The sequence below is a fragment of the Rouxiella badensis genome (assembly GCF_026967515.2).
GTDB lineage: Bacteria > Pseudomonadota > Gammaproteobacteria > Enterobacterales > Enterobacteriaceae > Rouxiella > Rouxiella badensis.
Genome location: NZ_CP114062.1, coordinates 3,212,659 through 4,135,404 on the forward strand (window position 1 = coordinate 3,212,659; position 922,746 = coordinate 4,135,404).

Annotated in this window: 791 protein-coding genes, 25 tRNA genes, 15 rRNA genes, 1 other RNA gene, 3 pseudogenes, 5 riboswitches and 2 other annotated features (2 of these 842 cut by a window edge); of the genes and pseudogenes, 343 read left to right on the plus strand and 492 right to left on the minus strand. The window is 53.6% G+C overall.

All coding sequences use genetic code 11. The features are described 5' to 3' along the window. From O1V65_RS14920 to proX (O1V65_RS14945), 6 genes are all read left to right on the plus strand, one after another. On the plus strand, positions 1–249 hold the 3' portion of the coding sequence (locus tag O1V65_RS14920; protein ID WP_269129842.1) for an ATP-binding protein. The gene continues 1,404 nt to the left of window position 1, outside the view; only the last 249 of its 1,653 coding nucleotides appear in the window; the start codon falls outside the window, past its left edge; its stop codon occupies positions 247–249. Then, entirely contained in the window at positions 246–962 is a 717-nt protein-coding gene (locus tag O1V65_RS14925; RefSeq protein WP_017491430.1) for a response regulator, read from the plus strand. Before O1V65_RS14920 ends, O1V65_RS14925 begins: the two co-directional genes overlap by 4 nt. Positions 963–1,481: 519 nt before the next feature. Then, positions 1,482–2,681 (plus strand): glycine betaine/L-proline ABC transporter ATP-binding protein ProV, encoded by a 1,200-nt coding sequence (gene proV / locus O1V65_RS14930; RefSeq protein ID WP_017491431.1) that lies wholly within the window; start codon positions 1,482–1,484, stop codon positions 2,679–2,681. Then, the gene (gene proW / locus O1V65_RS14935; RefSeq protein WP_017491432.1) at positions 2,678–3,868 is read left to right on the plus strand and encodes a glycine betaine/L-proline ABC transporter permease ProW; all 1,191 of its coding nucleotides are present in this window, start codon (positions 2,678–2,680) and stop codon (positions 3,866–3,868) included. Before proV ends, proW begins: the two co-directional genes overlap by 4 nt. An 11-nt stretch (positions 3,869–3,879) precedes the next feature. After that, positions 3,880–4,896, plus strand: coding sequence for a glycine betaine/L-proline ABC transporter substrate-binding protein ProX (proX, locus tag O1V65_RS14940; protein ID WP_017491433.1), 1,017 nt, complete (start codon positions 3,880–3,882; stop codon positions 4,894–4,896). Between the two features lie 18 nt (positions 4,897–4,914). Continuing rightward, positions 4,915–5,910 carry a glycine betaine/L-proline ABC transporter substrate-binding protein ProX gene (gene proX / locus O1V65_RS14945; RefSeq protein ID WP_084912876.1) on the plus strand — a complete coding sequence of 332 codons (996 nt, stop codon included), beginning with the start codon at positions 4,915–4,917 and terminating at the stop codon, positions 5,908–5,910. Positions 5,911–5,992: 82 nt separating this feature from the next. On the opposite strand, the gene O1V65_RS14950 is transcribed toward proX (O1V65_RS14945), so the two are convergent. Beyond that, positions 5,993–6,877 carry a LysR family transcriptional regulator gene (locus O1V65_RS14950; protein WP_017491435.1) on the minus strand — a complete coding sequence of 295 codons (885 nt, stop codon included), beginning with the start codon at positions 6,875–6,877 and terminating at the stop codon, positions 5,993–5,995. 117 nt (positions 6,878–6,994) lie between these two features. Here O1V65_RS14950 and O1V65_RS14955 point away from each other — a divergent pair, with 117 nt between their 5' ends. From O1V65_RS14955 to emrB, 7 genes are all read left to right on the plus strand, one after another. Next, positions 6,995–8,194 carry an MFS transporter gene (locus O1V65_RS14955; protein ID WP_017491436.1) on the plus strand — a complete coding sequence of 400 codons (1,200 nt, stop codon included), beginning with the start codon at positions 6,995–6,997 and terminating at the stop codon, positions 8,192–8,194. 168 nt (positions 8,195–8,362) lie between these two features. Then, positions 8,363–9,121, plus strand: a complete 759-nt coding sequence (locus tag O1V65_RS14960) for an AzlC family ABC transporter permease (protein ID WP_269129844.1) — start codon at positions 8,363–8,365, stop codon at positions 9,119–9,121. Next, positions 9,111–9,455: an L-valine transporter subunit YgaH gene (ygaH, locus tag O1V65_RS14965; RefSeq protein ID WP_017491438.1), complete on the plus strand. Its 345-nt coding sequence runs from the start codon at positions 9,111–9,113 to the stop codon at positions 9,453–9,455. Before O1V65_RS14960 ends, ygaH begins: the two co-directional genes overlap by 11 nt. Positions 9,456–9,624: 169 nt before the next feature. Further along, positions 9,625–10,140, plus strand: coding sequence for a transcriptional repressor MprA (gene mprA, locus O1V65_RS14970; protein ID WP_017491439.1), 516 nt, complete (start codon positions 9,625–9,627; stop codon positions 10,138–10,140). 27 nt (positions 10,141–10,167) lie between these two features. Next, positions 10,168–11,622 carry an efflux transporter outer membrane subunit gene (locus O1V65_RS14975; protein ID WP_017491440.1) on the plus strand — a complete coding sequence of 485 codons (1,455 nt, stop codon included), beginning with the start codon at positions 10,168–10,170 and terminating at the stop codon, positions 11,620–11,622. 26 nt (positions 11,623–11,648) lie between these two features. Further along, positions 11,649–12,827 carry a multidrug efflux MFS transporter periplasmic adaptor subunit EmrA gene (gene emrA / locus O1V65_RS14980; RefSeq protein ID WP_017491441.1) on the plus strand — a complete coding sequence of 393 codons (1,179 nt, stop codon included), beginning with the start codon at positions 11,649–11,651 and terminating at the stop codon, positions 12,825–12,827. A gap of 17 nt (positions 12,828–12,844) precedes the next feature. Next, positions 12,845–14,383, plus strand: a complete 1,539-nt coding sequence (gene emrB / locus O1V65_RS14985; protein WP_026110470.1) for a multidrug efflux MFS transporter permease subunit EmrB — start codon at positions 12,845–12,847, stop codon at positions 14,381–14,383. A 65-nt stretch (positions 14,384–14,448) separates the two neighbouring features. Here the strand turns inward: emrB and O1V65_RS14990 are convergent, their stop codons facing one another. Further along, positions 14,449–15,462 carry a zinc-dependent alcohol dehydrogenase family protein gene (locus O1V65_RS14990; protein ID WP_084912860.1) on the minus strand — a complete coding sequence of 338 codons (1,014 nt, stop codon included), beginning with the start codon at positions 15,460–15,462 and terminating at the stop codon, positions 14,449–14,451. A 115-nt stretch (positions 15,463–15,577) separates the two neighbouring features. Here O1V65_RS14990 and O1V65_RS14995 point away from each other — a divergent pair, with 115 nt between their 5' ends. Beyond that, on the plus strand, positions 15,578–16,492 hold the full coding sequence (locus tag O1V65_RS14995; protein ID WP_165429777.1) for an AraC family transcriptional regulator: 915 nt from the start codon (positions 15,578–15,580) through the stop codon (positions 16,490–16,492). Positions 16,493–16,573: 81 nt separating this feature from the next. Here O1V65_RS14995 and O1V65_RS15000 read toward each other — a convergent pair whose 3' ends face one another. Continuing rightward, positions 16,574–17,713, minus strand: a complete 1,140-nt coding sequence (locus O1V65_RS15000; RefSeq protein ID WP_017491445.1) for a tRNA/rRNA methyltransferase — start codon at positions 17,711–17,713, stop codon at positions 16,574–16,576. A 222-nt stretch (positions 17,714–17,935) separates the two neighbouring features. On the opposite strand from O1V65_RS15000, the gene trxC reads away from it, so the two are divergent. The 4 genes from trxC (at position 17,936) to pssA (ending at position 23,470) form a co-directional block, all read left to right on the plus strand. Continuing rightward, positions 17,936–18,355 (plus strand): thioredoxin TrxC, encoded by a 420-nt coding sequence (trxC, locus tag O1V65_RS15005; protein WP_026110471.1) that lies wholly within the window; start codon positions 17,936–17,938, stop codon positions 18,353–18,355. 167 nt (positions 18,356–18,522) lie between these two features. Then, positions 18,523–19,227, plus strand: coding sequence for a tRNA-uridine aminocarboxypropyltransferase (locus tag O1V65_RS15010; protein ID WP_017491447.1), 705 nt, complete (start codon positions 18,523–18,525; stop codon positions 19,225–19,227). Positions 19,228–19,258: 31 nt separating this feature from the next. Beyond that, positions 19,259–21,934, plus strand: coding sequence for a bifunctional acetate--CoA ligase family protein/GNAT family N-acetyltransferase (locus O1V65_RS15015; protein ID WP_017491448.1), 2,676 nt, complete (start codon positions 19,259–19,261; stop codon positions 21,932–21,934). A gap of 180 nt (positions 21,935–22,114) precedes the next feature. Beyond that, positions 22,115–23,470, plus strand: a complete 1,356-nt coding sequence (gene pssA, locus O1V65_RS15020; protein WP_017491449.1) for a CDP-diacylglycerol--serine O-phosphatidyltransferase — start codon at positions 22,115–22,117, stop codon at positions 23,468–23,470. 85 nt (positions 23,471–23,555) lie between these two features. Here the strand turns inward: pssA and O1V65_RS15025 are convergent, their stop codons facing one another. The 8 genes from O1V65_RS15025 to rluD all read right to left on the minus strand — a co-directional run bounded on the left by O1V65_RS15025 (position 23,556) and on the right by rluD (position 35,221). Continuing rightward, positions 23,556–24,854, minus strand: coding sequence for an MFS family transporter (locus tag O1V65_RS15025; protein ID WP_269129845.1), 1,299 nt, complete (start codon positions 24,852–24,854; stop codon positions 23,556–23,558). Between the two features lie 281 nt (positions 24,855–25,135). Continuing rightward, a 5S ribosomal RNA gene (rrf, locus tag O1V65_RS15030) occupies positions 25,136–25,251 on the minus strand. Positions 25,252–25,372: 121 nt separating this feature from the next. Then, positions 25,373–28,278 (minus strand): 23S ribosomal RNA (locus O1V65_RS15035). Between the two features lie 258 nt (positions 28,279–28,536). After that, a tRNA-Glu gene (locus tag O1V65_RS15040) sits at positions 28,537–28,612 on the minus strand. 143 nt (positions 28,613–28,755) lie between these two features. Beyond that, a 16S ribosomal RNA gene (locus O1V65_RS15045) occupies positions 28,756–30,298 on the minus strand. Together the 16S, 23S and 5S rRNA genes with 1 tRNA gene alongside form the textbook arrangement of a ribosomal RNA operon. Before the next feature lie 508 nt (positions 30,299–30,806). Continuing rightward, on the minus strand, positions 30,807–33,380 hold the full coding sequence (gene clpB / locus O1V65_RS15050) for an ATP-dependent chaperone ClpB (RefSeq protein WP_017493581.1): 2,574 nt from the start codon (positions 33,378–33,380) through the stop codon (positions 30,807–30,809). Between the two features lie 129 nt (positions 33,381–33,509). Continuing rightward, positions 33,510–34,244: a purine nucleoside phosphorylase YfiH gene (yfiH, locus tag O1V65_RS15055; RefSeq protein WP_084913218.1), complete on the minus strand. Its 735-nt coding sequence runs from the start codon at positions 34,242–34,244 to the stop codon at positions 33,510–33,512. Next, positions 34,244–35,221: a 23S rRNA pseudouridine(1911/1915/1917) synthase RluD gene (rluD, locus tag O1V65_RS15060; protein WP_017493583.1), complete on the minus strand. Its 978-nt coding sequence runs from the start codon at positions 35,219–35,221 to the stop codon at positions 34,244–34,246. The genes yfiH and rluD overlap by 1 nt, the downstream gene beginning before the upstream one ends. A 129-nt stretch (positions 35,222–35,350) precedes the next feature. Here rluD and bamD point away from each other — a divergent pair, with 129 nt between their 5' ends. The 4 genes from bamD to pheA all read left to right on the plus strand — a co-directional run bounded on the left by bamD (position 35,351) and on the right by pheA (position 38,400). After that, positions 35,351–36,082 (plus strand): outer membrane protein assembly factor BamD, encoded by a 732-nt coding sequence (gene bamD, locus O1V65_RS15065; RefSeq protein WP_017493584.1) that lies wholly within the window; start codon positions 35,351–35,353, stop codon positions 36,080–36,082. Positions 36,083–36,370: 288 nt separating this feature from the next. Then, the gene (gene raiA, locus O1V65_RS15070; protein WP_017493585.1) at positions 36,371–36,709 is read left to right on the plus strand and encodes a ribosome-associated translation inhibitor RaiA; all 339 of its coding nucleotides are present in this window, start codon (positions 36,371–36,373) and stop codon (positions 36,707–36,709) included. 193 nt (positions 36,710–36,902) lie between these two features. Continuing rightward, positions 36,903–37,025 (plus strand) — a sequence feature (Phe leader region). Further along, positions 36,904–36,951, plus strand: coding sequence for a hypothetical protein (locus tag O1V65_RS15075; RefSeq protein ID WP_193312005.1), 48 nt, complete (start codon positions 36,904–36,906; stop codon positions 36,949–36,951). Its footprint overlaps the feature before it by 48 nt. A gap of 217 nt (positions 37,026–37,242) precedes the next feature. Beyond that, positions 37,243–38,400: a bifunctional chorismate mutase/prephenate dehydratase gene (pheA, locus tag O1V65_RS15080; protein ID WP_017493586.1), complete on the plus strand. Its 1,158-nt coding sequence runs from the start codon at positions 37,243–37,245 to the stop codon at positions 38,398–38,400. Between the two features lie 85 nt (positions 38,401–38,485). Here pheA and tyrA read toward each other — a convergent pair whose 3' ends face one another. The 7 genes from tyrA to ffh form a co-directional block, all read right to left on the minus strand. Continuing rightward, the gene (gene tyrA / locus O1V65_RS15085; RefSeq protein WP_026110762.1) at positions 38,486–39,607 is read right to left on the minus strand and encodes a bifunctional chorismate mutase/prephenate dehydrogenase; all 1,122 of its coding nucleotides are present in this window, start codon (positions 39,605–39,607) and stop codon (positions 38,486–38,488) included. Between the two features lie 7 nt (positions 39,608–39,614). Beyond that, a complete protein-coding gene (locus O1V65_RS15090; protein WP_269129846.1) occupies positions 39,615–40,691 on the minus strand; it encodes a 3-deoxy-7-phosphoheptulonate synthase in 1,077 nt (358 codons plus the stop codon). 365 nt (positions 40,692–41,056) lie between these two features. Then, positions 41,057–41,419, minus strand: coding sequence for a 50S ribosomal protein L19 (gene rplS, locus O1V65_RS15095; RefSeq protein ID WP_017493589.1), 363 nt, complete (start codon positions 41,417–41,419; stop codon positions 41,057–41,059). 71 nt (positions 41,420–41,490) lie between these two features. Further along, positions 41,491–42,243 carry a tRNA (guanosine(37)-N1)-methyltransferase TrmD gene (gene trmD, locus O1V65_RS15100; RefSeq protein WP_017493590.1) on the minus strand — a complete coding sequence of 251 codons (753 nt, stop codon included), beginning with the start codon at positions 42,241–42,243 and terminating at the stop codon, positions 41,491–41,493. 64 nt (positions 42,244–42,307) lie between these two features. Further along, positions 42,308–42,856 carry a ribosome maturation factor RimM gene (rimM, locus tag O1V65_RS15105; RefSeq protein ID WP_017493591.1) on the minus strand — a complete coding sequence of 183 codons (549 nt, stop codon included), beginning with the start codon at positions 42,854–42,856 and terminating at the stop codon, positions 42,308–42,310. An 18-nt stretch (positions 42,857–42,874) separates the two neighbouring features. Then, positions 42,875–43,123 (minus strand): 30S ribosomal protein S16, encoded by a 249-nt coding sequence (rpsP, locus tag O1V65_RS15110; protein WP_017493592.1) that lies wholly within the window; start codon positions 43,121–43,123, stop codon positions 42,875–42,877. A gap of 181 nt (positions 43,124–43,304) precedes the next feature. Next, positions 43,305–44,666, minus strand: a complete 1,362-nt coding sequence (ffh, locus tag O1V65_RS15115; RefSeq protein WP_017493593.1) for a signal recognition particle protein — start codon at positions 44,664–44,666, stop codon at positions 43,305–43,307. Positions 44,667–44,845: 179 nt separating this feature from the next. Here ffh and O1V65_RS15120 point away from each other — a divergent pair, with 179 nt between their 5' ends. Together O1V65_RS15120 and O1V65_RS15125 are read left to right on the plus strand one after the other, a co-directional pair. Beyond that, complete coding sequence (locus O1V65_RS15120; protein ID WP_017493594.1) at positions 44,846–45,637, plus strand: cytochrome C assembly family protein; 792 nt, start codon at positions 44,846–44,848, stop codon at positions 45,635–45,637. Positions 45,638–45,682: 45 nt separating this feature from the next. After that, positions 45,683–46,969, plus strand: a complete 1,287-nt coding sequence (locus tag O1V65_RS15125; protein WP_084913219.1) for an HlyC/CorC family transporter — start codon at positions 45,683–45,685, stop codon at positions 46,967–46,969. A gap of 106 nt (positions 46,970–47,075) precedes the next feature. Here the strand turns inward: O1V65_RS15125 and luxS are convergent, their stop codons facing one another. From luxS to O1V65_RS15200, 15 genes are all read right to left on the minus strand, one after another. Continuing rightward, on the minus strand, positions 47,076–47,591 hold the full coding sequence (gene luxS, locus O1V65_RS15130; protein WP_026110385.1) for an S-ribosylhomocysteine lyase: 516 nt from the start codon (positions 47,589–47,591) through the stop codon (positions 47,076–47,078). Between the two features lie 171 nt (positions 47,592–47,762). Beyond that, positions 47,763–49,325 carry a glutamate--cysteine ligase gene (gshA, locus tag O1V65_RS15135; RefSeq protein WP_017490845.1) on the minus strand — a complete coding sequence of 521 codons (1,563 nt, stop codon included), beginning with the start codon at positions 49,323–49,325 and terminating at the stop codon, positions 47,763–47,765. A gap of 155 nt (positions 49,326–49,480) precedes the next feature. Further along, on the minus strand, positions 49,481–50,047 hold the full coding sequence (gene yqaB / locus O1V65_RS15140) for a fructose-1-phosphate/6-phosphogluconate phosphatase (RefSeq protein WP_165429950.1): 567 nt from the start codon (positions 50,045–50,047) through the stop codon (positions 49,481–49,483). Between the two features lie 233 nt (positions 50,048–50,280). Next, positions 50,281–50,357 (minus strand) — tRNA-Arg (locus O1V65_RS15145). Positions 50,358–50,407: 50 nt separating this feature from the next. After that, a tRNA-Arg gene (locus tag O1V65_RS15150) sits at positions 50,408–50,484 on the minus strand. Positions 50,485–50,599: 115 nt separating this feature from the next. After that, positions 50,600–50,676 (minus strand) — tRNA-Arg (locus O1V65_RS15155). Positions 50,677–50,684: 8 nt separating this feature from the next. Then, positions 50,685–50,777 (minus strand) — tRNA-Ser (locus O1V65_RS15160). Positions 50,778–51,104: 327 nt separating this feature from the next. Beyond that, the gene (gene csrA / locus O1V65_RS15165) at positions 51,105–51,290 is read right to left on the minus strand and encodes a carbon storage regulator CsrA (RefSeq protein ID WP_013574027.1); all 186 of its coding nucleotides are present in this window, start codon (positions 51,288–51,290) and stop codon (positions 51,105–51,107) included. Positions 51,291–51,545: 255 nt separating this feature from the next. After that, the gene (alaS, locus tag O1V65_RS15170; RefSeq protein WP_269129847.1) at positions 51,546–54,173 is read right to left on the minus strand and encodes an alanine--tRNA ligase; all 2,628 of its coding nucleotides are present in this window, start codon (positions 54,171–54,173) and stop codon (positions 51,546–51,548) included. 139 nt (positions 54,174–54,312) lie between these two features. Beyond that, complete coding sequence (gene recX / locus O1V65_RS15175; protein WP_038327792.1) at positions 54,313–54,828, minus strand: recombination regulator RecX; 516 nt, start codon at positions 54,826–54,828, stop codon at positions 54,313–54,315. Between the two features lie 208 nt (positions 54,829–55,036). Further along, the gene (gene recA / locus O1V65_RS15180; RefSeq protein WP_017490849.1) at positions 55,037–56,101 is read right to left on the minus strand and encodes a recombinase RecA; all 1,065 of its coding nucleotides are present in this window, start codon (positions 56,099–56,101) and stop codon (positions 55,037–55,039) included. A 128-nt stretch (positions 56,102–56,229) separates the two neighbouring features. Next, positions 56,230–56,724, minus strand: a complete 495-nt coding sequence (gene pncC, locus O1V65_RS15185) for a nicotinamide-nucleotide amidase (RefSeq protein ID WP_017490850.1) — start codon at positions 56,722–56,724, stop codon at positions 56,230–56,232. Positions 56,725–56,951: 227 nt separating this feature from the next. Further along, positions 56,952–58,025: a lytic murein transglycosylase B gene (mltB, locus tag O1V65_RS15190; protein WP_017490851.1), complete on the minus strand. Its 1,074-nt coding sequence runs from the start codon at positions 58,023–58,025 to the stop codon at positions 56,952–56,954. Between the two features lie 162 nt (positions 58,026–58,187). Then, entirely contained in the window at positions 58,188–58,526 is a 339-nt protein-coding gene (locus O1V65_RS15195) for a zinc ribbon domain-containing protein YjdM (RefSeq protein WP_084913223.1), read from the minus strand. A 111-nt stretch (positions 58,527–58,637) separates the two neighbouring features. Next, positions 58,638–60,056, minus strand: a complete 1,419-nt coding sequence (locus O1V65_RS15200) for an aldehyde dehydrogenase family protein (protein ID WP_269129849.1) — start codon at positions 60,054–60,056, stop codon at positions 58,638–58,640. A gap of 121 nt (positions 60,057–60,177) precedes the next feature. Here O1V65_RS15200 and O1V65_RS15205 point away from each other — a divergent pair, with 121 nt between their 5' ends. Both O1V65_RS15205 and mutS read left to right on the plus strand, forming a co-directional pair. After that, positions 60,178–61,080 (plus strand): LysR family transcriptional regulator, encoded by a 903-nt coding sequence (locus tag O1V65_RS15205; RefSeq protein WP_269129850.1) that lies wholly within the window; start codon positions 60,178–60,180, stop codon positions 61,078–61,080. Positions 61,081–61,254: 174 nt separating this feature from the next. Continuing rightward, on the plus strand, positions 61,255–63,810 hold the full coding sequence (mutS, locus tag O1V65_RS15210) for a DNA mismatch repair protein MutS (RefSeq protein ID WP_269129851.1): 2,556 nt from the start codon (positions 61,255–61,257) through the stop codon (positions 63,808–63,810). Positions 63,811–63,901: 91 nt separating this feature from the next. Here the strand turns inward: mutS and rpoS are convergent, their stop codons facing one another. The 4 genes from rpoS to surE form a co-directional block, all read right to left on the minus strand. Further along, the gene (gene rpoS / locus O1V65_RS15215; protein ID WP_017490856.1) at positions 63,902–64,900 is read right to left on the minus strand and encodes an RNA polymerase sigma factor RpoS; all 999 of its coding nucleotides are present in this window, start codon (positions 64,898–64,900) and stop codon (positions 63,902–63,904) included. Between the two features lie 51 nt (positions 64,901–64,951). After that, positions 64,952–65,980 (minus strand): murein hydrolase activator NlpD, encoded by a 1,029-nt coding sequence (gene nlpD / locus O1V65_RS15220; RefSeq protein ID WP_017490857.1) that lies wholly within the window; start codon positions 65,978–65,980, stop codon positions 64,952–64,954. A gap of 255 nt (positions 65,981–66,235) precedes the next feature. Then, positions 66,236–66,862, minus strand: a complete 627-nt coding sequence (locus O1V65_RS15225; RefSeq protein WP_017490858.1) for a protein-L-isoaspartate(D-aspartate) O-methyltransferase — start codon at positions 66,860–66,862, stop codon at positions 66,236–66,238. Continuing rightward, positions 66,852–67,619 (minus strand): 5'/3'-nucleotidase SurE, encoded by a 768-nt coding sequence (gene surE / locus O1V65_RS15230; RefSeq protein WP_026110389.1) that lies wholly within the window; start codon positions 67,617–67,619, stop codon positions 66,852–66,854. The genes O1V65_RS15225 and surE overlap by 11 nt, the downstream gene beginning before the upstream one ends. Positions 67,620–68,077: 458 nt before the next feature. On the opposite strand from surE, the gene O1V65_RS15235 reads away from it, so the two are divergent. Further along, complete coding sequence (locus O1V65_RS15235; protein WP_269129852.1) at positions 68,078–69,949, plus strand: fibronectin type III domain-containing protein; 1,872 nt, start codon at positions 68,078–68,080, stop codon at positions 69,947–69,949. A 96-nt stretch (positions 69,950–70,045) separates the two neighbouring features. Here O1V65_RS15235 and truD read toward each other — a convergent pair whose 3' ends face one another. From truD to cysG, 9 genes are all read right to left on the minus strand, one after another. Further along, entirely contained in the window at positions 70,046–71,092 is a 1,047-nt protein-coding gene (gene truD / locus O1V65_RS15240; protein WP_017490861.1) for a tRNA pseudouridine(13) synthase TruD, read from the minus strand. 4 nt (positions 71,093–71,096) lie between these two features. After that, positions 71,097–71,570 (minus strand): 2-C-methyl-D-erythritol 2,4-cyclodiphosphate synthase, encoded by a 474-nt coding sequence (gene ispF, locus O1V65_RS15245; RefSeq protein ID WP_026110390.1) that lies wholly within the window; start codon positions 71,568–71,570, stop codon positions 71,097–71,099. Next, the gene (gene ispD, locus O1V65_RS15250) at positions 71,570–72,289 is read right to left on the minus strand and encodes a 2-C-methyl-D-erythritol 4-phosphate cytidylyltransferase (RefSeq protein WP_192503356.1); all 720 of its coding nucleotides are present in this window, start codon (positions 72,287–72,289) and stop codon (positions 71,570–71,572) included. Before ispD ends, ispF begins: the two co-directional genes overlap by 1 nt. Further along, positions 72,286–72,615: a cell division protein FtsB gene (gene ftsB / locus O1V65_RS15255; protein WP_017490864.1), complete on the minus strand. Its 330-nt coding sequence runs from the start codon at positions 72,613–72,615 to the stop codon at positions 72,286–72,288. The genes ispD and ftsB overlap by 4 nt, the downstream gene beginning before the upstream one ends. 193 nt (positions 72,616–72,808) lie before the next feature. Next, the gene (locus O1V65_RS15260; RefSeq protein WP_017490865.1) at positions 72,809–73,144 is read right to left on the minus strand and encodes a DUF3561 family protein; all 336 of its coding nucleotides are present in this window, start codon (positions 73,142–73,144) and stop codon (positions 72,809–72,811) included. A 61-nt stretch (positions 73,145–73,205) separates the two neighbouring features. After that, on the minus strand, positions 73,206–73,811 hold the full coding sequence (gene cysC, locus O1V65_RS15265) for an adenylyl-sulfate kinase (protein ID WP_017490866.1): 606 nt from the start codon (positions 73,809–73,811) through the stop codon (positions 73,206–73,208). A 1-nt stretch (position 73,812) separates the two neighbouring features. Next, positions 73,813–75,240 (minus strand): sulfate adenylyltransferase subunit CysN, encoded by a 1,428-nt coding sequence (gene cysN, locus O1V65_RS15270; RefSeq protein ID WP_017490867.1) that lies wholly within the window; start codon positions 75,238–75,240, stop codon positions 73,813–73,815. Between the two features lie 12 nt (positions 75,241–75,252). Then, positions 75,253–76,161 (minus strand): sulfate adenylyltransferase subunit CysD, encoded by a 909-nt coding sequence (cysD, locus tag O1V65_RS15275; RefSeq protein WP_017490868.1) that lies wholly within the window; start codon positions 76,159–76,161, stop codon positions 75,253–75,255. A gap of 9 nt (positions 76,162–76,170) precedes the next feature. After that, positions 76,171–77,595 (minus strand): siroheme synthase CysG, encoded by a 1,425-nt coding sequence (gene cysG, locus O1V65_RS15280; RefSeq protein WP_017490869.1) that lies wholly within the window; start codon positions 77,593–77,595, stop codon positions 76,171–76,173. A 206-nt stretch (positions 77,596–77,801) separates the two neighbouring features. Here cysG and O1V65_RS15285 point away from each other — a divergent pair, with 206 nt between their 5' ends. Next, the gene (locus O1V65_RS15285; RefSeq protein WP_273636003.1) at positions 77,802–78,839 is read left to right on the plus strand and encodes an aminopeptidase; all 1,038 of its coding nucleotides are present in this window, start codon (positions 77,802–77,804) and stop codon (positions 78,837–78,839) included. Positions 78,840–78,877: 38 nt separating this feature from the next. On the opposite strand, the gene O1V65_RS15290 is transcribed toward O1V65_RS15285, so the two are convergent. The 4 genes from O1V65_RS15290 to O1V65_RS15305 all read right to left on the minus strand — a co-directional run bounded on the left by O1V65_RS15290 (position 78,878) and on the right by O1V65_RS15305 (position 84,659). Then, positions 78,878–79,609 carry a phosphoadenylyl-sulfate reductase gene (locus O1V65_RS15290; protein WP_017490871.1) on the minus strand — a complete coding sequence of 244 codons (732 nt, stop codon included), beginning with the start codon at positions 79,607–79,609 and terminating at the stop codon, positions 78,878–78,880. Between the two features lie 11 nt (positions 79,610–79,620). Further along, positions 79,621–81,336: an assimilatory sulfite reductase (NADPH) hemoprotein subunit gene (cysI, locus tag O1V65_RS15295; protein ID WP_017490872.1), complete on the minus strand. Its 1,716-nt coding sequence runs from the start codon at positions 81,334–81,336 to the stop codon at positions 79,621–79,623. 14 nt (positions 81,337–81,350) lie between these two features. Beyond that, positions 81,351–83,153: an NADPH-dependent assimilatory sulfite reductase flavoprotein subunit gene (gene cysJ / locus O1V65_RS15300; RefSeq protein WP_269129853.1), complete on the minus strand. Its 1,803-nt coding sequence runs from the start codon at positions 83,151–83,153 to the stop codon at positions 81,351–81,353. Between the two features lie 339 nt (positions 83,154–83,492). Beyond that, positions 83,493–84,659: a hypothetical protein gene (locus O1V65_RS15305; protein WP_269129855.1), complete on the minus strand. Its 1,167-nt coding sequence runs from the start codon at positions 84,657–84,659 to the stop codon at positions 83,493–83,495. 170 nt (positions 84,660–84,829) lie between these two features. Here O1V65_RS15305 and queD point away from each other — a divergent pair, with 170 nt between their 5' ends. After that, the gene (queD, locus tag O1V65_RS15310) at positions 84,830–85,189 is read left to right on the plus strand and encodes a 6-carboxytetrahydropterin synthase QueD (protein WP_017490875.1); all 360 of its coding nucleotides are present in this window, start codon (positions 84,830–84,832) and stop codon (positions 85,187–85,189) included. Between the two features lie 511 nt (positions 85,190–85,700). On the opposite strand, the gene queE is transcribed toward queD, so the two are convergent. The 6 genes from queE to rlmD all read right to left on the minus strand — a co-directional run bounded on the left by queE (position 85,701) and on the right by rlmD (position 94,586). Next, positions 85,701–86,372: a 7-carboxy-7-deazaguanine synthase QueE gene (gene queE, locus O1V65_RS15315; RefSeq protein ID WP_084911758.1), complete on the minus strand. Its 672-nt coding sequence runs from the start codon at positions 86,370–86,372 to the stop codon at positions 85,701–85,703. Positions 86,373–86,556: 184 nt separating this feature from the next. Further along, on the minus strand, positions 86,557–87,861 hold the full coding sequence (gene eno, locus O1V65_RS15320) for a phosphopyruvate hydratase (RefSeq protein ID WP_017490877.1): 1,305 nt from the start codon (positions 87,859–87,861) through the stop codon (positions 86,557–86,559). Between the two features lie 82 nt (positions 87,862–87,943). Next, positions 87,944–89,581: a glutamine hydrolyzing CTP synthase gene (gene pyrG / locus O1V65_RS15325; protein WP_017490878.1), complete on the minus strand. Its 1,638-nt coding sequence runs from the start codon at positions 89,579–89,581 to the stop codon at positions 87,944–87,946. Between the two features lie 340 nt (positions 89,582–89,921). Beyond that, positions 89,922–90,737 (minus strand): nucleoside triphosphate pyrophosphohydrolase, encoded by an 816-nt coding sequence (gene mazG, locus O1V65_RS15330; RefSeq protein WP_017490879.1) that lies wholly within the window; start codon positions 90,735–90,737, stop codon positions 89,922–89,924. Between the two features lie 150 nt (positions 90,738–90,887). Beyond that, positions 90,888–93,131, minus strand: a complete 2,244-nt coding sequence (gene relA / locus O1V65_RS15335; RefSeq protein WP_017490880.1) for a GTP diphosphokinase — start codon at positions 93,129–93,131, stop codon at positions 90,888–90,890. Positions 93,132–93,200: 69 nt separating this feature from the next. Continuing rightward, positions 93,201–94,586 (minus strand): 23S rRNA (uracil(1939)-C(5))-methyltransferase RlmD, encoded by a 1,386-nt coding sequence (gene rlmD, locus O1V65_RS15340; RefSeq protein WP_269130529.1) that lies wholly within the window; start codon positions 94,584–94,586, stop codon positions 93,201–93,203. A 118-nt stretch (positions 94,587–94,704) separates the two neighbouring features. Between rlmD and barA the strand changes: the two genes are divergently transcribed. Continuing rightward, the gene (gene barA, locus O1V65_RS15345) at positions 94,705–97,470 is read left to right on the plus strand and encodes a two-component sensor histidine kinase BarA (protein WP_026110393.1); all 2,766 of its coding nucleotides are present in this window, start codon (positions 94,705–94,707) and stop codon (positions 97,468–97,470) included. Between the two features lie 358 nt (positions 97,471–97,828). On the opposite strand, the gene O1V65_RS15350 is transcribed toward barA, so the two are convergent. The 4 genes from O1V65_RS15350 to garL all read right to left on the minus strand — a co-directional run bounded on the left by O1V65_RS15350 (position 97,829) and on the right by garL (position 102,180). Further along, positions 97,829–99,136: an amino acid deaminase gene (locus O1V65_RS15350; protein WP_269129856.1), complete on the minus strand. Its 1,308-nt coding sequence runs from the start codon at positions 99,134–99,136 to the stop codon at positions 97,829–97,831. Positions 99,137–99,290: 154 nt separating this feature from the next. After that, a complete protein-coding gene (locus tag O1V65_RS15355; protein WP_017490884.1) occupies positions 99,291–100,430 on the minus strand; it encodes a glycerate kinase in 1,140 nt (379 codons plus the stop codon). 79 nt (positions 100,431–100,509) lie between these two features. After that, positions 100,510–101,394 (minus strand): 2-hydroxy-3-oxopropionate reductase, encoded by an 885-nt coding sequence (gene garR / locus O1V65_RS15360; protein WP_017490885.1) that lies wholly within the window; start codon positions 101,392–101,394, stop codon positions 100,510–100,512. Between the two features lie 15 nt (positions 101,395–101,409). Next, positions 101,410–102,180 (minus strand): 2-dehydro-3-deoxyglucarate aldolase, encoded by a 771-nt coding sequence (garL, locus tag O1V65_RS15365; protein WP_017490886.1) that lies wholly within the window; start codon positions 102,178–102,180, stop codon positions 101,410–101,412. A gap of 371 nt (positions 102,181–102,551) precedes the next feature. On the opposite strand from garL, the gene garD reads away from it, so the two are divergent. Beyond that, complete coding sequence (garD, locus tag O1V65_RS15370) at positions 102,552–104,117, plus strand: galactarate dehydratase (RefSeq protein WP_269129857.1); 1,566 nt, start codon at positions 102,552–102,554, stop codon at positions 104,115–104,117. Positions 104,118–104,278: 161 nt separating this feature from the next. Here garD and gudD read toward each other — a convergent pair whose 3' ends face one another. From gudD to dgt, 6 genes are all read right to left on the minus strand, one after another. Continuing rightward, positions 104,279–105,607: a glucarate dehydratase gene (gene gudD, locus O1V65_RS15375; protein WP_084911751.1), complete on the minus strand. Its 1,329-nt coding sequence runs from the start codon at positions 105,605–105,607 to the stop codon at positions 104,279–104,281. Between the two features lie 12 nt (positions 105,608–105,619). After that, positions 105,620–106,957, minus strand: coding sequence for an enolase C-terminal domain-like protein (locus O1V65_RS15380; RefSeq protein WP_084911750.1), 1,338 nt, complete (start codon positions 106,955–106,957; stop codon positions 105,620–105,622). 52 nt (positions 106,958–107,009) lie between these two features. Next, entirely contained in the window at positions 107,010–108,359 is a 1,350-nt protein-coding gene (locus O1V65_RS15385; RefSeq protein WP_026110396.1) for an MFS transporter, read from the minus strand. A 462-nt stretch (positions 108,360–108,821) separates the two neighbouring features. Next, positions 108,822–109,979 (minus strand): CdaR family transcriptional regulator, encoded by a 1,158-nt coding sequence (locus O1V65_RS15390; protein WP_017490000.1) that lies wholly within the window; start codon positions 109,977–109,979, stop codon positions 108,822–108,824. 212 nt (positions 109,980–110,191) lie between these two features. Beyond that, positions 110,192–111,652, minus strand: coding sequence for a serine endoprotease DegP (gene degP, locus O1V65_RS15395; RefSeq protein WP_017489999.1), 1,461 nt, complete (start codon positions 111,650–111,652; stop codon positions 110,192–110,194). A gap of 208 nt (positions 111,653–111,860) precedes the next feature. Further along, complete coding sequence (dgt, locus tag O1V65_RS15400; protein WP_017489998.1) at positions 111,861–113,378, minus strand: dGTPase; 1,518 nt, start codon at positions 113,376–113,378, stop codon at positions 111,861–111,863. Positions 113,379–113,555: 177 nt separating this feature from the next. On the opposite strand from dgt, the gene mtnN reads away from it, so the two are divergent. Both mtnN and btuF read left to right on the plus strand, forming a co-directional pair. Next, positions 113,556–114,254, plus strand: coding sequence for a 5'-methylthioadenosine/S-adenosylhomocysteine nucleosidase (gene mtnN / locus O1V65_RS15405; protein WP_017489997.1), 699 nt, complete (start codon positions 113,556–113,558; stop codon positions 114,252–114,254). A gap of 9 nt (positions 114,255–114,263) precedes the next feature. Further along, positions 114,264–115,067: a vitamin B12 ABC transporter substrate-binding protein BtuF gene (gene btuF / locus O1V65_RS15410; RefSeq protein WP_017489996.1), complete on the plus strand. Its 804-nt coding sequence runs from the start codon at positions 114,264–114,266 to the stop codon at positions 115,065–115,067. A gap of 62 nt (positions 115,068–115,129) precedes the next feature. Here the strand turns inward: btuF and erpA are convergent, their stop codons facing one another. Next, positions 115,130–115,507, minus strand: a complete 378-nt coding sequence (gene erpA, locus O1V65_RS15415) for an iron-sulfur cluster insertion protein ErpA (protein WP_017489995.1) — start codon at positions 115,505–115,507, stop codon at positions 115,130–115,132. 133 nt (positions 115,508–115,640) lie between these two features. After that, on the minus strand, positions 115,641–117,086 hold the full coding sequence (gene clcA / locus O1V65_RS15420; RefSeq protein WP_026110271.1) for a H(+)/Cl(-) exchange transporter ClcA: 1,446 nt from the start codon (positions 117,084–117,086) through the stop codon (positions 115,641–115,643). 239 nt (positions 117,087–117,325) lie between these two features. On the opposite strand from clcA, the gene hemL reads away from it, so the two are divergent. Continuing rightward, on the plus strand, positions 117,326–118,606 hold the full coding sequence (gene hemL / locus O1V65_RS15425; RefSeq protein ID WP_269129858.1) for a glutamate-1-semialdehyde 2,1-aminomutase: 1,281 nt from the start codon (positions 117,326–117,328) through the stop codon (positions 118,604–118,606). Positions 118,607–118,697: 91 nt separating this feature from the next. Here the strand turns inward: hemL and fhuB are convergent, their stop codons facing one another. The 6 genes from fhuB to hrpB form a co-directional block, all read right to left on the minus strand. Beyond that, complete coding sequence (fhuB, locus tag O1V65_RS15430; protein ID WP_017489992.1) at positions 118,698–120,686, minus strand: Fe(3+)-hydroxamate ABC transporter permease FhuB; 1,989 nt, start codon at positions 120,684–120,686, stop codon at positions 118,698–118,700. Further along, positions 120,683–121,594, minus strand: a complete 912-nt coding sequence (fhuD, locus tag O1V65_RS15435) for a Fe(3+)-hydroxamate ABC transporter substrate-binding protein FhuD (protein WP_017489991.1) — start codon at positions 121,592–121,594, stop codon at positions 120,683–120,685. Before fhuD ends, fhuB begins: the two co-directional genes overlap by 4 nt. Positions 121,595–121,728: 134 nt before the next feature. After that, complete coding sequence (fhuC, locus tag O1V65_RS15440) at positions 121,729–122,541, minus strand: Fe3+-hydroxamate ABC transporter ATP-binding protein FhuC (protein ID WP_192503351.1); 813 nt, start codon at positions 122,539–122,541, stop codon at positions 121,729–121,731. Between the two features lie 72 nt (positions 122,542–122,613). Beyond that, a complete protein-coding gene (gene fhuA / locus O1V65_RS15445) occupies positions 122,614–124,836 on the minus strand; it encodes a ferrichrome porin FhuA (protein ID WP_017489989.1) in 2,223 nt (740 codons plus the stop codon). 288 nt (positions 124,837–125,124) lie between these two features. Next, positions 125,125–127,758 carry a bifunctional glycosyl transferase/transpeptidase gene (mrcB, locus tag O1V65_RS15450; protein ID WP_165429788.1) on the minus strand — a complete coding sequence of 878 codons (2,634 nt, stop codon included), beginning with the start codon at positions 127,756–127,758 and terminating at the stop codon, positions 125,125–125,127. 153 nt (positions 127,759–127,911) lie between these two features. After that, positions 127,912–130,350 carry an ATP-dependent helicase HrpB gene (hrpB, locus tag O1V65_RS15455; RefSeq protein ID WP_269129859.1) on the minus strand — a complete coding sequence of 813 codons (2,439 nt, stop codon included), beginning with the start codon at positions 130,348–130,350 and terminating at the stop codon, positions 127,912–127,914. 138 nt (positions 130,351–130,488) lie between these two features. On the opposite strand from hrpB, the gene thpR reads away from it, so the two are divergent. From thpR to folK, 6 genes are all read left to right on the plus strand, one after another. Further along, complete coding sequence (gene thpR, locus O1V65_RS15460; protein WP_165429789.1) at positions 130,489–131,031, plus strand: RNA 2',3'-cyclic phosphodiesterase; 543 nt, start codon at positions 130,489–130,491, stop codon at positions 131,029–131,031. A 16-nt stretch (positions 131,032–131,047) separates the two neighbouring features. Continuing rightward, positions 131,048–131,761, plus strand: a complete 714-nt coding sequence (sfsA, locus tag O1V65_RS15465) for a DNA/RNA nuclease SfsA (protein WP_017489985.1) — start codon at positions 131,048–131,050, stop codon at positions 131,759–131,761. Positions 131,762–131,964: 203 nt separating this feature from the next. Next, positions 131,965–132,420: an RNA polymerase-binding protein DksA gene (gene dksA / locus O1V65_RS15470; protein WP_017489984.1), complete on the plus strand. Its 456-nt coding sequence runs from the start codon at positions 131,965–131,967 to the stop codon at positions 132,418–132,420. A gap of 49 nt (positions 132,421–132,469) precedes the next feature. After that, on the plus strand, positions 132,470–133,351 hold the full coding sequence (gluQRS, locus tag O1V65_RS15475) for a tRNA glutamyl-Q(34) synthetase GluQRS (RefSeq protein ID WP_017489983.1): 882 nt from the start codon (positions 132,470–132,472) through the stop codon (positions 133,349–133,351). Positions 133,352–133,401: 50 nt separating this feature from the next. Further along, complete coding sequence (gene pcnB / locus O1V65_RS15480; RefSeq protein WP_376783556.1) at positions 133,402–134,970, plus strand: polynucleotide adenylyltransferase PcnB; 1,569 nt, start codon at positions 133,402–133,404, stop codon at positions 134,968–134,970. Beyond that, positions 134,967–135,446, plus strand: a complete 480-nt coding sequence (gene folK / locus O1V65_RS15485) for a 2-amino-4-hydroxy-6-hydroxymethyldihydropteridine diphosphokinase (RefSeq protein ID WP_017489981.1) — start codon at positions 134,967–134,969, stop codon at positions 135,444–135,446. Before pcnB ends, folK begins: the two co-directional genes overlap by 4 nt. A 47-nt stretch (positions 135,447–135,493) precedes the next feature. Here the strand turns inward: folK and O1V65_RS15490 are convergent, their stop codons facing one another. From O1V65_RS15490 to qseB, 3 genes are all read right to left on the minus strand, one after another. Beyond that, positions 135,494–137,098 carry an OpgD/OpgG family glucan biosynthesis protein gene (locus O1V65_RS15490; protein WP_269129860.1) on the minus strand — a complete coding sequence of 535 codons (1,605 nt, stop codon included), beginning with the start codon at positions 137,096–137,098 and terminating at the stop codon, positions 135,494–135,496. 165 nt (positions 137,099–137,263) lie between these two features. Next, positions 137,264–138,622 carry a quorum sensing histidine kinase QseC gene (qseC, locus tag O1V65_RS15495; protein WP_026110270.1) on the minus strand — a complete coding sequence of 453 codons (1,359 nt, stop codon included), beginning with the start codon at positions 138,620–138,622 and terminating at the stop codon, positions 137,264–137,266. A gap of 35 nt (positions 138,623–138,657) precedes the next feature. Next, positions 138,658–139,323, minus strand: coding sequence for a quorum sensing response regulator transcription factor QseB (gene qseB, locus O1V65_RS15500; RefSeq protein ID WP_017489978.1), 666 nt, complete (start codon positions 139,321–139,323; stop codon positions 138,658–138,660). Between the two features lie 180 nt (positions 139,324–139,503). Between qseB and panB the strand changes: the two genes are divergently transcribed. The 8 genes from panB (at position 139,504) to O1V65_RS15540 (ending at position 147,686) form a co-directional block, all read left to right on the plus strand. Continuing rightward, positions 139,504–140,298 (plus strand): 3-methyl-2-oxobutanoate hydroxymethyltransferase, encoded by a 795-nt coding sequence (gene panB / locus O1V65_RS15505; protein WP_017489977.1) that lies wholly within the window; start codon positions 139,504–139,506, stop codon positions 140,296–140,298. A 30-nt stretch (positions 140,299–140,328) separates the two neighbouring features. Then, positions 140,329–141,183 carry a pantoate--beta-alanine ligase gene (gene panC, locus O1V65_RS15510; RefSeq protein WP_017489976.1) on the plus strand — a complete coding sequence of 285 codons (855 nt, stop codon included), beginning with the start codon at positions 140,329–140,331 and terminating at the stop codon, positions 141,181–141,183. A 36-nt stretch (positions 141,184–141,219) separates the two neighbouring features. Beyond that, entirely contained in the window at positions 141,220–141,600 is a 381-nt protein-coding gene (gene panD, locus O1V65_RS15515) for an aspartate 1-decarboxylase (protein WP_017489975.1), read from the plus strand. A gap of 211 nt (positions 141,601–141,811) precedes the next feature. Continuing rightward, complete coding sequence (locus O1V65_RS15520; protein WP_017489974.1) at positions 141,812–143,416, plus strand: ABC transporter substrate-binding protein; 1,605 nt, start codon at positions 141,812–141,814, stop codon at positions 143,414–143,416. Positions 143,417–143,437: 21 nt separating this feature from the next. Beyond that, positions 143,438–144,175, plus strand: coding sequence for an aspartate/glutamate racemase family protein (locus O1V65_RS15525; protein WP_017489973.1), 738 nt, complete (start codon positions 143,438–143,440; stop codon positions 144,173–144,175). Then, positions 144,163–145,152 (plus strand): ABC transporter permease, encoded by a 990-nt coding sequence (locus O1V65_RS15530; protein ID WP_269129861.1) that lies wholly within the window; start codon positions 144,163–144,165, stop codon positions 145,150–145,152. The genes O1V65_RS15525 and O1V65_RS15530 overlap by 13 nt, the downstream gene beginning before the upstream one ends. After that, positions 145,149–146,036 (plus strand): ABC transporter permease, encoded by an 888-nt coding sequence (locus tag O1V65_RS15535; RefSeq protein ID WP_269129862.1) that lies wholly within the window; start codon positions 145,149–145,151, stop codon positions 146,034–146,036. The genes O1V65_RS15530 and O1V65_RS15535 overlap by 4 nt, the downstream gene beginning before the upstream one ends. 3 nt (positions 146,037–146,039) lie before the next feature. Further along, the gene (locus tag O1V65_RS15540) at positions 146,040–147,686 is read left to right on the plus strand and encodes an ABC transporter ATP-binding protein (protein WP_269129863.1); all 1,647 of its coding nucleotides are present in this window, start codon (positions 146,040–146,042) and stop codon (positions 147,684–147,686) included. 50 nt (positions 147,687–147,736) lie between these two features. On the opposite strand, the gene O1V65_RS15545 is transcribed toward O1V65_RS15540, so the two are convergent. Together O1V65_RS15545 and O1V65_RS15550 are read right to left on the minus strand one after the other, a co-directional pair. After that, positions 147,737–148,507 (minus strand): ABC transporter permease, encoded by a 771-nt coding sequence (locus O1V65_RS15545; RefSeq protein WP_017489969.1) that lies wholly within the window; start codon positions 148,505–148,507, stop codon positions 147,737–147,739. Next, a complete protein-coding gene (locus tag O1V65_RS15550) occupies positions 148,507–149,430 on the minus strand; it encodes an ABC transporter ATP-binding protein (protein WP_026110269.1) in 924 nt (307 codons plus the stop codon). Before O1V65_RS15550 ends, O1V65_RS15545 begins: the two co-directional genes overlap by 1 nt. A gap of 134 nt (positions 149,431–149,564) precedes the next feature. Here O1V65_RS15550 and can point away from each other — a divergent pair, with 134 nt between their 5' ends. Next, entirely contained in the window at positions 149,565–150,218 is a 654-nt protein-coding gene (can, locus tag O1V65_RS15555) for a carbonate dehydratase (protein ID WP_017489967.1), read from the plus strand. A 122-nt stretch (positions 150,219–150,340) separates the two neighbouring features. On the opposite strand, the gene hpt is transcribed toward can, so the two are convergent. Both hpt and cueO read right to left on the minus strand, forming a co-directional pair. Continuing rightward, complete coding sequence (gene hpt / locus O1V65_RS15560; RefSeq protein ID WP_017489966.1) at positions 150,341–150,877, minus strand: hypoxanthine phosphoribosyltransferase; 537 nt, start codon at positions 150,875–150,877, stop codon at positions 150,341–150,343. 154 nt (positions 150,878–151,031) lie between these two features. Next, the gene (cueO, locus tag O1V65_RS15565; protein ID WP_269129864.1) at positions 151,032–152,627 is read right to left on the minus strand and encodes a multicopper oxidase CueO; all 1,596 of its coding nucleotides are present in this window, start codon (positions 152,625–152,627) and stop codon (positions 151,032–151,034) included. Positions 152,628–152,892: 265 nt separating this feature from the next. On the opposite strand from cueO, the gene O1V65_RS15570 reads away from it, so the two are divergent. The 3 genes from O1V65_RS15570 to speD all read left to right on the plus strand — a co-directional run bounded on the left by O1V65_RS15570 (position 152,893) and on the right by speD (position 155,126). Then, a complete protein-coding gene (locus O1V65_RS15570) occupies positions 152,893–153,240 on the plus strand; it encodes a YacC family pilotin-like protein (protein ID WP_017489964.1) in 348 nt (115 codons plus the stop codon). Between the two features lie 187 nt (positions 153,241–153,427). Continuing rightward, positions 153,428–154,303: a polyamine aminopropyltransferase gene (gene speE, locus O1V65_RS15575; RefSeq protein WP_269129865.1), complete on the plus strand. Its 876-nt coding sequence runs from the start codon at positions 153,428–153,430 to the stop codon at positions 154,301–154,303. A 28-nt stretch (positions 154,304–154,331) separates the two neighbouring features. Continuing rightward, on the plus strand, positions 154,332–155,126 hold the full coding sequence (speD, locus tag O1V65_RS15580; RefSeq protein ID WP_269129866.1) for an adenosylmethionine decarboxylase: 795 nt from the start codon (positions 154,332–154,334) through the stop codon (positions 155,124–155,126). Between the two features lie 70 nt (positions 155,127–155,196). Here the strand turns inward: speD and yacL are convergent, their stop codons facing one another. Next, positions 155,197–155,562 (minus strand): protein YacL, encoded by a 366-nt coding sequence (gene yacL, locus O1V65_RS15585; RefSeq protein ID WP_017489961.1) that lies wholly within the window; start codon positions 155,560–155,562, stop codon positions 155,197–155,199. 102 nt (positions 155,563–155,664) lie between these two features. Continuing rightward, a complete protein-coding gene (gene acnB / locus O1V65_RS15590; RefSeq protein ID WP_017489960.1) occupies positions 155,665–158,262 on the minus strand; it encodes a bifunctional aconitate hydratase 2/2-methylisocitrate dehydratase in 2,598 nt (865 codons plus the stop codon). A 494-nt stretch (positions 158,263–158,756) separates the two neighbouring features. Here acnB and O1V65_RS15595 point away from each other — a divergent pair, with 494 nt between their 5' ends. Next, positions 158,757–159,653 carry a glutamate/aspartate ABC transporter substrate-binding protein gene (locus tag O1V65_RS15595; protein ID WP_017489959.1) on the plus strand — a complete coding sequence of 299 codons (897 nt, stop codon included), beginning with the start codon at positions 158,757–158,759 and terminating at the stop codon, positions 159,651–159,653. A 90-nt stretch (positions 159,654–159,743) separates the two neighbouring features. Here O1V65_RS15595 and lpdA read toward each other — a convergent pair whose 3' ends face one another. From lpdA to pdhR, 4 genes are all read right to left on the minus strand, one after another. Next, entirely contained in the window at positions 159,744–161,168 is a 1,425-nt protein-coding gene (gene lpdA, locus O1V65_RS15600) for a dihydrolipoyl dehydrogenase (protein WP_017489958.1), read from the minus strand. Positions 161,169–161,411: 243 nt separating this feature from the next. Beyond that, the gene (gene aceF, locus O1V65_RS15605; RefSeq protein WP_269129867.1) at positions 161,412–163,325 is read right to left on the minus strand and encodes a pyruvate dehydrogenase complex dihydrolipoyllysine-residue acetyltransferase; all 1,914 of its coding nucleotides are present in this window, start codon (positions 163,323–163,325) and stop codon (positions 161,412–161,414) included. A gap of 13 nt (positions 163,326–163,338) precedes the next feature. Then, complete coding sequence (gene aceE / locus O1V65_RS15610; RefSeq protein WP_017489956.1) at positions 163,339–166,002, minus strand: pyruvate dehydrogenase (acetyl-transferring), homodimeric type; 2,664 nt, start codon at positions 166,000–166,002, stop codon at positions 163,339–163,341. Between the two features lie 209 nt (positions 166,003–166,211). Continuing rightward, positions 166,212–166,982 (minus strand): pyruvate dehydrogenase complex transcriptional repressor PdhR, encoded by a 771-nt coding sequence (pdhR, locus tag O1V65_RS15615; protein WP_017489955.1) that lies wholly within the window; start codon positions 166,980–166,982, stop codon positions 166,212–166,214. Between the two features lie 422 nt (positions 166,983–167,404). Here pdhR and O1V65_RS15620 point away from each other — a divergent pair, with 422 nt between their 5' ends. The 3 genes from O1V65_RS15620 to O1V65_RS15630 all read left to right on the plus strand — a co-directional run bounded on the left by O1V65_RS15620 (position 167,405) and on the right by O1V65_RS15630 (position 171,402). Further along, entirely contained in the window at positions 167,405–168,781 is a 1,377-nt protein-coding gene (locus tag O1V65_RS15620) for an amino acid permease (RefSeq protein WP_017489954.1), read from the plus strand. A 214-nt stretch (positions 168,782–168,995) separates the two neighbouring features. Next, positions 168,996–170,447: a glycoside-pentoside-hexuronide (GPH):cation symporter gene (locus O1V65_RS15625; RefSeq protein ID WP_269129868.1), complete on the plus strand. Its 1,452-nt coding sequence runs from the start codon at positions 168,996–168,998 to the stop codon at positions 170,445–170,447. Then, complete coding sequence (locus tag O1V65_RS15630) at positions 170,440–171,402, plus strand: glycoside hydrolase family 43 protein (protein WP_084911728.1); 963 nt, start codon at positions 170,440–170,442, stop codon at positions 171,400–171,402. Before O1V65_RS15625 ends, O1V65_RS15630 begins: the two co-directional genes overlap by 8 nt. A 1-nt stretch (position 171,403) precedes the next feature. On the opposite strand, the gene ampE is transcribed toward O1V65_RS15630, so the two are convergent. Both ampE and ampD read right to left on the minus strand, forming a co-directional pair. Continuing rightward, positions 171,404–172,258 (minus strand): beta-lactamase regulator AmpE, encoded by an 855-nt coding sequence (gene ampE, locus O1V65_RS15635; protein WP_017489951.1) that lies wholly within the window; start codon positions 172,256–172,258, stop codon positions 171,404–171,406. After that, the gene (gene ampD / locus O1V65_RS15640; RefSeq protein WP_017489950.1) at positions 172,255–172,836 is read right to left on the minus strand and encodes a 1,6-anhydro-N-acetylmuramyl-L-alanine amidase AmpD; all 582 of its coding nucleotides are present in this window, start codon (positions 172,834–172,836) and stop codon (positions 172,255–172,257) included. Before ampD ends, ampE begins: the two co-directional genes overlap by 4 nt. A gap of 93 nt (positions 172,837–172,929) precedes the next feature. Here ampD and nadC point away from each other — a divergent pair, with 93 nt between their 5' ends. The 4 genes from nadC to hofC all read left to right on the plus strand — a co-directional run bounded on the left by nadC (position 172,930) and on the right by hofC (position 177,177). Beyond that, entirely contained in the window at positions 172,930–173,823 is an 894-nt protein-coding gene (nadC, locus tag O1V65_RS15645; protein ID WP_017489949.1) for a carboxylating nicotinate-nucleotide diphosphorylase, read from the plus strand. A 264-nt stretch (positions 173,824–174,087) separates the two neighbouring features. Next, positions 174,088–174,537: a prepilin peptidase-dependent pilin gene (gene ppdD / locus O1V65_RS15650; RefSeq protein WP_026110266.1), complete on the plus strand. Its 450-nt coding sequence runs from the start codon at positions 174,088–174,090 to the stop codon at positions 174,535–174,537. Continuing rightward, positions 174,534–175,985: a type II secretion system protein GspE gene (gspE, locus tag O1V65_RS15655; RefSeq protein WP_017489947.1), complete on the plus strand. Its 1,452-nt coding sequence runs from the start codon at positions 174,534–174,536 to the stop codon at positions 175,983–175,985. The genes ppdD and gspE overlap by 4 nt, the downstream gene beginning before the upstream one ends. Next, positions 175,975–177,177 carry a protein transport protein HofC gene (gene hofC, locus O1V65_RS15660; protein ID WP_017489946.1) on the plus strand — a complete coding sequence of 401 codons (1,203 nt, stop codon included), beginning with the start codon at positions 175,975–175,977 and terminating at the stop codon, positions 177,175–177,177. The genes gspE and hofC overlap by 11 nt, the downstream gene beginning before the upstream one ends. 103 nt (positions 177,178–177,280) lie before the next feature. On the opposite strand, the gene O1V65_RS15665 is transcribed toward hofC, so the two are convergent. Continuing rightward, positions 177,281–178,321, minus strand: a complete 1,041-nt coding sequence (locus O1V65_RS15665; protein ID WP_017489945.1) for a GMP reductase — start codon at positions 178,319–178,321, stop codon at positions 177,281–177,283. A gap of 248 nt (positions 178,322–178,569) precedes the next feature. Here O1V65_RS15665 and coaE point away from each other — a divergent pair, with 248 nt between their 5' ends. Genes coaE through yacG form a run of 3 tightly spaced genes read left to right on the plus strand, consistent with a single transcriptional unit; the run spans position 178,570 to position 180,154 of the window. Next, on the plus strand, positions 178,570–179,199 hold the full coding sequence (gene coaE / locus O1V65_RS15670; RefSeq protein ID WP_269129869.1) for a dephospho-CoA kinase: 630 nt from the start codon (positions 178,570–178,572) through the stop codon (positions 179,197–179,199). After that, positions 179,192–179,944, plus strand: coding sequence for a cell division protein ZapD (zapD, locus tag O1V65_RS15675; RefSeq protein ID WP_017489943.1), 753 nt, complete (start codon positions 179,192–179,194; stop codon positions 179,942–179,944). Before coaE ends, zapD begins: the two co-directional genes overlap by 8 nt. A gap of 9 nt (positions 179,945–179,953) precedes the next feature. Continuing rightward, entirely contained in the window at positions 179,954–180,154 is a 201-nt protein-coding gene (gene yacG, locus O1V65_RS15680; protein ID WP_017489942.1) for a DNA gyrase inhibitor YacG, read from the plus strand. A 209-nt stretch (positions 180,155–180,363) separates the two neighbouring features. Here the strand turns inward: yacG and mutT are convergent, their stop codons facing one another. The 3 genes from mutT to secM all read right to left on the minus strand — a co-directional run bounded on the left by mutT (position 180,364) and on the right by secM (position 184,234). Continuing rightward, on the minus strand, positions 180,364–180,759 hold the full coding sequence (mutT, locus tag O1V65_RS15685) for an 8-oxo-dGTP diphosphatase MutT (RefSeq protein WP_026110263.1): 396 nt from the start codon (positions 180,757–180,759) through the stop codon (positions 180,364–180,366). Positions 180,760–180,844: 85 nt separating this feature from the next. Next, positions 180,845–183,562 carry a preprotein translocase subunit SecA gene (secA, locus tag O1V65_RS15690; RefSeq protein ID WP_017489940.1) on the minus strand — a complete coding sequence of 906 codons (2,718 nt, stop codon included), beginning with the start codon at positions 183,560–183,562 and terminating at the stop codon, positions 180,845–180,847. Between the two features lie 138 nt (positions 183,563–183,700). Beyond that, positions 183,701–184,234, minus strand: coding sequence for a secA translation cis-regulator SecM (secM, locus tag O1V65_RS15695; RefSeq protein WP_038327486.1), 534 nt, complete (start codon positions 184,232–184,234; stop codon positions 183,701–183,703). A 28-nt stretch (positions 184,235–184,262) separates the two neighbouring features. On the opposite strand from secM, the gene O1V65_RS15700 reads away from it, so the two are divergent. Further along, positions 184,263–184,799 (plus strand): DUF721 domain-containing protein, encoded by a 537-nt coding sequence (locus tag O1V65_RS15700; RefSeq protein ID WP_017489938.1) that lies wholly within the window; start codon positions 184,263–184,265, stop codon positions 184,797–184,799. A 12-nt stretch (positions 184,800–184,811) separates the two neighbouring features. On the opposite strand, the gene lpxC is transcribed toward O1V65_RS15700, so the two are convergent. From lpxC to leuO, 20 genes are all read right to left on the minus strand, one after another. After that, a complete protein-coding gene (lpxC, locus tag O1V65_RS15705; protein ID WP_017489937.1) occupies positions 184,812–185,729 on the minus strand; it encodes a UDP-3-O-acyl-N-acetylglucosamine deacetylase in 918 nt (305 codons plus the stop codon). Positions 185,730–185,839: 110 nt separating this feature from the next. Continuing rightward, positions 185,840–186,994, minus strand: coding sequence for a cell division protein FtsZ (gene ftsZ / locus O1V65_RS15710; RefSeq protein ID WP_017489936.1), 1,155 nt, complete (start codon positions 186,992–186,994; stop codon positions 185,840–185,842). Between the two features lie 71 nt (positions 186,995–187,065). Then, complete coding sequence (gene ftsA, locus O1V65_RS15715; RefSeq protein ID WP_009634688.1) at positions 187,066–188,322, minus strand: cell division protein FtsA; 1,257 nt, start codon at positions 188,320–188,322, stop codon at positions 187,066–187,068. Then, positions 188,319–189,197, minus strand: coding sequence for a cell division protein FtsQ (ftsQ, locus tag O1V65_RS15720; RefSeq protein WP_017489935.1), 879 nt, complete (start codon positions 189,195–189,197; stop codon positions 188,319–188,321). Before ftsQ ends, ftsA begins: the two co-directional genes overlap by 4 nt. Before the next feature lies 1 nt (position 189,198). Beyond that, entirely contained in the window at positions 189,199–190,128 is a 930-nt protein-coding gene (locus O1V65_RS15725) for a D-alanine--D-alanine ligase (protein ID WP_017489934.1), read from the minus strand. Then, a complete protein-coding gene (murC, locus tag O1V65_RS15730; protein ID WP_026110262.1) occupies positions 190,121–191,596 on the minus strand; it encodes a UDP-N-acetylmuramate--L-alanine ligase in 1,476 nt (491 codons plus the stop codon). The genes O1V65_RS15725 and murC overlap by 8 nt, the downstream gene beginning before the upstream one ends. Before the next feature lie 61 nt (positions 191,597–191,657). Further along, a complete protein-coding gene (murG, locus tag O1V65_RS15735; protein ID WP_017489932.1) occupies positions 191,658–192,725 on the minus strand; it encodes an undecaprenyldiphospho-muramoylpentapeptide beta-N-acetylglucosaminyltransferase in 1,068 nt (355 codons plus the stop codon). Continuing rightward, positions 192,722–193,948: a cell division protein FtsW gene (ftsW, locus tag O1V65_RS15740; RefSeq protein WP_017489931.1), complete on the minus strand. Its 1,227-nt coding sequence runs from the start codon at positions 193,946–193,948 to the stop codon at positions 192,722–192,724. Before ftsW ends, murG begins: the two co-directional genes overlap by 4 nt. Next, the gene (murD, locus tag O1V65_RS15745) at positions 193,948–195,264 is read right to left on the minus strand and encodes a UDP-N-acetylmuramoyl-L-alanine--D-glutamate ligase (RefSeq protein WP_017489930.1); all 1,317 of its coding nucleotides are present in this window, start codon (positions 195,262–195,264) and stop codon (positions 193,948–193,950) included. The genes ftsW and murD overlap by 1 nt, the downstream gene beginning before the upstream one ends. Positions 195,265–195,266: 2 nt before the next feature. Continuing rightward, entirely contained in the window at positions 195,267–196,349 is a 1,083-nt protein-coding gene (mraY, locus tag O1V65_RS15750; protein WP_017489929.1) for a phospho-N-acetylmuramoyl-pentapeptide-transferase, read from the minus strand. After that, positions 196,343–197,704, minus strand: a complete 1,362-nt coding sequence (gene murF / locus O1V65_RS15755; RefSeq protein WP_269129870.1) for a UDP-N-acetylmuramoyl-tripeptide--D-alanyl-D-alanine ligase — start codon at positions 197,702–197,704, stop codon at positions 196,343–196,345. Before murF ends, mraY begins: the two co-directional genes overlap by 7 nt. Further along, on the minus strand, positions 197,701–199,188 hold the full coding sequence (gene murE / locus O1V65_RS15760) for a UDP-N-acetylmuramoyl-L-alanyl-D-glutamate--2,6-diaminopimelate ligase (RefSeq protein WP_017489927.1): 1,488 nt from the start codon (positions 199,186–199,188) through the stop codon (positions 197,701–197,703). The genes murF and murE overlap by 4 nt, the downstream gene beginning before the upstream one ends. Then, positions 199,175–200,938, minus strand: a complete 1,764-nt coding sequence (locus O1V65_RS15765; protein ID WP_017489926.1) for a peptidoglycan glycosyltransferase FtsI — start codon at positions 200,936–200,938, stop codon at positions 199,175–199,177. Before O1V65_RS15765 ends, murE begins: the two co-directional genes overlap by 14 nt. 69 nt (positions 200,939–201,007) lie before the next feature. Continuing rightward, positions 201,008–201,328, minus strand: a complete 321-nt coding sequence (gene ftsL, locus O1V65_RS15770; RefSeq protein ID WP_017489925.1) for a cell division protein FtsL — start codon at positions 201,326–201,328, stop codon at positions 201,008–201,010. Then, complete coding sequence (rsmH, locus tag O1V65_RS15775) at positions 201,325–202,266, minus strand: 16S rRNA (cytosine(1402)-N(4))-methyltransferase RsmH (RefSeq protein ID WP_017489924.1); 942 nt, start codon at positions 202,264–202,266, stop codon at positions 201,325–201,327. The genes ftsL and rsmH overlap by 4 nt, the downstream gene beginning before the upstream one ends. A 2-nt stretch (positions 202,267–202,268) precedes the next feature. Further along, on the minus strand, positions 202,269–202,727 hold the full coding sequence (gene mraZ / locus O1V65_RS15780) for a division/cell wall cluster transcriptional repressor MraZ (RefSeq protein WP_017489923.1): 459 nt from the start codon (positions 202,725–202,727) through the stop codon (positions 202,269–202,271). 702 nt (positions 202,728–203,429) lie between these two features. After that, the gene (cra, locus tag O1V65_RS15785) at positions 203,430–204,434 is read right to left on the minus strand and encodes a catabolite repressor/activator (RefSeq protein ID WP_017489922.1); all 1,005 of its coding nucleotides are present in this window, start codon (positions 204,432–204,434) and stop codon (positions 203,430–203,432) included. Between the two features lie 166 nt (positions 204,435–204,600). Then, a complete protein-coding gene (ilvN, locus tag O1V65_RS15790) occupies positions 204,601–205,092 on the minus strand; it encodes an acetolactate synthase small subunit (RefSeq protein WP_017489921.1) in 492 nt (163 codons plus the stop codon). A 2-nt stretch (positions 205,093–205,094) separates the two neighbouring features. Next, on the minus strand, positions 205,095–206,813 hold the full coding sequence (gene ilvI, locus O1V65_RS15795) for an acetolactate synthase 3 large subunit (protein WP_026110260.1): 1,719 nt from the start codon (positions 206,811–206,813) through the stop codon (positions 205,095–205,097). 625 nt (positions 206,814–207,438) lie between these two features. Then, entirely contained in the window at positions 207,439–208,413 is a 975-nt protein-coding gene (gene leuO / locus O1V65_RS15800; RefSeq protein WP_017489919.1) for a transcriptional regulator LeuO, read from the minus strand. A gap of 584 nt (positions 208,414–208,997) precedes the next feature. On the opposite strand from leuO, the gene leuA reads away from it, so the two are divergent. Genes leuA through leuD form a run of 4 tightly spaced genes read left to right on the plus strand, consistent with a single transcriptional unit; the run spans position 208,998 to position 213,694 of the window. Beyond that, positions 208,998–210,587 carry a 2-isopropylmalate synthase gene (gene leuA / locus O1V65_RS15805; protein ID WP_017489918.1) on the plus strand — a complete coding sequence of 530 codons (1,590 nt, stop codon included), beginning with the start codon at positions 208,998–209,000 and terminating at the stop codon, positions 210,585–210,587. Between the two features lie 2 nt (positions 210,588–210,589). After that, positions 210,590–211,681: a 3-isopropylmalate dehydrogenase gene (leuB, locus tag O1V65_RS15810; protein WP_038327480.1), complete on the plus strand. Its 1,092-nt coding sequence runs from the start codon at positions 210,590–210,592 to the stop codon at positions 211,679–211,681. Further along, positions 211,681–213,099, plus strand: a complete 1,419-nt coding sequence (leuC, locus tag O1V65_RS15815) for a 3-isopropylmalate dehydratase large subunit (RefSeq protein WP_017489916.1) — start codon at positions 211,681–211,683, stop codon at positions 213,097–213,099. The genes leuB and leuC overlap by 1 nt, the downstream gene beginning before the upstream one ends. Next, a complete protein-coding gene (gene leuD / locus O1V65_RS15820; RefSeq protein WP_017489915.1) occupies positions 213,092–213,694 on the plus strand; it encodes a 3-isopropylmalate dehydratase small subunit in 603 nt (200 codons plus the stop codon). The genes leuC and leuD overlap by 8 nt, the downstream gene beginning before the upstream one ends. A 43-nt stretch (positions 213,695–213,737) precedes the next feature. Here leuD and O1V65_RS15825 read toward each other — a convergent pair whose 3' ends face one another. Next, positions 213,738–214,901 (minus strand): MFS transporter, encoded by a 1,164-nt coding sequence (locus O1V65_RS15825; RefSeq protein ID WP_269129871.1) that lies wholly within the window; start codon positions 214,899–214,901, stop codon positions 213,738–213,740. A 246-nt stretch (positions 214,902–215,147) separates the two neighbouring features. Here O1V65_RS15825 and sgrR point away from each other — a divergent pair, with 246 nt between their 5' ends. The 4 genes from sgrR to thiQ all read left to right on the plus strand — a co-directional run bounded on the left by sgrR (position 215,148) and on the right by thiQ (position 220,282). Further along, entirely contained in the window at positions 215,148–216,809 is a 1,662-nt protein-coding gene (gene sgrR, locus O1V65_RS15830) for an HTH-type transcriptional regulator SgrR (RefSeq protein WP_017489913.1), read from the plus strand. 38 nt (positions 216,810–216,847) lie between these two features. Further along, positions 216,848–216,969: riboswitch (TPP riboswitch) on the plus strand. A gap of 55 nt (positions 216,970–217,024) precedes the next feature. Then, positions 217,025–218,011, plus strand: coding sequence for a thiamine ABC transporter substrate binding subunit (gene thiB / locus O1V65_RS15835; RefSeq protein ID WP_017489912.1), 987 nt, complete (start codon positions 217,025–217,027; stop codon positions 218,009–218,011). Continuing rightward, positions 217,987–219,597, plus strand: coding sequence for a thiamine/thiamine pyrophosphate ABC transporter permease ThiP (gene thiP, locus O1V65_RS15840; RefSeq protein WP_017489911.1), 1,611 nt, complete (start codon positions 217,987–217,989; stop codon positions 219,595–219,597). The genes thiB and thiP overlap by 25 nt, the downstream gene beginning before the upstream one ends. Beyond that, the gene (gene thiQ, locus O1V65_RS15845; protein ID WP_017489910.1) at positions 219,581–220,282 is read left to right on the plus strand and encodes a thiamine ABC transporter ATP-binding protein ThiQ; all 702 of its coding nucleotides are present in this window, start codon (positions 219,581–219,583) and stop codon (positions 220,280–220,282) included. The genes thiP and thiQ overlap by 17 nt, the downstream gene beginning before the upstream one ends. Before the next feature lie 80 nt (positions 220,283–220,362). Here the strand turns inward: thiQ and O1V65_RS15850 are convergent, their stop codons facing one another. After that, positions 220,363–221,130, minus strand: coding sequence for a DedA family protein (locus O1V65_RS15850; RefSeq protein WP_084911720.1), 768 nt, complete (start codon positions 221,128–221,130; stop codon positions 220,363–220,365). Positions 221,131–221,491: 361 nt separating this feature from the next. Between O1V65_RS15850 and O1V65_RS15855 the strand changes: the two genes are divergently transcribed. From O1V65_RS15855 to rluA, 3 genes are all read left to right on the plus strand, one after another. After that, complete coding sequence (locus O1V65_RS15855; RefSeq protein WP_269130530.1) at positions 221,492–223,888, plus strand: DNA polymerase II; 2,397 nt, start codon at positions 221,492–221,494, stop codon at positions 223,886–223,888. Between the two features lie 189 nt (positions 223,889–224,077). Next, on the plus strand, positions 224,078–226,975 hold the full coding sequence (rapA, locus tag O1V65_RS15860) for an RNA polymerase-associated protein RapA (RefSeq protein ID WP_017494192.1): 2,898 nt from the start codon (positions 224,078–224,080) through the stop codon (positions 226,973–226,975). Then, the gene (rluA, locus tag O1V65_RS15865; RefSeq protein WP_017494193.1) at positions 226,972–227,658 is read left to right on the plus strand and encodes a bifunctional tRNA pseudouridine(32) synthase/23S rRNA pseudouridine(746) synthase RluA; all 687 of its coding nucleotides are present in this window, start codon (positions 226,972–226,974) and stop codon (positions 227,656–227,658) included. The genes rapA and rluA overlap by 4 nt, the downstream gene beginning before the upstream one ends. Positions 227,659–227,755: 97 nt before the next feature. Here the strand turns inward: rluA and O1V65_RS15870 are convergent, their stop codons facing one another. Next, on the minus strand, positions 227,756–231,823 hold the full coding sequence (locus O1V65_RS15870) for an inverse autotransporter beta domain-containing protein (protein ID WP_269129872.1): 4,068 nt from the start codon (positions 231,821–231,823) through the stop codon (positions 227,756–227,758). A gap of 374 nt (positions 231,824–232,197) precedes the next feature. Next, a complete protein-coding gene (gene djlA, locus O1V65_RS15875) occupies positions 232,198–233,016 on the minus strand; it encodes a co-chaperone DjlA (RefSeq protein ID WP_269129873.1) in 819 nt (272 codons plus the stop codon). Between the two features lie 199 nt (positions 233,017–233,215). Between djlA and lptD the strand changes: the two genes are divergently transcribed. The 6 genes from lptD (at position 233,216) to apaH (ending at position 240,054) form a co-directional block, all read left to right on the plus strand. Beyond that, positions 233,216–235,567: an LPS assembly protein LptD gene (gene lptD, locus O1V65_RS15880; RefSeq protein WP_017493382.1), complete on the plus strand. Its 2,352-nt coding sequence runs from the start codon at positions 233,216–233,218 to the stop codon at positions 235,565–235,567. 73 nt (positions 235,568–235,640) lie between these two features. Next, positions 235,641–236,936 carry a peptidylprolyl isomerase SurA gene (gene surA, locus O1V65_RS15885; RefSeq protein WP_017493383.1) on the plus strand — a complete coding sequence of 432 codons (1,296 nt, stop codon included), beginning with the start codon at positions 235,641–235,643 and terminating at the stop codon, positions 236,934–236,936. After that, a complete protein-coding gene (gene pdxA / locus O1V65_RS15890) occupies positions 236,926–237,978 on the plus strand; it encodes a 4-hydroxythreonine-4-phosphate dehydrogenase PdxA (protein WP_038328252.1) in 1,053 nt (350 codons plus the stop codon). Before surA ends, pdxA begins: the two co-directional genes overlap by 11 nt. Then, positions 237,971–238,804 carry a 16S rRNA (adenine(1518)-N(6)/adenine(1519)-N(6))-dimethyltransferase RsmA gene (gene rsmA / locus O1V65_RS15895; protein ID WP_017493385.1) on the plus strand — a complete coding sequence of 278 codons (834 nt, stop codon included), beginning with the start codon at positions 237,971–237,973 and terminating at the stop codon, positions 238,802–238,804. Before pdxA ends, rsmA begins: the two co-directional genes overlap by 8 nt. Before the next feature lie 19 nt (positions 238,805–238,823). Continuing rightward, positions 238,824–239,201: a Co2+/Mg2+ efflux protein ApaG gene (gene apaG, locus O1V65_RS15900; RefSeq protein ID WP_017493386.1), complete on the plus strand. Its 378-nt coding sequence runs from the start codon at positions 238,824–238,826 to the stop codon at positions 239,199–239,201. 4 nt (positions 239,202–239,205) lie between these two features. Beyond that, positions 239,206–240,054 carry a bis(5'-nucleosyl)-tetraphosphatase (symmetrical) ApaH gene (gene apaH, locus O1V65_RS15905; RefSeq protein WP_269129874.1) on the plus strand — a complete coding sequence of 283 codons (849 nt, stop codon included), beginning with the start codon at positions 239,206–239,208 and terminating at the stop codon, positions 240,052–240,054. Between the two features lie 87 nt (positions 240,055–240,141). Here apaH and folA read toward each other — a convergent pair whose 3' ends face one another. Beyond that, positions 240,142–240,630 carry a type 3 dihydrofolate reductase gene (folA, locus tag O1V65_RS15910; protein WP_017493388.1) on the minus strand — a complete coding sequence of 163 codons (489 nt, stop codon included), beginning with the start codon at positions 240,628–240,630 and terminating at the stop codon, positions 240,142–240,144. A 433-nt stretch (positions 240,631–241,063) separates the two neighbouring features. Between folA and O1V65_RS15915 the strand changes: the two genes are divergently transcribed. Next, complete coding sequence (locus O1V65_RS15915) at positions 241,064–241,678, plus strand: LysE family translocator (RefSeq protein ID WP_017493390.1); 615 nt, start codon at positions 241,064–241,066, stop codon at positions 241,676–241,678. Positions 241,679–241,753: 75 nt separating this feature from the next. Here O1V65_RS15915 and kefC read toward each other — a convergent pair whose 3' ends face one another. The 5 genes from kefC to dapB form a co-directional block, all read right to left on the minus strand. Next, positions 241,754–243,601: a glutathione-regulated potassium-efflux system protein KefC gene (gene kefC / locus O1V65_RS15920; protein WP_017493391.1), complete on the minus strand. Its 1,848-nt coding sequence runs from the start codon at positions 243,599–243,601 to the stop codon at positions 241,754–241,756. Then, positions 243,594–244,175: a glutathione-regulated potassium-efflux system oxidoreductase KefF gene (gene kefF, locus O1V65_RS15925; RefSeq protein ID WP_165429806.1), complete on the minus strand. Its 582-nt coding sequence runs from the start codon at positions 244,173–244,175 to the stop codon at positions 243,594–243,596. The genes kefC and kefF overlap by 8 nt, the downstream gene beginning before the upstream one ends. 171 nt (positions 244,176–244,346) lie before the next feature. Further along, positions 244,347–247,571, minus strand: coding sequence for a carbamoyl-phosphate synthase large subunit (carB, locus tag O1V65_RS15930; RefSeq protein WP_017493393.1), 3,225 nt, complete (start codon positions 247,569–247,571; stop codon positions 244,347–244,349). A 16-nt stretch (positions 247,572–247,587) separates the two neighbouring features. Continuing rightward, entirely contained in the window at positions 247,588–248,736 is a 1,149-nt protein-coding gene (carA, locus tag O1V65_RS15935; protein WP_081601455.1) for a glutamine-hydrolyzing carbamoyl-phosphate synthase small subunit, read from the minus strand. Positions 248,737–249,235: 499 nt separating this feature from the next. Further along, entirely contained in the window at positions 249,236–250,057 is an 822-nt protein-coding gene (gene dapB, locus O1V65_RS15940; protein WP_269129875.1) for a 4-hydroxy-tetrahydrodipicolinate reductase, read from the minus strand. A 612-nt stretch (positions 250,058–250,669) separates the two neighbouring features. On the opposite strand from dapB, the gene O1V65_RS15945 reads away from it, so the two are divergent. Both O1V65_RS15945 and O1V65_RS15950 read left to right on the plus strand, forming a co-directional pair. Next, complete coding sequence (locus tag O1V65_RS15945) at positions 250,670–251,824, plus strand: porin (protein ID WP_017493699.1); 1,155 nt, start codon at positions 250,670–250,672, stop codon at positions 251,822–251,824. A gap of 181 nt (positions 251,825–252,005) precedes the next feature. Next, positions 252,006–252,872, plus strand: a complete 867-nt coding sequence (locus O1V65_RS15950; RefSeq protein ID WP_227955431.1) for an SMP-30/gluconolactonase/LRE family protein — start codon at positions 252,006–252,008, stop codon at positions 252,870–252,872. Between the two features lie 60 nt (positions 252,873–252,932). Here O1V65_RS15950 and ispH read toward each other — a convergent pair whose 3' ends face one another. From ispH to ribF, 5 genes are read right to left on the minus strand one after another with little or no spacing between them, the layout of a single operon-like run. After that, complete coding sequence (gene ispH / locus O1V65_RS15955) at positions 252,933–253,883, minus strand: 4-hydroxy-3-methylbut-2-enyl diphosphate reductase (protein ID WP_017493697.1); 951 nt, start codon at positions 253,881–253,883, stop codon at positions 252,933–252,935. Beyond that, positions 253,864–254,334: an FKBP-type peptidyl-prolyl cis-trans isomerase gene (gene fkpB / locus O1V65_RS15960; RefSeq protein ID WP_017493696.1), complete on the minus strand. Its 471-nt coding sequence runs from the start codon at positions 254,332–254,334 to the stop codon at positions 253,864–253,866. The genes ispH and fkpB overlap by 20 nt, the downstream gene beginning before the upstream one ends. A 4-nt stretch (positions 254,335–254,338) precedes the next feature. Further along, on the minus strand, positions 254,339–254,845 hold the full coding sequence (lspA, locus tag O1V65_RS15965) for a signal peptidase II (RefSeq protein ID WP_227953236.1): 507 nt from the start codon (positions 254,843–254,845) through the stop codon (positions 254,339–254,341). Further along, positions 254,845–257,661, minus strand: coding sequence for an isoleucine--tRNA ligase (gene ileS / locus O1V65_RS15970; protein ID WP_165429807.1), 2,817 nt, complete (start codon positions 257,659–257,661; stop codon positions 254,845–254,847). The genes lspA and ileS overlap by 1 nt, the downstream gene beginning before the upstream one ends. Positions 257,662–257,716: 55 nt before the next feature. Further along, positions 257,717–258,652, minus strand: a complete 936-nt coding sequence (ribF, locus tag O1V65_RS15975) for a bifunctional riboflavin kinase/FAD synthetase (protein WP_017493693.1) — start codon at positions 258,650–258,652, stop codon at positions 257,717–257,719. Between the two features lie 490 nt (positions 258,653–259,142). Between ribF and rpsT the strand changes: the two genes are divergently transcribed. Next, positions 259,143–259,406 carry a 30S ribosomal protein S20 gene (gene rpsT, locus O1V65_RS15980; RefSeq protein WP_045048604.1) on the plus strand — a complete coding sequence of 88 codons (264 nt, stop codon included), beginning with the start codon at positions 259,143–259,145 and terminating at the stop codon, positions 259,404–259,406. A gap of 76 nt (positions 259,407–259,482) precedes the next feature. On the opposite strand, the gene nhaA is transcribed toward rpsT, so the two are convergent. The 3 genes from nhaA to dnaK form a co-directional block, all read right to left on the minus strand. Beyond that, on the minus strand, positions 259,483–260,649 hold the full coding sequence (gene nhaA / locus O1V65_RS15985) for a Na+/H+ antiporter NhaA (protein ID WP_192504379.1): 1,167 nt from the start codon (positions 260,647–260,649) through the stop codon (positions 259,483–259,485). 141 nt (positions 260,650–260,790) lie between these two features. Next, positions 260,791–261,927: a molecular chaperone DnaJ gene (gene dnaJ / locus O1V65_RS15990; protein WP_026110772.1), complete on the minus strand. Its 1,137-nt coding sequence runs from the start codon at positions 261,925–261,927 to the stop codon at positions 260,791–260,793. A 217-nt stretch (positions 261,928–262,144) separates the two neighbouring features. Then, positions 262,145–264,046 (minus strand): molecular chaperone DnaK, encoded by a 1,902-nt coding sequence (dnaK, locus tag O1V65_RS15995; protein ID WP_017493689.1) that lies wholly within the window; start codon positions 264,044–264,046, stop codon positions 262,145–262,147. A gap of 351 nt (positions 264,047–264,397) precedes the next feature. Between dnaK and satP the strand changes: the two genes are divergently transcribed. Further along, positions 264,398–264,958, plus strand: coding sequence for an acetate uptake transporter (satP, locus tag O1V65_RS16000; protein WP_084911710.1), 561 nt, complete (start codon positions 264,398–264,400; stop codon positions 264,956–264,958). A 46-nt stretch (positions 264,959–265,004) separates the two neighbouring features. Here the strand turns inward: satP and O1V65_RS16005 are convergent, their stop codons facing one another. From O1V65_RS16005 to tal, 3 genes are all read right to left on the minus strand, one after another. Next, positions 265,005–266,318 carry an MFS transporter gene (locus O1V65_RS16005; protein ID WP_017493001.1) on the minus strand — a complete coding sequence of 438 codons (1,314 nt, stop codon included), beginning with the start codon at positions 266,316–266,318 and terminating at the stop codon, positions 265,005–265,007. A gap of 125 nt (positions 266,319–266,443) precedes the next feature. Next, entirely contained in the window at positions 266,444–267,031 is a 588-nt protein-coding gene (gene mog / locus O1V65_RS16010) for a molybdopterin adenylyltransferase (RefSeq protein ID WP_017493002.1), read from the minus strand. A 175-nt stretch (positions 267,032–267,206) separates the two neighbouring features. Further along, complete coding sequence (gene tal, locus O1V65_RS16015) at positions 267,207–268,160, minus strand: transaldolase (RefSeq protein ID WP_017493003.1); 954 nt, start codon at positions 268,158–268,160, stop codon at positions 267,207–267,209. Positions 268,161–268,369: 209 nt separating this feature from the next. Between tal and O1V65_RS16020 the strand changes: the two genes are divergently transcribed. Next, positions 268,370–269,782, plus strand: a complete 1,413-nt coding sequence (locus tag O1V65_RS16020; protein WP_017493004.1) for an alanine/glycine:cation symporter family protein — start codon at positions 268,370–268,372, stop codon at positions 269,780–269,782. A 122-nt stretch (positions 269,783–269,904) separates the two neighbouring features. Then, positions 269,905–270,681, plus strand: coding sequence for a peroxide stress protein YaaA (yaaA, locus tag O1V65_RS16025; RefSeq protein ID WP_017493005.1), 777 nt, complete (start codon positions 269,905–269,907; stop codon positions 270,679–270,681). 108 nt (positions 270,682–270,789) lie between these two features. On the opposite strand, the gene thrC is transcribed toward yaaA, so the two are convergent. From thrC to O1V65_RS16045, 5 genes are all read right to left on the minus strand, one after another. Next, positions 270,790–272,079: a threonine synthase gene (thrC, locus tag O1V65_RS16030; protein WP_017493006.1), complete on the minus strand. Its 1,290-nt coding sequence runs from the start codon at positions 272,077–272,079 to the stop codon at positions 270,790–270,792. 3 nt (positions 272,080–272,082) lie between these two features. Next, complete coding sequence (thrB, locus tag O1V65_RS16035; protein ID WP_017493007.1) at positions 272,083–273,012, minus strand: homoserine kinase; 930 nt, start codon at positions 273,010–273,012, stop codon at positions 272,083–272,085. A gap of 1 nt (position 273,013) precedes the next feature. Continuing rightward, the gene (gene thrA / locus O1V65_RS16040; protein WP_017493008.1) at positions 273,014–275,488 is read right to left on the minus strand and encodes a bifunctional aspartate kinase/homoserine dehydrogenase I; all 2,475 of its coding nucleotides are present in this window, start codon (positions 275,486–275,488) and stop codon (positions 273,014–273,016) included. Positions 275,489–275,541: 53 nt separating this feature from the next. Then, positions 275,542–275,661, minus strand: a sequence feature (Thr leader region). Then, positions 275,597–275,668 carry a thr operon leader peptide gene (gene thrL / locus O1V65_RS23180; RefSeq protein WP_081601441.1) on the minus strand — a complete coding sequence of 24 codons (72 nt, stop codon included), beginning with the start codon at positions 275,666–275,668 and terminating at the stop codon, positions 275,597–275,599. (Overlaps the previous feature by 65 nt.) A gap of 221 nt (positions 275,669–275,889) precedes the next feature. Next, positions 275,890–276,576 (minus strand): tRNA/rRNA methyltransferase, encoded by a 687-nt coding sequence (locus O1V65_RS16045; protein WP_084911705.1) that lies wholly within the window; start codon positions 276,574–276,576, stop codon positions 275,890–275,892. Between the two features lie 667 nt (positions 276,577–277,243). On the opposite strand from O1V65_RS16045, the gene arcA reads away from it, so the two are divergent. Continuing rightward, positions 277,244–277,960, plus strand: a complete 717-nt coding sequence (gene arcA / locus O1V65_RS16050) for a two-component system response regulator ArcA (RefSeq protein WP_017493010.1) — start codon at positions 277,244–277,246, stop codon at positions 277,958–277,960. A 149-nt stretch (positions 277,961–278,109) separates the two neighbouring features. Here arcA and creA read toward each other — a convergent pair whose 3' ends face one another. Beyond that, a complete protein-coding gene (creA, locus tag O1V65_RS16055; RefSeq protein ID WP_084911703.1) occupies positions 278,110–278,586 on the minus strand; it encodes a protein CreA in 477 nt (158 codons plus the stop codon). Between the two features lie 210 nt (positions 278,587–278,796). On the opposite strand from creA, the gene robA reads away from it, so the two are divergent. Further along, complete coding sequence (gene robA / locus O1V65_RS16060; protein WP_017493012.1) at positions 278,797–279,666, plus strand: MDR efflux pump AcrAB transcriptional activator RobA; 870 nt, start codon at positions 278,797–278,799, stop codon at positions 279,664–279,666. Positions 279,667–279,738: 72 nt separating this feature from the next. Here robA and gpmB read toward each other — a convergent pair whose 3' ends face one another. Then, positions 279,739–280,386 carry a 2,3-diphosphoglycerate-dependent phosphoglycerate mutase GpmB gene (gpmB, locus tag O1V65_RS16065; RefSeq protein ID WP_017493013.1) on the minus strand — a complete coding sequence of 216 codons (648 nt, stop codon included), beginning with the start codon at positions 280,384–280,386 and terminating at the stop codon, positions 279,739–279,741. Between the two features lie 49 nt (positions 280,387–280,435). On the opposite strand from gpmB, the gene yjjX reads away from it, so the two are divergent. Further along, a complete protein-coding gene (yjjX, locus tag O1V65_RS16070) occupies positions 280,436–280,969 on the plus strand; it encodes an inosine/xanthosine triphosphatase (RefSeq protein WP_017493014.1) in 534 nt (177 codons plus the stop codon). 16 nt (positions 280,970–280,985) lie between these two features. Here yjjX and trpR read toward each other — a convergent pair whose 3' ends face one another. Both trpR and sltY read right to left on the minus strand, forming a co-directional pair. Beyond that, positions 280,986–281,330 carry a trp operon repressor gene (gene trpR, locus O1V65_RS16075; protein ID WP_269129876.1) on the minus strand — a complete coding sequence of 115 codons (345 nt, stop codon included), beginning with the start codon at positions 281,328–281,330 and terminating at the stop codon, positions 280,986–280,988. 56 nt (positions 281,331–281,386) lie between these two features. Continuing rightward, on the minus strand, positions 281,387–283,315 hold the full coding sequence (gene sltY / locus O1V65_RS16080; RefSeq protein ID WP_017493016.1) for a murein transglycosylase: 1,929 nt from the start codon (positions 283,313–283,315) through the stop codon (positions 281,387–281,389). A gap of 328 nt (positions 283,316–283,643) precedes the next feature. Here sltY and O1V65_RS16085 point away from each other — a divergent pair, with 328 nt between their 5' ends. The 4 genes from O1V65_RS16085 (at position 283,644) to ettA (ending at position 289,970) form a co-directional block, all read left to right on the plus strand. Next, entirely contained in the window at positions 283,644–284,843 is a 1,200-nt protein-coding gene (locus tag O1V65_RS16085) for an efflux RND transporter periplasmic adaptor subunit (RefSeq protein ID WP_165429812.1), read from the plus strand. After that, a complete protein-coding gene (locus O1V65_RS16090; RefSeq protein ID WP_269129877.1) occupies positions 284,840–286,789 on the plus strand; it encodes an ABC transporter permease in 1,950 nt (649 codons plus the stop codon). The genes O1V65_RS16085 and O1V65_RS16090 overlap by 4 nt, the downstream gene beginning before the upstream one ends. Further along, positions 286,790–288,157: a TolC family protein gene (locus O1V65_RS16095; protein ID WP_269129878.1), complete on the plus strand. Its 1,368-nt coding sequence runs from the start codon at positions 286,790–286,792 to the stop codon at positions 288,155–288,157. A gap of 145 nt (positions 288,158–288,302) precedes the next feature. Next, positions 288,303–289,970, plus strand: coding sequence for an energy-dependent translational throttle protein EttA (gene ettA / locus O1V65_RS16100; protein ID WP_026110843.1), 1,668 nt, complete (start codon positions 288,303–288,305; stop codon positions 289,968–289,970). A 63-nt stretch (positions 289,971–290,033) separates the two neighbouring features. On the opposite strand, the gene O1V65_RS16105 is transcribed toward ettA, so the two are convergent. Next, positions 290,034–290,936 (minus strand): LysR family transcriptional regulator, encoded by a 903-nt coding sequence (locus O1V65_RS16105; protein WP_084911695.1) that lies wholly within the window; start codon positions 290,934–290,936, stop codon positions 290,034–290,036. A gap of 115 nt (positions 290,937–291,051) precedes the next feature. On the opposite strand from O1V65_RS16105, the gene O1V65_RS16110 reads away from it, so the two are divergent. Then, the gene (locus O1V65_RS16110; RefSeq protein WP_165429814.1) at positions 291,052–292,053 is read left to right on the plus strand and encodes a zinc-binding alcohol dehydrogenase family protein; all 1,002 of its coding nucleotides are present in this window, start codon (positions 291,052–291,054) and stop codon (positions 292,051–292,053) included. A gap of 221 nt (positions 292,054–292,274) precedes the next feature. Then, positions 292,275–292,967, plus strand: coding sequence for an isoprenoid biosynthesis glyoxalase ElbB (gene elbB, locus O1V65_RS16115; protein WP_017494270.1), 693 nt, complete (start codon positions 292,275–292,277; stop codon positions 292,965–292,967). Positions 292,968–293,046: 79 nt separating this feature from the next. Here the strand turns inward: elbB and O1V65_RS16120 are convergent, their stop codons facing one another. The 4 genes from O1V65_RS16120 to serB all read right to left on the minus strand — a co-directional run bounded on the left by O1V65_RS16120 (position 293,047) and on the right by serB (position 298,458). After that, positions 293,047–294,492, minus strand: a complete 1,446-nt coding sequence (locus O1V65_RS16120; RefSeq protein ID WP_084911691.1) for a trypsin-like serine protease — start codon at positions 294,490–294,492, stop codon at positions 293,047–293,049. 309 nt (positions 294,493–294,801) lie between these two features. Further along, on the minus strand, positions 294,802–296,049 hold the full coding sequence (gene nadR / locus O1V65_RS16125) for a multifunctional transcriptional regulator/nicotinamide-nucleotide adenylyltransferase/ribosylnicotinamide kinase NadR (protein ID WP_017493285.1): 1,248 nt from the start codon (positions 296,047–296,049) through the stop codon (positions 294,802–294,804). Positions 296,050–296,067: 18 nt separating this feature from the next. After that, positions 296,068–297,450, minus strand: coding sequence for a DNA repair protein RadA (radA, locus tag O1V65_RS16130; RefSeq protein ID WP_017493284.1), 1,383 nt, complete (start codon positions 297,448–297,450; stop codon positions 296,068–296,070). A gap of 42 nt (positions 297,451–297,492) precedes the next feature. Beyond that, positions 297,493–298,458 carry a phosphoserine phosphatase gene (gene serB, locus O1V65_RS16135; RefSeq protein ID WP_084911689.1) on the minus strand — a complete coding sequence of 322 codons (966 nt, stop codon included), beginning with the start codon at positions 298,456–298,458 and terminating at the stop codon, positions 297,493–297,495. A gap of 115 nt (positions 298,459–298,573) precedes the next feature. Between serB and O1V65_RS16140 the strand changes: the two genes are divergently transcribed. Continuing rightward, entirely contained in the window at positions 298,574–299,386 is an 813-nt protein-coding gene (locus O1V65_RS16140) for a YtjB family periplasmic protein (protein WP_017493282.1), read from the plus strand. A 113-nt stretch (positions 299,387–299,499) separates the two neighbouring features. Here the strand turns inward: O1V65_RS16140 and deoD are convergent, their stop codons facing one another. The 9 genes from deoD to prfC all read right to left on the minus strand — a co-directional run bounded on the left by deoD (position 299,500) and on the right by prfC (position 309,541). Then, positions 299,500–300,219 (minus strand): purine-nucleoside phosphorylase, encoded by a 720-nt coding sequence (gene deoD / locus O1V65_RS16145; RefSeq protein ID WP_017493281.1) that lies wholly within the window; start codon positions 300,217–300,219, stop codon positions 299,500–299,502. A gap of 57 nt (positions 300,220–300,276) precedes the next feature. Beyond that, positions 300,277–301,500 carry a phosphopentomutase gene (gene deoB / locus O1V65_RS16150; RefSeq protein ID WP_084911768.1) on the minus strand — a complete coding sequence of 408 codons (1,224 nt, stop codon included), beginning with the start codon at positions 301,498–301,500 and terminating at the stop codon, positions 300,277–300,279. Between the two features lie 83 nt (positions 301,501–301,583). Beyond that, on the minus strand, positions 301,584–302,921 hold the full coding sequence (gene deoA / locus O1V65_RS16155; RefSeq protein WP_026110723.1) for a thymidine phosphorylase: 1,338 nt from the start codon (positions 302,919–302,921) through the stop codon (positions 301,584–301,586). Between the two features lie 93 nt (positions 302,922–303,014). Beyond that, positions 303,015–303,794 carry a deoxyribose-phosphate aldolase gene (gene deoC, locus O1V65_RS16160; protein WP_084911687.1) on the minus strand — a complete coding sequence of 260 codons (780 nt, stop codon included), beginning with the start codon at positions 303,792–303,794 and terminating at the stop codon, positions 303,015–303,017. Positions 303,795–304,185: 391 nt separating this feature from the next. Beyond that, positions 304,186–304,977 carry a metal-dependent hydrolase gene (locus tag O1V65_RS16165; protein WP_017493277.1) on the minus strand — a complete coding sequence of 264 codons (792 nt, stop codon included), beginning with the start codon at positions 304,975–304,977 and terminating at the stop codon, positions 304,186–304,188. Next, positions 304,974–306,233 carry a patatin-like phospholipase family protein gene (locus O1V65_RS16170; protein WP_017493276.1) on the minus strand — a complete coding sequence of 420 codons (1,260 nt, stop codon included), beginning with the start codon at positions 306,231–306,233 and terminating at the stop codon, positions 304,974–304,976. Before O1V65_RS16170 ends, O1V65_RS16165 begins: the two co-directional genes overlap by 4 nt. A 262-nt stretch (positions 306,234–306,495) precedes the next feature. Next, entirely contained in the window at positions 306,496–306,657 is a 162-nt protein-coding gene (locus O1V65_RS16175) for a DUF1328 domain-containing protein (protein WP_017493275.1), read from the minus strand. Positions 306,658–306,954: 297 nt separating this feature from the next. Next, positions 306,955–307,554: a molecular chaperone OsmY gene (osmY, locus tag O1V65_RS16180; protein ID WP_017493274.1), complete on the minus strand. Its 600-nt coding sequence runs from the start codon at positions 307,552–307,554 to the stop codon at positions 306,955–306,957. A gap of 397 nt (positions 307,555–307,951) precedes the next feature. Then, positions 307,952–309,541 (minus strand): peptide chain release factor 3, encoded by a 1,590-nt coding sequence (gene prfC, locus O1V65_RS16185; RefSeq protein WP_017493273.1) that lies wholly within the window; start codon positions 309,539–309,541, stop codon positions 307,952–307,954. A 429-nt stretch (positions 309,542–309,970) separates the two neighbouring features. On the opposite strand from prfC, the gene tsgA reads away from it, so the two are divergent. After that, a complete protein-coding gene (gene tsgA / locus O1V65_RS16190) occupies positions 309,971–311,149 on the plus strand; it encodes an MFS transporter TsgA (protein WP_017493272.1) in 1,179 nt (392 codons plus the stop codon). Between the two features lie 44 nt (positions 311,150–311,193). Here tsgA and rimI read toward each other — a convergent pair whose 3' ends face one another. Together rimI and O1V65_RS16200 are read right to left on the minus strand one after the other, a co-directional pair. Beyond that, the gene (gene rimI / locus O1V65_RS16195) at positions 311,194–311,637 is read right to left on the minus strand and encodes a ribosomal protein S18-alanine N-acetyltransferase (RefSeq protein ID WP_084911685.1); all 444 of its coding nucleotides are present in this window, start codon (positions 311,635–311,637) and stop codon (positions 311,194–311,196) included. Beyond that, complete coding sequence (locus O1V65_RS16200) at positions 311,588–312,019, minus strand: DNA polymerase III subunit psi (RefSeq protein ID WP_017493270.1); 432 nt, start codon at positions 312,017–312,019, stop codon at positions 311,588–311,590. Before O1V65_RS16200 ends, rimI begins: the two co-directional genes overlap by 50 nt. Positions 312,020–312,131: 112 nt before the next feature. Here O1V65_RS16200 and rsmC point away from each other — a divergent pair, with 112 nt between their 5' ends. Continuing rightward, complete coding sequence (rsmC, locus tag O1V65_RS16205; protein ID WP_269129879.1) at positions 312,132–313,178, plus strand: 16S rRNA (guanine(1207)-N(2))-methyltransferase RsmC; 1,047 nt, start codon at positions 312,132–312,134, stop codon at positions 313,176–313,178. 117 nt (positions 313,179–313,295) lie between these two features. Here the strand turns inward: rsmC and O1V65_RS16210 are convergent, their stop codons facing one another. Then, positions 313,296–314,288, minus strand: a complete 993-nt coding sequence (locus tag O1V65_RS16210; protein ID WP_084911683.1) for an aldo/keto reductase — start codon at positions 314,286–314,288, stop codon at positions 313,296–313,298. A gap of 121 nt (positions 314,289–314,409) precedes the next feature. Between O1V65_RS16210 and O1V65_RS16215 the strand changes: the two genes are divergently transcribed. The 4 genes from O1V65_RS16215 to O1V65_RS16230 all read left to right on the plus strand — a co-directional run bounded on the left by O1V65_RS16215 (position 314,410) and on the right by O1V65_RS16230 (position 315,851). Continuing rightward, positions 314,410–315,303, plus strand: coding sequence for a LysR family transcriptional regulator (locus tag O1V65_RS16215; RefSeq protein WP_269129880.1), 894 nt, complete (start codon positions 314,410–314,412; stop codon positions 315,301–315,303). 201 nt (positions 315,304–315,504) lie between these two features. After that, positions 315,505–315,591, plus strand: a tRNA-Leu gene (locus O1V65_RS16220). A 39-nt stretch (positions 315,592–315,630) separates the two neighbouring features. Then, positions 315,631–315,717, plus strand: a tRNA-Leu gene (locus O1V65_RS16225). 47 nt (positions 315,718–315,764) lie between these two features. After that, positions 315,765–315,851: transfer RNA gene (locus O1V65_RS16230), tRNA-Leu, on the plus strand. Between the two features lie 117 nt (positions 315,852–315,968). Here the strand turns inward: O1V65_RS16230 and O1V65_RS16235 are convergent. Further along, entirely contained in the window at positions 315,969–316,253 is a 285-nt protein-coding gene (locus O1V65_RS16235) for a DUF1435 domain-containing protein (RefSeq protein WP_026110832.1), read from the minus strand. A 446-nt stretch (positions 316,254–316,699) separates the two neighbouring features. On the opposite strand from O1V65_RS16235, the gene O1V65_RS16240 reads away from it, so the two are divergent. Then, positions 316,700–317,281, plus strand: coding sequence for a carbonic anhydrase (locus O1V65_RS16240; RefSeq protein WP_081601484.1), 582 nt, complete (start codon positions 316,700–316,702; stop codon positions 317,279–317,281). Then, positions 317,278–318,747, plus strand: a complete 1,470-nt coding sequence (locus O1V65_RS16245) for a SulP family inorganic anion transporter (RefSeq protein WP_017494199.1) — start codon at positions 317,278–317,280, stop codon at positions 318,745–318,747. The genes O1V65_RS16240 and O1V65_RS16245 overlap by 4 nt, the downstream gene beginning before the upstream one ends. A 39-nt stretch (positions 318,748–318,786) precedes the next feature. On the opposite strand, the gene O1V65_RS16250 is transcribed toward O1V65_RS16245, so the two are convergent. Next, positions 318,787–320,448 (minus strand): dihydroxyacetone kinase subunit DhaK, encoded by a 1,662-nt coding sequence (locus O1V65_RS16250; protein WP_017494198.1) that lies wholly within the window; start codon positions 320,446–320,448, stop codon positions 318,787–318,789. Positions 320,449–320,940: 492 nt separating this feature from the next. Between O1V65_RS16250 and O1V65_RS16255 the strand changes: the two genes are divergently transcribed. Then, on the plus strand, positions 320,941–321,897 hold the full coding sequence (locus tag O1V65_RS16255; protein WP_269129881.1) for a helix-turn-helix domain-containing protein: 957 nt from the start codon (positions 320,941–320,943) through the stop codon (positions 321,895–321,897). 23 nt (positions 321,898–321,920) lie between these two features. Here O1V65_RS16255 and O1V65_RS16260 read toward each other — a convergent pair whose 3' ends face one another. From O1V65_RS16260 to ovoA, 3 genes are all read right to left on the minus strand, one after another. After that, positions 321,921–322,355, minus strand: a complete 435-nt coding sequence (locus O1V65_RS16260; protein ID WP_225741545.1) for a hypothetical protein — start codon at positions 322,353–322,355, stop codon at positions 321,921–321,923. Between the two features lie 8 nt (positions 322,356–322,363). Beyond that, complete coding sequence (locus tag O1V65_RS16265) at positions 322,364–323,206, minus strand: winged helix-turn-helix domain-containing protein (RefSeq protein ID WP_269129882.1); 843 nt, start codon at positions 323,204–323,206, stop codon at positions 322,364–322,366. A 485-nt stretch (positions 323,207–323,691) separates the two neighbouring features. Continuing rightward, positions 323,692–325,833, minus strand: a complete 2,142-nt coding sequence (gene ovoA, locus O1V65_RS16270) for a 5-histidylcysteine sulfoxide synthase (protein ID WP_017492804.1) — start codon at positions 325,831–325,833, stop codon at positions 323,692–323,694. Between the two features lie 550 nt (positions 325,834–326,383). On the opposite strand from ovoA, the gene otsB reads away from it, so the two are divergent. From otsB to treF, 3 genes are all read left to right on the plus strand, one after another. Next, entirely contained in the window at positions 326,384–327,184 is an 801-nt protein-coding gene (otsB, locus tag O1V65_RS16275) for a trehalose-phosphatase (RefSeq protein WP_206023967.1), read from the plus strand. Continuing rightward, positions 327,181–328,605 (plus strand): alpha,alpha-trehalose-phosphate synthase, encoded by a 1,425-nt coding sequence (gene otsA / locus O1V65_RS16280; protein ID WP_017492802.1) that lies wholly within the window; start codon positions 327,181–327,183, stop codon positions 328,603–328,605. Before otsB ends, otsA begins: the two co-directional genes overlap by 4 nt. Before the next feature lie 280 nt (positions 328,606–328,885). Beyond that, entirely contained in the window at positions 328,886–330,544 is a 1,659-nt protein-coding gene (gene treF, locus O1V65_RS16285) for an alpha,alpha-trehalase TreF (protein ID WP_269129883.1), read from the plus strand. Positions 330,545–330,662: 118 nt separating this feature from the next. Here the strand turns inward: treF and O1V65_RS16290 are convergent, their stop codons facing one another. Continuing rightward, entirely contained in the window at positions 330,663–333,056 is a 2,394-nt protein-coding gene (locus O1V65_RS16290) for a beta-N-acetylhexosaminidase (RefSeq protein WP_269129884.1), read from the minus strand. A gap of 174 nt (positions 333,057–333,230) precedes the next feature. On the opposite strand from O1V65_RS16290, the pseudogene O1V65_RS16295 reads away from it, so the two are divergent. After that, positions 333,231–333,688: pseudogene (locus O1V65_RS16295) on the plus strand (integrase core domain-containing protein); the annotation flags it as partial. 56 nt (positions 333,689–333,744) lie between these two features. Here O1V65_RS16295 and O1V65_RS16300 read toward each other — a convergent pair. Both O1V65_RS16300 and O1V65_RS16305 read right to left on the minus strand, forming a co-directional pair. Next, positions 333,745–333,829 (minus strand) — tRNA-Leu (locus O1V65_RS16300). A 231-nt stretch (positions 333,830–334,060) separates the two neighbouring features. Next, positions 334,061–335,215, minus strand: a complete 1,155-nt coding sequence (locus O1V65_RS16305; protein ID WP_017491711.1) for a porin — start codon at positions 335,213–335,215, stop codon at positions 334,061–334,063. A gap of 574 nt (positions 335,216–335,789) precedes the next feature. Here O1V65_RS16305 and ampH point away from each other — a divergent pair. Continuing rightward, positions 335,790–336,938 (plus strand): D-alanyl-D-alanine-carboxypeptidase/endopeptidase AmpH, encoded by a 1,149-nt coding sequence (gene ampH / locus O1V65_RS16310; protein WP_026110503.1) that lies wholly within the window; start codon positions 335,790–335,792, stop codon positions 336,936–336,938. A gap of 75 nt (positions 336,939–337,013) precedes the next feature. Here ampH and lptG read toward each other — a convergent pair whose 3' ends face one another. Continuing rightward, positions 337,014–338,084 carry an LPS export ABC transporter permease LptG gene (lptG, locus tag O1V65_RS16315; protein WP_017491708.1) on the minus strand — a complete coding sequence of 357 codons (1,071 nt, stop codon included), beginning with the start codon at positions 338,082–338,084 and terminating at the stop codon, positions 337,014–337,016. Beyond that, the gene (gene lptF, locus O1V65_RS16320; protein ID WP_017491707.1) at positions 338,084–339,178 is read right to left on the minus strand and encodes an LPS export ABC transporter permease LptF; all 1,095 of its coding nucleotides are present in this window, start codon (positions 339,176–339,178) and stop codon (positions 338,084–338,086) included. The genes lptG and lptF overlap by 1 nt, the downstream gene beginning before the upstream one ends. A gap of 278 nt (positions 339,179–339,456) precedes the next feature. Here lptF and pepA point away from each other — a divergent pair, with 278 nt between their 5' ends. The 4 genes from pepA to O1V65_RS16340 all read left to right on the plus strand — a co-directional run bounded on the left by pepA (position 339,457) and on the right by O1V65_RS16340 (position 345,032). Beyond that, the gene (pepA, locus tag O1V65_RS16325) at positions 339,457–340,968 is read left to right on the plus strand and encodes a leucyl aminopeptidase (protein ID WP_269129885.1); all 1,512 of its coding nucleotides are present in this window, start codon (positions 339,457–339,459) and stop codon (positions 340,966–340,968) included. Between the two features lie 68 nt (positions 340,969–341,036). After that, positions 341,037–341,504, plus strand: coding sequence for a DNA polymerase III subunit chi (locus tag O1V65_RS16330; protein WP_017491705.1), 468 nt, complete (start codon positions 341,037–341,039; stop codon positions 341,502–341,504). 9 nt (positions 341,505–341,513) lie between these two features. Beyond that, on the plus strand, positions 341,514–344,369 hold the full coding sequence (locus O1V65_RS16335) for a valine--tRNA ligase (protein ID WP_269129886.1): 2,856 nt from the start codon (positions 341,514–341,516) through the stop codon (positions 344,367–344,369). A 147-nt stretch (positions 344,370–344,516) separates the two neighbouring features. Then, positions 344,517–345,032: a GNAT family N-acetyltransferase gene (locus O1V65_RS16340; RefSeq protein ID WP_017491703.1), complete on the plus strand. Its 516-nt coding sequence runs from the start codon at positions 344,517–344,519 to the stop codon at positions 345,030–345,032. 141 nt (positions 345,033–345,173) lie between these two features. On the opposite strand, the gene rraB is transcribed toward O1V65_RS16340, so the two are convergent. Beyond that, a complete protein-coding gene (gene rraB / locus O1V65_RS16345; RefSeq protein ID WP_017491702.1) occupies positions 345,174–345,641 on the minus strand; it encodes a ribonuclease E inhibitor RraB in 468 nt (155 codons plus the stop codon). 160 nt (positions 345,642–345,801) lie between these two features. On the opposite strand from rraB, the gene argF reads away from it, so the two are divergent. The 9 genes from argF to O1V65_RS16390 all read left to right on the plus strand — a co-directional run bounded on the left by argF (position 345,802) and on the right by O1V65_RS16390 (position 355,208). Next, a complete protein-coding gene (gene argF, locus O1V65_RS16350; protein WP_017491701.1) occupies positions 345,802–346,809 on the plus strand; it encodes an ornithine carbamoyltransferase in 1,008 nt (335 codons plus the stop codon). A 174-nt stretch (positions 346,810–346,983) separates the two neighbouring features. Continuing rightward, positions 346,984–348,804 carry an alpha-amylase family glycosyl hydrolase gene (locus O1V65_RS16355; protein WP_084911792.1) on the plus strand — a complete coding sequence of 607 codons (1,821 nt, stop codon included), beginning with the start codon at positions 346,984–346,986 and terminating at the stop codon, positions 348,802–348,804. Between the two features lie 226 nt (positions 348,805–349,030). Further along, positions 349,031–349,966, plus strand: a complete 936-nt coding sequence (pyrB, locus tag O1V65_RS16360; RefSeq protein ID WP_017491699.1) for an aspartate carbamoyltransferase — start codon at positions 349,031–349,033, stop codon at positions 349,964–349,966. Between the two features lie 10 nt (positions 349,967–349,976). Then, the gene (pyrI, locus tag O1V65_RS16365; RefSeq protein WP_017491698.1) at positions 349,977–350,441 is read left to right on the plus strand and encodes an aspartate carbamoyltransferase regulatory subunit; all 465 of its coding nucleotides are present in this window, start codon (positions 349,977–349,979) and stop codon (positions 350,439–350,441) included. A gap of 99 nt (positions 350,442–350,540) precedes the next feature. Further along, complete coding sequence (gene ridA / locus O1V65_RS16370; RefSeq protein ID WP_017491697.1) at positions 350,541–350,927, plus strand: 2-iminobutanoate/2-iminopropanoate deaminase; 387 nt, start codon at positions 350,541–350,543, stop codon at positions 350,925–350,927. A gap of 333 nt (positions 350,928–351,260) precedes the next feature. Then, positions 351,261–352,697 (plus strand): circularly permuted type 2 ATP-grasp protein, encoded by a 1,437-nt coding sequence (locus O1V65_RS16375; protein WP_017491696.1) that lies wholly within the window; start codon positions 351,261–351,263, stop codon positions 352,695–352,697. Further along, positions 352,691–353,617, plus strand: coding sequence for an alpha-E domain-containing protein (locus tag O1V65_RS16380; protein ID WP_017491695.1), 927 nt, complete (start codon positions 352,691–352,693; stop codon positions 353,615–353,617). Before O1V65_RS16375 ends, O1V65_RS16380 begins: the two co-directional genes overlap by 7 nt. Next, positions 353,614–354,408 carry a transglutaminase family protein gene (locus O1V65_RS16385; RefSeq protein WP_017491694.1) on the plus strand — a complete coding sequence of 265 codons (795 nt, stop codon included), beginning with the start codon at positions 353,614–353,616 and terminating at the stop codon, positions 354,406–354,408. Before O1V65_RS16380 ends, O1V65_RS16385 begins: the two co-directional genes overlap by 4 nt. Positions 354,409–354,476: 68 nt before the next feature. After that, on the plus strand, positions 354,477–355,208 hold the full coding sequence (locus tag O1V65_RS16390) for a proteasome-type protease (protein ID WP_017491693.1): 732 nt from the start codon (positions 354,477–354,479) through the stop codon (positions 355,206–355,208). A gap of 35 nt (positions 355,209–355,243) precedes the next feature. On the opposite strand, the gene O1V65_RS16395 is transcribed toward O1V65_RS16390, so the two are convergent. The 3 genes from O1V65_RS16395 to uxaC all read right to left on the minus strand — a co-directional run bounded on the left by O1V65_RS16395 (position 355,244) and on the right by uxaC (position 358,918). Continuing rightward, positions 355,244–355,807 (minus strand): YgjV family protein, encoded by a 564-nt coding sequence (locus O1V65_RS16395; protein WP_017491692.1) that lies wholly within the window; start codon positions 355,805–355,807, stop codon positions 355,244–355,246. Between the two features lie 127 nt (positions 355,808–355,934). Beyond that, complete coding sequence (locus O1V65_RS16400; RefSeq protein WP_269129887.1) at positions 355,935–357,425, minus strand: UxaA family hydrolase; 1,491 nt, start codon at positions 357,423–357,425, stop codon at positions 355,935–355,937. An 80-nt stretch (positions 357,426–357,505) separates the two neighbouring features. Then, a complete protein-coding gene (gene uxaC / locus O1V65_RS16405; RefSeq protein ID WP_017491690.1) occupies positions 357,506–358,918 on the minus strand; it encodes a glucuronate isomerase in 1,413 nt (470 codons plus the stop codon). Positions 358,919–359,343: 425 nt separating this feature from the next. Between uxaC and O1V65_RS16410 the strand changes: the two genes are divergently transcribed. The 10 genes from O1V65_RS16410 (at position 359,344) to O1V65_RS16455 (ending at position 366,537) form a co-directional block, all read left to right on the plus strand. Continuing rightward, complete coding sequence (locus O1V65_RS16410; RefSeq protein ID WP_017491689.1) at positions 359,344–360,636, plus strand: MFS transporter; 1,293 nt, start codon at positions 359,344–359,346, stop codon at positions 360,634–360,636. 159 nt (positions 360,637–360,795) lie between these two features. Beyond that, positions 360,796–361,578 carry a transcriptional regulator ExuR gene (gene exuR / locus O1V65_RS16415; protein ID WP_192504350.1) on the plus strand — a complete coding sequence of 261 codons (783 nt, stop codon included), beginning with the start codon at positions 360,796–360,798 and terminating at the stop codon, positions 361,576–361,578. A gap of 303 nt (positions 361,579–361,881) precedes the next feature. Beyond that, on the plus strand, positions 361,882–362,562 hold the full coding sequence (locus O1V65_RS16420; RefSeq protein WP_017491687.1) for a DedA family protein: 681 nt from the start codon (positions 361,882–361,884) through the stop codon (positions 362,560–362,562). Between the two features lie 28 nt (positions 362,563–362,590). Then, a complete protein-coding gene (gene mzrA, locus O1V65_RS16425) occupies positions 362,591–362,980 on the plus strand; it encodes an EnvZ/OmpR regulon moderator MzrA (RefSeq protein WP_017491686.1) in 390 nt (129 codons plus the stop codon). A 179-nt stretch (positions 362,981–363,159) separates the two neighbouring features. Next, positions 363,160–363,537: a DUF1090 domain-containing protein gene (locus O1V65_RS16430; RefSeq protein ID WP_026110502.1), complete on the plus strand. Its 378-nt coding sequence runs from the start codon at positions 363,160–363,162 to the stop codon at positions 363,535–363,537. Between the two features lie 101 nt (positions 363,538–363,638). After that, complete coding sequence (locus O1V65_RS16435) at positions 363,639–363,944, plus strand: ElaB/YgaM/YqjD family protein (RefSeq protein ID WP_269129888.1); 306 nt, start codon at positions 363,639–363,641, stop codon at positions 363,942–363,944. Between the two features lie 2 nt (positions 363,945–363,946). Then, positions 363,947–364,354, plus strand: a complete 408-nt coding sequence (locus O1V65_RS16440) for a phage holin family protein (RefSeq protein WP_026110501.1) — start codon at positions 363,947–363,949, stop codon at positions 364,352–364,354. Next, positions 364,351–364,635: a YqjK-like family protein gene (locus O1V65_RS16445; RefSeq protein ID WP_017491682.1), complete on the plus strand. Its 285-nt coding sequence runs from the start codon at positions 364,351–364,353 to the stop codon at positions 364,633–364,635. The genes O1V65_RS16440 and O1V65_RS16445 overlap by 4 nt, the downstream gene beginning before the upstream one ends. A 348-nt stretch (positions 364,636–364,983) precedes the next feature. Further along, positions 364,984–365,376, plus strand: coding sequence for a DoxX family protein (locus tag O1V65_RS16450; protein WP_192504349.1), 393 nt, complete (start codon positions 364,984–364,986; stop codon positions 365,374–365,376). Positions 365,377–365,550: 174 nt separating this feature from the next. Beyond that, positions 365,551–366,537 (plus strand): glutathione S-transferase family protein, encoded by a 987-nt coding sequence (locus O1V65_RS16455; RefSeq protein ID WP_269129889.1) that lies wholly within the window; start codon positions 365,551–365,553, stop codon positions 366,535–366,537. Between the two features lie 34 nt (positions 366,538–366,571). Here O1V65_RS16455 and O1V65_RS16460 read toward each other — a convergent pair whose 3' ends face one another. Then, positions 366,572–367,468, minus strand: a complete 897-nt coding sequence (locus O1V65_RS16460; protein ID WP_026110500.1) for a LysR family transcriptional regulator — start codon at positions 367,466–367,468, stop codon at positions 366,572–366,574. 111 nt (positions 367,469–367,579) lie between these two features. On the opposite strand from O1V65_RS16460, the gene O1V65_RS16465 reads away from it, so the two are divergent. Then, on the plus strand, positions 367,580–368,284 hold the full coding sequence (locus O1V65_RS16465) for a pirin family protein (RefSeq protein WP_017491679.1): 705 nt from the start codon (positions 367,580–367,582) through the stop codon (positions 368,282–368,284). Between the two features lie 73 nt (positions 368,285–368,357). On the opposite strand, the gene rnpB is transcribed toward O1V65_RS16465, so the two are convergent. Continuing rightward, positions 368,358–368,736, minus strand: an RNA gene (gene rnpB / locus O1V65_RS16470) — RNase P RNA component class A. Between the two features lie 74 nt (positions 368,737–368,810). After that, the gene (gene rsmI / locus O1V65_RS16475) at positions 368,811–369,692 is read right to left on the minus strand and encodes a 16S rRNA (cytidine(1402)-2'-O)-methyltransferase (protein WP_017491678.1); all 882 of its coding nucleotides are present in this window, start codon (positions 369,690–369,692) and stop codon (positions 368,811–368,813) included. Between the two features lie 62 nt (positions 369,693–369,754). Between rsmI and O1V65_RS16480 the strand changes: the two genes are divergently transcribed. From O1V65_RS16480 to dolP, 4 genes are all read left to right on the plus strand, one after another. Beyond that, complete coding sequence (locus O1V65_RS16480; protein WP_084911802.1) at positions 369,755–371,821, plus strand: penicillin-binding protein activator; 2,067 nt, start codon at positions 369,755–369,757, stop codon at positions 371,819–371,821. Positions 371,822–371,863: 42 nt separating this feature from the next. Further along, complete coding sequence (locus tag O1V65_RS16485) at positions 371,864–372,235, plus strand: YraN family protein (RefSeq protein WP_017491676.1); 372 nt, start codon at positions 371,864–371,866, stop codon at positions 372,233–372,235. Between the two features lie 71 nt (positions 372,236–372,306). Further along, positions 372,307–372,897 carry a DnaA initiator-associating protein DiaA gene (gene diaA / locus O1V65_RS16490; protein WP_026110499.1) on the plus strand — a complete coding sequence of 197 codons (591 nt, stop codon included), beginning with the start codon at positions 372,307–372,309 and terminating at the stop codon, positions 372,895–372,897. Between the two features lie 9 nt (positions 372,898–372,906). Beyond that, positions 372,907–373,482 (plus strand): division/outer membrane stress-associated lipid-binding lipoprotein, encoded by a 576-nt coding sequence (gene dolP, locus O1V65_RS16495; protein ID WP_017491674.1) that lies wholly within the window; start codon positions 372,907–372,909, stop codon positions 373,480–373,482. Between the two features lie 65 nt (positions 373,483–373,547). Here dolP and mtgA read toward each other — a convergent pair whose 3' ends face one another. Together mtgA and arcB are read right to left on the minus strand one after the other, a co-directional pair. Beyond that, positions 373,548–374,279 carry a monofunctional biosynthetic peptidoglycan transglycosylase gene (gene mtgA, locus O1V65_RS16500; protein WP_017491673.1) on the minus strand — a complete coding sequence of 244 codons (732 nt, stop codon included), beginning with the start codon at positions 374,277–374,279 and terminating at the stop codon, positions 373,548–373,550. Positions 374,280–375,180: 901 nt separating this feature from the next. Beyond that, positions 375,181–377,520 (minus strand): aerobic respiration two-component sensor histidine kinase ArcB, encoded by a 2,340-nt coding sequence (gene arcB, locus O1V65_RS16505; protein ID WP_227953313.1) that lies wholly within the window; start codon positions 377,518–377,520, stop codon positions 375,181–375,183. A 909-nt stretch (positions 377,521–378,429) separates the two neighbouring features. On the opposite strand from arcB, the gene gltB reads away from it, so the two are divergent. Together gltB and O1V65_RS16515 are read left to right on the plus strand one after the other, a co-directional pair. After that, positions 378,430–382,902 (plus strand): glutamate synthase large subunit, encoded by a 4,473-nt coding sequence (gene gltB / locus O1V65_RS16510; protein ID WP_269129890.1) that lies wholly within the window; start codon positions 378,430–378,432, stop codon positions 382,900–382,902. Between the two features lie 9 nt (positions 382,903–382,911). Continuing rightward, a complete protein-coding gene (locus O1V65_RS16515; protein ID WP_017494264.1) occupies positions 382,912–384,330 on the plus strand; it encodes a glutamate synthase small subunit in 1,419 nt (472 codons plus the stop codon). A gap of 89 nt (positions 384,331–384,419) precedes the next feature. Here O1V65_RS16515 and sspB read toward each other — a convergent pair whose 3' ends face one another. The 5 genes from sspB to zapE (O1V65_RS16540) form a co-directional block, all read right to left on the minus strand. Beyond that, a complete protein-coding gene (sspB, locus tag O1V65_RS16520) occupies positions 384,420–384,905 on the minus strand; it encodes a ClpXP protease specificity-enhancing factor (protein WP_269129891.1) in 486 nt (161 codons plus the stop codon). 3 nt (positions 384,906–384,908) lie between these two features. Then, the gene (gene sspA / locus O1V65_RS16525; protein ID WP_017494266.1) at positions 384,909–385,553 is read right to left on the minus strand and encodes a stringent starvation protein SspA; all 645 of its coding nucleotides are present in this window, start codon (positions 385,551–385,553) and stop codon (positions 384,909–384,911) included. Between the two features lie 429 nt (positions 385,554–385,982). After that, positions 385,983–386,375 (minus strand): 30S ribosomal protein S9, encoded by a 393-nt coding sequence (rpsI, locus tag O1V65_RS16530; protein WP_017494267.1) that lies wholly within the window; start codon positions 386,373–386,375, stop codon positions 385,983–385,985. Between the two features lie 15 nt (positions 386,376–386,390). After that, positions 386,391–386,819 (minus strand): 50S ribosomal protein L13, encoded by a 429-nt coding sequence (gene rplM, locus O1V65_RS16535; RefSeq protein WP_009634857.1) that lies wholly within the window; start codon positions 386,817–386,819, stop codon positions 386,391–386,393. 316 nt (positions 386,820–387,135) lie between these two features. Then, entirely contained in the window at positions 387,136–388,269 is a 1,134-nt protein-coding gene (gene zapE, locus O1V65_RS16540) for a cell division protein ZapE (protein ID WP_084911809.1), read from the minus strand. Between the two features lie 290 nt (positions 388,270–388,559). On the opposite strand from zapE (O1V65_RS16540), the gene zapG reads away from it, so the two are divergent. The 3 genes from zapG to degS all read left to right on the plus strand — a co-directional run bounded on the left by zapG (position 388,560) and on the right by degS (position 391,572). Continuing rightward, on the plus strand, positions 388,560–388,964 hold the full coding sequence (zapG, locus tag O1V65_RS16545) for a Z-ring associated protein ZapG (RefSeq protein ID WP_017493870.1): 405 nt from the start codon (positions 388,560–388,562) through the stop codon (positions 388,962–388,964). Between the two features lie 91 nt (positions 388,965–389,055). Further along, positions 389,056–390,423: a Do family serine endopeptidase gene (locus O1V65_RS16550; RefSeq protein ID WP_017493871.1), complete on the plus strand. Its 1,368-nt coding sequence runs from the start codon at positions 389,056–389,058 to the stop codon at positions 390,421–390,423. An 81-nt stretch (positions 390,424–390,504) separates the two neighbouring features. Further along, a complete protein-coding gene (gene degS, locus O1V65_RS16555) occupies positions 390,505–391,572 on the plus strand; it encodes an outer membrane-stress sensor serine endopeptidase DegS (RefSeq protein WP_084911811.1) in 1,068 nt (355 codons plus the stop codon). A 75-nt stretch (positions 391,573–391,647) separates the two neighbouring features. Here the strand turns inward: degS and murA are convergent, their stop codons facing one another. From murA to mlaF, 7 genes are all read right to left on the minus strand, one after another. Continuing rightward, positions 391,648–392,910 (minus strand): UDP-N-acetylglucosamine 1-carboxyvinyltransferase, encoded by a 1,263-nt coding sequence (gene murA, locus O1V65_RS16560; protein ID WP_017493873.1) that lies wholly within the window; start codon positions 392,908–392,910, stop codon positions 391,648–391,650. Positions 392,911–392,992: 82 nt separating this feature from the next. Then, positions 392,993–393,247 carry a BolA family iron metabolism protein IbaG gene (gene ibaG / locus O1V65_RS16565; RefSeq protein ID WP_017493874.1) on the minus strand — a complete coding sequence of 85 codons (255 nt, stop codon included), beginning with the start codon at positions 393,245–393,247 and terminating at the stop codon, positions 392,993–392,995. Between the two features lie 161 nt (positions 393,248–393,408). Next, positions 393,409–393,711 carry a lipid asymmetry maintenance protein MlaB gene (mlaB, locus tag O1V65_RS16570; protein WP_017493875.1) on the minus strand — a complete coding sequence of 101 codons (303 nt, stop codon included), beginning with the start codon at positions 393,709–393,711 and terminating at the stop codon, positions 393,409–393,411. Continuing rightward, a complete protein-coding gene (mlaC, locus tag O1V65_RS16575) occupies positions 393,711–394,355 on the minus strand; it encodes a phospholipid-binding protein MlaC (RefSeq protein WP_017493876.1) in 645 nt (214 codons plus the stop codon). The genes mlaB and mlaC overlap by 1 nt, the downstream gene beginning before the upstream one ends. A gap of 11 nt (positions 394,356–394,366) precedes the next feature. Further along, positions 394,367–394,978, minus strand: a complete 612-nt coding sequence (gene mlaD, locus O1V65_RS16580; RefSeq protein WP_017493877.1) for an outer membrane lipid asymmetry maintenance protein MlaD — start codon at positions 394,976–394,978, stop codon at positions 394,367–394,369. Between the two features lie 3 nt (positions 394,979–394,981). Then, a complete protein-coding gene (mlaE, locus tag O1V65_RS16585) occupies positions 394,982–395,764 on the minus strand; it encodes a lipid asymmetry maintenance ABC transporter permease subunit MlaE (RefSeq protein ID WP_017493878.1) in 783 nt (260 codons plus the stop codon). Between the two features lie 15 nt (positions 395,765–395,779). Next, positions 395,780–396,583 carry a phospholipid ABC transporter ATP-binding protein MlaF gene (gene mlaF / locus O1V65_RS16590; protein ID WP_017493879.1) on the minus strand — a complete coding sequence of 268 codons (804 nt, stop codon included), beginning with the start codon at positions 396,581–396,583 and terminating at the stop codon, positions 395,780–395,782. 365 nt (positions 396,584–396,948) lie between these two features. Here mlaF and O1V65_RS16595 point away from each other — a divergent pair, with 365 nt between their 5' ends. The 11 genes from O1V65_RS16595 to npr all read left to right on the plus strand — a co-directional run bounded on the left by O1V65_RS16595 (position 396,949) and on the right by npr (position 404,999). After that, the gene (locus O1V65_RS16595) at positions 396,949–397,926 is read left to right on the plus strand and encodes a calcium/sodium antiporter (RefSeq protein WP_026110792.1); all 978 of its coding nucleotides are present in this window, start codon (positions 396,949–396,951) and stop codon (positions 397,924–397,926) included. Between the two features lie 57 nt (positions 397,927–397,983). Next, positions 397,984–398,967 (plus strand): arabinose-5-phosphate isomerase KdsD, encoded by a 984-nt coding sequence (gene kdsD, locus O1V65_RS16600; RefSeq protein WP_017493881.1) that lies wholly within the window; start codon positions 397,984–397,986, stop codon positions 398,965–398,967. Positions 398,968–399,046: 79 nt separating this feature from the next. Beyond that, the gene (gene kdsC, locus O1V65_RS16605; protein ID WP_017493882.1) at positions 399,047–399,613 is read left to right on the plus strand and encodes a 3-deoxy-manno-octulosonate-8-phosphatase KdsC; all 567 of its coding nucleotides are present in this window, start codon (positions 399,047–399,049) and stop codon (positions 399,611–399,613) included. Continuing rightward, entirely contained in the window at positions 399,610–400,191 is a 582-nt protein-coding gene (gene lptC / locus O1V65_RS16610; RefSeq protein WP_084911813.1) for an LPS export ABC transporter periplasmic protein LptC, read from the plus strand. Before kdsC ends, lptC begins: the two co-directional genes overlap by 4 nt. Then, the gene (lptA, locus tag O1V65_RS16615) at positions 400,160–400,711 is read left to right on the plus strand and encodes a lipopolysaccharide ABC transporter substrate-binding protein LptA (protein ID WP_084911815.1); all 552 of its coding nucleotides are present in this window, start codon (positions 400,160–400,162) and stop codon (positions 400,709–400,711) included. Before lptC ends, lptA begins: the two co-directional genes overlap by 32 nt. Positions 400,712–400,717: 6 nt before the next feature. Continuing rightward, a complete protein-coding gene (lptB, locus tag O1V65_RS16620; RefSeq protein ID WP_017493425.1) occupies positions 400,718–401,443 on the plus strand; it encodes an LPS export ABC transporter ATP-binding protein in 726 nt (241 codons plus the stop codon). A gap of 50 nt (positions 401,444–401,493) precedes the next feature. Further along, positions 401,494–402,927 (plus strand): RNA polymerase factor sigma-54, encoded by a 1,434-nt coding sequence (rpoN, locus tag O1V65_RS16625; protein WP_084911820.1) that lies wholly within the window; start codon positions 401,494–401,496, stop codon positions 402,925–402,927. A 23-nt stretch (positions 402,928–402,950) separates the two neighbouring features. Further along, entirely contained in the window at positions 402,951–403,238 is a 288-nt protein-coding gene (gene hpf, locus O1V65_RS16630; protein WP_017493427.1) for a ribosome hibernation promoting factor, read from the plus strand. A 108-nt stretch (positions 403,239–403,346) separates the two neighbouring features. Further along, on the plus strand, positions 403,347–403,817 hold the full coding sequence (ptsN, locus tag O1V65_RS16635; RefSeq protein ID WP_017493428.1) for a PTS IIA-like nitrogen regulatory protein PtsN: 471 nt from the start codon (positions 403,347–403,349) through the stop codon (positions 403,815–403,817). Between the two features lie 42 nt (positions 403,818–403,859). Then, positions 403,860–404,714 carry an RNase adapter RapZ gene (gene rapZ / locus O1V65_RS16640; RefSeq protein ID WP_017493429.1) on the plus strand — a complete coding sequence of 285 codons (855 nt, stop codon included), beginning with the start codon at positions 403,860–403,862 and terminating at the stop codon, positions 404,712–404,714. A 12-nt stretch (positions 404,715–404,726) separates the two neighbouring features. Then, positions 404,727–404,999 carry a PTS phosphocarrier protein NPr gene (gene npr / locus O1V65_RS16645; RefSeq protein ID WP_017493430.1) on the plus strand — a complete coding sequence of 91 codons (273 nt, stop codon included), beginning with the start codon at positions 404,727–404,729 and terminating at the stop codon, positions 404,997–404,999. A 54-nt stretch (positions 405,000–405,053) separates the two neighbouring features. On the opposite strand, the gene O1V65_RS16650 is transcribed toward npr, so the two are convergent. The 12 genes from O1V65_RS16650 to pmbA all read right to left on the minus strand — a co-directional run bounded on the left by O1V65_RS16650 (position 405,054) and on the right by pmbA (position 416,068). Then, positions 405,054–406,970 carry a BglG family transcription antiterminator gene (locus O1V65_RS16650; protein WP_017493431.1) on the minus strand — a complete coding sequence of 639 codons (1,917 nt, stop codon included), beginning with the start codon at positions 406,968–406,970 and terminating at the stop codon, positions 405,054–405,056. 13 nt (positions 406,971–406,983) lie between these two features. Continuing rightward, positions 406,984–408,183 carry a lactonase family protein gene (locus tag O1V65_RS16655; RefSeq protein WP_269129892.1) on the minus strand — a complete coding sequence of 400 codons (1,200 nt, stop codon included), beginning with the start codon at positions 408,181–408,183 and terminating at the stop codon, positions 406,984–406,986. Between the two features lie 57 nt (positions 408,184–408,240). Further along, positions 408,241–408,981, minus strand: a complete 741-nt coding sequence (gene dagF, locus O1V65_RS16660) for a 2-dehydro-3-deoxy-phosphogluconate aldolase (protein WP_017493433.1) — start codon at positions 408,979–408,981, stop codon at positions 408,241–408,243. Beyond that, positions 408,978–410,096, minus strand: a complete 1,119-nt coding sequence (locus O1V65_RS16665; RefSeq protein ID WP_017493434.1) for a DgaE family pyridoxal phosphate-dependent ammonia lyase — start codon at positions 410,094–410,096, stop codon at positions 408,978–408,980. Before O1V65_RS16665 ends, dagF begins: the two co-directional genes overlap by 4 nt. Then, positions 410,080–411,219 (minus strand): amidohydrolase/deacetylase family metallohydrolase, encoded by a 1,140-nt coding sequence (locus tag O1V65_RS16670; RefSeq protein WP_084911826.1) that lies wholly within the window; start codon positions 411,217–411,219, stop codon positions 410,080–410,082. Before O1V65_RS16670 ends, O1V65_RS16665 begins: the two co-directional genes overlap by 17 nt. 27 nt (positions 411,220–411,246) lie before the next feature. Beyond that, positions 411,247–411,894: a DUF4310 family protein gene (locus O1V65_RS16675; protein WP_017493436.1), complete on the minus strand. Its 648-nt coding sequence runs from the start codon at positions 411,892–411,894 to the stop codon at positions 411,247–411,249. Between the two features lie 13 nt (positions 411,895–411,907). Then, positions 411,908–412,684: a DUF4311 domain-containing protein gene (locus O1V65_RS16680; protein ID WP_084911828.1), complete on the minus strand. Its 777-nt coding sequence runs from the start codon at positions 412,682–412,684 to the stop codon at positions 411,908–411,910. An 80-nt stretch (positions 412,685–412,764) separates the two neighbouring features. Then, positions 412,765–413,061: a DUF4312 family protein gene (locus O1V65_RS16685; RefSeq protein WP_017493437.1), complete on the minus strand. Its 297-nt coding sequence runs from the start codon at positions 413,059–413,061 to the stop codon at positions 412,765–412,767. Further along, positions 413,061–413,426, minus strand: a complete 366-nt coding sequence (locus tag O1V65_RS16690; RefSeq protein WP_017493438.1) for an SFCGS family glycine-rich protein — start codon at positions 413,424–413,426, stop codon at positions 413,061–413,063. The genes O1V65_RS16685 and O1V65_RS16690 overlap by 1 nt, the downstream gene beginning before the upstream one ends. 54 nt (positions 413,427–413,480) lie before the next feature. Beyond that, positions 413,481–413,804: a PRD domain-containing protein gene (locus O1V65_RS16695; RefSeq protein WP_017493439.1), complete on the minus strand. Its 324-nt coding sequence runs from the start codon at positions 413,802–413,804 to the stop codon at positions 413,481–413,483. 280 nt (positions 413,805–414,084) lie between these two features. After that, positions 414,085–414,471, minus strand: coding sequence for a cytochrome b562 (gene cybC / locus O1V65_RS16700; protein ID WP_017493440.1), 387 nt, complete (start codon positions 414,469–414,471; stop codon positions 414,085–414,087). A 256-nt stretch (positions 414,472–414,727) separates the two neighbouring features. Continuing rightward, entirely contained in the window at positions 414,728–416,068 is a 1,341-nt protein-coding gene (pmbA, locus tag O1V65_RS16705) for a metalloprotease PmbA (protein ID WP_017493441.1), read from the minus strand. Between the two features lie 161 nt (positions 416,069–416,229). Between pmbA and yjgA the strand changes: the two genes are divergently transcribed. Beyond that, positions 416,230–416,778 carry a ribosome biogenesis factor YjgA gene (yjgA, locus tag O1V65_RS16710; protein ID WP_017493442.1) on the plus strand — a complete coding sequence of 183 codons (549 nt, stop codon included), beginning with the start codon at positions 416,230–416,232 and terminating at the stop codon, positions 416,776–416,778. A 122-nt stretch (positions 416,779–416,900) separates the two neighbouring features. Here the strand turns inward: yjgA and O1V65_RS16715 are convergent, their stop codons facing one another. From O1V65_RS16715 to O1V65_RS16725, 3 genes are all read right to left on the minus strand, one after another. Next, positions 416,901–417,188 carry a barstar family protein gene (locus tag O1V65_RS16715; RefSeq protein ID WP_017493443.1) on the minus strand — a complete coding sequence of 96 codons (288 nt, stop codon included), beginning with the start codon at positions 417,186–417,188 and terminating at the stop codon, positions 416,901–416,903. 5 nt (positions 417,189–417,193) lie between these two features. After that, positions 417,194–417,565, minus strand: coding sequence for a ribonuclease domain-containing protein (locus O1V65_RS16720; protein WP_240905250.1), 372 nt, complete (start codon positions 417,563–417,565; stop codon positions 417,194–417,196). Between the two features lie 108 nt (positions 417,566–417,673). After that, complete coding sequence (locus O1V65_RS16725; protein ID WP_017494277.1) at positions 417,674–419,134, minus strand: NAD-dependent succinate-semialdehyde dehydrogenase; 1,461 nt, start codon at positions 419,132–419,134, stop codon at positions 417,674–417,676. 415 nt (positions 419,135–419,549) lie between these two features. On the opposite strand from O1V65_RS16725, the gene O1V65_RS16730 reads away from it, so the two are divergent. Then, a complete protein-coding gene (locus tag O1V65_RS16730) occupies positions 419,550–421,151 on the plus strand; it encodes an APC family permease (RefSeq protein ID WP_084911834.1) in 1,602 nt (533 codons plus the stop codon). 73 nt (positions 421,152–421,224) lie between these two features. On the opposite strand, the gene aaeB is transcribed toward O1V65_RS16730, so the two are convergent. From aaeB to aaeX, 3 genes are read right to left on the minus strand one after another with little or no spacing between them, the layout of a single operon-like run. Next, positions 421,225–423,183, minus strand: a complete 1,959-nt coding sequence (gene aaeB, locus O1V65_RS16735) for a p-hydroxybenzoic acid efflux pump subunit AaeB (protein ID WP_017494275.1) — start codon at positions 423,181–423,183, stop codon at positions 421,225–421,227. An 11-nt stretch (positions 423,184–423,194) separates the two neighbouring features. Next, the gene (gene aaeA, locus O1V65_RS16740) at positions 423,195–424,127 is read right to left on the minus strand and encodes a p-hydroxybenzoic acid efflux pump subunit AaeA (RefSeq protein WP_084911836.1); all 933 of its coding nucleotides are present in this window, start codon (positions 424,125–424,127) and stop codon (positions 423,195–423,197) included. Between the two features lie 7 nt (positions 424,128–424,134). Continuing rightward, positions 424,135–424,338, minus strand: a complete 204-nt coding sequence (gene aaeX, locus O1V65_RS16745) for a p-hydroxybenzoic acid efflux pump operon protein AaeX (RefSeq protein WP_017490723.1) — start codon at positions 424,336–424,338, stop codon at positions 424,135–424,137. Positions 424,339–424,646: 308 nt separating this feature from the next. On the opposite strand from aaeX, the gene aaeR reads away from it, so the two are divergent. After that, entirely contained in the window at positions 424,647–425,579 is a 933-nt protein-coding gene (gene aaeR / locus O1V65_RS16750; protein ID WP_017490724.1) for an HTH-type transcriptional activator AaeR, read from the plus strand. Between the two features lie 41 nt (positions 425,580–425,620). Here aaeR and tldD read toward each other — a convergent pair whose 3' ends face one another. The 8 genes from tldD to csrD all read right to left on the minus strand — a co-directional run bounded on the left by tldD (position 425,621) and on the right by csrD (position 438,190). Next, positions 425,621–427,066, minus strand: a complete 1,446-nt coding sequence (gene tldD, locus O1V65_RS16755; RefSeq protein ID WP_227977607.1) for a metalloprotease TldD — start codon at positions 427,064–427,066, stop codon at positions 425,621–425,623. An 82-nt stretch (positions 427,067–427,148) separates the two neighbouring features. Further along, complete coding sequence (gene yhdP / locus O1V65_RS16760) at positions 427,149–431,000, minus strand: AsmA2 domain-containing protein YhdP (protein ID WP_084911838.1); 3,852 nt, start codon at positions 430,998–431,000, stop codon at positions 427,149–427,151. A 95-nt stretch (positions 431,001–431,095) separates the two neighbouring features. Continuing rightward, the gene (gene rng / locus O1V65_RS16765; protein WP_017490727.1) at positions 431,096–432,565 is read right to left on the minus strand and encodes a ribonuclease G; all 1,470 of its coding nucleotides are present in this window, start codon (positions 432,563–432,565) and stop codon (positions 431,096–431,098) included. Continuing rightward, complete coding sequence (locus O1V65_RS16770) at positions 432,555–433,148, minus strand: Maf family protein (protein WP_026110373.1); 594 nt, start codon at positions 433,146–433,148, stop codon at positions 432,555–432,557. The genes rng and O1V65_RS16770 overlap by 11 nt, the downstream gene beginning before the upstream one ends. 7 nt (positions 433,149–433,155) lie before the next feature. Further along, the gene (gene mreD / locus O1V65_RS16775) at positions 433,156–433,644 is read right to left on the minus strand and encodes a rod shape-determining protein MreD (protein ID WP_017490729.1); all 489 of its coding nucleotides are present in this window, start codon (positions 433,642–433,644) and stop codon (positions 433,156–433,158) included. Next, positions 433,641–434,639 carry a rod shape-determining protein MreC gene (gene mreC / locus O1V65_RS16780; protein ID WP_017490730.1) on the minus strand — a complete coding sequence of 333 codons (999 nt, stop codon included), beginning with the start codon at positions 434,637–434,639 and terminating at the stop codon, positions 433,641–433,643. The genes mreD and mreC overlap by 4 nt, the downstream gene beginning before the upstream one ends. 222 nt (positions 434,640–434,861) lie before the next feature. Further along, entirely contained in the window at positions 434,862–435,905 is a 1,044-nt protein-coding gene (gene mreB, locus O1V65_RS16785) for a rod shape-determining protein MreB (RefSeq protein ID WP_007891976.1), read from the minus strand. Positions 435,906–436,252: 347 nt separating this feature from the next. Then, positions 436,253–438,190 carry an RNase E specificity factor CsrD gene (csrD, locus tag O1V65_RS16790; protein WP_017490731.1) on the minus strand — a complete coding sequence of 646 codons (1,938 nt, stop codon included), beginning with the start codon at positions 438,188–438,190 and terminating at the stop codon, positions 436,253–436,255. Positions 438,191–438,413: 223 nt separating this feature from the next. On the opposite strand from csrD, the gene msrP reads away from it, so the two are divergent. The 10 genes from msrP to fis all read left to right on the plus strand — a co-directional run bounded on the left by msrP (position 438,414) and on the right by fis (position 446,952). Further along, entirely contained in the window at positions 438,414–439,415 is a 1,002-nt protein-coding gene (gene msrP / locus O1V65_RS16795) for a protein-methionine-sulfoxide reductase catalytic subunit MsrP (RefSeq protein ID WP_017490732.1), read from the plus strand. 1 nt (position 439,416) lies between these two features. Next, a complete protein-coding gene (msrQ, locus tag O1V65_RS16800) occupies positions 439,417–440,025 on the plus strand; it encodes a protein-methionine-sulfoxide reductase heme-binding subunit MsrQ (RefSeq protein ID WP_139802757.1) in 609 nt (202 codons plus the stop codon). Between the two features lie 241 nt (positions 440,026–440,266). After that, positions 440,267–440,719, plus strand: coding sequence for a type II 3-dehydroquinate dehydratase (gene aroQ / locus O1V65_RS16805; protein ID WP_017490734.1), 453 nt, complete (start codon positions 440,267–440,269; stop codon positions 440,717–440,719). 30 nt (positions 440,720–440,749) lie between these two features. Then, a complete protein-coding gene (accB, locus tag O1V65_RS16810) occupies positions 440,750–441,214 on the plus strand; it encodes an acetyl-CoA carboxylase biotin carboxyl carrier protein (RefSeq protein WP_017490735.1) in 465 nt (154 codons plus the stop codon). Positions 441,215–441,225: 11 nt separating this feature from the next. Continuing rightward, on the plus strand, positions 441,226–442,569 hold the full coding sequence (gene accC, locus O1V65_RS16815) for an acetyl-CoA carboxylase biotin carboxylase subunit (RefSeq protein WP_017490736.1): 1,344 nt from the start codon (positions 441,226–441,228) through the stop codon (positions 442,567–442,569). A 72-nt stretch (positions 442,570–442,641) separates the two neighbouring features. Beyond that, positions 442,642–442,884 carry a YhdT family protein gene (locus O1V65_RS16820; RefSeq protein ID WP_017490737.1) on the plus strand — a complete coding sequence of 81 codons (243 nt, stop codon included), beginning with the start codon at positions 442,642–442,644 and terminating at the stop codon, positions 442,882–442,884. Continuing rightward, entirely contained in the window at positions 442,874–444,319 is a 1,446-nt protein-coding gene (panF, locus tag O1V65_RS16825; RefSeq protein ID WP_269129893.1) for a sodium/pantothenate symporter, read from the plus strand. Before O1V65_RS16820 ends, panF begins: the two co-directional genes overlap by 11 nt. A 37-nt stretch (positions 444,320–444,356) precedes the next feature. Next, entirely contained in the window at positions 444,357–445,241 is an 885-nt protein-coding gene (gene prmA / locus O1V65_RS16830) for a 50S ribosomal protein L11 methyltransferase (RefSeq protein WP_017490739.1), read from the plus strand. 427 nt (positions 445,242–445,668) lie between these two features. After that, positions 445,669–446,634, plus strand: a complete 966-nt coding sequence (dusB, locus tag O1V65_RS16835) for a tRNA dihydrouridine synthase DusB (RefSeq protein ID WP_038327765.1) — start codon at positions 445,669–445,671, stop codon at positions 446,632–446,634. Between the two features lie 21 nt (positions 446,635–446,655). Continuing rightward, positions 446,656–446,952 carry a DNA-binding transcriptional regulator Fis gene (gene fis, locus O1V65_RS16840; RefSeq protein WP_004097144.1) on the plus strand — a complete coding sequence of 99 codons (297 nt, stop codon included), beginning with the start codon at positions 446,656–446,658 and terminating at the stop codon, positions 446,950–446,952. Positions 446,953–447,061: 109 nt separating this feature from the next. Here fis and O1V65_RS16845 read toward each other — a convergent pair whose 3' ends face one another. Then, entirely contained in the window at positions 447,062–447,262 is a 201-nt protein-coding gene (locus O1V65_RS16845) for a hypothetical protein (protein WP_017490742.1), read from the minus strand. 509 nt (positions 447,263–447,771) lie between these two features. Between O1V65_RS16845 and lpxP the strand changes: the two genes are divergently transcribed. The 6 genes from lpxP to O1V65_RS16875 all read left to right on the plus strand — a co-directional run bounded on the left by lpxP (position 447,772) and on the right by O1V65_RS16875 (position 454,098). After that, positions 447,772–448,698: a kdo(2)-lipid IV(A) palmitoleoyltransferase gene (gene lpxP, locus O1V65_RS16850; protein ID WP_017490743.1), complete on the plus strand. Its 927-nt coding sequence runs from the start codon at positions 447,772–447,774 to the stop codon at positions 448,696–448,698. Positions 448,699–448,831: 133 nt separating this feature from the next. Then, positions 448,832–449,527: a CTP synthase C-terminal region-related (seleno)protein gene (locus O1V65_RS16855; protein WP_017490744.1), complete on the plus strand. Its 696-nt coding sequence runs from the start codon at positions 448,832–448,834 to the stop codon at positions 449,525–449,527. 386 nt (positions 449,528–449,913) lie between these two features. Next, on the plus strand, positions 449,914–450,939 hold the full coding sequence (locus O1V65_RS16860) for an amino acid ABC transporter substrate-binding protein (protein WP_017490745.1): 1,026 nt from the start codon (positions 449,914–449,916) through the stop codon (positions 450,937–450,939). Positions 450,940–451,030: 91 nt separating this feature from the next. Next, positions 451,031–452,209: an amino acid ABC transporter permease gene (locus tag O1V65_RS16865; RefSeq protein ID WP_227953325.1), complete on the plus strand. Its 1,179-nt coding sequence runs from the start codon at positions 451,031–451,033 to the stop codon at positions 452,207–452,209. A gap of 9 nt (positions 452,210–452,218) precedes the next feature. Next, positions 452,219–453,328, plus strand: coding sequence for an amino acid ABC transporter permease (locus O1V65_RS16870; RefSeq protein ID WP_084911846.1), 1,110 nt, complete (start codon positions 452,219–452,221; stop codon positions 453,326–453,328). 8 nt (positions 453,329–453,336) lie between these two features. After that, positions 453,337–454,098 carry an amino acid ABC transporter ATP-binding protein gene (locus tag O1V65_RS16875; protein ID WP_017490748.1) on the plus strand — a complete coding sequence of 254 codons (762 nt, stop codon included), beginning with the start codon at positions 453,337–453,339 and terminating at the stop codon, positions 454,096–454,098. A 50-nt stretch (positions 454,099–454,148) separates the two neighbouring features. Here the strand turns inward: O1V65_RS16875 and O1V65_RS16880 are convergent, their stop codons facing one another. Beyond that, a complete protein-coding gene (locus O1V65_RS16880; protein WP_017490749.1) occupies positions 454,149–454,838 on the minus strand; it encodes an LrgB family protein in 690 nt (229 codons plus the stop codon). After that, positions 454,831–455,274, minus strand: coding sequence for a CidA/LrgA family protein (locus O1V65_RS16885; RefSeq protein ID WP_084911848.1), 444 nt, complete (start codon positions 455,272–455,274; stop codon positions 454,831–454,833). Before O1V65_RS16885 ends, O1V65_RS16880 begins: the two co-directional genes overlap by 8 nt. 123 nt (positions 455,275–455,397) lie before the next feature. Here O1V65_RS16885 and O1V65_RS16890 point away from each other — a divergent pair, with 123 nt between their 5' ends. Beyond that, the gene (locus O1V65_RS16890; RefSeq protein ID WP_017490751.1) at positions 455,398–456,303 is read left to right on the plus strand and encodes a LysR family transcriptional regulator; all 906 of its coding nucleotides are present in this window, start codon (positions 455,398–455,400) and stop codon (positions 456,301–456,303) included. A gap of 54 nt (positions 456,304–456,357) precedes the next feature. Here the strand turns inward: O1V65_RS16890 and O1V65_RS16895 are convergent, their stop codons facing one another. The 3 genes from O1V65_RS16895 to O1V65_RS16905 form a co-directional block, all read right to left on the minus strand. Further along, positions 456,358–458,004: a Na+/H+ antiporter gene (locus O1V65_RS16895; RefSeq protein WP_017490752.1), complete on the minus strand. Its 1,647-nt coding sequence runs from the start codon at positions 458,002–458,004 to the stop codon at positions 456,358–456,360. Positions 458,005–458,229: 225 nt separating this feature from the next. Beyond that, positions 458,230–459,597 carry an NCS2 family permease gene (locus O1V65_RS16900; RefSeq protein ID WP_017490753.1) on the minus strand — a complete coding sequence of 456 codons (1,368 nt, stop codon included), beginning with the start codon at positions 459,595–459,597 and terminating at the stop codon, positions 458,230–458,232. Positions 459,598–459,914: 317 nt separating this feature from the next. Continuing rightward, a complete protein-coding gene (locus O1V65_RS16905; RefSeq protein WP_017490754.1) occupies positions 459,915–460,583 on the minus strand; it encodes a glutathione S-transferase family protein in 669 nt (222 codons plus the stop codon). A 202-nt stretch (positions 460,584–460,785) separates the two neighbouring features. On the opposite strand from O1V65_RS16905, the gene O1V65_RS16910 reads away from it, so the two are divergent. Continuing rightward, positions 460,786–461,124 (plus strand): nuclear transport factor 2 family protein, encoded by a 339-nt coding sequence (locus O1V65_RS16910; RefSeq protein ID WP_017490755.1) that lies wholly within the window; start codon positions 460,786–460,788, stop codon positions 461,122–461,124. Here O1V65_RS16910 and O1V65_RS16915 read toward each other — a convergent pair. Together O1V65_RS16915 and O1V65_RS16920 are read right to left on the minus strand one after the other, a co-directional pair. Continuing rightward, entirely contained in the window at positions 461,121–461,906 is a 786-nt protein-coding gene (locus O1V65_RS16915; protein ID WP_017490756.1) for an inositol monophosphatase family protein, read from the minus strand. The genes O1V65_RS16910 and O1V65_RS16915 overlap by 4 nt on opposite strands. 2 nt (positions 461,907–461,908) lie before the next feature. Further along, a complete protein-coding gene (locus O1V65_RS16920; RefSeq protein ID WP_017490757.1) occupies positions 461,909–462,745 on the minus strand; it encodes a glycerophosphodiester phosphodiesterase family protein in 837 nt (278 codons plus the stop codon). Positions 462,746–462,911: 166 nt separating this feature from the next. Between O1V65_RS16920 and O1V65_RS16925 the strand changes: the two genes are divergently transcribed. From O1V65_RS16925 to O1V65_RS16935, 3 genes are all read left to right on the plus strand, one after another. After that, positions 462,912–463,544 (plus strand): LysE family translocator, encoded by a 633-nt coding sequence (locus tag O1V65_RS16925; protein ID WP_017490758.1) that lies wholly within the window; start codon positions 462,912–462,914, stop codon positions 463,542–463,544. A gap of 123 nt (positions 463,545–463,667) precedes the next feature. Then, positions 463,668–464,720, plus strand: coding sequence for an ABC transporter substrate-binding protein (locus O1V65_RS16930; protein WP_269130531.1), 1,053 nt, complete (start codon positions 463,668–463,670; stop codon positions 464,718–464,720). Then, on the plus strand, positions 464,720–465,445 hold the full coding sequence (locus O1V65_RS16935) for a substrate-binding domain-containing protein (protein WP_017490760.1): 726 nt from the start codon (positions 464,720–464,722) through the stop codon (positions 465,443–465,445). Before O1V65_RS16930 ends, O1V65_RS16935 begins: the two co-directional genes overlap by 1 nt. Here the strand turns inward: O1V65_RS16935 and O1V65_RS16940 are convergent. Beyond that, a complete protein-coding gene (locus O1V65_RS16940) occupies positions 465,442–466,290 on the minus strand; it encodes a PA4780 family RIO1-like protein kinase (RefSeq protein WP_017490761.1) in 849 nt (282 codons plus the stop codon). The two genes, O1V65_RS16935 and O1V65_RS16940, sit on opposite strands and share 4 nt — an antisense overlap. A gap of 212 nt (positions 466,291–466,502) precedes the next feature. On the opposite strand from O1V65_RS16940, the gene O1V65_RS16945 reads away from it, so the two are divergent. Both O1V65_RS16945 and O1V65_RS16950 read left to right on the plus strand, forming a co-directional pair. Beyond that, on the plus strand, positions 466,503–466,715 hold the full coding sequence (locus O1V65_RS16945) for a hypothetical protein (RefSeq protein WP_269129894.1): 213 nt from the start codon (positions 466,503–466,505) through the stop codon (positions 466,713–466,715). 48 nt (positions 466,716–466,763) lie between these two features. Then, positions 466,764–467,879, plus strand: coding sequence for an SDR family oxidoreductase (locus O1V65_RS16950; RefSeq protein ID WP_017490763.1), 1,116 nt, complete (start codon positions 466,764–466,766; stop codon positions 467,877–467,879). Between the two features lie 56 nt (positions 467,880–467,935). Here O1V65_RS16950 and O1V65_RS16955 read toward each other — a convergent pair whose 3' ends face one another. The 3 genes from O1V65_RS16955 to O1V65_RS16965 all read right to left on the minus strand — a co-directional run bounded on the left by O1V65_RS16955 (position 467,936) and on the right by O1V65_RS16965 (position 470,106). Continuing rightward, entirely contained in the window at positions 467,936–468,559 is a 624-nt protein-coding gene (locus O1V65_RS16955) for a glutathione S-transferase family protein (RefSeq protein WP_017490764.1), read from the minus strand. Between the two features lie 32 nt (positions 468,560–468,591). Beyond that, positions 468,592–469,125, minus strand: coding sequence for a GNAT family N-acetyltransferase (locus O1V65_RS16960; RefSeq protein WP_017490765.1), 534 nt, complete (start codon positions 469,123–469,125; stop codon positions 468,592–468,594). Positions 469,126–469,227: 102 nt separating this feature from the next. Then, the gene (locus O1V65_RS16965) at positions 469,228–470,106 is read right to left on the minus strand and encodes a helix-turn-helix domain-containing protein (RefSeq protein WP_084911852.1); all 879 of its coding nucleotides are present in this window, start codon (positions 470,104–470,106) and stop codon (positions 469,228–469,230) included. A gap of 189 nt (positions 470,107–470,295) precedes the next feature. Between O1V65_RS16965 and O1V65_RS16970 the strand changes: the two genes are divergently transcribed. Continuing rightward, entirely contained in the window at positions 470,296–471,204 is a 909-nt protein-coding gene (locus O1V65_RS16970; protein ID WP_017490767.1) for a DMT family transporter, read from the plus strand. On the opposite strand, the gene O1V65_RS16975 is transcribed toward O1V65_RS16970, so the two are convergent. Beyond that, positions 471,205–472,173, minus strand: coding sequence for a LysR substrate-binding domain-containing protein (locus O1V65_RS16975; protein WP_017490768.1), 969 nt, complete (start codon positions 472,171–472,173; stop codon positions 471,205–471,207). It abuts the gene before it with no gap. A gap of 74 nt (positions 472,174–472,247) precedes the next feature. Here O1V65_RS16975 and O1V65_RS16980 point away from each other — a divergent pair, with 74 nt between their 5' ends. After that, positions 472,248–473,174: a carbon-nitrogen hydrolase family protein gene (locus O1V65_RS16980; RefSeq protein ID WP_017490769.1), complete on the plus strand. Its 927-nt coding sequence runs from the start codon at positions 472,248–472,250 to the stop codon at positions 473,172–473,174. A gap of 87 nt (positions 473,175–473,261) precedes the next feature. Beyond that, the gene (locus O1V65_RS16985) at positions 473,262–473,753 is read left to right on the plus strand and encodes a hypothetical protein (RefSeq protein ID WP_017490770.1); all 492 of its coding nucleotides are present in this window, start codon (positions 473,262–473,264) and stop codon (positions 473,751–473,753) included. Between the two features lie 10 nt (positions 473,754–473,763). Here O1V65_RS16985 and O1V65_RS16990 read toward each other — a convergent pair whose 3' ends face one another. Beyond that, complete coding sequence (locus tag O1V65_RS16990; protein ID WP_227989684.1) at positions 473,764–474,510, minus strand: sulfite exporter TauE/SafE family protein; 747 nt, start codon at positions 474,508–474,510, stop codon at positions 473,764–473,766. A gap of 190 nt (positions 474,511–474,700) precedes the next feature. Here O1V65_RS16990 and O1V65_RS16995 point away from each other — a divergent pair, with 190 nt between their 5' ends. Both O1V65_RS16995 and lpxO read left to right on the plus strand, forming a co-directional pair. Then, positions 474,701–474,979, plus strand: a complete 279-nt coding sequence (locus O1V65_RS16995) for a YdgH/BhsA/McbA family protein (protein WP_017490772.1) — start codon at positions 474,701–474,703, stop codon at positions 474,977–474,979. 260 nt (positions 474,980–475,239) lie between these two features. Further along, entirely contained in the window at positions 475,240–476,142 is a 903-nt protein-coding gene (gene lpxO, locus O1V65_RS17000; RefSeq protein ID WP_084911858.1) for a lipid A hydroxylase LpxO, read from the plus strand. Here lpxO and zapE (O1V65_RS17005) read toward each other — a convergent pair. Further along, positions 476,139–477,203, minus strand: a complete 1,065-nt coding sequence (gene zapE, locus O1V65_RS17005) for a cell division protein ZapE (protein ID WP_269129895.1) — start codon at positions 477,201–477,203, stop codon at positions 476,139–476,141. The two genes, lpxO and zapE (O1V65_RS17005), sit on opposite strands and share 4 nt — an antisense overlap. 180 nt (positions 477,204–477,383) lie before the next feature. Further along, positions 477,384–477,923, minus strand: coding sequence for a single-stranded DNA-binding protein SSB1 (gene ssb1 / locus O1V65_RS17010; RefSeq protein ID WP_017490775.1), 540 nt, complete (start codon positions 477,921–477,923; stop codon positions 477,384–477,386). Positions 477,924–478,242: 319 nt separating this feature from the next. Between ssb1 and uvrA the strand changes: the two genes are divergently transcribed. Beyond that, positions 478,243–481,098: an excinuclease ABC subunit UvrA gene (uvrA, locus tag O1V65_RS17015; RefSeq protein WP_017490776.1), complete on the plus strand. Its 2,856-nt coding sequence runs from the start codon at positions 478,243–478,245 to the stop codon at positions 481,096–481,098. Positions 481,099–481,187: 89 nt separating this feature from the next. Here the strand turns inward: uvrA and O1V65_RS17020 are convergent, their stop codons facing one another. Next, complete coding sequence (locus O1V65_RS17020; protein ID WP_269129896.1) at positions 481,188–482,093, minus strand: LysR family transcriptional regulator; 906 nt, start codon at positions 482,091–482,093, stop codon at positions 481,188–481,190. A 108-nt stretch (positions 482,094–482,201) separates the two neighbouring features. Here O1V65_RS17020 and O1V65_RS17025 point away from each other — a divergent pair, with 108 nt between their 5' ends. Then, positions 482,202–482,828: a glutathione S-transferase gene (locus O1V65_RS17025; protein WP_084911861.1), complete on the plus strand. Its 627-nt coding sequence runs from the start codon at positions 482,202–482,204 to the stop codon at positions 482,826–482,828. Positions 482,829–482,837: 9 nt separating this feature from the next. Continuing rightward, positions 482,838–483,743: a pyridoxamine 5'-phosphate oxidase family protein gene (locus tag O1V65_RS17030; RefSeq protein WP_192504333.1), complete on the plus strand. Its 906-nt coding sequence runs from the start codon at positions 482,838–482,840 to the stop codon at positions 483,741–483,743. Positions 483,744–483,756: 13 nt separating this feature from the next. On the opposite strand, the gene O1V65_RS17035 is transcribed toward O1V65_RS17030, so the two are convergent. Both O1V65_RS17035 and O1V65_RS17040 read right to left on the minus strand, forming a co-directional pair. Beyond that, positions 483,757–484,110, minus strand: a complete 354-nt coding sequence (locus O1V65_RS17035) for an MmcQ/YjbR family DNA-binding protein (protein WP_017490780.1) — start codon at positions 484,108–484,110, stop codon at positions 483,757–483,759. Between the two features lie 102 nt (positions 484,111–484,212). Next, complete coding sequence (locus tag O1V65_RS17040; RefSeq protein WP_017490781.1) at positions 484,213–484,632, minus strand: secondary thiamine-phosphate synthase enzyme YjbQ; 420 nt, start codon at positions 484,630–484,632, stop codon at positions 484,213–484,215. A 91-nt stretch (positions 484,633–484,723) separates the two neighbouring features. Here O1V65_RS17040 and acuR point away from each other — a divergent pair, with 91 nt between their 5' ends. Together acuR and acuI are read left to right on the plus strand one after the other, a co-directional pair. Beyond that, on the plus strand, positions 484,724–485,395 hold the full coding sequence (gene acuR, locus O1V65_RS17045; protein WP_084911865.1) for an acrylate utilization transcriptional regulator AcuR: 672 nt from the start codon (positions 484,724–484,726) through the stop codon (positions 485,393–485,395). Then, positions 485,388–486,377: an acrylyl-CoA reductase (NADPH) gene (gene acuI, locus O1V65_RS17050; RefSeq protein ID WP_017490783.1), complete on the plus strand. Its 990-nt coding sequence runs from the start codon at positions 485,388–485,390 to the stop codon at positions 486,375–486,377. The genes acuR and acuI overlap by 8 nt, the downstream gene beginning before the upstream one ends. Before the next feature lie 62 nt (positions 486,378–486,439). Here acuI and O1V65_RS17055 read toward each other — a convergent pair whose 3' ends face one another. The 3 genes from O1V65_RS17055 to O1V65_RS17065 all read right to left on the minus strand — a co-directional run bounded on the left by O1V65_RS17055 (position 486,440) and on the right by O1V65_RS17065 (position 489,153). Beyond that, positions 486,440–487,633 carry an amino acid aminotransferase gene (locus O1V65_RS17055; protein ID WP_084911867.1) on the minus strand — a complete coding sequence of 398 codons (1,194 nt, stop codon included), beginning with the start codon at positions 487,631–487,633 and terminating at the stop codon, positions 486,440–486,442. 154 nt (positions 487,634–487,787) lie between these two features. Then, positions 487,788–488,408, minus strand: a complete 621-nt coding sequence (locus O1V65_RS17060; protein ID WP_026110376.1) for a YitT family protein — start codon at positions 488,406–488,408, stop codon at positions 487,788–487,790. A gap of 277 nt (positions 488,409–488,685) precedes the next feature. Then, positions 488,686–489,153, minus strand: a complete 468-nt coding sequence (locus tag O1V65_RS17065) for an Lrp/AsnC family transcriptional regulator (RefSeq protein ID WP_017494012.1) — start codon at positions 489,151–489,153, stop codon at positions 488,686–488,688. 175 nt (positions 489,154–489,328) lie between these two features. On the opposite strand from O1V65_RS17065, the gene O1V65_RS17070 reads away from it, so the two are divergent. Continuing rightward, positions 489,329–490,117: a transporter substrate-binding domain-containing protein gene (locus O1V65_RS17070; protein ID WP_084911888.1), complete on the plus strand. Its 789-nt coding sequence runs from the start codon at positions 489,329–489,331 to the stop codon at positions 490,115–490,117. Positions 490,118–490,157: 40 nt separating this feature from the next. On the opposite strand, the gene alr is transcribed toward O1V65_RS17070, so the two are convergent. After that, positions 490,158–491,237, minus strand: coding sequence for an alanine racemase (alr, locus tag O1V65_RS17075; protein ID WP_017494014.1), 1,080 nt, complete (start codon positions 491,235–491,237; stop codon positions 490,158–490,160). 89 nt (positions 491,238–491,326) lie between these two features. Then, positions 491,327–492,736: a replicative DNA helicase gene (gene dnaB / locus O1V65_RS17080; RefSeq protein WP_017494015.1), complete on the minus strand. Its 1,410-nt coding sequence runs from the start codon at positions 492,734–492,736 to the stop codon at positions 491,327–491,329. 205 nt (positions 492,737–492,941) lie between these two features. Between dnaB and O1V65_RS17085 the strand changes: the two genes are divergently transcribed. Continuing rightward, entirely contained in the window at positions 492,942–493,928 is a 987-nt protein-coding gene (locus tag O1V65_RS17085) for a quinone oxidoreductase (RefSeq protein WP_017494016.1), read from the plus strand. A 372-nt stretch (positions 493,929–494,300) separates the two neighbouring features. Here O1V65_RS17085 and pspG read toward each other — a convergent pair whose 3' ends face one another. Together pspG and dusA are read right to left on the minus strand one after the other, a co-directional pair. Then, positions 494,301–494,549: an envelope stress response protein PspG gene (gene pspG, locus O1V65_RS17090; RefSeq protein WP_017494017.1), complete on the minus strand. Its 249-nt coding sequence runs from the start codon at positions 494,547–494,549 to the stop codon at positions 494,301–494,303. 218 nt (positions 494,550–494,767) lie between these two features. Beyond that, positions 494,768–495,826, minus strand: a complete 1,059-nt coding sequence (gene dusA, locus O1V65_RS17095; RefSeq protein ID WP_227955469.1) for a tRNA dihydrouridine(20/20a) synthase DusA — start codon at positions 495,824–495,826, stop codon at positions 494,768–494,770. Between the two features lie 223 nt (positions 495,827–496,049). Here dusA and zur point away from each other — a divergent pair, with 223 nt between their 5' ends. After that, complete coding sequence (gene zur / locus O1V65_RS17100) at positions 496,050–496,559, plus strand: zinc uptake transcriptional repressor Zur (protein ID WP_017494019.1); 510 nt, start codon at positions 496,050–496,052, stop codon at positions 496,557–496,559. Between the two features lie 81 nt (positions 496,560–496,640). Then, positions 496,641–497,060 (plus strand): GFA family protein, encoded by a 420-nt coding sequence (locus tag O1V65_RS17105; protein ID WP_017494020.1) that lies wholly within the window; start codon positions 496,641–496,643, stop codon positions 497,058–497,060. Between the two features lie 154 nt (positions 497,061–497,214). Here the strand turns inward: O1V65_RS17105 and O1V65_RS17110 are convergent, their stop codons facing one another. From O1V65_RS17110 to O1V65_RS17125, 4 genes are all read right to left on the minus strand, one after another. Then, entirely contained in the window at positions 497,215–497,424 is a 210-nt protein-coding gene (locus O1V65_RS17110; protein WP_017494021.1) for a CsbD family protein, read from the minus strand. Positions 497,425–497,559: 135 nt separating this feature from the next. Beyond that, positions 497,560–498,909, minus strand: coding sequence for an MATE family efflux transporter DinF (dinF, locus tag O1V65_RS17115; RefSeq protein WP_269129897.1), 1,350 nt, complete (start codon positions 498,907–498,909; stop codon positions 497,560–497,562). A 171-nt stretch (positions 498,910–499,080) separates the two neighbouring features. Then, the gene (gene lexA / locus O1V65_RS17120) at positions 499,081–499,689 is read right to left on the minus strand and encodes a transcriptional repressor LexA (RefSeq protein ID WP_026110852.1); all 609 of its coding nucleotides are present in this window, start codon (positions 499,687–499,689) and stop codon (positions 499,081–499,083) included. Positions 499,690–499,794: 105 nt separating this feature from the next. Beyond that, positions 499,795–500,163, minus strand: a complete 369-nt coding sequence (locus tag O1V65_RS17125; RefSeq protein WP_017494321.1) for a diacylglycerol kinase — start codon at positions 500,161–500,163, stop codon at positions 499,795–499,797. Between the two features lie 126 nt (positions 500,164–500,289). Between O1V65_RS17125 and plsB the strand changes: the two genes are divergently transcribed. Beyond that, a complete protein-coding gene (plsB, locus tag O1V65_RS17130) occupies positions 500,290–502,770 on the plus strand; it encodes a glycerol-3-phosphate 1-O-acyltransferase PlsB (protein ID WP_017494320.1) in 2,481 nt (826 codons plus the stop codon). A gap of 76 nt (positions 502,771–502,846) precedes the next feature. Here the strand turns inward: plsB and ubiA are convergent, their stop codons facing one another. The 4 genes from ubiA to pgi all read right to left on the minus strand — a co-directional run bounded on the left by ubiA (position 502,847) and on the right by pgi (position 506,646). Next, a complete protein-coding gene (ubiA, locus tag O1V65_RS17135; protein WP_017494319.1) occupies positions 502,847–503,713 on the minus strand; it encodes a 4-hydroxybenzoate octaprenyltransferase in 867 nt (288 codons plus the stop codon). A gap of 34 nt (positions 503,714–503,747) precedes the next feature. Beyond that, positions 503,748–504,290 (minus strand): chorismate lyase, encoded by a 543-nt coding sequence (ubiC, locus tag O1V65_RS17140; protein ID WP_084911872.1) that lies wholly within the window; start codon positions 504,288–504,290, stop codon positions 503,748–503,750. Positions 504,291–504,386: 96 nt separating this feature from the next. Further along, the gene (gene psiE / locus O1V65_RS17145; protein ID WP_026110739.1) at positions 504,387–504,794 is read right to left on the minus strand and encodes a phosphate-starvation-inducible protein PsiE; all 408 of its coding nucleotides are present in this window, start codon (positions 504,792–504,794) and stop codon (positions 504,387–504,389) included. A 202-nt stretch (positions 504,795–504,996) separates the two neighbouring features. Next, the gene (pgi, locus tag O1V65_RS17150) at positions 504,997–506,646 is read right to left on the minus strand and encodes a glucose-6-phosphate isomerase (protein ID WP_017493378.1); all 1,650 of its coding nucleotides are present in this window, start codon (positions 506,644–506,646) and stop codon (positions 504,997–504,999) included. 271 nt (positions 506,647–506,917) lie between these two features. Then, a riboswitch (Lysine riboswitch) is annotated at positions 506,918–507,108 on the plus strand. 107 nt (positions 507,109–507,215) lie between these two features. Between pgi and lysC the strand changes: the two genes are divergently transcribed. Continuing rightward, entirely contained in the window at positions 507,216–508,610 is a 1,395-nt protein-coding gene (gene lysC / locus O1V65_RS17155) for a lysine-sensitive aspartokinase 3 (protein WP_017493377.1), read from the plus strand. Between the two features lie 203 nt (positions 508,611–508,813). Then, a complete protein-coding gene (gene panS / locus O1V65_RS17160; RefSeq protein WP_017493376.1) occupies positions 508,814–509,749 on the plus strand; it encodes a ketopantoate/pantoate/pantothenate transporter PanS in 936 nt (311 codons plus the stop codon). A 71-nt stretch (positions 509,750–509,820) separates the two neighbouring features. On the opposite strand, the gene O1V65_RS17165 is transcribed toward panS, so the two are convergent. From O1V65_RS17165 to O1V65_RS17195, 7 genes are all read right to left on the minus strand, one after another. Continuing rightward, entirely contained in the window at positions 509,821–511,476 is a 1,656-nt protein-coding gene (locus O1V65_RS17165) for a Na/Pi cotransporter family protein (RefSeq protein WP_084911877.1), read from the minus strand. Between the two features lie 15 nt (positions 511,477–511,491). Then, complete coding sequence (locus O1V65_RS17170) at positions 511,492–512,148, minus strand: HAD family hydrolase (protein ID WP_192504330.1); 657 nt, start codon at positions 512,146–512,148, stop codon at positions 511,492–511,494. Further along, positions 512,145–513,137: an ABC transporter ATP-binding protein gene (locus O1V65_RS17175; RefSeq protein WP_017493373.1), complete on the minus strand. Its 993-nt coding sequence runs from the start codon at positions 513,135–513,137 to the stop codon at positions 512,145–512,147. The genes O1V65_RS17170 and O1V65_RS17175 overlap by 4 nt, the downstream gene beginning before the upstream one ends. Before the next feature lie 2 nt (positions 513,138–513,139). Then, entirely contained in the window at positions 513,140–513,925 is a 786-nt protein-coding gene (locus O1V65_RS17180; RefSeq protein WP_017493372.1) for an ABC transporter permease, read from the minus strand. A 38-nt stretch (positions 513,926–513,963) separates the two neighbouring features. Further along, positions 513,964–514,803 carry an ABC transporter permease gene (locus tag O1V65_RS17185; protein WP_017493371.1) on the minus strand — a complete coding sequence of 280 codons (840 nt, stop codon included), beginning with the start codon at positions 514,801–514,803 and terminating at the stop codon, positions 513,964–513,966. Between the two features lie 24 nt (positions 514,804–514,827). Then, entirely contained in the window at positions 514,828–515,625 is a 798-nt protein-coding gene (locus O1V65_RS17190; protein WP_017493370.1) for an alkaline phosphatase family protein, read from the minus strand. A gap of 194 nt (positions 515,626–515,819) precedes the next feature. After that, on the minus strand, positions 515,820–516,878 hold the full coding sequence (locus tag O1V65_RS17195; RefSeq protein WP_017493369.1) for an ABC transporter substrate-binding protein: 1,059 nt from the start codon (positions 516,876–516,878) through the stop codon (positions 515,820–515,822). A gap of 202 nt (positions 516,879–517,080) precedes the next feature. Between O1V65_RS17195 and O1V65_RS17200 the strand changes: the two genes are divergently transcribed. Then, the gene (locus tag O1V65_RS17200; RefSeq protein WP_269129898.1) at positions 517,081–517,791 is read left to right on the plus strand and encodes a UTRA domain-containing protein; all 711 of its coding nucleotides are present in this window, start codon (positions 517,081–517,083) and stop codon (positions 517,789–517,791) included. A 44-nt stretch (positions 517,792–517,835) separates the two neighbouring features. Here O1V65_RS17200 and metH read toward each other — a convergent pair whose 3' ends face one another. Beyond that, a complete protein-coding gene (metH, locus tag O1V65_RS17205; protein ID WP_192504436.1) occupies positions 517,836–521,537 on the minus strand; it encodes a methionine synthase in 3,702 nt (1,233 codons plus the stop codon). Positions 521,538–521,832: 295 nt separating this feature from the next. Between metH and iclR the strand changes: the two genes are divergently transcribed. Further along, positions 521,833–522,675: a glyoxylate bypass operon transcriptional repressor IclR gene (gene iclR, locus O1V65_RS17210; protein ID WP_017493366.1), complete on the plus strand. Its 843-nt coding sequence runs from the start codon at positions 521,833–521,835 to the stop codon at positions 522,673–522,675. Positions 522,676–522,689: 14 nt separating this feature from the next. On the opposite strand, the gene aceK is transcribed toward iclR, so the two are convergent. From aceK to O1V65_RS17255, 9 genes are all read right to left on the minus strand, one after another. Then, positions 522,690–524,432, minus strand: a complete 1,743-nt coding sequence (aceK, locus tag O1V65_RS17215) for a bifunctional isocitrate dehydrogenase kinase/phosphatase (RefSeq protein ID WP_084911882.1) — start codon at positions 524,430–524,432, stop codon at positions 522,690–522,692. A gap of 61 nt (positions 524,433–524,493) precedes the next feature. After that, positions 524,494–525,804 carry an isocitrate lyase gene (aceA, locus tag O1V65_RS17220; RefSeq protein ID WP_165429838.1) on the minus strand — a complete coding sequence of 437 codons (1,311 nt, stop codon included), beginning with the start codon at positions 525,802–525,804 and terminating at the stop codon, positions 524,494–524,496. A 31-nt stretch (positions 525,805–525,835) separates the two neighbouring features. Then, entirely contained in the window at positions 525,836–527,434 is a 1,599-nt protein-coding gene (aceB, locus tag O1V65_RS17225) for a malate synthase A (RefSeq protein WP_269129899.1), read from the minus strand. A gap of 376 nt (positions 527,435–527,810) precedes the next feature. Continuing rightward, positions 527,811–528,740 carry a homoserine O-acetyltransferase MetA gene (metA, locus tag O1V65_RS17230; RefSeq protein ID WP_017494282.1) on the minus strand — a complete coding sequence of 310 codons (930 nt, stop codon included), beginning with the start codon at positions 528,738–528,740 and terminating at the stop codon, positions 527,811–527,813. Between the two features lie 325 nt (positions 528,741–529,065). Beyond that, positions 529,066–529,181 (minus strand): 5S ribosomal RNA (gene rrf / locus O1V65_RS17235). A gap of 121 nt (positions 529,182–529,302) precedes the next feature. Then, positions 529,303–532,208, minus strand: a 23S ribosomal RNA gene (locus O1V65_RS17240). Positions 532,209–532,436: 228 nt separating this feature from the next. Beyond that, positions 532,437–532,512: transfer RNA gene (locus O1V65_RS17245), tRNA-Ala, on the minus strand. A 133-nt stretch (positions 532,513–532,645) separates the two neighbouring features. After that, positions 532,646–532,722: transfer RNA gene (locus tag O1V65_RS17250), tRNA-Ile, on the minus strand. Between the two features lie 72 nt (positions 532,723–532,794). Then, positions 532,795–534,336: ribosomal RNA gene (locus O1V65_RS17255) — 16S ribosomal RNA — on the minus strand. Between the two features lie 660 nt (positions 534,337–534,996). Here O1V65_RS17255 and purH point away from each other — a divergent pair. Both purH and purD read left to right on the plus strand, forming a co-directional pair. Then, a complete protein-coding gene (purH, locus tag O1V65_RS17260; RefSeq protein WP_017492743.1) occupies positions 534,997–536,586 on the plus strand; it encodes a bifunctional phosphoribosylaminoimidazolecarboxamide formyltransferase/IMP cyclohydrolase in 1,590 nt (529 codons plus the stop codon). 14 nt (positions 536,587–536,600) lie between these two features. Continuing rightward, positions 536,601–537,890, plus strand: a complete 1,290-nt coding sequence (gene purD / locus O1V65_RS17265; RefSeq protein ID WP_017492744.1) for a phosphoribosylamine--glycine ligase — start codon at positions 536,601–536,603, stop codon at positions 537,888–537,890. A 66-nt stretch (positions 537,891–537,956) separates the two neighbouring features. Here the strand turns inward: purD and O1V65_RS17270 are convergent, their stop codons facing one another. The 6 genes from O1V65_RS17270 to nudC all read right to left on the minus strand — a co-directional run bounded on the left by O1V65_RS17270 (position 537,957) and on the right by nudC (position 542,451). Beyond that, a complete protein-coding gene (locus tag O1V65_RS17270; RefSeq protein ID WP_026110652.1) occupies positions 537,957–538,598 on the minus strand; it encodes a DUF1481 domain-containing protein in 642 nt (213 codons plus the stop codon). 66 nt (positions 538,599–538,664) lie between these two features. Next, positions 538,665–538,937: a nucleoid-associated protein HU-alpha gene (hupA, locus tag O1V65_RS17275; protein WP_009639126.1), complete on the minus strand. Its 273-nt coding sequence runs from the start codon at positions 538,935–538,937 to the stop codon at positions 538,665–538,667. 191 nt (positions 538,938–539,128) lie between these two features. Continuing rightward, complete coding sequence (locus tag O1V65_RS17280) at positions 539,129–539,719, minus strand: YjaG family protein (RefSeq protein ID WP_017492746.1); 591 nt, start codon at positions 539,717–539,719, stop codon at positions 539,129–539,131. A 70-nt stretch (positions 539,720–539,789) separates the two neighbouring features. Next, positions 539,790–540,470 (minus strand): deoxyribonuclease V, encoded by a 681-nt coding sequence (gene nfi, locus O1V65_RS17285; RefSeq protein ID WP_017492747.1) that lies wholly within the window; start codon positions 540,468–540,470, stop codon positions 539,790–539,792. 15 nt (positions 540,471–540,485) lie between these two features. After that, the gene (gene hemE / locus O1V65_RS17290) at positions 540,486–541,550 is read right to left on the minus strand and encodes a uroporphyrinogen decarboxylase (protein WP_017492748.1); all 1,065 of its coding nucleotides are present in this window, start codon (positions 541,548–541,550) and stop codon (positions 540,486–540,488) included. Between the two features lie 124 nt (positions 541,551–541,674). Next, complete coding sequence (nudC, locus tag O1V65_RS17295; RefSeq protein ID WP_269129900.1) at positions 541,675–542,451, minus strand: NAD(+) diphosphatase; 777 nt, start codon at positions 542,449–542,451, stop codon at positions 541,675–541,677. Between the two features lie 106 nt (positions 542,452–542,557). Here nudC and O1V65_RS17300 point away from each other — a divergent pair, with 106 nt between their 5' ends. From O1V65_RS17300 to thiH, 7 genes are all read left to right on the plus strand, one after another. Further along, positions 542,558–543,073: an Rsd/AlgQ family anti-sigma factor gene (locus tag O1V65_RS17300; RefSeq protein WP_017492750.1), complete on the plus strand. Its 516-nt coding sequence runs from the start codon at positions 542,558–542,560 to the stop codon at positions 543,071–543,073. Between the two features lie 87 nt (positions 543,074–543,160). Continuing rightward, positions 543,161–543,287, plus strand: a riboswitch (TPP riboswitch). A 128-nt stretch (positions 543,288–543,415) separates the two neighbouring features. Then, positions 543,416–545,383, plus strand: a complete 1,968-nt coding sequence (gene thiC, locus O1V65_RS17305; protein ID WP_084913262.1) for a phosphomethylpyrimidine synthase ThiC — start codon at positions 543,416–543,418, stop codon at positions 545,381–545,383. Next, a complete protein-coding gene (gene thiE / locus O1V65_RS17310) occupies positions 545,380–546,039 on the plus strand; it encodes a thiamine phosphate synthase (RefSeq protein ID WP_084913263.1) in 660 nt (219 codons plus the stop codon). Before thiC ends, thiE begins: the two co-directional genes overlap by 4 nt. Beyond that, positions 546,026–546,775, plus strand: coding sequence for a HesA/MoeB/ThiF family protein (locus tag O1V65_RS17315; protein WP_192504323.1), 750 nt, complete (start codon positions 546,026–546,028; stop codon positions 546,773–546,775). Before thiE ends, O1V65_RS17315 begins: the two co-directional genes overlap by 14 nt. After that, positions 546,772–546,972 (plus strand): sulfur carrier protein ThiS, encoded by a 201-nt coding sequence (gene thiS / locus O1V65_RS17320; RefSeq protein ID WP_017492754.1) that lies wholly within the window; start codon positions 546,772–546,774, stop codon positions 546,970–546,972. Before O1V65_RS17315 ends, thiS begins: the two co-directional genes overlap by 4 nt. 3 nt (positions 546,973–546,975) lie before the next feature. Continuing rightward, positions 546,976–547,749, plus strand: coding sequence for a thiazole synthase (locus O1V65_RS17325; protein ID WP_017492755.1), 774 nt, complete (start codon positions 546,976–546,978; stop codon positions 547,747–547,749). Continuing rightward, on the plus strand, positions 547,746–548,888 hold the full coding sequence (thiH, locus tag O1V65_RS17330) for a 2-iminoacetate synthase ThiH (RefSeq protein ID WP_017492756.1): 1,143 nt from the start codon (positions 547,746–547,748) through the stop codon (positions 548,886–548,888). Before O1V65_RS17325 ends, thiH begins: the two co-directional genes overlap by 4 nt. Before the next feature lie 209 nt (positions 548,889–549,097). Here the strand turns inward: thiH and rpoC are convergent, their stop codons facing one another. From rpoC to O1V65_RS17395, 13 genes are all read right to left on the minus strand, one after another. Beyond that, positions 549,098–553,318 (minus strand): DNA-directed RNA polymerase subunit beta', encoded by a 4,221-nt coding sequence (gene rpoC, locus O1V65_RS17335; RefSeq protein ID WP_017492757.1) that lies wholly within the window; start codon positions 553,316–553,318, stop codon positions 549,098–549,100. A gap of 155 nt (positions 553,319–553,473) precedes the next feature. Beyond that, positions 553,474–557,502 carry a DNA-directed RNA polymerase subunit beta gene (rpoB, locus tag O1V65_RS17340; protein ID WP_017492758.1) on the minus strand — a complete coding sequence of 1,343 codons (4,029 nt, stop codon included), beginning with the start codon at positions 557,500–557,502 and terminating at the stop codon, positions 553,474–553,476. Positions 557,503–557,836: 334 nt separating this feature from the next. Next, positions 557,837–558,202, minus strand: a complete 366-nt coding sequence (rplL, locus tag O1V65_RS17345; RefSeq protein ID WP_084913265.1) for a 50S ribosomal protein L7/L12 — start codon at positions 558,200–558,202, stop codon at positions 557,837–557,839. A gap of 70 nt (positions 558,203–558,272) precedes the next feature. Beyond that, complete coding sequence (gene rplJ / locus O1V65_RS17350; protein ID WP_009639141.1) at positions 558,273–558,776, minus strand: 50S ribosomal protein L10; 504 nt, start codon at positions 558,774–558,776, stop codon at positions 558,273–558,275. A 357-nt stretch (positions 558,777–559,133) separates the two neighbouring features. Further along, positions 559,134–559,838, minus strand: coding sequence for a 50S ribosomal protein L1 (gene rplA / locus O1V65_RS17355; protein WP_017492759.1), 705 nt, complete (start codon positions 559,836–559,838; stop codon positions 559,134–559,136). A gap of 3 nt (positions 559,839–559,841) precedes the next feature. Further along, complete coding sequence (rplK, locus tag O1V65_RS17360) at positions 559,842–560,270, minus strand: 50S ribosomal protein L11 (RefSeq protein ID WP_017492760.1); 429 nt, start codon at positions 560,268–560,270, stop codon at positions 559,842–559,844. Between the two features lie 255 nt (positions 560,271–560,525). After that, positions 560,526–561,071: a transcription termination/antitermination protein NusG gene (gene nusG / locus O1V65_RS17365; protein WP_017492761.1), complete on the minus strand. Its 546-nt coding sequence runs from the start codon at positions 561,069–561,071 to the stop codon at positions 560,526–560,528. A gap of 1 nt (position 561,072) precedes the next feature. Then, positions 561,073–561,456 (minus strand): preprotein translocase subunit SecE, encoded by a 384-nt coding sequence (gene secE, locus O1V65_RS17370; protein WP_017492762.1) that lies wholly within the window; start codon positions 561,454–561,456, stop codon positions 561,073–561,075. 248 nt (positions 561,457–561,704) lie between these two features. After that, positions 561,705–562,889, minus strand: a complete 1,185-nt coding sequence (gene tuf / locus O1V65_RS17375; protein ID WP_192504208.1) for an elongation factor Tu — start codon at positions 562,887–562,889, stop codon at positions 561,705–561,707. 110 nt (positions 562,890–562,999) lie between these two features. Further along, a tRNA-Thr gene (locus O1V65_RS17380) sits at positions 563,000–563,075 on the minus strand. Positions 563,076–563,088: 13 nt separating this feature from the next. Next, positions 563,089–563,163: transfer RNA gene (locus O1V65_RS17385), tRNA-Gly, on the minus strand. Between the two features lie 203 nt (positions 563,164–563,366). After that, positions 563,367–563,451, minus strand: a tRNA-Tyr gene (locus tag O1V65_RS17390). Between the two features lie 19 nt (positions 563,452–563,470). Continuing rightward, positions 563,471–563,546 (minus strand) — tRNA-Thr (locus O1V65_RS17395). 419 nt (positions 563,547–563,965) lie between these two features. Here O1V65_RS17395 and O1V65_RS17400 point away from each other — a divergent pair. Both O1V65_RS17400 and coaA read left to right on the plus strand, forming a co-directional pair. Next, a complete protein-coding gene (locus tag O1V65_RS17400) occupies positions 563,966–564,487 on the plus strand; it encodes a GNAT family N-acetyltransferase (RefSeq protein WP_017494310.1) in 522 nt (173 codons plus the stop codon). Between the two features lie 243 nt (positions 564,488–564,730). Beyond that, positions 564,731–565,681, plus strand: coding sequence for a type I pantothenate kinase (gene coaA / locus O1V65_RS17405; protein WP_026110850.1), 951 nt, complete (start codon positions 564,731–564,733; stop codon positions 565,679–565,681). 79 nt (positions 565,682–565,760) lie between these two features. On the opposite strand, the gene birA is transcribed toward coaA, so the two are convergent. The 10 genes and pseudogenes from birA to pepQ all read right to left on the minus strand — a co-directional run bounded on the left by birA (position 565,761) and on the right by pepQ (position 577,567). Continuing rightward, the gene (gene birA, locus O1V65_RS17410; RefSeq protein WP_017494312.1) at positions 565,761–566,720 is read right to left on the minus strand and encodes a bifunctional biotin--[acetyl-CoA-carboxylase] ligase/biotin operon repressor BirA; all 960 of its coding nucleotides are present in this window, start codon (positions 566,718–566,720) and stop codon (positions 565,761–565,763) included. Next, positions 566,717–567,757, minus strand: a pseudogene (gene murB / locus O1V65_RS17415) (UDP-N-acetylmuramate dehydrogenase); the annotation flags it as partial. The gene birA and the pseudogene murB, both read right to left, overlap by 4 nt. A 220-nt stretch (positions 567,758–567,977) precedes the next feature. Continuing rightward, a 5S ribosomal RNA gene (rrf, locus tag O1V65_RS17420) occupies positions 567,978–568,093 on the minus strand. A 121-nt stretch (positions 568,094–568,214) separates the two neighbouring features. After that, a 23S ribosomal RNA gene (locus tag O1V65_RS17425) occupies positions 568,215–571,120 on the minus strand. Positions 571,121–571,378: 258 nt separating this feature from the next. After that, positions 571,379–571,454, minus strand: a tRNA-Glu gene (locus O1V65_RS17430). Positions 571,455–571,597: 143 nt separating this feature from the next. Next, a 16S ribosomal RNA gene (locus O1V65_RS17435) occupies positions 571,598–573,140 on the minus strand. 425 nt (positions 573,141–573,565) lie between these two features. Next, positions 573,566–574,099 (minus strand): menaquinone-dependent protoporphyrinogen IX dehydrogenase, encoded by a 534-nt coding sequence (gene hemG, locus O1V65_RS17440; RefSeq protein WP_017494392.1) that lies wholly within the window; start codon positions 574,097–574,099, stop codon positions 573,566–573,568. Positions 574,100–574,136: 37 nt separating this feature from the next. After that, on the minus strand, positions 574,137–575,588 hold the full coding sequence (gene trkH / locus O1V65_RS17445; RefSeq protein ID WP_017494391.1) for a Trk system potassium transporter TrkH: 1,452 nt from the start codon (positions 575,586–575,588) through the stop codon (positions 574,137–574,139). 39 nt (positions 575,589–575,627) lie between these two features. Then, positions 575,628–576,236, minus strand: a complete 609-nt coding sequence (locus O1V65_RS17450; protein ID WP_017494390.1) for an IMPACT family protein — start codon at positions 576,234–576,236, stop codon at positions 575,628–575,630. Beyond that, positions 576,236–577,567 carry a Xaa-Pro dipeptidase gene (gene pepQ, locus O1V65_RS17455; RefSeq protein ID WP_165429844.1) on the minus strand — a complete coding sequence of 444 codons (1,332 nt, stop codon included), beginning with the start codon at positions 577,565–577,567 and terminating at the stop codon, positions 576,236–576,238. Before pepQ ends, O1V65_RS17450 begins: the two co-directional genes overlap by 1 nt. A 200-nt stretch (positions 577,568–577,767) precedes the next feature. Between pepQ and fadB the strand changes: the two genes are divergently transcribed. Next, entirely contained in the window at positions 577,768–579,957 is a 2,190-nt protein-coding gene (fadB, locus tag O1V65_RS17460; RefSeq protein WP_084912523.1) for a fatty acid oxidation complex subunit alpha FadB, read from the plus strand. Between the two features lie 11 nt (positions 579,958–579,968). Next, on the plus strand, positions 579,969–581,132 hold the full coding sequence (gene fadA / locus O1V65_RS17465; protein WP_165429845.1) for an acetyl-CoA C-acyltransferase FadA: 1,164 nt from the start codon (positions 579,969–579,971) through the stop codon (positions 581,130–581,132). A 97-nt stretch (positions 581,133–581,229) separates the two neighbouring features. Here fadA and fre read toward each other — a convergent pair whose 3' ends face one another. From fre to pepE, 3 genes are all read right to left on the minus strand, one after another. Next, complete coding sequence (gene fre, locus O1V65_RS17470) at positions 581,230–581,931, minus strand: NAD(P)H-flavin reductase (RefSeq protein WP_026110626.1); 702 nt, start codon at positions 581,929–581,931, stop codon at positions 581,230–581,232. Positions 581,932–582,002: 71 nt separating this feature from the next. After that, positions 582,003–583,490, minus strand: coding sequence for a 4-hydroxy-3-polyprenylbenzoate decarboxylase (ubiD, locus tag O1V65_RS17475; RefSeq protein ID WP_017492551.1), 1,488 nt, complete (start codon positions 583,488–583,490; stop codon positions 582,003–582,005). A gap of 145 nt (positions 583,491–583,635) precedes the next feature. Further along, positions 583,636–584,361, minus strand: a complete 726-nt coding sequence (gene pepE, locus O1V65_RS17480) for a dipeptidase PepE (protein WP_269129901.1) — start codon at positions 584,359–584,361, stop codon at positions 583,636–583,638. A 128-nt stretch (positions 584,362–584,489) separates the two neighbouring features. Here pepE and rfaH point away from each other — a divergent pair, with 128 nt between their 5' ends. Further along, positions 584,490–584,978 carry a transcription/translation regulatory transformer protein RfaH gene (gene rfaH / locus O1V65_RS17485; protein ID WP_084912521.1) on the plus strand — a complete coding sequence of 163 codons (489 nt, stop codon included), beginning with the start codon at positions 584,490–584,492 and terminating at the stop codon, positions 584,976–584,978. Positions 584,979–585,008: 30 nt separating this feature from the next. Here the strand turns inward: rfaH and tatD are convergent, their stop codons facing one another. The 11 genes and pseudogenes from tatD to udp all read right to left on the minus strand — a co-directional run bounded on the left by tatD (position 585,009) and on the right by udp (position 594,712). Further along, positions 585,009–585,794, minus strand: coding sequence for a 3'-5' ssDNA/RNA exonuclease TatD (tatD, locus tag O1V65_RS17490; protein ID WP_269129902.1), 786 nt, complete (start codon positions 585,792–585,794; stop codon positions 585,009–585,011). Positions 585,795–585,852: 58 nt separating this feature from the next. Beyond that, positions 585,853–586,623, minus strand: coding sequence for a Sec-independent protein translocase subunit TatC (gene tatC / locus O1V65_RS17495; RefSeq protein WP_017492555.1), 771 nt, complete (start codon positions 586,621–586,623; stop codon positions 585,853–585,855). A gap of 29 nt (positions 586,624–586,652) precedes the next feature. Next, positions 586,653–587,102 (minus strand): annotated as a pseudogene (gene tatB / locus O1V65_RS17500) (Sec-independent protein translocase protein TatB); the annotation flags it as partial. Between the two features lie 3 nt (positions 587,103–587,105). Next, entirely contained in the window at positions 587,106–587,375 is a 270-nt protein-coding gene (gene tatA / locus O1V65_RS17505; protein ID WP_017492557.1) for a Sec-independent protein translocase subunit TatA, read from the minus strand. Positions 587,376–587,493: 118 nt separating this feature from the next. Then, positions 587,494–589,134, minus strand: a complete 1,641-nt coding sequence (gene ubiB / locus O1V65_RS17510) for a ubiquinone biosynthesis regulatory protein kinase UbiB (RefSeq protein WP_017492558.1) — start codon at positions 589,132–589,134, stop codon at positions 587,494–587,496. Next, positions 589,134–589,742, minus strand: a complete 609-nt coding sequence (ubiJ, locus tag O1V65_RS17515) for a ubiquinone biosynthesis protein UbiJ (protein ID WP_017492559.1) — start codon at positions 589,740–589,742, stop codon at positions 589,134–589,136. The genes ubiB and ubiJ overlap by 1 nt, the downstream gene beginning before the upstream one ends. Positions 589,743–589,755: 13 nt before the next feature. After that, positions 589,756–590,529 carry a bifunctional demethylmenaquinone methyltransferase/2-methoxy-6-polyprenyl-1,4-benzoquinol methylase UbiE gene (gene ubiE / locus O1V65_RS17520; RefSeq protein ID WP_017492560.1) on the minus strand — a complete coding sequence of 258 codons (774 nt, stop codon included), beginning with the start codon at positions 590,527–590,529 and terminating at the stop codon, positions 589,756–589,758. Positions 590,530–590,666: 137 nt separating this feature from the next. Further along, a complete protein-coding gene (gene rmuC / locus O1V65_RS17525) occupies positions 590,667–592,259 on the minus strand; it encodes a DNA recombination protein RmuC (RefSeq protein ID WP_017492561.1) in 1,593 nt (530 codons plus the stop codon). Between the two features lie 145 nt (positions 592,260–592,404). Beyond that, a complete protein-coding gene (locus O1V65_RS17530; protein WP_084912520.1) occupies positions 592,405–592,932 on the minus strand; it encodes a DedA family protein in 528 nt (175 codons plus the stop codon). A gap of 94 nt (positions 592,933–593,026) precedes the next feature. After that, entirely contained in the window at positions 593,027–593,809 is a 783-nt protein-coding gene (locus O1V65_RS17535) for a tyrosine-protein phosphatase (RefSeq protein WP_084912519.1), read from the minus strand. Positions 593,810–593,950: 141 nt separating this feature from the next. Next, on the minus strand, positions 593,951–594,712 hold the full coding sequence (udp, locus tag O1V65_RS17540; RefSeq protein ID WP_017492564.1) for a uridine phosphorylase: 762 nt from the start codon (positions 594,710–594,712) through the stop codon (positions 593,951–593,953). A 385-nt stretch (positions 594,713–595,097) separates the two neighbouring features. Between udp and O1V65_RS17545 the strand changes: the two genes are divergently transcribed. After that, a complete protein-coding gene (locus tag O1V65_RS17545; RefSeq protein WP_017492565.1) occupies positions 595,098–595,925 on the plus strand; it encodes a dienelactone hydrolase family protein in 828 nt (275 codons plus the stop codon). 117 nt (positions 595,926–596,042) lie between these two features. Here the strand turns inward: O1V65_RS17545 and budC are convergent, their stop codons facing one another. Next, positions 596,043–596,807: a meso-2,3-butanediol dehydrogenase gene (budC, locus tag O1V65_RS17550; RefSeq protein ID WP_017492566.1), complete on the minus strand. Its 765-nt coding sequence runs from the start codon at positions 596,805–596,807 to the stop codon at positions 596,043–596,045. Between the two features lie 239 nt (positions 596,808–597,046). After that, a complete protein-coding gene (metE, locus tag O1V65_RS17555) occupies positions 597,047–599,323 on the minus strand; it encodes a 5-methyltetrahydropteroyltriglutamate--homocysteine S-methyltransferase (protein ID WP_269129903.1) in 2,277 nt (758 codons plus the stop codon). 104 nt (positions 599,324–599,427) lie between these two features. Between metE and metR the strand changes: the two genes are divergently transcribed. Then, a complete protein-coding gene (gene metR / locus O1V65_RS17560) occupies positions 599,428–600,384 on the plus strand; it encodes an HTH-type transcriptional regulator MetR (RefSeq protein ID WP_192504315.1) in 957 nt (318 codons plus the stop codon). Between the two features lie 2 nt (positions 600,385–600,386). Here metR and O1V65_RS17565 read toward each other — a convergent pair whose 3' ends face one another. Then, complete coding sequence (locus O1V65_RS17565) at positions 600,387–601,619, minus strand: MFS transporter (RefSeq protein WP_269129904.1); 1,233 nt, start codon at positions 601,617–601,619, stop codon at positions 600,387–600,389. Positions 601,620–601,754: 135 nt separating this feature from the next. Between O1V65_RS17565 and O1V65_RS17570 the strand changes: the two genes are divergently transcribed. Further along, a complete protein-coding gene (locus O1V65_RS17570) occupies positions 601,755–602,702 on the plus strand; it encodes a LysR family transcriptional regulator (protein ID WP_017492570.1) in 948 nt (315 codons plus the stop codon). Between the two features lie 36 nt (positions 602,703–602,738). Beyond that, positions 602,739–603,056: a hypothetical protein gene (locus O1V65_RS17575; protein ID WP_017492571.1), complete on the plus strand. Its 318-nt coding sequence runs from the start codon at positions 602,739–602,741 to the stop codon at positions 603,054–603,056. Positions 603,057–603,151: 95 nt separating this feature from the next. Here the strand turns inward: O1V65_RS17575 and ugpQ are convergent, their stop codons facing one another. The 11 genes from ugpQ to O1V65_RS17630 all read right to left on the minus strand — a co-directional run bounded on the left by ugpQ (position 603,152) and on the right by O1V65_RS17630 (position 614,580). Continuing rightward, complete coding sequence (gene ugpQ / locus O1V65_RS17580) at positions 603,152–603,895, minus strand: glycerophosphodiester phosphodiesterase (protein ID WP_017492572.1); 744 nt, start codon at positions 603,893–603,895, stop codon at positions 603,152–603,154. A 2-nt stretch (positions 603,896–603,897) separates the two neighbouring features. Further along, entirely contained in the window at positions 603,898–604,971 is a 1,074-nt protein-coding gene (locus O1V65_RS17585) for a sn-glycerol-3-phosphate import ATP-binding protein UgpC (RefSeq protein ID WP_017492573.1), read from the minus strand. A gap of 6 nt (positions 604,972–604,977) precedes the next feature. Further along, entirely contained in the window at positions 604,978–605,823 is an 846-nt protein-coding gene (gene ugpE, locus O1V65_RS17590; protein ID WP_017492574.1) for a sn-glycerol-3-phosphate ABC transporter permease UgpE, read from the minus strand. Continuing rightward, entirely contained in the window at positions 605,820–606,707 is an 888-nt protein-coding gene (gene ugpA, locus O1V65_RS17595; RefSeq protein WP_017492575.1) for a sn-glycerol-3-phosphate ABC transporter permease UgpA, read from the minus strand. Before ugpA ends, ugpE begins: the two co-directional genes overlap by 4 nt. 115 nt (positions 606,708–606,822) lie before the next feature. Next, positions 606,823–608,139, minus strand: a complete 1,317-nt coding sequence (ugpB, locus tag O1V65_RS17600; RefSeq protein WP_165429849.1) for a sn-glycerol-3-phosphate ABC transporter substrate-binding protein UgpB — start codon at positions 608,137–608,139, stop codon at positions 606,823–606,825. Positions 608,140–608,361: 222 nt separating this feature from the next. Continuing rightward, entirely contained in the window at positions 608,362–609,549 is a 1,188-nt protein-coding gene (locus O1V65_RS17605) for an aminotransferase-like domain-containing protein (protein WP_269129905.1), read from the minus strand. Between the two features lie 137 nt (positions 609,550–609,686). Beyond that, positions 609,687–610,388 carry a high-affinity branched-chain amino acid ABC transporter ATP-binding protein LivF gene (livF, locus tag O1V65_RS17610; RefSeq protein WP_017494414.1) on the minus strand — a complete coding sequence of 234 codons (702 nt, stop codon included), beginning with the start codon at positions 610,386–610,388 and terminating at the stop codon, positions 609,687–609,689. Between the two features lie 3 nt (positions 610,389–610,391). Further along, positions 610,392–611,162, minus strand: coding sequence for a high-affinity branched-chain amino acid ABC transporter ATP-binding protein LivG (gene livG / locus O1V65_RS17615; protein ID WP_017494415.1), 771 nt, complete (start codon positions 611,160–611,162; stop codon positions 610,392–610,394). Then, the gene (locus tag O1V65_RS17620) at positions 611,159–612,448 is read right to left on the minus strand and encodes a high-affinity branched-chain amino acid ABC transporter permease LivM (RefSeq protein WP_269129906.1); all 1,290 of its coding nucleotides are present in this window, start codon (positions 612,446–612,448) and stop codon (positions 611,159–611,161) included. Before O1V65_RS17620 ends, livG begins: the two co-directional genes overlap by 4 nt. After that, positions 612,445–613,371, minus strand: a complete 927-nt coding sequence (gene livH, locus O1V65_RS17625; protein WP_084912515.1) for a high-affinity branched-chain amino acid ABC transporter permease LivH — start codon at positions 613,369–613,371, stop codon at positions 612,445–612,447. Before livH ends, O1V65_RS17620 begins: the two co-directional genes overlap by 4 nt. Before the next feature lie 96 nt (positions 613,372–613,467). Further along, positions 613,468–614,580, minus strand: coding sequence for a branched-chain amino acid ABC transporter substrate-binding protein (locus O1V65_RS17630; RefSeq protein ID WP_026110595.1), 1,113 nt, complete (start codon positions 614,578–614,580; stop codon positions 613,468–613,470). A gap of 410 nt (positions 614,581–614,990) precedes the next feature. Between O1V65_RS17630 and panM the strand changes: the two genes are divergently transcribed. Further along, complete coding sequence (gene panM / locus O1V65_RS17635) at positions 614,991–615,380, plus strand: aspartate 1-decarboxylase autocleavage activator PanM (RefSeq protein WP_026110594.1); 390 nt, start codon at positions 614,991–614,993, stop codon at positions 615,378–615,380. A 71-nt stretch (positions 615,381–615,451) separates the two neighbouring features. On the opposite strand, the gene rpoH is transcribed toward panM, so the two are convergent. The 4 genes from rpoH to ftsY all read right to left on the minus strand — a co-directional run bounded on the left by rpoH (position 615,452) and on the right by ftsY (position 619,769). After that, on the minus strand, positions 615,452–616,309 hold the full coding sequence (rpoH, locus tag O1V65_RS17640; protein ID WP_017492369.1) for an RNA polymerase sigma factor RpoH: 858 nt from the start codon (positions 616,307–616,309) through the stop codon (positions 615,452–615,454). A gap of 322 nt (positions 616,310–616,631) precedes the next feature. Continuing rightward, on the minus strand, positions 616,632–617,612 hold the full coding sequence (ftsX, locus tag O1V65_RS17645; RefSeq protein WP_192504310.1) for a permease-like cell division protein FtsX: 981 nt from the start codon (positions 617,610–617,612) through the stop codon (positions 616,632–616,634). After that, positions 617,602–618,273, minus strand: coding sequence for a cell division ATP-binding protein FtsE (ftsE, locus tag O1V65_RS17650; RefSeq protein ID WP_017492367.1), 672 nt, complete (start codon positions 618,271–618,273; stop codon positions 617,602–617,604). The genes ftsX and ftsE overlap by 11 nt, the downstream gene beginning before the upstream one ends. 5 nt (positions 618,274–618,278) lie before the next feature. After that, positions 618,279–619,769 (minus strand): signal recognition particle-docking protein FtsY, encoded by a 1,491-nt coding sequence (gene ftsY, locus O1V65_RS17655; RefSeq protein ID WP_017492366.1) that lies wholly within the window; start codon positions 619,767–619,769, stop codon positions 618,279–618,281. Positions 619,770–620,033: 264 nt separating this feature from the next. Between ftsY and rsmD the strand changes: the two genes are divergently transcribed. The 4 genes from rsmD to O1V65_RS17675 all read left to right on the plus strand — a co-directional run bounded on the left by rsmD (position 620,034) and on the right by O1V65_RS17675 (position 624,239). After that, positions 620,034–620,657 carry a 16S rRNA (guanine(966)-N(2))-methyltransferase gene (gene rsmD, locus O1V65_RS17660; protein WP_017492365.1) on the plus strand — a complete coding sequence of 208 codons (624 nt, stop codon included), beginning with the start codon at positions 620,034–620,036 and terminating at the stop codon, positions 620,655–620,657. Further along, on the plus strand, positions 620,647–620,922 hold the full coding sequence (locus tag O1V65_RS17665) for a DUF1145 family protein (protein WP_017492364.1): 276 nt from the start codon (positions 620,647–620,649) through the stop codon (positions 620,920–620,922). Before rsmD ends, O1V65_RS17665 begins: the two co-directional genes overlap by 11 nt. A gap of 226 nt (positions 620,923–621,148) precedes the next feature. Beyond that, the gene (locus O1V65_RS17670; protein ID WP_017492363.1) at positions 621,149–621,775 is read left to right on the plus strand and encodes a lysoplasmalogenase; all 627 of its coding nucleotides are present in this window, start codon (positions 621,149–621,151) and stop codon (positions 621,773–621,775) included. Between the two features lie 97 nt (positions 621,776–621,872). After that, a complete protein-coding gene (locus O1V65_RS17675; protein ID WP_269129907.1) occupies positions 621,873–624,239 on the plus strand; it encodes a zinc/cadmium/mercury/lead-transporting ATPase in 2,367 nt (788 codons plus the stop codon). Between the two features lie 47 nt (positions 624,240–624,286). Here O1V65_RS17675 and tusA read toward each other — a convergent pair whose 3' ends face one another. Then, entirely contained in the window at positions 624,287–624,538 is a 252-nt protein-coding gene (gene tusA / locus O1V65_RS17680; RefSeq protein WP_017492361.1) for a sulfurtransferase TusA, read from the minus strand. A gap of 245 nt (positions 624,539–624,783) precedes the next feature. Between tusA and O1V65_RS17685 the strand changes: the two genes are divergently transcribed. Both O1V65_RS17685 and O1V65_RS17690 read left to right on the plus strand, forming a co-directional pair. Then, complete coding sequence (locus tag O1V65_RS17685) at positions 624,784–625,473, plus strand: 7-cyano-7-deazaguanine/7-aminomethyl-7-deazaguanine transporter (RefSeq protein ID WP_017492360.1); 690 nt, start codon at positions 624,784–624,786, stop codon at positions 625,471–625,473. 117 nt (positions 625,474–625,590) lie between these two features. Further along, positions 625,591–626,157 (plus strand): DcrB family lipoprotein, encoded by a 567-nt coding sequence (locus tag O1V65_RS17690; RefSeq protein WP_017492359.1) that lies wholly within the window; start codon positions 625,591–625,593, stop codon positions 626,155–626,157. 155 nt (positions 626,158–626,312) lie between these two features. Here O1V65_RS17690 and yigL read toward each other — a convergent pair whose 3' ends face one another. Next, a complete protein-coding gene (gene yigL, locus O1V65_RS17695) occupies positions 626,313–627,122 on the minus strand; it encodes a sugar/pyridoxal phosphate phosphatase YigL (protein WP_017492358.1) in 810 nt (269 codons plus the stop codon). Between the two features lie 48 nt (positions 627,123–627,170). Continuing rightward, positions 627,171–628,163, minus strand: coding sequence for a lysophospholipase L2 (gene pldB / locus O1V65_RS17700; protein WP_026110593.1), 993 nt, complete (start codon positions 628,161–628,163; stop codon positions 627,171–627,173). Between the two features lie 146 nt (positions 628,164–628,309). Here pldB and rhtB point away from each other — a divergent pair, with 146 nt between their 5' ends. Beyond that, positions 628,310–628,930: a homoserine/homoserine lactone efflux protein gene (rhtB, locus tag O1V65_RS17705; protein ID WP_084912512.1), complete on the plus strand. Its 621-nt coding sequence runs from the start codon at positions 628,310–628,312 to the stop codon at positions 628,928–628,930. A 68-nt stretch (positions 628,931–628,998) separates the two neighbouring features. Here the strand turns inward: rhtB and rhtC are convergent, their stop codons facing one another. From rhtC to pldA, 3 genes are all read right to left on the minus strand, one after another. Then, on the minus strand, positions 628,999–629,628 hold the full coding sequence (gene rhtC / locus O1V65_RS17710; protein ID WP_017492355.1) for a threonine export protein RhtC: 630 nt from the start codon (positions 629,626–629,628) through the stop codon (positions 628,999–629,001). 59 nt (positions 629,629–629,687) lie between these two features. Then, positions 629,688–631,520: an ATP-dependent DNA helicase RecQ gene (recQ, locus tag O1V65_RS17715; protein WP_026110592.1), complete on the minus strand. Its 1,833-nt coding sequence runs from the start codon at positions 631,518–631,520 to the stop codon at positions 629,688–629,690. A gap of 87 nt (positions 631,521–631,607) precedes the next feature. Then, positions 631,608–632,486 (minus strand): phospholipase A, encoded by an 879-nt coding sequence (gene pldA, locus O1V65_RS17720; RefSeq protein ID WP_026110591.1) that lies wholly within the window; start codon positions 632,484–632,486, stop codon positions 631,608–631,610. 212 nt (positions 632,487–632,698) lie between these two features. On the opposite strand from pldA, the gene O1V65_RS17725 reads away from it, so the two are divergent. Together O1V65_RS17725 and rarD are read left to right on the plus strand one after the other, a co-directional pair. Then, entirely contained in the window at positions 632,699–633,181 is a 483-nt protein-coding gene (locus O1V65_RS17725) for a thioesterase family protein (RefSeq protein WP_017492352.1), read from the plus strand. Between the two features lie 26 nt (positions 633,182–633,207). After that, positions 633,208–634,137: an EamA family transporter RarD gene (gene rarD, locus O1V65_RS17730; RefSeq protein WP_084912511.1), complete on the plus strand. Its 930-nt coding sequence runs from the start codon at positions 633,208–633,210 to the stop codon at positions 634,135–634,137. Here the strand turns inward: rarD and O1V65_RS17735 are convergent. Then, positions 634,134–635,180, minus strand: a complete 1,047-nt coding sequence (locus O1V65_RS17735) for an AbrB family transcriptional regulator (protein ID WP_390896437.1) — start codon at positions 635,178–635,180, stop codon at positions 634,134–634,136. The two genes, rarD and O1V65_RS17735, sit on opposite strands and share 4 nt — an antisense overlap. A gap of 123 nt (positions 635,181–635,303) precedes the next feature. Further along, positions 635,304–636,257 carry a magnesium/cobalt transporter CorA gene (corA, locus tag O1V65_RS17740; RefSeq protein WP_017492349.1) on the minus strand — a complete coding sequence of 318 codons (954 nt, stop codon included), beginning with the start codon at positions 636,255–636,257 and terminating at the stop codon, positions 635,304–635,306. A 488-nt stretch (positions 636,258–636,745) separates the two neighbouring features. On the opposite strand from corA, the gene O1V65_RS17745 reads away from it, so the two are divergent. Continuing rightward, the gene (locus tag O1V65_RS17745) at positions 636,746–637,222 is read left to right on the plus strand and encodes a WbuC family cupin fold metalloprotein (protein ID WP_269129908.1); all 477 of its coding nucleotides are present in this window, start codon (positions 636,746–636,748) and stop codon (positions 637,220–637,222) included. A 52-nt stretch (positions 637,223–637,274) separates the two neighbouring features. Here O1V65_RS17745 and uvrD read toward each other — a convergent pair whose 3' ends face one another. From uvrD to O1V65_RS17780, 7 genes are all read right to left on the minus strand, one after another. Beyond that, positions 637,275–639,440, minus strand: coding sequence for a DNA helicase II (uvrD, locus tag O1V65_RS17750; protein ID WP_269129909.1), 2,166 nt, complete (start codon positions 639,438–639,440; stop codon positions 637,275–637,277). A 121-nt stretch (positions 639,441–639,561) separates the two neighbouring features. Then, on the minus strand, positions 639,562–640,278 hold the full coding sequence (yigB, locus tag O1V65_RS17755; protein ID WP_017492346.1) for a 5-amino-6-(5-phospho-D-ribitylamino)uracil phosphatase YigB: 717 nt from the start codon (positions 640,276–640,278) through the stop codon (positions 639,562–639,564). Then, on the minus strand, positions 640,278–641,189 hold the full coding sequence (gene xerC, locus O1V65_RS17760; protein WP_017492345.1) for a tyrosine recombinase XerC: 912 nt from the start codon (positions 641,187–641,189) through the stop codon (positions 640,278–640,280). Before xerC ends, yigB begins: the two co-directional genes overlap by 1 nt. After that, on the minus strand, positions 641,186–641,890 hold the full coding sequence (locus O1V65_RS17765) for a DUF484 domain-containing protein (RefSeq protein ID WP_017492344.1): 705 nt from the start codon (positions 641,888–641,890) through the stop codon (positions 641,186–641,188). Before O1V65_RS17765 ends, xerC begins: the two co-directional genes overlap by 4 nt. Further along, positions 641,887–642,711 (minus strand): diaminopimelate epimerase, encoded by an 825-nt coding sequence (gene dapF, locus O1V65_RS17770; RefSeq protein WP_017492343.1) that lies wholly within the window; start codon positions 642,709–642,711, stop codon positions 641,887–641,889. Before dapF ends, O1V65_RS17765 begins: the two co-directional genes overlap by 4 nt. A gap of 58 nt (positions 642,712–642,769) precedes the next feature. Further along, entirely contained in the window at positions 642,770–642,976 is a 207-nt protein-coding gene (gene lptM, locus O1V65_RS17775; RefSeq protein ID WP_026110589.1) for an LPS translocon maturation chaperone LptM, read from the minus strand. 156 nt (positions 642,977–643,132) lie between these two features. Further along, on the minus strand, positions 643,133–645,691 hold the full coding sequence (locus O1V65_RS17780) for a class I adenylate cyclase (protein ID WP_084912509.1): 2,559 nt from the start codon (positions 645,689–645,691) through the stop codon (positions 643,133–643,135). Positions 645,692–646,010: 319 nt separating this feature from the next. Here O1V65_RS17780 and hemC point away from each other — a divergent pair, with 319 nt between their 5' ends. The 4 genes from hemC to hemY are packed head-to-tail and all read left to right on the plus strand — an operon-like array spanning position 646,011 to position 650,048. Then, positions 646,011–646,952: a hydroxymethylbilane synthase gene (gene hemC, locus O1V65_RS17785; protein WP_017492340.1), complete on the plus strand. Its 942-nt coding sequence runs from the start codon at positions 646,011–646,013 to the stop codon at positions 646,950–646,952. Further along, positions 646,949–647,689 carry a uroporphyrinogen-III synthase gene (hemD, locus tag O1V65_RS17790; RefSeq protein ID WP_017492339.1) on the plus strand — a complete coding sequence of 247 codons (741 nt, stop codon included), beginning with the start codon at positions 646,949–646,951 and terminating at the stop codon, positions 647,687–647,689. Before hemC ends, hemD begins: the two co-directional genes overlap by 4 nt. A 22-nt stretch (positions 647,690–647,711) precedes the next feature. Continuing rightward, positions 647,712–648,851, plus strand: coding sequence for a uroporphyrinogen-III C-methyltransferase (gene hemX, locus O1V65_RS17795; protein ID WP_269129910.1), 1,140 nt, complete (start codon positions 647,712–647,714; stop codon positions 648,849–648,851). 3 nt (positions 648,852–648,854) lie between these two features. Further along, positions 648,855–650,048, plus strand: a complete 1,194-nt coding sequence (gene hemY, locus O1V65_RS17800) for a protoheme IX biogenesis protein HemY (protein ID WP_017494351.1) — start codon at positions 648,855–648,857, stop codon at positions 650,046–650,048. Between the two features lie 625 nt (positions 650,049–650,673). Here hemY and O1V65_RS17805 read toward each other — a convergent pair. The 18 genes from O1V65_RS17805 to trxA all read right to left on the minus strand — a co-directional run bounded on the left by O1V65_RS17805 (position 650,674) and on the right by trxA (position 669,057). Then, positions 650,674–653,052, minus strand: a complete 2,379-nt coding sequence (locus tag O1V65_RS17805) for a glycoside hydrolase family 3 C-terminal domain-containing protein (protein WP_269129911.1) — start codon at positions 653,050–653,052, stop codon at positions 650,674–650,676. A gap of 195 nt (positions 653,053–653,247) precedes the next feature. Next, positions 653,248–653,324, minus strand: a tRNA-Pro gene (locus O1V65_RS17810). Between the two features lie 60 nt (positions 653,325–653,384). Then, positions 653,385–653,471 (minus strand) — tRNA-Leu (locus tag O1V65_RS17815). Positions 653,472–653,527: 56 nt separating this feature from the next. Continuing rightward, positions 653,528–653,603 (minus strand) — tRNA-His (locus O1V65_RS17820). A 67-nt stretch (positions 653,604–653,670) separates the two neighbouring features. Beyond that, positions 653,671–653,747: transfer RNA gene (locus tag O1V65_RS17825), tRNA-Arg, on the minus strand. A gap of 153 nt (positions 653,748–653,900) precedes the next feature. Beyond that, positions 653,901–655,274 (minus strand): bifunctional threonine/serine APC transporter ThrP, encoded by a 1,374-nt coding sequence (thrP, locus tag O1V65_RS17830; RefSeq protein WP_165429860.1) that lies wholly within the window; start codon positions 655,272–655,274, stop codon positions 653,901–653,903. A 227-nt stretch (positions 655,275–655,501) separates the two neighbouring features. Next, a complete protein-coding gene (gene wecG, locus O1V65_RS17835; protein WP_017492519.1) occupies positions 655,502–656,251 on the minus strand; it encodes a lipopolysaccharide N-acetylmannosaminouronosyltransferase in 750 nt (249 codons plus the stop codon). A 2-nt stretch (positions 656,252–656,253) separates the two neighbouring features. After that, positions 656,254–657,633: an ECA oligosaccharide polymerase gene (wzyE, locus tag O1V65_RS17840; protein WP_017492518.1), complete on the minus strand. Its 1,380-nt coding sequence runs from the start codon at positions 657,631–657,633 to the stop codon at positions 656,254–656,256. Beyond that, the gene (locus O1V65_RS17845) at positions 657,630–658,715 is read right to left on the minus strand and encodes a TDP-N-acetylfucosamine:lipid II N-acetylfucosaminyltransferase (RefSeq protein ID WP_192504303.1); all 1,086 of its coding nucleotides are present in this window, start codon (positions 658,713–658,715) and stop codon (positions 657,630–657,632) included. The genes wzyE and O1V65_RS17845 overlap by 4 nt, the downstream gene beginning before the upstream one ends. Then, a complete protein-coding gene (wzxE, locus tag O1V65_RS17850; protein WP_165429862.1) occupies positions 658,712–659,962 on the minus strand; it encodes a lipid III flippase WzxE in 1,251 nt (416 codons plus the stop codon). The genes O1V65_RS17845 and wzxE overlap by 4 nt, the downstream gene beginning before the upstream one ends. A gap of 1 nt (position 659,963) precedes the next feature. Beyond that, the gene (rffA, locus tag O1V65_RS17855; RefSeq protein ID WP_017492516.1) at positions 659,964–661,094 is read right to left on the minus strand and encodes a dTDP-4-amino-4,6-dideoxygalactose transaminase; all 1,131 of its coding nucleotides are present in this window, start codon (positions 661,092–661,094) and stop codon (positions 659,964–659,966) included. A gap of 4 nt (positions 661,095–661,098) precedes the next feature. Beyond that, positions 661,099–661,806, minus strand: coding sequence for a dTDP-4-amino-4,6-dideoxy-D-galactose acyltransferase (rffC, locus tag O1V65_RS17860; protein ID WP_084912502.1), 708 nt, complete (start codon positions 661,804–661,806; stop codon positions 661,099–661,101). 57 nt (positions 661,807–661,863) lie between these two features. Then, complete coding sequence (wecC, locus tag O1V65_RS17865) at positions 661,864–663,162, minus strand: UDP-N-acetyl-D-mannosamine dehydrogenase (protein ID WP_017492514.1); 1,299 nt, start codon at positions 663,160–663,162, stop codon at positions 661,864–661,866. After that, the gene (gene wecB, locus O1V65_RS17870) at positions 663,159–664,289 is read right to left on the minus strand and encodes a non-hydrolyzing UDP-N-acetylglucosamine 2-epimerase (RefSeq protein ID WP_026110619.1); all 1,131 of its coding nucleotides are present in this window, start codon (positions 664,287–664,289) and stop codon (positions 663,159–663,161) included. The genes wecC and wecB overlap by 4 nt, the downstream gene beginning before the upstream one ends. 91 nt (positions 664,290–664,380) lie before the next feature. Then, a complete protein-coding gene (gene wzzE, locus O1V65_RS17875; protein ID WP_269129912.1) occupies positions 664,381–665,445 on the minus strand; it encodes an ECA polysaccharide chain length modulation protein in 1,065 nt (354 codons plus the stop codon). 97 nt (positions 665,446–665,542) lie between these two features. Continuing rightward, on the minus strand, positions 665,543–666,637 hold the full coding sequence (wecA, locus tag O1V65_RS17880; RefSeq protein ID WP_026110617.1) for a UDP-N-acetylglucosamine--undecaprenyl-phosphate N-acetylglucosaminephosphotransferase: 1,095 nt from the start codon (positions 666,635–666,637) through the stop codon (positions 665,543–665,545). Between the two features lie 372 nt (positions 666,638–667,009). Then, positions 667,010–668,269, minus strand: a complete 1,260-nt coding sequence (gene rho / locus O1V65_RS17885; RefSeq protein WP_017492510.1) for a transcription termination factor Rho — start codon at positions 668,267–668,269, stop codon at positions 667,010–667,012. Positions 668,270–668,730: 461 nt separating this feature from the next. Then, positions 668,731–669,057, minus strand: a complete 327-nt coding sequence (gene trxA, locus O1V65_RS17890) for a thioredoxin TrxA (protein ID WP_017492509.1) — start codon at positions 669,055–669,057, stop codon at positions 668,731–668,733. 133 nt (positions 669,058–669,190) lie between these two features. On the opposite strand from trxA, the gene rhlB reads away from it, so the two are divergent. Next, positions 669,191–670,483: an ATP-dependent RNA helicase RhlB gene (gene rhlB / locus O1V65_RS17895; RefSeq protein ID WP_017492508.1), complete on the plus strand. Its 1,293-nt coding sequence runs from the start codon at positions 669,191–669,193 to the stop codon at positions 670,481–670,483. Positions 670,484–670,491: 8 nt separating this feature from the next. Continuing rightward, positions 670,492–671,988, plus strand: a complete 1,497-nt coding sequence (gene gppA, locus O1V65_RS17900) for a guanosine-5'-triphosphate,3'-diphosphate diphosphatase (protein ID WP_017492507.1) — start codon at positions 670,492–670,494, stop codon at positions 671,986–671,988. 38 nt (positions 671,989–672,026) lie between these two features. Here gppA and rep read toward each other — a convergent pair whose 3' ends face one another. Continuing rightward, positions 672,027–674,054 carry a DNA helicase Rep gene (gene rep, locus O1V65_RS17905; RefSeq protein ID WP_017492506.1) on the minus strand — a complete coding sequence of 676 codons (2,028 nt, stop codon included), beginning with the start codon at positions 674,052–674,054 and terminating at the stop codon, positions 672,027–672,029. A 186-nt stretch (positions 674,055–674,240) separates the two neighbouring features. Here rep and ppiC point away from each other — a divergent pair, with 186 nt between their 5' ends. Next, positions 674,241–674,522, plus strand: a complete 282-nt coding sequence (ppiC, locus tag O1V65_RS17910; protein ID WP_017492505.1) for a peptidylprolyl isomerase PpiC — start codon at positions 674,241–674,243, stop codon at positions 674,520–674,522. Positions 674,523–674,618: 96 nt separating this feature from the next. Here the strand turns inward: ppiC and ilvC are convergent, their stop codons facing one another. Continuing rightward, complete coding sequence (gene ilvC, locus O1V65_RS17915) at positions 674,619–676,094, minus strand: ketol-acid reductoisomerase (RefSeq protein WP_017492504.1); 1,476 nt, start codon at positions 676,092–676,094, stop codon at positions 674,619–674,621. Between the two features lie 290 nt (positions 676,095–676,384). On the opposite strand from ilvC, the gene ilvY reads away from it, so the two are divergent. Beyond that, positions 676,385–677,287 (plus strand): HTH-type transcriptional activator IlvY, encoded by a 903-nt coding sequence (gene ilvY / locus O1V65_RS17920; RefSeq protein ID WP_017492503.1) that lies wholly within the window; start codon positions 676,385–676,387, stop codon positions 677,285–677,287. 18 nt (positions 677,288–677,305) lie between these two features. On the opposite strand, the gene O1V65_RS17925 is transcribed toward ilvY, so the two are convergent. The 8 genes from O1V65_RS17925 to O1V65_RS17960 form a co-directional block, all read right to left on the minus strand. Then, a complete protein-coding gene (locus O1V65_RS17925; protein ID WP_017492502.1) occupies positions 677,306–678,007 on the minus strand; it encodes a DUF2461 domain-containing protein in 702 nt (233 codons plus the stop codon). A gap of 31 nt (positions 678,008–678,038) precedes the next feature. Continuing rightward, entirely contained in the window at positions 678,039–679,583 is a 1,545-nt protein-coding gene (ilvA, locus tag O1V65_RS17930) for a threonine ammonia-lyase, biosynthetic (protein ID WP_017492501.1), read from the minus strand. 4 nt (positions 679,584–679,587) lie between these two features. Next, positions 679,588–681,438, minus strand: coding sequence for a dihydroxy-acid dehydratase (gene ilvD, locus O1V65_RS17935; protein WP_026110615.1), 1,851 nt, complete (start codon positions 681,436–681,438; stop codon positions 679,588–679,590). 70 nt (positions 681,439–681,508) lie between these two features. Next, positions 681,509–682,441 carry a branched-chain amino acid transaminase gene (locus O1V65_RS17940; RefSeq protein ID WP_017492499.1) on the minus strand — a complete coding sequence of 311 codons (933 nt, stop codon included), beginning with the start codon at positions 682,439–682,441 and terminating at the stop codon, positions 681,509–681,511. 15 nt (positions 682,442–682,456) lie between these two features. Continuing rightward, positions 682,457–682,732 (minus strand): acetolactate synthase 2 small subunit, encoded by a 276-nt coding sequence (gene ilvM / locus O1V65_RS17945; RefSeq protein WP_017492498.1) that lies wholly within the window; start codon positions 682,730–682,732, stop codon positions 682,457–682,459. Next, positions 682,729–684,375, minus strand: coding sequence for an acetolactate synthase 2 catalytic subunit (ilvG, locus tag O1V65_RS17950; RefSeq protein WP_269129913.1), 1,647 nt, complete (start codon positions 684,373–684,375; stop codon positions 682,729–682,731). The genes ilvM and ilvG overlap by 4 nt, the downstream gene beginning before the upstream one ends. 146 nt (positions 684,376–684,521) lie before the next feature. Next, the gene (ilvL, locus tag O1V65_RS17955) at positions 684,522–684,623 is read right to left on the minus strand and encodes an ilv operon leader peptide (RefSeq protein ID WP_081601417.1); all 102 of its coding nucleotides are present in this window, start codon (positions 684,621–684,623) and stop codon (positions 684,522–684,524) included. 132 nt (positions 684,624–684,755) lie between these two features. After that, positions 684,756–685,994: an MFS transporter gene (locus O1V65_RS17960; protein ID WP_017492496.1), complete on the minus strand. Its 1,239-nt coding sequence runs from the start codon at positions 685,992–685,994 to the stop codon at positions 684,756–684,758. A 318-nt stretch (positions 685,995–686,312) separates the two neighbouring features. On the opposite strand from O1V65_RS17960, the gene O1V65_RS17965 reads away from it, so the two are divergent. Next, positions 686,313–687,878 carry a YifB family Mg chelatase-like AAA ATPase gene (locus tag O1V65_RS17965; RefSeq protein ID WP_192504300.1) on the plus strand — a complete coding sequence of 522 codons (1,566 nt, stop codon included), beginning with the start codon at positions 686,313–686,315 and terminating at the stop codon, positions 687,876–687,878. A gap of 25 nt (positions 687,879–687,903) precedes the next feature. Here O1V65_RS17965 and O1V65_RS17970 read toward each other — a convergent pair whose 3' ends face one another. After that, a complete protein-coding gene (locus tag O1V65_RS17970; protein WP_017494222.1) occupies positions 687,904–688,242 on the minus strand; it encodes a MaoP family protein in 339 nt (112 codons plus the stop codon). Positions 688,243–688,360: 118 nt separating this feature from the next. Between O1V65_RS17970 and hdfR the strand changes: the two genes are divergently transcribed. Next, positions 688,361–689,188: an HTH-type transcriptional regulator HdfR gene (hdfR, locus tag O1V65_RS17975; protein WP_017494221.1), complete on the plus strand. Its 828-nt coding sequence runs from the start codon at positions 688,361–688,363 to the stop codon at positions 689,186–689,188. A gap of 17 nt (positions 689,189–689,205) precedes the next feature. Here the strand turns inward: hdfR and yjfF are convergent, their stop codons facing one another. The 13 genes from yjfF to btuB form a co-directional block, all read right to left on the minus strand. After that, a complete protein-coding gene (yjfF, locus tag O1V65_RS17980; RefSeq protein ID WP_269129914.1) occupies positions 689,206–690,192 on the minus strand; it encodes a galactofuranose ABC transporter, permease protein YjfF in 987 nt (328 codons plus the stop codon). Then, positions 690,192–691,211, minus strand: a complete 1,020-nt coding sequence (ytfT, locus tag O1V65_RS17985) for a galactofuranose ABC transporter, ATP-binding protein YtfT (protein WP_086005840.1) — start codon at positions 691,209–691,211, stop codon at positions 690,192–690,194. The genes yjfF and ytfT overlap by 1 nt, the downstream gene beginning before the upstream one ends. A 10-nt stretch (positions 691,212–691,221) precedes the next feature. Then, the gene (gene ytfR, locus O1V65_RS17990; protein WP_017494218.1) at positions 691,222–692,727 is read right to left on the minus strand and encodes a galactofuranose ABC transporter, ATP-binding protein YtfR; all 1,506 of its coding nucleotides are present in this window, start codon (positions 692,725–692,727) and stop codon (positions 691,222–691,224) included. Positions 692,728–692,826: 99 nt separating this feature from the next. Beyond that, a complete protein-coding gene (gene ytfQ, locus O1V65_RS17995) occupies positions 692,827–693,783 on the minus strand; it encodes a galactofuranose ABC transporter, galactofuranose-binding protein YtfQ (protein ID WP_269129915.1) in 957 nt (318 codons plus the stop codon). Between the two features lie 415 nt (positions 693,784–694,198). Beyond that, positions 694,199–694,274 (minus strand) — tRNA-Trp (locus tag O1V65_RS18000). Positions 694,275–694,327: 53 nt separating this feature from the next. Next, positions 694,328–694,404, minus strand: a tRNA-Asp gene (locus O1V65_RS18005). A gap of 91 nt (positions 694,405–694,495) precedes the next feature. Continuing rightward, positions 694,496–694,611, minus strand: a 5S ribosomal RNA gene (gene rrf, locus O1V65_RS18010). 121 nt (positions 694,612–694,732) lie between these two features. Beyond that, positions 694,733–697,638: ribosomal RNA gene (locus O1V65_RS18015) — 23S ribosomal RNA — on the minus strand. A gap of 228 nt (positions 697,639–697,866) precedes the next feature. Then, positions 697,867–697,942: transfer RNA gene (locus O1V65_RS18020), tRNA-Ala, on the minus strand. 133 nt (positions 697,943–698,075) lie between these two features. Then, positions 698,076–698,152: transfer RNA gene (locus tag O1V65_RS18025), tRNA-Ile, on the minus strand. Between the two features lie 72 nt (positions 698,153–698,224). Further along, a 16S ribosomal RNA gene (locus O1V65_RS18030) occupies positions 698,225–699,766 on the minus strand. Between the two features lie 408 nt (positions 699,767–700,174). After that, complete coding sequence (murI, locus tag O1V65_RS18035) at positions 700,175–701,056, minus strand: glutamate racemase (protein ID WP_084912785.1); 882 nt, start codon at positions 701,054–701,056, stop codon at positions 700,175–700,177. After that, positions 701,001–702,875: a TonB-dependent vitamin B12 receptor BtuB gene (gene btuB / locus O1V65_RS18040; protein ID WP_192504297.1), complete on the minus strand. Its 1,875-nt coding sequence runs from the start codon at positions 702,873–702,875 to the stop codon at positions 701,001–701,003. Before btuB ends, murI begins: the two co-directional genes overlap by 56 nt. A gap of 70 nt (positions 702,876–702,945) precedes the next feature. After that, positions 702,946–703,188, minus strand: a riboswitch (cobalamin riboswitch). 152 nt (positions 703,189–703,340) lie between these two features. On the opposite strand from btuB, the gene trmA reads away from it, so the two are divergent. Continuing rightward, entirely contained in the window at positions 703,341–704,447 is a 1,107-nt protein-coding gene (gene trmA / locus O1V65_RS18045) for a tRNA (uridine(54)-C5)-methyltransferase TrmA (RefSeq protein ID WP_017491071.1), read from the plus strand. A 48-nt stretch (positions 704,448–704,495) separates the two neighbouring features. Here trmA and O1V65_RS18050 read toward each other — a convergent pair whose 3' ends face one another. After that, complete coding sequence (locus O1V65_RS18050) at positions 704,496–704,858, minus strand: YijD family membrane protein (RefSeq protein WP_017491070.1); 363 nt, start codon at positions 704,856–704,858, stop codon at positions 704,496–704,498. Between the two features lie 85 nt (positions 704,859–704,943). After that, positions 704,944–705,600, minus strand: coding sequence for an HTH-type transcriptional repressor FabR (fabR, locus tag O1V65_RS18055; RefSeq protein ID WP_026110421.1), 657 nt, complete (start codon positions 705,598–705,600; stop codon positions 704,944–704,946). 208 nt (positions 705,601–705,808) lie between these two features. Here fabR and sthA point away from each other — a divergent pair, with 208 nt between their 5' ends. Further along, entirely contained in the window at positions 705,809–707,209 is a 1,401-nt protein-coding gene (gene sthA, locus O1V65_RS18060) for a Si-specific NAD(P)(+) transhydrogenase (protein ID WP_017491068.1), read from the plus strand. On the opposite strand, the gene oxyR is transcribed toward sthA, so the two are convergent. Beyond that, positions 707,192–708,112: a DNA-binding transcriptional regulator OxyR gene (gene oxyR, locus O1V65_RS18065; protein WP_227990125.1), complete on the minus strand. Its 921-nt coding sequence runs from the start codon at positions 708,110–708,112 to the stop codon at positions 707,192–707,194. The two genes, sthA and oxyR, sit on opposite strands and share 18 nt — an antisense overlap. A 161-nt stretch (positions 708,113–708,273) precedes the next feature. On the opposite strand from oxyR, the gene O1V65_RS18070 reads away from it, so the two are divergent. Then, entirely contained in the window at positions 708,274–709,005 is a 732-nt protein-coding gene (locus O1V65_RS18070) for a glutathione peroxidase (RefSeq protein ID WP_017491066.1), read from the plus strand. A 104-nt stretch (positions 709,006–709,109) separates the two neighbouring features. On the opposite strand, the gene argH is transcribed toward O1V65_RS18070, so the two are convergent. The 4 genes from argH to argC form a co-directional block, all read right to left on the minus strand. Then, positions 709,110–710,483: an argininosuccinate lyase gene (gene argH / locus O1V65_RS18075; protein WP_269129916.1), complete on the minus strand. Its 1,374-nt coding sequence runs from the start codon at positions 710,481–710,483 to the stop codon at positions 709,110–709,112. A 102-nt stretch (positions 710,484–710,585) separates the two neighbouring features. Then, positions 710,586–711,806 (minus strand): argininosuccinate synthase, encoded by a 1,221-nt coding sequence (locus tag O1V65_RS18080; RefSeq protein WP_017491064.1) that lies wholly within the window; start codon positions 711,804–711,806, stop codon positions 710,586–710,588. A gap of 111 nt (positions 711,807–711,917) precedes the next feature. Further along, entirely contained in the window at positions 711,918–712,691 is a 774-nt protein-coding gene (gene argB / locus O1V65_RS18085; protein ID WP_017491063.1) for an acetylglutamate kinase, read from the minus strand. A 165-nt stretch (positions 712,692–712,856) separates the two neighbouring features. Then, positions 712,857–713,861, minus strand: a complete 1,005-nt coding sequence (argC, locus tag O1V65_RS18090) for an N-acetyl-gamma-glutamyl-phosphate reductase (protein ID WP_084912783.1) — start codon at positions 713,859–713,861, stop codon at positions 712,857–712,859. Positions 713,862–714,065: 204 nt separating this feature from the next. Between argC and argE the strand changes: the two genes are divergently transcribed. Continuing rightward, positions 714,066–715,217, plus strand: coding sequence for an acetylornithine deacetylase (gene argE, locus O1V65_RS18095; RefSeq protein WP_165429865.1), 1,152 nt, complete (start codon positions 714,066–714,068; stop codon positions 715,215–715,217). A 317-nt stretch (positions 715,218–715,534) separates the two neighbouring features. Then, the gene (ppc, locus tag O1V65_RS18100) at positions 715,535–718,180 is read left to right on the plus strand and encodes a phosphoenolpyruvate carboxylase (RefSeq protein WP_017491060.1); all 2,646 of its coding nucleotides are present in this window, start codon (positions 715,535–715,537) and stop codon (positions 718,178–718,180) included. Between the two features lie 101 nt (positions 718,181–718,281). Here the strand turns inward: ppc and metF are convergent, their stop codons facing one another. The 3 genes from metF to metB form a co-directional block, all read right to left on the minus strand. Continuing rightward, on the minus strand, positions 718,282–719,190 hold the full coding sequence (gene metF, locus O1V65_RS18105; RefSeq protein ID WP_269129917.1) for a methylenetetrahydrofolate reductase: 909 nt from the start codon (positions 719,188–719,190) through the stop codon (positions 718,282–718,284). A gap of 219 nt (positions 719,191–719,409) precedes the next feature. Further along, the gene (locus tag O1V65_RS18110) at positions 719,410–721,845 is read right to left on the minus strand and encodes a bifunctional aspartate kinase/homoserine dehydrogenase II (protein WP_017491058.1); all 2,436 of its coding nucleotides are present in this window, start codon (positions 721,843–721,845) and stop codon (positions 719,410–719,412) included. A 3-nt stretch (positions 721,846–721,848) separates the two neighbouring features. Beyond that, positions 721,849–723,009, minus strand: a complete 1,161-nt coding sequence (gene metB / locus O1V65_RS18115) for a cystathionine gamma-synthase (protein ID WP_017491057.1) — start codon at positions 723,007–723,009, stop codon at positions 721,849–721,851. Positions 723,010–723,341: 332 nt separating this feature from the next. On the opposite strand from metB, the gene metJ reads away from it, so the two are divergent. Then, entirely contained in the window at positions 723,342–723,659 is a 318-nt protein-coding gene (gene metJ / locus O1V65_RS18120) for a met regulon transcriptional regulator MetJ (protein WP_004392248.1), read from the plus strand. Positions 723,660–723,775: 116 nt separating this feature from the next. Here the strand turns inward: metJ and rpmE are convergent, their stop codons facing one another. Then, positions 723,776–723,988 carry a 50S ribosomal protein L31 gene (gene rpmE, locus O1V65_RS18125; protein WP_017491056.1) on the minus strand — a complete coding sequence of 71 codons (213 nt, stop codon included), beginning with the start codon at positions 723,986–723,988 and terminating at the stop codon, positions 723,776–723,778. 205 nt (positions 723,989–724,193) lie between these two features. Between rpmE and priA the strand changes: the two genes are divergently transcribed. The 6 genes from priA (at position 724,194) to rraA (ending at position 731,272) form a co-directional block, all read left to right on the plus strand. After that, the gene (gene priA, locus O1V65_RS18130; RefSeq protein WP_269129918.1) at positions 724,194–726,389 is read left to right on the plus strand and encodes a primosomal protein N'; all 2,196 of its coding nucleotides are present in this window, start codon (positions 724,194–724,196) and stop codon (positions 726,387–726,389) included. Positions 726,390–726,624: 235 nt separating this feature from the next. Next, positions 726,625–727,653, plus strand: a complete 1,029-nt coding sequence (gene cytR, locus O1V65_RS18135) for a DNA-binding transcriptional regulator CytR (RefSeq protein WP_017491054.1) — start codon at positions 726,625–726,627, stop codon at positions 727,651–727,653. Positions 727,654–727,726: 73 nt separating this feature from the next. Then, positions 727,727–728,611 (plus strand): cell division protein FtsN, encoded by an 885-nt coding sequence (ftsN, locus tag O1V65_RS18140; protein ID WP_026110418.1) that lies wholly within the window; start codon positions 727,727–727,729, stop codon positions 728,609–728,611. Between the two features lie 115 nt (positions 728,612–728,726). Next, on the plus strand, positions 728,727–729,257 hold the full coding sequence (gene hslV, locus O1V65_RS18145) for an ATP-dependent protease subunit HslV (RefSeq protein WP_026110417.1): 531 nt from the start codon (positions 728,727–728,729) through the stop codon (positions 729,255–729,257). A gap of 19 nt (positions 729,258–729,276) precedes the next feature. Then, positions 729,277–730,608, plus strand: a complete 1,332-nt coding sequence (hslU, locus tag O1V65_RS18150; RefSeq protein WP_269129919.1) for an HslU--HslV peptidase ATPase subunit — start codon at positions 729,277–729,279, stop codon at positions 730,606–730,608. 178 nt (positions 730,609–730,786) lie between these two features. Then, on the plus strand, positions 730,787–731,272 hold the full coding sequence (gene rraA, locus O1V65_RS18155) for a ribonuclease E activity regulator RraA (protein WP_026110416.1): 486 nt from the start codon (positions 730,787–730,789) through the stop codon (positions 731,270–731,272). Between the two features lie 194 nt (positions 731,273–731,466). Here the strand turns inward: rraA and zapB are convergent, their stop codons facing one another. Further along, a complete protein-coding gene (zapB, locus tag O1V65_RS18160) occupies positions 731,467–731,706 on the minus strand; it encodes a cell division protein ZapB (protein ID WP_017491049.1) in 240 nt (79 codons plus the stop codon). A 485-nt stretch (positions 731,707–732,191) separates the two neighbouring features. Between zapB and O1V65_RS18165 the strand changes: the two genes are divergently transcribed. From O1V65_RS18165 to tpiA, 6 genes are all read left to right on the plus strand, one after another. Beyond that, positions 732,192–733,037, plus strand: a complete 846-nt coding sequence (locus O1V65_RS18165; RefSeq protein ID WP_017491048.1) for an MIP/aquaporin family protein — start codon at positions 732,192–732,194, stop codon at positions 733,035–733,037. A gap of 41 nt (positions 733,038–733,078) precedes the next feature. Further along, positions 733,079–734,599: a glycerol kinase GlpK gene (gene glpK, locus O1V65_RS18170; RefSeq protein WP_017491047.1), complete on the plus strand. Its 1,521-nt coding sequence runs from the start codon at positions 733,079–733,081 to the stop codon at positions 734,597–734,599. 136 nt (positions 734,600–734,735) lie between these two features. Next, the gene (glpX, locus tag O1V65_RS18175) at positions 734,736–735,746 is read left to right on the plus strand and encodes a class II fructose-bisphosphatase (RefSeq protein WP_269129920.1); all 1,011 of its coding nucleotides are present in this window, start codon (positions 734,736–734,738) and stop codon (positions 735,744–735,746) included. A gap of 117 nt (positions 735,747–735,863) precedes the next feature. After that, the gene (fpr, locus tag O1V65_RS18180; protein ID WP_017491045.1) at positions 735,864–736,610 is read left to right on the plus strand and encodes a ferredoxin--NADP(+) reductase; all 747 of its coding nucleotides are present in this window, start codon (positions 735,864–735,866) and stop codon (positions 736,608–736,610) included. Positions 736,611–736,636: 26 nt separating this feature from the next. Beyond that, positions 736,637–737,239: a DUF1454 family protein gene (locus tag O1V65_RS18185; protein ID WP_017491044.1), complete on the plus strand. Its 603-nt coding sequence runs from the start codon at positions 736,637–736,639 to the stop codon at positions 737,237–737,239. A 142-nt stretch (positions 737,240–737,381) separates the two neighbouring features. Beyond that, a complete protein-coding gene (gene tpiA / locus O1V65_RS18190) occupies positions 737,382–738,146 on the plus strand; it encodes a triose-phosphate isomerase (RefSeq protein WP_269129921.1) in 765 nt (254 codons plus the stop codon). Between the two features lie 84 nt (positions 738,147–738,230). Here the strand turns inward: tpiA and O1V65_RS18195 are convergent, their stop codons facing one another. The 3 genes from O1V65_RS18195 to cpxP all read right to left on the minus strand — a co-directional run bounded on the left by O1V65_RS18195 (position 738,231) and on the right by cpxP (position 741,327). Continuing rightward, on the minus strand, positions 738,231–739,220 hold the full coding sequence (locus O1V65_RS18195) for a sulfate ABC transporter substrate-binding protein (RefSeq protein WP_017491042.1): 990 nt from the start codon (positions 739,218–739,220) through the stop codon (positions 738,231–738,233). 183 nt (positions 739,221–739,403) lie between these two features. Beyond that, the gene (gene pfkA, locus O1V65_RS18200; RefSeq protein ID WP_017491041.1) at positions 739,404–740,366 is read right to left on the minus strand and encodes a 6-phosphofructokinase; all 963 of its coding nucleotides are present in this window, start codon (positions 740,364–740,366) and stop codon (positions 739,404–739,406) included. Between the two features lie 469 nt (positions 740,367–740,835). Continuing rightward, positions 740,836–741,327, minus strand: a complete 492-nt coding sequence (cpxP, locus tag O1V65_RS18205) for a cell-envelope stress modulator CpxP (RefSeq protein ID WP_026110414.1) — start codon at positions 741,325–741,327, stop codon at positions 740,836–740,838. A 150-nt stretch (positions 741,328–741,477) separates the two neighbouring features. Between cpxP and cpxR the strand changes: the two genes are divergently transcribed. From cpxR to trmL, 3 genes are read left to right on the plus strand one after another with little or no spacing between them, the layout of a single operon-like run. Then, the gene (gene cpxR / locus O1V65_RS18210; protein ID WP_017491039.1) at positions 741,478–742,179 is read left to right on the plus strand and encodes an envelope stress response regulator transcription factor CpxR; all 702 of its coding nucleotides are present in this window, start codon (positions 741,478–741,480) and stop codon (positions 742,177–742,179) included. Further along, on the plus strand, positions 742,176–743,546 hold the full coding sequence (gene cpxA / locus O1V65_RS18215; protein ID WP_017491038.1) for an envelope stress sensor histidine kinase CpxA: 1,371 nt from the start codon (positions 742,176–742,178) through the stop codon (positions 743,544–743,546). Before cpxR ends, cpxA begins: the two co-directional genes overlap by 4 nt. Before the next feature lie 47 nt (positions 743,547–743,593). Next, complete coding sequence (trmL, locus tag O1V65_RS18220) at positions 743,594–744,082, plus strand: tRNA (uridine(34)/cytosine(34)/5-carboxymethylaminomethyluridine(34)-2'-O)-methyltransferase TrmL (protein WP_017491037.1); 489 nt, start codon at positions 743,594–743,596, stop codon at positions 744,080–744,082. Positions 744,083–744,136: 54 nt separating this feature from the next. On the opposite strand, the gene cysE is transcribed toward trmL, so the two are convergent. The 5 genes from cysE to O1V65_RS18245 all read right to left on the minus strand — a co-directional run bounded on the left by cysE (position 744,137) and on the right by O1V65_RS18245 (position 747,327). After that, entirely contained in the window at positions 744,137–744,955 is an 819-nt protein-coding gene (gene cysE, locus O1V65_RS18225) for a serine O-acetyltransferase (RefSeq protein ID WP_017491036.1), read from the minus strand. An 89-nt stretch (positions 744,956–745,044) separates the two neighbouring features. After that, on the minus strand, positions 745,045–746,064 hold the full coding sequence (gpsA, locus tag O1V65_RS18230; RefSeq protein WP_165429867.1) for an NAD(P)H-dependent glycerol-3-phosphate dehydrogenase: 1,020 nt from the start codon (positions 746,062–746,064) through the stop codon (positions 745,045–745,047). Beyond that, positions 746,064–746,534, minus strand: coding sequence for a protein-export chaperone SecB (secB, locus tag O1V65_RS18235; protein ID WP_017491034.1), 471 nt, complete (start codon positions 746,532–746,534; stop codon positions 746,064–746,066). Before secB ends, gpsA begins: the two co-directional genes overlap by 1 nt. Before the next feature lie 71 nt (positions 746,535–746,605). Beyond that, complete coding sequence (grxC, locus tag O1V65_RS18240; protein ID WP_017491033.1) at positions 746,606–746,854, minus strand: glutaredoxin 3; 249 nt, start codon at positions 746,852–746,854, stop codon at positions 746,606–746,608. Positions 746,855–746,895: 41 nt separating this feature from the next. After that, on the minus strand, positions 746,896–747,327 hold the full coding sequence (locus tag O1V65_RS18245; protein WP_017491032.1) for a rhodanese-like domain-containing protein: 432 nt from the start codon (positions 747,325–747,327) through the stop codon (positions 746,896–746,898). A gap of 326 nt (positions 747,328–747,653) precedes the next feature. Between O1V65_RS18245 and envC the strand changes: the two genes are divergently transcribed. After that, positions 747,654–748,916, plus strand: coding sequence for a murein hydrolase activator EnvC (gene envC, locus O1V65_RS18250; RefSeq protein ID WP_084912778.1), 1,263 nt, complete (start codon positions 747,654–747,656; stop codon positions 748,914–748,916). A gap of 2 nt (positions 748,917–748,918) precedes the next feature. Continuing rightward, the gene (locus O1V65_RS18255; RefSeq protein WP_269129922.1) at positions 748,919–749,872 is read left to right on the plus strand and encodes a divergent polysaccharide deacetylase family protein; all 954 of its coding nucleotides are present in this window, start codon (positions 748,919–748,921) and stop codon (positions 749,870–749,872) included. Here O1V65_RS18255 and tdh read toward each other — a convergent pair. Continuing rightward, the gene (gene tdh / locus O1V65_RS18260) at positions 749,856–750,878 is read right to left on the minus strand and encodes an L-threonine 3-dehydrogenase (protein WP_269129923.1); all 1,023 of its coding nucleotides are present in this window, start codon (positions 750,876–750,878) and stop codon (positions 749,856–749,858) included. The genes O1V65_RS18255 and tdh overlap by 17 nt on opposite strands. A gap of 73 nt (positions 750,879–750,951) precedes the next feature. After that, positions 750,952–752,145 carry a glycine C-acetyltransferase gene (locus O1V65_RS18265; RefSeq protein ID WP_017491028.1) on the minus strand — a complete coding sequence of 398 codons (1,194 nt, stop codon included), beginning with the start codon at positions 752,143–752,145 and terminating at the stop codon, positions 750,952–750,954. A 241-nt stretch (positions 752,146–752,386) separates the two neighbouring features. Between O1V65_RS18265 and rfaD the strand changes: the two genes are divergently transcribed. Genes rfaD through O1V65_RS18285 form a run of 4 tightly spaced genes read left to right on the plus strand, consistent with a single transcriptional unit; the run spans position 752,387 to position 756,258 of the window. Further along, positions 752,387–753,313, plus strand: coding sequence for an ADP-glyceromanno-heptose 6-epimerase (rfaD, locus tag O1V65_RS18270; protein WP_017491027.1), 927 nt, complete (start codon positions 752,387–752,389; stop codon positions 753,311–753,313). Positions 753,314–753,336: 23 nt separating this feature from the next. After that, the gene (rfaF, locus tag O1V65_RS18275; protein ID WP_017491026.1) at positions 753,337–754,398 is read left to right on the plus strand and encodes an ADP-heptose--LPS heptosyltransferase RfaF; all 1,062 of its coding nucleotides are present in this window, start codon (positions 753,337–753,339) and stop codon (positions 754,396–754,398) included. After that, positions 754,386–755,372 (plus strand): lipopolysaccharide heptosyltransferase RfaC, encoded by a 987-nt coding sequence (gene rfaC / locus O1V65_RS18280; protein WP_017491025.1) that lies wholly within the window; start codon positions 754,386–754,388, stop codon positions 755,370–755,372. The genes rfaF and rfaC overlap by 13 nt, the downstream gene beginning before the upstream one ends. After that, the gene (locus O1V65_RS18285) at positions 755,356–756,258 is read left to right on the plus strand and encodes a hypothetical protein (RefSeq protein ID WP_017491024.1); all 903 of its coding nucleotides are present in this window, start codon (positions 755,356–755,358) and stop codon (positions 756,256–756,258) included. Before rfaC ends, O1V65_RS18285 begins: the two co-directional genes overlap by 17 nt. A gap of 70 nt (positions 756,259–756,328) precedes the next feature. Here the strand turns inward: O1V65_RS18285 and O1V65_RS18290 are convergent, their stop codons facing one another. Continuing rightward, a complete protein-coding gene (locus O1V65_RS18290) occupies positions 756,329–757,423 on the minus strand; it encodes a glycosyltransferase family 9 protein (RefSeq protein ID WP_192504291.1) in 1,095 nt (364 codons plus the stop codon). Positions 757,424–757,427: 4 nt separating this feature from the next. Next, on the minus strand, positions 757,428–758,384 hold the full coding sequence (locus tag O1V65_RS18295; RefSeq protein WP_017493305.1) for a polysaccharide deacetylase family protein: 957 nt from the start codon (positions 758,382–758,384) through the stop codon (positions 757,428–757,430). Positions 758,385–758,613: 229 nt separating this feature from the next. On the opposite strand from O1V65_RS18295, the gene rfaQ reads away from it, so the two are divergent. Genes rfaQ through coaD form a run of 6 tightly spaced genes read left to right on the plus strand, consistent with a single transcriptional unit; the run spans position 758,614 to position 764,512 of the window. Next, on the plus strand, positions 758,614–759,693 hold the full coding sequence (rfaQ, locus tag O1V65_RS18300; protein ID WP_084912774.1) for a putative lipopolysaccharide heptosyltransferase III: 1,080 nt from the start codon (positions 758,614–758,616) through the stop codon (positions 759,691–759,693). Beyond that, positions 759,690–760,817: a glycosyltransferase family 4 protein gene (locus tag O1V65_RS18305; RefSeq protein WP_017493302.1), complete on the plus strand. Its 1,128-nt coding sequence runs from the start codon at positions 759,690–759,692 to the stop codon at positions 760,815–760,817. Before rfaQ ends, O1V65_RS18305 begins: the two co-directional genes overlap by 4 nt. A gap of 1 nt (position 760,818) precedes the next feature. Beyond that, positions 760,819–761,907 (plus strand): glycosyltransferase, encoded by a 1,089-nt coding sequence (locus O1V65_RS18310; protein WP_084912772.1) that lies wholly within the window; start codon positions 760,819–760,821, stop codon positions 761,905–761,907. Between the two features lie 57 nt (positions 761,908–761,964). Next, positions 761,965–763,242, plus strand: coding sequence for a lipid IV(A) 3-deoxy-D-manno-octulosonic acid transferase (gene waaA / locus O1V65_RS18315; RefSeq protein WP_017493300.1), 1,278 nt, complete (start codon positions 761,965–761,967; stop codon positions 763,240–763,242). Between the two features lie 5 nt (positions 763,243–763,247). Then, entirely contained in the window at positions 763,248–764,030 is a 783-nt protein-coding gene (locus tag O1V65_RS18320) for a glycosyltransferase family 2 protein (RefSeq protein WP_084912771.1), read from the plus strand. Beyond that, a complete protein-coding gene (coaD, locus tag O1V65_RS18325) occupies positions 764,027–764,512 on the plus strand; it encodes a pantetheine-phosphate adenylyltransferase (RefSeq protein WP_017493298.1) in 486 nt (161 codons plus the stop codon). The genes O1V65_RS18320 and coaD overlap by 4 nt, the downstream gene beginning before the upstream one ends. On the opposite strand, the gene mutM is transcribed toward coaD, so the two are convergent. From mutM to radC, 4 genes are all read right to left on the minus strand, one after another. Further along, positions 764,509–765,318 (minus strand): bifunctional DNA-formamidopyrimidine glycosylase/DNA-(apurinic or apyrimidinic site) lyase, encoded by an 810-nt coding sequence (gene mutM / locus O1V65_RS18330; RefSeq protein ID WP_017493297.1) that lies wholly within the window; start codon positions 765,316–765,318, stop codon positions 764,509–764,511. The genes coaD and mutM overlap by 4 nt on opposite strands. Before the next feature lie 325 nt (positions 765,319–765,643). After that, positions 765,644–765,811 carry a 50S ribosomal protein L33 gene (gene rpmG / locus O1V65_RS18335; RefSeq protein WP_004392084.1) on the minus strand — a complete coding sequence of 56 codons (168 nt, stop codon included), beginning with the start codon at positions 765,809–765,811 and terminating at the stop codon, positions 765,644–765,646. A gap of 16 nt (positions 765,812–765,827) precedes the next feature. After that, positions 765,828–766,064 (minus strand): 50S ribosomal protein L28, encoded by a 237-nt coding sequence (rpmB, locus tag O1V65_RS18340; RefSeq protein WP_005164747.1) that lies wholly within the window; start codon positions 766,062–766,064, stop codon positions 765,828–765,830. Positions 766,065–766,365: 301 nt separating this feature from the next. Further along, the gene (gene radC, locus O1V65_RS18345; RefSeq protein ID WP_084912769.1) at positions 766,366–767,046 is read right to left on the minus strand and encodes a RadC family protein; all 681 of its coding nucleotides are present in this window, start codon (positions 767,044–767,046) and stop codon (positions 766,366–766,368) included. Between the two features lie 185 nt (positions 767,047–767,231). On the opposite strand from radC, the gene coaBC reads away from it, so the two are divergent. From coaBC to slmA, 3 genes are all read left to right on the plus strand, one after another. Further along, the gene (coaBC, locus tag O1V65_RS18350; RefSeq protein WP_084912768.1) at positions 767,232–768,446 is read left to right on the plus strand and encodes a bifunctional phosphopantothenoylcysteine decarboxylase/phosphopantothenate--cysteine ligase CoaBC; all 1,215 of its coding nucleotides are present in this window, start codon (positions 767,232–767,234) and stop codon (positions 768,444–768,446) included. Then, entirely contained in the window at positions 768,424–768,882 is a 459-nt protein-coding gene (gene dut, locus O1V65_RS18355; RefSeq protein ID WP_038328240.1) for a dUTP diphosphatase, read from the plus strand. Before coaBC ends, dut begins: the two co-directional genes overlap by 23 nt. 230 nt (positions 768,883–769,112) lie before the next feature. Beyond that, complete coding sequence (gene slmA / locus O1V65_RS18360; protein ID WP_017493294.1) at positions 769,113–769,709, plus strand: nucleoid occlusion factor SlmA; 597 nt, start codon at positions 769,113–769,115, stop codon at positions 769,707–769,709. 70 nt (positions 769,710–769,779) lie between these two features. Here the strand turns inward: slmA and pyrE are convergent, their stop codons facing one another. Both pyrE and rph read right to left on the minus strand, forming a co-directional pair. Continuing rightward, on the minus strand, positions 769,780–770,421 hold the full coding sequence (pyrE, locus tag O1V65_RS18365; RefSeq protein ID WP_165429871.1) for an orotate phosphoribosyltransferase: 642 nt from the start codon (positions 770,419–770,421) through the stop codon (positions 769,780–769,782). A 90-nt stretch (positions 770,422–770,511) separates the two neighbouring features. Continuing rightward, complete coding sequence (gene rph / locus O1V65_RS18370; protein WP_017493292.1) at positions 770,512–771,228, minus strand: ribonuclease PH; 717 nt, start codon at positions 771,226–771,228, stop codon at positions 770,512–770,514. A 127-nt stretch (positions 771,229–771,355) separates the two neighbouring features. Between rph and O1V65_RS18375 the strand changes: the two genes are divergently transcribed. Continuing rightward, positions 771,356–772,219, plus strand: coding sequence for a YicC/YloC family endoribonuclease (locus O1V65_RS18375; protein WP_017493291.1), 864 nt, complete (start codon positions 771,356–771,358; stop codon positions 772,217–772,219). A 259-nt stretch (positions 772,220–772,478) separates the two neighbouring features. Further along, positions 772,479–772,868, plus strand: coding sequence for a DUF6515 family protein (locus tag O1V65_RS18380; RefSeq protein WP_017493290.1), 390 nt, complete (start codon positions 772,479–772,481; stop codon positions 772,866–772,868). 54 nt (positions 772,869–772,922) lie between these two features. On the opposite strand, the gene fabF is transcribed toward O1V65_RS18380, so the two are convergent. Together fabF and O1V65_RS18390 are read right to left on the minus strand one after the other, a co-directional pair. Further along, positions 772,923–774,197, minus strand: a complete 1,275-nt coding sequence (gene fabF, locus O1V65_RS18385; RefSeq protein ID WP_017493289.1) for a beta-ketoacyl-ACP synthase II — start codon at positions 774,195–774,197, stop codon at positions 772,923–772,925. A 65-nt stretch (positions 774,198–774,262) separates the two neighbouring features. Further along, positions 774,263–774,883 carry a TetR/AcrR family transcriptional regulator gene (locus O1V65_RS18390; RefSeq protein WP_017493288.1) on the minus strand — a complete coding sequence of 207 codons (621 nt, stop codon included), beginning with the start codon at positions 774,881–774,883 and terminating at the stop codon, positions 774,263–774,265. Positions 774,884–775,219: 336 nt separating this feature from the next. On the opposite strand from O1V65_RS18390, the gene O1V65_RS18395 reads away from it, so the two are divergent. After that, complete coding sequence (locus O1V65_RS18395) at positions 775,220–775,837, plus strand: trimeric intracellular cation channel family protein (protein WP_017493287.1); 618 nt, start codon at positions 775,220–775,222, stop codon at positions 775,835–775,837. On the opposite strand, the gene ligB is transcribed toward O1V65_RS18395, so the two are convergent. Next, positions 775,812–777,557 (minus strand): NAD-dependent DNA ligase LigB, encoded by a 1,746-nt coding sequence (gene ligB, locus O1V65_RS18400; RefSeq protein ID WP_227956171.1) that lies wholly within the window; start codon positions 777,555–777,557, stop codon positions 775,812–775,814. The two genes, O1V65_RS18395 and ligB, sit on opposite strands and share 26 nt — an antisense overlap. 279 nt (positions 777,558–777,836) lie before the next feature. Between ligB and gmk the strand changes: the two genes are divergently transcribed. The 7 genes from gmk to O1V65_RS18435 all read left to right on the plus strand — a co-directional run bounded on the left by gmk (position 777,837) and on the right by O1V65_RS18435 (position 787,090). Then, positions 777,837–778,460, plus strand: a complete 624-nt coding sequence (gene gmk, locus O1V65_RS18405; protein WP_084913212.1) for a guanylate kinase — start codon at positions 777,837–777,839, stop codon at positions 778,458–778,460. A gap of 54 nt (positions 778,461–778,514) precedes the next feature. Next, positions 778,515–778,796: a DNA-directed RNA polymerase subunit omega gene (rpoZ, locus tag O1V65_RS18410; protein WP_017493940.1), complete on the plus strand. Its 282-nt coding sequence runs from the start codon at positions 778,515–778,517 to the stop codon at positions 778,794–778,796. 15 nt (positions 778,797–778,811) lie between these two features. Beyond that, positions 778,812–780,920: a bifunctional GTP diphosphokinase/guanosine-3',5'-bis pyrophosphate 3'-pyrophosphohydrolase gene (gene spoT, locus O1V65_RS18415; protein ID WP_017493939.1), complete on the plus strand. Its 2,109-nt coding sequence runs from the start codon at positions 778,812–778,814 to the stop codon at positions 780,918–780,920. Between the two features lie 4 nt (positions 780,921–780,924). Next, positions 780,925–781,620: a tRNA (guanosine(18)-2'-O)-methyltransferase TrmH gene (trmH, locus tag O1V65_RS18420; RefSeq protein WP_017493938.1), complete on the plus strand. Its 696-nt coding sequence runs from the start codon at positions 780,925–780,927 to the stop codon at positions 781,618–781,620. Continuing rightward, complete coding sequence (recG, locus tag O1V65_RS18425) at positions 781,617–783,698, plus strand: ATP-dependent DNA helicase RecG (protein WP_269130532.1); 2,082 nt, start codon at positions 781,617–781,619, stop codon at positions 783,696–783,698. The genes trmH and recG overlap by 4 nt, the downstream gene beginning before the upstream one ends. Positions 783,699–783,849: 151 nt before the next feature. Continuing rightward, a complete protein-coding gene (locus O1V65_RS18430) occupies positions 783,850–785,250 on the plus strand; it encodes a nucleobase:cation symporter-2 family protein (protein WP_017493936.1) in 1,401 nt (466 codons plus the stop codon). Between the two features lie 154 nt (positions 785,251–785,404). Then, positions 785,405–787,090, plus strand: coding sequence for an AsmA family protein (locus tag O1V65_RS18435; RefSeq protein WP_084913211.1), 1,686 nt, complete (start codon positions 785,405–785,407; stop codon positions 787,088–787,090). Between the two features lie 34 nt (positions 787,091–787,124). Here O1V65_RS18435 and fabY read toward each other — a convergent pair whose 3' ends face one another. The 5 genes from fabY to typA form a co-directional block, all read right to left on the minus strand. Beyond that, positions 787,125–788,057, minus strand: coding sequence for a fatty acid biosynthesis protein FabY (gene fabY / locus O1V65_RS18440; RefSeq protein ID WP_084913210.1), 933 nt, complete (start codon positions 788,055–788,057; stop codon positions 787,125–787,127). Between the two features lie 34 nt (positions 788,058–788,091). Continuing rightward, a complete protein-coding gene (gene dtd, locus O1V65_RS18445; RefSeq protein WP_084913209.1) occupies positions 788,092–788,529 on the minus strand; it encodes a D-aminoacyl-tRNA deacylase in 438 nt (145 codons plus the stop codon). A 7-nt stretch (positions 788,530–788,536) separates the two neighbouring features. Further along, positions 788,537–789,409 carry a virulence factor BrkB family protein gene (locus O1V65_RS18450; protein ID WP_017493932.1) on the minus strand — a complete coding sequence of 291 codons (873 nt, stop codon included), beginning with the start codon at positions 789,407–789,409 and terminating at the stop codon, positions 788,537–788,539. A 17-nt stretch (positions 789,410–789,426) separates the two neighbouring features. Further along, the gene (gene yihX / locus O1V65_RS18455) at positions 789,427–790,029 is read right to left on the minus strand and encodes a glucose-1-phosphatase (protein ID WP_084913208.1); all 603 of its coding nucleotides are present in this window, start codon (positions 790,027–790,029) and stop codon (positions 789,427–789,429) included. A gap of 179 nt (positions 790,030–790,208) precedes the next feature. After that, positions 790,209–792,032 carry a ribosome-dependent GTPase TypA gene (gene typA / locus O1V65_RS18460; protein ID WP_017493410.1) on the minus strand — a complete coding sequence of 608 codons (1,824 nt, stop codon included), beginning with the start codon at positions 792,030–792,032 and terminating at the stop codon, positions 790,209–790,211. 434 nt (positions 792,033–792,466) lie between these two features. On the opposite strand from typA, the gene glnA reads away from it, so the two are divergent. The 5 genes from glnA to O1V65_RS18485 all read left to right on the plus strand — a co-directional run bounded on the left by glnA (position 792,467) and on the right by O1V65_RS18485 (position 799,034). After that, positions 792,467–793,876 (plus strand): glutamate--ammonia ligase, encoded by a 1,410-nt coding sequence (gene glnA / locus O1V65_RS18465; RefSeq protein ID WP_017493411.1) that lies wholly within the window; start codon positions 792,467–792,469, stop codon positions 793,874–793,876. 236 nt (positions 793,877–794,112) lie between these two features. Further along, positions 794,113–795,162 (plus strand): nitrogen regulation protein NR(II), encoded by a 1,050-nt coding sequence (gene glnL / locus O1V65_RS18470; RefSeq protein WP_017493412.1) that lies wholly within the window; start codon positions 794,113–794,115, stop codon positions 795,160–795,162. Positions 795,163–795,169: 7 nt separating this feature from the next. Beyond that, positions 795,170–796,582 carry a nitrogen regulation protein NR(I) gene (glnG, locus tag O1V65_RS18475; protein ID WP_017493413.1) on the plus strand — a complete coding sequence of 471 codons (1,413 nt, stop codon included), beginning with the start codon at positions 795,170–795,172 and terminating at the stop codon, positions 796,580–796,582. Between the two features lie 467 nt (positions 796,583–797,049). After that, positions 797,050–798,339 carry a CitMHS family transporter gene (locus tag O1V65_RS18480; protein ID WP_017493414.1) on the plus strand — a complete coding sequence of 430 codons (1,290 nt, stop codon included), beginning with the start codon at positions 797,050–797,052 and terminating at the stop codon, positions 798,337–798,339. Positions 798,340–798,347: 8 nt separating this feature from the next. Next, positions 798,348–799,034, plus strand: coding sequence for a TerC family protein (locus O1V65_RS18485; RefSeq protein WP_017493415.1), 687 nt, complete (start codon positions 798,348–798,350; stop codon positions 799,032–799,034). Between the two features lie 77 nt (positions 799,035–799,111). Here O1V65_RS18485 and O1V65_RS18490 read toward each other — a convergent pair whose 3' ends face one another. From O1V65_RS18490 to O1V65_RS18505, 4 genes are all read right to left on the minus strand, one after another. Continuing rightward, the gene (locus tag O1V65_RS18490; RefSeq protein ID WP_017493416.1) at positions 799,112–799,582 is read right to left on the minus strand and encodes a GlcG/HbpS family heme-binding protein; all 471 of its coding nucleotides are present in this window, start codon (positions 799,580–799,582) and stop codon (positions 799,112–799,114) included. Positions 799,583–799,703: 121 nt separating this feature from the next. After that, the gene (locus tag O1V65_RS18495; RefSeq protein WP_017493417.1) at positions 799,704–800,180 is read right to left on the minus strand and encodes a GlcG/HbpS family heme-binding protein; all 477 of its coding nucleotides are present in this window, start codon (positions 800,178–800,180) and stop codon (positions 799,704–799,706) included. 75 nt (positions 800,181–800,255) lie between these two features. Further along, positions 800,256–800,684 carry a DoxX family protein gene (locus O1V65_RS18500; RefSeq protein WP_017493418.1) on the minus strand — a complete coding sequence of 143 codons (429 nt, stop codon included), beginning with the start codon at positions 800,682–800,684 and terminating at the stop codon, positions 800,256–800,258. Positions 800,685–801,119: 435 nt separating this feature from the next. Beyond that, positions 801,120–802,010, minus strand: coding sequence for a LysR family transcriptional regulator (locus O1V65_RS18505; protein ID WP_269129924.1), 891 nt, complete (start codon positions 802,008–802,010; stop codon positions 801,120–801,122). Between the two features lie 94 nt (positions 802,011–802,104). Between O1V65_RS18505 and O1V65_RS18510 the strand changes: the two genes are divergently transcribed. The 3 genes from O1V65_RS18510 to O1V65_RS18520 all read left to right on the plus strand — a co-directional run bounded on the left by O1V65_RS18510 (position 802,105) and on the right by O1V65_RS18520 (position 805,083). Further along, positions 802,105–803,085, plus strand: coding sequence for a hydroxyacid dehydrogenase (locus O1V65_RS18510; RefSeq protein WP_017493420.1), 981 nt, complete (start codon positions 802,105–802,107; stop codon positions 803,083–803,085). A 3-nt stretch (positions 803,086–803,088) separates the two neighbouring features. Further along, a complete protein-coding gene (locus tag O1V65_RS18515; RefSeq protein WP_017493421.1) occupies positions 803,089–803,781 on the plus strand; it encodes an RraA family protein in 693 nt (230 codons plus the stop codon). A gap of 168 nt (positions 803,782–803,949) precedes the next feature. Next, positions 803,950–805,083, plus strand: coding sequence for a major royal jelly family protein (locus O1V65_RS18520; RefSeq protein ID WP_227956173.1), 1,134 nt, complete (start codon positions 803,950–803,952; stop codon positions 805,081–805,083). A gap of 79 nt (positions 805,084–805,162) precedes the next feature. On the opposite strand, the gene hemN is transcribed toward O1V65_RS18520, so the two are convergent. From hemN to gspG, 15 genes are all read right to left on the minus strand, one after another. Further along, a complete protein-coding gene (gene hemN / locus O1V65_RS18525) occupies positions 805,163–806,536 on the minus strand; it encodes an oxygen-independent coproporphyrinogen III oxidase (protein ID WP_017493423.1) in 1,374 nt (457 codons plus the stop codon). 277 nt (positions 806,537–806,813) lie between these two features. Then, entirely contained in the window at positions 806,814–807,503 is a 690-nt protein-coding gene (locus O1V65_RS18530) for a LuxR C-terminal-related transcriptional regulator (RefSeq protein ID WP_084913207.1), read from the minus strand. Positions 807,504–807,782: 279 nt separating this feature from the next. Further along, entirely contained in the window at positions 807,783–808,304 is a 522-nt protein-coding gene (locus tag O1V65_RS18535) for a type II secretion system protein (RefSeq protein WP_017493094.1), read from the minus strand. Then, positions 808,291–808,659 (minus strand): type II secretion system protein, encoded by a 369-nt coding sequence (locus O1V65_RS18540; RefSeq protein ID WP_017493095.1) that lies wholly within the window; start codon positions 808,657–808,659, stop codon positions 808,291–808,293. The genes O1V65_RS18535 and O1V65_RS18540 overlap by 14 nt, the downstream gene beginning before the upstream one ends. Beyond that, a complete protein-coding gene (locus O1V65_RS18545; RefSeq protein ID WP_269129925.1) occupies positions 808,646–809,122 on the minus strand; it encodes a type II secretion system protein in 477 nt (158 codons plus the stop codon). The genes O1V65_RS18540 and O1V65_RS18545 overlap by 14 nt, the downstream gene beginning before the upstream one ends. After that, positions 809,119–809,676 carry a type II secretion system protein GspD gene (locus O1V65_RS18550; protein ID WP_269129926.1) on the minus strand — a complete coding sequence of 186 codons (558 nt, stop codon included), beginning with the start codon at positions 809,674–809,676 and terminating at the stop codon, positions 809,119–809,121. The genes O1V65_RS18545 and O1V65_RS18550 overlap by 4 nt, the downstream gene beginning before the upstream one ends. Beyond that, positions 809,646–811,025, minus strand: coding sequence for a secretin N-terminal domain-containing protein (locus tag O1V65_RS18555; RefSeq protein ID WP_269129927.1), 1,380 nt, complete (start codon positions 811,023–811,025; stop codon positions 809,646–809,648). Before O1V65_RS18555 ends, O1V65_RS18550 begins: the two co-directional genes overlap by 31 nt. After that, positions 811,015–811,575 carry a hypothetical protein gene (locus tag O1V65_RS18560; protein WP_227990104.1) on the minus strand — a complete coding sequence of 187 codons (561 nt, stop codon included), beginning with the start codon at positions 811,573–811,575 and terminating at the stop codon, positions 811,015–811,017. Before O1V65_RS18560 ends, O1V65_RS18555 begins: the two co-directional genes overlap by 11 nt. Next, positions 811,572–812,123 carry a hypothetical protein gene (locus O1V65_RS18565; protein WP_269129928.1) on the minus strand — a complete coding sequence of 184 codons (552 nt, stop codon included), beginning with the start codon at positions 812,121–812,123 and terminating at the stop codon, positions 811,572–811,574. Before O1V65_RS18565 ends, O1V65_RS18560 begins: the two co-directional genes overlap by 4 nt. Beyond that, entirely contained in the window at positions 812,113–812,613 is a 501-nt protein-coding gene (locus tag O1V65_RS18570) for a hypothetical protein (protein WP_017493100.1), read from the minus strand. Before O1V65_RS18570 ends, O1V65_RS18565 begins: the two co-directional genes overlap by 11 nt. Further along, positions 812,610–813,329 (minus strand): hypothetical protein, encoded by a 720-nt coding sequence (locus O1V65_RS18575; RefSeq protein WP_269129929.1) that lies wholly within the window; start codon positions 813,327–813,329, stop codon positions 812,610–812,612. Before O1V65_RS18575 ends, O1V65_RS18570 begins: the two co-directional genes overlap by 4 nt. Further along, positions 813,310–814,947, minus strand: coding sequence for a GspE/PulE family protein (locus O1V65_RS18580; RefSeq protein WP_084913278.1), 1,638 nt, complete (start codon positions 814,945–814,947; stop codon positions 813,310–813,312). Before O1V65_RS18580 ends, O1V65_RS18575 begins: the two co-directional genes overlap by 20 nt. Beyond that, positions 814,944–816,119: a type II secretion system F family protein gene (locus tag O1V65_RS18585; RefSeq protein WP_269129930.1), complete on the minus strand. Its 1,176-nt coding sequence runs from the start codon at positions 816,117–816,119 to the stop codon at positions 814,944–814,946. Before O1V65_RS18585 ends, O1V65_RS18580 begins: the two co-directional genes overlap by 4 nt. 7 nt (positions 816,120–816,126) lie before the next feature. Next, complete coding sequence (locus O1V65_RS18590) at positions 816,127–816,582, minus strand: transglycosylase SLT domain-containing protein (RefSeq protein ID WP_026110695.1); 456 nt, start codon at positions 816,580–816,582, stop codon at positions 816,127–816,129. Between the two features lie 18 nt (positions 816,583–816,600). Beyond that, a complete protein-coding gene (gene gspG / locus O1V65_RS18595; RefSeq protein ID WP_026110696.1) occupies positions 816,601–817,020 on the minus strand; it encodes a type II secretion system major pseudopilin GspG in 420 nt (139 codons plus the stop codon). A gap of 360 nt (positions 817,021–817,380) precedes the next feature. Between gspG and O1V65_RS18600 the strand changes: the two genes are divergently transcribed. The 3 genes from O1V65_RS18600 (at position 817,381) to O1V65_RS18610 (ending at position 820,810) form a co-directional block, all read left to right on the plus strand. Next, positions 817,381–818,091, plus strand: coding sequence for a prepilin peptidase (locus O1V65_RS18600; protein WP_227990126.1), 711 nt, complete (start codon positions 817,381–817,383; stop codon positions 818,089–818,091). 275 nt (positions 818,092–818,366) lie between these two features. Next, entirely contained in the window at positions 818,367–820,253 is a 1,887-nt protein-coding gene (locus O1V65_RS18605) for a TonB-dependent copper receptor (protein WP_269129931.1), read from the plus strand. Between the two features lie 29 nt (positions 820,254–820,282). Next, positions 820,283–820,810 (plus strand): cytochrome b, encoded by a 528-nt coding sequence (locus O1V65_RS18610; RefSeq protein WP_017493108.1) that lies wholly within the window; start codon positions 820,283–820,285, stop codon positions 820,808–820,810. Positions 820,811–820,884: 74 nt separating this feature from the next. Here the strand turns inward: O1V65_RS18610 and yihI are convergent, their stop codons facing one another. Further along, entirely contained in the window at positions 820,885–821,418 is a 534-nt protein-coding gene (gene yihI / locus O1V65_RS18615) for a Der GTPase-activating protein YihI (RefSeq protein WP_017493109.1), read from the minus strand. A 576-nt stretch (positions 821,419–821,994) separates the two neighbouring features. Here yihI and yihA point away from each other — a divergent pair. Continuing rightward, a complete protein-coding gene (gene yihA, locus O1V65_RS18620; protein WP_017493110.1) occupies positions 821,995–822,639 on the plus strand; it encodes a ribosome biogenesis GTP-binding protein YihA/YsxC in 645 nt (214 codons plus the stop codon). Positions 822,640–822,794: 155 nt separating this feature from the next. Here yihA and spfP read toward each other — a convergent pair whose 3' ends face one another. From spfP to O1V65_RS18640, 5 genes are all read right to left on the minus strand, one after another. Beyond that, on the minus strand, positions 822,795–822,842 hold the full coding sequence (spfP, locus tag O1V65_RS23220) for a small protein SpfP (protein WP_071892919.1): 48 nt from the start codon (positions 822,840–822,842) through the stop codon (positions 822,795–822,797). 164 nt (positions 822,843–823,006) lie between these two features. After that, positions 823,007–825,805 (minus strand): DNA polymerase I, encoded by a 2,799-nt coding sequence (gene polA / locus O1V65_RS18625; protein WP_084913283.1) that lies wholly within the window; start codon positions 825,803–825,805, stop codon positions 823,007–823,009. 468 nt (positions 825,806–826,273) lie between these two features. Continuing rightward, complete coding sequence (dsbA, locus tag O1V65_RS18630) at positions 826,274–826,915, minus strand: thiol:disulfide interchange protein DsbA (RefSeq protein WP_017493112.1); 642 nt, start codon at positions 826,913–826,915, stop codon at positions 826,274–826,276. A gap of 48 nt (positions 826,916–826,963) precedes the next feature. Beyond that, a complete protein-coding gene (locus tag O1V65_RS18635; RefSeq protein ID WP_017493113.1) occupies positions 826,964–827,950 on the minus strand; it encodes a serine/threonine protein kinase in 987 nt (328 codons plus the stop codon). A gap of 92 nt (positions 827,951–828,042) precedes the next feature. Further along, positions 828,043–828,312: a DUF1040 family protein gene (locus O1V65_RS18640; RefSeq protein ID WP_017493114.1), complete on the minus strand. Its 270-nt coding sequence runs from the start codon at positions 828,310–828,312 to the stop codon at positions 828,043–828,045. A 172-nt stretch (positions 828,313–828,484) separates the two neighbouring features. Between O1V65_RS18640 and mobA the strand changes: the two genes are divergently transcribed. Together mobA and mobB are read left to right on the plus strand one after the other, a co-directional pair. Beyond that, positions 828,485–829,069 carry a molybdenum cofactor guanylyltransferase MobA gene (gene mobA, locus O1V65_RS18645; protein WP_017493115.1) on the plus strand — a complete coding sequence of 195 codons (585 nt, stop codon included), beginning with the start codon at positions 828,485–828,487 and terminating at the stop codon, positions 829,067–829,069. After that, positions 829,066–829,578 (plus strand): molybdopterin-guanine dinucleotide biosynthesis protein MobB, encoded by a 513-nt coding sequence (mobB, locus tag O1V65_RS18650; protein ID WP_017493116.1) that lies wholly within the window; start codon positions 829,066–829,068, stop codon positions 829,576–829,578. The genes mobA and mobB overlap by 4 nt, the downstream gene beginning before the upstream one ends. A 154-nt stretch (positions 829,579–829,732) precedes the next feature. Here mobB and rrf (O1V65_RS18655) read toward each other — a convergent pair. The 4 genes from rrf (O1V65_RS18655) to O1V65_RS18670 all read right to left on the minus strand — a co-directional run bounded on the left by rrf (O1V65_RS18655) (position 829,733) and on the right by O1V65_RS18670 (position 834,895). Then, a 5S ribosomal RNA gene (rrf, locus tag O1V65_RS18655) occupies positions 829,733–829,848 on the minus strand. A gap of 121 nt (positions 829,849–829,969) precedes the next feature. After that, positions 829,970–832,875, minus strand: a 23S ribosomal RNA gene (locus tag O1V65_RS18660). Between the two features lie 258 nt (positions 832,876–833,133). Beyond that, positions 833,134–833,209: transfer RNA gene (locus O1V65_RS18665), tRNA-Glu, on the minus strand. A 143-nt stretch (positions 833,210–833,352) separates the two neighbouring features. Further along, positions 833,353–834,895, minus strand: a 16S ribosomal RNA gene (locus O1V65_RS18670). Between the two features lie 516 nt (positions 834,896–835,411). Between O1V65_RS18670 and O1V65_RS18675 the strand changes: the two genes are divergently transcribed. Further along, a complete protein-coding gene (locus O1V65_RS18675; protein WP_269129932.1) occupies positions 835,412–836,101 on the plus strand; it encodes a FadR/GntR family transcriptional regulator in 690 nt (229 codons plus the stop codon). Positions 836,102–836,133: 32 nt separating this feature from the next. On the opposite strand, the gene rbsR is transcribed toward O1V65_RS18675, so the two are convergent. The 7 genes from rbsR to kup form a co-directional block, all read right to left on the minus strand. Then, on the minus strand, positions 836,134–837,138 hold the full coding sequence (rbsR, locus tag O1V65_RS18680) for a ribose operon transcriptional repressor RbsR (protein WP_269129933.1): 1,005 nt from the start codon (positions 837,136–837,138) through the stop codon (positions 836,134–836,136). Next, positions 837,139–838,068 carry a ribokinase gene (rbsK, locus tag O1V65_RS18685; protein WP_017490452.1) on the minus strand — a complete coding sequence of 310 codons (930 nt, stop codon included), beginning with the start codon at positions 838,066–838,068 and terminating at the stop codon, positions 837,139–837,141. It lies immediately after the preceding gene. 52 nt (positions 838,069–838,120) lie between these two features. After that, positions 838,121–839,011: a ribose ABC transporter substrate-binding protein RbsB gene (rbsB, locus tag O1V65_RS18690; protein ID WP_026110335.1), complete on the minus strand. Its 891-nt coding sequence runs from the start codon at positions 839,009–839,011 to the stop codon at positions 838,121–838,123. Positions 839,012–839,040: 29 nt separating this feature from the next. Further along, positions 839,041–840,015: a ribose ABC transporter permease gene (rbsC, locus tag O1V65_RS18695; RefSeq protein ID WP_017490450.1), complete on the minus strand. Its 975-nt coding sequence runs from the start codon at positions 840,013–840,015 to the stop codon at positions 839,041–839,043. A 6-nt stretch (positions 840,016–840,021) separates the two neighbouring features. Next, on the minus strand, positions 840,022–841,527 hold the full coding sequence (rbsA, locus tag O1V65_RS18700; RefSeq protein ID WP_017490449.1) for a ribose ABC transporter ATP-binding protein RbsA: 1,506 nt from the start codon (positions 841,525–841,527) through the stop codon (positions 840,022–840,024). A 7-nt stretch (positions 841,528–841,534) separates the two neighbouring features. Then, on the minus strand, positions 841,535–841,954 hold the full coding sequence (gene rbsD, locus O1V65_RS18705; protein ID WP_017490448.1) for a D-ribose pyranase: 420 nt from the start codon (positions 841,952–841,954) through the stop codon (positions 841,535–841,537). Positions 841,955–842,185: 231 nt separating this feature from the next. Next, complete coding sequence (gene kup / locus O1V65_RS18710) at positions 842,186–844,054, minus strand: low affinity potassium transporter Kup (RefSeq protein WP_017490446.1); 1,869 nt, start codon at positions 844,052–844,054, stop codon at positions 842,186–842,188. 320 nt (positions 844,055–844,374) lie between these two features. Here kup and ravA point away from each other — a divergent pair, with 320 nt between their 5' ends. The 15 genes from ravA to O1V65_RS18785 all read left to right on the plus strand — a co-directional run bounded on the left by ravA (position 844,375) and on the right by O1V65_RS18785 (position 858,911). Further along, positions 844,375–845,883 carry an ATPase RavA gene (ravA, locus tag O1V65_RS18715; RefSeq protein WP_269129934.1) on the plus strand — a complete coding sequence of 503 codons (1,509 nt, stop codon included), beginning with the start codon at positions 844,375–844,377 and terminating at the stop codon, positions 845,881–845,883. 2 nt (positions 845,884–845,885) lie between these two features. After that, on the plus strand, positions 845,886–847,343 hold the full coding sequence (gene viaA, locus O1V65_RS18720) for an ATPase RavA stimulator ViaA (RefSeq protein ID WP_084913167.1): 1,458 nt from the start codon (positions 845,886–845,888) through the stop codon (positions 847,341–847,343). A gap of 15 nt (positions 847,344–847,358) precedes the next feature. Next, on the plus strand, positions 847,359–847,820 hold the full coding sequence (gene asnC, locus O1V65_RS18725) for a transcriptional regulator AsnC (RefSeq protein ID WP_084913168.1): 462 nt from the start codon (positions 847,359–847,361) through the stop codon (positions 847,818–847,820). 89 nt (positions 847,821–847,909) lie between these two features. After that, a complete protein-coding gene (gene mioC / locus O1V65_RS18730; RefSeq protein WP_017490442.1) occupies positions 847,910–848,353 on the plus strand; it encodes an FMN-binding protein MioC in 444 nt (147 codons plus the stop codon). A 375-nt stretch (positions 848,354–848,728) separates the two neighbouring features. Next, complete coding sequence (gene mnmG / locus O1V65_RS18735; RefSeq protein WP_017490441.1) at positions 848,729–850,618, plus strand: tRNA uridine-5-carboxymethylaminomethyl(34) synthesis enzyme MnmG; 1,890 nt, start codon at positions 848,729–848,731, stop codon at positions 850,616–850,618. Positions 850,619–850,686: 68 nt separating this feature from the next. Beyond that, complete coding sequence (gene rsmG / locus O1V65_RS18740) at positions 850,687–851,307, plus strand: 16S rRNA (guanine(527)-N(7))-methyltransferase RsmG (protein ID WP_017490440.1); 621 nt, start codon at positions 850,687–850,689, stop codon at positions 851,305–851,307. 641 nt (positions 851,308–851,948) lie between these two features. Next, a complete protein-coding gene (gene atpI / locus O1V65_RS18745) occupies positions 851,949–852,341 on the plus strand; it encodes a F0F1 ATP synthase subunit I (RefSeq protein WP_017490438.1) in 393 nt (130 codons plus the stop codon). Between the two features lie 42 nt (positions 852,342–852,383). Continuing rightward, the gene (gene atpB / locus O1V65_RS18750) at positions 852,384–853,166 is read left to right on the plus strand and encodes a F0F1 ATP synthase subunit A (protein ID WP_017490437.1); all 783 of its coding nucleotides are present in this window, start codon (positions 852,384–852,386) and stop codon (positions 853,164–853,166) included. Between the two features lie 50 nt (positions 853,167–853,216). After that, a complete protein-coding gene (atpE, locus tag O1V65_RS18755) occupies positions 853,217–853,456 on the plus strand; it encodes a F0F1 ATP synthase subunit C (protein WP_004093904.1) in 240 nt (79 codons plus the stop codon). Positions 853,457–853,521: 65 nt separating this feature from the next. Further along, positions 853,522–853,992: a F0F1 ATP synthase subunit B gene (gene atpF / locus O1V65_RS18760; protein ID WP_017490436.1), complete on the plus strand. Its 471-nt coding sequence runs from the start codon at positions 853,522–853,524 to the stop codon at positions 853,990–853,992. A gap of 14 nt (positions 853,993–854,006) precedes the next feature. Continuing rightward, positions 854,007–854,540, plus strand: coding sequence for a F0F1 ATP synthase subunit delta (gene atpH / locus O1V65_RS18765; RefSeq protein ID WP_017490435.1), 534 nt, complete (start codon positions 854,007–854,009; stop codon positions 854,538–854,540). Positions 854,541–854,552: 12 nt separating this feature from the next. Further along, positions 854,553–856,094, plus strand: coding sequence for a F0F1 ATP synthase subunit alpha (gene atpA, locus O1V65_RS18770; protein WP_017490434.1), 1,542 nt, complete (start codon positions 854,553–854,555; stop codon positions 856,092–856,094). A 57-nt stretch (positions 856,095–856,151) separates the two neighbouring features. After that, complete coding sequence (gene atpG, locus O1V65_RS18775) at positions 856,152–857,018, plus strand: F0F1 ATP synthase subunit gamma (RefSeq protein ID WP_017490433.1); 867 nt, start codon at positions 856,152–856,154, stop codon at positions 857,016–857,018. 32 nt (positions 857,019–857,050) lie between these two features. Continuing rightward, positions 857,051–858,433, plus strand: a complete 1,383-nt coding sequence (gene atpD / locus O1V65_RS18780) for a F0F1 ATP synthase subunit beta (RefSeq protein ID WP_017490432.1) — start codon at positions 857,051–857,053, stop codon at positions 858,431–858,433. Positions 858,434–858,485: 52 nt separating this feature from the next. Further along, the gene (locus O1V65_RS18785; protein ID WP_017490431.1) at positions 858,486–858,911 is read left to right on the plus strand and encodes a F0F1 ATP synthase subunit epsilon; all 426 of its coding nucleotides are present in this window, start codon (positions 858,486–858,488) and stop codon (positions 858,909–858,911) included. On the opposite strand, the gene O1V65_RS18790 is transcribed toward O1V65_RS18785, so the two are convergent. Continuing rightward, positions 858,905–859,189, minus strand: coding sequence for a hypothetical protein (locus O1V65_RS18790; protein ID WP_139802846.1), 285 nt, complete (start codon positions 859,187–859,189; stop codon positions 858,905–858,907). The genes O1V65_RS18785 and O1V65_RS18790 overlap by 7 nt on opposite strands. A 21-nt stretch (positions 859,190–859,210) precedes the next feature. On the opposite strand from O1V65_RS18790, the gene glmU reads away from it, so the two are divergent. The 3 genes from glmU to O1V65_RS18805 all read left to right on the plus strand — a co-directional run bounded on the left by glmU (position 859,211) and on the right by O1V65_RS18805 (position 863,710). Further along, entirely contained in the window at positions 859,211–860,584 is a 1,374-nt protein-coding gene (gene glmU / locus O1V65_RS18795) for a bifunctional UDP-N-acetylglucosamine diphosphorylase/glucosamine-1-phosphate N-acetyltransferase GlmU (RefSeq protein WP_269129935.1), read from the plus strand. A 231-nt stretch (positions 860,585–860,815) separates the two neighbouring features. Beyond that, positions 860,816–862,645, plus strand: coding sequence for a glutamine--fructose-6-phosphate transaminase (isomerizing) (gene glmS, locus O1V65_RS18800; protein WP_017490428.1), 1,830 nt, complete (start codon positions 860,816–860,818; stop codon positions 862,643–862,645). Positions 862,646–862,762: 117 nt separating this feature from the next. Then, positions 862,763–863,710, plus strand: a complete 948-nt coding sequence (locus O1V65_RS18805; protein ID WP_017490427.1) for a WaaS/CpsH family glycosyltransferase — start codon at positions 862,763–862,765, stop codon at positions 863,708–863,710. Here the strand turns inward: O1V65_RS18805 and O1V65_RS18810 are convergent. From O1V65_RS18810 to O1V65_RS18825, 4 genes are read right to left on the minus strand one after another with little or no spacing between them, the layout of a single operon-like run. Next, a complete protein-coding gene (locus O1V65_RS18810; protein WP_084913170.1) occupies positions 863,707–864,333 on the minus strand; it encodes an NrsF family protein in 627 nt (208 codons plus the stop codon). The genes O1V65_RS18805 and O1V65_RS18810 overlap by 4 nt on opposite strands. Next, positions 864,320–864,886 carry a sigma-70 family RNA polymerase sigma factor gene (locus O1V65_RS18815; protein ID WP_084913171.1) on the minus strand — a complete coding sequence of 189 codons (567 nt, stop codon included), beginning with the start codon at positions 864,884–864,886 and terminating at the stop codon, positions 864,320–864,322. Before O1V65_RS18815 ends, O1V65_RS18810 begins: the two co-directional genes overlap by 14 nt. A 58-nt stretch (positions 864,887–864,944) precedes the next feature. Beyond that, complete coding sequence (locus O1V65_RS18820; RefSeq protein WP_084913172.1) at positions 864,945–866,183, minus strand: protein-disulfide reductase DsbD family protein; 1,239 nt, start codon at positions 866,181–866,183, stop codon at positions 864,945–864,947. 24 nt (positions 866,184–866,207) lie between these two features. Beyond that, positions 866,208–866,771, minus strand: coding sequence for a peroxiredoxin (locus O1V65_RS18825; protein WP_026110332.1), 564 nt, complete (start codon positions 866,769–866,771; stop codon positions 866,208–866,210). Between the two features lie 200 nt (positions 866,772–866,971). Here O1V65_RS18825 and rluF point away from each other — a divergent pair, with 200 nt between their 5' ends. The 6 genes from rluF to phoU all read left to right on the plus strand — a co-directional run bounded on the left by rluF (position 866,972) and on the right by phoU (position 872,703). Next, positions 866,972–867,862 carry a 23S rRNA pseudouridine(2604) synthase RluF gene (gene rluF, locus O1V65_RS18830; RefSeq protein ID WP_376783542.1) on the plus strand — a complete coding sequence of 297 codons (891 nt, stop codon included), beginning with the start codon at positions 866,972–866,974 and terminating at the stop codon, positions 867,860–867,862. A gap of 219 nt (positions 867,863–868,081) precedes the next feature. Further along, complete coding sequence (gene pstS / locus O1V65_RS18835; RefSeq protein ID WP_017490421.1) at positions 868,082–869,122, plus strand: phosphate ABC transporter substrate-binding protein PstS; 1,041 nt, start codon at positions 868,082–868,084, stop codon at positions 869,120–869,122. A 148-nt stretch (positions 869,123–869,270) separates the two neighbouring features. Next, on the plus strand, positions 869,271–870,227 hold the full coding sequence (pstC, locus tag O1V65_RS18840; protein ID WP_017490420.1) for a phosphate ABC transporter permease PstC: 957 nt from the start codon (positions 869,271–869,273) through the stop codon (positions 870,225–870,227). Between the two features lies 1 nt (position 870,228). Next, a complete protein-coding gene (gene pstA, locus O1V65_RS18845) occupies positions 870,229–871,116 on the plus strand; it encodes a phosphate ABC transporter permease PstA (RefSeq protein ID WP_017490419.1) in 888 nt (295 codons plus the stop codon). Between the two features lie 43 nt (positions 871,117–871,159). After that, entirely contained in the window at positions 871,160–871,927 is a 768-nt protein-coding gene (pstB, locus tag O1V65_RS18850) for a phosphate ABC transporter ATP-binding protein PstB (protein ID WP_017490418.1), read from the plus strand. Positions 871,928–871,956: 29 nt separating this feature from the next. After that, positions 871,957–872,703, plus strand: a complete 747-nt coding sequence (phoU, locus tag O1V65_RS18855) for a phosphate signaling complex protein PhoU (protein WP_017490417.1) — start codon at positions 871,957–871,959, stop codon at positions 872,701–872,703. Positions 872,704–872,795: 92 nt separating this feature from the next. Here phoU and O1V65_RS18860 read toward each other — a convergent pair whose 3' ends face one another. Beyond that, a complete protein-coding gene (locus tag O1V65_RS18860; protein ID WP_263973739.1) occupies positions 872,796–873,377 on the minus strand; it encodes a TetR/AcrR family transcriptional regulator in 582 nt (193 codons plus the stop codon). Positions 873,378–873,504: 127 nt separating this feature from the next. Further along, on the minus strand, positions 873,505–874,185 hold the full coding sequence (yieH, locus tag O1V65_RS18865) for a 6-phosphogluconate phosphatase (RefSeq protein WP_084913174.1): 681 nt from the start codon (positions 874,183–874,185) through the stop codon (positions 873,505–873,507). 266 nt (positions 874,186–874,451) lie between these two features. On the opposite strand from yieH, the gene O1V65_RS18870 reads away from it, so the two are divergent. Beyond that, the gene (locus O1V65_RS18870; RefSeq protein ID WP_017490414.1) at positions 874,452–875,789 is read left to right on the plus strand and encodes an NCS2 family permease; all 1,338 of its coding nucleotides are present in this window, start codon (positions 874,452–874,454) and stop codon (positions 875,787–875,789) included. Positions 875,790–875,860: 71 nt separating this feature from the next. On the opposite strand, the gene O1V65_RS18875 is transcribed toward O1V65_RS18870, so the two are convergent. Beyond that, a complete protein-coding gene (locus O1V65_RS18875) occupies positions 875,861–876,430 on the minus strand; it encodes an NADPH-dependent FMN reductase (RefSeq protein ID WP_017490413.1) in 570 nt (189 codons plus the stop codon). 48 nt (positions 876,431–876,478) lie between these two features. Beyond that, positions 876,479–877,201 carry a 4'-phosphopantetheinyl transferase family protein gene (locus O1V65_RS18880; RefSeq protein WP_084913175.1) on the minus strand — a complete coding sequence of 241 codons (723 nt, stop codon included), beginning with the start codon at positions 877,199–877,201 and terminating at the stop codon, positions 876,479–876,481. A 491-nt stretch (positions 877,202–877,692) separates the two neighbouring features. Between O1V65_RS18880 and O1V65_RS18885 the strand changes: the two genes are divergently transcribed. Then, positions 877,693–878,670, plus strand: coding sequence for a hypothetical protein (locus tag O1V65_RS18885; RefSeq protein ID WP_269129936.1), 978 nt, complete (start codon positions 877,693–877,695; stop codon positions 878,668–878,670). A gap of 68 nt (positions 878,671–878,738) precedes the next feature. On the opposite strand, the gene mnmE is transcribed toward O1V65_RS18885, so the two are convergent. The 5 genes from mnmE to rpmH form a co-directional block, all read right to left on the minus strand. Beyond that, entirely contained in the window at positions 878,739–880,103 is a 1,365-nt protein-coding gene (gene mnmE / locus O1V65_RS18890) for a tRNA uridine-5-carboxymethylaminomethyl(34) synthesis GTPase MnmE (RefSeq protein WP_017490410.1), read from the minus strand. A gap of 90 nt (positions 880,104–880,193) precedes the next feature. Next, positions 880,194–881,828 carry a membrane protein insertase YidC gene (gene yidC / locus O1V65_RS18895; protein ID WP_017490409.1) on the minus strand — a complete coding sequence of 545 codons (1,635 nt, stop codon included), beginning with the start codon at positions 881,826–881,828 and terminating at the stop codon, positions 880,194–880,196. Positions 881,829–881,830: 2 nt separating this feature from the next. After that, on the minus strand, positions 881,831–882,088 hold the full coding sequence (gene yidD / locus O1V65_RS18900; protein WP_072045099.1) for a membrane protein insertion efficiency factor YidD: 258 nt from the start codon (positions 882,086–882,088) through the stop codon (positions 881,831–881,833). After that, complete coding sequence (gene rnpA, locus O1V65_RS18905) at positions 882,052–882,411, minus strand: ribonuclease P protein component (protein WP_009637488.1); 360 nt, start codon at positions 882,409–882,411, stop codon at positions 882,052–882,054. The genes yidD and rnpA overlap by 37 nt, the downstream gene beginning before the upstream one ends. Before the next feature lie 18 nt (positions 882,412–882,429). Then, positions 882,430–882,570 (minus strand): 50S ribosomal protein L34, encoded by a 141-nt coding sequence (gene rpmH / locus O1V65_RS18910; RefSeq protein WP_009637487.1) that lies wholly within the window; start codon positions 882,568–882,570, stop codon positions 882,430–882,432. A gap of 751 nt (positions 882,571–883,321) precedes the next feature. On the opposite strand from rpmH, the gene dnaA reads away from it, so the two are divergent. The 7 genes from dnaA (at position 883,322) to O1V65_RS18945 (ending at position 894,796) form a co-directional block, all read left to right on the plus strand. Further along, on the plus strand, positions 883,322–884,716 hold the full coding sequence (dnaA, locus tag O1V65_RS18915) for a chromosomal replication initiator protein DnaA (RefSeq protein WP_026110329.1): 1,395 nt from the start codon (positions 883,322–883,324) through the stop codon (positions 884,714–884,716). Positions 884,717–884,720: 4 nt separating this feature from the next. Continuing rightward, positions 884,721–885,821: a DNA polymerase III subunit beta gene (dnaN, locus tag O1V65_RS18920; RefSeq protein WP_017490406.1), complete on the plus strand. Its 1,101-nt coding sequence runs from the start codon at positions 884,721–884,723 to the stop codon at positions 885,819–885,821. 162 nt (positions 885,822–885,983) lie between these two features. Next, positions 885,984–887,072 carry a DNA replication/repair protein RecF gene (recF, locus tag O1V65_RS18925; RefSeq protein ID WP_017490405.1) on the plus strand — a complete coding sequence of 363 codons (1,089 nt, stop codon included), beginning with the start codon at positions 885,984–885,986 and terminating at the stop codon, positions 887,070–887,072. A gap of 19 nt (positions 887,073–887,091) precedes the next feature. After that, complete coding sequence (gyrB, locus tag O1V65_RS18930) at positions 887,092–889,506, plus strand: DNA topoisomerase (ATP-hydrolyzing) subunit B (protein WP_017490404.1); 2,415 nt, start codon at positions 887,092–887,094, stop codon at positions 889,504–889,506. Between the two features lie 60 nt (positions 889,507–889,566). Beyond that, a complete protein-coding gene (locus O1V65_RS18935) occupies positions 889,567–892,620 on the plus strand; it encodes a hypothetical protein (RefSeq protein WP_269129937.1) in 3,054 nt (1,017 codons plus the stop codon). A 72-nt stretch (positions 892,621–892,692) separates the two neighbouring features. Then, positions 892,693–893,508, plus strand: a complete 816-nt coding sequence (gene yidA / locus O1V65_RS18940; RefSeq protein WP_017490402.1) for a sugar-phosphatase — start codon at positions 892,693–892,695, stop codon at positions 893,506–893,508. A 10-nt stretch (positions 893,509–893,518) separates the two neighbouring features. Further along, positions 893,519–894,796: a YidR family protein gene (locus tag O1V65_RS18945; protein ID WP_269129938.1), complete on the plus strand. Its 1,278-nt coding sequence runs from the start codon at positions 893,519–893,521 to the stop codon at positions 894,794–894,796. A 29-nt stretch (positions 894,797–894,825) separates the two neighbouring features. Here O1V65_RS18945 and O1V65_RS18950 read toward each other — a convergent pair whose 3' ends face one another. Beyond that, positions 894,826–895,170: a YceK/YidQ family lipoprotein gene (locus O1V65_RS18950; protein ID WP_026110327.1), complete on the minus strand. Its 345-nt coding sequence runs from the start codon at positions 895,168–895,170 to the stop codon at positions 894,826–894,828. A 357-nt stretch (positions 895,171–895,527) separates the two neighbouring features. On the opposite strand from O1V65_RS18950, the gene ibpA reads away from it, so the two are divergent. Together ibpA and ibpB are read left to right on the plus strand one after the other, a co-directional pair. Then, entirely contained in the window at positions 895,528–895,938 is a 411-nt protein-coding gene (gene ibpA / locus O1V65_RS18955) for a small heat shock chaperone IbpA (RefSeq protein WP_017490398.1), read from the plus strand. Positions 895,939–896,061: 123 nt separating this feature from the next. Next, positions 896,062–896,511: a small heat shock chaperone IbpB gene (gene ibpB / locus O1V65_RS18960; protein ID WP_017490397.1), complete on the plus strand. Its 450-nt coding sequence runs from the start codon at positions 896,062–896,064 to the stop codon at positions 896,509–896,511. Between the two features lie 107 nt (positions 896,512–896,618). Here ibpB and O1V65_RS18965 read toward each other — a convergent pair whose 3' ends face one another. The 9 genes from O1V65_RS18965 to O1V65_RS19005 all read right to left on the minus strand — a co-directional run bounded on the left by O1V65_RS18965 (position 896,619) and on the right by O1V65_RS19005 (position 906,038). Next, positions 896,619–897,878, minus strand: coding sequence for a valine--pyruvate transaminase (locus tag O1V65_RS18965; protein ID WP_017490396.1), 1,260 nt, complete (start codon positions 897,876–897,878; stop codon positions 896,619–896,621). Between the two features lie 179 nt (positions 897,879–898,057). Further along, on the minus strand, positions 898,058–899,038 hold the full coding sequence (gene ghrB / locus O1V65_RS18970) for a glyoxylate/hydroxypyruvate reductase GhrB (protein WP_017490395.1): 981 nt from the start codon (positions 899,036–899,038) through the stop codon (positions 898,058–898,060). Between the two features lie 94 nt (positions 899,039–899,132). After that, complete coding sequence (locus O1V65_RS18975; protein ID WP_269129939.1) at positions 899,133–900,401, minus strand: MFS transporter; 1,269 nt, start codon at positions 900,399–900,401, stop codon at positions 899,133–899,135. Positions 900,402–900,492: 91 nt separating this feature from the next. Next, entirely contained in the window at positions 900,493–901,269 is a 777-nt protein-coding gene (locus tag O1V65_RS18980; protein WP_269129940.1) for a sugar phosphate isomerase/epimerase family protein, read from the minus strand. A gap of 252 nt (positions 901,270–901,521) precedes the next feature. After that, positions 901,522–902,559, minus strand: a complete 1,038-nt coding sequence (locus tag O1V65_RS18985; RefSeq protein WP_084913244.1) for a LacI family DNA-binding transcriptional regulator — start codon at positions 902,557–902,559, stop codon at positions 901,522–901,524. Positions 902,560–902,716: 157 nt separating this feature from the next. Further along, positions 902,717–903,379 carry an OmpA family lipoprotein gene (locus O1V65_RS18990; RefSeq protein ID WP_017490391.1) on the minus strand — a complete coding sequence of 221 codons (663 nt, stop codon included), beginning with the start codon at positions 903,377–903,379 and terminating at the stop codon, positions 902,717–902,719. Positions 903,380–903,644: 265 nt separating this feature from the next. Further along, positions 903,645–904,082, minus strand: coding sequence for an N-acetyltransferase (locus O1V65_RS18995; protein ID WP_017490390.1), 438 nt, complete (start codon positions 904,080–904,082; stop codon positions 903,645–903,647). Beyond that, positions 904,079–904,645, minus strand: coding sequence for a DNA-3-methyladenine glycosylase I (locus O1V65_RS19000; RefSeq protein ID WP_269129941.1), 567 nt, complete (start codon positions 904,643–904,645; stop codon positions 904,079–904,081). The genes O1V65_RS18995 and O1V65_RS19000 overlap by 4 nt, the downstream gene beginning before the upstream one ends. Before the next feature lie 52 nt (positions 904,646–904,697). Beyond that, on the minus strand, positions 904,698–906,038 hold the full coding sequence (locus tag O1V65_RS19005; protein ID WP_017490388.1) for an MFS transporter: 1,341 nt from the start codon (positions 906,036–906,038) through the stop codon (positions 904,698–904,700). Positions 906,039–906,079: 41 nt separating this feature from the next. On the opposite strand from O1V65_RS19005, the gene O1V65_RS19010 reads away from it, so the two are divergent. From O1V65_RS19010 to O1V65_RS19025, 4 genes are all read left to right on the plus strand, one after another. Further along, complete coding sequence (locus O1V65_RS19010; RefSeq protein ID WP_017490387.1) at positions 906,080–906,232, plus strand: hypothetical protein; 153 nt, start codon at positions 906,080–906,082, stop codon at positions 906,230–906,232. Positions 906,233–906,329: 97 nt separating this feature from the next. Beyond that, positions 906,330–907,244, plus strand: a complete 915-nt coding sequence (gene glyQ / locus O1V65_RS19015; protein WP_017490386.1) for a glycine--tRNA ligase subunit alpha — start codon at positions 906,330–906,332, stop codon at positions 907,242–907,244. A 9-nt stretch (positions 907,245–907,253) separates the two neighbouring features. After that, the gene (gene glyS, locus O1V65_RS19020) at positions 907,254–909,323 is read left to right on the plus strand and encodes a glycine--tRNA ligase subunit beta (RefSeq protein ID WP_269129942.1); all 2,070 of its coding nucleotides are present in this window, start codon (positions 907,254–907,256) and stop codon (positions 909,321–909,323) included. A 217-nt stretch (positions 909,324–909,540) separates the two neighbouring features. Further along, the gene (locus O1V65_RS19025) at positions 909,541–910,731 is read left to right on the plus strand and encodes a trans-sulfuration enzyme family protein (RefSeq protein ID WP_084913242.1); all 1,191 of its coding nucleotides are present in this window, start codon (positions 909,541–909,543) and stop codon (positions 910,729–910,731) included. Here O1V65_RS19025 and O1V65_RS19030 read toward each other — a convergent pair. Next, a complete protein-coding gene (locus tag O1V65_RS19030) occupies positions 910,728–911,675 on the minus strand; it encodes a GlxA family transcriptional regulator (RefSeq protein ID WP_017490383.1) in 948 nt (315 codons plus the stop codon). The genes O1V65_RS19025 and O1V65_RS19030 overlap by 4 nt on opposite strands. Before the next feature lie 106 nt (positions 911,676–911,781). Between O1V65_RS19030 and O1V65_RS19035 the strand changes: the two genes are divergently transcribed. Continuing rightward, positions 911,782–912,459, plus strand: a complete 678-nt coding sequence (locus O1V65_RS19035) for a DJ-1/PfpI family protein (RefSeq protein WP_084913241.1) — start codon at positions 911,782–911,784, stop codon at positions 912,457–912,459. On the opposite strand, the gene O1V65_RS19040 is transcribed toward O1V65_RS19035, so the two are convergent. The 7 genes from O1V65_RS19040 to O1V65_RS19070 form a co-directional block, all read right to left on the minus strand. After that, a complete protein-coding gene (locus O1V65_RS19040) occupies positions 912,451–913,350 on the minus strand; it encodes a Kdo hydroxylase KdoO (protein ID WP_017493511.1) in 900 nt (299 codons plus the stop codon). The two genes, O1V65_RS19035 and O1V65_RS19040, sit on opposite strands and share 9 nt — an antisense overlap. Positions 913,351–913,485: 135 nt before the next feature. Continuing rightward, positions 913,486–917,082, minus strand: a complete 3,597-nt coding sequence (gene uca / locus O1V65_RS19045; protein WP_269129943.1) for an urea carboxylase — start codon at positions 917,080–917,082, stop codon at positions 913,486–913,488. 95 nt (positions 917,083–917,177) lie between these two features. Next, positions 917,178–917,813: an urea amidolyase associated protein UAAP2 gene (locus tag O1V65_RS19050; RefSeq protein ID WP_084913239.1), complete on the minus strand. Its 636-nt coding sequence runs from the start codon at positions 917,811–917,813 to the stop codon at positions 917,178–917,180. Next, the gene (locus tag O1V65_RS19055; protein WP_017493508.1) at positions 917,813–918,547 is read right to left on the minus strand and encodes an urea amidolyase associated protein UAAP1; all 735 of its coding nucleotides are present in this window, start codon (positions 918,545–918,547) and stop codon (positions 917,813–917,815) included. Before O1V65_RS19055 ends, O1V65_RS19050 begins: the two co-directional genes overlap by 1 nt. Next, on the minus strand, positions 918,544–919,272 hold the full coding sequence (locus tag O1V65_RS19060) for an ABC transporter ATP-binding protein (RefSeq protein WP_017493507.1): 729 nt from the start codon (positions 919,270–919,272) through the stop codon (positions 918,544–918,546). The genes O1V65_RS19055 and O1V65_RS19060 overlap by 4 nt, the downstream gene beginning before the upstream one ends. Positions 919,273–919,290: 18 nt before the next feature. Continuing rightward, entirely contained in the window at positions 919,291–920,103 is an 813-nt protein-coding gene (locus O1V65_RS19065) for an ABC transporter permease (protein WP_017493506.1), read from the minus strand. Positions 920,104–920,138: 35 nt separating this feature from the next. After that, entirely contained in the window at positions 920,139–921,203 is a 1,065-nt protein-coding gene (locus O1V65_RS19070; RefSeq protein ID WP_017493505.1) for a putative urea ABC transporter substrate-binding protein, read from the minus strand. Positions 921,204–921,271: 68 nt separating this feature from the next. Then, positions 921,272–921,374: riboswitch (guanidine-I (ykkC/yxkD leader) on the minus strand. A 346-nt stretch (positions 921,375–921,720) separates the two neighbouring features. Between O1V65_RS19070 and O1V65_RS19075 the strand changes: the two genes are divergently transcribed. After that, positions 921,721–922,437 carry a DUF3053 domain-containing protein gene (locus tag O1V65_RS19075; protein ID WP_017493504.1) on the plus strand — a complete coding sequence of 239 codons (717 nt, stop codon included), beginning with the start codon at positions 921,721–921,723 and terminating at the stop codon, positions 922,435–922,437. Between the two features lie 194 nt (positions 922,438–922,631). Then, positions 922,632–922,746: the 5' portion of a DsbA family protein gene (locus O1V65_RS19080; RefSeq protein ID WP_017493503.1), read on the plus strand. Its footprint extends 674 nt past the window's final position; the window shows 115 of its 789 coding nt (coding positions 1–115); the start codon lies at positions 922,632–922,634; the stop codon falls past the right edge of the window.

Consider the following 922,746-nt stretch of genomic DNA (forward strand, 5'->3'; position numbering starts at 1 on the left):
AGCGGTGGCGGAATCGACGCCGACATCCGCGCCCGCCTGTTCGAACAAGGCGTCAGCAGCAAGCCTGTAAGCCATTCTGAGCACACCGGCAGCGAACATGGCATCGGGCTTTATGTGGTAGCGAGTTATGTCCGTCAGGCGCAGGGGATGATTGAAATCTCCGATAATCGGCCACAGGGCACCGTGTTTACGGTCTTCATCCCTTTCATAAACGATGACCAGCCACCTACTTTCAAGAAAGCACTATGAACAATAACTATAGCGTCATGGATGTATTAATTGTTGAGGACGAAAGCCACCTCGGCCTGCTGCACCGTGAGTTTATCGAGCAAAACTTCAACCTGCGGGTGGTGGGCATTGCCCCGACGCTGGCACAGGCCAGAAGGCTACTGGAGCTATACCGGCCAAGGCTGGTGTTGCTGGACAATTTCTTGCCCGACGGTCAGGGCATCGAGCTTATCAACTCATCGTTGCTTAAGAGCATTGACTGCTCGGTGATTTTCATCACCGCCGCCAGCGACATGACGACCTGTAGCCAGGCGATGCGCGCGGGGGCGTTCGACTACATTATCAAGCCGGTTTCGTTTCACCGCTTGCAGAGTTCGCTCACCCGTTTTATGCAGCTGGCGCAGACGCTGCGCAACGTGACCACGCTCGACCAGCAGAGTCTCGACAAGCTCTTTAATCTGCCGGGCAGTGAACAGCCAGAAGCCCCGTTGGCCAAGGGCATCGAGCCTAATACCCTCGAACTGATCAAGCAGGTTTTCATTCGCCAGCCGGAGCGTAACTGGTCGGTCGATCAGGTGGTTGAACAGGTCGGGATCAGCAAAACTACGGGCCGCCGATATCTCGAATATTGTGTCGAAACGGCGTTCATTATGGTCGAGATGCAGTATGGAAATATCGGCCATCCAAGACGCCTGTATCGCAAAGCTAATCACGCCGAAAACGCCGCCGAATAGCGGCGTATTTTCACCGAGATCGCACCGAGTTTTCCGCGTATTTTTTCCTCTCAAGCAGCCTAATTCCCCTCGGTCAACCCGCCATAAAATGGCCTATTTCCCCGTTAATTCCTGAAAATCATAAAAAGGATGAAATAGGGGGAATCACTTTTATTTACACTGTAAAAATCTCTGGCCAAATTTTAAAAATAAAAACAACAAAATCAACAATTTAAATTGTTAATAACAATTAAAATCCGCAACGTAAATTAATAGCGCCAACTCAATTCACACTATAAATATGACAAATAATAATTAACCAACGCCCCACGCAAATATCCCTTAACCGACAAGGCCTCAGCGCGAAAATGCGGGGAATAATCAGACCTTTCCTAATTACCCAGCTGGAAACCATGAGACTTGTCTCAGATTCTAAGTGTGTTAGGGTATAAGCCGCACCATATTCCGTTAACAGGAAATTTCTATCACACTCATTCAAATAACAGTATTTAAAATACGACCAAGGAAACGAAAAATTGCATGGCAATTAAAATCGAAGTTAAGAACTTATATAAAGTCTTCGGCGAGCAACCTGAGCGAGCCTTTAAGCTGATTGATGCGGGTAAGGGAAAAGAAGAAATATTTGCAAAAACGGGTCTGTCACTTGGTGTGAAAAACGCCAGTCTGGCCATTGAAGAAGGCGAGATTTTTGTCATCATGGGGCTTTCCGGCTCCGGAAAATCCACCATGGTACGCCTTCTCAATCGTCTGATAGAACCAACCCGTGGCGAAGTGCTGATTGACGGCGAAGATATTGCCAAAATTTCCGACGCCAAGCTGCGCCAGGTGCGCAGAAGCAAAATCAGCATGGTCTTCCAGTCCTTTGCCCTGATGCCTCACCTCACCGTGCTCAACAATACCGCCTTCGGGATGGAGCTTGCCGGGATTCCGGTCAGCGAGCGCAACGAGAAGGCGCTTGATGCGCTACGTCAGGTCGGTCTCGAAAGCTATGCCCACTCCTATCCCGACGAACTTTCCGGCGGTATGCGTCAGCGTGTCGGCCTTGCCCGTGCGATGGCTAACAATCCCGACATTCTGCTGATGGATGAGGCGTTCTCTGCCCTCGACCCGCTCATCCGCACCGAGATGCAAGATGAGCTGGTCAAACTACAGTCAAAACATCAACGTACGATCGTGTTTATTTCCCACGATCTCGACGAAGCCATGCGTATCGGCGACCGTATCGCCATTATGCAGGGCGGCGAAGTGGTGCAGGTCGGCACGCCGGAGGAAATCCTCAACAATCCGGCCAACGACTATGTGCGCACCTTCTTCCGCGGTGTAGATATCAGTCAGGTATTCAGCGCCAAAGACATCGCCCGTCGTCGTCCGGTGACGCTCATCCGTAAGACCCCTGGTTTTGGCCCTCGTGCTGCCCTCAAGCTGCTCGAAGATGAAGACCGTGAATATGGTTATGTCCTTGAACGCGGACAGAAATTTATCGGCGTTGTGTCGGCAGATTCTCTGAAACGTGCACTAAAGGAAAATCAGCCGCTGGAAAGTGCCCTGCTGGAATTACCGGCGCCGGTACCGGCAGACATGCCGCTCAGCGAGCTTATCTCACAGGTTGCCGCTGCACCGTGTGCGGTGCCTGTGGTCTGCGAGGAGAATAACTATATCGGAATTATTTCCAAGGCCATGCTGCTTCAGGCGTTGGATAAAGAGGGGGCAACAGAATGACACAGCAAATTATTAATTCATTGAATAACAGTACGATAGTTCAACATGCGCAGGCGGCACAGGCCGCAGACGCCGCCAGCGATCCTTGGGCTGCTGGCAGCAGCGATGCGGCAACCCAGAGCGCTGCGCCGGCCGACTCCGCGGCGACTGACCCCTGGGACGCCGACAACAGCGGTGCTACCACCAGCACGCCGGACGCAGGCCATCACGCCGCGGCTCAGAGCAGCGACAGCTGGCTGAACGTCGCGCCAGAGCAGCATCAGCACTTTAATATTTTGGATCCTTTCCACAACACGCTTATCCCGCTCGACCGCTGGGTAACCGACGGGATCGACTGGCTTGTTGCGCACTTCCGCCCGCTCTTCCAGGGGATACGTGTCCCGGTCGATTTTGTATTGAGTGGCTTTCAGCACGGCCTCGAGTCGCTGCCCGCCCCGATCGCGATCGTCATCTTTGCGCTGATCGCCTGGCAGATGGCCGGTTTTGGCATGGGTGCGACCACGCTGGTTTCTCTGGTGTTGATAGGCGCGATCGGTGCCTGGTCTCAGGCCATGGTCACGCTGGCGCTGGTGCTAACCTCACTGTTCTTCTGCGTATTGATAGGTCTGCCGCTCGGAATATGGCTGGCGCGCAGCAAAGGTGCGGCCAAGATTATCCGCCCACTGCTCGACGCCATGCAGACGACCCCGGCGTTCGTGTATCTGGTGCCGATAGTCATGCTGTTTGGTATCGGTAACGTGCCGGGCGTGGTCGTCACCATTATCTTTGCGCTGCCGCCTATCGTGCGTCTGACAATTCTGGGCATCAATCAGGTGCCCGAAGATCTGATTGAAGCGGCAGAATCCTTCGGTTCAAGCCCGAGCCAGATGCTGTTCAAGGTTCAGCTGCCGCTGGCAATGCCGACCATTATGGCTGGGATCAATCAGACGCTGATGCTGGCGCTGTCGATGGTGGTTATCGCTTCGATGATCGCCGTAGGCGGTCTGGGTCAGATGGTGCTGCGCGGTATCGGTCGTCTGGATATGGGCCTTGCGTCTATCGGCGGTGTCGGGATCGTTATTCTGGCGATTATTCTGGACCGCCTGACTCAGGCATTAGGCCGTGACCGTCGCAGTAAAGGCGGCCATCGCTGGTTTACTCATGGCCCAATCGGTCTGGTCACCAAACCTTTCACTAAAAAAGCCTGAGGATCGCAGCGATGAATCATTCAAAAAAATTACGCCACGGCGGCCTGCTGGCCCTGACGTTAACCGCCCTTCTCGGCAGCCAGGCCATGGCGGCCGACCTGCCGGGCAAAGGCGTAGTAGTGAAACCGCTGCAAAGCACCATTGCCGAAGAATCTTTCCAAACTGAACTGGTGAATCGTGCGCTGAAAGCGCTGGGTTACGACGTGCAGCCCACCAGCGAGGTGGATTACAACGTTGCCTACACCACCATCGCCAGCGGTGACTCGACCTACATGGCCGTTAACTGGGATCCGCTACAGACCGACATGTTTAACGCGGCCGGTGGCAACCAGAAGTTCTACCGTGAAGGCACTTACATCAGCGGCGCAGCGCAGGGGTATTTGATCGACAAGAAAACCGCCGAAAAGTACCACATCCACGACCTGTCGCAGCTGAAAGATCCTAAGCTCGCCAAGCTGTTCGACGACAACGGCGACGGCAAAGCGGACCTGACCGGCTGTGAGCCGGGATGGGGCTGCGGCGAGGTTATCGATGCACAGCTCAAAGCCTACGGCCTGAGCAATACCGTGCAGCAAAACTCCGGCAACTACGCGGCAATCATGGCCGATACCCTGACCCGCTATCGTCAGGGCAAGCCGGTGCTGTATTACACCTGGACGCCTTACTGGGTCAGCAACGTGCTGAAACCGGGCAAGGATGTGCTCTGGCTGACGGTGCCGTTCTCGGCCAATACGGGTTCACAAAAAAATCTCGATACCACGCTGCCTAACGGCAAGAACTACGGTTTCCCGGTTAATAACGAGCATATTGTGGCCAACAAACAGTGGGCCGCCGCCAATCCGGCCGCCGCGAAGCTGTTTGCGGTGATGAAGCTGCCGCTGGCGGACGTTAACGCCCAGAACCTGAGCATGCACAACGGCGAATCTTCCGCCCAAGATATTCAAGACCAGGTAAGTGGCTGGATTACAGCGCATCAGGCGACCTACAACGGCTGGCTCGACGAAGCCAAAGCCGCGGCGAATAAATAATTAGGGATAACAATAATGATGAAGATAAAGACTCTTTGGGCGATAGCCGCTCTGAGCACTCTGGGTTCTGCGTCCGCTTTTGCGGCTGACCTTCCGGGCAAAGGCGTCACCGTGACGCCTATCCAAAGCACCATCAGCGAAGAGACTTTCCAGACTCTGCTGGTCGATAAAGCGTTGGAAAAACTCGGTTATACCGTTCAGCCTATCCGTGAAGTGGATTATAACGTCGGTTACACCACCATTGCAGAAGGCGACGGCACCTTTATGGCCGCCAACTGGGCACCGCTGCATGACAACATGTTTAACGCGGCCGGTGGCAAGCAGAAGTTCTACCGCGAAGGCACTTACGTGACCGGCGCGGCACAGGGCTATCTAATAGATAAAAAAACCGCCCAGAAATATCACATTACCAACATCAGCCAGTTTAAAGATCCCAAAATCGCCAAGCTGTTCGACACCAACGGTGATGGCAAGGCCGACCTGACCGGTTGTACGCCGGGCTGGGGCTGTGAGGCGGCGCTGAACGAGCAGATTAAAGACTACGGCCTGACCGACACCGTGCAGCACAATCAGGGTAACTACTCAGCGATGATTGCTGACACCATTACCCGCTATAAAGAAGGTAAGCCTATCTTCTACTACACCTGGACGCCGTACTGGGTCAGCAACGTACTGGTGCCAGGCAAAGATACCGTCTGGTTACAGGTCCCGTTCTCGGTTATTCCGGGCGACAAAAATGCCGATACCAAACTGCCTGACGGCCGCAACTATGGCTTCCCGGTGAGTACCATGCACATCGTGGCTAACCTCAAGTGGGCGCAGGCTAACCCGGCTGCCGCGAAGCTGTTCGCCATCATGAAGCTGCCACTGGCCGATATTAATGCGCAGAATGCGGCAATGCACAACGGTCAAAGCTCAGAGGCTGACATCGAGGCGCAGACCAACGGCTGGATCAAGGCTCACCAGGCTATTTTCGACGGTTGGATTCAAGAGGCCGCTGCCGCAGCAAAATAACGCTTAACGGCATCTGATGGTGGGGAAAAAGGGGCAACGAAATTTTCTGTTGCCCCTTTTTATTGGGCTCTACCAGGCAAAGCTAGGGGCTGACTCTGAACTCCTCCTCGGAGAAAGCCATAAACCGCTCGGCGACGGCCGACAAACTGTGTTGCCAGACGCAAAATACCTGGCGTCGGATAGCGCTGTCTATCGGGATCGAGACCAATCCCCTGGCGTGTTCCGCCGTCGACAGCGGCACTATCCCCGCAGCCAGCGATTTACGGACGATATTTTCCAGCCACTCAATGTGATCGATTTCAAAACTGACGTGCCGCGTTATGCCCTCGGAAAAAAAAGCCTTGTCGGTTTGTCGTCTGGCACCGGAACCCTGATAAAAATCGACTAAAGGTACCTGAGACAATTCAGACAGTCGCAGACGTTCACGACCGGCAAACGGGTGATCGCGACTCACCATGGCCACCAACGGCTCGTCGGTCAACAGCTTATGCGGCATTGCCAGCGCCTCCTTATCGCCGGGCCATAGCCCAACAAACGCCACATCGGTTCGCGCTTGCTGAACATCCTCAAGCAGTTTTTCGCTCATCGCGACGTATAAACGAATATTCACCAAGGGATAGCGCTGATTAAAACGCGCAAGCTGCCCAATGAGGTCAATCGTATTCAGCGTAGATATCGTTCCTACCGTTAGGGTGCCACCTATCTCACCTTTCAACGCTTCCATGGTATCCAGCAAATGATTATGCGCGGCCAGCCACTGCTCGGCCGGCGCCAAAAAGGCTCGCCCTGCGGCGGTAAGCTCGACCTGTCTGGAGGTGCGTTCGAATAACGGGCTGCCTAACTCCTCTTCGAGCTTGGCTATTTGGTGACTCAATGCGGATTGTACGGTGTGACAGCGCTTTGCGGCTCGGGTGAAGTTCTGTTCCTGAGCAACGGCCAAGGCAAAGCGGATCTGCTTTAAATTCATTTATTCATCTCAAAACGAGATAGTTGAGATGATAATTATACATTGGTTTATTATTTTTAATTAACAGATACTCCTCGCGTAATCCTTAAAATCTTCCCCATAAAAGAAATGAATTCTATGACAACTTCAACCCATTCTTCTGCGCAGCAGCAAGCGGTATTGAGTCCGGGTCTTATCCTGCTTATGGCTGTTGCCACCGGGCTTGCGGCAGCAAGCAACTATTATGCCCAGCCTCTGCTGGAAACCATCGCCCGGGCCTTTCATCTTTCGGTCAATCAGGCCGGATTTATCGTGACTACCGCCCAGCTCGGTTACGCCTTCGGGCTACTGTTCCTGGTGCCACTCGGCGATATGTTTGAGCGTCGCAGCATGATTGTCGTTATGACCCTGCTCTCAGCGGCCGGACTGCTGATTACCGCCAACTCGACGTCAATCTCCATGATGCTGGTCGGTACAGCCCTGACCGGACTGTTTTCTGTCGTTGCGCAGGTACTGGTTCCGCTTGCCGCCACGCTGGCCGAACCCGCGCGGCGCGGTAAGATTGTCGGCATGATCATGTCCGGCCTGCTGCTGGGTATTCTTCTGGCCCGCACCGTCTCCGGCCTTCTAGCGGCACTTGGCGGTTGGCGCACCGTATACTGGGTCGCCAGCGTGCTGATGGTGATTATGTCCGCAGTCCTGTGGCGCGTACTGCCGCAGCACAAGCAGAATACTCACCTCAACTACCTCCAGTTAATGAAGTCTATCTTTACCCTGTTCTTCTTCACGCCGGTGCTGCGTACCCGCGCGCTTATCGGCATGTTTATCTTCGCCAACTTCAGCGCACTGTGGACCTCGATGGCGTTTCTACTGGCTGGGCCGAGCTACGGCTATTCCGAGGGTGTGATTGGGCTGTTTGGTCTGGTCGGGGCGGCGGGTGCGCTGGCCGCCACCCGTGCTGGGCATCTTGCCGATAAAGGCAAAGCTCAGCTGACGACCACCTGTGGCCTGGTCCTGCTGCTGCTCTCGTGGTCTGCCGTGGCTTACGGCCAGCACTCCATCATCTCGCTGATACTGGGCATTATCGTGCTCGACCTCTGCGTGCAGGGAGTGCATATCACCAATCAAAGCGTCATTTATAAACTGATGCCCGAGGCGCGTAATCGCCTGACGGCGGGTTATATGACCAGCTATTTCATTGGCGGTGCGGCAGGTTCGGTCGTCTCAGCGGCGGCGTTTCAGGCGGCAGGATGGTACGGCGTCTGTACAGCCGGTGCCATTTTTTGCGTCATCAATCTGGTCGTCTGGCTGTTTGGACACAAGCACAGATTCGGCTGAGAAAGTGTTTCGGGCGTGATGATCACGCCCCTGATTAGCATGCGAATAGTTATTAGTGAAATTTTTTTTGAACCAAAGGGTATAAAGAGTACTAACAGTCTGATATTATTTTTTCAATAAATTATACGCTAACGAAACATCCTGCTTTTATTTAGCAATAAAATTCTTATGCACAGCAGCACAGACCCAGAAATGGCTTCGGCACCCGAAGAGTCAACGTTTGTTCAAGGTGTCTTTGATAGCTTGCCGATAGTCATTGGCTATCTCCCCGTCGCTTTTGCCTTTGGGCTAAGTGCGGTAAAACATGGTTTTACCCCGCTCGAAAGTTTGCTTTTTTCCATCCTGATTTATGCCGGTGCCAGCCAGTTTGTGATTACTGCGCTGCTGAGCGCTGGAATGTCCCTGTGGGTTTCTGCCCTCACCGTGATGGCCATGGACGTCAGACACGTCCTTTATGGCCCATCTTTGCGCAATCGTTTGGGCTCGCGGATTCAAGGTTCCAAGACCAAAGTCTGGGCCTTTGGCTTGACCGATGAAGTTTTTGCCGCGGCGACAACTAAGCTCATCCGCAACAAGCGGAGCTGGAGCGCAAACTGGATGTGCGGCCTCGCACTGACCTCATGGATTTCCTGGGTGTTCGGCACCGGCGTGGGCACGCTGTTTGCCGACGGCCCGCTTGAGGCTTATCCGGCCATTGAGGCGTCACTGTCCTTTATGCTGCCGGCGCTCTTTCTGAGCTTCCTTCTGGCGGCTTTCAGACGTCAGCATAGCCTGGTGTTTATTGCCTCGATGGTCGGTGCGCTGGGCGGTCTCCTGTTTTATTCCATCCCGGTCGCTATCCTCTGCGGCATAGGTGGGGGCTGTCTGGCATCGTTGAAAAAACCGGCCCATGTCCACGCGGTCAGGAACCTCAACAATGAAAGCTGAAGTCATTCTCGTTTGTTTGGTGGTGGGGACGGCGAATTACCTGTTCCGCTACCTCCCGCTGCGCCTGGGCGGCGTGCGAAAAAAAGACACGTCGCATCGTCCAGCCTGGATTAATCGAATGCTGGACAGTATTGGGATCGCCTCTATCTGTGCGCTGCTCGTGGTATCAAGCACGCCGGAGATCCTGCGCGACAGCCAGAAACTGCTGCCGACGCTGGCAGGATTTGTGGTGCTGGCGCTGACCTTCTGGCGCAGCAAAAGCATCATCTTTGCCACGCTCACCGGCGCCGTCATTTACGGGTTGGTTTTCAAGGTGATGCTTATTTCCGGATAAAGATTGTGTCAAAAAGGCGGGCAAATTCACCCTGTTCGCCGGAAAAAAAAAGTTTTACTTTCAACCGTTACAAGACCACACGAATAGCTAACTATTTAATGGCTTATAACATTTACATTATTAATTACACTGGTTACTATCTCAATTGTAACTAATGAGGTTTCTCACGATGGAAAGTTCATTCGCACCTATCGAACACATGTTAAATTTCCGCGCTAAAAAGCAAAAAGATTTCCCGTATCAGGAAATTCTGCTGACCAGACTGTGTATGCACATGCACAGCAAGCTGCTGGAAAATAGAAACAAGATGCTGAAAGCGCAAGGAATTAACGAAACGCTGTTCATGGCGTTGATCACGCTGGATGCACGGGAATCACACAGTATCCAGCCTTCGGAGCTGAGTGCTGCGCTGGGGTCTTCTCGTACCAATGCGACCCGTATTGCCGATGAGTTGGAAAAGCGCGGATGGATTGAAAGACGTGAGAGCGATAACGACCGTCGCTGCCTGCATTTGCATCTGACTGCAGACGGTGAAGCCTTTATTCAGAAACTGTTGCCGCCTCAGCATAAAAGTTTGCATTTTCTCTGGTCAACTCTTGATATTGAAGAGCAGAAACAGCTGGAAGAGCTCACGCGCAAGCTGTTGACCCGTCTCGACCAGATGGATGCAACCTCAACATTATAATCGACTTTTTGTTCAGGTAATTAATCCATGTCTCTTCCAGTCAGCTGGAGATTTACGCCGCTGTTTGCTGTTTTATTGCTGGCGGGTTGCGCCTCCAGCAATAATATTGCTCCGCAGTCCACGCTGCTGAGCAATCAGCAGCTTAAGCTGGCGCAGCCGAAGGTCAGCTCGCTGGCGATAAGCCCACAGTGGTGGCGTAGCCTGCAAGACCCGCAGCTCGATAGTTTAATGACCCAGACTCTGCAAAATTCACCGTCTTTACGTCAGGCTGCTGCGCGCGTGCGCGAAGCACAGAGCGTGATGGGTGAAACTAACGCGGCCAACGGGCCTTATGTCGACCTTAACGCCTCGAGCAATCGACAGAAGATATCGCAGAATACCTATCAGCCGTTCCTCAACGGGTATCCGGGGAGTCCGGTCTATGAAACCACCAATAATCTTGGGCTTAATCTGAGCTACGAGTTTGACTGGTGGGGGAAATACCGCAATCAGGTAAATGCCGCCAAGGCACAGGTCGATTCCGCTCGCGCGGAGCAGGCTGAGGCAGCGCTCTCGCTGTCGAGCTCGGTGGCGTCTACCTACTATCAATTGCAGGCCAACTATGCGGTACAAAAAGTTCTGCAACAGGAAGTGGACAACAACCAGCGTTTAGCCGACCTGCGTAAAGCCCAATATCAGGCGGGCGTTTACGGTATCGACATTCCGCAACAGACGCAGGCTCAGGCCGATAGCGCCAAGCAGCAGATTATTAAGCTGCAATCACAGATAGACCAACTTAAGCACCAGTTGGCCGCGCTGGCAGGACAAGGCCCGGACGCGATGAACAATCTGCATCCTGTTGCCCTGCCCGGCGATGACCTGCTGGCACCGAAAGGCGACCTGACCATTGATTTACTGGGCAAACGTCCGGACATCGTGGCACAGCGCGAACTGGTCGAGTCCTATTCACAGCGTATTGCCGCCGCGAAAAAAGACTTTTACCCGAGCCTGTCGATCAGCGCCTTTGCCGGTTTAAGCACCACCAACTACGGCGCCACCAGCCCGAACCTGTTTGAAGCAGCGAGTCAGGCCTGGAACCTCGCGCCGGCGATTTCACTGCCTATTTTCCACGCGGGCGCTCTACGCAGCAAATTGGGTGAAGAGTCAGCGCTCTATGACGAGTCCGTTGAGTCCTACAACCAGACGCTGCTGAATGCCATTCAGCAAACTGCCGACGCGCTGACCGTTCAGAATAGCTCTGCCCTGCAGCTGCAACAGTCGCTTTCTGCCGAGAAATCGTTGCAGGAGGTTTATCGCGTTGCCAGCGCACGTTATTCCGCAGGCACCATCGGACGCGATCAGCTGCTGACCAGCCAAGCTTCTCTCCTGCAACAGCAGCAGGCCGCCTTGACTGCGGCAAGCAACGTTTTGCAGGCGAAAATTAGTTTAATCCGTGCATTAGGCGGCGGCTATCAGGCCCCGGCTGCGGACAACAAAGCATAATAACGAGACTCAGCGTGGAGAAAAACATGAGCGAAAACGCGGAAGTTCAACAGCCGACCCCGCCACCAGTAAACAATAAAAAGAGATCGCGCAAAGTCGCCCTGCTTATTTTGACTGGTGTTTTTTTGATCCTTGCCATTGCCTATCTGATCTACTGGTTTTTGGTATTGCGTCATTATCAAGATACCGATGATGCCTACGTTTCCGGTAACCAGGTGCAGATTATGGCGCAGGTATCGGGCAGCGTAACCGACGTTAACTTTGACAGCACCGACTTCGTCAAGAAAGGCGATACGCTGGTGGTTCTGGATCCGACCGACGCCGAACAGGCCTTCGAGCGCTCCAAGACTGCGCTGGCCAACAGCGTGCGTCAGGTTCATCAGCTGGTTATCAATAGCAAACAGTATCAGGCTAACGTGGCACTGCGCCAGACCCAGCTGAACCAGGCCGTAGCCGACCTGAAACGTCGCGTGATTCTAGGTAAAGTGGATGCTATCGGTCGCGAGGACTTGCAACACGCCCATGACGCCGTAGACACCGCTAAAGCCCAGCTCGACGTGGCCGTTCAGCAGTTAAACGCCAATCAGGCGATGGTCCTCAACACACCGGTTGCTCAGCAGCCGCAGGTGTTGCAGGCCGCCGCGCAGGTGCGTGATGCCTGGTTATCGCTACAGCGTACCAAAATTGTCAGCCCGGTCGATGGTTACGTCTCTCGTCGTACCGTACAGGTAGGCCAGCGAATTAGCCCCTCGACGGCGCTAATGGCGGTGGTCCCGGCCGATAACGTCTGGGTCGATGCTAACTTTAAGGAAACCCAGCTCTCCAACATGCGTATCGGCCAGTCGGCGACTGTCGTCAGCGATATCTACGGTGACGACGTGGTTTATCACGGCAAAGTGGTGGGGATGGACATGGGTACCGGCGGTGCGTTCTCCCTGCTGCCTGCCCAGAACGCGACGGGGAACTGGATCAAAGTGGTTCAGCGCCTGCCGGTACGTATTGAGCTGGATGCTAACGAAGTGAAGAAACATCCGCTGCGCATCGGTTTGTCTACGCTGGTCACGGTGGATACGCAGAACCTCGACGGACTGGTCCTTGCCGATAAAGTACGTTCAACGCCGCTGTATCAGACATCGGCCCTGACGTTAAATCTGGCACCGGTTAACGCCATTATCAATGACGTTATCAATGCTAATGCGGGCTGAGTTCTTCGGAGGTCATCGTGGCTGCTAGAAAACCGCTAGAAGGCGCGCCCTTAGCCTGGATGACGGTAGCGCTCGCTATGGCTACCTTCATGCAGGTATTGGACTCGACCATCGCCAACGTGGCTATTCCGACCATCGCCGGTAATCTGGGAGCCTCAAACTCCCAGGGCACGTGGGTCATTACCTCGTTCGGCGTGGCGAACGCCATCTCGATTCCTATCACCGGCTGGCTCGCGAAGCGTATCGGTGAGGTCAGGCTGTTCCTGTGGGCGACGGGGCTGTTTGCCCTCGCCTCATGGCTGTGTGGGATCTCCAACAGCCTGGAAATGCTGATCTTCTTCCGCGTAATTCAGGGGCTGGTTGCTGGCCCGCTTATCCCGCTGTCGCAGAGTCTGCTGCTTAACAACTATCCTCCCGCCAAGCGAAGTACCGCGTTGGCGCTGTGGTCGATGACCGTCATCGTTGCGCCCATCTGTGGCCCGATCCTCGGCGGATATATCAGTGATAACTATCACTGGGGCTGGATCTTCTTCATCAACATCCCGATTGGTATCGCGGTGGTCCTGCTGACGTTGAACACCCTCAAAGGGCGCGAAACCGAAACGCAGATCAGACCGATCGACTCCGTGGGGCTGGTGCTGCTGGTGTTGGGGATTGGGTGTTTGCAGGTGATGCTCGACCGCGGCAAGGAGCTGGACTGGTTCAACTCGCCGGAGATAATCACCCTAACCATTGTCGCCGTGGTGGCGCTGTCGTTCCTGATAGTCTGGGAGCTGACGGACGAGAATCCGATAGTCGATCTCTCGCTATTCAAGTCGCGCAACTTCACAATCGGTACGCTGTGTATCAGTCTGGCCTACATGCTCTACTTCGGCTCTATCGTTCTGTTGCCGCAGCTGTTGCAGGAGGTATTTGGCTACACGGCAACCTGGGCGGGGCTGGCGTCAGCACCGGTGGGGATTTTGCCGGTTCTGATGTCGCCGATCATCGGCCGTTTTGCCCATAAACTGGATATGCGCTGGCTGGTCACATTCAGCTTCATCATGTATGCCTTTTGCTTCTACTGGCGAGCGTACACGTTTGAACCGGGGATGGACTTTGGCGCCTCGGCCTGGCCGCAGTTTATTCAGGGCTTTGCGGTGGGTTGCTTCTTTATGCCACTGATAACCATCATATTATCAGGACTACCGCCTTCACGAATGGCGGCAGCATCGAGCCTGTCGAACTTTACCCGTACGCTGGCCGGCTCGATAGGGACCTCGATCACCACCACCATGTGGACGGACCGAGAATCGCTGCACCATACCCACATGACGGAAAGCATTACGCCATTTGACCCCGCAACACAGCAGACCTATGCACAGCTACAAGGCATGGGCATGAGCCACCAGCAGGCGTCGGGCTGGATAGCACAACAGATTACTAATCAGGGGCTTATTATTTCGGCCAATGAGGTCTTCTGGGCAGCGGGCGGTGTTTTCCTGCTGCTGCTGATTCTGGTGTGGTTCGCGCGAGCCCCCTTCACCGCGGGCGGTGACGGCGGCGGCGCACACTGATTCGCAGCCTGAAGACAGACACCAAAACGGACGCATAAAGCGTCCGTTTTTTTATGCAGCCTCGCTTAGTTAATCGAAATAACGACCTTACCGGTCTGCTGGCGGTTGTCGAAATAGCGCCAGGCTTCTACGGCCTCTTCGAAGCTAAATGCCTTGTCCACCACCGGCTGAAGCTGGCTCAGGGCCAAGGCATGATTCATGGCGATAAAGTCTTCGCGACTGCCGACGCTGAACGGGCGAACCGTTGCACCGCTTTTGAACAGCGTCATAAAATCAATCGCCGGGCTGCCCTTGGCCACGAATCCTAATAGCGCTATCTCACCGCCCGGCGCGCTCGACAGAAGCGACTGCGTTAAAGTGCCCGGCCCACCAACTTCCACCACCCGCGTCACACCTTGTCCCTGAGTAATTTCCTGCACTTTGGTCGACCATTCGGGGTGCTCACGATAGTTTATGACGTAATCGGCACCCAACTCGCGCAGCACGGCCGCCTTTTCGCCCGTCGAGGTAAGCGCAATAACCCGTACGCCCATCAATTTCGCAAACTGTACGGCGAACAGGGCAACACCGCCGGTGCCCTGCGTCAATACGGTTTCCCCCGGCTGCAGCGGACGTGATTTTTGCAGACTGTTCCACGCGGTGACCGCTGCACAAGGCAAGGTCGCTGCCTGTTCCCAACTGAGATAGTCGGGAAGAGAAACCAGCGTCTCTTCATCCACCGCTTTGTACTGCGTCAACCAGCCGTCGGCCTGAGTGCCATAAGCGCCGCGACCGGCACTGGCACTAAGCTGGCCCGCATACCAGTAAGGGAAAAAGCTTCCTGCAACGCGATCGCCAACTTTAAACAGGTTCACCGCCTCACCGACCTTAACCACTTCCCCCACGCCGTCCGACAGCGGGATAAGTCCGGGTTTGGGCGACAGGGTTCCGGTGCCGTGGAGAATAGCCAGATCGCGATAATTAAGGCTACAGGCGCGGACCTTGATGAGTACCTGATTGCGTCCCGGAGTCGGCTTTTCTTCCTCTACCAGACGCAGTCCTTCAAGACTGCCAAAACGTTCAAGACGATAGCTTTGCATCACGATTTCCTTTCATTAAACGGAGAGTATGCCTTTACCCTACGGTTTTTTTCTGGACGTTGAATGACTGAAAAGGTATTTATACCGACCTATCGTCCAAATCTGCGAGCATATAATGGATCCCCTTGACGACGTATTTGCCGCAATGCGGTTGCAAAGCGCCCTGTATTCTCGACTCACGCCGCGTGCGCCCTGGGGCGTCAGCTTTGTTAAGAGCGGCTCGATCCGCTTTGGCTTTATGATGGAGGGCAGCGGATGGCTGGTCGTTGACGGTCTCGTCGAGCCAATCCTGCTGCAACAGGGCGAAGGCTTTATCGTCAAGCCCAATACGTTGTTTTCGCTGCGTGATGTGCCCACCAGCCCAACCCGCTGGTGTGAAGAGGTGTTCGCCGACTGCGCGGGGAAAGACGCCAGTTTTGGCGGTGAGGGGGAGGCGGCGGATATGCTGTGCGGCTATTTCACCTTTGACAGCGCGGGTGCAGAACCTCTGCTGTCGCTGCTGCCCTCGGTGGTCATCATTCCTGCCGATGAGACGCGTTCTCCGCTGCTTGAGGCCACGCTAAAACTGCTGGCGCTTGAAACGCTCGAACAAAATCTGGGGTCGAGGGTGGTGATAAGCAGACTGGCCGACGTACTGTTTGTGCAGGCAATAAGGGCACATTGCCTACGGGAGCAGACCCAGCGAGGCTGGATAGCCGCGCTATCGGATACCCGACTTAGCGGTATTATCCAGAAAATACATCAAGATATTTCAAAACCCTGGAGTCTCAAGACGTTGGCCTCGCAGGCCGGGATGTCGCGTTCTTCTTTCGCGGTACACTTCAAGACGGTGACGGGCGATACGCCGGGTGGCTACCTGACCCAGTGGCGGATGTATCGTACCCGCTGCCTGTTGCGTCACCCCCAGTTAACGCTCACTACCATCGCCGAACGCGTTGGTTATGACTCGGCAATAACGTTGGGCCGTGCCTTCAAACGTTTTCAGGGCGTCACACCCGGTGAGTATCGCCAGCAGATCGGGCTGAAATAATCTTTTATCGAAAACAGAATACAAAAACGGACGCATTACGCGTCCGTTTTAGGGTAAGGCTATTTCTACTTAAGGTAAAAATCAGGCCTGATTCTGACGCCACCATTCTGCCAGCAGGATGCCGGTCGCAACGGAAACGTTAAGGCTCTCAACCTTACCGGTACCGCCGATGGAAACGTTAAGGTCGCCCTGCTGCCATGCGCTGTCCGACAGGCCTTCACTCTCTTCACCCAATACCAGTACCATTCTGGCAGGCAGCTCGGCTTTACCCAGTGCGGTCCCTTTATGGCTAGAGGTGGTCACGATGGTGTAACCGGCTTTACGGAAGCTGGCTAATACATCGATAAAGTTGTCGGCCATGATAGCTTTAACGTGTTCTGCACCGCCTTCTGCGGTACGCACTGCGGCACCCGACTCGAGCTGTGCAGGGTCCTGCACCAACATTCCGTTGATACCAAAGTGCGCACAGGTACGCATGATACCGCCGAGGTTATGCGGGTTACCGACGTTTTCAAGCGCCAGTACACAGTCGGTTGCCGGCGCAGTTTGCAGATAAGTCTCTGCATCCAGGCCCTGACGTTTCTTGATAAGGAAACATACGCCGCCGTGGTGTTCGGTGCCGGATGCCTTCGCCAGTTCCTCGTCCTCTACGACGTGGTAAGCCTTGCGGTTCGCGGCCATCCAGCGCAGCGCTTCGCGGAAACGCGGGGTGACTGACTGCACGAACCATGCACGGACGATAGAGTCCGGACGGCTCGCGAACAGTGCCTGACAGGCGTTCTCACCGTAAACACGGGTCTCTTCCTGACGCTGGCGACGCAGCTGCTCCGGATCGATGAAGCTCTTGCCGCTGATACCACCGTGATCGGGGGCCGATTCGTCGCTGGGTGCACGAGAAACGGTCTTCCACGGGGAGTCCTGCCACGGTGAAGAAGAGCCAGAGCTTTCATTTTCATCGCGAGCGGGACGACGCGGACGCGTGTCGCCACGACGAGCATCCTGACTGCGTGCTTCACCGCGTGAGTCACCTCCGCGTGAATCGCTACCGCGACGCTCGTTGTTACGGCCTTCAAAGGGACGGGAACCCGGGCGAGCTTTATCACCTGGACGTCCTTTATTGTTTGAAGGACGTTTATCTTTATTTCGGTTATCGCCGTCGTCGTCACTGCGGACGTACATCACTTTGACTTTGCCGTTCTTGCCACTGAATGAATCGTTCATTATTTTCTCCACCTACGCGCTGGGCGCGAAGATTACCTGATGTCTGAGTGGTAAGCCACTTGCTTTAGACCAAAAGCTAAAAACTATCGTATTCATTGGGTAAATCGCATTGTTCACGCCGTAACCAAACCGCATAATTATCCGTATATCTTCGTATCTTAGCCACCGGCCAAGGTTTCTGGTGACAGGATGCGGTCTGAATCTCAGAGGCTAACTATGACTATTAATACGATTTGCTCATCATGTCAGGCGACGAACCGCTTGCCTGAAGACCGTATTGACGACGGAGCCAAATGTGGCCGCTGTGGTCATTCCCTATTTGAGGGTGAGGTCGTGCACGCAACGGCGGCAACGCTGGATAAATACTTGCAGGACGACCTGCCGGTAGTGATTGATTTCTGGGCACCGTGGTGCGGTCCCTGCGTCAACTTCGCGCCTATCTTTGAAGATGTGGCGGGCGAACGCGCGGGTAAAGTCCGCTTTATCAAGGTGAATACTGAGGCCGAGCCTGAGCTAGGCGCACGTTTTCGTATCCGCAGCATTCCGACCATCATGGTATTTAACCAAGGTAAGATGGTCGATCAGTTGAGCGGTGCCTTGCCTAAAACCCCGTTCAACCAATGGCTCAATGAATCATTGTAACGCATAACGTGGTGGTCGGCCCAGCCATTGTCGGAGGGGCCGGCTTATTTTCCCACTGCGATTCTAAATCCAGGCTTTACCTTCCCCCGCTTATCGACATTGACTACCGATGTGCCCGATATCCGATTACAATACCCCGCTTCCGAATTACTGTTGCAGGACCTTCAATGCCAGACAACGCCGTACTGCGATTGCGCGCCGAGCGCCTCGCAAAATCAACACGCCCCTATCTGGCACGCGGTTCGCGCGTCATTCGCTGTCAGGGATGCCTGCTGCCTAAACGCAACTGCCTGTGTAGCCATATTGAGCCACAGCAGGCCGACAGCCGTTTTTGTCTGGTCATGTTCGACACCGAACCCTTGAAGCCTAGCAATACCGGGCGTCTGATAGCCGATATCCTGCCGAATACGCAGGCGTTCATGTGGTCACGCACCGAGGTTGACCCTGCGCTGTTGGCGGCCATTGCCGACCCTACGCGTCAACCTTACGTGGTGTTTCCCGCCTCGTTTGTCGAGCCACCGCGCCCAGTCTTTACCGCGCTGCCGCCGGGGGGAAAACCGCCGCTTTTTATCATGCTCGACGGCACCTGGAACGAAGCGCGTAAAATGTTTCGTAAAAGCCCGTATCTGGACGGACTGCCGGTTTTCTCGCTCGATGTGAGCGCAAAATCCAGCTATGTGTTAAGAGAATCACCGCGCGAAGATCAACATTGCACGGTCGAAGTGGCCGCCGCATTATTGGAAAAATCCGGGGATATTCAGGCGTCAGAGAGCATGTCAGGCCTGTTTGGTTTATTCCGCACCCAGTATTTAGCAGGAAAACCTCATCATCCGGTGCATCAACTCACAGCAAACTCCGACGAAAGCCTCTAGAATCCAGTTAACGTGATTAACAGGAGGCAGGATGAGCCAGCGCGGTTTAGAAGCTTTATTACGACCCAAATCAATAGCAGTACTCGGCGCATCGGATAAACCCGGTCGCGCCGGATATCTGATGATGCGTAACTTGTTAGCCGGTGGTTTCAAGGGACCGGTGCTACCGGTCACCCCAGCCTGGCAGGCAGTGTGCGGCGTCATGGCCTATCCCAATGTGGCTAGCCTGCCGATGACGCCAGATTTGGCGATTATCTGCACCCGCGCCGACCGTAACCTCGCTCTGCTCGAGCAGTTGGGTGAACTGGGCTGCAAGACGGTTATCGTCCTGTCCTCTCATCAGCAGCAGTTTGCTGAGCTTAAAAGTACCGCCCTGCGCTACGCAATGCGCCTGCTCGGCCCTAACAGTCTTGGAATTCTGGCCCCCTGGCTGGGGCTGAACGCCAGCTTCTCACCGGTGCCTATCCTGCCGGGCAAACTGGCTTTTATCTCGCAGTCAGCGGCGGTGGCCAATACTATTCTCGACTGGGCACAGCAGCGTTCCGTCGGTTTCTCCTACTTTATCTCTCTCGGCGACAGTCTGGACATCGACGTCGACGACCTGCTCGACTTCCTGGCGCGTGACAGCAAGACCAGCGCTATTCTGCTTTATCTTGAACACGTCAGTGACGCCCGTCGTTTTCTCTCCGCCTCGCGAAGCGCGTCGCGCAATAAACCGATTCTGGTTATCAAAAGTGGCCGCAGTGCACAGGCTCAAACGCTGCTCAACAGCCCGTTAAGTCTGGACGCCGCCTACGATGCCGCGATTCAGCGTGCCGGTCTGCTGCGCGTGCAGGATACTCATGAACTGTTTTCCGCCGTTGAAACGCTCAGCCATATGCGTCCGCTACGGGGTGAGCGCTTGCTTATCGTTAGCAACGGCGCGGCACCGGCAGCAATGGCTCTGGACCAGCTGTTAAGCCATCACGGCAAGCTTGCGTCACTGGATAATGAAACCGCTCAACGTCTGCGTGACATGCTGCCGGCCAGCGTGACGGTGGGGAATCCGCTGGACCTGCGCGATGACGCCAGCCCTCAGCTCTATCAGTCAGTGCTTACTACGCTTCTGGATAGCAAGGAGTATGACGCACTGCTCATTATCCATGCGCCAAGCGCCGCCTCACCGGGCACCATGACATCAGAACGGGTGATTGAGGCCATCGAGCAGCATCCGCGCGGCAAACGCGTGACACTGCTCACTAACTGGTGTGGAGAATTCTCCTCCGTGGAAGCGCGTCGGCTGTTTACCGAGGCCGGACTCCCGACCTATCGAACCCCTGAAGGCGCGGTGACGGCGTTTATGCACATGGTTGAATATCGCCGCAACCAGAAGCAACTTAAGGAGACGCCGTCCCTGCCGCTGGATTTGAACAAGAATACCGACGGCGCGCACCGACTTATTCAGCAAGCATTGGATGAAGGAACCACCCGCCTCGATACTCACGAAGTCAGGGCTATCTTCAGGGACTATGGTATGTCGGTGCTGCCAACCTGGATAGCCAGCGACAGCAGCGAGGCCGTCGAAATCGCCGGGCGTGTGGGCTACCCGGTCGCACTCAAACTTCGTTCGCCGGATATCGACCATAACTCTGAGGTGCAGGGGGTGATGCTTTACCTGCGCACGCCGCATGAGGTCAGCCAAGCCGCCGATGCCATTTTCGATCGTGCAAAACGGGCGTTTCCTCAGGCGCGTATCAATGGTTTGTTAGTACAAACTATGGCTAACAGGCCCGGTGCACAGGAACTACGCATTGTTGTACAGCACGATGCTGTCTTTGGTCCGCTTATCATGCTTGGCGAAGGAGGCATCGAATGGCGCCCTGAGCAGCACGCTGTCGTGGCGCTGCCGCCGCTCAATATGGCGCTGGCTCGTTATCTCGTTCTGCAAGGGCTGAAAAGCGGTAAAATTCGTGAGCGTAATGCGCTTCGCCCGCTGGATATTCCCGCTCTGAGTCATCTGCTGGTGCAGGTATCTAACCTGATTATTGACTGCCCACAAATCACCGAACTGAATATCCATCCGCTATTGGCCTCGGGAAGCGAACTGACCTTGCTTGATGTCTCGCTCCAGCTGAGCCCGGATATTGATGAGCAACAATCGCGGCTGGCTATCCGCCCTTATCCTCAGCGTCTTGAAGAGAGGGTTACCCTCAGAGACGGCTCTCCCTGCCTGTTCCGCCCTATCCTGCCCGAAGATGAACCTCTGCTGAAGGCGTTTATTCAGAAAGTGACCAAAGAGGACCTCTATTATCGCTACTTCAGCGAGATCAATGAGTTCACTCATGAGGATTTGGCCAACATGACGCAAATCGACTACGATCGGGAAATGGCTTTCGTGGCGGTACGCGGTCAGACGCATGAAATCGAGATAATCGGCGTGACGCGAGCGATTTCTGACCCCGATAACATCGACGCCGAATTCTCTGTGCTGGTGCGCTCTGATTTGAAAAATTTGGGGCTTGGCGGAAGGCTGCTGTCTAAGATGATTGCGTACACTCGAGAACACGGTATTCAGCGTCTGGCAGGCATCACTATGCCTAACAATAGCGGCATGCTGGCGCTGGCGCGTAAGCTCGGTTTTGAGGTCGACGTTCACCTTTCTGAGGGAATAGTCAGTCTTTCTTTGGCCTTACAGGCGGAACAGTCCCAAGCAGAAACGGTGAAATAGCCCCATTTTAGCCGACTTTATTTACCGCTTGATGACGCGGCTTAACGGATTTAAGGCAGCCTTTAAGGCAAAACTTGCGCACATCGGAGGTGACAATGGTATTATCGACCGATTGTGCGGTCTATTTTGTCTTGATATGCCGCAATTGCCATTCATTGAAGAGAGAAGAAGCACACTGTGATGTTGTCTAAATTTAAGCGTAATAAACATCAACAACATCTTGCTCAACTGCCCAAACTCCCCCAACCGGTTGACGCTGTACAGACTCTGTACAGCGCCACAGATTTCCGTACGACGCTGCTTGAGGTCATCGCCAATGCTACCCAACGGATTTATCTGGTTGCTCTGTATCTGGAGAACGATGACGGCGGGCGAGATGTGTTATCAGCCCTGTATGCCGCAAAACGCCAGCGTCCCGAATTAGAAGTCTGCGTGTTGGTTGACTGGCACCGCGCACAGCGCGGGCGTATTGGCGCCGCCGCGACGAACACTAACGCAGACTGGTATTGCAGGATGGCGCAGGAGAATCCTGACGTTATCGTCCCTGTCTACGGCGTACCGGTAAATACGCGTGAAGCGCTGGGCGTACTGCACCTTAAAGGGTATATCGTCGATGACCGCGTGATTTACAGCGGCGCGAGCCTGAATGATGTTTACCTGCACCGTCACGAAAAATACCGCTATGACCGCTATCATCTGCTGACCAACCCGACGCTTGCCGACACGATGGTCAATTACATTCAGAAGTCGTTGCTGAGCGCCAGCGCGGTGCAGCGGCTCGATCGTGAAGATCGCCCGAAGAGCCCGGAGATCAAAAACGAAACGCGTCAGTTCCGTCAGGCACTGCGTGATTGCAGCTATCAGTTTGCAGATGCGGCTTCAGAGAATGAGCTTGCGGTAACGCCAATGGTCGGTCTGGGCAAACAGAACGAACTGAACCGCACCATCTACCATCTGATGGCAAGCACCAATGAAAAGCTGACGCTCTGCACGCCTTATTTCAACATGCCTGCCCTGCTGGCAAGAAATATTATGGGTTTGCTGCGTCGCGGCAAGCAGGTAGAAATTATCGTTGGTGATAAAACGGCAAATGATTTCTATATTCCTCAGGATCAGCCGTTCAAAATTATTGGTGCTTTGCCTTATCTCTATGAAATAAATCTGCGTCGCTTCCTTAGCCGTCTACAGCGTTTCATCGACAGCGGGCAACTGATTGTTCGACTGTGGAAAGATGGCGATAACAGCTATCATCTTAAAGGGATGTGGGTCGACGATCGCTGGCAGTTGATCACCGGTAATAACTTGAATCCGCGTGCGTGGCGACTCGATCTCGAGAATGCAATCCTGATTCACGATCCGAATAAAGAGATGACAATCCAACGCCAGAAAGAGCTCGATAATATTCGTGAGCATACGAACGTTATCTCACATTATATGGAGCTCGAGAGCATCCCTAATTATCCGGTAAAAGTACGTAAGCTAATTCGTCGGTTACGACGTATTCGTATCGACAGGCTCATTAGCCGTATTCTGTAATTCGCTCTGAGTAAAAAGCCCGGAACGTTGCCCGGGCTTTTTATTATCAACGTCCATTCAACTCATTGAATAAAATCTCATTACCTTAAAGCTGAATCTCTTTGCCTTTCGCATTCAAACGAATAGAAACAATAAAGGCGATCAGACACATCCCTGATACATACCAGAAGAATACCTCTTCGATATTCCATGATTTAAAGCTCAGCGCCACGTATTCAGCCGAACCGCCAAATACGGCGTTAGCAACCGCATAGGATAACCCCACGCCTAATGCCCTGACTTCAGCCGGAAACATTTCTGCCTTTAATAAGCCACTAATCGAGGTATAGAAGGTCACAATGGCTAATGCAATAACGATCAGTGTAAAAGCCCAATAAGGATTAGTAACACTCTGGAGTGCATAAAGAATAGGGATTGTCATTAGTGTTGCCAGGCCAGAAAATATCAACATCGAGTTTCTGCGGCCTATTTTATCGGATAAAGCGCCCACAATAGGCTGGAGCAACATAAAGACAAACAGGGCCAAAGTCATTAGTCCACTGGCGGTTTTGGCGTCCATACCGGCTGTATTAACCAGATACTTTTGCATATAGGTGGTGAAAGTATAGAAACTCAGTGAACCTCCGGCGGTGAAACCTAATACCATCAGAAAAGCTTTTTTATGTTTCCACAGTCCTGCCAGGCTACCGGCATCTTTATGCCCGCGCGTTTTCTCGTCGGAGGTTTCATTCAGTGAGCGACGCAGGAATAATGCCACGACGGCTAATGCAGCGCCCAATGCGAAAGGAATACGCCATCCCCAGGCTCTAAGTTCGTCGCCGGAAAGGATTTGTTGCAGGCCGACCAGCACGACCAGTGCAAGAAGCTGTCCGCCGATCAGGGTGACATACTGGAATGAAGCAAAGAAGCCGCGACGTCCCTCGATAGACACTTCACTCATGTAAGTTGCGCTAGTGCCATATTCCCCGCCCACGGAAAGTCCCTGGAAGAGCCTCGCCAGCAGAAGCAGCGCCGGAGCCCAGCTGCCGATGCTGTCATAGGTTGGCAGACAGGCAATGACCAGAGATCCGGCACACATCATGCAAACGGAGATAAGCATTGAGCTTTTACGACCATGCTTATCAGCAATATAACCGAATAACCATCCTCCAATAGGTCTCATGAAGAAGCCAGCGGCAAATACGCCTGCGGTTTGCAGTAGCTGAGTGGTGCTATTCCCACTTGGGAAGAAGGACGAAGCAAAATAGATTGAGCAGAATGAATAGACGTAGAAGTCAAACCACTCCACCAGGTTACCCGATGATGCGCCAACGATGGCAAATATCCTGCTTTTTTTATCTTTGTCTGTAATTTCCTGCGATGTAGATCGCGTGACTTCAGCCATTTTTTATTCTCCTGCTTTATGCAGCCCAAAGGAATTTATATGATTTTTTATGCAATATAATCCTCTAGTTAAGCAGAATGTTGGGGGCTGTGGCGAGTGTTAATGACTCAATATTGAAGTGAATGGCTGTTTTGTGAGCGGAGTCTTGCCTTATTTGATGCTTCAGAGGCAATAAAAAAGCCCCTGTCGTCAGACAGGGGCCTTCTCTTGAACTGGAATTTCTTAAATCACCGACGAGAAAAAGCCCCAGTCTTTCGACTAGGGCTTGTTCTTTATTTGATGCCTGGCAGTTCCCTACTCTCGCATGGGGAGACCCCACACTACCATCGGCGCTACGGCGTTTCACTTCTGAGTTCGGCATGGGGTCAGGTGGGACCACCGCGCTACTGCCGCCAGGCAAATTCTGTTTCATCCCAACCGCTTTCCACATTCCTGCAGGCCGCCATCAGAACCAATCTTTGAACAAGCTGATTTCTTGAAACTTTCGTCTCGTCTCTCTAAAACACCTTCGGTGTTGTAAGGTTAAGCCTCTCGGGTCATTAGTACTGGTTAGCTCAATGCATCGCTGCACTTACACACCCAGCCTATCAACGTCTTAGTCTTAAACGTCCCTTCAGGGGACTCGAAGTCCCAGGGAAGACTCATCTTGAGGCAAGTTTCGCGCTTAGATGCTTTCAGCGCTTATCTTTTCCGCATTTAGCTACCGGGCAATGCCATTGGCATGACAACCCGAACACCAGTGATGCGTCCACTCCGGTCCTCTCGTACTAGGAGCAGCCCCTCTCAATCTTCCAACGCCCACGGCAGATAGGGACCGAACTGTCTCACGACGTTCTAAACCCAGCTCGCGTACCACTTTAAACGGCGAACAGCCGTACCCTTGGGACCTACTTCAGCCCCAGGATGTGATGAGCCGACATCGAGGTGCCAAACACCGCCGTCGATATGAACTCTTGGGCGGTATCAGCCTGTTATCCCCGGAGTACCTTTTATCCGTTGAGCGATGGCCCTTCCATTCAGAACCACCGGATCACTATGACCTACTTTCGTACCTGCTCGAGCCGTCACTCTCGCAGTCAAGCTAGCTTATGCCATTGCACTAACCTCACGATGTCCGACCGTGATTAGCTAACCTTCGTGCTCCTCCGTTACTCTTTAGGAGGAGACCGCCCCAGTCAAACTACCCACCAGACACTGTCCTCACCCCAGATTATGGGGCCGAGTTAGAACATCAAACATTAAAGGGTGGTATTTCAAGGTTGGCTCCACGCAGACTGGCGTCCACGCTTCAAAGCCTCCCACCTATCCTACACATCAAGGCTCAATGTTCAGTGTCAAGCTATAGTAAAGGTTCACGGGGTCTTTCCGTCTTGCCGCGGGTACACTGCATCTTCACAGCGAGTTCAATTTCACTGAGTCTCGGGTGGAGACAGCCTGGCCATCATTACGCCATTCGTGCAGGTCGGAACTTACCCGACAAGGAATTTCGCTACCTTAGGACCGTTATAGTTACGGCCGCCGTTTACCGGGGCTTCGATCAAGAGCTTCTCCTTGCGGATAACCCCATCAATTAACCTTCCGGCACCGGGCAGGCGTCACACCGTATACGTCCACTTTCGTGTTTGCACAGTGCTGTGTTTTTATTAAACAGTTGCAGCCAGCTGGTATCTTCGACTGTCTTCGGCTCGGGAAGCAAGTTCCTCCACCTAGCGACAGCGTGCCTTCTCCCGAAGTTACGGCACCATTTTGCCTAGTTCCTTCACCCGAGTTCTCTCAAGCGCCTGAGTATTCTCTACCTGACCACCTGTGTCGGTTTGGGGTACGATTTAATGTTACCTGATGCTTAGAGGCTTTTCCTGGAAGTGCGGCATCAACTACTTCATCACCGTAGTGACTCGTCATCACGCCTCAGGGTTACAGTAAACCGGATTTACCAGGTCTACACCCCTACACGCTTAAACCGGGACAACCGTCGCCCGGCTAGCCTAGCCCTCTCCGTCCCCCCTTCGCAGTAACACCAAGTACAGGAATATTAACCTGTTTCCCATCGACTACGCTTTTCAGCCTCGCCTTAGGGGTCGACTCACCCTGCCCCGATTAACGTTGGACAGGAACCCTTGGTCTTCCGGCGTGCGGGTTTTTCACCCGCATTATCGTTACTTATGTCAGCATTCGCACTTCTGATACCTCCAGCAAACCTCACAGTTCACCTTCTACGGCTTACAGAACGCTCCCCTACCCAACAACGCCTAAGCGTCGCTGCCGCAGCTTCGGTGCATGGTTTAGCCCCGTTACATCTTCCGCGCAGGCCGACTCGACCAGTGAGCTATTACGCTTTCTTTAAATGATGGCTGCTTCTAAGCCAACATCCTGGCTGTCTATGCCTTCCCACATCGTTTCCCACTTAACCATGACTTTGGGACCTTAGCTGGCGGTCTGGGTTGTTTCCCTCTTCACGACGGACGTTAGCACCCGCCGTGTGTCTCCCGTGATAACATTCTTCGGTATTCGGAGTTTGCATCGAGTTGGTAAGCCGGGATGGCCCCCTAGTCGAAACAGTGCTCTACCCCCGAAGATGAATTCACGAGGCGCTACCTAAATAGCTTTCGGGGAGAACCAGCTATCTCCCGGTTTGATTGGCCTTTCACCCCCAGCCACAAGTCATCCGCTAATTTTTCAACATTAGTCGGTTCGGTCCTCCAGTTAGTGTTACCCAACCTTCAACCTGCCCATGGCTAGATCACCGGGTTTCGGGTCTATACCTTGCAACTTGACGCCCAGTTAAGACTCGGTTTCCCTACGGCTCCCCTATACGGTTAACCTTGCTACAAAATATAAGTCGCTGACCCATTATACAAAAGGTACGCAGTCACCTAACAAGTAGGCTCCCACTGCTTGTACGTACACGGTTTCAGGTTCTATTTCACTCCCCTCGCCGGGGTTCTTTTCGCCTTTCCCTCACGGTACTGGTTCACTATCGGTCAGTCAGGAGTATTTAGCCTTGGAGGATGGTCCCCCCATATTCAGACAGGATGTCACGTGTCCCGCCCTACTCATCGAACTCACAATTCATGCGCTTTTGTGTACGGGACTATCACCCTGTACCGTGCGACCTTCCAGACGCTTCCACTAACACACAAACTGATTCAGGTTCTGGGCTGTTCCCCGTTCGCTCGCCGCTACTGGGGGAATCTCGGTTGATTTCTTTTCCTCGGGGTACTTAGATGTTTCAGTTCCCCCGGTTCGCCTCGCATGGCTATGTATTCACCATGCGATAATGTGACGTATCACATTGGGTTTCCCCATTCGGGTATCGTCGGGTATAACGGTTCATATCACCTTACCGACGCTTTTCGCAGATTAGCACGCCCTTCATCGCCTCTGACTGCCTAGGCATCCACCGTGTACGCTTAGTCGCTTAACCTCACAACCCGAAGGTGTCTTATAAACTCGTAAAGAGTGACAACATTCGAGGCTGCGATTATTTGAGAGACTCTAATACAGGTGCGCATAACTCAATACTTCTACGGAGAGTTATGTTCAGCTGTATCATTTCAATTTTTCAGCTTGTTCCAGATTGTTAAAGAGCAATATCTTAAACACGACTCGTTAAAGTCATCTTTAAGATAAATTCTGACCCGCTAAGGTACAGAGTGATAATGTCTTTCACACATTATCGGCGTGGCGTCCCCAAGGGGATTCGAACCCCTGTTACAGCCGTGAAAGGGCAGTGTCCTAGGCCTCTAGACGATGGGGACACGAAAATGCCGCACCAGGTGATAAAACCCGGCGCTTCTTTCGTATCAGCGTAAGGTTTCCCTTACTGCATCAACAGGTAGCGCTTGCTCGTTTACATCTATCAGACAATCTGTGTGGACACTGCACAATGCGTATCTTGAGGTAAGGAGGTGATCCAACCGCAGGTTCCCCTACGGTTACCTTGTTACGACTTCACCCCAGTCATGAATCACAAAGTGGTAAGCGCCCTCCCGAAGGTTAAGCTACCTACTTCTTTTGCAACCCACTCCCATGGTGTGACGGGCGGTGTGTACAAGGCCCGGGAACGTATTCACCGTAGCATTCTGATCTACGATTACTAGCGATTCCGACTTCATGGAGTCGAGTTGCAGACTCCAATCCGGACTACGACGTACTTTATGAGGTCCGCTTGCTCTCGCGAGTTCGCTTCTCTTTGTATACGCCATTGTAGCACGTGTGTAGCCCTACTCGTAAGGGCCATGATGACTTGACGTCATCCCCACCTTCCTCCGGTTTATCACCGGCAGTCTCCTTTGAGTTCCCACCATTACGTGCTGGCAACAAAGGATAAGGGTTGCGCTCGTTGCGGGACTTAACCCAACATTTCACAACACGAGCTGACGACAGCCATGCAGCACCTGTCTCAGAGTTCCCGAAGGCACTAAGCTATCTCTAGCAAATTCTCTGGATGTCAAGAGTAGGTAAGGTTCTTCGCGTTGCATCGAATTAAACCACATGCTCCACCGCTTGTGCGGGCCCCCGTCAATTCATTTGAGTTTTAACCTTGCGGCCGTACTCCCCAGGCGGTCGACTTAACGCGTTAGCTCCGGAAGCCACGCCTCAAGGGCACAACCTCCAAGTCGACATCGTTTACAGCGTGGACTACCAGGGTATCTAATCCTGTTTGCTCCCCACGCTTTCGCACCTGAGCGTCAGTCTTTGTCCAGGGGGCCGCCTTCGCCACCGGTATTCCTCCAGATCTCTACGCATTTCACCGCTACACCTGGAATTCTACCCCCCTCTACAAGACTCTAGCTTGCCAGTTTCAAATGCAGTTCCCAAGTTAAGCTCGGGGATTTCACATCTGACTTAACAAACCGCCTGCGTGCGCTTTACGCCCAGTAATTCCGATTAACGCTTGCACCCTCCGTATTACCGCGGCTGCTGGCACGGAGTTAGCCGGTGCTTCTTCTGCGAGTAACGTCAATCGCTGCAGTTATTAACTACAACGCCTTCCTCCTCGCTGAAAGTGCTTTACAACCCTAAGGCCTTCTTCACACACGCGGCATGGCTGCATCAGGCTTGCGCCCATTGTGCAATATTCCCCACTGCTGCCTCCCGTAGGAGTCTGGACCGTGTCTCAGTTCCAGTGTGGCTGGTCATCCTCTCAGACCAGCTAGGGATCGTCGCCTAGGTGAGCCATTACCCCACCTACTAGCTAATCCCATCTGGGCACATCCGATGGCGTGAGGCCCGAAGGTCCCCCACTTTGGTCTTGCGACATCATGCGGTATTAGCTACCGTTTCCAGTAGTTATCCCCCTCCATCAGGCAGTTTCCCAGACATTACTCACCCGTCCGCCGCTCGTCACCCAGAGAGCAAGCTCTCCCGTGCTACCGCTCGACTTGCATGTGTTAGGCCTGCCGCCAGCGTTCAATCTGAGCCATGATCAAACTCTTCAATTAAAAGTTCGATTTGCTGAAACAAGTTCAGCGATGCTCAAAGTTACTTCACATCATTCATAATGAATTACTGCTTGGTCACTCTAAGACTTGATATTTTTTGCCACCGAGGTGGCTGATATCGTCTTGTGAGTGCCCACACAGATTGTCTGATAAATTGTTAAAGAGCAGTGAGTTACGCGCTTTCGCTTGCTAACTCGAGGTGGCGTATATTACGCTTTCCTCATTTGATGTCAACCGTTTATTTTCGCGGTCATCATCATTTTTAATTCTTTCCGACTTGTTCACACCGCGTTGCTGCTGCGTTGTTCCCTGTCGATGGAGCGGCATTATAGGGAGTTTCTGAGGAGCCGCAAGCGTTTATTTGAAATTAATTACCAACCGCTCACTAATTCAACAAACCAGCCCTTTTAGGATAATAAAACAACAAAAAAGGGGCCAAATTAAGATTCGGCCCCTTTCATCACGGATTACTCAGCAAGTTTTATTCTGAGTTCACCTTATTATGGCATCACTGTTTAGCAACGATGTGGTCGTTTTCTACATCTATCGTGATCGGTTTACCCGGTATCAGCTTGCCAGAGAGGATTTGCTGAGCCAATGGGTTCTCAATTTCCTGTTGGATGGCACGTTTAAGTGGACGTGCACCATATACAGGGTCAAAACCGCTATTGCCCAACAGCTCCAGCGCCGCATCACTAAGACGAGCACTGTAACCACGCTCTTCCAGACGTTTATACAAACGCTGCAACTGGATTTCGGCGATATGCTTGATATGCGCATGACCCAGTGGGTGGAACACCACGACTTCATCTATACGGTTGATGAACTCAGGGCGGAAGTTGTGTGTAACGACTTCCATGACCGCATCCTTCATCTGCGCATAGGTGGCTTCACCGAAATGCTGCTGAATCACATCTGACCCCAGGTTCGACGTCATGATCACGACCGTATTTCGGAAATCAACGGTGCGTCCCTGTCCATCGGTCAAACGGCCGTCATCTAATACCTGAAGAAGAATGTTAAACACATCAGGGTGTGCCTTCTCAACTTCGTCCAGCAGGATGACGGAATAAGGACGACGACGAACCGCTTCGGTCAGATAGCCGCCCTCTTCATAGCCAACATAGCCTGGAGGTGCACCCACCAGCCGGGAAACGGAGTGTTTCTCCATAAACTCCGACATATCGATACGCACCATCGCGTCATCGCTGTTGAACAGGAAGGTTGCCAGCGCTTTACAAAGCTCGGTTTTACCCACCCCGGTCGGACCGAGGAACAGGAAAGAACCAATCGGACGGTTCGGATCGGATAATCCCGCACGACTACGGCGAATCGCATTGGATACCGCGTCAACCGCTTCATTCTGTCCAATCACGCGATGATGCAGTTCATCTTCCATTCTCAGCAGCTTGTCACGTTCACTTTCAAGCATTCTCGCGACGGGAATACCGGTCCAACGAGCCAGCACATCGGCAATTTCCACATCTGTTACGCGGTTGCGCAGCAGCTTCATGGTTTTACCTTCTGCCTGGGTTGCCGCCGCGAGCTGTTTCTCAAGCTCCGGAATTGTGCCGTACTGCAGTTCTGACATACGGCCCAGGTCACCGACGCGGCGTGCCTGTTCGAGCGTAATTTTTGCCTGCTCAAGTTCGGCCTTGATATTCTGGGTGCCGCTCAGCGACGCTTTCTCGGCTTTCCACTCTTCTTCCAGCTCAGAGTATTCGCGCTCTTTCTGGTCGAGTTCGGTAGTCAGCATCTCAAGGCGTTTGATACTCGCATCGTCAGACTCTTTCTTTAATGCCTGCTGTTCGAGCTTGAGCTGAATGATACGGCGATCCAGTCTGTCGAGGGATTCCGGTTTGGAATCCATCTGCATACGAATACTGGAAGCCGCTTCATCTATAAGGTCGATAGCCTTATCGGGCAGCTGACGATCCGAAATGTAGCGATGAGACAATGTCGCCGCCGCTACGATGGCCGGGTCAGTAATCTGTACATGGTGATGCAGCTCGTAGCGTTCTTTCAAACCACGCAGGATAGCGATGGTATCTTCAACTGAAGGCTCGGCCACAAACACTTTCTGGAAACGACGCTCTAACGCCGCATCTTTTTCTATAAACTGACGATACTCATTGAGCGTTGTAGCACCGACGCAGTGCAGTTCACCTCGCGCCAATGCAGGTTTCAGCATATTACCGGCGTCCATCGCGCCGTCGGCTTTACCTGCACCCACCATGGTGTGCAGCTCATCGATAAACAGAATGACGTTGCCTTCCTGCTTGGCAAGATCACTAAGCACACCTTTCAGACGCTCTTCGAACTCACCGCGGTATTTGGCACCCGCCACCAGCGCGCCCATGTCCAGGGACAATACGCGTTTATTCTTCAGCCCTTCGGGCACTTCACCATTAATAATGCGCTGAGCAAGGCCTTCGGCGATTGCCGTTTTACCCACGCCGGGTTCACCGATTAATACCGGGTTATTTTTGGTACGGCGTTGCAGAACCTGAATGGTGCGACGGATCTCTTCGTCACGACCAATCACCGGGTCCAGCTTGCCTTGTTCGGCGCGCTCAGTCAGATCAATAGTAAATTTCTTTAAAGCCTGACGTGAATCTTCGGCCCCTTGGTCATCCACTTTGTCACCACCTCGCATCTGATCGATAGCCGCGTCAATTTTATCTACGGTAGCGCCACTGGCCTTCAGCAGGTCAGTCAATACGCCACGGTCTTTCAATGCCGCCAGAATAAAGAGTTCTGACGAGATAAATTTATCAGCACGCTGCTGGGATAATTTGTCACATAGATTTAAAACACGAACCAGTTCACTTGATGGTTGAACATCACCACCGGTTCCTTCAACTTGCGGTAAACGCCCCAATGCCTGGTCGACGTCCGTGCGAACTCGCTGAGCATCAATGCCAGCAGAGGTCAGTAAAGGACGGACAGTTCCCCCTTCCTGCGTGAGCAAGGCGCTCATGAGGTGGATAGGTTCGATAAATTGGTTGTCGCGCCCGAGTGCGAGTGACTGGGCATCGGCGAGGGCAAGCTGGAATTTGCTGGTAAGACGATCCAGACGCATAACACCTCCAATATAGAACAAAATTGCTACTGGAGATTAAATGAGGTCATCCCTCACGTTTTCAAGGTTACTTTGTCACTATATTAAGAGTACAGCGTATGCGTTCTTGGATCGTCTTGATTTAGTAGGTTATCTCAGCCAAATCAAAGTTGCCAGCCGTCCGGTGATTCCATCGCGTCGATAAGAGAAAAAATAATCAGTTTCGCTCACCGTGCAGCGGTCTCCGCCGAAAATTTGTTCAACGCCAGAGGCCTGGAGTCTCAAACGGGCAAGTTGATAGAGGTTGGCGAGATATTTTGGCCCAAGCGGTGAAAATGCACCGGCAGCCTTAGGCGTTGAATCGATAAACGCGTCTCTGACTTCTGCACCCACTTCAAACTTGTCAGGGCCGATGGCCGGACCGAGCCAGACCATGATGTCCTGAGGTTTGGCGCGAAACGCCGATAGCGTATTTTCGAGCACGCCCGCGTTCAGCCCCCGCCATCCGGCATGCGCGGCCGCGACTTCGTCCCCTGCCCGATTGCAAAATAGTACCGGTAAACAATCGGCGCTCATTGCCGCACACACCACGCCGGGTTGATCGGTATAAGCCGCATCGGCGCGAATTGACTGATGGGGGGTTGTTTGAGTCAACCGGGCGACGTCCGTTCCATGTACCTGCTCGAGCCAGTGCGGCGCGGCGGGCAAAGAGGCAAGTTCAATCAACCGCTGGCGATTAGTCGCAACGTGCTCCGGGCAATCAGAAACGTGGGAACCGAGATTAAGCGATGCGTAAGGCGGCAAACTGACGCCGCCCTGACGTGTGGTAGAACAGGACCGCACCGAATCCGGTTGCGGCCACTGTGGGAAGATTAAGGCAGGCATTACCAATGCATCTGGTCCTTGAACTCTTCAGTATCAGCCTTCAGCGCGCTAATCAGGTCAACCATGTCCTGTGGCAGTGGTGCATTCCATTCCATTTGAATACCGGTAACCGGATGGAACAGACGCAGCATAGTCGCATGCAGTGCCTGACGGTCGAAAGTACGCAGCTGATTGATGAACTCGTCGGACGCGCCCTTCGGCGGACGTGGGCGGCCACCATAGAGCTGATCGCCGACCAGCGGATGGTTGATGTGCGCCATGTGGACACGAATCTGGTGTGTACGGCCGGTTTCCAGACGCAGACGCAGACGGGTGTGCGCGCGGAAGTGCTCCATAATACGGTAGTGCGTAGTCGCCGGTTTACCCATCGGGTGAACCGCCATATGGGTACGCTTGGTGCTGTGACGAGAAATTGGCTCGTTCACCGTGCCACCTGCAGTCATGTTGCCGATAGCAACGGCTTCATATTCACGGGTAATTTCGCGACGTTGGAGTGCATCAACCAGGTGGGTCTGCGCAGGTACGGTTTTTGCCACAACCATCAGGCCGGTGGTGTCTTTGTCTAGACGGTGAACAATCCCGCAGCGAGGAACGTCAATTATCTCAGGATAATAGTGCAGTAAGGCATTAAGCACGGTACCATCTGGATTACCGGCACCGGGATGAACAACCAGATCACGCGGCTTGTTAATGACTAAAATATCGCTATCTTCGTAAACGATATCAAGCGCAATGTCTTGAGGCAGCCAACGAGCTTCCTCTTCAATTTGTGCATTGATTGCGATAACTTCGCCACCCAACACTTTGTCTTTTGGTTTGGCGACAATTTTGCCATTAACCGTAACCCTTTCATCAAGAATCCAATCTTTTATACGAGATCTTGAATAATCAGGGAACAATTCGGCCAAAGCCTGATCTAATCGTTGACCGAGTTGTGTTTCGGCAACCGTCGCCGTGAGTTCTACTTGTTGTGCCATATGGTGCTCTTGGGTAACCTTGGGTTTTCACGGCGATGCCGTTTAAAATAATGTGCTATTGTAGCTGGTCTTTGTCGGGAGCTTAACGGACAGTCTCCCAGAATAACACCTGAGGATAATCAAAACGTCATGACGCGTGTGAAATATCTGGTGGCAGCAGCCACGTTGAGTCTGGCGCTGGTAGGTTGCTCCAGTTCCAAAGAAGTGGTCCCCGATAACCCGCCAAACGTGCTTTATGCGACCGCCCAGCAAAAGCTGCAGGACGGTAACTTCAAAGGTGCGATTGCGCAACTGGAAGCGTTAGATAACCGCTATCCATTTGGGCCATACTCACAGCAAGTGCAGTTGGATCTGATTTATGCCTATTACAAGTCAGCGGATTTACCGCTTGCTCAGGCGTCTATCGATCGCTTCATGCGTTTGAATCCGACTCATCCAAACATCGACTACGTCATGTATATGCGTGGTCTGACCGATATGGCGTTGGATGATAATGCACTGCAAGGATTCTTTAATGTCGACCGCTCGGACCGTGATCCACAGCATGCACGCGCTGCGTTTCGCGATTTCAGCCAGCTGATCCATTCTTATCCAAACAGTCAGTATGCGACCGATGCCAATAAGCGTCTGGTCTTCCTGAAAGATCGTTTGTCTAAGTATGAGCTATCAGTGGTGCAATACTACACTAAACGCGGGGCTTACGTCGCCGTTGTTAATCGTGTTGAGCAAATGATGAAGGATTATCCGGATACTCAAGCAACGCGTGATGCGCTGCCGCTGATGGAAAATGCTTACAAAGAACTGCAATTGAATAACGAAGCAGACAAAGTTGCCAAAATTATCGCGCAGAACCCTGCCTGATAATTTCTCGACCTGTGTGTTTAAAACGGTGGCTACGGCTGCCGTTTTTTTTACCTGTTTTTTGGTTTGAAGATGAGCAATCAATCTAGAATCCCACCCATTTATCTCTTTGATAATGCGGTATTACGTACTAAGACTCAACCCCCTTTCGCCACAAAATTAGCGCAAATCACAATTTAGCCTGCCTTGACAAAAAGTGACGAAAAAGTGTGACGCAGATCACACATTTAGTCTCAAAGGACGGTATGCTGGACCTACCAAGACGGAAAGACAGAGAGGTAAGTTAATATGATCGTAAACATTACCAGCAAACAAATGGACATCACTACAGCGATTCGGGAGCACGTCGAAGACCGTCTAAAAAAACTGGAAAAATGGCAGACTCAGTTAATTAATCCACACATTGTTCTTTCTAAGGAGCCGCACGGGTTCGTCGCAGATGCCACAATTGGCACCGCCAATGGCCCTCTGGTAGCAAGCGCGTCACATGATGATATGTATGCAGCAGTGAATGAGCTGATTGCGAAACTTGAGCGCCAGTTGAACAAGGTTCAACATAAAGGTGAGGCTCGCAGAGCCGAAGGTAGCGTTAAGGATATTATCCTACAGCCCACTGTCGAGGAGTAGCCCCTCCAGCACTGCACGGTCTGGGTTTTAAAGAACTTAAATGACCACCACCAACGCGCCCATTCGGGCGCGTTTGCGTTTTAGCCAATATTCGCCCCGCAGAGTAATAGCAGTGCAAACGGCAAATGTTATTGACAGGGGGAAAAGCCAGAGGTTACCTTAAAGGCACACAAACCATGAGTAACTATTCGACTATGACCATCAAACCGTTTTTCTTCGCATTCTTTTTTACCTTCCCCTGACTGGGAGGCGTTTCGTCGTATAAGAAAGAATGCGAAGACGAACAGAAAGCCTCCCAAAGGGAGGCTTTTTTTATACCTGTTTATTTATAACTGTAATAACCGTCGTATATAAAGCTGCACCGGCGTTACCTGTTCTCGTTGGCACGAATCACCGATCGACTTCAGCTCAACGGAACTTGCTCACAGGCGGGCTTGATGCAACTTCAATGACGATAATCTCAAGAATTTTTGGCTTAGAATATTCCTGAACGCCACCCGTCTTCAGGACAGACAATTAAAAAGGCATAACCGATGAGTGAAACCCCGTTACTTGACCTGCGTGAGCGTATCAGCGCACTGGACGTTAAATTACTTGCCCTGCTGGCAGAGAGACGCGGCTTAGCCGTTGAAGTCGCCCAAACCAAGATGCACACCCACCGCCCTATCCGCGACATCGAGCGTGAGCGTGAGCTGCTAAACCGACTGATTATCGAAGGTAAAAAGCATGACCTTGACGGCCATTACATCACGCGGGTATACCAGCTTATCATCGAAGACTCCGTACTCACCCAGCAAGCTCTGCTCCAGCAGCATTTGAACAAGACCGCATCAGGCTCCGCGCGTATCGCCTTCCTGGGTCCTAAAGGTTCTTACTCTCACCTCGCCGCTCGCCAATACGCTGCTCGCCATTTTGATCAGTTCATCGAATGCGGGTGTCTCAAGTTTCAGGATATTTTCACGCAGGTTGAGACTGGCCAGGCCGAGTACGCAGTATTGCCAATCGAGAACACCAGCTCCGGCTCTATCAATGACGTTTATGACCTGCTGCAACACACCAGTCTGTCTATCGTGGGTGAACTGACCAACGTCATCGACCACTGCGTTCTGGTTGCGGCCGAAACAGACATGTCAAAAATCGAGACGGTCTACAGTCATCCGCAACCGTTCCAGCAGTGCAGCCAATTCATCAGCCGCTATCCACAGTGGAAAATCGAGTACTGTGAAAGTACCGCCGCCGCAATGGAGAAAGTTGCAGCCTCCAAGTCACCTAACGTGGCTGCACTCGGCAGTGAAGCTGGCGGTGCGTTATATGGTTTACAGGTTCTGGAACACAATCTCGCTAACCAGAAGCAAAATATTACCCGCTTTATCGTGCTGGCAAGAAAGGCTATCGACGTTACCGAACAGGTTCCAGCGAAAACGACGCTTATTATGGCGACCGGCCAGCAGTCCGGTGCGCTGGTTGATGCACTGATGGTGTTCCGCGAGCAGGGTATTATCATGAGCAAGCTGGAATCTCGCCCAATCAACGGTAACCCTTGGGAAGAGATGTTTTATGTCGATGTTCAGGCCAATCTGCGCTCTGAAGAGATGCAAACTGCACTGAAAAATCTAACCCCGATCACCCGTTCACTTAAGGTACTCGGTTGTTACCCAAGTGAAAACGTTGTGGCGGTTAATCCGGAATAAGCCTCGCAAAAAGGCGCTTAGCTGCAGTAAAAAAGGCCAGTACGGAGAACCGACTGGCCTTTTTTCTATTCGATGAAATCGACTATCAGCGACGGATGTCGTTCGCCTGTCGCAGCAGCGAGCCACTCTCTTTCAGGAAACGCGGCGCATAATCGCCAAACCAGTCTTCGACCAGTCTGAACTTATCAATAAACGCCTGCTTGTCACCGCTTTCGAGCAATGCCATCGCCTCGCCGAACCGCTTATAGTAGCGCTTGATCAAGGCGATATTATTCTCTGAGGACATGATGATGTCAGCGTACAGCTGCGGATCCTGGGCAAACAGACGCCCAACCATCGCCAGCTCGAGGCGATAGATTGGCGATGAAAGCGCCAGCAGTTGTTCAATCTCTACGTTCTCTTCCGACAGGTGCATCCCATAGGCAAAGGTGGCGAAATGGCGCAGCGCCTGAACAAAAGACATGTTCTGATCGTGTTCGACCGCGCTGATTTTATGCAGCCGTGCGCCCCACACCTGAAGCTGTTCAAGCAGCCATTGATAGGCTTCCGGCTCACGACCATCGCAGTACACCACAACCTGTTTAGCCAGGCTAGCCACGTCTGGACCAAACATCGGGTGGAGCCCGACGACCGGACCCTCATGCGCGGCCAACATTGCCTGCAACGGTTTATTCTTAATAGACGCCAGATCAACCAGAATACAGTCATCCGGCAGCTTCGGCAGACGACCAATCACCTCTTCGGTCAAATGAATCGGCACGCTGACGATAACCATGCCCGCATCGGCAAGCATCGATTCGGCCTGTGGCCAGTCTTCCTGCTCCAGCGATTTCACCTGATATCCGGACAGTTCCAGCATACGGGTAAATAGACGGCCCATCTGACCTTTACCGCCAACAATGACGACCGGACGCAGATTCGGATGCAGTGTCTTGAAGCCTTTATCATTTTCACTGGAATAGGACTCACGCATCACGCGGCGCAGGACATCTTCAATCAGATCGGCGGGAACGCCCAAATTGACCGCTTCCTGCCGGCGCGAGGCCAGCATCGCGGCTTCGCGCTCGGGGACATAAATCGGCAAGCCATAACGGCTCTTCACTTCGCCGACTTCTGCCACCAGGTGCAAACGTCTCGCTAAAAGATCCAACAGCGCTTTATCGACCTCATCGATCTGGTCACGTAATGCATTAAGTTCGGCCACCATAAAACGTTTATTCTCCTGAAATTCGTGCTGCCAGCGCGTCGCCGAGTTCATGATGCATGTTACGCAGCAGGGCCTCGGTGGTTTCCCAGTTAATGCAGGCGTCAGTCACCGATACGCCGTAGCGCATGTCTGAACGCGGCTGCTCTGAAGATTGATTGCCTTCGTTAAGATGGCTTTCAAGCATCAATCCGGTAATTGAACGGTTACCGGCTTTAATCTGGCTGATGGCCGATTCGGCAACCAGCGGCTGGCGGCGATAGTCTTTATTTGAATTGCCATGGCTGCAATCTATCATCAAGGAAGGACGGAGTCCCGCACCCTGCATATGTTTTTCACAGTCCATGACATCTTCTGCGCTATAGTTGGGGGTTTTGCCACCGCGCAGAATAACGTGTCCGTCTGGATTTCCCTGAGTCTGCAGCAGGCAAACCTGCCCCGCCTGGTTGATCCCCACAAAACGGTGAGGCATTGCAGCGGCGCGCATAGCGTTGATGGCGGTGCCGAGGCTACCGTCAGTCCCATTTTTAAAGCCCACCGGCATCGACAGGCCCGAGGCCATCTCGCGGTGAGTCTGCGATTCGGTGGTACGTGCGCCGATAGCAGACCAGCTGAACAGGTCGCCAAGGTATTGCGGACTGTTCGGGTCTAACGCTTCGGTCGCGATTGGCAGACCCATAGTGACCAGTTGCAGCAAGAGATTACGCGCGATGTGCAAACCTGCTTCAACATCGAAGGTACCGTCCATGTGTGGGTCGTTGATAAGCCCTTTCCAGCCCACGGTAGTACGCGGCTTTTCAAAGTAGACACGCATCACGATGTACAGACGATCGCTCAGCTCTTCGGACAGGGTTTTCAAGTGACGCGCGTAATCTATTGCAGCATCGAGGTCGTGAACAGAGCATGGACCACAGACAATGAGCAGGCGCGGATCACGGCCGTGGATGATATCTGCGATCGTCTGACGAGACTGCTCGATACTGGTTTGATTTTCTACGCTCAGAGGGAATTTGTTTTTCAGCTCTTCAGGCGTAATCAGAATCTGTTCCGCACTGATGTGCACGTTGTTCAAGGCGTCTTTTTGCATGATGGTTACTCGCGATAAATTTTGAATTTTTTGCTGTGTATCAGCACTGCGGACAACGATAACACAGGCTGTAAACTTTTCAAACCCAGAGTGTAAACTTAAAATTACCAATCACACTGCAACCCCCCCGCCAGTTTACAGACATCAAAAACTTGCATAAAAACCATCTAATACAGCAATTAAACAATCAATTACGCCTTTAAAAACAGGCTAAAACCCTCAACATTTCACGCTATGTGTAAACTTAAAATTACAAAACATGTTTATGCGGCACAAATCTTCCGCTGATTTATTCACTTTTTACTTTTCTTGAGACGAAAAAAAACGGCCCGCTAAGCGGGCCGTTTATATAACACTTGAGAATGTTATCGTGCGTTAACGCGGTTAAGACGCTCTTTGATACGCGCTGATTTACCGGTACGCTCACGCAGGTAGTACAGTTTCGCTTGACGAACTTCACCACGACGTTTAACAGTGATGCTGTCAATAACAGGTGAGTGAGTCTGGAACACACGCTCAACACCTTCGCCGTTAGAAATTTTACGAACAGTGAATGCAGAGTGCAGACCGCGGTTACGGATAGCGATAACCACGCCCTCGAATGCCTGCAGACGCTTCTTGCTTCCTTCAACAACCCATACTTTCACTTCGACCGAGTCACCTGGACGGAATGAAGGTACGTCTTGCTTCAGCTGCTCTTGTTCGATTTGCTTAATGATATTGCTCATAATATATCTCTTACCCTAGGTAAACTGATAGTTCGGGAAATGCCTGGAGCTATTGCTCAAACATACCCTTATTAGTCTTGTTGACTGATTCGATGTTCCCGCTGGAACTCTTTCAGCAACACCTCTTGCTCGTCAGTCAGAGCTAGGTTTTCCAGAAGTTCAGGTCTTCTAAGCCAGGTACGACCCAGCGACTGCTTCAAACGCCAGCGACGTATTTCTGCATGATTTCCCGACAGTAAAACCGGCGGTACTTCCATGCCTTCCAACACTTCCGGGCGGGTATAATGAGGACAGTCCAGTAATCCATCGGCAAAAGAATCTTCTTCTGCCGAAGCATGATGACCCAGCACACCCGGTATAAAGCGGGATACTGAATCAATCAACGTCATAGCTGGGAGCTCCCCACCGCTAAGAACATAATCACCGATTGACCATTCTTCATCAATTTCGGTTTTGATTACGCGCTCATCGATCCCTTCATAGCGACCACATACCAGAACAAGTTTCTGGTGAGCCGCCAGTTCGCAAACGCCTTGCTGATCAAGTTTGCGACCCTGTGGTGAAAGATAAATCACCTTAACGCCTTCGCCTGCCGCTGCTTTAGCTGTATGAATCGCTTCCCGTAAAGGTTGCACCATCATCAGCATTCCCGGGCCGCCGCCGTAAGGGCGTTCGTCCACGGTGCGATGCCGATCGTAGGCGAAGTCACGAGGACTCCAGCACTCTACGCTCAGCAGGCCATTCTTAACTGCCCGGCCAGTCACTCCGTAATCGGTGATTGCGCGAAACATCTCAGGGAAAAGGCTAACTATACCAATCCACATAGCCTAATCCTCATAACGACATTCCACTCAGCCTTCGTTTCTACGCAAGTAGACATTACGGAGGTCAAAAACCAGGATCCCAATCTACTTCAATGATGCGAGTAGTGAGATCGACTTTCTTGATAACCTGCCCATCGAGGAACGGAATCAACCGTTCCTTGATGCCAAATGCATCTTTCAGGTTTGCTTTAACTACCATGACATCGTTAGAACCGGTTTCCATCATATCGATGATTTTACCCAGTTCGTAACCGGTGGATGTTACTACCTGGCAACCGAAAAGGTCTTTCCAGTAATAATCACCCTCGCCGAGGTCTGGCAGCTGGCTTGAATCTACGACAATCTCGCGATTGGTCAATAGGTTAGCCGCATCCCGATCGTCAACGCCTTTGACTTTGATGATCAGGTCCTGATTGTGGCGCTTCCAGCTTTCCAGCTCTACCGCTTGCCACTTACCTGCCTGCTGGATAAACCACGGCTGGTATTCGAAAATGCTTTCGGCGTCTTCGGTGGATGAAAACACTCTGAGCCAACCGCGAATACCGTAAGTTGAGCCCATTTTACCGAGAACAATCGGTTCTTCGGGCGCCACTGGATTGAGTTGCTTGCTCATTGCCACCACCGCGACAGATTAAGCTGCTTTCTTAGCGTCTTTGATCAGCGAAGCTACGCGATCAGAAACGGTTGCACCCAGATCTTGCCAATGAGCAATACGATCCAGGTCCAGACGCAGTGCTTCAGCCTGGCCAGAAGCCAATGGGTTGAAGAAGCCTACGCGCTCGATGAAGCGACCATCACGAGCATTGCGGCTGTCGGTCACTACTACTTGATAGAACGGACGCTTTTTTGCGCCGCCACGTGCCAAACGAATTGTTACCATAACATCCTCTTTAGTGAATAAAACAACCAGACCCCATCGGGGAACGGGGTCTGGTTGCTATATAAAAAGCCCGAAAATTTTACTCATTTTGGCGCAAAAAGCAATCGAAAGCGTCGATAACCTCAAACTACTTTTGGCCAGCAGCTAATTAGCGGTACTTATTATCATGTTGAACAGCGTCTTATCGGCCAGGGAAACCGGGTGGCATCATACCTTTCATGCCACGCAGCATTTTAGCCATGCCACCGTTCTTCATTTTCTTCATCATGCGCTGCATGTCGTCGAACTGCTTGAGCAGTCGGTTAACGTCTTGCACCTGCATACCGGCACCCAGCGCGATACGGCGCTTGCGGGAACCCTTGATAATCTCTGGCTTGGCGCGCTCTTTAATAGTCATCGAGTTAATGATGGCTTCCATGCGCACCAGCACTTTGTCGTCCATTTGCGACTTGACGTTGTCAGGCAGTTGACCCACGCCCGGCAGCTTGCTCATCATGCTGGCCATGCCACCCATGTTACGCATCTGCTTCAGCTGGTCGAGGAAATCGGTGAGGTCGAAACCGTCGCCCTTTTTCATCTTGTTGGCCAGCTTCTCGGCCTGGGCACGGTCTACCTTGCTTTCGATATCTTCGATCAGGGAAAGCACGTCGCCCATTCCCAGAATACGTGAAGCCACGCGGTCCGGATGGAAAGGCTCGAGGGCATCGGTTTTTTCACCCATACCCAGGAATTTAATCGGTTTGCCTGTGATGTGACGAATAGACAGCGCCGCACCACCGCGCGCATCACCGTCTACCTTGGTCAGGATAACACCGGTCAATGGCAGCGCTTCGTTGAAGGCTTTTGCGGTATTGGCGGCATCCTGACCGGTCATGGCATCGACCACGAACAGGGTTTCCACCGGCTTGATGGCCGCATGGACCTGTTTGATTTCGTCCATCATCGCTTCGTCAACGTGCAAACGACCGGCGGTATCCACCAGCAGCACGTCAAAGAACTTCAGCTTGGCATGCTGAAGTGCAGCATTAACGATGTCGATAGGTTTCTGGCTGACGTCGGAGGAGAAGAACTCAACCCCAACCTGCTCGGCCAGCGTTTCAAGCTGTTTGATCGCCGCAGGGCGATAAACGTCGGCAGAAACGACCAGCACTTTTTTCTTGCGCTTTTCTTTCAGGAATTTTGCGAGCTTAGCGACGCTGGTCGTTTTACCCGCCCCCTGCAGACCGGCCATCAGCACCACAGCCGGTGGCTGCGCGGCAAGATTCAGCTCGGAGTTCGCTTCGCCCATTGCTGTTTCCAGCTCTTTCTGGACGATCTTTATAAACTCCTGCCCCGGTGTCAGGCTTTTGTTGACTTCGGTGCCAACGGCCGCTTCTTTCACACGGTTGATGAAGTCACGCACTACCGGTAAAGCAACGTCTGCCTCCAGCAATGCCATACGCACTTCACGCAGGGTTTCTTTAACATTTTCTTCGGTCAGCCGCCCACGGCCGCTGATATTGCGCAGTGTGCGCGACAATCGATCGGTTAAATTATCAAACATCGTCTCTTGCTCAACGTAATGACAGGCCGCCTTTGCGACACAATTGCGGGATTATAACACGAGAAGTCCGCACAATCTCTGCCCGATATATAAAGGTAAAAACAGGAAGGTTGTTGGAGCACGACGCCGGGGACGCTATACTGGCTTTCTCATTCATTTTTCGACGCAAATGACACAATATGCCAGCTTTAGCTCTTGTCGCCATGATCGCCTATTTGTTAAGCCTTTCACTGATCATTCCCAGCCTGATCCGCAAGAATGGCACCTATCGGCGCATAGCGTTACTTTCGGCTTTCGTTGCCCTGATTTGTCACGCCATTACGCTCGAACAGCGGGTATTTGACGTCAGCACTGGGCAAAACCTGAGTCTGGTCAATATCGGCTCTATCGTCAGCCTGATCATTTGCACCGTCATGACCGTGGCCGCCTCGCGCAGCCGCGGGTGGTTTATTTTGCCGATTGTCTACTGCTTTGCGTTAATCAATCTGGCCCTGGTTGCTTTCCTGCCAGGCGAATTTATCACTCACCTTGAGGCCAGCAAAGGCCTGCTGGTGCACATCGGATTAGCGCTTTTCTCTTACGCAACGCTGATTATCGCCGCGCTTTATGCGCTGCAACTGGCGTGGCTCGATTACCAGCTCAAGAACAAGAAACTGAGTTTCTCAGCCGACATGCCGCCGCTGATGAGCATCGAGCGCAAACTGTTCCATATCACACAGGGCGGGGTAATCCTGCTGACCCTGACGCTTTGCACAGGCCTGTTATATATGGAGAATCTCTTCAGCCGCGAAAACATCGACAAAGCGGTGCTGTCTATTCTGGCCTGGCTGGTTTACATCGTTCTGCTGTGGGGACACTATCACGAAGGCTGGCGTGGCCGTCGCGTGGTATGGTTTAGCATGGCAGGTGCCATTTTGCTGACGCTTGCCTATTTCGGCAGCCGCCTTATTCAGCAGCTCACGGTCCATTAATCGTTATTCGTAACTATTAATCTATAAATAAATAAGGAATTACCGTTGGAGCACGTCTCTACAACTACCCTCATTATCATCCTGGTTGTCATGGTGGTAGTTTCCGGCTATTTTTCGGCTTCCGAAACCGGAATGATGACCCTCAATCGCTACCGTTTACGCCATCTTTCCAAGCAGGGCAACCGCGCCGCGCGCCGCGTGGAGAAACTTCTCAAGCGTCCCGATCAGCTCATCAGCCTGGTACTGATTGGCAACAACCTGGTCAATATTCTGGCCTCTGCGCTGGCGACTATCGTGGGTATGCGCCTCTACGGCGATGCCGGTGTGGCGATTGCCACCGGTGTGCTGACCTTCGTGGTACTGCTGTTCGCTGAAGTCCTGCCAAAGACCTATGCGGCGCTTCACCCGGAGCGCGTCGCCTTCCCAAGCAGCCTGCTGCTGCGTCCGCTTCAGACCATCATGCTGCCGCTGGTCTGGCTGCTCAACAGTCTCTCGAAGGTTCTGATGCGCATGTTTGGTATCAAAACCAACGTTGGCATTAGCGATGCAGTCAGCAAGGAAGAGTTACGCACCATCGTGAACGAGTCACGCTCACAGATTTCCCGCCGCAATCAGGACATGCTGCTGTCGGTGCTGGACCTGGAAAAGGTCTCGGTCGATGACATAATGGTGCCGCGTAACGAAATCGTCGGCATTGATATCAACGATGACTGGAAGTCAATTATTCGCCAGCTGACCCACTCGCCGCACGGTCGTATCGTGCTTTACCGCGACTCTCTCGACGACTCAATCGGCATGCTGCGACTACGCGAAGCCTATCGACTGATGACCGAAAAGCGTGAGTTCAACAAAGAGAACCTGCTGCGCGCCGCCGACGAGATTTACTACATCCCGGAAGGCACCCCGCTGAATATTCAGCTGGTCAAGTTCCAGCGCAACAAGAAGAAAGTCGGCATCGTGGTCGATGAGTATGGCGATATTCAGGGGCTGGTCACGGTTGAGGATATCCTCGAAGAGATAGTGGGTGACTTCACGACCTCGATGTCGCCAACGCTTGCAGAAGAAGTGACCCCGCAGAGTGACGGCACCGTGCTGATTGAAGGTAGCGCCAACGTACGTGAGCTGAACAAGGCCTTCAACTGGAATCTTCCAACCGAAGGGCCGCGTACCATCAACGGGATGCTGCTCGAGGTGCTGGAAGATATTCCAAAAGCCGGAACCAGCCTGCGTATCGAGAGCTATGAGGTCGAGATCCTCGACGTACAGGACAACATGATCAAACAGGTCAAGGTCCGACCGTTGAAGACGCTGCGCAGCAGCACCGAACACTAATTCCTTCGCGGATCCTATTCTGCGGGTAATAAAAAAGACGCGATCAATATCGCGTCTTTTTTTATGCTTTTAAACCGCAGGAATGCAGCGATTCAATGCTGAACGACTAGATGTGCAGTTCGGTCAGCTTCTCTGGTGGCAGCGCCAGTTCGTCGTTGTGGTTGATACCGATTTCGCTATCAACGATGTGCTGAGCGATTTCCTGTGCTTCTTTCAGCGAGTGCATGTTGCAGGTACCGCACTGATAAATGTTCAGCTCAGGGATCTGGTTCTGATCTTTAACCTTCAGGATATCGGCCATTGCCGCTTTCCATGAGTCAGCAACCCGCTTTTCGTCCGGTAACCCAATCAGGCTCATGTAGAAACCTGTGCGGCAACCCATCGGAGAAATATCGATAATTTCGACGCCGTTACCATTCAGGTGGTTACGCATAAAACCAGCGAACAGGTGCTCCAAAGTATGGGTACCACGTTCGGTCATCACTTCAATATTCGGGCGGCAGAAACGCAGATCGAATACGGTAATGGTGTCCCCACTTGGGGTTTTCATGGTCTTAGCGACGCGAACAGCAGGGGCTGCCATTCGTGTATGGTCTACCGTAAAGCTATCCAACAGTGGCATATCGTCACCTCTCCTAAAAAAATTTATTTTTTTATCGAACTCAGGAAACCTTTTCCCATATCACGAGTCTGAATATATGAAAGACGCGCATTTGTTATCATCATCCCTGTAAACAGAGATGTTTGTTTTGGCCACATTGATTGTGGCCTTTTTCTTTTGTGGCTTCCTGCCTCAGTTTCCAGCAAGTGTCGCCAGGTACTCTTCAAAGCTTAGCTTATCATTCGCTTCAAGGTCGCGCTGACGCAGCCTGGAAGCCTCGCTCTCTTGCGCCAGCTCCTGCTCGCTCAACACCTCAAGAGGCTCATCAAGCAGCATCTGACGATATTTATCCGCCCACTTAACGCCGAGATTACCCTGCCCTTCGGCCTTCATCTCTTTCAGGATACGTGCAGAATAGGTCAGTTCCGGATTATCGAAGGCGGCAACCAGTTCACGGCACACGTCTTGATACTCGCGATTTCCATTCTGGCTATCCAGCACTTCAGCAACGCGCGCCAGATCGGCGAACAGTGATTTACCGACTTTATCTAACGGCTGCCTGACATCATCACAACCAATACCAATCGTCTGCCCCGGCTTGCGTCCTTCCAGAATTACGCGATTCCAGTTTTGACGCGTACAGCGAATCTCATCGCTGTTCATTTCCGGCGCATCGGCTAATGCACACCATATCAAAAATAGATCGAGGAAACGTGCCTGAGAGGCATCAATACCGATCGGGGTGAATGGGTTAATGTCGAGGGATCGCACCTCAACGTATTGGATCCCACTACGCCGCAGTGCATCTGAAGGAGTTTCGCCTGATTTAGTGACACGCTTAGGACGGATAGGAGCATAAAGCTCGTTCTCAATCTGTAACACATTGGTGTTTAACTGGAGATATTTTCCCTCTTTTTTCAGGCCAATTGCCGCGTATTCATCCCACGGAGTACGGGTTGCGCGTTTAACACCGGCGATGTAAGTCTCGAGGTCATTAAAGGTAATGCCCAGATTACTTTGAGATTTACTGGTGTATCCCAAGTCACTTAAGCGCAGTGAAGTGGCATAAGGAAGATAGCACAGCCCGTTTTCGGTGTACTCAAACGGCAAGTTCGTTTCTCGGCCCTTGATGAAGGAAGAGCAAATTGCCGGCGACGCCCCAAACAGATAAGGGATAACCCAGCCGAAACGGTAATAGTTGCGAATGACATTCAAATAACCGGCGGAGATAGCGTCCTTACCACTCTCGGCATCGCTGATGCCCAGACGCGTTTGCCAGAATTCGAGAGGCAGAGAGAAGTTGTAGTGAATACCGGAAATAGTCTGCATCAGCGCACCGTAGCGGCTTTTCAGCCCCTGACGATACAGGGTTTTCAGCTTGCCGATGTTCGACGTGCCGTACTGCGCCAGCTCGATGTCTGCGGCCGAATCAATGAAGCAAGGCATGCTGAACGGCCACATTCTTTCGTCGCCCAGTTCTCTTGCAACATGGCGATGAATATCACGCAGCACCTGCAAAGTATGCTCAACACTGTCATCAACCGGGGTAATAAATTCTAGAAGAGCCTCGGCAAAATCGGTAGTGATCAAATTATGCGTCAATGCCGAACCTAAAGATTCAGGGTGACCCGTCGTTGCCAGCGCGCCATTTGGGTTAACGCGCAAGGTCTCGCGCTCAATCCCCCGACAAATACCTTTTACTGCTTGGGGATGGGCTTCCAACCAGGAAAGCGCCTTTGATACGTCCGGGATCAAATTGACCTCCCGCTGTTTGGAAAAGTTAACTCGTAAGTTTTCTGAATCTGCATAGATGTGACCATCATTGATAACCGATACCAACCTAACCTCGCCCTGAGTGCACCTTAGGTGTTCACTTCAGAACATGCGTAGCCCAGCCTGCCAAAACGCCTCTAGAGCGTCCGTACGTCGACGTAGGCCATATTGGCCCTCTTGGCTGCTTCGATACCGAAATCGGCGTCTTCAAACACCACACACTTCTCTGGCGGCACACCGATCAGCTCTGCGCAACGCAGGAAGGTGTCGGGTGCTGGCTTGTGATTTTCTACATCGTTGGCGCCGACGACCGCGTCGAAGCACTCACGCAGCCCCAGATGACGCAGCAGTGCGTCCGCCATCCAGTATTCGCTGCCGGTGCCGACCGCCATAGGGCGACGCCCGTGAAACGCCTTTACCACCTCAATCAGCGGTAATGGCTGAACTGTATCAAGCAACATCTCCTGCACGGCTGAGGTTTTCTCAGCGGCGAGGTGGTGGGGATCGAGCTCCACGCCGTTACTATCAATTATATGCTTTGCAATTCGCCAGGTGGGCGAACCGTTTAAAGCAGCCATATCAGCTACGTTGAACTGCAGGTTGTATTTCGATAATACCTGGCTCCAGGCTTTACGATGCGTCGGCTCTGTGTCCAATATGGTACCGTCCATATCAAATATCAATCCTTCGTATCCCTCGTACAGCTTGTAATCCATAAACACCGCCTGCTGTTAACAAATATGGGGAAACTACTTTAGCGTAAAGATAGGAAATTGTCGCTTTTTGTCAGGCTGGACAGCACATAGGGCGTAGGACAAAAACAGAGAGGATTGCGAGAAGATATCTTCGTGAAGCGCAGAAAGCAAAAAACCCGCCTAAGCGGGTTTTTTATTACGTTGAGATTCTGTCATCACACAATCTCAACGCTTAAAGAATATGGTGCACCCAGGAAGATTCGAACTTCCGACCGCTCGGTTCGTAGCCGAGTACTCTATCCAGCTGAGCTATGGGTGCAGGGGGTAGTACTTAAGTTTTTTACTGATGCTAAAGCGAAGGATTAAGAATGGTGCACCCAGGAAGATTCGAACTTCCGACCGCTCGGTTCGTAGCCGAGTACTCTATCCAGCTGAGCTATGGGTGCATAACAATTCTTTAATGCAGTTCTTTACAGCAGAGTTACTTCACCACTTTCACATTCTACCTTATCGGCCTCTGATGCTCACTTGATTGCAAATCAATATACATCAAAGAAAGAATGGTGCACCCAGGAAGATTCGAACTTCCGACCGCTCGGTTCGTAGCCGAGTACTCTATCCAGCTGAGCTATGGGTGCATCTTAAATGGCGGTGAGGCGGGGATTCGAACCCCGGATGCAGCTTTTGACCGCATACTCCCTTAGCAGGGGAGCGCCTTCAGCCTCTCGGCCACCTCACCATACGCTTCTTTCGAATTGTGCTGACTTACTTTGTTTAAGCTCATCGGCACTGCGTGGCGCACATATTACTTTCCCGCACTTATAAGTCAAACCCTTTTTTCCGAAGAATCGTTTGTTTGCACAATTCGCATCCAACCTGCGCAGATTACCGGCAAAATATGGCCTTTGATTGGTAAAAACCAATGTTTAATCAGTAAAAAGAGATTCAGGAAGTCTTGATAGTGGGAGAAGTTTTGTAAAGGAAAAGCGAGAAAACGGAAGGGGTAACGCTGAAAACGGCGCTAAAAAGGCATCAGCGCCTCGCCATCGACGAGACGCCTGATAAATTAATAACTCGTCTGTTGAGATTTTTCAGCCTGGATACGCTGGTAGATCTCTTCACGGTGAACAGAGACCTCTTTCGGCGCATTCACACCAATACGTACCTGATTACCTTTAACACCTAAAACGGTAACCGTAACCTCATCGCCAATCATGAGGGTTTCACCAACTCGGCGAGTTAGAATAAGCATTCTTTGCTCCTTGAAAAATTAAAAGAGTCGGGTCTCTCAGCATCACAGGCATTATCTATCATATGCTGTGAAAACGTAAGCCATGACCTCCACATTAAATGGTCGTCAGCTTTGTACCTTAGCTACGAGTTAATTTAAGTTTAGCTGAAATCAGCGCAGTCGTGGCTTAAATAGTGAGAATCAACCGGTCGTTAAGACTAAAAACGCCATAATACACAGTTAATTATGGCGTTCTCGCAGTTACTGATTGTATGACTAAAGCTTGTCGGAAACCCAAGCTTCAACGCCCGCAAGCGCTGCTGGCAAAGCTTGTACATCGGTACCGCCCGCCTGAGCCATATCAGGACGACCGCCGCCTTTCCCGCCGACCTGGGCTGCGATCGTACCGATGAGTTCACCGGCTTTGACACGATCGGTCAGGTCTTTTGTTACGCCCGCAATGAGACTCACCTTATCGTCCGCTACGGTAGCCAACACGATAATAACTGAACCCAACTGGTTTTTGAGGTCATCGACCATAGTACGCAACATTTTTGGTTCAACGTTATCCAGCTGTTTTACCAGCAGTTTAACGCCTTTAACGTCTTTCGTTTGGCCAGACAGTGAAGCACTTTCCTGCGCAGCCTGTTGATCTTTCACTTGCTGAAGCTCTTTTTCCAGCAGGCGTGAACGCTCAATCAGGGTACGAATCTTGTCGGTCACGCTGTTCACGTCACCTTTCACCAGATGAGCCACGTCCTGCAACAGGTCGCTCTGCTGATGAAGCGCATTAATCGCGTTTTCGCCAGTAATCGCTTCAATACGACGGACACCCGCTGCCGTGCCTGATTCGCTTTGAATACGGAACAGACCAATATCACCGGTGCGGCTGGCGTGGATCCCTCCGCAGAGCTCAGTAGAGAAGTCACCCATACGCAGTACGCGCACGTGATCTTCATATTTCTCACCGAACAGCGCCATTGCGCCCTGCTCTTTCGCGTCGTCGAGCGCCATGATGTTGGTCTCAATAGGCAGATTACGACGAATTTGCGCATTTACCAAATCTTCTACTTGGCGGATCTCTTCTGGCTTCATCGCTTCGAAATGCGAGAAGTCGAAACGCAGGTAGTTATCGTTGACCAGAGAGCCTTTCTGCGCCACGTGCTTGCCCAGAACCTGACGCAATGCTGCGTGCAGCAAATGGGTTGCAGAGTGGTTTAGACGAATGCGGTCACGGCGGGTTGCATCAACGTCTGCTTCGACGCTGTCGCCAACGGCAAGTTTACCTGCGCTCAACACGCCCTGATGGCCAATCGCTTTGCCGTACTTCTGAGTATCGCTTACCGCGAATTCGCCCGCAGAGGCTTTCAGAACGCCCTTATCGCCAACTTGACCACCGGATTCGCCATAGAATGGCGTGTCATCCAGAACCACGATGGCGCTTTCGCCCGCCTGGATCTCGTCAACCTGTTGGCCGTTAACGAATAGCGCCACCACTTTAGATTGACGCTGTACGTGCTCGTAGCCAGAGAACTGCGTCACGCCTTCAACACGGATCATGCTGTTGTAGTCTGCGCTGAAACCGCTGGACTCACGCGCACGGTTGCGCTGAACTTCCATCGCCTTCTCGAAGCCTTCTTCGTCAACCTTCAGATTACGTTCGCGACAAACGTCAGCGGTCAAATCGACAGGGAAGCCGAAGGTGTCATAAAGACGGAAAACAATTTCGCCTGGAAGGGTATCGCCTTTCAGTGCAGCCAGCTCTTCGTCCAGCAGCGCCAGACCGCGCTCCAGAGTACGTGCGAACTGCTCTTCTTCGGTTTTCAGCAACTGCTCAACGGTTGACTGCTGTTTTGCCAGTTCAACGGCCGCAGAACCCATCACCTGAATCAGGGGGGCAACCAGCTTATAGAAGAAGGTTTCCTTCGCGCCCAGCATGTTGCCATGACGAACCGCACGACGAATGATACGACGCAGCACGTAGCCACGACCTTCGTTAGAAGGAATAACACCATCGGAAATCAGGAAGGCGCAAGAACGAATGTGGTCGGCAATAACGCGCAGCGACTTGTTGTTGAGGTCGGTAGCGCCAGTGACGCTTGCCACAGCCGCGATCAGCGTCTGGAACAGGTCGATGTCATAGTTGGAGTTAACGTGTTGCAGCACCGCTGAAATACGCTCCAGACCCATACCGGTATCAACCGAAGGTTTAGGCAGCGGCAGCATGGTGCCATCAGCCTGGCGGTTGAACTGCATGAAGACCAGGTTCCAGATCTCGATGTAACGGTCGCCGTCTTCTTCTGCGCTACCCGGAGGACCGCCCCAGATGTGGTCGCCGTGGTCGAAGAAGATCTCGGAGCAAGGGCCGCAAGGACCGGTGTCACCCATCTGCCAGAAGTTATCTGACGCATACTGGGCACCTTTGTTATCACCGATACGGATGATGCGTTCTTTAGGTACGCCTATCTGCTTTTCCCAGATGTCGTAAGCTTCATCATCGGTAGCGTAGACGGTCACCCACAGCTTTTCTTTTGGCAGGTTGAACCAGGTCTCCCCAGTCAACAACTCCCAGGCAAACTTGATGGCGTCTTCTTTGAAGTAATCACCAAAGCTGAAGTTGCCCAGCATCTCGAAGAAGGTGTGGTGACGAGCGGTGTAACCCACGTTTTCTAAATCGTTGTGCTTACCACCGGCGCGTACGCAACGCTGAGACGTGGTCGCGCGATTGTAATCGCGGTTATCCAGGCCCAGAAAAACGTCTTTAAACTGGTTCATACCGGCATTGGTAAACATCAAGGTCGGATCATTAGTAGGGATCAGCGAGCTGCTGTCGACAACAGTGTGTCCCTTACTATGGAAGAAATCGAGAAACGCTTGACGGATCTCAGCGGTGCTCTTGCTCATAAATGTCCCGGAATAAGGCTAAAAAGGTCGGCCCGTGAGCAAGATTAGCGTGATAACGTCCAGCTTACTTTGTCGCTCACGAACAAAAAGTGGGGATAAGATAAAATTTCTTCGCTGGGAAGTAAAATCCCGTATGCGTTCAATCTTCAAAATCGCGATAAATAGACTGAATTTCTTCCTGAAAAAAACCTCGGTAGAGCAAATAACGTAAAACTTTCGACTTTTCTTTCCAATCGACAGGCAATGGCTGCCCAAATTTACGCGTCGCCAGCTCATACGCCTGAGTGCACCAATCGACCTCGCAATTTTCCAGCGCCAGGTTAATCACCTCTTTATCTACCCCCTTTTGCATCAGTTCGGAGCGAATACGCTGTGCGCCCAATCCCCTGCGACTGCGACCCGCAATGTAGCGGTCGGCGAATCTGGCGTCGTCTAGCCAGCCGTGCTCATAACAGTATGCAATAACCTGCTCGACCTGCTCGGGACAAATCTCCTCAACCTCTTTTTCTTTAGCAGCGGTTGCGACGGTCGGGCTACTGGATTGTTGATTTTTGCGGTTTTTGTAAGAGGAAGGACGAGTAAAGGGCTGGGGCGGCGTCAGCAGTTTACGACGAAGCTCGGCCTCACCGTGGTCACGCTGGCCCAGCAGGCGCATCGCTCTGGCAATCAGGTTATTAAGCTTTTTGGCATTATCGTCCTGCGTGGTGGAAAACAGTGATGAAAACGCGGCGTCCTCATTTATGTCCTGAGTCATTTTTCGCTCCTTAAAAAGCAAAAAAACAGCCTGGGTTGCAGGCTGTTTTTTAAGGCGACAATTTCTTAAGTACGGCCCTTGATGCGAAAGCCATACTCAGAACGGAGAATTAAAACTCTTCGCTGGTTTCAACGTTGTCGTCCAGTCCTTCGGCAGTCGATGCAACGCTCAGTTCACCGGTACCGCTCAGCAGCATTTCTCTGAGTTTTTTGTCGATTTCGGAAGCAATTTTCGGATTCTCTTTCAGGAAATTGCTGGCATTAGATTTGCCTTGACCGATTTTCTCGCCGTTGTAGCTGTACCATGCACCGGCTTTCTCGATCAGCTTGTGCTTAACGCCCAGGTCGACCAGCTCGCCGTTGATGTTGATGCCTTCACCATACATGATCTGGAATTCAGCCTGTTTGAACGGCGCAGCAATCTTGTTCTTAACAACTTTAACGCGCGTTTCGCTACCGACAACGACGTCGCCGTCTTTGATTGCGCCAATACGACGGATATCAAGACGTACAGAAGCATAGAACTTCAGTGCGTTACCACCGGTAGTGGTTTCCGGGTTACCGAACATCACACCAATTTTCATGCGGATTTGGTTAATGAAGATAAGCAGCGTGTTGGCATTTTTCAGGTTACCGGCCAGTTTACGCATCGCCTGGCTCATCATACGTGCCGCGAGGCCCATGTGAGAGTCACCGATTTCACCTTCGATTTCTGCTTTTGGTGTCAATGCAGCCACGGAGTCAACGATGATAACGTCAACCGCACCAGAGCGGGTCAGTGCGTCACAGATTTCAAGCGCCTGCTCACCGGTGTCCGGCTGAGAACACAGCAGATTGTCGATATCTACGCCCAATTTCTTGGCATAGATTGGGTCAAGCGCGTGTTCAGCATCGATAAATGCACAGGTTTTACCTTCGCGCTGAGCGGCAGCGATAACCTGCAGAGTCAGGGTCGTTTTACCTGAAGATTCTGGTCCGTAGATCTCTACGATACGGCCCATTGGCAAGCCACCTGCGCCCAACGCGATATCCAGAGACAGAGAGCCGGTGGAGATCGTTTCAACATCCATAGAGCGATCTTCACCAAGACGCATGATGGAGCCTTTACCGAATTGCTTTTCAATCTGGCCCAGTGCCGCAGCTAACGCCTTTTGCTTGTTCTCATCAATAGCCATTTTTACTCCTTCGGGTGACGAGCCGTGCGAAACTACACGTCGTTGTCACTGAATGTTGTTGTTTGGATGCAAAGTTCACATGCAGGTAATTAGCTGTAATTATACTGTATGCTCATACAGTATCAAGCCTATTTTTTCAAAAACTCGTCGAGTAAGGTTTGTAGCGAGAAAACAGCAGCTTGCAAACGTACGGCTTCGCGATCTCCGGAAAAAACCTGTTTGCATGCATAAATCCGACCATCTTTGTCGGCAAATCCAAACCATACGGTGCCCACTGGTTTAGCCTCACTGCCGCCATCAGGACCGGCAATTCCGCTAATCGATACCGCAACGTCCGCCCCCGCCGCATACCTTGCACCACGGGCCATTTCCCGCACGACCTGTTCACTGACCGCACCAAATTCTTTGAGCGTAGAATCGGAGACGTCCAGCAATTCACGCTTGGCGGCGTTACTGTATGTGACGAATCCACGGTCAAACCAGGCGGAGCTGCCTGCGACATCGGTAATGGCTTTCGCCACCCAGCCACCGGTGCAAGATTCGGCACAGGTTACCCACAGGCCGGCCGCTTTCAGCGCCGCCCCGACATCAATGCTGAGCTGCTGCAAATGCTTTTCGGTCATAGCTTGTCCCGCAACAAGAAAAGTTTAAGTCAGGCAATGTTAGCACTTCTCGCAGCCCAAGAGTTATGCAGAGTAACAAAGTACGGGAAGTCTCCCGAGACGTAAAAATGGCTTTCATTAGCAGGCACTGTTTATGGGAGCGCGCGCGCAGACGGGTGAAAATTGGAGAGAGTAAGGGAGAATAACGGCAGCAACGACCGCTGCTGCCGGAATTGAGGGTTGGGATATTAGTTACCCATGCGCGCCTGCTTCACCGCCAGACCCAGTTGCCACACGGCCATCGCGTACTGCGTGCTGTGGTTATAACGGGTAATAGCATAGAAGTTAGGCAGACCATACCAGTACTGATAGTAGGTGCCCATATCCAGACGCAGCAGGCTCGCCTGCTGATAACCGCCGAGGGATCCCATTGGCGTGAGGCCCACCGAGGCCAGCGTCGAGACGGAATATTTGGTCTGATAGCCGTTTTCCAGCCCGGCAGCCTGACCGCTCGCCTGCACCGCAACCGGCTCACCCGGCACCCAACCGTTTGATTTAAAGTAGTTGGCTACGCTGCCGATAGCGTCAATCGGGTCCCATAGGTTCACGTGACCATCGCCATCGAAGTCAACGGCGAATTGCTTGAATGCAGAAGGCATAAACTGGCCGTAACCCATCGCACCGGCGAAGGATCCACGTAGCGCCAGCGGATCGTCACCTTCCGCGCGGGACATCAACAGGAAGGTTTCCAGCTCACTGGCAAAGTATGCACCGCGGCGAGGATAGTCAAACGCCAGCGTCGCGAGGGCATCAATGATACGCGTTTTACCCATCACCCTACCCCAGCGCGTCTCTACGCCGATAATACCGACGATAATTTCAGGCGGTACACCATACTGCTGGTAGGCACGCTGCAGCGCATCCTGATACTGGTCCCAGAAGGCCACGCCGTTCTGCACGTTATCAGGCGTAATGAACTTGCTACGATAGCGGATCCACGCGCCGTAAGGCCCCGTCGGAGCCGGACCGATAGGCGCCTGGCGATCCATCAGCCGCAGAACCCAGTCCAGCCGCTTCGCCTGCCCGAGAGTATCCTGCAGCTGTTGACGGTCAAACCCGTGCTCGCGCACCATTTTGTCGATAAACGCATTGGCCGCGGCATTATCGGCAAAATCCCCGTTAGGCAAAAGGCCGTTCTGCGCAGGAGATAGCAGGAATCCACCGCTCGGTGCAGTACCTTGAGCAGAAGGGGTATTTTTCGGCGTACTGCTACAGGCTGAGAGCAGAACAACCATGGGAAGAAGGGTAGCCAGGTAGCGCATCAGATATCCGTATGGCGATACAAAAAAAGTAGATCGTCATGTTAATGCATTGTTTGCAACGAACAAACAGGAATGTTAAAGGGAAATTAAACAAACAACAGATAAACACTCCGCCAGACGGGGTTAAAACCAGGTGCTGGCGGAGGATCCTAGGCAGGTATTTTAGTTTTTCTTAACAAACTCGGATTTCAGCTTCATTTGGCCAAAACCGTCAATCTTACAGTCGATGTTGTGGTCGCCCTCAACCAGTCGGATACTCTTCACTTTGGTACCGATTTTAAGGGTCGATGAACTGCCTTTGACCTTGAGGTCTTTGATGACCGTGACCGCATCGCCGTCTGCCAGAAGATTGCCGTTAGCGTCTCTTACCACCCGTCCCTCTTCTTCTGCTGCTGCCGCATTGGCCGGCCACTCGTGACCGCATTCCGGACAGTTCAGCTGTTCGCCTTCCTGCCAGGTAAATTCAGAACTGCATTTAGGACAATGTGGTAATGATTGCACGCTAACCTCTTAAAAAAGCTAATAAAGAAATGAAAATACAGAAAAATAAAAGACCTTAGTCTTTGTCTGGGTACATTTTAGCTTTTTATCCTCTTTAAAAATACCCCCGTGCTATCCCACCAACAGCGTTTTAGGCTCCAGATAGGCCATCAACCCCCACTTGCCCATCTCGCGGCCTAAACCAGACTGCTTAACGCCGCCAAACGGCGCCTGAGGTTCGTGAGCCAGGGGATTAACCAGCACTCGGCCGGTTTCAATCTGTCGCGCCACACGGAGACCTCGCTCAAGACTGCCGCTCAGCACCATCGCATTGAGGCCATAATCTGTATCGTTGGCAATTTTCAGCGCATCGGCCTCAGTCTCATAAGGGATAATCGACAGCACGGGTCCAAAAATTTCTTCACGGGCAATTCGCATCTGATTATTGACCTGTGTGAATACCGTCGGTTTCACTAACCAGCCCTTATCGAACCCAGCAGGACGTCCTTCCCCACCGGTCAAAAGCGTTGCTCCTTCCTCCAGCCCAAGGCGAATATAGCTCTGCACGCGTTCCCACTGTTTGCGACTGACCATGGGCCCAATGTCGGTCTTCTCATCACGCGGAGAGCCGGACTGAATCTGTTCCACGGCGCGGGAGAAGGCCTGCTCGAACTCCGTTAAACGACTGCGCGGCACCAGAATACGCGTTCCGGCAATACAAGCCTGTCCGCTGTTCATAAACCCCGCCATCAACGCCATCGGCACCACGGTTGCAGCGTCGGCGTCGTCCAGAATAATGGTGGGTGATTTACCTCCCAGCTCCAGCGTCACGCGCTTGAGCGTCGCTGCACCGCTTTCGATAATCCCCTTGCCCACCGCCGTCGAGCCGGTAAAAGAAATCTTGGCGATATCAGGGTGACGGCTTATCTCTGCGCCAACGACCTCGCCACGCCCGGTGACAATGTTGAATACGCCCGCGGGCAGTTCGGCTTTATGCAACGCCTCGGTGATGATTTGTGTCTGAATAGCGCTCATCTCGCTCGGCTTGATAACGGCGGTACATCCCGCCGCCAGCGCGGTCGCCAACTTGTTGCAGATAAACCCTGCATCGCTGTTCCAGGGTGTAATCAGGCCAGCGACGCCGACCGGGCAAAGGATGACCTTCGCGATACCAGCCTGCTCTTCGAATTCAAAGGACTCGAGCGTCTGCATAACCTGTAAAATGACGTCTGCCGGATAGCTCGCCATCCAGCGTGAACGCGCGGCTGGCGCGCCGTACTCGGTGATAATGGCCTCCAACAGTTCCTCTTCACAGGCCACCACGGCGGCATGCATGCGTTTGAGTGCGGCAATACGCTGCACTTTAGTCGTGCGCGACCACTCCGGGAACGCCGCTTTCGCTGCCGCTATCGCCCGCTGAGTATCCTCTACGTCGGCCAGTTGTACCGTGCCAATCACCTCTTCAGTAGCCGGATTAAACAGCTCGAAACGTTCGGTGCCGTGAGGTGTCAGAAACTCACCGTTGATATAGATTTTGTCGATCTTTTGCATGATGGATCCTCAAACGCACTCGTTAATAAGTTTTCAATATTGAGGAGTATAAGAAGGCTAGGTTGCTCTGATAAGCGGGGTTATGCTGTACGGGGTATAACGAAAATCAGGACAATAAACGATGCATCGTACTGGTCTGACTGAGCTTGAAGTGACTCTTGCCGTCGCGCAACGCAGCAGCTTTCGCGCCGCCGCGCGCGAGCTAGGCATGTCTGCTACCGCGGTCAGCAATGCCGTTGCCGGCCTTGAGGCTCGCCTCAATATTAGACTCTTTAACCGCTCAACGCGCAGCGTATCGCTTACCGAGGCGGGCCGACGTTATGTCGAACGCATTGCCCCCGCACTGGCCGAGATTCAGCGTGCTTCGAAAGAGATAAGCACACAGCCCGAGTCACCCACCGGCACCCTGCGTATTAATGCTCCGCCCGAATCTGCACTGCTGCTGTTTGAGCCGCTGCTGCGGGAATATCTTCAGCGTTACCCCAACATGCGCATAGATATCGCGACCGAGGCCCGGATGATCGATATCGTTGCCGAGGGCTTTGACGCGGGGATCCGACTCGGTGAATCGGTACCGCAGGACATGATAGCCGTGCCAGTGACGCCCCCGGCACGCATGCTCATCGTCGGAAGTCCGCAGTATTTCGCCACCCACGGCGTGCCGCAAACGCCGGAGGACCTCGCCGCGCATCAAGGGGTCGGCATGCGTATGTCTCACGGCGGAATCTACCACTGGGAGCTTGAGCGTCATCAGCAAAAATTTGCGATAAACATACCGACGCGAATCGTGCTCAACGAGTTACGCGCTATCCGCCAGGCGGCACGCAGCGGCATGGGTCTGGCGTTCATTTCAAGCTGGTTTATCGAAAAGGATCTGGCCAGCGGCAGTCTGGTCAGCGTGCTGGAAGAGTGGTGCCCTTCGTTTGAAGGATTACGGCTGTATTATCCCGGTCGCAGACACGTTCCAGCGGGATTAAAGGCGCTGATCGAAATGGTGCATGAAATACGCGACCGCCAGATCTAGCAGCAGCTCTGGCCGACAACAAGCGCCCACACTTCTTTGCAAATCTCCGAGATGCATTCCCGTTTGCGGGGTGTCAGTTTTGACGTGCTTGGGCTACTATACCCGCACAAAATTTTAGAGTTATAGAGCCTTTTTAACTCTATGAATGACTTAAACAACTAAGAAACTAAGCGCATGAGTAATAGCGATAATTTAGATGCCCACACCCCCATGATGCAGCAGTACCTGCGTCTAAAGGCACAGAATCCTGAAATCCTGATGTTCTACCGGATGGGCGACTTCTATGAGTTGTTCTATGACGACGCCAAAAAGGCCTCGCAGCTGCTGGACATCTCGCTGACCAAGCGCGGCGCCTCCGCCGGTGAACCCATCCCAATGGCGGGCGTTCCTTATCACGCGGTTGAAGGCTATCTTGCCAAGCTAGTGCATCTCGGCGAATCCGTTGCCATCTGTGAACAGGTTGGCGATCCGGCCTTAAGTAAAGGCCCTGTCGAGCGTAAAGTGGTGCGCATTGTCACGCCAGGAACCGTCAGTGACGAAGCGCTGCTAAGCGAACGTCAGGACAACCTGTTGGCCGCCATCTGGCAAGACGGTCGAGGCTTCGGCTACGCAACGCTCGATATCAGCTCAGGACGTTTCCGCGTTGCTCAACCGACCGACCTCGAAACGATGGCCGCCGAAATCCAGCGCACGAACCCGGCAGAATTGCTCTATCCGGAAACCTTCGAGTCGATGTCGTTAATCGACACCCGCCGTGGCCTGCGTCGTCGCCCAATCTGGGAGTTCGAGCTCGACACCGCGCGCCAGCAACTTAATCTTCAGTTCGGCACCCGTGACCTCAGCGGTTTTGGCGTCGAACAGGCTACGCAGGCGCTGCGTGCAGCCGGCTGCCTATTGCAGTACGTGAAAGACACCCAGCGCACCTCGCTGCCGCATATTCGTGGCGTGACCATGGAGCGTCAGCAGGACGGCATCATTATGGATGCCGCCACCAGACGCAATCTTGAGCTGACGCAAAACCTCTCCGGCGGCGTTGAAAACACGCTGGCTGCCATTCTCGACCAAAGCGTCACGCCGATGGGCAGCCGCATGCTCAAGCGTTGGATCCACATGCCAACGCGCGATTTCAAGGTACTGAACAATCGCCAGCAGGCGGTCGGTGCTTTGCAGGACTTGACCGCCGAGCTGCAACCGGTACTGCGTCAGGTCGGCGACCTCGAACGTATTCTGGCACGTCTGGCGCTGCGAAGCGCGCGTCCGCGCGACCTGGCACGTATGCGCCACGCACTCCAGCAGTTGCCGGAGATCCGCGCTCTGCTTCAGCCAATCGACGTCCCTTACGTTCAATCGCTGGTTGAAAAGGCCGGCGAATTTGATGAGCTGATCGCCCTGCTCGAGCGCGCCATTATTGACGCACCGCCCGTGCTGGTGCGCGACGGTGGCGTGATTGCGCCGGGATACAATGCCGAACTCGACGAATGGCGAGCGCTGGCCGACGGAGCAACGGATTACCTCGACCGCCTCGAGATCCGCGAACGCGAAAAGCTGGGTCTGGATACCCTGAAAGTGGGCTTCAACGGCGTGCACGGTTACTACATACAGATAAGCCGTGGTCAGAGCCACCTTGCACCTATCCATTATGTTCGCCGCCAGACGCTAAAAAATGCCGAACGCTACATCATTCCCGAACTGAAAGAGTATGAAGACAAGGTCCTGACTTCAAAAGGCAAAGCGCTGTCGCTGGAGAAAGCGCTGTACGAAGAGCTGTTTGATCTGCTGATGCCGCACCTTTCTGCGCTCCAGCAGAGCGCCGCGGCGCTGGCTGAAATCGACGTACTGAATAATCTGGCTGAGCGCGCTTACACGCTCAACTATTGCTGCCCAACGCTGAGCGAAAAGCCGGGCATCAACATTGTCGGTGGTCGTCATCCGGTGGTGGAACAGGTGCTGAGCGAACCCTTTATTTCTAATCCGCTGGTCATGTCTCCACAGCGCAGAATGCTGATTATTACCGGTCCCAACATGGGCGGTAAGAGTACCTATATGCGTCAAGCCGCACTGATTGCGCTGATGGCGCACATCGGTAGCTACGTACCCGCCGAGCAGGCCACGCTGGGGCCTATCGACCGTATCTTCACCCGCGTCGGTGCCGCAGATGACCTGGCCTCGGGCCGTTCAACCTTCATGGTTGAAATGACTGAGACCGCCAATATTCTGCACAACGCCACCGAGAACAGCCTGGTGTTGATGGACGAAATTGGCCGTGGCACCTCCACCTATGACGGTCTGTCGCTGGCCTGGGCCTGCGCTGAAAGCCTGGCGAGCCGCATCAAGGCTATGACGCTGTTCGCCACCCACTACTTTGAGCTGACGACGCTGCCGGAGAAAATGGAAGGCACGGTGAATATCCATCTCGACGCGATTGAGCACGGCGATACCATTGCCTTTATGCACAGCGTTCAGGAAGGGGCGGCGAGCAAGAGTTATGGACTGGCGGTTGCTGCGCTGGCCGGTGTGCCGCGCGAGGTTATTAAGCGCGCCAGACAGAAACTCAAAGAGCTGGAAGCACTGTCGAATAACGCCGCCGCCAGCAAGATTGATGGCCCACAGTTGCCGCTGCTGAGCGAAGAGATTTCACCGGCGGTTGAAGCCCTTGAAGCGCTAGACGCAGATTCACTGTCGCCACGGCAGGCGCTGGAATGGATCTATCGCCTCAAGGCGATGGTGTAAACTTCACCGCATCATTGGTTGAAAATAAAAAGGGAGAGCAATGAGTTGCTCCCCCTTTTTGTGTTGCTTCGATTGTACAGTTTACCGATGATTATTCACGGAACAACGCTTCGATGCTCAAACCTTGTCCCTGCAGAATTTCACGCAGGCGACGCAGCCCTTCAACCTGTATCTGACGAACACGTTCACGCGTCAGGCCTATCTCACGACCTACATCCTCAAGAGTTGCCGCTTCATAACCCAACAGGCCGAAACGACGCGCCAGGACTTCACGCTGTTTTGCATTCAGTTCGAACAGCCACTTAACGATGCTGTGTTTCATGTCATCGTCTTGCGTGGTGTCTTCCGGTCCGTTCTCTTTCTCGTCGGCCAGAATGTCCAGCAACGCCTTCTCCGAGTCACCACCCAATGGGGTGTCAACGGAGGTGATGCGCTCATTCAAGCGCAGCATACGGCTAACGTCGTGGACCGGTTTGTCGAGCTGTTCTGCAATTTCTTCGGCACTAGGCTCATGGTCGAGCTTGTGTGCCAGTTCACGTGCAGTACGCAGATAAACGTTCAGTTCTTTAACGATGTGAATTGGCAAACGAATGGTACGGGTTTGATTCATGATCGCCCGTTCGATTGTTTGACGGATCCACCATGTCGCATAAGTGGAAAATCTAAAACCGCGCTCAGGGTCAAACTTCTCAACGGCACGAATCAGACCGAGGTTACCCTCTTCAATCAGATCCAGCAGCGCCAGACCGCGATTACTGTAGCGGCGCGCAATCTTGACCACTAAACGCAGGTTACTTTCAATCATGCGGCGGCGAGATGGTACGTCACCTCGCAGCGCACGCCGTGCAAAATAAACCTCTTCTTCTGCGGTAAGCAGAGGAGAGTAACCAATTTCACCAAGGTACAGTTGAGTTGCATCCAGCACTCTTTGGCTTACAGCCTGTGACAGTAACTCCTCTTCAGCTTCAAGAGCGTCACTATCAACAGACTCCTCGACGGTTGCTTTCTCTTCGTCAAAGGCTTCAGCGCTGTTCTCATCGAAATCTACATCATCATGTAACTCGTTAACTTTCAGCGTATTCTGACTCATAAGCTGCTCCTACCCGTGGTCCCAAGAGCAGAATCAGTGACTCTGCCCGGCTTATCGCTGCGGAAGATAACGCAGCGGGTTTACGGATTTCCCCTTGTAACGAATTTCAAAATGCAATCTTACTGAGCTGGTTCCGGTGCTACCCATCGTCGCTATTTTTTGACCCGCCTGCACTTCTTGTTGTTCCCGGACCAGCATTGAATCATTGTGTGCATAGGCGCTCAGGTAGTCATCATTGTGTTTAATGATGATCAGATTACCGTAGCCACGTAGCGCATTACCGGCATAAACGACTCGCCCGCTGGCGGTTGCCAATACTGGTTGTCCACGTGAACCGGCGATATCGATACCTTTATTTCCCCCCTCAGAGGCTGAGAAATTATCGATAATTCTCCCTTCAGTCGGCCATCTCCAAGAGGAAACTGGGCCGCCATTGTCTGTCGTACTTTCGACGGGAGCGCTCGGTGCGGTAACAGGTGCCGTCGTCGTTGCGACAACGCCCGCTGTAGGCAACATCCGACCTACATTCTGTTTACTTGAAGATTCAGAATACGTGGTAGTTGGTTGAGATGCAACCACTGTACCCTGCATCATGCCGCTTGAAGGGGCTTTAGGAATCCCCCCCTGCGTTGCATCCGTTGCGGCCAACATACCGCCGCTGCTCGCGGTGCGAGAAACGTTATTAATTTGAATACGTTGACCTACTTCAAGCGCATACGGCTCGGCGATATTGTTACGGGCCGCCAGGTCTCGGAAGTCATTACCGGTTATCCAGGCAATGTAAAAAAGAGTGTCGCCGCGCTTAACTTTATAGGTGCTTCCGCTGTAGCTGCCTTTCGGAATACTGTTATAACTGCGGTTATAAACGATGTGTCCCTGAGCATTAATCATCGGGGCATTATCGCTGGAATTCGGAGTAATCTGACCCCCTTGAGGGGCGCGGAGCATGCCTCCGCCACCGTTTACGGTGCTAATTGGAGCAGTCGTCGAGGCATTATTGGAACATCCCGCAAGCCAGGCGCCAACAAATGTACATACCGCAATGCGGCTTAAGGTTTTAATTGGGCTTCCCGTGCTCATAACTCCCCCATGACGGCAATATCAGAATCTATCGCGGCTCAGGCCAAACGCTGCCTGGATCCATTAGGAACCATTTAACAACGAAAGGCGGGCCGTTTACATGCTGGCTGACGCGAAATCAGCCGATGGCGATAGTTAAAAAAACTGTGGCAATAAAAAACTGTAGTGAATGCTATCAACAACGCAACGTTATCACCATAAGTCAGTTGTATTTAAATTTTAGGGGTTTAGTCCCGAATAGTACGAAAAACGCACTCAGGCGAGCTCACCTTTCACCAAGGGAACAAAACGAACAGCCTCGATGTTTTCGATAGTAAAATCATTCGCACGTCGTTGGATACGTTGCAAAGTCTGATTTTGCTCTCCAACCGGCAAAACCATCACCCCGCCTTCCGCAAGCTGAGTGAGTAATTCCTGAGGGATTTCGGGAGGGGCGGCGGTGACGATAATGGCATCGAAGGGGCCGCGAGAAGGCCACCCTTCCCAGCCGTCGCCGTGGCGCGTTGAGACATTATGCAGATCCAGCTGTTTGAGGCGGCGCTTAGCCTGCCATTGCAGCCCTTTAATCCTTTCAACGGAAAAAACGTGCTCAACCAAATGGGCAAGAATAGCGGTTTGATAACCCGAGCCGGTGCCGATTTCCAACACGCGCGACGTAGGTGTTAAACGCAGCAGCTCCGTCATGCGGGCAACGGTATAAGGCTGGGAAATAGTTTGCCCGAGTCCGATAGGCAGAGCGGTATTTTCATAGGCCTTGTGCTGAAAGGCTTCATCGACGAAGCGTTCACGCGGGACCGTTTCAATCGCCTGTAGCAGCGGCTCATCAGAGATGCCCAGCTTGCGCAGTTGCTCGAGCAAATTGTACATCGGCTTAATCACCATTCCCGCTCACCTCGGCTTTGGCTAACCACGTTCTGACAATGTCCTGCGCCGCATAGGCCGTCAGGTCCACGTGCAAAGGGGTAATGGAGACATAGCCCTGTGCCACGGCGGCAAAATCGGTATCCGGTGCGACATCAAACTTTTCACCGGGCGGGCCAATCCAGTACATATCCTGGCCGCGAGGGTCCTGCTGACAAAATACCTGTTCTGCAGGATGACGGCTACCGCAGCGTGTCACGCGAAAGCCTTTAATGCTTTCGAGCGGCAGGTCGGGAACGTTGATATTAAGGATTCGACCGGTGCGCAGCGGCTCTTTCGCCAGCATGCGCAGAATGCGGCAGGTGATAGCCGCAGCGGTATCGTAATGCTGATGGCCGTCGAGTGACACGGCAAGCGCAGGATAGCCCAAGTGCCGCCCTTCCATTGCGGCAGCGACGGTACCGGAATAAATAACGTCATCCCCCAGATTCGGGCCAGCGTTAATGCCTGAGACAACAATATCCGGGCGCGGCTGCATCAGCCGATTAACGCCGAGATAGACGCAGTCCGTTGGGGTTCCGTTAATAACAGCAGTGTCACCGTTGGGATAGGTTTGAATACGTAAGGGTGAGTCCAGCGTCAGCGCGTTCGATGCGCCGCTGCGATTCCTGTCGGGCGCAACCACCGTCACCTCGGCGAATTCGCGCAGCGCAGAAGCTAGCGCCTGGATACCGGGAGCCGTCACACCGTCATCATTACTCAACAATATCCGTATCAAAGATGTCATGCCTTGTTCTCAGTAGATTGCAAAGAAAATCCTCTGGTTATCATTTAGTTGCACAACGATCGCGCATTCACGCTGCGACGCAATCCCGTTGCCGTCAAACCAGTGATGATTATAACCGTTGTCAGCTGGGTTTCTACAGTGAAAAAACAGGCTTGTAGGAAAGCGCAGCCGTTTGGTTAATAAATATAAAATAAATGACTTTCATTACGTTCACTGCGCACTGCCATCAAATAGAGAATATTCTCTATCTATAAGCATTGAAGTATTAATAAATGCGAGAAATATCCGGCCCTTCCCTTAGAGAAACAATCCACAACCCACTGTAATATATGCACGCGAAATATAAGAACACCGACACCGGACTTTATATTTCCCCTTCACCCATTCTTAATTTATCTATTTTAATTTCATAATGAATTTTGCTGCACGAAAATTCAAACAGAGAGAACATGAAAAATATAATGCTAAAATCCAAAGTCGCCGCCTGTCTCGCACTATGCGGTCTTATTGGTTTCTCAAACGTGACTTTCGCGGCAACGGACTATGCGGCTACCATGCCTTCAATTGAAGGTAAAAAGTTGATGGTCGGCTATTGGCATAACTGGGATCAGGGATTCTCTGGGGACTATGCGCAGGGCTATCCCAAAAAAATGAACCTTAAAGATACTCCTAAAGAGTTTAACGTCGTGATGGTCTCGTTCATGAAGTCAACCAATGACAATAGCATGCCGACCTTTACCCCTTACTATGGAACGGAGCAAAGCTTTCGCACCGAGATTTCGGAGCTAAATCAGCGTGGACAGGCTGTTCTGCTGTCTCTTGGTGGTGCGGATGCGCACATTGAACTGCACGCTGCCAAAGGCGATACGCAAAAGTTTGCCAATGAAATCATACGCCTGGTCGAGACCTACGGTTTCGACGGCCTGGATATTGACCTTGAGCAAGCGGCTATCAAGAAAGCTGATAATGAGACCGTTATTCCCGCTGCACTGAAAATAGTCCGCAAACATTATGAAAATCAGGGTAAGCATTTTATTATCAGTATGGCCCCTGAAATTCCTTATCTGACCGAAATTACCCCAGAGTATATAAACTATATTAAAAATCTGGATGGCTACTATGATTTTATTGCTCCGCAATATTATAACCAGGGCGCGTTCGGGATTGGCTTTGAACCTGAAGACACCTCAGACGGCGTCTATTGGGTTAATTATCGCCAGGATGATGACTCTAAAAAATATGAATTCCTTTATCACTTTACTAAAGAACTGATTGCTAACCCACACGGTAAGGCAGCAGTGAAAATCCCTGCCAATAAATTAGTTATCGGCTTGCCAAGTAATAACTCAGCGGCTGCAACAGGTTTTGTCAAAACGCCGCAGGACGTGTATCGCGTTTTCAAAGATTTAGAAAAAGAAGGCATGCCGTTAAGAGGGGTGATGACCTGGTCGATAAACTGGGATGAAGGTGAAAATGTCTCTCATCAGGGCTTCAACGGCCAGTTCCGTAAAGATTACACCGACCTGATTTACGGCGAAAATGCTATCGTGACTCCAGACGAAGATACCACGGCGCCGAGCGTACCTACCCATCTGCATGGAGAAGCGACCGCCAGCAGCATTCATCTGACCTGGACGGCCTCGACAGACGACAACGCCGCAGGCGTTCATCATTATGAAATATATCGTAATAATGTCAAAATTTCCGATGCTCCCTCCCATGAATACACCGACGTTAATTTACAGGAAAACGTCGAGTATCATTACACCGTCAAGGCCGTCGACGCCGCAAACAATATTTCTGCCGCCAGCGATGTTCTGAGCATCAAGACCGAAAAAGCCCCGGCACACGACGCCCAGGCACCCACCATTCCCACTCAGTTGGTAGCAACGCAGGTTGCACAAAATAGCGTGACGCTGACGTGGAAAGCCTCAACGGATAATGTGAAAGTGTTGGGTTACGAGATTTTCCGCAATGGCAAACTGGCATTTAACGTGAAAGAAATCCGCGTTGAGGACAAAAATCTTCAGCCGGATACCACTTACCACTATCAGGTAAGTGCGACGGATATCTCAGGCAATAAGTCCGGCCTTTCCGAGATGCTGTCCGTTACCACCAAAGAGAAAAGTGACGACAACGGTAGTGCGCACCCGGCTTACAAAGAAGGCACCCATTATCAGGCCGGTGACATCGTTACCGCCGCTGACGGCAACGCCTATCAGTGTAAGCCCTCGCCTTATACCCCATGGTGTAGCGGCGTGGCGTGGGCCTATGCGCCTTCTACCGGCAGCGCATGGCAACAGGCGTGGGACAAGAAGTAAATTCTTAGAGTACAAAAACATAGAAAGCCGGCTAGCCGGCTTTCTATGTCAACTTTGAACCCCCTCCTCGTGAGGGAGTAATTGTTGCGCAGAAGATTATTCGCTGATATCCGCGTCGCCTTCACCCTGTCCCATCAACTCACGGACCAGGCTGGTGGCAAAACTGCCCGCGGGCAGCCAGAACTTAAGCTCCAGCGTCGCCTCGTCCAGCGGTTTCCAGACGATGTTCTGCGGGTGCAGCATAATGGCACGGCGCGCAGGATCAACACGTTCACGCTTGAGCAGAGACAGCAGCGGCGTCTGGTCCTCAATGCAGCTCAGCTCGAAGGCTTCGGCATCCTGCTGTGAACCCAAAGGACCATCACCCGGCAACGGTGCCGTGATCAACAGCTCACCGCTGGCCACGCGCGACTGCACCGACTCCAGCTCTTCTTCCCTGGCAACAAACCAGCTGCCGCGTCCACTCAACTGAAGCGCATCACCCAGCATCGCCTCACTCATCAGCCCTTTTGCCAAACGCTGGCTGGCGACAATGTTAAACATCGCGCTACGGCTAGCAGAAAGATAGAAGCTGCGCTTAGGGCGCTCTTTAACGCGGATTTCGTCCTTCGCCCAGCGGGTCGCCTGCAGCAGATTATTGCCGCCGCGCCCAAAGCGCTGCACGCCAAAATAGTTAGGCACGCCCTGTAACACAATCTTCTCCAGACGCTGCTCAATGTCTGCAAGGTCGGTCAAATCGCGCAGTACCAGTGTGAATGCATTGCCTTTCAGTGTACCGATACGCATCTTTTTCAGATGACGAGCAAAGCGCACCACTTCACAGCCTTCGAGCTGGAACTGGCTGAGGTCCGGGTTTTCTTTCCCCGGCAAATGCACACAGAACCACTGCTCGGTAACGGCGTGGCGGTCTTTAAGACCCGCATAGCTTACCGAACGGGGATGCACACCGGCGAAACGGGCCAACTGCTCGGCGACAAACTGGGTGTTGCAGCCGGTCTTGCGGATGCGCACCAGCAGATGCTCCCCTTCCCCGTCCGGCTCAAAGCCAAGGTCTTCCTCAACGATGAAATCTTCTGGATTGGCTTTCAGCGTACCGTTCGAAAGCGGCTTGCCGTACAGCCAGGTCAGATTATTCATGTCCATTGCATCAGGCCTTGATCAACAGGGCAACGGCTTCACAGGCAATGCCTTCGCCGCGGCCGGTAAAGCCCAGCTTTTCAGTCGTAGTGGCTTTCACATTGATGTCGTCCATGTGGCAGCCCAGGTCTTCGGCGATGAAGACACGCATCTGCGGCACGTGCGGCAGCATTTTTGGCGCCTGCGCGATGATGGTGATGTCGAGGTTACCGAGACGATAGCCCTTCGCCTTAATCTGACGATAGGCTTCACGCAACAGCTCGCGGCTGTCTGCACCTTTATAGGCCGGGTCGGTATCCGGGAACAGTTTGCCGATATCACCAAGCGCGGCAGCACCGAGCAGGGCATCAGTCGCCGCATGCAGGGCAACGTCGCCGTCTGAATGTGCCAGCAGACCCTTTTCATAAGGGATACGCACGCCGCCGATCACCAGAGGGCCTTCGCCACCAAATTTATGTACGTCAAAACCGTGACCGATACGCATCATGCGCTCTCCTCTTGGTGTAACTGAGTTAAATAGAATGCTGCCAGTGCCAGATCTTCTGGACGGGTAACTTTAATATTATCGGATCTTCCCGGCACTAACTGCGGATGATAACCACAGTATTCGATGGCCGAGGCCTCGTCGGTCACGGTAGCGCCTTCATCAAGCGCACGTTCCAGACAGGCTTTTAACAGACCCAATGGGAAAAACTGCGGCGTAAGCGCGTGCCATAAATCCTGACGGTCGACGGTATGGGCGATTTTCTCAATCCCCGGTTCACCGCGCTTCATCGTGTCGCGTACCGGCGCGGCAAGGATCCCGCCAACGTTACTCGTTGCGCTGATAGCCAGCAGTCGCGTCAAGTCATCAGGATGCAGGCACGGACGTGCCGCGTCATGAACCAACACCCAGGACGCGTCTCCCGCATGCTTGAGCCCGGCCATAACCGAATCGGCACGCTGCGCGCCACCGGTCACCGCCTGAATACGCGGGTCCTGCGCAACAGGCAACTGGGCAAACCAGGTGTCCTGAGGACTGATAGCGACCACCACTTTCCTGACGCGGGGACTGCGCAGCAGCGCATTGATAGCGTGCTCGAGCAGGGTTTTCCCTTCGATGGTCAGGTATTGTTTAGGAAGTTCGCTTTGCATGCGGCTGCCAATACCGGCGGCGGGCAACACCGCGACGATATCGGCCGAGGAGACGGCTGTGTGGCTCATGGATTATTGTTGATTCTTACTTGCGTTGTGTTGGAAGCCTGATTGCGCTTGTTTTGGTCTGGCACCAGGCGATAGAAACTCTCACCGGGCTTGATCATGCCCAGCTCATTGCGTGCGCGTTCCTCAATCGCCTCCTGACCGCCATTAAGGTCGTCAATCTCTGCGAAGAGTTGGTCATTGCGTGATTTAAGTTTGACGTTGCTGGCCTGTTGCACCTCAACATCATCGTTAACCCGCACGTAATCGTGAATACCGTTCTTACCCAGCCACAGTGAATACTGCAACCAGCCTAGAATAATCAATAATAGCAGCGTTAATTTGCCCATTCCGCCCCCTGAAATAGCCGCTCAATCATCCCACAACTTTCACTTTGACTCCACACTGAAGGGGAAATTGGCGAGCAGATTAGGAGTTAAGTTAAGAATAAGTCCCCAAATGACACAATGGTTTACAACCGTGAGGATAAAAACGATTAAAAGCTGCGCAGAAAGGCGGAGAAAAATGAGAACGAGGAGGCGATTACCAGCCGCTGAGAAACTTGAACACGGTCCAAAATACGCAAAACACCACCAGACCGGTCAACGGCAGAGTCTTCCACAGACGACCGCTGAACAGCATGCTGAAGGCGATACCGATAAGCACCGAGATAGGCATCAGCGCCAGAAAGAACGGCCAGGTATAGAGCAGGAAAAACAGCGTATTGGAGCCGTAGATGACAAAAGGAAGGGAAAACGCCAGCCAGAAGAACACAAATCCGGTGCAGCCGCCGACCATGGAGTAGGAAGGTTCTTCGCTCTCCTTTACCGACGGCTTCTTACGCTTGATGTCGATGAATAACTGACTTAACGTTTGCATGGTTCAACCCCTGTTGTTTCGCTGTACACCGACACGCTCTTCGGCGTTTTGCCAGCAACATTCAGGGATTGATAATACCTCGACCACGCAGCACAGCTAATAATTGCGGGACCAAATGTGTTACTAATTGTTCACCATCGAGGTGAATATCAGACTCCAGCGGCGGCTCATAAACCGAGTCGATACCGGTGAAGTTTTTCAGCTCTCCCGCGCGCGCTTTCTTGTATAACCCCTTAGGGTCACGCGCCTCGCAGATAGCCAACGGCGTATCGACAAATACCTCGATAAACTGCCCGTTATCCAACAACTCACGTACCATCTGACGCTCGGCGCGATGAGGTGAGATAAACGCAGTAAGCACCACCTGTCCGGCGTCTACCATCAGCTTGGCTACTTCCCCGACGCGGCGGATATTTTCACGTCTGTCGTCATCGGAAAAGCCCAAATCGCGACACAGTCCGTGTCTTACATTGTCACCATCGAGAAGATAAGTGCTCACGCCGAGGCTGAAAAGCGCCTGCTCCAGCGCGCCTGCCACCGTGGATTTACCCGACCCTGAAAGGCCGGTAAACCACAGCACCACGCCGCGATGCCCATGCTGCTTTTCGCGATCCGCACGCGTCACCGCGTGCGGATGCCAGACGATATTTTCGTCCTGAAGGGCCATATTACTTGCCACCCAGCAGGTCGCGCGCACCCCAATGTGGGAAATGACGACGAACCAGCGCGTTCAGCTCAAGCTCGAAGGCGCTGTAAGCCCCTTTTTCTTCATAAACCTGTTCAAGCGCTTCTCGCACCAGACCCGCACCGACGGTTACGTTGCTCAGGCGATCGATAAAGATCATGCCGCCGGTCACTGCGTTCTGCTGATAGTTGTCCAACACCAGCGGTTCGTCGAAGGCCAGCTCAATCAGACCGATGCCGTTCAGCGGCAGGCTGTCGACCACGCGTTGAGTCAGCGAGTTGATCTCAACCTGATATTCGATGTTCTCGACGCGCGCACGGGTCTTCTTGCCACCAATCTTGATGTCATAGCTCTGGCCCACGCTCAGCGGTTGTTCGGCCATCCACACCACGTCAACCTTGGCGTTCTGCACCGCTTTTACCGTCTCGTTGGCGTCCACCAGCAGGTCACCCCGGCTGATATCAACCTCGGTGTCCAGCACCAGCGTAATCGCCTCTCCGGCCCAGGCTTCCTGCAGGTCGCCGTCGAAGGTCACGATACGCGCCACGGTGGACTCAACGCCTGATGGCAGCACCTTGATTTTCTGCCCTACGCGAACGGAACCGGAGGCCAGCGTACCGGCATAACCACGGAAGTCGAGGTTTGGACGGTTCACATACTGCACCGGGAAACGCATCGGCTGCTGTTCACGCACGTTGATGATGTTGACGGTTTCCAGCACGTCGAGCAGCGTCGGGCCAGTGTACCAAGGCATCTTCTGGCTTTCGGACGCCACGTTGTCGCCTTCCAGCGCGGAAAGCGGCACGAATTTAATGTCCAGATCGGTTGGCAACTGCTCGGCGAAGGTCAGGTAGTCTTGCTTGAATTGCTCGAATACCTCTTCGCTGTAGTCGACCAGGTCCATCTTGTTGACCGCAACCACCAAATGACGAATCCCCAGCAGCGTTGCGATAAAGCTGTGACGGCGGGTCTGATCCAGTACGCCTTTACGCGCATCGATCAGCAAAATTGCCAGGTCGCAGGTCGATGCGCCGGTCGCCATGTTACGGGTGTACTGTTCGTGCCCCGGGGTATCGGCGATGATGAATTTACGTTTTTCAGTTGAGAAGTAGCGATAAGCCACGTCGATAGTAATGCCCTGCTCACGCTCGGCCTGCAAACCGTCAACCAGCAGCGCCAGGTCAATCTTCTCGCCCTGAGTACCGTGACGCTTGCTGTCATTGTGCAGTGAAGACAGCTGATCTTCATAAATCTGACGTGTGTCGTGCAGCAGGCGGCCGATTAGCGTACTTTTACCGTCATCCACGCTGCCACAGGTCAGGAAGCGCAGCAGACTTTTGTGCTGTTGTGCGTGCAGATAAGCTTCTACGCCGCCCTGCTCAGCGATTTGTTGTGCAATTGCGTTATTCATAGTCCGTGCTCCTTAGAAATACCCTTGACGCTTTTTAAGCTCCATCGAACCCGCCTGATCGCGGTCGATGGCACGCCCCTGACGCTCGCTGGTGGTGGAAACCAGCATCTCCTCGATGATTTCCGGCAGCGTTTGCGCTTCGGACTCCACCGCACCGGTCAGCGGCCAGCATCCCAGAGTACGGAAACGGACCATTTTCTCTTCAATCTCCTCGCCCGGCTGTAGCTCGATACGGTCGTCATCGACCATGAGTAGCATACCGTCACGCTCCAGTACCGGACGCGGTGCGGCCAGATACAACGGAACAATCTCAATGTTTTCCAGATAGATGTATTGCCAGATATCCAGCTCGGTCCAGTTAGACAGCGGGAAGACGCGGATGCTTTCACCCTTGTTGATCTGGCCGTTGTAGTTGTGCCACAGCTCTGGACGCTGGTTTTTCGGATCCCAACGATGGAAACGATCGCGGAACGAGTAGATACGCTCTTTGGCACGCGATTTCTCTTCATCACGACGAGCACCGCCAAAGGCAGCGTCAAAACCGTATTTGTTCAGCGCCTGCTTCAGGCCTTCGGTTTTCATGATATCGGTGTGCTTGGCGCTGCCGTGTACGAACGGGTTAATGCCCATTGCCACGCCTTCCGGGTTTTTATGCACCAGCAGCTCAAAGCCATAATTCTTCGCCGTACGGTCGCGAAACTCGTACATCTCTTTGAATTTCCAGCCAGTATCGACGTGCAGCAGCGGGAAAGGCAGCGTGCCGGGGAAGAAGGCCTTACGCGCCAGATGCAGCATCACAGAGGAGTCTTTACCGATGGAATACATCATCACCGGGTTAGCGAATTCAGCCGCAACCTCGCGGATGATATGGATGCTTTCCGCCTCCAGCTGTCGTAAATGGGTGAGTCGTTTTTCGTCCATATCAGATCCTTAAGCCAAATTCACGACCGTCGGGCGTTGTGCACCGGCAGTCTCTGGATGATGCCCAAACCAGGCGAGTTTGTGATGAAGTTCAACCACTTCACCAATAACCAGCAGGGCCGGCGACGGCGCCTGTTGGGCTAATTGTTCTAAATTTTGCAATGTTCCGGTCAACACCTGTTGGTCTGCGCGCGTACCGCGACCAATCACCGCCACCGGCGTTTCGGCGGCGCGCCCGTGGGCGATAAGATGATGACTGATGTCCGAGGCTTTCATTGCGCCCATATAAATCGCCAGCGTCTGTTGCCCGCGGGCGAGTTCGGACCATTGCAGGCCATTGCCGTCAGTGCGGATTTGGCCGGTAATAAACATCACGCTCTGCGCGCGTTCGCGGTGCGTCAGAGGAATACCGGCATAGGCCGTTGCCCCGGCTGCGGCGGTAATTCCCGGCACCACCTGAAAAGGAATGCCTGCCGCGGCGACCACTTCAAGCTCTTCGCCACCGCGACCAAAAATGAACGGGTCACCGCCTTTCAGCCTGACCACTTTTTTTCCCTGCTTCGCCAGGTCGACCAAGAGTCGATTGGTTTCTTCCTGCATCACCAGATGGTTGCCCGCACGCTTACCGACGCAGATTTTCTCCGCGTCGCGGCGCACGAGGTCCAATACCTCATCGCTAACCAGGAAGTCATACAGCACCACGTCGGCCTGTTGCATGACCTGCAATCCACGCAGCGTCAGAAGTCCCACGTCGCCGGGACCCGCACCGACCAGCGTCACCATCCCCTGATGAGTCGCCTCGTCCGGCGCATCCATCAGCTGCTTTAACGCCTGCTCCGCCTCATCGAACTGCCCCCCAGCGGTCAATGAAGCGAAGCGGCCGTCAAAAGCCTGCTCCCAGAAACGACGACGGGCAGACATCGAGTTAAAACGCTGCTTGACGCGTTCACGCCAGCTACCGGCGATTTCCGCCATTTTACCGAGGCTGGCGGGCAGCAGCGTTTCGAGTTTTTCACGCAGCATTCTGGCCAGCACGGGCGCCTGCCCGCTGGACGAAATAGCCACCACGATCGGCGAGCGATCGACAATGGACGGAAAAATAAATGAACATTTAGGCTGATCGTCAACGACATTGGCCAGCACGCGGCGCTGATTAGCGTCTTCATACACGCGGGCGTTAAGCTCAGTGTCATCCGTTGCGGCGATCACCAGAAATACGTCATCAAGCTGCTCAGGCTGATAAGACTGAGACAACCAAAGAACGTCAGACTGCTGGTGCAGAGACTCCACTTCACCAGACAATGCCTGTGCGACGACTCTCACTTCCGCACCTGCTCGCAGAAGAAGATCAATTTTGCGTGCAGCCACTTCGCCACCGCCAACGACCAGTACCGGACGTTGTTTCAGGTCGGCAAATATAGGGAGATAGTCCACAACAACCTTTATGCATAAACAAATCGATAATATGACTATACGGCGTGGCCGTTATCGAGATGAAATGACGAAATGGAATGATTAGTTCCAGAATGGAATATAGCCAGTAAAAAGCTCGTTTTGAGAAAACTGTAAATTGTTAATTTCGTCGCCGAATCGCATACTACGGGCAGACTTTTCAAGGACGCCTGATAAGGATTTTTAGTATGCTTTCTCTCCGCCACGTAGCGCGTTCAGCACTGTTACTCACGCTGAGCGGCTTGTATGCGGTCTCTGCCGTGGGACATCCCTTAAAAAATCCGCCACTCGGCCACATGGCGGAACAGCAGACGCGACACATTGCCACCTATTTTCCGGGAAGAATGGCCGGCAGCCCGGCTGAAATCATCGCCGCCGATTACCTTAATCAGACGCTGAACAAAATGGGCTACCAGAGCCATCTGCGCGCGTTTGAAGCTGGTTATCTTTACACCAGTCAGGACGGCCGCCAGAACTGGCACAGCGTTCACGCCACCTCAGTAATAGCCGACCGCGCAGGCGAAGTACCGCAACAGATAGTGGTCATGGCGCATTTCGATACCTATCTGCCGCAGAGCGATAAGGACAGCGACGAGAATCTCGGCGGCCTGACGCTACAGGGCGTCGACGATAACGCCTCCGGCGTCGGTGCTATGCTCGAGCTGGCGCAGCGGATGAGCCAAGAGTCGACGCACTACAGCCTGCGTTTCGTCGCCCTGAGTGCACAGGAGGCCGGAGAGCAAGGTGCAAAAGACTATCTCGACAGCCTGACGCCGGAGGAGAAAAAACGCACGCTGCTGGTCATCAATCTGAATTCGCTGATTGTCGGTGACCGACTGTATTTCAACAGCGGTGTGAATACCTCGTCCGTCGTCGCCAAGCTCTCGAGGGACAAGGCGCTGAGCATCGCGCGTCGCCTGGGCATCGACGCCGCACGCAGCCCGTCGGGAACCAGCTGCTGCGAGGGGCTGAAGGCGCTGGACGACCAGCATATTCCGCTGATGCTGGTCTCCGCCAGCGACTGGCGACTGGGGAAACAGGATGGGCAGCAGCAGCGTCCGATAAGCTCTCACTTCCCGGCCGGCACCAGCCGCTTCCAGGGGCGGATAGACAATCTGCAATATCTTGACCGCTATCTGCCAGGGCGCATCGCCAGACGTGAAAAAGACAGCGTGAGAATTCTGCTGCCTTTACTGAAAGAGTTAGCGACGCCTGAGGGACGTTAAAAAAAAATCCCCCATCGTGTGGGGGATTTGAAAACTGATTATTCGTGCAGTCCGCACTCACGCTTAAGGCCGAAGAACCGAGTTTCCTCTTCCTTCATCCCCTCTTCCCACTTTTTGGTGGTGTGAGTGTCGCCAACGGACAGATAGCCCTGATCCCACAGCGGGTGGTAGCTCAGCCCGTGCTGCTTTAGATACTGGAAGATCTGACGGTTGTCCCAGTCGATGATCGGCAGGATTTTAAACACCCCACGCTGCACCGCCAACACCGGTAGATTGGCACGGCTGCCCGACTGCTCACGACGCAGACCGGCGAACCAGGTCTGCGCCCCCAGCGTTTCAAGCGCGCGGTTCATTGGTTCAACCTTGTTGATCAGGTTATATTTCTCGATGCCCTCAACGCCCTGCTCCCACAGCTTGCCGTACCGCGCTTCCTGCCATGCGGCAGAGTGCTCGGCGCGATAAACCTTAAGATTCAGGTTCAGTTGCTCAGTCAGGGTATCGATAAACTGGTAGGTTTCCGGAAACAGATAGCCGGTATCCGTCAGGATCACCGGAATATCCGACTTCTGACGCGTGACCAGATGCAGACACACCGCCGCCTGAATACCGAAGCTGGACGACAAGGCAAACTCGCCCGGCAGATTTTCCAACGCCCAGCTCACGCGCTCTTCGGCCGAGAGTTTTTCCAGCTGGCCGTTAACCTCGGCCAGTGCCAATGCCTGCCCGGACTTGGGCAGTGCATTCAGTTCTGTTAGGGAGAGTAAGCTCATATCGCCTCCTGTCAGTCGTAAAAATCGCGAGCGGGATCGAGCACCGGCTTGATGATGCCTGCGCGGATCACGTAATCGCCAAAGCCTTCATCGGTCTCGCGCTCTTTTGCCCAGCGTCCGACCAGCTCATCGATAATCGTCAGGATCTCGACATCGCTGATGTTCTCACGATACATGCGTGGAATACGCGTACCCTCACGGTTACCGCCCAGATGCAGGTTGTAGCGGTTCATCGCTTTACCTACCAGGCCGATTTCAGCCAACAGCGCACGGCCACAGCCGTTAGGGCAACCGGTGACGCGCAGGACGATGTGTTCCTTGCCGACCCCGTGCTGATGCATGATGCCTTCTACCTTGGTCACAAACTCTGGCAAGAAGCGCTCTGCTTCGGCCATAGCCAACGGACAGGTTGGGTAGGACACGCAGGCCATCGAGTTTTTACGCTGCTCGGTCACGCCGTCATCGATCAGACCGTGATTGCGCGCCAGCGCCTCGATAGCGTCTTTATCTTTCTCATCGACACCCGCCACGATCAGGTTCTGGTTCGCGGTCAGACGGAAATCGCCTTTATGAATGCGGGCTATCTCGGCCAGACCCGTTTTCAGCGGACGACCCGGGTAGTCCAGAATACGTCCGTTTTCGATGAACAGCGTCAGGTGCCATTGGTTATCAATGCCCTTCACCCAACCGATGCGATCGCCACGGCCGGTGAATTCGTAAGGACGCACGTCACCAAAGGTGATACCCGCACGCTTCTCGACTTCAGCCTTGAAGGTCTCGACGCCGACGCGTTCCAGGGTGTATTTGGTCTTGGCGTTCTTACGGTTGGTGCGGTTACCCCAGTCGCGCTGAGTGGTTACTACCGCCTCAGCGACCGCCAGCGTATTTTCAAGTGGGATAAAGCCCAGTTCGCTTGCGGTGCGGGCATAGGTCGTCTTATCGCCGTGCGCGATAGACAGTCCACCGCCCACTAACACGTTAAAGCCAACCAGTTTACCGTTGTCGGCAATCGCCACGAAGTTCAGATCGTTGGCGTGCAGGTCCACGTCGTTCTGCGGCGGGATAACGACCGTCGTCTTGAACTTACGCGGCAGATAGGTTGCCCCCAGAATCGGCTCTTCGTCGGTAGTCTCGACCTTTTCCTGATCCAGCCACACTTCGGCATAGGCGCGGGTACGCGGCAGCAGATGCTCGGAAATCTTCTTCGCCCACTGCCAGGCTTCGAAATGCAGCTCGGACTCTACCGGGTTAGAGGTACAGAGCACGTTACGGTTCACGTCGTTGGCGGTTGCCAGCGCGTCAAGGCCCAGCTTGTTCAGCAGCTGATGAACCGGTTTAACGTTAGGCTTCAGAATGCCGTGGAACTGGAACGTCTGGCGGTTGGTGATACGAATGCTGCCGTAAATCGTACTGTCTGCGGCGAATTTATCGATGCCGAGCCACTGCTCGGGGGTCATCACACCGCCCGGCAGACGGCAACGCAGCATCATCGCATGGCGCGGCTCGAGCTTCTGCTCGGCACGCTCGGCGCGAATGTCACGGTCGTCTTGCTGGTACATGCCGTGGAAACGGATCAGCAGGAAGTTGTCGCCGTTGAAACCGCCGGTCAGGCCGTCGGTCAGATCCTCGGTAATGGTGCCGCGCAGAAAGTTACTTTCTTTCTTAAGACGTTCAGCGTCGGTTAATTTGCCTTCGACCACCAAAGGTCCGGGATGTTTTTCGTTCATAGTTTCAGTGCTCATTAATAGACATCTCGCTGGTAACGACGGTCAAAACGCAGCTCGCTCAGGAATTCATCGGCGTCTTCAAGGATCATGGAACCGTGCTCGGCAATCAGCTCAAGCAGCGTCTGCTCCACGTCTTTCGCCATGCGGTTGGCGTCACCGCAGACATAAATATGTGCGCCTTCCTGCAGCCATTGCCACACTTCAGCGCCTTTGGCACGCAGCTTGTCCTGAACGTAAACTTTCTCGGACTGGTCGCGCGACCAGGCCAGGTCAATATGGGTTAACAGTCCATCTTTGACATAGCGCTGCCACTCAACCTGATAAAGGAAATCTTCGGTAAAGTGCGGATTACCAAAGAACAGCCAGTTTTTACCGCCCGCACCGTCGTTATCACGCTGCTGCATAAAGGCGCGGAAGGGCGCAATACCGGTGCCCGGGCCGATCATAATGACCGGTGCCTCAGGATCGGCCGGCAGACGGAAGTTATCGTTGTGCTCGATGAAGACGCGGACTTCACCGTCTTCTTGCAGTCTGTCAGCAAGATAGCCCGACGCTCCCCCGGTACGCGCACGGCCATCAATTTCGTAACGCACTACGCCGACGGTAATGTGGACTTCGGTGTCGGTTTCCGCCTGTGAAGAGGCAATAGAATAAAGCCGTGGCGTCAGCGGGCGCAGCATATCAACCAGTTGCTGAGGCTGAAGCTCGGTCGGTGCACGGCGAATCATGTCGACGAACGGCGTGTTCTGTGCAAACTGTTGCAACGCGCTCTTGTCGGAAACCAGCGCCAGCAGGTCGGCGTCGCGACATACGGCGGCGTACTTGTCGACAATGACCGTGGTGTTCTGCGTCAGCTCGATATGATGCGTAAGCGCATCGCTCAACGCGAGCGTTTTGCCGTGGACTTCGACCGGCTCATCGCCTTTCAGCCACAGCAGCTCGAGCAGTTCTTTCACCAGAGCAGGACTGTTTTCGAACCACACGCCCAGCGCGTCACCCGGCTGGTAGCGCAGGCCAGAATCGCCTAAATCAATTTCAATATGGCGCACGTCTTTATCAGAGTTGCGACCCGTAATTTTCTGGTTGACCGAAAGCAGCGCCGTCAGCGGCTGTTCCTTGGTGTAAGGGCTGCTGTCGAGCTGATTCACGTTTCCAGCGACGGTAGCCGCCAGCGCGGCAGGACCTTCGGCAGGTACGCGCTTTTTCAGTACCTCAACCACATTTTGAATCCAGTCAGCGGCCTGGTGCTGGTACTCAACGTCGGCGTCTACGCGGTCGAGCAAACGCTCTGCGCCGAGTTCACCCAAACGGGTATCAAAGTCCTTACCCGCCTGACAGAAGAATTCGTAAGAAGTGTCACCCAGGCCAAACACCGCGAAGGCCGTATCGGACATTTGCGGCGCCTTTTTGGAAAGCAGGAACTTGTGTAGCGCCACAGCCTCTTCCGCCGGCTCGCCCTCTCCCTGTGTAGACGCGACGATCAGCAGTAATTTTTCCTGGCCAATCTGCTTGAACTTGTAGTCACCGGCGTTGACCAGGTTAACGTTAAGCTTAGCCGCAACCAGCGCATCGCGCAGCTGCTCGGCCAGACGGCGTGCGTTACCGGTCTGGGACGCTGAGATAAGGGTAATCGATGCCGCCGCAGCGACTGGAGCAGGTGCCGCCACCGCGCCCGACTGCTGGTTAGTCAATCCCCAAAAATAACCTGAAAGCCAGGCTAACTGGGTCGGCGAATAGTCACCAATCGCCGATTGCAGCCGTGTCATTTGCTCCGGGGTTAACGGAAGCAAAGATAGAGGAGGAGCCTGAGTCGTCATCGCGGTACGAATTCCCTTATTGCTTAAGCCAGTTTCAGCGGGCCATTAAATGATTAAGAATTTGATAGCTTGTAAGGTTAACCAGCAGGATCATAACAATTAAATAAGTGATGGGAATATTAAATAACCATAATGACTAAGTGTTTTTTCAGGTAGAAACTATCGGTAAAAGTGGTAAAGCCGCAGTTATAGGCTACTGAAATAACTAATAAAAAAATCAGGTTTATTCATCGGGGGTAAATTCAGGAGTCTAGATGAGAAAACCCCGCATTTGCGGGGTTAAAAATTTCTTTGAGTTCACAGGCTTGCCGTCAGAAAGTGGCGCAGAACATCAGTCCGTTATGGATTGAACTCGTGCTGCTGCTCGAAGCGCGAGAACTGCCCTGCGGCGTAAATCGACATTTTGATATCGCTATGGCCGATATCCGGAAGCGCCACAAAGTGCCAGTTAAACGGCATGTAGTTTTGCTCTGCCTGCTGCTGAGAGGTGGTGAAAAAGTTCTCGGCACGGTCAAGACGCGTTACGCCCTGCGCCATCGCGCCCTTGGAGTGACGCAGCAGAAGATTTTCAGGATCGTCGTCATTGGTCCCCACCGCAATGAGAATAGGTTTGGCAAAGTACTCGGCCAACTGAGACTGACTGACTTTTATCGGCGAGGCGCGCAGACCGTAAGGCCAGCGCTGGTCGGTATCCGGCAGCGTCCACCAACCAGCGGCGGAGCAAATAGCGGCCTTGACCTCTGGCTGCGGCAGCAGGGTCAGCATACGGTGAACGAACTGGCAGCCCGCGCTGTTGCCAAACAGATAATACTGAGACTGAGTGGTGATTCCTTGCTGGCGCATGGCGTTGAAAATGTCATTCACCAAGGTGAAGGTCCACTGCGACTTAGGCAGCCGGTGATGCGTTTTCGGATCCTGGATATTTCCCAAGTTATAGCCATAGCTGCCGGGGAAGTCCTGATCGGTAAAACGCGGAACCACGATGCGGAAATGGTATTGGTCGGCGATTTTGATCCAGTCGTTGCGGTAGGTGGATGCGTTACGATCGACACCCGTCATCGCCATAATCACCGGGGTGCTGGCGTCGGTACCGGCGGGCTGATAGGTGAAGACTTCGACAGGTTTTTTGTTGCCACCAACCGGGAAGTAAAAGCTGCCGGTGCCATCGGCCAGGGTTTTTAACACTATCCCAGTGGGCTTGGCGGGGGCTTTAGAGACAGCAGGCTTGGCCGGTGCTGCGGGCGTCGTAACCGTTTGACCGTTAGCAGGGGCAGCTTTTGCAGCGGAAACCGCAGACGGCGTCACCGCAGGCGATGACGCAGCAGGCGCAGCGGGCGCAGTTTGCGGTGTAGCCGATGCTGCCTTGTCAGGAGCCGCAGGCACAGGGGTATTTACCGCCGGTGCATCACCCGCAGTGGGTAATTTATGGGGGATCGATAGTTCATCGGCTTTAGCTGTTGCAGAAACTATCAGCAACAAAATGGCCCAACGCAGCGCTCTAATCATTCACTATCTCAATAGGTTAATATCCAACGCCCCCAATGTAAGTCATCGAGTCACATTGAGTAAATACACCAAAGCTCAATATCTGTCTATTTGCAGAGCAGATAAGTCATGGCGTAAGCGGCCAGATTCCGTTAATATGCCGCGTTTTTTGCAGTCAACGAGACAGTGTTATGACCACTACATTATTTAAAGATTTTATGTTCGAAGCCGCTCATCACCTGCCTCACGTTCCCGCAGGGCATAAATGTGGCCGCCTGCATGGGCACTCTTTTGCCGTGCGTCTGGAAATCACCGGCGAAGTTGATCCACACACCGGCTGGGTCATGGATTTTGCTGAGCTGAAAGCCGCGTTTAAACCGACCCTAGACAGCCTGGATCACTATTATCTCAATGATATCCCGGGCCTTGAAAATCCAACCAGCGAAGTGCTCGCCGAATGGATCTGGAACAAGATGAAGCCTCAGCTTCCCCTGCTGAGCGCGGTGCGCATCAAAGAAACCTGCACCGCCGGCTGCGTTTATCGCGGTTAAACTGCTCGCCTAACCTCTTTTCAAAGCCCTTGTTGCTGTGGCAAGGCGTAAAGTGCGCAAGTCCCGATGAGCTGACATAAGTCAGTGATTCGGGCGAGTAAGCGAAGCAACGCCGCCACAGTGACAAGACCAAAGAAAGAATTTTCAAAGCCCTTGTTGCTGTAGCAAGGCGCAAAGTGCGCAAGTCCCGATGAGCTGACATAAGTCAGTGATTCGGGCGAGTAAGCGAAGCAACGCCGCCACAGTGACAAGACCAAAGAAAGAATTTTCAAAGCCCTTGTTGCTGTAGCAAGGCGCAAAGTGCGCAAGTCCCGATGAGCTGACATAAGTCAGTGATTCGGGCGAGTAAGCGAAGCAACGCCGCCACAGTGACAAGACCAAAGAAAGAATTTTCAAAGCCCTTGTTGCTGTAGCAAGGCGCAAAGTGCGCAAGTCCCGATGAGCTGACATAAGTCAGTGATTCGGGCGAGTAAGCGAAGCAACGCCGCCACAGAGACAAGGGCGAAGAAAATTAGGCGATGTTTAAATACTTATGGGTCTGCATTGACAACCGCCAGTTTTTGGCGATGCACGTCGCGATACACAATTTAGTGGCTTCTTCTTTCTGACTGATCGGCTGTAGGGCGATAATACGCGCCTTCTGGTCGGTCAGTGTCGCAAGCAACACTTCCAATGCATCGATATCACGCTGGCGTGCGACCGGATGCTTAATCTCGTCTGCTCGCTGCAGAGCCTGCGGCAGAATGTCGTAACCGCCACGCATATTCACTTTTGGAGAAACCGTTACCCAGGTCTTGGCAGAACAGCGCACTTCATGCGTGCCACTGGTTTCAATCTGGCAGCTATAGCCCAATGATTCCAAAAGCTCGGTCAACGGCTGCAAATCGTAGATGCACGGCTCACCGCCGGTTATCACGACGTGGTTGGCCGTCCAACCCTGATTCTTGATAACCTGATGCAGCTGCTCGGCGGTGGCATTGCCCCACGCGTCGCTCTCTTCGGTTTTAACCAGGATACGCTGCATATCGACTTCACGATCGGCGAATTTTTCCCAAGTGTGTTTCGTATCGCACCAGCTACAGCCCACCGGGCAGCCCTGTAAACGAATAAAAATAGCCGGCACGCCGGTAAAATAGCCTTCCCCTTGCAGGGTTTCGAACATCTCGTTAATCGGGTACTGCATGTGTATCTCAGTGTTAAGGAGCCAACGGCTATTATCGCAGACATCGCGGGCTGCGCCAAACCTATCGCGGAATCGCACAACTTTCAGAAATCTTCGATTCACCGCGTTGCTCGGCTAATAAAGGGGGTTTCTAATAAAGTAAAAAACCCGCCGAAGCGGGTTTTGTGAAGCCAGGGTTCAGAAATTACTGACCTTTAACTTCTTTCAGACCGTTAAACGGGGCAGGAGTACCCGCAGCCGCCAGTGCCTCTTCGATACGAATCAGCTGGTTGTATTTAGCAACACGGTCAGAACGGCTCATAGAACCGGTTTTGATTTGGCCCGCAGCGGTACCGACTGCCAGGTCGGCAATGGTAGCATCTTCAGTTTCGCCTGAACGGTGAGAGATAACGGCAGTGTAGCCAGCATCTTTCGCCATTTTGATCGCAGCCAGAGTTTCGGTCAGTGAACCGATCTGGTTGAATTTGATCAAGATGGAGTTAACGATGCCTTTTTCGATACCTTCTTTCAGGATTTTAGTGTTGGTAACGAACAGGTCGTCGCCCACCAGCTGGATTTTGTCGCCCAGAACTTTAGTCTGGTAAGCAAAACCGTCCCAATCAGATTCGTCCAAACCGTCTTCGATAGAAACGATTGGGTACTGTTTAGTCAGGTCTTCCAGGAAGTGAGTGAACTCTTCAGAAGTGAAGGCTTTGTTACCTTCGCCAGCCAGAACGTATTTACCGTCCTTATAGAATTCTGAAGCTGCACAGTCCATCGCCAGAGTGATGTCTTTGCCCAGCTCGTAGCCTGCTGCTTTAACCGCTTCAGCGATTACAGCCAGGGCTTCGGCGTTAGAACCCAGGTTAGGCGCATAGCCACCTTCGTCACCAACAGCAGTTCCCATGCCTTTAGATTTCAGAACTTTAGCCAGAGTGTGGAAAACTTCAGAGCCCATACGTACGGCTTCTTTCAGAGTTTTCGCGCCCACAGGCTGGATCATGAATTCCTGGATGTCGACGTTGTTGTCGGCGTGCTCACCACCGTTGATGATGTTCATCATTGGCAGTGGCATTGAATATTTACCAGGAGTGCCGTTCAGTTCCGCAATGTGTGCGTACAGAGGCAGACCTTTTGAAGCAGCAGCAGCTTTAGCCGCAGCCAGAGAAACCGCCAGAATCGCGTTAGCACCGAACTTGGATTTGTTTTCGGTACCGTCAAGCTCGATCATAATCTTGTCGATGTTAGCCTGGTCTTTTGCGTCTTTGCCTTGCAGAGCCTGAGCGATAGGGCCGTTAACCGCGTCAACCGCTTTAGTTACGCCTTTACCCAGAAAACGAGATTTATCACCGTCACGCAATTCCAGAGCTTCGCGAGAACCCGTTGACGCACCTGATGGTGCAGCAGCCAGACCTACGAAACCGCCTTCCAGATGAACTTCAGCTTCTACGGTCGGGTTACCACGGGAGTCGATGATTTCACGACCGAGCACTTTAACGATTTTGGACATTAGGATTTCCTCAGTACAAGTTAACTAAAGCTTCGGACTCAGGATGCGCCGCACTCCGGCAGCGCACCTCTGGTCTTATATTTTATTTTACCTGACGCTTCTGATACTCACCGGCTGCCTTAACAAAGCCTGCAAACAACGGATGACCATCACGCGGCGTTGACGTAAATTCCGGATGGAACTGGCAAGCAACAAACCACGGGTGGTTTGGCAACTCGATAATTTCCACCAGTTGCTTATCGCCAGAGCGACCTGCAACGCGTAAACCGGCTGCTTCAATTTGCTTCAACAGCATGTTGTTTACTTCGTAGCGGTGACGATGACGTTCAACTATAGTTGGCTCGTTGTACATCTCACGAACCAGGCTTCCTTCGGTCAGGTGACACAGCTGCCCACCCACACGCATAGTGCCGCCTAAATCACTCTCTTCGGTACGTACTTCGACGTTGCCGTTTTCATCGCGCCATTCGGTAATCAGGGCCACAACAGGGAACTTACAGTCTGGCACAAATTCAGTAGAGTTCGCGTTTTCCATACCGGCAACGTTACGAGCAAACTCCATCAGCGCAACCTGCATACCCAGACAAATGCCCAGATAAGGAATGTTATTCTCACGCGCATAGCGTGCGGTCATCACTTTACCTTCAACACCACGGTAACCGAAACCACCAGGGATCAGGATAGCATCCAGGTCTTTCAGTACTTCGACGCCGCGGGTTTCAACGTCCTGTGAATCGATAAGCTTGATGTTTACTGTCAGGCGGTTTTTCAGGCCTGCGTGTTTCAGTGCTTCGATAACCGATTTATAGGCATCCGGCAGTTCGGTGTATTTACCGACCATACCGATGTTCACTTCGCCGCCTGGGTTGGCTTCTTCGTAAATAACCTGTTCCCATTCAGCCAGATCGGCCTCTTTGCAGCTTAAGTTGAAACGTTTACAAATATAATCGTCCAGGCCCTGTGATTTCAATAGCGCAGGGATTTTATAAATGGAATCAACGTCTTTTAAGGAGATAACCGCTTTCTCAGGCACGTTACAGAACAGTGCGATTTTTGCACGTTCGTTGGCGGGAACAGAACGGTCTGAACGGCAGATAAGCACGTCTGGCTGAATACCAATAGACAGCAGTTCTTTCACAGAGTGCTGAGTAGGTTTGGTTTTAACTTCACCGGCAGCCGCCATGTAAGGCACCAGAGTCAGGTGCATATACAGGGTGTGCTCACGGCCAACGTCAACCGCCATCTGGCGAATCGCTTCGAGGAACGGCAGGGACTCGATGTCACCTACGGTGCCGCCGATTTCGACCAGAACCACGTCATGACCTTCGCCGCCTTCAATGATGCGCTCTTTGATTGCGTTGGTGATGTGCGGGATAACCTGAATGGTCGCGCCGAGATAATCGCCACGGCGCTCTTTGCGCAGGACGTCGGAGTAAATACGACCGGTAGTAAAGTTGTTACGGCGAGTCATTTTAGTGCGAATGAAACGTTCGTAGTGACCCAGATCGAGATCTGTTTCAGCCCCATCTTCGGTCACGAAGACTTCACCATGCTGGGTTGGGCTCATGGTACCCGGATCGACGTTGATGTACGGATCGAGTTTCATGATGGTAACGTTCAAACCACGGGCTTCGAGAATAGCCGCCAGAGAGGCTGCGGCAATGCCTTTACCCAGAGAGGATACAACCCCGCCGGTCACAAAAATATAATTAGTTGTCATGCTGAACCTGAGAGGTTAGGTTTAAAGACGATGGAATAACCAGGACGGGAAAATAGTATACCCGAACCTTCCGTGCGCCACAAACAATGGTTTTACTCCGTTCACTCGCAGACCCGTCGGCAACCCCTCGCCATGACAGTTTAGGCCTGAAAACATCAAAACCCTTTAAAAACAGCAAACTACCTCATTGCGCCTGAAATAACGGCCGATGAACGACAAAAAAACGCGTTATAATTCAATTTATTAAACTTTTCGCACGCATGCCGCTGCTTCATTGATGCACGCTATGTTAGCAGCGGCGTTAGACGGCGTTTTGATATTGATCACAGCAATGTGATTTTTACCTCAGGCCTGATTTTTCCTGCATTTTGACCTGCTGCCAGGCCTCTTCCATCTGTTCGAGGCTCGCTTCTTCCATTTTCAGGCCTGAGCCGCGAATTATTTCTTCAACCTGGCGAAAACGACGTTCAAATTTACGGTTTGCGGCCTGAAGAGCGCCTTCGGCCTTGTGTCCGAGGTGACGAGAAAGGTTCACGGTTGCGAACAGCATGTCGCCTATCTCCTCGCCCAATTTATCCTGATCGACCACGGCCTGTTTGGCCTCAAACATCACTTCGTCTATCTCTTCATAGACCTTATCAAGCACCGGGCCGAGCGTGGTCCAGTCGAAGCCGACGTTAGCACAGCGTTTTTGGATCTTGTGCGCCTTCATCAGAGCAGGAAGCGTGGCAGGAATATCATCGAGGGCTGAGAATAGCGCCTTGTCGGCACGTTCCTGCGATTTACCCTTCTCCCATTCAAGCAGCACCTGAGTCGTGTCTTTGCCGGGAGCAGACTGCTGCTGGTTGAAGATGTAAGGGTGGCGACGCTCTAGCTTGTCGGAGATAGCGGTGCAGATATCGTCAAAATTAAACAGCCCTTGTTCGCTGCCCATCTGCGCATAGAACACCACCTGAAACAGCAGGTCACCCAGCTCGTCGCGCAGGTCGGCAAAGTCTTTACGCTCAATGGCATCAAGCACTTCGTAGGTTTCTTCCAGCGTATAGGGTGCGATAGTCTCGAAGGTTTGCTCTTTGTCCCACGAACAACCGGCAACCGGATCGCGCAGGGTTTTCATAATACCGAGGAGGCGCTGCAGGGGAAGTGAAGTTGTCATGAGGCTTTCCGTAAATTTTAAAAGAGAATTATCCCTAGGTCATTGAAGCTTCAACATGCGGCAAGCGAGCCCCCCGACAAGCTGACATGAGTCATTGAGTCAGGAGGGCAGGCACCGCTAACGCTGCTACAGCGTTAAGCACGACGGGGATTAGGAACCATGGAGGCGCTTGGCTTCGATGACATCCGGCAGCTGATTGAGCTTGGCGATAACCCGGCTCAAGACCTGCGGATTGTAGATCTCGATGTCCATGTCGATAGTTGCCAGCTGATTCTTGGTATCGCTGCGGCTGGCAACGCCCAGCACGTTAACTTTTTCGTTGGCAAGAATGGTGGTGATGTCACGCAGTAGTCCACTCCTGTCGTTCGCTACCACACGCAACACCAGGGAATATCCGCTTGAATAGCTCTCGCCCCACACCGCATCGACAATACGCTCCGGTGCATGAGACTTCAGATCTTCGAGCTGGTCACAGTCCGCACGGTGAATTGAAATTCCGCGCCCCTGGGTGATGAAACCAATAATTTCGTCGCCCGGAATCGGCTGGCAGCAGCGGGCGATGTGGTGCATCAGATTACCCACGCCCTCCACCACAACGCGGCCGTTTTCTTTCGAGCCACTGCGTACCGGCGCACGAGTCGTTTTCTGCGTCAGCTGGCGCAGCGCCTCTTCATCAAGCTCTTCCGCACTCGGTTTCTTCAGCTGCGACTGAAGATAATTCGCCATCTGGTTGAGCCGAATGTCGCCATTACCGATGGCCGCCAGCAGCTCGTCGAGCGAGTTAAAGTTATAGCGCGGCAGTAGGAGCTTTTCAGCGTCCTTCAGGTTGATGTCCATGCGCTCGAGCTCGTCGTCGAGAATCTGCTTGCCGGCGATAATATTCTTGTCGCGGTCCTGCTTACGGAACCAGTTCTGGATCTTCGAGCGCCCACGGCTGGTGGTGATATACCCCAGACTTGGGTTCAGCCAGTCACGGCTTGGGTTCGGGTGCTTCTGGGTGATAACTTCGACCTGATCGCCCATCTGCAACTGATAGGTAAACGGCACGATGCGGCCACCAATTTTCGCCCCGATACAGCGGTGACCGACGTCGCTGTGAATGTGGTAGGCGAAATCGAGCGGCGTGGAGCCCATTGGCAGGTCGACCACGTCACCTTTCGGCGTAAACACATAAACTCGGTCATCGAACACCTGGCTGCGCACTTCGTCGAGCATTTCGCCCGAGTCGGCCATCTCTTCCTGCCAGGCAATAAGCTTACGAAGCCATGCGATACGGCCTTCGTAACCGCCGCTGCGGCCGCCTGCAACCGCCGTACCCTCTTTGTATTTCCAGTGCGCGGCCACGCCTAATTCGGCGTCTTCGTGCATCTGGCGGGTACGAATCTGTACTTCGAGCGTTTTACCACGCGGGCCCAGCACCACCGTGTGGATCGACTGATAACCGTTCGGCTTCGGATTAGCGACGTAGTCGTCAAACTCGTCAGGCAGATGGCGGAAATGAGTGTGCACAATCCCCAGTGCGGCATAGCAGTCCTGAAGGCGTTCAACCACTACGCGCACGGCGCGTACGTCGAACAACTCGTCGAAGGAGAGGGATTTTTTCTGCATCTTGCGCCAGATGCTGTAGATGTGTTTTGGTCGGCCGTAGACATCAACCTTGATGCCCTCTTCCGCCATGGCGTTACGCACAGTGCTGACAAAGTCATCGATATACTGCGCGCGGTCAATACGACGCTCGTGCAGCAGTTTGGCGATACGTTTGTATTCGTCAGGGTGCAGGTAGCGGAAGCAGAAGTCCTCAAGCTCCCATTTTAGTTGGCCGATACCGAGACGGTTAGCGAGCGGCGCATAGATGTTGGTACACTCTTTCGCCGCCAGCACTCGCTCTTCTTCCGGCGCATCTTTTACCTCACGCAGATGAGCGATACGTTCGGCGAGCTTGAGCACCACGCAGCGGAAATCTTCGACCATGGCCAGCAGCATGCGGCGGACGTTATCGACCTGCTCCGAGGCCATCGAGTCATTATGCGTGGCCTTCAGCTGGCGGATAGCGTCCATGTCGCGTACGCCGTGCACCAGATAAGTGATGTCTTTACCGAACGCCTTGGCGAGGGTCGCCTCGTCAATAATGCCGTCATCAACCAGCGGGAACAGCAGCGCCGCGCGCATACTGTCGTTGTCCATGCTCAGCGTGGAAAGGATTTCTACCATTTCCAGGCCGCGCCATAGCAGCAGCGAGGCGTCGGGATGCCCTTGAGTTTGTTGTTCGCAGTAGCGCCAGGTTTCGGCTAAACGCTCACATGATTCCTGGCTGGAGATGCCTAAAGTCGTGATCCACTCGTCAAGCGCAAATTCGCCAGCCGTATTCAAATGTGCACTACGTACCGCAACCATAACCTCTCCCTACGTTTCTGGTATCACCGTCGCACCCGAGCCACTGCTCCTGCAACGGGGTATAAATTTTTATTCACCAGACTGGTTGATAAACAAAGCCATCGATTCGAGGTGCCCGGTGTGCGGGAACATGTCCAGCATACGCACCTCTTTCAGACGATAGCCCGCCTCCAGCAAAGTTTTGCTGTCACGCGCCAGAGTGGTCGGATTACAAGAAACATAGACCACTCGTTGCGGAGCAAGTTTAATAATATGCGCCATGACTCCGGGGGCACCGGCGCGTGCGGGGTCCAATAACACCTTATTGAAGCCCTGCGCGGCCCAAGGTTGCCGGCTCACGTCGTCCTCAAGGTTCTCGTGGTAAAAAGAGACATGGGATAAATGATTACGCTTAGCGTTATCTTGCCCATTCGCCACCAGCGTGGCAACACCTTCTACCCCGACAACCTGCTTTGCCCGCTTTGCCAGCGGCAAAGTGAAATTGCCCATCCCGCAAAACAGGTCCAATACGCGATCTTCTGGCTGTATATCCAGCCATGATAACGCCTGCGCGACCATTTTTTGGTTAACTGCGTCATTAACCTGAATAAAATCTCGCGGATTAAACTGCAAGGCTAAGCCGTCAATATGATAAAACGGCGATTCACCACACAATTTTTCAATGTTCTCGCTGTCAGGCGCGAGGAAAAACGTGATGCCGTGGCGCTCGGCAAACGCCAACAGGTTCTCCCTGTCGCTCTCAACCAGCGGGTCGAGATGACGCAGCACGACGACCGGGCCGTTGTCTGCCAATACCAGTTCAACGTGTCCGAGGCGGCTGACCGCCTTTAGCGCCGCTAAACATTGGTGCAACGGAACCAGCAGTTGCTCCAGTTCTGGGCGGAGCACCGGGCAACGCGTGATGTTTATCAGCGAGTTGGAGCCTTCTTGCCGGAATCCCATCATTAGCGGACCTGAGGCCACCGCTGCACCCTTTTGAGGCTTGCCCATTACCGGCATTTTCTTCGCACCCGATTTGGCTAAAGCAATCTGCAAGCCAAGTTTGGCACGACGGCGATATCCGTAAGGTTCAGCGGCAATGACCGGAGCCGGCTCGGCATTAACGCCAGTCTCGCGCGCAATCAGGCGCAGAAGAGATTCCGACTTGCTGCGCTGTTGCAGCGCGACGCTGGCATGCTGCTGCTGGCAACCGCCGCAGACCGAAAAGTGAGGGCATTCTGGCGCGACGCGATCCTCGCTGGTGCTCAGCAAGCGCTTTACTCGCCCCTTGGCATACTGGCGTTTGTCTTCGGTCAGCGTCACTTCTGCCTGTTCTCCGGGCAGCAGACCAGTGACAAATATCGTTTTACCCTTGTGACGCGCCACACCTTGCCCGAACGCGTCAAGGTCGGTTGCGGTCACAGTAATCATTTGCCGGGTCGTCACGCGGCGGTTCGGAGAGTAGAATTGGGCCATTGTTGTTCGCATGCTGATTCATGAAATTGATACCCGTCGTGCCTGAAGTTGTCGATTTACGGCAATTTCTATTACTTTAGGTATACGTCAGCCGCCAATTCTCCCACATCGGAACCTCATGACCAAATATAGCCTTCGGGCAAGGATGATGATTTTAATTCTGGCACCGACGTTAATGATCGGTTTGCTGCTCAGCACCTTCTTTATCGTGCATCGCTACAACGAATTGCAGAACCAGCTCATCGACTCGGGTGCCAGTATTATAGAACCCCTGGCGGTCGCCAGTGAGTACGGGATGACGTTTCGCGAGCGCGCTCCCATAACCCGACTTATCGACCGGCTGCACCGCACCCACTCCGATATCGTGCGGGCAATCAGCGTGTTTGACGGCAACAACGCCCTGTTTGCCACCTCGAATTCCTTGCGCGACACCGACCTTTTGCAGGTAGCAAGCGGCGACCCGCTGCCGCAGGAGCTTACCCAGGAACGCTCGGGCGACTCCCTGATACTGCGCACCCCGATCCTGGCGGAGAACCACACCGATGCCCCCGATGGCGACTTTCGCGGGTCCCCCGAGCGCAATCTCGGTTACATCGCCATTGAGCTTGACCTCAGCTCGGTACGACTTCAGCAGTATCAGGAGGCCTTTGTCTCAACCCTATTCCTGCTGCTGTGCCTCGGCATCGCCACCCTGTTTGCCTATCGTCTAATGCGTGACGTCACCGGGCCTATCCGTAATATGGTCAACACCGTCGACCGAATTCGTCGCGGCCAGCTCGACAGTCGCGTTGAGGGCAACATGCTCGGCGAGCTAAGCATGCTGAAAAATGGCATCAATTCGATGGCGATGTCCCTGACCGCCTATCATGAGGAGGTGCAGCAGAACATCGATCAGGCGACGTCAGACCTGCGCGAAACGCTGGAGCAGATGGAGATCCAGAACGTGGAGCTCGATCTGGCGAAGAAGCGCGCTCAGGAAGCCGCGCGAATAAAGTCAGAGTTTCTGGCTAATATGTCGCACGAGCTGCGCACTCCGCTTAACGGGGTCATTGGCTTTACCCGCCAGACCCTGAAAACACAGCTTTCGCCCACCCAGACGGACTATTTGCAGACTATTGAACGTTCGGCCAACAACCTTTTGACCATCATTAATGACGTACTCGATTTCTCAAAGCTGGAGGCCGGAAAGCTGGTACTGGAACACATTCCGTTCTCGCTGCGAGAAATGCTCGACGAAGTGGTGATTCTGCTGGCGCACAGCGCGCACGACAAAGGCCTGGAACTCACCATTAATGTGCACAATAATGTGCCGGAAAACGTGCTGGGTGACCCGATGCGACTGCAGCAGGTTGTCACAAATCTGCTGGGAAATGCCATCAAATTCACCGAAAATGGCAACATTGATATCAATGTGGAATTGCGCTCGCAAAACAATCTGCAAGTCGAATTGGAGATGCAGATTCACGACACCGGCATCGGCATTTCAGAACGACAGCAGTCGCAGCTGTTCCAGGCCTTCCGACAGGCTGACGCCAGCATTACCCGCCGCCACGGTGGCACAGGACTGGGGCTGGTTATCACCCAGCGACTGGTAAAGGAGATGGGCGGCGATATCAGCTTCTACAGCCAGTTTAACCGTGGCTCAACCTTCTGGTTCCACATCACGCTTGAGCTTAATGAAAGCCATCACCACGCGCCGCCGTCGATGAGCTGCCTGAGGGGCAAAAGACTGGCCTACATCGAGGCGAATCCGACAGCAGCCAAGGCAGTGAAGGAGATGCTGTCGAGCACGCCGGTCGAGGTCATTCACCGCACCAGTCAGGCGCTGTTGCCTGACGAGCACTATGATTTCATTCTTTATGGCATGCCAATTCGCCTCAACCACCACCTGCAAGATTACGAAGAGCGGTTGCAACAGCTGTTAAGCCACTGCGATCGCCTGATACTGGCACTGCCAAGCCAGTTCCAGATTTCGGCCGAACAGCTCAAAAGTAAAGGCGTATATGCCTGCGTGAGTAAGCCGGTGTCGAGCGTGCGACTGATGCCGTATCTGCTCGAAGACAGCAGCCAGGACGGCGAAGGCGCAGGTCATCGCGGCCAACGCCTGCCGATGACGGTGATGGCCGTCGACGACAACCCTGCCAATCTCAAGCTTATCGGGGCGCTGCTCGAGGAACTGGTCGAAACCACCTTGCTGTGCAACAGCGGTGAAGAGGCCATTGAGCTGGCGAAGAACGTCAGCATGGACGTGATTCTGATGGACATTCAGATGCCCAAGATCGACGGCATCCGCACTAGCGAATTGATTCACCAGCTTCCGCACCACAGCAAAACGCCTATTGTTGCCGTGACTGCGCACTCACTGAGTGGCGAAAGAGAGCAGTTTATCAAAGCAGGAATGGAAGATTACCTGTCGAAGCCCATCGATGAAGCGATGCTGAAAGTCGTGTTGGCGCGCCATCACTCTTCTCAGACACCGATTGCGCAGCACAGCTTTACCCCACTCGACAAGCCGATGCCGGTGGAGTCTCTCAAGACTCTGGATTGGCCGCTGGCGCTGCGTCAGTCGGCCAATAAAGAGGCCTTGGCTAACGACCTGCTGCAAATGTTGCTCGATTTTCTGCCGCAGGTCAGCAACCGCGTGACCGCCATTACCCAGGGCGAAAAAGATGCCGATATTCTGGCGCTGATCCACAAGCTGCACGGCAGCTGTAGCTACAGCGGCGTGCCGCGTTTAAAACAGCTGTGTTTCTACATCGAACAACAGCTAAGAAAAAACGCTTCTACCGCCGAACTCGAACCCGAATGGTTAGAACTGCTGGATGAAATTGACAACGTAACCCGTGAAGCTAAAGCGCATCTGCGCGGCAATAATACGCGATAGATTTCGTGCGGCAGGAAGGCAGCAACGAGGCGAATCCCCGGGAGCTGACACAAGCCAATGACCGGGGTGAGCGGAGGAAGCTAACGCATCTGCATCGCCAAATAATACCTAATACGCGATAGATTTCGCTGTGCGAGAAGGCGACAACGAGGCGAATCCCCGGGAGCTGACACAAGCCAGTGACCGGGGTGAGCGGAGGAAGCTAACGCATCTGCATCGCCAAATAATATCTAATACGCGATAGATTTCGTGCGGCAGGAAGGCAGCAACGAGGCGAATCCCCGGGAGCTGACACAAGTCAGTGACCGGGGTGAGCGGAGGAAGCTAACGCATCTGCCGTGCGAAAGATATCGTGTATTTAGAACCAGGTGGAAACAGAGCCCGTCACATCAAACTGTTCGTTGATGAGCAAAAGCTGACGCCATTTGTCGAAAGTCAGACAGGGGTGTGAAATATCAAACGACAGCATGTCACCCACCTTGATGTCAGCGTCTTCAGGTATCGACATAAAAGCGTGCTGGTCCATCATGGCGAAAATTTTCCAGTCTTTTGGCGCAGGTACAACGGCGGCATAGGCCTCACTGCTGCGGCTCTGAGGACGATAATGGCCGCTAGCGACCGGGAATCCGGCATCCGACGAAGAGTCGCGCTTGCCCAGTCCGATAATCGCCCTGCCCGGCTCTGGCAGTGACTGCACGTAGGCCCACACCTGCAATGCCGGGAGCAAACTAAAGTTCATTTCGCGAGCCACAGGGTTATTCTGCTTGATGCGATCGGAGGCACGATGATAGGCACCGACATCATGTGTCAGGTAGCATCCCGGGCGCAGCACCACGTCCAGCGTATGGCGTCTGGCGCTGTCGAGATGCTTGTTCACACGGCTAAACTCTTCTGCCACCACGTCATACCAGGCCGATCCTGCGCCAGAAAGAATAACGTCCGGCTCTTTGAAGCATCCCGTTTCGGCCAGCGCCTCGGCTCTGGAAACCACATGGCGCAGGAACTCGCGGATTGGCGCTTCTTCGTTTAATACACCTTCATAAATCTCGATCCCCACCAGCGAAAGCGACTGAGGCCAGCGCGCCACGGCCTCAAGCACCGCGTCTTCCTGCTGCCGATCGCGGATACCCGTTCGGCCCCCCACCACGCCATATTCCAGCAGAATGCGCAGCGTCTGGCCGCTTTCGGCAAAATACTCGCCCAGGGCGTCCACGTTGTCCGCCGAATCGACAATACAGGCGAACTCAAAATGGGCGTCACGGCGCATCAGCTCGGCGACGATCGCCATATTGCCTTTCCCCACCAGCTGGTTTGCCATCAGCACACGACGCACGCCGTGGGCAAACGCCGCCTCGGTCTGCGGCGCGGTTGCCAGCGTGATCCCCCATGCACCAGCGTCAGTTTGCAGCTGGAACAGCTCGGGACTCATGGTGGTTTTACCGTGAGGTGCCAGCTTGACCTGATAGCGGTCGATGAACTCTTGCATCCATGCCAGATTATGCTGGATTTTTTCTTCCGACAGCACGGCAACCGGCAGGCTAACCTGCTCCTGCAGGATGTTCCAGCCCTGCCTGGCGATGTCGCCCATCTGGGCATCGGCGGGCAGAAGACCCAGCCCTTTGGTGTGTGTGTTAGCCGGTAGGCGGGCAAAAAAAGTCTCTGACATGGTGCGCTCTCGTTAAATGACAGGCCTAAAAATTAACGTAAAAAACCCGCGGATGAAACCGCTTTAAGCAGGCGCTGCCTGGATGCAATAAAAAACCGATATCTCCCTTTGAAGACACCGGTTTGGGGTTAAAAATGTCTGCCTGGACAGGGAATTAAAATTTTTGTGCCAGACGAATGGTGGCAGCAATATTGCGCGCGGACTTGCGCAGGTTATCGGCAGCGTTGTCCAGCGCCTCTTCGAGGGTGCAAATGCTATAGAGCACGCTGAAGACCGCATCCAGCCCATGTTCATAAACCACGTCGACATCTTGGGTAAGGCTGCCGCCGATGGCGATCACGGGCTTGTTATAACGTTTGGCAACGCGCGCGACGCCAATTGGCACCTTGCCGTTGATGCTTTGACTGTCGATGCGCCCTTCGCCGGTGATAACCAGCGTAGCGTCTCTGACCAGCGCGTCCAACCCCAGTGCTTCGGTCACGATTTCAATGCCTTGACGTAGCTCAGCGTGACAGAATCCGTACAGCGCCGCCCCCATTCCCCCGGCGGCACCGGCACCGGGAACATGTTCGACGTCGATGCCTAAATCTTTCTTGATGATTTGGGCATAGTGTTTCAAATAACCATCGAGCTGAGCGATCATCTCCGGTGTAGCCCCTTTCTGCGGGCCGAAAATTGCCGTCGCCCCCTCGTCACCGGTTAACGGATTTGTGACGTCGCAGGCCACCTCAAAGCGGCATTTTTTAATCCGCTTATCGAGCCCGCCGATGTCAATATTAGCCAGATGCTTCAGCTCACCGCCGCCATAGCCTATCTCTTTGCCGTCTGCGGTCAGCAGCCTGGCCCCCAGTGCCTGCACCATGCCTGCGCCACCGTCATTGGTCGCACTGCCACCAATGCCAATAATGCAGTGTTCAACGCCGTGGTCGAGCGCATTTTTAATCAGCTCGCCGGTGCCGTAAGAGGTGGTTTTCAAGGGGTTACGCTTGTCCTGCGGCACACTCTCGAGGCCGCTCGCCGCCGCCATCTCGATAAAGGCTATCTTGTCATCGCCGGAAAGCCCGAAGAAGGCTTTGAGCGGTTCGCCGAGCGGGCCGGTTACGTTGGCCTCGATAACCCGTCCGCCGGTCGCGGCAACCATAGCCTCAACCGTGCCTTCGCCGCCGTCGGCAACCGGCAGTTTGACATATTCGGCCTGCGGGAAAATTTCACGAAAGCCACTTTCGATGGCTGTAGCCACGTCGAGTGCCGACAAGCTTTCTTTAAATGAATCCGGTGCGATTACTATTTTCATAAGCTATCCATTTTCAGAAACGAGCCACTTTTCAGAAACCATCCGCACGGCTGTATTCCGAGCCGCGCCCGTTGGTTGATTATCGGGTGACTTCCACCTTCGCCAAATTTTCATAATAGCGTGCTATTGCGCTGTGATCAGATTGTCCTTGACCGTCCGCCCTTAGCGCCTGCATGATTTCCATCACTGATGCAGTCAACGGCAGTTGTGCCCCAATCTCGTGAGAGGTATCCAACGCATTCGCCAGATCCTTGATATGCAAATCAATACGAAAACCCGGCTTGAAATTGCGGTCCATAACCATCGGCGCTTTTGCGTCTAAAACTGTGCTTCCGGCGAGCCCGCCGCGAATGGCCTGATAAACCAGTGAAGGATCCACGCCCGCTTTGGTCGCTAGCACCAACGCCTCAGACATGGCGGCAATGTTGAGTGCCACGATGACCTGATTCGCCAGCTTGGTCACGTTACCCGCCCCAATCTCTCCGGTGTGCACCACCGAACCGGCCATCGATTTCATGACCTCGTAGCATGTGTCGAACACCGCCTTGTCACCGCCGACCATGACCGACAGCGTTCCCTCGATGGCCTTCGGTTCACCACCGCTGACCGGCGCGTCCAGCATGTGGATTTTTTTCTCAGCCAACGCCAGACTGATTTCCCGGCTGGCAAGTGGCGCAATGGAGCTCATGTCGATGACAATAGCGCCCTCACGCGCACCTTCGATAATGCCGTTTTCCCCCAGCACCACCTCTTTCACCTGCGGAGAATTGGGCAACATGGTTATGATGATGTCGCTTTTTTCGGCCACCGCCTTCGGGGTTGCCGCCTTTTCGGCACCGGCGGCCAGCAGCTCGTCGGTCGTCTCTTTATGCCGGTCAAGGAAAACGACCGAATAACCCGCCTTGAGCAGGTTTTTGCTCATCGGCTTGCCCATAATCCCCAGACCAATGAATCCGATTTTCATGCTTTTCCCCTCAAATTATTTAGTGAAACGGTCGCATAGCGCCTGCGTCGCAGTGCGGAAAACGCCCAAGTCGCTGCCAACGGCAACGAAGGTTGCTCCCCACTCGATATAACGACGGGCATCGGCCTCAACCGGGGCAAGAATACCGCTGGGTTTGCCGTGCGCTTTAGCTCGTTCAAGAATGTATTTGATGGCAGACTGCACGTCAGGATGACCGGCATTGCCTAAATGCCCCAGCCCCGCCGCCAGGTCGCTCGGGCCGACAAAAATACAGTCAACACCTTCGACGGCGGTAATGGCGTCTATATTGTCGACGCCCCGTTGGCTCTCAATCTGCACGATGACGCTGATGTGGTCGTTCGCCTGCGCCAGATAGTCCGGCACGGTCCCAAACATGTTGCCGCGATGGGAGACGGATACGCCGCGAATCCCCGCCGGTGGATAGCGCGTTGAGGCCACCGCCAGCTCGGCCTGAGCCTGGGTTTCGACGAACGGGATAAGCAGGTTGGCGAAGCCGATATCCAGCAGACGCTTGATAATCACCGGCTCATTGGTCGGCGGCCTGACAACCGGCGCACTGCGGCTGTCCTTCAGTGCCATGAGCTGCACCACAAAGCTGGAAATATCGTTCGGCGCATGTTCGCCGTCGAGCAGCAACCAGTCGAATCCGGCCAGTCCCAGCACCTCGGTCGAGATGGGATTGGACAAGGCAGACCAGCAACCTATCAAGGTTTTTCCCGCCAACAGGTCCTGACGGAAACGGTTTGGAATCATTTGATTACTCATACGGAACCTCAATTATAGGGGTCGACAAATGCGGACACGGCCTGCGTCGCTGATGCAGCCATTCAAAAGTTAATTCAGTATAAAAAGCGCAGGCCAAAATAACACTGTGCAAGCGCCCAAGGATCCCCGCGAGTTACCGGCAATTTTTTAGCATAACCACATGGGCATGGGACAGGAATCACACTCTTTCAGCGGGATAGCAACGCCCTCTAAAAACGGTGATTAACGTCACGTTCGCTCACACATTTGCCAGATAAAAGCGCTTTTAAGCTGCGCAAAGCTGTTCAGTTGCACAATGAGCAATGCAGTGGCTTTGCGTATAATTTCTGGTCATGGGTGGATAGTCGCCGCATTGCTTACCGGAGCCGTTTATGTCGCGTAAAAAAGAGCAGGCCACCGAGGCCTTGTATATCAAAGTCCATCAGGACGACAACGTTGCCATCATTGTTAACGACAACGGCCTGCCGGCCGGTACCGCGTTCGCTTCCGGTCTTGTGCTGGTGGAACATATTCCGCAGGGCCACAAAGTGGCGCTAAACAAAATTCTGCAGGGCGAAGATATTGTTCGCTACGGCGAGGTGATTGGCTACGCCCTGCGCGACATCCCCGAAGGTGGCTGGATTGACGAATCAGTGGTCGCGCTGCCGCAGGCCCCCACGCTCGAGAGTCTGCCGCTTGCCACCCGAGTCCCTGCACCGCTGCCGCCGCTCAAGGGATACACCTTTGAAGGCTACAGAAACGCCGACGGCAGCGTAGGCACTAAAAATCTGCTCGGCATCACTACTAGCGTGCACTGTGTGGCTGGCGTGGTGGATTACGTGGTAAAGATTATCGAACGCTGTCTGCTGCCCAAATACCCCAACGTCGACGGTGTCGTCGGCCTCAATCACCTTTACGGCTGCGGCGTGGCTATCAATGCGCCCGCTGCCGTGGTGCCCATCCGTACTATTCACAATTTGGCCCTGAATCCGAATTTCGGCGGCGAAGTCATGGTGGTTGGTCTGGGCTGTGAGAAGCTGCAGCCGGAAAAACTGCTGCTGGGAACGTCCGACGTGCAGGCCATTTCTCTCGATGACGCGAAGGTGGTCCGCCTACAGGACGAACAGCACGTGGGATTTCAGTCGATGGTCGACGATATTCTTACCGTGGCCGACTTTCACCTACAGCGCCTCAACAAACGTCAGCGGGAAAGCTGTCCGGCGTCCGATTTAGTGGTGGGCACCCAATGCGGCGGCAGCGACGCCTTCTCGGGCGTGACCGCCAATCCTGCCGTCGGTTTCGCCTCAGACCTGCTGGTACGCTGTGGCGCAACGGTGATGTTCTCTGAAGTCACCGAGGTGCGCGATGCGATTCACCTGCTCACGCCGCGCGTGGTCGACGAACAGGTCGGCAGACGGTTGCTTGAGGAGATGGCGTGGTACGACAATTATCTTGCTACCGGTATGACCGACCGCAGCGCCAACCCGTCTCCGGGCAACAAGAAAGGGGGCCTTGCCAACGTGGTCGAAAAAGCCCTCGGCTCGATTGCCAAGTCGGGGACCAGCGCTATTGTCGAGGTGCTATCACCGGGACAGCGACCCACCCGACGTGGGCTAATCTATGCCGCCACCCCAGCCAGTGATTTTGTGTGCGGAACGCAGCAGGTTGCCTCGGGTATTACCGTGCAGGTTTTCACTACCGGACGCGGCACGCCTTACGGACTGACGGCGGTGCCGGTAATAAAAATGGCGACTCGCACCACGCTCGCCAACCGCTGGTTTGATCTGATTGACATCAACGCCGGCACTATCGCCACCGGTGATGCATCCATTGAGGACGTCGGCTGGGAGCTGTTTCACTTTATTCTGGATATCGCCAGCGGGCGTAAGAAAACCTGGTCAGATCAATGGGGGCTCCATAATGCCCTCGCGGTGTTTAACCCAGCGCCTGTCACGTAGTGACGACGATTTTTATAAATCGAGTCATCTTTTTAAGCGCTTTAAACGCTTCAAGTTAAAAAACATGCGCTTCGCTTACTGGGCGGCCTAGACCGCCCAGAAGCCGCGTGCTTTAGACCTTGACCTTCCAGGATGCGCGCGCAGAGTCTAGCGCGGCGCCCTTAACGCACCAGGCAGGGCTTTTTAGGATCAAACGTCCAGTTTGGCACCAGGAATTGCATGCCCACCGCGTCATCCCGCGCGCCCAAGCCCATGTTTTTATAAAGCTCGTGCGCCTTCATCAGTCGATCGGCATCAATCTCAACGCCCAGCCCCGCGCGTTCCGGCACTTTCACCCTGCCGCCCTTAATCTGCAACGGCTCTTTGGTCAGGCTCTGATTGCCTTCCTGCCAGATCCAATGCGTATCAATAGCGGTTATTTTGCCCGGTGCCGCGGCGGCCACGTGCGTAAACATCGCCAGCGAAATATCAAAGTGATTATTGGAGTGCGATCCCCACGTCAGCCCCCACTCGTGGCACATCTGCGCTACGCGAACCGATCCCTGCAGGGTCCAGAAATGAGGATCCGCCAGCGGGATATCGACCGATTTGAGCTGAATGGTATGCCCCATCTGCCGCCAGTCGGTGGCTATCATATTGGTCGCGGTAGGCAGTCCGGTTGCCTGACGGAATTCGGCCATGATCTCACGGCCCGAAAAGCCCTGTTCTGCACCACAAGGATCCTCGGCGTAAGCCAGCACATTACGCAGCTGTTTGCCCAGGCCGATCGCCTCATCAAGAGACCAGGCCCCGTTGGGATCCAGCGTAATGCGCGCCTGCGGAAAGCGCTGTGCCAGCGCAGTCACCGCCTCGGCCTCTTCGCTGCCTCTAAGGACGCCTCCCTTGAGTTTGAAATCGTTAAAACCGTATTGCTCATAGGCCGCCTCGGCCAGACGTACCACGCTTTCAGGCGTTAACGCCTCCTCGTGACGCAGACGATACCAGTCGTTGCGCTGATCTTTTTCGCGCTGATACGGCAACGACGTTTTATCCGGATTGCCGACGTAGAACAGATAGCCCAGTATTTCGACGGAATCGCGCTGCTGTCCGTCTCCCAGCAGCGAGGCGACGGTAACGCCAAGGTGCTGGCCGAGCAGGTCAAGCATCGCGGCTTCAATCGCCGTCACCACGTGAATCGTAGTACGCAGGTCGAAGGTTTGCAGGCCACGTCCGGAAGCATCACGGTCAGCAAACTCACGGCGCACCGCGTTCATCACATTCTTGTATTCCCCCAGCGTTTTGCCGACCACCAGCGGTTCTGCATCCGCCAGCGTCTGGCGAATCTTCTCCCCACCGGGCACTTCGCCAACGCCAGTGTGACCGTCGTTATCTTTTAGAATCAAAATATTACGCGTGAAGAACGGCGAATGGGCGCCGCTTAGGTTGAGCAACATACTGTCGTGTCCGGCAACGGGTACGACCTGCATCGAAACGATTTTAGGTGAAGACATAACGGCTCCTATTTAACGACCAAACGCCGGGCGTTTACGGTCGAATTTCCAGTCGGGAACGAGGTACTGCATTGAGGCCGCATCGTTACGTGCACCGCTCGGCAGTTTTTTATGTAAATCATGGGCCTGATGGATTCTATCCATGTCTATTTCGACGCCGAGTCCCGGTTTTTCGGGCACTTTGATTTTGCCGTTAACGATTTGTAACGGCTCTTTGGTCAGTCGCTGGTTACCTTCCTGCCAAATCCAGTGGGTGTCGATTGCCGTCGGTTTACCGGGTGCAGCGGCCCCGACGTGGGTGAACATTGCCAACGAGATATCGAAATGATTATTAGAATGGCAGCCCCAGGTCAGGCCCCAGTCGTTGCAAAGTTGTGCCACGCGAACCGCACCCTGCATGGTCCAGAAATGGGGATCGGCTAATGGAATATCGACGGATTGCAGCATCACCGCGTGCTGCATCTCGCGCCAGTTGGTGGCTATCATATTGGTCGCCACCGGCAGTCCGGTTGCACGACGAAACTCTGCCATCACCTCACGCCCGGAGAAACCTTGCTCCGCACCGCACGGATCCTCGGCGTAAGTCAGAATCCCCCGCATGTTTTTACACAGACTAATGGCCTCATCGAGCAGCCAGGCGCCGTTCGGATCGACGGTAATCCGCGCATCCGGGAAACGTTTATGCAGTTCGGTAACCGCCTCTATCTCCTGTTCACCCCGCAGTACGCCGCCCTTGAGTTTGAAGTCTTTGAAACCGTAGCGCGCCTGCGCCGCCTCGCCGAGACGGACAATCGCCGCACTGTCCATCGCCTTTTGATGACGCAGGTGATACCAGGCGTCCTTCGGTCCTTCACCGCCCTGATAAGGCAGGTCGGTTTTCTCGCGATCGCCGACGTAAAACAGATAGCCCAGTACGGTCACTTCATCGCGCTGTTTGCCAGGCCCGAGCAGTTCAACCACCGGCACGCCGAGGAACTGGCCCATCAGATCAAGCAATGCCGCCTCGAGTGCCGCCACGGCATTCACGCGAAGCTCAAAGGTCCAGGCCCCTTTGCCGAAGGAGTCAAAATCCGAGGACTGATTGCCGACGTGGATCGCATGAACCAGGCTGTTCATGCGCGCCAGCTCCTTGCCCTTAACCTGTGCCACCGCATCCATCAGGGTGTTATAAATGACTTCGCCACCGGGGGCTTCCCCCACTCCGGTGTTGCCCGCACTGTCTTTCAGGATAACGATATTACGGGTGAAAAAGGCACCGTGCGCACCTCCAATATTCAACAGCATGCTGTCATGACCGGCGACCGGAATGACCTGCATGTCGGTAATAATGGGTGAACTTTGTGTACTCATCATGATTTCCTTCCGCGTTAAGTCGGCACGTTAAAAATGAAATCCGTCAATCTCAGTAAGCCTTGAGTTCGATACGTTCGATTTTTTGCACGATGAACAGGAAGCTGACCACCGCCACCAGCGCGTGGAGCGCCACATAAACCAATGCGCCATTGAACGAGCCGGTCGCCGCGATGATGTAACCGATGGCAATCGGCGTCACGATGCCGGAGATGTTGCCGCACATGTTGAATAAACCGCCGCTGAGGCCGCTGATTTCTTTCGGTGCGGTATCGGCTAGCACCGCCCAGCCCAAAGCCCCAATGCCTTTCCCGAAGAATGCCGCGGCCATGACGGCAACCACCACCCATTCTGTTGAGACATAGTTGCAAACGATCATCGACATAGAGAGCAGCATACCGAGCACGATGGGGAACTTGCGGGCAAAGGTGAGTGATTGGGTGCGGCGCATCAGGTAATCCGAAATAATGCCGCCGAGAATACCGCCGAGGAATCCCATAATCGCCGGAATCGAGGCCACCATCCCGGCCTTGAGGATCGACATCCCTTTTTCCTGCACCAGATAAATAGGAAACCAGGTAATGAAAAAGTAGGTCAGCGCATTAATGCAGTACTGCCCGAGGTAAATGCCGATCATCATGCGTGAGGAAAGCAGCTGCTTTATCTGTTGGGTTTTACTGCCTTTACCGATGACCTTTCCGCCCTTGTTTTCCTTATGATCCATATTGATCAGTCCCCCACCGGCCTCGATATAATCCAGCTCGGCCTGATTAGCCCTGGGATGATCTTTAGGATCGTAAATGACCTTCAGCCAGATAAAGCTCAGCACGATCCCCAGGCCGCCCATGAAGAAAAACACGTGCGACCAGCCGACTTCAGAGGTGAGCCACCCCATGATCGGGGCGAAAATAACCGTCGCGAAGTATTGGGCGGAGTTGAAAATAGACACGGCGGTGCCGCGCTCCTGTGCCGGGAACCAGGCAGCAACAATGCGGCTATTGCCCGGGAAAGACGGAGACTCGGCCAGACCGACCAGAAAACGCAGTGCAAACAGTGCGACGACGATGCCAAAACCGTGGAAGATATCGACAAACCCTTGCAACAGGGTAAATAACGACCAGATAAAGATGCTGTAGAAATAAACCTTTTTAGATCCAAACTTATCCAGCAGCCAGCCGCCGGGAATCTGTCCAATTACATAGGCCCAGGAAAATGCAGAAAAGATATAACCCATTCCTACCGAATCGAGCCCAATATCTTTCGCCATCGCCGAACCGGCAATAGAAAGCGTTGCTCGATCGCCATAATTGAATGATGTCACAATAAACAACATCACCACTATCCAGTAGCGAGCGTTAGTTCTGTTTTTGGTCATACTCTCCGCCGAGCTGAAAGTCACCATGGTGTTCTCCAAAGAGAGGGAGGATGCAAAGCTTATTCTGATGAAGAAAAAATGCAGGGTGTCAGAATAAAACTCATACTGAACAAGGCGTCATGTAATTAATGAAAACGTCATTCTTATTAGAAAGTTCATTATCGAACAATGACTGAGATAATCAGTATAGGGGCAAGGTTTACGCGCCTCACTAGGCAAATCGCCAAGCTTAAAGCGGTCAGGTGAATTAAATTGCTGCAACTGCACAATCGGCTGCGAGTTATGTCACGAAAAAATAGTGGGTCGAAAAGTCGGTGGGTTATAGGAAAATAAGGCTATACGGCGAAGAAATTCAATTGTGATTAATATCACATTATTAAATTCCCGCAGCCAAGGCTCAGACTGCCATTATTTATTAATACTCCTCGTCGCTGCGAGGATCCTTATAATAAATACCTTGTTGATGAGACGCTGTTTATGAGTTTTCGATCAGTGCTCTTCGTCGAGTTGCAGGGCGACATACAGCAGAAGACGATCGTCGAAGTTGCCCAGATCCAGCCCCGTCAGTTCCGAGATGCGATTAAGCCGATACTCCAGGGTGTTACGGTGAATGTATAACGCCTTCGAGGTGGCCGTAGGCTGCACGTTGTGGGTGAACCACGCCGCCAGGGTACGGCGAAGCAGTCCGTTGGTATCGGTCGCTTTCAGGCGCGCCAACGGACGTACCAGCTCATCGGCCTGCCAGCCGCCGCGCAGACTGTCGAGCAGAACCGGAAGAATGAGATCCTGATAGAAGTAGCTGCGCTTATCGGGCATACGCTGCTTGCCGACGGCCATGGTGGTTTTCGCGGTGCGATAAGAGCGCGCGATGCTGCCCGGCCCGGTGAAAAAGTTGCCCAGTGAGATTCGGATCCGCAGCCGACCGTTCTCGGTCATTCGCGACATCAAATGCTCCACCCGCTGGCGATGCGACTCGGGGTCCCATCGGTCATAGCTGTTAAGAGCAGGCTTGAGTACCACCATTTCTGTCAGCGAGACGATGGCAATCAGGTTGTCGCGTTCGGGCGTGGTTAACAGCTGCTGGAGCTGCTGAAGTTCGGCCATCGCGCTGTCTACGCCGAGCTGGCCGCTGTCGACCTCAACGACCGCCACCACGCGCGGCTTGTGAATATCAATCCCCAGCCGTTGCGCCCACTCCATCAGCGCCGGAGAGAGCTCATCCATGCGAATGAGGTTGAGCACCAGCTCCTCACGCAGTCGGCTGTCTTGCGCCAACATGTGCAGCAAGCGCGCCTGCTCCAGCATCATCTCGGCGGTCATACACACCAGTTCTCCGTACTGCCTCAGCTGCGTAGGGTTGCCTGTCAGCCCGATGACGCCCACTATCTGCCCGTCGATGCGCATTGGCAGATTGATCCCCGGTCTGACGCCGTGCAGATGCCGGGCGACACCTTCATCAATATCCACCACACGTTCCTGTGAAATGCACAGCAGCGCCCCCTCATGCAATTCCCCCAGACGCTGCTCGTCGCCGCTGCCGATGATTTTCCCTCTGGCGTCCATAACGTTGACGTTGCTGTCGATAATCTGCATCGTGCGGGCGACTATCTGCTGCGCCAGCTTGGAATCAAAGTGATAGGCCGCCATCTTCCTGCTGCTCCTGTTCGTTTTAATTATTTTAATCAGAATACGCAGTCGAGCGGCGTCATACATTGTGCAAACGCACAAAGCGCCGGGGATCCGTTCAGAGTTGGGAGTGACATCACAGTTTGCGGGGATAAAGAAAAGGCAGACCGAAGTCTGCCTGCTTTTTCTTCACTGTCGACGCGAGGTCAAGCTGGCGCGCGATGCGCCAACGCTTATTGTGCCAGCAGATAAATCTGGCTGTCGCCGCGCTGAATATCCAGCGCCAGTACACCCGGTTTACTGTCCAGAATTTTGCGCAAATCGCCCAGATTATTGACCTGTTGCTGGTTAACGCCGTGGATAATATCGCCTTTTTTCAACCCGACACGTGCCGCGGTGGAACCCGGTTTCACGTTATCCACTTTAACGCCTTTCTGGCCGTTAACGTCGCTGTTGCTCAGTTCAGCACCTTCAATACCGGTGTAAACCGTGGCTGAAGCAACCTGTGCAGGCTGAGAGCTCTGTTGCAGAGTGACGTCAACGTTAAGCGGTTTGCCGTCGCGCAGCAGGCCGATGGTAATTTTGCTCCCAACCGCCATGGTGCCGACATCAGCACGGAACGAAGCAAAGCTTCTAATAGGCTTGCCGTTCATGCTGACAATCACGTCGCCCGCCTTGATGCCGGCTTTCTCGGCAGCAGACTTCGGCAGAACCTGACTGATAAAGGCCCCGCGATCGGCGTCAACTTTCATGGCTTTCGCCAGTTCAGGATTCAGCTCGGTACCCATGATGCCCAGCTCGGCGCGTTTAACCTGACCGTACTGAATCATCTGTTTCGCCAGGTTTTGCACCATGTTGCTTGGAATAGCAAAACCGATACCGATGTTGCCACCGTCCGGTGCCAGAATAGCGGTGTTCATCCCGATCAGTTCACCGTTCAGGTTCACCAGCGCGCCACCGGAGTTACCGCGGTTAATTGCGGCGTCAGTCTGAATGAAGTTCTCGTAGTTCTCGATGTTCAGGCCACTGCGGCCCAGCGCGGAAACAATCCCCGAGGTCGCGGTTTCGCCCAGACCGTAAGGGTTACCGATGGCTACGGTGTAGTCACCCACGCGCAGCTGCTCGGAGTCGGCAAATTTAATCGCCGTCAGATTTTTAGCGTCGATCAGCTGGATAACCGCGATGTCAGACTGCGGATCCTTACCGATCACCTTCGCGTTGTAGCGACGGCCATCGTTAAGCACAACGGTGATTTTGTTGGCGTTATCCACTACGTGGTTATTGGTCACCACATAGCCTTTAGCCGCGTCAATGATTACGCCAGAACCCAGCGCCTGGAAGGCCTGTTTTTCAGGGGCTTGCTGCTGGCCGTCGTCGCTGCCGTCATCGCCACCTGCACCGCCCTGCTGGCAGACAGGTGAACCCTGGAAGGGTGAACCATCCTGGCAAAGCGGTGAATTCTCACCAAAGAACTGCTGAAACTGTTGTCCCATGCGAGGAGTTTTTACCGGTGCACTACCGTCGATGTTGATGCTGACAACCGAAGGCATCACTTTTTCCAACATCGGTGCCAGGCTAGGAACCTGAGTGGTGCTGGAAGAAGCCGTCTCTGCAGCCAATGCCGATGAAACAGGCGCTACAGCCATACCAACACTTAACGCCAGAGCGCTCAAGAATAGAGTAGTTTTTTTCATCAGAAGAAATCTCTTTAATTTATATGGTGGCGACAAGTCTTTGCCACTTTGCCAGGTAGTCGTTACTGAGATTTTATTAATAACCCGAAGTTCATCTTCGTCGATCTGACAATAGTAAAAAAATATTGTCGATATTTACAAAAGCCTACTTTTTAACCACGGGATTGCTCGAAATAATTTCACTTAAATCGGCTAATATCCCCGCGAATTATTCGGCTGCCATCAGTCGGCGATATTCATCGTAGGCGTAGAGGTCCGTCATGCCGCTGATATAATCTTGGATCATTCGCGCGCGGAAATAATATTCGCTCACCTGTCGCTGCGCCTCGGAGGCGTCGGCTAATTTCGCGATGGCTTCGCTGTAGGCCAGACGATGCTTGGAAGAAAGCTTATGAAACAGCCTAGTTTCAATAAGATAGTCGCGATGCGTGTCCTCTTCCACCAGTTGGGTAAACTCGGCCAACGGCATATCCAGCAGCGGACTGTAAATATCCAATAGCCCGCTAATGACTCGATAACCCTGCAACTCAAGTTCCTCCACTTCATAGTGGTTGAAAACATGCTTACGCGCCACGCTTTTATATATTTCCAGCAGCCGGTTAGACTGGCTGTCATCTTCAAGTAAAGCCTGATTGAAGGTTCCTGAATATATTGACGATAAATTACTTATAAATCGCTTCGCAGCATGCGGGACCAGCTGCTTCACCGTCTGCACCCGCAGCTCCATAAAGAAGTAATCCACCGGATTGCGGAACGTTTTGGCGCGATCCATTTTCTGATAGGCGGTATCGACCACGCTTTCGAACAGATCGCCCGGCTGTTGGTCTTTCCACTCGCGCTTAAGGTGCTGATAAAGCTGCTCGACGGTGAAGATATCCTTCTCGACGGCATCCTCAAGGTCAGCGATACAGTAGGAAATATCGTCGGCCGCTTCCATGATGTAGGTCAGTGGGTAACGATGAAATTCACCGAGATCCAGCTCATCGCGCAGACGGCGAATGAACGGCTCTTCGGAAAGATAGAATCCAGGTTTCTTCATCAGGTAGCTGAATTCGTCGAGAGGTTTACCCGACCAATAGGCGGGCCGGGTGTACTTGAGGATGCAGGCGCTCTGGCTGTAGGTAAGATTGAGTTTTAGCAGGGCAAACACCAGGCGGATAGCCTGCGCGTTGCCGTCAAAATGGCAGAGATCGACGCGCACCTTTTTACGCAAGGTGTCCAGCTCGGCGTCTTGCCCATCGAGGCACAGAAAACCGGGGCGGCAGCTTTCGAACGCCGCCCCCCCGCTCTCGATGCTGGCGGTATCCATGCGTTTCGCGAACCAGTTATTGATAGCGGATTCGCCAAAATGACCAAACGGCGGATTGCCGATATCGTGCATCAGACAGGCCATTTCGACCACGCTTTCAAAGGGATCGGTGGACTCCGTAAGGCCAAGGCTCTCGATACGCCCCGCTTTACGCAGACGATGCAGCACCTCTTTGGCGATGTGTCGCCCCACCTGCTGCACCTCCATCGAGTGCGTCAGGCGACTTCGCACCGCGGCGTTTTTCTCGAGCGGGAAAACCTGAGTCTTCTGCTGCAGACGCCGAATGGCGGCGGAGTTGATGATCCGTCCGCGATCGCTTTCAAACTGGCGGATCACGTCGTATTCATCACCGGCTTCTATCGGTGGACTAAAAGGACGTTGGAAGTTGAATTTCGTTTTAAAATCGATCCCAGACATGATTTCCTACCTTATCAGTCACTTCTTCCGTTAATCCTGAGCCTTGTTGCAGGCAGTAAACGCATTATTTCTTGCCTTTAGCCATGATAGACTATGCCGCATTCATCGAGGCCGTGTCCAACATGCCCTGCATCTGAATGATGATGGGGAAATTTTTATCATCTGCGAGTATTCACTATGAAAGTAGGCATCATTGGCGCAATGGAACAAGAAGTTACCCTTCTGCGCGACAAAATCGAAAACCGTCAAACCCTGCAACGTGCTGGCTGCGAAATCTATACCGGACAGCTGAACGGCGTAGACGTGGCGCTGCTGAAATCTGGCATTGGCAAGGTCTCGGCAGCTATGGGGACCACCCTGCTGCTGGAGCACTGCAAGCCCGACGTGGTCATCAATACGGGTTCCGCCGGTGGCCTCGCCAAGACGCTGAAAGTGGGCGACATTGTGGTTTCCGAAGAGGTTCGCTATCACGACGCCGACGTCACCGCTTTTGGTTACGAGCCGGGCCAGATGGCAGGTTGCCCTCCGTCTTTTGTGGCTGATGCCAAACTGATCAAACTGGCCGAAGAATGCCTCACCGGTCTGAAACTGAACGCTGTGCGCGGGCTGGTTTGCAGTGGCGATGCCTTCATCAACGGCGCAGAACCGCTGGCGCGCATTCGCAATACCTTCCCAAACGTGGCAGCCGTAGAAATGGAAGCCGCTGCCGTAGGCCACGTGTGCCACCTGTTCGGTACACCGTTCGTAGTCGTGCGCGCCATCTCCGACGTCGCCGACAGCGAATCACACCTGAGCTTTGAAGAGTTCCTGGTGGTCGCCGCCGAGCAGTCAACCCTGATGGTTGACGCCATGCTGAAAGCGCTGGCTGCGGAGTAATCCAGCCTCGTGCTTAGGCTTCTCCTGCTTATCGCGCTGTGGCTGCCGTTGGCGGCGACGGCGCAGGTTGCCGAGCGCGTGGTCAGCCTCGCGCCCAACTTGACCGAGCTGGCCTATGCCGCCGGACTCGGCGATAAGCTGGTGGGCGTCAGCGCCTATTCCGATTTTCCCCCTGCAGCACAGAAGATAGAGCAAGTTGCCAACTGGCAAGGGATTAACGTCGAACGCATTCTAAGGCTAAAACCCGATCTGGTGCTGGCGTGGCGAGGCGGGAATCCGCAGCGGCCGCTGGATCAACTGGCTTCGCTGGGCGTCAAAGTCGTCTATCTGGATCCGCAAAGCGTGGAGCAAGTCGCCGACGCGCTGGACAAGCTTGCAGACTATAGCCGCGAGCCTGAAAACGGCCATGCAGCGGCCCGTCAGATGCGGCAACGGCTACAGCAATTGAAGGCGCAACATCCTGAGCACGCTGCGGTGCCGGTGTTTATCCAGTTCTCTACTCAGCCACTTTTTACCAGTTCAGGTCATACCCTACAGAGTCAGATTGTCAGCCTGTGCGGCGCAGAAAATATCTTTGCCGATAGCCCCGCGCCCTGGCCGCAGGTCAGCCGCGAGCAGGTACTGAGTCGCGCGCCAAAGGCGATAATTTTCCCCGGTACCGCGCAGCAGCAGGCCGAAATCAATCATTTTTGGCAAGGTCAGCTGCAGGTGCCGCTTCTCGCGGTTAACGCCGACTGGTTCAACCGCGCGGGTCCCCGCATCCTGCTTGCCGCGCAGCAGCTGTGTTCGGAGATTGACGCACTCAAGCGTTGAGCCATAAAAAAAGCCCCGTGCAAATGCACAGGGCTTTTCAATTCTTTCTCACCGCAGCAGCATCAGATGCTGAAGGATGAACCACAACCGCAGGTGGTTTTAGCGTTCGGGTTAGTCACCACGAAGCGCGAACCTTCCAGCCCTTCGGTATAATCCACTTCGCCGCCGACCAGATATTGAAGGCTCATTGGGTCAACGACCAGCGCAACGCCGGATTTCTCGATGGTCATATCACCGTCATTGACTTTGTCGTCAAAGGTGAAGCCATATTGGAAACCGCTGCAACCGCCGCCGGTGATGTATACACGCAGCTTCAGCTCAGGGTTTTCTTCATCGGCCACCAGATTCTTGACCTTACGGGCTGCAGCGTCAGTAAACTGCAACGGCAGCGCCATCGGTGGTTCGTCTACGGTTGGCTCACTTAAAATGGGTTCACTCATGTTTTCACTCCCAATCCGAATTCTGTTCAGGCCGCCGGATTGACTGTCTGAATAATGAACTGATTATCTTATACATGTATCTCAGATTCAAGTATGAGCCGTTTTCGTCACGCCGTCCCGCTAATTTTTGCGGTTATTTTTGTGAAACCGTGCTCTCACTGCTCTGCGACGCCGTACGTGCGGCCTGCTCGGCCTGCTCGCGTTCCTGCTTCTGTAAAGTGCGGGTTAACAAGGCAGAATACAAGGGTTTACCGCCAAGAAACTGCGCCAGCAGCGTTGCGCCAAGACAGGTAATAATCATGGGCAGGATCAGCTGATAATTTTCAGTCATCTCGAGTACCAGAACGATACCGGTCAGCGGTGCACGTACCGTCGCCGCAAACAGAGCCCCCATGCCCGCAATCGCAAAGGTACCGGGTTGAATGCCGTATTCTGGGAACATCGCCGCCGCGGCCATGCCAAATGCGGTACCAAGCAAGGTGCCGAGCGCCAGCATCGGCGCAAAAATACCGCCGGGTGCACCCGAAGAGAAGCACAGCAGGGTCGTCACGACGCGAGCAATGAAAATAAACAGCAGCGCGCCGAGCGAATAAGTCCCCGCAGCGGCCAGGGGGATCAGGCCAAAGCCACCGCCCGCCGCCTCAGGTTTGATGAGCCCCAGCAGGCCACACATGCCGCCAAGCAAACCGCCAATCAGCAGGATAGTCGGCAAACGCCCTCCGTGCAGGCGGGCAAACAGGTCCTGCGTACGGAAAATCAGCGCGTTAAAAAGGACGCCGACGATACCAAACACCATCCCCAGCACCAGATAAAGCCAGAAGGTTTGCAGCGAGACATTCGCAAGCACGCCGACGTTAATCACCGCCCTCTCGCCGTTAAATAACCGATAAACGATGCTCGACATGATAACGCCGATAAACACCGCTTTAACCGAAATCAGGCTATAGCGAAACTGCAGGCGCATCTCTTCGATAATAAACAGGATCCCGGCGAGCGGTGCGTTGAAGGCGGCGGAAAGCCCGGCCGCTGCACCGGTGGCCAACAGCGTGTGCCTCGCTTCGGCGCTGCGCATGCGGAAAATGTCCGCCAGCATTTTGCCGAGGTTAGCGCCCATCTGCACCGTTGGTCCTTCTCGCCCAAGCACCATGCCTGCGCCGAGCGTGCCCATGCCGCCCACAAACTTCACCGGAATCACTCGCCACCAGCGAACCGGTCGCAGTTCTTCCAGCGCCCCCTCAATCTCGGGAATGCCCGACCCGCTGGCCTCCGGCGCGAAACGCCGCACCAAATAGTAGCCGACCATCGCCAGCAGCGCCGAGACGATAAAGGTTAATGGCCAAAGCAACCAGACGTGTCCGCTGACCGTGCCAAGCCCCGAGAGCCTGACGTGCTGCACCCAATCGACGGCCTTTTCGAAGGCCACGCCGAGCAGGCCCGCGACGATACCCACCAGTGCCGCGACGATAAGGATAGCCACCGGCGTCTTGTCGCGACGCAAAAACTGACGCAGAACTTCGCTAGGGCGTCTGCGGGTCGGAAGGCCAGCTGCGGCGGGCCTCGGGTCTAAAGATTCGCTCATGGTGCTCTTTTCAGTGATTGGCAAAAGGATTCGGGGTAAAGATTTAATCATACAAATCATGATTTGAAGATGCATAATATCTTTCTTAACCGAATTGCTCACCTGCAAACATTTCATAACGACGCCATGTTCTCTAGAATAGAGCCTATCGCAAGGTCGCCCGCGAAGCGGCTTTTTCACATGACTAATTTTGCTCGTACAGCCCGTATCTGGCTGCACAAAAATCCAGGAGCCTCTCAATGAGTAAGTCAGAAAGTCTATTTACCCAAGCACAAACGCTGATCCCCGGGGGCGTGAACTCGCCGGTGCGCGCGTTTAACGGCGTGGGCGGTGTTCCACTGTTCATCGAACGCGCTGACGGTGCATTTTTATATGACGCGGACGGTAAGGCTTATATCGACTACGTGGGCTCATGGGGTCCGATGGTGCTGGGTCATAACAATGCCACTATCCGCGATGCGGTTATCGAAGCGGCGCAGCGCGGCCTAAGCTTCGGCGCGCCGACCGAGATGGAAGTCAAAATGGCCAGTCTGGTCACTGAACTGGTGCCAAGCATGGACATGGTTCGCATGGTGAACTCCGGTACTGAGGCCACCATGAGCGCTATTCGTCTGGCACGCGGTTTCACCCATCGTGACAAAATCATCAAGTTTGAAGGCTGCTATCATGGTCACGCTGACTGCCTGCTGGTGAAAGCCGGTTCTGGCGCACTCACGTTAGGCCAGCCGAACTCACCGGGCGTGCCTGCTGACTTCGCCAAGCACACGCTGACCTGTACCTATAACGATTTGGATTCTGTCCGTGCGGTGTTTGAACAATATCCGGACGACGTGGCCTGTATCATCGTTGAACCGGTCGCAGGCAACATGAACTGCGTGCCGCCACTGCCTGAGTTCCTGCCCGGCCTGCGTGCCCTATGTGACGAGTTTGGCGCACTGCTTATCATCGATGAAGTGATGACCGGCTTCCGCGTGGCGCTGGGCGGCGCTCAGGAATACTACGGCGTGAAGCCTGACCTGACCTGCCTGGGTAAAATCATCGGCGGCGGTATGCCGGTGGGCGCGTTCGGCGGTCGTCATGAAGTCATGCAGGCGCTGGCACCGACCGGCCCGGTTTATCAGGCAGGTACGCTGTCCGGTAACCCTATCGCCATGGCAGCCGGTCTGGCCTGTCTGACCGAGGTTTCTCAGCCTGGCGTTCACCAGAAACTGACCGAGCTGACCACTCAGCTTGCCGAAGGCCTGAAGGCGGCGGCGGCGGCCGAAAATATTCCGTTTGTGGTTAACCACGCCGGCGGCATGTTTGGCCTGTTCTTCACCGAGCTGGAGACCGTCACTTCTTATCAGGACGTGATGCAGTCAAACGTTGAGCGTTTCAAAAAGTTCTTCCACCTGATGCTGGAAGAAGGCATTTATCTGGCACCGTCAGCGTTTGAAGCTGGCTTTATGTCTCTGGCTCACAGCCAGGAAAACATTCAGCACACCCTGGATGCAGCACGCCGCAGCTTCGCTAAACTTTAATTACTTTTACGCTTAGCATTCAGGGCCGGCAAGGGATTAATACCCTGCCGGCCCTGATTTTTTTCTGATTACGCGCTGAGTTAATGCTGATTTATGACGCCTGTTTACGCAGCAGATAGATAAAGTATGGCGCGCCGATAAAGGTCGCCAGCAGCCCGGCCGGGATCTGGTTCGGGAAGAAAATCATTCGTCCACACCAGTCTGCCAGCACCATCAGCAACCCACCCAACACGCTGGCGACCATCCATTGAGCCATTGCCCGCCTGAAGCCGAGCATGCGCGCCATGTGCGGAGCCATCAGCCCAATAAAGCTCAGCGGCCCTACCGATAACGTCGCCAGTGCGGTCATGACCGCCGCCAATGCCAGCAGCGCCATGCGGGTGGGCACCAACGCCACCCCCATCGAACGCCCCGTCACACCGCCGAGCGGCAAGATGCTCATCCAGCGGCGACACAGCGGCACCAGCAGCAGCAACATCACAGTAATGATGCCCGTGCGCCACGCCTGTTCTGCCGTCACCGCATAGGTCGAGCCAGATATCCACGACAGCAGGTCACCCATGCGCGGATCGCCGCTGGCCAACAGCAGGACCAGAACAGTGTTGAAGGCGGTGCTTAACGCCACGCCGGTCAGCAGCATGCGCTCCGGTGAGAACTGACGAAATCCCGAGATAAGCATGATAACCAGCAGCGTCAATCCGGCCCCGAGGCTCCCCGCCGGGAGTAACCATGCAAAGGCATCGCCAGGCACCAGAAACAGCATTATCACCACGCCAAACGCGGCACCGGAGCTAATCCCCAAGACTTCCGGGCTGGCCATCGGGTTACCGGTCAGCTTCTGGATTATCACCCCGGAAGACGCCAGCATTGCCCCCGCTGCCAGTGCAGCAAAGATGCGCGGCCCACGCCACGGCAGCAGCAGATCGAGCGGATGTCCCATCGACCAGTGCCAGCCCTGTGCGTTGCGCCCAAAGCAGAATGCCACCACAAGACCTGCCAGCATTAGCCCGGCCGCCAGCACCATCCAGCGCAGCAGATGTTGACGTTCTTTGGGAATGTGGTCGCCCTGATTCATCGGTGGCGGCACGGCGTGGGTGCGCAGACGCGGCAGCAGCCACAGTAGAATAGGCGCGCCAACCAGCGCCGTTGCTGCGCCGGTCGAGACCTCAAACCAGACGCCGGACAGCCACATGACGATTTGGTCGGTAAGCCACAGCAGCAAGGCACCCAGCAGCGGAGCCAGAATCAACCGCGATTTCAGGCGACGCGCGCCGAGAATTTTTGCCAGCAGCGGCGCAAAAAGGCCAATAAAGCCGATAATTCCCACCGCATTGACCAACTGGGCACTGAGCAAAATGGCCAATCCGAGCACTGCCAGCCGCGCCGCCGACAGCCCTAACCCCAGATTACGGGCAACGCCGTCGTCCAGCCCCAAAAGCGTCATTGGGCGTTGCAGCACAAATGCCAGCAGCCAGACCCCCACCACGCGCGGCAGCAGGAAACCCGCCGTGCTCCAGTCCTGCTGGTTAAGCGAACCGGTGCTCCACAGGTACAGGCTTTGCAGCTGCTGATAGTTAAATAACCCCAACAAACTGCTCACCGCGCCGCAGTAAAGGCCAACCACCAGACCCGCGAGGATAAGCGTGACCGGAGACATTCTTTTGCCCCAGGCAATGCCAAACACCAGCCCGCCAACCACAATCGCTCCGGCCATCGCCGCGAACTGCTGAGTCACTTCACCACCGGGCAAGCTCCACAACGTCGCGACCGTCAGCCCAAGCTGCGCTCCGGCAGAGACGCCGAGCGTCGAGGGTTCGGCGAGCGGATTACGCAACACCTGCTGAAACAGCAGGCCCGCCAGCCCGAGACCGGCTCCGGCCAACAGCGCCACCGCAGAGCGCGGCAATAGGCTGTAATGAAACAGCATCTGACCCACATTATCGATATTTGGCTGCCACAGCGCCTCGCGCCACTGGGCGAAGGGCAGCTGTTGATACAGGTTATAAAGACTAAGCAAAGCACAGACAAAGGTGAGCGAAATTAACAGGACCAGCGTCTGGCTAACGGAACGGCGGTTCATACGGGCTTCCCAAGAGTTGCCGATAAAATATGGCAAAAACGCATGGCGCAAAGCGTAGCACCATAGAACCAGACGGCGGGCACAACGCTGAGCTGGTTTTGACGGACAAACGGCAGCGACTGCCACAGCGGGGTTTTCGCCACTTCGGCCAGTATGTCTTCGCTGCCGTGGTCAAAGCACAGGGCACGAGCGTTGTTAATCGACGCCAGTCGCTCGATACCAACGGTCACGCTGCCCCAGTAGTTACGCTCACCGTTCCAGGCGTTGGTCAGTCCCACGTCGCTCATCACCTCCTGCAACAGACTGCCTTCACCAAAGATAAGCACATGGCGTTTATCAAGAAACGAGAACAACAGCACCGGCCGTTCGGCGGCTGATTTCAGGCTCTCGCGAGTCTGCGTCAGCACCTGCTGATACTGCGCCAGATGTCGTTCGGCCCGGTCCTGCAAACCGAGAAAATCGGCCAGTTTATTCAGCGAATGAATGGCCTGTTGCAGCGGATGCCCCGAACCATCGTTGGCCGTGACGCTTAGCACCGGGCCAATTAACTCGAGCTGGCTGGCCTTCGGACCATAGCCCTGAGAAATCACCAACAGCGACGGATTCATCTGTTGCATCAATTCCATATTGGGCGCGGTGCGCTGCCCTATCTCAATGACAGACGGCGCAAGCTGCGGCTCTTTCACCCATAAACCGTAGTTATGGATATCCGCGACGCCCATCGGCATAACGCCGAGTGCAATCAGCAGTTCGACAGGCAGCCACTCGAGAGCAATGATACGGTCGAGGTCGGTATGACCTTTTGACGAATTCGGGGAGGCGCTCAACGCAGGAAAAGCGAACATCAGCGGAGCCAGCGCCATCGCCTGTAACAGTCGACGGCGGGATAAGTTATTAAAATCAATCATTCCTGACCAATCCGCACATTAATTGGAGTTGCAACAAGATTGCAAGTGAATGAAACCCGATGCGCTTACTCATGTATGCGATTCGGGTAAGTGAGCGCAGAAAGCGCCGCTGCGGCTTCAAGTAAGAAGCGGATTCAGTAGACAAAACTGACCGGAGCTCCGCCTGCGGGATGAGGCAGCGTTCCCATCGGAATGCCGTAAACTTTTTCCAGCACGTCCCCCTGCATCATCTCGATCGGGCTGCCCTCGGCAATCATCTCTCCGCCGCGCAACGCCATCAGGCGATCGCAATAGCGTGCGGCCATATTGATATCGTGCAATACGGCGATGACGGTGAGGCCTTTTTGGTGACTAAGGCGTTGAATTAATGCCAGTACTTCAACCTGATGGGCGATATCCAGTGCGGAGGTAGGTTCGTCGAGCAGCAGGCAGCGGCTATCCTGTGCCACCATCATCGCCAGCCAGGCGCGCTGACGTTCCCCGCCAGAGAGACTGTCAACCAGACGTTGGGCAAAAGGCTTAAGCCCGACCAGTTCGATTGCCTCGTCGACCTTCTCTCTGTCCTGCAAACGAAAACGCCCCAAAGCGCCGTGCCACGGGTAGCGGCCGATAGCCACCAGCTCGTGCACCGTCATGCCTTCTGCGGCGGGAAGCTGCTGCGGGAGGTACGCCACCTGACGGGCAAAGGCCTTGCTTTCCCACCGTTCGACCGGTTTTTCATTCAACAGCACCTGCCCGGAGGTGGCAGGCTGGTGTCGGCCCAGCATCTTAAGCAGTGTAGATTTACCGGAACCGTTGTGGCCTATCAGCCCGCAGACTTTCCCTTGCGGAAAGGTTAGAGAAAGCGGTGACAGCAAGGTGCGTCCCGGTACGGTGAAACTTACGCGATCGAGGCGATAAACGCTGTCGGTAAGCCCCTGTGGTGGTTCTACATTGGCAGTTTTCATTTGTGGCCTATCGTTACGTTAACCGGGCACGGCATTGGCCTGTACCCGGCTATGTTTTACGAAGAAAACCCGTTAGAAGCGGAAGGTGGCCGTCGCGACGATTTGACGGTCAGATCCCCAGTAGCAGGCATAGTCGCGATAACAGCTGGCAACGTACTCGCGGTTAAACAGGTTGTTGACATTGACACCGACGGAGGAGCCCGGCAGGCCAAAACGTCCCAGATCGTATTTCACCAGTGCATCAACGAGTGCATAGCTCGCCACGTTGAAAGGTTTATTGGTGTTATCGCCAGTGGTGTAGAAACTGGACGTCGAGCCAACGTAACGGACACCGGAACCCACCGTAAGACCGCTAAGCGCAGACTCATGGAAGGTATAATCGGCCCACAGTGACGCCATGTTGCGCGGCACTTCAACCGGACGCTGACCCTGATATTCCGAATCGTGGGTGTATTTCGCGTCGGTGAAGGTGTAAGACGCGGTGACGTTAACGTTGGCATTAACGGCCGCCTTGGCCTCCAGCTCGACGCCGCGAGAACGGATCACGCCAGACTGTACGCTGAAACCTAGGTTTACAGGGTCAGCAGTCAGGTTATTGTCTTTTGTCAGCTGATAGACCGCGGCGGTCAGGCTGATTGGACGGTCATTGGGGATGTATTTTACCCCGGCTTCATACTGCTTGCCGACGGACGGTTTGAACGGCTTGGCATCGGCCGTCGCGCCTGGGGTCGGTTCAAACGACTCACTGTAGCTAAAGTAAGGTGAAATTCCATTGTCAAACAGGTAGTTCAGACCGCCGCGCCAGGTGAATCGGTGATCGGTAATCGCCGCGGTATCGTTGGTGCTACGCGTCAGCGTTGAGGTTTTAGCGATGTCGTAACGAAGCCCTGCGGTCAGGATCCAGTGGTCCCATTCTGCCTGATCCTGCGCATACAGGCCGGTTTGCTCCTGGCGATTCAAAATGTTGTAGGCGTAGTAAAGATTGCTCTTGTCGTTGCCATACTGCGGGGCCAGCATATCCAGGTCAGACGCGGTGCCGTAGTCCGCATCGATGTCATTGCGCATGCGCATGTAATCAACGCCCAACAGCAGCGTATGATCGACAGCGCCGGTGGCAAACTTAGCCTGCGCCTGCGTGTCCACGTCGAAGTTGCTCAGGTTCTCGTTGGACTGCACATAGGCGCGGTTAAGCGTGCCCGGTGCAGTGTAGCCCGTACCATAGAAACCGATGTACTGCGTTTGCAGCTTGGTGTAGCGCAGGTTCTGGCGCACGGTCCAGGTATCGTTGAATTCATGACTGAAGCTGTAGCCCACCATTTTTTGGTTGCGCGACATCTTGTTGACCGCTTCACCGTCGTTGAAATTGGTTGGCAGCTTGTGCGCATTGCCCGCAGCATCGTAATAAGGGACCACGGTCCCCTGGCGCGGCAACCAGCCATAGAAGCCCAGATACGGGTCGTTCTGGAAGTTGCTCAGGAAGGTGAATTCGGTTTTATCATCTGGACGCCAGCTGAACGACGGCGCGATGGAATAGCGTTTTTCTTTCGCCATCTCCTGCTGTGAATCCTGGCTGTGCGCCACGCCGGTCAAACGATAGGACCAAACGCCCGCGTCGTCGATGGCGTCACTGAAGTCGAAACCGGTTTGATAGAGGTTATCGTTGCCCATCTTGAACTGGATTTCGTGCAGCGGCTCGGTAGTTGGACGCTTGCTGACCATGGCAATGACGCCACCCGGATTGCTCTTACCGTATAAAACAGAAGACGGGCCGCGCAGCAGCTCTACGCGCTCCAGCATGTAAGGGTCCATCGCGACTTCAGAGTAGTTGTCCCCCTGTAATTTAATGCCATCCAGATACTGATTAGTATTCACCGAGGTAAAGCCACGAATTTCGACCGCGTCGATGGTGTTTGAGCTACCGCGGCTGGCGAAAACGCCCGGCGCATAGTTCAGCGCCTGTTTGACCGTGGTCGGTTGGCGCGTGTCCATCTCTTCACGGGTCACGACCGAAATAGACTGGGGTGTCTTGACTATTGGCGTATCGGTCTTGGTCCCCGTCGCGCTTTGTTTGGCTACGATAGTGGGCGCAGGTCCCCAGGCAGACTCTTGAACCACGTTCGATGCGCTATCGCCAACCACAGTGATGGTGTCGTTTTTTGACGCATTGGCCGTGGTTTGGGCGGCAGAAGCCTGAAAAGCAAAGCCCGCTAACGCGGCGGCCACGGTTAACGCGAGTTTGTTAGGAATAAAAAGTATTGGGCAGTTTTTCACTGAAGACGTACGCATAAGTGCCATTATTATTCTCTGGAGATGTTTGAATGGGAATAGAAACGATAATTATTATTATAAACATCGCATGATATGCGGAACGGTAAGGAAACTGCAAGGGCATTTACTTTTGGCGGCCTGCGGGCAAATTAAAGCCGTCCCTGCAATGTTTAGGGTCAAGCAAGCAGTTGATACCTGATAAGTAAAGCCGTAAGGGCCGGTCGGAAAAAGAATAAAAAAAAGCGCGATTTTCATCGCGCTTTATAAATCAGGAAGTTGCTGTTAATGACTTGGCCTAAAATAGCCCTGTCAGCCCTATTTTGAGCCGAACATGTCTTTTATCCAGCCTGCAACACCGTTGCTGTCCTTTTGATTGTCCTGAGGCTGCTGCTGTTGCGGCTGACCCTGCGGTTGGCCCTGTTGCTGTTGCTGCTGTTGTTGCTGCAAAAGCTGTTGCTGCTGCTGATAAGCCGCCGCCTGAGAGGCCTGGCACAGCTGCTGAGCATTGTCGGTCCATACAGGAATCACGCGCAACCCGCCGCCGGTCATCACACCGCCGCCGTTGTTACAGATAAAGTTACCGCTGTCATCGATGTTCATCATGCTCACGTCGTCTGGGACCTGCAGGTCCAGCGGCATTGGCGTGATGTTGCCGAGATAACGGCTGTAAAGCTGTAGCGCACCGGTCGCACCCCACAGTTTGGAAGGACCGTTGTTGTCGCGTCCTACCCAGGTAATCGCCACCTGGTTACCGTCAATCCCTGCAAACCAACTGTCGCGCAGTTCGTTGGAAGTACCGGTTTTCGCCGCCAGATGCAGCTTCGGATATTTCACCGCCAGCTGGCGTGAGGTTCCTTCTGCCACCACCTGCTGCATCGCGTACATCGTCAGATAAGCCGCCTCGGAGGGAACAACGCGTTCCGCCTGTGGATAGCTCTGGTACAGCACGGTGCCGTCTTCGGCAATGACCGAGCGAACCGCCGACAATGGCGCCCGGTTACCGCCGCTGGCGATTGTCTGGTATTCCTGAGCCACTTCCATCGGCGTTAGGGCAATCGCACCCAGCAGCATAGATGGCGTCTGGCTCAACGACTCTTTAGGAATACCCAGGTTGATCAGCGTCTTGGTAATGTTGTCCAGTCCGACCGCCATACCGAGGTTCACGGTGGGCACGTTCATCGAACGCGCCAGCGCATCCACCAATAGTACCTGACCACGGAACTGATTATCATCGTTGTGCGGTGACCAGGTCTGGCCGTTCGACAGTTTGATAGACAGCGGTTGGTCGGCAAGTACGGTGTTCAGACGATACTTGTTCGGATCACTCAGCGCGGTCAAATAAGTCGCTGGCTTAGCCAGTGAGCCGACCTGACGACGCGCCTGCATCGCACGGTTGAAGCCGGCGAACTGCGTTTCCGCTCCGCCAACCATCGCACGCACTTCGCCGGTGTAACGATCAACGATGACCATCGCTGTTTCAATGTCGTTAAAGCCGCTGCGCTTACGCAGAAGAGGAATACCTTCTTCTACCGCTTTCTCTGCGCCGTCCTGAGCGATCGGATCCAGGGTGGTGAAGATCTTCACGCCGGACATCGAGGTAATTTTATCGCCGAGTTTCTGCTGTAGCTCCTGGCGAACCATCTGCATGAACGCCGGCTGTGGTGAAATCACCCCACCTTTCGGCTGCACGCCAAGAGGACGCGCGCTGAGCATGTCATACAGCTCTTTATCGATAATCCCCTGCTCCTGCAGCAAACGCAGCACCAGGTTACGACGTTCGAGCGCTAGCTTCGGATTACGCCACGGGTTATACAGCGAAGCCCCTTTTACCATCCCAACCAGCAGCGCCTGTTGGTCAAGGCTCAGCTCGTCAACCGGACGGCCGAAGTAGTAAAGGCTGGCCAGCGGGAAACCACGAATCTGATCTGAACCGCTTTGGCCCAGATACACTTCGTTGAGGTAAAGCTCAAGGATGCGGTCTTTGCTGTAGCGACCGTCCATCAGGATAGCCATATAGGCTTCGCGCGCCTTACGCCACAGGGTGCGCTGATTGGTCAGGAACAGGTTTTTAACCAGCTGCTGAGTCAGCGTACTGCCGCCCTGTACCGCGTGTCCTGCCGTCAGGTTAGCCACGAACGCACGACCGATAGAATATGGGCTGATGCCGTCATGCTCGTAGAAGTGGCGGTCTTCGGTGGCAATCAGCGTCTGCACCAGCAAATCCGGGAAGCCGGAACGCGGAACAAACAGGCGCTGCTCGCCGTTTGGCGACTGCAACATGGTTATCAGACGCGGATCGAGGCGGAAAATCCCGAAGTCGCGATTGTTGTCCATGTTCTTGATTTCGGCAAGCTGATTGCCTTTGAAAATCAGACGCGCGTTGATCTGACCTTCTTTACCATCTGGGAAGTCAAACGGGCGGCGCAGCAAATCGATATTGCCGCCCTTCACGCTGAATTCGCCCGGACGAGTAATGCGCGTAACCTGACGATACTGCGTCCCTTCCAGCAGGTTAATCATCTCTTTTTCAGTATACGGCGTGCCCGGCTCCAGCGTCACCATGCGGCCATAGACGGCGGCAGGCAGCTGCCAGACTTTGCCGTCGATACGCCCACGAATTTCGGAGTCGAGATAAACGCCCCAGGCGGCCATCAATACCACGAAGATGATAAACAGCTTGATCAGCAGACCAAGCCAGCGGCGTTTTTTACGCGGCTTCTTGCCGTTGCCAGCCTTGCCGCCCTTGGCAGTTTTACGGGGAGTCATGCGTGACTCCTGAGGTGCTGCATTTCTACTAACGTCATCATCGTCCTGTTCATCATCGCCCTGATAGCTATAACGGGTCTCTTCTTCGTCGTCACGGCTACGGCGCACGGGGCGCCCGCGCTTGGGCTTAGGGGGTGACGGTTTGCCTTTACGGCCAATCGGCTCGCGATCATCGCCAGACATACTTAATCTCCATCAGACCCGACTTATAAAAAAATGCCGGATGCTATTTACTGCGGTTATTTGAAAAATGTTTTTTAAAATAAGAGCTGTGTCGAAACTGGCGCTTACTCTGTTCCTGGCCTTTCATCCTGCATAGAAGAAAGGTCTGAAAATTCAGCTGTATTTCTTGGTTCTACGCGTGGGTAACGCCTCGGCGGGATTATCCGGCCACGGGTGTTTAGGGTATCGGCCCTTCATCTCTTTTTGAACCTCGCGATAGGAGCCCTGCCAGAAGGCGGCCAAATCACGGGTTATTTGCAAAGGCCGATGTGCTGGGGAAAGCAGTTCTAGCACCACGGCGACGCGGCCTTCGGCCAGCATCGGGCTGCGTTGCTCTCCAAACATCTCCTGTAAACGCACCGACAGCGCCGGTGGCTGGTCGCTATGATAGCGGATTGCCAGCCGACTGCCAGTCGGGACGCTGTAATGGGTGGGTAAATTAGCGTCAAGACGCTGACGTTGATCCCAACTCATCAGGCGCAGCAATGCCTCTGCCAAATCAATCTGCTGTAACGCACGCAGGCTGCGAACGCCGTTGAGCGACGGGAGCAACCACTGCTCGAGGTTATCGAGCAGGCTTGCGTCATCCATCGCTGGCCAGCTGATTTCCGGCAGCCATTTCGCGGCGCACATCAGGCGAATCCTCAGCTGTTCGGCCGCCGTTGACCAGGTCAGCCCCTGAAGCCCCTGCGCTCTCACCCACTCAAGCAGCGCCTGCTGTAGGTCTTCGTCCGCCGGTTTAGCCTGCGGCTGCGCCTTCAACACCAGACCCCCAACCTGCCAGCGTCGCCACGCGCGCAGGGTCCCTTTTTCTTCGTCCCATTCGACGGCGGTCTGCTCTTTAACAATCTTGGGTAGCCGCGCGGCAAGCTGAGAAGCGTCCAACGTGATGGCCAGCAGAATGCGTGCATCAGGGCTGTTATTGCCCTGCAACAGCTGCGGCGCGACCAACCAGGGAGCGCGGGTTAATGCATCGTCCTGCGCCAGTGAGGCGCCCAAACCGTTCGCGAGTTGATAACGGCCATCGAGCCCGCGTCGCTCGGCGATACGGTCACTGAACGCCGAGGCCAGCAGCCAGGGAGCAAGCGAGGCATCAACCTGTCCGCTGCTGCGCGAAAGTCGCTGACTGAGCTGACGGGCACGACGCTGCCAGTGCGGCTGCGGTCGGCTAAGCCAGTAGTCGATATCCGGCTGCCCCCCACGCGGAGGTTCTTCAATAATGGCGGCCAGCAGCGCAGCGGTGGCGAGCGCGTCAGCCCCCTGGCGCTCGGCCTGCACCAGCATCGCCGCAAGACGCGGTTCGCAGCCAATCTGTGCCATAGAACGCCCGACCGGGGTAAGTTTGCCCTCGTCGTCTATCGCGCCCAGCGAGCTCAGCAGCCGCTGCGCGACCTTGAGCGCGATAGCCGGTGGCGCGTCGAGCCACGTCAGCTGCGAAGCATCCTGACATCCCCACTGCAACAGCTCCAGCCACAGACCGCTTAAATCACTTTGTAGAATTTCCGCTTCGCTTTGCGCAGCGGCACGCTCGGCCTGCTCTTTACTGAACAGGTGCCAGCACAGTCCCGGCTCGAGACGCCCAGCGCGCCCTGCACGCTGAGTCATCGCCGCCTGACTGATGCGTTGCGTGACAAGCCGCGTCAGCCCGCTGCGGGCGTCAAACTGCGCGCTGCGCTCCAGACCGCTGTCGACCACCAGCCGAATGCCTTCAATAGTCAGGCTGGTCTCGGCAATGTTGGTCGCCAGCACCACCTTGCGACGACCGGTCGACGCAGGTTGAATCGCTTTCTGCTGCTGTTCCAGCGAAAGCGCACCGTAAAGCGGGCAGAGATCGACGTCGTCGCTCAGCCGTCCGGTCAGGAGATTTTGCGTACGGGTGATTTCCGCCACGCCGGGTAAAAATAGCAGCATCGAGCCACTATTCTCGGCCATGAGACGGCTGACGATACGCGCAACGCCTTCGTCGAGACGCTCATGACTGGCGAGCGGCAGATAATGGCGCTCGACCGGAAAACTGCGGCCTTCAGAGATAATGACCGGCGCGTCAGGCAGCAGCGGCGACAGGCGGGCGTTGTCGAGCGTCGCCGACATAATCAGCAACCGCAAATCTTCACGCAGCCCCTGCTGCACGTCGAGCAGCAGCGCCAGCGCAAGGTCGGCCTGCAAACTGCGTTCATGGAATTCATCGAGAACAACCAGCGAGTAGTCGGCAAGCTCGGGGTCCTGCTGCACCATGCGGGTTAAAATTCCCTCGGTGACCACCTCGAGGCGCGTCTCCGCGCTGGTCTTTGATTCGGCGCGCATGCGGTAGCCGACAGTCTGCCCCGGTTGTTCACCAAGCTGCTGCGCCAGACGATAGGCCACGCTCTTTGCCGCCAGTCTGCGAGGCTCAAGCAGCAAGATTTTTCCTGGAAACAGGCCGGACTTAAGAATCTGCAACGGTAACCAGGTCGACTTACCGGCTCCGGTGGGCGCATGCAATAACACCTGCTGCGCCTGTTGCAGCGCGGCAATAACTTGGTTCAAAACGGCACCGACGGGCAGTAAAGACACAGATTCTCCATTGATGATTCAGTATTCAGGGCCGGCATTGTAATAGAAAAAATTGTCGCAGACCGGGATGAATTGTAGCATTTAGCCTTACTGCCGGTATGTAGCCGCGTTCAGTAACCTTACCCTCAAGGAAAAATCATGTCTGAATCACGCCGCCTGTTTTTCGCCCTTCCTTTGCCGACCAAGCTGCAAAAGCAGGTGATAAAGTGGCGCGCCGACAGTTTTGAGGCCGAGGCGGGGCGTCCTGTTGCGGCGGCCAATCTTCATCTGACGCTGGCCTTTCTGGGCGACGTCAGCGACGCTAAGGCCAGGGTGCTGAGCGGGATTGCTTCCCGCATAACGTCACCGACGTTTAGTTTAACGCTTGACGACCTGGGCCACTGGCCGCGCCCGGGCGTTGTCTGGCTAGGCACTCGACGTGCACCGCTTGCGCTCCTGCAACTGGCCTCCCTGCTGCGCTCACACGCTGCGCGCAACGGTTGTTATCAGTCAACGCTGCCGTTTCATCCCCACGTTTCCCTGCTGCGCGGCGCAACGCGTCCGGTGGCATTGCCCGCCTCGACGCCTGAGTGGCAGCTCGATGCTAACGAATTCAGTCTTTACGAGTCCCAGTATCATCAGGGACGCACCCGCTATCAGTGCCTGCAAAGCTGGCCGTTGGTCGCGTCATCCCCTTGCTAATCAGAGAGCCGATTTGATGCAATTCTTTCCGCCGCTTCAACCGGCAACGCTTATCAAACGTTACAAACGTTTTCTCGCCGATGTCGTCACCGCCGATGGGCGCGAACTTACGCTACACTGCGCGAATACGGGTGCCATGACCGGATGCGCAACGCCCGGTGATACCGTCTGGTATTCCACGTCAGATAACCCGAAAAGAAAGTATGCCCACAGTTGGGAATTGTCTGAAACGCAGGACGGGCATTGGATCTGCGTCAACACCCTGCGCGCCAACCAGCTCGTGCGGGAAGCAATTGAGCAACAGCGCATACCCGAATTATCCGGTTACAGTAAACTCGGCGCTGAGGTTCGCTATGGCACAGAGAACAGCCGTATAGATCTGTTATTGCAGGCAGAAAACCGTCCCGAATGCTATATTGAAGTAAAATCTGTCACGCTGCTGCAACAAGGATGTGGTTATTTCCCAGATGCAGTGACGCTGCGTGGTCAGAAACATTTACGCGAACTGCAATCAATGGCGGAACAAGGTAAACGAACGATACTTTTTTTCGCAGTATTGCATTCAGGCATTGAAAGTGTGGCTCCGGCACACCATATTGATCCCCGCTACGCAGAATTATTGACGCAGGTGCAGGAAAACGGTGTCGAAGTGATGTGTTATGGTGCCGAACTCTCTGCTGAGGGAATGCAACTCACAGAGCGGCTACCGTTGGTCATTCCAGGTCGATAGCCTGTTTATTAATCGATGTGTGATGTACCCAAATTGAAGTCGTCAGCAGCCAAAACCGCTGGTCGCGAATACGCTTTCTCTCACAGGCTTGTCAATAGGCTGTGATGAATAATTGCCAACCTCGCCACCTTCTGGTATTTATAGCGGCCTGATTTTTTCCCCCCGTTGGGGATCGATAGTGCGTGTTATGTAGGAGAAGCATCATGCAAGAAGGGAAAACCCGTAAAACCTCGTCCCTGAGCATTCTCGCCATCGCTGGGGTGGAGCCGTATCAAGAGAAGCCAGGCGAAGAGTACATGAACGACGCCCAGCTGGACCACTTCAAAAAGATTCTTGAAGCATGGCGCAATCAGCTCAGGGATGAAGTCGACCGTACCGTTACGCACATGCAGGAAGAAGCAGCAAACTTCCCTGACCCGGCAGACCGTGCCACTCAGGAAGAAGAGTTCAGCCTGGAACTGCGTAACCGCGATCGCGAGCGTAAGCTGATTAAAAAGATCGAGAAAACGTTGAAAAAAGTGGAAGACGAGGATTTCGGTTTCTGTGAATCCTGTGGCGTAGAGATTGGTATCCGCCGTCTTGAAGCGCGTCCAACCGCTGACTTGTGCATCGACTGTAAAACACTGGCAGAAATCCGCGAAAAGCAGATGGCCGGCTAAGTTACGGGAACTCACGCGGTGTGTTTTTGCACACCGCGCTCTCCTCGCCATGTCTATCTCATCTCCCTATATCGGTCGTTTCGCTCCTTCGCCTTCAGGCGACCTCCACTTTGGTTCATTGATTGCCGCACTCGGTAGCTATCTGCACGCCCGTTCACAGGGTGGACAATGGCATGTGCGTATCGATGACCTCGACCCACCGCGAGAAGTCCCAGGCAGCGCAAGTCGAATTCTGGCCAAGCTCGAGCAGTACGGGCTAGAGTGGGACGGCGAGGTGGTCTGGCAGTCACAGCGACACGAGGCCTACCGAGAAACGCTGGCATGGCTGCATCAGCAGGGTAAAAGCTATTACTGCACCTGTACGCGCCAACGTATCTCTCAGCTCGGTGGCACCTATGACGGCCACTGCCGTTGTGCAGGTCATGGCCCGGAGAATGCAGCGATTCGTTTGCATCAAACCTTGCCGGTTCAGCGCTTTCACGACGAGCTACAGGGCGAATTTATTGCTGATGCCGGGTTGGCAGAAGAAGATTTTATTATCCGCCGCCGCGACGGGCTGTTTGCCTATAATCTGGCGGTGGTGATCGACGACCATTTTCAGGGCGTCAACCATATCGTACGCGGCGCTGACCTGATTGCGCCGACGGTGCGACAACTGTCGCTGTATCAGCATTTGGGTCTGCCAGCGCCAGGTTACGTTCATTTACCTTTGGCACTTAATGCCAACGGCGACAAACTCTCCAAGCAAAATCATGCTCCAGCGCTACCCGACGGCGATCCGCGGCCGGTAATTGTGCAAACAATGTTATTTTTAGGGCAATCTGTACCAGAAAGCTGGCAGGATTTAACTTTGCCTTTATTATTACGCTGGGCAGTAACGCATTGGTCGTTGGAAAAAGTTCCACGATTTGCCCGTGTGAGCTATGATTAGCCGCTGTTTTTAAGTTGCGCCATTTTTATCCGACACTATCGAGGTGTACCATTTTTACCCGAGTAGCCAATTTTTGCCGTAAGGTGCTAGTTCGTGAAGATAAAATCAGTCGTGAAGAGACGCCCGTTCATGATGATAAAGGCCACCGCGATCCCATTACTTCCCCTGACGTTGAACAGGTGAAGGCTAAAGCGCCAGAAGTTCGTGAAAGACGCACTGCACCGCGTCAATCGCCGCGCACGCAGCAGCCACAGCAAAAACACGTGAGCAAACAAAGCGATGTATCGTCTGGCGACATGACGATTATCCCGCGCGACGGCCACGATATTTCACGCAAAGACATCAGCGATAACGCGCTGAAGGTGCTCTATCGCCTGAATAAATCAGGGTATGAGGCCTATCTGGTCGGCGGCGGCGTTCGCGATCTGCTGCTGCACAAGAAACCGAAAGACTTCGACATTACCACCAACGCGACGCCAGAGCAGGTCCGTAAACTGTTCCGCAACTGCCGTCTGGTTGGCCGTCGTTTCCGTTTGGCCCACGTCATGTTTGGCCCGGAAATCATCGAAGTAGCGACCTTCCGTGGACACCACGAACAGGTGCAGGAAACCGACGACAAGAATCTTTCCCAGCAGGCTCAGAACGGTATGCTGCTGCGCGACAACATCTTTGGTTCAATTGAAGAAGATGCTCAGCGCCGCGACTTCACCATTAACAGCCTGTACTACGGAATTTCTGACTTTACGCTGCGCGACTACACCGGCGGCCTGAAAGATTTGAAAGAAGGCGTGATTCGCCTGATTGGCGATCCTGAGACGCGTTACCGTGAAGATCCGGTACGTATGCTGCGTGCCGTGCGCTTCGCCGCCAAGCTGGACATGACCATCAGCCCGGAAACCGCCGAGCCTATTCCTCGTCTGGCGACCCTGTTGCAGGAAATTCCTCCGGCGCGTCTGTTTGAAGAATCCCTCAAGCTGCTGCAAGCGGGCTACGGTTTCAGAACCGCTGAGCTGCTGCGTGAATATCAGCTGTTCCAGCCACTGTTCCCACTGATTGCCCGCCAGTTCACCGAGGGCGGTGACAGCCCGATGGAACGCATTCTGGATCAGGTGCTGAAGAACACCGACCATCGTCTGCATAACGACATGCGGGTGAATCCGGCATTCCTGTTCGCGGCGATGCTGTGGTATCCGGTTATCGAACATGCGCAGAAACTGGCGCAGGAAGGCGGACTGACTTATTACGACGCCTTCTCACTGGCGATGAACGACGTGCTCGACGAGCAGTGCCGTTCTCTGGCTATTCCAAAACGCATCACTACGCTGGTGCGCGATATCTGGTCTCTGCAACTGCGTCTGTCTCGTCGTCAAGGCAAGCGCGCGCACAAGCTGATGGAACATCCTAAGTTCCGCGCTGCATTCGACCTGCTGGCGCTGCGCGCCGAAGTTGAGCAGCATCGTGAGCTGCAAAGCCTGACGCAATGGTGGAGCGAGTTCCAGGAGGCGACACCGGCGTCGCAGAAGAACATGCTGGGCACGCTGGGCGATGACGCGCCACCGCGCCGTAACCGCACACGTCGTCCCCGTAAACGTGCACCACGCGCGGGTAGCGGTCAATGATTCGGGTCTACATCGCGCTGGGCAGTAATCTTGCCCAGCCTGTAGACCAGGTTAACTGTGCGCTGGAGGCGCTGGCGCACATTCCTCGTACCCACCTGGTTCAGGCTTCTTCTTTTTACCGCAGTAAACCGCTTGGCCCGCAGGACCAGCCGGATTATCTCAATGCCGTGGTCGCGCTGGATACTCAGCTGCCAGCCCATCAGTTGCTCGACTATACTCAGGCGATTGAGCAAAATCAGGGCCGGGTGCGTAAAGCCGAACGCTGGGGACCGCGCACACTGGATCTCGATATGCTGCTTTACGGCAACGAGATTTATGCCACCGAGCGTCTCACCGTGCCGCACTACGACATGAAGAACCGCGAGTTCATGCTTTATCCGCTGGCAGAAATCGCCCCGGAGCTTCTCTTCCCCGACGGCGAGTCTTTGCAACAGGTTCTCACCCGCGTGCCCATCAACGGGCTGGTTCGCTGGTAATCTCTGCGTTAAATCTTTGCATCATCATCAACCCCTTGCCGTGGATGCTAAATTCCCTGTAACGGCCTCGGAGAAGACTCGAACGGCAGATACTGGTAAATCCAGGTTTCCGAGAGCGTCTTCTCCGCGTTTTTCAGGTACAGCCGCAGTTCGACCGGTTCCTTACCCTGCGAATGCAAATCAAAGAACGCACGCCATCGCTTGTTGTCGCCCGGAGACTTCTCGACCTTAACGCCGTCGAAGCTACCGCGTGAAGCCCACAGTACGGCCTCAGGTTTGGCGTCGACGGGAAGTTCATCCAGCACCTTTCCGCTGAATTCAATCATAAATTTGCGCACGCCTGACGGCGGATATGCCCCCGGATTACCGCCTCTGCCCAGGCGCGTTGCGCCACAGCGTGCCAACGATGAGGGAAAGGGCTCGTCGGCCAGCCAGTGCAGGCGATAGCTGAACTGATGCTGACTCCCCGCAACGGCAGGCTCTTTGGGCACCCACATCGCGACGATGTTGTCATAGATTTCGTCGTCGGTCGGGATCTCGACCAGCTGGACCGAGCCTTCGCCCCATTCGCCTCGCGTTTCAACCCACAGGTCGGGGCGACGCTCATAGCCGACCGATCCGAGATAGGCGTTAAAATTACGCTCCTTCTGCATCAGCCCAAAGCCCCGTGGATTGTTATCGCTGAACGCCGAGACCTGTATTTGCAGCGGATTATTCAGCGGCCGCCAGAGATGTTCACCATGCCCGGTCCAGAGCGCTAATCCATCCGAGTCGTGCACCTCAGGCCGCCAGTCGGAGGCCGAGCCTTTAGCTATCTTTGAGAACCAGAACATCGAGGTCTGCGGCGCGATGCCAAATCGTCCGACGTCACGCCGTAAAAACAGCGAGCAATCGACGTCCATCACCACGCCCTTGGTACGTTGCAGAACAAAACGATAGGCGCCGCAAATGCTGGGTCCGTCGAGCAGCGCATAAACCACCAGACGATTACTGTCACCTTCGGGCGTTTCAAACCAGAATTGGGTAAAGTCGGGAAACTCCTCCGGCTCGCCGTTATAGACGGTATTGATGGCAATGCCACGCGCCGATAAACCAAACTGCCCCAGCTCGCCTACCGCGCGAAAATAAGACGCCCCCAGAAACGACACCCAGTCTTTGTCGGGATGGGTTTCTAATACCTGTTGATTCTCCAAAACGCGAAAACCGGTAAACACATTGCCTTTAATTTTAGGTAAAACGCCCGGCGTCTTGTTGGGCAGACTGAAGTAACCAATGTCCTGAATTATTTCCTGCGCAAGATGGTTTTCCACCACCGACATTTTCACCGGCGTGTGATGCAGACCGCTAACGCTAAAAAAAGTCACCGGGAAGCGGCTCGCGGTTTTGCCGAAAAGCGCATAGTCAGGGTTATAAATAATTTTTCGGTAGATGTCGTAATTTATGTTGGCCAGGATATTTTCGGGCACCGTTTCGGGGGGGATAAACGGACTTTTTGCCTGCGTTTCGGCCAGCTGGACCAGCCATTCGAAGCTGAATGCGCTGACCTTGCCAAGTTTTAACCGTTGTGCGGCCAGCGCCTCCGGCGTCAGCCCCAGCGCCGCGAGGGCCATCGAAAATGAGGTATAAGCGAGAAAGTTACGTCGTGTAACCATAAACAATACCCTTCCAGGTTGGAAAGTCTCTTACTTAAAAAGTATGGATAAAAGACGTTTTAAAATCCGTACCTGTAACTCTAGCAGAAGCTCGGGAATAAAATTTGCGTTAGAACATAAGGCTAGCACCGCCTCACTCGGCGCACCCTGTGGATGGCGTCTGTTTTAAAACGTCAGCAATACGCGCAGCCCTCCCTCGGGTGCATTGGCATAGGTGACCCTGATACCGTGTAACTGTGCGATGCGAAGGACTATCGAAATCCCAAGTCCACTGCCGGTTTGCTCCTGTCCCGGTGGTCGGTAGAAACGTTCTCCCAGACGCGACAAGTGATCCGCAGTGAGCCCTGGCCCTCCGTCTTCGAGACACAGGCCCGTAGGCGATAACGTCAGGCGCACTGCGCTGCTCGTCGGCGAATAGCGAATGGCATTATCCAGCAGATTACGGGCCAGCAGAGAGAGCAGCAGAGGCTGTCCACGCATCGGCGGCGGCGTACCCTTTTGTTCCAGTATCAACTCGACGCCTTTGCGATGCGCGGTTGCGTCCTGCTCTATCAGCGCCTGCGCCACCAGCTCGGGCCAGTCAATCGGCGACAGGTCATCAAGCGAGGTAAAGGATTCAAGGCGCGAGAGGGTCAAAAGCTGATCGACAAGGCGCGTGGCCCTATCGATGCTGGTGGTCAGATTTTTCACCGCATTCTCGCGCACCTGCTTATCGTCTCCCGCCAGCTGAACGACCTCCGTCTGCACCCGCAGCGCGGCCAGAGGACTGCGCAACTCGTGAGCGGCATCCGAGGTAAAACGCCGCTCACGCACCAGCATGTCCTGTGTGCGGGCAAAGAGCGAATTCAGCGACTGCACCAGCGGCATGACCTCGCCGGGGATTTTTTCGGTCGAGAGCGGTTGCGCCTCGTCGGCGGCACGATGCTGTAAATCATGCGCCACGCGCCGCAGAGGACGCAGCTCACGCGTCAACATGACAATCATGGCCAACATCAGCACCGGCAAGGACGCCAGCCAAGGCAGCAGCTGACCGCTCACCATGTCCCACGCCATATCGCTGCGGTAATCGTACTCTTGCCCCACGGCGATGCGGTATCGTCCGTCGGTCGAGGTCAGCCACAGCAAACGCCAGCTGTTGTCATCCCCCTTAAGTTCGGCATCGGTGAATCCCTGCGCGTTTTTGTCGAAACGAATCGCCTTGCCGTGTTCACCGTCGTTGAGCAGCATATGCCCCTCTCGGTCGAAAACCGCAAAGGTCAGCGCGTCATCGTCGGTATGTCCACGGTGGTGTTTATCCACCAGCGTCTTGGTACCGGGCAGGTCGACGTCCTGACCTTTAACCAGCTTGTCGCCCAGATCGGCCGTCGCAAGACGCTTGGCAAACAGCATCTGCTGGGTATCGAATACCTGATTAATTTTATGGCGGGTCTGCTGCCACGCGATGCTGCTCGCCACTGTCCAGGTCACCAACGCCAGCACCGCAAACAGCAGGATCAGCCGCATCTTGAGGCTGAGGGTTCTCAACCGGGCGCGCAGGGTGCGTAAATTGAAAGATAACCTCACGAGTTTTCATCACCCAGAATGTAACCCACGCCGTGAAGGGTACGGATAAAACCGTTGCCCAGCTTGCGGCGCAGGTGATGAATATGGACCTCGACGGCGTTGCTGCTGACCTCTTGATCCCAGCTGTAGAGCTTTTCCTGCAGCAGCTGGCGCTGTAATACGCGGCCTTTATTGCGTAAAAACAGCTCCAGCACCGAGACTTCCCGCGAGGTGAGCACGACGGGCTCACCGTTGAGGCTCACGCCACGCGAGGCGGGGTCAAATTCGACGTTGCCGTGCTGAATTTTGGGCGTCACCTGTCCGTGTCGGCGGCGAATCAGCGCCTCAAGCCGCGCGGCAACTTCCACCAGCGCAAAGGGTTTACAAAGATAGTCATCGGCACCGGACTGAAGCCCGCTGACGCGATCCTCCAGCGCATCCCGAGCCGTCAGAATCAATACTGGAGTATCGTTTCCTCCCTGCCGCCATTGACGCAGCAGATGCATGCCGTCGAGCCCCGGCAGGCTCAGGTCAAGGATAACCGCGTCATAGGGTGCACTGTCGAGCGCAGTCTTGCCGGTCATGCCATCGGTGAACCAGTCGAGGGTAAATCCCAGGCGCGTGAGGCCCACTTTGATGCCGTCGCCAATCATCTTGTCGTCTTCAATCAGTAGAATTCTCATCGTTCGCCCTGGTTTTATCCGCGCTACTGCGCCCGCTTATTCAGTATATCCGCCACTTATTAAGTGTTTCTTAAAGTGTGAGGTAACTTTAACTTACCTCAAACAGACTACGTGATTGAGTGAGCTTCCAGTAGAATAGCCAACAGGATAGTTGACAGTTTATAAGGCTGAGAAATTACAATGAAAGCAACCACCATGAGCCAACTTCGCCAATGGAAGCAGGAAAAACACAAATTTGCGACCATTACCGCCTATGACGCCAGCTTTGCCCAGCTTTTCGCGGAACAAGGTATTCCCGTGATGCTGATTGGCGACTCACTGGGCATGGTTGTCCAGGGCCAGGACTCAACGTTGCCGGTCACCCTCGAAGATATTGTTTACCACACCCGCTGCGTTCGTCGCGGTGCGCCTAAAGCGCTGCTGCTTTCCGACCTGCCCTTTATGACCTATGCCACGCCGGAACAGACCTTCGACAGCGCCGCTCAGCTGATGCGCGCCGGCGCTAACATGGTCAAACTCGAGGGAGGAAGCTGGCTGTGCGACACCGTGTCCGCGTTGACCGAGCGCGCCGTGCCGGTCTGTGGTCATTTGGGGCTGACGCCGCAGTCGGTTAACATCTTCGGCGGTTATAAGGTTCAGGGCCGTGGTGAAGCGGCGGCCAATCAGCTGTTGCAGGACGCGTTGGCGCTGCAAAAAGCCGGTATCCAGCTCCTGGTGCTGGAGTGTGTGCCCGTCGAGTTGGCCCGTCGCGTCACTGAAGAGCTGACAATACCGGTCATCGGTATCGGCGCGGGTAACGCAACCGACGGTCAGATTCTGGTCATGCACGATGCCTTTGGCATCACCGGTGGCCATATTCCTAAATTTGCCAAAGACTTCCTCGCCGAGGCCGGTGACATCCGCGATGCCGTACGTTTGTATGTCAAAGAGGTTGAGGAAGGCGTATACCCTGGACCTGAACACAGCTTTCAGTAAGCACCTTGCAACTCAGATAGAGGCATAATTGTGTTAATCATTGAAACTATTCCGCTGCTGCGCCGTGAGATTCGCTTTTTCAAACAAAATAACCAGCGCATCGCGCTGGTGCCGACGATGGGCAATCTGCATCAGGGCCACATGACGCTGGTTGACGAAGCCAAAGCGCGGGCGGATATTGTCATCGTCAGCATCTTTGTCAATCCAATGCAGTTTGAGCGCGCCGATGACCTCGAGCGCTATCCGCGTACCTTGCAGGAAGACTGCGAGAAGCTGAACAAACGAGGCGTCGATCTGGTGTTCGCCCCGGTGCCGGCGGAGGTCTATCCTAAAGGCCTCGCGTCACAAACTCAGGTCGACGTTCCGGGTCTGTCGACCCTTCTCGAAGGTGCCAGCCGTCCGGGGCATTTCCGCGGCGTTTCAACCATTGTCAGTAAGCTGTTCAATCTGGTACAGCCAGACGTCGCCTGTTTCGGCCAAAAAGACTATCAACAGCTGGCACTGATCCGCGCGTTGGTAGAAGATATGGGGTATGACATCGAAATTGTCGGCGTGCCGACCGTGCGCGCCAAAGACGGTTTGGCGCTCAGCTCTCGCAACGGCTATCTGACCAGTGACGAGCGTAAAATCGCGCCGCGTCTTGCCAAGATTATGAATCAGGTCGCCACGCGCCTGACTCAGGGTGAACGTCATGTTGAAGAGCTGCTGGCCGATTGTGCCGAGCAGCTGCGCGAAGCCGGTTTTCAGCCGGACGAACTTTTCATTCGCGATGCAAAAACGTTACGTGATTTGTCGGTCGACAGCACATCAGCGGTTATTTTGATGGCGGCCTGGCTGGGCAACGCTAGATTGATCGACAATCAGGAAGTGGATTTAACCGTTTAATATTCATCACTGACTTCGAAGGTAAAGGTAAGAATTATGATTCGCACAATGCTGCAGGGTAAATTACATCGCGTTCACGTGACGCATGCCGATTTACACTATGAAGGGTCTTGCGCCATCGATCAGGATTTCCTGGATGCGTCCGGGATCCTTGAATACGAAGCTATCGATATTTATAACGTGACTAACGGTCAGCGTTTCTCTACCTACGCCATCGCGGCCGAGCGCGGCTCACGCATTATCTCGGTAAACGGTGCAGCGGCGCACTGCGCCAGCGTTGACGATCTGCTGATTATTTGTTCCTACGTGCAGATGTCCGATGCCGATGCGCGTCAACATCAGCCTAAAGTGGCCTATTTTGAAGGCGCGAATCAGCTGAAACGTACCGCAAAAGCGGTGCCCGTTCAGGTTGCCTGAATGCTGAAAATTGCGTAAAAAACGGGAGCCTGTGCTCCCGTTTTTATTTGTCCGATGATATCTCGCTGTTATTTACCTCTGCCGTTTCCCTTTGCCATTTTTCTGCTTTTAAAACACTTTTAAGTTCATAGTCCTAAAAATAGAGATTTGATAGCTTTTAATTCGATTTAAAAATACTCATCTCTTCTATTACAAAGAAAGGGCTATTGTTATGCGCTTATTTCGACAATTAAGTCGTGCTTTGTCTTTATTTATTCTAGGGATCCTGTTTATTTCCGCTACGGCGCAGAGCCAGACTATCACGCCGCATCAAGGTGGGACGCTGACCCTGATATTACCGAGTGAACCTTCGGCGCTGGTGGCGTTAGCCACGGTGGCACAGCCGGTTATTGCCGTCAGCAGCAAGGTCAATGAAGGACTGCTGACCTACGACTATAGCCTCAACCCGCTGCCGCAGCTGGCAACCTCGTGGGACATAAGCGCGGATGGCCTACAGTACACCTTCCATTTGCGTAAAGGGGTGACATGGACCGACGGTCAGCCGTTTACCTCGCAAGACGTGGCCTTCTCCATCGACCTGCTGAAGAAGACACATCCGCGCGCCAAAGCCACTTTTGCCAACGTCGAGTCGATAAGTACCCCCGATCCTTTAACGGCAGTATTTAAACTCAGTCATCCGGCACCTTATTTGATTCGCGCCTTTGCCGCCGGCGAAACACCTATTTTGCCAAAACATATTTATGCCAATACTGACCCGTTAAAAAATGAAAATAATAATCACCCGATCGGTACCGGGCCTTATATCTTTGAAAAATGGGTTCGCGGCAGTTATATCATCTATAAACGTAACCCAAATTATTGGGACGCGCCTAAGCCGTATATCGATCAGCTGATCGTGAAGTTTTCAACCGATCCGGTGGTTCGATCGCTTGATTTACAAACCGGACAGGCCGACTTGGGTTATCGCACGCCGGTTGCACTCAGCGAGCTAAAAACACTCCAGAAGAGGCCGGATCTGGTGTTTGACTATAAGGGGTACAACTATAACTACAGCGTGGCGTCAATTTACTTCAACCTTGACGATAAACTGTTTAAAGACATCCGCGTGCGTCAGGCAATTGCCCACAGCATCAACCGTGAAGCACTGCTGCGGGTGGTTTATTTTGGCTATGCGACGCCCACCGAATCGCCGATTGCTCCCGGCCTGAAAGCGTTCCACAGCGCCGCACCCTCGCCTTATCAATATGACCTTGCGGCCGCTAACAGACTGCTCGATGACGCCGGTTACAAGCAAGGCAGCGACGGTATTCGACTGCGCGTGACGCTCGACTACAACACCTATGACGATACCTTCCGCCGGAATGCAGAGTTTGTGCGCTCGGCGCTGAGCAGAATCGGCATCGCCGTTACCCTTCGCTCTCAGGATATCTCCACCTACGCCGAACGCGTCTTTACTCGTCGAGACTTCCAGTTCTCCATCGACCAGTACGCCAATCTCTACGATCCCACGGTCGGCGTCCAGCGCCTCTACTGGTCGAAGAACTATCGTCTGGGCGTCCCCTGGACCAACATCACTCACTACAACAATCCGGCAGTCGATAAACTGCTCGAAGCCGCGCAAACCGAAAACGACGCCCAGAAACGCATTGATGAATTCAGGCAGTTTCAGGACATTGTGCAGCGAGAAGTGCCCGATATCCCGCTGGCTTCACCGCAGTTTATTACCCTTGCCAACAAGCGGGTTCATGACAGTTCACCGACCGCAGACGGCGTAGAAGGCAATCTTTCGTCGGTTTGGGTCGACCCTAAACCTTAACAACGGCACTCGGAGAACGCGATGAGTCAGCAATCAAACAGAGCCGACGTTAAACCGGCAACCCTTGGCATTCTGATGGTGAAAACGCATTTCCGCCGCTATCACGGCGATATCGGCAACCCAAATACCTGGAATTTTCCGGTGCGCTATAAGGTGGTGGAGGAGGCAGTACCTCAACGCATGGGGCATCTGGGCGAGTTCAAGCTGCTCGAACCGTTCAAACGTGCGGCGCAGGCGCTTATTGACGAAGGCGTCGACGGGCTGACCACCAGCTGCGGCTATCTGTCGTGGTATCAGCAACAGCTGGCCGAATGGTCGCCGGTGCCGGTGGTCACCAGCAGCCTGTTGCAGTACGTTACCGTGCGTCAGCTGCTGCCCGCTCATCGTCAGCCGCTGATCCTCACTTTCGATGAAACAACGCTGAAAGCAGACTATCTTACCCGCGTCGGTATCCCAGGTGACGCCGCCGTCGCCGGTATGCCGGCAAGCTCGGCGTTCGTGCGGTCTATCCGTGAAGGTGACACCTCGGTAAGCTGGCAGACGCTGGCCGACGAGGTACTCAGCGCCGCCGAGGCTGCGCTGAAACGCTTCCCGAATGCGGGCGCCTTTGTACTGGAATGCACCAACCTCGCACCGTTCAGCGCGTTGATTCGGGCGCGATTTGGCCTGCCGGTTTACGACACCGTCACCTTGGTTAACGGCTTCTACGCGGCTCTGCGCCCGTCATTTTGGGACGGTGGCCAACAATGGAATCTTTGACCCGGATCTTTTACGCGCTGGGTCGGGCACTTTTTCAGGCGGTGCCCGCCGCGCTGGGGATTGTGCTGGTGGTATTCCTGTTTCTCCAGCTGGTTCCCGGCGACGTGGTCGATGTTATGGCGAGCCAGTCCGGCAGCGCAACCGCCGAAAATATGGCCTGGCTACGCGCGGAGTATGGGCTGGATAAGCCGGTACTGCTCCAGTTCTACAGCTATCTTTCGCATCTGGCGCATTTTAATCTCGGCTATTCACCGCGCTACGGCACGGACGTCACCACGCTCATCCTTTCCCGTCTGCCCAATACCCTGTTGCTGATGCTGTTGGCGCAGTGTGTCGCGCTGGTCGTGGGTATCAGCTTTGGCGTCATCATGGCGGTCTGGGCCAATAAATGGCCCGACCGTCTGCTCACGCTGCTGAATCTGTTGCTCTATTCACTGCCGGGTTTCTGGATGGGGCTGGTCATCCTGCTGCTGTTCTCGGTGCAGCTGGACTGGCTACCGAGCGGCGGCAGTCAGACCGTAGGCGCCAATCTCACCGGCTGGCACGCGATAGTCGATACACTCCGCCATGCCGTGCTACCGGTCCTGTCATTGAGCAGCTATTTCATCGCCATTTATGCCCGCCTCACCCGCAGCGCGATGCTGGAAATCGCCAGTCAGGACTTTGTCCGCACCGCCCACGCCAAAGGGCTGCACCCGCGCACCGTGGCTTTGCGCCATATTTTGCGCTGCGCCTTGATGCCGGTAACCACCGTGGCCGGCATGTATTTCGGTAATCTGCTGGGCGGCGCGGCGGTCATCGAAACGGTATTTAACTGGCCCGGACTCGGCAGTCTGGCGATGGAGGCGATTGTGGCACGCGACTTCAACGTGGTCCTTGGCGTGCTGCTGCTCTCGGCGTTTCTGGTGGTAATCGTCAATATTGTGGTCGACGTACTGCAAAGCTGGCTTGACCCACGCATCGAGGGCAAAAAATGAAAAGTGCAGTCGATCCTTTACTTGCTAACGCATTGACGCAAAAACCGGCCGGTCTCTCGAGCTGGCGGCGCTTTTGGCACTCGCTCGAGGCGGTGGTGGGCAGCGTGCTGCTGCTGATCGTGCTCACAATGGCCGCTCTGGCATCCTGGTTGTTTCCCGGCGATCCGCTGGAGATGGTGGCACAGCCTTTCCTGTGGCCAGGCGATGACCCTGCGTATCGGCTCGGCACCGACTCGTTGGGGCGCGACGTCGCCTCTGAGCTGTTTCACGGTGCCCAGGTTTCGCTGCAAATCGGCTTCAGTGCGGTGGTCGTCAGCCTGCTGATTGGCATTATTGCCGGGGCCAGCGCGGGCTATTTCGGCGGCTGGACAGACCGCGTTGTCGTTCGTCTTGCCGAACTGTTCCAGACCTTCCCGTCGTTTCTATTGGTGGTGGTGCTGGTGGTAGTGGGGCAACCGACCGTCACCTATATCTCATTCGCCATCGGACTCGCATCATGGCCGATGATCGCCCGGCTGGTTCGAGCCGAGTATCGTCAGCTGCGTTTACTGGACTTCGTGCTGGCAGCGCACAGCCTCGGCTACAGCCCGCTGCGCGTTATTTTTCGTGAACTGCTGCCCAACGTGCTGCCCTCACTGATTGTCACCCTGTCGGTGCTAATGGCCTCGTCGATTCTCACTGAGTCCTCGCTGGCCTTTCTCGGCTTCAGCGATCCTAACCGTATCAGCTGGGGCAGCATGATTGGCGATGGCCGACAGTCATTGCAGAACGCCTGGTATCTGGCGGTTATTCCGGGCAGTGCGCTGGCGGTGACCATTCTGGCGCTCAATCTGCTGGGCGACGCCCTGAACAATTGGCTCAACCCGCGCAGCAAGGGGAAATAATTCATGGCCTCTCTTCTCAAATTCAAAAACTTCGGTGTCACCTTTGGTGAATACGCCGCCGTGCGCCAACTGAATCTCCAGGTGCAGCAGGGTCAGTTTATGGCGCTGGTCGGCGAGTCGGGCTGCGGCAAGTCGATTACCGCGCTGTCGGCGATGCGGCTTGCCCCAGACAATGCCCGCCTCAGTGGCGAAATACTCTATCAGGGCACCAACCTGCTCGCCCTGCCCGCGGCTCGCGTTCGCCAATTACGCGGCAAAGATATCGCGATGATTTTTCAGGAGCCGATGACCTCGCTTAACCCGGTGCTCACTATCGGCCAGCAAATTATCGAGACTCTGCGCCTGCATCTCGGTCTTTCAGCTAAAGCAGCGCGCGTGCGGGCCATTGAGCTGTTGCAGTGGGTCAATATTCCCTACGCAGAAAAACGCATCGATGACTATGCACACCATCTTTCGGGCGGCCAACGGCAAAGGGTAATGATTGCCATGGCGGTAGCCTGCGAACCCAAACTGCTGATCGCCGACGAGCCCACCACGGCGCTGGACGTCACGGTGCAGATTCAGATCCTCAGCCTGCTGGACAAACTGCGCCAGGAGTTGGGCATGGGTGTACTGTTTATCACTCATGACCTTGGGCTGGTCGAACAGCGCGCGGACCGTGTCGCGGTTATGTATCAGGGTGAAAAGATTGAAGAGGCCGAAAAGTCGGCGCTGTTTCAGCACCCGCAGCATGCTTACAGCAAAGGGCTGCTGGCCGCTTCGCTGCACGGAAGTCAGGCCACACACTACCGCAGCAGTCGTCTGACGGAGATTGTCCATCATCTCGACGCTCCCCCGACCCTTTACACGCCGCCCATTGTACCCGCTCGCCCGATTCAAAATGCCGGACGTCCCCTGCTAAAGCTGGAGAAAGTCAGCTTTCATTACCCTTCAGCCAGCCCCCAAACCGCCTCGGTCAAGGACGTATCGCTGGAGATTATGCCGGGCGAGACGCTGGGCCTGGTGGGTGAATCAGGCTGCGGCAAGTCGACTCTGTCCAAACTGATACTACGCCTGCTGACGCCAAAAAGTGGCAGCATCAATTTCGAGGGGCAGGATATTACTCAACTGACGTCCTCGCAGCTTGCGCCGCTAAGACGCCGTATCCAGATGGTGTTTCAGGATCCCTACGCCTCGCTCAATCCGCGCCATACGGTTCGTGAAATCCTCAGGACGCCGCTGCGGGTCCACCGGCTGGGCAACCGGGCCACGCATCATCAGGCGGTGTTGAAAATACTCGATCAGGTCGGTTTACCGGCCAACTCAGTGGAGCGCTATCCGCACGAATTTTCGGGCGGCCAGCGGCAGCGCATTGGCATTGCTCGCGCGTTGATAGTCAATCCACAGCTGATTATTTGCGACGAGCCGGTGTCGGCACTAGACGTCTCGGTGCAGGCGCAAATTCTGAATCTGTTGGTAGATTTAAAGCAGGAAAGGCAGCTGTCGCTGCTGTTTATCTCACACGATTTGGCGGTAGTGCGCTATATCGCAGACCGGGTAATGGTGATGTATCAGGGGGAGTCGGTGGAGCAAGGCAGTCATCAGCAAATTTGGCAGCAACCTCGGCATCCTTATACCCGGCAGCTGTTGCAGGCTATTACACCAGGTTAAAACTAAGGATAAAGGCGTCTCCCGCCGACAAGCGGGAGACGCCATCACAGCTAGGTCCGCAGACCACGACCGCGTTCGATGAGATACCAGGCCAGCAGATAGAACACCGCAATGAAGGCGACCAGCACCGTCAGGGTGAATACCAGCGGCACATCGGAGATTCCCAGGAAACCGAAACGGAAGCCGCTAATCATATACACGATAGGGTTTAGCTTGGAGACCGCCTGCCAGAACGGTGGCAGCAGCGTCAGGGAGTAGAACACGCCCCCCAGGTAGGTCAGCGGGGTCAGTACAAAGGTCGGGATCAGGCTGATGTCATCGAAACTGCTCGCAAACACGGCGTTCAGCAGGCCGCCCAGCGAGAACAGGATTGCGGTCAGCAACAGCGTCACGGCGATCACCCACCAGGAGTGGATCTGCAAGTGGGTGAAGAACAGCGAAATGATAGTCACTAGGATCCCCACGCAGATACCGCGTGCCACGCCGCCGCCGACGTAACCGGCAATCACTACGTGCGTCGGCACTGGTGCCACCAGCAGCTCTTCAATGTTGCGCTGAAACTTGGCGCTGAAGAACGACGAGGCAACGTTGGCGTAGGAGTTGGTGATAACCGACATCATGATCAGGCCCGGAACGATGAACTGCATGTAGCTAAAACCGTGCATATCGCCGATACGAGAACCAATCAGATTACCGAAAATCACAAAATAGAGAGACATGGTGATAACCGGTGGCACCAGGGTTTGCACCCAGATACGTCCAAAACGGTTTATCTCTTTCATCCAGATACTTTTAAGTGCCACCCAGTAGAGTTGCGACATTATTTTTTACCCTCACTGCCATTCACCAGGTCGACAAACAGCTCTTCCAAACGGTTGGCTTTATTACGCATGCTCAACACCTGAACCCCCTGCTTGCTGAGTTGGCTAAACAGTGAATTCAGCCCCTGTTCACGCATGACTTCCACTTCCAGCGTCGAGGTATCGAGCAGCGTGCTGTGATAGCCGTCAAGATGTGGGATAGCGCTTTTAGGCGCTAAATCAAGCACAAAGGTTTCAGACTTCAGCTTAGACAGCAACGACTTCATCGAGGTGTTTTCGACCAGCTGGCCATGCTGGATGATGCCGATATTGCGGCACAGCATTTCGGCTTCTTCGAGATAGTGGGTCGTCAGAATGATGGTCGTGCCCTGCGCGTTGAGCTCCTTCAGGAAGCCCCACATCGAACGACGCAGCTCAATGTCGACGCCCGCGGTCGGTTCATCGAGGATCAGCAGTTTTGGCTCGTGCATTAACGCACGGGCAATCATCAGACGGCGCTTCATCCCGCCAGACAGCATGCGGGAACGTTCATTGCGCTTGCCCCACAGGTCGAGCTGGGTGAGGTATTTTTCGGCACGCGAGATGGCGTCCGAGCGCTTAACGCCGTAGTAACCGGCCTGATTGACCACCACCTGCATCACGGTTTCAAAAGGGTTAAAGTTGAACTCCTGAGGAACCAGTCCGAGCTGGCGCTTAGCGTTAACAATGTCCTTGTCGATGTCGTAACCAAATACCTGAACCTTGCCGGCTGACTTGTTGACCAACGAGCTGATAATCCCAATCGTGGTCGACTTTCCGGCCCCGTTAGGACCAAGCAGTGCATAGAAATCACCGGCTTCAACGCGTAAATCGATACCGCGCAATGCCTGCACACCACCTGCGTAGGTTTTGGTTAACTTCTCCAGTTCTAAAGCGTATGTCATAAGTGAAGTCTTACCTTTTTCCGAGGTTTTATTTCTTTGTTTACAATTAGGGTCGAACAGAACCCTTTTGAATTTCATTTGAGTTGTCTTATATTACTCCAACGTAGACGCTTTCTTACAGGCTATTAACTTTCATGAAAGATATCGAAACGCTGATCAGCAACAACGCTGCTTGGTCAAAAATTATGGAAGAGGAAGATCCTGGCTTTTTCGAACGCCTCTCTCTTGCTCAAAAACCCCGCTTTCTGTGGATTGGCTGTTCAGACAGCCGCGTTCCCGCAGAACGTCTGACCGGACTCGAACCCGGTGAGCTTTTTGTTCACCGTAACGTAGCGAACCTGGTCATCCACACCGATCTCAACTGTCTGTCAGTGGTGCAATATGCCATCGACGTTCTTGAGGTCGAGCATGTGATAATCTGCGGCCACCACGGCTGTGGTGGCGTGAAGGCTGCGATTGAAAACCCTGAACTGGGCTTGATCGACAACTGGTTGCTACACATTCGCGACATCTATTTCAAACACGGCAACGCGTTAAGCGAGCTGGAGCCAGACGATCGTCTGAACAAACTCTGTGAGCTCAACGTGGTGGAACAGGTTTATAACCTTGGCCACTCCACCGTGATGCGAAGCGCATGGCAACGTGGGCAGAAAATCACCCTGCACGGTTGGGTTTACGGACTTCAGGACGGGCTGTTGCGCGATCTGGACATCACTTCTACCAGCCGCGAAATGCTTGAACAACGCTATCACCGGGGTGTTTCAGCCCTGCTTGAGCAACCGAAATAAATTCCGCACTAACAATAACGCCTCAGACTTTACAACGTCTGAGGCGTTAAAACGTTCCACGATGTGCCTTACTTATCAAGCCCTGTCGACGTCAGAAATGGCTCAATCGGGTAGCGACTGCTTTACTCTTCCAGCATGGTGACTTTGCCGACGTACGGCAGGTGACGATAACGCTGCGCGTAGTCAATCCCGTAACCCACAACGAACTCGTCTGGAATGGTGAAACCGACGTACTCAACGGTCACGTCAACTTCACGACGCTCAGGTTTATCGAGCAGCGTACAGATAGCCAGCGACTTTGGTCCACGCAGTTGGAACAGCTCGCGCACTTTGCTCAGGGTATTGCCCGAGTCGATAATATCTTCAACGATCAGCACGTCTTTGCCGCGGATATCCTCATCGAGGTCTTTCAGGATTTTGACATCGCGGGTGCTGGACATACCGTTGCCGTAGCTGGACGCCGTCATAAAATCGACTTCGTGAGGCACGTCGATGGCACGGCACAGGTCCGCCATAAACATAAAGGATCCGCGCAACAGCCCCACCAGAACCATCTCACTGCCGCTGTCGCGGTAATGCTCCGTGATCTCACGGCCCAATTCGGTGATACGGTTTTTTACTTCCTGCTCGGAAATCATTACGTCTACAGTGTGTTTCATATAAAGCCTTGCCACCTAAAAAATTAAATGAGTCCTGCCATCAGTATGGGTGATGGCAGTCTTTATTGCGCGGGGAGTATAGCAAAGAACGTTACGCAAGGAGAATGTTGCGCAACAATAAAGCCGACGCTACCGCAAGGTCTTCAGCGCTTAATCAAGCCACCGTGAAACTTGTCATCATGCCCGTATCCTCATGCTCGAGCAGATGGCAATGGGCCATATAGGCATGCTGAGCGTCGGCGAGATGGTCGAAACGCACCAGAACCTCACTGCGACCGCCCTCTACGCGCACGGTGTCTTTCCACCCCTGACGATGTTTTTCGACCGGCTTGCCGTTTTCGGTCAGGATACGGAACTGGGTGCCGTGGATGTGGAAAGGATGCAGCATCATGTCGCCTTCCCCCGAAATCGTCCACCTCTCGTACTGACCCCGCTTAACCGCAAACGCCGGGTGATTCATGTCATAGGCCTTGCCGTTAATCTTGTTGGCAGTCATAAAGTCAAAGTGAGCAGCGCCCTGCGACATCGACATTCCCGCCATGCCGCCAGAGTCCATCGACATGCCGTTCATTGAAGACGCGTCAGACGTCGCACTGCCGTGGTCCATGCGCATTCCCGCCATTGCGCCGTGACCGTAGCGGGTCATCAGCGCCTGCATCCCCTGCTGGTCGAGCTGCGGGTCCATCATGAGCTGTAGCCAGCGGGTCGGCAGGCCGTCAAGCGACGGTAAAGCCGGCAGCGAAATCAATGAATCTGGCAAGCTGCCGCCAGACTGTGTCACGGTTGGCTGAATCTTTAATACCGCCAGCGGTTGGTCAAAGGGTGCCAGCGTCATCCCTATTTGCTGTACCGGCAGGGTCACCAGATCAAACGCCTTGCCGTCCGAACAGTCGATCATGACCTCAAAACGCTCGCCCATCAGCATCGGCAAGGCAGAGACCTTCACCGGCTCCGGCAGAAAACCGCCGTCGCTGGCAATCACATACAGCGGACGATTATCGCTGGCGGCAATCTGCAACGAGCGCGCGTTGCAGCCATTGAGCAGGCGCAGCCTGAGCCATCCGCGCGACACGCCGTGCTGTGGATAAATCACCCCGTTGGTTAACATATGTTGACCAAACCAGCCCACCGCCGCGGTCATGATATCAAGCTGGTAATCAATCTGACCGGCGTCGTTAAGGCGTTTGTCTTGCAGGATCACCGGGATATCATCGACGCCCCAGCGAGAAGGGATTTGCAGTTTATCGGCGTCATCGTCGTCAATAATCACCATCCCCGCCAGCCCCATCGCCACCTGATAACCGCTGGTTTGATGAGGATGCGGATGGAACCAGCAGGTTGCCGCTGGCTGATCGGGAGTAAAATGCACCTCGCGACTGCCGCCCGGCGCAATCATCGCCTGCGGGCCACCGTCAACGTCGCCTGGGATAGCCAGACCATGCCAGTGCACGGTGCTGGCGTCGGGTAGAGAATTTTTCACGCTAACGCCGACCTGCTTACCGCGACGCAGCCGCAGCACGGGCCCAGGCAGATTACCGTTGACGCCCCAGGTGGCAGTATTGACGCCCGGCAAAAACCGGCTCTGCCCCTGTTGCAGGGTAAGGTGATAGGTTCCTCTGACGTCAGGCTGGAGGATTTCAGGCACGGGCAACGCAGGGCGGCTGGCCGCGAAAGCCTGGCGGCTCCAGGTAGGGAGAACAGCGACGCCGGCGTAAAGCGCAGCCAGTTTGATAAAATCACGACGATACATGGTCGCTCCTTGTGAAGTCAGAAGAAAGGCAGAATGGCTCAGCCTAAACCTTTCCCCAGGGTTAAGGTCAAGCGGATATAAATTATGTAAAAAAGAGATGTAAAAGAAATTTATGAGCGCTGTAGCAAATATGGTAACGTCATTTTGATAATTTACGGGCCTAATCATCACTATGACGAATATTTTTATTGTGCTAAAGACACGACTACTCGCCAAAATTGGCTTACTGGAAAGATTAAATTTACCCGCAAAAACAAGGCAGAGCATGAAAAAAACCACCCTCAGTCTGCTATTGCTGACCTTACTCGGATTCTCCTCTGCCAGTCAGGCCCTTAGCGAGCCGGAAGCCGAAGATTTGGCCGATTTAACCGCCGTTTTTGTTTATTTGAAAAATAACTGTGGCTACGAGCAGCTGCCAAACACGCAAATAAAACGCGCGATCGTCTATTTTGCCGAGCAGAACCATTGGGACCTCACCAATTACGGTGACTTCGACATGCAGTCGTTGGGCGAAGACAGCTATCGCGACCTCAGCGGCATCAGCGTGCCCAAGCCGGTTAAGTGCAAATCACTCGCACGTGATTCACTTGGACTTTTGGCCTACACCAATTAATCCCTCGTTTCTCGCCCCTGTTTCTCAGGGGTGAGCTAAAATCACTTGTTAGCCCCGTCCCTCTCGTTTAACACCCGATTGCATGTTTTCCTATGGCTGAAATTTGACCGTGCATGCCGCGTCCTCGTTAGCTATCATAATGCGCCAATTTTTCATGGCTGTGATTACTCAGGAGAAAGGTGAGATTATGTCTCAAACAGGATCCCAGAAAGAAATTTGGTATGAGACGCTGCACGCCAGCTTCGGCCAGTATTTCAGTATTGAAAAAGAGCTGTATCGCGACAAAACCGAGCATCAGGATCTGGTGATTTTCGAAAACGCCGCACTGGGACGCGTCATGGCTCTCGACGGCGTGGTGCAAACCACCGAGCGCGATGAGTTCATCTATCATGAGATGATGACCCACGTTCCGCTACTGGCGCACGGCAGCGCCAGTAAGGTACTTATCATCGGTGGCGGTGACGGCGGTATGCTTCGCGAAGTCTGTCGGCATAAAACCGTCGAACACATCACCATGGTCGAAATTGATGCGGGCGTGGTCGAATTCTGCCGTCAATATCTCCCTAACCATAGCGCCGGTTCCTATGACGATGCCCGCTTCAATCTGGTGATTGACGACGGCGTTAACTTCGTTAACCAGACCTCAGAGACCTTCGACGTGATTATCTCCGACTGTACCGACCCTATCGGGCCGGGCGAAAGTCTGTTTACTTCACGCTTCTACGAAGGCTGTGCCCGCTGCCTGAAGCCCGGTGGGATCTTCGTTGCCCAGAACGGCGTCTGCTTCCTGCAGCAGGAAGAGGCGGTCAACAGCCACCAGAAATTGACGCACTATTTCCAGGACGTCAGCTTTTATCAGGCAGCGATTCCAACCTATTACGGCGGGATCATGACCTTCGCATGGGCAACCAATAATCCGCAGTATCGGCAGCTTGATACCGGCACTCTACAGGCGCGTTTTGCCGCCTCGGGTATCATCAGCCGTTACTACAATCCGGCTATTCATTACGGCAGCTTTGCCTTGCCACAGTATCTACTGAATGCCCTTTCGGCCTCGCGCTGAAACGGCATCCATAAGGGGGTGAACTAAATTGCAAAAGCTGAAACTGCATGGCTTCAATAACCTGACAAAAAGCCTGAGTTTTTGTATCTACGATATTTTTTATGCCAAGACCGCAGACGATCGCGACGGCTATATCGCCTACATTGACAAAGAATATAATGCCAACCGTTTGACGGAAATTCTCACCGAAACCTGTTCGATTATCGGTGCGAACGTCCTCAACGTTGCACGTCAGGATTATGAACCACAGGGTGCCAGCGTTACGATTCTGGTAAGCGAAGAACCGATTGATCCTAAAGACGTCGATACTTCCGAGCATCCCGGCCCGTTACCGAGCTCAGTGGTGGCCCACCTCGACAAGAGCCACATCTGTGTTCACACCTATCCGGAAAGCCATCCGGAAGGCGGGCTTTGTACCTTCCGCGCAGATATTGAGGTCTCAACCTGTGGCGTGATTTCGCCACTTAAGGCCTTGAATTACCTCATTCACCAGTTGGAATCGGACATCGTCACCATTGACTATCGCGTGCGCGGTTTTACCCGCGACGTCAACGGCGTGAAACACTACATCGACCATTCAATCAACTCGATCCAGAACTTTATGTCAGAGAACATGAAGTCGCTGTATCACATGATGGACGTGAACGTTTATCAGGAAAATATTTTCCATACCAAGATGATGCTGAAGGATTTCGATCTCAAACATTATTTGTTTAATGCCAGACCTGACGAGCTGAGCGCAAAGGAGCGGAAAGAGATCACGACGCTTCTTTATAAGGAGATGCAGGAAATCTACTACGGAAGAAATATTCCGCAGGTCTGACATTTTCTCTCAGTGACAAGGCCGCACTTCTTCACGAGGCTGCGGCCATTTTTATTCAATTTTTTGCCGATTAGCGGTAGGTAATGATAAAGGCGCGGTACTTTTCCAGCACCAGCAGGAAATCTTCTATCCCACAGAACGACAGGCTTTCTTCGTCGTAGTAGTTCATGCCTTCTTCCATGCCGTCGCTTTCCAGATCCAGCTGATTGGCGCGCACCATGACTTCTTCGCCGTCAAACCAGAGCGTATATTCGTGCCCCACCAACTGCCAGGTGCGCTCGCTGCCTTTGATTTCCTCAGCGGCGGCTTCGATGGTGTCCAGCACGCTGAGATCGCCCTTAATCTCTTCATTCAGCCAGTGGCCGATAACTTCATGACCCATTGAAAAACGGGCCTTAACTTGCCCGGTGATATCACGCAGGAAATCAAAATCCATGGTCTTATCTCCCGATTGGCTTTAAGACAAATGAGATGAAAATAGAGGAATAAAAAAGGGAGGCCGAAGCCTCCCTGGTATTCTGTGGCGCAATATAACGATTTACACGGCAGTTTGGAAGATCACGCCGTCAGCTTTATCGGTATATTCGGACAGCTTGTCGAAGTTCAGATAGCGGTAAGTATCTGCCGCTGTCTTATCAACCTGCTCCATGTAGGTCAGGTATTCTTCAGGCGTTGGCAGACGTCCCAGCAGGGAGGCAACCGCTGCCAGCTCGGCCGAGGCCAGATAGACGTTCGCGCCGTTACCCAAGCGGTTCGGGAAGTTACGCGTCGAGGTTGAAACCACCGTCGAGCCGTCTGCCACGCGAGCCTGGTTACCCATGCACAGGGAACAGCCCGGGATCTCTACACGCGCACCGCTCTTGCCAAAGACGCTGTAATAGCCTTCTTCGGTGAGCTGAGCAGCGTCCATTTTGGTCGGCGGCGCAACCCACAGGCGAGTTGGCAGCGCACCTTTGTGGCTGTCGAGCAACTTACCGGCCGCACGGAAGTGACCGATGTTAGTCATGCACGAACCGATGAACACTTCGTCAATTTTGCTGTTGGCCACGCTCGACAGCAGACGTGCGTCGTCTGGGTCGTTCGGTGCGCACAGAATAGGCTCTTTTATCTCGTTCAGATCGATTTCGATCACCGCCGCGTATTCTGCGTCAGCATCGGCTTCGAGCAGCGTCGGGTTCGCCAGCCACTCTTCCATGCCTTTGATACGACGCTCAATGGTGCGGCGATCGCCGTAACCTTCAGAGATCATCCATTTCAACAGCACGATGTTAGAACTCAGGTATTCTTTGATAGGCGCCTGATCCAGCTTGATCGTACAGCCAGCGGCTGAACGTTCTGCCGAGGCATCGGCCAGTTCAAATGCCTGCTCGACTTTCAGCTCTGGCAGGCCTTCGATTTCAAGAATACGGCCGGAGAACAGGTTTTTCTTACCTTTCTTCTCAACGGTAAGGTGGCCTTCCTGAATCGCGTAGTAAGGGATGGCATGCACCAGGTCACGCAACGTGATACCCGGCTGCATTTTACCCTTGAAGCGAACCAGCACCGACTCAGGCATATCCAGTGGCATTACGCCGGTCGCCGCAGCAAAGGCCACGAGACCTGAGCCCGCCGGGAAGGAAATACCGATTGGGAAACGGGTGTGGGAGTCACCACCGGTTCCGACGGTGTCTGGCAGCAGCATACGGTTAAGCCACGAGTGGATGATACCGTCGCCCGGACGCAGTGAAACACCGCCACGGTTCATGATGAAGTCAGGCAGCGTATGGTGCGTGGTCACGTCAACCGGCTTAGGATAAGCCGCGGTATGACAGAATGACTGCATCACCAGGTCGGCTGAGAAGCCCAGGCAGGCCAGGTCTTTCAGCTCATCACGGGTCATAGGACCGGTGGTGTCCTGGGAACCTACCGAGGTCATTTTCGGTTCGCAGTATTCGTTAGGACGGACACCTGCAACGCCACAGGCGCGGCCTACCATTTTCTGTGCCAGCGAGAAGCCTTTGGTGCTGCTTGCGACAGGTTTGGCGATACGGAACACATCGCTGGTTGGCAGCTTCAGTGCTTCACGTGCCTTGGTCGTCAGGCCACGGCCGATGATCAGAGGAATACGGCCACCGGCACGGACTTCGTCCAGCAGAACGTCAGTTTTAAGCTCGAAGGTTGCGATAACGGCGTCGGTTTCGTGGTTACGCACTTCGCCTTTGTAAGGGTAAATGTCGATGACATCGCCCATATTCAGGTCAGAGACATCAACCTCGATTGGCAGCGCCCCAGCATCTTCCATGGTGTTGAAGAAGATAGGTGCGATTTTACCGCCGAGAACAACACCACCACCGCGCTTGTTTGGCACGTAAGGAATATCGTCCCCCATGAACCACAGCACAGAGTTGGTCGCAGACTTACGGGATGAACCCGTACCGACCACATCGCCGACGTAGGCCAGCGGGAAGCCTTTCTTGTTCAGCTCTTCGATTTGCTTGATAGGACCGACGCTGCCAGGCTGATCCGGATGGATGCCTTCACGTTCGTTCTTCAGCATCGCCAGCGCGTGCAGTGGGATATCAGGACGTGACCAGGCATCTGGCGCAGGAGACAGATCGTCGGTATTGGTCTCACCGGTAACTTTAAAGACGGTTACGGTGATTTTCTCGGCCAGTTTTGGACGAGCGAGATACCATTCTGCGTCGGCCCATGACTGGAGAATTTGTTTCGCGTAGGCGTTACCGGCCTTGGCTTTTTCTTCGACGTCGTAGAAGTTATCGAACATCAGCAGAGTATGAGACAGCGCTTTAGCGGCAATAGGCGCCAGCTTTTCGTCTTCCAGCGCTTCAATCAGCGGATGAATGTTATAGCCACCTTGCATGGTGCCCAACAGTTCAACGGCTTTTTCAGGGGTAACCAGCGGAGATGTGGTTTCGCCTTTGGCAACGGCTGCCAGGAATCCGGCTTTGACATAAGCGGCTTCGTCAACGCCCGGTGGTACGCGGTTAATCAGCAGGTCCAGCAGAGTTTCTTCTTCACCTTCAGACGGGTTCTTCAGGGATTCAACCAGTGCGGCCATTTGTGAAGCATCGAGTGGCTTAGGGACGATTCCCTCTGCGGCACGCTCGGCTACGTGCTTACGGTATTCTTCTAGCACGACTCTCTCCTCGCTCTCATTGTCATTTATTATGTCCAGGCTGGGCCTGGGCTCCGACATCAATCAGCTATTGACCCAATGGGTTACAGCACCCGGAAATGGGGTTTGAATGTGGCCGATGGTCGGATCACGGCGGGCACGTCTTGTGTGAGGCGAAGCGAAACATCCTGAACGCTTAGCGACGACAGTCCCCGGTTGCGCTGTGGCAGCATAGCAGGGTTTGACGCGCTTGTTAATTCGTTCACAAAAAAGCAACATAAAATATTTGCTGAATCGTTGAGCACAGTGCAATCCTCTGCCTTTCAACGCGGTTCCCGCCACAAGGCATTAACCATAATTTATTAAAGGGCTTTTCGACACTGTTTTTTACGTGGTCGGCCCCACGCCTGCGACATCTCACAAAAATGAAAAATTAAAGAGCATGGCCTGAGGTTTGCATAACACTTCTCATGAAAGTGGTGCAATTTTTACCTTTGGATCAATAAGGAAGGAAAATGTCACGTAAGAAAATTCACACCCTCCTGCTCTGCTCGACGTTAGTTTGTGGCTATGCTCAGGCCGAGGCGCTCACAGGAACATTAAAGAAAATTGATCAACAGAACCTGATCACCGTAGGATACCGTGAGTCGAACGTGCCTTTTTCCTATAAAGACGATGGCGATAAAGTCATGGGCTACTCGCAGGAGTATTCGACCAAGATTGTTGAAGCGATTAAAAAACGTCTTAATAAAGAAAATATTACCGTAAAATTTATCTCGATCACCTCACCGAATCGCATCCCCCTGTTGCAAAACAACGTCTATGATTTTGAGTGTGGTTCAACCACCAACAACCCTGAGCGGCAAAAACAGGTGACCTTCTCAGATACGATTTTTATCGTCGGGACCAAGCTGCTGGTCAAGAAAGGTTCGGGGATCAAAGACTTCTCTGACCTCAACGGTAAGACTGTTTCAACGACCGGCGGGACCACCTCAGAAATTCTGCTCAATAAAATGAACAGCGATAAAAAGATGCAGATGCGCATTATCAGTGCGCAGGAAGGAGGCGCGTCGGCGTTCCATACCTTGGAAACGGGTCGTGCATCGGCCTTTATGATGGATGACGCCCTGCTGGCCGGAGACCGCGCCAAGGCACGTAAACCTTCCGACTGGGAGATTATCGGCACGGCTCAGTCACGTGAAGCCTACGGCTGCATGCTGCGTAAAGATGATCCACAGTTCGAGAAATTGGTTGATGACACTATTGCCAGTGCACAGACCTCGGGCGAGGCGGCGAAGTGGTATACCCGCTGGTTCTTGCAGCCGGTTCCGCCTAAAAATCTGAATATGGACTTTGCGATGTCGGATGATATGAAGGCGCTGTTTGCCCATCCTAACAATCAGGCGTTATAAACTGACTGACTTCTCTCAATAACTCAATAAAAACAGACACAAAAAAAACGGCCCCTTCTCAGGAGCCGTTCTATAACCTTCAACCAGAAATTACTTTTTCTTGGCTTTCGGGTTTGGCAGGTCAGTGATGCTGCCTTCAAAGATTTCTGCTGCCAGACCCACAGACTCGTGCAGAGTCGGGTGAGCGTGGATGGTCAGCGCGATATCTTCAGCGTCACAGCCCATCTCGATGGCTAGGCCAATTTCACCCAGCAACTCGCCGCCGTTGGTCCCGACAATCGCACCACCGATAACGCGGTGAGTTTCTTTGTCGAAGATAAGCTTGGTCATGCCATCTGCACAGTCGGAAGCGATCGCGCGACCTGATGCCGCCCACGGGAAGGTCGCAGTCTCAAAGCTGATACCCTTCTCTTTCGCTTCTTTCTCGGTCAGACCCACCCAGGCAACTTCTGGCTCGGTGTAGGCAATTGAAGGAATGACCTTCGGATCGAAGTAGTGTTTCTTGCCGGAGATAACTTCGGCGGCCACGTGACCTTCATGCACACCTTTGTGTGCCAGCATTGGCTGACCGACGATATCGCCGATAGCGAAGATGTGTGGAATGTTGGTACGCATTTGCTTATCAACGTGGATAAAGCCACGTTCGTCAACCTCAACGCCGGCAGCGCCTGCGTCCAGCAGTTTGCCGTTAGGCACACGACCGATAGCCACCAGCACTGCGTCGTAACGCTGGGGTTCAGCTGGCGCTTTTTTACCTTCCATCGTCACATAGATACCGTCTTCTTTCGCTTCAACGGCGGTGACTTTGGTTTCCAGCATCAGATTAAACTGCTTGCTGATTTTCTTGGTAAAGACTTTAACAACGTCTTTGTCGGCAGCCGGGATCACCTGGTCAAACATTTCGACCACGTCGATTTTTGAACCCAGGGCGTGATACACGGTACCCATTTCCAGACCGATGATACCGCCGCCCATAACCAGCAGACGCTCTGGGACAGTTTTCAGCTCCAGCGCATCCGTAGAGTCCCAAACGCGTGGGTCATCATGTGGAATGAATGGCAGAGTGATTGGACGAGAACCTGCGGCAATGATGGCATTGTCGAAGTTGATGGTAGTTGCACCATTTTCGCCTTCAACAACCAGGGTGTTCGCGCCGGTAAATTTACCCAAGCCGTTCACGACTTTGACTTTACGGCCTTTCGCCATACCAGACAGACCGCCGGTCAGCTGGTTAATGACTTTTTCTTTCCACAGACGAACTTTGTCGATATCGGTTTTTGGCTCACCGAAAACAATGCCGTGCGCTTCCAGAGCTTTAGCTTCGGAAATCACTTTTGCTACATGCAGCAGAGCTTTGGAAGGGATACAACCTACGTTCAGACAAACGCCACCGAGAGTGGAATAGCGTTCAACCAGAACGGTTTCAAGACCTAAATCAGCGCAACGGAAAGCGGCAGAATAGCCTGCAGGACCAGCCCCAAGTACCACGACCTGAGTTTTAATTTCTGTACTCATCATGACCTCTTAATTGTTTGTCCGGCGGGTCAGACGTTTACTTAAAGCACATTCGTAATTTCGCGAATGCAGTACGCAACGCCCATCATCCACCGGGACGCATACACCGCCAGAAGTTTACAGAATTGTTAAAAATCTGCAAACAAACTTCGGGTGACCTGAGTCTCAACAACCTTGTCATCTATGAAAGACAACAAGATCCGTGTCAAAAACAAGGCCGGCTACGTGCCGGCCTTATAACAATTACATCACCAGACGACGAATATCTGACATTATTGTACCGATGTATGCAGCGAAACGTGCCCCGGCAGCACCGTCAATGACGCGGTGATCGAAGGACAGAGACAGCGGCAACATCAGACGTGGTTCGAACTCTTTACCATTCCAGACCGGCTTGATGGACGATTTGGAAACGCCCAGAATCGCCACTTCCGGTGCGTTGACGATAGGCGTGAACGCCGTACCGCCAATACCACCGAGGCTGGAAATAGTGAAACAGCCGCCCTGCATGTCGGAGGCAGTCAGTTTACCGTCGCGGGCTTTCTTGGAGATAACCGACAGCTCGCGGGACAGCTCAACAATGCCTTTCTTGTTGACGTCACGGAACACAGGAACCACCAGGCCGTTAGGCGTATCAACAGCAACACCGATGTTGATGTACTTTTTCAGCGTCAGCTTTTGAGCATCGGCAGAAATCGAGCTGTTGAAGCGTGGGAACTCTTCCAGCGCCTTGGCAACGGCTTTCATGATGAACACCAGCGGCGTTATCTTGACGTCGAGTTTCTTCTTCTCGGCTTCAACGTTCTGCTGCTTACGGAATTCTTCAACTTCGGTGATATCCGCTTCATCGAACTGCGTAACGTGCGGGATCATGACCCAGTTACGGCTCAGGTTAGCACCAGAGATTTTCTGGATGCGGCCCAGTTCGACTTCTTCGATTTCACCAAACTTGCTGTAATCAACCTTCGGCCATGGCAGCATGCCCGGCAGACCACCGCCAGCCGCCGCAGCGGCAGCCGGTGCAGCTTCTGCACGTTTCACGGCGTCTTTCACGTAAGCCTGAACGTCTTCGCGCAGGATACGGCCTTTACGACCGCTGCCTTTCACTTTGGACAGGTTTACGCCAAATTCGCGGGCCAGACGACGGATAACCGGCGTTGCATGAACGTAAGCATCGTTCTCTGAGAACTCGCCTTTGCTCTCGGCAACGGCAGTAGGCGCTGGAGCCGCCGCTTTCTGTTCCTGTTTGGCAGAGGCAGCCGCTTCTTCTTTCTTAGCCGGCGCAGCGCCTTCTACTTCGAACACCATGATCAGGGAACCGGTGCTGACTTTATCGCCCGCTGCAATTTTGATCTCTTTCACGGTACCGGCAAACGGCGCGGGCACTTCCATTGAGGCCTTGTCGCCTTCAACGGTGATCAATGACTGTTCGGCGGCAACTTTGTCGCCCACTTTAACCATGATCTCGGTGACTTCAACTTCGTCACCACCGATGTCCGGTACGTTAACTTCTTTGCTGCCAGACGCAGCAGGGGCAGCGGCCGGTTTCTCTTCCGCTTTGCTTTCAGCCGCAGCGGGAGCAGGTGCCGCAGAGCCAGAGCCTGCAACTTCAAATACAAAAATCAGAGAACCGGTGCTGACTTTATCGCCCGCAGCAATCTTGATTTCTTTCACGGTACCGGCGAAAGGTGCAGGCACTTCCATTGAGGCCTTGTCGCCTTCAACGGTGAGCAGCGACTGTTCAGCTTCAACTTTGTCGCCCACCTTCACCATGATCTCGGTGACTTCAACTTCGTCGCCGCCGATGTCCGGTACGTTAACTTCTTTGCTTTCGCTTGAAGCGGCGGCAGCAGGTTTTGATTCTGCTTTCGCTTGTTCTTTGGCAGCCGGTTTCTCTTCCGCTTTAGCCGGTGCCGCAGCACCGTCCGCAGAATCAAACACGAAGATCAGTTTGCCGGTCTCGACGGTATCGCCGACCGCAACTTTGATTTCTTTCACCACGCCAGCCTGTGGAGAAGGGACTTCCATTGACGCCTTATCACCTTCAACGACGATAAGTGACTGCTCGGCCTCAACTTTATCGCCCACCTTCACCAGAATTTCGGTGACTTCTACTGCATCGGCACCAATGTCCGGTACATTAATTTCAATAGCCATCTGTCTTTACCTCTTACGCCAGACGCGGGTTAACTTTGTCAGCATCGATGCCAAACTTGGTGATGGCTTCTGCCACAACCTTCACATCGATCTCGCCACGTTTGGCCAATTCGCCCAGTGCAGCAACCACCACGTAAGATGCATCGATCTCGAAGTGGTGACGCAGGTTTTCGCGGCTGTCAGAACGGCCGTAACCGTCGGTGCCCAGTACGCGGAACTCGCTGGCAGGAATGAAGTTACGGATCTGCTCTGCGAACAGCTTCATGTAGTCGGTAGACGCCACAGCCGGTGCGTCGTTCATCACCTGAGCCACGTAAGGTACGCGTGGTTTTTCGGCCGGGTGCAGCATGTTCCAACGTTCGCAGTCCTGACCGTCGCGGGCCAGTTCGGTGAAGGAGGTCACGCTATAAACGTCAGAGCCAACGCCGTAGTCTTTCGCCAGGATCTGAGCCGCTTCACGCACGTGACGCAGGATTGCGCCTGAGCCCAACAGCTGCACTTTACCTTTGCTGCCTTCCAGAGTTTCGAGCTTGTAGATACCCTTACGAATACCTTCTTCCGAACCTTCCGGCATGGCTGGCATGTGGTAGTTTTCGTTCAGCGTGGTGATGTAGTAGTAAATGTTTTCCTGCGCGTCACCGTACATACGAACCAGACCGTCATGCATGATGACCGCCACTTCGTAGGCATAAGCCGGATCGTAGGAGATACAGTTAGGGATAGTCAGCGACTGAATGTGGCTGTGACCATCTTCGTGCTGCAGACCTTCACCGTTCAGCGTCGTACGACCCGAGGTACCACCGACCAGGAAGCCGCGCGCCTGTTGGTCGCCCGCTGCCCAGCACAGGTCGCCGATACGCTGGAAACCGAACATGGAATAGTAGATGTAGAACGGGATCATTGGCAGGTCGTTGGTGCTGTACGACGTTGCCGCTGCCAGCCATGAAGAAGCCGCACCCAGTTCATTGATCCCTTCCTGCAGAATCTGACCTTTTTCGTCTTCTTTATAGTAAGCAACCTGCTCACGGTCCTGCGGGGTGTATTGCTGGCCGTTCGGGCTGTAGATACCAATTTGACGGAACAGACCTTCCATACCGAAGGTACGCGCTTCATCGGCGATGATCGGCACCAGACGATCTTTAATCGATTCGTTCTTCAGCATCACATTCAGCGCACGGACGAAGGCGATGGTGGTAGAGATCTCTTTCTTCTGCTCTTCCAGCAGCTGAGAGAAGTCTTCCAGTTTCGGCATTTCCAGCTTCTGAGTGAATTTTGGCAGACGCGTCGGCAGATAGCCTTTCAGCGCCTGGCGACGTTCGTGCAGGTATTTGTACTCTGCAGAGTCTTTTTCCAGGGTGATGTAAGGCAGTTTTTCGATGTTTTCATCGCTGACAGGCACGCTGAAACGATCACGGATGTAGCGTACGCCGTCCATGTTCATTTTCTTAACCTGGTGGGCAATGTTCTTGCCTTCAGCGGTTTCACCCATGCCGTAACCTTTGATGGTATGGGCAAGAATGACGGTAGGCTGGCCTTTGGTGTTCTGCGCCTTGTTCAGGGCAGCAAAGACTTTCTTAGGATCATGACCGCCACGGTTCAGCGCCCAGATTTGCTCGTCGGTCATGTCTTTGACCAGTTCAGCGGTTTCTGGGTATTTGCCGAAGAAGTGTTCACGCACGTATTTACCGTCGCGTGATTTAAAGGTCTGGTAGTCACCGTCAACGGTTTCATTCATCAGTTGGATAAGCTTGCCGCTGGTGTCTTTACGCAGCAGTTCGTCCCAACGGTTGCCCCAAATGACCTTGATAACGTTCCAGCCAGCGCCCGCAAAGATGCCTTCCAGTTCGTTGATGATTTTGCCATTACCGGTAACCGGGCCGTCGAGGCGTTGCAGGTTACAGTTAATGATGAAGCACAGGTTGTCCAGTTTCTCACGGGTCGCGATGGTGATCGCACCTTTGGATTCTGGCTCATCCATCTCACCGTCACCCAGGAACGCATAAACGCGCTGGTTGGTCGTGTCTTTCAGACCACGGTGGTCGAGGTATTTCAGGAATTTAGCCTGATAGATAGCACCGATTGGACCCAGCCCCATTGAGACGGTCGGGAACTGCCAGAATTCAGGCATCAGTTTAGGGTGCGGGTAGGAGGACAGACCTTTACCGTGAACTTCCTGACGGAAATTGTTCATCTGCTCTTCGGTCAGACGACCTTCGAGGAAGGCACGGGCGTACACGCCTGGAGAGATGTGGCCCTGGAAGTACACCAGGTCACCGCCGTCCTGCTCGTTGCGCGCACGGAAGAAGTGGTTGAAACACACTTCATAGATAGCGGCAGAAGACTGGAATGATGACATGTGGCCACCCAGTTCCAGGTCTTTCTTGGATGCACGCAGAACGGTCATAATCGCGTTCCAGCGGATTGCAGTACGGATGTTGCGTTCCAGCTCCAGGTTACCCGGATACTCAGGTTCGTCTTCAACAGCGATGGTGTTGATGTAGTTACGGCTTGCAGCACCAGCTGCAACGCTCACGCCGCCTTTACGTGCTTCATTCAGAACCTGGTCTAGCAGGAACTGTGCACGCTCAACACCTTCTTCACGGATGACCGATTCGATCGCTTGTAGCCAGTCGCGAGTTTCGATCGGATCCACGTCATTATTTACACGTTCTGACATGGTGCTTTTCCTTATCTGTCTCTAATACGTTGGTTTATCTGGAGCCTGTCTTCCTGCGCTCTCTTGCAACGCCCTGGTGCAAAAAACGCACGAAGACAGGCCCGTCAGTTTAGTTTCCGCTCCCACGGGAGAGCATAAAAGCTTCCAAAATTATTCTCGGAGCCCAAACCTCGGGCATGGGTATGCAGACAGCCAGGATTACCCAGAGTTTAATTTTCTTCTTTACGTTGCTGGAGTCGACGTAGTGAACGATCACGACGACTGTGCTCCCTGCTCAGATCCAGCAAGACTTCCTCAATAAACGCCAAGTGACGGTGCGATGCTTCACGGGCTTTCTCAGGCTCCCGCGCAACAATCGCCGCAAATATACCGGCGCGGTGGTTGCTCACCATCGCCAGCATTTCGCGGCGCGAGTAAAGCAATTCAAAATTCTGTCGGACGTTTTTCTCGAGCATCGGTCCCATGCATCGCAGCAAATGCAGCAGCACCACATTGTGCGTGGCTTCTGTTACAGCCACTTGGTACTGCATAACGGCATCGGCTTCTGCGTCGAGATCGCCGCTGTCCTGTGCCGTCTGAATCACTACGTGACAGTCACGAATGCGCTCTAAATCTTCTTCCGTCCCTCGCAGTGCGGCATAATATGCGGCAATACCTTCGAGTGCGTGACGGGTTTCAAGGAGATCGAACTGCGATTCAGGATGGTCTGAGAGTAATTCTGCAAGAGGGTCGCTAAAGCTTTGCCAGAGGTTGCTCTGGACGAATGTGCCACCGCCCTGACGACGCAACAGGAGCCCTTTGCCTTCAAGACGCTGGATAGCTTCTCTGAGAGAAGGTCTCGAAACCTCAAACTGCTTCGCCAACTCGCGTTCGGGCAAAAGTTTTTCACCAGGACGCAGTGTGCCCTCAAGGATCAGAGATTCCAACTGCTTCTCAATCGCGTCAGATAACTTCGGCTGTCGTATTTTACTGTAGGCCATAGGGACGTTTATCTGCCTTTTCGGTCTGTGACGAGCTCGGAGTAAATTGGTAATACCAATTTAAAAAACGTGGCCGTAAAGTAACAAAGTATTCCTCTGGTGTCCATATCGGGCCGGTCTTAAAACGGCTTATCCCGCACATTTTAACAAATATTTAGCATTTCTTTTTTAAACGTGCCCTGGATCACATTTTGCTCTTAAGAGGCAATTTTTTGATCGGTTTGCGCGTTTCTTAGGCGCTAATTCAATAAAGCAGGTGCAAACTTTTTCGCATAACACTATTCTTGGCCGAACGGTAGTTCATGCTGATTTTTTGCCGCATTGCAGCCGTAAATAATTAGATACAAAACATGTAATCTTCGGCTTACAGCATCTGTTTTAAGCCGAATTTTAACTTTTCCCTTACGACAGAGGATCGGGAAATGAGTGATAGGCAGCATGGCGAAGAACTGAAGCGTGGATTGAAAAACCGCCACATTCAGCTGATCGCTTTAGGTGGCGCAATTGGCACCGGGCTTTTTCTGGGGATCGCCCAAACGATAAAAATGGCAGGACCTTCCGTTCTGCTCGGTTACGCTATCGGCGGGTTGATAGCATTTCTGATCATGCGCCAATTGGGAGAAATGGTAGTTGAAGAACCTGTTGCAGGTTCATTCAGTCACTTCGCCTACAAATATTGGGGCAATTTCGCCGGCTTCGCGTCAGGCTGGAATTATTGGGTTTTATACGTTCTGGTGGCGATGGCAGAGCTGACCGCCGTTGGTATCTACGTGCAGTACTGGTGGCCTGAGATCCCGACCTGGGTCTCTGCTCTGGTGTTCTTCGTGCTCATCAACGCCATCAACCTGACCAACGTAAAAATTTACGGCGAAATGGAGTTCTGGCTCTCGCTGGTTAAAGTGGTCGCGATCGTGGGGATGATTGTCTTCGGCGCGTGGCTGTTGGCCAGCGGCCACGGCGGGCCAGAGGCGTCAGTCACCAACCTTTGGGCGCAGGGTGGATTCTTCCCGAATGGCATCAAGGGACTGGTGATGGCAATGGCGGTTATCATGTTCTCCTTCGGTGGACTTGAGCTAGTGGGCATTACCGCAGCCGAAGCCGACAACCCGGAAAAGAGCATTCCTAAGGCCACCAATCAGGTTATCTACCGTATCCTGATTTTCTATATCGGCTCGCTGGCCGTGCTGCTGTCACTTTACCCATGGGGCAAAGTTGTCGAAGGCGGCAGCCCGTTCGTGCTTATCTTTAATGCCCTGGACAGTAAGCTGGTCGCTACGCTGCTGAACGCCGTCGTGCTTATCGCCGCGCTGTCGGTCTACAACAGCTGCGTGTACAGCAACAGCCGCATGCTTTTTGGTCTTGCTAAACAGGGTAACGGTCCTAAGTCGCTGCTCAAGGTTGACCGTCGCGGCGTGCCTTATGTCGCTATCGGCGTTTCGGCACTGGCAACGGCGCTTTGCGTGGTGATTAACTACGTGATGCCGGGTGAGGCCTTTGAAATCCTCATGTCCCTGGTGGTTTCTGCACTGGTGATTAACTGGGCGATGATCAGTCTGGCGCACCTGAAGTTCCGTGAGGCCAAAACGCGTGAAGGGGTCACGCCGAAATTCAAAGCGTTGCTTTACCCGTTGGGTAACTACGTTTGCCTGCTGTTCCTGGCCGGTATTCTGGTGATTATGTACCTGACGCCCGGCATCCAGATTTCGGTCATTCTGATCCCGGTATGGCTGATCATTCTGGGCATCAGCTATAGGCTCAGAGGCAAGAACAGCAATACCGCAGGCATTGTCAGTAAGTAAGCCACTCTCTGAGTCTGTGACATTCAACCCGGCCACCGCGCCGGGTTTTTTATGCCGCTAAATTGGCGCAGCAGCGAAGTGCAGTCTGGCTCACACTTTCATTTTTCTAACCAATTTGTCCATCTCTATAACCCTTATCTCCTGACGGGAATTCATAACCTGGGTCAATACTTCAGACACTTATTGTCGTTTGATCCCGTTTTGGAGAGAGTCCATGAGGCAAGGCGCGCTGTCGTTTAAAGAGAAAGTTGCATACGGCATGGGGGATGCGGGGTGCAACATGATTTGGGGTACGATCACCCTTTTCCTGAGCTACTTTTATACCGATGTATTCGGGCTTGCGCCTGCGCTGGTGGGCGTCATGCTGCTTTCCATCCGCGTGGTTGACGCCGTCAGTGACCCTATAATGGGTGCGATTGCCGACAGAACCCAAAGCCGATGGGGACGCTTCCGCCCTTACCTGCTGTGGATTTCCCTGCCCTTCGCGCTCTTCAGCATACTGATGTTTTCCACGCCGGACTGGAGTTACTCCAACAAGGTAATCTATGCCTTCGTCACTTATTTCCTGATGTCGCTGACCTATACCGCCATCAATATTCCTTACTGTTCTCTCGGCGGAGTGATCACGGCAGATCCTCAAGAGCGCGTCTCCTGTCAGTCTTATCGCTTCTTTATGGTGGGCATCGCGACCCTGATTCTTTCCTCTTCTTTATTACCGATGGCACAGTGGTTTGGCGGGGCGGACAAGGCGCGGGGCTATCAAATGTCCATCGCAGTCATGGCTTTCATCGCGTTGGTGATGTTCCTGTTCTGCTTTAGCTCGGTAAAAGAGAGGATCCAGCCCGCCGTACCGACAAAACACGCATTAAAGAGCGACTTAAAAGACGTCTGGAAGAACGACCAATGGGTGCGCATTCTGTTGCTGACCTTCTGCAACGTTTGTCCCGGCTTCATTCGCATGGCGGCCACGATGTATTACGTCACCTGGGTGATGGAGAAATCAACCTCCTTTGCCAGCCTGTTTATCAGCCTTGGCGTGATTGGCATGATGATTGGCAGCGCACTCGCCAAGCCGCTGACCGACAAATTCTGCAAGCTTAAGGTTTTCTTCTGGACCAACATTATTCTGACGCTGTTCTCCTGCGGTTTTTATTTCCTCGACCCGCACATGACGGTGCTGATTCTGGTGGCCTACTTCTTGCTAAATATCCTCCACCAGCTGCCTTCCCCGCTGCACTGGTCGCTGATGGCCGACGTGGACGACTACGGCGAATGGAAGACCGGTAAACGCAGCACCGGCATTAGTTTCTCAGGTAACCTGTTCTTCCTGAAATGTGGGCTGGCGGTTGCGGGTGCGATGGTGGGATTCTTGCTGTCAATTTATGGCTATCAGGCGGGTGCCGCGTCACAGACTCCGCACGCGCTAAACGGTATCGTGCTGTTGTTCACCGTTATTCCGGGCGTGGGTTATCTGATGACCGCAGGCGTAGTCAGACTACTGAAGGTCGACCGTGAGCTAATGAAAACGATTCAGGCCGATTTGGAGATTCGTCGCCGCAACTTTTCTGAACTCAACAAAGGCAGCGAGCTTGAGGGTTACCCCGGGGAAAAACAGGGTGAAACCGAGCGACCGGCCTTTGCCAGCAAGGAGCCCAAGCATGAGTAAGACTGTTTATCCGAACCCCTTTATCACCCAGCGCGCTGACCCACATATCTGGCGACATACCGACGGGCATTACTATTTTATTGCCTCCGTGCCGGAATATGACCGGCTCGAAATTCGCCGCTCGGCCACCCTCGAAGGGCTGGCGGAAGCGCGTCCGCGCGTTGTCTGGCGTAAACACGGCGGCGGGCCGATGAGTGCCCTTATCTGGGCTCCCGAGCTGCACTACATCAACGGCAATTGGTACATCTATTTTGCCGCAGCGCCGTCTGAAAAAATCGTCAACGGGCTGTTTCAGCATCGTATGTTTGTACTCGAGTGCTCAGATGCCGATCCACTGAGCGGCAAATGGCAGGAAAAAGGCCGCGTCGCGACGCCAATCGACAGCTTTTCGCTGGACGCCACCCACTTTACTCACGCAGGAAAAAGTTACTATCTGTGGGCACAAAAAGACCCCGCAATTGACGGCAATTCAAATCTTTACCTGGCCGAGATGAGCAACCCGTGGACCCTCAAGTCTGCTCCGGTGATGCTCAGCAAACCCGAACTTCCCTGGGAAATTATCGGCTTTAAAGTCAATGAGGGTCCTTCGGTCATCGAGGGTTATGACAAGATTTTCATCACCTATTCTGCGAGCGCAACCGACGAGAATTACTGTATTGGCCTGCTGTGGGCCGACCTCGAAAGCGATATCACTGACCCGTCACAGTGGCATAAATCGGAGAAACCGGTATTTCGTACCCATGCCGATAATCGACAGTTTGGGCCTGGGCACAACAGCTTTACTCAGAATGAAAAAGGCGAGGACGTACTGGTTTATCACGCGAGGAACTACGCGGAGATTGAGGGCGATCCGCTGTATGATCCCAACCGCCATACGCGGTTGAAGACCATAGATTGGGACGACGACGGCATGCCGGTATTAGGAGAACCTCCCGCAGACAACCGCGAAATTTAAATTAAACCAGGGTGCCGTAGATAGTCAGCAGCGCCACAACAATCAGAATGATGATGGTGACTTTACGCGCCATCGAAACCGCAGCGCGCGGGGTCTGCACCGGATCAAGATGCGGGTCTCGCGCCAGTGAAAACTGTGCGAGGCGCGTCAGTACCTGGTACTGCGAGCTATGAATATCGCCGAGTGATGCAAACCACGCCGGCAACGCTTTCTCACCGTGGCCAATCAGGGCATAGGCCACGCCCGCCAAACGTACCGGAATCCAGTCCAGCACGTGCAGAATACTGTCAACGCCCGACTGACTGCGCTTAAGCGGCGTCGTGTTACGCGCCAGCCAGCTTTGATACCCACGTAGCACCGCATAACCCGCCAGAGCTACTGGGCCGTAAGGTCCGCACACTACGAACCAGAACATCGGTGCGAGATAATAGCGGAAGTTGATCCAGATAAGCGCATTCTGCAACTCACGCAGCCGCAGATCTTCCGAGCAGTCCACCGGCAAACCGTGGATAAGCGCAAGCTCTTCGGCCATTTCGGAACAGGCGTTAACGTCCCCCTGTCGCGCAGACTTGAGGTAGGCGCGATAATGCTTACGCTTAAGCCCTGCCCCAATGCACAGCAGGCAGATAACCACCCACAACACCAGCGACGGCACGCCAAAGAACAGGCCATGAACCAGACGCAGAATTCCCCAGATGACGGCCATCCAGAGGATAAAAATTGCCAGCGTTTTAGTTAACGAGGCGGCGCGACCGCGGCGATAAATCACCTCGAAGCGGTGGTCGAGTTGCCAATGCTCGCCTAACTTGAACAAACGTTCCCAGGCTAAAACCAGCAACAAAGTAATTAACGTCATGAGGGGTGGCTCTCTTTTGATGTATCACTCGCTGCCTGCTCCCGCACTGCATCGAGATATCTCTGCCAGTCAAAATACGGACCGGGATCGGTTTTGCGTCCTGGCGCAATATCACTGTGCCCGGTGATGTGCTGTAAATCGACAGGATAGTGCTTTAGTATCAAATCGGTAACTCGAAGTAAACTCTGGTATTGCGCGTCGGTAAACGGCTCGAAATCCGTTCCTTCCAGTTCGATGCCGATAGAGAAGTCATTGCAGCGCTCCCGCCCCTGCCACACAGAGACGCCAGCATGCCAAGCCCGTTTGTCAAAAGGCACGTATTGCACAATTTCACCGTCGCGGCGGATTAAACAGTGGGCGGCAACGCGAAGCTGATAAATCTGTTCGAAAAACGGATCTTCGGCAGGATTAAGCGTGCCGGTAAAAAGTTGGTCAATATAGGGTCCGCCAAATTTTCCGGGCGGCAGGCTGATATTATGAATAACCAGCAACGAGGGGATCTCGTCCTCGGGGCGAAGATCGAAATGTGGAGAAATCACCCGTCGGGCTTCAGCGATCCAGCCTTGTTTTAACTGCATTAATGACCTCATAGGATGGGTTCTCGTGGTACTTACCTGAGCAAAAGGGTAGCATGTTTTTATAATTCACTATCCGCCATTTCGGAGTTTTGTATGCCTACTCGCAGCTACAGCGTTGAAAGTCGTCGCGCTGAGTTACTTGACCGTATTCACAATGATATTCCCCTTGTTGTTGCGCAGGCGCTGCGCGAGGACTTGGGCGGAGAGGTGGATGCCAATCGAGATTTAACCGCACAGCTGCTGCCGGCAGACAAGCAGGCTCAGGCCATGGTTATCACGCGCGAAGCAGGTATTTTCTGCGGTCAGGGCTGGGTCGATGAAGTGTTTGCCCAGCTTGGCAAAGGCGAGGTCAAGATTACCTGGTTAGTTAAAGATGGTGAACCACTGGTCGAAAATCAACCCCTTTTTGAGCTTTCCGGCCCGGCCCGGCTGCTGTTGACCGGCGAAAGAACCGCATTGAATTTCGTTCAGACCCTTTCGGGCGTTGCCAGCGCAGTGAACCGCTACGTCAAGCTGCTTGAAGGCACCAAAACCCGCCTGCTGGATACGCGTAAAACCCTGCCCGGTCTGCGTACCGCGCTAAAATATGCCGTGCTTTGCGGCGGTGGCAGTAACCACAGACTGGGGCTGGCCGACGCATTTCTGATTAAAGAGAACCACATTATTGCCTGTGGCTCGATTAAGGCTGCGGTGGAACGCGCCTGGGTCATTCATGCCGATGTTCCGGTTGAGGTCGAGGTTGAAAGCCTGTCCGAACTGACGCTGGCGCTGGACGCCGGTGCCGACATCATCATGCTCGACAACTTTACGGTCGAGATGATGCGCGAAGGTGTGGCGCTCACGGCAGGCCGTGCCCTGCTTGAGATCTCCGGGAATGTCACTCACGTGACGCTGCGCGAATTTGCCGAGACCGGCGTCGACTTTATCTCCGTTGGCGCACTGACCAAACACGTTCGTGCACTCGACCTGTCGATGCGTTTTCGCTAAGCCTCAACGGCGGATTGCCTCGCCCTCTTCGTGGGGCAATCTGCGAGCTGTCTCCCCATTTTTTGTAACACCTCCTTCTCTGCATTTTCTTTTTGCGTGACGTCGCGAAGCACGGCCTTGTGTCGCTGGTTTCCGGCATGGGTGCCAGTTAGCTTGAGCGCTCTTTCAACGCTGACATCCCTTCAGGGAATGGAGAGTTTCATGCAATCTGTCATTTTTACCCCGGTCCCAACGGCACATAACGACCACGGCCTTAAAGCCTCATTGCAACTGCAGCAGGGTTTTTCGCTAATAGAACTGATGGTGGTGATCGGTATTATTGGCATTCTCAGCGGTATCGGTATCCCCGCCTATCAGTCCTATACCCAAAAAGCGGCGCTCACCGACATGCTGCAAACCATGGTGCCTTACAAGACGGCCAGCGAGCTTTGCAGCATCGACTTAGGCGAACTGGCACCCTGCAACAACGGCGTATCCAGTATTCCGTTAACCAAGACCTCACGCTACGTCAGCGCAGTCCAGGTTAAGTCCGGCGAGATAACGCTCACCGGCCAGCAGGCGTTAAGCGGCCTGACGGTGGTCATGACACCGGTTATCAACACCCTCGACGGCAGCATTGACTGGTCCCGTCAGTGCACCAACGCGGGTAATCAAGGCATGGTCGATGCCTGCAATCAGGTCTTTCATTTCAACGATAAAAGCACGCGTGGATGAAAGCCAACGTTGAGCTCATGAAGACGACGCTGGCACAGCAGTGCCAGCACTATGGCGCGGTGTTCATCAGCATTGAGCAAGATAATCTGCGTGTCGCGTGTCATCAGCAAACAACCGATACCACTGCGCTGCTGACGGCGCTGCGCTTTACCTGCGCCCTGAAGGTGAATCTGGAATTTTGGCCGCAAACGCAGATTGAACGAGCGCGGAGCCAAGCGGAGAATCCCACGGGGGAGAAAGAGGCATCGGGTCAGCAAAATGAGGACCACAATCTTGATGAAAGCAGCGGTATACCGGTGGTGGAGTTTTTGAATAACGTGCTGCGGGTTTCTCTCCAGCGGCGGGCGTCGGACGTACACTTCGAACCTTTCGAGAATCAACTGCGTATTCGACTCAGGATAGACGGCGTGTTGCAGGAGCTTCCCGGACCGGAATTTGCGCTGGCGGCAAGCCTGACGGCACGCCTCAAAATTATGGGCCAACTTAACGTTGCCGAACATCGCCTGCCGCAGGATGGGCAAATGTCGGTAACCTTCGACAAACAGCGCTACTCGATGCGCATCGCGTCGCTGCCGGTGCTGTATGGCGAAAAGATTGTGCTGCGCATCCTCGACAGAACGCAGCAGGAGCTGTCGATGGAACAGCTTGGCTTTTCTGCGCGAGAGCAGCAACAGTATCTCGCGGCCCTCGCTAAACCCCAGGGGCTGATTCTGGTTACCGGTCCGACGGGGAGCGGTAAAACGGTAACGCTCTATACCGGACTGCGTCATCTCAATACCGTAGGACGCAATATTTGCAGCGTGGAAGATCCGGTTGAGATTCCCGTACGCGGGATTAACCAGACGCAGATTAACAGCAAGACATCGTTAAGCTTTGCCAAGGTCCTGCGTTCACTGCTCAGACAGGACCCTGATGCAATCATGATTGGTGAAATCCGTGATGCCGAGACGGCAGAGATAGCCGTTAAGGCCTCGCAAACCGGGCATCTGGTGCTATCGACGCTGCATACTAACTCAACGACCGAAACCTTAGTCAGGCTGGCGCAAATGGGCGTAGAGGGGTATCAGATTGCCGCCAGTCTGCGCCTGGTGATTGCCCAGCGCCTGATTAGAAAACTCTGTCCACACTGCAAAGCCCACCAGCAGGCGTTGATAAAATGTCATCCTGACACGGTGCCACAGCCGATGCAAGTTTGGGAGGCCAAGGGCTGTGAGCAGTGCTTCTCTGGCTACTATGGTCGAGTGGGCATTTATGAAATGCTGGAAAACAGTTCTCAACTACAGCAGGCGCTGGTTAATGGTGCAGATTCGCAGGTGCTGCGCAATATCGCAAGCTCGCAGGACCAGCGCACTCTTTTCGCCTCAGGGATGGTGCTGGTGGAGCAAGGCATCACCTCGCTGAGCGAGCTGTATCGGGTAATCGGCGAAGGGAACCAGGGTGAGCCATAGCCTCTATCTCTTCTCGTGGCAGGCAGTCGATGACGCCGGCGAACTGCACTGCGGTGATAGCCTGTCCTCGGGTTCACAGGAGGTACTTACCCCACTCGTGGAAAGCGGGCTACAGCCGATCGTCATTAAAAAGTCGCAACGGATAGGTGCGGGTTACTGGAAGAACAAGGAGCGCATCGCGTTTATCCGGCAACTTGCCACCCTGCTGCAAACAGGACTGCCACTGACGCTGAGCCTAAATCTGCTCGCCGGTGACCATCCTTTGGCAGCCTGGCGCTGCGTGCTGGCGGAGACGGTAAAAAGGGTCAACGAGGGGCAGCCGCTGTCGGCGGTTATGCTGCTGTATCCACAGGTTTTTCCGGCTATTTATCCGCAGATTATTGCTATCGGTGAGCTGACTGGTCAGCTCGAAAGCTGCTGCGAACAGCTTGCGGTGCAGCAGGAGCAGGTGGTTTTACTGCAAAAGAGGGTCAAGAAGGCGCTGCGTTATCCGCTGATTGTCATGGCGATAGCAACCGGTATCACCCTGCTGATGCTGACTATGGTGTTACCGGAGTTCGCCAAGATCTATGCCTCTTTTGACGCAGAACTACCGGGCTTTACGCAGATGCTGATTACCGCCTCGGAGGCGATTGTGCGCTTTGGGCCCGCCCTGACGCTGTTGATTGTCTGCGGCGGCGGGCTCTATTTTCATTATTTACATCCGCAGGAGACGTGGCAGCGGCGTGAGCAAGGCTGGCTGCTGCGGCTGCCGCTGGTCAAAAAATTGATCAGTGACGGCTGCCTGTGCCAGCTGTTCCAAACGTTGGTGTTGACCCAACACGCAGGGATGACGCTGAGTGCAGGGCTAAGCGCGGCCGAATCAGCCATCAGTAATTTACACTATAAGTCCGCCGTGGGAGAGTTGACCCGACAACTGGCGCAGGGTATCCCGCTGCACAAAGCGCTAAGCGCCTCGCCGCGTTTTCCGGCCCTGTGCCGCCAGTTAGTGAAAATTGGGGAAGAGTCAGGGTCGCTCGATACCCTGCTACAAAAGCTGGCGCACTGGCACGCCGAGCAGGCTAATGAGTTGGCGGATAATATGGCGCAGAAAATCGAGCCGCTGATGATGCTGTTTATGGGTATCGTGGTAGGAGGGTTAGTTATTGCGATGTATTTGCCGATATTTAATCTGGGTGCGGCGATGAACTGAAAATCTTCATCGTCCGCACCGCCGACCCTGTGACTTAGCGCCGAGCCCTTTCAAGGCGCAGCGCGGGTCTTAGTCCCCTGCCAACGGGGGCGTTGCATTCACTTTACTGTCCAAACAGACGGTTTTCCTGCTCGGCAACGCGAATGAAGGTTGTGCGTTTGGTCAACTCCTTCAGACGCTCAGCGCCGACATAGGTGCAGGCAGAACGCAGGCCGCCAAGAATATCGCGCACGGTGTTCTCGACGGGCCCGCGCAGCGGCAGGGTAACCGTTTTACCCTCTGCGGCGCGATATTGCGCCACGCCTCCCACGTGGCGCTTCATGGCAGACTCTGAGCTCATCCCGTAGAACAGCATAAGTTTCTCGCCGTTTTCCTCCACGACAGTCCCTTCGCATTCGTCGTGCGCGGCCAGCATTCCGCCCAACATCACGAAGTCTGCCCCGCCGCCGAAAGCTTTCGCAACGTCACCGGGCACGGCGCAGCCCCCATCGCTGACAATCTGCCCGCCGAGGCCGTGCGCCGCATCGGCGCACTCAATAACGGCCGAAAGCTGCGGATACCCTACCCCGGTTTTAACCCGCGTGGTGCAGACCGACCCCGGACCGATGCCCACCTTGACGATATCTGCGCCGGAGAGGATAAGCTCCTCCACCATTTCCCCCGTGACCACGTTACCGGCACAGATAACCTTGTCGGGACAGGCTTCGCGAACGCGCTGCAGGAACTCGACAAAGTGCTCGGAGTAGCCGTTTGCTACGTCCAGACAGATGAATTTTAGCAGTGGCGACAGCGACAGGATTTTCAGCGTTTTGGTAAAGTCAGCTTCGGAAGTCCCGGTTGATACCATCACATGGCGCAGAACGGACTCGCTGCTAAGCGTAATGAACGCCTGCCACTGTTCTACGCTGTAATGCTTGTGAACCGCGGTGAGTAAACCGAATGACGCCAGTGCTTCAGCCATACTAAAGGTACCGACAGTGTCCATATTGGCAGCAATAACAGGGGTTCCCGACCAGCTATGGCCAGAATGCTTAAAGGTGAATGTGCGTTCGAGTTCAACTTCTGAACGGCTCTTGAGGGTAGAGCGCTTTGGACGAATGAGGACGTCTTTAAAACCTAATTTTAAATCTTCTTCAATACGCATGGGATTGTCCTGGTTGGGCTTTAAGCCTGTGGCGTAAGCCGACAAGCACGTAACAGTTTGCACCTTCTCCAGTGGTTTTATCATACTCAGGAATAGCCTCGCGGCAAGGGTTGGTTTTGCATCGCGACTCACAGTTTAGGGTTTCAATTTAGGATAAAAACCCCTTCGGAGTTGGCTTGCATCTACTGCCGATACCTTTATCATTTAGGGTATCGATATTTTCAAAACAGAATCATCCGAGCAAAAGCATGAGTTATATTGTGGCCCTCACCGGCGGTATAGGAAGCGGCAAAAGCACGGTTGCCAACGCGTTTGCGCGTCTGGGCATCACGCTGGTTGACGCCGATGTTATTGCCCGTCGGGTTGTCGAACCCGAGACGCCAGCCCTGCTTGCTCTGGCTGAACGATTTGGTAAACAAGTTATTCAGGAAAATGGTTCACTTAATCGCCCACGTCTGCGCGAAATAATTTTCAGCAATGCAGATGATAAACAATGGGTTAACCAACTCCTCCATCCTATAATACAGGCTGAAACGCAGCGGCTAATTCAGGCTGCCTCGTCGCCTTACGTGCTTTGGGTCGTTCCCCTACTCGTAGAAAATGGATTACAAGCCCGGGCAAATCGGGTAGTTGTGGTCGACGTAAGCGAAGAGATTCAGCTTGCACGCACTGTCAGCCGAGACGGCGTAAGCCTCCAGCAGGCAAAAAGTATTATCGCCGCACAGGCTTCCCGCCAGCAGAGGCTGGCCTGTGCGGATGACATTATTGATAACAACGGTGGTCCCGAGACGATCGAGCCGCGTGTTGCTTCATTACATAGCCGCTATCTGGATTTAGCGGCTTCAGCGACCCGACAGGATATTGACAAGAATGAGTGATGTGGTTACTACCGTTCTCTTTGAACATCCTTTAAATGAAAAAATGCGCACCTGGTTGCGCATAGAGTTTCTTTTACAACAGTTACACGCCAATCCACAGCTCGGCACAATCGCTCCTGCCCTGACTTTTTTCCGCACCGCGTCTGATTTATTAGACGTTCTGGAACGCGGCGAAGTCCGCACCGAGCTGTTAAAAGAACTCGAACGCCAACAGCAAAAACTGCTGCAATGGGCCGACGTGCCCGGCGTAGACATGGCCCGTATTCATGCGTTGCGCGTAGAGCTGAAAAATACCGCTGCAGTGCTGATGAGCGCTCCACGTATCGGTCAGGCGCTGAGAGAAGACCGCCTGATAAACCTGGTCAAACAGCGTTTGAGTATCCCTGGCGGCTGCTGTAGCTTTGACCTACCCACGCTGCACATCTGGCTGCACCTGCCTCAGGCTCAGCGCGACAAAGATGTACAGTATTGGCTGGAAACCCTTGAACCACTGAATCGTGCGCTGACCCGCGTTCTGGACCTGATTCGTCAGTCTGGGCCGTTCAGCAACCTGACCAGCCTCAACGGTTTCTTCCAGGACAACGCCGAAGGAGCCGACCTGCTTCGACTGCGCCTTTCTCTGGAACATCAGCTTTATCCTCAGATTTCAGGGCACAAGACGCGTTATGCCATTCGCTTCCTGCCGTTGGATAGCGAAAAAGGCCAGGTTCCGGCCAGACTTAACTTTGAACTTGCCTGCTGCTAGGAGCTGAATATGGATAACGAGATAACTAAAGTACACTGCCCAACCTGTGGCAAGTCGGTGATTTGGGGCGAGCAAAGCCCGTATCGCCCCTTCTGCTGCAAGCGCTGTCAGCTGATTGACCTGGGCGAATGGGCCGATGAAGAAAAACGCATTCCAAGCAAAGGCGAGATTAACGATCTTGACGAGTGGAGCGAAGACGACATCAAATAAATAGGCTAAAAGGCCTGATGCCACCCGCTTTAGGATCCGTTAAGCGGTCCGAACGATGAGAAAATCCGGAACAGGCCATGTCTCCGGATTTTTTTTGCCAATTTTTCAACGCCTCCGAGTCGGTGTTAAGAACCCAAGGGCGGACAGGAAAGCACAGGCTGCTCCGGCATCATCGCCACGCCACGCCTCCCTTACGACTATTTTCTGTCCTAAATCTCACCTTTCTGCAACGCGGTTACCACCTCGGCGTTGGCAGGTGGGAAATCGCTTTCTTTCAGTTCACGCTGAGCGACCCAACGCTTGGGTTGCCCTTCTTTGCCGTAAGGTTCGCCGGTCCAATGTTGAACCAGGAAGAAGTGCAGATTGACGATACGGTCAGGGAATTTATGCTCCAACGTGCGGACCAGCTCAGGGGCAGAGGCGTCGATACCGACCTCTTCCTGTAGCTCACGGACTAACGCCTGTTCGGCGGTTTCCCCAGACTCTATCTTGCCGCCCGGAAACTCCCAGAAGCCCGCCATATGCGAGGAGGCGTCGCGCTGGGTGATAAATATTTCCTTGTCGGCGTTGCGGATGATCCCTACCGCGATATTCACTTTTTTCACAGTCACTGTGTTTACCTCAAAAGTAAGGGCGGTAATTAGTCAATAATTAACCGCCCTTCATGTCTTTATTCGTCAGACGAGTAGATTAGTTCTGCAGGCGACCGTGGCACTGCTTGTACTTCTTGCCTGAACCGCATGGGCAAGGATCGTTGCGCCCGACTTTACGTTCAGAAGCAACGCTAGATTCGCCGGTGGTAGACAGTTCTTCTTCGAGAGAGGCGACGTGGCTCAGCTGTTGCTGCTGTGCCAGACGCTCTGCTTCTTCGCGACGATGCTCTTCCATCGCTTCAACTTCTTCCGGCATGCGGACCTGCACTTTGCTCAGTACGCTAACCACTTCATATTTCAGTGATTCGAGCATAGAAGCAAACATTGCAAAGGACTCACGCTTGTATTCCTGCTTCGGATCTTTCTGCGCATAGCCGCGCAGGTGGATCCCCTGACGCAGGTAGTCCATTGCCGCCAGGTGCTCTTTCCACAGGGAGTCGAGCGTTTGCAGCATCACACCCTTCTCGAAGTTGCGCATCATGTCCACGCCAACCACTTCTTCTTTGCTCGCGTAAGAGTCTTTAGCGACCTGCAGAATACGCTCACGCAGCGTTTCTTCATGCAGTTCAGGCTCTTTGTCCAACCACTCCTTGATAGGCATTTCCAGCTCGAAGTCGTTCTTCAGACGCTGTTCCAGACCTTCAACATCCCACATTTCTTCCAGAGACTGTGGCGGGATAAAGCTGTCGATGGTGCTCTTGAACACGTCTTCACGGATGCTGGCGATGGTTTCGCTCACGTCGGTGACGTCCAGCAGTTCGTTACGCTGGGTGTAGATAGCGCGACGCTGATCGTTTGCGACGTCATCGTACTCGAGCAGCTGTTTACGGATATCGTAGTTACGGCTTTCGACTTTACGCTGTGCGTTGGCGATAGCCTTGGTCACCCATGGGTGTTCGATGGCTTCGCCCGGCTTCATACCCAGTTTACGCATCATGCTGGCAACGCGGTCAGAGGCGAAGATACGCATCAGTTGGTCTTCCATGGACAGGTAGAAGCGGGATGAACCGGCATCACCCTGACGACCGGCACGGCCGCGCAGCTGGTTATCGATACGACGCGATTCGTGACGCTCGGTACCAATAATGTGCAGCCCCCCCGAGGCAAGAACCGCCTCATGGCGTACGTTCCAGGCTTCTTTGATAGCCGCAATCTGCTCTGGGGTCGCATCTTCACCCAGGTTTTCAATCTCGACCTGCCAGCTACCGCCCAGCACGATATCGGTACCACGACCCGCCATGTTAGTGGCGATGGTTACGCGGCTCGGTTGACCGGCCTGAGCAACAATCTCTGCCTCTTTGGCGTGGAACTTGGCATTCAGTACGCTGTGCGCGATACCAGCTTTGGTCAGTTCGTGGGATACCACTTCAGACTTCTCGATAGATGCGGTACCGACCAGAATTGGCTGGCCTTTGGCGCTGCGCTCTTTGATGTCTTCGATGATGGCACCGATTTTTTCCATCTCTGTCATGTAGACCAGGTCAGGCAAATCTTTACGCTGCATTGGACGGTTGGTCGGCACAACGATGGTATCCAGCTTGTAGATGGTGCTGAATTCGAAGGCTTCGGTGTCCGCTGTACCCGTCATACCGGCCAGCTTCTCGTACAGACGGAAGTAGTTCTGGAAGGTAATGGACGCCAGCGTCTGGTTTTCGTTTTGAATATCGACGTTTTCTTTGGCTTCAACGGCCTGATGCAGACCGTCAGACCAGCGACGACCCTGCATGGTACGGCCGGTGTGTTCGTCAACGATGATCACTTCGCCGTCTTTAACGATGTAGTCAACGTCGCGAGTGAACAGCACGTGGGCACGCAGAGCGGCGGTCACGTGGTGCATCAGCATGATGTTGCCCGGAGAGTACAGTGACTCGCCTTCTTCCATGATGCCTTCTTCAGCCAGCAGCTCTTCAATCAGGATCAGGCCACGTTCGGTCAGGTGAACCTGGCGGGCTTTCTCATCCACGGAGAAGTGACCTTCACCCTGGAAGGTGTCAGAGTCTTCTTTTTCCTGACGGATCAGTTTTGGAATCAGCTTGTTAACGCGGATATACATCTCGGAGCTGTCTTCAGCCGGACCGGAAATGATAAGCGGGGTACGTGCTTCATCGATAAGGATGGAGTCAACCTCATCCACCAGCGCGTAGTGCAGCTTGCGCTGAACGCGTTCTTCAATGCTAAACGCCATGTTGTCACGCAGGTAGTCAAAACCGTATTCGTTGTTAGTACCGTAGGTGATGTCCGCTGCGTAGGCCGCACGCTTGGCCGGTGCAGGCATATTTGGCAGGTTGATGCCCACGGTAAGGCCGAGGAACTCGAACAGTGGACGGTTGTTTTCGGCGTCACGCTGTGCCAGATAGTCGTTGACGGTAACAACGTGAACGCCCTTGCCGCTCAGCGCATTTAGGTACGCAGGCAGCGTTGCGGTCAAGGTTTTACCTTCACCGGTACGCATCTCGGCGATACAGCGCTCGTTCAGCACCATGCCGCCCAGCAGCTGTACGTCGAAGTGACGCATGCCGAATACGCGCTTACTTGATTCACGCACCACGGCAAAGGCTTCAGGGATCAGCGTTTCAAGCACTTCGCCCTTCGCCAGACGCGCACGGAATTCGTCGGTCTTGGCGCGCAGCTGCTCGTCTGAAAGTGCCTGAATCTCAGGTTCCAGACGATTGATTTGGTCAACTACCTTGCGCATACGGCGCAGCGTACGGTCATTACGGCTACCAAAAACTTTGGTCAATAATTTGCTTAACATGATTCTTGATTTCTCTTTGAGACCACTCTTGTGGCTACTATTTTTGTTAGTACTTTGGGTCTTGCCCGCACAGTGAACAGGCATGTGCCATGCTTACTGATGCAACGAAAAACGGCAAAGATGCTTCAGAAATGACAATCAAACAAGAAGGGAGTAGGGTCCGGCGCGCGTACCCAGAACCTGGGCGAGCCAGAGTCCGGGCTGATGCCTGGCAGAAGCCGTGAGCAGCAGTTGCTGGGTGTCACGGATGATGACAGGCGGTTTGGCTTCGTGGGTGAGCAGCGAATTTAGAGTTACCAGCAGGGCCATCTGCTGAACGTGCAGCGGCTCGGCATCGGCAGAGGCGAGTTCAGGACTGGCAACGCTGTAGGTCACAACCTGAGGCGCTAGTGCAAAAGAAAGGTGACGGATGACGGTTCGCAGCGCATGCTGCTGCCAGTAGTCGACGCCGACCGAGGCACGGCGATGCGCCTGAAGCCACGCCAGATTGGTCAGTCCGCGAGTGCCGATATTTAAACGGTTTAGACTTGAGGAGGTATTGGTTACACTTGCCAGCTCAGTTTGTGAAAGATTCGTCGACACGCCAAGGCTAGCCGCGACCATCCCCAACAGGAGATGCGGCCAAAAATACCTTCTGCCAAATTGTCGCCAACGATTTAGAATACCAATCACAAGTTTTACAATCCGCCGGAGCTCGTCAATGCGTAACAGCCGCCCACAATTATTAGATATCCTGTTCGATGACGCCACAGCCGCGGGGCAAAGCCCTCTGCGTGCGGTTCAACAACGTGCGGCCGCATTACTCAAGCTCAATCGCGCTGTCAAAGGTCTGTTACCAACCCAAATGCAACCGTGGTGCCGGGTAGGTAATTATCGCCAGGGTGTTTTGGTGCTAGAGATAGCAAATGCCAGCTGGATGATGCGCTTACGTTATGAACAACCGGCGCTTCTCTCTGCACTTCGAGCGCAAATACTACCATCATTGTCTTCAATCGACATCAGGATTAATCCATCGTTGATGGCTAAATCTGAAAACTTATCGCAGAAAGATGATGCAGATTATCAAAAACAGGGCGTATCTCAGGGTCCCTTACCGCCGGTAAGACAACTGAGTAAACAAAGTGCGGATGAGTTGCGATTACTGGCGAGCCGTAGCCCGGAGAAACTTAGAAAGGCATTAGAACGACTGGCTGAAATGGCCGGAGAGGGTGCCAAAACAACCAGTCGTAATAAGTAATATCAGTACCGATTAAGCGAATACTGTAGATGGGGCTTTAAATGCCAATGGCACTTCAGCTTCATCCTGGAAGGTAACGTATTCCCAGGCTTCCTGCTTAGCCAATACCGCTTGCAATAACTTGTTGTTCAACGCGTGACCCGACTTAAAGGTATTAACTGCACCAATAATGTTGTGGCCGCACATGAACAGGTCACCAATACCGTCGAGCATTTTGTGACGAACGAATTCATCTTCAAAACGCAGACCATCTTCGTTAAGCACACGGTAATCATCAACAACAATCGCGCAATCAAAGCTGCCACCCAGGCACAATCCGCGTGACTGCAAATACTCGATATCACGTACAAATCCGAAGGTTCGGGCTCTGCTAATCTGGCGAACAAAAGACTCGGCCGAAAACTCTAACTGGAAACGCTTGGCGTCACCTTCAATAGCCGGGTGGTTGAAGTCGATAGTCCAGTCCAATTTGAAACCGTTATAAGGTTTCATTTCAGCCCACTTGTCGCCGTCTTCAACACGCACGGTTTCTTTGATGCGCAAGAATTTCTTGGCGCTGTTTAGGAGTTCGATGCCTGCGTCTAACAACAGATAGACGAAAGGCGCGGCGCTGCCGTCCATAATCGGAATTTCAGGTGCGTCAACTTCGACAATGATGTTGTCGATGCCAAGACCTGCAAGTGCCGCATTAAGGTGTTCCACCGTGGAAATACGCACGTCATGCTCATTAACCAGGCAAGTACAGAGCATGGTATCACGCACGGATTTTGCATCTGCCGGAAAATCAACCGGTGGATTCAAGTCAGTGCGACGATAGATGACCCCGGTATTAGCCGGTGCAGGTCGCAAGGTCAAGGTGACTTTCTTACCGGTATGTAAACCGACACCCGTCGCCTGAACGATACGTTTTAATGTACGTTGTTTGATCATCGTTTTTATCTCGCAATGTTATCCATCCAACCGACCTAAGGTTACCTTAAGATCGGCGGGACAGTTTAGCACAAAGAGCGGAGATCCCAAAATTCGGACTATTCAGAAATTTAGTCCGCCTGCTTACGCAGGAATGCCGGGATGTCCAAATAGTCTGGCTCTTTGTTTGATTGCGTGTTCGGATCATTAACCACCTTCGCTGCTGGCTTGGTCTCCTGCGGCAGCGGCGACATGCCGTGCTGCTGATAACGGTGATCCATAACGGGCTGGCTGGCAGGTTTATTGGTCACCAGAGTGATTTCAGGACGTTTGTCCATGCCAATACCTGTTGCCACCACGGTAACACGCAGTTCGTCGTTCATTTCCGGGTCAAGGGAAGTACCGATAACCACGGTTGCGTTGTCAGAGGCGAAAGCACGAATGGTGTTACCCACGGTTTCAAACTCATCAAGACGCAGGTCGAAGCCCGCCGTGATGTTAACCAGCACGCCGCGCGCGCCCGACAGGTCGATATCTTCCAGCAGTGGGCTGGAGATAGCCATTTCGGCCGCTTCTTCAGCACGGTCTTCACCGCATGCCACGCCAGAGCCCATCATCGCGTAGCCCATTTCGGACATCACGGTGCGCACGTCGGCGAAGTCGACGTTCATCAGGCCAGGACGGGTGATAAGCTCAGCGATACCCTGAACAGCGCCCTTCAGCACGTCGTTAGCCGCGCCGAAAGCGTCGAGCAGAGAAATACCGCGACCCAGAACTTTAAGCAGCTTATCGTTCGGGATAGTGATCAGTGAGTCAACGTGTTTAGACAGCTCGGCGATACCCTGCTCCGCGAATGCCATACGCTTCTTGCCTTCGAAATTGAAAGGCTTGGTCACGACGGCCACGGTCAGAATACCTAAATCTTTTGCGACTTCAGCAACAACAGGCGCTGCACCGGTACCGGTACCGCCACCCATACCTGCTGCGATGAACACCATGTCTGCGCCTTCGAGTGCAACTCGCAGGGCTTCACGATCTTCTTCAGCAGAATTGCGACCCACTTCCGGGTTCGCACCAGCACCCAGACCTTTGGTAATACCGCTACCAATCTGGATGGTCTGGCCTACAGCCGTTTTACGCAATGCCTGAGCATCGGTATTCACGGCAAAGAATTCAACACCTTCGATGCGCTCACGCACCATGTGCTCAACAGCGTTGCCACCGCCACCGCCGACGCCGATGACTTTAATCACCGCGTCGTTGGTCAGTTCCATAGGTTCAAACATAGTTTCTCTCCGTTTTGTGCCTGTCGCTTCGGGATCACCAATAACTCCACTATGATCCCGTTATTGAAACATTAAAACTCTTTTCTCAGCCAACTATTGATTCTTTTGAACCAATTGCCCACTGAGGCGCGTTTTTCCACTTCAGCCTCACCGCTCAGGTGAGACTCTTTACCATAGTGCAGTAGCCCTACAGCGGTTGAGTAGTAAGGTTCCTGCGCATAATCTGTCAGCCCGGTAATGTTCAAAGGTTGACCAATACGTACCTGGGTATGGAATACCCGCTGTGCACAAGCTGCCAGACCATCGATTTGTGCTGCACCTCCGGTAAGAACGATACCGGCGGCCAGATGGTGTTTTACGCCCTGTTGGCGTAACTGTTCCTGCAACTGCAAAATCTCGTCGTTGACCAGATTCAGCAATTCCGTGTAACGCGGTTCGATTACCTCTGCAAGCGTCTGACGCTGTAGGCTGCGCGGAGGACGTCCCCCAACGCTGGGTACCTCGACGTTTTCATCTTTACCCACAATCGAACCGAGTGCGCAACCATGACGCACTTTAATGGCTTCGGCGTCGGTTGGCGGTGTACCGAACGCATAGGCGATATCACTGGTGACCACGTTACCCGCATACGGGATAACCTTAGTATGACGCAGCGCGCCGCCAGTATAAACGGCGATATCCATAGTACCGCCACCGATATCTACCACACAAACGCCCAGCTCACGTTCATCTTCAGTCAATACAGCATAGCTTGCGGCCAGACCGGCGAAAATCAGCTGATCAACCTTGAGTCCGCAGCGTTCAACCGCCTTGACGATGTTCTTTGCCATATCGTTATGGCAGGTGATCAGGTGAACCTTGGCCTGCATACGCACGCCGGAAAGTCCGACCGGATTCTTAATGCCTTCCTGATAATCGATGGCATATTCCTGAGGAATAACGTGCAGCACGCGATGCTCGTCACGTACGCGTACCGATTTAGCGGTATGCACCACGTTTTCTACATCTTCCTGCGTTACTTCCTCTTCCGAAATAGGAACCATCCCTATTTCATTCTGGCAACTGATATGTTTACCCGATAAAGCAAGGTAAACAGAGGAAATTTGGCAATCCGCCATCAATTCAGCCTGATCGATTGCACGCTGTACGCATTTAACGACCGACTCGAGGTCGTTCACGCCGCCCTTATCCATACCTCGGGAAGGGCAACTTCCCACGCCGATAATGTTGACCATGCCATCGGGCAGAACTTCCCCTACCAGTGCAGCAACCTTTGCCGTACCGATCTCCAGCCCAACTACCAGTTTTCTGTCCGTCGACTTGATCATTGTTGTTTAGCCTGTGCCTGATTCTGCTTAATGTTGTTTTGCTGACCGACTTTTTGTCCATCACTGCCATTTGGGTCGATAAACGCCGGGGCCCATCCCACCGCTGCACCGCTTTCATAACGTAAATCAACGTAGCTAATACGTTTCTTATCGGCATCGGCCTGCTGCTGCAAACGCGGATAAAGCTCGATAAAGCGCTGCAAACGCCCGGTGCGATCGTCACGCCCCAAGTCGATGCGGGTGTCATCGTCCAGCGTTATCTGCCAGGAGTGACGCGCCGTCATAGAAACTGACTTGAGCGTAAACTTTCCGACGGAAGACGCTGCCGCCAGCTGTTGGCTCATGGTCTGATAACCCTGCAAAACGTCCTGCTCGCTGCCTTCCGGACCGTACAGCAACGGCATTTTCTGCTTGGCGACACGTTCTGCCGGAATACTGAAAGACTTGCCGTCGGCATCGACCATATGCAAATCATTCCAGTGCGCGACCGGCACGTACTCCACCACATGTATCTTCAGTTCGTTCGGCCACTGTTTGCGAACACTGGCCTGTTTGATCCACGGCAGACGCTCTATCTGCTGCTGAATGACGTTAACGTCCTGTGTCATAAAGGTCCCGGGCTCGCCCAGTGACAGTATGGCCTGACGAATATCGTCGTTGGTGGTGTAGTGACGCTCACCGGTCACCACCAGTTCAGACAGCGGAAGACGCTTGGCATCGTCCATCCAGCTCAGTACCGCCCAGGCACTCCAGCCGATGGTCGCCAACACCATAAGCAGGAACAACATTCCCGCCAGCTGACCGCCGTTACTACGACGGCCTTGGGTTTCTGCCTTCGTCGTTCGCTCTCGTGCATTTAGGGCAGCTTGAGACATATCAGTCGGCGAGCTCCAGAATGCGGGCTACCAGCTGCGGGAAACTCAGTCCCGCCTGTTTGGCCGCCATCGGCACCAAACTGTGGCTCGTCATACCCGGTGATGTATTGACTTCAAGCAGGTTGAAGTTCCCCTCGCTGTCCTGCATCACGTCGACGCGGCCCCAGCCGCTGCAATCCAGCGCGCGATAAGCCTGTAGCGCCAGATCGGACAGCTGTTGTTCCTGTTCGGCACTCAGGCCGCTCGGACAAAAATATTGCGTCTCGTCAGAGATATATTTCGCCTGATAGTCGTAGAAGATACCCGCAGGCTGGATGCGAATAGACGGCATCACCTGGTCACCAACGATAGCGACGGTATATTCCGGACCGCTCAACCATTGTTCTATCAGCAGGTCGTCGTCGTGACGGAATGCCTCTTCCAGCGCCGGCAAGAGTTCTTCAGGCGCGTTAACCTTACTCATGCCCACGCTCGAACCTTCGCGGCTCGGCTTGACGATGACCGGCAGGCCGAGCGCGTTGATTTTGTCGCGCAAAGCGCCCTGCCCTGCCTGGTCTAGCTGTTTTTTATTCAACGCCACGAAAGGCGAAACAGGCAGACCCAGCGATTGCCACACCAGTTTGGTGCGGAATTTGTCCATCGTCAGCGCAGAAGCCATCACGCCGCTGCCGGTGTAAGGCAGACCCAGATGCTCAAGCACGCCTTGCAGAGTGCCGTCTTCACCACCACGGCCGTGCAGAGCGATAAACACCTTGCCGAAGCCTTGCTCTTTCAGAGCGGTCACGGAAACCGTTTTGGTGTCGACCGCGTGCGCATCGATACCAGCTTCACGAAGGCCCGCCAGTACGGCAGCGCCAGACTGCAAAGACACTTCGCGCTCGGCGGAAGTACCGCCGAACAGTACCGCCACTTTAGTCTTGCTATTAGACATAGTGCTCATCTCCCTTCTTGGCCGCCTGCAATTTTTGGTCAGCCAGTTTACGAGCCACCTTGCCAATATTTCCCGCGCCCTGAACCAGAATCAGGTCATTGGCGTCGAGGATGGGTGCCAGAATGCCCGGCACCGCATCAATATCTGAAACCAGAATCGGGTCCAGCTTGCCGCGCGCACGAATGGTGCGGCACAGCGAACGGCTGTCTGCGCCCGGAATCGGCGCTTCACCGGCTGGATACACGTCGAGCATCACCAGTAAATCAACCTGAGACAGCACGTTGGCGAAATCGTCATACAGGTCACGGGTGCGCGTGTAGCGATGCGGCTGGAACACCATGACCAGACGTTTGTCCTCCCACCCTGCGCGCGCAGCCTTGATGGTCGCGTCGACTTCGGTGGGGTGGTGACCGTAGTCATCCACCAGCATCGCAGTGCCTTCTTTGCCGTTGACGTTCTCGAGCGGGAACTCGCCGAGGAAGTCAAAGCGGCGTCCGGTCCCCTGGAAGCCCGCCAGCGCGGTCAGGATAGCGTCGTCACTGATGTCTTCATCGGTCGCCACGGCGATAGCGGCGGCGGCATTCAGCGCGTTATGGCGGCCCGGTGCGTTGAGCATAACCTCAATCGGCGTCTTGTCCTGGCGGCGCACGGTAAAGTGCCCCTGCGAACCCACCTGACGGTAATCTTCGATAAACACGTCGGCATCTTCGCTGAAACCATATGTCGTGACATGACGGCCCACGCGCGGCAACAGCTCGCGGATAACCGGATCGTCAATGCACATCACTGCACGGCCGTAGAACGGCAGGTTGTGCAGGAAGTTGATGAACGTCTGCTTGAGGATCTCGAAGTCACCCTGATAGGTGTCCATGTGATCCGCTTCGATGTTGGTCACAATCGCCACCATCGGCTGCAAATGCAGGAAAGACGCGTCACTTTCGTCTGCTTCGGCAATCAGGAAACGGCTCGAACCCAATCGTGCGTGGGTGCCTGCCGCCTTAACCAAACCGCCGTTGACGAAGGTAGGATCCAGTCCGGCCTCGGCATAAATACTGGTCACCATCGCAGTGGTAGTGGTCTTGCCGTGCGTACCGGCGACGGCAATGCCGTGGCGGAAACGCATCAGCTCGGCCAGCATCTCGGCGCGGCGAATGACCGGAATACGGGCTTCGCGTGCGGCGATCAGCTCAGGGTTGTCCGCAGAGATGGCCGTTGAGACCACGACAACGCTGGCGTCGAGCACGTTCTCAGGGCGGTGATTAAAGTAAATCGTCGCGCCCAATGCGGACAGCTGCTGGGTTACCGGATTTGGTGCCAGGTCTGAACCGCTGATTTGGTAACCTTCATTAGCCAACACTTCGGCGATACCACCCATGCCGGCACCACCGATGCCAACAAAGTGTATGTGCCGGACGCGATGCATCTCGGGCACGAAGGTACGCAGTTTCGCCAATTGTTGTGTATTCACGTTTCTCATAAACCTTTGTTAATCGGACTCACGGCCTGATACGGCCATCAGTCACTCGTTTTCATTTGTTGCTTGCCGCAACCACTTCGGCGGCAACGCGTTCAGTCGCATCAGGGATGGCGGCTGCGCGGGCATTGCGCGCCATCTCAAGCAGGCTCTGACGATCCCAGCTGGCCAGAATGTCGGCCACGGCACCGGCGTTAAAATCCTTTTGCTCGATAATTCTGGCGGCACCGGCTTTCTCAAGCGGCAGCGCGTTCCAATACTGCTGGCGGTCTTTATGCTGAAAAGGCACAAAAATTGCCGGTAAGCCTGCGGCGGCAATTTCGCTGACGGTGAGAGCACCGGAACGGCACACTACAACATCAGCCCAGGCGTAGGCTTGCGCCATATCATCAATAAACTCGGTCACGTTATGCTGCGTCTGACCGGCCTGCTGATACGCCTCATTTACGGCGTCTAACGCGCCCTTTCCGACCTGATGCCAGAGAGTGACGCGGTCGCCCAGCAGCGCGGCGACTTCCGGCATCGCTTGATTCAGCACGCGCGCGCCCTGACTGCCGCCGACCACTAAAATTCTTATCGGACCTTCACGTCCGGCAAAACGCGCATCGGGTAAAGGCAGCGCCAATACGTCAGTTCGCACCGGATTACCGACCACGGCCGCCTTGGGAAACGCGCCGGGGAACGCCTGCAATACCGTTTTGGCGATACGTGACAGCCAACGGTTGGTCAAACCGGCAATACCGTTCTGCTCATGCAGCACCACTGGAATACCGCAGGACCACGCGGCCAAACCGCCCGGACCTGAAACGTATCCGCCCATGCCCAACACCACATCGGGCTGGAAGCGGCGCATAATGGCTTTCGCCTGACGCCACGCATGATATATGCGAATGGGGGCGGTCAGTTGCGCTTTCAGACCTTTCCCACGTAATCCGGCAATTTTAATGAAATCTATTTCAATTCCGTGCCTGGGAACGAGATCCGCTTCCATTCTGTCAGCGGTTCCTAACCAACGAACTTCCCAGCCTTGCGCCATCAGATGATGTGCTACGGCCAGGCCAGGGAACACGTGGCCTCCAGTGCCGCCTGCCATCACCATCAAACGCTTGGTCTTGCCACTCATCGGGCACTCCTTACAAACGCCTGGGCTTTTGCCAGACGCGTTTCAAAATCTATTCTCAACAGCAGCGTCAGCGCCGTTGACATAATCAGCAGGCTCGAGCCGCCGTAGCTTATCAGCGGCAGGGTCAGGCCCTTGGTCGGCAACATGCCCGCAGCTGCGCCTACGTTAACCAGCGCCTGGAAGCTAATCCATACGCCAATTGAGCAGGCAAGGAACCCAGAAAATCGCTGATCCAGCTCCAGAGCGCGTCGGCCAATGGACATAGCGCGAAAAGCGACGAAGAATACCATTAACAGTACTAAAACCACACCGAAATACCCCAATTCCTCACCTAAAATCGAGAAGATGAAGTCGGTATGCGCCTCGGGCAGATATTCCAGCTTTTGTACTGAGTTTCCAAGGCCTTGGCCCCAAAACTCCCCTCGCCCAAATGCCATCAGCGATTGGGTCAACTGGTAGCCACTGCCGAACGGATCGGCCCAGGGATTCCAGAACGAGGTTACGCGGCGCATACGGTAAGGTTCGGTCACGACCAGTATTGATACCGCGAACAGTCCAGAGCCGATAATGGCCAGGAACTGCCACAGCTTTGCGCCCGCCAGGAACAGCATCGCCAGCGTGGTAACAAACAGCACGATTACGGTACCGAGGTCAGGCTGCAACAGCAGCAGCACGGCCAGAATAACCATCACGCCCATCGGTTTGCAGAAGCCCCAAAAGTTGCTTCGTACCTCGTCGACCTTACGCACCAGATAGCTGGCCAGATAGCAAAACAGCGACAGCTTGGAGAACTCGGCGGGCTGAATACGCAGCGGCCCGAGTGAGATCCAACGCGATGCCCCGTTGATTGAGCTACCGACGCCCAATACGACAATCAGCATGATGATGGAGATAAACAGCAGCACATTGCTGTATTTCTGCCACACCATCATCGGGATGCGCAGTGTAATCAGCCCGAGGATGAAGGCCATGACCAGATAGACGGCATCACGTTTGGCAAACATGAAAGGATCGTTCGCCAGGCGCTGACCGATAGGCATTGAGGCCGAGGTCACCATCACAAAACCGACAATCGCCAGACCAAACACCATCCACATCAGCGTGCGGTCATAAAGCACTAGCGTGAGATTATCGCCCTCTTTGGCGCCCATCACCCAGTCGTTGGCTTTACTGCCCATGCCTTTCAGCAGGCCGAGGCCAGGCAGTCGTAGACGAATACGCATCAGCCAAGCTCCTTAGCCAGTGCGGTAAAGACATCGCCGCGTTGCTCGAAATTCTTGAATTGGTCGAGGCTGGCGCAGGCCGGTGACAGCAACACCATATCGCCCGGCTGCACGCGACCTGCGATGTCGCGCATCGCCTGCTCCAGGGTGTCAAACAGCGAAGACACCTCAGGGCGCAGCTCGGCCAGCTCGCCACCGTCGCGGCCAAAGCAGTAAACGCGCACCTTGTCACCCTGCAAGTAAGGCAGCAACGGGGTGAAATCGGCCGACTTGCCGTCTCCCCCCAGCAGCAGATGCAGCGTGCCGTCAACCTTCAGGCCGTTTAATGCGGCCTCGGTACTGCCAACGTTGGTCGCTTTCGAATCGTTTATCCAGCGCACGCCGTTGTGCACAAAAGCAATCTGAAAGCGATGTGCCAGCCCGGTAAAAGTGGTCAGCGCCTTGAGGCTTGAGGCTCGAGGAATACCCACTGCATCGGCGAGCGCCAGCGCAGCCAGCGCGTTGGTATAGTTATGACGCCCCGTCAGCGGCATCTCGCGGGTGTTGAAAATTTTCTCACCGCGCACGCGCAGCCAGATATCACCCTGCTGCTGATTCAGATGGTAATCGCCGACGTCAACGCCAAAGCTGACGCAGCGCGCGTCCGCACCGCGAATCGGCATGCTGAGGGCATCATCCGCATTCACCACGCACAGTTTCGCGTTCTCATAAACCTTCAGCTTGGCCGCACGGTACTGCTGCAGGCCAAACGGATAGCGGTCCATATGGTCTTCGGTTACGTTCAAAATCGTGGCCGCTGCGGCATGCAGGCTGTGAGTTGTCTCCAGCTGGAAGCTCGACAGTTCAAGCACAAACAGCTGGTAGTCATGGCCCAGCATACTCAGCACTGGCAGACCAATATTGCCGCCCACGCCGACCTGCCACCCTGCGGCCCTGCCCATCTCGCCGACCAGGCTGGTCACGGTGCTTTTACCGTTTGAACCGGTAATCGCCACGATTGGAACGTTGACTTCGCGACAAAACAGTTCGATATCGCCAACAATCTCAACGCCAGCATCAGCGGCCGCGCTCAGTGCCGGAGTCGCTAACGCCATGCCCGGACTGGCAACAATCAGATCGGCGTCAAGCAGCCACTCTTCATTCAGTGAACCTAAATGACGCTCGATGGCGTCCGACAGCTTGTCGAGTCCCGGCGGACTGACACGGGTATCGATAACACGCGGCGTCACGCCGCGTGAAACAAAGAAATCAACACAGGAGAGGCCCGTAAGCCCCAACCCGATAATGACCACTTTTTTACCCTGATAGTCAGTCATAGTTAGCGCACCTTCAGCGTCGCCAGGCCAATCAGCACCAGCATCAGCGAAATAATCCAGAAGCGCACGATAACGCGAGGTTCCGGCCAGCCTTTCAGCTCATAGTGGTGGTGAATCGGCGCCATGCGGAAAATACGTTGTCCGCGCAGCTTAAAGGAGCCCACCTGCAAAATAACCGACAGTGTTTCCACCACGAATACGCCGCCCATAATCAACAGCAGGAACTCCTGACGCAGCAGTACGGCGATGGTGCCCAGTGCGCCACCCAGCGCCAGAGAACCAACGTCACCCATGAAGACCTGCGCCGGGTAAGTGTTGAACCACAGGAATCCGAGGCCAGCCCCCACGATGGCGGTACATACGATAACCAGCTCACCCGCGTGGCGCAGATAAGGAATGTGCAGATAGTTGGCAAAGTTCATGTTACCGGTCGCCCAGGCTACCAGCGCGAATCCGGCCGCCACGAACACCGTTGGCATAATCGCCAGGCCGTCCAGACCGTCGGTCAGGTTTACCGCGTTGCTGGTGCCGACTATCACGAAGTAGCTCAGCAGAATGTAAAGCAGGCCCAGCTGCGGCATGATGTCCTTGAAGAACGGCACCACCAGCTCGGTCGCAGGCGTATCTTTACCCACTGCGTACATGGTGAAGGCCACGACCAGCGCAATCACCGACTGCCAGAAGTATTTCCAGCGGGCGATCAGACCTTTGGTGTCTTTGCGCACCACTTTGCGGTAGTCATCAACGAAACCGACTACGCCGTAACCCACCAGCACAAACAGCACGCACCATACGTAAGGGTTTGATGGATAAGCCCACATCAGGACCGATACGGTGATTGAAAACAGAATCAGCACGCCGCCCATGGTTGGAGTACCGCGTTTGCTGAAGTGTGATTCCGGACCGTCATGGCGAACAACCTGACCAATCTGCAGCTTCTGCAAATAGGCAATCAGGCGCGGACCCATCCACAGCGAGAGGAACAGGGCCGTCAGCAGGCTGACAATGGCGCGAAACGTCAGGTATGAAAAGACGTTAAAGCCTGAATAATATTTGACCAAGTGCTCGGCCAGCCAAACTAACATGTTGCATTCTCCTGTAACGCCCGTACTACCTGCTCCATCGCGGCACTACGTGAACCTTTAATTAAAACGGTAATTACCGCGTGTTCAGATAACAAGCTGGCTAAACGGGCCGTTACAGCCGCTTTATCCTGAAGATGTTCGCCACAGCCACTGGCATCGCTGATTGCGCGACTGAAGTGACCGACAGTTAAAACTTTATCAATACCGGCGAGACGAATAGCTTCACCAACCTCGCGGTGGCAGGCTTCGCTCTCATCGCCCAGCTCGGCCATGTCGCCCAGCGCCATTACCCGGTATCCCGGCATCTCTGCCAGCACCTGAGCCGCCGCGGTCATCGACCCCACGTTAGCGTTGTAGCTGTCGTCGAGCAGCGTTTTGCCTTCCGCCAGACGAACCGGGAACAGACGCCCTTTCACCGCCTGTAGCGAAGAAAGCCCCTCACGTACCGCCTTGAGCGTCGCACCGACAGAAAGCGCCAGCGCGGCCGCGGCCAGCGCGTTAGCCACGTTATGACGTCCAGGCAGCGGCAGACTGATATCGATTTGCCCCTGCGGCGAGTGCAGCGTAAAGGTGGTATTGAAGGCATTTACAGTGACGTTGCTGGCATAGAAGTCGACGCCTTCGGCCGCGTCAGGCGAAAAGCGCCAGACGGTTTTATTGCCGATACGCGCCTGCCAGTGCGGCCAGTCGTTACTGTCCGCGTTAATGATGGCGATGCCGGCAGCCGGCAGACCGTCGAAAATTTCGCCTTTTGCCTTGGCAACGCCCGCCAGCGACCCGAACCCTTCCAGGTGCGCCGCAGACAGGTTGTTGACCAACGCGGTTTGCGGACGAGTCAGGTCTGTGGTGTAGGCAATCTCGCCCTGATGGTTGGCACCAAGCTCAACCACGGCAAAGTCATGTTCAGGGGTCAGGCGCAGCAGCGTCAGCGGCGCGCCGATGTCATTATTGAAGTTGCCCGCGGTGTACAACACGTTGCCGCACTGGCGCAGAATGGCCGCGGTCATCTCTTTCACCGAGGTCTTGCCGGAAGAACCGGTCAACGCAACCACACGAGCCGGAACCTGCTGACGCACCCAGGCACCCAATTTTCCCAGCGCAATGCGGGTATCGGCCACGACCAGCTGAGGCGCCTCCACCGGCAGACGTTTGCTAACGATGAGCGCTGCCGCCCCGGCCTTGACCGCATCGGCGGCGAAGTCGTGCGCATCAAAATTTTCACCTTTAAGGGCGATAAACAGGCAGCCCGGCGTGATTTGACGCGTATCGGTGGTCACCGCATCAATCTGCGTGTCGTTACCGAACAGTTCAGCGCTCAGCACGTCGGTCAGTTTTTGTAGAGAAACCGGGATCATGCAATCACCCCCAACAGGCGCGCGGCGGTAACGCGATCCGAGTAATCGAAACGCTGGTTGCCGACCAATTGGTAATCTTCGTGGCCCTTGCCCGCCAGCAGCACTACGTCATTCTCAGTCGCCTGCATGATAGCGCTGGTTACCGCTTCGGCGCGGCCAGGGATCGCCAGCGCACGGCCAGCATCGAGCAAGCCGGAAAGGATGTCGTTGATGATGGCGCGAGGGTCTTCGCTGCGCGGGTTGTCGTCGGTCACCACAACGCAGTCGGCGTACTGCTCGGCAATGCCCCCCATCAGAGGGCGCTTGCCTTTATCGCGGTCACCGCCGCAGCCGAACACGCACCACAGCTTGCCGGTGCAGTGCAGACGAGCCGCCGCCAACGCCTTCTCCAGCGCATCGGGGGTGTGGGCATAATCGACGACAACGGTCGGACGGCCGGGCGCATGGAACACTTCCATACGACCGCAAACCGGCTGTAGCTGCGGCGCGGTTTTCAATAATTCGTCAAAGGCATAGCCCAGCGACAGCAGCGTACCCAGTGCAACCAGCAGGTTACTGACGTTGAAAGCGCCCATCAGACGGCTTTCGAGCACGCCATTGCCCCAGCTTGAGTCCAGCTCGACCGTCGCCCCTTTGTCGTGATAGCTCACGCGGGACGCAGACAGCCAGCGCCCTTTCCAGTCAGCCGGTAATTTGTTTTCCATGCTGACGGCCACGGCATCCGGCAGTTTTGCCAACCAGCGCTGCCCCACGCTATCGTCAGCGTTGATAATTTTCTGCTCACTTTCGTGGGTCGAAAACAGCTGCCACTTGGCCTCTTCGTAATGCTGCATGTCACCGTGGTAATCCAGGTGATCGCGGCTCAGGTTGGTGAAGGCCGCTGCGGCAAAGGGCAGAGCCGAGACACGGTGCTGCACCAGACCGTGCGAAGAGACTTCCATCGCGGCAAAGGTCGCGCCCTGCTGCACTAAATCGCCCAGGATTTGCTGCACCTGGACCGCAGAGCCGGTCGTATTTTCAGCCGGTACTACGCGGTTGAGCAGGCCGTTTCCGACGGTACCCATCACGGCACTGGTTTCGCCCAACAGCTGCGCCCACTGCGCCAACAGCTGCGTCGTGGTGGTTTTGCCGTTGGTGCCGGTTACGCCAACCAGACGCAGCGCGGCGCCAGGCTGTTCATAGAATCGACCTGCTATCTCCGACAACAGCAGATTCAGGTTATCCAGATACACCACGGGCACGCCGTGCTGAACTCTGACAGCGCCGTGTTCGGCCTGTCCCTGCGCTTCTGCGACTACCGCGCTAACGCCCTGCGCAATAGCCTGAGGAATATAGTGACGGCCATCGCTCGTATGGCCAGAAATCGCGACAAACAGATCGCCAGCAGCCGCAGTGCGGCTGTCGAGCGTCATGTCTTTTAACACCGTGTTCGGGGCATCACTCACCCAAGGTGCAAGTAGGTCGCGTAAATTACGATCTGTCACCTGAAGCCTCTTTTTGATTATTGACAATGTCATTGCCTACGTCCGTCGGTAAGGCGTCCGGCTCAACGTTCATCGTGCGCAGTACGCCGCCCATGATGGCGCCAAATACCGGTGCGGATACCGCACCACCGTAGTATTTACCCGCCTGAGGATCGTTAATGACGACCACCAAGGCAAATCGAGGATGACTCGCAGGCGCAACGCCCGCGGTATAGGCAATGTACTTGTTCATGTATTGGCCATCCGGGCCAACTTTTTTTGCCGTACCGGTTTTGATGGCGATGCGGTAACCCTTGATAGCGGCCTTAACGCCACCACCACCGGGAAGCGCGACGCTTTCCATCATGTGAACAACGGTACGCACCAGGGGTTCAGGGAAAACACGTTCACCGGAGACCGGCGGATCAACTTTGGTTATCGACAGCGGACGGGCAATGCCCATGCTGCCAATCGTTGCATAGACTCGCGCTAGCTGGAGAGGTGTCACCATTAGCCCGTAGCCGAAAGAGAAGGTGGCCCTCTCTATGTCAGACCACCGTTGTTTTTTTGGATATAAGCCACTGCTTTCCCCAACCAGTCCCAAATTGGTGGGTTTACCCAATCCGAAGCGCGAGTAAGTATCTACCAGCTCTGCGGACGGCATCGCTAACGCCAGTTTTGAAACACCGACGTTACTCGACTTCTGTAGGATACCGGTGATGGAAAGCTCCGGGTATCTCGCGACGTCTTTGATTTCCTTACCGTTAATGCGGTACGGCAGGGTGTTTAATACGCTATTTTCCTTGATGACACCGCGTTTGAGCGCCGTCATCACCACCATTGGTTTCACCGTTGAGCCCGGCTCGAAGATATCGGTGATCGCGCGGTTACGCATGGTCTCTTGCGGGGTACCAGCAAGGTTGTTTGGGTTATAGGAGGGGCTATTGGCCATCGCCAGGACTTCGCCGGTATTAACGTCAACCAGCACGGCAGTGCCCGACTCGGCCTTGTTAAACGCCACGGCATTGTTCAGTTCACGATAAACCAGTGCCTGCAGACGTTCGTCAATACTGAGCACCAGATTATGCGCGGCCTGGCTGTCTAAGGTGGAGATATCTTCGATGACGCGGCCAGAGCGGTCTTTACGCACCGTACGCTCACCGGGTTGGCCGGTCAGCCAGCGGTCAAAGCTCTTCTCGACGCCTTCGATTCCCTGCCCGTCAATGTTGGTCACGCCGATAACGTGCGCCGTGACCTGACCCGCAGGATAGTAGCGGCGCGATTCCTGACGCAGGAAGATGCCCGGAAGTTTCAGCTTGCGGATGTAGTCGCCGATAGCCGGGTTAATCTGGCGCGCCAGATAGACAAAGCGACCTTTAGGATTAGCATTAACGCGGCTGGTCAGTTGGTCGAGCGGCATATTGAGTGCATCGGCCAGCGCTTTCCAGCGGTTATCAACGGTAATACCGCCGTGCTCATTGACCTCTTTCGGGTCAGCCCAGATGGCGTTTACCGGCACGCTGACCGCCAGAGGACGACCGGCGCGATCGCTTATCATACCGCGAGAGGTTGGAATAGCCTGAACGCGGAGCGAACGCATGTCGCCCTCACGCACCAGCCTGTCGGGGTTGATGACCTGAAGATAGGCGACGCGGGACATCAACCCTATCAGCCCCAGAAGAATGCAGCCGCACAGCAACGCAAAACGCCAGCTTACAAAGCTGGCTTTATCTTCCTGACGCTTAAACTTCGCGGCACGTGTCGCTTTCATCTGTCGCTTGTCATCTCCATGAGCAAATTGCCTTTAACCGAGTGGCAGAAGCCTTAAAGCAGAATAATTTTATTGCTGCACAACAATGGTTTCCTGAGAAGGGTCAACATGTTGCATCTGCAATTTTTCCGTTGCGATACGTTCTACCCGGCTGTGATCGCCGAGGGCATTCTCTTCGAGGATTAGGTTGCGCCATTCAATATCCAGCGCATCCTTTTCCAAAACCAGCTGTTCACGCTGAGCCGTCAGCAGACGCGTTTTATGTGATACCGTAACGACCGCCATAGCGCTTATCAGAGTCGAGACAAGCAAAATCATCGGGATCTTTCCGTTGCGCAAAATGTCGCTGAAAATGACCCCAACCAAACCATGACGCTCATTACCTATCATTGCGCGGTCCTCGCGGCAAAACGCAGTACTGAACTGCGTGCTCGTGGATTTTCTGCCACCTCGGCCTCCGACGGCATCATTTTGCCGATGGATTTAAGGGTGCGTCCTCCGAGACTCTGCAACTGCGCTTCGGTCATCGGGATCCCCGATGGCACCTGCGGTCCCCGGCTGTGCTGGCGAATAAATCGTTTAACAATTCTGTCTTCCAGCGAGTGGAAACTGATGACGGACAGGCGGCCATCGGTTGCCAGAACTTCGAGTGCGCCGTCGAGTGCGCGTTCTATCTCTTCCAGCTCGCTGTTGATATAAATACGCACAGCCTGGAAGCTGCGCGTCGCCGGATGCTTATGCTTCTCACGAATCGGTGAGGCATTGGCAATCAGGTCGGCCAGCTCCTTGGTGCGCGTCATTGGCTGTTCGCGGTTGCGTTCAACGATGGCGCGGGCAATACGCTTGGCGAAACGTTCTTCGCCGAAAGTCTTCAATACCCAGGCAATATCTTCGGCTTCTGCCTTCATCAACCATTCAGCTGCTGAATAACCACGGCTCGGATCCATACGCATGTCCAGAGGTCCGTCACGCATAAACGAGAAGCCACGCTCCGGATCGTCCAACTGCGGCGAAGATACGCCAAGATCCAGCAAAATACCGTCAATCTTGCCTACCAGGCCGCGATCCTTGACGTATTCTGCCAGCTCGGAAAACGGGCCATGCACGATAGAAAAACGTGGATCGTCAATCGCCTTCGAGGCTTCGATCGCCTGAGGATCGCGGTCGATAGCCAATAAACGTCCTTCAGGGCCAAGCTGTGACAAAATCAGTCGCGAATGACCGCCGCGACCAAAGGTTCCATCAATGTAAATGCCGTCGGGGCGAATGTTCAGCCCATTTACGGCTTCATCCAATAACACGGATGTATGTTTGTAATTTTCAAGCATGCTTATAGTGACAAGTCCTGTAATCTCTCGGAAAGCGGTTCCTGAGACGATTGTTCAGCGTCAATGTCTTCCTTGACTTGTTGATACCAGGTCTGTTCATCCCACAGTTCAAACTTGTTGAACTGCCCAACCAGCATCACTTCTTTGGCCAGCCCAGCGTGCTGTCGCAAAGTGTTTACGATGAGCAGACGCCCGGCGTTATCCATCTGACATTCACTCGCGTGACCCAATAACAAACGCTGAATACGACGCTCGACCGGGTTCATGCTCGACAGACGGGACAATTTTTGTTCGATAACTTCCCATTCGGGCAAGGTGTAAAGAAGCAGGCATGGGTGATGAAGATCGATGGTGCAGACCATCTGACCTTGCGACTCTTCGCTCAGCAAATCCCGATATCGGGTGGGTACGGCAAGCCGCCCTTTGCTGTCGAGGTTAACCATCGTTGCCCCACGAAACATACCTGAGCTACCCCTCAATGACCCTTTTCACCACTTTACACCACAAATTCCCACTTAAAGGAGTTTACGGATGCTTTTAAAACCTTGTCAAGCCAGAGAGGCCAAGGTTTCCGATTATTTACAGGCAATAAGTTAGGCAAAATCCGAACCTTGAAGGGGTCTTTCTGAGGGATTAAAAAATAACGCTATGATTAGTTGAGGAAAAATCATTTAAATAACAATAACGGTCAAAATTAAATCAACTTGGCCATTATTTATCTAATTATATTCTTCTGCTACCGATCTCTCATTTCTTAAAACCACGAACTTTGCTAATTACTTTAAAACCAGCGCCAAGCTTTAAGCACCTAAAAAAGGTCCAGCACGCTCACCAACCCCGCTTGCTGCGGCTTTTGCGGCTAAAGGAGCAAGGTTCAAAACCGTCTGGCCAAATTAAGCCGGGAATTCTACAGCAGAATAGGGCGTAATAATCACGTATTTTTAAAATTGATTATTCCATTTTTATTAGCGAAACCATTTTCAAATAATTATTTGTGTGAGATTGCTCTTAATCTTAATGGTTAATGCCCTTTTAAGAATACCCGCAATGTTTTTGGCTGAAATTCCGCCACGAGAAAAGTATTGTTTTGTAAAGCTAAGGAAAAAGAGAGGCAGAGGGCAATGGAAGCGGAAAAGCGTGAACGCTTAATCCGCTTCACATTATCACTTACGACTAAGGCGACCGCGGCGGAAAAGATTGCGGCGAATGCGGGTGAGGCCGGCTTTCGGTTTCTTCGGCTCATCAAGGCAGGCAAGCACCAGCTCGAGCACGCGTTCTGCAACGTCACGATGACGCTGTGCGACGGCAAGCACTGGACATTCCAGGAAGTCGAGCAGCTCGTTGTCGCCAAAGGTCGCGATCGCAAGATCGGACGGCAGACGCCCTTTCTCTCTCAGGGTAACGTCCATCACTCCCTGCAACAGCTGGAACGAGGTGGTGTATAACGCCTTCGGCATCTCGTGGGTCTTCAGCCACTGGGCAAAAACCTGCGCCGCAGAGTCGCGGTCATAGGCGTTGGCGTAAAGATACTCTGGTTGACGCGCGTCACCTTCCCAAGCCTGACGGAATCCCTGCTCACGCAGGAAGCTGACGGAGAGTTCAGGGAGTGCGCCCAGATACAACACGCTCTCGGCCGGGAAGTTGCGCAGCTCCTGCGCCAGCATGAAGGCATCTTCCTGATCCGCACCGACAACGCTGATAAAGTTTTCAGGATCAAGTGCGCGGTCGAGCGCAATAATCGGAAAGTCGTCTTTGGCCCAGCGCTGATAAAACGGATGCTCCGGCGGCAGCGAGGTCGAGATAATGATGGCGTCAACCTGACGCTGAAGCAGATGCTCGATGCAGCGCATCTCGTTATCAGGCTGATCCTCGGAGCAGGCAATCAACAGCTGATAGCCGCGCTGACGCGCCTGACGCTCGAGAAAATTGGCGATTTTGGTATAGCTGGTATTTTCCAAATCAGGAATGACCAGCCCGATCGAACGGGTCCTGCCAGCGCGCAAACCTGCTGCAACGGCGTTGGGGTGATAATTATGTTCCTTCACGACAGCCATGACCTTCTCGACTGTCTTATCGCTGACACGATACTGCTTCGCTTTGCCATTAATTACATAACTGGCAGTGGTACGCGAAACACCCGCTAACCTCGCGATTTCATCCAGTTTCACCACGAACCCCTTAATTGAAGTAAATACTCTCAATATCTAACCCGAGAAGACCCTACTCGGCAAGGTGTTTTACGATAACTCATCGCCCCATAACAAAAAAAGCCCAACCGAAGTTGAGCTTTTTGAACGACGACACAAAACACATTTGTCGCCGGGCGATGACCTGTTAGCGCATCACCTTGTCACCACGGGACACACCGACCACGCCTGAACGAGCCACTTCAACAATTTCTGCGACTTCGCGCACCGTGTTGAGGAAGGCGTCAAGTTTGTCGCTGGTACCGGCAAGCTGAACCGTGTAAAGCGTAGCAGTCACATCGACAATCTGCCCACGGAAGATTTCGGTAGAACGTTTGATCTCTTCGCGTCCGTAGCCGGTCGCCTGCAGTTTCACCAACATTATCTCGCGCTCGACGTGGGCGCCCTGCACCAGTTCGTTCACTCGCAGCACGTCGACCAGCTTGTGCAGCTGCTTTTCTATCTGCTCAAGAACCTTGGCATCGCCCACGGTCTGAATGGTCATGCGTGAGAGCGTGGGATCGTCGGTCGGCGCCACGGTCAGGCTTTCAATGTTATAGCCGCGCTGGGAGAACAGCCCGACCACGCGTGACAGTGCGCCCGATTCGTTTTCTAACAGTACAGATAAAATCCGGCGCATGATTATGTCCTCTCCGTTTTGCTTAACCACATTTCGTCCATTCCACCGCCACGGATCAACATCGGGTAAACGTGCTCGGTTTCATCCACGCTGATATCAACAAATACCAGACGATTTTTCATTGCCAGCGCTTCCGCCAGCTTGCTTTCCAACTCGTCAGGATGGCGAATCGCCATCCCCACATGACCATAGGCTTCGGCCAGTTTGACGAAATCAGGCAGCGACTGCATGTAAGACTGCGAGTGACGACCGGAATAGATCATATCCTGCCACTGCTTCACCATGCCCAGATAGCCGTTGTTAAGGTTAACAATAACAACTGGGAGATCGTATTGCAGCGCGGTAGACAGCTCCTGAATGTTCATCTGGATGCTGCCGTCACCGGTTACGCAGACCACGGTTTCGTCTGGCAGACCGAGTTTGACACCCAGTGCGGCAGGCAGGCCAAAGCCCATGGTGCCCAGACCGCCGGAGTTTATCCAGCGACGCGGTTTGTCGAACTGATAGTAAAGCGCAGCAAACATCTGGTGCTGGCCCACGTCAGAGGTGACATAGGCATCACCCTTAGTCAAACGATGCAGAGTCTCGATCACCGCCTGCGGTTTGATGGTGCCAGTATTTTTGTCATAGCCCAGGCAATTCTTGGCACGCCATTGTTCGATGCTCTGCCACCAGTCGCTCAGTGCGTCAAGCTCCTGCTTTTCGTCAGAACTTTCAAGCAGCTCAAGCATCTGCACCAGCGTTTGTTTAGCGTCACCCACGATAGGGATATCGGCATTCACCGTTTTCGAAATCGACGTCGGGTCAATATCAATGTGCATGATGGTGGCGTTCGGGCAATACTTCTCAAGGTTATTGGTGGTACGGTCGTCAAAACGCACACCCACGCCGAAAATAAGGTCGGCATTGTGCATGGTCATATTGGCTTCATAAGTGCCGTGCATCCCCAGCATGCCAACGCTCTGACGGTGGGTGCCCGGAAACGCGCCCAGCCCCATCAGCGTTGAGGTCACCGGCAAATTCAGCGTTTCGGCAAGCTTCAGCAGCTCAGCGCTACAATCAGAATTAACCGCACCGCCACCGACGTAAAGCACCGGTTTCTTGGCCGATATCAGCGTTTGCAGAGCGCGTTTGATCTGCCCGCGGTGACCCTGCACCGTCGGGTTATAAGAGCGCAGCGACACCTGCTCAGGATAAGCATAAGGCAGCTTGACCTGAGGGTTCACGACGTCTTTCGGCAAGTCAATAACCACCGGACCCGGTCGACCGGTTGAAGCCAGATAGAAGGCTTTCTTCAGGACGGTGGGGATATCTTCGGCACGCTTGACCAAAAAACTATGCTTAACGATAGGACGGGAGATCCCGACCATGTCGCATTCCTGGAAGGCATCGTAACCAATCAGTGAGCTGTGAACCTGACCGGAGAGCACCACCATAGGAATAGAGTCCATGTAAGCGGTAGCAATCCCGGTGATTGCGTTGGTAGCACCTGGACCTGAGGTGACCAGCACCACGCCGACTTCTCCCGTCGCGCGCGCATAGCCATCAGCCATATGCACAGCGCCCTGCTCATGTCTTACTAGCACATGATCAATCCCGCCGACTGTGTGCAGGGCATCATAGATATCCAACACCGCTCCGCCGGGATAACCGAATACATGTTTTACGCCCTGATCGATTAACGACCGGACGACCATCTCGGCTCCTGACAACATCTCCATGGGTTTGCCTCCAGGCTTTTGTTCTTTAGGACGACTCGTTTCTAATGGATGTCGGAAATCATTCCCTAATCCCGGATAAGAGGGCTTCGCACCCTTCTTTAGTATGCTTTGTTCGTTATGCAATTATCGTTCTGCAATATAACTGATTACCTTAACGTCAGAATTTGGACCAGGCAAACGACAAAATAATGCGTGTTGTTGCTGAAAACAGCCTGCCGCTGCGCTTAATCAACTTATCAACATAAAAAACCATATAACGGGTCGGCCATCTGGGGGAAATAACGAGGAAGGAAAGAATTACAGAGTTAAATTATGCCCCAGATGGACATAATTTTCTTAGCGCAATTAAGTGATCGGCATCACGATATAAGAAATAAGCAAGATCATTTCTCTTGATTTTTAACAAAATTAATGAATCTAGCCCCTCATTACTGAATCTCACTCCCTCTGTTAACAGGAAGAAGTGAGCCCAGAAGAAAGATTTCACGGCTTGCGAGGATAAGAAATTTCCGTCTGAAAACCTTAGTATAAAAATCTGCTAAAGCATAAACACCTAATATTAATCACTGACAATTCACTTTGTGCGCATTGTCCGTCACGCGAATCAATTAATAACCTGCACTCTTTATTCAAGCTCCGCACACTGCATTAACAAGTCTTTCATCCACAGATTTCCTTTATCTTTACTGGCAGACTCATGCCAGGATAAATAACTGGTTAACTTGTTGTTCATCCAGTCAAGTGTGTCTATTTTTAACGACAGCCGATGGGCGTTTTGCTCAGCCAGCCATCCAGGAACCAGAGCCAGCATCTGCGTCTGTGAGACTATCTCCATCACGCTGATGAGGCTCGCGCCCTGATAGCAGACTCTTTGCTGAGTTTCAGGGGTATTGTAATAAGGAGAGCTGAATGAGCAGTGATTGCTGAGCCTGACCACCGCGTGCTTCTCATTAAAGTAGTAGCACTCACTGCTCTGCTGCCCTATTCGCGGATGATTTCTGGAGGAAATAAGCACCAGCTCATCGTCGAACAACTTCTGATTATAAAAATCAGAACGTTCAATACCGCGATAACCAATGGCAAACTCCAGCTCCTGATAACGCAGCTGATTGTCCAGGTTTTCGTTAACCAGCGACTCGATATTAAGCGTCACGCAATGAGAGCGCTGGCTGAGGCGGCTAAGAATTTTTGGTGCCAGCAGGATATCGAGCGGGCTGCTAATAGTAATTGAGAATTGACGTCTACTGGTCTGTGGGTCAAACCCGAGGCCGGGCAGCTCATTGGTGACCAGCTGCAGCGCCTGGCGGATCGGACCATAGAGTTGGTGCGCCCTTGCCGTTGGCTCAATACCGCGCCCAGAGCGGACAAAAAGCTCGTCGCTGAACATATTCTTCAACCGTGAAACGGCGTTGCTCACCGCCGGCTGCGACATACCCAGCATTTGGGCCGCACGAGTAATATTCTGCAATTGCATAACGGCATCAAATACGGTTAATAAATTTAAATCCGCACGACGCAAATGATTGTCCTCGTGACGGGTTCGCAGAGTATTGTCGGGGATATTTTCATCCTGAGTTTTATCTAAAATAACGTCAGACATTGCGCCTCCCAAATTATAATATAAGCCCATTAAAACCAATGCGCAGAAAAAACCCTATTACCTGGCACGCGAATAAACAGCCTGCCAAAGACAATTAAGACTTAGTTCAATAAGCTAACCCAAAGCGCCATTTTCAAGCATGAGTAATTCCTGATTATCCGTTTTGTGAGCCCGAAAATAATGAGTAAAAGCTGATAATTTTCGAGATTCAACGCCTCCATCCGATCCACACCAACAATCGCACCAGATTTTTAGACAAAGGCAGAATTTTATTCCGCCTCACTCTCCCTCTCTGCTCTTTGTCATTTTGTGACTTCAAACATTCTTAAGTTGACATCAACTTCACATTCACGTATCAATTTAGGCCACAGGCAAAACGCCCCCCAAATACTGAGAAGTTGAAATACACATGTTTAAATTCACCCGTCTACTTGGCCTACTACTCAACGCAGATTCATTGCGCGGTATGCCAGTGGGTGAAAATCACAACTGATTTCAGCCTCCACAAACAGCAAACCCGCGCAAATGCGCGGGTTTTTTTTTATCCGCAACGCGCGAAAGTAACCCAGACAAGGAACACTAAGATGAGCGAACAAGTCATTATTTTCGATACCACGCTGCGTGATGGCGAACAGGCACTGCAGGCGAGCCTGAGTGTGAAAGATAAACTGCAAATCGCCATCGCCCTTGAAAGAATGGGCGTGGACGTCATGGAAGTCGGTTTTCCTGTTTCTTCTCCTGGTGATTTCGAGTCGGTACAAACCATTGCCCGTCAGATTAAAAACAGCCGCGTTTGTGGTCTGGCACGCTGCGTTGACGGCGATATCGACGTGGCTGCCGAAGCGCTGCGCGTTGCAGAAGCCTTCCGTATTCACGTATTTTTGGCCACCTCTACCCTGCACATCGAATCCAAACTGAAGCGTTCTTTCGATCAGGTGCTGGATATGGCGGTTCATTCGGTCAAGCGCGCACGCAACTATACCGACGACGTGGAATTCTCATGCGAAGACGCAGGCCGCACACCGCTGGACAACCTGTGCCGCGTGGTCGAAGCCGCAATTAAAGCCGGTGCAACGACCATCAATATTCCTGACACCGTGGGTTACACCACGCCTCACCAGTTCAGCGGTATCATTACCAATCTGTATGAACGCGTTCCGAACATCGATAAAGCCGTGATTTCAGTACACTGCCATGACGATCTGGGCATGGCGGTCGGTAACTCGATTGCGGCAATTCAGGCCGGTGCGCGTCAGGTTGAAGGCACGCTGAACGGTATTGGCGAGCGCGCAGGCAATACGGCGCTGGAAGAAGTTATCATGGCTATCAAGACCCGCTCTGAATACATGCAGGTCCATACCAACATCAATCACAAAGAAATCTACCGCACTAGCCAGATTGTCAGCCAGATAACCAACATGCCCATTCCGGGCAATAAGGCGATTGTCGGCTCTAACGCCTTTGCACACTCATCAGGAATTCATCAGGACGGCGTTCTGAAGAATCGTGAAAACTATGAGATCATGACGCCGGAATCGATTGGCCTGAACCAGGTACAGTTGAACCTGACTTCTCGCTCTGGTCGCGCGGCGGTGAAACACCGTATGGAAGAGATGGGCTATAAGGAATCCGACTATAATATGGATCACCTGTACAGCGCCTTCCTGAAGCTGGCCGACAAAAAAGGGCAGGTTTTCGATTATGATTTAGAAGCCCTGGTGTTTATCAACAAACAGCAGGAAGAGCCTGAGTTTTATCGTCTGGATAACTTCAGCGTGCAGTCAGGTTCAAGCATCACGGCCACCGCCTCGGTAAATCTGGCCTGCGGTGAAGAAATTCAAACCGAAGCGGCGACCGGCAACGGGCCGGTCGATGCCGTATATCAGGCTATTAATCGCATCACCGGCTATCAGATAGAATTAATCAAATATCAGCTGACGGCGAAGGGCCACGGCCGTGACGCATTGGGCCAGGTTGATATAGTTGTGTCTTACCAGGGGCGTCGTTTCCACGGCGTTGGGCTGGCAACCGATATTGTAGAATCTTCCGCGAAAGCGATGGTGCATGTGCTGAACAGCATCTGGCGCAGCAAACAGGTCGAGATAGAAAAACAGCGTCTGCAAAGCGATCGTATTACCCAGACTAGTAAACAAAATAATCAGGAAACGGTGTGAACATGAGTAAGACCCATCATATTGCTGTATTACCCGGTGACGGAATTGGTCCGGAAGTTATGGCTCAGGCCTATAAAGTGCTTGAGGCAGTGCGCCAGCGCTTTGGTTTGAATATCACGACCCGTGAATACGACGTGGGTGGCGCAGCCATCGACAACCACGGTACTGCGCTGCCAGCGGCAACCGTTGCCGGCTGTGAACAGGCAGATGCAATTCTCTTCGGCTCCGTTGGCGGTCCAAAATGGGAACACCTGCCGGCAGACGAGCAGCCTGAGCGCGGCGCTTTGCTGCCGCTGCGTAAGCATTTCAAGCTGTTCAGCAACCTGCGTCCGGCACGCCTGTACCAGGGGCTGGAAGCGTTCTGCCCGCTGCGCAGTGACATCGCCGCACGGGGTTTCGATATTCTGTGCGTCCGCGAGTTAACCGGCGGCATCTATTTCGGTCAGCCTAAAGGCCGCGAAGGTCAAGGTATGCATGAAAAAGCCTTCGATACCGAGGTTTATCACCGTTTTGAGATTGAACGTATTGCCCGCATCGCCTTCGAATCGGCACGCAAACGCGGCAATAAAGTGACCTCCATCGATAAAGCCAACGTGCTGCAATCCTCAATCCTGTGGCGCGAAGTGGTCAGCGAAGTAGCGAAGGATTTCCCAGACGTCAGCCTGACTCACATGTATATCGACAATGCGACCATGCAGCTGATTAAAGACCCGTCGCAGTTTGACGTGATGCTGTGTTCCAACCTGTTCGGCGATATCCTGTCCGACGAATGCGCGATGATCACCGGTTCAATGGGCATGTTGCCTTCTGCCAGCATGAACGAAGAGTCATTTGGTCTGTTTGAACCTGCTGGCGGCTCCGCGCCGGACATCGCCGGTAAAGACATTGCCAACCCGATCGCCCAAATTCTGTCTGCCGCACTGCTGTTGCGTTACAGCCTGGGTGCCGAAGACGCGGCCACGGCAATCGAACAGGCAGTTAACAAGGTTCTGGAACAGGGTCATCGTACCGGAGACCTGGCGCAGGGCGGTCAGGCCATGGGAACCAATGAAATGGGCGACATCATTGCGCGTGTTGTTGCCGAGGGGGCGTAATGTCCAAAACGTTATATCAAAAATTATTCGATGCGCACGTGGTGTTCGAGGCTGAGAACGAGACGCCACTGCTGTATATCGACCGCCATCTGATTCATGAAGTCACCACTCCGCAGGCCTTTGACGGTCTGCGGGCGATGAATCGCGGCGTGCGCCAACCGGGTAAAACCTTCGGCACCATGGATCATAACGTTTCAACTCAGACCAAAGACATCAACGCTAGCGGTGAAATGGCGCGAATTCAGATGCAGGAGTTAATCAAGAACTGCGCTGAATTTGGCATCGAATTATACGACCTCAAGCACCCTTATCAGGGCATCGTCCACGTGATGGGCCCAGAGCAAGGCCTGACCCTACCCGGCATGACGCTGGTGTGCGGCGACTCGCACACCTCGACCCATGGCGCGTTTGGTGCATTGGCGTTTGGTATCGGGACTTCAGAGGTTGAGCACGTGCTGGCAACGCAGACGCTGAAACAGGGCCGCGCGAAGACGATGAAAATCGAAATCGTTGGTGATGCGCCTGTCGGTATCACGGCGAAGGACATTATTCTGGCAGTGATCGGTAAAACCGGCACCGCCGGCGGTACCGGTCACGTCGTGGAATACTGTGGTCCAGCGGTCGAGGCGTTGAGCATGGAAGGTCGTATGACCCTGTGTAACATGTCGATTGAGCTGGGCGCAAAAGCCGGGCTGGTGGCCTCCGACGCGACCACCTATGCCTACCTGAAGGGCCGTAAGTTTGCCCCTAAAGGTCAGGACTGGGACGACGCCGTCGCCTATTGGGAAACCATGAAGTCCGACGCCGACGCGACGTTTGATCAAGTTGTCACGCTAGATGTGGCCGACATTGCCCCTCAGGTCACCTGGGGCACCAATCCCGGTCAGGTGATGGGCGTCAACCAGACTATCCCTGATCCTGCCTCTTTCAGCGATCCTATTGAGCGCGCTTCCGCTGAAAAAGCCTTGGCTTACATGAACCTGAAGCCGGGGATTAAGCTGACCGACGTGGCCATTGATAAAGTATTTATCGGATCCTGTACCAACTCGCGCATCGAAGACTTGCGTGCGGCCGCCGCCATAGCCAAAGGTCGCAAGGTCGCCGCTGGCGTGCAGGCAATTGTGGTCCCTGGGTCTGGCCCGGTGAAAGCACAGGCAGAGGAAGAAGGTCTGGACAAAATCTTCATCGAGGCCGGTTTTGAATGGCGTTTGCCAGGCTGCTCAATGTGCCTGGCGATGAACAACGATCGTCTGAATCCAGGCGAACGCTGTGCCTCGACCAGCAACCGTAATTTCGAAGGCCGTCAGGGTCGCGGTGGACGCACGCATCTGGTGAGTCCAGCAATGGCGGCGGCAGCGGCGGTTAGCGGTCATTTTACCGATATCCGCGAACTGAACCAAGGAGACGCGCGTGGTTAAATTTATCACCCACACCGGTCTGGTCCTGCCGTTGGACATTGCTAACGTCGATACCGACGCCATCGTGCCAAAGCAGTTCCTGCAAATGGTCACACGCGTTGGCTTTGGGCAGTTCCTGTTTTACGACTGGCGCTATCTCGAAGGGCAAGGCTATACCCCAAACCCTGATTTTATTCTGAATAAACCTGAATATCAGGGTGCCAGCATATTGTTGGCACGAGAAAACTTTGGCAGCGGCTCCTCACGTGAGCACGCGCCGTGGGCATTGACCGATTATGGTTTCCATGCGGTCATTGCTCCGAGCTTTGCCGACATTTTCTATAACAACTCGTTTAACAACCAGCTGCTGCCGGTGACGCTCAGCGAAGAGCAGATCGACGAGCTGTTTACATTAACGAGAGAAAATGTAGGCATTAGCGTCGAAGTCGATCTCGAAAATCAGGTAGTCAGAGCCGGAGGGAAAGAGTATGCGTTTGTAATCGACAGCTTCCGCCGCCACTGCATGATGAACGGTCTGGACAGCATCGGCCTGACCCTTCAGCACGAAGAAAGCATCTCGGCCTATGAGAAAAAGCAGCCGTCATTCATGAAGTAATTGAACCAGTTAGTACTAAACTCTTAACCCGCTGCGAGGCGGGTTAAACATTTTTAACCCTCGTCATCAGCACCAATGCCCCAACCGCCAGCGCTAATGCCATCCAATAAACCTGATAATGCCCAAAGTTCTGCACGATAGTGCCTTGAATCACGCCCGCTAAAATTGCTCCGGTCGAGATACTGTTGGTGAACAACGTGGTGGCAGAACCCGCCCTGCCGGGCATCAGATCCTGAAAATAGAGCATCCCGATCCCGGCGATAATTCCGATGAAAATGGCGTTAAACAGCTGGAGGATCATCAGCGCGGCCTTAAACTGGAAAAGCACCAATCCGAGATAGAACAGAATGCCAAATACGGCCGCGCACAGCATCAGGCGGCGTTTTCCGGTGCGCTTGACCAGATAACCTGCAATCAGCATCACCGGAATTTCAAGCCCTGCCGCCGCCCCCATCAAAAGACCCGCAAGCCCCTCGGGCAACCCAAGATCTGAAGTGATATACAGCGGCATATCAATGATGTACATAATATTGCAGGTCCACATCAGTAAAGAGGCAAAGAACAACAGGCGGACGTCGCGGTTTTTCCATGCGCTGACGTGTACCACGACCTTATCGACCGGTTGCTCGATTCGCCCGACGGAAGGCAGGAAGAACCACACCATCAACGCACTGAAAATAAATACGCCAGCGGCGCAGAGATACATCAGTGTAAAGCCGTAGTTCAGCGCCAGCGTGAAGGAAATCGGCGGCCCCAGCACCCAGGCGAGAGACAGCGTCGCACGCATCATCGAGCTGAACATCACCACTTCACGGGCAGATCTGTCGGCATATTCTCGCGCCAAGGCGAACAGCTGCGGCATGGAGGCGTTGCCGATGGCGGCCAGCAAAACGCCGACGCTGATAAGCACCAGATAGTCGCGGCTGTAGGCAAAAATCAGGCTGTTCCCAATAGCCATTAGGGTGCAAAAAAACAGCAATTTTCGACGATCGCCCTTCTTATCCGAATAGTTCGCCAACAAAAAGCTGATAACGATCCCGCCCAGCGCATTCACGGTATAGAACAACCCGACCCACAGTGGCCTGACTTTCACCTCGTTGGTCAGAAAAAGGCTAAGCGTAGGCGCCTGAAGCGCTCCGGCAATACCCGTTAAAAAGGAAACCAGCAGAAATGTAGCGAAGATAATCGACAAGCGGCGAGAAGACATAAACCATCCCTGATTGCGGCAAAGCGGCAGAGTGAAATACCCCGTTTAACTCAAAGAGTAAGTGAGGAACAGAAAAAAACCAGTGAGAGAACCCACTGGCTGGCGACGTTTCACCATTACTCAGAAAACTGTTTACCGGCCGCGAAGCTAGATGCATCACGGCACAGGACTGTTTGATGACAGGGATTATGGGCGTAATATGAGGAAAGATAAATTGATGAGTTTTATGACAGGAGTTCCTCTTTTATGTCCTCACCTCGCTTGCAACAGCAGTTCCTGCGACTGTGGCAGCATTGCCAGGGTCAATCCGCAGAGACCACGCTACAGTCGCTGTCGGAGGCCATTAACTGCTCACGTCGGCACATGCGATCGCTGCTCGGCAGCATGCAGAATGAGGGCTGGATAAACTGGGAAGCTGAATCGGGAAGAGGTAAAAAATCGCGGCTGACGTTCCACCTTACCGGCCTCGCACTCCAGCAACTGCGGGCCGAGGAGCTGATCGAACAGGATCGGGTGGACCAAGTGGTACAGCTGGTTGGCGACAAAACGCTGGTGCGACAGATGCTGCTTTCTCAGCTCGGTCGCCGTTTTCGCCAGGGTAAACATATACTTCGTGTACTTTACTATCGCTCGCTGCCTAACCTGTTGCCGGGCTCGATGCTAAGACGTTCTGAGACGCATCTGGCGCGACAGATCTTCAGCGGCCTGATTGGCATAAATGAGGAAAACGGGGAACTACGAGGGGATATCGCCCATCATTGGCAATCTGTTACCCCGCTTCACTGGCGCTTTTATTTACGCCCGGCGATTCATTTTCATCACGGTCGAGAGCTGGAGATGACCGATATCATCACCACCTTTGCCCGTTTGAAACACCACCCGCTGTTCACGCACTTTTCACGGGTCGAATCGCCAACGCCAAACGTCATCGATATTCATCTCCGCCAGCCAGACCACTGGTTGCCCTGGCTACTGGGCAGCGTACATGCGCTTATCCTGCCGCAGGAGTGGGCGTCACTGCCTGATTTTGCCCGTCACCCCATAGGCACCGGCCCCTATGCGGTGGTGCATAATCAGCAAACGCAGCTGAGGATCCGCGCCTTTGATGAGTATTTTGGCTATCGGGCGCTGCTCGATGAGGTCAACATCTGGGTACTGCCGGAGCTGACCGAGGAATTAGTGCACTCTGGCGTTCAACTACAGGCTGACGATACCGCTAACGATCAGCTTGAAAGTCGACTCGAAGAAGGCTGCTACTTTGTGCTCTTCGACCAGCGTTCTCCGGCGGGAAGCAATACTATGCTGCGGGAATGGCTGTGTGAGGTGATTAATCCGATTGCGCTGCTCAATGCTTCTGCTCCTGCGTATCAACGCTATTGGTCACCGGCATACGGATTATTGCCGCGCTGGCACCATCGACGCCCCCAGCTACAGCAGCCAAAACCGATAGATATTAAAGAACTCACCCTCACCTTTTACAGCGATCACTCAGAGTATCAGGACATCTGCCAGGCGCTCGCCCCGCTGCTGGCGGCACACGATGTGAAGCTCAACGTGCAGATAGTTGATTACGCTACCTGGCATCGTGGGGAGGCAAAGAGCGATTTGTGGCTCGGCAGCGCCAACTTTACCCTACCGATTGAGTTTTCGCTGTTTGCCACCTTGTTCGAGCTACCGCTGATGCAATTTTGTCTCGGTGACAGGCTTGAGAATGCGGCGCAGAAATGGCGTGCCGGTGAACTGCCACTGGCGGAATGGACGCAGAAACTGGTCAACGGCGGACACATTCACCCTCTGTTTCACCATTGGCTTTTGCTACAGGGACAGCGCAGCATGCGCGGCGTAAGGATGAATACGCTGGGTTGGTTCGACTTTAAATCTGCCTGGTTTGCGCCTCCTGACGCATAAACCCGCTTTCAACCCATTAACTTAATCTCTACAATAGCGCGTTCTCAACGGGGTGCTGATTCACGCTTTTCGCTACGGCGAAGCGGGGAAGAGGCTGAGAAAAAACCCGTCGAACCTGATCCGGTTAATACCGGCGAAGGGATTTGAGAGTGCATCCCGCTGACTCAAAGTCCTTTGCCCCCCCTATTTTTCTTTAGGTAAAGTTGGAGTGCAAAGTGTTTAAAAAATTACTGCCCTGCCTGATGCTTGTCGCCGCACCGGCGCTGGCCGCCAAGCCTGTTCTGACCGTTTACACCTACGACTCCTTCTCTGCCGACTGGGGCCCAGGTCCGGCCATCAAGAAAGCCTTCGAGGCCAACTGTGGCTGTGAACTGAAATATGTCCCGCTGGAAGACGGCGTCTCGCTGCTCAATCGCCTGCGTATGGAAGGAAAAAACAGCCCGGCTGACGTGGTTGTGGGTCTGGACAACAACCTGCTGCAGGCTGCGGAACAAACCGGTCTGTTCGCCAAACCGGCGGTCGACAAGACTGCGCTGGACATCCCGGGTGGCTGGAAAGACCGCACCTTCGTGCCATACGACTACGGCTACTTCGCCTTCGTGTATGACAAAAACAAGCTGAAGAATCCGCCGAAGAGCCTGCAAGAGTTGGTCGACAGCCCGCAACCGTGGACAATTATCTACGAAGATCCTCGCACCAGTACCCCAGGTCTGGGTCTGCTGCTGTGGGTACAAAAAGTCTACGGCGATAAAGCGCCTGAGGCCTGGCAGAAGCTGGCCAAGAAGACCGTGACCGTCACAAAAGGCTGGAGCGAGGCTTATGGCTTGTTCCTGAAGGGCGAGAGCTCCCTTGTGTTGAGCTATACCACCTCTCCGGCTTATCACATCATTGAAGAGAAAAAAGATAATTATGCGGCGGCCAACTTCAGCGAAGGCCAATACATGCAGGTTGAAGTTGCCGGCCAGTTGGCTGCCAGCAAACATCCTGAACTGGCTGCAAAATTTATGAAATTTGTCACCAGTCCGGGCTTCCAGAATGCGATCCCAACAGGCAACTGGATGTATCCTGCGGTCAAAACGCCGCTGCCGGCAGGATATGATGCCCTTATCGTGCCAGCTATTTCGCTTCAATACAGCGCCAAGACCGTCGCTGAAAACCGCAGTAAATGGACTCAGGCATGGCAGAACGCCGTCAGCCGCTGATCCCTGCCTGGCTATGGCCGGGTGCCATAGCCGCACTGGTTATCCTGCTGGTTGCCTTTTTGGCGCTGGGGTCGCTGCTGCACCACGCACCGGCGCTGGCGTTCAGGTCAGTCTGGCAGGACAGCTATCTCTGGCACGTCATTCGCTTTACCTTCTGGCAGGCATTGTTGTCGGCGCTGTGTTCCATGCTTCCTGCTATTTTGCTGGCGCGAAGTCTTTACCGCCGACGTTTTCCCGGCAGGCAGTGGCTGCTGCGTCTCTGCGCCATGACGCTGGTCCTGCCGGTGCTGGTTGCGGTGTTTGGTATTTTGAGCGTCTATGGCCGCGAAGGATGGCTTTCTCAGCTGTGTGCCCTCATTGGCCTTCCCTATCGCTTCTCACCCTATGGGCTACAAGGCATTCTGCTCGCCCACGTATTTTTCAATTTGCCACTGGCGACGCGATTGCTGCTGCAATCTCTTGAAAATATTGCCATTGAACAACGCCAGCTTGCCGCGCAGCTCGGCATGAACGGCTGGCAGCAGTTCAGGTTCGTAGAATGGCCCGCGCTGAAACGCCAAATATTGCCTGCGGGTGCGCTAATTTTTATGTTGTGCTTCGCCAGCTTTGCCACCGTGCTCTCACTCGGCGGCGGCCCGAAGGCCACCACCATTGAGCTGGCTATTTATCAAGCACTTAGTTACGACTATGACCTCGGCCGCGCCGCGCTGTTGGCGCTCATCCAGCTATTTTGCTGCCTTGGATTAGTGTTGCTCAGCCAGAAGCTGAGTCAAGCTCTGCCGGTGGGTCATACCCACGCGCAGCGCTGGCGCAATCCGGACGACTCTCTGCTGCGCCGAGTGTTTGATACTCTACTGATTACTCTCGCGTTATTGCTTATCCTGCCGCCGCTGCTCGCAGTAGTGCTTGGCGGAGTAAATGCTTCACTGTTAAACGTGCTGCAGCAAGACGCACTCTGGCAATCGCTGTGGATGTCGGTGCGCCTCGCCGCAGGCAGCGGCCTACTCTGCTTGTTGCTGACCATGATGCTGCTATGGACCAGTCGAGAACTGCGATTGCGGCAGCGTCATCAATGGGGCCAGAGCTTTGAGCTTTCCGGCATGCTGATTCTGGCGATGCCCGGTATCGTTCTTGCCACCGGCTTCTTTCTGTTGCTTAACGACACCGTCGGGCTGCCACAGTCACCATGGGCGCTGGTAATTTTGACCAACGCATTGATGGCTGTCCCCTACGCCCTTAAGGTGCTCGAAAATCCGATGCGCGACGTCGCCGAACGCTACACCCAGCTGTGCCTCTCGCTTGATATGCGCGGCTGGAACCGACTGAGATGGATTGAACTCAGCGCGTTGAAGCGCCCAATGACACAGGCGCTGGCATTTGCCTGCGTACTGTCGCTGGGTGATTTCGGCGTTATTGCACTGTTTGGTAATGAAAATTTCCGCACACTGCCTTTCTATCTCTATCAACAGATGGGCTCCTATCGAAGCCAACAGGGGGCCGTCACAGCGATGCTGTTACTGTTCCTCTGCTTCTTGCTGTTTACTCTTATCGAAAGACTGCCGGGCCGCCATGCTGACACTCAATAGAGTCACTTACCTGTTTGATAATCTGCCGATGCGCTTTGATCTACAGATCAATGCCGGCGAACGTGTGGCTATTCTTGGCCCAAGCGGTGCGGGTAAAAGCACCCTGCTAAGCCTGATTGCCGGCTTTCTTAGACCAGGACGCGGTGAGATTGAGCTTAACCAGCAGGACCATACGAGCACGCCACCGGCCAAACGGCCTGTCTCGATGCTGTTTCAGGAAAATAATCTGTTTTCCCATCTGACCGTGCGCCAGAACATGGGCCTGGGGCTGCACCCAGGTTTGAAACTCAATCAATCGCAGAAGCAAGAACTCGAAGCATTGGCACAACAGGTTGGGCTGGAAGAGTGCCTGGACAGGTTACCCTCGCAGCTTTCGGGCGGACAACGCCAGCGCGTTGCCTTAGCGCGCTGCCTGCTGCGCAGCCAGCCTATATTGCTGCTGGACGAACCCTTCTCGGCGCTAGACCCGGCACTGCGCAGCGAAATGCTGACGCTGCTAGATAACGTCTGCGACCAACGGCAGCTGACCTTGTTAATGGTGTCCCACAATCTCGATGACGCAGCACGAATAGCAGAACGCACACTGCTGATAGTCGATGGCCGGGTTGACTACGACGGCCCAACGCAGGCGCTGGTAGACGGCACCGCCTCCGAAGCAGCGATACTGGGGATCGTCAATAAATAATCCTCTCAACGCCACATCAGTAAGTAATTCAGGCGAGACGCCGCAGCCAACGAAGCTACAGCGTCAAGGACGAAGTGGGGTTAGCGGGTGATGACTTTATAGAGTAGATGCGCGTAAATCGGCATCAGCGGCTGCTTACTCAACATATAAATACTCACCGCTGTTGCGACGAGGCTGATGATGCTTACCCAACGCAGGCGCGCTAGCGGCAGCCACTTCGAGACGGCATCGGCTTGCACCTTTTCGGAACGTATCCAACGCCACACCAGCCAGGCACTTAACCAAATCAGCACAACGGTAATGAACAACGCCCATTTAAAGACCGTGCTGCTGTGGCTGTGAGGAATATCTATCGCGACTCCGGCCAGAATACCCGGCAAAAAATAAACCGGGGGCCAGGTGATACAGCCGACAATATTTGGCGGTGCAAATTTCAGTGGCGGCAGGTTAAGCATCCCCGCCACCAGCGGCACCAGCGGACGCGTTGGGCCAATAAAGCGCCCCAAAATTACGGTCGCAAAGCTATGCTGCTCAAGTGCATGTCCCGTTTTGTCGAGCAATGCCTGATAGCGTTTCAAAAACGACCAGTTGTGCAGCGGCCCTTTGAATCCACGCCCAATAAAGTATGACGTCCAGTCACCAACGAAACATCCAAGTCCTGCTGCCAGCCAGGCTTCATATAGACCCACTTGTCCGCTGCCAATGAGGGTGCCCAGCGTTGCCATCATGACCGTGCCCGGCAGCAGTAAACCCACTAGTGCCAGCGACTCGAAAAACGCCACAACAGAAACAAGGATAAGCGCGAAACCCACGGACTGAGCGACCAAATGTTGTAGATAGGCTTCCATAAAATTCCAGTGTTAAGGTACGCATCAGGCGTACAGCAAACCTTTAATGACTTCAGGTAAATCAAGGTTGAAGACTGTCGACTCACAACAGGCGGTTGACTCTCTGTGAGGGGATACAGAAGTTTACCCGACACAGCTTAAGCGAAAATGAAAGAGGCTGAATTGTCGGTAAATGGTTAAGACGAGTCAACCCACTAATTGTATGTGCATTTAATCCTTCCCTTCTGCATTGGCCCTTATCGCGTATCTTAACAACGGGAACTGTATAAATAACCATGCTATATTTAACGCTTACAGGTTTTGCTCAGCCAGCCCCTTTCTCTTCAGACTGAAGCATCCATCGTTATTGACTGAGGTCGTTATCAACCACGTCGCCGCGCAAAAAAATCAGCAAACTCAACCAAGTCAGGGTTTTGTCCTCACTCGTCACTGGCGGGACACCCCACAGGGCACAGAGGTCGAGTTTTGGCTGGCCACGGACCAAGGCCCGCAAAAGGTTAGACTCCCCCCACAGGAGTCGGTGGCCTTTTTGCCGTCGGAACAGCGGGCCAGAGCCGAGCAGCTGCTCTTTGCAGAGAAAGGTTATGACCTACGTCCTCTGCCGCTCAAAGATTTCCACCTGCGCGATGTGCTAGGCCTCTATTGCCGCGGGCATCGCCAGTTGATGCGCATAGAGAAAACCCTCAAAGACGGTGGCCTCACGCTCTATGAAGCCGACATTCGACCGCCTGAACGATTCCTGATGGAGCGCTATATCACCGCCCCCGTCTGGTTTAGCGGCACTCCGGGTCAGGATGCCATGCTGCTAAACACCCGAATGAAGCCCGCCGAGGCCTACCGACCTAGCCTGAAACTCTGCTCGCTAGACATTGAAACCAGCGGCAACGGTGAACTCTACTGCATCGGGCTGGAAGGCTGTGGCCAGCGGCAGGTTTACATGCTGGGGCCTCCCAACGGCACGCCCGACGCCAATGCCGACTTTACGCTAGAATACGTCGACAGCCGCCCGCAGCTGCTGCAAAGGCTTAACGACTGGCTCCAGTTGCATGACCCCGACGCGATCATTGGCTGGAACGTGGTGCAGTTTGACCTGCGCGTGCTGCAAAAGCACGCCGAGCGGTATCAAATCCCCCTGCGTTTTGGGCGTGATGGCAGTGCGCTTGAATGGCGGGAGCACGGCTTTAAGCAAGGGCACTTCTTTGCACAGGCCACTGGCCGACTCATCATCGACGGCATTGAAGCATTAAAGTCAGCGACCTGGAACTTCCCGTCATTCAGTCTGGAATACGTCTCGCAAACATTACTGGGTGAAGGCAAAGCCAGCGACAACCCCTATCAACGACTGGCCGAGATTGAGCAACGGTTTCAGCAAGACAAACCGGCACTGGCTCACTACAACCTCAAGGACTGTGAACTGGTAACCCGAGTGTTTGCCAAAACGGAGCTGCTTTCCTTCTTGCTTGAGCGCGCGTCAGTCACCGGTCTGGCCGCAGACCGCAGCGGAGGATCGGTGGCAGCATTTACCCATCTTTATCTGCCGCGAATGCATCGTATCGGTTACGTTGCACCGAATTTGGGAGAGAGGCCGGAAGAAAACAGCCCCGGCGGATTTGTGATGGACTCTCGCCCAGGATTGTATGACTCTGTTCTGGTGCTGGACTATAAAAGCCTGTATCCGTCAATTATTCGCACCTTTCTGATTGACCCTGTAGGCCTGATAACCGGGCTTGCACAACCCGACGATGAGCATTCTGTTCCCGGTTATCGGCAGGCGCGTTTCTCGCGCACGCAGCATTGTCTCCCGGAGATAGTCCGCCAAATCTGGCAGGGTCGTGAGGCGGCCAAAAAACAGAAAAACTTGCCCCTTTCACAGGCTCTGAAAATTATCATGAATGCGCTTTATGGCGTGTTAGGATCCAGCGGATGTCGCTTCTTCGACCCGCGGCTTGCATCGTCGATCACCTTGCGCGGTCACGACATCATGCAGCAGACTCGTCAGCTGATTGAGGAAGAGGGTTATCAGGTTATTTATGGTGATACCGACTCTACCTTCGTATGGTTGAACCGCGCTCATCAGGCAGACGAGGCCGACGAGATTGGCAAACGGCTGGTTGCCAAGGTGAATGCCTGGTGGAAAATGCATTTAGGGCAGGAGTTAGGGCTAGAAAGCGCACTCGAGCTGGAGTTTGAAACTCACTACCAACGTTTTTTAATGCCCACCATTCGTGGCTCTGAACAAGGCAGCAAAAAGCGCTACGCCGGTTTGGTAAAAGACGCCGAAGGCGAGCATATTGTTTACAAGGGCCTCGAAACGGTACGCACAGACTGGACGCCGCTGGCACAGACCTTCCAGCAGGAGCTTTATCAGCGCATTTTTCATCATCAAGGCTATCAGGACTATATTCGTGATTATGTCAACCGCACGTTAAGCGGTGAATTTGACCCACAGCTGGTCTATCGTAAACGCCTGCGTCGACGCCTGACCGAATACCAGCGCAACGTTCCGCCGCACGTTCGCGCCGCTCGACTTGCCGATGAATACAATCAGGCCCAGGGTCGGCCGATGCAGTATCAGAACGGCGGCTGGATAAGCTACGTGATGACCACCTCGGGCCCGGAACCGCTGGAAAATCGTCAGTCCCCCATCGACTACGACCACTATATTGAGAAACAGCTCGAACCCGTTGCTGACGGCATACTGCCTTTTCTGCAGGACGATTTTACTACACTGATAACGGGACAAATGGGATTGTTTTAGCCAGAAGGCGCAATGAAAGGTGACGAATGGCCTACCTTCAATTAACATAGCGCCCTTTCCCATTTCTTATCTAACCTCACACATTTAAAGACTCCACGCCTTCCAGGCGGGGAAAGAAAAGCTATTACATAAAGTTTAGGGGCTCAGCCCTACGGCCCGACACACAGACACAAAGCACAGAGAGACATTATGCCCTTTACACTTGGTCAACGCTGGATCAGCGATACGGAAAGCGAATTAGGTTTAGGTACTGTCGTCGCGGTGGACGCGCGTATGGTGACCCTGCTTTTCCCCGCTACTGGTGAAAACCGCCTGTATGCCAGAAATGATTCCCCAATCACCCGTGTAATGTTCAACCCGGGCGATACCATCAGCTGTCATGAGGGATGGCAGCTGAAAGTTGAAGAAGTGGTTGAGGACAAAGGTCTGCTGACCTACCTGGGGACGCGTCTGGATACCGAGGAAGAAGGTGTCGCGATGCGTGAGGTCTTGCTCGACAGCAAGCTGACCTTTAGCAAGCCTCAGGACCGTCTGTTTGCCGGTCAAATTGACCGTATGGACCGTTTTGCGCTGCGTTTTCGTGCGCGTAAGTATCAGCGCGAGCAGTTCCGTCTTGAGTTTGGCGGCCTGCGAGGTATGCGCGCCAGCCTGATCCCACACCAACTACATATTGCTTATGAAGTGGGTCAGCGCCATGCGCCGCGCGTACTGTTGGCAGACGAAGTCGGTCTGGGCAAGACCATCGAAGCCGGGATGATAATCCACCAGCAACTGCTGTCAGGCCGCGCCGAACGCGTGCTGATAGTCGTACCTGAGACCCTGCAACACCAGTGGTTGGTCGAGATGCTTCGCCGCTTCAACCTGCGTTTCTCTCTGTTTGATGACGACCGCTACGCGGAATCTCGTCACGATGCGACCAACCCGTTTGAGTCCGAACAGCTGGTCATCTGCTCCCTGGACTTTGTGCGCCGTAACAAACAACGTCTGGAAGAACTTAACGACGCCGAGTGGGACATGCTGGTCGTCGATGAAGCCCACCACCTGGTGTGGAGCGAAGACGCGCCAAGCCGCGAATACATGGTGATTGAGCAGCTGTCGCAGACTATCCCTAGCGTACTGCTGTTGACCGCAACGCCTGAACAACTGGGTCAGGAAAGCCATTTTGCTCGTCTGCGCCTGCTGGACCCGGATCGCTTCCACGACTACGAAGAGTTCGTGGAAGAACAACAGCAATATCAGCCTGTTGCTGATGCCGTCACTCTGCTGCTGAACAAGCAGCCGCTGACGCCAGAAGCGCTGGCGCTGCTGGGCGAGAGCGTAGGCAATGCCGACGTCGATGCCCTGCTGACCGCGGCCAATAAAGGCGATGAAGACGCCGCGAAGAAGCTGGTTGCGATGCTGATGGACCGCCACGGCACCAGCCGCGTGCTGTTCCGTAACACGCGCAACGGCGTTAAAGGCTTCCCGGACCGCCATCTGGAATCCATCAAACTGCCTCTGCCAACTCAGTATCAGACGGCGATTAAAGTGTCCGGCATTATGGGCAGCAAGAAGACGCAGGAAGCTCGTGCGTTAGACATGCTCTACCCTGAGCAGATTTATCAGGAATTTGAAGGCGATAACGCGACCTGGTGGAACTTCGACCCTCGCGTTGAGTGGCTATTGGGTTACCTGACCGCCAACCGCGACAAAAAAGTGCTGGTTATCTGTGCCAAGGCAGCCACCGCGCTCCAGCTGGAACAGGTGCTGCGTGAGCGTGAAGCCATCCGCGCTGCGGTATTCCATGAAGGTCTGTCGATCATTGAACGCGACCGCGCAGCCGCCTACTTTGCGTCAGAAGAAGACGGCGCACAGGTGCTGCTGTGTTCTGAAATCGGCTCCGAAGGCCGTAATTTCCAGTTCGCCAGCAAGATGGTCATGTTTGACCTGCCGTTTAACCCGGACCTGCTTGAGCAGCGTATCGGCCGTTTAGACCGTATCGGCCAACAGAACAACATAGAAATCATGGTGCCTTATCTGGAGCAAACCGCTCAGGCTATCCTGCTGCGCTGGTTCCACGAAGGCCTTGATGCGTTCGAACACACCTGCCCAACCGGCCGCACCATTTACGACAGTAGCTACGAGCAGCTGATTGGCTTCCTGGCAACGCCTGCGGAACAGGAAGGTCTGGATGAGTTCATCCTCGCCAGCCGCACCCAGCACGACGCGTTGAAACTGCAGCTTGAACAGGGCCGCGACCGCCTGCTCGAGATGCACTCCAACGGCGGCGAACCGGCTCAGGCACTGGCAACCGCGATTGCAGAGCAGGACGACGACGTAAACCTGGTGAACTTCGCGCTCAATCTGTTTGATATCGTGGGGATTAACCAGGAAGACCGTAGCGATAACCTGATCGTTCTGACGCCATCAGACCACATGCTGGTGCCTGACTTCCCGGGTCTGCCGCAAGACGGCTGTACCGTGACCTTCGATCGTGAGCAGGCTCTGTCGCGTGAAGACGCACAGTTCATCAGTTGGGAACACCCGATTATTCGCAACGGCCTGGATCTGATCCTCTCCGGCGATACCGGCAGCTGTGCCGTTTCATTATTGAAAAACAAGGCACTCCCGGTTGGTACACTGCTGGCCGAGCTGCTTTACGTGGTGGAATGTCAGGCCCCTAAGCATCTGCAGTTAACCCGCTTCCTGCCGCCAACGCCGGTACGCATGTTGATGGACCGTAAGGGCACCAATCTCGCGGCGCAGGTTGAGTTTGAAAGCTTTAACCGTCAGCTGAATGCAATAAATCGCCATAACTCAAGCAAGCTGGTGAATGCCGTGCAGCAAGACGTGCATGCCATGCTGCAACAGGCTGAACCGCTGGTTGCTGTAGAAGCACAGGCGCTGATTGAAGCCGCTAAAGTTGAAGCCGACCAGCAGTTGACGCTCGAGCTGGAACGCCTGAAGGCGCTGAAAGAAGTGAACCCGAACATCCGTGACGACGAGCTGGAGTCGATTGAATCTAATCGCCAACAGGTGCTGAACAGTCTTAACGATGCGAGCTGGCGTCTCGATGCCATTCGCCTGATTGTGGTGAGCCATCAATGATAACGCCACCACCGTCTAACATTCTGCCGCTTGAGAACTATCATCCGCCGACCGATCCCTGGTTGTCGGTGCTGTTTCAGGATGAACATCTGATGGTGGTGAATAAGCCCAGCGGACTGCTCTCAGTCCCTGGCAAAGCGGCCGAGCATCATGACAGCCTGATGACTCGTATCCAGCGCGATTATCCTGTGGCCGAGTCCGTGCATCGCCTCGACCTGTCGACCAGCGGCGTGATTGCCGTAGCGTTGACGAAAGAGGCCGAACGCGAACTCAAGCGTCAGTTCCGTGAGCGAGAGACCAAAAAAGCCTACATTGCGAGGGTTTGGGGGCACATGGCAGAAGACTACGGCATTATCGATTTGCCGCTTATCTGCGACTACCCTAATCGTCCGAAGCAAAAGGTTTGCCACGAGACCGGCAAGAAGGCCCTGACACAGTATGAAGTGTTGTCGTGGGATACAGACGGCACCACACGCGTGAAGCTGCGCCCGGTGACCGGCCGTTCTCATCAGCTGCGTGTACATCTGCTGGCGCTGGGTCACCCGATTTTGGGCGACAAGTTCTATGCGCACCCCGAGGCACTGGCAATGGCCCCGCGCCTTCAGCTGCACGCACAGGAATTATCGATTTATCATCCGATAACCGATGAGCCGATGACATTCAGCTGCGAGCCGGATTTTTAATTTATCCGCTCAGCCTATTGATTCAGTAAAGATAAAAACGCCGTGCTCAATGACACGGCGTTTTTTTAGTTGAAACGTAAAGTACGGATAATACAAATCACTCCATTTTGACACGGTCGGTTACGCTTCCCCAGTCCACCGAATCATAGCCATCTGGGCACAGCGCGGCGCTAAGCGTCCAGGTACCACGCATAAGAGTAGCGCCTCCTGTTTCCTCCCCATTCAAATCCGTTGTACCTACATAGCCATCATTCTGGTCGACACCGCCGAATCGCCCCGAAGTTCGGAAACACATTTTTGCGTTTGCAACCGGTTTCCCGGAGGCATTGGTGAACCTTGCCTTCCATCTATAATCGTCTTTAGCAAAGGGACCACCCGCGTTAAGCGTATAGTCATAGGTCAGCTTGATGTTGGCTTTGCCATTCAAGCCCTGCACCACTGGGCTTTTCTCTGTGCATTTCCAATCGCTCTTTAACCCGTACTCGTCCGTTATCATGGCACAGGAAAAAACACGTTTACCAATATCCTCTTTTTTCAGCGTATACCATTCACCGTTTGCTCCGGCAATTTTGCTGGTTTTCGATTCGTCGGAAGCATCAGCCTGGTACCACAGATATTCTGTCAGGCTCAACTGTGCACCTATTGGCGATCTACGTAAGGAATAATTCTGTACCCTTTTACCTTGCACATATTCCTCAGGTCTATCCGCTGACGGTGACAGGCTTGGTAGAAGCTGAAACTCGGGACGAACGCTCTTGACCACATGCACATATATCGATTTCTGCGGAGTATTGCGCGTATTGGCCTTCAGCGGGTATGAGTCAATCATGTCCGGCTTTCTGGGCGATTTCACATAGACCCTGAGCCTGCCATCGCTGCCGGTTCTTCTGTCTGACGGGGTGGTTGAGAGAGGCAGTCGACCGTCAAGGTCAAGCTCGACCAGACGGTTGGCCACCGGTTTTCCCGCTTTATCTTTAACCTCAATGATAAATTCTGCATCTCTGCCATCCTCATCGGCGTACTGATAAAGAGGACTCTCTGTGAAGATTTTCGCGACCTCGGCCCATTGTTCAAAACTGACCTTTTTAGATTTACCCACGGTGCCTTTGGTTTTAGCCTTAATTTCGAAAGTGCCTTCGCCTTGGCTTTTGGCGTAAACAATCAGCTTACCGTCTTTTGTCGTCATACCCTTGACCGGATCGGTACGCACATTAAGAGCTTTGCGATCAAATTCCAGCTCGACCGGCACGCCAGCGGCCATTTGTCCCTTGCTATTGGTGACTGTCACCACCGTAATGCTGTCGTTATCGGTAAAAACGTCATCCGATCCCGTGGACTGCGCCTCAAATGCAGTGACCGAGACAGGCAATGTGAAGTGGACTGGCAACGCCTTTGTACTGCCATTTGCCGTTTTTGCCATGAGAGTGACATCACCGGGCACAAGGCTGGTGACCCTGGCGGTCGCAAGCCCTTTTTCGTTGGTGAAAGTATTCTCAGTGATATCCAGATTTAGGCCACTGAAAATGACTTCAATATTATTAAAAGGATTGCCCTGTAAATCGTTAACCAACGCCTCTACGTTAAGGGACTGCCCCACCAGCCTACTGTCACCGTCAGGTGCAGTCAGGCTGGTAATCTGTGCCTCAAGCGGCGAGATAAAGAAATGGACTAACAACGCCCCTCTAATGCCGTTTTCCGTCTCTGCCGTGAGAATGACATTACCAGGGGCATGACTGCTGACCCTGGCGGTCGCAATACCTTTTTCGTTAGTGGGGGTTTCATCAGTGATATTTACACCAGGGCCACTGAACGTGACTTTAATATTACTGACAGGTTTATCCTGTGAATCTTTAACCAACGCCTCTACGTTGAGGAACTGCCCTACAAGACTACTGTCACCGTGAGGTGCGGTCACGCTGATAACCTTTGCCTCAACGGGCGCAATGAAGTGGACTTCCAACGTCTTTTCACTGCCGTTTTCCATCCTTGCCGTGAGAGTAGCATCACCGGCGACAAGACTGCTGATCCTGGCGGTGGCAAACCCTTTTTCGTTGGTGGGGGTTTGAGCAGTAATATTCAGACCTGGGCCACTGAACGTAACTTTAATATCACTCACAGGATTATCCTGTGAATCTTTAACCAACGCCTCTACGTTAAGAGACTGCCCTACAGGCCTACTGGCACCGTCAGGAGCAGTCAAGCTGATAATGTTTTCCTCAACGGGCGCGATAAAGTGGACTTCCAACGTCTGTTGATTGCCGTTTTCCATTTTTGCCATGAGAGTGGCATCACCGGCGACAAGACTGCTGACCCTGGCGGTCGCAACACCCTTTTCGTTAGTGGGGGTTTCATCCGTAATATTCAGACCTGGGCCACTGAACGTAACTTTAATATTACTGACAGGATTACCCTGTGAATCTTTAACCAACGCCTCTACGTTAAGGGACTGCCCCACAGGCCTACTGGCACCGTCAGGAGCGGTCAGGCTTTCTATTTTCGCAGGCACGACGTTGTCTTTAAGCATGACATCAACAGAAAACAGACTCTTGTCGTCAAGGTTCGACTGGATTCGTACCTGTCCCGGCGTCATACCCGCCGTGATAATGGCCTTGTAAATGCCGGACTGTTGATGTTCGGTAAATTCGCCAAGATGTACGATTTCGCTCGACGAGGTCAGAGCCTGCACGATCTCTTGCAGTTGTAAGGTGACACTTTCGCCGCTTAGCGCTTTATCGTCTTCTCCTCGCAGCGTTACCGTGGCTTCTGCGGTGCTGTTCCCGTTGGCAACCAAGGTGGCGGGGATGATAGAAAATGACGATTTCTCCAGGCTTAGCGCTCGTCCATTGACGATGACTGTCGTATAGGCAGGTGCAGAGGCGTTGCCCTGATTGTCGTGTGCGACAGCGCTGATAACGTAGCGGTTTTCTTCAGTCGCGCCAAACGGAGGCAGCACCAGTTTCGCTGTCGATACGTTGCTGGTCAGGCTGCCGCCCGCGGATGTCAGGGTAGATGCGTTCCATTCAACACGGGCCAGGCCGAGTCGTGCCTGGGTCTGCGCGACAATCGACACTCCCTCGTGGCTGTTTCCTTCAATACTCGACGGCAGTGAAATGGAGAGCAGATTCTTTTTGCGATGGTCGAGGACAATACGGTTATTACGAGAGACGAGATCGTAGCGTCCGCCCTGTAACGAACGCATAGCAGCGACTTCAGAAGGTTCGAAATGTGCCTCAAGGGAGCGCCCAAAGTCATAGTTCATCATCATACCGATGGTGGAGTTATTTCCCTGCGCACCGAATCGATGACCTAACTCAAAGGTCAAAAGCGGCACTGGGGTCCAGCTAGCGCCAAGGCTCATGGCCTCAGGATTGCTTTGCAACGTCTCGCGGCCAAACAGCGCAACGTTGTTGCCGTAATATTTCTCGTACTTAACTTTCGCGCCGAGCGAAGGATAAACAGGCAACCAGCCCGAGGCCTCGAGATCCCAGCCATTGGCCGGACGTTCATCGTATTCCACAAGGTCTCGCGACGGATGCCAGCTGCTAATACGAAAATAGCCGTTGGCAGACAGGCGCAGATTATCGCGCCACCATTCAACGCCCGCTCCCCAGCGACGATTCTTGCCCGTCAGGTCATTATCAAAAAACAGATTCCCACCGGTCATCCACTGGTCACCGAAATAGCGGCTACCCAGCCCAAGGTTCAGCGTTTGCCGACCGTCTATGCGCCGAATTCCCCATTGACTAAACATCAGATGTTTTTGTTTATCATCGATAAATGGGATCAACACGTCGGCGGCTATCTCGCTCTCTGAGGCCCCGAAGCTGCTCCCCAGACTGACGCGCGAAGACCCCCCCATGAGATTCAGCCAGTTTTCGGCCTGTTGTCCCGCCAGGCCTGTCGCGACCCCCTGAGCGTAACCACTCAGCAGTTTGTCGCCAGATTGACTCTCGAGCGATCCAAACTGCCCCCCTAATGCGGAGAGATGTTGCGCCGCCAGGGCTTCATGGCTTTCTCGCGTAGCCTGTTCATTTTGGCTCATCGCAGGCTGTTGCAGAGTGGGTAATTCGGCGTTTGCCGGCAAGACGAGCAGAATGACGAGCAGCCTTAAAAATACCCGAAAATAAAAAAGCCCCTGACGAAGCGTGTTAGTGCCTGTATCCATAATCTAAAGTCCCTTTTAACTTTCCCGAAGAAGAGGGGAATGAGCGATGTGAGGCGTTGCACCTCAAGCGCCGTAGAAGGGTCAAGTTATGTCGAAGAAATGAAATAAGATAGTTCTAATTATTTAATAAAAAAACCATATTAAACAATAGTTAACGAGTTATTTAATGTTTTTTAACTGACATTTTCTAAGCAAAGAAAATTCAATGCCTTGCAGAAATGGGGAGGTGAAAAGTGCCAAAGAATCGCCGAGGTGATTATTTTCATGAATTACGATTCAGTTCTAATTTCATTTAGGGGGAAAGCAGGAGGTGAGTTTAGAAAGCGGTTTTGGCCGCACGCGGCGTTCAGCGCGCGCCAGCCAAAACCGGTTGCTTATTTAAAACCTTTTTCGCGTTTGATCAGGTCATAGGCTGACTGAATCGACTGCGCTTTTTTCTTGGCCATCTCCATCATTTCCGGCGGCAGGCCTTTCGCGACCAGCTTGTCGGGATGGTGTTCGCTCATCAGCTTGCGGTAAGCACGTTTGATGGTGGTCGCATCGTCTGTCGCAGACACACCCAGCACCTTGCACGCATCCGCCAACGTCGGCCCCTGCGGAGCACGCTGATAACTGCCGTGCGAATATTGGCCCTGCTGGCCGCCACCAAACTGCTGGCCACCTTCCATCATGCTGAGGAACTGATCGAACTGGTGTCTTGAGATGCCCAGCTCTTCGGCGATAACGTACAGTACCTGACGCTCGTTAGGGTGCAACGAACCGTCGGCAAACGCCGCCTGAATCTGAATTTCCAGAAACGTTCTGATCAGATCAAATCGCCCGAAACAGACGCTGCGTAATTGACGCATTTTATCGCGAAGCGGGTAATTTCCGCCTTTACCGACACGAAATGCCTGCTGCGCCGCCTCTCTCTGCTCGCCGTGCAAACGCATTTGGTCCATGAAAAGGCTGGCAATTTGAATATCGGCTTCGGTAACCCTTCCTTTTGATTTGGTTAAATGCCCCATCACCTCAAAGGTGGTGCGGAAAAAAATTGTTTGTCTTGTTTGCTGATCGGAGAAGAATCCACGGCGTTTGGAGGCCCGCGCCTTGTCTACCATATTCCCAATCAGCAACCCCAATACGATTCCCCAGAAGCCTATGCCGGACATTAAGCCCAAGATAAGTCCGAGCAGCTTTCCCCAATACTGCATATACTCCTCAATTCACAATGCCGTCGCGTAAGATTTGCTTTATCATAACCGGCATTTACCGTTGTGCCTAACGGCTACAACGTTAACCCTGTGGATTTTAACACTAGCGCAACGATGATGAGTAAGATAGTCTCTGACCGTTTGCCGGCATGACGCCTCTGATGACGGAACACACATTTTACGTATGAAAAATAGACGTATGAAAAAAAGCTTCCCCACCCTGCTGGCCACAATGATTTGGACGGCACTTTATAGCCAGGGCGCGCTGGCCTCTCTCGCTGAACAATGTATGCTCGGCGTGCCGACCTATGACAAGCCGTTGGTTCAAGGCGATCCTAACCAGCTTCCGGTCAAGATCCAGGCGGATAATCTACAGGGTACCTATCCTAACGGCGCTCTTTATACGGGTAACGTTACCGTCGATCAGGGCAACAGCTCACTGAAAGCCGATCAGGTACAACTCAACCAGATTTCTCATCCTAATGAGGCAACGCCTCTTCGCACGGTCACCGCGACCGGGGATGTGCTGTATTTCAGCGATCAGGTTAAGTTAAAAGGTCCAAAAGCCTTCTCCAACCTGAACACCAAAGATACCGACGTCGAAAAGGGCGACTACCAAATGGTGGGCCGTCAGGGCCGCGGTACGGCCGACATGATGAAGCAGCGTGACAATAACCGCTACACCATCCTGAACAACGGCACCTTTACCTCCTGCCTGCCCGGCGATAACAGCTGGAGCGTGGTAGGCAGTACGGTTATCGAAGACCGTCAGGAAGAGCTGGCCGAAATCTGGAACGCCCGTTTCCACATTGGTCCGGTTCCCGTGTTCTACAGTCCGTATATGCAGTTGCCTATCGGCGACCGTCGTCGTTCCGGTTTCCTTATTCCAAATGCAAAATACGGCAGCAAGAACGGCTTCGAGTTCATGCTGCCTTATTACTGGAACATCGCGCCAAACTACGATGCCACAATTACTCCGCATTACATGAGTAAACGTGGAACCCAGTTGCAGAACGAATTCCGCTATCTGACGCAGTTCGGTGCCGGTCTGATGGAGTTCGACTACCTGGCTGATGACAAGCTGGTTGAGGCTGCTCACCCAGATGTCGATAAAACCAAGCGCTGGATGTTCTACTGGAACCACAACGGCGTTTACGATCAGAACTGGCGCTTCAACGTTGACTACACCAAGGTCAGCGATCCTTACTACTTTACCGATATCGACTCCAAGTTTGGTTCCACGACCGACGGCTATGCCACGCAGAAATTCAGCGTAGGTTATGCCAACGAAAACTGGGACGTGACGCTGTCGACCAAGCAGTTCCAGATCTTCGCCGACTCCTTGACGAGTGCGACCAATGTCTATCGCGCCATGCCGCAGTTGGACATCAACTACTACAAAAACGATCTGGGGCCGTTCGACTTCCATACCTACGGGCAGATTGTCAAATTTACCAACGTTAACCCTGCCTACCCGTCCGCGACGCGTTGGCACATTGCCCCGCAGATTGACCTGCCGCTGAGCAACCGTTGGGGTAGCTGGGATAACGAAGTCAAGGTAATGGCCACCCATTACCAGCAGAACATTTCCAACAGCTATTACGACCTGTACCCGGACTCTGATCTGAAGAGCTCGGTGAACCGCGTCATGCCAGAGTTCAAGAGCGACGCCAAAATGGTGTTCGATCGCACCATGGACTGGAACTCTGGCTATACCCAGACGCTGGAACCGCGGTTGCAATATCTCTACATCCCGTATCGCAACCAGAGCGATATCGAGGAATACGACTCCACGCTGCTGCAAACCGACTATACCGGTCTGTTCCGCGACCAGAGTTACAGTGGTCTTGACCGTATTGCCTCGGCTAACCAGCTGGCGTCCGGTGTGACCTCTCGTATCTATGACGAAAATCTGGTCGAGCGTTTCAACGTGTCTGCAGGTCAGATCTACTACTTCACCCGTCCGCGTACCGGTGATCCTGACAGCAGCCTGGACAAGAGCAACGACACAGGCAGCTTGGTCTGGGCCGGTGACACCTACTATAAAATCAACGATACCATGGCCTTCCGCGGTGGCTTGCAGTACGACACTCGTCTCGACGCGCTGGCGCTGGGCGATGCCGTGTTGGAATACCGCTCCGATTCGGAAAAAATGGTTCAGTTGAGTTATCGTTATGCCAGCCCGGAATATATTGAGGCAACGCTTCCTAACCTCACCAACCCGGGTTATCAGCAGGGCATCTCGCAGGCAGGTATCATTGCCAGCTGGCCTATCGCCGACCGTTGGGCCGTGGTGGCCGCGTACTATTACGACACCAAGGCGAAACAGGCAGCCGATCAGTTGCTGGGCGTTCAGTACAGCACCTGCTGCTGGGCGGTTAACTTCGGCTACGAACGCAAGATTACCGACTGGGATTCAACCAGCCAAACGAGCATCTATGACAACCGCATTGGATTTAACATTGAACTTCGTGGCCTGAGTAGTAATCAAACCCTCGGAACCAAAGAAATGTTAGCCAGCGGCATACTGCCTTATCAACGTGCATTCTGATGCTCGACGGCATGTTGAATTCAGTAAACTTGAAACTTGAACCCGCATTTGCGGTTAAATAAATGGAAAAAGTATGAAGAACTGGAGAACACTTCTCCTCGGCGTGGTGCTTTGTGCTAACACCGCGTTCGCAGCACCGCAAGAGGTTGATAAAGTTGCCGCCGTTGTCGATAACGGGGTAGTTCTGGAAAGCGAAGTCAATGACATGTTGCAGTCCGTCAAACAGCAGGCAAAAGAAGCGAAACAACAGCTTCCTGACGACCAGACGCTGCGCCGCCAGATCCTTGACCGCCTGATTATGGATAACATCCAGCTGCAAATGGCCTCAAAAATGGGCCTTACGCTAACCGATGATGACGTTAACAAGGCTATTGCAGGTATCGCTCAGCAGAACAACCTGACCGTCGACCAGCTGCGCAGCCGTCTGGCTTATGAAGGTCTGAACTACAACGTATACCGTGCTCAGATCCGTAAAGAGATGCTGATTTCTGAAGTACGTAACGGTGAAGTTCGTCGCCGCGTAACTATTCTGCCGCAGGAAGTCGACGCACTGGCGAAACAGCTGTCTGCGCAGACTGATAACGAGGCCGAATACAACCTCAGCAACATCCTGCTGCCACTGCCGCAGAACCCGACTCAGGATCAGGTCGATCAGACCGAAATGCTGGCGAAGAAGATTGTTAGCGAGCTGAACCACGGTGCCGACTTCGCCAAGATGGCGATGACCTACTCTGCCGATCCGCACGCGCTGGACGGCGGCAACATGGGTTGGGGCAAGCTTCAGGGTCTGCCTTCACTGTTCGCTCAGGCGTTGACCAATGCGAAGAAAGGCCAGATTGTCGGTCCTATTCGTTCAGGCGTGGGCTTCCACATCCTGAAAGTCAACGATCTGCGCCAGGCTGACCAGAAAGTGTCTGTTACCGAAGTTCACGCACGTCACATTCTGCTGAAAACTTCTGTCGTTATGACGGATGCGCAGGCGCAGGCTAAACTTGAACAAGTTGCGGCAGCGATTAAAAGCGGCCGTGCCAACTTTGCAGACGAAGCCAGGCAGCTGTCTCAGGACCCAGGTTCTGCGAATCAGGGCGGCGACTTAGGCTGGGCCTCTCCGGACATGTACGATCCTGCGTTCCGCGACGCGCTGCTGAAGTTGAAAAAAGGTGAAATTAGCGCACCGGTTCGCTCTTCCTACGGCTGGCACCTGATTCAGTTGCTTGATACCCGCCAGGTCGACAGAACGGATGCCGTGCTGAAAGACAAAGCGTATCGTCTGCTGTTCAACCGTAAGTTCGCAGAAGAGGCGCAGTCCTGGATGCAGGAACAGCGTGCACAGTCTTACGTGAAAATTCTGGATGGCAATGGACAATAAAACTCACGTGACACAATCAGTGGTGATTACCCCCGGCGAACCTGCCGGGGTTGGACCTGACTTGGTTCTTGCACTGGCTCAACGGGACTGGCCCGTTGAGCTTGTCGTTTGTGCCTGTCCGTCGCTGCTGCTCGCCCGAGCCAAAGCGCTGAATCTGCCAATTCGTCTGCTGGACTATCGCCCAGGCTGTGCCAAACCCCAGGCAGCAGGCACATTGACCGTCCTGCCCGTTCAGCTTGCTGAACCCGCCGTTCCCGGCCAGCTTAACGTCGCCAATGGCCCTTACGTGGTCGAGACGCTGGCGCGCGCTTGTGACGGTGCGCTGAATGGCGAATTTGCCGCACTGATTACCGGTCCGGTGCAAAAGAGTATTATCAACGATGCGGGTATCCCGTTTATCGGTCATACCGAATTCTTTGCCGATCGTAGCCTCTGCGAACGCGTAGTGATGATGCTGGCAACCGAAGAGCTTCGCGTTGCGCTCGCGACAACGCACCTGCCGCTTAAAGACGTCTCGGACGCCATCACTCGCCAGAGTCTGCACGAAGTTATCACCATTCTTGATAACGACCTCAAGACCAAATTTGGCATCGCTTCTCCGCAGATTTATGTCTGTGGCCTCAACCCGCACGCGGGCGAAGGCGGCCATATGGGCCGTGAAGAGATTGACACCATCACGCCAGCGCTTGATTCGCTGCGTGAGAAAGGAATTAACCTGATAGGCCCACTGCCCGCAGATACGCTGTTCCAGCCGAAATATTTGCAGCATGCCGATGCCGTATTAGCCATGTATCACGATCAGGGCTTACCGGTGTTAAAATATCAGGGGTTCGGCCGTGCGGTGAACATCACGCTCGGGCTGCCGTTTATTCGTACCTCGGTCGATCACGGCACTGCGCTGGACCTGGCTGCTACCGGCAAAGCCGACGTGGGCAGCTTTATCACCGCTTTAAATCTTGCCATTAACATGGCCTCAGTCAGCAATGACAACAATCTGTCCGCAACGACAACAACAGTAGTGAAAAAACACAGCAATGAATAATCGAGTCCACCAAGGCCACTTCGCCCGTAAACGTTTTGGACAAAACTTTTTAAAAGATCAGTTTGTCATCGACAGCATCGTTTCCGCTATCCACCCTATGCCGGGTCAGGCCGTTGTTGAAATCGGCCCCGGTCTGGCTGCGCTGACCGAGCCGGTCGCCGCACGTCTGGAAAACATGACTGTTATCGAGCTGGACCGTGATTTGGCGGCCCGTCTCGAGGTGAATCCGAAGCTTGCCAACAAGCTGCGAATCATCCAGGCCGATGCCATGACCGTCAACTTTGGCGAACTGTCTGAAGAGTTGGGTCAGCCGTTACGTGTGTTTGGTAACTTGCCTTACAACATCTCGACGCCGCTGATGTTCCACCTTTTCACCTACACCAATGCAATCAGCGACATGCATTTCATGCTGCAGAAAGAAGTGGTGAACCGTCTGGTTGCAGGCCCGAACAGCAAAGCCTACGGCCGTCTGAGCGTCATGGCGCAGTACTATTGCCGCGTGATCCCAGTCCTCGAAGTGCCGCCTGAGTCCTTCACTCCGGCACCAAAAGTCGACTCAGCGGTAGTACGTTTGACTCCGCATGCGGAAATTCCTTACCCTGTATCGGACATCCGTATTTTGGCACGCCTGACCACCGATGCGTTTAACCAACGCCGCAAAACCATCCGCAATAGCCTGGGTCACTTGTTTACCCCAGAGCAGATGTTAGAGCTGGGTCTGGATCTGAGCATGCGGGCGGAAAACATTTCTGTCGAGCAGTACTGCAAGCTGGCCAACTGGCTTTCGACGCGTAAAAGCAACGAACAGCAGAACAACGAACAGTAACCCTAGCCGGAGTTCCATTATGCTAAATCAGCCTCGAGTCGTGGTTCAGGTTCAAAGTGTTTACATTGAAGCTCAGTCTATTCCCGAAGAGCAGCGTTATGTGTTCGCTTACACCGTGACTGTCCGCAATCTGGGGCGTTTTAGCGTGCAACTCGTTGGCCGCTACTGGTTGATTACCAACAGTAACGGCCAAAAAACAGAGGTTCAGGGCGAAGGCGTGGTCGGCGAACAGCCGGTCATCGCGCCTGGCGAAGAATTTCACTACACCAGTGGCGCCATCCTTGAAACGCCGATGGGCACCATGGAAGGCTACTACCTCATGGTCGATCACCAGAATCAATCCTTCAATGTGGATATCCCTGTGTTCCGCCTTTCGCTGCCTACGCTGATAAATTAATACTATGTCTACATATTTAATTGGTGATATCCATGGGTGTCTGGATGAGCTCAAGGCTCTTCTGACGCGGGTAGAATTTAATCCCCTGCAGGATACGCTGTGGCTGACCGGCGATTTAGTGGCTCGAGGCCCGGCCTCGCTCGATGTCCTGCGCTTCGTGATGGGGCTCGGCGACGCAGTGCGCATGGTGCTGGGCAACCATGACCTGCATCTGCTGGCTATTTACGCGGGGATCACGCCGAACAAACCCAAAGATAAACTCACTGCGCTACTCGAAGCTGAGGATGCGGACCTGCTTATCAACTGGTTGCGCCGCCAGCCTGTCTTGCAGGTCGACGACGAGTTGAAGCTAGTGATGGGACACGCAGGCATCACGCCACAGTGGGACGTCGAGACGGCAAAAATGTGTGCGCGCGAGGTTGAGGCTATTCTGAGCAGCGACAGCTATCCGCTGTTCCTCGATGCCATGTACGGTGACATGCCAAACAACTGGTCTGATGAACTCACCGGCCTCGCCCGTTTGCGCTTCAGCACCAATGCGTTGACCCGCATGCGTTACTGCTTCCCGAACGGTCAGCTGGACATGATCTGCAAAGACGCCCCGGAAGATGCGCCGCGCCCGCTTAAGCCGTGGTTTGCACTGCCAAGCCCGGTTCTGGAACAGGGCTACAGCATCATCTTTGGTCATTGGGCCTCGCTCGAAGGCAAAGGCACACCGGCCGGCGTTTACGGACTGGACACCGGCTGCTGCTGGGGTGGCGAAATGACGATGCTGCGCTGGGAAGATAAAACCTATTTCACGCAGCCAGCGATTCGCCGCAAAGAGAAAGAACAGGCGCCAAAAGCGTCTTAAAAACCCTTTCCCCTGGCAGAATGAAAAAGAAAAAGGCACCCATTGGGTGCCTTTTTGCTTTATAGCATCAGGACAAACGAGGCGAAATTATTCGCCGCGACGATCCAGAATTTCGAAGCAGTAGCCGTGGGTGTTGGCTTCATCGGCGTCGTGGAATTCGCTGAACACGCTTTCCCACTCGTCAGGCTCGTAATCCGGGAAGTGGGTGTCCCCTTCAACTTCGGCATCGATGTGGGTCAGATACAGGCGGTTAGCCTGATTCAGGAACTGGGTATACACGCGCCCACCGCCCATGACCATCACTTCTTCTGCGTTTCCTGCCGCTGACAGTGCTTCTTCAGGGGAGGTTACCCAGGTCACGCCATCGTGACTTCCAGGCTGGCTGCTGATAACGATGTTAAGGCGGCCAGGCAGGGGTCGTCCGATTGATTCGAAGGTCTTGCGTCCCATAATAACCGGCTTGTTCAAGGTGTTGCGTTTGAACCAAGCCAGGTCAGCCGGTAAATGCCAGGGCATGGCGTTTTCCATACCAATAACGCGATCCGCTGCCATTGCAGCGATCAGGCTGATAATCATCGTGAAACCTTTGGTGAAGAGCTAATAAGAACATATTCATGGTTCCGCCGGCAGACGACATACAGCAGACCAGGAACAGATTCTATGTCGGGGCAGAAAAGAGCCACACTATACGGAAAGCCCAATCCGCCGTCGATAGGGAGAATGCGCTCAGATAAAGATATAAGAGACCTCTTAGCAGAGCCGGACTTCATCAGCATAAAACACTGACTCCAGCGCAAGAAAGGCGCTCAAAGCATCAGTCTTAGCGAGCGAGGCAGACAATCATGCCACGCCAAGCATGGAGATAGTTCCCCATGTAAACTGATTAATACGTTTCGGCTGATTAAGTATACAAACGAAATCGAGCAACACGGGCTGCCACTGTTAAAAAAAAAAGATTGGCGTATGATGCCGCCTAAATTTTCTTAGTTAGTTGATGACGGTCAGTTAAATGCTCGAAACCTCTTTGTTTGTCGCGACGATTGCCGCGTTGGGGATGATCTCCCCGGGTCCGGATTTCTTCATGGTTATTAAGAATGCGGCCCGCTATCCGCGCATGGCGGCACTGATGACCTCGCTCGGCGTTGTCTGCGGCGTTATCACCCATATGTCCTACTGTGTGGCCGGTCTGGCGGTGGTGATAACGAAGACGCCGTGGCTGTTTGATCTGTTAAAATACGTCGGTGCAGCCTATCTGATCTGGGTTGGACTTCAGGGCCTGTTCTCGCGCACCAACAGCAAGATGAACCTTGATGGCATCGCGCCACAGCAGGTCACGCTTGGCAAGGCGTTTACTCAGGGTTATCTGTGTAACCTGCTTAATCCGAAGGCGACGTTATTCTTCCTCGCGATGTTCACACAGGTGCTGCAAATCAACTCAACGCTGAGTGAGAAACTGCTGTATGCCTCGATTATCGTCGGTCTGTCGGTTGTCTGGTGGCCGATGCTGGTGGTGCTGATTCAGAGTGGCCCAGTGCGTCGTGGACTGGCAAAGGCGCAGAAGGTCATAGATAAGATGCTGGGCGGGGTGTTGATCGCGCTGGGTATTAAAGTGGCGCTGAGCTGACAACACATAAAAAGGCAAACCTGCCATAGGTTTGCCTTTATAAGATTATCTTTATGTCATTGCCACCGATAATAATTATTTGGCTTCAATAACCTCATTTTCAGGCGCTTTACCGTCAATACTGCCGCGCCAGCTTTGCTGCTGCTCGCCGAGACGCGCCTGATCCTGCTCAATGGCCGCAGAAAGCATATCGCGGGCGCGGGCCAAACTGGCGAGGCGGAACTCGGTGTCTTCGTAGTTTGCCAGCGTGGCTTCGAGCATTTTCACGTTGTAGTGCTTAAACAGGTCCGCCTTCTCGCGGGCCTCGTAGGCGTCTAGCCCCAGAATTTCCAACGTTTCTCGACCGGCGCGCAGCGAGCCTTCAAACAGCTCACGCTCCGGCGCCTCAACGCCCAACTGACGCAGCTGATACCAATGGTCAACGTCGCGCGCGCGGGCGATGATTTTCAGGTTCGGGAAGTTTTCCTTCGCCAGTCGAGTCAGCTCTAAATTAGCCTCCACGTCGTCGATGGCGTTGATCAATACCTTGGCCTGTGCCGCACCGGCGGACTCCAGCAGGTCTACGCGCGTCGCGTCGCCGTAAAACACCTTGGTGCCAAACTTGCGCAGCGTTTCGATGTGGTCAGGATCGTTGTCCAATACCACCGTGTGCACATTGTTGGCGAGCAGCAGACGTCCGGCGATTTGCCCGAAGCGCCCGAAACCGGCAATGATCACGCTGGCGTGCTCGTCGTCGATAATGTCCTGCGGACGAGAGTCCTTCGGCGCATTGCGCTCCAGACGGCTGGCAATCACCAGCAGCACCGGCGTGACGGCCATCGACAGCGCGACCGCCAACGTCAGCGACTTCGCCCAATCCGCAGGCAGCACACCGGCCAGCTGCGCGGCACTGAAGATAACGAAGGCAAACTCACTGCCCTGCCCCAGCAGGATGGCAAACATGCCGCGCTGGCGCTTTGGCACGCTGAGCCAGGGCGCAACAATCCACAGCAGGGCGGCCTTCAGCGCCATAAAGCCCAACAGCAATACGGCAATCAGCAGCGGATGATGCACCAGCGTACCGAAGTCGATAGACATCCCGACGCCGATGAAGAATAGCCCGAGCAGCAGCCCTTTGAACGGCTGAATATCACTTTCCAGCGCGTGTCGGTACTCGGAACTTGCCAGCATCACCCCGGCGAGGAACGCGCCCATCGCCATCGATAGCCCAGCCATCTCCAGTAAAATACCGAAGCCAAACACCAGAAACAGCGCCACGGCGCTGAATACTTCGCGCATGCCAGAGCGGGCCACGAAATGCAGCACCGGACGAGCGACGTAGCGCCCAAGCAGCACCACGATGGCTAACGCGCCGACAACCTTGGCAGCCGAAATGCCGAAGGACGCCAGCGTGGTAGTTTCACCGGTGCTGGCCAAAAGGGGAATCATCGCCACCAGCGGGATAGCCGCTATATCCTGAAACAGCAGCACTGCAAAGGCGCTGCGGCCAATAGGCGTTGGCGTCAGGCTGCGTTCGCTCATCGCCTGCATGGCAATCGCCGTCGAGGAGAGCGCCAGCGTCAGGCCAATCAATAACGCAATTTTCCAGTCCAGTCCCAGCGCAGCGCAGAAGGCGCTAAGCACCAGTCCGCAGCCGACCATCTGAATACTGCCGCCGCCGAAGACCGAGGCACGCAGGGTCCAGAGGCGTTTAGGGTCGAGTTCGAGACCGATGATAAACAGCATCAGCACCACGCCAATCTCGGCGAAGGTTAGAATCGATTCGGCGTCCGAGACCAGCTTCAGGCCCCATGGGCCAATGATACAGCCGGCAATCAGATACCCCAGCACCGAGCCGAGTCCGAAACGCACGGCAATAGGCACAAACAGCGCGGCCGATCCGAGATAGATAAGCCCCTCGATCATCATGCTGTGATTATCCATTCGCTTCCCCCTCCAATGATTGAGCCTGTTCTGCCGAAGCTAACGACGCGGGATGTGCCGCTTGCCAGTCGAGCAACCGCTGGCGATACGCCTCGCCGCCCGCCTTCAGCGTCACCTCGTTACAGGTAAAGGTATTGTGCAGCGCAAAGTAGGGCTGCCATTTCATGCCGCAGTACAGTGCCGTTGCTTCAATAGGCTGGGCGAGTGCAGCGAAATCAGGATAACTCCCCAGTTGGAAATGCTGCTCGTTACCGCCGGTAGTCACCGCCCACAGGCAGCCTTTACCTTTCAGGGCATCGCCATCATGGCCATAGGCCCAGCCGTGCTCGAGCACTTTGTCGATCCACAGCTTAAGCAGCGGTGGCAGACCGTACCACTGTAGAGGATGCTGGAAAACCACCAGATCGGCCTCTTCCATCGCCTGCTGTTCTGCTTTGATATCAATAGAGAAGTCAGGATAAAGATCGTAAAGAGATCTGATTTTTACATCAGGGAGATCCTTAATTTCCTGAAGCAGATGCTTATTGGCATGGGAATGCCGGGGATAAGGATGGGCGTAGATAATCAGGATCATAAAGCTTCCATATAAAAACGTATTTTATTGAGCATACGCAACTTTGTGCCAGAGGAAAAAAAAACCGTTAATGGGTTCTTAATAAAACAATAAAAAACAAAAAAGAAGGGCACAGCATAATGCTGCGCCCTTCTTACGTTACAAGACAACAACCGAGGCTAAAAGCCTTGATTAGCCTTTAATTTTTGCGTGCATTTCCTGTACGGAAATCACTTGCTCGGTTGGGTCTGAAGACAGCGCCATGGCGGTAGCAAACCCCCCGTTCAGCGTAGTGTCGTAGTGCACTTTATACTGCAGCGCGCTGCGACGAATTAGCTTGGAGTCTTCAATCGCCTGACGGCCCGCGGTGGTGTTGACGATGTAGCTGTATTCACCGTTTTTGATGCGGTCCTGGATGTGTGGACGACCTTCATGCACCTTGTTGACCAGGCGCAGGTTGATGCCTGCTTCGCCCAGTACGACGGCGGTGCCGTGTGTCGCGTCCAGCTCAAAGCCGTGTTTCTGCAGCTTGGCGGCCAAATCAACCACGCGCGCCTTGTCACCGTCACGAACGGACAGCAGCGCACGACCGGCTTTCTTCATCCCAGACAGGCTACCCAGCTGGGCCTTAGCGAAGGCTTCAGCGAAACTGCGGCCAACGCCCATCACTTCACCGGTAGAGCGCATCTCTGGGCCGAGGATGGGGTCAACGCCCGGGAATTTGTTAAACGGCAGCACCACTTCTTTAACCGAGTAGTACGGCGGGATAACTTCTTCGGTGACGCCCTGCTCGGCCAGTGTCTGACCCGCCATCACGCGTGCCGCCACTTTCGCCAGTGCCACGCCGGTTGCCTTGGAAACAAACGGCACGGTACGCGCAGCACGTGGGTTAACCTCAATCAGGTAAACCTCGTTGTCTTTCACCGCAAACTGCACGTTCATCAGGCCACGAACGGAAAGCTCAAACGCCAGCTTCTCAACCTGTTGACGCATTACGTCCTGAATTTCTTTGCTCAGGGTATAAGCAGGCAGTGAACATGCGGAGTCACCGGAGTGAACGCCCGCCTGCTCGATGTGCTCCATGATGCCGCCAATCAGCACGCGCTCGCCGTCGCAGATTGCGTCAACGTCAACTTCTATCGCATCGTCGAGGAAGCGGTCGAGCAGCACTGGCGCATCGTTGGATACGCTCACCGCGTTCTGGAAGTAACGGCGCAGGTCGATTTCGTCATAAACGATTTCCATCGCGCGGCCACCCAGCACATAAGATGGACGCACCACCAGCGGATAACCGATACCGGCTGCCTTCTCTACCGCCTGTTCGATGGTGGCTACGGTGGCGTTCGCTGGCTGCTTCAGGCCCAGACGGTTAACCGCCTGCTGGAAACGTTCGCGGTCTTCTGCACGGTCAATCGCGTCAGGGCTGGTACCAATAATCGGCACGCCGCAGGCTTCCAGCTCGCGAGCCAGTTTCAGCGGAGTCTGGCCACCGTACTGCACGATCACACCTTTTGGCTGCTCGATGCGGACGATTTCCAGCACGTCTTCCAGTGTTACCGACTCAAAGTACAGACGGTCTGAGGTGTCATAGTCGGTAGAAACGGTTTCAGGGTTACAGTTAACCATGATGGTTTCGTAACCGTCTTCGCGCAGCGCCAGTGAGGCGTGAACGCAGCAGTAGTCGAATTCGATACCCTGACCGATACGGTTTGGACCGCCACCCAGCACCATAATTTTCGGGGTGCCGTTAGTTGGGTTGGACTCACACTCTTCTTCATAGGTGGAGTACATGTAGGCGGTGTCGGTCGAGAACTCGGCCGCACAGGTATCAACGCGCTTGTAAACCGGGTGCAGGTTCAGCTTGTGACGCAGCTTGCGCATTTCGCTCTCAGAGACGCCGACCAGTTTCGCCAGACGCAGGTCGGCGAAGCCTTTACGCTTGAGCACGCGCAGCAAATCGTAGTTCAGTGCGCTAAAGCCGCCCTGAGCAACCTGAGATTCCAGTTTGATCAGCTCTTCAATCTGTACCAGGAACCAGCGGTCGATGTTAGTCAGGTTAAAGATGCCGTCTACGGACATACCGGCACGGAATGCATCGGCGATGAACCAGATACGGTCAGAACCGGCTTCTTTCAGTTCACGACGGATTTTGGTCAGTGCTTCAGGATCGTCGAGGCTCACTTTAGGGTCGAAGCCGCTTGCGCCCACTTCCAGACCGCGCAGCGCTTTCTGCATCGATTCCTGGAAGGTGCGACCGATAGCCATGACTTCACCCACAGATTTCATCTGGGTGGTCAGACGGTCGTTGGCACCGGCAAATTTCTCGAAGTTGAAGCGAGGAATTTTAGTCACAACGTAGTCGATTGAAGGCTCGAATGACGCTGGGGTCTTGCCGCCGGTGATGTCGTTCATCAACTCGTCAAGGGTGTAACCCACCGCCAGCTTGGCGGCTACTTTAGCAATCGGGAAGCCGGTTGCCTTAGAAGCCAGCGCAGAAGAGCGTGATACGCGTGGGTTCATCTCGATAACTATCAGACGGCCGTCTTTCGGGTTCACGGAGAACTGTACGTTTGAACCGCCAGTCTCGACGCCGATTTCACGCAGTACCGCCAGAGAGGCGTTACGCATGATTTGGTATTCTTTGTCGGTCAGTGTCTGCGCAGGGGCCACGGTGATGGAGTCACCGGTGTGGATACCCATCGCGTCGAAGTTCTCGATAGAACAAACGATAATGCAGTTGTCGTTCTTGTCGCGGACCACTTCCATCTCGTACTCTTTCCAACCGATCAGCGATTCATCAATCAGCAGCTCTTTGGTTGGGGAGAGGTCGAGACCACGAGTACAAATCTCTTCGAACTCTTCGTGATTGTAAGCGATACCGCCGCCGGTGCCGCCCATGGTAAAGGAAGGACGGATGATGCACGGGAAGCCAACGTCAGCAGCGATAACCAGCGCTTCTTCCATATTGTGTGCAATACCTGAACGTGCCGTGCCCAGACCGATTTTCTTCATCGCGATATCAAAGCGACGGCGGTCTTCTGCCTTGTCAATCGCGTCGGCGGTTGCACCAATCATGGTCACGCCGAACTCTTCCAGTACGCCCTGACGCTCAAGCTCCAGCGCACAGTTCAGTGCAGTCTGGCCGCCCATCGTTGGCAGTACCGCGTCTGGACGCTCTTTTTCGATAATCTTGCGAACAACTTCCCAGTGGATTGGCTCGATATAGGTGGCATCGGCCATGTCTGGGTCGGTCATAATGGTGGCTGGGTTAGAGTTCACCAGAATGACGCGGTAGCCCTCTTCGCGCAGGGCTTTACACGCCTGTGCACCAGAGTAGTCAAACTCGCAGGCCTGTCCGATTACGATCGGACCCGCGCCCAGAATCAGAATGCTTTTTATGTCTGTACGTTTTGGCATTATCTGCTCCTGTTAATTATTTGCCGCTGTTACGGTAGGCTTCGATCAGTTCGATAAAGTGATCGAACAGTGGGGCTGCATCGTGCGGGCCTGGGCTCGCTTCAGGGTGACCCTGGAAGCTGAACGCTGGCTTGTCGGTACGATGGATACCCTGCAATGAACCGTCGAACAGTGATTTGTGCGTCGTGCGCAGCGTGGCTGGCAGGCTGGCTTCATCTACGGCAAAACCGTGGTTCTGCGCGGTGATCATCACGGTGTTGTTATCAAGATTTTTAACCGGATGGTTGCCGCCGTGATGGCCGAATTTCATTTTAAGCGTCTTGGCACCGCTGGCTAATGCCAACAGCTGATGGCCCAGACAGATACCGAACACCGGAATGTCGGTGGTCAGGAAGGTCTTGATAGCCTCAATGGCGTAGTCGCATGGCTCAGGGTCACCCGGGCCGTTTGACAGGAAAATGCCGTCTGGATTGAGCTTCATCACGTCTGCAGCAGAGGTTTTCGCCGGAACCACCGTCAGGCGGCAACCGCGGTCAACCAGCATGCGCAGAATGTTGCGCTTCACGCCGTAGTCATAGGCCACAACGTGGAAAGGTAAATCCTCAGCTTTCTTCGCTTCAGGCAAATCGCCCTCCAGAGTCCAGCTACCTTGCTGCCAGCTGTAAGACTCCTGCGTGGTGACTTCTTTCGCTAAATCCATTCCTTTCAGGCCCGGGAAGCCTTTGGCTTTCTCGAGTGCCAACGCAGCATCTACGTTATCACCGGCAATGATGCAGCCGTTCTGCGCGCCCTTTTCACTCAGTAAACGTGTCAACTTACGCGTATCAATATCGGCGATAGCAACGATATTGTGGCGTTTGAGGTAGTCAGACAGGTTTTCTTCATTACGGTAGTTGCTGGCAATCAGAGGGAGATCGCGAATCACCAGGCCTTGGGCGTGTACTGCAGAGGATTCTTCATCAGCGGCGTTAGTGCCGACATTGCCGATATGGGGATAAGTAAGAGTAACGATCTGGCGGGAATAGGAAGGATCAGTGAGGATTTCTTGATAACCGGTCATCGACGTATTGAAGACCACTTCCCCTACTGCCGTTCCCTCTGCCCCGATGGCCCGACCGTGGAATTGGGTTCCGTCTTCCAGAACCAATAGCGCTGACTTTATCAAAGCATCCTCCAAGAATAATCAATCATTATATTTGCATATTAATTCAGATCGAATGACCTAATCAATGCAAAAATTGCACTCAGAGCGGTTATTTTTCTACCCTAAAAGCTAATTTTTGGCAAATTGCGCGCATTCTAATGATGGGCGTGGGGTTTGTCTACCCAAAGCGCCATTATTTTTGTGTTTTTCGCATCACTCAGCGAAATGAACGTCAAATAGCGATAAAAGGATAGGATAAGTAAGCATAGTAAACGTTTGCGAGCGGGGTTATCTGAAAAAATCGTTATTTTGTTTACTATAATCGAATGAAGAGAAATTGAGCGGCTACTTTATGTTCAAAACGGTAGAAAAAACCGGGTAAATGCCAACAAAAGGTAACTTGGAATTAAAAAGCAACTGAAGGCGCTATTTTTAAGACAAAAGAAAAGGGCAATAAAATAACTGCCCTTCCATCAAAAACTTATGATAAAAACAACCACATCACGATTGTTGGAGAACCTTATAAATCTTCGAGACCCAAGACATCTTTCATGTCAAAGAGACCATTTTTCTTGAGTGATACCCATTTAGCAGCACGAACTGCGCCATTGGCGAAAGTCATGCGGCTTGAGGCCTTGTGCGTTATCTCTACACGCTCGCCAATATCAGCAAACATCGCAGTATGTTCACCGACGATATCCCCGGCGCGAATGGTGGCGAAACCGATGCTCATCGGGTCACGCTCACCGGTATGGCCTTCGCGGGCATAGACGGCGCAGTCCTTCAGATCACGGCCTAGCGCACCCGCGATGGCTTCGCCCATAGCGAGCGCAGTACCTGAAGGTGCATCGACCTTGTGACGATGGTGTGCTTCAACGATTTCTATATCGGTGTAGTCACCCATCACTTTTGCCGCTTTCTCAAGCAGCTTTAGCACCACGTTGACGCCTACGCTAAAGTTCGCGGCGAAAACGACGGGAATTTCATCGGCAGCCTGTTTAATTGCCGCTTTACCTGCATCATCGAACCCCGTAGTGCCGATAACGATGCCTTTACCCTGTTTCAGACAGAAGCTCAGGTGCTCGAGAGTCCCTTCGGGGCGTGTGAAATCGATCAGGATGTCAAAATCACCGGCTACCGCTTCCAGACTGTCACTGACTTTAACGTTAATCGCGCCTACACCGGCGAGTTCGCCTGCGTCAGTACCCACAAGTGAAGAACCTTTACGCTCTAACGCCGCGCCCAGAACCACACCTTCAGCCTGCTGTACGGCCTGAATCAGCTGGCGACCCATGCGCCCACCGGAACCGGCAATCGCCATGCGGATATCAGCTTTGCTCATAATTTCTCTCTTTATTAATGTGTGCTTCGTAAAACAGAATCAGGTTAACCACCCCATTCCATCACGGCTAGTGAAATTGCCTCATAATTAGAAAATTATGATATAGGCACGCTAACATCAGTAAAACCTATTTCGCGTCGGGTCGAAAGCCTCGCCCTTCACTTTCGACATTGCTGAAAAAACCAGCAATAACAACCCTCAAGGCAATACAATTCACTTAAATGAATAATCATGCATACAGATGAATAACCTGCACAGGCATTATCTCTTTTTTTGCACGTTTCCCGGATGCAGATCAATTTATTAAGCCTGATATAAATAATTCATATTTCGTTATTGGATTTTATTGAACCCTTATGATAATAAATAGCCAGCTAATTTTAAGTCGAAACATTATTGCAGAGGCAGGAAGATAAATAAGCCAATCTTTAATATCGGTAAACCATTGAATTAGCAATTAAATATTATTAAGCGAACCAGCCTGTTGCGCAATGAAAGTCAGTGATAAAACGAGACGGATTGCAATACGGCTGTTACATGCTCGTTAATCCCCCCTCGTGTATAGCTAGGGAAAATTAGGATGCCAACACAGTATTGGCACCTGGAGTTTTTATGAAATTTAAAATGAATAGGGTTTCACAAACAGTCGTTGCTGGCCTACTTTTAGGCGGCGCATCTTTCGCTGCACAAGCAGAAATAACGCTGATTAAACAGGATCCTCAGCCTTACGATCTGCTTAGCCGTCTCGACTTTAAAGTCGGTGGCAGCATCCGTCCTCAGTTCCAAAATACCATGGGCGGCTCAGATAAAGGTTCCTACAAAAATAACGGCTATGACGGCGGCACACGTTTCCGCTTCACCGCTGACTACTTCCTGTTTGACGACGTTCACTGGATCAGTTACTACGAACTCGGCGTGAACATTCCGTCGGTCTTCGGCTGGGACGACCACTATGCTGAAGGCGCGCACCATACGACTCGCCGTCAGCTGTATACCGGTTTCAAGAGCAAGACTTACGGTACTTTGACCTACGGTCAGCAAAACAGCATCTACTATGATGTTGTCGGCGCGAAAACCGACGTTTGGGATGACGACATGTTGGCCCAGGCACCGGGTAACGGTATCAACGGTGACTACGACGGTTCATATCGTTCACGTAAGCAGCTGAAATATAAATATGCAGCAGGTCCGGTCGATCTCTATGCCGCTTACCTGTTCTCCGACGACGACCTGCTTGAATCCAACAACCTGGCCTACAAACGTAAAGGCGGCGGTTCTGTTGGTGCAAACTGGCACATCACCGACAACCTGGCATGGGGTAGCGCATACAACTACACCAGCGCAGAAGTTAAAAACCGGGGTGCGGCAGGCGGCTCTAAAGACTACGACCAGAGCATTCTGGGTACCGCTCTGTCATGGACACCGGGCAACTGGACCTTGTCTGCAGGCGGCGGCTGGTATCACAACTTCCTGACCACCAAAGTGAACAACGATCAGGACTACTTCGCAGGCAACGCGTGGGGCGTCGAATACTATGCCGGTTACAACATCCCGGTTAAGCAATTCGCCATCAAGAGCGTGCAGCCTTACTTCATGGGTGACCATCTGAAGTATGTGAGCGGACGTGATTACCAGCGTACCGACAACGGCGTGGGTGTGGCTGTGAAACTTGATTACGGCTTCCAGGTCGACTTCGAGCACATGATCACCAACTCTACCGACAAGATCGGCGATCTCAACCTGGTGCGTCTGTACTACAACTTCTAATAACTCCCCTTTATCTCAAGACACAGATAAAGAGATCGAGAAGTTCGAGCCTGCTGAAAACTTCAGCAGGCTTTTTTTATGCCCTGCGTCAGTCTACGCACAGCTTTCTCTTTCCACTGGCCGCAATGCACGGCTAAACTCATCAAACAAATACCTTTTAGCCTCTGCTGGAGAAACGTTCATGTCAGCATTTTTGCGCTCTGAGATAGTCACCGTAACGGACTATCGCGCCGAATTGGGCGAAACCCCGGTGTGGTGCCAGCGTACCCAGTCTCTGCTGTGGGTCGATATTCTTAATCAACGCCTGCTGCGCTATTGGCCTGAAACGGCTTCCTTCGAAACACGCGCACTTCAGTCACTGACCAGCGCCGCACTGCTCACCGACCAGCAGGACCTCTTCCTCTTGGTCGCGCAGGACGGCCTGGCGCTTTACGACTACCTGAGTGAAAAGCGTTCCCTGCTGTGTGGCTATGCGGGCGCGGAAGGCACTCGCCCCAATGAAGCGGCGGTCGCCCCCGACGGTTCTCTGTGGTTTGGCACCATGGACATTAAAGAAGAAGACAAAATCGGCGGATGGTATCGCTATGAAACGGGCGATGCAGCCCCGGTGCTGATGATGGACAACGTAGGCACCCCCAATACGCTGGCCTGGCATGAGGGAAAAGTGTGGTTTGCCGACAGCGTGCGGAAGCGATTTTATTCGGGCAACGCGCGGCGTATTAATCCGCTGAAACTGTCGTGCTACTCACCCGGCGATAAAACGCCGGACGGCTCCGCGCTGAGTGAAGACGGGCTGCTGCTGACCGCCTGCTGGGGCAACCATTGCTTGCTGCGTCAGAAGATCAATCAGGGAGAGTTGCTGACGCTTGATGCCCTGCCGCTGCCTGTCACGCAGCCAAGCTGCTGCACGTTTGGCGGTGCCGGGATGAATCAGCTGTTTATTACGTCGGCGCGCACCGGTCTGGAAAATCCTGGGGAAATCGAAGGGGCACTGTTGCAGGTGACAACGTCGGCACGAGGGGCGGGACAAAACCTGTTCAGGCTCTAATATAACCGTTTTACTATGCTGAACTTCCCCCACTTTTCAGTGGGGGAAGATTTTAAATACTTAACCTACCGCTTTGATATCGATACGCAGTTCTTTAGGAACTTCGAAAACGATGTTCTCTTCGCGTCCGTCCATGTTGACCACGCCCAGACAGCCGAGAGTTTTCAGGCGATCGATCACCTGCTGTACCAGAATATCCGGGGCAGAAGCGCCCGCCGTCACACCCACGCTAAGCGCGCCCTTCACCCACTCTTCCTGGATATCATCGGCAGAGTCGATCAGGTAAGAAGGTTTACCTACGCGCTGTGCCAGTTCGGCCAGGCGGTTGGAGTTAGACGAGTTTTTAGACCCGACAACCAGCACCACGTCAGCCTCGTCCGACAGGTTGCGAACGGCTTCCTGACGGTTAGTGGTGGCGTAGCAGATGTCGTCTTTACGCGGCCCCACTATTTTCGGGAAGCGCTCACGCAGCGCGTCGATAACCTCGGAAGTGTCATCAACGGACAGCGTGGTCTGGGTCATAAAGCACAGATTTTCAGGGTCTTTGACGTCCAGCTTGAACACATCGGCCGGAGACTCGACCAGGTACATGCCGCCTTTAGGGTTATTGTACTGCCCCATGGTGCCTTCGACCTCAGGGTGACCGGCGTGACCAATCAGGATAGCCTCCGTGCCCTTACGGCTGGCGCGCGCGACTTCCATATGGACTTTGGTCACCAGCGGACAGGTCGCATCAAACACGGTCAGGTCACGAGATTTTGCCTCGGCCCTAACCGCCTGCGAGACGCCGTGCGCGGAGAAGATCAGAATAGAACCGTCTGGAACTTCGCTAATCTGTTCGATAAACACCGCGCCACGCTGGCGCAGGCTGTCGACCACGTAACGGTTATGCACCACTTCATGGCGCACATAAATTGGCGCACCATAAAGCTCAAGGGCACGTTCTACGATGGTAATGGCACGGTCAACTCCGGCACAAAAACCACGCGGGTTAGCCAGCAGAACTTGCATGAGACGCCTCCATTTCAGGGTCTATTTCTAATACTTCAATATCAAAATCAATATGCTGTCCGGCAAGCGGATGGTTGAAATCGACGGTCACCGAACCTTCTGTTACTTCACGCACCACGCCCGGCATTTCGCTGCCGTCGCGGGTGGTGAAGAGCATAATGGTACCGACATCGGGCACGCCAGTCTCGATAAAATCGCGCAGGGGAAAGAACTGAACCAGATCGGGGCTTTTGGTGCCGAACGCCGACTCCGGAGAGAGTGTGAAGGCTTTCTTGTCACCTACACGCAGACCCAGCAGCTCGTTTTCCAGCGCGTCAGACAGGCTGCCGTCGCCCAGTCGGAACAAAGCGGGTTTGCCGTGACTGAGCGTTGATTCCGCCGTGGAGCCATCTTCCAGCTTCAGCGTGAAGTGAACCAACACCGCGCTGTCGTGTATCACCTGCTCGGTCATTATCTTATCCCTTACTTTTTGCCGTTTTGTCTGAAGAGGACAGGAAGCCTTCCAGAACAACTAACACTGCGCCGACGCAGATAAAGCTGTCGGCCAGGTTGAATATTGGGTAGTGCCAGTCTTTAACGTAAAAATCGATAAAGTCGATGACAAAACCGTGAACCATGCGATCGAACAGGTTGCCCAGCGCGCCGCCAATAATCATCGCGAAAGCAATGTTATTCAGCTTCTGCTTGCCGCTGCTGCGGTACATCAGTACCAGCAGTGCCACCACGATAACCAGTGCGATGGCCGCAAAGAACCAGCGCTGCCAGCCGCCTTTGTCCGCCAGGAAGCTGAAGGCCGCCCCTGGATTATGCGCATAGGTCAGATTAAAAAACGGGATCAGCGGCAGCGATTCGCCGAGTTGGAAATGATTCATCACCCACACTTTGCTGCCGAGATCCAGCACCAGCACAACAACCGCCAGCCAAAGCCAGCGGAGTCCGGTAGAACAGATTGGTTTACCCATTATGCAAATTCACGCTCTTCACCGTCACCGGCGATGTTGGTTGCACAACGGCCACACACTTCGGGATGTGCAGGATTGTGACCGACGTCGGTGGTGAAATGCCAGCAGCGCGGGCACTTCTCGCCTTCTGCTTTTTCCAGACCGATTTTTAGGCCCTTCAGCAGTTCGCTCGGAATGGCGTTTTCGTCGGCGTCGGCCAGTGCAGCAACTTTGGCACCGGAGGTCAGCAGCACGAAGCGCAGTTCGTTGCCCAGGCTGTTAAGTTTAGCGGCCAAGGCGTCATCGGCGTACAGCGTAACGGAAGCTTCGAGCGAACCGCCCAAACGCTTGTCGGCACGCGCCTGCTCAAGCACCTTGTTGACTTCGCCACGCACCTTCAGCAGCTCGGACCAGAACTCGTCGTTCATGGCTTCGTTCTCTGCCAGTCCGAACAGACCGTCATACCACTCTTCGGTGAACACGAATTTCTCACGAGCCCCCGGCAGAACGGACCAGATTTCGTCAGCAGTGAAGGACATGATCGGTGCCATCCAGCGAACCAGCGCTTCGGCGATGTAGTACAACGCGGTCTGACAGCTGCGGCGTGCCACGCTGTCGCTCTTCGCGGTGTACTGACGGTCCTTGATGATATCCAGATAGAAGGAACCCATCTCGACGGAACAGAACTGCATCAGACGCTGAACTACGCCGTGGAAATCATAGCGGTCGTAAGCGGCAACGATCTCTTCCTGTGCGGCTTTCGCGCGGCCAACGGCCCAACGATCCAGCACCACCATATCTTCTGGTTTCACGCTGTGCAGCGCCGGATCGAAACCGTTGAGGTTCGCCAGCAGGAAGCGCGCGGTATTACGGATGCGACGATAAGAGTCGGCAGCACGTTTGAGGATCTCGTCCGACACGGCGATTTCGCCGGTATAGTCGGTCGAGGCCACCCACAGACGCAGGATGTCGGCACCCAGTTTGTTCATCACGTCCTGAGGGCTCACGGTGTTGCCGATAGATTTCGACATCTTGCGGCCGTTGCCATCCACGGTAAAGCCGTGGGTCAGAACCTGTTTGTACGGCGCACGGCCTTTCATCGCGGTAGAAATCATCAGTGATGACATGAACCAGCCGCGGTGCTGGTCGGAACCTTCCAGATACATGTCCGGCTCGTGACCGTGGAACTCTGGACGCGCGTCAACTACGGAGAAGCTGGTTGAACCGGAGTCGAACCATACGTCCAGCGTGTCTGGCACTTTCACGTAGTGGGCAGCGTCTGCACCCAGAATGTCTTCAGGGTTGAGATCCCACCAGGCCTGAATGCCGTCGTTCTCAACGCGTTTGGCCACTTCTTCCATCAGCTCAAGCGTGCGCGGATGCAGCTCTTCGGTGTCTTTGTGCACGAACAGAGACATTGGCACGCCCCAGGTACGCTGACGGGAGATACACCAGTCAGGACGGTTCGCGACCATGTTTTCGATACGCGCCTGGCCCCAGTCCGGGATCCACTGCACGCCTTTGATCTCTTTCAGAGACTGCGCGCGCAGACCCTGCTGATCCATGCTCACGAACCACTGCGGCGTGGCGCGGAAGATGATTGGCGTTTTGTGACGCCAGCAGCACGGATAGCTGTGGGTGAATTTCTCGAAATGCACCAGCGCGTCGTGCTCACGCAGGATTTCAACGATGATGTCGTTAGCCTTGAACACGAATTTGCCGTCCAGCGCCGGGAAGGTGCCTGGCAGGTAGCAGCCGTTTGGCCCTACCGGGTTAGCCACTTCCAGACCGTATTTCTGGCCGATAACGAAGTCGTCAGGACCGTGGCCCGGTGCGGTGTGTACGGCACCGGTACCGGCGTCGAGCGTCACGTGATCGCCGAGGATGGCCGGTACGTCGAACGCCAGGAACGGATGGCGGAAGCGCATCAGCTCAAGGTCAGCGCCCTTGCACTCGCCCAGCACGGTCCACTCGGTTGCACCGATACGCTTCATCACGCTGGCGACCAGGTCGGTAGCCAGGATCAGACAACGGTCTTCTACCTGCACCAGCTGATAGGAGAACTCGGCGTTCAGAGAGATAGCGCGGTTGGCCGGCATGGTCCACGGGGTCGTGGTCCAGATAACCAGAGAAACCGGGCCATGGAAAGCGGTGGCACCAAACTTGGCCGCCACGGCGGTCGGATCGACGGCGTTGAACGCTACGTCGATAGCCGGAGAGGTTTTGTCGTAGTATTCAACTTCGGCTTCGGCCAGCGAAGAACCACAGTCGGTACACCAGTGCACAGGCTTAGCGCCTTTCAGCAGGTGGCCGTTACTGATGATTTTGCCCAGCGCACGGATGATATTGGCTTCGGTTTTGAAGTCCATGGTGCGGTATGGGTGATCCCAGTCCCCCAGCACGCCCAGACGGATGAAGTCAGCTTTCTGACCTTCAATCTGTTCGGCAGCGTAGGAACGGCAGGCAGCACGGAATTCGGCAGGCGTGACCTTCTCGCCCGGCTTGCCGATCAGCTGCTCAACCTTCAGTTCGATAGGCAGACCGTGGCAGTCCCAGCCTGGAACGTACGGCGAGTCGTAACCGGCCATCCCTTTAGACTTGACGATAATGTCTTTGAGAATCTTGTTAACCGAGTGACCAATATGAATGCTGCCGTTCGCATACGGAGGGCCATCATGCAAAATAAAGGTTTTTTTGCCCTTTTTGGCCGCGCGGATAATCCCGTACAGATCCTGCTTGTACCAGTTATCCAGCATCGCAGGTTCACGCTTGGCTAAGTCGCCGCGCATCGGGAACCCTGTTTCCGGCAAGTTCAGGGTATTCTTAAAGTCACTCATAAGATTCTCGGTTCCGTTTTTCGGCTAGAAGCCGGGCTACTAAATGGGTTATCGCTCAAGAAAGTTTCAGCCCGAAAAACTCGCGGGCTGTTTGCTCGTCGTTGGCAATTTGCTGCTTCAACGCATCAAGCGATGCAAAACGCTGTTCATTGCGCAATTTTGCGCGGAGTACCACGTCAATGTGGCGCCCATATAAATCTATCGTGGTGTCGAGCAGGTGAACTTCCAACTGCTTGCGGACACCGTTGACCGTAGGTCGGGTACCAATGTTTGCCACGCCGGGGACCGGGTCAGGACCCAGGCCCATGACCTCAACCGCATAGACGCCCTTAACCGGGCTAACCAGGCGTTTGAGCGGGACGTTGGCGGTCGGGAAGCCAATCGTGCGGCCCAGCTTGTCACCGTGCACCACCCTGCCAGAAATGCTGAAAGGATGGCCGAGCAGGTTCTCTGCCAGCGCCAGCTCGTCATCACGCAGCGCGTCGCGTATGGCGGTGCTGCTGATGCGATGACCGCCCTCGCGGAAGGTCTGGGTGCTGACGATGTCAAAACCGTATTCGGCACCGGCCTTTAGCAGCAGCGTGAAATCGCCGAGTCTGGCAGCGCCGAAGCGGAAGTCATCACCGACGGTCAGGAATTTGACGCCCAGTTTTTCGACCAACAGCTGAGACACGAAGGCCTGAGCGCTGTTCGCGGCAAAACGCGGGTCAAATTTCACGCACAACAAATAGTCTATCCCGCATTCGGCGAGATACTTTGCCTTGTCACGCAGGTTGGTCAAGCGTGCCGGGGCTTTCTCTGCGGCGAAAAGCTCCAGAGGTTGAGGTTCAAAAATCATTACCATGACCGGTAAACCCAGGCGGCGACCTTCCAGTTTCAGCTGTTCGATCAAGGCCTGATGGCCACGGTGTACACCGTCAAAATTACCAATAGTGAGTACGCACCCATGGTGGCGCGCTCGAATATTGTGTATCCCGCGAATTAGCTCCATAACAGGCTCAAATCCATAGCTGGCTCAAAACAGAGGAAATCGGCGGATTATACCTTGTACAGCCCATAAGGTTAACCAGCGATTCGTGGGATCGCAGGATTCTCTCATCGATACCGCATTTTTTTTGGTATCAGGGCGACTTGGCCGGAGATTGTCTCTATACTCGACGCTTGTAAAACAGTGAGGCTTCATTGAAACCCCGTTTTCGCCAATCCTTTCTGTTTTCTCAAAAAAACTCAGCATTAACAATCTCTGTTGGAAGAATAATCACTTCTCAACTGAATTTTATTGCGATGGGCTGTATTCTGCGGCTGATAGCTGTTAAAATCCTGCGCCATCACAACGTAACAAGCGTCGCTTGAAGTTCGGATGAAGTTCGAGCAAAGAAACGGCGCTTATTTGCACAAATCCGTTGACAAAAGAAGTCCGAAAAGGCATATTCCTCGGCCTTCGAATTGTCCTCAATAGAAAAATATTTGGGAGTTGGACCTTGGCTAACATCAAATCAGCTAAGAAACGCGCCGTACAATCAGAAAAACGCCGTCAGCATAACGCTAGCCGTCGTTCAATGATGCGTACCTTTATCAAGAAGGTACACGCGGCTATTGCAGCTGGTGACAAAGAAGCTGCACAAAATGCATTCAACGCAATGCAACCAATTGTGGACCGTCAGTCCTGTAAAGGTCTGATCCACAAAAACAAAGCTGCGCGTCATAAGTCAAACCTGACTGCGCAAATCAACGCAATGCAATAATCGCATTTTGTTGAGAGCTTGATAAAAAAACCGGCATATGCCGGTTTTTTTATTGCTGTTATTTGGCGGGTGCCGATCACACTTTCTTCGGCAACGCGCGACTCAGCAGCAGGTATCCCATCACCGCAGACAGTACCGAACCCAACAAAATCCCAATCTTGGCATAGATCATCATCGATGCATCCGCATCGCCAAACGCCAGCGACGCCAGGAATATCGACATGGTAAAGCCTATCCCGCACAGCACCGATACGGCAGCAATCTGACTAAAACGCACGCCCGGCGGCAGACGCGTAATCTTCAGCTTCATCGACACCCAGCAGAACAGCATAATGCCGATCGGCTTACCAAACAGCAGCCCGGCGGCAATCCCCATTGGCAGCAGCGACATCACGCCTTCACCAGACACGCCCTGTAGCGACACACCCGCGTTGGTAAACGCAAACAGTGGCAGAATCAGCCAGGCGACCCACGGGTGAATACCGTGCTCTACGCGACGCGCAGGCGACGTCTTGCCTTCGGTACGCAGCGGGATTAAGAAGCCCAGAATGACCCCGGCCAGCGTGGCGTGAATGCCTGACTTGAGGATACACACCCACAGGAAAATCCCGAGGATAACGTAAGGGGTCAGCCTGGTGACCCCACGCCAGTTAAGCCACGCCAGCGCCGCAATCGCCAGCACCGACAGCATCAGCGCGGTAACGGAAACATCGTGGCTGAAGAAGGCTGCGATAATAACGATAGCGCCCAGGTCATCGATGATGGCAAGCGCCAACAGGAACACCTTGAGGCTGGTCGGCACACGAGAACCCAGCAACGCCATCACGCCAAGCGCAAAGGCAATGTCGGTCGCAGCCGGAATCGCCCACCCCTGACGGGCCACTTCATCGGCACCGTTAAACGACAGATAGATAAGCGCGGGCACTATCATGCCGCCCAGTGCGGCAATCGCAGGAAACAGCGCCTGCTCACGGCTTGAAAGCGCACCTTCCAGCAGTTCACGCTTCACCTCGAGACCGACCATCAGGAAGAAAATTGCCATCAGCCCGTCGTTCACCCACAGCAGCAGGGGCTTGTCTAGCCCGACGCCGCCGACGCTGAAGGATACTGGAGAGTTGAGGAAATCGAGGTAAAGGTCGCTGAGTGAGGTGTTTGCCATTAAAAGTGCGACGACCGCCGCCGCAATCAATACAATTCCGCCCGACGCTTCCATACGCAGGAACTGACGAATCAGGTTGGTCACTTTATATACTCCTTTTGAAACACTGTCCGCGCGATGATAACGGCGCGAAATAAGTATTGGAGTGTACTCAGGTTAGCGGCAAATAAAAATCCCCGACTCTGCAGCCGGGGATTTAAAAGGCGTTAAAAACCTTAAAAGAACTTAACGGGTCAAATCGTCAAAAAACTTTTTAACCCCGTCGAGGAAGCTTTTTGAACGCGGGCTGTTTTTCTCACCCGATGCGCCACCGAAGCTCTCTTCCAGATCGCGAAGCAGCTGTTTTTGCTTTTCGTTCAGGTTGACCGGTGTCTCAACGACCACGCGACAAAGCAGGTCACCCTGCGCGCCGCCGCGAACGGATTTAACACCGCGTCCGCGCATGCGGAACAGCTTGCCGGTCTGTGTTTCGGACGGAATCTTAAGCTTCACACGGCCGTCGAGGGTTGGGACTTCAATCTCGCCGCCCAGTGCTGCCATCGCGAAGTTGATCGGCACTTCACAGTACAGGTTGTTGCCTTCACGCTCGAAAATCTTGTGCGCCTTGACCTGAACCTGAACGTAAAGATCGCCTGCTGGTGCTCCCTGCTCGCCGGCTTCGCCTTCGCCTTCAAGACGGATGCGGTCGCCAGTATCTACGCCCGCTGGGATCTTCACTGACAGAGTCTTAGCACGCTCTACGCGGCCATGACCGTGACATTTGGTGCACGGATCTTTAATGATGTTGCCGCGGCCGTGACAGGTCGGACACGCCTGCTGTACGGTAAAGAAGCCCTGACGCATCTGCACCTGGCCCTGCCCGTGACAGGTTGGACAGCTGACAGGTTTGCTGCCCGCTTTCGCCCCGCTGCCGTGGCAAACGTCACACTCTTCGAGCGTTGGAATACGAATTTCTTTGGTTACGCCACGCACCGCCTCTTCGAGAGTCAGGTCCATGTTATAGCGCAGGTCTGAGCCACGGCTGGCGCGTTGACGACGGCCGCCACCAAAGATATCGCCAAAGACGTCACCAAAGATGTCGCTGAAGTCCGCACCGCCACCGCCGCCGTAACCACCACCGCCACCCATGCCGCCTTGTTCAAAGGCTGCGTGACCGTATTGATCGTAGGCCGCACGCTTTTGCGCATCGGTCAGGATTTCATAAGCTTCTTTAATTTCTTTAAATTTGCTTTCGGAATCTTTATCGCCCTGATTACGGTCAGGGTGATGTTTCATCGCCAGGCGCTTATAAGCCTTTTTGATTTCGCGCTCGTCCGCTGTTTTGGAGACGCCCAAAATCTCATAATAGTCTTGCTTCGCCATGCCTTTGCTACCCTCAACATGCGTGCACGGGCGCAGAGTTACCTCGACGCCCGTGCTGGTTATCAATATCCCCCTCATCCTTCGAAATATAGGGATGTTGGCTGTGCTCACTCACTCCAGTCACTTACCGATGTAAGCTCCTGAAGTGAGTTCACTTGCCGCCTACCTGTATCTCAAAGACTTTCGGGAACGTATCGATTACTTTGCCTCAAGGGCATTATTTTTTATCTTTTACTTCTTCGAATTCAGCGTCGACTACGTCGTCGTCTTTCTTCGCGCTCGCGTCGCCGCCTTCAGCCTGAGACTGCTGCTGAGCCAGTTCCATCAGCTTACCGGAAACCTGAACCAGAGCCTGGGTCTTGGCTTCGATTTCAGCTTTGTCTTCGCCTTTGGCTGCAACTTCCAGCGCTTTCAACGCGTCTTCGATAGCAGTTTTGTCTTCGGCTGGCAGTTTGTCACCGGCTTCTTCCAGCTGCTTACGAGTCCCGTGGATCAGGTGGTCCGCCTGGTTGCGAGTCTGAACCAGCTCTTCAAACTTACGGTCTGACTCGGCGTTAGCTTCCGCGTCGTTAACCATTTTCTGGATTTCTTCTTCGCTCAGACCAGAAGATGCCTTGATGGTTATCTTCTGCTCACGGCCGGTATTTTTGTCTTTAGCAGACACGTGCAGGATACCGTCGGCGTCCAGGTCGAAGGTCACTTCGATCTGAGCCATACCGCGTGGCGCTGCCTGAATACCGTCCAGGTTGAATTGACCCAGAGATTTGTTGTCGGCTGAACGCTTACGCTCACCCTGAACCACGTGAATGGTTACCGCAGACTGATTGTCTTCAGCGGTAGAGAACACCTGGCTGTGCTTGGTCGGGATGGTGGTGTTCTTGGTGATCAGTGGCGTCATCACGCCGCCCATGGTTTCGATACCCAGGGACAGTGGAGTCACGTCCAGCAGCAGAACGTCTTTAACATCACCAGACAACACGCCGCCCTGAACAGCAGCACCGATAGCAACCGCTTCGTCCGGGTTAACGTCTTTACGTGGTTCTTTACCGAAGAAGTCAGCCACTTTCTTCTGAACCATAGGCATACGAGTCTGACCACCAACCAGGATAACGTCCTGGATGTCGGAAACAGACAGGCCTGCGTCTTTCAGAGCGACTTTAAGAGGCTCGATAGAACGGGTAACCAGGTCTTCAACCAGAGATTCCAGTTTTGCACGGGTTACTTTGATGTTCATGTGTTTCGGGCCGCTGCCATCAGCAGTGATGTACGGCAGGTTAACGTCAGTCTGTTGTGCAGAAGACAGCTCGATTTTAGCCTTCTCTGCCGCTTCTTTCAGACGCTGCATTGCCAGCGGATCGTTACGCAGATCCATACCTTGATCTTTCTTGAATTCTTCAACCAGGTAGTTGATCAGACGGCTATCGAAGTCTTCACCACCGAGGTGGGTGTCACCGTTGGTAGACAGAACTTCAAAGGTTTTCTCGCCATCAACTTCATCGATTTCGATGATAGAGATATCGAAAGTACCACCACCCAGGTCGTATACCGCGATGGTGCGGTTACCGACTTCGCGATCCAGGCCGTAAGCCAGTGCCGCCGCAGTCGGTTCGTTGATGATACGTTTTACTTCCAGACCTGCGATACGGCCGGCGTCTTTAGTTGCCTGACGCTGAGCATCGTTGAAGTATGCAGGTACAGTGATAACCGCTTCAGTTACTGGCTCACCCAGGTAATCTTCAGCCGTTTTCTTCATTTTCTTCAACACTTCTGCAGAGATCTGCGGAGGTGCGATTTTTTGGCCTTTAACGTCAATCCAGGCGTCACCGTTGTCAGCACCAACGATGCTGTAAGGCATGATGCCTTTATCGCGCTGAACTTCTTCGTCCTGGAAGCGACGACCGATCAGACGCTTGATAGCAAACAGCGTGTTCTGCGGGTTAGTGACGGCCTGACGCTTAGCAGGTTGGCCAACCAGGATCTCACCGTCCTGCGCATAAGCAATGATTGAAGGTGTGGTACGATCCCCTTCGGCGTTTTCAAGCACACGTGCAGTAGTGCCATCCATGATCGCTACACAAGAGTTGGTGGTACCCAAGTCGATTCCAATAATTCTACCCATCTAAAACGTCTCCACTAAAATTCATTATTCGTTGAGGTTGTTACTCTATATGCGGACGGTTTTTTACTTTTCAACTGTCCGATATTGCTTAAGACCGGCGGTAACAACTGCGGTTGAGAATAAGATGGGGTCATGTCTCTCAGCATCAAGGGCAACAACAAAAAAAATTTCGTCTTAATTGCCCTGTAAGATCAATATTTATCCAACAACCCCTCTTTATGATGCCCGTCGCTCAGGTCATGGCGGAATAATCACCGCAATTTTTCGCTGAGATAGCGCACCTTCTTTTTCCACAGACTTCACCTATGTGGGGATCATTTATTTCAGAACAACGATTATTTCAGGACATCTATGCAAAATTGCAAACTTGCCAATCCCGGTCCCCTTGGGCTGATGGGCTTTGGCATGACCACCATTCTACTGAATCTGCATAACGCCGGGGTTTTCCCGATGACCGCAGTGATTATCAGCATGGGGATTTTCTTTGGCGGGATGGCGCAGCTCCTTGCCGGTCTGCTGGAATACCGCAAAGGCAACACCTTCGGGATGACCGCTTTCCTCTCCTATGGTGCGTTCTGGCTCAGCCTGATTGGCATTTTGCTGCTGCCAAAAATGGGGCTTGCCGACGCCTGTAGCCCGGAGCAGCTCGGCGTTTATCTGGCGCTGTGGGGCTGTTTCACGCTGCTGATGTTTATCGGCTCGCTAAAGCACAATCGCGCGCTGCAAATTGTGTTTGGCAGTTTGACGTTGCTCTTTATTCTGCTGGCCGCGGGCAATTTGAGCGGCAGCGTGATGCTGCTGCGCATCGCGGGGATTGAAGGGATTTTCTGCGGAGCCAGCGCTATTTATCTGGCGATGGCCGAGGTCATTAACGAGCAGTACGGTTACGCGCTGCTGCCGATCGGGGAATAACAAGATGCGCAGTGGATCGACAAGGATTCACTGCGCACTCGGTGGCTTATTGACCCGCCTCGGCCAGTCGGGCCTCAATCTTCGATTCATTATTCAAATCGCGATTTAGATAAACGCCTAATCCAAGGCCGATAACCGCCAGTGTCAGCACGTAATAGGCCGGGGCCATCGGCGTTATGCGCATAATCAGCGTGACAAAAATCGGCGTCAGGCCGCCAAAGATGGCGTAAGACAGGTTGTAGGAGAAGGAGATCCCGGTGAATCGCACTTCGGCCGGGAAGGCCCGCACCATAACGAACGGCACCGCCCCCACCACACCAATGCTAAAGCCGACCAGCGTATACATCGGCTTGAGCCAGGTGCTGTCTAGCGCGACCAGGTGATAGAACGCCCAGCTGCAAATACCGAAGAACAGGCTGCCGACGATAAAGGTTTTGCTCGCCCCCACGCGGTCCACCACCCACCCCGCACAGATACAGCCGAACAGTAGCGCAATCGTCGCCATGCTGTTGGCCTGCAAAGTCAGCGCAGCCGGAATCCCCAACTGTTTTTGCAGATACGTTGGCGTCATCAGGATAACCACCACAATGCACGCCGACAGCAGCCAGGTCATCAGCATCGACACCACAATCTCTTTCTTGTGATTGGCGATGACTGATTTGATTGGCAGCCCTTCAGAGAGCACCTTGTGCGATTTCATCTCGACGAAGACAGGCGTCTCCTGTAGCCAGCGGCGCAGATACAGCGCGATAAACCCGAAGATACCGCCAATAAAGAACGGAATTCGCCAACCGCCGTGCGCGATGGCAGCGGCAGGCAGCAGCGTGGTAATCAAGGTGGCGACCAGCGATCCCAGCAGGATCCCCAAGGTCAGACCGGCCGTCAGCGTTCCGCAGGCAAAGCCAATGCGTTTACGCGGCACGTGTTCGGCGACAAAGACCCATGCACCCGGCACTTCTCCGCCAATAGCCGCGCCCTGCAGCAGTCGCATAAGGAGAAGCAACAGAGGTGCCGCAATGCCGATAGAGGAATAGGTCGGCAACAGGCCAATTGCCAGAGTCGGGAGCGCCATCAGCAGAATACTCAGGCTGAACATACGCTTGCGGCCGACCAAATCACCGAAGTGAGCCATCACAATGCCGCCGAGCGGACGCGCCAGATACCCTGCCGCAAAGATGCCAAAGGTCTGCACCTGACGCAGCCAGTCGGGCATAGACGACGGAAAGAACAGGTCACCGATAACTGCCGCGAAGAAGACGAAAATGATGAAGTCGTAGAATTCCAGAGCGCCGCCGAGGGCCGCGAGAGAAAGGGTTTTGTAGTCCTGCCGGTTAAGCCGACGATTGTTATCGTGTTGCATAAGATACCTGACGCATCGAGTTGGGGTAAAAAATCTTGCCGCACTATGTAAAGTAAACATTACTATATGCGGCAATTAATTTTCACACCACTGACACTGAATCTTATAGCAGAAATAGCCTAACTTCAGTTTTTTGTATCGCGAATTGCACTCTTGGGGCGGAAAGCTGCTACGACGTCCGGGTGGGTTTCGATATAAGGCCCCTCCAGCAGCTGTATACAATAAGGTACACTGGCAAATATTCCTGACACGATAACGTTACCGTCGTCACCCTTGAGTCCTTCCAGCGTTTCCTTAATCGACTTCGGCTGCCCCGGTAAATTGAGGATCAGCGCCTGTTTGCGAATGGCGCCAACCTGGCGCGACAAAATGGCCGTCGGCACAAAATGCAGGCTAATTTGGCGCATCTGCTCACCGAAGCCCGGCATCAGGCGATCAGCCACGGCCATAGTCGCATCCGGCGTCACGTCGCGGCGCGCTGGACCCGTACCGCCAGTGGTCAGCACCAGATGGCATCCCGCTTCGTCAACCAGCTCGCAAATTGCCTGCTCAATCAGAGGCTGCTCATCGGGAATGAGGCGTTTCTCAAGGCTAAACGGGGTGATTAACGCCTCTCCCAGCCAGGCTTCCAGTGCCGGAATGCCCTTATCCTGATAAATACCGCTCGACGCGCGATCGGAAACTGACACCAGACCAATTCGTAATTTATCCATTTCGCTCCTCCTGGATCTCTGTGAAACATGCCGCTCGCGGCGGCCACAGTAAAAGACAAGTATATCGGCAACCTAAGCCAGAACCACAGGGCACAAGAGGTTTTTTAAGCAAGACAGGCATAAAAAAAGGTGGCCTAAGCCACCTCTTTATTCAGGTTTGTCACCAGACGGGCGATTACAGCAGGTCGGCGATCATTTTTTCGAGTTTGCCCTGGTCTACGGCAAACTTACGGATACCGTCGGCCAGCTTGTCGATAGCCATAGGATCCTGATTGTGGTCCCAGTAGAACTGCGCTTCGGTCAGCGGCGCCGGACGCGCTTTGATTTCGCCAGTGTAAGACAGTTTACGCTCCAGCGTACCTTCGCTTTCTTTCAGTTCTTTAAGCAGCGCAGGTCCGATGGTCAGACGATCACAACCCGCCAGCTCGATGATTTCGTCGGTATTACGGAAGCTTGCGCCCATAACGACGGTTTCATAGCCATGCTGTTTGTAGTATTCGTAAATTTCGGTCACGGACACCACGCCCGGATCTTCGCTTGGTGCGAACTCTTTCTTGTCGCCGTTAGCTTTATACCAGTCGAGGATACGGCCCACGAACGGAGAAATCAGGAAAGCACCCGCTTCGGCACAGGCACGCGCCTGAGCGAAGGAGAACAGCAGGGTCAGGTTACAGTTGATGCCTTCTTTTTCCAGCTGCTCGGCGGCACGGATGCCCTGCCAGGTAGAAGCCAGTTTAATCAGGATACGGTCGTTGCTGATGCCTGCATCGTTGTAGAGTTTGATCAAACGATGAGCTTTCGCGATGCTGGCTTCGGTGTCGTAAGACAGGCGAGCGTCAACTTCGGTAGAAATACGGCCCGGCACCAGTTTCAGAATTTCAAGACCGATATTTACTGCAAGCTTGTCGGCAGTATCAATGATCTGCTGGTCACGATCGCTGCTCTGGTCGCGCGCCCATGCAATGGCTTCGTCGATCAGTTTGCGGTATTCAGGGATCTGGGCAGCGTTAAGGATCAAAGAAGGGTTAGTGGTGGCATCCTGAGGCTGATACAACTTTATTGCCGCGATATCACCAGTATCTGCAACTACCTTGGTCAGTTCGCGTAGGGAAGTCAATTTATCGGTCATTGTGGCATATCTCATCGTTTGTAGATTATCGTTGAGGCATTTTCATGCCTTGCCTTCTCTTGATGATAACATGCGCCAAGACATCCGCAAGGCAGTTATAGTGCTCATTGTTTTATGCAATAAAAGTTGATTATTAATGCAATAAATGGTTAAAAAACGGGCGAAGAATAAAGGATTAGCCATATATTTTTTAAGGAATAAGGACTCTGATGGCCAGCTTGCTTAACTTTCTCGACGACATTCTGTGGGAATCAATACTGATCTATTTCCTTTTAGGATTCGGTATTTACCTCACGTTGCGCACGCGATTCATCCAGTTTCGACGCTGGCGAGAAATGTTTCTTTGCCTGCGACGCAATAAATCCGCCGATGCACGCGGCGTTTCGTCGTTCCAGTCACTGGCCGTGACCCTTTCCGGCCGCATCGGCGTAGGCAGTCTGACCGGGGTGGCGATGGCCATCACCACCGGCGGTCCGGGGGCGATATTCTGGATGTGGATAATCACCCTGCTCGGTATGCCGATCGCACTGATAGAAAACACCCTCGCGCAGGTGTTTAAGACCACCGATAACAAGATGCAGTTTCGCGGTGGACCTTCCGAATACATGAGCCGTGGCCTCGGCATGCGCTGGATGGGGGTGCTATTCTCGGTATTGATGATCCTCATCGTCGGCTTCGTGTTCAACGTTCTACAGGCCAAAGCCGTCACCCAGGCGGTGGCGGTGGCCTTTAATTTGACGCCTTGGCACATCAGCATTGCGCTGGGCATTCTTTTCGCGCTAACGCTCGCGGGCGGGCTGCGCACGCTGGTGAAGGTTTCCGTATGGCTGGCGCCGATTATGTGCCTTAGCTATATGCTACTGGCCTTCTGGGTGATGGCGGTCAACGTCGACAGGCTGCCGGAAGTGTTTCTGCTCATTTTTAAAAGCGCCTTTGGCTTTCAGGAATTTGCCGCCGGTGCGCTCGGCTATGGCGTGACCATTGCCATGACTCAGGGTATTCAGCAGGGCCTGTTCTCCAACGAGGCGGGGTCAGGTTCAACGCCGCACATTGCCGCCATGGCCGCGTCACGTCATCCGGCCAATCAAGGCTTCACTCAGATGCTGGGCGTACTGGTTGACACCTTCGTGGTATGCAGCGCGACCGCCATGATAATACTCTCGTCGGGCATGCTCACTGCGCCGACCGACAAAATCAGCGGTATCACCCTCCTCACGCAGGCCGTGAGCGGAAGCATAGGTTCGTTCGGTCCACAGTTGCTGGCGATATTCATGTTGATATTTGGCTTTACGACCATGATGACCAACTGCATGTATGCCGAAAATAACCTGCTGTTTTTGCAGCGTGGCAAAACCGGCTCTCTCTACCTGCTGCGGCTGGCGATGCTGGTGATGCTGCTGGTGGGATCCTTTATTGGAACGCCGTTGCTGATGCAGACGGCCAGCATCTCTCTGGCGGTGATCACCATGATCAACCTGACCGCCCTGCTTTTGCTCTCAGGGCTGGCGCTGAAGGTGGTGAGAGACTTCGAACGCCAGCGAGTCATGGGCCGCGAACCGGTGTTTAACTCCGGCAGTTTTCCTGAGCTGAAGGGGCAATTGCAGGACGGCATCTGGAAATAATCAGGCTCAAGGCGGAGCCTATTGCTGCGATTTTTTTAAAGCAGCGGTTTTTTGGTAAAATAACTAAAGACTGTATTATTCACTTTCCTGCTCAACACTGCGCAGACTAACCGGACGCCGCTATGCTGACTATTATTTCACCCGCCAAAACGCTGGACTACGAAAGTAAACTTGCGACCAAACGCTTCACTCAGCCAGAGCTGCTCGATAAATCCAGCCAGCTGATTGAGATTGCCAGAAAGCTTTCTCCGGCGGAGATTTCCAGCCTGATGGGAATCAGCGACAAGCTGGCACACCTTAACGCCGAGCGTTTTAACGACTGGCAGCCGGACTTTACGCCGGACAATGCGCGTCAGGCTATCCTGGCATTTAAGGGGGACGTTTATACCGGCCTACAGGCGGAAGACTTCAGCGAGAAAGATTTCGATTTTGCACAGAAGCATTTGCGTATGCTCTCCGGCCTGTACGGTATTCTGCGTCCTCTGGACCTGATGCAGCCTTACCGTCTTGAGATGGGTATTCGCCTCAACAATCCGCAGGGGACTAATCTTTATGCTTTCTGGGGTGACCTGCTGACCGAGAAACTGAATACTATCCTTAAGGAACAAGGAGATAACATTCTGGTGAATCTTGCGTCGGACGAGTACTTCAAGGCGGTGAAAACGGCGAAGCTGGACGGTGAGATAATCAAACCGGTGTTCCTCGACGAGAAGAACGGCAAGTATAAAGTGATCAGCTTCTATGCCAAAAAAGCGCGCGGGCTGATGAGCCGCTTTATCATCAAGGAGCGTTTGACCCAGCGTAAGCAGCTACAGGCGTTCTCGCTCGAGGGTTATCGGTTCGACGCCGCGCGCTCCGAAGGCAACGAGCTGGTATTTACGCGAGCAGAGCAGAAGTAACGCTTTACCCTCCAACTCGTTTTACAAAATGACGGGAGCGTAGCTTGACCTGCTTCAGCGCAGTAAAAAGGCCATCAAATGATGGCCTTTTCGTTTTTTGCATTGCGTTTATTCAGGCAAAGCCATCAGAAACTTACGCATTTCGCTGAAGTCCGCAGGCAAGTTGTGCGACAGCAGCGGCAGGTCGGCGCGGTCGGCCAACTCTTTCGGCAACGGCAGCTCCTGACCGAGGATGGCATCAACACTTTCCTTAAATTTCGCCGGGTGTGCCGTACCGATAAACAGACCGAACTCCCCTTCTTTCAGCTGGTCACGCAGTGCACGATAAGCAATCGCCGCATGCGGCTCGGAGATGTAACCGATGTCTGCCAGCTCGCGCATGGCGTCTTCGGTCGTCTCGTCGCTCACTGCCGCGTAGCCCAGATCCTTCAACTGCCAGATCTTGCGACGATACAGTTCTTCGACTCGTGGCCAGTTGTTAGGCTGGCTAACGTCCATCGCGTTCGACAATGTTGCCACCGTCTTGTTCGGTGCCCACTCGCCGTTGACCAGGAAGCGTGGCACGGTGTCGTTGGCGTTGGTCGCCGCGATAAAGCGTTTGATTGGCAGACCCAGTGCCTTCGCCAGCAGTCCCGCCGTCAGGTCACCGAAGTTACCGCTGGGTACGGAAACGACCAGCTGGTTGCGTGCTTCCTGCGGCAGCTGCGCCACAGCTTCAAAGTAGTAGCAGATCTGCGCCAGCAGACGGCTGATGTTGATGGAGTTCGCGGAGTTAAGGTGCAGCGCAACCTTCAGTTCTTCATCATCGAACGCCTGCTTGACCAGCGCCTGACAGGCGTCGAAATCGCCGTCGATAGCCACGGTGTGGATGTTGTCACCCAGCGTACAGAACAGTTTTTCCTGCAGCGGGCTGATTTTACCGCGCGGATATAGGATAACGACGCGCACGTTTTTCAGGCCATGGAAGGCGTGAGCCACTGCCGCACCGGTATCACCGGAGGTTGCGGTCAGAATGGTCACCGGCTGATCGCCTGACACTTGAGTCAGGATCTGCGCCATAAAGCGGCCGCCGAAGTCTTTAAATGCCAGCGTCGGGCCGTGGAAAAGTTCCAGGCAGGCTACGTCGTCTGCGACCGCAGCAACCGGTGCAGGGAAGGCGAAGGCATTTTTCACGCGTTGATACAGCGCTTCTTCAGGAATTTCGTCGCCAATGAATGCAGAAAGAATGCGGCTGCTGCGCGTTACGAAATCCAGCTCGAGCAGGCGGTCAATTTCGGTCAGCTCAAACTCAGGCAGATCCAGCGGGAAGAACAGCCCTTGTTGCTTGCCTAAGCCTTGCTTCACTGCTTGTGCAAAGCTGACCTGCTCGTTGTGATCCTTCAGGTTGTACAGTTTCATCGATTATCCCAATAGTCTCGCGCCTGCGGTATCCAGGCGACAAATATGAACAAAACCTTCGTCATTTTGCAGATAGTGATTCTGCAGCCAATCAGCCATGCGTTGCGCCGTCTCGCTGTCGTTACAGATAGCAAACAGCGTTGGACCGGATCCCGAGATCCCGCAGGCCAGAGCCCCTATTTCTTCAGCAGCGGTTCGCGCCTGAGCAAAGCCCGGCAGCAAACGGGTGCGATAAGGTTCGGCAATGACGTCTTTCATCAGTTTAACTGCCAGCTGCGGCTGCTGAGTATGGCAGGCGTGAATGAAACCGGACAAATAACGACCGTGGCTGATGCAGTCCTGACGGCGATACTGGGCCGGCAAAATCGCGCGCGCCTCGGCGGTAGACACCTTGATGCCCGGATACGCCATCACCCACAGCCAGTCGTCGAAGCAAGGCACGTCCTGAGACACAATGCCCAGCTCTTCAATGATCAACTGCAGGCCGCCGAGATAGCATGGCGCAACGTTGTCGAAGTGCACGCCACCGGAGATGCGGCCTTCCAGCTCGCCCATGAGCTCCAGCATGCGGGTATCGCTCACCTGGTTGCCGTTGAACTCGTTCATCGCCATCAAACCCGCTACCACGGAACAGGCGCTGGAACCCAGCCCTGAGCCGATGGGCATGTTTTTCTCAAGCGTCATGGCGACCGGGATTTCTTTGCCCACTTCCTGGCAGTAGCGTTCCCAGCACTGGTAAACAATGTTGTCTTCCATCTTGTCCGGCAGCTTGGACACGAAGCGCCCTTCATTCTTGAGGCTGAATTGCGAGGCCGCTTCCACGCTCACGCAGTCGCCCAGTAGCGAACCGTCTACCGGTGAAACTGCCGCACCCAGCACGTCAAAACCGACGCTAACGTTACCAATTGATGCCGGGGCATATACCTTAACCATATTAAACTCCTAACTTCCATGACAGCGTTCGCAAAAGGTCGGCGAAGACGCCAGCGGCAGTAACATCGTTACCCGCACCGTAGCCGCGCAAAACTAGAGGAATCGGTTGATAATAACGGCTGTAGAACGCCAGCGCATTCTCGCCATTTTTCACTTTATACAGTGGGCTGTTACCGTCGACGGCTTCGATCCTGACGCTACAGCGCCCTTCATCTATGGCGCCGACGTAACGCAGCACCTTGCCTTCTGCGGCCGCATCGGCCACGCGTTTTTTGAACTCGGCGTCGAGCTCAGGCAGGCGTGCAAGGAACGCGCTGACGTCACCGGTCGCGTCAAAGGATACCGGCAGAACTGGCTCGACTTCAATGTCAGACAGCTCAAGTTTGTAACCGGCCTCACGCGCCAGGATCAACAGTTTACGCGCGACGTCCATACCCGAGAGATCGTCACGCGGATCCGGCTCAGTAAAACCACTTTCACGCGCCGCCAGCGTCGCCTCAGACAGCGACACGCCCTCGTCCAGCTTGCCGAAGATCTGCGACAGCGATCCGGAGAGGATCCCGCTGAAGCGCACCATCTCGTCACCGGCATTAAGCAGGTTTTGCAAGTTTTCGATAACCGGCAGGCCCGCACCGACGTTAGTGTCGTACAGGAACTTGCGACGAGAGCTCGCCGCCGCCTTACGCAGCTGATGGTAGTAGTTCATCGACGCAGTATTGGCGCGCTTGTTCGGCGTAACCACGTGGAAACCGTCGGACAGCAGATCGGCGTACTGGTTAGCAATGGCCTCGCTTGAAGTACAGTCAACCACCACCGGATTGAGCAGGTGGTACTCTTTGACCAGGCGAATCAGACGACCGATGTTGAACGGCTCTTTGGCCGCGCCCAGCTCGTCGCGCCAGTTTTCCAGCGGAATGCCGTGCACGTTGGTCAGCATCGCGCGCGAGTTGGCGATACCGCACACGCGCAGATCGATGTGCTTGGCCTTCAGCCACGCCTGCTGACGACGGATTTGTTCGATCAATGCACCGCCGACGCCGCCGACGCCAATCAGGAACACTTCGATGACCTGATCGGTATTGAACAGCATCTGGTGACTGACGCGTACGCCCATGGTCGCATCGTCATTGCTGACGACCACGGAAATAGAACGCTCTGACGAGCCCTGCGCGATGGCTACGATATTGATATTGGCACGCGCCAGCGCCGAGAAGAACTTGGCGGAGATACCGCGCAGCGTGCGCATACCGTCGCCTACCACCGAGATGACGGCCAGCTTTTCGGTCACGTCGAGCGGCTCAAGCAGGCCGTCTTTCAGCTCCAGGTAAAACTCGTCTTCCAGCGCCTTACGGGCACGAACCAGCTCTCCCTGCGGCACGCAAAAGCTGATGCTGTATTCGGAAGAAGATTGGGTAATCAACACCACCGAGATACCCGAACGCGACATCACCGCGAACACGCGGGCGGCCATGCCAATCATGCCTTTCATCCCCGGACCGGAGACGTTGATCATCGCCATATTGTTCAGGTTGGTGATGCCTTTGACCGGGGTATTTTTGTCTTCAAATTCGCTGCCCGCACTGTGGCTGCCGATGAGCGTACCCGGTGCTTGCGGATTGGCGGTGTTTTTGATGAGACATGGGATCTGGAACTGGGCGATAGGTGTGATAGTGCGCGGGTGCAGGACCTTGGCACCAAAGTACGAGAGCTCCATCGCCTCCTGGTAAGACATCGACTTCAACAGGCGAGCGTCCGGCACAGTGCGCGGATCGCAGGTGTAAACGCCGTCGACGTCGGTCCAGATCTCGCAGCAGTCTGCGCGCAGGCAGGCGGCCAGCACGGCAGCGGAGTAGTCGGAGCCGTTACGTCCCAGCACCACCAGCTCGCCCTTGTCATTACCGGCGGTGAAACCGGCCATCAGCACGATATCGCTGGCAGGAATGTTGCTCGCAGCAATACGGGCGGTAGACTCGTTGATATCGACGGTAGATTCGAGGTAGTGGCCCACGGCCAGCAGTTTCTCGACCGGATTAATCACGGTCACACCGAAACCTTTGGCTTTGAATACGGCTTCCATAATGGCAATCGACAGCTTTTCACCCCGGCAGATGATGCTGGCGTTGACGCTGTCCGGGCACTGTCCCAACAGGCCGATACCGTGCAGCAGCTGTTTGAGCTGACCAAATTCCTGCTCGACAAAACGTTTGATGCCGACCAGGTCAAAGGCAGGGAGCGCCTCGGCAAGGCCGTTAATCAGGTCGGAAAAAATGCGTTCTGCATCGCTTACGATCGGCAGGATGTCCTGCCCGGCAACGGTTTTTTCGATCATCGCGACCAGATGATTGGTAATTTTGGCCGGGGCTGACAATACCGTAGCGACCTGTCCCTGGCTTGCATTGCTCTCCATGATTTCCGCTACCCGCAGGAAGCGCTCGGCATTTGCTACTGACGTCCCGCCAAATTTCAACACTCGCATTTCTGGTTTCTCCTACTCTCTTGTCGAGAAATTTTACTAGGGAATGTAGCCGTAAAAAAAAAGCCCGCACTGGTTAGGTGCGGGCTTTTTCTGTTTTTCCTGTACGCGTCAGCCCGCCCCGTTACCGATGGTAATGGTGGTGGTTGTAATAATTGTGGTGTTCAGGCTGATGTGTCGCATTGGTTTTTGTTGTCTTTATTTAGTTAGTTTTTACTCTGTCTGCCCTATTAGCTAAAGCATAAGCCTCGGTAAGTCAATTTTTTTCTATTTTTCGCCTAAAAAATGCACACAGTGAATGCAGCGGATTAAACCAGTCTTTTAGGCAATTTTTAGATAAAAAAACCAGCATTCTGCATAAAGGATAGACATTCCACTTGCTGTTCTTTAAAAAGCGTCCGACCTCAGTGGCCGAATTTTTTTTCGATATCGTGCAGCAACGTGTGCAGCATGGCGGCATCGCGTTGCTCCAGAACGCCGAGTCTCTGGTGCAGCCAATCCGTCAATTTCTGGTCATCCTGAGAGCCCAGATTAACTAACAAACGCGAGACGCGATCGCGCAGCGCATTCAGTTGCCCCGCCTCGGCCTGAATCGCCTGCTTTTGTGCTATTTGGTTTAACGAAGAGAGCTGATAACAGAATACCATCACCGCCTGCCCGAGGTTGAGCGACGGATAATCGGCAACCATCGGCACGCCGGTCAGCAGATCGGCCAACTCGAGCTCTTCATTAGTTAGGCCCGAATCCTCGCGACCAAACACCAGCGCAACGTTATTGACCCAGTTCTGGCGTTCGGCCAGTTGGGTCTCAAGTTCCTGCGGCGTGCAGTAATAGTGGAATTTTGCCCGGCTGCGCGCAGTGGTCGCAATCGTGAAATCAACGTCGGCCAGTGCCGCTTCGAGGGTGGCAAAGTGCTGTGCATTTTGCAGGATTTCAGCGGAACCATGGGCCACCCAGCCCGCCTCCGGCTGCAAATGAGCCTGACTGTCGACGATACGCAGCGAGGCGAAGCCCATGGTTTTCATTGCCCGCGCCGCTGCGCCCACATTTTCGGGCCGAGCCGGGGAAACGAGAATAATATGAAGTTGCATGAGCTACCTCTGAAAAATGACGATTAAAGAAGATCAGTAGGTCGCCGTTCGAGTTTATTTAAGGCAACAGACAATCGGAATAGGCACAATTATAATTCACATCCGTTTAACAGTCTTCGAATATGTCTTGGTGTTGGCTAAGGAAAAAAGCCTTCGGCGTGCTCGGCTGACATTGAATAGCCATGCCGCGCAAACGACTGATTAATTACCATTAAAAATCATAATGATAAGCAAAGTGAGACTAGTTGTTAAATTTTTTGAAACTTAACGTTATTTATCTATCAAATATTTTTTAATAAACGCCGAAATGTAAGTGCTGGGTGCCGGATTTTAAGTATTTTTCACCTTTCTGTTACCGTGCTACAATTGAAATTGATATATGTCAACAAAGCGTAGTTTTGTTGAGTGGCAGTTTCGGTACTCGCTGTTATATTGCTGTTAATAGGGTTAGGATATGCGCCGCTCAAGGTACCAACGGGACTGCAGGAAGTGGTATCCCAACTGAGCAGGCGATGTTGTTGCCGTTGATGGAAAGTGTACCAAGAACGCGTTTACGTACTTTAGTCATGTCACGAGTGAAACCCGACAAGAAACTGTCAAATTCATCTGTATAACAAGGACTTCTGTACTCCTATTTTCTATTTGTTGGCAATCTTAGGTAGCAAAAATGCAGACCCCCCAAATTCTTATCGTCGAAGACGAATTAGTAACACGTAATACGCTAAAAAGTATTTTTGAAGCAGAAGGCTACGAAGTTTTTGAAGCCAACGATGGTGCCGAGATGCATCACGTACTGTCCGAAAACAATATCAACCTGGTGGTGATGGATATCAACCTGCCGGGAAAAAATGGCCTGTTGCTGGCGCGTGAACTGCGTGAACAGGCTAACGTCGCGCTGATGTTCCTGACCGGCCGCGATAACGAAGTCGATAAAATCCTTGGCCTGGAAATTGGTGCCGATGATTACATGACCAAGCCGTTCAACCCACGTGAATTGACCATCCGTGCGCGTAACCTGTTGACCCGTACCATGAATCTGAGCCCGGTGGGTGAAGAGCGTCGTCTGGTTGAGAGCTATCGTTTTAACGGTTGGGAGCTGGACATCAACAGCCGTTCACTGGTTAGCCCGGCGGGCGAACAGTACAAGCTGCCGCGCAGTGAATTCCGCGCGATGCTGCACTTCTGCGAAAATCCGGGCAAGATCCAGACCCGTGGCGATCTGCTGAAGAAAATGACCGGCCGTGAGCTGAAGCCTCATGACCGTACCGTTGACGTCACAATCCGTCGCATCCGTAAGCATTTCGAAGCGACGCCGGATACCCCAGAGATCATCGCCACTATTCACGGTGAAGGTTATCGCTTCTGCGGCGACCTGGAAGAGTGATCGTTGTCCCAGCCGCATCGTCGCGTTGGGAAATAGATTATCTATCAATGAGTTGAATCGTTAACACTCGGGTTGCCAACCGGTCTGTAACAGTTAAGAAGGCCAGCGAAAGCTGGCCTTTTCTTTTACGTAGCGTGAGCGACAGTCGCTTAGCGATTACCCCATGGGATAATCGGCACTGCGCTGATGGCGTTCTTCGGCGAACCGTCGACCACTTTGTCGGAATAGCTCAGATAAACCAGCGCATTTCGTTTTGGATCATAGAAACGCACGACCTGCAGCTTTTTGAATATCAAAGACGTTCTCTGTTTGAAAACCACGGTTCCCTTGTCACCGCCCTTCTTGATGTCGTCAGACACCTCGACCGGACCAATCTGCTGACAGGAGATGGCTGCGTCAGAGGTATCTTCAGCTAATCCAAGGCCGCCTTTAATGCCGCCCGTCTTGGCACGACTGATATAACAGGTTACATTTTTAACATCCGGATCGTCGAAAGCTTCGACCACAATTTTATGGTCCGGTCCAAAGAGTTTAAACACGGTATCCACAGAGCCAATCTGCTCCGCCTGTGCCGCTGCGGAACATAGCGACAACACTCCAAGTACAAAAATTAAACAATTTTTCATCGAGTTACCCCAAGTCATTTAGTTGACTGATAAACTAATCCTACCACTGTAACATCTTGCGCTGGCTCACAAAGTGAAAATGATTAAGCCATAATTTCTCCAAAATCGCACAGTATGCTAAAAAATATCTGCGAGTTTTAACGTTAAAAAATTGCTATCATGCACGGGTTAAATTACTACGCGCCTATATAAGTTCAACGAGGATGATCTATGGATCAAGCAGGAATCATTCGTGATCTTCTCAGCTGGTTAGAAACACACCTTGACCAGCCGTTATCACTCGACAACGTTGCAGCAAAAGCAGGCTACTCTAAATGGCACCTGCAGCGTATGTTCAAGGATGTCACGAATAATGCTATTGGTGCTTACATTCGGGCTCGCAGGCTTTCTAAAGCTGCAGTAGCACTGCGTCTGACCAGTCGGCCAATTCTCGATATTGCCCTGCAATACCGTTTTGACTCTCAGCAGACTTTCACCCGGGCTTTCAAAAAACAATTTGCACAAACACCTGCACTGTATCGTCGCTCTGAAGATTGGCACTCTTTCGGAATTTGTCCACCCATCCGTTTAGGTGCTTTCATTCTTCCGCAGCCGGAGTTTATCTCTATGCCGGAAAAACATCTGATTGGCGTGACGCAGAGCTATTCCTGTACGCTGGAACAAATTACAACCTACCGTAATGAAATGCGGGACCATTTCTGGCGTCAGTACATTGGTGAAACAACAGAATTACCGCCACTTCTTTATGGTCTTCATCATTCAAGACCAAGCCAGGAAAAAGATGACGAGCAGGAAGTGATGTATACCACCGCCATTGAGCCAAGCCATCTGACCGACAATATGCCGGAAGGAAAAGAAATTGTGCTCAACGAAGGTGAATACGCCATGTTCCGCTTCAAAGGTTCACCGGAAGGGCTTCAGGAGTTTATCCTGACGCTGTACACCACCTGCCTGCCGACGCTGAAACTTACCCGTCGTAAAGGTCAGGACATCGAGCGTTTCCATCCAATGCGTAAAACCATGGGAACCGAGCCGCCGAAAGAAATGGATTGTGATTACCTCATCCCTATCCGCCGCTAAAAGTAATCAGACGCGACAGGATTCATCCTCCTGCCTGCGCCTGTTTATTCGCTATACCAGCTCGTTATGAGATTAACGCTGTAATTCGTCTAACGCGGGCTGATCCAGATGCGCAATATCGCCTGCCGTTTCAACAATCCATCCTGACGCCAACCACGCACTTTGCTGATGATCGACGCGTGAGATAGAACAGTTACGCAAACGCAAACGACGCTCGGCGTACGGCGGCAGTCCCAGAATGGTGCTGATAAGACAGCCCAACGCAATACCGTGACTCACCAGCAACGGCTTGCTGCCTTCCGGCAGATTCAGGCAGTCGTCGAGTGCCTGACGCATACGCGACGCCAGCTCGTTCATGGTCTCGCCTTGCGGAATACGTCCCTCCGGCGTGCCATCGACCATCTGCTTGCGCCATGTCTCTTCCTGCGGCGTCAGGCCGTCGAGATGACGAGTTTCCAGCACGCCCATATGCAGTTCACGCAGGCGCGGGTCCGTAATGACTTCACAACCACAGGCATCGGCGATAATTTCTGCTGTACGTTTCGTGCGTCCTAGATCGCTGGCAATCACATGTGTGATACCCTCATTGCGCACCCTTTCGGCGACTTGCTGTGCCTGAAAGACCCCTTTTTCGGTCAACGGGCTGTCAGATTGTCCCTGAATACGGCGTGCTGCATTCCATTCGGTTTCGCCATGACGGACGAGATATACCTGTAACATGAGTTTTTTCCGTTATACTGCGTGAAATAAGCTAAGGACAATGAAATCTATGTATCACGTTATCGCTGCTACGACCAACCCAGCAAAAATTAACGCAATTGCCATGGCTTTTGAGGACATTTTCGGTGCCGATTCTTTCCGCATTGAAGGCATCGACGTCGACAGCGGCGTTCCCGAACAGCCTATTGGCAGTCTCGAAACCCGTACGGGTGCACGACATCGCGTCATCAGCGCACGCCAAATCCGCCCCGAGGCGGATTTCTGGGTCGGGATAGAAGCTGGAATCGAAGACAACATGACTTTCGCGTGGATGGTGATTGAAAACATGCATCAACGCGGCGAATCGCGCTCTGCCAGCCTGATGTTGCCTGAAATTATATTACAGGAGATAGGTCAGGGGAGTGAATTGGGCGACGAAATGGAAAAACTCTCGGGCATTGCCGAAGTTAAACGCAAGGGGGGAGCGATTGGTATCTTTACCGCCGGGAAGCTAACGCGTACCAGCGTGTATCATCAGGCGCTGGTGTTGGCCCTTGCGCCCTTCCATAATGCGATTTACCAGACACGTTCACAGACGCACTAACGTCTGCCTGCGCAGGCTACGACTGCGTTGTGTCGTCGTCCGCTGATAGTAAACGCGCCGCCAGCCAGGCCTTGAGCTCAGGCGGTGCGGATTTCAGCCCATTTGAGCCTCGCGTAATCGTTGCAATACCCGCACCCAGCTGGTTTTTGAGTTCGCGCTGACTCAACTCTCCCCTCATCAATTCTTCAATGATCCTCAAACGCGTTCCCAGCGCAGTGCGCTCGTCGGGCGTAAGAAAAAGCTGAAGCAGGGAATTTTGCAGATTTTCAGCAAAAGATTGCTGTAGCAATGCCAGAAAGCATTGCCAGTCCTCATTGCCTTGTTGGGAAAGAGCCGGGTCATTCAAAGAAATTTGTGCCATGGATACGCTGCCACACTATTAAACTAGTACAGCAGCATACCATAGTGGCGCAAAGATCAATAACGCCTCTGCCACTCCGCGTCGGTTAAGACTTTGGCTGGCTGATGTAAAAAGTAGCGATAAAACGCATCATACGCTAACACATTTTTAACATATCGGCGAGTTTCAGAGAAAGGAATACTTTCTATAAATGCGACGGCGTCCACGCGTCCTTCGGTATTGCCCAGCCAGGTATTCACTCGGCCCGGACCCGCATTATAGGCGGCACTCGACAAGATACGGTTGCGGCCAAACATCTGATAGACATATTCCAAATACCCGGTACCAATGGTGATATTGGTTTGCGGATCAAGCAGCTGGCTGCTGTTGGTATAGCCAGGAATACCGTTCATCTGCACCGTATGCTCCGCCGTGGCAGGCATTAATTGCATCAGGCCTGCGGCACCGACCGGCGAACGCGCCGCCGGATTCCAGGCGCTTTCCTGACGGGCAATCGCCATCGCGTAGCTCTGAGTAATGCCTTTATTTTCAGTTGCCTGGCGGAATTCCGGTGACCAGGCCAGTGGGAAGCGCTCCTGCAAATAATCCCACAGTTTACCGGCGATAGTGGCCTGCACACTCAGCTCGGGCCAGCCTTTCTCGTAGGCGTAACGGGCCAGTGCCTCCTGCTGTGTTTTACTGCGGCTCTGCACCAGATACGTCCATTCAGTGCGCGCCAGATTATCCATATTCCAATAGAGTAGCTCGCGCACGCGGGCTATCTCCGGCGACTTATCCAGGCTAGCGTCAGGCCTTGCGGCCACGGAAATGGTCATGGGATAAGCGACATTGAGCTTTTGTGCCGCCGCCATCGGATAGAAACCACGGCCCTGCATCAGGGTGCGTAGAATGCTTTCACCCTCGGTACGACGGCCTTGATCGATGAGCAGCGCGGCGTGCCAGTAGCGCCATTCATCTTCCTGCATCGCGTCCGCTGGAAGCTGCTGCATCCAGCGCGCCAGCCCCTGACGGTCACCGGCAGCCAGAGACATACGAATGCGGCGTTCAACCAGCGAGGTGGAGTGACTGCGAAGGATGACGTTGTCGCGCCACGCGGCCTGTTCTGGCGTCGCATCGCTGCCCATATACTGCCAGGCAACGGTCTCTTCCAGACCGAGGCGATCGCCATCGTCCATTTTTTGCAGCCGCGCCAGGATAGGCAGCATCGAGCGTGCATTATCGGCGTTGTCACGCGCAACGCGGGCAAAGGCGATGCTCACGGCATTGCGGGTAAAGTCGGTCGGTCCAACGGTACGCGCAAAGCTTTCGACGGTATTGGGATCGTTTTGCAGTGCCACCAGCGCGTCACTCATCGTCTGGTAGTCCGACGGCAGCTGTTTGGCGAGATAGGTCACTAGGCTGCTATTACCCGCCTTCATCGCCAGAGCGATGCGCTGTAGCGTCGTCAGCGCGGTCTGATTACCGGCTTGTTGCCATACGGTGAAAAGCTTATCGCAGGTGCCCGGCAGCGAGGTGCCGGTCAACCAGATATCTTTAGCGCCATCGAATGCGACCTGCTGTTGGCCGGTAGACCACTTGGCGAAATAGTAGTTGCAGCGTGCGGCAACCGGCCGCGGCGCCTGCGGGCTGAAGGAGAGCAGCCCCTGCCAGTCCTGACGCCTCGCCAGTTCGTTGACAAAGCGCGCAGGCAGCGAACGCGCAGGCGGCAGTGTGGGGTTGGCCTTGACGAAGGCCGTAATCTGCTGCGGCGTCACCAGGGCAATATCCTGCGTTAGCTGGCGGTATTCCAGATAAGGATATAAAGGATAATCTGTCAGAGTGGGCATCAGCTGGCTCACAACGTCGAGCTGATTGGCATCCCAGGCCTGCTTGATCTGCATGTAACGCTGGCGCTGTGCATCCAGAGAGTCAGCGTGGGCTGCGCCCGCTGCCGACACTAACAACAGTCCCACCGTCAAAAATCGCCACTTGTCCGCCTTGACCATACTTACCTTTATCCTCGCTGGTTGTGTTGCTGACTGCTTGCCCATAAAAAATAGGCCCTGATGACAAAAATGCACAGTCGTCATTGATAGACATTGTATACGCTAATCTATTCGCCCCAAGAAATGAAGAAATGCCCTTCCCACGCCGCAAACTTTACACAGTTTGAAGAACACCCCGATATCTCGCCACCTTACTCAGGCCGACTCTCAGGGTGGCCTGCCCTAAAACCTGATTAATTCCTGAAATAAGGAGAATTAAGTTCTCGGATACAGGCCAAAAGTTATCATCGCCGAGTGATTAAAAAATAGCCGGATTAACATATTGAATATGATGAAAAAAGCGAGCAACAGGCCGTTAAAAACCTTGCTCATTTTAATGCTTTTATCGGCTGCGGCCCTCGGCATTTATGGGGTGAGCGGGGGATTGAAGGCCACCGAACCTGAGTATGTTACCGCTAAGGTGAAGCGCGGCGACATCGAGAACGCCGTGCTCGCCACCGGCAAGCTCGACGCGTTCGAGCGCGTTGACGTCGGTGCACAGGTCACCGGTGAGGTCACCTCTCTAAAGGTCAAAATGGGAGACGCCGTCGTCAAGGGCCAGTTGCTGGCCGAAATCGACTCCCTGCAACAGCGTAACAACTTACGCAACGCCGAAGCCGCGCTCAACGTCATCCGCGCGAACAAAAAAGCCAAGCAGGCACAGCTTGCTCAGGCCAACGCCCAGTTTATTCGTCAAAAACGCATGCTGAGCCAGCAGGCCAGCTCGCGTGAAGAACTGGAGAACGCCGACATGGCTCTCAAGATGACCCGCGCAGAGCGGGTAGCGATTGAGTCCCAATTAGTGCAGGCGCAAATCGAGGTCGACAAAAAGAAGCTGGATCTGAGCTACACCAAAGTACTGGCACCGAAAAAAGGCATCGTCATCGCCATTGTCGCGCAGCAGGGCCAGACCCTGAACGCCAGCCAGAATGCGCCGACCGTCGTGAAACTCGCCCAACTCGACGTGATGACCATCAAGGTGCAGATCTCAGAGGCAGATATCACCCGTGTCCGTCAAGGGCAGAAGGCCTATTTCTCGACCTTCGCCGAGCCTGGCAAACGTTACGATGCCCAGCTGCGCGTGATTGAGCTTGCGCCAGAATCCATTATGAAACAAGAGAGTAGCGGACAGGCAAGCCCGGTATCCGCTGCGGCCAACGGTTCGGTGTATTACAACGCACTGCTCGACGTGCCCAATCCCGAGAATCGGCTGCGCATCGCCATGACTGCGCAGGTCACGCTGCCCTTGCAGGAGGCGAAGAATGTGCTGCTGATCCCCGCGCGAGCGGTTACCAGGGTCAACGATAAGCTGCAACAGGTCGAGGTGCTCAACAAAAATGGCCAAAAAGAACGGCGCGACGTGCAGACCGGCATCACCAACAGCGTGGATATCGAAATCACTCAGGGGCTTAAAATAGGTGAGGTAGTGGTACTAAACGCCGGGCTAGTGAGACAGACGTCCGAAGACGACGCGGTAATTTACCAGTGACAACCTCTGAGCAAGCCCTCATCGTGCTTAAAGGCGTCTCTCGCGTCTTCGCCAGCGGGACCTCTTCAATCACCGTGCTTAACAACATCACGCTCGAGGTCGCCGCCGGTGAAATGGTGGCTATCATGGGCACCTCGGGTTCCGGCAAATCCACGCTGATGAACATCATCGGCTGTCTGGATGTCGCCACATCTGGCGAGCTTTACTTCGACGGGCAAAACACCGCCCAACTCTCCGCTGATGCACTCGCCGCCCTGCGCCGCGAACACATAGGTTTTATCTTCCAGCGCTATCACCTGATGCCGGATATCAGCGCGCTCGCCAACGTCGAGATCCCGGCAATTTATGCCAACGTCTCACGCATTAACCGCCGTGAGCGCGCCAGTGCCCTGCTGTCACGTCTTGGTCTGGCAGGACGCGAGCATCACCGCCCGGGTCAGCTCTCGGGTGGGCAACAGCAGCGGGTCAGCATTTGCCGGGCGCTTATCAACGGCGGAGAAATTATTCTGGCCGATGAACCGACCGGCGCGCTCGACTCGACCTCTGGGCAGGAAGTACTCCAGATCCTTGACGAGCTGCACCAACTCGGCCATACGGTCATTATCGTTACCCACGACATCAACGTGGCGCGTCAGGCACAGCGGGTTATCACCCTGCGCGACGGAGAGGTGGTGTCTGATACCGGCAAACATGCGCCGAATCCGGCCACCCTGCCGAAAAAAACCTCTGAACGGCAAAGCCATTGGCTGAGAGGCCTCGAACGAGCGCAGAACGCCCTGCTGATGGCCCTAAAAGCCATGAATGCGCATCGACTGCGAACCCTGCTGACCATGGCGGGCATCATTTTCGGCATTGCCGCCGTGGTGACCGTCGCCGCACTGGGCGAAGGCGCTAAACAGAAAACGCTGGAAGAAATTGAGGGGCTTGGCGCAAACGTCATTACTCTCTTTCCGGGCGACAACTTTTATCGCACTGGGCCGCTGGTAAATCCTGTTCTCAGGGTGACGGATGCCGAAGCCATCGCCGCCCTCAACGATGTCGACGGCGTCAGCCCCGAAATTTCCGACACCAAACAGGTTGTTTTCCGCCAGCAAACGGCCTCAAGCACGGTGACCGGCGTGGGGCGCGATTATTTTCGTATCAACGGAATAGAAATTTTACAGGGCACCGTTTTTCAAAACGATCGCAGCGCGTTACAGGAAGGCGTTATTGACGAAAACCTGCGTAATATCCTGTTCCCGAAGGACCGTCAGGACCCGTTGGGACAGGTTATTTATCTCGGCGTCCTGCCGATGAGAATAGTCGGCGTCGCGTCGAGCTATAAACACGCGCCGCCGAACGCCAGCTACGTCTGGATCCCCTATTCCACGGTATTTCAGCGCATGTCCGCGCAGCAGACCCTCGGCAGTATCAGCGTAAAACTTAAAGACAGCGCCGACAGCGTGGCGGCAGTAGAGGCCATAAAACGGCTGCTTGTCCAGCGCCACGGGGCCAAGGACTTCATGATTTTCAATCAGGACCAATACCGTAAATCACGAGAACGCACCTCGACAATATTCAGCCTGCTTATCCTGATGGTTGCCGCCATCTCGCTGACCATCGGCAGCCTCGGGGTCATGAATATCATGTTAGTCTCCGTCACCGAACGCACTCATGAGATTGGCGTGCGGATGGCCGTTGGCGCACGTCGCAGTGACATCATGCAGCAGTTTATTGTCGAGGCGGTGCTGGTTTGCATCACCGGTGGGGTGTTGGGCATTGCGCTGTCGCTGGCGGTTGGCCCGCTGTTTAATACCTTGGGCAACGGCGCGTTGAACGCGATTTTCTCATGGCAGACAGCGGCGATTGCCTTCTGCTGCTCGACCCTCATTGGAATGATTTTCGGCTATCTGCCGGCTCACAAAGCCGCACGGATGGATCCAGTCATTTCGCTGGCAAGCGAATAAATGATGAAACTGTCCCTTCGAGTCTGTTTCCTGTCGATAGCCTGCCTGCTCGTCGGCTGCGGCACGTGGGTCAAAAGTGACTTCACACCTCCGGTCGTGCACTACCCTCCTCAGTGGCAATCGGTTGAGTCAGGTCAGGCTTTACCCGCTATTTTTGCCTGGCATGATTTTCACGATCCTCGCCTTGAGCGCTGGATTGCGCGGGTGCAGAAAAGTAATCCCGATCTCGCATTAGCCGCGCTGCGGCTTTATCAAGCCAGACTGGCGGCGCAGGAGACCGATATTTCTCAGGTAGAGAAACTGCAGCTTGGCCTCACGACCGGAACGACGCGGGCACTTTCTCGGTCCGAAAGTACCGCTAAAAGCAGCAGCGTCCGCCTGGCGACCGGCTATGAACTGGACCTGTGGGGAAAAATCGCGCGCCAAAAAGACGCTACAGAATGGGAGAAACAGGCCAGCGAGCAGGACCTGCGGGCCGCGCGCCTGTCTCTTCTTGCCACCGCCAGCCAATATTACTGGCAGCGCGCTTCTCTGAATAGGCGCCTGAGCATTGCGCATCAAGAGATTGAATATGCGGAGAAAACCCTACAGCTGGCGAATGTACGCTTTGCCGCAGGCAAAACCGCTCAGCTCGACACACTCGACGCGCATCGGGGATTGCTGGAGCAGCAAAACGTCCTGGTACAGTTGCAGAATGAACGCGACCAGGTCGTCAATCTGCAAACGTTACTGCTCGGTGCACCGCCCGGCACCGTCATTGAAGAACCCACACCGCTGGCTTATCGCTATCTCCCTACGGTGAATTCAGGCATCTCCGCCGCCGTGCTGCAAAACCGCCCCGACGTAAAGGCACAGGAGCTTCGCTTGCGTAACACATTGAACCAGAAAGACATTAAACGGCTCGACTATTACCCTTCGCTCAGCTTGACCGCCACGCTCGGCACCAGCAGCGCGCTGTTGGGCAAATTACTGAGCAACCCAATGGGTGCCTTGGGCGCAGGCCTCTCCCTGCCGTTCGTTGAATGGCGAAAAATGAATCTGCAAATAGAGACGGCACAGAATGTCTTCGAGCAAAAAAGCCTGCTGTTTAGTCAGACGCTGTACCAGGCAATGCGCGAAGTTGACGACAGCCTTTCCAGGCACGAAACCTTAAAGGCAGAACAGCAAACGCGGCAACGTATACTTGCGCTGAGCCGCCAATCGGAATATCTGTATGAAGTACGCTACCGCGAAGGCGCGGGCAAGCTTGCTGACCTGCTCGATGCCCGACAGCGTAGACGCCTGGCCGAATTGGCCGTGGAGGCAAACCTGCTGATCCAGTACCAAAATCTTGCGCAGATCTATTTGGCTCTGGGGGGTGAGAGTTAGGCTGAAACAGGCTAAACTTCGCAGTCAGAACAACTATCAGTCTTGCCGCAGTCAGGCGCGGCTGAATTCAATCTGCCGGAGTGCGCACAGCGTCAACCTGACCTGTTTACAGCAACCGGCCTGCAAGCAAGAGGCTCAAAACAACGTGGCTCAATACGTATACAGCATGCATCGCCTTGGCAAAGTCGTCCCGCCAAAGCGTCATATCCTTAAGAACATCTCCCTGAGTTTCTTCCCGGGTGCAAAAATCGGCGTTCTCGGCCTTAACGGTGCAGGTAAGTCAACGCTGCTGCGCATCATGGCCGGTATTGATACCGACATCGAAGGTGAAGCACGCCCACAGCCAGGCCTGAAAATCGGTTATCTGCCGCAGGAACCTAAGCTTAATCTGGAGCAGACCGTTCGCGAATCGGTTGAAGAAGCCGTCGCTGAAGTGGTTGGCGCACTGAAACGTCTGGACGAAGTGTACGCGCTGTACGCAGACCCAGACGCCGACTTCGACAAGCTGGCCGCTGAACAGGGTAAGCTGGAAGAGATTATTCAAGCGCACGATGGCCATAACCTGAACGCACAGCTCGAGCGTGCCGCCGATGCACTGCGCCTGCCGGACTGGGACGCAAAAATTGCCAACCTGTCGGGTGGTGAGCGTCGCCGCGTGGCCCTGTGCCGCCTTCTGCTCGAAAAGCCGGAAATGCTGCTGCTCGACGAACCTACCAACCACCTGGATGCCGAATCCGTAGCCTGGCTGGAACGCTTCCTCCACGACTTCGAAGGTACCGTAGTGGCTATCACCCACGACCGTTACTTCCTCGATAACGTCGCGGGCTGGATCCTTGAACTTGACCGTGGTGAAGGTATTCCATGGGAAGGCAACTACTCTTCCTGGCTTGAGCAGAAAGACGAACGTCTGGCACAGGAAGCCTCTTCCGAAGCCGCGCGTCGCAAGTCTATCGAGAAAGAGCTGGAGTGGGTGCGCAAAGGTGCCAAAGGCCAACAGTCTAAAGGCAAGGCGCGTCTGGCACGCTTCGAAGAGCTGAACAACACCGAATACCAGAAACGTAACGAAACCAACGAACTGTTCATTCCACCAGGTCCGCGCCTGGGTGACAAAGTTGTTGAAGTCACTAACCTGAGCAAGGCTTACGGTGACCGCATTCTGATTGACGATCTGTCCTTCTCGGTACCGAAAGGCGCCATCGTCGGCATCATCGGCCCTAACGGTGCGGGTAAATCGACCCTGTTCCGTATGATGTCAGGTCAGGAACAGCCGACCGGCGGTAACATCGAGCTGGGCGAAACCGTCAAGCTGGCCTCTGTCGATCAGTTCCGTGATGCAATGGACAACAGCAAAACCGTGTGGGAAGAAGTTTCCGGCGGTCAGGACATCATGCGTATCGGTACTACCGAAATGCCAAGCCGCGCCTACGTTGGCCGCTTTAACTTTAAAGGCGTCGATCAGGGCAAACGCGTTGGCGAACTGTCCGGTGGTGAGCGCGGTCGTCTGCACCTGGCCAAGCTGCTACAGGTTGGCGGCAACATGCTGCTGCTCGATGAACCGACCAACGACCTGGATATCGAAACCCTGCGCGCGCTGGAAAACGCCCTGCTGGAGTTCCCGGGCTGTGCGATGGTTATTTCCCACGACCGTTGGTTCCTCGACCGTATCGCGACCCACATCCTCGACTATCAGGATGAAGGCAAAGTTGAATTCTTCGAAGGTAACTTTACCGAATACGAAGAATACAAGAAGCGTACCCTGGGTGCCGATGCCCTGGAACCACGCCGTATCAAGTACAAGAAGATCGCTAAATAATCTTTATTTAATCAGATACCTAGATACAAAACCCGGACGCAGTCAGTCCGGGTTTTTTATTGCCTACAGCGGCGTCTGGTAGTGTTCTGCAAAGGCGTAGTCGTTGAGCATAAAATCGATAAAACAGGCCAACGCAGGCGAATTGAGCTTACGGCTCGGATAGACCAGATACAGCGAATTGCTCTCCGCCTCCCACTCGGGCAGCACTCTCACCAACAGCCCCTTACGCACTTCTTCGCGGCACATAAAGGCAGGCAGCAGCGTGATCCCTGCCCCGGCAATCGCACATTCCCGTGCATACAGCAGGTTATCGGTGTGATGTGCGGGCGGCAGCACCCAGCGGTGATAGCTGTCACCGCGGCGTAGGATCCACTCCTTCCACGCCTGATGGCCGATACAGCTGTGCGTCTCCAACTGCTGAGGCAAGGTGAGAGGCGGATGCTGAGCGAGATAGTCTGGTGCGGCCAGCAGGTAGCGCGGCCCTTCACCGAGCGAGCGACCAATCAACGATGAGTCCTGCGGTTTACCGCTCCTGAGCGCAACGTCGAAGCCTTCCTGTACCAAATCAATCAACTGATCCGACACCGAGACCTCAAGCGAGACGTCGGGATAACGTTTCGAAAACTCGGCGTTCATCCTCGCTAGCAGCGTGGCACCTAACCCGGCCGGGCTGGTGATGCGCAGGCGTCCACTGGGGTTATCCTTGAGGCGCAGAATCGCCAGCTCGGCGCGCTCGCTGGCCAACAGCATCTCCTGACAGTGCACCAGATAACGTTCTCCGGCAAAGGTCAGGTTCAATTGCCGCGTGGTGCGATTCAACAGCCGCATCCCCAGTCCCTGCTCAAGCTGGCTAACGCGCTGACTCACGCTCGACTTAGGCAAACCGGCCCTTTTCGCCGCCAGCGTGAAGCTGCCGGTTTCGGCCACCAGCGCAAACAGCGCCATATCCTGCAGTTGCTTAAACACAATTGTTCACCTCAGACGAACACTTTGTTAATTATTGTCCATCTTATCAGCTTGGCTCTCGGCCGCTACACTGGTGTTATTGAAGAAAACCCAGACACCTTATTGGAGTGACATCATGACTATTAAAGCGATTGCCGTTGACCCTAAAAATCCCCAGCAGTTTATTGCCCTCGAGCTACCGCAGCCAGAAGTGGGTGAAAATGACCTGCTGGTTGAGATTAAAGCCGTCTCCATCAACCCGGTAGATACCAAAGTTCACAAAGGGGCGGTTAAAAACGGCCTCGAAGCCCCCAAAGTATTGGGCTGGGATGCAAGCGGCGTCGTGAAGGCCGTGGGCAAAAGCGCGAGCGGATTCAGCATTGGCGACGAAGTTTGGTATGCGGGCGATATTACCCGTTCGGGCAGCAACGCCAGCGAGCAGCTGATCGACTACCGCATCGTGGCGAAAAAGCCGACCTCGTTAAACTGGGCGGAAGCAGCGGCGATGCCGTTGACCGCGCTGACTGCCTGGGAAGGTCTGTTCGAGCATCTGCACATTCAGGACGCCGATGCCGATAAAACCCTACTGATCGTTGGCGGTGCCGGTGGCGTAGGTTCGCTGGCTATCCCCTTCGCCGCCCAACGTAGCAAAGTCAAAGTGATCGCGACCGCCTCTCGCCCAGAGTCAGCGGCCTGGTGCATCGAGCGTGGCGCGGACCTGACCGTGAACTACCAGGATTTAGTCGGAGAACTTGCAAAACATGATATCAAACAGGTCGATTACATCTTCTGCCTGAATGATACCGACGGCCACTGGGAAGCGATTGGCAAGCTTATCGCCCCGCTCGGCAAAATCTGCACTATCGTCGAGAACAGCAAGCCGCTTGATCAAAACCAGCTCAAGCTGAAAAGCGCCTCGCTGCACTGGGAATTCATGTTCACCCGCAGCATGTACACCACGCCGGACATCGGCGAGCAGGGTAAAATCCTGCAGCAGGTGGCCGATTTGGTTGACGCCGGCAAGGTAAAAACCACCCTGACCGATACGCTGACGGGTCTTTCTGTCGCAAGCATTCAGGCGGCGCATGACAAGGTGCTCGACGGCCATATGCAGGGCAAAGTTGTGGTGGCTTTCTAAATCGTGACGTTCTAAATAGTGACTGTGCATTTTCCCCAAGGCTGCCCTCGTGCGGCCTTTTTTTGCGACGGCGTTTTATCTGCCCCGCAAAGTGACCCTCTTCACAAAGCGCAGGGTTTTAAATTAAATAAAACCGACATCCTTAATACAGATCACAAAGGGGCCATTATTTTTGAACAAAAATAAAATTCTCAGCACATTGATAAAAAGAGGGACTGTTGATGAATGGCAAAAAAGTAGCGGTTATTCTTTCCGGCTGCGGCGTATATGACGGTGCCGATGTCAATGAAGTCGTGCTGACCCTTCTGGCGCTCGAGAGCAGTCAGGTGACTTATCAATGCTTTGCGCCCGATATGCTGCATCACCATATAATTAATCACATTACCGGTGAAGTGTCGCATCAGGAAAGAAACGTGCTGGTTGAGGCGGCAAGGATGGTTCGCGGCGAAATTAAAGCCGTTGCCGAATGCCACAGTCGCGAATTCAGCGCCGTTATCGTACTGGGCGGTGCCGGTGTTGCCATCAACCTCTCTGACTTTGCGTTCAAAGGTCCCGACTGCGATATCCACAGCGAGACGTTAGAGGTTCTCAACAGTTTCAAAGACGAGAACAAGCCGGCCGGATACCTTTCGATTGCGCCAGTACTGGCCCCGCTGATTTATGGTGAAGGCGTAGAACTGACCATAGGCAATGACCGCGACACTATCGAAATTCTCGAGAGCATGGGCGCTGTACATAAACGCACGTCGTATGATGAAACGGTAGTGGACGTGAAAAACAGTCTGGTGACCACGCCCGCTTATATGGTGGCAACCAGCCTTATTGAAGCGAAGGCCGGTATCGACAAGCTGGTCAAAGAAGTGCTCTCTATGAGCATGAGCCCGCGATCCTACTTCCTGCACGCCGTTGGCTGAGGCCGTCCGCTTTGCGGGCCAGGACGACAAAAAGCCACCAACGACGTCGATCGTTGATGGCTTTTTTTATTCGCTGGATTTAACGTAACGCTTTCCATGCAAGATACGCCGCTACGCCCTTACCGGGTTCGTAGGCCGCGCTTTTGTAACCGCAGTAAGCGGTATAGGGGAAGCCTTTACACTGATAAAGTTTGCCGTTTCTCGCCGTCACAATATCACCCGCTTTATAAGCATGTCCGCGCTGGTAATTTGGATATTCAGGCTCAGGATTAGACGTTTCCTCATCAGTAATCCTGATATCCGCGTGAAGCGTCAAGGTGTTGGTATAAGCTTTGTCATTCCAGCCTTGCGCCGAGACAGTGAATACGCCTTGATAGTGCCCGGCTGGCAGAGATTCATTGTCCTCACTCATAAATTTCAGCACCAGCGAACTCTGATTCTGACCGCAGCTCACCGCACTGTTCATCGGCGCTTTGGCACAGCCAACGTCGCGCCAGGCGCGGATATTGACCTGATGATAATAACCTTGGTTCACATCGCGCAGGTTAAGTTGAATAATGCTGTGACCCTGACCTAAATCCCAGTCTGCGTCCGTCGGACCGGTCGCCGCCGACTGCTTCGGAACGGTATAACTCACGGAGCTGTCCTTCGCCTCATGCGACAGGTCAGGCAATTTCAGCTCATGCGTAGCATCGACGGTGGTCATGCTGGTAAAGGTGCGAACCTGCGGATATACGCTCTTAATCCACTGCGCATATTTAGCGACGCGAACGGCGTGAGAAGAGGTCATTGAGCCGCCCTTGGTGACACCGACGATGCTCCAGAATCCACGGTGATGCTGCCACCAGGCGCTGCCGCTGTCGCCCGGCGCGAGGCGTGCCCAGGCTTTGGAGTCTTGATTCGGATGGTAAGGCGCACTCAGGGCGTAATCCATCGCAAAGAGTTCATCGATAACGCTTTCGCCAGCAGCGCGTTTGGAGCCTTCCTGCGGCGCGAAGTCGTCCTGCGGTGACTGACCGTTTGCGGACACATCGCCGGTACCCCAGTTGCCATAGCCCAGGAAATTGACGGTATTATTTATTTCTTCACTGCCGTCATAGATCCACGGCTGACTCACAGGTTGCCCTTTGCTATCAAGCATGTCGGCTTTTTTGTTCAGTACCAGCATAGCGATATCGCTGCCGTTGCCGCCCATTTCTTCCGGCGGATTTATACGGTATGGCCCGGAATAATACACCCCATCCTCGGCGATAACCTTGCCGTTTTTATCCTTGAATTGACCCACGTAAGGCCCCTTCGCGGCGGTGGGTTCTTTCCAGTCGGCACAGTGGGCACCCGTTAAAATATAGCTCTTCTTGCCGTCTTTGCTGTCGCCCAACCAGGTAGCCGTACAGGCATAAATTTTACCTACCGCGTCAAAACGTGCGGATAACGCTTTTTCTCGCAGGGGGCCGTAAGCCATTTCAAGAGTATTAGGAATATTATTAACATCGCCGCCGTTTTTAATAAAAGTCGGGTGATTCATGACTACCGCATGGGAATATAAGGAGGTAAATGATGCAGTTAATAACAACATCACTTGTAATACAGGATTGAATTTCATATTGCTACCAGAGGATAATAAAATAAAATAACACTTTGAATTAAAAATAATTAAATACAAAGGCGTTTGATATGAAATAAGGTAGCATTATTAAAAGGTGAATAATATGAAGGCTATTTAAAATAGAAATATCTACTGCGGATAGAGAATATTCTCGACTAAGAGAAACAGTATATTCACTCTGTAAATAACAAAGGAATATTATTATCTATTCCTTTGTTACGAAAGAAATTACGAACCGATAGTTGAGCCTTCATCGCCCAGCATCTTCTGAACCAGCTCGACGCAGTCCAGAAAACGTTGATCGTAATCAGACGATGTGACATGGGTGAAGGCGATATTATTTTTCTCCATCATCTCAATCAGCATGGTTTGAAACTCGGCGCGATCCAGCGAGCTACCGAGACTGCGCAGGCCGTCGGCGACCCAGGGCGTATTATTCTCGAGCAGAATAACCAGGTCGAAACGGTATTCGTCCACCAGCGCCTGTACAAACGGATGCTCGCGGCCCTCGTATTTTTTGCAGAACGCCTGCGTGGTCAAAAAGTCAGTATCGATAAAGGCCACTTTATTGGCATATTTAACGGCAAAGTCAATATACTGTGCCTGACCCAACGCAATTTTGTCATAGTCGGAATACTGTAGCGCCATCTCGTCACCGCCAAGATGCGAGAAAATATATTCGCGACCGTATTCCCAGGCACTGGTAGTGTTAAAGATGTTGGCAAGCTTATTGACCAACGTCGACTTGCCGCTCGACTCCCCGCCCAGCACCGCCACGGTGCGCACGAAAAACGGCTTCACCTCAGTCGGGATATAGTCCCAGTAACGGAACGGGTCGCGGCGAATCTGCGATCCGCTGATCTTCATAAACGAACGTTTCGGATCGATAAGCACCGTATCAATGCCCAGATGCTCGCGATAACGCGGTGCATCGTTCTCTTCGCTGGAATAGATGGTGTTGGGGTGAATGCCTTTTTGCAGCATAAAGGCCGTAATCCCCTGACTCCACACGTCCCAGCCGTGCGGGTATGGCTCCATGCCTTCTTCGTTAAATGCATGAATATGAATATTTTTCTGATACTTGAAGGTTTGCAGCAGCCAGCGCAGACGATCGCTGAGCGTCGGCTGCTGTGACATTGAACTGTTCTCAAACAGCTCACGGTCACGCGGCTCATCATAGCCGAGGATGATGTGCAACTCATCGACCTGACTACAGGCTCGCTGAATCAAATAAATATGGCCGGTATGCAGCGGATAAAACTTGCCGAACACTACGCCAATCTTCTTCTCGCGACGAGGAAATTCCAGATCCAGAAAACGGTGCAACGCCTCCAGCTTTTGAGCACTGGGGCTTTTAATCTTGTCATTCAACAACTGGCTGAGATAACCCTTGGTCATTCCGCTGGCTTCAGCCACCTGCTGCAGCGTACATCCCTGTTGCTTAATCGCTGCCTTAAGATAATCAAACTGCGGCATAGCGGGTCCTTGTGTTGATTAGAGGTCGTCCAGAATTGCCAGAGCGTCGGCCAGTTTTTTAACGCCAAACACTTTCATTCCCTCAGGCACCTTCTTCGGCACGTTGGCGTGTGGCACGATAGCGCGCTTGAAGCCGTGCTTCGCGGCCTCGGTAATGCGCTCCTGACCGCTTGGCACCGGACGGATTTCTCCCGCCAGTCCCACCTCGCCAAACACCACCAGGTCCTGCGGCAAAGGTCTATCTCGCAGGCTCGATACCAGAGAGAGCAGCAGCGCAAGGTCGGCACTGGTCTCGGTGACTTTCACACCGCCCACCACGTTGACAAATACGTCCTGATCCGCCATCTGCAGGCCACCGTGACGATGCAGCACCGCCAGCAGAATCGCCAGTCGGTTCTGCTCAAGCCCCACCGCCACGCGCCGTGGATTGCCCATCATCGAATGGTCCACCAGCGCCTGAATCTCAACCAGCAGCGGTCGGGTTCCTTCCCACAGCACCATCACCGAGCTGCCCGAGGTTATCTCGTCACCGCGACTGAGGAAGATGGCCGATGGGTTATTCACTTCACGCAGCCCCTGTTCGGTCATGGCGAAAACGCCAAGCTCGTTGACCGCGCCAAAGCGGTTCTTGTGGCTGCGTAGGGTGCGGAATCGCGAATCGGCGTCACCGTCGAGCAGCACCGAACAGTCGATGCAGTGCTCAAGCACTTTCGGGCCGGCCAGCGAGCCGTCTTTAGTGACGTGGCCGACCATCACGATCGCCACGCCACGCGTTTTGGCATAGCGGGTCAGATAGGCCGCGCTTTCACGCACCTGCGCTACGGTCCCCGGTGAAGACTGGATATCCGCCATGTGCATCACCTGAATGGAGTCGATCACCATCAACTTCGGCTGCTCCTGATCGGCAATCAGGCAGATTTGCTCGATGCTGGTTTCTGACAGCATGTTCATGCTGGCGGTCGGCAGGCCGAGACGGTGCGCGCGCATCGCCACCTGCTGGAGCGACTCCTCGCCGGTGACGTACAGCGTCTTCATGTTTTCGCCAAGCTTGCAGAGAATTTGCAGCAGCAGCGTACTTTTACCGGCTCCGGGATTACCGCCGATAAGGATAGCACTGCCCGGCACCACGCCGCCCCCCAGTACGCGGTCAAACTCTTTGAAACCGGTGCTAAAGCGTGGGGTCTCGTCGAGGCTGATTTCCGACAGTTTCTGCACGCGGCTAACGCCCGCATCACCGGCATAGCCCGTGAGACGTTCGTTGCGTGCGACGGTAGGAGAAGCAGCCAAACGGACTTCGGTAATGGAGTTCCAGGCCTGACAGGCACTGCATTGCCCCTGCCAGCGCGGATAATCTGCGCCGCATTCATTACACACAAACGCGCGTTTTGCTGCTTTTGCCACAACATACCTCTTTTTTGGGGCGCAAACGCCCCGTTGTTCAAATTACGCTACGCTGCCGCTGAGAATGCAAAGCAGGCCAATCAGGTCGGCATGACGAATGCAAACTTCGGCCTGTTCGTAGACTTTCGGCTTGGCGTGGTAGGCGATACCCAACCCTGCGACCGACATCATCTTCAGATCATTAGCGCCGTCACCGATAGCCACGGTTTGCTCTTTCGGAATGCCGAGTTTTTCGGCCAGCGCCAGCAGCGTGTCGGCTTTATGCTGTGCGTCGACGATAGGGCCAATCACTTCACCGGTCAGCTTGCCGTCATAGATTTCCAGCTCGTTGGCCACGGCGGCAACCAGGTCCAGCTCGTCGCGAAGGTAGTTGGCGTAGTAGGTGAAGCCGCCGGAGGCGATGGCGACGTGCCAACCCAGTTCCTGCAGGCGGGCAACCATAACCCTGAGACCCGGCATGAAAGGCAGCGTTTCGCGCACTTTCAGCAGAATATTGGCATCGGCATCTTTCAGCGTGCCGACGCGCTGACGCAGACTGGCGGAAAAATCCAGCTCGCCGCGCATGGCGCGTTCGGTGACTTCAGCCACCTGCTCGCCGACGCCGGCCAGTTTGGCAATTTCATCGATGCATTCGATCTCGATTGCAGTAGAATCCATGTCCATGACCAGCAGGCCCGGGGTACGCATGTGCGGAACCTTACGCAGCGGAGTAATGTCGAATTCAAAGTTTTCAGCCAGCTCGAAAACGTCCGGCGTTAACGGACCGGCCAGGCGCACGACCTGATAGTCCTCGACCATCCAGGCACTGACGACCACTAACGCACGACCAAGGCGGCTCTGAAACTGACTGATGCTGATTTTATTGAGCTTTCTACTGTACAGGAGCCAGCCTGTGTGCCCTGCCCGGTAATCGAGCGGCATCACTTCGTCACCGCTGAGTGAAAGTGGAAGTCCCGGCCATTGGTGGATCTCGGAAGGAAGATCGCAATAGGTCAGACGGTTTGGCATGATTTCTCCTGTAAGAGCAAATAGCAGAGGGGCCGCGATAAAACGACGCATCAAGCTACCCTATCGCTAACGCTTCTGGCAACATTAAAGTCGTCGAATATCTTAAGGAAACAGAATGGCAGAGGCCAAACTGAAACTTCGCAGACACCGCACGGTTATTGTGCTGATTTGCTTAGCTTTATTAGTTCTATTGATGCAAGGTGCGTCCTATTTTAGCCTAGGCCACCAGTTAGCGCGATCTCAACAGGTCGAGCAGCTGACACAAACGCTCGCTCGCCAGGTGGCATTCTCTCTGGCTCCCCTGATGGACAGTCAGAATGATGGCGCGGATATCGCGCAGATTACCACCATTTTAAATCAACTTACCGATCACAGTCGCATACTTGATGCCAGCGTTTACCAACTCGATGGTTCGTTGATAGCCCATTCAGGTGAGACAGTGCCGGTGCGCGACAGGCTGGCGCTCGACGGTAAGCGCGCAGGCAGCTATTTCAACCACCAGATTGTACAACCTATTGGTGATAAGGACGGCCCGAGCGGGTTTCTGCGCATGACGCTCGACACCCACGTGCTGGCAACCGAGGCCAAGCAGGTCGATAACACCACCAACTTGCTGCGCCTGATGATGCTGCTAGCGCTGGCTATCGGCATTATTCTGGCCCGTACGCTGTTGCAGGGTCGACGCAGCCGCTGGGAACAGTCGCCGTTCCTGTTGACCGCCAGTACGCGCCTGAAGGAGCGCGATGAAGACGATGACCTGCCGGAGCATAACAATGAGCCGCTGGTGATTGCCATCGCCGAGGAGCGCATAGAGGATAAGCCGACCTTAACGCCGGAAGAAGAAGCCGAACTTGAGGCCGTACAGGCCGCCTACCGAAATTTGCAGCGCAGCCGCGAGCAGAAAGAAGAAGATAAGGACAAAGAGTAAGACGCAGGCAAGACGGTTAATCAATAGAAGCGGCAAGAGATAATCGCAGGGTTATCAATGAAAACGGAGGCTCTTGGGCCTCCGTTTTTTTATGCCTTCAATCCGCTGAAAGCTTAGGCTTTATCGCCCAGCAGTACGGATTCCAGCGCTATCTCAATCATGTCGTTAAAGGTTGTCTGACGCTCGGCCGCCGTGGTCTGCTCGCCGCTGCGAATGTGGTCAGAAACAGTACATATAGCCAGCGCCTTGGCACCAAACTCGGCAGCAACGCCGTAGATACCTGCTGCTTCCATCTCAACGCCCAGAATGCCGTATTTTTCCATCACGTCGAACATCTGCGGATCTGGGGTGTAGAACAGGTCAGCGGAGAAGATGTTGCCAACGCGAGCATTGATGCCTTTTGCCGCCGCCGCGTCTGCCGCATTGCGCACCATGTCGTAGTCGGCAATTGCCGCGTAGTCATGGTCTTTGAAACGCATACGGTTAACTTTAGAGTCGGTGCAGGCACCCATGCCGATCACCACGTCGCGCAGTTTTACGTCTTCACGCACTGCGCCACAGGAGCCTACACGGATGATTTTCTTCACGCCGAACTCGGTAATCAGCTCTTTGGCATAAATCGAGCAGGATGGGATGCCCATACCGTGGCCCATTACTGAAATTTTGCGGCCTTTGTAGGTGCCGGTAAAGCCCAGCATGCCGCGAACGTCGTTGACCTGCTTGATATCTTCCAGGAACGTTTCGGCAATATGTTTAGCGCGCAGCGGATCGCCAGGCATCAGGACTACGTCTGCGAAATCGCCCATTTCTGCATTAATGTGTGGCGTTGCCATAAATAACATTCCTTATAATCATGGGATATAAAATAGAAGTTTCGCAAAAAATCCGCCTTAAAGCATGGATTTTCCGTATTCCATTGGTGACAGGTCAAAGTAGCTGGCAACAGTTTGTCCGATATCGGCAAAGGTATCACGCGCGCCAAGGAAGCCGGGCTTCACTTTTGGACCATAGATCAATACCGGGATGTGCTCGCGAGTATGATCGGTGCCGCGCCAGGTAGGGTCACAGCCATGGTCAGCGGTCAGAATAATGATGTCATCTTCTTTGACCAGCTCCAGCAGTTCAGGCAGGCGGCGGTCAAAAAGCTCCAATGCAGCCGCATAACCCGGTACGTCGCGACGGTGGCCATAGGCTGAGTCAAAATCAACGAAGTTGGTGAAGACGATAGTCCGATCGCCAGCAGCCTTCATCTCTTTAACCGTAGCATCAAACAGTGCGTCCAGACCGGTGGCTTTGACTTTTTTGGTAATGCCGACGTGGGCATAAATATCGGCAATCTTACCGACGGAAACCACCTCGCCCTGCTTCTCGTCGACCAGCTTTTTCAGGATGGTCGGCGCAGGCGGTTCTACCGCGAGGTCGTGGCGGTTACCGGTACGCTCGAAGTGCCCGGCCTTGTCACCCACAAACGGACGCGCAATGACGCGGCCAATGTTGTAGCCGCCTTCGGTCAGCTCTTCACGAGCGATTTCACACAGCTCATACAGTCGGTCGAGGCCAAAAGTCTCTTCGTGACAGGCAATCTGGAATACCGAGTCAGCGGAGGTGTAGAAAATCGGCTTGCCGGTTTTCATGTGTTCTTCGCCCAGTGCGTCCAGCACAACGGTACCGGAAGAGTGGCAGTTACCGAGATACCCCGGTAGATTAGCGCGCTCAACCAGCTTGTCGAGCAGCTCCTGCGGGAAGCTGTTGGTCTCCTCTGAGAAGTAGCCCCAGTCAAACAATACCGGCACACCGGCGATTTCCCAGTGGCCTGACGGCGTATCTTTGCCGGAAGACAGTTCTTTGGCGTAGGCATACGCGCCGATTATCTCGGCATTAGCGTCCAACCCAGCCGGGAAATGGCCGCTTGAGGCTTCGGCGGCTTTCGCCAGACCTAACGCGGTCAGATTGGGTAAATGCAGCGGACCTTTACGGCCTACGTTGGCTTTGCCGCTGGCACAGGCCTCGGCGATGTGGCCCAGCGTGTCCGAACCCACGTCACCAAAGCGTTCGGCGTCTTCACTGGCGCCTATTCCAAATGAGTCCAACACCATGATAAATGTACGTTTCATTTTGCTCTCCTGCGCATTAATACGCGTTGCAAGCGGCAGCACGGCCGCCGCTTTTGGTGAATGGGTTAACCGGGCCAACGCCGTCAGCTAATACGGCGATAAACCACCGGCAGCGTCTCTGGCGCCTCGTCGCTCAACACGATGGCCGAACGTACCGCATCGGCAGCCTGTTGCCAGGCTTCTTCACTGTTGGCGTGGATCATTGCCAGAGGCTGCTGAGTATCAACCTGCTGGCCGAGGCGCGCCATATGGGTTAACCCAACGCTGTAATCGATAGCGTCGCTGGCACGGCGACGTCCGCCGCCAAGTGCCACAACGCTCATACCCAGGGCGCGGGTGTCCATTGAGGTAACAATCCCGGTCCTTTCTGAATACACCCTCTTGCTCAGGGTCGCCTGAGGCAGATAGCGGTCATAATTTTCTACAAAGTCTGTCGGACCTTTCTGCGCCGCCACCATTTTACCAAAGACTTCCGCTGCACGGCCGTTGTCGAGCACCGCCTGAAGTTTACGGCGAGCATCCGCGTCGTCCTGCGCTAATCCCGAGGAAAGCAGCATCTCGACGCTCAGCGCCATGGTCACCTCGAATAGACGCGGGCTACGGTATTCACCGGTCAGGAAGCGGACCGCTTCACGCACTTCTACCGCGTTGCCTGCGCTGGAGGCCAGCACCTGATTCATGTCGGTCAGCAGAGCGGTGGTTTTGCAACCTGCGCCGTTGGCGACGTCAACAATCGCCTGCGCCAGATCCTGCGACAGTTCGAAGGTCGGCATAAACGCGCCGGAGCCAACTTTAACGTCCATGACCAGCGCATCCAACCCCTCAGCCAGCTTCTTCGCCAGAATAGAGGCGGTGATCAGCGGAATCGAATCTACCGTCGCGGTGATATCGCGGGTCGCATAGAAGCGTTTGTCGGCAGGCGCCAGCGAGCTGGTCTGTCCTATAATCGCGATACCGACGTCCTGAATAATCTTTCTGAAGCGCTCATCGTCGGGGAAAATGTCGAATCCTGGAATACTCTCGAGTTTGTCGAGCGTACCGCCGGTGTGGCCCAGACCACGACCCGAAATCATCGGCACATAGCCACCGCAGGCGGCAACCATCGGCCCGAGCATCAGCGAGGTAACATCACCCACGCCGCCGGTAGAGTGCTTATCGACAATCGGCCCGTTAAGCGCCAGAGGCTTCCAGTTCAACACTGTGCCGGAATCGCGCATCGCCATAGTTAGCGCTACGCGTTCATCCATGTTCATATCATTGAAATAGATAGTCATTGCCAGCGCGGCAATTTGACCTTCAGAAACCTTGCTGTCGCGAACACCATTAATAAAGAAACGAATTTCTTCTTCACTTAACGGTTGTCCGTCACGTTTCTTGCGAATAATTTCCTGAGCCAGAAAGGTTTTTTGTACAGAAGCCACGTTCACACCCCAGTTTGGATACAGAGAGGACAGCACAATATCAGCAGTAAAAAACGAGGCATGCAGCAACGCGCCGCCGCCTCGCAGGGGTTATCAGTAGCCGCTGCCGGACTTCTGTCCCTGATGGCCCAGCGTGGTCAGCAGGCTCGCCAACAGGCTGGAGGCGCCAAAGCGGAAGTGGCGGGCATCGGCCCATTCACGGCCCAAAATATTGTCAGCCAGCGCCAGATACTGCGCGGCGTCTTCTGCGGTTTTCACGCCGCCGGCAGGTTTAAAACCAACGGACTCGGCAACGTTCATGTCTTTGATGACGTTCAGCATCAGCTCAGCGCTGCGCAGGGTCGCATTTTCAGGCACCTTGCCGGTTGAGGTCTTGATAAAGTCTGCCCCCGCCTTGATGGCAATCTCGGAAGCTTTGCGGATCAGTGATTCCTGCTTGAGCTCACCGGTTTCGACGATCACTTTCAGCAGAATGTTGGCGTCATGACAGGCCTCTGCGCACACTTTTACCAGCTCTGCACCCACCTGCTCGTTACCGGCTATCAAGGCACGGTAAGGGAAGACCACGTCGACTTCGTCTGCGCCGTAGGCAATCGCCGCGCGTGTCTCGGCCAGCGCAATCTCGATATCGTCATTGCCGTGCGGGAAGTTGGTCACGGTCGCAATGCGTACGTCCGGCGTGCCTTGCTCGCGCAGCGCTTTGCGCGCAACGGGAATAAACCGTGGATAGATACAGATAGCCGCCGTATTGCCCGCCGGGCTTTTAGCCTGCTGACACAGAGCAATCACCTTCGCGTCGGTATCGTCTTCGTTCAGGGTGGTTAAATCCATCAGATTCAGTGCGCGCTGCGCCGCTGCGAGTAAATCAGTCATAACACTCTCCAACAATTTTCAATTCTGACAGGCCGTCAAAACTGGGCACACAGCCGGGACAATCCGTCACCTGTTGGGATAATTTGAACAGGTTTACGCCATTTATGGTGTGCAGTATTTCACACAAAATGAAATTTGATTGCAACGTTACTCAAAAAAATGAGATTCACATCACGTTATAGCCGTATACCCACCTTCGGGCATAGAGTAAAAGTGTATACCCGAATCATGACAATCGCTGATGCGGGTAACGCGCTTCTTGAGAGGATTTTACCCCACCGCGACATGTTATTTAAATAACATTTTTAGGAGAGACTACGGCAAAAATCACAAATTAGAGTTATAAAAGGCCAATATTGCCGAGTGTAAATGTTATTTAAATAACATCACATCATTGAGGGGGGACATTAAGATTAAAGAGACGACGGGTATTTTCGCGCAGCGCCTGAGCAATCTCTTCTGGCGATTCATTACGAAGTTCGCACAGCACGGTAAAGACTCTGGCCGCCCGCTCGGGTCGGTTCGGCTCTCCCTGAAAGCCCTGTAACGGCATATCCGGTGCATCGGTCTCCAGCAACAGCGATGAAAGCGGTAGCCTGGCCATCACCTGACGGGTTTTATGCGCCCGCTCATAGGTGATAGTCCCACCGACGCCTATCGAGAAACCAAGGCGCACGAAGGCTTCGGCCTGCGACAGGCTGCCGGCAAAACCATGCACCACGCCCGTTGCCGGGAGTGCGGCTTTACGCAGCATGGCGGCAAGGGGGTCATGGGTGCGCCGCGAATGAAGGATAATCGGCAGGTTGTACTGCTTCGCCAACTTGAACTGCGCCCGCAGGAAACGCTGCTGTTTATCAAACATCGGCGTTTCCATATAAAGGTCTAATCCGGTTTCGCCCAGGGCGACGACCTTTTCATTCTGTGCAGATAAACGTTGGTCCAGCTTCTCAAGGCAGGCTTCGCTGTGCGAGGCGATACAGATAGGGTGCAACCCCAATGCGGCAAAAACCTGAGGATGTTTTTCGGCTAGCGCCTCGATGCGGGCAAAATGTGCTGACTCGACCGCCGGCACAATCAATTGGTTAACGCCCGCTTCGGCAGCCATTTGCAGACTCTGAACTTCGTTACCGCTGAAGGGAGGGAAATCAAAATGGCAGTGAGTGTCTATCAATCCCGGCTTCACAGCTTGTCTCCTTCTCCCTCAGTCTTTGGCCGCTCGACGGAAATCTCAGAAGCTGATTTTCTGACTGCGAGCGCGCTGATGGCGGTTGAAATATCGTCCTTAAAAGCATTAACCGCTTGCAGGAAAGGACTCTCGCTACCGCTATCAGACAGCGCAATTGGGTCAGCAAGGCGGGCATCGGCCACGGCAGTATCAGGAATAATCAGGTCAGACTGATTTGCAGCCGCCACCGGGCTAACCGGCAATTCAATCTCAGGCGAGACAATCGGTGGCACGACTATCTGCGGTCTTCTCGGACGCGGAGTCATGATCGGCAGCGGCTGGTCATTTTCACGCTGCATGAGCCAGTGCGAGGCAATCGACAAGAAATAGCGCGCGCAGCGGCGTCCGAGGTGATAATCCTGGTTCAGAGCCGGTAAGCGACTGCCCAGCGCATGACTGGCCAACGGCTTCGGCGGGAAGATTTCAAAGATACGCAGGTTGCCAGGGGGGTTCTCGATAAACTGCTGAATACGGTGATAGCTCTTTTCATGATGCTGCACCATGTGCACCAGCTGTTGCAGGCTGCTCTCGCTCAGCCACTGCTCCATACGTTTCATCCACTGCGGCGTATAGAACATCGCGGAAGGCACGGTGCGGATAACCACAATCGTGTCGGCGCCGCGACGGTAGGCTTCCTCAACGGGAATCGCATCGCTAATGCCGCCATCCTGATAGCTGATACCGTCGAGGTCCACGCCCATGCGGTAGAAACCCGGAATCGCGCTCGAGGCCTTAATCACCGGCAGCCAGCTGTCGCGGGTGGGGGCAAAATAGTTGGGCTCATAGTCGTCACTGCGACAGGCACACATCAGGAATTCCCGGCCATCAATCAGCAGCTTTTCGGCGGTGTCTATCGCCAGCGGCATGGTTTTAGAAATAGTATCAATGTACCAATCGAGATCGATAAGGTGTCCACCGCGCACAAATCGCAGAGGATTGAAGAAATTAGGGCTGGTGGTGTAGCGCGTGATGACTCGCCGTGCGTAGCCTGGCTGACCGCATATATACGCTGAAAGGTTTTGAGCACCGGCAGAACTGCCGATCAGGAGATCAAATGGATTGAAGCCTGCACGCTGAAATTCATCCAGCACACCCGCTGTGAAGATGCCTCGTTGCCCGCCGCCTTCACAAACCAACGCGATTTTACCCGGCATGTAGGGTTTATAGGCCAGGGGCTCAATGTTACCCAGCGTGACCGGTATTCTGTATCCCAACGAAGACTCCTCAAAAATCACTTCTTTGTGATGAGCATACTCCGTCTTTTACCGATCCGTCACTTTCTTGCAAAATCCCGGAGATTAAATCGTTACTTCCTGTAAATCAGGTGCAGTTTCCATCATGGATACGGCATGGGAAATAACGCTTATGAATAACATCAGGCTCTTCCATTACGTCCCTGCGCCTTAACGAGGTTATTCCTTTTAATCTCCGGGAAATATCAGATAAATATCAGTTTATCCTTTAGTCTTCACAGCGTCATAAACGCTTACGACCGGTAAACAGGCTCACCAGGAACAGGATGATACCGACTACGAAGACCACTTTTGCAGCCCAGGCCGCTGTACCTGCCAGTCCACCGAAACCAAGAGCTGCCGCGATTAACGCGATGATAAGAAATATAATACCCCAACGAAACATAAGCTTCTCCTTACCCTATTTAAAATATTCGTACGTCACTCGGTTAACAAATGCGTCCTGAATAACGGCTATTACTGTAGATACTTAATAAGATGTACAGTATTAAAGATAGCTTGAAAAAAACAAAACGGATGAAAACTCAGTGATTTTTCAGGTAAAAAAATCGTTAATCGTTCTATTTTATTCAGTACTCGTGGTTCCAAAAATTTCTACTAATAAGCCGCTGACCTTTCTAATTAACAATAAGAACTGTCAGGGTTGTTGCCCACCGTGGGGCAGGCAACGCGTTCAGAGGGATTAAGGCTGAACTTTCAGGTCGTTTTTGACACTCTTCACGCCGCTAACGGTCTTGGCAACGCTTTCAGCGCGGTCAGACTGAGCCTGATCTTTTACCGTACCTGACAGCTGAACGACGCCATCGGTAGTCTCAACTTTCACCATGCGTGATGGCACGATGTCATCGGCCAGCAGTTTGGCTTTTACGGAGGTCGTGGTGGCGGTGTCGCCCGCATAGCCTTTCACTGACTGAGTCTTGCTGTCTTTAGTATGCAATTTGTCGCTGACGGATTTAACGCCTTCAACTTTGGTGGCTACCGCGACAGCTTGTTCCGCTTCTGCCTGAGAGCCGACGAAACCGCTCAGTGTCACGACGCCATTGTCTGTTTTAACTGAAATGTCGGTGCTTTTGATTGCTTTATCGTCTACCAAAGCGCTTTTAACTTTTGCTGTGGTGGCGCTATCGCCCATGTAGCCATCAACTTTCTTCATGGAGCTATCGATTTTTGCACCCGCAGAATTCATCGTGCTTTCAGCGGTTGCAGCCAGTGCACTACCGCTCATCAGGGCGGTACCCAGAACAACGGCCATCATTGAGTATGCAAAATTAGACTTTTTCATCGATTTCTTCCTTAACAGTTTGGGAGCCCAAAAATTTAGGACTCTGTACACCACATGGTCGTGGCGACTTAAATTCATTACTGTGACACTTCACTGTGAATTCTAATAAATCAGCACAAGTCTCTACTTAGAATCCCGAGGCCAGCGTTTAAACCTGCCTTTCGTTGTGCGTTTATTTAATATAGCCGACCATGAACAAAACTGTAGTAAGAATGGCTAATTAACCTGTAATACAGATAAGTCCGAGCATTTTAGGCCATTATAGGCGAAAAAACCGACAAAAATGTGCAAAGTAATTTCACAATGAAACTAATATTCAGAAAAAAATCATAAAAAAAGACGGCTCTTGCGCCGTCTTTTAGGAGAAATTTGAAACGCTGAAAACGCGTGCGGCAGATTAATGCTCGCGCGTTTTGCGGAAATCAACCTCAGGATAACGCTCTTTGGTGATATTGAGGTTAACCATCGTAGGTGCGATATAAGTCAGGTTGTCCCCACCGTCCAGCGCCAGGTTAAACTCACACTTACGCTTAAAGTCTTCGAATTTCTTCACGTCTGAGCATTCAACCCAACGTGCGGTAGAAACGTTGACCGACTCGTAAATCGCCTCAACGTTGTATTCGCTCTTCAGACGCGCCACGACAACTTCAAACTGCAGCACACCCACCGCTCCCACGATCAGGTCGTTGTTGATAAGCGGACGGAACACCTGCACCGCACCCTCTTCCGACAGCTGAACCAGACCTTTAAGTAACTGCTTTTGCTTCAACGGGTCACGCAGACGGATACGGCGGAACAGCTCTGGCGCAAAGTTAGGGATACCGGTGAACTTCATGTTTTCACCCTGAGTAAAGGTATCGCCAATCTGAATCGTGCCGTGGTTGTGCAGACCGATGATATCGCCCGGGTAAGCTTCCTCAACGTGAGAACGGTCGCCGGCCATAAAGGTCAGCGCGTCGGAAATCACCACGTCTTTACCGGTACGAACCTGGCGCAGCTTCATGCCTTTTTCGTATTTACCGGACACCACGCGCATAAAGGCTACGCGGTCGCGGTGTTTCGGGTCCATGTTGGCCTGAATCTTGAACACAAAACCAGTGAACTTCTCGTCAGCGGCAACGACTTCGCGCACGTCGGTTTTGCGCGGCATTGGCGCAGGCGCCCACTCGACCAGACCGTCGAGCATATGGTCTACGCCGAAGTTACCCAGCGCGGTACCGAAGAACACCGGCGTCAGGTCACCGCTCAGGAAGGCTTCATGGTCGAACTCGTGAGAAGCGCCCTGCACCAGGTCTAGCTCGTCACGCAGCTGCGCTGCCAGCTCTTCGCCGATAGCCGCATCGAGGTCGGGATTGTTCAATCCTTTAACGATACGAACTTCCTGAATGGTGTGGCCTTTACCGGTCTGATAAAGATAGGTTTCATCTTTATAGAGGTGGTAAACCCCTTTAAACAGTTTGCCGCAGCCGATAGGCCAGGTAATTGGCGAACAGGCGATTTTAAGCTCGCGCTCCACTTCGTCCATGACTTCCATCGGGTCACGGATGTCGCGGTCAAGCTTGTTCATAAAGGTCAGGATCGGCGTATCGCGCAGACGGGTCACTTCCATCAGCTTACGGGTACGATCCTCAACGCCCTTCGCGGCGTCGATTACCATCAGGCAGCAGTCAACCGCGGTCAGCGTACGGTAGGTATCTTCGGAGAAGTCCTCGTGCCCCGGGGTATCGAGCAGGTTAACCAGCGCATTACGGTAAGGGAACTGCATCACGGAAGTGGTAATCGAGATACCACGCTGTTTTTCCATCTCCATCCAGTCGGACTTGGCGTGGTTGTTAGAGCCACGGCCTTTTACCGTACCGGCGGTCTGAATAGCCTGTCCGAATAACAGTACTTTTTCAGTGATGGTAGTTTTACCCGCATCGGGGTGCGAGATAATGGCGAAGGTGCGACGTTTGGCGACTTCGAGGGCGTATTCACTAGGAGACATGTTTTTCCACGTTTCTGCGGTTGTCCGCCCTGCATCGGTATTGATTTTAGCCAGAACGGCATCAGGCAAAGCGGTAATAAAAGTTATAGCCGGCTATTTTCTATGATTTGGCAGGGATAGACAATCAATGCTTTTACATTCGCTTCCGTAACAGCGAAAAAGGAGGTTGAGGGAGGCGGCTTAAATGGGCGAAAATTGGTCTTATTTCTCGCAATTTTCAATAAAACGTGACCTGAATCACATATTAATTTTGCATAACTTTACGGCTTGCATTAAAAATACCCGTCCCATCACAAAACTGGTCCGTTCCTTTCTGGATAATCGGCCAATAAAAGTTGTACGGCATGACTCGGCAGCCTGTGCTGCTGTTATCTGAACTCTTTTTTAGCGTTTTTTTTAACCTCTTATACATCACAAGGATGTATCTTAATGACTAAAAGTAATCGATTGCTTCTCACCTGGATCAGCTTTTTCTCTTACGGCCTGACCGGCGCACTGGTCATTGTTACCGGCATGGTTATGGGCAATATCGCCGAATATTTCGGCCTGCCGGTTTCCAGCATGAGCAACACCTTTACCTTCCTGAACGCCGGGATCCTGATAGCTATCTTCCTTAATGCCTGGTTGATGGAAGTTATCCCACTGAAACGTCAGCTCATTTTCGGCTTCGTGCTGATGGTGCTGGCGGTCGCGGGCCTGATGTTCAGTAAAAGTATCAGCGTCTTCTCACTGTGCATGTTCATACTCGGGGTAGTCAGCGGCATCACAATGTCGATCGGTACCTTCCTGATAACCCATATTTATGAAGGCCGCCAGCGCGGATCGCGCCTGCTGTTTACCGACTCCTTCTTCAGCATGGCCGGCATGATTTTCCCAATAATTGCGGGCGTACTGCTGGCGCGCAGCGTGGGCTGGTACTGGGTCTATGCCTGCATCGGCGTTATCTATCTGGCGATTTTTGTGCTGACGCTGATGGCCGAATTCCCGGTCCTGGGCAATAAAGGCGACACCAACGCACAGCCGGTCGCGAAAGAGAAATGGGGGATTGGCGTACTGTTCCTGTCGATTGCGGCGCTGTGCTACATCCTCGGCCAGCTGGGCTTCATTCAGTGGGTGCCGGAGTATGTGACCAAAACCTTCAACCTGGACATCAATCAGGCCGGTAAGCTGGTCAGTGATTTCTGGACCTCGTACATGATTGGTATGTGGGTGTTCAGCGTGGTGCTGCGTTTCTTCGACCTACAGCGCATCGTAACCCTGCTGACCGCACTGGCGACCGTGGCGATGTATCTGTTCATCTCCACCGCTAATCCGGCACATCTGACCTACGCGATTCTCGGCCTTGGCTTCGTTTCCAGCGCCATTTATACCACCATCATTACCCTCGGCTCGCTGCAAACCAAAGTCTCCTCACCGAAGCTGGTGAACTTTATTCTGACCTGCGGCACCGTCGGCACGATGCTGACCTTCGTTGTTACTGGCCCTATCGTCGCCCACAGCGGTGCACACGCAGCGCTGGCAACGGCGAACGGACTTTACTTCGTGGTGTTCGTGATGTGTGTAATTCTCGGTTTTGTGACCAAGCACAGAACGCACGGCCATCAATAACCCCAGTGTCGAAATGTAAAAAGCGGGCCAAAAGCCCGCTTTTTTTATCCTAAAGGCAGCGCCATGATGATGGCATCTTCCCGCCCCGCCGCCGCAGGATAGTAATTACGGCGAATCGAGACCTCATTGAATCCCATGCTTTCATACAGCGAGATAGCGCCACGATTCGACGCCCGCACCTCAAGCCACAGGGTAAAGATGTCGCGCGGCTCAAGCTGCGCCAGCACTTCTTCCAGCAGTAAACGGCCTAATCCCTGACGCTGATACGCCGGGTCGATAGCGATGTTAAACAGCGTGGCCTCGTCGAGTACCGTCTGCACGATAGCAAACCCCACCATCTTGCCCTGCCGTTCGAGCTTAAGATTGAGATAACGCTCCCCCTGATTGGTGGCAAAGGTTTTTTCACTCCAGGGAAAGGCGTGACTGGCTTGTTCAATCTCAAAGGCGCGCGTCAGATCCGCGGCTGTCAGGGTAGAAATGTTGTTCATTTTCACAAATCTGCTGCCAGAGCGCGCGTTTCGCCCCAGCGTCTTGAGAAAGCTCGGCCAGCGCCGGGCTGTATAACTGCGCACCGGCGACCGTCAAAGGTTCGCTGATGCCCAGTCGCCAGGTATTGCAGTGCGTGTCTTCAGGCAGCATCGCGACCTGATCCGTTTGCAGGCAGTAAACCTGCGAGGGATGCAGGCTTAGGCTGCGAATCACGTCATTAACCAGTGAGTTACCTTCAGGCGGCAGCACGTCGGCAACAATTAACAGCTGCGTGTGCTCAGGCAAACTGACGGCGACCTCACCCTGTAAAACCGTGGGGCGTCGCAGCGCCCACTGGGTAATTCCCAGCTGCTGTAATAGCCAGTCTCGTCTTGTTGCCATGCTTTTTTCCTGCCCGTCGGCGACTCTTATAGCGCGCTATGCTAGCAAACACATCGAACCTGCGCCAATAAACCTCTATAATGCGCCCCATATTCCTGAGGAGCCTTATCTGATGTCAGCATTAACCCCGGCCAGTGAAGTCATACTGCGCCATAGCGATGATTTTATTGGCCGCCGCGTCCTGTTCGCCGGTGATTTACAAGATGACCTGCCGGCCGATTTCGACGCCGAAAGTGTGCGAGTCCACACCAACCAATACCACCACTGGCAGATGCTCAACGCCTCGATGAAAGAGGACGTGCAGTTTGGTCTGGTCGCGGATGCCGAGTTTATCGCGTCGAGCGATATGCTTGTCTACTACTGGCCAAAGAGCAAACAGGAAGCCAAGTTCCAGCTTTTCAACCTGCTTTCCCAGCTACCTGTCGGCATTGACGTCTTCGTGGTGGGTGAAAACCGCAGCGGAGTCCGCAGCGCAGAAGAGATCCTGGGAGAGATTTGCCAGCTCGATAAAGTCGACAGCGCCCGCCGCTGTGGCCTGTATCACGGCCGTCTTGAAAAACAGCCAGATTTTGATGCAGAAGACTGGTGGCAGACCTACATGGTTGAAGAAGTCACCATCAAGACCCTGCCGGGCGTGTTTAGCCGTGAAGGCCTGGACAGCGGCAGCCTGTTGCTGATCAACAGCTTCGAAGAGCCAATCAAAGGTAAAGTGCTGGATATCGCCAGTGGTTCAGGCGTTCTGGCGTCGGTGCTGGCGACCTACTCACCGAAGATGAAAGTTACCCTGAGTGACGTGAGTGCCCCTGCGCTGGCAGCCAGTAAGGCAACGCTCGAGGCGAACGGGCTTACGGGTGAGGTGATAGCCAGTAACGTCTATTCCGACATTACCGGGCGTTTCGACATGATTATCTCCAACCCGCCGTTCCACGAGGGCTTACAGACCAGCCTTCACGCGGCCGAGCAGCTGATCCGCGGGGCCGTAAACCACCTGAACATCGGCGGCAAACTGCGCATCGTGGCTAACGCCTTCCTGCCTTACGCCGCCCTGCTGGATGCCACCTTCGGCAGCCATGAAGTGCTGGCGCAGAATGGTCGTTTCAAGGTGTACGAAGCCACTCGTGGTCGCCCACCGCGCGACGTGAAGAAGAAAAAGCGTTAATTCCCCCGTAATAGCTTAACGCGACAGAGAGGCTTCAACGGGAGCAATCTCCAGGCGCTGACATAAGTCAGCCACTGGGATAACCGAAAGCCGCCAACCTGCTGTAGTTTGAAAGATTCAGCTATTAATCAGTTGCATGACGTCGTGAGCGTATCTTTCCCCCACGGCGGCATTCTGCGGGAAGGCCGCATCGATCGCCGCGAGTTCGGCTTCATTCAGGATGACATCAAGCGCGGCGATGTTCTCTTCTAAATAAGTGCGACGCTTAGTTCCCGGGATGGGCACAACGTTTTCTCCCTGTGCCAATACCCACGCCAATGCCAGCTGGGAAGGCTTAACGCCTTTCTCTCTGGCAATTTCCACTATCTTGTCAACCAGATGCAGGTTTTTGGCAAAATTCTCCCCCTGAAAACGCGGATTGCCTTTGCGGAAGTCGTTGTCGGCAAAATCGTCCGGCGTGCGAATAGCGCCAGTCAAAAATCCACGACCTAACGGGCTGTAGGGCACAAAGGCGATGCCCAGACGTGCACAGGCAGGCAGAACACTTTCTTCGACCTCACGACTCCACAGCGAATACTCAGTCTGCAAGGCGCTAATCGGATGCACTTTGTGCGCTCGTTCAAGCGTGGCCGCCGAGACTTCACTCAACCCGAGGTAACGAATCTTGCCCTCACGCACTAGATCCGCCATCGCACCAACGCTGTCTTCAACTGGTACGCTCGGATCGGCACGATGCTGATAATAGAGGTCAATCACGTCGGTATTAAGGCGCTTGAGGCTGCCTTCGACCGATTTTCGGATGTAGTCAGGATGCCCGTTGGAGCCTCGTGCCAACGGGTTGGCCGAGTCACGAACGATGCCGAATTTAGTCGCCAGAAAGACCTGATTACGACGCCCCTGCAATGCCCTGCCGAGCAGCTCCTCATTGGTATGCGGACCATAAACGTCGGCGGTATCAAACAAAGTAACCCCAAGCTCAATGGCGCGGTCCAGCGTCGCCAGCGACTCTTTTTCGTCCATGCCCTGAGTGTAAAACTCGCTCATTCCCATGCAACCGAGCCCTAAAGCTGAAACCATCGGACCGTTTTTACCTAATTGACGTTGTTTCATTATGCTTTCCTTAACCCTTTTTCAGAAGATGGAAAGAAGTTTGGTTGTTTAAGCCATAAAGATAAATACGCCGATTTGTGCAACACTGTTCATAAATCGCAACCAATTAAAAAGGCTCTTCGTGGATCAGATTCAGGCTATGCGGATCTTTATTCGCATCACCGAGTTAGGCAGTTTTAGTCGCGCAGCAGAAGATCTTGAGCTGCCGCGCGCAACGGTCAGCACGACGCTCAAAAACCTCGAGCAACGCCTCGGTGTGCGACTTTTCCTGCGCACCACGCGGCAGGTAAAAATCACCGAAGAGGGCGAACTGTATTATCAGCGCTGCCTCCAGTTAATCTCGGCGTTTGACGAGGCCGATAACCTGTTTGCCCATCGAAAACTTCAGCCTGAAGGCAATGTGCGCATCGACATGCCGCATTCCGTGGCGCGTGAAATTGTGTTACCTGCACTGCCAGACTTTTCTGCACGGTATCCCCACATTAATCTGACCTTGAGCGCCAACGACAACGCCGTCGATATGCTGCATCAGGGCGTTGACTGCGTGATCCGCGCCTGGCCGGGCGAGAGTGAGAACCTGCAGTCGCGCCCAATTGCCATGCTGGCCCAGACGACCTGTGCGTCGAGAGACTATCTTGCGCGCTGTGGCCAGCCTCAGACACTGATGGAACTCGGCCAGCATCAGGCCGTGGGCTATTTCTTTGCCCACCAGCGCCCAGAGTCACAGCTGGAATTTGTGGTTAACAAGAAGACGCAGACAGTGCAGATGGCGAACAGTCTGGTGGTCAGCGGGGCAGATGCCTATATCGCGGCCGCAAAAGCGGGCTATGGGCTGATACAGACCTCGAGGCAGGTCGTCAGTCAGAGTCTGGCGAGAGGAGAGTTGGTCGAGGTGCTACCTGAATTTATACCGCCCCCGATGCCATTGTACATTATGTATCCACCGGGGCGTTTTCTCGCCCCCCGCGTTCGGGTGCTGCTTGACTGGCTCATCGAACTCTTTTCGAGGCTGTAGCAAAAAATAAACGTTCATAAAACCAACGATAAAGGCGCTATCTCGTCTCGAAATGGCTAATTCGGCTCTGATTTGCTGTTTTTTACAACAATCACCGCTAATAGAAGAAATAAGTATTGACGCCCTCGCGAAAATCTCTAGAATTCGGCCCCGTGGTTGTCTTAGTCGTATAGACGAAATCTATGTGACAAGAAACGGATCGCGAAGGTGGCGGAATTGGTAGACGCGCTAGCTTCAGGTGTTAGTGTTCTTACGGACGTGAGGGTTCAAGTCCCTCTCTTCGCACCAACAATCACAGGCATCAAATGTAGTACAACGCAGAACGTTGCGAAGGTGGCGGAATTGGTAGACGCGCTAGCTTCAGGTGTTAGTGTTCTTACGGACGTGAGGGTTCAAGTCCCTCTCTTCGCACCACTGTGATGTATGAACGATGTTAATAAGCAGTAAGAGTAATCATTTGTGCGAAGGTGGCGGAATTGGTAGACGCGCTAGCTTCAGGTGTTAGTGTCCTTACGGACGTGAGGGTTCAAGTCCCTCTCTTCGCACCAGATGACTCCTGTAATCCCTCCCTGATATTCCCTTGTTGTAAAACTCCCTCAGTACAATCCTTTGTTCGATAAGCCAATCTTTTTAGATAATCCCAAAAAGCTCTATATTCTGCATTGTTACATCAAATTAAAGTTCACCGATATCGCCGCCAGTCCACCCGCCAGCGCCACGAATGATGGCAGCAGGACGTAGTGACGCCACGTTCCGTTAAGCAACATCACCAGCGTTGCCAGCATCGCGATAATCACCAGATACCTGAGCTGTTCCAGCGTCATATTGGCCAGCGCCAGAATGGGCAGCAGCGCGCAGGGCAATAGAACGCCCCAGGCGCTAGAAAGACGTTTTCCGAGACACCAACTGACTCCCCACAATCCGCACGCCGTAACTATCGCTGCAATCATGATGCTGCCCTCAGTTAACTGATAATGATAACTAGTAGCATATAGCAATTTTTCTCATCGCGCACCACTTTGCAGAGCATTTAATGTCCGGTTTTGGTTTCGTTTTGCAAAGAACTGTAATTTTCATCAGAAAATAAGTTAAGCCAAATTGATGGATAATCTTTGTTCAAGGCCTGAAATCACAGAGATTAGCGCGAATACATTCACAAATTTTATCTAATTGCTGCGAGGGGGATCCAAAACAGGGGATTGTCCTAAGGCATTGATGCCGTCTAATCTGTTAAAAAATGTATCAAGAAGCTTCCAGTCGTAATTAAAGGTAGTAAATCTTTAAACGTTGATAGCCACCGGACGAGCGGCTCATTGCCGTCTTTTCCCCTGACAGAGAGAAGCACATCGTGACAACCTTAAAACCCCTGCTGGCTCGCAATCGAAGTTGGGCGCTGATGCAGCGCCAATGCAGTCCCAAGTACTTTGAACAAACGGCCCAGCCGCAGCAGCCTCATTCGCTATGGATAGGCTGTTCAGATAGCCGAGTCCCTGCCGAAGTGCTCACCGGTTCCCACCCGGGCGAGCTGTTCGTACATCGCAATATCGCCAATATGGTGGTCAGCGATGACGATAACCTGCTTAGCGTGCTGCAATACGCGCTCGAATACCTTAAGGTCTCCGCAATTATCCTGTGCGGCCATTACGGCTGCGGCGGCGTGCAAGCTGCCAGCGCACTCCCCGATATGCCGCTGGCTGCACAGGATAACGCCCTCTCCCGACGTATTGGTCTGCTTCGCCAGGCATTGAGCGAGAGCCTGAACCCTTCGCCAGACCCCACACAGGACGAAAGCACGCGGCAGGATCGCCTGGTGGAAGCCAACGTGCTAACCCAGTTTGCCAACCTGACGGCCACCGCACCGGTGCAACAACGCTGGGCTCAGGGCCATACTCTCAACGTATTTGGCTGTGTGTATGACCTGCACAGCGGACATCTCAAAGAGCTGGTGCATCAAAGCACAGCAGAGGGCGCATCATGAATCTGAACGCACTTCGTCACGATATTCCCGCAGGTATCGTCGTTTTCCTTGTCGCCCTGCCGCTGAGTCTGGGCATTGCTCAGGCCAGCGGCATGCCCCCTTTCGTGGGCCTGCTAACCGGCGTGATAGGCGGCGTGGTGGTCACGCTGTTGAGCCCGTCGCGTTTTGCGGTGAGCGGACCCGCAGCCGGGCTGGTCACCATCGTCATTGGAGCCATGGAAACCCTCGGCTCCTTCTCCTCCCTGCTGCTGGCCTTGATCCTGGCCGGGGCGTTGCAGATTGTCTTCGGGATAATCAAGGCCGGGCGGTTTGCCCGACTGATCCCCGGCAGCGTGATTCAGGGGATGCTGGCGGCGATTGGCCTGCTGCTCATCACCCAGCAGATCCCCGTTGCACTGGGCTATGAAGGAAACAGAGGGCTACGGGGCATCTTCGGCGATCCTTCTTTTCATCTCTCACCGGTAGTCGCGGGCGTGGCACTTGTCTCGCTGTTTATCCTCTGGCTTTGGGCAACGCCTGCCTTCAAGAAGAACAAATTTTTGACCTACGTACCTGGCCCATTGGTGGCGGTGCTGTGGGGAAGTCTTGCCGTGGTGTTTGGCGGAAACCTTTTCCCCGAGAGTATTCAGGGCATGCCGCGTATTTTGCTTCCCTCATTCGACAGCTTCGGCGAACTGACCGCGCAGCTTGAAGGCCCAAACTGGAGTGCGTGGACCAATCCCTCCGTTTACGTCGTCGCGATTACGCTGGCGCTGGTCGCCAGCCTGGAGACGCTGCTGAGCCAGGAAGCGCTAAAAAAACTGAAGCAGCAAACGCCCGCGCCCTGCTCGGATAAAGAGATGCGGGCGCAGGGCATTGGCAATATGCTCAGCGGTCTGCTCGGCGGCTTACCGATTACCGCAGTCATCGTGCGCAGTTCGGTTAACGTCAACGCTGGGGCGCGCAGTAAGACCTCCATCCTGCTGCACGGCATTCTGCTCCTGCTGAGCGGCATATTCTTTAGCGAGATGCTTAATACCATTCCGCTGGCCTGTCTGGCGACGGTGCTGCTGTATACCGGCTACAAACTGGCCTCACCCGAGTTGTTTAAAGCACAGTGGAAGCTTGGCCTGGCGCAGTTTGTGCCTTTCATCGCAACCATTGTCGGCATCATGGTGTTCGGCATGCTAGTCGGTATCGGGATGGGTTTGCTGGCGCAGCTGCTGACCAGCACTTACAAAAGTCACAGCAATGCGCTACAGCTGACGCGCTACGATAATCATTACGTGATGCGCTTTCAGCAGAACCTGACGTTCCTGCACAGTCCGCGCCTGCAAAGCCTGCTGGCAGAAATCCCGGACAACAGCGTGGTCAGGGTCGAGCATGACAATGCGGGGTATATGGACCCCGACGTCAAAGCGCTGCTTGCGGAGTTTGGCTCGAGGGCCGAGCATAGAGGAATCGTTCTCGACCGTTGGCCGAGCTAGAAAAGGTAAAGCCCCGAGTTGCATCGGGGCTTTTTGGGTTTACCCTTTTATTTCCAACAGTGCGGCAAAGACTTTTTCTACCGCCACCGCGCCGGGATCTTTAACCCCTTTCAGGCTGTTGCTGTTCAGATAAGACGACCGACCGGCATTGGCCTTTTTCATACTGGCGGTATCTTTGGCCCCTTTTGCCGCAGCCTTAGAGGCTCCCTTCACGTCTCCCGCCTTCTTGTCGAGCGCCTCGAGCGCGGGCTGGAGAGCGTCAATCAAGGTTCTGTCGCCCAAATCAGCCCCGCCGTAGTGCTTCATTCTTTCCAGTCCAAACAGCAGCGACTGGGCCAGATTGCCGCCTTCCGCCACCTTTTGCCCTGCGGCAGTGAAGAAGATAGACATCAGCACGCCGCTTGACCCGCCCATCACGGTAGCCAACCGGTCACCCACCACGGTGAAGAGCGCAGACAGGTCATTCAACGGCAGCTTGTTGCCTTCATTCTGTTGCTGAATATCTTTGGCGCCTGAAGCAAAGGTCGATCCTGTGTCACCGTCACCCACTTTGGCATCGAGCTTGTTCAGCTCACTTTCCAGCGAAACCAGCGTCTCGGTGATGATCTTGACCACCTTGCCTACCTCGGCGTTGGCAGAGGATTTAACTTTCACCTTCTGAGTGATTTTTTTCGCCTTCTGCAGCGGCACTTTTTCAAACTTCACCGGCGGATGCCAGCCGGCTGCCTCGACCTCGGCCAGCAGTGCCTCTTCAATGGTGCTGTCGAGCACGATGGCCGACAGTGAGAAGCCTTTCATGTCCAGCGCACTGACCAGCGCCGCAGGACCGATGAGATAAGTTATGGCATTTTTCAGCCCAGAATGCGCCAGCTCTTTGGTTATCTGGTTCATCTCCAGCGGAGATACACCGCCCAGGTTATTGATAAGCAACGCCAGTTTGTCCTTTTTCTTCAGGCCCTTTTGCAGCGCCTCAACCAGCGTATTGACTATCTTTTGGCTATTGTGGGTTTTCAGCACCGACACTCCCGGCTCGCCGTGAATGCCCAGCCCCAGCTCCACGTGCCCCGCAGCGATACGGTCGTTCTCCTCTTCATCACCGTCGCCCGGCAGATTACAGCCATGCATCGCGACGCCGATGCTCGAGGTCGCGTCGATGGCCTGCTGAGCAAGTTGGGTCACCTCTTTAAGTGATTTTCCCTGTTCGGCCGCATAGCCTGCCACTTTGTGCACCAGCGCCGTACCGGCGATGCCGCGCGGCTGTTTGTTATTAGGGAGCGCGATGTCGTCTGAAACCATGACTAAATCAACGTCATAGCCCAGATTTTTGGCTTTCTCGGCGGCCAGGCCAAAGTTGAGACGGTCGCCGGTATAGTTCTTCACGATCAGCAAACAGCCCGCTTTACCGGTGACAGCGACGATAGCGTTAAGTACCGCGTCTACGCTCGGGGAGGCGAAAACATCGCCGCAGACGGCAGCGGTCAGCATACCTTTGCCGACAAACCCAACGTGTGCGGGCTCGTGGCCTGAACCACCGCCGGATATCAGGGCGACCTTGTTCTTGTCCCAGTCGTTTCTCACCACGACACGTATCGCCGAATCGACGTCAAGTCTGGCCAGATTCTTGTAAGGGGTGGTGAGGATAGCGCCTTCGATAACGTCATTAATCAGCGACTTGCGGTCGTTCATAAAAAAGTTAGACATACCCGGTGAACTCCTTGTTGTTTTGATAGCATGGGATGAGGTGAAACAAAAGGCATCTCCAAGCATAGTGAAAAATCAACCGGCCTGTACCGAGCACTCTCTCATTTTGAATCATTGATATTATTGAGGTTTATGCATCGCGGAATTAAAAAAATACTAAATCATAAATATTTTATATTATTTGGCAGTTAACCATTGGTGTTGGTTATTTATTTAACCCTTATAAAATCTCGAAATATTAAATAAATTTAAATTAGAAGGGGTGAATATAAAAAAGCACAGCTTTAATCAACAAAATAACAACCAGATCAATAAATGAGGTCTTCAATGCTCGGCTTGGAGATTGACGTAAACTGTCATTTCAATTTATTATTGCTTAATTAAAAACATACATTTATTCAATAAAAAGGCTATAAGTTAATTATAAATAAAGTCATAAAAAATTAAACAAGTCACTCATACCGGATGATTTGAGATTACCGAGCGACCAAAATGAAAAAAATAGGCTGTTTTATTTCTAATGGATTTAATATGTTAACTCTTTCGCGATTATCAACCGCACTCGATTTAGCAAATTCAATTCGCAAACAACAAAAGAGATATCAGCTTACTCTGCTCTCGGCCGACGGAGGTACCATTTACAGCGCCTGCAAGATCCCGGTTGAATCTAGTATTGCAAACTTCAAAACCTTATGTTCCCTTAACAGTATGTTCATTATGGAGAATCCGCAGGAAAGTTGCTTATTCTGGAATACCTCACCCTGCCAGCCCTCGCCCGCTGATGGGAGTCATAAGGTCAAGTATGTCGGCAAACAGCAGACAACCTCATCGGAATGGACGTCGCCGCTGTCTTTTTTAGCCGCCTTTGAAAAGAAAGAAGTACGTTATCAGCTTTCAACGTTCAGTCAGGCTATTCCGAACGTCAATTTAAAAAAAGAATCCGTCCTGCTGCTAAATAATCATATCTGGGCCGCCAGCGGTAACTGGGCCGGAATAGATTTAACCTTAACAATTATTGAGGAAGAGTCGGGACCGGGCACCACGATGCAGCTGATGAATATCATCGAGCGCATGTTCGATAAATATGTCAACAACAGTCAGTTAACGGTATTGCAGAACTTTTCTTGCCATGGAAACAGTGAGCGAATAAACCTGTCGCTGCGCTATATCCGTGAACATCTGCGCAATACCGTGACCATTACCCAATTGGCAGAGCTAACGCACCTCAGCCCCCGACAGTTTAGCCGCCTCTTTAAAGAAGAGACAGGTACCTCTCCCGCTAAGGCGGTGGCTCAGATGAGGGCTGAAGTTGCACGCCAGCATGTGATACAGGCTCGACTTTCTCTTGAAAAAATTGCCAGCCTTTGCGGTTTTTCAGGCACCAAAAGCATGCGCCGCGCCTTTTTGAAATTCTACGGTGAATCACCCGGCCATTTTCGCTCAAAATAGTTATGGCCTCATTCATACAGGAGTTAATGCTCCTTACAGAGAGCAACCCAGTTATTGTTAATCGTCACCAGATATTCTCCGCTCTTGATTCTTTGAAAGTGAAAAGTTAGCGGCTCGCCCTTACTGGCAAAAAAACTCTCCAGCCCCTGCACCTCGTCGGAGGGAGCGATGGCGGTTGATTTTACGTCAGCGGTTACCACCTTTGACTTTCTTTTTATGTGATCCAGCAGGATGCTGCGGGTCAACTTTTTCATCCCATCGGCCGTGTCGTATACACCAAACACCGTGATCATATTGTTCTTCAGCCACAGCGTGATTGCACCGTTGAATTGATACTTCTGGTATTCGTCATTGATAAAAGCCCCGTTGGCTATCTCCATACTGCAGGGCGCATCGGGAATCGATTTATCGAAGAGCACTTTGGTGCCGAGGTAATATCCAGCAGTTGTTAACGCCATAACGGCAGCTAGTACAATGAAAAATGTTCGTAAGTACACGGCACATTATCCTTATAAATACTATTTTCGCAGTAAGCCACCCATACTTTGGGACCATTGGATGCGATATAGACTTCCTTTGTCACAGGCAAGACAGTGCTTTCAATGCGTTGCCAGAGTGCCTCGGATAATTTAGCCGTCGGGGCGACATGATAACCCACATTGTCAACCTTCTTTACCTGCACGAAATACTCTTGAGTATCATAACTAATCAGAAAAGAGATAATCGAGATAAACGAAACGACAAAAATAAAAATTGATAAATAATAAGGAATACTAAAACGGGTGTCTCGAGCTGCAATTTTTAAATTATTTGAATGAATAAGTAAAATATCCTGATCCTTAGGGACTAATGCTGTTTCATCAGAAGGTTGTGCTTCAGAGTTTATATCCTTCCTTTCACGCATTATCGCTAATGAATTTCCAAACTCACGGCAGTCGCGTTTTTCAGGTTCTCTCAGAGTAATATCAGAGTAATCAGCGCCATTCACAGGCTCTGTATCTGGCTCGTTACGAAAAACCATCCCATAACGGGGAATAGTTTTCAGACAGGACGGCGGTAAACCGGCTGCGGCGAACTTTCTGCGCACCATTTTAACCAGCTGGTGATAGCTCGACTCACTGACGATAATGCCTTGCTGGTGCCAAATTTCTTCAATAATGACGTCCTTCCTGCCCCGATCGTCCAATATTATTTCAAGGATTTTTTTCTCGTTAGGGGTGAGATGGATGTCTCCGTCAGGACTCTCCAGACAAGAATGGGTTGAATTATAATAAACCCCCTCTCTTAAAGGCACTTTATTACTTTCCATAGAACATTCCTTATCCATAAAGTGACCCAGGAGAGTTTTTATAAAAAAAATTAACAGTACATCATTGATGATGCTCTTTGCATAATTTATCACCTCAAGTAATAAATCGGTTTGAAACATAACATATTAGCTTCAGGCTAACCATGGAAAAACATCGCATTTTCAGGATTTACTCATGTTAATAAAGCAAATAATTCTATAGTTAATAAGTTAAATTTATCGCAATAGAAACATCAGATAAAAATCAGATCATAAAATTAATAATAATAAAAAAATCAGCTAGCGCACCGCAAAAAATCGCTAAGCCATCAACCCGTTAATTTAATAAATTAACGAGAATACCGTTTAATGTTTCGGCCTATTCGTTGTCTGCATCCTAATAATGAGCGAAATATGCTCTTTTTAACCTGAGGAGAATCTGATCAAGACCTGATAAATACCTGAGAAAATAGGCCGGTTCAATCTGCATCGAACCGGCCTGGAGATCAGCGCTTACGCCAGACGGTCACCTGAGCCACGGTATGCTGGTGTTTTCTCGCCGTTTCACGAATGACAAACGGCACATCGAGCGGTGGGTTAATTTCTTCAAAGTCACCGTCCAGTAAACGCTGTAGAGCCTGATAACTGCTCAGCGCCTCGCCGTTTTCGCGAACGCCGCCAATCCAATTCTCCTTCGGCGTGAATTCCTCAAGCCAGGTGTAAGGAGAAGAGATGATTAGCACCCCCCCGCTGACGATTTTGGCTGAGATATCGTGCAGGAAACGTCTCGGATCCCGCAGGCGGTCCAGCAGATTGGACGCCAGAACCAGATCATAACTTTCACTATGAGGCTTAAGGTTACAGGCATCACCCTGCACAAACTGCACGCGCTCAGCCTGCTCTGGCGTAATACCTATCTCAGACAGGCTAGCCTGACAGTATTGCACCAGTTCGCCCTCCTCCGGCATCAGATAACGTCGTTCCTCTCCCCGCACCAGCGACAGCGCGACGTCGATAAAGCGCGCCGAGTAGTCCATACCTGTCACTTGGTCGAAGGTGCGCGCAAGCTCAAAGCTGGCTCGGCCAGTGGCGCAGCCAATGTCTAATGCAGAGCCACGTTTTTCAACCACCTGCTCGGCAATATCGACCAGCGCGCGTGCATAGTTAGGCACGTTGAAATAGCGCGGGCCGTATTGGAAATCAAGGTACTGCGATACCAGAAGATCGGTTTCATAAGGATTGACGGTTAATTTCTCCTGATGAGTTGAGACCACATAGCGAAAACCGGCATGCTGGAAGAAATGACGGCGGAACGCATAGCGGGAAGACTTGAGCGCCTCATTGCCGGTCGAGATCCAGCTGCCGCCTTTGATGATGGCATGTTTACCGTCGAAGGTCGGCGTCGAAAAGTCGTCATAAAGCGGGTGTACCTTGAAGCCATCGAAGCCGCTGATAGGCGTAGTCGTCCACTGCCAGACGTTACCGACAATGTCGTAAAAATCACCCTGCGGGAATCTGTCAACCGGGCAGCTTGAGGCCCACCACGCAAGGTTAATATTGCCGGGAGCCTGATCCCAGCCAGGTTGGTCGCCCTCAACCTGCTGCCTGAGCACGTACCACTCTGCCTCGGTCGGCAGCTGGATTGACTTACCGGTATCCTCGGCCTTCCAGCGGCAGAAAGCGGCTGCTTCAAGCTGGTTAACCTCAACCGGCCAGTCCCACGGCATTGGCACCTCTTCGGCCAGCAGCCTCAATTTCAGGATAGCCGGTTTGGATGCTGCGCCAACCCAGAATGTGGGCATCTCGGCCTTGGAGAAAGACAGCCAGCCTTGCCCTTCTTCGTCCCACCACTGCGGGTCCTGATACCCACCAGCCTGCACAAACTCGTAAAACTCGGCGTTACTGACCAGCATTTTACTGGCTTTGAACGCTTTGATGTCGCAGTCAAGGCGGCCGTATTCGTTGTCCCAGCCATAGGTATCGTCAGTTTTGCCGAGCGTCAACGTGGTCTCTGGCAGAGAAACCAGCGTATTTTCAGGCGCGGCAGTTCGGTCGGTGCGCGCACGTTGACACGCTGGCCAGTGCGGCTGAGGCTGTAACCACTCGACCGGCAGTTGGCGCATCAACACGCTCGAGGTTTCAAGATGGATACGCTCGTGCTCGATGCCCATCAGGATAACCCAGGCCGGGCTCTCCCAATCGATCGGCAGCGATAAGGGCATTTCTTTAATAAATTCAATAACCCTGCGATGCACCTTACCGCGATAATCACGCAGCTCTGCCAGCGCAGGCCAGTCATAATGGCTGGTATCCAAATCATCCCAGCTCATTTCATCAACGCCAATCGCCAGCATCGCTTCAATATGCGGATCGATGCGATCCTCGATAAGCCCGGCGGCCATCAGCTTATTGATGTAGAAGGTCGCAGTATGCCCGAAATAGAAAATCAGGGGATGACGCAGAGAGATTGCTTTAGTGAAGTAGGCGCGCTCATTGGCCAGACAGTCGAAAAGACTCTCGTACAGTGCCCAGGTTTGAGTGAAATAGTTAAGGATTTCATCGCGTTTTTGCTCAACGTCGTTACCGCTCAACAGTAAGGTATGTGTCGGTTCCGGTAATCCTGCACCGACCGTTTTGTTGCTCGCCATCGTTATTCCTTATCTCTGACATCGTAAACGAATAGGAATAAGTGTAGCAGGTGGCGATTTCTGCATAGGAGCAAGAGCACCTCAATTTAAATATTCTTAAATATGAAACTACAATGCTTATAAAGTAAACGCTATTATTGAGTAAATGTTTATTGTTATTGATAAAAAATAATGCCGGGCAATCAAACATAAATAGCCTGGCTTTAGAAACCTATCCCTATTGGCATTATAAAAAGTCTCATTAACTCTATAAGAAAACTCCTTTAATTTAATAGAAATAAAAATTTAATTTATAGACTCACTATTTATGCAGCACGTTCTGATTAAGTAGATACCTGGAAAAATATCCAGCAGGGTCTACACTGAATACTACAAAATTAAATGCAGAGTTGAGGTTTCTGGATTTCATTCACCCTTCTGATGCCATTTTTTCTTATTTTATAGCGGCATCAAACACTTCTTGTGATCTGGTGAGTCCTGAAATTTAACTTAAGGCTTTAATGCTATCGCGAATAAATTCGCCTAACCCTTTGCAAACAGGAGAAAAAGATTGACTACTGTTGCACCGGAAAATATCACCGATACACCGCCTCCCCCCCTTCAGGAAGGACGCCTGTACGCTTTTTTCTTTGACGTTGACGGAACTCTGGCTGCACTTCAGGCAGAGCCCGACGCCGTGAGCATTCCCTTAATTGTACGCGATCGTCTGCTGGCGCTGTCGCAGGCCACAGACGGCGCGCTGGCGCTGGTATCAGGCCGTCCGATTGCTCAACTCGACGCGCTAAGCGCACCACATCGCTTCCCGCTCGCCGGCGTTCACGGTGCAGAACGACGTGATGCCGAGTCTCAACTGCATCGCGTCACGCTTTCCGAAAAGGTGGTAACGCCGTTGCAAAACATGCTGCAACAGGGCATGTCGGCAATGCAGGGCACCCTGCTGGAAGCCAAAGGTATGGCCTTTGCGCTGCACTATCGCCAGGCCCCCGCTTTTGAACATCAGGTATTGGCACTGGCAGAATCAGCGGTAGAAAAATTCCCTGGCCTCCAGCTGCAACCGGGCAAATGCGTCGTAGAGATTAAGCCGCAGGGCACCGATAAAGGCGCAGCAATACAAGCTTTTATGCAAGAACTTCCCTTTAAGGGCCGCATTCCCGTATTCGTCGGCGACGACCTTACGGATGAAAAAGGATTTCTGGCGGTGAACGCCATGCAGGGTATTTCAGTCAAAGTCGGTGAAGGGGCGGGCCACGCTCACTATCGTCTTAATGACGTCGCCGACGTGTATGACTGGCTTGAACAACTGCTTTCACAAATCAAACATAATAACGTAGGTAAGGGGTCAAGATTATGAGTCGCCTGGTTGTTGTATCTAACCGTATCGCTATTCCTAATAAATCCAAATCGAGCGCGGGTGGACTTGCCGTCGGCATCATGGATGCCCTCAAGAATACGTCAGGCCTGTGGTTTGGCTGGAGTGGTGAAATAAGCGAGATATCGGGAGAAGAAGAGGAAGAGCTTGATATCGTCGAGAAAGACGGCATTACTTACGCCACCGTGCCGCTTAATCAGAACGATTACGATCTTTATTACTGCCAATTTTCCAACGCTGTTATCTGGCCCGCTTTCCACTACCGCATTGACCTGGTCGATTTTCAGCGCGAGGCGTGGGAAGGCTATTGCCGCGTCAATGACCTGCTGGCCAGACAGCTTCAGCCGCTGATCAAACCCGATGATATTCTGTGGATCCATGATTACCATCTGCTGCCGTTTGCCGCCGCGTTACGCAAAATCGGCGTCACGAACCGCATAGGTTTCTTCCTGCATATTCCTTTCCCGACGCCAGAGGTGTTCAACGCCCTGCCGACCCATAAAGAACTGCTGGAAATGATGTGCGAGTATGATCTGCTGGGCTTCCAGACGGAAACCGACCGCAATGCGTTCGTTGAAAACCTTGACCAGCTGACCCCCCTCGAAGACGTTGCACCCAATACCCACCGCGCCTTTGGCCATACCTTCAAGACCGAGGTCTATCCGATAAGCATCGCGCCGGACAGCATCAAACAGATGGCAGAGGGTCCACTGCCGCCGAAAATCGACATGATGAAACGCGAGCTGAGTAACGCGAAAAACATTATTTCCTGCGAACGTCTGGATTACACCAAGGGTTTACCTGAGCGATTCCTGGCTTTTGAAGCCCTGCTGGAACATTATCCGCAGCATCGCGGCAAAGTGCGTTATTCGCAGATTGCTCCGACGTCGCGCGGTGACGTGCAGGCGTATCAGGACTTGCGTCATCAGCTGGAAATGGAAGTCGGGCGCATCAACGGTAAATACGGCAGCTTAAACAGCACGCCGTTGTATTACCTTAATCAGCATTTTGATCGTCGCCTGCTGATGAAGATATTCCGACTTACCGACGTCGGGCTGGTAACACCGCTGCGCGACGGGATGAATCTGGTGGCTAAGGAGTATATCGCCGCACAGGACCCTGAAGACCCTGGCGTGTTGGTTTTATCACGTTTCACCGGTGCCGCTAATGAGATGACGGGTGCGCTCATCGTCAACCCTTATGACCGCGATGAAGTTGCCGCTGCGCTCGATCAGGCGCTGACCATGGGGCGTGAAGAGCGTATCTCCCGTTATAACGAGATGATGAAGATACTGCGCGAGAACGATATTGCGCACTGGGGAGAAACCTATCTTAAGGATCTTCGTGCGCTGCCGGAACGTGGCTCTGAAAAATCCTCCACGGCAAAAGCCGCCACGCCATAACGTTGACGTCTCCCGTCCTTTAGCCCCGAAAATCGGGGCTATTCACAAAGTGTTGCAAACGAATTAAGTAAAGATTTTCCGCATCCTGAGACTAATTGCTTTTATTTTCCAACGGTTAAATAACGGCTTATAAGGTTTTTTCACTTTATGTGCCGATTAAGTAATGTGAGCAATTACACAGATTTACTGAAATAGGCGAAGCAAAAGTCTACACTTATTAGAAATTCGCACGCGGGAAGCCCCCGTATTTTAACGACGCAATGAAGAGGCTTGACATTATATGTACAACTCTAAATTACACGACGTTACTGAATCAGTGGAGTTCGACATCGACAAAATCAACAAATATGAACCGGAACCCTCTGAATTAACACTAGATAAAATGCTAGAGGCCGAGCCAGAACCGGAAATGATTGAGGGGATGCCCCATTCCGATGCGCTAACGCCGGCAGATCGTTATCTTGAATTATTCGCAGCAGTGCAGTCTGCGCATATTTTCGAGGACAGCAAAACATTTCCGGACTGCGCACCTAAAATGGATCCGCTGGATATCCTGATTGGCTATCGTCGCCAGAAAAATAATCCCGGATTCGATCTCAAGCAGTTTGTTAACGAACATTTTTGGATGCCAAAACATTACGGCAGCGATTACGTTTCCAATCCCGGTGATTCGCTTAAAGAACATATCGATAAGCTGTGGCCGGTATTAACGCGCCAGCCAGAACAACATATTCCGTGGTCTTCACTGCTGTCATTGCCGCAGGCGTACATTGTTCCGGGAGGTCGCTTTAGCGAGACCTATTATTGGGACTCCTATTTCACCATGCTGGGGCTGGCCGAAAGTGGCCGCCACGATTTGCTGCGCAGCATGGCGGACAACTTTGCCTGGATGATTGAGACCTACGGCCACATCCCTAACGGCAACCGGACCTATTATCTCAGCCGCTCCCAGCCGCCGGTATTTGCGCTGATGGTAGAGCTGTTTGAGGAAGATGGCGTGCGCGGTGCCCGTCGTTATCTCGATCATTTGATTAAAGAGCACGAGTTCTGGATGGACGGTGCGGAATCGCTGGGGGCCAATCAGGCCTATCGCCATGCGGTTAAAATGCCGAATGGTGCCTTGTTAAATCGTTATTGGGACGACAGGGACACGCCGCGCGATGAGTCATGGCGCGAGGATGTGGAAACCGCCAAACACTCTAATCGCCCTGCAAACGAAGTTTACCGTGACCTGCGTGCCGGTGCGGCATCAGGCTGGGATTATTCTTCGCGCTGGCTGCGTGATGCCAATCGCCTCGCCAGTATCCGCACCACCAAATATATTCCGGTGGATCTCAACGCGTTCCTTTATAAACTCGAAAGCACGATTGCCAATATTTCGGCGCTAAAAGGTGACCGTGAGACCGAGGCGCTGTATCGCCAGAAAGCAGAAGAACGCCGCCTGGCCATTAACCATTATCTGTGGGACGAAGACCAGGGATGTTTCCGCGACTATGACTGGCACCGCAAGCAGTTCGCGCTCTTCTCCGCCGCCAGCGTGGTGACACTGTACGTGGGTCTCGCCACGCACGAACAGGCCGAAAGATTGGGTGAAGCCGTGCGCGCACGCCTGCTTTCCGACGGTGGCCTGCTGACTACCGAATATGAAACCGGCGAGCAGTGGGACAAGCCCAACGGTTGGGCACCGCTACAGTGGATGGCCATTCAGGGCTTTAAAATGTATGGCAATGACGCGCTGGGTGACGAAATCGCCCGCAACTGGCTGAAAACGGTTAACCAGTTTTATAAGCGTAACCATAAGCTGATCGAAAAATACCACATCGCGGGCGATGCCTCCGGTGAAGGTGGCGGCGGTGAGTATCCCCTACAGGACGGCTTCGGCTGGACTAACGGCGTGGTACGCCGGTTGATTGGGCTGTATGGCGAAGATCACGAGTAGCCGATATTTAACGGGTCAATGGCAGGACTTCGGCACCCTTGAGGTGCCGAAGTTATTGGCCGTCGCTTCGGGCACAGTCGCCGCCTGAAGCGACAGACCTTGAAGCGATAAAAGGTGTTTATTTCACACCTTGTAATAGCCTTTGAAGCGGATACACCGCCGCAATCACCAACTCATCCTGAATCTGTGCCGCACTGTCCAGCTGGGTCTGCGCCTTCTGGCGCTCCTCCGCTGTGATGTGTTCCCCTCTTTGGATGTTATCCAGCCATTTCAGCCCCAGCACCGACAGTTGGCTGAGTTGTTCCGCCACAGGCTGTACGGGTTTCAAGACGTAGTTTTGCGCCAGTATTGGCTCAACCTGCGCCCTATTGTCCCGCCACAGCGTCAGTTGGTTGCGAATTGCCCTCGCCGCCTGTACGTCTTTACCGTCAGCCAGCAAGGCTTTTACCTGATTATCGAGCTGACGCACGGCATTACTTTCCGCTGGCAGCGCATCAACCAGGCGATTCAGTGGCTCAAACTGTTGGTAGTTCCCGGCCTTAAACTTCAGGTGCTGGCGGGTGTAATACTGTGCCGGCTCAAGCGCCGAAGAGAGCGTCAGCAGCGGTGTGATGTCACTACTGTTTGCCAGTCGAGTCATCAGGCGAGTGGTTTCTGCATGCTGCTGCAACCCTACCGATACTGCCGACCAGGCGTCCACTTTCGCCAGACGCTGATACATATTGTCGATATCTTTCACATCCTCCGCAGACCACAGACGTTCGGCGACCACAAACCCACGCGGCCATAGCTTCAGGTCAAGAATTTCTGAGGTGATATTTTCCTGCCACAGCGCGGCTTCACCGCCGAGAATGTTTTGCATTCCCCTGGCGTCCGGCACCACTGGCGGCGTGCCTTGGGGGATTTCGCTGATTGGGTTGCCCGTTGCTGGATAACGCGCGTTACCAATCACAAAGTAACCGTCTAATTTACCGTCTTTGAGGGTGAGGACAGGACGTGTGTCGCCCATCCAGGTATCCACCGCGAAGCTGACCTGACCGTTGTTCTGCCAGACAATATCACGCAGCGCACGACGGGTTTTCCCTTTGAAATCGATAAACCCGCGCCAGCCCTGCTTCCCTTCAATCAGGGAAAAACTTCCCTCAACGGGACTGCCTTTCAGACGCGGCATAGAAAATGCCCAGCTCTGGGCTTTTTCACCTTCGGCAAGGTTTTGATCGACGCCCAACGGCTGCGGCAGGATTTCATTGCGATAGTGATAAGCCGAGCTTTGCGGCTGATCGAGATAGAAACCCGTGGACAGAATTCCCAAATAGCCCTGCTGCGCGCTGGCACCCAGCGAATCCGGCCCCTGCCAGGATTGAATCACAATATTCTTTGGCAAGTCGGGATGGAAAATCTCATCCCAGCCAACCATATGGCGATGATGTTTTTGCAAAATCTGCTGCAAACGCTTGTTGAAGGCGGCCTGCAACGCGTGGCTATCGGCAATATGATTCTTCTTCATATAGGCCTTAATTGCCGTGGAATTCTGCCACTGGGTATCTTTCACTTCATCACCGCCGATGTGCAGGTAAGGATCGGGGAAAATGGCGGCCAGCTCACCGACCAGGGTATCGGCAAATTTGTAAACCTGTTCGTTAGAGGGATCCAACGTCGGTTCATGCACGCCCCACTCGCTCTGCATGCTGAAGGGGCCGGGTGCGCTAATCAGTTCGGGGTAAGCAACGGCAATCGCCGAGGCATGACCCGGCATGTCAATTTCTGGCACAACGCGGATCCCTAAAGATGTCGCGTAAGCCACAACATCTTTCATCTCGGCCACGGTATAGAACTCGCCGTCGCTGGCTAATTGTTGCAGCTTCGGATAATGCTCTGACGCGAATCGCCAGCCCTGATCGTCAGTTAAATGCCAGTGTAAAACGTTCAACTTGGCGGCAGCCATACCGTAGAGCTGACGCTTGATAGTACCGACCGGCAGGAAATGCCGTGCAGAGTCCAGCAGCACGCCACGCCATGCGAAACGCGGATTATCATGAATTCTCACCAACGGTAGGAACGTGTTCTCACCATCGTTTTGCAGCAGTTGCAATAAGGTTTCCATGCCGTGTATCGCACCAAAACGGGTGTTCGCGTCAATGATCGCACCCTGCGGGGTGACTTCAAGATCATAGCTTTCGTCACTGTCTGGCTTGGGCAAGGCATCCACTTTATGTTTGATAACCACCTGAATTTTACTCTGCGTAGCGTCGGTCGGCTGCGGCTGTAGTGTCCATCCGGTTTGCTGCTCAATCCGTTCGCGCCAGCGCTGCGGCAGAGGGCCAAGATTGTCTCCGCTGACGGCCACCGACAGCCTGTTGTCCACCCTCCATTTCCCAGCCTGCGGAGCCACCTCTACCTGCTGCGGCCAAGGCATGAGCGGCAGATTACCGGCGGGAGTCGCAAAGGCGGACGAGGTGATAGCAAGGAGAAACGATGAGGCAAATAAAGAACGACGGAACGGCAATAGCATTGACAAGTCTCCTCAGAGGTAAAGCGGGCTGACATAGCCTGCTGAAACATAAAGGATTAACTATAGACAGAATGAACAGGAATAAAGGTGATGCAGACTTATAAAGGCTGAATTTCAGTGACTGGTGGGGTCGTTCATCGTTATAAATGGCGATAGATTCCGCCCCACTCTTTTTTCGGGATTTCAGGCGTGCAGGTCACGCATATTCTGGACAGCATTGTGCTGTTTCGCGGCTATCCGGCGACGATAAGAACCGATCAGGGGCCTGAGTTTACCTGCAGAGCACTTGACCAGTGGGCTTATGAGCATAGCCTGGAGCTGCGGCTTATCTAGCCCGGCAAGCCGACGCAGAGCGGATTTATTGAGAGTTTTAACGGCCGCTTTCGCGATGAATGCCTGAATGAACACAGGTTCAGCGACGTCAGCCATGCCAGGAAAACCATCAGTGTATGGCATCAGGATTATAACGAGTGCCCCCTCATTCACCGCTGAATTACCACACGCCGTCTGAATTTTCAGCTAGCTGGCGAAACGGGAAATATGAAGAAAAAACCAACCGACATGACTCACTGAGGGTTGTATCTATTACTGGGGACAGGTCAAAAAAGCGACAGAAGCCTTACAAAGGCTGAATTTCAGGCAAAAAAAAAGCCACCCGGAGGGTGACTTAATTTTTCATACTACTATTTGGTGCCGAAGGCCGGAATCGAACCGGCACGCCTTGCGGCGGTTGATTTTGAATCAACTGCGTCTACCGATTTCGCCACTTCGGCACTGAAAGTAGTATGCGGAAAACGGGTGCATTATACCTCTACCGTATGCCCGCGCAATACTTATCCCCTTAATCTTGCACCAAGTGCTGAAAAAAGCGGCTAAAACGCACATTGTGATTGATATTGCGGCAAAAATACTGGCGGCATCGTACTTTTCGGCCATAAAAAAGCCGGTGCATTGCGGCACCGGCCCTGTTCTTTATCACGACTTTTTGCAAGAAAAGTCGGTGATTAGAAGTTGTAGTAGAAGCTGACAGCAGTAGAGTCAGACTGGCCAGGAGCACGTGCCAGGGTACGTTCTACGTACAGTGACAGGTGGTGACCGAAGTCGAACGCCGTACCCAGATACACGTGGTGTGCATCGTAGTCTTCGTTGCCTTTCAGTTTCAGCTGGTCAGCTGCAACGTAAGGCTGTACCGATTTCAGCAGCTCTTTATTAAACGTGAAGGTATAACCCGCGAAGGCTTCCAGACCGTAGCCGTCGCCCGCGAAGTAGTTATTCTGGTTCACGTTGTCCTGATGACTTGGCACGTAGTCTTTATAGTAGTTGGCGGTTGCCACCAAGTACCATGCGCCCGGCTGCCAGGTCAAAGCAGTCGCAGTGGTCTGCTGGTGATACTGCTTGGAATCATTGTTGTCGTTTTTCATACGCGCGTTGGTGAGGGTGTAAACACCGCTCCACGTCAGCGTTTTGGTTACCGCATAATCGATACCCAGACCGCCGCCGCCGTCACGACGATAGTGCAAATCATCACCCACAGAGTCTGAACCCGCATCGTATTCAGTTTCTGGCAACAGGTAGTTGGCATCAATAGTAAATGCACCGATGGTGTTTACGTATTTGATGCTGTTGTATGGACGGTTACCGCCGTCGAAGTCGCCGGACAGACCCACGCCTTCGCCCGCTGCCTGACCATCGTTATCCCATACGTCACTCTTGCTACCGACGATGTCATAGTAAGGACCATACTGCTTACCGTAAGTCAGGGTACCGTAACGGTCATCCTTGAATCCGTAATACAGTTGACGTTTTTTCAGCAGGTTGCTGCTTTCGTCATAACCTGACTTGATGTTCAACAGGTGATACATGTTCACGCCAAGCTCATACTTACCAATAATAGAAGTATGATCTGTCAGGGCATAGTCGCCGCTAAAACGGAAACGGGTGCCGCCGTCGTGACCACTTGAATCACCGTGCGTTTTATTCTTGGTGTTCTGGAAAATCCATTCAGGACGAATACTGCCGCCAACCTGCAAGCTCAACGGGGCCAGTAAGGAATCACTTTGCTTATTTTTATCTAAAACGGTGATTTCAGCCTGAGCGCTGGCTGAAAGTACCGATAAAATAACTCCGCCAACGATGATTGGCGCTTTTAAATTACGCATTTACCCTGTCTCCAACAATTTTATTTTTGTTATTTAAGAAATATGGCGTTGCACCACGCATAAATATTTAACATAGCTGTGGTAGGCGGAAAAGCATTAAATGCGACGACGGTCACACATTAACCGCTTTTTTGTGGTTAAAAATCGGACAATTTAGTTTAAGGATGTAACCAAAGGAAAATAAGAATTATTGAAAACTCTAAAAAAGCCCGTTAAGGATAATAAATAATCAAAACGGTCAAATTAATAAGTTCAAAAATGACATAATTAATTACAAAGTTAGCTTTAGAAGCTTCGTAAATTAAATAATCCACACTGTGTATTGTCCGTAAGGTTATTATTTAATTTTCGTGTCGTTATAAATAGAATAATAAAGCAGCGTAATTGCCCTGTGTGAGTAAATAATCAGCACAAATTTTATTAGGAATTTCTTTACACCATTTTCAGGCCATCGGCCCTGATGCCTCTGCCTCCCCCTGCTCTGTAAATTTTTTGCGGAAGCATCGATTTCCTCATGCGGTTCTTCGCGTATCCCATTAAGATAAATCCAATCTTCCCTCTCACCGCTTTTAGAATGGATACGCGTTTGTTGAAAAAATTCTCCCTGTCGCTGCTGGCCATTGCTTTTGCCAGTATGCCTGTACTGAGCCAGGCTCAGACCCAAAAACTGGCCTCTCAGGTCGTTGATGAACACGCAGAACATATTTTCTATAGCAGCGGCGCCATGGGCATGGCGCTCGTGGTTGTCGATAAGAATCAGCAGGTTTTCAGAAGCTTTGGGGAAACCCGGGCAGGATCGGGTCAGCGTCCTCGTGAAGACTCACTGATCCGCATCGCGTCGCTGACCAAGCTAATGACCAGCGAAGTGCTGGTGAAGCTTGCTGAACAGGGTACGGTCAAGGTGACCGATCCGCTGCGTAAGTACGCGCCGGGCAACGCCTTCGTTCCGTATTACAGCCCGACGTCGCCGATGACTTTGCTCAACCTCGCCACCCACACTGCCGGTCTGCCACGCGAACAGCCGGGCGGCGCGCCGCATCGTCCGGTGTTTACCTGGCCGAATCGCGCGGAACGCTGGAGCTGGTTGCAAACCGCCAAGCTTACCGTCCCGCCTGGCTCGCACGCCTCCTATTCCAATCTGGGCTTTGACCTGCTGTCGGACGCGCTGGCCGACGCCGCGCATCAGCCTTATCCGCAGCTGTTCCGTCAGTTAATAACCCAGCCAAACGGCATGGTCGATACCACCTTCACGCCGACTGCGGCACAGTGCTCTCGTCTGATGGAAGGCCTGCGCCCAAGCCCTTGTCTGAACACGATTGCTGCACAGGGCAGCGGCGGAGTCTATTCCACACCGGCGGACATGGGTCGCTGGATGAAGCAGTTCCTGCCTAACGCCGCTGGCCAGCAATCGCCGACCGCAGCGCTGGCGCAGAAGATGTATTTCCGTCGTACCGACCTGGTGTCGTTGAAAGGCATGGACGTTCCGGGGCAGGCCTATGAGTTAGGCATGGGCTGGATTACCATGGCGCCAACGCCATTGCTGCCGCGCATCATTCAAAAAACCGGCGGCGGTGGGGGCTTCATTACCTATATGGCGATGGTGCCTCAGCGCGGCGTAGGGGTATTTATCGTTGTCACCCGGTCAGAGCTGACCAAGTTCAAGAACATGAGCGACGGCGTGAACGATCTGGTGGCCGATCTGGTGCGTAACAACGAGATCTAAGCTCCTCACTCTCAGGCTTCAGAAAGCAAAAAAGCAGCTCGATTGAGCTGCTTTTTTTATCCCTCGGGGTCTTGGCTAACTCCGTTTCAACAACAGATAGACGCTGATGACAAGGAACAGTGCGCTTGGCAATACCGCGCCGAGTAGTGGCGGTATGTTGTAGACCAGGCTGAGCGGGCCAAAAATCTGGTCCAGCACGTAGAACAGGAACCCGAAGCAGATACCGGTCACGACTCTCACGCCCATCGGCACGCTGCGCAGCGGTCCGAAGATAAATGACAGTGCCATCAGCATCATTACCGCAACGGACAGCGGCGCGAAGATTTTACGCCACATGTTCAACTGGTAACGTTTCGCTTCCTGGCCGCTCTGCTTGAGGTACTTAACGTAGTTGTAGAGACCGCTTATCGACAGCGAGTCCGGATCCAAGGCGACCACGCCCAGCTTGTCAGGCGTCAGGTTAGTCTTCCATTCACCGCTCAGGGTCTGAGAACCGCTGATCTTGGTTGGGCTGTCGAGTACCGATTCGTCAACCTGAGACAGCTGCCAGCCACCGTTCTCGTACTCGGCAGAGGTAGCATAGCGTACGGACAGCAGCTTGTTATTACCGTCGAAGTGGTAGATGTTCACGCCGTTGATCTGGTTGTCGCCCACCACGTGTTCGATGAAGATGAAGTCGTGCCCGTCTTTCGCCCAAATGCCGTTTTGCGTAGAGACCAGCGAGCCGCCGAACATCTGCTGCGCACGGTAGTTGCGCGCCATCTGCTCACCGGCAGGCGATACCCACTCCCCGATTGCCATGGTCAGCAAGACCAGCGGGATAGCGGTTTTCATGACCGAGGTCGCGACCTGCATACGGGTAAAACCGGAGGCCTGCATCACCACCAGCTCGCTGCGTGTCGCCAGCGCGCCAAGGCCCAACAGCGCACCCAACAGAGCGGCCATCGGGAAGAAGACTTCGATATCCTTCGGCACGCTCAGCAAGGTATAGAGCCCGGCATCGAGCGCCGAATAACTGCCCTGTCCGACCTTACGCAGCTGGTCAACGAATTTGATAATCCCGGAAAGGGAAACCAGCATGAACAGCGTCATCATGATGGTGTTGAAAATGGTCCGTCCGATATAACGGTCTAAAACACCAAACATCAGGCCGCTCCTCTAAAACGTGCGCGTATCCTGCGGGCTGGCAGGGTATCCCACATATTAAGCACCACGGCGAGTGCCAGATACGCAAGGTTGGTCGCCCACATCCAGACCATCGGATCGAGTTTGCCTTTCTCTGCGTTGGAACGAAGCGAACTTTGCAGCAGGAAGAAGATGAGGTAGAGGAAGATTGCTGGCAGCATGCTCAGTACGCGGCCCTGACGCGGGTTAACCACCGAGAGCGGTACTACCATCAGCGCCATCACAAACACCGAAACCACCAGCGTCAGACGCCAGTGCAGCTCGGCGCGCGCCTCGATAGCCTTTGAATGCCACAGAGAAGACATGCTCATCTGTTCGACGTCGCTGCTGTCTAGCTCGACAATCTTGTGGCCGATAACCGCCAGATAGTCGGTGAAATTAGTGATACGGAAGTCACGCAGCAGTGCGGTACCTTCGTAGCGAGTGCCGGTGTCCAGCGTCACTTGCTGGGAGCCGTCAGGACGCTGGTCCATATGGCCTTTCTCGGCCACCACCACCGACGGACGCTGGTTGCCGTTCGGCCTAAGCTGCGCCAGGAAAACGTTGCGGAATTCTTTACCGCGCACGTTGCCCACAAACAGCACGGAACTGCCGTCCTGTGAAGGGGTGAACTGCCCAGCGACCATCGCCGCCATGCTCGGGTTCGCCTTGGCTTCGGCCATCACTTCATCCTGATGCTTCGACGACCAGGGGCCGACCCAAAATGAGTTAATACCGGCGAAAATAGAGGTGAACACCGCCAGAACCATGGCAGCAACGATTAGTGACCTTTTACCCAGTCCGCAGGCGTGCATAACAGTGATTTCACTGTCAGTATAGAGCTTGCCCAGAGTCATGAGCAGACCCAAGAAAAGACTCAGCGGCAGGATAAGCTGTGCCATCTCGGGTATACCTAACCCAAGAAGCTGAATAACTAAATTTGTTGGGATATCGCCATCGACTGCTGCACCCAGTATTCTGACCAGCTTCTGACAAAAGAAGATTAGAAGCAGAATAAACAGGATCGCAATTTGGCTCTTGAAGGTTTCCCTAACCAGATATCTAATGATGATCACGCTGAATACGCCTGTGAAAACTTGTCTTTTTGCAGGAAAATCGATAATTTCATCGCTAATCCGTCATTTTTTCTCATCATATGGCAACCTTCACAGCTAAAATAGTATTACAACACCGTAAATTTAGGTGACCTATAGGAAGATGCTTATAGCCGCCAAAATAAAATTTCTACGCCGTATAGGTTAACACAGGTCATTACATCAATGACGGGAGAGTGTAACGGAAGCCCCATTCTATCCGTACCCCCCGCCTTTGTCTTTAAGATTCAGGAGAGTGCATGGAGTTCAGTGTAAAAAGCGGTAGCCCGGAAAAACAGCGCAGTGCCTGTATTGTAGTCGGCGTTTTCGAACCACGCCGCCTATCTCCTATGGCTGAACAGCTCGACAAAATCAGCAATGGGTACATCAGCGCCCTGCTCCGCCGCGGTGAACTGGAAGGAAAAGTGGGGCAGACATTGTTCCTGCACCATGTTCCAAACATTCTGTCCGAGCGCATTCTGCTGGTAGGCTGCGGCAAAGAACGCGAACTCGACGAACGTCAATACAAGCAGGTTATCCAGAAAACTATTCACGCCTTGAATGAAACAGGTTCTATGGAAGCCGTTTGCTTCCTCACCGAACTTCACGTCAAGGGACGGAATACTTACTGGAAAGTGCGTCAGGCCGTCGAGACCTCCAAAGAGTCTCTCTATACCTTCGATCAGCTGAAGAGCAACAAGGTCGAGCCGCGCCGTCCGCTGCGTAAAATGGTCTTCAACGTGCCGACCCGCCGCGAACTTAACAGCGGTGACCGCGCCATTGCACACGGTCTGGCTATCTCTTACGGCGTTAAAGCCGCGAAAGATCTGGGCAACATGCCGCCGAACATCTGTAACGCCGCTTATCTGGCCTCACAGGCTCGCCAGCTGGCCGATGCGTTCAGCACTAATATCACCACCCGCGTCATCGGCGAACAGCAGATGAAAGAGCTGGGAATGAACGCCTATCTGGCCGTGGGTCAGGGCTCGCAGAACGAGTCGCTGATGTCGGTGATGGAATATAAAGGTAATCCGAACCCAGACGCTAAGCCAATTGTGCTGGTCGGTAAAGGCCTGACCTTCGATTCCGGCGGTATCTCCATCAAGCCTGCGGCCGACATGGACGAAATGAAGTACGATATGTGTGGCGCGGCCACGGTGTATGGCGTCATGCGCGTCGTTGCCGAGCTGAAGCTGCCGTTGAACGTAGTCGGCGTTCTGGCCGGATGTGAAAACATGCCGGGCAGCCGCGCGTTCCGTCCGGGCGACATTCTGGCCACCATGTCAGGCAAAACCGTTGAAGTGCTGAATACCGATGCCGAAGGCCGTCTGGTGCTGTGCGACGCACTGACCTACGTTGAGCGTTTTGATCCTGAGCTGGTTATCGACGTGGCAACGCTGACCGGCGCCTGCGTCATCGCGCTGGGTCATCACATCACCGGCCTGCTGTCGAACCACAACCCGCTGGCCCACGAGCTTATCACCGCCTCCGAACAGGCCGGTGACCGTGCGTGGCGTTTGCCGATGGGCGACGAGTACGACGAACAGCTTCAGTCAAACTTTGCCGATATGGCAAACATTGGCGGCCGTCCTGGCGGCGCAATCACCGCAGGCATGTTCCTGTCTCACTTTGCCGACAAGTACAACTGGGCTCACCTGGACATCGCCGGTACCGCATGGCGCTCAGGTAAGAACAAAGGAGCGACGGGTCGCCCTGTTTCTCTGCTGTCCCAGTTCTTGTTGAACCGTGCAGGTCTCAACGGCGACGATTAATCGCCTATTGTGGTAAAACCCGTCCTTCGCTGTGATTCACGCCGGAGGACGGCGTTAGGAAGACACTCATGAAACAGGCTACATTTTTTCTTCTCGACTCACCGGACGTCGCAGGCGAGCTCAGCGGCCACGAGGCACTGGCGTGCCAGATTGCGGCACAGCGCTACCGTGCGGGTCAACGCGTGCTTATTGCCTGCGAAGACCAGAAACAAGCGGAACGTCTGGATGAAGCGCTGTGGAAACGTGATGCCGACCAGTTTGTGCCGCACAATCTGGCGGGAGAAGGCCCGAGATTTGGTGCCCCCGTCGAGCTTTGCTGGCCAGGAAAACGCGGAAATGCGCCGCGAGATTTGCTGATTAGCCTGCTCGGGAATTTTGCAGATTTTGCCACCGCTTTCCATGAAGTGGTAGACTTCGTTCCTTACGAAGATTCTTTAAAGCAGTTGGCGCGCGAACGCTACAAAGCCTATCGCAGCGTCGGCTTCAATTTGACCACGGCGACACCGCCCGACGTCAATACAACGACTACAGACTAACGAAGCGAAATGGATAAGACATATAACCCGCAAGATATCGAGCAACCGCTTTACGAGCACTGGGAAGAACAGGGCTACTTCAAGCCTAACGGTGATACCAGTAAGGAAAGCTTCTGCATCATGATCCCGCCGCCGAACGTTACCGGTAGCTTGCATATGGGTCACGCTTTCCAGCAAACCATCATGGACGCCATGATCCGCTATCAGCGCATGCAGGGTAAAAACACTCTGTGGCAGGCGGGGACCGACCATGCCGGTATTGCCACTCAGATGGTAGTAGAGCGCAAGATTGCCGCTGAAGAAGGCAAAACACGTAAAGACTATGGTCGCGAAGCCTTTATCGACAAAATCTGGGAATGGAAATCAGAATCAGGCGGCACCATAACGCGTCAGATGCGCCGTCTGGGCGACTCCGTGGACTGGGAGCGTGAGCGCTTCACCATGGACGAAGGCCTGTCCAACGCTGTTCGCGAAGTGTTTGTACGTCTGTACAAAGAGGACCTGATTTACCGCGGCAAGCGCCTGGTAAACTGGGACCCGAAACTGCGTACCGCCATTTCTGACCTCGAAGTTGAAAACCGCGAATCCAAAGGCTCCATCTGGCACCTGCGCTATCCGCTGGCCGATGGCGTCAAGACCGCCGACGGTAAAGACTACCTGGTGGTGGCGACCACGCGTCCAGAAACCGAACTCGGTGACGCTGGCGTGGCCGTTAACCCGGAAGATCCACGCTATAAAGACCTGATCGGTAAAGAGGTTATCCTGCCACTGGTAGGCCGCCGTATTCCTATCGTAGGCGATGAACACGCCGACATGGAAAAAGGCACCGGCTGCGTGAAAATCACCCCTGCGCACGACTTTAACGACTACGAAGTCGGTAAACGTCACAACCTGCCGATGATCAACATCCTGACTTTCGACGGCGACATCCGCCAGACCGCCGAGGTGTTCGACACCAAGGGCGAAGAAAGCGATGCGTGCAGCAACGAAATTCCAGAACAGTTCCGTGGCCTGGAGCGCTTCGCCGCGCGTAAAGCCATCGTGGCTGCCTTCGACGAACTTGGCCTGCTCGAAGAGATCAAACCGCACGACCTGACCATCCCTTATGGTGACCGTGGCGGCGTCGTTATCGAGCCAATGCTGACCGACCAGTGGTATGTGCGCACTGCCCCGCTGGCAAAAGTGGCCGTTGAAGCGGTTGAGCAAGGCGAAATCCAGTTCGTCCCAAAACAGTACGAAAACATGTATTTCAGCTGGATGCGCGACATTCAGGACTGGTGTATTTCTCGTCAGCTGTGGTGGGGTCACCGTATCCCGGCCTGGTACGACGCAGAAGGCAAAGTCTACGTAGGTCGTGACGAAGAAGAAGTGCGTCGTGAAAACAGCCTGGGTGCAGACGTTGTGCTGAGTCAGGACGAAGACGTGCTGGACACCTGGTTCTCCTCCGGCCTGTGGACCTTCTCGACCCTGGGCTGGCCAAACGAAACGCCAGACCTGAAAGCCTTCCACCCTTCAAGCGTGGTAGTCAGTGGCTTCGACATCATCTTCTTCTGGATAGCACGCATGATCATGATGACCATGCACTTCGTGAAAGACGAAAATGGCAAGCCGCAGGTTCCGTTCAACACGGTGTACATGACCGGCCTTATCCGCGACGACGAAGGGCAGAAAATGTCTAAGTCCAAGGGTAACGTCATCGATCCTCTGGATATGATCGACGGTATCTCGCTAGAAGACCTGTTGGAAAAACGTACCGGCAACATGATGCAGCCGCAGCTGGCGGAAAAAATCCGCAAGCGCACCGAGAAGCAGTTCCCGAACGGCATCGAACCGCACGGCACCGACGCCCTGCGCTTCACGCTGGCGGCACTGGCCTCGACCGGTCGCGACATCAACTGGGACATGAAGCGTCTCGAAGGCTACCGCAACTTCTGTAACAAGCTGTGGAACGCCAGCCGCTTCGTGCTGATGAACACCGAAGATCAAGACTGTGGCCTGAACGGCGGCGAACTGCAGCTGTCTCTGGCTGACCGCTGGATCCTGGCTGAATATAACCGTACGGTGAAAGCCTACCGCGAAGCGTTGGACGGCTATCGTTTCGACCTCGCAGCGAGCATTCTGTATGAATTCACCTGGAACCAGTTCTGTGACTGGTATCTGGAGCTGGCGAAGCCGGTGATGAACGGTGGCACCGAAGCACAGCTTCGCGGCACCCGTCACACGCTGGTCGAGGTCCTGGAAGGTCTGCTGCGCCTTGCACATCCGATCATTCCATTCATCACTGAAACCATCTGGCAGAGCGTGAAACCGCTGAAAGGCATTACCGCAGACACCATCATGCTGCAGCCTTTCCCAGAGTACTCGGCGGATAAAGCCGATGAAAGCGCGCTGGTCGACCTCGAGTGGATCAAGCAGGCGATCGTCGCTATTCGTAACGTGCGTGCAGAGATGAATATTGCTCCGGGTAAACCACTCGAACTGCTGCTGCGTGGCGCAAGCGCCGATGCACAGCGTCGCGTGGAGCAGAACCTGAGCTTCATCAAATCACTGGCGCGTCTGGAGTCCATCACCGTGCTGCCTGCCGGCGACAAAGGTCCGGTTTCTGTCACCAAGCTGGTTGAGGGCGCAGAGCTGCTGATCCCAATGGCCGGTCTGGTAGATAAAGAAGCCGAGCTGGAACGTCTGTGCAAAGAGATTGCCAAGCTGGACGCAGAGGTTGAGCGTATCGAAGCCAAGCTTTCAAACGAAGGCTTCGTGGCGCGTGCCCCGGAAGCGGTTGTCGCGAAAGAGCGCGAGAGACTGCAGGCCTGTGCCGAAGCCAAGGTGAAGATTCAGGAACAGCAGGCCACCATCGCCGCGCTGTAATTCTGGCCGCTAAGGTAATGACGAGAAAACGGTGGAGTGAAAGCTCCGCCGTTTTTTTTCGCATTGCAAAAAACGCCCGCTCGCGGTATTAAATGCAAAAGAAAAGCGAAGCGATACCTCATCTAACTTTCATTAGACAAAGAATCTATGACGACAGCAGTGATTAATTCAACAGAGCAAGATGTCGTGGTGCGCCGCATTACCTGTGATGACAATGCCGATATTGCACGCGTCATTCGCACCGTTTCGGCCGAATTTGGCCTGACAGCCGATAAAGGCTATACGGTTGCCGATCCCAATCTCGACGTGCTGTGTGAAATGTACAGTCGGCCACGCCACGCCTACTGGGTGGTTGAACTCAACGGTGAGATAGCCGGTGGCGGCGGTGTTGCCCCATTAGTGGGTGCCGACGACGACATTTGTGAGCTACAGAAGATGTATTTCATGTCCAGCCTGCGTGGAAAAGGCCTGGCAAAACGTCTGGCGATTCAGGCCATGGCCCACGCCAAAGGACAGGGCTTTACCCGCTGTTACCTCGAGACCACCGCCAGCCTGACGCAGGCGATTGCGTTGTATGAACACTTGGGTTTCGAACACATCGACGGCGCGCTCGGCAGCACCGGGCACGTAGACTGCGAAGTTACCATGCTGAAAACGCTGTAACACAATGTTTAAGCAATAAAAAAGCCGACATCGTCGGCTTTTTTTATATTTGAACTTAACGACTCATTCTTCATCTGCTGAACCAGGACGAGCCCGCTTCCAACGCCGTATCACCGACGCGCAGCAGAGTAATATAAAGACTTAGTGGCGTTTGCCGTCGTCATCTTTATCGACGATGCTTTTAGACTTAGGCGCAGCCTCGTCTTCTTCTTCATCTTCTTCGTCGTATTCTTCTTCGTCGCCGTCTTCGCCGTTAGGGTCTTCGAAATAAGTGCCCCAGCCGTCGTAGTTGACGCCGTTAGCTTCCGCCAGCGCCACCAGCTGCTCAACCTGTGCGTCGATTATCTCGGCGTTAAGCGCAACTTCGCTTATCACGTCGCAGCACATTACCGTTGAGCCATCTTCAACTTCTAGCTCTTCAGCATCGGTCACTTCGTAGCCCAGTTTGAAAGCCTCTACCGCTGCTCGCTCTAAAACTTCGAATTTCTCGGAGGAGAAATGATGCTCAATAGTGTAAAGCGCGTCAGGATCGCTGCCGTCTTCCAACAGCTCTTCGATGATTAAGCGGGTCTCTTCACGTTGTTCGTCTAGCAATTCACGGTTTGCCATGCCTCAGTCCTCAATCAATATGACGTTTAGACGCTATTTTCACACAGCAGACGGCTTGCCTCCAACATAAACGATAAAGTTTTTACTTGGGGGTTGTAATTGCATATTCATACATATAAATTGAATTTTAATTCATTGGATAAGTTTCGGAGATAGACACATGAGTCTGTTAAGTAAACGCCATTTTCTTAGGCTGCTGGATTTTACCCCCTCAGAACTTGAAACCCTGCTGAAGCTCTCTGCAGATTTGAAAACTGCCAAGAAAAACGGCAGCGAGAAGCCTTACCTGAAAGGCAAAAACATTGCGCTCATCTTCGAAAAAGACTCGACCCGCACCCGATGCTCTTTCGAAGTTGCCGCATACGATCAGGGAGCACAGGTTACTTACCTCGGCCCAAGCGGCAGCCAGATTGGCCATAAAGAGTCGATGAAAGACACCGCTCGCGTGCTGGGAAGAATGTACGACGGTATCCAGTATCGCGGTTTCGGTCAGGAAATCGTTGAAACATTGGCCGAACACGCCGGTGTGCCGGTATGGAACGGGCTGACTAATGAGTTCCATCCTACCCAGCTTCTGGCCGACCTGCTGACCATGAAAGAGCATCTGCCGGGTAAAACTCTGTCGCAAATGTCTCTCGCCTATCTCGGTGATGCGCGCAACAATATGGGCAACTCACTGCTCGAAGCCGCCGCGCTGTGCGGGCTGGACCTGCGTCTCGTCGCGCCTTCCGCCTGCTGGCCTGACGCCGAGCTGGTCGAAAGTTGCCGACATCTGGCTGAGCAAAACGGCGGTTCGATCACTCTGACCGAAGACATCGATACGGGCGTCAAGGGGGCAGATTTCCTCTACACCGACGTTTGGGTGTCGATGGGCGAACCGAAGGAGGCCTGGAAAGAGCGCATCAACCTGCTGCGTCCTTATCAGGTTAACATGGCGATGATTGCCAAGACCGGCAACCCTAACGTGAAGTTCCTGCACTGCCTGCCCGCTTTCCACGACGGTCAAACGACGCTCGGTCGTCAGATGGCCGAAGAGTACGACCTGAAAGGCGGTATGGAAGTCTCGGATGAAGTGTTTGAATCCGCGCATAGCGTGGTGTTCGATCAGGCCGAAAACCGTATGCACAGCATAAAAGCGGTGATGGTCGCCACGCTCGGCACCCTGTAAGCACGATTTGCTTAATGCCGCGTAAGCCCGTTGGTCGTGCCGACGGGCTGGCTTTCAGCTATGCGTTATTTATGCATTTTTTTATGCAATGTTGCACTTTTTAACCCGCTTTCCCCCTCGGCAACCCTGTTTATCAACTAACCTTTTAGCATGTGAATAAAAAAGGGAACTGTTATGGGTGCTGTGAATCCCGAGTTCGTGCTTCGCCTGGAAAGCTTGCTGAGCAGGGTCTATCCCAAAGAACACATTGGCGATCTGATTAAAAAAATTCTGCATCTCGGTGAGAAATGGAATTACGGTGCACACCGGTCGTCGCAGTGGGTAGACGGCACCAATATCTATCTCATCACCTATGGCGATACTATTTCTCAGCCGGATAAACCGCCGCTCGCTACGCTGAATCATTTCGCACAGAAACACCTGAAAGATATTATCTCCGACATTCATATTCTGCCGATGTACCCCTACAGTTCCGACGACGGCTTCAGCGTGATTGATTATCGCCGTATCGATGAACATCTGGGCGGGTGGAGTGATATTCATCATCTCTCTGCCAACTTCAACATGATGTTTGACTGCGTGATCAACCACATATCACGCTCAAGCGAATGGCTGAAAGGCTACATCAAAGATGACCCGTACTATCATGACTACTTTATCGAAGCCAACCCAGAGCTCGACTACAGCCGCGTTGTACGTCCGCGCGCTTCGCCACTGCTGACACCTTTTATCAAGGCCGACGGCACCGAGCTCTACCTGTGGACCACCTTCAGTGAAGACCAGATAGACATCAACTTTAAAAATCCGCAGGTACTGCTCGAGAGTATCGACGTGATATTGCAGTACGCGGCCAGCGGCGCGCAGTCCATCCGTCTCGATGCTATCGGCTATATCTGGAAGGAGATGGGCACCACCTGTATCCACCGCCCACAGACGCATAACATCATCAAACTGTGGCGTACCATTCTCGATGAGGTCATTCCGGGGACCCGCATCATTACCGAAACCAACGTGCCACATAATGAAAACATCAGCTACTTTGGTGAAGGCGACGAGGCGCACATGGTGTACCAGTTCGCACTGCCGCCGCTGACCCTGCACGCCTTCCTGCGCGAAGACACCCGCAAGCTGACTCAGTGGGCACAGGGGCTAAACGCGGAGGCGCACTACCCGAAAACCACCTATTTCAACTTCCTTTCCAGCCACGACGGCATCGGCCTGCGTCCTACCGAGACTTTCCTTGATGATGACGAGCGAAAATATCTCGCCCAGGAAACGCTGCGCAAGGAGGGCCGCGTGTCCTATAAAGACAACGGCGACGGCACGCATTCTCCGTATGAGCTGAATATCAACTATCTCAGCGCCATCACAGAGGCGGACGATAGCGTCGAGCTCAAGACGCGAAAATTTCTGGCGGCGCAGTCGCTGCTGCTGGCATTTATGGGTGTTCCGGCGATTTATATTCACAGCCTGCTCGGCAGTGAGAACGATCTCGAGGGGATGCATCAGTCTGGCCTGAGTCGCCGTATCAACCGTAAGAAGCTGCATCTCGACGAGGTTGAAGCCGAGCTGGAGAAAAAAGGATCGCTACGATCCGAAGTGTTCAACGGCTTGAAAAGATTGATCGAAATACGCCGCACCCATCCGGCATTCTCCCCGCAGGCGGGTCAGCGAATCTTTGAGTTGAGCGAGAAACTCTTCGCCTTCGAGCGTTACGATCCAAAATCGGAAAACCGCATCAGCTGCATTTTTAATATCAGCAGTCAGTCGCAGCCCTTTAAGCTCGCCGTTGAGGGCAAAGACTTGATTAGCGGGGAGCCATTCAGCGGGCAGATGCGCCTCCAGCCTTGGCAGGTGGTATGGATTGAACACAAACTCAAGGCCCCCGAGCGTCTAGGCAGGCTGCGGCGCTGGCGTAAAAAGATTTTCATCTCGCTGAAAAGGTCTGATGCCAATCGATTGCTCACCGGCCGAACAAAGAAAGCAAAAAGGTGAAGTCACCCTCTTGCAGGCAGCATATGTGCGCGTATAATGCGCCACAATTTGCCGGGAGAATGACATGATCAACACCACATTGCGCTTCGATGCTTCACCGAACCCAGTGCCTGTCGGCGGCGTTCAGCCGTTGCCTCTCCCAATGGTATTACCTGTTTTTAATCGATCGCAAAAAGCCCCTCATTGAGGGGCTTTTTTTTGTCTATCATCGTAAAGGAGAGCGACAATGGCTAATCCGCTGTATCAAAAACACATTATTTCAATTAACGATCTCAGCCGCGAAGAGCTGGAGCTAGTGCTGGACACCGCCGCTAGCCTGAAAGCCAATCCGCAGCCTGAACTGTTGAAACATAAGGTGATTGCCAGTTGCTTTTTTGAAGCTTCAACCCGTACCCGCCTGTCGTTTGAGACCTCTATTCATCGCCTCGGCGCATCGGTAGTCGGCTTTGCCGACGGCAGCAATACCTCGCTTGGCAAGAAAGGGGAAACCCTGGCCGACACCATCTCGGTGATTGGGACCTACGTCGACGCGATTGTGATGCGTCACCCGCAGGAGGGCGCGGCGCGTCTGGCGACTGAGTTCTCGCACGGTATTCCAATTCTCAACGCTGGCGACGGTGCCAACCAGCATCCGACGCAAACCCTGCTCGATCTGTTTACCATTCAGGAAACCCAGGGCCGTCTCGACAATATCAAAATCGCGATGGTCGGCGACCTGAAATACGGCCGTACGGTGCACAGCCTGGCGCAGGCGCTGGCGAAGTTTAACGGCAACCGCTTCTACTTCATCGCGCCGGACGCACTGGCGATGCCAGAATACATCCTCAACCTGCTGGAAGAGAAAGGCATCGAGTACAGCCTGCACGAGAGCATCGACGAGGTGGTGCCAGAGCTGGACATTCTGTACATGACCCGCGTACAGAAAGAGCGTCTGGACCCGTCAGAGTACGCCAACGTGAAAGCCCAGTTCATCCTGCGCGCTGCCGATCTTGCCGATGCCCAGCCGCACCTCAAGGTACTGCACCCGCTGCCGCGTATCGATGAAATTACTACCGACGTCGACAGCACCCCTTACGCCTGGTACTTCCAGCAGGCCGGTAACGGGATTTACGCACGCCAGGCCTTGCTGGCACTGGTACTCAACGCAGAGACAGGCGAATAAGGAGCGCATCATGACCCACGACAACAAACTCCAGGTAGAAGCCATCAAGTGTGGCACCGTAATCGACCATATTCCGGCGCAGATAGGTTTCAAGCTGCTGTCTCTGTTCAAACTGACCGAGACAGACCAGCGTATTACCATCGGGCTGAATCTGCCGTCCAACGAGCTTGGCCGCAAAGACATCATCAAAATTGAGAACACCTTTTTGACCGAGTCACAGGTCAATCAGCTGGCGGTGTACGCGCCGCACGCGACGGTCAATCGCATCGATGACTACGTGGTAGTCAAGAAGCTGCAACCGAGCCTGCCGGACCGTATCGAAGGCGTGCTGCGCTGCCCTAACGGCAACTGCATCAGTCGCTTCGAGCCGGTCGCGTCGAGTTTTTCGGTGAAGAATCGTCACAATGAAGTGCATTTGCAGTGCAAGTACTGCGAGAAAGAGTTCGAGCATCAGGTGGTCCTGAATAACGAATAGGCCGCGAAGAATCGGGGATGATTTATTGTTCCCCGCTCCTTATACTGTCCTGATGATTTTTCATCACGACTCGGCTTTTTAATTCAACAAGGAACTCATATGTCTCGCGAAATCAGTACAGAAAATGCCCCTGCAGCTATCGGTCCTTATGTTCAGGGCGTCGATCTCGGCAGCATGATCATCACTTCCGGCCAGATTCCTGTCGATCCTAAAACCGGCAACGTGGCGGAAGACATCGCGTCTCAGGCACGCCAGTCACTGGAAAACGTGCAGGCTATCGTTGAAGCCGCAGGCCTGAAAGTGGCCGATATCGTGAAAACTACCGTTTTCGTGAAAGATCTTAACGATTTTGCGACCGTCAACGCCACCTACGAAGCGTTCTTCACCGAACATAACGCGCCTTTCCCTGCTCGCTCTTGCGTTGAAGTTGCGCGTCTGCCAAAAGACGTGAACATCGAGATTGAAGCGATCGCGATTCGTCGCTAAGCCTCATTGCTTCTAAAAAGGTCAGCCTCCGCGCTGGCCTTTTTTGTTTTTGTCCTCGCCCTCCTCTTTCATTCACTTGTGAATGCTTCATCAACGACCATACTTAAAAATGGTGCACTTTTTTTGCTCATTTTTAGCTAAAACGCGCCGTGATGCGCACTAAAAAAGCGCGATACTCCCTCCTTTTCAACGATTTTCGGCCGCTTTTGCACGCTGGCACACTTTATGCGTATTAATTCTTGCCGCGTTAATGTTTTGGCCCATCAGTGATTAGGGCCTGACCAAAATGGAAGTTGTGCACCAACCCTAGCCTGTAATGTCAGTGAGGTGATGATGATCAATATTGACCTTTCCGATTCACCCTTTTTTGATGAGATGTTAATGGCTGAAGGGCAACACCGCAGTCATTACAAAGCCTACTGGCAATGGTTACAGCAGGCCGACCAACAGGCCGTGCAGCGCAAGAAAGAGGAAGCCGCGCTGTTGTTTCACCGGGTGGGGATTACCTTTAACGTGTACGGGGACGATGACGGCGCAGAACGCCTGATCCCTTTTGACAGCGTGCCGCGCATTATTCCGGCCAAAGAGTGGCAAATGCTCGACCGAGGCATTCGCCAGCGGGTGCAGGCGTTGAACTGCTTCCTGCATGATATCTACCACGACCAGAAGATCCTCAAGGCGGGTCTGGTGCCTGCCGAACAGGTATTGGCCAACGAGCAGTATCAGCCATGCATGCAGGGTGTTGATTTACATCGGAATACTTACGCGCACATTGCAGGAACTGACATGGTTCGCGGCGGTGACGGCGAGTATTACGTGCTCGAAGACAACCTGCGCACCCCGTCCGGCGTCTCTTACATGATGGAAAACCGCAAAATGATGATGCGGCTTTATCCTGAATTGTTTAGCGAACAGCGGATCGCGCCGGTTTCCCGTTATCCTTCTCACCTGCTGCAAACGCTGCGTGAAAGCACGCCGGTGAACGATCCGACCGTCGTGGTGCTGACGCCGGGCCGTTTCAACAGCGCCTATTTTGAACACAGCTTCCTGGCGCAGCAAATGGGCGTCGAGCTGGTTGAAAGCGTGGATCTGTTCGTCAAGGAAGGTGCCGTGTTTATGCGTACCACCGCTGGTCCTTGCAAGGTTGACGTTATCTATCGCCGCCTCGATGACGCATTCCTGGATCCTCTGGCCTTCCGCGCCGACTCGATGCTCGGCGTGCCGGGACTATTGTCGGTGTATCGCGCCGGTGGCGTGGTGCTGGCCAATGCCATCGGTACCGGTGTCGCCGACGACAAGTCTATCTATCCTTATGTCCCGGAGATGATCCGCTTCTATCTGTCTGAGGATCCTATCCTCAACAACGTGCCAACCTGGCAGTGTCGTAAAGAAAAAGATCTCTCCTACGTGCTGGCCAATCTGGAACACATGGTGGTTAAAGAGGTTCACGGCGCTGGCGGATACGGCATGCTGATCGGCCCGAAAGCCACGCAGGCGGAAATCGCCACCTTTCGTGAGCTGCTCAAGGCCAGACCGGACAACTATATTGCCCAGAATACGCTGGCACTCTCGACCTGCCCGACCTTCGTGGAGGAAGGACTGGCACCGCGGCACATCGACCTGCGTCCCTTTGCGCTTACCGGTGCAGAAATTCGATTGGTTCCCGGCGGCCTGACCCGCGTGGCGCTGGCCGAAGGCTCATTGGTGGTAAATTCGTCTCAGGGTGGGGGCACCAAGGATACCTGGGTTTTGGAGGATGACGCATGCTAAGCAGAACAGCCAGTGAACTCTATTGGATGGCCCGCTATCTGGAACGCGCAGAAAACATTGCTCGCCTGATGGACGTCACCAACAAACTGTCGATGATGTCGATTCGCGACAGCAACCATGACCTGATGGTGCCGCTGTTCCTGACCGGCACCCAGTCGCTGTTCAACGAAACCTATCAGCAGGTCACCATGAATAACCTGCTGCACTTCTTTGCGCTCGACAGTAATAACCACAGCAGCATTTTCAGCTGCATGCAGATGGCCTGGAACAATGCCCACGCGGTGCGCGGCAGCCTGTCGTCCGAAGTCTGGGAAAGCATTAACGCCTCGTGGATCGAGATGAAACAGATCCGCCGTCAGGGCGTGGGATCCGCCGGTGCGGACAGCTTCTTTGACTGGGTCAAAGAGCGATCCCACCTGTTTCGTGGCGCGATGTTTGGCACCTTGCTGCGCAGCGATGCGCTGTATTTTATTCGTCTCGGTACCATGCTGGAGCGTGCGGACAGTACCGCACGCCTGCTCGAAGCGAAAAACCAGCTGCTCGACGCCGACGAGGATCCGGTGCGTGAATATTATCGGATGGACACACTGCTGCGAGCGGTCAGCGCCCGCGAGGCTTTTCATAGCCTTTATAAACAGCAGCTTAGCAGAGAAACCATCTCTGACCTGCTGATCCTGCGCCGCGAACTGCCGCGCTCGCTGCTGGCCTGCGTCGAGGTTATCACCGAACAGCTCGAACTCATCGGCGGCACCGCGGGCAATCTGCCGCGCCGTCGTGCTCATACCCTCCATGCCCAACTGCGCTTCTCAACGCTCGCCGAAATTCAGGAAATTGGGCTCAGCCAATGGTTGAACGATTTCCTCAGCCAAACTAATGCGATTGCCGAGAGCATTCACCATACCTATCTGGAGGCACAATGAAACTTAACGTCAGTCATAAGACGCATTACACCTATGCTCAGCAGGTCAAACGCAGCACCCAGTATCTGCGCCTGACGCCGCAGAACTCGAGCCACCAGAAAATCCTGACTTGGGAGCTTAGCCTGCCTGAATACGCCACGCGCACCACCGACGCCTACGGCAATGTGCTGCACGTATTGACCCTCGACCAGCCGCATCAGGCGATCACTATCGAAGCCAACGGCGTGGTCGAGATTGAGGACAACGCCGAGGACGATAACTTCGGCCATCTTTCCCCGCTGGTCTTTCTGCGCACCAGCCCGCTGACCCACGCCGACGGCGCGATTCGTGACTTCGCCTCGCGCTACTACCGTCCGCAGGCTCAGCATGAAAGCCTGTGCAACCTGATGGGTGAACTGCTGCTCAAGATGCCTTACAGTCCGGGCACCACGACGGTGAAAGACAGCGCCGCGCAGGCGTTTAGCGCCCAGCAGGGTGTCTGTCAGGATCATACCCACGTGTTCCTCGCCTGCTGTCGCAGTCTGGCAATTCCGGCGCGCTACGTCAGCGGCTATCTCTATAGCCAGGACAGCGAACACGTGGCGACCCACGCCTGGGCAGAGGCCTGGCTCGACGGGCGTTGGCAAAGTTTTGACGTGACCAATAATACTTGCCAGCCCAATCAACATTTGAAACTCGCTATCGGTATAGATTATCTTGATGCCTGCCCGGTGCGCGGCATTCGGTTAGGGGGCGGCTGCGAAGATATGCACACTATTGCGGCGGTGCAGATACTCGATGTTCCCCAATAACTTAAGAACAAAGTCTCACTAAATAGCCGTTGATCCATCACAACCCTGACTGAATATAGGTAACTGGTATGACTTACTGTGTGGCCATGCGATTGTCCTCTGGCCTGGTTTTTGTTTCGGACTCGCGAACCAATGCTGGGGTGGACCATATTTCCACTTTCCGCAAACTGCACGTCTTTCATCAGAGCGATGAACGCGTGATGGTGATTCAGAGTGCCGGCAATCTGGCGACCACACAGAGCATTCTCAGCCTGTTGCATCGTCGCTGTCTGGATCCGCAGATGCCCAATATGCTTAACGTGGAGTCAATGTACGACGCCGCGAGCCTGCTGGGAGAAACGGTGCGGGAAGTGATAGCTCGCGACAGCGGTGCCAATCAGGGGGGAATGACCGACTTTAGCTGTAATTTGCTGCTCGGGGGGCAAATCAAGGACGAAGGTCTGCGCCTGTTCCACGTCTATCCACAGGGCAATTTTATTGAGGCCACGCACGATACGCCGTATTTTCAGGTGGGTGAAAGCAAATACGGCAAGCCGATTATCGATCGCGTGCTGAGCTACGATACGGCGCTGGATCAAGCGATGCAGTGCGCCCTGATTTCGATGGATTCGACGCTGCGCAGCAACCTCTCGGTCGGTCTGCCGCTCGACGTGATGATCTATCCTAAGGACAGTTTCAGCACCGCGCAGCAATACCGTATCACCGAGGATCATCCCTATTTCGCCATGATCCGCAAAGGCTGGGGCGAAGGATTGCTGAGCATTTTTGCCCAGCTGCCGCCGCTAAAGCTCGATAACTGACGTGTTGCACGGCCTTCATGCTGAGGGCCGTTTTTTCAGGCTGCTTCGGCCTGTGCCTCTTCTTTCTTCTCCAGCTGGGTCTCGACCGCGAAAGGATCGATGCCGCGCCGCTGCATCCGATAGAAACGTACGATATTAAAACCGTTCATTATCAGGAAACTGCCCTCGATCAGCGTACCGCCAATCGATCCCAGCCAGACGTTATGCGCCACCCAGCCGCAGGTTGAGCACCACATGATACAGCGCGTTTTCATGCCGCTGGTGCGAAACAGCGCCCAGGTACTCACCACCGTGCCGATAACCGGCAGCAGCTCCATCAGGTGTTTGGCCTTGCCGAGGCCGAAGATAAGCGTGAGCGAGATGAAGACCAGCATCACCCACTGACTGCGGGTGCGTAGCGCTAGCTGAGTGCGGACGGCGTTGAGCAGCGCGGTGCTGCCTGCGGCATTGGCCCCCATCAGGATAAAATGCACGCCGATAATGGCGCTGTAGGCGGAAAGCTGTTGTTTAAAACGGCGATCGCTACGGTTGAAAAACATGGTAATACCCACGCAAAAAGCGAGTAAACCAACACCTTGAGCGAACCAGTAAAGCGACATAGTGCGACGTCCCCGTGATACCCGGAAAAAACCTTCTGTTTGTGTACCGATTGCGGGGGACGACAGGCAGAAAGCTGCGGCGTTTTTTAACAAAACGCCGCATTATGCTAGCCTTATTTAACAATTGTTACAATGTGACCCCGCTTTTAAAAATGGCTAATTCGCGAAAATCATTGAGCTCATTTTTACTCTGTTTGCCGTTGGCTATCTCTACGATCAACGAGACGAATTCGTCGAGCAACTGATCCATCGGCGTATCGTGGATCAAACGGCCCGCATCGAAATCAATCCAGTGCGGTTTCTTGTTGGCCAGCTCGCTGTTGGTCGCCAGTTTGATGGTCGGCACAAAGCCGCCATAAGGCGTACCACGACCGGTGCTGAACAACACCATATGGCAACCTGCTCCGGCCAGTGCGCTGGTCGCGACCGCGTCGTTACCCGGTGCGCTAAGCAGATTCAGCCCAGGCTGGCGAAGACGTTCGCCGTATTTCAGCACGTCCACCACCTGACTCTGACCGGCCTTTTGCGTACAGCCCAGCGATTTCTCTTCAAGCGTCGTTATTCCCCCCGCCTTGTTGCCCGGCGACGGGTTCTCGTAAATCGGCTGCTGATGAGCAATGAAGTACTTTTTAAAGTCGTTGACCATGCTGACGGTCTTCTCAAAAGTCGCCTCATCACGGCAGCGGCTCATCAAAATGCGCTCGGCACCAAACATCTCTGGCACTTCGGTTAATACTGAAGTCCCCCCGTTAGCTATCACGTAGTCGGAGAAACGACCGAGCAGCGGATTCGCAGTGATCCCAGACAGCCCGTCTGATCCGCCGCATTCCAGCCCGAACTTCAGCTCGCTGAGTTTCCCCAGCGTGCGTTTATCGACCAGCATCGCCTGATAGAGTTCGTGCAGACGTTCAACGCCCGCCTCGACTTCATCATCAAATTTCTGACACACCATAAAGCGTACGCGCTGTTCGTCGACCTCACCGAGGGTCTCACGGAACACGTCAACCTGATTGTTTTCACAGCCCAGACCAATCACCAGCACCGCACCGGCGTTAGGATGACGGACCATGTTTTGCAACATAACGCGCGTATTTTCATGATCTTGTCCCAACTGTGAGCAGCCGAACGGGTGAGTGAAAAGATGTACGCCATCGATCCCTTCCGCCTGCGCGGTTTCCTTAAGGAAACGTTGCTGGATCATACGGGCGATGCCGTTTACACAACCCACCGTTGGCACTATCCATAGCTCGTTGCGAATACCGACCAAGCCATTATCTCGGCGATAGATTGAGACCTCTCTGTCAGCCTTTTGCCCGGGAATCTGATTGAAGGCAGGCTGGTACTGATATTCATCCAGGCTATTGAGATTCGTCTTGGCATTCTGAGAATGAATATGCTCCCCGGCGGCTATTACGCTAAGCGCATGGCCAATCGGCAAACCGTACTTGATGATGTTCTCTCCGCTGTCGATGACCCGAAGAGCGAATTTGTGGCCACGCACTACCGGCTGAACCAGCTGAATCGCCTGACCGGCGACCTCAATCTGTTCCCCCTCGGCCAAATCACGCAGCGCAACGGCAACATTATCTGTGGAATGAATTTGAATCGTACTTTTCATAGACAACCTCTTAACCCTCTGCCGTAGCTGCTGCGCGCATTCCACGATGTTCTCTCGATATTCAGTACCGACGTGCGGGACTAATTCAGTTCGATGCCGAAATACTCTTTGGCATTGTCGAAACAGATATTTTTGACCATTTCGCCCAGTAGGTTGATGTCGTTCGGCGCTTCCCCCTCTGCAACCCAGCGACCGATCATCTGGCACAGGATGCGACGGAAATATTCATGACGCGTATAGGACAGGAAGCTGCGGCTGTCGGTCAGCATACCGACGAAGCGGCTCAGTAGACCCATGTTCGCCAGTTGCAACATCTGACGCTGCATGCCGTCCTTTTGATCGTTAAACCACCAGGCGGAGCCATACTGCATCTTGCCGCGTACGCCCTCGCCCTGGAAGTTGCCGGCCATAGTGGCAAGAACCTCGTTGTCGCGCGGGTTAAGCCCATAAAGAATGGTCTTCGGTAGGCCACCGTTTTTGCCCTGTGCGCCCAGCAAGCGGGACAGTGGCTCGGCCAGTGGCCTATCATTGATGGAATCAAAACCAACGTCAGGACCCAGAACTTCGAGCATTTTGGTGTTGTTATTGCGCAGCGCCCCGATGTGGTACTGCTGCGCCCATTCACGGCGGTGATATTCAGAACCCAGGAACAGCAGCACAGCGGTCTTGAATTGCGCACTTTCTTGTTGAGTCGGCAGCTTGCCGCTCAGGCGACGCGTCAGAATCCCGTCCAGCGTTGTCTCATCGGCTTCGGCATACACCACCACGTCAAGCGCGTGATCCGACACCTTACAACCGTGCGCCGCAAAGTGATCCAGGCGTTTTTTCAAGGCGTCACACAGGGTGCTAAAACGGGAAATTTCGGTATCAGAAACCTGCGACAGGCGCTGCAGATAGTCATTAAATCCAGGAGCATCGATGTTAAAGGCTTTATCAGGCCGCCAGCTCGGCAATACCTTGATTTTAAAAGAGGGGTCATCAGCAATGATCTTGTGGTGTTCCAGCGAATCAACAGGATCGTCGGTAGTGCCCGCCATTTTGACATTCATCTGCTGCATGATCCCACGCGCCGAGAAGCTGTCCTGCGCCAGTTGCTCTTGCGTTTTGTCCCAGATTTCATCCGCCGTCGCCGGTGAAAGCAGCTTGCCTGTGATACCAAAAGGACGACGTAACTCGAGATGAGTCCAGATATACAGAGGATTACCCAGGGTGTGAGGAACCGTAGCAGCCCAGGCGTCAAACTTTTGCCTGTCGGTTGCGTCGCCGGTACACAGAGATTCCGCCACGCCGTTAGCCCGCATCGCACGCCATTTATAGTGATCGCCCTTCAACCAGATGTCATACAGATTCTTGAAACGATAGTTCTGCGCGATTTGCTCAGGCGGCAGATGGCAATGGTAATCAAATATCGGTTGGTCTTTGGCGTATTCATGATACAGGCGACGGGCAACTTCAGTGTCCAGCAGGAAATCTTCCGGTAAAAACTGCGACATGTTGGCTTCCTCTTGTTCCATTGCGATCTGATAAAGACCTGATTGAGTCCTGAGTTCGATCTGAGTTATCACTGCGTTAAACAAAGTTATCACACCAATTTAAGATACAGTCCAGCGCTATTTATGGCCTTTGCTGGCGTGATAATTGCGAAACAGATCACAAAAATACCCATAAATCACTGATTTTGATATTTTTGTCACATAAATCATTCTGAGCGCTATTATCCACACTCTTTAAAAGTGATTTTGTGATGTCACTCAAATTTTAAATCTGTATGACAAGTTATCTTGATTTCGCCCTGTGAAGATCAAGTTGTGATCGTTTGCCACAACGTTCAGCGGTTCACGCGGCATGGTTGTCCCCTTGACGACGAGACCTGCAGACGTGCAATCCACAGCTTGCTTCTTTTATTGGAGAGATTTGAATGCGTAAGATCAAAGGGTTACGCTGGTACATGATCGCGCTCGTGACGGTTGGTACCATTCTGGGTTATCTGACACGCAACGCTATTGCCGTTGCGGCACCCACGTTACAAGATCAACTTCATGTCACCACACAACAGTATTCGTATATTATCGCCGCCTACTCCGCCTGCTACACCCTCATGCAACCCGTTGCCGGCTACGTGCTGGACATCATGGGCACCAAGGTCGGCTACGCGATGTTCGCCATTCTGTGGGCATTGTTCTGCGCCGCCACGGCGCTGGCCAGCAGTTGGGGCGGACTGGCTATCGCACGCGGCGCAGTAGGTATGGCAGAAGCGGCAATGATCCCCGCCGGTCTCAAAGCCAGCAGCGAATGGTTTCCCGCCAAGGAGCGTTCAATAGCCGTCGGCTATTTCAACGTCGGCTCTTCCATAGGCGGCATGATTGCGCCACCGCTGGTGGTGTGGGCGATTGTGATGCACAGCTGGCAGCTGGCGTTTATTATCACCGGCGCACTGAGCCTGATTTGGGCACTGTGCTGGCTGGTGTTCTACAAGCATCCGAAAGACCAGAAAAAGCTGAGTGAAGAAGAGCGTGAATACATTCTCGGCGGTCAGGAAACTCAGCATCACACGACCAATCAGAAAAAGATGTCAGTCCGGGAAATACTGCGCAACCGTCAATTCTGGGGCATCGCGCTGCCACGCTTTCTGGCAGAACCTGCGTGGGGGACTTTCAATGCCTGGATCCCGCTGTTTATGTTCAAGGTTTACGGCTTCAACCTGAAAGAGATTGCGATGTTTGCCTGGCTGCCCATGCTGTTCGCCGATCTTGGCTGCATTATCGGCGGATATTTGCCAACTTTGTTCCAAAAATACTTCAAGGTTAACCTGATAGTGTCCCGCAAACTGGTGGTCACCATGGGTGCGGTATTGATGATTGGCCCAGGCCTGATCGGTTTGTTCACCAGTCCCTACGTCGCTATCGCCCTGCTTTGCGTCGGCGGCTTTGCCCACCAGTCGTTGTCAGGCTCGCTTATCACACTCTCTTCAGACGTGTTTGGCCGCAATGAGGTGGCGACGGCAAACGGATTGACCGGCATGGCAGCGTGGACAGCCAGTACGCTGTTTGCGCTTGTGGTCGGTGCACTGGCCGACACCATTGGCTTCAGCCCGCTGTTCGCCGCCCTCTCGGTCTTCGACCTGCTGGGCGCTATCATCATCTGGACCGTACTGCAAAATCGCTCCGCCGTTAACCCGGTATCCGTACCGATGCACGCGGCAAAAGCCTGAGTTTTTTCTTAGCCCGTCTTAATCTCCTGAGTCTTCTATGAAGAGATGGCGTCAGGACGGGCATTCCCTTTCCCCGATGACGCAATTGCTCGTATACTGGTATAACAAGTGGTCACAACCTCTCCTTATTCTTATTTTGCTAACCAAAGAGCCTTAACCATGGAACCGACCGAATCCAGACGTCTTTACCAACAGCTTGCTGCCACGCTAAAAGACCGCGTGGAGAAAGGCGTCTATCCCGTGGGCGAGAAACTTCCCGCCGAGCGCCTGATCTCCGAAGAGATGAGCGTCAGCCGTACCGTAGTGCGCGAGGCGATCATCATGCTGGAAGTGGAAGGCTACGTTGAGGTTCGTAAGGGGTCAGGCATACACGTGATGTCGAACCAGCAACGAAATCTGGTGGTGACCGACTCGGAAGGCGAGTTTGCGTCGGCGGGCCCGTTCGAACTGCTTCAGGCGCGTCAGCTCATCGAAAGCAATATTGCCGAGTTCGCGGCAACGCAGGTGACCAAACAGGACATCATACGCCTGATGGATATTCAGGAGCAGGCGCGTCAGGAAGACCGTTTCCGCGATTCACAATGGGACCTGCAGTTTCACATTCAGGTTGCGCAATCCACGCAGAACAGTGCGTTAGCAAGCATTGTTGAGAAGATGTGGAGCCAGCGTCTGCACAACCCCTATTGGCGCAAGCTGCACGAGCATATTGATGAAAAATCGATTGAAAGCTGGTGTGAGGATCACGACCTTATTCTGAAGGCGCTCATCCGCCGCGATCCCAATGCTGCCAAACTGGCAATGTGGCAACATCTCGAAAATACCAAGCAAATGCTGTTTCGCGCCACCAGCGACGATTTCGAATTCAACGTCGACCGCTATCTTTACACCGAGAACCCGGTTGTGCATCTCGACTCTACGGTACTCGGTCAGAAAAAAGCCTAAACGGCACTCTCCCGCAACAAGTATTTCACTTTCCATTTTGTTAGCGGCGGCTTTCTGAAAGCCGCCTGCTGTCTACTTCGCGGCCCTCAGGCTGTCAAACTTCGTGCAGTAATGTCAGCCTGTGTAAAAACCCCCTCAAAAGTTAAACCAAAGCCCACTATTCGCCAGAATTGCCTGTTTCGATGATTGATACTTTGTTACAGTTAGACCAGTTTTCTTACGGCCTTTTGGCGAAAGCAACATTCTTGAATCGCGGGCATTCTTGGATCCCGGGCTTAGTGCATTACGGAGTTTCTTAGCCACATGGAAATTATCAGCTCACTCATGCATGCCCTTTGGCAGCAAGATTACGAGACATTGGCCAACCCCTCGCTGGTTTGGACTTTGTATATCGTGCTGTTCACGATTATTTTCCTTGAGAATGGCCTGCTGCCAGCGGCTTTCCTGCCGGGCGACAGCCTGCTGATTCTGGTTGGCGTACTGATTGCCAAAGGCGCGATGAGTTTTCCACTGACGCTCGTCCTGCTGACCACGGCGGCCAGTCTGGGCTGCTGGTTGAGTTACATTCAGGGCCGATGGCTCGGCAACTCCCGCGTCGTGCAGGGGTGGCTAGCGCATCTGCCCGTACAGTATCACGAACGCGCGCATCAGCTGTTTCATCGCCACGGACTGTCGGCGCTGCTGGTCGGGCGTTTTTTAGCCTTCGTTCGCACACTGTTGCCGACCATTGCCGGATTATCCGGCCTCAGTAACGCACGTTTTCAGTTTTTTAACTGGATCAGCGCCTTCCTGTGGATAGCGATTCTGACCAGTCTTGGCTATGCCATCGGCAAAACGCCGCTGTTTAGGAAGTATGAAGACCAACTAATGCTCTGCCTGATGCTGCTCCCGCTGCTGTTACTGGTCGTCGGTCTCTTAGGCTCGGTGGTGGTGTTATGGAAAAAGAAAAAGGCCAATCGCGTGGCTAAAGGCAAAAATGCATGAACTCGCAGCGCCTGACAGGATTTTACGCATGTTGAAATTCGCGTTCTCAAAAGGCTATATCCTCTGGCCACTGACATTTTTGGTTCTGCTGATGCTGACAACGGTCGGTGTTATTGCGTTTCCTAAAACTCCAGAAAACAGCGACGCGCTGAAAATCAGCCCTGCTCATACCGGTGAAGACTTACCCGATGGCTTTACGCTGTATCAGGGACTGAGCCAACGCGGCGTGGAGATCGAAAGTATCACGCCTGCCAACGGCAGCCTGGTTGTGAAGCTTCACTCATCCATACAGCAGCATTTGGCGCAGGAAACCCTGAAGTCGATTCTGCCCTCTGGCTATAAAATTCAACCTTACAGCCATGAACCTTCCCATGAGTGGGCCAATAAATTTAACCGTGACCAGTCCCATTTCGGTTAATCAATTTCCCTATAATTTCTCACTTCTTTCTGTTTAAGAGTTCGCTTAATAGCCAATTCGCCTCCCCCTCACTATAGTTACCTTACAAAATCGTTTTTACCGTTCGGCCCGGCGTATGGGCGTTACCAAAACGACTGCCTCTGGCCTGCAAGGATTTTTACTAATAAGGATAAGACATGATGAAAACCACTTTAGCGACGCTTTTGGCCTTACCGGCGATCGCGCTGGCCACTTCAGCCTATGCGTCAACGCCCCCACAAACCTGTGCGACTAAACAGCAAGAAATAAAACAGCAGCTGGAATACGCCCATCAGCACAACAACAAAGAGCAGATCGCGGGGTTGCAAAAAGCGTTGACTGAAAGCCAGGAGCACTGCACGGAATCCGGTTTGCAGGCAGATAAACAACAAAAAATCGCCGAAAAACAGGAAAAAGTTAACGAAAGAACGCGAGAGTTGAAAAAAGCGCAGGCCACTGGCGACAAAGACAAAATTGCTAAACAGCAGAAGAAGCTAGATGAATCTCTGCACGAACTCAATGAGGTTTCGACACGTTAATCGTTCTATATTAACCGATTACCCAGAGAAATCGCATTTGCACTGCCGTTAAAATCCGCTATGTTTAATATTCTTATCATAAAGTTATGGAGTGACGAATTATGGCTAGTAACTCAACGTCCGACAATCTGCGTGCTGAACTGAAATCATTGGCAGATACGCTTGAAGAAGTGCTCCAAAGCTCTACAGATAAGCCAAAAGCCGAGCTAGACAAACTGCGCAGCAAAGCAGAAGGCTTACTGAAAGATACACGTTCACGTCTGGGTGATACCGGCGAAAAACTTTCCAGTCAAACGAAAGAGATTGCAGGCAAAGCTGACGATTACGTTCACGACAAACCGTGGACCGGCATTGGCATTGGCGCAGCAGTCGGCCTTGTCATTGGCGTTCTTATAGCTCGCCGTTAATTATGGCTGAGACTCCAAAAACGCCACCACAGGGTCCGGGAAGGGGCATACTCGACAGCGCTCAGCGCATCGTGACGATTTTAGTCGGGATGGTTGAAACGCGATTGAGGCTGGTCGTTGTAGAACTTGAGGAAGAGAAAGCCAATCTTTTTCAGCTGCTGCTAATGGCCTGCATTACCCTGATTTTCACCGCATTTGGCTTGATGAGCCTGCTGGTTGTTTTATTCTGGGCGATTGATCCGGCCTATCGACTCATGGCAATGGGCACCACCACGGCAGTCCTGCTGCTGCTGGCGATTATTCTGGGCATTTGGACTATCAGTAAAGCTCGCCGTTCAACCTTGCTCAGCGCGTCTCGCAGACAGCTCAAGATTGACCGTGCCTTACTGGAGAAGGAAGACCTCGAATGAGCAAACCCTCGCCGGTAATCGAAAAAGCCAGATTGCTACGCAAGATCGAGCGCGAACGCGCCGATCTTGCGGTCGCCAAAGAAGAATGGCTGATAGCAACCACCAAGCTCGATCAAGTTTGGGTGAAAGTTGTCGATGCGCGTAAGTATCTGGTCGTCGCTTCTAGCGCGTTGGCCATTTACAGTATCCGACACCCTAGTCGCCTTATCCGCTGGTCAAAAAGAGCCTTTAGCCTATGGGGAACGGTGCGTCTGTTCCAAAAAACCTTCTCCAAAAACTGATTCCTACGCTCTTTTTCACCTCATCTCTTTCCGAATCATCAATTATTCTCACAAAACGCAATTTCTTCTCTGGGCAGATTGGCCAACGGGCTAACTGCCCGAAACTATTTCATTTAGTTATTAAATATTTACCTGTGCCGCTTTATGCCCGCCAAAAATCATTAGCAAACTAATTCAGTTTATTTGATGACTAAAGACAGTTTTACTTGCTAACAAAGTGAATTATTCCCCCTTATTATCAACTCCATCAACACAGACAAGGCTGAACAAGGGATACAAACCGGTTGAGCCTTAAAAAAAACCTAATATTAAAGCCAAATTTTTTGGTGTTAATCGGAGTCAATGATAATGAACAAAGTACAAAACGCTTCACTGGTGGTCACCCGTATCCTGATGCCAATCCTGTTTATCGTTGCAGGCTGGGGAAAAATGCACGCTTACTCTGCCACTGCGGCCTACATGGCTTCAGCAGGCGTGCCGAGCTTCTTCCTGCCGCTGACCATCCTGCTCGAGTTTGGGGGGGGTCTGGCGATTCTGTTTGGCTTCTTTACCCGTACCACCGCGCTTATTACGGCTATCTTCACGATTCTGACGGCGCTGCTGTTCCACGTGGACTTCTCGGTTCCTGTTAATCAGATGATGTTCATGAAAAACCTGAGCATCGCAGGCGGCTTCCTGGTGCTGTTTGCTTCAGGTCCAGGCGCTTACAGCATTGACCGCCTGCTGAAAAAGAACTGGTAAGCTCCGCACGGCCTAAAGCCGGTGAAGAAAATGACAGGCTATACTTGAGTCAGTGAATCATCGGCAGGCATTATCTCGGGCGAGGTGAATTTTCACCTCGCCTTTATTAGATTTTATTTTCGCTTTTTATCAAAGTGATAGCCCGACGGCTTCGGGACCAAGAGGAGAGTCACCATGGGACAACTGGTCGAAGGTAAATGGCAGGACGTCTGGTACGATACCAAATCAACCGGCGGGCACTTTAAACGCTCGACGTCGCAGTTTCGTCACTGGATAACGCCTGACGGCGAACCTGGCCCACACGGCGTGGGAGGATTTACTGCCGAAAAAGACCGTTATCATCTCTATGTCTCGCTGGCTTGCCCCTGGGCACATCGCACGCTTATCATGCGTTCGCTGAAAGGCCTCGAACATCTCATTCCTGTTTCGGTGGTACATCCTTTAATGCTCGAAAACGGTTGGACCTTTGCCACCGATTTCCCGGCAGCGACAGGCGACTCGCTCTACCACCTCAACTATGCCTACGAGATTTACCTGCGCGCGCAAAACGATTACACCGGCCGCGTCACGGTGCCTATCCTGTGGGATAAGAAGCTGCAAACCATCGTTAGCAACGAATCAGCCGATATCATGCGTATGTTCAACAGCGCTTTTGATGCTGTGGGCGCGCGTGCAGGCGATTATTACCCACCGTCGCTGCGATCGGCGATTGATGAGGTCAATGAGTGGATCTATCCGCAGATCAACAATGGCGTTTACAAGGCAGGATTTGCGACCGGTCAGGAGGCCTATGACGACGCAGTGGACGGCGTATTTGCCGCGCTGGAACGTGCTGAGACCCTTCTCGAGAAGCAGCGTTATCTCACCGGCAATCAGCTGACCGAGGCCGACTTGCGCCTGTGGACCACGCTGGTGCGCTTTGACCCGGTGTATGTCACGCACTTCAAGTGCGACAGATACCGTATCAGCGACTACCCGAACCTGTACGGATTCCTGCGTGATATCTATCAGATGCAGGGCATTGCCGAGACGGTGGACTTCGCGCACATCCGCAATCACTACTACCGCAGCCACGCAACGATTAACCCCTACGGCATTATTTCTACGGGACCGGCGCAGGATTTAGACGCAGCCCACGGGCGCGATGTGCGGTTTGGTTAACCCGTTTCCCCCACGGCACTGTGGGGGGAAACGTTTATCGGGTGGCAAGTAGTTTAGGGATTTCTCTTAAGAACCAAGCCTTTGCCTCGCCCATGCTGTCGCGACGCCAGGCCATGATGATGTCCGCTTCGCGATTGTATTCTGCACTCACAACCCGCAAACGCCCCTCGGCAATATCCTGTTCCACCATCGGGTAAGGCATCGTCGCCACGCCGAGCCCGGCGAGCAGCGCCAGACGTTTTTCCTGCAGGCTGCTGACGGTCAAACGCTGTTGTTTATCAAGAAGTTGTACGGTAAGGACCGGGCGTTCTCGCGCCGTATCCGCAACCGCAATGCCGCGATATTTCACCCGGCTTACCTCGGAAAGCGGTTCCGCCTCGAGATGAATAGGATGGTCCGGGGCCGCGACGTAAACGCTCATCAGCTTATAAAGTTTGCGGCTGTTGATTTCAGACGAGGAGCGGAAGTGCATATCCGGTGCGATAACGATATCAGCACGGCCGTTTTCTAGCCTTTCCCATGCGCCCGCCAGCACTTCGGTGATAAGCGAGACCTGCGTATTGGCCTTGAGGGCCAGTTTCTCAATCAGCGGAAAAAGTTGAGCCGCGGGGGCCAGTGCCTCACACACGATGGTGATATGGGTCTCCCAACCGCGCGCCAACGCCTCGGCGTCAACGGTCAGTTTGTCTGCGGCTTCAAGCAATACGCGACCGCGCTCAAGCAGCATTCGGCCGACGTTGGTGAATTTTGTGCGATGCCCTGAACGGTCAAACAGCACGACATCCAACTCTTCCTCGAGCTTTTGCATGGTATAACTCAACGCAGAGGGTACGCGTCCGAGCTCATCTGCCGCCGCGGCAAAGCTTCCTCGACGGTCAATTGCATCCATAACTCTCAATGCTTCAAGAGTTAACGCTCGATCCTTAGCCATTATTTTTCTCTGTCAGGAAATTTGAATATAGCGACCAGATTAACTGGCTAACAATCATGCGTCCAGACGCTTACCATTTATCTATCGATTTATTTAACTGAGCCACCGGCCATGATTAAGAGCAGAACAGCACAAGAGTGCGGAAAAGCCGACTTTGGTTGGCTTCAGGCACGTTATACCTTTTCCTTTGGGCACTATTTTGATCCCAAACTGATGGGCTACGCGTCTCTTCGTGTCCTGAATCAGGAGATCCTCGCACCGGGTGCCAGCTTTCAGCCGCGCACTTATCCACGCGTGGACGTACTGAATCTGGTATTGCAGGGTGAGGCGGAGTATCGCGACAGCGAAGGCAACAGCGTGCGCGTCAGCGTCGGTGAGGCGGCGCTGTTATCGACTCAGCCGAACGTCAGCTACAGCGAGCATAACCTGAGTGCAAACAAGCCGCTCACGCGGATGCAACTCTGGCTGGACGCCTGCCCGGAGCATGAAAATCCGCTGATTCAGAAAATCGCAGTGGGCAATCAACGCCATCTGCTGCTGGCTTCACCGACCGGCGATGACAACAGCCTGCAATTGCGTCAGCAGGTATGGATACATCATCTCAATCTGAAAGCCGGTGAAAAGCAGGAATTTACGCTTCACGGACCGCGCGCGTACCTGCAATCGATTCATGGTCAGGCCGATGCGCTGGGTGGCAACAGCGATACCAGGCAGAGTCTGGTCTGTGGCGACGGTGCCTTTATTCATCAGGAACAGACACTCACTATCATCGCACGTACCCCGCTTCAGGCCTTGCTGATTGACCTGCCGGTGTAGGCGGCGATCCTAAAAAGCAAAACCCCGCGCCATGCCGGATGAATATCCTTTATGACGCGGGGTCTTATTCGATGAGTGGAGTTGACCGTTAAGCCGGGTTCTGTCGTGGACAGTCATTCATCTAGGCCAGCAATCGCTCACTGGCTCAAGCAGCCTACCCGGGTTCAGTACGGGCCGTACCATGTGAACCCCTATTTGGCCTTGCTCCGGGTGGAGTTTACCGTGCCACGGACTGTTGCCAGCCGCGCGGTGCGCTCTTACCGCACCCTTTCACCCTTACCTGATCCCACTTGCGCGGGCCATCGGCGGTTTGCTCTCTGTTGCACTTGTCGTAGGCTTGCGCCTCCCAGGCGTTACCTGGCACCCTGCCCTATGGAGCCCGGACTTTCCTCCCCTTCATCTGTCTCCCCCGAAAGGGACGGCAACGAAGCGGCGACTGTCTGGTCAACTCCGGCGCGGATTATAGGGGGTTCGCGCGCCGATGTATAGGGCCGATGTCGCGATAGGCCCACCTATCGTTCAAACCTTACTCTTCTTCGGCCTCATCCGCACCCTGTAGGTCAAGCGCGTAGCGATACAGTGCATTCTTTTTCACGCCGTGAATTTCTGCCGCCAGTGCAGCAGCCTTCTTCAACGGCAGCTCCTTTTGCAGCAGCGCCAGGGTACGTAAAGCTTCGGCGGGCAACGCCTCTGCGTCTGGAGTATGGCCTTCAACGATTAACACCATTTCGCCACGCTTGCGGACTTCGTCTTCCTGCACCCAGGCCAGCAGTTCGCCCACCGGCGCACCGTAAATCGACTCCCAGGTCTTGGTTATCTCGCGAGCCAGTACCACGTAGCGCTGAGGTCCCCAGACGGTGACCATATCCTGCAAGCTTTCGAGCAGGCGGTGGGTCGATTCGTAGAAAATCAGGGTACGTGGCTCTTCAATCAGTGCCTGAAGCGTGTCTTTACGCGACTTGGTTTTGGCCGGCAGAAAACCCTCGTAACAAAAACGGTCCGATGGCAAACCGGCCGCACTCAGCGCGGCAATTGCCGCACAGGCGCCAGGCAGAGGCACAACGCGAATACCGGCCTCGCGGCAGCGGCGCACCAGATGATAGCCTGGGTCATTAATGAGCGGCGTACCTGCGTCGGAGACCAACGCAATGCTTTGACCTTCCTGTAGTTTTGCAATCAGATGGTCGGCTTTTTGCTGCTCGTTGTGGTCGTGCAGAGGATACATTTTTGCGCTGATAGCGAAGTGCTGGAGCAGCAATCCGGTGTGTCTGGTGTCCTCAGCGGCAATCAAATCCACACTGCTCAGCACGGCTAAAGCACGCTGCGTGATGTCTCCCAAATTGCCGATTGGAGTCGGTACCACATACAGCGTTGATGCAGAAATATCTGCTTGATCGTGTTGATTCATTGTTTCATCCGGATTGCCGATTTAATATTGAGCATCTTGAAAAAAACATCACTGGAAACAGCATGCCTTCCTCAACTACTTTTCGTACCCGCTCGGGGCGTTTGATCCCTGCCATTATTGTGGCGATGTTACTTGCCAGCTGCGCGAGCCAGGCACCACAGACGCCGACTGAAAGCGTGCAGGATGCCGGTACCGGCAGCGCCGATTATTATCTGAAACAGGCACAGCAGAGCAGTGATGATAACAAGGCTAACTGGCAATTACTTGCGATTCGTGCCCTGTTGCGCGAAAGCCGCGTGCCGGAAGCCGCCAGCCAACTGGCAAATCTGCCGCAGCAGAGCCTGAATGCCAGCCAACTGCGTGAACAGCAGTTGCTCGGCGCAGAGCTGCTGGTGGCGCAGAAAAACTATCAGGCTGCCAGTAGCGCACTGGGCAAAATCGACGTCGAGGGTTTATCCAATGACCAGAAGTCTCGCTACTATCAGGCGCTGATTACCGCCAGTCAGGGCCACGCCAGCCTGCCGCTCATCCGTGCCTATATTGCACAGGAGCCATTGTTGCAGGGCAAGGCGCATCAAAACAATATCGACGCCACCTGGCTGTCGCTCACCCAGCTTTCAACCCAGGACGTCAACGGTGTCGTGATCAACGCCAACGAAAATGTGCTGCAGGGCTGGCTCGACCTGCTCAACCAATGGCAGACCAACAAACAAGATCCCGCCTTGCTGAAAGCCGGCATCCAGGACTGGCAGAAACGCTACCCGTACAACCCGGCCGCCAAAACGCTGCCGACGGCGCTGAACAACGTCGTCAACTTCAAGCCAGGCTCAACTGAAAAAATCGCCCTGCTGCTGCCGCTGAGTGGCCCGGCACAGGTTTACGGCAACGCGATTGAGCAGGGCTTTAATGCTGCGGTTAACGGCCAGGCGAACCCACCCGCTCCTTCTCAACCCGCTCAGCCTGCCGCCACACCGGCACCCGCGGCTGCGCCAGCGACCGACCCCAATGCCGCCGTCAGCACCTCGTCTCCTGACGTCACCGCCGCACAGGGCACACCAACCGCCGCCCCTGCTGTACCCGCTCCGGCAGCGATACCTGCACCGGCAGCTGCGGTCGTCTCACCGCCAAACACCAACGTTCAGGTGAAGGTGTACGACACCAGCAGCCAACCGCTTCCTGCCCTGCTTGCGCAGGCCAAGCAGGACGGCGCAACGCTGGTGGTGGGTCCACTGCTGAAAGATCAGGTGACTTCGCTGAATTCTTCACAAACTACGCTGAACGTGCTGGCACTAAATCAGCCGGAGAATGCGCCGAACAGCCCGAACATCTGCTATTTTGCGCTTTCACCGGAAGATGAAGCCCGCGACGCGGCGCGACATATCTTTGCCCAGCACAAGCAAACGCCGCTGCTGATGGTACCTGGCGGTGATTTTGGCGATCGTATCGCGCAGGCCTTTGCCGATGAATGGCAAAAGCAAGGCGGTCAAACCGTGCTGAAGCAGACCATTGGTTCCTATGCCGACCTCAAGCAGCAGGTGAGCCGCGGCGGCGGTCTGCGTCTGAGCGGTACCCCGGTCACGTTGGCGAGCAGCACCCCGGCTCCGTCTGAAGGCGTCACCATCGGCGGCATTACCATTCCGTCACCGCCAACCGATGCACAGGTCACTGCGGGCTCTTCGGATACCTCAGGCAGCGTCGATGCGATTTACATCGTCGCGTCGCAGGATCAGCTGACGCTTATCAAGCCGATGATTGATTTGTCTATCAATACGCGCGTGAAACCGTCACTCTATGCCAGCTCACGCAGCTATCAGGCGGGTGCGGGTCCGGATTACCGTCTCGAGATGGAAGGTATGCAGTTCAGCGATATCCCGCTGCTGGCAGGTTCCAACCCAGGGTTGATGCAGCAGGCGACCAGCAAGTTTAATAACGACTACTCTCTGGTACGCCTCTACGCGATGGGCGTTGACGCCTTCAATCTGGCGAATCACTTTACCCAAATCCGTCAATCGCCTGGCTTCCAGCTCTCCGGCACCACCGGGAATCTGTCTGCCAACAGCAATTGTGTGATACATCGCCAGCTACCTTGGTTACAATACCGTCAGGGCACCTTAGTTCCTGTATCATGATATTTCTCTAGCGGAGAAGTATTTGAAGTACAAGGACGTACAATGAATGCAATTAGACTCACTCGCCGTCAGGTTGGCGCGAATTACGAGAATCAGGCCAGACGTTATCTTGAGCACGCGGGCCTGGTGTTTGTTGCCGCGAACGTAGCCTGTCGTGCCGGTGAGCTCGACCTTGTCATGCGGGACCAGCAAACCTGGGTGTTTGTTGAAGTACGTTACCGACGTAACGCGAATTTCGGCGGTGCGGCGGCCAGCGTGACATACTCTAAACAGCAGCGCCTGTTGCGCGCTGCGGCCTTCTGGCTTGCGCAACACAATGCGAGCTTTGACACATCATCTTGCCGTTTTGATGTTTTAGCCATCACTGGGCGCCAGCTAGAATGGTTGCCAGATGCATTCAATGCGCAAGGATAGTACCAAGACTGATGGACACCTGTAGGGGACTTACCCTGCGTGCCAACACCTTTGACTGACGAGAAAACAACGTGCTGGAAAGAATCAAAGCCTGCTTTACCGAAAGTATCCAAACTCAGATTGCAGCAGCAGAAGCCTTACCTGATGCCATATCGAGAGCTGCGATGACGCTTGTGCAGTCGCTGCTTAACGGCAACAAGATCCTTTGCTGTGGGAACGGAACCTCGGCAGCCAACGCTCAGCATTTTGCCGCTTGTCTGATAAATCGCTTTGAGACTGAACGTCCGAGCCTTCCTGCAATCTCACTCTCTGCAGATAACGTTGTTTTGACCGCTATCGCCAACGATCGCCTGCATGAAGAAATTTATGCCAAGCAAGTCCGTGCTTTAGGACAGGCTGGCGACGTATTGCTGGCGATTTCAACTCGTGGCAACAGTCGTGATATCGTCAAGGCAGTAGAAGCAGCGGTGACACGGGATATGACCATCGTTGCTCTTACCGGCTATGACGGCGGCGAGCTGGCAGGATTACTGGGCACGCATGACGTTGAGATCCGTATACCTTCTCATCGGAGCGCGCGCATTCAGGAAATGCATATGCTTACCGTTAATTGCCTCTGTGACTTAATAGATAACACGCTATTTCCACACCAGGACGATTAAGGAGATTCAATGAAGGCAAGTTACCTCTTTGCTGTAGTGCTTAGCGCCCTTTTGTTACAAGGCTGTGTGGCCGCCGCCGTTGTCGGCGTGGCTGGCGTAGCAACAAAAACGGGTACCGACCCACGCACCGTGGGAACTCAGGTTGATGACACCACACTAGAGGCACGCGTCTCCAACGCCATCAATGCCAATCAAGATTTGAAAAAGAAAGCCCGTATCGTGGCGACCGCCTATTCGGGCAAGGTGTTGCTGACCGGTCAAGCACCGACCGCAGATATGGCTAGCACTGCCAAACAAATAACGATGAAGGTAGACGGCGCAACAGACGTCTATAACGAAATCCGCCTCGGCAACCCGGTCAGTCTGGGAACGGCCTCGATGGATACCTGGATAACCACCAAAGTGCGTTCTCAGCTGTTGACCAGCGATCAGGTTAAATCGTCGAACGTGAAAGTGACGACTGAAAACGGCGAAGTCTTCCTGTTGGGTCTGGTGACTCAGGAAGAGGGTCAGGCAGCGGCTAAGATTGCCGCTGGCGTCAGCGGCGTCAAGCATGTCACGACGGCCTTTACCTACGTGAAATAACCTCGCGTCGAGCAATAAAAAGGACAGCCCAGCAGGCTGTCCTTTTTTATAACTTGGGAAAAGGCCTAACGCAGCGAGTGCTCGGTCAGGAAGCTATCGCCGCCGAGCTGGCTCATCTGCCTGAGGATCCACTGCTGGCGTCGAAGCACATAGGCGGACGGCGCATTCACCTTGAACAGGTGCGGATTCGGCAATACTGCGGCAAGCAGCGCAGCCTGTGAAGGTGTCAGGCGGCTGGCAGGCTTGTGGAAGAAGTGTTGGGCCGCTTCCTCAACACCGAAAATACCGTCACCAAACTCGACGATGTTGAGATAGACAGTCAGGATGCGCTTTTTGCCCCATACCGTTTCAATCCCTACCGTCAGCCCTGCCTCGAGACCTTTACGCAACCAACTGCGCCCGTCCCATAAAAATAAATTCTTGGCGGTCTGCTGGGAAAGCGTCGAAGCGCCACGAATATTAGCGTCTTCATCCTCATTGTGCGTGAGCGCCGCCTGAATGGCACCCACGTCAAATCCCCAGTGCTCAGGGAATTTTTGATCCTCACCCGCCATGACGGCCAGCGCCATAGGTGAAGATATTTCATTCATCGGGACCCAATCGGAGTGAGCAACGTAACCAAAGTCTCCGCTTAGCCAGGCTGAAACCTGTCTTTCCACCATGACGGCGGAGAACGGCACGGGCAAAAACTTGAAAAATACAATCCCGACTAACCAGAGGCTAACTAAAGCAATTATGCCTCTTTTTAACCAGATAAAGGGCCGATAAAACCGGGTCTTTTTAAAAGATTTAAGCATTCGATACAATCCATGACTCATCTGACCAACTTATCAATATCCACACTGAATCCGCGTATAAGGCTAGCTCTCTTTACTCATGACATGCTAACAATGCGGGTATTGTGTGAGAAAAATCAGCACTTGTTGCGCAACAAACGTTTTCGCTGCCCAATGGCATCAAAGAGTTCCAGATTTTCCAAAGGGTTTCCCATTGCTTCTAATGACACTTTTTTGGCTGTTAAATGACTAGTACAGCTGGACCGCGTCCAAAATCAATATATTTACGTTTCTAATGTATCGACCTTTGGAAAATGAACAAACGCTAATCATTCATGCTCCTTTTGGTTCGTTTCAAAAGGTGACTATATCGCCAAATTCGGCCTTAAATGTCACTTCCTCCCTGCCAAATCCTCCTGCTTCGAAGCAGAATCAAAAATGAAATTAATTCACCCTGACCGCGCTATTTCCACCTTGAAACCTGTTGACGCGATTCAGCCGGCGATATCAAATTTATGCCATTTATTACAGTAAGTTGCGCGGCATTTTTCACGATACATTCTGCTTCAAAAACAGTAATTACCAGACAATGAAGGATGAAAAGTGGTCGCTCAAACTATGAACCCTCTCCAAAACCCACCCTATTGAGTAGTCACCCTGTGGATGAGATTGACCTTATTGAAAAATTCCTGCGATTAACGCTTGAACTTTTGTATAGACAAAGATTAATCTACATCACAGTTTTTAATGATTCTCGTAACAGATTCGCTGATATTTGTTATGTTGAGTAGATAAAGTTGTATTACACTTACTTCTACTGAATTACCAAGACCTGCGATTAATACCCTAAGTAAAACAATACGTGGGTTAACAATTTCCCTGGTGTTGGCGCAGTATTCGCGCACCCCGGCCTAGGCTGGGGTTATTTTTTTTCAGCTTCCGCTGCCCAGTCACGTAATGTTTGCACGTCGTTGCGCCATTCAAGCGTTAACTCATCAACCCAATCCTGCACGTTATCCCACCACGCTGGAAGTGAAGGCGTCTGAATCTGTTGTGCTAGCTGTTGCAGATGTTTCAACCCAACCGAACCCGCCGCCCCTTTGATTTTGTGTGCCTCTTCGGCAATACCGTCCTGATCGCGCGCGGTCATGTTGGAGTCCAGCACCTCAAGGTAGCCCGGCATCATACGTTCAAACATGTCCACGCTCTGGTAGATGAGCTTTGAGCCCACCAGCTCGATGTACTGCTCCAGCATCGGGATATCCAGCAGTTCTTCATGGGTCTTCATGGCTTCTGACTCCTCTGGGGTGGATTCGTCTTCCGGCAGGTGATCCCAATACTGCTGGATCATTGCGGTCAACGCAGGAACCGACAGCGGCTTGCTCAGTACGTCATCGATACCGGCATCGAGGTACTCTTTTTTGTCTTTCAACACGTTGGCAGTCAGCGCCACCAGCGGCGGCAGCAGCGCTGCGGCGTATTTCTCGCGCAGGATACGCGCCACGTCCAATCCGGTCATGTCGGGCAGCTGAATGTCGAGTAACACCAGGTCAAACTCGTGCGGGTCAAACATCTCCAGCGCCTCGTGGCCGGTCATCGCCACCTCAACGCTGCTGCCCAGCTTCTCCAGCACCGAGCGCGCGACGATGACGTTCAGCTCGATATCTTCAACCAGCAGAATATTCAGCGCGGGAAGCGGCAGGATATCGTCTTCATCAATCTCTTTTTCCGGCTCGTCGAGCGACGGTGCACTCACGGTCAGCGTGAAGCACGACCCTTTGCCCAGCTCACTGCTGACGGTGATATCCCCCCCCATGCTCTGCGCCAGGCGTTTGGAGACCGCCAGACCAATTCCGGTCCCCGTCGCAGGCTTGCCGCCGTTCTGGTCCTTGACCTGATAATACATGGCAAAGATTTTGTCCTGCTCGTCCTGAGGAATGCCCATACCGGAGTCCTGCACTTCAAAGCACAGGCGATCGGCGAGGTCATGATGCACCCGCACCACTATCTCCCCTTTGTGGGTAAACTTCACGGCATTGCCAATCAGGTTCCACAGAATCTGACGCAGGCGCGTACCGTCGGTTATCAGCGTGTGCGGCAGCGGGATGTCAGGCTGCATCACGAACTTCAGTCCTTTAGGCTGCACCAGCAGGCCGGTCAGGTTCTCAAGTTCGGAGAGGAAGTCGGTGAAATTGACCGGGTTGTTGTCGAGCTGAACCTTGCGGCGCTCGAGTTTGTCCATCTCAATGATGTCATTGAAGATATTACCCAACGTAATGGCGCTAACGTGGATAGTCTTCAGATAGTTATGCTGTTCGTCGTTCAGCTCGGTATCGAGCAGGATACGGCTCAGGCCAACGATGCCATTCAGCGGCGTACGCAGCTCGTGGCTGATCGTTGAGATAAAGGTGGTCTTCTCCCGGCTTGCGTTCTCCAGCGCGTCCTGGTAGCGCTTACGCTCGGTAATATCGCGTCCAAAGCCCATAAGCCCGTGACGTTTACCGATGCGGTCATAGAAAGGCACTTTTCGCAGTTCGAAACAGGCCTTGCGACCATCGGGATAGACCAGCCACTGTTCGTAGGTCAACGCCACATTGTGACGGAACACCTTCTCGTCGGTCTCGATGACCTTCTCGGCGATATCCGGGGTATAGACGTCGTTCGGCGTCAGGCCTATCAGCTGCTTTTCGCTGAGGCCGGTCAACAGCTCCATCGCGCGGTTACAGCCGGAGAACTCTTTGTCTTCATTACGGTAGTAAACCAGGTCCGGCGAAGCATCAAGGAACGAACGCAGCAAGGCAGACTGTTGGCTGAGCTCTATCTGCGCCTGTTCGCGGTGCTGCATTTCCAGCTTGAGTTTATCAACCACCGCCAGACGCGCCTCTTCGGCCTTGATACGGTCGGCAATTTCCTGATTCAGCTGGGCGATGTTTTCGGTCAGCTGCTCATTTAATTTCAGGTCGCGATAGCGCATCTCTTCGAGCTTGTCGACCAGACGCGTCAGGCGCTGGCGCGACTCCTCGAGCTGCTCTACCACCACGGATAGGAAATAGACCGCCCACGGCGTAATAATCAGGCCGAAGAAGATAGAACGGACCACGTCGATACTTTCAACCTGGCCGCGCAGCAGCATGGTGACGGCCATTTGCACAATCATCGCCAGTACCACCAGCGCCGAGGCAAGCAACAGCGAAAAACGGACCAGCCCGAGCTTAACCATCAGGTCAACGTAGTACTGAGCAAGTAATCTGATTTGCTTCATAGCCTTTCCTTGAGAAAAATCGTCTGTATCCCAGCATATTCGGAATAAAGTAGGGGGAAATCATACCGCAAGTAGCGCGAACAGTGTCCGGGAGATTGTCCAAAAAATCGCATTGGAGACCGAATTTTTAGGGCTTGCACCCTACAGGAACGTGGGTTGGTGCAATGAATCAAAAGGGGGTGTTATTGACTAATCCCGACCGCGCGATTATAAATATCGCCCCGCCTTAAATCGCCAAGGCTCAGCCTTTAAAGGCTTTTATCTTTTCTTTATTTCCCCTTTGCTGTCCCAGCGCCAAATACAAAGAATAACTATTCAGTATTACTGCAAATAAAGTCATTCTTTACACTATGAATAATTCTTATTATGCGTCCCCTGTTAGCACATTATTACGCTATGATTAAAAACAGCAATAAAGCACATCGCGGGCATAATTCGCAGAATAAAACGCTGGCAAACCACCCCGCCCTAGCATGGTGCACAGATTTCGAGCTTGCACTACAGTGAGACAGCTCACAGTTACCCCCGTCTCCCACACTGTTATTATGGCTTCTAAAAAACCATTTATTTGATATTTATCAAATAGTTAAATCGCAAAAAGTGCCTTTTTACGGTCGGTCAACCCACATTTGACCTACCCGCGCTTTCTCGCTAAGTTGGAAGTCCGCTGGAAGCACTCTTTATCAGTTAAGATCGATGAGCATACCACTCGTCATATTTATGCAGTAATTGAAGACTCCCTCATTAAAACAAGTCATATACCACTTGTGAGAACCGTCACGAGGGGCCACTGACGGAGGATGTCAGCCAGAAACGCACCAATAGAGTGCGCTAAAACGCTGAATCAGCCGTTATTACGCTCCCTCGAAGTAGGTGTGAGAGTCTCGCAGAGCCTGGGGAGGTTCCGTTATGTTATATGATGCATCCCACGAGAAGGATAACTGTGGTTTTGGCTTGATAGCCCATATTGAAGGCGAACCTAGCCATAAGGTCGTACGTACCGCCATTCATGGACTGGCACGCATGCAACACCGTGGCGCAATTCTTTCTGACGGAAAGACTGGCGACGGTTGCGGCCTGTCATTGCAAAAACCGGATCGTTTCTTCCGGATGATCGCCGAAGAGCGCGGATGGCGCCTGGCGAAAAACTATGCCGTAGGCATGATCTTCCTTAATAACGACGAGGAGCGCGCTGCTGAAAGCCGCCGCATCATCGAGGAAGAGATCCTGAACGAAACGCTGTCCGTTGTGGGCTGGCGTGATGTCCCGACAAACCCAGACGTTCTCGGCTCGATTGCGCTCTCCTCCATGCCGCGCATCGAACAAATTTTTATCAACGCGCCTGCCGGTTGGCGTCCGCGTGATATGGAGCGCCGCCTGTACATGGCGCGCCGCCGCATTGAAAAACGCATCAGCGAGAGCGAAACCCCAGACAAAGAGTTTTACGTCTGTAGCTTCTCCAACGCGGTAAACATCTATAAAGGCCTGTGCATGCCGATTGACTTGCCGCGCTTTTATCTTGACCTGGCAGACCTGCGTCTGGAATCGGCCATTTGCCTGTTCCACCAGCGCTTCTCTACCAATACCGTGCCACGCTGGCCGCTGGCTCAGCCGTTCCGCTATCTGGCGCACAACGGTGAGATAAACACCATCACCGGTAACCGCCAGTGGGCTCGCGCTCGTGCCTATAAATTCAAAACCCCGCTGATCCCCGATCTGCAGGACGCCTCACCGTTTGTGAATGAAACCGGTTCTGACTCGAGTTCATTGGACAACATGCTGGAGCTGTTCCTTGCGGGCGGTATGGACCTGCTGCGCGCTATGCGTCTGCTGGTTCCACCGGCCTGGCAGCAGAACCCGGACATGGATCAAGACCTGCGTGCGTTCTTCGACTTCAACTCCATGCACATGGAGCCGTGGGACGGCCCAGCGGGCATCGTCATGTCAGACGGTCGCTACGCCGCCTGTAATCTTGACCGTAACGGCCTGCGCCCTGCGCGCTACGTCATTACCAAAGACAAACTGATCACCTGCGCCTCTGAAGTCGGTATCTGGGATTATCAGCCAGACGAAGTGGTTGAGAAAGGCCGCGTGGGTCCGGGTGAGCTGATGGTTATCGATACCCGCAGTGGTAAAATTCACCACTCCGGCGAGACCGATAACGATCTGAAGAGCCGCCATCCTTACAGAGAGTGGATGGAGAAAAACGTTCAGCGTCTGGTGCCGTTTGAAGACTTGCCTGCCGACCAGGTGGGTCAGCGCGAGCTGGACGACACACAGCTCGAGACCTATCAGAAACAGTTCGCCTACAGCAGCGAAGAGCTGGATCAAATCCTGCGCGTGCTGGGTGAAAACGGTCAGGAAGCCGTCGGCTCAATGGGCGATGACACGCCGTTTGCCGTACTTTCCAGCCGCCCACGTATTATTTATGACTACTTCCGTCAGCAGTTTGCGCAGGTCACCAACCCGCCAATCGACCCGCTGCGTGAAGCACACGTGATGTCACTGGCGACCAGCATTGGCCGTGAGATGAACGTGTTCTGCGAAGCCGAAGGTCAGGCACATCGCCTGAGCTTTAAATCGCCGATCCTGCTTTATTCAGACTTTACTCAGTTGACCACGCTCGACAGCAAGTACTACCGCGCCGAGACGCTGGACCTGACCTTTGATCCAGCCGAAATGGATATGGAGCAGTTCGTTCAGAAACTGTGTGACGAAGGCGAGCGTAAAGTGCGTGAAGGTGCCGTTCTGCTGGTGCTGTCGGACCGCAATATCGCGCCAAATCGCCTGCCGCTGCCTGCGCCTATGGCCGTGGGTGCATTGCAGTACCGTCTGGTTGAGAAGAACCTGCGCTGCGACGCCAACATCATTGTTGAAACCGCCAGTGCCCGCGATCCTCACCACTTCGCCGTGCTGCTGGGCTTCGGTGCCACCGCCGTTTACCCATACCTGGCCTATGAAACACTGGCCAAGCTGGTCGACGCGCGCGTCATCGACAAAGATTACCGTGAAGTGATGCTGAACTACCGTAACGGCATCAACAAAGGTCTGTACAAGATCATGTCCAAAATGGGCATCTCGACGATTGCTTCTTACCGCTGCGCACGTTTGTTCGAAGCCGTAGGCCTGCATAAAGACCTGAGCACTGCCTGTTTCCCAGGCGTTGTCAGCCGTATCGGCGGGGCAAGCTACAGCGATTTCCAGCAGGATCTACAGAATCTGTCCAAACGCGCCTGGCTGAAACGCAAGACGCTGGACAACGGCGGTCTGCTCAAATACATGCACGGCGGCGAGTATCACGCTTACAACCCAGATGTCGTGCAGTCTCTGCAAACGGCAGTGAACAGCGGTGATTACGACGACTACAAAAAGTACGCCAAGCTGGTTAACGAGCGTCCGGCCTCCATGCTGCGCGACATGCTTAAGATCACCCCTAAAGGCGAGCCTATCCCTGTCGATCAGGTTGAGCCAGCCGAAGGCCTGTTCACCCGTTTCGACTCGGCGGCGATGTCTATCGGCGCACTGAGCCCTGAGGCACACGAATCTCTGGCCGAAGCGATGAACGCTATCGGGGGTCGTTCCAACTCCGGTGAAGGCGGTGAAGACCCTGCGCGTTACGGCACGAACAAAGTGTCACGTATCAAGCAGGTGGCTTCCGGTCGCTTCGGTGTCACCCCGGCGTATCTGGTTAACGCCGACGTCATTCAGATTAAAGTGGCTCAGGGTGCAAAACCGGGCGAAGGCGGTCAGCTGCCGGGTGATAAAGTCACCCCATACATCGCCAAGCTGCGTTATTCGGTGCCGGGCGTGACGCTGATTTCACCTCCGCCGCACCACGACATCTATTCAATCGAAGACCTGGCACAGCTGATTTTCGATCTGAAACAGGTGAACCCGAAGGCGATGATTTCCGTCAAACTGGTTTCCGAACCGGGCGTTGGCACCATCGCGACCGGCGTGGCGAAAGCCTATGCCGACCTGATAACCATCTCCGGCTACGACGGTGGTACGGGTGCAAGCCCGCTGACCTCGGTGAAATATGCCGGTAGCCCGTGGGAACTGGGTCTGGTTGAAACGCAGCAGGCACTGGTTGCCAACGGTCTGCGCCACAAGATCCGCCTGCAGGTTGATGGGGGTCTGAAAACTGGCGTAGACATCATTAAAGCCGCGATTCTGGGTGCCGAGAGCTTCGGCTTTGGTACTGGCCCAATGGTGGCGCTGGGTTGTAAATACCTGCGTATTTGCCACCTGAACAACTGTGCTACCGGTGTTGCCACTCAGGACGAAAAACTGCGTCGCAACCACTACCACGGTCTGCCTGAACGTGTGACGAACTACTTCAAGTTCATCACTCAGGAAACGCGTGAGATTATGGCCGAGCTGGGAATTAGCCAGTTGGTAGACCTGATTGGTCGTACCGATCTGCTGGTTGAGCTCGACGGCTTCACCGCCAAGCAGAACAAGCTGGACTTGTCTCCGCTGCTGGTGACTGCGACCCCGCATCCGGGCAAAGCGGTTTACTGCACCGAGAGCAACCCGTCGTTCGACAAAGGCCAGTTGAACAAAGATATTCTGGAACAGGCTGCACCGCACATTATTGCGAAGCAGAGCAAGGCGTTCTACTTCGATATTCGCAACACCGACCGTTCCGTCGGCGCGACCCTGTCGGGTGCCATTGCCGAGAAACACGGCGACCAGGGGATGTCGGCAGACCCAGTGCGTATTAACTTCAACGGCACCGCGGGCCAAAGCTTCGGTGTATGGAATGCGGGCGGCGTTGAGCTGATGCTGACCGGTGACGCGAACGACTACGTGGGTAAAGGCATGGCCGGTGGCCGTATCGCAATTCGCCCTCCGATTGGTTCGGCGTATCGCAGCCACGAAGCCGTGATTGCCGGTAACACCTGTCTGTACGGCGCAACAGGCGGCAAAATGTTTGCGGCAGGCCGTGCGGGCGAGCGTTTCGCTGTGCGTAACTCCGGTGCTATTACCGTGGTTGAAGGTATCGGCGATAACGGCTGTGAATACATGACCGGCGGTATCGTCTGCGTCCTGGGCCGTACCGGCGTTAACTTCGGCGCAGGCATGACCGGTGGTTTCGCTTACGTTCTCGACGAAGACGGCGAGTTCCGTAAACGCGTAAACCCTGAGTTGGTCGAAGTCCTTGATGTGGCAGAGTTGGCGATTCACGAAGAGCATTTGCGTGGTTTGATCACCGAACACGTACAGCTGACCGCGTCGACCCGTGGTGAAGAGATTTTGGCGAACTGGCCTCAATGGGCGCCTAAATTTGCCCTGGTAAAACCAAAGTCCAGTGATGTTAAAGCATTGTTGGGTCACCGTAGTCGTTCCGCAGCAGAGCTGCGGGTACAAGCGCAGTAAGAGGTTAAGATGAGTCAAAACGTTTATCAATTTGTCGACTTACAGCGTGTTGATCCGCCAAAGAAGCCGCTGAAGATCCGTAAAATTGAGTTTGTAGAAATTTACGAGCCGTTCTCGGCTACTCAGGCGGCATCACAGGCTGACCGCTGTCTGTCCTGCGGTAACCCTTATTGCGAATGGAAATGTCCGGTTCATAACTACATCCCTAACTGGCTGAAGCTGGCCAACGAAGGGCGCATTATGGAAGCCGCAGACCTTGCGCACCAGACTAACAGTCTGCCAGAAGTCTGTGGGCGCGTTTGCCCACAGGACCGCCTATGCGAGGGTTCCTGTACGCTGAACGACGAGTTCGGTGCAGTCACTATCGGTAACATCGAGCGCTATATTAACGATAAGGCGATCGAGATGGGCTGGCGTCCGGATATGTCTCACGTTCACCCAACCGGTAAACGTGTGGCTATCATCGGTGCAGGTCCGGCAGGTCTGGCCTGTGCCGACGTGCTGACCCGCAACGGCGTGAAAGCGGTGGTCTTCGATCGTCATCCAGAGATTGGCGGCCTGCTGACCTTCGGTATTCCGTCGTTCAAGCTGGAAAAATCCGTGATGACCAAGCGTCGCGAGATCTTCACCGAGATGGGTATCGAGTTCAAACTCAATATCGAAGTCGGTAAAGACGTGACCATGGACGCCCTGCTGGAAGAGTACGACGCGGTGTTCCTGGGCGTGGGAACTTACCAGTCAATGCGCGGTGGTTTGGAGAATGAAGACGCGCCGGGCGTATACGATGCCCTGCCGTTCCTGATTGCCAACACCAAGCAGCTGATGGGTTATGAAGCCCAGCAGCATGAACCTTACGTCAGCATGGAACACAAGCGCGTTGTGGTTCTGGGCGGCGGTGATACCGCGATGGACTGCGTGCGTACCTCAATTCGTCAGGGTGCGACCGATGTGACCTGTGCATATCGTCGTGACGAAGAGAACATGCCCGGTTCACGCCGTGAAGTTAAGAATGCCCGCGAAGAAGGCGTTGAATTCAAGTTCAACCTGCAACCGCTGAGCATTGAGCTGAACGACTCTGGCCGTGTTTCTGGTGTCAGAATGGCACGTACCGAACTGGGTGCGCCGGACGCCAACGGACGTCGTCGCGCAGAAATCGTGGCAGGTTCTGAGCACGTGATGGACGCCGACGCGGTAGTGATGGCGTTTGGTTTCCGTCCGCACAAGATGGAATGGCTGGCCGCTCACGACGTTGAGCTGGACAGTCAGGGCCGCATTGTGGCACCGGAAAGCAGCGACAATCCTTACCAGACGAGCAATCCGAAAATCTTCGCCGGTGGCGATGCGGTTCGCGGTTCAGACCTGGTAGTGACGGCGATTGCAGAAGGCCGCAAAGCCGCAGACGGCATCATGTGCTTCCTGGAAGTCTGATTTTTCAGGCAGCGTAGATGTGAAAAGAGACCGCATTGCGGTCTCTTTTTTTATGCCGCTTTTAAGCAGCAACGGCGTCGAGGAGGTGTTTACTTCACGACGCGCAGAGCAGGACGTCTACCGCGAGGCGGTGTCGGTGGCTCATCATCACCGTCGTCCGCGTTGTCAGGCAGGTCGCCATCAATTACGGACATGGTCGGCTCAGGATTTTGCTCTTCCAACTCTTCAAAGACGCCTTCACCGTCGAGGCCTGGTTCAGGCTCGAACATGGTACCCGCGCCGTTTTCACGGGCGTAGATGGCCAATACTGCCGCGATAGGCACAAACACCTCACGCGGAACGCCACCAAAACGCGCGTTAAAACGCACATCGGCATTGCCCAATTCGAGATTGCCCACTGCACGCGGTGCAATATTCAGAACGATTTGCCCATCGCGGGCAAACTCCATTGGCACGCTCACACCCGGCTGGGTCACGTCGACCACCAGATGAGGGGTCAGCTGGTTATCAAGCAACCAGTCGTAGAACGCACGCAGCAGGAAAGGACGGCGAGGAGACATGTCTGTCATCTCCATAACTTATCCCCGGGCTCCGTTCAAACGCATTTCGCGCTCAGGCTCAGTCAGAGACGCCAGGAACGCATCACGTTCGAAGACGCGAGTCATATAGCCTTTCAATTCTTTAGAGCCGCTACCGGACAGCTCAATGCCCAATTCAGGCAAACGCCACAGCAGCGGAGCCAGGTAGCAGTCGACCAGGCTGAATTCTTCGCTTTTGAAGAAAGGCATGTAAGAGAAGATTGGCGCGATAGCCAGCAGTTCTTCACGCAGTTGCTTGCGTGCTGCATCAGCTTCGGCAGCAGAACCCTGCTCGATTTGGCGCAGCAGAGAGTACCAGTCGTTTTCGATGCGGTGCATCATCAGACGGCTCTCACCACGAGCAACCGGATAAACCGGCATCAGAGGTGGATGCGGGAAACGCTCATCAAGGTATTCCATGATGATACGAGATTCGAAAAGGGTCAGCTCACGATCGACCAGCGTAGGCACAGAGTGGTACGGGTTGAGGTCAATAAGATCCTGTGGCAGGTTACCCATTTCTACCTGCTCTATCTCGACACTTACACCTTTCTCCGCCAGTACGATACGTACTTGATGGCTAAAAATGTCGGTCGGGCCAGAAAACAGCGTCATCACCGAACGTTTGTTGGCAGCGACAGCCATGAAAACCTCCAAGTTTATCTAGAATTATACTGCGAATAGCCACTATCAGGCTGCTATCCTGAATAATCGTGCCCATCGTAGTTCGGGCACATCTCACCTGTAACCCACAGTTTCGTAGATAAGCCAAAGCGGGGAAACACAGCCAGCAAATTCAGCAAGGTTCACTGCTCGGCGAACAGGCGCAAAAGTGTGTGATAGTTTACCAGATTTTGGTCGTTCTGTGGGGAAGTACGAGACGATTTCCTATGGAAATGTGTTTCAGGGAGCAATTAGCGGGAAAAAACAACGGCTTTCAGATTTATTTTTGACATAAAAGCATAATAAAAACTAAACAAATGACGAAAAAAAACCCGGTACAAGACCGGGTTTTTGTTGCGTTGTGCCAGGACGAAACCAAGGTTCCAGTCCACTGCCGAAGCAGCAGGCAAATTAACGCTTGGAGAACTGAGGACGACGACGTGCTTTACGCAGACCGACTTTCTTACGTTCAACCTGACGAGCATCGCGAGTTACGAAGCCAGCTTTACGCAGCTCAGAACGCAGATTTTCGTCATATTCCATCAGTGCACGAGTGATACCGTGACGGATAGCACCAGCTTGACCAGAGATACCACCACCTTTAACAGTGATGTAAAGGTCAAATTTCTCAACCATGTCGACCAGTTCCAGAGGTTGACGAACTACCATGCGGGCAGTTTCACGACCAAAGTACTGTTCCAGGCTACGCTGGTTAATTACGATGTTACCACTACCCGGTTTGATGAAAACGCGTGCAGCAGAGCTTTTGCGGCGACCAGTGCCGTAGTATTGATTTTCAGCCATTGCCTATAATCCCGATTAAATGTCAAGAACTTGCGGTTGCTGTGCCGCATGAGTGTGCTCATTGCCCGCGTAAACTTTCAGTTTACGGTACATTGCACGACCCAACGGACCCTTCGGCAGCATGCCTTTAACCGCGAGCTCAATCACACGCTCAGGACGGCGAGCAATCATCTCTTCAAAGGTCGCTTGTTTGATACCACCGATGTGGCCAGTGTGATGGTAATAAATCTTGTCGTTACGCTTGTTGCCGGTTACAGCAACTTTTTCTGCGTTCAGAACGATGATGTAATCACCAGTATCAACGTGCGGAGTGTATTCCGCTTTATGCTTGCCACGCAGACGGCGAGCCAGTTCAGTGGCCAGGCGACCCAAGGTCTTGCCGCTTGCGTCAACTACGAACCAGTCACGCTGTACTGTTTCCGGTTTAGCTGTAAAAGTTTTCATTAAAAGCATACCCAATTTAAGTTACACGTTGGCGAACACCCAAACGCCTATATGTTTTTATAAACTACATTTTTTCAAACACAGTTTACAAAATAGTATTGGAGGTTCACACGACCATCAGTCCAGCAAACCTACCCCTTCGAATAGCCATTGCCGGCACTATAAAGTTTCGGGAAAAAAACTTTGTTGTAACGTGGGGTCGCAGGATTATAGAGAAGTCCACAGCAAAGATCGAACCCTTTTTTGAAAAATGTGTAGATTTCCCTCTCTCTATTGTAGATAAGATGCGCAATGCCTGCGCATCTTATCGCCAACCTTATGGCAGGTGTTCGCGGGCAAGATACTCTTCGCTCTGCATCTCCTGCAAACGCGACAGGCAGCGCTGATACTCGAACTTCAGACGCTCACCGCGATAAATCTCGAACATCGGCACTTCGGCTGAGACCACCAGTTTGACGTGACGCTCATAGAATTCATCGACCAATGCCAGAAAACGTCGTGCGGCATTTTCTTGGTCGGCCTTCATGACCGGCACATTATGCAGAATCACGCTGTGGTACAGCCTTGAGAGCGCAATATAGTCGAGCTGGCTGCGCGCCTCTTCACACAGCGTGTGGAATTCGACGGCCAACACCCCTTCTGCCGAGGCAATCGCCTTGAGTGGACGATGATTCACCTCCAGCACCGGAGCCTGTTCACCTGGCTTACCGGCCAGCTTGCCAAACATCTGTTTCATCGGTGCGTTGAGGTCGGCCAGCGTTTGCCCGGACTCCGGCGTCAGCCACAGATTGGCCTGCGTCAGGGTGCGCAGACGATAGTCGATGCCCGCATCGACGTTCATCACGTCACAGTATTCATTGATAAGAGCAATCGCCGGCAGGAAGCGCGCACGCTGCAAACCGTTGCGATAGAGGTTGTCCGGCGGAATGTTAGAGGTCGCCACCAGCGTGATGCCGCGGGCGAACAGCGCCTGTAGCAGCGTCGCAAGCAGCATCGCGTCGGTAATGTCCGACACGAAAAACTCGTCGAAGCACAGCACGTCCGTCTCCTGCTTGAAACGGTCGGCAATCACCTCGAGCGGGTCCGACTGCCCCTGAAGCTGGGTCAGCTCTTCGTGTACGCGCAGCATAAAGCGGTGGAAGTGCAGGCGCATTTTACGCTCGCCCGGCAAACTATGGTAGAACATGTCCATCAACCAAGTCTTGCCCCGCCCCACGCCGCCCCACATATACAGCCCCTGAACCGGACGAATGGTGCTCTTGGCAGGACTCTTCTTAAACAGACGGCCCAACCAGCCGCTACTTTCAGGCAAATCCTCTGGTTTTTTGGCGACCAATTCCTGATAAATAGCATCAAGACGGGTCACCGCCTGCTTTTGAACGTCGTCCGGCTGGAACTCTCCGGCATCAAGTGCAGTCTGATAGGAAGAAAGCGGTGTCTTTAATTGCATCGTAATCAACGTCCCTGAGAAAATATTTTCAGTGATTCATGGCGCAGATTTCATGACGTTTAACGCAGATTTTTCCACTATTTCGCGGTATTTAACGCACTTAGGGGATAAAGCGGCCCCGTTGAACGGTGCGAAAGTTGCCGCAGGATTCCACTAACGCGAGGTTAACGGTTATAGTGGTGTTCTGTTTGTCGTAAAACTTGCCATGTAAAAGTTTTGTTTAAAAGTATTGGTGAGAAAGTTACGCCAAAAAGCCCAACAGGACAACGGTGTCAATAATAGGAGTTATTATGACTTGGGAGTATGCGCTCATTGGATTAGTGGTCGGTATCGCCATCGGCGCGGTAGCGATGCGCTTTGGCAATCGTAAATTACGCGATCAGCAAGTGATGCAAAACGAGATAGACAAGAGCAAAGCAGAGCTGGAAGAGTACCGCCAGGAACTGGTTGGACACTTCGCACGCAGCGCCGAGCTTCTTGATAACATGGCGACGGACTACCGTCAGCTTTACCAGCACATGGCGAAAAGCTCTAACAACCTGTTGCCAGACATGCCATTGCAGGACAACCCGTTCAACTACCGTCTGACCGGTTCGGAAGCCGATAACGATCAAGCTCCGGTTGAAATGCCTCGTGACTATTCCGACGGCGCATCTGGCCTGCTGCGCGGAACAGAAAGACAACGCCGTAAGTAATACGGTAAAGCCAGTGGCCTCCGTCACTGGCTCTTCTTTTGGCTGATCAACTGGCAGTTTCCCTCGGCATTCAATCAAGAGAGCAATCCAAATGAAAAAAAAATCATTTTTACTCAGCGCAGTGGCGATTAGCCTTGGATTAAGCTTCTCCTCTTTTCAGGTCGTCAGTGCTGCCCTGCCCGTGGCGGTAGAGGGGCAACCTCTTCCGAGCCTCGCACCGATGCTGGAAAAAGTGCTGCCGGGCGTGGTCAGCGTGCAGGTATCAGGTACTCAGCCACCCAGCGACCAGGTACCGCCCCAGTTCAAATTCTTTTTCGGCCCTGACACACCAAGCCAGAAGCAGGACGGCCAACCGTTTGAAGGCCTCGGCTCAGGCGTGATTATCGATGCCGCCAAGGGCTACGTGCTCACCAATAACCATGTGGTCAGCAACGCCGACAAAATTACGGTACAGATTAACGATGGCCGCGAGTTCGAAGCCAAGCTCATTGGCAAGGACGAACAGTCGGACATCGCCATTATCCAGTTAAAAGACCCTAAGAATCTGACTCAGATCCCAATGGCCGACTCCGACAAGCTGCGCGTCGGCGATTTCGCGGTCGCGGTGGGCAATCCCTTTGGTCTGGGACAGACGGTGACCTCCGGCATTATCTCTGCGCTGGGCCGCAGCGGACTTAATTTGGAAGGGCTGGAAAACTTTATTCAGACCGACGCCTCCATCAACCGCGGCAACTCCGGCGGTGCGCTGCTTAACCTGCAGGGCGAACTGGTAGGCATCAATACCGCCATCCTGTCTTCACAGGGCGGCAGCATGGGGATTGGCTTTGCTATCCCTATCAACATGGCCAAAAACCTTAGCAAGCAGCTGATTGAGACCGGACAGGTCAAGCGAGGTCTTCTGGGTATTCGCGGCAGCGAAATGACCGCCGACCTCGCCAAGGCGTTCAACCTCGACAGTCAGCGCGGTGCCTTCGTCAATGAAGTCCTGCCCGAGTCTGGAGCCGCCAAGGCTGGCATCAAGTCCGGTGACGTTATTATCACCCTCGACGGCCAGCCGCTCAGCAGCTTCGCCGAATTACGCGCTAAGGTGGGTAGCGAAGGGCCGGGCATAGTGGTCAAGCTTGGCATTCTGCGCGGCGGCAAGGCGATGGACGTTAACGTAACGCTCGGCGCAAGCCCTGACGTACCGGTCTCACTGGACAAAATCAATCCAGCGTTCACCGGCGCAACGCTCAGCGACGTCGATACCAAGGCCGGTAAAGGCGTTCAGGTTGACGAGGTCGTGAAAGGCACCCCGGCCGATCAGGTCGGCTTCCAGCAGGGTGATATCATCGTCGGCGTGAACCGCGCGCCAATTGACAATCTTGACGCTCTGCGCAAGGTGCTACAGTCCAAGCCAGACCTGGTGGCGCTCAGCGTGATGCGTAAAGGGCAGAATATTTATTTGTTAATGCCTTAACATAATTTGGGCGTAGCTTAGCTACGCCCAAACAAGTCATGCTATCCTTCCAGTACATTTTCTTACGACCCCTATAAACCCATGTTTGTTAAGTTATTGAGATCCGCACTCATCGGTCTTATTGTTGCCGCTATTCTGCTGGCGGTCGTTCCACGACTGCGTAAAACCGTTGCCGAGCCTTTTTTCCAGCATGACTTCACGACTCACAGCGAACAACCTGCCAGCTTCAACGACGGAGTTCGTCGTGCGGCACCTGCCGTCGTCAACGTCTATAACCGTAATATGGGAGACTCTTCCCAGAATCAGTTGCAAATCCGCACGCTGGGTTCCGGCGTTATCATGAATGACAAAGGCTATATTCTTACCAATAAGCACGTCATTAATAATGCAGACCAAATTATTGTCGCCCTGCAAGACGGTCGCGTGTTTGACGCGCTGCTGGTTGGTTCGGACAGCCTGACCGACCTTGCGGTGCTTAAGATTGACGCCACCAATCTGCCGGTCATTCCGATTAACGACAAACGTGTGCCTCACGTCGGCGACGTGGTGATGGCGATTGGTAACCCGTTTAACATCGGGCAGACGGTGACGCAGGGTATTATCAGCGCCACCGGTCGAATAGGCCTGAGCCCTTCCGGACGTCAGAACTTCCTGCAAACGGACGCCTCAATCAATCAGGGTAACTCCGGCGGTGCGCTGGTTAACTCACTGGGCGAACTGATGGGCATCAACACCCTGTCGTTTGACCAGAGCAACGACGGTGCGACGCCAGAGGGGATTGGTTTTGCCATCCCGACTGCGCTGGCGACCAAAGTCATGGGTAAGCTTATCCGCGACGGTCGGGTTATTCGCGGTTATATCGGCATTACCGGCAGTGAAGTCTCGCCGTTGCACGGCCCGACCGCACCGGTCGACCATCTGCAGGGCATTGTGGTTACCGAGGTGACGCCAAACGGCCCGGCGGCCAATGCCGGAATTCAGGTGCATGACGTTATTGTCAGCGTGAACAACAAGCCTGCTATTTCGGCGATTGAAACCATGGATCAGGTTGCGGAAATTCGCCCTGGCTCAGTCATCCCGGTCGTTATCAGCCGCAACGGCAATAAAATCAGCCTCAACGTGACCATCCAGGAATACCCGGAGCACTAAGGCTCGTATCGCAAGCATTAAAAAAGCCGGAAAGGTTACCCCTTCCGGCTTTTTTTTGTCCCGCAAACGCTCGAATTACTCGGCAGCGCTCACGCGTTCAATTTTGGCACCTAGCTGACGCAGTTTATCTTCGATGCGCTCATAGCCACGGTCGATGTGATAAATACGGTCAACGATGGTCACGCCATCAGCGATACAGCCCGCCAGCACCAGGCTTGCAGAAGCACGCAGATCGGTTGCCATCACCTGTGCACCGGACAGTTTTTCAACGCCGTGGCAGATAAGGGTGTGGCTTTCGATTTCCGCATGTGCGCCCATGCGGATAAGCTCAGGCACATGCATGAAGCGGTTTTCGAAGATGGTTTCGGTAATTACACCGGTACCTTCTGCAACCAGGTTCAACAGGCTGAACTGCGCCTGCATATCGGTCGGGAAGCCAGGGTGCGGCGCAGTGCGCAGGGTCACGGCTTTCGCGCGCTTGCCGTGCATGTCCAGGCTAATCCAGTCTTCGCCGGTTTCAATGTCGGCGCCCGCTTCACGCAGTTTTGCCAGTACGGCATCCAGCGTGTCAGGACGGGTTTCACGGCACACCACTTTGCCGCCAGAAATAGCTGCCGCCACCAGGAAGGTGCCGGTTTCGATACGGTCAGGCACCACGCGGTGTACGCCGCCGCCGAGACGCTCAACGCCTTCGATGATGATTTTGTCCGTACCTGCGCCGGTTATCTTCGCGCCAATGGCGTTCAGGAAGGCCGCGGTATCGGCAATCTCTGGTTCACGCGCGGCGTTTTCAATAACGGTCGTGCCCTCGGCCAGCGTCGCTGCGGTCATGATAGTCACGGTAGCACCCACGCTAACCTTATCCATCACGATGTGGGCAGCCTTCAGGCGTCCATCAACGGTCGCTTTTACGTAGCCTTCTTCTAGCACGATTTTCGCACCAAGCTGCTCAAGACCGGTAATGTGCAGGTCAACCGGACGTGCGCCGATAGCGCATCCACCCGGCAGAGAAACTTCACCACGGCCAAAGCGGGCAACCAAAGGACCCAGCGCCCAGATAGAAGCACGCATGGTTTTCACCAGGTCATAGGGTGCACGGAACTCGTTAACACCGCTGGCATCGACCCACACCGAACCATTACGCTCAATTTTGGTTCCCAACTGATTAAGCAGCTTGATGGTCGTGTCGATGTCTTTCAAATGCGGGACGTTTTGCAGTTCTACCGGTTCTTCAGCGAGCAGTGCGGCGAACAAAATAGGCAGTGCGGCATTCTTCGCACCCGAGATCGTGACTTCTCCACTCAGGCGGGTTCCGCCCTGTACACGAAATTTATCCATTATTGCTCTCTTATCTGTTATCAAATTACTTCAGGTATAACAAAATGGCCGGCAGCTACGCGTGCCCGTCATCCCTGTATCCTTAAAAACCGTTGAGCTTACGATCGCGCTGCCACTCTTCTGGCGTATAAGCCTTGATAGAAAGTGCGTGGATGCGGTTGTCAGCGATATATTCCATCAGCGGGGCGTAAACGGTCTGCTGCTTTTTAACGCGGCTCATGCCGTCGAACATTGCGCCTACCACGATTGCCTGGAAGTGGCTGCCGTCGCCGGTTACGTGTGCTTCTTCGATTGCCAATGCTGCCATCAGCACGTCTTTAATTTCGTTAGTTTCCATAAAACCCGTCTAATCTTTAATCGTATGGGAAGTAATAGCCGAACATATTATAGAGATCCGACCAACTCTTAAACCATCAAAAAGCCCCTGTATGAGAGTTTCAGACAGGGGCTCTGATTTGAATAGTGATTTATCGCAGAAAATTTCTTGTCGCGGTAGGACTAACTGTCCGATTCGAGAGGAATTATTCCCTGCAGATTGTATAACTCAATCAACGTGCGCAAACGGTCGGTGATGCCGGCAATCTGCAGCTCCACGCCGTGCTTGCCCGCAAAATCACGCAGGTGTACCAGCAGCGCCAACCCAGAAGAGTCAACGCGCTCAAGATGCGCCACGTCGACACAGGTGACGCCCCTTAGCAGACTCTCGCGCTGCTCCCACAGAGGAAGCAGCGTTTCACGGTCCAGGCAACCGCTAAGAATCAGCGTCTGCTGTAGGGATTCAAAGCGCAGTTCACCGCTCATTATTTATTCTGCTGGATAGTGATTGGCTGAGCCGCAGCAGATTTCAGGCGCGCGGTCAGGCCATCAATGCCTTTCTGACGCAGGATGTCCGCCCACTCGTTCTGCTTGGTGGTAATCATGCTCACGCCTTCGGCAATCATGTCATACGCCTGCCATTCACCGGTGCGGCTATTTTTACGCCATTGGAAGTCGAGACGAACCGGCGGACGACCGCCTGGATCGGTGATGGTCACGCGAATGGCCACGATGTCGGTACCGGCCGGGATGCTCTGCGCAGGCTGAACCTGGTAGGACTGGTTGGTGTACATCGCCAGTGCCTGACCGTAAGCCTGTTGCAGGTAGTCACTGAACGCGCTGAAGTAGGCTTCACGCTGCGCAGGAGTGGCGGAATTGTAGTAACGACCCAGCACCAGCGCACCCGCATATTTAACCTGCACGAAAGGCAGCAGTTCTTCACGCACGACGGTGCGCAGGTAGTTAGGATCCTGCTGAATCTTCGGTTGGTCGGCCTTCAGACGAGTAAAGGTGGCGTTAGCGGCCGCGTTCATCACGCTGTAAGGATTGGTTTTATCAACCGCCGCCGCGGCGTTGGCCGCCAGCGGTGCAATCATCAGTAATGCAACAACCATCAAACGTTTAAACATAACAATTCCTCTTAATTACCTTGAGCCGCAGGGGCTGGAGCAGTTTTTGCCGCTGGAGCAGGCGCGCTTTCCGAGGCTGCCGGCGCATTGGCGGCATCCGGGTTGGCGGTGCTGTCCGGCGAAGCTGCGGCATCACCCGATTTCGCGGCGTCGTCTTTACCGCCGCTTTTGTAAAGGAACTGGCCGATCAAGTCTTCCAGAACCATCGCGGATTTCGTGTCCTGAATGGTGCCGCCATTTTTCAGAATGGTGGTTCCCATGTCAGGATCCTGAAAACCGATATTCAGCGCCAGGAACTGCTCACCCAGCAAACCCGACGTGCGGATAGCCAGAGAACTGGTATCCGGGATCTGGTTGTACTTGTCATCGATGTCCATCGCCACGCGCGGCGACAGATTTTTGTCCAGCGTAATGCTGCTAACGCGACCGATAACGACACCACCAATTTTAACCGGTGAATCGTTTTTCAGCCCACCGATGTTGTCGAAATCAGCATAAATACGGTAAGTCGGATCGGAGCCGAAGGAGCGAATATCGGCCACTTTCAGGCAGATAAACACCACGGCACACAATGCGATCAGCATAAATGCTCCAACCCAGACTTCACTTTTCTTGTTTTGCATGGCTCAATTCCCAAACATCAGTGCTGTCAGCACAAAATCTAATCCCAGCACCGCCAGTGACGAGTGCACTACGGTACGGGTCGTGGCCCGGCTAATCCCTTCCGAAGTCGGGATCGCGTCGTAACCGTTGAATAGCGCTATCCAGGTTACGGTAATGGCAAAAACAACGCTCTTAATCAAGCAGTTGAGCAAGTCTTGACGCCATTCTACGGCGTTTTGCATCGCCGACCAGAAGAAGCCGCTGTCGATGCCTTTCCAGTCAACGCCGACCAGCGATCCGCCCCAGATACCGACCGCGACGAAAATCGCCGTCAGCAGAGGCATGCTGATAAGACCCGCCCAAAAACGTGGCGCGACCACCCGACGCAGCGGGTCGATCGCCATCATTTCAAGGCTTGAAATTTGCTCGGTTGCCTTCATCAGGCCAATCTCGGCGGTTAACGCCGAACCGGCACGGCCGGCAAACAGCAGCGCGGTCACTACCGGCCCCAGCTCACGCAGCAGAGAAAGTGCGACCATCATGCCCAGGCTTGCTTCGGCGCTGTAAGTTGTCAGCACCAGATAACCCTGCAGGCCGAGCACCATGCCGATAAACAGGCCGGATACCACAATGATAAGCAGCGACAGCACGCCGACGCTGTAAAGTTGTTTGATTAATAATGGCCATTGTTTGGCAAACTGCGGCCGTCCGACCAGCGCACGAAACAGCAACTGCCCGGCGCGTCCAAACGATGCACAGGTGGCTATTCCGCTGCGGCCCAATGACGCTAACGCCCTAATTAACATTGATTTACTACTCCATCATCCAAGCAGCTCGGTTTTATAATCACCGGCCGGGAAACGGAAAGGCACCGGTCCATCGGCGATGCCGTCGAGGAACTGGCGAACACGCGGGTCTGGATTATTTTGCAGCTCCTCGGTGGTGCCTTCTGCGATAACGTGCTGAGCGGCCACGATATAAGCATAGTCAGCGATACTGAGAACTTCAGGCACGTCGTGAGAAACCACGATACAGGTGACACCCAACGCATGGTTTAGCTCGTCAATCAGCTTGACCAACACGCCCATGGTGATAGGGTCCTGACCGACAAAGGGTTCATCAAACATGATGAGCTCGGGGTCGAGCGCGATTGCACGAGCCAACGCTGCACGGCGCGCCATCCCGCCCGAGAGTTCTGCCGGCATCAGTTCTGCCGCACCGCGCAGCCCCACTGCTTCGAGCTTCATCATTACCGTCGTGTGCAGCAGTTCTTCAGGAAGGTTACTGTGCTCACGCAGCGGAAATGCCACGTTCTCGAAAACGTTGAGATCGGTAAACAGCGCTCCGGACTGGAAAAGCATGCTCATTTTCTTGCGGGATTCGTACAACTTACGGCGAGACAGCGCAGGAACGTTTTCACCATCAAACCAGATCTCCCCACTGTCCGGCGTAAGTTGTCCGCCGATCAATCGAAGCAAGGTTGTTTTACCGATCCCCGAAGGCCCCATGATGGCGGTTACCTTGCCTTTCGGTACGGTCATGTTTATCTCTTCGAAAATGGGACGATCGCCGCGCATGAAACTCATGCCCTTGATCTCAACCAGATTCGCTTCGCTCTGACTCATTTGTCTCTTCCTCTGGGCGAACACAACACAAGAATCCTCTTATGTTAGAACCCGTTCCATAACTTTGGCTTAAACTACAATGCCAACACCCGACATTTTACAAAAACTTACCGCGAATGCGTTACCAAAGTTGCCATTGATTTACTTTTAACGTCCGGACGGTCAAAATCAACCAACTGCGGGCCGGTTGTCATCTGACCGCATAAAAAACGATAAAACAGAAAGTCAGAAGCCAAGGTAATCGCTATTATGGAACCCTATTCAATCACTATCAGGCCGGTGGGTCTGATGTCAGATTGATCAAACTCATTTTGGTTCCTTGCCAGACTTACGAACATTGCATTATACCAAATAAAGGATTTTTCATGCTTCTCGCTAGCGTACTAATGGTTGTCGGCTTGTTTCTGTTAGTTTATGCCGCCGATCGTTTGGTGTACGGAGCTGCAGTCCTGGCAGGCTCAATCGGCATTCCCCCTCTTATTATTGGTATGACGGTCGTCGGCGTAGGAATTTCCCTGCCTGAACTGGTTGTATCAACCACCGCCGCCATCAACGGTCAGATGGATTTAGCAGTAGGCAACGTCATTGGTTCGAATATCACTAATATTCTTCTGATTTTGGGCGGCGCCGCGCTAATTCATCCACTTTCCGTGCGTTCTGATATCCTGCGACGCGAACTCCCGCTAATGTTGATAGTGACCGTGCTCTGCGGATTCCTGCTTAGCGACAGTGAGTTAAGTCGATGGGACGGCGTCGCGCTGATTACCGCCGCAGCGATATTTCTGCTGCTGATGATAAAAATCGCCAGGATGTCGGAGCAGGTGGGACAGGACACGCTGACCCGCGAGCAAATGGCTGAACTCCCTCAGGATGGAAGCAATACAGTAGCATTTTTGTGGTTAGCGCTGGGGTTTATTATCATGCCGCTGGCTTCAAACATGATTGTCGACAATGCTTCGGTCATCGCGCGCTATTTTGGCGTCAGTGAACTGGTTATCGGGCTGACCGTTATTGCCATCGGCACCAGCCTGCCTGAGCTGGCAACCTTTATCGCCGGGGCCATCAAAGGCGAAGACGACATCGCGCTGGGCAACATTATCGGCGCCAACATTTTTAACATGTGCCTGGTTCTCGGCCTGCCTGCGCTGGTCGCTCCGGGGCATTTTAATCCCGATGCTTTTCATCGTGATTATTGGGTCATGCTGGTCGTCAGCGTCGTGCTGACCGGACTGTGCCTGATGCGTAAACACCGTATTGGCCACCTTGCGGGCGCGCTGCTGTTGTGCGGGTTCGTCGCGTATCTGGCGCTGCTGTTCTACGTACCCGGCAGCGTGACCTTCTAGATCTGATAGAATCTGTATAAATATTGCGCAACTCAGACCCAGTCACAGGATTTGACGATGACATCATTTAATAACGAAGATTTTAACTTCATCGAGGTCGGTAAACAGGTCCTGTTAACCGAAAGAGAAGGCCTGGAACAGCTGGATCAATACATCAACGACGACTTTAGCCGCGCCTGCCGGATGATGTTCCAGTGCGGAGGCAAGATAATCGTGATGGGCATGGGCAAGTCAGGTCACGTCGGCCGCAAGATGGCTGCGACCTTTGCCAGCACCGGCACCCCGGCTTTCTTTGTGCATCCCGGTGAGGCCAGCCATGGCGATTTGGGGATGGTGTCGAAGCAGGACATCGTCATCCTTATCTCCAACTCGGGTGAGTCACACGAGATTCTGGCGCTGATCCCGGTGCTCAAGCGTCTGGATATTCGCCTGATTTGTCTGACGGCCAACCCTGAAAGCTCCATGGGCAAGGCGGCGGACGTGCACATCTGCGTCAAAGTGCCGAAAGAAGCCTGCCCGCTCGGCCTTGCGCCGACCAGCAGCACGACTGCGGCAATGGTGATGGGTGACGCGCTGGCCGTAGCATTGCTGGAAGCACGTGGTTTCACCGCCGAAGATTTTGCACTTTCTCACCCCGGCGGCGCACTCGGTCGCAAGCTTCTGCTGCGCGTCAGCGATATCATGCACACCGGCAGTGAGATCCCGCAGGTCAGCCGTGACGCAACCCTGCGCGACGCACTGCTGGAGATTACCCGCAAGAATCTGGGAATGACGGTCATTACCGATGACCTGATGAAGATAGAAGGTATCTTTACCGACGGTGACTTGCGCCGAATCTTTGATATGGGCGTCAACGTAAACGACGCTAAAATTACTGATGTCATGACCACAGGCGGCATTCGCGTGCGTCCTTCCCTGCTGGCGGTCGATGCGCTAAACCTGATGCAGGACAAACACATTACCTGCGTCATGGTTGCCGATGGCGACCAGTTGTTGGGTGTGGTACATATGCATGACATGCTGCGAGCCGGTGTCGTGTAATACCGACAGTTGAGTAAATCGACGATAACCGTTTTAAACAGCCCGGGGTGTTGGGTCTGTCACTTAAGGAATTGCCTGAATGAGTAAAAGCGCAGCCAATGTGGATACCTGCTATGGTCCCGTTAGCGCAGAGGTGCTTGAGCGAGCTAAAGCTGTCCGCTTGCTGATTTGCGACGTTGACGGCGTAATGTCCGACGGTCTGATTTTCATGGGAAATCATGGCGAGGAGCTGAAAAGCTTCAACGTGCGCGACGGCTACGGGATCCGCTGCCTGCTTACTTCAGATGTTGAAGTGGCTATTATTACCGGGCGCAATGCCAAATTACTGGAAGATCGTGCCAAAACGCTGGGCATTCGCCATCTTTATCAGGGCCAGTCAGATAAGCTTTTGGCCTTCCGCGAACTGTTAGATACACTGTCTCTGCAGCCTGAGCAGGTTGCCTACATTGGCGATGACCTGATTGACTGGCCTGTCATGGAAAAAGTGGGACTTTCCGTCGCCGTAAACGACGCTCACCCGATCCTTCTACCCAAGGCGCACTACGTGACGCGAATCGCCGGTGGACGCGGTGCCGTGCGCGAATTATGCGATTTGATTCTGCTGGCGCAGGGCAAGCTGGAGGACGCCAAGGGGCTGTCGATATGAGTAAAGCAAAGCTTTGGATAACCCTGGTACTGGGCCTGCTGGTTCTGGTACTGATTGGCTGGACGCTGTCGGACACCACCGCGCCGACGCAGAAAGTGGCAGTCAATAATCAGGAACCCACTTATCAGAGTCAGCACACTGTGACCGTGGTCTATGACCCGACTGGCAAGCTGAATTACCGACTGGTCTCTGACGAAGTGAAATATTACACCGCCGACCAGCTGACCTGGTTCACCAATCCGGTGGTGACCATGTATGACCAGAATGCCTTGGCGACCTGGACCTTGCGTTCCGATCGCGCCAAGCTGACCAACGACAAAATGTTGTATCTTTATGGTCACGTACAGGTCGACAGCCTGACGCCTGCAACGTCACAGCTGCAAAGAATAAAGACAGACAATGCCCAGGTTAATCTGGTCACACAGGACGTAGCGTCAGACGACGAAGTCTACATTTATGGCACCGGTTTTACGTCTAACGGCATGAAAATGCGTGGTAACTTAAGAAATAAAACCGCTCAGCTGATCGAAAAGGTAAATACTAATTATGAAATTCAAAACCAAAAACAAAATCCGTAACCTATTGATCACGACCTCGCTGCTGGCGGTAAGTCTCCCTGCACTGGCGTTGAAAAGCGACACCACGCAACCTATGACTATCACCTCCGATAATCAGGCGGTGGATATTAATACCAACACCGTGACGCTGACCGGTAACGTTGTCGTCAAGCAGGGCAGTATTCTGGTGCACGCCGACCGCGCGACCATCGTTCGTCCTAACGGTCAGTCGGGCCACGAAGTGGTTAACGGTTACGGTAATCCGGTCACGTTTTATCAGATGCAGGACAACGGCAAGCCTATCAAGGGCCACGCCCAACAGGTGCGTTATGAAGTTGATAAAGACCTGATTACCCTGACGGGTCAGGCCTATATCGAGCAGCTCGACAGCAATGTTCAGGGCGACCGCATCACCTATCTGGTGCAGAAGCAGCAGATGGAAGCCTTTAGCGACAAGGGTAAACGCGTAACCACCGTGCTGGTTCCTTCTCAGCTACAGCAAAAAACCCCTGCTGCTGCAGGTCAGAAAAAGAGTAACTGATAACTTATGGCAACATTAATCGCAGAAAACCTGGCTAAAGCTTACAAAGGCCGCAAAGTTGTTGAGGACGTCAGTCTTTCAGTCAAGTCAGGTGAAATCGTCGGCCTGCTCGGGCCTAACGGCGCGGGTAAAACCACCACCTTTTACATGGTGGTCGGTATCGTTCAGCGCGATGCGGGACGGATTGTGGTTGATGATGAAGATATCAGCCTACTCCCCCTGCACACCCGTGCGCGTCGCGGCATCGGTTATTTGCCGCAGGAAGCCTCTATTTTCCGCCGCCTGAGCGTGTTCAACAACCTGATGGCGGTGCTCGAGATCCGCGAAGATCTCAACAAAGAGCAGCGCATCGCCCGCGCCAATGAGCTGATGGAAGAGTTCCATATCTCTCACTTGCGCGATAACCTTGGGCAGTCACTCTCCGGCGGTGAACGTCGTCGTGTCGAGATTGCCCGCGCGTTGGCGGCCAATCCAAAATTCATCCTGCTCGATGAACCTTTCGCCGGGGTTGACCCCATTTCGGTTATCGATATCAAGAAAATCATTGAGCATCTGCGCGACAGCGGGCTAGGCGTACTGATAACCGACCACAACGTCCGTGAAACGCTAGACGTCTGCGAACGCGCTTATATCGTTAGCCAGGGTCGTCTGATAGCCCACGGCACCCCCGCGGCAATTCTGGAAGACGAGCAGGTTAAACGCGTTTACCTGGGCGAGGCTTTCCGCCTGTAAAATTAAAAATGCGATTCGCAAATTTTTCGGAATGGAAATAAACCCAAGATATGAAGCAAGGTTTGCAACTCAGGCTCAGCCAACAACTGGCAATGACACCACAACTACAACAGGCAATACGCCTGTTGCAGCTGTCCACGCTTGAACTCCAGCAAGAAATTCAATTGGCGCTGGAAAGCAATCCGCTGTTGGAACAATCTGACCTCCATGATGAAGTAGACGCGAAAGAAACCAGCGAAAGCGAAGCCCTTGATACCCGCGAAGCCCTTGAGCAGAAAGACATGCCCGAGGAGCTGCCGCTCGACGCCACCTGGGACGAGATTTACACCGCCGGTACGCCGTCGGGTACAGGTAATGACTACAGCGACGACGAACTGCCGGTTTATCAGGGCGAAACGACCCAGTCGCTACAGGATTACCTGATGTGGCAGGTCGAGCTGACGCCGTTTACCGACACCGACCGCGCGATTGCCACCTCGATTGTCGACGCCGTCGATGACACCGGTTACCTGACCATTTCCCTCGATGACATCCTCGAGAGCATTGGTGATGAAGAGGTCAGCATGGACGAGGTCGAGGCGGTGCTCAAACGAGTCCAGCGTTTTGACCCGGTCGGCGTAGCGGCCAAAGACCTGCGCGATTGCCTGCTGATTCAACTCTCCCAATACGTTCCCGAAACCTTGTTCCTGACCGAAGCCAGACTGATTGTCAGTGAACATTTAGACCTGCTCGCCAACCACGATTTTCGTGCCCTGATGCGTTCAACGCGCCTAAAAGAAGATACACTTAAGGGAGCGATGCTGCTGATCCAGTCACTGGATCCAAGGCCTGGGCAGTCTATCAATACCGGCGAATCCGAGTACGTCATTCCCGACGTGCTGGTGCGCAAAGTGGGCAAAGTCTGGACCGTTGAACTGAACTCCGACAGCATTCCACGCCTGAAGATCAACCAGCAGTACGCTGCGATGGGCAATTCGGTGCGCAATGACAGCGACGGGCAATTTATTCGCAGTAACCTGCAAGAAGCCAAGTGGTTGATTAAAAGTCTGGAGAGTCGCAACGATACGTTATTGAAGGTGACACGTTGTATTGTCGAGCAGCAGCAGGCATTCTTTGATCTTGGTGAAGAATTTATGAAGCCAATGGTTCTGGCCGATATTGCCAGTGCCGTTGATATGCATGAATCGACGATTTCCCGCGTGACGACGCAAAAGTTCCTGCACAGTCCACGGGGTATTTTCGAACTTAAATATTTCTTCTCCAGTCACGTTAGTACGGACAGCGGCGGTGAAGCATCGTCCACCGCTATTCGCGCACTGGTAAGGAAATTAATCGCGGCGGAAAACCCCGTCAAACCTCTGAGCGACAGCAAGTTAGCCACTATGCTATCGGATCAAGGCATCATGGTGGCACGACGCACTGTAGCGAAATACCGAGAGTCTTTGTCAATCCCGCCCTCAAATCAGCGTAAACAGTTGGTTTGACCTCAACAGAGAAGGAAGACATTATGCAACTCAACATTACCGGACATCACGTAGATATCACTGAACCTCTGCGAGAGTTTGTGAACGCAAAGTTTTCGAAACTTGAGCAATATTTTGACCGAATCAACCAGGTTTACGTAATATTGAGCGTTGAGCGAGTGCAGAAAGTCGCGGAAGCCACGCTGCACGTGAACGGGGGCGAGTTGCATGCAACCTCGGAACATCAGGATATGTATGCCGCTATCGATGGCCTGGTTGATAAACTGGCCCGACAGCTTAATAAGCATAAAGACAAACTGAAACAGCATTGATCCCTTCCCTGTCCTCCTGGCAGGGAATAAAGTGATAATCATCGGCTCGTTACCCTCCTGGTACGAGCCGATAACTCTTTAGGGTGAAGGCGCCTAAGTGAAAATGAGATGATTAACGATACTGCACTGCAGCTGACCTCGGTATTAAAAGCCGAATGCACCAAGAGCAACGTCCATTGCGCCAGTAAAAAACGCGCACTGGAGATCATTAGTGAGCTGGCGGCCAACGAGCTAAACCTCGCGCCACAGGTGATTTTCGATGCCATTCTGACCCGTGAGCGCATGGGCAGTACCGGGATTGGTGCTGGGATTGCAATCCCTCATGGAAAACTTGAAGAAGACACGCTGCGCGCAGTGGGCGTCTTTATCCAGCTCGATCAGCCGATCGCTTTTGACGCGGTCGACAATCAGCCGGTCGATCTGCTTTTTGCCTTGCTGGTTCCGGCAGATCAATGTAAAACCCATTTACATACCCTGTCTTTAGTGGCCAAGAAACTGGCTGACAAAGCGGTATGCCGTCGCCTGCGCAGCGCGCAAAGCGACGAAGAGCTGTACCATATCATTACCGAAGACGAGTAAATCGCGAAGTATTCAAGATTGGGTTAACGAGGGAGTATTCACATGGTGCTGATGATTGTCAGCGGCCGTTCTGGTTCTGGAAAGTCCGTTGCCCTCCGTGCGCTGGAAGACATGGGCTTTTATTGCGTTGATAACTTGCCGGTGGTGTTATTGCCCCAGCTTGCGCAGGAGTTGGCTGAACGCAATACGTCAGCCGCCGTGAGCATCGATGTCCGCAACATGCCAGAGACGCCTGAAGTTTACGAACATGCCATGACCCAGCTTCCAGACAGCTTCTCCCCGCAGTTGCTGTTTCTGGATGCCGATCGCAATACGCTTATCCGTCGCTACAGCGATACGCGGCGTCTGCACCCTCTTTCCAGCAAGAATCTCTCTCTCGAAAGCGCCATCGATCACGAAGCCGAACTGCTTGAGCCACTGCGCTCGAGCGCCGACCTGATTATCGACACCTCTGAAATGTCGGTGCACGAGCTGGCAGAGATGCTGCGCACCCGTTTGCTGGGTAAACGTGAGCGCGAGCTGACGATGGTGTTTGAGTCTTTCGGTTTCAAACACGGCATTCCTATCGATGCAGACTACGTTTTCGACGTACGCTTTTTGCCAAACCCGCACTGGGACCCGAAACTGCGCCCGATGACCGGCCTCGATAAACCCGTTGCCGCCTTCCTCGACCGCCATACCGAAGTGCACAACTTTATCTACCAGACGCGCAGCTATCTCGAGCAGTGGTTACCGATGCTGGAAACCAATAATCGCAGTTATCTGACCGTCGCAATCGGTTGTACTGGCGGCAAGCACCGCTCGGTTTACGTAGCCGAACAGCTCGCCGACTATTTCCGCTCCCGTGGGAAGAACGTGCAGTCCCGCCATCGTACGTTAGAAAAACGCAAATCATGACGGTTAATCATTATGTCGATAAAACAGAAAGTCGAGATTAAAAACAGGCTGGGCATGCACGCGCGACCGGCCATGAAGCTGTTTGAACTGGTACAGAGTTTTGAATCGGAAGTGATGCTGCGCAACGATACCGGTATTGAAGCCGAGGCAAGCAGCGTGATTGCCCTGCTGATGCTCGATTCACCCAAAGGTCAGGAGATTGAAATCGAGGCCACCGGCCCGGACGAGGCCGAGGCGCTGGCGGCGGTCATTAATCTGATTAACTCGGGCTTCGACGAAGACTGAGCAGCGTAATACGCTAAACAGGGCCTGTCTTTGCAAGCCCTGTCCCCTTTCTGCCTAGATACGGCTTAAGCAGTCGATGGCAATCGCCTTGAAACTCTCAAAATTCTCACTGCTTAACAGCCGGCTCATCGACCGTTCACGCACAAAGGTCACGAACAGGTCATAGATAGCCATCGCTTCCTCGTAGTCGGCCTTGCTGATCGCCAGCAGGAAAATCACGTGCGCCGTCTCCCCTTCGCCCCAAGTGATGCCCTGCGGGGACAAGACCGTAATCACCACCGTCTTTTTCGCCAGCAGTCCCAACGAATGCGGCAGCGCGATACCCTCACCCAGCATGGTGGAAACAATCTCCTCACGCTCGACCACCGAAGGGTGAAACTCTTCGTCGACATAGCCTTCCTGCTCGAGCTGAGTACAAATCTTTTGAAACAGCTGGGCCTGGGTCATAGGTTGGTCGAGACGCATAAAGTGGTGCCGGTCGAAGAATTTCTCCAGCATGTAGGGCCGCGTGCGGTCCACCAACACCAGTTTACCGAGCTGCTCCATCTGGAACTCGGTCGGGAAAGGAGACAGCACCACCACCGGCTTGTTGCGCTCCGCTACGCGCGCGTTGGCGATAATAAAATCTTCATCGATATGCCGGAGATTTTCATAGTCTCGCAGCGAAATAACCTGAGTTATGACGATTTGTGGGAACTTGCGGCTAATTTGCGCCTGAATCATCCTGATGGTCGAATTGCCGGTATCGCACACCAGCATCGCCTGCGGATGGCGCTGATAGCCGATATTGTAATGACGCTCTAATCCCACGCCGATGTGCAGCACTAAAAAGCCGATTTCGTTCTCGCTGAGGCTGTACGGCGTATATTTCCCCCAGCTCGACACCGCGGCCAGCGTGACGTCATAGGCCATCGGATAGTGCTGCTTGATGTTGTTGAGCAGCGGATTCGGAATATTAATCTGGTATTTAACCCGGGTAATCATCGCCTTGATGTGGGTCAGCAAGTCGGACCTAAGCTGTTTATCTCCTTGTAAATCATAATTATAATGCGCATTAATGTAGGAGAGAATGTAGTCCACCAGCGACTCTTCGTCGTCGGCATTGATATCGGTCGGCAGAATACTTTGCAGACGGCGGGCGGCAATATTGACCCGCAGATAGGCCTCTTCAGCCGCCGGAATTTCCTTCCCTACCATTCGCTTAAGCTCGGCGGCAAGCTGCGTAGACACCTGCTTGATCGCCGGTTCTTCCTCTTCGGCATCGAAATCAGTCAGCGGATACCCCCCGGCGATGCGTTTTACCGCCACCGCACAGTAGAGAATCAGGTATTTTTCCCCTTCGTCGGTTAAGCGGATAGACGACCGCGCCAACAGTCGATGCATAAAGTCGGTGAGTGGTTGCAGCGCCTCGGACTCGAGGCTTTCGGCTTTAAGGAACGGGCTGATTTGGTCATCGTTATTGAGCTGGAACAGCAGGTCGGTCAGGCAGGCGCGATGCGCGAGTTCGGATCCAAACAGCTTCATGCCGTAGCGCGGTTTAGTCTCGATGGTCAGATGGTAACGCGCAAGATGCTCACGGACTTCAGGCATATCGTTTTGCAGCGTGCCTCGACTGACGAACCACTCGTCGGCCAGATCCTCCAATTTGAGCGAAAAGGCCGAGGTCAGAAAACGGATCAGCAAGCGATTGACCCGCTCCGCCGCACTGCGCGGCGTAGGGTTAGCCGGTTTTCCCGGCTGCTGAAGGGTAGAGAACAGCGCGGCATCGTCTATCCTGAGCTGATAACCGCTGCCGCGATTGTGCACAAAGCTCGCCCCATACTGTTGAATAATTTCATTAAGCGCCGTGACATCGGCGCGCACGGTGCGCGTCGACACCGCCAGGCGTTTCGCCAGCTCATCCTGCGGCAGCGTTTCCGTTTGCAGAGCATCGAACAATACGGCTAATCGTTGATTGGGAAATCTCACCATAAACCTTCTGTTTTCAGGGCACCATCACCATCTGCGACGGGCTGCCAACCGCAGTATAGTCGTCGACAAAAATTAATTTTCCACTGCCGGTCTCAACCTTGAATCTTGTGATGTTATCGCTGCGCTGATTCATGGCGTAAACGAATTTGCCGTCTACCGACAGCGTCAGGGTGCGAGGATAGTCGCCACGCGTCCAGACTTCCCCGACCCAGTGCATCTCGCCGCTGCCGGTGACGTCAATCTGCGCGATGCTGTTATGCAGTCGATTGGCGACGTACAGGTGCTTGCCGTCGTGGCTCAGCACAATTCCGGCGGCAAAGTTAGTGCCTTTGAAATTGGGTGGCAGCGTCGAGAGGCTGTGCAGTTCGCTCAGGGTACCGGTGGCCTTGTCGACGCGATAGCTGGTCAGCACCGAGGCTTCTTCGTTAATCAAGAACGCCAGGCTGCCATTAGGATGGAACACAAAATGGCGCGGCCCGGCGCCTGGAGACGAGGCGTTGATAAACGGCGGCGTGTTCGCCTCAAGCTGGCCGTTGGACGGATTCAGCTTCCACTGATAGATGCGGTCCAGACCCAGGTCGGTCGAGAACACAAACTTGCCGCTCGGATCGGTCGCAATCATGTGGGCGTGCGGGCCATTGTGGTCGCTGATGGCAAAGCTGCCCTCGGCTGCCGCAGCAGGTTTTCCTGCCCCCGCTGGGCCTGAATCCTGATGTACCGAACTGGCCTCACCCAGCTTGCCGCTGCCGTCAATCGGAAATACGGCAACGATACCGCTGATATAGTTAGCCACCAGCAGACGATCGCCCGCTGGCGTCAGGGACAGATAAACCGGGCCTGCGCCCTGTGAATCGACCTGATTAATCAGGCTCAGGCTGCCGTCTTCGGGGTTGATGTGATACGCGGCGATAGCGCCGTGCTTACCGCCGTTGTAGTTATCGACCTCGCTGCCGACGTAGAGCGTTTTGCCTGCTTTACCGACCACCATCTGTGCCTGATTCGGAAATTGACTCACCAGCACGCGGTCACTCAGCGCACCGGATTTCTCGTCAACCTTGAAGCGATAAACGCCTTCGCCGTTCGGAATGTAAGTGCCTACATAGGCATAGTGAGATGTCTCGTGCGTCATGGCCTTCTCTGCTGCATACAGCGGCACGGCAGATACTGCCAGCAGCGCTGAGGTTAAACCCGAAATACGTAACCAGTTTCTCATCGTTCCTCTCTATGCTTTTAATCGAAACAACAGCCACTTACAACCCGAAAACCGCATTTAAGCTAACAATTTTTTAACACTCGCCAACAGCGTGCGGACATCCTCCGGGCGCGTATTGCCGGTGGCGCTGTCGATGATGGAACTGTAGATATGCGGAATGATTTTGCTGACGCCGGCATCCAGTGCAATCTGCATAATCTGATCGAAGTTTTGCAGATCGATACCGCCGGTCGGTTCGAGCCAAAAGTCCTGCTCGGCGCAGGCGCGCGCCACGCAGGCAAATTCTTCACGGGTTTTCAGGCCGCCCATTGGGAAATATTTCACCGAACTGCCGCCCATGTCTTTCAACAAGGCGATGGCCGTATCAACAGGAACGATGCCATCACTGGCCTCGGAGCTCAGCGGTCCGGTAGAGATTTTGACCCAGCCAACCTTGCCGGTCGGAGAAATTAGACCGTTAACCACGCTGTCATTCTGGCCGAGCAGTGCACGGCTGGTCCCGACGCCGGTAAACACCTGATTCACGTGCTGCGGCTGTACCTGCTGGGAAATCTGGCTCACCATTTGTGACTGACGTGGATCGCCCGCGCCCAGTCCGACCGACAGCGCATTATCAATCAACGCCGCATAGTCCTTCATATCCGCGACGGCACGCTCTACGGTGGCGTAGTGCTTCGACAACACGCCCACCAGCACATGTCCCTCTGCGGCTTCGTAGATTTCACGGGCGTTGCCTTTCGATCCGGCGAGCACGTTAAGACAGACGCGATCGCGATAGAAATTGGGGGTCAGCTTCATGCTTTCTCTCCGGTAAACAGGGCTTTAAAACAGTCGGCTACGGTGACAAGCTGCGACGGCGTCACGCTGCGTACATCGACGTCAATCTTGCCTTCATTGGCGCGATAGCCACGAAAGTAAATCGCAATCTTGCCGTTCTTCATCGCCTCGACGATGGCTTTGGTTTTCCAACCCAGCGCCGCCTCGTCAAAGGTGATTTCGGTACGGGCGATATCGCGTCCCGCGCTGTCCCACACCACCCGCGCCGAGACACCGCTAATCTCGTTCAGGCTATTGATAAATGGCGTCATCTTGTCGACCATCTCCTGCCCGCTGGTTTTCGGCAGAGTGATATAGCTTTCAATCGCCTGCGTCAGCCCGAGGATGCCCTCTTTGCCGACCTTCATCGCACGGCCAATGCCGCCAGACTGGAGCTTCACCCAGTCTACGTACTGTTTCTTTCCGAGTACCAGTCCGCTGGTTGGGCCTTCAATCGCCTTGGCACCGCTGTAAATCACCAGGTCCGCCCCCATTTCGTAGTAGCAGGTCAGGTCTTCCTCAGCGGCAGCATCAACAATCAGCGGCAGATTGTGGGCACGTGCCACCTCAGCGGCTTCTTCGACCGACAGGATGCTTTTTTGCACCGAGTGGTGTGACTTGATATAAAGAACCGCGGCCGTACGCGTTGTGATTGCCGCCGCCAGCTGTGCCGCAGAGCACTCATTGGCATAGCCCGCTTCAATCACCTTGCCGCCGCCCATGGTGACCATCGTGGCAACAGGCGCACCGTAGTTGACGTTATGCCCCTTCGGCAGCACGATTTCGTCAGGCACAGTCAAGGATGCGGCGTGCAAATTTTCCAGTAACCAGGCGTCATCTTTGACGATCACCGCCGCGACAGACTGCGCGATACCGGCGGAAGCACAGGACACCACGACGGCGCTCTCGACGTTAAGCAGCTTTGCAATATAGGCACCGGTTTTGTTCACCAGATCTTTCATCTCGAAGAAGTGGTTGAGGCCGGTATTAACCCCCTCGGCGACGTCGGCGCGTGGGGTTGATACTCCCAGAATCGTCATGCGGCCTGAGGCGTTAATCACCTGTTTTAAATCGTACTTTTCATAGACTGAAGACATTTTTAGACTTCCCTTCATCCGTTAATAGCGGCTCACCGGCGACGACGGTCGCCAGCGGCACCAGAATGCGGTCACCCTTGACCGACTGCCCCTGCGAATCGACAAATACCTGCGGCGCATGAGCAATATCAAACAGCGTGAGGTCCGCATCGCAGCCGGCCTCGAGACGGCCTTTCTGCGGCAGTCGCAAGGCATCGGCGGCATGGCAAGTGACGCAGTCGATCACCTGCGGCAGCGTGAGGCCGACGCTGAAAAACTTCGACATCACCGTGGCGAGGCTGTGCACCGGGCCGTTAATTCGGTTACGGCAGTAAATATCAGAACTGATGGTGTGGGGGATAATCCCCTGGCCGATGGCGACTTCCGCGACCGCAAAGCTGAAACTGGCCGAACCGTGGCCAACGTCCAGCAATACACCGCGCGCCAGCGCGCGTTTTATCGCATCGCGCAGCTGGCCTTCCGGAGTCAGAATACGGTTTGGCTTGCCGTTAAAGCAGTGGGTGATGATGTCCCCAGACTCCAGAAGATCGGCAATCTCATCCAGATTCGGCGGATTATTACCGATGTGTACCATCAGCGGTAAACGATCGTTTTCCTGCTGAATCTCCTTGGCGCGCACCAGCGGTTGAATGCCGTTTTTACCGACCACGCTGCTGCTCATGCGCGCCTTGAGGCCGACGATAAATCCGGGATGACTGGCGATAGCCTGACGAACGCCGACCTTGTCAATCTGCGCCATGTCCGCCAGCTCGTTTTGTGTGACGATGCCGGTGCGGGCGATGTTCAGAAAAGCAAAGACGTGGGTCTTGGCCTGACGGGTGAGTTGGTAGAAATCATCGACGTCATTGGCACCGGTACTTCCCGCATCGATCACCGTCGTCACACCACTGGCCACGCCAATGAGGTCAGGCTCATCGTGATAAATCGGCGACTTCGAATAACAGTGAACGTGCGAGTCAATCCAGCCCGCGCTGAGCCAGTATTTACCCTGCAAATCGATAACCTGCCGTGCGGTTGCGCTGTCGTCGAGCTGGCCCACGACGGCCAGCTTGCCGTCGAGGACCGCGATATCGACTCGGCCGCCGTTAACGTCTTTAGCCTGTCTGAGAATCAAATCGTACATTGGCGATATTTCCGTTTGTTGAGGCGACTATAGCGACACCGGGAAAATAGCCCCAAGGATCATCGCCCCCAGGATTGCGCCGCCGGTCAGCGGTTTCTTCCAGATATAGAACACCAGTGCGCCCAGCAGTGAACCCAGGCCGATAGGGATAGAGGCCGCCATTGCGGACAGGATAATCAACGGCCCAAGGAAGCGACCGGTTGCGTTGCCTGCGCCCATCATCACGTCTGCGCCGTAGGTCGAGTTCCCCTGATTGATGGTGAATTTACGCGCCAGAATAATGATGTAGCCCACCGCAAGGCCCAAAATCAGGCCGGTTGCCAGAGAGGCGGCGAAATTTGCCACCGGGAAAATAATGCCCGAGCCCAGCAGCAGCGCAGGAACGCCGAGACCGATACCGGTTTGAATAGCGCCGCCGATGTCGAGGATCCCGACCAGCGAGCCTTCGATGATACGTGCAAATAGGAAGCTGGCACCGAAGGCGGCAACCGCGCCGTACACGCCGGTGTCCATGCCGGAACGCAGCATCGACACGAAGGCGACTTCATTGAAGGCACCAATGCCGTACAGATAATACATATGGGTACCGGCAAACACCCCGGCGGACAGCAGGCCGACAAAAATCGGGAATGACCATTCGGCGTACCAGAAACCCGTTTTGGCTTGTTCTTCCATCGTCATGCTCCCGTTATTTGCCACTGAGTGAGTTATGGATGCCGTTCAGCCAGCTCGGCACGTCCAGCAGGAAAGACTGTAACAGCTTCACGTCAAAGCCACGGAAGAAGCCGCTCAGCACGAACAGGGCGATAATCGCCGCCATCATCACTTTTGTGACGTGGTTCCAGCCGCCCTCTTCTACGCCTTTGCCGATAAGGATCCCCAGCACTAATCCCGGCACCGCGTTGCCCATAATCATCTGCGCCAGCCCCCCGAAAATGGTGCCCCAAAAACCGGAGCGACGACCGGCGTCAATAGCGGCCAGCCAGAAGATGACCGGCATCACGGTGTTCACCAGCATGTTCGCCGCAGGAACCAGCACCTTGATGGCGGTCACCTGTAACGCAGGTGGCACCGCCGAGGCCGTGGTATTAAGGAAGGCAACGACAATCATGCCGATGATGCCGCCCGCAATCGCCATCTTGCGCGGGTCGTGCAGGGTCTCGGCCACGTTGCGATTTTTCATCATCAGCACGGCCGCAGCCCAGTTCGGAATGATGCGGTGGTCAACGTCCTGCGTGAAGGAGCCGGCCGCCACGGAGGACGCCCAAGCGTTGAAGAAGAAGCCTAATCCGAACGAGAAATGCGAAGCCGGGTCGCCCTCGCAGGAGTTAAGTTCCCCAAGTGTGCGAAAAGCCCCCATTCCCTGCACGGTGGGCGCATGGAACATACGGGCAGCCCCTGCACCTACGCCGACCCCCACCAGCCCGCCGATAATAAGCGACTTAATTAAGATAATTAAAAACATCAGGTTATCCTTGTGATTTTATATATCTACGCTGCGGGATTAACCTCCCCCGAGGAAACTGCCTGACATGCAGCGGATATTTATTTTTTGGTGAATATGACCTGCTCGGTATTTATTACTGTCATATTGACGGTAATATCTAACGCCACGTAGTAACTCTTCCTTTCTCTTGGCAGAAAAAAGAACAGAAACTTCTCATGGGTTATCTTCTCTTCTGCTGTAATTACCTTGACGTCCTGCGGTTCAATGCGCAGCAAAATATTATCAGTAGATTTGAGAACGGTTTTTTGAACCTGGCTTAGTGCGGAAGAAAAGGCCGCGGCCTTTGTTTCGCCCTTTCCCTCAACCCTGACCGTGGAAGTTAAATGCTGCTTCATTACGGCTGGCCATTTTTCTTGATATAAGATTCAACTAATTTCTGACCCAGCTCTTCTTTATCCATAAAACCAAACCCCAGCACCGAGCAGCCTTCGTTGATGGCGGTCACGCCTTCTTCAACCGAACGCATGCCGTGCTTGGCCTTGTAGCCATATTTGTTCTGCGCCGTGATAGCGCCTGCGCCACCGCTGCCACAGAACGAGATGCCGAAGGTTGCGCCTTCTGCCTTCATGACGTCGCCAAGCTTCATGTCAGCCGCAACGCCGGGGATGACCACGGCCTTACCGCCTGCCGCTTCCACACCGGCTGCAACTTTCTGGCCTTTACCTAAACGGTCGCCGATAACTACGATGACTTGTCCCATATTTAAACTCTCCAGATAAGTTGTTGGTGATAACTAAGTTAATTGTTGTTGTCTTTATTCATTGTTGTTGTCTTTTGCCACTTCAAAATGAACCGAGAGCAAATAGGCCTCTTCAATCGGTAAATTTCCCAGCATCTCGACAACCTCTTCTGCCATTTTCATTGAGCCAGGCGATATTTCATCAAACAGGTCTTTATCAACCTCCGGCAAAGGTTCGCCGGTAATTGAACGCAGCACCATGGCTTTTACGTGAGAGGTCAACATTTGCTGCTGAACGTCATTGGTAAATATATTTTCGGCGTTCAGCATCTTCTGAATATCTGCCAATAATTGCTCGGTTCTTGCTGGCGCATCTTTTAATTCAAGTGCATTCTTCATAACAATCTGCTCTGCCCCTTTTACAGATGCTTCCTATTATTTATTGGCGCTCACCTTTCATCTGTTCTTACCCTACTCGTATGGCGAGAAGGTGTGTAGACGGTCTTTTTCCAGTTCAAACTGGAAATGGCGGACACCAAGCAGATCCATTTCTCAAAAATGCAATTACCGGCGGGGAAAAGGGAAGTCAGGCGTTTGGGCAGTGGGAATGACTGGAGAGGGCGCAGAGTGCAACGTCCCTTCCCCCGCACTTTTTAGCGGAGGAAGGTTAGCGACGAGATTATTTGAATTTCTTGTGGTTTTCGTTGCGAATCGCCTTCAGACCTTCGGCTTCTTTCTTCGCATCGGCCATCTTGTCGGCATTAGCCAGTTCGGAGGCTTTATCGATGTGGCTTATCAGATTATCCAGACCTTTGTGGAAGTCCTGAATTTCCGGGCTGTTATCCGGCTTGGAATCGAGCTTCGGTGGCTTAGATTTCTTTGCGTCCTCAGCGGCCGCCTTCATTTTTGCCAGACCAGCAATAAAGTCAGCTTTATTGTCGGTTTTTAGAACCTTACTGTAGTTATCAGAAATCGTGTCCATGTCCGCTTCCAAATCTGCTGCCAGAGACTGAACGCTCCAACCCAGCAGGGCAACCGCGGCTATTGCAATCACCTGTTTACGCATGCTTACCTTCCATTTGTTTAGATTTATTAGAATTTTACCCAAAGTCATTGGAGGCTTAGCAAGACGGCTAACGCCGCGAAGGCTTCAAGAACGACGGGTATAACGACATTGTTTGTAAGACTATTATTAACATAGGTGCAACACATCCGAAATGGCATCAGATTTTTGTAAAGAATGTTCAGAAGGTGAGGTAGAACAAGGAGCAAGAAAAGCAGCGACGGAGGATCCGCCGCTGTCTGGAAGGTTAATTTAAAGCTTATTCGCCGGCGATCTTCATCTCTGGAAGGATAATGGAGCCGCACTGAATATTGCTGCGGGTCTCGATATCGCTGCCGATGCTGACCATGTTGCGCAGCATGTCTTTCAAGTTGCCGGCGATGGTAATTTCGCTCACCGGATATTGAATTTCACCGTTTTCGACCCAGAATCCGCCCGCACCGCGCGAGTAGTCACCGGTCACGCCGCTAACGCCCTGTCCCATCAGCTCAGTGACCAGCAGGCCTTTGCCGAGCTTGCGCAGCATGGCACTGAAATCATCGCCCTGGCCAGCAATGCGCCAGTTGTGAATACCGCCCGCGTGGCCGGTGCTCTGCAGGCCGAGTTTACGTGCGGAATAGCAGGTCATCAGCCAGGTTTGCAGCACGCCGTCTTCGACGATGTTGCGGCGCTCGGTGCGCACGCCTTCGCTGTCAAAAGGCGTAGACGCCAGCCCTTTCAGCAGGTGTGGATGCTCTTCGATAGTGATCCACTCAGGCAGGATTTGCTTGCCCAGGCTGTCGAGCAGGTAAGACGATTTACGGTAAATACTTCCGCCGCTGATTGCCCCCACCAGATGACCGAACAGGCCGGTGGCAACTTCGGCCGAGAACATCACCGGGGCTTTCATGGTCGGCAGCTTGCGCGGCGAGAGGCGGGACAGCGTGCGACGCGCGCATTCCTGCCCCACCCACTCCGGGCTTTTCAGCTCATCGATGGAGCGAGCGATGGTGTAGGCGTAGTCACGTTCCATGTCGCCGTCGGCTTCGGCAATGACCGACGCCGACATCGAGTGGCGGGTCGAGCAGTAGCTTTTCAGCATGCCGTGGCTGTTGCCAAAAACGCGAATGCCGTAATGGCTGTTGAAGCTGCCGCCTTCGGTGTTGGTAATGCGTTTATCCGTGGCCAGCGCTGCCTGCTCTGCGCGTGCAGCTAGCTCGATACCGCGATCGGCGTCGAGTTCGGTCGGATGGAAGAGGTCAAGATCCGGTGCATCGAACGCCAGCAGTTCTCTGTCGGCCACGCCGGCAAAAGGGTCTGGAGAAGTGTAACGCGCGATATCCAGCGCCGCCTGTACGGTACGCGCGATGGCGTCAGGGCTGAGATCGGTGGAGGACGCACTGCCTTTACGCTGTTGATAATAAACGGTAATACCGAGCGCACCGTCGCTGTTGAACTCGACATTTTCGACTTCACCGAAGCGAGTGCTAATCCCGATACCGGTGGTTTTACTGACTGCCACTTCCGCACCGTCAGAACCGGCTTTCGCTAACTCCAGAGCCTGCGCTACGGCCTGTTCCAGCGTTTTACGTTGCTCTGCCACTTGAGTGGTTACGTTCATCAGCCCGCCCTTCTTTTGAATAAGGTGTTAAATAAAAAGATGGTGATCATTAACTGCATATTCTTCTGAGTCTAACAGAGACTTAGCACAATTTCGCATTCCGACTGGGTCTTTTGTTGCCAACCGTGCGATAATGCGGCCAAGAATTTTAAGGATCCATAATGACTAAGAAAATTGAAGACTGGCTCGACGATGTTCCTGAAGAGAACAACGAAGAAGATGATGAGATCATCTGGGTCAGCAAGAGTGAAATCAAACGCGATGCCGAAGCACTGAAAGATCTGGGTGCCGAGATGGTCGATCTGGGGAAAAACTCCCTCGACAAGATCCCGCTCGACGAAGACCTGCGTGCCGCTATCGAGCTGGCGCAGAAGATCAAGAAAGAAGGCCGTCGTCGTCAGATGCAGCTGATCGGCAAAATGCTGCGTTCACGCGACGTTGAGCCAATTCAGACCGCACTCGACAAGCTGAAGAACCGCCATAACCAGCAGGTTTCGCTGTTCCACAAGCTTGAAGTATTGCGCGACCGTCTGGTCGAAGAAGGGGATGATGCGGTGCCTGCGGTACTGGATCTTTATCCTGATGCCGACCGTCAGCAGCTCCGCGCGCTTGTCCGCAACGCGCAGAAAGAGAAGGCTGCCAATAAGCCACCGAAGGCCTATCGTCAAATCTTCCAGTACCTCAGAGAGCTCGCGGAAACGAAAGACTAACCGTCTTGCCTGAAGCCGTAGCTGCGCTTGCTCGCCCCAGTCACTGACCTGTGTCAGCGCCTGGGGACTTGCTCACCTGCCGCCTTGCTACCGCGCCAATGACTCAGTTCTTTAATTAAAAACTAGGCTTTAGGCTTAGCTTTCTCAAATAAATTAAACCGCAGCGCGCCATCCAGCTCTTCTTCCGCCTCTTCAAACAGCAAAACCAGCGATCCAAAGCGTCGTTTACGTCCGGCGTTCAGGTTGGTGAAATCAATTTCAACCGGTAAAGCAATACCGCCGGTGACCTCATCCCACAACGCGTCAAGGTTAGCGCCAAACTGCTCACTCAGCGTGAACTGGCGAGAAAAATCTGCGTAGAAGGCTGCCAGATCGGGGATATGATTAAAATCGAAGACCACTTTTTTCATGCGCTTTACTCCACCCGAACAACATTCTTATAGTGATCGCGACTCACATAAATCAGGCCATCGTTGGCAAACAGCACGCGATCGGCACCGCGTCTTCCGCAGTGATAGTCAATATCGGCCTCACGCCACACGCGGCCGGGCGCAGACGGTAGCGTCTGCTCACGATTAGAGAAATGATCCCCGCCAATCGCCTTACCCGGCAATACGTCACAAAGATTGCCCGAACGTGGGTCCCAGCCCGCCGCGCGTGCCTTCCTCTTGGTGATAAAATAATCCGGCAGTCGATGATGCTGCTGCAGGTAACTCACCACGGTTTTCTCCGCGGTAAGCGACGCGATATCTCCTTGCGCGGGAGGGAAAAAACTCAGTTTTGCCATCGCACTGCCGCAGAACATAATTAACAGTCCCGCCAACAGCCAATGAACCCGACCCCACGTGTTTACTGCTCTCATTGTCACCTACTTTTAGAATAGACAGATTTCGGGCTACAGATTGCCCAGATGCAGCGTTTTCACCTGCAAATACTCTTCAAGCCCCAGCACCGAACCTTCCCGGCCAAGACCTGACTCTTTCACGCCGCCAAAAGGTGCGACCTCGGTCGACAGCGCACATTCGTTGATACCAATCATGCCGCTTTCAATCGCATCGGCCACGCGGAACACCCGCTGCAGATTCTGCGTATAGAAGTAAGCGGCCAAACCGAACTCGGTATCGTTAGCACGTTTAATCGCTTCCTCTTCAGTTTTGAAGCGGAAACAGGCCGCCAGCGGGCCGAAGGTCTCCTCAGAGGCTACCTTCATCTGGTCATTGGCCTGCGCGATAACCGTCGGCTGGTAGAAGTTACCGCCCAACTGATGGCGTTGTCCCCCGGTTAACAGCTTGCCGCCGTGCTCCAGAGCATCTTTAACGTGTTCCTCGACCTTTTCAAGTCCTTTAATATTAATTAATGGACCGATAATGACGCCCTCTTCCATGCCGTTTCCGACCTTCAGTTTCTTGACCTCATCGGCGAGACGATTCACGAAGGTGTCGTAGATGCCGTCCTGTACATAGATGCGGTTGATAGATACACAGACCTGGCCGGAGTTGCGGAACTTGCAGGCCAGTACCCCGTCAATGGCGGCGTCGAGGTCGGCATCGTCAAAGACGATGTAGGGCGCATTACCGCCCAGCTCCATCGACACTTTCTTCATGGTATCGGCACTGTTGCGCACCAATGTCTTACCGACCTCGGTGGAGCCGGTAAACGAAATTTTACGTACAGCGCTGCTAGCCATAATTGCGTCGCTGATGGCCGAGGTATCACCGGCTACGCCATTGATGACGCCGTCAGGCACACCCGCCTGCTTCGCCAGCGCCAACAGTGCAAAGGCCGAGAGCGGCGTGTTATTCGCAGGTTTAATGAGGCCGGTACAGCCCGCAGCGAGCGCCGGACCGAGTTTACGCGTCAGCATCGCCAGCGGAAAATTCCACGGCGTAATAGCCGCCACCACGCCCACCGGCTCACGGGTGGCCAGGATACGTGAGCCCGCTTTGACCGGTGGAATTATCTCGCCGTTGGCGCGCTTGGCCTCTTCGCTAAACCATTGCAGGAAGCTGGCCGCATATTCCACCTCACCCAGCGCTTCCTTCAACGGCTTGCCCTGTTCCGCAACCATCAGCTCGCCGAGGAACTGTTTGTTCTCAATCATTAATTCGTACCAGCGGTGGATAATCTCCGACCGAGCCTTGCCGGTAAGTTTGCGCCACGCCGGGAAGGCTTCGCTGGCGGCCTTGATCGCCTCTTCGGTCTCGGCCTTTCCGGCACGCGCAACTTTGGCAACTATCTCGCCGGTTGCCGGATTTTCGACATCGAAGGTTTTCGCTGCGGTTTTCCATTGCCCCGCCACAAAATAGCCTGTTTTAAACAAATCATGTTCTGAAAGTTTCTTGAGCTGGGATGACATGGTGATGTTTCTCCTGAGCGGGATCGTCCCTTTGAAGGACGATAAAACCAAAGATAATTAATGATTAAGTATAGCCACTAATATCCTGTCCGCAGCGGAAGTCCCTCAGCCCACTGTGCTTTTCGGACAGCTTAACCCCAGTTTAATCTGCTAATTTTTGTACGATCCCTGCTATATCCCCCAGCCACATCACGCACACTATTGGTGCAAATCGATTAATAAATAGCACGCAAATAATGCGAACTCACTCTATAAGTCGGCAATTAGTACAGTTTCATGGGTTGTTTGACAGTCTGGCACGGTTCCTGCTGATACGACTCATACATCAAAAAAGGAAGATTGATGTTTTTCTTAAAACGTTAACAGAGAAGGTTTCTGTCATTAGTTATTTTCCTAAACCCTAAAGAGGACTGCTATGACTCAGGGGACATTGAAAAAAAAATTAGGCCTGGTGGATCTTACCCTGTTGGGTGTCGGCTCCATGATTGGCTCAGGGTGGTTATACGCAGCATTAACAAGCTCGGGTTACGCAGGAGGGTTAACAGGCTGGGCGTGGCTTCTTGGCGCGATTATGGTCATGCTGATTGGTTTGGTGTTTGCTGAACTCTCGGCGGCTATTCCTCGCGCCGGGGGATTCGTTCGTTACCCGCAATACACTCACGGTAACGTGGTTGGTTTTGTAATCGGCGTCAGTTCGCTGCTGGCCTACACCAGTACCGCCGGTGTCGAAGTCGAGGCCGTACGCCAATACGCGATGTACTGGTGGCCCGCACTGGGTCAAACCGACGGCAGCCCGACAAGCCTCGGCTTCGTGATGCAAATCCTGCTGTTGGTGGGCTTCTTCCTGTTGAACTACTGGAGCGTTAAATTCTTCGGTCGCATCAACACTATCATCACTACCTTTAAGTTTATCGTGCCGGTGATGGTCATCATCACGCTGTTTGGTTATTACCACGGTGCTAACCTCGCGGTACCGGGCACCAATCCTGGTGGCGCGCACGGCGTATTCTCCTCACTGACCGGCGCGGGTATCGTCTTTGCCTACCTGGGTTTCCGTCAGGCGGTGGACTTCGCCAGTGAGGCGAAAAATCCTCAACGTAACATTCCAATTGCCATCATTCTGGCGATTGTTATTAGCTTTGCCGTTTACATCCTGCTGCAATTCGCCTTCATGGGCGCAGTGCCGCCGGACCTGCTGAACGCGCATGGCTGGGTCGGTCTGAAAACCATCTTCCAGTCTCCGTATGCCGATCTGGCGCGCAGTCTGGGCATTACCTGGCTGATTAACCTGATCCTTATCGATGCGGTTATCTCTCCAGCGGGAACCGGCAACATCTATCTGGCGGGTGCGTCACGCGTGCTGTTTGCCTGGGCGAAAAACGGCCATCTGTTCAACATTTTCGCCAAGGTTGACCCTAAATCCGGCGTTCCGCGCGGTGCGCTGTGGTTGTCGCTGATTCTGGCGATTGCCTGGACGCTGCCCTCCGAGTTCCAGGTCTGGGGCGGCCTGATTGGTGCGGTTACCTCGGCAACGGTGTTTACCTATCTGCCTGGCCCGGTCAATGCGGGCGTGTTGCGTGCACGTTTGCCTGACCTGAAACGCCCGTTCAAGTTACCGGTGTTTGGTCTGCTCAGTCCGCTGGCCTTTATCGCCAGTAGCCTGCTGATTTACTGGAGCGGCTGGTCGGTCAACGTCCTGTTGATCCCAATTCTGGTGATTGCCTGGGCCGCCTACGTAATCTTTGGCAAAAAGGACGAGAACTTCAAACGCGACGTTAGCAGCTCGCTGTGGCTGCTGGTCTACTATCTGGTGGTGCTGGCGCTTTCCTATCTGGGCACTTACGGCGGCATCAACGCAATCTCCAGCCCAACCGACATGGTGCTGCTGATTATCGTCACGCTGGTGTGCTACTACTGGGGCGTTGCGTCAGGCCATCAAAAACTGGTGATCCCGCAGGACGAGGACGAGCCCGAGGATCAACTGACTCAGGTGAAAACCACTTCAGCCTATCCGTAATCGCCGGATGTGAAGCACAAAAAAAGGCTGGCGCCTTGAAGGCGTCAGCCTTTTTGTTTTACGGGTCAGCAGGCTATTGCAGAAATGCACGCTGATAGTTATGCAGCAGGTCACACAGTCGACGGACCGGTTCGGTCACTTTCGGTGGCGCGTCGTACTCCACCAGTTTCTGCTGATATTCACTCATCTCTTTCAACAGACGCTGATAATAGTACTCGCGTTTGCTTTCACGCTGGGATGACACCACGTGGTCGGCGGTATTACGAATCTTCTTGTGGAAAGCAGAAAGCTCTTCGTTTACCGGCACTTCTGCCAGCTTCAGTCGTTGATGCGCAATGATAAGCTGTAGCGCCAGGCGATATTTGCCAATGTCATTCGGGAACAGCACCAGCAGCTGGTTAAGCTGATGATACAGCGCGGGCAGATGGTTCTCGCGACGGCGATAGGCCTTGGTGGTCAACGCAGAGACTGCACTGCTCACGAAGCGGTTAAGCAACGTGCGCCCAGTCTTGTCGCGTGATTTATCGCGAATCACCGCCAGCACGACCAGCGCAATTATACAGCCAATCGCCTGACCTGACGCGTTGTCGAGGAAGGTCGAGATGTTGAAGGTCATCGGGTTGCTCAACACCAGAATATTGATGCTGCCAACCAACAGACCAAGAACCCCCAAGCGGCGCTTCTGCACCTCGATACCACAAATAAAGATGAAGATGCCCAGCGACAGCAGCAGCAGGAACAGACTTTGCTGAGTGGCCGGCATGATAACGGTATACAGCAAGGAGCCTAAGGGTATCGCGGCCAGCATGCCGACCATGAAGTCCATCGCCATCATACGCGGGTTCGGTGTACGCATCGCCAGTGAGGTGATAACCGCAATAATGACAATCACACCTGAGCCGGCAGTCCAGCCGGTCCACAGCCACAGCAGGCACCCGGCGGCGCTCGCCACGAAGGTACGCAAACCGTTGATCAACGCATGATGCATCTCGGCCGACGCCGGTTTGACCACCACCTCAGTATTGAGGACATTGTTCTCGGTGCTGCTGATGCTGCCGTTGGTGTGAATGCCTTTAATCATCAGCAACGCACGGCTGGCAGAGCCAATCCAGGAGTAAAGCGGCAGCGCGATGTTTTCGGCAGGCAGCGCATTACCTATCTGGCGCAGGCGCTTCAACCTCTGGCGCACGTCATGCTGATTCTCGACCGGTTCATTCACCAGCAGTCTGATTTCTTCAGGCACCAGCTCCGGCGTGGTCTGCATAATGATGAAGGTTTCACAGGCCTGAGTAATCATGCTCAGCGACAGGCTGTGCAACGCCTTCATACGGCGATTCACCCGCTGCCAGCGAGAGGATTCCATCATCAGGCTGCCACGCATGCCGTTCACCGCCGTCGTGCTCTTGACCAGCATGTTCCAGGCTTTGTCGATTTCTTCCTTGTCGGCCTGATTGACGCTGAGCTTGAGCAGCTTGAACTGGTCGATCATCAGCTGGTCTACCGCACGGTCGATGTCTTTCTTGATCGAACGCGGTGAAAACAACAGATCAGCGACGATGGCAGCACAAATACCGACCACGATTTCGCTACAGCGCTCAACGGCAAACTGCGGCGTTTCGGAGAGGTTTGACGAGGCCAGTACCACGATAATCAGCGCGGTGTAACCGGCAAGACCTAAAGCATAGGAATTTTCGACGCGAACAATCGACGACCACCAGGTACAGAATCCGGCCCACAGGCAGCAAACCAGCAGCATCAGGGCGGGTGCACGCGCGAAGGTCATGACAATCGCAATGGCGGCGATACAGCCGATAAACGTCCCGATGACACGTAAAATTCCGCGATGGCGAATGGCACCGGCGAAGGGTTCGCCGCCGGCAACCATGGCGGGTCCGGCGGCCACGATGGCGGCGGTCATCGCCGACCAACGTGGAGTTTCTAACTGCAGGTAAAACCCAAAAACCAGCGCTCCCAAGATAGCAAAGGTCAGCTTGCAGGCAAATCGCATGCGCAGGAAAGTCTGGCTATTCATTTTATCTTCTCTTAACCAAACTCACGCATACGATGCAGGAATTTGGTGAACCAGGAGCCGTTCTCGGCGCGGTCGTGCTCGCCTGCAACCACAACGGTAGCGGTGGTGCCTGCCGGGTACGGGTGTTTTTCATCCATATCATCAAGAAGGATCTTAACCGGTACACGCTGCGCCAGACGTACCCACTCGAGGTTGCTGTCGATGGTCGCCAGACCATCGCTGGATGCGGTGCTGCTGCTGTCGGTTACCGCCGCCGCGACGCTGTCTACGTGGCCGTGCAGAACGCGGTTGCTGCCCAGTGGGGTAATCTCGACGCGGTCACCCTTTTTAACGCGCGCCAGCTTGGTTTCTTCCATATAGGCCAGCACGTAGAAGGTGTGCTCTTTAACCAGTGCGATGGTGGTTTCACCACGGGTAATGAAGTCGCCAGGGTGAACGGTCAGGTTAGTCACCCAGCCGTCGGCAGGAGCAATAACCACGGTACGCTGTAGGTCAAGCGCTGCGGCAGCCGCCGTTGCCTTGGCCTTCGCAAGCTGTTGCATCGTAGTTTGCAGGTCATTGGTCGCCTGCTCAATCGCTTCGATTGATATCGCCTGAGAACCCAGTTTCACGCGGCGAGCCGCTTCGCGTTTTTTCTCGTCGGCCAGTGCCTGGTAATAAGCCACGTCGGCATTCGCCTGCTCCAGTGCCACCTGATAACGCGGCTGGTCAATTTTGAACAGCACGTCACCTTTGGAAACCAGCTGGTTATCCTCTACCGGAACGTCAGTTACCAGACCGGCAACGTCAGGTGCGATAGCCACGACGTCGGCGGTGAATTTGGCATCACGCGTCCATGGGGACTCGGTATAAAAGACCCAGGCGCGGAAAATTGCGATGGCGGCCAGGATCACAATGATAAACGTTATTGCATAACGTATTATTTTTATTGATAAGTTTTTCACGACAGCCTCAGACGAAAATGCAGGAGATTAGGTAGAAGAGACAGCAATATAATGCCGTATTAAATAAAGCCGGATGCCAGACAAAATCATAGATCCCGGTAGGTGTCAGAATTCGGCGCAGTATAAAAAATACTGCCAACGCCAAAAGGATTTCAAAAAACACCGGGGGAAACGACAATCCGAAAATCACCATTACCGGAAGCAAACTCATGGATATTTCCTTAGACTCATACCACAAAGGTAGTGATGCACAGTAACCCTCATATTATTCATTAATTTTAACATTACCGCGCGGATCCGATTCAGAATTTTCAACAATACCAGCGCACTTCGAGAGAATAATCTCTAAAGGATGCGCAGAGGGGTAAAGTTGGATTGCCAGAAAAGTCGGCGGAGGTAAGAAAAAACGATTTAACTGCATCCGAACTTGAGGCTTTTATCTGGACAAGTATATTAGCCTGCTTATTATCAAGTTATCAACATTACGTGATCACAATCACTTTTAAGCTGGGCTTAACAATGGACCGATTAAAACGCATGTCAATCTTTGCTCAGGTGGTTGAAAGCGGTTCTTATACTGCGGCCGCTCCTCGCCTTCAGATGAGCGTTTCAGCCATCAGCCAGAGCATCAGCAAGCTTGAAAATGAATTACAAATCAAACTATTAAACAGAAGTACTCGCAGTCTTGGGCTTACCGAGGCCGGGAAGATTTACTATCAGGGTTGCCACAAGATGCTGCATAACGTTCGTGAAGTCCACGAGCAATTATATGCATTTAATAACACACCAACCGGTACATTACGCATCGGCAGCTCCTCGACAATGGCACAAAATGTCCTTGCTGCAATGACCGCGCAGATGCTCGTCGAGTATCCGGGGCTGACCGTCAATCTGGTTACTGGTATTCCAGCCCCGGATCTTATCTCTGACGGGCTTGATATCGTGATCCGCGTCGGCAAACTTCAGGATTCGAGCCTGTTTTCTAAACATCTCGGCTCGATGCCAATGGTAGTCTGTGCCGCTAAAAGTTATTTGATTCAACACGGTAAGCCCGAAGCGCCTGCGGATATGGTGAACTTCTCCTGGCTGGAATACAGCGTACGCCCAGACAGCCAGTTCGACTTGATATCACCCGAGGGGCAGGCTATCCGTATTCGTCCCGAGGGGCGGTTTGTGACTAACGATTCGCAGACCATTATTCGCTGGCTAAAAGCCGGTGTCGGCATTGCCTATATTCCGCTGATGTGGATTATTGACGAGATTAATTCGGGGGAAGTCGAGATTCTGTTTGGGAATTATCAGTCCGAGCCGCGTCCGGTTTATGCGCTGCATACCGAAAAAGACAAACTGCCGCTAAAGGTGCAGGTGTGCATTAATTACCTGATCGAATACTTCAAGGAAGTCAGCAAGGTCTATCGCAAGCATCGTAAAAGAGAACCGGGCGCTAAATAGCGCCCGGTTGATTGATTGCGGTAACACAAATAACCCGGTTATCAGGCCGTGCCGCCGACGGTCAAACTGTCCAGTTTCAGCGTTGGCTGGCCGACACCGACCGGTACGCTCTGACCTTCTTTACCGCAGACCCCCACGCCTTTGTCGAGCGCAAGGTCGTTCCCGACCATCGAAATCTGCTGCATCGCCTCAATACCCGAACCAATCAGGGTTGCGCCCTTAACCGGTTTAGTAATGCGGCCTTTCTCGATCAGGTAGGCTTCCGAAGTCGAGAAAACAAATTTACCCGAGGTGATATCGACCTGACCGCCGCCAAAGTTTGGCGCATACAGGCCGTATTCGACGCTACTAATAATATCTTCAGGCGTTGACTGCCCACCCAGCAGGTAGGTGTTAGTCATGCGCGGCATCGGCAGGTGAGCATAAGACTCGCGTCGACCGTTACCGGTTGGCGCAACGCCCATCAGGCGTGCATTCAGCTTGTCCTGCATATAACCTTTCAGAATACCGTTTTCGATCAGCACGTTGTATTGACCCGGGACACCTTCGTCATCAATCGAAATTGAACCACGACGGCCCTGCAGGGTGCCATCGTCCACCACGGTGCAGAGTTCAGAGGCAACCAGTTTGCCCATCTGACCGCTGAACATTGAGGTACCACGGCGGTTAAAGTCGCCTTCCAGCCCGTGTCCAACCGCTTCGTGCAGCAGCACCCCCGGCCAGCCTGCGCCGAGAACGACCGGCATCGTTCCGGCCGGAGCCGCAACGGCGGTCAGATTGACCAACGCCATACGCACCGCTTCGCGGGCATAGACATCAGCGCGAACTTCACCGTCAACGCTTTCAAGGAAATATTCATAACCGAAACGACCGCCGCCGCCGCTTGAACCGCGCTCGCGGCGACCGTCTTGCTCGACCAGCACGCTCACGGACAAACGAACCAGCGGGCGAATATCTGCCGCCAGCGTGCCATCGGTGGCAGCAACCAGTACGCTTTCATACACGCCGGTAATGCTGGCAGAGACTTCCTGCACGCGGCTGTCTTCCGCACGCGCCGCTTTATCTACACGGTGCAGCAGGGCAATCTTCTCTTCACGCGGCAGGCTTTGCAGCGGATCTGCCAGTGAATAAAGGGGAGAGTGATTGATGGCACCCAGCTGGTGGGCCCTGCCATTACCCTGTTCGCGCACGATGCTGCGTGCGGCCTGCGCGCTCTGGTTCAGCGCGTTCAGGGTAATCTGATCGGCGTAAGCAAAACCGGTTTTCTCGCCGCTTACGGCGCGAACGCCAACGCCCTGATCGATATTGTACGACCCGTCTTTGATGATGCTGTCTTCAATGACCCAGGCTTCGTGAAAACTGGACTGGAAATAGAGATCGGCATAATCGAGACGGCGCTCAGACAGCTGGCCTAATACCGAAAACAGGTCTTGTTGACTCAGGTTATTAGCGGTTAGTAACCGCTCACTGACTAGGGCCAGACTCATAATTTCTTCACTCTCTTTGGTCATGTAAAGTCAAGTTACAGCCTAACACAGTATGAGGTTTCTCAACACTGCGCGGCCCGTCTCAGCGTGCTGGCGTGGTCAGGGCCTGTTTGTCGGCCTTGGACTGGCGCAGGATCTCGTGAATTTCAGGCTGCTCGATGGTGCCATCAATCTGATAGCGGATCAGCGAAATTTTGTTCCACAGCGGTGCCAACGCCTGGCTTGCGGCAAAGACCGCGGCGCCGACGATTGGGTTTATCACAAACGCCGTCGCAACGCCGACCGTCGCGGAGATCTCTGGCGCAATAACCGCTTCAAGATCCAGCCTCTGGGTCACGAGGTCAACATTGCCGTTAATCGCGATATCCGCCGCCAGACCGTCAACCAACAGGTCGTTGGTGTGGATAACACCGTCCTTGATCCAGGCCGTCGACTTGATGGAGTCAAAGTAGAAACCTTTACCAAAGGTATCGCGGAAGTCGAGCTGAAGTTTGCGCAACAGTGCGTCGAAGCTGACCAGACGCAACAACTGCCCCGCACGACCGCCGCCCATATTGATGATTTCACCCTTACCGAAGTCGGTTTTCATCGTGCCGTTCAGCGTCTTGGCATCCGGTTTCCACGGCGCGTCTTTCCAGTGCAGGTCAAAGTCTATCTTGAACGGTGCCCCCTTCAGCGGCGTGGTCACGCCTATGAAGGAAGTGGCACGGTCAAAATTCTTGCCGCTCAGCGTGCCTTTGAGCGCCGTGCTGTCATGGTTTTGCGCATCTTGTTTCCAGTCGCCCTGCACGTCAAGACGGCCTTCACCGGTGTCGATGACGCCATTGCGCAACGTCAGCAGGTTGCCCTGCGGAGCCAGATCGGCATCGACCTTACGCAGACTTTGTCCCATAAACCAGCAGGCTTCACAGCGCACATTCAGCGCTGGCCAGTTGGCGAATGACAGGTGGCGGCTAAACGGATTCTGCGTACCCTGGGTATCGCCGCTGTTGCCGCTCGCCGTGCTCCACTGCGGATTAAAGTAAAGATAGCGCAGATTTGCCAGCCACGGACCGCTGCTGTTCATATCCAGCGTGCCGTCGATCTCTTTGCCTTTGGCCTTGATATGCATACCGTCATCGCTCTGCGTCGAGGTAAGCATCAGGTCATTCCACCCTTGACCGGCCAGGGTCAGGCGCGGCGTGGTCACCGTAATCTGATGCGGGAAGCCAAAGCCAACCAGCTTGCTGTTCTCGCTCTGAGTCGCTTTGTCCGGGGACAGCAGCGCCAGCCAGTTTTCACCGTCGAGCGCAGGAAGATGCAACGTCAGGCTGCTGGTTGCCGGCAGCGCTGGGGTCTTGCTGGCATTGGCTTCCCAGGATGCACGGTCGAGCGTCAGCTGTTTACCCAGCAGCCAGCGGCTGTTGAAGCGATCTTTACCCGCCAGCACGCCGTTGAGAGTGAAGCTGTGCAAATCACCCTGCACGCTGACGCTAAGCGGCAAGGCGTGGCCAGGCGTCTTATTCAGCGGGTTAGGTAAGTGACTGCTCACATTCTTCAGATCGGCGTCGGCAGTCACCTTATAACTTGGCGAGCCTTTATACGGCAGCAGGATATCAACCGCGCTTTTCCAGTTCGCGCTGCCTGAAATCTTCGCCGCAATCGCCTTCGGCAGGCCAGGCAGCTTCGCAGGCTGCCAGTCACCGTTCAATCCGACAGTAATCTCATAGTTTTCAGGCTGTTCGAAGGTTTTAAAGTTAATGTTTACCGGCTGTCCAAGCAGGGTGCCGGTCATAGCGTTACTCTCAAGGTTGCCATTATCAAAGCTGAACTGGCCAGTCAGGTTCTGAACTTTGTTATCGATAGGCTTGATGTAAAGACTATTGTTCTGCAAATTCACGCCACCGGTCGCACGAACCAGCTTGCCGTTCAATGGGATATCTAAATGTAAGCGCCCACTGACATTGCCGCCAATTTGCAGCTCCTTAAGCGCAGCGCCGAGACTATTACGCAGCGGCGTTTCCTCAAAATAGTGGCCAACGTCGCTGCCCTGCCCGCTGATATCGGCATCGACGAACAGCTTTTCCTTCAGATAGTCAGGAATGTTGGCCACGATATTGTTGCCCGACACGTTGCCAAGCTGAGTATGCGCCGCCTTCATGAACAGACCGTCGTTGAGGAAGTCGAGATCGATGTCCAGATTGGTCAGTGCAGGCCATTCAGGCTGGAACTGGAAGGTGGAATGACGCAGCGGTACCCACACCTCAAACTGGCCTTCGTTATTTTTGAACGGGAACTGGTGAGGGTTACCGTTGAAGCTCAGCGTGGCGTTATCAACCTGCCCGGCCTGAATCGCCGCGCTGAGATAGTCCACCAGTCCTTTACCCATCAGGGTTTCAGGGAAGTAGCGCCACGCCTGACCGCCGTCATAGACGCGAATACCAGAGAGGATTTTCAGCCATGGCTGGCCCTTGACGGGTTGGGTGTAGGTGAAGCCGCCGGTGGCCCACAGGCCGGTTGCCTTGACGCTGACGTCCTGCGACCACAGCGACCAGCCGTCATTATTGTTGGTCCAGTCGAAGGTACCGCTCGCCTGTCCGATTTCCAGCGGCGCGCGGAAGACTTTGCCAAAAGGCAGCTGGCTGTTGTTCAGGTCAACGGTTAGGCGTCCACGAGGCACACTGCCGCTCAGCGTTCCGCCAAAATTGTTGACGCCCGGCAGCAGCTCCCAACGCTGCCAGCTCACGTCGTGCCATGAAAGGTTGAAGCGCGTTTGTTCAGGCTGTTTGAGCGGGATATCCAGCGCCAACTTGTCGACCCTGCCGGTGGGCTTCAGGTCTTTCCAGCGTTCAAGCAGCGCCGGCGTCAGGAATGAAATCGTCGGAATAAGTGGCCCAATGCGCTCAAGCTGGATATTGCTGCCGCGCAGGCGCAGCTGCTCCTGCTGGTCGGGGCCGAGGAACTGGGCATTGCCGCTGGTGCCATTTTCCGGCAGATAAAGTGCGTTGAGGGCGCCCTTCGGCCAGTCCTGACCGTCGGTTTGCAGGTTCAACTGCGGCGTTCCCACCTGCCAGCCATTACCCTGACGGCTGCCGTGCAGGGTCAGGTTATCAGCATCAAGTCGGTGCGACTGGCCGTCGGTGTGCCACACGGCCTCACCTTTTTTCACCTGCACATCTCCGGAGAACACCTGTCCGTCGCGCAGAGTGAGCCACGCAGCCAGACTAAAGTTGGCGCTTTCAAGCCCGGTGTTGCTGCGCAGCCAGCGGCTGAACCACGGCTTCATGTCGATATCATCGGCCTGAAGATAGATTTTGCCGTCGTTGAGCAGTCCGTCGTTGTCGTTGAGATCCATCCGCAGCTGCACGATGCCGTGCTGACCGTTGAAGCTCGACAGGCCCAGCTGGCCCTCGGCGCGGTGGCGGTTTGGCGAGTTGAGCCAGGTCATCTGCTGGATATCAAACTCGGCACGCGGCCCAGACGGCGTCAGGAAAGTAATGCGGCTATTGCGCAGGTCGAAGTGGTCAACCTGCTTGAGGAAGATGTCACTGATGCGGTTTGCCCCAATCGGGCTCCGTTTATTGTCATCGCCGCCCAGCGTAGAGTTTAAATCGAGCTGAAGATTGTAGAAGGTCAGATCGCGGAACTGCCAGCGCAGGTGAAGCAGCGACTGCCAGACGTCAAGCGCCAGCGTGATGCGTTCAACTTTGGAGGAGGACTCTGGCAACTTGACCGATAAATCTCTGAGCTCGAGCATCGGACCGAAGGTCTGCCAGCTGCCGTGAACCTGCGAGAGGGCGATCGGCACGCCGGTCATAGACTGAATTTTATCGACGATAGGCTGTTTAAAGCGGTCGAGCTGGGGTAATGCAAGACGCAAGCCACTGATCGCCAACGCGACGATCACTACAATCGTCGCGAAGCTGGTAAGCAGTATCCCGGGCAGTCGCCTCACACTTATCTCCTTGTATTCTATTCAGCGCTGAAATCGACTACGCAAGATAATCCTACGTTAAAACCAGGCCACAAATAACCAGTTAATTCTGGGAATTACATCATGACGACGTCAAATTGCTCTTGACTGTATAACGGCTCAATCTGGACCTTGACCTGTTTGCCGACGAAAATTTCGACCTCGGCCAGCGCATGGGACTCTTCGCCCTTCAAGGCGTCACCGACGGCAACGGAGGCGTAAACCAGGAACCGGTCCGCATCATAGGCGTGATGCACGCGCACAATCTCACGCAGGATTTCGTAGCATACCGTTTCAACGGTTTTAACCGTTCCACGGCCGTGACAAGTTGGACAATCGCTGCAGAGAACATGTTCCACGCTTTCACGGGTTCTTTTACGCGTCATCTCGACCAGACCTAGCGCGGAGAAGCCGTGAATGCCGGTTTTCACGCGGTCCTTCGACAGCGCCTGCTCCAGCGAGTGCAGCACGCGACGGCGGTGGTCCTCATTAGACATATCGATGAAGTCAATGATGATGATGCCACCGAGATTGCGCAGCCGCAGCTGGCGGGCAATCGCCTGCGTCGCTTCGGTGTTGGTATTGAAGATAGTCTCTTCGAGATTGCGATGCCCCACGAACGCACCGGTGTTGATATCAATGGTGGTCATGGCTTCGGTCTGATCGATTATCAGATAGCCACCCGACTTCAGCTCCACCTTACGCTCCAGCGCACGCTGGATTTCGTTTTCGACGTCATAGAGGTCGAAGATAGGCTGCTTGCCGCTGTAGTGCTCAAGCTTGTCGGTCAGCTCCGGCATGTATTCGCTGGTGAACTCGAGCAGCAGCTCGTAGGTCAGACGGGAGTCAACGCGGATGCGGTGCAGCTCCTGGCCGGCGAAGTCTCGCAGCACGCGGTGCGCCAGCGCAAGCTCACCGTAGAGCTTGCACTTGGTCACGTTGCGGCGTTTGCGCTCCATCACCTTGGTCCACAGGCGTTTCAGATAGGCGGCGTCCTGCGCCAGCTCTTCTGCCCGCACGCCTTCGGCAGCGGTACGAATGATATAGCCGCCCTGCTCGTCGCAGTGGGCAGAAACAATTTTCTTGAGGCGGTCGCGCTCGGCTTCACTCTCGATGCGCTGTGAGACACCCACGTGCGATGCACCTGGCATAAAGACCAGATAACGGGAAGGCAGGGTAATGTCGGTGGTCAGACGTGCGCCCTTGGTCCCGAGCGGATCTTTCACGACCTGCACCATCAGATCCTGGCCCTGATGAACCAGTTCGACGATGTCGCGTACGTTGAAGTTTTTCTGTTCTTCGCGCGCCACACACTCGGTGTGCGGCATGATGTCCGAGGCGTGCAGGAAAGCGGCTTTTTCGAGACCAATATCAACAAAAGCCGCCTGCATTCCGGGCAGGACACGGCTCACGCGACCTTTGTAAATATTCCCTGCAATACCGCGTTTTGCCTCTCGTTCTACGTGGATCTCTTGCAAGATGCCACCGTCGATGTATGCCACCCGAGTTTCCGATGGGGTAACATTGACCAGTAATTCAGCCGTCATGCTTTCTCCTAAGAACGCGTAGTGCAACAAAATTACTGTACAGCTCTTGGGTCTCGACCAGAGGGAGTCCCACTACTGCATAGTAACTGCCGCGGATCTCACGGACGAAACATCCGCCCTTTCCTTGAATACCGTATGCCCCCGCTTTATCCATGGGCTCACCGCTGGAAATATAGTGCTCTATATCCTCAGATGATAGCGTTCTGAAAGTGACATCGGTCACAACCAACGCACTCAGGTGTTGTTGGGTATCGGCGAGAGCTATAGCGGTCATTACCTGATGTTGACGTCCTGACAACGCCGCCAGCATCTCAGCAGCCTGCTGAATATCGGCAGGTTTTTCCAAAACACATCCATCAAGTACCACAATAGTGTCTGCGCCCAATACCGGCAAGTCCTGAGGGGCAACGGCCACGCCTGCACGCGCCTTATCCAGCGCCAGACGTTGTACGTAGTCGGCGGGAGCTTCGTCAGGGTGGCGCTGTTCGGCCACGTCGGTCATTAAACGTTCGAAGGGCAGCTCCAGCATCGTTAACAATTCACGACGACGCGGCGAACCCGATGCGAGATAAAGTAAAGTCATAATGCCCTTATTGTACGGCAAATTGACGGCGGATTTTACGCATCAGCAAGAACAGCCAAGGCCAGAGCACGCCATCAACCACGCTGCTCCAGAAAATCTGCGGTCGGAAAGTCACGTTGACCACCAGGAACTCGGCCCAGAAGACAATCACGTTCACCGCCATCGATAACAGCATGACAATCAGCGCCTGTTGCCAGAGCGCCATGTTACGGAACAGCTGAAATTTGAACGCCACCAGATACGCGGTGATAGCTAACGCCAGAGCGCGCACACCCAGCGTTGAACCGAGAACCAGGTCCATCACGAAGCCCACCAGGAAACCGGTGCCGACGTTAACCCGATGCGGGAGCGCCATCACCCAATAAATCAGGATAAGCATCAACCAGGAAGGTCGGAACATGTAGATTTGGTCGGGCCATGGCATGACCTGCAATAACATGGCTATCACAAAGGATAGCCAAATTATCCAGCGTCCGTGGCTGCGGTAGCCGTTCATCGTCTGCTACCTGAGGTTGTGGCTGGCGTGGTTGCGGTTCCGGTCGCAGGAGCAGGCACCGGTGCCGGTGGCCCCATTTCGTTCGGCGGCGGCAGAACCTGCGGCATCATCTGCATCAGTCGTTCGGTTGCGATACGGTGAACTTCATCCGGTGACATTGGCTTGTCGCCGTTAGGATCAGCCCCCCACAGCAGCAGCAGATAGCGCAGGCGCTGAAGACCGGCAGTTGGACGTGCCTGAATTACGGTGTAGGCGCGCTGGTTGTCGACCTTGACGGAAGAGACCACGGCCACCGGATAACCTTCAGGGAAGCGACCGCCCAGACCAGACGTCACCAGCACATCGCCCACCCGGATGTCGGTATTGGCGGGCAGGTGTTCAAGCTGGAGGTCATCGGTACAGCCACTGCCAGCAGCAATGACGCGGATATCGTTACGCAGCACCTGAATAGGGATAGCGTGCGAGGCATCGCAAATCAGCAATACGCGGCTGGTCACGGCCGCAACGGCGATAACCTGTCCCACCACGCCTTTGTCGCTGATAACCGGCTGCCCAACGTAAACGCCGCTGTTGCTGCCTTTATCAATGACAATCTGGTCGCTGTAAGGGTCATTGCTGGTAGAGAGAACCTGCGTCACCATTTTATGCTCGTCCTGACGCAGCGGGGACCCCAGCAGTTCGCGAAGACGGGCGTTCTCCTGCTTGAATTGTCCCAGCAGCAGCAAATCACTGTTTTTCAGCAGCAGTTCCTGACGCAGGGCGCGGTTTTCCAGCTCGAGCTGTTGGCGTGACGCGAAAGTCTGAGAGACGTTATCCAGGAATTCTCTTGGCGCATTGGACAAGAAATAGAAAGGGCTGACGGCAGTATCCATATAGGTGCGGATCTGTACGAACGTACCTATCTTACTGTCGGCAAAAATTAGGACGATGGCCGTAAGAATAGCCAAAAAAAGTCGCAACTGCAGAGACGGACCTCTGCTAAAAATAGGCTTCATAAAATATGCGAGTTCCTCGGCAACGGGAAAATTCAGCCGATCTGTGCGAAACATTACCCTAACAGGAATGGTAGCAGGTATAAAAAGGGGACAGCCCTGTTCCGCGGCAGGCTAGTTTTCACTATACCCGACGTACCTGAAGCCGCAAGGCGTCAACGCGCTCGGCGGCTTCAAATACTTGTGGGCATACACTACTCTTCAGTCGCGTATTCTTTAGCAGTCTTACTCTTCGCTAAAGAGATCGCCACCGTGCATGTCGATCATTTCCAGCGCTTTACCTCCGCCGCGAGCCACACAGGTCAGCGGGTCTTCTGCCACTACCACCGGAATACCGGTTTCTTCCATCAGCAGGCGATCGAGGTTACGCAGCAATGCGCCACCGCCGGTCAGTACCATACCTCGCTCGGAGATGTCGGACGCCAGCTCTGGTGGACACTGTTCAAGAGCAACCATCACAGCGCTCACGATACCGGTCAATGGTTCCTGCAGGGCTTCCAGAATTTCGTTGGAATTCAGGGTGAAACCGCGTGGAACGCCTTCAGCCAGGTTACGACCGCGCACTTCGATTTCGTGCACTTCATCGCCCGGATAAGCAGAACCAATACCGTGTTTAATACGTTCTGCGGTGGCTTCACCAATCAGTGAACCGTAGTTACGACGCACATAATTAATGATGGCTTCGTCGAAACGGTCACCACCGATACGGACGGACGAGGAGTAAACCACGCCGTTCAGAGAAATAACGGCTACTTCGGTCGTACCCCCCCCGATATCAACCACCATCGAGCCGGTTGCTTCGGAAACTGGCAGGCCTGCACCGATTGCAGCAGCCATTGGCTCTTCAATCAGGAAGACTTCACGTGCGCCTGCACCTTGGGCAGATTCACGGATTGCGCGACGCTCAACCTGGGTCGCACCGACCGGTACACAAACTAACACGCGCGGGCTTGGGCGCATGAAGCTGTTGCTGTGAACCTGTTTGATAAAGTGTTGCAGCATTTTTTCGGTCACGAAGAAGTCGGCGATAACGCCGTCTTTCATAGGACGAATAGCTGCAATGTTGCCTGGCGTACGTCCAAGCATCTGTTTTGCATCATGGCCCACGGCCGCAACGCTTTTAGGTGAACCAGCACGATCCTGACGAATAGCCACAACTGATGGCTCATTCAACACGATGCCTTGTCCTTTTACATAAATGAGGGTATTGGCAGTACCCAGGTCGATGGACAGGTCGTTGGAAAACATGCCGCGAAATTTCTTAAACATAACGAAAGGATAATCCTGCAAGCTGGGGGCGGAAAATAAAATCCGCCTACTTTACCAACCACGCGAAGCAGCGACAAGGCGCAAAAACGTTCTGCTTCCGTGAAAATTGTCAGCGACGTTCGCCACTTAACCTGGTGATTAAATACACTGCGGAGGAAACCTGAATCATTGACTCAGCTTAACTCACTCAGGCACCCGTCGAGTCGCGGACATCGCACATAAATTCTTACACTTTACCTGGCTTTAGTCAGCGCATACGGTAGAAATTACGCGCTGAAACAGGCTGCCCTAATGTGCAAATGGCAGGGCTGCGCCATTCTACGTTAAATTTTCCCGTTGGGATCAGATTAAACCCCGTGGTTGTGTGAATATTTTTTACCAACAGGGTCAACAATCTGCGGCGTGGCAAAAAAATCTCCCTGACCACCGTGAATTCCGTTTTCCAACAGGACGAGCCACTCGTCAATTGTGCGAACACCCGAGGCGTAGACCTTGGCCTGCGTGCCTTTACAGGCGCTCAGCAAACTTTGCACAAACAGCTGATTTTCAACCCGCTTATCGATATCGCGTACCAATCCGGGGTGAAGTTTTACCCTTTCAATCGGGAAAGACTTCAGATAAGACGTACTGACGACGGTCAGTCCAGCCTGAGAAACGGCCAGTCTGCACCCCAACCCCATTAACAATCGGAGTGCGGGACGAAGACGGTCGATATGTTGACAGAGATCGGCCTCTGCAAGTTCAATAAGAATTCGATTTCTCTGCTTTTTTTCGCGCTGGAGCAAAACATCACGCAGCCAGCGGACAAACGAGCGTTGCAATAATGAATCAACGGTCAGGTGAAATGCCAGCGTCTCGTCCGGCCATTGGGCCAGTAACGGAATAATCTGACTGACCATTCTTCTGTCGAAACTTTGCGCCATGCCAAACTGGGTAACCAACGGGATAAACTCGGCCGCCAGCAGCTCGCGGGTGCCGTCAAAGATGCGCCGCTGAACCTCACGGTGATCGAGCACGCCCGCCTTGTTCATGGCCGGTTTCTGATAAAGACGTGGGCCGCCGCGCGCCAGCGTCTCTTCGAGCAGCGTACGCCATCTCACGCTGCCCCGCCCCTGTTCCGGCACGCTGCTGTCGTAGACCGACCAACTGTTGCTGCCCTTGAACGCCGCGTGGCGAGTGGCCTGCTCGGCGTAGTCCATCACCTGGTCCAGATTCTGGCCGAAGCGATAGGCACTGATACCTATATAGAAGAGCGCATCGCGGTCAATAATAGATGAGGAAGGAATCACCCCGGCCGCGTTGACCAACTGAGCCGCCATCACCTCGGCGTCTTTCAGCGTACTGTGCGGCAGCAGAACCGCGAAATCGCTGTGGTAGTAGCGCGCCAGAAGCGCAGACGGATAGCGCATCACAAAGGTTGACAACAGATTCACCACCGACGACATCAGGTCTTTCACCGGCCCCTGCCCGTGGTTATCGCGCAGCGTATCGAAGTCCGGCAGGCGGATGAGCATAATAATGCCGTAGGCGCCGTCCTCTTCCAGCTCGGTGGTCAACTGGTTATCAAAGAACAGGCGGTTGCTGAGCCCGGTTTTTGCATCTTGCTGCGCATAGGCGCGAATCAGGGTATCAACCCGGCTGCGCTGTTCACGCGCTTCGCCGAGGTCGACCAACAGCTTGTCAATCGCCGCGCTTGTCTTCGCCGGCCATTCGTTCACGTCGCCCATCGGCAGATTGTCGCGCTGACCGCGCAGAATACGCGTCGCCCTATCCTCTAACCGCTCGAGGCCTCGGGTCTGCAAACGCAGCCAACGGAAGCTGGCGAGCGTGGCAACGATGATGAGCAAAATCGAGAAGCTAATATAGAGCGTGGTACGCAGTGAACGCGCATAGCTGCTCACCGGATCGAGGTAGACCACCTTGAGACTGAGATCCGGATGCTGTACCAGTGGGATGCGCTGGGTGATAAAGTCGGGAAAATGGCTGGCCCAGGCGTTGCCGTAGTCAGGAGAGTTATCGTGGCGGTAAACGATTCCGTGCCCAGCAACAACCTCAAGGCTGCTAATATCTAACTGGTTCATCGCCAACGGCAGCCAGGTCTTCAACGAAGACGGCGGGTTTTCCAGCAGGCTTTGATCGACTGAGGTAGACAGCGCCCGCAGATGCTGCTCGGCGCTCTGTTTATTCAGATAGACAAAGCTGAAGGTCACGCCCACCAGCATCAAAAAGATGGTGAGCGCGACCAGCATAGAAATCATCGCATATAATCTGGTAGTAAATCGCATCCATGTGCCTTACTCAGTTTATGTGGTGTATCGTGGTTAAACAGATGTGGAATAAATCGGTTTAGCGAAAAGTCCTGATTCACGACAGGCGTATATAAATAGCATAGTAAGGTGTTATGCCGTCAATTCAGAATTCTTATGTATGAATATCACTACCTTTATAAAAGAACTATAACCTCCCAATGCCGTTCAAGACGAAGGGTCATTTCCCCCGGAGCATGTCATGAGCCATAAAAAAGTATTAACCGAAGCAGACGTCACGCCGGAAAGCATCTTCTACGATCGCCGCAAGGTGTTGCAGGCGCTGGGGCTTGGTGCCGCATCGCTGGCTTTCCCGGGTACCTCGCAGGCCGATCTGCTTTCTTGGTTCAAGGGCAACGATCGCCCGCAAGCGCCTGCCGGGAAACCGCTGGATTTCACCAAACCCGCGATGTATCAGGCCAATCTGCCGTTAACGCCGGAGGACAAGGTTTCTGGCTACAACAATTTTTACGAATTTGGCCTCGATAAGGCCGATCCTGCCGCCAACGCCGGGCAACTGCCGACGTCACCGTGGAAGGTCACCATTGACGGCGAGGTCGGTAAACCGATGACGCTGGATATGGACGACATCCTCAAGCGTTTCCCGCTGGAGCAGCGAATTTACCGCATGCGCTGCGTCGAGGCATGGTCGATGGTCGTGCCGTGGGTCGGTTTTCCGCTCAGCGCACTGCTGAAACTGGTCGAACCGACCAGCGATGCGCGCTACGTGGCGTTTACAACCTTATATGACCCTGAACATATGCCGGGGCAAAAAGACCGCTTTATCGGCGGCGGCCTGAACTATCCGTACGTTGAAGGACTGCGTCTCGACGAAGCGATGAATCCGCTGGCGCTGCTGTCGGTCGGGGTTTACGGCAAAACCATGCCGCCGCAGAACGGTGCGCCGATTCGCCTCACCATTCCGTGGAAATACGGCTTTAAAGGCATCAAGTCGATCGTGCACATTCGCCTGGTGAAGGAGCAGCCGCCGACCACCTGGAACCAGATTGCCGCCGACGAATACGGCTTCTATGCCAACGTGAACCCGCACGTGGACCATCCTCGCTGGTCGCAGGCGACAGAACGCTTTATCGGTTCCGGCGGCTTGCTTGACGTACAGCGCCAACCGACCCTGCTGTATAACGGCTATGAAAAAGAGGTCGGCCACCTGTATCACGGTTTAGACCTGCGGAAAAACTATTGATATGAAGATCCCTCGCCTTTCATTAAAGCAAATTACGTGGTTGAAGGTTTTAATCCATTTAGCGGCATTTTTGCCGCTTTTGTGGATTATCTTGTCTATCAATCAGGGATGGTTCAGCGCCGATCCGGCAAAAGACATCCAGCATTTTACCGGCAGAATGGCGCTAAAATTGCTGTTGGCGTCTTTGCTGGTGACTCCGCTTGCACGTTACGCCAAACAGCCGCTGCTGATTCGCGTTCGTCGCCTGCTCGGCCTGTGGTGCTTCGCCTGGGCAACGATTCATCTGCTCAGTTACTCGTTTTTGGAGTTGGGGATCCACAATTTGGGGCTGCTCGGCAGCGAGCTGATTTCGCGTCCCTATCTCACGCTGGGGATTATTAGCTGGATAATTTTGCTGTTTCTGGCGGCAACGTCTACGCTTTGGTCACAGCGTAAGCTCGGGAAAAAATGGCAGATTTTGCATAACGGTATCTATCTGGTGCTGATTTTGGCCCCGATTCACTATTTATGGTCGGTAAAGACATTTTCGCCACAACCGTTCATTTACGCGCTATTTGCAGCGATCTTGCTGCTTCTTCGCTACAAGAAGTTTCGGCAGTGGTTGCGCTGAGCCCCCACAAATCGCCCCTTTCGCCCGGTTTCGCCCTCCTTTCTGTAACCCTCAGTTTCAAACTGAGGGTTGATCATCTTCGCTGATAAGACCAGTATTTAGCTGCGAATTGCCACGATATGATTATAATGCGCACTTTCCTAAGAAAAGTCTGGGTTGATTTGTGATGAAATAGGTGACAAATTGAGTTCGGCAAGGTATTTTCTTCGACCTCGTACTAATCGCAGGAGATAGGCTCACAATGGCGCATAAGTTTGACATTTTGCTACTCAACGGTCCCAACCTCAATTTGCTGGGAACGCGTGAGCCTGAAACCTATGGAAGTACCACGCTTGACGATATCGTTAAAGGTTTGGAACAGCAGGCTGTCGCATCAGACGTTGCGTTAAGCCATCTGCAGTCTAACGCAGAGCACCTCCTGATTGAGAGAATCCATCAGGCACGGGGAAACACCGATTTTATTTTGATCAATCCCGCAGCCTTTACCCATACCAGCGTGGCGCTTCGTGACGCACTGTTGGCGGTGCAAATCCCGTTTATCGAGATTCACCTGTCTAACGTTCATGCCCGCGAAGCATTCAGACACCATTCATATCTTTCAGATATCGCGGTGGGCGTTATCTGCGGACTTGGCGCAGATGGCTACCATTTTGCTTTACAGGCAGCGGTTAACCGCTTGTCAAAATCCAATTAATTACTTGCATAAGAGTACGGAATCACACCCATGGATATTCGTAAAATCAAAAAACTGATCGAACTGGTTGAAGAATCAGGCATTTCTGAACTGGAAATCTCTGAAGGCGAAGAATCAGTACGCATCAGCCGCGCAGCACCTGCACAAGCTTACCCAATGATGCAACAGGCTTACGCTATGCCTGCTCCACAGCAGCCAGCACTGGCTACCGCTGTTGCCGCTGCGGCACCGGCTGAAGCCGCTGCACCTGCTGCAATCAGTGGCCACATCGTTCGTTCTCCAATGGTAGGTACCTTCTACCGTACCCCAAGCCCAGACGCTAAAGCGTTTGTGGAAGTTGGCCAGAAGGTTAACGCAGGCGACACCCTGTGCATCGTTGAAGCAATGAAAATGATGAACCAAATCGAAGCTGACAAATCTGGCGTGGTTAAAGCCATCCTGGTAGAAAGCGGCCAACCGGTTGAGTTCGACGAGCCGCTGGTCGTCATCGAATAACGAGGCGCACCATGGATAAAATTGTAATCGCTAACCGCGGCGAGATTGCTCTGCGTATTTTGCGTGCCTGTAAAGAACTGGGTATCAAAACCGTTGCCGTGCACTCGACCGCCGACCGCGACCTGAAACACGTGCTGCTGGCAGACGAAACCGTCTGTATCGGTCCTGCACCTTCGGTCAAAAGCTACCTGAATATTCCGGCGATCATCTCTGCTGCTGAAATTACTGGCGCAGTGGCTATCCACCCGGGATACGGCTTCCTGTCCGAAAACGCTGACTTCGCTGAGCAAGTTGAGCGTTCCGGCTTTATCTTCATCGGCCCGAGAGCCGAAACTATTCGCCTGATGGGTGACAAAGTTTCTGCAATCAACGCGATGAAAAAAGCAGGCGTACCTTGCGTACCTGGCTCCGACGGTCCGTTGACCGATGACATGGATAAGAACCGCGCTTTCGGTAAGCGCATCGGTTATCCGGTTATCATCAAAGCGTCCGGCGGCGGCGGCGGTCGCGGTATGCGCGTTGTTCGCGCAGAAAAAGACCTGGAACAGTCCATCAACATGACGCGTGCTGAAGCCAAAGCGGCTTTCAACAACGACATGGTTTACATGGAAAAATACCTGGAAAACCCACGCCATATCGAAATTCAGGTATTGGCTGACGGTCAGGGCAACGCCATCTATCTGGCTGAACGTGACTGCTCAATGCAGCGTCGTCACCAGAAAGTCGTTGAAGAAGCGCCAGCACCAGGCATCACTGCCGAAATGCGTCGCTACATCGGCGAACGTTGTTCTAAAGCCTGCGTAGACATCGGCTATCGCGGCGCGGGTACTTTCGAGTTCCTGTATGAAAACGGCGAGTTCTATTTCATCGAAATGAACACCCGTATTCAGGTTGAGCATCCGGTTACCGAGATGATTACCGGCGTTGACTTGATCAAAGAGCAGCTGCGCATCGCCGCTGGCCAACCTTTGTCAATCAAGCAGGACGAAGTGCGTATTCAGGGGCACGCGGTTGAATGTCGTATCAACGCCGAAGACCCGAATACCTTCCTGCCGAGCCCGGGCAAAATCACCCGCTTCCATGCGCCTGGTGGTTTCGGGGTTCGCTGGGAGTCTCATATCTACGCGGGCTACACTGTGCCTCCGTACTATGACTCCATGATCGGTAAGCTTATCACTTACGGTGAAAATCGCGATGTGGCGATTGCCCGTATGAAAAATGCTCTGGCTGAGCTGATTATCGATGGCATCAAAACCAACGTTGATCTGCAACTGCGCATCATGAACGACGAGAACTTCCAGAACGGTGGCACCAACATCCACTACCTGGAGAAGAAACTCGGACTTCAGGACTAATAAGTCCTTGTAATGCAAGAGCTTACAATAAGGCCGGATATTCCGGCCTTTTTTCGTTTTTGAGGATTGCGCGTGGATAAACGCTTTTTACAGGCTAACCGCGAGGCACGCTGGGCTTTTGGCCTGACGATAGCCTACATGCTGGCCTGGGCGCTGGCCGCCTATCTGCCGAACGATGCCCAGGGGATAACCGGCCTTCCCCACTGGTTTGAAATGTCCTGCCTGCTGATCCCGCTTATCTTTGTGCTGCTGAGCTGGCTGATGGTGCGCGTCATCTATCGTGATATCCCGCTGGAGGACCCGCATGCAGACTGAAGTCCTGCTCCCGCTTATCGCCTATCTGCTGGTGGTGTTTGGCCTGTCGGTTTTTGCCTACACCCGCCGTCAGCAGGGCAGCTTTTTGACCGAGTATTTCCTTGGTAACCGTTCGATGGGCGGCTTTGTACTGGCCATGACCCTTACTGCGACCTACATCAGCGCCAGCTCGTTTATCGGCGGGCCGGGTGCAGCCTATAAATACGGGTTGGGCTGGGTGCTGCTGGCGATGATTCAACTGCCTGCGATGTGGCTGTCGCTTGGCGTATTGGGCAAGAAATTTGCGATTCTGGCGCGCCGTTACAATGCGGTCACTCTTAACGACATGCTTTACGCTCGCTATCAGAGCCGCCTGCTGGTGTGGTTTGCCAGCCTGAGTCTGCTGGTCGCCTTTTTGGGGGCGATGACCGTGCAGTTTGTGGGCGGCGCGCGCCTGCTCGAGACGGTTGCAGGCATTCCCTACGACAGCGGCCTGCTGATTTTTGGCGTCACTATCGCGCTCTACACCTCGTTTGGAGGATTTCGTGCCAGCGTTTTAAACGATGCAATGCAGGGGCTGGTCATGCTACTGGGCACCGTCCTGCTGCTGGTCGCGGTGATTCATGCGGCGGGCGGCTTGCACGGCGCCGTGGACAAGCTGCGGCACATCGATCCCAACCTGGTGTCGGTGCACGGCGCAGACAATGTCCTTTCGCTGCCGTTTATGACCTCGTTCTGGATTTTGGTCTGCTTCGGAGTCATTGGTCTGCCGCACACGGCGGTACGCTGCATTTCTTATCGCGACAGCAAGGCGGTGCATCGGGGTATCGTGCTTGGCACGCTGGTAGTGGCCATCCTGATGTTCGGCATGCATCTTTCCGGCGCGTTGGGTCGGGCTATCCTGCCCGATCTCAAGGTGCCGGATCAGGTCATCCCCACGCTGATGATCACCGTGCTGCCGCCGTTTGCCGCCGGAATCTTCCTGGCTGCGCCAATGGCCGCCATTATGTCGACGATAAACGCGCAGCTGCTACAGTCTTCGGCTACCATCGTTAAAGATCTCTATCTCGGCGTGCGTCCTGCCCAATTGCGCAACGAACGTATGCTGAAACGCTTTTCGAGTCTGGCGACGCTGGTGATTGGGCTGCTGGTGGTACTGACCGCCTGGCATCCTCCGCAGATGATAATCTGGCTCAACCTACTGGCCTTCGGCGGCCTTGAGGCCGTGTTCCTGTGGCCACTGGTGCTCGGACTCTACTGGGAGCACGCTAACGCAACGGGCGCACTGTGTTCGATGATCGTCGGCGCAGTTTGTTATACCCTATTGGCCACTATCGATCTGCATATTGCAGGTTTGCACCCGATTGTTCCGTCACTGCTGCTCAGCCTGCTGGCTTTTTGCATCGGCAACAAAATGGGTGAGCAACGCCGCGAAAACGCACTGACGTCTTCCTGAGACGCCAGACAAAACACCTTGTTAGAAGAGAATGGTTATGCCTTGGATCCAACTGAAAATTAACACTAACGCTCAGGATGCTGAAACGCTGAGCGATGCGCTGATCGAGAGCGGCGCGGTCTCTGTGACCTTCCAGGATACCCATGATAATCCGGTATTTGAGCCGCAGCCGGGCGAGACTCTGCTGTGGGGCGATACCGACGCGATTGGCCTGTATGACGCCGAAACCGACATGGAGACGGTGGTCGCTATTCTGGAAAACGAGCCGCTGCTGGGTCAGGGTTTTGCCCATAAAATCGAGCAGCTCGAAGACAAGGACTGGGAGCGCGAGTGGATGGATAACTTCCACCCGATGCGATTCGGCCAACGTCTGTGGATCTGCCCGAGCTGGCGCGACGTGCCGGACCCAACGGCGGTTAACGTGATGCTCGACCCGGGTCTGGCGTTCGGCACCGGCACGCATCCCACGACGGCAATGTGTCTGGAATGGCTCGACGGCCTGGACCTCGAAGGTAAAACGGTTATCGACTTCGGCTGTGGCTCTGGCATCCTGGCCATCGCTGCGCTGAAACTGGGCGCGGCTAAAGCTATCGGTATCGACATCGACCCACAGGCAATTCTGGCAAGCCGCGATAATGCGCAGCGTAACGGGGTCTCAGAGCGTCTGTCGCTCTACCTGCCTAAGGACCAGCCTGATAACCTTTCTGCCGACGTGGTGGTTGCCAACATCCTTGCTGGCCCTTTGCGCGAGCTCGCGCCGCTCATCAGCGTGCTGCCGGTTACAGGCGGTCATCTCGGTCTGTCCGGCGTGTTGGCGAGCCAGGCGGCGGGCGTGGCGGAGGCCTATCAGGATCTGTTCTTGCTTGACCCGGTTGCCGAGAAAGAAGAATGGTGCCGCATTACCGGTGTCAAAAAAGGCTAATCCCCAGCGGTCTCTTAAGGGGGATTCGTTCCCCCTATGACCTCTTGCCTGATTATTTCCCAGCACCGTTCTTTTTTTGAGCCACAGTTTGTTATCAAATTTTACTTAAATTTGTTCATTTTTTAACAAAACTGACGGTTGCATCACGGAAATGGTGCGGTTATTGCTACTTAAAACCGCAATTTTCGCCTTAGAATCGCCTGTTATTCGCCTGATAACTAGCGATAAGTAAGTAAATTATACAAGCGCACAATTTGAGCATTTGCAATTAACCTTCTGTTTTAAATAAAAAAAATTAATTTTAGCGATGTAATCTTATCGTAAAGGCCGTTTTTCTTGAGCAATTGCTCAAAGTTTGGCCTTTCATATCCTGCAAAAAATGCGTAATATACGCGCCCTTGCGGACTTCAGTATGGTCTTTCCTAGCATGCGCATTGGACACCACCAGCTTACAAATTGCCTGATTGCCGCCCCGATGGCCGGTATAACAGACCGACCGTTTCGAGCCTTATGTCATTCAATGGGGGCTGGAATGGCAGTATCCGAAATGCTCTCCTCTAATCCAGAGGTGTGGCGCACGGATAAGTCGCGTTTGCGTATGGTACATAGTGATGAATCAGGGATACGCGCCGTGCAGATTGCCGGCTGTGACCCTGAAGATATGGCCGCCGCCGCACGTATTAACGTGGAGGCAGGTGCTCAGATCATTGACATTAATATGGGTTGCCCAGCCAAGAAAGTGAACCGCAAACTGGCAGGCTCTGCGTTGCTTCAGTACCCGGATCTGGTCGAACAGATTTTGCGGTCAGTGGTTAATGCAGTTGATGTGCCAGTCACGTTGAAAATTCGTACTGGTTGGGCTCCGGAACACCGTAATTGTGTACAAATTGCCCAATTGGCTGAAGACTGTGGTATTCAGGCCCTGACGATTCATGGCCGAACCCGTGCCTGCCTCTTCAATGGAGAAGCAGAGTACAACAGTATTCGGACAGTTAAGCAGAGTGTCTCTATTCCGATTATCGCGAATGGCGACATAACTGACCCGCATAAAGCCAGAGCGGTGCTCGACTACACTGGAGCTGATGCTCTGATGATAGGCCGTGCCGCTCAGGGGAGACCCTGGATCTTCCGGGAAATCCAGCATTATCTGGACACAGGGGAGCTGTTACCGCCGCCAACACTTGGGGAAGTACAGCGCTTGATGATAGGGCACGTACGGGAACTGCACGACTTTTATGGTCAAGGCAAGGGATTCCGTATCGCTCGTAAGCACGTCTCCTGGTATTTACAGGAACATGCCCCGAATGACCAGTTTCGGCGCTCCTTCAACGCCATAGAGGATGCCAGCGAACAGCTGGAGGCGTTGGAAGCATATTTCGAAAATCTTGCGTAACAAAAAAGAGCTGACAGAACTATGTTCGAACAACGCGTGAATTCTGATGTACTGACCGTTTCTACCGTTAATTCTCAGGATCAGGTAACCCAAAAACCCCTGCGTGACTCGGTAAAACAAGCACTTAAGGGCTATTTTGCTCAACTGAATGGTCAGGACGTCAATGACCTGTATGAGCTGGTACTGGCTGAAGTTGAACAGCCACTGCTGGACATGGTGATGCAGTACACCCGTGGCAACCAGACTCGTGCAGCCCTGATGATGGGTATCAACCGCGGTACTCTGCGTAAGAAATTGAAAAAATACGGCATGAACTGATACTAGTCAGTTAATGCATTGAAAAAAGGCGCCTTTATCGAAAGATAAGGCGCCTTTTTCTTTGGCGTGAAATCAGGACTGCGTTTTTCGCCATATTGTATGACGTTGATTAACCGTGGCGAATCGGCTCGTGACGCAGCGGTTCATGGTGACGTGGCAGTGGATGATGCACAACGCGGTGTACTGGGTGGTGTACCACGTGGTGGCGCGGTGGAACCGGGTGGTGAATTGGGCCTTCCGCATGCGCGGTGGCTAATACGGCGTTGCTTGCCAGAACGGTGAACATGATTGCGAGCGCTGTCTTTTTCATAATATTATCCTTCGAGTTATTTGCTGTGGCAGGTGCACACCACGAATATCTGCCACAGCATGCAGAACTAACATCATGAAATATCCTAAAAAACTTCGCCTTACGCTATTTTTACACTAAGCAAACGGATCCATTACTCGACAGAAAAACCTGTTACAGGGCGTCTATATAAAGAAGGACTCTGGTTAAGGTAATGAAAGTCGGAACATTTACAATCGGACATAAACGGTGCGTAAACTTTGCACGATTCGGATGAATCCTTCCACATTATGATTTGTTGAACGTGATACAATGTACGCATAGAGTCGAATTCGCCCCGCCAATCGCCTACGGAAAGCCTTTTAGCCCCGCGATGCCCGCCTTTAAATGTAAAGATTCGAGAAGATTGTGATTTCTCACAACTAAATCCCAAAACGGGAGTCCGAATAATTGCAAACCAAGCCTGTATCGCGATTGAGCTACTCCTTACGCGCTACGCAAAATTCACTCACTTTGATGATTGAAATTACATGACCGCACCCACTCAATGCTTTAAGAAGTCTTTTTTACACCCTCGTTATTGGCTGACCTGGTTTGGCCTTGGCGTCCTCTTCCTGCTGGTCCAACTGCCTTATCCGGTCCTGTATCGTCTTGGCGTTTGGCTCGGTCGCACCTCAATGCGTTTTCTAAAGCGTCGTGTTTCTATCACGCGTCGCAATCTCCAGCTGTGCTTCCCCGATATGGACAGCGATCAGCTCGAGCGCAGAATCGTCGGCAATTTTGAATCTCTCGGCATGGGTCTGCTGGAAACCGGCATGGCCTGGTTCTGGTCCGACGCACGGGTCAAACGTTGGTTCGACGTCAGCGGTCTTAACTACCTCAAACTCGCGCAGCAAAATAAACAGGGCGTGCTGATCATCGGCGTTCACTTTATGTCGCTCGAACTCGGTGGCCGTGCCATGGGTCTGTGTCAACCGATGATGGCGATGTATCGCCCGCACAACAACAAGGTGATGGAGTTTGTACAGACTTGGGGTCGCATGCGCTCCAACAAGGCGATGCTTGACCGTAAAGATCTGCGCGGCATGGTACACGCCCTGAAGCGTGGTGAAGCCGTATGGTTCGCCCCGGATCAGGACTACGGCCCACGTGGCAGCGTATTCGCGCCGCTGTTTGCCGTCGATCAGGCTGCGACCACCAGTGGAACCTATATGCTGGCCCGTCTGGCTAAACCGGCGCTGGTTTCCGTGGTTCTGGTGCGCAAAGATAAAGGTAAAGGCTATGACCTGGTTATCCAGCCTGAGCTGCGTGACTACCCTATCGATGACGAACTCGCCGCTGCCGCCTATATGAACCGCGTAGTCGAGAAAGAAATCATGCGTGCGCCAGAGCAATATCTTTGGCTGCACCGCCGCTTCAAAACCCGCCCAGAGGGTGCTCCTTCCCTCTATCTTTAGCGGCGTTTGATGGCGATAAACCCGGCCTTTGCGCCGGGTTTTTTATTTCCCTTTTCATAGAAACGATAAAAAGTTAGCGACAGAAAAACGGTTTTTCTATAACCTCTTTTTTTACCTGCCCAGGAGAGAAGTGATGAAAACCACCGTTCGTCTGGCGCTGGTCGGGGATTACCATCCCTCGATAACAGCCCACCAGGCTATCCCCAAAGCCGTAGAACTCGCCGCACAACGCTTCAACATCAGCATCCACGCCGACTGGCTCGCCACAGAAACCATTACCGACGATCCCGCTTCGCTGTCGCATTTTGACGCCTTCTGGTGTACTCCGGGCAGCCCCTATCGTTCAACCGAAGGAGCGATACGCGCTATCCGTTTTGCCCGTGAACAAAACAAACCATTCCTGGGTACCTGCGGTGGATTCCAACATGCAATCATCGAGTACGCCCGTAACGTGATGGATTGGCAGGACGCAGGCCACGGCGAAACGGATACCGAAGGACGCCTGGTTATCGCCGCACTGGCCTGTGAAATGGTCGAGAAACAGGGCAGCGTCACGCTCCTTGAGGGCAGCATCCCTGCCAAGGCCTACGCAACGCTGGAGATTGAGGAGGGTTACCGCTGCCGCTATGGGATTAACACTGAATTCCAATCGGCACTGGCCGGGCAGTCGCTTAAGATGGTCGGTCATGATGCCGCAGGGGAAGTGAGGGCTATCGAGCTGCCGGGACATCCTTTCTATGTCGCCACCCTGTTCCAGCCTGAACGTGCCGCGCTGAAGGGTGAGCTTCCTCCGTTGGTCGCTGCCCTGATTCAGGCGGCAAGTATTTAAAAACTTTTCATAATGTCTCTCGGTCCTTCGGGGCCGAGAAATCCCGTCATATTCTCAATTCATTTATCGTCTGAATATTACCGAATGTTATAAAAATCACTAAACCGGTAAACATCCCTCACCAAAATCCGAATACTGCGCACCATTTTAAAGCAATGCCGTTTGCCCCGCCCCAAAACAGGTCAATAAATCTACATCATCTCATTATTGTTACTGGTCAATCACCCCCCGGTATTTGATTACTAAGCATTTTCAATGTTGGCATTCCCTTTGCTTTAGCCGTTTTGCTCGCATGTTTTTGAGCTGCGGGCTTTGCCCCATAAACAGACAGGGTGCTCCGGCACTCACAAAATAATAATGTTCGCTCTCGCCTCACAGGACGATTTATGAAAAAAATACTGCTCTCAACGCTGATTGCCGCGGCAAGTTTTGTCACCCTGATTGGACAAGCTCACGCGGGCACGACTCTGGACGCAATTAAGAAAAACGGCTTTATCAAATGCGGGATCAGCGATGGCTTACCTGGCTTCTCGTCCAAAGATGACAAGGGAAACATCACCGGACTCGACGTTGACGTGTGCCGCGCGATTGCCGCAGCCGTCTTCGGCGATGCAACCAAAGTAAAATACACCCCGCTGACGGCGAAAGAGCGTTTCACGGCACTGCAATCGGGTGAAGTCGATATCCTGTCGCGCAACACGACCTGGACTTCATCCCGCGATGGCGGCATGGGGATGATCTTCGCTGGCGTCAACTATTACGACGGCATCGGCTTCCTGACCCACAAGAAAGCCGGTCTGAAAAGTGCTAAAGAGCTCGACGGCGCGACCGTCTGTCTGCAGGCCGGTACCGACACCGAGCTAAACGTGGCCGACTACTTTAAAGCCAACAAAATGTCCTTCACGCCGGTCACCTTTGACCGTTCAAGCGACAGCGCCAAGGCGTTAGAGTCAGGCCGCTGCGACACCCTTTCTTCCGACCAGTCTCAGCTTTACGCCCTGCGCCAGTCACTGGGCAAACCGGATGACTATGTCGTTCTGCCTGAAGTTATCTCCAAAGAGCCGCTGGGCCCGGTAGTACGTCGCGGTGACGAAGACTGGCTGGAAATCGTGCGCTGGTCGCTTTTCGCCATGCTGAACGCCGAAGAGATGGGCGTGACCTCTAAAAACGTTGATGCGATGGCTGCTAACCCGACCACGCCTGATATGAGCAATCTGTTGGGTAAAACTGGCAAGTACGGTGAAGATCTGAAATTGCCGAATGATTTCGTAGTGAAAATCGTTAAACAGGTCGGTAACTACGGCGAAAGCTTTGACCGCAATGTCGGTGAAGGCAGCCCGCTGAAAATCGCGCGCGGCCAGAATGCACTGTGGAACAAAGGCGGCATCCAGTACGCACCACCCGTTCGTTAATTCCTGCCGCATGGCGACACGTCAGTCCAGGGCGTGTCGCCTCAACCAAGACCTGTAACACTCGAATTACCGCATACTGAGGCTGTCTCTTATGTCGCAACGCCCAACCGAAAAAGTCGCGTTCTCTCTGCGTAACCCTGCGGTTCGCGCCTGGCTGTATCAAATTTTCGCGGTGGTGTTGCTGGTTGCCTGTCTGGGCTACCTGTTACACAACACCATTACCAATCTAACGACGCGAGGGATCACCTCGGGATTTGATTTCTTGAGCCGCGGTGCCGGATTTGGCATCGTCCAACACCTGATTAGTTACGATGAAGGCGACACCTACGCCCGCGTCTTCTTCATTGGGCTGCTAAATACCCTGCTGGTCTCGGCACTGTGCATCGTCTTTGCGTCGATTCTTGGCTTCGTGGTCGGATTAGGGAGACTCTCCGACAACTGGCTTATCCGCAAGCTGTGCACCGTCTACATCGAGACCTTCCGTAATATTCCGCCGTTGCTGCAAATCTTCTTCTGGTACTTTGCCGTTTTGCGCAACCTGCCGGGTCCAAGACAGAGCCTGAACGCCTTCGACACGGTCTTTGCCAGCAACCGCGGTCTCTACCTGCCATCTCCAGAGATATCGTCAGGATTCTGGGCCGCGCTGGTTGCCCTGCTGTTGGCGGTCGGTGGCATTCTGTTTTTGAAACGCTATAACCATTTTCGTCAGATTCATACCGGTCTGGTGTGGCGCATCTGGCCGTGGTGCGTCGCGATGCTCATTCTGTTCCCGGCTTTGGCGCAGCTGATTTTCGGCCCGGCATTGCATTGGGACATTCCAAAGCTGAAAGGATTTAACTTCGGCGGCGGCGTGGTGCTTATCCCCGAGCTAGGGGCGCTGACGCTGGCGCTGTCGGTCTATACCTCAACCTTTATTGCCGAAGTCATTCGCTCCGGCATTCAGTCAGTATCTTATGGACAGCACGAAGCGGCGCGATCGCTTGGACTGCCGAATCCGGTCACGCTGCGTCAGGTTATTTTGCCGCAGGCGATGCGCGTCATTATTCCGCCGCTGACCAGCCAGTATCTCAACATCGTCAAAAACTCCTCCCTGGCAGCGGCCATCGGGTATCCAGACATGGTGTCTCTGTTTGCCGGCACGGTACTCAATCAGACCGGACAGGCGATTGAGACGATTGCCATGACGATGTCAGTTTATCTGGTTATCAGCCTGGTAATTTCGTTCTTAATGAACATTTATAACCGCCGCATCGCGCTGGTTGAGCGTTAAGGGAAGCGAATGACGATGACAACACTCCCGCACTCTGTAAGGGGCGCCAAGCCCGGTACCCCCTTCGGCAACGCCGTACTTTGGGCGCGTAAAAATCTGTTCTCCAGCGGGTTCAACAGCCTGCTGACCCTGCTGTTCCTCTGGCTGCTGTGGGAACTGGTCCCGCCGCTGCTGAACTGGGTTATTTTTCAGGCCAACTGGGTCGGCACCACCCGAGCAGACTGTACAAAACAGGGAGCCTGCTGGGTGTTTATCCACGCCCGCTTCGGCCAGTTTATGTATGGGCTTTATCCAACCGACCAGCGCTGGCGCATCAATACCACGCTGATTGTCTGTCTGCTTTCGCTGGTGCCGATGTTTACCGCGAAGATGCCGCGCCGTGGGCTGTACGTCGCATGCTGGGCCGTGGCCTTCCCGGTCTTTACCTGGTTCATGCTCTACGGGGGATTCTTCGGCCTGAGTCGCGTCGAGACCTATCAGTGGGGCGGGCTGACCTTGACGCTAGTCATTGCCGCCGTCGGTATCGCGGGTGCGCTGCCGCTGGGCATTCTGCTGGCGCTGGCTCGACGATCTTCTCTACCGATCGTGCGCGTGCTGTCGGTGATTTTCATCGAATTCTGGCGCGGCGTGCCGCTCATTACCGTGCTGTTCATGTCCTCGGTCATGCTGCCGCTGTTTATGAGCGAAGGCACCAGCATTGACAAGCTGGTCCGCGCGTTGGTCGGCGTGGTGCTGTTCCAGTCGGCCTATGTCGCGGAAGTGGTGCGCGGCGGCCTGCAGGCGCTGCCGAAAGGGCAGACCGAGGCGGCACAATCGCTGGCGCTTGGCTACTGGAGAACGCAGATGCTGGTCATTCTGCCGCAGGCGCTGAAGATGGTGATACCGGGTCTGGTCAACACCATCATTGCGCTGTTCAAAGACACCAGCCTGGTGATCATCATCGGTTTGATGGACTTTTTCAGCAGCGTGCAGCAGGCGACCGTCGCTCCCGAATGGCTAGGCATGTCGACCGAAGGCTATGTCTTCGCCGCCGCCGTTTATTGGATTTTCTGTTTTAGCATGTCGCGTTATAGCCAGCATTTGGAAAAACGCTTCCACACCGGGCATTCAGGACACTGAGGTAAACAATGAGCGACTATAACGTCACCGAAACTAAAAAAATGATGATTACGCTGGAAGACGTTAACAAGTGGTACGGGCAGTTCCACGTGTTGAAAGGCATCAATCTGAACGTAACGTCAGGCGAACGAATCGTTTTATGCGGGCCCTCCGGCTCGGGTAAATCGACCACCATTCGCTGCATCAACCATCTTGAAGAGCACCAGCAGGGACGTATCGTCGTGGACGGCACCGAACTGAACGACGATTTGCGCAACATTGAGCGCATTCGTACCGAGGTCGGCATGGTGTTCCAGCACTTCAACTTGTTCCCGCATCTGACGGTGCTTCAGAACTGCACGCTGGCACCTTGCTGGGTGCGCAAGATGCCGAAGAAGGACGCGGAAGAGCTGGCGATGAAATACCTCAAGCGCGTGCGCATCGCCGAGCATGCCCACAAGTTCCCGGGACAGCTTTCAGGCGGTCAGCAGCAGCGCGTTGCCATCGCCCGTTCGCTGTGTATGAAACCGAAAATCATGCTGTTTGACGAGCCTACCTCGGCCCTTGACCCAGAGATGGTCAAAGAGGTGCTGGATACCATGATTGGTCTCGCCGAAGAAGGGATGACGATGCTTTGCGTGACCCACGAGATGGGCTTTGCACGCACCGTGGCGGACAGGGTTATCTTTATGGACAGGGGGGAGATTGTAGAGCAGGCACCGCCGGAAGAGTTCTTCGCGAATCCTAAGTCAGCCAGGACGCGCGAGTTCCTGGCGCAAATTATTCACTAACTTACCGGCCAACCGGCGCACCTCACGGGTTGCGCCGGTTGGCCGCAGTATCACCACATATAGCGGCCAATCAAGGGCGCGATCAGTACCGTCATCACCCCCGCTAGCATCATCACCAGACTCGAGACCACGCCCTCTTCGGCGCCCATTTGGTAGGCCTTGGCCGTCCCCGCACCGTGTGATGCCGCACCCAGCCCGGCCCCTTTCGCCAGCGCGCTGCGCACCGCGAGACGCAGGAACAGCAGGTCGCCAACCGCCATGCCGAATACACCGGTTATCACCACAAACAGCGCCACCAGATCAGGCTGACCGCCCTCCTGTTTCGCCGCCGCCAACGCAAACGGTGTGGTGATCGAACGCACGGCAAGACTGCGCTGTATTTCTTCCGGCAGCATCAGCACCCGCGCCAACCACACCGAGCTAAACACCGCGACGGTAATTGCCGTCACCACGCCCGCGCTCAGGGAAATCCAGTGACGACGAATAATAGCCATGTTCTCATACACCGGCACCGCGAAAGCGATAGTCGACGGTCCCAGCAACCACAGCAGCCAGTGGGTTTCGCCGATATAGTCTTTATAGGAGACGCGCGTCACCACCAGCAGCACCACCAGTACCACCGGGGTAAACACCAACGGCATAAACAGCAAGCTTCGACGCCAGCGATAGAGCCTTTTGTTGGCGTAATACAGCACCAGCGTGATGGCGAAACAGAGAATACTGATCGATAAATCAATCATGTTCGGCCTTCTGCAACGCTTGTGCGTTTTTTCTCTCCGCCATCCTCAGTTCCAGCTTATAGACTTTATCGACCACCACCGCCGTCGCCCCCAGTGTCAAAATAGTGCTAATACCAATCACCAGAAAAATCTTCCATCCCTCGACCATCAACAGCTGGGCGTAGTTGACTACCGCGACCACAGCAGGCACGAAAAACAGCAGCATTTCGGCCAGCAGCCAGCGAGAACCGGCCTTTACCCAACTCAGTGGCAGTACGCGAAAGGCGATAAGCAGCAACATCATCAGCATACCGACAATATTGGCGGGCAGCGGCAGATGCAGCGCACCGACCAGGCGGTCTGCGACCATAAAAAGTAACGCGTACAGCACAACCTGAATCGGTACCTGAAAGCGCGTGAGCAACGACGGCGCTTTCAGGCGCAACGCCAACATCATGGGGTCTGACCTCGGGGGACGAATAATTAGAGATTTCAGTATACGGCGAGGAGAAACCCGTTAAGAAATGAATTAAAATTATCCAAATGATTCCAAATTGGAATGTTAGGTCACTGGAGCCTTATGGACGTTCGCACCCTGCGCTATTTCGTTGAAGTCGTTCGCCAGCAGAGTTTTACCCGCGCGGCGGAAAAACTGTTTGTCACTCAGCCGACCATCAGCAAGATGCTACGCAATCTGGAGGAGGAGCTGGAGTGTACGCTGCTCATCCGCGAAGGGCGTCGCCTGCGGTTGACCGACAGCGGACAAGCGCTTTACCAGCGCGGCCTGAATATCCTGGAGGAGTTTCGTCAGCTTGAGGCCGAGTTGGAAGACATTAATGACGTCAAACGTGGCCTGCTGCGGCTCGGCGTACCGCCGATGGTGGGCACGCAGATGGCTCCCCTGATTGGTGAGTTTCGTCAGCATTATCCTGGTATCGAACTGATTATTTCAGAGTTTGGCGGCCTGACCGTGCAACAGGCAGTGCTTTCAGGCGAGCTGGATCTGGCGCTCACTGCCCTACCCATCGACCCCGCGCTGCCGATTACCTCACAGCTGCTGTTTAGCCATCCTTTATGCGTGGTGGTGCCGAAAACCGCCTGTTGGCTCAACCGCAGCAGCGTGACGCTCAGCGAACTGAGCGATGAAAGCATATTGATTTATAACGAAGATTTTGCGCTTTATCGACAGTTGCTGGACGCCTTTAGCGCCCACGGTTTCACGCCGAAGATAGCCGCACGCAGCGGCCAATGGGATTTTCTTGCCGCGATGGTACAGGCCGGAATGGGTATTGCCATCCTGCCCGAGCCAGTGTGCCAGCGTCTGGACGGCGAGAAGCTACTTTGGCTGCCGCTGACCCCAACCCTGCTGTGGCAGTTAGGTCTCATCTGGCGGCAGGGCAGCTATCTGTCGCAGAGCGCACAGGCGTGGATAGCACGCAGCCGAGAGTTTTGGCCAGAGAGCCTTATTCCTGAGCCAAGACCATAAAAAAGGCCCACGGGCGTTAACCGGCGGGCCTTTCAAGCGGTTCAAAGGCAGGGATTACACCTCTTTTTCGACCAGCAGCGCCTCCAGTAAATCGAGGTCATGAAGCAGTTTTTGCAGCGTCTCGTTGCTAATACGCTGGGTGGCACGCAGGTGATAAAGCTCGCCCCGCTCCGCACGCAGCGCCGTCAGGCGGAAACGTCGCTCAAGGTTTTCCAGCATCAGCGCGTGTTCGATGTCGTCTTTACCGACCGTGCGTCGGCGCAGATTTCCCACCACCCGCGAACTGATTTCCTTCAGCGTTTGCTCGTCAATATTCTCTTCCGAATCGGCGGCAAGACGCTCTTCCATCTTGTGCAGGCTCTCAATCGCGACCTCAGCAGCCACGGCGCGAGCCATACGTTCTTCTTCGCGGTAGGAGGACTTGTCCACGACCACGCCGCGCAGCAGGAAAGGCAACGCCACCACACCGGCAATCAGCGAGAACAAGATCACCCCAGCGGCCAAAAAGACCAGCTGATAGCGCGACGGGAAGGCCGAACCATCGGCCAGGAACAGGGGAATCGACAGCACACCGGCCAGCGTAATCGCGCCACGAACGCCCGCAAAGGAGGCAACCCACAGCTCACGCGTCGAGAAACTGCCAAAGGTCAGCGGACGCTTCTTCAGCAGGCGGTTGCTGAAGTTCTTCATCAGCCACAGCCAGGCGAAACGCAGCAGCAACAGGGCGAAGTAGATGACGGCAACGTCGGCGAACAGGTGCCAGGTGACGATGCTCGGGTCATGCGTTGCCTGGTCCAGCGAGCTCTCGAGAATGCCCGGCAGCTGCAGGCCCAACATGATAAACACCATGCCGTTAAACACAAATTCGAGCATCGCCCAGACGCTGTTTGCGCGCAGGCGCATCGCCAGCGGTGCATTGCGAATAATGCCCGACTGACTGATGGTCATACCGGCGGCCACGGCGGCCAGAATGCCTGAAACGCCAATGTGTTCGGCAATCAGATAGGAGGCAAACGGCAGCAGGAGCAGCAGAACGATTTGCGTCGCCGGGTCGTCGCCGCTCCAGCGGCTCATGATGCGCAGCGACTTACTGTACAGCCAGGTCACGGCGACGCCGGCCAACAGACCGCCGATGGCCACTTTGAGGAACTCGACCGTCGCACCCGGCACGGTGAAGACCATAGTCCCCATCGCCACCGCGATGGCGAACTTCAACGATACCAGGCCCGACGCGTCATTCATCAGCGCCTCGCCTTCGAGGATACCCATGATCGATTTCGGAATACGCCCCTTACCGACGATACCCGACAGGGCCACGGCGTCCGTCGGTGACAGTACGGCGGCCAGCGCGAAGGCGGCGACCAGGGGAATATTCGGCACCATCATGTAAATCAGATACCCCACCCCAACTACGGTGACCAGCACCAATGCGAGCGCCAGCCCAAGGATCTCTCGCCCTTTGTGCAGGAATTCGCGCATCGGCGTCTTCCAGCCATCGGCGAACAGCAACGGCGGAATGAACAGCACGAGGAACAAGTCAGGATCGAAATCGACGTGTAAACCAAAGTTGGGCCACGCGAGCAATGCCCCCACGGCGATTTGCATAAGAGGAAGTGGAACCTGGAACGGCAACATCCTGGTAACGACACCGGAGAGCGACACCACCAGAATCAAAATAAGGATGGTAAAAAATATTTCCATGCTTTCCTTAGACTCTTGTTATTAGGTTAATGCTTAAAGCTGGACGCAGGCCGGGCCTGCACGACAATTTGATAGTAAAACATTTTAACAATGGATAAAAATTGCAGACGTCTGAAAGTGAAGTGTAAATGTTGTTAACAAACTTTGTTGGTTTATGAATGCGGGGGAAGAAGAAACAAGCGACTTTCCCCCGCGACAGGCGCGGGGGAAGCGTGAGAGAGGACGTTAAAGCGCCCAGCCGCCGGCGTAGAACACCACCAGCGCAACGGCGATAACTACCGTGCCAAGGTTCAGCTTGCGCCACTCGCCTGAGCAAATACGGCCCACGACCAGCGAGCTAAAGCCCAGCATAATGCCGGTCACGATGTTACAGGTCAGCACGATAAATACCGCACACAGCAGCCCCGACATGGCGTCAACAAAGTCGGTGAAGTCCAGCTTGGTCACGTTGCTGAGCATCAGCAGGCCAACGTACATCAGCGCAGGCGCGGTCGCATAGGACGGCACCAGATAGGACAAAGGAGAAAGGAACAGCATCAGCAGGAACAGCACCCCGACCACCGTGGCGGTTAGACCGGTTTTGCCGCCCGCTGCCGTACCTGCCGCAGACTCAATGTACACCGCAGCGGGTGCCGCACCGACCAGACCGGCGAAAATGCTGCTCACCGAGTCCGCCGTCAGTGCCCTGCCAGCGTTGATAATCTGGCCGTCTTTATCCAACAGGTTAGCCTGCCCCGCTACTGCGCGAATGGTGCCCGTGGCGTCGAACACCGCGGTCATCACCAGCGCCAGCACGCTCGGTAACACGGCGGCTTTCAGCGCGTCTTTAATATCAAGATTAAAGAACAACGAATGACCGCTCGCGTCAGACAGTGAAGGCATCGCAAACAGGCCGTGATATTTCACCGCCGGATCGAAAATCAGGCCAATCACGGAAATGGCGATAATCACCAGCAAAATGCCACCCGGCACACGCAGTTTCTCCAGACCAAAAATCACCGCCAGCCCGAGCAGCGTCATCACCACCGGGAATGAGGTAAAAGCGCCGAGCGCCACAGGCAGGCCGTCGAGCGGATTCTTGATAACCAGCCCCACGCCGTTAGCCGCCACCAGCAGTAGGAACAGGCCGATGCCTATCCCCGTACCGTGCGCAACACCGGTCGGCAGATTGCGCAAAATCCAGGAGCGAATGCCGGTCACCGAGATAACGGTAAACAGCACGCCCATCAGGAATACCGCCCCGAGCGCCACCGGCACGGGGATGTGCTGGCCAATAACCAGGCTAAACGCGGTAAACGCCGTCAGGGAGATAGCACAACCAATCGCCAGCGGCAGGTTTGCCCACAGCCCCATCAGCAGAGAGCCAAATCCGGCCACCAGGCAGGTTGCAACGAACACCGCCGCCGCAGAAAAACCGGCTTTGCCGAGCATCGAGGGCACGACTATCACGGAATAGACCATGGCTAAAAAGGTGGTGAGACCGGCGATCACTTCCTGGCGAACGTTACTGCCACGCGCAGAAATAGAAAAGAAAGCATCAAGCGATCCTTTAGGCGTCACGCTGCCGCCCGCTTGAGACTGTGGTTGAGACATGGTGGATCCTCTGAGTGTGCTACTGAAATGCCTGCGTGGTCATTATGAAATCGTTTCGTGTCGTTCGCTTCCCTACCCGGCTAAAGGATGTGCGCCGACGTTCAACGATGATAAACACCGTTGAATTATCGGCAAAAAGCCAGGGCAAACGTTTAACTCACATCGCGTACGGCGGTTCTAAAAGTCGTAGGTACGGCTAAGCAAACGATTATCCAGCTATTAATACTCTGGTTTCAACTCCGTTTAGCGATGTTTTTGTCATTTTTGTACATTTTAAAGACATTTAATCTAAAAAAAGCGAGTCGATCAATTTTTACTCAGGATCCTATTTGATAAGGCCCACCCTGTTTTAACGCCTGTTGATAGGCCGGTCTTGCCTGAATCTTAGCCAGCCACTGTTTCAGGTGCGGGGTTTTATCGGTGGGAAAACGCGAGGCCAGCGCCTCGATTGGAAAGCTCATCTGAATATCTGCGGCGCTGAAGGTTTCACCGGCAAACCAGGCATTTTTAGTCAAGTGATCTTCAATGTAGGCGGCATGCGTCGCCAGCTGTTTGTCGATGTAATTCTGCTGCACGCCTTTACCTATCGCCCCGGCTATCGGGCGGATCAACCACGGCATGGGCGGTTTGCCAAGACGCCCGAAGATAAGTTTCATTACCAGCAGCGGCATCAGCGATCCTTCGGCATAGTGCATCCAGTAACGATACTGCAAACGCGACGAAGGATCCGCTGGCTTGAGAAGACCCTGAAGATCGTAGGTTTCCTGTAAATATTCGAGGATAGCACCCGATTCAGCGATGATAAGATCGCCATCCTGCAACACTGGCGACTTGCCCAGCGGATGGATCTTCTTAAGCGATGCCGGGGCCAGCATCGTTTTTTCGTCACGCTGATAGCGTTCGATGGTGTACGGCAGTTGCAGTTCTTCAAGCATCCACAAAATGCGTTGGGAACGCGAGTTATTGAGGTGGTGAAGGATTATCATGCATACACTCCAGAGTAGTCATACTAATTGATTGTTAACTATAGACTACTGAAGAGACGCTAACCTGCGGTAATAAAAGATTACATCAACGATTGACAAGTTTCGGACAATGCCTCATGTTTGAATTTAAATTCATTAAATGTGAATTTAAATTCAAATTATAAACACGCGTTTTATTCGCAATCTAAAAGGGATTAACACCATGTCCGACGTTTTAGCCGCAGTAGAACAACAATTTTACGCTTACAATCAGCACGACCTGGAAAAATTCGTTTCCTGTTTTAGCGAAACCTTTATTGCGTATCGTATGCCTGCCACCGCGCCTTCCATGCAGGGCAAGCAGCAGCTGCGCGAGTTTTACGCCCAAAACCGATTTAACAACCCCGCACTGAAAGCCGAACTCATATCGCGTAGCGTATTGGGCAACAAGGTCTTTGATCTGGAAAGGATCCACGGTCTGAACGAACAACCTATCGAAAGCATGGCGGTATTCGAGGTGAAAGACGGTCTCATTGAGACCGCCTGGTTTTACTTCGCTTAACGAGGTGACAGGTCGGGCCAAAGTGGCCTGACCGCGTCCATGAGCGCGGGTGTCCCCGTCGCCACCGACAGGTGACGAATCCCTTCCCCACCGAAATTTACCACCGTTTCCAGCCCGGCTTCCTGACACAGCACCGCGCCACCAGCGATGTCCCACAGCGTGGTGCGGCGTTGCAGGTGGCCGTCGAGAATACCTTTCGCCGCAAACACCATACCCACGGTGGTACAGCGATAGCAGTGTACCGACCAGTCTGCCTCACGCAGACCCCGATAAAATGCCGACGCCTCACCAAGCTGATCGTCTGCGCTATCGCCCAGAGAAACGACCTGAACGTCAGAGAAACGGTTATCGCGCGTAAAAGGTTTGCCGTTAAGGAAGATGCCCTTGCCGGTCTCTGCGGCAAAAAGTTCGTTAAGCACCGGCAGCGCGACTATCCCAATCACCGGACGATGCCGCTCGACCAGTCCTAATGAAACGCCCCAAAGCGGCGAACCGCGTAAAAAGTTAGACGTGCCGTCGATCGGGTCAATCACCCAGCACGCGCCTTCGCTCAGCTGGCCGCCCATCTCTTCACCAATAATCGGGTCGTTGGGGAAATGCTGTTGCAGCTGCTGGCGGATAAAGTTTTCAACCGCGACATCGGCTTCTGAAACAAAGTCCTGGGTGCGTTTGCTGCTGACATCAATCTCGCTGCGTCGCGCAAAGAAGCTCAGCGCCAGTTCGGCGGCCTGTGCAGCAATTTGGCTGGCGATGCGCAGCCTGTCGGAAATCTCGTTTTTCATTGTTAGCGTCCTTTGTCCTTTAACCAACGGCGCAGTTGACTGACGTTATCAGTCTGAATTGCGCCAAATCCAGCGTCAACCAACGTGCCCCAGACCTGCGTCGGATGCTGATGGGCGTGGCTATCACAGTAGTCCAGCGAGTGAGAGACATCCAGCGTGTTCACCCATAGGCGAATGCCCAACCGTTGCAGCTCCTCTCGCGCCTCGATGACGTCGTGCAAATCGCTAAAATAAAGCGCCATCATCTGCGCGCCAAAGTCTTCTATCTTGCGCAAATCTTCGGCAAACTTTCCGGGTCTGGCGTGCACAATCGGCATGTAGGGAATACGTCGCCGGGCGTCAGTCATGTCCAGCGGGAAGGACTGTGCATTGAGCTCAATCTTGCTTTTAAGCAGCACGCCGTCGGCCATGTTCATGTTGAGCACCAGGTCTATCACGCGCTGGCGATCGCGGGCAAATTTGATATCAATATTCACCACGATCCGGCCACGTGCCTCCTCGAGAAAAGCTTCCAGAGAAGGCACACGATCTTCAGTCACCACCATGCCGGGGCGTCCGTCGCTGCCCTTGAGTCGCGCACGGCGCACTTCAGAGAAGGGCATACGCTGAATTTCGCCCTGATGGTCAGAGGTTCGGTCCAGCCTGGCGTCGTGCACGACCACCAGCTGAGAGTCCGCAGTACTCTGGGTATCAATTTCGATGATGTCAGCGCCTGCGGCAATCGCGTCTTCGAGCGCAGACAGCGAGTTTTCCGGTGCGCGGGTCCATACGCCCCGGTGGGCCACAATCAGCACTGACGGGTTTTGCAGTGAAATCAGTTTTCGGGTATCGACGTACATGTCCTCTCCGGTAAAGGTTTAACTCACACGGAAAGTAACATTGCACGGGTTTATGACTGTTTGACCCAAAAGCCGTGAACAAAATATGACAACCCCTTGCTTAATAACCCTTAAAAGCTCTATATCTTGTAGGAGATTTTTTCGTCAATCATACTCGGAGAATGTCATGCCTGATGCCGCTCATTTGCTGCCTTTTATGTTAATCGCCCTCGGAATGGTGCTCACCCCCGGGCCGAACATGATTTACCTGATTTCACGCTCTCTCTGTCAAGGCCCAAGGGCCGGACTTATCTCACTCGGCGGCGTCGTGGTCGGCTTCCTGTTTTATATGGTTTTCTCCGCACTCGGTATCACTGCCCTGTTAATGGCCGTGCCGTTTGCCTATGACACCCTGCGATTCTGCGGCGCACTTTATCTGCTGTATATGGCGTGGCAGGCTATCCGCCCCGGCGGTCGTTCGCCGTTTCAGGTGCGTGAACTCGCCAAAGACAGCCCGCGTAAACTCTTCACCATGGGGCTTTTTACTAACCTGCTTAACCCCAAAGCCGCCGTGCTGTATCTCTCTCTTTTACCGCAGTTTATCGTGCCTGCGCAGGGTCACGTTCTGATGCAGTCGATGGTGCTGGGCAGCACGCAGATTGCCGTGAGTTTCTGCGTCAATGCGCTGATTGCACTCTCGGCCGGTTATATCGCGGCATTCCTGGCAGGGCGTCCGTTTTGGACCCTGGTGCAACGCTGGCTGATGGCGACCGTACTCAGCGGCCTTGCGGTGCGCATGCTGATTGAAGGGCGTAAATAATCGTCGAGATGTTCAGTTAAGGCACACCGCTATATACTGGGAAATACAACGTATAACGAGGTTTTCCCTGTGCACACTTTTCTAAAATTTTCGCTATCCAGGTCGAATACTTTCAACATCCTGATGCTCGGCGCGGTGCTGAGCATGTCATCTTTTGGCGCGATCGCCTCACGACAAATCACCGACCAGCTTGGCCGTCAGATAACGATTCCCGATCAGGTCGACAGAGTTGTCGTACTTCAGCATCAGACGCTTAATCTTCTCGTGCAGCTCGACGCCAGCAGCAAGATTGTTGGCGTGCTGGCAAACTGGAAACAACAGTTGGGCGACAGCTATGTGCGCCTCGCACCGCAGCTGCTAACAACCCCTGCGCTGGGCGATTTGACGCACGTCGATGTGGAGAGTCTGGTTGCGCTGCATCCGCAGGTCGTCTTCGTCACAAACTATGCGCCAAAGGAGATGATTGACCAGATTAGCAACGCAGGCATCGCGGTAGTGGCTATTTCGCTGCGCGACGACAGGCCTGGAGAAGCGGGCAAAATGAATCCGCAGATTAACAACGAGGAGCAGGCCTACAACGACGGGCTAAAAACCGGTATCAGGCTGATTGGTGAGGTGGTGAATCGCCAGAAGCAGGCTGACGCGCTTATCGATTACACCTTTGCCCAGCGAACTCTGGTGAGCAGCCGCCTGAAGGACGTTGCACCCGACCAACGCGTCCGCGTTTATATGGCAAACCCTGACCTCACGACCTATGGCTCCGGCAAATACACTGGCCTGATGATGAATCACGCGGGCGCACTTAACGTGGCTGAATCCACGGTGAAAGGCTTTAAACAGGTGAGTATGGAGCAGGTCATCGCCTGGAACCCGCAGGTGATTTTTGTACAGGACCGCTATCCGCAGGTGGTGGGTGATATCGAACGCGACCCTAACTGGCAGGTCATTGACGCCGTAAAGCATCACCGCGTTTATCTGATGCCGGAATATGCCAAGGCCTGGGGTTATCCAATGCCCGAAGCGCTGGCCATCGGTGAGCTGTGGATGGCGAAAAAACTCTATCCGCAAAAATTCAGCGATATCGATATGCAGAAACAGGCCAATGCCTACTATCAGCGTTTCTATCGCACTGACTATGTCGCGCCTAAACCCGCGCCAGCCGAGCCTAAAGCCTGATGACCCGGCAGCTCAACGTTCTGGCTGCGGGCAGCCTGAGAGCCGTTTGGCCGCCTTTAATGGCACATTTTACCCGACAGAGCGGGATAGGGGTCTCGACGCAGTTTGGCCCCGCCGGGCTGCTGCGCCAGCGCATTGAAGCGGGAGAACAGCCTGATCTGTTCGCCTCAGCCAACGTATCACATCCGCAGCGCCTGCTGGCGCTCGGCCGTGCTCAGCGCGTTGAGACCTTTACCGGCAACAGGCTTTGTCTGACGGTGCATGAAAATCGGGTAACCGAACACCCCTCATGGTTAGCGTTGCTGAATGACCCCGGGCTGCGGCTCGGCACCTCGACGCCGCTTGCCGACCCTTCGGGTGACTACACCTGGCAGCTGTTTGAAAAGATAGAGAGGCGTCACCCCGGCATGGGCGAAAGGCTGCGTCAGTCGGCTTTGCCACTGGTCGGCGGCGCCGAGAGCCAGCCCGTACCAGCGGGCGAGCTGGCCGCGGCGTGGCTTATCCGCACCGGACAGTGCGAGCTTTTCATCGGCTATGTGAGTTACGCGCGTCGGCTCGCAGAGTGTGACGGTCTGCGGGTGATTGAAATACCTGAGGATTATAATATTCGAGCGGATTATGCCTTTGCGCAATGCCACGCACGAGCAGAACCGCTGTCAGATTTTTTGCTCTCGACAGCGGCGCAGGGGTACTTAACGCGGGAAGGATTTACCGAGAGGGATTAGTCCCTCTCTTTCAGCGCACGCTGACGGTCATAGTACTCGTCTTCTGCGGCAGTAATTTCATCGAGCAGAGAGTCCACGTCAGCCTTGTGCGTGTCTTCGGCAAATTGGCCGGTCAGCACGCTTTCCGGGGTCAATTTACCCTCTTCATACAGCGCCCAGATCTCTTTCGCATAGCGCGTTTCCAGCAGCGCTGGCGCGAATTGCCCGTAGAAATCGGTCATGTTGTTCACGTCACGCTCGAACATAGATTCGGCATGGTTATTGGCTGAGGCATCAACGGCCTGCGGCAAGTCAATGATAACCGGCCCCTGTGCGTCAAGCAGCACGTTGAACTCCGAGAGGTCACCATGCACGATACCAGCGCAAAGCATGCGGACGATGTTGCGGATCATGATGTCATGCCCCTCAATCGCCTCCTGCTCGGTAAATATAACGTCGCTCAAACGCGGTGCTACCAGCCCTTCACCGTCGGTAATAAGCTCCATCAGCAGCACACCGTCGAGGCAGATATAAGGTTGCGGGACCCGCACGCCGGCGTTTGCCAAACGAAACAGCGCGTCAACTTCGGCCGTCTGCCAAGTTTCTTCCTGCTGCTTGCGCCCAAACTTGGAGCCTTTTTGCATCGCACGTGCGCTGCGGCTGTTACGAACCTTGCGCCCTTCCTGATACTGAACGGCCTGCTTAAAGCTACGCTGCGTTGCTTCCTTATAAACCTTGGCGCAACGAATTTCCTCACCGCATAAAACGGTGTACACGTCGGCTTCTTTGCCACTTTTCAGTCGACGGACCACGTCATCGATTAGGCCGTCATCCACCAGAGGTTGGATTCTATTTGGGATTTTCATGCAGCCTTGTACCTTATTTATGCGCGCGAGGGAATCACCCCGCACAAAATTCCTTTAACCGTGCTCTGTCGCCATCCTGTTAGGTGGCCTATGCCTCAGTTTATCTTAGTCATACCTCACTGCATACTTTCCAGACAGAGATCTTTGAGGGTAGCGCGGAACCCTACGCTAGTTTATCCATTTATCTCAGCGCAAAGGACGCAGGATCAAGAATGAAAAGTGAGATGCCTGTGGCAAAAAATGGGATGGGTCTTTTAAAAATAGTTAGCGGAGGTATTATTAATAGCGATGAATTGCTTCCTTTTTTAAACGAAATTAAAACGAAAACTAATGACAAATTAAGATTCAAAGGACTGTTTAAAAAAGCCCCTAAGCCGTTTAGCTTCCGTTTATGTTACCCAGAATTTAGTATAAGAATGGTTTAAGAAGCAGGTGGTACTGTGCAGCCACTGTAACCTGCTGAGATTCTATTTATGCCAAGCATTCTAATTACAGGCGCCTCCGGCTTCGTGGGTGGTGCCGTTGTCGAACATTTTTTACGTCAGTATCCAAAAAACGAAATCAACCTGCTGTTATTAGTCCGCGCTGAAACAACGGCTGCCGGTTTATTGAGAATAAGAACCAATTTAGAAAAATTTGGTTTAAATTCGCAGCAGCTTGCTTCTATTAATGAAGAAAATATTTTAATCGGTGACCTGTCCGAGCCTGAAGCATTTACTCAGGACCCACGTATCGATAATGTCACGCACGTTATTAACTGTGCTGCAATTGCCTCCTTCGGAAATAACCCGGCGCTGTGGCGCGTTAACGTCGACGGCTCTTTAGCTTTTGCTCAGCGGATGGCAAAAGTAAAAAGCCTACAGCGCTTTGTTCACGTTGGCACCGCCATGGCGTCAATGCCGGACAAAGACAGCGTTTTCTATGAAGATATGCCCGATAATGCGCACAATGAGGACCTGGTGCAGTACACCGCCTCCAAACGCGCTATCGAAAATCTGATCCGCGAACACTGCCCGGACCTGCCTTTTGTGGTGGCACGTCCCTCCATTATCGTCGGTCATACTCAGTACGGATGCCGTCCATCGAGCAGCATTTTCTGGGTATTCCTGATGGCGCTCAAGCTGAAGAAATTTACCTGTCAGCTTGACGATAAAATTGACGTTATTCCAGTGGACTATTGTGCCATGGTGCTGGCGAATCTTTGCCTGAGCGAAGAAGTTAAACATAACTTCTACCATATTTCTTCGGGTGAAGAGATGTGTACGCCTTTTTCTGCTATCGATGAATCTGTCGCCAAAGCAAATAACACCTCAGCAATTGTTAACGATTATCAGCAAATTAGTTATCAAGAATTCACAGGAATTCGGAAACAATTTAAAGATATTCTCGGCCCCTGCAATGACAAGATTATTCTGCGCGCAATTAAATTATACGGCGGCTTTGCAGAATTAAACGTTAAGTTCGATAATCAGCGTTTATTGGACATGGGCATTCCGCGCCCTATGGCATTTACGCGTTATATCGATAAATGCGTCAGCACCACGCAGGGTCTTTCAATTCCTGAATTGATGATGGTCGACTTTAAGTAATAATATTCGTCCTGATACGACTGCCCCCTCGCTTAATAAAAGGGGGCATTTTTGCGCTATACGCTGCCGTTACGACCAAATAATTGATAACCTTCGCGTTGATTCAAACGCTCATAGTACGAAAAAACGGCAGAAAGCGTAGGGCGAGTGATTGGCGTCATCACCCAGCGATTTACCGACATGCCAATCACTATGTCGGCCAGCGTAAAGCGGTCACCCAATATATAGTCTCCCGCCTGCTGTAACTGACCGTCAACAATCTCCATTAATCTATTCCATTCTGCGATGCTGATTGCGAGCAATGCCGGGTCCTGATGCTGCGGGCTTTGACGCGCAAGAGACATAAAGGCATAGCGCCAGGCATTATTCAGATCGCCGAGCTGCCAGTCCATCCACTGCTCTACCTTCGCTCTTTCACGCGGCGTTGGCGGTAAGAGATCGTCTCGCCCCTCTTTAGCCACCAAATAGCGGCAGATAGTGTTGGATTCCCACAGAACATATTCATCATCAATAATGACCGGCACCAAAGAATTCGGGTTCAACGCCTTAAACTCTGCCGTTTGCGTCGATTTGAAATCGCCGCCGTACTCTTCATGGCGGTAATCCAACCCCAGCTCATGGCAGGTCCAGAGCACTTTACGCACATTAATTGACGTCGATTTGCCTAATATTTTCAACATAGTCTGTCTTCTCCACCAGCATACTGCGCTGCCTATTTTTCGGTGCCGGGACGGCTATACAAGCGAACGGGACTGTCTTGATAAGTCGTATCAATCTGATGAATAAATCCATGCTTCTCGGCCAGCCGGATTGACGGCGTATTTTCCGGAGCAATGATGCAGCAAACGGGACGCTCGAGGTGCGCGGCGGCCCAATCGAGTACGGCTTTTGCCGCCTCGCTGGCGTAGCCTTTGCCGTGAAATTCTGGGCTTAATACCCAACCCATCTCCGCCTTATTCTCCAGAGAAGGCTGCATATTTCGCTGAAAGTCGGCAAGCCCGATCTCGCCGATGAAGCGGCCAGACTCTTTTTCTTTCACCACCCAATAGCCAAAACCCAGCAGTTGCCAATGGCCGACATAGCGTAAAAGCCGGGTCCAGCTCGCCTCGCGCGTGGAGGGCGTGCCACCGATAAAGCGGACCATTTCAGGATCGGCCCACAGCGCCGCGATGACGTTGAAATCATCAACGGTGTGGCCGCGCAGAATCAATCTTGGCGTTTCTATTTGTGGTGCAGCGTTGAGCATAGTAGTGATAACCCTCAGTAATCCGACAGGAATAACCTAGCACCGAATGTCGGCTAATGGGATGGTGGGAAAGTTATTTTGAGAAATAGCGCGAGGAATACGTTAGCGCAAAAGGTTCTGGCGAACGGCAGAAGGCGCGACGCCGCGCAGCGACTTAAAGCGGTTGCTGAAATGGCTGGTTGAACTGAACCCACAGTCCAACGCGATAGTAGTGATATCCAGACGGGTATTACGCAATAAATTCTCGGCGCGGATAATACGCGCGTTCATGACGTACTGGTGTGGCGCAACGCCCATCGACTGCTTAAACATCCGCGCAAAATGATACTCACTTAGCCCAGCAATCTCGGCCAACTGCTGCAACTGTAGCGGCGTCGACAGATGGCCGTGAATATATTCCTTCACGCGGTTCAGCACCGTCGGCGACAGACCGCCACGCACGGTCGGCAGCGCCCACTGCAAATGGGTATAGTGGCGCACCAGATGCGTCACCAGTAGATTGGTGGCCGTACTAAGCATCAGCTGATTGCTGCTTTCCTGCCACTGGCAACTGAGCAGAAAGTGACGATAAAGCTGAGTAATATGCTGATCTTCTTCGAACGTGAGTTCATCGACCAGAATACTCGCCGGGCTACGGTCCCAGGTCTGTTCTATGACCTGGCGCAGATGTTCGTCGGTGCAATACATATGTACAAACGACAAGTCGCCCCGCACGTCCCAGCTCGAGACGTTGTGTTTCGGCATCAGACAGAAGCGATCCGGCCCGCCACCGTTTTGCCAGCCTGAACGCGTTTTGTGGTAGCACTCGTAGCCGTCGGCGATATACAGGCTGAGCGTATGGTGATCCGGGTCTTCCTGCGTCACGCAGTCGTTTTTATTCGACCACGCGGCCAGCTGCATACCCGACCCCAGATGCACGGTATCGTGCAACACGGCGTGGTGCTTCTGGAGCGTTTCGAAGGCCTGATAACGATTTGGCATGGCGCGGCTTCCCGGTGAATGAATAGCGCTATTGTAGTGTTTTCCCCGCGTTGAGGGCGAGTATTGACTGCACTATCACTTTAAAAAAACCGCAAGAATATACAACTGACCGCAAGCCCATGAATGCCCAAATCTTATTGAGGGTCGATAATCCACGCAGAATTCTCTTTTTTAGCGCTGGATACCATTATGAACGCATTGCTGTATATCTCCGTGATCCTGATTTGGGGCACTACCTGGTTTGCCATCTACCTGCAACAGGGTGTAGTGGCCGTAACAGTCTCCATTTTCTACCGCTTTTTGCTCGCCTCGCTGCTGATGATGGTAGTGCTATTGATTGCTCGCCGTTTGCGCAAGCTGGCGTTGAAAGACCACATTTATTGCGTGGCACAAGGCTGCTGCGTTTTTGCCTTCAACTTCTATTGTTTCTACCACGCGGCGGCCTATATCAGCAGCGGGCTGGAATCGGTGATTTTCTCGATGTCAGTGCTGTTTAACGCCTTCAACGGCATGCTTTTCTTCCGTCAGAAAATGTCACCGGCGTTGATTCCGGCATCGATTCTGGGTCTGGTAGGCATTGTTACCCTGTTTTGGCACGACCTTAGCGCGAATCACGTTGCGCCTGAGTTGTTGAAAGGCATAGGTCTTAGCATGCTGGGCACCTACGGTTTCTCGTTGGGCAATATGATCAGTACGCGCCACAAAAAGCACGGACTGGACGTGGTTAGCACCAATACCTACGCGATGGGATACGGTGCTGCTGTGATGGCGTTGCTGAGCCTGGCACAGGGAGCGTCCTTTGCCATCGAATGGACATCCGCCTACGTCGGCTCGCTGGTCTATCTGGCGGTATTTGGCTCGGTGCTCGGATTCGGGATGTATTTCAGCCTGGTAGGACGTATCGGCGCAAGCCAGGCCGCCTACAGTACGCTACTGTTTCCACTCGTCGCGCTGACGGTATCGACCTTCTATGAAGGTTATCAATGGCATACCAACGCGGTGATTGGGTTGGGGCTTATCCTGCTCGGTAATCTGGTGATGTTCTATCGTCCGCGCTGGCTGTCGGAATGGAAAAAAACGAAACCCGCGCTGAGCTAATCAGGCATCGTCAAATGATTCACTCTGCCAGTCGAAAGACGAGAGCGTATCGCTGACGATCTCTTTCAATTTCATCACCGCCGGGTCGCGCAGCGCATCACGCCGCCAGCCAAGATTAATTGAATAGGCCGGCATGGCGACCGGCGGCAGCAATAATCGCAAGGGATGAAACGCCGCCAGTTGACGGGCGGCGTGCAAAGGAATGGTCGCCAACGCCGGGCTGCCCAGCAGCAGATAAGGCAAGGCCGAGAAATGGGTTGTTGATGCCATCACCGTCCGCTTAAGCCCCTGCGGGATAAGTACCTCATCCACCATGCCTATAAACCCGCCCGATGAGACCAGCAGATGCCGACGGCTTAAGAAAGCCGCCAGCGTCAGGTGATGTTGATGCTCGACTTCATGCTCTGCCAGCGGCTGAGTCACATCAATCAGACAGGCATAGCGCCCTTCTCCCAATGTTTCACTGCCGATAGCCGCCGAGGTGAATCCTCCTGAGGCAATCGCGACATCGATTTCGCGATTCATCAGCATCTCTTCCACGATGCGGCTGTGAGTCTGACGGAAGACCACCCGCAGCCCCGGCATGTCGCGTTCAAGCCGGTCAATCAGACGCTTGCCCAACGCGAGCTCAAAGTCATCCGAGAGTCCGATGCTCAACGACCGACCCGCATAGCCGGCCCGCGCGCCAGAAACCAGCAGCAAACTCTGCCGACATTTATCCAGCGCCTCGCTGACCAGCGGTTTCAGCTCATTGGCGCGCAGCGTCGGCGCAAGCCCGCGTCCGGTGCGCACAAACAGGTGATCGTCATACAGGCGGCGAAGACGGCCAAGCGCGGCGCTCACCGCCGACTGCGTCAGCCCAAGCCGCACGGCGGCGCGGCTCGCACTGCCCTCTTCATATAAGGCCTCGAGGACTTTAAGCAGGTTGAGATCGACCGTCTCGATATTAATTTTATCAATATCACTCATAAATGGATGGGCATGGATTAATGTCAGGATTCGAGCAGAATAGAAATTCATCCCCGCTGAGTCGAGAGAAATTTATGCCTGCTTCAATCGTTGCTGCCCTGCAAATAGGCTCTTCCCCACAGGGAAAAGCCGCTACGCTGGAAAATATTTTGTCCTGGGAGACGGAGATTACTGCCTCTGGTGCCCGCCTGGTCGTCATGCCGGAAGCGCTATTGGGGGGCTATCCGAAAGGCGAGATCTTTGGCACCCGTCTGGGCTATCGCCTGCCCGAAGGCCGTGAAGATTTTACCCGTTACTACAATAACGCCATTGAGGTCCCCGGTGAGGAAACGCAGGCGCTGGCAGACCTCGCAACCCGCACCCAGGCTAGCATCGTAATCGGCGTGATTGAACGCAGCGGTTCAACGCTCTACTGTACTTCGCTGTTTATCGAACCGGCTCAGGGGGTGGTTGCCAGGCACCGCAAGCTGATGCCAACCGGCACCGAACGGTTGATCTGGGGACAGGGTGATGGTTCGACGCTGCCCGTGGTGAACGCCGCCGCAGGCCGTCTCGGCAGCGCAATTTGCTGGGAAAATCACATGCCTCTGCTGCGCGTGGCAATGTATGGTAAGGGCGTTGAGGTCTGGTGCGCTCCGACGGTAGACGAGCGAGAAATCTGGCAATGCTCGATGCGCCACATCGCTCACGAAGGCCGAATGTTCGTGGTAAGCGCCTGCCAATATCAGCCCTCACCTGCACAGCAGGGAATCGAGGTGGCGCACTGGGAAACTAACCGGCCGGTGATTAACGGGGGTTCGGTGATTGTGGGTCCGTTGGGCGACGTGCTGGCCGGACCGCTGAAGGGAGAAACCGGCCTGTTGACCGCGGAAATCAATACCGACGACCTGGTGGGCGCCCGCTATGATTTCGACCCGGTCGGGCACTATTCAAGGCCGGATATTTTTAGCCTTGAGGTCGATCAGCGCGCAAAAAAGAATCTGCGATTTATTGAGGACTAGGCAGGATTGCGTCAGGCGGCGAATCGGGGGTAAGTTAAGGCATCACTCATCGTTTTAACGAGTTATCCTTTTCGAGGCGAAAACAGTATGACGCAGTCTCCTTCAGCGGTTCTTTTGCATATTGGCAGTGAAGAAACACAGGTCACGATCGACGGCAAGACGCATCGGTTAACGCTGGGCTCACAGCTCACCTCGTTAGGCTATTTCAGACACCAGCCCCCGACGCCCGCCGAGATGGAAAACGCCATCATGGTCGTTGAAGACGAGGTGACAGGCCTGCGCCACGACATCACGCCGGGGGCGAGTCTTCATAGCCAAGATAACGATATTCGCGCGATCGCTCGCCTCGCTGGCGTCGCAGAAAACGAGCAGATGTCGCTCTCACTGGACGCCGTCGAGCGGACCTTCGACCGCCTCGCGCTGGTGATCAATGGCCGCCCCGCGCACTTTGAAGGCATTCCTGAAGGTAACGATTTCGCCGCAACGCTGCTTATATTGAGAGAGTTTATGCATCATCTGCAGTTCGATGAAATCGTCGTCAAAGGGGCACGATTCGAGATGCTCAATAGCCAGCCATAGTCCGGCTCTCTCAGCTTAAATAGCGCAAGATAAGCATGCTGCCCGAGGCGAGCAGGATAAGGTTGATAAGCTTGAGAAACTGCTCACGCGACATTCTGAGCGTGAGATGGCGGCCGAGTGTTATCCCCAGCAGCATACCCGGCAGGAGAATCAGCGCCAACAGCCACAGGTTGGCATCAAGATAAACCCCCGCCAGCGCAAAAATAATGACCCGCGTTAGCGTGCTCAAGCCAATAAGCGTGGTTTGTGTGATACGAAACGCGTCTTTTTTCTCAATACGGCCGCCGAGATAAATGGCGTAAATAAATCCGCCGCTGCCAAAAAGTGCACTAAATACGCCGCCGACCAACCCAAAAGGCACCGCCGCCTTCGGTGAAAAGGTGCGCTGCGGCTTGAGTCCGCTAAGCGAATACAGGGCGTAGAACACCACAAATAGGCCCAACGCCAGCAGAAGGATATCGGGCCGCGCCCTGAGCAAAATCGCCGCCCCAATCAGACTGCCCATGACCATCAGCGGAATCAGCCGTATTAACTCGGGCCACTGCGCATTGCGTCCGTCACGGCTGACATTGACCACTGCGGCACAAAGGTCGAGCAGCGCCAGCAAGGGAACAATGTCCGCCAGCGGGATATAGAGCGCCATCACCGGGCTAGCGACCAAGGCTGACCCGAAACCCGCAATCCCAAAAATAACGTAGGCCACCAGCAGCGTGACACCCAGTACCAGATAATGCGTTAACGTGAGAGTTTCGAGCATTTTTTGCGCCTTTCCTTAGCGGATGTTGATGCAATCGCGTTCAAAAAACATACAAAAATGAGATCTGGAACACAGTTCTAACTAAAAGGCCGTCAGGTTCCCCCGTTGGATGGATAAAACGTCATCTTTGATTACATTCAATATACACATTTGTGCAAATGTGTTTAATCATATTTAAAAGGGTGAATAAATGAAAAAAATTCTCGTCACTGCTGCTGTCGCTCTTTCGCTGTTTTCTTTAACCGCGTCTGCTGCTGAGCTGATCTCTAAAGATGAAGCTCATCACTTTAAATATCACTATGTGGGCAAAATTAGCGTAGGTGCAACTTCTGGGGAAGTCTCATCCCCCTCTGATTTGCATAAAAAACTTTCTGACGAAGCCGATAAAAAAGGCGGTAAATACTACGTCATCATCGCGGCCAGAGAGCATGGACCTAACTTCGAAGCGAATGCGGAAGTCTTCAAATAATAATATTTTGACACCCGCAGTCGAGACCACCTGGCCCCTTTCGGCAGGTGGTTTTTTTTTATCCTATGAATTCGCCTTTTTTGTCTACTCTTTGTAAGGGCTTTGCTCTTATTTTGTTGATGATTCAATTGTGTTAAGGGAAGTGAGTTAAAAAAGATTCCGGATTGGCAGGCGCCATTTTTTCAGCCAGAGGGGAATATCGGGGGTTGTGTATCCGAGGGTTACACAGAACATTGGCCTAAATTTGAAGTGATTCAATAATGAAATACATCATTCTTATTTTATTCATTTTATGCGTTATCTATGTGCACTACCGTGGAAAGGTTCGCTATAACTTCTGGCGACAGCTTTCCGATCATTCTACTTTTACCGCACCGATGAACGTCTTTATGTACCTGTTCTCCCGTGCCCCGACGACCCCCTATTTGCAGCCCGAACAATTCCCGGAACTCAGAGTGTTGAGAGAAAACTGGGAGGCTATTCGTGATGAAGGCCAACGGCTGATGGAAATTCAGCAGATTAAAGCGTCCGATAAGTTTAACGACGCCGGATTTAACTCGTTCTTTAAAACCGGTTGGAAACGTTTTTATCTGAAATGGTATGACGACAGCCATCCTTCCGCGATGGATTTATGCCCGCATACGACGGCACTCCTGCGCAGTCTGCCTTCGGTGAAAGCGGCTATGTTCGCCGAACTTCCTCACGGCAGTCGTTTACCCCGGCACCGTGACCCGTACGCGGGATCGTTGCGTTATCATCTGGGACTTATTACCCCCAATGACGATCGCTGCTTTATCGAGGTTGATGGCGAGCGCTACAGTTGGCGTGACGGCGAAGGCGTGATGTTTGATGAAACGTATCTGCACTATGCCGAAAACCAGAGCGGTGAAAATCGGTTGATTCTGTTTTGTGATATTGAGCGACCAATGCGTTATCGCTGGGCACAGAGCATCAATCACTGGCTGGGCAAGAACCTGATGAGCGCGGCGACCGCGCCAAACGACGAGAACGATCGCACCGGCGGCGTAAACAAAGTCTTCAAGCACATTTATTCGATTCGTAAGGTCGGTAAGCGCCTCAAGGCGTGGAATCGCACCGGCTATTACATCATTAAATGGATTGTCTTTGCTGGCATCGCCGCCGCTATCTTCTTCTCTATCTAAACGTAATTTTTAAGCTGGCTGAGGCGGCTGCGGGTTCGTTGAATATCCTCTTGTTCAACGTCCCGGGTCATCTCATCCAGCCCGTATTCACTGAATAAATACAATCGACATTGCCGCTCGTAAAGCACGTCAATAACGTTGATAAAGCGTTGCTGCGTAGCACCCGACTGGCCGGCGAGCTTCGGCACCCCTTCTATTATCCAGCAATCACAGCGATCGCAAAGCGCCAGATAATCCATCACTGCGGTGGGCGCAACGCACAGCGCCTCAAAGGAAAAATGCAGAAAGTCGCCCGGCGCAGAGAGTAGCTCGAGAGTACGCGACCCCATATTTAAGGATTGCCTCCCGATGCCCGGCTGCGGAAGCCCACATTCGCGGCGCTGAAGGTCATTACCAGGACACAGAAAAACCCCTTCACAGAACGGCGTGAGATCATTGCTGCCCAGTTGGCGATAGTCCTGAGTTCCCCCGAGCGCCACCACCTCGAGATGCTTTTCGATGAGTTTTATCGAAGGCACGAAACGTGCGTGATAAAGCGGATGCGAGAGAAGCTGCTCTGGCGGATAGTTCGAGGTCGCCACGAGGACAGTGCCACTGCTGATGACCCAGGCAAGCAGCCCTTTTACTAGCATCGCATCGCCAACGTCGTGAAGGTGTAGCTCATCGAAGCACAGCAAGCGGCAGTCACCGAGCAGCGTACCAAGGGCGGTTTCCAGCGTATTATCAGCGGCCTGAGGGGCATTCATTTGCCGATGCAGGTCTCGCAAAAAATCATGGAAGTGCACACGCATCTTGCTGCTAACGGGTGCGGCAGCAAAAAAGCTGTCGACGATGAAACTCTTGCCGCGCCCCACTTTCCCCCAGATATAAACGCCGCCGGTTTTCTTGCCGCCGAGACCAAAAATCCCTTTTGCGGCTTTTTTGGGGGCGTTGAGCGTCTTACCCAACGAATGCAGGCTTTGAATTACCTGACGCTGTTGCTCATCCAGAACGAACTGATTCAGTTGGGCTTTATCGTCCATAATGCGACGAAAATCAAAACCTCTGACCGCCTGTTTCATATTTTATTCCCGCTGGGTGGAAAGTCCCTTTTACGGCCATTATCCGCGCGAAAAAGGAGATGATGCAACGCCGACGCAAAAAAAACCCCGCCTAGGCGGGGTCAGTGTTCTTGATGTTTGCCAGACTCAGGGTATCCGTCGCGGCTACTTTCAGAACGTGCGTTCGTGGAAGAATAATTCTTAGAACGGGATATCGTCGTCGAAATCCATTGGGGGTTCGTTGCTTTGCGCAGGCGCATTGTTCTGTGCCGCAGGACGAGACTGCTGACCGCCGCTGAACTGGTTGCCGCCCTGTGGCTGCTGAGGTTGACCCCATCCGCCCTGCTGGCCGCCTGAAGCCTGACCGCCGCCTGCTGGAGCACCGCCGCCAGCACGACCACCCAGCATCTGCATGGTGCCACCAACGTTTACCACGATTTCGGTGGTGTATTTTTCAACACCGGCCTGATCGGTCCACTTACGGGTTTGCAGTGCGCCTTCAATATAAACCTGAGAGCCTTTACGCAGGTATTCGCCCGCGACTTCTGCGAGTTTGCCGAACAACACAACGCGGTGCCATTCAGTTTTCTCTTTCTGCTCGCCGGTCGCCTTGTCGCGCCAGCTTTCAGAAGTTGCCAGGGTGATATTGGCAACAGCACCGCCGTTAGGCATATAGCGGACTTCGGGATCCTGACCCAGATTCCCAACCAGAATCACTTTGTTTACGCCTCTGCTGGCCATGTCGACTCTCCTGATGAGTTAATTTTATACAGTATAAACCATGAATTTTAGCATGGGCGGATTCCAGATAACACCTACAATACCGATTCCAGAAATGTTTACAGAGCCAACAATTTTGCAGCCAGGCACTGGATATCCATTCAGGTTTTTTTGTGTCATACTTGTTCGTTTCGTACTTTCTGTGCCCAATTTTCTGATTCAGATGCAGTGACTGGGGCGGATATACCCGAATCAATCGCAGAACGGGTATGCACATCCTCACGCGCATCACGGACAGTCACCGGCACGGTGAGCTTTCAAGTTATTCCGGGAATGATGAATGGATAAGATAGAAGTTCGGGGCGCACGCACCCATAATCTCAAGAATATCAACCTGATTATTCCGCGCGACAAACTGATCGTTGTCACCGGATTATCCGGATCTGGCAAGTCCTCACTGGCTTTTGACACCCTGTATGCCGAAGGTCAGCGTCGCTATGTCGAGTCGCTTTCAGCCTATGCACGCCAATTTTTGTCTCTGATGGAAAAACCGGACGTCGACCACATTGAAGGGTTGTCACCGGCGATTTCAATCGAGCAAAAATCAACTTCGCACAACCCGCGTTCTACGGTCGGTACCATTACCGAGATCCACGACTACCTTCGTCTACTGTTTGCCCGCGTCGGTGAGCCGCGCTGTCCCGATCACGGGGTTCCGCTAGCGGCACAGACCGTGAGCCAGATGGTCGATAACGTGCTGGCACAGCCGGAAGGTCAGCGTCTGATGCTGCTCGCGCCGATCGTCAAAGATCGCAAAGGGGAACACACCAAGACGCTGGAAAACCTGGCGGCGCAGGGTTATATCCGCGCCCGTATCGACGGTGAAGTTTGCGATCTTTCCGATCCACCCAAGCTTGAGCTCCAGAAAAAACACAGCATCGAGGTGGTGGTCGATCGCTTTAAAGTGCGCGACGATCTCGCCCAGCGTCTGGCCGAATCCTTTGAAACGGCACTGGAACTCTCCGGCGGTACCGCCGTGGTTGCCGACATGGACGACCCTAACGCCGATGAAATGCTGTTCTCGGCCAACTTTGCCTGCCCGGTCTGTGGATACAGCATGCGTGAGCTTGAACCGCGGATGTTCTCGTTCAACAACCCGGCGGGTGCATGTCCAACCTGTGACGGGCTGGGGGTACAGCAGTTCTTCGATCCTGAACGCGTTATTCAGAACCCCGAGCTTTCACTGGCCGGTGGTGCGATTCGCGGCTGGGACCGTCGTAACTTTTACTATTTCCAGATGCTGCGCTCACTCGGCGAGCACTACAAATTTGACGTGGAATCTTCCTTTAACGCGCTGAGCGAGGACGTGGTTCACGCCATCATGCACGGCTCAGGCAAGCAGACCATCGAATTCAAATATATTAATGACCGTGGGGATACCTCGGTCCGCCGCCATCCGTTTGAAGGCGTGCTGCACAATATGGAACGTCGCTATAAAGAGACGGAGTCCAGCGCGGTGCGTGAAGAGCTGGCGAAATACATCAGCAATCGCCCCTGTGCGTCCTGTAAGGGCACGCGCCTGCGCGAAGAAGCACGTAACGTGTTCGTTGAAGAGACTACGCTGCCTGAAATCTCCGACTTCAGCATCGGTCACGCAATGGAGTTCTTCCTGAGCATGAATCTCAGCGGTCAGCGTAAGCAGATTGCCGAGAAGATCCTCAAGGAAATCGGCGATCGCCTGAAGTTTCTGGTCAACGTCGGACTCAACTACCTCTCTCTGTCACGTTCAGCGGAAACGCTATCTGGCGGTGAGGCGCAGCGTATCCGTCTGGCGAGTCAGATTGGTGCCGGTCTGGTCGGGGTCATGTACGTGCTGGACGAACCTTCCATCGGCCTGCATCAGCGTGATAACGAGCGCCTGCTCGAGACGCTGATTCACCTGCGCGACCTCGGTAACACGGTTATCGTGGTCGAACACGACGAAGACGCCATCCGCGCCGCCGACCATATCATCGATATCGGTCCCGGTGCGGGCGTGCACGGCGGTCAGGTAGTGGCAGAAGGTACCGCAGAAGATATTATGGCTAAAGAGGACTCCCTGACCGGGCAATACCTCAGCGGCAAACGTGAAATCTCCGTGCCAGAACAGCGCGTTCCCGCTGATGCGGCGAAGGTGCTAAAACTGATTGGCGCAACGGGCAACAACCTGAAAGACGTCACCCTAACGCTGCCGGTTGGCCTGTTTACCTGCATTACCGGTGTGTCCGGTTCGGGTAAATCGACGTTGATTAACGACACGCTGTTCCCACTGGCGCAGCGTCAGTTAAACGGCGCAACCATCGCCGAAGCCGCGCCTTATCGCGACATTCAGGGACTTGAGCATTTCGATAAGGTTATCGATATTGACCAAAGCCCTATCGGTCGCACGCCGCGTTCTAACCCTGCGACCTACACCGGCATCTTTACTCCGGTGCGCGAGCTGTTCGCCGGTGTTCCCGAGTCGCGTTCGCGCGGCTACACGCCGGGGCGGTTCAGCTTTAACGTCAAGGGTGGGCGCTGCGAAGCCTGTCAGGGCGATGGCGTGATTAAGGTCGAGATGCACTTCCTGCCGGACATCTACGTGCCTTGCGATCAGTGCAAAGGAAAACGCTATAACCGTGAAACGCTTGAGATTAAGTACAAAGGCAAGAGTATTCACGAGACGCTGGACATGACCATCGAAGAAGCACGTGATTTCTTCGATGCCGTTCCGGCGCTGGCGCGCAAGCTGCAAACGCTGATGGACGTGGGTCTTTCGTACATCCGTCTGGGTCAGTCGGCAACCACGCTGTCCGGCGGTGAAGCGCAGAGGGTCAAACTGGCGCGTGAGCTGTCTAAACGCGGAACCGGCCAGACGCTGTATATTCTCGACGAACCGACTACCGGTCTGCATTTCGCCGATATCCAGCAACTGCTCGAGGTGCTGCATCAGCTACGCGATCAGGGCAACACCATCGTGGTGATTGAGCACAATCTTGATGTGATTAAAACCGCAGACTGGATTGTCGATCTCGGCCCTGAAGGTGGCCACGGCGGCGGACAGATTCTGGTCTCCGGCACACCAGAAACGGTCGCGGAGTGCAAAGAATCGCACACCGCCCGTTTCCTGAAACCGCTGCTTGAGCGTCATACGCACAAAGCCAAAAAATCAGCCTGATCGATAGGTTGACGTCAATGAAAAAGCGAGCCTTTAGGCTCGCTTTTTTTATGATCTCATGAAGAGAGTTTGACGTGTCTACCGCCGGGTCATTCACTCCTTGAGGAATGAATCTGTGGCAGTTGGCTCAATTTTTCTCGCGAAAAGTCCCAAAAAGCTCTGACTTTTATCGGCATACGCTGGATATTCTGCACCACCAGTTGAACCGGCAGCGGCAGCGGTTCAAATTCCGGCAGCAGTCGCACCAGCGTGCCGTTAGCCAGCTCATCGGCGACCTGATACGACAGGAGTCTGGCAATTCCCTTTCCGGCTATCACCGCCAGCCTTCGGGTTTCAACGTCATTGAACAGCAAATGCGGCGAAAGCCTGACACGGGGTCCCTCTTCGTGCGGCCCAAAGCGCCATTCATTAAAGGCATCATTGCTGCTGAGAATGATTTGATGCGCCGCCAAATCAGCCGGATGGCAGACCGGCGTTTGGTACTCCAGGTATTCAGGGCTGGCGACCACCACCACGCTGACTTCCCCGAGACGCCTCGCGACCTTGGACGAATCAGCCAGGTTGCCAATGCGAACGGCGACGTCGATCCCCTGGTCAATCATCTCGAGGTTACGATCGTTGAGGATCAGCTCGATCTGGATCTCGGGATGCTGCGCCTGAAACTCCATGACCAGCGGCGCGACATGGCGGCGTCCGAACAGCACCGGCGCGGTGATACGCAGCAACCCTTTAAGCTGCGCCGATACGGTATCCTGCACCGCATCATTATAGGCGCTCAAGACCACCGCCGCGCGCTCGGCAAGCCGTAAACCTGCCTCCGTCGGTGCCAGACGTCGCGTCGTGCGCTCCACCAGCCGTGCGCCGAATCGCTGTTCCAGCGAGGCAATCGCGCGCGTAACCGCGGGAGCCGAACGACGCAGCTTTCTTGCCGCCGCCGCCAGGCTACCGTGCTGCAACACCTCGAGAAAAATAGCCAGCTCGTCGAGACGATCCATTGATTGTTCCACTTTTCGAAATTATCAATTTCAATATAACCGGATTTCATTCATCGATTGCAAGAGTAATCTGGCTACAGCAAATCTGAATCAACACCGGAGAAATCAATGAACAGAATAACGCTTTATGGCACCCCGCTCTCAGGCCACACACACCGCGTTGCGCTACTGCTAAAAATGTTGAACCTGCCGCATGACTCTATAGAAGCGGGTGCCGACGTGCGCGCCAGCGAAGCGTTTCAGGCCATGAATCCATGGGGACAGATCCCGGTCCTGGTGGACGGCGAGACGGTGATTAGCGACAGTAACGCTATCCTGATTTATTTAGCGAAAACTTACGCGCCTGACAGCCACTGGCTGCCGCAGGACGCACTTGGCGCGGCGCACACCCAACAGTGGCTGTGCAAGGCTGCCGGTGAGGTGCGCTATGGTCCGGCGTCGGCGCGGCTTATCGCCCAGTTTGGCACCAAAGAGGATTATCAGTCCGCGCTTAAGGTGGCGGAAAAATTCTTGCCGCAGCTTGAGCAACATCTGTCACCGCGTCAGTTCCTTGCCTCAGAGCAAGCGCCTACGATTGCCGATCTGGCCTGTTACAGCTATATCGCGCTCGCGCCGGAGGGCGGTATTTCGCTAGAAGCCTATCCTTCCATCAAACAATGGCTGAAGCGCATCGAGCAGTTACCGGGCTTCTTCTCTACGCCTCCACTGCCCTTACCCGAACCGGCAAAAGCCTAAGGTGCCATGATGGATATCTTCCATGCTGATGAAAAACGGGCACAAATGCTGGCCGGATTTAATGTTGGCGCGGCCGGTATTTATCCCACCATGCCACAGCAGCACCGCGATTTTTTTGCCGGGTTGCGGTCGTTTTATATCGCCACTCTGGACGAGCGCGGGTGGCCGGTCGCAACCGTGCTCAATGGTCCACCTGGGTTTATCAGCTCGGTGGATAATTCGCATCTGCGCATTAATGCACCGCGCCGCGAGGACTGCCCCGCACTCTCGTCAATCGCCTGCGGACAGGTTCTAGGTGCGCTGGGGCTGGATTTCACCAACCGGCGAAGAAATCGGGTGAATGGCGTCATAAGCCGGATGGACAAGAATCGGTTAGAGATTGCGGTGCAACAGAGCTTCGGCAATTGCCCGAAATACATTCAGCGCAGGCAGATTTCTCCGGTCGAGCGCCACGCCGGGCCGATTGTGCGCCTGAGCTTGCTGGACGCCGCGGCCCGAGAGCTTATCCACAGCGCCGACACCTTTTTCGTTGCCACTCACGCACACAGTGATGTGGCAAACGGCGGTGCAGATATGTCCCATCGCGGCGGGAACCCCGGCTTCGTAAAATTGGTGGGCGATACGCTATGGGTGCCGGATTTTAGCGGCAATCGCTATATGAACACGCTGGGGAATATGCTGGCAGAACCTCGAGCCGCACTGCTGTTTCTGGATTTTAACAGTGGCGACGTATTACATCTTCAGGGCAATACCGAGATAAGCTGGCAGGACAATGCTCAGCACGGACTGCAAGGTGCCGAGCGCTATTGGTGCCTGCATATTTCCACGGCGTGGCGCTTTCCGGCGCTGCTGCCCTGGCGGGGAACCGACATCGAATACTCACCGGCGACGTTAAGCACCGGCGTTTGGGCGTAACCCAAGGTTAACGTCAATCGCCTATTTCCTGCCGTTTTTCCTCGGGGAGGCCTTCGAGAACCAGCTGATAGGAGCTGTCGATCAGATTATAAAATTGGGAATCCGGCAAATTTCCGTCCAGCAGGACGCAGTTCCAGTGTGCTTTGTTGAGGCAATCGCTTGGCAAAATTTCGGGATGTTGATGGCGCAGACTGGCGGCGGTTTGATGACTAGTTTTTAACGAAATGGCTGGATGTCCTTCTTTATCACGCAGCATGGCAAACATCACACCCGCCACTTTTATCTGATTGGCCTGCCAAAGATTTTCGTTACTTTGATGAGCGCCGGGCTTTGAAAGACAATAATCGAGCAGTTGATCATTATTCATATTGATAATCCTTCCACAGGGAGTGAGCATAGAGGAAGAAGTATATCTGGGCAAAAAACAACCAACTGCAATCAAGTTAACAGTTTTAAAAGCCATTCAGAATTAATGACCATTCAGGGTAATGACCAGCCTTCTTGAACCGCCGTGATTGCGATGCTCGCAAAGATAGATGCCCTGCCAGGTGCCAAGATTCAGCCTGCCATTAGTGACAGGAATACTCAGGCTGCACCCTAAAATACTGCTCTTGAGATGCGCAGGCATGTCGTCACTGCCTTCGTAATCGTGCTGATACCAAGGCTCGTCCTCTTTCACCGCACGATTGAAATAGCCTTCGAAATCCTGCCGCACGGTCGGATCGGCGTTTTCATTAATGGTTAATCCCGCCGAGGTATGCTGAATAAAGACGTGGCAAATCCCAACGGAAAGCTGTCTGATTTCAGGAACCTGCCGCAGGATTTCCTCGGTGACCAAATGAAAGCCGCGCGGCCGCTGCTTAAGACTAAGCTCTTTTTGAAACCACATAATCCCCCCTTTTTTTGATTAAAGTCATTAAAAGTATAACTTCATTTAAGCGGCTTTTGATTTAACAAGACGCTCGGTCTATATTTGTTTAATGACGACTGACACCTTAAAACCACGCCGTGGTCGTCCGCCAAAGGCCGGACGTGAAAACGCAGACACCCGCGAAACGCTGATCCGCAGCGGTACCGCTGTCCTCACAGAACAAGGCTTTGCCGCCGCCGGCATCGACGGCATCCTCCGTCAGGTCGGCGTTCCTAAAGGCTCTTTCTACTACTATTTCGACAGTAAAGAGTCCTTCGGTCAGGCAATTATCGAAAACTACGCGCAGTTTTTTGCTCATCGGCTGGACAAAAGCCTGCTTGACGAAAGCCTCACTCCGCTGCAACGCCTTCAGGCGTTCGTCAATCACGCCGCAGAGGGCATGGCGAAATACGCCTTCACGCGCGGCTGCCTGGTAGGAAATCTGGGGCAGGAAATCGCCAATCTTCCAGTGAACTACCGTGAACAGCTGATAACTATCCTGCAAAGTTGGGAACGGCGCGTGAGTCAGTGTCTGGCCCAGGCGCAACAACGCGGCGAGCTCTCGACTGAGGCCGACTGCGACACGCTGGCCGCCTATTTCTGGGCCGGTTGGGAGGGCGCGGTAATGCGCGCCAAGCTCAACGGCAATGCGATGCCGTTGCATAACTTTATCCGCTATTTCCTTGCCGGGCTGCCCAAGCCGCCTGCCGATACCTTTCCTTCTGGAGCCGACAATGTTTAAAGCCATTCTGATTGAGAAAAATGACGATCGCTATCAGGCCACGCTGAAAGCGCTGGATGACAGCAGCCTGCCCGAGGGCGAGGTGCTGGTTGATGTGCACTATTCCACGCTGAACTACAAGGATGGGCTGGCGATTACCGGCAGTGGCCCGATTGTACGCAGCTTCCCGATGGTGCCCGGTATCGACTTCTCGGGTGTGGTAGCGAGAAGCCGCAACCCGCAGTTTTCGACGGGTGACCGAGTGTTGCTCAACGGCTGGGGATTCGGCGAAAAAGCCTGGGGTGGGCTGGCGCAAAAAGTCAGTATCGACGCCCAATACCTGACGCCGGTTCCTGCGGCACTCAGCCTAAAAGACAGCATGATTATCGGCACCGCGGGTTATACCGCCATGCTGGCCATCATCGCGCTTGAGAAAAATGGCCTTACGCCCGAGCAAGGACCGGTGCTGGTTACCGGAGCCAACGGCGGCGTCGGCAGCTTTGCCATCGCGCTGCTCTCGCGGCTAGGCTATCAGGTCACGGCCTCGACCGGACGCCCCGATGAGGCCGCCTACCTGACCGAAAAACTGGGCGCCAGCGAAATCATCGATCGCCACACGCTGAGTGAGCCAGGCAAGCCGCTGCAAAAAGAACGTTGGGCTGCCGCCATTGATTCCGTGGGCAGCCACACGCTGGCCAATGTCTGCGCCAGCATCAAAGAAAATGGCACCGTCGCGGCCTGCGGCATGGCACAGGGGCTGGATTTCCCGGCCAGCGTCGCGCCGTTTATTCTGCGCAACGTGACGCTGGCGGGTATCAACAGCGTCACCCGCCCGGCAGAAGAACGCAGGATGGCATGGTCGCGACTGGCCGAACTGGTTGACTCGACCCTGCTTGAGACCGTGAGTCAGGAGATAACGCTTGAAGAGACTCTCGCTGCTGCCGAAAAGCTGATGAAAGGCGAAATTCGCGGACGCGTGGTGGTGCGGGTCAAAGAGGCCTAAAAAGGCAAAAAAAAACGGCGTGATAAACTATCACGCCGAGATATTATCCTGACTGAGAGCGATTACTGTACGGCAGCAAACGCCGCGGCAACCTGTTCCACGTTGTGGTGATTCAGGCCGGCCATGCAAACACGGCCGCTGGCAATCAGGTACACGCCAAACTCTTCACGCAGTCTGTCAACCTGAGCGGCGCTGAAACCGGTGTAGCCGAACATCCCACGCTGTTGCAGCAGATAGTCGAAATCGCGACCCGGCAGGGCTTTCTTCAGGCTGTTTACCAGCACCTGACGCATTTCGATAATACGTGTGCGCATGGTTTCAACTTCTGCCAGCCACTGTGCCTTCAGCGCAGCGTCATTCAGCACGGTCTCAACCACTTTCGCGCCAAAGTTTGGCGGGCTTGAGTAGTTGCGACGTACGGTCGCTTTCAGCTGACCCAGCACGCGGCCCGACGCTTCGCTGTTTTCACAGACCACGGACAGTCCACCCACGCGCTCGCCATACAGCGAGAAGATTTTAGAGAACGAGTTGCTGACCAGCATGTTCACGCCCGCAGCAGCCATCGCGCGAATCGCGTAGGCGTCTTCATTCATGCCATCGCCAAAGCCCTGATAGGCAATGTCGAGGAACGGAATGAGTTCACGCTGCTTCACCAGCTCAATCACCTGGTCCCACTGGGACTGCGTCAAATCAGAACCGGTCGGGTTATGGCAGCAAGGGTGCAACAGCACGATGCTTTGCGCGGGCAGGGTCTGCAGGGTATCGATCATACCGGCAAAGTTAACGCCCAGCTTTTCGGCATCAAAGTAAGGATAGGTGTGCACCTTGAAACCTGCGCCAGCGAAAATCGCGACGTGGTTGTCCCAGGTCGGATTACTGACCCAAACTTCTGAATTTGGGAAGTAGTGCTTCAGGAAGTCAGCACCCACTTTCAACGCACCCGAGCCACCCACGGTCTGAATAGTGGCGATACGCTGCTGCTGCAGTGCGGTATGTTCAGCACCAAACAACAGTTTCTGGATGCTGCTGCGATAGCCTGCAAGGCCTTCCATCGGCAGATAAACCGAGGCGGTCTGAGGCTGCGCATTCAGTTGGTTTTCAGCGGCTTCGACAGCACCAAGCTGTGGGATAATCCCTTTATCGTCGTAATACAGACCGATACTCAGGTTGACCTTTTTCTCTCTCGGATCGTTCTTGAAGCTTTCCATCAGCGACAGAATTGGGTCACCGGCATAAGCATCAACATGTTGGAACACGGTATATTTCTCCTTGGAATTGTATCTTGGACAAGCGTCAGAGCCCGGTTCAAGGGGATCTGTTATGTCGAAGCACCGACTTTTACTGCTGTTTTTATTATCACGTAGACTAACAAATATCGCTCAACAAGATCACATTAATGTTGTGATCTTTTTAAACCCTATAGCGGCCCGGACGGTGGTTCATCGCGATGATCAGATTCAGCACGAACGCGCCAAGAATCGAGGCGATCAGCATCGGAATACTCACCACAAACAGCGACGCAAGCACTATCACGAAATCCACGCCCATCTGGAGTTTACCGGCGCGAATGCCGTATTTGTCCTGCAGATACAGCGAGAGGATATTCATGCCGCCCAGGCTCGCCTTGTGGCGGAACAGCACGATAAATCCCATTCCCATGATAACGTTACCGAAAAGCACCGCATAAAAAGGCTCGAGATGGTCGAAATGGATGAAGAGCGGATGCAGACTGGTGAATAAGGAAACCAGTGCCACGGCGCAAAACGTCTTGATAGTGAATGGCCAGCCCATGCGACGGATCGAGAGCCAGTAAAACGGCAGATTAATGGTGAAAAACACTGCGCCAAAGGAGTAATGCGTCAGATAGTGAATCAGAAATGCCATGCCCGCGGTGCTCCCGGTCAATGCGCCAGACTGGCGTAACATCATCACGCCAAAAGAGACCATCAGGGTGCCCATAAGAATGGCCAGCACGTCTTCGAGCCAGGTATGCTCAACGCGAGGCTGTGTGATGCTGTCGGTGTTATCCATAGAATGCCTGTCGCCTATAAAAATAAAAATGCCGTGCGGGCTATGCATGCCCGCTGGGATCGCTGAATTTTTATAGATAATTAACGACAGCACGCAAGAAGGCAATCGTTTTCGCACAAATCAACCACAATAAATCGTAATTTTACTCAACTCACGCAAATTTTGGTTTTAAGTGGATATTTTCGTGCATAAAACGCGTTAATAATGCACCAGGTTAGTGAAATTGCACCAATCTGGTTCATCTTCAGGCTACCGGTAGTCGGCTTAATATTCTCTGCTAAGCCGGGGTCGTCAGCAGGCCATTTTCTTTTATACGATTCAGCACCACGGAGGTTTTAATATGGGCAACGCTTTTGTGGACTGAGAGAATATGGCTTATCAAAGTGCTTAAACCCGCTAAGTCTGCCACCGCAACCTTCAACAAATAGTCGGCATCACCGGTCGTTTTATAAGCATCGATGACCGCATCCACCTGCTCCAGCATTTTATGAAAATCTTCAACATTTTCAGGCAAATGATTGATTAACCTAATTTCTATCAGGCCAATCATGCCCAACCCCAGCGCCTCGGGCGCAAGACGGGCGTGATAGCCCATGATCATCTGTTGCTGTTCGAGGCCTATTCTTCTGCGCGAACACTGGGACGCAGACAGCCCCACAATTTCGCTGAGTTCCTGGTTGGTTAACCTGCCGTTAGCCTGTAATAAGGTCAAGATTTTCAAGTCGTAATCATCAATGCTGTACATGGCTGCTCACCTGCTTATCGATTTTATTCATAAACACACTACCAGTTTTTTTAGGGCCGAACTTTCCCTTTATGACGTGACGGGCGTTTTTTCCATTCAAACCTCTGTTTACTTTGCATTAACCCTGCCATTTTGGCGAATATGGATGCGCAGTTTTATCAAACAAGGAAAAATAATGAAAAAGATGCTTCTGACCCTTAGCCTGCTGATAGCAGGAACCGCTGCGGCGCAGGCTGAAGGCACCTCTTCCCATCTCGACAGAGTGCTGCAGAAAGGCTCCCTCAACGTTTGCACCACCGGTGACTACAAGCCTTATACCTATTTACGCCCGGACGGACAGTATGAGGGGATAGACGTCGCCATGGCGCAGTCACTGGCCGCAAGCCTCGGGGTGAAGGTCAACTGGGTAAAAACCACCTGGAAAACAATGATGGACGATATGACCTCAAACCGGTGCGATATCGCCATGGGGGGCATTTCCGTCACACTGCCACGCCAGCAGAAAGCCTGGTTTGCCAACGTGCTCGATCAGGATGGCAAAATCCCTTTGGTACGCTGCGAAGATGCGCATAAATATCAGACCATTACCCAATTAAACCGACCTGAAGTACGCCTTCTCGAACCGGCCGGCGGCACCAATGAAGCCTTTGTACACGCCTATCTGCCGCAGGCCCATCTCGAGCTCTCGCATGACAATCTGGCTATCTTCCAGCGGTTAGTCGACAAAAAAGCTGACGTGATGGTCACCGACGCCTCGGAGGCGCTGTTCCAGCAGAAACACTATCCGAAACTGTGCGCAGTCAACCCTAAAAAGCCGTTACAGTATGGCGAGAAGGCCTACCTGCTGCCGAAGGATGATATTAGCTGGAAGATGTACGTCGATCAGTGGCTGCATCTGAGCAAGGCTAACGGCGATTATCAAAAGATCATTGGCCAATGGCTGGCGTCAGGCAAGAAGTCCTGAAACAGAAAGGGCCGCTGAGAATGGGGCGGCCCTTGAAGCGTTAGTCGCCCGTGTAGGTACGAACGACCCTTGAGGTAAGCGTGGTGATGAGCTCGTAGGCGCTAATGCCGGTGGCAGCCGCGATGCGTTCAACCGGCAACGCGGGCCCCCATAGAATTGCCTCGTCACCAACCTGGTCCTGCGCGTTGGGTCCTAAATCAACCGAGAGCATGTCCATCGAGACACGACCGACTATCGGCACACTACGGCCGTTGACCAAAACGGGTGTACCGCTTGGCGCACTGCGCGGATATCCGTCGCCATACCCGATAGCGACCACGCCTAAACGCGTGTCGCGTGGGCTTACCCAGGTGGCGCCGTAACCCACCGGCTCTCCTGCACGATGTTCACGTACCGCTATCAGGCTCGAGGTCAGCGTCATCGCTGGACGACAACCGTATTCTCTCGCTTCGGTACTGGCCATCGGCGATACGCCATAAAGGATAATGCCTGGACGCACCAGATCCAGATGGCTCGCAGGCCACAGCAGCGTACCGCCCGAGGCCGCAATCGACTTTATGCCCGGTTTAGCCTGGGCAAACGCCTGAAAGCACTGAAGCTGCTTCAGGGTGTAATCATTTTCAGGCTCGTCTGCACAGCTGAAGTGACTCATCATATTCACCGGCTGAATCACATTGGCGCACTGGCTGAGACGCTGATAGAACGCTTCGGCGTTCTCCGGCAACACGCCCAAACGGTGCATGCCGGTGTCGAGTTTCATCCATACCTTAAGCGGCGCACTCAGCTGCGCGCGCTCGAGCGCCTCAAGCTGCTCAACGCTGTGCACCGCCGTATCCAGACCATTTGCTACCAGCAGAGGTAAATCCTCGGCGGAGAAAAAACCTTCCAGCAATAAAATCGGCTTGAGAATACCGCCAGCACGCAGCGCCAGCGCCTCGCTCAAACGGGCCACGCCATAACAATCGGCATCCTGCAAACTGCGCGCCGCCTCAAGCAGCCCGTGCCCATAGGCGTTTGCTTTTACTACTGCCACCACCCGACTCTGCGGCGCAATATGCCTAATGCGCTGTAAATTATGACGCAGGGCGCTGCTATCAATCACAGCCGTAGCCGCCTTCATTGCGTGTCCTTATGAAGAAATTGATGAAAAGGTTTTAGCTTGTTCTTTTAACTCGAAATCAGGGGCAAGCACGCTAGCCAGCCTAAGCATTAGTCTTCGTCGTATTGCGGGCCGCCGTAGTTATCGAATCGCGACCACTGACCGTTAAATGTGAGGCGAACCGTGCCTATCGGACCGTTACGCTGTTTGCCGAGAATGATTTGCGCGATCCCCTTTTCTTCGCTGTTGTCGTGATAGACCTCGTCGCGATAGATAAACATGATCAAGTCGGCGTCCTGCTCGATGGAACCAGATTCACGGAGGTCGGAGTTGACCGGGCGCTTATCGGCACGCTGCTCCAGGCTTCGGTTCAGCTGAGAAAGCGCCACCACCGGCACCTGCAGCTCTTTCGCCAACGCCTTGAGCGAGCGTGAAATCTCGGCGATTTCCAGGGTACGGTTGTCAGACAGAGAAGGCACGCGCATCAGTTGAAGGTAGTCAATCATGATGAGGCTCAGGCCGCCGTGCTCACGGAAGATACGGCGCGCACGTGAACGTACCTCGGTTGGCGTCAGGCCGGAGGAGTCATCGATATACATATTACGTTTTTCGAGCAGGATCCCCATGGTGCTGGAAATACGCGCCCAGTCTTCATCGTCAAGCTGACCGGTACGGATACGGGTCTGGTCAACGCGGGACAGCGAGGCCAGCATACGCATCATCAGTTGATCGCCGGGCATCTCGAGGCTGAAGATAAGCACCGGTTTTTCCTGCATCATCGCGGCGTTTTCGCACAGGTTCATGGCGAAGGTGGTTTTACCCATCGACGGACGAGCTGCGACGATGATTAAGTCGGACTTCTGCAAGCCAGCCGTTTTCTTGTCGAGATCGCTATAGCCGGTCGACACGCCGGTTACGCCGTCGTGTGGGCGTTGGAACAGCTCTTCGATACGCGCAACGGTGCTTTCCAGAATGCGGTCGACGCTTTTCGGGCCTTCATCTTTATTGGCGCGGCTTTCTGCAATCTGAAAGACACGGGACTCGGCCAGGTCCAGCAGGTCTTCGCTGCTGCGGCCCTGCGGATCGTAACCCGCATCGGCAATTTCGTTAGCAACAGAAATCATCTCGCGCACAACTGCACGTTCACGCACGATGTCGGCATATGCGCCGATGTTTGCCGCACTTGGCGTATTTTTTGACAGCTCTGCCAGATAGGCAAAACCGCCCACCGAGTCCAGATCCCCTTTCTGCTCGAGAGACTCTGACAGCGTGATAAGGTCGATAGGCTTACTCATCTCGAGCAATCGCTGCATCTCGGTGAATATCAGGCGATGCGGACGGCTGAAGAAGTCATTGCTGACCACGCGTTCGGCGACGTTGTCCCAGCGTTCGTTGTCCAGCATCAGGCCACCCAGCACAGACTGCTCGGCCTCCAAAGAGTGTGGCGGAAGCTTTAGCCCTTCCATCTGACGATCGCGTGGTTCGTTCGGTTTGTTGGTTGGTTTGTTGTTTCCGGCCATGGGTAAATGCTTTCCTACTATGAATAACTGGCTTGGCAGAGCTTGCGTGAGGTTCGAGGTGAACCCTGATAACGCGTCAGTATACCGAATTATAATTCCTTGTGATGCCTCATTTCCAAACGGTCTTAGCACAGCACGTCCGTCACTAGGAAAGGCAAATTAATTAGCGTAGGGTGAAATCCATCACTTAAAACGAGGAAAGAAAATGGCTAAGCGTATCCAGTTCAGCGCAACAGGCGGTCCGGAAGTTTTAGAGTATGTTGATTTTGAACCTAAAGATCCCGCTGCGGGCGAAGTCCAGGTCGAGAACAAGGCGATTGGTATCAACTATATCGATACCTATGTGCGCAGCGGCCTCTATCCCGCGCCGCTGCCTTCCGGGCTAGGCAGCGAGGCGGCTGGTGTCGTGACCAAAGTGGGCACTGGAGTCAGCCATATCAAGGTCGGCGATCGCGTAGTTTATGCGCAGTCTTCACTGGGTGCCTACAGCGAGTATCACAACGTGCCTGCGCAGAAGGTTGCTGTCCTGCCTGAGGGCATCAGCTTTGAACAGGCCGCGGCCTCCTTCCTTAAAGGCCTGACCGTACAGTATTTATTCCGCCAGACCCATAAAATCAAAGCCGGTGATATCTTCCTGTTCCATGCCGCCGCCGGTGGCGTTGGGCTTATTGCCAGCCAGTGGGCCAAAGCGCTGGGGGCAAAACTGATTGGAACCGTCGGCTCTGACGAGAAAGCCGCACTGGCGAAAGAAGCCGGTGCATGGGCCACGATTAACTACCAGACTGAGGATATTGCTGCGCGCGTCGCTGAGCTGACACAGGGCGAAAAAGTCTCAGTGGTCTACGATTCGGTTGGCAAGAGCACCTGGCTGGCTTCGCTCGACAGCCTCAAACGCCACGGTTTGCTGGTGAGTTTTGGTAATGCATCGGGTCCGGTGAAGGACGTCGATTTGGGCATTCTGAACCAGAAAGGCTCACTGTTTGTCACCCGCCCTTCTCTGAATGGCTATATCACAACGCAGGAAGAGCTGGCTGCGGCAAGCGAAGAGCTGTTCTCGCTAATTGCCAGCGATGCCATCAAGGTCGATGTCAAAGACGCACAGAAATTCCCGCTGTCACAGGCACGCAGAGCCCATGAGACGCTGGAAAGCCGCGCCACTACCGGCTCAAGCCTGCTCATTCCGGGTTCATAAGTCTGTAAATGCAAAGAGGGCTCCGGTTAAGGAGCCCTCTTATGCTGTTCTTTCGTCAATCACGTTGAGTTCAGAACGGTACTGCCTGTAGGTTACTGCAAGGTAAATCTGGGGACGATGTCGCTTGAGCAACTATTTTTGGCCGCACCAGATCGGATGAAATTTTTTCGTAAATACGATGCATTCATCCTAACAGCGTGCCATGTTAAAAAATATGATTAATTCGCATGGAAAGCATTTTATCGCTCAACCTGTGATCGAGCCCACATAAGTAAAAGTTATGCCTGCACAATTACATTTACAATGTTGAGACGTTTCACCTATATCCATGAAAATAATGACGTTTATATTTTAATCATCCATTTGACTGGCTTAAGGTAATCTTCTGTTTCTATATCGTGACTTATAAACAGGTTTTTCTGGCTGTTTTACGGCGCGATAAATCCACACCGCGACCACCGCCAAAATCAGCCAAGGCAACATTTTAATAACAAACGTCAACAATCCGCCCAGCATCATCAGCGCAAACGCAACCACCAGCGCCGCAACCATCCCCAGTAAAGAGATGCCGGTCAGCAACAGCATAAAGAAAAAACCCAGCACGAATAATACTGCCAACATGATATGACTCCTCGGGCAAGAATGGCGGGCCGCAATCTGCCCGTTAACAGGCAAAATCGGCACCAGGAAGTGCTTTCAACACAGGGATATATCAAGAAACGTGCCAGAGAAGAGGGGTTTTTTAATACGTTGATATTAAATGGGTTATTTCACCCACCGCCACGGCGGGTGAAATAATGTGGTCAGAAAGACTAACTATTGGTTAATTCTCGCTACCCTTAAGCTTCGCTGGCTGCCATCTGCGGACGTGTCACCAACGACAGTGCCTGCTCGACTACCTCAACGCCTGCACCCGGCTTGTGCGCGTTCTCGCTTAAATGTCTGCGCCATTGGCGTGCCCCCGGTATCCCCTGGAAAATGCCGAGGATATGGCGAGTAATATGGCCAAGATAGGTCCCTTTCGAGAGCTCGGCTTCAATATACGGATACAGCGCGCGGATCACGTCAGGCCCGGTCAACCCTGACGCCTCGCGACCAAACAGACGTTTGTCAACGTCGAGCAGAATAGACGGATTTTGATAGACTTCACGTCCGATCATCACGCCATCCATGTGCTGCAGATGCGCTTGTGCTTCGTCGAGACTTTTAATCCCCCCGTTAATCGCCATCGTCAGATGCGGAAAATCACGCTTGAGTTGATAGACCCGAGGGTAATCCAGCGGCGGCACTTCACGGTTTTCTTTTGGGCTAAGCCCCGACAGCCATGCCTTGCGCGCGTGAATGATAAAGGTGTCGCATTCGCCACGTTCGGAGACCTGCTGCACGAAATCACACAGGAATGCGTAGCTGTCCAGCGTGTCGATGCCAATGCGCGTCTTGACGGTGACAGGAATGGACACCACGTCACGCATTGCCTTGATGCAGTCCGCAACCAGAGAGGCCTGAGCCATCAGGCAGGCACCGAACATGCCGTTCTGCACTCGATCCGACGGGCAGCCAACGTTGAGATTGATTTCATCATAGCCACGCTGCTCGGCCAGTTTGGCGCAGGTTGCCAGGTCTTGCGGATTGCTGCCGCCCAGCTGAAGCGAAACCGGATGTTCCTGCTCACCAAAAGCCAGATAATCCCCTTTACCATGGATAATCGCTCCAGTTGTCACCATCTCGGTATACAGCAGCGTATCGCGGCTCATCAGGCGATGGAAATGACGACAGTGGCGGTCGGTCCAGTCCAGCATTGGCGCGATAGAAAAGCGCTGAGCGGAAAAACGTGAAGGACTCGCATCAGCATTCGCTGATTCTGGGGAAGGCTTTCCTGGATGATTAATCTCTGACATCGACCTGAAATTCGCTGAAAATGGGCTTATGGCGTACCAACGCTTTATAGGATAACGCGGCTAAAAGCACCGAAATCGTGATAAAGGCTGGAATATGATGGGTGATTATATCACAGAACAAAGATTCGGCATCTCATAGACCCAACGGCAACTGCGGCATAGCTCTCGGCGATTGTCCAGAAGCGTGATAAAATCAGCATTCTATTTATGCAGAGACGTCGCGATGAACTCAACCACTACGGAAAATATCCTCACTCAAGCTGAGCATTTGTGCCAGCAACGTAGCGTTCGGCTTACCCCGCAGCGGCTTGAAGTGTTGCGTCTGATGACGGAACAACCTGGCGCCATCAGCGCCTACGACCTGCTCGATCTTCTGCGAAAAACTGAGCCTCAGGCCAAACCGCCTACGGTTTACCGCGCACTGGATTTCCTGCTCGAGCAAGGCTTTATTCACCGCGTTGAATCAGCAAACAGCTATGTGGTCTGCCACCATTTCGAAGAGCCTAGCCACACTTCCGCGCTGTTTATCTGTGACCGCTGTGGACTGGTTACAGAGATAACCACTGACGGGATTGAAGAGCGACTCGGCAAGTTGGCGAAAGACTCCGGTTTTGCGCTGCGCCATTCTGTCGTGGAAGCACATGGTCTCTGCGCCGAGTGCGCCATCGTTGAATCATGCGAAAGTCATGACCATTGCGAACACGATCATACTATTGCAGTAAAAAAGCGTTAAAAGAACGGTTATTCCAATCATCCATTGAGGTCTTTGGGATCTCATCAGAGGTCTTGCAGAGGGTTTACTGAGGGAGTTCTTATGAAAGACGTTTTCAATGCGAGCTGTCACTGCGGTGCGGTTAAATTCACCGTGAAACTGACAGACGGGTTTAACACCATCCGCCGCTGCGATTGCTCGCTTTGCCGCATGCGCGGTGCCGTGGTGGTATCGGCCGATCTGCAGGATATCACCATTACTGAAGGTCAGGAAAAACTGACCGAATATCGCTTCAATACCCAAACCGCGAAACACTTTTTCTGCTCCGTTTGCGGGATCTACACCCACCATCAACGGCGCTCAAATCCGACCCAGTATGGCGTGAATACTGCCTGCCTCGAGGGTGTCTCTCCGTTTGATTTCCCGGAAGTGGTCGTGATGAACGGCAAGACGCATCCTAAAGATACGCAGACCGCGGCGAAGATAGCAGGTTACTTGCGGTTCAGTCCGACGCAGGAATAACGTTTCATCAAACGCTGACCCGTTTTTCTAAGGGGATTGGGTGAGATAGGTTTGAACAACGGAGTGGGTACTTCCTTGTACCCTGCATCCTGAAAAGCGTCTTGGGTAGGAGCAGCTTTAATTCTCAGGATGCACATTCGGGGGGAGTCACCGATTACCAGTGGTATTTATGGTCAGATTCCCAGGACTTAACCTCTTTTTCAGCCTGCTCTTTCTGATATCCGTATCTTTCCTGAATCTTGCCGACCAGCTGATCGCGCTTACCTTCAACAACAGTCAGGTCGTCGTCGGTTAGCTTACCCCATTTTTCTTTCACTTTGCCTTTGAACTGCTTCCAGTTACCGTCTGCTTGGTCCTTATTCATAATCAACTCTCCTGTTTAGCTTAGGTGTTACTGCATTTGATAAATGCTTATCAACAGTTCTAATTGTAGTCGCTAATTTCAGTATTTCAGGCTTAAACAGGAATTAAGAGCATAACTAGGATTAATCCAAAGCATTTAAATCCAGGTGCCTTTTTGCCAGTGGCGTCGCCAAATCCAGCCTAACGCCACGCCCCGCAGCGACAGAAAGACCGCCACGGCGAGCCAGAGAGCGTGGTTACCCAGCGTGGGTAACGCCAGTAATGTCAACGCGTAACCTGCGGCGGCGACCGCCATGCTGTTGCGCATTTCTTTTCCACGCGTTGCGCCAATAAACATGCCATCGAGCAGATAACACCATACGCCCACCAGCGGTAAGATAATCTGCCAGCCAAGATAGCGGTCGGCCAGCGTTCTTAGGTCGGCAATTGAGGTGAGCAGATTGACAATTTGCTCACCGGCCAGCGCATACACCACAGCGAAGCCAAGCGCGACCAGTCCGGCCTGTCGACAGGCCGCGTGCCACACGTGCAGCAGCTTACTCTCGTCTTTCGCGCCAAACGCCTCCCCGGAATGTGCCTCGACCGCGTAGGCAAAGCCGTCGAGCGCAAAGGCGGTCAAGGTGAGCAGGTTCATCAGCACGGCGTTGACGGCAACGATCTCCGTCCCGAGTCGCGCACCGATGATAGTAAGGGAAGAGAAGCACAGCTGCACCAGCAGGGAACGCAGCATAATGTCCCGATTAAGCGCGATCAGCTGGCGCAGATTGCCGCGCCATGCGTCTTTCAGCAGCTCAATACTTATTCCGTGTCTTCTCATCACAATGGAAACTAGCCACAGTCCCAAAGCCAGCGTGGCATATTCGGAGCAGGCGGTAGCAACGGCCGCACCCTTGACGTTCCATCCCAACCCGACCACCAGCCACAGGTCAAGAATAACGTTAAGCAGATTGCCTACTATCAGCATGATGACCGGCGCACGCACATACTGGGCCCCGAGCAACCAGCCGAGAATCACTAGGTTCGCCAGCGACGCAGGGGCGCTATACCAGCGAATCGAGAGGAATATTTGCGCCTGCTGGAGCACCGCCTGACTGCCGCCCACGATGTGCAATGCGGCGGAAATCAACGGCTGGCGAAACAGGAAAATGAGCGTACCGGCAATCAGTGCCAACAAAAACGGCTGCACGAACGCGCGGGCCAGCAGAAGGTTATTCCGCGCCCCCAGCGCCTGCGCGGTCATTCCGGTGGTGCTCATACGCAGGAAGAGCAATAGCATAAATAGGAAGCTGGTGACCATTGCCCCGACGGCGACACCGCCAAGATAATCAGGGCTATCAAGATGACCAATCACTGCTGTATCAACCAAACCCAGCAAGGGCACGGTAATGTTGGAGAAGATCATCGGGAGGGCGAGAAGCCAGAGCGCCTTGTCGGCAGGGCTTAGAAAGGTTTTTCTTAAAGCAGGCAAAGAGAAAAGCGATCGCATAATGGTGTGAGAGCCCAGGCTGTGATGACGATTCGTGGTTTAACGGATTATATAAACAACAACGGCTTATGAATAACAGGTCTTCGTGTGACAGAAACAATATCGCCCCAATGAAGGGGCGACAGGCAAAACGAGACTGTGTAAATGGCTAACGCCAAAAGCGGAGGCTGATTAGATCCAGTCGCCGTTGCGGATAACGCCGACCGCCAGTCCTTCAATGCTAAAGTTTTGCTCGCGAAGATCGACCACAATAGGTTCGAACTCGCTGTTTTCAGGCAGCAGCTGCACGGTATTGCCCTGCTTTTTAAGACGCTTAACGGTCACTTCGTCGTCAATGCGTGCGACAACAACCTGCCCGTTACGGACGTCCTGCGTTTTGTGAACCGCCAGAAGGTCGCCGTCTAAAATACCAATATCACGCATCGACATGCCGCTGACACGCAGCAGGAAGTCGGCGCTCGGTTTGAACATACCTGGGTCAACCTGATAGTGCCCTTCAATATGCTGAGTCGCCAGTAATGGCTCACCGGCGGCCACGCGGCCAATCAGCGGTAGCCCGGCTTCTTCTTCCATCAGCAAACGAATGCCGCGAGAAGCGCCGGAAACAATCTCGATAACGCCTTTACGTGCCAGCGCTTTCAGGTGTTCTTCAGCGGCGTTAGGCGAGCGGAATCCCAGACGGGTGGCAATTTCTGCACGTGTTGGCGGCATACCCGTGGTCGAAATATGATCGCGTATAAGGTCATAGACCTCTTGTTGTCTGGTCGTTAAAGCTTTCATTCCGCCCCCTGGTTGTTTATACAGTCCAGCTGTGAGTATATACAGGTACTGGCGGAATTAAAACCTAAGAATCTGCAAAAACAGACATTAAGAAGTATGAAATATTCAAAGCCAGTGCGGCACCAGGATGACTGCCCAGGTGAAAAGCGCAAAGCCAATGGTGATTGAAACAGCAGCGGAACCCATATCCTTCGCACGCCCAGAAAGTGGGTGTATTTCAGAGCCAATTCGGTCGATTGCCGCTTCTACCGCACTGTTCAGTAATTCAACAACCAGCACTAAAATGAGTGCGCCAACCATTAATATTCGTTCGATGCTGCTAACATCAAGGTAAAATGCCAGTAAGATGGCGGGGACAACGACGATAGCTTCCTGACGGAATGCGGCTTCATGCTTCCAGGCGGCGGTAATTCCCTTGATAGAATAGCCGGCTGCCTTATAAATTCGGGTAAACCCAGTGACCTGATTTGCCATTATTTTTAAGTCTTAATGTGATTTTTAGGCATTTTAGCCTGAATTCGTTGTCCTATCACCACAGATCTCATACCTGCTTTCTGGTATCCTTGCGGCGAATTGCTAACAAGAGGCTTTACGTTTTTTATGTCAGGATGGCGTAGACTTTATTATACCTTACTGAATTTACCGCTAAATTTGCTGGTAAGAAGCAAGGTCATTCCTACAGATCCCGTGACGGAGTTGCGTTTAGATCCAACGCGTCCAATTCTGTATGTTTTGCCGTACAACTCCAAGGCCGATCTTCTGACACTGCGGGCACAATGCCTCGCGCAGAATCTGCCCGACCCGCTCATTCCTCTGGAAATAGACGGCGTTCAACTGCCGAGTCACGTTTTCATCGGTGAAGGGCCACGTGTTTTCTCCTATTATCAGCCTAAACAGGAATCGGTGAAGCTGTTCCATGACTATCTGGACCTGCACCGAAATAATCCGAATCTTGATATTCAGATGCTGCCTGTTTCGGTGATGTTTGGCCGCGCGCCGGGCCGTGAAGGTCAGGAAACTCCGCATCTGCGCGTGTTGAACGGCATTCAGAAATTCTTTGCCGTGCTGTGGTTAGGCCGCGACAGCTTTGTTCGCTTCTCTAACACCGTGTCGCTGCGCGATATGGCCACCCAACACGGTACCGACAAAACCATCGCCCACAAGCTCGCCCGCGTTGCGCGTATGCATTTCTCGCGTCAGCGTCTGGCCGCAGTCGGCCCCCGTCTTCCGGTTCGTCAGGACTTGTTCAACAAGCTACTGGCCTCCAAAGCGATTGAAAAAGCCGTTGAAGATGAAGCACGTAGCAAAAAAATCTCCCACGACAAGGCCCAGCAAAACGCCATTGACCTAATGGAAGAGATTGCCGCCGACTTCAATTATGAAGCGGTTCGCCTTTCTGACCGCGTGCTGAGCTGGACCTGGAACCGTCTGTATAAAGGGATCAACGTTCATAACGCCGAGCGTGTGCGTCAGCTGGCTCTGGACGGTCAGGAGATTGTTTATGTGCCTTGCCACCGCAGCCACATGGACTACCTGCTGCTGTCTTACGTGCTCTATCATCAAGGCTTGGTGCCTCCGCACATCGCGGCAGGGATCAACCTGAACTTCTGGCCGGCCGGACCTATCTTCCGCCGCCTGGGCGCGTTCTTTATTCGTCGTACCTTTAAAGGCAACAAACTCTATTCGACGGTGTTCCGGGAATATCTCGGCGAGCTGTTCAGCCGCGGTTATTCGGTCGAATACTTCGTGGAAGGTGGACGTTCGCGTACCGGTCGCCTGTTAGAGCCAAAGACCGGCACGCTCTCCATGACGATTCAGGCGATGCTGCGCGGCGGCTCTCGTCCTATCACGCTGGTCCCTATCTACATCGGTTACGAGCACGTGATGGAAGTCGGTACCTACGCGAAAGAGCTGCGCGGGGCGACCAAGGAGAAAGAAAGCTTCCTACAGATGATCAACGGCTTGCGTAAACTGCGCAACCTGGGTCAGGGCTATGTCAACTTCGGCGAGCCGCTGCACCTGACGCCTTATCTGAACCAGAACGTCCCGCAATGGCGTGATTCGATTGACCCTATCGAAGCGCATCGCCCAAGCTGGCTGACGCCGACGGTGCAGGATATCGCCGACAAGATCATGGTGCGTATCAACAACTCGGCGGCCGCCAATGCCATGAACCTGTGTTCAACGGCGCTGCTGGCTTCGCGTCAGCGATCGCTGACCCGCGAACAGCTGATTGAACAGCTCGACTGCTACCTGCAGTTGCTCCGCAATGTGCCCTATACCGCAGATTCTACGGTGCCGGACCTGACCGCTGACCAGCTGCTCGACCACGCCTTGAACATGAACAAGTTCGAAGTCGAGAAGGACAATATTGGCGATATCATCATTCTGCCGCGCGAGCAGGCCGTGCTGATGACCTACTATCGCAACAATATTCATCACCTGTTGGTCATGCCTTCTCTGATTGCCAGCATCGTGATGCACCATAGTCAGGTAAGCAAAGCCGAACTGCTGCGTCAGGTCGAGCTGATTTACCCGATGATGAAGGCCGAGCTCTTCATGCATTACGATAAAGCGCAGCTGTCTGAGGTACTTGAAGTCCTCACGGCGGAACTGGCACGTCAAGAACTGATTCTGGTCGAAGATGACCAACTGCTGCTTAACCCGCTGCGCAGCCGACCGCTTCAGCTGTTGGCAGCAGGCGTTCGTGAAACGCTGCAACGCTATGCGATTACCCTGTCGCTGCTGAGCAATAATCCTAGCATCAGCCGTGGGGCGCTGGAGAAAGAGAGCCGTATCATGGCACAGCGTCTGTCGGTGCTGCACGGCATTAACGCACCGGAGTTCTTCGACAAAGCGGTATTTACTACGCTGGTCGGTACGCTGCGTGATGAAGGCTATATCAATGATATTGGCGACGCTATCCCTGAACATACCCGTGAGATTTACACCATTCTCAGCGACCTCATCACGCCGGATATTCGACTGACGATTGAGAGCGCGGGCATGCCTTCAGAGTTACCGGCAGCCACCGAACCCCCGGCAGAGCCGAAAATCGACGTCAGAGACACGGACCACTAATCTCCGTATTAAGGCATAAAAAAACCCCGGTCATCGTGAGAGGACCGGGGTTTTTCTTTGGCTCATGCCATGGCGCTTAGACCGCGGTCATGGTGTAACTCAGCAGGATGCCGATAAACATCACCATCCCTACATAGTTATTATTGCGAAACGCCTGGAAACACGACTCACGCTGACGTTTTGCGGTGATTTTTTGCTGATGCACGAACAGGCATCCGGCCAGCAGTAGCGACCAATAGAAAGGCGCACCGAGATGATTAAGATGCCCTACCGCCGCCATCAGAGCCAGCGTGGCTAACTGTAACAGACCGATAATCAGGTTGTCGTGGCGACCAAACAGAATGGCGGTCGACTTGACGCCAATCTTCAGGTCATCGTCACGGTCCACCATGGCATACTGGGTGTCGTACGCCACGGTCCAGCAAATATTGGCGAGGAACAGCAGCCAGCAACTCAACGGCACCGTCTCCCCCACCGCCATAAAGGCCATCGGGATTGCCCAACCGAACGCCGCGCCCAGAACGACCTGCGGCAGATGGCTGACCCGCTTCACGAACGGATAACTCCACGCCAACGCCAACGCCACCAGCGAGAGCAGAATGGTTTTATAATTCAGCAACAGCGCCAGACAGAACGAGATAAACACCAGCCCGCCAAACAGCATTTTCGCCTGCTTGCTGGTGATAGAGCCGCTCGGTAATGGGCGACCGGCGGTGCGCTTCACGTGACCGTCTACTTTTCTGTCGGCATAGTCGTTGATGACACAGCCTGCCGCACGCATGAAGAATACGCCCAGAACGAAAATAATCAGAATCTTGAGTGGTGGCGTGCCGTCGCTGGCCAGCCAAAGTGCCCATAGCGTTGGCCACATTAACAGCAGTGATCCGATCGGCTTGTCTATTCGCATCAGACGACAATAATCGCGCCATTGTCCCTGCTTCATCGTCCCCATCAACTTGGTATTCTCCCTTGAGGCATTACTGCTCTGTTGTAGATTTTAGGTCTTTTGTGTTACTGGCGTCATACACCGGCGAGGCCGGCAGGAAAATCTCGGTCAGCAGCAGCGGTTTATCGGAAAGCCGCAGACGAGAGCGACGGACCCAGTGCTGCGCCTGCTGCCCCAGATGGATATAGTCGCGGCTAAGCGCGTTGCCACCAAACAGATAGCGCCCAAGCGGCAACGTGCCCAAGTCTACCAAGGCGTTTTCAGGACCGGTAAGGGTTTCGAGCGGGATTATCGTTCTGCCGAGCAGCCAAGGCACGTCGTCTCCAAACAGGACAATTTCACGCAGCCAGTAACGCTCGCTCTCAGGCAGTTGTTCCGCCTCTTCAGGAGTCAGTTCGGCGCGAGAGACGAAGCATTCCCGCTGCGGGGTGACGCTGACCTTGGCGCAGTGCTGTTCAAACCGGCGGGTCATCGAACCCATCTCCAGCAGCCAGTCTACAACCTCGGGCGGCACATCAGACGCGTAGTCAAACCAGTGGATAGCATCGGGAAAAGGCACATAAGACTCAGACATGACAGACTCCGAGTGGGCAGCGGTGGCTACCAAAAAGAATTCAGGGGGGCATTCTAACGCAGATTGCCCCGGCGGTAATCCCGCCGGGGACAAGATTTACTCACGTTTCAGGCGTTCGCCGTTGGCAAGATAGAGGGTCACCACCAGCACCAGAATAGCGGCGGTGTAGAGCAGCGTATCGATCGGGCTCTTATGGTCGACGATGATAAAACGAATAATCGCCGTGATGCCGATGTAGACGAAATAGCGCAGCGGGAAGTGATAGCCCGACGCAAAATACTTAACAATCAGCGCGATAAATTCGAAATACAGGAAGTAAATAACAATCCCTTCAATCAGCATGTAGGAAGATGATTCGTCGTTGTTGACGAAGAGCACCAATGCCAGATGATAGGTTTCCCGCCCCAGGAACAGCATCAGAATAGCCGCTAACCCCAAAAGAAAAATGTTTAAAATACGCTGCATGATGGTCGCGACCATCGTTGCCTTTTTAGATCCTGCCATGTGATGTACATCCCACTTTTATTGTTCAATGGCAGAAGAATACCACAGCGCCAAGGCCGCGAAAGGCGCTTGTTTCATGTGGAATAGACATTTTTTGTTATGGCGTTTTTCATAATAAAAAAGGGCCAACCGACAAGCGGTTAGCCCCTATCATCGTCACAGTTAGCGCAGCAATTTAGAAAGAGCTGCGGCTAAACTCTTCTCAGGCACGCCAGTTTTTGAAGCGGTTGATTAAACCGTTGGTTGAACTGTCGTGGCCGGTGACCTTCTCGCTGCCTTCAAGCTCAGGCAGGATACGGTTTGCCAGCTGTTTGCCCAATTCCACGCCCCATTGGTCGAAGGTGTAGATATTGAGGATAGCGCCCTGAGTAAAGATTTTGTGCTCATACAGCGCAATCAGCGCACCCAGGCTGAACGGGGTGATTTCACGCAGCAGGATTGAGTTGGTCGGACGGTTGCCTTCGAAGACCTTGAACGGCGCAACGTGTTTAACGTCTTCAGGTTTTTTACCCTGAGCCGCGAACTCTTCTTCGACCACTTCCAGCGATTTACCAAATGCCAGCGCCTCGGTTTGCGCGAAGAAGTTAGACAGCAGCTTGGCGTGGTGATCGCTTAACGCGTTGTGGCTCACCGCAGGCGCAATAAAGTCACAAGGAACGATTTTAGTACCCTGGTGGATAAGCTGATAGAACGCGTGCTGGCCGTTGGTACCGGGCTCACCCCAGATGATCGGGCCAGTCTGGTAGTCAACCGGTGAACCATTGCGGTCAACGTATTTACCGTTGGATTCCATATTTCCCTGCTGGAAATAGGCCGCGAAACGGTGCATATACTGGTCATATGGCAGGATAGCTTCGGTTTCGGTGCCGTAGAAATCATTATACCAGATACCGATCAGCGCCAGAATGATGGGCAGGTTTTTCTCAGCCGGCGTGTTAGCGAAGTGGTTGTCCATCGCGTGCGCGCCGCTCAGCAGCTGCTCGAAGTTCTCGAAGCCCACAGACAAGGCAATCGACAGGCCAATCGCAGACCACAGAGAGTAACGACCGCCGACCCAGTCCCAGAACTCGAACATGTTGTCGGTATCGATACCAAACTCGGCAACCGCTTTACCGTTGGTAGACAACGCGGCGAAGTGTTTTGCAACGTGCTGGTCATCGCCGGCCGTTTTCAGGAACCAGTCACGCGCGCTGTGGGCGTTGGTCATGGTTTCCTGGGTAGTGAAGGTTTTTGAGGCCACCAGGAACAGCGTGGTTTCCGGGTTCAGCGGTTTCAGCGTTTCGGCAATATGGGTGCCGTCAACGTTAGAAACGAAATGCATATTCAGATGATTTTTATACGGACGCAGCGCCTCGGTCACCATGAAAGGACCCAGGTCGGAACCACCGATACCGATGTTGACCACGTCGGTGATGGGTTTGCCGGTATAGCCTTTCCAGCTGCCGCCGATAACGCGCTCGGTGAAGCCTTTGATTTTCGCCAGCACGGCGTTGACTTCAGGCATGACGTCTTTGCCATCAACCACGATAGGAGTATTGCTGCGGTTACGCAAAGCAACGTGAAGCACGGCACGGTCTTCGGTGCGGTTAATCTTCTCACCTGAGAACATCGATTTAATGGCTTCTTGCAGCTCGGTTTCTTTGGCAAGCGCCTGCAGTTTTTCCAACGTTTCTGAGGTGATGCGGTTCTTGGAGAAGTCGACAAGAATCTGATCGTCAAAAGTGGCAGAGAATTTGGAGAAACGATCGCTATCTTCAGCAAACAGCTGGCTGATGGTCACATCTTTAACTTTATCGAAATGCTGCTGCAGGGCTTGCCAGGCAGCGGTCTGAGTTGGATTGATATTTTTCATAGCAATGCTCTTAGGCTGAGAATGTAAGGTGACATCTTGACTATTATTTAGCGCAACTGCCTTGATTGTATCCGGTATTTTACAAGTTGAGATGCCTTTTCTTGCGTTTCTTGCAATAGGCAATAACTGTTGGCAATGCGCCTGATAGACAAATACCGCACTGAATAATAGATGACATTCATTCAAAATGTGAGTCAGAGGCCGCGCGATCGTTGACAGATGGCACAGAACCGGTGATCCTAGGCGCCTAACTTATACGCGTCCGCGCGGGTAAGCCAGAAGAGGCGCGTCGCCCAGGCAATGTATCGGAGGAACCGTATCCGACGAAGGTGCATTATGGGGTGCGACGCCGAGGTCAGACACCCAACGGTTGGGAAAAGATCGACTACAGGGGCTGAATCCTCTGGGTTGTCACCGCTATAGCTCGATGAGCTATTGGCATGGTGGGGCGCTTCTGGGTGTATCGTAGCATCTCTACGTCTGCTCCCGTTTCCCGCTCTACCCTTGTGCCATGGAATATGCAATTAAAAAGGCCGTCTGAAAATGACGACCCTGACACGAGGTTTTAAATGAATCAAGCAACATCCCGCATCGCTGACCAACCGCCTCTGAACAACACGGTCATTGCCAAATTTGGTGGCACCAGTGTGGCAGATTTCGACGCCATGAACCGAAGTGCCGATGTGGTACTCTCCAATCCTGACGTTCGCGTGGTGGTCCTTTCCGCCTCCGCTGGCGTGACCAATCTGCTGGTTGAACTGGCAGAAGGCCGCGAAACTGAGCGTCGTGATTTCCTGCTGAGCGAAATTCGCCGCATCCAGACCGCTATCATTGACCGTCTCGAGCAACCGGACGTTATCCGCGAAGAAATCGAACGCATGCTGGAAAATATCAGCACGCTGTCAGAAGCGGCAAGCCTGGCTACCTCGACCGCGCTGACCGACGAGCTGGTCAGCCACGGTGAGATTATCTCGACGCTGCTGTTCGTCGAGATCCTGCGCCAGCGCCACGTGTCTGCAGAGTGGTTCGACGTCCGCAAAATCATGCGCACCAATGACCGCTTTGGCCGCGCTGAGCCAGACACCCAGATTCTGCTAGAACTGGCCGAGCAGCAGCTATTACCTCGTCTACAGGAAGCACTCATTATCACTCAGGGCTTTATCGGCGCTGAGCCAAAAGGTCGCACCACCACACTGGGCCGCGGCGGCAGCGATTACACGGCTGCCCTGCTTGGTGAAGCGCTGCACGCCAGCCGCGTGGATATCTGGACCGACGTTCCGGGCATTTACACCACCGATCCGCGTCTGGTGCCGGGTGCTAAACGCATCGATCGCATTGCCTTTGAAGAAGCGGCCGAGATGGCGACCTTCGGCGCGAAAGTTCTGCATCCAGCAACCCTGCTGCCTGCGGTGCGTCGCGGTATTCCGGTGTTCGTCGGCTCGAGTAAAGACCCGTCTGCGGGCGGCACGCTGGTTTGCGATACCACAGAAAACCCGCCGCTGTTTCGCGCGCTGGCGCTGCGTCGTAAGCAGACCCTGCTAACCCTGCATAGCCTCAGCATGCTGCATTCGCAAGGTTTCCTCGCTGAACTGTTCAATATTCTGGCGCGCCACAATATTTCGGTGGACCTGATTACTACCTCCGAAGTGAGCGTGGCCCTGACGCTGGACACCACAGGTTCAACCTCTTCCGGTGACAGCCTGTTGACCACCTCGTTACTGACCGAGCTTTCTTCACTGTGTCGCGTTGAGGTCGAGGAAAATCTGGCATTGATTGCCATCATCGGCAACAAGCTGTCCCAGGCCTGCGGCGTGGGCAAAGAAGTCTTCGGCGTGCTGGATCCGTTCAACATCCGCATGATTTGCTACGGTGCGAGCAGCTATAACCTGTGCTTCCTGGTGCCGGGCGACGATGCCAACCAGGTCGTGCAGAAGTTACACCACAATCTATTCGAGCAGGATTAATCGATTTTCGATTCCAGCAGATAGATAAATAAGCCGGGTCGATAGCCCGGCTTTTTTTATGCCTGCATGTTTATTAATTCTCCGCAGAGGGTTGCCTGAAATACACAGAGAAGATAAAACTGTTTGGCTTTAAAAATTACTTAATAAAAAAATTAAATACACAACAACACAATAAAATGACAAGACGCTGAGGATTTCCCTGCATGTTAGCCAAGATCACACGCCTGTTCCCGCTGTGGGCCTTATTACTGGCGGTTGCCGCCTATTATACGCCGTCCACGTTTACCCCGATTGGCCCTCACGTCAGCGGCCTGCTGATGCTGATTATGTTTGCGATGGGCGTTACCCTGGAATTTGGCGATTTTAAACGCGTACTTTCACGCCCTGCGCCGGTTGCCGCCGCAACCTTCCTGCACTATCTGGTGATGCCTCTTGCTGCCTGGCTGTTGGCCAAACTTTTCCACATGCCTGACGACCTCGCCGCCGGTATGATTCTGGTGGGAAGCGTTGCCAGCGGTACTGCATCTAACGTAATGATTTATTTAGCCAAAGGCGACGTGGCACTGTCAGTGACCATCTCCTCCGTTTCCACGCTGGTCGGCGTTTTTGCAACCCCACTGCTCACCCGCCTGTATGTCGATACGCACATCAAGGTCGATGTCGAAGGCATGCTGTTGAGTATTCTGCAAATTGTCGTGTTCCCTATTCTCGCGGGACTGATTATTCATCATCTGTTTACTCATGCGGTCAAACGTATCGAGCCTTACCTGCCGGTATTCTCAATGGTCTGCATTCTGGCCATCATCAGTGCCGTTATCGCTGCAAGCCAGAGTCTGATTAGTTCGGTCGGTCTGGTGGTGGTGGCAGCGGTTATTCTGCACAACGCCATCGGGCTGCTCAGCGGCTACTGGGGCGGCAAGCTGTTTGGTTTTGATGAGACGACCTGCCGCACCATCGCGCTCGAAGTTGGCATGCAGAACTCAGGCCTTGCGGCCACGCTTGGCAAGCTTTACTTCACGCCGATTGCTGCCCTGCCGGGTGCGATTTTCTCAGTTTGGCATAACTTCTCCGGCTCGCTCCTGGCCGGTTACTGGTCGGGTCGTCCGGTGAAAAAAAGCGAAAAATTAGCGCAGAAGTAATCTGTACCGATCGGGCAAAAAAGAAAGGCCGCGAGAATATCGCGGCCTTTTTGTTTGCGGCGGTCACGGCGTTATTTTGCTATTCCCGGCACATCATCGAGCTCTTCGCGCTCGTCTTCTTTCTCGTCCTTATCCAGCACGTTGTACGCCACGGCACAGAACAGCGAGTTAAGGCGCTTCATGTCACCCAGTAAACCAAGGTGCAGCGAGCTGGTTTCAATACTTTGAACGTTGTGCTGATGCAGCCTGTCAACGTGGGCGTGGGCGTAGCGGCGGTCAAGCAGGCGGAAGCGATGCTTGGAACGACGCAGACGCTTGGCGCTGGTCAGATCGTTTGACAGGAATACCGACAGGCTAAGACGCAGGTTATCGACCAGTTTCTCATGCAGATTGTCCAGCTCAGACAGCCCCTCGGCCGAGAAGGCACGCCGCGTATCGTGCGACTTGGCGGTGATATCGCCGGTCATGCGCTCGATAATGTCGCCGGCCTGTTCAAGATTGAGCGCCATCTCGATAATCTCCGCCCAACGACGCGAATCGTCCTCGCCCAAATCCTCTTTATGGATCTGCGCCAGATAAAGTTTGATGGCGGTGTAAAGCACATCGACGTCATCATCGAGGCGGCGTACTTCACGATCCTGGGTAATTTTACCGTGCATGACCTCATGCTGAAGGATAAGCATGTGCTCAACCACATCGCCCATGCGCAGCGTCTCGCGTGCCGCATTGGCCAGCGCCAGCGTCGGCGTGTCGATAGCACTCACGTCGAGATGACGCGGACGCAGACGTGGGTCATCCTCAGGGACATCGGCAATCCACAGCTCACAAATACGCGCCATCATGCCCGCCGCAGGCACCAGTGCCAGACAGCGAATCAGGTTGTAGAACACGTGGAAATAGATCACCAGCTCTTCATCAGGAATGCCAATGCGCGCCAGCAGCCCCGTCAGCGGTCCGATAAACGGCAAGACAATCACACAGCCAATCAGCTTGAACAGCAGGCTACCCAAGGCAACCCGACGCCCCGCCGCATTTTGTTTGCTAGCGTTGATCATCGCCAGAATACCGCTGCCGAGGTTGGCACCGATCACCAGACACAGCGAGACTTTGAGCGAGATAACGCCGGTCGCGGCAAGCGTGGCGGTCAGCAGCACTGCGGCCAGACTGGAGTAGCTGATGATGGCGAAAACGGCACCGGTCAGGGCATCAAGAATGGTATCGCCGGTCAGCGACGAGAATAGTACCTTAACGCCCGACGCCTGCGTGATTGGCGTGGCCGCACTGACAATGAGCTCGAGGGCCAGCAGAATCAGCCCCAGACCAATCCCGACGCGCCCCATCTGCCCTGCCCGCGTCTGCTTGCGGCTCAGGAAGAAGGCCACGCCAACAAAAATCAGCAGCGGAGAAAGCCACGAGAGGTCGAAGGTCAGCACGCGCGCCATCAGCGCGGTACCGACGTCGGCCCCCAGAATTATCACCAGCGCGGGAGAGAGCGCCACGAGTCCCTGGGCAACGAAAGAGGTGACCAGGAGCGCCGTTGCGTTGCTGCTTTGTACCAGCGCAGTCACGCCGATACCGGAAACAAACGCCAGAGGTTTCTTTTCAACACTGCTGCTGAGAACGCGGCGCAAATTGGCACCAAACACACGCATGATGCCAGTACGCACAATGTGCGTACCCCATACGAGTAATGAAATAGCTGAAAGCAAATGAAGAAGAGTTAACACTAAAAAAGAGCTCCTTTAGCGCCAGGCGCAAACAGGCCATCCTGCCTGCCTGGCGTGTTGGAGCAGGATAGCATCCGGATTCACTGCGACAGGGCTGGCGACTTTAATAAGCAGCGGCAGATCGTTGTGCGAATCCGAATAAAAACAGGCGCGCTCGAGCTGACTGGCATCCTGATTTAACAGCGCCATCAGCCGCGTTACTTTTCCTTCACGGAAAGTCAGCACGCCTTCAGTAAAACCGGTATAGACACCGTTAATTTTCTCGACGCCGATAGCCAGCGTCTCGTTTACGCCCAAAAACTTCGCAATCGGCGCGACCAGATGCTCACCCGAGGCGGAAATTATAAGGGTGCGATCGCCTTTAGCCTGATGGTCACTCAGGCATTCTCGTGCTTTGGCGTAAACCCTGTCGGCAATGACTTCGTTAACGAAGCGCGCAACCATCGCGGCAACATCGGCCTCGGTGCGGCCTTTGAGCGGGCTCAGGGTCCAGTTCATATATTCGGTCATATCCATCTGACCTATGGCATACAGACGCATCATCTCGGCGTCCTGCTGCAAAAATACGTCGGGATCGGCGACCCAGCCTTGCTTGACCATAAAGGCCGACCACAGGCTGGAACAGTCACCGCCGATCAGCGTTTCATCCAAATCGAACAGCGCCAGATTCATGCAACTTCCCGTAAGGTATCAAGATCTAACTGTAGACCAATATCAGTGCCATCAATATATAGAGAGTCAACGGAGCGGTTTAAAACATCCACGGATAACTCGACATTGTGAGCCACGACACGATAACGAACAACGTTACCTAACAGGCTGTGATTGATGATGCGGGCTGGAATTCCCTGCTCTGGCGCGCAAAGCGCGATGGACTCAGGCCTGACGGCCACCTGAGAAGGATAACTCTGTCCGGTTAGTGCGTAGGCCTGCTCGGCGGTCAGCAGATTGTAGCTGCCGATAAATCCTGCCGCGAAGGCATTAACCGGGGCAGTATACAGCGTTTCAGCGTCGCCATTCTGTACGATTTGTCCTTTATTCATCAAAACAATGCGATCGGACATGGTCAGCGCCTCTTCCTGATCGTGAGTGACGAAGATAGCAGTCAGGTTCATTTCACGCTGAATACGGCGAATTTGCTCACGAAGATGTTTGCGAATACGGGCGTCTAGCGCCGAAAGTGGCTCATCGAGCAGCAGAAGACGCGGCTGGGTCACCAAAGAACGGGCCAACGCCACGCGCTGACACTGACCACCGGAAAGCTGATGCGGATAACGGCGCGAAAACTCGTCCAGCTCAACCAGCTTCAGCACCTCCGCGACTCTTCGTTTGGTCTCACTGGCCGAAATATTTTGCATCTTCAGGCCGAAGGCGACGTTACCCTCGACGGTCATGTTAGGAAACAGCGCATAGCTCTGAAACACCATGCCGATGCCGCGCTTTTGCGGCGTCAGGGGAACAATGTCCTGCCCCTGTAGCAGAATTTTTCCGCTATCGACCGAGGTCAGGCCCGCTAGACAGCGCAGCAGCGTCGATTTTCCGCAGCCGCTTGGCCCGAGCAGCGTCACGAACTCGCCCTCTTTAGCGCTGAAATCGATGTTATTGAAAATCTGCGTCTGGCCGTAATGCTTGTTGAGCTGAGTGACTTGCAGGTAGGACATAATCAGCGTTTCCCTTTATTCAACACGTTCGCCACCCAGGTGAAGACCAGGACGACCACGAAATAGGAGATGACCAATGCGCTGGTAAAATGGCCGCTGCCATTACGCATATTGTAGAGATAGACCTGCAGGGTTTCATAGCGGCTGCCCACCAGCAGGTTAGCGAATACAAACTCACCAATCAGGAACGAGAAGGACAGCAGTACCGCAATGGTGGCCCCCTTGCGTAAATTCGGCAAAATCACCAGCAACGCGGCTTTCCAGGTGCTCGCTCCGAGCAGATGCGCTGCATCCATCAGGTCACGCATATTTATCGCCTGAATGTTGTTGGAAATCGCGCGATAGATGAACGGCAGGGCGATAGTGAAATAACAGCCGATCAAAATCCACGGCGTACCGGTTAATTCGAACGGCGGTGAAGAATAGAGCTCCATCAGCCCAACGGACGAGACGACTGGAGGAACGGCAAACGGCAACAAAATAAGGACGTTCATTAAGGCATCGAGCCTTGGAAAATAGTAAGCAATCACAAACATAAGCGGCAGGATGAGCACCATCGAGAAGAACAGTGTCCCAAGGCAGATTAGCAGTGAGTGCCCCAGCGCCACCAGAAAACGCGGGTCGCTCCACAGCGCTATCAGCCACTTCATGGTGAATCCACTCGGCAGAATCGTCGCTCCCCAGTCTTCCACCAGCGCATATATCAGCGTTGCAGCCAGCGGCAGCACCAAAATGATGAATAATACCCAGACAACCAGGCGATGATAGACGCTTTCAGCACGTGACATAGCTCGCCCCCCTTCTGCGGTTAATCAAAAAATAAGTCCTAGCGAACATTGAGATAGCTCCTGCGCAACAGCCACTGATGCACCAGCGTGATGACCGCCATTAACAGCACCAGCAGAATCGCCAGCGCACTGCCCATATTCGGGTCGAGAGAGATATCGCCCGACACCAGTGCCGCAATACGCACCGGCACGACGTTAAAGTTGCCGGTGGTTAACGCATAAACCGTGGCATAGGCACCCAGGGCATTTGCCAGCAGAATCACGAAAGTCCCCATCAACGCGGGCGCCAACACCGGCAGGCCGATGTAGCGCCAGAAACGCCATTTCCCCGCCCCCAGCAACGCCGCAGACTCTTTCCAGTCTTCGCGCAGTCCGTCAAAGGCTGGGTAAAGCAGCAGAACACCGAGCGGGATCTGGAAATAGGTATAGAGGACAATCAGACCGTCTTTGGAGTACAGATTGAAGGTGCTCATCAGGCCATATTTGCGCATGACGAGCGTCAGCGTACCGTTGAGACCGAGCAGAATGACGAAGGCAAAAGCCAGCGGTACACCGGCAAAGTTGCTGGTCATGTTGGTGAATGACATGACGAAATCATGCAGTTTTGTTGGGCCCAGCTGGCGAAGTGAGTAACTACCAACCAAAGCGATGAGCAAACCGTACAAACTCGACCAGACCGAGATATCCAACGAAAATTTCATCGCCTGGAGATAAAACGGCGAGGTCAAAATATCGCTGTAGTTGCCGAATCCCCACGCCTCATAGGTATCGCTGTAAAAACTGCTCACGGCGACCCACACCAGCGGCGCAAGCTGGAACGCAATAAAGAACACCGCAAAAGGGAGTACAAACAGCAGTGCGAGCCACTTAGCTTTCATCCGTTATCCTCAACCTCTCGCGTTTCAGGCCAGCAAATCCGCGCAGTGCGGTTTGTCGTGGCTGACATTAAGCAGCTGGCATACCGTACCGCACAGCTCCGTTTGTAGCGGCTCAGCCTGTTGCAGGCTAAAAGCACTGCCAAAGACGAACATCGGCACCTGACGCTCTTCTGCCAGAATGCCGCCGTGGCTACGGTCGTTGTTCATGCCATGGTCCGCGGTCACAATCACCTGATAACCCTCATCGAGCCAGGTGCCGAGATAGTGCGACAAAATGCCGTCTGCCACGCGCGCCTTGTTGCGATACTGCATCGAATCGAGGCCAAACTTGTGGCCCGCATCGTCAATATTCATAGGGTGGATCAGCAGGAAGTCCGGGTGATGCTTCAGACGCAAACTTTCTGCATCATCAAACAGATGAGAGTCCGGATAAGCATCGTCGTAATAAAAATGCCCGTGCTGGATAGCCAGACTCTTGTCGTCAGTGTGGCGGTCACGCGCAGGGTCAAACGGCGTGCGGTTATAGAGTTCACTCACCCAGTGATAGGCGGCTGCCGCCGTGGTCAAACCGGCATCGCGCGCGTAGTGAAAAATACTCTGTCCGGTAGAGAGACGGTCAACGTGGTTATGCACAATCCCGCTTAACACCGGCGTCACACCGGTCAGAATGCATTCGTACAGCGGGCGTGACAGTGAAGGCAGCTCGCACTCCAGTTGATACAAGCGCCCGCGTCCCGCAGCACACTGTGCCTGTAAATAACCCATTGCATCGCGGGCAACCTGAAAGTTCAGACCGTCCAATACCACCAGAATACTTTTCATTACGTATGGCCCTGATAAAATGAATATTAAGTTCAATAACTTATTTAAAATTTCAAAGCTGGGAAATTAATCCTCTAGAGATCTCGCGTGTCAGGAAGACGGCGACCAAGTGTTTCCCGGCAGCTTACTGAAGTAAGTGACCGGAAACGGCTGAGAAGCCACCGCCCCCTCAAACACGCGAGATGACGAGGATTTTATTGTTGGAGGTTGATCATGACCTGCTCTTGCCACAGGCGTGGAAGCGTCTTGGCACTCTTGGTCCAGGCGTCCGGATCGGCAATCGGATGCGCATTGGCGTATTCGCTGTTTGGCAGCAGCTTGGCCTTCACGTCATCCGGCAGGGTCAGATGTTCTGCGCGAATAGGACGAGCATAACCACGCGCCAGGTTGATTTGGCCCGCGTCAGAGAAGATGTACTCACGCGCCCATTTCGCAGCGTTTGGATGCTTGCCGTATTTGTTAATAATGGTTGAATAACCAGAGGTGATGCTGCCGTCTGAAGGGATAACCACGTCGAAACGGGTTTTATCAATCTGGTCGCGGTAGTTAAGGCCGTTGAAGTCCCAGACCACACCGACCTGCACTTCCCCTTTCTCCAGCGAGGCAATAACCGGGTCGGTCAGGCTCAGACGACCGGCCTTAGCCAGTTTGGCGAAATACTCCAGACCCGGCTTGAGGTTTTTCTCGTTGCCACCCATCGCATAGGTGGCCGCCAGCACGCCGTTTGCGGCCTGTGCCGCGGTGCTCACGTCACCAATGGTGACTTTATATTTACCCTTCAGCAGGTCGGCCCAGCTGTGTGGCTCGTCTTTAACCTGTGATTTATCAATGATAAACGCGATAGTTCCGGTGTAAGCCAGAGCCCAATTTCCGTCTTTGTCTTTCGCCCAGGCAGGAACCTGATCCCAGGTGCTTGGCTTGTACGGCAGTGTAACGCCCTCTTTTACCGCAACCGGACCGAATGCTGCACCCACGTCGCCGATATCCGCACTGGCGTTATTTTTTTCCGCCAGAAACTTCGCTATCTCCTGAGCTGAACTCATATCGGTATCACTGTGTTTGATGCCGTATTTGGTATTCAAATCATTCCAGGTATCTTTCCAGTTAGCCCACGAATCAGGCATCCCGACGCTGTTGACCGTGCCTTCGGCTTTAGCGGCTTTTTCCAGATCTGCCAGAGACTCGGCGGCAAACGCCGTGGTCGTGGTCATAACGAGCGCGGTGGTTAACACAGTAGCGAACAACTGTTTCATAACTGATGCTCCAGATGATAGTGTGTGTGAGTGCTGGTCTAGTCCAGCAAGAACCAAGCCAATCTAAAGATCGTTTGTGATAATTATATGACAGCGCGAAAAAGCGGCATTTTTAAGCTAATAGCTGTTAACAAGTGCACAAATTTTCAACCTTTATTGGTCATTGTGGTGCAAAAATGCACTGAAATGAGGCTGAAGACTGATGAGTGAATCGCAAACTACCGTTGCCGCTATCTGCCAGACATTGAGTGAAAAGATAGCCGCAGGGTTTTATCGCACCGAAGGACGCCTGCCTTCAGAGAGAACGCTAAGTGAGGAGTTCTCCACGACGCGAATCACTCTGCGCGAGTCTCTGGGGCAGCTCGAGGCGCAAGGACTTATTTACCGGGAGGTCAGGCGGGGATGGTTTATTTCACCGCCGCGTATCCTCTATAACCCGCTTCAGCGCAGCCACTTCCACGCGATGGCAAAGGAGCAAGGGCGTATTGCCCAGACGGAGCTGCTCGACGCAAGCCAGATAAAAGGCAGCGACATACTGTGTCAGAGGCTCAATCTGCCACCGCAAAGTGACATTTATTGCATCCGCCGTTTGCGGTACATCGATGGACGCGCGGTGCTCTACGTTGAGCATTACCTCAATCCGAAGTTCTTCCCCGATATCATTCACGATGACCTGACGCAGTCCCTGACTGACCTGTATTTCTCCCGCTATGGGGTAAAATATGGTCGGGTGCGTTTTGATATGGTGCCGACGCGGCTGCCAGAACAGGCGTCTACTGCTCTGAAAGTCGCGGCGGGTAGCCCGGCGCTGTTTATTACGCGGATCAACCGCGATCGGCAGGATCGCGTAATTGACTGTGATTTAGAATATTGGCGCTACGATGCGTTACAGATTGATGTGGAGGTAGGGTGAGGAATTCCCTCCTCCTGTTTAAAAGGAGAAGGGAGAAGAAGAGATTAATCTGCGTCGTAGCCGAGGTTGGGGGCCAACCAGCGCTCGACGTCGGCTATCGGCATCCCTTTACGGGCCGCGTAGTCCTCAACCTGATCGCGTTGAATCTGCGCCACGGCAAAGTATTTACTTTCCGGATGGCTGAAATACCAGCCTGAAACGGCCGCCCCCGGCCACATTGCGAAGGATTCGGTCAACTGCATGCCGGTATTCTCCTCGACATTCAACAACTTCCAGATCTGTCCTTTCTCGGTATGTTCCGGGCACGCCGGATAGCCCGGTGCCGGTCGGATACCCTGATAATTTTCGCGAATCAGTTCTTCATTACTGAGATTTTCGTTAGCCGCGAAGCCCCAATAAACCTTACGCACTCGTTCATGAAGATATTCTGCAAACGCCTCGGCCAGACGGTCTGACAGCGCCTTGACCATGATTTTATTGTAATCATCGTGCTGTTTGTCATAGGCCTCGGCCAGCGCATCTTCCTCCAGCCCGCCGGTCACGGCAAAAGCGCCAATATAGTCAGCTTTGCCGCTGGTTTTTGGCGCGACAAAATCGGCCAGGCAGTAGTTGGCAAAATCGGTTTTTTCGGTTTGCTGACGCAGATGGTGGCTGACCACCAGCACGTCATCACGACGTTCATCGCTATAGATTTCAATGTCATCGCCGACTCGATTAGCCGGAAATAAACCGACCACGCCGCGCGGATGCAGAAGCCGTTCTTTGGAGAGTTTATCCAGCATGTCGTTGGCATCTTTGAACAGGCGTTTAGCCTCTTCGCCGACAATTTCATCTTCAAGAATACGAGGATACTTACCGGCCAGCGACCAGGTCATGAAGAACGGCGTCCAGTCGATGTAATTACGCAGCGTCTCGATGCTAGCCTCAACCTTTTGAATACCCAAACGATGCACCACAGGCGGCGTATAGCTTTCCCAGTCCAGCACGGTCGCGTTTTCACGCGCCTTCACCAGGCTGACGGGCGGCGTGCGCGGTTTTTTACGCCCATGCTGAATACGCACGGTTTCGTACTCTCTACGGGTTCTTTCGATAAAGGCATCTCGTTGCGTGTCGGACAACAGCGCTGACACCACGCCGACCGAGCGCGAGGCATTTTGTACGTAGGTTGTCGGCCCCTGGTAGTTCTGCTCAATCTTGACCGCCGTGTGCGCCTTCGAGGTAGTTGCCCCGCCAATCAGCAACGGAATGGTGAAACCACGGCGCTGCATCTCTTTCGCCACGTTGACCATTTCGTCAAGCGACGGCGTAATCAGGCCAGAAAGCCCAATGATATCAACGTTCTCTTCGATGGCCGTTTTCAGAATTTTGTCGGTCGGGACCATCACGCCCAGATCGATAATTTCATAGTTATTACACTGTAGCACCACGCCCACGATGTTCTTGCCGATGTCGTGCACGTCGCCTTTTACCGTCGCCAGCAGGATTTTGCCGTTAGTCTTACCCTTTTCTTTACTGGCCTCGATGTAGGGCTCGAGATAAGCCACCGCCTGTTTCATAACGCGTGCTGATTTCACCACCTGCGGCAGGAACATTTTTCCTTCACCAAACAGGTCACCCACCACGTTCATGCCGTCCATCAGCGGACCTTCGATGACCTCAATCGGTCGCGTCGACAGTTGACGAGCCTCTTCTGTGTCGAGCTCAATGAACTCGGTAATGCCCTTCACCAGCGAATATTCAAGGCGCTTTCTGACATCCCAGCTGCGCCACTCGGCCTGCTGTTTGTTCGCCTCACCGTCGTCTTTGCTGCCGCGATATTTCTCTGCCAGATCTAAAAGCCGCTCGGTGCCGTCGTCGCGACGATTAAGGATGACGTCCTCCACCGCCTCGCGCAGCTCGGGCGTTAAGTCATCATAAATGGCCAACTGACCCGCATTGACTATGCCCATGTCCATGCCGTTGCGAATAGCGTGATAAAGGAACACCGCGTGAATCGCCTCACGGACCGGCTCGTTGCCACGGAATGAGAAAGAGACGTTGGACACCCCGCCCGAAATCAGGGCATGAGGCAGCTCGCTCTTGATATCGGCACAGGCTTCAATGAAGTCAACGGCGTAGTTGTTGTGCTCTTCGATACCGGTTGCGACGGCAAAGATGTTCGGGTCAAAGATAATATCTTCCGGCGGAAACCCCACCTCTTCGGTCAACAGCCTGTAGGCGCGACGGCAAATCTCGATTTTACGGGCGCGAGTGTCTGCCTGTCCGACTTCATCAAAGGCCATGACCACCACGGCAGCACCGTAGCGGCGCACCTTGCGGGCGTAGTTGAGGAAAGACTCTTCGCCCTCCTTCATGGAAATCGAGTTAACGATGCCTTTGCCCTGAATGCATTTCAGGCCTTTTTCGATAACGTCCCACTTTGAAGAGTCAATCATGATGGGCACGCGGGCGATGTCTGGCTCGCCGGCGATCAAATTGAGGAATTTGACCATCGCCGCTTCGGCATCCAACATGCCCTCGTCCATATTGATATCAATAATCTGCGCCCCGCTTTCAACCTGCTGGCGGGCCACCTCGAGCGCCTCTAAATATTTTTCTTCTTTAATCAATCTTTTGAAGCGAGCCGACCCCGTTACGTTGGTACGTTCACCCACGTTAACAAACAGCGTCTCGGGAGAAATCGTTAACGGTTCAAGACCCGCTAAACGACAGGCGACCGGAATTTCGGGCAATTTGCGTGGTGCAACGCCGTCGAGGACCAGCACTATCTCGGCGATATGCGCTGGGGTAGTACCACAGCAGCCGCCCACAATATTGAGGAAGCCGGAGCGTGCCCATTCGCCGATGTGTTCAGCCATTTCTTTGGCTTCAAGGTCGTATTCCCCAAAGGCGTTAGGCAGACCGGCGTTAGGGTGAGCGGTGACGTAACATTCGGCGATACGGGAAAGCTCGGCGACGTATTGACGCAGCTCGTCGGGGCCAAGTGCACAGTTCAGACCAAAGGTCAGCGGCTTGACGTGGCGCAGCGAGTTATAGAATGCTTCCGTCGTTTGGCCTGACAGCGTGCGACCAGAGGCGTCGGTAATCGTGCCGGAAATCATCACCGGCAGCAGGACGCCCATCTCTTCAAACACGGTTTCGATGGCAAAGGTCGCCGCTTTGGCGTTCAGGGTATCGAAGATCGTTTCAACCATGATCAGATCCGCGCCGCCTTCGATCAAGGCACGGGTCGATTCGCGATAGGCTTCCACCAGCTGATCGAAGGAGACGTTACGGAATGCAGGATCGTTGACGTCGGGAGAGATCGAGGCGGTGCGGTTGGTTGGCCCTAGCACACCCGCCACATAGCGCGGTTTCTCTGGCGTGCGTGCAGTCCATTCATCAGCGCAGATACGTGCCAGTCGGGCCGCCTCATAGTTTATCTCGGCCGAGAGTGACGCCATGTGGTAGTCGGCCATGGCGATGGTCGTCGAGTTGAAGGTGTTAGTTTCGAGAATGTCCGCCCCAGCCTCGAGATAGCCGTAATGGATGGCGGTAATAATCTCGGGCTTGGTCAGCACCAACAGGTCGTTATTGCCCTTGAGATCGCTTTCCCAATCAGCAAAACGTTCGCCGCGATAGTCTTCTTCTTCCAGACGATAGCTTTGGATCATTGTCCCCATGCCACCGTCGAGAACTAAAATCCGCTTCGCCAGCTGTTCATGCAGTGCTTCAACTCGATTAGTCACTTTCACCTCATCACCCATTGCTTGCAAAATTCTGCTACTTTCACGTTTGGCCGGTCTTCAGCACCCTACTTTAATCATAATTTATGAAAACCTGCTTCAAAATCCGCCAATAATCCTAGCATACCTTGCTCAGGCCCAGTGCCGGCAGCAACCTGAGTCTTTTTCATCAAATCCTCGAGGCACATTCCAGAGTCGATGCAACACATCGGATGAGCGCAAAACTTGTTTGCGATCCATACTGTAAAAACGAAAACCAATTCCAAAATAATATTTTCTCGCCGTTATAGTGGCGACGCTGACAAGGGAAAGCACGATGGTGACCTCTTCTGCCACGGCAGCAAAACGCACTAAAAAGGGCAAAGGCACAACGGCCAGTGCCAGCACAGCAACCGGACAGGTTCAATCGTTAACCCGCGGTCTGAAGTTGCTTGAATACATTGCCGAAGCTCAGGGCAGCGTGGCGCTCACCGACCTGGCCCAGCAGGCCGGACTGCCCAACTCGACAACGCACAGGCTCCTGACCACCATGCAGCAACAGGGTTTCGTTCGTCAGGTTGGCGATCTGGGTCTGTGGACAATTGGCTCCCACGCTTTCGTGGTCGGCAGCAGCTTTCTGCAAAGCCGCAACCTGTTAGCCATGGTTCATCCCATGCTGCGCCGATTAATGGAAGAATCTGGCGAGACAGTGAACCTCGCGGTGCTCGATCACAGCGATTACCAGGCGATCATTATCGATCAGGTACAGTGCAATGCGCTGATGCGGATGTCGGCACCCATTGGTGGCAAGCTGCCGATGCATGCTTCTGGCGCAGGCAAAGCATTCCTGTCCACGCTGCCCGAAGAGCGTCTCGTTAAACTGCTACACAAAATTGGGCTGCACAGCTACACGCCGATGACCCGCAGTTCACCGGCGAATCTCAAGCAGGAGCTGGCCGAGACCCGCAAGCGCGGCTATGCCTTTGATGATGAAGAACATGCGTTAGGACTGCGCTGCGTGGCGACCTGTATTTATGACGAACACAATGACGCCTACGCGGCAATTTCGATTTCGGGGCCGGTTTCAAGGATTACTGACGATCGCGTTACCGAGCTCGGGGCGCTGGTTATCCATGCGGCGAAAGAGATAACCCAGGCCTACGGCGGCGGCAAGCATTAAAAAGCGGGGCGAGATTAGCTCGCCTCAGCGTTGGGCTTCTGCGACGTTCTGGCGCTAAACCGCTGTCGGCGGCGGTAGGCATAAACGTCTTCAATGTGACCCGCGAGAATACGCTGTTGCAGCCCGCGCCAATAGTCAGGGCAAAACAGGTCGCCGTGCAGCGCATCAAATAGCGGCCGAAGTCGTGCGTCGCTGCACAAGAAATGCCGAAATTCCTCCGGGAAGACGTCGTTCTCGGACACGCTGTACCAGGGTTCGCTCGCCAGTTCCTCCTCGGGAAAACGCGGCAAAGGCAGGTCACGGAAATTAACCTGCGTCATATAACAAATCTCGTCATAGTCGTAGAACACCACCCGACCATGGCGCGTCACACCAAAGTTTTTAAACAGCATATCCCCCGGAAAAATATTTGCGGCGGCCAGCTGCTTAATTGCGTTACCGTACTCTTCTATCACGTCATGCAGCTGCTCGGGCGTTGCCTGTGCAAGGTAGAGGTTTAGTGGGCTCATTCGCCGTTCAATGTATAAATGGCGTATTGCGATGCTGTCGCCGAGATCTTCTATTTTATTGACGGCTTCGCACTGTAGCTCGGCCATCAACTCGGCACTGATGCGATTTTTGGGCAGGATAAAATGCTCGAACTCCTGCGTATCGGCCATTCGCCCTACCCGGTCATGCTCCTTGACCAACTGGTAGCAGTCCCTGACTCGCTGCTCGGTAACCTGCTTGGGGGGCGCAAATCGGTCCTTGATGACTTTGAAAACGCGGTCACTGCCTGGCAGGGTAAATACCAGCATAACCATGCCTTTAACGCCGGGAGCGATGATAAAAGGCTCGGTGCTTGAGGCCATATAGCGCAGATGCTCACGGTAACATTCTGTTTTCGCATGCTTCTGACAGCCTATGGCGCTGTAAAGCTCTGCCGTGGTCTTGTGGGGAAGAATTTCGCGCAGCCATTCGACCAATGCACCGGGATGTGGCGCATAAACCATGAAATAGGAGCGGGCGAAACCGAAAACAATGCTGGCATCGTCCTGCTCGGTGAGGCACGTATCAACGAAGAGTCGTCCCTGTCGGCTTTGATGGACAGGTAACAGGAAAGGCTGTGCCCTGCCGGCCAGACGAATCTTGCCGACCAGCCACGCCGCTTTGTTGCGGTAAAAAAGCTCGTTGGCCATTTCGAATTCTGCGTTGTCGAGCTCACCGTCAGGAAAAGAAACGTTCAGGGCATCAGCAATGGCGTGCGCGTCCCTTGTAATGTCCTCCCACGGCAGGCGCAGCGGCAGTTCCATTAACAATTTTTGCAGCATGTCCCGCAGGCTAGGGCCAGGCGCAAAGAGTCGTGCCAGAGGTCTCTGTGGCGGTTTAGCGCTTTGCGGCAGTTGTTCGCTAAAGACAAACAGCCTGTCGTCCGCTAAATCACGATGTTTGAAGATGCGGCAATAGACTGAATTAAAAAAGCTTTCGGCAATCTCACCGCGCGGATAATCAGGCAACAGGCTGCTGAAGCAGGCTTTGATACGCGCATTGAACGTCGCATCATAAAAGCGTGGACCGGTAATACACTTCAGCTGGCTGACCACCAGCCCAACATGATGATCATAAAGATGAATACGCTGCTTCATTGCCTGCTGAACGGCAGCCCAGTCAGCTTGTTCAAAACGCCGCTGAGCGCCGGAAGTAATTTCCAGAAAGCGCCCATACTGTGCATCGAATCCCTGAAGAATGGTTTGGGCAATCAACAGTTCTGTCTTCATCACTCTGCTCTCTGACTTACGCGGGGTCCAAATGGCCCGTATGATTCGGGCCATTGCGTTCTCAGGAAAATTGCTGTTCTTCCGTCGAGCCGGTCAGAGCCGTCACCGAAGAGCGTCCGCCCTGAATAATGGTGGTGACCTTATCGAAATAACCGGTGCCAACCTCTTGCTGATGCGAGGCGAAGGTATAGCCACGTTTTACGGAGTCAAACTCCGGCTGCTGGACTTTTTCGACGTAATGTTTCATGCCCTCGCCCTGCGCATAGGCATGGGCCAGATCGAACATGTTGAACCACATACTGTGAATACCGGCGAGAGTAATAAACTGGTACTGATAACCCATCGCTGCCAGTTGATCCTGGAAGCTCGCAATGGTCTGGTCATCGAGGTTTTTCTTCCAGTTAAACGACGGCGAGCAGTTGTAGGCCAGCAGTTTTCCCGGGAAACGCTGATGAATTGCCTCGGCAAAGCGCTTCGCCAACGCCAGATCCGGCGTCGAGGTTTCGCACCAGACAACGTCTGCATAAGGCGCATAGGCAAGCCCGCGCGAGATGGCCTGTTCAATACCGGCATGAGTGCGGTAAAAGCCTTCATGGGTGCGTTCGCCGGTGATAAACGCGCTGTCATAGGGATCACAGTCAGAGGTCAGCAGGTCGGCCGCATCCGCATCGGTCCTGGCGACCAGTAAAGTAGGTACGCCCAAAACGTCTGCCGCCAGACGAGCAGAAACCAGCTTTTGCACTGCCTCCTGCGTCGGAACCAACACTTTTCCGCCCATGTGCCCGCACTTCTTCACGGCGGCCAGCTGGTCTTCAAAATGCACCGCCGCCGCGCCTGCCTCAATCATAGATTTCATCAATTCAAACGCGTTCAGCACGCCACCGAAACCGGCCTCTGCATCGGCAACAATCGGCAAGAAATAGTCGGTATAACCCGGCTGGCCCGGTTCGATGTTGTTTGCCCATTGAATTTGGTCCGCCCGGCGAAAGGTATTGTTGATGCGTGATACCACTTCGGGAACGGAATTCACTGGATACAAAGACTGATCGGGATACATGCTCGACGCGGTGTTGGCGTCGGCGGCAACCTGCCACCCAGACAGATAAATCGCCTCAATACCGGCCTTGGCCTGTTGCAGCGCCTGCCCACCGGTGAGTGCACCGAGGCAGTTGACATAACCTTTGCGTGACCCGCCGTGCAGCAGCTCCCACAGTCGGCTCGCGCCATGCTGCGCCAGCGTACATTCGGGATTCACAGAGCCGCGCAGGCTAATAACTTCTGCGGCCGTGTATGGACGAGTGATCCCTTTCCAGCGCGGCAGTGACCATGATTCTTCGAGTTGTTGTATTTGTTGGGTACGGGTAATTTTCATGACGGTGACTCCGATTTCTTATCAGGGTTTATCAAGCCAGCAGCGCATAGCCAGGCAGCGTGAGGAAGTCGATCAGTTCATCCTGGGTGGTGATTTTTTCCATCAGCGCTGCGGCTTCGTGAAAACGCCCAGAGCAAAACCGCTGGTCACCTAATTCTTGTTGAATGACCTGCATCTCCTCCGCCAGCAGCTGGCGGAAAAGCTCTTTGGTCACCTTTTGTCCGTCGTCTAGCGTTTTGCCGTGATGGATCCACTGCCAGATTGAGGTACGGGATATTTCCGCCGTGGCGGCATCCTCCATCAGTCCATAGATTGGCACGCAGCCATTGCCTGAAATCCATGCTTCGATGTATTGCACCGCGACGCGAATGTTGGCGCGCATCCCCTCCTCTGTTCTCGCTCCCTGACATGGCGTAAGCAGAGTTTCGGCGTAAATCGGTGCATCTTCCTCACGCGTAACGTCAAGCTGGTTGGGACGTGAACCTAGTGCCTTGCTGAATACTGACATGGCGGTATCGGCGAGGCCGGGATGCGCAATCCAGGTGCCGTCATGGCCGTTCGCCGCCTCAAGCTCCTTATCCTTGATCACCTTATTGAGCACCCACGCGTTGCGCTGCGGGTCCTTGCTCGGAATAAATGCCGCCATGCCGCCCATCGCGAACGCCCCTCGGCGATGGCAGGTTTTGATAAGCAGACGGGAATAGGCGCTGAGGAAAGGCTGATCCATGGTCACAACCTGGCGGTCAGGTAAGACGCGATCGCCGAAGTTCTTTAATGTTTTGATATAGCTAAAGATATAGTCCCAGCGCCCGCAGTTGAGCCCGACGATATGTTCGCGCAGGTGATAAAGGATTTCGTCCATCTGGAATACCGCAGGCAATGTTTCAATCAGTACCGTGGCCTTGATAGTGCCGCGCGGCAGCCCGACGCTGTCTTCGGCGAAGGAAAATACCTGACTCCACCACTGCGCCTCTTTGTAAGACTGCATTTTGGGCAGATAGAAGTAAGGGCCGCTGCCTTTGGCCAGCAGTTCGCGATAGTTGTGGAAGAAATACAGCGCAAAATCAAACAGGCCGCCCGGGATAGGCTCACCCTGCCAGGTCACGTGTTTCTCGGGCAAATGCAATCCTCTGACTCGACAAACCAGTACGGCCGGGTCAGGTTTAAGTTGATAAATCTTACCTGCCTCATTGGTGTAGCTGATGGTGCCGCGCACCGCGTCGCGCAGATTAACCTGCCCTTCAATCACTTTGCTCCAGTTAGGCGCAAGTGAATCCTCGAAGTCTGCCATGAAGACTTTAACGTTGGCATTCAACGCATTGATGACCATCTTACGTTCGACAGGCCCGGTTATTTCGACTCGCCTGTCGAGCAGGTCATCAGGAATATTTTGGATGCGCCATTCAGTATCTCTAATGGAAAACGTTTCCGAAATAAAGTCCGGCAGCTTACCGGCATCAATATCCGACTGAATATATCGCCTTTCTGTCAGTAGCTGCTGGCGTACAGGGGCGAATTGGCTTACCAAATCAGCCAAAAAGTCGATGGCGGGTTCGGTCAGAATGCTGGATGCCTGTTCTGAAAATTGGCGTGTAAAGTCGAGTGGGCTGCGGGTTATCTGCTGTGACATCTACATTCTCCTGACTTTTCAATGAGCTCATTAAACATCTGCCTGAGCTGGACGCGTTGATCACGGCGACGATCCGAGGCGTAAAAAGATCGCATAACTTGAAATGACCAGACTGGTTATTTACTAGCCGATAGACTTAAGCGTAATCAAGAAAATGATAAAATCAAAAACGATTTCCATTTTTATTTTAAATAAAAATAAAGCCTTTTTGATTCAACTAAATAGACGGTGAAATATTTTTATAGAAACAGGATCAATTTCCATAATTTTTGCAATCGAACAAGGATCGGCATTGGCAGGAACAAAATAAAAACGCCCACGATCGGAGAAGTGATCGTGGGCGTTCAGACTTGTATTACCGAGACAGGCTAAGAGCTCATTCCAGCGTAGGATTCATCTGGCGAAGATCGAATGGCGTTATCTGGTAGACGTAGTAGTTTAACCAGTTGGTGAATAACAGATGGCCGTGGCTGCGCCAGCTGGCTTTCGGTGCCAGATCCGCATTGTCTTCAGGGAAGTAGTTGTAAGGCATGTCCGGTGAAAGGCCTGCGTCAAGGTCACGCAGATACTCGCCTGCCAGCGTACCGGCATCGTATTCTGGATGGCCGGTGACGAACGCCATGCGCTTGTCCTTTGTCGCGAACAGATAAGCACCCGCATCTTCCGATTCGGCGAGAATATCCAGATCGCTGTATTTGCGCAGTTCTTCAATCGGGAAGTCCGCATAGCGCGAGTGTGGCGCCAGGAATGACTCGTCAAATCCACGGGTCAGAAGCGCCAAAGGCTGTAGCGTCTGATGCGCATATACGCCGGAGAGTTTGGTCTCGCGGGTCATTTTCGGCATGCCATAAAGCACGTTCAGCGCGGCCTGTACGGCCCAGCAGACAAACAGCGTTGAGGTGACATGTTCTTTTGCCCAATGAACGATACGCTCAATCTGCGGCCAATAGGCGACGTCGCAGAAGTCCACCAGACCCAGCGGTGCACCGGTCACGATCAACCCGTCGTAATTATCGTGTTGGATATCTTCAAAATCGCAGTAGAAGTTATTCAAATGCTCGGCAGGCGTGTTCTTGGACTCACGGCTGTCGATACGCAGCAGCTGAACATCAATCTGCAAAGGGGAATTGGAAAGCAGGCGAAGAAACTGATTCTCCGTCTCGATCTTCTTCGGCATCAAATTGAGTATCAGCACTTTCAATGGACGAATTTCTTGAGTTTTTGCACGTGAAGACGTCATCACAAAGACGTTTTCATTGCGCAAAAAGTTCACGGCTGGTAACTCATCTGGAACCCGAATTGGCATAACAACTTCCTCACTACATCCGCTTATACGTTTAGACATCTAGATGCCCGAAGATAACGGTTTTCAGCGGCTATGTCGAGCTTGTAAAGCCTAGGTGAAAATTATTCAGCTTAAGGCTATATGCTCATAACATTTAGTTATTTATATCTGTTTGATGAAGAGTTTTAGCTATTTAGAAGGAGGCAAAAAGGGTTAAAAATGGTCAGTAAACGCGCACAAAAAAGCCCCTGTCGTCAGACAGGGGCCTTCTCTTGAACTGGAATTTCTTAAATTACCGACGAGAAAAAGCCCCAGTCTTTCGACTAGGGCTTGTTCTTTATTTGATGCCTGGCAGTTCCCTACTCTCGCATGGGGAGACCCCACACTACCATCGGCGCTACGGCGTTTCACTTCTGAGTTCGGCATGGGGTCAGGTGGGACCACCGCGCTACTGCCGCCAGGCAAATTCTGTTTCATCCCAACCGCTTTCCACATTCCTGCAGGCCGCCATCAGAACCAATCTTTGAACAAGCTGATTTCCTGAAACTTTCGTCTCGTCTCTCTAAAACACCTTCGGTGTTGTAAGGTTAAGCCTCTCGGGTCATTAGTACTGGTTAGCTCAATGCATCGCTGCACTTACACACCCAGCCTATCAACGTCTTAGTCTTAAACGTCCCTTCAGGGAGCTCGAAGCTCCAGGGAAGACTCATCTTGAGGCAAGTTTCGCGCTTAGATGCTTTCAGCGCTTATCTTTTCCGCATTTAGCTACCGGGCAATGCCATTGGCATGACAACCCGAACACCAGTGATGCGTCCACTCCGGTCCTCTCGTACTAGGAGCAGCCCCTCTCAATCTTCCAACGCCCACGGCAGATAGGGACCGAACTGTCTCACGACGTTCTAAACCCAGCTCGCGTACCACTTTAAACGGCGAACAGCCGTACCCTTGGGACCTACTTCAGCCCCAGGATGTGATGAGCCGACATCGAGGTGCCAAACACCGCCGTCGATATGAACTCTTGGGCGGTATCAGCCTGTTATCCCCGGAGTACCTTTTATCCGTTGAGCGATGGCCCTTCCATTCAGAACCACCGGATCACTATGACCTACTTTCGTACCTGCTCGAGCCGTCACTCTCGCAGTCAAGCTAGCTTATGCCATTGCACTAACCTCACGATGTCCGACCGTGATTAGCTAACCTTCGTGCTCCTCCGTTACTCTTTAGGAGGAGACCGCCCCAGTCAAACTACCCACCAGACACTGTCCTCACCCCAGATTATGGGGCCGAGTTAGAACATCAAACATTAAAGGGTGGTATTTCAAGGTTGGCTCCACGCAGACTGGCGTCCACGCTTCAAAGCCTCCCACCTATCCTACACATCAAGGCTCAATGTTCAGTGTCAAGCTATAGTAAAGGTTCACGGGGTCTTTCCGTCTTGCCGCGGGTACACTGCATCTTCACAGCGAGTTCAATTTCACTGAGTCTCGGGTGGAGACAGCCTGGCCATCATTACGCCATTCGTGCAGGTCGGAACTTACCCGACAAGGAATTTCGCTACCTTAGGACCGTTATAGTTACGGCCGCCGTTTACCGGGGCTTCGATCAAGAGCTTCTCCTTGCGGATAACCCCATCAATTAACCTTCCGGCACCGGGCAGGCGTCACACCGTATACGTCCACTTTCGTGTTTGCACAGTGCTGTGTTTTTATTAAACAGTTGCAGCCAGCTGGTATCTTCGACTGTCTTCGGCTCGGGAAGCAAGTTCCTCCACCTAGCGACAGCGTGCCTTCTCCCGAAGTTACGGCACCATTTTGCCTAGTTCCTTCACCCGAGTTCTCTCAAGCGCCTGAGTATTCTCTACCTGACCACCTGTGTCGGTTTGGGGTACGATTTAATGTTACCTGATGCTTAGAGGCTTTTCCTGGAAGTGCGGCATCAACTACTTCATCACCGTAGTGACTCGTCATCACGCCTCAGGGTTACAGTAAACCGGATTTACCAGGTCTACACCCCTACACGCTTAAACCGGGACAACCGTCGCCCGGCTAGCCTAGCCCTCTCCGTCCCCCCTTCGCAGTAACACCAAGTACAGGAATATTAACCTGTTTCCCATCGACTACGCTTTTCAGCCTCGCCTTAGGGGTCGACTCACCCTGCCCCGATTAACGTTGGACAGGAACCCTTGGTCTTCCGGCGTGCGGGTTTTTCACCCGCATTATCGTTACTTATGTCAGCATTCGCACTTCTGATACCTCCAGCAAACCTCACAGTTCACCTTCTACGGCTTACAGAACGCTCCCCTACCCAACAACGCCTAAGCGTCGCTGCCGCAGCTTCGGTGCATGGTTTAGCCCCGTTACATCTTCCGCGCAGGCCGACTCGACCAGTGAGCTATTACGCTTTCTTTAAATGATGGCTGCTTCTAAGCCAACATCCTGGCTGTCTATGCCTTCCCACATCGTTTCCCACTTAACCATGACTTTGGGACCTTAGCTGGCGGTCTGGGTTGTTTCCCTCTTCACGACGGACGTTAGCACCCGCCGTGTGTCTCCCGTGATAACATTCTTCGGTATTCGGAGTTTGCATCGAGTTGGTAAGCCGGGATGGCCCCCTAGTCGAAACAGTGCTCTACCCCCGAAGATGAATTCACGAGGCGCTACCTAAATAGCTTTCGGGGAGAACCAGCTATCTCCCGGTTTGATTGGCCTTTCACCCCCAGCCACAAGTCATCCGCTAATTTTTCAACATTAGTCGGTTCGGTCCTCCAGTTAGTGTTACCCAACCTTCAACCTGCCCATGGCTAGATCACCGGGTTTCGGGTCTATACCTTGCAACTTGACGCCCAGTTAAGACTCGGTTTCCCTACGGCTCCCCTATACGGTTAACCTTGCTACAAAATATAAGTCGCTGACCCATTATACAAAAGGTACGCAGTCACCTAACAAGTAGGCTCCCACTGCTTGTACGTACACGGTTTCAGGTTCTATTTCACTCCCCTCGCCGGGGTTCTTTTCGCCTTTCCCTCACGGTACTGGTTCACTATCGGTCAGTCAGGAGTATTTAGCCTTGGAGGATGGTCCCCCCATATTCAGACAGGATGTCACGTGTCCCGCCCTACTCATCGAACTCACAATTCATGCGCTTTTGTGTACGGGACTATCACCCTGTACCGTGCGACCTTCCAGACGCTTCCACTAACACACAAACTGATTCAGGTTCTGGGCTGTTCCCCGTTCGCTCGCCGCTACTGGGGGAATCTCGGTTGATTTCTTTTCCTCGGGGTACTTAGATGTTTCAGTTCCCCCGGTTCGCCTCGCATGGCTATGTATTCACCATGCGATAATGTGACGTATCACATTGGGTTTCCCCATTCGGGTATCGTCGGGTATAACGGTTCATATCACCTTACCGACGCTTTTCGCAGATTAGCACGCCCTTCATCGCCTCTGACTGCCTAGGCATCCACCGTGTACGCTTAGTCGCTTAACCTCACAACCCGAAGGTGTCTTATAAACTCGTAAAGAGTGACAACATTCGAGGCTGCGATTATTTGAGAGACTCTAATACAGGTGCGCATAACTCAATACTTCTACGGAGAGTTATGTTCAGCTGTATCATTTCAATTTTTCAGCTTGTTCCAGATTGTTAAAGAGCAAAATACTTCGCAGTATACTGTCGCCAATATACTCTGAAGTATTGGTGTGAACCGTATGGATATGGTGGAGCTAAGCGGGATCGAACCGCTGACCTCCTGCGTGCAAGGCAGGCGCTCTCCCAGCTGAGCTATAGCCCCATACAGTCACTAACAGATACCTTTATCACTCATCGTTCAGATGAGTCAGCCAATGCTTTTCTTATCAAGGCGGAGTCACACGACGTTTGCTTGGTGCAAACGAGTGGGGCGACAACGCAGAGAAGGAAAGGATTGGTAGGCCTGAGTGGACTTGAACCACCGACCTCACCCTTATCAGGGGTGCGCTCTAACCACCTGAGCTACAAGCCTATAAAGGTATTTCTGCTCGTTACTTTTTCATCAGACAATCTGTGTGGACACTGCACAATGCGTATCTTGAGGTAAGGAGGTGATCCAACCGCAGGTTCCCCTACGGTTACCTTGTTACGACTTCACCCCAGTCATGAATCACAAAGTGGTAAGCGCCCTCCCGAAGGTTAAGCTACCTACTTCTTTTGCAACCCACTCCCATGGTGTGACGGGCGGTGTGTACAAGGCCCGGGAACGTATTCACCGTAGCATTCTGATCTACGATTACTAGCGATTCCGACTTCATGGAGTCGAGTTGCAGACTCCAATCCGGACTACGACGTACTTTATGAGGTCCGCTTGCTCTCGCGAGTTCGCTTCTCTTTGTATACGCCATTGTAGCACGTGTGTAGCCCTACTCGTAAGGGCCATGATGACTTGACGTCATCCCCACCTTCCTCCGGTTTATCACCGGCAGTCTCCTTTGAGTTCCCACCATTACGTGCTGGCAACAAAGGATAAGGGTTGCGCTCGTTGCGGGACTTAACCCAACATTTCACAACACGAGCTGACGACAGCCATGCAGCACCTGTCTCAGAGTTCCCGAAGGCACTAAGCTATCTCTAGCAAATTCTCTGGATGTCAAGAGTAGGTAAGGTTCTTCGCGTTGCATCGAATTAAACCACATGCTCCACCGCTTGTGCGGGCCCCCGTCAATTCATTTGAGTTTTAACCTTGCGGCCGTACTCCCCAGGCGGTCGACTTAACGCGTTAGCTCCGGAAGCCACGCCTCAAGGGCACAACCTCCAAGTCGACATCGTTTACAGCGTGGACTACCAGGGTATCTAATCCTGTTTGCTCCCCACGCTTTCGCACCTGAGCGTCAGTCTTTGTCCAGGGGGCCGCCTTCGCCACCGGTATTCCTCCAGATCTCTACGCATTTCACCGCTACACCTGGAATTCTACCCCCTCTACAAGACTCTAGCTTGCCAGTTTCAAATGCAGTTCCCAAGTTAAGCTCGGGGATTTCACATCTGACTTAACAAACCGCCTGCGTGCGCTTTACGCCCAGTAATTCCGATTAACGCTTGCACCCTCCGTATTACCGCGGCTGCTGGCACGGAGTTAGCCGGTGCTTCTTCTGCGAGTAACGTCAATCGCTGCAGTTATTAACTACAACGCCTTCCTCCTCGCTGAAAGTGCTTTACAACCCTAAGGCCTTCTTCACACACGCGGCATGGCTGCATCAGGCTTGCGCCCATTGTGCAATATTCCCCACTGCTGCCTCCCGTAGGAGTCTGGACCGTGTCTCAGTTCCAGTGTGGCTGGTCATCCTCTCAGACCAGCTAGGGATCGTCGCCTAGGTGAGCCATTACCCCACCTACTAGCTAATCCCATCTGGGCACATCCGATGGCGTGAGGCCCGAAGGTCCCCCACTTTGGTCTTGCGACATCATGCGGTATTAGCTACCGTTTCCAGTAGTTATCCCCCTCCATCAGGCAGTTTCCCAGACATTACTCACCCGTCCGCCGCTCGTCACCCAGAGAGCAAGCTCTCCCGTGCTACCGCTCGACTTGCATGTGTTAGGCCTGCCGCCAGCGTTCAATCTGAGCCATGATCAAACTCTTCAATTAAAAGTTCGATTTGCTGCAACAAGTGCAGCGATGCTCAAAGTTACTTCACATCATTCATAATGAATTACTGCTTGGTCACTCTAAGACTTGATATTTTTTGCCACCGAGGTGGCTGATATCGTCTTGTGAGTGCCCACACAGATTGTCTGATAAATTGTTAAAGAGCAGTGAGTTACGCGCTTTCGCTTGCTAACTCGAGGTGGCGTATATTACGCTTTCCTCATTTGATGTCAACCGTTTATTTTCGCGGTCATCATCATTTTTAATTCTTTCCGACTCGTTCACACCGCGTTGCTGCTGCGTTGTTCCCTGTCGATGGAGCGGCATTATAGGGAGTTTCTGAGGAGCCGCAACCCCTAATTTCAATAAAAAATACCGTTCGCTGCAATACACAGCAAAAGCGGGGTTTATACCGATTTACACACAAAGTTATCCACAATGTTCATCGAAACTCAAAATTGACGCGCATCGCGCAATCGTTTTCGCTACAATATCGCGCGTCTGAATTAACCGACACTATCTGCAATAATGATGCTTACAGCTTCTGTGGAACCTTATCTGAATCCAATCCTGCGTTTTTCTTCTATATATAGAGGGAAACAAGCATTGAATTCACGTAACGCTCTCTATTGCGACTCCAAAGCCAAGGGATAAACCACCATGCAACAACGTCGTCCAATCCGCCGCGCACTGCTCAGTGTTTCTGACAAAGCCGGTATCGTAGAATTCGCCCAAGCCCTCTCTCAACGTGGAGTGGATTTGCTTTCCACTGGTGGCACAGCCCGCCTGCTGGCCGACGCGGGTTTGCCAGTGACAGAAGTCTCTGACTACACCGGCTTCCCGGAAATGATGGATGGACGTGTTAAAACTCTGCACCCGAAAGTGCACGGTGGCATCCTGGGTCGTCGCGGTAAAGATGACGAGATCATGGGTCAGCACGCTATCGCGCCGATCGATATGGTTGTCGTTAACCTGTATCCGTTTGCAGCTACCGTGTCTCGTCCGGACTGCTCACTGGAAGACGCCGTTGAAAACATCGATATCGGCGGCCCGACCATGGTTCGCTCTGCGGCCAAGAACCACAACGACGTTGCTATCGTGGTTAAGAGCAGCGACTACACCTCTATTATTGAAGAGATGGATGCCAACGAAGGTTCACTCCTGCTGGCCACCCGTTTCAACCTGGCTATCAAAGCCTTCGAACACACCGCTGCCTACGACGGCATGATTGCCAACTACTTCGGTACCATGGTCCCTGCATACCACGGCGACACCGAGTCTCCTTCTGGCCAGTTCCCACGTACCCTTAATCTGAGCTACATCAAGAAGCAGGATATGCGTTACGGCGAGAACAGCCACCAGCAGGCCGCATTCTATATAGAAGAAGGGGTTTGTGAGGCATCGGTAGCAACCTCTACACAGCTGCAGGGCAAAGCCCTCTCTTATAACAACATTGCCGATACCGATGCGGCACTGGAATGTGTTAAAGAGTTCGATGAACCAGCCTGCGTTATCGTCAAGCACGCGAACCCTTGCGGCGTTGCCGTGGGTGGCAACGTTCTCGAAGCCTACGAGCGTGCCTACAAGACTGACCCGACCTCGGCTTTCGGCGGCATCATCGCCTTCAACCGCGAGCTGGATGCGACGACTGCTAAGGCCATCATCAGCCGTCAGTTCGTTGAAGTGATCATCGCCCCTTCCGTGAGCGAAGAAGCGCTGGCGCTGACTGCGACCAAACAAAACGTTCGCGTATTGGTCTGCGGCGAATGGAAAGGACGTCAAACAGCGCTGGACTTCAAGCGCGTTAACGGTGGCCTGTTGGTTCAGGACCGCGATCTCGGTATGGTCGACGTAGCCGACTTACGCGTCGTCACGACCCGTCAGCCGAGCGAGCAAGAGCTGAAAGATGCCTTGTTCTGCTGGAAGGTGGCGAAGTTTGTTAAATCTAACGCTATCGTTTATGCACGCGATAAAATGACCATCGGTATCGGCGCAGGCCAGATGAGCCGCGTTTACTCTGCCAAAATCGCCGGGATCAAAGCTGCCGACGAAGGTCTGGAAGTTGCCGGTTCTGTCATGGCCTCTGATGCGTTCTTCCCGTTCCGCGACGGTATCGATGCAGCCGCTGCGGTTGGCATCACCTGCGTTATCCAACCCGGCGGTTCCATGCGTGATAATGAAGTGATTGAAGCCGCTAACGAACATGGCATCGCCATGGTGTTCACCGGTATGCGTCACTTCCGCCACTAATTTTGGAGTTCTGAATGAATATTTTAATTATCGGTAACGGCGGACGTGAACACGCGCTGGCATGGAAAGCGTCCCAGTCACCTCTGGCAGACAAAATCTACGTTGCCCCAGGTAACGCCGGGACTGCGCTTGAACCCTTGCTGGAAAACGTCAACATCGCCGCGACCGACGTTGCGGGTCTGCTGGCGTTTGCCCAAAGCCACGATATTGGCCTGACGATTGTCGGACCAGAAGCCCCGCTGGTTATCGGCGTGGTTGACGCGTTTCGCGCTGCCGGCCTGAAAATCTTTGGCCCAACTCAGGCAGCCGCACAGCTCGAAGGTTCTAAAGCGTTTACCAAGGATTTCCTGGCACGTCATGCTATCCCAAGCGCCGACTACCAGAACTTTACCGAAATTGAACCGGCCCTCGCCTATCTGCGCAGCAAAGGCGCGCCGATAGTTATCAAAGCCGACGGTCTGGCGGCAGGTAAAGGCGTTATCGTGGCGATGACGCTGGAAGAAGCTGAAGCTGCGGTTCACGACATGCTGGCAGGCAACGCCTTTGGCGACGCCGGTCACCGCATCGTTATCGAAGAGTTCCTCGATGGCGAAGAGGCGAGCTTCATCGTGATGGTTGACGGTGAAAACGTGGTGCCGATGGCGACCAGCCAGGACCACAAGCGCGTTGGCGATGCAGATACCGGTCCTAACACCGGCGGTATGGGTGCCTATTCACCCGCACCGGTCGTCACCGATGAAATCCACCAGCGCGTAATGGACCAGGTTATTTGGCCAACCGTGCGTGGCATGGCGTCTGAAGGCAACGTCTACACCGGTTTCCTGTATGCCGGTTTGATGATCTCCGCCGACGGTCAGCCGAAGGTTATCGAGTTCAACTGCCGCTTTGGCGACCCTGAAACTCAGCCTATTATGCTGCGCCTGCGCTCTGACCTGGTTGAGCTGTGCCTGGCCGGTGCGGAAGGTCGTCTGAACGAAGTGACCTCCGAATGGGACCCGCGCCCTTCTCTGGGTGTGGTACTGGCAGCGGGCGGTTACCCGGGCGATTACACCAACGGCGAAGTGATCCTTGGCTTGCCGCTGGAAGAAGCACCGGATGGCAAAGTGTTCCACGCCGGTACCCGCCTGCATGACGAACGCGTTGTGACCAACGGCGGCCGCGTACTCTGCGTGACGGCGTTAGGAAAAACGGTGGCAGACGCTCAGAAACGTGCGTATCAGCTGGCGCAGGACATCAAGTGGGAAGGCAGCTTCTGCCGTAAAGACATCGGCTATCGTGCGATTGCCCGCGAGCAGGGTCAGTAATCCCGGCTCTATAATAGAAAAAGCCCGCGCAATGCGGGCTTTTTACTGTCTGGAAACCGCCGAAGGCTAGTTTAACTGGCCCTGTTTCGGTTCCCAGAGACAGAAATCTTCGTTTGCCACCAGCAGCAGTTCATTGCCCTCCGGGGCGGTCAGCCAGGCAAGTCCCAGCTTGTCGTCGGCCTTGGCGGCGCGCTTCGCTAGCCAGACCTGCGAGCGAATATTCAGGCTAAGCGTCACGGGCTCACCTGCGCAGGTGGTAATCACGCCCTGTCGCCAACGTCCCTGCACTAGCTGTACGTTCCCGGCGCGCAGCGTCTTACTCAAATTCAGGACCTTGTCTGCCTGATATTTGTAGCGCTCGATATCGTCCGCCGAGAGTTTTTCTTTGGCGTCGGCCAGCTGTCGTTGCATAAAGCTGACGTTACCTTCCTGATCGAAACGCAGCGTCACGCCGAGGTCTTTGGCGGCGGCATGGCTTTCTTTAATCAGATGCAACTCACCGTCGACGTATTCATAGCGGGTTATCACGGTGTCTTTACCGTAATAGGGACTGTAAACGTTGATGAGGGTTTGTGGACGATGTTCACTGTCGTCCTCACGCCACAGTCGGTTAATGCCCTGATCGGCTATGTAGCCACTGGCGCTAAAAAGAGGGGTATCCTGGTGGGAACTGCATCCGACCAGACTGAAGGCCAATGTGACGGCCATCAGTCCGGTGGTGATAAACGAAAGGGACCAGCGTGGCCCCTCGTTTATTCTTTTCACTGCAAGCAATTACTTAACAGCTTCTTTCAAAGCTTTGCCTGAAACGAACGCAGGAACGGTAGCAGCAGCGATTTTGATTTCTTTGCCTGTCTGCGGGTTACGACCCGTGCGCTCGTTACGTTGATTGACTTTAAAAGTCCCGAAACCAACCAATTGTACTGCTTCACCCTCTTTCAGAGACTCGGTAATTGCAGACAGAGTAGATTCAAGAGCCAGTTTAGCTTGAGTTTTAGAAAGATCAGCCTTGTCAGCAATTACATCAATCAGTTGAGTCTTGTTCATAAGTTATCCTTTACAGTGTGTTTATCGTTTGCAAAGCATCGAGTGCGACGGATATGCCGATTGACAGCACCCTCCTGCATACACGCACCGATAGCCACTTTTTATTACGCACCCCAAATGTAGACCAGACAGGGTACGGATGTGAAGCCTTGAGATACGACAAATAAGGCGTTAAATCACGTTTTCTTGCCTTATTGCGTTAAATTTATCCCAATGTTACTCACAGCGGCTTCACGCAGGTCAGAACGTAACCCTTTTATCAATTCGATGTCACGTTCTTCACAGTCAGCCAACAGGCGGAAAATCTCCCATTGGATGTCCCATTCTTCTTCAACAGCCGGTATCACTTTCAGCTCTTCATCGGTCATTTCTTTGCCAGCCAGAGTCATCTCGAGCATGGCAACGGTGCGGATGGATGTTTCGCTGATTGCGATAGCGTGAACTAATGTTTCACCGCTCAAACGCGAGTGAATAAGCTCACCTAACGCGATACAGGCATCAATAGCCGGATAAACGCCGTAAATATCGTAATCGTCTGAAGAAGGGATAGCCTCCTCCAGCTTCTCAAGCTGCGAGTCAAAGTTAACCTTTGCATCTTTAATTACAAGCGTTTCCCACACCAGATCCAGAATTTTGCGATAAATCTGGGGCTCACCAAAGCCGGTTTGCAGGCAAAACGTCTGATAGTTAGGGTACATACGCTCGCAAAGGCTTGCCATAAACGTCAGATGTTGCCAGCTTTCCAGCTTTTCTAGACGTAAATGAATCGGGTTACGTAACATGTTTTTTTCTCGTTAACTTTTCTGGGCGGGAGTTTACCTGAAAACCTGACCGCCTCCTATGCCTTGATTCTTAAACCATGCCGCTCAGACGCTGCCAGCGCTGAAAAGCAGGCCGATTTGATGCCACCGCATCTGCCCAGCGAGTGGGCTCTGGAAGACGATATCCTCGGGTGCATTGTTCAACCCAATATAACGATGACGCCAGGCTGATACCGTTACCCGGAGAAATGAACAGTGGATTGCAGCGAAGCTTACTGCGCCATACCCATCCAAGCTGCTCATCTTTGTCCCACAGGGCCTGCGTCGAGCCTGCCGCTTCAGCTAACGGCAAAAAATGCCCGCAAAGACGGCTTTTCGCCACGCCGATGGTAGGCACATCAATCATCAGACCGAAATGGCTGGCGACCCCTAAACGTCTGGGATGCGCAATGCCCTGACCGTCAACCATCAGCAGGTCCGGGCGGTGTTGCAGCCGCTGCCAGACTTCGATGAGCGCCGGGCATTCACGGAATGAAAGAAAACCGGGGATATAGGGAATTTGCGTAGGAATGCGGGCTATCTGGTATTCCACCAGCTCCAGCGAGGGATACCGCAGCACCGCCACGGCGGCGCGGGTAATCTCACCGCCCTGCTCGAACCCGATGTCGGCACCAGCAATATAAACCGGGCACAGTGGCGAAGCAGGGTCTTCGAGCACGATGTGTTGTGCCTTAATCAGCTGTTCTTCGCGCATTGCGCCGGTATCTATCATGCGATCCCTTGCTTATTAGTCGTGGTATTGACGCGACAGGCTGTGGACGGCCTCAACGAAGGCGCCTGCATTCTCAGGCGGAACGTCCTGATGGATGCCGTGGCCCAGGTTAAAGACGTGGCCGTTGCCGTGACCGTAGCTGGACAAGATAGTTGCGACCTCCTGTTCGATGCGAGCAGGAGACGCATAAAGCATAGACGGGTCCATGTTGCCCTGCAGCGCGACTTTATCACCCACGCGACGGCGAGCTTCGCCGATGTCAGTGGTCCAGTCGAGACCCAGCGCGTCACAGCCGGTCGCCGCAATGGCTTCAAGCCACTGACCGCCACCCTTGGTGAATAGCGTTACCGGCACACGACGACCGTCGTTTTCACGGATCAGGCCATCAACAATCTTGTGCATATAGTTGAGGGAGAACTCAATGTAGTCACGACCTGTCAGCACGCCGCCCCAGGAGTCAAACACCATCACAGACTGTGCACCGGCTTTGATCTGCGCATTCAGATACAGAATGACGCTGTCGGCCAGCTTATCAAGCAGCAGATGCAGGGTAGCTGGCTCGGCATACATCATCTTCTTGATCTTGGTAAACGCCTTGCTGCTGCCGCCTTCAACCATATAGGTTGCCAGCGTCCACGGGCTGCCAGAGAAGCCAATCAGCGGCACTTCGCCCTTAAGGTTTTTACGAATGGTGCGCACCGCGTTCATCACGTAGCCCAACTCCTGCTCGGGATCGGGAATAGGCAGCTTGGCAACGTCGGCGTGACAGGTCAGAGGAGAAGAGAAACGTGGCCCCTCACCCGCTTCAAAATACAGGCCAAGGCCCATAGCGTCCGGAATGGTCAGAATATCAGAGAACAGGATCGCCGCATCCAGCGGATAGCGGCGCAAAGGCTGCAGAGTGACCTCACAGGCCAGTTCGGCATTTTTACACAGCGACATGAAGTCACCCGCCTGTGCACGTGTCGCTTTATATTCTGGCAAATAGCGGCCAGCCTGACGCATCATCCACACCGGCGTGATATCTACTGGCTGGCGTAACAGTGCGCGCAGGTAGCGATCGTTTTTTAACTCGTTCATTCTTGGCAAGATCCTTAAATATTCTGCTGATCTTCTTGGGTACAGCGAACCCGGGTGGGCAACCGACTCTACGTAATAAGAGCCAGGTGCCTAAAAATAAGGCGGACATTGTAGCACGTCGGGCCTAAGATTCTTCCTCTGCGCGGCACAGAACCACAGTATCTTCAATCAGGCGACGTGCGATAGTCCCGACTGCAGGCAACAGCGGCAGGGCATCATGGCGATACCAACCCGCATTGAGCAGCTCTTTGGGATCATGACGTATTTCACCGCTGTCGTAATCGGCCATAAATGCCATCATTAAAGAATTTGGGAACGGCCACGGCTGCGAGCTCACGTAGCGAATGTTTTTGACGCGAATATTGCTCTCTTCCATCACTTCACGCGCCACGGTCTCTTCAAGCGTCTCGCCGACTTCGGCAAAACCGGCCAACACGGTGTGTACACCGCCGCGATGACGCACGTGCTGGGCAAGCAGGATCTCGTTGCCACGGCGAATAGCCACTATCATGCACGGGGCTATCTGCGGGTAATAGCGCTCTTTGCAGTGACTACACAGCGCGGCCCATTCAGTTTTACTGACGTGCATTTCATGGCCGCAGTAGCCGCAAAACTTGTGGGACCGATAGAACTCCGACAGCTGAACGCCACGGCCTACCAGTTGGAACAGTCCGCGATCGCTATCCAATAGCTGCCGCGCCGACTGCATGCCGTCTTTCATCGACTTGCGGATCAACCAGACCGGCTCGCCCTGCCATTCTCCGATCTGTCGCCCAATATCTCCTGTAAAGGAAAAATCCTTTGCGGATCCGTTAGGTAAGGATCCTTCTGGAAGCCACAATTTACCTTCAAGGCTGACTACCCACCAGCCACGCTGCTGTTCTGTGATTTGGATTTCCATATTGTTGTTGCATAACCTCGAGGACACTGACAATCTGGGAAGCAAAGTTACATATAAGTAATCTTTAACCTTTGGACATTTTTTTACCTTACTCACGGAGTCAACCATGCTAAATCGTCTGGAAAGATTGACCCAACGCGTTGGTGGCAGCAATGAGTTAATCGATCAATGGCTGCACGCACGCAAAGAACTTTTGGTTTCTTACTGCACTCTCGTGGGCCTAAAACCTAATAAAGAGAAACACACGCCGCTGAATGAGAAAGCATTCGACAACTTCTGCCAGAATCTGGTGGACTATCTTTCAGCAGGACATTTCCATCTTTATCACAGGATAGTTGAAGAAGCCGATGGCACCCAAGAGACTCTTTTTGTGGCAGCGGCAAAAATCTATCCTGCCCTAGAGGCCAATACCGAGGCTATCATGGCATTCCATGACAGTTATACTGAAACCGATTTCAACGATGATAACGTTTTCGAATTTAACTACGCATTATCGGATATCGGCGAAGCGTTGGACGCCCGTTTTGATCTTGAAGATCAACTTATTACGCTAGCCTTCGACAATAAAATCGCGGCTTTGCCAACTGTTGCAAACGATGCAGCGATTGTTCGACCGGCTTAACAGTTTTGCCTAAAAACCCTGCAAAGGGTTGTGTTTTATAATCAGCCTCGTATATTGAGGTTTCTTAAACGGCCTGAAAGTGCAGGCCAATTCTTGTCGGAGTGCCTAGCGCAGACCTCTCTATACTGAGATTTGCCAGGCTGAGACCGTTAATTCGGGATCCGCGGAACCTGATCGGGTTAGTACCCGCGAAGGGAACAAGAGTAATTTATTGCGTTTGGACTTTGCGCTGCTTCCTGATTCAGGAATTACCACGCCGCAAGAATCAAATACAACGCCTTACTTCCGCTGTAAACCTCCTGACAAGCAATTTTCCCTTTCGCGATAAACGAGGAATTTGCTATGTCGAACACCCCAGAACTTCAGAATGAACCGGTAAAAAAAACCAGTAATCGTCGCCAGCAGCGTGCCGAAGCCCAGGCTTTTATCGACAGCCTGCAAGGCGTTGCCTTCCCAAATTCAAAACGTATTTATCTGCAGGGTAGCCGCGCCGATATTCAGGTGCCAATGCGTGAGATCCAGCTCAGCCCGACGATGATCGGCGGTACCAAAGACGCTCCAAAGTTTGAAGACAATGAAGCGATCCCGGTTTATGACACTGCCGGACCTTACGGCGATCCTCAATCCAACATCGATGTGCATCGCGGCCTGGACAAGATCCGCGCCAGCTGGATTGAGGCGCGTCAGGATACCGAAGAGCTGCCGCAGGTAAGCTCCGGTTTTACCCAGCAACGCATGGCCGACGAAGGCCTGGATCATCTGCGTTTCGAGCATCTCCCGCGCCCGCGCAAAGCGAAAGCGGGGAAAACGGTCACTCAGCTGCACTACGCACGTCAGGGCATTATCACCCCGGAAATGGAATACATCGCCCTGCGTGAAAACATGGGGCGTGAGCGTATTCGCGGTGAAGTGCTGCTGCAACAGCATCCGGGAGAAAGCTTTGGCGCCCACCTGCCGGAAAACATCACGCCAGAGTTTGTCCGTGCCGAAGTTGCGGCCGGTCGCGCGATTATCCCCGCCAACATCAACCATCCTGAATCAGAGCCGATGATCATTGGCCGTAATTTCCTGGTCAAGGTCAACGCCAACATCGGGAACTCGGCGGTCACCTCGTCTATCGAAGAAGAAGTCGAGAAACTGGTGTGGTCGACCCGTTGGGGTGCGGATACGGTGATGGACCTGTCAACCGGCCGCTACATCCACGAAACCCGTGAATGGATTATGCGTAACAGCCCGGTTCCTATTGGCACCGTGCCAATCTATCAGGCGCTGGAGAAGGTTAACGGCGTCGCCGAAGATCTAAACTGGGAGATGTTCCGCGATACCTTGCTGGAACAGGCAGAACAGGGTGTTGATTACTTTACTATTCACGCTGGCGTGCTGCTGCGCTATGTGCCAATGACCGCTAAACGCCTGACTGGTATCGTGTCACGCGGTGGCTCCATCATGGCGAAATGGTGTCTGTCGCACCATAAAGAGAGTTTCCTTTATCTTCACTTCCGTGAAATTTGTGAAATCTGCGCTGCCTACGATGTCTCGCTGTCGCTGGGTGATGGCCTGCGTCCGGGGTCGATTCAGGACGCCAATGACGAAGCGCAGTTTGCTGAGCTGCAAACGCTGGGCGAGCTTACCAAGATTGCCTGGGAGTATGACGTGCAGGTGATGATCGAAGGTCCGGGCCACGTACCGATGCAGATGATCCGCCGCAACATGACCGAAGAGCTGGAAAAGTGCCACGAGGCACCTTTCTATACTCTCGGCCCGCTCACCACCGATATTGCACCGGGTTATGATCACTTCACCTCAGGCATTGGCGCCGCGATGATCGGCTGGTTTGGTTGCGCAATGCTGTGCTACGTCACGCCGAAAGAACACCTTGGCCTGCCGAACAAAGAGGACGTTAAACAGGGTTTGATTACCTACAAAATCGCCGCACACGCTGCCGATCTGGCCAAAGGCCATCCGGGCGCGCAGATCCGCGATAACGCGATGTCGAAGGCACGCTTCGAATTCCGCTGGGAAGATCAGTTCAATCTGGCGCTCGATCCCGCAACGGCCCGCGCCTATCACGACGAAACGCTGCCACAGGAGTCGGGTAAGGTCGCCCATTTCTGCTCGATGTGTGGTCCAAAATTCTGCTCGATGAAAATCACTCAGGAAGTTCGCGACTACGCCGCTGCGCTGGAAGCCAAAGCTATCCCGATTGATATCGTCGAGTCAGGCATGACACAGATGTCGGAAGCCTTCCGCGAGCGCGGTGGCGAACTGTACCATCCGGCAGACAACATTGAAGAAGGAGTCGGTAAATGAATATCCCATCCACCCCGTTCCCTGAGGTGCCTTATTACCTCGGGCTTTATCCGGTGGTAGACAGCGTCGAGTGGATACGCCGCCTGCTAGAGGCGGGCGTCAAAACATTACAGCTGCGGATAAAAGACCTGCCCGACGACGAGGTTGAGCCGGCGATTATCGAGGCCATCAGGCTGGGTCGCGAGCACAACGCCCGGTTGTTTATTAACGACTACTGGCGTCTGGCGGTTAAGCATCAGGCCTACGGTATTCACCTCGGTCAAGAGGATTTGGATACCACCGACCTGCTGGCTATTCACCGTGCCGGCCTGCGCCTGGGCGTATCGACACACGATGACACCGAGCTGGCGCGCGCCGCGAGCGTCCGTCCGTCATATATCGCCCTCGGCCACGTGTTTCCGACGCAGACCAAAGACATGCCGTCTGCGCCGCAGGGTTTGCAGGAATTGACGCGTCATATCAAGCAGTTGGACGGTAAGTTTCCGACAGTCGCTATTGGTGGAATTAGTCTGGACCGCGTACAGCCGGTGATGGAGTGCGGCGTCGGCAGCGTGGCGGTGGTCAGCGCTATCACCCAAGCGCCGGACTGGCGCGCGGCGACGGCGGAATTAATCAAACTCTGCCCTTATCGGGACGACAACCATGCTCAACGATAATGAATTCATGCGCTACAGCCGACAGCTGCTGCTGGAAGATATTGGCATGGAGGGGCAGGAAAAAATCCGTGCCTCGACGGTGCTGATTGTCGGCCTCGGTGGCCTGGGTTCACCGGCGGCGCTGTATCTGGCTGCCGCTGGCGTCGGCACTCTGTTTCTGGCGGATGACGATACGCTGCACGTCTCCAATCTCCAGCGACAAATTCTTTATCGCACTGCGGATACTGACGGCCACAAAGCGAAAATTGCCCAGCGGGAGTTGGGCAAACTCAACCCGCTGTGTCACACCGAAATACTGACCGAGCGGCTGGATGCTGGCAATTTGCAGGCGATTATCGCACGCGCGGACCTGGTGCTGGACTGTAGCGACAACATGGAGACCCGCCATGCGGTTAACCAGGCCTGCATCGAAGCAGGTAAAACGCTGATCAGCGGCAGCGCGGTAGGCTTTAGCGGCCAACTGCTGGTCATCGAAGCGCCCTATTCCCACGGCTGCTATCGCTGCCTGTATCCTGATTTAGAAACACCGACCCGCAACTGCCGCACTGCGGGCGTACTGGGGCCGGTGGTCGGCGTAATAGGGACATTGCAGGCACTGGAAGCTATCAAGATGTTGGCCGGCGCCACCAGCTCGTTAACCGGAAAACTGCGCTTATTCGACGGCAAGCAGCAAAGCTGGCGTACGCTCCAGCTTGCCCGCTCGGCGGACTGCCCGGTATGCGGAGGCACGCGATGAAAGTCATCGTTAATGACGAAGATTATCGCTTTGATGCCCCGCTTACCGTCGATGCCCTGCTGTCTTTCCTTGAACACCCCCTTTCTGGCAGTGCACTTGCCGTTAATCAGGTCATCGTTCCACGCCCGCAGTGGGCGGAACTCGTTCTGAAAGACGGCGACAACGTCGTTGTATTTCAAGCCATTGCCGGAGGATGAGCCATGCTAAAAATTGCTGATACGACTTTCACTTCCCGACTGTTTACTGGAACGGGTAAATTCTCCAGCGCGTCGGTTATGCAGCAGGCGATTGTTGCCTCCGGCACGCAGTTGGTGACGATGGCCATGAAACGCGTTGACCTCAAGCGCGGCGGCGACGATATTTTACGCCCGCTTCAAGAGCTAGGCCTGCACCTGTTGCCCAATACTTCGGGCGCGAAAACGGCCGAAGAGGCGGTATTTGCCGCCCAGTTGGCCCGCGAGGCGTTGGGGACATGCTGGATTAAACTCGAGATCCACCCCGACCTCAAATATTTGCTGCCCGATGCGGTAGAAACCCTTAAGGCCGCCGAAATACTGGTCAAACAGGGCTTCGTGGTACTGCCGTATTGCAGCGCCGACCCGGTGCTGTGTAAACGCCTCGAAGAGGTCGGCTGTGCGGCGGTGATGCCTCTTGGCGCACCGATTGGTTCCAATCAGGGGCTGCAAACGCGTGAGTTCCTGCGCATTATTATTGAACAGACCAAGGTGCCGGTAGTAGTGGATGCCGGTATCGGTGCGCCAAGCCAGGCGGCCGAGGCGCTTGAACTGGGTGCCGATGCCGTGCTGGTCAATACCGCCATTGCGGTTGCTGGCAACCCGGTGGCGATGGCGACGGCGTTCAGGCTCGCCGTCGAGGCGGGGCAGTTAGCAAAGGAGAGCGGTCTGGGCGGTAAATCGGCGCGCGCTAATCCTTCCAGCCCGCTGACGCAGTTTCTGGAGAGCGTCGGACCATGAAAGACTATCAAGGCACGGGCTTTCAGCAGCATTGGCAAACGCTAGACTGGGACGACATCTCTCTACGCATTAACAGCAAAACAGCGGCCGACGTTGAGCGCGCCCTCAACGCCCCGCGCGTCAGCCGTGAAGATTTTATGGCGCTTATCTCCCCGGCAGCCATTAACTACCTCGAGCCTATGGCGCAGAAGGCACAGCAGTTAACGCGTCAGCGCTTCGGCAATACGGTGAGCTTTTTTGCCCCGCTCTATCTCTCCAACCTCTGCGCGAACGAATGCACCTACTGTGGTTTCTCGATGAGCAACAAGATCAAGCGCAAAACGCTGGACGAGATTGAGATAGAGAAAGAGTGCGAGGCGCTGAATGCGCTTGGCTTCAAGCATTTGCTGCTGGTCACCGGTGAGCACAAAACCAAGGTCGGGATGCCCTATTTTCGCCGCCATTTTCCGGCCATCCGTGGTCATTTTAGTTCGCTGATGATTGAGGTGCAGCCGCTGGAGCAGGACGAATACGCCGAGCTGAAAACGTTGGGTCTCGACGGCGTACTGGTGTATCAGGAAACCTATCATGCCCCCACCTACGCGTTGCATCACCTGCGTGGACAGAAGCAGGATTTCTTCTGGCGGCTGGAGACGCCTGACCGGCTCGGGCGTGCGGGAATCGACAAGATTGGCCTGGGGGCGCTGTTTGGGCTCTCGAACAACTGGCGGACCGACAGCTACATGGTGGCCGAACACCTGTTCTATTTGCAGCAGACGTATTGGCAGAGCCGCTATTCGGTGGCGTTTCCGCGTTTACGCCCCTGTGCCGGTGGCATTGAGCCAGCGTCAATACTGGATGAGCGGCAGTTGGTGCAGCTGATTTGTGCCTTCAGGCTGTTTGCGCCTGACGTCGAGCTTTCACTGTCGACTCGTGAATCCCCCTATTTCCGCGACCACGTTATTCCGGTAGCGATCACCACCGTCAGCGCGGGTTCTAAAACCCAGCCCGGCGGTTATGCCGAAGATGATAAACCCGAGCTGGAACAGTTCGAGCCGCACGACAATCGACCACCAGCACGCGTCGCCGAGGCGCTCACGCAGGCAGGTTTACAGCCGGTATGGAAGGACTGGGATCAGCATCTAGGAAGAAGTCTTTAATCAGCGGATATTAGGTAATGCTTTATCCAATAGAATTCAAATTGCAGGCAGGCGGCAAGCGAGCCGAGTCCCGATGAGCTGACACAGGTCAGTGATTCGGGCGAGTGAGCGCAGGTAACGCATCTGCGGTTTGAAAGATGAAGGATAAATGAAGGGCAAAAAAAAACCGCTCAATAAAGAGCGGTTTTTATTTTGGTCACCCGGAAGAATTAATCTTCGCTGCTACCAAAACCAGCGTTCAGCAGCTCGGCCAGGTTTGCCGTTGCTTCGTCCGCGCTAACTTGCGGTACAACTGGCACTTCGCCCAGAGCTTTACGGCGTGCACGTTCCTGGTGATAAGCGTAACCGGTACCGGCTGGGATCAGACGGCCCACGATGACGTTCTCTTTCAGGCCGCGCAGTTCATCACGTTTACCTGCAACAGCAGCTTCGGTAAGAACGCGCGTCGTTTCCTGGAACGATGCCGCGGAGATGAAGGACTCGGTCGCCAAGGATGCCTTGGTGATACCCAGCAGGTCACGGCTGTAAGTTGCCGCGATTTTGCCTTCAGCTTCCAGCTGACGGTTAGCGATTTTAACGCGAGACATTTCTGCCTGCTCGCCTTCCAGGAAGTCGGTGCCGCCCGCGCTAACGATGGTGCCTTTACGCAGCATCTGACGAACGATAACTTCGATGTGTTTATCGTTAATCTTAACGCCTTGCAGACGGTAAACTTCCTGCACTTCGTTGGTGATGTAACGGGTAACCGCATGAACACCACGCAGACGCAGAATGTCGTGCGGAGACTCTGGGCCGTCGGATACGACGTCACCACGTTCCACAACTTCACCCTCGAACACGTTCAGCTGACGCCATTTAGGGATCATTTCTTCGTAAGCATCGCTGCCATCCAACGGAGAAATTACCAGACGACGTTTGCCTTTGGTCTCTTTACCGAAGGAGATGATCCCGCTGATTTCAGCAAGGATTGCAGGCTCTTTCGGACGACGCGCTTCGAACAGGTCAGCAACGCGTGGCAGACCACCGGTGATGTCCTTGGTACCGCTGGATTCCTGAGGAATACGCGCCAAGGTGTCACCTGAGTGAATCTGAGTACCATCTTCCAGCTGTACAATCGCTTTACCTGGCAGGAAGTATTGAGCAGGCATATCAGTACCTGGAATCAATACGTCGTTGCCTTTGGCATCAACGATTTTCAGCGCTGGACGCAGGTCTTTACCACCGGTGCTACGCTCTGCCGAGTCCAGAACCACCAGAGAAGACAAACCGGTAAGGTCGTCTGTCTGACGGGTAATGGTCAGGGTATCAACCATATCGGTAAAGCGAATGAAACCACTCACTTCACTGATGACTGGCATGGTGTGCGGATCCCAGTTAGCCACGGTTTCGCCGCCGTTAACTGCCTGACCGTCACCTTTACCCATTACGGAGCCGTAAGGCACTTTATAGCTTTCTTTGGTACGACCGAATTCGTCGATCAATTTCAGCTCGGTGTTACGAGAAGTGATAACCAGTTTGCCGTTAGCATTAGTAACGTGCTTGTGGTTGCTCAGCTTAATCGTACCGGTGTTTTTAACCTGAATGCTGGACTCTGCTGCCGCACGAGATGCCGCACCACCGATGTGGAACGTACGCATCGTCAGCTGTGTACCTGGCTCACCGATTGACTGTGCTGCAATAACGCCGATCGCTTCACCTTTGTTGATGATGTGACCACGTGCCAGGTCGCGACCGTAGCAGTTTGCACACACACCAAAGTCGGTTTCACAACTTACAACAGAACGCACTTTCACGCTGTCGACAGAGTTCTCTTCTAACAGATCACACGTCTTCTCGTGAAGCAGGGTGTTACGCGGAACAAGAATGTCCGCAGTACCCGGCTTGAGGATGTCTTCAGCCGTTACACGACCCAATACACGCTCACGCAGTGGCTCTTTAACGTCGCCGCCTTCGATGACCGGAGTCATCATGATACCTTCGTGGGTACCACAGTCGTCTTCGGTAACAACCAGGTCCTGTGCCACGTCAACCAGACGACGGGTCAGATAACCGGAGTTTGCCGTTTTCAGTGCGGTATCCGCCAAGCCTTTACGAGCACCGTGGGTCGAGATGAAGTACTGGAGTACGTTCAGACCTTCACGGAAGTTCGCGGTGATTGGCGTTTCAATGATGGAACCGTCTGGCTTGGCCATCAGACCACGCATACCGGCAAGCTGACGAATCTGTGCAGGTGAACCACGCGCACCAGAGTCGGCCATCATAAAGATACTGTTGAAGGAAACCTGCTGCTCGGTCACGCCGTCACGGTTGACAACATCTTCGACAGACAGGTTTTCCATCATTGCCTTCGCAACACGTTCGTTTGCTGCGGCCCAGATATCGATAACCTTGTTGTAGCGTTCGCCAGCGGTTACCAGACCAGACTGGAACTGCTCTTGAATCTCTGCAACTTCGGTTTCTGCTTCATCGATGATCTCTGCTTTCTTAGCAGGGATTACCATGTCATCGATACCTACAGACACACCAGAGCGTGCTGCATAGGCAAAACCGGTGTACATGGTCTGGTCAGCAAAAATAACGGTCGGCTTCAGGCCCAAAATGCGGTAACAGGTGTTCAGCATTTTGGAGATAGCTTTTTTGCCCAAAGGCTGGTTAACGATAGAGTACGGCAGACCTGTTGGTACGATCATCCACAGGATGGCGCGGCCGATAGTCGTATCGATAATTGAAGTACGGTGAGTGACTTCGCCTTCGGTGTTCTTGATCTCTTCTGTGATACGCACTTTTACGCGTGCGTGCAGAGAGGCAAGACCCGCGCGGTAAACACGCTCAGCTTCCTTCGGACCCGTCAGTACCATGCCTTCGCCTTTGGCGTTAACACAGTCACGGGTCATGTAGTACAGACCCAATACAACGTCCTGTGAAGGAACGATGATTGGCTCGCCGTTCGCTGGTGACAGGATGTTGTTGGTAGACATCATCAGGGCACGCGCTTCCAGCTGAGCTTCAAGCGTCAGCGGAACGTGTACTGCCATCTGGTCACCATCGAAGTCGGCGTTATATGCCGCACAAACCAGCGGGTGAAGCTGGATTGCCTTACCTTCGATCAGAACAGGTTCAAACGCCTGGATACCCAAACGGTGCAGGGTTGGTGCACGGTTCAGCAGTACCGGGTGTTCGCGGATAACTTCGTCCAGGATATCCCAAACGACAGCTTCTTCGCGCTCAACCATCTTCTTGGCGGCTTTAATGGTGGTAGCGAGACCACGCAGTTCAAGCTTGCCGTAGATGAACGGTTTGAACAGCTCAAGAGCCATTTTCTTCGGCAGACCACACTGGTGCAGACGCAGGTATGGACCTACGGTGATAACGGAACGACCTGAATAGTCGACACGTTTACCCAGCAAGTTCTGACGGAAACGACCCTGTTTACCTTTAATCATGTCTGCCAGAGATTTCAGCGGACGCTTGTTAGAGCCGGTAATTGCACGACCGCGACGGCCATTATCCAGCAAAGCATCTACCGCTTCTTGCAGCATACGTTTTTCGTTACGTACGATGATGTCTGGCGCAGCCAGGTCAAGCAGGCGTTTCAAACGGTTGTTACGGTTGATCACGCGACGATACAGATCGTTCAGATCCGACGTTGCGAAACGACCACCGTCCAACGGAACCAATGGACGCAAGTCTGGCGGCAGTACCGGCAGCACGGTCAGGATCATCCACTCTGGCTTGTTGCCAGACTGTACGAACGCTTCCAGCAGCTTGATACGCTTGGTCAGCTTCTTACGCTTGGTTTCAGAGTTGGTTTCGTTCAGCTCTTCACGCAGCTGCTCGCACTCTTGCTCCAGGTCCATGTTTTTCAACAGGGCCTGAATCGCCTCGGCACCCATCTTCGCGTCGAATTCGTCACCAAACTCTTCCAGCGCGTCGAGATACTGCTCTTCAGTCAGGATCTGACGGCGTTCCAGGTTGGTCATACCGCCTTCGATAACCACATAGGATTCGAAGTACAGTACACGTTCGATGTCACGCAGAGGCATATCCAGCAGCAAACCGATGCGCGATGGCAAAGATTTCAGGAACCAGATGTGCGCAGTTGGCGAAGCCAGCTCGATGTGGCCCATACGCTCACGGCGTACTTTGGTCTGGGTCACTTCAACGCCACACTTCTCGCAGATCACGCCGCGATGTTTTAAACGCTTGTACTTACCGCACAGGCATTCGTAATCTTTTACTGGTCCGAAAATACGGGCACAGAAAAGGCCGTCACGTTCTGGTTTGAACGTACGGTAGTTAATGGTTTCTGGCTTCTTAACTTCACCAAAAGACCAAGAACGGATCATGTCTGGCGATGCCAGAGCAATTTTGATCGCATCAAACTCTTCGGTCTTAGTTTGCGCTTTCAGAAACTTTAGTAAGTCTTTCACGGATTGGCTCCCGTCGGGTTAGACCTGTTAGGCACCTGACTATTGGTAAACAGGCAGGTACCCCTGTGACCACGGTGATTGCGAGTGTTCCTGCGATATTCCAAGTTGCAGGCGCGTTTTCCGCCTTCCTGCAACTCGAAATAGTTCGTGCAAACTTACTCGTCTTCCAGCTCGATGTTGATACCCAGCGAGCGGATCTCTTTCAACAATACGTTGAAGGATTCCGGCATGCCCGGTTCCATACGATGATCGCCATCCACGATGTTTTTATACATCTTGGTACGGCCGTTAACGTCATCGGACTTCACGGTCAGCATTTCCTGCAGGGTATACGCGGCACCATATGCTTCAAGTGCCCACACTTCCATCTCACCGAAGCGCTGACCACCGAACTGCGCCTTACCACCCAGCGGCTGCTGAGTAACGAGGCTGTAAGAACCGGTAGAACGCGCGTGCATCTTGTCATCAACAAGGTGGTTCAGTTTCAGCATGTACATGTAGCCGACGGTAACCTGGCGCTCGAATTGCTCGCCGGTACGGCCGTCAAACAGTGTAATCTGACCTGAGGTCGGAATACCGCCCATCTCAAGCAGCTGCTTGATTTCAGTCTCTTTCGCACCGTCGAAGACTGGCGTCGCGATTGGCATACCTTTTTTCAGGTTTTCAGCCAGACGCAATACTTCGTCATCGGTGAAGGTGTTCAGGTCGACTTTCTGACGAACGTCATCGCCCAGATCGTACGCTTTCTGGATGAACTCGCGCAGCTTAGAAACTTCTTCGTGTTTCTTCAGCATAGCATTGATTTTTTCACCAATGCCCTTCGCGGCCATACCCAAGTGGGTTTCCAGAATCTGACCGATGTTCATACGAGATGGTACGCCCAGCGGGTTCAGTACGATGTCTACCGGCGTGCCGTTTTCATCGTAAGGCATATCTTCGATCGGGTTGATCTTGGAGATAACACCTTTGTTACCGTGACGACCAGCCATCTTGTCACCCGGTTGAATCTGACGTTTAACGGCCAGATACACTTTAACGATTTTCAGCACGCCTGGTGCCAGATCATCGCCCTGGGTTATCTTACGACGCTTAGCTTCGAGTTTTTTCTCAAACTCTGACTTCAGCTCGTCGTACTGCTCGGCCAGCTGTTCCAGCTGATTTTGTTTCTCTTCGTCGGTCAGCGACAGTTCCAACCAGCGATCGCGTGGCAGTTTAGCAAGCTTCTCAGCTTCAATACCGCCAGCAACCAGCGCTGAGTGGATACGTGCAAACAGGCCTGCTTCCAGGATCTGCAGCTCTTCAGTCAGGTCTTTCTTAGCCTGCTTCAGCTGCATGTCTTCGATTTCCAACGCACGTTTGTCTTTTTCCACGCCATCGCGGGTAAAGACCTGAACGTCGATAATCGTGCCTGACACGCCGTTTGGTACACGCAGAGAAGAGTCTTTAACGTCAGACGCTTTCTCACCGAAGATAGCGCGCAGCAGTTTCTCTTCTGGAGTCAGCTGAGTTTCGCCTTTAGGCGTCACTTTACCCACCAGAATGTCACCACCGGTCACTTCAGCACCGATATAAACGATACCTGACTCATCCAGCTTGGACAGTGCCGCTTCACCCACGTTAGGGATGTCGGCAGTAATCTCTTCCGGCCCCAGCTTGGTGTCACGAGACACACACGCCAGTTCCTGGATGTGGATGGTAGTGAATCGGTCTTCCTGAACAACACGCTCTGACACCAAGATGGAGTCTTCGAAGTTGTAACCGTTCCAAGGCATGAACGCGACGCGCATGTTTTGGCCCAGCGCCAGCTCGCCCAGGTCTGTTGATGGGCCATCTGCCAGCACGTCGCCGCGCTCGATTGGCTCACCCAGATTCACACACGGCATCTGGTTGATGCAGGTGTTCTGGTTAGAACGGGTGTATTTGGTCAGGTTATAAATGTCGATACCTGCTTCGCCCGGGTACATCTCGTCTTCGTTAACACGGATTACGATACGGGATGCATCCACGTACTGAACAATACCGCCACGTTTAGCAACGGCGGTAACGCCGGAGTCAACCGCTACAGCACGTTCCATACCGGTACCCACCAACGGCTTGTCAGCACGCAGAGTAGGTACAGCCTGACGTTGCATGTTCGCACCCATCAATGCACGGTTGGCGTCATCGTGTTCCAGGAATGGAATCAGTGAAGCACCAACGGATACAACCTGCTGGGTAGATACGTCCATATAGTCAACCTGGTCGCGGCTAAACAGGCTTGATTCGCCTTTGCTACGACAGGTAACCAGGTCTTCAATGAAGCGGCCTTCTTCGTCCAGGTTGGAGTTCGCCTGGGCGATAACGAAGTTGCCTTCTTCAATAGCAGACAGATAGTTAATTTCATCGGTAACGATGCCATCACGCACGCGGCGGTAAGGCGTTTCGAGGAAACCATACTCGTTGGTCTGTGCATAAACAGACAAGGAGTTGATCAGACCGATGTTTGGACCTTCTGGCGTTTCGATTGGACATACGCGACCGTAGTGAGTCGGGTGTACGTCTCGAACTTCAAAGCCAGCACGTTCACGGGTCAAACCGCCCGGGCCCAATGCAGAGATACGACGCTTGTGCGTTATCTCGGACAACGGGTTGTTCTGGTCCATAAATTGTGAAAGCTGGCTTGAGCCGAAGAACTCTTTCACCGCCGCCGAAATTGGCTTGGCGTTGATCATGTCCTGAGGCATCAGGGTGTCGAGGTCGCCCAGAGACAGACGCTCTTTAACCGCACGCTCAACGCGAACCAGACCTACGCGGAACTGGTTTTCAGCCATCTCGCCGACTGAACGAATACGACGGTTGCCCAAGTGGTCGATGTCGTCCACTTCGCCAATACCGTTACGGATATCGATCAGTTTTTTCATGACCTGAATGATGTCGTCTTTGCTCAGGATGCCTGAACCTTCGATTTCATCACGCAGCAGAGAACGGTTGAACTTCATACGACCTACAGCAGACAGGTCGTAACGATCTTCAGAGAAGAACAGGTTCTCAAACAGGCTTTCAGCAGCTTCGCGCGTTGGCGGCTCACCAGGACGCATCATGCGGTAGATCTCAACCAGAGCGCTCAAGCGATCGCTGGTTGGGTCGACGCGCACGGTCTCGGAGATATAAGCACCGTGGTCCAGATCATTGGTGAACAGCGTTTCGATGGTCTTGTGTCCGGCCTGGCTAAGCTTCGCCAGCAGGTCCAGAGACAATTCCATGTTCGCAGGGACAATCAGCTCACCGGTATTGGTATCGATGTAGTCTTTAGCGACCACTTTCCCTGCGATGTACTCAACAGGAACTTCGATGCGCTGAATGTCGTCTTTTTCAAGCTGACGAATATGACGTGCAGTGATGCGGCGGCCTTTTTCAACATAGACTTTGCCGTCAGCTTCGATATCGAAAGAAGCTGTTTCACCGCGCAGGCGCTCAGGTACCAGCTCCATCTGCAACTTGTTGTCGCGGATCTGGTAGATAACCTTGTCAAAGAACAGGTCAAGGATCTGTTCTGTGGTGTAGTTCAGTGCACGCAGAATGATGGTCGCTGGCAGTTTGCGGCGACGGTCAATACGTACAAACAGGTTGTCTTTCGGGTCAAACTCGAAATCCAACCATGAACCGCGGTAAGGGATGATACGTGCGTTATACAGCACTTTACCCGATGAGTGGGTCTTACCCTTATCGCTGTCGAAGAATACGCCTGGACTACGGTGAAGCTGAGATACGATAACCCTCTCAGTACCGTTAATCACGAAGGTACCATTTTCGGTCATGAGCGGAATTTCGCCCATATAGACTTCTTGTTCTTTGATGTCTTTGACCGTACCTTCCGGTGCTTCGCGCTCGTAGATGACCAGACGCAGTTTCACGCGCAGTGGCGCGGAATACGTTACACCGCGGATCTGGCATTCTTTAACGTCGAATACCGGCTCACCAAGACGGTAGCTAACGTATTGCAGCTCAGAGTTTCCGCTGTAGCTCTTGATAGGAAATACGGAACGGAATGCTGCTTCCAGACCGTACTGGCCTTCCGAGTCTTGCTCGATGAACTTCTGGAACGAGTCAAGCTGGATAGAAAGGAGATAAGGAATATCCAGAACTTGTGGACGTTTCCCAAAATCCTTACGGATGCGTTTCTTTTCGGTATAGGAGTAAACCATAGGGTTCCTCAGCTCGCTGATCAGTGACCCAATCTTGTCTGTCCGGATGGACAGTTCATGCAACACCATTTCTGTCGATCGGAAAGTTGAATTACTTTCCGCAATACTCGTTTCTATCGCTCTTAAATCATTTCGTTGCGCATTATCCCTGGATGAGCCAGAGCAAGCGGCGGCAATATATTAAGTAGGTAGATAGAAATAAATATTGGAGTAGTTCAGTGGTCAAACAGTGTGAAACACCACTGACACTCTATAGCGCAAAAAGGCTGGTGACTAAAAAGTCACCAGCCATCAGTCTGTTAATTAAAACAGACTGCACTCAGAAAGCAGTGGCTTATTTAACTTCAACTTCAGCGCCAGCTTCTTCCAGAGCTTTTTTCAGTGCTTCAGCGTCGTCTTTGCTGATGCCTTCTTTCAGAGCTGCTGGTGCAGATTCAACCAGGTCTTTAGCTTCTTTCAGGCCCAGACCAGTTGCGCCACGTACAGCTTTGATTACAGCAACTTTGTTCGCGCCGATACCTTTCAGTACAACGTCGAATTCAGTTTTTTCTTCTACAGCTTCAGCAGCGGCAGCAGGGCCAGCAACAGCAGCAGCAGCAGAAACGCCGAATTTTTCTTCCATCGCAGCGATCAGTTCTACGATTTCCATTACAGACAGAGCTGCAACGCCTTCAATGATTTGGTCTTTAGTGATAGACATGTCGATTTGTTCCTAGAAAACAGAAATAGTTTATACGTAAGCGTAACGTGAAAAGAAATAAAGTTGCTGATTAAGCAGCAGTAGCTTCTTTCTGATCGCGCAGAGCAGCCAGAGTGCGAACCAATTTGCCTGCAGAGGCTTCTTTCATGGTTGCCATCAGGCGTGCGATTGCTTCATCGTAAGTAGGCAGAGTTGCCAGACGATCGATTTGATCAGCTGGAATGAACTCACCTTCAAAGGCCGCAGCTTTAACCTCGAACTTAGCGTTCGCTTTAGCGAAATCTTTGAACAGACGGGCAGCAGCGCCTGGGTGTTCATGAGAAAACGCGATCAAGGTTGGACCAACAAACGTGTCTTTCAGGCACTCGAATGGAGTACCTTCAACGACGCGGCGCATCAGGGTGTTACGAACAACACGCATGTAAACGCCAGCTTCACGACCTGCTTTACGCAGTTCAGTCATTTTATCTACAGTAACGCCACGGGAATCCGCAACAACCGCAGACAGCGCGCCTTTGGCTACTTCGTTGACTTCAGCAACAATCGCTTGTTTGTCTTGAAGATTTAATGCCATTAGCTTTAGCTCCTGGATTTAGCCGGGGAAAATCCCCGGAACTCACATCACTTATCCCCGGGATCGGAGATAAGCGTTCAAACACGGTGAGCAGAGAATCCAGCAAAACTATTCTTAAAAAGAAAAATTTTTATTCAGGCTCTGTCACCGTCTACGCAGGAAATATTAAGTCTCTGACGAGACTCCTGCGGTCTTGGACGGAGGCCTGGATAGGCCAGGCTCCAACCGAAAAATTCTTGGTTTCGTGTTACCGAAACACTATCGCTTTTTATAAAACGAACGGGGGATAGATTTTAGACAAATCTATCGCCCACGTAAAGCGATAAAAGCAAACTGTGCTTACTCTAACTTTAAAAGTTAGGCAACAGTTGCTGAAAGGCCGCTCTGATCAACAGCAACGCCAGCGCCCATGGTAGTGGACAGGCTTACTTTCTTGATGAAAACGCCTTTAGCCTGAGAAGGCTTGGCTTTCTTCAACGCAACCAGCAGTGCTTCCAAGTTTTCTTTCAGCTTATCAGCGTCGAAGTCAACTTTACCGATGGTGGTGTGAATGATGCCGTTTTTGTCGTTACGGTAACGAACCTGACCTGCTTTAGCGTTCTTAACCGCTTCAGCAACGTTAGGAGTTACAGTACCAACTTTCGGGTTTGGCATCAGGCCGCGTGGACCAAGAACCTGGCCCAATTGACCTACAACGCGCATTGCATCTGGAGATGCGATAACAACGTCGAAGTTCATTTCGCCTTTCTTGATCTGGTCAGCCAGATCTTCCATACCTACCAGTTCAGCGCCGGCAGCTTTAGCAGCTTCAGCGTTTGCGCCCTGGGTAAATACGGCAACGCGTACAGAACGACCGGTGCCGTGTGGCAGAACGGTTGCGCCGCGAACGTTTTGGTCAGATTTACGTGCATCGATGCCGAGGTTAACAGCAACGTCTACGCTTTCTACGAATTTAGCAGTAGCCAGCTCTTTGAGCAGGGCAACAGCTTCGTTGATGTCGTACTGTTTGGTAGACTCAACTTTGTCACGGATCACGCGCATGCGCTTGGTCAGCTTGGCCATTTCTTATCCCTCTACTACCAGGCCCATGGAACGAGCAGTACCTTCGATGGAGCGAACCATTGCTTCCACGTCAGAACCAGTCATGTCCGCAGCTTTGGTTTCTGCGATTTCACGAACCTGAGCACTCGTTACTTTACCCACTTTGTCTTTGTTCGGCTTGCCGGAACCAGACTTGATACCAGCCGCTTTCTTCAGCAGAACTGCTGCTGGAGGGGTCTTGGTAACGAAGGTGAAAGAACGGTCAGAGTAAACGGTAATAACAACAGGGATCGGCAGACCTTTCTCAAGACTTTCAGTCTTGGCGTTGAAAGCCTTACAGAATTCCATGATGTTAACACCTTGCTGACCCAGTGCCGGACCAACCGGTGGACTTGGGTTAGCAGAGCCAGCTGCAACCTGCAGCTTGACGTAGGCTTGTACTTTCTTTGCCATGTTAATTTCCTCAGTTGGGTATTAGCGCCTGTTTGAAGAGGCTCCCCGTGATTTTTGATAGCTTTCGCTCTCGATACATTACGTATCAGTTTTTAGGCTAACGCCAATGTCGTCGTCACTCTCAAGGACTGCCGTTCAACATTTTTGCCGAGCATAAAAACAAAAGGCGCGAAATTATAGTTTAATTTCGCGCCTCATACAACACCTGAAACAGGTTATTTTATAATCTCTGCTCAAGAGCAAGATTGAAGGAGATTAGCCCTTCTCGACCTGTCCGAAGTCCAGTTCAACCGGTGTAGCACGGCCAAAGATGGAAACGGAAACTTTCAGGCGGCTTTTTTCGTAGTCCACTTCCTCGACAACGCCGTTGAAGTCTGCAAACGGACCATCGTTGACACGTACCAGCTCGCCCGGCTCGAACATCGTTTTCGGACGAGGCTTGTCACCCACTTGCTGCAGGCGATTCATGATAGCGTCAACTTCTTTATCGCTAATCGGTGCTGGTCGGTCCGAGGTCCCGCCGATGAAACCCATCACGCGCGGAACGCTGCGAACGAGGTGCCAGCTGGCGTCGTTCATCACCATCTGAACCAGCACATAACCCGGGAAGAATTTGCGCTCGCTTTTGCGACGCTGCCCACCGCGGATTTCAACGACTTCCTCGGTTGGAACCATCACTTCGCCGAACAACTCTTCCATGTCGTGCAATTTGATGTGCTCACGCAGCGACTGAGCCACGCGGCCTTCAAATCCAGAAAACGCCTGAACGACGTACCAACGTTTTTTAGGTGCTTCAGACATTTTAGAACCTCAAGCCAGTAATGAAGGATACCAGACGGACCAGAATACCATCCAGGCCCCAAAGAATCAGTGACATTACCGCAGTTACAGCTGCCACGATCAGAGTGGTATGCAATGTTTCCTGGCGTGTAGGCCAAATTACTTTACGTACTTCAGTACGTGCTTCGCGCGCAAACGCGACAGTTGCTTTGCCTTTAATGGTCATCAGCGCAACTGCACCAGCAATAGCGATGATAACGACAACTGCCAACGCACGTAACGGCAGGCTGTATGCACGGTAATAATAGTTACCGACAATAGCTACGACCAGTAAAACGGCTACGACAATCCACTTAACCGCTTCCAGGCCGCGCCCGCTCCCTTGAGCCTCGGTATTCGCACTCATAAACCAACCCGTCACAATGAATCAGAACAAACAACTTTGCCTCGCATTGCGAGGCAAACCAAACCGAATGTAGGCGAGAACGTACGCTCGGTGTTTACGCTATCTCTAGAGCCTATCTCACCAATGATTATGACTGAAAAATCGCTGATGAGATAGGTTCTGGCGCTATAGCGTAGAAAAAAGGGCATCGAATGATGCCCTTTTAGTGTGTGTTGCGTCAACGTAAAGTGACAAAAAACTATCAGCGATTAAGCGATAACTTTAGCAACAACACCAGCACCCACGGTACGGCCGCCTTCACGGATTGCGAAACGCAGACCGTCGTCCATCGCGATTGGGTGGATCAGGGTAACAACCATGTTCACGTTGTCACCAGGCATTACCATCTCAACGCCTTCTGGCAGTTCGATGGTACCGGTCACGTCAGTTGTACGGAAGTAGAACTGTGGACGGTAGCCTTTGAAGAACGGAGTATGACGACCGCCTTCATCTTTGCTCAGGATATAAACTTCTGAGTCAAATTTGGTGTGTGGTTTGATTGAACCTGGTTTAGCCAGAACCTGACCACGTTCGATGTCTTCACGCTTGATACCACGCAGCAGAACACCAACGTTCTCGCCTGCACGACCTTCGTCCAGCAGTTTACGGAACATTTCAACGCCAGTACAAGTAGACTTAACAGTGTCCTTGATACCCACGATTTCAACTTCTTCACCAACTTTAACGATACCGCGCTCAACACGACCGGTAACAACGGTACCACGACCGGAGATGGAGAATACGTCTTCGATTGGCAGCAGGAACGGCTTGTCGATAGCGCGCTCTGGTTCTGGGATGTAAGAATCCAGGAAACCAGCCAGTTCGATGATTTTAGCTTCCCACTCTGGCTCGCCTTCCAGTGCTTTCAGCGCTGAACCACGAACAACTGGCAGGTCATCACCAGGGAAGTCATAAGCAGACAGAAGTTCACGAACTTCCATTTCTACCAGTTCCAGCAGCTCTTCATCATCAACCATGTCACATTTGTTCATGAATACGATGATGAAAGGAACGCCAACCTGACGACCCAGCAGGATGTGCTCACGAGTCTGTGGCATAGGGCCATCAGTCGCAGCAACAACCAGGATAGCGCCGTCCATCTGAGCAGCACCGGTGATCATGTTTTTAACGTAGTCGGCGTGCCCTGGGCAGTCAACGTGCGCGTAGTGACGTGATGGGGTGTCATACTCAACGTGGGAAGTGTTGATGGTGATACCACGTGCTTTTTCTTCTGGTGCGTTATCGATCTGGTCGAATGCACGAGCAGAACCGCCGTAGGTTTTAGCCAGAACGGTGGTGATAGCAGCAGTCAGGGTAGTTTTGCCGTGGTCAACGTGGCCGATAGTACCAACGTTGACGTGCGGTTTAGAACGTTCAAACTTTTCTTTAGACATCGATTGTCCCTCTGAGACACGGTTAGATCGGTGGTATCACCACATCAACCAAGCAATTGCTTGTTTGAATTAAGTTTCAGAAGAAAATCAGGGAGGGAAGAATTTAGAAGTGGTGCTGATAGGCAGATTCGAACTGCCGACCTCACCCTTACCAAGGGTGCGCTCTACCAACTGAGCTATATCAGCACATCTAGTTAGTTGGAGCGGGCAGTGGGAATCGAACCCACATCATCAGCTTGGAAGGCTGAGGTAATAGCCATTATACGATGCCCGCATCCTAGAACCCGGCTACCTGATTTTTCTGAAGAACATCAAGGTGGGGACAAGGCGATGAAACACTTAATTCCGCACCTTCACCTCAAGACCCGCACTATTTCATTTGACTGAATGTTTGGAGACTCAAGGTTATAAACTTTCATCTTTCACTCTGCAGGCTGGTCGATTCGGCTACTGCCGTTTCTACCTCGCAGAGGAAGATGGTGGTGGGGGAAGGATTCGAACCTTCGAAGTCGATGACGGCAGATTTACAGTCTGCTCCCTTTGGCCGCTCGGGAACCCCACCTAATTGTTAAAGTACTTGATGGTGCCGGCTACCGGAATCGAACTGGTGACCTACTGATTACAAGTCAGTTGCTCTACCAACTGAGCTAAGCCGGCATCAAGTGCTGCGCATTCTAGGGGGACTTGGCAGGTCATGCAACAAAAAAATTGCGATAATTGTTCTTTCGGTCATGTTTTATTCAAAAAGGTGTTTTTAGCCCCCTTTTGACCTGTTTATCGCTTAAAGAGCAGCCAGTTGGGCACGTTTTTTGAACAGCGGTTTTCCGGCTTTCTTCGCAGGAAAGCAAAATCGTGAGAAAAAAGATCGTTTATTTTTATCTTCGCCCCTAAAAAATGAGTCCCCCCTGCACCAGGAAAGTGATCTGTCGCACAGTTTTGCGCCACTTCTTGCCCCATGTCTCTCGTCATCGCCTGTAATTTAAGGATTCTTCTCTTTGGCGCGCTTATTGCTTAGCAAGAGTTAGCTTAAATTTATCCTCATCCCATACTCCCACGTCCTCTACGGAGAAGTGATTATGAAAATTGTCCTGCTCAATGCCGCTACATTACCGATTTATCGCGATGAGCTGACACCGCTGCTGCTTGAGGCTGACACGTCAGACTCTGCACCAGAAGCTGAAGCATTCTTTCACGAGCTGCGTGCGGCGCTCTCACGCAATCAGCGGCTACTGTGGATAGCGCGCGATGAACACGGCGTAATAGGGACCGTTCAGCTCGACCTCGACGCAGAGAAGCCTTCAGATCAGTGTGGGACTGTCTCGACGCTGGTCGTAGATAGCACAGCGAGACGACGCGGCGTAGGCAAGCAGCTAATGCGCGAGCTAGAGAATACCGCCTTTACTCTTCGTCGGGGATTGTTGTCGCTAGATATAGAAGCAGGCACTCCGGCGGAAGCTTTTTATCGTGCTCAGGGTTACCGTTGCTCGGGAAAACGCACCTCAAACCATCAGGAATCTTACTCTTCGCGGCAGGGTGAAATGGTTTATTACAAACGTCTGATACCGAGTGCCCCCTTGCCACACGAGTTTGCGAACTAGAAAATATAACATTGTATTAACATGATGTTATGTGCGGATCCTCTCTTACGATAGGGGCGGGTTCCCCCTTCCCTGCTTTCAGAAGTTCTCAAAAATCTTTTAACTCAATCAAAGAAATCGATAAGTTAATAAGAAAATTGTCTACGCTCACAGGCAAGCTGTCTATAATGGCCAGCTGGTTTACTGTCTGGAGTTGGCGTGGAACGCCTTTCCTGACCTGCGCTAACGGGCAGACTTTAACTTATGAAGAAAAGAGACTTATCTTTGGCAACCCCATACCTACAGTTCGACAGAACTCAGTGGGCAGCCCTACGTGACTCAGTTCCATTAACGCTCAAAGAAGCGGAAATTATGAAACTGAAAGGCATAAACGAGGACCTGTCTCTTGAAGAAGTAGCGCAGATTTACCTGCCGCTTTCACGTCTGTTAAATTTCTATATCAGTTCAAACCTCCGTCGTCAGGCTGTTCTCGAGCAGTTCCTGGGCACCGATGGCCAGAAAATTCCTTACGTCATTGGCATCGCAGGCAGCGTCGCCGTTGGCAAAAGCACCACAGCTCGTCTCCTGCAAGCGCTACTGAGCCGCTGGCCAGAGCACCGTAGCGTCGAGCTTATCACCACAGATGGCTTCCTTTATCCCAATAAGACGTTAAATGAGCGTGGGATCATGAAGAAGAAAGGCTTCCCGCAGTCTTATGATATCCATCAGCTGGTTAAGTTTGTTTCTGAAGTGAAGTCGGGGGCCAAAAATGTCAGTGCCCCGGTGTATTCGCATCTTATCTATGACGTGATACCCGATGGCAACAAAGTCATTAATCAGCCGGATATTTTAATCCTGGAAGGGCTGAACGTATTGCAAAGCGGGATGGACTATCCGCACGACCCGCATCGCGTATTTGTTTCGGATTTCGTTGATTTCTCTATTTATGTCGACGCACCGGAAGACTTATTACAGAGCTGGTATATCAATCGCTTTCTTAAATTCCGTCAGGGCGCATTTTCCGATCCCGACAGTTATTTCCATCATTATTCCAAGCTCCCAGAAGCCGAAGCCGTGCAGATCGCAACCGGCCTGTGGAATGAAATTAATGGATTGAATTTAAAAGAAAATATCTTACCAACCCGTGAGCGCGCTAGCCTCATCATGACCAAAAGTGCGAATCACGCAGTCGAGAGTGTGCGATTACGTAAATAGATTACGCGGTGCTGTTTAGGGAGGGTCACACGTATAAAAGAGGGAACTCACGGTCCCCTTTTTTATATTTGATGAAAACTTATCTACCGCGAAGAGATATTTCACCACCGATAAAGGTCTTAATTTCTCCGTCAATCTCGAGCAATAAAGCGCCCTGCTGATCGATACCGCGCTCAATACCGTGGATCTCTTTATCACCAATAAGCAGTTTAACCGGCCTGTCGAGGAAGTTATCCAGATTGCGCCAACGTGGAATAAATGACGCCAGCCCCTCCTGTTCAAACTTGCGTAGTGCACCGCGCAACTCTTTCAGCAGTGTAACGGTAAGCTCGTTGCGATCGATGTCGATACCCGCTTCCTGCAGGTTAATCCAGCCCTGATTAATCACATCTGCCGCAGGTTCACGCATACGCAGATTAATGCCCGCGCCAATAACCAGATGCGCCGCATCCCCGGTTTTCCCCGTTAACTCCACCAGTATTCCCGCTAGCTTACGATCTTTCAGGTAAAGGTCGTTGGGCCACTTCACGCGTACATCTTCCGCGCCTAAATGCTGCATGACTTCGCCCATCACGATGCCGATAACCAGACTCAGGCCCATTGCTGCCGCTGGCCCCTGATCCAACTTCCAGTACATGGAAAGATAGAGATTGGAACCGAAAGGCGAGAACCACCTACGACCGCGACGCCCTCGCCCCTCCTGCTGATATTCAGCAACGCAGGCATCGCCAGAGTTCAGCTCGTGAATACGATCCTGCAAATATTGATTCGTCGAATCAATGACCGGGAGAACGTCAACGTTCCCTTCAGGCAAAGCGGCCAGAATCTTGTCACTGTCTAACAGCTGTATCGAGGCTGGTAGACGATAGCCTTTGCCCGGTACGGTAAAGATGTCCAATCCCCAGTCTCGGACGGTCTGAATATGTTTATTGATCGCCGCACGGCTCATGCCTAATTCGGTTCCGAGCTGTTCACCCGAATGAAATTCTCCGTCGGAGAGTATCGAAATCAGACGCAGCGGTACCGTAATATCTTTCATGATAAGGCCTCAACCGCATTCACTTCACCCTGCGCCGAGATAAAGCGAACCTCAGGCTCTAACCATACGGAAAACTTCTCGGCAACGGTATCACGGACATAGCTTGCAAGCGCCAACACATCGGCGCTGGTGGCGTTGTGTTGGTTAATCAACACTAAAGCTTGCTGCTGATGAACGGCCGCCCCGCCGATATTGAATCCTTTAAGTCCAGCATTCTCAACCAGCCAGCCGGCAGCGAGTTTCACGTTGCCATCATGCTGCGGGTAAACAGGCATGTTAGGGTATTCAGCAAGCAGCGCATTGACGCGTTTGGCATCCACGATTGGGTTTTTATAGAAGCTGCCGGCATTCCCGGTTTTCGCGGGATCGGGTAATTTACTGCGCCGCATGGCGCAAACTGACTCAAATATTTGTTGAGGTGTGACGGTTGTAGGATCCATGCGGGTCAAATCACCATAGGTCAGCTTAGGCTGCCAATCTTTTTGCAGGCGTAAACCGACAGCGATGATGGCATATCCGTCACGGTAAGAATGCTTGAAAATGCTCTCACGGTAGCCAAACAGACAGTCGATAGCCGATAAACGCATCACTTCCCCGCTCTCAAGATTGAGCACATCAACATAATTACACAGGCTTTGTAGCTCAATACCGTATGCACCGATATTTTGAATTGGGGCAGAACCCACGCATCCCGGGATTAGTGCCAGATTTTCCAGCCCAGCGATGTTGTTTTCCAGAGTGTGACAAACCAGTTGGTGCCAGTTTTCTCCAGCACCTACGTGTAGCAGCCATTCGCTGTCGGTTTGCGTAATATCGATGCCTTTAAGGCGATTTACGGCAACGATCCCTGCAAAGTTTTCCAGAAATAGAACGTTACTGCCTTCGCCGAGGAGCAATAGAGGCTGATGATTTTTTTGGGCAAGGTGCCAGGCTTCGGTCAGATGCTCACTACGCGTTGCGGTGATAATTTGTGATGCCTGCGCGTCGATAGCGAAGGTATTAAGATTTTTTAGTGATGTGTCGTGACTCGACATAACGCAGTTTACTCGCTCATTCGTGGCTTAATTAGCTCTAGTTTACCCGATCCTACCGAGGGTGACGCGAATGTTTTTAGGTACCGTAAGGCGAAAATGGTCAGTAAACGCGCACAAAAAGGCCCCTGTCGTCAGACAGGGGCCTTCTCTTGAACTGGAATTTCTTAAATTACCGACGAGAAAAAGCCCCAGTCTTTCGACTAGGGCTTGTTCTTTATTTGATGCCTGGCAGTTCCCTACTCTCGCATGGGGAGACCCCACACTACCATCGGCGCTACGGCGTTTCACTTCTGAGTTCGGCATGGGGTCAGGTGGGACCACCGCGCTACTGCCGCCAGGCAAATTCTGTTTCATCCCAACCGCTTTCCACATTCCTGCAGGCCGCCATCAGAACCAATCTTTGAACAAGCTGATTTCTTGAAACTTTCGTCTCGTCTCTCTAAAACACCTTCGGTGTTGTAAGGTTAAGCCTCTCGGGTCATTAGTACTGGTTAGCTCAATGCATCGCTGCACTTACACACCCAGCCTATCAACGTCTTAGTCTTAAACGTCCCTTCAGGGAGCTCGAAGCTCCAGGGAAGACTCATCTTGAGGCAAGTTTCGCGCTTAGATGCTTTCAGCGCTTATCTTTTCCGCATTTAGCTACCGGGCAATGCCATTGGCATGACAACCCGAACACCAGTGATGCGTCCACTCCGGTCCTCTCGTACTAGGAGCAGCCCCTCTCAATCTTCCAACGCCCACGGCAGATAGGGACCGAACTGTCTCACGACGTTCTAAACCCAGCTCGCGTACCACTTTAAACGGCGAACAGCCGTACCCTTGGGACCTACTTCAGCCCCAGGATGTGATGAGCCGACATCGAGGTGCCAAACACCGCCGTCGATATGAACTCTTGGGCGGTATCAGCCTGTTATCCCCGGAGTACCTTTTATCCGTTGAGCGATGGCCCTTCCATTCAGAACCACCGGATCACTATGACCTACTTTCGTACCTGCTCGAGCCGTCACTCTCGCAGTCAAGCTAGCTTATGCCATTGCACTAACCTCACGATGTCCGACCGTGATTAGCTAACCTTCGTGCTCCTCCGTTACTCTTTAGGAGGAGACCGCCCCAGTCAAACTACCCACCAGACACTGTCCTCACCCCAGATTATGGGGCCGAGTTAGAACATCAAACATTAAAGGGTGGTATTTCAAGGTTGGCTCCACGCAGACTGGCGTCCACGCTTCAAAGCCTCCCACCTATCCTACACATCAAGGCTCAATGTTCAGTGTCAAGCTATAGTAAAGGTTCACGGGGTCTTTCCGTCTTGCCGCGGGTACACTGCATCTTCACAGCGAGTTCAATTTCACTGAGTCTCGGGTGGAGACAGCCTGGCCATCATTACGCCATTCGTGCAGGTCGGAACTTACCCGACAAGGAATTTCGCTACCTTAGGACCGTTATAGTTACGGCCGCCGTTTACCGGGGCTTCGATCAAGAGCTTCTCCTTGCGGATAACCCCATCAATTAACCTTCCGGCACCGGGCAGGCGTCACACCGTATACGTCCACTTTCGTGTTTGCACAGTGCTGTGTTTTTATTAAACAGTTGCAGCCAGCTGGTATCTTCGACTGTCTTCGGCTCGGGAAGCAAGTTCCTCCACCTAGCGACAGCGTGCCTTCTCCCGAAGTTACGGCACCATTTTGCCTAGTTCCTTCACCCGAGTTCTCTCAAGCGCCTGAGTATTCTCTACCTGACCACCTGTGTCGGTTTGGGGTACGATTTAATGTTACCTGATGCTTAGAGGCTTTTCCTGGAAGTGCGGCATCAACTACTTCATCACCGTAGTGACTCGTCATCACGCCTCAGGGTTACAGTAAACCGGATTTACCAGGTCTACACCCCTACACGCTTAAACCGGGACAACCGTCGCCCGGCTAGCCTAGCCCTCTCCGTCCCCCCTTCGCAGTAACACCAAGTACAGGAATATTAACCTGTTTCCCATCGACTACGCTTTTCAGCCTCGCCTTAGGGGTCGACTCACCCTGCCCCGATTAACGTTGGACAGGAACCCTTGGTCTTCCGGCGTGCGGGTTTTTCACCCGCATTATCGTTACTTATGTCAGCATTCGCACTTCTGATACCTCCAGCAAACCTCACAGTTCACCTTCTACGGCTTACAGAACGCTCCCCTACCCAACAACGCCTAAGCGTCGCTGCCGCAGCTTCGGTGCATGGTTTAGCCCCGTTACATCTTCCGCGCAGGCCGACTCGACCAGTGAGCTATTACGCTTTCTTTAAATGATGGCTGCTTCTAAGCCAACATCCTGGCTGTCTATGCCTTCCCACATCGTTTCCCACTTAACCATGACTTTGGGACCTTAGCTGGCGGTCTGGGTTGTTTCCCTCTTCACGACGGACGTTAGCACCCGCCGTGTGTCTCCCGTGATAACATTCTTCGGTATTCGGAGTTTGCATCGAGTTGGTAAGCCGGGATGGCCCCCTAGTCGAAACAGTGCTCTACCCCCGAAGATGAGTTCACGAGGCGCTACCTAAATAGCTTTCGGGGAGAACCAGCTATCTCCCGGTTTGATTGGCCTTTCACCCCCAGCCACAAGTCATCCGCTAATTTTTCAACATTAGTCGGTTCGGTCCTCCAGTTAGTGTTACCCAACCTTCAACCTGCCCATGGCTAGATCACCGGGTTTCGGGTCTATACCTTGCAACTTGACGCCCAGTTAAGACTCGGTTTCCCTACGGCTCCCCTATACGGTTAACCTTGCTACAAAATATAAGTCGCTGACCCATTATACAAAAGGTACGCAGTCACCTAACAAGTAGGCTCCCACTGCTTGTACGTACACGGTTTCAGGTTCTATTTCACTCCCCTCGCCGGGGTTCTTTTCGCCTTTCCCTCACGGTACTGGTTCACTATCGGTCAGTCAGGAGTATTTAGCCTTGGAGGATGGTCCCCCCATATTCAGACAGGATGTCACGTGTCCCGCCCTACTCATCGAACTCACAATTCATGCGCTTTTGTGTACGGGACTATCACCCTGTACCGTGCGACCTTCCAGACGCTTCCACTAACACACAAACTGATTCAGGTTCTGGGCTGTTCCCCGTTCGCTCGCCGCTACTGGGGGAATCTCGGTTGATTTCTTTTCCTCGGGGTACTTAGATGTTTCAGTTCCCCCGGTTCGCCTCGCATGGCTATGTATTCACCATGCGATAATGTGACGTATCACATTGGGTTTCCCCATTCGGGTATCGTCGGGTATAACGGTTCATATCACCTTACCGACGCTTTTCGCAGATTAGCACGCCCTTCATCGCCTCTGACTGCCTAGGCATCCACCGTGTACGCTTAGTCGCTTAACCTCACAACCCGAAGGTGTCTTATAAACTCATAAAGAGTGACAACATTCGAGGCTGTGATTATTTGAGAGACTCTAATACAGGTGCGCATAACTCAGTACTTCTACGGAGAGTTATGTTCAGCTGTATCATTTCAATTTTTCAGCTTGTTCCAGATTGTTAAAGAGCAATATCTTAAACACGACTCGTTAAAGTCATCTTTAAGATAAATTCTGACCCGCTAAGGTACAGAGTGATAATGTCTTTCACACATTATCGGCGTGGCGTCCCCAAGGGGATTCGAACCCCTGTTACAGCCGTGAAAGGGCAGTGTCCTAGGCCTCTAGACGATGGGGACACGAAAATGCCGCACCAGGTGATAAAACCCGGCGCTTCTTTCGTATCAGCGTAAGGTTTCCCTTACTGCATCAACAGGTAGCGCTTGCTCGTTTACATCTATCAGACAATCTGTGTGGACACTGCACAATGCGTATCTTGAGGTAAGGAGGTGATCCAACCGCAGGTTCCCCTACGGTTACCTTGTTACGACTTCACCCCAGTCATGAATCACAAAGTGGTAAGCGCCCTCCCGAAGGTTAAGCTACCTACTTCTTTTGCAACCCACTCCCATGGTGTGACGGGCGGTGTGTACAAGGCCCGGGAACGTATTCACCGTAGCATTCTGATCTACGATTACTAGCGATTCCGACTTCATGGAGTCGAGTTGCAGACTCCAATCCGGACTACGACGTACTTTATGAGGTCCGCTTGCTCTCGCGAGTTCGCTTCTCTTTGTATACGCCATTGTAGCACGTGTGTAGCCCTACTCGTAAGGGCCATGATGACTTGACGTCATCCCCACCTTCCTCCGGTTTATCACCGGCAGTCTCCTTTGAGTTCCCACCATTACGTGCTGGCAACAAAGGATAAGGGTTGCGCTCGTTGCGGGACTTAACCCAACATTTCACAACACGAGCTGACGACAGCCATGCAGCACCTGTCTCAGAGTTCCCGAAGGCACTAAGCTATCTCTAGCAAATTCTCTGGATGTCAAGAGTAGGTAAGGTTCTTCGCGTTGCATCGAATTAAACCACATGCTCCACCGCTTGTGCGGGCCCCCGTCAATTCATTTGAGTTTTAACCTTGCGGCCGTACTCCCCAGGCGGTCGACTTAACGCGTTAGCTCCGGAAGCCACGCCTCAAGGGCACAACCTCCAAGTCGACATCGTTTACAGCGTGGACTACCAGGGTATCTAATCCTGTTTGCTCCCCACGCTTTCGCACCTGAGCGTCAGTCTTTGTCCAGGGGGCCGCCTTCGCCACCGGTATTCCTCCAGATCTCTACGCATTTCACCGCTACACCTGGAATTCTACCCCCCTCTACAAGACTCTAGCTTGCCAGTTTCAAATGCAGTTCCCAAGTTAAGCTCGGGGATTTCACATCTGACTTAACAAACCGCCTGCGTGCGCTTTACGCCCAGTAATTCCGATTAACGCTTGCACCCTCCGTATTACCGCGGCTGCTGGCACGGAGTTAGCCGGTGCTTCTTCTGCGAGTAACGTCAATCGCTGCAGTTATTAACTACAACGCCTTCCTCCTCGCTGAAAGTGCTTTACAACCCTAAGGCCTTCTTCACACACGCGGCATGGCTGCATCAGGCTTGCGCCCATTGTGCAATATTCCCCACTGCTGCCTCCCGTAGGAGTCTGGACCGTGTCTCAGTTCCAGTGTGGCTGGTCATCCTCTCAGACCAGCTAGGGATCGTCGCCTAGGTGAGCCATTACCCCACCTACTAGCTAATCCCATCTGGGCACATCCGATGGCGTGAGGCCCGAAGGTCCCCCACTTTGGTCTTGCGACATCATGCGGTATTAGCTACCGTTTCCAGTAGTTATCCCCCTCCATCAGGCAGTTTCCCAGACATTACTCACCCGTCCGCCGCTCGTCACCCAGAGAGCAAGCTCTCCCGTGCTACCGCTCGACTTGCATGTGTTAGGCCTGCCGCCAGCGTTCAATCTGAGCCATGATCAAACTCTTCAATTAAAAGTTCGATTTGCTGAAACAAGTTCAGCGATGCTCAAAGTTACTTCACATCATTCATAATGAATTACTGCTTGGTCACTCTAAGACTTGATATTTTTTGCCACCGAGGTGGCTGATATCGTCTTGTGAGTGCCCACACAGATTGTCTGATAAATTGTTAAAGAGCAGTGCCGCTGTTCGCAATGAATCTTATGCGGCGCGGGAGGTGCATAATACGCTTTCCCGCTGAAGAGTCAAGAATTTTCTTTCGAATTTTTTCTTTTTCTCTTCCCAACCCGGCGACTTGGTTCTCGTTAGAGGAGTCGTTGTTCCCGGTCAGTGGAGGCGCATTATAGGGAGTTTCTGAGGGGCCGCAACCCCTTTTTTAAAAAACCCGCACGACCGCTTACTTTTTCTACAAAAAGGTTATTTAAGACCCTTTTGGACTATATTTTGACCGCTAATTTGTCAAAATCGACGGCAAACTGCTTCACCTGTTCCCAATCCGTATATTCAACTTCTTTACTGGTGTCCGTTTCTCCCTTGGTAATACGCATAATTAACTGGATCATGACTTTATCCAGCCAACCATAACGGGGATAACGCAGTGCACCGGCAAAGACGCCACACTGCGTCGGTTTCCACGGCGTCGCCAAAAGGAACTTACGCGTATAGGCGTTGGTCTGCGGAGAACGTTTCTCAGGTTTACGTGCGGTCAGGTTCACCGAGAAAAACGCTGACGGCATCGCGTTAAGCCGCTCGACGTGACGTTTCACAAACTTGTCGAGCAATGGAGAAAAGTGGCCATAGCGAATAGAAGCGCCAATCATCACCTTGCCGTAGCGAGACAAGTCGATCGCGTCGGCGTCCTGAAGGTCCATGACGTCACACTCCCCCTCTTCTTTAATAATGTTACCTATATAAGAAGCGATGGCGTGGGTCTGCCCATCTCGGCTGGAATAAAGTACCAAGGCTTTCATCCGGGTTTCCTTTCTTAATAATGAATCCATGAGCTGCTTACTCCTTCCAGAAGGTTGGGGTAAACAGGACTAACAGGGTAAATACCTCAAGGCGACCAAACAGCATGGTCACGATCAGTATCCATTTGGCGACAGAGTTCATGGACTGGAAGTTGTCCGCCACGACACCGAGACCCGGCCCAAGGTTGTTGAGCGTTGCCGTCACGGCGGCAAAGGCCGAGAAGTTATCCACCCCGGTCGCGACAATCGCCAACATGCTGACAATAAACACCAGCGCGTAGGCGGAGAAGAATCCCCACACGGCCTCAATAATACGTTCGGGCAACGCACGATTACCCAGCTTGATGGTGTAGACGGCGTTCGGATGGACCAGGCGTTTCAGCTCACGCGAACCCTGGAGGTACAGCAATAGAATACGAATAACCTTTAGCCCCCCACCCGTCGATCCTGCGCATCCCCCGATAAAGGCAGAACAGAGCAGCAGAATCGGCAGGAACAGCGGCCATTTGGAAATACTGTCGGTGGTGTAACCCGCCGTTGTCGCCATCGATACCACCTGGAAGAACGCCTGATTCAGTGTCTCAAGCCCTGAAGTATAGGTATCGTGCAGCCAGAGAACCGAGGTACACACCACCACCAGCGTAAACTGTACGCCGATGAACATGCGGAATTCCGGGTCACGCCAGTAAACCTTGATATTGCGGCCGCTGAGCAGGGCAAAGTGCAAACCGTAGTTACAGCCGGAGATAAGCAGGAAGATGGCGATGATGGTATTGATAGTACCACTGTGGAAGTAGCCGATGCTGGCATCATGGGTCGAGAACCCTCCGAGTGCGATAGTCGAGAAGCTGTGCCCAATCGCATCGAAGCCGGACATCCCGGCACCCCAGAGTGACAGCGCACAGACGATGGTCAACAGAATATAGATGAGCCACAGCGTCTTGGCGGTCTCGGCGATGCGCGGACGCATCTTATTATCCTTCAGCGGCCCCGGCATCTCGGCGCGATAAAGCTGCATCCCCCCCACGCCGAGGATAGGAAGAATGGCCACCGCCAGCACAATGATTCCCATCCCGCCGAACCACTGCAGCATCTGACGATAGAACAGAATAGCGTGCGGCAGACTGTCGAGGCCCACCAGCGTGGTCGCGCCAGTCGTCGTCAGCCCGGAAAACGATTCGAAAAAGGCGTCAGTAACAGAAAGGTTTGGATGCTCCGAGAACAGGAAAGGTAAAGCCCCCACGCTGCCGAGCACGGTCCAGAATAGCACCACGATGAGAAATCCCTCACGCGGTTTAAGCTCGCTACGCTGCTTGCGGTTGGGTACCCAAAGTAACAGGCCGATGGCCAGCGCAACGAAAAACGTCTCACTGAACGCGCGCCCGGCCCCGTCTCGATAAATTAAAGCCACTAAGCCGGGAATAATCATCGTTCCGGAGAACAGGATGACGAGTACCCCGACGATGCGGGTTATGGCACGGAAATGCATGCTGGCGCGTTCCTCAGCAGATAAATTGCGATAGATTGATCAAACAGGCTGCAAAACCAGCGAACCGCGACTGAGGTTAAAAAGTCGATTCGCTATTTCTGCCGCTTCATATGCTGGCAACGCCAGGCGCAGGTCCACGGCGGCACCGTATTCACTTTGTACTATGCTGCCACCGACCTGCTGGAGTAACGTCTCAACCATCGAGATTTGTGCATAGTCGCAGCGCAGCAAAAACTCGGTCTGTGGCACGCGTTCAATAACTGACAGCTGAGCCAATGCCAGCTGCACACCGTTACCGTAGGCGCGGACCAGGCCACCGGTACCCAGCTTTATGCCGCCGTAGTAGCGAACCACCACAGCGGTAATCTCCCCTATCCCACTGCCCATCAGCTGTCCGAGTATTGGCTTTCCGGCGGTGCCCGCAGGCTCGCCGTCATCCGAGAATCCCAGCTGTTGAGAGTCGCTGGGCGCACCCGCTACAAAGGCCCAGCAGTGATGACGCGCAGAAGGATGCTGGCTCTTCACCTGCTGGATAAACGCCTTCGCCGCTTCAACGCCCGGCGTCGGTTGCAGAAGCGTGATAAAACGACTCTTCTTTATCTCTTCGCTAATCTCGACCGACTGAGCAGGAACAGGATAAGGCTGCATCACGCCAGCTTCAGGTCGCGGGTCATGTTTTCAATACGATTATCATGGATAACAATATTGTCTTCGATACGAATCCCGCCAAACGGCTTCAACGCATCGATTTTTGCCCAGTCAAAATGATTACTGAACTGACCTTCACGCCACGGCGCGAGCAGTGATTCGATAAAGTACAGGCCCGGTTCGATGGTCAGCACCATGCCCGGCTGAACAATACGGGTACAGCGAAGATACGGATACTGTGACGGCGCGGCAAGATGAGTGCCGTTTTCGTCCTGCATGAATCCGCCGACGTCATGAACCTGTAGACCCAGCGGATGCCCCAGACCGTGCGGCAGGAAAGGTCCCGTCAGATTCTGCTCGACCATCGCCTCTTCACTCATACCCACCACCAGCCCGTGCGACTTAAGAAGACGCGCGATGCGATGATGCATCTGAACATGATAGTCGGTATAGCGCACACCGGGTTTTATCGTATCGATCAACGCCTGCTGTTCGGTATTGAGGTCCTTCACCAGCGCGGCAAAAGCATTGTCACTTTTTGCCGCGTAGGTGCGCGTCAAGTCAGCAGCGTAGCCGTTGTACTCGGCACCGGCGTCAATCAGGAAGCTACGCATCTCGGCCGGTGGGCGATGTTCAAGCGTGGTGTAATGCAGAACCGACGCGTGTTCGTTCAGCGCCACAATATTGCCGTAAGGCACTTCGGTTTCACGATGACCGGTAGCGGTCAGGTACGCCATACTGATGTCAAATTCGCTCATGCCGGAGAGGAAGGCCTCTTTCGCCGCGCGATGGCCACTCACTGCCAGCTTCTGCGCTTCACGCATACAGGCCACTTCGTAGCCGGTCTTGTAGGCGCGATGGTAGTGCAGATAATCCAGCACCGCCTTTGGATTAAGGTGGTCAGCAGAAATACCGAGGTTCAGCGCACGCGCTGGGCTGTAACCGATATACGCCACGCGAGACAAATCGGCAGGCAGCTGCGCTTTGATGGCGTCCGCTTTTGCAAGCGGCAACACCTGAACGTCTTTGGTCCAGAACGAGTCAGGCAGCGGCTCTACGCTGTGCCAGTAATCCACCGGTGAATAGAACCACAGTTTCGGCGGGTTCACGCCATCGACCCACAGCCAGCAGTTTGGCACTTGCGTGACAGGAACCCAGGCCTTGAACTGCGGGTTCACCTTGAAGGGATAGCTGTAGTCATCGAGGAAGGAAATCTGCAGCTCGCCCGAGTGAATTAGCAGGGCATCAAGCTGATTGCGGTGCAGAATTTCGAGGGCACGTGCCTGTAAAACGGCGATATGTTCTTTATAGAGTGTAGAGAGAGATTCCATCGACCTGTCCTTTACTGGATTCATACGATAAATGAAAAACGTTGCCGCATCTTATCACAGCCCGATGTCAGCCGTAGCCCCGTGGGCTTTGTGATCTTGCCTGCAAATATCAATCAGCTCATTTGCATTTCGTTAACATCAAAACCACACTCCTTTCATCTGGTCATACCAGATCATCACCGATGATTCAGGAGAGAGACATGCTCTACCAAGGCGAAACACTACACCTGCACTGGCTCGAAGACGGGATTGCCGAGCTGGTGTTTGATGCTCCAGGCTCCGTTAATAAACTCGACACTCAGACCGTTGCCAGTCTGGGCGAGGCGATTTCTATACTCGAGAAAAGTACTGAATTAAAAGGTTTACTGCTGAGTTCGGCCAAGCCCGCGTTTATCGTCGGCGCCGATATTACCGAGTTCCTGTCACTGTTTACCGCTCCGGCCGAAAAGCTGCAACAATGGCTGGGCTTTGCTAACGGCATTTTCTGCCGTCTTGAAGATCTCCCCGTGCCCACCGTATCGGCCATTAGTGGCTATGCGTTGGGCGGTGGATGTGAATGTGTATTAGCCACCGACTTTCGCGTCGCGACAGCGGATACCCGTATCGGCCTGCCTGAAACCCGTTTAGGCATTATGCCGGGCTTCGGTGGCTCCGTGCGTTTGCCGCGCCTGCTGGGCGCAGACAGCGCGTTAGAAATTATTGCGGCGGGTAAAGACCTCAGCGGCGACGAAGCCCTGAAGGTCGGTCTGGTCGACGCCGTCGTCAGCGTCGAGAAACTTCACGACTCCGCGCTAACCGTCCTGCGTGAGGCGATAGCGGGCAAGCTGGACTGGCGCGCTGCGCGTCAGCCTAAACTTTTACCGCTCAAACTCAGCCGCATTGAGGCGACGATGAGTTTTAGCGTAGCAAAAAGCATGGTGCTGCAAACCGCGGGCAAACACTATCCCGCACCGATGACCGCCGTCAAAACCATTGAAGCCGCCGCGACGCTAGGTCGTGATGAAGCGCTTGCGCTGGAAACCGGCAGCTTCGTCCCCCTCGCACAGTCTGCCGAGGCCCGTGCACTGGTGGGTATCTTCCTCAACGATCAGCTCGTAAAAAGCAAAGCCAAAAAACTAGCAGGCAGCAACGGCAAGCCTGAACAGGCGGCGGTACTGGGCGCGGGTATCATGGGCGGCGGGATTGCCTATCAGTCGGCGCTGAAGGGCGTGCCGGTCATCATGAAGGATATCAACGATAAATCGCTGCATTTGGGGATGAACGAAGCGGCCAAGCTGCTGAACAAACAGCTTGAGCGCGGCAAGATTGATGGCCTTAAGATGGCAAAGATCCTCTCGACTATCCAACCGACACTCAGCTACAGCGGCATTGAACGCGCTCAGGTTGTGGTTGAAGCCGTGGTTGAGAATCCAAAGGTCAAAGCTGCGGTGCTGGCCGAGGCCGAAGCGTTGCTTGAGAGCAACGCGGTTCTGGCTTCCAATACCTCGACCATTCCTATCGACACGCTGGCGGCGGCTCTTAAGCGCCCTGAGAATTTCTGCGGCATGCACTTCTTTAACCCGGTACACCGTATGCCGCTGGTTGAAATCATCCGCGGCAGCAAGACCTCCGAACAGACGCTGTCCCGCGTGGTGGCCTACGCCTCAGCAATGGGCAAAACGCCTATCGTGGTAAATGACTGTCCAGGATTCTTCGTCAATCGCGTGCTGTTCCCTTACTTCGCCGGCTTTAGCCTGTTGATGCGTGACGGCGCGGACTTCATTCAGATTGATAAAGTGATGGAAAAACAGTTTGGCTGGCCAATGGGCCCGGCTTACCTGCTCGACGTGGTAGGTATCGACACCGCGCATCACGCCCACGCGGTCATGGCCAACGGCTTCCCGGACAGGATGGCCAAAGACTATCGAGATGTGATTGATATCCTGTTTGACGCTGAACGTTTTGGGCAAAAAAATCAGCTTGGCTTCTATCGCTACAGCGAAGACAGCAAGGGCAAACCGCGTAAAGATCAGGACGCCGAGGTGAATACGCTGTTGGCACAGGCTGATGCGAAGCCGACGACCTTCAGCCCTGAAGAAATTATCGCGCGGATGATGATCCCAATGATTAACGAAGTCGTGCGCTGCCTTGAGGAAGGGATTATAGCCAGTCCGGCCGAAGCGGATATGGCGCTGGTCTACGGTATTGGTTTCCCTCCGTTCCACGGCGGCGTATTCCGTTATCTGGATACCCTAGGCACTGCAAAATACCTGCAGCTTACCGAACACTACGCCCATCTCGGCCCACTCTATCAGGCGCCCGACGGCCTGCGCCGCAAAGCTGAGATGAATGAAAGCTATTATCCACAGCCCGTACCCTTGGCTGATATCAACATGGGCCGTCAGGCATAAGGAGCGGAATCATGGAAAACGTAGTCATAGTGGATGCGGTTCGCACGCCGATGGGCCGCTCCAAAGGCGGAGCCTTCCGCAACGTGCGGGCCGAGGATTTATCTGCGCATCTGATGCGCGCCCTGCTGACGCGTAATGCAGCGCTGGACCCGAAAGAAATCGACGACATTTATTGGGGCTGCGTGCAGCAAACGCTGGAACAAGGCTTCAACGTGGCGCGCAATGCGGCACTACTGGCCGAGATCCCACACAGCGTACCGGCGGTCACGGTTAACCGGCTCTGCGGTTCATCGATGCAGGCCCTTCACGATGCGGCACGCACCATTATGGTCGGCGATGCGGACATCAGCCTGATCGGCGGCGTGGAACACATGGGCCATGTGCCGATGAATCACGGCGTTGATTTTCATCCCGGCCTCAGCCGCACGGTGGCAAAAGCGGCGGGCATGATGGGCCTGACCGCCGAGATGCTCGCCAAGATGCACAATATCAGCCGCGAAATGCAGGACGAATTCGCCGCCCGTTCGCACCAGCGCGCGCATGCGGCAACCGTTGCCGGACATTTTGCCAATGAAATCATCCCAACCTACGGCCACAATGCCGACGGCACGCTGATTGGCCTGGACTACGACGAGGTCATCCGCCCTGAAACCACTGCGGCGTCGCTGGCGGCGCTGCGTCCGGCATTTGATCCGGTCAATGGTACGGTGACGGCGGGCAGTTCCTCCGCGCTTTCGGACGGTGCTTCGGCAATGCTCATCATGAGCGAGTCACGCGCGGCCTCCCTGGGCATTAAGGCGCGGGCAAAAATCCGTGCGATGGCCGTAGTGGGCTGTGACCCGTCGATTATGGGATACGGTCCGGTTCCGGCAACGCGGCTGGCGTTGAAACGTGCCGGACTCTCGGTGCAGGACATCGACCTGTTCGAGCTGAACGAGGCCTTCGCCGCCCAGTCGCTGCCGTGCATTAAAGATCTCGGCTTGCTGGAGAGCATAGATCACAAGGTGAACCTCAACGGCGGCGCGATTGCGCTGGGGCATCCGCTGGGCTGCTCGGGCGCACGTATCTCTACCACGCTGCTCAACCTGATGGAACGCAAAGACGCGCAGTTTGGCGTGGCAACCATGTGCATTGGATTGGGTCAGGGGATAGCAACCGTTTTTGAGCGGGTATAGAAGAAAGGTTTCAGTGCAAGACAAGGTTGAAAGTGTGCAATTGATGTTTTTCCCGCCCTTATCAAGGGGCGGGTTTTTTTACCGATTTTTTGGCAAATCAGATAAAGGCAAACGCATCGCCGAACATGCGGTCTTCAAGCGCACCGCGCTCGGCACAGAAACGTTCGCGGGCTACTTTGGCCATCTCGAAACGACCGGCGATGTAAATGTCATGCTCGCTCAGCGATTCGAAGTCTTGCAATACCGCGCTCAGTACGTTGCCGTTCCGGCCCTGCCAGCCCTCTTCCGTCTGCTCAACAACCGGGATCACTTTCAGGTTCGGGTGTACCACACTCAACGCTTCAAGCTCACCCAAGTCGTACAGGTGCTTCAGCTCACGACCGCCCCAATAGATGGAAATATCGCGCTCAGGCTTTTGCTTCAGCGCCGTCACCAAAATGGAACGCACGTAGGAGAATCCGGTACCGCCGGCAATCAACACCAGCGGACGATCGCCATCTTCACGCAGCCAGGCATCGCCGTGCGGCAGGTCGACGTTAATCGTCTGCTCTTTCAGAATGCGATCCATCACTGCCATCGCATACAGATTCATCTCGGAAGCCCCGATGTGTAGCTCGAGATAGTTTTTTTCGTCAGGTACCGAAGCGATTGAGAACGGACGCTTGTCGCGCTCATCCATCACGACCATCAGATATTGACCGGCACGAAATGAAAAAGATGATTCAGGTTGCAGGCGAACCCGATATACGGTGTCGGTTATGGCCTCAACTGAGGACACTTTACAGCTCATTATTGTCATGCGTTCCCTCTGAGGGTCATCATTGAATCAGTGATGACAAACAGTGCCGAGCGCCGTTTGTCATCGAGAGTTTATTTGCCCGGCTTGACGTTATCAAAAATGCCCAGCTCGTCCCAGATAGCGTCAACGCGATCGCGCACTTTAGGGTCCATTACAATCGGACGTCCCCATTCGCGCTGTGTCTCACCCGGCCACTTGTTGGTGGCGTCCATCCCCATTTTGGAACCCAGCCCTGAAACCGGGGAAGCAAAATCAAGATAGTCGATAGGCGTATTTTCAACCAGAACCGTATCCCTCGCTGGATCCATGCGAGTAGTAATGGCCCAGATAACGTCTTTCCAGTCGCGCGCATTCACGTCGTCGTCACACACAATAACAAACTTGGTGTACATAAACTGCCGCAAGAAGGACCAGACGCCCATCATGACGCGCTTGGCGTGTCCGGCATACTGTTTCTTCATCGTCACAACGGCCAGACGGTATGAGCAACCTTCGGGCGGAAGATAGAAATCGACAATCTCCGGGAACTGCTTCTTCAGGATTGGAACGAAGACCTCATTCAGCGCCAGTCCCAATACCGCAGGCTCATCCGGTGGACGACCGGTAAAGGTCGAATGATAGATGGGGTCTTTGCGCTGAGTAATGTGCGTGACCGTAAACACCGGGAAGCTATCTACTTCATTATAGTAGCCAGTATGATCGCCGTAAGGGCCTTCCGGTGCCATTTCGCCCGGCTCAATGTAACCTTCGAGCACGATTTCCGCGCTGGCAGGGACTTCAAGGTCGTTAGAAATACATTTGACCACTTCCGTCTTGTTGCCACGCAGCAGGCCCGCGAAAGCGTATTCAGAAAGTGTGTCAGGAACCGGCGTCACGGCACCGAGGATGGTCGCCGGGTCAGCGCCAAGCGCAACAGAAACCGGGAAACGCTTGCCCGGGTTCTGCTGACACCACTCCTGGAAGTCCAGCGCGCCGCCGCGATGCGACAGCCAACGCATAATCAGTTTGTTTTTGCCCAGAACCTGCTGGCGATAAATGCCCAGATTCTGACGGGGCTTGTGCGGACCACGAGTCACCGTCAGGCCCCAGGTGATAAGCGGCGCGGCGTCTTCAGGCCAGCAGTGCATGACGGGGATACGCCCCAGGTCAACATCATCCCCTTCCCAGACCTCCTCCTGACAAGGCGCAGAGCTCAGGCATTTGGTGGGCATATTCAACACTTGCTTGAACTTGGGCATCTTGTCGTAGAAATCACGGAACCCACGCGGTGGCTCAGGCTCTTTCAGGAAGGCCAGCAACTCGCCCACGTCGCGCAGCGCGCTGACGTCGTCCTGCCCCATGCCCATAGCAACACGCTCGGGAGTCCCGAACAGGTTGCACAGCACCGGCATGTTATAGCCTTTCGGATTCTCAAAAAGCAGCGCCGGTCCGCCCGCACGCAGCGTACGGTCAGCGATTTCAGTCATTTCGAGGTAAGTATCAACGGGCTGGCTGATGCGTTTGAGGTCACCCTTCTTTTCAAGCAAAGACAGGAAGTCACGCAGGTCACGATATTTCATACGAGGCACGTCATTAATGTTTTATCACCAAATTTAGAGGGCAGTATAAAGCCTGTCGGCCGCCGTGGCTGCTTTTTTCAATTTTAATGGACCAAAACTGAACGACCAGCAGGATTATTTCAGGCCCGTAAGGCTGACTAATCTATTAAACACAGGTAAAGGGAACAAGGCCAGAAAGTGCTCGCGTGTCCCGATATTCCTGCGTTTCCTGTCCATGGCGGAAGACCTTGAAGCCCTCGCCTTTAGCGCTGTAATAGCTCAGCTCATTGCCTGAAACATGCAGCATGCTGCCTTCGCGCAGGGCAACAACCGACTCGGTCGGGTTCACCGCACAGAACTCGGCGAGGCGCTCATCTCGCGTTTCACCCATGTGACCGCTGATGTGAGCGTCAATGTAATGAGGATTGATCTGCACCGGGAACAGGCCCAACGCAGGCAGGACAACGGAAGAACGTACCGGCATGTCGTTGGTGGTACGGATACTTGGCGTGGCGACATTGCAGCCCGCGCTCCAACCGAGATAAGGCACTTCGCGTTCACGCACCGCGCGCTGAATCGGCACAATCAGACCTTTCTCGTGCAGCATCTGGTTCAAAAACCAGGTATTGCCCCCACTGACCAGAATACACTGCGCCTGTTCGATAGCCTCAGACGGCACGGCAGAATGATGGATGCTCTCTATCTTGATGCCCAACGACTGCTCGAGGTCGCGAGCACGTTCATCGTAGTCGCCGCGAATAATGGCGTAAGGAATAAACACCGCAGAAGTGATGTTGCGAGCCTCAAACATCGCCTTGATCTGCTGGTGCGCATAGCCGAGAAGCTGGCTATCGCCCGAAAGTTTGCCGTTGCTGAGTAGGAACAACTCCATGACTTTTCTCCGAAGATGGTTATCTTGTTGAATGTTATCATTACTACCAATGGGGGGCCGCACGCGCGGCTATTTATCCCTTAAAGCTTTTGTTATTCTCAACGTGTTCGTCACGAGGAAAATGAAAAATGGAAAGCTGGTACTTACTGTATTGCAAACGAGGTCAACATCTTCGTGCCCAGGAACATCTTGAGCGTCAACACGTTCAATGTCTGGTTCCCACGATCAAGTTGGAAAAAATGGTGCGCGGTCGCCGAACGATGGCGGATGAACCTCTATTTCCGAATTATATGTTTATCGCATTTGATCCTGAAAAAATCCATACCACGACCATTAGTGCGACCCGCGGTGTTAGCCATTTTGTCCGTTTTGGAAATCAGCTTGCCACGGTCCACCCTAAGGTTATTGAACAACTGATCAATGAACCTCCGTCTGACGTTAGGGATCCCGAGACGCCGCACGAAGGCGATACTGTTCTTATCATCGACGGAGCATTCGAAGGCCTGCAGGCTATCTATACCGAACCTGATGGCGAAAGGCGTTCTCACCTGCTGTTAAACCTGCTAAATAAACAGGTGAGACAAAGCATCAGCAATACTGAATTTCAGAAAATCTGACACATCCCGCTCTTCTGCCTCAGCTACGGCTTAAATTTTAAATAGCCGACGCGCGTTGTCGTCGGTTATTTGCGCAAGCCATACCGGGTCCTCATCTTTAGCGCGCCACAGCGCCACCTGCCTGACAATGTGCGGCAGGAAGCAGGGTTCATTACGGCGATTCTTCGGCTTGTTTTCCAAATCACGCGGCAATAAGTACGGCGCATCTGTCTCTAGAAGCAGGCGATCGACTGGGATCAGCGGTAGCATCTCGCGCAGCTCCAGCCCGCGTCTCTCGTCACATACCCAACCGGTTATACCGATCGACAGGCCCAACGATAAATAGTGTTCAAGCTCTTGCTGGCTGCCGGTAAAACAGTGCAATACGGCACCCGGTAACTTTGGCAGCCAGGGCGTGAGCAGCTCGGCAAAACGCGGATGTGCATCACGGCAGTGGAGGAACACCGGCAGCGACAGCTCGGCGGCCAGGGCAAGCTGTGCCGTAAAGGCGCGTTCCTGATCGGCAGGCGTTGAGAAGTTGCGGTTAAAGTCTAAACCGCATTCGCCAATGGCGACCACGTTGGCTTCGGCGGCTAAAGCGCGGATTGCCTGCTCAACGCGGCTGTCCCACTGACTCGCCTGATGAGGATGCACGCCCGCCGTTGACCAGCAATAATCGGGGTATTGCGCCGCCAACGTCTGTGCCTGCTGGCTTTCTTCGAGCGAGGTGCCGGTAATCAGCATGCCGCTCAGCCCCGCCTCTTCGGCGCGCGCCACAACCTCTGCACGGTCTTTATCAAATTGATTACTGGTTAAATTCAGGCCAATTTCAAACATACTGTCTCTCAAAAAAGAAACCGCCCATCGGGGCGGTTTGTTAATCTTGTTTTATCGCTTAGGACGCATCAGATTCGCTGTCCACGTCTTCGTCCTGATTATCACGACGACCTTTCCCCACATAGTAGCGGGCAAAGAACACGCCAATCTCAAACAGGCAATACATCGGTATCGCCAGCAGAGTTTGCGAGAAGACGTCTGGTGGCGTCAGCAGCATAGCGACCACGAAGGCACCAACCAGCACATAAGGACGTTTTTTGCGTAAATCCTGAGGATTGGTTACGCCGGTCCAGCACAGCAAGATGATAGCGATAGGCACCTCGAAAGACACGCCGAAGGCCATAAAAATGGTCATCACGAAGTCGAGATACTTATTAATGTCCGTCGCAATCTCTACGCCAGCCGGTGCGGTTTTCGCAAAGAATGCGAAAGCCAGCGGAAACACCAGGAAGTAGGCAAACGCCATGCCGAGATAAAACAGGAAGGAGCTTGAGATAAGCAGTGGCATCATCAAACGGCGTTCGTGCTTGTAAAGCGCCGGTGCCACGAAACCCCACACCTGATAAAGGATGAAGGGAGCCGAGACAAACACCGAAACAATCATAGTCAGCTTGATAGGCGTAAAGAATGGCGATGCCACGTCCGTCGCAATCATACTGGCGCCTGATGGCATCACTTTGATCAATGGAGCAGAAACCAGGTCGTAAATATCATTGGCGAAGTAAACCAGCGCCAAAAACACCACAATCACGCAAATAATAGAATTCAGCAGACGCTTACGCAGTTCTATCAGATGGCTGATAAGCGGTTGTGTATCATCAACAGCCATGTTTAGCGTTCACCCGTTGGTTGTGAAGAAGGAGCAGGTTTCGCCGCAGGAGATTCAGCAACGTGTGCCGCCGATGCAGGAGAGACGCCTTCATCGAAGTGCGCCTCGGCATCTTTGAGCACGGGGTTATGAATCGTGTTTCCGTCTTTCGCGTCGGCAATTGCCTGGTCAGCCGGGCTGAGGTTCTCATGAATTGAACGCTTCATCGAAGAAGCCGCCTCTTTCAAATCATCGATAGACGATTTGATTTCAGGCGACAAATTCTTTAATCCGGCCTCTTCTGCCTTCTTCAGGCTGTCCTGCAGTTCCTGCAGTTTCAGCTCCTGATTCAGTTCATTTTGCACCGATGCTGCCATCGATCGTAGTGTACGGATCCAGCCCGCAACAGTTCTTACCGCTACAGGTAAACGCTCCGGCCCAAGCACGACCAGACCAATAACGAATACCAACAGCAGTTCACTAAACCCAATGTCGAACACGGCTTATACCTGCTCTTTGTTTTGACTCTTAGTTTCTTCTGCTTTCGTTTCCGGCTTGCTGCTATTGATAGACTTGGCCGAAAAATCTGCATCAGACCCGTTTATTTCAGTGTCTTTGTGCGTCTTGGTCGTATCTTCGTCGTTCATGGCTTTCTTGAAGCCCTTGATCGATGCGCCAAGGTCGCTACCGAGGCCACGCAATTTCTTGGTACCGAACAGCAGCACCACGATGACCGCGATGACCAGCCAGTGCGTTAGGCTAAATGCACCCATGGTATTTACCTCAATTTTTAAGCACTCGCCGTACCTGAGCCTTTGGCTCCCGGTCGTTGAGTGCTGGAATTAATGACTGCCGCAGAGGCGACGCATAACTTCATTTTTGTTTTATCGGCTACTCGGTCTGTCCGGTTCGTCTCCATCCGATAATCCATGAGACCAGCCCCGCAGCAATCAGCCATACAGGGTAAATCTCAACCTTGCCCAGCATTAATACCGTACCGCTGATGAGCAACGTTGCTCCAACGCCGAAAAGATAGCGCGATTGGCCCTGACGTTCATTCTGCGTTTGTAACTGATTAGTCAGTTTTTCAATATTGTGCTGCATAAGTTGATGCTGTTTAAGGCTGTCATATACCAGCTCGGGAAGCTCGGGAAGCTTCTCAATCCAGAATGGAGCACGTTCTTTAAACGCACGAACCATTGCCGGCAGGCCAACCTGATCGCGGATCCAGCTTTCCAGGAAAGGTTTTGCCGTGGTCCAGAGATCGAGCTGTGGATAGAGTTGTCTTCCAAGGCCTTCAACGTAAAGCAGAGTTTTTTGCAGCAAGACCAGCTGCGGCTGCACCTGCATGTTGAAGCGTCTGGCGGTATTAAACAGGTTTAACAATACGTTACCGAAAGAAATTTCTGCTAGCGGCTTTTCGAAAATGGGTTCACATACGGTACGAATAGCAAACTCAAACTCTTCAACGTTTGTGTCACGAGGTACCCAGCCAGAATCGACATGCAGCTCGGCAACCTTACGGTAGTCACGGTTGAAGAATGCAATAAAGTTCTCGGCCAGATAACGCTTATCGTCTTTGTTAAGCGATCCAACTATGCCGCAATCTATAGCTATGTAGCAAGGATCTTCAGGCGTTTCATAGCTAACAAAAATGTTACCCGGATGCATGTCGGCGTGAAAGAAGCTGTCACGAAATACCTGGGTGAAAAATACCTGAACGCCGCGTTCGGCCAACACTTTCATGTTGGTGCCCTGCTTTTCCAACGCAGCCACGTCGGAAATCGGGATACCGTAGATGCGTTCCATTACCAGCAGCCGTTCACGGCAGTAATCCGAGTACACTTCAGGAACATACAGAATTGGGCTGTTTTCAAAGTTGCGACGTAGTTGAATAGAGTTAGCTGCTTCTCGCAGCAGGTTCAGCTCATCCAGCAGCGTCTTTTCGTACTCTCTAACCACTTCACGAGGTCGCAGACGACGACCGTCTGGCAACAGCTTCGATACCCAGCCTGCAAGACGCGACATCAGACGCGTATCGGCCTTGATAATCGGCATGATGTCAGGGCGGATAACCTTGAGGACCACTTTTTTGCCGTTCTCTTTGAGAACTGCCGTATGAACCTGCGCAATAGAGGCCGAGGCCAGCGCATTCTGGTCAAAATCGTCAAACCAGGTTTCGATAGGCCCACCCAGCGCCAGCTCAATATGTTTACGAGCCAGTGCGCCGTCGAACGGAGCGACGTGGTCCTGCAGCAGAGCAAGCTGATCGGCTACGTCAGGCGGGAAAAGATCGCGGCGCGTCGAGAGCATTTGGCCGAATTTGATCCAGACCGGGCCAAGTTCTTCGAGAGCCAGACGCAGACGCGAACCAAGCTGTTTATCTTTGTGACGAAAAGGGATCCAGAAGAACAGATAACGCCCCAGTCTCAGGGGCAATGTCAGTTTAATCTTGGGGATCAGTTCATCGAGGCCATAAGTGAGAAATACCCGAATAATCAGATACAGGCGACGCATTTCACCTGGAGTCATCAATTCCCTCCCAGTAGTTTGTTAATGCGGGCTTCCAGCGCAAGGGCCTGACGTTCAACGGCAGAAACTTCATCGTTAAACCAGGCAGCTTCTAGTGCGCCCGGCGCAAGCTTCCACTCTTCAGTGAGTGCCTGAGCTATCTGTCCCTGATGCTTTTTAACACCAGACGTCAGAAAGCGGAAGCCTCCCGCTATCGCCTGGCTAATGCCCTGCGCGGCGATGTCGCCGATGTAAGGTGCCAGCAATTCAGCCGGTTCCCACTCGGACATGTCCATCAGAGCCGAGAATTGCTGCACCACCTGAATGTCGCCTTCGACGTTTAAGTCGCCGCTGCGAATCAGAGGAGCCAGCTGCTGCCGGTCACGCAATTTACGCAGCACGGACAGGCGTGAGATGACGGTACAGTCTGCCTCACCATCCCATTGGCCTACCACGTCAATTTTTTGCTCACTGAAGATTAGCGTCAGCGGTGAACTCAGTTCCTGCAGTTCGATACGTAAGACCTTGCCAGCCAGACGAAGCCTCGCGGCCTTCATACTGCGATCCTTAAACAACAATTGATTAAGGGCGGTCTCGATGGCAGCAGTTAATAACGGAGTCAACAACATCGGCATTTCCATATCAGAACTTGAAACCTCGGTGCAGCGCAACGATGCCGCCGGTAAGGTTGTTATAAGTCACGTTCTCAAAGCCCGCGTCAGACATCATGTCTTTGAGGGTTTCCTGATCCGGATGCATACGGATAGATTCTGCCAGGTAGCGATAGCTCTCTGCGTCTTGCGCAACCAGCTCGCCGATTCTTGGCAAAATGTGGAATGAATAGGTGTCATAAGCCTTGCTCAGTGGAGCAAGAAGAGGCTTGGAGAATTCCAGCACCAGCAAACGACCGCCCGGCTTCAGCACGCGGAACATCGAGCGCAGCGCTTTCTCTTTTTCGGTCACGTTACGCAGGCCAAAGGAGATGGTAATGCAGTCGAAGTAATTGTCTGGGAAAGGCAGCGCTTCAGCGTTTGCCTGAACGTAGCTGACGTTGCCCACGATGCCGTTATTGCGCAGCTTCTCGCGGCCCATTTTCAGCATGGAATCGTTGATGTCTGCCAGCACGACTTCGCCCTGCTCGCCAACCAGACGGGAGAATTTGGCCGTCAGGTCACCGGTGCCGCCCGCCAGGTCCAAAACGCGCTGGCCGCGACGCACACCGCTACAGTCGATAGCATAACGCTTCCAGATACGATGAATACCGAATGACATCAGGTCATTCATCAGGTCATATTTCGCGGCCACAGAGTGAAAGACTTCAGCGACCATCTCTGCTTTGTTGTTTTTGGCTACGGTACGAAATCCAAAGTGTGTAGTTTCTGGAGAATCTACATTTTCCTGCGTCTGCTTTTCCATGTTTCTGCCTGCTTATTCAGTATATCGCCTGGGGAAAGTGTATCAGAACCCCGGGGAAAGCCCCATCACCGATGCGTTTAGCGCCGCACGCGGTGTTCAAGGCACGGAATTATTGTTCACTCTATGAGCAAAACAAATCAAAAATGTTTTGAGGACGCGGCCATCGCGTCGAGCGGCCGATGCGCATCGTCATCCGGCGGTGCGGTTTCGGTCGAAAGAGGCGAATTGTCTTCACCATCACGCGCGTCGTCCAGTTCTTCCAGAGAGGCCTGATATTGCGGGTCGTCTTCCGCGCTGGCCTGCTCGGCAAGCGAGGGACTGATAGGCCGTTTAACTTCGACACCTAAGGCCCTGAAGCCCTCAACCTGGCCGATAAGATTACCACGGCCTTGGGAAAGTTTGTTCATTGCGAGACGATAACTTGTCTGCGCCTTATCGAGGCTTTGCCCCATCGACTGCATGTCGTCAACGAAAAGACGCAGCTTGTCGTAGAGGCGTGCGGCGCGGTCGGCAATGCGCTTGGCGTTCTGGCTCTGATGCTCGTAGCGCCAAAGATTGCTGATGGTTCGCAGCGCCACCAACAGGGTCGTCGGGCTGACCAGCATGATATTGTGATTCAGTGCTTCACCGATCAGTTCCGGCTCGCGGTCGATAGCCACCAAAAAGGCCGGTTCGACGGGAATAAACATCAGCACATAATCGAGGCTACGCAGGCCCGGCAACTGCTGATAGTCTTTGCGGCCTAACATACGAATGTGGCCGCGGATCGAAGCAATATGCTCGCCCAGCGCGGATTCACGTTCGGCGTCGTCGTCGCCGTTGAAATAGCGTTCGTAGGCCACCAGAGACATCTTGGCATCAATGACCACGTCTTTACTCTGCGGCAGGCGCACCACCACGTCGGGCTGCATTCTGTTGTTATTTTCAGTCTGCACGCTGACCTGCGTTTGGTATTCATAGCCTTCGCGCAGCCCCGAAGCCTCGAGCACGCGACTCAGCACAACTTCACCCCAGTTGCCCTGCGTTTTGTTGTCGCCCTTCAACGCTTTAGTGAGGTTCAATGCCTCACGCGCCATCTGGGCGTTGAGCTGTTGCAGGCTGCGAATTTCATGGGTTAGCGTGTGACGCTCCCGCGCCTCCTGCCCAAAGCTGTCCTGCACCTGACGACGAAATCCGTCGAGCTGTTCGCGCAGCGGCAACAGCAGTTTGTCCAGGCTCTGCTTATTCTGCTCGTCGGCACGGCGTCCGGTCTGCTCGAAGATGCGGTTGGCGAGGTTTTCAAACTGGCTATTAAGACGCTGCTCACTGTTGATCAGCAGCCTTTGTTTCTCTTCGGCCGCCATGCGGGTTTCGTCGAGCCGGGTCGAGACTTCCCGCAGCTCGGCTTCCTGTGCGCTGTTTATTTCACGCTGAGCCCGCAGTTCTTGATTAAGCTGTTCGCATTCACTTTGCCAATGCGTCAGAAGCTGAAGTTTTTCGCTGCTGGCGGCCTGCGCACTGTAAAGCTTGCGCAGTTCTATCTCGCCTTCGCGCTGCTGCTGTTTTGCCAGCGCAATTTCACGCTGCAGGGCGTCTTTCTCGCTGGCCAGCTGCGTCTGTGACTGTTGCAGCAATCTGTAGCGCGTCTCGCTGTCGGCCTGCCGCTGCTGCTGACGTAAACTGGCAATCAACCAGCCCAGCAAAAGGCCGACCAAGGCCGCGCCTACCGCGTAAATAATGCTGATATCCACGGTTTTTCCTCTGTCTGAGTCTCTTGCAGGTCAAAATAAATGCATACTGTATGGATGTCCAGATGCTTTTGATTCTTACGTCGGTGCTTTGGGAGATGCCTCCCAGGAAGAAGGCAAGAAAGACGTTCTTTCATAACGCTGGCGGTCAGAAGAACTGGCCCAGCCATTTAATACCAAAGGCTCCGGGTGCGAGGATCCCGAACCCCCAGACCAACGCCGAGGTGAAATTCGCCAGCTGAAAATAGCGCTGTGGCATACCGCAAATTCCGGCAACCAGTGGTACAACCGCTCGCAGAGGACCAAAGAAACGGCCTATAAAGGCGCCAGGCATACCCCAGCGCTCGAAGAAGGCGTGGCCGCGTTCAAGCATTTGAGGGTGGCGTTTAAAAGGCCAGATATGCGGCACGCTGTCTCGATAATGCGAACCAATCCAGTAAGATAGCCAGTCACCAAAGAAGGCTCCGGCCGCCGCGCCGGCAAAAATCGGCCAGAAGGGGATCCCCGCCTCACCGATAAGCGCTCCCAGGCCAAGCAGGATAACCGTGGCCGGAAGCAGCAGAGACAGAAAAGCCAGTGACTCGCCAAAAGCCAGGAAAAATACGATAGGCACTGCCCAAGCCTGATGCTGACGGACAAATTCCGTCACGTAATGAATAACTTCGCTAATGCTCAAAATCACCGCCCGTGTTTTAAAAACGCTGTGCCGTTTTGTCTTGATGTCATTCCATTAAAAGTTATCCAATGACAACCGGAGCTTAACGGAAGGGCTATTCCAGATAACGCGCGCGCAGTTCTTCACGAACTTCGGCGGTTAAACCGTACTCTTTCTCCAGCCAGTTATCGAGCGTGTCATACTGCTCGGTAATGGCTTCCAACGCCGCATCAATGAAGCTTTCACGCACCGAAAGCACGTATTCGAACTTCTTCAGCGCAGAAGGCGGCAGATTGGTCGACAGTCGGTCGAGCAGCGCTTCACGGAAGGGTGCCAGCGTGGTGTCGGTCAGCAGGTAATCTTCTTTTACGGTGTCGATACTTGCACCCAGCGCCAGAAGCACCAGCGCAGAACCGATACCTGTCCGGTCTTTACCGACGGCACAGTGTTGCACGATAGCCCCACCGCCCGGCTGAAGCAGCAGGCTCACCAGCTTTTTATAGGCTTGGTTGTTAAACGGCAGGCGGCGATAAAGATCCAGCATGAAGGTCTGAGGATCAAACTCGGAGAGGGTCTCAAGGTTCAGGCCGACCAGATTAGCGCTGACCTCGTCGCTCGGCGGGTTCGCGGGGACGTGGTGATACTCGCATTCAGTCCAGAGAACGTCCGGTTGCGCCTCGACCTCTTCCTCATCACGGTAGTCCAGAACATGTTTGACCGGGACCTTGCTTAAATAGCCTATGTCTTGTTCTGTCAGGCCATCCAGGGCACCCGAGCGATAAAGCCAACCGTGTTTGACCCGACGGCCATCAGCGACAGTGTTGCCGCCCAGGTCACGGAAATTGACGCCGCCCTGTAAAAGAGCCAGTGAAGGGTGAAGTAAAATGGTTGCCGACATAAGGGCCTCTGAAAAATCTAATAGTGAATGTCATGACAATACCAGATAGCCGGCCCGAGATAAAAAAGGGCCGCCAATTGGCGACCCGTATTTTGCTATAACTCAGACTTTGATCATGAACAAATCAGGTCTTTCTCAGTATTAGATCAGACGACGAGCCGCCTCGACCACGATTTTCACCGCATGACTTTCTGTTTGCTTCATCGTTTCGGCGTTAGGAATTTCCTGCTGGGTGCGGTTGACGATAACTCCAGCGACCATCCCGGCACGCAGGCCCTGGCTCGCACACATGGTCAACAGCGTTGCCGATTCCATTTCGTAGTTCATCACGCCCATTTCCTGCCACTCTTTCATCGATTCTTTAAAACGACGAACCACGCGGCCCGAATAGGTATCGTAACGTTCCTGTCCTGGATAGAAGGTGTCGGAGGAGGCAGTCACACCGATATGCACGGTCGCGCCCACGGCTTTGGAAGCCTCGACCAGCGCGGTCGTACAGGTGAAATCGGCCACAGCAGGGAACTCCATTGGGGCAAAGTGTAGGCTGGCACCGTCGAGGCGCACAGCTGCCGTCGTGACCAATACGTCACCGACGTTGATATGGGGCTGAATAGCGCCGGTGGTGCCAATGCGCAGGAAGGTGCGAATGCCCAGCTGGGCCAACTCTTCCACTGCAATTGAAGTTGAAGGTCCTCCAATGCCGGTAGAGCAGACGATGACGGACTTGCCGTCCAGCTCCGCACGCCAAGACGTAAACTCACGATGTGACGCCAGACGAACCGGATTCTCCATCAGTCTCGCAATTTTCTCAACGCGCTCAGGGTCACCCGGAACAATGGCCAGCGTCGCCCCCTGCAGGCTACTTTTGGTCAGGCCAAGATGGAAAACGTCAGACTGAGACATAAATAAACTCCTTTTAATTCGGGTGATGTTTTATTCGGTCAAGCCGTTATTGATTCATAACGTTGCTGATGAAATACCTTGTCACTTTATCGTGCCTTGCCGCTTCATTTTGTGATTGAAATCGCTAAGTGGCATCTTTACGTTCATTTATTACATACAAAATGTGATTTACATCACAACAATCTAGTCATGAATGCGCATTTATGGCAATAAAACCCTGTTATCCGCATGACAATCAGATTAATTTTCGCTCAGCTAAGCATTTTTTACGCAAGGCTAAACGAGAGGACAGACTATGGTTGTTGATGTGCTGCCTTTATGGCTTATAGTTTAAAATCTAAAACTCTACGTGAAAACAAAGTGCTTACCCTGTATGGAGACTGCAATGAAGAAAGATGACTTAATACAACTAAAACAAGCACCTGACAGTTTCTCCCCTGCCGTTACGCCTGTATCTGCTTCGACTATTCACACGGATACTGAAGGCCTGCATGCGGGTGAGACCACTATCCCTTCTCAGGGAGAGAATCTGCCGGCCTATCTGGCCAGGCCCGCCGAATATACCGGTAAGCTGCCCATCGTTATCGTAGTACAGGAAATCTTCGGCGTTCACGAACATATTCGTGACCTGTGCCGTCGTCTGGCGAAAGAAGGCTACCTGGCGATCGCGCCTGAGCTTTATTTCCGCCAGGGCGATCCTTCTGAATATAGCGATATTGGCGAGCTGCTGAATAATCTGGTGAGTAAGGTTCCCGACCAGCAGGTACTGGCCGATCTGGACCACACCGCACACTGGGCGGCGCAGCACGGTGGCGATGCCAGTAAATTGGCCATTACCGGATTCTGCTGGGGCGGCCGTATTACCTGGCTCTACGCGGCACACAGCCCTCAGTTGAAGGCCGGCGTTGCCTGGTACGGTAAACTGGTCGGCAATAAAACGCTGTCGACGCCGACGCATCCGGTCGATGAGGCCGTTGACCTGACTGCGCCAGTGCTTGGCCTGTATGGCGGCAAGGATGACGGTATTCCGCTGGACACAGTTGAAAGCATGCGTCAGGCAATCCGCGCGGCGAATGCTAATGCGGAAATCGTGGTTTATCCTGATGCTGGCCACGCGTTCAACGCAGATTACCGCCCAAGCTATAACGCGGAAGCGGCGGAAGATGGCTGGCAGCGCATGTTGGCGTGGTTTGCCAAATACGGCGTGAAATAAGCCGTTTTTTCGCCATTTTTAAAAGACAAAATAAAGGCCCCGTCGGCAAACGCTAACGGGACCTTTTTCTTATCACTCATTGCTTAAAAGTCTGAGTATTCTCTGAGTTTATACGATTCAGGCCTGTTTGGGCTGACCGTTAGAGGCACTGAGACCGCCGTCAACCGGCAGGTTCACACCGGTCACGAATCGAGCGTCATCGCTGGCAAGGAAGGCAATCACCGAGGCAATTTCTTCCGGCTCTGCGCCGCGTCCCAGCGGAATACGTTCGGCGAACTTCGCCAATAAGACTTTGTTTTCTTTGATGTCACCGGCCATGTCGGTCAGCGTCAGGCTAGGGCAGACAGCATTGACACGAACGCCATCGGCACCGTGGTCTAACGCCAGAGAACGCGTGAAGTTGGTCACGGCACCTTTGGCGGCATTGTAGAAGCTCATCCCCCAGTCCCCACCAAGCCCCGAAACAGAAGACACGTTGACGATATTGCCTTTGCTTTTCTTCAGCGCCTCGATAAAGAAGCGAGTGGCATAGAACACGCCGCCGACATCGATATCAATAATCTTTTTCCAGTCTTCGATGCTGGCTTCGTTCACCTTGCCCTGCACCACAACACCGGCGTTGTTGACCAGCACGTCGACGCGTCCAAATTTGTCGAGCACAACCTGCGCCAACCTTTCGACCTCCTGCGGATTGGAGATATCGGCGACATGGACGTAGTAATTAGTGGTTTCGAGCGTGTTGGCCACTTTGGCCAGTTTGATTTCGGTACGCCCTACCAACACCACGATGGCCCCTTCAGCGGCAAAGCGCTGGGCGGTTGCGGCCCCCATGCCAGAACCCGCACCGGTGACCACCACGACTTTATCTTTAAATCGACTCATTTTTGTCTCCTTACGTCGTCAGAAAGTTAATCGAGAAAAGATTTCACTTCCTTAAGCCTAGCCAATAGACGAAAAGAGGGTCGCAATAAACGGCAATCCGCTGAACCAATTCAGCCTCAGGCGTGGCATGTTGCGGCTCGTGGGGCGGTGATAAAGAGGTTACAAAATACTAATGGCGAGGAAAGTGGCATAAAAAAAGGGCGCCGAAGCGCCCGGTATATTCACGCTGCGACCACAGCTTAAACGTTAGCGGCGCGCAGACGCTGCGCGGCTTTGACCATGTTTGCGAGCGATTCACGCGTTTCAGGCCAGCCGCGAGTCTTCAGACCACAGTCTGGATTAACCCATAGACGCTCAGCAGGAATGCGGTCTGCGGCCTTGCGCAACAGGTCTTCAATCCACTCAACGCTTGGCACGTTCGGGGAATGAATATCGTAAACTCCTGGTCCGATTTCGTTTGGATATTCGAATTCTTTAAACGATTCCAGCAGGTCCATGTCTGAACGAGAGGTTTCGATAGTAATGACGTCGGCATCCAGTGCCGCGATGGAGTCCATAATGTCGTTGAACTCGCAGTAACACATGTGCGTGTGAATTTGCGTGTCGTCTCGAGCAATCGCGGCATTCAGTTTGAAGGCGTCCACCGCCCAGCGCAGATAAGCCTGCCACTCGGACTGACGCAAAGGTAAACCTTCACGCAGCGCAGGTTCGTCGATTTGGATGATGCCAATACCGGCTTTTTCCAGGTCTTCCACTTCGTCACGCAGCGCCAGAGCAATCTGTTTGGCGATGGTTTCACGCGTCACGTCTTCACGCGGGAACGACCAGCACAGGATAGTCACAGGACCGGTCAACATGCCTTTAACCGGTTTTTCGGTCAGAGACTGTGCGTATATGGCCCACTCGACGGTGATCGCTTCTGGGCGGCTTACGTCGCCAATAATGACCGGGGGTTTAACGCAGCGAGAACCGTAGCTCTGCACCCAACCGTTTTGGGTGAACACAAAGCCGTCGAGGTGTTCGCCAAAATATTCGACCATGTCGTTACGTTCAGCTTCACCGTGCACCAGTACGTCGAGACCAAGGCGTTCCTGCTCGTTGATAGCCTGCTTAATGTGCTCGCTAATGCCAATACGGTAGTTTTTAAGGTCCAGGCGGCCCTGTTTAAAGTCCAGACGCAGGCCACGGATTTCGGTGGTTTGCGGGAATGAACCGATAGTAGTGGTCGGCCAGGCGGGCAGATTAAAGCGTGCACGCTGTGATTCTGCACGCTGTGGATAGGCGCTTGGACGGTCGACGTCCCGTGCGCTGATTGCCGCCAAACGCTTGCCTACGGCAGCATTATGTACGCGGGTAGAGTTTTTGCGCGCGCGGATTGGCGCGCTGTATTCGGCCAGCTTAGCCTGTGCTTCTGCGCTTGGGTTGTTCAGGGCATCGGTCAACAGCGCCAGCTCGGCACATTTTTGCAGTGCAAATGCGAACCAGCTCTTCACTTCTGCATCCAGACGCGTTTCAACGCTCAGATCGATAGGACTATGCAGCAGTGAACATGAGGTTCCTAGCCAGACGTTGCGACCAGCAACCAGCGGCTTTAGACGGTCGAACCAGGTGCTCAGATCGGCACGCCAAACGTTACGGCCGTTGATCACTCCCAGTGACAGCACCCAGTCTTTTGGCAGCGCATTGGCAACCGCGTTCAGAGAGTCGTGACCGGCAACGGCGTCGATATGCAGCCCCTGCACCGGCAGCTGGCGGAGGGTCTCAAGATTGTGTCCGATGCTGTCGAAATAGGTGGTCAGCAATAGCTTAGTTTTACCCTGAAGCGCGGCATAGGCCGGTCTGTAGGCATCCAGCCACGCCTGCGGCAGTTCGAGAACCAGAGCCGGCTCATCAATCTGCACCCATTCAATACCGCGTTTAGCCAGTTCAGCCAAAACCTGCTGATAAACAGGCAGAATATCATCGAGCAGCGACAGACGGTCAAACTGTTCACCCTTTACTTTTCCCAGCCACAGGTAGGTCAATGGCCCCAGCAGCACCGGTTTAACCTTGTGACCCAGCGCCAGCGCTTCGTCAACTTCGTCAAGCAGCTGAGTCCAGATCATTTTGAACCGCTGACCCTGAGTGAACTCAGGCACCATGTAGTGGTAGTTGGTGTTGAACCATTTGGTCATTTCGGCAGCGGCGGCAGGTTTGCCGGTCGGTGCCCGGCCACGACCCAGGCGAAACAGAGTATCGAGATCGACTGAACCATCATCATTCTGGTGACGCGCCGGAACGTTACCCAGCAGCAGGCTGGTGGTAAGAACGTGATCGTACCAGGCAAAATCGCCAACCGGCAGCAGATCCACGCCAGCTTGCTGTTGCTGCTGCCAATGTCGGGCGCGCAGCTCGCGGCCCGTTGCCAGCAGTTCTTCTTGAGTCATGTTGCCAGCCCAGTAGCTTTCCTGCGCTTTTTTCAGTTCACGACGCAAACCAACGCGTGGAAAACCCAGAGTGTGATTCAATATCGTCATCTTTAAGTCCCCATTTAGCCATCCAGATGTTTACACATCCATAATCCGCAGGTACTGTATATTCCACAAGCGCAAATTATTCACAGTGACAGTGAAGGACTCTCATGATCGAACTGAAACACCTGCGGACGCTGCAAGCTCTGCGAAATACCGGCTCTCTTGCCGCCGCAGCGGCACAGCTACACCAGACCCAATCTGCCCTGTCGCATCAATTTAGCGACCTTGAGCAGCGTCTCGGTTTCAGACTATTTGTGCGTAAAAGCCAGCCGCTGCGTTTTACGCCGCAGGGTGAAATCATGCTGCAGTTGGCGGAACAGGTACTGCCGCAGATTCAGCAGGCGTTACAGGCCTGCCACGAACCGCAACAGGCTACTCTGCGCATCGCGATTGAATGCCACAGCTGCATTCAGTGGCTGACGCCCGCGCTCGACACCTTCCACCAGAGCTGGCCACAGGTGCTGATGGACTTTAAGTCTGGCGTGACCTTCGACCCACAGCCCGCCCTGCAACAGGGTGAGCTGGACATCGTGCTGACCTCCGACATTCTGCCGCGCAGCGGCCTGCACTATTCGCCGATGTTTGATTATGAAGTACGTCTGGTATTAGCACCGGACCATCCTTTGGCGAACAAAGACGTCATTACACCGGAGGATTTGAGCAGCGAGATCCTGATGATTTATCCGGTTCAGCGTCAGCGCCTGGATATCTGGCGTCATTTCCTGCAACCGGCGGGCGTCAGTCCAGCGCTGAAAAACGTGGATAACACCCTGCTGCTCATCCAGATGGTGTCGGCGCGCATGGGGATTGCTGCACTGCCGCACTGGGTAGTAGAAAGCTTTGAGAAACAAGGGCTGGTGGTCACCAAAACCTTGGGTGATGGCCTTTGGAGCCGCCTCTACGCTGCCGTTCGCGACGGAGAACAGCGCCAGGCGGTGACCGAGGCGTTTATCCGCTCGGCACGCCAGCACGCCTACGATCACCTGCCTTTTGTGCGCGATGCCTCACGCCCCAACGGCGCGGCGTCACCGCTAAAAACGCTTTCCCTGCCGCCAGAGGCTTGAGGTTAATCACGCTGCTGTTTACGCCTTGCGGTGACGACGCTCAGCGCCACAATGCCCACGGCGGCTAGGGTAGCGGCGAGGAGCGTGAAGCTCATCGTGAAACCTTTTATATCAATCAGATAACCTGTCGCAACAGGCAGTAAGCCCGCCGGAATATAGGCGCCAATATTGAGCAACGCATTGGCTTCTGCACGGCGGTCAGCGGAGATATTCACCGACAGCAGCGTGAGTCCTCCGAGTTGCCCGAGACCCTGCGCAGCCCCGGCAGCCAGCGCGGCGAGGAAGAGGGCTATCTCGCCTCCCCCATGGAGCGCCAGAACGAGACACAGCATCGTAATCATCAGTGCCGTCCCACTGAAATAGAACACGCGGGTCGTTGGCAATTGGCGGCACAGCAGTTGGCTTCCCACCGCGACCATAAACATCACGCAGGCCATAACCCCCGCCACCACCGGGCTTCCCGCACCCGAAAAATGATTCAGCAATACGGGCCCCAGTGACAGCATCAGCGAGGTTGAGGTCAGCCCCGGCGCGAAGAACAGTACGCCCAAAATCAGATGAAAAATATGCTTCGACGCAATCGACGGCAGGCGCAGCGGACGCGGCGTTTCATTTAAGCGTTTCACTTTGGCCGGCAAACGTATTGCGATAGCTATCGCGCTTAGCTGTACCAACAGTTCGATGGCAAACACGATAAATACCGGATGCGGCAGGAAGCGTACTACCGCGCCGCTCATCACCGGCCCCAGCCCTGCGCCGGTTACCATGGCAATCGATGCCACCAGCGCGGCCTGCCGCTTACGGCTTTCTCCTCCGGCGTCCACCACCGCAGCCATACTCGCCGTCACGGTAATGCCCACCGCAACTCCGGTCAGGAAACGCGCGACCAGCAGCGCATAGACCGATCCCGCATCAATAAAACACACACAGGCCAGTACCGAAGCCATGAGTCCCGGCAGGATAATCTTCTTCCTGCCCAGCCGGTCCGCGAGTTGCCCGGCGACCAGCAGGGTTATCACCAGCGCCAAAATATAACAGGCAAAAATCAGAGTCAGCGTGCCGGAAGTAAAATCAAACTGCTTTTTCCAATGGATATACAGTGGCGTAGGCGCGTTAGACAGCATAAATACTGCGACGACTATCCACGCGGTTTGTAAAATTCGCCACGGCGACGCGGCTTGGGCGGGCATTTTTAACCTGTTAATACTGTTTTCAGAAGGTAAAGACTGCGACATCGATTTTTCCTGTAGTGAAAGCGCTGAAGATGGCTATCAGCGTGACACGCAGGATAAAGAACATCGCATATAAGAAAAATAGGCTAAAATTCCAAACATATCGGACAAAAAACTCCTTAATGACGAGATTTCACCATGAGCAAGCTGAGCGGTATCGAAATATTTGTGCAGGTCGCTGAGACGCGAAGCTTCTCTGAAACCGCCAAACAGCTGGGCGTTTCCTCTTCGGCGGTGGGTAAAAGCATTGCTCGCCTCGAGTCACGTCTTTCAGCACAGCTGTTTTATCGCAGCACCCGTAGTATGACCTTGACCACCGAGGGCGCACAGTACCTCGAACGCTGCCGCCGCATTCTGGCCGAGGTTGAAAGCGCGGAGCTTGAACTGATGGAAAGCCACCTTGCGCCGCAGGGTCAACTGAAAATCAGCCTGCCGTTTGTCGACGTCATCGTGCTGCCGCTGGTCGGCGGATTTATGCAGCGTTATCCGCAAATTACGCTCGATATCGATATGACCGACCGCATGGTCGATATCATCGAAGAGGGTTTTGACGCGGTTATCCGTACCGGTACTCCGGTAGATTCACGGCTCAAGTCGCGCTTTCTCGGCGGCTATCAGCGTGTCATCGTAGCTTCGCCGGACTATCTTGCCCAGCGCGGAACCCCGCGCCATACGTCAGATTTGGCGCAGCATGCCTGCCTGCTGCATAAATACCCCAGCACCGGACGCATCGAGCAGTGGACCGGCGTGCCTGACGCCTCGGAGCTGCCCGCCGCGATGGTATGCAACACCAACCGGGTCATTATCGACGCCACGTTGAAAGGTTTGGGAATAGCCTGTCTGCCGGAATACCAGGCGCGCAGCCTCTTGCAGGAGGGGAAATTGACGCAGGTTCTGCCTCACCTGCCCGCGGCCGAAAATGGTTACTGGGCTCTGTGGCCGGTGAGTAAACACGTCACCCCCAAATTACGGGCATTTATCGACTATCTGGCGGCGTATTTCGCCGAAAACCCGCTAAACGCGCAGCCTGGAGTGGCGATTCAGGGCGTATCCGAAAATTGCTCTACCGGTCTGCCGATGGAGTAAACTTAAGAGAAGAAATAACCTGCAGGAGTATCGACCATGAAAGGCTTTCATCAAGTTCTGAGCGCTCTGTTACTGTCGGCGATGACCACGGGCGCGCTCGCCGCCGTCACCCAGACGCCTATCGAAAGGCAACAACAGTTGCTGAATAATCCTGCCCAGCAGAGGATGCAGCAGCAGATGTTGAATAATCAGCAGCTGCACCAACGTCAGCTTGAGCAGGATCAGATGTTCACCCAGCAGCAACAACAGCTGCAGCTGCGCTCCCAGACGCTAAACGATCAGCAGCGTTTGCAGCAAAGCCAGATAAATAATAATCAACAGCGGCTACAGCAGAAACTGAATCAGACCCCATAGCCCTTGGCGCAAATCTAAAGCAATTAACAAGTCCCCTGATGTTAAATTTGACACTCAATTTGATACCAAGGGACTTGTTCACCCACTAAATAGACTTAACTGCCAAAGTCCGGACCGATGAGGTCGATGCGGTCGGTACAGATGCAATCCACTCCCCAGCCGAGCAGCAGACATGCTCTTTCAGGGCTGTTGACGGTGTAAACCAGAATACGCAGACCGGCCTGTTTTAGGCTCTGAACACGTTCTTCAGTCAACTCTTTGTGGTTGATATGCAATGAGACACAGCCCAGGCGGGTGGTCAACGCCTGCCAGTTTTCGTCCCACTTGTCTAACAGCAAACCGCGCGGCAGTTCTGGTACGGCTGCCTGTGCGGCTTCGAGCGAAGGCACATCGAACGAGGAAAGCAGAGGTTGAACCGCCTGCCCATGCCAAAGCTCGCGTGCCGCCTGTGCCACCTTCTCTCCGGTCTCATACGCCAGGCCGGTCGTGCCCTTAATCTCGATATTTGCCATCATGCCGTATTTGGCACAGCGGGCCGCCACCTCAGACAACAGCGGCAATTTCTCGCCGCTAAAGTGGGTGCTATACCAGCTACCGGCATCAAGCTGCACCAGCTTGTCCCAGGCTAACTCCCCCGCCACGCCCCAGCCATTGCTGGTTCGGTTTAGCGTGTCGTCATGCAGCAGAAAGATTTCCCCCCCCTGCGCCAGCTTGACGTCGAACTCAATCATGCGGTGACCAAGGCGCGCGCCAGTATCAATTGCAGCAAGGGTATTTTCAGGCGCCAATGAACCGCCGCCGCGATGGGCCACGATCTTTGGATAAGGCCATACTGTCATGTTCACTCCATCCGTAATCCGCTTTTCGAATCAAAAAAGTGTAGCGCGTGCGCGGGCAAAACCAAACGTAATTGCGTACCGGCCGACGGACAATGTTCATGCGAAAGTCTCACCACCACGCCGCTGCCCGCCCATACGCCGTGTGCCAGATTATCTGCGCCCAGAAGCTCAAGGTTTTTAAGCTCCATCGGAATGCCGTGCTGCGGGTCTTCCGTCAGCTGAATATGCTCCGGTCGCACGCCGACGGTCAACTCACGGCCGCCCCATTCCGGTCGCGCCTTCGGCAGCGGCAGCTCGTAGCCGCCCTCCATCACCAGCGAAGTCCCGTCAGTAGTCAACTGCCCCGGTAATAGGTTCATCGCCGGAGAACCGATAAAACTGGCCACAAACAGGCTCGCCGGACGTTGATACACCTCGGACGGCGTCCCGATTTGCTCGGCAATACCTTTGTTCATCACGATAACGCGCTCGGCCAGGGTCATGGCCTCCACCTGATCGTGTGTCACGTAAAGGCTCGTGGTGCGCAGGCGGCGATGCAGCTGCTGTAGCTCGAGACGCATCTGTACGCGCAGCTTGGCGTCGAGGTTCGACAGCGGTTCATCAAACAGGAAAACGGCAGGTTCACGCACGATGGCACGGCCCATTGCCACACGCTGACGTTGTCCGCCGGAAAGCTCGCGCGGTTTGCGTTTTAGCAGCGGACCGAGCTCGAGAATGCGCGCCGCCTCTTCCACCCGTGCCTGAATCTGCGCCTTGCCGAAGCCGCGAATCTTGAGGCCGTAAGCCATGTTGTCGTACACGCTCATGTGTGGATACAGCGCATAATTCTGGAACACCATCGCGATGCCGCGATCTTTCGGCTCGAGGTTGGTGACGCGGACGTCGTCGATATAAATATCGCCGCTGGTGGTGCGTTCAAGCCCGGCGACCATGCGTAGAAGGGTTGATTTTCCGCAACCCGACGGGCCGACCATGACAATGAATTCGCCGTCGGCGACGTCCAGATCGATAGTTTTAATAATCTGATTCTGCCCGTCATAGGACTTGGTCACTGCCTGTAATTTTAAGTTTGCCATAGTTAATTACTTCTCACTGTCTACCAGACCGCGCACAAACCAGCGCTGCATCAGGAGCACCACCGCAAGGGGTGGCAATAACGTCAGGATCATCGCGGCCATCACCTGATTCCACTGTGTCGAGCCGTCTCCCGAGGAGATCATGCTTTTGATTCCTGCCACCGCCGTGCCCATTGAGGCATCGCTGGTGATAAGGATCGGCCACAGGTATTGGTTCCAGCCGTAGATAAAGGTGATAACAAACAGCGCTGCCAGGTTGGTTTTCGACAACGGCAGGACGATGTCCCAGAAAAATCGCATCGCGCCTGCACCGTCAATTCGCGCGGCCTCGAGCAGCTCGTCCGGCAGCGTCATAAAGAACTGGCGGAACAGGAAGGTTGCGGTTGCCGAGGCCATCAGCGGCAGGGTCAGGCCGGTGTAACTGTCGAGCATATGCAGGTTGGCTATCACCTGCACGGTCGGGAAGATACGGACCTCAACCGGCAACATCAGCGTCATGAAAATCAGCCAGAAGAACAGGTTACGCAGCGGAAAACGGAAATACACGATGGCATAGGCCGACAGCATCGAAATGGAAATTTTGCCGACGGTAATCGCCATCGCCATGATGAAACTGTTCAACAGCAGCGGGCCAAACGCCGGACTGCTTCCCCCCGCGCCCTGCGTCCAGATGGTGCGGATGTTTTCAAAAAAATGCCCGCCCGGCACCAGACTCATCGGCACGGTAAAGATTTGCTTGTTGTCCAGCGTCGCGGCGACAAAGGCGACATACAGCGGAAACAGCACCAGCAGCACGCCAATAATCAGCACCACGTGACAGAAAATATCGAGGCCTCTTCTGTTCTCGATCATTGGTAACGCACCTTACGCTCGACAAAGCGGAACTGAATAAATGTCAGGGCAACCACCATCACCATCAGTACCACCGACTGCGCGGCGGAGCTTGAGAGGTCAAGACCGGTGAATCCTTCGCGATATACTTTGTAGATAAGCGTCGTTGTGGCTTGCACCGGACCACCCTGCGTGGCGGCGTCGATAACCGGGAAGGTATCGAAGAAGGCGTATACCAGATTAACCACCAGCAGGAAGAAGCTGACCGGCGAAATTAACGGCAACACCAGATTAAAGAAACGACGTATTGGACCGGCACCGTCAATCGCCGCGGCCTCGACCAACGAACGCGGTATTGACTGTAGCGCCGCCAGGAAGAACAGGAAGTTGTAGCTCACCTGCTGCCAAATGGACGCCAGTACCACGAGGAACATCGCCTGCCCGCTGTTCTGCGCGTGATTCCAGTTATAGCCGAGCGTGCCTAGGAAATGGGTGATCAACCCTAACCCCGGGCTAAACAAGAACATCCACAGTACGGCGGCCACGGCGGGCGCAACGGCGTAAGGCAAAATAAGCAACGTTTGATACAGACGGCTGCCGCGAATAACGTGGTCAACCATGGCTGCCAGCAGCAGCGAAATCGCCAGCCCGAAGAACGCCACCATAAAGCTGAACTTCAGCGTGGTGTAAAACGAGGCAAGATAGTAAGGATCCTGGAACAGCTGCTGAAAGTTGGTCAGACCGGCAAACTCGCTGGAGATACCGAAAGGATCCATGGTTTGCACCGAATACCACAGTGCCTGACCGGCGGGCCACAGGAAAAAGATCGCCGTAATCAATAACTGAGGCAGAACCAGCGCATAGGGCAGCCAGCTACAGCCAAACCCGGGACGGTGTGAACTCATATGAATGACTCATCGAAATATAAGGCGGAGAACAGAAGACAAACGGCTGCGAACGTCGCCAAAAACAGGGGCAGAGTGTCAGAATGGCGCACTCTGCCCGGTTAAAAGACGTTCGTTATTGCTTCACAGAGGCTTCAAAACGACGCAGCAGCAGATTGCCGCGCTGAACGGACTCATCCAACGCCTGCTTAGCCGTTTTCTGACCGCTCCACACGCCTTCCAGCTCTTCATCCACGATGGTACGAATCTGTGGCATGTTGCCCAAACGCAGGCCTTTGGTGAACGGCAACGGTGGTTTGTTCATCATTTGACGCGTTGCCACGTCGGAGCCTGGGTTCTTATCATAGAAGCCCTGCTGTTTGGTCAGCTCGTAGGCCGCCGTCGTGACCGGCAAATAACCGGTTTTCTGGTGCCATTCGGCGGCGATCGCCGGTGTTGTCAGGAATTGCAGGAATTCAGCCACGCCCTTGTAGGTCGCCGCATCTTTGCCTTTCATGACCCACAGGCTTGCGCCACCAATGATGGCATTTTGCGGTGCGCCTTTCACATCGGCGTCGTACGGCATCATACCTACACCATAGTTGAATTTGGCGTACTGACGAATGTCAGCCAGTGAACCGGAAGACGCAGTCGTCATTGCACAGTCGCCGTTATAGAACTTGGCGGTAGACTCGTCCTGGCGACCGAAATAGGTAAACTCACCTTTTTTATTCATGTCTTCAAGGAACTGGATGTGTTTGATTTGTTCCGGCTTGTTGAATTCCAGAACCGCATCGGTGCCGTCGAAACCGTTATTCTTGGTTGCTACCGGCAGGCCGTGCCAGGCACTGAAGTTTTCAATCTGGATCCAGCCCTGCCAGCCGCTGGCGTAGCCACACTTCATCCCGGCCTCTTTCAGCTTGGCGGTGTCCTGCTCTAGCTCCTGCCAGGTTTTTGGCGGCTGGTCGGGATTAAGACCGGCCTTCTTGAAGGCATCTTTGTTGTAGTACAGCACCGGCGTGGAGCTGTTGAACGGCTGCGAAAGCAGGCGTCCCTGAGAATCAGAGTAGTAACCGGAAACCGTCGGCACGAACTGGGAGACGTCTTCTTTCAGACCCGCGTCTGCAAAGACCTGGTAAACCGGTTTGATGGCCTTGCTCGCCATCATGGTCGCCGTACCTACTTCGTAAACCTGCAAAATCGCCGGGGCATTACCGGTACGGTAAGCCGCGATGCCAGCAGCCAGGTTCTGGTCGTATTTGCCCTTGTAAACAGGAACAATTTTTACGTCAGGATGCGTCTGGTTAAAACGATCGGCCAGAGAGTTAACTTCTTTACCTAACTCGCCATCCATTGAGTGCCAGAAAGGGATCTCCGTCACGGCTAGCGCGTTGGCACTGAAAGCCAGCATGAGTGCTGCACCCAGAGCCGATTTTTTTAAATTGATAAACATGCCTGTCTCCTGAAAATCTGCTGGTGTTAGAAATTGCAGAGAAATAATGGAAGTTAATAAACTTTTTTATTCGGGAGCTAACATGACATGCATAAATGACAGAAAAATAACCAATAAATGACAATAACGTGACAGCAGAGTGAAACGAAGATGACGGGAATATGGCAAAAAAAGAGGCGCATTGTGTGAACAATGCGCCTCGATTTACTCTGATTTTATCACTTACAGCGCGCGCTTCAGACGGGCAACGGCCTCGTGCAGCTGCTCTTCAGTGGCGGTCGCGAAGGAGATACGGAAGGTCGAGTAGTCCGGATTATCGGAGAAGAAGAACTCTCCCGGCACGAACACGACGCCCTGCTCCAGCGTTTTCTTCATCCACTCGGTGCAGTTACGCGGTTCACGGAAACGAGCCCACAGGAACATGCCGCCTTTCGGATATTCAAAGGTCAACACGTGGCCCAGTTCACGTTCCAGCAGCTCGGCCAGCACGTTACATTTCTGCTTGTAGGCGGCACGGATGGTTTCGATTTGTTTATCCAGACGACCCAGCGCCAGGTAGTTTTCGGCCACGGTCTGCGACAGTGAGCTGGCGTGCAGATCTGCCGCCTGTTTAATAATCGCGACTTTGTTCAGCAGCCACTGCGGCATAATGACCCAGCCCAGACGCAGGCCGGGTGCCAGAATCTTGGAGAACGTCGAGGTATAGATGATGTTGTTGGCATGGCCGTAGTGCGTTTTAGAAATCTCGAACAGGGTCGGCAAACGTTCGTCGGTAAAGCGCAGTTCACCGTAGGGGTCATCTTCAACAATCAGGAACTGATGCTCGGCTGCCAGTTTCACCAGCTGCTCACGGCGTGAAAGGCTCAGCGTTACGCCACTCGGGTTACCAAATGTTGGCACCAGATACACGCCCTTGATCTTGCGTGTCTTAAGAATCTCTGCCAGCTCGTCGACCTTCATGCCGTCGCCGTCGGAACCCACAGACAGCAGATGAGCTTCAGCAAGCTCCAACGTTTGCAATGCCGCCAGATAGGTAGGACGCTCAACCACGAACACGTCTTCAGGATCGACAACCGCACGCATCACCAGGTCCAGCGCTTGCTGAGAACCGGCGGTCACAACGATATCTTCGGCGGTCGCCACAATGCCGCGATCTTTGCACAGGTCGGCAATACGTGAGCGCAGGCCATGGCTGCCTTCGGTCAGACCATACTGGAACGCATGCTCTGGCTGCTCGGTAATCGCAATTTGAGTGGCCTTCGCCAAGCCTTCAAAATCGAATAATGCTGAAGAAGGAATGCCTCCCGCCAGCGAAATAACGCCCTCCATCTTGCTGTGCTTCAGCAATTCCCGGATAGCCGAACTCTTGAGCCTGACCATACGGGCGGCGAGCAAACCTTCTGTGTTCATTTAATGTTCCTGAGTGGTGTGCAAAGATTTATAAGAATGTACGCAAAGTTAATTTATAGATAAAAGAAAAACCGCAAAGCGCTTGCCGTGCGGTTTATTAGATTTAACACAGATTTTTATTGAATCAACGATCTTTATCACGCACCGAGATAGGCGGCGCGCACCGCCTCATTGGCCAACAGGGCTCGGCCGGTGTCTTCCAGCACGACATGACCGTTTTCCAGCACGTAGCCCCGGTCCGCCAGCTTCAAGGCCTGATTGGCATTTTGCTCGACCAGGAAGATGGTCATCCCCTCTTCACGCAGCTGCTGGATGGTGTCGAAAATCTGCTGAATGATGATAGGCGCGAGGCCGAGCGAGGGTTCGTCGAGCAGCAGCAGGCGCGGCTGGCTCATCAGTGCCCGCCCAATAGCCAGCATCTGCTGTTCGCCGCCTGACAGGGTTCCCGAGCGCTGTGCACGGCGCTCTTTCAGCCGTGGAAAAAGCGTAAATACCCGCTCCAGCCGCTGCTGATACTGGTCGCGTGCGGCAAAGAAACCGCCCATCGCCAGATTCTCTTCCACCGTCATGCGTGAAAAAACCCGTCGCCCTTCCGGCACAATGGCAATATCACCGCGCATGATCCGCGCCGTCGGCCATTGGGTAATATCCTGCCCCTCAAACACAATGGAACCCTGCGAGGCCCGTGGTTCACCGCATAGCGAACCGAGTAGCGTAGTTTTACCCGCACCGTTTGCGCCAATCAGCGTGACGATTTCCCCGGCGCTGATGTGCAGGCTCACCTGATGCAACGCCTGGATTTTACCGTAGTGGGTCGAAACCTGATTAAATGACAACATCTCTTATCCCTCGCCCAAATACGCACGAATAACGTCTGGATTGTTGCGGATTTCCTGCGGCGTACCTTGTGCCAGCGGCGTTCCCTGATTCACCACGTAGATGCGGTCTGAAATCCCCATCACCAGTTTCATGTCGTGTTCAATCAGCAACACCGAAACCTGATGCTGACTCCGCAGTTCGGCGATCAGCTGGTTCAGCGCCTCCGTTTCTCGAGGATTCAGACCCGCAGCGGGCTCGTCGAGCATCAGGATCTCTGGGCGAGTCACCATGCAGCGCACGATTTCAAGGCGGCGCTGCTGGCCATAGGCCAGATTCCCCGCCTGCCGGTTGGCTAAGTCACGCAGACCGACGCGCTCAAGCCAGTCGGCCGCGCGGTCCAGCGCCTCCGCCTCGGCGCGACGAAAGCCAGGGGTTTTCAGGAGGCCCGCGAGGGCGCCACTTTTGAGGTGCTGATGCTGAGCCACAAGCAGGTTTTCAATCACCGTCATCTCGCGGAATAACCGCACGTGCTGGAAAGTACGCACCACGCCGAGACGGGCAATCTTATGCCCCGGCAGGCCTTCAATGTTCCTGTCGCGTAGTTTGATGCTGCCACCGCTTGGGCGATAAAATCCGGTCAGGCAGTTGAATACCGTGGTTTTACCCGCACCGTTCGGACCAATCAGCGAGACGATTTCTCCCTGATTGAGCTGTAATCCGACGTTGTTAACCGCCAGCAGCCCGCCAAAACGCATCGACAGACCTTCAACGTTCAGTAAAGGTTGGGGACTCATTCCTGCTCTCCTTTGCCGCTCTCGCCTTTATCCAGCACTTTCAGTTTGAGCTGTGGACGTTTCATCGGCAGCAGCCCCTGAGGACGCCAAATCATCATTAAAACCATCAGCGCGCCGAGCAGCAGCATGCTGTATTCGTTGAGGTCACGCATCAGCTCACGCGATACCACCAGCAGAATTGCCGCGAGGATCACCGCAAACTGCGAACCCATGCCGCCCAGTACCACGATGGCCAACACGAAGGCCGACTCGACGAAGGTAAAGGATTCAGGGCTGACAAAGCCCTGCCGCGCGGCAAATAACGTCCCGGCGAATCCGGCAAAGGCGGCGCTGATAGTGAAGGCAGTCAGCTTGATGCGGGTCGGATTGAGGCCGAGCGAACGGCAGGCAATTTCGTCTTCACGCAGAGCCTCCCACGCACGCCCCAGCGGCATCCGCAGCAAACGGTTGATGATGAACAGCGTCAAGATAACCAGCAGCAAGGCGACCAGATAGAGAAAAATGATGCGATCGCTGGGGTCATAACGCAGGCCGAAGAAATGGCTAAAGGTGTCCCAACCGCCCTCGCGCGCCGTGCGGCTAAATTCGAGTCCAAAGAGTGTGGGTTTCGGGATCTGGCTGATGCCGTTCGGACCGCCGGTGATATCGGTATTATTAAGCAGCAGAATACGCACTATCTCACCGAACCCAAGGGTGACAATCGCCAGATAATCGCCGCGCAGGCGCAAGACCGGAAAGCCGAGCAGAAAACCAAAGGCTGCCGAAACCAAACCTGCCAGCGGCAGCGCCTCCCAGAAACCGATGCCGTAGTAATGGTTCAGCAACGCATAGGTGTAAGCACCGATGGCGTAAAACCCACCGTAACCCAGCACCAATAACCCCGACAGGCCGACGACCACGTTCAGCCCGAGGCCTAGCATGATGTAGATAAGGGTCAGGGTGGCGATGTCCACGGTGCCGCGCGAAACGATAAACGGCCAGGCCACGGCGGCAATAATCAGCAGCAGCGCCAGCCATTTCTGCTTCGGCGTCGAAACGTCAAAGCTCGGCAGAACAAAACTGGGGCCGGAGACCTTTTTCAGTCCTTTTTGCAGCAGTGGGCGAAACAGCTGGAAGACGAACACCACCGCACAGCCGGCCGCAATCCAGTACCAGCGCACCACGTCGGCACCGTGCACTACCAGTCTGGTGCCCTCAAGGCTCAGTTGCAGCCCCATAATAAAAGAGGCCAGCACCAGCAACACCAGCGCCGAAATCAGCGCATTGAGCAGATTGAGATGTTTCATACCTTCTCGACCTCCGGGCGGCCCAGAATCCCGGTCGGCAGCACCAGCAGCACGACAATCAACAGCGCGAAGGAGACCACGTCTTTGTACTCGGTGCTCAGATAAGCGGAGGTCAGTGCTTCGGCCACACCGAGGATCAGTCCACCTATCATCGCGCCCGGAATGCTACCGATACCGCCCAGGACGGCAGCGGTAAAGGCCTTCATTCCGGCCATGAAACCGATATATGGGTTAATCACGCCATAGAACTGGCCGAGCAATACGCCTGCGACCGCTGCCATCAGTGCGCCAATCACGAAGGTCAATGAAATGACGCGATCGGTGCTTATCCCCAACAGGCTCGCCATCTTGAGGTCTTCGGCACAGGCGCGACAGGCGCGCCCCATGCGGGAATAGCGGATAAACAGCGTCAGGGCCAGCATCGCGATAAAGGTCACCCCCCAGATAATCAGCTGCATGGTGCTAATGGTCGCGGCAAAGCCGTTAGCCTCGCCAAGCTTCCATTGGCCGGTCACCAGACTCGGCAACGCCAGGTCGCGCGAGCCCTGAGTCAGGCTGACGTAGTTTTGCAGGAAAATAGACATACCGATCGCGGAGATTAGGGCAATCAAGCGCTTGGAATTACGCACCGGTTTATAGGCCACGCGCTCGATACTCCAGCCGTAGGCGCTGGAAATCACGATGGCGGCAATAAACCCTGCACCTATCAGCAGCCAGCTGGCGTCGATACCCATCATCATCAGTGCTGCGATGACGATAAACGAGACGTAGCTGCCAATCATGTACACCTCGCCGTGGGCGAAGTTAATCATGCCGATGATGCCATAAACCATGGTATAGCCGATGGCTATCAGCGCGTAGGTGCTACCTAAGGTCACGCCGTTAAACATCTGCTGAATAAAATAGAGAAACTGCTCAGACATACTCTACACCTTAGATTGCTTTCGCCTGGAGGCCTGAAGCCGCGACGGCTTTCGCGGGCGCGGCTTCAAAGGCTAAGACGGGAGAGGCTTAAAATATTACTTAACCGGCGTAGAGGTGCCGTCGGCATGCCATTCAAATACGCCAAACTCGAAGCCTTTCAGGTCGCCCTTCTCGTCCCAGCTCAACGGCCCCATCACGGTATCAACCGGTGCCGACTTGAGATTTTTGACGATATCCGCGGGTTCCATGCTGCCGCTGCGGGTCATGCCGGTGGTCAGCGACTGCAGGGCGGCATAAGTGGTCCAGACAAAAGGCCCGGTCGGGTCGAGCTTCTTGGCTTTCAGAGAGTCAACGATAGGCTGGTTGGCGGGCACCTGATCGTAGCGTTTCGGCAGTGTTACCAACATCCCTTCAGAGGCAGCACCGGCGATGTTGGAGAGTGAAGAGTTACCGACGCCTTCAGGCCCCATAAAGCGTGCGTTCAGACCTGCCTGTTTTGACTGGCGCAGGATCTGCCCCATCTCTGGGTAATAACCACCGAAGTAGACGAAATCGACGTTCTCTTTCTTGAGGCGTGCCACCAGCGTAGAGAAATCTTTGTCTCCGGCGGTGATGCCTTCAAACATCACCACGTTGCCACCGGCTTTCTTCAGGCTGTCCTGAACCGAGCGCGCCAGCCCTTCACCGTACTGCTGTTTGTCATGAACCACCGCGATACGCTGTGGCTTGATGGTATTCAGAATGTATTTAGCGGCGGTAGGCCCCTGATCGGAATCGAGACCGGTGGTGCGCAGGATCATCTTGTAGCCACGCGTAGTCAGGTCGGCGTTGGTGGCCGCTGGCGTGATCATGATGACGCCTTCGTCTTCATAAATGTCAGAAGCAGGCTGAGTCGAAGAAGAGCAGAGATGACCGATGACATAACGAATGCCGTCATTGATCACTTTGTTTGCGACCGCAACCGCCTGTTTCGGGTCACAGGCATCGTCGTACTCCACGCCAACCAGCTTATTGCCTTTAATGCCGCCTTTGGCATTAATATCCGCAATCGCCTGTTTGGCGCCGGTAAATTCCATATCGCCGTACTGGGCGACCGGTCCTGACATTGCACCAACAATGGCAACCTTAATGTCCTGCGCCATGGCCGAGTGGCTCATTGCCAACGCCACACAGGCTGCCAACCACGTCTTACCCTTTGCTAATTTCATCCTGACTACCCCATTTGATTATGTTGTGATGTTGTCCCGCCACCTGCTTAAAACATGCTCACCCAGGGTTTTCGCCATAAGTAATAATGAGTTAGCGGCTTTTATTGGTCTTATTATCTAATAAAACGCTTATTTATCACGTTATTAAACAGGTATTTTCTTCTGCAAATCAAATCACACATCCAGAAACATGAGGTGTAATCAGAATTTTATAGGGGTAAAAATGCGGCAAAATGGAAGGGTGCCAGCGGTTAAAACTGCTTAATAAAACGTATCCCGCCGTTTATATTTAATACGACAGCAGTGAAAATATTTTCGACCTGTTATTGTTCAAAAAAAGTTACGCCACGATGTTGGGGTTATCCGGTAAACTGTTTCAGTCCTTTTTCCTTTGTTATCTGTGCCTCATCATGAAATTAACCATAGAAAAACTCGACCAGCTTACTGCGCAAGATGAAATCGATTTGGCCAAGATCTGGCCGCAGCAGCAGCCCGCCGACTGGCAGCGCTGGATGAATGAACAACGTATGATTTTTGCTGCTCGTTTCAACGCACGACTGCTGGGAGCCGTTAAGGTCTCGGTTGTGGAGACTCAGGCGGAACTCAGCGATCTGTGCGTGCGTGAAGTCACGCGACGTCGCGGCGTAGGGCTGTATCTTCTTGAGGATTTACAGGCACAGCTGCCGGCTATTACGGCGCTGTCGATGCAGGCCGAGTCAAACGACCCGGTGCTGGCGGCCTTTATGCAGGCCTGTGGTTTTACGCTCCATAACGGCAACTGGCATAAATTACAGGCATAAAAAAAGCGACCGTGATGGTCGCCTTTTAGCCTAACGCCTGACTCAACGGGCAGGCGTTTAGTTTTGCTGCATCAGGCTTCGATAGCCATGCGCAGTTTCTTCATCGCATTCTTTTCAAGCTGACGAACACGCTCGGCAGATACACCGTATTTATCGGCCAGTTCCTGCAGCGTTGACTTGTTATCATCGTCGAGCCAGCGCGCGCGGATGATGTCCTGGCTACGTTCGTCGAGGCCTTCCATCGCGAAGGTCAGCTTGTCGGCTGCACTGGATTCCCAGTTGTCTTCTTCGATGCTCTCGGCGAAGTCGGAGCTCTTATCCTGCAGGTACAGCATAGGAGCCATCGCCTGACCATCACGCGGCTCTTCGTCCGGAGTAGGGTCAAAGGTCATGTCCTGTGCCGCCATGCGGGATTCCATCTCCAGCACGTCTTTGCTGGTCACGCCCAGTTCGCGGGCAACGTGTTCAACTTCTTCATGGCTGAACCAACCCAAACGCTGTTTGTTTTTGCGCAGGTTAAAGAACAGCTTACGCTGTGCTTTAGTGGTCGCGACTTTCACAATACGCCAGTTACGCAGCACGTACTCATGGATCTCTGCTTTGATCCAGTGCACGGCGAAGGAAACCAGACGTACGCCGACTTCCGGATTAAAACGGCGAACCGCTTTCATCAGGCCGATATTACCTTCCTGGATAAGGTCAGCCTGAGGCAGACCATAGCCTGAATAATTACGAGCGATATGAGCGACAAACCGCAGGTGAGACAGGATTAGCTGTTTAGCTGCGTCCAGATCGCCCTCGTAATGCAGCCGTTCAGCCAGTGCCCTTTCTTCCTCTGCGGTAAGCATAGGATAGGCATTGGCGGCCCGAACATAGGCTTCCAGGCTACCTTGGGGTACTAATGCTAAAGTTTGCATTTCTTTGGTCATTAAAGCCTCTCTAATGTGACGTAAGAAGGTTTTACACAACGTTGCCGTGGACTGAATACCACGGATTTCAGTACAACGCAGAACCACTCACATTTGCTGCTGATTTGACCCTGATTCTCGCTCAAAGTTCATTCATTAGCGCCTTCTCAGCCCAATGACTTTATGCGAGGTACAGGGGAAATGATTGGGAAATTGTGCTTAACGGGGAAGATGAATATAAGACCCTAAATTACAAGGATCCTTTGGAGCAGACTATTAATATGGGGATCTTCCCTTGCAGCACAACCCGCAGCTACAAGGGAAGAGTATACCAAAAAGATTCTTATTGTGGTGTAAATCGTCGTAAATGTTGAACAGTCGCCAAATACGCGGCTACCCAGCCGATCATCGCCGAGATCAACAATAACAACAGGCTTTCGTCCCAGCCAAGGCCGTGCAGGTCAAAGGTCGTACCGAACACCGAGGCCACCTGGGCCACAACCGCTTCAAGACGCAGCACCAGCGCTTCCGACAGGATGAGTGAAAGCAGTGCGCCACTAAACCCAAGCAACGCCCCCCCGTTGAGGAAAGGCCGCAGGATAAAGCCATCGGTGGCGCCGATTAGCTTCATCACGTTGATGGTATCGCGGCGGCTAAAGATGCTGAGACGCACGCTGTTGCCGATGACCAGGAACACGGCAATCACCATCAGGATACCAATCATCGCGGCTATCTGCCCCACCAGCCCGGTCAATGCGGCCAGCCTTGCAAACCAGCTGTCGTCCATGCGCACTTCGTCAACGCCCTGAACAGCGGCGACGCGGTCACGCAGGGTATTCAACGTCTTGGAATCCTGGAAATTCATTTTTGGCGTGATAATCGCCACCGCCGGCAACGGATTCTGCTCGAGCATATCCATTGCACCGCCAAAGCCAGACCAGTTACGGAACTCGCCCATCGCTTCTTCACGAGACAGATAGTTGACCTTATCTACGCCCGCTTCGGCCTTCAGCGCTTTCACCACGTTCATGGCCGCGTCGTCGTCCAGCGATTTATCGATGTAAACGGTCAGCTGCGGCGTCGGATACCATTGTTCAGCGGCCTGACTGACGTTTTTCCAAACCAGATAGCAAACGCTCGGCAGGGTCAGCGAAATGGCAATGACCATGATAGTCAGCAGCGTCGCCAACGGCTGGCGCAGCATGTCGCGAACGGTGTTGCTCCACGCATAGCGCCACTGCTCTCGGAACCCGCCTTGCAGCGCCTTGCTCTTTGACTCTGGCGTGCTTTTTGGCTTTCTGACCGGCTTTGGGCTATTCGCCATAGTAAGCGCCTCCGGCCATTCTGCCCTGACTCAGGGTCAGCGTACGGTAACGACGGCTGGCAATCAGCCCCATGTCGTGGGTCGCCATAAGAACGGTGACGCCAACACGGTTAAATTCTTCAAACAACCGCAAAATCCCCTCCGACAACGCTTCATCCAGGTTACCCGTCGGTTCATCGGCCAACAGCACGGCGGGTTTATTCACCACGGCACGCGCGATGCCGACACGCTGCTGCTCACCACCGGAAAGTTGAATAGGGAAATTTTTTGCCTTATCCAACAGCCCGACTTTGTCGAGCGCGGCCGATACGCGACGGCGAATATCTTCACCGCTGGCACCGGCAATAATCAGCGGCATGGCAACGTTGTCGTAAACGGTCCGGTCGAGCAGCAGATGGTGATCCTGGAAGATCATACCTATCTGACGGCGCAGGAACGGCACCTCGCGGCTCTTCAGCCGACTGATGTCGTGGCCGCCAAACAAAATATGGCCGGCACTCGGGCGCTCAATCCCGCAAATCAACTTCAGCAGCGTACTTTTACCGGCGCCAGAGTGGCCGGTCAAAAACGCCATCTCACCCTGCCGAATATGGAAATCGACGCCTTGCAGCGCCTGTCGCCCGCCTAGATAAGCTTTACTGACCTGTTCAAAGCGAATCATCCGTATTAATCCTCTCGGGCAAAAAGTGCCTCAATAAAATCGTCAGCCTTAAACGGCCTTAAATCTTCGATACCTTCACCCACCCCAATGTAACGGATAGGGATTTCAAACTGGTCGGCGATAGCAAAGATAACGCCGCCTTTGGCCGTACCGTCGAGCTTGGTCAGCGTAATTCCGGTCAGGCCGACTGCTTCATTAAACAGTTTTGCCTGACTGACCGCGTTCTGCCCCGTGCTGGCATCCAGCGTCAGCATAACCTCATGAGGGGCGTCCTCGTCCAGTTTTTTCATGACGCGGACAATCTTCTTAAGTTCTTCCATCAAATGAGATTTATTCTGCAAACGCCCGGCGGTATCGGCGATCAACACGTCGACTTTGCGCGACTTGGCCGCCTGGATTGCATCGAAAATAACGGAAGCAGAATCAGCGCCGGTGTGCTGGGCGATGACCGGAATATTGTTGCGCTGTCCCCAGACCTGAAGCTGTTCAACGGCTGCGGCACGGAAGGTGTCCCCCGCTGCCAGCATCACCGACTTTCCTTCAGCCTCGAACTGACGAGCCAGCTTACCGATGGTGGTTGTCTTACCAACGCCGTTAACGCCAACCATAAGAATGACGTACGGCGTTTTGCCGCTTACATCCAGTGGCTTATCAACTTTAGCTAAAATTTCGGACATTTCTTCCTTCAGCTTACCGTACAGCGCTTCCGCGTCTTTCAACTGCTTGCGGCTGGCGTGTTCGGTCAGTGAAGTAATGATTTTGCGCGTGGTTTCAACACCGACGTCGGCAATCAACAGTTGTTCTTCGAGTTCGTCGAACAGGTCGTCATCGATTTTTTTACCGCGGAACAGGCCAATGAAACCCGATCCCAGATTCTGCTTGGTTTTAATCAGGCTGCGTTTAAGACGGGCGAAGAAGCCTTCTTTGGTCGGGCGTTCCTGCTCGGTCGCTGTGACTTCGCCAGCGGGCAGCGTGACCAACGGCTCAAGCGCAACCGGTAATGGCGGCTCTTCAACAGCGGCAACTTCTGGCTCTGGCTCTGGCTCTGGCTCTGAAACAGTTTCCGGCTGAGCGTCTGCGGCAGCCACCTGTTCGGTCAGGTCGACGATTTCGTGCGCCAGTTCAACGGACGCCTGCTCAGGCTGTTTTACCGGCTCGGCTTCAACCACGTGCTCGGTAATAACAGGCTCAGCGTGCACCGCCTGCTCGACAACTTCAGGCTCTGCGTGCGCAGTTTTAGTCACGCTTTCATGCGGCTCATCTTCCAGACTGGCTTCCACGACCTCAGCCGTGTCCCCGTCACCGGAATGCACCTCTGCCGCAGCCTGCTCGTGCTGCTCTTCGTGATGTTCGGCAGAAACGGCGGGCGCTTCGGCGTCGGTCCTATCTACCGGCTCAACGGGTTGCTCAACCTTTTCTACTTCCTGCGGCTGTTCTTCTTCCTTGCGACCACGTCCAAACCAGGAAAGAAAACCGCGTTTTTTCTCTTTTGCCATTTTACAACTTCACTCCACGCCGTTAATTCCCGACGAACGGATTATCAATAGGGTAATAACCTAGCAGTCTATCACTTTCCCTTAAACGCAACACGCCTGTGTGATGAATTCACTGCTCATACAATCAACTACGCGGCAGTATGCCGTGATAACCGCGACACGGCGGTAGCCTCGGGGGCTTCACACCGGTAGAATAGCCCTCCAAACCGTGTTCCTCACGGCCGTGCAGACATTTTTACAACCAGAATTTACAATCAAAATACTATGGCAAAGAAACCGCAAACCCCAGCTGCAGGCCAAATCCGCCTGATTGGCGGTCAATGGCGTGGACGCAAGCTGCCGGTGCCTCACAGCCCAGGACTGCGACCGACCACCGATCGCGTCAGAGAAACTTTATTCAACTGGCTGGCTCCGGTAATTCAGGGGGCGCGATGCCTGGACTGCTTCGCAGGCAGCGGCGCACTGGGAATCGAAGCGCTGTCGCGCTATGCCGGCAGTGCCACCTTGCTGGAGTTCGAGAAACCGATCGCGCAGCAGTTGGAGCGTAATCTGGCGTTACTCAATGCACACAATGGCCGGGTGATTAACGTCAATACCCTGAGCTGGCTGGCCAAAAGCGGTACCCCACATGACGTGGTCTTTCTCGATCCGCCGTTTCGTAAAGGCATCCTGCAAGACACCCTGGGACTCCTAGATGCCAAGGATTGGCTAGCCGACGAAGCCTGGATTTATGTTGAAACAGAAGTAGAACATGGTGCCCTTAACGTGCCCGCAGGTTGGCGCTTACACCGGGAAAAAATTGCCGGGCAGGTTGCCTATCGCTTATATCATCGCGACGTCACGCCTGACGCGGACGCCTCGCCACAGGAGCAGTCAGATGTTGATTAATTTGGGTCGTTTGTTGATGCTTTGCATCTGGATTTTTTTACTGTCGAACATTGTGCATCCCTTCCCTAAGCCGATGAGATACTTCCTCGACGTAGCGATGGTGTTCATGTTCTTCATGCACGGTATTCAAGTGATGCTACTCAAAGCCACGCAGGCTAAAGATCAGCCGAAGATTGGCGGCTGGCTGGAGCTGCGCATCTTCCTGTTCGGCGTGTTCGAACTGCTGGCCTGGCAGAAGAAGCAGCCACCGCTACCGAAGAAGTAATCCCACCTTTCAGCACCGCGCACCCCGTTGCGCGGTGCTATTGGCTATACCAAGGTTAAACAAACCTCGCTGAACACCTTTGCTAACCTCTTCGCTCCAATTTTAAGCCCTTTTTAAGATTGTCGGCCCCCCTCCGCCTCTCCTACACTGAAAGTATGTGGCGAAGCCGGAATGGCTTCATCGTTTTGGCAGCGCTTTGCTTACTTTTTCTAAATAAGGATAAACAATGAGTTGGCCGTTTATTGCTGTATTCCTTTCAGGTTGGCTTTATGTCGACGCCCGCTATCGCGGTCCACGCTGGCAGGGATGGGTGTTTAAACCTGTTACTCTGCTGCTTCTGCTGTTATTGGCCTGGCAAGCGCCGGTGATAGGCACCAATGGATATCTGATTGTGCTTGGCCTGCTCGCGACGCTGGTTGCCGATGCGTTGCTGCTCCTGCCACGAGAGCGTTACCTGTACGCCATCGGGGCATTCTTCCTGTCACACCTGCTTTATACCCTGAGCTTCGCCAGTCAGATGAGTTTTACCTTCTTCTGGCCACTGCCTGCCGTACTGGTGGTGGTCGGTGCGGTTCTGCTGGCGATTATCTGGAGCCGACTGGAGGAAATGCGCTGGGCGGTGATAACGTTTATCGCCATGACGCTACTGATGGTGTGGGTCGCCGGCGAGCAGTACTTCTATCGCAGCACCGATTTGGCCTTCTCGCTGCTCTGCGGCTCCATCCTGCTACTGGTCGCCAACATTGTTTGGCTGCTGAGCCACTACCGTTTTAAATTCCGCGCCGCCGACGCTATTGTCGCCGCCTGTTATTTCGGCGGACACTTCCTGATAGTCCGGTCGCTGTATTTGTAATCGCAGATAAATTCGTCACTTCACGCTTGACCCTGGAGTTAACTCCAGGGTGTACACTCCTGAAATCAGAGCTCAACAACGCTCTTTGGGAGGTAATATGTCAACACAACAGCATCAACACTCTTCAAGCTGTGGCGCGAACTGCCGCTCCTCTGCGCCTCACGTAACAACGTTCAAAAAAATCAGCAAAATCAAGCATGCAGACCCACATCCGGCAGGATGTTGCAGTGAATCTGCCCCGCTAGCGGCGGCGTCATGCTGCAGCACCAGCCAACCCAGTGGGCACTCACATACTCAAGACGGATGCTGTAGCAGTGATACAGACGACGGCGGAAGCGGGGACGAAGAAGGTCCCGGCAATCTGGGCGCAGCCCTGCCTGGCACCCAGCGTTATAGCTGGCTGGTGTCCGGTATGGATTGCCCGAGCTGCGCCCGTAAAATAGAGAACGCGGTCAGTGGCCTGGCCAACGTTAGCCATGCCAAAGTGTTGTTCGCCACCGAAAAGCTGGTCGTTGATGCGGCGCAAAGCGTCTCTGCGGAAAGTTTTTCCTCACAGGTGGCTCAGGCCGTTGAGGCCGCTGGCTTCACCCTGAGAAAATCAGAGATAACTCAGGATTCCCCTTCCCGCCTGAAAGAATATGCCCCTCTGATTACGCTGATTATCCTGATGCTGCTCAGCACAGCACTGGCACAACTCTCTCCTCAATGGGGGAAAATCGCCTTTACCGCCACCACGCTGGTCGGCCTGTGGCCAGTGCTACGTCAGGCAATTCGCCAGACGCGCAGCGGAACGCCATTTGCTATCGAAACGCTGATGAGTATTGCCGCCATCGGCGCGTTGTTCATTGGTGCCACCGCCGAAGCGGCAATGGTTCTGCTGCTGTTTATGGTCGGAGAGAAACTCGAAGCCTTTGCCGCCAGCCGCGCACGAAGCGGGGTAAAATCCTTAATGGCACTCATCCCCGAGAACGCCCGTAAGAAAGTGGCTGACGGCATGCAAACAGTATCGGTCGCCAGTCTGCGTCCAGGCGATATTATCGAGGTTGCCCCCGGAAGCCGCCTGCCGGTGGATGCCGTGCTGATGCAGGCCGCCGCCAGCTTCGATGAAAGTGCGTTAACCGGTGAATCGATGCCGGTCGAACGCCTACCGGATGAGAAAATTCCAGCGGGCAGCCTGTGCGTCGACAACGTTGCGCAACTGCGCGTTGCCTCTGCGCCAGGCCGAAGCGCGATTGACCGCATCCTTCAACTGATTGAAGAGGCGGAAGAACGCCGTGCGCCAATCGAGCGCTTCCTCGATAGCTTCAGCCGCTACTACACGCCGGTCATTATGCTCATGGCACTGCTGGTAATCCTTATTCCACCGCTGGCGATGGGCCTGCCATGGGAAACCTGGATTTACCGTGGTCTGACGCTGCTGTTGATTGGCTGCCCTTGTGCGCTGGTTATCTCCACGCCCGCCGCGATCACCTCGGGTCTCGCCGCGGCCACTCGTCAGGGTGCGCTGATAAAAGGCGGCGCCGCGCTCGAACAGCTAGCGTTGGTAGAAACTATCGCGCTGGACAAGACCGGTACGCTGACCGAAGGAAAACCCGAGGTCACCGACGTGATTACACTGGCCGATATTGCGCAAGAACAACTGCTAATGCTAGCCGCCTCGGTTGAGGTCGGCTCGCATCACCCGTTGGCGAAGGCCATTCTGGCAGCCGCTCCCGACGTTAATCCGCCCTCCGCCGAACGCCGCCGTGCACTTGCAGGTATCGGGGTTGAGGGTTGGATAGACGGCAAACGCATTCTGGTTTCAGCGCCTAAGTCTCTCTCGGAGTCGACGTTGTCTCCCGCCGTCGTTGCGCAAATTACCGCGCTGGAGTCCGCCGGTAAAACGGTGGTGGTGGTGTTGGAAGATACTCGCGCGCTCGGCCTGCTGGCGATGCGGGACAAGCTGCGCGACGACGCCATTAGCGCACTGGCCGAACTGAAAAGCCTGGGTATTGAAACGGTGATGCTGACCGGTGACAACCCGCTTGCGGCGCAAAGTATCGCCGCAAGACTGGGTATCGAGTTCAAGGCTGGGTTGCTGCCCGCCGATAAGGTACAGGCTGTGACGCAGCTAAGTCAGCAGCGAGTGACGGCGATGGTCGGTGACGGGATTAATGATGCGCCTGCGATGAAAGCGGCACGGATTGGCATTGCGATGGGCAGCGGAACCGATGTGGCGTTGGAAACGGCAGACGCCGCGCTGACGCACAATCGCCTGAGCGGTCTGGCGCAGATGATTCGCCTTTCGCGGGCGACGCGAGCCAACATTCGTCAGAACATCTCTATCGCCCTTGGCCTGAAGGCCGTGTTCCTGGTAACAACGCTGCTTGGTCTGACGGGCCTCTGGCTTGCCGTGCTGGCAGACTCGGGCGCTACAGCGTTGGTCACCGCCAACGCGCTGCGCCTGCTCAGGAAAAAATCATAAAATAATCAGGCGGAAAGGCTTGTCGATAATAAAGGGCACTGGCGTAATTATGCGCCCGTGCCTTTTTTTAGCAGGTAACGGTAAGGCAGATGTTCGGTATCTGACGCCAGCAGCTGATGTTCCATGAAACGGCAAAAGCCCGGAATATCACGAGTGGTAGCCGGATCGTCAGCCAGGATCAGCAGCGTTTCACCGTCATTCATCTTACGCACGGTTTTACGGATCATCATGACTGGCTCAGGGCAGCGCAGGCCCAGTGCGTCCAGTTGGTGGTCGGCATCGTTAAATACATCGCTCATTTTTACTCTCTTTCAGTTCTTTTCAGCCCATTTTACGGGCAACACCTTAAGCCGCGACAGTTTACCCCGCAAATTAATCTGAGCAAGGCGCAGTTGATGCTTCAATGGTGATAGCCTTTTGTTGCGCAAACGTATAGTATGCGCGCCGCGGTAGTAAAATCACCGTTTTCAGTGCAAAATTTACGCTTTACGTCTAATGAAGTTATTGGGTTCCCTCACCCCAAACACTAAAAAGGTCACAATTTATGTATTCGTTTACAGCTCAACAGCGGTTTTCCGCGTTGGTATGGCTTTCGCTTTTCCATATCGCCATCATTACCTCCAGTAACTATCTGGTGCAATTACCCGTATCGATCTTTGGTTTTACCACCACCTGGGGCGCGTTTACCTTTCCGTTTATTTTCCTCGCCACTGATTTAACGGTACGCATCTTTGGTGCACCGCTGGCGCGACGGATCATTTTGTCGGTGATGGTGCCCGCTTTGGTTATCTCCTATTTCATCTCCGCGCTCTTTTATCAGGGCAGTTGGCAGGGATTTGCGTCGCTCAGCAGCCTGAACGTGATGGTTGCCCGCATCGCAACCGCCAGCTTTATGGCCTACGTACTCGGCCAAATCCTTGATGTACAGGTGTTTAACCGTCTTCGCCAGCGTAACAGCTGGTGGGTGGCACCGACGGCAGCAATGTTTTTGGGCAATATTAGCGACACGCTGGCCTTCTTCTTTATTGCGTTCTATAAAAGTAGCGATGCCTTCATGGCGCAGCACTGGGTCGAGATTGCGCTGGTGGACTACAGCTTTAAATTGCTCATTTGTCTGATTTTCTTCCTGCCGATGTACGGTATGCTGCTGAACGTCCTGCTTAAGCGCCTGGCTCATTCAGGTAAAAGCGATGCTGTAGCGTTTAACGACGACACAAAAGCCGCCAATATCTGACTTGCTTTTCGGCCTTGAATAGGTTGCCATAAAGGCCGTGAAGTCAATTACCTAACCGCGTTCCGCACGTTGGCGGTCCCGTTGGGTGTAGAGTGCGTGAAACTTAAAGGAAGCCCTATGCACAAATTAGCCAAGTTTATGGGAATAACACTGCTGGTTGCCGGTTTGGCAGCTTGCGATGGCAAAACCGACGATAAAACTGCTTCGGCAGACAAAGGGGCTACGCCGGCAGCGGCGACGACAACGCAACAGGTAAGCCTGCTTAACGGCAAACTGGCGTTCTCACTGCCGCAGGGAATGAGCGACCAGAGCGGCAAGCTCGGCACTCAGGCCAACAATATGCACGTTTACGCGGATAAAACCGGGCAGAAAGCGGTGATCGTCATTCTGGGTGACTCAACGCCGGACTCTCTGGAAGTTGTGGCAAACCGTCTGGAACAGCAGCAACGCGACCGCGACACCAATCTGCAAGTGGTTACCAACAAGTCCATTCAGGTTAACGGGCAGACCTTGCAGCAGTACGACAGCGTGATCAACGCTGCGGGTCAGAAAGCGTATTCGTCTATCGTGCTGGCGAAGATCGATAACCAGCTGATGACCATGCAAATTACGATGCCAGCTGACAACCAGCAGCAGGCCCAGACCGACGCCGAAGCGATTATCGCTACGCTGAAGGTGCAGTAAAGAGTTATCAACACGTCCAAGGCCCTCTTTCGCGTGTCTTGCCCCTGCTCAGTGAGAAAACACCAGGCGGCATGAGTTAAAGCCGGTCAGGAATTTTCAGCAAAAGGGCCGCCCGTTTTACAACGGGCGGCCCTTGATGCTTCTGACAGTACGCGTTAGCGGTCGTTATTCAGATACATTCTGCGCAAATAGTGGGGAACGGCATCGTCGGCGTTAGAACCAATGATTTCAGCCTCAGGCATTGCGGCCTTCAGACGCGGCAATGAACCGCTCATCAGACAGCCTTTGCCTGACATGTTTAACATCTCAAGGTCGTTCATACCGTCACCAAACGCGATACAGTCTTTCAACGTATAGCCCATCAGTTTTGAGACCTCTTCAAGCGCGTGCCCTTTCGACACCCCACCGGCCATCACTTCCAGACAGACCGGTAGCGAGAAACTTACGTTAACGCGGTCGCCCCAGCGTGCAATGATCGCCTCTTCGAGCGGGATCAGCTTCTCGTGATCGTCACAGGTGAAATAGACCTTGGCGATACCGTCGGTCTCAAGCAGACCCGGTTGATAGAGTTGGTATTTGAAAATCGACTCCTTGAAGAAGTCCTCCTGATCGCGACGATCGCGGTTCATGAACCAGTCATCGTTGCGATAAACATTGGTCAGAATGTCTGGGTTGTCGTGCGCAATCGCGAACAGGTCTTCGGCGATGTCAGGTGCCAGATTATGGCTGAAAATCAGCTCGCCTTCGGTGTTGTGCACTCGTGCGCCGTTGGAGGTTATCATGTAGGCACTGATCCCCAGATTATCACGCATCTGCGCAACGTCGATATGGTGGCGTCCGGTGGCAAAAACAAAGTGAATGTCACGCTGGGTCAACAGCTGCAGGGTCTCTTTGGCGAAAGGGCTCAGGGTATGATCGGGTGACAGCAGTGTGCCATCTAAATCGGAAGCAACAACATGATACATAGCGTTAGGTTCTAACCTCTGATGGAGTTGTGCGCGGCGAGCCGCGGTTTACGTCTTGCGCGCGAAAAAGCGCATGGTGGCGTCTAGCGCCTTTGCCCGCATAGCGTCCCGCTCAAACAGGATCTCATGGCGTGCGCCTTCGATGACCAGCGGTTTACCCCCTTCACAAGGATGCCCGGCAACGGCCATGGCCTGACAAAAAGCGGTGTGGGATCGGTTATCGACAACGTGATCCTCACTCGCCTGCAATAACAGCACCGGGGTGGTGATTTTTTTGGCTTCCTGCAGAATCTGCATACCGGCCTGAATACTTTCACGCACCCAGTGGTAGGTTGGTCCACCTACCCGTAACTCAGGATAATCAGAGTAAAAACGCTGGTTACGGCGATAGCGCTCGCGGCTGTGGGTCAGCCGATTGACCACAAACGGCAGAGGCCGCCAGCTGCCGGTACCCATGGCGTAGCCATCGCGATACATCGGTCGGCGTTCAGCTAAGTTAAGGATTTTTCGTGTCAGCCAGCTCGGCATGCGCAGGTAAATACCGGTCATCGGCGCACACAGCACCGCGGCGTCAAAGTTTTTCGGCTCCCGCGCCAGGAACAGCGCAAGAATCGCCCCGCCCATCGAATGCGCCAGCGCAAACTTTTTGGCGTAATTGCGTGGCGCAATCTCGAGCTTGTAAAAGGTCGACAGGTCTTTCACGTAATCATCGAAGTTCTGCACGTGCCCACGATGCGGGTCTTTCAGCAGTCGGCCTGAACGCCCCTGCCCGCGATGATCGACAATCATCACGTCATAGCCGCAGTGAAACAGATCGTAGGCCAGCTCGGGATATTTTACGTAGCTTTCGACACGTCCCGTTGACACAAATATGACTTTATCATGACTGGGGGAACAAAAACGGACATAGCGGATCGGGACGTTATCGACCCCGATAAATTCGCCTTCAATTCTGGTACGCCAGAAGTCCAGCAGCGGACCCATCGCAAAGGCCGAAAAGCCGTATTCACGCGTTAACCACCGATCGTAATTTGATGACATCGACTGTCCCAAGGCAAAAATAAAGCGTGGAGAAATTATGTTGTTTTCGGGCTGTAGCGCAATTTTAAACAATAGCGTATTGTGCCACAAAAAGACGCATCTCAATAGATTTCAAGCTGCACGGTCAGCATCAAAGGAGAACGACAATGACATTGGACTGGTGGCTGACTTATCTGCTCACGACTTCAATTTTAAGCCTGTCGCCGGGGTCTGGCGCAATCAATACCATGAGTACAGGCATCAGCCATGGCTATCGCGGTGCAGTGGCGTCCATCGCCGGGCTGCAAACAGGCCTATCGATCCATATCGTGCTGGTCGGCATCGGCCTTGGCGCACTGGTGTCTCAGTCGCTGTTGGCGTTCGAGATTTTAAAATGGTGCGGAGCGGCCTATCTCATCTGGCTCGGTATCTGCCAGTGGCGTACCTCGGGCGCTATCAACATGAACGCGCTGGCGAGCAGCATGCCGCGCCGCAAGCTGTTTAAACGCGCGGTGCTGGTTAACCTGACCAACCCGAAAAGCATCGTGTTTCTTGCCGCGCTGTTCCCGCAGTTTATAATTCCCCACCAGCCGCAGGTCGCGCAGTATCTGGTGCTGGGGGTGACGACCGTGGTGGTCGATATTATCGTAATGATTGGCTATGCCACGCTGGCAAAACGCATCGCCGGCTGGATAAAAGCACCGAAACAGATGACGCTGCTGAACCGCATCTTCGGCTCGCTGTTTATGATGGTCGGCCTGCTGTTGGCGACGGCGCGTAAAATCTGACCGCGAATGCTTCAAAAAAAAGGGCGTCCTATTGAGGCACGCCCTTTTTTTATGAATACGACCCTGCGTTAACGAGAAATAATCAGGTGGATGCCGATACCGGCAAACAGTACGCCAGCCACGCCGTCAATCCATTTGGCCAGACGTTGGTAGCCACGGCGCATCACCGGCAGCGCGAAGACCATGGTCACCACGGTGAACCATGCCAGTGTCTCAATGCAGATCAAGGCAAACAGGCCCCAACGCTCGCCGCTGCCAACGCTGTCACCTACAAAGAGTGAGAAGATACTGCCGAAATAGATAACTGCCTTCGGGTTGGAAAGATTGGTCAGCAAACCGCGCATAAAGGTTTTGCCCCGCGCAGGAAGTTTCACCGGTTGGCTCTCAGAGGCCAAAGTGCCGGCGGCCTTTTTAGCACGCGCTGATTTCAGCAGTTGCCAGCCCATCCAGCAAAGATACAGGCCACCGCCGACGGTAATAATCTGGTGCAGCCAGGCCATTTTCTCCAGCAGCAGATGCAGGCCCATCAAGGCTACCGCGGCCCAGACCATCACGCCAAGCGTAATACCCAACACGGCCATCATCGCCTCACGGCGAGAGCGGCTCATGGCAGTCTGGGAAACGAAGAAAAAGTCCGGTCCCGGTGACATCAATGCAACAAGATGCACGGCGGCGACGGTTAAAAACAGAATTATCATTTTTACTGCTCCCTTTTTGACACTGACTCATTCGACTCTTAACAGGCTGGCCATTGTACTCATTCGTCGTCGTTATCGATGTGATCGCGGATCAACGCCATAAATGGACGCCCAAATTTCTCAAGCTTGCGCTGGCCGACGCCGGTAATGCCCAGCATTTCTCCCGGACTGACCGGCAGCTGTTCCGCCATCTCCAGCAGCGAAGTGTCGTTAAATACCACGTAAGGCGGAACGTTTCCTTCATCCGCCAATGACTTACGCAGCTTACGTAGTTTGGCAAACAGTTTGCGGTCATAGTTGCCGCCATAGGTTTTCTGAGTATTGCTGCCGCGAATCTTCAGCGTTTGCAGACGCGGCACCGCCAGCTGCATCTCGACCTCACCGCGCAGCACCGGTCTTGCGGCCTCGGTAAGCTGTAGCGCGGAGTGCATAGCGATATTCTGGGTAATCAGTCCCAGATGAATAAGCTGGCGCACCACGCTTATCCAGTGCTCGTTGCTTTGTTCACGGCCCATGCCGTAGATAGGCAGCTTGTCGTGCCCGTATTCGCGGATACGCTGATTGTTCGCGCCACGCAGCACCTCGACGATATAGCCCAGACCGAAGCGTTGGCCGACGCGATAAACGCAGGACAATGCCTTCTGGGCGTCCATCAGCCCGTCATAGCGTTTGGGTGGGTCGAGGCAGATGTCACAGTTGCCGCAGGCCTCCTGTTTGCCCTCACCAAAGTAGTTCAGCAGGACCAAACGACGACAGGTCTGCGCCTCGGCAAAAGCGCCCATCGCGTTGAGCTTGTGGCGTTCAACGTCCTGCTGCGGCCCCGCCGGTTTTTCATCAAGACAGCGGCGCAGCCACGCCATATCGGCCGGATCGTAAAGCAGTAGCGCCTCGGCGGGCAGGCCGTCACGTCCTGCACGACCCGTTTCCTGGTAATAAGACTCGATATTGCGCGGGATATCAAAATGCACCACAAAACGCACGTTGGGTTTGTTGATGCCCATGCCAAAGGCCACGGTCGCGACCACGATTTGCACGTCATCGCGCTGGAAGGCTTCCTGAACCTGGGAACGGCGTTCATTGTCCAGTCCGGCGTGGTAAGCGCCCACGCTGATACCGCGACTTTGCAGACGCGCGGCGGTGTCTTCTACCTTGGCACGGCTGCCGCAGTAAATGATGCCGCTTTTACCGCGCTGGTCCTGCACAAAGCGTAAAAGCTGATCCAGAGGTTTAAACTTCTCGACCAAGGTGTAGCGAATATTGGGGCGGTCAAAGCTGCTGACCTGCACCAGCGGGTCGTTGAGCTCAAGCAGGCGAACGATATCGTTGCGGGTCGCTTCGTCGGCGGTGGCCGTCAGGGCAATCACCGGCAGCTGTGGATAGCGTAATTTCAGTTGACCGAGCGCGCGATATTCAGGACGGAAGTCGTGGCCCCACTGAGAAATACAGTGCGCCTCATCGACCGCCAGCATCGCCGGGTTCCACTGTTGCAGTTGCTCAAGGAAATCGCCCATGGTCAGACGCTCAGGGGCGATGTAGAGCATTTTTATGCGACCGCTGCGGCAGCCCGCCATCACCTCAAGCTGCTGCTCGCGGGTCTGGGTTGAATTCAGGCATCCGGCTTCGACACCGGCGGCCATCAGCTGATCGACCTGATCTTTCATCAGGGAGATAAGCGGAGACACCACCAGCGTCAGGCCGTCCATCACTAGCGCAGGAATCTGATAACACAGCGACTTACCGCCGCCGGTTGGCATCACCACCAGGCAATCTTTGCCGGAGATGGCTGCGTTTATGATCGTTTGCTGACCTGGTCGAAATTGCTGATAGCCGAAGGTATCGCGCAATACCTGTTCTGCCAGCAACTCCTTATTTATCACTGCCGCCGTTGACACTCGTTTCCCCAAAATTTGATGACACTCGGCACTTCTTCTTAAGTAACAGGAAGATAGTGCCGAGCTATGCTGGTGCCGATCGGTCGGTCACATAATATCGTTCATCATGATACCAATACCGACGCGAGTCTGCTTGTAGTTGTAGTCAATCAATGACTCGCCGTAGCCGCTAAACAGCTGAGTATAGAAGCGAACATGGCGGGTAATCGGATAACTCCAGCCCAGTTCTGCACCGCCGTAGCCAGTGTTCCAGTTGTAACGGCTGGTCACGCTGATCACGCTCTCACCCACGGCGTAACCGATTTTAAGCTGGTAATAACCCATATACTTGGTTATGTCCGGATTATCATCATTATCTTTGTTTTCTGGAATACGGTACCAGGGTTTGACCTCAACCTGCCAGTCTCCACGCTGCGCCATGAAGCGCGCATACACGCGGTTCCAACTGCGGGAAGTCGGGTCAGCGCGGCCGTTGGACTGGTGGTTTAGGCCGTATTCGGCTTCACGCAGCGTCCAGCCAAGGACCTCGTAGTCCGTCGCCCAGGCGAGGAACAGCTGAGGTTCATAGTTGGTCTCGCGAAAAGGCGAAGACTCGGCGCTGTTAGATACCTGCCAGAATGACTTCTGCGTATAGGACGCGCCCAGCACCGAGTTATCCCCGGCAATACCGCGCCACAGCGGGAATGCGAGGCTCAGCTGAAATTTGAGCTCGTCGTTTTTGGCATTGTCAGCCCAGTTGTAGGACTGGATAGCCTCTTTGTTGATATGATTGGTATACGTATAAATAACGTAGTTTGTATCATAAGGATAAAGCGTAAACGGATTATCGTGTTCTTGAAGCATATTGGCGATAATACTGCCACGTACGCTCGGCGCATCGTGCACATCTTGAATCTTAGCTTCATCAGCGTAGCTGAGTAACGGTGCTGTCAACATAGCAGCCCCAACAGCCCAAAAATTACGCATCCTTCCTCCACCCCAAAAAAGTTCTGCCGCTCGTCGGCACAGTTGTTATTTATTGATACATTTAGAATAAAAAGCAGGCCATTCTACACACAAATTAAAAGCTGTTTAGGATTAGCATGAGTAGGCTAGAAATCAATCATGCCGATGCCTAAAATCAAAAATTAATGTGAATTCGAACACTCTCCCCATTCATGTATTATCAGGAAATTTTCATGTCCGTTACGCCGTTGAGTCACGATGCCGCTCGCCAGTTAATTGGTGAGATTTTTATTTACGACATGCCGTTTAATCGCGAGCTTGGTCTGGAACTTCAGCGCCTGGATAACGGCTACGCCGAGCTGACGTTCAAAAATCAAAACAAACTGGTGGGTAACGCCGTACAGAAAATTCTTCATGGCGGGGTGATTGCCTCGGTGCTCGACGTGGCAGCCGGCCTGGTTTGCGTCAACAGCTCGCTGATTCGCCACGACAAACCGGACCATCCGCTGCTTGAGCCTGAACTGCGCCAGCGACTCTCTAAAATGGGCACCATTGACCTGCGCGTTGACTATCTGCGTCCCGGTCGCGGCGAGCACTTTGTTGTCAAAAGCACGCTGATCCGCGCCGGTAATAAGGTGTCGGTAGCGCGTGTAGATTTAGTTAACGAAAATGACGTACACATCGCGACAGCCACGGCAACGTATCTGGTCGGATAAAAACATCACTTAATCAGGGAATTGTCATGGATGCTAAACGGACCCGTCAGGGCGTTATTTTTGCTTTTATCGCCTACTTCATCTGGGGCATTGCGCCCGCTTACTTCAAGCTTATCAAACAGGTTCCTGCCGAAGAGATTCTGACCCATCGGGTTATCTGGTCATTCTTCTTTATGCTGTTGCTGCTGACCATTAGCCGCAGCTGGAATGGGGTGCGCAAGGTGTTCGCCACGCCGAAAAAGGTGGCTCTGCTGCTGATAAGCGCCCTGCTGGTCGGTGCAAACTGGCTGCTGTATATCTGGGCTATTAACCACGACCACATCCTCGAGGCCAGCCTCGGGTACTTCATCAACCCGCTGGTTAACGTGCTGCTGGGAATGCTGTTCCTCGGGGAGCGCTTCCGCCGTCTGCAGTGGGTCGCGGTCGTGCTGGCGCTGGCGGGAGTGCTGGTTCAGCTATGGGTCTTTGGATCCTTGCCGATTCTCGGCATCAGCATTTCGCTGACCTTCGCGTTCTACGGATTGATGCGCAAGAAGATTGCCGTCGATGCGCAGGCAGGCATGCTGATTGAAACTCTGTGGCTGCTGCCTGCCTCGGGGGTGTATCTGTTCTTTATCGCCCACAGCCCGACCAGCAATCTGGCCAATAATCCGCTTTCACTTAACTTGCTGCTGGCCTCGGCGGGCATCATTACCACTATCCCGCTGCTGTTCTTCACCGCCGCCACCTCACGCCTGAAATTCTCGACCCTGGGCTTCTTCCAGTACATCGGCCCGACGCTGATGTTCCTGCTGGCGGTGGTATTTTACGGCGAGTCGGTCAAACCGTCCCAGTTGTTGACTTTCGCTTTCATCTGGGCCGGTCTGGCGTTCTTCGTGTATGACGCACTGCGTTTTCAGCGCCAGCAGCGGAGCGACAACGCCTTAGCGGTAAAGCCTGTGAAAGCCGAGGGTTAAGAGGTTACCGGGGTGGCGCTGCGTGAGATAAAGCGCGCCATCGCCGGCCCCGTGACGATAATGGTGAGCAGGCGCAGCGTCTGCATCGCCATAATAAACGAGATATCGACGTGGCTTCCGGCCGCGATAATCGCCACCGTATCCAGCCCGCCTGGGCTGGTCGCCAGATATGCCGTCAACATATCCACATGCAGAATCTGGGTCAGCACCCAGGCCATCGCTCCGCACAACAGCATAAGCCCGATAATTGATGCCATCATCTGCGGCAGCGTACGCAGTGCCAGCTTGAAGATCGGACGGGTAAAGCGCAGCCCCACGCTCCAGCCGATAAAGGTATAGGCAATCGCCAGCAGCCATTCAGGCACCTGTAACAGCACAGTCCCAGTCGAATGCAGAAAGGCACCGGCCACCGCCGGAATGAGCAGCGCCCCGGAGGGAATGCGCAGCTTGGGGGCAAGCCAGACACCGACCAGCGCCAGCGCAGGTGTAACCAGGAAGTCCCCGTCAAGAGACGGGAACCACTCGACGGCGGCCGCGCCCGTCATCTGATCCCCAAGGCTCATGCGCGCCACGAAAGCCGCAGCAGTAGCCACAAACAGCACCCGCAGATACTGCATAAACGCCACCAGACGCACGTCCGCACCAAAGTCACCGGCCATTGCCACCATCGCACTCGCGCCGCCGGGAGAAGACCCCCACGCGCCGGTCGGCCCCGGCAAATTGCTGAACTTAACCAATAGCCAGCCTGAAAGGCCGCTCGCCAGCAGAGTACAAATCAGCACCACCAGCACTAAAAACCAGTCGTGTAATAGAGGAGGAAGAATCGAGGGAGACAGCGCCTGCGCAATCATGCAGCCAATCACGCCCTGGGCGATTTTGAAGCACAGCGGGGGAATACGCACCGTGGCGCCAAACAGCCCCATCACGACGCCGACAATCATCGGCCCAAGCAGGAGCGCAGCAGGCACATTAAAGTACTGAAATATAAAACCTAAAATCAGCGACGCTACGATAAGAAAACACCACTGGGCGGCAGGAGCCATCCTTTCCATCAACATTTATCGAGTCTTCGTTAAATCAACAGGAGGGATATTCTTAACATATTTTGCGCGACAAGGGGTATGCCATGGGCGGGATTTCCCCGGCGAACCGGGGATTCAAAACCTTTACAGCCAGTTTTTTCTCTTAAAATACAGATAAGGCGCGAGGCCCGCGAGCAGCATCAGCACCAGCGCCGCCGGGTAGCCGAAGGTCAGCTTCAACTCTGGCATAAACTCGAAGTTCATCCCATAGCTCGACGCCACAAGCGTAGGTGGCAGGAACACCACCGACACCACCGAGAAGATTTTGATGATGCGGTTCTGCTCGATATTGATAAAACCCATCGCCGCCTGCATCAGGAAGTTCACCTTCTGGAACAGCGATTCGTTGTGCGGCAACAGGGACTCGATGTCACGCAGCACTTCACGCGCCTGCTCCAGCTGTTCACCCGGTAAACGCGCCTTGCGCACCAGGAAGTTCAATGCACGCTGGGTATCCATCAGACACAGACGTACCTTCCAGCCAATGTCTTCCAGCTCGGCCAGCGTCGAAAGCGCGGCGTCGTACTCGTCGCCCTGATGCCCTTCCATGATTACGCGGCTCAGCTTTTCAAGATCGCTGTAGATGTTTTCGATTTCGTCGGCCAGCTGTTCGATTTTAGTTTCGAACAGGTCCAGCAGCAACTCGTAGGCATTACCGTCGGTAAGCTGCTGATTTCTGGCGCGCATGCGGTAAAGACGAAACGCAGGCAGTTCACGTTCACGCAGGGTGTACAGGCGCCCGTCGCGAATGGTGAATGCTACGGTGCTGTTTCCCGCATGGTCTTCAGCATCTTCGTAATAGAAAAATGAGTGAATGTGCAGCCCGTCTTCGTCTTCAAAAAAACGTGCCGACGCTTCGATATCGTCCAGTTCTGGCCGGGTTGCCAGACTTTGCCCTAACTCATTCTGGACGCGTTCACGCTCCAGCTCGTCAGGCTCAACCAAATCGACCCACAGAGAATCGCAAAGCGAACTCTCTGCTTCATCCAGTTCCAAACGGGATAAGCGGCTGTTATCTAATTTAAAAGCACTCAGCATGTGCCCGTTCTCCCTAATGGTGACAGGTATGGACAACGCATTGAAGCACAGCGGGGAAACACAGGGTGAAGGTCACCGTTATATTTCAGACCCGATTCCGGTCTGACTCACAGCGACATTTTTGAGGTCGCTGACAACCACCTAGAGTGGGTTCGAAATCCATACCTTCGAGGTACATTTCGAACCAGCTCTGCGGCCATCAGCAATGAGGATGGCCTTAGAAGTGGAACCTGCTTAACAGATTGTTGAGCCAGTATCTACTGGGTGCGTCCAAGGCGAAAATCCTCATAAATAATAGTGCGCGCATGTTACGCCGATAAGAAAAAGACTGTCAACCGGCAAGGCGCCTAATTCCGCAACATTTCGGCATAATTTTCAACCGCCCATCGCCGCGCGAGATGCTTACCACAGCGGGATTTTTTGACTACACTCAGTCTCAAACCAAATACCACGTAATCCCTTTCCGGCACACCTTTCAGGATAAAAAAATGACCAAGCAGATCACCCGTGAAAACCTGACCCAGCTTGCCGCCAAGGCAAGTGAATCACCTCGTTTACGCACCAACCTGAACCTGCATCCGGACGTCAACGACCCGGTTCAACGTCTGGCCGTGACGATGGATAAAGAGAGCTATGTGCGCATTCACCGTCACCCTCATACCTGGGAATTATTGAGTACGCTGACCGGTCGTCTTGTTGTATTGATTTACAATTCTGCTGGGCAGATTACCGACCGTTTGGTGCTGGGTGAAGAAACCCGCACGTTGGAAATTCCTGCTGGCGTCTGGCATAGCGCCATCGCACTGGACAACGGTTCGACATTCCTGGAGATCAAGCAGGGCCCTTACGTTCCCGTACCTGAGGAAGATACCTTCCCGGGTAGCCCGGCCGAAGGCGATGAAAAATCCCAGGCGACCATGGCGTGGTATCTCACCGCCAAGGTCGGGGACACAGTGAAGTTCTAAAGTTCGGCGCGTAACTGAGCTCAAAATGGCGAGTCTGATAGCCAGTCCAGGCCTATACCGCCTCAAGACGGGCGTAGGCCGCTACCAGCCATTTAATGCCTTCTCCCGGGAAGGCAATCTGTAAGCGGCTGTGCTCGCCGCTGCCTTCGAGATTAACGATAGTGCCTTCACCAAATTTCGGATGACGCACGCGTTGGCCAAGGGTGAAGCCACTGTCGTTATTGCTCAGCACGGGCGTGCCCATGCTCCTGTGGCTCACCTGACGGGTCACGCTGGCGCGTAAACGCACCTCTTCGACGCAGTTTTCCGGCAGTTCACCGACAAAGCGTGAAGGCCGATGATAAACCTCTTTGCCATACAGGCGGCGGGTCTCGGCGTAGGTCAGCGTCAGCTTTTTCATGGCACGTGTCACGCCAACGTAGGCCAGACGACGTTCCTCCTCAAGACGACCGCCCTCATCGAGCGACATCTGACTCGGGAACATCCCCTCTTCCATCCCGACGATAAACACCTGCGGGAACTCCAGCCCTTTGGCCGAGTGCAGCGTCATCAGCTGAACGGCGTCCTGATAGGCGTCGGCCTGCCCTTCTCCGGCTTCGAGCGCCGCATGAGACAGGAATGCCTGTAGCGGCATCAGATCCTGGTCTTCGTCCTGATAGCTAAACTGGCGGGTTGCCGTCACCAGTTCCTCAAGGTTTTCGATTCGCGCCTGACCTTTTTCGCCCTTCTCCTGCTCATACATGATGAACAGGCCAGAATCCTTGATAACGCGGTCAGTCTGCACGTGCAGCGGCATGTCGGCGGTGTCGTGCGCCAGCGCATCCACCAGTTCGGTGAAACGTTGCAGCGCTGAAGCCGCACGTCCGGCCAGCACTTTCTCTTGCAACAGCACCCGCGTGGCCTGCCACATGGTCATCTGGCGGTCGCGGGCGGTCTGGCGCACCACATCAAGCGTTCTGTCGCCGATGCCACGCGTCGGGGTGTTTACCACGCGCTCGAAGGCCGCGTCGTCGTTACGGTTGGCCATCAGACGCAGATAGGCCAGTGCGTCTTTTATCTCCTGGCGTTCGAAGAATCGCTGTCCGCCGTAGATGCGATAAGGCATCGCCATTTGCAGCAGGGCTTCTTCCAGCACGCGTGACTGGGCGTTGCTGCGATACAAAATGGCGCAGTCGTTCAATGCCCCGCCGTTGTCCTGCCACGCCTTGATGCGGTTAACCACAAAGCGGGATTCATCCAACTCGTTGAAGGCGCAGTAAAGCGAAATCGGCTCGCCTTCGACGTCTTCGGTCCAAAGATTTTTACCCATGCGCCCGTTGTTATTGGCGATCAGGGCATTGGCAGCGGTCAGAATGGTACTGGTGGAACGATAGTTCTGTTCGAGGCGGATAGTCTCCGCGCCGGGGAAATCGTGCAGGAATCGCTGGATGTTCTCGACCTGCGCGCCGCGCCAGCCGTAGATAGACTGGTCATCGTCGCCGACAATCATCACGTTATTGTTTTCACCGGCCAGCAGGCGGATCCAGGCATACTGGATGCTGTTGGTATCCTGGAATTCGTCAACCATCAGATTGGTAAAGCGGTCGCGGTAGTGCTGCAAGATGTGCGGCTTGTTGAGCCACAGCTCGTGGGCGCGCAGCAGCAGTTCGGCGAAATCGACCAGCCCAGCGCGATCGCAGGCTTCCTGGTAGGCCTGATAGATGCGCAGCCAGGTCGCTTCGACCGGATTACCATAGCTCTCGACGTGCTGCGGACGCAGACCTTCGTCTTTTTTGCCGTTGATGTACCACATTGCCTGACGCGGCGGCCACTGTTTCTCGTCGATATTCAGCGCCTTGATGATGCGTTTGAGCAGACGTAGCTGGTCATCGCTGTCGAGTATCTGGAAGTCCTGCGGCAGGTTGGCGTCGAGATGGTGAGCACGCAGCAGGCGGTGCGCGAGGCCGTGGAAGGTGCCGATCCACATGCCGCCTTGGCTGGTACCAATTAACTGTTCGATACGATGGCGCATTTCTGCCGCGGCCTTGTTGGTAAAGGTCACAGCCATAATGGAATACGGCGAGCAGTTCTCGACGGAAAGCAGCCAGGCGATGCGATGCACCAGAACCCGCGTTTTTCCGCTGCCTGCGCCCGCCAGCACTAATAAGTTGCTGCGCTTGGCGCCTACGGCTTCGCGTTGTTTTTCATTAAGGCTGTCGAGCAGGTCAGAAACGTCCATAAGCACCGTTTGTCTGGATAAAGAAATGCATCCACGGGCAAATCGATTAAAACTCGAACGCCGCATGGAGGTTTACTGCTGTTATATACAGTATTTTGCGCGAGATGGCTACCTGCGTAGATTACAGCAGCGTGGTAAGGGACGCCAATGTGTTAATCTCGATATGTGGCAGCAGGCGCGCATCCGGAATGTGCATCAGGTTGCCTTCACGCAGGTTTATCCAGCAGGCCTGCATGCCGCAGCGCACAGAACCTGCGACGTCAGTAGTCAGGTCGTCACCAACGTGAAGAATGTGCGCCAGCGGCACATTCAGGCGTTCGGCTGCCAGGTGATACATGTCGCTCCACGGCTTGGCGCGCCCGTCGCGACCGGCTACCAGCGTAAATTCGAAATACTTCGACAGGCCGAAAAGGTCGGGATTGGCATTGCCGTTGGTGATGGCCACCAGCGGAAATTTTTTGCCCAACGCGGTCAGCGTGTCGTGGGTTTCCTGCGGTACGTCGATGCGGCTGCGCCAGTGCGCGAAGTTCTGCATCGTCGCCTCTGCGCCCGCTTCGGCTTCTGCCTCACTCAGCCCGCGACGCAGCATGGTGTGATACAGCGCCTTGTGTCGCCACGCGGTAACATCATGATAAATTTCGGCATCTTGCTCCAGCAGTTCCGCACGTACCGCCCGCCACTCTGCCGATTCGATATCCGCCGTCGCCGGATGATACTGGCGTAAAAACTGCATCGTTTCCGATTCAGTGCGAACGATGACCGGATAGTTGTCGTAGAGGGTGTCGTCGAGATCGAAGGTGATCGCCTCGATCTGCTGCAGGGGGCGGTAAAACTTCATCAGGTTTTTCCTCGTTTAGCGCGGGGATGCGCGGCATCGTAAACCGACGCCAAATGTTGAAAGTCGAGGTGGGTATAGATTTGCGTGGTGGAAAGGTTGGCGTGGCCCAACAGTTCCTGTACCGCGCGCAAATCCCCGCTCGACTCCAGAACGTGTGTCGCAAAAGAGTGGCGAAGCTTATGGGGGTGAATATGGCTGTTAACGCCCTGCTTGACGCCCCACTCGGCAAAGCGTTTCTGCACGTTGCGGGTGGAGATGCGACGGCCCTGATTAGACAGAAACATCGCGTCGTCTTCAGGCCCAAACAGGTCGCGCAGGGCAAGCCAGTTTTCAAGCCAGGTCACCGCCGTGCGGCCAATCGGCAGTTTGCGCTCCTTGCTGCCTTTACCCATTACCCAAATTTCACCGGAGGGCAGGTCGACGTGACCGAGATTGATGCCTACCAGCTCAGACAAACGCAGGCCCGCGCCATACATGACTTCAAGCATCGCACGGTCGCGCACGGCGAGCGGATCGTTGAGGTCGATATTCAGCAGTTGGCCTACCTCGTCAACGTCAATGTTTTTGGGCAAATGACGCGGCGCACGCGGAGTAGAAATGCCTTTGGCGGGATTAGCCTGAAGGACGCCCTGATGCACCTGCCAGTCGAGAAAACTGCGCAACGCCGAGAGACGCAGGGCGAGGCTGGAGGCACCGAGACCCGCACGCTTGCTGCGTGCGGTCAACATTCTGACCTTGGCAGCGTCGAGCTGCGCCCAGTCGGTCAGCTTGATGTCGTCGGCCATCGCTATCAACGCCTGAAGCTGGTGGTGATAACTGCTTTGCGTCAGCGGACTGAGCTGTCGCTCAACCCGCAGAAATCGTAAAAATGCCTCGACCGCGGGGAGCAGTGGCGAGTCAGTTTGGCTCATGCGCGTTCGATCCAGCGCGACAGCAGGCCCGGCAACATTTTGGCAAGCTGGTCGAGCATCACAGTGCCCATGCCCGCCTGATAGTGCTGCGGGTCACGGCTGCTGAAAATCAGCATGCCCAATTCACCCTCTTCGCCCATCAGCGATAGTGCGACAGAGCCGACCGCCTTGGCCTGCGGCAGCACCAGTAACAGTTCCGGCCCGTTCAGGCTTCCGAGGAAGTGCTGAGTATCGCCCAGACGCTGGATGCGCAGTGACTCAAACGAGCTGCGAGTCAACGCCAGGTGAGTGAAGTCAGACGGTGCACCAATGCGCCAGCTTTCGCTGAACAACCGCACGTTGGCACCGGCAAGACCAAGACCGCGACCCCAGCGTTGCAGACGATTAAGCATATCCTGCAGGCTGGTGGCGTCAGCCAGATTGGCCTGAAGCTCAATCAGTCGGCCGAACAAGGTTTCGTTAATGGTTGCCTGTTCCATCAACAGGGTAATTTCTTCTTCCAGTTGGGCAATCTGATTGCGCTGGCGTCCGAGCTGCCACTCAACCAGTGAAATACTGCCTTTAACCGGATGCGGCACGTGCATCTGCTCAACGCTGCGCGCATTTCTGATGAAGAAATCCGGGTTTTGCAGCAGATACTGCATCACCAGTTCGTCGTCGAGCTCGGTTACGCTTTCAATCTGATCGTCAAGATTGTTCATAGATGAATAAATCCGTCGTAAACATGGGTGGCAGGGCCGGTCATATAAAGGGGATGACCCGGACCTTTCCAGCGAATGTCGAGGCTGCCTCCCGGCAGTTCCACCTGAACTTCCTCAGCGAGTAAACCCTGCTGTATTCCAACCGCCACTGCCGCACAGGCACCGCTTCCACAGGCCTGCGTCTCGCCAGCGCCACGCTCATAAACGCGCAGCTTGACGCTGCTGCGGTCGATCACCTGCATAAAGCCGACGTTGACGCGCTCAGGAAAACGTTCATGACTTTCGAGCAGCGGGCCAAGTTGTTCTACTCTGGCAGTGACTACGTCGTCAACCTGTAACACGCAGTGCGGGTTACCCATTGAGACCGCACCGCAGAGCACGGTGTGTTCTTCTGCGCGTAAAATATAGGTTTTTTCAGGCTTGGGCGCGCGGAAAGGAATTTGCTGAGGTTCGAATATTGGCTCGCCCATATTCACCTGCACCAGCTCATCTTCCGTGACCGTCAGGGTCATGCGCCCGTTCTGGGTGCTAACCTGAATATCGCGCTTGTTGGTCAGCCCTTTAATGCGCACAAATCGGGCGAAACAGCGGGCACCGTTACCGCACTGCATGACTTCACTCCCGTCGGCATTGAAGATGCGGTAGTGAAAGTCCAGTTCAGGATCGTAAGGCGGCTCGACGACCAACAGCTGATCGAAGCCCACGCCGCGGTTACGATCGGAAAGTCGACGGATCAGTTCGGGAGAGAAATAAACATTTTGAGTGACGGCGTCAACGACCATAAAGTCGTTGCCCAGGCCGTGCATTTTGGCGAACTGCATATCTTACTCCGCTTGACCCCTGGCTATCGCCAGACGTAATTACTCTGTGGCCTGCCGATTAATAAAGTTGCCCACTGTTTTTGGCCGCATTTTGGTCTGGAGAAACACCCTGAGACTGTGTCTGACCGGACTTGTCATTGGTTACCACGACTTTTTTAGCATCGGCTTTATCTGCCGGAGGAAAGTAGAGGGGACCTTTTAATCCACAGCCAGAGAGCGCAAACAGGACCATCGAGGCCAGAGACCAGCGTAATGCGGTTTTCATGTTCAGATTTTTCATTGTGATTGTTTTCATTTTATCCAGGATCTGCGATTCACCGTCCAAGCTCTCTATAATCGCAGGTGGATCATGAAAAGCAATAGGAATCGATTATCAAAAATCGGCATCGCGCGCAGCGCCGTTCAGGATAAAAACGGCGGATCAGTGGATTTGAAACTGCTGCGCCGGGCTGGCAGGTTCGGCACCGGCCTCAGGAACGACCGCGCACAGTTGAGACAGCACGTTGCTGCGGAAGGGAATGACCTGCGTGCGGCCATCGATTGAAACAATCTGGTAGAACTGCGGCAGATTGAAGTTCACGAAGCTGGAACCATAGGTGAAACGGTCGTGCGATGACGAATAGAAACGGCTGACGTCGCGCACCAGGTCCTCTTTGCTGCCTTCGCAGTGGTGATAAACCTCGACCCGATTCGACTCATCCAGGATATAGATGTTGAAACCGTCGTCGTCCGCGGTGGTCTCGAAGAAGAACTGAATAATCCCTTCGCTGGCATAGCCGTCTACCACTGACGGCAGATGCACCTGCGAGGTATCAACCTTCACCGACAGGCCGTGCAGCTTGTTGTTCGAGATAGCGCCGTAAAACTCAATGGCGTTTTCCAGCTTTTGAACCGACACGCTCAGGCGCTCGAAGAACAGACCCCAGGTCTGCCCGGAGACTCTCACCGCCTTGAATCGGCCCGGCTCGAGGCGTTTGCTCGAAAGACGCAGCTCAATGCATTCGGAAACCAGCTGCTGGATACGCGTGCGGATGAGGCCACGCAGGTGCTGGCTATAGCAGAAGACTTCAACGGCCTCCGGCGGCGCGGCATCCTGGTGCATCTTACCGAGAATGGTTTTTAACGCCTCGAGCACCGCCTGCTCACTGTTGAAGTGCAGCGTACGCACTTCGTTCCACGAGTTGCGATACAACAGGTCGATGCTGCCGACCAGGCACTGCTGTTTCTCACCGAAGCTGAAGACGTCAAGTTTGCGGAAGTCAAAATGCACCACCTGATTGCGGAACGCTGCCGTCGGGTCATGCTCGAGATTGACGATAATTGACAGGTGGCGAATTTCGCACGGGCTATACAGGGCCTTCGGCGTCGGCGCAGGCAAACGAATCGGGAAATGGTGCGACACGTCGGCCACCAGTTCGCGCAGTTTGGAAATATCGCACAGGTTGCCGCTCTTGATGTGCAGCCGCGTCGTCGGGGTCAGCAACCCGTTAAAGTAAGCCCACGCGACCAGCTTGCTGAGATAGCGGTTATATTCCAGCGGCTGATGGCTGATAATTGAGTCCATCGACGGCGACTGGTTATACAGATACCAGCCGGTGCGATTAGCGCGACCAATAGGCACGTGAATAAAGGTTAAGTCAGCCTCGGAGAGATCCGGGGAAATCTGCGGATTAACCAACGTCACTTTCCCCGGCAACGCTTCAAACGCCGCGTACAGCTTGCGGGTCAGCACGCCGATGTCCTGCGGGCTGGCGCTCACGCTCAGGTTATTGCGGCGCGCGAAACGAATCAGGTTACGGTAGCTCTGCATCATCGCATCGAGCAGCTCGTTGTGTGCCTCCCGCACGCGCTCAATCTTCCAGTTAGCGCGATTATCGAGAATCGCCAGACGCTCTTCGCTCCAGCCCCACTCGCTCACCAGCTGGGTGAGAATTTCACGACGCCAGCCAACCGAGGCACGCGGGCGGGACAGCTTCTCGTTGACCTTGAGATAGAAGCAGCGACGCACCAGGTCAAGGCGCGTAAAGTCTTCAACCTGAGTCAGATAGCGGGTCACGCGTTCGAGCATCATGCAGTAAGCATCGAGGCCGAAGCAGACAATTTCTCCCTGATGCAGGCGCTGTTTGATGTCCATTGCCAGCAGCTGGGTATTGGGATATTCCCAAGAATAGGCCTCGAGCAGCAGCGTTTTCAGCACCGCCTTATAAGGCGAGTCGATGCTTTTATACAGCTGCCACAGGCTGGCACCAAAATACTCTTCGGCAGACAGCGTGCTCAGGCCACCGAGGTCGAGCCATTCGTTCGGCGTCAACGCGCCCTGAGAATAGAGGGAAAGGACATACTCGTCGTAATGCGCTTCTTCTTCGCCAGGCACCATATTCCACAGAATACGCTTGCCTGCAAGACGAACCGCAGTACGGTAAAATTCATCAAGCAGCAGGATGTGTTGGGTTGAACCGCAGTCCTCACCGCTCAAACTGCCGCTTTCATTATGGCGAAAACGGTTTTCATCAATCAGGAAGAAGCTGACTTCAACGCCCAGCGAGGCGGCCCATTTCTCAAGCAGGCTGCACTTTTGCTGCAGGCGGTTGCGCTCTTCGTTATCGAGCCAGGATTGATGACAGACCCAGATATCGAGGTCCGAGGTTTGGCTCTGGCCTATCGATGAGGTACTGCCCATAGAATAGACGCCGGTTATCGGCAGTTCGCCTTTAACGACCGGTTCAAACGGGCTGCCCCATTTCTCTTCGAGAGAGTTAATATAGGTAGTTTGGGTTTCATCAGGCGTGAAAATACAGACACCATGGGGCACTTTACCTTCAAGGTAGCCCGGCATCAGCGGATGATGATGATGTAAGAGGACGGGCAACAGACTATAGACCTGCTGAAAAGCGGGGCCCTGAGCCACTACGGCGCGGTCAACGCGTAGCTGATTTATTGCATCCAATCTCTGCTTTAATGTCTCGATGTAGAGGTACAAGACTTTTCGCCTGATTTTCCAGTGTCTAGAAACAACCCCGTATCCAAATCCGCCATTAGTTTTATAAACTTTAATTTAAAATAAGTATTTGACGGATTATTGCTGGAAACGTGATCAATTTAACACCTTGCTGTTTGACCGTAAAGGAAGTAAAGCACCACAATGACTGTTGCGTCTCTATACATTTTACTTCCTGAACTGCCATGTCACAAATTTCCCTGTTTACCCGTTCTAACTCCCTTGCCCATGGCATCCATCGCTGACACCTTCCCGCAGTCGGTGGTAGGATGGTCCGCAATATAGAAAAACGGTAAAAATCATGGTAGACAAAATCATCCGAATTGCCACACGTCAGAGTCCTTTAGCGCTGTGGCAGGCACATTATGTTCAAAGTCAGCTCAAGGCATTTCACCCTGATTTGCAGGTTGAATTAGTGCCTATGGTGACCAAAGGCGACATTATTCTCGATACTCCGTTGGCGAAAGTGGGCGGTAAAGGCCTGTTCGTTAAAGAATTAGAGTTGGCCATGCTCGAGGGCCGCGCCGACATCGCCGTGCATTCAATGAAAGACGTGCCGGTAGAGTTTCCGGAAGGTCTCGGCCTGGTGACCATTTGCGAACGCGAAGACCCACGCGACGCCTTTGTTTCTAACCAGTTTGCCAGCCTCGCTGACCTGCCAGCGGGCAGCATCGTGGGCACTTCAAGCCTGCGACGCCAATGTCAGTTGCGCCAACAGCGTCCTGACCTGCAAATCCGCGACCTGCGCGGCAATGTGGGTACCCGTCTTTCCAAACTCGATAACGGTGATTACCACGCCATTATTCTGGCCGTCGCCGGGTTGAAACGTTTAGGCCTGGAGTCTCGCATCACGGCGGCACTGTCGGCGGAAGAGTGCCTGCCTGCCGTAGGACAAGGCGCGGTGGGGATTGAATGTCGTCTTGACGACGTGCGCACCCGCGAACTGCTTGCTCCGCTGGCACACAGCGAAACCACGCTGCGCGTTATCGCCGAACGCGCGATGAACACCCGACTTGAGGGCGGCTGTCAGGTGCCTATCGGCAGCTACGCCGAACTGGAAGGCGATACGCTTTGGCTGCGTGCGCTGGTTGGCGCGCCGGACGGAAGCCAGATGGTTCGCGGCGAACGTCGCGGTCCCGCCTTTGAAGCAGAAAGCATGGGCATTAGCCTGGCCGAAGAACTGCTGAACGGCGGCGCGCGTGAAATCCTGCAGGAAGTCTACCAGGGCAACGCACCGAAATGACTATCCTGGTGACCCGCCCCTCTCCTTCAGGAGAACAGCTTGTCGCCCGGCTGCGCCAGCTGGGCAGGGTTGCCTATCACTCGCCGTTGATAGAGTTTGCACCGGGAAGCGAGCTTACCGCGCTGCCCGGCATGCTCGCCTCACTGGTGCCGCAGGACCTTATTTTTGTCCTTTCTCAGCACGCGGTGAACTACGCCGACCGCGCACTGCGTCAACATGCGCAACACTGGCCTGATTTTGTAAGCTATTATGCTATTGGAAGAACAACCGGTTTGCTGATGCATCGCGCCACCAGCCTGCCTATTGTCTATCCGCAAGACGGTGAAACCAGCGAAACGCTGCTCCAGCTACCCGCCCTTCAGTCCCTCAAAGGCCGCAATGCCCTGATACTGCGCGGCAACGGCGGTCGCGAACTGCTGGCCGACACGCTGAAAGAGCGCGGCGTAAACATTACCTACTGTGAATGTTATCGACGCAGCCCGCTTCACTATGACGGCAGTGAGCAAAGCTCCAGCTGGCAGCGTGCAGGGGTAAATACTCTGGTCGTCACCAGCGGAGAAATGTTACAACAGTTATATACGTTAGTTCCTGATTACTATCGAACTACCTGGCTTTTAAGCTGTACATTGATAGTGGTAAGTGAACGTTTGGCGACCCTTGCCCGCCAACTTGGCTGGCAATCTATTAGGGTTGCAGAGAACGCAGATAATGATGCGCTGATCCGTGCATTAAAATAACCTGACTAAGGGATGTGCCCAGATGACGGAACAAAAAAATCCTTCCGCAAAGGTTGATGAAACTTATACTGCGGTTGAGAGCCCCCAACAGCCAGATACCGCTTCTCGTGAAACCGTACAAAAGGAAAGACGTACGGGTCCTGTACTGGGTGCGATCGCCATTGTGTTGGTGATTGCGCTGGGTGCAGGCATTTATTATCACGGACACCAACAGGCCCAGGCGGAAGCTTCCGCCAATGAAGCGTTGCGGGCCCAGCTTGCCGAGCTTAAAAATAGCCAGCAGCAGGACAAACAACAGATCGACTCGCTGCTCGACCAACAGGGTAAATCCTTGCAGGAAGCCTCAAACCAGCAGGCCTCCTTCGGCCGTCAGCTGAACATACTGCAGGATAAAGTCGCCAGTATTTCAGGCAGCGACGCCAAAACCTGGATGCTTTCTCAGGCCGACTTCCTGGTCAAACTGGCGGGAAGAAAACTGTGGAGCGATCAGGATGTCACCACCGCTGCTGCGCTGCTGAAAAGCGCCGATGCCAGCCTGGCCGACATGAATGACCCAAGCCTGATTGACGTGCGCAAGGCCATTAATGAAGACATCGGCAGCCTGTCTGTGGTTACGCAGGTTGACTTCGATGGCATCATCCTGAAGGTTAATCAGCTTTCAAATCAGGTCGATAACCTGCGTCTGGCGGATAACGACACCGACGATTCGCCGATGGACAGCGACAGCGGTGAGCTTTCAGGCTCCCTGACCGAATGGCGTCAGAACCTGAGCAAGAGCTGGCACAACTTCATGTCCGACTTCATCACCATTCGTCGTCGCGACACCAGCGCCGAGCCGCTGCTGGCACCGAATCAGGACATCTATCTGCGTGAGAATATCCGCTCTCGTCTGCTGATTGCCGCACAGGCGGTACCGCGCCACCAGAATGAAATCTACAAACAGTCGCTGGAAACGGTGGAGACCTGGGTTCGCGCCTATTTCGATACCACTGATCCAACCACCAAGGCGTTCCTTGCCGATCTGGACAATCTGAGCCAACAGTCTGTTTCCATGGACGTTCCAGACCAGCTGAAAAGCCAGCCGATGCTGGAAAAACTGATGCAGACGCGCGTGCGTAATCTGCTTCAACAGCCGGCCGCCACGACCAAACAGGGGGAATAACGCATGCTACGTGTTCTCATACTGTTTCTGATCGTTATCGCCGGGATTGTCGTTGGCCCAATGTTGGCCGGTCATCAGGGTTATGTGTTGATCCAGACCGACAACTACAACGTTGAAACCAGCGTCACCGGCCTGGTGATTATGGCGATTCTGCTCTTTGTGGTGCTGTTCTTCATTGAATGGGTACTGCGCCGCGTGTTCCACACTGGCGCGCGTACACGCGGCTGGTTTGTCGGCCGTAAACGTTCAAAGGCGCGCAGACAGACGCAGCGCGCGATGATCAAACTGGCGGAGGGCGACCATCGTCAGATGGAAAAACTGCTCGCCAGTCATGCCGATCACGCCGAACAGCCCATGGTTAATTACCTGCTGGCTGCCGAGGCCGCCTCGCAGCGCGGTGACGAGGTGCGCACCAATCAGTATCTCGAACGTGCGGCGGAAATTGCCGATACCGACCAACTGCCGGTCGATATCACCCGCGTGCGTATTCAGTTGGCACAGGGCGAAATCCACGCGGCGCGCCATGGCGTTGACCGCCTGATAGGTCTGTCGCCTCGCCATCCAGAGATCCTGAGACTGGCGGAACAGGCGTATATGCGCACCGGTGCCTATGCGTCGGTACTGGAAATTCTGCCGTCGATGGCAAAAGCTAATATCTATGACGACGAGCAGCTCCAGCAGGTTCAGGAAAAAGCCTACCTCGGCATGATGAATCAGCTGATGTCGGAAGAAGGCAGCGAAGGTCTGAAGCGCTGGTGGAAAAATCAGAGCCGTAAAACTCGCCATGAGCCCGCGCTGCAAGTGGCGATGGCGGCCCATCTGATTAAGTGCAACGATCACGACTTGGCTCAGGAAGTGATCCTCGACGGCCTGAAGCGTCAGTATGACGATCGTTTGGTCGCGATGATGCCTAAACTGCGCTCCGGGAATCCTGAGCAGCTCGAGAAATTCCTGCGGCAGGCCATCAAGCAAAACGGTTCAACGCCGCTGCTCAACAGCACGCTCGGCCAGATTTTGTTGAAGCACGGTGAGTGGTTGCAGGCCAGCGAGGCCTTCCGGGAAGCGCTGTCTCAGCGCCCTGACGCCTATGACTTCGCCTGGCTGGCCGATGCTCTCGACAAGCTGCACAAACCGGCAGAAGCCGCCGAGATGCGCCATCAGGGCCTGATGCTGACAATTAATAATTCTCAGCAATAATAGTCAGTTAAACAGATTTTACTCTCAACGGCTCGCCTCAGGCGGGCCGTTTTTTTTGGCTATCGTCAGACGGCAGGCAAAAAAAAACACTTGCCGGAGAGACAAGTGTCAAAACAATCAGGTCTTAGACAACAGGGGTAGTGTCACACTCAACGTTTTGCCTGCTGGTTGATAACCCTGAGGTTATCGGTCAGATAGACAAGAGACACTGTAATTTGGCTCTGCATCATTCCCAGGTATATGAAGCTACGCAATCATAAGAGGGTGGAATGAGCATCTACGGGGTGATTATTGCATATGGCGTGCCAGTTTTTAAGAAACCCACAAAGAATTGAAAAATAAAAATTAACTACATGATTTAATACATTAATAATTTATCTTTTTTTTCAGCGCCTAAAAATACTCTGCGGATTACCCCGTTAACGGCCGCAGCCTCTGCGGAGACTGTCGCCTGGAAACGACAGTCTCGATCTGCAATCCCTATATCATTTTAAAACAATGAGATGGATGTCTCCCTCCGGCGACAGGGTAAACCCTGCGCCGGAGAGATAACCGATTACCTGTTCTAAAATAGAGTAAAATTCACTTATAAAACAATGTGTTATTGGCATGTGTCGCCAAATGGTTACAACGCGTTGATCTGCTGGAGAATTTCCTGCTTAACCGCTTGCCTTTTCGCCTCATCTGTTGCCAATTCGGGCTTGAGCTTCAGTGACGCGTCGAGTTTCTCACCCAGCGTCGGACTCCCCTGGATCCAAGCATTGGTCTCATCGTCACCTATCACGCCAGCCACAATGGTCGCCGCTTTTTCATAGGTCTGGACGTCAATCCACGGCGTGGCAAACGAGAACGCCGGAGTGGCAGAAATGACCCTCAGCGGAGCCTCAGCGCGAATATCTCGTGACGAACTGCCAACGCGCAGCGTGAAGTGCCCCGGCTCCAGCACCCAGGCATTCATGTCGGCATCAAAGTACGAAAAAGCCCGCTTGTCGAGCCTGAAAGTGACGCGCTTCTCCTCTCCTGCCGCCAGACTCACCTTCTCAAAGGCTTTAAGCTCCTGCAACGGCCTGTCGAGGCGCGAGGCATCATCATGTACGTAAAGCTGCACCACCTCTTTAGCCGCCACCGAGGACGTATTTTTTAGGGTAATGCTGACGTCGACTGCGTCCTGCTTATCAATATTGAAGGGTGAATTCTGCGGGGTAAGTTGCCCGTAATGGACGGTAGAATACGACAGACCATAACCAAACGGGTACATTGGTGCGATGCGGCGCGTATCATAATAGCGATAACCGACGTAGATGCCCTCCCCGTAGTTAACGGTTTTGGCGTTGCCCGGATAATTTCCGTAGCTCGGGGAATCCTCGAGACGTTTAGGGAACGTGAGCGGCAGTTTGCCAGAAGGATTGACCTTGCCGGTGAGGATATCGGCCACTGCGTTACCCGCCTGTTCGCCCGGCTGCCAGGTCAGCAGAATTGCATCAACCTTGTCCTCCCAGGAGGCTATCTCAATCGGTGAACCCACGTTGAGCAGGACCACTACCTTTTTATTCTGCTGGTGAAACGCCGTCGCCACATTGTCTATCATCGCGATTTCGTCGGCGTGCATCGCCATTGAATAGCGGTCGGCCCCCTCGGTGGAGCTGCGACCAATCGAGACGATCGCAACGTCGCTTTGCTGCGCGGCGTGGGCAATGGCGTCATTTTTGGCGTTCTCGTCCAGCGCCTGTTTACCGTCATCAATAAGCGTCAGTTCCGCATTTTTCAGCCCCTGCGGCAGCGTTACCCGGCGATTAGGGGCAATGTTAACCTCGGCGCTACCGCCACCCACGACGTAAAAATTCTCAACGTTGTGACCAAAAGCAGCCACCTTCAAGTTGGACTTAATGGGCAGCGTGTTCGCTTCATTTTTTAACAATACCATCGACTCAGCGGCGGCCTCGCGTGCCAGCGCCGCATGGTCGGCCATCTCCGGCTGGGCTGCGGCGGAAGGATTTTTAAAGCGCTGTGTCTTAATGACCACGTTGAGGATGTTGCGAATATTCTCGTCTATCTGGTTTTGGCTAATCTCACCCGACTTCAGCGCCGCAAGCACCACGTCTTTCGGGTCGGTATTGCGGCGCAGGAAAGGGGTGTCCTTTTTGGACAAGCCGCCCGGCATATTGAGATCGTTACCGGCCAGCAGCGCACGCACCGGATCGGTCACGCCATACCAGTCCGACATGACAAAACCGTTAAACTTCCACTGCTTGCGTAGAACCTCTTTCAATAACCACGGGTTTTGCGACGACGGCGTTCCGTTGATGGAAGGATACGAGCTCATCACCGCCCAAGGCTGAGCGTTTTCCATTGCGTATTCAAAGCCAGGGAAATAAATCTCGTGCAGCGCGCGCTCCGAGATAATTTCATTTACCGTCTGGCGGCGCGTTTCCTGATTGTTGGCGGCAAAGTGTTTGAGCACCGCACCGACCCCCTCTGCCTGCATACCCTTGATATAGCCTGCGGTTATCATCGCGTTGAGCAACGGATCTTCGGAGAAATATTCGAAGTTGCGGCCATTGAGTGGATTACGCTGGATATTAATCGCCGGACCGAGCATGAGATCGACGCCATAGGCGCGTGCTTCATCGCCTATCGCGCCGCCCACGCGCTGAATGAGTGCCGGATCCCAAGTCGCGGCCATCGCCACGGAAACCGGGAAGCCAGTAGCAAAGCGCTTTTCACCGCCGGTTGGGCCTGCGCCCAGTCTGACGCCAATCGGCCCGTCGGCAAAAACAATCTGTGGAATACCCAGCCTGGGTATGGCAAAGGTCGAACCTGCGGCACCCGCGACGTGGGTCGCGTTATTCATGCCGGTGCCGGAAACCAGCGCAGCCTTTTCTTCCGGCGTCATGGCTGAGATAACGGCGGTGATAGATTCCGCATCTTTGAGCTGAGGCGCGGCCCAAGCGGGCGCAGAAAGCAGAGTACAGGCCGTAAACAGGCCGATTTTAGTTATTTTCATAGTATTCCCTTTGGCGGCGCATCGCTTTTTTCGGACACGCATGATTCCGTTCAAATGAACTGTGCTTATTAGCCAAAGAGTTATAACGTTTTTAGGTGGGGGTGTTTTGTGATCTGTACCGCAGGGTAAGGAATCAAAACGGGGAATAACGGAAAACAAAAAGCCCTGCATTTCTGCAGGGCTTTTTGTTTGAATTGGTCGGCGAGAGAGGATTCGAACCTCCGACCCACTGGTCCCAAACCAGTTGCGCTACCAAGCTGCGCTACTCGCCGATGTACTGCTTTCTTTTACAACCTGTCTTCCGTCACGTGCAGAGTTTTAACGCTTTCGTGTGGTGCGAAGAGAGGGACTTGAACCCTCACGTCCGTAAGAACACTAACACCTGAAGCTAGCGCGTCTACCAATTCCGCCACCTTCGCACTGTCACAAAAACTGTTTACTCTTTACTACTCACACTCACTTCATTAAGAAGAAGTGGGGTGGCTAATGGGACTCGAACCCACGACAACTGGAATCACAATCCAGGGCTCTACCAACTGAGCTATAGCCACCATCGTATCTTTACTTCACGTCCGAAACTAACACCGCAACTCTTTGCGCAAAACCAACCGAGGTCAATGGTGCGCCCGACAGGATTCGAACCTGAGACCTCTGCCTCCGGAGGGCAGCGCTCTATCCAGCTGAGCTACGGGCGCTTAGCGCCGTTGCGGGTGGGGATACTACGGCTTAACCGTCATGCTGTCTAGTGCTTTTTTTTGAAAAAGTTTCGTTTGATTACGAATTGTCCATTACGCACTAAAAGTAAGCATTTCAGGGTCCCCACCCGTACTTTTCACCCTTCAAGACCCTTAATGACTACGGCGATTCATCCCCAGCGCGAGATAAATAAGTGACACAGCGGCAATAAAAATCCCGCCAACAAGCAAAGAAACGCGCGTATCCGGGTTAATTGCCATGCCCACCAGCACACAAAGCAGGAATGCCAGCGTCAGATAGTTGGTATAAGGGAACATAATCGACTTGAACGGGTGATTCTTCAGCGCGGCGCGATGCGCCTCACGGAAACGCAGCTGGCTTACCAGCACCACAAACCACGGCACCATGCCCGGCAGCACGCTTGCGCTGTAGACATAAACAAAAACCTGCTCAGGGTTAGGGATAAGGTAGTTCAGGCACGAGCCTACAAGCAGGCACAGAATCGTTACCGCAATACCGTACACCGGCACACCGCTGGCCGACACTTTTGACAAGAATGCAGGCAGCTGACGATTTTGCGACAGCGCGTAGAGCATACGTCCACAGCTGTACATACCGCTGTTACAGCCCGAGAGCGCAGCGGTCAGCACCACAAAGTTGATAATACCGGCGGCGGCAGTGATGCCTACTTTGGCGAAGGTCAACACGAACGGGCTGCCGTGGGTGCCCATCTCATTCCATGGGAAGATAGTAATGATGACGAAAATCGCACCGACGTAGAAAATCAGGATACGCCAAAGAATATTATTGATAGCACGCTTCAGCGTAACCTGCGGATTCTTGGCTTCACCGGCGGTAATCCCGACCAGCTCGACGCCCTGATAGGACGCGACGACGATACAAAGTGCAAACAGGAAGCCCTTCCAGCCCCCGGCAAAGAAGCCGCCGTGCACGGTCAGGTTATCAAAGCCAATAGCCTGCCCATGATTTCCGAAACCGAAGAAGATCACCGCCAGACCCACAACAATCATCACAATGATGGTAGTTATCTTAATCAGCGCAAACCAGAATTCCATCTCGCCATACAGCTTTACTGCGGCCAGGTTGGCTGCGGCGACAATGGCGACGGCCGCCAGCGCCGGTATCCACTGGGGCAATTCCGGGAACCAGTATTGGGCATAGACGCCGATGGCGGTGATTTCCGATATCCCCACCGCTATCCACATGAACCAATAGCTCCATGCGGTCAGATAGCCGAAATAAGGTCCCAGATACTTATGGGCATAAACGGCAAAGGATCCCGCCACCGGTTCGAGATGCAGCATCTCGCCCATTGAACGCATGATGAAAAACACAAAAACGCCGGCCAGAATATACGCCAGCAAAACGGAGGGCCCCGCCCATTTGAGCGTACTTGCCGCCCCCATGAATAGTCCGACCCCGATAGTTCCGCCCAAAGCTATCAACTCAATGTGGCGCGCCTCCAACCCTCGGTGGAGCCCCTTTTTCTCTTCGCTACTCGCCATAAGTCCTCTGATTCTCAATATGTTGTGTTTGTTCTTTTTTCCGGGTTTGCCGGAATATTATTGTTGTTTCCCAAGGTCAGGGCAGATAAAACGGCGGTATGGTTCCGTATTTTGCAGTCAGTTGCAAACGGGAATAGACAAAATAGCGGAGCAGTTCGAAATTTCGGCGGGAGGGCAAAGGCAAATTGTGATGGCCCAAACGAAATCGCGGGCCATCAGGGCGTGACTTACAGGCGGCGGGTGATGAAATAAAACAAATATTTAAGCAGCCTGAGCTGACGCGGCAGGCGGCTCGGCTGCTTGAGCAGGCGATACAACCATTCCAGTCCGAGTTTCTGCCAGGCCTTCGGCGCACGTTTCACCGCGCCGATAAATACGTCGTAGGTCCCCCCGACGCCCATATAGAGCGCATCGGGATACACTATACGGCAGTCGCGCATCAGGATTTCCTGCCGCGGCGACCCCATGGCCACCGTTACCACCTTCGCGCCGCTGGATTTAACACGGGCAAACAGCGCGTCGCGATCGGCGGGGGTGAAAAAACCGTTCTGGCTGCCAACAATATTCACGTTCCAGCGCGTGCGCAGTTTGTCTGCGGTTTTTGCTAAAACGTCTTCGCGGCCACCGATCAGAAAGACCGGCGTACCCAGTCTTCCGGCGCGCTCCATCACCGCCTCCCACAGGTCTGCCCCCGCGACGCGCTCAACCTGCGCCTCGGGATATTTGCGGCGAATGGACTTAACGATGCTGATGCCGTCGGCATATTTATAGTCTGCCTCTTTGATGAGCGCGCGCAGCTGGGCGTCGCGCTCGGCGGTCAGCACTTTTTCGGCGTTGATGGCAACCAGCGTGCCGACCTTAACCCCCTCTTCGGAGAGCAGGTAATCGCCAAACTGGTCCATGTTGCGAAATCCCCACAGATCGATGCCACGAATGCTGTAGCGGGGAATAGAGAGCGGAGCAGAAGTCGAATCCATCATTATCCTTTATCGCGCAGGTACGGCTCAGCCACCGCGACGGGGTCAACGTGGGTGAAACGCCGCGTGCGCACTTTTATCAATCCGGCCACGTCAAACAGCCAGTACAACAGCTTGGCGGCAATCAGGCACAGGCCAAACACCAAGGCAAAAAAGATCACCCGCGAGAAGAACGAGTCCACACCTTCGCGCGCCAGCACGATCATATTGAATACCGCACCAAAACAGAAGCTCTGCAGGATGGCGGCCTTATAAGGATTGGCGGCGTTTTTGCCGAGAGCGTAAAGCCAGTCAAACCATTTGATAATCAGCCCTACCGCCACCGCACCGAGTGGGATAAAGCTCGCGCCGCCCATCACTACCAAGGAGCCTATCAGCGTCGGAGAAATCGCCAGCCCGGAATGGTTTTTCAACACGTCCCAGGTGAAATAGTTGGCGGTATTCATGACCGCTGAGGGCCTGCCCGGCCACAGCCAACTCGGGATGAAAACGTAGAAGTCGCGGATAATCGGCATCAGCCCCTGGAAATGAATCTTGTCGTAGTTTTGCAGCAGCAGCGCAAGATTCTCCCACGGCGAGAAGGTATCGCGGGTCAGATAGAGGAAGGTATAAAACGCTTCCGGACCGCTGACGTCGAGGTTGTAACGCTTCAACGCCAACCAGAACATGCCGACCACCGACATAATACCGGCCAGCAGCAGCATCCACAGCGTTATCCAGCCGCGAATAATGCCGATGAATAAGAACAGAGCCAGCGCGATGATGATATTGGCACGCGTGCCGCCCACTACCACGTAGGTCAACAAACCAAAGGCAAAGGTAGTCACCAGGAATAACAGCCAGTTACGGCTGTTCTGCTTAAGAAAATAGACCACCAGCATCGCGGGAATAAAGAAGTAGAAGAAGCGCTTGAGCGCGACGCCCGATACGTTGCTCGAGAAGATCTGGCTGTAAGACGTCAGCTTGAACAACAGGAAACCGTTGTGGGCGAAGAAGATGCCTAGCGTGACGATGGCGACCAGCGCCATGATTATCCAGGTGAGATGCGCCTCGACGCGGTTGATGCCAAACACCTCGCGGCCCGGACCCGCACGCGCCTTGCGCAGCCGCGTCTTGTACACCACATAGTAGAGCGCATAGAAGCAGGTCGCAGACAGCATCGCCTGCAGCAGATACGCCACCGGCACCACCTCGGTATCAAACTGGAACACCAGCAGGCAGGTGAGCGGAAAACCAAAGTAGAAGGTCAGCAGATAAAGCACGGAAAAGAACAGGTTAAAGCTGAACCGAACCCGGCGGAACTCGAGATAGGTCAGCGTCAGAATAAACAACAGGGATAAAGCATAGACGACGCTCAGGCCGCCCAACTGCGCCAGCGTCATGATGCCACTCCTGTGGCTATTTCCAGTGCCTGCACCCAGCCCTCGATATAGTTGGGGCTAAAAAATTGAATCTTCTGGCGATCGGTGGCCAGCAGTTGACGGCGCGCCTCGGCCAGAGTGGCGGCGTCGAGCGGATCGCCATAAAACAGCACCGGCAGATTTTCACTCGCCATGTCGCGCCAAAACGGATTCTTGCGGCTCAGCACGAAGGGCACACCGAACTGGATGAGCAGGCAAAGCGTGCCGATCCCCTGCTGCCTTTCAAAAATAAAATAGCCCAGCGAGCAATCTTTGAGCATTTGCAGGTAGTCATCAAAGGCCATCGATTCGGTGAGCAACTCGACGTTTTCCGCCGGGAAAAGCGCGAGCGCCTCACGGCGTACCTGCTCAATATACGGCTGATTATTTGCCGGATACCCCATTGGAATCACCACCTTGATACCCGCTCCCCACGCTTTATGCAGCGCGTGAAGCGCCTCGATGTGCAGGTTGCTTGGGTCACCGGAATTGCCGACCAGTACGCGAGGCATGCCTTCAGGAGGCGGCGCATCGGCGGCCAACGTCAACGAGGGGTCCATGCGGGTCGGAAAATAGAGCAGCGATGACGCGACGTGCGGATGACGATGGCGGTAATAGGCTAAATCGCCGCGGGTAGCAAAAACGTGGCCAACGCGGCCCTGTGCCAGGCGGCGCAGCAAATAAAACATTCTAAACTTTAAGCTGCCCGAGGTTTCATAGAGGTCGGCACCCCAAACGTGCCACAACACCTGACGCGCCTTGATTTTTCCGCTCAGCAGGGCGAGCCAAATGCCGGGATTAAACTGGCCGTGGAAAAAGAAGCGGCAGTTTCTGTCGGCCTGCGCTCTGGCTATCACCGCCTGCGCCAATGACTTCTTGTCGCTCAGCGTCTGAATATCAAGGTGTTCAAAAACCGGCAGCAAGGCAGGGTCACGGCTTACCACCATGAAGTTTCGCACACTTTCGCGCGGCACACGGGGAACCAGCACGTCGTTAAAGAAGTGCAGCAGGGTCGAATTATGGTGCGGGATATCAGATCCCAAAACGTGAATCAGCGTTGTCATGCTCGTCTACGATAGATAACAAAAAAGGTACAACACAGCGCAAAATAGAGAATGTAGGTCGCCATATAAGCCTGCGCGGCACCCAGTGCGCCATGTATTGGGATCAGCCAATGGGAAAACAGCGTCAGTAGTAAAAACTGACTAACCTCTGTGAGCAGATAAAAGCGCAGCGATGCCTTGGCAATCACCAGATACCCGAAGATATAGGCGCTGACTTTTAATACGTCCCCCACCAGCTGCCAGGCGAAGAGGTCGCGCATCGCGCTGAACTGATGCGAGAACAGCAGCCAGATAGCAAAATCACGCAGCAGCCAGACGGTAAAGCTGGCCGCGGCCACCACCGGCATCACAAACTTCAGCGCCTTGATGATTTCTTTGGCTATCTCTTCTTTATCAGTCAGTCTCGCCAGCGTCGGCAAAAGATAGACGCTAAATGAGGCAGTGATGAACTGCAGGTAGGCATCTGAAATACTGCTCACGCCCTGCCAAATCCCCACCGCCTGCCATCCATCGCGTTCCGCCAGCAGGTTACGCATCATGACGTAGGCGACCGGCAGCGTGACCGAAGTCATCAACGCCATCAGGGTAAACTTGCCGAAATGACGCGCCAGCTCGCTGTCCCAGCTCGGTGTTAAAAAGTTAAGCGCAAACGTGCGGCGGCGCAACAGCATCGCGGCAGCGGGCAACACCACCAGCGCCGGAACCAGCGCGAAACCCATCAGCGCCCCGCGATATCCGCCCACTGTGAAGCAAATCCAGTAGGCCAGCAGGCCAATAAGGCTACCGGCGATGACCGTCAGCGCGTTACCCTGCGCGTCACGATAGCCCTTTAAAATAGCCTGAAACAGGTTGGCATAGGCAATGCCCATCTGGATTAACGCCACCGCCCGCACCACCGACTGGTATTCGCCGTGGCCGAACAGCGCCACGCTTATTGGCTCGGCGGCGAGCAGAAACACCAGCGCCAGCAGGGTCGAGAAACTGAGAATCAGGGTCGAAGCAGTCCCCAGCACCGCTTTCAGCCTGTCGGGATGCTGATGATTTTCAGCAACATACTTGGTGACGCCGTTGAATATCCCGGCCCCGGAGAGTACGCCTAATACGGTAATCAGCTGACGAAAGTTCCCCGCTTGTCCCACGCCGCTCGGCCCAAAGGCGACGGCAAGCAGTTTGATGACCACCAGACCGGCACCGATTTTAATCAGCGTCGAACCGGCGGTCCAAATAGAGGCTTTAGCGAGAGACATATCAGGCGAAGAAGCTCAGCAGGGTAGAAATCACCGTTTTTTGCATCACATTGCTCATATTGTAAAACAGCGGCAGACGAACCAGTTTGGCGCTTTCCTCGGTGGTGAAGACGTCTTCACCGTGGAAATACCCGAACTTTTCTCCTGCCGTCGAGGAGTGCAGAGGGATGTAGTGGAAAACGGTGAGGATCTCCGCCTCTTTCATATAGGCGATAAAGGCGTCACGTTGTTCCGTATCCTTGAGCTTGATGTAGAACATGTGCGCGTTGTGGGCACAGTGCGGCGCTAGCGTCGGCAACACCAGCTGGCCACTGTCCTGCAACGGTTTCAACGCCCGATAATAGTGTTTCCACAGCTCGAGGCGATGCTTGTTAATCTCCTGCGCCACCTCAAGCTGTGCCCACAGATAGGCGGCCTGCAAATCTGCCATCAGATAGCTGGAACCGATGTCGCGCCAGGTATATTTATCGACCTGTCCACGGAAGAACTGGCTACGGTTGGTGCCTTTCTCACGAATTATCTCGGCTCGTTCCACCAGCTCAGGACTGTTAATCAGGGTCGCGCCCCCTTCGCCCCCGGCGGTGTAGTTTTTTGTCTCATGGAAGCTGAAACAACCAATATGGCCGAGGGTGCCAAGCGCGCGGCCTTTATAGGTCGACATCACGCCCTGCGCCGCATCTTCGACGACGAAAAGACCGTGTTTCTCGGCCAGCGCCATGATGGTGTCCATCTCGCAGGCCACGCCGGCATAGTGTACGGGCACAATGGCCCGCGTTTTGTCGGTAATGGCCGCCTCAATCAGCGTCTCATCGATGTTCATGGTGTCAGGGCGGATATCGACGAACACGATGCGTGCACCGCGCAGCACAAAGGCGTTGGCGGTCGAGACAAAAGTATAGCTAGGCATGATAACTTCGTCGCCGGGCTTGATGTCCAACAGGATAGCGGCCATCTCCAGAGAGGCGGTGCAGGATGGCGTCAGTAACACCTTCCTGCTGCGGAAGTTTTTCTCGAACCACTGCTGGCAGCGACGAGTGAAACCGCCGTCGCCGCAGAGTTTGCCACTGCCCATCGCGGCCTGCATGTAGTCCAGCTCGGTACCGACGATAGGCGGCGAGTTAAATGGGATCATAAAATTACCTGTACAACCAATAGGCTGAATGAGAAAGAACACCGCCGCTGGCGCGATAGAGGTTTAATGCGGCAATATTTCCCGTTTGAGTGGCGACCCTGAGCTGCGTTACACCCTGCGCCAGACACCAGTGTTTAGCGGCGTGCATTAAACGCTTACCGATACCTCGACCGGTCACCTGCGGCTGCACGGCCAGCAGGCCTATCCGCGCCACGCCGGGTTCGAGAGTCCTTAGCGTGACGAAACCCAGCAGCTGGCCGTCATCGGCGAGCAGCGTCAGGCAGTGGGTATCAAAGGTACCTAGAATGGCTTTTTCGGCCCACAGGGCATAGAACCGTCCCGAGTCATCGGGCTCATACCAGGGCGCGCGAAAGCGGCTCAGCTGAAACGCACCGGCGGCCAGCTGGCTCACCCGCAGGATATCTGCCTCGCTGGCAACCTGATATTCACAGGGAAACGCTTCACCGTCGAGAAGGTTGAGCGAGAAATCGATCTCCCCTTCAACCATACGAAATCCCAGGCGATAAAGCGTCTCGAGAATATCACTTTCGTCTGCCGGGACCTTGACCTGAACCAGTGGATAAGCGCTTAGCGCCTCGCGCGTCAGCTTCTCCCCCGCCGAATCCAGCGTCAGTTTAGCGCTCGGCCTGAAGAAAAAATCACTTTCCCACTGCAAATAGTCAAGTCGTCCGCGGATATGATTATCGTTCATTTGGAACCTCATGCCATCGGCCAGAGTTCACCATTACACGTTTCGCTTAAGGCTGGCTTAACGCCATACGCCTTTGGTATCGACTATCCAGTCTTGCTTGATCTGCTGGCCGGGGATGAGCTTAAACACCGCATGGTCGACCAGCATCACCAGCACGTCGGCCTGTTGCAGCGCGAACTCTAACGACTGGAGCTTAACCTTGTTCTCAAGCGCTGGCGGCAGATGGGGCACGTTCGGCTCCACCACCCAGGTTTCTCCTGCATGCCAGTCGGCAATCAGCTCGGCGACATGAACCGCAGGGCTTTCACGCAGGTCGTCGATGTTCGGTTTAAACGCCAGCCCGAAGCAGGCAATCTTCACCTCGGCGGCACGCAGACCGGTTGAGGCGAGACAGTCGGCGACCGCTGCTTTCACCTTGTCGACCACCCAGAAAGGCTTAGCATCGTTGACCACGCGGGCGGTATGAATAAGCCGCGCAAGAGAAGGATGCTGAGAAACGATAAACCACGGATCGACAGCGATACAGTGCCCACCCACGCCGGGACCGGGTTGCAGAATGTTGACCCGCGGATGACGGTTCGCCAGACGGATAAGCTCCCAGACGTTGATGCCCTGCACGTCACAAATCAGCGAAAGCTCATTGGCAAACGCGATGTTCACGTCGCGGAAACTGTTTTCGGTCAGCTTGCACATCTCGGCGGTGCGGCTATTAGTGACCACGCATTCGCCCAACAGAAAGATATTATAGAGCTCGCTGGCACGCGCCGAACACTCGCGGGTCATACCGCCAATCACGCGGTCATTTTTAATGAGCTCAACCATGACCTTGCCCGGCAGCACCCGCTCTGGGCAGTAGGCAATATTCACATCGGGCGCGGCCGCGTCTTGCTGCGGAAAACACAGGTCAGGGCGCAGCGCGGCGAGCCAGTCCGCCATTTGCTCGGTTGCTCCGACCGGTGAGGTCGACTCGAGAATAATCAGGTCGCCCTTCTTGAGCACTGGCGCAAGTGCATTGACCGCCTGCTCGACGTAATCCAGATCCGGCTGATGCCCGTCCTTGAACGGCGTCGGCACGGCAATCAGGAAGGCGTCAGCGGGCCGTGGGGCGGTCACTGCCTCGAGAAAGCCCTCGTCTACCGCCTTTTTCACCAGTTCTTCAAGCTCTGGCTCGACAATATGTACGCCGCCGCGGTTGATGATGTCGACCGCACGCTGATTGATATCGACACCAATGACCTTTTTTTGCCGCGAGGCGAAGGCGGCGGCCGTCGGCAGCCCGATATAGCCCAGCCCGATGACAGAGATGGTTTCAAAGGCTCGGTGTTTATTCACACTCGGAAAGGTTGTTAGAGTCATGGTAATTCTCGAGTTTTCTTGAGTGCCGCCAAAATTTGGTCACAGGCGCTGCCGTCACCATAAGGATTATGCGCCCGACTCATGCGTTGATAGGCATCGGCGTCGTTCAGCAGGTTGGACACTTCGCTGACGATACTCGCGGTGTGCGTTCCGACCAGTTTAACGGTGCCTGCTTCGATGGCCTCGGGCCTCTCGGTTGTCTCACGCATCACCAATACCGGCTTGCCCAACGACGGCGCCTCTTCCTGAATGCCCCCCGAATCGGTAAGGATCAGATAGGCGCTGTCCATCAGATAAACGAACGGCAGATAGTCCTGCGGCTCAATCAAGATGACGTTATCGATACCCTGCAGGATGCGATTAACCGGCTCGCGAACCTGCGGGTTAAGGTGCACCGGATAGAGTATTTGCGCATCGGCATGCTGTCTGGCTATCTCGGCCAATGCGCTACAAATACGCTCAAAACCGTCACCGAAGCTCTCGCGTCGATGACCAGTGACCAGAATCAGTTTCTTTTGCGGGCTAATAAAATCGTAGCGCCTTGCGACATCCGCCCTGAGTTCGGGGGACTGATTGAGCAGATTACGCACCCACAGCAGCGCATCAATCACCGTGTTGCCGGTCACAATAATATCCTGTGCGTCGATCCCTTCGCGCATGAGATTGCTACGCGACAGCGCGGTCGGCGCAAAATGCCACTTGGCCAGATGGCCGGTCAACCGACGGTTACCCTCTTCCGGCCACGGAGAAAGCATGTCTCCGGTGCGCAAACCCGCCTCAACGTGACCGATCGGGATCTGCTGATAAAACGCGGCAAGACTGGCAGTCAGCGCGGTTGTGGTATCGCCGTGAACCAGAACGACGTCCGGTTTAAAATCCTCAAGCACCGGCTTGAGCCCCAGCAGAATGCGGCTGGTGATTTCGGTCAGGTCCTGACCCGGTTTCATGATATCGAGATCGTAATCCGGCTTGATGGAGAAAAGACCTAACACCTGATCCAGCATCTGACGATGCTGGGCAGTCACACAAACTTTAGAATCAAAGGCATCATCCTGAGCCAAAGCATGTACCAGGGGTGCCATTTTTATTGCTTCCGGCCTGGTACCGAAAATCGTTAATACTTTCACAGAGGCACTCTCTTTTGATAGGCGCAGCGCTTTCCTGCGGAGCGGGCGCGTCAAAGACGCCCGATTATTCATCGCTATCTTTTTTTATTTTTTATTCTGCTGTTTTTACGCGACGGCGGACCAGCGCCACACCGGCACCGATAAATCCACCCACAACTCCCCACATGATTGCCAGGAATACGCGGCGCGGGCTGTCGCGTTTTACCGGCTCTTCCGGCGTGCGCAGGTAGCGGTATGTCTGGAATTTGGCGTTCAATACGGGCCCAACATTAAGCGTAGCCAACATCGCTTTATTCTGATCGTAATCGATATCAAAACTCGGGCCTGAGGCCTGCAGCAGCTTTAACTTCGCCTGTAGCATCGGCGTACCCAACAGAAACATCTCGGAGTCCGGCAGGCGGTCCGGCGTGGCGTCGGTCATGCTGTGGTCGATATTCTGCTGATCGGCAATCTTCAACGCTTGCTGGGTGTTGTTCAGTTCGCGGTTATAAATGGCGGTCGCTACCTCTTCCTGACGTTTAACCTGCGCCTTCATAGACTGCGTGCGTGCGGCCCAGGCACCTTCGATTTCGTCATACAGATGCTGGGCAGCGCGTGCGCTGGCGAAGCTGACGTACTGACGCAACAGCTTGTTGGCGTCGGCGGCGGTCTCAGCGGTCAGTTTTACGCTGTCGTTAGGCATCTTCTTCTCGTCGCGCGCGGTGAACTGAATCGCACCGATCAGTTTGTCGAGCAGCACGGCATCGGCTCCGCTTTCGCCGGTCTTGCGTTGAATGTAGTAAGGGTTTTGCAGCCAGAAATCCCGGCGGGTATCGTAGGCGGCCAGCTGCATCACGAATTCACCGTAGGCGTCATCGGAAATCGAGGCCTGATCGCCCGCCGGGGTAAAGGTGTTTTTGGCATCGAGATTGCGCAGGAACTGCTCCTGCGAGAAGTATGACGCCAGATTGTTAACAGTAGGCTTGTCAGTGACGGCGGTGGTGCTCCACTCCTGCTTCATCAGCAGTGAAACCAGTACCGCGACGAGGGCAAACCCGAGCGCCAGACCGATAATCCACAGTTTTCCCTGCCACAGCGCACGGCACAGCCCGCGAATATCCAGTTCATTATCAACGGCGAGTTCGTTCCCTGTAGACATCGTCTCTGACTTCATCATTCCCACCAAATTTTGATTAATTAATTGTGTTGCCATCAGACGGAGTCAGACGCGGCGTGTGATCCCTGGTGACGGTATAGCAGACGGTAAGGCGACGCTATTGTGCGGAGTGACGACGCAGCCTTCTTTTGACACGTTTGAGCAACCGCGCCACGCGCCACGCACGTTTAATACAATAGCCATAGAGCATGAATGCGACAAAGAATAGCCCAAGCATTAACCATTCGGGGAAGTGAAGTCGCTCACCGGCCACGCCGATAGCGGCCAGCACGGCAGCGGCCAAGGTGATCAGTACAAAAGCCTGACGCGAGGAGAATCCCGCCCGCATAATCAGATGGTGGATGTGCTGACGGTCCGCCGAGAAGGGACTCATTCCCTTGCGCAGACGGCGATACATGATGGCAATCATGTCCATCAGTGGAATGGCGATGAGCCATAGCGCGGTCACGGGGGTCATCGGCGGATGCGCGAAGCTGCGCGTGCTCTGGGTGCATTGCAGCAGGATCCAGATCACGGTAAAGCCGATAAGCGTACTGCCCGCATCGCCCATAAATACCTTGTAACGACGGCCAAAAACACCGAGGTTCAGCAGCACATAAGGAATGATGGCGGCAATCATCGTGAAGCACCACAGCGCCAACGAGTCGTAGCCTTTGGACAGCATCACGATGCCCATTGAGCCGAAGGTCACGCACGACAGCCCGCCCAGCAGACCGTCTATACCGTCAACCATGTTGAAGGCGTTGATGGCAGCCCATACGGCAAACAGGGTAACCAGATAGCCAAACGGGCCGAGGAACATCTGCCAGGGACCGATAATGCGCCCCAGGTCATGCAGCACCATATCACCGTAAATCATCATGATGACGGCAACGAGTGCCTGAATGCAGGCGCGGATTTTTACGCTGATGTCGTATTTGTCATCCAGCGCACCCACCAATACCAATAATCCCGCGCAGGCGAGATAAAGCAACTTATGGGGGATCTGAATGTTAGTAATGAAAAAGGTAAAACAGACCACTGCATAGACAGAGATACCGCCAACCAGGGGGATAAGTCCTTGATGGCGTTTGCGGTAGTCAGGTTTATCAACTAATCCAATCTTTTTGGCCACTTTGCGCGCCAAAAATAAAAAGACAAATGAAAACAAGAAAACAATGACGAGCTCAGTACTCATAGTGAGTAAATTCACAGTTAAAACGTCTCTGCATTAATGGTAAATCTGCGCAAGCTATCTGGCAGCCTGGTCTTGAATTTGGCAGTAGTCATTACCACCTCGCGGTTTTGCGTTCATATCCTATGTGGCTTTCGGATTTTATTACGTTTTGTGCGTCGTCCGAAGGATCCTTCCTGTCCGCTTTTATACAGCGACAAATTAATGAATGATGCCCGTTGAGGCTATCCGGTGTTATCTGATTCTAGGGTGCATAAGGCGCAGTGCGCCGTGCATTACTACACATCGTAGCGACCAAACGTAAAAAACGCCACGTCTTCACGCAGCGTTTTAATATTTTTACGTTATACCCATTTCACTTGCAGCGGCAAGTTGGCGGGCAGAGTAAAATTATGAACGTTTCATCATATCGAAGAATTCATCGTTGGTTTTGGTCATGGCCAACTTGTTGATGAGGAATTCCATTGCGTCGATTTCACCCATTGGATGGATAATTTTACGCAGGATCCACATCTTCTGCAGTTCTTCAGAAGTGGTGAGTAGCTCTTCTTTACGGGTACCGGAGCGGTTGTAATCGATAGCCGGGAATACACGTTTCTCGGCGATTTTACGCGCGAGGTGCAGTTCCATGTTACCTGTACCTTTGAACTCTTCGTAGATGACTTCATCCATTTTCGAACCGGTATCAACCAGCGCGGTCGCGATGATAGTCAGGCTGCCGCCCTCTTCCACGTTACGTGCTGCACCGAAGAAGCGTTTTGGACGATGCAGGGCGTTGGCGTCAACACCACCGGTCAGGACTTTACCTGATGCAGGAACCACGGTGTTGTAAGCACGCGCCAGACGGGTAATTGAGTCCAGCAGGATGATAACGTCTTTCTTGTGCTCAACCAGACGCTTGGCCTTCTCGATAACCATTTCGGCTACCTGAACGTGGCGAGATGCAGGTTCGTCGAAGGTAGAAGCAACTACTTCACCTTTAACAAGACGCTGCATCTCGGTCACTTCTTCCGGACGTTCGTCAATCAGCAGTACCATCAGTACGCAGTCTGGGTGGTTGTAGGCAATGCTTTGCGCAATGTTCTGCAGCAGCATGGTTTTACCGGCTTTAGGCGGTGCCACAATCAGACCACGCTGGCCACGGCCAATTGGCGATGCCAGGTCGAGTACGCGTGCGGTCAAATCTTCGGTAGAACCGTTACCACGCTCCATGCGCAAACGTGAGTTGGCGTGCAGTGGGGTCAAGTTCTCGAACAGGATTTTGTTACGGGCATTTTCTGGTTTGTCGTAGTTAACTTCGTTAACTTTCAACAGGGCAAAATAGCGCTCGCCTTCTTTTGGCGGACGTATTTTACCGGAAATAGTGTCACCGGTACGGAGATTGAAGCGGCGGATTTGGCTGGGAGAAACGTAAATATCATCTGGACCGGCGAGGTAGGAGCTGTCTGCTGAGCGGAGGAAACCAAATCCGTCCTGCAGTATCTCCAGAACACCGTCACCGAAGATATCTTCTCCGCTTTTGGCATGCTGCTTCAGTATTGAAAAGATAATGTCTTGCTTACGCATGCGGGCCTGGTTTTCCAGTCCCATATTTTCGCCGAGTGTAATCAGGTCAGAAACCGGCGTATTCTTTAATTCGGTAAGATTCATAATGGTGGGTTCTTAAACTCGGGGTAGGTCTCGAAAATCTGTCGTGAATGGGGATGGCAAGGACGTCCATGCCAGCTTAAATTACTTTTAGGGTAGAGACTCTCAATTTGCAGCTTCTGATTAAAGGTCACGGGCGTGTTGACTCGCGAACTATTTCTTGAAAGAGGGCAGACTTAAATTGAAGGTGTCTCAAAGCCGATTTTTTTAAACCGTAAGATTGTCAAAGCACATCGCCATTACACCTGTTTTTCAACAAGTCGTTTTCTACGCAAGCAGTTTTTATCAAAGCAACTTTAATAGGCAGATGTTTTCAACACAGAATAAAACGCTAGAATCAAACTACAGGTAAGCTTAAATATGCAGTAAGCGTAAACTTAGCACGCTTCTTTGCAGGCGTCTAGCGGTCAGTGTGAAAAACACACGTAGCCCGCCAAACGCCTGATTTAGGTCATTCAAATCTATTACAGATTGGCGTTCAGGAAATCTTTCAGCTGACCTTTAGACAGTGCGCCGACTTTAGTCGCAGCCACTTCGCCGCCTTTGAACAGCAGCAGGGTAGGAATGCCACGGATACCGTATTTTGGTGCGGTGCCCGGGTTTTCATCGATGTTCAGCTTGGCAATAGTCAGCTTGCCTTCGAACTCGGTGGCAATTTCGTCCAGGATCGGAGCAATCATCTTGCATGGACCACACCATTCTGCCCAGAAATCGACCAGCACCAGTCCTTCGGCTTTCAGTACGTCTTTGTCGAAACTGTCATCAGAAAGGTGAATAATTTTATCGCTCATGTTCTACTCCAAAGGATTTATCTTTACCTTGTTGATGTAGCATTAACCAACAGTAGGTTGACTCTATTTCACCATGTTTATTTCAACGGATATGCTTTCGTAAAGCAATAGTTAGCTGATATTCTACCACACTATGAGCAAAACACACTTAACCGAACAGAAGTTTTCCGACTTCGCCCTGCACCCGCTAGCAGTCGAAGCCCTTGAAAAGAAAGGGTTTCATTACTGCACGCCTATTCAGGCACTCGCATTGCCTATCACGCTCTCAGGACGTGATGTTGCAGGTCAGGCGCAAACCGGTACCGGCAAGACGCTGGCTTTTTTAGCGTCTACTTTCCATTATCTGCTTTCTAACCCGGCTGCTGAAGGTCGTCAGACCAATCAGCCACGTGCTTTAATTATGGCACCGACGCGGGAATTGGCGGTACAAATTCATTCGGACGCCGAAGCGCTCTCCGAATCCACCGGACTGAAACTCGGTCTGGCCTACGGCGGCGACGGCTACGACAAACAGCTTAAAGTGCTGGAAAGTGGCGTCGATATCCTGATCGGCACGACTGGCCGGTTAATCGATTACGCAAAACAGAACCATATTAATCTGGGTGCAATCCAGGTCGTGGTACTGGATGAAGCCGACCGCATGTTCGACCTCGGTTTTATCAAAGATATTCGCTGGTTGTTCCGCCGCATGCCGCCTGCGACTCAACGCCTGAACATGCTGTTCTCGGCAACGCTGTCCTACCGCGTTAAAGAGCTGGCGTTTGAAAACATGAACAACGCCGAATCGATTGAGATCGAACCGGAACAGAAAACGGGTCACCGCATCCAGGAAGAGCTTTTCTATCCTTCAAACGAAGAAAAGATGCGCCTGCTGCAAACCTTAATAGAAGAAGAGTGGCCAGACCGCTGCATTATCTTCGCCAACACCAAGCACCGCTGTGAAGATGTCTGGGGCCACCTGGCTGCCGACGGACACCGCGTAGGCCTGCTGACCGGCGACGTGGCGCAGAAAAAACGCCTGCGCGTGCTCGAAGACTTCACTAAGGGTGACATCGACATTCTGGTCGCAACCGACGTTGCTGCCCGTGGTCTGCACATTCCAGCCGTGACCCACGTCTTCAACTATGACCTGCCTGACGACTGCGAAGACTACGTTCACCGCATCGGCCGTACCGGTCGTGCAGGCCTGAGCGGACACTCAATCAGCCTGGCATGTGAAGAATATGCGCTGAATCTGCCGGCCATCGAAACCTATACCGGCCACAGCATTCCCGTCAGTAAATACAACAGTGATGCGCTTCTAACCGACCTGCCGGCACCAAAACGTCTGGCACGTACGCGCACCGGCAACGGCCCACGCCGTAATTCATCTTCATCACGACGCGGTGGCAATGCACCACGTAACAACCGTAAACGTTCGGGCTGAAAAAAATTATGCTGAGCTCCACCTCACTTTATGCAGCGATCGATCTGGGTTCCAACAGCTTTCATATGTTGGTCGTCCGTGAGGTGGCAGGCAGTATTCAAACTTTGGCCAGAATTAAACGCAAAGTGCGTCTGGCGGCCGGGCTGGATAAAAATAGTCACCTCTCCGCCGAAGCGATGCAGCGAGGATGGCAATGCCTGAAATTATTTTCCGAGCGTCTACAGGATATCCCGCGCGAACAGATCCGCGTGGTTGCAACGGCGACACTGCGCCTGGCAAAAAATGCCGATGAGTTTTTGAAAACCGCTGAAACCATTCTTGGCTGTAATATTCAGGTCATTAGCGGTGAAGAAGAAGCACGCCTGATTTATCAGGGCGTGGCCCACACCACCGGCGGTCCTGACCAGCGCCTGGTGGTGGATATCGGCGGCGGAAGCACCGAACTGGTTACCGGTTCAGGCGCACAGGCCAACACGTTGTTCAGCCTGTCTATGGGCTGCGTGACCTGGCTCGAACGCTATTTCACCGACCGAAGCCTGGTCAAAGAGAATTTTGACAAGGCCGAGCTAGCCGCAGTTGAAATGATTACCCCCGTCGCACCCGAACTGCTCGCCAACGGCTGGCAGGTCTGCGTTGGCGCGTCCGGTACGGTGCAGGCATTGCAGGAAATCATGGTGGCGCAGGGGATGGACGAACGGATTACCCTCTCCAAGCTACAGCAGCTCAAACAGCGTGCCATTCAGTGTGGCAAGCTCGAAGAGCTCGAAATTGAAGGGCTCACGCTTGAGCGTGCACTGGTGTTCCCAAGCGGGCTGTCCATCCTAATTGCTATCTTCAAAACGTTGAATATTGAATCCATGATGCTGGCGGGTGGCGCGCTGCGCGAGGGTCTGGTGTACGGCATGCTGCATCTGCCCGTTGAACAGGACATTCGTCAACGCACCCTGCACAACCTGCAACGCCGCTATCTGCTCGACGTTGAGCAGGCGAATCGCGTTGCGGCGCTTGCCGAGAACTTTTCCGTTCAGGTGTCAAACACCTGGCAGCTGGATGCCCGCGCCCGTGAGCTGCTGGCTAGCGCCTGTCTGATCCATGAGATTGGGCTGAGCGTTGATTTCAAGCAGGCGCAGAATCACGCAGGTTACCTGATTCGTCATCTCGATTTACCCGGTTTTACTCCGGCGCAGAAAAAACTGCTGGCAACGCTGCTGCAAAACCAGAGCAATAACCTGGATCTGCCGCTGCTTAACCAGCAAAACGCCCTGCCGCCGCGTCAGGCCGAGCGTCTGTGTCGCATCATGCGACTGGCGATTATCTTCGCCAGCCGTCGTCGTGATGACACGCTGCCTGCGGTTCGCCTGCGGGCTAATGATGATGAGTTGAACGTGTTAGTGCCTCACGGATGGCTGGAACAGCATCCGCTGCGGGCCGAAGAGCTGGAGCAGGAAAGTCATTGGCAAAGTTACGTCCATTGGCCGCTGTTCATAGAAGAAGCCAGCAAATAAACGACGTTCATGCAATATAATTAACGTATCAGGGAGCCTTAGGCTCCCTTTTTCTTGGCCTCGGCCAGCTGAGCGCGGATCTTCTCCAGATGGCTCTGTCCCTTCACCATCCTCTCCTGTGGCGACACCACTTTACGCTCGCTTTCCCAGGCCAAATCATCCTGCGGTAATTCATGCAGGAAGCGGCTTATCTCCGGGCGGATCAGCTCGCCGTACTGCCTGCGTTCACGGCAGTGGCTGAAAATCAGCTCTTTCTGCGCACGGGTAATGCCGACGTAGGCCAGTCGCCGCTCTTCATCGACGTTGTCCTCATCCATACTGCTTTGATGCGGCAACAGCCCCTCTTCCATGCCAATCAGAAACACATAGGGAAACTCCAGCCCCTTAGAGGCGTGCAGCGTCATCAGTTGGACCTGATCCAGCTCCTCTTCGCTCTCACCGCGCTCCATCATGTCGCGCAGCGTGAAGCGGGTCACCACCTGAGTCAGCGTCATCGGCTCATCGAGGTCGCTGCCTTCGAGCATTTCCGTCATCCAGCTGAACAGCTGATTGACGTTTTTCATGCGCATTTCCGCCGCTTTCGGGCTTGGCGAGGTTTCGAACAGCCAGCTTTCGTAATCCATGCCGTGAATCAGATCGCGAACGGCGGCGATGGGTTCGCGCTCGGCCAGTTCGGCGATATTGCCCATCCAGTGAGTGAATCGCTGCAATGCCTCGAGTCCCCGGCCGGTCAGATACTGGCTCAGTCCTAAGTCGAAGCTCGCCTTGAAGAGGCCTTTATTGCGCTGGTTAGCCCATTCACCGAGCTTTTGCAGCGTTGCGGCACCAATCTCACGCCGTGGAGTGTTGACGATGCGCAGGAAGGCGCTGTCGTCATCAGGATTGGTCAGCACCCGCAAATAAGCCAGCAGGTCTTTGATTTCAGGCCGCGAGAAGAACGACGTACCGCCAGAAATACGGTAGGGAATACGGTTCTGCATCAGCATCTTTTCAAACAGCCGCGACTGGTGGTTTCCGCGATACAGAATGGCGTAATCGCCGTAATTGGTTTTTTTGACAAACCGGTGCGCAATCAGCTCACCCACCACGCGCTCTGCCTCGTGATCTTCATTATTGGCGGTAATCACCTTCAAGGGTTCGCCATAGGCCAGCTCGGAGAACAGCCTTTTCTCAAACACGTGCGGGTTGTTGGCAATCAGGATGTTGGCAGCCTTGAGGATACGCTGCGACGAGCGGTAGTTCTGCTCAAGTTTGATAACCTGCAACGCGGGGAAATCCTCTTTTAGCAGCACCAGGTTTTGCGGACGCGCACCGCGCCACGAATAGATTGACTGGTCGTCGTCGCCGACCACGGTAAAGCGAGCGCGATTGCCCACCAGCAGTTTAACCATCATGTACTGGCTGGTGTTGGTGTCCTGATATTCATCGACCAGCAAATAACGCAACTTATTCTGCCAGCGCTCCCGTACCTCCTCGTTGCGCTGAAGGAGCAGCGTCGGCAGCAGGATCAGATCGTCGAAATCGAGGATGTTACAGGCGCGCATGTGGTCGTGATACAGGCTATAACAGTGGGCAAAAATCTTGTCGCGTTCGGAACGCGCAGTCTTCGCCGCCCCCGCCGGGTCGATAAGATCGTTTTTCCAGTTGGAGATCGTCGAGATCAACTGTTGCAGCAACGTCTTGTCGTTTTCGAGCCATTTTTCACTGAGTTCTTTCAGTAACGCCAACTGGTCCTGATCGTCAAACAGCGAGAAATTGGATTTCATGCCGAGTGCTGCAAATTCGCGTTTTATGATTTCCAGTCCCAAGGTATGGAAGGTAGAAATCAGTAGCCCGCGCGACTCTTTTCGCCCCAGCGTTTGCGCGACGCGCTCTTTCATCTCGCGTGCGGCCTTGTTGGTAAAGGTCACGGCGGCTATATGACGCGCCTGGTAGCCGCATTCACGGATCAGGTGAGCGATTTTGTTGGTGATAACCCGCGTTTTACCCGAGCCGGCACCGGCCAGCACCAGGCAGGGTCCGGTAACAAATTCGACGGCATGTTGTTGACTGGGATTTAATCGCATTGGGTTAATTCTGCTCACTTGATAGACGCGGGACGGCGATTGTAGCAGAAACTTCCGCCAGAAAAGACAGTCAAAAGTGTAAGGTTCAGCGGTAAGACGGCATTGTGCGGTCCACATCCGACGTGGCAAATGTTACATTACGCCCCTGAGCAGTCTTTGATTAATCTTATCTAAAGGTCCCTTATCATGGCGAATACCGCTTCTGCACTACACATCCTGGTGGATGACGAAAAGAAAGCCAACGAGCTGCTGGCTCAGCTGCAACAAGGCGCTGATTTCCAGGAACTGGCACGCAAGCACTCAAACTGCCCGTCCAAGCGCGACGGCGGTTCACTGGGTGAATTCCGCAAGGGTGACATGGTGCCAGCTTTCGATAAAGTGGTCTTCAGCGGTGAACTGCTGAAACCTCTTGGCCCGGTTAAGACCCAGTTCGGTTACCACCTGATCAAGGTTCTGTACCGCAACTAAGTTTGCTCCACAGAACGCAGTAAAAGAAAAAGCACCGCCAAGGCGGTGCTTTTTTACTTTTTATTATCGGATACAACCGTAACGCGTAAACCGGTATTAGCTTGCTACTGCGATACGTTTCATGTCGGTCATGTAGCCGCGCAGCTTGTGGCCAACCGCTTCGATAGCGTGGGCACGGATAGCTTCATTCACGTCGCGCAGCTGAGCATTGTCAACCTCGGTCGCGGCAACAGGTTTACCCAGGTCGCCCGCTTGCAGGGTAGTCATGAACTCTTTCAGCAGCGGTACTGCCGCGTTAGCAAACAGGTAGTTACCGTATTCTGCGGTGTCAGAGATAACCACGTTCATTTCGTACAGACGCTTACGTGCGATGGTGTTCGCAATCAGCGGCAGCTCGTGCAGTGATTCGTAGTAAGCGGATTCTTCGATGATGCCAGAGGCCACCATGGTTTCGAACGCCAGCTCAACGCCTGCTTTCACCATGGCAATCATCAGAACGCCGTGGTCGAAGTACTCTTGCTCAGAAATTTTGCCTTCGAACTGTGGTGCGTTTTCGAATGCGGTTGCGCCGGTCTCTTCACGCCAGGTCAGCAGTTTAACGTCGTCTGCCGCCCAGTCAGCCATCATACCGCCAGAGAACTCACCAGAGATGATGTCATCCATGTGTTTCTGGAACAGCGGAGCCATGATTTCTTTCAGCTGCTCTGACAGTGCGAAGGCACGCAGTTTAGCCGGGTTAGACAGACGATCCATCATGAGGGTGATGCCACCCTGCTTCAGGGCTTCGGTGATGGTTTCCCAGCCGAACTGCAACAGTTTTTCTGCGTAAGCCGCGTCAACACCGTCAGCAACCAGTTTGTCGAAGCACAGCAGAGAACCCGCCTGCAGCATACCGCACAGTATAGTCTGCTCGCCCATCAGGTCAGATTTCACTTCCGCAACGAATGAAGATTCCAGTACGCCCGCGCGGTGACCACCGGTCGCCGCAGCCCAAGCTTTAGCAATCGCCATGCCTTCGCCTTTCGGGTCGTTTTCCGGGTGAACAGCAATCAGCGTAGGTACGCCGAAACCGCGTTTGTATTCTTCACGAACTTCTGTACCAGGGCATTTCGGAGCCACCATCACTACGGTGATGTCTTTACGGATTTGCTCGCCAACTTCAACGATGTTGAAGCCGTGTGAGTAACCCAGTGCCGCACCGTCTTTCATCAGAGGCTGAACCGCTTTAACCACCGCGCTGTGCTGTTTGTCTGGCGTCAGGTTAACAACCAGATCCGCCTGAGGGATCAGCTCTTCGTAGGTACCGACTTTGAAGCCGTTTTCGGTCGCTTTACGCCATGAAGCACGCTTCTCGGCGATCGCTTCTGCACGCAGGGTGTAGGAAACGTCCAGACCGGAGTCACGCATGTTCAGACCTTGGTTCAGGCCCTGTGCGCCACAACCAACGATCACCACTTTTTTACCCTTTAGGAAGCTGGCTTCATCGGCGAATTCATCGCGAGCCATAAAGCGGCACTTGCCTAATTGCGCCAACTGCTGACGCAGGTTCAATGTGTTGAAATAGTTAGCCATGGTAAAACTCCGTTGCGATTGGGGTTGTTAGTACAAAATTGTTGAGCCCTGAATGATTCGAGTCGCAGGAAGGCGGCAAGTTCGTGAGTCCCCGTGGACTTACTCAGGTAAGTGACTGGGGTGAACGAGCATAGCCAATGCATCTGCAGCTTGAAGCATGACGGGTTGCTGTGAAATCACTATATGTCATGCGTTGCATTGCTTAAATTGATATATTACGAAGATGATATTGCATTTTATGCAACGTAAAATAATCCACAGCAAACGCATGACATAGTCGGGAAAAACTTATGGACTTACGCGATCTGAAACTGTTTTTAAATCTGGCAGAAAGCCGGCATTTCGGGCGTTCCGCCAAGGCGACGCACGTCAGCCCGTCGACCCTCTCTCGACAAATTCAGCGGCTGGAGGAAGAGCTTGGGCAGGCGCTGTTTCAGCGTGATAACCGCACGGTGCAGCTCACGCAGGCAGGCGAACAGTTAAAAATCTTCGCCCAGCAAACGCTGTTGCAGTACCAGCAGCTGCGTCATGCGATGGGGCAACATGGCCCGACGCTCTCCGGCGAACTGCGGTTATTCTGCTCGGTGACCGCCGCCTATAGCCATCTGCCGCCGATACTCGACCGCTTCCGCGCCCAGCATCCGCTGGTTGAAATCAAACTGACCACCGGCGATGCCGCCGATGCGGTCGAAAAAGTACAGTCTACCGAAGCCGACCTCGGCATAGCCGGGCATCCTGAAACACTGCCTTCAAGTATAGACTTTACACCGATTGGTGAGGTCACGATGGCGCTGATTGTTCCTTCGCTGCCCTGTGCGGTGAGAACGCAGGTCACGCAGACTTCACCGGAATGGTCACAAATTCCGTTTATCATCCCCGAGCATGGACCGGCGCGTAAACGCATCGACAGCTGGTTTCGTCAGCATAAATTGAATAACCCACTGATTTACGCCACGGTTTCCGGTCATGAAGCGATTGTGTCCATGGTGGCATTGGGCTGCGGCGTAGCGCTAATCCCCGTGGTCGTGCTGGAAAACAGCCCAGACCTGATCCGCAATCGTATTGCGGTGCATGACAACGTGACCATCGGTGCACCGCTGCCGTTAGGCGTGTGCGTGCAGCGTAAACGCCTCAATGAACCGTTGATCGAGGCATTCTGGCAGTCGCTGTTGCAGGTGGAACTGAAGCTGTAGTGCGGATCGTTTTTGCGCTTAAAGATCGGCGGGATCGACCTGTTTCAGGGTTTCTACGCGCATTAACCAGTGATAAAGCGGTTCAAGCCGTTGAAAACCTTTGGCAAGCTCGTCCACCAGCGTCGGGCTAAAAAGCTTTTCGACGTGAAGGTCCGTCGCCATTACTGCGAATGATTTACGGTTGTACCAGGTGGCAATCTCGGGGTTTTGTTCTTTCACCAGCGGGCGTTTATAACTTTCCCCCACCAGTTCGAACGGCGCACGGCAACATTCGGCTACCTCAAGGAAAAGCTCAGGCTGGCGATGTAAGGTATGGCGGAACAGGTCCATGGTCTGCTTGTTGGCGCTGTAGTAACCCAGTCCATAGCGCAGCAAGTCCGGTCCCAACTCGAAGAAATAAACCGGTGCGTCCTTCCAGTCTTTGCTTGGACGCTTGAACGTCAGCCACATACGGCTGCGATAACGGCTTTTGTCGTGTGAGAAACGCGTGTCGCGATGAATACGCGACAGCGTTTTACCGATGGCGGGACGAGTCTCGAACTGCGGATCAATGGCCAGCATGGTCGCACTCAGTGCCTCGACCAACGCCCGAAACGGCGTGAGCAGTTCTTGGTCGTACACCTGTCGATTTGCCTCAAACCACTCTTTGTCGTTTTCAATCCGCACCTGCTGAAGGAAATTCAACCCTTGCTGACTGAAGCCATTAAACGCAGTACTCATACGCCGTCCCTGTTTTAATTTTTATTGCTCGCTATCCCTGCAGGAAGAACCTGAAGGCAGGATTATCCGATTCGTTATGACAGTCATAACCGAGCGCTGAGAGGTTCTTCTCGAACTCCGGCTCCTGATCCGTCAACTCGAACGCTGCCAGCACGCGACCAAAATCGGTGCCGTGGCTGCGATAGTGGAACAGCGAGATATTCCAGTGCGTCCCCAGCGTGTGCAGGAATTTCAGCAACGCGCCCGGCGACTCCGGAAACTCGAAGCTGTAAAGACGCTCGCGCAGCGGCTTGCTCGGGCGACCGCCGACCATATAACGCACGTGCAGCTTGGCCATCTCGTCGTCGGACAAGTCCACCACCTGATACCCGCCGTCGTTCAGCAGATCGATGATTTCCTTACGCTCCGCATGACCGCGCGTCAAACGCACGCCGACGAAGATGCAGGCATTGTCGGCATCCGCGTAGCGATAATTGAACTCGGTCACCGAACGACCGCCGAGCAGCTGGCAGAAGTTCAGGAAACTGCCCTTACGCTCAGGAATGGTCACCGCCAGCAAGGCCTCACGCTGTTCTCCCAGCTCACAGCGTTCAGACACATAGCGCAAGCCGTGGAAGTTAACGTTAGCCCCCGACAACACGTGAGCCAGACGTTCGCCCTGAATATTATGCTCCTGCACGTACTTCTTCAGACCGGCCAACGCCAGTGCGCCCGAAGGCTCGGCGATGGCACGGACGTCTTCAAACAGATCTTTCACTGCGGCGCAGATGGCATCGCTGTCAACGGTTATCACGTCGTCGAGGTATTCACGGCACAGGCGGAAGGTTTCGTTGCCGATACGCTTCACGGCCACGCCCTCGGCAAACAGCCCGACGCGCGCCAAATCAACCGGCTCACCGGCGTCCAGCGCGGCACGCAGGCAGGCAGAGTCTTCGGCTTCGACGCCGATGACCTTGATTTGCGGCATCAGCTGCTTAATCAATACCGCTACGCCCGCCGCCAAACCGCCGCCGCCAACCGGGACAAAGACCCGGTCAAGGTGTGCATCCTGTTGCAGCAGTTCCATCGCCAACGTGCCCTGTCCGGCGATAACCGCCGGATGGTCGAACGGTGGCACAAAGGTCATGCCCTGAGCCTGTGACAGCTCAAGCGCCTTAGCTTTGGCTTCGTCAAAGTTGGCGCCGTGCAGCAGCACCTCGCCGCCAAAATTACGCACCGCATCCACTTTGATATCGGCGGTCGCAACCGGCATCACAATCAGCGCCTTGATCCCCTTGCGGGTAGCCGACAAGGCAACGCCCTGCGCGTGGTTACCGGCCGAAGCCGTAATCACACCGCGCGCCGCCTGCTCTTCCGTCAACCCGGCAATCATTGAATAAGCGCCGCGCAGTTTAAAACTGTGCACCGCCTGACGGTCTTCTCTTTTGACCAGAATGGTGTTTTCCAGACGGGTCGAGATTTTTTCCATGACCTGTAACGGGGTGACCTGCGCCACCTCATAAACGGGTGCTCGCAACACTGCGCGCAGATATTCTGCTCCGCAGGGTTGATCGGGCAGAGGTTGTGATACCGCCATGCAGTTAGCCTCCCAGCTTACTCTTGTCGCGAATTGCACCTTTGTCGGCGCTGGTCGCCAGCAGCGCATAGGCACGCAGGGCGAAGGAAACTTCACGCACGCGGTCTTTCGGCGTCCAGGCTTTGTCGCCGCGGGCCAGCTCGATTTCACGACGCGCAGCCAACTCGCTGTCTGCCACATCCAGCACCATACTGCGGTTAGGGATGTCGATATCAATCATGTCGCCGTCCTGGACCAGGGCAATCAGACCGCCACTGCCCGCTTCAGGAGAAACGTGGCCGATGGACAGACCCGAGGTACCGCCTGAGAAACGGCCGTCGGTGATAAGCGCACAGGCTTTGCCCAGCCCCATCGATTTGAGATAGGTGGTCGGATACAGCATTTCCTGCATGCCTGGGCCGCCTTTAGGTCCTTCATAACGGATAACAACCACATCGCCGGCAACGACTTTACCGCCGAGGATAGCCTCAACCGCGGCGTCCTGGCTTTCGTAGACTTTGGCCGGGCCACGGAAGGTCAGGTTTTCTTCGTCAACGCCTGCGGTTTTCACGATACTACCGTCGATAGCCATGTTGCCGTAAAGCACGGCCAGACCGCCTTCTTTGCTAAACGCATGGTCGATAGAACGGATACAGCCGTCGGCGCGGTCGTTATCCAGCGTGTCCCAGCGGCAATCCTGTGAGAACGCTTTGGTGGTACGAATACCGGCCGGGCCAGCGCGGAACATTTTCTTCACGGCTTCGTCTTGGGTCAGCATGATGTCGTACTGCTGTAGCGTTTCCGGGAATTTCATTTCCAGCACGTTATAGACGTCGCGGTTCATCAGGCCAGCTCTATCCAGCTCGCCCAAGATGCCCCACACGCCACCGGCGCGGTGAACGTCTTCCATGTGATATTTCTGCGTGCTTGGCGCGACTTTACACAGGTGTGGAACCTTGCGGGACAGCGCGTCAATGTCGGTCATGTTGAAATCGACTTCGCCTTCCTGCGCGGCGGCCAGCAGGTGCAAAATAGTGTTGGTCGAGCCGCCCATGGCGATATCAAGCGTCATGGCGTTTTCGAATGCAGCCTTAGTGGCAATGCTGCGCGGCAGCACACTTGCGTCGTCTTTTTCGTAGTAACGTTTAGCCAGGCTAACGATGCGCTTACCGGCAGACAGGAACAGCTCTTTACGGTCGGCGTGAGTCGCCAGCAGTGAGCCGTTGGCCGGCTGGGACAGGCCCAGAACTTCGGTCAGGCAGTTCATCGAGTTGGCGGTAAACATCCCGGAGCAGGAACCGCAGGTCGGACAGGCAGAACGTTCAATCTGCGCGCTGTCGGCGTCACTGACGTTAGGGTTCGCGCCCTGAATCATCGCATCGACCAGATCGAGCTTGATGATTTTGTCTGACAGCTTGGTTTTACCGGCTTCCATCGGGCCACCTGAAACGAAGATCACCGGAATGTTAAGGCGCAGAGCGGCCATCAGCATTCCCGGAGTGATTTTGTCGCAGTTGGAGATACAGACCATGGCATCGGCGCAGTGCGCGTTCACCATGTACTCCACCGAGTCGGCAATCAGTTCGCGAGAAGGCAATGAATACAGCATGCCGCCATGGCCCATGGCGATCCCGTCATCTACGGCGATGGTGTTGAACTCTTTCGCCACACCGCCGGAGGCTTCGATTTGTTCTGCGACCAGTTTCCCCATGTCACGCAGGTGAACGTGGCCCGGGACAAACTGGGTAAAGGAGTTTACGACGGCAATAATCGGTTTATTGAAATCGTCATCGGTCATCCCGGTGGCGCGCCATAATGCGCGGGCGCCGGCCATGTTGCGGCCTTGAGTCGTGGTAGCGGAACGGTACTTTGGCATGCTCTATTCACTCCAATTAATACTTTTATGTGGGCGGCGAAACCGCCGCCCACGGAATATATTTTTAGTCTTATGCAGGGTTTACTGGATCCAACCAACCGTATTTGTCTTCGGTTTCACCGGTGAACAGACCAAAGAACGCGCTCTGGATTTTCTCGGTAATCGGACCACGTTTGCCCGCACCCACCTGGATGCCGTCTACGCTGCGAACCGGGGTGATTTCAGCCGCGGTGCCAGACATGAACACTTCGTCGGCCAGGTACAGAGATTCACGAGACAGAACCTGCTCGCGCACTTCGATGCCCAGATCCTTCGCCAGCTTGATGATAGCGTCACGGGTGATGCCCGGCAGTGCAGACGAGGTGAATGGCGGAGTGAAAAGAATACCGTCTTTCACTTCGAACAGGTTCTCGCCCGCGCCTTCAGAAACGTAGCCGTTCACGTCCAGTGCGATACCTTCCTGATAACCGTGGCGGCGCGCTTCGCTGCCCACCAGCAGGGAGGACAGGTAGTTACCGCCCGCTTTTGCTGCGGTTGGAATGGTGTTGGCCGCTACGCGGTTCCATGAAGAAACCATTGCATCGATACCGTTTTCAAGCGCTTCTGCACCGAGGTACGCGCCCCATGGGAACGCCGCAATGATAACGTCAGTTTCATAACCGTCCGGCGGGTTAACGCCCAGACCCACGTCACCGACGAAGACCAGAGGACGGATGTAGGCGCTTTTCAGGTTGTTTTTACGCAGTACCGCGCGACAGGCTTCCATCAGTTCTTCAACGGACTGTTTTACCGGGAAACGATAGATTTTTGCAGAGTCGTGCAGACGTTGCATATGTTCACGATGACGGAAAACCACTGGTCCTTTGTGCGAGTCGTAGCAACGGACGCCTTCAAATACGGAGGTGCCGTAGTGCAGTGCGTGGGACATGACGCTAACCTTGGCGTCTTCCCATGGAACCATCTCGCCATTGAACCAAATAAAATCAGCTTTCTTCGTAGACATTTCTCAATTCCTTACTTACGCGTTGGCGCGCATTTGTTGGTTAGTTTGTTGTGATGTGTGTTGTTGGACTTCGACGCTGGCGACGTCCATAAGCTTGCTTAACTGTACTGACAGTAAATCTACGGACCGCAGGCTGGCAACGGTCAATTCGATATTAATATTCTCTTCGTTGACCATCGTGCTCATGTTCATGGCGCAGACCTGGAATCCACGGTGACGAACGACGCGCAGTACGCGCTCCAGGACTTCTGGACGGAAACGAGCCTGAATCGAGACGTTGTGCTGCATCATGACATTTTCTCCAACATGGTTTCGTTGCCTGCACCCGGCGGTACCAGTGGCCAGACATTCTGATTTTCGTCGATGGATACCTGAAGCAGGTACGGGCCTTTGCTATTAAAGAAAGCGTCCAAGGCTGCGTCGACTTGGTCTTTACGGCTGATACGTTGGCCCGGGATATCGAATGCGCTGGCCAGCGTAATAAAATCGGGGTTATCTGAGAGGTTGGTTTCACTGAAGCGTCCATCAAAAAACAGTTCCTGCCACTGTCGAACCATCCCTAATCGCTGGTTATCCAGCAGCAGGATTTTCAGCGGCAACTGTTTTCGCTTGATGGTACCCAGCTCCTGTACGTTCATCATGAAGGAACCGTCACCAGAAACGCAGATAACCATATCGTCGGGGCGAGCCACCTGTGCACCGACTGCGGCAGGAACGCCGAAGCCCATTGTTCCAAGACCGCTCGAGGTGATGAAGTTCTCGGGACGTGAGAAGGTCATATGCTGCGCGGTCCACATTTGATGCTGGCCCACGTCAGTCGTCACCACGGTATTGGCATCCATGCGATCGGAAATTTGTTTGAGTAACAGCGGGGCATAAATGGCTTCACCCGGATGGTCATAACGCCACTCGCCGGCCGCTTTCGACGTCATGACTTCATCACGCCATGCGTTGATTGATAATGGCTGTTCCAGCGCAGGCAGCAGGGTCTGCAGGGAACCCTGTAGTGCAACGTGCGCCTGGCGCAGTTTGTTTAATTCGGCCGGGTCGATATCCATGTGGATAACGCTGGCGTTTGGCGCGAAGGTGTTCAGCTTGCCGGTCACGCGGTCGTCGAAACGTGCACCGACGGCGATCAGCAGGTCGCAGGACTGAACCGCCATATTGGCAGCTTTGGTGCCATGCATGCCCAACATACCCAGATAACACGGGTCGTTGGCATCAGGTGCGCCCAATCCCTTAAGTGTAGCAACACACGGAATTCCCGTGGCACGAATAAATGAGCGCAGAGCAGTAACCGCGCCGGCCATCCCTACACCACCGCCGACGTAAAGCATCGGTTTCTGCGCCTTGGCAATCATGTCGTAAGCCTGCTGCAGTTCGGTGGTTGGATGCGGCATCTCTTGCTCGACGGGCATCAGGTGCGGGGTCAAATCACCGACCGCGAGCTGAATGTCTTTCGGGATGTCGATCAGAACCGGGCCCGGACGACCGCTGTTGGCGATAGCGAAGGCTTCGGCCATGATTTCCGGCAGCGCCTCGAGGGATTCAACCAGAAAGCTGTGCTTGGTGCAGGCCAGAGACAGGCCCAATACGTCGATTTCCTGGAATGCATCGGTACCTATCATCGCAGAGCCTACCTGACCGGTGATGGCGACAACAGGAACAGAGTCCATGAGCGCGTCGGCCAGGCCGGTTATCAGGTTAGTTGCACCCGGACCGGAGGTGGCAATACATACGCCAACCTTGCCGGTAGAACGGGCATACCCGATAGCGGCCATTGCCGCGCCTTGCTCATGACGACACAGTAGGTGTTCCACGCCGCCATCGTAGAGTGCATCGTATACTGGCATAATTGCTCCGCCAGGATAGCCAAAGACCATATCCACCCCTTGCGAACGCAACGCTTGTACTACCCACTGTGCTCCATTCATCTTATTCCCCTGCCTTTTTGTCATTAGCGCAGAATATTATGCTGTTGTTCATATTTTCTCCCGCCTCATTCCGCTACATTTTTACCTGGCTAAAAAAAAACCCCCGGACCTTTCGGTGCGGGGGTTCTTTTCAGCTTCAGGCTTGTTTAGTAAGCCTTTCTTCGTCCAAGTGCAGCCCCGCACGGTGGGATAATAATCACCACCACACGAATTACGACTAGGCTTAGCACGAGGACGAGAGCTTTCATTTTTTGGGTTCTTAAATTCTTCTTACGAACGATTGCCTACAGAGTTATCACAGTTATAAGTTCAATGACAACACTTTTCTTTCGTTACCATCTCAGGTTTCTGTACAAAAAATCACAAAAAACTCAGGGTTATCAGGCTCTGGAGCCGACATCTGAGGCTTTAGCATTTGATGCTGCATTTATAACCTTGCCCTGAGTATCGCGCCCGAAGAACACTAGTACCGAAATAACTATTGCCACGGTTCCGGCGACCATCGCCATCGCTAATCCGTAATTGTGACCATGACTTTCTGCGATGTAAGCCTGAAGCGTAGCGTTGACCGAGGCAATCAGATTACCCAATTGGTAAACAAAACCTGGCAGCACGGCGCGCGTATTGGCCGGCACCAGCTCGGTCAAGTAGGTCGGGATAACGCCCCAGGCACCCTGCACCATAAACTGCATCAGGAATGCGCCGATGCCCAGAGTCCAGGAGCCGCCCGCGAAGGCCCACAGCGGCAACACCGGAAGCGACAGCAGCGCCGCGATGATAATGGCTTTTTTACGGCCAATACGCTCGGACAGCGTACCGAAAGTCACCCCACCGATAATCGACGCGATGTTGTAGCAGATAGCAATAATACTCACCGTGTGCGCATCAAAGCCATGCTGGACCTTGAGGAAGGTCGGATAGAGATCCTGAGTGCCGTGGCTGAAGAAGTTAAACGCCGCCATCAGCACCACCAGGTAAACGCAGAGTTTCCAGTGGGACTTTAACACCGGCAATAACGCCGTGCTTTCATGACGCTCGCGCGCCGCCAACCAGACCGGCGACTCCTGAACTTTGAAGTAAATAAACGGCAGCAGCAGCACCGGCACCGCGCCGATGACGAACATACCGCGCCAGCCGACTACGCTGTAAAGCAAGCCATAGACCACGCCTGCCAGCAGGTAACCGAACGGATAACCGGCCTGAAAAATACCTGACATTAGACCGCGCGAACGGTCAGGAATGGTTTCCATCGCCAGTGACGATGCAACACCCCAGACTCCGCCCATCGCCACGCCGTAAATCACCCTGAGGATCAGGAAAACGGTCAGTGAAGGGGCCGCCGCAGTGCACAGCTCGAAGAATGAGAAAAACAGGATGTTAACCATCAGGACCGGTTTGCGGCCAAACTTCTCCGCTGCGCGACCAAACAGCAATGCGCCGATCGGCCTCACCGCCAGCGTTAACAAAATAGCTAAAGTAACGTCTTTTATATCAACGTGATATGAGGTTGCGATATCGCTTAATAAGAAGACCAGTAGGAAGAAGTCAAAGGCGTCGAGTGTCCAGCTAAGAAAGCTGGCGATGGCGACATTGCGTTGTCGGGAAGTCCAACCAAACATGTGATTTACCTTATTCGAATAGGTAGGGGGAAGCTGCTACAGAGAAGATGTATTTGTTTATTTATTGTTAAATACACATGTTTAATTAATACACGGCGGCCAAATTACCAGCAAGATCATTAGCCAGCTAATGTGTATCCAAAAAAGACCGAGTGTTAATGAGTGTTTCTACACGTTTGGAGACGCTTCCCAGGCAAGATGTCGTGTGACGTTGGTTGCAGAAAAAGATTGCGGCAGATGATGGTAAACAAGGGGTTGCCGATACCATAAAACATCAGGCTCACGATAATGGCTTTTTGAAGTTCACAGGGAGGCCGCATGTCGCTCTCGGTAGTCAATACTCGCGCCTCGCTGGGCGTGGTTGCCCCTCGCGTCTCGATCGAGGTTCATATTAGCAACGGATTGCCCGCGCTAACGCTGGTCGGACTGCCCGAAACCACGGTCAAAGAGGCCCGAGATCGGGTGCGCAGTGCGCTCATCAACTGCGGGTTCACCTTTCCGCCCAAACGTATCACGGTGAATCTTGCACCGGCAGATTTACCCAAGGAGGGCGGCCGCTATGACCTTCCTATCGCATTAGCGATTCTCGCGGCCTCTGAGCAACTCATTACCGACAGGCTGGGAGAATATGAGTTTATTGGCGAGTTAGGGCTTTCTGGTGCGTTACGTGGCGTTAATGGCGCTATTCCGTCGGCTATCGCGGCCCAACGTGAGGGAAGACGGCTGATTTTACCCGTGGATAACCAACGTGAGATGACGCTGCTGGCGCAAAATACCGTGTGGGTCGCCGACCACCTACTGCAGGTTTGTGCCTTTCTACAGGGCGAAGGGGAGCTTCAGGAGGTCGAAAGAGCCGCGGAGCTGCTGCCAGAACCTCCAAGCGGTGACTTGAGCGATATCATCGGTCAGGAGCAGTCAAAACGCGCCCTGGAAATTGCCGCCGCAGGCGGGCACAACCTGCTGCTGCTCGGGCCACCCGGTACCGGCAAAACCATGTTGGCGAGCCGTCTGCCGGGTATTCTGCCGCCGCTGACTCAGCAAGAGGCGCTTGAAACTGCGGCAATAGCCAGTCTGGTCTATTCGCCCGACAAACAAAACGAGGGGCAACCGGGGCCACAGTTGGCCTATCTGCGACAGCGCCCTTTTCGCGCACCGCACCACAGCATTTCGCTCAATGCGCTGGTCGGCGGCGGCTCTATTCCGCGACCGGGGGAGATCTCGCTGGCGCACAACGGCGTGCTATTTCTTGACGAACTGCCGGAATTCGAGCGCAAGGTGCTTGATGCCCTGCGACAGCCGATGGAGTCGGGAGAAATCACCATTTCCCGCACTCGGGCCAAGGTCGACTTTCCGGCGAGGATGCAGCTTATCGCCGCGATGAATCCTAGCCCGACGGGACACTATCAGGGTCAGCATAATCGCACACCGCCGCAGCAGATATTGCGTTATCTCAGTCGGTTATCCGGCCCCTTTCTTGACCGTTTCGATCTCTCGCTGGAGGTGCCAATGCTGCCACCCGGGCTGCTGAGTCGCCAGCATCAACAGGTAACGCACATCGCAGAGGAGAGCAGCGAACAGGTCAGAGGGAGAGTGATTGCCGCGCGTGAAATTCAGTTAAGTCGAGCAGGCAAACTCAATGCCCACTTAAGCAGCCGTGAAGTTCAGCAATTTTGTAAATTGAGCCGTGAAGATGCGGAGTTTTTGGAAAGTGTGTTACAAAAGCTGGGACTGTCGGTCAGGGCGTGGCATCGCATTCTGAAAGTGGCAAGGACTCTGGCAGATCTTAATCACCAGTCGACTATCGAAAAAGCACATATTTCTGAAGCATTAAGCTATCGTTGTATGGATCGACTATTGTTAACATTGCATAAAAATCTGGCATAAAAAAACGGGGACAAGCCCCGTTTTGTTAATCGTCGCTGTCGGTGTAATCTTCCACCGCATCAGCCTGCGGTTTTCCGCCTGACAACGTATGGAATTTCTTCGGGCGACGGGTGCGAATAATATATTTATTCCACACTTTCTCAGCGTCAGTTGCTGGCTCGCGGGTACCGCGGCAAACATCCAGAAACAGCTTTTCTTCTTCGGTTACCGGTTCGCGTTTTCCCAGGTCCAGCTCGTTGAAAGCATAGCCGTAACGTTCTAGCAATTGCGCTTCTTTAATGGTGAAATCGCCATGCCGGGAGAACCCGCGAGGGTAATGTTTATTGTCAAAAAAACGATTTGTCGTGGTGAAGCTTTCCGCCATCTGACACGCTCCTAATTCATTCATGGTCGTGCTGTTATGGCGCGGAGTATTAGATAGGCTTGACAATCTGTAAAACAAAACATTTAAATCTTAACGACAAAAAATTTTGGAGATGGTAGTGGACACGGAATTACTGAAAACCTTTTTGGAGGTCAGTAGAACTCGTCACTTTGGTCGGGCGGCTGAATCTCTGTATTTGACCCAGTCGGCGGTGAGCTTTCGCATACGCCAGTTAGAGACTCAGCTCGGGGCGAATTTATTCACTCGCCACAGAAACAACATACGTTTAACGCCCGCAGGAGAGCGTCTGCTGCCCTACGCAGAAAACCTGATGTCGACGTGGCAATTGGCAAAAAAAGAGGTTGTGCGCTCTTTACAGCACACTGAACTGTCAATTGGGGCGACAGCGTCGCTTTGGGAGTCCTATTTAACACCGTGGCTACAGGCGTTATATCAGCAGCGTGAATCATTGCGCCTCGAGGCAAGGGTCGCACTGCGCCAGTCGCTGGTAAAACAGCTGCATGAAAGACAGCTCGATTTACTCATTACCACCGAACCCCCAAAGATGGACGAACTGTCTAGCCAGCTGCTGGGTAATTTTTCGTTACGTCTTTTTTGCGCCAATAAACACGATAAAACTGCGCAGGGGGCGTACATCAGGCTGGAATGGGGCGCAGACTTTCCACAGCAAGAAAGCAGAATGCAGGCAAACGAGCAGGAACCGGTGTTAACGACCACCTCGGCGCATCTAACGCGTCAGCTGCTGGAGACCACCGGCGGATGCGCCTTCCTCCCAGGCCACTGGGAGAAAGACTATCCACAGTTGACGGTTTATCCCGACGTACCGCCGGTAATAAGGCCGCTGTATGCCGTATGGCTGCAAAACAGCGACCAGCAGGTGCTCATCAGACAACTGCTTAAAATACCGATGGATACTCAATATTAAGGCATTTTCGGCGACGATCACGTCGTTTTAAGCTGCGGATGGCGGGCTCGCCGTGTGGTCCAATAAGAGCCCATTCCTTTTTGCAGCGCGATGAAGATAAACAGCAAAATCCCCATAACGATTTTGGTCCACCACGAGCTTAGCGTCCCGTCGAAGGTGATATAGGTCTGAATCAGACCCTGAATCATCACCCCGAACAGGCTACCCAGCACGGTGCCTACGCCCCCACTCAAAAGCGTTCCGCCAATCACCACGGCGGCAATGGCGTCCAGTTCCACGCCGCTCGCGGCCAGCGCATAGCCCGCCGAGGTATAGAGCGAGAAAATAATCCCCGACAGGACGGCCAGCGTGCTCGAGAGCGTGTAGATAGCAATGATGGTCTTTCTGACAGGGACGCCCATCAGGCCGGCCGAGTGGATGTTGCCGCCTATCGCATAGACGTTATTACCAAAGCGTGTTCTGTGCGCGAGGATAATCCCGACGGCCACCACGCAGAGCATCACCAGTGCCAGCAGGGTAAACCGCCCGCCTCCTGGGACTTTCCAGGCATAGTTAGCAAGGGTGGCGTAAAGCGGGTGATTAATCGGCAACGACTCCTCTGACAGGATAAAGCTCATACCGCGTACGAAGAACATGCCCGCCAGCGTAATAATAAACGCCGGGAGTTTTAGGGTGTCGATTATCCAGCCCATCAGTGCACCAAAGAACGCCCCCATGACCAACACGATAGCAAAGGCCAGATAAGGCGGCACCCCGTAGTCACCAATCAGCTTTGCCATCGCGACGCCGGTAAAGGCGATAACTGAGCCTACCGAGAGATCGATACCGCCGGACAGAATCACGAAGGTCATACCCACCGCAACAATACCGAGAAACGCATTATCCGTCAGCAGATCGCAAATCACGCGGGTAGACGCGAAGCCGGGGAACTGGGTAAAACAGTATGCGTACCCTGCAATAAAAACCAGAACGGTTATCAACAGCGGGAGATTACGCTTGAGCATTATTCCTTCCTCCTAAACACACTGCTGAGAGATACGCGAGGGGACTGCACGACCAGCACGGCTAACACCACGATCGCCTTAAGTACCAGATTGAACTCAGGTTTAAACCCGGAGAGGAGGATGCCAGTATTCATTCCCTGAATGATCAGCGCGCCAACCAGAGAGAGCAGCAGATTAAAACGCCCGCCGAGCAGCGAACCGCCACCGATAACCACGGCCAGAATGGCGTCCAGCTCCAGCCACAGGCCAGCGTTATTAGCATCGGCCCCGCGAATATCTGCCGTCACAATCACTCCCGCGACCGCAGCGCATATCCCACAAATGACATAGACCGCAATCAGCACCAGACGCGCATTGACGCCCGCATTATAAGAAGAGCGGAGGTTGATACCAACCGACTCGATAAACAGCCCGAGTGCGGTTTTACGCGTTAATAACCACAGCAAAATCAACATCACAGCAGCAATGATCACCGGCATTGGCAGCGTAAACAGCGATCCACTCCCGAACTGCGACAGGCCGTTATTCTCAAAGGTGACTATCTGCCCCTCAGTGATAAGCTGGGCAATTCCGCGACCGGCAACCATAAGCATTAGCGTTGCCACGATCGGCTGTATCTGTAAAACCGCCACCAGGAAGCCGTTCCACAGTCCACAGGCGGCGCCCACCGCGACGGCAGCCAGCAAAACAACCAGCAACGGATATCCTTGTACCGTCATGGTAGCGGCCGTTGCCCCGGCAATCGCCATCACCGCCCCAACAGACAGGTCAATGCCACCGGTCGCGATGACCAGCGTCATACCGAGTGCAAGAATGGCGACCGGTGCGCCACGGTTAAAAATATCGACCAGGCTGCCAAACAGTCGACCATCCTGTAGGTGAATGTTGAAAAAACCGGGTGCGACGAGGCTATCAATCACCAGGATAGCCAGAAATGCCCCGACCTGTATTGACCCCTTGGGAAATACCCAGCGGACCTTGCGCGGCCTTCCCGTCATCGGCAGACTCCTGTTCGTCATGGAAATCCCCTTATTGGACCGCGATCGCGGTCATAATGGCTGGAACCGAAATCTGATCCTGCTCGATTTGCGTAATATGGCGTCTGTCACGCAGCACCACTATCCTGTCGGCATAACCCGCCAGCTCTTCAAGTTCCGAAGAGATGACCAGCAGCGCCAGCCCTTCGTCACACAGCTGCTCAATCAGACGAATAATTTCGGCGTGTGCACCGACATCAATACCGCGTGTCGGCTCATCCAGGATCAGGAAACGCGGCTGCGTCGCTAACCAGCGTGAAAGCAGGACCTTTTGCTGATTTCCACCGGACAGGTATTGGATTTCCTGTTCGGCGCTCGGCGTACGGATGCCCAGCAGCTTGATAAACTTCTCGGCAATCTGGTTCTGTTCCTTCATTGACAACGGACGAAGCCAGCCGCGCTGTGCCTGCAAAGCCAGAATGATATTTTCGCGTACCGTGGCCGCGCCGATAATGCCGTCCGTTTTGCGATCTTCAGGGCAATAGCCAAATCCCAGTTTCGCCGCCTTGCGCGGAGTGCGAATCGTCACGGGCTTTCCGCTCACCGTCGCAGTGCCGGTGTCGTGACTCTTGATGCCGAAGATAAGCTGCGCCGTCTCGGTACGCCCTGAACCCAGAAGCCCGGCAAGACCGACTATCTCACCGCGTTTGACGTTGAGGTCAAAATTCTCGACCAATCCACGTCGGCCATAATTTTTAAAATCAACCAGAGGATCGCCGGTCACGGCACGATGTTCGCCGCGCTTGAGCAGCGCTTCGTCAAAGCTGTGCCCCAGCATCATGGGCACCAGCTCGATGCGCGGCAGATTACGCGTTTCCGAGGTTCCAACCAGCTTGCCGTTACGTAATACGGTAATGCGATCGCTGATGCGATAAACCTGGTCGAGGAAGTGAGTGACAAACACCATACCCATACCTTTGTCGCGCAGCTGCATCAGAATATCGAGCAGCATGTTGACCTCTTTGGCATCAAGGCTGGCGGTGGGCTCATCAAGGATTAGGACCTGGGCAGAAAGATCGACCGCCCGTGCAATGGCGACAATCTGCTGAATGGCAATGGAATAGTTTGCAAGTGGCTGGCTAACGTCGAGATTAAGGCCATAGCCGGTAAGCAGTACCTGGGCCTGTTTATCCATCTGGCGCTGATTTACCAGCCCAAAACGGGTAGGTTCTCGGCCAATGAACAGATTGGCGGCCACCGAGATATTCGGCAGCAGGTTCACTTCCTGATAGACGGTGCCAATGCCCAGCGCTTGAGCATGCGCGGTATTGGTGGCTTCAATCGGCTCACCGTTTAGCAACACGGTACCCGCTGAGCGTTTATAAACACCGGTCAACGCCTTGATAAGCGTTGATTTTCCTGCGCCGTTTTCTCCTAATAATGCAACAATTTCGCCGCGATTGAGCGTGAAATCGACTTTTTCCAGCGCCTTCACGCCGGGGAACTCAACGGATAAACCGCGAACGTCGAGTAAGGTTGTTGACTGAAGATTATCCATGAGACTCTCTACCCCGACTGCATGCGCACGATAACGGCTGGATGGGCAAAATGGGATGATAAAACCGGCTCCGTGCTAAGTCAGAGCCGGTACATAGGTTTAGTAGCCCATGTCTTTTTTCATGTCATACTCTTTCTGGGCCATGTCTGGCAGCACGAGCGTGGACTGGGTCTGAATAAACTTCGGAGGCTGAGTACCGTCTTTTTTCATCTTAATCAGCGCATCGAACGCCGGGCCTGCCATGTTTGGCGTCAGTTCGACCGAAGCGTTAGATTCCCCGTTAAGCATGGCCTTATAGATATCCGGTACGCCGTCGATTGAGACGACCTTGATCTGCGATCCCGGCTTCAGGCCAGCCTCTTTGATTGCCTGGATGGCTCCAATTGCCATGTCATCGTTATGTGCATACACGGCGCAGATGTTTTTGCCGTTTTGCTCAGCCTTGATAAAACTCTCCATCACCTGCTTACCCTGACTACGCGTAAAGTCTCCAGACTGCGAGCGGATAATTTTCACATTTGGCGCTGACGCTATGGCATCGGCAAAACCTTTTTTACGATTGAGCGCCACGCTGGCCCCCACCGTGCCCTGTAGCTCAACGACATTACACGGTTTGCCAGCAACCTCCTTAATCAGCCAATCTCCCGCGACTTTGCCCTCGTGAACGCTGTCAGAGGCTACCGCTGCGGTGTAGAGAGAGGGATCGCTTACCTCGATAGTGCGGTCAAGCAGGAACACCGGGATCTTCGCCTCTTTTGCCTCTGTCAGCACTGGCGTCCAGCCGGTAGCGACCACGGGGGCGATAAAGATGGCGTCAACACCCTGCGCGATAAACGAACGTATCGCCTTGATTTGGTTCTCTTGTTTCTGTTGGGCATCCGCAATTTTCAGAGTGATCCCGCGTTTTTGCGCTTCGAGTTTAGAGACTTTTGTTTCCGCAGAACGCCAGCCCGATTCAGAGCCTATCTGAGAAAAACCCACGACCAAAGGTGCCGCCTGAACGGCTCCACAGAATGCCGTTGCGACCGCGGCTGCCAGCAATAAACGTTTATACATTGTTATTTCCTCGCGTGTAGTCTGAGCTACTTTTTGTTGCGTCTTGTAGGGTGCAGCATAGATAGAGATACGCCAAAACCGAGTTTTATCGGTGAGCAGAGCTCTACCCGATGACACTTAGTTTTAGACCATTGCAGGAATGGGGGGTTGAGCGCGGTCACATAGATGATTAACAATCAATTCGTGCATGTATTCAGCTAAAAGATCACAACAATTGGGGAGTAAAAAAGGAGAAATGGCGGGGAAATATGAGGCCAGAGTGAGCGTTATATGTAAAATAAAGAAAAATCAGGGAATTTTTTAGGCAATAAACGAGATGTATTTGAGCAGAAAGAGGACTTTTTATAGGTTTTCGAGCTGTGTTTAGAGGGTTCAAAACGAAAAAAACCCCTCGCTTTCGCGAAGGGTTCTTATATGGCAGGGGCGGAGAGACTCGAACTCGCGACACCCGGTTTTGGAGACCGGTGCTCTACCAACTGAGCTACGCCCCTAAATCTGCTTACTATTATGCCTGCTAAATTTTAGCAGGCATAATTTAAATTAGTGGCGGAACGGACGGGGCTCGAACCCGCGACCCCCTGCGTGACAGGCAGGTATTCTAACCAACTGAACTACCGCTCCACCGGTTCTTTCACTCACAACAGACAATCGGTCTGTTATCAGTTTGTTCCTTGTATTTTTCCTTGTCAGGGGAAAAAGGAACGAATTTGATGCCTGGCAGTTCCCTACTCTCGCATGGGGAGACCCCACACTACCATCGGCGCTACGGCGTTTCACTTCTGAGTTCGGCATGGGGTCAGGTGGGACCACCGCGCTACTGCCGCCAGGCAAATTCTGTTTCATTCTAACCGCTTTCCACATTCCTGCAGGCCGCCATCAGAACCAATCTTTGAACAAGCTGATTTCTTGAAACTTTCGTCTCGTCTCTCTAAAACACCTTCGGTGTTGTAAGGTTAAGCCTCTCGGGTCATTAGTACTGGTTAGCTCAATGCATCGCTGCACTTACACACCCAGCCTATCAACGTCTTAGTCTTAAACGTCCCTTCAGGGGACTCGAAGTCCCAGGGAAGACTCATCTTGAGGCAAGTTTCGCGCTTAGATGCTTTCAGCGCTTATCTTTTCCGCATTTAGCTACCGGGCAATGCCATTGGCATGACAACCCGAACACCAGTGATGCGTCCACTCCGGTCCTCTCGTACTAGGAGCAGCCCCTCTCAATCTTCCAACGCCCACGGCAGATAGGGACCGAACTGTCTCACGACGTTCTAAACCCAGCTCGCGTACCACTTTAAACGGCGAACAGCCGTACCCTTGGGACCTACTTCAGCCCCAGGATGTGATGAGCCGACATCGAGGTGCCAAACACCGCCGTCGATATGAACTCTTGGGCGGTATCAGCCTGTTATCCCCGGAGTACCTTTTATCCGTTGAGCGATGGCCCTTCCATTCAGAACCACCGGATCACTATGACCTACTTTCGTACCTGCTCGAGCCGTCACTCTCGCAGTCAAGCTAGCTTATGCCATTGCACTAACCTCACGATGTCCGACCGTGATTAGCTAACCTTCGTGCTCCTCCGTTACTCTTTAGGAGGAGACCGCCCCAGTCAAACTACCCACCAGACACTGTCCTCACCCCGGATTACGGGGCCGAGTTAGAACATCAAACATTAAAGGGTGGTATTTCAAGGTTGGCTCCACGCAGACTGGCGTCCACGCTTCAAAGCCTCCCACCTATCCTACACATCAAGGCTCAATGTTCAGTGTCAAGCTATAGTAAAGGTTCACGGGGTCTTTCCGTCTTGCCGCGGGTACACTGCATCTTCACAGCGAGTTCAATTTCACTGAGTCTCGGGTGGAGACAGCCTGGCCATCATTACGCCATTCGTGCAGGTCGGAACTTACCCGACAAGGAATTTCGCTACCTTAGGACCGTTATAGTTACGGCCGCCGTTTACCGGGGCTTCGATCAAGAGCTTCTCCTTGCGGATAACCCCATCAATTAACCTTCCGGCACCGGGCAGGCGTCACACCGTATACGTCCACTTTCGTGTTTGCACAGTGCTGTGTTTTTATTAAACAGTTGCAGCCAGCTGGTATCTTCGACTGTCTTCGGCTCGGGAAGCAAGTTCCTCCACCTAGCGACAGCGTGCCTTCTCCCGAAGTTACGGCACCATTTTGCCTAGTTCCTTCACCCGAGTTCTCTCAAGCGCCTGAGTATTCTCTACCTGACCACCTGTGTCGGTTTGGGGTACGATTTAATGTTACCTGATGCTTAGAGGCTTTTCCTGGAAGTGCGGCATCAACTACTTCACCACCGTAGTGGCTCGTCATCACGCCTCAGGGTTACAGTAAACCGGATTTACCAGGTCTACACCCCTACACGCTTAAACCGGGACAACCGTCGCCCGGCTAGCCTAGCCCTCTCCGTCCCCCCTTCGCAGTAACACCAAGTACAGGAATATTAACCTGTTTCCCATCGACTACGCTTTTCAGCCTCGCCTTAGGGGTCGACTCACCCTGCCCCGATTAACGTTGGACAGGAACCCTTGGTCTTCCGGCGTGCGGGTTTTTCACCCGCATTATCGTTACTTATGTCAGCATTCGCACTTCTGATACCTCCAGCAAACCTCACAGTTCACCTTCTACGGCTTACAGAACGCTCCCCTACCCAACAACGCCTAAGCGTCGCTGCCGCAGCTTCGGTGCATGGTTTAGCCCCGTTACATCTTCCGCGCAGGCCGACTCGACCAGTGAGCTATTACGCTTTCTTTAAATGATGGCTGCTTCTAAGCCAACATCCTGGCTGTCTATGCCTTCCCACATCGTTTCCCACTTAACCATGACTTTGGGACCTTAGCTGGCGGTCTGGGTTGTTTCCCTCTTCACGACGGACGTTAGCACCCGCCGTGTGTCTCCCGTGATAACATTCTTCGGTATTCGGAGTTTGCATCGAGTTGGTAAGCCGGGATGGCCCCCTAGTCGAAACAGTGCTCTACCCCCGAAGATGAGTTCACGAGGCGCTACCTAAATAGCTTTCGGGGAGAACCAGCTATCTCCCGGTTTGATTGGCCTTTCACCCCCAGCCACAAGTCATCCGCTAATTTTTCAACATTAGTCGGTTCGGTCCTCCAGTTAGTGTTACCCAACCTTCAACCTGCCCATGGCTAGATCACCGGGTTTCGGGTCTATACCTTGCAACTTGACGCCCAGTTAAGACTCGGTTTCCCTACGGCTCCCCTATACGGTTAACCTTGCTACAAAATATAAGTCGCTGACCCATTATACAAAAGGTACGCAGTCACCTAACAAGTAGGCTCCCACTGCTTGTACGTACACGGTTTCAGGTTCTATTTCACTCCCCTCGCCGGGGTTCTTTTCGCCTTTCCCTCACGGTACTGGTTCACTATCGGTCAGTCAGGAGTATTTAGCCTTGGAGGATGGTCCCCCCATATTCAGACAGGATGTCACGTGTCCCGCCCTACTCATCGAACTCACAATTTATGCGCTTTTGTGTACGGGACTATCACCCTGTACCGTGCGACCTTCCAGACGCTTCCACTAACACACAAACTGATTCAGGTTCTGGGCTGTTCCCCGTTCGCTCGCCGCTACTGGGGGAATCTCGGTTGATTTCTTTTCCTCGGGGTACTTAGATGTTTCAGTTCCCCCGGTTCGCCTCGCATGGCTATGTATTCACCATGCGATAATGTGACGTATCACATTGGGTTTCCCCATTCGGGTATCGTCGGGTATAACGGTTCATATCACCTTACCGACGCTTTTCGCAGATTAGCACGCCCTTCATCGCCTCTGACTGCCTAGGCATCCACCGTGTACGCTTAGTCGCTTAACCTCACAACCCGAAGGTGTCTTATAAACTCATAAAGAGTGACAACATTCGAGGCTGCGATTATTTGAGAGACTCTAATACAGGTGCGCATAACTCAGTACTTCTACGGAGAGTTATGTTCAGCTGTATCATTTCAATTTTTCAGCTTGTTCCAGATTGTTAAAGAGCAAAATACTTCGCAGTATACTGTCGCCAATATACTCTGAAGTATTGGTGTGAACCGTATGGATATGGTGGAGCTAAGCGGGATCGAACCGCTGACCTCCTGCGTGCAAGGCAGGCGCTCTCCCAGCTGAGCTATAGCCCCATACAGTCACTAACAGATACCTTTATCACTCATCGTTCAGATGAGTCAGCCAATGCTTTTCTTATCAAGGCGGAGTCACACGACGTTTGCTTGGTGCAAACGAGTGGGGCGACAACGCAGAGAAGGAAAGGATTGGTAGGCCTGAGTGGACTTGAACCACCGACCTCACCCTTATCAGGGGTGCGCTCTAACCACCTGAGCTACAAGCCTATAAAGGTATTTCTGCTCGTTACTTTTTCATCAGACAATCTGTGTGGACACTGCACAATGCGTATCTTGAGGTAAGGAGGTGATCCAACCGCAGGTTCCCCTACGGTTACCTTGTTACGACTTCACCCCAGTCATGAATCACAAAGTGGTAAGCGCCCTCCCGAAGGTTAAGCTACCTACTTCTTTTGCAACCCACTCCCATGGTGTGACGGGCGGTGTGTACAAGGCCCGGGAACGTATTCACCGTAGCATTCTGATCTACGATTACTAGCGATTCCGACTTCATGGAGTCGAGTTGCAGACTCCAATCCGGACTACGACGTACTTTATGAGGTCCGCTTGCTCTCGCGAGTTCGCTTCTCTTTGTATACGCCATTGTAGCACGTGTGTAGCCCTACTCGTAAGGGCCATGATGACTTGACGTCATCCCCACCTTCCTCCGGTTTATCACCGGCAGTCTCCTTTGAGTTCCCACCATTACGTGCTGGCAACAAAGGATAAGGGTTGCGCTCGTTGCGGGACTTAACCCAACATTTCACAACACGAGCTGACGACAGCCATGCAGCACCTGTCTCAGAGTTCCCGAAGGCACTAAGCTATCTCTAGCAAATTCTCTGGATGTCAAGAGTAGGTAAGGTTCTTCGCGTTGCATCGAATTAAACCACATGCTCCACCGCTTGTGCGGGCCCCCGTCAATTCATTTGAGTTTTAACCTTGCGGCCGTACTCCCCAGGCGGTCGACTTAACGCGTTAGCTCCGGAAGCCACGCCTCAAGGGCACAACCTCCAAGTCGACATCGTTTACAGCGTGGACTACCAGGGTATCTAATCCTGTTTGCTCCCCACGCTTTCGCACCTGAGCGTCAGTCTTTGTCCAGGGGGCCGCCTTCGCCACCGGTATTCCTCCAGATCTCTACGCATTTCACCGCTACACCTGGAATTCTACCCCCTCTACAAGACTCTAGCTTGCCAGTTTCAAATGCAGTTCCCAAGTTAAGCTCGGGGATTTCACATCTGACTTAACAAACCGCCTGCGTGCGCTTTACGCCCAGTAATTCCGATTAACGCTTGCACCCTCCGTATTACCGCGGCTGCTGGCACGGAGTTAGCCGGTGCTTCTTCTGCGAGTAACGTCAATCGTTGCAGCTATTAACTACAACGCCTTCCTCCTCGCTGAAAGTGCTTTACAACCCTAAGGCCTTCTTCACACACGCGGCATGGCTGCATCAGGCTTGCGCCCATTGTGCAATATTCCCCACTGCTGCCTCCCGTAGGAGTCTGGACCGTGTCTCAGTTCCAGTGTGGCTGGTCATCCTCTCAGACCAGCTAGGGATCGTCGCCTAGGTGAGCCATTACCCCACCTACTAGCTAATCCCATCTGGGCACATCCGATGGCGTGAGGCCCGAAGGTCCCCCACTTTGGTCTTGCGACATCATGCGGTATTAGCTACCGTTTCCAGTAGTTATCCCCCTCCATCAGGCAGTTTCCCAGACATTACTCACCCGTCCGCCGCTCGTCACCCAGAGAGCAAGCTCTCCCGTGCTACCGCTCGACTTGCATGTGTTAGGCCTGCCGCCAGCGTTCAATCTGAGCCATGATCAAACTCTTCAATTAAAAGTTCGATTTGCTGAAACAAGTTCAGCGATGCTCAAAGTTACTTCACATCATTCATAATGAATTACTGCTTGGTCACTCTAAGACTTGATATTTTTTGCCACCGAAGCGGCTGATATCGTCTTGTGAGTGCCCACACAGATTGTCTGATAAATTGTTAAAGAGCAGTGCCGCTGTTCGCAATGAATCTTATGCGGCGCGGGAGGTGCATATTACGCTTTCCCGCTGAAGAGTCAAGAGTTTTTCTTTCGAATCTTTCTTTTTCTCTTCCCGACCCGGCGACTTGGTTCTCGTTAGAGGAGTCGTTGTTCCCGGTCAGTGGAGGCGCATTATAGGGAGTTTCTGAAAGGCCGCAACCCCTATTTTTAAAAAACTTTTCCGACCGCTGAATGTTTAATCAAAAGGCGTTTAAAGCGTCAATTCCAGGATGCTTTTAAAGCCATATGACTGCAAAACAGGCAGCAACCCAGAAGCCGGTTCATCAAGCTTCATACAGTAGGCGATGCTTTCTATTTCGATTCCGTCTTTTTTCGCTGGTATTGAAGTAAAAGCGGTCTCAATTAACCAGTGTGCACGACGTGCAATGGCCAGTCCTGAGTCAATCATTCGCGTTCCATCAGGTAAAACCTGTGCCAACTCGTTACTCAGCAGCGGGAAATGGGTACATCCCAATACCACGGTGTCGGGTGGCTCGCGCAATTTCAGCCAGGGTTGCAGGATTTTCTTTAATAGAGGAAGAGAAACTTCTTCACCGTGCAGCTTTGCTTCGGCCAACTCCACCAGCTCGGCAGAACCCAGCATCAGAATCTTGCAATCAGCCGCAAAACGGGCAATCAGGTCATGAGTATAAGGACGCTGAACCGTAGCACGCGTCGCCAGAAGTCCGACGATACCATTACGCGTCAGTTTGGCGGCAGGTTTGATGGCAGGTACCACGCCCACGACAGGACAGTTGAACTTTGCACGCAGCGCAGGAAGTGAAACAGTGCTCGCGGTATTGCAGGCGATGATAATAATAGAAAGAGGATGGCGCTCGGCGACAGCACTCACTATTTCGACCACGCGCTCGACGATAAACGCTTCTGACTTTTCACCGTAGGGAAATGCCACATTATCGAAAGCGTATATATAGTGCAGGTCCGGCAAGAGCTGCCGGACCTCATGATAAACCGATAACCCGCCGACGCCAGAGTCAAACACCAGCGCCGTCGGGCGAGCCGGTACTATGGCGTTATCAGAAGGTATAGCTTCCAGAGAGGAAATATTCACGTCCTGGTGTCGCGTAGCCATAAACCGTCTCATAATCTTGATTAAAGAGGTTGGCAATTCTAGCACGAACGGTCAGATGGGACGTAACAGGATAAGAAGCGGCGACGTCCCACAGGCTTACACCTCCCAGCTTGACGGTATTGCCACTATTATAGTCCTCGTCATAACGCTCACCGAGATAATGGTAGGTGACAGCCCAATCAATCTGCTCAATCTGCCAGTCCAGCTCGTATTTCACCTGCTGTTTAGCACGGCGCAGCAACGGCTCGTTAGTCTGTGCATCTCGCGCATCGACATAGTCATAAGATAGCTGATGACTCAACGGCCCTGTATCGAAGGATGCCGTCGCCTCAACGCCTTTAATCTTGGCTTCGCCGATGTTGTAATAGCGGTAGGTCACCGGATCGCTATCAATCAGGTTGGTGATTTCATTCTTGTACCCCCCCACCCGCCAGGTGACCGGACCGGTCAGCCCCTCGAACGCACCTTCCCACTGCTTGCTCTGCTCAGGACGCAGATTGATATTGCCATAGTTCTCGCTGTAAACCTGCCCCAGATTCGGCGCCTTATAAGCAGTACCATAGGAGGCAATAAAGCGGTAACCGTCGATAAACTCGTAGGCTGCACTACTCTGCCAGGTAGTGTGCTGACCAAACTGCGAGTTATCGTCGTTACGCAGCGCACCTTCGACCGTTACCGGCCCGAAAAGCTGCTGCGTGGTGGCATAGACGCCGGTATTACGCTGTTCATAGCCTTCACTCAGATAATCGGTGCCCGGCGTGGTGGTTTGCTTCTGCCAGTCGAGACCGCCGCTAATCGTACCGTGCCACGCTTGCACGGTGTTGCCCCACTGCACGTTGTATTGCTCGATATCATCCAGCGTCGCCGAGGCATTATACATCCCGTAGCGCGGGTCATAGTTGTAGGTCTTGGTGTGGGAATAGCTACCAATCAGCTGCGTGGCATAAATGCCTTGGTTATAACGCAGACCGGTATCCCAGGTTTGACTATAAAGCTGCTGAGTATCGATCAACGCATCATAAGGCGCGGTATAACTGTAATCGCCGTCATAGGCGGTGCGGTTGTCGAAACCATAGCCGCGAATAAAGCCGCTGAGGTTGTCATTAAAGTTATGCAGCAATGAACCGTAGAGCGTTTTGCTCATAAAGCCGTCGCGATCGGGCTGGCGCGGGTCACCGTAGTTGTCCGGCAAATTAGCCACCACATCATAGCCGCGGGTATAAGTGTAATTCCCTGCAAAGGTGCCGACGGTATCATCGCCCAGCTTTTGTTGCGTTGCGGCATCGTAAGACTGGTAACCGTTAGAACCGATTCCCGCGCTGAGGGTCGTGCCGAGTTTATCGCGGGTGGTAATAATGTTTACCACTCCGCCGATAGCGTCTGAACCATAAACCGCCGAAGAGGGCCCACGGATATATTCAATCTTCTGTACCAGAGAGATTGGAATTTGGCTTAAATCCGAGGAACCGGTTATTCCGGCCTGATTTAAACGAATGCCGTCGATCAGGATTAATACGTGGCTTGAGTTAGTTCCGCGAATAAACATCGAGCTGGACTGTCCCAGCCCACCATTTTGCGCAATATCCACGCCCGGCAGTCGCCGCATTACGTCAATCAGCGACTTGGACTGCCATCGGTCTATTTGATCTCTTGTCACTACCGTCGTTGCCGCAAGCACCGTTGAAACCGGCTGCGGGAAACGATTAGCGGTGACGACCACTGTGTCGTTATTGTCTGTTTGTGAAGTGCTATCTTGCGCCCAGCCAGAGAATGCCGTGACGGAAAGAACCGTCAGCAGCGCATGTTTTTTAATTGTCATAGAAACGCGCATCCCAACCCAATAAAGGATGCCGCAGTAAAACATAATCCTATTTCGCGAAGATTATGAAAATTGCGACGTAATTCAGGCAGGTCTTCGGGCTTGGGATTTGTTGTTTCTATTAGAATTATTAGAAATAACACCGGGCGATAACTTCCCATCCTTAATAAAGGACAGTGTCTGCATTATTGTTAGATGATAAAGAGTAATAATGCGTTCGCCGTGCTTTCCCCATACCGCTGCGCGACAGCTCCGGATTCCCACCGGATTCCCTTTTAACTCAACAATGGAGGCCTGAGATGAATCCTACGATCAACCTATTTGGAAATCTAGACTTCCACAGCGCTCAGAGAAACTAAATACGACAAAACTGGACATCACCACGGCATTCCCTACAATCAGCGGGCAAAACGCACCACATTCCGCAAAGTTCGCCCATTGATTAGCAGCAAGACGAGAAAATAGATGACGCCTGAAAACCTGCCCATTGAACAATATGACGACCAACTGGCGGAAAAGACCGCCCGTCTCACGGCGCTGATGTCGCCATTTAATGCGCCGGCGGCTGAAGTTTTCCGTTCTCCAGTCAGCCATTATCGTATGCGCGCCGAGTTCCGCGTGTGGCATGACGAGGGTGACCTTTACCACATCATGTTTGACCAGCAGACCAAGGCTCGCATCCGCGTTGATCAATTCCCAGCCGCAAGCGAGCTTATCAACCGCCTGATGCCGGTCCTGCTCGAGGCGGTGAAAGCCGAGCCAGCCCTGCGTCACAAGCTGTTCCAGATTGACTATCTGTCGACCCGCAGCGGCAAAATCATTGCCTCATTGCTGTATCACCGCAAGCTCGACGACGCCTGGCAGACGGCGGCAACCGCATTGCGTGACCAGCTGCGCCAAGACGGCTTCGACATTCAGCTGATTGGCCGCGCGGCGAAAACTAAAATTATGCTGGATCAGGATTATGTCGATGAGGTTCTGCCGGTCGCAGGCCGCGATATGATTTACCGTCAGGTTGAGAACAGCTTCACCCAGCCTAATGCCGCGATGAATATTCATATGCTGGAATGGGCGCTGGAAGTCACCGAAGGTGCAAAGGGTGATTTGCTCGAGCTCTACTGTGGCAACGGTAACTTCTCTCTGGCGCTGGCCCGTAACTTCAATCGCGTGCTGGCGACTGAAATTGCCAAGCCATCGGTGGCCGCCGCACAGTTTAATATCGCGGCCAATCATATTGATAACGTACAGATTATCCGCATGGCCGCCGAAGATTTTACCCAGGCGATGAACGGCGTTCGCGAGTTCCGTCGTTTGGAGGGTGTCGATCTCAAAAGCTATGACTGTGAAACCATTTTTGTCGATCCGCCGCGCAGCGGTCTGGACGACGATACGGTAAAGCTGGTTCAGGGCTATTCCCGCATCCTTTATATCTCCTGCAATCCTGAGACGCTGTGTGCCAACCTTGAGACGCTGCAACAGACTCACCGCGTAAGCCGTCTGGCGCTGTTTGACCAATTCCCATATACCCATCACATGGAATGCGGCGTGTTACTCGAACGCATCGACGCGTAAAACGTAAAAGGGCAGCCCGAGGGCTGCCCTTTCTATATTTAGTACAGATTACGCGTTGTTTACTGCTTTACGTTTCTTCAGGCGGTAGGCGATCCAGAACACCAGAACCACACAGATAATCGACGGCAGGAAGTTTGAACCTAGCTGCGGATATTCGGCGCGAACGATGGTGCTATAGAGCAGCAGTCCCAGCACGAAACACGCGGCGGCCAGCTTGGGAATACCAAAGGGCATCTCGCTTTTCTGGTAGCGAACGTGCAGACAGTAGACGGCCAGAACCAGCGCAATAATCGGGAAAATTGAAAAAGCCACAACGGAACTGAATAAGGCACTAAAGGAGCCGTTAATCGATAATCCGGCAATCAGAGCCAAGACCAGGGTGCCATTATCCTGGCGTGGTTGTTCTGTCATCTTCTAATCCTCTTTTATCCTTTTCAACGTAAGCCGTAGCAGCCTCGACTGCTCGCATCTATTAGCCTACTACCTTGCCATAATTTCAATCGTTTTGAATGACCTCATCGTTAACTGATGTGTCAGCCGTTCTCTCCTGTTGGCGGCGATACCAGTAGTACGCCCCTTTGGAGATCATGCGCAGCTGGAGTACCAGCCGCTCTTCGAGCTGACGACGCTGGGCGAGGTCGACATCTAGCGCCTCTGCACCGGCGTTAAACACGATGATAACCATAGCCTCGGCCTGCGCTTCAGTGAAGCTGCGCGGCATATGGTTTTCGAGTTGCAAATAGTCGGCAAGTTCCGCGATGAAATGCTGAATTTCACGCGCGACTGCGGCACGGAAGGCGGCGGAGGTTCCCGAACGTTCACGTAACAGCAAACGGAAGGCGTTGGGATTGTTGCCGATAAATTCCATAAAGGTAGAGACGGAGGTACGGATCACGCTGCCGCCTTTGGCGATACGCTGGCGCGCCTGGCGCATGAGCTGGCGTAGCATCAGGCCGCTTTCATCCACCATCGTCAGGCCCAGCTCGTCTACATCGCGAAAATGCCGATAAAAAGACGTGGGTGCGATGCCCGCTTCGCGAGAAACCTCACGCAGGCTTAAACTGGCGAAACTGCGCTCAGCGCTCAGTTGGCTAAAGGCCGCCTCAATCAGCGAGCGGCGAGTACGCTCTTTTTGTTGTGCTCTTACGCCCATGACCTTCATCCGATAGTGTCTACTTACCCATTCGCCTGAATTCATTTCACTATACCAAATTTTTCAGCAACGACCGTTATACTAAGTTCAGCATAAAGTTCTTCTGAATGTTGCTGCATTCCCACGAATAGATAACCAGTCGTTGGGAAAATAGGTCTATGATGTTACATTCACGTTGTGATTTTGTATAAAAATAGGTTCCTAATCCATGTCACAGAACTATCATTTCGATGCCATTATCATTGGCTCCGGCCCTGGCGGTGAAGGTGCTGCCATGGGTCTGGTTAAACAAGGCGCCAGAGTTGCCGTTATCGAACGCTATAACAACGTCGGTGGCGGTTGTACACACTGGGGCACTATTCCATCAAAAGCGCTACGTCATGCAGTAAGCAGAATCATCGAATTCAACCAGAATCCGCTGTACAGCGACGGTTCTCGCCCCATGAGCTCGACGTTTCCACAGATTCTCCGTCATGCCGACTCCGTTATTAATCAACAGACTCGCATGCGTGAAGGCTTCTACGAGCGTAACCAGTGCAAACTCTTTGCCGGTGACGCGAGTTTTATTGATGCCAACACCATTTCGGTCACCTATGCCGACGGAACTCAGGACTTTGTGAGCGCCGAGCATATCGTGATTGCCTGCGGTTCTCGCCCTTATCGCCCGGCTGGCGTCGACTTTACCCATCCACGCATTTACGACAGCGACCTGATCCTTGGCCTCGAGCATGAACCGCGCCACGTGATTATCTACGGTGCGGGCGTAATTGGCTGTGAGTACGCCTCCATTTTCCGCGGTCTAAACGTTAAAGTTGACCTGATTAATACCCGCGACCGTCTGCTGGCGTTCCTCGATCAGGAAATGTCCGACTCTCTTTCATATCACTTCTGGAACAACGGCGTGGTGATTCGCCACAATGAAGAATTTGAAAGAATTGAAGGCGTTGATGACGGCGTTATCGTGCACCTGAAATCAGGCAAAAAAGTGAAGGCCGATGCCCTGCTGTTTGCCAACGGACGTACGGGTAATACCGACTCGCTGAATCTGGACAAAATTGGTCTCGAAGCCGACAGCCGTGGACTGTTAAAGGTCAATAGCATGTACCAGACCGCCTTGCCGCATATTTACGCAGTGGGTGACGTGGTCGGTTATCCAAGCTTGGCGTCTGCCGCTTATGACCAGGGACGCATTGCCGCACAGGCGATGATCCAGGGCGAAGCCAAGGTGCATCTCATCGAAAATATTCCTACCGGGATCTACACCATTCCGGAGATTAGCTCCGTGGGTAAAACCGAGCAGGAGTTGACCGCGATGAAAGTGCCTTACGAGGTGGGCCGCGCCCAGTTCAAACACCTGGCGCGTGCGCAGATAGCCGGTATGAACGTGGGGAGCCTCAAGCTGCTGTTTCACAGAGATACCAAGCAAATTCTCGGTATCCACTGCTTTGGTGAACGCGCGGCTGAAATCATTCACATCGGTCAGGCTATCATGGAACAGAAAGGGGCGGGAAATACCATCGAGTATTTCGTTAATACCACCTTCAACTATCCGACGATGGCGGAAGCCTATCGCGTTGCGGCACTGAACGGCTTAAACCGGCTTTTTTAACGCCAGTGCATCCATGTAGGTTTGCATGTGCGTTTTGATGGCTTCGGCCAGCTGTTCATAACGACCGCGCAACGGGGAACCGGGGCGATACACCAGAGCAATGGTGCGCTTCGGTTCCGGCTTGTCGCAAAGCAGATAGGTTACGCCGTCTCGGCTGCGCTCCTGCGGCACAGCCAGTGACGGCAGTAAAGTAATTCCACTGCCTGCGGCAACCATGTTTCGCAACGTCTCAAGACTGGTTGCGCGAAAATGCGTGTCTTCGTCTGCCCCCGCCTGGAAACAGAAACCTAATGCCTGGTCACGTAAACAATGGCCATCCTCAAGCATCAGCAATTTTTCGCCAGACAGGTCGGCCATCGCTACCTTGTCGCGTACCGCCCACGGGTGATCGTCATAAATTGCCAGCTTCATCGGCTCGTCAAACAATGGCACCTCAATGAAGGCTTCGCTTTCTTTCACCAGCGCCAGAATGGCACAGTCAAGCTTGCCGCTGTCGAGCTGGGCCAACAGTTGCTGAGTCTGAGCTTCGTGCAGATACATTTCCAGTTTCGGGAAGGTTTTATGCAGCGTCGGGATAATTTGTGGCAGCAGGTAAGGCCCAACCGTCGGGATAAGCCCGATGTGCAGCGGACCGGACATTGCCTCGCCCTGCTGGCTGGCCATCTCTTTCAGTACCTTCACCTCACGCAGTACGGTACGTGCTTGATCGACAAGCAATAACCCGGCCTGAGTGAATAAAACCTTGCGGCTGGTTCTTTCCAGCAGCATGACGCCCAACTCATCTTCAAGCTTACGGATTTGGCCACTCAGCGTGGGTTGACTGACGTGGCAAGAATCGGCGGCGCGGCGAAAATGCCGAAATTCGGCCAGCGCGACCAGATATTCCAAATCACGGATGTTCATAGTTTCTCCCTTTCACGAATCACCAAGGCGATAGCCATTAGCGATAGATAAGATAGCAATCAACGATTATATCTATCAAGCTGAATCGTTAATAATGTCCCACATCGAAACGGCAACGCCGAAGAATGATTTTTTATTGAATATTAATTAAGAGGTTATGGATGTTTACAAGCCGCGAAGGAAAAAACGTACCACAAGTCACGTTCCACACTCGTCAGGGCGATAAGTGGATTGATACCACGACCGATGATCTGTTCAAAAACAAAACTGTGATCGTGTTTTCACTGCCTGGCGCGTTTACACCCACCTGCTCGTCAAGCCACCTGCCGCGCTACAACGAATTGGCCGGCGTGTTCAAACAACATGGGGTTGACAGCATTCTGTGCGTGTCAGTGAACGATACCTTTGTCATGAATGCCTGGAAGGCAGAACAGAACGCAGAAAACATTACCTTCATTCCTGACGGTAACGGCGAGTTCACTAAAGGGATGGACATGCTGGTCGAGAAAGCCGACCTCGGCTTTGGCCCGCGCTCATGGCGCTACTCCATGCTGGTACGCAACGGCGTAGTCGAAAAGATGTTCGTTGAGCCAAACAAGCCGGGCGACCCGTTTGAAGTATCAGATGCAGACACCATGCTCAAATATCTGGCGCCTGAATATAAAGTGCAGGAATCCGTGTCGGTCTTTACTAAACCGGGCTGCCCGTTCTGTGCCAAAGCAAAACAGATGCTGCAAGAGCGCGGCATTCAGTATGAAGAAGTTGTATTAGGTAAGGACGCAACCACCGTTAGCCTGCGTGCAGTCAGCGGTCGTGCAACGGTGCCGCAAGTCTTTATCGGGGGTCGCCACATCGGGGGAAGCGACGATCTAGAGCAGTTCTTCGCAGCCTGATAGTCAAATGGGCGGAAAAGAAACGGAAAGTCTCAACACAATAAGAAAGTAGTGTATGAACAATTTGCGGGCCGAGTGGCCCGCTTTTTTTTGTCGGTCTTTTATCAGGCCAGACGGGCTTTTGCTTCACGGATTGCCAGCGCAACCTGCTCAGGCGCGACGCCGCCTTTGGCATTACGCTTATCCAGGCAGGACTGCAGCGCCAGAATCGGGTAAACGTCATCACCGATAATGCTGCTGAATTTTTGCAAATCGGCCAGCGGCAAGGCTTCAAGCGCTTTGCCCTGACGAATGGCTTCAACCACGGCTTCACCCACAATGTGGTGCGCTTCACGGAAAGGCACGCCTTTGGCGACCAGATAGTCGGCCAGCTCGGTTGAGTTGGCATAACCTTGTTCGGCGGCTTCTTTGCAGCGTGGACGCTTAACCTGAATACCGTCGAGCACCAGCGCGGCCATTTGCAGGCAGTCCATCCAGGTGTCGAGCGCGTCAAACAGCCCTTCTTTGTCTTCCTGCATGTCTTTGTTGTACGCCAGCGGCAGACCCTTCAGGGTCATCATCATGCCGGTCAACGCGCCCTGTACACGGCCACACTTACCGCGGATAAGCTCCAGCGCGTCCGGGTTTTTCTTCTGTGGCATGAGTGAAGAGCCGGAGGTTACGCGGTCAGACAGGTCAACAAAGCCCGCTTCGCCGGTGTTGAAGAAAATCAGATCTTCGGCAAAACGCGACAGGTGAACCATGCTGATTGAGGCGTTAGACAGCAGTTCGAGAATATGGTCACGGTCGGAAACGCTGTCGAGACTGTTGCGGGTTGCCGATGCAAAGCCCAACCAGCCAGCCAGCTGTGCGCGATCGATAGGGTAAGCCGTACCTGCCAGCGCGCCGCTGCCCAACGGGCTCACGTCGAGACGGGTCAGAGTATCTTGTAAACGGCTTTCATCACGGGCCAGCATTTCAACGTAGGCCAGACACCAGTGTGCAAAAGTGACCGGCTGGGCGCGCTGCAGGTGAGTATAACCCGGCATCACGGCATCCTGATTTGCTTCGGCGGTTTCAACCAGCGCCTGCTGCAACTGCTTAACGGCCAGCTGAAGCTCGACAACCTGCGTTTTACACCACAGCTTGATGTCGGTCGCGACCTGATCGTTACGGCTACGGCCAGTGTGCAGCTTCTTGCCGAGGTTACCGACCTTGTCGATAAGCTTCAGCTCAACCCAGCTGTGAATGTCCTCTGCATCACTCTCCAGAATAGCGCGAGGATTCGCACGCACTTCTTCCAGCAACACGTTCAGCGCGCCTTCCAGCTGCTGCTGTTCGTCGGCGGTCAGCACATTTACGGTGACCAGCGCTTTCGACCAGGCTACCGAGCCCACGATATCCTGCTCAGCCAATCGATAGTCAAACCGCAGTGAATCATTCAGTTCTTTAAAACGCTGATCTGCTGCCTGACTAAAGCGTCCGCCCCATAGTGCCATGATAATGCTCCCGACTTTACTTGCTTAAGAAGTGATATTTGAAGAGATGATTCAGGCATGCGAGGTGTCTCGCACGCCTGATGTAACGCTTATTGCTAACGCTTATTTCTTGGCTGCGTTCAGCGCACGGATACGTGAAGACAGGGAGAACAGACGAATGAAGCCGCCCGCGTGGCTGTGGTCATACACTTCATCTTCGCCGAAGGTCGCGAACTCTTCAGAGTACATGCTGTTGGCTGATTTCTTCTGAATTGCGGTTGCGGTGCCCTTGTACAGCTTAACAACCACTTCACCGTTAACGTCCTGCGCCAGAGAGTCGGCGGCTGCCTGAATGGACTCACGCAGAGGCGCGAACCAACGGCCGTCGTACACGACGTAAGACATTTCCTGACCCAACTGCTCACGCCATTTGAAGCTGTCGCGGTCCAGAACCAGCTGCTCAACGCCACGCAGTGCAGCCATCATGATGGTGCCGCCTGGGGTTTCGTAGCAACCGCGAGATTTGATGCCTACCAGACGGTTTTCAACGATGTCGATACGGCCCACGCCGTGTTTCACGCCCAGCGCGTTCAACGCTTCCAGACATTTGAACGGGCTCAGTTCCTGGCCATTCACGCCAACCACTTCGCCTTTCTCAACCTTGATGGTCACCAGTTCGGCTTCGTCCGGCGCATCTTCAGGTGCAACGGTCCATGCCCAGCAGTCTTTGTTCGCTGCATTCCAAGGGCTTTCCAGCACGCCGCCTTCGGTAGAGATGTGCCAGGCGTTTTCGTCACGGCTGTAGATTTTTTCCAGAGACGCAGTGGTCTTGATGTTACGCACTTTCAGGTAATCCAGCAGCGCTTCACGGGAACGCAGGTCCCACTCACGCCATGGAGCCACCACTTTCAGCTGTGGAGCCAGCGCGGTGTAGGTCGTTTCGAAACGAACCTGGTCGTTACCTTTACCGGTCGCACCGTGACACACCGCGTCAGCACCGACTTTGAGCGCCAGCTCAACCTGTGCTTTAGCGATCAATGGACGTGCCATTGAGGTGCCCAGCAGGTAGGTACCTTCATACAGCGCGCCGCTTTTCAGCACGGGATAAACGTAGTCTTTGATGAACTCTTCACGCAGATCGACAACGTGGCATTCTGACGCACCAGTATCCAGCGCTTTCTGCTCAATACCTTCCAGGTCTGCCTGGTCCTGACCGATGTTGGCTACGAATGCCACCACTTCGCAGTTACCGTAGTTTTCTTTCAGCCATGGAATGATCGCTGAAGTATCCAGACCGCCCGAGTAAGCGAGAACAATTTTGCTGATGCCTTTAGTTACTGCCATGATAATTTCCTTAAATTTCTGATTTCGCTGTCGGTTTCAGTGAGATAACCGACCGCTTTTACATTATAAATTTCTTAGGGCTTGGGTCATTGGAGCCAGAGCCCCCCGGCCTTACGCCAGAATACGGGTGCCGATGGCTTCGCCGTTGAACAGAGCCGGAAGCTGATCGGCATGACGCCAGCTGGCAATATCGACCGGGCGACCTAAGGTGCGCGCTGCGTCGAGAGCCGCGTGCACTTTCACAATCATGCCGTCGGTGATAATGCCCTGCTCAATCATCTGCTCCGCTCTTTCGGCGGTCATTTCAGGCACGCGCTGGCCTTTACCGTCGAGAATGCCGCTCACGTCGGACAGCAGAATCAGGTCTGCGCCCAGCGTAGCTGCCAGCGCCGTCGCAGCCTGGTCGGCGTTGACGTTCATCAGTTCGCCCTCGGCAGTGATGCCGATAGAGCTGACGATGGGCAGGTAACCCGCAGCGGTCAGGGTGTTAATCAGTTTCGGAGAACCGGCTTCGGCTTTACCCACAAAGCCAAGGTCTTCGCTCAACTGCGTGACGCTGACGGAACCCCCGTCGGCCAGAGACAGGCCCACGGCGTTAATGTCATTTTTAACCGCCCAGGACAGCAGCGTTTTGTTGGCGCTACCGGCCAGTGCACCGGTGATGATGTCAATCTGGTCCGCCGGCGTCACGCGCAGACCGGACTTCTTGACCACCGGCAGGTTGAGACGCTTCATCAGGTCATCGACCAGATAACCGCCGCCGTGGACTATCACCAGCGGGCGTTGATATTCCTGACGGTAGGCAACCAACGCGGAGAACAGGCGCTCCAGTGCTTCTTCGTTGTCCAGTAACACGCCGCCTAACTTGATGATCAATGGATTCATATTCACGCCCCGTTCTCCCTGTACATTTGAGGATGCTGCCTGGTTGGGAGTTAATTGTTCTTTAATTTACCATCCATGAGGCGATCAAGAAACGCTCAAAAGAAGGTGTTTTATAAAATTAACAATCCGTTAGCCAACTAACGAATTGTTATTCAGTTCAATCACTTAAACCAGTGACGTCGTTTCCGGGAAACCGAAGCGCAGGTTCAGACACTGAACCGCCTGCGCCGATGCCCCTTTCAGCAGGTTATCTTCTGCCGCAACAATAATGACGTGCTCACCCTGAACGGCGTAGCCAATATCGCAGAACGGCAGACCCACCACGCTCTTCAGCGCCGGCATGCCTTTATCGTATAGACGCACCAGCGGTTTGTTGGCATAGGCACTCTGGAATGCCTCGGCAACCTGTTCAGCGCTCACGCCTGGCTTCAGGCGGCAGGTCACGGTGGCCAGAATACCGCGTGGGAAGCTGCCCAGATGCGGGGTGAAGATGACCGGCGTCCCCAGATGGGTAGAGATTTCCGGGTGATGACGGTGATTGAATACGCCGTATGCGTGCAGACTGACCTCGCAGAAGCTGGTCCCCAGGCTAGCTTTACGCCCTGCCCCGCTCACGCCGCTGGTCGCGTTGATAACCGGCCACTGATCCTGATTAAGCAGGTCTTTTTCTAACAGGGGTTTGATAGCCAGCTGGGCCGCCGTCGGGTAGCAACCCGGTACGGCAATCAGCTGCGCTTCTTTCAGCTTGTCTGCCTGCCACTCGGCCAAACCGTAAACAGCCTTGTCGAGCCAGTCCTGATGTTGATGCTCAAAACCGTAGAACTGAGTATAAAACGCCGGGTCTTTAACGCGGAAGGCACCCGAGAGGTCGAACACGATACAACCGGCCGCCAGGAACTGTGGTGCCAGGTCGTGGCTGACTTCATGTGCCGTGGCTAAAAAAACAACGTCAACGCCCTTCGCGGCTTCTGCGACGTTTTCCAAAGGTAAAACAGGCAGATCGACGATGCCTTTCAGCTGCGGGTGCAGGTCGGACAGTAACTTTCCTGCATCTGCACTTTGCGCTGAAACCGTTAAACCGGTTATGTTCATATGTGGGTGACGATTTAGGTAGAGCGCGAGTTCCGCTCCCGCATAACCGGTGGCACCAACAATCAGCGTATTCAACATGGGCTCAGTTCACCTTCTTTTAAAAAATAGAGGGCTCACTGCGTTTTTTACGCCAGAAGCCCGCGAAATTCAGCCTGTTCGACCCTTTTACATTCACACCAAAACCTGCGTGTTTTTGGGGTTTCCTTACGAACCGGCTTAATGTATTTTTATTCACATAAAATGCATGAATATTTATATTACCCTAACCAAAGGCTGTCAACAGTGAAGATGAAATTACCTCCTTTTATTGAGCTATACCGCGAGTTAATCGCCACGCCTTCGATCAGTGCCACCGACAGCGCATTGGATCAGAGCAATGAAACCCTAATCAACTTGCTGGCGGGCTGGTTCAGCGATTTGGGCTTCAAGGTCGAGATTCAGCCGGTACCTAATACGCGCAATAAATTCAACATGCTGGCCAGCATTGGTGAAGGTGCTGGCGGCCTGCTGTTGGCGGGTCATACCGATACCGTACCTTTCGATGATGGACGCTGGACGCGCGACCCCTTCACCCTAACCGAGCACGAAAACAGGCTCTACGGACTGGGCACCGCTGACATGAAAGGCTTTTTCGCGTTTATCGTCGATGCATTACGTGATATCGATACCGAGAAGCTCAGCAAGCCGCTGTACATTCTGGCGACCGCAGATGAAGAAACGACGATGGCCGGTGCCAGCTACTTCGCTAAAACCTCGTCCATCCGTCCAGACTGCGCCATCATCGGTGAGCCAACCTCGCTAAAACCGGTGCGCGCACACAAAGGCCACATCTCTAACGCCATTCGTATCACCGGCCAGTCGGGCCACTCGAGCGACCCTTCACGTGGCATTAATGCGATTGAGCTAATGCATGACTCCATCACCCATCTGATGGAACTGCGTAAGACGCTGCAAACGCGCTACAACCACAGCGGCTTTGCGATTCCTTATCCGACCATGAACTTTGGCCACATCAACGGCGGTGATGCGGCAAACCGCATCTGTGCCTGCTGTGAACTGCACATGGATATTCGCCCGCTGCCGGGCCTGACGCTGTCGGATTTAGACGAATTGCTTAACGAAACGCTTGAGCCTGTCAGCAGTCGCTGGCCGGGCCGTCTGACCATTGAAGCGCTGCATCCACCGATTCCGGGCTATGAATGTCCGCCGGATCACCGCCTGGTGCAGGTGGTCGAGAAGCTGCTGGGAACCGAAACTGAAATCGTTAACTACTGCACCGAGGCGCCGTTTATTCAGGAACTGTGCCCGACGCTGGTTCTCGGTCCTGGCTCAATCGATCAGGCCCACCAGCCTGATGAATATATCGATACCGCCTTCATCAAACCGACGCGCGAACTGATAACTCAAGTGGTTCATCACTTCTGTCATCACTAATTCAGCTAAACTCGTTTTAGTATTGTTAAAAATATGTAACAAAAAAAGGGGCGTCGAAAGGTGCCCTTTGATATTGTACAAAACGGCCAATTAGCCAGACTAATAACCTACCGGCTGTAATTAAATTTCAGTCTGATTACTCGATTCAGCGATTTTCTAATAAGGAAATTGGGGTTTTTGCGGTAACTTCCTACAGTACTAAATTTGGACGACTGATTATTGCCATGAAGGCGGGATAGACAGAGGCAAATGCGCCTTACGGGTGAAAGTTATTTACAAGACATAAGAAATCAAACAAGAAACGGGTCAGAGGTAATATGAACGAACAATATTCCGCAATGCGAAGTAATGTCAGCACGCTGGGCAAACTGCTTGGAGAGACCATCAAAGACACGCTGGGAGAGCAGGTCCTTGATCGCGTAGAGAAAATCCGCAAACTCTCTAAATCCTCTCGTGCAGGTAATGAGGCCGACCGTCAGGAACTGCTGACCACGCTGCAAAATTTATCCAACGACGAATTACTTCCGGTTGCCCGTGCATTCAGTCAGTTCCTTAACCTGACCAACGTTGCCGAGCAATACCACAGCATTTCTCCGCACGGCGAGGCAGCCAGCAACCCTGAAGCGTTGGCCCAGCTGATTGACCGTCTGAAGTCGAAGAATCTGTCCGACCAGCAGCTGCGCGACGCCGTTGAAGAGCTTTCGATCGAGCTGGTGTTAACCGCGCACCCAACCGAAATTGCTCGTCGTACCCTGATCCACAAGCTTGTTGAAATCAACAACTGCCTGAAACAACTCGACCATAACGATCTGGCCGACTATGAGCGTAAGCAGATTATGCGCCGCCTGCGCCAGCTGATTGCCCAGTCATGGCACACGGACGAAATCCGCAAGATTCGCCCAACGCCGGTCGACGAAGCCAAGTGGGGCTTTGCGGTGGTTGAAAACAGCCTCTGGGAAGGCGTTCCGGCCTTCCTGCGTGAGTTCAACGAACAGCTTGAAACCTCACTTGACTACAAAATGCCGGTCGAAGCCGTGCCGGTACGCTTTACCTCCTGGATGGGCGGCGACCGCGACGGCAACCCGAACGTCACTGCTGCCATTACGCGCCACGTGCTCCAGCTGAGCCGCTGGAAGGCAACGGACCTGTTCCTGCGCGATATCCACGTACTGATTTCCGAGCTGTCGATGACCGAAGCAACGCCTGAGCTGCGTGAGCTGGCCGGTGGTGAAGACGTCGTCGAGCCATATCGCACCATTATGAAAGATATTCGCACTCAGCTGCTGTCGACCCAGGCTTATCTGGAAGCCCGCTTGAAAGGCGAATCCCTGCCGCGTCCTAAAGACCTGCTGGTAAACAACGACCAGCTGTGGGCGCCGCTGTATGCCTGCTATCAGTCACTGCAAGCCTGCAACATGGGCATCATTGCCAACGGTCAGTTGCTCGATACCCTGCGCCGCGTGCGCTGCTTCGGCGTGCCGCTGGTGCGTATCGACATCCGTCAGGAAAGCACCCGCCATACCGAGGCCATTGCCGAGATAACCCGTTTCCTGGGACTGGGCGATTATGAGAGCTGGTCCGAGAGCGATAAACAGGCGTTCCTGATCCGCGAACTGAACTCACCGCGTCCGCTGGTGCCACGCAAGTGGACGCCAAGCCCTGAAACCAAAGAAGTGCTGGATACCTGTCAGGTTGCGGCCGAAGCGCCAGAAGGCTCGATTGCGGCCTACGTCATTTCGATGGCGCGTACCCCGTCCGACGTGCTGGCGGTTCACCTGCTGCTCAAAGAAGCGGGTTGCCCGTTTGCGATGCCGGTTGCGCCGCTGTTCGAAACCCTTGACGATCTGAACAATGCAGACTCCGTCATGACGCAACTGCTGAGCATTGACTGGTATCGCGGCTTTATTCAGGGCAAACAGATGGTGATGATTGGCTACTCTGACTCGGCGAAAGACGCAGGAGTTATGGCAGCCTCATGGGCGCAGTATCGTGCGCAGGATGCGTTAATCAAAACCTGCGAGAAAGCGGGCGTGCTGCTGACGCTGTTCCATGGTCGCGGCGGTTCGATTGGTCGCGGGGGTGCGCCGGCTCACGCGGCGCTGCTGTCGCAGCCTCCGGGCAGCCTTAAAGGCGGCCTGCGCGTCACCGAACAGGGTGAGATGATCCGCTTCAAATATGGCCTGCCGGAAGTGACCATCAGCAGCCTCGCGCTCTACACCGGCGCTATTCTCGAAGCCAACCTGCTGCCGCCACCTGAGCCTAAAAAGGCCTGGGTCGAGGTGATGGACCAGCTGTCCGAGGTTTCCTGCAACATGTATCGCGGCTACGTGCGCGAGAATAAAGACTTCGTGCCTTACTTCCGTTCGGCGACCCCAGAGCAGGAGCTGGCCAAGCTGCCGCTCGGCTCTCGCCCTGCCAAACGTAAGGCCAGCGGCGGCGTCGAAAGCCTGCGCGCCATCCCGTGGATCTTCGCCTGGACGCAGAACCGCCTGATGCTGCCTGCGTGGCTGGGTGCGGGTGCGGGTTTACAGGCGGTGGTTGATGCAGGTAAACGTGACGTACTCGAGTCGATGTGCCGTGACTGGCCGTTCTTCTCGACGCGTATTGGTATGCTGGAAATGGTATTTGCCAAGGCCGATTTGTGGCTGGCGGAGTACTACGATCAGCGTCTGGTAAGCAAAGATCTGTGGCCGCTGGGCCAGAAACTGCGCGAGCAGCTGAGTAACGATATCAAGGTTGTGCTGGCTATCTCCAACGACGATCACCTGATGGCTGATCTGCCGTGGATTGCCGAGTCTATCGCGCTGCGTAACGTCTACACCGACCCGCTGAACGTACTTCAGGCAGAGCTGCTGCATCGCTCGCGCGAGCTTGAGGCACAAGGTGAACTGGATGCCCGCGTCGAGCAGGCGCTGATGGTGACTATCGCAGGCGTTGCCGCAGGCATGCGTAATACCGGCTAAAAGCCATTATCTTTAAAACGGTAGCGGCGTTGGGGGTAATTGAACAGATTCCCGGAAGCGTACACAAGTCAGTGACCGGGATGAAAAAGCAGCCAACGACGCTACTGCGCTAAAGATGCCGGCACGCCTGGGCGAACGCCTAGCGTGTGGCAAATGGCATAGCTCATTTCGGCACGGTTCAGCGTATAAAAGTGAAAGTCCTTCACCCCTTCACGGCTGAGAATCTTCACCATGTCCATCGCAATATTGGCACCGACCATTTTGCGCGTTTCAGCGTCGTCATCCAGTCCGGCAAACATGTTGGTCATCCAGTTTGGCACACGCACGTTGGTCATAGTGGCAAAGCGTTGCAGCTGTCTGAAGTTAGAGACCGGCAGAATGCCCGGCACAATCTCAACGTCAATCCCGGCTGATACGCAGCGGTCACGGAAACGCAGATAGCTTTCTACGTCGAAGAAGAATTGGGTAATCGCGCTGTTAGCACCGGCATCGATTTTACGCTTCAGGTTAATCAGGTCAGCCTGTGCGCTCTTCGCTTCTGGATGCACTTCCGGATAAGCCGCAACGGAAATATCAAAATCACCGACGTCTTTGAGCAGGTGCACCAGGTCGGTCGCATACATCTCTGGCTTGCCGCTGTTTGGCGGTAAATCACCGCGCAGCGCTACGATGTGACGGATACCGCTGTTCCAGTAGTCCTGTGCGATTTGACGCAGCTCGGCAGGCGATGCATCGATACAGGTCAGATGCGGCGCCGCTTCAAGACCAGTACGCTCCTTAATGCCTTTAATGATGCTGTGCGTCCGGTCGCGCTCGCCTGAGTTAGCCCCGTAAGTCACAGAAACGAATTTCGGCTTGAGGCTGCTGAGACGGTCAATAGAGCTCCACAACGTGTCTTCCATTTCGCGGGTTCGCGGCGGGAAGAATTCGAAAGAGACGTTAATTTGACCCTGTAATTCGGCCAGATTCTGGTTTAACGCTTCGCGCTGGTTGGCGTGGAAAAAGCTCATGCTGTCTCTACCTCTTCATCACATCGTTTTACTTATCGGCGCCGCCTGATAAGCGTCTAGACGTCTAAACGTATAGATAGAAAATGCGGGTTTTTGGTCAAATAGTCAACTCAAAAATAGTTTCGGGCAATGATTAATCTTCACTCAAATTGAGAGAATTTCAAGTTCGCGAGGGAGATGAAGAATCCCCCTGCAGCAGAGTTGTGCAGGGGGATGAAATTAAAGCAGTTGGGTCAAGCGGTTAAGATCAGACTGGATGGCACCGGCCGTAACATCGCGCCCGGCACCGGGTCCGCGAATGACCAACGGGTTATCACGATACCAGCGGCTTTCGATAGCAAAAACGTTGTCGCAGGGCAGCAGAGAAGCCAACGGATGGTCCTCACGCACGGCTTCGACGCCAACACGCGCTTTGCCATTGGCATCAAATCGCGCGACATAACGCAGCACCAGCCCCATCTCTCTGGCCGCTTCAAGGCGTTGCAACATTTGCTCGTTTAGCGCTTCGCCACCTTCAAAGAACTGATCGACGGAGCCAGTCGCACAGTCTTCCGGTACCAGTGATTCAACGCGAACCTGATTAGGCTCAATGTCATAACCGGCTTCACGCGCCAGGATAACCAGCTTGCGCATCACGTCCTGACCCGACAGGTCAACGCGCGGATCGGGCTCGGTAAGTCCTTGCTGCCAGGCCAAATCCACCAACTCGGTAAACGGCTGCGTGCCGTCAAACTGCAGGAATAGCCATGACAGGGTGCCGGAGAAGATGCCGCTGATGGCCAAAATACTGTCGCCGCTGTCGCGCAGGTCACGCACCGTGTGGTTGATAGGTAAACCTGCGCCCACGGTGGCGTTATAGAGCCAGTGACTGCCGGTCTTGGCGAACGCATCGCGTATCTGGCGATACTTGTCGCTGCATGATGCGCCGGCGAGTTTGTTGGCACCAATGACGTGAATACCATAGCTGGCGAAATCAAGATACTGGTCCGCCAGCTCAGCGCTGGCCGTTACGTCAAGCACCACTAAATCATCGTAAGGATGGGCACGCATCCACAGGAACAGCGACTCCTCGTCGTGCTCACGCGCTTCATCGTCGAAGAAGGCTAATGCACGGCTGGCGTCCAGCCCGTCATAGCTTAGCAGGCTGCGCTTGCTGTCGACCACGCCGGCCAGCACAAACTCAAAGCCGCTGCGTGCGGAGATATTTTTCTGCTCACGGGCAAACAGCTCGAGCCAGCGCGAGCCGATATTCCCTTTGCCGAACAGCATCAGCCCAATGCGTTTCTCGGCGTGGAACAGCGTATTGTGCAGACCCTGAATCAGATGCTCGGTCGGCCCGACGCGCAGTACGGCCACCAGGCTGATACCGTCCTCCGCCTGCCAGACAAACTCGACCGGCTGGTCTTTCAGTTCCTGATAAAAACGGTGGCTGTGCAACGGATTTTTGCACACGCCTGCGCCAACCAATGCCACCATTGCAAGCCCTTCACGCAGCACCAGCCGACCCGGCAGTGCAGCCTCTTCCAGGACGGCGAGCGCGCTGTTGACCACTTCAGAGGTATAGCAGAGCTGAAGCAGATTACGGTCGGCGTGAACGCCGGTCGCGAGCGGCTTCACCTGCGCACGGTTGAGCACCAGCTCGACGTCCTTTTGCACCAGCGCAAAATCATGGCTCGGCGCTACGGCAACCTCAATCAGGCAGATATCGTCGTGGCTGGTAACAATCTTGGCGCCGGTCCCGGACGCCAGCACGCGTTCGATGCGCGTGGAGCCCTGTTCCGGCTGATAGCTGCAGCGCAGCTGTAAATCGATATCGCTACCCGAGACCGGCTGCAGCGTGCGGGTATGCAGCACCGGGGCGGCCAGACGCGCCAGCTCGCTGGCCTCGTCGAGGCGCAGCAAGGGCAGCAAACAGGCATCTTTCACCTTGCGCGGGTCAGCGCTGTAAACACCGGCGACATCGCTCCAGATGGTGACTCGGCTTACGCCCGCCAGCGCGCCAATCTGCGTGGCAGAATAGTCGCTGCCGTTGCGGCCAAGCAGCACGGTTTCACCCGCATCATTGCGCGAGATGAACCCGGTCACGACCAGATATTGATGCGGATGCTGCGCCAGAAGCTGTTGCAGCAATGGATAAGAACGGCCTTCATCTACCTGCGGCTGTGCAGCACGTTCGGCACGCAGGAAATCGCGGGCATCGAGCCAGGCAGAAGGAATGTCCTTTTTGGCAAGCAGCGCAGACATCAGGCGTGCGGACCACACCTCGCCATGCCCCACCACCTCGGCGTAAACTGCATCGGTGATTTTGCCGTCGAGCAGCACGGCCAAGCGTTCAAGGTCGTGAATAAAGGTCGCAATCAGCGGTTCAGCCATTTCCGGTGGCAGCAGTGCGGTAATCAACTCACTCTGATATCGACGCAGCGCCTGCTGCACCTGATGAGCCGAAATCCGGTCATTCTGGCTGAGTTTCAGCCAGTTAATCAGCTGGTTCGTCGTGCTGCCTGCGGCAGAGACCACCATGATATCGCCAGGATTACCGTATTCGGCCATAATGCCCGCTACGCGCAGATAACACTTTGCGTCGGCCAGACTGCTACCGCCAAATTTATGTAACTGCCGACTTCCTGCCGGCGCTGCAACCGCTATTGCACTCATTACTTACCTCTTTGCGACCGACTGGAAAGCCTGTTCCAGGTCGGCAATTAAGTCTTCGCTATCTTCAAGACCGACAGAAACGCGGAGCAGACTGTCGGAAATCCCGGCGGCTTTACGCGCTTCCGGTGCCATGCCAGCGTGGGTCATGGTGGCGGTATGTGAAATCAGACTCTCAACCCCGCCCAATGATTCGGCCAGCGTGAAAAGTTTTAACTCAGACAGGAAGTGACGCAAACTTGCCTCATCACCTGCAAACTCGAAGCTTACCATCGCCCCAAAACCACTTTGTTGACGTCGTGCAATCTCGTGGCCCTGATTCTCTGGCAGAGAAGGATGATACAGCTTTTTCACTAACGATTGTTTCTGTAAATAAGCAACAATTGCCAGTGCATTTTCCTGCTGCTGCTTCACGCGAACGCCGACGGTACGCAGGCCACGCAGCAGAAGATAGCTGTCAAATGCCGCGCCGGTGACGCCGATGTTGTTCCCCCACCAGGCCAGCTCGGTCGCATGCTCGGCGGTTTTGGAAATCACCGTACCTGCAACCACGTCAGAATGGCCGTTGAGGTATTTAGTACAGGAATGCACGACCAAGTCAGCACCCAGCTTCAGAGGCTGTTGCAGGACCGGACTCAGGAAGGTGTTATCCACCACCGTCAGCGCGCCTGCCGCATGCGCAGCGTCGCAAATCGCCTTGATGTCCACCACGCGCAGCAGTGGATTGCTCGGCGTTTCAATCAGGACCAGCTTAGGCTTCTGCTCCAGCGCAGCCTGCAATGCCTCTGGGTCACCCTGGTCGACAAACAGGACGCGATAGGCACCCCGCTTGCTCAGGCTATCAAACAGGCGATAGCTGCCGCCGTAGCAGTCGTGCGGAGCAACAAGCAAATCTCCCGGCTTAAGAAACACCGTACACACCAGATGAATAGCAGACATCCCGCTGCTGGTCAGCACGGCACCCGCGCCCCCTTCAAGACTCGCCAATGCGCGCTGCACCACGTCACGCGTAGGATTACCGCGACGGGAATAGTCGTGGGCGCGTGGCTGATTGAAATCTTCGAAATTATACGTGCTGGAAAGGGTAATAGGAGGAACAACACATCCATACTGCTGGTCAATGTTGAGTCCACTGCTAACCGCGATTGTGCCTTGCTTGAGCGTCATAGTTGTTGCTCCCTGACGGGATAAATAGAGGATGAGGGTGTAAAGATTAATCGTTAGCGGGATAGACGTCAATACATCTGGACATCTAAACTTCTTTGCGTATAGATTGAGCAATGTGATAATACCCGCTAAAATTATAGCGGTATGCCTTGATTTGCGGACGCAAAGCGGTGTCCTGGCCCAGTAAAGCACGAACCTGCATCCGCTGACAAAGTGAACAGCGTCAGGCCAGAATTTTACAAGGACGATGGCTATAGTGAGATCTGTGGAAATCGGGCATAATCCCCGAGTTTTCAGAATTTTATTTTTATTTGATAAATTTAAGGTGTCCCATGGCTGAGTGGAACGGCGAGTATGTCAGCCCTTACGCTGAACACGGTAAAAAAAGCGAACAAGTTAAAAAGATCACGGTTTCCATTCCGCTGAAAGTATTAAAGATTTTGACAGACGAGCGCACACGTCGCCAGGTGAACAACCTGCGCCATGCCACTAACAGTGAATTGTTGTGCGAAGCGTTTCTTCATGCCTTTACGGGCCAGCCGCTACCGAACGATGAAGATCTGCGTAAAGAACGCAGTGATGAAATTCCGGAAGCCGCCAAAATCCTGATGCGCGAACTGGGTGTAGATCCAGATACCTGGGAATATTAAGCAAACCGGGTAGGTAGAAAGAAACCTTGCCTTTAAAGACGTGTTTACCCGTAAAACACAAATAGCAGGCAACAAAAAAGGCGCCACCGGCGCCTTTTTTTGCTATCGAGCGAAGCTTATTTGCTGCTCGGTACGCTGAAACGCTTGTTGAAGCGGTCAACGCGGCCACCGGTAGCCACTTCACGCTGCTTACCAGTGTAGAACGGGTGGCATTCGCCACAAACGTCCAGGTTCAGGTCGTGACCAACGGTAGAACCGATTTTGATAACGTTACCGCAAGAACAGTTAGCAGTAACAACTTCGTATTTAGGGTGAATACCTTGTTTCATGGGAAAACCTCTGTTTAGGCCGCGTCGCTATCCAACCGTTTTGCCGTCGGACACCACGCGTGGTGTAAATGATTAGGTCTCTGATGCGGAATGCATCAAAGGCGGCGAATCATACAGAATATAAAGTGACCGCGCAATCATGTTCATGCATTCCGAGTCACACAGTGTACACTATCTCGTCATTTTTTTATAGCCTGGACCGCCAATGCCCGTTGCTCACGTTGCTCTACCTGTCCCTTTAAGCCGCACATTTGACTATTTGTTACCCCCCGGTATACAGGTGGTTCCCGGCTGTCGGGTCAGCGTTCCCTTCGGCAAACGCGATGCTATCGGCATCGTGACCGGCGTCAGCGACAGCAGCGAATTTCCCCTCGAAAAGCTTAAATCGGTTAATGAGGTGCTCGACAGCGCCAGCCTGTATACCCGTGACCTGTGGCGCGTGTTGCACTGGGCGTCCGACTATTATCACTTCCCGCTCGGTGAAGTATTATTTCACGCCCTGCCGGTCCTGCTCCGTCAGGGGAAACCGGCGGAACTGACGCCGCTTTGGCAGTGGTTCGCTACCGAACAGGGCCGTGCGACGCCGCTCAACGACCTCAAACGTGCACCTAAGCAGCAGCAGGCCATGGCGGCACTGATGCAAGGCAAACTGTACCGTCATCAAATCAGCGATCTCGACCTTAACGAAGCGGCGCTACAGGCACTGCGCGCCAAAGGGCTCGCCGACTTGCAAAGCGTCGCGCCGGTGGCACAGGATTGGCGTAAGGACTTCAGCGTGGTCGGCGAGCGCCTGAGACTCAACACTGAGCAGGCCACCGCGGTCGGCGCAATCCGCAGCGAAGATCAGCAGTTTTCAGCCTGGCTCTTGGCCGGGGTGACCGGCTCGGGTAAAACCGAGGTATATCTCAGCGTGCTGGAGAATATTCTGGCGCAGGGTCGGCAGGCGCTGGTAATGGTGCCGGAGATTGGTCTGACGCCGCAGACCATCGCTCGTTTCCGCGAACGTTTCAGCGCACCGGTCGACGTATTACATTCCGGTTTGAACGACAGCGAACGTCTGGCGGTGTGGCTTCGCGCCAGAAACGGCGAGGCCGGGATTGTGATTGGCACACGATCGTCACTGTTTACCCCGTTTGCGCGCCTCGGCGTGATAATCATCGACGAAGAACACGACAGCTCTTATAAACAGCAGGAAGGCTGGCGCTACCACGCCCGAGACCTTGCCGTGTTTCGGGCACATGCCGAAAACATCCCGATTGTGATGGGCTCCGCCACCCCGGCTCTGGAAACTCTGCACAACGTCCAGCTCGGCAAATATCGCCAGCTGACGCTGAGCAAGCGCGCCGGTAACGCCAAACCGGCGGTGCATCACTTACTCGATCTCAAAGGCCTGCCGCTCAAGGTTGGCCTGTCGCAGCCGCTCATTCAGCGTATGCAGCAGCACCTCAAGGCCGATAACCAGGTGATGCTGTTTCTCAACCGACGCGGCTACGCGCCCGCTCTGCTGTGCCACGAATGCGGCTGGATAGCCGAGTGCCAACGCTGCGACCACTATTATACCTTTCACCAGAATCAACGGCAGCTGCGCTGTCACCACTGCGACAGCCAGCGCCCGGTGCCTCATCAGTGCCCGCAGTGCGGCTCGACGCAGCTGGTTTCCGTTGGCGTCGGTACCGAGCAGCTTGAGAATGAACTCGCGCCGCTGTTTCCTGATACGCCTATCACGCGTATCGACCGCGACACGACCAGCCGCAAAGGCTCGCTGGAGCAGCATCTGGCCGAGGTGCATCGCGGCGGCGCACGGATCCTGATAGGCACCCAGATGCTGGCGAAAGGACATCACTTCCCCGATGTCACGCTGGTTTCCTTGCTCGACGTTGATGGCGCACTTTTTTCGGCCGACTTTCGTTCCGCTGAACGCTTTGCCCAGCTCTATACTCAGGTCTCGGGCCGTGCAGGGCGCGCCGGTAAACAGGGCGAAGTGGTACTGCAAACGCACCACCCCGAGCACCCACTGCTGCAGGTGCTGTTGCAGCACGGTTACGATGCCTTTTCCAAACAGACGCTGGCGGAGCGTAAAAGCGTATTTTTGCCGCCGTACACCAGCCACGTGCTGTTTCGTTCGGAAGATCACGACAACCGTCAGTCATCGCTCTTTCTACAGCAGCTGCGTAACCTGCTCGAAGCCAGCCCGCTGAAGGATGATTCGCTGTGGATCCTGGGTCCTGTTCCCGCGCTACAGGCCAAGCGCAGCGGTCGTTTCCGCTGGCAGCTGCTGATTCAGCATCCCTCGCGCAAGGTACTACAGCAGATTATCAAGACCTCAATGCCGCTGATTGGCAGTTTGCCGCAGTCTAAAAAGGTAAAATGGACGCTGGATGTTGATCCTATTGATAATTGATGACGTTAACGGCTGTTTTTTTGGAATCCAGCGCGAAAAAACTGCAGAAGTCACATTTTTTATGCAATTTGGTCATTATTCCTAGCCACATTCTGTTTAGAATGTGATGAGCTACGCAATCCTTTTGCTAGCATGATAAATAGATATTAAATATGCACGGATGCTGCCAACAAGCTTATAAAAATAAACATCCATGATGTCGTGTCAGTTTGATGCAGGTGCAAGGAGAGATGCGTTGGATCAAAATAGAGTAATTCCTACCGCCACCATGAAAGACGTGGCGGAAATGGCCGGGGTGTCTACCGCCACGGTATCGCGAGCGTTGATGAATCCTGAAAAGGTTTCAGCATCGACCCGTCAACGGGTTGAGCAGGCGGTGATTGCCGTCGGCTATTCGCCGCACTCTTTGTCCCGCAATCTCAAGCGCAATGAGTCACGCACTATTCTAGTGATCGTCCCCGACATCTGCGATCCGTTCTTTGCCGACGTGATCCAGGGGATCGAGCGTACTGCCGCCGAAAACGGCTATCTGGTGCTCATTGGCGACTGCGCTCAGCAGAACCAGCAAGAAAAAACCTTTATCAACCTTATCATTACCAAGCAAATTGACGGTATGCTGCTGTTAGGTTCTGACCTGCCGTTTGATGCCAGTAAAGAAGAGCAGCGCAATCTGCCGCCGATGGTGATGGCCAACGAATTTGCACCCGAACTCGAACTGCCGACGGTGCACATTGACAACCTCACCGCCGCCTACGACGCCGTGCACTATCTGATTAGCCTTGGCCATCAGCGCATTGCCTGCATTGCCGGGCCGGAGTCCATGCCGCTGTGCCAATATCGATTGCAGGGCTATATTCAGGCCATTAGACGCAACGGCCAATCGGTGGAGAGTCAGTATATTGCCCACGGTGATTTCAGCTATGAATCCGGCGCGCAGGCGCTGTCTACGCTGATGAGCCAGCCGAAACCGCCGACCGCCATTTTCTGTCATAACGACATCATGGCCATCGGCGCAATCTTTGAGGCAAAAAAATTAGGGCTGCGTATCCCGCAAGATTTGTCTATTGTTGGTTTCGACGACATTAAAATCAGTGAGTTTTACGATCCGCCGCTCACCACGGTGGCTCAACCGAGATTCCAGATTGGCCGAGAAGCCATGTTATTATTGCTGGAACAACTGAACGGTCATTCGGTTCAAAGCGGTTCACGTTTGCTCGAAAGTGAACTGGTTATTCGCGGCAGTACTGCCGCGCCTAAGCGCTAGTTAACAGTCAAGTTTTCAGGACCCTGTAAAAAATGACGTACTTCTTTAATCCTAACGACACAGCGAAACGATAGTGGCACAAAAAGACTATGTGAGCCGTGGGCGCTCAGGAACACGGCGAAAGAAAACCACCAGCCGTAGTAAAAAAAGCAGTTCTCCGATGGTATCCAAAACCGTGGTGGCCGTTGCCGTTGCCGTTCTGGTTGTCTTTGTCGGTGGCCTTTATTTTATCAGCCACAAAAAAATGGAAGAGGCTGAAATTCTGCCAACGCACGTCCCTCGTCCGGGCAATGGCCTTCCCCCTAAACCGGAGGAACGCTGGCGTTATATCAAGGAGTTAGAAAATCGTCAGATGGGCGTGCAGACGCCGACCGAACCAACCTCCGGTGGCGATGTTTCTTCAAAAACTCAGCTCACACCGGAACAGAAACAGCTGCTGGAACAGATGCAGGCAGATATGCGCCAGGCACCGACTCAGCTGAACGAAGTGCCGTATAACGACCCGACGCAAGCGACCCGGACCGCGCCGGTTTCACGGCAGCAGAGCAGCCAGCCGACGTTTATGCAACAGCCGGTGAGAGCGCCACAGGCGGCCCCGGTTCAGCCTAAACCGCGCCCTGTGCAGCAACAGCCGATGATAACGCAGGCAAAACCGGAACGAGCGCGTCCTCAGCAGCAGGACACCGCTCAGAATACTCCGGAAAAGGAAAAACCGAAGGAGCAGGAAAAAGCCCAGCGCTTTATCGTGCAGTGTGGATCCTTCCGCGGTACCGAGCAGGCCGAATCCGTGCGAGCCAAGCTGGCGTTTGAAGGCTTCGAGAGCCGTGTCACCTCAAGCGGTGGCTGGAATCGTGTGGTCATTGGACCCTACAACAATCGCTCTGGCGCAGACGGTACGCTGTCGCGTTTGAAAGGATCTGGCATTTCGAGCTGTATTCCCGTCCCCGTCGGGGGTTGAAAACCCATAATCCCCCCCAATCTATACATTCAATATGGCCCGCGAAGTTTATGCAACCTAATCAGGGTTGCATAACTTCGCCGGGATCTCTTCCGTCTGCAACGAGGAACAGCTCGTGACAACAATTGTATGTGTGCGCCGTAACGGCCACGTCGTAGTAGGTGGTGATGGCCAGGCCACTATGGGTAACACCGTCATGAAAGGTAACGTCGTCAAAGTACGTACCTTCTTCAAAGATAAAGTGATCGCGGGCTTCGCCGGCGGTACTGCCGATGCGTTTACGCTGTTTGAGCTGTTTGAGCGCAAACTCGAGATGCATCAGGGCCACCTGACCAAAGCCGCCGTTGAGCTGGCAAAAGACTGGCGCACCGACCGCATGCTGCGTCGTCTGGAAGCGTTGCTGGTCGTGGCAGATGAGACAGATTCGCTGCTTATTAGCGGCAACGGTGACGTTATTCGTCAGGATAACGGACTGATCGCTATCGGTTCAGGCGGTCCCTACGCCCAGGCAGCGGCTACTGCGCTGCTGGAAAACACCGAGTTAAGCGCGCGTGAAATTGCTGAAAAATCGCTGAACATCGCGGGTGATATCTGCATTTACACCAACCATAACCTCAATTTCCTGGAATTGCCTAAGCAATCCTAAAGCGTAAGGATCGAAAATTATGTCTGAAATGACCCCACGCGAGATTGTCAGCGAATTAGACAGCTACATCATTGGGCAACACAATGCGAAACGCGCTGTTGCCATCGCGCTGCGTAACCGCTGGCGTCGTATGCAGCTCGATGAAGCGCTGCGCCACGAAGTCACGCCTAAAAACATTCTGATGATCGGCCCAACCGGTGTCGGTAAAACCGAGATTGCTCGCCGTCTGGCGAAACTGGCCAACGCGCCGTTTATCAAGGTAGAAGCCACCAAGTTCACCGAAGTGGGCTATGTCGGTAAAGAAGTCGATTCCATCATTCGTGACCTGACCGATTCTGCCATCAAAATGGTGCGTCAGCAGTCTATCGAGAATAACCGTTACCGCGCAGAAGAGATGGCTGAAGAGCGCATCCTCGACGTCCTTATCCCACCGGCCAAGAACAACTGGGGCCAGCCGGATGAGGCCAAAGAGCCTTCTGCCGCACGCCAGTCTTTCCGCAAAAAACTGCGTGAAGGCCAGCTCGACGATAAAGAAATCGAGATCAACGTCGCCGATACTCCGGCTGGCGTAGAAATCATGGCACCTCCCGGCATGGAAGAGATGACCAACCAGCTGCAATCTATGTTTCAGAACATGGCGGGACAGAAACAGAAAGCGCGTAAGCTGAAAATCAAGGAAGCCTACAAGCTGCTGGTTGAAGAAGAAGCCGCCAAGCTGGTTAACCCGGAAGAGCTTAAAGAACAGGCGATTGAAGCCGTTGAACAACACGGTATCGTGTTCATCGATGAGATAGACAAAATCTGTAAACGCGGCCAGAGCTCCGGCCCGGACGTGTCTCGCGAAGGCGTGCAGCGCGACCTGCTGCCTCTGGTAGAAGGCTGCACCGTTTCGACGAAACACGGTATGGTCAAAACTGACCACATCCTGTTTATCGCTTCCGGCGCGTTCCAGACTGCCAATCCTTCGGACCTGATCCCGGAACTTCAGGGTCGTCTGCCTATCCGCGTTGAGCTACAGGCGCTGTCTACCGAAGACTTCGAGCGTATTCTGACCGAGCCAAGCGCGTCACTGACTCATCAGTACAAAGCGCTGATGCAGACTGAAGGCGTGACCGTTGAGTTTACCCAAGACGGTATTCGCCGCATTGCAGAAGCCGCATGGCAGGTTAACGAAACCACCGAGAACATCGGTGCTCGTCGTCTGCATACCGTGCTGGAGCGTTTGATGGAAGACATCTCCTATGATGCCAGCGAAAGCAACGGCACGACGGTGATCATCGATGCCGACTATGTGCGCAATCACCTTGATGCACTGGTCGCCGACGAAGACCTGAGCCGCTTTATTCTGTAATGGTGTTATGTGCATGATACAGAAAATCAGGGAGGCTTCGGCCTCCCTTTTTCTTGCCCCACGTCCCTCGGCATGAGGTAGATACGGAAAGTCAAAACGTAAAGAATTGATGATTTTGCCAACATCTGCCAGAAAGGGATATACTGAAAGCACCAGCGAGCAACCAGATAAAAATCCTATGAAATACGATACTTCAGAACTATGCGACATTTATCATGAAGAAGTGAATGTCGTTGAACCCCTGTTCTCCAACTTTGGTGGACGTACTTCATTTGGTGGGCAAATCACCACGGTGAAATGCTTTGAAGATAATGGCTTGCTCTACGATCTGCTTGAAGAAAATGGCCGTGGCCGTGTTCTGCTGGTAGACGGCGGCGGTTCGGTGCGTCGCGCCCTGCTTGATGCAGGACTGGCAAACCTGGCGCTGCAAAACGAGTGGGAAGGCATAGTGATTTACGGTGCTGTGCGTCAGGTTGATGACCTCGAAGAGCTGGATATTGGCATTCAGGCAATGGCCGCTATCCCGGCGGGGGCCGCGAGCGAAGGGATTGGCGAAAGCGATATCCGCGTAAACTTTGGTGGCGTGACCTTCTTCTCGGGTGACCACCTGTACGCCGACAACACCGGCATCGTGCTGTCAGAGGACCCGCTCGATATCGAGTAATCTCTCGCTTTTTAGGCAACAAAAAAGACGCAAAATGCGTCTTTTTTATTTTGGAAAAGTAGAACACTACGTCCGCAGAGTCATTGGAGTCGCAACAAGGCAGCGAGCGAATCGATTCCCGATGAGCCGACATAAGTCATTGATTCGGGTGAATAAACGCCGCTGACGGCGTGCAGCTTCAAGGACTCAGTGGATTAGACTTCTTCCATTTTTCCGAGAAGTGAGCGCAAACGCTCTTGCCAAACGTGCTGCTCTTCTTTCAGATGCGCATTTTCACGAACCAGTGACTCGTGGTTACCGTTCGCCTGCTGTACCTGCTGAGACAGGCTGTTGTTCTGCTCTTTAAGCTCTTCGATTTCCATCTGCAGTAAAGTAATGGTATCAATCGCTTGCTGAACTTTAGTTTCTAGTTTCTCAAAGACTTCAAATGACATGTTTATTCCCCTTATGTTCGCAAGGCGTACATCTTATAAGACTCGCCGCATCTTCCCGACGCAGCTCGATAATTCAATTAACTACAACTGTAATTAACACTGCGGCTTCAATTAACCCCGATTGTATGTAGGCATCCCTTCGCTGTCTAGCAACATACTGGCCCTGCACGCAGTCTGTTGCAATTATCATGGCGTGACTATCAGGAAAAGCTGAAAGAACGCAGCGATCGGTCAGTAAATTCGCTAGTTTTAGCGCAAAGCATTCATTTTTTCGGTCAGCCAGTTTCTTAAAAACACGCGTATTCGCTCATTTTTATGACACAGCACACACATTTTGATTTCGGTATTTCTCGTTTATGCTCGTTAACGATAAATTCACATTACATACTCATACGATCTGAGATGTAAAAATTAAATAACACTAAACAATAAAACAAAGTGATTTAAACCCTACCCTTAACAACTATCCTTTATAGGATTCGATTATGAGCCAAAATATGAGTTCCACAATCAAAGGCCAGTGCATCGCCGAGTTTCTGGGAACAGGCCTGATTATCTTTTTTGGTGCTGGCTGTGTCGCGGCACTGAAACTGGCAGGCGCTTCGTTTGGTCAGTGGGAGATAAGCATCATCTGGGGCCTTGGGGTCTCGATGGCTGTTTACCTGACTGCCGCCATCTCGGGTGCTCACCTTAATCCAGCCGTCACTATCGCTCTGTGCCTGTTTGCCAACTTTGAAGGCCGCAAGGTCGTGCCGTACATCATCGCTCAGGTCGCCGGGGCATTCTGCGCCGCAGCGCTGGTTTATGGCCTCTACTACAACCTTTTCATCGATTTTGAACAGACCCACAATATGGTTCGCGGCAGCGTTGCCAGTTTGGATCTGGCCGGGATTTTCTCGACCTATCCAAACCCGCATATCAGCGTGCTGCAAGCATTCCTGGTTGAAGTGGTTATCACCGCCGTTCTTATGTCACTGATTCTGGCCCTGACCGATGACGGTAACGGTGTGCCGCGTGGCGCGTTGGCCCCGCTGTTGATTGGTTTGCTGATTGCCGTTATCGGTGCCTCAATGGGTCCATTGACCGGCTTCGCCCTTAACCCGGCGCGTGATTTTGGTCCAAAAGTGTTCGCCTATTTCGCAGGTTGGGGAAAAGTGGCCTTCACCGGTGCGCGTGACATCCCTTACTTCCTGGTGCCTATTTTCGGTCCGCTGATTGGTGCATGCCTGGGCGCCGTTGGTTACAAGGCCCTGATTAGCAATCATCTTCCTCAGACTGTCGCCATCGCCGCTAAAGACGACGCGCCACAGCAGACTCAGCGTAAAGCCTAATAGGTTAAACTGTTTATAGCCCACTTTGCAGGACATAAATCATGACAGCAGATAAGACACACGAAAAAAAATATATCGTTGCACTCGACCAGGGTACCACCAGTTCACGCGCCGTAGTGCTCGATCACGATGCCAACATCGTTAGCGTCTCACAGCGCGAATTCACCCAGATCTACCCTAAGGCTGGCTGGGTCGAGCATGACCCGATGGAAATTTGGTCTTCACAAAGCTCTGTCCTGGTTGAAGTTCTGGCAAAGGCTGATATTAACTCTGACCAAATCGCCGGTATCGGTATCACCAACCAGCGTGAAACTACCATCGTCTGGGAAAAAGAAACCGGCAAGCCAATTTATAACGCGATCGTCTGGCAGTGTCGTCGAACCGCAGAGATTTGTGAACAGTTGAAAAAGGACGGAATGGAAGAGTATATCCGTCATAATACCGGCCTTGTGGTCGACCCGTATTTCTCGGGTACCAAGGTGAAATGGATCCTGGACCACGTGGAAGGTTCACGTGAGCGCGCCAAACGCGGCGAACTGCTGTTCGGTACCGTTGATACCTGGCTGGTGTGGAAAATGACGCAGGGACGGGTTCATATCACCGACTACACCAATGCGTCACGCACTATGATGTTCAACATTCACAGCCTGGAGTGGGACGACCGTTTACTTGAAGCGCTGGATGTTCCACGTGAAATGCTGCCGGAAGTACGTCCGTCCTCAGAAATCTACGGCCAGACTAACATCGGGGGTAAAGGCGGGACACGTATTCCAATCGCCGGGATCGCCGGTGACCAGCAGGCGGCGCTTTACGGCCAGCTTTGCGTACAGCCTGGGATGGCGAAAAACACTTATGGCACCGGCTGTTTCCTATTAATGAACACCGGTACCGAAGCTGTGGTTTCTAAAAATGGTCTACTGACGACCATTGCCTGTGGTCCGCGCGGCGAAGTGAACTATGCGCTAGAAGGTGCGGTGTTCGTGGGGGGAGCATCTATCCAGTGGCTGCGTGACGAGCTGAAGATGATCAACGATGCCGCAGACTCCGAATACTTTGCCTCGAAGGTAAAAGATACCAACGGCGTTTACGTGGTGCCTGCCTTTACCGGCCTCGGTGCGCCTTACTGGGACCCGTATGCCCGTGGCGCTATCTTCGGCCTCAGCCGCGGAGCCAACAGCAACCACATTATTCGCGCAACGCTTGAGTCTATCGCTTTCCAGACGCGTGATGTCATTGACGCGATGCAGGCAGACTCCGGTACCCGTCTACAGTCGCTGCGCGTTGACGGCGGTGCGGTAGCCAACAACTTCCTGATGCAGTTCCAGTCAGACATTCTCGGCACCCGCGTTGAACGCCCTGAAGTGCGCGAAGTCACTGCGCTCGGTTCGGCTTTCCTGGCAGGCCTGGCCGTCGGTTTCTGGAGCGACCTGGATGAAGTTCGCAGCAAGGCCGTTATCGAGAAAGAGTTCCGTCCGGGTATCGAAACCACCGAGCGTAACTATCGCTACAAAGGCTGGCAGAAGGCCGTAGCCCGCGTACGCGCCTGGGAAGATCACGAATAAATACTCACCGCTTTCCGTTTCTAAAAAACTCCCCATCCGGGGAGTTTTTCTTTTCTGCCTCCCCGCTATGATAGACTTTGTGGCCTGAGATGAGCCTCTGCTCACCGCCCTCATTTTTCTTAAAACGGATTTATCCATGAAACGTGAATTAGCTATCGAGTTCTCCCGCGTGACAGAAGCTGCTGCACTTGCCGGTTACAAATGGCTGGGGCGTGGCGACAAAAATCTTGCTGACAACGCCGCCGTGCAGGCCATGCGCATCACGCTGAATACGCTGGACATTGCCGGTGAAATTGTGATCGGTGAAGGCGAGATTGATGAAGCGCCGATGCTGTATATCGGAGAAAAAGTAGGAACAGGCAACGGGGATGCCGTCGATATCGCCGTCGATCCGATTGAAGGCACGCGTATGACCGCCATGGGTCAGGGAAATGCGGTGGCCGTACTGGCGGTTGGTGACAAAGGCTCGTTTCTGAATGCACCTGATATGTACATGGAAAAGCTGGTCGTCGGACCCGCTGCAAGAGGATGCATTGATCTCGACCTGCCGCTGGCCGACAACCTGCGCAACATTGCTGTAGCGCTTAATAAACCACTGACCGAGCTGACGGTTTCCATTCTGGCCAAACCACGCCACGACGAGATTATCCGCGAGCTGCACACGCTTGGCGTGCGCGTATTTGCCTTCCCGGACGGCGACGTAGCGGCCACTATCCTGACCTGCCTGCCAGAGAGCGAGGTCGACGTAATGTACGGCATCGGCGGCGCACCGGAAGGGGTGATTTCAGCGGCGGTGATCCGTGCGCTGGACGGCGATATGCAGGGCCGCCTGCTGGCGAGGCATCGCGTTAAAGGCGACACGCCGGAGAACCGTCGTCTGGGCGAAAACGAGCTGTCTCGCTGCCAGCAAATGGGCATCGAGGAGGGTAAAGTCCTGCTGCTTGGCGACATGGCACGCAACGATAACGTCATTTTTTCTGCCACCGGTATTACCCAGGGCGACCTGCTCGCTGGCATCAGCCGTCAGGGTAATCTGGCGACCACCGAGACCTTGGTTATCCGCGGTAAATCGCGCACTGTGCGCCGTATTCGCTCGACGCATTCTCTGAACCGTAAAGACCCGGCACTGCACGAATTCATCCTCTGATAGCCCTTATCAGGTCGTTGTCGCAACGGCCTGATAACATTTAATCGATAATCCTTCTGCAAAATATGGAATAAGATCAGCCGGTAATTTCAATCCTACCAAGTGGAGAGAGAGTCGATGGCAGAATGGGTAACGGGTAAAGTAACAAGAGTGGAGCACTGGACGGACAGTCTGTTCAGCATCGTCGTTAATGCGCCTATCAATGACTTTACCGCCGGGCAGTACGCCAAACTCTCGCTGGAAATAGACGGTGAACGCGTGACGCGCGCCTACTCTTTTGTGAACGCGCCGAGCAACCCGAATCTCGAGTTTTATCTGGTCAATGTCCCGGAAGGCAAACTCAGCCCACGCATTCACGAAATGCAGCCTGGCGCTGAAATCATGATAACTAAAGAGTCGCAGGGCTTTTTCGTCATTGATGAAATCCCCGAGTGCGACACCCTGTGGATGCTGGCAACCGGTACGGCCATTGGCCCATATCTGGCTATCCTTCAGGAAGGAAAAGGGTTAGAACGTTTCAAAAATATCGTGCTGGTCCACGCCGCACGCTTCTCGCGCGATTTAAGCTATCTGCCGCTCATGCAGCAGCTGCAACAACGTTATGACGGCAAGCTGCACATTCAGACGGTCGTCAGCCGCGAAGAAACCCCAGGCTCGCTAACAGGCCGTGTTCCTGCGCTGATTGAAGACGGTACGCTTGAGGCCGCCGTGGGTCTGAAGATGGACGCCAACGACAGCCATATTATGCTGTGCGGCAACCCGCAGATGGTTCGCGACACGCAGCAGGTTCTCAAAGACACACGTGAGATGCGCAAGCACTTGCGCAGAAAACCGGGCCATATGACCAGCGAGCACTACTGGTAAACTATGCAAAATAAAAGAACACAGTTATGAAAAGAACCCTCCCCCTGCGCCTGGCGTCAGCTCTGCTGATGCTGACTCTCGGTGGCGGGGTGGCTTTTGCCGATCCGCCCCCCGATCATCAGGCCGCCGAAGAACAACCTAAAGCGCCTTATCTGATGCCGGGCGCGCCGACGTTTGAAATGACGCTGGTGAGTTTTCGCGAGAAATATAATATCGCTAATCCGACGCAGCCAATCGGTGAGTTTCGCGCCATCGCTGACCAACCCGAGAATGCCCTGCTAACGCGTGCAGCCAGCAAGATTAACGAGGACCTGTATGCCTCGACTGCGCTCGAGAAAGGCACCGGTAAAATCAAAAGTATGCAGATAACCTACATGCCGATTCAGGGCCCCGACGCCAAGGCCGCACATGCCACGGCAATCAGCTATATGGCGAACGTTATCCGCGAATTTGACCCGACCCTGTCGGTCGATCAGAGCGTTGCAAAAGTGAACAGCCTGATTGATAAAGGCAAGGGGATGGCGTTCTACCAGCAACAGGTCGGCGCGGTGCGCTACGTAATTTCAGACAACGGAGAGAAAGGGCTGACCCTCGCGGTTGAACCGGTCAAACTAGCGTTGGCTAACTAGTCATTTATAAATGTTAATACCCTGCGTATTTGACGAAAAGCAAAGCCTTTGTAATTGATACTCTCTATACTGTTGTGCAGTTTATCTGCCCTTTCGGCAGAAATTTCAATCGACACTCGCGTCCCCTTATGGAGTAAATAAAATGCGACATCCATTAGTGATGGGTAACTGGAAACTGAACGGCAGCACTCATATGGTTAATGAGCTGATTGCCGCCTTGCGTACCGAGTTGAGCACCGTTGAAGGCTGTGGCGTTGCCATCGCTCCGCCGGAAGTCTATCTGTCACAGGCGAAACACGCCCTGTCCGGTAGCCGCATCGCTCTGGGTGCCCAGAACGTTGACACCAACCTGTCTGGCGCTTTCACCGGTGAAATTTCTGCTGAAATGCTGAAAGATATTGGCGCTAAATACATCATTATCGGCCACTCTGAGCGTCGTACTTATCATAAAGAAAGCGACGAGTTCATTGCCAAAAAATTCGGCGTGCTGAAAGACGCGGGTCTGATCCCGGTTCTGTGCATCGGTGAAACCGAAGCCGAAAACGAAGCAGGCCAGACTGAGGCTGTTTGTGCGAAACAACTCGACGCCGTGCTGAATACTCTGGGCGCGAAAGCCTTCGAAGGCGCAGTTGTTGCCTACGAGCCAGTGTGGGCTATCGGTACCGGCAAATCAGCGACCCCGGCGCAGGCTCAGGCAGTTCACAAGTTCATTCGCGACCACATCGCCAAGCAAGACACTGCCGTGGCCGAGCAAGTGATCATCCAGTACGGCGGTTCCGTTAACGCGGGCAACGCCGCAGAGCTGTTCACCCAGCCAGACATCGACGGTGCACTGGTCGGCGGCGCGTCACTGAAGGCCGACGCCTTTGCCGTGATAGTAAAAGCCGCAGCAGCGGCTAAAGCCTGATTGCCGCATCTCGATTAACGTCGAGGTCCGTTTGAGGCATAAAAAAACCCCGCACTGCGGGGTTTTTTATTGTCAGCCTGACAATCAGCGCTTGTTAACCTGGTCGTAGATGCCACCGTTAGCAAACTGTTCTTTCTGTGCGTTGGTCCAGCCACCGGCAACCTGCTCGACGGTATACAGCTTGATAGCTGGGAACTGAGAGGCAAACTTCTTGGCAACCTCAGGATCGCGCGGACGATAGTAGTTCTGTGCGGCGATAGTCTGCCCTTCCGGGGAATAGAGATATTTCAGATAGGCGTCGGCGACGTCGCGAGTTCCGCGTTTATCGACCACTTTATCCACCACAGAAACGCTCGGTTCAGCCAGAATAGATTCGCTCGGATAGATAACCTCGAACTTGCCTTTCCCCAGTTTCTGGTCTGCCAGAATCGCATCGTTTTCCCATGAAATCAGTACATCACCGATCCCACGTTCGACGAAAGTATTGGTCGCACCGCGTGCGCCGGAATCTTGAACTTCAACGTTTTTAAACAGAGCGCGCAGGAAATCGGTCGCCTTGGCTTTGTCGTTGTTATTGTGATGCAGTGCGTAACCCCAGGCCGCCAGGTAGTTCCAGCGAGCGCCACCCGATGTTTTCGGGTTAGGAGTAATGACCGACACGCCCGGTTTAATCAAATCATTCCAGTCATGGATGCCCTTAGGATTACCCTTGCGAACCAAAAACACGATGGTTGAGGTGTAAGGCGCAGAATTATCCGGCAGGCGAGTTTCCCAGTTTTTAGCGATACGACCACGATCGGCGATAGCATCAACGTCGGACTGCAGCGCCAGCGTGACTACGTCGGCATCGATGCCATTAATAACCGACGTCGCCTGTGAGCCTGAACCGCCGTGGGACTGGCGTACGGTCACGTTGTCGCCGGTTTTAGCCAACCAATATTTGCTGAAGGCTTTGTTGTAATCCTGATAAAGCTCACGCGTTGGGTCATAGGACACGTTCAGAATCTGAATATCTTTGGCCATTGCTCCGGCGGTCACCAACAGTAGTGCCAGCCCTACTCCCAATTTACGCATGCGCTTCTCCCAGCAAATATTTTTTTATGTGGATAGATTCATTGAATCAGAGTGATAAAGCCTGCCAGAGAAAGACGGATGTATTAAAGAATAAAAACTTTCTTGCTATTCCATTTGGAAATATAAAGCCATGGGCATAAAAAAAGCCTTCATAATGAAGGCTTTAATCGAGTGGCGAGGCGATTAGTAGAGTTTTTTCGCCGTTTCCCACATCTCGGTTTTGAACGGACGTTTCATGTTCTCGATAGCATCGATGATGTCATGATGAACCAGCTTCTCGTTTTGTACGCCGACGCAGCGCCCACCGTAGCCCTGCAACAGAAGCTCGATGGAATAGGCACCCATGCGAGATGCCAGAATGCGGTCGTAGGCGCAAGGTGCACCACCGCGCTGAATGTGGCCCAGCACAGTTGCGCGCGTTTCGCGTTTGGTTTCGGTTTCGATGTGGCGCGCCAAATCAGCGATGTCGCAGATGTGTTCAGTGATGGCGACAATGGCGTGTTTCTTGCCTTTGGCGATACCGGCACGGATCTCTTCAACCAGATCGTCGCGGTTAAATTCGACTTCAGGAATGACGATGAACTCACAGCCACCGGCGATGGCCGCAGACAGGGTCAGATCACCGCAGTAACGCCCCATGACTTCGACAATGGAAATACGCTGGTGAGAAGATGAGGTATCGCGCAGGCGGTCAATGGCCTCAACCACGGTTTCAAGCGCGGTGAAATAACCGATAGTGTAGTCGGTGCCCGCGACGTCATTATCGATAGTGCCTGGCAAACCGATACAGGGGAAACCCATTTCGGTCAGACGTTTTGCCCCCATGTAGGAGCCGTCACCGCCAATAACAACCAGCGCATCAATACCGCGCTTTTTCATGTTCTCGATGGCTTTGCCGCGTACGGCTTCATCACGAAATTCAGGGAAGCGCGCAGAACCCAGGAAGGTGCCGCCGCGATTGATCACATCCGATACGCTGTAGCGGTCAAGCTGCTCCATGCGATCTTCATAAAGTCCGAGGTAGCCGTCGTAAACACCGAAAACCTCCAGGCCTTCAGTGAGCGCTGCGCGAACAACGCCGCGTATCGCCGCATTCATGCCGGGGGCGTCGCCACCACTTGTCAGTACACCGATTTTTTTGATCATGACTACCTCTGAACTTTTAGATGCAATTTCTTAAGAATTCTTGAGCATACCCGCCGCAAAACCGGCCCTATCAGGGCGAAAAATCGGGCTATAAGCCTGGATACTCAAATCATATAACAAAATGCTTAAACGAAATTGATTCAGGTCACCTGAGATCGCAATTCCGTTTTGTTCAACGCAATTTACTCACAGCTTCTGATTATACAGCCCTCTCGTGACAAACCTTAGATGGAAATTGTCGTAATCTGAGAAAGACCGCGTTTTATTGAGCATTGAACCCTATATCTTAAGGATAGCATTGTTCATCAATACATCTGACTGATAATGCAACAAATACGCAACATTTATTCCCAACCAGAGGTTATCTCTGGACAAAAAAAAGCCCCGCCAAAAGGCGGGGAAAGACAGGGATGGTGTCTATGGCAAGGAAAAGATGCTATTTACTCTGACTACTCGCCCTGGCGGGCGTTTACTCGGTACTCATTGTCTTCAGGGGTGAAGTCGGTTGTACGCCAGACACCTGCGCGGCGAGTTGCTCCATACGCTGCTCGTGTTTCTGATTTAATACTTCTTTCTGTGCGGGCGTTAGCAGGTTAAACATCAGGTTACGAATACGCGCCATTTCAACCTGGCGGTCTACCTGTTCCTGCGCTATTTTCTCAGCCTGTGCTCGGACGGCTGCCTGATCGAAACTGCGTGCGGTCACCAGCTCGTGCATGGTTTCCATTTGCTTTAAGTTAATCTGCGGTGAGTCTTTTCGTGCCTGATGCATCAGATCACGCATTTGTTGGCGTTGCTGTTCGGTTAAATTAATTCCATCGAACATCGTATTACGCCTATCCAACATATTGCCATCATGAGCTAAAGTATCTGCAGGCATAGATTTAGCGCTTTCTGCCAACGCAACACTTGAACTAAGTGTCAGCATTGAGGCCATAATCATTGCAGCTACCTTACACATCACGAACTCCTAATATTTTTTCGCTTCACGCGAATGATTGAAAAGCAGTCTAACCCTGGAGCTGCAAACTAGCGTCAGTGCTTGTAAAACTACGTAAAGTCATGGAATAGCGGCAATTGATGACGTATTTTGCGTCTAGAGGTAAACACAATGAATAAAATTTTGTTAGTTGATGATGACCGTGAACTGACTTCTCTTTTGAAAGAGCTGCTCGAGATTGAAGGATTTAGCGTTGTGGTCGCCTACGATGGCGAACAGGCGCTCGAAAAACTGGACAGCAGCATCGGCTTGCTGCTGCTGGACGTCATGATGCCGAAGAAAAACGGCATCGAAACCTTGAAAGAATTGCGCCAGCGCCATCAGACGCCGGTTATTATGCTGACAGCGCGCGGAAGCGAGCTGGATAAGGTGCTGGGCCTTGAACTAGGCGCAGACGACTACTTGCCTAAGCCGTTTAACGATCGCGAGCTGGTTGCACGCATACGCGCCATGCTGCGCCGTTCCAACTGGAGCGAGCAACAGCAGGCGGGCGAAACCAATAGCTCCCCAACGCTCGAAGTCGACGGATTGCAGCTCAATCCGGGCCGTCAGGAAGCCAGCTTCGGCGGGCAGCCACTCGACCTCACCGGCACCGAGTTTACCCTGCTGTACCTGCTGGCCAAACATCTGGGTCAGGTGGTCTCACGCGAACATCTCAGCCAAGAAGTGCTGGGCAAACGCCTCACGCCTTTTGACCGCGCCATTGACATGCACATTTCCAACCTGCGCCGCAAACTGCCAGACCGTCAGGACGGTCATCCGTGGTTTAAAACCCTGCGTGGACGCGGCTATCTGATGGTATCCGCTACATGATCAACAGCCTTACCGCGCGTATTTTTGCCATTTTCTGGTTCACGCTCGCGCTGGTTCTTATGTTGGTTTTGATGGTTCCGAAGCTCGACTCACGTCAACTGACCCCGCTGCTCGACAGTGAGCAGCGTCAGGGGCTGATGATTGAACAACACGTCGAAGCGGAACTTGCAGGCGATCCGGCCAACGACCTGATGTGGTGGCGCAGGCTTTTTCGCGCCATCGATAAATGGGCACCACCGGGTCAACGCCTGTTGCTGGTCACCAGTGAAGGTCGGGTGATCGGCGCACAGCGTAATGAAATGCAGATCGTACGTAACTTTATCGGCCAGTCCGACAACTCGGACAGGCCGAAGAAAAAGAAATATGGCCGCGTCGAGATGGTTGGGCCGTTCGCCGTACGCGACGGGGAAGACAACTACCAGCTCTATCTGATTCGTCCTGCGGGCAGTGCGCAGTCCGACTTCATCAACCTGATGTTTGACCGGCCGCTGCTGCTGCTGATAGTCACCATGTTAATAAGTTCCCCTCTTCTGCTTTGGTTGGCCTGGAGCCTCGCCAAGCCCGCACGTAAACTGAAAAACGCGGCGGACGACGTAGCGCGCGGCAACCTCAAGCAGCACCCTGAACTTGAGGCAGGTCCGCAGGAGTTTCTCGCCACCGGCGCCAGCTTTAACCAGATGGTGAGTGCACTGGAGAGGATGGTGACGGCGCAGCAGCGGCTGATTTCCGACATTTCCCACGAGCTGCGCACGCCGCTGACGCGCTTGCAGCTTGCCACGGCCCTGATGCGTCGCCGCCACGGCGAAGGCAAAGAGTTGCAGCGTATCGAGATGGAGGCCCAGCGTCTGGACGGTATGATTAACGACCTGCTGGTGCTGTCGCGCAGCCAGCACAAAAATGAGCTGACCCGCGAACTCCTAAAGGCCAACGAGCTGTGGGCCGATGTTATCGATAACGCTCAGTTCGAAGCCGAGCAGGTAGGCAAAACCCTCGAAGTTACCGCCCCTCCGGGCCCGTGGAAACTGGTAGGGAATCCTAATGCACTCGACAGTGCGTTGGAGAATATCGTGCGCAACGCGCTGCGCTATTCGCACCATCACATCGCGGTAAACTTTACTGCCGACGGTGATGGGATCACGATTATGGTCGATGACGACGGTCCGGGCGTGAGTGAGGAGGATCGCGAACAGATTTTCCGTCCTTTCTACCGTACCGACGAAGCCCGTGACCGTGAATCTGGCGGAACAGGGCTCGGCCTCGCCATCGTCGAAACGGCGGTTCAGCAGCACCGTGGCTGGGTAAGAGCCGAAGACAGCCCACTGGGAGGTCTACGTCTGATTATCTGGCTGCCGCTGCAGCAACGCTAAGATTCTGCTATTCTGCGTCCCTCAAGAGACAGAGGGGCGCAGTTCGCATGCTTAATATCGTTTTATTTGAACCAGAAATCCCACCTAACACCGGCAACATCATTAGGCTCTGTGCCAACACCGGCTGTCAGTTACACCTGATTAAACCCATGGGCTTTGCCTGGGACGACAAGCGTCTTCGTCGCGCCGGTCTGGACTATCACGAATTCACCGACATCAAGCATCATGATAACTATGAGGCTTTTCTCGCCAGCGAAAATCCCGGCCGACTGTTCGCCCTGACAACCAAAGGTACGCCAGCGCACAGCGCCGTATCTTATCAGGACAATGACTATCTGCTGTTTGGCCCCGAAAGCCGTGGCCTGCCGGCGACGATTCTGGATAGTCTTCCGCCGCAGCAAAAAATCCGAATTCCGATGCAGCCGGACAGTCGCAGTATGAACCTGTCGAATGCGGTTTCAGTGGTGGTGTATGAGGCGTGGCGTCAGCTAGGGTATCCGGGCGCGGTCATCAAAGAACTGCCTAAAGACGCCTGATCCGCTTGTGAACGGTGTTGAGACGGCACGCGAACGCATGCCGTTGAAATCGTATCAGATACCGTCGCCGAACTCGAAACCTTGAGTCCCGTTGAAGTATTGGTTCATATCCATCGAAGGCTTTTCGCTCTCTGGACGACCCACGATTCTGGCCGGAACGCCTGCAGCGGTAACGTGCGCCGGAACTGACTGCAATACGACCGAGTTAGCGCCAATCTTGGCACCGGCACCGACCTCGATATTGCCGAGAATTTTTGCCCCCGCGCCAATCATCACCCCTTCGCGAATTTTAGGATGACGATCGCCAACCGTCTTGCCGGTACCGCCCAGCGTAACCGATTGCAGGATAGATACGTCATTTTCCACTACGGCGGTTTCACCAATGACGATACCGGTTGCGTGGTCGAGCATGATACCGCAGCCGATGCGTGCCGCAGGGTGGATGTCTACGCCGAAAGTCACGGAGATCTGATTCTGGAAGTAAATCGCCAGCGCCTGGCGGTCCTGTTTCCACAGCCAGTTACCAATGCGGTAGGCCTGCAATGCATGGAAGCCTTTCAGGTACAGCAACGGGGTTGAATACTTGTCTACGGCCGCGTCACGCGAGTGTACGGCGAGGATATCGCGGGCAGCGGACAGGGTCATCTGCTCGTCGTTGCGGTAGGCTTCTTCAACCACTTCACGGATAGCGATAGCCGGCATGATTGGGCTACCGAGCTTGTTGGCCAGAATGTAACTCAGCGCGCTGCCGAGATTCTCGTGTTTGAGTAATGTCGCATGGAAAAAGCTTGCCAGCATAGGTTCACACTCAGCCAGCGCACGCGCTTCTGATTTAATGCTATTCCAGACTAGTTCCAGTTCTTCTGACGACATCATCATTCCTTACAGCAAATTAAATTAAGGCCTGCAACAGAGAATAGCAATCCACCGGCTTGTTCCGCCGGTGGATTAAAACTTGCGGTTTAGCGGCTGCCCGACTCGTCTTTACTGGCGCGAGCCAATAGGTCGGTTGCGGCTTCACGCGCGTCTTTACCGTTATACAGCACCTGAAAGATTTGTTCGGTAATAGGCATTTCAACGTTAAAACGCTGCGCCAAAGCGCGAACTTCCTTGGTATTGCGGTAACCTTCAACCACCTGACCAATCTTGTCCTGAGCGCTCTGAACGTCGAGACCTTGCCCCAGCATAATACCGAAACGACGGTTGCGAGATTGATTATCTGTGCAGGTTAACACCAAATCGCCCAATCCTGCCATGCCCATAAACGTCGACGGGGAAGCCCCTAACGCCGAGCCCAAACGGCTCATTTCGGCCAGTCCACGAGTAATAAGTGCAGTACGCGCATTGGCACCAAACCCGATACCATCAGACATGCCTGCGCCGATAGCAATCACGTTTTTCACCGCACCGCCGAGCTGAACACCGATAAAATCGGGGTTGCTGTAGACACGGAAGCTTTTGCCACAGTGCAGCAGTTGCTGAAGGTCCTCACCAAACTGAGCATCGGTCGAGGCCAGCGCAATCGCCGTCGGCATGCCAGCGGCAAGCTCTTTTGCGAAAGTTGGACCTGAAACGACGGCCAGCGGGATGTCATCACCCAGCTCTTCACGGGCCACGTCCTGCAACAGGCGACCGGTTTCGGCCTCAAGGCCTTTGGTCGCCCAGACGATGCGAGCATCGGCGCGTAAGAACGGCTTGATTTGGCGTAGCACATCACCGAAAACGTGGCTCGGCACCACAACCAGCACGTCACGACTCGCGGCAATCGCGTTCGAGAGGTCGGTTTCGAGGATAAGCGTATCGGGGAAGGTGACGTCAGGCAGAAATGCCTGGTTACAGCGCGCGGCCTGGAGTGCCTGGATGTGAGCAGCGTTATGCCCCCACAGCACAACCGGGTGGCCATTTCTGGCGAGGGTAATGGCTAAAGCGGTGCCGTACGAGCCGGCACCGATAACGGTCATTGAAGCATTGACAGTTTTCATCAGGCATCCTGATGTGGCTGTGCACCTTCGCTTTCCGCCTGCTGTTGCAGATAATTCATGAACAGTGCGTCAAAGTTTACCGGTGCCAGATTAAGTTGCGGGAAAGTACCGCGTGAAACCAGGCTGGTGATGCACTCACGCGCATAAGGGAACAGGATGTTCGGGCAGTATGCGCCCAGGCAATGTGCCATTTGAGTACCATCAATGCCTTCGATAGAGAAGATACCGCCCTGCTGAACTTCACACAGGAATGCAGTTTCTTCCGCTACAGAAGCGGTCACGGTCACACGCAGGACAACTTCGAATACGCCTTCAGCCAGTTGGCTAGAAGCAGTATCCAGATCCAGTTTAATCTCTGGCTCCCACTCTTTCTGGAAAACTTGTGGTGCATTTGGAGCTTCAAAAGAGATGTCTTTGGTATAAATACGTTGGATCTGGAAAGTCATCTCGGTGTTGTTCTGTTCTGACATGAAAGTAGTACCCTTAAGTTAATAATAAGCCTTCAAAACACCCGCCCTTGCGCGCAGTTGCGCTTCCCTCGTTAAATCAGAGGATCAAGACCACCGCGGGCATCAAGTGCATGTAAATCATCGCATCCACCGATGTGCTGACCGTCGATGAATACCTGAGGAACCGTCGTACGGCCGCTGCGCGCGATCATCACCTCACGCTTTTCGGCGTCACCATCGATAGCAATTTCGTCAAAGGCTGCGCCCTTGCTGTTGAGCAAGGCTTTAGCACGATGGCAATAAGGACAAGTCGCTTTGGTGAAAATTTCAATCTTAGCCATATTGCACCTCGGAATCATGGAGTGAAGATAGGGAATATTCTTTACTTGCCGCGTGCCAGTGGCAGGTTCTCGCCGCTCCAGCCTGCGATACCTTCTTTAAGGCTGTAAACGCGTTCAAAACCGGCGTTTACCAGGCCCTCTGCGGCTAAACGGGAAGTCTGGCCGTTAGCACAAACAACAATCACCGGCAGTGCCTTGTTCTTGGCAAGCTCGCCCAGGTTGTTGCTTTTGATATCTGCGCTGAGCAGATTCACTGAAGTCGAAATGTGACCTTTACGGAACTCTTCGCGAGCACGAACATCGACAACCACAGCTTCTTCTTTATTGATCAGACGTGTTGCTTCACCGCGAGTGATTTCTTTAACTTTTGAGAAACGAGCTCGAACAGTCGTGAAAATCACCGCAATCAGCAGTGCAACCCACGCCAGGCTCAGAACCGGGTGCGCGCTAACGAATGGCATAATATCTTGCATGGGGTGTAACAACTCCCGTTAGTTAAGGGGAAATTCAAGGCTCACGAGTATACCCTGCGTCTTGCGCAATTACAGCCCGAATGCGCCGCCAATTACCATAAACTGCGGCACATCCCGAAAAAATCAAGGGGGGTCCAGAGAAAATATTTCCAAACATTGCGTTTCATTAAACCAATGTTTATTCACTGACAGGCAGCCTATAACGCACTATCTTGAATGATGCTGGCGAAGTTTTTTGTTTTCGCATCATGTTGTTGATTAGTGTTACGATAAAGCCAACAGGGATCAAATTGTCTCTCATCTTGGGTCGACAAGCGGAAAAAAGTTTGAGCAAATCTATCTATTTCAGTTTGATGAGAAAAGTTCTTACCGGTTCAGCACTGCTAGTCTGCGGCGCGATACTGGTTCAGCCACGGTTCAGCCTGGCCGATGACAACAAGGACCAACTCAAGAACATTCAGCAAAGCATTGCTGAAAAAGAAAAAAGCGTTAAGGCTCAAAAGCTGCAACGTGGATCTCTGCTCGACCAGCTCCAGTCTCAGGAAAAGATCATCGCTGCCGCCAGCCGCAAGCTGCGCGACACTCAGCTGACCCTTTCAGGCCTCAATAAAGACATTGCCAGCCTGAATGCCTCAATCGACAAACTCCAAAAACAGCAGAAGACGCAGGAAGCCTTGCTCGCGAAACAGCTCGACGCGGCCTTCCGCCTCGGCAAACAAAGCGGACTTCAGCTGATCTTTGGCGGCGAAGAGAGCCAACGCAGCGAACGTATGCTGGCCTACTTCAGCTACTTCAATCAGGCGCGACAAAAGAATATCGACGATCTGAAAAAGACGCGCAGTGACCTCGCCTCCCAGCGCATCACGCTGCAATCCAAACAGGTACAGCAGAAATCGGCGCTTTCAGATCAGCAAACTCAGCAGCAGAAACTCGAACAGGCGCGTGTAGCGAGGCAGAAAACGCTTACCTCGCTCGAGTCGTCATTACAGAAAGACGAGCAAAGCCTGGTCGTTCTGCGGGCTAACCAGACCCGCCTGCAGGATAAAATTGCCGCCGCAGAACGCGCCGCTCGCGCCCGCGCCGAGCAGGAAGCGCGTGAAGCCGCCGCCGTTCGGGCGAAAGAACAGCAGGCTAAATCGAAGGGTTCCACCTATAAGCCAACGCAGAGCGAGCAATCGCTGGTGTCACGCACAGGCGGCCTGGGTCGCCCTGCGGGACAAGACCTCTGGCCGGTACGCGGTAGCACGCTGCATCAGTTTGGCGAACAGCTACAGGGGGAACTGCGTTACAAAGGTATTGTTATTGCCGCTCGCGAGGGCAGTGATGTAAGAGCCATCGCCGATGGACGCGTGCTACTGGCAGACTGGTTGCAGGGTTATGGTCTGGTTGTCGTGGTAGACCACGGCCGAGGAGACATGAGCCTGTATGGATATAACCAGAGCGCACTGGTGAACGTGGGTGATCAGGTGAAAGCCGGTCAGCCGATTGCACAAGTGGGCACCAGTGGCGGTCAAGGTCAGCCTTCCCTTTACTTCGAAATTCGTCGTCAGGGTCAGGCCGTTAACCCACTGCCGTGGTTGGGAAGATAACATTGCGATATAAAAAGAGACGTTTAGCGACGTTATGCGGCGCGTTGGTATTTACGCTGAATGTTCAGGCAGCCAAACTGGCCATTCTGTTTGACGACTTTGGTTACCAGGCGAAAAACGAGAATCAGGTGCTGAAAATGCCGATTAACGTATCGGTGGCCATTTTTCCGAACGCGCCCGACTCGCAGCAGATGATGGAGAAGGCCCACCAGCAGGGCCGCGAAATCCTGATCCATCTCCCGATGCAGCCTATCAGCAAACAACCTCTAGAAAAGAATACCCTGACCCCCGACATGAGCAGCCAAGAGGTCAAACGTATCGTTGACCAGGCGATTGCCAGCATTCCTTATGCCGTGGGCATCAATAATCATCAGGGCAGCAAGATGACCTCTAGCCTGAGTGGTATGCAAAACGTCATGCAGGCGATGGCGCCGCATCATCTGTTCTTCCTCGATAGCATGACTATCGCAGGCACCAAGTCGGTTCAGGCGGCGCAGGGCACCTCTGTTAAAGTTATTAAACGAAACGTCTTCCTGGATGATGTACAAAACGACGCCGAAATTCGCCATCAGTTCGACCGCGCAATTGCCTTAGCGCGCCGTAATGGTTTCGCCATTGCCATCGGGCATCCGCATCCGACTACCGTGGCGGTGGTACAGCAAGAGCTGGCGCATCTTCCGCCAGACATCCAGTTGGTTCGGCCAAGTGACTTGCTTAATGCGACCGTGAGCCGTGACCCACGGCCAGTGCCGATGCCTGCGCCGGCGAAACCGGCCAAGCCGAAACCGCCTAAAGCGAAGGGGATTCGAACCTGCCCGGTAACACAGCCGGTGCCACAGGTTTACGCCGGAGCACTGTTTAGCGTGCTGGGCGACAGTATTAAAAACTCGTCAGTGGTCAGCTTTATCGAGCGTCAATGGACCGATTGGGGCAAGTCCCCTACCAGTTCAAAATAACTTTGCCCGATTGACCAGAACGCATGGCATCGAAACCCTGCTGAAACTCATCGATATCAAAATGGTGAGTGATCAGCGGGGTAAGATCCAATCCTGATTGCACCAGCGCCGCCATCTTGTACCAGGTTTCAAACATTTCACGCCCGTAAATCCCCTTGATGAACAATCCTTTGAAAATAACCTGATTCCAGTCGATCGACATATCAGACGGCGGAATGCCTAGCAGCGCGATGCGCCCCCCGTGGTTCATGGCGTTAAGCATGGTGCGAAACGCCGGCGGCGCGCCCGACATATCTAGCCCAACGTCAAAGCCCTCCGTCATCCCCAATTCGGCCATCACGGTGGTCAAATTCTCCTTGCTGACGTTGACTGCGCGCGTGACGCCCATCTTGCGCGCAAGGTCGAGGCGATACTCGTTCATGTCGGTAATCACCACATGACGCGCACCGACGTGACGGCAAATCGCCGCCGCCATGATGCCGATAGGCCCCGCGCCGCACACCAGAACGTCTTCGCCGACCAGATCAAACGACAGCGCGGTGTGCACCGCATTGCCGAATGGATCAAAGATGGCCGCTAAATCGTCGGAAATGTTGTCAGGGATTTTGAAGCCGTTAAAGGCAGGAATAACCAGATACTCGGCGAAAGCGCCGGCGCGATTGACGCCTACGCCCTGGGTATTGCGGCAAAGATGAGTACGTCCGCCGCGACAGTTTCGGCAATGTCCGCAGGTGATATGCCCCTCACCCGATACGCGATCGCCAATATTGAAACCTTTGACCTCCTGCCCGATGGCCACCACCTCGCCCACATACTCATGGCCGACCACCATGGGCACTGGGATGGTCTTCTGTGACCATTCATCCCAGTTATAAATGTGTACATCCGTACCGCAGATTGCCGTTTTGCGGATCTTTATCATGATATCGTTGTGACCCAACTCCGGGACCGGTGCTTCGGTCATCCAGATACCCTGTTTAGGAAAAAGCTTGGCCAATGCTTTCATAAAAAATTCCTTAATTATTCGCGCCAACTGTTATTAATCATTCAAAACGAATCTTGCTCACTTCTCGCATTCATTACAGAACCCCCAACTCCTTACCAGTGCTGATAAAGGCGGCGATGGCCTGTTCAATATCCTCGGTGCTGTGAGCGGCTGACATCTGTGTGCGGATACGCGCCTGACCGCGTGGCACAACGGGGAAGAAGAAACCGGTGGCGAAAATGCCCTTCTGCTGCAAGCTGCTGGCAAACTTCTGTGCCAACTGAGCATCGCCCAGCATCACAGGGATGATTGCGTGGTCGGCACCGGCAAGCTGGAATCCGGCCTCGGCCATCTTGTGGCGGAACAGTCTGGCGTTGTCCCACAACCGTTGACGCAGTTCGCCGCCGTGCTCAAGCAGGTCCAGCACCGCCAGCGACGCGCAGACAATCGAAGGTGCCAACGAGTTGGAAAACAGATACGGCCTCGAACGCTGACGCAGCCATTCGACCACCTCTTTGCGGGCCGCCGTATACCCGCCGGACGCCCCTCCCATCGCCTTCCCGAGCGTGCCGGTGATGATGTCAACCCGCCCCATCACCTCGCAATATTCATGGCTACCGCGCCCTTCTTTACCGACAAACCCTACCGCGTGGGAATCATCTACCATCACTAGCGCATCAAATTCCTCGGCGAGGTCACAGATGCCACGCAGATTGGCAATAACGCCATCCATAGAAAATACGCCGTCGGTCGCGACCAGAATGTGACGTGCGCCGGCGGACTTCGCCTGCTCGAGGCACGTTCTCAACTCGGCCATGTCATTATTGGCATAGCGATACCGCTGCGCCTTGCACAGGCGAACGCCGTCAATGATTGAGGCATGATTAAGCGCATCAGAAATGATGGCGTCCTCTGCGCCGAGCAGCGTTTCGAACAGGCCGCCGTTGGCATCAAAACAAGAGGAATAGAGGATAGCGTCCTCCATGCCTAAAAATTCGGCCAGTCTGTTTTCGAGATCTTTGTGAATGTTTTGAGTACCACAGATAAAACGCACAGAAGCCATGCCGAAACCATGCTGGTCCATGCCCTGCTTGGCTGCGTTGATGACCTGTGGATGATTTGCCAAACCCAGATAGTTGTTGGCGCAAAAATTGAGTGCCTGGCTGCCGTCAGCGAGGGTGACCCGCGCCTGTTGCGCCGAGGTAAGGATACGTTCCTGTTTAAAGAGTCCTTCCGAACGTGCCTGAGCGAGCTCGTCTTCCAACCGACGATAGAATAAAGCCGACATGAGATTATCTCCTGAAATAACGTATTCAACAGAGAGACTACTAACTGAGCGACATAATAACGAGGGATCGGGCAGGGAAATGTTAATTCTGTAGCATATGTCACGGGAAGACATAGGCTTTTGCATTCTGAGACTAATCAGATAGCTTACCAATGTGACTGCGCTGATGAAGTGGTATGATATGCACAACTGAATGACCGGGCATCGTGCGCGGTCGCTAATTAATATTAAGGTGATTCCCATGATTATCGTCACTGGCGGTGCCGGTTTTATCGGCAGCAACATTATCAAGTCGCTCAATGATATGGGATATCGCGATATTTTAGTGGTTGATAACCTCAAAGATGGCACCAAGTTTGTCAATCTCGTCGACCTGGATATCGCGGATTACGTAGATAAAGAAGACTTCATCGCCAGCATCGTTGCCGGTGATGATTTAGGCGACATTGATGCAGTATTCCACCAGGGTGCATGTTCTTCCACCACCGAGTGGGATGGCAAATACATGATGGACAACAACTATCAGTATTCCAAAGACATCCTGCACTACTGTCTGGATCGCAGCATCCCGTTCCTGTATGCCTCATCAGCCGCCACCTACGGCAGCCAGAACACCAGCTTCGTAGAAGACAGAAAGTACGAGCAGCCGCTGAACGTCTACGGTTACTCGAAATTCCTGTTCGACCAGTACGTGCGTGAAATTCTGCCGCACGCCGAGTCCCAGATCACTGGTTTCCGCTATTTCAACGTCTACGGACCGCGTGAAGGCCATAAAGGCAGCATGGCAAGCGTGGCATTCCACCTGAACAACCAGATTCTGGCCGGTGAGAATCCAAAACTGTTTGCCGGTAGCGAAGACTTCAAACGTGACTTCATTTACGTTGGCGACGTGGCCGCAGTGAACCTGTGGTTCTGGCAGAACGGTAAATCAGGCATCTTCAACTGTGGAACCGGCCGTTCAGAATCCTTCCAGGAAGTGGCCGACGCCGTTGTCGCCTTCCACAAGAAAGGCGCTATCGAGACCATCCCGTTCCCTGAAAAACTGAAAGGTCGCTACCAGTCCTTTACTCAGGCAGACATGACTGCACTGCGCGGCGCGGGCTACGACAAGCCGTTCAAAACCGTTGCAGAAGGCGTCTCTGAGTACATGGCCTGGCTCAATCGTTAAGTTTAAAGGAATAAGTTAGCGAGATGAAAACGCTGGTCATTGGGCCCTCTTGGGTTGGCGACATGATGATGTCGCAGAGTTTGTACCGTACGATCAAAGCCAATAATCCTGCTGCAGAAATCGACGTGATGGCCCCTGCGTGGTGCCGTCCTCTGCTCGACAGGATGCCGGAGGTCAATCAGGCCCTGGCGATGCCGTTGGGTCACGGTGCGCTCGAGCTGGGTGAACGCCGCCGTTTGGGCGTTGCGCTGCGCAAAGACGCCTATCAACAGGCGTTTGTTTTGCCCAACTCATTCAAGTCGGCTCTGGTGCCCTTTTTCGCCTCGATTCCTAAACGTACCGGCTGGCGGGGAGAAATGCGCTACGGGCTGCTGAACGATATTCGCAAGCTCGATAAAGCAGCCTTCCCGCTGATGGTCCAGCGCTATGCGGCGCTGGGCTATGAGGCCACGCGCATTAAATCGGCCGCCGACCTGCCGCAGCCGATCCTCTGGCCGCAGCTGGCGGTTAATCAAACTGAAATCACCACCGTCAGCGACTCTTTTGCTCTGACTGGCGAACGTCCGCTGATTGGCTTTTGCCCGGGTGCCGAGTTCGGCCCGGCAAAGCGCTGGCCGCACTATCACTACGCCGCGCTTGCGGCGTTACTGATTGATGCAGGCTATCAAATCGCACTGTTTGGCTCGGCCAAAGATCATGCTGCAGGAGAAGATATTCGCGAGGCGCTATCACCGGCTGCGCGCGATTTCTGTCTGAACATCGCCGGAAAAACCTCGCTCGACCAGGCCGTGGTGCTGATTGCCGCCTGTCGGGCCATCGTGACCAACGATTCTGGATTGATGCACGTCGCCGCCGCGTTGAATAAGCCACTGGTGGCGCTCTACGGCCCAAGCAGTCCTGATTTCACGCCGCCGCTGAGTGAACAGGCGCGCGTTATTCGTTTGATCACCGGTTACCACAAAGTCCGCAAAGGCGATGCAGCCGAAGGCTACCATCAGAGCCTGATCGATATTCAACCCACGCAGGTATTCAGTGAGCTACAGCAACTCCTGGCAGCGAACAAGGAGCTGGAATGCAGGTTTTAATCGTTAAAACGTCTTCTATGGGTGACGTTTTACACACACTTCCTGCGCTGACCGATGCAATGCGGGCGTTGCCGGGCATCAAGTTTGACTGGGTAGTAGAAGAAGGCTTTTCGCAGATCCCAAGCTGGCATCCCGCCGTTGATCGGGTGATCCCAGTGGCCATTCGTCGCTGGCGCAAAAACTGGTTTGGCTCCGATACCCGCCAACAACGCTGCGATTTCAAACGAGTCCTGCAATCCAGAACTTATGACGTGATTATCGACGCACAGGGTCTGGTGAAGAGTGCGGCGCTGGTGACTCGCGTTGCCAAGGGCGAGAAGCATGGCATGGACGGCAAGAGCGCACGCGAGCCGTTCGCCTGCTGGTTCTATGACAAGAAGCACGCGATTAACAAAAAGCAGCACGCGGTAGAGCGTATTCGTGAGCTGTTTGCCAAGAGTCTAGGCTACGAGAAACCGACCACGCAGGGCGATTACGCCATCGCATCGCGGTTCCTCAGCAATCCGCCCGAAGATGCCGACAAGTATCTTGTTTTTCTGCATGCCACGACGCGAGCCGACAAACACTGGCCGGAAGAAAACTGGCGTGAGCTGATTGGGCTTTTGGCGGATACGCCACTGCGGATCAAGCTTCCCTGGGGTGCAGATCACGAATATCATCGCGCGCAGCGCCTTGCCGAAGGCTTCGACCACGTTGAGGTTCTGCCTAAGTTGAGTCTGGAAAAGGTTGCAGGTATTCTTGCAGGCGCACAGGCGGTGGTCTCGGTCGATACAGGCCTCAGCCATTTGACCGCCGCATTGGACCGACCCAACATTACACTGTACGGTCCGACGGATCCCGGCCTGATTGGAGGCTACGGGCAGAATCAGACAACCTGTCGTCCGACACAAGGTAACGCGATGTCAGATATTAGCGCTGTGCAGGTCAAAGAACTTCTGGATAAGGAGCGTATTCGTCGTGGGTTCCTTCTTTAAACAGATTTATCGCTATACGCATAAACGCCCATATCGACATAATGAAAATCTCTGGCCTTATATGAGGATTTCCCGCGCGCCCAGCGGAGAAATCATCAGCCTGAATTTTCGGGGACAGGCTATCCCTATCGTCAGCCTTGCATCGTTAGCAGGGGCCTTCAGTGGTCCGGTCATGCTCGCGGCGACGGGTCCGTCGGTGAAAGATATCCGCTTCAAAACCCCACCGTCGCTGCCGTCGATGGGGTTAAACGGTGCCTGGTCACTGAATAAGTCGGTCGACTTCAAATTCTATGTCATTGTCGATATGGGGTTTTTAGACCAGCGTCCCGAGATGGTCGCCGAGATAGTCTCTGACCCGAAGCTCACTCTGTTTACCACCGCCCACGGCATCGCCCGCATCGTTGATCGCGTCTCGCTGGCAAGAATCAAATGCTCGCTGGCGCTGATTGAAGACGCAGCGTTTAAAATCTTCCAGCCCAAGATACCTGCAACCGAACTGGGCCACTGCTACGCCAACGTACGCTGCGCTTCGTTTGCCGATAATCGTCCTGATATCGGATTCACCACTGACATCCGCCACGGCGTGTTCGATGCCGGCACAGTTGCCTATTGGGCGTTACAAATTGCCGCATTTTTAGGGTTCAGCGAGCTGTATATCATCGGCCTCGACATGAACAACTTTAATAAACCAAGATTCTACGAATCAGAGAGCAATAAGCTGCCGAGCTTCCTGGCAGAAAGCTTCGAAGATCTTATCGTCCCAGCGTTTACTCATGCCAGTAATCAGCTGAAAAAGAAGAATATTAGGGTCGTTAACCTGTCGTTGCAAAGCGCCATCCCCAGCCAAATCTTTGAGAAAGCGGATTACCATCAGGTTTTCTATTAACAGAACGTTCTTTCAGGCGGGCCTTGGCAAAATGCCAAAGGGGCGGGGAAAACATTCCCCGCAGACAGGATCAGTTAATTTTCAACAAGGTTTTGACGTGCTGCAACACCTCATCGCAGCTGATGATTGACAGCGGCTGTTCGCTGACGGCCTTATCCATCTTCTCCAGATCGACCGGCATCCAGATAACCGGATGAATTTCAGGGTCCTGATAAGGCCCACAGTATTGTGGCACTTCGGTTACGAACAGGCTTACCGTTTTCACTTTCAGCGCCACGGCTAAATGCTGAGGTCCTGTATCACCCGTAACCATCACATCCATATTTTTCATGACGCTCATCAGCTGAGGCAGGCTGGTCTTGGCGATGTAACTCACCACGCGCTGTTTTTCCTCTTCCGTCAGCAGGCTGAAGAACTCTTCTTCCAGAGGCTTCTCTAGCTGGGTACCAATCAACGCAACCTCGTACTCAGGACCGAGAGCCATCAGTGACCTTGCCAGCTCGACAAATTTTGGCACTGGCCAGCAGCGAACCGGTCTTGATGCGCCCATCTGGAAACCGATAATGATTTTTCCCGGCTCTTTTTCGATTTTAGGGAAATCGACAGGGATCATCATGTCGATATTGGTGTTATCACAACCCAGGAATTTCACCAGATTAAGCTTGCGTTGAATGAGGTGCCCTTCAAAGTTGTCCATATAATGGGTTAACCACTGCTCGACGCCGGTCGGACGTTCCCCGTAAAGATCTTTAACGATGTACTCACAGCCGGACATCACCGCACTCATCACGTCGTATGGCGGTTTGGAGTGAAGAATGACAGCCAGCTCGGGCTGATTCTTACGCAATGCCTTGATGACACTTTTAATATCACGTACCTTTTCGTCCCAATACACCACGTCGTCGAAATAGGGACTATTGGCAACCAGACCTTTATTTTTATGGCTCGAAACCAGCGTAATAAAGGCATTAGGATAACGGTTTTTAATCGCCCGAATCGCCGGGGTGTTAAACATCAGGTCTCCGAGCGCCGTAGTCGAATAGATGACGATGCTGGTGAAGATGCGCGTCGGATCAAACGAGTCGCGCGGTTTTAGACGACCGCCGAAGAGGGTGTAAAACTGCAGAAACTTGTTCGATAAGGCTGTTTTTAACTTCTTTGCCATCTTCTTAATTCACTCTCTGCTGATAATATTCAGCCAATGTTAATCCTACCGTGCGTTCGCTCAGCCAGCTAAACAGCTGCTCCAGGTCACGGTAAAGTACTTCGATATCCTGCTCGTTCTTAAACGTTGGGCTGCCGCCAGGCATAAACTCCGAAGAGTGCAGCATGAACTCGACGTAGTCATGGCCCTGGGCCAAACTGCGCGTGGCAACCTGCTTCATCTTCTCGAGATTCCCGCCCGAAGGGCGCAGCCACAGCGCCGAAGGCGAACGCTTCTTTCCACGCAGTGCGTCATAACTTTGCTTCAGAGTGTTCATCAGCGGGGAGTGCTTGAGATGAATGCTCATCGGGACTTCGAGCAGCGGCGACTTTCCGGCACGACTGATGTCTTCCGGATCGAGGAAATAGGCCTCGCTCGGGAAGTGGCGATAGTCGGTTCCGCCCTGACCCGCAGGATTACCCGGCGAGAACGACCAGTTGACGTGCGGCGTGACCGAGCAATCAACCTGATAGCCATACTCCACCAGCAGTGAAGCATAATATTCATTAAACGCCCAACGGCCAGCCCGGTGGCTGAGCATTTTGGTCTGGAACGCGTCTTCCAGAAGCTTGGTCATGTGATCAACCTTGGCGCGAATAACGTCTCGAGGATACTCAATCAGATAGGGCTTGTGGCGCCAATCGTCAGAGGTTAGCGGCTCATGTGGCGGGCTATACCAGGCATGCAGATGCATCCCCACCTCGCCGGTACCACGGCGGATAACGTCGGTAGCGAATTCAACGTATTGCGCGTCCTTGGCCATCTCATAGTTGGTGAGATAGACGGGTTTGAAACCATATTTTTCACAAAGCGCCTGAAAACGTGGCAAATAACGAGTGTTCTCCGTAGAGATACTGTCGTGATTTTGCCAAAGGTTGTCGCCTTCAGTATCGATAGTGATGATAAATGCTGGCTTAGTCATAGAAAATGCTCAATAAAAACTCAATGAAGCTTTCTCGAATAAAAAGACAGCGGGCGCGTACCCACTCATCAAGAAAACTTTAATAAACTCATTTTTGGACAACCATGAGCCAAATTTGTTGTCTATTCTTTGATATTTTTCGACCTATAGCAAGAACGGTCTGGAAGAGTAGCCACATTCTTCAGGCTCCTTTAGAATCACTCCTTAAATTCTTGAATAGCGAATAAAGATGACTCAGGCCTCAGCAACCAAAATTCTCAACTCGCCACGGCGTATCCTTATTATCAAACTGCGTCATCACGGCGATATGTTGCTGACCACGCCGGTTATCAATACGCTTCATCAGCACTATCCCGATGCCGAAATCGATATGCTGGTGTATCTCGAAACGCGCGATATGCTGGCAAGCCATCCGGCATTAAATCAGCTATTTACCATCGACAGGCAATGGAAAAAACAGGGTGCGCGTGCGCATATGGGCCATGAGGTCAAACTGGCCCGCCAACTGATGAAGCGCAAATATGACCTGGTGGTCAACCTTGCCGACCAGTGGCGCAGCGCCATCGTGACACGTCTAACGGGCGCGCCTGTGCGTCTGGGATTTGCTTTCCCTAAGCGTCGCGGTAAAGTCTGGCCATTCTGCCATACCCAGCTGGTCAGTACCTCAAATCACGGTAAGCAGCATACCGTCGAGCAAAACTTGTCTATTCTCGAACCCTTGAATATCGTCTCGCCGGTAAGTCAGGCCACCATGAGCTATTCAGAACAGGATGAACAGGCCGTTAACGCTCTTCTGCATGACAATGGAATCAAGATTCCATTTATTGTGGTTCAGCCGACCTCTCGCTGGTTTTTCAAATGCTGGACCGAAGAGAAGATGGCCGCCACCTTCAGCGCCCTCTCGGCCAAAGGTTTTCCGATTGTTGTCACTGCCGGGCCGGACAAACGCGAGCTTGAGATGGTCGCCAACATTCTCACACTCTGCCCTGAGGCTAACGTCACCTCACTGGCCGGAAAATTGACCCTGCGTCAACTGGCTGCGCTTATCGATAAAGCCGCCCTGTTTATCGGTGTCGATTCCGTGCCAATGCACATGGCGGCCGCACTGCAAACGCCGCTGATTGCGCTGTTTGGGCCGTCAAAGCTGACCTTCTGGAAACCGTGGCAGGCTCAGGGCGAAGTCATTTGGGCCGGTGATTTCGGCCCCTTGCCCGATCCCGACGATATCGACACCCATACATCCGAACGCTACCTTGATGCCATTCCCACTCAGGCAGTTATCGATGCGGCAGAAAGGTTACTCCCGTGAAGCATTTTAGACTGGCGCTAGTGCGCCAAAAATACCGCCCAGACGGTGGCGCGGAACGCTTCGTATCCCGCGCGCTTGAAGCCCTCGAAAATCAGGATCTTGAGCTAAACGTCATTACCCGCCAATGGCAGGGTGAGGTCAAACCGGGTTGGAAGGTGCACATCTGCGATCCGTGGAAACTCGGGCGTATCAGCCGCGAACGCGGTTTTGCCAACGCGGCCCGCAGCCTGTGGCAAAAAGAAGATTTCGATTTAGTACAGAGCCATGAGCGCATTCCGGGCTGTGACTTGTATCGCGCCGGTGACGGCGTTCACCGCCGCTGGCTCGAGCAACGTGCGCGCGTCCTGCCGACCTGGAAAGCCAGACAACTTTTCGGCGACCGTTACCATCGTTATGTCATGCAGGCCGAGCAGCAGATGTACTCCGCTCCCGAGCTAAAGGCGGTGATTTGCAACGCCGAGATGGTCAAGCAGGAAATCATCAACGAGTTTGGCGTGCCTGCCGACAAGATTCGCGTCATCTACAACGCTATCGACGCACAGCGATTTTTGCCGCCAACCGAGGCAGAACGCTTCACCCTGCGTGCGCAATATCAAGTGCCTGCCGATGCAACCTGCCTGATTTATGTCGGTTCAGGCTTTGAGCGTAAGGGCCTGGATGCGGCAATAAAAGCCATCGCCAATACCGATCGCCATCTGTTGGTGGTGGGTAAAGATAAAGACGAAAAACGATACAGAGCGCTTTGTGCAACTTTAGGCTGCGCAAATCGGGTACATTTCTTCGGCATGCAAACCTCAACGCTGGCCTTCTATCAAATGGCCGACGGTCTGCTGCTGCCAACGCTCTACGACCCCTTCCCTAACGTGATTCTAGAAGCCATGGCGTGTGGGCTGCCAATCATCACCACACCGACCTGCGGCGGCTCAGAGTTTATTGTTCAGGGCGTGAACGGCTACGTGTGTGATGCGCTCGACGTAACGGCGCTGCAACAGGCGGTAATGGCGCTGCCAAAACATGCGCTGGGCTCCAGCGAAGGCGAGAAAGCGCGCGAGCGGATCCTCGACTGTACGCCACAGCGGCTTTCGTCCCAACTTATCTCACTGTACCAAGAGCTGGTAGGCTGATATGCGCATTCTGTTTATTATCGACGGACTTCCGGGCGGCGGGGCCGAAAAGGTCGTGCTGACGCTGGCTGAAGGTATGCTGCGTCAGGGGCATCAAGTGTCATTATTTTCACTGCGCGACGTCTGCCAGTATCCGCTGCCGGAAGGCCTGGTGTATGTAGTCATTAAAGACCAGAACCGTAAGCCGTGGCGCAAGTTGACCGAGCTCTCACGTCGCGCGGGTCAGCTGGACGACGCACTGCGTAAGGCCGGTGATTTTGATTTGGTACTGTCGAACCTGCATAAAACCGACCGTATCGTGGCTAAAAGTAACGTGCTAGATGCCACCAAAGTCTGGTTCTGTCTGCACGGTATGTTTTCGACCTCCTACCTTGGGCATCGCACCGGCTTCGATCGCTGGATGAAACAGCGCAAGATTAAAGCGGTCTACCAGCGTCGCAATATCGTTGCCGTCTCGCATGCGGTTGCAGACGACATTCGGCAGCAGTTTAGCCTCAGCCCATCGCGTCTTGAGGTGATTTACAACCCCTTTGATATTAAAGCGATTCATGCCGCGGCTGAACAACCTTGCGAGCTGGCAGGAGAGCCATACCTGATTCACGTGGGGCGCTTTCATGAAAACAAGCGTCACGACAGGTTAATTGAGGCTTACACAGAAAGTGGGGTCCAGGCTCCACTGGTCCTGCTGGGTCAGGGCAAGCCAGAGCAAACGGAAAAGCTTAAATCGCTGGCAAAACGGCTTGGCGTCGCCGAACGGGTTATTTTCAAGGGCTTCCAGTCCAATCCCTATCCCTATATTCGCCATGCCCAACAGCTGATTTTAAGCTCAGATAGCGAGGGGTTTGGCAACGTGCTGGTTGAGGCTCTGCTGCTCGATACGCCGGTGGTTAGCACCCGCTGCCCGGGCGGACCCGCAGAAATTCTTAGCGGTGAACTCGCTCGCGGGCTCGCAGACTTAAGCGTCGCATCACTGGCTGAAAAGATTAAAGATATTTACACCAATCCGCCTTATATCGACCCGCAGAAGCTGACACATTACGGCATTCAGCCTATCTGCGAGCAATATGCTGAGTTAGCGAATAAACAATAGCTTTAGGCTGGTTTAAAACTTAGAATTCTGCCTTTACCCTTAGATTTTACGGATATTATGTTACAAACGCTGTATACCGTTCTTCTTTACCTCATCCAGCCAATTATCTGGGTTCGTCTCTGGATGCGTGGTCGGAAAGCACCGCTCTATCGTAAGAGATGGGCTGAGCGCTATGGATTTTGCAAAGGTAAGGTCGTGGCGGACGGCATTATGTTGCACTCCGTTTCCGTGGGTGAAACGCTCGCGGCAGTCCCTTTAGTCAGGGCACTACGCCATCGCTATCCCTCCCTGCCGATCACGGTCACCACCATGACGCCTACCGGCTCAGAGCGTGCTGTGTCTGCATTTGGCAAGGACGTCAGCCACGTTTATCTGCCTTATGATTTGCCCGGTTCCATCGAGCGCTTTCTCGATCAGGTTCGTCCGAAGCTGGTCATCATCATGGAAACCGAGCTGTGGCCGAACCTGATTTCAGCCCTGCATGAACGCGACATTCCCCTGGTTATCGCCAATGCGCGCCTTTCGGCACGCTCTGCAAAAGGCTACGGTAAGTTAGGCAAATTTATCAAAAAGGTGATGAGCAAAATCACCCTAATTGCCGCACAGAATGCCGAAGACGGAGAGCGCTTTATTTCTCTTGGCCTCAAGCGCTCTCATCTCGCAGTGACCGGTAGCCTGAAATTCGATATTTCGGTGACCCCAGAGTTGGCCGCTCGCGCACTGACGCTGCGCAGCCAATGGGCATCTCGTCGTCAGGTATGGATAGCCACCAGCACCCACGATGGTGAAGAAGCGATTCTGCTCGCAGCTCACCGTGAACTGCTGAAAACCTTCCCTAATTTGCTGATGATTCTGGTACCACGCCATCCTGAACGTTTCCCGGTGGCCTGTGAATTAACCCAGAAGGCGGGTATGAGCTTTATTCAACGCAGCAGTGGCGAAGTCCCTTCCGCGCAAACGCAGGTTGTGATTGGCGACACTATGGGTGAGCTAATGCTGCTGTACGGAATTGCCGACATCGCCTTCGTGGGCGGTAGTCTGGTAGAGCGTGGCGGCCATAACCCGCTTGAGGCGGCGGCACACGCTATACCGGTCCTGATGGGTCCGCATACCTTCAACTTCAAAGATATTTGCGCCAAGCTCGCGCAGGCCGACGGTTTGATTACCGTTAACGATAGCGCCTCATTGGTTAAAGAAATTTCAACGCTGCTGACCGATGAAGACTATCGTCTTTATTATGGTCGCCACGCGGTAGAGGTACTGCGTCAAAATCAGGGTGCGCTTCAGCGCCTGCTGCAGCTGATGGAGCCCTATCTTCCCCCTCGGAGTCACTAAATCCCATGTCTGCCCAAAAACGTCTGTCAGTGGTGCTGATCGCCAAAAATGAAGCTTCGCTGCTGGAGGACTGCCTGAAGTCAGTCAGTTGGGCAGATGAGATAGTCCTTCTCGATTCAGGCAGCAGCGACGACACTCCGTCGCTGGCTCGTCATCTTGGCGCCAAGGTGTTTGAAAATAAAGACTGGCAAGGATTCGGCAAGCAGCGTCAAATCGCGCAGGACCATGCCACCGGTGACTATATTTTGATGATCGATGCCGATGAGCGGGTCTCTCCCGAACTGCGTCAGTCTATCGAAGCCTGTTTGCAACAGCCGGATGCCAATAAAGTTTACCGCCTTGGCCGTCGTAACCTGTTTTTAGGACGCTTTATGCGTCATAGCGGCTGGTATCCCGACCGCGTCAATCGCCTGTATAAGGCCGATAAGTATCGCTATAACGATGATTTGGTTCATGAATCGTTAAACTTCCAAGGGGCAGAGATTGTTGACCTCAAGGGCGATCTGCTGCACCTCACCTGTCGCGACTTCTTTGCCTTTCAGCGCAAACAGATGAACTATGCCGAAGCCTGGGCAAAGCAGCGCTTCGAGCAGGGTAAACGCTGTAGCTACTTCTCAATCATCAGCCATACTTTGGGAGCTTTCTTCAAAACTTGGATCCTGCGCGCCGGTTTCCTCGACGGTAAACAAGGGCTGATTCTCGCCAGCGTGAATGCACAGTATACTTTTAACAAGTATGCCGCCCTTTGGGCGTTCAGCCATCAACTGCAAAAAAGCGAGCCATTATGAGCACCAAGGCAATCTATCCGGGGACGTTTGACCCGCTGACCAATGGCCATCTGGATTTGGTAACCCGCGCATCCTTGATGTTTGAGAAGGTGATTCTGGCAATTGCGGCCAGTCCGCACAAGAAGACGCTGTTCACGCTGGAAGAGCGCGTGGCGCTGGCCAGTCAGGCAACCTCTCACCTCGCCAACGTCGAGGTCATCGGCTTTAGCTCGCTGATGGCTAACTTTGCCAAGGAAAACAACGCCAACGTGTTAGTACGTGGGCTGCGCGCAGTGTCAGATTTTGAATATGAGATGCAGCTTGCCAGCATGAATCGCCATCTGATGCCGACGCTGGAAAGCGTGTTTCTTATGCCTTCAAAAGAGTGGTCGTTTATTTCGTCCTCTCTGGTGAAAGAGGTGGCGCGACATGGAGGGGACATCACGCCTTTCCTGCCTGAGCCTATCACTCAGGCATTGCTCGAGAAGATAGCAGCAGATTAACGCTGACATCGAGGGCAGAAGAAGGTGCTGCGCTGCGCGTGTTTGCTGCTTTGTATCGGCGTACCGCACACGCGACAAGCCTCACCGGCGCGACCATAAACCTGCAGCTCCTGAGCGAAATAACCCGGCTTTCCGTCAGACTGTAAGAAGTCTCTCAGCGTGGTCCCGCCCTGCTCGATTGAACGCAGCAGTACGGCTTTAATCGTTGATACCAGCAGGCCATACTCTTCCAGTGAGAGCGAGTTAGCTGGCCTGTCCGGGGATATTCCGGCAACAAACAGCGATTCGCTGGCATAGATATTTCCCACTCCCACCACCAGCTTGTTGTCCATCAGCCACGGCTTGATAGGCGACTTCTTCTTGAGGGATTTTTCACGGAGATAGTCGGCGTTGAATGCTTCGCTGAGCGGCTCAGGCCCCAGATGAGACAAGACGCTGCTGCCTTCAAGGTCCTGACACCACAGCCAGGCACCAAAACGACGCGGGTCGGTATAGCGCAGCACATAGCCGGTATCCATCACCAAATCTACGTGATCGTGCTTGGCTGGCTCGATTTCCTCTGTCAATACCCGCAGACTGCCCGACATGCCGAGGTGAATGATAATCCACCCGCTTTTCAATTCGACCAGAAGATACTTGGCGCGGCGCTGAACGCTGATAACCACCTGATCGCTAAGCGCCATAATCTCCTGAGAGACCGGCCAGCGCAGCCTGGCGTTACGCACCACGGCGTGCAAAATGGTATGACCCACCAGATAAGGCTCAATACCCCGGCGGCTGGTTTCAACTTCTGGCAGTTCTGGCATGAATAATTCCTGAGACCGTTAATGTGCGGTGTAGTGTAGCCACAAATCTGCCGGGAGCAAATTTGAACGCTGCTTGCAGCGGCCCAAAAGGGGGGAAGCCTAAGGATGGGCTTAATAGCGCAGCTAATGCTTCAAACACAAAAGCTTTCCCCGAGGTAATTGGAGTTGTAGCCAGGCGGCAAATGAACGAATCCCCGGGAGCTTACACAGGTAAGTGACTGGGGTGAATGAATGTAGCCAACGCAGCTACAGCGTCAATGACGAAGGGGGAATCGCAGGTATAAAAAAACCCGGCCGGAGCCGGGTTTTTATTAATCCACTAAAATTATTTAATTTTAGCTTCTTTGTAGATCACGTGCTGGCGGACAACTGGATCGAATTTCTTCAGTTCCAATTTTTCCGGCTTAGTACGCTTGTTCTTCGTGGTGGTATAGAAGTGACCAGTACCAGCAGAAGAAACCAGCTTGATCTTCTCGCGAACACCTTTAGCCATGTTTCAGTTCCTTTCCTTAATACTTCTCACCACGGGCACGAATTTCGGCCAGGACCGTTTCGATACCCTTCTTATCAATCACGCGCATACCTTTAGCAGATACACGCAGAGTTACAAAGCGCTTCTCACCTTCAACCCAAAAACGATGGGAATGCAGGTTTGGCAGAAAACGGCGTTTGGTCGCGTTCATTGCGTGGGAACGGTTGTTACCGCTCACCGGGCGCTTGCCAGTAACTTGGCAGACTCGGGACATGTGTCTATTCTCCAAAAATCAAATCAGCTCGAGCTTCGTATAGGGTATGGCCGCCTCGTCAGGCTTTGAGAGCCCATCTCAGCAAACTCCACTGAGAACCGACTCACTGTCGTCGGGTAAAAACCATAAATCATCAGGCATAACCTTCTGCATTCAAGATGCTTTCGGGTATTGAAACCTGCTGAGATAGGCTCTTAACGCCAAACCCAAGATTCTCAAAGGTGGCGTAGTATACGCTCTAGAGCGTAAGTGCTCAAGTCCCGAACAGCTAAAGATCCCTAAGGATCTTCAAAAAATACGTCTAAAGCCAACCGCGCTCGGCAAAAGAGACCGTTTCACCCCCCCCAACCACGAAGTGATCGAGTACGCGAATGTCCAGCAGTTGGCACGTTTTTATTATCTGTTCGGTTACCCTTCTATCCGCAAAACTGGGTTCCGCTTTGCCGGATGGATGATTATGCGCCAGAATTAGCGCAGTCGCATTAACCTTCATCGCTTCGCGCACAATTTCACGCGGATGAATTTCGACGCTGCTAATGGTACCAGCAAACATCTCCTCATGGCGAATAACACGGTGTTGATTGTCGAGAAAAAGTACCAAAAAGACCTCTCTTTCACGATGCGACAGCATATTCTGCAAATATTGGCGGGTTATAGCGGGGTTAAGCAGCACATTTTCACATGCCAGCTGTCCCGCATAACGGCGCTGAGTCAGCTCGGTCACGGCAGAAAGCTGGGCATATTTTGCTGCACCCATGCCGTGAAGCCCGACAATCGACGCGTAGTCCGCCCTTAAAATCTCATAAATCGACCCAAAGTGCTCTACCAGGCTTTCGGCCAGTGCCATTACGTTCATACCCTGTACGCCGGTGTGCAAAAATATCGCCAGCAGCTCGCAGTCAGACAGGCTGGAGGCGCCAAACTCGATCAGTTTTTCTCTCGGCCCCGTCCCACTGCTCCAGATTTTATTGTGCCTTTTCATCCTCCACTCCTTGTGAGTCAGGATTGTTGCACAGCTCGATAAACACAGGACTCTCTGCGATTTAGCCTTGGGATACGTCTCGCAAAACTCAGCAAAGGCATCGCTAATAACGAAAGCGTATAGCTGTCATGAATGCGCATTATGCTAAAATACCGCCTCTTTGGACTTACAATCGGACAATCACGATGACGGGACTTTCCGGCAAACATATTGTGCTTGGCGTCAGCGGTGGTATCGCCGCCTACAAGGCACCCGAGCTGGTACGGCGCTTACGTGACCGTGGGGCAGAAGTGCGCGTGGTCATGACAGAAGCCGCCAAAGCGTTCATTACGCCACTTAGCCTTCAGGCCGTTTCAGGTTATCCCGTGTCGGACTCCCTGCTCGACCCCGCGGCAGAAGCCGCGATGGGGCATATCGAACTGGGCAAATGGGCCGACCTCGTCATTATTGCTCCCGCAACGGCCGATCTGCTGGCGCGCGTTAACGCTGGCATGGCGAACGACCTGCTGACCACGATTTGCCTGGCCACGGCTGCGCCGGTCGCAGTGGTTCCAGCAATGAACCAGCAAATGTATCGCGCGGCCATCACGCAGGAAAACCTGCAACAGCTTGTGGCACGTGGCACGCTTGTCTGGGGTCCCGATGAAGGCAGCCAGGCCTGCGGTGACGTAGGCCCGGGCCGCATGCTCGATCCCATGGTGATAGTCGCGATGGCAGGTGAGCATTTTGCGCCACGCCATGACCTGCAGCATCTTAAGATTATGGTCACCGCAGGTCCCACCCGGGAAGCGCTGGACCCAGTCCGCTACATTAGCAACCACAGCTCTGGGAAAATGGGTTTTGCCATCGCAGAGGCCGCCGCCAAGCGTGGTGCTCAGGTGACGCTCATTAGCGGTCCAGTCACGCTCCCAACGCCCGCAAACGTTGAAAGAACCGACGTCACCACGGCGCTCGAAATGCAGGCTGCGGTCAACAATAGCGTCGCCTCACAGCATATTTTTATCTCCTGCGCGGCGGTGGCAGACTATCGTGCTATGGCGATTGCCGATGAAAAAATTAAAAAACAGGGTGATGAAATCACTCTGAAAATGATCAAGAACCCTGATATTGTCGCCGGGGTTGCAGCCATGAAAGAACATCGGCCGTATGTTGTTGGGTTTGCCGCCGAAACCCAGAATGTGGAAGAATACGCCCAACAGAAACGAATCAGGAAGAATCTCGACCTGATTTGCGCAAATGATGTATCACTTGCCGGGCATGGTTTTAATAGCAATACCAATGCTTTGCATCTTTTTTGGCAAAATGGAAATCTGCGTTTACCTCTCAGCGATAAACAGCAGCTTGGCCAGGCTTTACTAAACGAGATTGTCAGCCGTTATGATGAAAAAAATCGACATTAAGATCCTTGATTCGCGCATTGGTAAGGAATTTCCTTTACCGACTTATGCCACACCGGGTTCTGCAGGCTTAGATTTACGCGCCGTATTGGATACCGCAGTTGAACTGCGTCCGGGCGAAACCACCCTGCTGCCTACCGGCCTTGCCATTCACATCGGCGATGCCAATCTGGCTGCAGTTATCCTCCCACGCTCTGGTCTGGGCCATAAGCACGGTGTGGTATTGGGTAACCTGGTTGGCCTCATCGACTCCGATTATCAGGGGCAACTGATGGTGTCAGTCTGGAACCGCGGTCAAACCACTTTTACCATTGAGCCAGGCGAGCGCATTGCCCAGATGGTATTCGTTCCTGTTGTGCAGGCTGAATTTAATCTGGTTGAAGACTTTACCAGCAGCGAACGCGGCGAAGGTGGCTTTGGTCACTCAGGACGCCAGTAAGAATCTGTTCAACATCGCGGTGCAGGGCCGCAGGATATTGAACAGATCCTTATTTATATCAAACCGATACAATAAAAACTCAATGATACCCCACCGCTTTTGAATAGCAGGGCATCGCCCGTTGCTGCGCGAAAGACCAAGGTTCAATAAGCCGCGAAATTTCTCGATTACGCGGCAATTGTTCGGTTTTTAATATATTTGAGCCGTTTTTAGCAAGGGTCTATTCAGACATGGCAGAAAAAGAAAATACTAAAAGGAACCGGCGCGAGGAGATTTTGCAGGCGTTAGCACAAATGCTTCAGTCCAGCGATGGCAGCCAGCGTATTACTACGGCCAAGCTTGCCGCCAACGTCGGCGTTTCCGAGGCTGCACTTTATCGCCATTTTCCTAGCAAAACGCGGATGTTTGACAGTCTGATCGAGTTTATTGAAGACAGTTTGATCACCCGAATCAACCTTATCCTGCAGGATGAGAAAGAGACCCTAAATAGGCTTCGTCTCATTCTTCTGCTGATACTGGGTTTTGCTGAACGTAATCCGGGCCTGACCCGTATTATGACCGGGCATGCGTTAATGTTTGAACAAGACCGCTTGCAGGGACGCATTAATCAGCTTTTTGAGCGTATTGAAGTTCAGCTACGTCAGGTCTTACGCGAAAAGAAAATGCGCGAAGGTAGCGGATTCAGCACCGACGAAACGCTGCTCGCCAGCCAGCTGTTGGCATTTTGTGAAGGGCTGCTGTCGCGTTTTGTCCGTTCGGAATTCAAATATCGCCCGACGCAGGACTTCGACACCCGCTGGCCGCTGATTGCCGCGCAGCTGGTATAGCCTCAACGTCACAGACATAAAGCAAAAAAGGGCCATTGGCCCTTTTCTTTTGCATCCTTTTCAGACGCAATTAGATGCCGTACTGCTGGCGATAAGCGCGAACCGCTGCCAGATGGTCAGCCATCTCCGCCTTCTCTTCCAGAAAATCAATCAGATCAGCCAGCGTGATGATAGAAATCACTTTGCAGCCGTAGTCGCGTTCAACTTCCTGAATAGCCGAAATATCGGCACGGCCGCGTTCCTGACGGTCCAGAGAAATAAGCACACCGGCCAGAGATGCATTGTTCGCGTTGATAATTTCCATCGATTCACGGATTGCCGTACCGGCGGTTATCACGTCATCTACCAACATGACTTTACCCTGCAACGGGCTGCCTACCAACGTGCCGCCTTCGCCGTGGTCTTTTGCTTCCTTGCGGTTAAAGCAGTAAGGCACGTCGCGCTCATGCTGCTCGGCCAACGCCACAACGGTGGTGGTCGCGATAGGAATGCCTTTATAAGCCGGGCCAAACACCAGATCGAAGTCGATGCCTGAATCAATCAGGGCTTCGGCGTAGAAACGGCCGAGCAAAGCCAGGTCGCGACCGGTGTTAAACAGGCCTGCGTTAAAAAAGTAGGGGCTGATACGGCCAGACTTCAGGGTAAATTCGCCGAATTTCAAAACCTGCTTGTTCAGTGCAAACTCAATAAACTCGCGCTGGTAGGCTTTCATGGGTGCTTTTCCTCGTGTTCTTTAATCTTCTTACTGGCCTGAGGGCCATATACAAAAAAGGCGACTTAAAAATAAAGTCGCCTTAAATAATTACTCTCCCAGAACCGCCTTCTGCGCCTGGAAGATAGTATCGATACCCCCTCGAGCGAGGGTCAGCAAGCTCAGCAACTCTTCGTGGCTGAACGGCTCGCCTTCTGCGGTGCCCTGGACTTCGATCATACGACCGTCTTCCATCATCACCACGTTCATATCGGTTTCAGCGGCGGAGTCTTCAACGTATTCCAGGTCGCACAGCGCTTCACCGTTTACGATACCAACGGAAACCGCAGCCACTAAACCTTTCATCGGGTTAGCTTTGAGTTTGCCCGCGGCGACCAGTGCGTTTAAGGCATCGGCCAGTGCAACACAGGCACCTGAGATTGAAGCAGTACGCGTACCCCCGTCAGCCTGCAGGACGTCGCAGTCCAGCGTGATGGTGAACTCACCGAGTTTTTTCAGATCAACCGCCGCACGCAGAGAGCGGGCAATCAGACGTTGAATCTCCAGAGTGCGGCCACCCTGTTTGCCTTTCGCCGCTTCACGCGGGTTACGGCTGTGGGTAGAACGCGGAAGCATGCCGTATTCGGCGGTGATCCAACCTTGTCCCTGACCTTTCAGAAAGCGAGGAACCCCTTCTTCAACAGTCGCGGTGCAAAGGACTTTGGTGTCACCAAATTCAACCAAAACAGAACCTTCAGCGTGTTTTGTGTAGTTTCTGGTCAGGGTAAGTGGGCGCACTTGTTGTGCATTTCGGCCTGCTGGACGCATGGGGTAATTCTCCGGCTCGCAAATCATAGATGGCTGCGCATTATACGGGCTTCGTGAGGTAATGCCTATCATGACGGGTGCAGCGAGGCTATAATCCTTGCATCTTTACATTAACAGGTACACAGACATGATCCGTAGTATGACCGCTTATGCCCGACGTGAAATCAAGGGTAACTGGGGAAGCGCAGCGTGGGAACTTCGCTCCGTTAACCAGCGTTATCTTGAAACCTATATCCGTCTGCCCGAGCAGTTTCGCAGTCTGGAGCCGGTTATTCGTGAACGCGTTCGCGCCCGTCTGACGCGTGGCAAGGTGGAATGCAACCTTCGTTTCGACCTCGACCCTAGCGCGCAGGGCACCCTGCAGCTCAACGAAAAGCTGGCTAAACAGCTGGTTGAAGCCGCGCAATGGGTCAAGATGCAGAGCGATGAAGGCGAGATTAATCCGCTGGACGTGCTCCGCTGGCCGGGCGTGATGGTTGCCGAAGAGCAAGATTTGGATGCTATCAGCAATGAGCTGCTGGTTGCGCTGGACCGCGCGCTGGACGACTTTATTCTGGCCCGTGAAAGCGAAGGTGCGTCACTGAAGACCCTGATTGAGCAACGCCTTGATGGCGTGAGTGCCGAAGTGGTGAAGGTCCGCGCCCAGATGCCAAACGTCTTACTGTGGCAGCGCGAACGTCTGGTCAGCAAACTGGAAGACGCGCAGGTTCAGCTTGAAAACAACCGTCTGGAGCAGGAACTGGTGCTGATGGCGCAGCGTGTTGACGTTGCCGAAGAGCTCGATCGTCTCGAGGCTCACGTTAAAGAAACGCATAAAATCCTCAAGAAAGAGGAAGCCGTTGGCCGCCGTCTAGACTTCATGATGCAGGAGTTCAACCGCGAGTCGAATACCTTGGCGTCCAAATCTATTAATTCTGACGTGACCACCTCAGCCATCGAGCTGAAGGTGCTTATCGAGCAGATGCGAGAACAGATTCAGAATATCGAGTAATCTTTTAGGCTTCGCAGCTGAAAGGTAAAGCCCCAAAAGCCCGCGATTTGCGGGCTTTTTTGCGGTTAAATGTCCTCTTGTGTCCCGTTCACACTCCGTTAATCTCTGTCAGCCTGGCGCAGCGCTGTGAGATTAGCGTAGGCAGTTGTAACTGCTTGTGAAAATGGGTTGAAGATTGATTGACGCCGGGGGGTTTAGACCTTATATCAGTCGGAAGAAGTTTGTATCAGTCTGAAGTTTGACCCCTGAGGGGAATGAAATGAAAAAGCTTGCTGCATCACTATTAACCCTGAGCCTGCTTTCACCTACGTTGGCGTTGGCACACGGCGGTGGGGGTCCCGGCGGGCCAGGTTTCAACATTTTGCCTGATGCCGCAGTCGCCGTGGTGATTGGTGGGTTGACCTATTGGGCTTTAAACGGAAATTATTATCAGAAACAAGGTGATAATTACGTCGAAGTTAATGCACCACCGCAGGATGATGCGCCGCCCCCATCTCCGCCGCAGGAAGAAGAAGAGTATGACTCTGCGCCGCCGGACCTTTCTCCGGTTGATTTCCACGGTGAGCGTTTCTACGTCAGCCAAGGGCACTATTACAAGCGTGACCCATCGGGCCAGTATTACGAAATCCCGCGTCCAGACGGACTCTAATACCGCATAAAAAAAGCCCGGATTAACGGGCTTTATCATTGAATTGGGAGAGACTTAGTCTTCCCAGCGCTTCAACAAGACGCAGGCGTTAACGCCACCGAAACCGAAACCATTAGACAGCGCATAGGTGATTTCATGCGGCTGTGCTTTGTTGCCAACGATGTTTAAACCCTCGGCCGCTGGATCTTTGTTATCCAGATTCAGCGTCGGTGGCACGATCTGGTCACGCACGGCCAACGCGGTAAAGATAGTCTCAAGGCCGCCAGCCGCACCCAAAAGGTGACCAGTTGCTGACTTGGTCGAGGTGATGGCCAGCTTGTCGTCGGTACCGAAAAGGTTTTTAATCGCGTTGATTTCGCCGAGGTCGCCGACCGGCGTAGAGGTCGCGTGGGCGTTAAGGTGCTGAACCTGCTCAGGCTTGATGCCACCCTGACGCAGAGCAATTTTCATTGCACGACCTGCGCCGTTGCCGTCTTCTGCACCGGAGGTCATGTGGTATGCGTCGCCGCTGGTGCCGTAACCAACGATCTCGGCCAATGGTTTAGCACCGCGTGCAAGCGCATGTTCCAGCTCTTCAATCACTAGCATGCCTGCGCCTTCGCCCATGACGAAGCCGTCGCGTGCGCTATCGAATGGACGTGAGGCAGACGCTGGATTGTCTTCATGACCGACCGACATGGCTTTCGCCGCTGCAAAGCTGCCGATGGTGACGGTATCAATAGTCGCTTCCGCACCGCCACACAGCGCAATGTCAGCTTCGTCGTTGCGAATCAAACGTACCGCATCGCCGATAGCCTGAACGCCAGCCGCACAGGCTGTCACCGGGGCACCGATTGGGCCTTTGAACTGGTGCTTGATGGAAACCTGACCGGCAGCCAGGTTCACCAGAAATGAAGGAATGGTGAATGGAGACAGGCGCTTAGGACCACGAGTGTCGTTGGTGCGTACTGCATTGGCAATGGCCGGGAAACCGCCGATACCAGAGCCAATCACCGTCGCAGAGCGTTCCTGCTGTTCTGCGGTCTCTGCTTTCCAGCCTGACTCGGTAATCGCCTGCTCAGCAGCAGCCATGGCGAAGAGAATGAAACGGTCCATTTTCTTCTGATCTTTAGGCAACACGTACTGGTCCGCGTCAAAACCTGACTCGGGATCCTGCTCAAGAGTTTGCACCTGACCGCCCACTTTAACGGTCAGGGTTTCAACGATTTCTTCTGGCAGAACGCGAATACCAGACTGGCCGGCTAACAGTCGTTTCCAAATAGTTTCGATATCACAACCGAGCGGGCTCACCGCCCCCATGCCCGTAATGACTACACGACGATGAGACATAAAAATTCCTCTGTGGATCAGTCCGTATAATTGAGGTGTGAACAACACACCTTTTTACAGCCGGGTCATTTTGCCAGACTGCGTAAAACCAAATTCGTTATAACCAGCACGCGCTCTTCAAGCTGCTCTGGCGTCTTTTCCTCAAGCATCAAGGGGTGGGAGAATGGCGTCATCACACCTGCGATGGCCATACACACCTCATCAAGCGGCGTGTCAGACTCAAACTCACCCTTCTCACGACCTTCAACGATGATCTGTTTCAGCATGCTATATAGAGCAGCGCGATGATTGTTCGCTGAACTCCAGTGATTCGTCGCCGCGACAGCCGCAATGTCATGCAGCCTCCGCTCTTCAAAAAACAGCGCCAGGCTTTTGCTTAGCAGCGACGAAAATAATTCTTTTAGCTTGTCAGATGCGCTTTGGTTGGTGTGCACAATCTCGCGCAATGCATCATCGATCTGCCCCAGGCTGTGCATGCACACCGCCTCACCAATCGCCTGCTTAGACTCAAAAAACTTGTACACATAAGCGCTTGAAACACCGATAGCTTTTGCCAGGTCAGCCACTGAGGTTTTGGAATAACCGTAGTGACGAAAATGGTCCAGCGCAGCCCGGATAATCTGCTCACGTCGCTCATGCAATGCAGGTCCACGATGTGGCAATACAACCGGGATTTCAGGTTTCATGTAGCTCTCCAGCAAATAGAAAAGCTATAGCTATAGCTTAGGTTAACAGGTGACAAATATACACATTCGTCACCTTTAAGATAGAGCTAATTTGTTTAGTGAAGTAAAAATAGCCTAGACGATAAAATGGACAATGCGTAAAAATATAAAATTAAAGTAATGTGAACTTGTTTTTTAATTTCGGCTGAATGCAATCAGTAGGGGAATAAATGCTTTACTCAGATTAGTTAAGGTAATCCGATTGGGGATTCAGAAGAAAAACTCAGTCGAGACGCGCGGCAAAGCTTATTACCCTATAGTGAGGAAATTTCTCTATCTTGTCGACTGGCGAAACGTATGTTGCTCACTGTTCTTTATATTATTGGTATTACTGCTGAAGCCATGACCGGCGCACTCGCGGCTGGCCGCCGTAAAATGGACGTCTTTGGTGTCATCATTATAGCCTGCGCGACGGCCATTGGCGGCGGTACCATCCGAGATATGGTGCTAGGCCACTATCCGCTGGGCTGGGTGAAGCACCCGCAATATGTGCTAATCGTAGCCGCAGCAGCCATTGTTACTACTTGGTTGGCTCCTCTGATGAAGCACCTGCGTAAGCTATTTCTGGTGCTTGATGCACTGGGATTAGTGGTGTTCTCGATCATTGGCACCCAAATTGCGCTCGATACCGGACACGGCCCATTGATTGCCTCGATTTCAGCCGTGATTACCGGCGTATTTGGCGGCGTATTGCGTGACATGCTGTGCAATCAAATTCCTTTGGTGTTCCAGAAAGAGATTTATGGCGGTATCTCCTTCGCCTCGGCTTGGCTGTATATCATCCTGCAATATTTCTCTGTGCCGCAGAATCTGGTGGTTATCGTCACCCTGCTGGCAGGCTTTATTGCTCGACTGCTGGCACTGCGCTTCAAACTCGGTCTTCCCGTCTTCAACTATCCTGATTCGGATCATTAACCGAATATCTGTCATCGCTGTCGGCCTGATAAAAAGCCGGCAGCCTTTCATGCTGTAATCTTTCGATAATTTCGACCACCTTGGGGTGTTGCAAAAAACGCTGTATCTGCGCGGCGCCTTTAGGCCCAATCCCCTGGCCAGCCTGCCACTGCTCCAACGTCATCTCTCTCAGCTGCCGCCAACTCCTCTTTTCCGTCATGCCAAGTCCTGCCGTGGGAAACCCCAGTGCGGTAATCCACTGTCGGAAACTTTTCTGACGCGACAGCTGTATTTGAGCATAAAGTTTCTGCGCCCGTTTCTCGCCGATCCCCGGTAAAGCTTTAAGCTCCTTCTCGCCCAGAAAGAGCCCGCTTATTAAGGTGGGAATCTGCTGGGCATCAAGCAGTTTTCTCCACGTCTCTCTTCCGAGGCCTTTTATCCCTAAGCCCTGAGGACCACTGAGCCAGACGAGACGCGACAAGAACTGTTCACGGCAGCGCCCTGTGGGCTGAAAGCAGGTGAAGGAATCGAATATTTCCCCCTCATCCGACTCACGGGTTTGCTCTCGCATCACGACCCGCCATACCACCTCGTCAAGACGGGGAATACCTCGTCCTGCAAGACTGACAGCCACCCGATCACCAATAACAATATCCCATTCTTTCAGCCTCTGGGGAGACCCCAGGCTAACTCGGGAGACCTGCTTGTCATCGATAGTCACGGGCTGCAGTTGTAGCACCACCGCGCGTTTACCACTCCTGCCGACCGAATACTCAATACCGATGACGTCAGTGAGTTTACGTATCGCCGGATATTTCCAGGCAACGGCCCAGTTAGCAGGACGATTACGCCAGTAGCGACCTTCAGGTTCCGATGCCTCACGCACCACCACGCCGTCGGTGACAAAAGGCAGTGGATGCTGATACCAGTCATCGCGCCATTGGCTCACCTGCGAGACGGTAGTGACGGGTTGGGTAAAATCGGCAGTGAGAGGGAAGCCCATCTGTTTGAGCTGCTCCAGACGCGTTGCCATCACTACGGGGCCGTCGGGCCATTCCCAGATAAAAATACCGATTTGCTGCAAAATAGCAGGAGTTGTGCGACGCATCATCGCGCCCGCGACCTTAGCTCGGGCATTAAGGCCGCCCTGCTTATTTTGTTGGTGATCGTTCATCATGAGGAACAACTCCCCCTGTAGCACGACGACGTCGGATTTGTTGCCAATCTGCTGCGGAATTGCGCGTATATTCAGCGCCTTCTCAGTCCAGTTTTGCCCGGACTGACCATCACCCCGGCTGAGCATAGCGGCCAGCTGCCCAGCTTTGTAGATTAGTGTTACCGCTACACCGTCGATTTTGGGCTGCACCCACAGCGACTTTTTGTCTTTCATCCATCTCGCAACATCGGCTCGGGTCGCCAGCTTTTTCAGGCCGGTATGGGCAACCGGATGCTTCAACGCACCTTTTCCCGATCGCAATACGGGCTCGGTGACGGGCTTATCTGCACAGGTCAGCCAAAAACGCTGTTTGTCGCGCAAATTATCGTATATGCCGTCATCGATGGAGCTTTTACCCTGCTGATGGTATTCGACGTCCCAGCTTTCAAGCCGAGAAGAGAGTCTGGCAATCTCATTTTCTAGTCGCCCCTGCGACCAGGGCGGACAAATCGGTGTCGAGGTAGCTGCGGCGGTGGCCGCAATAAATGAGCAAAAAATCAAAGCAATAAACCAAAATAAGCGCATAAGAACTCTCCTTGTTGCGCTTATTCAATGCTCATTTGGCGGGAATGACTAACAGTAATAAGTTGGGCTGAGAGGCGTTGCGGAAACTTTTATTCGGTGTACATGATTGCGCTTATTTAATGGAATAAGCCTCGCAAAAGAGTCACTTCGGGCTATTTTATTAGGATTACTTGCGCTGAAATGTACTGTAACGCTGCACCAAAAGCGGTGAACGTGTATACTGTGCCGAAGATCACTCTTCTGTATTTTCTTTTCAACCCAATCAGCTGAAACGTCAACATGGTTCAAGGCACGCTATATATTGTCTCCGCCCCCAGTGGAGCAGGTAAATCAAGCCTGATTCAGGCTTACCTAAAAACTCAACCGCTCTACGATACGCAGGTCTCTATTTCTCATACGACGCGCCAAGTCAGGCCTGGTGAGAAACACGGCGAGCATTATTATTTCGTTTCTAAAGACGAATTCTGCGAGATGATTGCGCACGACGACTTTTTAGAACATGCGGAAGTGTTCGGTAATTATTACGGCACCTCGCGCAAAGCCATTGAGCAGGTTTTAGCTTCTGGCGTTGATGTATTTTTAGATATCGACTGGCAGGGTGCGCAGCAAATTCGCCAGCGTATGCCTCAGGCGCGCAGCATTTTTGTTCTGCCTCCGTCAAAAGACGAGCTGGACCGCCGCCTGCGTGGCCGTGGTCAGGACAGCGAAGAAGTCATCGCCAAGCGTATGGCGCAGGCCGTAGCCGAAATGACTCACTACGCCGAGTACGACTATTTAATTGTGAATGATGATTTTGATTTGGCGTTATCCGACCTCAAAACCATTATTCGTGCAGAACGTCTTCGTCTGAGCCGTCAAAAGCTCCGTCATGACGGATTAATCACCAAACTATTGGCAGACTGAAGACACTTTCAGTATTATGCCCAGTCTTTCGTCACCCTGTGGAGTAGCACATATATGGCACGCGTAACTGTTCAAGACGCTGTAGAGAAAATTGGTAACCGTTTTGACCTGGTGTTGGTGGCTGCTCGTCGCGCACGCCAGCTGCAATCTGGTGGTAAAGATCCACTGGTCGCTGAAGAAAACGACAAATTCACCGTTATTGCTCTGCGTGAAATCGAAGAAGGTCTGATCACTAACCAGATCCTCGACGCTCGCGATCGCCAAGAGCAAAAAGAGCAAGAAGCCACTGAGATTCAAGCGGTTACTGCTATCGCCGAAGGCCGTCGTCCAAGTTAATCAGCGGGTCTAGCCTTGTACATCTTTGAAAGCCTGAATCAGCTGATTCAAAAATACCTGCCAGAGGACCAGATAAAGCGCCTCGTGCAGGCATACCTCGTCGCGCGGGACGCGCACGAGGGTCAGACACGCTCGAGCGGTGAGCCGTATATTACTCACCCGGTAGCCGTGGCCTGTATTTTAGCTGAGATGAGACTCGACCATGAAACGTTGATGGCGGCGCTTTTGCACGACGTCATCGAAGACACACCCGCAACCTACCAGGATATGGAACAGTTGTTTGGTAAAAGTGTTGCCGAACTGGTTGAAGGTGTTTCAAAGCTCGACAAGCTGAAATTCCGCGACAAAAAAGAAGCCCAAGCGGAGAACTTCCGCAAGATGATTATGGCGATGGTGCAAGACATCCGCGTCATTTTGATCAAACTGGCTGACCGTACCCACAATATGCGCACGCTGGGCTCTCTTCGCCCCGATAAACGTCGCCGCATTGCTCGTGAAACGCTGGAAATTTACAGTCCGCTGGCGCACAGGCTGGGTATACACCACCTTAAAACCGAGCTCGAAGAGCTGGGTTTTGAGGCGCTTTACCCTAATCGCTATCGCGTAATCAAAGAAGTGGTGAAAGCCGCACGCGGTAACCGTAAAGAGATGATTCAGAAAATCCTCTCCGAGATTGAGGGACGTCTGACCGAAGCCGGTATTCAATGCCGGGTTAGCGGGCGTGAAAAGCACCTGTACTCGATTTACCTCAAGATGCACCTGAAAGAGCAGCGTTTCCATTCAATCATGGATATTTATGCCTTCAGAGTCATCGTAAAAGAGCTTGATACCTGCTATCGCGTTCTTGGTCAGGCGCACAGCCTTTACAAGCCGCGTCCAGGTCGCGTCAAAGATTACATCGCCATTCCCAAAGCCAACGGCTATCAGTCTCTGCATACTTCGCTCATCGGCCCTCACGGAGTTCCGGTTGAGGTTCAGATCCGTACTGAAGATATGGACCAGATGGCAGAGATGGGTGTGGCGGCACACTGGGCTTATAAAGAGAACGGTGAAAGTACCGGCACCACGGCGCAAATCCGCGCACAGCGCTGGTTGCAGAGCCTGCTCGAGCTTCAGCAAAGTGCGGGTAACTCCTTTGAATTCATCGAGAGCGTTAAATCCGACCTCTTCCCAGATGAAATCTACGTCTTTACACCGGAAGGCCGCATCGTTGAGCTGCCTGCCGGCGCAACGCCCGTCGACTTCGCCTACGCCGTGCATACCGACATCGGTCACGCCTGCGTGGGTGCGCGTGTCGACCGCCAGCCTTACCCGCTTTCACAACCGCTGACCAGCGGCCAGACTATCGAGATAATCACCGCACCGGGCGCGCGTCCGAATGCAGCATGGTTGAACTTCGTGGTCAGCTCGAGAGCGCGTGCGAAAATTCGCCAGATGCTAAAAAACCTCAAGCGTGACGATTCAGTCTCTCTGGGTCGCCGCCTGTTGAATCATGCGCTGGGAAGTGGACGCAAGCTGAGCGACATTCCGCCAGAAAACATCAAGAAAGAGCTTGAGCGCATGAAGCTCAGTGCGATGGATGATCTGTTGGCCGAAATCGGTTTAGGCAACGCCATGAGTCTGGTGGTGGCCAAGAACCTGATGGGCGACCAGTCTTCCATGGCGACCTCTGGCTCGCGCAATCTGCCAATTAAAGGCGCAGACGGCGTATTGATCACCTTCGCAAAATGCTGCCGCCCTATTCCTGGTGACCCGATCATTGCCCACGTGAGTCCGGGTAAGGGTCTGGTAGTACACCATGAGTCCTGCCGCAACATCCGTGGCTACCAGAAAGAGCCTGAGAAATTCATGGCGGTAGAATGGGATGACCAGGAAACCGAGCAGGAATTTATCGCCGAGATTAAGGTTGATATGTTCAACCATCAGGGCGGACTGGCGAACCTGACCGCCGCGATTAACGCCGCGCAGTCGAATATTCAGAGCCTGAGCAGCGAAGAGAAAGACGGTCGCGTCTACAGCGCGTTCATTCGCCTGAGCACCCGCGATCGCGTCCATCTGGCAAACATCATGCGTAAGATTCGTATCATGCCGGACGTGATTAAAGTCACCCGTAATAGAAACTAGACTGATGACTCCTGAACGTTATGCGCGCATTTGCGAAATGCTGGCGGCGCGCCAGCCTGACCTGACCGTCTGCATGGAGCAGGTGCACAAGCCGCACAACGTTTCGGCAGTGATCCGTACCGCTGATGCGGTCGGCGTCAATGAAGTTCACGCCGTCTGGCCGACCAGTAAAATGCGCACCCAGGGTTCCTTTGCTGCCGGCGCAAATAGTTGGGTTCAGGTTAAAACACATAAAACGATTCAGGAAGCCGTTGCTAAAATGAAGGCAATGGGGATGCAGGTTCTGGCGACCAATCTCTCTGAAAAAGCAGTAGATTTCCGCGCTATCGACTATACCCGCCCAACCTGCATTCTGCTCGGCCAGGAAAAGACCGGCATCACGCCCGAAGCGCTGGCGCTCGCCGACAGCGACATCATTATTCCGATGGTCGGCATGGTTCAGTCGCTGAACGTTTCCGTCGCTTCTGCGCTTATCCTTTATGAAGCGCAGCGTCAGCGCCAAAATGCCGGCATGTATTCCCGAACGACCAGCCTGTTGAAAGAAAAAGAGCAGCAGCGCCTGCTGTTCGAAGGGGGTTATCCGGTGCTGGCCAACGTCGCTCAGCGCAAGAAACTGCCGCGCCCGCTTATCGATGACACCGGCAATATTGTCGCCGATGACGAGTGGTGGGCCGCGATGCAAATGACGGTTTCCAGATGAAGGGCCGCCTGCTGGATGCCGTTCCGCTTACGTCACTGACCGGCGTTGGCGCAAGTCAGGCAGAAAAGCTCGCAAAAATCGGCCTCGAAACGATTCAGGATTTACTGCTTCATTTGCCTCTGCGCTATGAGGACCGTACCCGTCTTTACGCAATCAATGATTTACTCCCCGCGATTTATGCCACCGTTGAAGGCGAAGTCCTGCGCACAGATATCAGTTTTGGTCGTCGACGCATGCTTACCTGCCAAATCAGCGACGGCACCGGACTGCTGACACTGCGTTTCTTCAATTTCAACGCCGCAATGAAAAACAGTCTGGCGCCGGGTCGGCGAGTTACCGCCTATGGCGAAATCAAACGCGGCACGCACGGCGCTGAAATCATTCATCCGGAATATCGCGTGCAGGGTGAAAACAGCGAGGTTGTGTTACAAGAATCGCTGACACCGGTCTATCCGACGACCGAAGGTATACGCCAGGCCACGCTGCGCAAGCTGACAAACCAAGCGCTTTCGCTGCTCGACACCCAGCCTATCGCCGAGCTCCTGCCGCAGGAACTCAGCCGCACACTGTTGCCACTGTCGCAGGCGCTGCATCTTCTGCATCGTCCGCCGCCGGACATGCAGCTGACCGACCTTGAGAAAGGCCAGCATCCGGCGCAGCGTCGTCTGATTATGGAAGAGTTACTGGCGCATAATCTCAGCATGCTGGCGGTAAGAGCTGGAACCCAGAGCTACAAGGCGCTGCCGCTGGTCAAAGACCATCGCCTGATGAACGCCTTCCTCGCCTCGTTGTCGTTTAGTCCGACAGGGGCGCAAAATCGCGTCGTCGCCGAGATTGAGAAAGATCTCGCGCAGGGGTATCCGATGATGCGGCTGGTGCAGGGTGACGTCGGCTCTGGTAAAACGCTGGTTGCCGCACTCGCCGCGCTCTGTGCTATTGCGCAGGGGAAACAGGTCGGTCTGATGGCACCGACCGAGCTGCTGGCGGAGCAACACGCCAATAATTTCCGTCAATGGTTTGAACCGCTGGGTATTCAGGTTGGCTGGCTAGCCGGTAAACAGAAAGGTAAGGCGCGTATTGCCCAACAGGAGGCGATTGCCAACGGACAGGTCTCGATGGTGGTCGGAACGCACGCCATCTTCCAGGAACAAATCCAATTTTCGGCGCTGGCGCTGGTCATTATCGACGAACAGCACCGTTTTGGCGTTCACCAGCGACTGGCTCTGTGGGAAAAGGGCAAACAGCAGGGTTTCCATCCGCACCAGCTGATTATGACCGCCACTCCTATTCCGCGCACGCTGGCGATGACCGCCTATGCCGATCTCGATACCTCGGTTATCGACGAACTTCCGCCGGGTCGCACACCGGTCACCACCGTCGCTATCCCTGATACCCGCCGTAACGATATTATCCAGCGGGTGAAAAGCGCCTGCATGGAAGAGAACCGTCAAGCCTATTGGGTCTGTACGCTGATTGAAGAATCAGAAATGCTTGAGGCACAGGCCGCCGAAGCCACCTGGGAAGGACTGAAAATCGCGCTGCCCGAGCTGAAAATTGGTTTGGTGCATGGCCGAATGAAGGCGCAGGAAAAACAGGCGGTGATGCAAGCCTTCAAACAGGGCGAGATCCAGCTGCTGGTCGCGACGACGGTGATAGAGGTCGGCGTCGATGTCCCTAATGCCAGCCTGATGATTATCGAAAACCCAGAGCGTCTGGGTCTTGCACAGCTGCACCAGCTGCGCGGGCGCGTTGGCCGAGGCGCTATCGCTTCCCACTGCGTGCTGCTCTACAAAACCCCGCTAAGCAAAACGGCGCAGAAGCGTTTACAGGTGCTTCGCGACAGCAATGACGGCTTTGTTATCGCCCAGCAGGATCTCGAAATTCGAGGTCCGGGTGAGCTATTAGGGACACGCCAGACGGGCAGCGCCGAGTTTAAAGTTGCGGATTTACTGCGTGACCAGGCAATGATCCCCGAGGTACAGCGCATCGCGCGACATTTACAGCAGCAATATCCCGAGCACGCACGGGCGTTGATTGAACGCTGGTTACCAGAGCGCGTTCGCTACACCAACGCCTGATTCTGCTGCAGAAAGACGGATCCTCCCGCCTATGGCTTCTCAAAGCTCAGAAATGCTGCTCTAAGCGGCATTATCCCTCATAAATGCCGTTGGCAAACGATTGCTTTTGAGCTCAATATCATGAAAAATGCCCGCTTTCGGCTTAATGGGGATGCCACCAGTGACAACAGAATCTGCCGGGCCAAACGCTCAGCATTCGGCGTCGGAAACGACACGCAGCAGTGAACTAATTTATCGGTTAGAAGACCGCCCACCTTTGCCACAAACGCTGTTTGCGGCCTGTCAGCATTTGCTGGCCATGTTCGTGGCGGTTATTACTCCGGCACTGCTTATCTGCCAGGCTCTGGGTCTGCCCGCACAAGACACGCAGCACATTATCAGCATGTCGCTGTTTGCCTCCGGTCTGGCGTCGATTCTGCAAATTAAAACCTGGGGACCGATTGGTTCAGGCCTGCTGTCGATTCAGGGCACCAGCTTTAACTTCGTTTCTCCGCTGATTATGGGCGGCATGGTGCTGAAGAACGGCGGCGCCACCGTTCCAACCATGATGGCAGCCCTGTTTGGCACCCTGATGGTCGCCTCCTGCACCGAAATTTTGCTGTCTCGCGTATTGCATCTGGCGCGCCGTATTATCACCCCGCTGGTATCGGGTATTGTGGTGATGATCATTGGGCTTTCGCTTATTCAGGTCGGATTGACCTCCATTGGCGGTGGCTATGCCGCGATGAGTAACCATACCTTTGGTTCGCCGAAAAATCTGATTCTGGCCGCCGTGGTTCTGGTGGTCATTATTCTGCTCAATCGTCAACGTAACCCGTATCTGCGCGTTGCGTCGCTGGTGATTGCGATGGCCGTCGGCTATCTGGCCGCCTGGGGCATGGATATGTTACCCGCCACTGCACCGGCAGAGTCAGGCCATCTGATCACTATTCCAACGCCGCTTTATTACGGCCTGGGTTTCGACTGGAACCTGCTTATTCCGCTGATGCTGATCTTTATGGTGACCTCGCTGGAAACTATCGGTGATATCACGGCGACCTCAGACGTCTCAGAACAGCCGGTAACCGGCCCGATTTACATGAAACGCATCAAGGGTGGCGTGCTGGCGAATGGCCTGAACTCCATGCTGTCGGCGGTGTTCAATACCTTCCCGAACTCCTGCTTTGGTCAGAACAACGGCGTTATCCAGTTGACCGGTGTAGCGAGCCGCTATGTTGGTTTCGTGGTCGCACTGATGCTTATCGTCCTCGGTCTGTTCCCGGCCGTGGCGGGCTTTGTGCAACACATTCCTGAGCCGGTTCTCGGCGGCGCGACCATCGTAATGTTCGGCACTATCGCGGCATCCGGCGTACGTATCGTGTCGAGAGAACGTCTTAACCGTCGTGCAATCATGATAATGGCGCTGTCTCTGGCCGTCGGCATGGGCGTTTCCCAGCAGCCGCTTATCCTGCAATTTGCCCCTGACTGGCTGAAGACCCTGCTGTCTTCGGGCATTGCGGCGGGCGGCATCACCGCTATCGTGCTGAACCTGATTTTCCCGCGTGAACCCTAACCTGTTATCCGCTGGCTAAATGAACGCGCTATGACGGCGGAAGGGTTATCCCTCCCGCCGTTTTTTTTGCCTGTAACATGTTAACCTATTGAGAAAGATTGCTGATTACGGCATAAACAGGTGTACATTTCCCCAACGGATACGGACCCAGACGATGAAATTTATCGGTAAATTGCTGCTGACAATAGTGCTGTTGTTGGCTCTGGCAATCGTCATACTGTACGTTTTGCTACAAACACGCTGGGCCGCGGGTCAGCTAAGCCGTTGGATAAGCGGTAACAGTGAATACCGCCTTTCGATAGATGAAATTGACCACTCGTGGTCGGCACCTTCACGTATCACGCTATCCGGCGTGAAGTTCGCCGAAAAGAATCAGCCTGACGTGCTCAACGCCGCGGAAGTTGATTTCGATCTCAGTTGGCGTCAAATCACACAGCCGCACTTCTTTGACCGCGTGGTGCTGGTCAATGGTTCGCTGAACCTTTCGCCAAAACCGCTTAATCTGCCGCTGCAGGCTAATACACTGCAACTGAATAATATTGCACTTACCGGCGATATCGAGCAGTGGAAGGTTGATGGTAAAAACGTCAATGCCGGTATTTCACCGTGGCAGCCGAGCCAAAATGCGGTTCTGGGAAGCAATGCGCAGTTCCAAATGAGTGCCGACAGGCTTGCATTGGACAATATTCCAGCGAATAACGTATTGATTCAGGGGAGAATTGATAACAAACAGCTGATGCTGAGCAATTTTGGTGCGGACATGGCGCGCGGCCAGTTGACCGGTAACGCCAGCCGCAGCACCGACGGCAGCTGGTCGGTCGATAATCTGCGCCTGAGCCATATCAGACTCCAGAGCGCACAGCCGATTTCGACCTTCTGGCAGGAGTTCGTCAAGCTGCCGAAAGTAGACATCAAACGTCTGGACCTGATTGATGCCCGACTTCAGGGGCAAAACTGGTCGTTCACCGATTTGGATATGACAGTCACCGACGTCACGCTGGAGAATGGAGACTGGCAGAGTACCGACGGCCAGCTTTCACTCAATGCTACCGACATGATTGACGGTAATCTTCACTTCATCGACCCGAATGTGAATCTCGACCTTTCGCCGCAGGGCATTGCCATCCGGCAGTTTAACACCCGCTGGGAAGGCGGATTACTGCGCACCATGGGCCACTGGGACCGTGCGAGCAAAGGGCTAAATCTCGATGAACTCAGCATCGCCTCGCTGGAATATACACTGCCGCAAAACTGGCGTCAGCTGTGGGTCGAGGCGCTGCCCGACTGGCTTTCTGACGTGTCAGTCAACAAGTTCACGGCAAACCGTAACCTGATCATCGATATTTCGCCTGATTTCCCTTTCCAACTGACCGGACTCGACGGCGTAGGCACTAACCTTAAACTGGCGCAAAATCACCAGTGGGGGATTTGGTCTGGGAATCTGAATCTCAACGCCAGCGATGCGACCTTCAACAAGAACGATGTGCGTCGCCCTTCTCTGGCACTCGAAGCCAGCAGCGACGCGGTGAAGATTACCGCGTTGAGCGCCTATACCAAGGAGGGCCTGCTCGAGGCAACGGCCAACGTAAGCCAGCAGCCGCAGCGTAATTTCTCGGTGAATTTGACCGGGCGTGCGGTACCGGCCAACGAGCTGCAAAACTGGGGATGGCCGTCACTGCCGTTGCAGGGCAATGTCAATATGCAGTTGAGCCTTCAGGGCCAGATGCCTGCCAACGTCGACTTTAAACCGACGCTCAGCGGCACACTGCACGCCAGCGCAAACGAGGGTAAGCAAATTCAGCAGCAGATGAGTCAGGGAATAGCAGGCCCAATTCAGTAATAGCAAAAAGCCCGGTCAATGCCGGGCTTTTTTACTAGTTAATCGCAGGCTCCAGGGGCGCATCAGCCGAGGCGGGCAATACCAGGTAAGTCCCCTCGAATATCGCACCTTCCCCCTCTTCACCCATCAGCTTCACCTCTAACTGGACGCGCGCCTTGCGCCCTTTAGCCAGACGGTCCAAATCACCGCTGATCGAACTGAGGTCAGCAATTGCTCTCGGGCGGCCGGTGACCGGTGAGCTATAGCGAATGTGGGCGTCGGCTAGCACAATCGTGCCGCCCAGATGGCGTTCACGCAGCAACAGCCAAATCAGGCCCCAGCCGGTCAGCGTAGCCAGAGAAAACAGGCTCCCCGCAAACAGCGTGTGGTGTGGATTCTGATTGCCGGTCTCAGGCATGGTGGTCACAAAACGCTGACCGGTGTACTGGCTTATCCGCACGCCCATCTTTTCGCTCAGCGGAATATGGTCGTACCAGGCCTGCTGCAGCTGCCCGCACCAATCGGGGCGATGGAGAATATCGTCCAGCGTGGCTATCGGTTTGATCATCAAAAAATGGCGCACCGGCGTGGTTTGCGGCGTGGTTATCTCGCCCTGATTGATGAATCCCAGCTTGGCAAAAAACTCTACCGCGTCTTCGCGCGCGCTACACACCACGCGCTTTACACCTTCCTGTCGCGCCACCGACTCCAGCGTCATCGCGACCAGCGTACCCAGCCCTTTGGCCTGTACGTCGGGGTCTACCGCCAGGAAGCGAATAGACGCCTCATTGTCGGCATTAATATATAAACGTCCAACGGCGACGGGTTCGCCCTGTTCGTCGACCACCATCTGGTGGTGCGCCATGGCATCATAAGCATCACGCTCCGAACCTTCCGGTTGGTGCAGAGGTTTGCGCAGCATTTCCCAACGAAATTTATAATAAGCGGCCAGTTCTGATTCGGTTACGGGGACTCTCAGGTGATACATAGATACTTTCTCTCTCAGGCATTGCGCCGTTGCTTCAGACCTGCAACCAGAAGGTCACAGGACCATCGTTGACCAAAGCCACTTTCATATCCGCGGCGAAACGTCCGGTTTCAGTAGGAATGCCCTTCTCACGGCACTGACCGTAGAAATACTGGTAAAGACGCTCTGCCTCGGCGGGTGCAGCACCGCGCGAAAATCCGGGGCGCATTCCTTTCTGGGTGTCGGCGGCCAGCGTGAACTGTGAAACGACCAGCAAACTGCCACCGGCCTGGGTCACGTTCAGATTCATTTTGTCATCACTGTCACCGAAGATACGATAACCCACGACTTTATCGCACAGCTTTTTGGCTTTCTGTTCGTCATCGCCCTGCTCAACGCCCAGCAAAACTAATAGCCCCGGTCCAATCTGGCCGCAAACTTCGCCGTCGACGGTCACACTGGCTTCTAATACTCGTTGAATTAACGCAATCATAAAGACTCTATTTCTCCTGCGGCGCGGTGTCTTTAACGTCTGCCCGCTCTTGTTGCTCGGCACGAAACTCACCGAGCGTGACGGTAATTTCAGCCCCTAATAATACGATACACCAGCTGACGTAGACCCAGAGAAATAAAATTGGGATCACCGCCAGCACGCCATAGATAAGCTGATAGGACGGGAACAGTTGCACGTAAAGCGCGAAGATTTTCTTGCCTAGTTCAAACAGCACACCGGCTACCAGTGCCCCCACCAGTGCATCGCCGTAGGGAACGCGCACTTTGGGCACTATTGAATAGAGCAGCCAGAATGCTATCCAGGAAATCAACAACGGCAGCACGCGCAGCAGATGGTCTACCAGCGAATGCACGCCGCTGAGGTTCAGCCAGTTGAGAGACAGCAGATAGGAACTTATCGCCACGCTGGCGACCAGCAGGATTGGGCCTAACGTCAGTACCATCCAATAGACGGCAAACAGGTAAACAATGGGGCGCTTGCTGTGGGCGTTCCATATCTTGTTCAACACGCTGTCTACGGACGCAATCAACAGCAGCGAGGTCACTATCAGACCACAGGTCCCCACGGCCGTCATCTTGCTGGAGTTCGCCACAAACTGTTCAAGATAGCGCTGAATGATATTGCCGGTCGCCGGCATAAAGTTGGCGAAGATAAAATCTTTCAGCTGGTTGCTGATATCCGAAAACACCGGAAACAGGGCGAACAGGGAAAACACCACCGCAATCAGCGGAACCAGTGAAAGCAAAGAAACATACGCAAGATGACCCGCCAACAGGGTTAATCCATCGCTGTCGGCGCGCTTGAGGAGCATATGACTAAAACGGGCTGCACACTTCAGTTTGGGATGGATCCTTGGCATTGCTTCATCCTTTAAACTTAGGTGATTTGATCGCCGCTGAAATGACGCGGCAGCGTTTGGCTGTCGGTGACCAAAATAGCCTGAATACCCAGCGCGCTAGCGGCGTTGACGTTCTCGGCCACGTCATCGAAGAATACGGCCTCCTGCGGCGTGAAGCCTTCTTTCTCCAGCACATACTTGAAGATGGCCGGGTCCGGCTTGCGCATTCCCAAATCTTGAGACAAGTATAACGCATCGGCGTTTTGCTCGATTTCTGGATAGTGAACGGGCCAGTGCTCAAGGTGAAGGCGATTGGTATTGGAAAGCACCACCACGCGATGCCCCTGCTCGCGCAAGGTTTTCATTATCGCGATAGCCTCGGGACGCACGCCGATAAATATCGACTGCCAGCCTGCGCTAAACTGCTCGAAGCTCAGCGCGATACCCATCTCATGACAGAGTTGTTCGGCAAACTGTTGGTCGCTGATTTCTCCCCGCTCGTGCTTCTGAAACACCTCTCCCAAGGTAAATCTCTCGATTAAATGAGCCAGCGGCGCACCGCTAAGATTGCTCCAGACACCCAGTACACGTTTGAAATCGATATCAATTAACACGTTGCCCATATCAAAAATATACAACATTGCACGCTCCTGATTTCAAAGATGAAGCTTACTTTATAAGTCATTAGAGGTTAGCGGTAAATCTTAGGTCTGAACAGTGACACGAATACATGCTTGTGGCTTGTATAAAGAAAAAATAGATAAAAAAAAGGGCACCCAAAGGTGCCCTCTTGACGACAAACGTTTAACCGGGAAGAAGATTAACCTTCTTTAGGACCACGGCTAGCACGTTTACGGTCGTTCTCGGTCAGGTGACGTTTACGGATACGTACAGACAGAGGAGTAACTTCTACCAGTTCGTCATCATCCAGGAACTCGATCGCCTGCTCAAGGGACATCTTGATAGCAGGAACCAGCGTGGTTGCTTCGTCAGTACCAGAAGCACGCATGTTGGTCAGTTTCTTACCGGTCAGGCAGTTAACGGTCAGGTCGTTAGAACGTGAGTGAATACCGATGATCTGGCCTTCATACACTTCTGCACCGTGACCCAGGAACAGCTTACCGCGGTCCTGCAGGCCGAACAGAGCAAACGCAACAGCTTTACCCTGACCGTTAGAGATAAGCACGCCGTTCTGACGCTGGCCGATTTCGCCCGGACGAACGTCGTCGTAGTGGCTGAAGGTTGAGTACAGCAGACCCGTACCGGAAGTCATGGTCATGAATTCGGTACGGAAACCGATCAGGCCACGAGCCGGGATCAGGTAATCGAGACGAATACGACCTTTGCCGTCAGGGATCATGTCCTTAACGTCGCCTTTACGCTCACCCATAGCTTGCATGACTGAACCCTGGTGCTGTTCTTCGATATCCAAAGTCACGTTTTCGAACGGCTCTTGCATGCGGCCATCGATTTTACGGTTGATAACTTTAGGACGAGAAACGGCCAGCTCGAAACCTTCACGACGCATGTTTTCGATCAGAACCGACAGGTGAAGTTCACCACGGCCTGAAACGCGGAATGCGTCAGAGTCTTCGGTTTCTTCAACGCGCAGTGCCACGTTGTGCACCAGCTCTTTGTTCAGACGGTCCAGAATCTGACGCGAGGTCACAAACTTACCTTCTTTACCACAGAACGGAGAGGTGTTGACGTTGAAGTACATGGTCACGGTAGGTTCATCGACGCTCAGTGCTGGCAGCGCTTCGACATTCTGTGGATCACAGATGGTGTCGGAGATGTTCAGCTCGCCCAGACCGGTGATAGCGATGATGTCGCCAGCTTCGGCAACGGTCGCTTCGATACGCTCAAGACCCATGTGGGTCAGAACTTTACCGACTTTACCGTTACGGGTTTTGCCTTCGCTATCGATGATAGTGATCTGCTGGTTAGGCTTAACGGTACCGCGCTTGATGCGGCCGATACCGATAACACCTACGTAGTTGTTGTAGTCCAGCTGAGAAATCTGCATCTGGAACGGTGCTTCAACTTCTACTTTAGGCGCAGACACGTGGTCAACGATAGCCTGGTACAGCGGAGTCATGTCTTCGGCCATATCATTATGGTCGGTACCCGCGATACCCATCAGTGCAGATGCATAGATGATTGGGAAATCAAGCTGTTCGTCGGTTGCGTCCAGGTTAACGAACAGGTCGAATACCTGATCAACAACCCAGTCAGGACGCGCGCCAGGGCGGTCAACCTTGTTGATTACCACGATCGGCTTCAGACCATTAGCAAATGCTTTTTTGGTCACGAAACGGGTTTGCGGCATCGGGCCATCCATTGCATCCACAACCAGCAGCACCGAGTCAACCATTGACATCACACGCTCTACCTCACCGCCGAAGTCGGCGTGTCCTGGGGTATCCACGATGTTGATGCGGTAGTCTTTCCAATTAATGGCGGTGTTTTTTGCGAGGATGGTAATCCCACGCTCTTTCTCCAAATCGTTGGAGTCCATTACGCGTTCGGTGGCTTCTACACGTTCTCCGAAGGTACCGGATTGTTGTAGCAGCTTATCAACCAAGGTAGTTTTACCATGGTCAACGTGGGCAATAATGGCGATGTTACGCAAATTTTCGATCACAGCTTTGCCTCAGGCATTTAGAAATATAGAAATAGCGCGCTATTGTACACGTATTAGGCTAGGTTCTAAACAAGTTCACAAGAAACTCTTGCAAACAAGTTCTGTATGGTTACTTTGCGATCCCTTTCACGGTGCAAAATCCCCCTTGACCCAAAATGGTGCACCAAAATGGTTCACCACACTCGCATTATTGAACCAAAATGGTGCACATTTCCCGTTATGGTGCATACTGAATAACCATGCAACCCGCGTAAAATGGCATTCACACCCTTTTCACAAAGTTGGCACAGATTTCGCAATCAATCATCCAGGGTGAAAAGAGTCTTATCAGAGCAACTAATAAAGCTGTTTAGGCCACACGCCATTTTCAACAATGTTTGTTTATTCGTTTCGTTCCACGACGATGACATAATGAGAAATTCGGGAGAACTAGTATGTCCGCTGAACACGTTTTTGCGATTATCAAGGAAAATGAAGTTAAATTCATCGACCTTCGCTTCACTGACACCAAGGGTAAAGAACAGCACGTTACCATCCCTGCTCACCAGGTGAGCCCAGACTTCTTCGAAGATGGTAAAATGTTCGATGGTTCTTCCATCGGTGGCTGGAAAACTATCAACGACTCAGACATGGTATTGATGCCAGATCCGAGCACCGCGGTTCTTGACCCGTTCTTTGAAGAATCAACCTTGATCATCCGTTGCGATATCGTTGAGCCAAACACGCTGCAAGGCTACGATCGCGACCCGCGTTCAACCGCAAAACGTGCTGAAGACTTCCTGAAATCTTCAGGCATCGCGGACACCGTTCTGTTCGGACCTGAGCCAGAATTCTTCCTGTTCGATGACGTGCGCTTCGGCAGCAGCATCGCAGGTTCTCATGTTGCTATCGACGATATCGAAGGCGCATGGAACACCGGTACCAAATACGAAGGCGGCAACAAAGGCCACCGTCCAGCAGTGAAAGGCGGTTACTTCCCAGTTCCTCCGGTCGACTCCTCTCAGGACCTGCGTTCTACCATGTGTCTGACCATGGAAGAAATGGGCCTGGTAGTTGAAGCTCACCACCACGAAGTCGCCACCGCTGGCCAGAACGAAGTGGCAACCCGCTTCAACACCCTGACCAAAAAAGCTGACGAAATCCAGATCTACAAATACGTGGTTCACAACGTGGCTCACGCATTTGGTAAAACTGCGACCTTTATGCCAAAACCAATGTTTGGCGATAACGGTTCAGGCATGCACTGCCACATGTCTCTGTCCAAAGACGGTAACAACCTGTTCTCTGGCGACAAATACGGCGGCCTCTCTGAGACTGCACTGTACTACATCGGTGGTATCATCAAGCACGCTAAAGCCATCAACGCTTATGCCAACCCAACCACCAACTCCTACAAGCGTCTGGTCCCGGGCTATGAAGCGCCAGTTATGCTGGCTTACTCAGCGCGTAACCGTTCTGCTTCTATCCGTATCCCACACGTTTCTAGCCCTAAAGCCATGCGTATCGAAGCTCGCTTCCCAGACCCAGCGGCTAACCCATACCTGGCGTTTGCTGCCCTGCTGATGGCTGGCCTCGACGGCATCATCAACAAAATCCATCCTGGCGATGCGATGGACAAAGACCTGTACCACCTGCCACCAGAAGAAGCGGCAGAGATCCCACAGGTTGCAGGTTCACTGGAAGAAGCGTTGAACGAACTGGACGCTGACCGTGAGTTCCTGACCCGCGGTGGCGTGTTCACCGACGACGCAATTGATGCTTACATCAATCTGCGTAAAGAAGAGAACGACCGCGTGCGCATGACGCCACACCCAGTTGAGTTCGAACTGTACTACAGCGTCTAATTCGCCGTAGCGCAAGGGAGAGGTTGGGTCCTCTCCCCAAGCTTAGCTGACTGTGCCCGAACCCCGTTCGTGGCGCAGAACAAAAATATCGAAATATTTTTTGTTGCCGTGGAAAATCTAAGCCCATCTCCGGATGGGCTTTTTTCTCCACGAATCTTTCCTGTGTTACACCACTGTCCCGACTTGTTTGGCGGGAGGCGGTTAAAATGCACCAATCAGGTGCGGGAGACTGCTGTATGGCAACTGGCAAGCTGCCCGATGCTGGGCAGATCCTCAATTCCCTTATCAACAGCGTTCTGCTGTTGGACGAAGAATTGGCCGTGCATTACGCCAATCCGGCGGCTCAGCAATTATTAGCGCAGAGTTCACGCAAGCTTTTCGGGACACCGTTACCCGATCTGGTGGGCTACTTTTCGCTCAACATTGAGCTCATGCGCGAAAGTATCGAGGCTGGGCAAGGATTTACCGACAGCGAAGTGACTCTGGTGGTAGATGGTCGAGCACACATTATGTCGCTGACCGCACAGGCTTTGCCGGAAGGTTTTATTTTGATTGAACTGGCGCCGATGGATAACCAGCGTCGCCTGAGTCAGGAACAGCTTCAGCACGCACAGCAGGTCGCCGCAAGGGATCTGATTCGCGGGCTGGCACATGAGATTAAAAATCCGCTGGGTGGTTTACGCGGTGCGGCGCAGCTGCTGTCAAAGGCGCTCCCCGATCCCGCCCTCCTGGAGTATACCAAGGTCATTATCGAGCAGGCAGACAGATTACGTAACCTGGTTGACCGGTTGTTAGGCCCACAGCGCCCAAGCCAGCATATTACGCAGAGCATCCACCAGGTTGCCGAGCGGGTTTGCCAACTGGTGTCGATGGAGAAGCCGGACAACGTGCAGCTGGTCAGGGATTACGATCCAAGCTTGCCGGAACTGGCCCACGACCCGGATCAAATAGAGCAGATCCTGCTCAACATTACCCGGAATGCCTTGCAGGCATTGGGAGAGGAAGGCGGCACTATCACGCTGAGAACGCGAACCGCATTCCAGATTACCCTGCACGGTGTGCGCTATCGCCTGGTGGCCCGCATTGATATTGAAGATGACGGTCCCGGCGTCCCTGCGCATCTGCAGGATACACTTTTTTACCCTATGGTCAGTGGCCGCGAAGGGGGTACAGGTCTGGGCCTGTCCATCGCGCGCAGTTTGATTGATCAGCATTCGGGTAAAGTTGAATTTAACAGTTGGCCAGGACACACCGAATTCTCGGTCTTCCTGCCTATTCGCCAGTGAGGTTCTTATGCAACGAGGGATAGTCTGGATCGTCGATGACGATAGCTCCATCCGCTGGGTACTTGAACGCGCGCTCACTGGAGCGGGTTTACACTGCACCACGTTCGACAGCGGCAATGAAGTATTGGATGCCATTGCGACTCAAACCCCTGACGTTTTGTTATCAGATATTCGCATGCCCGGCATGGACGGGTTGGCGCTGTTAAAACAAATCAAACAACGTCATCCGATGTTGCCGGTGATCATCATGACCGCGCACTCGGATCTGGACGCGGCAGTGAGCGCTTATCAGCAGGGGGCTTTCGACTATCTGCCGAAGCCTTTTGATATCGATGAGGCGGTTGCACTGGTTGAGCGTGCCATCAGCCACTATCAGGAACAGCAGCAGCCTGCACGCAGCCAACCGGCCAGCGGGCCGACGGCGGACATCATCGGTGAAGCACCGGCGATGCAGGACGTGTTTCGCATCATTGGTCGCCTCTCCCGGTCATCAATAAGCGTGCTGATTAACGGTGAGTCTGGTACGGGTAAAGAGCTGGTCGCTCACGCGCTGCATCGCCACAGTCCACGGGCCAAAGCCCCCTTTATCGCGCTTAATATGGCCGCTATCCCAAAGGACCTTATTGAGTCAGAACTCTTTGGCCATGAGAAAGGGGCCTTCACCGGCGCCAATCAGATTCGTCAGGGACGTTTTGAGCAGGCCGATAACGGCACGCTGTTCCTCGATGAAATCGGTGATATGCCGATGGACGTGCAAACCCGTCTGCTGCGCGTATTGGCCGACGGTCAGTTTTATCGCGTTGGCGGCTATGCACCGGTTAAGGTCGACGTCCGAATCATTGCCGCGACGCACCAGAATCTCGAGATGCGCGTGCAAGAAGGTAAATTCCGTGAAGACCTTTTCCACCGTCTGAACGTCATCCGTGTGCATCTGCCGCCGCTGCGTGAGCGCCGTGAAGACATCCCGCGTTTGGCGCGCTACTTCCTGCAAGTGGCGGCGAAAGAGCTGGGTGTTGAAGCGAAAAACCTGCATCCTGAAACCGAAACGGCGCTGACGCGTCTGCCGTGGCAGGGCAACGTTCGCCAGCTTGAAAACACCTGTCGCTGGCTGACGGTGATGGCCGCAGGTCAGGAAGTCTTGATTCAGGACCTACCTTCCGAGCTGTTCGAGAGCAGCGCACCGGAGACCGGTGGACAGAGTCTGCCCGACAGCTGGGCGACGCTGCTGGCACAGTGGGCGGACCGCGCGCTGCGTTCCGGTCATCAAAACTTGCTCTCCGAGGCACAGCCTGAAATGGAACGTACCTTGCTGACCACCGCATTGCGCCATACGCAGGGCCACAAGCAGGAAGCCGCACGTCTGCTGGGCTGGGGACGCAATACCCTCACCCGCAAGTTAAAAGAATTGGGCATGGAATAATGCCCGGCGAGACAGCTTTCAGCGCGTGATGAAAGTGTGATCTAGCCCATATATCAATAGCCTCGGCGTATTTGTCGGGGCTTTTTTATGCCTGAAACCTCCTATAGCTCGTTTGAATTATTTGTCATTGCTCACAAACTCGAAACACCATTTACCTTGCAAAAACCCACCCAACGCCCTCTCCCGATGCCAAAAATAGGCTGAAACCCTTGCTGCGAATTTTCCTAAAAGTCCCTATTATCAAGGTCAACAGGGAAATATGAACCTACTGGTACATTTTTAGTTTAAATTATCAACATAAGTTGAAGGGCCTATCATTCCCTTCAGGAATCTATTCATAAAACCAGAAGCCATTCTTAACCCCCTGTTACTGACATAATCCTTGAAAATAACCCAAAAGAAACAAGCAGCTAACAGACTGTTGCAACAATCTTATTTTTTATCTCTCCCCTACAGAGGAATGAAACATGCTGGTGACATTGAGTGTATTGATGCTCATTTTCTTTATCTTTTGCTTGATGACCAAGCGGCTTTCGGCCCTAACCGCGCTTATCATTATTCCGACCGTTTTCGCGCTGATCGGCGGTTTCTACGCCCACATCGGCAAATTCATGATGGATGGCATAAAAACCGTCGCGCCAAACGGGGTGATGATTATCTTTGCCATGCTCTATTTCATGGTGATGACCGAGGCCGGCATGTTCGACCCGCTGGTTAAGCGAGTCATTAAAGCGGTCAAAGGCGACCCGGTTAAAATCTTCCTCGGTACCGTGCTGTTGGCGTTTATCGTGGCGCTGGACGGCGACGGTGCCACTATCTACATCATCGTGCTCTCCGCCTTCCTGCCCATCTACCAGCGCCTCGGGCTGTCTCTGCCGATGGTCTGCTGCCTGCTGTTGCAGGTCTCGGGGCTGGGCAATATGGTGCCTTGGGGCGGACCGACCGCGCGGGCCGCGACGTCAATGCACGTTGAAATCGGCGATATGTTCGTTCCGATGCTGCCGGGGCTGTTGGCGAGCGCGGTGTGGACCTTCGTCCTGGCCTATATCTTTGGTCGCCGCGAGCGGGCACGTCTGGGCAACCATCTTGACCTTAATTTCGAAAATACGATCGACGAGCAGCACCGCTGCCGTGGCACAAAAACTTTCTACTTTAATTGGGTTTTAACGTTTTTGTTGATAATTGGTTTATGTATCGAAGTGTTGCCGTTAAGCTATCTGTTCATGATTGCCGCCTGTCTGGCCCTGATTGTTAACTTTCCGGACATTCAGGCGCAGAAAGAGCAGTTGGAACAACATGCCCCTCCGATTCTGGCCGTTTCCAGCCTGATTTTTGCGGCCGGGGTCTTTACCGGCGTGTTTAGCGGTACCGGCATGGTGGACGCCGTAGGCACGGCATTGCTTGATGTCATTCCTCAGTCTCTGGGTCCATATATGGCGGTGGTGACGGCGCTGCTGAGCATTCCGATGACCTGGCTGGTGTCCAACGACGTGTTCTATTTCGGCGTGCTGCCGGTGTTGGCAGATACGGCGAAGCATCACGGCATCAGCGGTATCGAGATGGCGCGCGCCTCGTTGATGGGCCAGCCGGTGCATATTCTGAGTCCGCTGGTTGCCTCCACCTACCTGGTGGTCAGCATGCTGAAGTTGGATTATTCAGAGAATCAGTACTTCACATTTAAATGGTCCCTCGTAAGCAGCCTGATCTTGATTGTCGTTTCGCTTCTTACCGGGATTTTCCCTTTTTACGCTGCATAGAGTGTTTTATGACTTGGTTATTTGAACAATGGGATTTCATCGTCATCCTGCTACAGATCATTGTAATCGACCTGCTGTTGGGCGGTGATAATGCGGTGGTTATCGCCATGGCCTGCCGGAAATTGCCGCCTCATCAACGCAACAAGGCGATTTTCATCGGTACCGCCGGAGCCATTTTGGCGCGTGTAGTCCTGTTGATCATTGCGGTCAGCCTGCTCAATCTGCCTTATCTGAAGCTGGTTGGCGGACTGCTGTTGCTGTGGATTGGTATCAAGCTGGTTGCCAACGAAGACGAAGAGAGCGACGTTAAAAGTGCGACCAGCCTGTGGAAGACGGCGATGACCATCGTGGTCGCCGACGTGGTGATGTCGCTGGACAATGTTCTGGCGGTCGCGGCGGCCGGTAAGGGGAATATTCTTCTGGTCGCGCTCGGCGTGGTGATTAGCATCCCTATCATCATCGCAGGCAGCAAACTGGTACTGGCGATTATCAACCGTTTCCCGGTGGTTATCATGCTGGGTGGCGCGCTGATTGGCTGGATTGCCGGCAGCATGTTGGTCACCGACCCGGCTATCGCCCATCTGCAAATTGCCGCCATCGCTCATTTGCCAACCATCGCCGGAGTTGTTGGCGCGCTGCTGGTCCTGGCGCTTGGCCTAGGTAAAGGCAAGCTGGACGCCAAAAAGAGCCACTAACGGTTATCGCGCGTCCAAGACATAAAAAAACCCCAGTGGATGCATTCCGCTGGGGTTTTTTCATTGTGGTGTCAGGATTACTTGAGGCTGTCAGCCGTGGTCTGCGCGATAGCAATTTCGTTCGGGTTAGCCGAGCCGCTAACGCCTACGGAGCCGATCACATTGTTGTTAAAGACAATCGGGTTGCCGCCCCCCAATGGAACCATGCCAGGAAGTGTTGCAATAGCAGGCTCTGAGCCGTTGGCACGGCCCATATATTTGTCGGTCGGTGTGTGGTAAAGCGCACCGGCACGTGCTTTAAGAATAGAGGAGTCGATGCAGCCTACCGGCGCATTGTCCATACGTTTGAATGCCAGCAGTTGACCGGCCTGATCCAGAATCGCAATACAGACGTTGGCGTGCAGGCTGTTGGCTTTATCTGTCGCCACGGTGAGCAGCTTTTCAGCGTCACTGTAGGAAAGAATAGTTTGAGTCAGCGTGGCGTTGGCAGTAAAAGCCGTCATGCTGCCCATAGAACATAATGCAGCAAGCAGTAATAATTTCTTCATTGTAGCCCCTGTAGGTAGGTGATATTTAATACGCGGTTAAATCATGGGTAAATAATATTGCTCATGAATAAGGGCCGTTCTAAAAAGGCGAACGACCAATAGTTAATTTATTTTTAGTTTTTTATTTCAGTGCGGTTAAAGCGGCTTTAGCGGCTTCGGTATCCACGTTGCCATCAGGCGTGCTTACACCAATAGCGCCGACTACCTGCCCATCCAGCTTAATTGGAATACCGCCAGAGAAAGGTAAAATACGTGGGTTGCCTAATATAAGCAAATTACCCTGAGAAACTTTTTGCTGATAAGACTCGGTTGGCTGACCGAAATAAGCCGAGGTCTTGGCTTTCTCAGGCGCCAGTACAATATTCGCAGGCGTTGCACCGTCCAAACGGTCAAAGGTAATTAATTGTCCAGCGGCATCAACAATAGCCACAGCGCCACCAATATGGTGGGTCTTAATGGTATCTTCCGCTTTTTTCAATAATACGTTCGCCTGGTCGCGCGTTAAAACGGGAACGCGGGTAATGCCATCGTCCGCTGCCTGAGCAGCAAAACCGGCCAGCAGCCCGGATACCAAGAGTGCACACATGACTTTCTTCATAGATTTCTCACTTTTTTAACACATTAAGCGGGCGCGAAAACCGCTAACCCGCCACTACAGATTTCTTTTAAATCGTTATGCTGCGCTTCTCTGCGCACCGCCGGTTTTCTTGTTGCCAAACTTCAGGCTAATCAGATGATCCAGGCTCCAGCGGCCAGGGCCGTTTAATACCAGCAAAATGAAACCTGCCGCGCAGGACGCATTCTTAAGCCATACAATCAGGTGTGGCATGGTGAACCCCTGATAAAACAGGAAACCGGCAATGATGGAGAACGCCGCCATGAACACAGAGGTAAAGCGGGTCAAAAAGCCGAAGGCGATGGCAATACTGCCCCCTACTTCGAGCAGAATAACCAACGGCAGGAAGAAACTTGGTACGCCATTCTGCGCCATCTCACTGACGTTCTGAGAATACTGGAATACCTTTTCAAGCCCTGAAGTGAAGAACAGCCCCACGGCAAGAATTCGCGCGATGACATACGCAAAATCAGACGCTTTACTCATAATATGTTTCCCTACGTTCATTAATAATGGCCATTACCCCTTCATATTTCTGGCCACAGTTTTATGCGCTGTGATTCAAAATACGGCAGGATAAAATGATATTACTTAAACTTAACCCGAATCGACTTATAACATTTGTAATACATTTTTATCACGCCGTGTTCACGAAAAGAAGTTCCAACAAGTTATGAATAGTTATCTCTTTGGTTATTTATCACGTAACGGAATTAGTTTAGAGGAAAATAATAACGAGGGATTATCTGTTTATTCCCTGGGACGATACCCAGAGAATAATAATAGTAAGCCTATTGTATCGAAGGAGATGTGGCGGTGTATAAAGAAGTATATTCTAATATTTCAGAGTTACTGTTTATTTACTGAGTGATTCGTTTACTACAGGCTACATTTAAATCAATAGACGCTCTCTTTGAAGGGCTATTGGTAATTCCAAATTTTCTCGGCTATCTGTACAAACTGTCGCGCTACCGGCGAAAGCTCACTCCAGGAATGGAACTGTAGGCCAAAGGTGCGCGGCATCACCAACAGCGGCATCGGGATTTCAACCAGCGGGATTGCGTGCTGTATCTCCTCCAGTGCGCGGCGCGAAATGAAACTCAGCAGGTTGGTTTCGACAATCACCGAATGCAGTGTGGCAATCGAGTTAGCCTCAATCTGGATACGCGGCGGTGGATATCCTCCTGCACACAGACGCTGTTCTAGCCATTGACGGGTCGCGACCTTCTTCGACGGCAGCAGCCAGTTGTACTGGTCGAGCTGCTCCGAAGTAGGATGGACCCCCGCCAGTGGATGGTCTTTGCTGGCCACCAGCACGACAGGGTCGTCGAGCAGCGGGCGGGCGATAAACTCGTGACTTTTGTCCGGCAAAAAGCCGAGGATAATATCGAGCTGTTTTTCTCGCATCGTAGACTGTAGCAGGTCATTCATGCCGACTTTCACGTCAAGACGCACACTCGGAGCCTCAATCAACAGCCTTTTTGCCAACTGAGGCAGCATGAATTCGGCCGCCGTTGCCGCCGCGCCGAGGCGAATATAGCCCGCAGTGCCATCCGCCAGCGCGCCCATATCTCGCTGAGTGATTTCCATGTCTTGTACGATTTTTTGAGCCCGCTCACAAAGTAGCAACCCCGCTTCAGTCAAACGGATCCCTCTTCCGACCTTTAAAATCAATCGTGTGTTATAGATTTTTTCTAATCTTTGAATGCATTTTGTTAGCGCGGGTTGAGTAATACCAAGGGTTATAGCGGCTCTTCCCAGATGCCCGGTGTCCTGAATAGCCAGGAAATAGCGTAGGTATTTCAGTTCCATTCCATTCCTCGTAGGAATCAATAAATAAAATTCAGGCGTTATGATTTATCTTTTAACAGTGCCAATATGGGTAAAAATAGCACTGGAGTAGCGTATGACCTATAAGTTTTTAATGACCGCACCGGCACTGGGTGCAGCTGGCCGCAAAGTCTTGGCGGACGCGGGTTGCGAGGTAGATTACCTGCAAAATGCCAACGACGAAAAAGAAGTGGAACAGCTGATGGAAACCCGGGCTTACGATGCCGTTATTTCCCGCACCGTGAACCTGACGGCCAAGGCTATCGCCTCCTGCCCGTCACTAAAAATCATTTGCAAGCACGGCGTGGGCGTGACCAACATTGACGTGGCAGCCGCCACCGAACGCGCTATTCCGGTACTGACCACGCCTGCAACCAATGCGCAGTCCGTGGCCGAACTGACCGTCGGACTGATGCTGAGCGCAGCGCGCCAGCTGCCTTTCTTCCAGCAGGAAATTGCCGAGGGCCGCTGGACCCGTAGCAGCCAAGGGATTGAGCTGTCCGGCAAGACGTTGGGCCTGGTGGGCTATGGCGAAATCGGTCGTCGCGTAGCGCACATTGCCAAAGCCATCGGCATGCGTACGGCATTTTTTGACCCGGCCATTGCGCCGGGTACCGATACGTCCGATGCGATACAATATTCTTCTCTGCAAGAGCTGTTAAAAAACAGCAACGTACTAAGTCTGCACTGTCCGGTTAACAAGGCGACTCGCCTGATGCTTAACGCCGACACACTGGCACAGCTTCCCGACAGCGCAATCGTTATTAATACCTCACGCGGTGAGCTGATTGACGAACCGGCCCTGGTTCAGGCGCTAACAGAGGGCAAAATTGCGGCGGCAGGTCTTGATACCGTTGCCGTCGAGCCGTTACCGCTCGACCACCCTTTCCGTCAATTCAGCAATATTGTTATGACTCCGCACATTGGCGGAACAACCCCTGAGGCGCTGGATGCCGTATCTCGCTCGGCCGCGCAGCAGTGTTTAGATTTCTTACAACAGAATCGAATCAATATTCGTGCCTGTGTAAATCCTGAATCCCTGAAGAAAGGAGAGTAACGAATGACTTCTCGCAGCGAATGGCCAGCAGGCTACTTTATCGGTCAACGCGACAACGTGCCTGACTCTGCCACCATCGAGGCATTCCGCCGCCTGCCGGTTCCAAACATCGGCGACACCATGGGCCGCAGCACCGCTGCACTTGGCCTACAGCCTTACCACGCCGACAACAAAGTTGTGCTGTGTGGCCCGGCTCTGACGGTAAAAGTACGCCCCGGCGACAACCTGATGATTCACAAAGCCATTGAGATGGCACAGCCGGGCGACGTTATTGTCGTTGACGGTTCAGGTGACCTGACTCAGGCGCTGATTGGCGGTCTGATGCGCACTTCTGCACTGACCAAGAAAATCGCAGGCTTCGTGATTGATGGCGCGATCCGCGATCTGAACGAATGGGCAGAAGGCGGCATTGCCGTGTTCGCTCGCGGTAATACGCTGCGCGGCCCAAGCAAAGACGGTCCGGGTAAAGTGAATGTGCCAATCTCCTGCGCCGGTCTACTGGTTAACCCAGGCGATCTCATTGTGGGCGATGCGGATGGCGTTATCGCCATCCCTTATGAAGAGCTGCAGGACCTGCTGCCAAAAGTACAAAAACACGCCGAGCGTGAAGAGCAAATCAGGGCGCACAACGCCTCAGGCACCACAGATCCTGAGCGTTTCAATAGCTTACTGCGCTCAAAAGGTTGCCCGGTCTAAGCAACCTTCTAGATTTTGAACGACCTTAGGGGTGGCAACACCCCGTTTTGCCGCACACCTTACGCAATGTGGCATTGTAAGAACGCGGCCTGGGCAACGGATGCTATTCCCCTGTCTACAAGCGAACTCCGTATCAACCTCTAAGCATTATTTTGAACAGGAGCTGGCATGAAACTCATGGTAAAAACACTCACTCTGACTATTGGTCTGTTATTGGCAACGGGACTGCAGGCAAAAGATCAACTGCCTCCGACACTTCCCACTCAGCAAGATGCCCGTTTGCAACAAATGGCAACTTCTGCACACGTTTGGAACGGCGTGACGGTAACAAAAGAGGGTCGTATTTTCGCCTCCTTTACCCAGTCTGAAGGCCCGGGTCTGGAACTCGGTGAAGTCGGTGAGAACGGAAAAATCACCCCTTACCCTGACGCGGACTGGAACCAGTGGAAACCTTCCGATCCTGAGCATCACTTCCTCCACGTAAACGCCCTCCGCGTTGGGCCAGACGGTTACCTGTGGGCGGTAGACTCGGGTAATACTGGCATCGGTACCGGTGCAAAATCGGTAGACGGTGGCGCTAAACTGGTGAAGATTGATCTCTCCACCAATAAGGTGGTCAAAACCTATCTTATCAAGCCACCGGTGCTTAAACCTGCCAGCTATATCGATGACGTGCGCTTCAACGGCCACTTCGCCTATATGACGGATCCTGGTGCCGTAGGCTTAGTCGTGCTGGACCTGAATACCGGCAAGGCACACCGCGTACTGGACAACGAGCCGCTGTCGATTGACCACACGCCAATCTATGCCGACGGCAAAAAACTCATCCTGCCAAACGGCAAGGAAAAACGCGTGGGTCTGGACCAGCTGGAAGTGTCTCCTGACGGTAAATGGCTGTACTACCAGGCAATTCCAGGTCCATTAGCCCGTATCGAAACCCGCTATCTGGACGATGCTTCCCTGCCAGCCAGCGAAGTGAACAAGCACGCCAAGAAATTCCTTGATACCTGGAGCACTGGCGGAACCGCCATTGACAGCGAGGGCAATATCTACGCGTCTGACATCAACACCCGTTCCATCAAACGCATTACCCCAGAGGGTAAAGTTTCGACGGTGGTCTCCGACCCGCGTCTGGTCTGGATTGATGCCATGTGGGTAAGCGACGGCGCGCTGTGGATGCCATCGGGTCAAATCAACCGCACGCCTGCCACCACCGGCGGCAAACCTTCAACGGTTGAATATCCGGTTAAAATCTACAAACTGCCTCTGCCGATCAAACCTTCACCGATCGATCATCAGTAAGCGTTATTTCGCAGCAGGATGCAGACACTGAAAAACAGCCGCTAAGCGGCTGTTTTTTATGTGAAATATCAGATAAAAATCAGATTACCCGCGAGAACTGCCGCTGGCGAACCTGCTGACGGAGATAGCTGTCGAAGCACATACAGATGTTGCGCACCAGCAGTCGTCCTTTCGGCGTGACTACAATGCCGTTCTCCCCGATGTCTACCAGACCGTCCTGTGCGAGAGGCGCGAGCAGCGCCAAATCTTCGGCGAAATAGTCTCTGAAACTCACGCCGTGTGATTGCTCAATCTCCGCGAAATCCAGCGCGAAATGGCAAATGAGTGATTTAATGACATCGCGGCGCAGGCAATCTTCATCTGTCATCCTCAGACCACGCCACAGCGCATGGCCGTTAGCCTCAACCTGCGCATAGTAAGTTTTCAGGTCTTTTTCATTCTGCGCATAGGTATCCCCGATCGTGCTAATCGCCGAGACGCCAAGCCCCAGCAGGTCGCTTTCACCCTGCGTGGTATATCCCTGAAAATTACGGTGCAGTTCGCCATTGCGCTGAGCAATCGCCAGCTCGTCCTGCGGGCGGGCAAAGTGGTCCATGCCGATAAACTGGTAACCTGATTCGGTCAGCGACGCGATGCTCTGCTGCAATATGCGTAGCCTGTCTTCGGCACTGGGTAAATCGGCCTCTTTGATTTTCCGCTGAGCGGCGAAAAGCGTGGGCATATGCGCATAGTTAAACACGCTTAGCCTGTCGGGATTCAGCTCAGCCACACGACGGAGCGTCAGGGCAAAACTCTCGGGAGTCTGCTTCGGCAGGCCGTAAATCAGGTCGATGTTGGTAGAACTGAAGCCCAGCGCCTTGGCTCGTTCAACAAGCGCAAAGATAAACTCCTCGTCCTGAACCCGATTCACCTTCTGCTGGACCTCTTTATTGAAATCCTGCACGCCCATGCTGAGGCGGTTGAATCCCTCAAGGCGTAAATGATCCAGTACATCCAATTCGATTTCACGCGGATCAAGCTCCAGTGACATTTCGATATTGGGCATAAAATTGAAGTGTTTACGCAGCAGGGCGACGAGTCGGCTTATCTGCGATTTATTAAGATAGGTTGGGGTGCCGCCTCCCCAATGCAGCTGGCTGACCTGTCGGTCTGCAAACAACGAGGCACGATGCACTATCTCTTTTTCCAGCACGCTCAGATATTCTTCAGCTTTATGCTGCTGGCGTGTCACCAGCTTGTTGCAGCCGCAGAAATAACAAAGCCGGTGGCAAAAAGGGATATGCACATAAAGGGAAAGGTGCCGCTCGGGGAAGCGCGTTGTCGCCTGCTCAAAGGCGTCATTGCTGTACTCGGGGCTGAATTCTAACGCTGTGGGGTAAGACGTGTATCGCGGTCCAGAGTAGTTATACTTCTGAATCATCGCCATATCCCATTCGATAGCCTGTGCAGACATACTGACTCCTTAATAGAAAGTGAGGAGCCCGTGCGTCACCACGGACTTTTATCGCCCGTCGAGTTTACGACGCCTTACCGGTCGTCGCGCCACAGGCGGCTTGTTGAACATTTTTGAAGAACCAATACGGCGCAGGCGGGACTTCTGTCTCGACAGGCGTTGTAGTCTACATAACAGGCAGGTAACAAAACATACAAAGAATAGGGTTATTGCTATTACAATGACATTCATCAACCAGACCTGCCGTTAAGGTAAAAATAATGGGTAAAGTTCAGGGTCAGAATGAGACGTTAAACAGCTTGGTCTCCGTCAACAGACAGTAAAGCTGACAGTCTGAATCGACGTCCAGCTTGCTCATGGCCCGCAGCTTGTGCGCACTCACCGTCTTAATACTCAAATTCATTCTGTTAGCAATGCTGGTCAGATTCAGCCCTTTACACAGTAACCGCAGGACCTCCATTTCCTTTAAAGAGACGTCTTTTCCGCTGCGATCTCCGCCCTGAAAGAGAGACTTCATCATACCCTTTTCGACATAAACTTCATTATTCAATACCGAGACGATAACCCGCTCCAGCGTCTTCTCGCAGATATCCATGCTGATATAACCGGTCGCCCCCATCTCGAGGATGGTACGCATCAGGCTCGGGTGCTTATAGGGCGAGATAACAATAATCTTGAGATCGGGGTATTTTTTGGTTAACCATTTTATTAACGCATAACCGTCTAGCGATGAAATAGGATTGCTATTTTCTTTGGTGCTAAGCGAATACCCCAGAATAAGTAGGTCTACGCTATTGCTGGATAAAATATTGACCAGCTCATTAGGCGTGGAAGTATCAGCAATAATATTATAGCCACCGGTCGGGTCTTCACCCAGCTGCTCGCCATAATGCATATTATTTATAAGGGAAATGACGCCTTTGCGCACAAGCCTCAGCTCATCGGCTATTACAATATTTATACACATAATTACCTTCAGTAGAATTCTATTGTTAACAGCTCATATGCTATGAAACCAGAAACACAATAAAAATTAACCAGAGACTTTAATTAACTTAAATTCACCCGCCGAACAAAGGCGGTGATTTTAAAATAAAGCAAACGTCTATTGGCTATAAAATTAAATAGAGAGAAAAGTTTATTATAATGAAACTAACTAATATAATTATAGGATTAAAAGTTTTTTCCATTATACAGGCCAGCTTGGTCACTTACCCTATCGGATAAATCCTGATTATGCTTCGTTCTATTTTTTACATTGAGCAGGCAACGGTGCCGAAGGATCTTCATCGACTTTAAATACCCACTCCTGATAACTGTTGGCTTTTTTAAATGTTTTGTTTTCCTCTTTAAATCCGACTTTTTTCAGCGGATTACCCTTCACGGAGGAGTGCACGCCAATCCAGCGCCCTTCGCTGTCGAATACCTGTACCCAGTTTATTTTTTGGGTGAAAGGATCAAGATAAATTCTCCGCAAATGGTAGCGAGGCTTGAAGCTTCGGTTATCAAAAACTAATTGTTCAAAACTTATTGGAAAACAGTTGTCTTTTTTTACCGAGCTCGCCTCTTGTTTTAAACTATCAGAACCACGATAACTGTTTATGGCTGCACGAATTTGATTTCCAGCAAAAAGAAGCTGCGCCTCTTGCTGCTGACGAAAATTTGTCGCGATAAGGTCCTGGCTCTTGAGCATTAATATCGCCATCAGGCTTAATCCCACCAGCAATAATAAATAACTGAAGCCACTTTGAGCATTACCACTTTGCATACTCGGTTCCATCCGTTGATTTCAAAGGGGATCCGCTGTGCACGTCGGTTATTTTCCCATCCACATTTTCGGTTGCGACCCAAGAGTTGCGTTTATCAGTAATGGGATCGAGAGGCAGTTGACGTAAATACTGTTTCTCCACCAGCGCATCCAATGAGTCGGGAAACGCCGCGTTGTCGCGCAGATAATCATCCAAACTGCCGCGCAGCACGTTAAGATTATGCTTTAACACCACCTCACGGGCTCTTTCGGTCTGCTGAAAATATCTCGGCACTGCGACCGACATCAGAACGGCAATAATGGCCATCACCACCAATAGCTCAATCAGCGTAAAACCTTTCTCACCACTGCGCATATGGCACCCCGTTCAGGCCGCTCAACGCACTCGACGAGCGGATATCGTAAACATCTTTTCCGCCGTCGAAGCTGTCCGGTTCTGCCGTCGAGCTACGCACCTTCCAGGTCTCCTCGTTTTTACGGCCTTCGCAGTCACAAAAGGGGTCTCGCGGAATGCGGCGCATAAAATAGATCATCTTTTCATTCGGCGACGTTATGTCTGCCACACCCGAGGCAAGTAGTCTCAATTCGGTAGGATAACCCGACGCATCGGTGGCCTTTGCAACCTGCCCCGACAGGGCCGCCTTGTGATATTCGTCGAGGGCCTCGCGGATTTGGCGCAGCGCGAGATGCAGCTCCTCCTCCTTTTGCCGCTGGGTGTATTTGTTTACGACCGGCAATGCGGCGGCAGCCAGCGTGGCCATGATGGTCAATGTGACCATCATCTCGATAAGCGTGAAGCCTTTCTGACCTCCCATCATGAGCCACTCGCCTCTCGTGCTCCCTGATTCGGATCGGGCAGCGACTCAGGCATATGCGCAGCTGGCGCATAGTCGGGCTGAGGGAACTGCTCTTCGTTAAGTTTTATTTTGCCATTGGCGCGCAGAATCACGTTTTGCTCACCGGGCAGGTCTTCCGTGCCGAGCTGAATGGTGCTGACATGCCCGCCCGGTAAATCGATATTGTGCTCAAGCCTTGGCGTGATAAGCAGGATAACCTCGGTGCGGGTATCGCTATGGCTATGGCTGCCAAACAGGCCGCCCACCAGTGGGATATGACTAAACCACGGCAGGCCCTGATCGCTCTCGAGTTTGTCCTGTTTAATCAGGCCAGCCAGAATCTGCGTCTCGCCGTTTTCGCTGCTCAGGATAGTCTTGGCCTTGCGGTTGGTGGTCTTGTAGTAGATTTCACCGTTTGCCGCCTTTACCTCGTTCCCCAGATTGCTCAAGTCGAAATCCACGTCCATGGTGATGGTGCCATCGAGGCTGATATCTGGCGTCACCATCAGTTTGAGGCCAATCTCGTTATACTCCACCTTCGACGTATTGCCGTATTGCCGTATTCACCCAGCGTACTGCTCACCACCGGGATTTTCTCGCCGATGTGGATTTCCGCCTTCTTGCCATTTTTCACGCGTATGCGTGGATTGGCCAGAACCGTCGCTTTGCTCACCAGATCCTTGAGATTGATAGCAATACCCCCGCTCTCACCCAGCCTCACATACAGATTACCGGCTTTAAATCCGCTGAGAGGAATGCTGGACCCTAAACTTTTGCTTTTCTCCGAAGACTCTGATGAATTGCCGACGCTAAGGCCGATTTTATCCGGGTAATCGATGCCCAACGCTTTGGCGTCGTTGGTCGACACCTCTAGCACCTGCACCTCCAGCGTGACCTCGGCGTCGGGCCTGTCGAGCGTGATAAGCAACCTTTCTGCCATATCGACTGTCTCTGCCGGGGCGCGAACGGTAATCGTATTGGTGCGCTCGTCGACGTGGATATCTTTAATCTTCAGCATATTGCGTAGTGCAACGTTCACGTCTTTGGCCTTGGCATAACCCAGGAAGAAGGTCTTGACCTCTATATTACGGTAGGTTTTATCCTTCGACTGTCCGGCCGGATAGATAAGTAAAGTGTTACCGTTAAGCACTTTCTTTCTCAACTGATTAGTCAACAGCAACAGATTGATGGCGTCTTCTGCCGTGGTTTTTCTGGCGATGATGCTGGCCGTGGCCGATCTTGGGACATCGTTATCATAAATGATGTTTATGCCGGTCATTTTCGAGACAGTGCTGAAGATATCGATCAGATTATGTGACTGGAAATTCAACGATATTTGCTTCTTGAGCTCGGCGTCCATTTTCTCATACGGCACGTTGCTGGATGAGAGCTTACGCATCAGATGGTCACGCAACGCTTTACCCTGTGGCCAGTTAGGCTCTTCTTCGAGCACCAGCTGAATTTTCTGTAGCGCGCGCTCAGGGTCCTGTGACGCCAGTTTCACCGCCTGCAAATAGGTGGCATCGAGTGCACGATAGGTACCTATGCGTCGCAACCCCTGCGCTGCACGGCTGTTGCCCGACTGATAGGTCAGAACGGTGCGCCAAAGCCTTGAGGCCTCGGCGTACTCATTCTGTTTCAGCGCATGTTCGGCCTGATTGAGATACAGATTGACCAGAATACTGGTATCAATTTGCTCACGGCTCTTCAGTTCGACGTTATCCGGGTCGGCGGCACGTTGTCGCGTCAGTTGCTCAAGGGATTTCACCAGCACCTGCTGTTGCGTCTCCCCCGTTTTCTCGACGTTTGCCGGTTTTTTGTCCGTGGCACAGCCTGCCAGTAAAAGGAGAGCGATGGCCAGAGCCAGAGGTTTTTTATTTAGCATGATGTGTATTATTTAATCCTGAGAAAGTAGGCTCAGCGTCCATGTCGCCAAGCGCCATGTGCTGTTCGCGCATTTGCGGTAACCAAATAAAAGTCAGGCTTTGGGCCGAAACGCTTTTTAACTGCCAATCCTTTGTCAGGTTCATCCCTGTCCACACCCGCTCTGGAGCACGACAACGGCGGCAAATAATCCATTGCTGGTCGGCCTGTTGCAGCATCAAGGCACGCTGATTGTCGCTCCACCACGCGCCGACGAGCCTGAAAGGCAACGGCGGCGTAACGATTTTTGGCGGTTCTGCGTCCTTGGGCTTTGCGAGCACTTCGCGTGACGTCTGCACATCGGCCGGTTTTATCCCCGAGGGGAAAATATCGATAAAGCCGTCCTGCGGTTTGAGTTCGCTGACGGGCGTTAGCCTGTTGCTGACGACGTGGGCCGGGCGCTGCACCACGGCTATCTCTTCAACGCCGTCTGGCGAATCATCAACGAGGCTGTACAACACCAGTGCACCGGTAATTAACAGGGCAAACTGCAGGTAGCGTGGGAGTTTCATTGTTTTCCCCCAGATAACGTGACCCGCAGCATAATCTGCAAGTCCACCTGGTTAGGGTGGGCGCGTGTGAGCGAGATGGCGTTAACCTTGACCGGCATCGTCGCGGTCAGCTCACTCAGTGCATCGTAAAACTGGCGATAATTTCCCTTCATCGGAATATCCAGGCCTAACTGACCAGCCTGGTCATCGCCGACTTGATTAAATTGATAACGACTTTCCTGTGCAGTCAGATGGTGCTTGCCAAGAATGCGGAACAGCGCCTTGACCTGCTGGTATTCGGTGATACTCAGGTTGTCCTGTAGTGCGGCCTGTTCAGCCGAAATCATCGGCAGTGGAACGCCCAATTCACGATTAATCTCTTCAATATCATCCACCTGACTCTCCAGCACGGGGCGCTGTTCGACGAAAAGGAATATCCCCCCCACCAGCCAGATAACGCCCAGTAAGACCGGCAACGGACCCAGCTGACGATAGACGACGGCACCGTACCAGCGCAGACGGCTCATCAGCGACTGCGCGTCTAGCGAGCCGGAAAAATTAATCTTCATGGCGATATTCCATACGTAGTGCGGCCTTGACCTGCCATCGGCCTTTGAAGGCGGTTTCGCTGCTGTGGCTTTCCAGCTCAACCTTGCCTGCCAGTTTTTGCAGACGAGCGGTGAAGTCCAGAAGATCGTTAAGCGAATCGGTGACAACCACCAGACGCGCCTGGCTTTGTGCGTTGTCGACCTCGACAGAAACCAGCGCGACGTCCTCACGTAACGCTTTGCCGATCAGACTCAGGGGAAGCATGTCCGGCGTCGCCTGGGTCTTTCCCGGAAGACGACGGTCAAAGGCCTTCTGACTGGCGTAAATTTTTTCTGCTGCCTGCCGGTGTTCAACAAGCAATGCCTGATGCGTATCGAGGGTCTGTTGATGCCGCTGTTTTTCACCCATCCCCTGCACGAGCAAAATGCTCAGCGGGACGAACAGCAGCAGCATCACGGCGCAGGCCTTCACGGCCAGCGGCGGTAGTGGAGTAAATTGTTGGCGATTCATAAATTCTCTTGCGCGCGGCTTGCGTCGGAAAACGAGGCGGTAACGAACCCGTCGGCGTCAGGCTGGATGACGAAGCACGCAAGGGGCGGTAATCCCGTCAGGCGATTAGCTGTTTCAAGCTGAGTCTGGGTATCGGCGGTGGGCAAATGCAGCGAAAAGACGCTGTGCCATTGGTGCTGATAGCGCAGCGCAAAGCTGCTTTGCTGCGGACCCATGCAGGCAAACAGCGCATCGTCCGGCATACTGCGACACGCCTTGCGCCACAGCACGTCGAACTGGCTTCTGCTGCCCGTAAAGCGCAGACGACGGCGTCGTGCGGCTACGCCAAGCAGTTCGAAAATATCTTTATCCATCAGCGCGGCGAAGCCGTTTTTACCGTATGCGTAGTCGGTAAAGGCCACGCGCATCGGGCCGGATGCTTGTCCCTGCTGCTGCAGATGAAAGGCAATCGCATAATGGTCACGATCGACGGGTGTGTTCATCCCTTGCTGCCAGGGAACAATCAAATAATGCAGCTGCGAGCTGTCGAGAATAAACTCGATGCTATCGACAAAAGGCAGCCGCGAGGGGATCTGTGCGAGCAGTGCGTCCAGGCTGGACGCCAGTTCGGCGTCACTCTCGACGTCTATCTGCGCGATTTTTTTCTGCGCCAGAAACAGCTGCAAACATCGCGGCTGAAGGAAAACCTGCCACAGGTTAGTGTATGGAAATAACACGTTTCACTTCCTGTAAGGTGGTATGGCCGTTGAGCGCAGCCTCGATGGCGATGTCTCGCAGCGGGATAAAACCGTCTCTCAGAGCGGTCTCACGCAGGTGGCGGATTGAGGCACGTGCCAGCATGGCTTCTTTCATCGCATCACTGAAAAACAGCACTTCTGCCAGCGCCAGACGGCCGTGATACCCGCTGCCGCGGCATTTCTCACAGCCGCGACCCTGCGCCCAGATGCCTTGCTCCAGCTGTTGCGGGGTCAGGTGCCAGTCTTTTATCTGCTGCACGTCAGGCCATTTTTCTTCGCGGCAGTGCGGGCAAATCTGGCGAACCAGCCGCTGCGCGACTACGCCGTTAAGTGCGGTAATCAGGCTGACCGGTTCGACCTGCATATACATGAAACGCTCGAGCACGCTAAACACGCTGTTGGCGTGCACCGATGACAACACGACGTGCCCGGTCAACGCGGCTTGTACCGCAATACCCGCGGTTTCACTGTCGCGGATTTCACCGACCAATATGATGTCCGGGTCGTGACGCAGAATGGCGCGCAGCCCACGGGCAAAGGTCAGGCCTTTTTTATCGTTAACCGGGATCTGCAGTACGCCGCCGAGCTGATATTCGACCGGATCTTCGATGGTGATTATTTTGCTCTCGCCGCTGTTGAGTTCGCTCAGCGCCGAGTAGAGGGTAGTGGATTTACCGCTGCCGGTAGGGCCAGTGACCAGCACCATGCCGTACGGCATGTGGGTCAGTTGACGAATAGCGTCCAGCGTCTTTTGGTCAAACCCGAGCGTTTCCAGGCGCAGATTCTGCTCGTGTGACTTATCCAACACGCGCAGCACCGCGTCTTCACCGTGAATACTCGGCATAATAGAAACGCGAAAATCTACAGCGCGCTGCTGGATGAGTGCTTTGAAACGGCCATCCTGAGGGGTGCGGCGTTCAGAAATATCCATGCAACCCAACACCTTAAGTCGCGAGATAACCTGCTCGGCCTGCTGAGTGCCGTTACAGCGGGTGATCAAATGCAGCACGCCATCGATACGGTATTTCACCACCAGCCCGTCATTGACGCTCTCGAGGTGAATATCGCTCGCACGGCTTTGCAGGGCGTCAAACAGTGTCGCATTGACCAGTTTAATGACCGGGCTCTGTTCGCGGGCAAGCGAAACCAGCGAGATATCGGTGAGCGCATCCTCAGCGGACTCCTCTGACGCCTGCTGACCGAGATGGTCGGTGGTGCGCTGCTGGCGAGAGAGTATTTCGAGCTGTTCATTGACCCACGACGGCTGGCAAAGCCCAAGCCTGTCGGTGTAACGCTGCGCCCACTGACGCAACGGCAGAGAGAAGGGGTCGCCGAGCAGCAGATAACTGCACGCGTCCAGCGTCACCGGCAGAACGCCGTGTGAAATAGCCTCCGTCAGCGGCAGGCGCGAGAAGTCCAGCGTCGCCAGACCGAGCTGATGGTTGTTCAGCGGATAGAGCCCAAAGGCCGCGGCCACGGGGTGCAACTTATCAGGATGCTCGGTGAGAAATAGCTCAAGTCGCGCGCGGCGCTCTGCGTCATCGAGCGTAAACCAGTGTTGGAAATCGTCGAAGGCCGTATTGGCAGAATGAGTCATGACAGGCTCCCGGCCATCTCGAAGATAGGCATGTAGAGAAGAAACACCACCAGCCCCACCATGCCGCCGACGATTAACATCAGGATAGGTTCAAAGACTTTGCTGAAGGTTTCGATCGCACGTTCCAGGCTTTCATCATAAAAAGCGGCAATGCGCTCACACATGGCAGGCAGTTCACCGCCGCGCTCGCCAACGGTCAGAAGACGCGCCGCTACCGGCGTGGTGAGCCCATAATTGTCGAGCGTTTGCGAGAGGGACTTGCCTTCGCGCACTTCGCTTAATACCTGCTGGAGCCTGGAGCGATAGTCGCCGGGCAGCAGCGTACCGGTCATCTCGAGGGCGCTGACCGCAGGCATCCCTCCCTGTAGCAGCAGTCCGAGCGTGCGATAAAAACGAATCAGGACCGAGAGTTCAAACTGCATTCTCAGCTGCGGTATGCGCAACAACAGCTGCAGCAATCCTGTCTTGAGGGCCTGACTGAGCAGGGTCGCGACTAACGCAACCGTTGACACCGCCGTCGCCGCCAATAGCAGCATGCCGTTCTCAGTCACCAGCTTGCCCCACCAAACGATAAACTGCGCGCTGGCGGAGGGATCCTTCATACCGGCGAACACCACCGAAAAGCGCGGAATAATGAAGCCGAGTAAAAAGAACATAATCAGCCCACCGACGCTCAACACCACGCACGGATAAAGCAGGGTTGAATGAATACGTTTACGCAGTACTTCGATTCTTTTTTCATAAAACTGAAAACGCGTCAGTGCGGTCGCCAGCTGCCCGGTTTGTTCGGAGGAGGCAACGGTACTGATCAGCAGCGCGGGGAATAAATGCGCCTGCGCGGCCATAGCCTGAGAGAGCTGGCATCCCTGATAGAGTTTCTGCAATAACATCTGCAACACCTGACGTTGTGCGTCATCGCGGCAGCTATCGTGCAGGGCCTCAATCGCCTCGACCACCACCAGCCCGGCCTCGAGCAGCGCCACCAGTTCCTGAGTAAACAGCACTAAAGGAAACGGCTTTTTGCTGCCCTTCCATGGGGTTGACGATTTAATTTTGATGACCAGCGCACCGTCGTTCGCCGCGCTCATACGGGCTTCATCTTCCGAGCACGCGCGAATACGCTGTACGCTGCTCTTGCCATTAAGCCATAAAGTGACATCAAAGTTTTTCATTACACATTCACCGAAGTTTTGCCGGCCGCTGTTGAACCAGACGCCGATACTGTGGCCACACGCGCTTGATATAACGCTTGCGTAAATGGGCACGCTTTGGAGAGAGCCCGGCGTTGTAACCGCCTACGGCCTCCCAGCTGTAGCCTTTCTGGCGGATCATGCCCGCCAGAATCCACGCGCCGCTCATGACACTTAAACAAGGGTTATCGACAAGCTGCTGTTCGGTAATATTGAATTTATTCAGCGCGGGCATATTTCGGCTATTAATTTGCATTAAGCCAATATCGTAGCTGCCGTCTTTATTATTATTTCTCGCCGTTGGATTTAAATTAGATTCAACAATACCGATGGCCTGTAACAATTCTGGCTCAATACCATAACGTTCACCCGCCTCTTGCCAACAATGAGCTTGAGCAGAGGTAAAGAAAATAAAATAAGACAGGACAATCAATATTCGACACATTATTGGGCACCACGTTGGTTAGAAACCGTAGCTAATGGGTTTTCCATTTATGCCCGTTGAAAGAATATCGACTTCATAAATCACATTTTTGTTACGGGTAGGATTATTCCACTGGTAAGGATTTCCCCATGGGTCTTTCGGTACCTCCTGACTCAGGTAAGGCCCGCGCCAGTTATTGACGCCGCTCGGCTTGTGGGTAAGGGCAGTCAGCCCTTGACCGGCCGTAGGATATTGACCAACATCAAGACGGTATTGCCCCAACGATTCAGATAATGATTTCATTTGGCTGCGTGCGGTTTTCTGTTTGGCCTGGTCGACTTGTGAAAAAAGTTTGGGTCCAACAAATCCTGCAAGCAGAGCAATAATCATTAAAACAACCAGAAGCTCGAGTAATGTAAAACCCTGTTGTGTTTTATGTCTCAAATTTGTTAACTTCATAAAATCCTCAGACGATGTGTTTATGAGATAAATATGATAATCATTCATCGCCTCGCTATTTTTTAGCAAAGCGGGTATTGATAATAGAAGAGCGTTCTTGGAACATTTGAGAAAACGCTCAGCCCAGTAAAGAGAGTTCTTGCTTGCGTTAGATAATCCACAATAACGATTTCGATTACAAATCTACTTCATTAAAAAGGATGAAAATAAGAGGAATATAAGACAAAAATCAAACCGGTATTCTGAAAGATATTTATAATAGTGCACCCATCTAGCCAAAAGCGTTATTTACAAGGCGAAAATAAGGCAAAAATAAGCGATGAAAAACGCGTTATGTTAATTATATTATTTTCAATATTCATGGGTGCCGTGATAGGCAGTTTCCTTAATGTGGTGATCTTTCGCTTACCAAAGACCCTTAATGGCGAAAAAATTTCATTGAGCTTCCCCGCCTCATTCTGTCCTGCATGCCATCATCCTATTCGCTGGCGGCATAATATTCCCGTGATTAGCTGGCTGTTACTCAAGGGAAAATGCCTCGACTGCCGTTCGGCAATCTCTCCTCGTTATCCCTTAATTGAAATCCTTATGGCGGCCTTATTTGGCTGGGTCACCTCACAGCATGGCTTAACCGCTGACACTGTCGCAGTCCTGTTCGCACTCTGCCTGCTGGTGCCGCTCGCCGTCATTGACGCCGATACCATGCTGCTGCCAAACAGACTGATGTACCCGCTGCTGGCAGGGGGTTTAACCGTTGCCCTTGCGGGAATAGGCCGCGTTAGCTGGCAAGAGGCTGCTATTGCGGCTGCATTGGGCTTTGTCGCGCCGTGGAGTATCTCGAAACTTTTCTATTTATTTAATAAACGAGAGGGAATGGGGAGGGGCGATATGAAACTGTTTGCAGCGATCGGTGCGTGGGTAGGCTATTCGCAGCTGTGGGACGTCATGATAGCCTCCTGCATACTGGCCACCGTCTGCGCTTTGCTGATACTCAAGGTTAAACGCGGACAGTCTTTTCCCTTTGGCCCGTATCCCATCATCGTCACGGTGATTATTTTTCTGTTCAACTAAACATTGTGAAAGATATTTCTTATTAAAAATAAGAAGTCGCTCAATGCCTCATCCTGTATTCGGCATGCTTTGCGGGTGTAAAAATACCGCCTGGAAAGCTCCAGTACCCAAAAAATTCTAAAAATAATTCTCCAGCTAAAGGATTGGCTGTGGCAGACGCTGTCTGTCGATGACTTCCTTTAATTAAAGACAATTAACGAGTCATAATAATGAGCCATTTAAATAAAATAAATTCGCCGCTGAGATTCAATTATAGAAAATCAGCAGGATGGGCAGTGGGATTATTTGCCGCCGTATCGTCGATGACCGCCTATGGGGAACAACAGTCCGACGTCATTACCATCAGCGCTCCACTCGACTCCCCCCTCACTACTGTGACCTCAACCAAAGCCCCACGCCAGCCAGTCCCGGCCAGCGACGGCGCAGACCTGCTAAAATCCATTCCTGGCTTCTCGCAAATTCGCAATGGAGGCAGCAACGGTGACCCGGTCCTGCGCGGCATGTTTGGCTCTCGCCTGACCATTCTGACCAACGGCGGAGCGATATATGGCGGCTGCGGCGGGCGAATGGACGCGCCGACCTCCTATATTTCTCCCGCCAGCTTCGATCTGTTAACGCTGATTAAAGGACCGCAAACGGTGATTTGGGGACCGATGGCACCGGCAGGTACGCTGCTGTTTGAAAGTAGTCCGCAGTCTCTTTCCCAACCGACCTTCACCGGCGAGGCGAACCTGCTCACGGGCTCCAACGGCCGATTCGATCAGAACATAGACACTACGCTGGGTAATGCCTCGGGTTATCTCAAACTGACGGCGGGGAAATCACGTGCAGGTGATTATCGTGACGGCAACGGAAACAAGGTGCCGAGCCATTGGGATAAATGGAATACCGACCTGAGTCTCGGCCTGACACCCGACAACGATACGTTGGCTGAATTGAGCCTGGGGACCAGCGACGGCGAAGCACGCTACGGTGGACGGGCGATGGACGGCTCGCAGTTTCTACGTAAGAGCGCTGGGCTGCTGTTGGAAAAGCGCAACATCAGCGACGCTTTATCCAGCGTGAGTTGGCGGCTTTATTACAATCACGCCGATCACATTATGGATAACTACTCCTTGCGCACACCGGTAATGCGGATGGCGTCGCGCGTCGATAGGGTCACCTACGGTACGCGGTTGGCCAGTACCTGGCAGGCTTCAAACAACCAGCTGGTAGCCGGTATTGACGGCCAAAGCAGCACCCATCGCAGCGGCGGTATGACGCATTGGCAGAAAAACGCCGAGTTGGGCCAGCTAGGAGTGTTTGCAGAGTTTACTCAGGGCGTCGACTCCCCTGGAAAGCGCATCAGCGGTGTGCGTCTGGATAGATCAACGGCGACAGATTTCGGTACGTCCAATACCTCAACAACCCATATACTCCCCGGCTTTTTCACCCGCTATGAAACTACGGCATCGGGCTTGCCGGTGATGTCCTACGCGGGATTAGGCTACACCGAGCGCATGCCGGACTACTGGGAAATGTTCTCCAGTACCGGTGATATCGACCACATTCATACCGAGAAAACCACTCAGCTCGATTTCGGTACGCGTTACAGCGATGAAAAGGTGCAGAGTTGGCTTGCTGGCTATGTCGGCCAAATTAATGACTTCATCCTCTTCGACTATGGCGCACCGAAGAAAGCAACCCGCAACGTCAACGCCCAGATTATGGGGGCAGAGATTGGCAGCAGCTACGCGCTGAGCCCTCGCTGGAAGATTGAAGCCTCGTTGGCCTGGGCATGGGGTAGAAATCTTAGCGACAACCAGCCTCTGCCACAGATGCCACCACTCGATTCCCGCTTCACGCTGAGCTATGCGGGTAACGACTGGAACAGCAGCCTGCTGTGGCGCGTGGTGAGTGCACAGCATCGCGTTGCCGCAGAACAGGGCAACGTCACGGGTCAGGACATGGGGCCTAGCGCCGGATTCGGCGTGGTCTCCTGGAATGTCGACTACGTCATTAATCCGACGGTTCGACTGAGCGGCGGCATCGATAATCTGTTCAACAAGCATTACACCGAGCACTTGAACATGGCGGGCAATAAAGATTTTGGTTTCTCGTCACAAACGCAGTTGCCTGAGCCGGGGCGCAATCTCTGGGCCTCAATGCAGGTGAAGTTCTAACCCACTAAACACAAAGGAATCAATATCTAATGGAAAACCGTCTTACCTTGCCCGTTCGCTATGATGGCCTAAGCCGTCTCCTGCACTGGGTCGTTGCTATCATCATCATTTATGCCATGTGTATGGGTTATCTGCTGCACGCGCTGGAAGGGACTGCCTACTTTCAATTTTTCTCGGTGCTGAACATGACGCTGGGTACGCTTGCTACGCCGGTGATGATCATTCGCTTTACATGGCGCTTCTTCCGACCTTCGGTGCCCTATCCTACCGATGTCAGCGTACTGAAGAAGAAGTTCATGATTTTCGCCCATGAGCTCTTTTATCTGGTGATTTTTATCACGCTGATTTCTGGCTTCCTGATGCTGCAAAAAGGCTACAACCTGTTTGGTCTGTTTCCGATACCGAGGCCGGTCGATACTCTGGCGGTGAACGAATTCTTCTTTGTGCTGCATCGCTATGCCTGCATCACGCTCGGGATTTTCTTTTTAGGACACGTCTTCGCGGTTGCAAAGCACTATTTGGCGGGCAAAAAATCGATTATTTCGCGGATGTTCTAAGAAAAAAAGGTTCAGTCAGGTCGCAATGCCTGACTGAACCCTCAAATGCTCAAGCCCACAGGGGCCTGACTAAATCAGTTACCGCCTTTCAGCAGGCGATACATGTTTTCGCCCTGCTCTTCGTCTTCGTCGTCTTCGTCACCCAGCTCGATACCCAGCTGTTCCATCAGCACGTCGATGCGGTCGAGTGTCTGATCGACGTAGCTCTGGTCTTCTGCGCTCAGAGTTTTGCCTTCGTCCAGCAGGTCGAGCAGTGAATCAAGACGCGCGTCGTTTTCAAGAAGGGTTAATTCTTCTTCTGGCGGCAGCGCTGGCTTGGCTTCCTGCTTCGGCTTGGCTGGCTTTTTAGCCTTAGGTGAATTATTAAATACCGTCTCTACCACCAGCGGAACAGGCTTTTTGCTGCCGATACGCGGATCGGTCTTCTTGCCGCTATTGGCCGACTGGTTTTTCTCTGCATCCGGATTGGCGCGGGTGCCCGGTTTGTGGCCACGACGTTTGTTGTCACGCTTACGTTCGCGCGCTTCGATATCAAGCTCAACGCGACTTTTTTTCTTCGTTTTAGACGTCGCGGCTTTGGCACGCGGTGCTTTCGCTGACTGGTTCATAGCATCTACTCTTAGGTGTGTTCATTTAGTATAGAATTGCGGCGGAATCTAGCAGAAAGCAGACAAAGAAAAAAGGCAACAAGTTAACCTTGTCGCCTTTTTATTTATTCTCATGGAAGAATTATTGTACATACGTGTCCATGTGAGGCAAATATGTCCCTATTTCCCTTTGCCTGAACCGCCAGCCTGGCAGTTTTGTCCGTAAAGCACGATGGGTTCCAAACATCCTTTAGCGCGGGTCGTCCTTGTTTCCTTTCTTGCGCTCATCGCGTAATAAACACTTTACCCTAACGCGCTAAAGGCTCAAGATACCGCCGCGATGACACCCAAGGTGTATTTACGCATCGGGCACCATCTTACTGTATTTAATAAATAATATTGTTTATGGTATTAAAACTAGCGTCTTAGCTCGCACCAGAAATGGCAAAACTCTCACAGCTTAATGGCAGAAATCTCATCTGCTATCATCTCTATGAATGATTTTTCACCATGCGTTATGTAAAACAGAACCACATCTCGCCTCTGATACAGCTATAATCGCCAGCCAGATACCGAAGCCTCACGGAGACACACGTTTTGACCAGCCAAACTTACAACTATCATATGACCCATTTCGTCATCAGTGCCCCTGATATCCGGCATCTACCGAGTGATGAGGGCATTGAAGTCGCATTTGCTGGTCGTTCAAACGCCGGAAAATCCAGTGCGCTCAACACGCTGACCGGACAAAAAAGCCTGGCGCGAACCAGTAAGACACCGGGCCGTACTCAGCTGATCAACCTGTTTGAGGTTGAAGAAGGCATTCGTCTGGTCGACCTGCCGGGCTATGGCTATGCCCAGGTTCCTGAAGAAATGAAACGCAAATGGCAGCGCGCGCTGGGTGAATACCTGCAAATGCGTAACTGCCTGAAGGGTCTGGTGGTGCTGATGGACATCCGCCATCCGCTGAAAGACCTCGACCAGCAGATGATCCAGTGGGCCGTTGACGTTGGCACGCCGGTGCTGGTGTTGCTGACCAAGGCCGACAAACTGGCTTCAGGCGCGCGCAAAGCGCAGACCACGCTGGTACGCAATGAAGTGGAATCCTTCATGGGCGATATTCAGGTTGAAGCCTTCTCTTCCCTGAAAAAAATTGGTGTAGATAAGCTGATGGCGAAACTGAATACCTGGTTTAGCGAAATTCCTCCAGAAGTGCTCGAGGATGTGCTGTCAGGCGAGTGAGATAAACGCTCGACGCGATAAGCGTGTTTAGGTGAAACGGGGTGGCTTAGGCCGCCCTTTTTTGTTTCATAAAGGGGTGCAAAAAACGGTCAAAATCCCGCCAAAAATCCAATAAAAAACGCCCCAGACATAAATGCCTGGGGCGGCTAAAATATTCAGCCAAATCCGATTACGTGAAGTAAAAGGTCTGAAAGATAGAACATCTTACCTCTGTACCCTACGCCTCAGACTTTACCTCATTTTTTTGAGATGAAAAAGTATTTTTTGTAGTTTACTTACACAAAAGTTGAGGGATATGCGATCAGCCTCATACAATTTCATGCCCTTGATGTTGTTTAATTACAAAATCAGCTTATTTTATCGTCACTTAGTGAGCTTGATCCCAGTTTTCGCCCACGCCGACATCCACCTTAAGTGGAACGGCAAGCGTCATGCTCTCTTCCATCAGTTGGCGAATGGTCTCACTGGCTTTCTCGACGTCATCCTTATGCACTTCGAACACTAATTCATCATGAACCTGCATGATGATACGCGCACGAGGCGCATCAGGTCGTTCCAGCCAGGCTGAAACTTTTAGCATCGCTCGCTTGATAATGTCTGCAGCCGTTCCCTGCATGGGCGCATTGATAGCCGCACGTTCCGCTCCCTTGCGACGCATGGCGTTGCTGGACTTGATGTCCGGCAGATAGAGGCGACGGCCGTCCAGCGTTTCGACATAGCCCTGCTCAGATGCCTGCTGGCGCGTGCGCTCCATATATTCGAGCACGCCAGGATAACGTTCGAAGTAAAGGTCCATGTAACGCTGGGACTCCTTACGCGGGATGTTGAGCTGGCGAGATAAGCCAAACGCACTCATGCCGTAAATCAGACCAAAGTTGATAGCTTTCGCACTGCGGCGCTGCTCGCCTGACACTTTGTCCAGTTCGGTGCCAAACACTTCGGCCGCGGTAGCACGGTGGATGTCCTTGCCTTCAGAGAAGGCGGTCAGCAGCCCCTGGTCTTTAGACAGGTGCGCCATGATGCGCAGCTCGATTTGCGAGTAGTCGGCCGCAACAATGCAGTAGTCCTCAGGCGCAATAAACGCCTGACGGATCCTGCGCCCTTCATCGTTACGCACAGGAATGTTTTGCAGGTTAGGATCACTCGACGACAGACGACCTGTCGCCGTCACCGCCTGGTGGTAGGACGTATGCACCCGCCCATCTACCGGGCTTATCATCAGCGGCAGCTTGTCGGTATACGTCGATTTCAGCTTGGCGAGACCGCGATACTCGAGAATCACCTTCGGCAGTGGGTAATCCAGCGCCAGCTCGGCCAGCACCTCTTCATTGGTTGAAGGCGCTCCGCCCGGTGTCTTCTTCAAGATAGGCAGATTTTGTTTTTCATACAGGATTGCCTGTAGCTGCTTGGTCGAAGACAGGTTGAAAGGTTCTTCGGCCAGCTCGTGCGCCTTGCTTTCCAGCTCATTGAGGCGAATTGCCAGCTCTTTGGAGTGTGCAGCCAAAATGTTTTGGTCGATAAGCACGCCGGTGCGTTCAATGTGTGACAGTACGGCGACCAATGGCATATCGATATCGGTAAAGACGGTCTTCAGGCCCGGCTCTTTGGCAATCTTCGGCCACATAGCCTGGTGCAACTGCAACGTCACGTCGGCGTCTTCAGCGGCGTACGGGGCAGCCTGCTCCAACGCAATCTGGTTAAAGGTGAGTTGATTTTTGCCTTTGCCAGCAATCTCTTCGAAGGTCACGGTTTTGTGGCCCAGCAGCCTGTCGGCCATGCTGTCCATGTCGTGACGACCAGAGACGCTGTCGAGCACGTAGGATTCGATCATGGTGTCAAAATCGATACCTTTGAGGTCGATGTTGTATTTCAGCAGCACACCGCGGTCAAACTTGAGATTCTGACCTACTTTTGCCTGCTTGGGATCTTCGAGCAGCGGCTTGAGCTGTGTGAGAACCTCGTTGCGGTCCAGCTGCACCGGGGAGTCGAGATAATCATGGGCGACCGGCAAATAGGCTGCCTTACCCGGGGCGATGGCGAACGACAGGCCAATCAGGTTGGCCGTCAGGGTATCGAGCCCGTCGGTCTCGGTATCAAAGGCAAAAACGTCGGATTTTTTGAGCAGTAACAGCCACTCGTCGAGGGTTGCCTGGTCGAGAATGGTAACATAGCCCTCCTGAGAGAGCTGAGCACGCTCTACCGCAGTTTTTACGCTGCTTTCGACCTCAGGTACGGCACCTTTTTTACTGGCCGTCGCGGGGCCTTTCTTGCCGTTTAGCCAGCCCCCCTGATCGACATCAGCCAACCAGCGTTTGAACTCGTAGCGATCGAACAGCTCTCTAAGCTCGGCGTCGTTAGGTTCGCTAACGGTGAGATCCGCGCAGGTTATCTCCAGCTCGACGTCCGTTTTAATTGTCGCCAGCTGGTAGGAAAGGTAAGCCACGTCTTTATTGTCAGCCAGCTTGGCGCCCATGGTCTTGGCACCGCGGAAGCTGAGAGTGGCAATCTTGTCCAGATCGCCGTACAGCGCGTCGAGTCCACCTATGCCTTGCAGAAGTGCCTGCGCCGTCTTCTCACCCACGCCCGGCACGCCAGGGATGTTATCTGAAGAGTCGCCCATCAAGGCCAGATAATCGATGATAAGTTCTGGTGGTACGCCGTATTTGGTCACCACTTCGTCAGGGCCAAGAATGCTGTTGTTCATGGTGTTAATCAGGGTCACGGCCGGCGTGACCAGCTGCGCCATGTCTTTGTCGCCGGTGCTGATGAGTACCGCATGCCCTGCCTTCTCGGCTTCGAGTGCCAGCGTACCGATGACATCATCAGCCTCAACGCCCGGAACCACCAGCAGCGGCAGCCCCATGGACTTAACCATCTGATGCAGCGGCTCAATCTGCGCGCGTAGATCGTCAGGCATTGGCGGACGATGAGACTTGTATTCGGCAAACAGTTCGTCGCGGAAGGTTTTACCTTTGGCGTCAAACACCACTGCGACGTGGCTCGGCTGATATTGCAGCAACAGGCTGCGCAGCATGTTAAGTACGCCGTACATCGCACCGGTGGGCTCTCCCGCCCCGTTGGTCAGAGGGGGAAATGCGTGATAGGCGCGGTACAGGTAAGACGATCCGTCTACCAGGATTAAGGGATTTTCAGCAATCTGGGCCATAACTCTTCTTTATTCGTCGCATGTCATACCCCTAAGCATGCCATAGCTGAGGTTAAAGGCGAACCTTGAAAGGAAATTTGATGTTGATCCTGCGAGCTTTCTCCCAGGATCCAGCCTGTGGATAAGTTTGTGCATAGTTTTGCGACAGGATCATAGATTTGAGTTGCATATAGCAGAACAGATCGATATACGGCGGTTAATCATCAAGTTATAAGGGAGAAAGGGGCAATTGGGCTGTCATTTTATTTTAATCATCGTTGTGGATATAAATATTAGACTTAATATCCCTTTAGGAATTTTTCCATAAATATTAATCCAGAAAGTTAAATGATAATGAATAAAGATAAAACAAAATATGGCTAATGAGAAAGCAGGTGCGTGGCCGGGGGTATGTGCGTTAGTTTATTAAATAAAATATAAACGCCAGCGTTGCGCTGGCGTTTATCAAAGTGGAAAGCGTTTTAATTCTTATTTCTGAGTCGTCAGGAAATTGACCACGTCAGAGAATTGTTTAACGTAAGCATCCATAGAGCTGGTATCAAGTCCGTCATTTTTAACCTGATATTTGCCGTTCACGTAAACAGACGGCACGCCCTGCAGACCGAAATCGGCTGCGGCTTTCTCTTCCTGAACGACCAGAGACTTAACCACGAAGCTGTTCAGCGCCGCGTCATAGTCCTGACCGCTCACGCCAGCCTTGATAAAGACATCGCGGATATCGGCCTCAGTTTTCACCGTCTGTGATTTCTGAACGGCGTCAAACATCAGCGGGCTGATTTTGTCTTCTACGCCCAGCGCCATCGCTACGGCCCATGCCTGAGTCAGCTGCTTGCCCAAAGGCCCAAGGAATTCAACGTGATATTTCACGTACTTCACGCCCTGTGGCAGGTTTTTACGCACAGTGTCAGACACATGCCAGACGCGTTCGAACTCGTAGCAGTGCGGGCAATAGAATGAGAAGAACTCGACAACCTGAGGCTCGTTAGCCAGCGGCTTGTCGAGCGTAATGTACTGAGTACCATTAGAAAATTGCGCAGCAGAGGCGCTGAACGCCAATACCATACCCATGAAAGCCATCATGATCTTTCTGGCAGAAAAAAGGTTCTTCATAACTCATCCATCTCCGTTTAAATAATTATATAAAGCTTATTTCGTTTCTCAGTACATTGGCATCAACTGTAAAGGAGGCGCCCGTAATTTATTAATCTGCTCTTTAAATGCCGCAGCCTGACCCAACCAAAAATCTTCATCCTTCATCCACGGGAAACTGTGTGGGAATGCAGGATCCTGCCAGCGACGGGTCACCCAGGCGAGATAATAGACCATTCGCATCGCGCGCAGCGGTTCAATAAGTGCCAGTTCCCGGCTGTCGAAATCGGCAAATTCGCCGTATGCCTCAAGCAAAATATCCAGTTGAACGAGTTGCTCGGCGCGATCGCCGTGCAATAGCATCCATAAATCCTGAATGGCCGGGCCATTACGCGCATCGTCTAAATCGACAAATATAGGGCCGTCACGCCAGAGAATATTTCCCGGGTGACAATCACCGTGTAAACGACGCGGCTGCCAGTCGTGATGCCAATATTCTTTTATGGTCGCAATTAAGGCATCAAGAAGGGTAAGAAATGCGGCACGTTGTTTAGCAGGAATTAACTCGCTAGTGGAGAGAACCTCGCGCGGTTCAGTAAGGTATTCTGCAACGTCGATAGTCGGACGCTGGGTAAATAGATTCTCGCTTCCGACCTGATGGATCCTGCCAAGGAAACGCCCAACCCATTCAAGCTGATCAAGATTATCTATTTCATACTGCCGACCGCCCACGCTTGGGAACAACGTAAACATATATCCCTGATGCTGATGCAGCGTTTTTCCCTGGAGGGAAACAGGCGCAACGGCGGGGATTTCGGCAGTAAAGAGATCGTGAGAGAAGCGATGCTCCTCTTCTATTTGAGCAGCACTCCAACGCTCGGGACGGTAAAACTTCACCACATAGCGCTGGCGGTTTTCATCAAGGAATTGATATACCCGATTCTCATAGCTATTGAGCGCGGTTAATCCTGACTCAGCAATCAAGCCAACACTTTCCAGCGCATCGAGGATTAGGTCTGGAGACAGTGCCTGAAAATTAAAAGCAGAATTATTCATAACTTCATTCAGATTGGCCAGAGAGCAAAACGATAGTTTGAAATAGTACCATCAATTTTTAGCCTCACGCATGAAGTTCACATAAGTTTACATCAATCCTTGAGGACGCCTCTGGCACGCAAAATTGCCGTTTTAAAATCCTCTTCATAATCTTTTTTTAATCCAGGAATCTCATCTGTACTGGCTGTTTCACGCATTTTAAGCTGATAAATCAATGCGTCATCGCTGAGATCCTTAAGGTCGTCCTTAAAGCCAGCCTCCTGTGCCAGCTTGCTTAATAATTGTAACAAGCTTAAATCAGCCTCTTGTTTCCAGGCAGAATGCAGGAGATCGATCAGTTCATTAATACGGTGATCTTTCATTTTTGGCCTCGTTGACGGGGTATATCCATCAGGCTGACAGGGTTATTTGATACTTAACAGAATGTCTTAACAGAAAAAAGATTAAGCTGATCCAAGACAACATATCGAGTTAACGTTTTAAAGTTTCGCGCTGTGTTCCAGAATAGTGAATACAGAAAACAGGAGTCAGCAAATGATTGAGAGCGCGATTACAGGCGTCATTCTTGCCGGTGGACGTTCTTCAAGAATGGGGCAAGATAAGGGTCTGGTGCAGGTTAACGGGTTGCCGCTTTTTGTGCATATTTCCAAAAGGTTAGCGCCACAGGTTAATACGCTGCTCATCAGCAGTAATCAGAATCAGGAGCACTATGCGGCGTTCTATCCTGTGATCGGAGACCTTATTCCCGATTATGCGGGCCCCCTTTCAGGGATGCTTGCAGCGCTGGTGGCAAGCGAAACCGAATGGGTGGCGTTTGTCCCCTGCGATGTACCGGCGTTTCCCGATAATCTGGTACAGCGTCTGTGGAACGCCAGAGGGCAATCTGCCGCCGTTTATGCGACGGATGCCGAACGTGCTCATCCAGCCCTGTGCCTGCTCAACAAGAGTCTGATACCCACTCTTCGAGACTATTTAACGCGTGGAGAGAGGAAAGTCATGCTGTTCTTCAAGCAGTGTGCAGCACAGCAAGTCACCTTCGATGATCCCAGTTGTTTTGCCAATCTGAATACTCCCGAAGACGTTCAGCGCTGGCAGGCGATACGGGGTGAAAGTGAATGACCCTGTTATTAGGTGTTGTCGCGCATAGCGGAACAGGTAAAACGACCTTGCTGAAGCAACTCATTCCCTATTTACGTGCCTGTAATGTCAGGGTGGGTCTGATTAAACATAGCCATCATTCTGTCGATGTTGATACCCCTGGTAAAGACAGCTACGAGCTGAGAAAAGCAGGCGCGGATCAGACAATGGTAGCGAGCAGCAATCGATGGGCATTAATGACGGAAACGCCCGATGCCGAGAAACTCGATCTGCACTATTTGGCTAGCCGATTCGACCAAACGACCCTCGACCTGATTTTGGTTGAGGGTTTTAAGCACGAAAAAATAGATAAAATTGCGCTATTTCGACAGACAAGTGGCAGAGAAATTGATGCGATTGTAGACGATTATGTGCTCGCTATCGCCACTGATTCGCAGCTTAAATCGTCTTTGCCCGTGCTGGATCTCAACAATATTGCTGAAATTGGTAATTTTATCGTCGACTGGCTTAAGAAAAGAGAGTCAATCTAGCCTCTCATCCGTCGTTATCTGACCTTTTAATTAACGTTACGCGCACAAAAAAGCCCCTGTCGTCAGACAGGGGCCTTCTCTTGAACTGGAATTTCTTAAATTACCGACGAGAACAAGCCCCAGTCTTTCGACTGGGGCTTGTTCTTTATTTGATGCCTGGCAGTTCCCTACTCTCGCATGGGGAGACCCCACACTACCATCGGCGCTACGGCGTTTCACTTCTGAGTTCGGCATGGGGTCAGGTGGGACCACCGCGCTACTGCCGCCAGGCAAATTCTGTTTCATTCTAACCGCTTTCCACATTCCTGCAGGCCGCCATCAGAACCAATCTTTGAACAAGCTGATTTCTTGAAACTTTCGTCTCGTCTCTCTAAAACACCTTCGGTGTTGTAAGGTTAAGCCTCTCGGGTCATTAGTACTGGTTAGCTCAATGCATCGCTGCACTTACACACCCAGCCTATCAACGTCTTAGTCTTAAACGTCCCTTCAGGGGACTCGAAGTCCCAGGGAAGACTCATCTTGAGGCAAGTTTCGCGCTTAGATGCTTTCAGCGCTTATCTTTTCCGCATTTAGCTACCGGGCAATGCCATTGGCATGACAACCCGAACACCAGTGATGCGTCCACTCCGGTCCTCTCGTACTAGGAGCAGCCCCTCTCAATCTTCCAACGCCCACGGCAGATAGGGACCGAACTGTCTCACGACGTTCTAAACCCAGCTCGCGTACCACTTTAAACGGCGAACAGCCGTACCCTTGGGACCTACTTCAGCCCCAGGATGTGATGAGCCGACATCGAGGTGCCAAACACCGCCGTCGATATGAACTCTTGGGCGGTATCAGCCTGTTATCCCCGGAGTACCTTTTATCCGTTGAGCGATGGCCCTTCCATTCAGAACCACCGGATCACTATGACCTACTTTCGTACCTGCTCGAGCCGTCACTCTCGCAGTCAAGCTAGCTTATGCCATTGCACTAACCTCACGATGTCCGACCGTGATTAGCTAACCTTCGTGCTCCTCCGTTACTCTTTAGGAGGAGACCGCCCCAGTCAAACTACCCACCAGACACTGTCCTCACCCCAGATTATGGGGCCGAGTTAGAACATCAAACATTAAAGGGTGGTATTTCAAGGTTGGCTCCACGCAGACTGGCGTCCACGCTTCAAAGCCTCCCACCTATCCTACACATCAAGGCTCAATGTTCAGTGTCAAGCTATAGTAAAGGTTCACGGGGTCTTTCCGTCTTGCCGCGGGTACACTGCATCTTCACAGCGAGTTCAATTTCACTGAGTCTCGGGTGGAGACAGCCTGGCCATCATTACGCCATTCGTGCAGGTCGGAACTTACCCGACAAGGAATTTCGCTACCTTAGGACCGTTATAGTTACGGCCGCCGTTTACCGGGGCTTCGATCAAGAGCTTCTCCTTGCGGATAACCCCATCAATTAACCTTCCGGCACCGGGCAGGCGTCACACCGTATACGTCCACTTTCGTGTTTGCACAGTGCTGTGTTTTTATTAAACAGTTGCAGCCAGCTGGTATCTTCGACTGTCTTCGGCTCGGGAAGCAAGTTCCTCCACCTAGCGACAGCGTGCCTTCTCCCGAAGTTACGGCACCATTTTGCCTAGTTCCTTCACCCGAGTTCTCTCAAGCGCCTGAGTATTCTCTACCTGACCACCTGTGTCGGTTTGGGGTACGATTTAATGTTACCTGATGCTTAGAGGCTTTTCCTGGAAGTGCGGCATCAACTACTTCATCACCGTAGTGACTCGTCATCACGCCTCAGGGTTACAGTAAACCGGATTTACCAGGTCTACACCCCTACACGCTTAAACCGGGACAACCGTCGCCCGGCTAGCCTAGCCCTCTCCGTCCCCCCTTCGCAGTAACACCAAGTACAGGAATATTAACCTGTTTCCCATCGACTACGCTTTTCAGCCTCGCCTTAGGGGTCGACTCACCCTGCCCCGATTAACGTTGGACAGGAACCCTTGGTCTTCCGGCGTGCGGGTTTTTCACCCGCATTATCGTTACTTATGTCAGCATTCGCACTTCTGATACCTCCAGCAAACCTCACAGTTCACCTTCTACGGCTTACAGAACGCTCCCCTACCCAACAACGCCTAAGCGTCGCTGCCGCAGCTTCGGTGCATGGTTTAGCCCCGTTACATCTTCCGCGCAGGCCGACTCGACCAGTGAGCTATTACGCTTTCTTTAAATGATGGCTGCTTCTAAGCCAACATCCTGGCTGTCTATGCCTTCCCACATCGTTTCCCACTTAACCATGACTTTGGGACCTTAGCTGGCGGTCTGGGTTGTTTCCCTCTTCACGACGGACGTTAGCACCCGCCGTGTGTCTCCCGTGATAACATTCTTCGGTATTCGGAGTTTGCATCGAGTTGGTAAGCCGGGATGGCCCCCTAGTCGAAACAGTGCTCTACCCCCGAAGATGAATTCACGAGGCGCTACCTAAATAGCTTTCGGGGAGAACCAGCTATCTCCCGGTTTGATTGGCCTTTCACCCCCAGCCACAAGTCATCCGCTAATTTTTCAACATTAGTCGGTTCGGTCCTCCAGTTAGTGTTACCCAACCTTCAACCTGCCCATGGCTAGATCACCGGGTTTCGGGTCTATACCTTGCAACTTGACGCCCAGTTAAGACTCGGTTTCCCTACGGCTCCCCTATACGGTTAACCTTGCTACAAAATATAAGTCGCTGACCCATTATACAAAAGGTACGCAGTCACCTAACAAGTAGGCTCCCACTGCTTGTACGTACACGGTTTCAGGTTCTATTTCACTCCCCTCGCCGGGGTTCTTTTCGCCTTTCCCTCACGGTACTGGTTCACTATCGGTCAGTCAGGAGTATTTAGCCTTGGAGGATGGTCCCCCCATATTCAGACAGGATGTCACGTGTCCCGCCCTACTCATCGAACTCACAATTCATGCGCTTTTGTGTACGGGACTATCACCCTGTACCGTGCGACCTTCCAGACGCTTCCACTAACACACAAACTGATTCAGGTTCTGGGCTGTTCCCCGTTCGCTCGCCGCTACTGGGGGAATCTCGGTTGATTTCTTTTCCTCGGGGTACTTAGATGTTTCAGTTCCCCCGGTTCGCCTCGCATGGCTATGTATTCACCATGCGATAATGTGACGTATCACATTGGGTTTCCCCATTCGGGTATCGTCGGGTATAACGGTTCATATCACCTTACCGACGCTTTTCGCAGATTAGCACGCCCTTCATCGCCTCTGACTGCCTAGGCATCCACCGTGTACGCTTAGTCGCTTAACCTCACAACCCGAAGGTGTCTTATAAACTCGTAAAGAGTGACAACATTCGAGGCTGCGATTATTTGAGAGACTCTAATACAGGTGCGCATAACTCAATACTTCTACGGAGAGTTATGTTCAGCTGTATCATTTCAATTTTTCAGCTTGTTCCAGATTGTTAAAGAGCAATATCTTAAACACGACTCGTTAAAGTCATCTTTAAGATAAATTCTGACCCGCTAAGGTACAGAGTGATAATGTCTTTCACACATTATCGGCGTGGCGTCCCCAAGGGGATTCGAACCCCTGTTACAGCCGTGAAAGGGCAGTGTCCTAGGCCTCTAGACGATGGGGACACGAAAATGCCGCACCAGGTGATAAAACCCGGCGCTTCTTTCGTATCAGCGTAAGGTTTCCCTTACTGCATCAACAGGTAGCGCTTGCTCGTTTACATCTATCAGACAATCTGTGTGGACACTGCACAATGCGTATCTTGAGGTAAGGAGGTGATCCAACCGCAGGTTCCCCTACGGTTACCTTGTTACGACTTCACCCCAGTCATGAATCACAAAGTGGTAAGCGCCCTCCCGAAGGTTAAGCTACCTACTTCTTTTGCAACCCACTCCCATGGTGTGACGGGCGGTGTGTACAAGGCCCGGGAACGTATTCACCGTAGCATTCTGATCTACGATTACTAGCGATTCCGACTTCATGGAGTCGAGTTGCAGACTCCAATCCGGACTACGACGTACTTTATGAGGTCCGCTTGCTCTCGCGAGTTCGCTTCTCTTTGTATACGCCATTGTAGCACGTGTGTAGCCCTACTCGTAAGGGCCATGATGACTTGACGTCATCCCCACCTTCCTCCGGTTTATCACCGGCAGTCTCCTTTGAGTTCCCACCATTACGTGCTGGCAACAAAGGATAAGGGTTGCGCTCGTTGCGGGACTTAACCCAACATTTCACAACACGAGCTGACGACAGCCATGCAGCACCTGTCTCAGAGTTCCCGAAGGCACTAAGCTATCTCTAGCAAATTCTCTGGATGTCAAGAGTAGGTAAGGTTCTTCGCGTTGCATCGAATTAAACCACATGCTCCACCGCTTGTGCGGGCCCCCGTCAATTCATTTGAGTTTTAACCTTGCGGCCGTACTCCCCAGGCGGTCGACTTAACGCGTTAGCTCCGGAAGCCACGCCTCAAGGGCACAACCTCCAAGTCGACATCGTTTACAGCGTGGACTACCAGGGTATCTAATCCTGTTTGCTCCCCACGCTTTCGCACCTGAGCGTCAGTCTTTGTCCAGGGGGCCGCCTTCGCCACCGGTATTCCTCCAGATCTCTACGCATTTCACCGCTACACCTGGAATTCTACCCCCCTCTACAAGACTCTAGCTTGCCAGTTTCAAATGCAGTTCCCAAGTTAAGCTCGGGGATTTCACATCTGACTTAACAAACCGCCTGCGTGCGCTTTACGCCCAGTAATTCCGATTAACGCTTGCACCCTCCGTATTACCGCGGCTGCTGGCACGGAGTTAGCCGGTGCTTCTTCTGCGAGTAACGTCAATCGTTGCAGCTATTAACTACAACGCCTTCCTCCTCGCTGAAAGTGCTTTACAACCCTAAGGCCTTCTTCACACACGCGGCATGGCTGCATCAGGCTTACGCCCATTGTGCAATATTCCCCACTGCTGCCTCCCGTAGGAGTCTGGACCGTGTCTCAGTTCCAGTGTGGCTGGTCATCCTCTCAGACCAGCTAGGGATCGTCGCCTAGGTGAGCCATTACCCCACCTACTAGCTAATCCCATCTGGGCACATCCGATGGCGTGAGGCCCGAAGGTCCCCCACTTTGGTCTTGCGACATCATGCGGTATTAGCTACCGTTTCCAGTAGTTATCCCCCTCCATCAGGCAGTTTCCCAGACATTACTCACCCGTCCGCCGCTCGTCACCCAGAGAGCAAGCTCTCCCGTGCTACCGCTCGACTTGCATGTGTTAGGCCTGCCGCCAGCGTTCAATCTGAGCCATGATCAAACTCTTCAATTAAAAGTTCGATTTGCTGAAACAAGTTCAGCGATGCTCAAAGTTACTTCACATCATTCATAATGAATTACTGCTTGGTCACTCTAAGACTTGATATTTTTTGCCACCGAGGTGGCTGATATCGTCTTGTGAGTGCCCACACAGATTGTCTGATAAATTGTTAAAGAGCAGTGAGTTACGCGCTTTCGCTTGCTAACTCGAGGTGGCGTATATTACGCTTTCCTCATTTGATGTCAACCGTTTATTTTCGCGGTCATCATCATTTTTAATTCTTTCCGACTTGTTCACACCGCGTTGCTGCTGCGTTGTTCCCTGTCGATGGAGCGGCATTATAGGGAGTTTCTGAGGAGCCGCAACCCTTTATTTTAAAAAACTTTCTGACCGTCTCTTTTTTCGACAAATGCGCCATAAACGCACAATAAAACGACGTTTTTACCCGTAAACTCCCCCTTTACTCTGTAATTACTGGAGTAAACTAGTTTGAATAATGAAGACTTTAAATCGCACAGGACGTAATTCATGTCACTCAACGCGCAACAACAGGCTGCTCAGCGAAACCTTTCTTATGTTCTGGCGGAGAATATCGCTCAAAGAGTGTTATCCGGCGAGTATGCCGAGGGAAGTATCCTGCCCGGAGAGATTGAATTGGGTGAATTGTTCGGTGTGAGCCGCACCGCGGTAAGGGAAGCGATAAAAACGTTAACCGCAAAAGGCATGCTTCTCCCACGCCCTAGAATTGGTACGCGGGTCATGCCGCAGAGCAACTGGAACTTTCTCGACAGCGAACTGCTGACCTGGTGGATGACGCGAGATAACTTTGACGAGGTGATGTCACACTTTGTTCTGCTGCGTAAGGCACTAGAACCCCAGGCCTGTTCGCTCGCCGCCGTTCAGGCAAGCACAGAGCAGAAGCAACAGCTCTCTCTCTATATGTCGGAGATGCGCGAGCTGCATGAGAACTTCGATCGCGAACGTTGGATAAACGTCGATGCCCAGTTTCATCAGCTTATCTACGAGGCCGGCAAAAACCCGTTCCTGACCTCTTTCGCTAATTTGTTCAGCTCGGTTTACCAGAGCTACTTCCGCGCAATTACCAATAATGAGGTGATCAAGCTCGAGCACCACCAGCGAATCGTTGATGCGATTCTGGCAAGCGACGCGGATGCGGCGCTTGAGGCCTGTACCATTTTACTGCGCGACCCGATTTGAGATTCTCTTCTTCTATATAAAGAAGGAGAGAATTAAGGTTTTCTCCCCACAGAACCTCGAACCACCAGCTCAGGCGTTAGCACCAGAACCTGGGCTTCGGCCTCAGGGTCTTTTAGTCGATGCAACAAGGTATCGATGGCCAGCTCTCCCAGCTCGTCCTTCGGCTGATGAATGGTCGTCAGCGGCGGGGTGAGATACTGCGCCAGTTGAATATCATCGTATCCCATGACGGCGATGTCCTGCGGGATACGCAGACCCTGCTGGTAAATCGCCTGATAAACGCCAACCGCCATTGCATCGTTTCCGGCAAAGACCGCGTCTGGCCGCTGCGGTAGCGCCAGCAGTTGCTGCATTGCCGTTAATCCGCCAGAAAATTCGAAATCCCCAGTCACCTCATAACCTTCGGGAATGACCAACCCCGCCTCTTTCATTGCATGCCGATAACCGTCCTGGCGCTGAGTCGAGGTCGTTTTATCCGTTGGACCGATAATACAGGCGATACGCCGATAGCCTTGCTCAATCAGATGCTCCGTCGCCATCTTGCCGCCGATGAATGCGTTATCCTGAATAATGTCGTTTAGACCGGCGAAAGGGGCCCAGTCCATCATCACCGCGGGAATAGAGGGATAACGGCTCAGCGTATCCTGCGACGGACAATGATGTTCGGTAAACATCATGATTAGCCCATCGACCCGCTTTTGCAGCAGCGTTTCGATGCTGCGATTCATCCGCTCTTCGTCGCCGTCGGTATTGCAGAGAATAAGGCTGTAACCACGTTCGTAGCAGCTGCGTTCCACGCCTTGTACGACCTCGGAATAAAACGGGTTGCTGCTCGAGGTAATCAACATGCCAATTGTGCGGGTTTGATTTATCTTGAGGCTGCGGGCCAACGCGGAAGGGGCGTAGTTAAGCTCGCCTATTGCCACGTTGACTTTTTCACGGATAGAGTCGCTCACGAAGCGATTATTGTTAATCACGTGTGAGACGGTCGAGGTGGAGACGCCCGCGAGGCGGGCGACATCTTTCATGGTCGGCAACTAGGACTCCTGATGCGCGAGGAAATCATCAATTTCATGACGCCATGGAACGGAAGACTGCGCGCCAGCACGTGTAACGGCAATAGCCGCGGCGGCATGAGCAAAGCGCACGGACTGGTCCATCGGTGTGCCCTCGAGTAATGCCGTCACTAATGCACCATTAAAGGTATCACCGGCGGCGATGGTGTCGACCGCTTTCACCTTGAATCCAGGCACATTCTTGCCTTGACCCTGTTGGCTCAGCCAGACGCCTTTGCTGCCGAGCGTAATGATAACGGTCGCAATACCCTTGTCGTGCAGAACCTGTGCGGCGCGTGCGGCGTCCTCGCTGCTACTGACCTTCACACCGGTCAGCTTTTCCGCCTCGGTTTCGTTAGGCGTAATCATATCCACCAGCGAAAGCAGCTCATCGGGCAACTCACAGGCCGGCGCGGGATTGAGGATAACCTGAGTTTGATGGTCTTTAGCAATGCGGGCGGCAGCGATCACCGATTCAAGCGGTGATTCGAGCTGCATTAAGAGAGCCGAAGCCTCAATTATCTGCTGCTTATAACGTTCGAGATATTCAGGCGTCAACGCCTTGTTGGCTCCCGCATCGATGCCAATCACATTTTCCGCCTCTTCATTGACGAAGATAAGCGCCACGCCCGTGGTGGTATCGGCGATAGCCTCAATCGGACGCGTATCGATCTGGTCGCTGGCTAACTGTTTACGCACGCGTTCGCCAATATCGTCACTTCCCACACAGGCAATAAATGAAACATCGGCTCCGCTTCTTCCCGCTGCAACGGCCTGATTTGCTCCCTTGCCGCCGAAGGCCACGTTATAGTGCGACCCCATCACGGTTTCGCCCGGCTGCGGGAATTGCCTGATATTCAGGACGTGGTCAGCGTTGATGCTGCCCAGTACCACCAGTTTACCTTTATCCATTGCATTTATTCCTGAGTCTGTTGCGCCACCCGTCGCGGTGGCGCCGTGTCCATTAAGGTTGTGCGACCAGATTGAGAGCAACCGGGTTAATGGCTGGAACGGTCTGACCTTTCAGCACCTTGTCCGCCGTCTCTACGCCGATAATACCAATTTGATCAGGACGTTGAGCGACTGTCGCACCCAGCTTGCCGCCTTTCACCGCTTTGATACCGTCTTCAGTGCCGTCAAAGCCCACCACCAGCACGCCGGTTTTGCCTGCGGTCTGCAACGCACGCAGCGCGCCCAGCGCCATTTCGTCATTTTGGGCAAACACGGCCTGAACGTCTGGGTGTGCGGTCAGCAGGTTCTGCATCACGTTAAGACCTTTGGTGCGGTCGAAGTCAGCCGGCTGGCTCGCCAGTACGTTGAAGTGATGGGCATCAACGGCCTCTTTGAAGCCGGCGCCGCGCTCACGGGCCACCGAGGTACCCGCTATTCCTTCCAGTTCGATAACTTTGGCGTTATCACCCAATTTTTTGGCGATATAGTCACCGGCCATTTTACCACCGACCTTGTTGTCCGAGGCAACGTGGCTGACCACCTGTCCCTTGCTCGCCTGACGGTCCAGCGTAATAACCGGGATTTTCGCCTGATTGGCCATTGCGACGGCGTTGCCCACCGCGTCGGAGTCGGTCGGGTTAATTAACAATACCTTGGTGCCACGCACCATCAGGTCCTGAACGTTGGCCAGCTCTTTGGCCGGGTTATTCTGTGAATCCAGCACCACCAGGTTGTAACCCAGCTTGTCGGCTTCCTGCTGAGCACCTTGTTTCATCGAAACGAAGAACGGATTATTCAGCGTGGAAACCACCAGTGCGATAGTGTCTTTCGCCAGCACGTTGGCACTGAATGACGCGGTAAGCGCGGCGGCAGAAACCCATAATGCAACTTTCTTCATAGACATTGTCATTGTATTTATTCCTGTAGGGGAGGTTATTTATTGCTTTTGTTATCGACCAGAACGGCGAGCAGTATCACGACCGCCTTCACAATCATCTGGTAATAGGAAGAAACGCCCAGCAGATTCAGACCGTTATTCAGGAAACCGAGGATCAGCGCACCAATAAGCGTGCCGATGATGCGTCCCTTGCCGCCTGAAAGGCTGGTTCCGCCCAGCACGACGGCGGCAATAGCGTCTAACTCATAGCCGGTACCGGCAGTTGGCTGGGCCGATGACAGACGTGCAACCTCAATAATTCCCGCCAGCGCCGCCAACAGTCCGCACAGCGAGTAAACGATGATTTTGACCTTATCAACGCTGATGCCCGAAAGGCGCGTTGCCGCTTCGTTGCCGCCCAGCGCATAGATATAACGGCCCAGACGGGTGTGATGCAGCATGTACCAGGCGGCAATAAACACGATAGCCATGATCCAGACTGGCGTCGGTACGCCGAGCGGGCGGCCAATCCCGAACCAGCCGAAGGCGTCAGCGACGTCGTTAAATCCGGTACTGATCGGGCTGCCGTCGGTATAGACCATCGTCACGCCGCGCAGCAGCAGCATCATGACCAGTGTGGCAATAAACGCCTGTACTTTACCTTTCGCCACAATCGCCCCGGTAATACCGCCCACCGCTGCGCCAAGCGCCAGTGAGGCCACGACGGCCAGCAACGCGCTGGACTCGTGCCCAACCACGGAAGCGGCAACCGCACCGGTCAACGCCAGCAGAGAACCGACCGACAGGTCGATACCCGCCGTCAGGATAACCAGCGTCATCCCGACCGCCATAATGGCGTTCACCGAGGTTTGCTGCAGGATATTGAACAGGTTATTCAGGGTGAAGAAGTTCGGGCTCATCGAAGACACCACCGCAATCAGCACCAGCAGCGCAATGAGCGACTTCTGCTCTAATAACCACTCTTTACTGATCCAGCGTTTTTTATTGGCCGGTAAAATTTGAGAACTCATCGTTGTTTACTCCTGCTTTACGCCGTATTGCTTGCCAACGGCGGCAGCCATCAGTGCTTCTTGCGTCGCCTGTTCAATGGGGAATTCAGCGCTTAGCTGTCCTTCGTGCATCACCAGAATGCGGTCACTCATTCCAATAACTTCCGGCATCTCGGAAGAGACCAGAATGATGCTCAGACCTTCGCGCTTGAACTGATTAATTAACTGGTAAATCTCTTTCTTGGCCCCGACGTCGACGCCGCGCGTCGGCTCATCGAGGATCAATACTTTCGGACGCGTCATCAGCCCACGGGCAATGGCGACTTTCTGTTGATTACCGCCGGAGAGCAGGCCGATCGGCTGCATCATCGACGGTGTCTTGATATTGAACAGGCGGATAAAGTCGCCCACCGTCTGCTGCTCTTCGCCGTGTTTGAGGCCGCCGCCCAAACGGCTGAAATAGCGCAGCGCGGTCAACGACATGTTTTCCTTCACCGACATGCCGAGCACCAGGCCGTCGCGCTTACGGTCCTCTGAGATATAAACGATGCCGTTGGCCAGACCGTCCTGCGGCGTGCGCGGATTGATCTCTTTGCCATCGAGAGTGATAGTACCGGCGGTTTTCTTGCACGCACCGTAGAGGATCTTCATCAGTTCGGTGCGTCCAGCGCCCATCAGCCCGGAAACGCCCAGGATCTCACCGGCATACAGATTGAAGCTGGCATGCTTCACCCCCGGTCCAGAAACCTGGTTCACCGAGAGACGCAGCGCACCGCTGTCGTGATTAATGCGGGGATATTGCTCATCGAGGCGACGACCAACCATCATCTCGATCAGCGTGTCTTCCTGTAGCTCGCTAACGGGGCGCTCAGCGATAAACTGCCCGTCGCGAAATACCGTTACGTCGTCGCAAATCTCGAAGATCTCTTTCAGGCGATGCGAGATATATACCACGCCGCAGCCGGCGGCCTTCAGTTCGCGGATCACGCTAAATAAGGAGGCCGTTTCGGTATCGGTCAGCGCATCGGTCGGTTCGTCCATGATGATGACGCGCGATTCGAAGCTCAGCACCTTGGCGATTTCGACCATCTGCTGGTCACCAATGGAAAGGTCACCCACCAGGCGCTGACTGCTGTAACGCAAATTAAGGCGCGCCAACAGTTTGTCGGCTTCGGCGATGGTTTTTTTCCACTGAATGCGGCCTATCCCGTTGACGAACTCACGCCCCAGGAAAATATTCTCGGCGATGGTCAACTGCGGGATCAGGTTTAGCTCCTGATGGATAATGCCGATCCCGGCTTCCTGCGAATCTTTCGGGCCGCTGAAGCTGGCTTCCTTACCCAAAAATTGCAGCTGACCGGCGTCTTTTTGATAGATGCCGGTCAGCACTTTCATCATCGTGGACTTGCCTGCACCGTTTTCACCGACCAGCGCCATGACTTTTCCCGGATACACGCTGAGCGCAGCGCCAGACAGCGCTTTTACGCCGGGAAAGGCTTTATCAATCCCTGAGAGTTGCAGCAAAGGTTGCATAGAGACCTCAGAAGGTGACGCCAGCGAACAGGATGATGTTGGCGTATGGCGAACATTCCCCGCTGCGGATCACTGCACGAGTGGTTTGAGTCTGTTGTTTGAAAGCCTGATGGCTGACATATTCCAGCGTAATGGTGTTTCCCTGCTGTTGCTCAAGCTGTTTCAACTGACCGATCAGCGTTTCATGCAGCGCAGGGTTCTGCCGCTTAATCTCTTCGGCAAGCACGGCACGCTCTACCTGCATTTCGTCGGTAACCACCGAGAACACCTGCAAAAAACTCGGTACACCCTGAGTCAACGCAAGGTCGATGCGCCGGGAGGTAGCGGGAATAGGTAAACCGGCATCGGCAATCGTCAGGCTGTCGGTATGACCCAGACTGGCAATAACCTGTGAAACTTCGGCGTTCAACAACTTGGCTTTTTTCATTATCAGCTCCGACAGCGAAACGTTTCGCTCGCGGTTGATTCTAGAAAATTCGTACGCGCTGGCAATGAGCAGAAGGTGAATTTGTGATCGCCGTCGAAACGTTTCGATGGCAGGTAAACAGCGGTTTAACTTAAGTGGAATAAAACAGATGGGCGAGCGTAACGCGGAGGAAAACAAAAACGCCGCAGGTTTGTGGACTGCGGCGTTTTCTCTTTATTTGATGATGAAACCCTATATCTCGACCTGAGTTCCGAGCTCAATCACGCGGTTAGGGGGGATTTCGAACTGGTCCGGTGCACGCAGGGCGTTACGGCTCAGGGCGATAAACAGTTTGCCGCGGAAGTAGAGATACCAGGGACGCTTGGTCAGAATCAGTGACTCATGCGACATGAAAAACGAGGTTTCCATCATGCGGCACGACAGGCCTTCGAGGCCACAGCGGTGGAACACTTCTTCAACGTTCGGGGTCTCTTTGAAGCCGTAGCTTGCCACCACGCGCCAGAAGGTCGGCGACATCTGCTCGATGGTCACGCGGCGAACGTTATGCACATAGGGCGCATCTTCAGTGCGCAGCGTCAGCAACACCACGCGCTCGTGCAACACTTTGTTATGCTTGAGGTTGTGCAACAGCGCAAAAGGAATGACGTTTATAGCGCGAGACATATAAACCGCAGTCCCCGGCACACGTACCGGCGGCGATTTCTCGAGTGAGGCTATCATCGCCTCGAGAGAGTTACCGTGCTCATGCATGCGGCGCATAAGGCGGAAACGCTCGCTCTTCCAGGTGGTCATCACCACAAACATCATCAGCGCCAGCACCAGCGGCAACCAACCACCGGAGAGGATCTTGGTAGCGTTGGCGGCGAACAGCGGCACGTCGATAAACAGAAGCACCACGGCCAGCACGGCCACGATGAAGCCTTTCCAATGCCAGTTTTTGTACGCCACGGTGCACGACAAGATAGTGGTCAGTACCATGGTTCCAGTTACCGCGATACCGTAGGCCGCGGCTAGATTACTCGAATGTTCGAAGCCGAGGATAACCACCACCACAGCGAAATAGAGCATCCAGTTGATGACCGGCACGTAAATCTGACCGGCTTCCATTTCGGAGGTGTGGATGATGCGCATCGGCGGCAGATAACCCAGGCGAACCGCCTGACGCGTCAGTGAGAACACGCCTGAGATAACGGCCTGCGAAGCGATGATGGTAGCCAAGGTCGCCAGGATAAGCATCGGCAGCAGCGCCCAGTCTGGCGCCAAAAGGAAGAACGGGTTTTTAATCGCTTCGGGATTCTTGAGCAATAGCGCGCCCTGACCGAAGTAATTCAATACCAGCGAAGGCAGAACGACGCTAAACCACGCCAGGCGAATCGGCATTTTTCCGAAGTGGCCCATATCGGCATACAGCGCTTCAACCCCGGTAATCGACAGTACCACCGCTCCCAGTGCCAGGAAGGCGAAAGACTTATGGTCCAGGAAGAAGTTGAACGCCCACACAGGATTGATGGCGCGCAGGACTTCAGGGTTATGAATGATGCTGTTAAGGCCGAGTACGGCCAGCACCATGAACCACAGCAGCATAACGGGCGCAAAAAGCTTGCCCACCAGTCCGGTACCGTGTTTTTGAATACAGAACAGCAGGGTCAGAACGGCGATAGACAGGGGAACGATATAGGCATCAAGATTGGGCGCGGCAATTTCGAGACCTTCCATCGCGGAAAGCACCGACATCGCAGGGGTAATCACCACCTCGCCGTAGAAGAAACTGCCGCCTATCAGGCCTAGAATAACCAGTATCGCCGTGGCTCGTGCCGAGGTATTTCTACCGGCCAAAGACATCAGGGTAAGGATACCGCCTTCACCGGCGTTGTCTGCACGTAAAACGAAAGAGAGATACTTGGCCGATACGACAATGACCAGCAGCCAGAAAATCAGGGAGAGGAAACCATAAACCACGCTGGGTTCGACACTAAATCCGTAGTGACCCGAAAAACACTCTCGCAGTGTATAAAGAGGGCTGGTACCTATGTCACCGTAAACCACACCGATAGCGGCCAAGGTTACTGCGGGGAGTGACCGTTTATGTTCTGTGCTCATAATTGGTTTCTTTTATGCTTTGTCATTTGGCTGACTTGAGTATTTGGCTAAAAATCCGTTGCCCAAAATTCGTAAGCTACGTGGGTTGGCAGTTCCTTTAAACCCACCAAAAGGCGCACAGTATGCACGAATAAATAAGATTGCCTACCCTTTAATACAAAGACAAGTGAACAATTCATCCGAGACGATCACATTTCAGCAAATAGAAAGATTTTAAGAATCAACAAGCTATATCGCCAAAAAAAATCATGGTTTATTATCGGCTTGCAGTCCACTATTCCATCACTTAAGTCACTATTTGGGGCAGTTCAAAACACATTATGGCGCAATCACCTCTCTTGGCAGAACGAATCACCCGACTGGCTAATGCGTTAGAAAACGGCCTTTACGAGCGGCAGGAAGCTATACGACTTTGCCTGCTGGCTGCGCTGTGTGGTGAAAGCGTATTTTTACTGGGTCCGCCCGGGATAGCAAAAAGCCTGATAGCTCGCCGCCTGAAATATGCGTTTCGTGACGCTCGCGCATTCGAATACCTGATGACCCGCTTTTCCACCCCTGAAGAGGTGTTCGGCCCGCTTTCCATCCAAGCATTAAAGGATGAAGGCCGCTACCTGCGCCTCACGCAGGGCTATCTACCCGAAGCAGAAATTGTGTTTCTCGACGAAATCTGGAAAGCCGGACCGGCTATCCTCAACACGCTGCTGACCGCCATCAATGAAAGGCGTTTTCGCAACGGCGATATAGAAGAAGCTATCCCGATGCGTTTGCTGATAAGCGCCTCCAACGAACTGCCTGAAGCGGATGGCGGTCTTGAGGCCTTGTATGACCGCATGCTCATCCGCCTGTGGCTCGACCGCGTTCAGGACAAACAGAACTTCCGTTCCTTGCTGACCAGCCGCCATTCTGAAAACACGCATCCCGTTGCCGAAGGTCTCAGCATCAGCAACGAAGAGTACCAACAATGGCAGCATGAGATTGAAAAAGTCAATTTGACTGAACACGGCTTTGAACTGATTTTCCAACTGCGTCAACGGCTCGGTGCACTCGATTCTGCCCCCTACGTTTCGGACCGTCGTTGGAAGAAAGCCCTGAGATTGCTACAGGCGTGCGCGTTTTTCAGCGGCAGGCAGTCGGTGTCGCCGGTAGACCTTATCTTGCTCAAAGATTGCCTGTGGCATGACATGAGTACTTATCATTTGTTACAAACGCAGATAGAACAAAGCATTACCGAACAGGCCTATCAGCAGCAAACCTTAAGTTTGAAAATTCAGCAACTCAATCAGCAGTGGAACCAGTATCAACAGCAGCAGAGCACGCGTCAGGCGCTAAAAGTCAGTAAAAAATCAGGTATGTTCAGCCGCAGGCCTCAGTATCAATTTCCTGAAGCGCTTTCCGCCACCAGCCTGACGCTGTTCCTGCAACAGCCGCTGCATCTGCATGATATTCAGGTGACCCACGTGCTGGTGGAGCGAGACATGATTGCTGAATGGCTTAATAAAGGAGGCCAATTAAAAGCCAAGCTCAACGGCATCGGTTTTGCTCAGGCAGTAGACGTAGAGGTTGATGAGAAGCTGCAGCTGGTGATTTTCGACAGGAGCCGCCAGGCAAGCTTCCTGACGCTGCCGGGCAACGAGCACATCAGCGTACCCCAAGAGATGAAGAATACGCTGTCGGCGATAGGCGAGATGCTGACTCAACAGCGCCAGCAGTTTAACCAGCATCATCCGTGCCTGTTTGTGCCGCTAGAATGGACGGCAAAAATCGAGGCCAGCCTGATTCGCGTCAACGAGCAACTGATGCAGCAGCAGCAGTTGTTTAGCAGAGGGTAAATATGTTTACTCTCGAAACGCTGGACGTGATGCTGGCTATCCAGGAAGCCGAGATAATAGATGAACTGATCATCGCGCTGCTGGCAACGCCTGAGCTGCAGATTTTCTTCGAGAAATTCCCGCGCCTCAAACGAGCGCTGACCAAAGATCTTCCCGAGTGGCGCTTTCGACTCCAGCAAAGGATCCACGAAACGGAAGTGCCTAACGATCTGGCGAAAGAGTTCTACCTTTATCAGCACTGTCAGCAGAGCAGCCAGTCCACCTTTCACACCGAGCTGGAAGAGACCGTAAGTCAGCTCGAGCAGCTCAATTCTCCCTTTGCCACCGAGGCGCGTTCGCTCGCAGGCAACGTGTCTTCCTCCGATAGCGTCAGCTTTCAAGGGCTGTTTATGCAGCGCTGGCGGCTGAATATCACCTTCCAGACCGTCACGCTGCATCATCACCTTCTGGAGCAGGAACAGGAACAGCTACAAAACGAACTCGAGCAGCGGCTGGAGCTCAGCGGCGAACTCTCCCCTTTATTAGCAGAAAACGACGCGGCGGCGGGGCGTCTTTGGGACATGAGTAAAGGAAGGCGCCAGCGCGGCGATTATCAGTCGCTGGTACGCTATGGCACCTTTTTGCAGCAGCAGCCGGAACTGCAACAGCTGGCCGAACAGCTGGGCCGCAGTCAGACCGCGAAAGCCAATCCCCATGAGGAAACGATCCTCGAGCCACATCGTTTAATGGTGCGCGAACCGGCGACGGTGCCGGAAGAGGTCAACGGCATTCATCAGAGCGACGACATTCTTCGCCTATTGCCGCCTGAATTGGCCACCCTCGGCATTCCCGAGCTTGAGATAGAGTTCTACCGCCGCCTGCTGGAGAAACGGCTGATGACCTATCGGCTGCAGGGCGACGTGTGGCGAGAGAAGGTGGTCATGAAGCCGGTGGTTTATCAACAGGTCGAACCCCAGCCGCGTGGGCCGTTTGTGGTCTGCGTCGATACCTCAGGGTCGATGGGTGGATTCAACGAGCAGTGCGCAAAAGCCTTCTGTCTGGCATTGCTGCGCATAGCGCTGGCCGATAACCGCCGCTGCTACATCATGTTATTCGCCAGCGAAGTTATCCACTATGAGCTGACCTCCTCCAGCGGACTCGATCAGGCGATGCGTTTCCTGGGGCAGCATTTCCGCGGCGGCACCGATCTTTCAGCCTGCCTGAGCGCAACGCTAGACAAACTGGCCACGCCGGAGTGGCACGATGCCGATGCGGTCATAATCTCTGACTTTATTGCCCAGCGTTTACCGGATGACATTCAGCAGCGGGTCAGGAAACAGCAAACCGACCATCGTCATCGTTTTCATGCGCTGGCGATGTCACACTATGGTAAACCGGCAATTATGCGTATCTTTGACCATATTTGGCGCTTTGATACTGGAATGAAAAGCCGTGTACAACGACGATGGAAGCGTCCTTAATTGAGAAACTAATCGATGTCCGAAACCTATCTGATAGACGCCCTAGACCGTGGGATACTCAACGCGTTGATGGAAAACGCCCGCATAGCCTATGCCGAACTGGCAAAATCGTTCAACGTCAGCCCCGGCACCATTCACGTTCGCGTCGAGAAGATGAAGCAGGCGGGGATCATCACGGGGACCCGCGTTAACGTCGATCCCAAGCGTCTGGGCTACGACGTATGTTGTTTTATCGGTATTATTCTTAAGAGCGCCAAAGACTATCCCTCGGCCCTCAAACGCCTGGAAAGCCTCGAAGAAGTGGTGGAAGCCTACTACACCACCGGCCATTACAGCATTTTCATCAAGGTCATGTGCCGATCGATAGATGCGCTGCAACAGGTACTTATCAACAAGATCCAGACGATTGAAGAGATTCAGTCAACCGAAACCTTAATCTCCTTACAGAACCCGATCATGCGTACGATCCAGCCCTGAGTAATAAATTTTAATACCTTATTATCCACAGGTAGATCCCAGCTGATTCACAGCGTACAATAGCCATTCTTTTTTCGGGTAAGAGCCTTATGTCTGACATCACCCTGATCAGTGGCAGTACGCTTGGCAGCGCTGAATATGTCGCTGAACATGTAGAAGAGAAGCTTAAAGAAGCGGGGTTTTCTACTGAACTGTTCCACGGACCTGAGCTGTATGAACTTCCAACCGAAGGTATTTGGCTGGTGGTCTGTTCAACGCACGGTGCCGGAGAGCTTCCTGACAATCTTCAGCCTCTTCTTGAGCAAATAGAAGAACAGCAGCCCGATCTTTCTAATGTCCGCTTTGGCGCGCTCGGTTTAGGCAGCAGTGAATATGACACTTTCTGTGGTGCTATCCGTACTCTGGATCAAAAACTGACGGCATTAGGTGCTCAAAGAATTGGCGATCGCCTTGAGATCGACGTCACTCAGCACGAAATTCCTGAAGATCCGGCTGAGGTTTGGGCACTAAATTGGATTAATTTGCTCAGATAAGTGTAAATTTTACGCGATCAGATGTGGATAACTAGGCTTTAAACCGGTGTGAAACCGGTAGTTATCCCTCTAACAACCCTAGACCGCTTTCGGTGCTGTGCATAACTTGCCATTTAGATCCCAGCTTATACTGGCTAGGATCACCGATCATTCACAGCATTAGATCCTCTATAGCATATTGATCTAAATAGACAATAATGACTTATACACAGAGGATCGCGATCCTAATAAGAGTTAGTAGTAAGAGATCTTTAAATAAAAAGATCTTCTTTTAATTAGTGACGATCCCCTGGGGCTTGTGGAACCTCTAAACTCGCGTAGAATCCGTTTTCCCAACGCAATACGATCGTTCGTTGAACTTCGAGGTGCAGTACCATGTTTTATCCGGATCAATTTGACGTCATCATCATCGGTGGCGGCCATGCAGGCACTGAAGCGGCCATGGCTTCAGCCAGAATGGGACGTCAAACTCTGTTATTGACCCATAATATCGACACGCTGGGACAGATGTCGTGTAACCCTGCCATTGGCGGGATCGGGAAAGGACATCTGGTTAAAGAAGTGGACGCACTCGGTGGTTTGATGGCAACGGCAATCGATCACGCAGGCATCCAGTTTAGGATACTAAACGCGAGCAAAGGACCCGCTGTTCGAGCCACTCGTGCTCAGGCAGACCGCGTACTTTACCGCCAAGCCGTGCGTACCGCGCTTGAAAACCAGCCTAATCTGATGATCTTCCAGCAGCCTGTTGAAGACCTGATCGTCGAAAACGATCGTGTGGTCGGCGCTGTGACCCAGATGGGCCTTAAATTCCGTGCCAAAGCCGTGGTGTTGACCGTGGGTACCTTCCTTGACGGGAAAATCCACATCGGTCTCGAAAACTACAGCGGTGGCCGTGCTGGCGATCCGCCGGCAATCTCACTTTCACAACGTCTGCGTGAACTGCCTTTGCGCGTTAATCGCCTGAAAACCGGGACTCCGCCGCGTATCGACGCGCGTACCATCGATTTCAGCGTACTTGGTCAGCAGCACGGCGACGACGTGGCACCGGTGTTCTCGTTCATGGGTAATGCGGCGCAACATCCACGCCAAATACCTTGCTATATCACGCACACTAACGAAAAAACGCATGACGTGATCCGCAATAATCTGGATCGCAGCCCGATGTATGCCGGGATCATCGAAGGGATCGGCCCACGCTATTGCCCATCTATCGAAGACAAAGTCATGCGCTTTGCAGATCGTAACGCACACCAGATCTTCCTTGAACCTGAAGGCCTGACCAGCAACGAAATTTATCCTAACGGTATCTCCACCAGCCTGCCGTTTGACGTTCAAATGCAGATCGTTCGTTCAATGCAGGGGATGGAAAACGCGGTTATCGTTCGACCTGGCTACGCCATCGAGTACGATTTCTTCGACCCGCGTGATTTGAAACCGACGCTGGAAAGCAAATTTATCCCAGGTCTGTTCTTTGCTGGACAAATCAACGGCACGACCGGTTACGAAGAAGCTGCGGCGCAGGGCCTGCTTGCGGGTCTCAATGCGGCACGCCACGCGACCGAACAGGAAGGTTGGGCACCACGTCGTGACCAGGCCTATCTGGGCGTGCTGGTCGACGACCTGTGCACGCTGGGTACCAAAGAACCGTACCGCATGTTTACCTCACGTGCCGAATACCGTCTGATGCTGCGCGAAGACAACGCCGACCTGCGCCTGACCGAAAAAGGCCGCGAACTGGGTCTGGTTGATGACGCACGTTGGGCACGCTTCAGCGAAAAACTCGAAATGATTGAGCTTGAGCGCCAACGCCTGCGCGGGATCTGGGTCAACCCAAATCACGCACAGGTTGCAGAGATCAACGCCAACCTGTCTGCGCCATTGTCCAAAGAAGCCAGCGCGGAAGAGCTGCTGCGTCGCCCAGAGATGACGTACGACCTGCTGACCCGTCTTGAAGCCTTTGCTCCAGCGGTAAGCGACCCTCAGGCAGCCGAACAGGTCGAGATTCAGGTCAAGTACGAAGGCTACATCGCGCGTCAGCAGGAAGAGATCGAAAAGCAACAGCGTAACGAAAACACGCTGCTGCCTGAAACACTGGATTATCGTCAGGTTAACGGCCTGTCGAACGAAGTTATTGCCAAGCTGAACGATCATCGCCCAACCTCGATCGGGCAGGCTACTCGCATTTCGGGTATTACCCCGGCTGCAATCTCGATACTTCTCGTTTGGCTGAAGAAACAGGGTCTGCTGCGTCGCAGCGCCTGATTTGGCCACGCCGCAGGTCCTGTCATAGCGACAGGGCCTGCGGGTTTTGATTTCGTCAAGGATAACCCATGCAAAAGAAATTGGACTCGCTGCTTGCCGCGGCAGGAATAGCGCTACCCGATCAACAAAAACATCAGCTGATTGGCTATGTCGAGTTACTGCATAAGTGGAACAAAGCCTACAATCTCACCTCGGTACGTGACCCGATGCAAATGCTGGTGCGTCATATCCTCGATAGCATCGTGGTGAACCCGCATCTGGAAGGCTCACGCTTCATCGACGTGGGAACCGGTCCAGGACTGCCAGGCATTCCGTTGGCGATTATCCGTCCAGACTCTCATTTCACATTGCTCGATAGCCTGGGAAAGCGCGTGCGCTTCCTGCGTCAGGTACAGCACGAGCTTGGCCTGAAAAACGTCGAGCCGGTGCAGAGCAGGGTGGAGGAGTTCATTCCTGAGCCTGCTTTTGACGGTGTCATCAGCCGTGCGTTTGCGTCGCTGCAGGACATGTTGTCCTGGTGCCATCATTTGCCGGTGAAAGGGGAGGGCCGTTTTTATGCGCTGAAGGGGCTGCGTCCTGATGACGAATTAGCCACGCTACCGCAGGGTATCCAGCTGCAAGAGATTATAAAACTGCGTGTGCCGGAATTGGATGGCGAAAGGCATCTGGTGATTTTGAAGGCAAACTAAGTTTGTTTTACGTCAATAAAATCTTCAAAAGTCAGATGTTTAATAAAGGTAAAAATAAGCAAGCTAAGTAGTTTGTACATTTATTCGCTTTTTACCTGTGTTTTACAGACTAGCATCAGCTGATTGACGTTTTAGCTTTAATCCAAGGCGAAATAATCACTTTTGAAATTGAATTTGTCTTAAGTGGTCAATATTCGAATTGTGATCAAATTGTTGTTATTTGTTGTGGGTATGTATAAAAAGCAAACTTTTAATTTAGATTTGATTTTTTATGAAAAGCTGAATCAATTAAGCTACTGTTTTTAATGATTTTTTAAAATATCTATTAGATAATAGCAATCCCAACGCGGCAGAGAAAATGGCGTGGAAAACGGTTTTTTGTGATCCCGCGCACGCTTCTTTGTCGGTTAATGGAATAACTCGACAGCCGATTTGTAGTTAATTAGCGCTATAGTTTCCTTATGAAAATAGCTCTAAAAAGGTCAATTTAAATAATTGTTCACCTTTTCGCTACTTATCCATTGAATTCGTTTGAGTGGCCCGTATAATTTGCACGTTTTTTGCTGCTTGACTCCTTTGGGTAAAGGCAGTGTTATACGGCATTCAGCATACCTCCAGTTAGGTACGAGAGAATAAACGTCATGTCTGTGTCTTACTCCTTATACGATAAGAACGGCGGGAAAGTAGCGAGAAAGCTGTTAATACTGCAGCTATTGACGTTTGTCCTTCTCAGTGCAGCGTTGGGTTTTAAAAGCCTGTCGTGGTCGACTTCTGCTCTTATGGGGGGAATGGCCGCCTGGTTACCTAATGCACTGTTTATGCTGTATGCGTGGCGCCAACAGGCGCAAACAACGGTCTCTGGACGAGTTGCCTGGTCTTTTGCCATTGGAGAAGCGCTGAAAGTTGTGGTTACCATAACTTTGCTGGTTATCGCGCTGGGCCTGTTCAAGGCTGCTTTTGCTCCGTTGGGTTTGGCCTATTTATCTGTGCTAATCACGCAGATAGTAGCTCCGGCCGTAATTAATCGGTCGTAACCGTAGATAACCGTACTTAACTACTAAAGGGTAAGAGGCATCATGTCTGCATCAGGAGAAATCTCTACTCCACAAGAGTATATCGGTCACCATCTGACACAGCTTCAGGTTGGGACGGGATTCTGGTCGATTAACATCGATTCGATGTTTTTCTCCGTGGTCCTCGGGGTACTCTTTTTGGTTATTTTCCATCGCGTCGCCAAAAACGCCACCAGTGGTGTTCCCGGTAAACTGCAAACGGCTGTAGAGCTGGTTGTTGGTTTCGTCGACGGCAGCGTGCGTGACATGTATCACGGCAAAAGCAAAGTGATCGCGCCTCTCGCACTGACTGTGTTCGTCTGGGTGTTCTTGATGAACCTGATGGATTTGCTGCCTATCGACTTGCTGCCATACATTGGCGAGCATGTTCTCGGTTTGCCAGCTCTGCGAGTTGTGCCTACCGCCGACGTAAACATTACGTTGTCGATGGCTCTTGGCGTATTCATTTTGATTCTTTTCTATAGCATTAAGATGAAAGGCGTTGGCGGTTTCGTTAAGGAACTGACAATGCAACCCTTCAATCATCCGGTTTTCATTCCGATTAACCTGATTCTTGAGGGCGTCAGCCTGCTGTCCAAACCAGTTTCACTGGGTCTGCGACTGTTTGGCAATATGTATGCGGGTGAGTTGATCTTCATCCTTATTGCTGGCCTGCTGCCGTGGTGGTCACAGTGGATTCTAAGTGTGCCTTGGGCCATTTTCCACATCCTGATCATTACACTGCAAGCCTTTATCTTCATGGTTCTGACGATTGTCTATCTGTCGATGGCATCTGAAAAACACTGATTTTTCTTTCAACAATACTGCGTTTTAACTGAAACAAACTGGAGACTGTCATGGAAAACCTGAGTATGGATCTGCTGTACATGGCTGCCGCTGTGATGATGGGCCTGGCGGCAATCGGTGCTGCGATCGGTATCGGCATCCTGGGTGGTAAATTCTTGGAAGGCGCTGCTCGTCAGCCTGACCTGATTCCTCTGCTGCGTACACAGTTCTTTATCGTTATGGGTCTGGTCGACGCCATCCCGATGATCGCTGTTGGTCTGGGTCTGTACGTGATGTTTGCTGTCGCCTAACACAGAGTTCGCTCTGAGTTAAACGACTGACATCAACTAATTCACTTTGAAAGAGGCATTGTGCTGTGAATCTTAACGCAACAATCCTCGGCCAGGCTATCGCGTTCGTCCTGTTTGTCTGGTTCTGCATGAAGTACGTATGGCCGCCAATTATGGCTGCCATCGAAAAGCGTCAGAAAGAAATTGCTGACGGTTTATCTTCCGCAGAACAAGCCAAAAAAGAGCTGGATTTAGCGCAAGCCGATGCGACCGACCAACTGATTAAAGCCAAAGCGGAAGCCCAGGTGATCATTGAGCAAGCCAACAAGCGCAGAACTCAGATCATCGACGAAGCTAAAACTGAAGCTGAGCAGGAACGTAACAGAATCGTGACGCAAGCGAAGGCAGAGATCGACGCAGAACGTCAACGTGCTCGTGAAGAGTTACGTAAACAAGTCGGTATTTTGGCCATTGCTGGCGCCGAGAAAATCATCGAACGTTCCGTGGATGAAGCTGCTAACAGCGACATCGTTGATAAACTGGTCGCTGAACTGTAAGGAGGGAGGGGCTGATGTCACAATTTACTACGGTAGCTCGCCCCTACGCCAAAGCAGCTTTTGACTTTGCCGTTGAGCACCAAAGCTTGGATCGCTGGCAGTCAATGCTCGCGTTCACGGCTGAAGTCACACGCGATAAACAGATTGCAGAATTGCTTACCGGTGCATTAGCGCCTGAAGCTCTTTCTAAAACGTTTATCGGCGTATGTGGTGAACAACTCGACGAAGCGGGTCAGAACCTGATTAAGGTTATGGCTGACAACAAACGTTTACGCGTTCTTCCTGAAGTGCTGGAACAGTTCATCGAACTGCGTGCAGCACTGGAGTCGACCGTTGAAGTAGAAGTCACTTCTGCCAACGTTCTGTCTGAAGAACAGCAGGCGAAAATCGCTGCTGCGATGGAAAAACGTTTGTCTCGCAAAGTTAAGCTGAATTGCAAAATTGACAAGTCTGTTCTTGCCGGGATCGTAATCCGTGCAGGTGATATGGTGATTGATGGCAGCGTTCGCAGTCGTCTTGAACGCCTGGCAGACGTCTTGCAGTCTTAAGGGGACTGGAGCATGCAACTGAATTCCACCGAAATCAGCGAACTGATCAAGCAGCGCATTGCTCAGTTCAATGTGGTGAGCGAAGCTCACAATGAAGGTACTATCGTTTCCGTCTCTGACGGGATCATCCGCGTGAACGGCCTGGCCGAAGTCATGCAAGGCGAAATGATTGCGCTGCCGGGTAACCGCTACGCTATCGCCCTGAACCTGGAGCGCGACTCCGTAGGTGCCGTTGTAATGGGCCCTTACGCTGACCTCGCCGAAGGCATGAAAGTAAAATGTACGGGTCGTATCCTGGAAGTTCCAGTTGGCCGTGGCCTGCTGGGCCGTGTGGTTAACACCCTGGGTGCCCCAATTGATGGTAAAGGTCCGGTTGATAACGACGGTTTCTCTCCTGTAGAAGCTATCGCACCGGGCGTTATCGATCGTCAATCCGTTGACGAACCTGTTCAGACTGGCTACAAGTCAGTAGATGCCATGATCCCAATCGGTCGTGGCCAGCGTGAACTGGTAATCGGTGACCGTCAAACCGGTAAAACCGCTCTGGCAATTGATGCCATCATCAACCAGCGCGATTCCGGTATTAAATGTATTTACGTCGCTATCGGTCAGAAAGCTTCCACCGTTTCCAACGTGGTTCGCAAACTGGAAGAGCACGGCGCACTGGCTAACACCATCGTTGTTGTTGCAACTGCATCTGAATCAGCTGCGCTGCAATACCTGGCACCATACTCTGGTTGCGCGATGGGTGAATACTTCCGTGACCGCGGTGAAGATGCACTGATCGTATACGATGACCTGTCTAAACAGGCTGTTGCTTACCGTCAGATCTCCCTGCTGTTGCGTCGTCCGCCAGGCCGTGAAGCGTACCCAGGTGACGTGTTCTACCTCCACTCCCGTTTGCTGGAGCGTGCATCTCGCGTTAGCGCAGATTACGTTGAAGCATTCACCAAAGGTGAAGTGAAAGGTAAAACCGGCTCTCTGACTGCACTGCCGATTATCGAGACTCAAGCTGGCGACGTTTCCGCGTTCGTTCCGACCAACGTAATTTCTATTACCGATGGTCAGATCTTCCTGGAATCAAGCCTGTTCAACTCCGGTATTCGTCCAGCCGTCAACCCGGGTATCTCCGTATCCCGTGTTGGTGGTGCTGCTCAGACCAAGATCATGAAAAAACTGTCCGGTGGTATCCGTACCGCTCTGGCACAGTATCGTGAACTGGCTGCGTTCTCTCAGTTTGCATCCGACCTGGATGAAGCTACACGTAAACAGCTGAACCACGGTCAGAAAGTGACCGAACTGCTGAAACAGAAACAGTACGCGCCAATGTCTATCGTTGCGCAGTCTCTGATTCTGTTCGCTGCAGAACGTGGTTTCCTGGAAGACGTTGAGCTGTCCAAAGTGGGTAGCTTCGAAGCTGCGCTGTTGGCTTACGCTGACCGCGAGCACGGCGAGCTGATGCAACAAATCAACCAAACTGGTGCGTACGACAAGGAAATCGAGGGTAAATTCCAATCTATCCTCGAAACCTTCAAAGCAACCCAGTCCTGGTAATACTGAACTGTCCTACTGCTAACGCGGTAGGACAGTTAGTAATGAGGAGAAGCAGAGATGGCCGGCGGAAAAGAGATACGTAGTAAGATCGGTAGCGTACAAAATACGCAAAAGATCACTAAAGCGATGGAAATGGTCGCCGCCTCCAAAATGCGTAAAACGCAGGAACGCATGGCGGCCAGCCGTCCTTATGCAGATACCATTCGTAAAGTGATAGGTCACCTTGCGTTAGGCAATCTGGAATATAAGCACCCATACCTGGACGAGCGTAAAATTAAGCGCGTTGGGTATTTGGTCGTGTCTACCGATCGCGGTCTCTGTGGTGGTTTGAACACTAACCTGTTCAAGAAACTGCTGACAGAGATGAAAGGTTTGAGCGAGCAAGGCGTCGAGGTTGACTTGGCCCTGATCGGTTCAAAAGCCGCATCTTTCTTCGGTTCCGTGGGTGGCAACGTGGTTGCCCAAGTAACTGGCATGGGGGATAACCCTTCCCTGTCAGAACTGATCGGTCCGGTAGCAGTGATGCTGCAAGCCTACGATGAAGGTCGTTTAGACAAGCTGTGCATTGTTAGCAACAAATTCGTCAATACCATGTCTCAGGAACCAAGAATCGTGCAACTGCTGCCACTTCCGCCTGCGGAAGAAACCGGCGAGTTGGCGAAGAAGTCCTGGGATTACCTGTATGAGCCAGACCCTAAAGCGCTGTTGGATACCCTTCTGCGTCGCTATGTAGAGTCTCAGGTTTATCAGGGCGTCGTAGAAAACCTGGCCAGCGAACAGGCCGCGCGAATGGTAGCGATGAAAGCCGCCACCGATAACGGCGGCAGCCTGATCAAAGAGCTGCAGTTGGTATACAACAAAGCTCGTCAGGCCAGCATCACTCAGGAACTCACCGAGATCGTCGGGGGAGCCTCCGCGGTTTAAGCTAGGTTTACGAATTACGTAGAGGATTCAAGATGGCTACTGGAAAGATTATCCAGGTAATCGGCGCCGTGGTGGACGTCGAGTTCCCTCAGGATGCAGTACCGAAAGTGTACACTGCTCTTGAGGTAGAAAACGGTACCTCCAAGCTGGTGCTTGAAGTTCAGCAACAGATCGGCGGTGGCGTTGTTCGCTGTATCGCAATGGGTACCTCAGACGGCCTGCGTCGCGGTCTGAAAGTGAACAACCTGCAACACCCAATCGAAGTACCAGTAGGTACTGCGACTCTGGGTCGCATCATGAACGTATTGGGTGAACCAATCGACATGAAAGGTGAAATCGGCGAAGAAGAACGCCGTGGTATTCACCGTGCTGCTCCTTCTTACGAAGAGCTGGCAAACTCCCAGGAACTGCTGGAAACCGGTATCAAGGTAATGGACCTGATGTGTCCGTTCGCCAAGGGCGGTAAAGTCGGCCTGTTCGGTGGTGCTGGTGTAGGTAAAACTGTAAACATGATGGAGCTTATCCGTAACATCGCGGCTGAGCACTCAGGTTTCTCTGTGTTTGCAGGCGTGGGTGAACGTACTCGTGAGGGTAACGACTTCTACCACGAGATGACTGACTCCAACGTTATCGACAAAGTTGCACTGGTTTACGGTCAGATGAACGAGCCACCGGGTAACCGTCTGCGCGTAGCACTGACTGGCCTGACCATGGCGGAAAAATTCCGTGATGAAGGTCGTGACGTTCTGCTGTTCATCGATAACATCTACCGTTACACCTTGGCCGGTACCGAAGTGTCTGCACTTCTGGGCCGTATGCCATCAGCGGTAGGTTATCAGCCAACGCTGGCGGAAGAGATGGGTGCTCTGCAAGAGCGTATCACCTCTACCAAAGACGGTTCAATCACCTCTGTTCAGGCCGTTTACGTTCCTGCGGATGACTTGACTGACCCATCTCCAGCCACCACCTTCGCCCACTTGGATGCGACCGTGGTACTGAGCCGTCAGATAGCCTCTCTGGGTATCTACCCAGCGGTAGATCCGCTTGACTCAACCAGCCGTCAGCTTGATCCGCTGGTCGTAGGTCAAGAGCACTATGACGTGGCGCGTGGCGTGCAGTCTATTCTGCAACGTTACCAGGAGCTGAAAGATATCATCGCGATTCTGGGTATGGACGAGCTGTCTGAAGAAGACAAGCTGGTTGTATCTCGCGCGCGTAAAATCCAGCGCTTCCTGTCACAGCCATTCTTCGTTGCTGAAGTATTTACCGGCGCTCCAGGCAAATTCGTACCGCTGAAAGACACCATTCGTGGTTTCAAAGGCATTATCGAAGGCGACTACGACCACCTGCCAGAACAAGCGTTCTACATGGTTGGCGCAATCGAAGAAGCCGTGGAAAAAGCCAAAAAACTGTAATGTTCTCCCTTAGGGGATAACGATCGTTACAGTATTAAGAGAGGAAGGTGACATGGCTGAAAAAACTTACCATCTGGATGTTGTCAGCGCGGAAAAGAGAATGTTCTCTGGCCTGGTGCAGAAAATCCAGGTGACGGGTAGCGAAGGTGAGCTGGGTATTTTCCCTGGCCACGCCCCGCTGCTCACCGCCATCAAGCCTGGCATGGTGCGCATTGTTAAAGAACACGGCGAAGAAGAGTATATCTATCTCTCCGGAGGCATCCTTGAGGTGCAACCGAACGCGTCGACCGTGTTGGCTGACACTGCAATCCGTGGGGTAGACCTCGACGAAGCGCGCGCGCTTGAAGCTAAGCGCAAAGCGGAAGAACACATCAACGGTTCTCACGGCGACGTCGACTATGCTCAGGCGTCGGCAGAACTGGCTAAAGCGATCGCGAAACTTCGCGTTATCGAACTGACCAGGAAAGCGGGTTACTGATCGGCGAACGCCGCATTAGTCACAAAAGCACTGCCAATTGAAAAGCGACCTTCGGGTCGCTTTTTTTTTACCTTTAAAAAAGCCCATTTTTCGGCATCTTCTTCATTCAATTCATGCCGTTTCAATGGAATACTGTCTACTAATGATGACAGTTTTGAGGCGTTTCTTTTCGCGTCGCTTACAGAGTGTTCAACCCTTGCCCCGTGCGGCTTGTGGGTAGTTTTTATTGAAAAATATGTAGTAATCTGACCGGCTAACGGGTTACTTTTATCAATCAAACTGGATTTGTCAGGTTGCCTATGTCTAACAGCGCATTAAGTGTCGTGATCCTCGCCGCAGGCAAGGGCACACGTATGTACTCCAATCTTCCCAAGGTACTGCATCCGCTCGCCGGAAAATCGATGGTTCAGCACGTTATCGATGCTGCAACCCGCGTCGGCGCCAACAACGTTCACCTGGTTTACGGCCACGGCGGTGAGTTGCTCAAGCAGAGCCTCGCAGCCAGCGAGCTGAACTGGGTGTTGCAGGCCGAGCAGTTGGGTACCGGGCACGCCATGCAGCAGGCAGCACTGCATTTCTCCGATGACGAAGACGTATTGATGCTTTACGGCGACGTGCCGCTTATCTCCGTCGATACGCTGAAAAAGCTGTTGGCCGCGAAGCCCGAGGGCGGTATTGGTCTGCTGACCGTCAAGCTTGACGATCCGACCGGATATGGCCGTATCGTGCGCGAAAATGGCGAAGTCGTCGGTATCATCGAACAGAGAGATGCCTCGGCCGAGCAGCTGAAAATCAATGAAATCAACACCGGCATTCTGGTTGCCAACGGGGCCTCGTTCAAGCGCTGGTTGAACAAACTCTCGAACAACAATGCGCAGGGTGAATATTACATCACCGACATCATCGCGATGGCGCACGCCGAAGGCCACAAGATTGCCACCGTGCATCCCGCTCGACTGAGTGAGGTCGAAGGCGTAAACAATCGTCTTCAGCTTTCCCGCCTTGAGCGTGTTTATCAGCAGGAACAGGCCGAGCGTCTGCTGCTGGAAGGCGTGATGCTGATGGACCCCGCTCGCTTTGATCTGCGCGGCGAGCTGTCGCATGGTATCGACGTGAGCATTGACGTCAACGTGGTCATTGAAGGTAGGGTCAAGCTGGGGGACCGCGTGGTGATTGGCGCAGGCTGTGTGCTGAAAGACTGCGTCATCGGTGACGACTGTGTCATTAGCCCTTACAGCGTGTTCGAAGGCGCTACCTTACAGGCAGACTGCACCGTCGGTCCTTTCGCACGTTTGCGTCCAGGGGCCGAACTGGGCCAGGCTGCGCACGTCGGCAACTTCGTCGAGATTAAGAAAGCCAGCCTCGGCGCAGGCACCAAGGCCGGTCACCTCAGCTATTTGGGCGACGCGACGATTGGCGATAACGTGAATATTGGCGCAGGCACCATTACCTGCAACTATGACGGCGTGAACAAGTCGCAGACTATTATTGGTGATAACGTCTTCGTGGGGTCCGATACCCAGCTTATCGCGCCGGTCCGCGTTGGCAACGACGTGACCATTGCGGCGGGCACTACCCTCGCCCGCGATGTGCCTGAAGGCGGTTTGGTTATCAGTCGCGTCACTCAGGTACACAAGCCTGACTGGAAACGTCCGGTGAAAAGAAAGGCTTAAGCTAGAATCTTAAGTGAGAATAAAACGGGTGCAGTTCGCTGCACCTGATTTATTGAGGCTTACAATTGTGTTTTGCACTGTTCGTCGCCACGTCATGGCCAGTGCAAAACATAATAATCCCCAACTCTCTACAAGGCTCGGGGAACCCGCGCGGCACGACCGTAGCGGATATCAATCAGGTTAAGGCATCAAAAAAGGTCTGTGAACAGACCTTCTATAGGAATAAAACCGATGTGTGGAATTGTTGGCGCAGTAGCGCAACGCGATATTGCTGAAATTCTGTTGGAAGGATTACGCCGTCTGGAATACCGCGGCTATGACTCTGCCGGTCTGGCCGTTGTGGATAACGAAGGCCATATGGGACGCCTGCGTCGCCTGGGCAAAGTACAGGTGCTGGCAGACGCACTGGACGCGCATCCGCTGCACGGCGGCACCGGTATTGCCCACACCCGTTGGGCAACGCACGGCGAACCGTCCGAGGCAAATGCCCACCCGCACGTGTCTGACTACATCGCCGTGGTGCATAACGGTATTATCGAAAACTTTGAGCCGCTGCGCGTTCTGCTGATCGAGCGTGGTTACCGTTTCGAGTCTCAGACCGATACCGAAGTTATCGCGCACCTGGTGCACTGGGAACTGCTGCAGGGCGGTACGCTGCTCGAAGCCGTACTTCGCGTCATTCCTCAACTGCGTGGCGCTTACGGCACCGTGGTGATGGACCAGCGCGATCCCTCGGTGCTGGTGGCCGCACGCTCTGGCAGTCCGCTGGTGATTGGTCGTGGTGTGGGTGAAAACTTTATCGCTTCCGACCAGCTGGCGCTGCTGCCCGTGACTCGTCGTTTCATGTTCCTTGAAGAAGGTGACGTGGCCGAAATCAAACGCCGTGAAGTCAATGTGTTCGACAAACACGGCAAGGCGGTTGAGCGCCCAGAAATTGAATCTAAGGTGCAGTACGACGCTGGCGATAAAGGCGCGTACCGTCACTACATGCAAAAAGAGATCTACGAACAGCCGCAGGCGATTAAAAACACCCTCGAAGGGCGTTTTAACCACGGCCAGATCAACCTGAGCGAACTGGGTCCTGACGCCGACGCGCTGCTGGCTAAAGTGCAGCACGTGCAGATTATTGCCTGCGGGACGTCCTATCACTCGGGTATGGTCGCGCGCTACTGGTTCGAAGCTCTGGCCGGTGTGCCGTGCGACGTCGAGATAGCCTCCGAATTCCGCTATCGTAAATCCGCCGTCCGCCCAGGCAGCCTCATCATCACGCTGTCTCAGTCGGGTGAAACTGCGGATACGCTGGCAGCGCTGCGTCTTTCCAAAGAGCTGGGCTATTTAGGGTCGCTGGCCGTGTGTAACGTAGCCGGTTCTTCACTGGTGCGTGAATCTGACCTCGCGCTGATGACTAAGGCTGGCACGGAAATCGGCGTGGCATCGACCAAGGCTTTCACCACTCAGCTGACCGTTCTGCTGATGCTGGTGGCGCGCGTTGGCCGTTTGAAAGGCATGAGCGAGCAGGTTGAGCATGAAATCGTTCACGGGCTGCAGGCGCTTCCTGCGCGCATTGAACAGATGCTGTCGCTGGATAAAACCATTGAATCGCTGGCCGAAGGATTCTCAGACAAGCACCATGCGCTGTTCCTCGGTCGCGGCGATCAGTATCCGATAGCGATGGAAGGTGCGCTGAAGCTGAAGGAAGTTTCCTACATTCACGCAGAAGCCTATGCCGCCGGTGAACTGAAGCACGGACCGCTGGCGCTGATCGATGCCGATATGCCGGTCATCGTGGTTGCACCAAATAATGAACTTCTGGAAAAACTGAAGTCCAATATCGAAGAAGTGCGCGCACGCGGCGGTCAGCTGTACGTGTTCGCCGATCAGGACGCCGGTTTCACCGATAGCGAGGGTATGAAGATCATTCAGCTGCCGCACGTTGAAGAGATTGTGGCCCCGATTTTTTACACCGTTCCGCTACAGTTGCTGTCGTATCATGTCGCGCTTATCAAAGGCACGGATGTCGATCAGCCGCGTAACCTGGCGAAATCCGTTACCGTAGAGTAACAGGCCCTCGGTCAGTAAAAAGTCCGGTTATGCTCTCGCAGCGTGCCGGACTTTTTTATGACTGCGCTCCTTAAAAATCGCTGGAATAAGAATTTATAATTTTTAGTCAGGGATAATATGAACGTTTATTTTTTCAACTGGTCAACGAGTTACGAACAAACGATGGTTCGTTATTTGGTTAAAAACTATGGAGTTAAAAACGTTTTTACACCAAGAAAGATCCATAGACTACATCAGAAATTTAAATTTTTAGGCCTTACGTCCTCGCGGATTGCTAAATCCCACATTGCTAAAAAATTAAATGACATCAAAAGCGATGACCTGCTTATTACACATGACAGCAATATTTTCTTTGGGGTTAACAAGGACGTCATTAAGCACCTGGATTGCAAAAAAATCCTCTTGTTACGCAACCCGGTTTCTCGCGAATTCGTAGACAGTGCCGCCTCGTTATTTGATAAAATTTATACTTTTGAAGAGGGTAGGTCCCTGGAACTGGGCGTTGACTATCTCCCGCAGTTTCTTCCCGTGGGCTACAAAGAGGCCAAAACCTATGATGCGTTTAAATTAGAAGCCCGGCAGCCAAGATGTTTCTTCCTCGGACGCGATAAGGGTCGCATAGCCTATCTCACCCAGCTGGCTGAGCGTTTAGAAAAGGCAGGGTGCGAAATCGACTTTTCAATTGTTAAAGACAAGACCTCACAGGGTGAATCCCCTTATTACGTCGATCAGGAGTTTGAGTATTCCTACAGTTTCTTAAAAACGGTGATGTCGGATGTGGTGGTCGATATTGTTCAGCAGGGACAAACCGGTTTTACGCTGCGCATACTGGAGGCCATTTTCCTTAACAAGAAAGTGATCACCAATAACGCCGAGCTAGCCCATTCCGAGTTTTATTCTCCTGAGCGTGTTTTTATTCTGGGTAGTAGAGAGTGGCAGGAAATCTCGGCATTTTTAGCCGGTAACCCGGTGCCGCTGGACCCTGACCTGCTCTATAAATACAGCCCGGACAATATGCTAAACACCATCACCGAATCTCTGGGGGATGCCGCACTCGCGCATTAACTCAGTCTGACCCACCTGCGGCCCGCAAGCACGGTGAGAATGATGATGCTCAAACCCGCCGTGAGATGCATAGCGAAGTCAAACCGGTGAAGATGGACCTCGTGGCACAGCGACAGCAGCATTGAGCACATGAAGGCGATCCCGCACCCCGCCAGGGCCAGCGTTTTACCGGGGTAAAGCGAACGCGTGCGGTGCAGGCTGGCTATCGAGATAACGATCATCGGCAGGCTGGCCAGCAGCATAAACAGATAACAGTGCACGCCTTCGCCCACTTTTAACGTGCTGGAGGGGGACATGTTGAGCAGATTGACCCCCAGCCAGAGCACGGCGAGCAGCGCTGCCCATTTTAGCCTCAGTGGCTGACGCCCGGCGATGCTGAGAGTAAAGGCGGCGGCCATGGCGCTGGCTCCGATGATAAAAGACAGCAGCAGCGCGACCAGCGCCGGAACGGCGCCCGCCTGTGACCAGTCGGTAAATCTATTGTGCAGTGCCCAGCTGGTGAGCGTACCGCAGGGCAGCACGGCAATAATCCAGGCGGCGACGCGCCAGCGGGTAGGCCAGACGCGTTTCACCGGCTTTGCCGTGTCGCTGAGTTTGTCGATCAACAGGTCATGATTTCTCACGATTACCGTTCCCATATTGACGAAGGTTGAGCATCGCGCGATGCAATAGAGACTTGACCGCCGAGACGGAGAGATTACTTTCTGCGGCCGTCTGCGCGAGGCTCTGTTCGCGCAGGTGCACAAACTCCACCATCTCGCGCTGACGCGGCGGCAGACTGCCTAAATAGCCGGTTAATTCTTCGTGCTCCTCCCGTCCATTGGCGTCCGAACCTTCTCGTACAGCCGGGTAATGCAGCAGCGCGTCTTCATCCTGCACTTCCTGTCGACGTCCTCGCTGGCGCAGTGCATCAATCGCCCGCGCCGAAGCTATGGCGGCAACCCAGGGCAGGATAGGCCGCTGTGGATCATAGGTATGGCGCACACGATGAATTGCCAGCAGCGCTTCTTGAATCACGTCTTCCACCAGGGCTTCATCACGGATTTTTTTGCGCACAAAACCTCGGATGGCAGGAACCATCTCTTTCAATAGCTGGTTGTAGGCCGCTCTGTCGCCCGACTGAGCGCGAGCCATTAGAGCAGGCCACTTCAGCGCGCGGACGTCAGTTTCCGCCATTGCCTGCGTTTATTTCATGGGGGCGGTGCATCTGGATGGCGTTCACTCATCAATGTGTTCACGTTTTTTTACCGCTTTCTGCTGCGTTATCGAGCGCGGTGATGACAATCCCTGGTGTCAGCACCTGAGGCAGAATGACGGGTTTGCCGCCGTCCGCCGGATAGACCACGTAAAGCGGTAGGCCGCCGCGGCCAAAATCACTGAGCGCTTGTTCGACGTCTGGATTGTACTTGGTCGAATCTGCGATCATATAAATAGTATTGGTGCGTGCCATCGCGGCTTTGACCGCCTGAGTCGACAGCGAGGTGCGTTCATTCACCTGGCAGGTGATACACCATGAGGCGGTGAAATCGACAAAAATGGGTTTGCCCTGTCCTTTTATCGCATCGACGTTTTGCGGTGACCATGCCACCGCGGCGGCCGCCTGTGAGGCCTCTGCCGAGTCTAGCGGACCGGACGATGTTTTCAGATTAGCCAGCGGCGGCACCACTAACAAAAGGAAGACGGCGGTGGCGATGTGCAGCGCCCAGTGGCGTTTTCCCATCATTCTGCGCTTCTGAGCCATGCCATACAGCCAGGCTGCAAAACTGAGCAGGATACAGCAGGCCAGAATAGCAGCCAGCGCTATCGAGCCGGCCTGACGCTCCAGCACCCAGATGAGCCAGGCGACGGCACCGAGCATCGGAAACGCCAGGCCGTGTTTCAGCGTCACCATCCAGGCGCCGGGCGCAGGTAATATTCGTGCCAGCACCGGGAAGAAAGAGATAAGGGTAAAAGGTGCCGCGAAGCCAAGGGCCAGTGCGATAAAGATAACCAGGCTGACCCTCGGCGGCTGCGTTAACGCATAGCCGATAGCGCTGGCCATAAACGGCGCGCTGCACGGCGTCGCGACAATAATTGCCAGCGCGCCGGTCAGCGCAGAACCGGTCAGACCGCCGCGCCCACCGCCCACCTCACCCACCTTTTGGACCGAGAGTCCGACTTCAAACAGCCCGAACAGGTTCAGCGCCGACGCCAGCATCACCAACACCAACAGCGCAATCACCAGCGGCGACTGGAGCTGGAATCCCCAGCCGACTGCCGCACCGCCGGAACGGGCCAGCAACAGCACGCCCGCCAGTGCGAACATGGTGACGACCACGCCGAACAGGAACGCCAAACCTTCAGCTCTGGCCTGTGCGGGTTTATCGTGGTGGCGAATCAGGCTCAGCGCTTTGAGCGAGATAACCGGGAACACGCACGGCATTAGGTTGAGAATAATGCCACCCAGGAAGGCGGCGGCGAGGGCAGTCAGCATAATGAACCCACTTAAGTCTGAAAGTTAAGCCGGATTGGCCTGACGATATTTTTTAACTGCGTCGAGCGCTTTCTGAATGTGCGCGTCCGGGTTTTTATCGGTGTAACTCAGCAGGATTTTACCGTCTGGCGCAATCACATAAGAGGTGCGGTCAGACAGCGTTTTGCCCAATATATTCATGGTGTTCTTGTATTCTGCGGCCACTTTCGCCCCTGGATCGGCGGCGACGGTGAATTTGTCGCGGCATTCCAGCTGGGAGAATTTGGCAATCTGCTCAGTGTTACCGGCAGTTACACCAATCACCGTGGCACCCTGTTTGGCGAAGTCAGCGGTGGCTTCGGCGAAGTCGTGTGCTTCCAGTGTACAGCCTGCGGTGAAGGCGGCCGGGAAGAAGTACAGAACCACAGGCCCTTTCTTCAGTGCCTGCTGCAACGAGAAGGTGGTTGGCTTACCGGCCAGCGCGGCACTAAGCTTGAAGTCAGGGGCTTTCTCACCTACCTGCAGGGCGGCAAATGCGGAAGTCACGGGGAGGGACAGTCCAAGAACCGCAGCGACAGCCAACGTGCTAAAGGTACTTTTCATACGCATTATATTTTCTCCATTGTGAGGCAGGCGTTCGCGCCTGATGACCTTAACCATAGGTTCGCTGGTCGAAAAGGAAAGGTTGCGGTCGGGAAAAATATTTTTTAAAAGATTTTCCAATCAATATGCCGCTCTGCACAATTCGGCCGCGACAGGCTTCGCAACCCAACGTGGATAAGGTATAGTCCGCTTTTTTTTACGAAGGTATCAAGTTGACCAGCTCATCTATTCGTCTTAACAAATACATTAGCGAGAGCGGCATCTGTTCTCGTCGCGATGCCGATCGTTACGTCGAGCAGGGCAACGTTTTCATCAACGGCAAACGCGCTGCCGTGGGCGATCAGGTTTTCGCCGGGGACGTCGTCAAAGTTAACGGTCAGCTTATCGAGCCGCGTGATGAAGAAGATCTGGTGCTGATTGCGCTGAACAAGCCGGTTGGCATCATCACTACCATGGAAGAGGGCGAGCGGGATAACATTAGTGATTTCGTTAACCACAGCAAGCGCGTCTTCCCAATAGGTCGTCTGGATAAGGACTCTCAGGGGCTGATTTTCCTGACCAACCATGGCGATCTGGTCAACAAGATCCTCCGCGCCGGCAACAACCACGAAAAAGAGTACGTGGTAACCGTGAACAAACCGGTGACCGACGAATTCATTCAGGGCATGAGCGCCGGTGTGCCGATGCTTGGCACCGTGACCAAAAAGTGCAAAGTGAAGAGAGAAGCGCCTTTCGTGTTTCGTATCACGCTGGTGCAGGGCCTTAATCGCCAGATTCGCCGCATGTGTAAACACTTTGGTTTTGAAGTCACCAAACTCGAGCGTACCCGCATCATGAACGTCAATCTGAAAGGGTTACCGCTGGGTGAATGGCGTGATTTAACGGACGACGAGCTTATCGAGTTGTTCAAACTGATTGAAAACTCCTCTTCCGAGGACAACAAGCCGGCGAAAAAAGCGCCATCAAAAGCGGCGGCGGTTAAGAAACCTTCGGTGAACGGGCCAAAAAATGGACCCAAAACTGCTGAAAAATCAGACGGAAATGGTGCCTCCCGTAAGCGTTTTGTTCAACCCGGTCGTAAAAAGAAAGGCCGATAAGCCTGCATGATTTTTAGCCGTTAAAACCGTCTAATCTGCATGATTAGACGGTTTTAAACCAATACCCGCCTGATACCGCCCATAATTTGCCCTCTGTCACAAAACTGTCATATAACCTACATTTTACTGTCACCAAACTGTCCTATTTTGCTCCTGTGCTAAACACTTTACTCAGCTTCGACATGAGTCGAATCAAATAATAACCACCAGGAGTGGAACATGAAACTGATGCGTACCACCGTCGCCGGTATTGTGGCAGCGACTTTTTCTTTAACAGCAATGTCTGCATTCTCAGCAACTAATCTGACCGGTGCAGGCGGTACATTCCCGGCGCCAGTTTATGCAAAATGGGCTGACTCCTATCAAAAAGCAACGGGCGCTCAGGTTAACTATCAGGGCATCGGTTCTTCAGGTGGCATCAAGCAGATCATCGCTAAAACCGTAGACTTCGGTGCATCAGACGCGCCAATGAGCGACGCTGACCTCGAGAAAAACGGTCTGTTCCAGTTCCCAACCGTGATCGGTGGCGTTGTGCTGGCCGTTAACATCCCGGGCATTAAATCCGGTGAGTTGACGCTGGACGGTAAATCGCTGGGTGACATCTATCTGGGTAAAATCAAGAAGTGGAACGATCCGGAAATCACTAAGCTGAACCCAGGCGTGAAACTGCCTGATACCAATATCGCTGTCGTTCGTCGTGCAGACGGTTCAGGCACCTCTTTCGTGTTCACCAGCTACCTGTCCAAAGCTAACGCCGACTGGAAAAAAGAGATTGGCGTAGGCACCACCGTTAACTGGCCAACCGGCCTGGGCGGCAAAGGTAACGACGGCGTAGCCGCGTTTGTACAGCGTCTGCCTGGCTCAATTGGCTACGTTGAATACGCTTACGCCAAACAGAACAACCTGACTTACACCAAGCTGGTGGATGCGAGCGGCAAGGCAATTTCCCCTTCTGAAGAGTCGTTCAGCGCAGCGGCGAAAGGCGCAGACTGGAGCAAGACCTTTGCTCAGGACTTGACCTTCCAGAAGGGTGACAACGCATGGCCAATCTCTTCTACCACCTTCATTCTGGTCTACAAGCAGCAGCAGGATGCCACCAAGGGCGCAGAAGTTCTGAAGTTCTTCGACTGGGCCTATAAAAATGGTGACAAGCTGACGACCGGTCTGGATTACGCCTCCCTGCCGCAGTCTGTTATTTCTCAAATCCAGACAGCGTGGAAGACCAACGTTAAAGACAGCAGCGGTAAATCCCTCTACTAAGCCTCTGTTTCTGGCGCCGTAGCCCCGCTACGGCGCCAATTACTTTGGTTTGAGATAGCAGGTGATATAAAGTACCGGTCTTCTGTCTCATTCTCTGCCGATAACCCCTTGTCGAAAGAGAAATAAATCTGAATAAGAAGAGAGTGTTATGGCTGAAAAAACGCCGTCCTTCAAAGCACCAAGCAAAAACGGTGACATTATCTTCGGCGCGCTGGTAAAACTGGCTGCGCTGATTACGCTGTTGCTGCTCGGCGGTATCATCGTTTCGCTGTTTATTTCTTCCCTGCCTAGCATGGAAAAGTTTGGTTTCTCTTTCCTGTGGAATAAAACCTGGGACGTTCCCAACGAGCAGTTCGGCGCACTGGTTCCGATTTACGGAACGATCGTGACCTCGATTATTGCGCTGTTGATTGCCGTTCCCGTCAGCTTTGGTATCTCGCTGTTTCTGACCGAACTGGCACCTAACTGGCTCAAACGTCCACTGGGTATCGCCATCGAACTGCTGGCCGCTATCCCGAGTATCGTTTACGGCATGTGGGGCCTGTTCGTCTTCGCACCTTTGTTTGCGACCTACTTCCAGCAGCCGGTCGGTGATGTGCTTTCCGGTATTCCTATTGTTGGCGCGCTGTTTGCCGGCCCGGGATTTGGTATTGGTATTCTGGCGGCGGGCGTTATCCTTGCCATCATGATTATCCCTTACATCGCTTCCGTTATGCGTGACGTGTTTGAGCAGACGCCGGTGATGATGAAAGAGTCGGCCTACGGCATCGGCTGTACCACCTGGGAAGTTATCTGGCGCATCGTTCTGCCGTTTACTAAGAACGGCGTCATCGGTGGCATTATGCTCGGTCTGGGGCGTGCGCTAGGTGAGACGATGGCGGTAACCTTTATCATCGGTAACACCTACCAGCTCGACAGTGCCTCGCTATACATGCCGGGCAACAGTATTACCTCGGCGCTGGCGAACGAGTTTGCCGAAGCGTCTTCCGGCCTGCATACCTCGGCGCTGATGGAGCTTGGCCTGATTCTGTTTGTCATCACCTTTATCGTGTTGGCGCTTTCCAAGCTGATGATTCTGCGTCTGGCCAAGAATGAGGGACGTTAAGATGGCAACTCTCGAAATGCAAAGCAACGCAGCGTTGTTTGAATCACGCCGTAAGCGTCAGGCATGGCGCAGAACCAAGAACCGTATCGCGCTGCTGCTGTCGATGGCGACCATGGTTTTCGGCCTGTTCTGGCTGGTGTGGATCCTGTTTACTACGGTGACCAAAGGCATCGACGGCATGTCGCTGGCGCTGTTTACCCAAAATACTCCGCCGCCCAACACCGACGGCGGTGGCCTGGCAAATGCCATCGCGGGCAGCGGCCTGTTGATTCTATGGTCTACCGTTATCGGTACGCCGCTGGGCATTATGGCAGGGGTGTATCTGGCCGAATACGGACGTAAATCCGCGTTGGCCGAGGTTATTCGCTTCATCAACGATATCCTGCTGTCGGCACCCTCTATCGTCGTAGGTCTGTTTGTTTACACCATCGTGGTTGCAAAAATGGGACACTTCTCCGGCTGGGCGGGCATTGTCGCGCTGGCGTTGTTGCAGATTCCTATCGTTATCCGCACCACGGAAAACATGCTCAAACTGGTGCCGGACAGCCTGCGTGAGGCGGCCTATGCGCTGGGTACCCCGAAATGGAAGATGATTTCTGCGATTACGCTTAAGGCGTCGGTATCGGGGATTATCACCGGTGTGCTGCTGGCCGTTGCGCGTATCGCCGGTGAAACCGCGCCGCTGCTGTTCACGTCGCTCTCCAACCAGTTCTGGAGCACGGACCTGATGCAGCCTATCGCCAACCTCCCGGTCACCATATTTAAATTCGCCATGAGCCCGTTTGTGCAATGGCAGCAAATGGCCTGGGCCGGCGTTTTGCTGATTACTGTGTGCGTACTGCTGCTGAATATCATTGCTCGCGTGATTTTCGCCAAGAAAAAGCAGTGATTACAAAAAATATTGATTAAAGAGAGATGTCTTAATGAGTCGAATGACCGATGCATCCAACAGTAAAATCCAGGTCCGCGATCTGAATTTCTATTACGGCAAATTCCATGCGTTGAAAAACATCTCCCTGGATATTGCGAAAAATGAAGTGACGGCGTTTATCGGCCCGTCTGGCTGTGGTAAATCCACGCTTCTGCGTACCTTTAACAAGATGTATCAGCTGTATCCAGAACAGAGAGCCGAGGGTGAGATTCTGCTCGACGGCGAAAATATCCTGGTGGATAAGCAGGACATCGCACTGCTGCGCGCTAAGGTCGGCATGGTGTTCCAGAAGCCAACGCCGTTCCCGATGTCGATTTACGACAACATCGCCTTCGGCGTGCGTCTGTTCGAAAAGCTGTCGCGTACCGACATGGACGAGCGCGTGCAGTGGGCGCTGACCAAAGCGGCGCTGTGGAATGAGTCAAAAGACAAGCTGCACCAGAGCGGTTACAGCCTCTCCGGGGGGCAGCAACAGCGTCTGTGTATCGCGCGTGGGATTGCGATTCGCCCCGACGTTCTCTTGCTGGATGAACCCTGCTCGGCGCTGGACCCTATCTCTACCGGTCGTATCGAAGAGTTGATTACCGAGTTAAAATCCGACTATACGGTGGTTATCGTTACCCATAACATGCAGCAGGCGGCACGCTGCTCGGACCGTACGGCGTTTATGTATCTCGGCGAACTGATTGAATACAGCGACACTGACTCATTGTTCACCTCACCTGCCCGCAAGCAGACTGAGGACTACATTACTGGCCGCTATGGTTGATTGCCCTTCGAGGCAGAGAGGAAAGCACGATGGACAATCTGAATCTCAATAAGCACATTTCTGCCCAGTTCAACGCAGAGCTCGAGCACATCCGTACTCAGGTTCTGGTGATGGGCGGCCTGGTGGAGCAGCAGCTTACCGATGCTATCACCGCGATGCACAATCAGGACGGCGAGCTGGCCGAGCGCGTTATTAAAGGTGATGACAAGGTCAATATGATGGAAGTGGCTATTGATGAAGCCTGCGTGCGCATCATCGCCAAACGTCAGCCGACTGCCAGCGATTTACGCATGGTGATGGCCATCATCAAGACTATTTCCGAGCTTGAACGTATCGGTGACGTGGCGGATAAAATCTGTCGTACGGCACTTGAGAAGTTCTCGCACCTGCACCAGCCGCTGCTGGTCAGCCTCGAGTCGCTGGGGCGCCACACCGTGCAGATGCTGCACGACGTGCTCGATGCCTTTGCCCGTATGGATCTCGATGAAGCGATTAGAATTTATCGCGAAGACAGGAAGGTCGATCAGGAATATGAGGGCATCGTGCGTCAGCTGATGACCTATATGATGGAAGATCCACGTCAAATTCCGAGTATTTTGACTGCGTTGTTCTGCGCCCGTTCTATCGAGCGCATCGGCGACCGTTGTCAGAATATCTGCGAAATCATTTTCTACTTCGTCAAAGGTCAGGACTTCCGTCACGTCGGGGGCGACGCGCTGGATAAACTGCTGGCGGGCGACAAGAATGGTAAAGCGGACAAGTCAGACAAGAGCTAATTTCATCGCGCAAAGCCCCGAGGGCCGAGTGCATTAAAACAAACGCCCGATAAGCTGCTTATCGGGCGTTTGCATTTCTACCGCTGGTATCACTAAATCATCAGATACCGCAGCGCGACCATGACCGCCAGTTGGCGATAGTGCGCATTCTGCGTGTCAAACTCGTCCGGATTTTCAAACAGCGCCCCGAAAGTGTACTGGTTGGCAACCTGGTGAACGCAGAGACTGCTTATCAGTCTGTGAACGTCGCGGGCCTGCGCATCTTCTTTGAACAGATGGCCTTTCTTCCCGCGTTCGAGAATATCGTCCAGCAGAGTGAGCGCCGTCTGGTTCAATGCCCGAATGCTGGTGGATTGACGAATAAAGCGTCCACGAAGCATGTTTTCGGTTGAAACTATTCGAATAAATTCCGGGTGCGATACGTGAAAATCAAAACTGGCTTCAACCAGTTTAACAATAGCTTCGGCAGGAGGATAAGCGGAAAGGTCCAGCTCAAGCTCATGTTTTCGCAGGCAGCGATAAACATGCTCCAACACCTGCATATAGAGCGCTTCTTTTGATTTATAGTGATAAACCACCATACGTTTGGTGGTATCCGCGTTTGAGGCGATGTTTTCCATCCGTGCGCCCATTAATCCGGACTCGGCAAACTCGTTCAGCGCACTGTCGAATATGCGCTGCTTGAGGCCTATTGGATCGTTTTTTCGCCCCGTTGTCTGGGGACTTTGGCTAGTCAGCGTCTTCTCCTTAAGGAACCTTGTCGTCTTCTAAAGAGTAACTATTGCGAAGTACAGTTACAAATCAAATTACTGCGTCCTGTTCGACGATATTGTAGCCTTTCTCTCGCCAGATAGCGGCAAGCTGATGCATATCTGTGAAAGCGGTAACCAGAGGATGGTCGATGGCCGGGTTGTGAATATCTGCGCAGTAATAATAAACCGGGATGTTGGCCGCAATCCCCGCCTGAACGCCCGCTACGGAGTCTTCTACCAATATGCATGACGCGATAGGCACCTGCATTTCCTGAGCCGCATGGTAAAGCAAAGCAGGATCGGGTTTCCAGCGTTGCAGATCATATCCGCTGTAAAGTCGGCCTTCCATAAAGGGTAACAGGCCGGTTAATCCGAGTGAATGCTGCATTTTTTTCACCGGACCGTTGGAAACCACGCACATCGGCACGGTTATCGCCGAGAGCAAGGCCTTCGCGCCGTCGATTGGCTCAAGTTTTTCATCGAAAAGACGCGCAACGTGCTCGCGGAAAACCACTTCCATCTCTTCTTTGCTTTTTTCGAGCCCATGCTGACGGTTGATGATGTCGATAATTTCGTAGAGCTTTACGCCCTTGTATTTCTTGAACATCTCGTCATAGGAGACGGTAATGCCGAAGTGGGCAAACATCAGCACATAGGCCTCGCAGCACAGCCTTTCGCTATCTACTAGCGTGCCATCGCAGTCAAAAAAAACGCATTCTATCCGGGGCATATTTCATCCTTTTTCTGAACTTATCGCCTTGTTTATGACATGACGCCAACCCTCATCTTACAGAAGATACGCGCCAGTTCCGACCACCTTATTGCCTCCGTTGCGCGATAAAGTGTGACCAAATAAGGGTTAAAAAACGTCAGTTGGTCCGAAATGTCGTCAAAAGATTGTAAAAATGCAATAAAAAGCAGCAGATTCATCTCATTCAACGGATTAATTGGGGTAGGATAGCGGCCGACTGTTTTTCCCCTCTTTGGAACTCACTAATGAGCACACCACAAAATAATGCTGGCGCTGGGCAAGGGCTGTTAGAGCGTCTGTTTAAATTGACTCAGCATGGAACGACGCTGAAAACCGAAACGGTTGCCGGATTCACCACCTTCCTGACCATGGTGTATATCGTCTTCGTTAACCCGCAGATTCTTGGCGTAGCGGGCATGGACAAACAGGCGGTGTTTGTGACCACATGTCTGATTGCCGCGTTCGGCAGCATTTTGATGGGGCTGATCGCCAATCTGCCGGTCGCACTGGCGCCGGCAATGGGCCTCAATGCCTTCTTCGCCTTTGTGGTGGTTGGTGCAATGGGGATTTCCTGGCAGACCGGCATGGGCGCGATTTTCTGGGGAGCGGTCGGACTGTTCCTGCTGACCATTTTCCGCGTGCGCTACTGGATGATAGCCAATATTCCGTCCAGTTTGCGGGTCGGCATCACCGCCGGTATCGGACTGTTTATTGGCATGATGGGGCTGAAAAATGCCGGCATCGTGGTGGCCAATCCCGACACGTTGGTGACTATCGGTAAACTGACCTCGCATTCGGTGCTGCTGGGCGCCCTGGGCTTCTTCATTATCGCCATTCTGGCAGCGCGTAACATTCATGCCGCCGTGCTTATCTCCATCGTCATTACTACGCTGATTGGCTGGGCAATGGGGGACGTGCACTACGCGGGCGTGTGGTCTATGCCGCCGAGCGTGACGTCGGTGGTGGGCCAGGTTGATATCAAAGGGTCACTGAATCTTGGCCTATCAGGCGTTATCTTCTCCTTTATGCTGGTTAACCTGTTCGACTCCTCGGGCACGCTGATTGGCGTCACCGACAAGGCCGGTCTGGCCGACAGCGAGGGTAAATTCCCGCAGATGAAGCAGGCGCTGTTTGTCGACAGCCTCAGCTCGGTAGCGGGTTCCTTTATCGGTACTTCGGCTATCAGCACCTACATCGAAAGCTGTTCCGGCGTGGCCATCGGTGGGCGTACCGGCCTCACCGCCGTCGTTACCGGACTGCTGTTCTTGTTGGTTATCTTTATTTCCCCGCTGGCCGGAATGGTGCCGGCCTACGCGGCGGCCGGGGCGCTTATCTACGTCGGCGTGCTGATGACTTCAAGCCTGGCACGCGTCACCTGGGACGACCTCACTGAAGCGGTTCCTGCGTTTGTGACCGCCGTGATGATGCCGTTCAGCTTCTCGATTACCGAGGGAATAGCCTTAGGGTTTATCTCTTACGTGGTGATGAAGCTGGGCAGTGGGCGCTTTAAAGACATCAGCGCCTGCGTGTGGGTTGTCACGCTGCTGTTCGTGCTAAAAATCGCGTTTATTGATAACAAATAAAATCGCCTAAATATCGTCCCCTACTTTTCGGTGGGGGACGAGTCGAATCAGGCCGGTTTTTTCCCGCTAAATTATTTCTTAAATCGACGCGTAAAGTCTGAAAACGCGCTGAGTTGGCCGGTAAGGTGATCCAGCGTGCTTTGATCGATAACCTCTCCAAGCTGTGCATCCACCTTGCTTTGAATTACACCGCCCATAAACTCCGGTTTGTTAAGCACCATGGCGTCGAGGAACACCAGAATCTGACGCAGATGATACTGACAGCGTGCGCCGCCAATTGCCCCCATTGAGCTGGTTTCAATCAGCACCGGTTTCCCCGCCATCGGCTGCTCAGGCACGCGTGAAAGCCAGTCGATGGCATTCTTCAGTCCGCCCGGCACCGAATAGTTGTATTCCGGCGTCACGATGATGACGCCGTCAGCCTGGCGAATGTGCTCGGCAATTTTTTCGATGGTCGGCGGAAAGCCCGACTCCTGCTGGATATCGGCATCGTAAAGCGGAATGTCGCCAATCGAAGGCAGAGCCTCAATGGTGACGCCTTCAGGCGCCAGCTTCGGCAGCGTGCGCGCAACCATCGCGTTAAAAGACCCTTTACGCAAGCTGCCTAACAGGGTGACAAACTTCAGGGGTTGAGCTGACATTAACGACTCCTGGCTTATTGAGTAGGGGGAAGATAGCTACAATGCTGGCTACTTGGCCGGCGGTAGACTGGTTAATTTCATAAAGTGTAGCGAATCGACCTGCTGTTGGGGGGAAAATGTCGCGGTGCGGATGAATCCCTCATCGGGATCGTAGCACCAGCAGATCAGCCGCTGAATGGCCGGGCTGTGTGCGCACGACCAGACGATGGGGCCTTCAATATCGCTCATGACCTGCACGTCTGAGGTTACGCTCGAGCGTAAACGTCCTGAAGAAGGGTGCAGGCTCAGCGTATCGGCGGTGAACTCGCTCTGGCCCGACAGTTTGTGCACGCTCTGGCGGATGCATTCGAGCTGCGAGGCTGACTCTTCGGGATCGGACTGGAGGGTGACCCAGTTTTTTTCTGCGACAGTGAATGCAGACCGGCGGGGATGATGGCTAGCCCCGAGGGCGTGAAGAATCTCTAAATCAAGGCCCGCTTTACCTTCGCCGCTCAGCATCACGCCCAGCTGGTTCCCTGCATAGGCCAGGCTGAAATCGGGCAAACCGCTGGCGGAAAAACTTGGGCGACCGCTGGGCTGAATGATTATCTGCGGCAGTCGAGCGATTCCGTAAAGATAAAACATCAGCTCTGCAAGCAGGACACGTCCGTGGATAAATCGTCTGGCAGGCTTCGGGGAAAGGGTGTTGGCGAAAGTTAATACTTCCGCGGGTAAACGGTGGATGTCCGGCTCGCTTTCCGTGATGGTCCATCGGGCAAAGTGGCACGCCATTGATCACTCCCTGAGTAATGGTTCGTACATGGCTTAGCTTGAGGTCTGTCCATAGTACTGTCTTAGTGTAAATTATATAAATAACTAATCGATTAAATATTTATACCTGGAGCGTATAAAGGTGAATAAGAATAACCTGTTAGTTGCCTGGGTTCTTTTTGCTGTTTTATAAAGGAAAATTTGTCCTTTTTGCGTGTTAACCGCCGAAGGCCTGGGTCGTAGCGGGTAGGGTTCGAGGTGAAGGACGAGGGGGAATATTCCCTCCTGGCAAAATTTTTTTTAATTTAATAGAGTCGGGAGGGGCAAGGTAATTAAGAAAAGAACATTTATGAGCTTTTATTAAGAGTTATTTTTATTTATCGAGAAGTGGGTAAATAGCCCTTTGACTTCGATCAATGGAATCTAATTTCGTCCATATTTAATGATAAATAACAAGTTTTTTGGTGTATTTTGCTGGCGAGAATAATAATTATCCAGGAAGGATATTAGATATGCCTAAATATATTAATGTAAATAACATACCAGGCTATAAGCCAGTTAAAAATGTTGAGAAAGATTTTCCTAATAAAACAAGTTTCGCTAATCATGTTAATAATGTAGGAAATAATTCTAATTCATCACCAGAAAGTAACATTTTATGCACCGACCCTTTTATCGGGATAAATATGGAAGAAGTGTATCACCCCTGTCAGGAATTGATTGAACAAAAGGCTCCCGCGGTAAAATGCAACTTTCCCGCGGTGAAAGTTTTCATGGCATTGGGGACGATTGTTTTAATCGGAGGCTCGTTGGCCTATGCTTCAGGAGCGCCAGGAGCGGAGGGAGCTGCCAGTTTAAAACCTGAATTGCTACCAGAGGCTAAGAGCCTGCGGGGGGCGAGGAGTCCGCGGGGGAGAATTGATGCTCCTGAAAACCAAGATTCGAGTAAGAATCTTTTAGACCTGGGAGTCCACCGTGGATTTTCTGGAAAGATGGAGGCTAAACAACGCCTAGCCATGAAAATGATTGATGAATACGATAAATCACCTCACCGGGGTGAACCTCTTCCTGTTGGCAGGCTGCTTTTTACCCAAAAAGACAATAAGCGATCAATTGTCATTGGTCATATAATTAAAGACATCGCCGCGTCTTACAACAGTTTCGAGGCCAATATTTCGCATGATAATAAATTTTTAGAAAAAACCACGGGCTCACAGAGAGAGTTATTAACAAAGCGCATTAGTCTATATAAAAAAGCTCAGCAAGAGATTGACATACTGCAAGCCACTATTCTTAAGATAACCTCAAATATGAACTTCAGCGTTTACAAAAAGTCCAAAGATTTAATTACCTTAATCGATATTTTCTGCAAAAAACATAAAGCGAGGCATGAGAATGTCACTGAGTTTGTAAAAATCCCACAGAATATGCTGAACCTGTGTCAGGTGTTGGAAGCTCAGCTTAAACGTCTGGAAAAGTTTTCGAGCTGATGAAGTGGCACTTACTCATAAAGGCCATTACCCCTTTTGTGAGTAAGTGCTTACATTTTACACGGGGCCTATTTGCCGATACAGAAGCTCGAGAAGATACGGCCAAGCAGATCATCGGAACTAAACTCTCCCGTTATCTCGCTCAGCGACTGCTGGGAAAGACGGAGCTCTTCCGCCAGCAGTTCTCCTGCCCAGGCACCCAAAAGCTGGTCTTTACCCTGTAAAAGGTGCTGTGCGGCCTGCTCCAGCGCCTGCAGGTGGCGACGGCGGGCAAGGAAGCCGCCTTCCATATTTTGGTTAAAGCCCATGCTCTCTTTCAAATGGTCACGGAGCAGGTCGATACCTTCACCGGTACGCGCCGACAGGCGAATAAGTGAGTGACCATTCACTTCTGTCTTACCCATTGTCTCGCCTGTTACATCGGCTTTATTTCGTACCACCACGATCGGCAGAGAAGCGGGCAGACGCGCCATAAAGTCTGGCCAGATCTCGGCCGGCTCGGTGGCATCGGTGGTGGTGCCGTCAACCATAAACAGCACGGTATCCGCCTGTTCAATCTCGTTCCACGCACGTTCGATACCAATTCGCTCCACTTCGTCACTGGCGTCGCGCAGACCGGCGGTGTCGATAATGTGCAGCGGCATGCCGTCGATGTGGATATGTTCCCGCAGCACGTCACGGGTAGTCCCGGCAATATCGGTGACGATTGCGGCTTCGCGACCGGCTAATGCATTGAGAAGGCTTGATTTACCGGCGTTTGGACGACCGGCAATTACCACTTTCATTCCCTCGCGCAGCAGGCTGCCCTGACGCGCTTCGGTACGCACGGCGTTTAGGTCACCGATCACCGCATTGAGCTGAGCTTCAATTTTGCCATCAGACAGGAAGTCGATTTCCTCATCCGGGAAGTCAATCGCCGCTTCGACATAGATTCGCAGGTTAGTGAGTGCTTCCACCAAGTGATGGATCTTCGACGAAAATGCCCCCTGCAAAGAGTTGACGGCAGACCGTGCCGCCTGTTCGGAGCTGGCATCAATCAGGTCGGCAATGGCCTCCGCCTGTGCCAAATCCAGCTTGTCGTTAAGGAACGCGCGCTCGGAGAACTCACCGGGGCGGGCGATACGCACGTCAGGCAGCGCCAGAATGCGTTTGATCAACAGGTCGAGGATAACCGGCCCGCCGTGGCCCTGAAGTTCCAGTACGTCCTCTCCAGTGAAGGAGTTAGGGCCAGGGAACCACAGCGCAATGCCTTGGTCCAGCGTACTGCCGTCTGCATCGCGAAAGGGCAGATAGTCGGCATAGCGTGGCTTAGGCAGCTTGCCCAGGATTTCATGGGCTATCAGGCTGGCCGCACGGCCGGAAATGCGCACAATACCGACGCCACCGCGGCCTGGCGGCGTAGCTTGAGCAACGATAGTGTCTGACGTATTCATAGCGTTCTCTGAGTTCTGGCTAAAATTTAGTTAAAAAAGAAGGCGGTCAATTGACCGCCTTCTCTATTATGCACCGATGTTATCTATCGATCAGGCTTTCTTCTTGTCGCGGCTGTGTAAACCACGTTTTTCCAGGCCGCGATAAATCAGCTGCTGCTGGAGGATGGTGACCAGGTTACTGACGATGTAGTACACCACCAGGCCTGACGGGAACCACAGGAAGAACACCGTGAAGATAACCGGCATAAAGGTCATGATCTTCTGCTGCATCGGGTCGGTTACGGTGGTCGGCGACATCTTCTGAATGAAGAACATCGTGATACCCATCATAACCGGCAGGATGAAGTACGGGTCTTGCGCCGACAGGTCATGGATCCACAGGACAAACGGCGCGTGGCGCAGTTCGATGGAACCAGACAGCATGTAATACAGTGCCAGGAAGATAGGCATCTGGATTACCAGCGGCAGACAGCCACCCAGTGGGTTAACTTTTTCCGACTTGTACAGCGCCATCATTTCCTGACTCATGCGCTGTTTGTCATCACCGATACGCTCACGCATCGCGGCCAGTTTCGGCTGCAGCATACGCATTTTCGCCATCGACGTATATTGCGCACGGGTCAGTGGGTACATGATACCGCGCACGATAAAGGTGATGATGATAATCGAGAAGCCCCAGTTACCGATGAAGCTGTGGATAAACTTCAGCAGCTTGAACAGCGGCTGAGAGATAAACCACAGCCAGCCGTAGTCAACGGTCAGGTCCAGGTGTGGCGCGATAGCGGCCATCTGGTCCTGAAGTTCAGGGCCAACCCACAGGATTGAACCCACCTGCTGCTGAGCGCCAGGCTGAACGACGAAAGGTGCGCCTTTAAAGCCGATTGAAGAGATACCGTTGCTGTTGTTGGTGTAGAAGGTGTTGGTATCTTTCGCTGAAGGGATCCATGCGGTAGCAAAGTACTGCTGCAACATGGCCACCCATCCGCCCTGCGTGGTGACATCCAGAGGTTCGCTCTTGTCGAACGCATATTTCTGGTATTTGTCATCGCTTGAGGAGTAAGCCGCGCCACGGAAGGTGTGCAGAGCAAAGCTGTGGTTGCCGGTATCGCGAGATTTAGGCAGGTCGGTGGTTTGCTTCAGCTGACCGAACAGGGTCAAATCCAGCGGAGCTTTAGTAGTGTTGTTAACGTTATAAGCCACGTTAACGGCGTAAGAGCCGCGTTTGATAACGAAAGTCTTGGTATAAACTGCGCCGTTTGGAGCCGTGTAGGTCATCGGGATACGCAGTTCGGTCTGGCCTTCACCCAAGGTGAAGCTGTCCTGGCTTGTGGTGTACAGAGGACGTTCACCGTTAGCTGGATTATCCGGACCATTTTTGCCGGTCAGACCGCTTTGAGCCTGATAGACGAAAGAGGGAGTTGTTTCGAGCAGCTGGAACGGAGCGGTAGATTTCAGCGCTACTGGGTATTGCGTCAACAGAGCCTGCTCGATATCGCCACCACGAGTGTTGATGGTCAAAGAGAGGACGTCAGTGTTAACAGTGATCAGTTTGCCCTGTCCGCTTCCAGGAACAGCCTGGTTGGCAGCATCACCGGTGGCTGTGTTCGCAGTCTGTTGCGTGGTCTGGTTGGCTGGTTGCGGAGCGTGGTCCGTTTGCCATGCCTGCCAGATCATGAAAGACACGAACAGCAGAGCGATGAGGAAAAGATTGCGTTGCGAATCCATCGTTAGTGTTCTCTGTTATTGTCGGTTTTCGGCGGTACGGGGTCATCACCACCTGGGTTTAAAGGATGGCATTTTAATACGCGCTTCAGCGTCAACCAACTGCCTTTTACCATGCCAAAGCGACCAATTGCCTCAATACCGTATTGAGAGCAGGTTGGCCGAAAACGACAATGAGGCCCAAGCATTGGGCTGATTACCAGTTGATACCCGCGTATCAAGGCAATCAGGATGCGGGAGCCTGTCGGCAGTGTCGACGCCATAATTTCTCCAACGCTTCCGTTAACGCACGGTTATCGAGATCGGCAACCCCCTTCTTCACCAGCACGACAAAATCCATAGACGGCAGCGCATGCTGATTTAACCGGAAGCTTTCGCGGGTTAGGCGTTTGATCCGATTACGTTCGTGAGCGCGTTTGACATGTTTTTTTGCGACGGTGAGACCGATGCGGGGATGCCCCAGCTCGTTCAGGCGGCCAAGGATGGTGATTTGAGGCGTGCCGGCCCGTTGTGGCTGCTGGAAGACGAAAGTGAAATGACGGGGAGTTAACAAACGTAACTCCCTGGGAAAAGCTAGCTTAACCACTAAACAGGTTAGCTTTTATTACTTAGAAGCAGACAGACGGGTACGGCCTTTCGCGCGACGGCGAGCCAGAACCTGACGACCATTCTTGGTAGCCATACGAGCACGGAAACCGTGGCTACGGTTGCGCTTCAGTACGGACGGTTGGAAAGTGCGTTTCATGGCGATTTCTACCTAAACTTAAAATTAAAACTGATCAGTAAACGCGTGGGCTCTCGGTGCAGAAGCAGCCGATGCCTTTGTCGCAACATATAAAGAAGCGGGATTGTAATAATTGTACAGTCCTGAGTCAATTTACATTGCTAGAAAGCGCGCCTAAATGTTTACCAAATATTCCCGTGGTCACCGATGACCATCAGGAGCACAGGTATCACACGTAGGGCTGAGGATTATACGGACTCTTGCCTAAATCGCAAGGATCGCCGCTTGATCCTTGAACATTCTTATTGTGATCTCGGTTGAAAACCTGTGAATGATGCTCAGTGAAATCTTATTTTTCTGTGCAAAGCGTGAGTCACCCTCCTAATATTCTAGTGATCGGCTAAGCTTACCCACTTGACGAACCACGCCTGTGGATAAAAAGGATCTTTTGTGTGAGGAAGGGGAGGATCTCTGACGCAGTTTGCGTTATGATCCGCCATTCCGATCGCTGATCCATCCCGGACGGCCGATCGGCTTGTAGATTTTTTAAACGAAACTTATTAGCCGACAAAAAACCGTAAAAAACGGTTCACACGTCGCTTTTGGTCACTGACAGGGTGGCCTGAAGACATCTCCTCAACATTTTTCTCACACTACGGTGCAACCCCGTGGCGTAGCTGTAAATGTCAGAGCGAGGCGTGTGTCTAAAATCATGATTTAAAAAATATCCTGATCCTTTTTCTTTTTTGGTCTTGTTCGAGTGGAGTCCGCCGTGTCACTTTCGCTTTGGCAGCAGTGTCTTGCCAGATTGCAGGATGAGTTACCTGCCACAGAATTCAGTATGTGGATACGCCCTTTGCAGGCGGAATTGAGTGACAACACCTTGGCGCTGTATGCGCCAAACCGGTTTGTCCTCGATTGGGTGCGTGACAAATACTTAAACAACATTAACGGTTTGTTGAACGATTTTTGTGGCACGGATGCGCCTTTGTTACGTTTTGAGGTGGGCAGCAAGCCACTTGTTCAGCGCGTTAACGAAACCGTTGCCGCCGCCGTGAGTTCTCCGGTCGCGGCCAGAACTGCCCCGCGCGCGGCTCCTACGCGCCCTAGCTGGGACAGTTCACCTGCTCAGCCCGAGCTGTCTTATCGCTCTAACGTCAATCCAAAGCATACTTTCGATAACTTCGTCGAAGGTAAATCTAACCAACTGGCCCGTGCTGCGGCTCGTCAGGTGGCAGATAACCCGGGTGGCGCTTATAACCCATTGTTTTTATACGGCGGAACCGGTCTCGGTAAAACGCACTTGCTGCACGCTGTGGGCAACGGCATTATGGCGCGCAAAGCCAATGCCAAAGTGGTTTACATGCATTCCGAGCGTTTCGTGCAGGATATGGTGAAAGCCCTGCAAAACAATGCCATTGAAGAATTTAAGCGTTATTACCGCTCGGTCGATGCGTTACTTATCGATGATATTCAATTTTTTGCCAACAAAGAGCGTTCTCAGGAAGAGTTTTTCCATACCTTTAACGCCCTGCTCGAAGGCAATCAGCAGATCATTTTGACCTCGGACCGTTATCCTAAAGAGATTAACGGCGTCGAAGACCGTCTGAAATCCCGCTTTGGCTGGGGTTTGACCGTCGCGATTGAGCCGCCAGAGCTCGAAACGCGTGTGGCGATTTTAATGAAAAAGGCCGACGAGAATGACATCCGTCTGCCCGGCGAGGTGGCGTTCTTTATCGCCAAGCGTCTGCGTTCCAACGTGCGTGAGCTCGAGGGCGCGCTGAACCGCGTTATCGCCAACGCCAACTTTACCGGCCGCGCCATCACCATCGACTTCGTGCGTGAGGCGCTGCGTGACCTGCTTGCTCTGCAAGAGAAGCTGGTCACCATTGATAATATTCAGAAAACGGTCGCCGAGTATTATAAGATTAAGGTCGCTGACCTGCTCTCCAAACGGCGTTCCCGTTCGGTTGCCCGACCGCGTCAGATGGCGATGGCGCTGGCAAAAGAGCTCACCAACCACAGCCTGCCAGAAATCGGCGATGCGTTCGGTGGTCGTGACCATACCACGGTGTTGCACGCCTGCCGTAAAATCGAGCAGCTGCGTGAAGAAAGCCATGACATCAAAGAAGATTTCTCTAACTTAATCAGGACACTCTCCTCCTAGCGCTATGAAATTTATTGTTGAACGTGAGCATTTGCTGAAACCACTGCAACAGGTCAGTAGCCCACTGGGTGGACGACCAACGCTGCCAATTCTGGGTAACCTGTTGTTGCAGGTTACGGAAGGCGCGTTATTGCTAACGGGGACAGATCTTGAAATGGAGATGGTCGCCAAAGTTGCGCTGTCTCAGCCTCATGACGTGGGTGCAACGACTGTCCCTGCGCGTAAATTCTTTGATATCTGCCGTGGCTTGCCAGAAGGCGCAGAGATAGCCGTGACCCTCGAAAGCGACCGTATGCTGGTTCGCTCCGGGCGCAGCCGCTTCTCGCTGTCTACGCTGCCGGCGAGCGACTTCCCGAACCTTGACGACTGGCAGAGCGAGGTAGAATTTACCCTGCCGCAGGCGACGTTAAAACGCCTGATCGAAGCGACCCAGTTCTCGATGGCGCATCAGGACGTTCGCTATTACCTGAACGGAATGCTTTTTGAGACCGAAGGTGAAGAGCTGCGTACCGTCGCGACCGACGGACACCGTTTGGCGGTGTGCTCAATGCCTATCGGCCAGTCTTTGCCGTCGCACTCGGTTATTGTCCCGCGCAAAGGCGTGATGGAATTGGTCCGCCTGCTCGACGGCGGCGATACCCTGCTGCAACTGCAAATCGGTAGCAATAATATCCGCGCCCACGTCGGTGATTTCATCTTCACCTCCAAGCTGGTTGATGGACGTTTCCCTGATTATCGTCGCGTGTTGCCTAAGAATCCTGACAAAACGCTGCAAGCCGGCTGTGACCTGCTCAAGCAGGCGTTTGCCCGTGCGGCCATTCTTTCCAACGAAAAATTCCGCGGTGTGCGTCTGTATCTCAGCCAGAATCAGCTGAAGATCACCGCGAATAACCCTGAGCAGGAAGAGGCAGAGGAAATTCTCGACGTCGCTTACGACGGCACGGAAATGGAAATTGGCTTCAACGTCAGCTACGTGCTTGATGTTCTTAACGCCTTGAAATGTGAAGAGGTTCGCCTGTTACTGACCGACTCTGTTTCCAGCGTGCAGATTGAAGACGGTGCCAGTAAGGCCGCAGCCTATGTCGTCATGCCGATGAGACTTTAAGCGGGCTAGCTTAATGGCTATTTTGAAGTCGGGCAGTGCTCAGTTTTTTATGGCTAAGTCGGTCACGTACTCGTGTACGCTCCGGTTGCTGTGCGCTAGCCGTCTCCAAACTCGCTGCGACGCTAACGCCCTTGTGCGGTTGATGATGAAGAAAACTTTTTAATGGCATTAACGCGATTACTGATTAAAGATTTCCGCAACATCGAGGCGGCGGACTTAGCGCCTTCGCCCGGATTTAACTTCCTCGTGGGTCCCAACGGTAGCGGTAAAACAAGCGTGCTCGAGGCGGTGTATACGCTTGGGCATGGCCGCGCCTTTCGCAGTTTGCAGGCGGGAAGGGTAATTCGTCACGAGCAGCCAGAATTTGTTCTGCATGGGCGCATTGACGAAGGCGGTGAGCGCGAGCTGAGCGTCGGATTGAGCAAAAGCCGTCAGGGCGACAGCAAGGTCAGAATCGACGGCAGCGACGGTCATAAGGTTTCTGAGCTGGCGCAAATGCTGCCGATGCAGCTGATCACGCCTGAAGGTTTTACATTACTGAACGGTGGTCCAAAATACCGCCGTGCATTTTTGGACTGGGGTTGTTTTCATCACGATCCCGGTTTTTTTATCGCCTGGAGCAACCTGCGTCGGTTACTCAAGCAGCGCAACGCCGCGCTGCGTCAGGTGAGTCGCTATGCGCAGATTCGCGCGTGGGATCAGGAGCTTATCCCACTGGCTGAGCGCATCAGCGAATGGCGGGCAGAGTACAGCCGGGCAATCGCCGCTGATATCAGCGCAACCTGTGCACAGTTTTTGCCCGAGTTTGCCCTGACCTTCTCTTTCCAGCGCGGCTGGGACAAGGAAAGCGATTATGGCGAACTGCTGGAGCGCCAGTTCGAGCGCGACAGAGCCTTGACTTACACAGCATCGGGTCCGCACAAAGCCGATTTTCGCATCCGTGCCGACGGCACGCCGGTGGAGGATTTACTCTCCCGTGGGCAGTTGAAACTGCTGATGTGTGCACTCCGATTAGCGCAGGGTGAGTTTCTCACCCGACAGAGCGGGCGGCGTTGCCTGTATCTTCTTGACGATTTTGCCTCCGAGCTGGATACCGGTAAACGCCGGTTATTGGCCGATCGCCTCAAAGCCACCCAGGCCCAGGTTTTTGTCAGCGCAGTTAGCGCTGAACAAGTAACCGATATGGTGGGTGAAAAGGGCAAGATGTTCCGCGTGGAACAAGGTAAAATAGCCGTTCTATCACAGGACTAAAAATGAGCGAGAAACGTTGATGTCGAATTCTTATGACTCCTCAAGTATCAAGGTATTAAAAGGGCTGGACGCGGTGCGTAAGCGCCCCGGCATGTATATCGGCGATACCGATGACGGCACTGGTCTGCACCACATGGTATTCGAGGTTGTGGACAACGCTATCGACGAAGCCCTCGCTGGCCACTGTAAAGAGATTCTGGTTACGATTCATGCGGATAACTCCGTCTCCGTTCAGGATGATGGTCGTGGCATTCCAACCGGCATTCACGAAGAAGAAGGCATCTCTGCCGCAGAAGTCATCATGACTGTTCTTCACGCCGGCGGTAAATTTGACGATAACTCATACAAAGTGTCCGGCGGCCTGCACGGCGTGGGTGTATCTGTTGTTAACGCCCTGTCTGAAAAGCTGGAGTTGGTTATCCGTCGTGAAGGTAAAGTTCACGAACAAACCTACGTCCACGGCGAGCCTCAGAATCCACTGAAAGTCGTTGGTGAGACCGAGCTAACCGGAACAACCGTACGCTTCTGGCCGAGCTTCCAGACCTTCACAAACCATACCGAATTCGAGTACGACATCCTGGCCAAGCGCCTGCGCGAGCTGTCGTTCCTGAACTCCGGCGTGGCTATCCGCCTGCACGACAAGCGTGATGACAAACAGGATCACTTCCACTACGAGGGCGGCATTAAGGCGTTCGTGGAATACCTGAACAAAAACAAGAATCCAATCCACCCGACCGTGTTCTATTTCTCTACCATGAAAGACGACATCGGCGTGGAAATTGCTCTGCAATGGAACGACGGTTTCCAGGAAAACATTTACTGCTTTACCAACAATATTCCACAGCGTGACGGCGGGACTCACCTCGCCGGTTTCCGTGCGGCGATGACCCGTACCCTGAACGCGTACATGGATAAAGAAGGCTACAGCAAGAAATCCAAAATCAGTGCCACCGGTGACGACGCCCGTGAAGGCCTGATCGCCGTTGTTTCTGTAAAAGTGCCGGATCCTAAGTTCTCTTCTCAGACCAAAGACAAGCTGGTGTCGTCAGAAGTGAAATCAGCGGTTGAAACCCTGATGAACGAAAAGCTGGTTGATTATCTGATGGAAAACCCGGGCGACGCGAAAATCGTTGTCGGCAAAATCATCGATGCGGCTCGTGCGCGTGAAGCGGCACGTAAAGCCCGTGAAATGACGCGTCGTAAGGGCGCGTTGGATTTGGCCGGTCTACCGGGCAAATTGGCTGACTGTCAGGAACGCGATCCGGCTCACTCCGAACTGTACCTGGTGGAAGGGGACTCGGCGGGCGGATCTGCGAAGCAGGGCCGTAACCGCAAGAATCAGGCCATTTTGCCGCTGAAAGGTAAAATCCTTAACGTCGAGAAAGCGCGTTTCGATAAAATGCTCTCTTCTCAGGAAGTCGCCACGCTGATTACGGCGTTGGGCTGCGGCATTGGCCGTGACGAATACAACCCGGACAAACTGCGCTATCACAGCATCATCATCATGACCGATGCCGACGTCGATGGTTCACACATCCGAACTCTGCTGCTGACCTTCTTCTATCGTCAGATGCCTGAAATCGTTGAGCGCGGCCACATCTTTATCGCTCAGCCGCCGCTGTACAAGGTGAAAAAAGGTAAGCAGGAACAGTACATTAAAGATGACGAAGCGATGGATCAGTATCAAATCGCCATCGCAATGGACGGCGCAACGCTGCACACTAACGCCAGCGCACCTGCCTTGGCCGGTGAGCCGCTGGAGAAGCTGGTTGCCGAGCATTACGCGGTACAGAAAATGATTGGTCGTATGGAGCGTCGCTACCCGCGTGCGCTGTTGAACAATCTGGTTTATCAGCCAACGCTGGAAGAAACTTCTCTGACCGATCGTGAAAAAGTGCAGCAGTGGATGGAAGAACTGGTCGTGTTGCTTAACGAAAAAGAGTCTCACGGCAGCAGCTACAGCGCTATCGTGCGTGAAAATCGTGAGCGTCAGATCTACGAACCGGTTCTGCGTATCCGTACTCACGGCGTTGATACTGATTATGACCTCGATTTTGATTTCATCCACGGTGGTGAATACCGTAAGCTTTGTGCTCTGGGTCAGCAACTTCGCGGCCTGATCGAAGAAGATGCCTACATCGAGCGCGGCGAACGCCGTCAGCCGATTTCCACCTTCGAGCAAGCGCTGGAATGGCTGGTGAAAGAGTCCCGTCGCGGTCTGTCCGTACAGCGTTATAAAGGTCTGGGCGAAATGAACCCAGAACAGCTGTGGGAAACGACCATGGATCCTGATCAGCGTCGCATGCTGCGCGTGACCATCAAAGATGCTATCGCTGCCGATCAGCTGTTCACCACGCTGATGGGAGACGCCGTTGAACCACGCCGCGCTTTCATCGAAGAAAACGCCCTGAAAGCAGCGAATATCGATATCTAATCGCTGAGTACAGCTGATAGTCTCTCTAAATCCGAAGTGGGAAACCATTTCGGATTTTTTTTGCCCGAGTTTCAGGATGTTCGAAACCATACAGGCGAGAAAACCCGCATAAAGTATTATGTTAAATGGAAAGGGAGCCGTCTATTTATGCCCAGGATTGTAGGGACGCAGTTACAGCAGATTCGAATTGAGAGTAAAGAAGTCAAAGGCAGGGATTTTTATACCTTTGCCGGAAAGTCGGAAAAGATCCTGATTCAAAACACCCAAAACGTGCCGATGCGGCCGTCGAGTTTTAGAGCTGAAAAGCGGACTCGCGGTAAAGGTCCGGTTTTACTTGCGGCGCTAAGCCTCGGCGCTTTGGCTTACCTACCGCGAGCGAGCGCCGGGCCAGGCAATCAAGCGCTTATGGCTGAGAGCAAAACGCCTAAGGTAAAATACCCCACGAATTTCTCCCTCAAGCCCGCGTCTCACAGCACTCTTTTATTGCACCCACCGATAAAAAAAATTTCTCTGCCGCCTCCCACATCAAAACCTTATCCCGTTGTTTCTAATAATTATTATACGGAAAAGTCTACACCATTGCAGAGAATGAAAAACGCCACCCGGCCTTCAATTGCGCTTTCATCGCCGTTGTTAAAAATCGATCGACTGTCGTCCCCTCCAGGGGAATCGACCAGGCCGCCTAATGCTAAACGTCGGGAGCAAGCGCATTCCCGCAGGCTGCAACTGGACCGAGACGCCAAAGCGCAGCGCAATCGTGGCGATGAACAATATTGGACTCCCATTGTTGCCGAGCCTCCGGCCGAGGTTGCGACGCCATTACCTTCCTCTACTAACGCTACACGACCGCTATCGAATGCACTGCCGGGCCAATGGCAGAGGCCGTTGCAGGATATTTTAACTTTCCTGCATGATTCTCCTCCACTTGGCTATGATTCACTGCCGGAGAATCGTCTGTCGTCTGCCAGAATACTTTTTCGTCACGAAGAGCAAGGTCAGTGGGCCGATGAGCCGTTATTGAACTATGTTAATGAGAAGCTTGATCCCGACGACGATGCCTATTACTTTCCGCTGGCCAGAAAAATAATCCGCCATGAATCCCTTCTGTATTATGTTAAATACGAAGTGCTCAACTGGGATCTTAATCCCACCGCGCGCGATTTCGAGTCGCGCTTTTTAGAGGCTCACCTCAGCCGAGGGAAGGTTTTCACCCCTGAGCAGGTCATCAAATTCTATAACAACCAGTTTATGCCGCGGCACAGTCGTCCTGCAGAGCCTTTCAAGAGCAGGGAAAAGCTCTGCAGCCTTGAAAAATATTATTCGCAGTTCAATGACTATCTTAAAAATCATGCGGTTGATGATTCAGTACGTGCGGTTGAGCAGACTGTTGCCTTTCAGCTAATCAGTCCTTTGGATCTTGAGCGGCCATTTACGCCGCTGTTTTCGCTCAGAACCGGGGCCTACCACAGCGAGCTTTTGCCGCAGACGGCACAAAGGGTAGAAACGCTGAAACTTGGGGCTTTTATTTTCATTCTTCAAGGTGACTCGGGGAAACGTTACGCCGCCAGCATGTGGGGCTCGGTATTGCTGGTGGCGGATCTGAGCGAGGTACTGACCGATACTCAGGTCGAGGCCATCGCCGGGCTTCAAAACGGAGGACGGGTTCCCCCGGAAAACCTTAAGGCACAATCTTTGCTCACGGCATTATGGCCGGACTACGCCGATATCGTGCCGGACGCACAGCAGATCATTGTCAGGTTTGATCGTGAGATTAAGCTCGGCATGGAGAAACCTACGCTGGGCGAAGCGTTGATACATATTCAGCATACGCAGGTGAAACGCTTTGTTGACGCCTGGCGAACGGAACACCTTGATCGCAGCCTTTTAGAGAAAATACTCTCTTTTGTGCCATTTTTTGACGTCATTCAACGCAAGATTAATGACGCTGAATATCGTCCTACACTAAAAGAGTTGGCCTTCGATTTGTTCGATCTCGGTCTGGCGCTGCTGTCGCTCGGTATTCCAATGATTAAATTAGGCGCGTCCGGGATTAAAGCCGGATTGATGGCAATGAGAGCCGGGCGTACAGCGGGCCTGGCGGGCCAGATGCTGCAAAGGGCGATTCTGGTGGCAATAAAACCGGCGTTAAAAAAGCTGGTTAAGGCCAGCGGCAAAGAGATTGCCAGTTTTATGGTGCCGCCTTTCGATTTAATGCGCCTGCTGCACAGGCCGTTACGTAAAGGCGTTCGCAAACTCTATAAAACCTCCAAAACACGGAGGTTGCGGCGTTGCCCGCGTGCCATAGGGGGCGCCTGTGTCCCGAGAACTGAAAATATTTATGGCTTTGATAATGCAGAATGGGAAAGGTTAGTGACTGAACTGATCATGCATCCGTCTGCCTGGCGGGGCAACACCCTTAGCCGCGGCTATCGCCATGATTACGTCAGGCGTTTTATGACGCTCTCGACCGACCAGAAAGAGGCGCTGCGCGGCTGGTCATTTGTGCCAAAACAGAAAGAGTACCGAAACTACCCGCGCAAAAGAAGTTGGCCTTCGGGCAAAAGCAACCTGAATTTTTCGCTCAATCTGGCGCTGCTTAGCGGACATCCGAGTGCGCAGATGATGCGTACGTCACAGCATCTAAAAAGCGCCCTTAACGCCCTGCCGAAAATGCCCGAAAGACAAAGTCTGGTGCGGGTGGTGGATATCACTGAGGAAAACATCAGCCAGTTCCGCGCCGGAGAAATCGTGACCAACTACCCGGCATTTATGTCGGCCTCTTCGAAGGGCAAGCTGGTGAATATTGCCTTGTCACAGGGGTGGATGTTTGACCCCAGTTGGCGGCTCAAGCATAACGCCGCGATTGCCATTTATTATATTGATGCCGATAGCAGTAAGCCCCTTATCAACCGGCTCACCACGCAAGTTAATATGGAAGGGGAATATATCTTCGATCAGAAAAGCTTTTTCCGCATAGAGGCAATCACCCGGCTTTTTATGACTAGCCCAACCCGTAGCTATAAGCAGGCCTATTTTATCAAGCTGCAGGAGGTTCCTTACGACAGCGCCTATTGGATTAAGAATATCTTTACCGGTGACGTTATCCGCTTTTAGCCTTTTTCTGCCTCGCTTTGAGATGCTGAAACGCGCTAGCATGGAAAAAATGACATTAACTCTGAGGACGCTATGGCAATTGAATTGATCGCAATAGATATGGACGGAACGTTGCTCAATCCGCAGCATGAAATAACGCCCGCGGTAAAACAAGCCCTGACCGCGGCAATTAATAAAGGCGTGCAGGTTGTCCTGGCGACCGGAAGACCGCTTATCGGCATTCAGCGTTATCTTCAGGAGCTGAGTCTGCAAAAAGACGGATTTTATTGCATCTCCAACAATGGTGCGTTAGTTCATCATGCAAAAGATGGCAGTATTTTCGCCGAAACAACGCTTAAATTCGATGATTTTGTCTATTTTGAAAAAATGGCGCGTGAGCTGAATGTTGGCTTCCACGCTCTGTCACACAGCGACCTATACAGCACTAACCCCGATATCAGCCCTTATTCCGTGCATGAATCCTCAATAACCGGCATTCCACTGCGCTATCGCAGCGTGGATCAAATCGACCGCTCGCTGACCTTCCCGAAAGTGATGATGATTGACCATCCAGAGCGTTTGGATAAGGCCATCGCCGAGATCCCTGAAGAGGCGAAATCACGCTACACCATCATGAAAAGCTCGCCTTATTATCTCGAGATCCTCGACAAGTCAGTGAATAAAGGTCAGGGCGTCAAGGTGTTAGCCGAGAAGCTGGGTATTCCTCGCGAAAATGTGATGACGCTGGGTGACCAGGAAAATGACATCGCGATGCTGAAATACGCCGGATTGGGCGTGGCGATGGGCAATGCGCTGGACAGCGTCAAGGCGGTCAGTCAGTTTGTCACCAAAACCAACAGCGAAGACGGCGTGGCTTTCGCGGTTGAGAAGTTTGTACTGAACGATTAAGGAAAATAACGTGGCGGGCGAAAAGCAGTTAACCTTTGATACGCGCGGTCATCAGCTGACCAACATTAATGTCTGGACCGCCGACAGTCGCTGGCTGGCCTACGATGTGCGTCCCAAAGGCAGCGATTTCAGTGGATTAACCATTGAGCGGGTCAATATTTCCAGCGGTGAAATCGAGACGCTCTACTGTGCCTCTCAGGGCGCACACGTAGGGGTGGTTACCGTCAGTCCCGATGCTCGGCCACGTTATGTTTTTATTCACGGACCTGAAAATCCCGATGCGAGCTGGAAATATGATTTCCACCATCGTCGCGGAACTCTCCTCGACGCCGAAAAATCGGCGCTACCTGTCACTCTGGACGCCTTCGATATTACCGAACCCTACACGCCCGGCGCGCTGCGGGGCGGCTCTCACGTTCACGTTTTCAGCCCTGACGGCAGTCGCCTGAGTTTTACCTATAACGATCACGTGATGCACGAGTGGGATCCGGCGCAGGACCTGCGTAACGTCGGCGTGGCGCTTGCCAATCATCCGGTGCGGGCGTCGAAGATGCATCCACGCGAGTACGATGGCAGCCATTTTTGCGTGCTGGTCAGTCAGACCACGCCGCAGCCGCAGCCGGGCAGTGACCAGATCAATCGCGCCTATGAAGAGGGATGGATAGGTACGCGGGGCTATGTCAATGCCAGCGGCCAGCGTCAACGCTGGGCACTGGCTTTTATCGGCGACACGCTGTCCGCCAAGGGAGAAAAACTTCCGGAAGTGTTCGTGGTAGATTTGCCCGACAACGACGAGGCCTATCGCGTAGCGGGTGAACATCCTTTGCAGGGCACGGCGACCCGCCTGCCCGCGCCGCCGTCAGGGGTGATGCAGAGAAGATTAACTTTCACCGCCGACAGGCCTTATCCGGGCGTGGTGTCTCAGCCTCGGCACTGGCTGCGCGCATCGCCGGACGGTTCCACCCTCGCTTTCCTGATGAAAGACTGTCGGGGCATCGTGCAGGTATGGGGCGTTTCGCCTGTGGGCGGGGAGCCATGGCAAATCAGCCACGCGGCCTCAGATATTCAGTCGGCTTTTAGCTGGCACCCACAGGGCAAGGCGCTGGCGTTAGTGTGTGATAATTCGGTGGTACTGCTGGACGTAGCCAGCGGCGAAATGCATGCTCTGACGGAACGTACCGAGGTGCCGCCAAGTGGTGATGCCGTTGTGTTCTCACCCGATGGAAAATGGGTGGCGTTCATGCGTGAAATATCAGGTTTTAATCAGATATTCATCACGCCGGTCTGAGAATAGAACGCCGCAAGCTAAGCCGATGATCAGTTTGCGGCGGTCGTGACTGGGGGAACGTGATCGATATCGACGCCGTGACTGATAGCCAGGTTGTGCGCTTCGCTGGCCTTGATGCTATCGAGAGTACCGGTATTGTCGCGATTGTAATAGTCCATAGGCAGCAGCAACGTATCCATCACTGCGCTAAAGGGTAAATCCAATACCAGTAAAGGGGTCATTGCCCAGCTGGTATCGTTGCTTTTCATCATTCTTACGTCTGCTTTAGAGCCGGGATAGTAGCCTTGATACTCGCCCGTATGACTCATCACGCTTGAACATCCGCTTGCCATAAAGACGCATCCTGTCGCTACAGGCAATAATAGTTTCTTCATCTTTAAACTCATCTCTAACTGTCGGGCTGAGAATGCTCCGTAATAGACCTACAAGAACAGGTTCAGAAAGTGCGTTTAAAATTAGGACGTATAAAATTATAGTACTTATTCAAAGAATTAACGTTGAATCGCGGCGATCGGTGAAAATCAGCCAGCATAAATCCTGCCAGGACCCCCAATGCGGTCTTTTTTTTAAATAAAAAAATTTTTTTTAGAGAACTTGAAATTTCCTCTTTCAACGCCATTTTTATCATACGACGCTGCAAAAGAATACGCCGTTAGGGTATTTATGCGTTATCGATCTGTCCAAATGGAAGGTCTTTATTTTCCTCGCTGCAATATTAGGAGGCAGTTTTAATGCGTAATTTCGATCTCTCTCCACTGTACCGTTCTGCGATTGGTTTCGACCGACTGTTTAATCTGATCGAATCTGGTCAAAATCAGGGTGGGGGATACCCTCCATACAACGTTGAATTAGTTGACGAAAATAATTATCGCATCGCGATTGCCGTGGCAGGCTTCGCCGAGTCTGAATTAGATATCACCGCACAGGACAATTTGCTGGTGGTAAAAGGCGCACATACTCAAGCTCCCGCCGAGCGGACCTATTTATATCAGGGGATTGCCGAACGTAATTTCGAACGAAAATTTCAATTAGCGGAACATATTCACGTTAAATCGGCCAATTTGAGTAACGGTTTACTTTATATAGATTTGCAACGTGTCGTGCCGGAAGCCTCAAAGCCACGACGTATTGAAATTATCTAATTTTTTAGGCGTTTAATTAAAAAACAAACTTCTGTTTAGCTTGCCGTAAGGAGGCTGTGCCGCGGCATTGCGCCGGCGCACCGCAGAAGAATGTCATCATCTCGCTTCACTGAAGGAGTTAATATGCGTAACCACGATCTTTCACCACTTCTGCGTCAATGGATTGGCTTTGATAAATTAGCCAGCTCGCTGCAGGGTGGAGACCTCAATTTCCCCCCTTACAATATTGAGAAGTCAGACGATAATCACTATCGCATCTCCCTCGCGCTTGCCGGTTTTAAACAAAGCGAGCTTAATATCGAGGTTGAAGGTCCAAGGTTGACCGTCAGTGGTACACCGGCCGCGCCTGACAGCAAAGTGGAATATCTGCATCAGGGTCTGGTCTGTAAGGCATTTACCCTGAGCTTTACGCTGGCCGAGCATATGCAGGTATCGTCCGCCGAGTTCGTGAACGGTCTGCTGCACATCAGCCTGGTGCGCGATGTCCCACCGGCACTCCAGCCACAGCGTATCGCTATCGCGACCGATAATACCCCACCTGAAAATCGGGCGCTGGAAAATACGCCGCAGTAAGCCTTAACCGAGATTATTGGGCCGAATAGGCCAAAAAAAACCGGAAGTGCCGCACAGGCCTTCCGGTTTTTTATTTACTGACATCATGAACCTGAGACGTCATTACCTCAGGCGATGCGATGTTCCTGATGTGCTCGCTCAATCTCTTCGGCGAGAATAGCCACACCGCGCTCAATCTGGCTCGCTTCTGGAACATAGTTCATGCGCATACACTGCTGGGTATGCGCCCATGGCTGCTCGAGTCCTGGGAAGAAGTAGTCGCCCGGTACCATTAGCACACCGCGCTGCTTAAGACGCTGGTAAAGTACCTCAGTGGTAATCGGCAAATCCTTGAACCACAGCCACAGGAAAATGGCGCCTTCCGGCTTGTGGATAAGGCAGCGTTCTTCCGGCAGATAACGACGCAGCGTGGCAATGGTTTCCTGCACGCGCTGATAGTAGAACGGCCTGATGACTTCCTGAGACAGTCGCAACAAATCGCCACGGGCAATCATTTCGCTGGCCATTGCAGGCCCCACGCTGCCCGGAGACAGGCTGATGATCCCATTCATATTACTGATTGCCTTGATGATTTTCTCATCGGCTACCACTATCCCACAGCGTGAACCTGGCAGGCCAAGCTTGGACAAGCTCATGCACAGGATAATGTTCGGGTTCCAAAGTGGCGTTGCATCGGTGAAGACAATCCCCGGGAAAGGCACGCCGTAGGCATTGTCGATGAGCAGCGGAATGTCGTGCTGCTGCGCCAGCGCGTCGAGGCGGAAAAGCTCTTCGTCGGTCAGCACGTTACCGGTCGGGTTGGTCGGACGCGATACGCAGATGAGGCCGATATCGTTACCGATATTCAAATGATCGAAATCGACGTGATATTTAAACTGACCTTCCGGTAACAGCTCAATGTTCGGCTTCGCCGAAACAAACAGGTCTTCTTCTACGCCTGCGTCCGCATAGCCCAGATATTCAGGTGCCAGCGGGAACAGAACCTTGCTCAGCGATCCGTCGCTGCGACGACCGGCGAACAGGTTAAACAGATAGAAGAACGCACTCTGGCTGCCGTTGGTGAGCGCGATATTGTCTGCGGTCAGTTCCCAGCCCTGTTCTTCATTGAGCATTTTAGCCAGCGCATGACGCAAAACGTCTTTGCCCTGTGGGCCATCATAGTTGCACAGCGCTTCGGCGAGTTTGCCCTCGGCCAGCATATCGCCCAGTAATTCCTGGAAATAGGCCTGCATCTCAGGAATTTGAGCCGGATTTCCACCGCCGAGCATCACTGCACCGGGGGTACGTAAACCGTCATTCATGTCGCCCATTAGGCGGGTAATGCCAGAAAAACGGGTAAATTTTTCGCCGAAAACAGAAAACGTCATAGCAAGCTTGTAGTGTTATCAGAAAGTGATGCCCACCTTAACGCCTGCGTCAAAGCAGTGCAATCGGATGAAGCACCAAGATGCAGATTCGTGAAAAGAGAGGGCGAGAGACACTGGGGCGCGCCTCTGTCCCGTTGGGGTAACAGAGGTCGCGCCTTCAGCACTGGCGTACAAAAAAATCAGGATTTTTTCAGGTCTTTCGCGTTGACCACGAACTCGTTGGTCTCGCCTGACAGTGCGGTAATCAAGTTTTCTACCGCCAGTGCATCCATGTCATAACGGGTTTGTGCGGTCGCAGAGCCGATATGTGGCAGGGTGACCACGTTATCCAGCTTCAGCAGGCCAGAGTCTTTCGCCATGGGCTCTTTTTCATAAACGTCCAGACCGGCGGCGTAGATAGTGCCGTCTTTCAGCGCTTCAATCAGTGCCTGCTCGTCGATAACCGGACCGCGTCCTGCGCTTATCAGGATGCCGGTAGATTTCATCTTGGCGAACTGTTCTTTGCCGATGATGTGGAAAGTCTGATCGCTCAGCGGCAGGATAACGACAACGAAATCCGACTCAGCCAGCAGGGTGTCGAGCGAACATTTACGCGCGCCAAAACGTTCTTCGGCTTCGGCATGCTGGCTGCGTGCGTTGTAGAGAATCGGCATGTCGAAGCCGAGGTTGGCGCGCTGCGCCACCGCCAGACCGATGCGGCCCATGCCGACGATACCGAGCGTCTTATGGTGCACGTCCAGACCGAACCAGTCGGCTGGCGCGTTGCCATCCCATTCGCCGGCCTTGGTGCGGTTAGACAACTCAACCACGCGACGCGACGCGGCCAGCACCAGTGAGAACACCAGGTCGGCAACGGTATCGGTCAGGGCTGCTGGTGCGTTCAACAGCGGAATACCGCGACGGCTGAGTTCGGCGACGTCGAAACTGTCGAATCCGGCAGAGGCGGTTGAAACGGCGCGCAGGCGAGGCGCGTGGTCGATCAGTTCTTTGTTGATTGGGCCGCCGGACCCGATTAAACCTTCAGCCTGTTCCAGGGCTTCATAAACCTGCGTGCGGTTTTCGGCTGTAATTCCATTAAATTGAACGACTGAGTAGTGCTGTTCCAGGCGTTTAAGCAGATCGGCTGAGATTTTTTTGTAGAGGACAATAGACGGCTTCATTACTTACTCCATCAAGCTAGCGATTAGGTAGACTCTGCGTTTAGTAAAGCTGTTCGTTTAGAAATACAACTATCTGATTAAAATAAAGACTATTTTAGTGCGCCTCAAGCGGTTCCGACGTTTTTTCCGGTTTGACCATCAGGGTCAGGATGACGGAGACCAGCAAGGAGCTCGCCATAAAGATAAACGAGGCATTCGGACCCCCGGTGCTGCCGTTAAGGTAGCCAACGAACCAGGAACCGAAAAAGGAGCCGAGCGCGCCGAGGCTGTTAATTAACGCCATCGCGCCGCCCGACACGTTCTTGGGCAACATTTCAGGAATAATGGCGAAAAACGGACCATAAGGCGCATACATTGCTGCCCCCGCGATGACCAGCAGGCCGTAAGATATCCAGAAATTATGCTGACCGACGGCCCATGAGCCCAAGAAGGCTACGGCACCAATCAGTAATAACGGCCAGATGAACAGTTTGCGGTTACGCAGTTTATCGGAGGCCCATGACACCAGAATCATGGCAATTGTTGCGGCCAGATACGGGGCCGAAGAGAGCCAACCGGCCTCCACCATGCCCATCGATTTTCCGGCGCGCAGGATAGAAGGCAGCCATAAAACGAAGCCGTAAACCCCGATACTCCAGGTAAAATACTGAATACAGAGCAGAACGATATTGCGCGACCGGAACGCTTCACCGTAGTTAGCGACGGCCTTGATATTGTCCTGTTCTTCGGCCAGTGCATCGGCCAATGCCTGCTTCTCGTTCTTGCTCAACCAACTGACTTCTGAAGGTTTATCCTTGACCAGGAACCACCAGAAGAAAGCCCAGATCACCGCAGGTATCCCTTCAAAAATAAACATCTCACGCCAGCCAAAGGCGTGGATGAGGTAGCCCGAGAGCACCGACATCCACAGCACCGTGACTGGATTTCCCAAAATCAGAAAGGTATTGGCGCGCGATCGTTCCGACTGGGTAAACCAGTTACTGATATACACCAGCAGGGCGGGCATGACCGCAGCCTCAACAATGCCGAGCATAAAACGGATGATCAACAGAGCCGGAACGCTGTTGACGATGCCGGTTAAAGACGCAAAAGCGCCCCACAGCACCAGACACCAGAAAACCAGTTTCTTGACGCTGCGTCTCTCGGCGTAAATCGTTCCCGGGATCTGAAAGAAGAAATAGCCGAGAAAAAACAGGGCGCCCAGCAGTGATGACATCCCTTTGGTCATGCCGAGATCTTCATTAATCCCGGCGGCGGCGGCAAAGCTGAAGTTAGAACGATCGACGTAGGCCAGACTGTAGGAGATAAAAATGATGGGCATTATGAACCACCAACGTTTGGCGGCTAATTTAACCTTGCTCATCTTTAGGCTCCTTTCCCTCTGAAAATTGGCAATATCGACACTTTTGGCTGCATTTATTGAAGATTTGACTCATCTTGCCACCTGATTATCGCTACGCTTCTTTCGCTTCCTTACGCAGTAATTCAACGTAATGGCGGGTCACGGCGGTGAGGTCATCGCCTTCTAAAGGAAATTCAATGCCGCGTGGGGCATGGCGTGGCAGGGCGTCCAACACAGGTTTCCAGCTGCCGTCGCTGTCGTCGAGCGCCACGGCATGGTATTTGCCATTGCGTTGTTCGGCGGCTTTCACATGCACATAGCTGACGTGTTCACGGAGTGTATTAGCGGCTTCCAGCGCGTCTTGTCCCACCCATAGCCAGTTAGCCATGTCAAAGGTCATCGCGACAGGAAGGTGCAAAGACTCTGCGGCAAAGAAGAAGGCATTCATCGGATGCAGGACACCGTTTTTGGTCTGGTCATTCTCTACCACCAGTTCAACGGCGTGCTGTTGGAGCAGAACTTTTAGCGGCGTAAGATCTTCACCCGGAACGAAAGCCCCCAGGGCAATCTTCAGCTTTCGTGCATCGAGGCTGTCGGCCTCGATAAGGAAGCTTTCCAGAGAAGGGTTAACCTTGCCGTCCTCCAGAAACAGCGATTCAGGGACCGAATAAAATGCAAACAGCCCGTGCTGGCGGATTTTTTCGCCGAGTACCTTGAGGTCGTTAACTTCTCCTTCATTAAACAGTTCACGGCGGATCTCGACGCCGTCGGCGCCGGCCTCGGCAATATGCTTGAGCAAAGGCGTTTGCCCGCCTAAATCTTTGACTGCCTGGTAGCCATAAGCAGCGGTAACAATAACGATTTCAGCCCCGTTCTCTGGTGTTTTCATGCCAATATCCTTAAAGCGACGTCGCGTTGTTTAAAATTTGAAAGATGGTCTGAGACCAGCGGATAGAAAATTCAAATAGCGCAGTAGACCCGATATTAAAGGTAGGCCAATTTTAATCACAGGCGTAGTTTCTGTTAACATTACGTTAACTGGAACCGGTACCAAGTGGAAGTTGCTTATCAGGAAAATAGGTTCTTGTGGGTCAAGAACGAGACAGCCGTCACGATTTTAGGCTGTCGTGTCGAGTGTGACTTAAATCGGTTGGGTTGAACCTCTAACGATCAGTTCACCCGAAAATGCATGTTCCTGGATAGGTTCGTCGCTTCCCTGAATGCGTTTCACCAGTTGCCCCAGGGCCGCGTATCCCATGTCGTAGGTGGGCTGTTTTAACGTGGTTATCCCGACACCGGCCAGTTCTGCCCATTCGAGATCGTCAAATCCCAGCAGACCCATATCCTTACCCCAGACTATGCCGATTTTTCGCATAGTGCGAGCGATGACCAGCGTCAGCGCACCGTTCACCGAGATGACCGCCCGTCGCTTGTCCGGATAGCGCTCGGTAAAATTCAGCAACAGTTTTTCCAGGCCGGCGCTGTCATTCAGCTCCACCTCACCCTGCTCGGCGAATTTTTGCGGCTCTTTCTGCATCTGTTTGAGGAAAGTATGCAGGCGCACGAGACGGGTATTGATGGTCACGGGCTCGCTGAGGAACAGAATGGCCTCAAAACCCTGATCCAAAAGATGCTGGGTCACTTCGGTCGTTGCCTCGGCATTGTTGAGGCCGATAACGTCGCAGGAGAAATTGGCCACTTTGCGGTCGATGAGCACCATCGGCAGCTGAGACTGTTGCAACGACGAGATGGCGTCTTCACGCATGCCGACCGCATTGACCACGATGCCGTCTACGCGATAGCTGCTGAGCAATTGCAGGTAATGTTTTTCCTGATTGAATTCGTTGTTGGTGTTACATACCAACAGCGTCAGACCCTGCTGGCGACAGGCGGCTTCAACGCCACGCATGACTTCGACAGAGTAGGGATTGGTAATATCGGCAATGATCAGGCCAATCAGGCGTGTTTCGCCACTTTTGAGGCTACGCGCCATCTGGCTAGGCTGATAGTCCAACAGGGCAATGGCCCGTTCGATACGTTCTTTCAACGCATCGGAAAGGAGATGCTGTTCCCCGTTCAAATAACGCGAAACGCTGGTTTTACCCGTTTTGGCGGCGCTGGCCACGTCCCTGATGGTTGCTCTGGGAGCTGGTGTCTGCGTTGTCTTAGCCCTGCTCACGCTGGATCTCCTGTGATGGTCGCCAGATAACCTGTTGCGATAATAGAGAAAAAGGGGTTTTCTGATAATTATCGAGACTAGCACAGTGCGGGGAGACAAAGGAGAAAACACCGGCATTTCTTGCCGGTGTTTAAGTAAAAACTTTTGTATTTGTCGATTACTGCATCGGGCTGAGCGTAATTTCTACGCGACGGTTCTGGGCCTTGCCTTCTGCCGTGCTGTTGGAGGCGATAGGGTTCGCCGGACCCGCGCCGGAGGTGTGTACGCGGCTGCCGGCAACGCCCTGAGTGATAAGCGCGCTGCCTACACCGTCTGCACGCTGCTGTGACAGTCGCATGTTGAGGTCGTGGCCGCCGGTGCTGTCGGTATAGCCGACGATGTTAACCGCGGTCTTGGGATACTCTTTTAATACCATCGCTACGCCGGTCAGCGTGTTGGCGCCCGCCGGTTTCAGCGTGCTGCTGTTGCTGTCGAAGGTGACGTTGTTTGGCATGTTCAGCACGATGTTATCGCCCTGGCGGGTAACGCTAACGCCGGTGCCTTTCATTTTGTCGCGCAGCTTGGCTTCCTGCACGTCCATGTAATAGCCTGCGCCGCCGCCGAGCGCCGCGCCTGCTGCTGCGCCAATCAGAGCGCCTTTGCCGCGGTCATGTTTAGATGAAGAAAGCATCCCCACACCGGCACCTAATACGGCACCAATCCCTGCGCCAATGCCGGATTTACCTGCTTCCTGCTCGCCGGTGTAAGGGTTGGTGGTACAGGCCGAGAGTCCCAGCGTAAGGCACAGACCGCTGGCAATAACGAGAATACGTTTATTCATTTTTATTTTTCCTTCAAGATAAATTCGGCTTGTTGATAACCGTCCGCGCTCTTTATGCGAGAAAAGCCAAAATTTATCACTCAGATAAATCCGCTTTGAGTGATATAGGAAAAACATTTAACTTTATTTACGTTACTCCGATTTATTTAATTAAATAGAAACATAGCGGGAGCATAAAAGATAAAGCGCTTAATGCGTTGTGAATAATAAATATCATTAAAATAAGAGGGTGTTATTATTAAGTTAATATTAATAATTTGCTTCACTACAAGCTTTGCCAGCTCATCACCCACGTCGGCAGGCCGGTGCCGGGATGATGTGTATCGGTAATAACGCCAAATCCCTCCTTACGATAAAAAGCCACGGCACGATCGTTTTGTTGATAAACCTCAAGCAGCAGCTTTGAATAATAATTTTTTACTACCGACATTAATTCCTGCGCCAACCCGCTACCGTAAAATTCCTCAATGATAAATAACGCCCCAATAAACTGCTGATTTAGTACGCTGATGAAACCGACTATTTCTTTATTTTCTGCCCGGCAGGCAACCCAGGTACGGGCCTGAGGTAAAAAGGTTTCTTTGACCATCGCCGCACTTTCAAGCCAGTAACTTTCGCTGATAAAAGGGTGTGCTTTTATCGTGCTGCGTAGCCAGAGCAGCACTAATGCGTTGATATCTTGAGAGTCCGCGCGGCGGATCACGCAGTCATGCGTTGTGGATGGCATAGGCAGTTTGTCTGGTGATCGTTCACCAGGCCGCTGGCCTGCATAAACGCATAGCAGATTGTCGACCCAATAAACTTGAACCCGCGTTTTTTCAAGGCCTTGGACATGGCATCGGAAATCTCGGTTTTTGCCAACACCTCACCCGGACCCTGTGGGCTGTTAACGATGGGCTGGTGGTCAACGAACTGCCAGACAAAGGTTGAGAAGTCTTCGCCGCTGGCCTGCATCTCGAGCCAGGCTTTGGCATTGGTGATGATGGCCTGAATTTTACCGCGGTGACGGATAATCCCGCTTTCAAGCACCAGCGTCTCGACGTCCTGCTCGGTCATTTCGGCGATACGCTCAGGCACAAACTGGTGAAAGCTGCGGCGATAATTTTCACGTTTCCGTAGCACGGTAATCCATGAAAGTCCGGCCTGCTGACCCTCCAGACACAGCATTTCGAACAGCACGCGGCCGTCTTTTATCGGCACACCCCACTCTTTATCGTGATATTCAATATAAAGTGGATCGTTCGAGACCCAACTGCATCGTGTCATCGTCTTGCTCCCAAGATTGCGGAAAATGGCCTCCGCAATCTTGGTCTTAATGCTATTTTTCTGCAAGCGCTACCTGTTTACCCTGCGGCATAGGTTCCCGTTTTTTCATCCGTTTCTCAGGCTGTAGCAGGGTCATGCACAGCATGCTGCAAAAAGACACGGCCGCCGTCGCGGTGAACATCGCACCATAGCCGTGGTACTGCGCCAGATAGCCGCTTAACGTCGGCGCGAGTATCGACGCCACGTTGGCTATCGCCAGCGTCATGCCGCTGTAGGTGCCAACCGACGCCTTCGGCGAGACGTCAATCACCACCGACCAGTACAGGTTATTTACCAGAGCATTCAAGGCGTTGCCCAGAGTCATCAGCAGAATTATCTCGAACGGTGAGCTGGCGTAGGGAATAAGTACGAAACAGGTGGCGGTCAGCAGCAGCGTGACGGCGGCAAAAACGTTGCGCGCCAGACGCAGGTTGCCGGTTTTACGCAGCAGCGTATCGGCTATCTTGCCGCCGAGCAGCACGGTGAAGCAGGCGCCGGTCCAGGGGATCATCGCCACGTACCACAGGGAATGCAGGTCATAGTGGAAGGTATCCTGCAAATATTTAGGGCTCCAGGTGACCAGCACAAAGGTGACGTACAGGAACGAGAAATAGCCCAGTGCATTCAGCACCAGCGTACGGCTGGTAAAAAACGCCCACCACGGCTGGCGAGAGCCGGTATCCTGTACCTCTGCGTCTTGCGCGATAGCGGCCAGTTCTGCTGGCGTCACCTTAGGATGCTGCGCGGGGGTATCGGTAAACCCACGGGCAAACACGGCGATTGCCAGCAGCGAAAAGACGCCCAGTACAATAAACATCGTGCGCCAGTCGTGGGTAAGCAGCAGTAAACCTACCGCCAGGGGCGCGGTCAGCAGCGCACCAACCTGGGTGCTTAGCAGCCCAATGCCCAGTGAGAAGCCGCGCTCTCTGCGTGGTGCCCAGTGGGCAATAGTCTTGTTCATCAACGCGTAGGCCGGCCCTTCCGAGAAGCCAAACAGAATACGCAATACCGCAAAGCCCATGATTGCCGAGCCGCCGAACAGTGCGACCCCAAGCTCACCGGCCCACGCGGTGCCAATTTCCAGCAACGACCACAAGCCGCCGGCGATAAGCCAAACTTTTTTGGTCCCGATTCTGTCGGCCAGCAATCCCCCGCAGAGAGAACCAAACAGGTAACCAAAGCCGAAATATCCGAGCACTGCGCCGAGCTGGAGTTTAGTGAAGTGGTATTCGGCCGAAATATCATTGGCCGCAAAGGAGAGCGCGCCGCGATCGATGTAGTTGATCAAGGCGATAAAAAAGACCATCGCGAAAATGCGATAGCGGTAATGGCTCTGATTGTGTTCGGTTGACATAGGCTTGCCTCCTTAGCGTTCGCGTTATAAGGAGGCTAGCAATGTTGATGCCAGTCAGGCACGGCGGGGCAAATAAACGCCTGCGCGACCGGATTACGGGCACTCGTCGTCCCGACGCCGGGCTATGCCTGGTTGCCTTGCGCCTTAATGTGGCAAACGGCGGACCATTTGGTCTGTTTTATGCCTTTTTGTGAGGCAGAGAAAGTCGGAAGCGGTAGCTGATTATCTTCCGTGCAGCGGGTATACTGTCCGACTCTTTATAAACTCACTTGTCTCGCGTGCGAAACCAACATGCAAAAGTTTGATACCAAGACCTTTCAGGGCCTGATCCTGACGCTTCAGGATTACTGGGCACAACAGGGCTGTACTATCGTTCAGCCATTGGATATGGAAGTCGGCGCGGGAACTTCCCACCCGATGACTAGCCTGCGCGCGCTAGGCCCGGAGCCGTTTGCTGCCGCCTACGTTCAGCCTTCCCGTCGTCCTACCGACGGCCGTTATGGCGAAAACCCTAACCGCCTGCAGCACTATTATCAGTTCCAGGTGATGATCAAACCTTCGCCTGAAAACATTCAGGAGCTCTACCTCGGCTCGCTGAAAGAGCTGGGTCTGGATCCTACCGTTCACGATATCCGCTTCGTAGAAGACAACTGGGAAAACCCGACGCTTGGCGCCTGGGGTCTCGGCTGGGAAGTGTGGCTGAACGGGATGGAAGTGACGCAGTTTACCTATTTCCAGCAGGTCGGCGGCCTTGAGTGCAAGCCGGTTACCGGTGAAATCACCTACGGTCTCGAGCGTTTGGCGATGTACATTCAGGGCGTAGACAGCGTTTACGACCTGACGTGGAGCGATGGCCCGCTGGGTAAAACCACTTACGGCGACGTGTTCCATCAGAACGAAGTGGAGCAATCCACCTATAACTTCGAATACGCCGACGTAGACTTCCTGTTCCACAGCTTTGAACAGCACGAGAAAGAAGCGCAAAAGCTGCTGGCTCTCGAGAATCCGCTGGCTCTGCCTGCCTACGAGCGTATTTTGAAAGCGGCGCACTGCTTCAACCTGCTGGACGCGCGCAAGGCCATCTCCGTGACCGAGCGTCAGCGCTATATTCTGCGCATCCGTACCCTGACCAAGATGGTGGCCGAAGCCTACTACGCTTCCCGCGAGGCGCTGGGCTTCCCGATGTGCAAAAAGAACGAGAAGTGAGAAACAGTGATGACTGAAAAAACATTTCTGGTGGAAATCGGCACGGAAGAGCTGCCACCAAAGGCGCTGCGTAGCCTTGCCGAATCTTTCGCGGCCAATCTGACCGCTGAGCTGGACGCGGCCAATCTGGCACACGGCGCGGTTGAGTGGTTTGCTGCACCGCGTCGTCTGGCGGTAAAAGTTGCCAACCTCAGCGCGGCGCAGGCCGATCGCGAAGTCGAGAAACGCGGTCCTGCGATTGCTCAGGCGTTTGACGCCGAAGGTAACGCCACCAAAGCGGCCGAAGGCTGGGCGCGCGGCTGTGGAATCACCGTCGAACAGGCCGATCGTCTGGTGGGCGACAAAGGCGAGTGGCTGGTTTATCGTGCACACGTTAAGGGCGAGAGCGCTCAGGCGCTGCTGCCAGCGATGATAGCGACTTCCCTGCAAAAACTGCCTATTCCAAAACTGATGCGTTGGGGCGACTCCGACGTGCAGTTCGTGCGTCCGGTTCACACCGTGACCCTGCTGCTGGGTGACGAGCTTATTGCCGGGACTATTCTGGGCATCGACTCTGCGCGCACCGTTCGTGGTCACCGCTTTATGGGCGAGTCCGAATTCACTATCGACAACGCCGACCAGTATCCGCAAATTCTGCTCGAGCGCGGCAAGGTGATTGCCGACTACGAGCAGCGTAAAGCCGTCATCAAGCAGGGCGCTGAAGCGGCTGCCGCCGAGATTGGCGGTATCGCCGACCTGAGCGACAGCCTGCTGGAAGAAGTGACCTCACTGGTTGAATGGCCGGTCGTGCTGACCGCGAAATTCGAAGAAAAATTCCTGGCCGTCCCTGCGGAAGCGCTGGTTTACACCATGAAAGGTGACCAGAAGTATTTCCCGGTGTACGACGCCGCCGGAAAACTGCTGCCGAACTTCATCTTCGTTGCCAACGTCGAGTCGAAAGACCCGCAGCAGATAATCTCCGGTAACGAGAAAGTGGTTCGTCCGCGTCTGGCCGATGCCGAGTTCTTCTTCAACACAGACCGTAAAAAGCGTCTTGAAGACAATCTGCCGCGCCTTGAGACCGTGCTGTTCCAGAAACAGCTGGGCACGCTGCGTGACAAGACCGACCGTATTCAGGCGCTGTCTGGGTGGATAGCCGATAAAATCGGTGCCAACATCGAGAACGCCAGGCGCGCAGGTTTGCTGTCTAAATGCGACCTGATGACCAACATGGTATTCGAGTTCACCGACACGCAGGGCGTGATGGGCATGCACTATGCCCGTCACGACGGCGAAGCGGAAGAAGTTGCCGTTGCGTTGAACGAACAGTATCAGCCGCGTTTTGCCGGTGATCAGCTGCCTGAATCGCTGGTGGCCTGTGCGCTGGCGATCGCTGACAAGATGGACACCCTGGCCGGTATCTTCGGCATCGGGCAACATCCGAAGGGCGACAAAGACCCGTTTGCGCTGCGTCGTGCCGCGCTGGGCGTGCTGCGTATCATCGTTGAAAAGAACCTGCCTCTGGATCTGCAAACGCTGACCGAAGAAGCGGTACGTCTGTATGGCGACAAGCTGACCAACGAGAAAGTCGTCGATGACGTTGTCGATTTCATGCTGGGTCGTTTCCGTGCCTGGTATCAGGAAGAAGGCCACGCGGTTGACACCATTCAGGCCGTGCTGGCTCGTCGTCCGACCAAACCGGCCGACTTTGACGCTCGCGTTAAGGCCGTGACCTACTTCCGCACCCTGGACGAAGCGGCAACGCTGGCTGCGGCCAACAAGCGCGTGTCTAACATTCTGGCAAAATCGAACGAGGCCCTTTACGACCAGGTTCACGCGTCGGTATTGAAAGAGCCGTCTGAGGTGAAGCTGGCAACCCACCTGGTGGTCCTGCGCGACAAGCTCGAGCCACTGTTTGCTGCGGGTCAGTATCAGCAAGCGCTGGTTGAACTGGCTGCTCTGCGCGAGCCGGTCGACGCCTTCTTTGACGGCGTGATGGTGATGGCTGAAGACGAAGCGGTGCGTATCAATCGTCTGACGCTGTTGAGCAAACTGCGCGAGCTGTTCCTGCAGGTGGCGGATATCTCTGTCCTGCAATAAGCTCGCCGATTATTGAAAAACCCGGTTCCGGCCTTGTGTCCGAATCGGGTTTTTTTTGCCTGCTGTTTATGATTTGGACGTACGGATTTCTAGCCGCCCCGCACTTAATCTTCTTATTGATATTCATATCGAATATAAGAGCTGTACTACTTATTCACGGCCTTACATCCTGCTACCATAATTCTTAATTGGCCAAATTTAATAAACAGGATGCCCTATGAAAAAGTCAGGTAATCACGCGTCACTCGGTATGCGCACGCTGGCCGTTCACGGCGGACAACACCCGGACGCGCAAAGCGGGGCGATCACCACCCCTATCACGGCCACCTCTTCCTTCTCTTACGGCGACTTCGACAGCGGTGAACGTCGTTTTAGCGGTGAAGAGCCGGGTTATATGTACAGCCGTTTTGGCAATCCCACGGTCACGGCCTTTGAGGAGCGAATGGCGGTGCTTGAGGACGCCGAGTCGGCGGTGGCGTGCGCCAGTGGTATGGCAGCGGTGAGTGCGACCCTGTTTGCGCTGCTCAAAAGCGGCGACGAGATTATTCATATTGGCGCGCTGTATGGCGGAACCGAAGGGCTGATTCGCAATCTGCTGCCGCGCTACGGCATCAAACCTGTGTTTGTGCCCGATCTCGACGCATTGAAAGCGGCCTTCACCGAAAAAACCAAAATGGTGTTCGTTGAAACGCCTGCCAATCCGGTGATGGGTATCCTCTCGCTGGAAGAGGTCGCGCGTTTATGCCGTGAGGCCGGGGCGGTCAGCGTGGTCGATAACACCTTTGCTACGCCTTATCTTACCCGTCCACTGCAGTTGGGCATCGACGTGGTGCTGCACTCGGCGACCAAATATATCAGCGGTCACGGCGATGCGACCGGCGGTGTTGTCGCTGGGCGACGCGAGCTTATCGATCCTATCCGAACGCTGTGCCTGAAGCAGTTTGGTGGTTGTCTAAGCCCGTTCGAGGCGGCGCTGATGACCCGTGGATTAAAAACCTTGCCGCTGCGCGTAGAAGCCAGCTCCCACAGCGCGCAAAAAATTGCCGAATACCTCAATGAGCATCCGGCGATTGCCGCCGTATTTTATCCGGGCCTGAAGACTCATGCCGGCTATGAGGTCGCACGCAAACAGATGAAGCTGTTCGGCGGTATTATGGCGGTAGAATTGAAGGGAGGACGCGGCGCTGCACGGCAGTTCCTCGACAAGCTGACGTTGGTCACACAGGCCGTGTCACTGGGGGACACCGACTCGCTGGCCTGTCACCCTGCCAGCACAACGCACAGCGCGGTTCCTGAGAAAATTCGTCTCGAGAGTGGTATCACCGAAGGACTGGTGAGGATCAGTATCGGCATCGAGGACACCGAAGACCTGATTGCCGATTTTGAGCAAGCGTTGGAAGGACTCTAACCGCGCTGTGCCAGCCGTCTCAATCCCTGTGGCGGCTGGCCGGTAAGGCGTATAAACGCCCGCCGCATTCTTTCGGGATCAACGAATCCCACCTGACGGGCGACAACCTCTAGCGTCTCGTGGCCGCATTCGATGCGTTCGCGGGCGGCTTCGACGCGCAGCTGTTCGATGATTTTGGCCGGAGTTTGCCCGGTTTCGCTGCGAAAAAGTCGTCCAAACTGACGCAGGCTTAGGCAGGCTGCATCGGCCAAATCACCCACCGACAAGGGGGCTGCAAGATGTTCACGCGCATAGCTCAGGGCCATGCGTATGCGATCCGAACTTGGGTCTAACGCTTGTAAAACCGAAAACTGCGACTGGCCGCCCGCACGGCGTTGGTAAACCACCAGCTGGCGTGCCGTACTCGCCGCGACCTCGCGACCTTCATCCTGTTCAATCAGCGCCAACGCCAGATCGATACCGGCAGAGATCCCCGCCGACGTCCAGAGTCTGCCTTGCTGGATAAAAATCTTGTCCTGATCGACTCGAATTGCCGGAAAACACCGTTGCAGCCTCTGCGCCTTTGACCAGTGTGTCGTCACGCGTTTGTCGTCAAGCAGACCGGTGGCCGCAAGGATAAACGCTCCCGAGCAGACGCTAGTCACGCGCCGCCCGAGGCGATACTGATGGCGCAAAAAATCCTGTATTTGGGCATTGTTCATGGCTGCCATGACCCCGCGCCCCCCGGCTATGACCAGCGTGTCGAAATGCCTTTGGTTATCCAGCGGTTCACTCATTACCTCGATTCCCGGCGTACTTTTCACTAATCCGCCGTCGACGGAGAGAGCGTGACACTGGTAAAGCGGGGAGGGCAGATCGCGGGAGACGGTATCAAACGCCGTCAGTGGGCCGGCAAAATCGAGCAGGTTGAAGTCGGGAAAGATAATAAAGCCGAGCTGTCGCATGAGCCTATACCTCAGGTAAATGGCGCTTTTTGAGGGAACTATGACCTTTAGGTCAAATGTAGATCGGTTAGGTTAAGTAGAACAACCTAATTAACAGGAGTCGATGATGAATAAACCCTTAACCGTGGTGTTTCCGCTGTATCCCGGCGTGACGCAGCTGGACTTCACCGGTCCCTGGCAGGTGCTGATGCATTTGCCGGGTGCGCGGTTGATTGCCGCCTCGCTCGGCGGTGAAAGCATTGTCTCGGAGGGCCTGAATTTTGCCAGCCTCCAGCCACTGGAAAGTCTGACCGAGTGCGACGTGCTTTGTGTACCGGGCGGGGGAGGCTGCACCGACGCGATGAAAAATCCCGATTTTATCAGCCATATCCAAAGGCTTGCGGACAACGCGACCTATGTAACTTCAGTCTGTACCGGCTCACTGATTCTGGCGGCAGCGGGAATACTCAGGGGAAAACGCGCCGCCTGCCATTGGATGTATCTCGATACGCTGGCGTGGTTTGGTGCTATTCCCGTGTCGGAGCGGGTGGTGCGCGACGGCAATATCTTCAGCGGAGGCGGCGTAACGGCGGGGATTGATTTTGCGCTGACCCTGGTTGCGGAGCTTGCCGGTGAGGAACGGGCGCAGCGCATTCAGCTGGGGCTGGAGTACGCCCCCGCGCCGCCTTTCAACGCCGGACATCCTGACGTGGCTCCGGCGGCGCTGGTAGCGCAGCAGCTGGCTTCAACGGCGGCGCTGCGTGAACGCCGCCGGCAAATCATCCAGGAAATCAGCCTACAGTAGGCGTTTGTTGGTTATCCGTTGCAGCGTGCGCAGGGGGGACGCGTCCGGATTGTGCATGTCTTTCACCGACAGCAGGAAGGTCTGCTCCAGCATAAACTGGCCCGACATCGCAGCGTGCGGCGTCTGGTCAGAGAAACATATCCAGCTGCTGCCCGGCGGGAAGCGCTGGGTAATCTGCTGGCCATTTTTCTGGTAGTTGTCGTCCGACTTCATCTTGTCGTGCATCTGCAACATCAGATGGTCGTAGTGGCTGCGCGGCGTTTTGGTGATATGCAGCTTATGCTGTAGCCAGCTTTTGAACGGAGAGAAACCGGCCAGCTTCGGTAAATATCTTTCTGCGAGCTGCGGGAACGGTTCCCCAATGCGCCAAACCCGGTCTTCACCGTGGGGATTGATGTTGGTGAAAATGCGCAGGATACGTTCGCCGTAATTCGGGCGCGAAGGAAAAGCGTCAACGTGCAGACGGCTGTCATCTTTTCGCCAGGAACTCTTGTTGCGCCATTCACTGACCGGGTGCAAACGTAAACTATTGACCGGTCTGCGCAAAACACTCTGATATTCAGGCAGAACAGTGTCTATCAACGCACTGCAGGCCTGATAGTAGTCTTCCAGCAGTTTTCTTACCTGTGGCTCTTTCTCCGAATTGGCAACGCCCTTAATCTGGTGTCTGCCCACGTCATAGCTGATGTTTTTTCTTTTTGGATCAACCAGAGCGGGGTCCAGCAGGCTTTGTTGCTGTGTATTCAATGGATAGCCAAGATGAGGGAAAAATAAAATCTTACCCTGCTCAAGCTCCTCTACGGCTGAAGAAATTGCTCCAGTTTTGGCTCTCCAGTCATCATTTGGGAAGGTAATGATGGATTGCGTGTCCAATTGATTCTTTTCGGCCATCTTTCTCTAAGTCGCCACTCAAATTATTGTTTATGAATACAAGCATAGTTAAATAAATCACATTGCACGAAAAGAGCGATAAATAGCATGAAAAAATGTGATGTGCGCCGCCCAGTGGGCATGGGCGGCCTTATTCTACTCTTCTACGATCAACAGCGTTTGTCCGGCCTGAACCTGCGAGCCGGGCTGACGAGTCAGACTCTTCACCGTACCGCTGACCGGCGAAGAAATCGGGATCTCCATTTTCATCGACTCCAGGATCCCGAGCGTTTGACCCAATGATACTTTATCGCCTGGTTTCACGAGCCATTGCCACACGTTGCCGGCGACATGGCTGTCAATGCCGTGGCAGCCCTCGGGGATCGCCTGTTCAGGCTCCAACGACGCTTCCTGCAAACTGCTGTCAAAGGTGAACTGTCCGTCTGCACGCCAGCGCGCCAGCTCTTGGTCGAATGCCTGCTGTCGCTTAAGCTGAAACGCGGTAATTTCCGACTGCTGCGTCGCCAAAGCGGCCTGATACTCGTCGAGGCGGAATTTGCCCTCCTCGGTGCGCAGCGGATAATCGCCATACGGGAAGTTCTGGCGAATCGTCTTCAGCTCCTCGGCGCTCACCGGATAAAAACGAATCTGATCGAAAAACCGCAGCAGCCAGGGTTGTACAAAGGCCTCGGTCTGCCGGTCACGGTTCCACATTTGCAGCGTACGGCCCACGAACTGATAGCCACCGGGGCCTTCCATGCCGTAGACGCACAGGTAGGCACCGCCGATGCCGACCGAGTTTTCTGCCGTCCAGGTGCGTGCCGGGTTGTATTTGGTGGTGACCAAGCGATGGCGCGGATCCAACGGCGTAGCGACCGGCGCACCCAGATAAACGTCGCCGAGCCCCATGACCAGATAGCGGGCGTTAAACAGAGTTTCCCGCACCTCTTCAACACTGCTTAGACCGTTGATTCGGCGTATAAATTCGATATTGCTCGGGCACCAGGGTGCTCCGGGGCGAACGGACTGAGTGTATTTCTCGATAGCTTCACGGCAGGCGTCGTCGTCCCAGCTGAGCGGCAGCCAGACGGTGCGTGAAGGCACCTCGGCCTGCTGTAAATCGCCAAGTGAGGCTTCTGCCTGCTGTAGATGGCTGATCAAGGCGTCGCGCGGGCAAAGCAGGCTATCAAAATGAATTTGCAGCGATCGAATGCCGGGCGTCAGTTCCAGCACGCCCGCCAATCGGTTGTTTTCCAACCACTGCATCAGGGCATGAGCGCGAAATCTCAGGGCAATATCCAAAATTGGATCGCCATATTCCACCAAAATAAATCGATCGCCTGCGGCGAGATAGCTCACCGACGGCAGCGCATCCTGCGCTGCGCGGTGCCATAACAGTGGATTTTGTAAAATTGTCGCGATCCCAGCCTTCGGCTGGGAGTGCAGCGTTGAGAGCTCCACCTCAGCATCGCGCGCCAACCGGTCGGCATCCTCAAGCGACACGGGCACAAACCTTATCCTGTCGCCGGATTTTAATTGCCCGAGCTGCCACAGATCTGCCTGAATCACCGTGGCCGGGCAGACAAAGCCGCCGAGCGAAGGACCGTCGGGGCCGAGGATTACCGGCATATCACCGGTAAAATCCACGGTTCCAAAGGCATAGGCGTTGTCGTGGATATTGGACGGGTGCATACCCGCTTCGCCGCCGTCGCTGCGCGCCCATTCTGGTTTAGGGCCGATCAGGCGAATGCCAGTGCGGCTGGAGTTGTAATGCACCTGCCAGACGGCGTCGAAAAATGCCGCAATATCTTGCTCGGTGAAAAATTTCGGCGCACCCTGCGGGCCATAAATGACCCGCAGGGTGCGCACCTCGTGCCACTCTGGCAGCAAGCTGATCGGTAGGGACTTTCGCTCTGTTAAACGCGGCGCGGTGAGGTGCAGCACGTCACCGCTGCGCAGTTGTCTGCCTGCATGACCGCCGAACTTGCCGAGCGTGAAAGTACTGCGACTGCCGAGATAGCGTGGGCAGTCGATGCCGCCCGCCAGCAGCAAATAGCTGCGGCAGCCCTCACCCTCGACCGGACCTAGCGCCAGCGTTTGCCCGGCGTGCACGGTACAGACTTGCCACATCGACAGTTTCTCGCCGTCGAGACGGGCGTCGATCTCTGCTCCGCTGATGACAATAGCGCAGTCGCGATTAAAGCGCAGCGTCGGGCCCCGTAAGGTGATTTCCAGTCCCGCTGCCTGCTCGTCGTTGCCGAGCAGGCGGTTGCCCAAACGAAATGAGCGGCTGTCGAACGGACCCGAAGGCGGTACTCCTACGTGCCAATAACCGCAGCGGCCTGGTGCATCCTGAATACTGGTCAATGTGCCGGGCGTGAGTACGTCAAAGGTGGCCGGGCGATAGTCTACGCCCGCCAGCGTCGCCGTGATCACCTCCCCCTTGATAACGGCGGGCTGTGCGAGCAGATGACGCAGATAATCAAGATTGGTTTCAATGCCATAGAGTTCAGTATCGCGTAGCGTTTGGTTCAATGCCGCCAGCGCCAGTGGCCGATTTTCGGCATGAATGATGACTTTGGCGAGCATCGGGTCATAGAAAGGAGAAACCTCACAACCGCTGTCAATCCAGCCGTCGATGCGCAGCTGAGCGCCGTCGGGTGCGAGCGGAAAACTGACGTGGCTTAACAACCCCGCGCAGGGTTGGAAATGTTTGGCCGGGTCTTCGGCATAGAGGCGTACCTGGACAGCGTGGCCCTGCGGCGTCAGGTTGGCGAACGCTGAGAGCGGCGGCAGGCAGTCAGCGCCGAGCTGTACCATCCAGCTGACAATATCCACGCCATAAATCTGCTCGGTAACGCCGTGCTCTACCTGTAAACGGGTGTTCACCTCGAGAAAATAAAACTGCTCACTGCCGACGTCGTAAACGTATTCTACCGTGCCAGCGCTGCGATAGTTGACCGCTTTACCCAGACGCACCGCGGTCTGTTGCAGCGCCTCACGCACTGGCTGCGGCAGGTTCGGGGCAGGCGTTTCTTCGATGACCTTCTGATTTCGGCGCTGAGCGGAGCAGTCCCTTTCACCGAGCGCAATAACGTTTCCTGCGCCGTCACCAAAGATTTGCACCTCGATATGTCGAGCTTTGGCGACAAATTTCTCTAAAAATACGCCATCATCGGCGAAATTATTGCCTGCGAGGCGTTTAACGCGAGTGAATGCCTCACTGAGGCTGGCGGCGTCGTCGCAGCGCTGCATGCCTATACCGCCGCCTCCTGCGGTGCTCTTGAGCATGACCGGATAACCAATCTCGTCGGCGCTTTGCAGCGCCTGCCGTAAATCTATCAGCAATCCACTGCCCGGGAGCAGCGGAACCTGGCATTTCTCCGCCAGCTGACGGGCGCTGTGTTTGAGGCCAAAAGCGGCCATCTGCGCGGCGGTTGGTCCGAGAAACACCACACCTTCGGCAGTGCAACGCTCGACGAAAGCGGCGTTTTCGCTGAGAAATCCGTAACCGGGATGAATTGCCTGTGCGCCGCACTGATGCGCGATAGCCAGCAATTTATCCTGATTGAGGTAAGTGTCGCGCACGCTGCCCGCCCCGAGGCAGAAGGCCTCATCGGCCTGGCGAACGTGCAGTGAATGCTGGTCGGCCTCGGCGTAGACCGCCACGGCGCGTACGCCCAACTGCTTGAGGGTGCGGATGATGCGCACCGCAATGGCGCCACGATTGGCAATCAGAACGCATTTAAACATGGTTGACTCTCTGTGCGACGGGCAGGTCGTCCTGCTGTATTGCTGTTGCGTGGCATTTTGCGGGTCGTCCCGAAGCACGCGTTATCTGACTGGATTTACCAGATCACCACTTCAATCGGCGTAGGGTTGTAGCCGTTACAAGGATTATTCAGCTGCGGACAGTTGGAGATAAGCACTAAGACGTTCATTTTCGCCACCAACTCTACGTATTTCCCCGGCGCGGAGAGCCCGTCTTCAAAGGTCAATCCGCCCTGCGAAGTCACGGGGACGTTCATGAAGAAATTTATGTTGTGAGTAATGTCGCGTTTGGTGAGCCCATACTGCGGGTTCTCGCTAATCGCCAACATCCAGCTGTCGCGGCAGGCGTGCATATGGCGCTTTTCCAACGAATAGCGCACGGTGTTGCTCTCGGTGGCACAGGCGCCGCCCAAGGTATCGTGGCGTCCACAGGTGTCGGCGACTATCTCCAGCATCGGACGGTCGTCGTTCGAGCGTAGCGTGGTGCCGGCGCTCAGAAAGACGTTTCTTTGTCCGCGCAGAGTATCGGTCATGCTGTAGCGCTCACCGACGTCGTCGGCGTTGAAAAACAGCGTATCCGCGGCCTGATTGCCTTCGCTATCGACGATGCGCAGCGTTTGTCCGGCCTCGATGCGGTGCAGCCAATAGTCTCCGGCGGCGATGGACTGACGAAAAAGGGCGGTTTCGGTATGCTGTTGGCTTGTCTGGATCATCAGTGTGCTCCCTGGCAGCAAGTAGTGTGATGGTAGAGGTCATTGTTGGCCTGGCCGCGCTGGTTCTCCGCCGATTGCAGGCAGTGAGCGGGCAGCGGCGCGCTACCGGCCAGCAGGGCGATATCGATAGGCGCTCGCGGATAGCGTGCTGCCTCGGTCATGGGATGCGGACAGGTGTGCATCACCACCAGCGTGTCCATCGCGAAACGCAGCGTGACGCTGGCCGTCGGCTGCGGGCGTGTGTCGAGCGCCAGATACCCGTTTTCGTCGACGGTGACTTTTGAAAACAGGTTCACGCAGGCGGCCATATCGCGTTTTCCAAGCCCGTATTTTGCCAGTTCAACCAGGAAACTGTCGTAGCCGTTCTGATGACGGGCGTTGTGCGCCTGCTGATAGCTCAGCGCACCAAACCGCTGCTCGGTCTGCGCCGCATTCAGGGTGCCGCAGACGGTATCGTGCCAGCCAAAACTGTCGTGCTCGATGCCGCAGAAAATGCGCCCCATGTCTGAGTAGAGGCAGTGTCCTTCGGTGAGTCGGAAGGTGTGCTGGCACTTCAGGGTATCCGGCGCGTTGTAGCGTTCGAGCAGGTTCTCTGGATTGTAAAACAGCATGCCAAGGTTGGCGCCGCCCTCGACGTCGGTCAGGCGCAGCGCCGATCCGCTTTTTACCCGCATTGACCAGTGTGAACCGGCTTGAAGCTGGGTTTGGTACAGAATTTCGTGGGATTCACTCATGCTTTTCGCTCCTCTAGCGGAATGTCGTAGGTAATACTTGCGCCCCAGGCGTCAGGTGCCTGAGGGTCATGACGGATTTTGTCGAACACCCACAGGCGCGAACCGAGGGAAAAACCCTCCTTGAGGTCGTGGGTTATCATGAAAATGGTGAGTTTGTGTTTCTGCCATAGTTCGGTTATCAACTGATGCATGTCTTTGCGGATGCCTGGATCCAGGGCACCGAAGGGTTCGTCGAGCAGCAGGATACGCGGCTTCTTGGTCAGCGCCTGCGCCAGTGCCAGACGTTGCTGCATGCCGCCGGAAAGCTGGTGAGGGTACTTATCCAGCGCATGGCCGAGCCCGACCTGTGTCAGCATGTCGGTGGCGCGTTCGGCAATCGCCTTACGCTTGCTGCCCCACACGCGACCCAGCCAGCGCGCCTGGACGAACTCTTCACCGATCATCACGTTTTGCAGTGCGGTCAGATGTGGGAAAACCGAATAACGTTGGAAAACTACGCCGCGATCTTCTCCCGGTTCCTGAATGACCGGTTTGCCGTCGAGCAGCAGTTCGCCCTTACTGGGGCTTTCCGTACCGAGCATCATTTTCAGGAAGGTGGTTTTGCCACAGCCTGATGCCCCGACGATAGAGACGAACTCTCCCTCCTGAACTTCGGCGTTGACCCGCTCGAGTACCACCTGATTGCCGTAGTGTTTTTCCAGATTGCGCATACTGAGTAAGCTCATTTTTTGCTCCAGTGGGGCTTATTTAACGTAATACCAGGGCCAGCAGCGGCGGCTTATCAGGCGCAGCAAGGCATCGAGGGCAAAGGCGAGCAGCGTTATCCAGGCGACGTAGGGCAAGATAACGTCCATTGCCAGATAGCGGCGCATCAGGAAGATGCGATAACCGAGCCCTTCGGTGGCGGCGATGGCCTCGGCGGCAATCAGGAACAGCCAGGCCGAGCCGAGCGACAGGCGTACCGCGTCGAACAGGCGCGGCATCAGCTGAGGCAGGATTATCCGCCACATGATTTGCCCACTGTGGCCGCTAAGGGTCTGCGCCTTGATCAGCTGTTCGTGGGGGATTGACTGCACCTGCTGTTGAAGGTCGCGGGCGATAAACGGCGTCACACCGACGGCGATTAGCACGATTTTTGACAGTTCACCGAGGCCGAAAATGATAAAAAGAATAGGCAGGACCGCCAGCGGGGGGATCAGCGCAAACAGCGTCACCAGTGGAGAAATCAGCGAACGCACGGCGGGCAGCGCGCCGCAGAAGATACCCAGCACCAGTCCCAGAAAGGCGCTGATGGCGATGCCGCTCAGCAGGCGAATCAGGCTGGCGTAAGTGTCGGTCCACAGCAGATATTGGCCGGTACGTGGATCGGCTTGAAACGCTACGCGGTAAAGGGCGTCGCCCATGGCGCTAAAGCTCGGCAGCAGCTTATCGAAGGCATTGACCGACAGACGGGCATCCGACGCCATCAAATAAACCAGGATCAGCAGCAGCAGGGGTAAAAGCCCGAGCAGGCTGCGTGACAGGCGTTGCGGTTGGTAGTTGATCATTTTACGCATCGGAATGCCTTTCAGATAGTTAACAGGGATAGCAATTACAGCTTGTTGGCCGCAGCCAGCTTCACGAACGTGTCGGTAAAATGCAGCTTCTGGTTGGACGGATTTCCCCAGTTGCCGGACGGTGTGGTTATCCCGACGGTGGTGGCATCCGGCGCGCCTTCGCCGAGCAGGCCGTGCTTGAAGGAGAACTCAGCCACGGACTGCATGGTGGTTTTAATCTGTGGACCTTTCATAAAGTCCAGCGCCTGCTTCGGGGTGCTGAACAGGTAGGTCGCGGCCAGCTGATCGTCAAAGCCTTTGAGGTCGGTACCCGACTCCTGCGCCATAAAGCTGCGGGCCTTGAGGGCTTCCGGGCCGTTACCTTTCATGGCATTGAGCGTGTCGTACCAGGCACCGGTCAGCGCCTTGCCGAGCTCAGGATGGGCCTTCAGGGTGGTGCTGTTCACCACTAAAAGGTCGAGGATTTCGCCCGGGATTTGGGCTGAGGAGAAGATTTCATGGCTGTCGGGCTGCTTTTTAGCCTCTGCCAGCAGCGGGTTCCAGGTGACAATCGACTTCACGGCCGGAGTGCCGAAGGCGGCAACCAGGTCGGCGTCGGCGGTGTTGACCACGGTGACGTCTTTCTCGGTCATGCCGGACTTTTCAAGCGCGCGCGCCAGCAGGTATTCGGACACCGACAGCTGGACCAGATTGATGGACTGGCCTTTCAGCGATTTCACATCACCTGCGCCTTTGAGCATGATGCCATCGTTACCGTTGGAGTAGTCGCCGACGATAAGCGCAGTGCTGTCTACGCCGCCGGTTGCAGGGAGGGTTAGCGCGTCCATATTGGTCATGGTGCAGCCGTCAAATCCTCCTGCGGTATATTGGTTAACCGACTCGATGTAGTCGTTTACCTGTACAAATTGAATGTTGATACCGTATTTGTCGGCCCATTTCTTGAGGATGCCGCTCTGCTGGGCAAAGTCCCAGGGCATCCAGCCGGCATAAATAGACCAGGCGATTTTGAAAGTAGGTTTAGTGGCGGCCAGAGCGGGCTGGCTAAGAAGGGCTGCAAGGCATAAGGCGCATGACAGCAGGCGTTGGCAAGCTTTAAACATTATATTTCCTCTGACGTTAACCACGGATAAGGTGCAGGAGGTCGGCGGCGAGAAAGGTTCTCGCTTTGGCCTCCCGGGCTTTTATCCCGCCGTGTAACCGCCAGAGGGCGGTCGGTCACTCTCGGACCAGCCATCCGCAAAACGCGGACCGGAACCCTAGTGACCTTATTTCAAATTGTATGGCGACACCGGTTTCCCGCTATCGCTCCTGCTGCTGACAAACAGGCAATATCCTTGCCAGATCGCTTTTAATCAGAAATAAATCAGGGGAATGTCAGGGTTAATGCCTTTATAAACAGCGGGATAATTAATTTATTAAAAGATATCGGCGGTGGTTGAGGGCGGATGAAAAGCGGATGGGTCAAGTTGGGCGAGGGTAATTTTTCACCGCATTCGTGCAGACTGCACTGGCGCGGGGCAGTTGCTTCTTTGCTGTATCCTAAGCAAGCAGGATCATCTATCCTAATAAGCTCAGGTTATCAGCTGTTAATAATAATATTGAATCAGGAGTCAGGAAATGGCTGTAGGGATCAGGAGCAGGACATTCGCGCGCTGGCTGGCGCCTGTAGTTGCATTACTCATGGTTTTTCAACTTACCGCCTGTGGCGATAAAGAGCCGGAACAAAGGAAAGCCTTCATTGATTATCTGCAGAATACGGTGATGCGCAGCGGGCAAAATCTGCCGACGCTGAGCGAAGACCAAAGGCAGAAATTCGGTAAATACGCCGACGATTACACCATTATTCTGACCTTCTCGCGTCAGATGAAGCAGTCAGTTAACAATAGCCTCGCCCCTGCCGTGAACACACTGGCCCAAATTCGCGTGCCACAGGATTACCTGCAGCAGAAAGCGGCAGTGCAACAGGCGGCCGGTACGCTGAATACGCTTACCCAGCAGATTCAAACTGCCAAGGCGACCGCCGACACCGCGCAGGCCGCGCTCAAACAGCCTGATGACCTGAAAGCCGTTTATAATCAAGTCTATGCTCAGGATGTGACTCAACCCGCCAATGCGTTGCTTCCGGTCGTTCCCGCACTCTCAAGCCTGACTCAGGACATTATTGCCGTGGGCGATTTCCTCGGTCAGCAGGGAAATCAGGTGGCGTTCGCCAACGGTTCCGTGCAGTTCCCAAGTCAGCAGCAGGTGACGCAGTACAATGCGATGATGACCGGACTGTTGGGCAAACAGCAGGCGCTGGTCGATGCGCAAAAACTCGTGGCGGGCAGCTTCTGATTGCGGTTTTAACTTCGCCAGTTAAAAACAAAAACCACGTCTATTGCGTGGTTTTTTGCCAAAATGGCCGCGTGATTCATAAAAGTTCACAATTAATAGGTGCAAGCCGTTAGCGTAATACATTAGCTTTTATGTCATTCATCTGTTTTAAAATTGTGAAAGAATTTAGTCTCATACTCAAAGGAAGTGTTTTTATGAAACGTCATATGATGACATTGCTGGCAGCGCTGATTGCGACGCCGGGTTTGGCCGCCGCCGCAGACAGCAGCGCGACTTTCACCGATGCCCAACAACAGGCTATCGGCAAGA

Excerpts from the sequence above, each read along its gene's own strand:
- O1V65_RS14925 (WP_017491430.1), top strand. The coding sequence starts at position 246 with ATGAACAATAACTATAGCGTCATGGATGTATTAATTGTTGAGGACGAA.
- proV (WP_017491431.1), top strand. The coding sequence starts at position 1,482 with ATGGCAATTAAAATCGAAGTTAAGAACTTATATAAAGTCTTCGGCGAG.
- proW (WP_017491432.1), top strand. The coding sequence starts at position 2,678 with ATGACACAGCAAATTATTAATTCATTGAATAACAGTACGATAGTTCAA.
- proX (WP_017491433.1), top strand. The coding sequence starts at position 3,880 with ATGAATCATTCAAAAAAATTACGCCACGGCGGCCTGCTGGCCCTGACG.
- proX (WP_084912876.1), top strand. The coding sequence starts at position 4,915 with ATGAAGATAAAGACTCTTTGGGCGATAGCCGCTCTGAGCACTCTGGGT.
- O1V65_RS14950 (WP_017491435.1), bottom strand. The coding sequence starts at position 6,877 with ATGAATTTAAAGCAGATCCGCTTTGCCTTGGCCGTTGCTCAGGAACAG.
- O1V65_RS14955 (WP_017491436.1), top strand. The coding sequence starts at position 6,995 with ATGACAACTTCAACCCATTCTTCTGCGCAGCAGCAAGCGGTATTGAGT.
- O1V65_RS14960 (WP_269129844.1), top strand. The coding sequence starts at position 8,363 with ATGCACAGCAGCACAGACCCAGAAATGGCTTCGGCACCCGAAGAGTCA.
- ygaH (WP_017491438.1), top strand. The coding sequence starts at position 9,111 with ATGAAAGCTGAAGTCATTCTCGTTTGTTTGGTGGTGGGGACGGCGAAT.
- mprA (WP_017491439.1), top strand. The coding sequence starts at position 9,625 with ATGGAAAGTTCATTCGCACCTATCGAACACATGTTAAATTTCCGCGCT.
- O1V65_RS14975 (WP_017491440.1), top strand. The coding sequence starts at position 10,168 with ATGTCTCTTCCAGTCAGCTGGAGATTTACGCCGCTGTTTGCTGTTTTA.
- emrA (WP_017491441.1), top strand. The coding sequence starts at position 11,649 with ATGAGCGAAAACGCGGAAGTTCAACAGCCGACCCCGCCACCAGTAAAC.
- O1V65_RS14990 (WP_084912860.1), bottom strand. The coding sequence starts at position 15,462 with ATGCAAAGCTATCGTCTTGAACGTTTTGGCAGTCTTGAAGGACTGCGT.
- O1V65_RS14995 (WP_165429777.1), top strand. The coding sequence starts at position 15,578 with ATGGATCCCCTTGACGACGTATTTGCCGCAATGCGGTTGCAAAGCGCC.
- O1V65_RS15000 (WP_017491445.1), bottom strand. The coding sequence starts at position 17,713 with ATGAACGATTCATTCAGTGGCAAGAACGGCAAAGTCAAAGTGATGTAC.
- O1V65_RS15010 (WP_017491447.1), top strand. The coding sequence starts at position 18,523 with ATGCCAGACAACGCCGTACTGCGATTGCGCGCCGAGCGCCTCGCAAAA.
- O1V65_RS15015 (WP_017491448.1), top strand. The coding sequence starts at position 19,259 with ATGAGCCAGCGCGGTTTAGAAGCTTTATTACGACCCAAATCAATAGCA.
- pssA (WP_017491449.1), top strand. The coding sequence starts at position 22,115 with ATGTTGTCTAAATTTAAGCGTAATAAACATCAACAACATCTTGCTCAA.
- O1V65_RS15025 (WP_269129845.1), bottom strand. The coding sequence starts at position 24,854 with ATGGCTGAAGTCACGCGATCTACATCGCAGGAAATTACAGACAAAGAT.
- clpB (WP_017493581.1), bottom strand. The coding sequence starts at position 33,380 with ATGCGTCTGGATCGTCTTACCAGCAAATTCCAGCTTGCCCTCGCCGAT.
- yfiH (WP_084913218.1), bottom strand. The coding sequence starts at position 34,244 with ATGCCTGCCTTAATCTTCCCACAGTGGCCGCAACCGGATTCGGTGCGG.
- rluD (WP_017493583.1), bottom strand. The coding sequence starts at position 35,221 with ATGGCACAACAAGTAGAACTCACGGCGACGGTTGCCGAAACACAACTC.
- bamD (WP_017493584.1), top strand. The coding sequence starts at position 35,351 with ATGACGCGTGTGAAATATCTGGTGGCAGCAGCCACGTTGAGTCTGGCG.
- raiA (WP_017493585.1), top strand. The coding sequence starts at position 36,371 with ATGATCGTAAACATTACCAGCAAACAAATGGACATCACTACAGCGATT.
- pheA (WP_017493586.1), top strand. The coding sequence starts at position 37,243 with ATGAGTGAAACCCCGTTACTTGACCTGCGTGAGCGTATCAGCGCACTG.
- tyrA (WP_026110762.1), bottom strand. The coding sequence starts at position 39,607 with ATGGTGGCCGAACTTAATGCATTACGTGACCAGATCGATGAGGTCGAT.
- O1V65_RS15090 (WP_269129846.1), bottom strand. The coding sequence starts at position 40,691 with ATGCAAAAAGACGCCTTGAACAACGTGCACATCAGTGCGGAACAGATT.
- rplS (WP_017493589.1), bottom strand. The coding sequence starts at position 41,419 with ATGAGCAATATCATTAAGCAAATCGAACAAGAGCAGCTGAAGCAAGAC.
- trmD (WP_017493590.1), bottom strand. The coding sequence starts at position 42,243 with ATGTGGATTGGTATAGTTAGCCTTTTCCCTGAGATGTTTCGCGCAATC.
- rimM (WP_017493591.1), bottom strand. The coding sequence starts at position 42,856 with ATGAGCAAGCAACTCAATCCAGTGGCGCCCGAAGAACCGATTGTTCTC.
- rpsP (WP_017493592.1), bottom strand. The coding sequence starts at position 43,123 with ATGGTAACAATTCGTTTGGCACGTGGCGGCGCAAAAAAGCGTCCGTTC.
- ffh (WP_017493593.1), bottom strand. The coding sequence starts at position 44,666 with ATGTTTGATAATTTAACCGATCGATTGTCGCGCACACTGCGCAATATC.
- O1V65_RS15120 (WP_017493594.1), top strand. The coding sequence starts at position 44,846 with ATGCCAGCTTTAGCTCTTGTCGCCATGATCGCCTATTTGTTAAGCCTT.
- luxS (WP_026110385.1), bottom strand. The coding sequence starts at position 47,591 with ATGCCACTGTTGGATAGCTTTACGGTAGACCATACACGAATGGCAGCC.
- csrA (WP_013574027.1), bottom strand. The coding sequence starts at position 51,290 with ATGCTTATTCTAACTCGCCGAGTTGGTGAAACCCTCATGATTGGCGAT.
- alaS (WP_269129847.1), bottom strand. The coding sequence starts at position 54,173 with ATGAGCAAGAGCACCGCTGAGATCCGTCAAGCGTTTCTCGATTTCTTC.
- recX (WP_038327792.1), bottom strand. The coding sequence starts at position 54,828 with ATGCGCCTGCTGGGCCAGCGTGACCACGGTGAGGCCGAGCTTCGTCGT.
- recA (WP_017490849.1), bottom strand. The coding sequence starts at position 56,101 with ATGGCTATTGATGAGAACAAGCAAAAGGCGTTAGCTGCGGCACTGGGC.
- pncC (WP_017490850.1), bottom strand. The coding sequence starts at position 56,724 with ATGACCGAAAAGCATTTGCAGCAGCTCAGCATTGATGTCGGGGCGGCG.
- mltB (WP_017490851.1), bottom strand. The coding sequence starts at position 58,025 with ATGCGCTACCTGGCTACCCTTCTTCCCATGGTTGTTCTGCTCTCAGCC.
- O1V65_RS15200 (WP_269129849.1), bottom strand. The coding sequence starts at position 60,056 with ATGCAAAAGATCGACAAAATCTATATCAACGGTGAGTTTCTGACACCT.
- O1V65_RS15205 (WP_269129850.1), top strand. The coding sequence starts at position 60,178 with ATGCATCGTACTGGTCTGACTGAGCTTGAAGTGACTCTTGCCGTCGCG.
- mutS (WP_269129851.1), top strand. The coding sequence starts at position 61,255 with ATGAGTAATAGCGATAATTTAGATGCCCACACCCCCATGATGCAGCAG.
- rpoS (WP_017490856.1), bottom strand. The coding sequence starts at position 64,900 with ATGAGTCAGAATACGCTGAAAGTTAACGAGTTACATGATGATGTAGAT.
- nlpD (WP_017490857.1), bottom strand. The coding sequence starts at position 65,980 with ATGAGCACGGGAAGCCCAATTAAAACCTTAAGCCGCATTGCGGTATGT.
- O1V65_RS15225 (WP_017490858.1), bottom strand. The coding sequence starts at position 66,862 with ATGGTGATTAAGCCGATGTACAATTTGCTCGAGCAACTGCGCAAGCTG.
- O1V65_RS15235 (WP_269129852.1), top strand. The coding sequence starts at position 68,078 with ATGAAAAATATAATGCTAAAATCCAAAGTCGCCGCCTGTCTCGCACTA.
- truD (WP_017490861.1), bottom strand. The coding sequence starts at position 71,092 with ATGGACATGAATAATCTGACCTGGCTGTACGGCAAGCCGCTTTCGAAC.
- ispF (WP_026110390.1), bottom strand. The coding sequence starts at position 71,570 with ATGCGTATCGGTCACGGTTTTGACGTACATAAATTTGGTGGCGAAGGC.
- ispD (WP_192503356.1), bottom strand. The coding sequence starts at position 72,289 with ATGAGCCACACAGCCGTCTCCTCGGCCGATATCGTCGCGGTGTTGCCC.
- ftsB (WP_017490864.1), bottom strand. The coding sequence starts at position 72,615 with ATGGGCAAATTAACGCTGCTATTATTGATTATTCTAGGCTGGTTGCAG.
- O1V65_RS15260 (WP_017490865.1), bottom strand. The coding sequence starts at position 73,144 with ATGCAAACGTTAAGTCAGTTATTCATCGACATCAAGCGTAAGAAGCCG.
- cysC (WP_017490866.1), bottom strand. The coding sequence starts at position 73,811 with ATGGCCCTTCAGGACGAAAATATCGTCTGGCATCCGCACGCGGTGACG.
- cysN (WP_017490867.1), bottom strand. The coding sequence starts at position 75,240 with ATGAATAACGCAATTGCACAACAAATCGCTGAGCAGGGCGGCGTAGAA.
- cysD (WP_017490868.1), bottom strand. The coding sequence starts at position 76,161 with ATGGACGAAAAACGACTCACCCATTTACGACAGCTGGAGGCGGAAAGC.
- O1V65_RS15285 (WP_273636003.1), top strand. The coding sequence starts at position 77,802 with ATGCTTTCTCTCCGCCACGTAGCGCGTTCAGCACTGTTACTCACGCTG.
- O1V65_RS15290 (WP_017490871.1), bottom strand. The coding sequence starts at position 79,609 with ATGAGCTTACTCTCCCTAACAGAACTGAATGCACTGCCCAAGTCCGGG.
- cysI (WP_017490872.1), bottom strand. The coding sequence starts at position 81,336 with ATGAACGAAAAACATCCCGGACCTTTGGTGGTCGAAGGCAAATTAACC.
- cysJ (WP_269129853.1), bottom strand. The coding sequence starts at position 83,153 with ATGACGACTCAGGCTCCTCCTCTATCTTTGCTTCCGTTAACCCCGGAG.
- O1V65_RS15305 (WP_269129855.1), bottom strand. The coding sequence starts at position 84,659 with ATGATTAGAGCGCTGCGTTGGGCCATTTTGTTGCTGATAGTTTCTGCA.
- queD (WP_017490875.1), top strand. The coding sequence starts at position 84,830 with ATGACCACTACATTATTTAAAGATTTTATGTTCGAAGCCGCTCATCAC.
- queE (WP_084911758.1), bottom strand. The coding sequence starts at position 86,372 with ATGCAGTACCCGATTAACGAGATGTTCGAAACCCTGCAAGGGGAAGGC.
- eno (WP_017490877.1), bottom strand. The coding sequence starts at position 87,861 with ATGTCCAAAATCGTTAAAGTGCTCGGTCGTGAAATCATCGACTCCCGT.
- pyrG (WP_017490878.1), bottom strand. The coding sequence starts at position 89,581 with ATGACAACTAATTATATTTTTGTGACCGGCGGGGTTGTATCCTCTCTG.
- mazG (WP_017490879.1), bottom strand. The coding sequence starts at position 90,737 with ATGACAACTTCACTTCCCCTGCAGCGCCTCCTCGGTATTATGAAAACC.
- relA (WP_017490880.1), bottom strand. The coding sequence starts at position 93,131 with ATGGTTGCGGTACGTAGTGCACATTTGAATACGGCTGGCGAATTTGCG.
- rlmD (WP_269130529.1), bottom strand. The coding sequence starts at position 94,586 with ATGGCCCAATTCTACTCTCCGAACCGCCGCGTGACGACCCGGCAAATG.
- barA (WP_026110393.1), top strand. The coding sequence starts at position 94,705 with ATGACCAAATATAGCCTTCGGGCAAGGATGATGATTTTAATTCTGGCA.
- O1V65_RS15350 (WP_269129856.1), bottom strand. The coding sequence starts at position 99,136 with ATGTCAGAGACTTTTTTTGCCCGCCTACCGGCTAACACACACACCAAA.
- O1V65_RS15355 (WP_017490884.1), bottom strand. The coding sequence starts at position 100,430 with ATGAAAATAGTAATCGCACCGGATTCATTTAAAGAAAGCTTGTCGGCA.
- garR (WP_017490885.1), bottom strand. The coding sequence starts at position 101,394 with ATGAAAATCGGATTCATTGGTCTGGGGATTATGGGCAAGCCGATGAGC.
- garL (WP_017490886.1), bottom strand. The coding sequence starts at position 102,180 with ATGAGTAATCAAATGATTCCAAACCGTTTCCGTCAGGACCTGTTGGCG.
- garD (WP_269129857.1), top strand. The coding sequence starts at position 102,552 with ATGTCGCGTAAAAAAGAGCAGGCCACCGAGGCCTTGTATATCAAAGTC.
- gudD (WP_084911751.1), bottom strand. The coding sequence starts at position 105,607 with ATGTCTTCACCTAAAATCGTTTCGATGCAGGTCGTACCCGTTGCCGGA.
- O1V65_RS15380 (WP_084911750.1), bottom strand. The coding sequence starts at position 106,957 with ATGAGTACACAAAGTTCACCCATTATTACCGACATGCAGGTCATTCCG.
- O1V65_RS15385 (WP_026110396.1), bottom strand. The coding sequence starts at position 108,359 with ATGGTGACTTTCAGCTCGGCGGAGAGTATGACCAAAAACAGAACTAAC.
- O1V65_RS15390 (WP_017490000.1), bottom strand. The coding sequence starts at position 109,979 with ATGGCGGCCTATCACTTTGATTCCAAGCTGGCGCAGCAGATAGTCGCC.
- degP (WP_017489999.1), bottom strand. The coding sequence starts at position 111,652 with ATGAAAAAAACTACTCTATTCTTGAGCGCTCTGGCGTTAAGTGTTGGT.
- dgt (WP_017489998.1), bottom strand. The coding sequence starts at position 113,378 with ATGTCTGGGATCGATTTTAAAACGAAATTCAACTTCCAACGTCCTTTT.
- mtnN (WP_017489997.1), top strand. The coding sequence starts at position 113,556 with ATGAAAGTAGGCATCATTGGCGCAATGGAACAAGAAGTTACCCTTCTG.
- erpA (WP_017489995.1), bottom strand. The coding sequence starts at position 115,507 with ATGAGTGAACCCATTTTAAGTGAGCCAACCGTAGACGAACCACCGATG.
- clcA (WP_026110271.1), bottom strand. The coding sequence starts at position 117,086 with ATGAGCGAATCTTTAGACCCGAGGCCCGCCGCAGCTGGCCTTCCGACC.
- hemL (WP_269129858.1), top strand. The coding sequence starts at position 117,326 with ATGAGTAAGTCAGAAAGTCTATTTACCCAAGCACAAACGCTGATCCCC.
- fhuB (WP_017489992.1), bottom strand. The coding sequence starts at position 120,686 with ATGAACCGCCGTTCCGTTAGCCAGACGCTGGTCCTGTTAATTTCGCTC.
- fhuD (WP_017489991.1), bottom strand. The coding sequence starts at position 121,594 with ATGATTGATTTTAATAACTTATCCCGCCGTCGACTGTTACAGGCGATG.
- fhuC (WP_192503351.1), bottom strand. The coding sequence starts at position 122,541 with ATGAAAACTGCCAATGTAGAACCACCACAGGGGCTTACCGACAGCGTT.
- fhuA (WP_017489989.1), bottom strand. The coding sequence starts at position 124,836 with ATGGCACTTATGCGTACGTCTTCAGTGAAAAACTGCCCAATACTTTTT.
- mrcB (WP_165429788.1), bottom strand. The coding sequence starts at position 127,758 with ATGTCTGGCGATGATCGCGAGCCGATTGGCCGTAAAGGCAAACCGTCA.
- thpR (WP_165429789.1), top strand. The coding sequence starts at position 130,489 with ATGTCTGAATCACGCCGCCTGTTTTTCGCCCTTCCTTTGCCGACCAAG.
- sfsA (WP_017489985.1), top strand. The coding sequence starts at position 131,048 with ATGCAATTCTTTCCGCCGCTTCAACCGGCAACGCTTATCAAACGTTAC.
- dksA (WP_017489984.1), top strand. The coding sequence starts at position 131,965 with ATGCAAGAAGGGAAAACCCGTAAAACCTCGTCCCTGAGCATTCTCGCC.
- gluQRS (WP_017489983.1), top strand. The coding sequence starts at position 132,470 with ATGTCTATCTCATCTCCCTATATCGGTCGTTTCGCTCCTTCGCCTTCA.
- folK (WP_017489981.1), top strand. The coding sequence starts at position 134,967 with ATGATTCGGGTCTACATCGCGCTGGGCAGTAATCTTGCCCAGCCTGTA.
- O1V65_RS15490 (WP_269129860.1), bottom strand. The coding sequence starts at position 137,098 with ATGGTTACACGACGTAACTTTCTCGCTTATACCTCATTTTCGATGGCC.
- qseB (WP_017489978.1), bottom strand. The coding sequence starts at position 139,323 with ATGAGAATTCTACTGATTGAAGACGACAAGATGATTGGCGACGGCATC.
- panB (WP_017489977.1), top strand. The coding sequence starts at position 139,504 with ATGAAAGCAACCACCATGAGCCAACTTCGCCAATGGAAGCAGGAAAAA.
- panD (WP_017489975.1), top strand. The coding sequence starts at position 141,220 with ATGATTCGCACAATGCTGCAGGGTAAATTACATCGCGTTCACGTGACG.
- O1V65_RS15520 (WP_017489974.1), top strand. The coding sequence starts at position 141,812 with ATGCGCTTATTTCGACAATTAAGTCGTGCTTTGTCTTTATTTATTCTA.
- O1V65_RS15525 (WP_017489973.1), top strand. The coding sequence starts at position 143,438 with ATGAGTCAGCAATCAAACAGAGCCGACGTTAAACCGGCAACCCTTGGC.
- O1V65_RS15530 (WP_269129861.1), top strand. The coding sequence starts at position 144,163 with ATGGAATCTTTGACCCGGATCTTTTACGCGCTGGGTCGGGCACTTTTT.
- O1V65_RS15535 (WP_269129862.1), top strand. The coding sequence starts at position 145,149 with ATGAAAAGTGCAGTCGATCCTTTACTTGCTAACGCATTGACGCAAAAA.
- O1V65_RS15540 (WP_269129863.1), top strand. The coding sequence starts at position 146,040 with ATGGCCTCTCTTCTCAAATTCAAAAACTTCGGTGTCACCTTTGGTGAA.
- O1V65_RS15545 (WP_017489969.1), bottom strand. The coding sequence starts at position 148,507 with ATGTCGCAACTCTACTGGGTGGCACTTAAAAGTATCTGGATGAAAGAG.
- O1V65_RS15550 (WP_026110269.1), bottom strand. The coding sequence starts at position 149,430 with ATGACATACGCTTTAGAACTGGAGAAGTTAACCAAAACCTACGCAGGT.
- can (WP_017489967.1), top strand. The coding sequence starts at position 149,565 with ATGAAAGATATCGAAACGCTGATCAGCAACAACGCTGCTTGGTCAAAA.
- hpt (WP_017489966.1), bottom strand. The coding sequence starts at position 150,877 with ATGAAACACACTGTAGACGTAATGATTTCCGAGCAGGAAGTAAAAAAC.
- cueO (WP_269129864.1), bottom strand. The coding sequence starts at position 152,627 with ATGTATCGTCGTGATTTTATCAAACTGGCTGCGCTTTACGCCGGCGTC.
- O1V65_RS15570 (WP_017489964.1), top strand. The coding sequence starts at position 152,893 with ATGAAAAAAACCACCCTCAGTCTGCTATTGCTGACCTTACTCGGATTC.
- speE (WP_269129865.1), top strand. The coding sequence starts at position 153,428 with ATGTCTCAAACAGGATCCCAGAAAGAAATTTGGTATGAGACGCTGCAC.
- yacL (WP_017489961.1), bottom strand. The coding sequence starts at position 155,562 with ATGGATTTTGATTTCCTGCGTGATATCACCGGGCAAGTTAAGGCCCGT.
- O1V65_RS15595 (WP_017489959.1), top strand. The coding sequence starts at position 158,757 with ATGTCACGTAAGAAAATTCACACCCTCCTGCTCTGCTCGACGTTAGTT.
- lpdA (WP_017489958.1), bottom strand. The coding sequence starts at position 161,168 with ATGAGTACAGAAATTAAAACTCAGGTCGTGGTACTTGGGGCTGGTCCT.
- aceF (WP_269129867.1), bottom strand. The coding sequence starts at position 163,325 with ATGGCTATTGAAATTAATGTACCGGACATTGGTGCCGATGCAGTAGAA.
- aceE (WP_017489956.1), bottom strand. The coding sequence starts at position 166,002 with ATGTCAGAACGTGTAAATAATGACGTGGATCCGATCGAAACTCGCGAC.
- pdhR (WP_017489955.1), bottom strand. The coding sequence starts at position 166,982 with ATGGCCTACAGTAAAATACGACAGCCGAAGTTATCTGACGCGATTGAG.
- O1V65_RS15620 (WP_017489954.1), top strand. The coding sequence starts at position 167,405 with ATGAGTGATAGGCAGCATGGCGAAGAACTGAAGCGTGGATTGAAAAAC.
- O1V65_RS15625 (WP_269129868.1), top strand. The coding sequence starts at position 168,996 with ATGAGGCAAGGCGCGCTGTCGTTTAAAGAGAAAGTTGCATACGGCATG.
- O1V65_RS15630 (WP_084911728.1), top strand. The coding sequence starts at position 170,440 with ATGAGTAAGACTGTTTATCCGAACCCCTTTATCACCCAGCGCGCTGAC.
- ampE (WP_017489951.1), bottom strand. The coding sequence starts at position 172,258 with ATGACGTTAATTACTTTGTTGCTGGTTTTAGCCTGGGAACGTTTGTTC.
- ampD (WP_017489950.1), bottom strand. The coding sequence starts at position 172,836 with ATGCAGTTAAAACAAGGCTGGATCGCTGAAGCCCGACGGGTGATTTCT.
- nadC (WP_017489949.1), top strand. The coding sequence starts at position 172,930 with ATGCCTACTCGCAGCTACAGCGTTGAAAGTCGTCGCGCTGAGTTACTT.
- gspE (WP_017489947.1), top strand. The coding sequence starts at position 174,534 with ATGAAAGCCAACGTTGAGCTCATGAAGACGACGCTGGCACAGCAGTGC.
- O1V65_RS15665 (WP_017489945.1), bottom strand. The coding sequence starts at position 178,321 with ATGCGTATTGAAGAAGATTTAAAATTAGGTTTTAAAGACGTCCTCATT.
- coaE (WP_269129869.1), top strand. The coding sequence starts at position 178,570 with ATGAGTTATATTGTGGCCCTCACCGGCGGTATAGGAAGCGGCAAAAGC.
- zapD (WP_017489943.1), top strand. The coding sequence starts at position 179,192 with ATGAGTGATGTGGTTACTACCGTTCTCTTTGAACATCCTTTAAATGAA.
- yacG (WP_017489942.1), top strand. The coding sequence starts at position 179,954 with ATGGATAACGAGATAACTAAAGTACACTGCCCAACCTGTGGCAAGTCG.
- secA (WP_017489940.1), bottom strand. The coding sequence starts at position 183,562 with ATGTTAAGCAAATTATTGACCAAAGTTTTTGGTAGCCGTAATGACCGT.
- O1V65_RS15700 (WP_017489938.1), top strand. The coding sequence starts at position 184,263 with ATGCGTAACAGCCGCCCACAATTATTAGATATCCTGTTCGATGACGCC.
- lpxC (WP_017489937.1), bottom strand. The coding sequence starts at position 185,729 with ATGATCAAACAACGTACATTAAAACGTATCGTTCAGGCGACGGGTGTC.
- ftsZ (WP_017489936.1), bottom strand. The coding sequence starts at position 186,994 with ATGTTTGAACCTATGGAACTGACCAACGACGCGGTGATTAAAGTCATC.
- ftsA (WP_009634688.1), bottom strand. The coding sequence starts at position 188,322 with ATGATCAAGTCGACGGACAGAAAACTGGTAGTTGGGCTGGAGATCGGT.
- ftsQ (WP_017489935.1), bottom strand. The coding sequence starts at position 189,197 with ATGTCTCAAGCTGCCCTAAATGCACGAGAGCGAACGACGAAGGCAGAA.
- O1V65_RS15725 (WP_017489934.1), bottom strand. The coding sequence starts at position 190,128 with ATGTCTAATAGCAAGACTAAAGTGGCGGTACTGTTCGGCGGTACTTCC.
- murG (WP_017489932.1), bottom strand. The coding sequence starts at position 192,725 with ATGAGTGGCAAGACCAAGCGTTTGATGGTGATGGCAGGCGGCACTGGA.
- ftsW (WP_017489931.1), bottom strand. The coding sequence starts at position 193,948 with ATGCGTATTCGTCTACGACTGCCTGGCCTCGGCCTGCTGAAAGGCATG.
- murD (WP_017489930.1), bottom strand. The coding sequence starts at position 195,264 with ATGACTGACTATCAGGGTAAAAAAGTGGTCATTATCGGGTTGGGGCTT.
- mraY (WP_017489929.1), bottom strand. The coding sequence starts at position 196,349 with ATGTTAGTTTGGCTGGCCGAGCACTTGGTCAAATATTATTCAGGCTTT.
- murF (WP_269129870.1), bottom strand. The coding sequence starts at position 197,704 with ATGATCCCGGTTTCTCTACAAAAACTGACCGACGTGCTGAGCGCTGAA.
- O1V65_RS15765 (WP_017489926.1), bottom strand. The coding sequence starts at position 200,938 with ATGAAAGCGACACGTGCCGCGAAGTTTAAGCGTCAGGAAGATAAAGCC.
- ftsL (WP_017489925.1), bottom strand. The coding sequence starts at position 201,328 with ATGATAGGTAATGAGCGTCATGGTTTGGTTGGGGTCATTTTCAGCGAC.
- rsmH (WP_017489924.1), bottom strand. The coding sequence starts at position 202,266 with ATGCTTGAAAATTACAAACATACATCCGTGTTATTGGATGAAGCCGTA.
- mraZ (WP_017489923.1), bottom strand. The coding sequence starts at position 202,727 with ATGTTTCGTGGGGCAACGATGGTTAACCTCGACAGCAAAGGGCGGCTT.
- ilvN (WP_017489921.1), bottom strand. The coding sequence starts at position 205,092 with ATGCGCCGGATTTTATCTGTACTGTTAGAAAACGAATCGGGCGCACTG.
- ilvI (WP_026110260.1), bottom strand. The coding sequence starts at position 206,813 with ATGGAGATGTTGTCAGGAGCCGAGATGGTCGTCCGGTCGTTAATCGAT.
- leuO (WP_017489919.1), bottom strand. The coding sequence starts at position 208,413 with ATGTCTGACGTTATTTTAGATAAAACTCAGGATGAAAATATCCCCGAC.
- leuA (WP_017489918.1), top strand. The coding sequence starts at position 208,998 with ATGAGCGAACAAGTCATTATTTTCGATACCACGCTGCGTGATGGCGAA.
- leuB (WP_038327480.1), top strand. The coding sequence starts at position 210,590 with ATGAGTAAGACCCATCATATTGCTGTATTACCCGGTGACGGAATTGGT.
- leuC (WP_017489916.1), top strand. The coding sequence starts at position 211,681 with ATGTCCAAAACGTTATATCAAAAATTATTCGATGCGCACGTGGTGTTC.
- O1V65_RS15825 (WP_269129871.1), bottom strand. The coding sequence starts at position 214,901 with ATGTCTTCTCGCCGCTTGTCGATTATCTTCGCTACATTTCTGCTGGTT.
- sgrR (WP_017489913.1), top strand. The coding sequence starts at position 215,148 with ATGTCCTCACCTCGCTTGCAACAGCAGTTCCTGCGACTGTGGCAGCAT.
- thiP (WP_017489911.1), top strand. The coding sequence starts at position 217,987 with ATGGCAGAACGCCGTCAGCCGCTGATCCCTGCCTGGCTATGGCCGGGT.
- thiQ (WP_017489910.1), top strand. The coding sequence starts at position 219,581 with ATGCTGACACTCAATAGAGTCACTTACCTGTTTGATAATCTGCCGATG.
- O1V65_RS15850 (WP_084911720.1), bottom strand. The coding sequence starts at position 221,130 with ATGGAAGCCTATCTACAACATTTGGTCGCTCAGTCCGTGGGTTTCGCG.
- rapA (WP_017494192.1), top strand. The coding sequence starts at position 224,078 with ATGCCCTTTACACTTGGTCAACGCTGGATCAGCGATACGGAAAGCGAA.
- rluA (WP_017494193.1), top strand. The coding sequence starts at position 226,972 with ATGATAACGCCACCACCGTCTAACATTCTGCCGCTTGAGAACTATCAT.
- O1V65_RS15870 (WP_269129872.1), bottom strand. The coding sequence starts at position 231,823 with ATGGATACAGGCACTAACACGCTTCGTCAGGGGCTTTTTTATTTTCGG.
- djlA (WP_269129873.1), bottom strand. The coding sequence starts at position 233,016 with ATGCAGTATTGGGGAAAGCTGCTCGGACTTATCTTGGGCTTAATGTCC.
- lptD (WP_017493382.1), top strand. The coding sequence starts at position 233,216 with ATGAAAAAAAGCTTCCCCACCCTGCTGGCCACAATGATTTGGACGGCA.
- surA (WP_017493383.1), top strand. The coding sequence starts at position 235,641 with ATGAAGAACTGGAGAACACTTCTCCTCGGCGTGGTGCTTTGTGCTAAC.
- pdxA (WP_038328252.1), top strand. The coding sequence starts at position 236,926 with ATGGACAATAAAACTCACGTGACACAATCAGTGGTGATTACCCCCGGC.
- rsmA (WP_017493385.1), top strand. The coding sequence starts at position 237,971 with ATGAATAATCGAGTCCACCAAGGCCACTTCGCCCGTAAACGTTTTGGA.
- apaG (WP_017493386.1), top strand. The coding sequence starts at position 238,824 with ATGCTAAATCAGCCTCGAGTCGTGGTTCAGGTTCAAAGTGTTTACATT.
- apaH (WP_269129874.1), top strand. The coding sequence starts at position 239,206 with ATGTCTACATATTTAATTGGTGATATCCATGGGTGTCTGGATGAGCTC.
- folA (WP_017493388.1), bottom strand. The coding sequence starts at position 240,630 with ATGATTATCAGCCTGATCGCTGCAATGGCAGCGGATCGCGTTATTGGT.
- O1V65_RS15915 (WP_017493390.1), top strand. The coding sequence starts at position 241,064 with ATGCTCGAAACCTCTTTGTTTGTCGCGACGATTGCCGCGTTGGGGATG.
- kefC (WP_017493391.1), bottom strand. The coding sequence starts at position 243,601 with ATGGATAATCACAGCATGATGATCGAGGGGCTTATCTATCTCGGATCG.
- kefF (WP_165429806.1), bottom strand. The coding sequence starts at position 244,175 with ATGATCCTGATTATCTACGCCCATCCTTATCCCCGGCATTCCCATGCC.
- carB (WP_017493393.1), bottom strand. The coding sequence starts at position 247,571 with ATGCCAAAACGTACAGACATAAAAAGCATTCTGATTCTGGGCGCGGGT.
- dapB (WP_269129875.1), bottom strand. The coding sequence starts at position 250,057 with ATGAGCAAAGCTGATATCCGCATGGCGATTGCCGGTTCCGGTGGGCGC.
- O1V65_RS15945 (WP_017493699.1), top strand. The coding sequence starts at position 250,670 with ATGAAATTTAAAATGAATAGGGTTTCACAAACAGTCGTTGCTGGCCTA.
- O1V65_RS15950 (WP_227955431.1), top strand. The coding sequence starts at position 252,006 with ATGTCAGCATTTTTGCGCTCTGAGATAGTCACCGTAACGGACTATCGC.
- ispH (WP_017493697.1), bottom strand. The coding sequence starts at position 253,883 with ATGCAAGTTCTGCTGGCTAACCCGCGTGGTTTTTGTGCCGGAGTTGAC.
- fkpB (WP_017493696.1), bottom strand. The coding sequence starts at position 254,334 with ATGACCGAGCAGGTGATACACGACAGCGCGGTGTTGGTTCACTTCACG.
- lspA (WP_227953236.1), bottom strand. The coding sequence starts at position 254,845 with ATGGGTAAACCAATCTGTTCTACCGGACTCCGCTGGCTTTGGCTGGCG.
- ileS (WP_165429807.1), bottom strand. The coding sequence starts at position 257,661 with ATGAGTGACTTTAAGAATACCCTGAACTTGCCGGAAACAGGGTTCCCG.
- ribF (WP_017493693.1), bottom strand. The coding sequence starts at position 258,652 with ATGGAGCTAATTCGCGGGATACACAATATTCGAGCGCGCCACCATGGG.
- dnaJ (WP_026110772.1), bottom strand. The coding sequence starts at position 261,927 with ATGGCGAAGCAAGACTATTATGAGATTTTGGGCGTCTCCAAAACAGCG.
- dnaK (WP_017493689.1), bottom strand. The coding sequence starts at position 264,046 with ATGGGTAGAATTATTGGAATCGACTTGGGTACCACCAACTCTTGTGTA.
- satP (WP_084911710.1), top strand. The coding sequence starts at position 264,398 with ATGCAAAATTGCAAACTTGCCAATCCCGGTCCCCTTGGGCTGATGGGC.
- O1V65_RS16005 (WP_017493001.1), bottom strand. The coding sequence starts at position 266,318 with ATGCAACACGATAACAATCGTCGGCTTAACCGGCAGGACTACAAAACC.
- mog (WP_017493002.1), bottom strand. The coding sequence starts at position 267,031 with ATGGATAAATTACGAATTGGTCTGGTGTCAGTTTCCGATCGCGCGTCG.
- tal (WP_017493003.1), bottom strand. The coding sequence starts at position 268,160 with ATGACCGATAAATTGACTTCCCTACGCGAACTGACCAAGGTAGTTGCA.
- O1V65_RS16020 (WP_017493004.1), top strand. The coding sequence starts at position 268,370 with ATGGCCAGCTTGCTTAACTTTCTCGACGACATTCTGTGGGAATCAATA.
- yaaA (WP_017493005.1), top strand. The coding sequence starts at position 269,905 with ATGCTGACTATTATTTCACCCGCCAAAACGCTGGACTACGAAAGTAAA.
- thrC (WP_017493006.1), bottom strand. The coding sequence starts at position 272,079 with ATGAAACTGTACAACCTGAAGGATCACAACGAGCAGGTCAGCTTTGCA.
- thrB (WP_017493007.1), bottom strand. The coding sequence starts at position 273,012 with ATGGTTAAGGTATATGCCCCGGCATCAATTGGTAACGTTAGCGTCGGT.
- thrA (WP_017493008.1), bottom strand. The coding sequence starts at position 275,488 with ATGCGAGTGTTGAAATTTGGCGGGACGTCAGTAGCAAATGCCGAGCGC.
- O1V65_RS16045 (WP_084911705.1), bottom strand. The coding sequence starts at position 276,576 with ATGCAACTTCATATTATTCTCGTTTCCCCGGCTCGGCCCGAAAATGTG.
- arcA (WP_017493010.1), top strand. The coding sequence starts at position 277,244 with ATGCAGACCCCCCAAATTCTTATCGTCGAAGACGAATTAGTAACACGT.
- creA (WP_084911703.1), bottom strand. The coding sequence starts at position 278,586 with ATGAAAAATTGTTTAATTTTTGTACTTGGAGTGTTGTCGCTATGTTCC.
- robA (WP_017493012.1), top strand. The coding sequence starts at position 278,797 with ATGGATCAAGCAGGAATCATTCGTGATCTTCTCAGCTGGTTAGAAACA.
- gpmB (WP_017493013.1), bottom strand. The coding sequence starts at position 280,386 with ATGTTACAGGTATATCTCGTCCGTCATGGCGAAACCGAATGGAATGCA.
- yjjX (WP_017493014.1), top strand. The coding sequence starts at position 280,436 with ATGTATCACGTTATCGCTGCTACGACCAACCCAGCAAAAATTAACGCA.
- trpR (WP_269129876.1), bottom strand. The coding sequence starts at position 281,330 with ATGGCACAAATTTCTTTGAATGACCCGGCTCTTTCCCAACAAGGCAAT.
- sltY (WP_017493016.1), bottom strand. The coding sequence starts at position 283,315 with ATGGTCAAGGCGGACAAGTGGCGATTTTTGACGGTGGGACTGTTGTTA.
- O1V65_RS16085 (WP_165429812.1), top strand. The coding sequence starts at position 283,644 with ATGATGAAAAAAGCGAGCAACAGGCCGTTAAAAACCTTGCTCATTTTA.
- O1V65_RS16095 (WP_269129878.1), top strand. The coding sequence starts at position 286,790 with ATGATGAAACTGTCCCTTCGAGTCTGTTTCCTGTCGATAGCCTGCCTG.
- O1V65_RS16110 (WP_165429814.1), top strand. The coding sequence starts at position 291,052 with ATGACTATTAAAGCGATTGCCGTTGACCCTAAAAATCCCCAGCAGTTT.
- elbB (WP_017494270.1), top strand. The coding sequence starts at position 292,275 with ATGAATGGCAAAAAAGTAGCGGTTATTCTTTCCGGCTGCGGCGTATAT.
- O1V65_RS16120 (WP_084911691.1), bottom strand. The coding sequence starts at position 294,492 with ATGAATCACCCGACTTTTATTAAAAACGGCGGCGATGTTAATAATATT.
- nadR (WP_017493285.1), bottom strand. The coding sequence starts at position 296,049 with ATGCCGCAGTTTGATTATCTTAAGGCAGCGATTAAGCAACAGGGATGT.
- serB (WP_084911689.1), bottom strand. The coding sequence starts at position 298,458 with ATGCCAAACCGTCTGACCTATTGCGATCTTCCTTCCGAGATCCACCAA.
- O1V65_RS16140 (WP_017493282.1), top strand. The coding sequence starts at position 298,574 with ATGGCAGAGGCCAAACTGAAACTTCGCAGACACCGCACGGTTATTGTG.
- deoD (WP_017493281.1), bottom strand. The coding sequence starts at position 300,219 with ATGGCAACGCCACACATTAATGCAGAAATGGGCGATTTCGCAGACGTA.
- deoB (WP_084911768.1), bottom strand. The coding sequence starts at position 301,500 with ATGAAACGTACATTTATCATGGTGTTGGACTCATTTGGAATAGGCGCC.
- deoC (WP_084911687.1), bottom strand. The coding sequence starts at position 303,794 with ATGACTGATTTACTCGCAGCGGCGCAGCGCGCACTGAATCTGATGGAT.
- O1V65_RS16175 (WP_017493275.1), bottom strand. The coding sequence starts at position 306,657 with ATGTTTCGTTGGGGTATTATATTTCTTATCATCGCGTTAATCGCGGCA.
- osmY (WP_017493274.1), bottom strand. The coding sequence starts at position 307,554 with ATGAAAAAGTCTAATTTTGCATACTCAATGATGGCCGTTGTTCTGGGT.
- prfC (WP_017493273.1), bottom strand. The coding sequence starts at position 309,541 with ATGTCTCCTAGTGAATACGCCCTCGAAGTCGCCAAACGTCGCACCTTC.
- tsgA (WP_017493272.1), top strand. The coding sequence starts at position 309,971 with ATGACTAAAAGTAATCGATTGCTTCTCACCTGGATCAGCTTTTTCTCT.
- rimI (WP_084911685.1), bottom strand. The coding sequence starts at position 311,637 with ATGAACAACATTTCTACCCTGACAGCCGCGGATCTGACGCGCGCCTTT.
- O1V65_RS16200 (WP_017493270.1), bottom strand. The coding sequence starts at position 312,019 with ATGGCAACAAGACGAGACTGGCTATTACAGCAGCTGGGAATTACCCAG.
- rsmC (WP_269129879.1), top strand. The coding sequence starts at position 312,132 with ATGTCAGCATTAACCCCGGCCAGTGAAGTCATACTGCGCCATAGCGAT.
- O1V65_RS16210 (WP_084911683.1), bottom strand. The coding sequence starts at position 314,288 with ATGAAACAACGTCAATTAGGTAAAAACGGTCCGATGGTTTCAGCTTTA.
- O1V65_RS16235 (WP_026110832.1), bottom strand. The coding sequence starts at position 316,253 with ATGATTGCAGCGATAGTTACGGCGTGCGGATTGTGGGGAGTCAGTTGG.
- O1V65_RS16240 (WP_081601484.1), top strand. The coding sequence starts at position 316,700 with ATGCAGCGCCAATGCAGTCCCAAGTACTTTGAACAAACGGCCCAGCCG.
- O1V65_RS16245 (WP_017494199.1), top strand. The coding sequence starts at position 317,278 with ATGAATCTGAACGCACTTCGTCACGATATTCCCGCAGGTATCGTCGTT.
- O1V65_RS16250 (WP_017494198.1), bottom strand. The coding sequence starts at position 320,448 with ATGTCTAACTTTTTTATGAACGACCGCAAGTCGCTGATTAATGACGTT.
- O1V65_RS16255 (WP_269129881.1), top strand. The coding sequence starts at position 320,941 with ATGAAAAAAATAGGCTGTTTTATTTCTAATGGATTTAATATGTTAACT.
- O1V65_RS16260 (WP_225741545.1), bottom strand. The coding sequence starts at position 322,355 with ATGGCGTTAACAACTGCTGGATATTACCTCGGCACCAAAGTGCTCTTC.
- O1V65_RS16265 (WP_269129882.1), bottom strand. The coding sequence starts at position 323,206 with ATGGAAAGTAATAAAGTGCCTTTAAGAGAGGGGGTTTATTATAATTCA.
- ovoA (WP_017492804.1), bottom strand. The coding sequence starts at position 325,833 with ATGGCGAGCAACAAAACGGTCGGTGCAGGATTACCGGAACCGACACAT.
- otsA (WP_017492802.1), top strand. The coding sequence starts at position 327,181 with ATGAGTCGCCTGGTTGTTGTATCTAACCGTATCGCTATTCCTAATAAA.
- treF (WP_269129883.1), top strand. The coding sequence starts at position 328,886 with ATGTACAACTCTAAATTACACGACGTTACTGAATCAGTGGAGTTCGAC.
- O1V65_RS16290 (WP_269129884.1), bottom strand. The coding sequence starts at position 333,056 with ATGCTATTGCCGTTCCGTCGTTCTTTATTTGCCTCATCGTTTCTCCTT.
- O1V65_RS16305 (WP_017491711.1), bottom strand. The coding sequence starts at position 335,215 with ATGCGTAATTTAAAAGCGCCAATCATCGTTGGCGGAGTTATTTTATCG.
- ampH (WP_026110503.1), top strand. The coding sequence starts at position 335,790 with ATGGATACGCGTTTGTTGAAAAAATTCTCCCTGTCGCTGCTGGCCATT.
- lptG (WP_017491708.1), bottom strand. The coding sequence starts at position 338,084 with ATGTTTGGTGTTTTAGACCGTTATATCGGACGGACCATTTTCAACACC.
- pepA (WP_269129885.1), top strand. The coding sequence starts at position 339,457 with ATGGAGTTCAGTGTAAAAAGCGGTAGCCCGGAAAAACAGCGCAGTGCC.
- O1V65_RS16330 (WP_017491705.1), top strand. The coding sequence starts at position 341,037 with ATGAAACAGGCTACATTTTTTCTTCTCGACTCACCGGACGTCGCAGGC.
- O1V65_RS16335 (WP_269129886.1), top strand. The coding sequence starts at position 341,514 with ATGGATAAGACATATAACCCGCAAGATATCGAGCAACCGCTTTACGAG.
- O1V65_RS16340 (WP_017491703.1), top strand. The coding sequence starts at position 344,517 with ATGACGACAGCAGTGATTAATTCAACAGAGCAAGATGTCGTGGTGCGC.
- rraB (WP_017491702.1), bottom strand. The coding sequence starts at position 345,641 with ATGGCAAACCGTGAATTGCTAGACGAACAACGTGAAGAGACCCGCTTA.
- argF (WP_017491701.1), top strand. The coding sequence starts at position 345,802 with ATGAGTCTGTTAAGTAAACGCCATTTTCTTAGGCTGCTGGATTTTACC.
- O1V65_RS16355 (WP_084911792.1), top strand. The coding sequence starts at position 346,984 with ATGGGTGCTGTGAATCCCGAGTTCGTGCTTCGCCTGGAAAGCTTGCTG.
- pyrB (WP_017491699.1), top strand. The coding sequence starts at position 349,031 with ATGGCTAATCCGCTGTATCAAAAACACATTATTTCAATTAACGATCTC.
- pyrI (WP_017491698.1), top strand. The coding sequence starts at position 349,977 with ATGACCCACGACAACAAACTCCAGGTAGAAGCCATCAAGTGTGGCACC.
- ridA (WP_017491697.1), top strand. The coding sequence starts at position 350,541 with ATGTCTCGCGAAATCAGTACAGAAAATGCCCCTGCAGCTATCGGTCCT.
- O1V65_RS16375 (WP_017491696.1), top strand. The coding sequence starts at position 351,261 with ATGATCAATATTGACCTTTCCGATTCACCCTTTTTTGATGAGATGTTA.
- O1V65_RS16380 (WP_017491695.1), top strand. The coding sequence starts at position 352,691 with ATGCTAAGCAGAACAGCCAGTGAACTCTATTGGATGGCCCGCTATCTG.
- O1V65_RS16385 (WP_017491694.1), top strand. The coding sequence starts at position 353,614 with ATGAAACTTAACGTCAGTCATAAGACGCATTACACCTATGCTCAGCAG.
- O1V65_RS16390 (WP_017491693.1), top strand. The coding sequence starts at position 354,477 with ATGACTTACTGTGTGGCCATGCGATTGTCCTCTGGCCTGGTTTTTGTT.
- O1V65_RS16395 (WP_017491692.1), bottom strand. The coding sequence starts at position 355,807 with ATGTCGCTTTACTGGTTCGCTCAAGGTGTTGGTTTACTCGCTTTTTGC.
- O1V65_RS16400 (WP_269129887.1), bottom strand. The coding sequence starts at position 357,425 with ATGAAAAGTACGATTCAAATTCATTCCACAGATAATGTTGCCGTTGCG.
- uxaC (WP_017491690.1), bottom strand. The coding sequence starts at position 358,918 with ATGTCGCAGTTTTTACCGGAAGATTTCCTGCTGGACACTGAAGTTGCC.
- O1V65_RS16410 (WP_017491689.1), top strand. The coding sequence starts at position 359,344 with ATGCGTAAGATCAAAGGGTTACGCTGGTACATGATCGCGCTCGTGACG.
- exuR (WP_192504350.1), top strand. The coding sequence starts at position 360,796 with ATGGAACCGACCGAATCCAGACGTCTTTACCAACAGCTTGCTGCCACG.
- O1V65_RS16420 (WP_017491687.1), top strand. The coding sequence starts at position 361,882 with ATGGAAATTATCAGCTCACTCATGCATGCCCTTTGGCAGCAAGATTAC.
- mzrA (WP_017491686.1), top strand. The coding sequence starts at position 362,591 with ATGTTGAAATTCGCGTTCTCAAAAGGCTATATCCTCTGGCCACTGACA.
- O1V65_RS16430 (WP_026110502.1), top strand. The coding sequence starts at position 363,160 with ATGAAAACCACTTTAGCGACGCTTTTGGCCTTACCGGCGATCGCGCTG.
- O1V65_RS16435 (WP_269129888.1), top strand. The coding sequence starts at position 363,639 with ATGGCTAGTAACTCAACGTCCGACAATCTGCGTGCTGAACTGAAATCA.
- O1V65_RS16440 (WP_026110501.1), top strand. The coding sequence starts at position 363,947 with ATGGCTGAGACTCCAAAAACGCCACCACAGGGTCCGGGAAGGGGCATA.
- O1V65_RS16445 (WP_017491682.1), top strand. The coding sequence starts at position 364,351 with ATGAGCAAACCCTCGCCGGTAATCGAAAAAGCCAGATTGCTACGCAAG.
- O1V65_RS16450 (WP_192504349.1), top strand. The coding sequence starts at position 364,984 with ATGAACAAAGTACAAAACGCTTCACTGGTGGTCACCCGTATCCTGATG.
- O1V65_RS16455 (WP_269129889.1), top strand. The coding sequence starts at position 365,551 with ATGGGACAACTGGTCGAAGGTAAATGGCAGGACGTCTGGTACGATACC.
- O1V65_RS16460 (WP_026110500.1), bottom strand. The coding sequence starts at position 367,468 with ATGGCTAAGGATCGAGCGTTAACTCTTGAAGCATTGAGAGTTATGGAT.
- O1V65_RS16465 (WP_017491679.1), top strand. The coding sequence starts at position 367,580 with ATGATTAAGAGCAGAACAGCACAAGAGTGCGGAAAAGCCGACTTTGGT.
- rsmI (WP_017491678.1), bottom strand. The coding sequence starts at position 369,692 with ATGAATCAACACGATCAAGCAGATATTTCTGCATCAACGCTGTATGTG.
- O1V65_RS16480 (WP_084911802.1), top strand. The coding sequence starts at position 369,755 with ATGCCTTCCTCAACTACTTTTCGTACCCGCTCGGGGCGTTTGATCCCT.
- O1V65_RS16485 (WP_017491676.1), top strand. The coding sequence starts at position 371,864 with ATGAATGCAATTAGACTCACTCGCCGTCAGGTTGGCGCGAATTACGAG.
- dolP (WP_017491674.1), top strand. The coding sequence starts at position 372,907 with ATGAAGGCAAGTTACCTCTTTGCTGTAGTGCTTAGCGCCCTTTTGTTA.
- mtgA (WP_017491673.1), bottom strand. The coding sequence starts at position 374,279 with ATGCTTAAATCTTTTAAAAAGACCCGGTTTTATCGGCCCTTTATCTGG.
- arcB (WP_227953313.1), bottom strand. The coding sequence starts at position 377,520 with ATGAAGCAAATCAGATTACTTGCTCAGTACTACGTTGACCTGATGGTT.
- gltB (WP_269129890.1), top strand. The coding sequence starts at position 378,430 with ATGTTATATGATGCATCCCACGAGAAGGATAACTGTGGTTTTGGCTTG.
- O1V65_RS16515 (WP_017494264.1), top strand. The coding sequence starts at position 382,912 with ATGAGTCAAAACGTTTATCAATTTGTCGACTTACAGCGTGTTGATCCG.
- sspB (WP_269129891.1), bottom strand. The coding sequence starts at position 384,905 with ATGGAGATGACAGACATGTCTCCTCGCCGTCCTTTCCTGCTGCGTGCG.
- sspA (WP_017494266.1), bottom strand. The coding sequence starts at position 385,553 with ATGGCTGTCGCTGCCAACAAACGTTCGGTGATGACGCTGTTTTCTGGC.
- rpsI (WP_017494267.1), bottom strand. The coding sequence starts at position 386,375 with ATGGCTGAAAATCAATACTACGGCACTGGTCGCCGCAAAAGCTCTGCT.
- rplM (WP_009634857.1), bottom strand. The coding sequence starts at position 386,819 with ATGAAAACTTTTACAGCTAAACCGGAAACAGTACAGCGTGACTGGTTC.
- zapE (WP_084911809.1), bottom strand. The coding sequence starts at position 388,269 with ATGCAATTAAAGACACCGCTTTCTTCCTATCAGACTGCACTTGATGCC.
- zapG (WP_017493870.1), top strand. The coding sequence starts at position 388,560 with ATGACTTGGGAGTATGCGCTCATTGGATTAGTGGTCGGTATCGCCATC.
- O1V65_RS16550 (WP_017493871.1), top strand. The coding sequence starts at position 389,056 with ATGAAAAAAAAATCATTTTTACTCAGCGCAGTGGCGATTAGCCTTGGA.
- degS (WP_084911811.1), top strand. The coding sequence starts at position 390,505 with ATGTTTGTTAAGTTATTGAGATCCGCACTCATCGGTCTTATTGTTGCC.
- murA (WP_017493873.1), bottom strand. The coding sequence starts at position 392,910 with ATGGATAAATTTCGTGTACAGGGCGGAACCCGCCTGAGTGGAGAAGTC.
- ibaG (WP_017493874.1), bottom strand. The coding sequence starts at position 393,247 with ATGGAAACTAACGAAATTAAAGACGTGCTGATGGCAGCATTGGCAATC.
- mlaB (WP_017493875.1), bottom strand. The coding sequence starts at position 393,711 with ATGAGCGGTGAACTGCGCTTTGAATCCCTACAGCAGACGCTGATTCTT.
- mlaC (WP_017493876.1), bottom strand. The coding sequence starts at position 394,355 with ATGTTTAAACGTTTGATGGTTGTTGCATTACTGATGATTGCACCGCTG.
- mlaD (WP_017493877.1), bottom strand. The coding sequence starts at position 394,978 with ATGCAAAACAAGAAAAGTGAAGTCTGGGTTGGAGCATTTATGCTGATC.
- mlaE (WP_017493878.1), bottom strand. The coding sequence starts at position 395,764 with ATGTTAATTAGGGCGTTAGCGTCATTGGGCCGCAGCGGAATAGCCACC.
- mlaF (WP_017493879.1), bottom strand. The coding sequence starts at position 396,583 with ATGAGTCAGAGCGAAGCGAATCTGGTTGAGATCAAGGGCATGAGTTTC.
- O1V65_RS16595 (WP_026110792.1), top strand. The coding sequence starts at position 396,949 with ATGCTTCTCGCTAGCGTACTAATGGTTGTCGGCTTGTTTCTGTTAGTT.
- kdsD (WP_017493881.1), top strand. The coding sequence starts at position 397,984 with ATGACATCATTTAATAACGAAGATTTTAACTTCATCGAGGTCGGTAAA.
- kdsC (WP_017493882.1), top strand. The coding sequence starts at position 399,047 with ATGAGTAAAAGCGCAGCCAATGTGGATACCTGCTATGGTCCCGTTAGC.
- lptC (WP_084911813.1), top strand. The coding sequence starts at position 399,610 with ATGAGTAAAGCAAAGCTTTGGATAACCCTGGTACTGGGCCTGCTGGTT.
- lptA (WP_084911815.1), top strand. The coding sequence starts at position 400,160 with ATGAAATTCAAAACCAAAAACAAAATCCGTAACCTATTGATCACGACC.
- lptB (WP_017493425.1), top strand. The coding sequence starts at position 400,718 with ATGGCAACATTAATCGCAGAAAACCTGGCTAAAGCTTACAAAGGCCGC.
- rpoN (WP_084911820.1), top strand. The coding sequence starts at position 401,494 with ATGAAGCAAGGTTTGCAACTCAGGCTCAGCCAACAACTGGCAATGACA.
- hpf (WP_017493427.1), top strand. The coding sequence starts at position 402,951 with ATGCAACTCAACATTACCGGACATCACGTAGATATCACTGAACCTCTG.
- ptsN (WP_017493428.1), top strand. The coding sequence starts at position 403,347 with ATGATTAACGATACTGCACTGCAGCTGACCTCGGTATTAAAAGCCGAA.
- rapZ (WP_017493429.1), top strand. The coding sequence starts at position 403,860 with ATGGTGCTGATGATTGTCAGCGGCCGTTCTGGTTCTGGAAAGTCCGTT.
- npr (WP_017493430.1), top strand. The coding sequence starts at position 404,727 with ATGTCGATAAAACAGAAAGTCGAGATTAAAAACAGGCTGGGCATGCAC.
- O1V65_RS16650 (WP_017493431.1), bottom strand. The coding sequence starts at position 406,970 with ATGGTGAGATTTCCCAATCAACGATTAGCCGTATTGTTCGATGCTCTG.
- O1V65_RS16655 (WP_269129892.1), bottom strand. The coding sequence starts at position 408,183 with ATGAGAAACTGGTTACGTATTTCGGGTTTAACCTCAGCGCTGCTGGCA.
- dagF (WP_017493433.1), bottom strand. The coding sequence starts at position 408,981 with ATGAAGCTGACCCCCAATTTCTATCGCGATCGCGTCTGTCTTAACGTG.
- O1V65_RS16665 (WP_017493434.1), bottom strand. The coding sequence starts at position 410,096 with ATGTCTTCAGTCTATGAAAAGTACGATTTAAAACAGGTGATTAACGCC.
- O1V65_RS16670 (WP_084911826.1), bottom strand. The coding sequence starts at position 411,219 with ATGTACGATTTGATTCTCAGACAGGCTAAAGACGTTAACGGCGGCCGA.
- O1V65_RS16675 (WP_017493436.1), bottom strand. The coding sequence starts at position 411,894 with ATGGAAGAACAAGCCAAAACGGGTTTCTGGTACGCCGAATGGTCATTC.
- O1V65_RS16680 (WP_084911828.1), bottom strand. The coding sequence starts at position 412,684 with ATGTTTTTAATTATCTTAATTAAGTCGCTTATTATCGGCGGGCTGGTG.
- O1V65_RS16685 (WP_017493437.1), bottom strand. The coding sequence starts at position 413,061 with ATGAAGCAGCATTTAACTTCCACGGTCAGGGTTGAGGGAAAGGGCGAA.
- O1V65_RS16690 (WP_017493438.1), bottom strand. The coding sequence starts at position 413,426 with ATGGGACAAGTCATCGTAGTTATCGGCGACCGTTTAGGTAAAGGCCAG.
- O1V65_RS16695 (WP_017493439.1), bottom strand. The coding sequence starts at position 413,804 with ATGAAGAATGCACTTGAATTAAAAGATGCGCCAGCAAGAACCGAGCAA.
- cybC (WP_017493440.1), bottom strand. The coding sequence starts at position 414,471 with ATGCGTAAACAGGTGATTGCAATAGCCGCGGTTGCCCTGCTGGGTTGG.
- pmbA (WP_017493441.1), bottom strand. The coding sequence starts at position 416,068 with ATGAACGTAACCACTCAAGTGGCAGAGCAACGTAAAACGCTGGAACAG.
- yjgA (WP_017493442.1), top strand. The coding sequence starts at position 416,230 with ATGACTAAGAAAATTGAAGACTGGCTCGACGATGTTCCTGAAGAGAAC.
- O1V65_RS16715 (WP_017493443.1), bottom strand. The coding sequence starts at position 417,188 with ATGAAAAAAGTGGTCTTCGATTTTAATCATATCCCCGATCTGGCAGCC.
- O1V65_RS16720 (WP_240905250.1), bottom strand. The coding sequence starts at position 417,565 with ATGGCAAAACTGAGTTTTTTCCCTCCCGCGCAAGGAGATATCGCGTCG.
- O1V65_RS16725 (WP_017494277.1), bottom strand. The coding sequence starts at position 419,134 with ATGTCATCCCAGCTCAAGAAACTTTCAGAACATGATTTGTTTAAAACA.
- O1V65_RS16730 (WP_084911834.1), top strand. The coding sequence starts at position 419,550 with ATGACTCAGGGGACATTGAAAAAAAAATTAGGCCTGGTGGATCTTACC.
- aaeB (WP_017494275.1), bottom strand. The coding sequence starts at position 423,183 with ATGAATAGCCAGACTTTCCTGCGCATGCGATTTGCCTGCAAGCTGACC.
- aaeX (WP_017490723.1), bottom strand. The coding sequence starts at position 424,338 with ATGAGTTTGCTTCCGGTAATGGTGATTTTCGGATTGTCGTTTCCCCCG.
- aaeR (WP_017490724.1), top strand. The coding sequence starts at position 424,647 with ATGGACCGATTAAAACGCATGTCAATCTTTGCTCAGGTGGTTGAAAGC.
- tldD (WP_227977607.1), bottom strand. The coding sequence starts at position 427,066 with ATGAGTCTGGCCCTAGTCAGTGAGCGGTTACTAACCGCTAATAACCTG.
- rng (WP_017490727.1), bottom strand. The coding sequence starts at position 432,565 with ATGACGGCTGAATTACTGGTCAATGTTACCCCATCGGAAACTCGGGTG.
- O1V65_RS16770 (WP_026110373.1), bottom strand. The coding sequence starts at position 433,148 with ATGACTTTACTTTATCTCGCATCGGGTTCGCCGCGTCGTCGTGAATTG.
- mreD (WP_017490729.1), bottom strand. The coding sequence starts at position 433,644 with ATGAACGGCTACCGCAGCCACGGACGCTGGATAATTTGGCTATCCTTT.
- mreC (WP_017490730.1), bottom strand. The coding sequence starts at position 434,639 with ATGAAGCCTATTTTTAGCAGAGGTCCGTCTCTGCAGTTGCGACTTTTT.
- mreB (WP_007891976.1), bottom strand. The coding sequence starts at position 435,905 with ATGTTTAAGAAATTTCGCGGCATGTTTTCCAACGACCTGTCCATCGAC.
- csrD (WP_017490731.1), bottom strand. The coding sequence starts at position 438,190 with ATGCGATTTACTACCAGATTATATGCGATGATTTCTATGCTGGTCGCG.
- msrP (WP_017490732.1), top strand. The coding sequence starts at position 438,414 with ATGAGCCATAAAAAAGTATTAACCGAAGCAGACGTCACGCCGGAAAGC.
- msrQ (WP_139802757.1), top strand. The coding sequence starts at position 439,417 with ATGAAGATCCCTCGCCTTTCATTAAAGCAAATTACGTGGTTGAAGGTT.
- aroQ (WP_017490734.1), top strand. The coding sequence starts at position 440,267 with ATGGCGCATAAGTTTGACATTTTGCTACTCAACGGTCCCAACCTCAAT.
- accB (WP_017490735.1), top strand. The coding sequence starts at position 440,750 with ATGGATATTCGTAAAATCAAAAAACTGATCGAACTGGTTGAAGAATCA.
- accC (WP_017490736.1), top strand. The coding sequence starts at position 441,226 with ATGGATAAAATTGTAATCGCTAACCGCGGCGAGATTGCTCTGCGTATT.
- panF (WP_269129893.1), top strand. The coding sequence starts at position 442,874 with ATGCAGACTGAAGTCCTGCTCCCGCTTATCGCCTATCTGCTGGTGGTG.
- prmA (WP_017490739.1), top strand. The coding sequence starts at position 444,357 with ATGCCTTGGATCCAACTGAAAATTAACACTAACGCTCAGGATGCTGAA.
- dusB (WP_038327765.1), top strand. The coding sequence starts at position 445,669 with ATGCGCATTGGACACCACCAGCTTACAAATTGCCTGATTGCCGCCCCG.
- fis (WP_004097144.1), top strand. The coding sequence starts at position 446,656 with ATGTTCGAACAACGCGTGAATTCTGATGTACTGACCGTTTCTACCGTT.
- O1V65_RS16845 (WP_017490742.1), bottom strand. The coding sequence starts at position 447,262 with ATGAAAAAGACAGCGCTCGCAATCATGTTCACCGTTCTGGCAAGCAAC.
- lpxP (WP_017490743.1), top strand. The coding sequence starts at position 447,772 with ATGACCGCACCCACTCAATGCTTTAAGAAGTCTTTTTTACACCCTCGT.
- O1V65_RS16855 (WP_017490744.1), top strand. The coding sequence starts at position 448,832 with ATGAAAACCACCGTTCGTCTGGCGCTGGTCGGGGATTACCATCCCTCG.
- O1V65_RS16860 (WP_017490745.1), top strand. The coding sequence starts at position 449,914 with ATGAAAAAAATACTGCTCTCAACGCTGATTGCCGCGGCAAGTTTTGTC.
- O1V65_RS16865 (WP_227953325.1), top strand. The coding sequence starts at position 451,031 with ATGTCGCAACGCCCAACCGAAAAAGTCGCGTTCTCTCTGCGTAACCCT.
- O1V65_RS16870 (WP_084911846.1), top strand. The coding sequence starts at position 452,219 with ATGACGATGACAACACTCCCGCACTCTGTAAGGGGCGCCAAGCCCGGT.
- O1V65_RS16875 (WP_017490748.1), top strand. The coding sequence starts at position 453,337 with ATGAGCGACTATAACGTCACCGAAACTAAAAAAATGATGATTACGCTG.
- O1V65_RS16880 (WP_017490749.1), bottom strand. The coding sequence starts at position 454,838 with ATGATTGATTTATCGATCAGTATTCTCTGTTTCGCCATCACGCTGGTG.
- O1V65_RS16885 (WP_084911848.1), bottom strand. The coding sequence starts at position 455,274 with ATGATGTTGGCGTTGCGCCTGAAAGCGCCGTCGTTGCTCACGCGCTTT.
- O1V65_RS16890 (WP_017490751.1), top strand. The coding sequence starts at position 455,398 with ATGGACGTTCGCACCCTGCGCTATTTCGTTGAAGTCGTTCGCCAGCAG.
- O1V65_RS16895 (WP_017490752.1), bottom strand. The coding sequence starts at position 458,004 with ATGGAAATATTTTTTACCATCCTTATTTTGATTCTGGTGGTGTCGCTC.
- O1V65_RS16900 (WP_017490753.1), bottom strand. The coding sequence starts at position 459,597 with ATGTCTCAACCACAGTCTCAAGCGGGCGGCAGCGTGACGCCTAAAGGA.
- O1V65_RS16905 (WP_017490754.1), bottom strand. The coding sequence starts at position 460,583 with ATGATAATCCTTCACCACCTCAATAACTCGCGTTCCCAACGCATTTTG.
- O1V65_RS16910 (WP_017490755.1), top strand. The coding sequence starts at position 460,786 with ATGTCCGACGTTTTAGCCGCAGTAGAACAACAATTTTACGCTTACAAT.
- O1V65_RS16915 (WP_017490756.1), bottom strand. The coding sequence starts at position 461,906 with ATGAAAAACGAGATTTCCGACAGGCTGCGCATCGCCAGCCAAATTGCT.
- O1V65_RS16920 (WP_017490757.1), bottom strand. The coding sequence starts at position 462,745 with ATGTACGTCGATACCCGAAAACTGATTTCACTGCAAAACCCGTCAGTG.
- O1V65_RS16925 (WP_017490758.1), top strand. The coding sequence starts at position 462,912 with ATGCCTGATGCCGCTCATTTGCTGCCTTTTATGTTAATCGCCCTCGGA.
- O1V65_RS16930 (WP_269130531.1), top strand. The coding sequence starts at position 463,668 with ATGCTCGGCGCGGTGCTGAGCATGTCATCTTTTGGCGCGATCGCCTCA.
- O1V65_RS16935 (WP_017490760.1), top strand. The coding sequence starts at position 464,720 with ATGACCCGGCAGCTCAACGTTCTGGCTGCGGGCAGCCTGAGAGCCGTT.
- O1V65_RS16940 (WP_017490761.1), bottom strand. The coding sequence starts at position 466,290 with ATGAAAATCCCAAATAGAATCCAACCTCTGGTGGATGACGGCCTAATC.
- O1V65_RS16945 (WP_269129894.1), top strand. The coding sequence starts at position 466,503 with ATGAAAAGTGAGATGCCTGTGGCAAAAAATGGGATGGGTCTTTTAAAA.
- O1V65_RS16950 (WP_017490763.1), top strand. The coding sequence starts at position 466,764 with ATGCCAAGCATTCTAATTACAGGCGCCTCCGGCTTCGTGGGTGGTGCC.
- O1V65_RS16955 (WP_017490764.1), bottom strand. The coding sequence starts at position 468,559 with ATGTTGAAAATATTAGGCAAATCGACGTCAATTAATGTGCGTAAAGTG.
- O1V65_RS16960 (WP_017490765.1), bottom strand. The coding sequence starts at position 469,125 with ATGCTCAACGCTGCACCACAAATAGAAACGCCAAGATTGATTCTGCGC.
- O1V65_RS16965 (WP_084911852.1), bottom strand. The coding sequence starts at position 470,106 with ATGCCAAATCGTTATCAGGCCTTCGAAACGCTCCAGAAGCACCACGCC.
- O1V65_RS16970 (WP_017490767.1), top strand. The coding sequence starts at position 470,296 with ATGAACGCATTGCTGTATATCTCCGTGATCCTGATTTGGGGCACTACC.
- O1V65_RS16975 (WP_017490768.1), bottom strand. The coding sequence starts at position 472,173 with ATGAGTGATATTGATAAAATTAATATCGAGACGGTCGATCTCAACCTG.
- O1V65_RS16980 (WP_017490769.1), top strand. The coding sequence starts at position 472,248 with ATGCCTGCTTCAATCGTTGCTGCCCTGCAAATAGGCTCTTCCCCACAG.
- O1V65_RS16985 (WP_017490770.1), top strand. The coding sequence starts at position 473,262 with ATGACGCAGTCTCCTTCAGCGGTTCTTTTGCATATTGGCAGTGAAGAA.
- O1V65_RS16990 (WP_227989684.1), bottom strand. The coding sequence starts at position 474,510 with ATGCTCGAAACTCTCACGTTAACGCATTATCTGGTACTGGGTGTCACG.
- O1V65_RS16995 (WP_017490772.1), top strand. The coding sequence starts at position 474,701 with ATGAAAAAAATTCTCGTCACTGCTGCTGTCGCTCTTTCGCTGTTTTCT.
- lpxO (WP_084911858.1), top strand. The coding sequence starts at position 475,240 with ATGAAATACATCATTCTTATTTTATTCATTTTATGCGTTATCTATGTG.
- zapE (WP_269129895.1), bottom strand. The coding sequence starts at position 477,203 with ATGAAACAGGCGGTCAGAGGTTTTGATTTTCGTCGCATTATGGACGAT.
- ssb1 (WP_017490775.1), bottom strand. The coding sequence starts at position 477,923 with ATGGCCAGCAGAGGCGTAAACAAAGTGATTCTGGTTGGGAATCTGGGT.
- uvrA (WP_017490776.1), top strand. The coding sequence starts at position 478,243 with ATGGATAAGATAGAAGTTCGGGGCGCACGCACCCATAATCTCAAGAAT.
- O1V65_RS17020 (WP_269129896.1), bottom strand. The coding sequence starts at position 482,093 with ATGGATCGTCTCGACGAGCTGGCTATTTTTCTCGAGGTGTTGCAGCAC.
- O1V65_RS17025 (WP_084911861.1), top strand. The coding sequence starts at position 482,202 with ATGAACAGAATAACGCTTTATGGCACCCCGCTCTCAGGCCACACACAC.
- O1V65_RS17030 (WP_192504333.1), top strand. The coding sequence starts at position 482,838 with ATGGATATCTTCCATGCTGATGAAAAACGGGCACAAATGCTGGCCGGA.
- O1V65_RS17035 (WP_017490780.1), bottom strand. The coding sequence starts at position 484,110 with ATGAATAATGATCAACTGCTCGATTATTGTCTTTCAAAGCCCGGCGCT.
- O1V65_RS17040 (WP_017490781.1), bottom strand. The coding sequence starts at position 484,632 with ATGTGGTTTCAAAAAGAGCTTAGTCTTAAGCAGCGGCCGCGCGGCTTT.
- acuR (WP_084911865.1), top strand. The coding sequence starts at position 484,724 with ATGACGACTGACACCTTAAAACCACGCCGTGGTCGTCCGCCAAAGGCC.
- acuI (WP_017490783.1), top strand. The coding sequence starts at position 485,388 with ATGTTTAAAGCCATTCTGATTGAGAAAAATGACGATCGCTATCAGGCC.
- O1V65_RS17060 (WP_026110376.1), bottom strand. The coding sequence starts at position 488,408 with ATGGATAACACCGACAGCATCACACAGCCTCGCGTTGAGCATACCTGG.
- O1V65_RS17065 (WP_017494012.1), bottom strand. The coding sequence starts at position 489,153 with ATGTACAGCATTGATGATTACGACTTGAAAATCTTGACCTTATTACAG.
- O1V65_RS17070 (WP_084911888.1), top strand. The coding sequence starts at position 489,329 with ATGAAAAAGATGCTTCTGACCCTTAGCCTGCTGATAGCAGGAACCGCT.
- alr (WP_017494014.1), bottom strand. The coding sequence starts at position 491,237 with ATGAAGGCGGCTACGGCTGTGATTGATAGCAGCGCCCTGCGTCATAAT.
- dnaB (WP_017494015.1), bottom strand. The coding sequence starts at position 492,736 with ATGGCCGGAAACAACAAACCAACCAACAAACCGAACGAACCACGCGAT.
- O1V65_RS17085 (WP_017494016.1), top strand. The coding sequence starts at position 492,942 with ATGGCTAAGCGTATCCAGTTCAGCGCAACAGGCGGTCCGGAAGTTTTA.
- pspG (WP_017494017.1), bottom strand. The coding sequence starts at position 494,549 with ATGTTGGCAGTATTATTCGTGCTGGGTTTTTTCTTTATGCTGTTGCTG.
- dusA (WP_227955469.1), bottom strand. The coding sequence starts at position 495,826 with ATGTCAGAGATTAATCATCCAGGAAAGCCTTCCCCAGAATCAGCGAAT.
- zur (WP_017494019.1), top strand. The coding sequence starts at position 496,050 with ATGAACTCAACCACTACGGAAAATATCCTCACTCAAGCTGAGCATTTG.
- O1V65_RS17105 (WP_017494020.1), top strand. The coding sequence starts at position 496,641 with ATGAAAGACGTTTTCAATGCGAGCTGTCACTGCGGTGCGGTTAAATTC.
- O1V65_RS17110 (WP_017494021.1), bottom strand. The coding sequence starts at position 497,424 with ATGAATAAGGACCAAGCAGACGGTAACTGGAAGCAGTTCAAAGGCAAA.
- dinF (WP_269129897.1), bottom strand. The coding sequence starts at position 498,909 with ATGCGATCGCTTTTCTCTTTGCCTGCTTTAAGAAAAACCTTTCTAAGC.
- lexA (WP_026110852.1), bottom strand. The coding sequence starts at position 499,689 with ATGAAAGCTTTAACGACCAGACAACAAGAGGTCTATGACCTTATACGC.
- O1V65_RS17125 (WP_017494321.1), bottom strand. The coding sequence starts at position 500,163 with ATGGCAAATCAGGTCACTGGGTTTACCCGAATTTATAAGGCAGCCGGC.
- plsB (WP_017494320.1), top strand. The coding sequence starts at position 500,290 with ATGTCAGGATGGCGTAGACTTTATTATACCTTACTGAATTTACCGCTA.
- ubiA (WP_017494319.1), bottom strand. The coding sequence starts at position 503,713 with ATGAAGCAGGGACAATGGCGCGATTATTGTCGTCTGATGCGAATAGAC.
- ubiC (WP_084911872.1), bottom strand. The coding sequence starts at position 504,290 with ATGTCTGAGTCTTATGTGCCTTTTCCCGATGCTATCCACTGGTTTGAC.
- psiE (WP_026110739.1), bottom strand. The coding sequence starts at position 504,794 with ATGGCAGGATCTAAAAAGGCAACGATGGTCGCGACCATCATGCAGCGT.
- pgi (WP_017493378.1), bottom strand. The coding sequence starts at position 506,646 with ATGAAAAATATCAATCCAACTCAGACCGCTGCCTGGCAAGCCCTGCAG.
- lysC (WP_017493377.1), top strand. The coding sequence starts at position 507,216 with ATGAATCAAGCAACATCCCGCATCGCTGACCAACCGCCTCTGAACAAC.
- panS (WP_017493376.1), top strand. The coding sequence starts at position 508,814 with ATGTTAGCCAAGATCACACGCCTGTTCCCGCTGTGGGCCTTATTACTG.
- O1V65_RS17170 (WP_192504330.1), bottom strand. The coding sequence starts at position 512,148 with ATGAATCTGGCGCTGTTCGATTTGGATGAAACGCTGATCGGCGGTGAC.
- O1V65_RS17175 (WP_017493373.1), bottom strand. The coding sequence starts at position 513,137 with ATGTCCTACCTGCAAGTCACTCAGCTCAACAAGCATTACGGCCAGACG.
- O1V65_RS17180 (WP_017493372.1), bottom strand. The coding sequence starts at position 513,925 with ATGTCACGTGCTGAAAGCGTCTATCATCGCCTGGTTGTCTGGGTATTA.
- O1V65_RS17185 (WP_017493371.1), bottom strand. The coding sequence starts at position 514,803 with ATGAAAGCTAAGTGGCTCGCACTGCTGTTTGTACTCCCTTTTGCGGTG.
- O1V65_RS17190 (WP_017493370.1), bottom strand. The coding sequence starts at position 515,625 with ATGAAAAGTATTCTGGTGGTATTGGACGGTCTGAACTTTCAGGTTGCC.
- O1V65_RS17195 (WP_017493369.1), bottom strand. The coding sequence starts at position 516,878 with ATGAAACAGTTGTTCGCTACTGTGTTAACCACCGCGCTCGTTATGACC.
- O1V65_RS17200 (WP_269129898.1), top strand. The coding sequence starts at position 517,081 with ATGAGTGAATCGCAAACTACCGTTGCCGCTATCTGCCAGACATTGAGT.
- metH (WP_192504436.1), bottom strand. The coding sequence starts at position 521,537 with ATGGGTGATGAGGTGAAAGTGACTAATCGAGTTGAAGCACTGCATGAA.
- iclR (WP_017493366.1), top strand. The coding sequence starts at position 521,833 with ATGGTGACCTCTTCTGCCACGGCAGCAAAACGCACTAAAAAGGGCAAA.
- aceK (WP_084911882.1), bottom strand. The coding sequence starts at position 524,432 with ATGAAGACAGAACTGTTGATTGCCCAAACCATTCTTCAGGGATTCGAT.
- aceA (WP_165429838.1), bottom strand. The coding sequence starts at position 525,804 with ATGAAAATTACCCGTACCCAACAAATACAACAACTCGAAGAATCATGG.
- aceB (WP_269129899.1), bottom strand. The coding sequence starts at position 527,434 with ATGTCACAGCAGATAACCCGCAGCCCACTCGACTTTACACGCCAATTT.
- metA (WP_017494282.1), bottom strand. The coding sequence starts at position 528,740 with ATGCCAATTCGGGTTCCAGATGAGTTACCAGCCGTGAACTTTTTGCGC.
- purH (WP_017492743.1), top strand. The coding sequence starts at position 534,997 with ATGCAACAACGTCGTCCAATCCGCCGCGCACTGCTCAGTGTTTCTGAC.
- purD (WP_017492744.1), top strand. The coding sequence starts at position 536,601 with ATGAATATTTTAATTATCGGTAACGGCGGACGTGAACACGCGCTGGCA.
- O1V65_RS17270 (WP_026110652.1), bottom strand. The coding sequence starts at position 538,598 with ATGGCCGTCACATTGGCCTTCAGTCTGGTCGGATGCAGTTCCCACCAG.
- hupA (WP_009639126.1), bottom strand. The coding sequence starts at position 538,937 with ATGAACAAGACTCAACTGATTGATGTAATTGCTGACAAGGCTGATCTT.
- O1V65_RS17280 (WP_017492746.1), bottom strand. The coding sequence starts at position 539,719 with ATGTTACGTAACCCGATTCATTTACGTCTAGAAAAGCTGGAAAGCTGG.
- nfi (WP_017492747.1), bottom strand. The coding sequence starts at position 540,470 with ATGATAGATACCGGCGCAATGCGCGAAGAACAGCTGATTAAGGCACAA.
- hemE (WP_017492748.1), bottom strand. The coding sequence starts at position 541,550 with ATGAACGAGTTAAAAAACGATCGCTACCTGCGCGCACTGTTACGCCAG.
- nudC (WP_269129900.1), bottom strand. The coding sequence starts at position 542,451 with ATGGAAATCCAAATCACAGAACAGCAGCGTGGCTGGTGGGTAGTCAGC.
- O1V65_RS17300 (WP_017492750.1), top strand. The coding sequence starts at position 542,558 with ATGCTAAATCGTCTGGAAAGATTGACCCAACGCGTTGGTGGCAGCAAT.
- thiC (WP_084913262.1), top strand. The coding sequence starts at position 543,416 with ATGTCGAACACCCCAGAACTTCAGAATGAACCGGTAAAAAAAACCAGT.
- thiE (WP_084913263.1), top strand. The coding sequence starts at position 545,380 with ATGAATATCCCATCCACCCCGTTCCCTGAGGTGCCTTATTACCTCGGG.
- O1V65_RS17315 (WP_192504323.1), top strand. The coding sequence starts at position 546,026 with ATGCTCAACGATAATGAATTCATGCGCTACAGCCGACAGCTGCTGCTG.
- thiS (WP_017492754.1), top strand. The coding sequence starts at position 546,772 with ATGAAAGTCATCGTTAATGACGAAGATTATCGCTTTGATGCCCCGCTT.
- O1V65_RS17325 (WP_017492755.1), top strand. The coding sequence starts at position 546,976 with ATGCTAAAAATTGCTGATACGACTTTCACTTCCCGACTGTTTACTGGA.
- thiH (WP_017492756.1), top strand. The coding sequence starts at position 547,746 with ATGAAAGACTATCAAGGCACGGGCTTTCAGCAGCATTGGCAAACGCTA.
- rpoB (WP_017492758.1), bottom strand. The coding sequence starts at position 557,502 with ATGGTTTACTCCTATACCGAAAAGAAACGCATCCGTAAGGATTTTGGG.
- rplL (WP_084913265.1), bottom strand. The coding sequence starts at position 558,202 with ATGTCTATCACTAAAGACCAAATCATTGAAGGCGTTGCAGCTCTGTCT.
- rplJ (WP_009639141.1), bottom strand. The coding sequence starts at position 558,776 with ATGGCATTAAATCTTCAAGACAAACAAGCGATTGTTGCTGAAGTCAAC.
- rplA (WP_017492759.1), bottom strand. The coding sequence starts at position 559,838 with ATGGCCAAGCTGACCAAGCGCATGCGCGTGATCCGTGACAAAGTTGAG.
- rplK (WP_017492760.1), bottom strand. The coding sequence starts at position 560,270 with ATGGCAAAGAAAGTACAAGCCTACGTCAAGCTGCAGGTTGCAGCTGGC.
- nusG (WP_017492761.1), bottom strand. The coding sequence starts at position 561,071 with ATGTCTGAAGCACCTAAAAAACGTTGGTACGTCGTTCAGGCGTTTTCT.
- secE (WP_017492762.1), bottom strand. The coding sequence starts at position 561,456 with ATGAGTGCGAATACCGAGGCTCAAGGGAGCGGGCGCGGCCTGGAAGCG.
- tuf (WP_192504208.1), bottom strand. The coding sequence starts at position 562,889 with ATGTCTAAAGAAAAGTTTGAACGTTCTAAACCGCACGTCAACGTTGGT.
- O1V65_RS17400 (WP_017494310.1), top strand. The coding sequence starts at position 563,966 with ATGAAAATTGTCCTGCTCAATGCCGCTACATTACCGATTTATCGCGAT.
- coaA (WP_026110850.1), top strand. The coding sequence starts at position 564,731 with ATGAAGAAAAGAGACTTATCTTTGGCAACCCCATACCTACAGTTCGAC.
- birA (WP_017494312.1), bottom strand. The coding sequence starts at position 566,720 with ATGAAAGATATTACGGTACCGCTGCGTCTGATTTCGATACTCTCCGAC.
- hemG (WP_017494392.1), bottom strand. The coding sequence starts at position 574,099 with ATGAAAGCCTTGGTACTTTATTCCAGCCGAGATGGGCAGACCCACGCC.
- trkH (WP_017494391.1), bottom strand. The coding sequence starts at position 575,588 with ATGCATTTCCGTGCCATAACCCGCATCGTCGGGGTACTCGTCATCCTG.
- O1V65_RS17450 (WP_017494390.1), bottom strand. The coding sequence starts at position 576,236 with ATGCAGCCTTATCCTGTTCCTGCTCAGTCGGTCGAGATTAGCGAAGAG.
- pepQ (WP_165429844.1), bottom strand. The coding sequence starts at position 577,567 with ATGGAATCTCTCTCTACACTCTATAAAGAACATATCGCCGTTTTACAG.
- fadB (WP_084912523.1), top strand. The coding sequence starts at position 577,768 with ATGCTCTACCAAGGCGAAACACTACACCTGCACTGGCTCGAAGACGGG.
- fadA (WP_165429845.1), top strand. The coding sequence starts at position 579,969 with ATGGAAAACGTAGTCATAGTGGATGCGGTTCGCACGCCGATGGGCCGC.
- fre (WP_026110626.1), bottom strand. The coding sequence starts at position 581,931 with ATGACAATAATGAGCTGTAAAGTGTCCTCAGTTGAGGCCATAACCGAC.
- ubiD (WP_017492551.1), bottom strand. The coding sequence starts at position 583,490 with ATGAAATATCGTGACCTGCGTGACTTCCTGTCTTTGCTTGAAAAGAAG.
- pepE (WP_269129901.1), bottom strand. The coding sequence starts at position 584,361 with ATGGAGTTGTTCCTACTCAGCAACGGCAAACTTTCGGGCGATAGCCAG.
- rfaH (WP_084912521.1), top strand. The coding sequence starts at position 584,490 with ATGGAAAGCTGGTACTTACTGTATTGCAAACGAGGTCAACATCTTCGT.
- tatD (WP_269129902.1), bottom strand. The coding sequence starts at position 585,794 with ATGTTTGAAATTGGCCTGAATTTAACCAGTAATCAATTTGATAAAGAC.
- tatC (WP_017492555.1), bottom strand. The coding sequence starts at position 586,623 with ATGGCTGTTGATGATACACAACCGCTTATCAGCCATCTGATAGAACTG.
- tatA (WP_017492557.1), bottom strand. The coding sequence starts at position 587,375 with ATGGGTGCATTTAGCCTAACGCACTGGCTGGTCATCGCGGTCATCGTG.
- ubiB (WP_017492558.1), bottom strand. The coding sequence starts at position 589,134 with ATGACTCCAGGTGAAATGCGTCGCCTGTATCTGATTATTCGGGTATTT.
- ubiJ (WP_017492559.1), bottom strand. The coding sequence starts at position 589,742 with ATGTTGTTGACTCCGTTATTAACTGCTGCCATCGAGACCGCCCTTAAT.
- ubiE (WP_017492560.1), bottom strand. The coding sequence starts at position 590,529 with ATGGAAAAGCAGACGCAGGAAAATGTAGATTCTCCAGAAACTACACAC.
- O1V65_RS17535 (WP_084912519.1), bottom strand. The coding sequence starts at position 593,809 with ATGTCGGCAACCATTTTACTTCACCCTTCACTGGCTCTTTTACAGGGC.
- udp (WP_017492564.1), bottom strand. The coding sequence starts at position 594,712 with ATGTCTCAGTCTGACGTTTTCCATCTTGGCCTGACCAAAAGTAGCCTG.
- O1V65_RS17545 (WP_017492565.1), top strand. The coding sequence starts at position 595,098 with ATGAAGAAAGATGACTTAATACAACTAAAACAAGCACCTGACAGTTTC.
- budC (WP_017492566.1), bottom strand. The coding sequence starts at position 596,807 with ATGAGTCGATTTAAAGATAAAGTCGTGGTGGTCACCGGTGCGGGTTCT.
- metE (WP_269129903.1), bottom strand. The coding sequence starts at position 599,323 with ATGACGATATTGAATCACACTCTGGGTTTTCCACGCGTTGGTTTGCGT.
- metR (WP_192504315.1), top strand. The coding sequence starts at position 599,428 with ATGATCGAACTGAAACACCTGCGGACGCTGCAAGCTCTGCGAAATACC.
- O1V65_RS17565 (WP_269129904.1), bottom strand. The coding sequence starts at position 601,619 with ATGTCGCAGTCTTTACCTTCTGAAAACAGTATTAACAGGTTAAAAATG.
- O1V65_RS17570 (WP_017492570.1), top strand. The coding sequence starts at position 601,755 with ATGAGCAAGCTGAGCGGTATCGAAATATTTGTGCAGGTCGCTGAGACG.
- O1V65_RS17575 (WP_017492571.1), top strand. The coding sequence starts at position 602,739 with ATGAAAGGCTTTCATCAAGTTCTGAGCGCTCTGTTACTGTCGGCGATG.
- ugpQ (WP_017492572.1), bottom strand. The coding sequence starts at position 603,895 with ATGACAGTATGGCCTTATCCAAAGATCGTGGCCCATCGCGGCGGCGGT.
- O1V65_RS17585 (WP_017492573.1), bottom strand. The coding sequence starts at position 604,971 with ATGGCAAACTTAAAATTACAGGCAGTGACCAAGTCCTATGACGGGCAG.
- ugpE (WP_017492574.1), bottom strand. The coding sequence starts at position 605,823 with ATGATCGAGAACAGAAGAGGCCTCGATATTTTCTGTCACGTGGTGCTG.
- ugpA (WP_017492575.1), bottom strand. The coding sequence starts at position 606,707 with ATGAGTTCACACCGTCCCGGGTTTGGCTGTAGCTGGCTGCCCTATGCG.
- ugpB (WP_165429849.1), bottom strand. The coding sequence starts at position 608,139 with ATGTTTATCAATTTAAAAAAATCGGCTCTGGGTGCAGCACTCATGCTG.
- O1V65_RS17605 (WP_269129905.1), bottom strand. The coding sequence starts at position 609,549 with ATGAACACAGAAGGTTTGCTCGCCGCCCGTATGGTCAGGCTCAAGAGT.
- livF (WP_017494414.1), bottom strand. The coding sequence starts at position 610,388 with ATGTTGTCATTTAATCAGGTTTCGACCCACTACGGTAAAATCCAGGCG.
- livG (WP_017494415.1), bottom strand. The coding sequence starts at position 611,162 with ATGAGTCCCCAACCTTTACTGAACGTTGAAGGTCTGTCGATGCGTTTT.
- O1V65_RS17620 (WP_269129906.1), bottom strand. The coding sequence starts at position 612,448 with ATGAAACATCTCAATCTGCTCAATGCGCTGATTTCGGCGCTGGTGTTG.
- livH (WP_084912515.1), bottom strand. The coding sequence starts at position 613,371 with ATGTCTGAGCAGTTTCTCTATTTTATTCAGCAGATGTTTAACGGCGTG.
- O1V65_RS17630 (WP_026110595.1), bottom strand. The coding sequence starts at position 614,580 with ATGAAATTAGCAAAGGGTAAGACGTGGTTGGCAGCCTGTGTGGCGTTG.
- panM (WP_026110594.1), top strand. The coding sequence starts at position 614,991 with ATGAAATTAACCATAGAAAAACTCGACCAGCTTACTGCGCAAGATGAA.
- rpoH (WP_017492369.1), bottom strand. The coding sequence starts at position 616,309 with ATGACCAAAGAAATGCAAACTTTAGCATTAGTACCCCAAGGTAGCCTG.
- ftsX (WP_192504310.1), bottom strand. The coding sequence starts at position 617,612 with ATGGCGAATAGCCCAAAGCCGGTCAGAAAGCCAAAAAGCACGCCAGAG.
- ftsE (WP_017492367.1), bottom strand. The coding sequence starts at position 618,273 with ATGATTCGCTTTGAACAGGTCAGTAAAGCTTATCTAGGCGGGCGACAG.
- ftsY (WP_017492366.1), bottom strand. The coding sequence starts at position 619,769 with ATGGCAAAAGAGAAAAAACGCGGTTTTCTTTCCTGGTTTGGACGTGGT.
- rsmD (WP_017492365.1), top strand. The coding sequence starts at position 620,034 with ATGGCAAAGAAACCGCAAACCCCAGCTGCAGGCCAAATCCGCCTGATT.
- O1V65_RS17665 (WP_017492364.1), top strand. The coding sequence starts at position 620,647 with ATGTTGATTAATTTGGGTCGTTTGTTGATGCTTTGCATCTGGATTTTT.
- O1V65_RS17670 (WP_017492363.1), top strand. The coding sequence starts at position 621,149 with ATGAGTTGGCCGTTTATTGCTGTATTCCTTTCAGGTTGGCTTTATGTC.
- O1V65_RS17675 (WP_269129907.1), top strand. The coding sequence starts at position 621,873 with ATGTCAACACAACAGCATCAACACTCTTCAAGCTGTGGCGCGAACTGC.
- tusA (WP_017492361.1), bottom strand. The coding sequence starts at position 624,538 with ATGAGCGATGTATTTAACGATGCCGACCACCAACTGGACGCACTGGGC.
- O1V65_RS17685 (WP_017492360.1), top strand. The coding sequence starts at position 624,784 with ATGTATTCGTTTACAGCTCAACAGCGGTTTTCCGCGTTGGTATGGCTT.
- O1V65_RS17690 (WP_017492359.1), top strand. The coding sequence starts at position 625,591 with ATGCACAAATTAGCCAAGTTTATGGGAATAACACTGCTGGTTGCCGGT.
- yigL (WP_017492358.1), bottom strand. The coding sequence starts at position 627,122 with ATGTATCATGTTGTTGCTTCCGATTTAGATGGCACACTGCTGTCACCC.
- pldB (WP_026110593.1), bottom strand. The coding sequence starts at position 628,163 with ATGTCATCAAATTACGATCGGTGGTTAACGCGTGAATACGGCTTTTCG.
- rhtB (WP_084912512.1), top strand. The coding sequence starts at position 628,310 with ATGACATTGGACTGGTGGCTGACTTATCTGCTCACGACTTCAATTTTA.
- rhtC (WP_017492355.1), bottom strand. The coding sequence starts at position 629,628 with ATGATAATTCTGTTTTTAACCGTCGCCGCCGTGCATCTTGTTGCATTG.
- pldA (WP_026110591.1), bottom strand. The coding sequence starts at position 632,486 with ATGCGTAATTTTTGGGCTGTTGGGGCTGCTATGTTGACAGCACCGTTA.
- O1V65_RS17725 (WP_017492352.1), top strand. The coding sequence starts at position 632,699 with ATGTCCGTTACGCCGTTGAGTCACGATGCCGCTCGCCAGTTAATTGGT.
- rarD (WP_084912511.1), top strand. The coding sequence starts at position 633,208 with ATGGATGCTAAACGGACCCGTCAGGGCGTTATTTTTGCTTTTATCGCC.
- O1V65_RS17735 (WP_390896437.1), bottom strand. The coding sequence starts at position 635,180 with ATGGCTCCTGCCGCCCAGTGGTGTTTTCTTATCGTAGCGTCGCTGATT.
- corA (WP_017492349.1), bottom strand. The coding sequence starts at position 636,257 with ATGCTGAGTGCTTTTAAATTAGATAACAGCCGCTTATCCCGTTTGGAA.
- O1V65_RS17745 (WP_269129908.1), top strand. The coding sequence starts at position 636,746 with ATGACCAAGCAGATCACCCGTGAAAACCTGACCCAGCTTGCCGCCAAG.
- uvrD (WP_269129909.1), bottom strand. The coding sequence starts at position 639,440 with ATGGACGTTTCTGACCTGCTCGACAGCCTTAATGAAAAACAACGCGAA.
- yigB (WP_017492346.1), bottom strand. The coding sequence starts at position 640,278 with ATGAAGTTTTACCGCCCCCTGCAGCAGATCGAGGCGATCACCTTCGAT.
- xerC (WP_017492345.1), bottom strand. The coding sequence starts at position 641,189 with ATGAGCCAAACTGACTCGCCACTGCTCCCCGCGGTCGAGGCATTTTTA.
- O1V65_RS17765 (WP_017492344.1), bottom strand. The coding sequence starts at position 641,890 with ATGAACAATCTTGACGATCAGATTGAAAGCGTAACCGAGCTCGACGAC.
- dapF (WP_017492343.1), bottom strand. The coding sequence starts at position 642,711 with ATGCAGTTCGCCAAAATGCACGGCCTGGGCAACGACTTTATGGTCGTT.
- lptM (WP_026110589.1), bottom strand. The coding sequence starts at position 642,976 with ATGAAAACCGCATTACGCTGGTCTCTGGCCTCGATGGTCCTGTTTGCG.
- hemC (WP_017492340.1), top strand. The coding sequence starts at position 646,011 with ATGGTAGACAAAATCATCCGAATTGCCACACGTCAGAGTCCTTTAGCG.
- hemD (WP_017492339.1), top strand. The coding sequence starts at position 646,949 with ATGACTATCCTGGTGACCCGCCCCTCTCCTTCAGGAGAACAGCTTGTC.
- hemX (WP_269129910.1), top strand. The coding sequence starts at position 647,712 with ATGACGGAACAAAAAAATCCTTCCGCAAAGGTTGATGAAACTTATACT.
- hemY (WP_017494351.1), top strand. The coding sequence starts at position 648,855 with ATGCTACGTGTTCTCATACTGTTTCTGATCGTTATCGCCGGGATTGTC.
- O1V65_RS17805 (WP_269129911.1), bottom strand. The coding sequence starts at position 653,052 with ATGAAAATAACTAAAATCGGCCTGTTTACGGCCTGTACTCTGCTTTCT.
- thrP (WP_165429860.1), bottom strand. The coding sequence starts at position 655,274 with ATGGCGAGTAGCGAAGAGAAAAAGGGGCTCCACCGAGGGTTGGAGGCG.
- wecG (WP_017492519.1), bottom strand. The coding sequence starts at position 656,251 with ATGGATTCGACTTCTGCTCCGCTCTCTATTCCCCGCTACAGCATTCGT.
- wzyE (WP_017492518.1), bottom strand. The coding sequence starts at position 657,633 with ATGACGCTGGCGCAGTTGGGCGGCCTGAGCGTCGTCTATGCTTTATCC.
- O1V65_RS17845 (WP_192504303.1), bottom strand. The coding sequence starts at position 658,715 with ATGACAACGCTGATTCACGTTTTGGGATCTGATATCCCGCACCATAAT.
- wzxE (WP_165429862.1), bottom strand. The coding sequence starts at position 659,962 with ATGTCTCTCGCTAAAGCCTCTATTTGGACCGCCGGTTCGACGCTGATT.
- rffA (WP_017492516.1), bottom strand. The coding sequence starts at position 661,094 with ATGATCCCATTTAACTCGCCGCCTATCGTCGGTACCGAGCTGGACTAC.
- rffC (WP_084912502.1), bottom strand. The coding sequence starts at position 661,806 with ATGAACGATAATCATATCCGCGGACGACTTGACTATTTGCAGTGGGAA.
- wecC (WP_017492514.1), bottom strand. The coding sequence starts at position 663,162 with ATGACTCTAACAACCTTTCCGAGTGTGAATAAACACCGAGCCTTTGAA.
- wzzE (WP_269129912.1), bottom strand. The coding sequence starts at position 665,445 with ATGATGAAGTCAGAGACGATGTCTACAGGGAACGAACTCGCCGTTGAT.
- rho (WP_017492510.1), bottom strand. The coding sequence starts at position 668,269 with ATGAATCTTACCGAATTAAAGAATACGCCGGTTTCTGACCTGATTACA.
- trxA (WP_017492509.1), bottom strand. The coding sequence starts at position 669,057 with ATGAGCGATAAAATTATTCACCTTTCTGATGACAGTTTCGACAAAGAC.
- rhlB (WP_017492508.1), top strand. The coding sequence starts at position 669,191 with ATGAGCAAAACACACTTAACCGAACAGAAGTTTTCCGACTTCGCCCTG.
- gppA (WP_017492507.1), top strand. The coding sequence starts at position 670,492 with ATGCTGAGCTCCACCTCACTTTATGCAGCGATCGATCTGGGTTCCAAC.
- rep (WP_017492506.1), bottom strand. The coding sequence starts at position 674,054 with ATGCGATTAAATCCCAGTCAACAACATGCCGTCGAATTTGTTACCGGA.
- ppiC (WP_017492505.1), top strand. The coding sequence starts at position 674,241 with ATGGCGAATACCGCTTCTGCACTACACATCCTGGTGGATGACGAAAAG.
- ilvC (WP_017492504.1), bottom strand. The coding sequence starts at position 676,094 with ATGGCTAACTATTTCAACACATTGAACCTGCGTCAGCAGTTGGCGCAA.
- ilvY (WP_017492503.1), top strand. The coding sequence starts at position 676,385 with ATGGACTTACGCGATCTGAAACTGTTTTTAAATCTGGCAGAAAGCCGG.
- O1V65_RS17925 (WP_017492502.1), bottom strand. The coding sequence starts at position 678,007 with ATGAGTACTGCGTTTAATGGCTTCAGTCAGCAAGGGTTGAATTTCCTT.
- ilvA (WP_017492501.1), bottom strand. The coding sequence starts at position 679,583 with ATGGCGGTATCACAACCTCTGCCCGATCAACCCTGCGGAGCAGAATAT.
- ilvD (WP_026110615.1), bottom strand. The coding sequence starts at position 681,438 with ATGCCAAAGTACCGTTCCGCTACCACGACTCAAGGCCGCAACATGGCC.
- O1V65_RS17940 (WP_017492499.1), bottom strand. The coding sequence starts at position 682,441 with ATGTCTACGAAGAAAGCTGATTTTATTTGGTTCAATGGCGAGATGGTT.
- ilvM (WP_017492498.1), bottom strand. The coding sequence starts at position 682,732 with ATGATGCAGCACAACGTCTCGATTCAGGCTCGTTTCCGTCCAGAAGTC.
- ilvG (WP_269129913.1), bottom strand. The coding sequence starts at position 684,375 with ATGAATGGAGCACAGTGGGTAGTACAAGCGTTGCGTTCGCAAGGGGTG.
- ilvL (WP_081601417.1), bottom strand. The coding sequence starts at position 684,623 with ATGAAAGCTCTCGTCCTCGTGCTAAGCCTAGTCGTAATTCGTGTGGTG.
- O1V65_RS17960 (WP_017492496.1), bottom strand. The coding sequence starts at position 685,994 with ATGTTTGGTTGGACTTCCCGACAACGCAATGTCGCCATCGCCAGCTTT.
- O1V65_RS17965 (WP_192504300.1), top strand. The coding sequence starts at position 686,313 with ATGTCGCTCTCGGTAGTCAATACTCGCGCCTCGCTGGGCGTGGTTGCC.
- O1V65_RS17970 (WP_017494222.1), bottom strand. The coding sequence starts at position 688,242 with ATGGCGGAAAGCTTCACCACGACAAATCGTTTTTTTGACAATAAACAT.
- yjfF (WP_269129914.1), bottom strand. The coding sequence starts at position 690,192 with ATGCTCAAGCGTAATCTCCCGCTGTTGATAACCGTTCTGGTTTTTATT.
- ytfT (WP_086005840.1), bottom strand. The coding sequence starts at position 691,211 with ATGACGAACAGGAGTCTGCCGATGACGGGAAGGCCGCGCAAGGTCCGC.
- ytfR (WP_017494218.1), bottom strand. The coding sequence starts at position 692,727 with ATGGATAATCTTCAGTCAACAACCTTACTCGACGTTCGCGGTTTATCC.
- ytfQ (WP_269129915.1), bottom strand. The coding sequence starts at position 693,783 with ATGTATAAACGTTTATTGCTGGCAGCCGCGGTCGCAACGGCATTCTGT.
- murI (WP_084912785.1), bottom strand. The coding sequence starts at position 701,056 with ATGGCTACGCGACACCAGGACGTGAATATTTCCTCTCTGGAAGCTATA.
- btuB (WP_192504297.1), bottom strand. The coding sequence starts at position 702,875 with ATGACAATTAAAAAACATGCGCTGCTGACGGTTCTTTCCGTCACGGCA.
- trmA (WP_017491071.1), top strand. The coding sequence starts at position 703,341 with ATGACGCCTGAAAACCTGCCCATTGAACAATATGACGACCAACTGGCG.
- O1V65_RS18050 (WP_017491070.1), bottom strand. The coding sequence starts at position 704,858 with ATGACAGAACAACCACGCCAGGATAATGGCACCCTGGTCTTGGCTCTG.
- fabR (WP_026110421.1), bottom strand. The coding sequence starts at position 705,600 with ATGGGCGTAAGAGCACAACAAAAAGAGCGTACTCGCCGCTCGCTGATT.
- sthA (WP_017491068.1), top strand. The coding sequence starts at position 705,809 with ATGTCACAGAACTATCATTTCGATGCCATTATCATTGGCTCCGGCCCT.
- oxyR (WP_227990125.1), bottom strand. The coding sequence starts at position 708,112 with ATGAACATCCGTGATTTGGAATATCTGGTCGCGCTGGCCGAATTTCGG.
- O1V65_RS18070 (WP_017491066.1), top strand. The coding sequence starts at position 708,274 with ATGTTTACAAGCCGCGAAGGAAAAAACGTACCACAAGTCACGTTCCAC.
- argH (WP_269129916.1), bottom strand. The coding sequence starts at position 710,483 with ATGGCACTATGGGGCGGACGCTTTAGTCAGGCAGCAGATCAGCGTTTT.
- O1V65_RS18080 (WP_017491064.1), bottom strand. The coding sequence starts at position 711,806 with ATGGCAGTAACTAAAGGCATCAGCAAAATTGTTCTCGCTTACTCGGGC.
- argB (WP_017491063.1), bottom strand. The coding sequence starts at position 712,691 with ATGAATCCATTGATCATCAAGTTAGGCGGCGTGTTACTGGACAACGAA.
- argC (WP_084912783.1), bottom strand. The coding sequence starts at position 713,861 with ATGTTGAATACGCTGATTGTTGGTGCCACCGGTTATGCGGGAGCGGAA.
- ppc (WP_017491060.1), top strand. The coding sequence starts at position 715,535 with ATGAACGAACAATATTCCGCAATGCGAAGTAATGTCAGCACGCTGGGC.
- metF (WP_269129917.1), bottom strand. The coding sequence starts at position 719,190 with ATGAGCTTTTTCCACGCCAACCAGCGCGAAGCGTTAAACCAGAATCTG.
- O1V65_RS18110 (WP_017491058.1), bottom strand. The coding sequence starts at position 721,845 with ATGAGTGCAATAGCGGTTGCAGCGCCGGCAGGAAGTCGGCAGTTACAT.
- metB (WP_017491057.1), bottom strand. The coding sequence starts at position 723,009 with ATGACGCTCAAGCAAGGCACAATCGCGGTTAGCAGTGGACTCAACATT.
- metJ (WP_004392248.1), top strand. The coding sequence starts at position 723,342 with ATGGCTGAGTGGAACGGCGAGTATGTCAGCCCTTACGCTGAACACGGT.
- rpmE (WP_017491056.1), bottom strand. The coding sequence starts at position 723,988 with ATGAAACAAGGTATTCACCCTAAATACGAAGTTGTTACTGCTAACTGT.
- priA (WP_269129918.1), top strand. The coding sequence starts at position 724,194 with ATGCCCGTTGCTCACGTTGCTCTACCTGTCCCTTTAAGCCGCACATTT.
- hslU (WP_269129919.1), top strand. The coding sequence starts at position 729,277 with ATGTCTGAAATGACCCCACGCGAGATTGTCAGCGAATTAGACAGCTAC.
- rraA (WP_026110416.1), top strand. The coding sequence starts at position 730,787 with ATGAAATACGATACTTCAGAACTATGCGACATTTATCATGAAGAAGTG.
- zapB (WP_017491049.1), bottom strand. The coding sequence starts at position 731,706 with ATGTCATTTGAAGTCTTTGAGAAACTAGAAACTAAAGTTCAGCAAGCG.
- O1V65_RS18165 (WP_017491048.1), top strand. The coding sequence starts at position 732,192 with ATGAGCCAAAATATGAGTTCCACAATCAAAGGCCAGTGCATCGCCGAG.
- glpK (WP_017491047.1), top strand. The coding sequence starts at position 733,079 with ATGACAGCAGATAAGACACACGAAAAAAAATATATCGTTGCACTCGAC.
- glpX (WP_269129920.1), top strand. The coding sequence starts at position 734,736 with ATGAAACGTGAATTAGCTATCGAGTTCTCCCGCGTGACAGAAGCTGCT.
- fpr (WP_017491045.1), top strand. The coding sequence starts at position 735,864 with ATGGCAGAATGGGTAACGGGTAAAGTAACAAGAGTGGAGCACTGGACG.
- O1V65_RS18185 (WP_017491044.1), top strand. The coding sequence starts at position 736,637 with ATGAAAAGAACCCTCCCCCTGCGCCTGGCGTCAGCTCTGCTGATGCTG.
- tpiA (WP_269129921.1), top strand. The coding sequence starts at position 737,382 with ATGCGACATCCATTAGTGATGGGTAACTGGAAACTGAACGGCAGCACT.
- O1V65_RS18195 (WP_017491042.1), bottom strand. The coding sequence starts at position 739,220 with ATGCGTAAATTGGGAGTAGGGCTGGCACTACTGTTGGTGACCGCCGGA.
- pfkA (WP_017491041.1), bottom strand. The coding sequence starts at position 740,366 with ATGATCAAAAAAATCGGTGTACTGACAAGTGGTGGCGACGCCCCCGGC.
- cpxP (WP_026110414.1), bottom strand. The coding sequence starts at position 741,327 with ATGTGTAAGGTAGCTGCAATGATTATGGCCTCAATGCTGACACTTAGT.
- cpxR (WP_017491039.1), top strand. The coding sequence starts at position 741,478 with ATGAATAAAATTTTGTTAGTTGATGATGACCGTGAACTGACTTCTCTT.
- cpxA (WP_017491038.1), top strand. The coding sequence starts at position 742,176 with ATGATCAACAGCCTTACCGCGCGTATTTTTGCCATTTTCTGGTTCACG.
- trmL (WP_017491037.1), top strand. The coding sequence starts at position 743,594 with ATGCTTAATATCGTTTTATTTGAACCAGAAATCCCACCTAACACCGGC.
- cysE (WP_017491036.1), bottom strand. The coding sequence starts at position 744,955 with ATGTCGTCAGAAGAACTGGAACTAGTCTGGAATAGCATTAAATCAGAA.
- gpsA (WP_165429867.1), bottom strand. The coding sequence starts at position 746,064 with ATGAAAACTGTCAATGCTTCAATGACCGTTATCGGTGCCGGCTCGTAC.
- secB (WP_017491034.1), bottom strand. The coding sequence starts at position 746,534 with ATGTCAGAACAGAACAACACCGAGATGACTTTCCAGATCCAACGTATT.
- grxC (WP_017491033.1), bottom strand. The coding sequence starts at position 746,854 with ATGGCTAAGATTGAAATTTTCACCAAAGCGACTTGTCCTTATTGCCAT.
- O1V65_RS18245 (WP_017491032.1), bottom strand. The coding sequence starts at position 747,327 with ATGCAAGATATTATGCCATTCGTTAGCGCGCACCCGGTTCTGAGCCTG.
- tdh (WP_269129923.1), bottom strand. The coding sequence starts at position 750,878 with ATGAAAGCATTGGCCAAGCTTTTTCCTAAACAGGGTATCTGGATGACC.
- O1V65_RS18265 (WP_017491028.1), bottom strand. The coding sequence starts at position 752,145 with ATGTCGGCTTTATTCTATCGTCGGTTGGAAGACGAGCTCGCTCAGGCA.
- rfaD (WP_017491027.1), top strand. The coding sequence starts at position 752,387 with ATGATTATCGTCACTGGCGGTGCCGGTTTTATCGGCAGCAACATTATC.
- rfaF (WP_017491026.1), top strand. The coding sequence starts at position 753,337 with ATGAAAACGCTGGTCATTGGGCCCTCTTGGGTTGGCGACATGATGATG.
- rfaC (WP_017491025.1), top strand. The coding sequence starts at position 754,386 with ATGCAGGTTTTAATCGTTAAAACGTCTTCTATGGGTGACGTTTTACAC.
- O1V65_RS18290 (WP_192504291.1), bottom strand. The coding sequence starts at position 757,423 with ATGGCAAAGAAGTTAAAAACAGCCTTATCGAACAAGTTTCTGCAGTTT.
- O1V65_RS18295 (WP_017493305.1), bottom strand. The coding sequence starts at position 758,384 with ATGACTAAGCCAGCATTTATCATCACTATCGATACTGAAGGCGACAAC.
- rfaQ (WP_084912774.1), top strand. The coding sequence starts at position 758,614 with ATGACTCAGGCCTCAGCAACCAAAATTCTCAACTCGCCACGGCGTATC.
- O1V65_RS18310 (WP_084912772.1), top strand. The coding sequence starts at position 760,819 with ATGCGCATTCTGTTTATTATCGACGGACTTCCGGGCGGCGGGGCCGAA.
- waaA (WP_017493300.1), top strand. The coding sequence starts at position 761,965 with ATGTTACAAACGCTGTATACCGTTCTTCTTTACCTCATCCAGCCAATT.
- O1V65_RS18320 (WP_084912771.1), top strand. The coding sequence starts at position 763,248 with ATGTCTGCCCAAAAACGTCTGTCAGTGGTGCTGATCGCCAAAAATGAA.
- coaD (WP_017493298.1), top strand. The coding sequence starts at position 764,027 with ATGAGCACCAAGGCAATCTATCCGGGGACGTTTGACCCGCTGACCAAT.
- mutM (WP_017493297.1), bottom strand. The coding sequence starts at position 765,318 with ATGCCAGAACTGCCAGAAGTTGAAACCAGCCGCCGGGGTATTGAGCCT.
- rpmG (WP_004392084.1), bottom strand. The coding sequence starts at position 765,811 with ATGGCTAAAGGTGTTCGCGAGAAGATCAAGCTGGTTTCTTCTGCTGGT.
- rpmB (WP_005164747.1), bottom strand. The coding sequence starts at position 766,064 with ATGTCCCGAGTCTGCCAAGTTACTGGCAAGCGCCCGGTGAGCGGTAAC.
- radC (WP_084912769.1), bottom strand. The coding sequence starts at position 767,046 with ATGAAAAGGCACAATAAAATCTGGAGCAGTGGGACGGGGCCGAGAGAA.
- coaBC (WP_084912768.1), top strand. The coding sequence starts at position 767,232 with ATGACGGGACTTTCCGGCAAACATATTGTGCTTGGCGTCAGCGGTGGT.
- dut (WP_038328240.1), top strand. The coding sequence starts at position 768,424 with ATGATGAAAAAAATCGACATTAAGATCCTTGATTCGCGCATTGGTAAG.
- slmA (WP_017493294.1), top strand. The coding sequence starts at position 769,113 with ATGGCAGAAAAAGAAAATACTAAAAGGAACCGGCGCGAGGAGATTTTG.
- pyrE (WP_165429871.1), bottom strand. The coding sequence starts at position 770,421 with ATGAAAGCCTACCAGCGCGAGTTTATTGAGTTTGCACTGAACAAGCAG.
- rph (WP_017493292.1), bottom strand. The coding sequence starts at position 771,228 with ATGCGTCCAGCAGGCCGAAATGCACAACAAGTGCGCCCACTTACCCTG.
- O1V65_RS18375 (WP_017493291.1), top strand. The coding sequence starts at position 771,356 with ATGATCCGTAGTATGACCGCTTATGCCCGACGTGAAATCAAGGGTAAC.
- O1V65_RS18380 (WP_017493290.1), top strand. The coding sequence starts at position 772,479 with ATGAAAAAGCTTGCTGCATCACTATTAACCCTGAGCCTGCTTTCACCT.
- fabF (WP_017493289.1), bottom strand. The coding sequence starts at position 774,197 with ATGTCTCATCGTCGTGTAGTCATTACGGGCATGGGGGCGGTGAGCCCG.
- O1V65_RS18390 (WP_017493288.1), bottom strand. The coding sequence starts at position 774,883 with ATGAAACCTGAAATCCCGGTTGTATTGCCACATCGTGGACCTGCATTG.
- O1V65_RS18395 (WP_017493287.1), top strand. The coding sequence starts at position 775,220 with ATGTTGCTCACTGTTCTTTATATTATTGGTATTACTGCTGAAGCCATG.
- ligB (WP_227956171.1), bottom strand. The coding sequence starts at position 777,557 with ATGCGCTTATTTTGGTTTATTGCTTTGATTTTTTGCTCATTTATTGCG.
- gmk (WP_084913212.1), top strand. The coding sequence starts at position 777,837 with ATGGTTCAAGGCACGCTATATATTGTCTCCGCCCCCAGTGGAGCAGGT.
- rpoZ (WP_017493940.1), top strand. The coding sequence starts at position 778,515 with ATGGCACGCGTAACTGTTCAAGACGCTGTAGAGAAAATTGGTAACCGT.
- trmH (WP_017493938.1), top strand. The coding sequence starts at position 780,925 with ATGACTCCTGAACGTTATGCGCGCATTTGCGAAATGCTGGCGGCGCGC.
- recG (WP_269130532.1), top strand. The coding sequence starts at position 781,617 with ATGAAGGGCCGCCTGCTGGATGCCGTTCCGCTTACGTCACTGACCGGC.
- O1V65_RS18430 (WP_017493936.1), top strand. The coding sequence starts at position 783,850 with ATGCCACCAGTGACAACAGAATCTGCCGGGCCAAACGCTCAGCATTCG.
- O1V65_RS18435 (WP_084913211.1), top strand. The coding sequence starts at position 785,405 with ATGAAATTTATCGGTAAATTGCTGCTGACAATAGTGCTGTTGTTGGCT.
- fabY (WP_084913210.1), bottom strand. The coding sequence starts at position 788,057 with ATGTATCACCTGAGAGTCCCCGTAACCGAATCAGAACTGGCCGCTTAT.
- dtd (WP_084913209.1), bottom strand. The coding sequence starts at position 788,529 with ATGATTGCGTTAATTCAACGAGTATTAGAAGCCAGTGTGACCGTCGAC.
- O1V65_RS18450 (WP_017493932.1), bottom strand. The coding sequence starts at position 789,409 with ATGCCAAGGATCCATCCCAAACTGAAGTGTGCAGCCCGTTTTAGTCAT.
- yihX (WP_084913208.1), bottom strand. The coding sequence starts at position 790,029 with ATGTTGTATATTTTTGATATGGGCAACGTGTTAATTGATATCGATTTC.
- glnA (WP_017493411.1), top strand. The coding sequence starts at position 792,467 with ATGTCCGCTGAACACGTTTTTGCGATTATCAAGGAAAATGAAGTTAAA.
- glnL (WP_017493412.1), top strand. The coding sequence starts at position 794,113 with ATGGCAACTGGCAAGCTGCCCGATGCTGGGCAGATCCTCAATTCCCTT.
- glnG (WP_017493413.1), top strand. The coding sequence starts at position 795,170 with ATGCAACGAGGGATAGTCTGGATCGTCGATGACGATAGCTCCATCCGC.
- O1V65_RS18480 (WP_017493414.1), top strand. The coding sequence starts at position 797,050 with ATGCTGGTGACATTGAGTGTATTGATGCTCATTTTCTTTATCTTTTGC.
- O1V65_RS18485 (WP_017493415.1), top strand. The coding sequence starts at position 798,348 with ATGACTTGGTTATTTGAACAATGGGATTTCATCGTCATCCTGCTACAG.
- O1V65_RS18490 (WP_017493416.1), bottom strand. The coding sequence starts at position 799,582 with ATGAAGAAATTATTACTGCTTGCTGCATTATGTTCTATGGGCAGCATG.
- O1V65_RS18495 (WP_017493417.1), bottom strand. The coding sequence starts at position 800,180 with ATGAAGAAAGTCATGTGTGCACTCTTGGTATCCGGGCTGCTGGCCGGT.
- O1V65_RS18500 (WP_017493418.1), bottom strand. The coding sequence starts at position 800,684 with ATGAGTAAAGCGTCTGATTTTGCGTATGTCATCGCGCGAATTCTTGCC.
- O1V65_RS18505 (WP_269129924.1), bottom strand. The coding sequence starts at position 802,010 with ATGGAACTGAAATACCTACGCTATTTCCTGGCTATTCAGGACACCGGG.
- O1V65_RS18510 (WP_017493420.1), top strand. The coding sequence starts at position 802,105 with ATGACCTATAAGTTTTTAATGACCGCACCGGCACTGGGTGCAGCTGGC.
- O1V65_RS18515 (WP_017493421.1), top strand. The coding sequence starts at position 803,089 with ATGACTTCTCGCAGCGAATGGCCAGCAGGCTACTTTATCGGTCAACGC.
- O1V65_RS18520 (WP_227956173.1), top strand. The coding sequence starts at position 803,950 with ATGAAACTCATGGTAAAAACACTCACTCTGACTATTGGTCTGTTATTG.
- hemN (WP_017493423.1), bottom strand. The coding sequence starts at position 806,536 with ATGTCTGCACAGGCTATCGAATGGGATATGGCGATGATTCAGAAGTAT.
- O1V65_RS18530 (WP_084913207.1), bottom strand. The coding sequence starts at position 807,503 with ATGTGTATAAATATTGTAATAGCCGATGAGCTGAGGCTTGTGCGCAAA.
- O1V65_RS18535 (WP_017493094.1), bottom strand. The coding sequence starts at position 808,304 with ATGCAAAGTGGTAATGCTCAAAGTGGCTTCAGTTATTTATTATTGCTG.
- O1V65_RS18540 (WP_017493095.1), bottom strand. The coding sequence starts at position 808,659 with ATGCGCAGTGGTGAGAAAGGTTTTACGCTGATTGAGCTATTGGTGGTG.
- O1V65_RS18545 (WP_269129925.1), bottom strand. The coding sequence starts at position 809,122 with ATGATGGGAGGTCAGAAAGGCTTCACGCTTATCGAGATGATGGTCACA.
- O1V65_RS18555 (WP_269129927.1), bottom strand. The coding sequence starts at position 811,025 with ATGCTAAATAAAAAACCTCTGGCTCTGGCCATCGCTCTCCTTTTACTG.
- O1V65_RS18560 (WP_227990104.1), bottom strand. The coding sequence starts at position 811,575 with ATGAAACTCCCACGCTACCTGCAGTTTGCCCTGTTAATTACCGGTGCA.
- O1V65_RS18565 (WP_269129928.1), bottom strand. The coding sequence starts at position 812,123 with ATGAAGATTAATTTTTCCGGCTCGCTAGACGCGCAGTCGCTGATGAGC.
- O1V65_RS18570 (WP_017493100.1), bottom strand. The coding sequence starts at position 812,613 with ATGAATCGCCAACAATTTACTCCACTACCGCCGCTGGCCGTGAAGGCC.
- O1V65_RS18580 (WP_084913278.1), bottom strand. The coding sequence starts at position 814,947 with ATGACTCATTCTGCCAATACGGCCTTCGACGATTTCCAACACTGGTTT.
- O1V65_RS18585 (WP_269129930.1), bottom strand. The coding sequence starts at position 816,119 with ATGAAAAACTTTGATGTCACTTTATGGCTTAATGGCAAGAGCAGCGTA.
- O1V65_RS18590 (WP_026110695.1), bottom strand. The coding sequence starts at position 816,582 with ATGTGTCGAATATTGATTGTCCTGTCTTATTTTATTTTCTTTACCTCT.
- gspG (WP_026110696.1), bottom strand. The coding sequence starts at position 817,020 with ATGAAGTTAACAAATTTGAGACATAAAACACAACAGGGTTTTACATTA.
- O1V65_RS18600 (WP_227990126.1), top strand. The coding sequence starts at position 817,381 with ATGGGTGCCGTGATAGGCAGTTTCCTTAATGTGGTGATCTTTCGCTTA.
- O1V65_RS18610 (WP_017493108.1), top strand. The coding sequence starts at position 820,283 with ATGGAAAACCGTCTTACCTTGCCCGTTCGCTATGATGGCCTAAGCCGT.
- yihI (WP_017493109.1), bottom strand. The coding sequence starts at position 821,418 with ATGAACCAGTCAGCGAAAGCACCGCGTGCCAAAGCCGCGACGTCTAAA.
- polA (WP_084913283.1), bottom strand. The coding sequence starts at position 825,805 with ATGGCCCAGATTGCTGAAAATCCCTTAATCCTGGTAGACGGATCGTCT.
- dsbA (WP_017493112.1), bottom strand. The coding sequence starts at position 826,915 with ATGAAGAACCTTTTTTCTGCCAGAAAGATCATGATGGCTTTCATGGGT.
- O1V65_RS18635 (WP_017493113.1), bottom strand. The coding sequence starts at position 827,950 with ATGAATAATTCTGCTTTTAATTTTCAGGCACTGTCTCCAGACCTAATC.
- O1V65_RS18640 (WP_017493114.1), bottom strand. The coding sequence starts at position 828,312 with ATGAAAGATCACCGTATTAATGAACTGATCGATCTCCTGCATTCTGCC.
- mobA (WP_017493115.1), top strand. The coding sequence starts at position 828,485 with ATGATTGAGAGCGCGATTACAGGCGTCATTCTTGCCGGTGGACGTTCT.
- mobB (WP_017493116.1), top strand. The coding sequence starts at position 829,066 with ATGACCCTGTTATTAGGTGTTGTCGCGCATAGCGGAACAGGTAAAACG.
- O1V65_RS18675 (WP_269129932.1), top strand. The coding sequence starts at position 835,412 with ATGTCACTCAACGCGCAACAACAGGCTGCTCAGCGAAACCTTTCTTAT.
- rbsK (WP_017490452.1), bottom strand. The coding sequence starts at position 838,068 with ATGGATAAAGGTAAACTGGTGGTACTGGGCAGCATCAACGCTGACCAC.
- rbsB (WP_026110335.1), bottom strand. The coding sequence starts at position 839,011 with ATGTCTATGAAGAAAGTTGCATTATGGGTTTCTGCCGCCGCGCTTACC.
- rbsC (WP_017490450.1), bottom strand. The coding sequence starts at position 840,015 with ATGAGTTCTCAAATTTTACCGGCCAATAAAAAACGCTGGATCAGTAAA.
- rbsA (WP_017490449.1), bottom strand. The coding sequence starts at position 841,527 with ATGCAACCTTTGCTGCAACTCTCAGGGATTGATAAAGCCTTTCCCGGC.
- rbsD (WP_017490448.1), bottom strand. The coding sequence starts at position 841,954 with ATGAAAAAAGCCAAGTTGTTGAACGCCGAAGTTTCACAGGTTATTGCC.
- kup (WP_017490446.1), bottom strand. The coding sequence starts at position 844,054 with ATGAGCACAGAACATAAACGGTCACTCCCCGCAGTAACCTTGGCCGCT.
- ravA (WP_269129934.1), top strand. The coding sequence starts at position 844,375 with ATGGCGCAATCACCTCTCTTGGCAGAACGAATCACCCGACTGGCTAAT.
- viaA (WP_084913167.1), top strand. The coding sequence starts at position 845,886 with ATGTTTACTCTCGAAACGCTGGACGTGATGCTGGCTATCCAGGAAGCC.
- asnC (WP_084913168.1), top strand. The coding sequence starts at position 847,359 with ATGTCCGAAACCTATCTGATAGACGCCCTAGACCGTGGGATACTCAAC.
- mioC (WP_017490442.1), top strand. The coding sequence starts at position 847,910 with ATGTCTGACATCACCCTGATCAGTGGCAGTACGCTTGGCAGCGCTGAA.
- mnmG (WP_017490441.1), top strand. The coding sequence starts at position 848,729 with ATGTTTTATCCGGATCAATTTGACGTCATCATCATCGGTGGCGGCCAT.
- rsmG (WP_017490440.1), top strand. The coding sequence starts at position 850,687 with ATGCAAAAGAAATTGGACTCGCTGCTTGCCGCGGCAGGAATAGCGCTA.
- atpI (WP_017490438.1), top strand. The coding sequence starts at position 851,949 with ATGTCTGTGTCTTACTCCTTATACGATAAGAACGGCGGGAAAGTAGCG.
- atpB (WP_017490437.1), top strand. The coding sequence starts at position 852,384 with ATGTCTGCATCAGGAGAAATCTCTACTCCACAAGAGTATATCGGTCAC.
- atpE (WP_004093904.1), top strand. The coding sequence starts at position 853,217 with ATGGAAAACCTGAGTATGGATCTGCTGTACATGGCTGCCGCTGTGATG.
- atpH (WP_017490435.1), top strand. The coding sequence starts at position 854,007 with ATGTCACAATTTACTACGGTAGCTCGCCCCTACGCCAAAGCAGCTTTT.
- atpA (WP_017490434.1), top strand. The coding sequence starts at position 854,553 with ATGCAACTGAATTCCACCGAAATCAGCGAACTGATCAAGCAGCGCATT.
- atpG (WP_017490433.1), top strand. The coding sequence starts at position 856,152 with ATGGCCGGCGGAAAAGAGATACGTAGTAAGATCGGTAGCGTACAAAAT.
- atpD (WP_017490432.1), top strand. The coding sequence starts at position 857,051 with ATGGCTACTGGAAAGATTATCCAGGTAATCGGCGCCGTGGTGGACGTC.
- O1V65_RS18785 (WP_017490431.1), top strand. The coding sequence starts at position 858,486 with ATGGCTGAAAAAACTTACCATCTGGATGTTGTCAGCGCGGAAAAGAGA.
- glmU (WP_269129935.1), top strand. The coding sequence starts at position 859,211 with ATGTCTAACAGCGCATTAAGTGTCGTGATCCTCGCCGCAGGCAAGGGC.
- glmS (WP_017490428.1), top strand. The coding sequence starts at position 860,816 with ATGTGTGGAATTGTTGGCGCAGTAGCGCAACGCGATATTGCTGAAATT.
- O1V65_RS18805 (WP_017490427.1), top strand. The coding sequence starts at position 862,763 with ATGAACGTTTATTTTTTCAACTGGTCAACGAGTTACGAACAAACGATG.
- O1V65_RS18815 (WP_084913171.1), bottom strand. The coding sequence starts at position 864,886 with ATGGCGGAAACTGACGTCCGCGCGCTGAAGTGGCCTGCTCTAATGGCT.
- O1V65_RS18820 (WP_084913172.1), bottom strand. The coding sequence starts at position 866,183 with ATGCTGACTGCCCTCGCCGCCGCCTTCCTGGGTGGCATTATTCTCAAC.
- O1V65_RS18825 (WP_026110332.1), bottom strand. The coding sequence starts at position 866,771 with ATGCGTATGAAAAGTACCTTTAGCACGTTGGCTGTCGCTGCGGTTCTT.
- pstS (WP_017490421.1), top strand. The coding sequence starts at position 868,082 with ATGAAACTGATGCGTACCACCGTCGCCGGTATTGTGGCAGCGACTTTT.
- pstC (WP_017490420.1), top strand. The coding sequence starts at position 869,271 with ATGGCTGAAAAAACGCCGTCCTTCAAAGCACCAAGCAAAAACGGTGAC.
- pstA (WP_017490419.1), top strand. The coding sequence starts at position 870,229 with ATGGCAACTCTCGAAATGCAAAGCAACGCAGCGTTGTTTGAATCACGC.
- pstB (WP_017490418.1), top strand. The coding sequence starts at position 871,160 with ATGACCGATGCATCCAACAGTAAAATCCAGGTCCGCGATCTGAATTTC.
- phoU (WP_017490417.1), top strand. The coding sequence starts at position 871,957 with ATGGACAATCTGAATCTCAATAAGCACATTTCTGCCCAGTTCAACGCA.
- yieH (WP_084913174.1), bottom strand. The coding sequence starts at position 874,185 with ATGCCCCGGATAGAATGCGTTTTTTTTGACTGCGATGGCACGCTAGTA.
- O1V65_RS18870 (WP_017490414.1), top strand. The coding sequence starts at position 874,452 with ATGAGCACACCACAAAATAATGCTGGCGCTGGGCAAGGGCTGTTAGAG.
- O1V65_RS18875 (WP_017490413.1), bottom strand. The coding sequence starts at position 876,430 with ATGTCAGCTCAACCCCTGAAGTTTGTCACCCTGTTAGGCAGCTTGCGT.
- O1V65_RS18880 (WP_084913175.1), bottom strand. The coding sequence starts at position 877,201 with ATGGCGTGCCACTTTGCCCGATGGACCATCACGGAAAGCGAGCCGGAC.
- O1V65_RS18885 (WP_269129936.1), top strand. The coding sequence starts at position 877,693 with ATGCCTAAATATATTAATGTAAATAACATACCAGGCTATAAGCCAGTT.
- mnmE (WP_017490410.1), bottom strand. The coding sequence starts at position 880,103 with ATGAATACGTCAGACACTATCGTTGCTCAAGCTACGCCGCCAGGCCGC.
- yidC (WP_017490409.1), bottom strand. The coding sequence starts at position 881,828 with ATGGATTCGCAACGCAATCTTTTCCTCATCGCTCTGCTGTTCGTGTCT.
- yidD (WP_072045099.1), bottom strand. The coding sequence starts at position 882,088 with ATGGCGTCGACACTGCCGACAGGCTCCCGCATCCTGATTGCCTTGATA.
- rpmH (WP_009637487.1), bottom strand. The coding sequence starts at position 882,570 with ATGAAACGCACTTTCCAACCGTCCGTACTGAAGCGCAACCGTAGCCAC.
- dnaN (WP_017490406.1), top strand. The coding sequence starts at position 884,721 with ATGAAATTTATTGTTGAACGTGAGCATTTGCTGAAACCACTGCAACAG.
- recF (WP_017490405.1), top strand. The coding sequence starts at position 885,984 with ATGGCATTAACGCGATTACTGATTAAAGATTTCCGCAACATCGAGGCG.
- gyrB (WP_017490404.1), top strand. The coding sequence starts at position 887,092 with ATGTCGAATTCTTATGACTCCTCAAGTATCAAGGTATTAAAAGGGCTG.
- yidA (WP_017490402.1), top strand. The coding sequence starts at position 892,693 with ATGGCAATTGAATTGATCGCAATAGATATGGACGGAACGTTGCTCAAT.
- O1V65_RS18950 (WP_026110327.1), bottom strand. The coding sequence starts at position 895,170 with ATGAAGAAACTATTATTGCCTGTAGCGACAGGATGCGTCTTTATGGCA.
- ibpA (WP_017490398.1), top strand. The coding sequence starts at position 895,528 with ATGCGTAATTTCGATCTCTCTCCACTGTACCGTTCTGCGATTGGTTTC.
- ibpB (WP_017490397.1), top strand. The coding sequence starts at position 896,062 with ATGCGTAACCACGATCTTTCACCACTTCTGCGTCAATGGATTGGCTTT.
- O1V65_RS18965 (WP_017490396.1), bottom strand. The coding sequence starts at position 897,878 with ATGACGTTTTCTGTTTTCGGCGAAAAATTTACCCGTTTTTCTGGCATT.
- ghrB (WP_017490395.1), bottom strand. The coding sequence starts at position 899,038 with ATGAAGCCGTCTATTGTCCTCTACAAAAAAATCTCAGCCGATCTGCTT.
- O1V65_RS18975 (WP_269129939.1), bottom strand. The coding sequence starts at position 900,401 with ATGAGCAAGGTTAAATTAGCCGCCAAACGTTGGTGGTTCATAATGCCC.
- O1V65_RS18980 (WP_269129940.1), bottom strand. The coding sequence starts at position 901,269 with ATGAAAACACCAGAGAACGGGGCTGAAATCGTTATTGTTACCGCTGCT.
- O1V65_RS18990 (WP_017490391.1), bottom strand. The coding sequence starts at position 903,379 with ATGAATAAACGTATTCTCGTTATTGCCAGCGGTCTGTGCCTTACGCTG.
- O1V65_RS19000 (WP_269129941.1), bottom strand. The coding sequence starts at position 904,645 with ATGACACGATGCAGTTGGGTCTCGAACGATCCACTTTATATTGAATAT.
- O1V65_RS19005 (WP_017490388.1), bottom strand. The coding sequence starts at position 906,038 with ATGTCAACCGAACACAATCAGAGCCATTACCGCTATCGCATTTTCGCG.
- O1V65_RS19010 (WP_017490387.1), top strand. The coding sequence starts at position 906,080 with ATGTTGATGCCAGTCAGGCACGGCGGGGCAAATAAACGCCTGCGCGAC.
- glyQ (WP_017490386.1), top strand. The coding sequence starts at position 906,330 with ATGCAAAAGTTTGATACCAAGACCTTTCAGGGCCTGATCCTGACGCTT.
- glyS (WP_269129942.1), top strand. The coding sequence starts at position 907,254 with ATGACTGAAAAAACATTTCTGGTGGAAATCGGCACGGAAGAGCTGCCA.
- O1V65_RS19025 (WP_084913242.1), top strand. The coding sequence starts at position 909,541 with ATGAAAAAGTCAGGTAATCACGCGTCACTCGGTATGCGCACGCTGGCC.
- O1V65_RS19030 (WP_017490383.1), bottom strand. The coding sequence starts at position 911,675 with ATGCGACAGCTCGGCTTTATTATCTTTCCCGACTTCAACCTGCTCGAT.
- O1V65_RS19035 (WP_084913241.1), top strand. The coding sequence starts at position 911,782 with ATGAATAAACCCTTAACCGTGGTGTTTCCGCTGTATCCCGGCGTGACG.
- O1V65_RS19040 (WP_017493511.1), bottom strand. The coding sequence starts at position 913,350 with ATGGCCGAAAAGAATCAATTGGACACGCAATCCATCATTACCTTCCCA.
- uca (WP_269129943.1), bottom strand. The coding sequence starts at position 917,082 with ATGTTTAAATGCGTTCTGATTGCCAATCGTGGCGCCATTGCGGTGCGC.
- O1V65_RS19050 (WP_084913239.1), bottom strand. The coding sequence starts at position 917,813 with ATGATCCAGACAAGCCAACAGCATACCGAAACCGCCCTTTTTCGTCAG.
- O1V65_RS19055 (WP_017493508.1), bottom strand. The coding sequence starts at position 918,547 with ATGAGTGAATCCCACGAAATTCTGTACCAAACCCAGCTTCAAGCCGGT.
- O1V65_RS19060 (WP_017493507.1), bottom strand. The coding sequence starts at position 919,272 with ATGAGCTTACTCAGTATGCGCAATCTGGAAAAACACTACGGCAATCAG.
- O1V65_RS19065 (WP_017493506.1), bottom strand. The coding sequence starts at position 920,103 with ATGCGTAAAATGATCAACTACCAACCGCAACGCCTGTCACGCAGCCTG.
- O1V65_RS19070 (WP_017493505.1), bottom strand. The coding sequence starts at position 921,203 with ATGTTTAAAGCTTGCCAACGCCTGCTGTCATGCGCCTTATGCCTTGCA.
- O1V65_RS19075 (WP_017493504.1), top strand. The coding sequence starts at position 921,721 with ATGGCTGTAGGGATCAGGAGCAGGACATTCGCGCGCTGGCTGGCGCCT.